Below are 731,079 nucleotides of genomic sequence, written 5' to 3'. Positions count from 1 at the left end.
CACAGCAAGAGCCAAACAAACCAAACTCAACCGAATCTCAATAAGGTAAAACAAAAACCTCCATTTCTCACTTTTTACAATTGAGAAATGGAGGTTTTTTATAACTGTATAATGTCAGTTAATAGTTTTGAATTAAATATGGTATTCAATTTCATCAACAAAGTCCCATTCGTACGGTGTTTCTTGGTATACATAATAGTTGAGCCAATTCGAAAATAGTAAATGCGTATGTGCTCGCCAAGTATTAATCGGCTCATTAGAAGGATCATTATGCGGGAAATAGTTAACAGGAATTGCAATATCAATTCCTTTTTCTACATCACGGTAATATTCATCAGCTAATGTTGTCGCGTCGTATTCTAAGTGACCCGTAATCATTATGTTCTTATTATCCTTTGACTGCACGATAAAGACGCCAGCATCTTCTGAATAGGACAGTAAACGTAAATCTGGGTGCTTACGTACTTCATCAATGGAAACCGATGTATAGCGTGAATGTGGCGCTGTAAATAAGTCACTAAAGCCACGCACTAGATCGACTGTTAAATCGGTAATGACATGTGAATATACGCCAGAACATTTTTCCGGCAGTTCAAATTTACCGATACCGTAATGGTGATATAGTGCAGCTTGTGCACCCCAACATATATGCATGACGGACGTAACATTTTTCACGGACCAATCCATTATTTCTGAAATTTCTTCCCAATAATTCACTTCTTCAAATGCCATTTTTTCAACAGGCGCCCCCGTAATAATCATACCGTCAAAGCGACGATGGCGAATCTCTTTAAACGTCGAATAAAATAGCTGTAAATGTGATTTACTAACATTTTTTGATTCGTGTGTTGCTGTATTTAAAAATGTAATATTCACTTGTAATGGTGTATTACCGAGTAATCGCAATAATTGTAGCTCTGTCTTTTCTTTTTCTGGCATTAAATTAAAAATTAAAATATTTAAAGGACGAATTTGTTGCGTTTTGGCGCGGTCTTCTTCCATTACGAATATTTTTTCCCCACGTAAATGTTCTCCAGCTGGTAAGTTTTTCGGAATATTAATAGGCATGTTGCATTCCCCTTTTCGTTAATTTTTTCTCTCTATCTAAATAAAATTAAAAAAATCCCCCTCATTCCTTTAGAGCAAGAATGAGAAGGATAATTATCACGTTCACTCTTATCTCTCAAAGGAAAAATCCTTTGGTGGAATTAGCACCTTTCTAACATTGTTAGAGGTTGCTGAAGCGTCATCGGGCCAAATCCCTCAGCTTCTCTTGATAAGATTATTTAATTAAAAAGAATTGTATCATGAACGATTAAGAATTTCAATAATACATAGAATATTTAGTATTTAAATGAATGGAAGCATATTTTTTGTTGAACACTATTATTAATTCTATCGAAAGCTTTTTGTAAGTTACGTAAATACGGCTTAAAGTTTTACCATCTATTAGCCTAAGTAGATGACAAACAAATGACAATTTACAGCCGATTACAGCAAAGTGGTGTAAATAGATTTTTGTACAAATAAATCGTAATGGTAATCAAAGAGGTATTATGTTAACATATACCTTTAGTAACAGAGAGGAACGTGAATATTTTGATTAAAATTGAACTCCCAAAACCGGACTTAGTAATTCGTCAACGTGAGCAAGTATTAAAACCTGGGGAAGTAGAAATCCCGCCATTCCATGGTTTTATTGATTTCCATAAAATCACTCGCGAAAAAGGTGGCATTTTCTTATTCTACAACGAAAAAAACGAGCTATTGTTTGTAGGGAAAGCGCGTAAAATTCGTCAACGCATTAAAAAACATTTTGAAGATAATGTATCACCAATGAAAAAGTACCGTGATGAAATTTTCAAAATTGAAGTATATGAAATTGATGATCCAATGGAACGTGAAATTTACGAAACATATGCAATTAACACATTCCGTGCAAAATATAATCTTGAAAAAGTATTTTATTAAAAAAATGCCGTTAGCATGTAACATGCTAGCGGTTTTTCTTTTCTTTTTACCTTCAAAAATGAAAAATACCCTGAGAGCTTTGTCCTCCCAAGGTATTTTGCTATTTAAATAAATACTTTTTCATCTTTAAATTTATTAGCTGTTAGGTAACTTACGATGACAAAAATAATGAATGAAGCCACTATTGGGATTGTCACTGTATGCATGCCAAAGATTGACGGATAAAAACGATCAATCACAATATATAACGTCATGCCCGTAATCATGGAAGCAATTGCGCCGTATTTATTAGCCTTTTTCCAATATAAGCCTAGAACAACTGACCAAATAAAGACCGCTTCTAGGCCGCCAAATGCAAATAAATTGAGCCACACAAGTAAGTCTGGTGGATTTAACGCAAATACAACGACCGCCAAACCAATTACTGTAGTTACGATGAAGCTTGCTCGCTTAATTTCTCCATCGTTGGCAGTTGGCTTCACGTAGTTTAAATAAATATCCTTTACAACTGTTGAACTAACTAACATGAGCAACGCATTAACTGTAGACATCGTTGCTGCCATTGGTGCTGCTAAAACAATACCCGCTAAAAATGGCGGTAAAACTTTTAACGTAAGTAGTGGCATTACCTTATCGCCAATTTCAATGCCTGGCATTACTGGACGCGCTAGTACACCAATTAGGTGCATTCCGAACATAATTGTCCCAATGGCGATGGTACCAATAATAATCGCTAAATGCATACTTTTTGAATCTTTATAGCTCATGGCACGAACTGCAATTTGAGGTAGTCCAACTACACCAACTCCTATTAAAATCCAAAATGTAGAGACATACAACGGAGTAAGTTCTCCTTCTGCACCAAATGGGGTCACTAGTTTTGGATTTTCTGCAACAAGGGATGTCATAATTTGATCGATTCCCCCACCTGCAACGATTGTCCCAATTAGTAAAATAACAGTACCTATTACCATTATCGAACCTTGTACCGTATCCGTTAAAGCTACAGCTCGGAAGCCCCCGATAATAACATAAATTAATACCGACGCTGCAAAAATAAAGAGTGCTGCAGTATAATTTAAACCAGTTAATGATTCAATTAAGCGCGCTCCACCTACCCACTGTGCCATCATCGCAGAAAATAAAAAGACAATAATACTAATTGCAGATAAAATCACGATGACATGACTGTTATAACGTTCACGTAAGAAATCAATTAATGTAATCGCTTGATAACGGCGAGCGATAATTGCAAATTTCTTGCCTAAAATCATCAATACAAAATAACCCGCAGGTAGTTGTGCCATCGCTAACAGTACCCATCCAAGTCCCTTATTATAAGCGACACCTGGTCCCCCAATAAAGCTACTTGCGCTTCCGTACGTGGCAATCATGGTCATAGCTAGAATAAAGCCTCCCATTTCACGACCACCAAGAAAGTATTCCTGTAAAAACGAGTTCGATGAACGGACATGTTTATTCGACCATATACCAATTCCAAAAATGATAATTAAAAATATGAAGAGCGGAAAAATAACTTGCCAATGCATTATTCATCCACCTCCCCATCTTCAAATGGAACATCTTTGAAAAAGAGTTTTAGGACGAGCCAAATTAAGACAATCATAAAAGCTGTTCCAGCGATACAACTATAGAAAAACCAAGCTGGGAAGCCCCAAACATATGTATATTTTGTTGGATCCCCCGAGCCTAGTCCATATGCAAAGCCGTACCAAATAGCAAAGTTGACAATTACAAGTCCAATGCCAATGAGCGCTTCACGATGCGCAATTTTAAAGCGTTGATCTTTCAATATAGAATCCCCCTAACCTACTCTATTTTACTGGTATGTAGGTATTAAGGGAAGCATTGTGAAAAAATAGCTAAAAAAATCGAAAGTTAGCGAACAATGCCTGTTGAATAAGGTTCTTGAAAGGCTCCTGTGGGAATACGCTTTCTGCCTTTTCGGGCGATTTTGGAGTTTTAGTGGCGATTCCACACTCCTTAGTGGCGATTTCGCATCTCCTATCTATCATCAAGAGCTTTTCAAATGCATGTGAAGCGCTTTTTTATCGATTTTGCCAACGATTGTTTTTGGTAATTCATCGATAACAATAATTTTTTTAGGGATTTTGTAGTGACCTAATTCGTTTCGACATAGTGCCTCCACTTCGTCAACTAGCGTAGCTGTCTCATGTTGGCAAACAATAAATGCCGTTACAATTTCGCCCCAATAGTTATCCGGTACCCCAATAACAGCCGCTTCTTTTACGAGCTGATGACGCAATAAACATTGCTCTACCTCTTGTGGATAAACATTTTCACCACCACTAATAATCATTTCTTTCGAACGACCGACAATATAGAAATAACCATCCTCATCCATTGTGGCTAAATCACCGGTCCTTAACCATCCATCACGTATCGTATTGTCAGTTTCCTGCTGATTATTCCAATAAAATCTAAACATATGCTTGCCTCTAACAAATAGCTCTCCTACTTCGTGAGCAGTGCAATTTTTTCCCTCTTTATTCATAATTTTTGCTTCATTAAATTGCATGCTTTTCCCTACTGCTCCTTTTTTTAAATAGGCATCTTCACGAGAGATATAAAAATTATTTGGTCCAGCTTCCGTTAATCCATAGCCTTCTTTAAAATAAAGTCCCTTGTTAAAAAATGCATCATATATTGGGAGTGGACAAGGTGCCCCGCCAGATAAGAACACTTTCATAGATGGAAAACTACTTTTCTGAAAGTAATTTGTTGAAATCATTGCTTGATACATTGTTGGCACAAATAAAGAAATGGTTGTCTTATAATGATTAATTGCTTTAAGAGCAGTTTCCGCTTCAAACTTATCTCCAATTACTACCGTACCGCCTGCCATAAGCAACGGGATGGATAAAGCATTTAGCCCCCCTGTATGGAACATCGGCATATAGTTTAACGTGCAGTCTTCTTCACATAGCCCCCAACTAATAATTGTATTAATTGCATTCCAATTAACAGAATTAAAGGACAGAACTACCCCCTTTGCTTTACCGGTAGTGCCACCTGTATAAATCATTAGCCAAGGTTCATTTAGATCCATTTCTATCGTGCTAGGAACGGTTGCCGATTGCGGAACTTGTTGGATTGGATACATATTTTTTAGTTGTAAAGGACAGTGAATGTCCTGATCATAAAGAAGCAAGGAAGGTGTAGCATCTGCAATAATTCCGTTTAGTTCCTTCGTATTGAGGCGCCAATTTAAAGGGACATAAATAAGCCCTCGTAATCCACAAGCAAATAAAACGGCAAATAGGTGCATATTATTTCTTGCAAAAATCGCTACACGACTACCCGTCTGTAACCTTTGTTTTTCGAAAAAACAGCTCCATTTTGCAATTTCATGTGTTAACTCTTGATATGTCCATTGTTCCTTTGTTTCTAGGTTTACTAAAGCTAAACGATGCGGTGTTAAAGATGCACGATTTAAAATCCAAGCTTGCTCTGCAAACATCTTGAACTCCTCCTTTATCACATCATAATAGCGCCATCCACATGGAGTGTATGGCCATGGACATAGGAAGCCTCTTCAGATGCTAAAAATAAATAAGCATTCGCGATATCCCTCGGTGTTCCTAATCTTTGAAGCGGCACAATCGAACGCATTTTTTCTAGCACTGTTTCAGGCATCTTTTTAACCATATCTGTCTCTGTAAAGCCTGGAGCTACAGCATTTACGTTAATCCCTTTACGCCCAAGCTCTTTTGCCCATGTTTTCGTCATACCTACAATCGCGGCCTTTGTCGCAGCATAATTTGTTTGACCAACATTTCCATAAACCCCACTTACAGAGGAAGTATTAATAATTTTACCGTATCCAGCAGCAACCATATGGGGGCTAACCTCTTGCGTACAGTGGAAGACCCCTGACAAGTTCACATCCAGCACTTGCTGAAATTGATCCTCTGTCATTTTTGTCAGCATCGCATCACGCGTTATCCCTGCGTTATTGACTAAAATATCAATACGCCCAGTTTGCGTCATTACCGTTGTCACAAGCCTTTTTACACTGTCTCTGTCTGCGACATCAACCTGTACAAACGTGGCTTTCTCTCCTAGCTGATTGGCTGCAATAATCCCCGCATTGTCATCAAAATCAGCAATAAAAACAAGGGCACCTTCTTCAATAAACCGTTCTGCAGCTGCAAATCCGATGCCATTTGCAGCCCCTGTAATAATTGCTACTTTATTGTGTAAGCGCATTATGTTCCCCTCCAAATTGTAAAAATGTTTCGATTTCTAATGTAAGTTGTTGTAAATCATCAATAAGAGGAGAATGACCACAGTTTTTCAAGCTAACAAACTGCGCATGCGTAGGTAAATCGAGCATTGTTTCATCATTCATTTGTTCTGTTATGACTAAATCTCGATCTCCTCTTAACACTAAAATAGGGATATTAATTTGTTGTACTTCATCCGTCCCTTTTGCTACTTCATTGTCTACAGCACTTACATTAAATGTATTTAAAGCATGATATACTTCAGCTAGATTTTTTTGCGTCTGCATATCTTCTACATATTCATCATAATGATCTGAATCTGGCTGATGATGAGTATAAATCAATGCATCCCAAATCGATTTTAAGCCTTGCGCATTTTTGCTATCATAGAAACCTTGGACTGTCTTAGTTTTAGACGTATCTACGAGTACTTCTTCATATGTGGAAGCCCTTTTGAAAGAGGATTGATTACCCGTTCCTAAATCACTGTAAAATGGATAGCCTCTAGTCGAAGCCGAAGCTAATAAAATCAGCCGTTGACAATAACCAGGGTAATTTGCGACAAACTGCATACTCACTGCTCCACCGGTAGACCAGCCAATCAAATCAAAGTGTTTTAATGCAAGCGTATCTACAAATAGTTTGACATCATCACTAAAATCTTTAATTGCGGTAATTGGTTGATGATAAGAAGAACCTCCAAAACCACGTAAATCTATGGCATAAATCGTGTATTTTGTATCTAAAGCTTCCACTAGCACATCCCAATGTTTAGAGGAGGTCATATTGCCATGAATTAATAATAAAGTATGGCTACCTCCGTTACGTTTACGATAAGCAATTGTTTCCCCATTTAATAGTTGAACTGTTTGTAACATTGCGCTTCCTCCCTATCCCCAACGAATTGTAATAGCTCCCCAGACATAGCCTATACCAGCACTTACAAGTGTTACGATGTCCCCATCCTGAATACGTTTTTCCTCTAATGCAAGCTGTAATGATAAAATTTGATCGATTTGTCCAATATGACCGTAGTTTTCTAAATAAATGGATTGTTCCTCTTGTAAGCCAAGTTCTGACAATATATAAGCATGTGCTGACTTTTTCATATGAAGCATCGCTAGGTAGCTAATATGTTCTTCTCTTAATCCACTCTTCGCTAAAGATGATCGAATGACCTTCAAAAAATTATTTAATGATTTTTGTTCAAGCCGCTCCTTCATGCCTACTGGATCTAATACATCTAATTGATATCGGTTTTGCGCTAAAAGTTCAGGAGTTAGTGGCTTCTTTGTACCTCCAACAGGGACTACAACATCCTCTGAAAAAGAACCATCCGTCATAATATCTGCCTCTAACAGGTGGTTTCTATCATAATTCTTTTGTAAAACAATAGCACCTCCACCCGCACCCAAATTATACATAAAGCGCGTTCGCGGATTTTCATAATCTATAAAATCAACATTACGATAGCCACCTGCGAGTAAAACGGTGTGAATAGCATCATCTGACTCCATTAAACTTTTTGCTAATTTAAGTGCCATAATCGTCGTACCACATCGTAATTGCACATCAAATGCCCAAGCATTGACTGCTCCAAGTTCGTCTTGCATTTTAATTGATGCCGTCCAAAGCGGATATTCCTTATGTTCCTCACCTATATAAATTACAACATCAATTGTTTTGGGCTCAATCCCTGCCTTTTGTAAGGCTTCTTGTGCAGCCCAAATGCCCATTTGCACAGTATGATCCTGTTCACCAGGAATTGGCTTTTCGTGTATGCCCATCTTCTGGCGAATAATGTGCTCGGGAATAGACGAAAGATGGGCTATTTCGCTTGATGTCATTTTTGTTTGTGGAATATAAATACCTGTACTGACAATGCCTACAGTCATTCAAATCGCTCCTTCTCATGCGACAGTGCCGATGGTGTTTTACGTCTTTCTTTAAGCTTTACTCTCCATTTCCATACCATGAGCCGGATAGAACCGATAATTCCTTTTGGGAAAAAGATGACTGCTAAAATATAGAGAATCCCGAAGAAAATAATCCACCGCTCGAAAATTGGATAATCCCTAGCTAACCCTGAAAGTGTATGCTGTGCATATTCAATAACCGCTGCACCAAGCAATGGCCCGACTAATGTGCCTACTCCTCCTATAATCGTCATTAACAATGCATCAAGTGTTATATCCATCGTCATCACACTTGTATTCACAAAGCGCAGGGACAACGCATAGAGGGAACCCGCTAAGCTTGCTACAGTTCCAGCCACAATTGATGCAATTACTTTGTAGTGTAAAGTGTGAAAACCTAATGATTTCGTTCTTTGCTCATTTTCTCGCACAGCAATTAATATTCGTCCAGTAGGCGACTGAACAAATCGATAAAGGGCAATAAAAATTACAACTAAACACGCTAATACAAAATAATAAAATGTAATTCGATCTTTAAAAATTTCTGGTGCTCTAAACGTAAATCCGTCATTGCCATATGTAATGGAACGCCATTTTTCAGCAACAACTAGAAATAGTCCAGAAAAAGCGAGTGTAAGCATCGCAAAAAAGTGACTTTTTAAACGCAATGTTAGTAATCCAACTAGGAAGCTTACAATACCTGCTAAAAACATTCCTATCACAATAGACAATAAAAAGATGGAAAGCGTCGTATCGACTTGTTTTAGCATAACTGCTGTTGTATAAGCTCCAATTCCAAAGAACATCGCATGCCCAAATGACACGATACCCGTATACCCGAGCAAAATATCGTAGCTCATTGCTAAAATACCAAAGATAAAAATTTGCGTTAATAAAATAATGAGTGTCCTCGAGTCATTAACGAATGGAAGAAGAACGAGAATAGCTAGCAGTAAAACAAAACTTAGATGTTTCCACGTCAGCTTTTTCATCATGTCGATCTCTCCTTTCCGATTGTAAATAAGCCTTGAGGTCGGAAAATTAACACGATAGCCATTAAAATCATATTGACAGCAAGTGATAACACAGGCACATAATAAGCCATAAAGCTACCAGCGAGCCCTACTAAAATGGCAGCGAGCAATGAACCAGAAAAACTTCCCATTCCACCAATGACGACGACGATAAAGCCTAAAATAGCATATTCCATCCCCATCTCGGCATAAATAACACCCGAGTATGGCGCCATTAACATACCACTCAATGCCGCTAACGCCGCACCTACCATAAAGACATATAAAAATACTTGTTTAATATGAATACCAAGCGCCTGCGCCATTTCTTTATCCTGTACACCCGCTCGCACAATTAGCCCGATTTTTGTTCGTTTTAGCATGTATTGGAAAATACCAAAAATCACAAAACCTACTATAATGATAAATAATCGATATTTAATAATAATGACGTCACCTATTTCCCAGCTTCCTGCTAAATAGCTAGGTGTTTTCACTGACACACCATTCGGTCCAAAAACGACTTTAATCATCTCTTGTAAAACAAGCATTAACCCTAAAGTAATTAAAATTTGTTGGATATGATTGCCGTATACCGGTGTAATAATAAACTTCTCCGTCAGTAAGCCTAAAATAGCACCTGCGACGATTGCGCCTACAATGCCAATTAAAAAGCTTTCCGTGTACATATACGTAAATATTCCGGCGTAAGCGCCCCATACAAATAATCCACCGTGAGCAAAATTTAATACATCCATTAGCCCAAAAATTAACGTCAGTCCTGCTGCAAGCAAGAAGATTAACATGCCTGTAGCTAGCCCGTTGATTACTAAATTTACGATTAGCTCCAACGATACACACCTCCTTTATCCGATTCCAAGATATTTACGTTTCAACTCTTCATTTTGGATAAGATCTTTCATGTTTCCTGAATGAACCGTTCGACCATCATCTATTAATGTGTACGTATCACCAATTCGGCTCGCCATGATAAAGTTTTGCTCTACAAGGACGATGGACGTTTGCTTTTTCATTTCAACGATTGCCTCCATTACTTTCTCAACGACAATCGGCGCAAGTCCTTTTGACGGCTCATCAATTAAAATTAATTTACTGTCATTGATAAATGCTCTTGCCATTGACAGCATTTGCTTTTGACCACCTGAAAGATGACCGCCAGCCTTTTTCCAAAATTTCTTTAAATCCGGAAAAAGCTCGAGAACATATTGTTGTCGCTCCATTGCCGCACTGTCTTCCTTGCGCATTGCAACTTTCATATTTTCCTCTACTGTTAAATCCGCAAATATTCCTTGATTTTCAGGTACATAGCCAATACCTAATTTAGCCACTTTGTGAGTGGGGCTTTTTTTGATTGATTTCATTCGAAATTCAACATCCCCTTTAGAAGCGGGTGTTAACCCCATAATTGTTTTTAAAGTGGTCGTTTTTCCTGCGCCATTTCTCCCTAGTAAGACACTGACCTGCCCTTCAACGGCCTCAAAATTTACACCTTGCAAAATATGGTATTGCCCAATATGTGTATGAACATCATTTAATTTCAGTAAGGTGTTCATCGTACAGACCCCCTAAATAGGCATTTTGAACAGTTTCATTTTGCATAATGGCATCTGGTGTTCCATCTGCAAGAAGCTGACCATTAAATAACACCATAATGGAGTCTGACAAATCTAAAATCATATCCATCTTGTGTTCAATAAGCAAAATTGTTTTGTCGCCATTATTTTTTATCGTACGAATAACCTCTAAAATGGCAGGTACTTCTTCTAATGACATGCCAGCAGTAGGTTCATCGAGCAGTAAAATTTCTGTATCTAGCGCTAGCAACATGGCAATTTCTAACTTTCTCTTTTCACCATGGGACAACATCGTCGTCAGCGCCTCTCTTTTATTATCAAGCAAAACAAGTGTCAATAGTTCCTCCGCTTTTTCTGTAATTGCCTTATAACTTTTATGATGGCGAAACAATTGATAGCGTATTTTTTCTTTAGATTGCACTGCTAGACGTACGTTCTCTAAAACAGTTAAATTCGGAAAAACATTTGTAATTTGGAATGACCGTCCTAGCCCCATACGTGTCCTTTCAACCGATGATACTTGTGCAAGTGATTGCCCTTTAAAAAATACATCACCAGTAGTGGGCTTTAACTCCCCACTAATTAAATTAAAGAACGTCGTTTTTCCTGCACCATTTGGTCCAATAATTGATTTCAAATGTTTTTCAGGCATCGTAAAGTTCACTTGATCGACTGCTGTATGGCCACCAAAACGAATTGTTAAGTTTTCTGTTCGTAAAATGGGCTCCATTTCAATCTCCTTTCTAGTGTTTCTATCACTCTTCATCTACTCTCAACAGAAATGAGATGAAGAGAGACAGAACGACGTATACTTCTGTCTCTCATTTGTTTGGAAAAGTCTAGTTCATAACAGGTGGCGCAGTTTCCTCAGGGCTTAGTTCACGAATGAGCACTGGCACTGGGTAATCAACTCCATCTTGTTGCTCTAAACGAATAGAATACATTGATTGTAAAGCTTGATGATCTTCTTCTCGGAAAGTCATCTTGCCTTTTGGTGTTTCAAATGACATACCTTCCATAATGCCGATTAGTTTCTTTGCATCTGTGTCCCCTTGTGATTTTTTCAATGCTTCTACAATTGAAATAGCAGCAGACATTCCACCAGGGGTAAATAAATCTGGTACTTCATTAAAGCGTTTTTGGTGCTCATCTACTAACCATTTATTCACATCATTTTGCGGTAACGTATGATAATAAACCGAGAATCCTTCCATTCCTATAAGTGGATTCATAAATTTTAGGGCGATAATATCTGGCGCACCTGTAGAAATTTTTATGCCTTTTTCTTGAATTTTAAGATCGGCAATTTGATTCCAAGGAGAATTTGCCCCAGCCCATACGACAAATAAATAATCTGGCTTTGCATCAATTACCTTTTGTAAATTAGAGGTAAAGTCTGTTGCAGCTGGGTCTGCATACTCCTCTAGCACAATTTCTGCACCTAGTTTCTCTGCAGCTGTTTTAAATGCCTTCACACCATCCCAACCGAATGAATAATCTGGTGCAAACGTTGCAATTTTCACGCCTTTACCTGCGATTGCAGCAGCTGCTGCGTATGCATCTTGTGAGGAGTTACGACCTGTGCGGAATATATAGTCATTAAATTCAGCACCTGTAATACTATCTGCTACAGCTGGTTCAACGACCATAATTTTCTCGTATTCCTCTGCTAGCGGTAATACAGCGAGCGTGTCACCTGAGCTAGACGAGCCAACTAAAAAATCTACTTTATCATCCTCTAATAGCTTTGTAGCCTTCTGTACTGCTACCTCAGGTTTCGTTTCTGTATCTTCATACACAATTTCGATTTTTTTACCATTTACCTCCATGCTGCCGTTTGTTGCATATTCAATGCCTAAATCAAAACCACGTTGTGTTTGCTTACCATATGATTCGAGGGCACCTGTCAAAGAAGCAAGTACACCGATTTTAATTGTGCCCCCCTCAGCTTTCACTTCAGACCCTTTATCCTCATCATTTGAAGCAGGATCATCTGCTGAATTTTCTTTTGCCTCTTCTCCATTGCAAGCCACCATCATCAGTGATAAAACGGCTAACAGTAACCATAACCAAACCTTTTTCATCCCAAAACCCCTTTCAAAATGAATTGTAAAGAAAGCGCTTTCGTTGCTATGCACTAACTATATAAAAGTCCAGTTACAAATCAGTTACAAATTTCTTTCCCTAAACATAAGTAAATAAAAAAGAGCCCGGTACAAGACCGAACTCAAGTTATATAAAGTTTTTACCCTACAAGAAAGAAGATCGATTTGATTCGTTTACTCGATCTAGCCACTCGCTCACAAGTGCATGAAAAATATTGGCTTGTTCAATTTGTAGGTTATGACCTGCTCGATCTAAAATCGAGAATGTTGCTCTTGGGAATAACTCTATTACGTCAAATGCATCTTTATAGCCTACTACAGCATCTTGTTTTCCTAATAAAAAGAGACTTGGTTGCTGAAAAATAATATCCTCTAGGTGAAATGAAAAGCCGTAGCTTTGTTGAATCTTTTCTAGAAAATGCTCATCTGCTATATGGCAACCGACTAACACTTCATTTGAATACCGTTGCCAGTTATATTCATCCAGGACAACTTGGTGCGAACTAAAATCGTCTACTTCTTGTTTCGTTAATGTTTCTAAAAATGGTTGATCTACAGCGATGATTGAATGTGAGGGCACTGTTCGATCTTGCTTTTCTGGTAAAATCAAAGGACAAATAAAAGCAGCACCTAAAATACGATCCCTATGAGTTTGCATAATACCTCTTGTTAAATATCCACCATATGATTCACCCACTATTACATAAGGTTGATCGGGCACGAATGTATTGATAAACTCTAGCACAGTCGCTAACATTTCATCTGAATTGCTGATGTTTTCATAATCCTTTGTTTTGCCCATGCCTGGAAGGTCAATATAAATACGTCTCCAGCCATCACTTTCGTTAAAAATCGGTTCCATACATCCTTTCATAAGCCGATGGTCTGGAGAAAATCCATGTAACATCATGATTGGTATTCCTTCACCAATCACTTCATAATAAATATTTGCATTCGTTACTTTCCAAAATGGCATATATGCCCCTCCAATATTTCAACGTATAAGTGTGCTAATTCATTATTAAATCAAAAACAGCCATTGTCGATTCCATCGGTGATGTATTGAGTTCTTTTTGTAATTGTTGCACACATTTTTCATACCATTTTAATGCAAGAGATCGGTTTCCTAATTGATAATAACTATACATTAAAAGACGATACCCTTCTTCCCAAAGTACATCTTCTTGAATCATCTTTTCGGCATAAAAAATAGCTTGTTTAAACTGTTGTTGTCGTGTTGCATTTTGAGCTAATCGTTCAAGTACTTCAATATATAAAGTTTGCAGCTTATCACGATCTTGCGTCAGCCAATCGATTTGCTTTTTTTCAGCATATAATACATCTGTGTAACTATTGGCAGCGATTTGCAACCATTCATCTGACAATAGTGGATCAAATTCTTCCATACCTAGTGCATAATAATAATGAAAACGTTCTGCATCGATATGCAAAAATTGAATATGCTGTAGCTGATACATATTATTTTTACGATGAATAAAGAAGCTATCTTGACGAGCATTTCGATTCGGTTCAAGCACTTTTAATAAAGTGTTTAAAACTACTTTAAAGTCCCGATCCAATGTTTCTACTGACCGCTCTGGCCATAGTGCTTGTGCAATTTCCTCTTTGGGCATATACCTTTGGCGATGACAATATAAATAGACAAAAAGCTCCTTCGACTTTTCTCGCTGCCATTCTTTATCTCCTAATTTGCGATGATTTCTAATTAAATTTAAACTACCAAATAAATTTATTTGCATTTCATCAGCAGGATAAACGATATTCCCTTCCATTTGAAAATAATTCCGCATCGCAAGAATCGCTGTATGGTCTTCCTTACAGCTCTCACTATACTGTAATAGCTCATAAAAAATCGTTAAATTCGTTGGGCCGAGAATCGTTTTTCTTTGAAAAAAATAATCGTAGCCATTGTCCATACAATAACTAGCAAAATGCTGAAAACAATGTGTAAATGCTACTGCATTATTCTCTTTAAAGGCAATAACAGATTGGTAGAAAAAAACATGCATTTCCCCATATCGATCACCACAATCAAGGAATAGCTTTTGTGCCTTTGATAAAATTTGTTTTGCCTCTTGCCATTCATTACAAGAAATCATCACTTTTACTTCAGCAAGTAAAATAAGTGCTGTCATCCAAGCATCCTGAACTTGTTCCGTTTCCTGTAAGCCTAGTGCTAAGTACTTCCGAGCAGCGACATTATCCCCTAGTGCATGTTTGGCAATTGCAAGTCCCATATATGGTTCAGCCTTTACTCGTGAAATATTTATTGTATTCATTAGCGCAATAGCTTTCTCATAAGCATCACAAGCCTCTACATAATTAGGGTAGTCTAATAACAGTAAAGCATGAGCTTTTCGATTATAGCCAACTGCCTCGATAAAAATGGACCTTTCACGTTCCCCTCTCCGAATACCATACTGTGCAGAATACCAAGCTTCTTCGCCTTGACCTAATAAGGCGAAAACGAACGATGCTAAGAGCTCACTTTCCCTATGTGTGGCTACCAATTGAGGGGGCATTTCCAATCTTTTAATCAATAGATTTTTTGCCTCCAACAGCTGTCCCGTTCTTAACAATATCCGCACATCAACATTTGCTCTATATAAAACAGCCTCACTTAAATTTACTTCTTCTATAAATTGTTTTGCCTTTTGCGCTTTTCCTAAATTCACTAGATTTTCAGTATACTGTCGTTGTAATTCTACATGTTCTTCCTTGCTTAATGCCGCAACAGGAGCTAATTGTAATGCTTGTTTTAAATAGGGCTCTGCTAAAGCAGGCTGAATTGTATCAAGATAAATGTGCGCTAATCCAGCCTGTGCCTTCGTCATAAAAAGCGCATCATTATTATTTCTAGCAAACTGCTCACTCATTTCGTAAGCTTGTTTCGCTTTTTCATAATAGGCACGGTATCGGTGGCACTCCCCTTCAAAAAAATACAAACGGTAATACTTCATTTTTACATCAGTCGAAAAACGATGAATTTTCTCTAATAGCCATTCAAACTGTCCAGCTTTTACAATACTCTCTGCATGATTTTGCAGTAGTTCACCACTAAAATTTGCATCATTTGATTTAAATGCATGATGTAAAATAGCATGAACATTGTTTTGATTAACGTAATATAAAGCAGCCTTTTTATGCAAATTCACATACTTTGTCGGAAACTGCTTCCACTTCATTTCTAAAAATCGGCTAAACAACGCATGAAAACGATAGGAGCCATTTTCAGCAACTGGTTGAATAAACAGATGTTTCTTCAATAACTGTTTTAGCGTGTCGGCGGTTTCTCTATTATAAAATTGCGTAATTAATTCCACTGAGAAAGTAGGGAAAATAGCTAAATTGAGTAGTGCATCTTGCTCGAATTTACGCATCTTTAAAAATACTTCTTCTGATAGGTAGGAAAACAGATCATTTGAATGAATCGTTAACCAGTAATCTAATGCTTCATTGTTCCATTGCTCAGCTAGCAATGCAATGCTAATTGCCCAACCTTCTGTAATATTTAATACTTTCGATATTTCATCTTCTGAAAGATGTATTGCTACATAATCTTCAAAAAAAACGGCAATTTCTTCATCTGTAAATGCTAAATCCGCTTCTGTAATAAAATGTGCTTTCATGTGAATTTTTAGTTTTCTAATAATATCCCAATTCGGTAATGTTCTAGAGGCAAAAATAAAGTGAATATTTGGAGGTGAAAATTCAATAATTTTCTCCATTACATAGTTAATATGAAATTCATGGTCTACTAAATGGTAGTCGTCAATAACGACGAAAAAGTTCTCTTGTATCTCACATAAACTATTAACAAATAGCTTATACCACCGATTCAATTCTTCGATTTTTGGAAAACGTGATAGCTGATTCCAATTATCAAATTGTTCACCAAATAGCGGTATAATTCGTCTAATACTATAAAATAAATGTCTTAGAAAGGGTAATATGTTATCGTCCTCTTCAGAAACACTATACCAAGAGAATTTACTTGATTCCGCATGTAAAAATTGTGCAAGAATAGTGGTCTTTCCATATCCAGCACCGCTATGAATAAATGTACAAGTATGTCCAAGACCTTTTTTCAGTTTTTTCATTAATGACGCTCTACGAATACAATGATTAGATGGACTAGGTGGAATACATTTCGATTGAATAATAATATCTGCTGTCATTACTTACACTTACCTCCCCATAATTACAGTAATACGGGTTGTGACATAAACTACATGCCATTCTTTTCGAATAGTTAAATTATTGACAGTTTACCATATACTATATGTAGTTTTACATTATTCCAATGAATTGTTTCTGCAATCCTAGTATTTTATGTGAGATAAAAGAGATTAAGTGTTAGATTAACTGCAATCAATTTAACACTTTTATGCTATGTCGTTGACAGTGGAGGCTTTCCACGGGCACATCGTAAGCCGTCACATTCGCTACGTGCACTTTGTTGCGGCTTACGTATTGTGCGTCACCCGCTGGAGTCATCACCTTCGCTACCATCTACTAGTCTTCACTTTATAAATATTAAATTTTTGCAAATTCTTCTCCATAAGAGAAAATTAACGATTACTTATCCCAGACTCTTATTTTATATAAACTAAAAAAACCCGACTATCTTTATAGATAATCAGGTTTTGAGCTTTAATTATAATAAATCCTTACGTAATTGCGCAGCTGATTTTGGAGATAACAGACCGAATGGAATATCGAGTACTGTTTTTGCCCCTTTGTCGCCTGCTTGGCTTAAACGGTGTGCTGCACGAGCATACGCTACAAGAACACTTGATGTGAAGTTTGGATTACTTTCAAGTTTTAATGAGAATTCTAGAATTTGTTTATCGTCAGCGCCACTTTCTCCACTGCGAATAACGAAACCACCATGTGGCATACCTGTATGATTTGCATTAAACTCTTCTTCAGAGATAAAGTTTACAGTTGTGTTATATTCATCGAAATAATTTGGCATTGTAACAATTTCTTGCTCTACTTTTGCCGAATCTGCACCCGCTTCAAGCACTACCCAACATTCACGTGCATGTTTTTCACGTGTTGTAAGCTCTGGATTTTCGCCATTTCGTACGCGTTCCACAGCATCTTTGATTGGTAAAGTATATTGAACAGCATTTTTTACCCCTTCAATACGACGAACTGCATCCGAGTGGCCTTGACTTAAGCCATCACCCCAGAATGTGTACGTTGTACCCACTGGTAATACAGCCTCACCTAAGACACGATTTAATGAAAATAAACCTGGATCCCAACCTACTGAAATAACAGATACTTTACCAGATTTTTGAGCTGCTGCGTCAACTGCTTCGAAAAACTCTGGAATTTTCGCATGAGTATCAAAACTGTCAATTGTATTAAACCATTGCGCAAAATGTGGGCCTTGTTCAGGTAAATCAGTAGCAGAGCCACCACATAAAATCATTACATCAATGTCGTCTTGAAATTTTTCAGCATCATCTACTAAATATACGTTCGCGTTACTTGCAACGCTTACTGTTGAAGGATCACGACGTGTGAAAACTGCTACTAATTCCATATCTGGATTTTGCGAAATAGCGAATTCTACACCGCGCCCTAAATTTCCATAACCGACAATACCTACTCGAATTGCACTCATTAAAATTCCTCCTCACGTTAACGTGACAATGTGAAACCTTTCACGTTAAATCTAATTACAATAATACTTTGAGTTAGAAAAATTCACAATAGTTTGAGTACGTGTTTTTCTCGTGAAATTATACAAGTTTTCTATGATTTCTATACATGAATGGCATGAATACGGTTACAAATTATTAAAAAACATAACGAACCATTAAGTTTTCGTAAAAGGCTTGTAAATCAAGACTTTTTACAACATAGGTCTTGTACAATATAAATAACGATAAAGGGGGCATGTTGAATGAAAGGTAATTGTTATTCACTATGTAAAACAGCGGTTTTTTTAAATCCCAAAGATAATGTCATTTTTGTTTCACCATGGAGGATTCCAGTCGAGGTAAAGTTAAGATATTCTACAAGCAAATACTTCAGTAATCAGCGAGCGAAGAGAAAAACACCTTGTCCTGCCAATATGCCTTTATCCGCCCCAATAATTGAACGTGATAGTAACAAAGCACATAACTTTTACCATAGTGAAAAACAAATAGCTCGCTGGTTCATTAAAAAAAGTGAGTACAATAAAGCACGATGTAACTGTGCTTTTTGCTAAATATTATTTATTGAATTTCTTGTGCTAATTGAAAAAGCCGTTTTTCATTTATAATGTGATAGCCATTCTTCTGTTTTTTTAAAATATTTTCCTCGCAAAACTGAGCAAGTACGTATAACAAATGCCGATATGAAACCCCTAAATACTCACATATTTCCGTATGTTTTTCTTTATAAATACCTTTGTCAGAAGAAAGCTGTATGAAAGCCGCTAATCGATTTTCCAGTGGATATGCCTGATTTTGAGTGTATTTTGATGTCATCTTAGATGCCTTTTCACCTAAAAATACACATAATTTACGTAAAAAAGGTGCATCCGCGAGTAACATTTCTTTACATGCCTGTGTAGCAATTGATAAACAGATCGTTTCTGTGACGGTTTGAATTCCCTTTGTGTATCTCGCCTCATTTAACAATTCAATTTCTCCCATAAAGCATGGTGCTTCAATATATTCAATCAGTGAAACTTTCCCATTTTTATGTGTCATATACAGTTTGGCTTTCCCCTCCATCATATAGTACATCGTATCTGGAAAAGACCCTTCTTTAAAAATCCATTCTCCCTTTTCAAATTTACATATTTCTATATATGGATGAATATCGAACGAAAAAAAATCATCAATTTGAAAATTTTCTATATAGTAAGAACGTTCTTCACCTGTAAGTTTTTGCATTTTTTTATTTACTCCTATTCAAAATATGAGATATCTCACATTATTGTAGCGGGGAACATGCTATTATTCAACATAGTTAAATGGAGGTACCAAATTTTATGAACAATCAACGATGGCTTTCTCAAAATTTCTTTGCTTTTTTTATTACATGGGGTATTTTCTTACCTTATTGGACAGGTTGGCTCGTCGATGCGAAGCACCTTACCGTATCTCAAGCGAGTGTCGTAATGGGCTGTGGTCTTTTGGCTCGTGCAACGTCAAATCTTTTTTTCTTTCCAATCCTTGCAAAATACGTACACAATAAACGACTTATTACAATTTTAGCAATTGGAGCACTGCTAACGGCTTTACTTTACATTCCAAGTACTAGTTTTATCGCACTTCTTTTTGTAACTATTTTATTTAGTATTTTTTATCCTGCTCTATTACCTGCCGTGGAAAGCAGCGCGGCAACGCTAGTACAACATGGCAACGTGCATTACGGTAAAAGCCGCTCTTATGGATCATTTGGCTTCGTTATAGCAGTACTCATTATTAGTATGTTAACAGGTGTTTTCGGCAAACAAATTATTTTTTGGAGTATGATCCTTGGCATCATCGGTATGTTATTAATGCAACAAATGGCAACACCAAAAGAATTACTTATTGTACCAACGAAAGAACAACGAGCAAAATCACTATCGATGAAAACATTATGGAGTATTAAAGGTTTTCCTATAGTGTTATTTATCGTTATTTTATTACAAGGTGCACACGCATCTTATTATAGTTATGGCTATATTTATTTAGAGGATTTACACGTTGATCCATTTTATATGGGCATGATTATTAACATCGCGGTTATTTGTGAAATTTTATATTTCATGAAGGCTGATACACTGTTTAATAAATGGCGCTCATCTTCACTATTGTTGCTAGCGGCTAGTGGATCGTCATTACGTTGGTTACTCATCTTCTTATTTCCAAACGTATGGGTATTTATTGGCTCACAAGTATTACATGCCCTATCCTTTGCACTTGCACACTTTGCCTTTATCGGTTATTTAACGAAAAACCTACCGAAAGAACAAATTCCTAATGCACAAGGCTTATACTCAGCACTTGCAATGGGGTTAAGCACGGCCATTCTTACATTTTTAGGCGGCTATTTATACGAGATTTCCCCTGGTCTTGCCTTTGCCGCAATGCTGATTTGTACAGTGCCGGCAATCGGAATATTGCTAGCTACTCGAAATAAATTACAGTATTAATAAACAAGCAGGTGAAGAAAGACTATGTAATCTTTCTTCACCTGCTTTTCTATATGTTCATTTTGGATAATAAGAAAATCCAGGGTATTTGACTACTGGCCATTTTTCTTTGCGTAAAGCATGGAGAAGTTCAGAATCAACGTGTAAATTGCTCTTTACTAATTCAGATGGTGTAAGCGCCATCCATTGATTTAATGAAACATCCTGGAATCGATCACTTTTAAATATTTCAAGGAACCATAATGTTTCAGTCCCCGTATTCTCAATATAGTGACCGTTTGCGAACGGCACGTATCCTACATCTCCCGCTCGATAATCAAAGGTTCTAGCTGTACCGTTTCCTGCAAACACGGTCATGCGACCTGTTCCTTGAAGGTAATATTGCCATTCATCATTATTCGGATGCCAATGTAGTTCCCTCATTGCACCAGGCTCAATCTCGACGAGTGCTGCGGCAATTGCTTTGGAGATCGGAAAATTCGTGGAATCTACAATTCTCACACTGCCACCAGGTGTTTTAATTGGCGTTTGGGTAAGCAGACTATGCTTAAATGTTTGAGGAATTTTACCGTAGGGGGATTGTACTTGCTGTGTTTCAATAGGTCCGGGGACTTTATCTTGATAAATGTACACTTGTTCTTTTGGTATATGATTAAAAGCATTCATCGGAACTCCAAAATTAGATGACAGCACATCTTTCGGCGTATGCGCAAACCAGTCAGATATAGATAATGTATTCAAATCTGAAAAATGACCATCGTCAAACACTAATAGAAATTCACAGCCATCTTCAAGCCCTTGAATGGAATGAGGTATACCTGGAGGGAAATACCATAAATCGCCTGGCCCGACATCGGCAATAAAATTATGCCCATTTTGATCTACGGCTGTAATGCGAGCATGACCAAGAAGCATGTAGGACCATTCCGCCTGTTGATGCCAATGAAGCTCACGGACGCCACCAGGAGTCAAACTCATATTGACACCTGCCAACGTTGTGGCGATTGGCAAATCTCGCACAGTAATTTCTCGAGACCACCCCCCATTATTTAATGTCATATGTGTATCAGAAAAAGAAAATTTCAAGTTTGGTAAAAGGCCTGCATCTGTTATTGGGGGTACTAGCATATCTGGATTTTCTAAATCCCGCATAATATCTCGCGGCCCTTTATCCACCCCACCCGCACCATCATTGCGAATAGGCTGCGGAACATAATAATAGCCCTCTGGCTTGTTATCCAACTATTCACCTCTTCATCAAGTAGTCGTTATATAAAATGTATGATGCATCATTTGTTTTATTCTTTTTATGTAAGGTTCAGCACTTGTATTGATAAAAAATACAAAACCCCACTTTTGACCAAAGCTAGTCAAAAGTAGGGCTGGTATTGAACCTGTATGTATTTGCATTTAAATAAATTACATATTCATTTTATGTTGAGTAAAACCTCGAACCAATAAAAGAATACCTACGATAAAAAAAATTAAACTGAAAAGCAACAACACATAGCCAGCATCAAAAAATGACTGATAGAAAGCTTCCTTACTTGTATACGGTAAGTTTGAGACTAGGATTGCCGTCACAATATATTGTGTTGATATGAAAATTGCTGCGATAAGTAAAAACAGTGAACCTACAATTTTGTCTTCCATATTATCCTCCCTTTCAATGTTTAGAAAAGTGTATATTATTTTTTAATATAAACGAAATATTCAAAATAGTTGAAATTACTCTATTTTTTCTTAAAATTATTTATATATCAACTATTAAACGGGAGGAATATATATGAAATTTCATCTTTTAACCACTTAATAGTTTTAAATTTTTTCATCGCTTTCCTTATCGCCTCAGCTATTCAATTAACTAAAAGGCACCAAAATGCCAACACCACTATTCCATATGGAAGTATATTAATGAAAGGAGAAGAGGGATAGTATGTTTTCGAAAAAAAAGTCGATTGTAACGATTGTTTCAATGTCTTTAATTTCAAATTTAGTTATTGTGCCATTTAACCCTAGCAAGACTAAAGCAGTGGAAAATGCAAATATAGTTGAAGCTACTGACAATGCAATATTTTCTGAACAACAGCTTGAAGAAGTTCAAATTATAGCAGATCATGTATCTTATGAAAGAAAAGATGGTGTTGGTGTTTTTACACTTTCTAATATTGCTGAGATGGAGATAAAATTACAAAATATTAATTCTATAATTACTGTAAATGAAATTAGTTCCGCAATAGCTGACATAAATACTAAATTAGCTGACGAAAACGGAAATGGCGAAACTACAGAATTACTAGTTAAATCTAGAAATCTTATTCAATATGGAACTGAGACTGCACCACGTATCGTAAAAAGATCATGTAGTAAATGGTTAGGTAGCTTGGGTCTTGCACATGTAACAGCTACTACAGGAGCAGGTCTAAGATTAGGTATTTCAGGACAAGTAGGTTGGACAGTTGGGACTGGTATTGCTGCGGCTTACTATTTGGGGTCACTTGCATGTCCAAACTAAAACCTTTTTTGAAGAAATACCAAATTTCTGTTAATTTTTCAACTATTTTTCTATTTACGTGTCTAACCATATATCATATCACACGAACCATCTACCCTACTGTCATACTTTATATTCTAATGGTGTTAAACATATTTTCTTTTGAATATTTTTTGAGTCGTAAATACAATACGCCAAAAAAAAGAGCTATTCCAGCGACATTATATTTTATATTAACTGGCATTCTATCCTACTTAGGGTTTTTGCAGATAATGGATAAGTAATTGTTGATACTAGCCAATTAATATATCTAAAAAAAGCGTTTTGCTTCGTTTTTTCACGATACAAAACGCTTTTTTATATCCCTCAATATACATAGGAGATTTTTTAGTACAATTTTTTCAAATGCGACTTTGCCACTTGAACTATCATCTCTATCCCGTAGTGCAATTCTTCTCGTGATGCATAAGCATATGAAAGACGAATATGCTGGTTATCTTGAGCATCATAAATATAACCCGGATTGATGAGGATATTTAACTGCAATAGCTTCATAAAAAATGATTTATCTACAATCGGTGCGTGAAATTTTAACCAAATATAGAAACCTCCTTTTGGTTGTTCCCAGCTCGCACAGTCTTTAAATTTTTCATTTAATAATTTTTCAACAAAGCTTGCCCGCTTCTGGAGCTCTTGTCGTAACACTTTAATATGGCGTTCATACTTTCCTGATTGCAGCCAGTGCAACACAATTTCCTGCGAAATGGCACTTGAACCATAGTCTGTTTGCATTTTAATATCTGCTAATCGTTCAATCACTGTTATTGGTCCAATTAACCAGCCGATGCGTAGCCCAGGACTAAGTGTTTTGGAAACACTGCCAATGTATAAAACTTGTCAGCTATCATCCAGTGACTTAATTGATAAGTATTCTTCGTAAAAATTCAATTCTTGATAGACATCATCTTCAATTATGTATTTGCATTTTAATATCCGTTATTGTTGGATCGAACAACTAGCCAAATAAACTTGTCTGCAATTTACTCATCAATTTTATGAATTGTAAACCCTCTCACTATTAATACAACACCCAAGATAAAAAATATTATACTGAACAGAAATAATATATAGCCTGAATTAAAAAATGAATTATAGAATGCTTCCCGACCTACATACGTTAAATTCGAGACGATGACAGCCGTAACAATATACTGAGATGAAATTAAAATAGCCGCAATAACCAAAAACAGTGTCCCTATAATTTTGTCTTCCATAATATCCTCCCTTTCAATTTTTAAAAAAGTGTATATCATTTTTATAAAAAATAATATACACGAAATATTCAAAAAAATGAAGTTGATTTTTTCCCCATTTTTCTTAAAATCATTTATATATCAATCATTTAAAGGGAGGAATATATGTGAAATCTACTATTTTAACCTTTTTATTAGCTTTTACAATATTTTCTATTGTATTTACTGTCGCAGCTTCAGGGAATGATAGTCAATTACAAAATATGCATAAAACTACAAACCCAAATATTTTTTATGATACGGAAACCCTTAAATACTTTGATATAAGAGAAAATGGTTATATCGACGAGATATACAGGGTTGAAGGCGGAAAAGTAGTTGAATCTATTTCTGTTGAAGAGTTTATTCTAATGGAGGAAAATGAAAAAAATGAATTTCAATATGCTCAAGACTCTTTCCCGACAATTTCCCCGTTGGCTGTTACTTGGAGCCATATTTACAATGAATTTAGCAACTACGAAACAAGAATATTCGGGAAGCGTGCTAGCATAATTCAGGAAAATCCAGGACCTGGTTCTGATACATTTACTCTCTCCTATGAATATACAGAAACTTTTTCTACTAGTACAAGCCTTACTCATTTGCAACTTCGATCAATAGAGAATGGAGTTTCATATACTTTTTCAAACTCTAGAAGTATCAATTCTTCACACACAATGACAATAGAACCTGGCTATTCAGGGTATTGGCGATTTGATCCAAAAGTAAGAAAATCAATAGGTAAAATACGAAACTTGCTTCATGGACAATTTATATCAGAAACTTCCGTTACAACAATGTATCCTACCCATGTAAATGGTCAATTAGATGGGTGGTTGGTTGCTGTGAAAACTAAACTGTAAATAAAAAGCCTTTATAAGGCTTTTTTATTTTAAGATGAGAACTATGAATACAAAGCACTATTTTTTGTTATTAAATAAAAACAAAAACTACCCTTAAAAGGTTCTGTTTAAATAATGATTATCCCTCAGCAGTTTTGCTCAAAGATTCTCTAGCTACTCGATACATCATCTCTATCCCGTATTGCAATTCTTCTCGTGATGCATAAGCATATGAAAGTCGGATATGCTGGTTATCTTGCGCATCATAAATATAGCCAGGATTGATAAGAACATTCAACTGCAATAACTTCATAAAAAATGATTTATCTACGATCGGTGCGTGAAATTTTAGCCAAATATAGAAACCTCCTTTTGGTTGTTCCCAGCTCGCACAGTCTTTTATTTTTTCATTTAATAATTTTTCAACAAAGTTTGCCCGCTTCTGGAGCTCTTGCCGTAACACTTTAATATGGCGTTCATACTTTCCTGATTGCAGCCAGTGCAACACAATTTCCTGCGAAATGGCACTTGAACCATAGTCTGTTTGCATTTTAATATCTGCTAATCGTTCAATCACTGTTGTTGGTCCAATTAACCAGCCGATGCGTAGCCCAGGGCTGAGTGTTTTGGAAACACTGCCAATGTATAAAACTTGTCCACTATCATCCATTGATTTAATTGCTGAAGATTCCTCTTGAAAAAGTAATTCATGATAGACATCGTCCTCAATAATAGGAATACGAGATTGTTTGCATGCCTCATAGAGTTCCTGTTTTTCTAGTGATGTCCACACGCCTCCAGTTGGATTATTTAACGTAGGTACCGCATAAAAAACAGCCTGTCTTTTTCTTTTCTTAAGGGCTAATGTTTGGGCGAGCCCTTCATCTCGTTCGATCGCCATCATTTGCATCCCGACAGATTGGAAAGGATGAACTGAATTTAAATATGACGTTTTTTCTTGAAATACAATGGAACCTTGCTCTAGCAGACCGACCGCAATGAGCTGCAATGCTTGTAATGCACCTGAAACGATACAAACATTTTCAGGTTCAGCCTGTATGCCTCTTTTTTGTACATATTGGCAAATGGCTTCGCGCAGACGCTTATTGCCTTGAGGAGATGAATACCCTAAAGCTTTCGGCTGTAGGGATAACTCCTTTAAGGATGCCTCCATTTCACTCGTTGGCAAAAGGCTTGGTGCAAGCTCTCCAGTTCCTAAGCGAATAATATCATCCCTTTGTTCATATTCGTTGATCAATTGAATGGTATGGTAGTTTGGCTTGTGAAGACTTGTTTCAATATAAGTTTGCCAATTCGGTTGTCTTAGTTTAATTAAGGAATGCCAGGAAGAGTTCGCAACATAAATCCCTGAGCCTACTGTCGTTTCCAGTATGTCCGCTGCTTTTAATTCTTCTAGTGCTTGCTGAACAGTACTTCTGTTCACCCCTAGTTGCATCGCAAGCTGCCTTTGCGTAGGTAACTTCGTACCGGCAACCCAATCCCCTCGCTCAATGCGCTCTGTTATCCAAGTCACAATCTGTTGTTGTAAAGTACTATCCCCTTGTCTAGTTGGTTGCCAGTTCATGTTTTCACCTCATAAATTGGGTGGGTACAATACCATCCAATTGGTCGTTTTCTTTTAGTTATAACATAGGTAGAATTAGTATGGAAAGGAGGGATTGTCTTTGGAGGCGTTTTTACATGGGATGCTATTAGCATTCGGACTTATATTACCGTTAGGTGTGCAAAATGTCTTCGTTTTTTCACAAGGCGCTACGCAACAACGTTTCATACTTGCCGTACCAGCTGCTATTACGGCAGCTCTTTGCGATACTTTATTGATTTTGCTTGCTGTTTTTGGGTTATCCGTTATTGTCTTGCAATTTGAATGGCTACGTATCGCTTTAATGTGCGTTGGTATCGTGTTTCTGTTGTACATCGGCTATAGTATTTGGCGCTCGACAGCAACCACTAGCGAAAAGAGCGAAGCAATGCCTGTCAAAAAACAAATTGTATTTGCGCTGTCTGTTTCGTTATTAAATCCACATGCTATTTTAGATACAATCGGCGTGATTGGCACAAGCGCATTAAAATATAATGGAACAGAACAAATACTCTTTACTGCTGCATGTGTGCTCATTTCGTGGTTATGGTTTTTCGGTCTTACACTAGCTGGTGCTTCTTTTAAAAAGCTCGATAGCTCTGGCAAGCTGATGAACATCTTCAATAAATGCTCAGCAATCTTTATTTGGGCAACCGCTATTTATTTACTTAGTGGTTTACTTTAATCTGGTACATAGTTTAGAGATACATTTTATAATAAATAGTTGCTGTAGTTGCATTGATATAACAACGTTTTTGTTTTATATACGTTTTAATGAGCATAACTTTTAATAAAGTTATTCACAATTTCAATGATGATTGCTCCAAGTCTCCTTTTATTCTTCTTTAATTTTCATCAAGACCACCCGTATGGAGTGGTCTTAATGTTTCAAAAATCTTCAATTTATAGTCATCTTTCTATAATTTTTAAATGAGTTTCTATCCTAGTAATAGCTATTCTGTATAGTCAGCTTCTTAATGCATATTTCCCCTTTGTGCTCACGTTATTAATAAAATAGCTATAGCTCTAGCGAGTGCTAACAAAAGAATTTTTTATTTTAATGAATCAAAAAAACCCAATTTCAAAATTAAATTGGGTTTTTCTTTTGTTAAATTTCTATAAAAAATCATTGGGAAAAACATTAGCTTCATTTATCATTTCGATTTTACACTCTCTGTTAAGGCTAAAGCTCGATAAGTCATTATACTCCCTACCGTTAGTATAGTTAATAATAGCAATGACATTTGAATTGATGATAAATATAATACAATCGCCAGACGTGCTAGAATCTCTGCACAATAGATATGGTTTATATTTGCGCGAGACCTATTTCTATTTAATTTTGTTTCCTACCACAAGTGAAGGTAAAAAATCTGAAATTAATTCATTACTATCAATAATATCTATCTTCAAAAGATTTCTATAAGAAACTATATATTGAATTGAAACGTTTATTTTGGCAATCATGAAAACCTCATATGTGGTGTAAGCTTTGTGAAAATCACCTCTATTTTATTTAAAAATATCTGGTTGTATATACTAACGATTTCTAATATATGAAAAATTGGAAAACCAAAAATGAAAATAAATTTCTTTTACTTTATTTCTTCAACAGCATTAATAAAAGCTTAGTATTTATTATTTTTCTACATTTAGAGGATACTATCCACTCTTTTCATGTAAATATCTAGTTTTAAAATATTAGAATTTTTTTAATACTCTGATTCATTATTATAAACTTAATTTATCATAAGGGAGGAGGATATAGAAATGAGCAACTTACAACCTATTTCTTCAGAAGAATTAGTAAAGTTTGAAGAAGTTCGTATCCTGACTGAAGGTCTAAGAATAATAACATTCGCTTAGTCCCCAAGAAGCACCCACTTCAAGCGTTAAGAATTGTTAGGTTTAGCTAGGTGGTGAGTAGTTTACAAAGTAAAGATGACAAGCCAGTAATCATTCGCCTAGGGGGGCTATTATGTTTAAAAATCATAATTTTGTTTTACTGTTTTTCTCTCGTTTTTTTAGTGTATTTGCGGATGCTATGTTATTTATAATTCTATTATCTATGTTGGGCAATTTTGGTATTCGCGCTATCGGACTTTCTATTTTCTTTATATTTTCTACACTCCCAGCAATTATATTTTCTTTGCCAGCAGGGGCAATTATTGAAAGAAAATACCTTCAAAAAGTCATGAGTTTTACTGATATAATACGATTTGTTTTAGTTGGATGTCTAGCAATAATTAACGCGATTCATTTAACACCTACTATAATTTATATATTTATCTTTGCCATTGTCCTGTGTAATGTATTTTACATCCCGGCCAATTCGTCTCTATTGCCCAAAATTGTTAAGACGGAATATTTAGCGAATGCAAATAGCTATATCCAAATCACAATGCTCTTTGCAAAAATAGGTTCTTATAGCGTGGGGGCCTGGTTGATTAAAAGTGGATTGAGTTATTCTAGTTTGCTACTTATCATAGGCTCATTTTACATTATTTCGATGATTATGATTTTAGCAGTAAAGCCATATCACAAAAATTTATCAAACAACGAACCGAAAACTATCATACAAGACGTAAAAGCTGGATTAGCTTATATTAAAGTAAATAAATTATATAGTAAGCTGTTTCAAATATTTGGTGCTGCATGGTTAGTTGGTTCATCAGTGGATCTTTATTTAATATCGTATTTAGTGGAAATATTGGAACGACCACATGAAGATTTATATATAATTACCACATATAGTTTGATTGGAATTGGTTTAGGATCTTTAATATCCCCTTACTTATACAAACGAATTAATCCTAAAATAGGGCTTTATGCTTCAAGTCTATTCTTTGGTATTATTATCGCTTTATTTTCATTGAAATTACCACTATCGGTATTGTTAATAGGATTACTTATCGGTGGATTTGCACAAGGTTTATTTTTAATTTTTTTAAATACGTATTTACAAAGCAATGTAGAAGAGAAATATCTTTCACGAGTATACAGCTTATACCATTTCGTTTACACTGGAGTAAGCTTGCCAGGATATCTACTTTTCGGATACTTTATTGATCGTATCGGCATAATTAATACAGGTTTTATTATTGCAGCCTATTTAATACTAATTGCTTTAGTAACGATTTTCTACTTACCCTCTTTACGAGATAAAAAGGAAATCTTAGAAGAAAGGCATTCTTAAAAAAATCCAGCTATCTGATTTTTATTGATAGCTGGCTATTATATTTTTATTGGTTTTTAAGCTTTTTTATATATGATTGTAAGTATTCTTCATAATTTAGAGCATGATTCAAGGATTCAACCTTATGTAATATATCTATTGATTCTTGAGCAAGTTCAAGACCTTGTTTATATTTTGTATGCATTTTGAATATACCGAAGTAAAAATTTAGAATTGTTTTTTCTAAAATAAAGGTTTCAGGTATATTTTGATTTTTTAATTCATATAAGTATGCTTCGGCTTCTTTCAACTTATTATGCTCAAGACATGTTCTAATTGTATTAAAATAGATATCAAATAAATTACGCTTGTAACTTAACATGTTTTTGAAATACATACTCTTTTTTATGACTTCTGAGGATAGCATAATTACAGTATCTATAGCCAATAAATGTAATGTATTTCCATAAAGAATTATTTCATATTCTCCCCAGACTTCTACTTGCCATAAATAATCAACGAGTATTTCTAAATTTTCTTGTTTAACTTTGTTGTTAGTAAGGTCCGAAATAATTGCTTCGATCATGATGCTGTTTAATTTATATGACAATACATTAGTTAATTCGAATTTAAAAATTTCATCATTTCTTAACTTATTTAAAAACTTTAAATCTCCACGTAAATAAGCTTCCTTCATGTTTATAATTAATTCTTCAAAATGCCCTACTTTAAATTCATTATGGATATAGATAAATTCTTCAAAACTTACATTAATTCGATTAAGTAACAATAATAACTTAGAAACAGTTATGCCCGTTTCATCTCTTTCAAATTTAGATAAATGAGAAACAGACATTATATCTTTTGCTGTATTATTAAGACTATAACCTTTGTGTAACCGTAACTTGCGAAAAGTATTACCTAAGTTATCCATAAAAATCACCTTTATCATATATTAAAATAGAAATTATTGTTCAAATTGCCTCCCATTTTGTGCTTTATAAATTTCATCTTATATTGCTAGAATAAGTTCTGATTTTGCGTCTCAATCTCAATATATCCTTTAATTAAAATTTTCAGAAAAAAGATGATATTATTTTTAAAACCTTTATTTTCTTTTTTTCGTTAACTACATTTAGGGTAAGGTGGTGTTATCTTGAAAAAAGACATAATAAAAGTGGTATTAGTTTTTAGTATTGGTTCGATTTTAGTACTATTGGTTCCTTTTCTATTTTAGTATTTCTGTTTGACAAAGACGAAACAACAAGAAGCATATTATTTTACGCTTCTTGTTGTTTTGAAAAAAGCTCATTTTCTAAATCGTGAATCTATCAGTTATTTTTTAAAACAAGCAATTACTGCGCCAATATTAGCCCCACCTATCGCAAAAACTCCGGCAATACAAGGTACACAAAGTGGTACTACACCACCTGCACAAGCGCCTATGCAAGTTGTTGCTACGATTCTAGCAACAACTAAATCAATTAAAAGTACACTAGAAAGGCAAAGTGCCACTTCTGCTATGCCTCGTGTTTGTATAATATTATTACCTAAAGGAAGATTTTTAGCTTTATCTATGACTTTCTGTACTTCACTGTTGCTTATATATTCTATATCTGTTATTTTTTCATTCCATCAGTAAATACAGAAATTGCAACTGTATTCGTCCGACTCTTTGTTATTAACGTCTCACTATAAGTTAAAATTTCTCCATTTTGAATAATTAGGGTTAAATTGCTTATAGGATTATAGTTACTGGAAGTAATGGGGATTGTTGAAATTGTATAAGTATCATTATCAACAAAAACTTCACCAATTTTAATTTCATCATAATTTAAGTCATTATTTGGAACAGTACTGAGGACGCTTTTATTAGCTATAGCATCAAGTGTTATATCTTTAATTTCCTGAATTTTAATAGGATTTTTTACAATCGTTATCATTTGTGCAGTTTGACTTAAATTAGCAAAGTCATTAGTTTGAGCATTTGTCTCCAAGATTGAACTAGATAATGCAAATACAAAAAGTATTAACACCACCATTACTTTAATAGCTTTATGGCATTTTTTCATTTTAATCTCTCCTTCTCAATTTTTTAGAAGTCTCACCTATATCCCTATTACCTTCAGGATTAAGTCCATTACAGGTTCATCTAAAATTAATAAATCTGGGTTAAAATTAAAGCTAATGCTAGGCCCAATCTTTGTTTCATTCCTAAAGAAAATTCAGAGAAAAGTATTTTATTATTAGTATGTTCTACTAACTTAAGTATTTCGGCAATTTTCTCCGTATTGGTTCTCATTTCTCTAAAAAAAGCAGGCCGTTCAATCAAAGCACCTATACTATGATGCCTTTTTTCTGAATAGCTATATAATAATTGCCCTTTAGTTGCTGTTATTTGTCCCGTCATTATTTTAAACAAAGTTGATTTCCCTGCCCCATTTTTACCAATAACAGCACAAATTTCGCCGGCATTTATTTTAAAGCTGATGTCACCTAGAATAACATTCTCTTTATATTCCTTACTTATATTTTCTACTTTTATTAATTTGAATGACATTCTCCTCACCCTCTTTGAAAATGAATATTATTTTTATAATTAGTATAAAATGACTTTTGCAAGATGAAAAGTATATATTTTTTGAATATTTTGTTAACTAAAATGATATTATTCGTAGGATGAGACATCTTGAAAACGATTAATTATTAATATCCTAAAGTGGCAAGGCTATTTATCGGTGGAATATCTTTATAGTCTTAGGTTTTTCTCAAGGTTTAATCTTCTTTCTAATAGGGGCAATTTTATGCGTTATTATTTCAAATAAAAATAATAAGAAAAGCCGATTAAAAGATTTTAGCGCTTCTTTTAATCGACTTTTCCAAAACTATATATTAGAAATTAAAAGTAATCTCGATTTCCTTATCAAACAATTTCGCCTGAATGACATTTTCTCCTGTTTTCACTTCCCCGAATAAAATGTCATTTAACAATACATTAGCTTTCAATAATGCAGTATAGTGTTGGATGATTTTCTCAGTTTCAGCATCTGCAGAGATTGAAATCGAAATATATTGTTCAACAGGTAATTGCCATTTTTTTCGTGTATCTTGGATCGTACGTATTAACTCTCTTATTTGCCCTTCCTGAAGTAAGTCATTCGTTAGTTGGGTATTCAGTAAGACACGACATCCATTCTCTTCTGCCAATACATAATGCTCCTTGATGACGGATTCTTTTAACACATGTGATTTTAACAAAGTAAGTTGTTGATGATCAATATCTATTGCAATTGCACCTGTTAACTGTAGTGCCTTTTGCTCTGCTTCACTTAATCGCGTAACATAATCTTTTACTTTATGCACTTGTGATCCAAATGCTGCACCAGCTGTTTTGTAGTTTAGTTTGTAGTGAATGGTTTCATAAGCAGTAAAGTCCTGTGTCCACTTACATTCCTTCACATTTAATTCATCTCGAATAATATCATTATACTGAGCATAATCTTCCACTTCTCCAACTACTGACATCACCATTTCCTTTAATGGCTGCTTCACTTTAAGTCCTTCACTATTACGAATACTTCGACCAAGTTCAACTACTGCAAGAACATTTGCCATTTGTTGTTCAAGATGTTGGTCTAGTATTTTTGCATCGTACTTCGGATAGTCTTGTAAATGAACACTTTCACCACATAAACTTCTGTATACATCTTCTGCAAGAAAAGGCGTAAATGGTGCAAGCAGTTTACTTACAGTTGTCAGCACTTCGTACAATGTACTGAAGGCACCACGTTTATCGTCTGATAAACCGTTTGCCCAAAAACGAGTGCGTGACCGACGTATATACCAATTGCTTAGCTCTTCAACAAGTTTGCCAATTTCCCTTGTAGCTTGTGTCATTTGAAAATCATCCATATATTTTGTCACAAGCTGAATCGTATGGTGTAACCGGGATTTTATCCAATTATCTAATTTCGTCCGTTTACCAGTTTTTTTAGCATCGTATTGAAAGCCATCTATATCCGCATACAACTGATAAAATTTAAATGTATTATCGAATGTATCAACGAGTTTGGACTTTGCCTCCATCACAATTTTCTTAGAAAACCGCTTCGAATTCCAAGGTGAACTATCCACTAAAAATGCCCATCGTAAAGCATCCGCACCATACTGTTGGATTAATTCAACTGGCTCTAATGCATTGCCTTTACTTTTCGACATTTTTTGTCCGTGCTCATCTAATACATGTCCTAAGGACAACACATTTTTGTATGGCGCTTTCCCTGTAAATAATGTGGATACTGCTAATAAACTGTAGAAAAAGCCGCGTGTCTGATCGATGCCTTCTATGACAACATCTGCAGGAAACTGATTGGAAAATGCATCAACATTATCAAATGGATAATGATGCTGAGCGAACGGCATTGAGCCACTATCGAACCATACATCAATCACTTCAGGTGTACGTTGCATATCCCCTTGACATGATGGACAACTACAAATTACGTCATCGATATATGGTTTGTGCAGTTCCATGTTTTCGTCCAATGCTTCTTTTGCTAGTTTATTTAGCGCAGCAATACTATTTGGCGCTTCTTCATGACCACATGTCTCACAAACCCATATATTTAACGGTGTACCCCAGTAGCGATTTCTGCTAATGTTCCAGTCTACGATGTTTTCTAAGAAATTGCCAAAACGTCCGTGTTTAATATGGTCAGGATACCATGTTACTTGTTCATTATTTTGTAGGATTTGATCTTTTAATGCCGACATTTTGATAAACCAGCTATCTGTTGCATAGTAAAGTAGCGGTGAATCACAGCGCCAGCAATAAGGATAGCTATGTTCATATTTTTCTTTAGCAAACAGCATCCCTTTTTCCGCAAGCATTTTGATGATATCGACATCGCAGTCTTTGACGAACTTACCTGTAAGCTCCGGCACTTCTTCTGTATAGCAACCTTTGACATCCACCACATTGACAAAAGAAAGCTGGTGTTGTTGCACAGTTTTATAGTCATCTTCGCCATATGCCGGAGCAGTATGCACAATGCCTGTTCCACTTTGATCCGTTACATAGTCTGCTAATACGACAACATGGCCTTTTTCAACTGTTACATATGAAAATGGCGGCTGATAGGCAACACCTGCAAAGTCTTGACCTAAATGCTCACTTAACACTTCAACAGGTGCAGAAAATACTTTATCAACAAGTGTTTTAGCAAGGATATAAATGGTATTGTCATGTTTTACTCTAACGTATGTGATATGTGGATTCATGGCCAACGCTACATTGGCTGGCAATGTCCATGGCGTCGTCGTCCAACCAAGAAAATATTCGTCCTTGTCTTTTCGTTTAAACATCGCTGTTACCGATAAATCTTTTACATCCTTATAACCTTGTGCTACTTCATGAGAGCTTAAAGACGTTTGGCAACTTGGGCAATAAGGGGACACACGATGCCCTTTATATAAAAGCCTTTCCTGATGCACATGACTTAAAATATGCCATACAGATTCTATATACTCATTACTTAACGTTAGATAAGGATCATCCAAGTCAATCCAATAGCCTAATTGTTCGGTAAACGTACGCCATTTCTTTTCGTACGTAAAAACGCTACCTTTACATTCCTTAATAAATTGTTCTACACCATAGTTTTCAATTTCTTGTTTACCGGATATCCCTAATTTTTTCTCCACACCTAATTCTACAGGTAACCCATGTGTATCCCAACCAGCTTTTCGTTCAACGTAGAAACCTTGCATTGTTTTATAACGTGCCACCACATCTTTAATCGTTCTGCCAAAAGCGTGACCGACGTGTGGTAAGCCATTTGCTGTAGGTGGTCCTTCGTAAAATACAAAGGGCTTACTAGCAGAACGATTTTTAACGGATGCTTGAAACGTTCTCTCTTCCTCCCATATTTTACGAACTCTTTTCTCTCTCTCTACAGTTGTCTCTTTGTTTTTTTCGACTTGCATTTAATCTCCTCCTATACAGTAGTGTATAAAAGGCATACAAAAAACCCCGTCCCAAGTAAGGGACGGGGTTAACCGCGAATACCACCCTAATTCTATTGAAAACCGCTCAATAGCACTCAGCAACGTACAATCATACGTGTTCTTTTTAACGGTAGACACCCGAATTAGCTTACTCATTTCAGCTAATCTTCTCAGAGAGGATCTTCATGAAACATTTGCACACCGACTTCCACCATACTGTCGGCTCTCTGTAGAACAAAATGCAACATTACTCTTTCTCATCAACGAATTTGTATGCTTTTATTGTCACTCATCTTAACAAACTGCCATTTACTTGTCAATATTCAGACAATCTACGACGCTTTGATGAAGTACCGCATATTGAGGATTGTCAGTTGTTTTAATATAAAAACTTTTTAATAGTGTTTTCCAGTTAAATCGTACTATTCGATAGTGCTGTACATCAAGCTGTTCCTTTTGAGCAGCCAACGTTGCCATCGTTTCATTTAATAATGCGATAACTTCTTGCTGCTGCAAACCTTGTTCCAGCATTGTAAAAATAGGTACTAATAGCCTTTCATCCTCATCATGAATGAATGCATAATTTGTTTGCAACATCATGTTCCATAAAGGCCTTAAAATATCCATAAAAGAAGCTTTCTTGAATTTCGGGCTTTTCACTAATTCATCTACAGCGTCTGACGCATGTGCCACACTATGAGCCCACCCTTTTACAGGTATATAGCCTCTTACATCTTTTTCAGCCAATAAATAAGTGCTGAACCTATTTGTCAGTTCCTCGATTTTGTGCACTTCTATAAAATCAGCTTCATTATCTTTTGCTAATATTAGTGCGATTAGTAACAAAGTAAACGTTCTAGTAAAAACTGAATCTGAATTATCTTCTCCAATGCCTTCACATAATAAAACAGTTAAACAGTAGTCCAACGTGTCGCTTAATATGGCATGATCTAATAAATTTCTTTCTAAAATCATTGTATAGAAGGAACCGTAGATTAAACCGTCTCGCAGTTCGCTATCTACCGAACCAATATGTGCAAGCATTGACTGAATGAGTATTTGTTGATCTGCTTGTTGCCAGGCATTACTGTCATTTAGGAATGCTTGAAGTTCACGTTTCAAATCAACTTCACTTAATAATTTTTCATGTAATATCATATGTAATCATTTCTCCTTTTGTTTTCAACTTCTTTAGTCTTGATTTAAATGCCATAATTTTTCCAATGAGATGTCCGCTAATTTATAGCCATACTTCTCAACTAGCAAACGATCAATAGCGATTTCTGGTTGCTCGATATAAAATTTTGTTATTACATCACAATGCGCAAGTGCTAAATGCTCTGTTAATTGCTTTGCCAAATCCGCTAATGGCTCAATATGCTCGTCTTGTACTTCACTTTCAGAATAAATGCTAGTGGATATATAATTAGTCCGTTGCTCCTCTTCAAACATGAAAAATTCAGGTATATCCAATTCTTCAATTGTCGCCTGTCTTCTTTCATCAATGATAACCAAACTATAATGAACGCGTTAAATACGTATTGTCCAGGCTTCTAAATCTGTTAACCTTAATGTCCGTTCGAAATAATCAATCAATGATAAAGCCCCTTTTTCATTTTTATACAGTAACTTACAATAATTGTACCTTAATCCAAATGAAAAAACAGCTTATACTTGTAAGCTGTTTTAGGGGTTCCTATTCTGAAATTTCGATTTCATCCAAATTCGCAACAAAATCGTATTGATTTAATTGTGTTTGTAAACTATAGGTGACATTGACGTTTTGACCGATTGTAATTTTCTGTTGTACCTCAAGAAGAGGAAACCATACGCCATTTGTATGCTTGTTAATCATTTCTTCATTTGATAATCGGCCAATCTCCTCTTGTAATGCACCTGTAACAACTAAAAATCGGTCTTCCTCCATAGCAACAACTGTCCCATATTTGTATTGTGTAGACATGTTAGGTTTAGACACGTTGTATTTGTTTTCTAAATAAGCAATTTGTTGGCCATATTTAGCAGTGAAATAATCCATCGCTTCTTTTTTCACTGCAAAGTAAGCATGCAATTGGTAACTATTTTCGTATTTTCGGTAATATTCCTTCATTAGTTCTGCTTGGGCAAACCATTTAAGTGCATTTGCTTTGTAATATTTATCGAAAAATTCATCTAATGTTAGATTGAGCCTTGTTAAACCGTCTTTAAATACTGCACTCTCTTTATATGACTTTACTAATTTTTCTCTTTCCGCTTGCATCTGTTTAGCAATTGCCTTTTCGCTAAATTTGATGTTTTTACTTTCTGCATAGACATAATAAGCATCCAATTCGAATAATGTTTGAAAAGTCATATTAATAGATTCTTGGCTTTCATTTGCATCAATTGCTTCTTGAAGAACCATATCATATATTTTTTCATCTAATATTGGTACAGCATTTGCAGATAACTTGTCCCCGTTGTTGACTTGTGCATATACAAATAAGCCTATACATACTGTCAGAATCAAGGTAAACATACTATACTGCCACCGTCTAGATTGTTTGGGTATTGCGCGTTGTTCTATCTTCCCCACTACATTTGTCATGACACGATTTTTACTAGCTTGTAAGTCTTTTAAAGCTTCTACTTCGTATTTACTCATGTAGCAACACCTCCCATTCAATATGCTGTAGCTTTGGCTTTAATAATTCACGTCCCCTACGTAGCCTTGTTTTCACTGTACTTTCAGGAATACTTAGAAGCTTGCCAATCTCCGCAATGGGCATTTCCTCAAAGTAAAAGTAACTGAGTACCTCCCGTTGCTTTAATGGTAGTGCGAATATGGCAGTTTCAATTAATGTTTGCTCATCTTGCTGTACGAGCATGTCCCTTTTCTCAATCGTTTGCTTAGTGAAAATTTTCTGTTGCACTTGTACTTTTCGATAGCTCCAACTGCGTAAATAATCTTTACTTTTGTTAATGACAAGCCTCGATAAATACGCCTTTAGCTCTCCGCGCTCTTCATATTCATGTTGATTGTCGTAAAACTTAATAAAGACATCTTGTACAATATCCTCTGCTTCCTGTAAATCTTTTACATAATAATAAGCAAGACGAATAAGTCGTTCCGTATGTAGCTCCATTATTTCTTCTAGTTCCTTTACTAGCAACGTCTCTCCTCCCTTCTCTACCTTATAAACGGTGCTCAAGATACAAAGGTTTGTTTTTAAAGGAAATTATTGTTGGTTTCCATCGAAATAAGGAAGAATCATTGGTTTTTCATTGGAAGACAGCACAATATTTGTAGAAGGTGTACCGTATGGCATTGCCTCATCAATAAACTGTTCTAGTGTTTCAACTGAGTATGTTGCAAGTTTGACAATATAGCTAATTTCGCCAGCTACCCGATAACACTCAAGGACATCTGGATGGGCATTACAAAAATTTGAAAGACTTTTACAATCGATTGACTTAAACAAAATAATAGCCTGAATAGATCGATCCATTTTCTTTAAGTTCACTTTCGTTGTATAACCTTCGATACTCCCTTGCTCTTCTAGCTTTTTAACACGTTCTATTACAGCTGGAGATGACAAATGAACGTTTTTCGCTAATTCTTTCATTGAAATTTTTGCATTTAACTGTAATTGGCGCAAAATTTCCGTATCAATTTTATCCATTAGAATCCACCTTTTTTTATAAATTGATTTTCTAAAAATTCCTTTGAATATTAAGAAAATACTCTTATTTACATTATATAGTGTATGTAATTAAATCACTTCATTTATTACAATTAAATCTATAAAGGAGGCATAAACTACATGAAAAAAATATTATTACTTTTAGCAAATGGCTTTGAGGCTGTAGAAGCAAGTGTCTTTACAGATGTGCTAGGCTGGAATAAATGGGAGGGCGATGGTACAACAGAAGTCGTTACTGTTGGATTACATAAACAGCTACAATGTACATGGAATTTTCAGGTCACACCAGAAAAATTGCTACATGAAATTGCACTAGAGGATTTTGATGCGCTTGCGATTCCTGGAGGCTTTGAGGAAGCGGGTTTTTATGAGGATGCTTTTAGTGAAGAATTCCAGCGAGTTATTCGTCACTTTAACGATTTTAAAAAACCAATTGCGACTATATGTGTAGCTTCTCTTGCTCTAGGACATTGTGGCATATTACAAAATAAAAAGGCGACAACCTACAATCATCCAACAAGTAAACGATTAGAGCAGCTCCGTTCTTATGGAGTAAATATTGTCAACGAACGAATTGTACACACAGAACACATTATTACATCATCGAACCCAGGCACTGCTTTCGATGTTGCCTTTGGTTTGCTTGAAATGCTAACAACATCTGAAAATACACTGAGAGTAAAAGATTTAATGGGATTTAACTAACACAAAAGGGTTTCAGAGCGCTCTGAAGCCCTTTTTTAAGAAGCTTACTTTTGTTTATTAGGCTTTACCCCATCGATAGTTTTTCAAGCTTGTTTTTATACAATACGACTATTGCTGCTGTAATAAGAACCATCCCCATAAAAGCAGGAGCTGTATGGCCAAGTAATACATAGATTTGACCTCCAATGATTGGTCCAATTATTCTTGCTAAAGCTTGAATTGATTGGCTAGCTCCTTGAATTCTGCCTTGCTCACTCGAATCGACTGACTTCGAGAGCATTCCATTGAAAGAAGGTCCAAAAATCGAATCGCCAAATCCAAATAGAAACATTCCAGCGATTAAAAGAGGATAAAAGGTAAATAAAGCCGATGCTGCAATGAGACTGTAGCCTAAAATCTCCGATAACATTCCTACAATTGCAATCTGTTGATCACTAAATCTTTTCAATAGCTTTGGCATTATGAAGCCTTGTGAAATGATGTCTTGCAAGCCCATAATTGAAAACATAAGCCCTATTAGCGCAGGCTTCCAACTGAAAGTATCCATTGTAAATTGTGAAAAAATTGCTTGTAACGATCCGTTCGGTATCCAAAGTAAAAATGCTGAGACAAGTAGTCTGTTTAAGTTTTTTATAGAAAGTACATTTGCAAGCTGGATAAATGGATTTAATCTAGAAAAGGTAATCTCTTTTAATCTATTTTTCTTGTTCAAGCTTTCAGGCATAAAAAAGAATCCGTAAACAACATTCAATAAAGTGATAATTGCGCCAAAGTACATCGGTGCAGAATAATCAAACTTGGCAAGTAATCCCCCCAACGTTGGACCAATGATGGTACCAACACCTACAACGGCACTAACCCATCCAAAGTATTTGGTTCTCTGCTCTGGAGGAATGATGTCTGCAAAATAAGCGAAGATTGTACTAATACTTCCTCCTGTAACCCCTTCTATTATACGCCCAACAAATAGTATCCATAGAGCGCCACCTATGCCAAAAACGAAGTAGCCCATTGCGGAACCTAAAAGGCATAATAGAAGCAATGGACGGCGACCATATTTGTCACTTAAAGCGCCAAGTGCAGGGGCTGTGAAAAATACGCAAACTGCATATACAGAGGTCAGCAATGTCACAACTACTGCTTGTTCTCCTTGACTACTCGTATATGGCTGCACTAAAAATGGAACGATAGGTATTATAATACTGAAGCCTATTCCGCAAAGAAACACCGAGATAAGGCCGAATATTAATGCGTGTTTATCTATGGTTTGTTCTGTACTTATTTCATTGTGTGATTTAAAGTTTGACATGTGAATTCTCTCCTTGAACGTTATTATTTTATTTCCTAGGAAACAAAATAATAACACCGTTTTGTTTCTTAGTCAACAAAAAACAAGAAAAAGAAATGCAAGACAAACTGGAATAGAGGGCTTCTCTATTTACGCTATATATAATTCTTATTGTTTAAAGAAAACCTATTTTAATATTATCAATCTCGAAAAAAATCCCCCTAAAATGGCAACCAAAAAAATGCAGACCGATTTAACTTTGGACGGACTGCATTTAGTATTATCTTTCATATTTAATTTTCTACTACCTGTTCTTAATTTAATGATTCCTTTAAATCAAGAACCAGAACCGTTTCATTTCTATTGCTTATTATTTAAAACCAGGAAAATTTAAAAGTGCAGAAATGTTGTTTATAAATAAGAAAATTGCCATTACACCTATTACTATAATCATTAGCATATTTTTAAATGAATCTTTAATGCGTACCTGTGCTAAAACGCCGCAGATTGCTGTACCTGCAATTAGAAGTGCTCCTACTGCAAGCCAACTAGCATCCCAATAACCGATAATTAGAGCGACTGCTGAAATGAGTTCGATGACACCTGTGATTACTCGAAACCATTGTGGTAATCTCAATTTATTAAATTCTTCAATAGGTGTTTTAGCACCCCTCAACTTCCCGAAACTTGCCATAAAAAACATAAGCATCAATAAGGTCTGAAAAATAATCGATACAATATTCATGTTCAAACTCCCCTTTTCCCTCAATTTAATATTATTTTGCTTTGTTAGAAACACTGATCCAATCGGAGAATGATCATCTCATTGCATTAGTTTCTAATAATTTTGGACAACTCGATTATCATTTCACTCCTTTAAATGTTGTAGCCATTTCATAATGTTCACTTATAAGGTAGAAACCTCTTCCATTAGGACCTTACAATCTGTTGCGGTTCGTTAAGTTTTTAAATTCCTTCACTACATTGAGAAAAGTAATTCGTCTTCATACTGTTGGCGATTGTATCCAGTGTACCTTAGCATATCGCTACCTTTAATATAGAGCCGCGTTGAACTAAATCCGGACTTAACACTTTTTTTGTTTCCTAAGAAATAAAATAATAACATAATTTTGTTTCCTGTTCAACAATAAAATAATCATAATAAAAAAGCAACCTTTTTCTTGATAGAATGAGGCTACTTTTTTGTAATCCGAACTTATTCCTGCTTCAAATCTTTATCTTGTTTCTTTATTTCTGCATCCAAATGCGCCCGATACTTTTCTACAAAGCTAAGCATACTATCTAATTGAGCATCAGTTATCTGGTCAAAGACGATCTTATCACGCTCTCGAAACTCTTTGTGGAGCTCCTCATGAATATTAAAAATTACTTTTCCTTGTACAGTAAGTTTAAAATAGATTTCTTTTTTGTTATCCGCCTTTTGATAGCTTTCAATAAGGCCCTTTTTTATAAGTTTCTTCGTTAATTTACTAATGGCACCGCGCGTCATGTAAAAGAACTCCGCAAGTTTAGTTACATTGGAATCTACATTTTTTTCAATGTATTCGATGCAATGTACCTCTGAAGGTGTATGCCCTTTAAGGCTTTCTTCCATCTTATCTTTATTAAGCCAAACCATTTTGTTATATAAGTCCCGAAATCCCATTATAATTTGTTCTTCTTTGTTCATGGTCAGCCGCCCTCCTACTCGTTGGTGCATTAACAATATTATAGTAAATTTTTGTTTCTACTTCAACAATATTAGAGAGCACTTTAACATCGATGTTCCGCCAATGCCGCAAAAAAAAACCGACCTCCTAAGAGATCGGTTTTGATAAAATAATTATTCAGCAGCTTTCGCGCGAAGAACCATTTGTAGGATACCACCGTGACGGTAGTAGTCTACTTCTACTTCTGAGTCGAAACGAGCTAAAGCTTGGAAAGTTTTAACTGTACCGTCTTCAGATTTAGCAGTAACTGTTAAGATATCACGTGGTTTTACGTTGTCAGTAATGTTTACAGAGATTTCTTCTTTACCAGTTAAACCTAGAGAATCAGCAGATTCACCGTTTAAGTATTGTAAAGGAAGAACACCCATCATTACTAAGTTAGAACGGTGGATACGCTCGTAAGATTGTGCGATAACAGTTTTCACGCCAAGTAGGAATGTACCTTTCGCAGCCCAGTCACGAGAAGAACCCATACCGTAGTCATTACCAGCAAGTACGACTAAGCCAGTACCTTGCTCTTGGTATTTCATACATGCGTCATAGATGTACTCTACGTCGCCTGTTGGCCAGTAAGTAGTGAATCCACCTTCTGTACCAGGAGCTACTTGGTTACGGATACGGATGTTTGCAAATGTACCACGCATCATAACTTCGTGGTTACCACGACGAGAACCATATGAGTTGAAGTCACGGATTGCAACACCGTTTTCGATTAAATATTTACCTGCAGGTGTATCTTTACCGATTGCACCAGCTGGAGAAATATGGTCAGTTGTAATTGAGTCACCGAACTTCGCCATAATGCGTAAGCCGTCTAAGCCTTTGATAGCTTCTGGCTCTTTAGCAAGACCTTGGAAGAATGGTGGGTTTTGAATGTAAGTTGATTTGTCATCAAATGTGTATAGAGACTCAGTTGATGTTTCAATTTCATTCCATTTTTCGTTCGCTGTAAATACAGTTTCGTATTCTTTTTGGAATAATTCACGGTTAACTACAGTACCTAATACTGCGTTAACTTCTTCAGTTGCAGGCCAGATATCAGCGAAGTATACTTCGTTACCATCTTTGTCTTTACCGAATGAATCTTTTTGTAGGTCGATATCCACTGTACCAGCAAGTGCATAAGCAACAACAAGTGGTGGTGAAGCTAAGTAGTTAGCTTTTACAAGTGGGTGTACACGGCCTTCGAAGTTACGGTTACCAGAAAGAACAGACGTTACGAATAAGTCGTTGTCTTTGATAGCATCTTCGATTTCAGGAAGTAATGGACCTGAGTTACCGATACATGTTGTACAGCCGTAACCTACTGTGTTGAAACCGATTTGGTCAAGGTACGTTTGTAAACCTGAATCTTCAAGGTAACCAGTTACAACTTTAGAACCTGGTGCTAAAGAAGTTTTTACCCATTTAGGTACAGTTAGACCTTTTTCTACAGCTTTTTTCGCAACTAAACCAGCAGCGATTAATACGTATGGGTTAGATGTATTTGTACAAGAAGTGATTGCAGCGATTGCTACAGCACCTGTTGGGATTTCTACATCACCTTCAGCAAATTTAGCTACAGAAGTTTTTTCGAATTCAGCTTCAGTTAAACCGAAACCTTGAGTACCTTGTGGAGCCACTACTGCTTCTTTATAACGAGAACGCATTTGAGATAGTGGAATTAAGTCTTGTGGACGTTTAGGACCAGAAAGGTTTGGTTCGATTTCATCTAAGTTTACTTCTAATACATCAGTGTAAACTGGCTCTAATGTTGGATCAAAGAACATGTGGTTAGCTTTTAAGTAAGCTTCTACAACCGCGATGTGCTCTTCGTCACGACCAGTTAAACGCATGTAGTTTAATGATTCTTCGTCAATTGCGAAGTAACCACATGTAGCACCATATTCAGGAGCCATGTTAGAAATTGTAGCACGGTCAGCTAGTGGTAATTTAGATACGCCAGGTCCGAAGAACTCAACGAATTTACCAACTACGCCACGTTGACGTAAAACTTGTGTAACTTTTAATGCTAAGTCAGTAGCTGTAGTTCCGTTTGGAAGATCGCCAACTAATTTAACACCGATAACTTCTGGGATTGGGAAGTATGAAGGTTGACCAAGCATACCTGCTTCAGCTTCGATACCACCAACACCCCATCCAAGAACGCCGATACCGTTGATCATTGTTGTATGTGAGTCAGTACCTACTACTGAATCTGGGAATGTTTCGAATGTACCGTCAGCATTTTCGTTTACGTGTACAACTGGAGCTAAGTACTCTAAGTTTACTTGGTGAACGATACCAGTTGCTGGTGGTACAGCACGGAAATTATTGTAAGCAGTTTGAGCCCATTTTAAGAAATTATAACGCTCAGCGTTACGTTCGAATTCAAGGTCCATGTTTGCTTGTAATGCAGATGCATTACCGTATTTGTCAACTTGTACTGAGTGGTCAATTACAAGGTCAACTGGAATAGCAGGGTTGATTTTGCTTGGGTCGCCGCCCATTTCTTTCATTGCTGAACGAAGAGATGCAAGGTCAACTACTACTGGTACACCAGTAAAGTCTTGTAATACAACGCGAGAAGGTTTGAATGGTACTTCTGCTTCTGGATCAGCACCGTTACCCCATTTTGCTAACTCGTTTACGTGTTCTTCTTTGATTACATACGCATCATATTGACGTAAAACAGATTCTAATAATACTTTGATTGAGTAAGGAAGGTTTGAAACTTTTGCAACGCCAGCTTTTTCAATCGCAGCTAAGTCGTAGTAATTGTAAGTTTTACCATTAACTTCGAATGATGCACGGCTGTTGTGTAAATTACCTTGTGCCATTTGCGGATCCCCCTAAATATCTTTTTGAAAAGGCCTAATGTAAAGCATCTTTTCTCCACCACCCATGATAGCGTATTTATATTCATAAGTAAATTACATTAATATTATCTTTTTCAATAAGTATTTCTTATGACATTAAATTTAATTCGTTTAATTTACATGAATGAGCGAATTTGTGACGAAAATGACATATTTCGGCCTAATTTATTGTGAACATTTCTTAAAAAAATATTCATATATAGTTTTGAACAATAGCAAAACTATTTGTTTACTATAAAAATACAAGGAATATATCCTTAATGCACCAAAATCTGAGAGGAAAAGTTGTGTTGCAATTATGTTATGTTGCTAACCGTTCATTTGTAACAAGTGATTTCAACCTAATACTAAGTTTTTGGATTTGATCCGTTGTTGTCGTCATCATTTCAAGCATTTGATGTTCATCCTCTACTGAAAGTAAAATCTCACCTGTTGAAGCTGCATTTTCTTCGGTCATCTCATTTAGTTTTTCAATTTGTTGTTGAATTTTTTCAAACTGCTGGATTGCACTACTTAATTCATTCATACCACTTGTTAAATCTGTATTGGTCTTTGCATAAGATTCTTTTAATATATTGAAAAAATGGCTAACTTCCTGCAACAGACTTTCTCCATACTGTAATGCTTTTTCCCCTTCACTTGAACGTTGTTGTGCTTCCGTAGATTTTTCAAATAATGTTTTTGTTACATTTGTAATGCTAACAGTAATGGCAGCACTTTCTTCAGCTAATTTCCGCACCTCATCTGCAACGACAGCAAAACCTTTTCCTTGCTCACCAGCTCTCGCTGCCTCAATAGCCGCGTTTAAAGCTAGTAGATTAGTTTGCTGCGCTATATGATGGATTCCTTTTAATAACGTATCAACGGTTTGCAAACTATGCTGTAGCGCTTGGACTGTATCAGCAGTTGAACACATCGCATTGTTCATGACGCCCATTTGAGCCATCGCTTCTTGCATTTTCCCCCAACCCGCTAACACTTCCTGTTGTAGATCACTTGATTTAGATACAGTATCCTTTGATATTGTAAATGTTTTATTTACAAAGTGTACTGATTGCTTCATAGTGCCGTGAATCACTTGTAAGCTTGATGCCTCTTGTTGAATACTTGCTGCAATATCCTCGGTTGCTTGTAGTATTTGCTTACTTGATCCTGAAATATTATTCATCGTTTGGTGAAATAATGTTGCATGCTCATCTAGTTGATCGCTACTTTGCTCAATTTGATGGAAGGTCGCCTGTAGCTGTTCGAGAGAAATCCTTACTGCATTTTGCTGTGCAGCTGCATGTGTAATAAGTTCATTTCCCCATTTCGCAAGTAGGAAGAAAACGATGATTACCCCATTTGTAATAGCTATAAGTGTAACGAATACAATAATATCGTTAAATGGCCCCAGTAACGATTCTGATTTAAAGATATATAAAATAACAAAGCAACTGTTTAGTATAACCCCATAAGAGACTATTAGCTCCTTTTTAAAATACAACGCAATAATGGCAATTGTGCAAAGCAAAATATAATGTTTGTTTAATGAAAAGCTATCAAGTAAAAACAATGTAAAGACAATACATGTAGGAATCATGCCGAATATAAAACCTTTCACATATGTACGAATTGGTAAAAAGTAATTACATATAGCTAAAGCAATTACCGCTAGACCAATGAATAAAAATACTATACCTTTCGACAGAATCATAGGACCACAAATAAGAATGGCCAAAATTGATATGATTGCTAAATTTACTTGATGAACTTTACGTGTGTCATAGCGGATATTTTTCTCCATTATATCTTTCTCCTTTTTAAAAATGAATGGACATTCAGTTTGTTTTTCCATTATTATATAGTATAACTACTATTTTTTGTAGATAAAAAAGGTATTTTAGAGAAAAAATAGGTTTTTTCAAACTAGGAGGAGATTTATTTGATGGAGCGAACACAAAAAATAGCACCAAACTTTTTTTGCATTGATACAAATGATTTAAATAGGAAGGAACGTACAAGTGCATATTTACTGATTGATGAAAAAATTGCTTTAGTCGAGACATCAGCTAGTCCTTCAGTTCCCTATATAATGGAAGGTTTAAATGAATTGCAAATTACATTAGAAGATATTGATTATGTCATTGTTACTCATATTCATTTAGATCATGCGGGTGGAGCGGGACTTTTCCTTCAAAGCTGCCCAAACGCAAAGTTGGTCGTACACCCGCGTGGCGTATCACATATGGTTGATCCAACTCGTTTAATTGCAAGTGCAAAAGCTGTATATGGTAATGAATTCGAGCGTCTTTTCGACCCAATAGTGCCCATTGCTCCAGAACGAATTATTGAAGCCGGACATGGAGATATATTGTCATTAGGCAGTCAACAGCTAACGTTTTATCATACGGAGGGTCATGCAAAGCACCACGTGTCGATGCATTATTCTGCTACGAATGGATTGTTTGTAGGTGATACTACGGGCGTCCGATATCCAGAGATGGCGGATGAAGCAATTGATTTAATCATCCCTTCTACCTCCCCTAATCAGTACGACCCTGAAACGATGGAAAAATCTATTCAATTATACGAGGAACTAAATGTACATGAATTGTATTTCGGTCATTACGGTGCATATCAAAACCCGACTGAAGCTTATCGGCAAGTACGTTACTGGACACCATTGTTTTTAGCTGAAGGTGAAAAGGCACTAGCAGCGTCTGATACATTTGCAGAACAAGTTAAATTGTTAGATAGAGGATTGCAAACGTTATTACATCATTTTCTACAAGAAAATGGTATAGCAGAAAGCCATCCTGTCTACCAAACGATTCCTTATGATACAATCGTATCGGCCATGGGTATTCTCGACTATCTACAAAAAAAGAAGAACGTCTAACAAAATAAACATAAGAATCTGCAATGTTTCTCCATACTATTTTGAGAAATATTGCAGATTTATTTACGACAGTCATTGATTATTTAAATGCTGGAGCACAGAATGAAAATCCTGTTCCTCCCCTACCGCTCGAAAATTTCTAAATGGGTTGCCTACTTGTTTGATTCGCTCAATGACAGCTGGTATTGTAAAGTGTTCCGGTCTTAGCCGTTCATTTACTTCGTCCCAATATAACGGTGTAGCTACTAAACCCATTGGATTACCACGTGTGGAAAATGGTGAAATGATAGTCTTTCCTTCCGCATGTTGAATATAGTCTAAATACAATCGGTCATTTCTATTTTTCTTTAACCGCTCAATTGTATATAATTCCGGTTTTTGCTCACATAAAAAACGACAGACAAACGCTGTAAATTGCCGTACTTGCTCATACGAAAAAGCATTATACCGCAATGGAATATAAACTTGTAAGCCTTTGCCCCCAGAAGTTTTAACGAATGACTGCAACTTAAAATAATCAAATATTTCTTTTAAGTGGCGTGCACCACTTATTGCAAGTGGAAATGCATCTACCGAAGGCGGATCTAGATCGAAAACGATTTCAGTCGGTTTATCAGTGTCTATTGGTTGAAAAGGAATGTGCAATTCTAACGCAAGCTGATTTCCTAGCCACAATAAAGTTTCAAGATTATTGCATAAAATTGCCTGATGATCACTAACTTTCTCCGTTGCGACAAATTCAGGTAGATTGTCTGGACTGCTTTTTTGATAAAAACTCTCACCAGGTACCCCGTGAGGAAAACGAATTAATGTCACAGGTCGTTGGTGCAAAAAAGGCAGTATAAAAGGTGATATCAGTTGTAAATAGTGCAAATAGCTATCCTTAGTTATACCGATGTCTGGCCATATCGGCTTGTTTGGATGTGTTACTTGTACACTTTCAGGTATTGGCATTAGCTGTCGTTGCATTTGTTGCCAATTACATTCCTGTGGATTCATCTCTAATCGGAATGCATGAAATCGTGGTTCTCTTAACTTTTTGCCATCAAAGTCTATACATGCTATATCAACACAGATGGATGGTTCTAATTGCCATGTCTCATTCAGTTTGCGACCATTTGCTTGGAAAAACGCTATGAGTGTATTTAATTCATCATTTTTCATACCATGTCTAAAAACAACCACTTCTGTTAATTCGCCCTGTTGCTCAACATAACCATGAAAATAACCATTTCCTTTATCAAATTTTGTGACAATCACCGAAACAATTCTCCAATTTTTTATCTTCATCCATTGCGTAGAGCGTATATCTTCCTGCCATTTACTCGTCTTTTTCTTTGCAATAAGACCTTCGCCATTATTGATCGTTATTAAATGCCATAAAGTTTGACTCGCCTCGAAAACATCAATTGCTTGCAAACGTCGGTTCTCTTCATAATTAATAGTAGTCGGCAGCTGCAAATTAGTAAAAAGGGCCGTTAGTTGCTGTTTACGTGTCTTTAAATACCGATTCGCTTGACTTTCCCCTTTCAAATATAGTAAATCAAATACAACATAATGGCATGGAAAAGATTTTGCGTGTGCAGCTATTACTTCTTTATTTTGCATTCTACCTCTTTGTTGGACGATTGAAAATTCACTTTTATAGTCATTCATTAAAAAGACTAGTTCACCATCAAATGTTAAGGGTAAGTATGCTTTAATTTGATCATAAATAGTTTTACAATATGCAATAATCTCCGGAAACAAATGATTAAGAACATTACCATTTCTACTTATTAAAATGGGTTCTTCTTCAGCCCACTGTAAAATACAACGGAAACCATCGTATTTTGCTTCGTAAAACCACTCTTCTCCTGTTGGTGGTTCCATTGCTTCTGTTAATAACATTGGTTTCATGATGCACACCTACTTTCTTTTTTCGTCCAGTAGTGCCTATTTCTATTTAGCATACATAAAAATCATCAAAATATAACATAGTAAGTAAAACGAGGTGACAACATGCATACAGTTTGGAAGGGCAGTATATCATTCGGACTTGTCAACATTCCTGTAAAATTACATGCAGCTACAGAAAATAAAGACATCAAATTACGACAGCTTCATAAAGAATGTCATACACCAATAAGCTATAAAAAAGTTTGTGAGGGCTGCAACCAAGAAGTTACAGATGAAAATATAGTGAAAGCATATGAATATGCAAAAAATAAATTTGTCGTTCTTGATGAAGAAGAAATTGAAAACTTACGTAAAGAAAATGAAGATAAGGCAGTTGAAATTATAGATTTTGTTAAATTAGGCGAAATTGATCCCATTTATTTTGAACGTACTTATTTTTTATCACCAGATACTACTGGCAGTAAGGCGTATGCTCTATTACGACAAACATTAGAAGAATCAGGTAAAATCGGTGTTGCTAAAATTATCATTCGTTCAAAGGAACAGCTTGCAATCGTTCGTGTCTATCAAAATGCGTTAGTGATGGAAACAATCCATTTTCCTGATGAAGTACGAAATGTACAAGATGTTCCAAATATTCCAAGCGAGCCAACGATTGTTCAAAAGGAATTGGACGCTGCGCTAATGCTTGTCGACCAATTAACAACTGTATTTAACCCTGAAAAATATACGGATGAATATCGAAATGCATTGATGGAACTTATAGAGGAAAAGAAAGCGACAAATTCAGTTTCTGCAAGCGAAAAGCGTCCTCTACCTGATAATGTCACGGATTTAATGTCCGCACTTCAAGCTTCTTTAGATAAAACGAAAAAACCAGCAACAAGAAAAAGAGCAACCAAAACGAAGAAAAATGCGTAATGGAAGCTCTGTCTAAAAAAAAGATAGGCGTCGAGTAATTTTCGCTCGATGCCTTTATTATGCGCTCATTTGAGTTAAAAAAACGACGTTACTTATGTGAAAATTATAAACAAAAAACATACGTTCGCCATTTGTGATACACTAAAATGAAAGGAGGGAGTGTAAAAATGACGAACATAAACATCGAAGAGCGAATGAAACATTATCGTGTGCAAGGGTTAAGTTTATTGGTTATTGAAAATGGCCAGATCAGTAAAATGGAACACCACGGGACTCTTGAAGTAGGAACACATCATCAAGTAAATGAACGTTCTGTTTTCAATGCATGCTCTATTAGTAAATTTTTCACTAGTATGTTAGTGATGAAATTAGTAGAACAAGGTTATTTAAATTTAGATGAAGGTGTTAATGAGAAACTAATATCATGGAAGGTACCCGAAAGTCCATTCACGAAGCACAAAAAAGTGACATTACGTAACTTACTTTGTCATCAATCAGGGATTATTGACCCTGCTGATAGCTTTCCCCCATTACACGCTCTTCAAGCTAAACCTTCAATCGTAGACTTGTTAAATGGTAAAACTCTCTACTATCAAAGTCGAATTGAAGTGTCAAAAGAACCGTGGCATGAATTTCATTATTCAGATGCGGGGTTTTGTATAATTCAGCAATTAATAGAAGACGTTATGAAACAATCATTTGATGCTATTATGGACGAATTTATTTTTAAATCGTTAAACATGGAAAATAGTACTTTCTCTACGTCTATTACAAAATCACAAGAAAAAACATTCGCTTGTGGTCATTATCAAAATGGCGAATTAGTTGCAGGCAACTATCCAATTTACCCTTATCCTGCTGCTTGTGGCTTATGGACTTCCCCCACTGATTTAGCGAAATTACTTCTAGAATTTATGAATGCTATAAAGGGGTCTAGTAAAATTGGTATCTCAGCAAAGCTTGCCAAAGAATTTATTCAACCACAAGGAGGCAAGGCATGGACTGGTCTAGGCTTATTTCTTGATGGCTCAGAACATGAAGTTGAAATTTCCTCACTTGGTTGGGGGGTAGGATTTCAATGCATGCTCGTTGCCTATCCGTTTTTAGAAAAAGGATTTATCGTGATGACAAATACAGATATAGGAGTTCATCAAATGAAAGGAATTATTGGTGAACTATATCAATCGTTCATGACTTCTACATGAAAGAGCATGTTAGCCAAAACTTGCTCTTTCATTTTCTATCATTAGTCAAATTGCAGTTCTTCTATATTAACCGTTAATTTATTGCGTAAAACATATAAAACGCTTATGCCAATTAAGAAAGTAAGGAAATCCCCTATAAAAATGGACCAAATGATTCCATGGAATCCTGCGATACTACTCATAATAAATAAAATTGGTATCATGATGAGACCTTGTGTCAGAGACATGATCATCGCTGCTTTACCTTGACCAGTGGCTTGGAATATCCCAATGATAAGGAACGTAAAACCAGTAACGAATAGAGATAGGAAAATTACTTTAATTACATAACTCCCTAGTTCGATTAACTGTGGATCAGTAGTGAAAATACCGACTAAATGACTTCCTGTTAAAAATACAAGAATCGCAAATATTGCTGCGAGAATCGCTACTGTCATACTCGTAAATTTTATCGTTGATTTCATACGTTTTTTATTTGATGTAAAATTATAGGCAATCAGTGGGACAACACCTTCACAAAGTCCCATAATTAAGAGCTCTGGAAATTGCAAAATACGTTGTGATATACCATAAGAAGCAACTGCTGCATCTCCATAACTAGCAGCAAAATTGTTGAACACCAATGCTGTTAATCCCATTAAAGCACTCATTAGCGCAATCGGAATACCAATTTTCAACACTTCAAAAACGACCGACTTTTCAATTTTAAAATATTTCATTGATAAAGTTAAATACTCACTTTTACGGATTATATGGCAGCTATAATAAATTACCGCTCCGATATTACCAATAAGCGTCGCTAATGCAACACCTGGTACACCCCAGTGACAAGCGAAAATGAAAATGGGATCTAAAATTAAATTAATGCCAACACTTATAAACATACCGACCATTGATACGATTGCAGAACCTTCAGCACGTACAATTTGCTCCAATGAAAAGTTTAAAATAATAAATGGCGAACCAATTAGCATCACTAAAATATATTGCTTCGTGTAGTCAAAAGCCGCTGCACTGGCACCTAACCCTGTTGTAATGCTATTAGTAGCTACAATCCCTACTAGCATGGCGATAATTCCTAAAGCAATAGAGGCGTAAAACGAAAAAGATGATACTTCTTTTATTTGTTCAAGCTTTTTTTCTCCGAGCAGACGTGAAATAAATGTACCGCCCCCTACTCCAATTAAATTCCCAAGTGCCATTAACACTGCAAGGATAGGAATTGTCAGTGTGATGGCTGTCATCATCACTGAGTCGTGTAGTAAACCGATAAAATAGGCATTTAATATTGTATAAATGACACTGACAGACATTCCGAGCATCATTGGTAATGAGAAATGAGCTACAGCTTTTGCAATGGGCGCTTTCTCAAAATAATATGTGTTCTCCATATAAAATCTCCTTTTTAGTAAATCGTTAGATATCTAACTAAATGAGCAGAAGAACTGAATCGATCAGCCTTCTTAATCTAAGTTTTTAATTATGCGGTTTAACAAAAATATAAGCTGTTCTTTTTCCTCTTTTGAGAAGTCTTTTGTCATCTCGTCATCTAGCTCTTTAAAAAACAATTGAAAATCCTTAACGATTGCTATGCCCTTTGGAAGCGGTCGAATAATTTTACGACGTTCGTCCGTTAAATCCGTCTTACGTTCAACTAAACCCTTTTTCTCAAGATTCGTCACAATACTTGAAATCGATGAGCCTCTACGTTGAAAGACGTTCTCCATATGTTTTTGCGTAATACCCTCTTCCATATGCGAAACTAAGTAATCTAGAGCATGCCCCTGTTCAATCGTAATGTCGTACGATTCGAGCTTTTTGTCTCCCCGCTGCTTCATTTGATGACCAATCATACGAATTTGAAATTGATAATTGACTTCTTTCATCGTATCACCTTTTTCAATTAGATTTTCTTTTTAGTTAGATTTCTAACTAATAATAAATTATTAATCTTTAGAAGTCAATCATTTTAGTTAGAACTCTAACGAATTCTCCGAGGATCATTTTCCGAAATTTATCGGCGATTCCACATAGTTTATCAGCGATTTCTAGTGTTCTTCCGGCGATTCACATGAAGTTATCGGCGATTTTGCACGTTTTATCGGTGATTCTTAAGTTCAATCATAACAACTTCACGCAAATATCTTCCTTTGGATATTAAACCATTTTATGATAACATTTACAAAAACACATATAAGAGGAGTACAATTATGGCGACCATTGAAGACTTTATAGCACTTGATATTCGAATCGGTACAGTTATCCAAGCCGAAGAACTACCGAAAGCTCGTGTTCCAGCGATAAAAATGAACATTGATTTTGGAGAAACTTTAGGAATTAAGCAATCCTCCGCACAAATTACAAAACGTTATACCCCCAATGAAATCATTGGTAAACAAGTAGTAGCAATAGTCAACTTCCCTCCTCGTCGAGTAGCAGGCTTTAAATCAGAGGTTCTAGTTATCGGCGGCGTGCCTATAGAAGGAGATGTTATTTTATTAACACCTGATCAAACAGTACCAAATGGCACTAAAATTAGTTAAATAACTTATCTAGCTTTACTCTAACGATTACAAAAGATTTTTTTAATCTATTTCACAGGCAAATGGCTATTTCTTTATAGCTTCATCAGCATATTAATAGTAGTGTAAAGCTTAAATAGCCTTACAAAAACTCTCCTGTTTTGGGGTCACTTTCTATATGGAAGTGACTCTTTTTTCTATTTAGTCTCACGTATTTTCGTCTATTATTATGCAGCAAAAAATCGGTCAAAATTTTGACAGCAAAACCTACTTTCTTCCTAAGAATTCAATTATTACTGAAACTATGTTAGACTTAAAATTTAGTGCACATAGACATCCACATATTTGGTTGTCTTTTTTAGTAAATAAAGCATTAAGGATTTAGAGCAATAGTAATTAGAAAAGGATGAATTAATTGCGTAACATACAAAGTGAGAGTAAATATATATACACATATGTACATCACGTAGACGAGTACGATCTATGTAGAATGGAGATGCGTTCATTTTTTAGTGTTGATTCCCAATCAAATTTTATTATAAGCAATATTGAGGTCGACCCTAGCCGTAGTCCTTTTATACAAGATCGACTTGAAGTGTTGTATGAAGATAACAGCATAGATAACATCAAAGAATTAGTGACCAATCTAATAGTAAATGCAAAAACCTATAAAGTGGTTTGTTTAAATAATTTTGATATAGGCGAAACAAAAAAAATCCCTCAATCAGAGCGTCGATTGATAGAACGTGAAATAGGACTATGCATTGAGGGAGAACCAGACCTTAATTTCCCTGAAGTTGTCTTTGGTCTTTTATTTATAGATGGAAGATGGTACTTTGGCATACATAGCAAAAGTGAATCCATTTGGCGTAAACATTTACACAAGCCACATAGCTATTCAACGGCGCTGAGCACAAGAGTAGCTCGGGCTGTTGCAAACATTGCGGTTCCTCAGCCTCAAAACATTCGTGCTATTGATCCTTGTTGTGGTATAGGGACGGTAATAATCGAAGCTCTTTCCATGGGAATTACTATTGAGGGGCGAGATATGAACCCCCTTGTATGTAAGAGTTCACGAGAAAATATTGCCTATTTTGAATTACAAGGAAAAATTACATTAGGTCCCATTTCAGAAGTAGAAGGTCACTATGATGTTGCCATTATTGATTTACCATATAACTTATTTACGCATTCATCACGCGAAGATCAATTTGATATTATAAAACATGCACGTCGAATTGCCGATAGAGTTGTTATTGTTACAATTGAAACTATTGATGACTTAATAGCAGAGGCTGGTTTGGTAATATCAGACCGGTGCATTGCTAAAAAGCATAGGTTTTTACGTCAAATTTTATTGTGTAATTAACTTAGGTAGATTTTCAAATATACATTAAAATAACCCCATTCGAGCTGATTTTTTTGCGTTCTTTGAATCACTACATCAGCTCGAATGGGGGTTTAATTCCAAGTAATAACTTGTTCTCGCCTATACTTTATAAATAAACGATACAGCCTTTTCCCTCTAATTCCCCTAACCAATTTGGAATCTTTAAATCATGATTCCATCTAAGATCCAGACGTTCTAGCCCTTCTATTTCCAACAACGATTTTGGTAGCTCTGTTAGAAGATTACTTCTTAAATCTACTTCCAATAAATTTTTTAATCGTCCAATCTCTTCCGGCAATGTTGTCAATTGATTATGTCTTAAATTTAATCGTCTTAATTTTATACATTTATGTATCGATTGAGGTATCGCTTTTAATTGGTTTTCTTCCAAATCTAAAACCCGTAATGATGATAACTCTCCTAAATTCCCCGGAAGTGTTGTGATTTGATTATTTTTTAAATGTAATTCTTTTAAATTACGTAAACTACCAATAGTTGTCGTCAACTCTGTCAATTGATTATTCATTACACGAAGTTCTATTAGTTTGTTTAATTGACCAAATTCTTCTGGTAATTTTATTAATTGATTATCACTTAAATTTAAATATTTCACTTTGACTAGTTTAGCGATTTCAGGTGGTATGGATTGTAATTTATTATTATGAAAATATAAATAATCCTCCATATTATGTAGTAGGCCAATTTCTGGTGGGATAACATCAATATCATTATGCCCTGCATCTAGCATTGTAAGTTCTGTTAAATCGCCTATCGCAGCAGGCAAATGATGGATTTTATTAACGGATATATTTAATTTTTTTAAATTTTTCAGTTTGTAAATTTCAGATGGAATCGCCGTTAACACATTATCGAATACGCTTAAATCAGTTATTTCTTCTATAGGTACTTCTAAATTTGGTAAAGTGTCTAAATTCATATGGTGAAAGTTTAATTTCATTTGTCTTTCTCCTCGAAAAATGCATTTTGTTAGATTAGTATAATATAAATTATTTAAAGATTAAAAGTAAATAATCTCCGTGACCACGACTTAGTTCAACATCATCTTTTGATGAAATCCAAAAATAATGGAATATTAATTCTGCCTCATCCCCACCGCCTGTTGGCTTGTAATCCCATTCATCTAGCGTATCGCTTACATTTATTTTGTAAAAAAATCTATTATGTAAAACACCATCATCATTTTCCCATAAATCCTCCGCAAGTAGCTTTTCTACATTGAAATCTTTCAATCCCGTTTCTTCTTTCATTTCCCTTTTAACGGCATCATAGGTGGTTTCATTAGTGTTTACAGTACCTTTAGGAATCTGAATCCCTGCTTCAGTCACCGAATGACGGAAAACTAATACTTGGGTTGTACCTTCTTTAACGCGGGTTACATAGCCATAAGCTTTTTTAATCGGCAAAATAAACCTCCCCTTTTATTTACATCTTATTGCTTCATTTATAGCCCAGCTTTGATGTTCATGAAATAAAATCTCTTTTGCCTGATTTGGTTCCATCCATTTAAAGAAGTGATCTTCCTCTATAGGACTAGCAATTTGTCTACCTGTATTACATAAGTAAAAAAAACCATCATTTAGATAATATTTTAATTCAATTGTAGAATAAAAATATCTTCGTGCGCGTCCTATAAAAGGACCTACTGTAACATCCATTCCCATTTCCTCAAGTGCTTCTCTTTTCAAACATTGCTCATGTGTCTCATTATTTTCTAAGCCCCCACCTGGAAGAAAAAACTTACCATTACTTGTTTGAATAATTGCAATTTTATCTTTCTGAATATTGAATATTACACAATAGACTGCAGGTCTCCATGTGTATTCTATACCTTCTTCTTTTTCACCAAACGTTTTAATATCCATAATTCACCTCACTTGTTTATTTACAACGAGATCTGTCTGGAAAGCAGAAATGAATACGCCACAAATTTTATTTATCACATGAAAAGATTAAAAATAGTGGAATCCTCATTCTTCGTTGATATTCACTTTCACTGCTAAATTTCTCGACTTTTGGCTTTCCTTCTCGAATATCATTAATTTTGAATCCCGCTAGCTTTAAAAATTGAAAATATTCTTCAACTGTCCGATGATACTTAACAACGTTTTTATCAATCCAAGGTTCTACTCTTTTGCCACTATAAAAATAATCATCTACAATCCAATCTGACTTAGTGGCTGAAGCTGCTGCACTTTTTATTGATGAAGTTAATACAGGATGCTGAACACTAAATATAAATTTTCCATTCGAAGCTAAGGATTTATGAATTTCCATAAAGATACTCTTTAAATCTGCTATATAATGTAGAGCTAATCGTGAAACAACTAAATCATAATGTTCTTTTGGAAAATTCCATGCTTCCATTGAAGAAAGATACACATTCCCCTTTTTTTCATTAAGATGTTTAGTAGCTTCTTTTACCATATTTTCAGAGCCTTCAACACCGTCATATAGGATACATCCTTTTTGTAAAAGTTCAACACCAAACTGAGCGTCACCGCATCCTAAATCTAACACCGTTTTCCCTTTTACATCACTCATAAGTTCTAACATTATCGGTTTTTCGATCATATTGTTCGGGCTTTCTACACGATTTCTTCTGGACATGTAATCTTTAAAAAACTTTTCATCGTTGTAAGCAGATACACCATTGTATTCCATGCAATTCACTCCTTAGTAGGTTTTCACTAATTATCATAACTCACAATTGGGAGATATTGTTTAAAACAAAAAATAAAAAGAGCACATATTAGTCCTCACTATTATGTGCTCCACTATTTTATTTCGCTAATGATTTTGCTTCTCTTTATCCTTTCTAATTTTCATCATTATTAAGGTCATAATAAAACCAACAAAAATGACAATCCAATTATCAATAGCAGAAAAAGAAAATATTTTTGAAATGATAAAAAACACAACAAAATATGCGGTAATTATAAATGAACCATGCTCTGTAATAAATGAACCATGCTCTGTAATAAATAAACCGAAATCTTTTCTTTTTTTCATAAGAAAAAACTTCCACATCCTTTACTTACAAACCAACATTTTAAATCATTTTGTCACTAAACTTCTATGTTAATATTCATGTAATTTTGGGTAAAATAATCCCTATTTCCATAATCATTTTTATAAATCTTATATATTACTTCTTTAGAATCAATTATTTTATCTTTATATATTAATTGGAATAGCCATTTTCCCTCAATTAAAAGTGGTGTGATTTTTAACGCTGCATAATAAATTCATCCTTGAATCAATAAAATTTTCCACGTGGTATTAATTATGTTAATACTCCATAAAAAAACTTGTCAATACTTTTTTCTCAATTTTTTAATGGCAAGTATCTAAATTTTATAAATTTTTTGAAGATAGGTATATAGCAGAAAGTTACTCACTATCTTAAAAAAATAGGGGAGTTCCGTTATAAAAAGTTATTCATCTCATCATTCAAATAAAAAACTATCTCCCCCCACTAACATTAATGATTTCACCTAATATATAATTCGAAGCATCTGATGCAAGAAAAGCTATACATTCCGCAATTTCAACTGGTTGTGCTACTCGTTTTATCGGTATAGTAGAAGACATGCGAGAAAGCCGATCATCATTTGGCGCAAACTTTTCATGGAATGGAGTTTCAACCATCCCTGGGGCTATGCCATTGACAATGATTCCGTATTCGATTAGTTCTTTGGCCATGCCAATCGTCATTGTATTTAATGCCCCCTTGGATGAAGCGTAATGAATGCTTTCACCAGCACCTCCAATGCGAGCAGCAGTTGAAGATATATTGATTATCTTGCCTTCTTTTCTTGGAATCATATGTGTTAATACGGCTTGTGAACATAAAAGAACACTATTGATGTTTAGTCTGTATGTTTCTTCCCACAATTCTTCACTTGCATCCATAAACGTACTTTGTCGGATACCACCAGCAGCATTATTAATTAGAATATCAATTTTCCCAAAGGATGCTAGAGCCTGATCCACCATTGCATTTACTTGCTCTTTAATTGTGACATCCGCTTGAATAATTATCGCATCTCCACCATTTTCTTGAATGCACTGTACTGTTTCTAGAGCACCTTTTTTATTCGAAAGATAGTTAACAATAATTTTCGCACCTTTAGACGCGAGCAATTCCGCTGTAGTCCGTCCAATTCCTGAGCTTGCACCTGTTATTAAAACCACTTTTCCAAGTAAGTTTTGCATAGTTTCCCTCCCAAATATTTATTATAAATATAACTTAGCAATTAAATTTTCATTTGTAAGCAATTTTAATTAACATAATTTATATGAAACAAAAAAATTAGTTTACTTTTATCTAAAAATAGAATTTAACTCTAGCAATCCTAAAAGACTGCAAAAATTAATATAAGCTTATTAATCCTATATAATTATCCAAACGTAGAAAACCAATAAATGTAACTAAATAAACAAACAAAACCCCATTGCAATGAAATCTTCGTTTTTCATCTGCAATACGCACGTTAGGAATTCTTACTGACTTTTAACTTCATTCAGCAGGACGGAAAAAAGCACCCAAATTGGGTGCCCTTTGAAAGTAGTTTAGTTTTCATTAAACAATTAAACTGGAATTGGACATGCCTTTCCAGGAACACATGTTGGAGGCTTAGAAGGATACCCTCCGCTGCTACCTCCTCCTTGATCGTTTGTCGCACTTGCGCTCGCACCAAATGATAAAGTTACTACTAGAAGCGTTGCAGCAGCCACTGACCATATAGTTTTTTTCTTTTTCATTATTACATTCACTCCTTCATCTATTTTTTGTACTACAATTACTATATTAGACATTATTTGTAAAAACCCTTCAATTTTTTTAAAAAATTTTTTTTTAATTTAAGAGACGAATCTTTTACACCACTCTCGATATTTAATGTTCAAACTAATTCAATACAATTTATTGCATAAAAAAATACTCAACCTTTAAAAATCGGTTAAGTACTCAATTCATTAAAATATTCTAAATCTGGTTCATCTAAATACGGTAACAAATCATAAATTATATACAATTTCTAACTAATCTCAAGATCCATACGATGAGCCACGATACTAAAGTTAATATTGAATTGGATATACTGGAAGTTTTCATCACTTAATTCAATTTATTGGGGTACAAACTAAATTTGTACCCCTCAACCCTTGCTAAATAAGCATTTATCACTTTATCGAAAAATATTATGTTCATAGAGAAAATCATAAGAAAGATCGACGAATAAATATTCGTGTTCACTGATGGCAATCGAAAACGTTCGTGTAATTTCCCCTGTTTCGATATCTCGATATAGTTCTGAAATTTCACCATTTTGATCATTACGCATTTTAATAATTGTTTGCAGGAAATACGGTCGCCAACTCCAATTTTTATTAATCGCATTTGGCTGTAATTCCCATTTTCCTTCTAAACGCATAACGTTGGGCGTTAATTGGAAACCATCCTCATTACAAATATATAATCGGAATGAATAATGATCTAATAGTTCCGCTAAATGCTCTAATTGTGAAATATTATCGCTAGAAGGTTTTACACGATGAACAATTGCCTCTAGCTCTTCTCTTAATTTCTTTAACTCGAAATATTGTGCCTCAAGCATTTTCTTTTCAGAAGTAATAAATTGCTGACATTCTTCTTTAAAACGTTCCTTTAATATATCTTTCTCCACAAATGTCTTTGCTGCATTTGCTAAATATGAACCTTGATAGAAGCGTCCGCCATTTTTCCAAGCAAATTGCAATTGATAAACTGTGCCAATCCCTTCAAATAATAGGTTTGCGCCTATTTTATAAGCCAAACTTCCAATTGCAGAAATCATGTCGGATTGAGCAGACCACGAATCATAATTCAAATCGCGTATATTTACCTTTAAAATTTGAGGTGATAATAATGCGATATGCTCTAAATGGCTTTCAGCTCCTACTTCCTGTACAGCTATTTTCATACCAAATGTTGTAAAATAACGAAGTGCATGGTGTAGTTTATTAATATCACCTAAAAACCGATGCTCGGAAACCACCAATACGATGCGGTGTAAGTCATCTTCGCCAATATATTGCTGAATAATATTAAAGTGACTTTCACCGAAATCTTGCATTAACAAATTCGGATTACTAGGAATATAAATATCAATGTCAGATGCTATTGTATCTATTTGGGTTAGTGCTGCGTGCAAAATTTTATGTTCCATATCAATACGATATTCTTCTGGAATATCTTCATTATTAACAAAGTCTTTTAAGTTAATTTGCTGTCCTTCTATTTGTAACTGACCGGAAATTTCGTAGGCAATCACCGTATGCGCATCAGCGCTAAATATAGGTTGAAAATACCCATGTATTTGGTCTAAATTAGTTAACACTTCAATTGCGTCCATTGTCGAAACCTCCATACTTGAATAATCATTATTATTCAAAAATAACATTACATCTACAGTACATTTTATGAAAAAGCTCTCTGACTGTATAATAGTGTGTTTATAGGAATTTCGCAACTTCACATGCACAATTTTTGGCCAATAGCCAATCACTTTAAATGGTCACTAATTCTTTTTCTTGCCGTTTCGGTGCTATAAGTTCTGGCAGACGCACCCAGCTCAATCCAAGCGTACCCTCTCCTGCATGAACGCCAACACAAGCACTCAATGGCAGAACACGAAAAGTAATAAGAGGATAAGCTTTTTCTAAAGCTGATTTCCAAATAATCGCGCCTTCTTCATTGTTGCAGTGAATAACTGCTACCTCAGGGATAATACTTGATGCCAAATCGTTGCTTAAAAGGTTTTCCACATATGCTTTTGCTTTTGTTGCTGCGCGTACTTTTTCTTTCATAACAACTTTCCCATTTTCAAAAGAAATAACGACCTTTATATTTAATAGGTGACTCAAAAATGCCTGTGTTCCTGAAACGCGACCACTTTTATGCAATTGTGATAAGCTTGCCGGGATAAAGGATAGCTCACTATGATCAGCAAGTTCATTTATCTTTTCAACGATTTGATTCGGTTCGAAACCTTCTCGCTCTAATTGCTGACCCAGTTCAATCATTTTCATCATTGGAAATGAGCCGATTTTTGAATCGATTGGATATACGTCAAATTCTGCTTGTTGTGCTGCCGTGAAAGCGCTTAAATAAGTGCCCGACAAATGTTGCGAAGTATGAATAGCAATAGCACAGGCATAGCCCTGCTGCTTTAACGATTTATATAACTCTACCACATCACCAATGGCAGGCTGAGATGTCTTTGGATGTGTTTTAGTAGTACGAAGTTTGTCATAAAATTCATCATGTGTCATATCAACAGTTTCTCGTAATACACCTTCATCAAAAACAATATTAAGTGGTAAAACGTGAATTTGATTGTCCTGTATGAATTTTTCATCTAACAATGCTGCTGTATCTGTAACCCATGCTATTTTCTTTTTCATTAAATGCTGTGCTCCTTGTCTATTGTAAAATATTATTATCCTTATAGCTTATGCAACTATACATAGACAGAACCGTGATGAATAGTGACATTTATCATAATCAGAAAATTTATTTACATCGTTCGACATCATTCCGACAATATTCGCAATAAAAAAACAGTATTCTAAAAGTATGTAGTGTTCACACTTTTAGAATACTGCTATCGCTTATTCATTCATAAAGAAATACCAAACTACAGCTAGGACCATCAACGATAAAAGAACTGTAATCGTTACACGTAGTGGTGAAATCGGAGCATCTCCTCCTACACGCCCCGTTTGACCATTTACCATAAATCTGAAAATTTTATCTTTATATCGGAAAGAAGAAAGCCAAATTGGTAACATTAAATATTTATATGTAATGTCATCATGTGTTGTAGAGAAGCGCACATTGGAAACAACATCTGCAAACTTTTCCATACGGATTTTTGAAGTAATTTGTGCGTTTAAGTGGTCGTGAATTTCTCTCTTTGCTTGACTCCAACCATCCTGTAACCCAATGCTATATCGCTCTGACAGAAAACCTGCCACATATTCTGGCTTATAGGATTTATTGTTCAGTAAGTTAAATGGTTCAATTTTACGCATCATTTGACGGTCATAACGAGTCGTTGCACTTATTAAATGATCATCTATAAACTCCTGGTAAAAACCACTTGTAGAATACCAATCTGTTACAGTCTTTTGATTGCCATCTTTGTCAGTTACCGTACGATGTTTGCCATAGCTTGCTGAGTAGCGTGAGCTTGTTTTTGTATCAAATGTCCAATACGGCAGATATACACCTTTAAAAGAATCTGGCCTTGCACTAATTTTTGCTGCTTTCGGCGTAAACCATCTACCTTTAATCCACTTTTGAAAATGTTCCCCTGCTTGTTTATCTGTTACTTCAAAAGCACATACACCATTTGGAGCAAGTGTGTTTTCAGCACTTGCTTCCATTACTTGATTTGAGCCACAATACGGACAGCTATCCGCTACTTGTAATGCATCGTAAATTGTTTCAGCTGCACAAGCTTTACAAATCACTGTTTTTTTCTCTACGCCCCAGTTAAAGTTTCCTCGTTCCTCAGCTTTTGCAAAGTCCATTTCCTGCGCCACTTTTTCTTGTTCCATTTCTGGTGTAGCAATCTCTGTTTCAAAGCCACAGTAAGGACAAGTCAGCTTGCCTGTTGCTGGGTTAAATTCAATTGATGCACTGCATGATGGACATTCAGCATCGAATTCTAGCTTTGCCTCTTTGACGTTTTCCGCTTCTTGCGTCGTCATCATCAGTCATCTCCTTACTTCATATCATTATCATCAAAAATATCGCCACACTCAGGGCAAAACTTTGGAGGATTTGCAGGGTTTTCTGGTTCCCACCCACATTTATCACAAGCATATTGCAATGCTCCTGTCGGTTTTTTTGCCCCACATTCACTACAGAATTTACCTTTATTGATCGTGCCACATGCACATGTCCAGCCCTCTTCTACTGGCTTCGATGCTCCACAATTCGAACAAAATTTACCTGTATTCTCCTGCCCACATGTACATGTCCAAGCATTAGAAGGGCTAGATTGTGTTTGCATAGTTGCTTGCGCATGTTTATTTTGCTCGCTCATTTGGAATAGTTGACTTGCGTTGACACCACCTGCTTGTGTTGCCATGTTCATACCCATGAATCCTGCCATCGCACCCCCATCGTTGTGTGCAGCAGCAATCATGGCTTCAGCCTGTGCACCAGTTAAGTGAGCAGCAGCCATCCCTGGATCGCGCATTACTGCATTACGCTGTAGTTGTTTAATCATCGTTTCATCTTCTTCAGATGCTTTTAATGAACTAATTCCAAAAGACACAACAGCTAAACCGCGTGTTGCTAGCCATTTTTCTGATAATACTTTGTTAAGGGCATCTGCTAGCGCCACTGTATGGGCAGGTATTTCACTATAACGTACGCCACTTGCAGAAATATGAGCAAAGGCAGGTTGTAAAGCTGTCATAAGCTCTGTTTTCAATTGACTATCAATTGCGTCACGAGTATATTCGCTCTCTACATTTCCACAGACATTTGTATAAAATAATAATGGGTCTACAATTTTATATGAATACTCACCATGACAACGAATCGCAATATCAATATCTAAGCCAATATTGCGGTCAATGACACGGAAAGGAATCGGTGCAGGTGTCCCATACTTATTGCCGACAATTTCTTTCTTATTAAAATAATACACACGCTGATCTTTTCCTGGCTCCCCACCAAAGGTGAAACGCTTTCCAATTTGCTTAAACGTCTCCGTAATGTTTGATGAAAGGTCTTCCCCATACATAATAGATGGCTCAGTAGATGTGTCATAGACATATTCACCGGATTCTGAAGAAAACTCCACTACTTTGCCCTGCTCGACAATCATCATACATTGCCCTTCATTGATTGCAATAATAGAGCCATTACTAATAATATTATTATTTCCTTTATTTGAGCCGCGTTTAGAAGAGCGTTTTTCACCTTTAGCAACAAGAACATCCGCTGATAAAGACCCACAGTAGAAATACTCTCGCCACTGATCTTCTAATACACCTGTTAATGCACCAATACCTGCTTTTAATAAACCCATTTTATTTCCCACCTTTAAATATATACTTAACACTATTTTATCATTAAAAATATTGAACTCACTATTGTATTACGCAGGAATGGACATTTTGTTTCAAAATTTTTGCAGGGACGTTATTTCCCTATCGAAAAACCTTCAAAAAATTGCCCACCGTACGACTCAAGTACTTTGTCCACTAATTTTATAATCTGTTCTTTAGCCCCTGTTTTATAAAAAATATCAAAAGCATTAATAAACTGTTGTGTAAATGTCTCATCATATTGCATTAATGCACGTACTACCCATTTCGAATGACCAATCCATTGACGGTTCGTTCTTAACACAAATACACTTACTAATTCAGCAAGTGTATTCGCTATAAATAATTCTTCTGCTTTATTTGAACAACCTATAAGATCATTCAATGCATCCGAGATAAAATATTGTTTTGTTTTAATCGTTTGTTGTGACCATTCTTCTGGGCCCTTCTTTAATAGTTGATTGGCTTCTTCTTTAATGGATTCAATAAAACTGTTATCTTTTAAAATGATTCCTTCTGAAACCATTCTTGGCATGGAAGGTCTTGCTCTTTTATAATCTTCGTCAAAAAACTGCTTATACGATGTCAAATTATGTACAAACACCTCTATCGCCCAACCAAACGCTATAAAAGACTCTCTATAAGAGGTCATACGATGATTGTCAAATACAACGATATCTAGGTCAGACGTTTCTGTTGCTTCGCCACGAACAACACTTCCAGCTAATAATGCTCCATCACAATGAGGAAAATGTTTTGCAATAAACTGCTGTGCTGCCTCGATTGCATTGCCCTTTTTTAGATGATTCACTTTTGCCACCTCCGCTTAGTAATTACTATACTAAAACAATTTGCTTTGATGAACATTCTACATTTTAAATCATATTCCTTTAAAAAGACCTAACTAATAATTACCTCTTCTTAAGAATAATATTGGAATTAATAACAAATTGTTGAAATCATGTATAATAACTATAGAGGACTATTTAGCCTTATAGTTACTTTTGTATAGTAATAATCCAAAAGGAAGGAGCTATTCCATGGAGCAACAAGAAATTTTAACAATTACGGATTTGACAAAGAGTTATGGTAGTAAGGAAATATTAAAAGGAATCGACTTACGTGTTTCAAGAGGAGAAATTATTGGTTATATCGGTCCGAACGGTGCTGGCAAAAGTACGACTGTTAAAATTATTTTAGGGATCGAGGCCGAATACGGTGGAGAAATAAAGCTATTCGGAGAAGATATTAAGCAAAATAACATTGAATATAAACGAAAAATTGGCTATGTGCCAGAAATAGCCGATGTTTATGATAATTTAACTGGTTACGAGTATTTGACCTTTATCGGCCAGCTTTACGGTTTAAATTTTGATTTTGCCGCTACTAAGTCTAAATCATTAATGGAATTGTTTGGGGTTGGAGAAGCATATCATGCAAGAATATCCTCGTATTCAAAAGGCATGAGACAAAAGCTATTAATTATCGCCAGCCTTATACATAATCCAGATTTACTGTTCTTGGATGAACCTATTAATGGCTTGGATGCGAATAGTGTAATGATCTTCAAAGAAATTTTAACGCAATTAGCAGCCAATGGTAAAACAATATTTTATTCCTCTCATATCATGGATGTTGTTGAAAAAATCAGTAGTCGCATCATTTTATTGAACGATGGAATAATCGCTGCTGACGGAACATTTGCCCAATTACAAACAGCTAATACAGCAGGAACTTTAGAAGGGATTTTCAATCAACTTACAGGTTTCCATAATCATAAGGAAATTGGTGAACAATTCGTATCGGTAGTCCAGGAGGTGTAGAAATGAAAGATTTCAAAATCCTGCAACTGCTTGATAAATTGCATTTTATTTTTCGCAAACTAGGCATTGATTATCAGATTATGAGACAAATCCTTCATATTAAACTAACTATGGATGAAAGAAAAGTACCGACCATCTTTAACCAAAACAAAAAAGATCAGAAAAATAGTTACATAAAGTCTTTATGGATTTATGCCCTATACGGCCTTGTGCTAATTCCATTTATCGTCTTTGGCCAAAACTATCATTTTCAGATGAGCATTGCTTTTGGTATGATAATTTTTATCATCATGACAACATTAATCTCTGACTTTTCTTCAGTACTTCTGGATGTACGTGATCGAAGCATCCTCTCAACTAAGCCCATTACTGCTAAAACGGTGAACGCTGCCAAATGTATGCATATACTCATCTACTTAACTTACTTAACAATTGCCTTAACAGCAATTCCGCTTTTAGTCGGCTTATTTACTCAAGGGGTATTATTCTTTCTATTAACTGTACTAGCACTTATCTTCATTAATATTTTCATTGTCGTTTTAACGTCGATTTTATATATTGTGATTTTGAGATTTTTTGATGGAGAAAAACTAAAGGATATTATCAATTATGTGCAAATCGGTTTATCATTGGTTTTGATGATTGGTTACCAAGTACTGATTAGATCCTTTGAATTTGTTGATTTTAATATAGTCGTAACGTCTAATTGGTGGAGTATTTTCATCATCCCGATGTGGTTTGCTGCTCCATATGAGCTAATCCTTAATGGGAATAACTCATTTTTCATTATTTTATGTACTATTTTCTCTGTCATCGTACCACTTTTATCAATATTGCTTTATATTAGGCTTATCCCTACATTTGAACGTAATTTACAAAAGTTATTAGGTACAAGTAAATCAAAAAAAGAAAAGAAAAGTCGCTTAAAAGATTATTTATTAACGTTCATTTGCCGAACATCAGAGGAAAGAGCCTTTTACCGATTTGCCTCCCTTATGATGAAACAAGAGCGAGAGTTTAAATTGAAGGTTTATCCATCTTTAGGCTTTTCATTCGTCATTCCTTTTATTTTTATATTTAATATTATTCGTGCAGAAGATGTTGATTATTCTGTCAGTATGAGCTATTTAAACATTTATTTTAGTATGCTAATCATCCCGTCAGCCGTGATTATGCTTGGCCATTCAGCAAAGTTTAAAGCAGCTTGGATATATAAAGTCTTCCCAATTAAAGAATATACAGACTTACAAAAAGGCAGTCTAAAAGCTTTTCTAATAAAGTTGTATATTCCTTTGTACATTGTCCTTAGCATCGTATTTTGCTTTATTTATGGCCCAAGAATCATTCCAGATTTATTGACTGTTTTAGTAGCAAGCTGTTTGTACACGATTATTTGTTATGTAGGTTCTGGAAGTAAGATTCCCTTTACGAAGCCCTATGACGAAATCGGTGATGGACAGAGCTGGCAGTCCTTAATCTTATTTATTCCTTTAGGTCTTCTAGCAGGTCTGCACTATTACATGGCGACACGCATTTCCTATGGCACAATTATTTATTTGATAGTACTTCTAATCGCGAATTTCATTTCTTGGAAGCTCTTGTTTAAACGATCTAAGCTTTAGTACAAGGGGCTTCCGATAAGCACTATTCGAATTAATAAATAAAAAAATCCACTTGCTATTAGTGGTCACAGTGTAAACTGTTTCTACTAGTGCAAGGTGGATTTTTAAAATTTGTATCCTTTTAATGAGCAGTTCGTGAGTATCATTCTTTACAAATCATGACTCATTACGATTAATTCCCCTTTTATCCCCATTACTCTTTCACCTTTATCGGTATATCCGCATTTCTTGTATAGTCCTTGTGCGGCTTCATTCTTTACATTTACAGCCAATACAATTTCATTTATCTCACTATACTGTTTTTTTACAAATTCAGGCAATAGCAGTAAAGCCTTTTTGGCATATCCTTTCCCTTGATGACGGTAATCAGTTGAAAAGGCTCTTATTAATATCGCATTTTCATTATTAGAATATGGCTTTACCCCCTCTTTTCGATGTAATACAAAGAAAACAACAAGCTTTCCTTCATCGATAGCTAAAATTGAGTGACGATTGGCATCCACTTTAGAAAGTTCAAGACATTCCTGAGGTGTTCCTGTAAATTCAAGTTGTTCTTCAGTTAATTGATACTGTTCAATTAACGGCATAAAGCTGCCTTCAAATATGTATAATTGCATAGTTTCTCGCCTCCTAAGAACATTTGTTCTTATTGTATCAATATTACGTGTGACATTCAACAAAAAAATGTATTATTGTGGTATATCAACCAATTTGTTTTACAACTTTATAAGGAAGAAACTAGTACAAGCAAAAGACAGCACCAGCTATTTGCTCTAGTACTGCCTTCGTAATTGATGCTTTTATTAGTATTTTTAACGCAGAGCGACAACACCCTTTGTTCTATTTTGTTTCAATAGCAATTTCTTTATATTTCGCATCCCAAGCTGGGTCAATTTTACTTAAAGAAACCGGGCGTAACGTTTCTTTGTGCGCTAGAATATGTACGGATTGTGCTGTAGCAGCAATCGTGCCATCTTCATGTAAAATTTCATAACCATATGTTGTACGTAGTCGATCATGTTTTTCTACCCAAGTGCGTACAGTTGCCACCTGGCCGTAGTGCATCGCTGCCTTATAAGAAATCGATAAATCCATTACTGGCGATACATAACCTTCTTTTTCTAATGCTGCGTACTCAAATCCTACATCACTTACTAACTGTGTACGTCCAATCTCCATCCAAATGATGTAGTTTGCGTGGTAGACGACGCCCATTTGGTCTGTCTCCGCATATCGAATCTCAATCTGTTTTTCACTCACAAACATTTTCTTCACCTCGTCCTACATTATAGCGTAAAAATGTTGACTTGGCGGGGTTTAGGCTTGGGAGATTTCGATAGGTTGTAAAATGAAGGTTAAAAAATTTTGAAATTTAATTCAAAAATTGATTTTACCAACAAATATCTAGCGCCCATATAAACACATATTAACTCTTTTAATTGGGGTACTTTCTGGGGTACCCGTGGGGTACCATTATTATTAATATAAAATACACGCAACGAGCAGGTGCAATTATTAAAGTCACTCATATTATTTTCAACTGAGTGACTTTTTTATTTCTAATATTATGAATGCCTCATCGCATCACTAAAGGTGCGACAATTTTATGATTAATAACACTGACAACCCCTACCATTATTGATATAATTTATTGGTACTAATATACAAAAAGGAGACTATACATAATGAAGAAACCCTTTTATAAAAAATGGTGGTTTATTTTAATTCTAGTAGTAATCGTAATTGGTGCTATTGGGAACGCAATTGAAGGTGATGAAAAGGAATCTTCACAAAAAGAGGAAGCACCAAAAGCAGAAATTAAAAAAGAAACTTCTGCTGAAGCTGGCAAAAAAGAAGGGAAAGATAATGAGGTTACTATCGATATGGCAGCCGCAAATGATACAAACGTGCCACTTGAAGAACGTATTGCCAAAATAGCTACTGACTTATTTGGCACAAAGACGACTGATGGTAGTAATCGTAATATCACTGTTGAAAGTATGGGCGACATGTATTATTTAAAAATGATGATTGACGATGCCGTTACAAAGAAAAATACATTAGACTATGCACAACGTAATACAGTAAAATTACTTGAAGTTTTAAAAGATGTTGAAGATATGGGCAATATTAATATTAACTGGCAAGCAAACTTTAAAGATGCTTCAGGCAACAGCAGCATTGGTCCTGCTATGACTGCCTTATTTAAAAAGAGCGATATTGATAAGATTGATTTTGCTAATTTCAAGGCATCTAACTTAAAAGATGCTGCATCAAATTATGGTACACATAACGATTTCAAATAATAGAAGAAAGTCACTCATTATTTTTCAAATGAGTGACTTTTAAATGTTCTATTAATAATTTTTCTACTTGTGTTTTTAGAGCTTGTTTAGCGTACCGTAATTCTACATTTTCTCCAGGAGTTTTCAAAACAACGTCACTAAAATATTCGTCTACATGAATCCACTTCACTACTTCGATTTTTTGTTTAGCTAACATTCTTTTTTTATTGAAATAATCACTTCTTAAATCTTTCATTAGGTCATCCACTATTGTGATATATCCTCTGCCATTTTTAGATTTCCTAGTTTATCGTAATCATTCTGCAACGATTTTATGGCCATATCCATAATGATAAATTCATGTACATTTCTTCGCTCATCAGGCTTAATCATCAGTATCTACCAGTGACGCATTTTGTATCATATCAAAGGTAATTCGCTTGATTGATAAATCAGTATCTATAAGTAACTCCTTATTATAAATATTTGTCCCAGTAATCATTCCAATTTCATCATATAGTTTTTGGCTTTTCCAAAGTGTGAGTTTAATTAGCTTTTTCATTTTGAAAGCTCGCTGAATTGTTTGCTCTATCTCTTCTAGCTCCCATTCAGTCAACTCGCGCTTTTTTTCATAAAATTGCTCTTGTTTCCACTCCTTTAACCGAACTAAATGTTCAGGCAACATCAATGATGTCCATTTCATATTTCCACGATCATTAATCATCACAATCACTCTCCACTTTTATTCAACGTCAGATATTTTTAAAATGTCTAAAAAATGTATCTTATGGATGCCCATATATCTGTCTTTTATGTGGATTAATTTAGTGTTTGCATCCATTTTTTCAACTGTACCCTCTAACAGCTCATCATGTTTGTAAATTGTGTATGTATAAACTTTATTTTCTTGCATCGATTCTGTTAAGGTATATGCGATTTCTTCAAGGTCGAATTCATCACGATCTAAATGTTTAGGTTCTTTCTTTTTTGCTGGCGTTTTTGTTTTAGCAGCCATATTAACTCCCCTTATCAGAACACTTGTTTGTTTTATTATAGAACACAAGTTCTCTTTTTGGCAATAAAAAAAACCAGGTTCCCATAAAAATATGAGTACCTGGTATCTCTGTTTATAGAGTGCGCTTTACAACTGAAATCAATAATCCTAAAGCTTCGCCATCTGTCATCGAACAAACTCTTTCGCTATGGTCCACTTTTAAAATACCTTTCTGATAAGTCTCTTTTAACAATCCTTTTAAATCCTCTTTAGCTGTTGACGTTAATGTGTTAGTCACTTTTGGTTCCTCCTTTTGAATCTGTTCATTTTGTTTTTTGGTGTAACCTAAATGGTCCGCTAATACCTCAGCAATAGCAGCACAAATAGGATTAAAGTTTTTATGATACAAGTCCACATCTGCTTTACTATCAACAAAGCAAATTTCTAGTAATATAGCAGGTTTAGTTGTATTTTTAAGGAAATACAACTCTGTTCGTTGTTTTGCTCCACGATTTTTAAGTCCAGAAGCATTTGCGATAGCAGCGCTTACTTTAGCTGCTAAATCTTTAGCATCGTAATAAAGTACTTCGACACCTCTTGGACTATCCGTTACACCTGCAGCGTTTAAGTGAATGCTCCAGTCTAGGTCACGAGTTTGTTTGTTATGATAATTTACGATTGTTTGTAGGTTTTGATTTTGTGTAGTCGATGTATTGTCGTGAAATACTGAGCCAATGCCAGTATATTGAGTTGTTAAAATATGATGTACTTCGTTGGTTACTTTTCGAGCTTCATCTACTTCATCAATAAAATGTTCGGCACCTCTAATTTTTAAACCATGACCACTTGAACCTACATATTTTTTAGTCATGTGTTTCACCTTCTTTTTTAGCTGCCTTTAGTAAATCAAACGTACCAGAAGCAGTTAGCCCAGCCACAAAGCCAGCCATCAACATGACGTATGCTGGATACTCTGATAACGGCCAACAAACTATGCCAATAAAAATACCAATCACTACTGATGTGATTGGCATGTATTGCGTATTAATTTTAAATGTCTTTTTGAATACTTCTGAAACGGCTAGTACGATAGCCACCATCACCATTGCAATCATAAAAATATTTGTTAAATCCATTATTCATCATCCTTTTCATTGTTTTTATTCTTGAGTGAGTGTTTTTCAATACGGTCCACACGACCTTCCAATACGTTCAGCGATCGGTTCATACCTTCGAGTGCGATTGCTGTTCTTTCTTGTGATTCATTTGAACGTTCCAAATGGTCCATTAATTTGTTTTCTCGTTCTTCTGCTCGATTCATTAGATTATCATTTTTGCTTATTAAATAGCGAAATGCCCCAAACGCTATAATTAAACAAGCTATCGCCCATACCGCTTGGCTTGTAGCAATTTCATTTACTGCAGCTACATCCATTCCATCACCAATCCTTTGCCCTATTCAATTAAAATTAAAAAGCTATGAGAAGCATCGAGATTCAGTAACATGTACCATCGCCCATCTCGATTGTTCTCAAAGCTCATAAAAAAAACACTCTCGATTGAGAGTGCTTTACTTTTATTTAAAACTAAATCTTTCTTCTTCTGATTCAACTACTTCTCTAACTCTAACTAATAAAGTGTCATTGAAAGGATTATAATGACTTTCATACAACTTTCCTATTGCATTTTTACCTCTTTCATCAAAAGGCCACAATACCGTTTTTGCATTTAATAAAGCAGTTATTTGTTCATTGTTCATGTCAAAGTCTTTTGTATTGATTAACTTATCATGTTCGTGAAATTCTAAGAATACTTTCATTACAACAACCTCCCTTTATCTTACTAAATTCGACAAAAGGTATATTTATCCTTTAATAACTTTCTATTACTTTTTATTACTTTTTGACAATAAAAATAACGCTAAGCTTATGCTTGCGTTTTCTGCTCATCCATTATAGTAATTAGTTCTACATACTGTTCTTGTGAAATTTTCGTCATCATTAAAAATAAACTTAAATCTGACTCTAATGATTCGTAAATATAATTACCCGAATTAATAACAATTTTGGCTGCTTTGTAAATCATGCTTATTCCTCCTATAATCCAATTTCTTTTTGTAGTAATAACATTTCAGTATTTAATAACGTTTGTGCCTGCATTTCTTCTAGCGTTGGTTGCGGCTCGACAGGAATAGGCTCCGGAATGATAGGTGCTGTAAATTCGCCTGTTTCGCTGTTAAAATCCCAACCTTCTTGTACGTCAGGTTTGCTTGTAATATCAACTAAAATAATATTTGGTGCAAACTCTGGTTTTTCGTCTGCTTCAAAAATCCAATGTGCTTTATCGTTCAATACTTGTGCGAATCTCATATTATTGCCACCATTCTACTGTTAATATTCCGTCTCCACCCTTACCGCCAGTAATTACATACCCACTCCCGACATAAGCAGAACCAGTTCCACCTAATCCTATTGTGATGGCATAGTTAGTTAACGGAGTGACAACTAAAGGACGTTTGATAATGAAATCTCCTGCACCACCACCTGCAGCTCCACACCCCCCGCCTCCAGAACAATATGCGCCATGTCCACCCCAATAATTATTATTACCTGCAGTAGGACTCCCATATCCTCCAGAGTACCAACCTCCGTTTCCTCCTTCTCCACCTAGACCGTTAATACCTAAAGCGCCGCCAGAACTACCGCCTTTACCACCCGCTGAACCTCCCATAAAAACTAAAGATGCATCCGAACCATCATAACCTCTACCTCCTCCACTTATCGATAATAAGGAACCAAAACTAGTTACCCCTCCAGCAGTACTTTTCGTTTGTGAACCTACAGCGGTTCCACCACCGCCACCACCACCACCACCAGTAATAAATACTTCTGTTACTCCATGAGGAACCGTAAAACTTGCTGATGTGTAGAATGTCTGACTTTTCAATACTTTACTTGCATTTTTGTTTGTTATTTGTGTGCTTACGTTAGCTACATCTTGCTTAACTTGGTCTACACTTGTCTTTGTTGAGTCTGTAGTGGTTTTGATACTATCCACTACCGTTTTAATTGCATCAACAGCCGTTTTTATAAGAGCTTGTACTTCAAAGCTTGGCAACTTATAAGGCATTATTCTACCACCTCCACATAATCCATAGTTGGGCAATTTGAAATTGTATCCCAACCTAGAATTACTTGATATTTTTTATTTCCTTCAATGAATTGATTATGTTTAGCCATATCTTCCAAGTGTTCATTAACTTTTGTTTTAAGGGACTCTACCTCTTTTTGCAAATCAGCTGTGCCACCATTCTCTAGTAGTTCTTTCATTACAAGATAAGAACGATTAAACAACCAATTCATATGTTGTGCTGATGGTTTCATACCAGGTTGCCAACCTGTTGTTTTTAAGCTTTCGGGCGGTTCTACACCTTGGTTTAGCCATACTGGTAATTCATTTACCATGATTTCACGCTCCTTTATATAGGTAATTCATTATCTTGAGATGGAGTATAGACAGCGCCGAAATAACCACCTATAGCCTCGTTACTTGCATCTCCTAACCCTTTATTGTTGTCGATTGAGTTTGTTATGTCTCCAAATTCAAATGTTCCTGTAAGTTCGATTACACCAACCTTAACGCCTGCAGCTACGGTACGTTGAACGATTCTTACAAAGTTCGTAGGGTCTAATCCTGCCTCATTTAATTTCGTAAGTGGCAACTCAATTACTTTAATTGCTGCAGGTTCGGGTTCTTCAGGATCGTTCCATTTTTCTTTTATTTTTATCATTTTAGGCTCTACCGATAATGCAATAGCCAGAACTTGTATGATGGTATCAATTGTTCCGTCGCTTAGATTTCGGGCTATTTTTGATTTCAGTAATATTCGATACACTTCATCATTCGCCACTCCGCGAGGTTGGTTAACGTTCTGACCGATTAAATCAAGCCCTACACCTTCAGCATCATCAATGTTTCTCCATTGCCTAATACGGTTGTTCGTGGCTTGGACTTCTTGTGCCTCTGTAGCAAAGATACTCATTAATTTAGAGATGTTCGAATCAGGTGTTTTATCAAAGTAATCAGCAAATCGTTTAACGATTGATTTTGTACTAAACACTAACTATCACCTCAATTTGATTGAAGTGCGTTTGTGCAACTTGTTGTAAGCCGACTGATACATTTGAATCGTTGTAAACTAAACCATCCGTAGATACCTCAACAGTGACATCCTCAATACCATCAACACTATAGGTTCTAGCGATTAAACGAGATACTATGACATCATCACCCGTATTTAAACCTGCATAAGAGTTGTTACTTAGGTCTGTACCTCCGACATATTTGACGAGAGCTGATTTTATTTGATTAATACCATTTGAGCTAAATGAAGTATTCGTTGTCACATTGACTTTGATGAAAACATTTACTTCATTAGCCCTTGTAAATCCTATCTGTTTTACATCGCCACTTAAATCAAGCACTTCGACATACGTCGTTCCATAAGGTTGTATGCCACCGGCTTTCTTTTCGTGGATAGCTTTAGCTACTTCTTCATCGCTGCCACCTAAAACAAAAGTTTGAATCGCTCTAGGTGGTGTTCCATATTGGTCTATTACATCGCTGTAGTTTTCTATAACTTTAGCTGCACGAATACTTGATAACTTTAATAGATTACTTCGTATTGCGGCTGTTGTGGCTGAACCTATACCTTCAACAGTAATGTCAGCTCTTTCTCTAGCTTCGGAATCCGTTTCTTTTTCACGACCACCATTAGTCTTTCTAGGATTATTAACGCTGTTAATGTTAGCGTCAGGATTAACTATTTGAGTAATTGTGTTTGCTCCTACATTGCCTTTTGCTCCGATTTCATAGGACACTATATCAACTAACCCTTTACCTTCATCATTGAGCGTTAAATTATAAAGTGTTTCGAAATAAATATCGTTATCTGTAGACACTAAAAAACCACTTTCGACGAAGTGGTTAGGTGTACCAATTATTTCAATTTGTCCGTAGGCAAAGTCAGCTAAATTACGGCTAATTCCCGCATAAGGAAGCAACATATCCAACTGATTACCTTCAGCAGTCTTTCGATATGCACTGTGATAAACATCCTCTGTATCTTGCCAAAGAAGTGAAAAGAACCATGCCATAATGCGAATGATAATACCCAATACGGATCGTTCTGTAGTATTAGCATCCGCACCAAACTTTTCTTTTGCCTTAGCTGACATATTATCGACTAATTCGCTGTATGTTTTTCTTTTAAAACCAGTCTTATCTAACGCCACCTAAAACCACCTCCTCGTTTAAAACAGTGCCATCAGTGAGGGTTACACTAAAAACAATTGTTCGAACTCGATTAACATCTTTTATTTCTATGCTATTTATTTCTCTAATTCGTTCCTCTTGTGAAAGTACACGCAAGTTAGTGCCTAATGATATTCCAATACACTGAGCAACCTCTTTTTCACCTTCATCTAACTTAAAATCGCCATTTTCAAAAAGTAAGTCACCCTTAGATAGCGCTAATGTTTTCATTAAAACACCCCCACTATAACAGCATCGTGGATATCGAACATCCGAGACGTACCAGGGAAACTATCATTCCCTTTGATCGCTTCATCAATAGCTCGCTGATTAAATATCACTTGCACTATGTCACCAATTCTTAAATCCGGAATCATTTCAACTGATTCTGTAAAAGTTATTACATTATGCACATGCTCCCCAGTACCTGTATATTGAGGGTGAGGTGCTGTATCTGTTGTTATTGAGATTGGTTCGTTGTTATGCACTTTATATCGTTGAAATAACACTGGCACATTTTCGATAGGAGCCAAAGAACTTTCAGTTTGCCCGTATTCCTTTACTTTGAATAACGGCTGTATCTTAGCTCTTCGATTACTCTCATCATAAGTAAGAACTTTGCAAGGCATGGCAGTATTTAAGTTCATAAATACACCTTGTTGAAGAGTGCTGAAAAACTCGGTCATATTCGTCATAAAACAGCCTCCACTTCAGTATAAAATGAGTTGCCTTTGCAAATATGTTTACCCTTCTTCACACGAACTTTACTCTTCGTTACAATTGATTGAAGTTCAATAATGGATGCAGTATTCATTCGGTGTTGCAATAATGATTTTGCTTTGTAGCCTTTTACAATTACACCTTTTCGCTCATTCTCAAAGTATTCAGGTGAGCCAATAAGTCCTGTATCTGGACTTAAGACAAATCGATGATTATCACCCTCTGTAATGGGTCTAATATAGGTTTGTTGCCTTGAAATATAAGCCGATGCTCCGCAATCATTCGCAACATCTTGAATTTTTTTAAAGATTTCTCCATTAATTGAAAAACCTTTTTCGTATACTTTATTTGTTGGTAATTTGAGCACAGCTACTTTTAAACCTAAAGCTTTCGTTAAATCTTTAAGAATGGCATCAGCTTTAATTTTTCCTTTATACGAACGTTGCAAGGTCTTTTTCACATTGAATGGATAAGTATCTAATACCTTTATTACTGTAGCTCTATCAGCTCCTAATGGTGTTGTGCTAATGCTATTGATACGACCATTAAGAATTAATCCTTTATCTTCAATATAACCAGCATTTATTGATATTGTCTCACCGCGTTTTAGCTTATTTCTTGTTGATTCAGATAAATTGTAGATAGTGATTTCACTTATATTAGGTTCTAAGTCATCATCGAATGGTACTTCAAACTCAATATCTAAGTCAGTATTGTTAAACTTTAAATTACTTGTCACTACCTCTACGTATCGTTTGAATAACTTACTCATTGCTGTTCACCAACTTTAAAAATACTGTTTTGTTCAGATTCTCATACGTTACACGTGTTTCTTTCCCTGATTCATCTAAAGGGATGATAGTTGGCGCTGGATAACGATGATCAAATACCTCGCTAAACAATGGCATAGCGTAAATAAGCTTTTCACCATAAACTAGGACCTCCCCATCTTTTAGTAAATCTAATGTGAAGTAATCATGTAACTCGTTGTATCGTATTTCTATTAAAAACAATTCAGCGCCCAATTCCACTTCAAAACGATAGGGAATGAGCGCTTTTTCAATTTCAATATATTCAAATTCTAACACCCTTACACCACCCTTATCTTAACTCCAACAGGTAATTTTTGAGGATCGTAGCCACTCCATTTTTGAATGTCTTGCCATTTAGTACCGTACTTTTGACCAAGAGAAGAAAAAGTATCTCCTTTTTTAATAACATGATACACTTCTTTCCCTTTCTTGTTTTCGGTTTGTTTACGTCCTGCCTCTGCAACAGGTGCAGTAACGGCCTTAATTTCAGGTGCTACATAAGAGGATTGAGCAATTCGCACTTCAGTTAAGGTGCAACTAAAATTATAACCATTCATCACTTTAGAACTTGCTTTAATAGATAAGCCACTCATGAGCATGTTCTTATAGATTCGACGCCCTTCATACGTAACCAGTTGACCTTTAATCTCGATATTTTTCAGTTTACTGATTAACGATTCAACTCTTTCGTTAGTTGGTCTAATTAACAACCCAGATAATTTAACTACCTCTGGCTTTCGTTCAACATGATCAGATAAATCAATTCCCTTTTCAACCTTATGGGTAGGAATATCAACGTCAAAGTTAGCATCCTCACTTGTGACATGTATTAACAATCCGTTCAATTGAGCCTTACCAACTAATTCTTCTGCCATTGATTATCCCTCCCTCGGTACAGGCATTACACTTAATAAATCCCCGAATAAGTTTTCTAATTCTTCTTTTATACTATAAGCAGCTTCCTGCGGATTATCACTACCTTGTACAATGATTTGTATAGGTGCAGAAACCTTCGTACTACTAGATGTATTATTAACGGTTTCAGTTGTTGAATAGTCCTTTGCTGGCTCGAACTGTGTCGCTTGATCTAGGTTAATTTCTGGATGCGTTCCGTCTCCTTGTAAAATACCTCTATCACGTAATTTATCTGCTTCATCCGCAGGTAAAACAGCTTCATCTTTGTGTAATAATGCAGGCATTTCATCAAACGGTACTCGTCCAAGACCAATCTCAAACCCTGGCAAGAAACTTGAAACCTTCGATACTACTCCGCTAATCTTTTCGCCAACGTCAAAGTTTTTGATCGCTTCTCCGACTGCTCCTAGCTTCTTCATCACCCATCCATTGCATCTGCAATGCCATTAAACGCTTTGGAAATAGCGCTGAGTATAGGTTTTAATATTGCCCATGCATTTTCAATCGAACTTACAGCCAAAGGAAACATAGGTACAATAACTTCTGTTACTAAAAACTTTATTATTGCCGTTAATCCTTCAAAAAGTGCTCCCCCAATTCTTAAAGCTGGAGAAATAATGTCCATTGCTACGCTAATGACCTCTTGAGCTACAGGGAACAATGGAACAATAACGTTTTGAATCAATCCTTTTACAATCCCTGCTGTCATTTCGAAAATATTCATTGCCCCACCTACTATGTGGCCTATATATTCAAATGCAACACCGATATATTCTTGTGCTTGAGGTATAAGAGGGATTACGACATCTTCAACAAAATCAGTAATAGCTCCTTTTACTGTCGAAAATACTGACCCTATAATATCGAAGTAGTGTGCAATACCATCTGCTATCTCTGGAGGAACCCCAAGATTTTGCCATATATCCGATATCTCTCCTGTATCATAAACTAGTGACATTATTGATTCGTAAACGGCTGAAATAACGTCTTTTATAACAGAGAATTTACTAAAACCTGCAGATAAAAACTCCATAATTGGTCCGGGATCAACATTGCTTAAAGCAGTGCCTAATTTATCTAAAATAGATACTACTTGCTCAAGTATTGGAGCTCCTGCTTTTGCTAAAAAGTCTTGCCATGCTTGTTTGAGGTTTCCTATTACGTTCTCGTAACCATCAGACTCACGCGCTGCTTGCCCTGTAGCACCTGCTAATTCTTGCATGTTCTCTGCGTATTCTAATCGAGTAGCTTGCTTTGTAGCTTCATCCAGGCTAGACCATTCTTTCGTTGCAGCTACTACCCCTTCTTTTACTGCAAAGGCTGCTAACTGTGTATCATTAGCGAATAATCCAATCGATTCGCCACCTTCATAGTTACCTTTAATAAAGCTGTTTAATGCACTATTGGCATCCTCAAAGCTCTTATCATAGAATGCCGCAGCGTCTGCCACTACTGTAACAGCTCTTTCAGCCATACCTAGAGATTGCTCAGTATCTAAACCCAGTCCCTTAAACATAGAAGTCATTTGCGTGATTGGCGCCTTAATACGACTTGGTAGCATTCCGAATTTGTCACCCAGTTGATCAACTGTTTCGGTTGCTTTAGTTTCCAACTCCCCGAATACCTGTTCAAACTGAGCGTTCAAAGCTTGAATATTAGCTGCTGCTTCAATTGCAGATACACCAAATTCAATAATCTTATCAACAGCTATATAAGCTCCGATTGCTGAACCTATACCAATGATTGTGCCTTTTAATTTTCCAAATGCTCCATCAGCATCATTAGCGCCTCTTTCAACATCTCTTAAATTATCTCCGTCTAAATTATTCAATTGGCGGTCAACATCATAGATAATCTCACCTAAGTCATCGAAGTTATCTACTACATCTTCCGCATTATCTTCCAGATCATTTAAGCTACTGAAATCCATGTGTGATATAGCTGATATCACTTGGTTAATTCTTCTGTCTAACTCACCTAAAGGGCCATCGTCAATATCCATACCGATTTCAACAAATAAATCACGAATACTCACGTTTTATCCTCCCTTCGCGGCATTTTTGCGTTCGATATACACATCCATTGCTGCATTGAATTCATGTAGTTCATCTGGCGTCATCGTTTCGGCACGCTCAAAACTTAAAAAGCGCTCCATTACAGGGCGCCAGAAAAACCAATTTTCTTCTACTTGTTGTTTATAAGACTCATATGGCTTACACGTCTTGAAAGAGGAACTGAGCTGCCGCCTTCATAACTTCAGATAGTCCTCCATTTTCCTCAAAGTGATCCCAATTTGTACGACCACCATCAGCAGTAAAGACAACGTGCTCCATAAATTCGCTATAAAGTAGTTCAGATGATGTTCCAACCTCCGTTTTAGCACGATCTCGCATACGTAGTGACTCTCGTAATCCAGGATGTTGGAAAGTGTATTTTTGTCCTTTTTGTGTTTCAAACTCCATTTGTTCGCCTTTTTTAGCCATTGCTTTTCGCTCCGTTTCCTTTTGTTTTAATTGATTTGTAATGTGTCGTTTTTTCATTGCAAATTAAAAGAGTGAGCATAATGCCCACTCTCCTTTCGTTTTATTTAACTGTGTAATCAAATACTTTGATTGTGTATACACGGTTAGCTACTGATTTACCATGTTCTATGTCCGGCACTTTTGTAACCATTGCCTTCGTACCACCAACAACCTCTTTAATTTCATTGTTACTGTTCACCCATACAGGAAACATTGTACGTTCGTTTGCAAGTTTGTTAAGAGTTGTGATTGATGGCGATGTTTGATTCAACGTGATTTCGACTGTACCTAATGAATCTCCGTTGATTGAAACAACCGCATCCCCTTGAGCTGATGAACTAGCTTCAAAGTTATCGTTATCCTTCGAGCATTTAACCATAGTTCCGTCTGCGTAACCTGTAATGAATATGCCGTTTACAGTCGTCGTAACCTTTCGCGCATCATATGTGCCGATATGTCCTGTCATTTAAAAGCCTCCTTATACTAAAATCTCGCCATGAATTTTTGCCTCATGAATTGCTCCGGCAAGTTCAAAGCTAAACGACAAGCCGTTATATTTACGTGCTGCGCGATCAGATGCTAATACTTCATTTCGACTTTTAGCGGTAATTGTATATAGATATTGTCCTGCATCATCAGTACCAATAATGCCGTTCTGTCCAGCGATTTCTAACACAGTACGTACAGCCCCTTCAATTTGAGCGATACCACTGTCCGTGTAAGGGATTTTCGGGTTAGTTGATAACAAATACTGAACCTGTTGTTCAATGTTCAATTTCACCCAATCCTTGCCGTGAATTACGTCGATATATTCACCACTAACTAGCGTGCCTTCGCTTGTCTGGTCAATGCCTGCTTTGGTTACATAAGCAAATGCTCCACCTGTATGAACATCATTCAATTGTGTTTGTGTAAGGTCCTGCGGCGTAACAAATTTGAGTGTTTTAAACTTCCACGTAAGTGAACCTACTGGACGCGAACCAACTTGTCCAATTAATGCAGCATGTGGTAATTCAGCAATAGTATTGTGTTGAATTACCCAAGTGCGATCATACTTTCCAGCTTTTAAAATTGCTAAATCTTCTTTGCTATCAACTACATGAGCAGCCATTTTTAATGCTTTTGATTCTACCGCATCACTAATCGCCTTATAGTCAGTAACCGCGCCAGTATCCAACATTACAAAGTACCAATCGTTATAAAAATAGTTTTCTAATACTGTCACGGCAGTTATTGGATCACTGTAAGTTGCAATAGCTACTTTCTCAGGTCTGTAATCCCCTTGTGCAAAGATTTGTTTTGCAATCTTATAACCATCTGACTCTTGACCTAATGCCTCTTTGATACCATCTAAATCAAGATATTCTTTATAAGTACTTTCGCCAGCTTTATTAGCTAAAATCAGTGGCGTACCTAGCCCGATAAGCGCTGATGGTTTCTTAATGTCAATCGTGACTGTAACGTCTTGTAACGGCATTATATCCCCTCCTTAATTTCAATACTTTCTATGGTGCCTGTTGCCTCAATGCTATCAATAACATCGATTTCAAACGATTCTCTGCCACGCACTCGTAAACGAACATCAAAGCCTACACGACGTTCATATTCTACGGTTAAAAAAACATCACGGTTGCTGGCGCCAAGCACCTCTACAACTGTGATGTTTACATCTGATAATTCAATTGAACCTTTACCTAAGAAATAACCACGTGCCTTACTAGAATAATTTTCTGCATCTTCTATTTTTTCTGCATTGCATGTGAAGGATAAAATAATCTCTATATCTTGTTCAATAGTCATTATGTTATCCTCTACAGATTCAGCGACCTGCCCTACGCCTATTGCAGGTGATATATTTTTTATAGAGAAAAAAGGGTATGGAGGCATTTTTCCCATTCCCTCAGCTTGAATTACTTCAATTCCTGTATATATTGAGAGACCACCTTGCATAGGTAACCATACATCATCATACCTAAACATTAGATTGTGTCCTCCCTTGAGCGTTCTCTCTATATCGCATTAGATAAATGCATACATCAGTATACTCTGTTAAATCTTTAAACGACTGAATTGTGTAAGTATCACCCTTGTATTTCACTTTAGTGTCTATTTTAATCGTCTCAACTACATATAATTTCTTTTCTTTTACCGTATATACGCCACTTTCAATGTACTTTAAATCATCATTGTTTAGTGGCAATATAACGCCAGTCATCGGAAATTCTGTTGAATTACCATGAACCCATTTCCCGTTAATGTATTGTCCATCTTCTTCTCTTAAAGCAGTGAAAGGAACTCCATTTTGCTCAATAACTTCTTTAAAAATCATTAATTCAGGCATTATTTTCGCACCACCCTATAAGTGACTCGCATACGCAAGCCTCCAGTATCAATAAGTGGATTGCTGGAACCTTTTTTAATAATGGTAGAAGGGGCATTCGGTGGAGCATCTAAATCAGTGATTTTTTTTTGAACATCCCCTACCATACGAGCACCTAAACGATTGAAAAGAGTTTGTACATCCATTTGTAGCGCAAGCACTTGCTTAAGCTGACTTTTAAAGAAATTAACCCATTCCTCATTTTTTTCGTCAAAAGTAGTTCGTAAAAAAGAACGTTCTGGGATGGTGATAGAACCTCCCCCTCGTCGAATCGTTGCTCCAAACTCATGAACACTCGCTACCATCACATATTCATCACTTCCGAATATTCCAATTTCGACAGAATAATTTTTAAGTTCTTTCAATACATCTTTCAAACGACTTATATTATTCGTATCTGTAAGCCTGACGTTTATTCTCGCCATTTTATAGCACCACCAAGTTAATTGACTTTTTTGGTTTCGACTGTTCCTCTAACTCCTCTAAAATACGTTGATATTCCTGACCATACTTCGAAGCAAGAAGCCCAACATTTTTACTAGGATCACTATATTGGCGCTCAATAACATCAACTTTTTCACGAATAACTGTTTGGTCTTTAGTAATGCTTAAAATAGCTAGGTGAGCAGCTAAATAACGAGTTAATCTTTCTTGATATTGCTGCGGAATATTTAAAGAGGACACTTCAAGCGAAGCATCCTCAATGTACATAGTTAGCCGTTCATCAGCGATTGACGTAAATTCATCACTTAGCATACGAATACGCTCTAATGACGTTAATAACATGTATATTCCTCCTATTTTTCGGGATTTGTTAACTCTTCGATTCGTTTATCAATTGCATCCAATACAGATTTTCGACTTTCTTCTACTTTTAAGCCTTCTAACATATCAACATCAAAAGCATCTTCAATCATTGCTATCGCATCCTTCGCTGATGGCTTTGTTTTCTCGCCTTCATAGACAAATTCACCTTTGTCATTAAGGTATTTCATCAGTGGATGAGTAAGAAAATGTTCGAATTCCTTCTCCACCACTTTATTTGTACCTGGATTAAGTGTTAAACCATTGGCTGTATATGCGTGATTTCCTTTGTTTTGTACTAACATCAGTTATTCCCCCTTAAATTCCATCCGCACGGCAAATAGCCATTGGATAACGAATGATTAAGCCTGTTGTACGTTCCTCAAAAGGCACTTTTGTATTCGGGAATGCATATTCTTGCGGATGACGTGTAATATCTAACGGAATACCTAGCTCCACAACGTCTGGAGAAGAATCAAGGACTACAAAGCACTCTGTACCTGCTAATCCTTTTTTAGCTAGATCATTTATTGTTTCGATACGCTTAAACCAGTTTTGAGATTTAATGTACTCTATCACTGATTGTTGAGTGTATTCATTGAACGTTTTTTCTAACTCCTCGTTTGAGTCAGGCGTTAATAACAATGTATCAGCTTCATGTCCGTTTAATTTATTTACCATGTTTTTAGCTTTACGAATGTCAGCAACGATTTCTTTCCCTGTCTTGTCCTTCCATTTCGTAGATGTACCTGCCTCATTTTGAGGAGTTGCATACACTTGAATACCCACTGCATCTGTTAATCCTTTAATGCCATGGGTTTTATCACCTGAAAAAGTGACTTGATTTTCTTTTTCTGCAATAGCTTTACGTACTGTATCAGCTTTAGTGACATCAATAGGACGGTTTGCCATCTGAGACTCACGTACTTCTTGTACGGAAATATTGAATGCAGCAGCAATTGAATAGATTTTAACTGTTTCTTCTGTTAAATCTGCATCTACTAAAGGCACATCAGTTGCACCTGGAGCTAAGATTTTAGCGGCGCCAGAGCGTGTCATAACGTCATAACTATATGTTTTCGCCCCTGCTGGAATATCAGTTTTTAATGCAAAAATAGAACGCGCTTTTAATTCCGAAGCGTGTGGTTCATAAATACGTTTATCAATTGCGTTTAAGTCTTGTGGACGGATTAAAGTCATATATAAGTACCTCCTTAAGGTAAGTTAATTTCAATTTCTACTAATTGGTTTGCTGTTGCATTACTTTTGAAAACAGCACTTGATACATCGATTACTGAAGCGCCGGATGCAACGAATTTTTGTGTCGTAGGATCTACTTTGACAGCTTGGCCGTTAATCACATCTCCTCCAGCAATTACAAAAATACGACCGCGTTTTATGATTGCTGCAGGTTCACCAACGGAATAGTTCTGGTCGTCTTTTTTCTCAATATAATCGTGAATATTTTGAGCTAATGCAATACCGATTACTGCTCCACCTGTAGCGATTGTTTTAATTGCTGTTCCTGTTGCATTAAGTTGTACTGCTGCACCAAAAGGAACCTTTGCTTCTACTGCGTATGTGTCTGCTGTGTAGTCTTGGTAGCTTGATAATTGACCAGCTTTACCCGCTGGTTGCATATAATCCGGATAATTTGTAATAGGCATGTGAAACTCCCCCTTATTTACGCATGTTTAAGCGTTGGTTTTTGTATTCTTCTAAATCTTTGTTGCCTCCAGTATCACCTGTGTAAGCACTATTGGCACCGGTACTTGAGAAGCCATTTGACTGCACTTGCTCAACTGTTGCATCAAAAAAGGCGTTGATATAATCGTCAGATTTACCATCGCCTTTAAAGTCCTGTTTAGTTGTGGAGATAACCGCCTCTTTAATTTCGCGATCTGTTTTACCTGTGAAGTCGAATGAATCACCTAATAGTGGTTTTGAAGCACCAACTAATGCAATTCGTGCTTCAACTTTCGTATTCATTTCATCTTCTGAAAAGACATTCTTTTTCGCTTCGTCTAGCTCTGCCTGCTTTACTTCGAGCTTTGCCTCTAAAGCATCAATACGACCAACCAATGCATCTGCTGAGTCGCCTTTTTGTTCCTTTTCTTTCTCGTTAGCTTTCTTTTCTAATGATGTAATGTGAGCTTTTACTGCATCATCTACTTCATACTCAGTATCTTTAATTTTGATTTTCGCCATTTTCTTTTGGCCCCCTTCTGGTTCTTCTTCACTATCAATTTGCCATGCATCCGAATCTGCACGAATAGCAACTTCTGGGCCTGCTCGCCCTTGATCTACGATTGCAATATGATTGATTTCGATGTTTCTCTGCACGTATTCATACTGCTGTCCATTGTAAGCACCACTTTCCGCAACTACATCTGATAAAAAACCAATGCTAATTTCACGTTTACCATCGTTAATTTTTTCAATAAGTCCTTTTTCTGTGACTGTTAGTGATACATAGAGCTTTAAGTCCTCTACACGCGCATCCGTATGGCTCATTCCCTTTGCGTACGTTTGGTAATTATCAATAGTTACTGGCTCATTTGGATGTTCCTCTGTAACTGGCTTAGAACGCGCAGAACGAATAGTACGGTCACTAAATATTTCATCAGGCAGTTTAGCCTCCATTTGCACCGTTCCATCTTGCCGTTGATACGGAAAAACACCAGGGCGAGTAATCGGTACATTGACTGTTAGATAGCCTTCTGGTGTTTCCATGTAGTCTTTTATATATGCTGTGTCGTAGCGCTGTAGTTTCGTTGTTCTCACCACCTTTCGAATATTAAAAAGACCGAGAAAAAAACTCGGTCTTTTTAAGCATTAATAATATATTTTACACTCTAAACCTATTCATAAATTCCTAAGTTAACAGTATTGTTAACGTTAATTTTATTAACTTCGAAATGTTGTACTTCGCGATTTGTATTATAAGAGAATGTGAAATCAAGGTTTAATTCAACTCCATCACCACCGACATGAATATAATCATCATGCCTTGAGTCTCTCAGTGGATTATAAAAATAAAATTCTAAATTGGCATTTACCTTTGCAACACCAGTAATAATTATTTCATCTCCTATTACTTCAATACTTGTTTCTTCAACCTCAATAATATCCATATCCCAAAGTTCTGAATACCCTTCTTCGTATGCGTCTTCAACAAAATTACCAATTTCAGTATTGAATACGAAGTGGTTTATTTCATTAAATATATTGTCAAATTGAGGATTTAGAATTTCCAGTACATAATCTTCATCAATATTTTCTGATTCTACCCATTTAACTAAATCAATTGTACGAATTAATGGTACTAAGACACTTTCCTTTTCTAGCATTTCTTTAACTGAAACATAATGTTGGAATTTTTTAGAGTCTTCTAATAAATCAGGATGAATATTACCTTTACCCTGACAGAAATCATTAATGTTTTCTGTTATAAAATAACAATTACTTAAATTTTCTTTTTCGGCCTTCGTTGCATAAGTCAACCATGTAATTGCATCTCTAAACTCTTGCTTTTTGTTTCCAAAAGGCTTTATTCGTTTAATTGATCTATCAACTAAAATGGGAAGCAAACTATTATCAAGGTCAATAATTTCGAGAATTCCTCTAGTAATTAAATCTTGATAAAACTCATCAAATTTAGAATAAAAATCTTCTTTTGTACTCTTTATTGTAGCTACATTTAGCTCAGTTGGATGATACACATCCAATTCTTCAAGTGCGGAATCTAACTTCTGTATTTTTAATTTTACATTTTCTTCGAATTTATTTCTTGTTTCATCATATACAACCTTTGACATAAAAATTGGAAATTTATGATATTCGGCTAATTTTAATAAAATTCGATTAAAGTTACTTTTAAAAAACGGATCCTTGTATGTTAATGTTGTATCAAGAAAAATGTTTGGTATGTCCACTGATTATCCTCCTTTTAAATCCATATAAAAGGATATTCAACATAAACTAACAAAAACCTTCTTATTTAATCAAATTCTGGAATAGCAACACATCTACAGCGATAATCCTCGCCAGGTAAAACCTTTCTACCATTCACTTCTGGTAGGTCTTCATAGGAAAATATCTTTCCACTAAGCCTTCTGTGTGAATCTCGAACGCGTTCATCAGCCGCATCATACCATATGAATTTTTCAATACCTATATTCTGATGACGTTGAGCTGTCATTTGCCCTAAGATTGAACCTGCTTGGTCAACTGCAATAAACTGTGCCTTGTTTCTAGAAATATCGACTTCTTCCATGAGTTGCTCACGCATCTGTTTAATGGATACTCCACTCTTTACACCATCATTAACGATGTTCTCGATGCGGTCGAAATAGTCCTCATGGATTGTTTTGATATAACCAACATTGTCATTGACCTTCGAATGTAGGAAATCCTTTAACCAAGGTTCATTGGCTACTAGAGTAATGCCCTTAACCTTCATCTGCTGCTCAATGTTGTGGCGGTTGAAACGGTTGATGTTATTTACAAATGAAGATGCAGCACGCTCACTTCTTATAGCGATGAATATCACACTTGCCTTGCTCTTCACTGCATCAAACATCTTCTTAATGCCATCAAATATGCCATCCTCTATATAATCAGCGTCTTGCCTATTTGTTAATTGAGGTGCAACGTGCTTGTCAAATAGCTTTATCGTCTCTATGCCAAGCGAATTAATCATCTTTTCGATAGCCCGACTATAATTGACTGTTGCAGCATCTGGAAACCGCGTAATGAGTACTTTCTTAACCATTTGCACCAAGCCTACCTTTATACACGCTATTAGCTAACGCTTTTAAGTCTGCTTCATCACCACTAAATTTAAGGGTGTCTGATAAGCCAAACTGACCAAAACGGGCCTCGCGTAGTTCGTCAGTAGTAAGGATGTCATTGAGTAAATAAATTTGGTCTGTTTCAGCAACTAACTTACGAATTTCCGCATCTGTCTTAGCATCCACATTCCATAAAGGGTTGAATTGAATCTCCCATTCTAATGATTCGGGGTCAATACGCCCACCTAGCTCTTTTTCAGCCATTAATAACATACGAATAAGCTTTTCTAAATGCGGCTTCATTTCGTTCTCTTGGTCGGCTACAATGCGAGAATAATAGTTCATCACATCATACTGCGCACCAGCAATAGTACCCGATTCTTGGCCTTTAATAACTGTTTTCGGCATTCGTGAAGCACCGGCTAATAGATCCCAAACAAAGTCCAACAGATAGTTGATACCACCGATTGTCGTTGTTTCCTTTGTCAGTTCCTCATCATTAGAAATCATGGCAAGCGCTTCGGTTCTGAACATATAATCCATAATCATAGACAATTGCTGCTTATCTTTATCTGATAAGTTATCAATATCCTTCGACTTATAGACTTTAAAAGTAAAATCGTGAAGTATTTGACCAACCGACCATACAGACGTGTCAAAAACCGTCAGAATGTCGTATAACGGCTCTAAGAGTGACCGCCCTTGTGCTTCCCCTTCCATTCGCCTTGTTTGGCTATGGAGCAAACGAGAGATGTGAACATACTCTTCTGATATCTGAGTCTGAGTACCATGACTAGATGCACGATTAATTCGTAATTGCTCCAACTGACCGTATTTAATATCAAATACATCTTCGTTGATAAGAAACTCATTAACCTTCATTGAACTGAATGCATGCAGGTAATCCACTTTATATAGCTTATCTAATGGTAGTTCATCACTTAACTTGAAATCAGAACCTTGTGTTACCCCTAACGAAATAAAACCATCTCCACGGAGACGGTCATAGGTAAACATTTCTTTAAATGCTTTCTTCGCTTTTAAATCTGCTAATTTACTCATGATGTTCCGCGCTAATTGTTCATCCTTCATGCGAAGCGTAAACCAGTTACGTGTCATGTCCTCCGCTGGTATATCAATGATGTTTTGCACAATACGACTGTCACCATATAAGTTAGTGATTTCATCATGAGTTAGCTTGCGACCAATGCCGGCAACCTGTCGAGTTAGCTTATCTTTAGAGTTAGCCTTGCCATTACCTTGCATAAAGTCATTTCGCATTTCTTTTGCTCTGTCTAGTGATTTCATATTCTCACCTACCTTCCTAATAACCTTTGATAACGATTTAATGGATTAGCGTTGTTTGTGTAAAGCTGATTTAATGCTTGTGTTGTCATATCCACTAAGTCATCATGTGCAGCGTTAGGGAAGGAAACAAGTTCTTCTTCCAAGTCCTCAACCCAAGAACACATATTTGGATGTGGTAGATAAACATTTCCAGCCTCAAATAAAGGAGACACCGCATTTGCGCGTGCCTCCTTACCACCTTCGGGGTCAACTGGAACGATTCCACTAATCTCATCTTTTAGCATTTCGATGATAGCTGAACCGTTTGCTTTATCCTCAATATATTTACTTCGTGCATTAGGCCACTTATCGGACATTGCACGAATAGCTTTCATCGTATCAGCAAAGCCCATACGTCTGTGGTCAATATCCAATAAGAAATACTGAGCTTTCTTACGTGCCCAAACGCCACCAGCAACAAAGTCGCTTGTATCAGTGCCTTTAAATGTACAATCCCATGATTGCGCCATCTTATCAAAATGGATAGGTAAAACTGCCACATCATCACTTAAGCCCCATTCTCGCTTTTGTTCCTCTGTACGAACGTAATAACGTATCCATTCACGTTTGAAGATGGAACCGCCTGCTGGTGAAGGTCTTTGTTGGTATAAAGCGTTCCACGTACGACTTCCAACCTCAGCCTTTTTATCATTTGCCCATTGTTCATTAAATCCTAGTTCTCGGCACAATGGTTCACCAGGCGCACGGCCAAGTAAGTCATCTTCGTCCTCTGCAATTGCTGGCAAGCGTAACCGAATCCATTTACGTGGACTACGTACAAGTAAACGACCGATTAAATCATCTTCATGCCAGCGCGTCATAATGACAATAACCGATGCACCATCATGCAAACGTGTAGAAAGTGTCGCTTCCCATTCATCCCATATGTTGTCTCGGATAGTTTGAGAGCTTGCTTCCTTCATATTTTTAATAGGGTCATCGATAATCATTAAATCTGCACCTTGACCTGTAATAGAACCACCAATACCAGTTGCAATCATACCGCCTTGCTTACCTTCAACACCCCAGTCTTTAACTGCTGCGTTAGCTTCTGATAATTGAATGTTAAACAATTCATGAGCATACTCATTGAATTTATTACGATTTAACCTACCGAATTTTTTTGCTAATCCATCAGAATAAGCAGCCGCTATAACACGCTTATCTGGATTTTTCATCAAGTAGTAGCTCGGGAATGATTCCGTCACTGTCATTGACTTACCATGACGCGGCGGCATCTCGATTAACATCGAAAGTTGTTCACCATTCGCAATACGTTGTAGGACTTCACAAACTAATTCTGTATGTCTGTAGTGCTCATAATGACCATGGTGTACAAACTCTACATAATCACGATAAAACTGACGAGCGAGTTCTTTGCTTGCTTCATAGGCTAGTGCATCTAATTGCTCATCACTTATTTCTTGCAGCAAGTGCCCTCAACTCCTCTGTCGTTAACTTACTTAAATCCACACCACTAGCTTGTGCGATATTCAAACCTTTTGTTTCTGAACGAATTTTTGCAATCTCAACTTTCGCTTTTTCATCATGTAATTGCTTACGTTCGTTTTCGTTTAATAAATCAGTATACTTCGCTAACATATTAAGAGCTGTCATCTTATCAGCAAGCTTGACCTTGAACATACCGTCTTTACCTTTTGAAAGTTCAGTAATGAGCGTGCCGTCAATTTCTTCTGAATGATGCATAGCAAACTTGGTGTACGTATAAGGTACAACCTCTGTTTTCTCCGATTTCTTCGAACCGTCTGGATTGTATTCCACTTCTGTTTCGGTCGCTTCTGATTCTACTTGTGTGAAATCGATGAAATCCGTAATGTCTGCAAATGCTATTGCTTTGTACTTTTGAAGCACATCCATTTTATCTAAATCCTCTTGCTCTAAGCGTTCCTTTTTTAACTCTGCTATTTTAGCTTTTATCTTGGGGTTTCTTGTGAACCTAGAGCCCTCTGACATGGCAGTCGCATAACTGCATTTATAAGCTTTTTTATATGCACTTGTAGCATTTAAAGAACGAACGTAATACATACAAAAAAGCCGTTGCTTATCAGTTAATCCGTCATCACCTTCTAATTCAAAGGCTGCAACTTCTTCTGATTCAACGACTTTGTTTTCTTTGAATGCATCCTCTTTTTTGGATGCAACCTTTACTGTTTTGGTTGCATCCTTTTCAGTTGCATCCCTCAACCATTTTTCACGGCTCTTACGGCTCTTTAATGTGCCAAGCTTTATCTCATGCTTTTCAGCAAGATCAGCGAGTGTAATCTTTGTGGTTTCCCACTCTTTCTGTATTTCATCCCAATTAGCCATATTTCATAAACACCACCTCCAGTAAATAAAAAAAGATGCCAAGTATGGCACCTTTCGTAATTATTTAAATAAATATTTTTGAACATCTACTTCGTTTAATAATGTAGTATCAGTTTCCTCACTTTTAACTACATATACTACATCTAATTTCTCGTAAGCTTTAATTTCATCTTTAATTTCTTTAATTTCAGCATCTAGATTTAAAATTTCACTTGAAAATATATCCTCTTCTACTGAAATACCTTGCATATAAAATGTATGTGTTGGTTTTGGTAATACCTCAATAGTTTCAATTACATTCGCATTAAAGATGATATTCAAAATATTTGAGTTAACTGCTACTTCTCCTCTTAAATAACCATTTTTATAATTCGCTACAAAACCTTTACTTGATTGATTATTGCTTTCATATACATCTAATCCATACGGTTTTAAATACTCTTGTATACTTCTCATCAATTTCACAGTCATTTCATAAAGTTGTTCAGATTTTAGCAATTTTAGATGTTCTAATTGGTTAATTAAGTTTATACGTTCTTCTTTTAAATCCTCTAAAGTTTTAATATTCTTTATCGAAATCATCTGATTCACCTCCCACCCAATCATAATCCAGAAGATGAAATTAATGTAATAACTTTTTGCTCTCAAAAGTAAGTACCGTTGCCCTAGCAGTAAAGGGGGAAATTGCTCGATACTCACTTTTCAAGGCAAAAATAAAAACACCCCGAAGGATGTTGGTTATTTATCTATTATTTCCAATTTGTAATTAATTCCCTGCCTTATTCTTTCTTCAATATCCCTTAAACCACTAATTAATTTGAGAACTGCATGTTCTTCTATTTCATCATGATGGTAAATCAACTCCATCATATAATCTACCGTATTTTTATAACTAATTAGTTTAGAATATATTGTAAGGCTTCCACGTTGTGCGTAATCAAATAATTGCTTTTCTGTTGAAAATTTTTTATACACTTTTCTAATTAATGATTCAGTATCAATATGATTTTCATAAACTTCAAACAAAAGATCTACTTTTAAATCTTCAATTTCTCTTAACAAAGGATTTAAAAACATTAATTCATCTCTTAATCTTCTTTTAGTTTCAATTAATTGATTAGCTTCAATTGTTCTTATAACACCTATTAATGTAATTGAACCTCCAATAATTGCGCCAACAAATGCTATAATTGCAGCAACTATTGTGTCCTTCCAATTATAGAAATCAATCATTATCCAACCAGTAATAAGAAGCACTAATAAAGTTGTCCATATTATTATTGCCCATTCAAAAATTCCCTTTTTCATAAAATCACCCATTTATAATAATACGATTAAAAGAAATTCATTGGAACAACTTTCTACGTTTTGCTCTCAAAACCACACCAAACTCTACCCTCTCGACACAAAGCGTTTTGGCTGTTTGATGCAGTTTTCAAAGCAAAAGAAAAACCCCTCGAATCCGCTCAAGGGGTCTTGCATTCGTCTATTTAGTTATTGTGGTAAAACTGTCGAGTTAGCTCACTTTTAGAACCGTGGTAGAGCTTCTTCTCCACGTTATTATTGAAAGTGAATTGTGTTCGTGCATTTCCGTGCACGTTTAGTAAGTTTGACTGATTAAAATGGAAAGTGGACGAAGTTCACATAATAACCACTCCTTATTCCGTTTTTAGCCCTTTATATTAATTAAGATACCTAATCTTTTTGAATATATAGGCCGGCCATGTATGTCGTGCCTCGAACAAGTTCATGAGGCGCAGGTCGGTCGTCGGTCTGTCTTTCCCTAATATTTAGGATTTTATAAATACCAAAGGAGGAAACCTTTACCGCACCGAACCTACCTCCGAGTTTACAATACATATTTTCAATCACAAACTATTGTACATGTTTTACATTTGTTCTTTTTGTTACATCTGTTCCTTTTGTTCCACTATCGCGCCCTATTGTGATATTAGTGCTCTTACAATGTAGTAATAATTGGTCCTTCCTTGGTAAGGATAATCGTATGTTCGTATTGAGCCACAAAACTTTCATCGGTTAGGCAGGTCCATCCATCTTCGGATATGATAACTTCCTCTTCAAATGTAGAAATCATAGGCTCAAAGGCAATTACCATACCATCTTTTAAAATTTCATCATCCCAGTGAGTGAAGTAATTGAAAATGTGTTTTGGTTCTTCATGAATCGAACGTCCTATACCATGTCCAGTAAGATTTTTTATGACTGTTAATCCATGCTGTTTTGCTACATTGTGTGCAGCTTTTCCGAGCGCACTTTTTTTTGAACCTGGCTTTGCCTTCTTAAGTCCGGCATCGAATGCTTCTTTAGCAACGTCACATATTTTATGTAAAGTTGTTTCTCCTTCCCCTACTACAAAGGAAATTCCAGTATCTGCGAAATACCCGTTTTTTGAACCTGAAACATCAATATTTACAATGTCCCCCTCTTGAATTGTCCGTTCCCCTGGAATTCCGTGCGCTACTTCTTCATTTATGCTAATGCATATATATCCTGGAAAATTGTATTCACTTTTTGGGGCAGATTGAGCTCCTGCTTTTTCAAACATCTCTCTCGCAATTTCATCGAGGTCTTTTGTGGTAATTCCAGGTTTCGTACTATTGACTATTTCATCTCGAATCGCACCGCATATTTTACCAATTACTTTTAATCCATTAAAATCCTCTTTAGTCTTTGCAACCATTGTATATCCTCTCTTTTTAAAGTATTTTATGATGAGTATACCATTTATTTTCTAGCAGGAACGTGTTTTTCTTATGGCCCGATTGTTAAACATATTTTATTAAAAAGAAGTAGCTCATTGGCTACTTCATCATCTGACTCAAAATATTATTTCTTACTCTAAAAATTGTTGTGCTAGATAATCTCATATGCTTACCAATAGTACGCATACTATCCCCATCTAGCAATCTATGAAGGACTTCAACCTCTCTATCCCCTTCTACAAACGGAATGCGGTTCTGCACCTCTGCAATCTTTTGCTCATATTCCTTAATGCGAAAATTAAGTGCGTAAACTCGGCGTTGTACTTCTGCAAACACTGGATCACTTGTACCACCACTAGCTTTTGGTAACGTTGACTCAATACCATACATAGCTGTTTTAGCCCCGATGTAACTATGGTTATCAACCTTTGCTACTGGTTGTCTTGCTTCCTCAATCGTTTCAACCATCCATCGATAATTTTCAATCCACTGAAGTAAATTCTCTTTCGTTACTTTAATTTGCCCTTGTTTGCCCATTAGGTTTGCCCTCCTAAGTTGTGTTATACTACTTTTACCAGATTGTCTTAATAGGGCATGTACCAATTCGAGCTGTAGCGTGTGACGACGCTATAGTTTTTTATGTTTCCAAAGGCTATGAACTATACAAATATAGTTATCGAATCATATAAATAGTAGTATTAAGCTAGTTTATTAGTTTGACATCTCCAGATTTGGCTTAGGGTCACTCTGGTCCAGTGACCCTTAAATTTTATAATCTTGAACCATTGTGATTTCTAACATGATTGATTGATTAATTATTTCTTACTTTCTTTTTTAGTTCGATCAAATAATTTAAATAACATAAAGCATAAAGTCGCACAAATAATAGAAAGAACCCCAATAAATACAACGAATCCAATGATATTGATTTTCTATCACCACCTATTATTTCGATTTTGCCCACGTTTTGTATAAAATTAATCAAGTTTGTTAATAATGAATTGTAACTGCTATGAATTCTTCTAACTTTTTGATGATTGAGAAGCCAATTTCAGTCATTGCAGTTATCTACATATTGTTATAGAAAAGCTGTAGCGTGTGACAACGTTGCGGCTTTTTCTTATCTCTATTTACTGACTATGCAAAATGTGGAATAAATTTATGTTTATAAATTAAATACAGCGCCTATTGCCCTTAACTCCATTTTTTACACGAATAAACTACTGCAAATGGAGGTGAAAATATGGATAATTGTAGTAACTGTAATAAACATTCCTGTTTATGTGGACAACAAACAAGACCTTTTACTGCTGTGGAGCTCTGTGGAATGACTGGTATCACTCCGGTAACACCCCCTTCACCCTGTAGCGGTTTATGTGAATATGGATATATTTACAATCTAAGTGCAGGAGTTGTAGCTATAGAGGCTGATATTCTTTTCGATTCAACAGGCTTAGTTACACCTGGAATTACGCATGTACCTGGAACCTCTCAAATTTTTGTTACCACACCAGGAGTCTACGAAGTTACTTTCATCGTTTCAGGTGTGGAACCTAACCAATTCACACTATTTTTAAATGGTGCACCTGTTTCCCAAGCAGTATATGGTTCAGGAGCTGGCACTCAACAAAACACTGGTCAGGCATTAATTTCTATAACATCAGGTGGCATTCTTACACTTAGGAATCACTCTTCAGCAGCAGCTGTAACCCTGCAAACTTTAGCTGGAGGTACGCAAATAAACGTAAATGCTTCTATTATCCTTAAGTTGTTAAGTCCAATTGTTTAAAGATAAAATAATCGGTAAAGATAGTTAGGAGTAAGTTTCCTTTAACGAAGGATTTGCTCCTTTTTTCTTTTGAGATTTATTCATTCGTATCAGGTAATTGATAACCCGTGTTCTCACTTGCTTACTGAACAATATCTTTCGGTTTTTTTTGTTACTCATTTTCCTCAAATTGATCTATAACCCTATTTTTTTATAAATAAATTTTTTAATTTCAACCATACTATCCTTGTTTGAAAAATGGCAATAAAAACAGAAAAGGAAGTGTAGTATGGGAATACTTAGCGGAAATCCAAAAGATGAACCATTGCATTATGGTGAAGTATTTAATGTTTGGACAGGTTTAATGACAGACTACGGAATGATTGCTGGCTATCAAACGTTCTATAATCATGCAGGTGACGAAGATCTAAAAAAAATTATTGAAGATATAATCGAACTTTGTAGGGACGAAGTAAAACAATTAGAAAAAATACTAAAAAAGAATGGTATTGGTTTACCTCCTGCTCCACCCGAAAGACCTGTAGCAAGAATGGAAGATATCCCACCAGGAGCGAAATTTAGTGATCCCGAAATCAGTGCTGCACTATCAGTTGACCTTGCTGCTGGATTAGTTGCATGTAGTCAGGCAATGGGTACATCAACTCGAGAAGATATTGCTTTAATGTATGGTCAATTCCATGCAGCAAAAGCTCTAATCGGCGCTAAACTACTGCGTCTTAATAAAACTAAAGGATGGTTAGTTCCACCACCATTACACGTAGATTATCCAGAAAAATAATATTTATTTACCTGACAAACCGACTCCCCAGTATAAAACTGGGGTTTTATTTTGTCGTTCCCAAACGAACCTCCATAGCAACCCTCTTTTTTTAAACAATATCCTACCGCCTAAACTATTCACTTTTTAATACATAAAATAAAGTGTCCTGTAATTTGCTTGAGAGATATATCACTCTAACTAATCCTTTAGAAATTGGTACTTCCGGTTGATCACTTCCTTAATTGAAGTGATCCTTTTTTATTGCTAATGTATAAAATTCAATACAACTTGGAAAAAATAAATCTGTCACTATCACACACTTTACTTGGGCTATGACGACCTCTCCGTAATAGCTTTTTTTATATCTTTTTTAAAGGCTATGAACTATACAAACATAGCTATCAAAACATATTAATAGTAAGGTAAAGCTATTTAGCCTTACACCTCCGAAACTTTTTACTAAGGGTCACTCCTATCCCAGGTGGCCCTTCTTTATTTTCAAATCTCACAAAAATATATTTTTTTATATGCCTATAGCTGAATGGTTTAACACCCCACGCTTTCTCTACAGCTAACATATTATAGATTGTAGAAAGGAGGTGGTTTTATGGGATACTATGGTGGAAATGTTGGTGGCATTGAAAACGGCGGCTATTCTGGCGGCGGTTATGGTAATGGTTCTCAATTTGCCCTAATCGTTGTTCTATTTATTCTTCTAATTATTGTCGGCGCTACTTTCTTGAAATACTAGATATTAATTTTCCAATCTAAGGGTTGCCTCCCAATCTGGTGACCCTTTTATAGTTTCTTTCCTCAAATTGTTCAGTAACACACTAAACGCAAGCATAAGCTTAGCGTTATTTTTATTTTATTAACAATATCATTAACATTCGTCAGTATTGACATTACTTAGTTAGATATATAATTAACTGCGGGGAAATAATAAATTTTAAAGATCTAACGCTGACGGATCGCCGTGTGCGATGAAAGTCGCCTGCACGGTGAAGGCTCGTTATAAAGCCGAGATAGATATAGAGAAGGTATAAGACGAGAATAGCGCAACAGCACCTATAGTAGATGTTATCCATGTAGATCAAAATATTTTTATATTTGCTATTGGTGAACAACCTTATTTGAATGGTACTGCAATTAGAGACGTTACCACTTTATCTCTTCAAATAACACCATATTCATCCTCTATGAATACTTTATATTACGATTTAGTTAAATACGAACTAAAAGTTTACTTGAACAGTGCAACACCAGGGCAAACATTCACCTTAAAAGATACTATTACTGACCAAGCAGGAAATAAGATTATTCCTACAACTGCAATATTTAAGGAAGTAACTAGTGGTGTTTGGGAATGGGTAAAGCAATAAGCTAATCCTTATTGAATAAAGCCTTGAATTTTGACCTCGCCATCTTGGTGGGGTTTCTTTTTGCTCAATCCCCCACCTCCCTACTGAACATTTTCTTTCAATTAATACATAGCACTAGCTCTTTTTTCTTTTTAAACTCCTCAAACCAATCATCATAATCACCATCTAACCTTTTGCCAATTAATCCATGTTTCCTTGGTTTGATTACACCTAGCAACTCCAAATCAATTGCTATAAGAGCCGCGCTAACCTTATGAATATTCAACTTGCGATAAATCAAATTAATAGAGAAATCAGCTTCCCACATACCAATGAATTTTTCGATCTGTTCATGTGTGAAATCCAGCTGCAACATTTCGTGTTCTGGCTGTGAGAATAAAATGTATCTTCCTTTTACTTTTCGCCCCATTCAATCTCACCTACCCATTAATTGCTTCTCTTTTATATCTTTACGTGCTTTCCTAGCCTTTTTTAGTTCATCATGAGTTATCCAACCACCATCAATCTTTGAATACGTTAGAAGCTTTAATTCATGCGGATAACGATATTCAAATAACTTCTTCCTCAATTCAAATTGCTGTGTAACCATTCCCTTAATATCAACTACCTCTGTATGGCCATCTGCATAATGAACAGTAAAATCCGCATTGTATCCAATCTCGCGATATTTCTTTCCGTTCTTTTCGAACTTTGGCAACAATACGAACCTTGGCTGTAATTCAAAGGCTGTCACAACGCCTTGTACTTGTTGGTGTTTCAAGTAATCGTAATACTTTGCTTCCATAGCTGAATCGAAAGTGATTTCGTCGTGTACAACTTTTTTGTTACCGTATTTTGCTTTACTCATGTTTGCCCTCCATGTTATTAAAGGAAAAGGTGCCGAAGCACCCTCGCTTTAATTAACCGATGATAAATAGTTTTTTAGCTGCAATTTGTTCATCTAATTCAGTTGTCAGGTGCTCTTTGATTGAATGGATAGCGTTTAGTTCCCACGCACCACCATCAGCTTCAAATAAAGCAACTCTTGAGCCTTCTCGTAGTCTTAATATAAATTCACTCTCTGGTTGAGTAACTTCAGCAAATGTTCGGAACGGCTTTAATGCGACACGTCCAGGAATTGTTTCATACCCTACAGAGGCAACTCCTTTTTTCACGGTTACCTGTTGAGCCATACCATTATCTTTAATTTCAGCACTACCATCTTCGACAATATTGCTGATGATATCTAAAACAATTTGTTTGTCATTGTTATCTACAAAATTTGCTTGCATCATAATTTGGAACTCTTCACGATCAACAAATCGCTCGAATGTAATATTCGGAAGTAGTGCTTTTGCTTGAATATAAGTCCGACGGTCGTTTGTGCTATCGAGTGCATCAAATAGTTGTACATCTGTGGGTGATTTAACTTGAATCATTAATTGTTTTTCGCCATCGAATTGAGATTTAATATAGTCGACTAGTCCTGTAAGTGTATTAACTTGAAGTTCGCTAACATTTGCCTGTTCTTTAACACGCGTTAAGTCAACTGTTGAAAAATTTTGTCCTTCTACCTCGATAACTGTTGGGCGAGCTAATCCTACTAAGTACTCCATTGCATTTTTTAACATATTCTTTTCCTCTTTTCTTTTGATTTTTTATTTTTGTATTGATTTATTTGAACTGCACAACTTTAGAAGACTGTGCATTTTCAATCATTTCAACTGACTCGCCTGTGTCGGTTTTAATACCTTCTCCGTCGAAATACGTTTGACCAGGAATACCTGATTTTAATTCAGCACCCACGACATTTCCCTTGCTATCAAAATCGATCATCATTTGTGTTTCCACGCCTTTGCTTGGCGCAAGTGTTGATTTCACATCCACAGTAACTGTTGCTAAACCACGGCTTTCATTTGCTTTCAAAGTCATTGTCATGCTGACTTTACGAGCTTTCTTGTGGTCTGTATTTGGATCAGCAATGTTAGCGAGAACTTTTTGTAACTCTGCATTTAATTTTTCTGTTACTGCTCCCCCAGCGAAGTTGTCTAAATTAATCATTTGATTTTGCATAATAATTCCTCCTAGTTTTCAGATAAAAATAATATGTTATAAGGTAAAACGGGTCCTTTAGATTCTCCGCAATCCCTTTTCAACCTAATTTAGAACGGAAGATCATCTTCCGATACCTCAATCGGCGCCTTTGTATTAGCAAATGGATCTTCATCCACACTTGTATAACTTGACTGGTTATTATTACTGCCATAATTGCCCTGTGGTGGGTTTTGATTCGTTCCACCTGTATTTGTACTAGATTGATAGTTTGGCGTGTTCTGAGCGCTTCCTGTGCTGTGTCTTGGCTCTAAGAATTGGATGCTATCGGCTACTACATCTGTTGTAAAAACACGCTTTCCATCCTGCCCCTCATAGCTGCCCGTTTGGATTCGCCCTTCCAAACCAATTAAGCTAGCTTTCTTCATGAAGTTTGCTAGATTCTCAGCTTGTTTTCTCCAAGCTACACATGAGATAAAGTCTGCCTGTTGTTCACCTTCATTTTTAAATGGTCGATTGACAGCCACTCGGAACTTACATGAGGCAATTCCGTTCGGTGTATACCGTAACTCTGGATCAGCTACTAGCCTTCCGACCAATACAACTCGATTTATCAACTAATATCAAACTCCTTTAATTTGTTATAAATAGTCTTTCTTGCAACACCTAATTTTTTTGCTGCTTCAGTAGGTCCAAATTGTTTTACCAAGCTTAAAAGTTCATCTTTTTCGATATGTTTATAGGAAGGATGATTACTTTTATCCTTTAATCGTTCTTTAGCCCATTTCGACATTTTATTTTTAGTCTCATTACTTCTTTTAGCACCTGTATGATGCATTACAGTGTGTTCAGCGTGTTGCATTAAATCTAAGTTACCTATACGATTGTCGTGTTTTATTTCATTTACATGATGTACAACTTCACCTGGAATTAAATATCTTCCTAACTGCATTTCCACAACAACTCGATGTTCAAAAATATAACCATTCACTTTGTCGCTATGTGGATGTGATTTTATACAAAGTACTACATAACCTTGAGGCGTTCGTTTTCTACCAGTAACATCATGAAAGTTTTCTCCAATGCGTATTGTGTAAAATGTTTGTTTTGCTTTCGGTGCTGGCATATTTTTCACCTCCAACTAATACGACTCGGTTAATCAATTTAAATCACCTTCAATAATTTCATATTCACCTTCAAAAAAGTGTCTGCCGCATTTTGTTGTAGCCATTTCGCATGAATCAATTGATAACAACTTGTAAGTGTTACCTACAAGCGTTTGTGAACGAATGTCGTCAAGGATTTGAATTATCTTAATCTCTCTAATCATGCAATCATTTCCTTTCTCTGCGCTGGATAGTAAACCTTTGGCTCATACTGGTGATAAAAGCCCTTAGGATTATCATGCATTGCCAAAGCTACTTGTAATTCAAGTTCATCGAAGCATATTGTTTTTGACTTAGCCCCATCCCCATCACGCCAAATGATGACTGCATACGGTGTAACTTCAAAGCCTAAGAATATTGGATTCAATTTGCTTCACCACCTAGTGCTTGACGTGCGATTTCCCCACCATCATTGTCAGCGACTGACGGCATGTATTCGTCACATTTGTCGCTCCACTCAATTAAGTAGTTAGAGTTTTTTGCATAAAACTCGAGCGCTTCACGTAACCTTCTATTTTCACTCATAAGATCCGCGTTCTGTTTAGCTATTTGACCGTTATAATCAATTCGTTGAAATAAATCTGCTGTTAATTTTTCATTGGCTTCACGAAGCTTAATATTTTCTTCTTCAGCTCGTTTCAACTCAATGAATCTTTCCATTTCAATTTGCATATAAACTTCTGCCATTCCCTTCACCCTCCAATCAAGGGGCTACGCGCCCCTCTAAAATCCAATATTTTTAATACGCTTGTCCGTTGTTTTAATAAAAATAATCGTTTCTAAATTCTTCATCATGCGGCTAATTAACTTTGGATCATACATATTCATTAGCGCTTTACTCGATAGATTCGTAGTAACAATTGTTGATTTATCCTGTCGGCCATTTACAACAGCTCGTAATATTTTGCTAGTGAAATCCGTTGCTTGTTTACTCGTATCTATATTTCCTGTTTCTGCCCCTAAATCGTCCAGCACCAAGAAATCAACGTCCGTTAGCAAATCGATAAAATACTGTTCTGTAAATGGAGATTCTTTATCATTAAAACTAGCTCTTATCTTTCTTAGCATTTCATCGATGTCGATATATAAACATGAATCATGTAAGCTATTGAGCGCCTTTAAGATACTCATAGACAGATGACTTTTTCCTACCCCTGGCTTGCCGTTAAACCAAAGATTGAAACGGTGCCCTTGTTGGTATCGTTCAACGTATCGTAATGCTTGTTGTTTGTTCGCTTGTTCCTCAGTTGACTCAGCAATATAGCTATCAAATGTTGCGTCTAGTAACGTTTTGTCCTGCACCAAACTTTTATTTGAGAGTGTATTAAACTTAACCTGTGCTTGCTGTTGTTGAAGTTCAGCTTTAAATTCAGCTTCGAATGCAGCGTTTTCTTTTTCACAAAAGCATCTAGGACACGATTCTTCGCCATTCACAATCATCAGTTGAATATCATGCTTTTCACATTTACTAGAAGCCCACATCAACCCCGAGTTCACTTTGTGTAGTACGTTGTCCTTTTGTAGCGTTGTGCTGATTGCTTGCAAGTTGCTGCGCCTCCTTTTTAGCTAATAGTTCGATAGATGTTGTTCCTTCATGTTTCCAGTTACGTAATGTGCCATTAGCGTATTTTTCTTTATTTGTTACTCGGCCATTTATAAGCGCTCGTTCAAATGCTTCGATAATTAGATCAGCATCATGGTAAGTTGCTAGATAGTAGTCAATGTCATCTCGTAACTTATCACTAGGGAACTTTTGCAGACGACTGACAAAGAATTCATATAGCCTTTGAGCTTGCTGCATGTCTGTAGTCAGTACTTGGTTATTATCAGTATTTGGTTTATTCAATACTTGGTTATTATCAATACTTAGTAGTGTTCGATTTTCTACTTCTTGAAAACCTACTTCTTGGTTTTCTATTTCTTGCTTTTCTACTTCTTGAAAATCGGTAAGTAGAGAATTTATAGGTACTTCATGAACAACCGTTTCCCATTCTTTAATTCTTTGCCCTTCACGAATAGGTTTTCGTTCGATGTAGCCACATGTCTTTAACTCATTGAAACCAGCTCTAAATGACGCTTTACCATCAGTTGAGTGTGTCATTAATTCGTCCAAGTAAAACACCCAATCATCCGGCATTGAAAGCATGTATGCCATTATGCCTTTAGCTTTCCAAGATAGCCGGTTGTCGTTTAATGCAGTTCGATTCATCACTACATAGTTGTTGTTCTTAGCCACTCGGATGATGCCCATTTGCCCTCGCCTCTCCTTATGTCGCAATATTCAAATTTTTAAATATGGAATTATTCGCTATAAATTACACCTGTATCACAATCTGCATAGTACGTCTGTGTTCCTCCACCATTTTCCTTGCACCATTGATCCAAGAAGGTTTGTAGCTGTTCCATTGCTTGATTAGATACTTCTGCATCCTCATGTAGTTCTTCTAGTGCGTTTTCCACAATCTCTGCTGCAGAAAGATAAATACTTTCACATCGAGTAACGTAGATTCTCAAATTTTTTGGATCAAAATTTCCATCTTCATCTCTTTGATATTCAATCCAATCTTCGAAGGCATTAGATGAAACATACTCATCAAAATCTTCAACGTATAACATTCCTGTATTTGCAAGAGCGTTTTCTAATGAGATTTTTGGAATCTTGCTCCATCGTTCTTTAGCTTCTCTTACTTGTTGTTCATCCTTTTGTTTTCGAACAGTTTCGCAATTACACACTGTCCATCCTTTCGCAATGAGCTCATTACAGTGTTCACAACGTTTTCTTATACCGTTATAGCAAGACCGACAATAAGATAACGATTGATTGTTAAAAGGAAACGTCATGCCCTTTGAGTGCTTATAGCCTTTTATTCCAAAAATATTATTGTCTATCTTCATACCTAGACCATGACAGTCCTTACAAATCTCCTCGTTTTTACTAAGATGTTTTTCTAATTTTGCTTGGAAATCCACCTCTACTACTTCACTTCTTAGACCTGCTTCAAAAACGTCATTTACCATGAATACTCCTCCTCAAATTTAGTCTCTTTTACGGAATAAAAATCATCTTGCCTGTTGCCCTTCTGCCTATTTAGCCATTAGATAGTACATTCCATCCCTTGGATCCCACGCTACTCCCGATAACTTCAATTGGTTATAGGAACGTCTGAATATATAGTCAATGTTCTCGCCAACCTTCAAAGTCCCATCAACTTCAAGATGCTTGTTTGGTATCCAAACGTTCTGATTTGTACCATTTAACGTAAATCTTTTTGCTTTTGTATGTTTGTAAGCCCTTTGAATAACTTGAAGTGGAATGCCTTTATAATATTGAACTCTTAAATTTAATTTTTGGTCTTGTCTATATAGATTCACTGTTACCCTCCTATAAAAGCCCTTGCTTCCTCTCGCAAACAGCGAAACTACCACTAACCTTCGTCACCCTATAGTTTGGGTATCTACGCATGTAATCGAGCACCAGACGCCTTATTTCATCGTTATCCTTCGCCTGTTGGAATATCCAAGCAGGCAATAACACTTTTGACGGTACGTTATTCATTCAAATGCACCACCTAATCTAGTAGATATTCAATTTCATAGGTTCCTTCTAACTTCTTTGAAGCCCGGCAGTATTCACACTTATCACAACGATGTGGCTTTTTATGTCCTAACTTCGCTTCTATGATGCTTGGTAACATCGTTTGAACATATTCCTTTTCGAAGTCAAAACGCCCTGTATCGAAGTGTAAAACTGCTTTATCTGGCGGTGGTTCTTTCGTTACTGCCACAATGTATGGATCATAGTAATGACCTGTATTTTGATAAATGATTTCACGATACACCCACATTTGCAGCACATAATCGAAGGCTTGTACAAACGAAACCCAAGTGCTATATTTCTCGCTCCAGTAACGCTTTCTAAGCTCCTGTGTACTCTTTATATCACTGAAAAATCCGCGTTCATGATTGATGTTATCGACTTTGATTTTCCACTCAACACCGAATAATTCACCTGTGTAGATGACTTCTTTTTCACCTTGTAAAGCGAACATACAAAACTCGTCATTTTTAATCGTTTCAATCATGTCATCAGCTTTCTCGTAATCCTTATATTTGTTTCCACGACTGTTATAGATGGTGCTGTGATTTCGCTCTAGAAATTCACGAAATGCCTCATTACTTTCAAAGGCAGCATGTAAGTAAGAGCCAACAAGTAATGCTGTAGAGGGGGGACGAGAAAACTCTCCCCTTACCTCTGCAAATGCTTTAGCCTCGCATTCCATAGCACTTTTAAACTGTGACACTGACATGTAATGTTGGTTTGCCTCATTCGAGTGGTAATTCTGGCTGTTCAATTGAAATGTCGCTTGGCGCATCTTGTTTCACCTCTGCTTTTTGCTCGTCTTTATATGCTTCACCTAAGCCGCTAGATTGGTTTTTCGCATCATCTTTTGGGAACCAATCCTCAACTTTTGACATGCTATCTTTTAAGCTGTTGGCAATGTTGAGAAGCTCAACATAGTCATACTCACTGAAAGAATCAGCGTTGTAACCGAACTTTGTTTCAACCATTTCTTGGGTAACACGATAATGGTCTTTAAAACCTTTTAACATGCTTGCAATCCGGTCTTTTAAAGGACCTTTACTATTTCCAGCTAGTGTTTCCGTACACTGTAAAACTGCTTTATCAACTATGTCGCCCGGAATGACGCCAAGGATGCAAGAACGTAATCGACGAGCTCCATCGTTTGCTACTTTCTCGTATATATCACGTGGATCAGTTAATTGTTTTAAACCCTTTTTTGTACCGATTGCATGTTTTACTGTAAATACTTTTTCTTGGCGTACGTTCGTTTCAAGGTCCCAACAAAAGGCTTTAGCTACCGATTCACCATTCCGTTGCTCTAACTCTTGAATACCGTATGATAAGTTGCCCCAGTTCTGAGCAATTGCCTCTGCTAATCTAATAGATGGACCAGTTACCTTTGTGCCACCTTTCGGATAACTGTACATTGCTGTTTGAGCTAACGCTGGACGTTTACAGGTATCCAACACTCTCTGTTCAGCTTGAAATACGTTTCGTGGAAATTGTTTCGCCATGAAAATTTGCCCTTTTACTTCTTCCATCTCGCGTGAAGCACTAGCTTGTGCTAGAGCTCCACCTTGAAATTGAGGTTGTCCCATTTGAGGGGTGTTGAACTGTTCAGTAAGGTTGTTCATTGAAATTCCTCCTGTAGTGCGCTATAATGAGCGCTAATATATTGTTTTGTAAGCCACTATTGCGAGTAGTGGTTTATTTTTTTGTACAAAATGCTGCACCGAAATACGTTTCTAAATACGTGTGAATGTTGTCAAAATGAACTACATCACCATTTGGGAATTTCATATAATTGTCGTTGCTAACGATTAGAGAACCATAAACATCCCGAAAATCTTCTTCGATATATCGAAATGTTGGAACTTGATTTACTGGCTCGATAGTACCTAACACCATTGGATTTTCTATTAATAAATTCACGCTATTGCCTCCTTCTGTTTGCGTAAAAATTCTGCGTAGGATGCTGTTACATAGGATGTATAACGGATGTTATTTTCAACAGCAACTAGTGTAAGAATGATTCCGTTGAATTGACTAATGATGTCATATTCGCTGAAACGTTCTTCAAAATCTTCTGTTTCAATTCGAGCCTCTGGCATCTTGTTTTTAAACTGTGCAATATTCATGTTCTCACCTTCTTTCTGATGGCTTTCCCATCAAGCAACTTGTAAATTCCTTAGAGGAAACGGCTAACCAACCATTTACAAGCTGCTTGACGGAAGCGAGTTTTCGACTCGCAAACGTCTGATTTTGTGTTATAATGTGGGTAGACTATTACCGCACTGCTGTTTAATCACTCCAATGATTAAGCAGCTTTTTTATTGCCATTTAACTTGGCTAATACTTTCTTGTCACAAAAGAAATGTACATATATTAACTTCTGTTTCAGCGTCATATGCTTCCATGCTCTAATTTTGATGCGCATATTTCTTCATCGCCTCTCCCAGCAAACCTCTATTTGTTAAATCATTGATTACCCACTGAAAGTTTTGTTGATCTTGTAGATGCGCTTTCAATCGATCAATTTCGTGTGATGTTCGCTTAATTTTTTGCATACACTCTGCAGACAACTGGTAATCACCACGTTTGTTATGCAATCCAATCGCTACTAATAAATCCTCATTACAAGCCTCTAACATTGCTATTTTCAGCTTTAATTTTTCTACAATATCCAATTGAACACACCTCCTATAAACATCGGAACCATAGGCATTAACTGAGTTACAGCGTTCACTGTATCCATTCCGAACAGCATTGCTGCAGCTGGTATTTCCGAACCTGTTACATTAATCCACCTTAAAAAAGTTGATAAATCTAAAGTCTTTCGACCACTTTCATATTTACTAACACATGATTGTGTAACATTTAACTCTTCGGCTATATCCTCTTGCGTCATTTTCGCTTTCTTACGAAAGATTTTTAGCATCTTTCCATGTTCTATTGCATCAAACATTTCGTTCATCGCCCCTCTAAATATTCTGTATTAGAATAAATTCCATTGTGGAATACAAATTTCTTCCAAGTTAACTTAATATAGTGATAAGAGGTAGATTTGCCCCTACCTCTTACTAGATTGGTAGTTTGACGAGGCCATTTGCCCTGGCCTCTCCTGTTTAATTGCACCTGCTCGTGCTTTTTTATTTTTAATTCCATTCGTTCATAATGATATTTTTAATAGTTTCTTTTGTTGGCTCAGCCAGCCAGATTCTTTTACTTCGTGGTTTTGGCTTTCTTTCAAACCTTTTAATTCTTGGATCACATAACAGATTAGCTTCAAGAAATGTTTTTTTATATCGCGTCTCCCGAATGATGTCATCAATATCCCAGAAAAGAGTTACATCATCTTTGATTACCTCTTGAATCATATAGCAACCACCTTGGTCAAAAACTTATTAATGAAATAGGCTTGGCCTTTACCTGTAATTTTTGAAGTTCTTGAAATGCTGATTTCACCGCTAGAGTGATAAATTGGTGTTTCTTTTATTTCAAATAAATTTAACTCCATGCTCTTTTGAGTGGGTGTGTTATAGTCAGAACCTTTTCGTTTAATTAAATAGCCATTATCTCTAAGCCATTCGAAAAGTCGCTTTTGTCCGATGTCTATACCATTTTGCTTTAAGATTTTTGCATACTCGCCAATAAGAATTGTGGTTTTACTTGCTTGGATTGCTTCTGCGAAAAGAACTTTCGGTTTTTGTTCTTCTACCTTCGCAGCCAACATTAGTCGTTGTTTTTCTTCCTCAATCCATTTCTCCGCACGAGAAACCGGATCAGAAATTTCATAAGATGGTCGATTCTGTTCAAACAGCTTCTGTTCCATCTGATTGAAAGCTTGAATGTATTGCAACTTGAACAGGATTGCTTTCTTACCTGTGAAGCCCATTGCTAATAAAGTGAAGCCATCTCGATTCATGAGATAAGTTCTTCGAGGTCGTCCATAACTATCTGGTGTATCAGCTTCGAAAAACATCTCCTCAAAATTGAGGACATCTTTTTTAAAGCTTTCAATATCACGCAAAACATTGTCATGACGCTTTTCGAATGAATCTGCTACCTGTGTTGATGATGTTACTGTTTGACGATTTTGAATAATTACTAAATGATCCATAAAGAAACCTCCTTTTGGGTTTTATTAAGCTGATTTATTCTTAGAAAATAAGAATTTATCTTTAAAAAAATCTAGCTCGACGTTTAAACCTATACAAATTTTTTCATACTCATCCGCCGATAAAATAGAATCACCATTAATAACGCGATAAAACCTCTTTAATTCAATAGATGATCTATCAGCAATATAATTCATTTTTAAACCATTGCTTTCTATATACCGACGAATTCTTTCATGTACTTTCATAAGAATCACCTCTTTTTCTTAATATCTAAGAACTTGTTAGGTTAACTATATTTCTTAATTTCTAAGAAGTCAATAAAAATTCTAAGTTTTTAAGAAAAATATTCTTTATTTTTGAGATTATGTTTAAATGTTCTTAAACTTAAAGAAAAAAGGTGGTGTTGTAATGAGAACTTTAGGGGATCGATTAAGAATAGCTCGTCAAAAAAGAGGATTAAGACAAACTCAGGTAAAAGATAGAACTAACATTAATAACAAAACACTTAGTGGTTATGAAAATAATGTTAGCGAACCTGATATGAATACACTTGCTATCCTCACTGAATTATACGGAGTTTCTTATAAATGGCTTTTAACAGGCGAAGGAGAAATGATTCCTAAAATAACAGAAAAAAGGACCTCTCCTTTAACAGAAAAAGATGAAAGAGATATTTCGAAACGAATGGCAGAACTACGTGAAGATTTAACATCTGCAACAGGCCTACTTTTTGATGGAGAGCCGATGAGTGATGAAGCGAAAGAATCTTTATTAGAAGCAATGGAGTTTGGTGTACGCCTTGCTAAGAAAAACAACAAAAAGTATGTACCGAAGAAATATCAAAATGATCAAGAATAATTATGATTCGAGGGGTTGCGGATGGGATGGATCAAAAAGAAGGTTGAGTATTTATATGAGAAATACAATACTAGAAATCCATTTACATTAGCCAGATATATGAAGGTAGAAATTTTTTATTGGGAATTACCTTCAGAAATAAAAGGTTTTTATCAATATGAAAAACGTAATCGTTTCATCTTTATTAATAGTAACTTAAGTATTGATGAACAGCTTATTGTTTGCGCTCATGAATTAGGACATGCAATATTACATACCAAACTAAACACCCCTTTTATGAGGACAAATACGTTTTTCTCTGTTGATAAAGTAGAGATAGAAGCGAACACATTTGCAGCACATCTATTAATACCAGACGAAAGTTTGTTTGATTACTTTGAACAGAAAACCATTTACGATATAGCTTCATTACATAACGTGCCGCTAGAGCTAGTTGAACTTAAATGTAAGAGGCTATTTTAATACATAAAAAAAGAACGTACATTCTTATTCTAAGTAAATTCATTTGAAAGGAGTGATGCAAACGATTTTCTTCAATGTACCTGCTCGTGCTAAAACGGAGGAAATCACAATGGTTAGGAAAAAGTTTTATACTACAAAAAAAGATTGTATTTACTGGTACATGGATTCAGAAAATAAAAAGAAGTTTGCTTTTCGCTATAAATACTATGATCGATTTGGAAAGCGAAAAGAAAAATCTCAACAAGGTTTTGATACTGAACTAGCAGCTGAGCGAGCTTTGATTGAAGTAAAAGCAAACGTATTAGATGGAAATGATAGATATGTCGAAAATGCAAATTTAACCGTGGCTCAATGGATGGAAATTTGGTTTGAAATGAAAAAAAGCGTGTGGCGTCCTGGCACGTATATCCATTATCAAGAGTCTTATAATAACCATATTAAACCTCTTATCGGCCATTATAAATTACAAAAACTCACTAAAATGACTCTACAAAGAGAATTGATTGATGTGTTAGTTTCATATAGATTAAAACGTGCAACCATTCAAGGAATATTTAGAGTGTTTAAGTCTGCTTTATCTTATGCTGTCGATGAAGAAATCCTGTACAAAGATCGCTTTAAGAAAATGGATTTTAGTGCTGCTCCTGCCGGTGATAAAGATAACTTTTATACAGAGGAAGAACTAAAACATTTTCTATCATGCGTGAAAGAAAACGATCCTACAACTAGATATACATCTATTCTAACTTTAGCAATGACAGGTATACGTAAAGGTGAAATGATGGGTTTAACTTGGAAAGACCTTGATTTTAAAACCAAGTCTATCACGATTAATAAAGCTCGTACTAGAACTGGACTAGGACCACCGAAGAGTGAAAATGGTTATAGGAAAATCAGTATGAATGACGAATTATACGTCCAATTAAAAACATATAAAGCTTGGTGTATTAAAAAGAAATGGAATAATAGCATGCAACACAATGATGAGGATTTTGTTTTCATTTCCAGACAAGGTTGTAGCCCAATCGGTTTGACTTATGTCGAGGATGCAATCGATATGATTTGTAATAAGTATGGATTACGAAGAATATCACCTCACGGTTTAAGACATACCGTTGCTTCTATTTTACTTGCCCGCGGTGAAACACTTGTTACAGTAGCAAAAATACTGGGGGATGATCCTAATACTATACTGAAAGTCTATGTACATTCTTTTGAAAAGGATGAAATTAAATCTATTGATACTATGAATCAATTTGCAAGTGGATGATATACAAAAAAATAACCTTCATTTATGAATTTGGGGTACTTTTTGGGGTTCAGTTTCATCTGACCCCCTACCCGCCCTTATATATCAACGTTTTAAACTTGTCTCCATCCAAATGATGTAGTTTGCGTGGTAGACAACGCCCATTTGGTCCGTCTCCGCATATCGAATCTCAATCTGTTTTTCACTCACAAACATTTTCTTCACCTCGTCCTACATTATAGCGTAAAAATATTGACTTGGCGGGGTTTAGGCTTGGGAGATTTCGATAGGTTGTAAAATGAAGGTTAAAAAATTTTGAAATTAACTTAAAATATCAATAAATACTCTACGCCATATAAACACATATATGTTACTTGCTTTATTTCTGATATAATGATGTACCACAGTATTCACAATGGTTTTCTTTCGGGTTTAATGCTGCAGCGCAATTTGGACAATTTAAAGCTTTAACCATCTCTACATCGCTCCCTTTCAAAATATCCAACTCAATAGTATCATTTAGTTTTTGTTGACGAGCCTTTGAACCTGGAATTTCACTTTCCCTTTCAAATCTCTCAGCTGCTGTTTCTCCTTGATCAATAGTTTTGTTATACTTCATAGGCTTTTTCCATAAGTAAATTCCTAAGTATATAAGTATACTAATAATTATTATAAAAATAAATATAAATATCGGTAATATGTGGTAATTAGTTTGAATGACAACTAAAACTCCAATCATAGTAAAAAAAAATGCCCAAAACCATAAAAATAGTGATACAAGACGCAAGAAAAATTTCACTATTATCCCTCCTCATACACAAATATACAGAATTTAGAGGGATTTAACTATATCAATTTTGCATAATGGGTAATTTATCGTTTTCTCTTCCCCTTGCCATTACCACTTCGTTTAGCCTCCTTTTCAGCCTTTTCATCAGCAGCAAGTTTAATTTGCACAGCAGCTATAACGAATGCTTTTTCGTATTTGGGTAATGTATCAAATTCTGACGCCACTTATGAAGTTTGTGAAAGCAGTAATACGGCTGTTTGATGTAGTTTTCAAAGCAAAATCAAAACCCCTCGAATCTCAAGGGTCTTGCATTCTTCTATTTAGTTATTGTAATAATTGTCGATGGCTCACTCTTCAGGTCATAGAAGTTTGGAAGAAGGAAGCCTAAGTTCCTATTAATCTAATGTAAAACCTCTAGAACCATCAACTGCTAATGCCATAGCTAAAGCGTAGAACGCTCGACGAGCTCCAGCACAGTTCGGAGATTCTTTATCAGTGGTAGTAAGGTCTGTAGCAGAATCAACAGTTCCACTTGTATTTGAAGTATCGGCTAATATATCTAAGCGAGCCAAATCCCAAAGGCCAGAACGACCGTGCGATGGAAACTTACTTTGACCGTGTAAAGCTTGACCAACATCAAGTTGAAGTTTAATTGCTTTTGATACTTTATTATCCATACTTGCTATTCCTTGTCCTGTAATTCCAGGATAAACATTAAATAATCCAACCATAGCTTGATTGATTCCCTCGCCTTTATTAGGCATTTGCCACGGATTTTTAATCAACTCGGATGAACCTAACATGGCATTTTCAGGAATATACATTCCCCAATATTTCGCTTGGCTAAACGAATGACTAACTAAGTTATTTTTAATAGTTGAATAGTTATCAAAAATCTCCTTGTAGGTATTAATTAATTGGGTAACCATAACTCCAGAATCCGAATCTATATTCGGAACAAGACTGTGCCATAATGAGGCTGTTGGGTTTTCAATTAAGCTTGCATAAACTTGCAAGAATGTTATTGAAAAAGCATTATATGCAGGAGAATCGAATCGAGCACGTAGCATATTATTTGTCAGGTTCACATCAGAAAACCCCTGAACAGGAAGTACTCTTTTTGCAGATAATGAATTGTTATAGGGCTCTTGCAGGAAACAACCTTTTGAAGCATTAGCCACTGAAGTATTGGAACCCCATTGAGTATAACTAAGAACATCTCGGATTGCATTTTTCAGGTTATGTGCAGGATCTAATGAAGCTCCAGTCTCATTAACCTTTACATCATATACATGCGCTGCCATCCAACAAGCAACAGCATTTAGTGAGGAATTAAGAATAAATCGTTCGTTTTTAGTACTAAAATATGCATGATGATTAATATAATCTTTACCGCTTGTACCTGGTTGAATACCAGCGAAAGTAACCTTTCCCGAATCATCAAGAACAGTTGGATTATCTAAGTAATCATTCTGAGGATCAGTTGATAAATCCGCTGTAGTGATCCAATATCCGATTTGCCCCTCATATGGCCCAGCAGCAAAACGATATGATTTTTCTGAATCATCGTATGTCCAAGCAGACGGAGTACGATAATACTTTAAAATATTGTATTCTCTGGAACTTAATACTTCATTAGCAAAATGCTCTCGGTATTGATCTAACAATGTATCTACATTAGAAAATGAAACATCGCTCTGAGATTCATCTAATTTCTTAAGCATCGCTGTCCCAAGATAAATTAAACCTGCTAGTTGATCAATTGGATTCGTCGGAAAATTAAAAGCTTTATCGATAAGTTTTGGAATAACAGTATTAACAATTTCTTTGTAAACTGCATCATGTTCTCCAGCTTGAGCCTTTTGTTGGGCGAACTGAGCACAGAACATCATTAATTGTCCAACACCTTGTTGAATTGGAGAAGAATTGAATGTTTCACTTGAACCATTTAATAAATAGTTTTGGATAAATTTTCTCACTCGTGGATATCGACCTTTATCCCTCTTATAAGGATGTTTTATAGATAACTGCTCAATAGGTAGTAAAAACGCTTCTGCGAAGGCTTGAGCTTCTTGCAAGGGTGTAAATTTAGTCAAATTAAATCACTCCAATTTTTTATTTTTCACCTTTCTCTATTAAGTGATACCTAATCTTTTTAAATAATTAGGCCGGCCATGTATGTCTTGCCTCGAACGACTTTATGAGGCGCTGGTCGGTCGTCGGTCTGTCTTTCCCTAATATTTAGGATTTTATAAATACCAGGGAAGGAAACCTTTACCGCACAGAACCTACCTCCGAGTTTACATTATTGTATTAATCTTAACTAATGTTGAAAGTATGGCAAGTTTGGAAAAAATACTTTATGTCCACTATTGTGATATATTCTTCTGACATTTAGCAGCCATATCAACTCCCCTATTAAGAACGTTTGTTCGTTTTATTATAGAACTTCCACTTTTAAAATACCTTTCTGATAAGTCTCTTTTAACAATTCTTTTAAATCCTCTTTAACAGTTGATGTTAATGTGTTAGTCATTTTAGGTTCCTCCTTTTGTTGAATTGTTGTTTTCGGCTTCATAGCTTCTTCAATTCGTTTTAAGAAGCTATTCCAGCGATTTTCACTTAATATCCGATGCGGACAGTATTTTCCATTCCAATCTTGATGTTTTTTCACTCGTTCAATGCCCCATCCAGATTGTTTTAATAACAAAGCTATATCCTGCACTGCATTTTCCATTTGTATTGAAAGTAACCTCACCATCATTCGGGATTCCTGGTTGTGCAGTTGTATCATAAATATAAGCAAACCCTGGAAGACCTGTACCTACAGGTTGTTGAGGTACCTGTACTCCTTCCCGGTTATTTTTGTGTTTTAACAAAAGCATTAACATTCGTCAGTATTGACCTCGCTAAAATTGATATATAATTGACTGGGGAAATAAGTTAAAAAATCTATTGCTGACGGATCGCCGTGTGCGATGAAAGTCGCCTGCCCGGTGAAGGCTCGTTATAAAATCGAGATAAAAAGGTATAAGACGAGAATAGCTTAACACCACCAGCACCAAGCATCATCTCTGTCTTGACGTCAATTACTATAAACTTGGAACCAAATGCAGATTTTAATGTGTATCAAGTTATCAACGGGAATATTGTATTTTCTTATTATGTTCATTTTCCGACTAACAATGGAATAATAAACCATCAAAATCCTCAATTTGTTTCTGGTTCATCTTGGTGCGTAACACAAGTCGTAAACGGAGTAGAGAGCCCTTATTCAAATACAATAACGTTTCCGTAAATAATTTCTTTATGACCTCACCATTCGGTGGGGTTCTCTTTTTATACAAAAGTTACTGCACATTTTATTTCAACTACTATACAGCACTAGTTCTTTATCCTTCTTAAACTCCTCAAACCAATCATCATAATCACCATCTAACCTTTTGCCGATTAACCCATGTTTCCTTGGTTTGATTACACCTAATAACTCCAAATCTATAGCAATAATAGCTGCACTAACCTTATGAATATTTAACTTCCGATAAATCAAAGTTAATAGAGAAATCAGCTTCCCCCATACCAATAAATTTTGGAATAAAATGTATCTTCCTTTTACTTTTCGATCCACTCAATCGTCACCTCTGTCCTCGGATTATCCGAATAACACCTATTTTTAATGAGTGTTTATTCATACATTTGCCTCGTCATAATTGTAGAAAAAGGGACTATTATTAGAAAAATAATACTGATATTCCCTACCATTAGTGATACAATAAAAAACTATCAATAGAAGAACAAAGTAAACTCTATGGTGAAAATCACGAAAAAGGAGTTGTAATGTTAGATGGTACAGATTACCCTTCAACAATCCAAAAATTCGGATGTTGAGACAATTGCTAATTTACGGGCAATTGTACTGCATGATGATTTAACTAGACTAGGAAGATTTGATGAAGAAAAGGTACGCCAACGCTTTCGTGATGCATTTGACCCAGTTCATACATGGATCATTAAAGTAGGTTCCTCCTTTATTGGTTGCGTAGCTTTTAAACCGATATTAGATGGGTATCTGGTGGAGCATTTTTATATTCATCCTAATTACCAAGGTAAAGGTATTGGTAGTCAGGTATTGGAATATCTTCTAAAACAAGATTATGTAATAGGAAAACGAGTGACATTAAATGTCCTGCAAGGAAGCTCTGCTCAACGTCTATATGAACGGTTAGGTTTTAAAGTGGATAGTGAGGATCTTATTGACATTTACATGTCTATGGTAGCAGAGTTGAATACAAATAAATGTACCACCGTTCTCTCTGAAGTGGATGATTCCAAAATTGAGTAACATTATGCTTTTTACGAGACTCTCAGAACAGGTTAAATAGAGAACGATAACTTAAACATAATCAACCGTCCTTTTGTTGGACGTTTTCTTTAAGTCGAAAATCAACATTATCGTTTTACATAGCTAATTTAATAAAAAAGTCACTCATTATTTTTTAAAATGAGTGATTTTTTTATTGCCCTATCAATATTTCTTCTACTCCTGATTTTAACGCATGTTGCGCACATCTCATCACTTCATCTTCACCAATTGTAGTTATGGTTACATCGTTTATCTAACTTCTTTGTCTTTGAGCCTTTTGTTAGTTTTGGAACAGCTATGTATGACATTTTGATCTCTCCTTTTACAAGAACGTTCGTTTGTATTTATAACAGAACGATTGCTCTTTTTTTGACAAGTGTATATTTTTGAGAAATAAAAGAAGCCCAGGCTCAAAATTAATTGAGTACCTAGGCACTTCTGTTACATGATCAAATTGTTTTAGCCATAGTTATATTCGTAATTTCATAACCCATTTTTTCATATAAGCCACGTGCAATTTTGTTTTGACCAAAAACGTGTAAACCAATTTTATTTACACCTAACCCTTTAGCAATAGTTTCAATTTCTTTCATTGCTTTCTTAGCATAACCCTGCCCTTGATATTGTTCAAAAATCATAAAATCATAAATAAAACCTTCATTAGGTTTTGTAGGGTCTTTTTGTGCAATCCAAATCATTCCAACTAAAATATCATTGTGAAAGATAGAGAATAAATGATTATTCTCTGTCTGCTCATCTTTTGGTAGCAGTTGATTAAATGATTTCTTCGACAAATCAATCGCTTCATCTTCACTCCAATTTCCAGAAGCAATCTTGTCTTTTGCATAGTCTTCAATTGCAAAACTGATATAATGTTTGAACTCTTCTTGGTTCATAGGTTTTAATGTAATCAATTTATTTTCCTCCCATTCTATTTTTCAATCTTAGCATTTTTTGAAAGTTCCCCAAACTAATTGGTATTACTTCATTTATTTACTATTTACCTCTCCACTATTGAATTGTACTATACAACCCAATTAAACAGTCAGTCATCATTTCTAAATTCTTTAGTAGTCTCTCCTCCCGTTTTTAAGCGCTCCAAAAAACGAAAACAACTAAGTAAATATATAGAATCGACCATACGACTTGAATTTGCTACTTGGCTTGCAGCTGTTACTGTTGTTACCGAATCCATTCCATCATCAATCCTTTACCCTATTCAAAATAAAAAGCCATGAGAAGCATTGAGATTTGCGGATGGAAAAATAAAAGAGCACCCAAGTGGATGCTCTTTATCATTATTTCTTTGTAATACTTAACGAAGTAACTTTAGTCGGATCACCAGGAGTTAATATAGCTACACCCAAAAGATTATATAATTGCAAACTTAAAGAATCACCCGCGATTAAGTTTACTGTAGCTTTTTTAGTTAAATAATTCGTAGGTACTACTGGATTTACCACACTATCTGTAATTTGAGTTCCATTTACCTGTATTCTTGAAGATACCAATATTGGTGTAGTGAGATAAACATGATACTCAAGTTCATAAGTTCCTGATTGTTGAACTGTGAAAGTATTACTTCCAACATTTACAGTTACATTGTTTAACTGTTGATCGTTAGGTAATGGGATATCTGTTCCACTCAATACCACAGCAATCATTGCCCCAGTTGTGTTTTTTGCAGAGTTTAAAACTGTGCTATTCTCGTCTTATCCTTCTCTATCTCTAAGTTTTATAACGAGCCTTCACCATACAGGCGACTTTCATCGCATACGGCGATCCGTCAGCGATAGATATTTAAAACTTATTTCCCCTCAGATAATTATATATTAATTTAAATAATGTCAATACTGACGAATGTTAATAGTAATGTTAATAACAATATAAATAACGCTAAGCCTTTGCTTACGTTTACTATGTTACTAAACAATATGGGACGATTATGCCGTTTGCTGTGCGTCCATTGTTGTTAATAATTGCGTATATTCTTCATCTGCTAGCTGATTCTGCATAGCACCATACTCATATCGTTTACGTTCAATTTAAAACTCATCGCAGCTTACCCAAAATGATACGTTTGGAACATCTGAACCCTTTGGCACATTTGTAACATTTCATAAATTTAACTACATCGGACCTCTTAGTTTAAGGCTGTTTTCTCAAAGATTGTTGCTTCTGGTTTGGCTACCTTCTTCAACTAAAGCACCCTAGAGTTTAAGTAGATTTCTTCGCAAACTTGTATTTTTAAACTAAATTAATTATCACTGTCCACACGCTTCTTTATTTTTCTTAAGTCAATTATAAGCCATTTTAAGATTGCAATTATTAGTATTAAAAGTGGAATTGCCTGGGCGATAAAAAAACCTGTCCAAAAATCTTTCATAGTACTGGTCGGTGAGTCTGTTGCCATTCCACCTATAAAAAAAGCAAATGGCGTTGCGATTACAATCAATCCCAAACTAAACATAATGAATGACAATTTTTTACTTTTAATCTTTGGTAATCCAGCCGACCAAAATAAAATTCCTGCAACTAATAAAATCAAAATAAGACAACTACCCCAAAACATCCAATAACTCAAAGCCTCTACCTCCTAACTAAACGATAGCCCATCCCACTTTTCTGTAAAGATGAAGATGCACCTACCGTCTACTATTTCACCACAAAAACCCATATTGTTATTCAACTAGTTTAATAAAGGAATTACATTTATAATAGGTTCCTCATAAGGATGAATAACATTTATTGCGTTTTTCACTTCTTCTATTTTTGAATATAGACATCTAAATTCCAGCTTACATTCAGTTCCAAATGAAATTTCTCCAATTTCCCCATCATAGGGTACCGCTTTGTCAAGTGGCCTCCAATATCCCTTTGTAACAGTATAAGAAACAACATGGTCATAATTACCGACCGTTAAAACCCCTAATTTATTTAGCTCATTCCTTAGTTGTTCAATGTATTCTTCTGGTAGTAAGACTTCAACTTTTACTGATTTTATATCCATTTGACACCTCAAAATTTTCATAGTTTTCTAAATGATACATAATTCTACCTAATAAATCTTCTAAAAATGTCAGTCTTATATTTTTAAGCATAAAAAAAGAAGGGGTCCAAGGTTACTTCATCATCAAATAAATAACTCGTACTCGTTGTACGCTTATATGGCTCATATTAAGCTTTGCCACCAATCCAACGGAAAGACATGCCCTCTAGCAACCAATAAAGTACTTCTTGCTCTATATCTCCAGCTACCTTGCTTGTTAAATTTTGAACCAAAAGTAGTTCTTCTTTAATCTTGTTAATTCGCACTTCTCGCGCTGCTCTGATTTGAACATGCGTATGTACTAGATCGCTTGTGCCACCAACTGCTTTTGGCATTGTTGCCTCAATTCCGTATTGTGCAGAAGATGCGGCTGCTGTAATTGAAACAAGTTTGTCTTTCATTCTCATGTACTTACACATGTTGTCGTGATACTTCTTAATGGCCTTATCTAGTTGGTAGCGATTTAATTCTGTTTTCTCTTTTAACATAGTTTTGCCCCCTATGATATAATCCTTGTTTACTAAGCCATCAAAGGGCACAATTCGAGCTGTAGCGTGTGATGACGCTATAGTTTTTTTGTTTTCAAAGGCTATGAACTATACAAACATAACTATCACATCATAATAATAGTAAGGTAAAGGTAAAATTAGCCTTACGTCTCCTTTTCTTTTTACTAAGGGTCACTCCATCCCAAGTGGCTCTTTTTTTATTTTCTTATCTCATAAAAATATATTTTTTAGTGCTTCTAAATGGTTTAACACCCCACTCATTCTCTACAGGGAACATATTATAAATTGTAGAAAGGAGGTGGTTTTATGGGATACTATGGTGGAAATGTTGGTGGCATTGAAAACGGCGGCTATTCTGGCGGCGGTTATGGTAATGGTTCTCAATTTGCCCTAATCGTTGTTCTATTTATTCTTCTAATTATTGTCGGCGCTACTTTCTTGAAATACTAGATATTAATTTTCCATTCTAAGGGTCGCCTCCCAATCCGGTGACCCTTTTATAGTTTCTTCTTTCCTCATATTGTTCAGTAACTACATCGCTAATTTCCGTGTAAGTTCTCCTCTGCCCCTCTCAAATGTTGCTTCGACTAACTTCTTAGGTATATTAGATCATTCGTTATACTTTTTACTATAATTATTCCATTCAATTTCACCTTGGGACTTTTCTGTTTTAGGTTCAAATTTAGGTTACTTTTTCATTTCGTTGGCTTTTAAGCGGATAATCATAATTGATTTTTGTTACCACACCAGGAGTCTACGAAGTTACTTTCATCGTATCAGGTGTGGAACATAACCATCACATTTATATCAACTATCTAGGAATTATCATTCCAGATGATTTTTTTACAGCCGTCCTTTATGCCTTAAGTGTAAATTTGCGGAAATAAATAACTTTAAACAGTTCCTATACTTTGGAATTGAGCTAGATTACTGAAGATCATTATGTTTGAAAGAAGGAGCTAAAAAACAAAACAGGTGTGGAATTCTAAAAAGAATAAAGCTTGAAGGTGAAATGTGTCTAGTAATACTAACAAACGGGTAAAGAATACATAGTTAAAGCAAACAGGAGGTAATTGTTAATGAAGAATCAAGTTATTGGCGTATACGATAATGAACAAAGAGCGGCTGAAGTTGTCGAAGATTTAAAAGAGAAAGGCTATACAACAGAGGAGATTTCAGTTATTACTAAAGAAACAAAAGAACTATCTAAAAACACACAGGAAGTAAAACCTTCCACTATGGATGGAGCCCTTGCTGGAGCTGCAACTGGAGCTGCCATTGGCATAGCAGGCATGATAGCAGGATTATCCACTGTATTGATTCCCGGTTTTGGCGCTGTGTTGGCTGCAGGTCCTATTATTGCAACAATTGGAGGAGCAGTCGTAGGTGCTAGCTCTGGTGCTGGTGGATTAAAGCATGCTCTTATGGAAATTGGAGTCCCAGATGATGAAGCAGAACGCTATTCGAATGACGCTCAGGATGGTAAATTTTTAGTATTTCTTCACTCCAAAGAGTGAGGGCGGTTGAATGCTCGTTGTTCGCATAAATAACACGTAATTATTTTAGAAAGTTGCTCAATCACTTGAAATGGAAACCACGTGAGATTCCGGTTCTTAAGATGCAGGATTGATTCCTGCCGAGTGCGGACGAATTAGTGAGTTTCTATGTTTGTATGGGTTTTGTACAAACATAGAAACTTTTTTGTTTGGGTGCTTTTCAATTGCTAGTATCGAGTGACTTCTTAATTATCCGTAATTCTTTTACTTGCGATTTTAATTTATACTGCTAGTACACGCTCCGAACAAGTCTGTCTTTCCCCTAATATTTAGATTTTTTTGTTACAATTTTGTGTTTTATATTTTCTATTTTATTATTTTTTTTTAGAATAAAAGAAGAATCAGAATATTAAAGGAGGCGTTTTACAAATGAGAAAATTGTTTTTTATGTTGACTTGTTTGGTTCTTTTATTCTTTTTCACTGGAAATATAGCTTTTAATGCTTCAACTGTAGTTGCAGCTGAACAGAATGCTGATTTTGCCATTACCATTTTAAATGAAAGTACGATGCGTTTAGAATTATTAAATGATGAGACAACAATTGAAAACGATGAAGTTGGAAATATTATTGTTAAAAAAGGTGATTATTCGGAGGTATTGCCAACTCAAGCAATAGATAGTAATGGAAATGAGGTTAATTTAATTTATAAATCAGTTGATATTGGACTGATTATAGAATTACATACCGGTGAACAACCGACTCAAACGACTACTTTAGCTCGTTCTAAATGGAAATGTGCATTAGGAGTTCTTGGTGGTTATTATCTTGGTGCAATAACTGGTTTAGGGGTTGGTATTGGTGCTGGAACTGTATTACCTGGTATTGGAAATGCGGTTGGTGCTGTCGGAGGAGCTATTGTAGGTGCAGCGGGTGGAGCTATGTCAGGTGCAGCATCCTCTTGTTTTGATTAGCTTATAGGAGGAATTGTATGTTTGATATAGATAAAGTTTTTTGTTGGCCGATGATATTTGCTTATTATGTTTGCATGATTTTGTGGATTCTATTACTTTTAGCATTAGAAACAAATTTACTTTGGGTTTTTTTGAATCCGCTAAATTTTGGATTAATTTTTAACATAGTGTTTGGAATTACTTATCAGATTAAAGCTAAAAAAGAATAAAATGAGTAATTTTCATAAAACATTTATATATAATTAGCTCATTCATCTGCTTATAAAATTTATGTTTTTAAGAGGATGAACAGTTTGTCACTAAAATATCTCGAGGGTGCTTCCCTCGGGGTATTTTTTTGTAGTTAAAATCAACTTTCCTGAGTGTTTATGTGAAAATCATCTCTTGTAAGAACAATTATTTTTAGCGTTTTCTTCTAAAGGGCATTCGTCTCGATTTACTTTCTCAATATTGCAGAGGTTATCGCATTAATATATTGTTGTATTCAATAACATGGTTCAATAACTTAAACTATTCAACTAACCATCGGAGGTATTTAATTGATAAATAAAAAAGACCAACTAAACACTATTAAAGAAGATTTTATGAATTGTCAAAAAGTACTATTGGCTATCGGTGATGAAACCCGCCAATCGATTTTGTTAGTTTTAATGGGAACCGATTGTCAAACAGGATTACGAGTTGGTGAAATTACTGAACAAACACACCTTTCTAGACCTGCAGTGTCACATCACCTAAAAATTTTACGAGATGCTGGAATTATTTTAATGCGAAAAGAAGGTACAAAAAACTTTTATTATATTGATATACGGACAAAATTAAGCCTATTAAAAACGCTTATTGTGGATATTGAAACATTGATAAAGCAATACGATTGAAAATAGCTTATTAATACAATTATGGAGGAATGAACACAGTGAAAGCGTTGGTTATTGATAAATATGGTAAAGCTCCGATGCGTTTAACGGAAATACCTACACCTGAAATGAATGATTACGAGGTACTTGCAGAAATTCATGCAGCTAGTATTAATCCTATTGATTTTAAAATACGTGATGGAAAAGTGAAAATGTTACTCAAGTATGAAATGCCGTTAATTCTCGGAAATGATTTTTCTGGCGTTGTAATTAAGGTTGGCAAAAAAGTGACTCGTTTTAAAGTTGGAGATGAAATATATGCACGTCCACGCAAGAATAAAATCGGTACTTTTGCGGAATATATCTCTGTTCATGAAGATGATGTAGCGCTAAAGCCTAAAAATTTGAGCTTTGAGGAAGCTGCATCTATCCCCCTTATTGGCCTAACCTCTTACCAAGCTTTACATGACATCATGCAATTACAAAAAGAGCAAAAAATTTTAATTCATGCCGGTTCCGGTGGTGTCGGTACGTTTGCTATTCAACTAGCAAAAGTTATGGGTGCCATAGTGGCAACAACTGCTAGTGAAGCTGGCGCAAATTTAGTTACATCTCTTGGTGCAGATGAAGTAATCAATTATAAAACAGAAAAATTTGAAGATATACTTAAAAACTATGATGCAGTGTTTGATACCCTTGGAGGACAAACACTTGAAAAATCTTTTAATATTATTAAAGACGGAGGGAAAATTGTTTCCGTTTCGGGTACGCCGAATGCTCGTTTTGCTAAAGAATATGGCTCAGGGCTTTTCAAAACATTGTTATTTTCCGTAGCAAGTCATAAACTTACTTCTCTTGAAAAGAAGCATAGGGCTCAATATTCATTTTTATTTATGAAGCCAAGTGGCGATCAATTACGCATTATCGCAGACTTCATTGAGTCAGGTAAAATTACACCTGTAGTTGATCAAATTTTTTTATTTAAAGATGCACAAAAGGCAATGGAATACGTAGAATCTGGAAGAGCTAAAGGGAAAGTAATTTTAAAGATCAAATAGTTCCAAGAACAACTGCTTCCTTTCCATATGACTTGCACTATATCAAATAGTGAGACCAAGTAGGCATGTAAATCTTTGTCCTCTAACAATGCCTTTAAATCCACCTAGTAAACTAGTGTTAGCGCCCCATTTATGGATAAATAGGAACCTCACTAAAATAGTGAGGTTTCCTTTTGCTTTAATTATGGAGCAGTAACAGTAACTTTTTGAACAGTTTTAGAACCATCTTTCATAATAGAATAAAGCGCATATGAAACCCTTGTTCCTGGACTGTGCCAATCACCGAAACCATCGTTACCTTTATAAGTAATATCCGCATACTTTGGACTGCTCTCGTCAGCTTCATTAGTATTGGAAACTAGAATATACATTGTATAATGTGACCAATTTGGATCACTATTGCCGTTCCAAGATATATTTATTTCCCCAGAGCCTGTCGCCCCAGGTGTTGCCTTTAAGTTAATTGCTGGATTTACTGGCACTACATTTCCGCTATTCTCGTTTTATCTTCTCAGTTTATAACGAGCCTTCACCGTACGAGCGACTTTCATCGCATACGGCGATCCGTCAGCAATAGTTTTCAACTTATTTCCCCGTCAACATCTTAATTTTATTTCTATATGAAATCAATAGAATTTCGACAAGGTAAAGAAATCTTAACTTTCTATTGTTTTCGCTCTTTACAATATAGTTCATCCCAAATGCTAGCTGATTAGTAAAATTAAAAAGCCATCTCCGATTTGGAAATGACTCAAATACTTAATCACACGAGCTTCCTGAAGAATCACTGCTACTCGAAGTGGTGTCCGAACAATTATTATTATCCGTGTTAATTAACGAAAATACAGAACCTGTTGTATTAAAGTCAGTCGCATTATTACCTGAATAGCTAGAACTGCTAGAAGCATTAACATTATTACGATCTGTCTTTTTCAATGTAGTTACAATCCCAATACATATAGCCAAAAATATCATTACAATGAAAAACGCCATTCATTACACCTCCTATCGATAACAATTTAATTTTATCACTTAAACATTATTTTCACTATGGACACTCGCTCTGTCTTTCCCTTGTGAACTAACCTGCTAGTTTCTATTTCAGATTAGACAGATCAATCTCTTATATGTATTTCCCTATTTGGAAATGTTTTTAGGCTAGGAAATAAAAAAATAATTTCCCGGGTAAGCGCAAGAAACGACAAGTTTTACATTACTAGCAGAATTCCTGATTAATGATTTATTCATCTTGCCCTTGTTCCAGCACTGGATGATAGCAGTTGGAATAAAGGAACACCTTCTTGCCAACAATGTTTTCTCCGACGAAATCTTTCAAAAAATGACTAGTATCTATGAAAGGGAAATATTTAAACAAGAACTAACGTTTCTAATTTAGGGTAATAACCTTTAAAAATAATTAATTATTCATAGGGAATAGTTGAAAAACCTTACCTTGCAAGGTAAAGGCTTTTACGTATTATTAACTAATTGTCGTGTTAGGGCACTATCTTATCATGGTATTGCTCCTCCACTTGATTAGTGTATGCATTAATTTAAATATTTCCCGTGCTTTGGTAGAGCTATTTGATCAAAACTTTCTACAAGCTTCTTAAGGTTGTTCTTGAGTTGTTCTTGAGTTCTTCTCCATTCATCGCCAATCCATGACCTGTAATAGCTATGAGAGGTTTTAGTGCTTCTAACTTCTCAACAGATTCTCGCGCAGCTTGCCAATCCGTTGTTAAATATTGAGGTGGACCACTAATCTCTTTTGCTTGTGTTAATACTTTATAAAGAGATTCTTGTTTGACAGTAACAAATGCATCTCCAGCAATGAGTACTCGATCCTTTTCACGAAACAACGATATATGTCCTGGTGAATGACCAGGTGTGTGTATCCACCGAAAACCTGGCATAAAAGGAATACTTCCGTCAGAAGGAATTGTTTCAATATTGTCATCTAAGTTAATAGCTTCATTAGGGAATAAAGGTGACATCTTGGCAATTAGTCCATTACTTACAGAAGGATCAGGTTCTGGATAGTTTTGTTTTCCTGTTAAATAAGGCATTTCTAAAGAATGGGCATAAACAGGGACATTCCAACGCTATTAATTCTATAATTCCTCCGACATGATCGAAATGGCCGTGAGTCAAAATGATTGCTTTTGGACGAGAATTAGGACCATATCGTTCCTCTATTACTGAAATTATCTCATACGCGCTTTTTGGCATACCTGCATCAATCAGTACAAATTCATTAGTATTCTTATTACCATAAAGTACAATATTTACAATTTGAATTGTATACTGATATAAATCAGGCATTATTTCTATACCGACCCCACTTCCCACCGAAGTAGCAGGTATAAACTTATAATCTTCACCATAATTCAAATCATTGTCCATATTAAACCCTCTTCCTTCACTTACATCCATTAGAACTCGCATTTTAATGTAAGAAAAGCCACAACCCGAAGATTGTGGCACTGTTTCATTACTTCTTTTCTTTTTGTTGTTCTTTCTGTTGTTGCTTTTCTTCTTCTTTTTCTTCTTCAAACTCTTCAGGTAAAAATTCATTTGCAAATTCTTCTTGTTCTAATTCGTTCTTTTTCTTTTCTTTAGTCATGAGACTCACCTCCAATAGATACTAATCTATCCTTAATAGCAGGATTTATACTTTTTACTTTACGAATACTTCAAATAACGTATAAATAAACAACATACAGCCAAAATAATATTTCGTAGTGTTTCACTACTTATAGGGCTGCAGTGTGAAAATAAGCGCTGTAGCTTTTTTATATTTTTCATAAAAGCAAATGGTTTAAATTCAAAACATAAGTTTTTCCATTATAGCCCAGACTTTATTAGAAGTTGGATTTTTAATCGTTTGTTCTCGTTCATTTTGAAAACCACGCCTTACCAAACGAAATCCTCTTGCTTCGAGATCTGCAATAGCAACATCTAACTCTTTATTATTTTTCCGCTGTATTGGTGGTAATCTAAATACACCATTTTGTGCTGATAAACGATTGAACATTCAATCATCCCCTTTAAAATATTCAGCTTATCGTGAGCAAAATGGATATGTTTTATTCTGATAGTACACTTAAAAAACATACTCATTATAAATAAACCAATTGGGGAATTGGATGTATTCCTAACAAACGAACCCTCAGGCAGTACAGAGAATGCAAGAAAATACTAGGTTGACATCATGGTGAAATAAGAACCAAAATGCAATACCTCTTTCAAATCTCAAATTTCAGAGGTAAAGAAACACAATACCGTGATTTACTTCGTGGTGTTTTCTTAGCAGAAATGACATAACGGATTGAAATAGGTTATCATAATGCTCAATTAATCCCCAAGTAGGAGTGGCCAAGATTTAGAAGTGACTCCACCACCTGAAGGTTTCCCAGTACCACTTATGCCAGAGATGCCAAATGAACACAATCCTGGTCTTAATGATATGAATTATTAATCATTTTAAGCTGTAACGTGAGTCGACGTTACAGCTTTTTAATGTATAAGTAACCTTAATTTGCACACATTATTATGGAGTGTATCGCACGCACTTATTAGGTTGTGATGTTAGTTGACCGTCACTACCTCCCTCAATTCTTACTTTGGGTCACTTCTTTGCATTGTGACCCTTTTTTGTGCTTAACCTATATCGTTCTGCTTCTCTTTATTTGTTATAGAATAAATGTAATAGTTTATAACGCTTCGCTGTTATAGCCTTTAAACAGATATGAGTTAAAAATATTTGTAGGATACAAAAGCACCTTCTGCACAAGCTATATTCAGGAGGTGATTTACAATGGCAAACCAAAACTTTGGGAATAAGTCTGACGTTAATCAAATTAAACAACAAATTCAGCAAGCTGAAGCAAACAAACAACAAGCTTCTGGAACTGCGAATTCAATGAGTCAAGAATTCGGGATGGAATCTGATGTTAATCAAATTAAACAACAAATCCAACAAGCTGAAGCAAACAAAAAATTTGCATCTGGTCGATTTGCAAATGAAAACAATTCAAATTAAGCTATTTAAACCGACAAATTTTTGTCGGTTTTTTTTATCTTCATTTGATTGTTTACTAAACTTTCCACATAAAAAAACAGAGTTGTTCTACAAAATGTAAAATCAACTCTGGTAATGATATTTTATTTTTATTTTACTAATTGTCTCATAATAATTTCTTCGCCAATACGGCCTGTTAACCTCTCATTTGTATCTTCAAATCCCACTTTTAAATATAGTTTTTGTGCAGGTATATTATCTTTGTCTACAACTAAAACTATTTCATCGCAATTCGGGAATTCTGCTTTAACAAACTCACCGAGTAATGTCATTCCTTGTTTTGCATACCCTTTTCCTTGCTCTGTATGATTTATGGATAGTGCAGTCAATAGCAAAGCATTTAAATTACTCGAATATTTCTTTACTCTTTCATTTGAATTAAGGAGGAAGAAACCAACAGGTGTATTATCACTTAAAATAACAACACGATACTGTCCTTCATTAATTTCTTCAAATTTGCTTGGAAGTGCAGAAAATTGTTTTTGTTCTTCTGTAAGTACAAAAGAATTTAGTTCTTTCATATATTTACTTGAAAAATGCTTTAATTCGACCTGTTTAAATTTTTCCATATGACTATTCCCCACTTATTTTTCATTTCCTATATTTTACTATCTACTTATGTTTTGGTCATTATTTTTCTGAAATATTTAAAAATTGATTATCGAAAGTATTGGCGGGAATGCATTTGTAATTGAATACACATAAAAAACTGGAAAAAGCTGCAGCGTCGTTACACGCTACAGCTCTAAATGGTTTAGTCAATTCATTATAACATAAAGGAAGACAAACTATGGCTTAAGACAAATGTCAGTTAAAGGAAGTAGTCACAGAAGGTTGAGGACTTTTTTATCGCATTTATAGGTTTTAGTATTGTTGACCGTCGTAACTTTCTACTTCACTTCTACAGGTTACACTTGTTTGTTTACAAAATATATCACTATTAGTATTTTCAAAATGTTAGCTCTAAAGGGTTGGATAAAAACCTCTACACTTTTAAAAACTATACATATTATATAATTAGAAAGGAGGGATAGTCATGGGATACCAAGGAAATGTTGGAAATTACAACAATAGTTGTTATTATGGAGGCGGAAATGAAGGCGGAGGTTATGGTTCTACATTTGTTTTAATCGTTGTTCTATTTATTCTATTAATCATTGTGGGAGCTACTATCGTGTATTAATTTTTTTTTAGTTTAATCAAAGTCTATTTTTACCTAGCAGATTTTATTAGCTAAAAGTCTCTTACCCTTCTCTTAATTGAACCTCCAAGTAGTAACATTTATTTTCAATTTATAAATTATAATTTATATCCTCTTGATATTTATCGCAATTCATTTTTACAACTTTTCATTATATTAATTATAGAAATAAATAAATTATAGAATGGAGGGAAGTAATTATGTCTCAAGAATATTATGGTGGTAGTGGTAATGGATCAGGTTCAACATTTGCGCTAATTGTAGTACTATTTATCCTTTTAATTATTGTTGGTGCTACTTTCATCTCATATTAAATAGTTAAAATGCATACTGATTCTGCGCTCGCTTTTAAGCCCATAATTTTTTGGATAGCGTAGACTTATCCTTTACCTATCATTCTTTCTTTTAAAGGTCACTTTATTTTAGGTGGCCTTTTTTTGAGAGCTACTTTCTCTTTCCCTTGCAACATCGCTTTCACTATAGTCTTAACTTATTTTATCTTCATGTTATATAGCTCATCCTGTATTTGACATGTAATCATGTTCATATAATTAATACGGCATTTATATATAGGGTTGGCTTATTTCCCAACTAATATTTAGAGCAACAAGGTCTTATTTTTTTGCGGACAATTACTATTTAACACCTGTCAAGATTCAGTTTTAAAGAAAATACGTGCACACTTGCCTACTTGTATGACTTCAATTGTAAATTCTTATCTAACAAACAGAAAAATTACAGTTTTAAAGAAATTTTTATTGTATACTTTATAGAATGGTTCCAATAAAATGTAAACAATAGGACTGACTCGTGTGAAATGGAGGAATATTATTTTATATGAAGAAAATATTTTTTTGCTCAATTTTAATAGCATCATTTTCATTTTTACTCGTTGGGTGTGGAAGTAAAAATGTTCCTTACGACTATGAATATGATAGATAAAAAAAGACCAAGACAGCTAACTAAGCAATCTTGGTCTTTTAGGTGACAGGCACTCAAACAATTTAGAATTGTTTGAGTGCCTGTCACACTATTATTGCGCTGTACCACGAATCGTTGCGTAGTTTAATTTCCCTGCTATAATAGCTCTCTCGGCAATTATTTTTGCTTCTTCTTGGGTGTTATACCAACCACTAATAAACCGCCATCCATTCTCATTTGAACTATCTTTTACTGGTTCTACGTACGATAAATATTTCTGTTTAATTGCTTCGTTCATCACGGCTATCATTGCTTCTTGACTGCTGTATCTCCCACTTTGAATACGATATTTCTTTGGCTCCTTGTCAAGCTCGACATATTCGATTTTTTTACTTACATCAACTGTCGCCACAGGCTTTAAAAAAAGTGTAATTTCGTCCAAACGACGGTTAACAAGCCCCTGGAGCTTTTTCCCTCCGGCATAGATGTATAATAACATCTCTTTGGTTACTTGTTCCCATTGCCTATTATTCAAGTATTCTAATAGTGAGCTGTTTCTTAGAATGTAGCGTCCTAAATTATATTGGAAACTTGCAAGAGCATCGTACTGATTTTGGTTAAGAGGAACATTAACATAGTATTCTATTGTATTTGCATGCTCTTGAGCTTGCTTTCTCAGTAGTTCCCACGCTTCTTCTTTTGAAATTGTTTGCCCCTTTTCTACTAATTTTCCACTTGGCCATTTTGTTGTTCCATAGCCAATTGTCCAAACATTATCTGAACCAATATAAGCATCCGCCCGAAACCCTTCCCATTTTGCAATGAGCGTTAGTGCATTATTTGAAATTTCCATATTAAATCCTCCTCTCTCTAATTTAAATTTCTGCACCTTCTCTAGCATATTCAATTCCCGATGTAATGAACGTTCACATATATACTGAGCCCACGTGCCTGACACTCAAACAATTCTGAATTGTTTGAGTGTCAGGCACCTCTATCCATAATAAACTTCTCTAACTCGTTGATTCTTGTTTTTAAATGATTTTCTTTCGCCAAAAAATAAAAGTTTCGAGTATATTTTGGAGACAATGGTTGCCAATTAACGCCCTCTGGTACAATTTTTTGAGAAATTACAGTTTGCCCTATTCCCGCCTTTAGCAACGCCGCTATCATTTCATTGTTATTTAGATAAATATGTATCGGTTTTAAATTTTTCTCTTTTACATACATATCGGAGTAAAATTGTGTCCCCGAATCTTCTTCACGGTTTAACCAGTAACTAGCTTCAGGATCACCAGCTAATACAAGTTGATCTACATTTAATAGACTGCGTTTCAAGCTGCCTGTATCCACTATTTTTTCAATAAACCCTAAATCCGCTTCGTTTTGTTTTAAGTGTTTTACTACTTCTTCTGAATTCATCAATTGTAAGGAAAAATCCATATCTGGAAAGTTCTCTAGAATAGATTTCATTATATTTGGAAGAAAGTAAATCCCACATGTATTAGAACAGGCAATACGGCATTTTGTTCGGACAATTTCTTTGTTATTAAGTGTTTCTATTGTATCTTCCCAGTTATCTAAAATACTTTGCGCTCGATTATAGAGAAAATCAGCATCTCTAGTTGGAATAATCTCATGTCGCCCTTTTCTAGTAAATAGGATCACATTTAATTTTTTCTCCAAATTAAGTATTTGAGTGGATATTGTTGGTTGTGATAGATATAACTCTTCCGCTGCCTTTGTAAAGTTTTTCATTTCATATACTTTCACAAATGTTTTTAAACTTTGAAACATAATCAACACTCCAATTCAATTATTGGTTTTTTTAATAATTGGTATATAAATTATCAATTTCACAAATAGTATAATCCGATTTACAATGTTTATACAAGGTAAAATTGAATTAATTAACCGGAGGGAACATAATGAAAAACTTTCTTAAAAACATTCCTATACCTATTTGTGGCTTAATTTTAGCACTTGTTTCTTTAGGGAATCTTATTAAAACTGATGGAATGCCGAGATTTGGTATTTTAGTTGGCCTCATTGGAATGGTATTAATGTGCTTGGTAATATGTAAACTCATCTTTACATTTAAACATACGCTTTCTCTTTTAAAAAATCCGATTGTGGCTTCAGTAGCCCCCACTTTTACAATGGGATTGATGATTATTTGCACTTATTATCTTGAAGTCGATTGGCTAACACCTTATTTGTCTTATATATGGCTAGGTATTGTTATCGTGCATTTTATGTTAATGGCTTATTTCACACACTATTTCTTAATAACAAAATCAGTAAAACTCCATCACGTTTATCCTAGTTGGTTTATTACTTATGTAGGTATAGGCGTTATTACTGTAACGTCATGTAATTTTTATCCTGCATTTGGCCGTTTGATTTTCTGGATTGCATTATCTTTATATTTAGTGTTATTACCAATAATTTTGCACCGTGTCTTTACTATAAAAAATATGGAGGACTCTACACTTCCCCTTATTACAATTATTGCGGCACCAGGATCTCTTTGTTTAACAGGCTATTTAAATGCTTTTGATAATAAAAACGTCCTACTTGTCACATTGCTATTTGTCTTATCCCAAGGGCTATATTTTCTCATTTTGACTCAGCTTCCAAAATTACTAGCTGTTGACTTTTATCCAAGCTATGCTGGATTCACGTTTCCTTTAGTCATTTCAGCAACTGCCATTACTGCAACTAACAATTTTTATAACCACCTAGGATTTACTTCAGCACTGTTCCATTGGATTGCCATTTTGGAATCGATTATCGCGTTTATTATTGTGTTTTATGTTTTATATAAATATGTTATTTATCTTACAAAACAATATATTGATACTAGAGCAAATTCTATTTAACTAGTTCAGTTGGATTCAAACGAAGAAAGCAACCTAATATGGTTGCTTTTAATTTATTCTCATATGTAATTTCCAAATGTAGTATAATTTAAGGAGGGAGTGTGATAATATTTTGTTGGTAAAAATGAAAAAACAAGGTTTTAATTTAACTGCTTCTGACTTAAGCGATAAATGTTTTGAGCCTCTTATTCATCTTTATAAAATGGGCATATCCAATGAAACGGATACTACTCAATTTAAAGAACAATTTTACATGCAATTATCCCAAGGTCAAAGGGCATTATTTGTGTTTTATACGTATTATAATCATGCCAGTAAATCGCTTATAGAATTTTATTGGTGGAGTGCCTATTATTACGCCCAACCTAAAAGTTGGCTAGCACTTAAAGCTAGTGCTAAGTATTTTGAGGATAAATCCTTGCTAGTGCTTTTTGAAAAGATTGAACAAGTATTTCTACAAAATAATTATCCGAACACTTTAGAAAACTTTACTGTTATACGTGAAGACTTAGACAAAAACAAAGAAATTCAAGCTTCTATTATTTCGCTCCATACTATGTTTGACCAAATAATACCATTAACAGTTAGAAAAATAAATGACCGTATTGAAAAAAACATACAGGAATTTGTTGAATTGATAGATTAGATTGCCCCTAACAGCATCCTTTTCCAGGATGCTGTATTTTTAAATAAGCTGTGTCGTACTTCCCGTATTTATAGTATGACGAGTTAACTCCCCTGCATCCATTTTGTAAACCTCATCGCAAAGCAAAGAAATATCTTCAGGATTATGACTCGCTAAAAGAATAGTTATTTCCTGCTTTTTAAAGTTAAGAATCATATCGCGCATTTCCGATACACCTGATTCATCCAGCCCATTCATCGGTTCATCCAATAATAGTAATTTTGGTTTTTCCATAATAGCTTGTGCAATCCCTAACCTTTGCCGCATGCCCAAAGAATATTTACGAACTGGTCCTTTATCATTAAAATCGAGGCCAACCAATGTCATTACATTTTCAATATCCTTATCATTGATTTTGTTCTGTATCGAGGCGAGTATTTTTAAGTTTTGAAAACCTGAATAATGGGTCAGAAATCCTGGCGTATCTAACAGTGCACCAAAGGATTTCGGAAAATTACCTTTCCCGATAATGTCACCAAATACACTTACAGTGCCACTACTCGGAACAAAAAGTTGTTCCTACTGAACCGTGTCCTGAAATCGCCATATCAAAATCCATAAGTTCAACCTTTCTCAAAATTTCAACCCAGTTATCAAGATTTGATTCTTCAAAAAATGTTGGGTGACAATTGACAAATAATAAATCACCCATAAAAATCACTTTTTCATCAGGGATGTAAACCATCGCATCACAAAAAGAGTGACCTCCACCTAATGAGAAAAGTATTGCACTACAATTATCGCCATTCAGAACAAGTGGATTGAACAGTATTCTTTAAAATTATTTTGCGCAGCGTCTCAGAGCGCTATTTTCTAATAAAAACAGCGACAAGCATTGTTAAATCAGTGTTTGTCGTTGTTTGAAATGTTACCAACCTTGCATTTGGGAACGTTATTAAGTTTATTTATGTATACATTATAAAATCTTTGCTGCACTAAAGTATCCGTTAGTTTAAGTATATTCCTTCACAAAAAAAGTCAGTTTTTTTGTCTATTTTTCAAATCATTTATTTTAATAACACCATAATAAACAATCCAAAATAAGAGAATTATAAATACAGAATAATTCTTTTTACTTTCAGGCAATAAAATTAAAGTAACAATATATATAAGAACACTAGGTACAAGTAATACCCAATACAATTTTCGTCTATTCATTTAAAATCACTTCTCCTCCAAGACTATCTATTGACAGTATAGTTCTCGCACAAACAACCCTAATAAAGGAATTTTAAATATATTATACCATTAACGAAAAGCACCCAAAGCGTCTTTTGGTAATATTTTACAAAATGATGTTATTCAACAATATGGCCCTTTAATGAAAACGAGCGCCAATCCTTATTACAGAATCGCGCCCTTTAATGGAATAACTAAATTCGGATCTCTCTCATAAAATCACTTAATAATTTAAAGCACCCCGATAACGAATATTTGGGAGAAAATCGTATTAAAATGAGGGAGTTTAAGTATACTCCTTCACAATCCAATCTTAAATAATGTCAATCAGCTTTTTTATCGCACTGACTTCCACTTCTGGTTCATCATTTTGTATATAATGAGCACTGTTTTCAGCAATCACCAATTCACCATCTGAGGATATTTCAAGAATTTCTCTCTGCATTTCATTCCATAACTCTTGTGATTCCTTTGAATAATGAGCTTTCTTACCAGCTGAAATAACAATTAATGGGACATTTAATTTCAGTCGGGATTCTTTTAACTGCTTTAGGCTTTCCATAAATTCAACATAATTGCCTTCATAAACGAATTGTTTGTTGTATGATTGTTGGAAATCTTGTGACATCGTTGGGAGAAATCTTTCTCTGTAATCTTCAGGAGTAGAGTCAACCAAGATAAGGCCACAAACTTCATTATGATATTCAGTTGCATACATCCGCATATTAACTCCACCAAATGAATGACCGACTAATATGTAAGGAGGTATAATATTAGCTTCTATAAGAAGTTCCTTTAATTCCTTTACCATCTCACGGCTAGTTCTGGGGTTTGAACTTGTTCCACTTTTCCCAAGTCCTGCTCTATCATAAATTAGAACATTAAAGAGCATTGAAATATCCTCAATTACTGAATCCCAAGCCTTGGAAAAATCCCCATATCCAGCGTCCATTATGACTGTTGGTTTTCCGTTATTTTCTCCCACCAATTTAGCATATAGTTTACAATCACTTATTTGCACAAACATTTCTTTAGCCATTTGGTCTTATTCCTCTCATATTGTTTACTATCACTAGTTAAATTTAACAATATTATAACATTTCTTCCTCTATTAAATGGCCCTTTAATGGAATAACTAAATTATGAGCTTATTCCTAAAATCGCCTAAAGCTTGTTGAACTAACGCCCCCGTTAGTTCAATAAGGCAAATTTGAATTTCTGTAAGACTTAATCTTGTAAATCATACTCATAAATTGGATTAATACACTTTAAGATTGAGACAATTGCATTATTATATCCAGACATTTTTTCAATTTTTTGTTTGTCTGTAAATTCTTCGTTTTCAAACTGTACAGCAAGTCTATTTATTATTTTTAGGTACTTACTTACAAATTCATTTTCCTTCATCTCTTTAACGTCTGCTAACATTTCGTTATAAGCCATTAATTCACCTTCATTGTCATCTTTAAAATCTGTTTTATCGAATATAGTATTTGTATTTGTGAAATGTATTTTCCTTTCAATAACATCTACCAATGTAAATTGGTTTAGTTTCTTATTATTCATAGTTACCCCCTATTTGTTATTCAACTAAACTGCCCCGTTAGCTTATGTACATTGTTTCACAAACTCACATCAAGATTAACATAAAATCCTATTTTTAATTTAGAAGTGTTTTTCAATTAAATGGCCCTTTAATAGAAAAAGACGCACTTCTTATTTAAGAAACGCGCCTGATTGTGGAAGATTATAACCATAATTCTTGTTAAACTAAAGCAGCCCGTTAGTTGAAGAACTAATTTTACGCATAACCCCCATATAATTGTTGTATGGTACTATATTATTCCGCATGTTCTTTCATTAATTTATCAAGTGCTTTACCATAAGCATCTTTGTTCTCCTTACTTAACTCATAAAGCGCGTTTTTCCAATTATCTCCATCTACACCTGATAAATGTGGAGTACTTTTTAGTACAGCTTCTTGCATATTCGGCTTATCCTCTTTACTAGCGTCTTTAATAAGCTTTATTGCTTTTCTTGCATCTGTTACCCCTACTTGTATGTCTTTGTGAATGTCTTTGTATTTATCAGGAACTTTTACATACTCCATATTGTCTAAAATCTTATCCATCTTGTTTGCTGTTTTTAAAATATCTTTTTCTTTGTCTTCCATAGCTTTCATCGAGTTTACTATGAATAAATCCTTCATGTATTGAAACTCTACTAATTGTTCACAAATATAATAGGGATACTGTTTCTCTGATATTACTGTTTTCATTGTTGATTTGCTTAACTGCTCAGTCTTAGGAGTAGACTCTTTATTTTCTACCGCACAACCTACTAATAATAGAATAGGTATTGCTAATGATACGAATTTCGTTGCTTTCATTATATATCCTCCTTTTAGAAAGTATTGTAATTCTACATGAGTGTCTTGATTGAATGAAAGTTTTTTAAAAGTATTTACTGTATAAATCTTGACTTAGCTTTCCGCTTAGTTGAGCGTATATCTTAGTAGTCTCACTCTTTTCATGACCCAGTATATTTTGAATGAAATCACCTACACTCTAATTCAAATTGAATAATTTCAAAATGATTTCATCACTTCCTGGAGAAAACATAAATATTGAGAACGAAATACATAATAATCCAATAAGTACTGTGCTTAATCTTTTTTTCCCAAGTAGCCCCTTAATCACTAAAAATAATCCTACAAATAATATCAAGAAATACCAAAACCCCATATTTCCCCTCCCTTTATAACTTAATATTACGACGTTACCATTCACCACAAAGTTCTTCCTCATTTTAAAATAATTACTCTTTTAGTTAAAAAAAGTATCCAATCATCCTTTAGTAAACCTTCAAAAAATTGTTATTCCGCAATCTGGCCCTTTAACAAAAACGAGCGCTAATCCTTGTTACAGAATCGCGCCCGTTTGTGGAACAAGAAAATATCTTACCTATCTACACAGAAATTTGACCAAAATTTTTCACAAAAGATCAGTCTTTATTATTAATCATCAAATTTTATTTCGAAGCCACACTAGAACAATATAGAGCATATTTTAGATTTTGCTTTTTCGAAATTTCGGGTAGTATTGAAAATACGGAGATAAAATTTCTCCATTTTCCCTTTGGATGGTAATGCTGTTCTCTTTATCTAGCCTTTTATTTAATGATGCTAAGACTAATTCAATAAACATACTAACTTCACCTAATTTCTAATAGTTTACCCACCAAGGAGATACTGTTGTTCTATGAAATGTATATGGCAAAGGAATTAAATTTTGCTTTCCCCCGAATTGTAAGATGTTTCACTATTTTTGGTCATTCAATTATTATAACTTTACTATTATTCAGTTTATTTAGTAAAGATTTTTTGTTAAAATCGATCTATTTAATTAATATTTTATTAGCATACAAGATAAAGTTACTATTTTACCGTTGCGTGTTATATAAAAAGACCGACTACTTTTTATTTATAAGTAGCTGGTCTTCTTCTAGATGTTCAATACTGTTTAGCGAGGTTAAAATGAGCTTTACCATAGCCAATATCTAGCTCCCTGTGTGACAATGAACCTGTCAAGCCATGTTTCAAAATTCATCTGCAATCTTTGAATGTCTCCTTCGTGAACAAAGATGAGATAATCATCTTCCCCATTAGCAACTTTTTGCGAATCAATGAACATATAGTCGCCATATCCTCTATAATTACCCATCATAAACCAATTTTTATCATAGGCACTTTGATAATATATATTTGTCTCATATTCATGGATATAATTTAGTATCTCGCTTAACTTAAATATTTCAAAGAAATCATAACCAAGACCTTCAACATTAAATAATTTCGCCCCATCACTTTGTTTTAAAAATAAGGATAATTCTTTTGGTAACACGTGATGGGTATTTAATGTGAATTGCTGTAGTTCATTGTTTGATATTGGACTATTCCACTCACATGTTACATTTAAAATTTCTCCATTTTCCCTTTGGATGGTAATGCTGTTCTCTTTATCTAGCCTTTTATTTAATGATGCTAAGACTAATTCAATAGACATACTAACTTCACCTAATTTCTAATAGTTTACCCACCAAGGAGATACAGTTGCTCTATGAATTGAATATGGCAAAGGAGTTAAATTTTGCTTTCCTCCGAATTGTAAGATGTTTCACTATTTTTGGTCATTCAATTATTATAATTTTACTATTATTCAGTTTATTTAGTAAAGATTTTTTGTTAAAATCGATATATTTAATTAATATTTTATTAGCATACAAGATAAAGTTACTATTTTACCGTTGCGTGTTATATAAAAAGACCAGCTACTTTTTATTTATAAGTAGCTGGTCTTCTTCTATATGTTTCAATACTTTAACGTTTTATCTCAAATTCCTGTGGTCCTGCATATGGTGGGGCGATGTTATATTCATAGAAAAAGATGACAGGGTTCCCTTGTTCATTAATATAGAAGTTTTTAGATGTATACTCGTCTATTCCTCCAGCACCCTTTGAAGCGTAATATTCCTCATAATACCATAATAGATTTTCATCATCCTTGGCACGCTCCTTCACTTGACGTTCAATCTCAGGATCTACCTTTTTCTCGTAGTTTGGTCCTAGTAAATCAACGAGCGTTAGTTCTTTACCTGTTGTCAGATCAATATTATAAAAATATTTCGTAACAAACGTTAGTCCGTTCGTTGTTTCCGTTTCATTAATGATAAATGACAACGTCTGTTCATTTGAACTTTTCACTTCATAATCAAATTTGTATGTACTCGGCGTATATTCAATATCCTCGGAATACGCTCCTTCCCCAAGGTAATTTTTCTTGAATTCAGCTGAGTCTTGCTTTGCCTTCTCAGCAAGACTCTCAATTTTTTCCTTAATCATCGTATTAATCCGATTTTCTATTGATGGATTACGTATATCAGTGAATTGTGGAATTTTAATATGTGCATCAATATAATCCGTCTTTTCTATATATTCATCAATTGTTATCACTTTGGCTACTGCCCCTAGTACAGGAACCTTTGACACTGCCAGTGCAAATGTAGGGCTTAAGTTCACAAAAAACATAAATATAAGACATGCCGTTAAAGGAATCGCAATAGATTTCATTTTCATAATTGTTATTCTCTTCTTCGGTACTATTTCATTTTCAGCCGTCGATAGTACTTTTTTTCGTATCAATTCCTTATTTGCTAAGTTTTCTTCAATAACACGTTTTAATACTTTTCGTTCATGTTCCTTCATTTTGCTTCAACCGTCCTTCCCAAACTTTTTTCGTATTTCGTGAGTGGTGCGGTAAATATGATTTTTTATCGTGGATTGATTTAAATGCATTAATTGAGCAATTTCAGGAATTGTTAGTTCAGCATAATAAAATAAGTAAAATACTTTTTGCACCTTTTGTGGTTTTGATTGCAAAAAGCGCCAAATAGCCGATAGCACTTCTTTATTTTCTACTGTAATCTCTATTTCATTTTCGTATAGCTCACTATTTATATCAGCCTGATTATATTCTTTTTCTTCTTTATTTATATCAAACAACGGTATGATACTTTTTACTTTTTCCTTTAAAGAATAATGGTTGTAGATTTTAGATTTAGCGATTCGTATTACATAGGCCTCTGGATTTTTAATGTAATTGAGTCCCTTGTCCTTTAGTATTTGATAAAGTGCTAAATATGTTTCTTGAATAATATCAGGAATAACACTCGTATGATTGCATTTACTAATGACATATATTAAACATTGATGATAAGTGTTGTCATAAATTTCGTTAAATTTTTCTTCGACTACTTGCGTATCCAAAGACTCACCTCCCTTTAATGATACGAGGGAATGCAATCTACGAATGATTGAACAAACATCTGAATGTTTTAATTGATTAGTTTCGTTTCTTGGCACAATCAATTGCCAAAATAGGGATCGACTTTTTCTTCTTGTAGCGTTAAAAGTTCCGATACTGTTACAAACTCATATCCGTCTTTTTTTAATGTCATTAATAACTCTGGTAAAGCCTCTGCTGTTGCTGTATGAATATCATGCATTAATACGACAGATCTATTTGTGACATTACTTAAAATTTCTTTTTTTATCGTGGTTGGATTACGATTTTTCCAATCTAGTGAATCAACAGACCATAGGATGGTTGTATAATTATTTGACGCTGTATAGTTTAAAATATCTTGATTGTATACCCCATAAGGAGGACGGAATAAAGTTGATGTTATACCTGTTGCCATTTCAATTATATTGTTTGTTTTATCTATTTCTTCTATCATTTCTTTATGCGTCATTTTCTTTAAATTCGGATGACTAAAAGTATGATTTGCTATTTCATGACCCTCAGCAGCTACTTGTGCCGCAATATGTGGATACATTTCAACTCTGTTCCCCAACATAAAGAAAGTTGCTTTCGCGTCATGCTGCTTTAAAGTTTGTAATACCCGTGGTGTTACTTTTGAGCTCGGCCCATCATCAAACGTCAGGGCTATGTATTTTCCATCAGGATCTAATGCAATTGTTTCTACTTCTTCTATTACTTCCACATTAGGCTCAATATCTTCTGTTATTTCTTCAGTTTCTACAAGCCTTGCCTCATTACTAACAATATTTTCAGCTTGTCCATGCTCCTCGATTTTTCCACCTAATAAGTAATAACTAGCTCCTAGCATTATAGTAAAAAACACAATGACCGCCACAATTCTAGCCCATCTAATTCTTTTCCTACCTTTCATTTCAATACACCTTTCTTTTCTAAATTTAATCTTTATAAAATAGAAGAGAATAAGAGAGTTGAAAAAGTTTCAATGAATTTTAAAAAAATATCATTTTTTGTAGCAATTGCGCTATAACATTTTTCTACCCAGCCAATCTGTAAAAAACACATTAAAAATAGTACATTTCTGTGAATGCTAATCCTTAAATGGCTTCTTTCTTACAAAAAAACAGGTCTCTCATGAGTACCTGTCATTTGTTATTGCTTATATGATTAATCAACAGCTTTTCCACTTGTGATTTAAGGGCCTGATTAGCGTAACGGAGCACTACATCATTACCTGCCGTCGCAACTTGCACGTCACTAAAGTATTCATCTACAGGCTGCCATCCTACTACTCGTATGCGATGCTGTGCAAGCTGACGTTTGAGGTTGAAATATTCTTGACGTAATTCCTTAAGCAATGAATCCATTAAAGGTAGAAAGACTATTTTCATTTTAAATTGTTCTGTTTTTTTATAATCAATTTGCAATGACTTCACAGCTAACTCCAACAACAAATATTTGTGTAATAACTGTCTCTCATCAGCTTTAATCATAATAATCAGCTTCCAATTGCGCTGATTGTATATGCTGTAAAGGAATGCGTTTAGTTTTTATAAGCGTTTCCAGTATAAGTTCATTGGTATTGAAATTAATCGATTTTATTAATCCAATCCATTGCGTAGTTTTACTGTCCATCCATACTTCTAACTTAATATTTATTTGCTGATTGTAGGCTTGATTTATTGTTTGTTGTAATTCTTCTAGCTCCCAATCCGTTAGCTCTCTTGGTGGCTCTACATATTCTGTTTGTTTACATGCTCTAAGCAGCTCCAAATGTTCTGGTAACATCATCGATGCCCATTTAATATTCCCTCTATCCTTTATCATTCCAATCACTCCTATGCCAAATGACCACCAACTAAGCGATCTCGTTTAATAGCTGTACCCGCTTTTGTATAAGAAACGGCTCTTAATATTGAGGTAGCCCCAAACCTATTGCGTATTGCATCCATTGTAGGACCAATAATTTGACGTTGTGGTTTACGTTCATCAAATAAATCCAATTGAATGCTATGTTCTTTCTCTAGGTTGGATATTCTGACTGATAATTGTCGTGCTGGCTCTCCAGCAAAATGTTCATCCAGTAATTCAATACAAGTTTTATACATCACAAGCGTTTCACTTGTTGGCACTGCAATTGTTTTAGACCGATGAAACCCTTTGGACATAGCATTATGACTATATGAAAGACCTAAGCTGATTGTACGGCCAACAAACCCTGCATCACGTGTTCGTTTCATTACGTCTTCGCACATTTCTAGGAGCACTACCGAAATCTCTTTTCGTGTGTGATAATCCCTCATTAGCATTTGACCCTTACCAAAACTTAAAGCTCCGTTTGTTATTAACGGCTCTCCTAATTTGGATAGATCTATTCCCCATGCATGGTAATAGAGTTGATTGCCCATTACTCCAAAGCGCTTTTCTAATTCTTCTAAATCTGTATGAGCCAAACCACCAACTGTTTGTATTCCCAGAGCATTTAAATTTGCTTCCATTCGTTTTCCTATACCCCACATCTCGGATAGAGGTCGAACAGGCCATAATTTCTTTGGAATATCCTCATACGTCCATTTCGCAAAACCAGTTTTCTTGGCATCAAGGTCTAAAGCTAATTTAGCTATTAACATGTTTGGTCCCATACCTACTGCACTAGGTACATTAAATTGATCAAGAATAGCTTTTTGTATTTCCTTAGCCGTTTCCTCAGGCGATCCCCAAAGCTTTCCAGTACCAGTTAAATCAACAAAGCTTTCGTCCACACTATACACATGTATAGCATCAACAGGTACGTAATTAGAAAGCAATTTTGTAATCGTCATCGACATTTGAATAAAGAAGCTCATTTTTGGTTCAAATAATCTAATGTCAGGATGTTTAGGTATTTCATAGCGTCGGCTTCCAGTTTTGATTTTAAATTTCTCTTTCATCAATGGTGATGCAGCAAGTACTACGCTGCCTGGTTGGTCAAAGTTGGCAACTACTGCAACTGGCGTTTTTAAAATATCTAGCCCATGTAACATCGCTACGCAGCTGGCATAAAAACATTTCATATCGATACACATAATAGGTCTATTTGGCATTCCCTCATAATTCATACAACTTCACGTCCCTTACTAACAATAGGAATAATGGCTAGAACATTGCTGATTAAAAAAGTACGCCTTGCATGTCTTGTGAAACAAAATGCTTGAAATGAATCCCCAACCATTTTAATGACTTTTACACGCCTTTTTGTCACGGAACCATCTTTCGCTATATACATCATGTTCACTAGTTGACTGCGTTGCATAGCTTTCATCAGTTGCTCTCTCATCTTAGTTTCCTCCTCAGTGCCAGTCATTCAAAAAATTTTGTATCCAATAGTCAACACCATTTTTGTTCGCTTCAGTGTACCTAATTATTATTGGCACAATAATTTTTCCCTTTACCTATCTTATGTAAGAACACTTGTTTGTATACATATTAGAACAAATGTTTGTATCTTGGCAAGGTTCAATTTTTGGAAACAAAAAAAGACCAGTTACTCAAATGAGTCCCTGGCTTATCCCTGTCCAGTAGACGGCTGTAAAATGACTAAGAAGCATCTAAAATCGTGTATTTCTGAGGTTTGTTATGTGCTCCCTACTTAATAATAGGAATGATTGAAAATTATTGAAATAAGTATAGAACATCCTATTAAAGTCTATTCTAAAAACTAAGCAAGAAATGTGAGGAGCATACAATTCAATATGAAATTTAAACTACCTTTCTGGAAAAAGAAAACTCCTGTAGAAGTGCATATACCTAAAGAAAATTCCGAGAGAATTGCCCAATCAACAGATTGTTTTATTCAGTCAATAAAAGATGCTACGAATAATCCATCTGATTTAATTATAAAATCTCTTCCGCCCAATCTTAGCCTTATTTATATTGATAATTTAGTCGATAACCAAACATTAAACAATGGTATTATAGCTAATTTACAAAACAAACCAAATGAAACACCAGAAAACATAAAGGATAACCTATCGATACCTGAAGTCAATGTAACCAGTCTTCTAGAAGAAGCAATAGAAGCAATGGTAAATGGGTCTGTTGTTATCCATGTAGATGCGTTCGCACAACTAATAGTAGCAAATATTGCAAGCCGAGAATCACGGTCATTGTCGGCACCTGAAAATGAATCACAAGTGATTGGAACACAGGTTGGATTTAATGAGAGCCTTGCTACGAATATTTCCTTAGTTCGTCGCTACATAGTTAACCCTGATCTATGTATTGAAAAAATAAAAATTGGACAACGTACAAATACTTCCATCACGCTTATCTATATAAATGGTATTGCCTCCGAGCAAATGGTGAATACGTTACATCAAAGAATTAAAGCTCTTAATATAGATGCGTTACTCGATAGTGCGGTTCTAGCTGAAATGATTGACGATAACTCAATGTCCGTCTTTCCTCAAATGTTGTTGACTGAAAGGCCCGACAGATTTTGCAATTGTCTATTAGATGGCAAACTGGGCATTATCGTAGATGGTAGTTCAATGGCCATCGTTTGCCCTCAATCTTTTACTGAGTTTTTTCAGAGTCAGGAAGATCAAAACTTAAGATGGCAAATTGCTACCTTTGTTCGGCTATTGCGCCTTACTGCATTCTTTATATCTGTTTATTTAACACCGATCTACGTTGCAGCATTAACTTTTCATTATGAGGTCATTCCTCAAGCTTTCTTAGTTCCATTAAGTGAGTCCAGAGCTTTAGTACCTTTTCCACCAATATTTGAAGCACTACTCCTTGAATTTATTATTGAATTACTGAGAGAAGCTGGGGCAAGATTACCAACAAAAATCGGACAAACAATCGGTATTGTTGGTGGTATCGTAATTGGAACGGCAGCCGTACAGGCAGGTATTACAAGTAATATATTACTAATTATTATTGCATTAAGCGCCTTGGCGTCTTTCACTTCACCAAGTTATATGATGGGTAATGCTATTCGGCTTATTCGCTTCCCAATAATTATACTTGCAGGATTTTGGGGTTTTTATGGTATAATGCTGGCCTTTTGCTTTATCTTAATTCACCTTTTACGTCAATCTAGTTTAGGTGCACCGTATATGTCTCCACTTTATCCACCTAGAGTGAGAGAAATGCGAGATAGTGTTATTAGAATGCCTATGCCATTCACGGCAAAAAGACCTGCCCTGACAAGGCCATCTAATCAGGATAAATACGAGCCTGAACCTGTAAAACCGGAAGAAAGTTGAAATGAAGGTGAAATGAATGAAAAATCCGCTACAACTTAGCCCTAAAGACATGATAAATGCTTATTTGCTATTTTTTGTCATCCACAGTGCTCAAGTAGGAGTCGGTATACAGGGATTTCAACGTATTGTGTACAAAGATGCAGGACATGATGCATGGATTTCAGTTCTATTGGCGGGCATTGCCACACATATCGTCACTTTTTGTATGATAAAAACATTGGAAATATACGGTTCTAATGATTTATATGGGATACAGCAAGATATCTTTGGCAAGTGGATAGGCAATTTTTTAAATGTCATATATATTGCTTATTGTTTTGTAGCATCCTTTTCAGTTTTACGGAATTATATTGAAGTGATTCAAGCATGGATGTTCCCTAGTATAGGTACATGGTTTCTATCAGCTACTATACTAATAATCATAATATACGCCTTCACTGGTGGACTTCGAGTAATTGTCGGTGTTTCTTTTTTTAGTATTGTACTCTCTTTATGGATTTTTCCTATGCTATTATTCCCAATGAAGTTTTCAACAGTAGATAGTCTACTCCCTATTTTAGAAACAAACTTTAGTTCACTATTAAAAGGTGCACAATCGATGACTTTTACAATTATTGGATTTGAAATTCTTAATATTATTTACCCTTTCATAAAGGACAAAAAAAACGTCAGCAAGTATGCACATATGAGTTTGTTGGCTACAACTATCCTATATCTAGCTGTTATGTTAGTTTCCATTACTTACTACAGTGAAGGAAAACTTCTAAAAACAATATGGGCAACATTGACATTATTTAGCTTTATAAGCTTTCCTTTTATGGAGCGATTTGAATTTGTGGCAGTTTGTTTTTGGATGTTGATCATTTTACCAAATCTTTGTCTCTATTTATGGGCTGCTTATCGAGGAACTCAACGATTAGTCAATATAAGTGGAACGAAATTCGTGTGGATTTTCTCTATTCTTGTTTTCATTGCCACATTGCTCGTTCAAACGCGCACTCAAATCAATACAATTAATACGTATTTCGGAAAAGTAGCTTTTTATATCATCTTTGTTTATCCGATTTTCTTATTTTTCATCGCCATACTTAAAAAAAAGTTCATAGAAAAGAAGGAGCATAAAAATGAAAAAGCTTAGGCATATTATTATTCTTCTTTTATTATTTATTTTTTTATATGGATGTGCCGAGACCAATATTTTAGATCAAGTGGGCTTAACGACTTTAGTTGGCTACGATGTAGGAACGGAAGAAAAAATAGCTACGACTGCTGTTATTCGTGAAGTGAATCCCGAATTTCAGAGTAAGGTAGAGGTCCTTACAACAGAGGACACAACTAGTAAAGGAAGTCGGATGAAATCTAATCGAAAGCTAGCTAAAAAGATTATGGTCGGTCAAATGAGGGTAATATTGTTTGGCGAAGAAGTAGCGAAAGATGATCTTCATTATTACATTAATACAAATCTGGAAAATGCAAGTGTAAGCAATAGTTTGTATATGGCTGTCGTAGAAGGAGAAACAGCACCATTACTTAAATACGAATATAAAAATATTGATGATATTGGTCAGCACATATATAAGCTTTTAGAACAAAACATTAAACAAGAGTATATGATATCCCCAACACTTCATGAGATTGCGCACGATTATTATACGACCGGTAAAGATATCGCTATGCCTATTTTAAAAAGAGATAAAGAACTTGTTGAATTAAGCGGAATAGCCCTATTTAAAGACGGTAAAATGGTCAGCAAACTCTCGGCGAAAGATAGCTTTTACATCAAGGTTGTCAGAGATACATTTAAGGTAGGGATTTTTGAAACTACCATACAAGAAGATGATGTGCCCCCAACATTATTGAAAAAAGCTGAAGAAATCCCTGTAGCATTTGATGCCATTCAATCTAAAAGAGACATTAAATTAGTCGATGCTTCTAAAACCGAGTTTGATCTAAACATCAAAATGAAGGCAAGAGTATTAGAAATACACAAAGATATAAATCTAGGCAATCCTAAGCAGGTAGCAGAACTTGAAAAGGCGATTAGTAAAAAATTATCAAAGGAAGTATCTAGAGTTATTGCACAAAGTCAGGAAGCCCAGTCAGATGTCTTTGGTTTTGGAGAGAAATATAGAAGCACTGTGCGGAATTCGAATCTGACAAAAGAAAAATGGCATGAGATGTATAAAGACATCAAAGTGAATGTGAAGGTCGACTTTGTTATCGTAAGAAACGGTGTTTTTGAATAAATTGCATTGTTTTCGTTCAGTAGTTAAAGCAAAATTATTTTAATTCACTATTAGCTTGATGGCCAGTCATAACGGACAAAAAATCATGAAAGAACTTTTCATAATTTATATCAAATGCAATACGATGTGTTTTTTGCCCATTCTTTATGTTTTCGTATGGTCGGGTTTCCGCAATACTTTGCCCCCGTTCAGGACCATCTAGTTTATCGACGACTGTAACAGGATAGGACTCATACGTGAACATGTCAGGGTTAATGATAGCCATAAGGGTTAGTGCATCGTGGAGAGGACTCCCTAAAAGTGTGGGGTCCCTTTCTTGATAAAAACGCGTACAGTACTCCATTAATGGTTTGAAGATTTTCGCCTTCCCAAAATGATCGATATAGTCGACCATGCCGGGCGTAACAATGGCTTTTTGTGTTGCATTTAAAGGAATAATTGTCACATTCGTAGCGTATGTGAGTACAATATTTACCGCAAAAGGATCTCCGTGAAAATTCGCCTCAGCAACAGTAGTGATATTTCCTGGAACCCCAAAAGCCCCACCCATAATATAAAATTCCTTTACGTTTTTCATTAACTCTTTGTAGAAAATAAACATCGTGGCAAGTGAAGTGAGCCGACCAATATTTACGATGATCAGCTCATCCTTATATTTTTTAATGATATTTACGATTTCCAAAAAATTTTCCGTTTTTAAATCGTAGTCTTCATTTAGTATGATTGGTCCAAGTCCATGCTCTCCATGAATTTCAGGAAAGTATGTTGGCTGTTCGCCAGTTAAAGGTACTTCTGCCCCTAAAATAACAGGGATTCCCTTAGGAAAATTAAACAACTTCATCAAATATAAAATATTGGCCACTGCAACTTCTCTCGATACATTTCCGTAATCTGCAACTAATCCAACAATTTCTATTTCACGGTGTAGTCTAGCGTAGATTAACGCAGCTGTATCATCAATGCCAATATCCCCGAACAATAGCACTTTTTTCACTAAAGAGCCCCCTTTTATTTACAATAAAGCTACTCTTATAGCAGGATTAAAATGCCTAAGGCGACACTATTTTGAACTTCTTTTTCAAAATAAAGGGTGATTAAAAAGCCTTTTACGACCTTTATTTAAAAGTACATAAAATGACTCAAGCATCATACTATAATCTCCCTCTTTCCCCCTTGAGAATTCAATGTTTTTCACATAAAAAATCAAGCATACATAGTGTATGAATATAAGGAGTAATTCGTTATTAATAATAATTATCCAAATGATTGGAATTTTAAAAAACGTTGCAAAAACAGATTCAATTAAATGCAATAGCACCTAGTCGTATTTGCACATCACTTATCCCTTTCAGTTTTTCTTCTGATAAAACACACTACACGGAACGAATCTATTTGATCAAATGGCCTAGCCTTTTGAAGTTACTCCTACATTTGTATACATAGCATCTAATGATTCTAGAGACGTTACTGGGCAAGTACTAATGTGCAGTATCCTATTTGTTTGCAATCGGATGCTACGTACGTTTTTTCAACAAAAAAAGGCCCGCTATTTGATTAGCGAGCATAAAAGTAACTTGATGTCATGTGCCTGGCACTTTTATTAAGTGCATTATTTACTTCTCACAAACAATAGTTTGTACCATTGATTAACTAAAAACGGTAAGAACGATAAGCTATAAATAAAACCTAATTGTGCGCCAGTTAATGTGGCAACTTCAAATATATCCGTGAAAGATGGCACAAATAATACTACATGTAGAGCAACAAAGCCGATTAAAAATGCTAACCAAGTATATTTATTCGAAAATACACCGATGGCAAAGATCGACTGTTTGGATCTAGAGTTAAAGCCATGTATTAGTCTTGATAAACATAAAGTTGTAAACGCCATTGTACTTGCTGTTAAAGTATCTCCTGTTGACAATCCTATTTCGAAAGCAACAGCCGTAGAAATAGCAATTAATAAACCTTCAAGTACCACTTGGGTCGTAAATATTCTATTTAGTAATGGTGTGTGAATATTTCTTGGCTTGTCCTTCATAGTGTTTTTATTATTTGGTTCCAGCCCGATGGCAATTGCCGGCAAACTATCGGTCAGCAAGTTAATAAATAATAGGTGGACCGGAGCAAATGGAACTGGTAAACCTAAAATAGTCGCATATAAAACGACAAAGATAGCTCCTGCATTCCCTGATAGCAAAAATAAAATGGCATTTTTAATATTTGTATAAATACTTCTTCCATTTGATATTGCTTTGACAATCGTGGAAAAATTATCATCGGTTAAGATCATAGAAGATGCATCTTTTGCCACCTCAGTACCGCTTATTCCCATCGCTACACCGATATCGGCTTGCTTTAAGGCTGGCCCATCATTGACTCCATCCCCCGTCATAGCAACGACGTTCCCTTTTTCTTGCCAGGCTCTCACAATACGAATTTTTTGCTCTGGTGTTACGCGGGCATAAACTGAGAAATCTTGCACTTTTTCTTGCAGTTCCCGATCAGTTAATTTTTCAATTTCAGCTCCTTCAATCGCTTCACTTGGATCCTGTAAAATACCAATTTGTTTTGCAATCGCAGTGGCTGTTATTTTATGGTCACCTGTGATCATTACAGGTTTAATCCCTGCTTTGATACAACTTTCAACTGCTGCCTTTGATTCTTTTCTAGGAGGGTCCATCATTGCGATTAATCCGACAAAGATTAAGTCTCTTTCGTCTACAACGGAGATTGCTCGAGGTTCATATACCTCCTTGTACGTAATAGCCAAAACTCTTAAACCATTCATCGAAAAGTCTCGGTTAACTTCTTCGATTTTTTTCTTATGTTCATGAGTAATAGTTAATAAACCATTAGAAGTATTAATTTTTGTAATTTTTGAAAGGAGAACATCTAATGCTCCCTTCGTAATCATAATATTTTGCTGATTAATACGATTCACCGTGCTCATAAGTTTTCTATCTGAATCAAAAGGAAGCTCTGCTACCCTTGGACAATTTTCTCTGACGATTAATTCATCAAAGTCGTATTGCTTCCCTAATTTCACAAGCGCAATTTCAGTAGGATCACCAATTTCTTTATGATCTCTTTCCAACGCATCATTACATAATAGTGCCTTCCAAATCAGATCTTTTTCGATTGTGTTTTTCATTTGTAGCTGATCGTGTGAAATAACTTTTTGATCAACAAATACATGTTGCACGACCATTTTGTTTTCAGTTAAGGTTCCTGTTTTATCTGAACATATAACAGAGACACTTCCCAAACTTTCAACAGCAAAGAGCTTTCGTATAATAGCATTTTCTTTTGCCATTTTTTGTGTCCCAAAAGCCAACACAATTGTCACAATCGAACTTAACGCCTCTGGTATAGCGGCAACAGCCAATGAAACGGCAAACATAAACGATTCCACCAACTCACGGCCTCGAACAAGATCAATTGTGAAAATAACTACACAGATCATCGTGATTCCTAAGGCTAATTTCTCTCCAAATTGATCTAGGCTAACTTGTAGCGGAGTCTTCTTTTCTTTCGCAGTATCTAGCAAATTTGCTATTTTACCAATTTCCGTTTCCATTCCGATAGATGTGACAATCACAATACCTCGACCATTTGTAACAAAGCTACCAGTGAAAACCATATTTTTCTTATCAGCAATCGTTACATCTTCCTTAATGGGATCAGCAAATTTCGCAACGGCTAAAGATTCACCAGTAAGTGAGCTTTCATTTATATGAAGATTATGGCTTTCTACTAATCTTCCATCAGCATTTATATAATCGCCAGCCTCCAAATACAGAAGATCTCCTACAACTATATCTTTAGACGGAATTTCGATAATCTGATTGTTTCGCATCACTTTCGCAATTGGAGAAGACAAAGCTTTCAAATTACCTAAAGACTTTTCCGCCTTTACATGCTGCACAGTACCGAGAATTGCATTTAAAATTATGACAATCAAAATGACAATTGTGCTTTCTACTTCACCTAATAGAAATGAAATAAAAGCCGCTATCATCAAAATAATTACTAATAAATCCTTAAACTGACCGAAAAAAACGGCAAGCGTACTTATTTTTTTACCTTCCTCTAATACATTAAAACCATACACTTCCTGCCTTTTTTGAACGTCAGAATCACTCAATCCTTTATTGGTCACGCTCAATTTATTCATGACTTCTGCGGACGACTGCTGATGATATTGTGTCATTTCATTTAGTTCTCCTTCCAGTGTAATTTTATTAGACTATCATACTCATGACGAAAAACGATTGCTGCTATTTTACTAACGATAGAGTCTCGCAAAACTCGAATAGACTTTTATAACTTATGTGTTATTCATCGTAGAGTTGACTATTTCAATAGAAGGAAAATGTCTATTGAATAGTCTTTTAGCTACCAAATTTCAATTTCCCTTGTATTTTTCGACTACAAACTCCGAACTTTCTTTCATGAATTCCGAGAAAATCCCATTCTAAAATACGTTTCTCCATATCTACTCCATCTTCAAATATTCGAACTATAACAATCTATTCCTTGTCCTAATCCAGTATGATAATAATTGATATAGAGATTTAATTTTTTATACTATTGTTGATGTAAACTCACAGAATTTACCAACCTTATGGAAATGAAAGCCCCCTCGACTATTAGCATCAAGGGGGCAAATTAACTTATTAAGTACTATATTTAAATGATTTTAATGATATACAGAGTGCTAATACAAAGCATCCTATTAAGATAAATAGTGACTGGCACTCTCTTCTATTGATTTCAAAAGATTTATAATACATAAACACAACTATAATTTTTTATTTTGTGGTATACTACTTCGAGTAGCGCCATCAAAGGGCCACAACCAATTCTGAGCTGTAGCGTATTTCATACGTTGCAGCTTTTTTTATTGTTTTTATTAAAAAGAATATACTCCAGCACCGTTTTACAATATAATGTATAAACTAGAAAATATTAATAAGCACTTATTTAAATAGCTTTCCTAAATTATTAAAATCACTAAGGAGAGAATACGATGAATGTAGAAAAAATCTTTGAAAACTTCCCACTATTAAGTTCCAACAACCTACAATTTAAAAAAATTGAAGAAAGCCACTTAAACATGTTATTTGCCATCTACGATAATGAAAAAGTATTTGAGTTTTGTGGCATCATTCCGAAGCACAATATCCAGACAGTCCAAAAAATGATCGGTCATTTTGAACGTGATTTCACGAAAAGAAGCCGAGTGAAATGGGGTATTTTTTTAAAAGATCAACCAGACACATTAGTCGGCATAATAGAAGCGATGGATTTTAATCAAAAAGTGAACATGGTAACAATTGGTTACTATTTAGCTGAGGACTATTGGAATAAGGGCATCGCTACTGAGTCAGTGCAATCAATCATTAAATTTCTATTTGACGAAGCCGACATCAATAGAATTCAAGCAGAGGTTATGCCAATGAATGATGCTTCAAAAAAAGTGCTTTTAAAAAGTGGTTTTATAAAAGAAGGATTATTAAGACAAGCCTCTTTCTGGTCTGGCAAAGGAATTATTGATTTGGAAATTTACAGCATCCTGCAAGAGGATTACAGTAACTTGTAGATTCAAATTGAACGGATGTTGGAAGAAGAAATAAAGCCCGCACTAAAATGAATATGTAATTGCAATCACGAAACATAGGACAATTAGAGTCATTAGCTATACTTTGCGTATTTTCATAATCAAAAAGCACTCTAAACAGGGATATCCCTGCTTAGAGTACTTCCACCCTGTAGCTTATCCCTTATTTTCATACCAAAAGAGTATTGTAAAAAATTGTTGCACTAAAGCCATAGTTGGTAGTTTGTTATTGTTTAACAATATGATGCCATTGTCTATTTGCCCTAATACTACCCAAAAGTTTTTTGTTTCACTTACATAACTAAGGTATGTCTATATACAGGCATAAAAATATTATTAATCATCTGAGTAGCCACTTCTTCATTAAAATCTCCTGACAACACAGCATTCACAATAAGTATAACAGCGAAATTTTTCATATTTTTTGTAAGTTTGCTCTTATTAATTTCCCCACGTTCATCTGCATTATTAAATATTTCTTCAAGAACAGAAAACAATTTATTTTCAGAATTGATTTTATTTAAGAAATCCATAAGCGATATTTTTGGTAATTTATCCAGTAGGAGCCCTCTAATAACGTCCAATCCAATTTCCTCGAGTTTTTTAATTATAAGAATGAAAAAAGTTAATAAATCATCATTTAATTGACCAGTATTAGGAACTGTAAAATGGAATTTAGGTGTATGTCGCTGGATTGTAGCAACTACAATTTCTGCTTTTCCGTCCCATCTTCGATACAATACATTTTTTGTTGTTTGGGCATTTTCAGCAATACGATCCATTGTTAATTGCTCGTATCCCACTTCTTTTAGTAATTTCCAAGTACTATCTAAAATAGCTTGCTCTAATTCCAATCCTCTCCGACGTGCTTTAGTCATTTCAATCCCTCATCTTTTCTTATTTGTTGACAATTATACCACGTTCGCATAAGATACTACAGTATTCTATTTTAGATACTGTAGTATCTTATTTCTAGGGGGAGTTACATTGAAAAAAGAAAAGTCACTTATTGGAATAGCTTTTGTTTTGGTATTAGGTGCTCTTGCGCCAATGTTAGATACCACTATGACGAATATTGCAGTCGATGTTATGATGAAAGATTTAAATGCGACTGTGGATTCGATTCAATGGGTAAGCACTTCCTACGTATTAGCTTTAGGGATTGCAGTTCCTATTGCAGGATGGGCTATTGATTACTTTGAAGGAAAAAAATTATATTTATTTGGGCTATTAATTTTTTTAATAGGTTCTATTATTGCTTCAGTTTCTTCGTCAGTTGATTTACTAATAGCTGGGCGAGTTGTTCAAGGTTTAGGAAGTGGTATTATTGTTCCATTGTTATCGACATTAGTTGTTCGATTAGCAGGAGGAGAAAATCTAGGCAAATTAATGTCTGTTATTGGGATTCCAGCAGTGTTGGCACCAATTTTAGGACCAACATTCGGAGGATTTATCATTCATTCTTTAAATTGGCATTGGATTTTCTATATTAATGTTCCAATCGTTATTTTATCAGCATTATTAATTATATTTATGCTTCCAACTTTCAAACCTAGTGGGAGTGGGAAGAAACTTGATGTTATAAGTATTCTTTTATTAAGTGGAAGTTTTACAAGTTTTATTTTAGGTATTTCAGAAATACACGCGTTCAGCACTGGGTTTTCAACTAAAGCTTTTGTGGCGTTACTAATAGGTGTTGGCTTGTTAATAACGTATATTGTGTATGCGGCTTTAAAACCAGAAAGAGCACTTGTAAGTTTAAAGCTTTTCAAGATTAAAAGTTTCTCTGCGTCTACAGTTTTATTAATAATGTCAGGGTTAACAGTAAATGGCGTTATGTTTTTACTACCACTGTTTTTACAAAATATTTTAGGATTAAGTGTTACTTGGTCAGGGATATTCTTAATTAGTCAAGGTATCGGACTACTCGTTTCAAGAAGTTTAGTAGGGAAATTAACAGATCAGTTTGGTGCACGAATTGTTGTACAAATTTCAGCAGCTATCGGTATTGCAAGCACATTGCCATTTGTGTTTTTTTCTGAACATACAAGTAGTACTTTAATTATTTGCATGTTATTTGTAAGAGGTATTGCACAAGGTGGGCTAACAATTTCCGTAATGTCTGATTCCTACCGTAATGTACCGAAAGAACTGATTTCTGAAGCAACAACAGCAACGAGAATGCTTCAAAATATTGGAGGTGCTATTGGAACAGCAATTTTAGCGACCGTGATTCAACATTCGATTAATAACCAGCCTGCCACAACAGAAGTGTTATTGACAGGTTATCATCACGCCTTTGTATTTACGGTTATCAGTTTAGTTATTGCATTCATTCCAGCTTTCTTTTTGACTAGTACAAGAAAAAAGAAAGAACATAGTATTTAAGCAAAACAAGAAAAGAGCTCACAAAATTAAAATACATGAGCTCTTTTCTATTGTTAGATATTAAAGTGAATCATAATTAAATAAGAAAAGAAACAACAACTACTCTCCCTCTTAAACGATAAAGTTTAAAACTTTTATCCATACTATGAATGCTTAATTTCTTTCCCCACTAAGCAATACAAAGGGTCTAACCCTTGTTAATGCAATAAAAGTACTCAAACAGCTGTATCTTTATTTAGAGTACTTTTATTGATTATGTTAATGGATATTTAAAATCTTTCCATAAATCAAATCTACAATCTTAAGATTTCATTTCTCGCCATTTCCAATATGCTTCATATAGCATATCGTGTAGAAATTCCTCATACTCTCGCTCCTCATCTAGACCTCTCCGTTCTAGTTTTAGCCCTAACCACACCGTATCATCATATCTAAATTTAGGATCACCAACACCATCTATAATACAGAAAAAGTGAAAAAAGGTTGAAAGCATCCGATCGCGAACAATCTTTTCAATGCCACATATACTATGAAAATCAAATTCATTTGCTTTTAACGCTTTGATTTCCTCAGTAGTTAATTTAAGCTCATCTTCTACGCTTATTATCGCGTTTTCTGGATGACTTAGGCTATCACCCAATTTAGAGTATTCTTCAATTAATTCATGAACCTCCATTAGTAAACTCATTTGACTATCCATCTATATCACCACTTTTAAGTTAATTTAGAAAAAACCAACAACTATCATCGCTTAGCCATTTCCTTAATGGTAACTTATTTACTTACGCCATACAGTTTAAAAAGTTCGCCGGATTCATATTGTTCAAGAACTATGTTTGCATGAAAACTGGTCATATTCTGTCCCATTCCTGCAATCTTTTCAAGCATTTTTAAAGCATCCGCTCTGCGATAGTCCACTATAATTGCATAAATACTGCAAACATATAAAACAAAAGTATTTTCATGTAGAAACAACTCATCTAACACTGCTGTAGCAAGTTCGGATGATTGCTTTAGTTGATCCAAAATAACTAGCAATGCCCTATTGGATTTATTTCCTCTTTTATAATCTCCAGTCATCTGCGTTTCTTCTGCTATCAAGCAATGATTAATAAACTCATCTACTAATATTTTCGTATATAATCACCTACTATATATTAGTTTAGCAAGCCTAACTTTGTATTAAATAAGCTTACCGACATTTACGAAAGCTGTTCTTTTCTATTGTATAAATGCAGATATACTAATTAGTTTTCATTCTATTTTTTTAATTTTCTTTTAATATCTGATGCATGTAAATCAATCTTATCTTTATCTTTCAAAGCGTTTCTAAACGCTAAAAATCCCAATATTAGCATTGCTATACTTAGAGGAGCAAATAAGAGGAAAAACACCTCTTTACTTACTTTATTAGTAAAGAATAAAATTAGTACAAGGATTGCGATTGCAGTAATATAGCTTACATATTTATTAAATTTGCAAGACATACGATGCACCCTTTCTAGCTTTAAATTATTTGATATTTCAGTTAATTTAATCTAGTATAAAAATAATAACACACTTAGGAGGTGCATGATATGAAATTAACACAAAAAATAACTAGTTTATTTGCCGCTTTTCTTTTATTGAGTGCAACTTTAAGTAGTGCTACATATGCAGATTCACTAGTTCCTTCAGCGGCTATTAAGACAGAAGAAATTACTGGTACTAATGATTTAATTAAAACAAACGAAAATGGTGTTGCAGAAAATGATTTTAATATTATTAATCTACCGAGTGAGTTTGATGATGGAATTCTTCTGAAAAGTAAGGGGACTGGAGAAGATTTAAAAATTGGTGTACCGAATAATATGAAGTTAAGTAAACCTACAATTACAGAATCAGGCAGCTATGAGTATAAGAATGACGGACCAGTAGACTTGATTTTGCAACCGACGGAGTTTGGAGTTAGAAGTATTATAAATATTAAAGATTCAAGTGCTCCAATGGAATATAAATTTGAGTTGGATATACCAGAAGGACATAAGCTGATTTCATCTGCTGATTATTTTGGTGACGTCCCTGGAAATGAGTTAGATACAAAAGAAGTCTTTATTGTAGATGAAAATAACATTATTCAAAGTGTTTTTGGGAAAGCGTGGGCAGTTGATGCTAATGGTGTAGATGTACCCACCTATTATGAAGTGGTTGATAACACTTTAATTCAAACCGTGAATTTTAATGAAAATACTGCATTTCCTGTATTGGCCGATCCAGATTGGGTAGCAATAGGAGCATGTAGTGCAGCTTTAGTTTGGTTTGTTGGTTCAAATTTATTTGTAGCAGCTAAAATTATCAAAGTTAGAAATTATATTAAAGCTCTCGGTGGTTTTAAAGAAAGTGCAAAATTAATTGCGGGTGCTACATCTTGGGAAGAAAAATTACGTGTGGGGGGATCAGCTTTACGTAGTTTAGCAGCAGAAATTACAGGTGTTACAGGTTTATATGCGTGTACTAGATTCTTTAATAAATGATGAAAATATTTTAAAATGACTTGAAGAAGAGTAGACAAAATCGTCTGCTCTTTTTTTGTCGTGCTTTGGATGCTAGTAGGAGGCAGGCGAGGATTACAATAAATAAATTGTTATGGGCGTACTGATTAGGTTTTTCAATGAGAACCTGATTTTTTTAAAAAAATCGGCATTACTTCGTTCTGTTATGCAAAACGCAAAAAAGAACACACATTCCCCCTCTTTAATTTCTTTATCGTGAATATTTAGTTTTATACTATGGGTATGGTGCGAGAAGATAATTTAAAACTAGAAAATATAGTGTCGGATAATCTGTTGATATTTTCTAACAATTACATACGCAACCAACAAAAAAGATTGTAGATGCCCCCGAAAATTAGGAGCAGCTACAATCAAACAGCCTCTATCAACCTACTTTTACTTAATACTTTTAGCAGCTTGCTGAATAAGTGCAGCTACCATCGTATCCATTTGTGCAAAACGATCATCCTTCGTTTGCCCGTTTACAAAGCGGTAATAAATCTGTTGGCAAATCACCGCTAATTTAAAATAAGCAAATGTGATATAATAATGGATTGCTGAAACATCACGACCACTTTTCTCTGCATAACGTTCGATGAATTCTTCTCTTGTATAAAAGCCAGGTAAAATCGTAATCGGTGGCTCGCCTAGTGCATACAGCAGCATTTTTGGATCATCTGCATGCATCCAGTAGCTCATGGCAACACCGAGATCTGCTAAAGGATCCCCTACTGTTGTCATTTCCCAATCAAAAAGCCCAATCATTTGTGAATAATCCTGTGAAAACATCGCATTATTGAATTTATAATCATAATGAATAATTGTCGCTTCAGCATTTGTCGGTATATGTTCCTTTAGCCAAGCTGTTAGCGATGCTACCTCTGAAAGCTCAGCTGTTTTCGCTTTATCGTATCGATCAATCCAGCTATGCACCTGGCGTTCCATAAACCCATCAGGCTTCACCATGTCTATTAATGGCGTTTCTTTATATGGTATGGCATGGAGCGCTACTAATGATTCCACCATCTTTTCAGACAACTGACGGGCTAGTTCTACTGTCGTATCGTTACCAGGTGGAAAATGCGTATCCAATACAACTCCCTTTTTTCGTTCCATTAAGAAAAAATCACTACCGATAATGCTATCATCATCAACATAAACATATGGTTTTGGCACAACTGCTAAAAACGGATGGAGCGCAGATAAAATGGTAAATTCACGCTTCATATCGTGCGCCTTTTTTGCAACTGGTCCAAGAGGTGGCCTGCGAAGTACGACTTCAAAATCCGCTATTTTTAAACAGTAAGTTAAATTAGAATGGCCAGCACTAAATTGAGAAATTTCTAGTTTCCCCTCTGGTAAGTTTGAGAAATGTTGCTTTAAAAAAGCATGTAATTGCTCTGCATCAATCCGTTCACTTGCCCTTACTTGCATCGTATCCATAGGAACCCCCCTTAAATAATTGCACTCATTCCACCATCTACGACAATGACCTCACCTGTAACATAATCCGAAGCTGCTGCTGCTAAAAATAGTGCAACTCCCTTCAAATCATTTTCAGAACCTAAACGCTTTAAAGGTGTAGCGCCCATTAAATAATCTTGTCCTCGTTCAATTAAGACATTCGACATTTTCGTCGGGAAAAATCCAGGAGCAATAGCATTGACGTTGACACCCGCTGGTCCCCATTTCACAGCTAAATCTTTCGTGAATGTAATTACTGCACCTTTACTAGCGTTATAACCAATCGTATCCATAAAATTAGGTAGTGTCCCACCAAGCCCTGCAATAGAAGCAATATTAATAATTTTCCCAGCGTTTTGTTCGAGCATCACTTTTCCAACTGCCTGAGTCATTAAAAATGTCCCATTGACATTCACATCAAAAACCTTTTGCCAAGCCTCGTACGGCATGTCGACAGCAGGTGCACCCCATGAGGCTCCACTGTTATTTACTAAAATATCAATTTTTCCAAATGTCTCTAATGTTTTGGACACGACATTCGCTATTTCTTCGGGTTTTGTCACATCACAGGCAAGCGCAAGTGTCTGGACACCCAATTTCGCAAGCTGTGCAGCCACTTCCTCACAAGCCTCCACTTTTCGTGAACATAGCACAACATTTGCACCAGCCTCTGCAAAGCCTTGGGCAATTTGCGCACCAAGTCCGCGACCGCCACCCGTAACAATAGCGGTTTTCCTTTTTAAGCAAAATAAGTCCAATACACTCATTTCACCAGCTCCTTTTGCTTTGTGGCATGTTTTTTCAGTTCCAATTTCGCTACAGTATTGCGATGAACCTCATCTGGTCCATCTGCTAATCGCAAAGTACGTGAATTGGCCCATTGTGCAGCTAATGTTGTATCGGGTCCCACTCCAGCAGCGCCAAACGCTTGAATTGCACGATCGATCACACGTAAAGCCATATTTGGTGCAACAACTTTAATCATCGCAATTTCAGCCTTCGCTTCTTTATTGCCTACCGTGTCCATCATATAGGCAGCCTTTAACGTAAGCAGTCTTGCCTGCTCAATATCAATACGTGACTCGGCTATCCGTTCACGCATTACGCCTTGATCGGCTAATGGTCGATGGAAAGCATGACGCTCCTGTAGACGAATACACATTTCCTCTAAAGCTCGTTCGGCTGCTCCAATTAGGCGCATGCAATGATGTATTCGTCCCGGACCTAAACGCCCCTGTGCAATCGCAAAGCCTTTGCCCTCACCCCATAAAATATTTTCCACAGGTACTCGCACATTTGTAAACGTAACCTCACCATGTCCTTCAGGGGCATGATCATAGCCAAAGGCAGTTAACATGCGCTCTATTTTGACCCCTGGTGTATTCATCGGTACTAAAATCATTGACTGTTGCTCATGTATAGGTGCATTAGAATCCTTATGTTTACCCATAAAAATAGCGACTTTACAACGAGGATCTCCAGCCCCTGTTGTCCACCACTTATGGCCATTTAAAACGTAATAATCACCATCACATTCAATACTTGCCTCAATATTCGTTGCATCACTTGAAGCTACTGCTGGCTCTGTCATCGCAAAACAAGACCGAATTTCCCCACGTAATAACGGTTCTAGCCACTCTTTTTTCTGCTGTTCAGAGCCGTAGCGTACAAGTACCTCCATATTCCCCGTATCAGGGGCATTGCAGTTAAAGACTTCGGGCGCTATTAATGAACGCCCCATAATTTCACACAAAGGAGCATACTCTGAATTCGATAAACCTGCGCCGTACTTACTATCAGGTAAAAACAGATTCCATAGCCCCGCTTCCCGTGCTTTGCTCTTCAATTCTTCCATAATTGGAGGGATCGCTCCCCAACGATCCTCCATTGCATCCACCTGTGCCGCATATACTGCCTCATTTGGATAAACATATTGCTCCATAAAATTTGTCAGTTTTTCTTGCAGTTCTACTACTTTTTCACTATAAGAAAAATTCATATGAACGCCCCCTTTGATTGACAATGCGAATGAAAAATGAATGATTGTTCATTCTTATTCTTACAATAAATGTTACCGCTATATGCCACGTAAATCAATCATCAATTCCACAAAAAATAGAATAAAAGAGATAATGCATTCACAAAACAGCTAATTAAGTACCGTTTATTCCTTCTTTCCATGAAACACATACAAGATATTCACTATTTCAAAAAAATATAATTATTATCTTTTACTATCAAAGTATTGCATAACGCCATCAATAAATTGGCGGATTGCAAAAGGTAGATGTCGATTTTTCAAATACACTAAATAAACATTTCGCTGTAAATTTGGGCAATCAATTTCTTTTTGAACAATTGTCTTTGCAGTTGGTCCCTGTAAATAATTTTTAGGCAATATCGTAATACCTAAATTTTCACGAACGAGTGATACAGCGGTTTCAAAACGTTCGATTTCAAATTGTACATTAATCTCTTGACCTGCATTTTCAAATGCTTTCAAAATGTCTTGCCGTGTCTGAAAACCATCCGTACTAATGATGAAAGGTTCATTGGCTAAATCCGAAATAGACAAAATATCTTTTGCTGCTAACGGATGATTTAAAGGTAACACTGCGACAAGTCGTTCCTCATACAAACATTTCACCTCGAGCTCTTCATCATCAATCAACTGATTAGTAATAATGACATGTGTTTTATAACCTTTTAGTGATTTTTTTACACGTTTGCTACCTAAAATATCTACTAAATGAAACTTCATCTGTGGATAGACCCTTTTATATTCAACAATTGCTTTTGGTAACCAATGCTTGATTGATTCCATCACGCCTATAGTCAAATCACTCGTACCATGTACAATGACCTCGTCCATTTCAATTTTTAATACTTCCATATTTTTTAATATAACTTTTGCTCTTTCATATAGAAGCTCACCCGCTTCAGTTAAGTGCAAATTTCTTGTATTTCTTTCAAGTAAAGAAGAACCCACTTCTTGCTCTAATTTTTTAATCGCATTACTTAAAGAAGGCTGAGAAATATGCAGTTTTTCAGCTGCTTTCGAGTAATTCATATGCTCAATAACTGCGATAAAATATTGTAATTGTTTTAAATCCAAAACAACATACCTCCACATTTATAGTTTAAAGCTATAGATTAATAATAATTATATATTAGTAAATATAATTATGTGAATATATAATAAATTAACACTACATGAATAATGTTAATGGAGTTGATAAAGAGATGTATATAATGACAGATCAAAAACAATGGAAAGGTCGAATAGACTCAACTACAAATACGAGCAGTTTCCGTTTACATCAAAAAGTAAAACGATTAGCTATTAATGATGTAAGCGCTTCAGAACAGAAAAATGCTGCGATTGTAGGTTTTATATGTGATGAAGGTGTACGCCGTAATCAAGGGCGTGTTGGTGCTGCTAATGGACCAAATGCAATGCGCGAAGCTCTAGCAAGCTTACCATGGACATTTGATGATCAACAGGAAATTATCGATGTTGGAAACATTATTTGCCTAAATCATGCGTTAGAAGATGCTCAACGTGAACTAGGCGAGGTTGTCCAAGGGTTACGAGCAAAAAACATGAAGTGTATTATTCTTGGTGGCGGTCATGAAACTTTATATGGCCATTATTTAGGCGTTCGTGCAGCACTACCAAAAGATGCTAGCATCGGAATTATCAATATCGATGCACATTTTGATTTACGCCCATATGATGAACAGCCTTCATCTGGTACAATGTTCCGTCAAATTTTAGAACAAGATCCACATGCGGATTATTTTGTACTAGGCATTCAGCGTTACGGAAATACAAGAGAGCTTTTTGACAAGGCACATGAGCTACAGGTGAAATATGTATTAGAAGAACAAATGACAGCAGAAAATCACACGAACATGATGAATGATTTACAGCAATTTATGGATAATCATGATTATATCTTGCTTACTTTATGTATGGATGTCGTTAACACTGCTTTTGCACCTGGTGTAAGTGCGCCATCACCTTTTGGACTAGATACAAAAACTGTTCGCTCTTTAATTCAGAAAGTAGCATCACATCCAAACACACATTCTTTTGATATATGTGAAGTGAATCCGTTACTTGATGAAAATGGTCAAACAGTCAAATTGGGTGCTTACTTTGTCTACGATGCACTCAATCACTTAATTAGGGGGAACGGTTCATGATCGAAATTAATCAAATTACTACCATATTTCTCGCAGTCGCTCTATTTGCATTCGGGAGCTTTCTTATTAATAAAATTAACTTTTTAAAGCGTTTCTGTATTCCAGCACCAGTTGTTGGTGGCTTACTGTTCGCAGCATTAGCTACCATTTTAAAAACAACTGGCGTTTTAGAAATATCTCTTGATACTTCATTACAAAGCTTATTTATGATTACGTTTTTCACAACAATTGGGTTAGGAGCTAGCTTTAAACTTGTAAAGCTTGGCGGTAAACTACTTGTGATTTATTGGTTAGCTTGTGGCTTCCTTGCATTAATGCAAAACGTAATTGGTGTCTCACTTGCTTCACTTATGGGCATTCATCCACTAATCGGTATGATGGCTGGCGCTGTTTCGATGGAAGGTGGTCATGGTGCTGCTGCTGCATTTGGACAAACTTTAGAAGATTTAGGTATTTCATCAGCGATGACAATCGGTGCTGCTGCTGCAACATGCGGCTTAGTAGCAGGTGGACTAATCGGTGGACCGATTGTAAAATATTTAGTCGGAAAGTACAATTTAACACCTGATAAACAAGAAACTGAAGCAGTTGAATATGAGAATAAAAATGAACAAATAACATCTGATTCATTCTTTACACAGGTAGTAATCATAACATTTTGTATGGCTGTAGGAACGTATGTTGGAACTTTATTCTCAGAAGCTACAGGCTTTGTTTTACCAGGCTATGTTGGTGCAATGTTTGTCGCTGTATTAGTTCGTAACATTTTAGATAAAGTGAAACCTAACGCAATTAACATGAAAAGTATTTCTTTAATCGGTGACGTAACACTAGGTGTCTTCCTTTCAATGGCGTTAATGAGCATTAAACTATGGGAAATCGCTGATTTAGCATTACCTCTATTTGTAATTGTTTTTGTACAAGTACTATTTATCGTTCTATTTTGTATATTTGTATTATTTAAATTACTCGGCAAAAATTACGATGCTGCCGTAATGGTTGCAGGCTTTGCAGGACATGGCTTAGGCGCAACACCGAATGCAATGGCGAATATGTCTGCTGTTGTTCAACGCTTTGGTCCTTCTACAAAGGCTTTCCTTGTTGTACCAATCGTAGGCGCATTTTTAATCGATGTGTTTGGTATTCCTATTATTATTACAACGATTAATTTATTTAAATAACATGATAAAAGCCGTGCACCGTCTACATAAGACAGTTGCACGGCTTCTTTTATTATAGTAAGGAACGTACTAGATTTAATTAATGTAATATATCACTAACCGTTACGCATTCATACCCTTGTTTCTGTAAATAAACAATGACATTTTCTAGCCCATTAGCTGTCGTTTGATGAATATCATGCATTAAAATAATGCTACCATCTTTTACAGATGCTTTAACATACGTTAGTATTTTATCGGCATTTCGATGCTTCCAATCGAGTGTATCTATCGACCATAAAATAGAAGGCATAGCTATAACAGATCGTACTTCGTCATTTGTAGCGCCATATGGTGGTCGAAAAACTGTAGGATATTGACCGATAGCCTCATAAATAGCATTGCTTGTTCGATCAACTTCTTGTTTCACACTTGCATTCGTCAAACTGGTTAGCTTCGGATGATTCCAAGTATGATTACCAATTTCATGACCTTCTTTATATACTTGCTCTACAATTTTGCCATTGCTAGCGGCATTTTTTCCAACCATAAAAAATGTGGCCTTCACATTATACTTTTTTAAAATGGCTAGTATTTGAGGTGTTACCTTGGCATCAGGACCATCATCGAAAGTTAAAGCTACTCGTTTTTTTGCCCCTTTTGCTACAGGAACACCTTTATTATAAACTTTATTATCAACTATCGTTAAATCTGTTAGCTCAGAAGCCTTTATGTAACCTTTTTGCTCGCCTGCTTCCACATATGCCCAACCTGCCACTATTGTATACTGCTGGACAATCGTTTTATTCGCTAGTGTACCTAGCACTTCACCGCTTGGACTCGCTGTTAAATGAATAACAGCCCCATTAGGAGCGTTTACCTGTTTTTTTGTCCCTGTTGGCTTTTTAAGTGCATTTGTTGCGACATAGCCAAATCCATGTCCGTATTGAACATACGACCAACCACCAGGCGCTGTACCATACACAACCAACATACTATTTTCATATAGCTGTCCGGCTTTTTGTGCATTTGGACTTGGATAAGTAAATAAGTTTGTGCCGCCTTTTTTAGCGACTACAGCCTTTTCAGGAGTTACCTCAGCTAATGTTGTTACTTCTACATACCCTTCTAGCTGTGGCATTTGGATATGTACCCATTCTTCATTCAAAGGTGTGGCTAACACAAAATTACCTTTTGTTACATGGCCGCCCACCTTACTTTCTGTTGAAGCTTCTACATAGACCGTTGCATCCTTTGTAACAAGTTGGATAGCAGCCGTACTCACTGTATTTGCAGAAGCATGCCCTACAACAGCAATACTGCATAAAAATACCCAAATGAAAGCAAATGGTAATAATTTCTTCATCATTCTACACCGCCTTTTACAATCACTGATGTCGTCTCCCGTGTAAAATATGCTAAAAAACATAGGATTTGATTCTTATTATGGATGAAGATTTCATACCAGAAAATAGTAATAATCAACTAGATTTACTAATTGAAAATTTAGCTAGGAATGTTTTTTGATAATTTGAATCAACAGCATACTGCTGAATTGTTTCTTCATGCTTTTGCAAAAATGCTTTTACCTTTCCTTCATCAAACAATTCATTGCCTTTGGGTAATGTAGAAAATAAATTTTCCATTTCATCAATTAAGACATCACTCGAAATTTCATACAAGTCTCCGTCCACCTCAAAGCCGAAGCCCTTGGCATTTGGCACTAAAACGGCGCCCATCATTGTGTTATAAACAATTGCTTTATCTTTGGATATTGATGAAGAAAACCACTTACTTAATGCTTCATCATCATTTTTATAAATAACGCGGAGCACCTCCCCTCGCAAATCAAAGTGGTCGATTGTATCCCCATGTAAAAAGACTGTATTCGCAATTTTGCCAACATTCATCGCATCCCCCACATATGTGCCAATTAAAGGCTCCCAAGTGGCCTGCTCCTCTTTCACTTCAGGTGCTTGAGCAGTGCATCCTGTAATTAAAACTAAGCAAAAAAGAAAAGAAGCTATTATTTTTTTCATTGTTTTCCTCCTATAGTGCTTGATAAGCTGCCATTGCATCTTCTACATGGAATGGAGGGGTCCAAACATGCCCTTCCGCATTCGTCGTAACAAAAATAAATAATTCACCGTTCTTTTCCATTAAGGACGCTAAGCAAAGTCCTGCCTCAGGTGTATAGCCAGTTTTTCCACCAAGAATAGCACCTTCCACACCATCCATTTTCGTAAATAATGTGCTCGATATCGTTAATTCATTTGGCACTAATGTCGTATAACTTTTAGTAGTCAAAATTTGATAAAATGTAGGATTTTCAAGCGCATATTGAAAGAGCTTACTAATATCACGAACACTAGATACATGTGCAGCATGATGGAGCCCACTGACATTTTCGTAATGGGTATCATGTAACCCTAGCTCCTGCGCTTTATCGTTCATCATTGCCACAAATGCCTCCTCACTACCTGCAACGGCAATTGCAAGCGTAGCAGTTGCATCTGCACCAGATGCCAGTAATGTACCGTATAATAAATCCTCTATCGTCACAAAATCTCCTGCTTGAAAGCCTGCCATCGAAGCATTTTGCGCAGTATATTTAGCAATTGTTTGTGGTGTAACCATTGTTTGTGTTTGAAGATCTTTACTCGCCTCAATTGCTACGATTGCCGTCATAATTTTAGTTAATGATGCTGGAAAAATAATAGCATCTGCATTTTTTTCATATAACACATCGCCGTTATCGTTTAATAATAAAGCATTTTTACTATGTAACGAAGGTAGCTCAATGTCCACTACTTGTTCGTTTGTTTTATTAGTATAGAAAAATACTGCAACAGCACATATACAACAAAATAATACAAATTTTTTCATAAAAAAACGCCTCCCACACATTATAATAGGAGGCAATTATGAATATTCCTGTAGGAAATTTATGAAGAAATTCTTAAGGATTGCTGTAGTCTCACATTATGTAATAAAACAAATGCTACTTATCAATAAAAATCATCAAATTCTAAAGAGATGTTTTGAATCTTTTTTTGTGTTAATTTAAAAAATACATCTTGTGAAACATCTAACTTTAGTGCATTTTCCTTTGCTAGATCAGCATAGACCCCACGTAAAATTCGCCCCGTAAGACCATGTGACACAACAATTACTTTTGGTTCATCCTTTATGCTCTCAAGCCAATCTGTTAATCTGCTCACAACTGTGTCGTAGCTTTCTCCATTTGGCGCATTGAAAAACCAGTTATAATGATCTGTATTTGCAAAAAGATTCGGCCAAGTATGCTCAATTTCTTCCGTTGTTAAGCCAGCCCAATCTCCCACAGCCACCTCCGCTAGTCGATTGTCCTGCTCCACATTGTTAAAATCGTAGCCAATTGTATGACAAATAATTTCTGCGCTCTGTAAGGCTCTTCCTAAAGAGCTTGAAAATACTTTCCACTCTTGCGGATCACCAATTAAACTTTTCAACATGTCCGCATTTTGCTGAACTTGTTCGATGCCAACAGCCGTTAATGGCGAATCAAGTTCCCCTTGGTATCGTCCTTGTGTATTTAAAACCGTCTCTCCATGACGCAGTAAATAAATAATTTGGTTCAACCATATTCCTCCTCTACAATGCTAAAAGATAATCAGATTGTACAGGTAAAATTAAATGAGTACAAATAAATACATTGCGGCTAATAGCAAACAGAGCGGGCTATAAAACCACGTGTCATTTCTTGCAAACTGAGAATGTTTTATTTTTTTGAAAAACCCGACATATTTAAAATCCCCTATTGCTCGAATAAAAAATATAGCCGCACACACAATACAACCAAGTGTGAAAAAGGTGAATTGTTGAACATTTTGCAAATAAATTCCTTGAATAAACAACAATACTGCTGCGAACAGAAGTAGGAGTGCCACTAACAATGTTCCTATTTTTCTAGGGACAAAAACGGGTTCTTGCCCTCACTTTTTTATAGGTAACACCACTTTAGAGCCCCAGCTCCCCCCACAAGCCCAATAAACATGTAACATACTAATGAGAAACAGGACAGTGACAGCCAATAATAGTAAACTTATAACCATTTATTCTCCTCCCATAACGTTTCAAAACATACTATATCGTATGTTTTAATTGTGAATTTGTCCCTCACATTTATGAGAGACATTCATCTTATATCTTTGCTAAAAGCTCCAGCATTGTTCCTATCGTGAAATTAGGATTCTCTTCAAACCTCGTCATCCAGCCTATATAAGTTAAATATGCAAGTCTAGCTCGCTCTAAAGCTTCAAAAGCGTTGTTTCCCTTCTTTTCATATAACAATGCAATACATCGAATTCTTTGTTCCTCAATATCAACTAGTCGACTTGCGACAACTTGGTCATATTTAGCCCAAGCATAAATGCCCATTTCAATTTTTTTATCGCTACTAAAACTAATTGTTAAGAGCTGTTCTAATGATGAATCCTCTTGCTCCATACTTTGAATGATTCGTTTTGTTGCATGCATTTCCCAATAATCTAACATCGCATCTAACAGTTCTTGATGATCCCGAAAATGATGATAAAAACTCCCTTTACTTATTTTCAGCAATCGCGCAAGCGTTTCAATACGAACTTTATGAATACCTGCATTCGCTAATTGGTGTAGGCCTGCCTTGACCCAGTCTTCTCTCGTTAATTGCATTATGAAAACCCCCGTCAACATACACTACCGTATGTTTAATTCAGATTACGGTTAATTCTAAATTTTGTCAATCAAAAAGAGCATATAAAAAAGCCCCATAACAGTTTGTTAGGGGCAATGAGGTACTACGTCTAATCTTGTGTTTTACTACCTTTATGCACATCGATATTGTTATTAATCGTAATCTTAATGTGTAAAAATGTTGGTAAAACACACGCAAGAACTAACAGCAATGGCACTATTTTCTTCATCAAACTCTCCCTACTATATAAAAATCATCTATTTACTATATTAATAGTTCCTTGTATTTATGATTCTTAAAATAGTTGCAAAGCGTTGTGATTTTCATCCAAATAGCTTCTAAAACGTACTATCATAAAGATTTTCAGAAATCGCTTGTACAATATCTGCATCAGTAAATTCCATCAGTTCATCTCTCGTAATATTTTGCTGCTGGATTAAACGATTCGATTGAATTGTCACCAGCTTTTCAAATACATTGCGAATATAACGGCCGTTTGAGAAATTTGGGATCGTTTCAACAGGAATCTGGTTTAATTGTGTTTTCATATGCTGCGCAAACGCGTCGCCATAACGATAATCGTTATTTTTACATAGCATCGCAAATATTTCGTATAGCTCGTCTGTGCTAAAGTTATCAAATTGTACAAAATGATTGAAGCGCGATTTGAAACCTGGATTTGCTTGTAAAAATTCCTCCATTAGCTCTGTATAGCCTGCCACAATGATTACTAGATCATCACGTAAATCTTCCATTGCTTTTAACAAGCTATCAATCGCCTCTTTACCAAATGCATCCTGCTTATCATTAATTAATGCATAAGCCTCGTCGATAAATAACACGCCACCTGTTGCTTTTTTCACAACTTCCTGTACCTTTAAGGCTGTTTGACCAACATAGCCTGCTACTAGACCCGCACGATCTGTCTCAACGAAATGCCCGCTGGACAAAACGCCAAGATGTTTGTATATTTGTCCAATAATGCGAGCAACCGTTGTTTTTCCAGTTCCAGGGTTTCCAGAGAATACGAGATGATACGTAATTGGGAAGCTCGTTAAGCCATGGTCAACGCGTAAGCTTTGAATTTTAATAAAGTTGATTAGATTATGTAATTCCTTTTTGGCATTTGGGAGCCCTACAAGCCCATCTAATTGCGCCTGTAGTTTATTTATTTCCCTCTCTATTTCAGGTGTGATACGCAGACGCTCGCCATGGATAAATTCTCCACTATAAATTATTTTGCCTTCTTCATTATAATAGTCACCACGACCATGCTTTTCCCCATTTACAAGGTCGCCAATATAGGATGCTTGCCCATTTGCATAATAAAGTGTGCCTTTCCCAGTCATAACATCCTCTTTAAATTGACCTTCCGCTTCAAGCTCACCTTGCCTTGAAAAGACTTTACCTTTCCCATGCTTCATATCTTCAAAAAAATAGCCTTCATAGTGTAGAGCTGTTACACCCGATTGAAGCTCTATTGAAGTAGGCGTTTCTGGAACATAATATAGCTTCCCTGCCCCCTGCATATGGTTCCACATAAAATCACCTTCGTACTGTAAAAAACCACTCGGGTAATATTGTATACCCTTGCCTTTTTTCATACCATGTACAAAATCTCCTTCAAATTGCGGGCGATTTAAGTGCGGATACTGCTCCCGTAAATCTTTAAATGGTGCAATGACATCCTCTTCATAATATAAAACGCCATAGCCATCCATTAAGTCATTGCGAAAATGTCCATCGTAATAAATCTTTCCATCTTTATATAAAATACCATGTCCTTGTTTTTTATTTTGAATAAATTCGCCCTGATAGATTATTTGACCTTTTAAATACATAATGCCGTTGCCTTGCTTCATATGATTGACGAATTCTCCCTCGAATAGCAACTCACCCTCCTGATCAAAAATCGTTCCCTTGCCATCATAAATATCATGGCCAAAATCGTTTTTCTTAACGCCACCACTGTACATTATCTTCCCATCTGGGTAAAAAAGCTCTTTTTCTTGATGATTATAGTTCATTTTATTGCCTTCCTTTATCAATTCAGTATATGCTCAATTATAGCGTGGAACAGAATACATATGTGTGAATTTTTAGAATTTAAGGAGAGTACCATGAAAAAAATTTATAAACTAATTTTAATTGTCCTATTCCCCCTAATTATTTTGTTTGTGACGACATCATTACTAACTCGAGATTCTACTTTCAATAAAGAAGTTATCGATCGACTTGATATCGAACAGATAAATGAAATTGAAATTATTCGTGCATCTGACGAAAAAACAATTACCATAAAAGATGCAGCGAAAATCAGTGAAATTATGCAGTTATTTGAGAACAAAGAAATTCGAAAAGTATTTTTTTCGAAGTCAGATTTTAAAGAGGCATACTGGTTAACATTACAGATTAATGATAATCGCGAAGTCGGCATACGCCTTGATGATGCAACACATCTATTTGTGTATTTATACGAGGAAAATTACATGAAAGACTATAAACTGTTAGACAAATTGGACACTAAGTATATTGAAGAATTATTTTAATATACGGTTAAAATTAGAATGAATCCTCAGTAAATCATGTGGGAACAGTACATGTTGTAAGACGCAAAAACCGCGCATTGAATATTGCGTCTTACACTGTGCCCTAAAGTAGTTTTATTGGCAAATAGCGTTATTAAACTAAATGTTTAACCATTGTGAAATAGCTACTTCCTGGAGGATAATCTTTTATTTCCCCAACAACTACATACCCTCTTGCTTCATAAAACGAGCGAGCTTGAAAATCATAGGTAGTTAATAATGCCTTTTTTGCCCCCATTTTGATTGCAGTTGCTTCAGCTTGTAACAGCAATTTTTCACCCAATCCCTGTCTTCGATATTCCTTACTAAACCAAAACTTATTAATTTCTAGCCAATCCCAATAAACCTCAGCTGTTAATCCGCCAATCCATTGACCATCATTTGAAACAATAACATTCAATGGCTGCACTGCCCCCTCTTTTCTTATTTCTTTATGGTAGGCAGAATGTTCATTATTAAACTCTCTTAAACTTGTATTTAGAAATGTGACAAATGCTTCATGATTTTCTAGTAAAACTTCTACATTGTAATTCATCGTTTTTCCCCCTTCATACACTGCATAGCGGTCTCCCCTTGGATTATCGTTCGATATTTCTACTAATAAATTATCACTAGTTGCATACTTCATTCAACACCTATCGCTCTTTACGTTTTTTCACAGTCATTATCGTTGCCATAACGATTGCTACCTTTACCAATAAAATTAGTACGTAAATACTAAAAGAAATGATCGATGGTAACAGCACTATCCACCACGACCATGTAATGACTTCCGTTAGCTTTAGCACAATAAAGACAATGGTTAAAACTTCTGCTACCCCCACAATCTCACCACCGTTAATCATTTATTTAGTACAAAGTATAGCCGATTCTTCTTATTTTTAGGAAGGCACTCTAAGGAACATAGAGGTATAAAATTCGTTTAAATAAAACAGGAGGGAATGTATGGAAATAACCTTGAATATATGGTCACTGATTTTTTTAATATGTAACATTATTTTATTTTTTATTGTAAGTTCATCCGCAACATTTTTAAGCTTTTTCATCGCTCATTTACATTTTCATCCTTTGAACGCTATATTGCTCCTAACAATAGGATGTTTCTTTTTAGCCCTTCTTGGGATGAAAGATATTAAAAATTGGACTACTTTAATTATTAGCTATATTACGATTATGATAACTTTAATTTTCATTGCAATAATCTCTTTTATATTAATCATTGGGCACTTGTTCAGTTAGTTGATACTAGCTACTTGTGCAACTGCAGATAGAATCATGTGAATCGCTCGTCATTAGGAACATGTTAAAAATTGTTAATAATCCAATTATTAACATTCGTCAGTATTTCATTGCCTCGTATTGTTTTACAGTTATAGAGAGGTACTTACATAAAGTTGAGTATCAAAATAGAAATGAAGGAGGTTTCCTTTTAGGTTAAGGTAGCAATTCGAGTTTACTAAAAAGCACGACTATACTAGGAGGGAAATAAATGCAAACTCAGCTAATTCGAGAAAAATTTTTATTTTCAGATTTACCTGCAATGAATTCAAGTTATGACAAAGTGAGAGAAGCATTCAAAGAAAAATTCAAAGTAAATCCAGATGGTATTGCAGTAAATAGCGAAACTTATTTTAAAGGAGTTACGCCTGCAATCACTGAGCAATATGGCCACCCTTGCTACAAAACACTTGGTGACTTTACTTATACTAAAGGAGACGGGGCACCCCCTAAATCTGTCATTGTCGGTAGTAATATTGCTGTAAATCATGGGGATGAAGCAGCCACTATGACTTTAGAAGTTCAAGGCAGTTGGCAAAGTCAACAAACATGGTCTACCGAAAGTACAACAGGCTTAACTTTTTCTTCGAAATTTACAATAGAGGGATTTTTTGAATCAGGCATGGAATTCTCTGTTAGTACTACTATAGGGGAATCAAAAACTGAAACAGAATCAAAAACGGCAACTGCCAAGATAGAGGTAACGGTACCACCAAGAAGTAAGAAGAAGGTTGTAATAGTTGGGACATTAAAAAAAGAGACCATGCATTTCCGTGCACCGATTTTTGTCAATGGCATGTTTGGTGCAAACTTCCCTAAGAGAGTACAAGATCATTATTTTTGGTTCCTTAATGCGACAAGTGTACTCAAAAATACTTCTGGAGAAATATCTGGAACAATTAAAAACTCCGCCGTCTTTGATGTTCATACGGAGATTGGTAAAACAGAGCCTTTAACAGCTGAAGAATTAAGTGAATTTATGGCATTAACTAAATAGCTTTACTTTATCGGTGGGTTAACTCATACCCACCGATTTTACTATGGCTTAGAATAAAGAGAAATCACTGATAGGACCCTTCAACAAAAATGCAGCCCTTCATTAGGACAAAACCTCGTTAAAAATTTGTCCACCATCTTTTATATTAATTATTTTTAAACGATTCGTATTTTTAATAAAAATAGATTTATAAAGCTTTGTGCCATTTTCATCAATAATTAATAAAATACGTTTATCACGGGTATCGGTTACCTTTTCAAAGTGAATGCCGTCTTTATTGTCAATTTGTTCATTAATTTTGCTATATTCAGGTAATGAAGTCCATTCACTAAGGTCAATATTTTTCTTATCTTCACCTTGTACATTTTGTTCTGGCTGTACTGGTTGTTCAACCTGGTCTTTTCCTTGTTGATTTTCCTGTTTCTCCTGCTGTTGAGAGATATCTTGATTTGTAGTCTCATTTTTTTCAGTTGCTTCATTATTGCTGCAAGCTGCTAACATTGTTACGACAGCACAAAATATTATCATTTTCTGAAACACGTTGCATTACATCTCCTTGTAGTCTCATAGTTTACGATAATCGCCTAATTATGCTATTATTTTTTTGTATTTTTAAGCATAAGGAGGAAATATTATGTCAAATAACACAATGAAGTGGACCATTATTACTGCTGTTTTAACAGTTTTCGTGTACATTGATGGCTTCTATTTGTGGGACATCTTTTATGTCACTATTCCTTTGGCGGTTTTATCATCTATCATTGCGATGGTAGTTACGTATAAAGAACTACGACCTGTTTATATGCTTTTAAACGTTTTATTCACATTTATTGCGATTGTCGCTTTTTTTGTTTTAAACAAATGACTTTACTATAGCTATCAATAGTTTGATAGCTATCATTGATTTATGTTACACATAGCTCTTCTATCTGCTGTTTACCCAAAATCCATCTAGTTTACTTGCCCGTTTCAGCTTGAAATATAATTATAGCTTTCATATAGTTTAAGTGTAAATCAAAAGCTCTAATTACGAACGTCTTTCTATCGTAGTTTTTTCTTTATTAACCACTAACTAATAATCGTTTTAGGTCACCTGTTGGTCACTTTTTAGTCACAATAGCAAAAGACCCCCCATCACTGAACCACCCCCCGATTGTTAGACACAATCTAACAATTGGGGGGCAGTTCATCACGGAGTGGTCTTTTTCCAATAATACAAAATAGGTAAATTACGTTAGAAAAAATCAATTTAATCCCAATATTTATCCATTAATGACGTTGACCAATTTGGCTGTTTCACATCGCCTTTTGGTAAGAACTCTTTCATTACAGGTTTAATATCAATAATAGGTGTTCCGTCTATCGCATCTAATCCTTTAACAATTAATGTTCTTTGTTTTATATCTATTAGTTCTACAATAGTTACCCCCAATTTATTGGGTCTATTTTTTCCTCTTTGTGCAAAAATGCCAACCTCGGGATAATTTTTATTGTTTCTAGGATGTCTTGCATCGTACTGAATTTTTTCATCAGCAACCTTATCAAAATAAAAAATGATTTCCAAGTGAGAAAACTCGTCAACACCCTTTAAAGACGATTCATTAAAATGTTCTGTAAGTTCAATTGTTGATATTATTGAACCCCAATTATCATCCTCAATTTCTTTTCTATTATTATTTACAATCGCTACTGGCTGTATAGAGTATTGCATAGTTAACTCTCCTCCCATTAGACTTTATTTTGATAATTTCCACAAAAAAATCATGTCGATGATTAATGATTGGTCACTTGCTTAGTTTTCCAACTTATTTGTTGGAACATAGCTCTTTAAAATTACATCTCAAACAGCGCCATTTATCTTGTGTTTGCTCAAAATCTTCAAGGTCTACTGGCTCGTTTAAAAGGATATCGGCTTGAAACTTTTTCATTTCTAAAACACTGTGTCGAAATGTATGTAAAATATTGTCCATATCGAACGATGTAAACATATATTGTTTGCGTTCCCCTGTCACTAAATATTCATTATAAACTTCGATTTTTTCTAATGAAACACCGTATTTTTGTTGGATATAATAAGCATAAAGTGCTAATTGCTGACGATCATCGTCTGATTGACCACCTGTTTTCCAGTCAATAATAATCCATTTATCTTCTATATCATCGTAATAATGAAAGTCCATCACGACAAAAACTTGTGTATCCTCAATTTTCATCGAGCGAAACTGTTCGGGCTCACCAATTCTTAATGATCCTGTATGAGCAGTAATTTGTAAAAACGTCTCACTTAGAAGAAAGTTCGTAAACACCGCTTCCATTCGATTTTTATAATCTGTAATTAACTCAGCATTTAGCTTTCCCTCATAATAGATTTCCTGCATCATGTAAAACTTGTTAGGTTTATGTCTCCATAAATCCACATGTCGAGTCGAATCAATAAAGGCAGCATTTAGTTGGCCACGCGCACGATTCACAAGCTCTGACACAGATGGTACTATCTTCGTTTGCAAATAATCGATAATTGTTTGCTCGATTAATCGATGGACAATTTGCCCAAATAATATAGGCATCGCTTGCAGCTTTTTTAAGCGATACACATGCTGGTGAAATGGTTCCACCTGATGGCTCAGCCATCCATTATGAGAAAAATAGTATTCATAGCCATATTTTCTGGCGCAGCTTGTTAATGTTTTATGCCGTGAAAGTGACCACGAAAATGTTGGAAAAGGTGAAATTTCAAACATGCGAACCCTCCTTATAACTGTTGGAAGAAATCATAAACAAGTTGTAGAATAAGCACTATTGTCACAACACGTAACAGTATCTTTACTTGATTTGCCTTTACCTTTCTTGCAAGGACAATGCCAATTTGCGCACCAATAATGGATCCAAGCATTAAAACGATTGTGAGCGGCCATTCTATTTTTCCAGTGGCAATATACGTAATCGCTGCCCCTGAGCACATCGCAAAAACACCAACACGAGACAAGCCTACAGCTTTTATATAGGAAAGTTTTTCATGCGCATACGTATACAGCGCCAATGTACTACTACCAGGACCAAATAAGCCATCATAAAATCCTACGCCCAGCAAAATGGGACCATTTTTCCTAGTCATTTTAAATCTTTCTACATCACCAAAATCTGCCCCACCGATAAAGGACATGATGAGTGCGAAGCCAAGTAAAATAATAGCAATAAGCGTTAACGTCTGGCCGCTCATAAAGGAAGCAAAGAGCCCACCCAAAGTTCCACCAATCAAAGATACAAGCAGAACTGAACGCATTTCCGCCCAAGACAATTCCTTTCTTCTAAAAATCGTATAAAAGCTAGAAAAAGCACTTACCATATTGGAAACTTTATTCGCTCCAATTGCTGAGTGAACCGGTACACCCATCAACATCATTGTTGGTAATGTGATTAATCCACCACCGCCAACTAATGTGCCGATGACATTACCTGCAATACCGATTACTAAAAATAAAACGTATTCCATCTAATCCTTCTTTCTAACCACTTGATATCAATCTTATGTTACAGTATAACAGAATCCTATTTTGAAAGAAGACAATATCGAGGTGATCTTATGCATGCACAACAAAAAACACCTACTCCAAAGCTGTGTAAACAACTAACAATAATTGTGGCAACCATTTTTACAGCTGGCATTACCGCAACTTTGATTCAATATCGAAAGCTCCCCTCCTCCATTCCAGTTTTACAAAGCTTTACGACGGACCATGCACAGTTCGGGCCTAAAATCGCTATCTTTTATTTACCATTTGTAGCGTTAATGCTCTTTTTACTTTTGCATTACTTGGAAATAAAAGCGGCTTATCCATTAGTACGTAAACATAAGCCTACCTTATCTCATATTGAGCGACAAAATGGGATAATCACCTTCTGTCTTATGAAAAACAGTATTTTGCTGTATTTTACATATTCACTTTTCAATGATTTATCAGTGGCAATGGGACACAATCGTATTTTACAACAATGGCATGCTTATGGATTTCTTGCCTTGTTATTCATCATCTTCATAGCGGGTATCATCCGCGGACTATACCTCCAACCTAAAGCAAAAAGCTAGCTGCACAATCACCTTTGTGCAACTAGCTTTTTCTTATGATAACACAGTGCCAAATTGCTGATTGTAGATGAAGAGCTTATTCAAGCATTCGAAGATGAAAATTTAATCATAGATATTAATAAAGTAGATGTTTCTATCCAATCGAACTTTGGAACTAGTGCTGTTGCGTGTGAATGGCATTTAATGAGAACAACTGCTGAATACAGAGCGGCACAAAAACAGCTGTCTTTCCAAAGGATTAAAAGCACATTTTGGTTTAGTTTCCTCAATTAGCACCTTAGCGAATTTAATATATGATAAAAAGTTCAAATTAGCTGCTTCACATATATTAAAGCTCGGTATTAAATCCAATATTGCTGGAGCAATTGCAACATTAGGGTATATTTAATATCAGTGTGCAAAAGAAATGAATAAGAAATTCCCTGGAAAAAGTAGTAACTGTGAATAATCAAAAAGTATACTTGGCTAGTTAGAGAAGGTGTTTAAAGTTAAAAATATAATAAAAAATAGATTAGTAGTAGCATCTTTATTTTTCTCTATAAGTATTTTCATCATGATAATTGTGAACACTGATGATATCAGTATATCAAACCTAATAAGCTCAATTATTTTTGCGGTATTTGTAGGTGTCATATTTTTCATTCTAAACTACCCATTTAAAAATAAGTAAGATGCACATTTTCAACTCATAAAATTCAAATCACATGCTCTTTATTAAGCGTTGAAAAGGTAGAATTAACATTTATTGTAAAGGAAGAGGCAGAACTAGATATTATCAAAGTATTTTCTGTATAGAACCACAATGTGCCTATCTAATCGTTGAAATAGTCTGGATTCTTTAAAATAAACCCAATTTTAACATCCCATATCAAAAGTCGATTGAATTCCAACATTTCGGACCAATCGACTTTATCGTTTATATCACATCGTTCACTTTCTTTTTATTGTGAGAAAAACTACTTTCAAAGTATAAATTCATTAATATAAGCCCTAAAGCAAAGGCAATAAGTCCTCCACTAATAAATGAAAGTAACAGTTTATAAAATAAGCCAAAATCAGCTGTATATTGATAATAATCTAATATTAAAAAAATAGCGATTGTGCCAATAATTGAAGTAACACTAGAAATACAATAAGCCCAGATGAATTGTTTTCTGCTGTACAAAATACTTCCCACTTCCTTTCGATGTGCTTGTATATATTAGAATGAGAAAAATCAAATGAAAATATGCATATTTTAAACATTTATTTGTAAATTATCACAGAGCTTTTCTTTATTAATTTATACCCCAGAAATAGTTTTCTTAGCCATGTATGTTATGAAGCCAAAATTCCGTTTATTGTACCGAGTTTCACAAATTGCGGAAAATAGATTATACTGGAACTAACTATTAACAATCATATTCAAAAAGGGGAATCTCCTATGACAGAAAATAATCAGACTGAAGCACCAAAAAAGAAAATGACTCTGCAAGAAGCAGTAAAGCAACAGCTTGAAAACAAAAAGAACAAAAACGCTTCTAGTAAAGGGAAAACGAATGGCGATACATCAACAAAGAAAATGAAAAGCCAACAAACGAAAAAAACAAGTAATACACGTAGAAAAATGGGCGTTTAAGAACGGTTTGAAAAAATTCGTTTAACGCTAAAAAGCATTCAAGGAACCGTTATGTTTCCTGAATGCTTTTTATTTGATAATCACTATTTTATTTTTCATTTGACCTCTTGACGAATCGCTTGAACATCTTCTAATTTTAAGTTTGTTAACTCCATAATCTCTTCATTGCTATTTCCTTTTAAAATCATTTTTTTCGCAATGGCTTCTATCCCTTTTTTGAGTCCTTTTTCTATACCTTCTTGTTCCGCATGGTATTTTGCATCTTCAATTTTAGCCTCTTCATCTAGTAGATACTTAACTCGTGATTGGTAAGCGATAATATTATCTGGATCTTGACTAATTTCTTCCCATGCTTGAAGTGCTTTACGTATGTTTTCATCTGTCATCGCTATTTCTTCCAATGCTCTATAAATATCCTCACGAACTATCTTTTTACCGTCATCTACCATACCAAACATCAGTAACCACCTCTCTATAATATCAATTTAGCATTATATCCACTTACTCCTGTTGCGCTTAGCATTATTACTGATAATCCTAATACTAATACTAATAAAGTTTTGTCATTCTTTTCATGAAGACTCCTCCTTATTAGCAAAAATTATTTATGGAGCTTCTATTAATATATAGTTATCATCTTATTGAAGAATGGCTATAAAATTCATTTTTTATTCTGTCTAAATATAAATTAGGATCTTCCCCATCCTCTCTCGGGTAACGCTCCAGTAAAACTGGCATTAATTTATCCCATAGCGTGTCCATAACATAAAAATCTCGATCAAAGTTATAATCTAAATCATAAAGAGATATACCCAATGCCTTAGCATAGCGCTCTTTTTCGGGCAACACGACATCCGCAACATTTGTAGCAATATATTGATTTACTTCCTCTTGGGTAATACTTACACCATAAATCTCTTCAGCAATTCGAATTGCGTCTATATATCTTTCTGTTTCCTCTATAGCGACTTTCTCCAAGTAAGCATTATCATGTTTCAAATTACTCATCTCATTATGGACTTTCAAGCGAAACTCAGCTTTTTTGTTATCCATCGTATTTTCTACTGACTGTGAATTTAAATTTACACTTTTTCCTAAAGATTTAGCTTGATTTTTAGTCACATCAGGCATTTCATTTAAAACCTTTGCAACAGCTGTTTCTAAATCAACACTAACATTATTTGTAACATTTTTTTCATTACCAAATACTATTTGCCTACTAAACGCTACTATAAAAAACAATGCGCAAACTGAAAAAATAATAATTCTATTTTTTTTTTGCACATCAAGCTCTCCTTTCTGAAATTTTATATAGGTTTCGTAAATGTTCTATCTCCACAAGCCAAACTAGCAGTGTCTTTTTCACATGTTATTACAAATGTTGTTGTTAAGTGAGCATTCTCACCTGTTTTGGCTACAATATTTTTAGTTGAACCTCCAGAACTTATTCTATAAGGATCACCTGGTAGAACATAACTGTATTTATTTCCCTGACTCCATTCCAAGGAAGAGACAGAACCAATCACATTTCCAGAAGCATTTCCTGTTCTATAGATAAAAGATGCATTAAAACCAAGAGAAATATTGGGATCCATAAATTTATTGGTATAGTAACTAGCGGTATATCCACTATAAGTAATTTCTGCTCTAGCAAGATAATTCTTATCAACATCAATGTTATAAGTATAAATTGTATTTGTTAATCCAGTCATTAAACTAAAGTGACGAATAGTACCGCTCCAAGTATCACTAACCCTTATTGCATTTGCAGTTACTGCTTCTCCTCCAAATAAAAACATAGCAACTAAAACAAATGATATTATTATATGTTTCATAAATACACCCCTTCCTTCTTTCATCAAACTCCAACTCTTCTAAACAATACAGTTATACTCTGCTATAGCACACTTATACTCGAGTTAATTAAATTTTATCTTGCAATAAACCGACATTTCAACCGACAAAATTTCAGTCGGTTACCGTCAAGATTGCTGTCGGTTATAGAAAATTTTTCTACTGAGTGGGCTGGAAAATTATTAAATAATTAGAAAATTAAGAAACTAATAACAAGACTTTTCGTCTGATTCTTTAAGGGGGGATTAAAAATTAATACGATAAGAAAATATCCGATTGTGTTAGTCTTTTTAAGTTTATTATCCTTAGCAGCTTGTACATCAAATGAAACAAATAATGAGGTATCGCTACCCGAAGGTATTCCTAATTTTGTTGAAGTAAGTGATTTTGAAAAGATCGAATGGGATAAAAAAGCGGTGACTTTCAATAACAATATTATTGGAAATGAAAATAAGTCAGGTGTGATTGGTGCTGACGCGCCAAGCTTAAATGTTCAAAAATGGATGTGGCATCTTTGGGGAATTGAAAATCCTACAAAAACAAAGTTAACGGTAGTAGGTTATCACAAAGAAACAGGGACAATTCATCAAATATTAACGACTGGCTGGACTATTGGACTTGGAGGAGCAAATAATGGAGCAGATGCCCACGCCCCATCAGGCGTTAAAATACCAGAAAAAGGACAATGGGCGATACTGCTTTATGCAAACGAAAAGTTATTTGATATTTTAATTTATGACATCAATGAATAAGGGAATTTTTCAATAGCAATTGTAAAACCCGCTACAGAAATGAAATCTGAGTGGGTTTATTTACTTATGTAAAGCGTGATAATGGAACTTTTACCTTCTCAAAATCTATAATATGATCGACCATCTCTTCCATGTAATCATAATATTCATGGTTTGTGAAAATAATATTTTTATTATCTTTTTTTAATTTACGCATTATATCAATAATGATATTTTTCATTTCTTTGTCTAAAAAAGCAAATGGTTCGTCTAGTACATACCACTCTCTTTTTAATGAGAAAATAGCGAGTATATAAATTGCCCTTCGTTCACCTCCTGATAACATGCCTAATTTTGTATTTTCTAATTTTTCTATTTTAAAAGGAAAAGCATTTTGTTCTAGAAAAAAATAAAAATTATTTTTATCTTCTCCACATAAATCATAGATAAAATTTATAAATTCTTTTACTTTTAATCGATTATAAAATGAAAAATTTTGCCTCATATAAATAACATTGTTATTACCTGTTATTGCGTTAACCGGATATTTTCTAATTTTGCATAGATAATCTAAAAAGAATGTTTTGCCTGTACCATTTTGTCCAGTAATATAAGTAATGCCATTCATTATTTTTAAAGTGACTTTTGAATTGATTTCTTTTATCAATAGTTCATTTACACAAATCATTTAATCACCTATTTTCAATAGAAATTGGTTTGAATAAAATTATACTTGGTAAACTAAGAAGAGCGAGTAGGATGAGTATACAAAGCGATCCTAAAGGGATTATACCTTGTAATAAATTAAGTTGAACTTGTGCAATTTTGTATAAAGGATTATAGTGATTGAGGTTATTTGAAAAACCAATCGTTATAAACATTGAAAAAACAATTATATTACAAATTGAAGTAATAGATGTACTATACAAGCTTTTAATGTAGGTAAAGTTATAAGAAATAAAAGCCAATGGAATACAAATAATTAAGCTTAATGAACCATAAAAACATAAAATGATAAAATTAAAGCTTAATAATATGGAAGCAAGCAGATTGAAAAGTATCATACAGATTAAACCATAAACAATTTGAGTTAAGAGGCATCCTAAAAAGAACTGGAAATTTATCCATTTAATTGAGTAAATAAATATTAATATACCAGAATCCTTTTCACTTAAAGCATATAATCCAACACCATATACAAATGATGTAAAAAAAATATATACCCACCAGTATACTAAAACACTTGAATTTTGAATGTTATTTATATTGAATAATAAGGTAATAGTTGGTAGAATTAATCCCCATATTAAAGAAATCTTATCTTTCAGTAATAATGTTAAATTTAATTTCAGGATCGCATTTGCTTGCTGCATAAAATCACCTTCTCCGTCAAAAATCTTGGTAACTAATAATTTCAAGGAAATGGTATCCAATCTATATTATAATCTAGCCTTTTCCCTATAATTTTAGAAACATTATCTATATTTTCTTTAGTGTATAAAGAGGGATTTAAATGTGGAAACCAATTTGTATCGAAAACTTTTACTATTTTTAAATGTGGAATTTTTCTATGGCTTGGGAACATGCTAATCATAGGGTTCATCTTTAGATTAATGTTGCACCAATCCAATAATACTAAAAATTCAGATTTTAATTGCGCAACAGTTTGCCGAATAATAGTTGACTCTGTCTCTAATAAATAATGATATAATTTCCTAAACTGTGGTATGGTTATCGAATCAAATTTTTTATGATATAAGTCTTTTTGTTCTATATCATCATTTTTGTCAAAATCAATTTCACATTCTTTAGTATGTTTTGTTGCAAAGTATTGTAAAGCTTCAATTTGACTTTTCTTTATTGCTTCCTCTAAAATAAACGAAGTTCCAAGACCTGTACATTTATTTACTTTTCCTATACCTAATGTTAAAATCACAAAAACTTTTGGTGACAAAGAAATATTATAGTAATAAACATTATCAACATAATTCAATAAATAAGTGTTAAAACTATGAAATTTACTTATATTGATCGAATCTTCCGGAGTTTTTGTAAGATAATTAACAATCAAACTTTGTCTCTCAAAAAATTCCAAAAATGCATTTTTTATTACAGCATACGAACTTGTATGTGCTGCCATACCACAAGAATCAACAAATTTATCTTTTGCAATTAATTTATTTTTAGCAACACTTTTCTTTTCTCCATTTAGTAAACTGTTTGAAAACTTATAATCTATTTTGGAATCATTATTATTAATTAATATTTCTCTTTCAAAAAATTCTCCTAATACTTTTTGAATATTTTTTCTTCTATTCTTAAAACCTACTTCGTATGCCTTAACTTCCATTTTATCCTCTCTAATCATAAAATTATTAAAATGGTGATTTAAAAAGACCCCCCTATCAGAAAAATACCTTGTTGAATTCAATAAAAACCCCATATTTATATCAACTCCGATCAAATTTGTTTTAAAATATTAGACTAGTAATGCAATCGAACGATATAACTATAATATAGTTATATATTATCTAATTTCCTAAATAATTATTTCATTATTCCCTAACAATATACATATTCTTGAATTTAAATTAACATCTTTTGTAAACCTTTGACTGTACATGTATATATTAAATTCTTTACATTTTATAGAAAATAAATTTTCTAAATATATTCCAAAAAGTGTTTGTACCTTAGAGACATACTTTGTCCCTTCTAATACAGTTGCTTGTCCAAATAAAGCAATAGCAGACTCTAAATCTAAAAACCAATGTATAGAAATGGGAGGATTGTATTTTATTCTTTTAGAGGTAAATTTCATAGTTAACAATAAATTTTTTTGTTTTAAATCAAACATATATGCTCCAGGATTCAAATCATTAATAGTTGTATTTATTACCAATACAGGAATGAAAATTACATATTCAATTTCATTGACTATTTTCTCTAAAACTATGGCTATATTATTGATAAAATATGGTAGACTATCTAAAATTATTTTTTTATGAAATATTTCCGGCTTTTTCATTCTATCCAACTCAAATAAATTAATAATTTCTGTAGTATTCGAATTATAAGTTTTAAGTGTTGAATATTGAAATATTTTAGAAATTTGGTACTCGATATTTTTATCAATATATATATTTTTATATTTGTTCCAATAATTACTCATAACAATCACACATCTCCCAATAATAAGAAAAATCAGTATTTACATAATAATCTTTTAAAGATATTCTATAAACTTTATCTATTTTTAATTCAATTTTTTCATTTGTTATATCCCTTAAAATAATGTTCATCAAAGGAAGATAATCTCTTTCAGAAATCAAGCCATCATATTCAAACTCTATATTTTCTTTGTAAATCAGGTCAATCATCATTTGGAAATTGGGATTATTATACCCATTTATATTTCCTCTTAATTGGGCTTCTAGACTATCAAAAAAACATAATGGACATGGATTATTCCACTTTTTCGAATAATAATTAGAAATATAAATTGAATTATTATATGGGAAAATTACTTTGTATACTAAATTTTCATATTCTTTTAATTTTTCAACTACTCCTTTCAAGTTTTTTAGATTAAATGGATTAAATAATATAAACAATATCCCTATTTCATTAAGTTTCTTTTCATCTTCTAAAGTATTTAAAACAATCATTTCATCAAATACCATCCTAAAGAGATATTCAACTTCATTTTTTTTATCATTTGAATATATAGCTATATTTGAAAAGTCTAAATCTTTTTTCACCTTCGTTTTAAAAATATCATTATCACATAAAAAGCTAATTACTCTATCTGAAAACTCCTTATTTTCTTCAAAAAAATTATAAATTTCAAATTTAGATATACAAGATAATTCATTCTCTTCTAAAAAAGACAAAAAGCTAATTAATGCATTACTCTTAATAAGCATTGAATTACTTTTAGTTTGTACAATATGTTGCTTTTCTTTTTCTTTATTTATTGAATACAGTAAATAAGGATTAATTTCATACATTCTTATCTCTCCTTTGTAAGAAAATAAAAATATCTAATGTAATACATTAGATATTTTTATTTTAATGCAATATCGCACTATCAACTTGATGAGCTGCTATTCATACAACAACAACAACAGCAGCAACAGCAGCAGCAGCAGCAACAACAGCAACCGCCCCCTCCACCGGTCTTATCAGGTTTTTTTAAATAGTTTGAAGACAAAGAAATACCTAGTTCTTGATTTAAATCAAAATCGAATTTTCGTTTTAAGTTTTTTTCTATATATTCCATAAATATAACCTCCTTATTTTGTAATAGATAAACGTTTTTTCAGTCTAAATTAATCTTGTGGCATAAAATTAAAAACTCACTATAAAAATTAATTTTCTACATAATCAGAAATAAACTTCAGATTTTCTTTAACAGATCTTAAATTATTAGAATTATCAGTTAATTATATAGAGATTAATTTATCTTAATTATTTAATCTGCATTTGTTTATTAATTTGAGGTTTTAGTTTTCTTATTCAAACATGTGTTGCTATAAAATGCAGTCACGTAACACAAAAAATATCAACTCTGCCACAAGATATCCCTGTATGATACTTGAGCATTAAATATTCTAATTAATCAATTCTGAAAACCTTAGAACTTTTAATCTAAAATTTGCTATATATATAGCATCTTGCACTCGAGTTAATTTAATCATACCCCCTCACCAACCGACATTTCAACCGACAAAATTTCTGTCGGTTACCGTCAAAATCATCGTCGGTTATAGTCAATTAACTCACTGATATTTACTTTTGAAATAAAAGTACTAGCCGATTCACTTTTTCGGGAGCAAACGTTATTATAAAACTAGAACGAACAATAATCAGAAAAATAAGAAAATAATAATATAATTTTTCATCTGATTCTTTAAGGGGGAGGTAAAATTAATAGGATTAGAAAGTTAATACTGTGAAAAGTAATAACAAAAATAACAGCCCACTTAAATTAAGAAGTGGGCTTGTAAAAATTTTATTATTAATTACCTAGCTAAATTCATTCTGTTTTTGAAAAGAATTATTAAAATAACTGTTGTACTAATAATTATACCAGCGTAAGGAAAAATCAAAGGTAGTTGAATAATATTAAGCAAAGTTAAGCCCACTAAAAGCCCACAAATCATTAATAACAATGAGAAAATATTTTTAATCATTTTAAATTAAACCCCCTTTCTGGATAATGTTTATCATAAATGCTCTAACTTTAAAAGCACAGTAAGCGACTACTCCTTCAGTAGCTAATCCTGCTCCTAACAAGCAAGGTATACAATCGAGTTTTTTATTTCCTTAAATATTATTTGCTATAGCACATCTCTAATCGAGTTATTTAAATCATAAATCCTCAACTACAGACATTTCAACTGACAATATTTTTGACGGTACCGTCAAAAATTCTGTCGGTTACATAATTATTTCTATTGAGATTTAGACCATAGATTTTTAAAGAGTCGGTTTTAATGGATTATTTTCTTTTTCGATTGATTCGGGCGTTATGATTCTACTTTATCGTATAAAACCATATAAAAAAGTGCCGATTATTTATCGACACTTCTCTCATTCACCTTTATATTCATCAATCAATTGTTTTTCTTTCGCAACCTTAACTGCCTCTATTCTTGAAGAAACGCCTAACAGGCTAAAGAGCTGAGATAAATGGCGTTCTACCGTTCGTACAGAAACATTGAGTGTTGCTGCAATTTTCTTATTTGGATAGCCTTTTATTAGCATCTGAATTAACTGTTTTTCTTTATGGCTTAGCTTTAAGTTAGAAAATCTATCATGCATTTTTTCATTAATATAATCTAAAAAACCCGCTGGAACTACAATCTTTCCTTGAACACTTAAACGAATTGTTGAGATGAGTAACTCAATGGAAGCGTTTTTTGAAACAATACCATTCACTTTTTTTTCAAATAGTAGCGAATAATAGAAGCTAATCTTATCACTTGTATATACAATGACAATCGCATGGGGCTGATTTTCTTTTATTTTAGTCACTAGCTCTAAGTCGTTCGTTATCGCCATATTTGCGTCAATTAAATATACACTGAATTCTTCCTTTTGCATTCTACACAAAATATTATGAGGATCCTTCTCTGTTTCCAGTTTAAAATCTTCTATTTCCCTTAACAGCATCTTTAATCCTTTTAAAACAATTGGATGATCATCCACAACTAAAATTGAAATCAATCGCATCCCTTCCTTCGAATTAGATTCATTTTAAGTTGCGACATCTTATATTATCTATTAAATTACAGAGAGTTACCCCCATCTAAAGTTGATAAAAGGGATAAACTCATAAATAATAGCAAGATACTAAAAATAATCAGGCATTCTCCTCTTAATATGAAACAAACATAGCGATAATATGATAATTGACCACATTGCAGAAGATATAATAATCTACGATTGATGATAATTAAACAATACATTTTTATAAAGAAAGTCTAGTTTTACTCACGGTAATTCCTCCTCTCATGCATAGAATTCTGCAAAATAGTATAAGAACTACTTATCAACTAGAAAAGACAATTTGACTCTTTTATTTTAACAATCATATTTTTCTTAGACATCTGGTTCGCCATTCTTTTCACGAAATTTTCAGATAATAAAATGATATACAATAAAACTCTTCAAAAAACAGCCCATTAAAGGTTGTTTATACCTTTCAATCGACTGTTTATGGTCAAACTATACTTTGTTCAAAAACCAAGAAACCTATGTACCTTACCTACAGAACTTCCAATTGAAATCGCGATTTTTTTCCGCTAGTTACATATTCTATATTTAAAAGATTCTATTGTAATTTCTTCCGCATCCTTCTTGTGAATAGTAAGCCAGCTCCAATAAAGAAAATAAGCATCATAACTTTTATAATCGGAAAGATAAATAGCTTACTAACAACAAAAATAACGAAGATATAATAAACGACCATTGCTAATAAAAACAATCTAAGTTTATTCAAACTGTTACCTACTTTCTTTTAATGCTGCTTCAATTGCAGCAAGCGTCTTGGGACCCATGCCATGCAAATTTTTTAATTTCGCTAAATCGACCTCTTTTAGTTGTTGCAATTGTGTATATCCAGCAGCATTCAATGCACGAATAGCAGGCTTAGCAACGCCTTTTGGCCATTCTGTCATATAAAACCGACCTTTCTTTTTGGAGGATTCTCGATTAATAATACCTAATAGAAGTATAACTAGCAATGCACTATCCTAATCAAAGCTAATGGCTCTTCCCATCCTTTGCTTTATTATCAAGGGGTGATAATGAATGCAATTTCTCAATTAATTGCCTAATATTGTTTTATTTCTTCTTCTACCATTTCTAATAATGCGAGTTGCTAAAGGGTCATTAACATATTTACACCTTTCCTTATCCATTTTTCATCAGATTGATCAAAGTGGTTAAGACAGATGCCCTTTCTCACATAGCAAATAGCAAGAAGGATGAAATCATGTTCTTTTCTGCATAAACTATGGCGTTTAAAATTTCTCTAATACGCAAAAAAATCCTTAAAAAAAATTTCCCTTAAAGCGATACAACGTAAGGCTAAGAAAAAGTTTTAATGCCGTTTCATATGCACTTGTAGAAAACTAGCAAACACATCACACTTAACATTCAAAGAGTCGGTGACTTTTTTCATCGAGTCACCAATTTCCATATATAACCTTATTACTCCCTCTTAATTGCCTCAAATCTAAATAGTATGTTTTAAGATAATGCGAAAACAACCCCTACTATAAAGTAAATTTCCCACCATGATAACAATAGTACGTGTCAGCTTGAAGGCTTTTAATATTACGCAAAGACAGTTCTGCGTTCTCTATATTTAAACAAAAATGTGGATTGGCAATGACCAATTCTTGATTTTCGTGTGCAGCTGCATCGCCTGTAATAACGCTGTTTAACTTTGGAAAATATAAAGAAATATGCCCTGAAGTATGTCCTGGTGTAGCTATTACTCTACACTCATTGTTTAAAATCACGTCCCCATCATGTACCTTTTTATCGATTGCAACATGCTTTAAATCCTTTAATTGTTGAATAAACCATTTACCAAATTCTATTTGTTCTGGTGACATATTTTCAAGCAATTTTTCAGCTTGAAGCAATCTCTCAGACTTCATTTCACCACTAATATATTTCGATTCTATTTCACTTGCTATAACATTAACCCAAGGATGTTTTGCTTTAAAATCATATAAGGAACCTATGTGGTCATCATCGTAGTGCGTAATAATAATATGCTTTAAATTCTTCATCTCAAAGCCATTTTTTAATATTTCATCTTCAATCAAAGGGTAAAAATTTGAATACCCTGTATCGACCAACGTTAGTTCATCATTCACAACAATTAAGCTCGGATAAATAGTGTTCTTTTGTCCATTAAATTCAAATTTAATTGGTAGTTCTACTATCTTCATTTTTCTTCCTCCATACGCGTGCATTTGAAATAATCACTAATATCCATTAACTGTACATTATAATATGGCTTTTTTTCAATAAGTACATTTCAAAAAACAGTTATTGTCATTTATAAGCAGGACATTTCCCTTATAAAAACCTCATATGTCATTTCCTTTCAACGTGGATTCCTGTACTATAATACATAACTATCTGACATATAAAAAAGAACATTATTATCTCTTTTTGCATGTCAAGGAGGTCTTACATATGCACGATTTTATTTTTCCATTTAGCAATGAAGAGCCTAAATATAAACAGATTTATCAGCAATTAAAGGCTTTAATTGAGCAAGGAAACTTACAGTCGAATGATTCTCTACCTTCTATTCGAAGGTTGGCGGAGACGTTACAGGTCAGTCGGAATACTACTTTGACTGCCTATGAGCAGCTTGTAGCAGAAGGATACATACGAGGTGAAGGACGCAAAGGCTATTTCGTCAATGTATTGGAACAAGTCTTTTTAAAGGAAGAGGAAACATCATTGCTTCCGTCAAACGTAAAGCAGGTGCCTCCTGCTATAGAGATTGATTTTCGGGCAGGAGCTGTCGATCAAGCACATTTTCCGTTAAAGGCATGGCGACAATTTGCTAATCGTGCACTCCAGTTAGAGGAAAGTTTTGTGTATGGGGAACCGTTTGGGGAACCTTTATTAAAAGAGCAGCTTGTCCAATACTTATTACAAGCACGCGGGGTTAAATGCGAAGCAGATAATATTATTGTTGGTAGTGGTACACAGCAAATGTTACTGTACTTAGGCTTTATTTTGAAGCACGATTTCGCAAGTGTGATTGTCGAGGACCCTGGTTATCTTGGTGCACGACAATCGTTTAAACTAAACGGCTTTGAACTAGAAGCACTCCCTGTTTTAGAGCAAGGTGCACAGCTACAATTATTATCAGAAATGCAATCAAGACTCTTATATGTTACACCTTCACACCATTTTCCTTACGGCGTCACAATGTCTATACAGCAACGCCAAATAATTATTCAGTGGGCAAAAACAGTGGATGGATACATTATCGAAGACGATTATGACAGTGAATTTCGCTATGCGCAGCAGCCATTTCCTGCGCTTGCATCCATTGATCATTCACGGGTTATTTATATTGGGACCTTTTCAAAATCTTTTTTACCAGGTATTCGACTAAGCTATATGGTATTACCAAAGTCACTTCTACATCGTTACAAGGAACAGTTTAGTGAATTTGAACATAATGCATCCTCCCTTCATCAATTAACGATGGCAGCATTTATGAAAAATGGTGAGTGGACACGTCATATTAAAAGAATGCGCCTTATTTATAAACAGAAAATGAACTATCTTGTTGAGCAGCTTCAACAACAATTTGGTGCCAATATTACAATACTAGGGGAACATTCAGGCCTTTATGTATTGGTCAAGTTGCATGTCCAACAAACGGAAGAACAACTTATCCAATCTGCAGAAAAATACGGCGTAAAAGTGTATCCGACAAGCCCGTATTTTCTTGAACATCTCACAGCTGAACCAATACTGCAATTAGGCTTTAGTAAATTGGAAATGGAAGACATCAAAGATGGGGTTCAACAGCTAGCAAAAGCGTGGCAATTGTCTTCAATCAACAAATAAAAAACGCAGGAAAGTCATATCCCTGCGTTTTTTTATGTATTATTTTTGTGCATATTTTTGTAAATGTTTTGGTATTTCACGAAGATCCATTAACAACGGCATCATCATAAGTAATACGGTTAAATACATAGCAATCCCGATTGCTACAGCTGAGCCTTTCACTTCATCATCTATCACATAAGGCATTGTGATATAAGGTACAAATACCAATAGTAAAATAGAAATGCGTGTCATTGATGTAAACATTTGTTTTTTTGCACAATATGGACAACTAATGAATCGTGAAAATGTCACAATCGAACGCATCGACTGCTTCCAAGTCCATTTCTCCTTACATTTAATACATTTTGGCATATAAATCCCCTCCATTCACTAATTATGCCATATCACGTAACAGAGAAGCACTAAATTTAAAGTAAAAAGAATTTGCACAGTCATTCACTGTACAAATTCATTTAAAAATAATCAATGAACGTCGGAATACCTACTGGTAACACAGCTTCTAATAGCGCCATTTCAATCGCTTCACCCTGTAATCGTTCGATTTTCTCCAAATAGCTAGGGCGTTTATAGCCCAGTAGCATCGTCGCTAACGTCTGGACAGTGAGTTGAATCGCATTCTCGGATAGTTGTTCGCTGACCTTTTCAACGGATACTTTTCCGTTTTGTACCGTTACAACAAACGTACCGTTATTCCAAGCAACAATACGATCGCTTACTGCTAAGCGCAGTTGAAAGTCATTCCCTACAAACGGATAGCGCAATAAAAATTCCTTTACGTCTACAATACGTGCCATAAAATAAGGTGATACTTTTTGAATAATTTCACTGTCCTCAAGTAAAAAGGCCACCGCTTCATTGCCGGTCGTTTTGCCATATACATTGTAAACCATTGAGCTATGTGCAGAGACAAAATTCCATAACCCTTTTCGAGCTTCTTCTTGTATATAAACGATTTCATCGATATAAAAATTTTCTTCCATAATACGATAGAACATATAACCTTGTGGCTCATCTTCCTCATCGTAATAGACTGCTGCCTGTAGTTTGACATCACTATCTATAAATTTTTCTTCCCAAAAATCTTCTTGAAATTTCTCATTCCAAGCAATGCTATTGCGCACCATTACACCATGTGTCTTTATTGCATAACGTGCATAAATTGCAACAACATCTTTATCTTTAGGATCGACACGACGAATTTTGCCATTTAATCCACCATAATGAGGAAGTTGTGTATCTTTCACTTGAAATTCCACAATATCACTCATAATTTCCCAGCCTTTTTTGCGATAATATGGAATTGAATAAGGGAATAAATAAGAAATATACCGACCTTCCTCACGCATTTGTTCTAAGCACTTTATAATGAGACTTTCCATTAAGCCGTGCCTAGAATATTCAGGATACGTACCAACTGCCGTTATTCCCCCCATTTCATAAAACTTGCCATGTACATTGATTTGAAAAGGCAAATTTAAAATTTGTGACACAAGTTGTGAGCCGTCAAACCAACCAAACGCATGCCCTTCGTCAAATTGTTTACTTTTGGCATTAACGAAACGACGATCTTTATGAATAGACATAGACATCTGAAATACGTAGTTTAGCAAATCGATTGACTGTGCCATCTCATCTAGTCGTATTTCCCGCATTACTAAACCTTTCCGTTGATTCATGCTTTTCTCTCCTCATCAAATAGCTCTGCAAAAATAGTATCCGGAGCATTTAAAAACCGCTTCGTTATAATATAATGTATAGTGTCCTCGTATCGGATAGATTCAATTCCTCCATCTTCAAAACTGTAGATGGTAGCATTCGGATAACCGAGTAAAATAGGTGAATGTGTAGCGATAATAAACTGGGCTTCATGCTCTAAATCCTTCATTATTTTTAGGAGACTGAGCTGTCTCGTAGGTGATAAAGCAGCTTCAGGCTCATCAAGTAAATAAATCGCCTTTCCTTTAAAACGATTCATAAATAGCGATAAAAATGACTCCCCATGTGACTGTTGATGTAGGGATTTTCCTCCAAATGCAGCATACTTATTAGGGTGATTCTCTAACAAATCAATATGGCTTGCAAATTGATAAAACGTTTCTGATCGTAGAAAAAAGCCGTTAGAAACTTTAGGCCACCACGATAATCGTATGTAGTCTCCAAGTGCAGATTCAGCTTTATGTACTTCATAAATGTTTTGACGTCCACCACCTGCTGTATTAAAATCACAGCGATCCGCAATTGCTTCCAGAAGCGTTGATTTCCCAGAGCCATTTTCCCCAACAAAAAATGTCACATTCGTTGGAAACTCTAGCTCGTGTAAATCCTGCAAACTGGGTATATTAAATGGATAAAGTCGTTTATCGTCTATGTTGTTCTGTAAAACCTTACATGATTTTAAATACATTGTGTTCCCTCCTTAGTACTAGTATAACTCGCATACGCTACTATGAAACGGTTCTTCTTTCAAAATACAAACTAAAAATACCTACTATGAATAATAGTATGATACCGATTAAGGAAATAGATAACCACGTAAGCTTAGCATCGAATAATTGAAGGGAATAAGTGAATATTGAAACAAATCACAAACTCATCATTACCATTAAAGAAGAACAATACCGAATGCCTATTTGCAATAAATACAGCGAAAGTATGACACCAGTTGCTGTTACAGCAAGTATCCACCCAATATTTCCTGAGAAATACTCAAAAAATACATCATAAGTAGCGATAAAAGATAATAAAATTATGCCATAATAACGATCTGCCAAAATGATAGAAGTTGTCCAGCCTTCCTCACTTAATTTCCTTGAATACACGGTGCAAAAAACAGCACTTACCCCACGACTAATACTGGAATTTCCGCTAAGTACAGCTATTAAGTACAATACACGCGATCATAGCTGCTATGGCAATTGGCCACTGCATCCTTGGAATTGATTCCTACAAGGTCTTAATAATTATTGCTTCACTATAATAGTGTTTAATTGTGGTCAATATGATTGATTTTATTCAATTGTAAATATCCACTTAGCGACAACTTACCAGTACTGTTAAAATAAAAAAATCTCCAAGCTTTCGCTTAGAGACTTTTTATTACCAGAAACTATATGGGATTTTGCCCGCAATCCTAAGCAAATAATCTCATTTCGAAGATGTTAATGCTAAACAATTTAATTTAAAATTTTTATTTTGCATTTTTATCTGGCTGATGAATACCAAATACATTGCCTTCAGTATCTGTATAATATCCTTGCCATGCCATCCCTGGAAGAGCATATTTTGGTACTGCTACCTTCCCACCATTATTAATAATTTCGGCTTCTGTTGCATCGTAATTTTCCACACCCATTGTACAAGCAAATCCATTCATAGCTTGGTTTGGTTCTGGAGGAGGACCTTGTCGCTGCATTAAAGCACCATTGATGCCCAGTTCATCCTCACTACCCGTCACTGCACCAAAATACGGCATTCCTGCGTAGTCACTCCAATCTTCAAATGACCATCCAAATATGTTGCCATAGAAAGCCTTTGCCCGCTCCATATCACTTACATGAACTTCAAAATGAACTAATCTCCCCATCGTATCCTCCTAAATGTAATAGAATATATTTACTATAAAGCATTTATTTGTAGATTAAAAATAATTTAATTTTTATTTTCTATTAATTCAGTGTAATTGATATCTTCATTAGACGGGCTTATTAATAGAAGTAGAAATTATCGAGATAAATCTTGGGATACCGATCGCCCAGGATAAAACTTCATTTGTTCCTCACCTTTATGTTCCTTTGCAGTTATGGTAATAGGTTTCAGTTTAAGTACAACAGTTTTACTACCTAAAGAAGATAGATATTTATCGACATGTGCTTTCGATAAAGGTACTTTATAATAATTCGGGACATATTTATCAAGCATTTCTTGCATAGCTATTGTTGCTTCATTTAAATCCGTTACAATTTCGATTTTTCCATTTGCGATAACGCTCATATAAGCTGTATCTGTATTCGCTGGAATCGGATCAGCGATTGTTCCGTAAATTTCACTTATTGTAAGGCAAGCATTAGCATTAGTATTTAAAATGTTAATTTTTCTTCCTTCATTTGCACCATGAATATAAAAGTTTCCATTCGCAAATACAAAATTTAAAGGAATTACATATGGCATGTTGTTATCCACTAACCCAAGAAAAACTGTTTGAGCTCCTCGTAAAAATTTATTGATTTGCCCCTCATCTGTACATGTTCTATTCACCATACGAATTTTAGTTTCCATCCTAATCACTTCTCCCTTATTTAACGAGTTTAAAACTTCTAACTTCTAAAGAGAGTCTATAGCAGGATTGACGTCTAAAAAAGGGACAGTTTGATGAAAAGCAATGGGTACAACGTAAATCTTCATCCTTCTTATTGAACTTCACTATTTTGAACTGTTGTCTTTGTTTACTTTTCGTTCCTGTTACTTAGAATGATTTGCCTCTTCACTGTTCCCGATAAAATAATTTAAGCTGTGCGACAATCATAATGCTAATTACGACAAGTAAAAACCAAGAGCTGATTTTTCCAAAATGCACAATTGTCCAAGCTACCTCTTGGTTAGGATATGACCATGCACCAAAGTATGTTGCAATATTCTCTGCAATCCAAATGAAAAATCCAATTAAAAGGAATGATACGACAATAGGCATTTTATAGTGATTGTGCCGTACTGTGAATTGGACAACGGTCCGATAAAACACAATAAAAAGTGCAGCCATTAATAGCCATCTCACGTCATATATAAAATGGTGTGTGAAGAAATTTAAGTAAATCATAGCTCCTAATGGGATAGCAACATAACTTCTTGGCCAATTTCTAATTTTCAAATCAAACCTACGCCAAGCTTGGCAAATGTAACTAGCCACACTGGCATACATAAAGCCGCTATATAAGGGCACACCACCAATTTTAGACCACGCCTCTTCTGGATAAGACCAAGAATGAAAATTCACTTTATATAATTCTAGTAAAAGACCAATAATATGAAACAAACAGATTACTTTTATTTCATCTTTAGATTCTAGACCAAATTTATACATCAAGTACTGTGTCACAAGACAAATTATTAGAATAAAATCATATCTTGCAAGTGGTAAATGAATCATTTTTGACAGTGCAAGCGTAACAAATATGACAACAGGAAAAATACAAGATAAGGATTGATGGTACGTAAAGTACCCTAAGTCTTTTAAAAAATTTTTTAACATTTATTCACCTCATGTAACAAAGTACGAGAAAATTTACTCGCGTAAGAGTAATCTCTTCTTGTATGAAGAATAAATGATTTTTTATCTTATTACAATGTTTTTTTATCGAAAAACGATAAATTTATTTACTTTTTAGTGGAACAATTTTTTATGTAATACGTCTTTTGTAAACCTAAATAAAACAACAAGAGTAGCCACATCACTGCAGCTACTCTTGTCATTTAAAGAAACATTTTTTGATCTAATTTTAACTGTACTTCTTGTTGGTTTACTTTTATCGCCTTCGTTTTCTTCACTTTTACATAATAAACGATATAACAGCCGATAAAGAATGCTCCTCCACAATCTAAAGCTAATCGTTGTGAAGGATCAAATGCTAAACTTGCCATAACAATACAATTAGCTACTAAACCTAAAATAGGCACTATTGGATACAGCGGTGCTTTGAATTTTAAATCTTCCACTTTACCACCTTGACGAACATACGAACGTCTAAAGGCAATTTGTGATGCAGTAATTGCTATCCAGCCTATTTGAGCACCTAAACCTGCTAGAGATAATAACCAAACAAACACTGTTTTTGCCGCAAATACACTTGATAATAGAGATAAACCAGCGACAGCAAGTGTAATTAATAATGCGTTCATTGGAATTCCTCTTTTATTAACTTTCCCTAAAACTGGGCTAGCCATCTTTTCAACAGATAAAGAGAACAACATACGTGTTGCTGCATATAGACCAGAGTTTGCAACCGATAATAGAGCTGTCAAAATTACAAAATTCATAATATCAGCCGCATAAGGGATGCCAATACTGTCCAGTACAACTACAAATGGACTTTCAACAACTCCTGCTTTATCCATTGGAATTATAGCGGCAAGTATTACTACAGATAATACAAAGAAGAAAAGTGTACGCCAAACTGTTTGTTTAATAGATTTAGGAATTGTCTTTTCAGGATTTTCACTCTCCCCAGCAGCAATACCAATTAATTCAGTCCCTTGGAATGAAAAATTTACAGTAATCATTGTAATAAGTAGTGCTGTTACACCATTTGGAAATAGCCCATGCTCATAAAAATGAGTAAGGAATGGAGCGCTGGATCCGTCTTTCATATCAATAAGGCCAAACATAGCCGCTCCCCCAACAATAAGGAACATAATGATAGCCAATATTTTTATGCTTGAGAAAACAAATTCTGCTTCACCAAATGCTTTGGCTGATAAACCATTTAATAAAAAGAGCAAGGCACCAAATATTAAACACCACATCCATACTGGTGATTCAGGAAACCATCTTTGCATAAGTTGTCCAGCCCCTAAAAATTCAAGGGCAACCGTTACTGCCCAACCCAGCCAATACAGCCAGCCAACGGCAAAGCCAGTAGCAGGACCAATAAACTTCGTCGTATATGTTTGAAATGAACCAGATACTGGCATAGCAACAGACAATTCACCCAAACAAAGCATCGTTAGATACATCACTAACCCGCCTACTAAATAAGAAAGAATAGCACCAGTTGGCCCGGCTTGATTTATAGTGAAACCTGATCCAAGAAAAAAGCCAGTCCCAATACATCCCCCTAGTGAAATCATAAATAAGTGTCTAGCTTTCATAGTTCTTTTTAATTCATATTGTTCTGTTGCCATAAAATAACCCCTTACACTATTATCATGTAAGCACTTTCTTTTTGAAGTGCAAAAAGATAATGATGAAAAATATTAATAGATGTGATTTTTAAAATTAAATCTATTTTGTGAACAGTCAATTTTCTGACAAATAAAAGTGCTTAATTAGTCTAGAGCATTTGTTCCTTCTATTGTAAACTACAATTAGGGAGAGCATTTTTCTTAAATTTGGTTGTCGCGACCTCATTTTACTAAAAAGTTCTTCCTTATCAGCTAATTGATTTTTCCCAATCCATTGTTTAAAGTAATGTGTCGCCAAATAAAGAGCTAATTAAAGCTACAGCAGCAATAGCAGTTTTATTATATTGATCTAATACTGGGTTTGTCTCTACAAACTCTGCAGAAGTAATAATATTTGCTTCCGATAGCATTTCCATAGCTAGATGACTTTCACGATAACTAATACCGCCTGCAACTGGCGTGCCTACACCTGGTGCATCGTTTGGATCAAGTCCATCTAAATCTAAAGATAAATGAACACCATCTGTACGTTCCTTTAAATATTCAATCGTTTCTGACATTACTGTATTCATACCTAAGCGATCGATTTCATGCATTGTATAAACTTTAATGCCAATTTCCTTAATTAGCTTTTTCTCTCCTGGATCTAAATCACGAGCTCCAATAATTACTACATTTTCAGGCTTTACTTTTGGAGCATAACCACCAATATTCGTAAGTGCAGGATGTCCAAGCCCTAGGCTTACTGCTAAAGACATTCCATGGATATTTCCTGAAGGAGATGTTTCACCTGTGTTTAAATCGCCATGGGCATCATACCAAATAACGCCTAAATTCTCATAATGTTTCGAAACACCTGCTAATGTTCCAATGGCAATACTATGATCTCCTCCTAAAACTAAAGGAAAGCGATTAGAGGAAATGACATGATCTACTTTTTGACCAAGCTTGTCATTAGCATCTGCTACAGTTTTTAAATTTTTTAAGTTTGTTGTTGTTTCTATTGTTTCATCATTTTTAACAAATTCGATATTCAAATCCCCTAAGTCATCAATCGAATAGCCAAGGCCTTCAAGTCGATCTGTTAGTCCAGCATATCGGATAGCACTCGGCCCCATGTCAACCCCTCTTCTAGTTTGACCCAAATCCATAGGCACCCCAATAATTGTAACTTCTTTGCGCATAATATTTTCTCCTCTCCAATAATTACTTTCACAGTATAAAGAAAATGAAAAATTGACTCAACTCGACATTATTTTTAATTTTTATACAGTTTAGATTATTAGAAACATAGATTTTCTCTTGCATAAATGAATGCATAAACACAATTACAATGAATAAAGATACTTATTTTGTAAATTTTATTTATATTTTTGTCAGAAATTTCAAAAACGAAAGATTAAAACTATTCATTTTTATTGTTTTTTTAGAAAATTATTGCGTTAATTTCAGGTTTTATATCAATATAATGTAAAAATATTAAAACTATATCCATATTTGTATAAACGTAATAGGTTTCGATATTGATATATTTTAATAATATAATAAAAAAATAAAACCAGAATCTCATTTTACAGTGAGTTCTAGTTTAAAATTTTTGTATGAATAATTTTTCATCTGATTGGATTTCAGCATAAAAGACTTCTTCAATATTATTGATTCCTGCTTTTTTTAATTCGCTTTTTAGCCATTCTCTATTTTTTCCAACTTCTAATAAATTTCTTTTTAATAATTTTCCGTCTGATATGATTTCTATAGGTAAAAACGGTGGGTTTTTAGGTGAAATGTCCATATCTATTTTTTGCGTGCCTTGAAATTGAGGTTTCTTTAGAATACTAAGCATGCCATTCGGTTCTAGTATCGCAAAATCGATTTCATCAATTGAAAAAACTTGATATTGCCTTATCATCATCGTTAAGTCATCTATATTGACGCCCGTCCTTTTCAATGCTTTTCTATCGATTTTGCCGTGTTTTATTACGATTGTAGGTTGACCATCAAGAATCATCCGTATTTTTCCAGATTTCAGACTTATATAGCCAATAATTGTTGTTAGCAAGCACCATATAACCAAGCTCAGTAAATCTTTTGTGTAATCTTTTGTACTAAGAACAATCATGTTAGCGGCAATTGAGCCAATTGTTATGCCTGTTACATAGTTAAAAAACGTAAGTTGACTTAATTGTTTTTTACCTAAAAAACGTGTTAGTGCAAGAAGTACAAAAAAAGTTATGACTGTTTCTATTGCTATTTGTAAGTAGCTTACATCTTTCATGCCTCCACTCCTATCTATACAATAGAATGTGTTATGCATAAAATAAAATACACTAAAACTAGGCACTAATTAGCGATTCTCATCAAGGTTTTCCAATGACTCCAAAGATCGATATAACGTCGATTTGCTAATGCCTGTTTCATTTTTAATATCATGTAATGTGAATCCTCCGGAATGGTACATCGAAATAGCTTTTTGAATGTTTACATCTGGTTTTCTCGGTCTGCCAATTGTCTTTCCCTGCTCTCTTGCATTGGAAATGCCGATAATAGCTGACTGCTTCGCAACATCTGTTTGGAACTGGATATAGTGTTTCATCATTTGTTGTAATGTACATGTTAAAGATTGATTAGTAGAAATATCCTCATTTAAAAAATGAATGCTCACATCGTCTTTTTCACATACATTGAAGATGTCTTGCAGTTGTCGTGTCGTGTCTGCAAGTGCAAACATCCGTTCAACAATAATCGTATCTCCTGGTTGCAATGCCATTAGCAATTCTTCTAATTTATGTCGCTTTTTAGGTGAAGCATGCAGTTCTCGATAAATAGTTTGGCATTTTTCAGATACTACTTTTAACTGTTTTTCACACGTTTCATCATCATATAAAGGTCTTACATAACCGAAAATCATCAATATACCTCCTTATGTTGTCTCAAAAAGGTTCCATTTTGGGAATATGAATGTTATGATACTCAAAGAATTTTCATATTAAAGGAGTACATCATGCAAAGTTTAAAACAACAATGGTTTGGAAACATCCGAGGCGATCTATTAGCAGGTATTGTCGTAGCACTTGCTCTTATCCCTGAAGCCATTGCCTTTTCCATCATCGCAGGCGTTGACCCAATGGTAGGGTTATATGCATCTTTTTGTATCGCTGTCACAATAGCTTTTGTCGGTGGCAGACCTGGTATGATTTCAGCAGCTACAGGCGCAATGGCACTCGTAATAGCACCATTAGTAAAAGATTACGGACTAAATTATTTACTAGCTGCTACAATTTTAACAGGCATTATTCAAATAATTTTTGGCTTGATAAAAATCGCAAAGTTAATGAAATTCATCCCAAATGCTGTAATGATTGGCTTCGTTAACTCATTAGCTATTTTAATTTTTTTAGCACAAGTCCCTCAAATTATCGGCATGTCTACGATGACATATATATTTGTCGCATTGACACTTTTACTTTTGTATACTTTACCACGATATATTCAAGTAATACCAGCACCACTTATAGCAATCGTTGGACTAACTTCTATAGCGATTTATAGTGGTGTTAATTTACGAACAATTGGTGATTTAGGTGTTATTACGCAAACACTACCGACATTTGCCATTCCGAATGTACCTTTTACATTTGAAACACTCAAAATTATTTTCCCCTATTCGCTAGCATTAGCAATCGTTGGACTAATCGAATCTTTATTAACTGCCCAAATTGTGGATGATATGACCGGAACGGAAAGTGAAAAAAATAAAGAAGCAAGAGGGCAAGGCATTGCTAATTTCATTAATGGATTTTTTGGAGGAATGGCCGGTTGTGCGATGATCGGTCAATCTGTCATCAATGTTAAGTCTGGTGGACGTGGGCGCTTCTCAACACTTGTAGCCGGTTTATTTTTAATTTTTTTAATTATTGTCTTAGGTGATTTAGTAGTAAAGATCCCAATGCCAGTACTTGTAGGCATCATGATTATGGTTTGTATCGGTACATTTGATTGGAATTCATTCAAATATTTGGTGAAGGCCCCTCCTAGTGATGCAATTGTTATGCTAGTAACGGTTATCATCGTAGTATATACACATGATTTATCGAAGGGAGTTATTGCTGGGGTTATTTTAAGTGCAATCTTCTTTGTAGTAAAAATTTCAACTTTGAAAGTAATAAAAAATGGAGATATATACAATATAGAAGGTCCACTATTCTTTGCTGCCACACATAATTTTGTCCATTACTTTAAAAAAATTGATAGCATGAATACGAAAGTTACTATAGATTTTAAAAATAGTCGTCTATGGGATGAGTCTGCTGTAGGAGCCTTGCATAAAGTAGAACATTTGCTACAAGCAAAAGGGATTACAGTTGAACTAACGGGACTCGATAGTTCCAGTCAAAAACTAATAAATCGATTACAAAGTATAACTTCTTCTCATTAAAGACCAAGGAATTCCGGCATACTTACGCGGGATTCCTTCTTTCATTCGTTCGCGGGATTATATCTCACTTTCGCGGAATCCTACCTCGCCTTCGCGGAATTTTACCTTCCTTCCGCGGAATCCTACCACGCTTTCGCGGAATTCTACCTTCCTTCCGCGGAATCCTACCTCGCTTTCGCGGGATTATACCTCCCTTTCGCGGAATTCTACCTCTCTTCCGCGGGATTACTCCTCTCTTTCGCGGAATCCTACCATGCTTTCGCGGGATTATATCTCACTTTCGCGGAATTCTACCTCTCTTCCGCGGAATTTCCCCCCTCTTTCGCGGGATTCTACCTCCCTTCCGCGGAATTACTACTTTTTATTTTATGTGTTAAAACGTATGCAGAAAAAAACACTGTAGAAAACTGCAACTTCAATCGCTTGAATTAGTATAGCCTCCTAGGTTTAGGGGGCATATTTTCATTTTGTGCGCGCATGCATTCCTATCGTTTTTCCCCTCTCTATCAATAGTTCTATATTCTTTCAATGTTTCATAAATTGACTAAAATACAGAATAAGGAGAACTGTGAATATGCATGTTGTTCATTTTTATGAAAATAAGTCCTCGATTTTAAATCAGTTATTAATTCGTATCCCCACTGTGGACGAAAATATTCAACTAAAAGGGCGTAAGGCTAAAGTAATCGATGTTATTCAAATCGATGAACGCCAGTATCATGTAAATGTGTTGTTTGAAAAAATTCCGAAAAAACAGCCTTTAACAAAAGATTTAGGGAAGAAAAAAAGATAGTTTCTTCCCTATTTCCGTGGGGAAACAAGTTTACCAACAGTCAAAAAGGGTAAATTATATTATCTATACCAATTAAAGTGCGACTTATTCTCATTCAATATAATTTATTGGGCAGAAAGATTGACTTTTTAATTGATAACAATTATCATTATCATATAGATTATTTCTTTTCTCTATTTTTGTTTATTTCAGAATCCCCCCTTATTTTTTGAAATAAACATGCATTAAACGGATATTCTTACATCAGACTAAGAATATCCGTTTTTTAATTACATAAATCGAAGGAGCTGTTCTAAATGGATTATCGTATCGAAAAAGACACTATGGGTGAAATTAAAGTACCTGCCAATAAAATATGGGGTGCTCAAACTCAACGCAGTAAGGAAAATTTCCAAATCGGCACTGAGCAAATGCCTGTTGAACTTATTCAAGCAATGGCTATTCTAAAGAAAAGTGCAGCACTTGCGAATAATAAATTAGGAAAACTTTCAGATATTAAAGCCAATGCTATTGTGCAAGCTGCAGATGAAGTTTTAAATGGTCAATGGGATGATCAGTTTCCACTTGTTGTATGGCAAACAGGTAGTGGTACACAATCCAATATGAATGTAAACGAGGTTATTGCGCATCGTGCAAATCAAATTTTACAGGATGCAGGCGAATCTGACCGAATTCATCCAAACGATGATGTTAATAAATCACAAAGCTCCAACGATACATTCCCGACGGCGTTGCATATTGCAGCAGTACTAAAAGTAGAAGATTATTTACTGCCTCGCCTTCGCTTATTAAAAGCAACGTTCGATGAAAAGGCTGAGAAATTTAAAGATATTATTAAAATCGGACGTACCCATTTACAAGATGCTACGCCACTGACTTTAGGTCAAGAAATAAGTGGCTGGTCCGCAATGTTGGGCAAATCTGAGCAAATGATTAAACATAATGTAGAATACATGAAAGAGCTTGCAATTGGTGGAACGGCTGTAGGTACTGGTATTAACGCACATCCCGAATTTGGTGACCGTGTAGCAGCTGAAATTAGTGAGCTAACTGGCAAACAATTCACATCTGCCGCTAACAAGTTTCATGCACTTACAAGTCATGATGAAGCTGTCGTGGCACATGGTGCATTAAAAGCACTCGCTGCGGACTTAATGAAAATTGCCAATGACGTTCGTTGGTTAGCAAGTGGGCCCCGTTCTGGTATTGGTGAAATTACCATTCCAGAAAATGAACCAGGCTCATCCATTATGCCCGGTAAAGTGAATCCAACTCAAAGTGAAGCGATGACAATGGTCGTGACGCAAGTCATTGGAAATGATGCAACGATTGCCTTTGCCGCTTCCCAAGGGAATTTTGAACTTAACGTCTTTAAACCAGTCATCATTTATAATTTCTTACAATCAACTCGCCTACTGGCTGATACGATGAAATCATTTAATGATAACTGTGCTATTGGTATCGAACCAAATATTGAAGTGCTTGATCATAACCTGCAAAACTCCTTAATGCTAGTAACTGCATTAAATCCTTATATTGGCTATGAAAATGCCGCTAAAATTGCGAAGAAAGCACATAAAGAAGGCACTACATTAAAAGAAGCTGCCATTGCTTCTGGCTTGTTAACAGAAGAACAATTTAATGAATATGTGGATCCAGCTACGATGATTTATCCAAACGCATAATGATATAAGTGTAGGAAAAGAACTGCACATAAAAAAAAGCCTTGATATTACATCAAGGCTTTTCCTTTAGCTTTCAGGAACGAAAACTGTACTGTAAAGGTCAGATTCAACATCAAACGTTACCGCATTTAAAACCTTCACTTTTAAGAACAGTATTACTGTCAATTGACGTGCCATTCTTAGATAGTAATCGTTATTGTAATTACATATGGTTTGAAATGCTGTACAGTATCTTTTGTGACAATAAATAATGTATCCCTATTTACAACTGGAAGTTCGATTAGTTGAATATCAGTTGGATCAATTTTTCGCTTTAATGCGACTTGCTATGTAATTTTAAAAAGAATAAGGGCTGTATAAACACTATGCTTATCATAAAAAGTATATGTAGAAAACTTAATGTCTATAAAATCTCCTTCTGGTAAATCATATAAAAATTTATTAATCATGTTTTCAAGCGTATCTTTATCTCTCGCCTCAAGTATGTTCGTTCTTAATCGTGCCATTTTTATCACCCCACTTCAATCATCATATAATAAATGGAGTCATTTTCCAATATTTTAAATTTAGTATGAATGGTAGGAAAGTAAAGAGCCTTACTATTTTATTGTAATCAGGCTCTTTGCTCATCTAAACTATTGTTGTAACTCTATTTTTCGTTTTTGTTTAAGCGAATTCCAAATTTTTATGGATGCTGCGAATACTAAAATTAGTGATACTATGACAAACACTAGACCTACTGTGTATTTATGAAGGTTACCTCCCATAAAACTATATAGTATCCTTAATGGGGTACTCGCTATAATGATTGTAAAAATGTAGGTTGAAAATTTTATCCCTACGGATGCGGATAAGAAACAGATTACATCCGCTGGTGCTATTGGACAAATAACGCCTATTGCTAGAAATTTGTAATTGTAAGTTTCTAACAAATCATTAAATTCAGGGTACCGATTTTCTAAATATTTATTGATTTTATTTCCAGCGAAACTTCTTGAAACTATATAAACTAATGTTTCACTCAATACAAAGCCCACTGTAGATAACATTAATGCATCAAATGGCTGGAAACAGACCCCACCCAAAATCATTAAAGTTGTACCTGGGATAAAAAATATAAGCCTGATTAGCCATAAACCAATAAACAATAAGTATGCATTATTTTTATTGCCAGAAATAAAATCCTTTAGTGTATTCATATCGAGTGACAGTAAATCAAAATGCTTTAATGTATAAGCGAATAAGATCCAAATAACGATTATGGTTAATTTCTTTCTCATTTCTTCCTCACCTCAACACTTCGATAGACACATAATAAGAAATAAAAATTTAAAAAAGCCTTGAAATCATTAAGGATTCTTAAAATGACCAATATAAATACTTATGTCAATGTATGATAAATAGCGTTACACAGTGATTATTGAAAATGTTAAAAATTAAAAAAGAGTTGTATCAGTATGCACATCGCGAGCTTCTTTTCGTTAATGCGACATCAAAAATCTTTAATAATTTTTTAATTCTAATAAAAAAAACAGATTTAGAAATCTCTTATCTTCTAAAACCGTTTCTTTAGTGAAAATTGTTTATTTACTTTATCCAATTAATCGGCTTCCAATCTTCTTCTATCCATTTTGAATTTGGTACTTCGTATGGTGCTGTCGCTAATAACTTGTCCTGTTGCCATATCGCTGCTTTAGAGCGAATCATTTCATCAAGTAATAGCTGGACAAATTCCTTAGGCTCTAAACGGAAAGAGTGCACGGCAAAATCATGAAACCAGCCACAGCCAAGTAAATACGATGGAATTTCCTTGCTCGTTATTCCATTTTTCAGCATCAGTGTAAACGAAAAAATTCGCTTACATGCGTGCCAAGCCATTTTTTCAGGAGATATCATCCACTTTTCAAGTCGGTCTCTTGCTTTGTCTATCATTAGTAATGGTTCTTCAATCGCTCGTCCATGGCCAGGAAAGGCTATTTTTATTGGCAATTTAGCAAGTCGCTCTAAACTTTCGTAAGAACGTCTTATACTATTAGTACCTTCACGAAAAATATTCAACCACCCTACATCATTGTATTGAAACAAATCACCACATATTAGTATCTGTTGCTGTTGTTCATATAAAGCTATATGCCCTAATGTATGTCCTGGTGTATGTAAAACCTTAAGAGCACTATTCCCCGTCAAAATTTCCTGTTCATCTATAAGTAGCTGTTGTACGACATATTGTTCTACAGGTTGATCTAAATAATGGGAACCACATGCCTCTACATCACATTGATTCACTAGTTCCCCCTCCCAAAGATGTGCAGCAATCGGTAGGTCATACCGCTGTTGAAAATAATGATTTCCCCCAACATGATCACTATGATAGTGTGTGTTGATGATACTATTTAATTGCTTTGGTAATATCCCAGCATCGGATAAAAGTTTCTCCGTTTGGAGTACATCACTGCCAAAGCCCGTATCAACTAAAAAGGTTTGATCATCTTGAATAACAATACTATTGGCACTTGGAAACGGACGTTCAAAAAACATAATATTTGCAGTTTTCATATGTTAGCCCCACTTCTATATTTTTATAGAATAATGCCAGAAAAGCTCCCCTTTAATACCTCTTTGTTGAGTTGATTTGTGCAGGAAAATGTTGTACTAATCGCCTTGCGATTTTTTTCATCCAGTTCAAATTGTTCAATTATGACATCACACCGAATGGTATCACCACTAAAAACAGGGCGTAAAAATTCGAAATTCATTGTACGGGCTAATACGTTAAAGTCACCACCCACTTTTGTTGGGAGCGTAGCTGTCAAAAGCCCCTGCACAACAAAACGACCTTGTTCATCTGGTGTAATATGATGAACCCCTTCATCTTTGGATACCTTTGTAAATAATTCAACGTCTTCCATTGTAAACGTACGTTCAAATGTAATCTTTTCACCTACTTGTACTGTCATCATTTATCCCCCTTTATATAAATCAAATTGTAGACTGAATGTTGAAATAATTCAATTTTTGAAACTGTTATTTTTAGCGTAACAATTAAGAAAAAATCATAGAATAGTAACATTTTGCAATAAAAGCAGCCACCTAGTGCCATTTGAGAGGTAAACTAGGTGGCTGAATGAAATTTTTTAATACAATTTGAGAGGCAGTCAATTGTTATTCTTGTTTTCTAAAAAAAATGAACTTCTTTCTTTTGTAATCCAATCATTTAAATTATCATCACTTCTTTTTACTAATCGATTTACAAGTACATCATGCCAAATATAATCTTCTAAAAAGTTAATATGAAACGCATCATCAGTAAAAAAAGCTAAATCTTTGCGAAAAGGTGATGGGCCATATATCATTTCGTTTCCATCAACAGCGATAATAAACCAATGGGCAGTTGTTTGTGCTTTAATATAGTTTGTTGTTCGATGTTGGTCTACAGTAGCTATTGGGTTGTCTACGTTTATTGTTATGCCATGAATGGGTACTTTTTTCCCGATTTCCTCTAAGTCCTCGCGTAATATATTATAGACGTCATCCCACATTGAAATGAGTACTTTTTCTTTCGCTCGTTTTAACATCGCAGTACAAAAGCTCAGAATTGTTTCCTTATCTCGAATAATTAATATTTGATTTTCTTCTTCTTTCTTTTTTTGTTCTAAAACTTTTAATTGATCCGTAATGGACGTAAAATTGGATTGCCATTGTTGTTCTGTTTTTTGTATAAAAATAGAAATTGGTATCGCTGAATAAGTTGTTTGATCGGGTGTCTCTTCCTTCATAACTAGTCCTTTTTCAACCAATTGATTGAGCGTATCGTATACACGTGCTCGTGGAACTTTAGAATCTTTACTAACTTGATATGCCGTTACATTATTATTTTGTACAAGCGCTATGTATGCTTTCGCTTCATATTCTGTATATCCTAATTGCTTCAATTGGGAAATTAACTCCATCATCCATTACCTCCATTTGTTTCATTATAGTAAATCTATTCATCTAATTGCGAATGAAAATAGTCTTTACTTATAAAATTATTTTAGTTACTATTACAGTAGTAACTAAAATGAAAAGAGTGACATTATGATATTTGATTTAGATCCACAAGTTTTAACTATCCTTATATTACTTGGCTTCCTAGCCGCTTTTATTGATTCTGTTGTTGGAGGTGGGGGTTTAATAGCACTACCAGCTCTTTTATTTGTAGGTTTAAATCCAACAACTGCTGTTGCCACTAACAAACTTGCAGGAACGATGGGGTCATTAACTTCTGTTATTTCTTTTTATCGTTCTGGAAAACTCGATTTCCGATCTGTTATAAAGTATTTCCCACTAGCATTTATTGGGTCACTTATCGGAGCTTGGTCCGTTACATTAATTAGTCCAGATATATTAAAACCTTTAATGCTCATAATGCTTGCTGCAGTGGGTGTTTACACGATTTTTAAAAAGGATTGGGGAGGCAGCACTACAATAAAAAAACTGTCACCCATTCGGATTTTCGGATTAATCCTTTTACTATTAGCGATTGGCTTTTATGATGGTTTTTTAGGCCCGGGTACAGGTTCCTTTTTTATTTTTACTTTTTTAATGCTTGGCTTAGATTTCATAAAGGCAGCTGGAAATGCAAAGTTTTTAAATTTGGGAAGTAATATGGCGGCACTTCTTATGTTTGTCTATTTAGACGAAGTTCATTATCTATATGGATTTATTATGGGGATTGCTCAAATTTTTGGCGCTATTGTGGGGACACAGTTCGCAATAAAAAAGGGCAGTACCTTTGTGCGGAAATTGTTCATAATTGTCACAATGACGCTTCTTATAAAAAACACATATGACTATTTTTTCAGTTAAAGTGCCAGCCACCCAAACAATTCTGAATTTTCTTATAGTAAAAACCCCCTCCAAAAACCATTGGAGGGGGTTCTGATATGTTATTGCATTAATTCTTCGAAAAATTCAACAGGTACATATGTTTTTGTTGGTTCTAATAAAGCAGGTGCTACCTCAAAGTGACGAAGAGCTTTATTGTAGCCATATGCTTTTTCACCACGTGTAATTGTATAAGATAATGCGCCTTTTGAAATAATTGCGCCAGTTCCTGTTGATTCTACTTTAAAGCCAAGTTCTTCAGCAATTAATCGTAAAGGCACCATAGTTGTACCATTGATATCATAGAAATCATTTTTAATAATTTCTTGAACTGCTGAATTAGAAGAAGTTTCCTCTCCTACTTCACCTTGTTCTTCAGTTGTAGCGTCTAACACGATTACTTTTGTTGGCGGTGTTTGTGCTGGGATACTTCTTGTTGTAATTGTATAGAACACAAGTAAATGTTGCTCTGCTAAATCTTTAGCTGATACTTCTTTACCTGATTGGCTTTGGACTACTGTTTCTTCCCCAACGTTTAATTTTAGACTGTTATCCGTATTTATTAAATCTTTATTGAAAAAGTCAACAGTCACACTGCCCATTTCTTTCGATTCTACAATGATAACTTCAGGGTTATATTGTGGTGGATAGATCATCAGCATTGGCTTATTTGCATACGTATAAGCCGTTACTTTATCTCCTTTTTGAAGCTTTACTTCTTTCCCCGTATTATCAAAAATAAGTGTGTCCTTATTTACAACAAATACGTTCGTATTTTCTCCATCTTTCGTTGTATAATAAGTCGCATCGTTACGTTCTTCTACATTTTCAATAGTACCAGCTACTTTTATAAAAATCGGCTGCACTTGTGGGCTTTGTTCATCTTGTTGTGTAGCATTTGTCACAACTGCTTCTCCTCCGTTTGCTGATGCTGATGGAGCGATTGCCACACTCCCTAGTAATAATGCTGTCATTGCAAATGGTACGACCTTAGTCATTTTCATAAAAAATACATCTCCTTCATTTCAAGAATTCAATGAAGTAGTCGATTTCAAAAGAAAAAGGTTACATTATTGCCAAATTATTTTTATATTCGTCTAAATATAGGAAATTAATGATTTAACGAGCTAGAAAACAAAGGACAATCTATTCAATATCCTTTGTAAAAAATATTGTTGCTCATTTTGCTTTGATCTTATTTCTAATGCTACATCTGGATGATCCGTAATCACACCCGAGACATTTTTCTCAATAAACTCTTGTAATGAACGATCTTTGTTTAATGTCCAAACAAATAGATCCATATGCTGTGCCTTTAATACTGTAATTAAGTCCTCATTTACCCACGATTCTTCTAATGCAATAAAATCCACATTTAAATCATCTATCGGTCCAATATTAAGCGCATAAACTATTCCTACCCGCAAATTAGGTGTTAAATTTTTCAACTGTGTCATCAATTGTGAATCTGAGGACTGTACATAGTACGAATCAAGCACTTTATAGGCTCGTAACTTTTCTACTAACCGAGGCAATAGGTCTTCCCTTTCTTTACCGTGTACTTTTAGTTCAATAAGCAATGTTACATCAAGGGCTTTTGCGATTTCTATAAAATCATCTAAAGATGAAATTTTATCGGTTAAACCATTTTCATAAATAGTGATTGTTTTTAGATCACTTAATGTCATATTTGCGATAACTCCATTTTTACCAGCTAAGCGCCTTAATGTACGATCATGAAAAACGACAAATTCCCCATCTACCGTTTGCTGAATATCTAGTTCAATTATATCTGCACCTGCATTGGCCGCACTAACAAGTCCGCTAATGGTGTTTTCTACGTTTCCTGCTGTGTATCCTCGATGTGCAATAATTTTTGTATCTGGTGCGTAAACACTTTTTTCTAACGAATAAATATTCATGATGCTTAATATTGAAAAAATAACACAAAGCAGTAGTGGCAAAGCGTTATTGCGTTTACCTTTATAAGAATATCTTGGCATTGCCACATTACGGGTATTATAAGTAATGGCAACCATTACTTGTGAAAACATTGCTTGCAACAAACTAAATAACACAACAAAGACCATTTCTAAAAACGCTAGTGTTAGCCCTGCCGTTACAAGCGCTGTACTCGGCATATTTCGCTCCAAGAAATATAGAGGTAATGTACTGACAACTGTAATAGCTAATAAAAGAAATAGATGAACTGTTAAAATCATTGCCAGTAAGACGAGTAACTCAACCAAACCTCGTCTTGAAAAACGCCAGCTTTGTAGAAATGACTGACGAATAGATATTTTCGGCTGTATTGTAAAAATTGGTAATGTCAAAATACTTCGTATACCTACTATAACTAAAATACTGGCTACCACTGCATAAAGTACCCTTCCAATACGTGTACTCATTATTTCATTTGTAATAAAGTGAGGTAATGTAATCCCTTGCGTTAATGTAAGAGGGAGCATAAATGAAGCTAAAGGCAACAATAGGGTAATATAAATGATTAAATAAATAACTTGCAGGCTAAAAAAGTAGACAAGCTTACGATTTAATTGCTGCCACATTGTAAGAAAACGATAATGGATGCCCCTTTGCTGATTAAAAGCCATGATAAATAAAAAACCCATCTCATAATAAATAAAAAGCAAGACAACTAGTACTAAAAGAAGCATCATAGCTAGGACAAAGGGGTGCATAACAAAGCTTTGTATATTTTGTTCAGTAATGTGGGTGTAGCCCGTTACATTTAGCATTAGCTTCAAAACGACTGTAGACACCGGTATTACTAATAAAAACTGAAATACACGAATCATAATGAAAACTCGGATATAGTCGATACGATACGTATAAATATTATAGATGGCTTGTCGCATAATTTGACGTGCTTTTTGCATTACCTCACCCCTGTCGCGTACTAACCGTTACTAGCCGTTTCACGCTATTTCTTCTTATAACGTATGATAATTTTTGCATTTCAAGTTATCTTTCAAATAGAAAATGTTATAAATTGCGCCTCGATATTGTAGCGTCCAGATTTTTTGAGCTGCTCGAAACGCTCATGTAAGTATTCATCCCAACTTATAGAAGTTGCGGAATTCCGTTCAGACAAGTTAAACGCAAGAAATTGTCACGAATGATGAGATAAATGTTTGAGGGGTACAGCTATATTTTTTTGAAACCTTTTGTTAGCCGATTCAGTAAATAAAGAATCACAACTAATTAGGAGGAGGAATTCAGATGCAATTCTACATTGGTGATATTATTAGTACGATTTTTATTCTTGTCGTTTTAGGCGCTATGTTTTTCTTTCTAATAAAGATGATTAAGATTGGAAAGTCTACCCATCTACCACTTCCTCCAGAAACGCTTCAACAACAAATAAATGAACTTAAGACACGCGTTAAACAATTGGAGAGACAAGTGCAGCATCTATCAGAAAGACGATAGATTAATCGCTTTTAGTCATTTGAAACATTTGGTTACTAAAAAAATCGTTGTGAGGCTAAGCCTCACAACGATTTTTTGTATTTTCATATACGATACGACCATCCACAACTGTATAGGCAACATGAATATGTGGAACTTTTTCGATATCTACCTCAAATATATCATCTTCGAATACGGTGAAATCAGCACTATATCCTTCTTTTATCTTGCCTCTCGTATGCTCCTGAGCAATTATTTCAGCAGAGCCTACTGTATAGAGACGCACTGCATCGAAGCGCGAAATTTTCTCCTGAGGACCAAAACCATCGTGGCTTTCACCAAAATTTCGTCTTGTCACTGCAGCATAAATGCCGTATAAAGGATTCGGCACTTCAATTGGCGCGTCACTACCACCTGCTACGATCAGTCCGCGGTCTAGAAGTGATTTTAAAGGATGTAGACCTTGTGCGCGTTTCTCGCCTAACTTTACAAGCTCTGCTAAATACTCTCCTTGCACAAACTGTGGTTGCATATCTACAGCTATCGGTAAAGCTGCCAACTTTTCTAAAATAACATCATCAACTAAACTGCAATGAATTAATCGGTCTAATTGCCCCTCACGAGGTGGAAATGCTGCGAAAACATCTAAGATTATGTCAATTGCTAAATCCCCGATTGCATGAACAGCAACTGTTTGTCCATAATGACGTGCAAGTTGAACATACTGCTCTAATTGTGAAGTAGAATGAACAAGTATACCATAATTGTTTGGATCGTCACAATATGGTTCCCGTAAAGCTGCGGTACGCCCCCCGAAAGCCCCATCGACAAATATTTTCATTGCACCAAATTGTACATATGGTGTTGATTGCTCGTTTAACATAGCAACTTCCTCAAAAACTGTATGGTGTTGTAATAAATGCACTTTAAATGACTTTTGAGCATCAACTATTTTTCGATAAGCATTTATTGGTTGACTAGGAGGTCCGAAGTAGCTTAAATCTTCCGAATGACCTCCTACTAAGCCGTAAGATTGAAGCGATGCTACGGACTTTTGAAGAGCTTCTTCAATATATTCAGGCGTATAATATGGCATATGGTTAACAATTAAATATAATGCTGTATCTTTTAAAACACCTGTTAATTGACCATTTTTCTTATCAATAATGCCACCTTCTGGTGATGGTGTATCATTTGTAATTCCAGCAAATGCTAGTGCCTTAGAATTAGCCAAAATTAAATGATGGCAACTACGTTTAATAATCAGATGGGCTTCACCAAGCGCATCGAGTTCCGACAGAGTTGGGAAAATTGGCTCTGTATAGCCTGTTTCATTCATGCCAATTGCAACAACCCATTGCTCCGCGGATGTGCCTTGCATACGGTCACGAATAATATGTAACAATTCTTCCTTACTAGTTACGTTCGAAACATCAATATGCATTAATTTTTCGCCATAGCCAATAATATGTAAATGACTATCAACAAATCCTGGGTACATCACATTTCCTTGTAAATCTCGGACCGTTGTAGCTTGTGGCAATAAACTATCAGCGGAGCCAACCGCCACAATTTGTCCATCTTTTTCAAGAACTGCTTCAACAGTTTCGCCCGCTCGTTCCATCGTATAAATTGTTCCACCTGTCCAAAGTGTTGCCATCCATTTACTCCCCCTATGCTACTGCTTCGATTAAATGCGCACTTTCTAAGCGTCGACGTACAACGACACCAAGCCATGCAGCAAGTACTGCTTTTAATACTCCAACAACAATAAATGGAGCAGCTCCCCCCATAAACGCTGAAGTCCATGTTAAATCACCAACAATTTTTAACCAAACTGTACCAAACGCCAATGTCACTACCATACCGATAATGTTAGCGATAATTGCTTGTACAAAGGTAATGCCAAATTTATTTAAGTATAAACCCATTAACACAGCCGCCGCAAGGAAGCCTACAATATATCCCCCTGTTGGTCCTATGACGATACCATATCCTCCTGACATACCACTAAATACTGGAATACCTGCTGTGCCAAGTAAAATATATACAAGTACAGATAATGTACCAAGTCTTGTACCTAAAATTGTGACAACTAAGCCTACTGCTAATGTTTGGCCTGTAATTGGAATAAGTGGTAGCGGAATCGTTACCTGCGCAAGAACTGCAATAATAGCCGCTCCAAACGCCGCTAACACATAATTGTAAGTACTACTTTTCTTCAAACGAAAATCCCCCTTTTGTTAACCTACTTTTAAAATAAGTTAACAAAAAGATAATGCAAATAAAAACAGTTGTCAATCGATTTTGACAAATTACTATAAAAAGAGACTTTTAATTTTACCAGAGGGGCTCATTACTAGGATCTTCCTCTTGTAATTTTACTATATCAGGTAGTAATAAATAATGAAAAATTACGCTACTTGCGATAAAAAATATGAAACCGATCAAGAAATGATCAAATGCTAGGTTTAAAAACACGATAAATGGTATTGGCAGATTAAGTAAGCCGGATAATTGTACCGACTTTTTTGTGCGATATTGCTTTTTACTACAATGTGGACATTCCATTTGCCCATTTTTCCAATACAATTTTCGAACTTGCTTAGCAGACCAAATTTCTCCACATTCAACACATACCGGTAAGCCATATCCTTTTTTATGCAAAATACGTTTAATAATTAATGCTACACTTACAAAAATGCTAATGAGGAGCAACCCCTTTATCCAATCAAGCTCTAATAACGACCAAAGGCTCCATCTCTCTGTTTCTTGCTGTAATGCTGCGCCTTGCGAATGTCTTGCCCGTTGTTCGGTTTTTTGTGACATAAGAACACTAAAGCCAATAGCAAGTAGTGTAAATGTCGCCAGAACGATTCGATACTGTTGTTGGCTACTACTTCTATGTTTACTTTTAGCTCTTGCTTTTTGTGCAATCCGTTTCTTTTTTTCCTCCGCTAGCTTTACATGCTGTAGCTCATGTAACACGGTCTCTTTAAATTGATTCATAGCGTAGCACCTCCCAGTCATAGTCAGCGATTACTGTTGCTAGCTGCTTTCTTGCTCGCTGTAATCTCGTGCGCACAGTTGCCTCAGGACAATTTATAAGCTTGGCAATGTCTACTGTTGTCATTTCCTCAAAATAATAGAGAATCAAAACCTCTCTATATTGTACGGACAAAGTAAATAAAGCTTCTACTAGCTCCTGTTTTGACGATTTAGCGAGAATTTCTTTTTCCGGCGTAACGGTCGTTGAACGTCCTGATATTTTCTCAAACAGTGACAGCCGTTTACTTTTCCAACTACGTAAATAATCGTGACTGCGATTGACCGTCATTTTGACCAAATATGTACGTAATGATGATTCTTGTCGAAACTGCTGCTGCTTTTGATAAAAGGCAATAAACACATCTTGGACAATATCCTCTGCTGTTGCTTCATTCTTTACATATAAGTAGGCAACCTTCAGTAGATAATCCCCGTGCTCTGCAATAATTTCTTCAATTTCCATTGCTGCCTCACCTTCTTTCTAAACTATTGACGTAACCCAATTTATTTCCGATTCATTTTATATGAAATTTTTTCAATAGAGAAAACTTTTTTCAAATAAGCTAGTCCAATAACTACAAAAATCCGCTCCCTTTACACGAACAATGCTATACCTCACGTTTGCATGTGAGGTACAGCATTGTTCAATGTTTTACATAAAAGGTCACGGATACGTACTTAATCATTTAAAGGACATTTAATAAATTACCTTTTTATACTTTATTTACTATTTCCCACATTACTATATTGGTTATAGAGCGTAATTTGGTTACGTCCATTTCGTTTTGATGTATAAAGTGCACTATCAGCATAATGAATTAATTGCTCTACACTTGTAATATGAGCATCCTCATTCGTGCTAGCACCAATACTAAATTCCAATTGGACAATATCATCATTTACTGTCAATACAAGTGAGGTTAATGTTTTGTATAAATTTTGCGCTATTATAGAGATGGATTCTTCCTCTCTTAAATGAATGAGAACAATAAATTCATCACCACCAAAGCGAGCGACAATTGATTTGTACGGCTGAAAAAATTGTTGCAATGTGGTGGCTGTCATTGTTAAAGCATCATCTCCAAATAAATGACCATTTGAATCATTAATCGATTTAAAATGATCTAAATCAATCATGAGTAAAGCTAATTTCTGATCATTTGTTGCACTTTCCACCATTGCTTTTGCATGTTCATCAAAATAGCGACGATTATATATATTTGTAAGTGGGTCGATGTAGGAAGTTCTTTCAAGATGCTTCTTTTGATCGTTATATTCCATTTCGAATAATACTTGCGTATAATTCTCTCTTTGCATCTCTAATAATATATTAATATATTCCTTTTGCACGGCACTTAAAATAATTTTATTCCCCTGTTCTTCAATAAGCTTAACTAATGAATTATAGATGGTCTGTAACAAAGATAAATCATTATTTTGCAATGCATAGTGCTTCGATTTTTGGTACATATCAATCGCTTCGCCGATATATCCTTGTTTTTCAAATAGTAATGCTTGGGCATTGAACACCTCTAATTGCGCCTTATTATAGGGAGGGTCCTTAACCATCATTAGTAACTCCTTTATTAGAACATCAGCTTCATCATATTCCTTCAGCCAAATATGCGCAGTAGCTAAATTTGTCTTAGAGTGTATAATACTTTTATAAGGTTCATCATGTTTCGTTTCAAATTCATTGGCGTAAAATAAACTCTTTAATGCCAGTCTCTTTGCCTTTGCATATTTACCGAGTTCAATTTCTAAACCACTTAAATTATTATAGATCTTCCCCAAGCTTTCTATATGTTGTATACGCTCTGCAATTTCTAGACCTTTCATTAATAGCTCTTCCGCTTTTTTTAAATGCCCGAATGTTCCCCAGTAAATGGAGGCAAGAGAATAATATTGAATGATGTCAATATCATTACCATATAAAAAAGTCAGTTCTCGGTATTTATCTAGTAAATTAATGGATATTTGGAGATCCCCTACTTGAAAATAGCTAATACAGCTGTAACGTAATAAATGCATTGCTTTATCGTACAATGCAAGCGCATTGGCACTTTCAATAGCGGCACTACTTAACTCGATATATTCTAAATAGCGATTCGCACTATATAATTCATCTAGCGTAATCCATAGTTCTTCAAATTCTTGTAAATCCATACCGCACCCTCCCTTTTCAACCCCTACTCCCTTAATACTACATTTGCTTATAAAATATTACAATTCTTTATCCTTATTTATTTTCCAATTAATGAGCAATTTAACCTAAAGCATAGTAATATTTACAGTGAGCGCTATAACTTGATGCTAAAACCATCATCCGATGTAGCTTTAAAGCATCACAAAGGCATGGTTTACTCTTAATGTGAAATAGGGGGCAGCAACTAGGTGTCAGGCACTCAAACAATTTTGAATTTTTATCGTACTGCAAGTAGGGTTATCCAAAAAATTAATGTAAGCCGCAACCATACGCGCATGGCGATGGTTGCGGCTTACGGTTTACTGAGCGGAAAGCGTAGAGGATTTTTACAATTTACATACCGTTTGCTAGTGCCAGGCACTCAAACAATAGACTGAAGGCGCATTAAAAGAGAAATACCCATTATTCTTCAATGTTTAATAACGCTTTTAATTGATCTGCTCTTTCTTGGCTAAGTTGTATTTCACCGTATTCTGGCGCTTGTAGCCAAAGTGAATGGCCATAGCCATCCCAAATGTCCACTCGCACTTCGTCTAAAACAAAAGAATATTTTGGCGGTCTCTCAATGTTTTCTTCTTTTACTCTCCAAGTTATTTGTTGAAGAAATTGTTTAACTTCATCCGTATTTTCAAGGTTAAGTTTTTTTGTAACAGTAGGCTCCATAATTTCTATAGCATCTACTAAGCCATAACGTTTTACTGATCCATCCTCATCAGTCGAGCCTCCGCCTACTGACTGAACACTTACATAATCTCCTTTTTGCAAGGAAATATTACCGATGAGTGGATACCATGTAGCGTTTTGATATTTTATAACAATTTGTTCCTGCGTCAGATTGACAATCTCCTCTGGAACAGCCCCTTCAACAAGTAGAAAGGCATTATCTTGAATTGCAACTACTGTCCCAATATGATGAGTACCTTGACGAATATTTGAATAATGTTTTAACCCTACTTCCTCCTGAAAGGCCTTTGCCTGTTCTGAAAAATGCGCATTAAAGTAGTTAAGCGCCTCTCTCGAAGCTATGTCCTTCACTATAAAACTCGGAAATGTAGGATACTTTTCCATGTAAAATGCTTTTAGCTTTTCCTCTGCTACCATCATTGGTAACATCGGCTCAATATATTTTGTAAAGTAACCTTTTAATCCTTGTTTTTCAAAAAGCTTGGCATATTCAGGTGATTCCTGAAGCATTTGCAACTCATCGAAGCGCTTTTTTGCTTCTGCCTGGCGCTCCTCTTTTGTACTTTCGATACCGAGAGACTGCGCAAAATAATAGGAGGCAACACGTTTTTCATAGCGCTCATACGCCTCTTCTATATTAGATTCTCTATCTGGATTAAACGAAATAATTTTTAAAATATCTTCATAATAGGCGAACTGGGTCTGATTAAATAATGGTGCAGACTGCTTTTTATCACTATCTAAAAGCTGTATGACGAATGCTACTAAACATAGCGTAACAATGGTAGCTATTGCTCTAAAGCGAATGGATTTTTTAGGTTTGACTTCATGGTGCTGTAAAACACGTTGTTTGACACGTTCTTTACTCGGTAACATATCCCCTGCCATTTTTATTAGCTCTTTTTTAACGTCATTCATGTAGTAACACCTCCCATTCCTCCCCTAAATGTGGTTTTAATGCTTCACGTGCTCTTTTTAGTCTTGTTTTGACGGTATTTTCAGGTATTGCAAGCAATTGTGCAATTTCTGCAATCTTCATTTCTTCAAAATAATAAAGTAGAATCGGTTCTCTATATGATAGCGGAAGGTTTAGAATTGCCGCTCCAATTTGTGACCTTTCCTCCGCTTCAATTAGCGCATCTCGCTGTCTTTTTGCTTGTGTTAGAAATAGTTTATCTTGTAAAATACATTTTTTATAATGCCAGCTTTTTAAATAATCTTTACTTTTATTAATCGTCAGCTTCGATAAATACGCACGTAGCTGTCCACGTTCCTCATATACATTCTCCGAAAATTTGATAAACACTTCTTGCACAATATCTTCTGCTACATGCTGATTTTTAACATAAAAATAAGCGAGGCGAAGCAAATGCTCTGCATGATCATCGATAATTTTTTCAAGAATGCCGTCCACCTCCTCCTCTTACACTATAAACGATTACCAATAGACGACCGTTTCACTGTATGTACATTTTTTATATAAATATACAAAAAAGAGAAAATCCACTTTATTTCAAATAGTGGATTTTCTAATATTTAAATAAATCGTTTAACGAGCGTTTCGTATATCCCAACAATGAGCAAGCCGCCAAAGATAGGAATCAGTGAACTGAAGCTAAAATAAAAGCCTTCAGCATCGTACTGTCCTAAAAATCGGAACGCAAGCCATGGTATGTTATATGTTTCACCGACACCATATAAAAAGCCAGTAGTAAATAAAAACAGGGCGAAGCATTTAATAAATTTTTCCTTATGCATACCGTTCACCTCACTGAACAATAGTCATTTCCTCCGCATATGCTAGTATTTCTTCCTTTGTTAATTCGGGATTTTCTGTAATGATGCTGTATTCGTAGCCATTCTCAGACCAACTAATAACAAAGAGTTCCCCTAAATCCATATATGTCCCTTTTTCTCCTCGTACTTGTATATCTTCTTCATTCGCCAAATTACTTCCGAATGTAGTAAAATTACTCACTACTTTAAAAACTGAGACTGAAAATGCAGGTTGCTCATCTTTTTCATATTCAAAAGAAAATTCTGGACGTTCTTCTACTTTCATATCTAGTATCGTTGATAGAGTCAACCCATTTTCTTCAGGTAGTATTAAAAAATCACCTAGCTGTTTTTTTACCTCATCTATTGTGGTAGGCGCTGTCTGATCTAACGTATCAATTTGTTCGATTGTTGCACCCTTTGGTATATCAAAGGCAAACAACGCATCATCTATTTTCTTATTAACTTCCAGCTTCGTATATTCTTGTTGCGTCACATTGCCTGCGTTCGTCGTGATTGTTTTTAATGTCAACCACGTTTTTTTATCTATCCACACTTCAATGTCGCCTAGTAACGTATTCTTTTTTTTGGCTTTTGCCGTAATATGATAAGCATCTCTTCCAGCAATTTTTTCTTCACCCGCTATTGAAATATCATGGGAGTCTTTCACAATGTTTAGTAATACTTGGGCACTGTCTTTTGGCGATTTCCCCATTAATTCTTCTAATTCTCCATTTTCAAATGTCATAATCGAAGCCTTATTTTCTTTTTTACTGAAAGTAGTAATCTGCTTACCATCATTGACTGCAATTACATGATCATCATCAACTGACATTTCAATTCGACGCTTACCATCCTTCATCCATTCTTTTACTGTCGCGCCCCCAGTTTCATCTATATCCATAGTATATTCACCATAATAGCTTTCTAGCTCTTTTGTTTCCTGTAATGCTTGATCTATTATCTCTTGTGGCGAATAGGATGCCTCTGAATTGCAGCCAACTAAACTAATGGTCATTAGTGCGACCAATCCTCCTACACGAAATGATTGTTTCCAGTTCATTGTTCATCTGCTCCTTTGTATAGTGGTAGCCAGCAGAGTACTGCTGTACCAACACCTTGTTGTGATACCATATTTACAGTTCCACCGTGTTTTTCAATAATTTGTTTTGCTATGCTAAGACCAAGTCCAGTTCCTCGTTGTCCTGTCTTTGTTCTAGCGTTATCTGATTGATACAGTGGTTCAAATAATTGATTAATTTCTTGTTCACATACGCCAGCCCCACTGTTTTGCACAACTAAATACATTCCCTTCTTTTGGGTAAGCGCTGCATTGACAAAATCAAAGCCCCAGTCGAGTTTACGATTACTGATAGCCGCTAAACCAATAGTAGTGCCCGATGTTCCAAAGTGTGTCGCATTGCTCATTAAGTTATCAATTACCCGTTGCATTTGTGAAGGATGAACAGCATATGCTCCCTCTACTTCACATAATGTACGCAGCGAAAATCCTTTGCTTTGACAAAGTGGTTCATATTCAGAAAGCGCCATATCAAAAAATTCCTGCCCCTCCACTTGAACAAGTGATACATCATAACTTGTAGATTGAAGCAATGTATACATAAGTAAATCTTCTAGCATTTCCTTCATATCCACTGCCTTAGTTAAAATAACAGCACGATATTCCTCCTTCATCTGAGAAGAAAGTAAAGGATTTTGTAAGCTTTCTGCATATGCTTGAATTGATGTTAATGGTGTTTTTAAATCATGTGAGATACTGGCAATCATCAGCTCCTTTTGTTGCTGTTCTTCTTTTAAATGAGCACGAGCTGTTTCAATTTCACTTTGCATACTTAGGAAAGTGTTTGCAAGTTCCCCAATTTCATCTTTTCTTGTTGCAATAGCCGATTCTACATGTTTTCCTTTACCAAAGGCATGCATTTGTTGCATTAACTTTTGTAATGGCCGATTCAATTTACGGTTAAGCAACAGAATCACGGTCATATAAATTGCGAGAAATAGTGTAATGATGCTTGCAATAACAAACCATGAACGATTCTCTACACCTTGAACCCAGTCCTTCCTCACTAATTGGATTTCATAAATTCCAACTAATTCACCTTTTTGATAAATGGGTTCTTTGTATGTAAATGCATTATATTTTTGCTGTAATTCAAATAAGTTTTTCATTATGACTTCTCTTGAAACAAACCCAGAGTTCAAAGGATTAGAAGAATAATAAACAAAACCAGATTTAGCGTACAGCGTAATAGCAAGTTGATCACTCGTCAGTACTTTCACCTGTTGCAAATCAGCATTTTTTGTATATAACGATGGATCGTTAAGAACTGATTTTACACGATTTAGTTCAGTCCATTTTTCCATATACTCTGCAAAGCTTTTATCATGGTAATAGGCATTAATCCACATGTATAAACCATATGCCCCGCCAATCGGTACAATCATGACGATGAAAAACATGATGAGCAGCCAAGATTTAATTTTCATAACGGTTCTCCAATAAAGCGGTAGCCCTTGCCCCAAACTGTTTGAATATAATGTGGGGTTTTAACAGAATCCTGTAGTTTTTCTCGTAGTGCTTTAATATGTACTGTTACTGTATGTGTTTCATCAACGCTTGCTTGCTGCCAAATATGCTGATATAGCTCTTCCTTTGAAAATGTTTGACCATGGTTTTTCGCCAGTAGTTTTAACAGTGCAAACTCCTTTTGTGTTAAGGTTAGTTCTTTATTTTGAAGTGTCGTTATTTCTTTTTGCCAGTCGATTGTTAAACCAAAAGCAAATGTAGCTACATGTTCCGTAATTTCTATTTTCTTATAGCGTTGCCATCGACGTAGATGTGAGGCAACACGCGCCTTTAATTCTGCCAAGCTAAAAGGCTTCGCTAAGTAATCATCAGCACCTTGTAAACCTTCAACCTTATCAGCTTCGTCTTTACGAGCGCTCATCATTAATATTGGTACATCACTTTCCCAACGAATATTTTGGCAAACGGTAAGTCCATCCATTTCAGGTAGCATCCAATCGACTAATACTAAATCAAATGGTTGTGCTTGAAAATCTGCTAGCCCTTCTAACCCTGTTGTAGCCCAAGTGACTACATATCCTTCTTGTACTAGCGTATCTTTGACTATACGTCCTATTGCGGGATCATCCTCAATTAGTAATAGCTTTTCACTCATCTGTTTTCCTCCTGTACTTACCTTACTATGGATTCTTGCATTTACTCTGAACTTTATACTTTCTTTATAATTACGATAGATGGACTTTCTTGTATTCACAAGGACAAATCAAAAAGAAAACAAAAAAAGAATGCACATAAGTTGTGCATTCCTGAGTAGACAAACTCAAAAAATTAAACTACTGCCGTTGATTTCCGCTACGGGAAGAACTTTCCGTGGGTGCACACATAAGCCGTAACCCTCGTTAACCCGTAGTTTGTTGCGTTTTACAATTTGTGCTGTTCTAAGCAGGATTCGCCGCTCTCTGCTCCAATCCGAACAAGTAGTAGAGTAGCTCCATTATAATTCAAAAAAAATGACAAAAGGCATCGAGTTCAACTTCTTGAGCCTTTTGTCAACAATGTGGAAGGCACGTAAATCGTGCATTCCTTCAATCTATTTTAAAAAAATAAGCTTAAGATAAAGTAAATTGTAGCAGCCATAACTGCTGAGATAGGCATTGTGATGACCCAAGTCGTCACAATTTTACGTGCCATACCCCATTTAACCCCTTTCACACGATGTGCAGTACCTACACCCATAATGGAAGATGAAATAACGTGCGTTGTCGATACAGGTAAATGGATTAACGTCGCACCGAAAATAATCGAAGCAGATGCTAAGTCCGCTGCTACACCATTCACTGGGCGGATTTTCATAATCTTACCACCCACCGTTTTAATAATTTTGTAACCACCTACCGATGTCCCAAGACCCATCGCACACGCAGCTGCAAAACGTACCCAGAACGGAATATCATCCCCTTGGTGCAAACCACCTGCGATTAACGCAAGTGTAATGATCCCCATCGCCTTTTGCGCGTCGTTCGTACCATGCGTAAATGACTGTAATGCCGCTGTACCGATTTGAACTGTACGAAATCCTTTATTCGTACGATATAAATTCATATCTTTAAAGATTACTTTAAATAGTGACATCATTAAAAAACCAGCAGCAAACGCAAGTAATGGTGAGAAAATAAGCGCTTGAAGGATTTTAATGAAACCCTCGTAATTTAGGATATCAAAGCCTGCTGCTGCAATTGCTGCTCCGGCTACCGAACCTATTAATGTATGAGAGGAACTAGATGGTATTCCGAAATACCAAGTTAATAAATTCCATGTAATCGCTGAAAGTAATGCCGCTAAAATAACAACTGAGCCTGTAATATCACCGTCATAAGTATTTAAGGTGAAAGGGTCAACAATATCTTTCGTTAGCGCCTTCGCAACGCCAACGAATGTAATTGCTCCGACAAAGTTCATTACCGCAGCCATGTAAACGGCCGTGCGAGGCTTTAATGCACGTGTTGATACAGATGTTGCAATCGCATTGGCTGTATCATGGAAGCCGTTAATAAAGTCGAATACAAGTGCGAACATAACGACTAATATTGTTATCAGTAATATTGTATCCATTATTTAGTACACTCCATCTTACGCATTTCGCATGATTATTGTTTCAATTGTATTAGCTACTGTTTGGCAGCAATCTGCAATATCTTCAAATTGTTCATAAATATCTTTGAATACGATGATGCGCATTGGATCTTTTTCTTGAATAAATAATTGCTTCATAGAAGAACGGAAAATTTCATCACATTCACGCTCATAATCTTTAATTTGAATTGCATGTTTACGCATTTCAACAAGCTTTTTACTATTTAACAGTTCCATTGCTTGTACCATTTCATCTGTACTTTTTGCAATGTAAGTAAGGAATTGGCGCATCGGCTCTGTCACTTCTGTTAAGTTATACATATTAAAATGAGCAATACAGCCTTCCATCCCATCAATTACGTCATCTAATTTATTTGCTAGTGCTAAAATATCTTCGCGTTCAATCGGTGTCATAAATGATTTATTAAGCATTACAATTAGCTCGTGAATTAATTTGTCACCGCTTGTTTCATATTGTTTCATTGTATCGGCAATTTCTTTCAATGCATCAATATTATCTTGAATACGCGCATTATGTGCGTAGTAAATGCCTTCTTTCACATTTTGAGAGATTTTTAATAATGCTTGGAAAAATGGATCTTGCTTGCTTGAGTTGAACATTATGTTCCTCCTGTTGATTAAATATTGTCGATTTCTGCAACTATCATAACAAAACCTTTACATAATTCTACATAACTTTAAAGATAAATAAATTGAATTTACAATAATGTAATATAAAAATCGCCACATTTCATTTTAATGGTCTTTAACAAGTTACAAACGTTGGAAATCTTCTAATAAAAACACGGTTTTTGCTGTGAAATGTAACAATTTTTCTTTAGTTTTTATAAAAATACTTGAAAAAAATTTTTTCTTTCTATTTTTTAATGTAAAGGAATTGTAAAGAATTTTTTCATTAAAACAACAAACATTATTGTTATTTTTAGCCATTCACAGTACGCTTATAAGAAAGCGATGAATTATAAAAGGATGTGTATCACTTTATATGGATATTGATTTACTTTCACTCGGAACATTATTAGTTTTTGGTTTTATCGCATCCTTTTTGAATGCTATTGTTGGTGGTGGCGGATTAATTTCTTTACCAGCGTTAATGGCAGTTGGTTTACCTCCAAGCACAGCAATTGCGACAAACAAACTTGCGAATACCATTAGTAATGGAACAAGCATGCTCACATTTTTGAGAGCAGGTAAAGTAGACTTTAAAAAGATTGGAAAAACCTTACCCTTTATTTTTATTGGCTCACTAATTGGTGCTTACACTGTGCACCTCGTGTCTCCCTCAATTTTAAAGCCACTTATGCTTGTTATGCTCGTACTTGTAGCTACTTATACAATTTTAAAAAAAGATTGGGGACAACAACCTACACAACGTATTTTAAGTATTGGAAAGAAACTTGGGTTTCTTTGTGCTTTTGCGACAATCGGCTTTTATGACGGATTTTTTGGTCCAGGAACTGGCTCTTTTTTCATATTCATATTATTAATGATGGGTAATGACTTCTTACAAGCTGCAGGCAATGCAAAAGCATTTAATTTCACATCGAATTTAGCAGCCCTTGGCATGTTTTTAGTTTTAGGACAGGTTAATTTTTTATATGGTCTACCGATGGGCTTCGTAATGATTTTCGGTGCCATTTTAGGTTCCAAATTTGCGTTAACACGCGGTACGAAAATAATGCGTATTATTTTTATTATAATGACTTGTATCTTAATTGTGAAAAATGCGTGGGATTACTTTGGCTCACATTAAATAGAAGGTAGCGATATTAATCGCTGCCTTTTTAATTGATAGAATTTTCAATCAATTGACAATAATCGTTACCGTGCTATAATACTTTTGGGCTTCACCGCATTGAAGCGCAAAAGTAATTTTTAGGAGGATTTATATGTTTCGAATTGAAGCAAAAAGTAACCCTCGATTTATTGAGGCTTGCTTCATTACACTTTTAATTATTGCCACGATGGCAATTAGTATTGGCTATTTAAAGGCAACGCCCCATATTCCTATTGTCCTAGTCATTTCGATTTTAATTGCCTATGGACTGCTTAAAAAAGTACCGTTTCGTGAGCTTGAATCTGGGATGATCGCTGGTGCTAGTGCAGGTTTAGGCGCTGTCTTTATTTTCTTCTTTATCGGTATTTTAATTTCCAGTTGGATCATGGGTGGCACCATCCCAACGCTCATTTACTACGGCTTTTTAACTGTTTCGCCTAGCTTTTTCTTTGCAATTGTATTTCTAATTTGTAGCATCGTCGGCGTATCTGTTGGTAGTTCATTAACAACAGTCGCAACAGTTGGTGTTGCCTTTATGGGAATCGCTGGTGCAATGGATATTTCATTAGCAATAACTGCTGGTGCAATCGTTTCGGGCGCCTTTTTTGGCGATAAAATGTCACCACTCTCCGATACGACTAATCTAGCATCTGGTACGGTAGGTGTTGATCTATTTGAGCATATTAAAAATATGGGTTGGACGACAATTCCCGCCTTTATTATCTCGTTTATACTGTATGCCTTGTTATCTCCATCTAGCGCCAATACTTCTTTTGAAACAGTCGAACTATTTAAAGTAGGATTACTAGAAACAGGTCTTATTCATTGGTATACATTGCTACCAATCGTTGTGCTTGTCATCATGACATTATATAAAGCTCCTGCACTTATTACACTTGCAGTTGTTTCTATCGTTGGTGTTGGACTTGCTTACATTCAAGAACCACTTGCACTTTCCCATGTATTCGAAATGCTTTTTAATGGCTACGTATCCAATACTGGAAATGAGGATGTAGATGCCCTGCTGACGCGTGGTGGTATGAATAGTATGCTATTTACGATTGCGCTCGTTTTACTAGCATTAACAATGGGTGGACTTCTATTTACGCTCGGTATTATTCAAAGTATTTTAGCAAAAGTTGAAAGCTTATTTACAAGTGCAGGTTCCGTTATTACTGGTGCTGCCCTTACTGGGATTGGTGTCAACACATTAATCGGTGAGCAATATCTATCTATTTTGCTTACAGGAGAAGCTTTTAAAGCTCAGTTCGCAAAGGTCGGACTTGCACCAAAAAATTTATCACGTGTAATGGAGGATGCTGGTACTGTTGTCAATCCGCTTGTGCCTTGGAGCGTGTGCGGAATTTTTATCGCTAGTGTACTAGATGTATCAACGACAACTTACCTTCCGTTCGCCTTCTTCTGTTTACTCGGTCCAATTTTAACAGTACTATTTGGCTGGAGTGGCAAAACGTTAACAAAGCTTGAAAAACTAGATTAACATAAAAAATCTGCTAGCAGTCTACGTAATTACATCGTAGATTACTTGCAGATTTTTTCTATTTCTATCATTCCAAATTGGAATCAAAACAGTGATTTTTTTGCATTTCCGAACAATAAATAGCTTTGTTATGCTAAAGCAAAGGAGTTGGAATAACAATGACAATAAAATGGAATGCAAATCTATACGATCAAAAACATGATTTTGTTTCAAAATACGGGGAAAGCTTAGTGAACTTACTTGCACCCCAAAAACATGAACATATTTTAGATGTTGGCTGTGGAACTGGCGATTTAGCAAATGAAATTGCTCAATTTGATGTGGTCGTTTTAGGTATTGATGCCTCCAATGAAATGATTCAAAGTGCACAACACAAATTCCCGGCACTTTCGTTCAAAACAAAAGATGCTGCTTTGATGGACTACACTCATCAGTTTGACGCAGTATTTTCAAATGCTGCTCTGCATTGGATGAAACAACAGGACAAAGTCATCGAAAACATTTACCGTGCACTGAAACCACACGGACGTTTTGTTGCAGAAATGGGCGGTAAAGGGAATATTGCTTCAATTGTAGGGGCACTTAGAAAAAGTATGGAGGAACTTCAGCTTCCTTTTGAAGAGCAATATTTTCCATGGTATTTTCCTACGGCTGACGAATATCAAACTATGCTAGAAAATGCGGGCTTTTCAGTTCAAATGATTACTTTATATGAACGTCCAACCCCACTTCAAGGCGACGATGGCTTACGCAATTGGTTAGTCATGTTTAGCAATAACGTTCTTCAGCATTTAAGTGTCGATGAAAAGGAGCTAGTTTACGCTAAATGTGACGAATTGTTAAAGCCAAACTATTATGAGGACAAGCAATGGATTGCCGATTATTGGCGATTACGTTTTGTTGCGACGAAGGGCTAAAAATAACGAAAAGATTTTGTAATCAATAAAAAATTAGAAGAGAGCACTAGTTGATGGTAGCGAAGGCGGTGACTCCTGCGGAAACGCACGCATAGTAAGACGCAATAAACCGCGCTTTAGCGGGGGTTGCGGCTTACGGTGTGCCCCCGCCGTAGCGAACATCAATGTCATAGCAAAAAGTGTTAGATTGATTGTAGTCAATCTAACACTTTCTCTCATTGTCTCCGCTTCTTATTACGAACGAGGCCATAACATGACCATGACCCCTACTATACAAATGCCAGCTCCAACTAAATCTAGCATATCTGGCTTTTGCTTATCTATTCCCCAGCCCCACAATACGGAAAGCACAATAAAGACACCTCCATATGCTGCATAGACTCTACCGAAAGTTGGGAATGATTGAAAGGTTGCAACAACGCCATATAAAGCTAATGCAACTCCCCCAAAAATACCCCAATAAAAAGGTTTACCTTCCCTTAGCCAAAGCCAAATTAAATAACCCCCTCCAATTTCGCCAATACCTGCTACGATAAATAATATAATAGCGTAAATCATAGTTACCTACTTTCTTCTTATACTTATTTAAATTACTGCTATGTTGCTTATGCTTGTCCCTACATTCAACTTACCTTCCTCATATATTGAAGCCCCAATATATAATCGTATCCGTTACACCAATGATAATTAAAATTATACCTGCTACGATTTGTATTACTCTTCCCATTTTCATACTTGTTTTCATAATAAGGCGTTTTGTATCAAACAAATGGATAAGTGTCAGCATTAAGATTAATGGTACTGAGGTCGCAATGCCAAAAATCGCTGGCAAAATAAAGCCATATGAAGTTGTAACGACTGTCGGCATAAGCCAAACGAAAAATAGCACAAACATCGTAGGACAAAAAGCAATGGCAAAACATGCACCCATTATAAATGAACCAAACTTTCCTTCTTTTAATACAAGCGGGATACGTGTTGACAGTTGATGCAGCCATTTGAATTTTAAGATGCCAATTAGGACAAAACCAGTCAACAACATAATTGGTCCGATTACCTTTCTAAAAATCGGAAAATAGCTAGTCATTGACGTTTCAAATGATTGACCAAATAGCCATGCAAATAATCCGATTATACTAAACACAACGACCTTACCGATGATAAAAAATATTACTTCCCCGAAATTATTTTTCATTTGAATCGTACGATTACCATAGAAAGTAATCGCACTCATATTGCCAGTTAATTGACAAGGTGCTAGGGCGCCAACTAACCCTAAAAGTAACGCTATAATTAGTGGGGAATGTTCATAGGAGTTTAAAAATAAAGTAATTGGACCGCTAACGAAGCGACTAATTTCTGACATCAAACTATACATGCTTGTATCACCTTCAATCCTAGTAATGGTCCGCTAAACTAATTGTTTTTATAAATGGCATAACAAACAGCCAAAAATGCTTCAATATCTGCAGTTACATATTTACATAAAAAATAAGTATTTGAAACAATATGTGAAAACTCTTTTACTGAATAACTATGAAGCAATTGTTCTTGATAGGGAGCTTCAATTACACTTTTTGGTAAAAAAGCAATCCCTAAACCTTGCTTGACAAAATTTTTGATGACTTCTGTTTGATTAATTTGCATACTTTTATAGCTCGGCAATTGTTGTAGTACTTGCTGGACCTCTTGCCAATATGGCGCATATTCGTGGATTAAAATCGTTTCTTGCTGTAAAAGTGTCATAGGATCGGTAAATTTTTTGCCTATCGGTACGATCAATTGGAGTGGCTCTTCGGCAAGCATTTCCATATGGATAGCTCGTGTGGACGTCAGTTTCGAGATACCTATATCGACAGCTCCTGCATATACCGCTTCTCCGATTTCATTGGACTTTAACAATTCAATTGAGAGCTGAATTGCAGGTTTTTGCTGTTGAAAATAACCAATTACAGCTGGTAATGTAGAATTCGCAATTTGTGGTGCTACGCCAATCGTTAATTTTGAAGTAAAACCACTTTTCAAAGATTGTGTACTATGTAATGCTTCATCAACGGTTGCCACTATCTCTTTGGCTTGCTGTAAAAAGTGTGCCCCGATGTAATTTAATTTTACATGTTTTGCTTGCCGTTCAAACAGCGGTGTTTGCAATTCCTTTTCTAAATGCTGAATATGTTTCGATACTGTCGATTGTGTAATAAAACATCTTTCTGCCGTCTCACGAAAATTTTCGGTTTCCGCTGCCACGATAAACGTCCGTAACCATTCTGTTTCCATAGACAATGCCTCTTTTAGTTTTTCATTCATTATAACGAAATTATTGTGTAACTTGAAACCTTTCAAACTATATAAGTCAGTATTGTTACGGCTAAAAAGGACAAAGGAGCACCTTAACATGTAAGGCACTCTCTAATCTGAAATCGATTTTCTACAATTATTGTAAAAAGTACTTCAAAGCATCGATTTGTTGCATAGCTTGCTCATACCCCATGTCGTAATTTTTGCGCATTTGCACCGTATCTTTCTCAAAGCTGTTAAGTGCTTGTGTTGGGCGGAATATAAACGCTTTTCCTTGTGCCTCCAACTTTTCACAATAATCAAGAGAAGCATTATAATGGTCTGCACGTTTTTGCATGCTTTTCACCAAATTAGGATAACGTTTTGCTAGTAGTTTCATAGCCCACTTGCTTTGGCGATCCATTTGTTTACGGTAACCTTTAGGTCTTGTTAACACAAGTACATGCTTTTTAAAACCATTTTCGACACCATGCATTATCGGAATTGGCTCCGCTAAACCACCATCGTAATAGGCCGTATTATTTAGTTTAATTTCCGGAAAAAGAATAGGTATAGCACAAGTTGCCCGCAACATCATACATTGTCGATCCATTTCTCGTGCATCCATATACTCAACTTGCCCTGTTGCTGCATTCGTTACGCCAAAAAGTAATTTCCCGTCATATTGCTTGTACGTATCCCAGTCAAAAATATCTAGCTCATTTGGAATAATATTATAAGCAAAATCTAAGCCAAATAAGCTCTTTTCCTTAAGGAAATTTTTTATGCCCATATACCGCTTATCATGACGGTAATCCATTAATACACGTAACGATCTTTCCTTTTGCTGTGACACATAGGAGCAAGCATTGATTGCACCTGCTGAAATGGCTACTACATAGGGCATCATAATGTCATGCTCTAAAAAAGCATCCAATACACCGGATGTAAACAATGTACGAAACGTTCCACCCTCTAATATTAAACTTGAATCCTCCACATTTACCTGTAGCATACCATCACTCTTTCACTCTATATTCTCTTTTAGTTTACCGCAATCAAAGCTAAGTTTCTTATTTTTTCACCAATTATAATAGTTAAGATTTTTTAATCGAAATAATAGGCGATGTGCCTGCTCTATGGTAATCACTTTTATAAGTGTTGTGTCTTGTCCATGCAAATATTAGTAAATACACAGGTGTTATAATCGAAGGAATTTGATTTTGGGTATTTTGTTAAATACAGTGCCAGGCACTCAAACAATTTTAAAATAAAAAAGAAGAGCCTATTTAAAGGCTCTTCTTTTTCTTTACGCCATTTTACCGACAACTTTTACTTTTAGTCTTGTTGCGTTTTCTGGATGATAAGCAAGTGGCGTTTCTTCCACTTCGACTAATTCAATTGTTTCAGCAAGAGCTCCGGCTAATACCGCTTGCTTCACTGCTTTATTTTGTGCATCTTGCAAAGATTCTTCACGTGGTTCTTTAGCATAAATATAAATCTGTTCATACTGCCCACTAATTTGAGCAATTGATGCACCAATTGCATTGGCAACACTACCATGTTCATTTTTAATAATTTTAGCTACCCCTCGTAACGATTCAGGCACAATAATACTGCCCCCACCGACTAAAACGAGTTGCACATCTTCTGAAGAAGTTTTCATTTTATCAATGGCCTGCTCAAGTAACGACGCCATTTCTTTTTGTACGTCTTTGGCAAATGCTTCATCAAGATGAGCTACTAAACTACGATCTCCTACATCTGCAAGACCTAAACGAACCGCAATATCTGTTGTTGTCAGTGTGTCGCCCCCAAAGACCAGTGCCTCTTGGCTAATTTTATAGCCTACACTATCAGGGCCAACCGTAATCTTGCCATCATTGACACGGACGATACTACCTCCGCCTAGTCCAACAGAAATAATATCTGGCATTCTAAAGTTTGTACGAATGTCCCCTACTTCTACAGCAACAGACGATTCTCTTGGAAATCCATCTTGTAGGACACCAATATCAGAAGTTGTTCCGCCAACATCCAACACCATCGTATTTTTAATTTGTGACAAATAAGATGCACCACGTATACTGTTCGTCGGTCCACAAGCAATTGTTAAAATTGGGAACTGTTTTGCATAATCGATTGACATCAACGTTCCATCATTTTGACATAAATACACTTCCGCATTAAAAATCCCCTCTGTTTGCAATGCATGTACGAAGCCTTGTGTCGTTGTTTCAATTACTTTGCAAAGCGCCGCATTTAAAATTGTTGCATTTTCACGTTCAATTAACCCAACTGACCCAATCAATGAAGAACAAGAAATTGGATACTCTTCACCATATACTTGTTGGATAATATCACGGACTTTCAATTCTTGATCATTTTTGATAGATGAGAAGACCCCAACGATGGCTATTGACTCTACTTGGTGTCGCCAGTCCTCTAATAGCGATCGAATTTCATCTTCGTCAAGCTGTCCTAATACTTGCCCATCATATTCGTAACCACCATGCACTAAAGCATAATTGCCAGATAGGTTTTCAACCATATCTTTCGGCCAAGCAGTGTATGGCAATACGGATGCAGTTGCAGGATAGCCGAGGCGAATCACACCTACTTTAGCGAGTTTTTTACGCTCTACAATAGCGTTCGTACATTGTGTTGTACCTAACATCGCATGACTAATTTGTGTTTTATCGATTGCTAAATCTTGCAGTAAATTTCGTAAAGACGTTTCAATCCCGGTTTTAATATCTAAGCTTGTTGGCGATTTTACACTATGGATAAGCTTATTATTGTTATCTAAAAGGATGGCATCTGTATTTGTTCCACCTACATCAATTCCGATTTTATACATGCTCAGTTACCCCCTTTTTCACAATTTCCTCGATTGGCTCATAATCATAATCATAGCCAAAGTATTTTGGACCTGCTGTTTCAATCCCTTTTGCTGTGCGCCATTTTTCATTAGCAGGCAGACCAATGACACGTACACGTTTACCGTATTTTAAACTTTCTGTTGTTACAGGTAATAATGTTTCATAATCTACTAAACAAATTAAATCTGGAGTCATCGCAACGACTTGCTCATTTTTTTCTGCTAGCAGATTTTCATTTTGGAAATGGACTTTCATCTGTTCATCTTTATTAGCATCAATGCCTTCAAGATTCATCTTCCCTAGGTTAAAGCCGCCCTTCGTTTCTCGAATGACATCAACGATTTTACCTTGGAATAATTCAAAGCCTGAAACGAGGTTTAGCAATTCTTGTAGCTTGTCATTTACTTCCTTATTTTTGGATGCAATGATTTCCCCAATTTTTTCAGAAAGTGTGATAATGTGATGCACACCACTTTTCTTCATTTGTGCACCAGTTGTAGGATACAAGCTCACTAAAGCACTTGCGCCCATTTCTACTGTCGCTGTACGAGCTAAACGCTCTGTCCATTTATTATCAATTGTTTCAAAAATACCAATATTCCCTTTTTCGTCAGTAATCGCCATCGGTGTTGCTGAAATGCCATCTAAATGGAATGTCACCATCTGCAATTCTGGGAAGGCACGACCCATACCATCACAATCAATAAGTGGTAAACCAAGTTGTGCAGCTACGACAATCGGAATCATCGAGTTCACCCCACCGGCTTCCATTGGATACGTACCAGCAATTTTCTCTTTTCCTAAGTACTGAGCAAGCTTTTGGAAAACTTTCACGAATTCATCACCACGTGGGAACTTCTCGACTAAAACAGAAGGTGCTCCCATCATTGCAGCGGGAATAAAAAAGTCCTCATCTGCTATTTCATCTACTGAATACAATTTGACAGGCCCGTTTTTTTCAATAGCAGAAAGCGCCATAAGCTTTCCAATATAAGGATCTCCGCCTCCGCCAGTGCCTAAAAATGCTGCGCCAATCGCAATATTTTCAATTGCTTCTTTATCTAAATATCTCATCTATTTTCCTCCAATATTATCGATTTTTGTCCAGTTAACCGATGCCCTACGTAATAAATAACAAATGAAATGACAATCCCGATTAAAGGCTGATTTGGTATTTGTGGTAATTCAGGGAATAAGGATAAAATTACAGGCGCACTAGCAATAATTGCGCCAGCTAACCATGAAAATACACCTAAACGATTGACCCCTTCTACCTCATGCCAACTATTTTTATCACCTTTATTCATAAACCAGTATGAAGCAATCATAACGCCCGCAACTGGAGGAATCATCGCTGATAATATTGACATAATCGGTGTAAAGTAATTGAGTATCCCTACTACAGCCAATAATGTCCCAACTGTTCCGGCAATACCAATTGCCACTTTTTCTTTTTCCTTAGAAACGTTAAAAACATTTATAAGAGCAATTCCTCCTGAAATGGCATTGACCAAATTTGTTTTCCATGTCGCTAAAATTAACGCCACACCGCCAATAAATGGTGTTGCAATATTTAAAAAGACAGCAGTAATATCACTTGTTTGATAAGCGATTGTTAACACAGCCCCTACGCCAATCATTAAAATGCCAGCAGGGATAATGCCGAATGTAGCTGCTTTAAAAACATCCGCACGTTTTTTGGAAAATTGCGAATAGTCACCAGCTATTACTGCTCCTAAAGCAAACGAACCAATCGTTACAGCTAATCCATCCATAAAGCTCATCGTTTGTTTCGGTTTATAGTCCAAAATGATTTGTAGATGATCTCCCGTCAATGTTTGTACTAAACCAAATACACAAATTACAACTAATAACGGTACTGCAATATAACTTAATACACGTAGTACTTTCATTCCATAAATCGCTGAAATCACCATTACCAACCCACTAAGGAAAGAAGCGAATGGCGTTGGTACATTCACATTAAAATGCGCTAACAAATTCGCTAACGCTACCCCACAAACATTGGCCTGGATACCAAACCAGCCCAAGCAAGCGATGGCTAATATAATAGACAAAATCGTGCGAGATCCTGTTTTACCAAATACATGTCCTGCGATATGGACGGTTGGCTTTCCTAAGTCACTGCTTTGCATCCCTTGCAAAACCATGATAATAACAACAATCGTATAGCCAACTAGTGCTACGGCCAGTGCCATCGGTAAACTCATACTCGAAATAAGCGTGTTCCCTACTAGTAAACTTGGGATACAAATCATCGCACCAGCCCAAATAATACCTAAACTATACCAGGACTGTTCATTGCCTTCGTTTCTCATAATACTCCCTCCTTATACTTCCTTGTTTCTTGAATGAATCTAATTATAAGAGAGAAGGGAATGGTACGTCTTTTTCATAAATAAAAAAAATAATCTGAAATTTTGTCAATTCGAACAAAATTCCAGATTATTTTAATTATTAATTAAACGATAGAGCATACATGCCATATAGACATCGTAAAATTCAGAGTAGATAGTGACATCGCTGCCAATCAATTCACTTATTTTTTTTATGCGATACTTTACAGTATTTTTATGAATGAATAAAATCTTACTACAGTCATCAAAATTACCATTTGCATCTAGGAGAAACGTCATTAAAGTTTTTAACGACTCCTCATCATTCAAAATAGGTTCAATTGCTGACAAGTATTCTTCAATCATCTCTTCCCCTTGTTTACTTAAATCAATCGCCCGCTTTATGGATCTTATTTCAGCTGCGGTATACAATTTGCGCAATGGAAATATGGCATGGACCTTTTCGCCGACTTGATTCACTAACTGATACATTTGTCTTACTGCTTTCGTATTTTTCATTTTCGGTGAATACACAATTTTAGCAATTTGTGCGTCGTAACTTGTCGTCTGAATAAACTCACTAGCAATTTCAAATTCGTTATATTTATATAAACAATTTCCTAAGAGAACTATGATGCAATGATCAATACATTGAATCACTCTTGTTTTGTAATATTTCGAAAGTTGCTCATCCAATTCATCTCGAATACTTTTTTCTTTTGTTAAATCATCGATCGTAACTAACCACATCATCTGCACAGCAGAGACATCAATATGAAGTACATTTGCCAATCTGCGCATTTTATCACTTTCATCATTAATAATCGCTTTAACCAACGCATACTCACTTACATCATCATGTTTATCTCCCCATAGGTTAATTGCCACTTGTACCACTTCACTAATTTTTTCAATCGTCTTTGCAGGCAATTTCGTATTCTCTTTAATAAGGAATAAATACAGCAGTTCGCCATTTTTTTGGTGGACGCTTTTATATTCAATAACGCAAGTAATATCATTATTTAAAAGCTCAAGCTCCCCCTTGTCCTGATTGACTAAACTTTTGGAAAATTCTTCGATGACTTTGGACACATCTAAGGAAGAATTTCTAGGCCACATCACTTGGTTGACAATATCAAAATTTGTATTCGTCAGCACAATATTCGCTTTCAGACGATCCGATAACATTTTCAGCGTAATTTCTACACTGCGTAAATGCTCTGGTAGCAACGAAACCTTCTCCAATGTTTCCTTCACGAAATGATCATTGACCGCTTGGTTACTAATGATTGTCTCCATCACTTCATAAATGACTTCATTATACCTTAGTGAATAATCATTTTTAGGCATACAAATTATAATAAAATCTTGAGCATCTGCTAATTGCAGTACTTCCTTTGGGATTTCTGGCAAAACGATACCGACATAATATAATATTAAACCCAATTCTCCTAGGTCATGTAAATATTGAATGGTACTACATTGTTTTTCCACACTATCTCGAATGGAAAAAAAAGAGCTGATCACTAGTTCTTCTGCATACCACTCTTCTTGCACTGTTTGGACAATCTTCGAACAAAAATCTCCATCTGAAACTTCTAAAACAGATAGAGAGGAAACAGTTCGATTAAGATTATTTCGACCTGTTAATACATCTGCTCCTCTAAATGATGGTAATTGCAGCAAATCGTTTACTGTTACCCCCATATTCCTTCACCACTACTTTGTTAAAAATTTGCATTCTATTAAATATTAATGGTATCACTAAAGTCGATACCTTATGAAAAAGAGTATCATATTCGACACAATGTTTCAAAAATAGACATTTTTCAAGAAATTTACTTGCTGTCAGCCTGCTCTACTTTTGTATGCGTTTATTAATCACCTAAAGAATACCTATTAAAAGTTATTTAATGGTAAAATTATAAATAAATTTAGAATATAAGTGAGGAAAAGACAATGTCAGAAGTATTAAAAATCGGAAATTCTATTGGAAATGATTTACGTAAGAGCATGCAAGCCGATTGTCGTAACTGTTTTGGCTTATGCTGTACCGCACTAAATATAGTTGCATCAAGCGATTTCGCTATTCATAAACCAGCTGGCACACCATGTATGAATTTGCAATCTAACTTCAGCTGTCAAATTCATAGTGAGCTTAGAAACAAAGGCTTTAAAGGATGCACCGTATACGATTGTTTAGGTGCAGGGCAATGGGTTTCACAATCGACGTTTTATGGACAAGATTGGCGCAATAATACTGAAATTGCTAATAAAATGTTTCGGATATTCCCGATTATGGAACAGTTATATGAAATGATTGCCTATGTAGCAGAGGCAATGTCTTATGCGCTGCCACAGCGCTTATACGATAAATTACATGCACAGTTAGAGAACTTGCAACACCTCACTAAACTAGACGTAGAAGCACTGTTAGCTATTGATATCCCTCATATTCGACTACCTGTTAATGACTTATTGTTAAAGACAAGTGAACTAATTCGCAATGAGCTTGTAGTAAACACATTCGGTAAACACAGTGGTCGAAAAACGAATTATCGAGGTGCCGATTGGATGGGGAAAAATTTAAAAAGCAAAGATTTAAGAGCAACTGATCTGCGAGGCGCATTATTAATTGCGACAAACCTGCAAAATGCGGATTTAAGAGGGGTTGATTTTATTGGTGCTGATTTACGTGATGCCAATATATGCGGGGCAAATCTTTCTACTGCGATGTTTTTAACGCAAATGCAAATTAATTCAGCAGTTGGTAATCGCGAAACGAAACTCCCCTTTTATTTAACCATGCCGACACATTGGCATAATATACTACAAAAATAAGGGACAGATTAGAAGAATCTTTCTCTTCAATCTGTCCCTTTTATTACTTCGCTTGTTTCTTTTTATAAAGAATAGTCGCTATAACGAGCACAAGTAAAATAGCTTGTCCAATAATTGTTTCAACAGTTGGATAGAAACCAATAAAACTAATAACCGGTAGTCCATCAACGATTGTCGTTGGCACGCTATCTCTAAGTTGCAATGTATGCAAGCTGACACCGATAATTTTAAATGCCAACACATAAATTAACACCGTTGCCACGGCAAAAAGCTTATGAATGGCAATTTTGCCACTCGCTTTAAATAATACAATGGCTATTACCGCTAGAATGATAAGTGCTAGGATAATACCAAGTATAAATTGAGATGTCGCCATTTTTGGGGCAATCCCAGCATAGAAAACAAGTGTTTCTGCCCCTTCTCGGAACACCGATAAGAAGCTAACAGATGCCATCGCAAATACCGATCCACTTGAAATGGCGTTGCCCATTTGTTTTGAAATGTAACGGTTCCAGCTTGCGACACTTGATTTACTATGTAGCCAAATACCGACACCTATCATCATCGCAGCAGCAACAAGACCTACATAACCTTCCATCATTTCTCGGTTCGTATCCACCGTTGCTGAGTTGAAAATCGTAGACATTAATACGGCAGCTACCGCTGATACTAATATTCCAGCTAATGCTCCTACATAAATCCATTTACGCAGCGATTTTTGCCCAGATTTATTTAAAAATGACACTAATGCTAAAATAATTAATAAAGCCTCTAAGCCCTCACGTAGTAAAATTAGTGCTGAATCCCAAATAGTATAATCTGAATTTCCTTGAATTAATTCAATTTCAGTTCGGAATTGATCAAGCTTACTTTTAATGCCTTTGACATCTACCTGTGACTTTAATAAGTCACTTACTAGTATCGGCATATCACTTTCAATCTTTGTATAAAGACTACCATTACGAGTTGATATATCGATTTCTACGCTCGGCCATATTTTGATGAACTCTCGGATTTTATCGGATGCCGCTTTGTAGTTACCTTCGTCAATTAGATCATTGGCATCATCAATATAAGCAATTAATGTTGATAAAGAGTAATCGCCTTCTACAACTTGCGCAGTATCATGACCTGCTACGAAATCCTCAATTGTTTGCTTTAAATCAGCGTATTGTGATTGCATTAACGCGACTTCAGGCTCTTCTGAAGCAAGTGTTATTCGTATAAAAGCCATTTGCGTTTCAATTTGGCCGTACATCCCTATGCTTTGCTCACGTACGGGACGTTCAATTTTTTTCCACTTCGCATTAAAGTCTTTATAAGCATCGTTAATTGAAGCTACATCACCGCTTGCCAAAGCTTCTTCAAATGCTTTCATAATAGGTTTAAACTTTTGTCCAAATTCTGCTCGCTGTGCCGCTTCATCCACAGGGTTTTCAAGCTTCTCTAACGCGCGCAAAGCATTTGAAAGTGCAGACAATGCCGTTAAACGTTCTTCTTTAGAAGAAGCCTTTACTGCTTGGTCGAGTATTTTATCGACTTCTTTTTTCGCCTCAGTTTGGTCCGATGATACAGAAGACCAATCTGTTGCGAATTGTTCAAGTGCATCTTTTGCTTCTGCTTCCTTGTCTTGCTTTGTATTCATTAGCGCATCACTAATCGAAATGTATAAGTGACTGTAAGATTGCGCTGCTTGCACAGGTACTGCAAGTGTCAGTAATAAGCATATGATAATGCTACAGCGCGTTAAAAAGTGCTTCACCTAAGTAACTCCCCTTTTGTACTCCAGGGAAGCAAGCAAACACCGCACTGCCTCGATGGGTAATATATTCATTCATTTTATCCATTCGCCCTAAACTGTTTTGAATCGTTGTAAATTGCGCTGGATCTTTTTGAAAAGAGATAAATATTAGTCCTGCATCGTGCGCACCCGTATTTGACATTACACCTGATGCGTATGAATAAGATCGACGTAATATGCGGGCACCTGATTTACGTGCTAAATGCACATGCGATGTATCAGGCATAATATATTCGCCCTTGCTATCTTTTGCTTCGATATCGAAATCATCAAATTCTTTCGTTTTACCTAATGGGGCACCACTATCGCGATAGCGCCCAAACGTTGCTTCTTGATCCTTCAAAGAAGTACGATCCCATGTTTCAAGATGCATTTGAACTTTTCGAGCAACTAAATAGGAGCCACCCTTTAACCAGCCTTTATCTACCCACACGACTTTATTCAAGTCTTGTTCATCCGTAATTGAAGGATTGACTGTGCCATCCTTGAATGCGAATAAATTGCGAGGCGTGCCTCCCTCTGCTGGAAATGAGTTAAAGCCCGCTTGTGACCATTTAATTTCCACTTTTCCGGAAGCAGCACGTACTAAATTGCGGACAGCATGGAACGCCACTTGTGGATCGTCAGCACACGCTTGAATACAAAGATCCCCGCCTGTAAATTCCTTTTGTAGCTGATCTTTTGGAAAATGTGGCAAATCAGCTAATTCAGCAGGCTTTAAATGGGCCATGCCGAGCTTATCAAATAAAGAAGGACCTACACCGACAGTAATCGATAAATTAGAAGCATTTAAACCTTCTGCTTCTCCTGTATCACCTGTCGGCACTCGTGTATTTGTTGTTAAATCTACTATTAACTCACCATTCATTAAACGGACAACAAGAGGTGTCCATTTTTTGAACAACTCTTGTAGCTCTTCTTTGGATGACACGAGGACGGTTAAAGAAGCAAAATAAATATGTTTTTGAACGGGTGTAGTAATGCCCGACTGATGTTTTCCATAAAAATTAACTTTGTTTTTTGCTGTTGAGCTATCTGCGACAGGCTCGAAAACATCATAGCCCATCGCTTTCATCACACCACCAAAGCCAGAAGCACCAATAGCAATACCGGCCACGCCCATGCTTGTTAGCTTTAACATTTCACGGCGCGATATTTTTTTATCGATCCATTTTTCATCTTTTGACGATGTCATTATTTATCACTCCAAAATAATTCCCATTTGACTTAATGGTTCACCTAATTGATTCACCGCAGCTGCAAGTGCTTTTGTATTTTCTTCTGTTAATTCTTCGTAAGAAATATAGCCCCCATCAGTTGTTGCATGTTGAGCTAATAAATCATCCACTGCTTTGAATTTTTCATCTAATGTTGCCACTAACTCTTTGTCTTTTGCTTCTAATTTTGGACGAAGAATTTCAAAGATTTTTTCTGCACCTTCAATATTCGCTTTAAAATCATATAGGTCTGTATGTGAATAAATTTCTTCTTCTCCAGTAATTTTTGAAGTAGATACCTCGTTCAATAAATCAACAGCACCTGTAATCATTACATCTGGTGTCACTTCTACTGTTTGAACGAGTGCATGTAATTCTTTTGCGTCAGCAAGCAGCTGGTCTGCCACCGCTTCATAGCCTTCTGTTTTATTTTCTACCCAAAGTGCATACTCAAGCTTATGGTAGCCTGTCCATTCTTCTTTGCCTTTACCTTCTTCTTCGATATCCGCTAAACGGCCATCAATACGTGGGTCAAGATCACCGAAGCTCTCTGCAATTGGTTCAGATCGCTCAAAATACATACGTGCTGGTGCATATGCTGCTTTCGCGCCTTCAATATCACCTGCTTTGAACAGGTTCACAAACTTTTCTGTACTTAACAAAAATTGATCCATTTGTTCTAATGCAAATTGTTGATAGGCTGATAGTTCAGTAGATAAATCTACCGCTATCGTTTGATCCGCTTGCTCTGTTGCTGGTTTCTCATCTTTTTTTACTTCCTCAGTATTTCCGCAGCCCGCCATAAGGATGCCACCTGCTACTAATACTGACAATAATGATTTATTTTTCATGCTTAATACCTACTTCCCGAATTAGTCTCTAACGTGAATGATAATCATTATCATATTTGATTGCAAGAAGTATTTTTAAATTAAGAAAAAAACGTCATTTCGCAGTTGAATTTTATTTCCAACTAGCAAAAAGACGTTTTTTCTACAATATAATGATTCTAAACTACTAAATATTGACTTGTTTTATCTTTTCATTTTTACCATATAAGAAATAATAGAGCACGATTGAAATAAAAATAACGGCTACCATCGCTAAGAATATGGCACTATATCCCATTGTCGGAACAAAAAATCCTAAGAAATAAGGTCCTATCCCTAATCCTAAATCATATAAAATGAAATACGTTGAAGTTGCTAACCCTAAACGTTCATTTGGTGTAACCTTAATAGCTATCGCTTGTGCTACAGAGTTGAAATTACCATAACCAATTCCAATAAAAGCAGCAGCTATTAAAAATACACCAGTGCTTGTCGCTGAGCTAAATGCATACATACCAATTGCAAATAACACAAGACAAGGATAAATAATAATATTTGCTCCTCGTGAGTCGAGTAATTTTCCGGTAAACGGACGAGTAGCTAAAATTACAATTGCATAAACGATAAAGAAATAACTACCTGCTGTTACCAAATTAAGCTCTTTAGCGTAGAACGTCATAAACGACATCACACCTGAATAAGCAAAGCCAATAACAAGCGCTACAAAGGCAATCGGTAATGCACGCATTTCAATAAAGTTAGATAGCTTGAAGCCCGCTTTCTCTGCATCGGCGTTCGCATTTTTAGGTGCCCCTGGAACTTTCACAATAAAATACATCATAAAGCAAATAATTGCTAATACTGAATCTACCGCAAAAATCATTCGATAATCTTCAAATAACTGCGTTAATAATATGCCGATAAATGGACCAATTGCCGTTGCTAAAATAGCACTTAAGCTGTAATAGCCAATCCCTTCACCACGTCGTTCTGGTGGTAAAATTTGTGCAATAATCGTACCTGTTGCTGTACTTGCTATACCTAGCGCTATCCCTTGCACTAAACGATTTAGCATAAGGAATGGTAAATTTAAGGCGATAAAATAAGACATCGTAGATAACATAAATAATAATAATCCACAAAATAATGTTTTTTTACTACCCCAATCACCGATAATGCGTCCTGTGCCAAGACGTCCAAATAACGTCCCGATAATAAAAATACTCGACACTAGCCCTGCTGTACTTGTCGATGCGTCAAATTTCTCCACCGCATAGCCAGCTATCGTCACCATCAATAAATAAAAAATTAACGTAATCGTAAAATTGATGAGTGAAACGATTAAAAAGTCTTTTGTCCATAGTTTCTGTCTAGTTGCTTCCACTTGTTTCCTCTCCTACTGATGAATGTTTTTGCTTATGTTGGCTAAAACCCGAGAAGCAATTTCAATATCCTGTTGTGATACACCAGCTAATGCTTTTTCTAAAAAAGGTTTTATATGCTCCTGGATTTCGTCCACATTTTTTTCACCATATGGCGTTAATTGTACAACTTTTGCTCGCTTATCTTTTCCAGCCACCGTCTCCACATAACCAAGATCTACTAGCTTTTGTACAAGCCTCGTTACGCTAGGCTTTTCAATCGACATAAAGTTCGCAATTTCAACTAGTGAATGCGGACCTTTATCAATTAAGAAGCGTAAAACTGCCCACTGAGAGCTATATAATTGATATTGTTCCAACTGCTTGTTGAGTTGATTCGTAAACGGGCGGTACATTAAACGAAACTCATTAAAAAATTGCTGTTCAATCGTCAAAAAAATCCCTCCTTAATTAGTTAGCCTAGCTAACTATATATTAAATTACACCGTTTGTCTAGGTTGAAATTTGCTACATTTCTATTTTTGACCAATCTTTCCGAACAAAAAAAACTGAACGGCGCGAGCCATTCAGTCGTTTTTTCTTAATAAATATAAAAAATACGGTGCACCGATACATGCTACAACGATGCCTGCAGGCACAGTGGCAGTTGAAATGGCCACGCGCCCTATTGTATCAGCTAGCATTAATAAGCAAGCACCAATACATAATGTTATTGGTAAAAAGAATTGATAGCGTGGTCCAACAAGCTGCTTTGCAATATGTGGTGCCATTAAGCCGATAAATGCAATGCCTCCTGTGACAGATACAGCAGCAGCAGCAAGGGCAACAGCGACCATTAATAATTGTAGTCGCTCTTTAGCAATATTCACGCCTAACCCAATTGCTGATTGCTCAGTCATTGCTAGCACATTTAAAACATTTGCTTTATAAAAAATAAACGGAATACATACGACTAGCCATGGTATTAATGCCCATAGGAATGGCCAATCAGTTCCCCATACACTTCCTGCAAGCCATTGTGCGATAAACTGTACATCTGAGCGCTCAGCCGAGGAAATTAACAGCATCATCACACCCGATAATGCAGATGCCACACCTACCCCGATTAAAATTAGCTTTACAGGTTGAACACCTTGATTGCGCTTATATGAAAAAAAGTAAATACTTAGTGCCGTTATTATAGCACTGAAAAATCCTACTACTGGCAATATGTACGCAAAGTTTGGTAAATCACCATGGACAAATAAATAAAAAATAGTGATTCCCACCCCTGCACCAGCATTGATACCAATAATACCAGGGTCCGCTAAATCATTACGTGTTACCCCCTGTAATACAGCTCCTGCCAATGCTAAAGCCATACCTGCTGCTGCGAGGATAAAGAGCCTTGGCAGACGGACAGAAAACATTACAAAGGATTCTTTAAAAGTACCATCACCTAGTAGGATAGGAAGGATCCGATCAATGGACACCGAGGCAGCGCCCAGTGAAATGCCCATTACAAAAATAATAAATGTTAGCACTAGCCAAATAACCAGCCAAGTTCGTTGTTTTTTTTGTGCAATTTTAAGCAAATTGACGACCTCCCTTACGTACAAGTAATAAGAAGAATGGAAGGCCGATAATTGAAATAATGGCTACGACAGGCGTTTCGTAAGGAGCATTCACTATACGAGCTAACAAATCTGCAGCTACCATTAATAAGCCACCTATTAGCGCACTCATCGGCAACACGAAACGATAATCCGTACCTACTAAAGCACGTACAATATGCGGCACCATTAAACCAACAAATGCTAAATTTCCTACAAGGGCTACAGCGGAGCCCGCAAGTATTACAACTACGAACATCATAATCCCTTTAATCACTGTTGTTTTCTGACCTAAACCTACAGCTACCTCTTCATTTAAACTTAAAATCGTTAGCTGGCGACTGAATATAAACGCAATAACTAATCCGATTACAATAACAGGTACGATGATTAAAGCGTGCCACGTTGTGCCGATTAACCCCCCACTTGTCCACATTGATACATCTTTTGCAATTTTAAATAATATACCCGTACCATCAGCAACCGCTTGTAAAAGAGCCGATACCGCTGCACCAGCTAAAACTAGCTTCAATGGAGAAAAGCCACCTTTTGTTGATGCACCGATACTATAAACAATAATCATCCCAATTCCCGCACCAATGAAGCATGCAAAAATTAGTATATAATACGAGGAATTCGGGAGTAATGCCATCGTTAAGGCTAAAGCAGCATTTGCACCTGCTGTAAGTCCAAGAAGCCCTGGATCTGCTAAAGCATTTCTTGTGACGCCTTGCATAATTGCGCCAGCAACTGCAAGTGCACTACCAACAAAAATAGCTGCAATTATACGTGGAAATCGGATTTCACGTAAAATCGCATAATGCTTGCCGCCCTCTTGTCCGACAATTGCTTGATAAACATCTTGAATACTCGTATTCGCAGCACCAATACATAGCGAGATTGTTACTATTACTGCTAACACGAGCAGTGATAATAACACTTGAAGCCAAAACGGGAAATGCCGAAACTTTGTCATTTGCCTTCGCTACTCTCTACTGAAATTATTGTAAAAACTTTTCTTTAAAGAATTTTAGTTGATATTCTAATGTGATAGGATCGTTAAAGTAAAATGCGTTACCATTTACTTCAAATAAATGACCATTCTTCACAGCATCTAAATCTTTATACCAACCAGCATTTTCAATAGTAGTCTCTTCGCCATTAAACGTACTAAAAATCACATAGTCCCCAGCATATTCATTTAAAACTTCAGTAGAAATAGCGAAATAACCTGGTTTTAGTGCATCCTCTTTCACTTTTTCAGCCATATTTAAGCCCATTTCTTGATATAAAATTTCTGTTCCACGGCCCCAATTATCGCCATAGACATACATTTGTTTATTAAACATTTCTGCTACCGTAACTGTTGCATTTTCACCGATTTTTGCTTTAATTTCTGACCCTGCTTTAGCAGCGCGTTCTTTAAAATCTGCTACCCATTTCGTTGCTTCATCTTCTTTATTTACGACTTTACCGATTTCAATAAATTGCTGTAAATAATCGACTTTACCATACGTAAATAAGACAGTTGGTGCAATTTCAGCTAGTTTATCTGCATTTTCAATACCATTTAAACCAATGATTAAATCTGGATCTAGTTCAATAATTTTTTCAATATCTGTATTTTCAACGACTACTGCATCTTTAATAGCATCTTTAAAGTTTGGATTATCTGCAGCCCATGAATCTATCCCTACAACATTTACGCCAAGTTGCAATAAATCCCCAACAAATGATGATAATACGACTACACGTTTAGGATTCGCTGGTACTTCAATAGGACCTGTTTCAGATTGATACGTAATTGTTTCCGCTGATGATGACTCGTTTGCGCCTTCATCTTCTTTCTTTGAATTGTCTTCTTTGTTGCCGCACGCTGCAAGTACAAGCACGACAATCATAAACATTGGTAAAAGCCACTTTTTCATTTATATATCCCCTTTAAGTTGTTTGTAATAAGTTGTATGTAATGCACATCGGTTTGTCTGTTCGTGGATCTTTTCCAATGACTGCATCAATATGAAACACTTTTTGTAATACTTCAGGTACAATGACTTCCTCTGCTGTACCAAATTTCACAAGCTCTCCTTGTGAAAGCGCTACAATATAATCAGAAAAACGGGCTGCTTGATTTAAATCATGGAGCACCATAACAATTGTGCGACCTTCATCTTCGTTTAGCTTGCTTAATAATTCTAAAACCTCTAATTGATGTGCCATATCTAAATAAGTTGTTGGCTCATCTAAAAAAATGATATCGGTTTCCTGTGCTAATGCCATCGCAATCCATACGCGCTGACGTTGTCCACCAGACAACGCATCTACTGCATGCTGACGAAAAGCATCTGTTTTTGTTACCTTGAGGGACCAATCAATGACATCTTTATCTTTTTGAGATAGATTGCCGAAGCCCTTTTGATATGGAAATCGACCGTAGGACACGAGCTCCTCTACCGTTAAACCGTGCGCACTTTCAGGACTTTGTGGCAAAATAGCTAGCTCTTTTGCCAAATCTTTCGTATGCATTTTTGAAATATTTTGACCGTCTAAAATGACATGCCCACTCTCATGCTTAAGAATTCTTGTAATTGCCTTTAACAGCGTAGATTTACCACAACCATTGGAACCAATAATTGTAGTTATTTTTCCATCTGGAATTTGTAATGATAAGTCATGCACTATGGTTTTGTTCTCATATCCAACACGGATCGATTCAATTTGTAAACGCAAAACATGCCCTCTCTTTCTTTTTACTAATACACATGATATGATAACATCGAAAGCGACATTGATAATCATTATCACTAAAGCTAGTCTAGTTTTCCACTAAGGATTTGTCAAATACTTTTTAATATTTTTCAAGGATGTGACGATATAAATGCAAGATTTATATGATGTGACGATTATAGGCGGTGGGCCTGCGGGCTTATATAGTGCTTTTTATAGCGGGTTAAGAGGCCTAAAAACAAAATTGATAGAGAGCCAGGAACAGTTAGGTGGTAAGGTGTTACTTTATCCGGAAAAGTTAATTTGGGATATTGGTGGGCACCCTCCTATTTTAGGCGGACAGTTTGTTAAACAATTAATTGCGCAAGCTAAAACATTCGATCCAACGATACTAACGAGCACAAAGGTTGACTTTATCGAGCGTCTAGATGAAATGTTTGTTTTACATACAGCACAAGGAGAAAAACATTATTCAAAAACGATTCTTTTAGCTGTTGGTGGGGGCATTATTAATCCTCAAAAACTGACGCTAGAAGGTGCTGAAAAATACGAAATGTCTAATTTGCACTATACTGTCCAATCATATAAGCGTTTTGTCGATAAGGACATTATTATTTCTGGTGGCGGTAATGCTGCAATTGACTGGGCAGTGGAGCTTAGCCCTATCGCTAAAAACATAACTGTTGTCTATCGTAAGGACACGCTCTCTGCCCATGAAGCGACGATTCAAGAAGCGCTAGATGCTGGCGTTCAAATTGAATGTAACACAACAATTACAAAGTTAACGGCAAATACAGCTAAAACAGCCATTGAATTTGTCACATGCGAAAATTCTCAAACAAGGCAAAGCTACACACGCCAAGTGGATGAAGTCATTGTAAGTCATGGCTATAACCGTGAAGCATCTCTTGCATTTGACGAGGCAATCTCAATCCCTAAAAAAGACGACTATTATTTTGAAGGAAAAGCAACTGGTGAAACAGCCCAACCAGGTATTTTCGCAGCAGGTGATATTTTATCATTCGAAGGGAAAATACATCTTCTACTAGGAACTTTCCAAGATGCTGCTAATGCTGTCAACTCAATCAAAACGTATTTAGAACCGACTGCTCACCGTAATGCGGTCGTATCTTCTCATAATGAAATCTTTAAAGAAAAAAATCGCTCTATAATTGAAAATAGCTTGTCTAGATAAACAATAATGGTTTCGTAAAGTATTGAAATCAAAAAGAAGCAAAAAAAGAAAAAGTGTTAGATTGACTGCGATCAATCTAACACTTTTTTTGCTGCGAACATTAATGGACTATTTCCGAATGTTTCCGGCGATTCACGGGCTTTTACCGGCGATTCCCCCTATCTTACTGGCGATTCGCGGGCTTCTACCGGTGGTTTCCAAGTTATATCCCAGCATTTTATTTGAGCTAAAGTTAATCCATATTAATCATTTAAACCTTTATCATCAAGAATTTGCTGTGTATATTTTTCAATCCTAGACACGCGAGTTTTGGCTTGCTTCGCCTGAGAAAAATAATAAATGTAAGCTCTTTGTCGTCCAGGCGTTAATGCTTCAAATGCTAGTTTTAAAGCAGGGAGCTCATTGAATTTAGCTTGTAGTTCTTCTGGCATATCGAAATCGGTATTCTTTTTAAACTCCACTTCCAAACCTGCTTTTTCAACTTCTATGGCTTGTTTAATATAGGCTTTTATGTCGCTTTCCAGTTCAATAATTTGTTGGACATTCGTAAAGCGAATTTGGCGTGCCGCTTGTACATTTTCTGTTTGTTGAATAAGAATTCCTTTCGTATCCTTTAACAACGCACCTTTATGGAACAACAGTGCACAATATTCTTTAAATCCATGTATTAATACGATGTTCTTGTTCTCTAAAGTATAACAAGGGTGCATCCACTTAAATTCTTCTGCCAGCCCACTATCTAAAACGATATTTCTCAATGCTTCATATTCTGCTTTCCACGTTTTAGCTTTACTTAAAAACTCATCAACTTTAGGATTTGTTTTCATTTTTGTCATCAACGACACCCCTCTTTAATTTTTGACCTATTACAATCAATCATTTTTTTCAATTACCAATTGATTAATAATAAGACATTCGTAGAGAAACTGTCCAGTTGATGCGCAAAATCATCCTTGCTATATCCAATATTCCAAAGCAACATGTAAAGCTGTCTATTGTTTTATGAAAAAAAGAGAATATACGCTGCTAAACTAAACGTTATATCCTCTTTATTTGTGTAATACATTGCAATCTGCCCTTTACTGAATCCCTCATCTACAAATAACTATCTAAATAGACTTAATAATGACCCCATTTGCCTAAGCATATTAACCCCACTCGTAATAGTGTCTGCGTGGCCCTTCATTGCGCTGAAATTTTCTGCTAAGTTTCCAAACCGAGAATTTCGAGGTTGTTGATTATTGAACGAGCTAGGTTGTGGACGCATACTTTGAATCATAGGATTATAACTTTGTCTATATCTTCGTGGTACTGGCCTCCTTCTAGGATTCGGCGAATAATATGGCATCAATTCACCTCCTATACAAAAACGTTTATATATTATACGTCTGGATTTTTTTTTCGTTTAGACTTTTGAAGATGTTTATAAAAATTAATAGTATAAATGAGTGCTACGTAAACATATTGAAATAACTAAATGCTACGTTGTATTTTGCTTTTTATCATATAGTCCGTCCTATGTCCTTCTAGGAACCATACTATTTTTATTTTCATATTATACAAATAAGAACAATAAAGAAGGTGTTAGAAATTCATAAATCCAAATATCTAGACTTTTTGTCCAAATTTGGTGTAGGGGGGGCACATCCTGGTGGTATAGCACTAACAAAGGAACTATTAAGGGCTGAACATATTAAAAGCACTTCTCAAATATTAGATGTTGGCTGTGGTACAGGCCAAACAGCTGCCTTTTTAGCTTCTCAATATAAAGCTGCTGTTACTGGTATTGATCGTAATTCAATCATGGTAGCTAAAGCCCAAAATCGTATGAAGAAACGTCACCTACCAGTCACAATCATAGAAGCGTCAATTGAAGATATTCCTTTACGCAATGAGCAATTTGATTTAATTATTTCTGAATCTGTTCTTTCCTTTGTCAACAAGTCTAAAGCTCTCGATGAAATTTATCGTTTATTGAAAAACGGTGGTCGATTCATTGCAATAGAATTCACGATTAATCAATTGTTAGACGAAAAGAGTACGAAGGAAATTGAACAATTTTATGGCTTCGATACATTATTAATGAAAAAAGATTGGGTTGCTCTATTGAACAATGCTGGATTTCAAACAATTCGAATACGCAAAAATCAATCGCTTTCTTCAACACCTGAATTTCAGCATTCACAAAATATCGAACCTGAACTTTATGAGGTCATGGAACAACACATTGACATGAATTTAAAATATGATGGAATTTTAGATTATAGAATTTATAGTTGTACGAAATAAAGAATAGCGTATGATTTTCATAGTTAGTTGCCAGCTGTGAAAATCATACGCTTCTTTTTAATTATTGTGTAAGCAGCTATTTTGCAGTATTGCTTTTTTCATAATGTTTTGTGAGGATAACACGAAGGTGGTTTAAACGATTATTTAATCATTGCTATAAAATGTTTTAAAATTCTAGCAGTTAACCCCCAAATGGTATATTGCTCATAATCATAAAACCATTCTTCCATTGATCGTGTTCTCCAGTTATACTGTGCTCCGTTAACAATTTTATCAAAAGGAAAGTCTAAAGAAGGCACTGGTTCAATAGATACTAAATGCATATATGGTTCATGATGTAATAACCAATTGATTGGTACTGTAAACACTTCTTCAACTTCATCTTTGTTATAAGCATGAATAATTTGATTGAAATCAACAATTGCCACGAATGGATAGGTAACAAATGAGGAAGATGCGATATACGGACTTAATTGCCCTATAACTTGAACCGTTTTCGGATCGATTCCTAATTCCTCGTACGTTTCTCGTAAAGCGGCTGCCAATGGTGATGCATCGGTGGCATCAATTCTTCCACCTGGAAAACTAATATCGCCAGGCTGTTTTCTCATTGTAAATGAACGCACTTCAAAAAGAATATGCCATTCGCCATTCACTTGAACTAATGGTATTAAAACGGCTGAACGAAAAGCTGTCTCCTCTCCTATAAATAAATGCTGATTTTGCTGTAATTGATGCTTCAATTTATCTAGAAACATGAGATTATCTCACCTCAATTGTTTATATTCTATTTTATCGTATCATTATTAAGTAGTTGGATAAAGACTATTAGACTAAATCATCCGATTCAAACTAGCAAATAAAATGTTGGCAAAATAAAATGCAGAGGAGGTGTGCTGTCATCCTCCATCTGCATTGCTTATGGTTGTAATAAAATTTTCCCGACACTTTTACGACTTTCCAACAAATCATGTGCCTTTGCACCATCTTTCAGGGCAAAAATAGTCGGCTCGTGCATTTTTATCTTCCCATCTGTAATCCATTCAAATAGTTGTTGTGAACGGATTTTTCTTTCCTCAAAAGATGTTAAGACATTCCAAAGGTCTCCTCCGGTTAATGTTTTCGAAGTATCCATTAACATACGTGGATCCACCGCCACAGGATCTCCTCCTGACATACCAAAAAACACGACAGTTCCACCAACTTTTGTTGCTTCTAAACTATCTTGCAGTGTAGAACCTACTGATTCGTATACGACATGAACTCCTTGACCGCCAGTATGCTCCTTCACTTTTTGCACCCACTGCTCTTCATATAAAAAGACATGGTCCGCACCGATGGCCATTGCTACTTCTGCTTTTTCTTTAGAAGATGTGAGACCAATTACGTTAGCCCCTTTTAACTTAGCCATCTGGATTAAGTTTTGACCTACACCACCTGCTGCAGCGTGAATTAGAACCGTATCACCTGGTTGAATAGCATAGCTATCTGTCACTAAATATTGCGCAGTTAAACCTTGTAATAATATCGCAGCCGCCATTTCAAAAGAAATTTCATCTGGTAATAAAATTACCTTATCTAGTGGAACTGCCACGAACTCTGCATTCGCAAATGGAACATCCGCAAATGCGATACGGTCACCTTCTTGGATATTGTAAATATTTGAACCGACCTTTTCTACGATACCTGCACCCTCATAGCCTAAAATAAAAGGAGGCTGACCTGCTAAATGGTAATTACCTTTTCGTCGGTAAATATCAGCAAAATTTAATCCAACCGCCTTCGTTCGTACTAATATTTCGTTAGCTGTAATGACAGGATCTGCTATCTCTTTATATTGTAATACCTCTGGACCGCCAAATGTTTCAAATACTAATGCTTTCATTATCTAACCCCTTGCTAAATGTATGTAGAACTATCTTACGTTAAAGAAAAAGGTTAATACAACTCTTTAAGCTTAAAATAAACCATAAAAAAAGCCAGTAGCGAAACGATTCACTACTGGCTTCTCAACTTTTACTTCGCTGTTAAAGTTACATTATCGGCCGTTGCCCAATTGTTGATTGGTAATACTTTATAAGTACCACCTGACTTTAATGTTGCGTCTTTTACATCAAAAATACCGACAGCCCCTTTACGAGATGAATACCGATATTGAGCTTGTAATTTTGAACCATCTTCAGCCTGTAATTCTACACTGCGACCTGCAAATAATTCCATTCCTGGGTCTTTGTCGAGCGTAACTTCGAATGAAGTTGCATCGATTGGTTCGAGCGACTTAATCGTTAAAGGTGCTATTTCAGTTGCCGAAAACGTTGGATTTTTAAGTACTGCCCAGTCAGCTGTTACCGTATATTCCGTTCCCGACTTTAATGCTTTTCCTTCCGGTAAGCGGAATTTTGGTGCCTGTCTTCCATCTGCCGCTTGTGTAAACAGTACATAATTTGCCTGTATTTTCTCTCCATTCCCTGCTGTCAGTGTAACGACACGATCACGCAATGAAGAAATGACCTGATACTGCTTGCCTTTTTCGTCCTTATTGTCATCATTCACTTGGAACGAAAGGTCACCTCTAGCCTCTTTATATGCCTCAATAATATTTGAATAATCTGTTACACCTTCATCTTTAAATGATTCAATTTCAAACGTATCATTTGTAACTTGTTTCGCTTGGCTAACATTTATTAAATCATCGCTGGCATCAAAGGCAGTCGTTTCTCCACCTTTGTATCTTAGTGTGTAGTTAGTTCCCGCCTTTTGAATAGTGACTGGCACTATATACGTACTTTTAGCCCCTATTTTTAATCGAGGGACATTGACGATACTTAATTCATGATTGAATGAAAAGTCTTTTTTTATTACGTCTAAATTTTCTACTTTTACATCTTCTTCGGATAATGGTTCAGAAAAAGTTACTTGTAATGTCATTATGTTTAATGGCTTTATTTCTGTAATTTGAACTGCTTCTTTCGTATCTTTTTTCGTTTCTTGTTGTGTTTGCTCTTCCTTTTGTTCCGTTTGTTTATTTAGGAAATTACACCCTGATAGCGTTAATGTTACTGTTAAAAGAATGGGCGCGATAATACTGAATCTTTTAGTCATTTTTTTGACTCCCCTTCAAGTGATTTTTCTCGCTCTTTGTTCATTTGCGAAATTTGCAAACTTTATCCTTCCTCAATTACCATTCTTGCCCACGCAACACTATTGTTATACGTGCAAACCCCTTTTCAAATATTTTCATGTCACTGTGCAACCATTTTAAAGATAAAATGCTTAACAAATAAAAAATAGTATGCTAGGACTAATCCAAGCATACTATCTACAATTTGAGTTTTAATTCATATCATTTACTACTAGTTTATTTTTACGCTTTATTTTCATCACGAGTTCAAGCAATGCGACAATGATTAAAGAAATGCCAAATAACGGCATAATGACACCTAAAATAATAATAATAACGATAAAAGGAATCGATATTTTTTGAGATAATTGAGGTGGTGCTGACAATAAACCTTTTTTCTTGCGCAACAACCACGTATAGAATCCACAGAAAATAACGCCTAAAAATGCTACACAAACAAGTAAGTTTAATAACTTATTAGGCCAGCCAAATAAGTGACCTTCATGTAATGGAATTCCCCATGTAAACCATTTCGCTAAAATACCATAGTCGTCATAGCTAACTTTTGAAATAAATTTCCCACTATATTGGTCAAAGTAGATCGTCGTTTCATCATAGGGACTAACATCTAGTCCTGTTACACCTGTATTACTTGATTTTGCTACCGTAAATACTCCGTCATCACTAGTCGGATAAACAATGGCGTACGGCTTTGAAATATCATTTGCTTCAATTTGTTGTTGCAAGTTTTCCACTTTTACTTGATTTGGATTCTTGCTTATACTTGTTACACCCATTCCATGATGCGCATGTTTGGATGAAGAAGGGGCCTCTTCCTTACGTGTCGCCCAAGGAATTTCGCTTACATCTGAGGTAGGCGGTTGTTGTTGTAATAATGGCGTACCAAATGACGGATTTGCTTGTGATGCATTATAAATCATGTTCCCCATAAAAGCAGACCATGGCAATCCTGTGAATATAATAACAATCATCGGAATCGTAATAATCGTACCGATAAGGGCATGCCATCTTCTATTTTTTTGTCGTTTATTCGCTTGCTTCGTTTTCTTTAATACTTTTCCTTTAAAAGTCATATATAGACCGGAGAGTAGTAAAAAGATTGCCCAGCAAGCAGCCAATTCTACTAAATAATTGACAACAGTTCCACCTAAAAATAAGGAGCTGTGCAAACTTCTTATTGCATTTGCAAAAGTGTATATTGGATCTTGGTGACCAACGATTTGATTATTTTTATCTAAAAATAAATATCGTTGAACACCTTCTGCATTAGTCATCGTTAATCGTGTATTGTAAGGTTCTTCTAATTCGATAATTTTAGTCGTCGTATAGCCAGCAAATGCCGCTTCCGCTTGTTGAACACCTTCATCAATTGTTAATGCTTCTGTTTTTCCACTTTCTCCAAAGAAGTAGTCTTCATATAAATGATTTTCTACATTCGTATAGAACAAATACCCTATACCACTTAATGTCAGTGTGATGAGAAGTGGTGTAATAAATAATGCAGCATAAAAATGCATTCGCCAAAAACTTGAATAAGTTGCATTTTTCATCTCTTGTTCCCCAATCTATTATAATAAAAGCAAATTTATTATATAAGATAAAAGTGAAATAAGAATGAAGTCCTAGAGAAATATTAAAAATTCTATACATGACTATCTTTAAATATAAAAAAGGCTACTTAGCATCCCTAAAATCAGGTTGCGTTAAGTAGCCATCCGTTATTTTTATCCGATTAATTCTTTTCTTACATTACAATAAGCTGTATAAATGTCTGAATGGTGCGCTTCATCTTGCCCAAAAAAATATTCGACAAGCTCTGCTAACGTTTTTCTAGCCCCATCAAACTGTTTTTGCATAATTTCATATTTAAAAAGATTTTCATAGTACTCGATAACTTGTGGATTCATGTGGAACACTCCTTCATTTTTAGCATAAAAAAACATCTTTCCTTCTTTAGAAAGATGCCTACTATGACAAATACACGACATAATACGTCGATTGCCATGACGGAAAAAGCTTGCTATTACGCATAGAAGCTACCCACTTGACGATCGTCGTACTATGAGCATGCAGAAGAAATTCTCTAGTCACACTCAACACCCCCTATCCTCGTAGGTTTTTTGGTTGTACTAGATAAAGGCAGGTCTCCTGGCTTATGTTCATCACACGTTTCACCTTCCCATTACAATACGTAACAGTGGTTTTTCTGAAATGTGCTCCCATTTACAGTTGCGGGACAGCGTCGGAATTTCACCGATCTTCCCTTTTAAACAAATCGGTATTCCGATTTGTACCTCTATCTTATTATTCCGTTTATATTATTATACCATAAAGCTTTGTGTACATTGACACTATCCGAATAGATTACTAATATTTAATGTAACGACGCTTATTTTCCAATAAATACATTTTAATGAAATATATTCACATTTCCTTTTTTTACAAAAAAGAGAGTGATAGCATCCTATCTTTAAACACTAACGGCTTCATTGAGTTGTATCCAGACTTCTTGCGAATGCAGCGAATTTCAGTTTCACCGTTTTTTGCACCGTGTATTGATGGTGGGAAGACGCGAGCTTTCCATTCACTGAATCCATTTGTAACAAAGCCTATTTTTTTTGCAACAAAACGAAAAATTATCGTAAGTACTAAAAAGTGTTGTTACGATAAAAACAGGAAGGAGAACATATGAAATTCAACTATATTTGGAAAAACAAACAATCAATTTCTGAAATTGACATTATTAGTAATCCATCGAATAAAGAATTGCTTTTAACATTTGAACAGCATTTTTCACAACCTATTACATTAAGCGCAACAGATTTCAAAACAAATCGCCAGATTATGATTGAACTCAATGATATCGAAGCAATGGAAGCATCCGGTCATTTTACTAAAATCTTTTTAGTAGATGGTACAGAGCTATTGCTAAACAAAATTTTAAAAGAATTAGCTTACTTGGAATCATTTAGACTAGTTAGAATTAACAATTCGATGATATTAAATTTGAATCAAATACACTCGTTTGCTTCTGGAAGTCATGCAAGATTAGAAGTTATTACAAAACAACAACATAAATATATTGTCAGTAGACATTATGCAAAATCCATTAAGGAGAAATTGATATGATAAAAGATTTAAAAAACAGCTTTTTGTCCACTTCATTTTTAGGGTTGATTTTGATTGTCTTATTAATGACAATTTTTAATCTTCACGAAGAAACGGTCAACTTTCATTATATGTGGAATTTAATTTGTATTAGCGTGTTAATGGGTATTGTTTTTGGTATTGCTTATCCTTACTTGTGGAACTATTCTACATTAAAAGTAACCTCAAAAATTACGATTAGTACTCTTTTGAATTTTTTCAGTGGTGTAGGAAGTGTATATCTATTTTCGGTGGAAGTATTTGGATTTATCAAACATTATTTGTTGCTAATTTTAGCAATAACGTTAATTGGCCATATTATCGGATTTTATTTTTTCTCAAAATATGAAAACAAAAAAATAGCGGATAGTTTAAATAGCTCGCTAGAAAACTAAGGAGACGTAAAATGAACCTCGACACTAGCTTACAAGTACTATTAAATGATATTGCTCAGAAACAAAAGAAGGGTCTTCCTTTTATCATGGCCTCCATATTTATTTGGGGTGTTATTACAACAATCACATTGCTACCTTTAGATTTAATGATCAAAAACATTGGCATTTTATCTTGCGGTGCCTTGCTATTTCCTGTTTCAATTGTTTGTGCCAAAATATTAAAAGTTGATTTATTTTATAAAGAAAACCCTTTGATTAATGGACTATTAATTGCAACAAACAATCAAATTTTATATTTAATTATTTGTATTCTTCTATTAATAAAAGCACCGATGTGGGTGTTACCTGCTTATGCAATTATTTACGGTGCTCATTTGTTACCATATTCATTTTTTTATCAATCGAAAAATTATCGATATAGTTCAATTTTTATTTGTCTAGCTATTTTAATAAGTATACTTTTCTTCCATTTGAATATGATTTTTGTCCCGCTTATTGTAGAAATCGGTGTGCTCTTCTTATTTTTCAAGCTGCATAAGGAAATCAAAAGCTAGTCTGAAAAAATCAGACTAGCTTTTTATTCGAAATATACCTGCAATAAATAATTATGCCAAAAACTTATTTGCTTTGTTTAGGTTCACAAATTGTAATTAATCCAATTATAGAAAACATCTTTTCTTCGTGGTTTTTTAAAAGTTGTGCTATATTCAAAGTGTCAGGAGTGAGTCGATGAAAAAATTTTTAACAATTACCGCAATAATTTTTGTTTTAATCGGAGCAGCTGGCTATGCTGTATGGCATTTTGGGACAAATATCGCTTCCGAAAAAATAATTGAAAAAGTGGAATCTAATTTAGATGATGCAAATTTAGAAGAAGTTAAATCTTATATCGAGAACGATTCGAAGGTTCAAGAAATTGTAAGCGAGGCAGCAACTACAAATCCTGATACACTTCCGTTCCAAACTAAGGAAGAAGCGACACGTGTGTTAATTAAAAAAGTGGGCGTTAATCGTTTACTTGAAATTCAGGAACAAGCGCAAAACGGTTCAATTAATAAGGATGAAGTATTATCCGAAATTGAAGGAAAACTGTCTGAAGATGAAATTTCTGCTTTAAAATACGTTTTATATAAGGAATTAAATAAATAAAACTAGCCATTTAAAGTATTACATGAAAATAACAGAGAGGCTAAGATTCATATAACGATTTTTAATCACGCGACAGCCTCTCAGCGTGTCGACTGTATGTGGCAACACATTGGTGCTAATCGGTATAATTAATAGACTCGATTCCCATTTAATGGAATAGAGTCTTTTTTTCTTATCATTCTTCTACTGTTGAAGCATCTAGTTGCCTCCTACAGTTAAAACGCAAAACATCAACTGTAGGAGGCATATCATTTATTACGTTTTCATTATCTATTATGAGTTCCCGTGCCGTCTTAAAGGAGAAATCAGTGAATCATCACTGATTTCGATGGAGTTTTTCTATTTGTCACATACTTAAGATTACAAGTCTATCGGCTTGCCACCTGTCACCCCATAAATCTGACCGGTAATATAACTTCCTTCATCAGAGGCCAGAAGAACATACACCGGCGCAAGCTCTACTGGCTGTCCCGCACGACCGAGTGGCGTATTTTGGCCAAACGCAGGAATTTCTCCTTCCAATTTTCCATTATCCAACTGCAATGGCGTCCAAATTGGACCTGGCGCGACACCATTGACACGCACACCCTTAGAAGCAAAGTACGAGGACAGGGATACCATAAAGTTGCTTATCGCACCTTTTGTAGCGGCATAATCCATTAAAGATGAGGATGGATCGAAAGATTGAACCGATGTAGTGGTAATAATCGCACTTCCTGGTTCCAGATGTTCTTCTGCAGCTTTTACGGACTCAAACATGCTGATAATGTTTACTTTGAAAGTGTCTTGCACTTGTTTGATTGTTAAGTCACTTAAGGATGGCTGTGCGATTTGTTGCGCAGCATTCAATACTAGCAGGTCCAATCCGCCAAAAGCTTCCACTGTTTTTGTAACAATCTCTGTCGCTGTACCATCTTCCCGCAAGTCATACGGTAGAAGCAATGCTTTTCCTCCAGCTTTTTCTATTAACTCTTTAACTTCGTTGGCATCCCTCTCTTCACCAGGGAAGAATTGGATCGCCACATTTGCTCCTTCGCGTGCATAGGCAATGGCGACGGCACGGCCAATCCCAGAATCGCCTCCGGTAATCAAGGCATTGCGCCCTTCCAGGCGATTGTATCCTTTATATGATTCTTCACCACAGTCAGGTTTGGGTTTCATTTCATTCTGTAGTGCTGGAGTATCCTGTTCTTGATCCGGGAATTTTTCCGTATGAAATTTCTTACGTGGGTCGGTTAGATGTGAGTTTCCCATCAAAAATCATCTCCTATTTTGTTTAATTAGTAAATCGCAAGGATAAAAAAGTTCCACAAGGCTTTTTCGAGCTTGCACTAACTTTATCCTGTTACATATTTTGAATACCCCGTGGTATTTACTTTAAACAGCTTCAGATTTATTACCTACTTGAAACCCAACTATTAAATATGAAATACGGTGATTCACATCATTCCCAAACTCTACAAATACCTCTATTACATAAATATCCAATAATGGCTTTAAAACGTATTCAAGTATATTGCCCTTTAATGAAAAAGAGCGCTGATTCTTGTAATCGCGCTCGAATGTTGAATATTAAGTTTGTGATTTCTACCTACTGCCTGCTAACCTGTCTCTATTTAAATATAAAACAACTGTTCCATGACTAAAAGGAAACACTTAGTTACTAATTATATTAATAATTTTCTGTTGTGCATCTTTGGCTTCAGGGGTTGGCATAACAACAAACACATGAATCATTTGAGGATAAACAAAAGTATTGATTTCAATTCCTTGTTCTGTTAGTTTTTCATCAAATATCATGCCATCTGGATATAAAGCCTCGTGTGTTCCAATAAAATGAGTGATCTTCCCAAGTCCTTTAAAGTCACCGTAAATTGGGCTAATTAATGGGTCAGTTACACTTTTATCAGCTGCCCATATCTTTGTAATTACTTCCATTCCTTCACGAGCTAACAGAGGATCCTTTTCATCATATTCAGGTATAAGAGGATTGCCCAAACTCATATCAACACATGCAGATAATAAAATAATATCTTTCGGTTGAGGTAGATTTTCCATCTTTAAAAGATGGGCCAGACCAAGTGAGATATTTCCGCCAGCCGAATCGCCCATGATAGTCAATTGATTAATACTTTCAACAGTTTCAAGAATTTCTTTATATAGGTTGAGGATTTTCGGATAGGTATCCTTATAGTTAAAATGAGGTACTTTAGGATAAATAGGAGCAATAATTTTTGCATCTAAAGATTGTGCCATATTATCCATGAACAACCAGTGTAAATTTAAAGGTTGACTCGTCCAAGCACCTCCGTGTATATAAAGAATAACTTTTTGTTTCGAGGACTTTTGGTCATTTAATGTAAAGACTTGCATGCCCTCGAATGTTCGCTCCTGCACATCACTTAAAAATGTAACATCATCCCCAATAATATAGGGCTTAGTATTTTCAGTTCCCCTTTGTTTAAGGAAATTTTCGGTGTTTTCAATACTAGAAAAACTTTTTTTATTACCTTGCAAAGTTATCCATTTTTCAAATTGAATACTTTCTTCAGAACGTTCTCCATTATAAATTTCTACACTCATTTTTATTTCTCTCCTTTAAACTTTTTATTGTTTTCATCCTGTTTCATAACACGAAATGATTTGAGATCACCATGTTTTCTTTATCTGAAGTCTTTGTTGGATCGAAGGTCTTGTGTAGATGGTATTCAATTCAATGGCCCATTAGTTGAAGTTTCATTACCCATCTTGTCAATGCAATTGTATCACACCTTTTTTACTAATTATTGGACTTTATTACAAATTATCAGACTTTATTACATATGATTAATTTTAATTTATTATCTACAGAAATACTTATACAAAATAACGTTCCCCGATGAAAGTTTGGAGCACATGAAAAAGCCACGAATGTTGTACCATCAACGTTTCGTGGCTTTACTTGGGAACATTATTTATAGAAGTTTTTATGCACATTCTCCAAAATTCAGTCATAGCAATGCTTTCGTTGTATTTGGAACGATGTTGCACTATCGAGGGTTATACATATTTCTGAATGTTGTAAATCCGCATTTTTTGACGATATCCCTACTATAGGTTTTAGTTTATAGAATAAAACTTTAATCCTTTTTCGAAAAGACTTCAAGCGCCGTTTACCTATAATAGATTAAGTATCCCTATGTTTTCATTTCTATTATTTTTCTGTTTGATCTTGCTTCTTTTTTAAATACTCTGCACGTATTTTTTCAATTTGCTGCTTTTTATCAAATTTGGCAGGCTTGTTTTTTTCATGATACTTTGCCACAGCTACCTTACCTTTAGTATCCAATTGATATTTCCCCACTTTGTTCACCTACTTTTCTTATCATTAAAGAAGAATCTATTCACCAAATATAATATACCTTATTTTACTGAAGTAAACCTTATTAGTGTACTACAAACCTTGCATATATCCGTAAAAACATTCAAAACTTCGTAAAGTGATTTATTGCCGAATGGTCATTTATAATCCTTATCTTTACAACATTGATTTTGCTGATTCATTTTAAAATTTTCAGTTAACATACTAAGATTACTTTTAATTAATTTTCTAAACAAGACCGTCCTGTCCTATATACAGACAAAACCCCCTGAGCATTTTCGTCTCTCAGGGGATTTAGTAACTCAACGTTTTCTATTCCTATATTTTTTTATTTACAATCAATAGGTGGATTGCTGTACTTGTTGACGTAATGTTTTGGCAGCAGCAACCATATGAGCGAGCGCTGCAACTGTTTCAGGTTCTTTTCTCGTTTTCAAACCACAATCTGGATTGATCCAAAATTGATTTGTCGATAATACTTGTAGGCTATCCTGCATGATACTTAACATTTCTTGTTCGCTCGGCACACGAGGACTATGAATATCATAAACACCTAATCCAATCCCTTTTTTATATGGGTTTATTTGCAGTGATGCAATTAGCTCTCCATGACTGCGTGACGTCTCTATAGATATAACGTCGGCATCCAATGCACTAATTGGTTCAATAAAATCATTGAACTCACAGTAACACATATGTGTATGAATTTGTGTTTCATCCTTTACACTAGCCGTAGCGAGCTTAAAAGCATTCACTGTCCAATCTAAATATGCGCCCCAATGTTCTTTGCGTAAAGGCAAGCCTTCACGCAATGCAGGTTCATCGACTTGAATAATAGAAATGCCAGCCGCTTCTAATGCTTCAACCTCTTTCCTTAGTGCAAGTGCAATTTGATAGGTCACATCTTTTCGAGCGATATCGTCACGTACAAATGACCAGTTCAAAATCGTAACAGGACCTGTTAACATCCCTTTCACATATCGATTTGTTAAACTTTGTGCATAGACAGTTTCTTTCACTGTCATCGGCGCTTCCCATGCAACATCACCGTAAATAATCGGTGGTTTTACACAACGAGAGCCGTACGAAACGACCCAAGCTTTTTCTGTAAAAGCGAAGCCTGTTAGCTTTTCACCAAAGTATTCCACCATATCCGTACGCTCGAATTCACCATGCACGAGTACATCAATATCTAAATCTTCTTGAATGGCAATCCATCGTTTCGTTTCTTGTGCGACAAAGTCAGCATATGCTTCATCTGAAAGCTGTTTTTTACGCCATGCATTACGTGTGCGCTTCACTTCATCAGATTGAGGGAAGCTACCAATCGTAGTCGTTGGAAATAGTGGTAGCTGCAGTGAACGTTGTTGTATAATCTGACGCGCATTAAAATCATTTTGACGTTCAAAATCCTCTGTCGACACCGTTTGTACTTCTTGTTGAACAGCCTGATTATTTCGTACGGGGTGTTTTTTTAATGCTTCAATTGCCTTCATGCTCTCAGAGATAGTATGATTGGACGTATGATTTTTTTCTTTTAAATACTTAGCCACCTCTGATATTTCTGCTAATTTTTCATCAGCAAATGCAAGCGCATTTTTTAAGACAGGCTCTAATTTTGTTTCAAGTGCGGTCGAAATCGGCACATGCTGTAAGCTACATGACGATTGAACCCACAGCTCTTGTGCACTAGTCAGCTGTTTAATTGCCCTAACTGTTGTACTTACCTCTGCTAAATTTGCCCTCCAAATATCTCGTCCATTAACAATTCCTATCGCCAATACTTTATCATGTGGAAAGCCAAATTGACGTAGCGCCTCCATATTTTTCGTATAGCCATGAACAAAATCTAAGCCAAATCCTTGTACAGGGAGTTCAATTAGTGTGTTATAAGCTGATAACGATTCAAAATAGGTTTGTAACATAATATTAGCCTCTGGTACAGCGGCTGCTAATTGTGTATATATTTCTTGCACAAGTTTTACCTCTGCCTCATCTAATGATGTGACTAATGCAGGCTCCTCTAATTGAATCCAGTCAGCACCCGCTGTTACTAGCTCTTGAATAATCTGCGCATACAGTGGTAGTAGTGCTAAAATAAACGCAACTTGTGTTACTTTATCGTAACCTTTTGTTAGCTTGCAAAATGTATATGGCCCGATTAGCGTTGGCTTTGCAGTAATGCCATATACTTCTTTAACCTCAAGGAAATCTGCAAGTATTTTATTGTCTGTTAGTTGCAGAGCTTGACCTTCATATTCAGGGACAATGTAATGATAATTTGTATTAAACCATTTTGTCATTTCACTCGCAACAGCTTCTTTATTTCCACGTGCTACCGCGAAATACGTTTGTAAGTCAATCTTTCCACCTTGCCAGCCGAAGCGCTTTGGCACTAAGCCAAACATCATCGCTGTATCAAGCATTCTGTCATATAGTGTGAAATCCCCAACTGTGACAATATCTATACCGCTACGAAGCTGCTTGTCGATACGTGCAAGACGAATTTCTTTAATTTTTTGTAAGAAATCTTCTTCTGTAAGATCATTTCTCCAAAATGCCTCTAATGCCTTTTTCCATTCACGGTCTTCCCCTATGTATGGGTAGCCTATTACAGTCGTTGTATACGTCATATTCCTTCTCTCCTCTGGTTTAAAATAAAAAAACCATCTTCCTTTTTAGGAAAATGGTAGTTATTGTCTATCTAAATTAGCTATGACGAGGCGATACGATAATATATTAATTATCGTATATATTCGTTAGTCGCACAGTGCCGATTCGGTCACATCTCACCACCTATTTCCACGTAGGTTATTTGGTGTGTACTAGACATTGGCAGGTCTCCTGGCTTCTCATCAACACGCCTCACAGCCTTCCCAGTTCCCCAGTGGCATATGTGATTTGCTCCGATTTACAGTTGCGGGACAGCGTCGGATTTACACCGACTTCCCTTTTAAGCCAAACTTTCATTTGGCACCAACTCTTACACAATATTCAATTATGTTTCCTACTATAACATATATTTTTCTGAAAAGTATAACTTTTGTGAAGATATAGTAGTTTTTCTGTACAAAGTTACACTTTGAGTAATTTTTAAAGACTAATTGACAACATAATAATAAAACAATCTACTAATCAGAAAAGGTATTTTAAGTAATTTGTAGAAATATATAGTTATATGAAGAATGAGTGAGGAGGATTACTATGATTATCGGATTACATCACGTACAATTAACGATTCCAAAAGGTACCGAGGAGCAAGGGAAAGTTTTTTATTGCCATGTGTTAGGGCTCAAAGAAATAGAGAAACCACAATCTCTTAAAGGGCGTGGTGGATTTTGGCTACAAGTTGGTCATCACGAAGTACATGTTGGCACAGAAGACGGCTTTGATCGACTAACAACGAAAGCGCATATTGCCTATCAAGTAGAGGATGTAGCATATTGGAAAAAAGTATTAACAGAGCATCATATCGAAATCCTTGATTCTGTTCCAATTCCTAATTTTGAGCGCTTTGAATTTAGAGACCCTTTTGGTAATCGAGTAGAAATTATTCAGCCGATTTAAATTTTTAAAAAGCAGCCTTCAATGGCAGCTTTTTTATTTACAGTTTAAAGTGTTGAACCTCTTTGTTTAAATTCTCTGCCATCGAAAAAAATTCCTATACCTACGTGCTTTTATAAGTACTCTTCGACTCATAAAGTTATTTTTATATCATTCCTTACCCTTATTTTATTTCTCTATTAGCACATTGCCTAGCATTGTTTCTAGGAGTAACAATGCATAGTTACTAGCGTTTTTTGTATGCACTATTTATCAAACTGAAACATTTGTAATGAAACTGTAAATTCAAGCGATAAAGCCTTATATATCAAGGTTTTTACATAAAGTGCGGCTTCCTGTGGAAACATTTACCTCACAGAACCCCTACTTTTTCATGCTACGATTATTGCAACAGCAAGCAAACAGATATGAATTTACTGCTCGCTTACAGGAGGTAAAAACAGCATGAAAAAACAATTTTTAAAAACTACACTAGCATTATCGATTGGATTTAGCTCATTCGGAATCGTTCAAGCATCCATTGAACCAATCAAAGTTGAGGCTGCAACGACAAATGCACAACATAATGACAAAGCTGTCGCAGCAAAGGCTGAGCAACTTATTCAAACAGGAAAAAGTTTAATTGGTAAGGCTACATATAGTAATTCAGTTTACAAGTCTACATATCCTTACAAGTTTTCTTGTGCTTCATTTATTATGTATATTTTTGAACAGAATGGAGTAGATATTGGGACTTATAATGAAAATTATATGATCCAGCAAGGGACATTTGTTCCTAAAAGCCAATTGCAAAAAGGCGACTTAGTATTCTTTAAAAGTAAAAAAACGGGCACAGACCCCGATCATGTAGGTATGTACATTGGAAATAACAAAATTATTCATATGGCTGATTCCAAGCAAAATATCGTCATTTCGGATATGAGTAGTAAGCCTTATTACACTGACAACTACGTATCTGCACGAAGAGTATTACCAACATTACTATCGGCTAACCCTGCGACGAAAGGCGATACAGTTGTTGAAAATGCATTTACTTATAAAAATAAAGTAACAATAAGCTCATTAAATAAAGAACAAAGCTTACAATTTACAGCCCCTGGTTTCGTTGAATATGTTTATCGTAAGAGCGGTGTAAAACTTGGCGCAACAACTCTAAAAGAACAAATGGCTAAAGGAACTACGGTATCACGTGCCAATTTAAAAAAGGGCGACTTAGTGTTCTTTAATAGTGTAAAAGGGTCAAAAAACCCTTCCCTTGTAGGTATCTATGCTGGAGATCAGCGTATCATCGTTCCAACTTCAAATGGTGTTACTACTAGAGTACTCTTTGTTGATTACTATAAAGAGCATTATTTAACAGCAAAACGCGTATTTTAAGATAATCAGCTGCTATTTGACAGCACGACGTATTATCTTCACTCTATAAAAATAATAAAACATAGCATACAAGCAGTGTAATTACCACGCTTTGTATGCTATGTTTTTGATATAATAAGCGGAACCTTACAACATAAGGATTCTTTCGCATAAAGTAACTACTGATGAGTAGTCGCTAGTACGGCCTTACAAAAGGCTATTTTTCCTTTAATTGATTAGCAAATTCAATCATGGATCGACTAGACATAGGGCCCTTTATTAATACAATAGTATCTTTATCAAGTTTTGGTTTAAGTATTTCTAGTACACCTGTGACATCTTTAAATATATGAACTTCAGCAGTTGTTCCATCTTTTTTTGCTTGAGCTGCTATATCTTCAGCTCTTTTTCCAATCGTAATAAGCATTTGAACATCTCTCTGTGCCACCATAGAACCAATCTCACGATGATACTTTTCTTCGAAAAGACCCAATCGCTTTATATCACCTAATATAAGGATTATTTTTTTATCTTTTCCTATCGTATCTAAAACCTTTAAAGCAGCTTCAACCGATGTTGGGTTATTCGTCCATGTATCATCTATAATGGTACTTTCACCGAGACCAGTTGAAAATTCTAGGTGCCTTGCCATCGGTTTAAATGTTTTTAAACGCGAGATTGCAGTTTGGATAGACACTCCCATCTCCTTTATAGCTGCGATAGCCGCTAGCGCATTATACACTTGATGTTCTCCGTAACCAGGTACAAAGATAGTATACTTTTCATTAGATACTTGCAGGATAAATTTCATGCCGTTGTTCGTAAATTCAATGTTAGAAGCTTTGTAATCTGCATGTTGCTGAACGCCAATAGTGATAATTTTCCCTTTAAACTTATGCAAAGGTACTTTTTTTGTATTTTCATCATCACCATTGATGATTAACGTGCCATCCTCCGACAACCCTTCTAAAATTTCAGATTTCGCTTTTATATAGCCTTCAAGATTTTTACACCCATCTAAATGATGCACACCAATATTGGTAATAATTCCAATTGTCGGTTTGTAGATCATACATTGATGTTTAATGTTACCTGTATTCCCCAGACCTAGCTCAAATACAGCTGCTTTCGTTGTTTTATCGATGCCTGTTAAATACGGTAAAGATTGGCGAGGCTCATTTTTGCTACTAACTGATGCCTGAACATTCCAATCTTTACTTGCAATATGTTTAATCATTTCTTTTGTTGTTGTTTTTCCACATGTTCCGGTTAATGCGACAACTGGTATATCAAAAAGGCCTCTATAGTATTCAATAAACTTCCAGTATGCCTGCAAAGTACTTTTTACTTGAATAACGGTTGTATTCTCGAGTGCGTTTTTAAGTTCACTTAAAGGTTTATCTGAAATGACGAGGGATGGCCCCTTATGGTCGATTTCCTTCCAATTAATTGACTCACTTTTATTAATGAACATTAGTGTATTTTTCTGTGTCAAATCATGGCGGTTATAATATATAGCATGTTTGACAAACCAGTGCTCAGAACCGCTTACTAAAACCCCTTGTAGTAACTTTCTAATCACAGTCACACTTATATTTTGCACGTTAACTCCGTCCCCCCTCTCATTATAGTATGAAAATTGATAGCTAGAAGTTTGGGTAAAGGAGCGTATCCTTCACTATTTCTAGCAACGACTATTATTTGTTGATTTACATTATCTTTTATTCAGAGCGCTCCTTTCTAGTAGATTACTATACAATATTATTAAATGATCTCATGTGACACAGTATTTATCCTGTTGCCATTGCATCCATCATTACCTTGTATCTCTAAATGATTTTTTTATTTTTAAATCTGCTGCCAAATCGGAAATTTGTTTACTATACATATCTCCCTTTATCAGGACAATTGTATTTTCATCTACTATTTCATGTAATAACTTATAGACGAGTGTACTATTTTTAAAAGTATAAACAGGGTCACTAAATCCTAGTTTCACTGCATGATCAGCCATAATTCGGGCGTGCTCTCCTATTGTAATAAGCACATCTACACCAATACGATTGATTAACTCTCCTGCTTGCTCATGGATGACATAACCCCACGATCCTAAATCGGTAATCGTTCCAATAACGGCTATCTTTTTCCTGCCATCTCCTATTGAATTTAAGACTTTTAAAGCTGCTTCTAATGAAGTCGTTGTTAAACTCCAAGTATCGTCTATTAACAGTGAATTATTAATGCCTTCAAAAAGTTGTAGCTGCTTTTTCATTTTCTTGAATGACGCTAATTGTTTAATTGCTAACGAAATCGGTACATTTAATTCATTAATAGCAGCAATTGCGGCTAATGCATTATATACTTGATGCTCTCCAAATCCAGGGACGAAAACGTCATATTTTTTCATATTGTGATGCATTGTAAACTGCATGCCATTTTCAACATACCGAATGTGGCTTGCTTTAAAATCACATGATGCATGCTGCCCGATTTTAATAATATCTCCCTTGAATTTCGACAAATCGATTTTTTTTATATTAGCATCTTCCGCATTGAGAATTAATGACCCTGCTGGATTCACAATTTCAGCCATTTCACCTTTTGCCTGTATATAACCATCTAACGTTTTACAATAGTTTAAATGGTGGGCTCCAATATTGGTAATAATGCCGATAGTCGGCTTGAAATACTTCCCTGCATTCCTTACATCCCCAGGTGAACCAACCGCTGTTTCAAAAACTGCAACTTCTGTTTCATCATCGATGCTAAGTAAATATTGCAAAGAAGCTGTTCTAGAATTACTGCTTAAAGTAGTTGCAGCAACTTCTTTTTCGGCAGAAAGAATATGCTTAATCATCTCCTTCGTTGTTGTTTTTCCAGAGGTACCGGTAATTGCAATAACAGGGATTTCAAATTGACTACGATAATAATGTACAAACTTCCAGTAGGCCTCATCTGCATTCTCTACTTGAATGATGATTACTTTTTGAGGAATTTCATGCTGACTATACAAACGATCTGTTACAAGTACTAGTGGGGATAGTGACTCTAGACTTTTCCAGTTGATAATGCGTTTGTTTGTAAAAAGTGCAGTATACGGTTTTTTAACTTGTTTTAGTCGATATGCGCCATACTGGATCAGCACCTCATCCGACCCTTGCAATAATTTACCTGCAGTAATCGCTGTTAAATTCTTCACCGATAGAGGCTTCATATCAATTCACACTCCTTTCATTTCTATTATATGAATGGACACAAAAGTTGCTTGGATGTAAACATGATACATAACTAGAAGAAAACTATTTCACAGCATATATATAAAATGTATATTAATAATCCAAGTGCCAACTGAAGGAGTGATTATACTGAAGGCAATTATATTTATAGGTACAAACAAATCTGGATCTAGTCGTGAAGCGATAAAAGCAGCAGAAAAGTTGGGTTACTTTACGGTACTCTTCACAAACAATACAAAACAATTAGAACAGAGAAAAGCCTACCCAGACATTCATAAAATGGTTCTTATCGACACCTCTAATATAGAAGATATGATAGAAGAAATTCACAATTTGTTTGATGCCGGATTAGAGATAAAATCAATTGTTAGTTTTGTAGACCCCTTTGTTCATATTGCCTCTATTTTATGTGATGAATTTTGTCAAAACTATACGTCATCATCTGCTATTGAAATGATGGAGGATAAAGAAAAAACTAGGAATATTTTAAAGGATCAACCTTATTCCCCTAAGTTTGTTCTAAAAAAACCACATGAATCATTTACAAATAATATGGTATTTCCACTTATCGTTAAATCACCTAAATCAACAGGTTCTAAAGACGTACTGTTCGCGACAAATAAAGACCAACTCGATACACACCTTACATTTCTCCAAAACAAAAATCCCGGGGAAACCATCATGATTGAAGAATATATTGATGGCCCTCAATATTTAGTTGAAGCTCTTGTTTATAAGAGCCAAGTTCATACGATTGGCATTATTGAACAAGAAATCACACAAGGAAAGCGATTTATTATTACTGGCTATGGTGTACTCGCAGAAGTGCCTCCGCATATTCAAAAAGGAATTGAAGAGGTGCTCCATTCGATCGTTGATGTATTTGATATTGAAAATGGAACATTGCATTTAGAACTTCGCTTAACTGAGAACGGTTGGAAGCTCATTGAAATAAACCCTAGAATTTCAGGGGGCGCTATGAATAACATGCTACATGCTGCATTCGGATTTAGTTATGTGGAAGAAACACTTAAGTTATTTTTAGGTGAACAACCTAATGTAAACCCACGCCATAATAAGTACATTTTCACAAAATATGTGATTGTAGAAAGTAAAGGTGTGTTAGAAAGAGTAATTGGAAGAACAAGGGCATCAAAATCAACAGGTGTTGTAGATGTCTATGTAAAACCTAGAAAAGGAACAATTTTAACCCCGCCATTATCGATGGGGCATCGCTATGCCTACGTTATTGCTGAGGGCAAATCGTTAGCTCAAGCTAAAAATAATGCCATAACAGCCGCTAAGGAAATCAAATTTCTAATAAAAGCCTTATAAATTTTTCAATACACTTGTAAGGATTACAAATGAAGCAGTTTTGCGGATGTAGCTTCGTCCTGCTACATCCGCTCTAAAATTACACATCCAAGTACGACATTCAATTAGTACATATCATTTTAAATACAGCACAAACATAAACAACCCGAGTAGTTGACCTATCAATTTGGCAACTGCTCGGGTTATGTTATTTATGCTTTAAATGTTTTATCTAAAAATTTAACCGTTTCAAACATATTAGTTTTACTTGCACCCTTCACTAAAATCGTGTCATCAGGCTTAATCAGTTCCTCCAGCAAGGCATGCAATTGATCTTTGTTCGTGTAATGATATATGTTCTCTTGTTTCATTCCTTTAGCCTTTGCTGCTGCACCAATTTCTTCGGTCCTGAACCCATAAGTAATTAAAAGATCAATACTTTGGTCAGCAATATATTCACCTAATTTACGATATTCTTCTTCTCTTAAATCTCCTAGTTCTCGCATCTGACCAATAATTGCAATCCGCCTTTTCTTACCGACATTTGTCAGTACTTCAAGAGCAGCCCTTACACCTTGAGGATGGGAATGCACAGTGTCATCAATAACCGTTATATTTTCACGACAGTTATAAACCGTCAATCTTCTTGGAGGTTTTTTGAAATGTAAACCGGCTTTTATTTCCTGTGGCGTAAACCCTAAATAATCCGCAACCGCGATTGCATTTAGCGCATTATATACATGATGTTCTCCTAATATTGGAATAAATAATTGGATTTCCTGCCCTTGGAGTTTCATTTTAAAGGACATGCCATTTTCTTTATATTGAATATCGTAAGCTCGATAGTCTGCTTCTGTCTTCACTCCAGTTGTCAGTATTTTCCCTTTAAATTGATCCGTCAATAAATATTTCGAGTTTTCATCATCTTTATTTAAAATAAGTAACCCTTGTTGGTCCATACCTTGAATCAATTCTGATTTCGCTTTCGCCACTAGTCTCACATCACCATCAAAGTTACCAACATGGGCAAGACCGATATTCGTAACGATACTAATATTCGGTTGAATAATGCTACAGTGATTCGTAATAATCCCTGGATAGGCCATTCCGTATTCAAGAACGACGGCTTGGTGGGATTCATTAATTTCTTCAGCATGTTTTTTAGTATGCTCAGTCGTATTCCAATAATCTTTAGATTCGAATACATTCCATTTTTTAGATAATATAGATCCTAAAAATGCCTTCGATGTTGTCTTTCCTGCACTTCCAGTAATTGCAATAATCGGTTTGTCGGTTTTTGCTTCTACATAATTTGGCTTTGGCTCTACCGGCTGAGGCTGAGGCTCTACAACCTTAGGCTTTTGCTCTACTGGTTTTGGTTTAGCATCTACAAGTTTTGGTTTAGCATCTACAAGTTTTGGTTTTTGTTTGACCTTCGCTTTTTTTACATGTTGGTGGTTTTCTGCTAAGTATTTTGCATAGCGAATTGAATGAATCACGACATCTAATTCTAAATAAAATGCTGGTGGACAGCCTGGACGCCAGTTTACTTCATAAACCCAAATTCTTTGCTGTGAATCTAGCCCAACATCGATTCCAATTTCATCAATGACTTCTCCAAACTTCGTCATCTGAATGTCATCTAAATGGCGTGCCAAAGATAATGAAAAATGCTCTAACATTCGTCGTATATTAAAAGCTTCTTCCTGAAATTCCTGCTCCAAAAATGGATCTAAATAATTTGTATATCCCCCGTTATTTATATTAGGAATAATTGAGCCATGTGGCGCTATTCGTGGATAAACCGTCGTCACAACCCATTTTCCCTCACCATTTTTTTGCACATGAAGACGAAAGTCATATACTTGACCCGATTTCATTTTCGATTGAATATAAGGCTGCATAATAAATGTTCCCGTAGCAAGTAGTTCATTTACTAATGCGTTTAACTGGGGTTTTGAATACATACGGTTATCGCTATTTTGCCTTACCTCGAATGTATCCCCTATTTTTATAATGAAGTAAATTCCTTTACCTTTCCGACCATCAATCGGTTTAAATACTATTTTTTTATGATGGGCAATATAGCTATGAAATACATCGATGTTTTTTACTATTTCTGTAGGAATAATATATTTATCAAATTCTTTGGCTTCTTTTAACCGCTCCATAACATTCCATTTATTCCCTATAGAATGTGTAGTAAACGGTATTTCCTTTTTCAATCTCTCTATAATATCTTTTGACACCGATAATTTTTCTGGACTTCCAGCATTATAAATGACATCTGGAAAGGGCATCACTCTTTCATGCCATTGCCCATCTTCTAATACCTTCCCATCGATAGTACGGTTGTCAAAGTTTACCTTTCTAGGTGTAAAGTAAAAAAATTCTACCCCTTCTGCTTTTGCAACTGCTGCATATGCATATGACTTGAGAACAGTTTTAGGATCTAGACGATGATGCAACATCCCTATAATTGTCATGCGTTAATCTTCCTTTCTATAGATTCTTTCTATTAAATTCAGATTACGCAGCTTGCATATGGACAGATGCTCTAGTTTTTCAATTATTTTAGTAGTTTTACAATAGAACGTTTCTTACCACTTAGGCTCAATGATGAATTTCTTTTTTAATAAATCAGGATTTAATAGCTGTATAGCTGAAATACTGCCTAACTCAATAGACTTTTCTGTAGTTGTTCTTTCTAGTCGTACAACATCAGCAATTGAGTTCGTTTCATTGCCTTCATAATCATAAGCTCGTAACAGTGAAATAGTTCCTCGACAACGCTCCTTATCAATTTCTTCTATACGGAAATACTCTGTTTCAAATTGTTTGACAGTATCTATTAATCGTAAATGTGCTCCATTGTGCGTTATTAAAAAAAAGGGAATGGTATCACTACCAACTATTTTTACAAGAAGCTGACCATAATATTTCGAATGAAAATCTGTGATTATATCCTGAAGTGCTTTTATATCGTATAGCGCTTCACTTACAAAGTGGTTTCTTCCTTTTTCAACACCCAATTTCCCCAGCCCCTTCCTATTCCATTTTCGCAATGTATCATTACTCGAACGGTAGCAGAAAATTTATTTGTCCTTTCTCGTTATAATATGTACGTTATCGAAATATGACGACATAATTTATAAGGTGACACTAAAAAATAACGGCGTTTTACATAAAAAAAAAATAATGCTAGGAGTTTACCTAGCATCCTTCACAATATTGATATGAAATTTCCGCGAAGTATTGCATTAATTCCGCGGTTCAGTGCGGTTTTTCCGCGATTCAATGTATTAATTCCGCGCTTCGCAATGCGTTTCCCGCGATTCTATGCTTTATTTCCGCGCTTCGCAACGGTTTCCCGCAATTCTATGCTTTAATTCCGCACTTCGCTACGATTTTCCCGCGATACAATATATTATTTCCGCGGTTCCAAGCGTTTCTTCTGCAAAACTAATGTGCATGATGTTGATTCCCTTGATTGAGCAGAATTACACCACCGATGATTAATGAAATGCCAATTGCTGTATAGAGATTAAAAATCTCTCCCCAAATGACAATGCCTAGAACGACTGTTAGGGCTGTCCCAACCCCTGACCAAATCGCATAGGCTAAACTTAATGGTAAAGTTTTTAAACATAAAGACAAGCAATAAAAAGAAATGCCATAACCAAAGGCAACTGCGATTGATGGACCAAGTACTGTAAATCCTTCAGATAGCTTGAGCATCGTTGTCGCAAACACTTCACAGACAATAGATATCGTTAAATATATATAACCTTTCATTCTTAAATCCCCCTAATGGCTTCCGCCGGCGAGGTTTAAAATTACCACACCGATTATAATTAATAAAATGCCCGCAAGCTTTTTGACATAAAAATATTCTTTATAAAAAACAACGCCAACAACAGCCGTTAACGCTGTGCCTAATCCTGCCCATACTGCGTAGGCAGTGCCAATCGGTAAAGATTGCAATGTTAATGATAAAAAATAAAAGGCTGCGCCATACCCTATGACAACTCCTAGTGAAGGTAATAACCGTTTAAATCCTGCAGTTAGTTTCAACATTGAACTGGCAAAAACCTCCGCAACTATTGCAATGAATAAAAAACCTAATGCACTCATGTTTGATCGTCCTTTCTCGTCATTTGCAATAATTGATCAAAAACAGTTTCAGTTACTTGCTTAGATACTGGTGCGATATTTAATAACTTGGAATAATACAAACCATCAATCGTTAAGCGAATCATATGAACGATTGATGGTTCAAGGCCATCATGTAACAGACTTTCGAGTAATTGCTCATAGGCAATGGAAATCGAGTGATTATCATTCTGAATAATTTGTATGGCTATATTAATCCAAGCTCCGTCTTCATAATCTTTTTGTGAAGCTAAGATGAACCCCCTTGTTCTTTTACCAGTGCCGTGCTCCAGCTGAGTTATAGCTTCAAAAGAGTCGACAAATTCAGTCATAATGGTTTGTGCAATAGCCAAATAAAGCTCATCCTTTGATTTGAAATGATACAGAAGACCACCCTTACTGATATTCGCCTTTTGGGCAATTTTGTCCAACGTTAAAGTATGTAAATCATGTTCCTTTAAATATTGAATCGCCGTGTGGATAATATGGGCACGTTTTAAATCTGCCTTCGATGACATCGTATCCCTCCTTAAAAACTCGTAATAAAAACCGTCTGGACGGTCTTTTTTTATTGTATAACGGCACATGAAGTATCGTCAACAAAGGAAGTCCCAAATAATATGCATTATTTGGGACTTTCTCTACACGTTCAGATTTACAGCAATCCTGCATTTTCTAAAAATGTCCGTGCTACATCTTCTATATTTTTTCCCTCAACGTTTACTTGATAATTCATTTCACGCATCTCGTCATCCGTTATTTGATTGGCAAGCTTGCCTAATACCTTTTCAAGCTCAGGATACTTTTCGAGTGTTTCTTTTCTTAACAATGGCGCACCTTGATATGGTGGGAATAGCTGTTGATCATCTATTAAAACAGTCAAATCATATTGTCGTAACTCACTGTCAGTTGAATATGCATCTAATAAATCGATATTGTCTGATTGAATAGCTTGATATCGAAGCTTTGGTTCCATCGTTGTAATAGAAGCAATATTAATACCATAGCGCTTTTGAATGCCTAAATAGCCATCTTCACGATCATTAAATTCTAACGTAAAGCCTGCTTTAATTGTGTCTTGAATAGCTTTAATATCTGATATCGTTTGTAATTGATAGGTATCAGCCATTTGTTTTGAAACGGCCAATGCATACGTGTTGTTGTATTGCATTGGATTGAGCATGACCATATCGAATTTTTCCAGCATGCCTTCTTTTGCTTGTTTATAAACATCCTCTTGGTCATTACTTACCGCTTGCTCTTTTAAAAACTCTGCTATTGCTGTACCTGTAAATTCAGGATAAATATCGATGCTTCCTGATTTAAGTGCATTAAAGACAAAGGAAGTTTTACCAAGTCCAGGTTTTAATTGCACATGTAAATCTGTGTCATTTTCAATTAATAATTTGTACATATTAATCAATATTTCTGGCTCAGATCCAAGTTTCCCCGCAATCACAATATCCTCTTTGTCATTGAAGTTTAAGAATGGCAACACAATTAACACGATTGCCGCCACACAAATCGCACTTAATGCCGTAACTGTTCTTTTAAATGACAGTGATTCTAGCTTTTTCAATAGATAATCAAATACTAATGCTAAAATAGCGGCTGGTACAGCACCTAAGATAATAAGTGATGTATTATTGCGGTCAATACCAAGCAAAATAATATCGCCTAACCCACCAGCACCAATTAATGCTGCTAGTGTGGCTGTTCCGACTATTAAGACCATTGCTGTCCGTATGCCCGCCATTATTACAGGCATCGCAAGTGGCAGTTCTACCTTCACTAGTCTTCTAGTTGTATTCATCCCCATCGCCATTGCCGCTTCCTTCAAAGACGGGTCTACTTCATTTATGCCTGTAAATGTATTGCGTAAAATGGGAAGAAGCGCATAGACAACAAGGGCAATAATAGCAGGTGTTTTCCCAATACCAAGCAACGGAATTAACAAACCTAATAGAGCTAATGAAGGAATTGTTTGTAAAGCTGCACTAATACCGATAACGCTTTCTGCTATTTTCTTTTTATTCGTTAAATAAATTCCAAGAGGTATAGCAATAATTACTGCAAAAAATAGGGCAATGAAAGAAATTTGAACATGCTCTATTAATGAAGCAATTAGCTGACCTTTACGTTCATTCAAAACTTCAAAAAAATTAATCATTTGCATCACCTCGTTTTGAGGCTAAAAAATATAGCATGGATTGCCTTGTAATGATTCCAATTATTTCAGTATCATTTTTCACTACAACACATTCTTGTTGAGCCAATTGCTGAAGAATGTGCTGTAAGGAATCGTCTACGGCAACACTAGAATGAACATAATTTTGATGCGCCTTTTCAGCAAATGGTTCCATTACTTGTTGAATGGTAAATACACTGAATGGATCGTCCTTTATCCCAATAAATTTTTGTACAAAATCATTTACTGGATTTTGTATAATGTCTTGTGGTGTACCAATTTGGACAATTTCCCCATCCTTCATCACACATATACGATCCCCTAGCTTTAACGCTTCTTGCATATCATGGGAAACAAATACGATTGTTTTTTGTATCGCTCGTTGAAGCTCTAGAAGATCATCTTGCAATTTTGTACGACTTATTGGATCTAGTGCACTAAATGGCTCATCCATTAATATAATTTCAGGATCTGCGGCCAATGCACGAATAACACCAACCCGTTGCTGTTCACCACCTGAAAGCTCCTTCGGCTTGCGCTCACTATATTTGTCTGGTTCAAGCCCTACCATTTCTAATAATTCACGAACTCGTTGAGAAATTTCTGTCGTACTCCATTTTTTCATTTCAGGGACAACCGCAATATTCTCTTGTATGGTCATATGCGGAAAAAGAGCAATTTGTTGGAGCACATAACCAATATTCCATCGTAGTTCATGTATGTTATAATCGCTAATTCTTTTACCGTTAATTCGTATTGTTCCTTCAGTCAAATGAATTAATCGATTGATCATTTTTAGTAGTGTCGTTTTTCCACAACCACTAGGGCCTATAATGACAAAAAATTCTCCTTTCTTTATTTCAAGATTGATGGAATTCACTGCAACTTGGTTGTTTTCATATGTTTTCGTAACATTCTCAAATGCGATCATACTCTAAGCTCCTTGTTAATGAAAAGTTCTCACTTTTTTTGATAAATTGGCTAGCACCGCTCGTCTCTCCAGTATATCTTTCCACATTCTCCAGAAGATAAACTGCAAAAAGCTGCCGAACTAATACTGTCCATCATAACCACTTAATTCCCACTACTTTATTTTACATAATTTTATATTAATACCACAAAAAAGTATTTCAACTTTTTGTTTTATAACGATATGTCAATAACCTACTTTCATACACTTCTTAGAGACAAACGCTAATATAACGAAACTTTTTCTTGTTAAAGTTCGTTCTATTAATTATGAATTCTAATGAAAAAACGATGCTTTTTATTATCTAATTGTTTTACAATAATAAGAGAGTAATCTATTTTTCGAAAAGAAAGGAGGAAGGTGTTGCAAATATTCAACATCTATAAACTACATGAGATTATTAAAAAAACTATTAATCGGAATGGTTGTCATAGCATCCGTAATCAGTATTTCCACTTATATGATGATCCAGCTATTCAAGTCTACCAATAATCCCGTACAAGAATATGTAGATGAAGGTCCGAGTGTTGAAGAATTTATTGGCTCCATTGCAGAAACTGCAAGGCAGCTTGGAGCAGAAAACGACCTCTATGCATCTGTGATGATTGCACAAGCCATTTTAGAGAGCAAGCAAGGGGAAAGTGGTCTTGGTTCATCTCCTAATAACAATCTATTTGGCATGAAAGGTAAATATCAAAACGATTCCGTGACACTTGAAACATTTGAGGATGATGGCTCTGGTAATCTAACAACTGTGATGGCTGAATTCCGCAAATATCCTTCCTATGAAGAATCCATGAAGGATTATGTCCATTTACTTCGCAACGGTGTATCGTGGAACAAAAATTTTTATACTGGTGTCTTTAAAAGTAATACAAAGTCCTATACAGATGCGACAAAATTTTTAACAGGCTCCTACGCAACGGATTCAACATACAATGAAAAGCTAAATAACCTAATTGCCAAGTACGACCTACAACAATATGACAGCCCCGTAAAAATTAAAAAAACCATTACAGTCGCAGATGGTGACTCTCTGATGCATATTGCACAGGCTCATAATGTTAAGGTCACATCTATTAAGCAATGGAACCAGCTTCGCACAGATACTATTGAAGCTGGGCAACAATTAAATATTTATCAATATTGAGAAAAAAAGCTACCTAAAAATAGCAAACTACGAGGTATTCAACATCCTGACCGTTGAATACCTCTTTTTTCTCTCAAGATTCATCGTTCTTTATAAAATAAGCTCCCAACTGCTGTAATGGTCGTTGCTAAATCTTTACGATATAACGCATGCTGTTCATCTAGACTATTAATATTAACCTCATTGCCACCGAGCGATGAATGTACATAAAGTGTCTGACCAATATACATTGCCACATGACCTGGGAAAAATAATAAATCTCCTTTTTGCATGCGTTCAAATGTTATTTCTTTAATTGGAAAACCTTCTGCGATTTTAGCATCACGGAAAATCGTTATGCCATTTAGCATATAAGCTATTGAACACAAGCCAGAGCAATCAATGCCAAGCGGTGACTTTCCTCCCCAGCGATACGGGGTTGCTAAATAGCTAAGTGCCGTTTGCACGACATTTTCTCGGAAGACATACTCCGTAAGGCTATTTTCTGCAACTTTTTGGAGCAGCCATTGTTGACGTAAATATCCTATTTCTCCTGTCGCCAATTGAATTGCTGCCCATTCCTTATTTAATGGCTCATCTGAAACGACATGCACAACTGACCCTTTTACGAATGTCATTATTATCGAGCTTTGAATTTTCGGTTCTTGTAAAACATCCGCAAAACGCTGGTTAATAACATGTTGGGCTTTTTGAAGCCACGTACTTGTTTCCTGATCATCTATGAGCAAATCCCTTTTCTCACAATAGCCTTCGTAGCGATAGGCAGTTTGAATACGGACCCAATCGTTCGCTAGCTCCTCTATAACTTGAACAGGCATACCATAGAGGACTTCATCAATCAGCTCCGAAGCACTATCTGGTTTAGCATGTAAATTTGCAATCATAGCAATGACAATTGCATTCATGTCGCCTCTCCTTTCAATCGGATTAGATTGTCATAAACGGCCTTTGATAGATGACCTATTATTTGCCGAGCGATATCATTTTCAGTAACTTCTGTAATAAATACCCCAATACAATAATTATGAACGTCACTGTAAACAATTCCTACATCGTGGTCAACGCTATCAAGACCACCTGTTTTATGGGCTATTTCCACATCATCGGCTATATACCGTCTTAAAGATTCATGAAATCGCTGGCGGCACAAAATATCAATTACAAGCTGACTAAATACAGGATTTAGTAGATTTTTTGCATAAATATCGCTAAAAAGATGTGCCATATCACGTGCAGAGGTAATATTGTCAACACCTTTTGCAAGTCGCTCGAAGTCCATCATTTTTCGTTGCACTTGTGTATGTGATAAACCAATTTTACGAAAGAACTTATTAAGTGCATCCATCCCGATAAAATCAATTAATACATTTGTCGCTGTATTGTCACTTGTCGTAATCATCCATACTAACAGTTCATAAATTGTACTTGTCGTTAATTTTTGTTCGCTAATTACACTATAATCGACCCAGTCCTCGCGACTTATCGTCATAACTTGTTCTAATGGCACATTGTGGTTTTCTAAATAATCCAATATGGCGATAAGTATTGGCACTTTAATTAAACTTGCACTAGAGAATGGCTCATCTATGCGTTCTTTAATAATGAACTGATTCGTCTTCAATTCTTTTACAAACATATGCACTTTATACGGAGCGTCATCTATAATATGTTGAATCGTCTGTTGCATAGTTCACCTATCCTATAACTTTAATTTTTTGCGTGTCTGCGTGTACTGTAATTATGCGACCTAAAGGAAGTGACATCGTCGGTAAACAGTGACCACAGGTAAGGTCCATTAAAATTGGTTTCTTTAACGGTTTTAAAATCTCCTCAAAAATAGTGTTTAATGATAAGCTACGTTCTGGCTGCTTCGGATTTTCAGGTCCACAATTCGTCCAAGCACCTAGTAACAACCCTTGTGCTTCATCGAGCTTACCAGCTAATTTTAATTGCGTAAGCATGCGATCTACACGTTGCTCGCTCTCATCTATATCTTCCAAAAATAAAATCTTACCCTTTGTATCAATTTCATACGGCGTGCCTAATGATGCCGTTATCAATGTTAAATTGCCACCAACAAGTTGCCCTGTCGCTTTACCCGTAACGAGTGTTGTCATTGGTTGTTGGGGAGGATTTAGCAGCAAGCAGTTGTTATCTGTTGCCATCACCTGCTTCATAAATGAATCCCACGTAAATTGATCCATGTTTTGAGCAATAAATTCCGTCGATGGCATTGGCGTATGATAAGTAACAAAACCACATTTTTGATTAAAGGCGATATGTAATGCAGTCACATCGCTATAACCTGCAAACACCTTTGGATTTTCTTTAATCATCTCGAAATCAAGTCTAGGTAAAATCTTCGTTGCCCCGTATCCTCCTCGTATACAGAAAATCCCATCGACATGAGGATTACGGAACATTTCATTTACATCATGCGCACGAAGTTCATCTGAACCAGCTAAATAACCATGTCTTGCTCGACATGTTTCCCCCACTATTACGTTAAAACCGAGTTTCTCAATACTGTCGATTGCAGGGTATAGCTTTTCTGGTGGCGTAGCACCTGAAGCACTGATAAGTCCGATTGTATCCCCTTTTGTTAAAGCTTTAGGTCGAATCATTCGCTTACCTCCACTTTTTTTGATGTACGGTAATTTTCGATTTCCTCTTCGTTTGCTAAAACAAAATGCCCTTGCTCAATTTCCACAAATGAAGGTGGCGCCAAATCATATCGATGCTGTAATGGATTATAAACTTCTACTACTTTCGCCCGCTCCTTATATGGATTTGGCTCAGGTACTGCTGATAGCAACGCCCGCGTATATGGATGAATTGGGTTAGTAAATAGCTTTTCTGTCTCTGCTAACTCAACAATATTCCCTTTATAAATGACGGCAGTACGATCCGTAATAAATCGTACGATTGATAGATCGTGGGCAATGAATAAGTATGTTAAGTTATTTTTTTCTTGAATGTTCGATAGCAAATTAAGCACTTGCGCTCGAATGGACACGTCTAGTGCGGAAATTGGCTCATCCGCAATAATAAATTCAGGCTCCATCACTAATGCACGCGCAATCCCAATGCGTTGACGCTGACCGCCAGAAAATTCATGAGGAAAACGACTAGCGAATTCAGGCAATAGGCCAACATTTAATAGCGCATTTTGTACTTTTTGCTGACGGTCAGCCTCATCTTTAAAATTTTTCGTATTCATGAGACCTTCTGAAATAATATAGTCTACCTTTGCCCGTTCATTGAGCGATGCCATCGGGTCTTGAAAAATCATTTGAATTTTTTGCGTAATGTCACGGTCCCAATCTTTTGTGATTTTGCCGTTTATTTTCTTGCCATGATACAATATTTGACCACCGGTTACTTCATTGATACGCATAATGGCACGGCCAATGGTCGTTTTCCCTGAGCCCGATTCACCTACTAAGCCGAATGTTTCGCCTTTATAAATATTAAAACTAACATTGTCAATTGCCACGAACTTATTTTTCCCTTTACCAAACACAATGTTCAAGTTTTTCACTTCGACTAATACTTCTTTATTGCTCATTGGCATACAGTCTCCCTTCTTCAAAAAATGCTTGTAGCGCTGTGGGAGGCTCTACTTTTGGTGCACGAGGATCTAATAGCCATGTACGGGCATAATGTGTCTCACTTACTTGAAAAAATGGTGGACGTATTTCGTAATCGATCTTTAAGGCAAATTGATTGCGCGGGGCAAAAGCATCTCCTTTAATTTCTTTAAAAAGGTTTGGAGGGGTCCCCTTAATGGCGTAGAGCTGTTCCCCTTTCGACCCAAGCTGAGGTAAAGAAGAAATAAGCGCCCATGTATATGGATGCTTACCATTAAAAAATACTTCATGTGTGCCACCAACTTCGATAACATCCCCTGCGTACATTACGGCGACACGATCTGCGACTTTTGCTACAACGCCTAAGTCATGTGTAATAAAAACAGTTGTCAGTCCGTATTTTTGCTGAAGATTTTTTAGAAGCTGTAAAATTTGTGCTTGAATGGTTACATCCAATGCTGTTGTTGGCTCATCACATATTAAAATTTTCGGCTTGCATGCGAGTGCAATGGCAATAACAATACGTTGACGCATTCCTCCTGAAAATTCGTGAGGGTATTGCTTATAGCGCTTCTCTACATCATAAATACCGACATCCGTTAATAATTGAAGAGTTTCTGCATATGCGCTTTTGCCTTTTAGCCCTTGGTGTAACACAACACACTCCTCTATTTGCTTACCGATTGTTTTTAATGGATTTAAAGATGTCATAGGATCCTGTGTAACAATCGCTATTTCTTTACCTCGGATATTCAACCACTGTTGTTCCGTTTTAAACTGTGCTAAATCCATATCGTTGTATAAAATTTGCCCTTGCTCGATAGTACCGTTTTTATCGAGTAAGCCCATGATTGATTTCATGAGCACTGATTTACCTGAACCAGATTCGCCAACAATGGCAAGGCTTTCACCTTTATATAGTTCAAGGGAAATATCTCGAATTGCCGTGAGAACTTGGCCACGAAGTGTAAATTTGATGACTAAGTTTTGAATCGTTAAAATACGGGATTTTGTTTGCTCCACTACCATTTCAATCCCCCCTATACATGATTTTTAGGATCTGCTGCATCTGCAAATGAATTACCAATAATATAAAATGCTATTGTAATAATACTTAGTACAATGCTTGGGAAAATTAACTGATACCTCAAATCTGGTGACATCATAAGAACACGACCTTCGTTAATTAAATTCCCTAATGAAGGTTCGCTAATCGGTAATCCTAAGCCGATATACGTTAAAAATACTTCTGCTCCAATTGCAAATGGAATCGCCAAACTCATCCGAAGCATAATGACAGATATTAAATACGGTAGTAGATTTTTAATAATAATTCGATAGTCTGGTGTCCCCAAACATTTTGATGCTAAATTATATTCTCGATCTCGTAAAATAACAATCTGATTACGGATGAAACGTGCCATTTCCACCCACCCTGTAATGCACATTGCAATAATAATGGTCGAAATGCTAGGCCGTAATATATATGACATTAAAATAAGGACAATTGTTGTTGGAATATTATCTACTACGTTATAAAGCTGAGTAATCGGCATTTCTAATTTACGAGAGAAGCCCCATAGTGTGCCGATTGTAATTCCTACAACCGCTTCAACTAATGCAACAACACAGCCAATCATTAACGATGTTCTTGTCCCAGCCCAAATACGAGACCATAAATCTTGCCCAATCGAATTAGTGCCAAACCAAAATTCAGCGTTCGGTGCAATATTACGTGCCTGTAATCCCGTTTGTTCATCGAGGTATATTTCAGTTGGTGATTTTTGTGCGGGTAAATATGGCTGAAAAATCGTGAAAGCTACAATGATACAAACAATTACTAATAAAAAGACAGCCATACGGTTTTTCAAAAAAGATTGCCAAGTAGAACGCCAATAGGAATAATTGGAGTAGGCTGTTTCTTCCGCCTGATGATCACTAGCTTCAAAAAACTCAAATAGTTCAGCACGAGATTTGTCTGATATATTATCTATCTCTTCTGTATAAATGCTCATTAGCGCACACTCTCCCCTTTCCCTAATTTAATGCGTGGATCAACGAGTGCCATGGCAATATCTCCTAAAATCAAACCGATAATACCAAGTGATGAAAAAACAAGCACTAAGCCTTGTACAATCGTATTATCCTGCCGTTGAATAGCATCAACTAGTAATCCTCCCATTCCTGGAATAGAGTACAATGATTCAATATAAATAGAGCCAGTGATAGTAAAGAGGATTGTTGCTGGCAAATATTGCGCCATCGGGATAAATGCATTGCGCAGTACATGACTAAACATCAATGTGCGCTCTTTCACTCCTTTTGCACGTGCTAGCTTAATATAATCTTTGTTTAGTTCATCTACCATGTAACGGCGCATCCACATCGCGTAGGAAGCGGTCGGTGCTAACGCCATTGACGTAAGCGGTAATAGCCACGTAATGGGCCTATATTCATCAAAAAGCATCGGCAAATGAAAAATGTCCGTAATATACATTTGAATTACTAAGTAATACACTGCAGCTGGTACAGCTACGACAAACACAATGTAGCCAGTCCCTAGTCGATCCAACCAGCGTCCCTTCATTTGAGCCATCAAAATGCCGAGTGGCATACCGATAAGAAGCGATAAAGCTACAGCTCCTAATCCAAATAACAAAGAATACGTTATTTTATCTGAAATAATTGTGACTACAGGCACATCCGTACGATATGTAACAGATTTGCCTAAATCACCTTGAAATAAATCCGCATAAAAATTCCCCAATTGAACAGGCAGTGGATCACGTAACCCTAAACTTTTTAAATAAGTTTCTTTTTGAGCCGGTGACATTTTCTCTGCCGCTGCCCCTAAATATCCTTCTTCGGGCATTAATCGTAATAACGAGAACACAATCGTGATAATAATAAACAGCGTAATAACAGATTGTAACAAACGCTTTCCTACATACCACAACATACAAAGCCCTCCCCTCCAGTTAAATACTTTTACAAAGCACGAAGGAGATGCCGAATCAGCATTTTCGGTCATCTCCTCTGTATTGAAAAATCACCACTTTTGCTATCTGATTGAATCTTGGTAATGATTAATCCACGCTGTTATTTTGTTGCATTCGTTAATGCATTCGCACGTTCCTGCTCCCACTGTGCCAAAGCTGCCTTAAACTCATCATTACTCATTGGTTTTTCTAACACCTTTTGCCCTTTAAACTTCTCTGCTGTCACACCAAATGGTGAGTATTGGGCTTCAAATGGATTTAATTTTGAAGCAACATAACCGCTCCCACCAACGGCGTATGGAATTACAAACGCCTCTTCAATTAGGAAGGCTTCCGCTTTGGCAAATAGGTTATAGCGTTCTTCTGTCTCAATTGTTGCCTTCGCTTTATCCAATAAATTCAAGTAGATTGTTTGACCGTTTGCTTCTGTATACCCTTCCGCTAATTCCGGCTTATTGTAAGTGCCATCCACGCTAAATGGCTCTGTATACGTTGACGGATCCGCATAATCTGGACCCCAGTTTGCTTCTATTAATGCAAATTTACCAGGACGTCGAACTTCTGATAAGAAGCCTGTCGATGGACCCGCTTCTACGATAATATCAACGTAGTCCACACCTAATAATTTTTCGATTTGTTGTTCAATAACTTGTGTACGATTTGCCCAATCTGGCATCCCAGAGTTATATGGCATCAATACCTTTACTGGGAATGTCGCTTTCCCTTCTAGCGCTGCCATTGCTTTTTCCTTAAACTCTAATGCTAAATCTTTGTTAAAGGAATCATTGCTTGTTATCGCAGCTAATGGTTCTAATTGTGTATAGTCAACTCCTTCAACATCTACAAAATTTTTCGGTGTAATGGTATTACTTAGTAAATCTTGAGGATTAAACGGTTCGACTGTAAGCATCGCTGATACACGATCAAATGCATGGAATAATGATTTTCTGAAATCTTTATTATTGACAGCGACCTTCCAGTTATCAGGTTCATATTCCGCATCGAATTGCGGATTAAAGTTTAAAGCATAGAAATACGAATAAAAATTATTTTGCGTTTGACGTACTTGCGATTTTTTCTTGTCATCATTGAACCATTCGTCAATAATGGATGTTGGAATATCTGCTGAATCGATTTCGCCACGTAAAAATAGCTCTGGAGCAACTGTTGCCGCTTCTTTATTATACTTATAGCGAATTCGATCAATCAGGACATTATCCTTATCCCAATACGTGTCATTTTTCACAAGAACACGCTCATTTTGAGGTTCAAATTTATCTAATATATATGCACCGTTATAAAGGAAGTTCTCACGTGTAGTACCAAACTTATCACTTTTTTCAGCTAAAAATTTTCCATTTACAGGGAAGAAGCATACATAGTTCAACATCGAAAGGAAATAAGGTGTAGGCGCCTCTAAAGTATATTCAACCGTCGATTTATCGATAGCCTTGATTCCCACCTTCGAAAAATCAGTAAGCTCGCCGTTATAGAACGCTTCACCATTTTTTACAACGGTCGCACTCCATACGGTAGAAGATTCATTTTTTGCATCTAACACATAATTGAGGCCATCCACAAAGTCTTGGGCCACAACATCGGCATACTCCTTACCTTCATGCGTAACCCATTTCACATCATCACGTAGCTTAAATGTCCAAACAGTTGCATCTTCGTTTGATGACCATTCTTTCGCTATGCCTGGTTGAACGACACCGTACTTATCGTATTCAATTAGCCCGTCAACTAAATTTGCAGCGACAGCAAATTCATTTGTTTCTGATGTTTTTAAATAGTTTAATGTTTTAATCTCTCCTGAATAAACGACCCGGTACTCAGATTTTTTTTCGTCCGAAGAATCATTACTACAGGCAGCACAAAGTAAGGCGACCAGACATACTAAAAGAAACCATTTCCTTTTCATCATAAGCATCCCCCTTAGCTTTTTTTATCATGAAAATCCTATTCCAATTGCATCCGTCATCGTTATTCGATCATTGTTAAAAATGGGACCTCCTGCAATAGGATCATTCATACATAAACTCGGTCCGTCTAAATCTACCATTGTGATATTTTTCTGTGAGGCAGCGAAATGCGCTGCCGCACTGACACTTATTTTGGTTTCAAGCATGCAACCAATCATACAAGGAATGCCATTGGCTTCTGCTATGTTGCATATCTTTTGCGCCTGAAAAATGCCACCTGTTTTCATTAGCTTAATATTGATTAAATCGGCAGCACGTCGTTCGATGATCGTGAAGGCATCTTTTGCTGAAAATACACTTTCATCAGCCAAAATATTAGTGATTGTATTGGCTGTCACATATTGCATGCCGACAAGGTCATCATAGTGAACAGGTTGTTCGACTAATTCGATATTGGCGTCTGCATCTTCAAGTGCACTTATAATTCGCACTGCTTGCTTCGGCGTCCATCCTTGATTTGCATCAACTCGTAATGTTATCGCATCGCCTACAGCATCCCGTATTGCCAGCACCCGCTTAGCATCTGTTGCTGGATCCTTTCCAACCTTAATCTTTAGTATTTGAAAGCCACGCTCTACTGCAGCAAGGCTATCTTTTATCATTTCTTCAGTATTATTCACACTGATTGTAATATCCGTTATTAATTCCTTTCGATAGCCCCCTAGTAATTTATACAACGGGGTTTTGTAGTGCTGTGCATGTAAATCATAAAGTGCCATATCAACTGCTGCCTTAGCACTCGTATTTTGATAAAGACTTTTATCTAAACGCTCCATAATGGATGCCATTTCTTCTATATCCATGCCTAAAATTGCTGGTTTAATATAGTGTTCGATCGCATGTGTGATCGAACCAAGTGTTTCACCTGTAATGACTGCAGTTGGTGCTGCTTCACCTATGCCAATGTGACCATCCTCTGTATGGACATAAACAGCAATATTTTGAATGCTATGAACAGTTCGCAATGCCGTTTTAAATGGCACAATGAGCGGAGCTTCGAGCTTCGACCTTCCTTACAACTATATTTTTAATTTTCATTTATTCACCTACAGTCTATTCTTATGTTAAAAACTGTAATATTCGAAGCACTTCAAAATAATCATCTGTTACATATTCGACTGTGTTATGCGGCTTAAACGTTGCGTTCGGATAAAATGAGTTTCGGTAGGCACGTGTATGGTCACGGTAAATAATTTCCACTACAAATCGGTCGGGCAATGTCACTTGTAAGTCATTCCGTGATATTTTCATTGATGCTTCTACAAGTCGCTTTGTTTCGGCGATTGCCAATTGAGGACTGACACTTATTGTTGCATTGCCTACCCCCTCTTTAGTGGCAAATGTTACGATATTGCTATTGAATGATTGAATCTCTTCCGTAAGCCCAACATCCCCACTGACAAAAGATACTGGAACGCCATGTAGGGAGGCAGCGTACGTATTAATGAGAAATTCACTTGCATATTCGCCGTTTATTTTAATATCTGCAAATACACAAAGCGTATGTGCTAATGGATTGCGCTCGCTTCCTCCTTTACTGTGATACCCAATGAAAATCGCACGATCAAAGCTACGATCAAGTCCTGCTACCATACACATCGGGTCATATGTCCAACCACGAATGACTTTACAATTGATGGGCAAGTTTGCAATATCAAGATTTCGAGCTGAGTCATGGGCATCCTTCAATAAAATTTCCGTTGCACCACCAACTAGCGCACCTTCAATTGCTGCCTCAACTTCCTTCGTCATCTGTTTCTGAAAAAAATGATAATCTGGTCCATTCAGTTCTGTCTCACTCCACGAGGTTGTTCCTGTAATGCCTTCAATATCTGCACTTATATAAACTTTCATAAATATCGATACTCCTTTATTAAATAATTTTCAATCTTTGCTTCAATAGCACCGTAATGGGCTTCTTTAGCATTTACCCTTCTCGCCCAAGCAATATTGTGAAAGTCATAATGCCACCATTCCTCAGCATAATTCGTAAATCCTACCGCCGTCATACAGTTATACAAAAGACGACGATGAACACATGCTTCCTTATTTTCATCAGAATGTAGTTCAAAATAGCGGGTTGCTGATTTTTCACTAATTTCATCAAATGCTGTACCAAGATCTAACGCATTGCCTTTATCATCGCCTAGAGTTAAATCAATCGCTCCACCTGTTACATGCGGAACAAAATGCTCTTGACCTTCGCATGGAAAAGCCACATACTTTAACGTCTCTTTAAAAACAGCTTCTTTTGTAAAATTTGGATGTTGATGTTGGATTTCTTCAGAAAAATGCGAAAATAAAAATTGTTGCACCTGGAATGGACGGTATCCGTCATATAAAATAAAGCTATAATTTTCAGGCAATAGCAATAAAGCTTGCTGTAATCGCTCAAAAGCTTCTTTACGCAAATAAATGGATTGTAAACTGTTAGCAATTTGTTGTAGGTAATAAACAGGTTGAGTAAAAATTCTAGATTGTTGTTTGTCAATTTTAATCAAAGGCTCGAAGCTTTTTTGAATGATAGGAGTTGGTTGTTGATTCTTCGGAGTATAATTCACTTCAATCGGCTGATAAATCTTTTCTTGCATCATACCCACCTCTTTGTAGGAAACAAGTAAAATTATTAGATAATTCAGTATTTTCATTGAATATTAACATACCACATAATTGTTGACTAGATAAAAAAAGGATAATGTCAAAATATTAGCTATTCTCTACTGATTACACAAATTATGCTATAAATAGGGAAAAAATTAATACAAGGGGAGAAATTTTAGCTATTTTATAAGTATTTAGCGAATTTTTATATTGAAGGTTGTATAATCCAGCCGAAATAAATCAAATAATGGCATCGTGGTCATTTTGCCTAAAATTGTAGTTTTAAAAGGAGTTTACTATGGAAATAAAAGTGATGGCAGAGGTGTATCGTTTAGGAATTATAATAGGATATTTTACAATAAAAGACGTTATTGATTGGGCAGACGCTATTATCGAAAAACTTGAACATCCACCAGTTGAATTAATTGATATTTCTTTATCATCAAAAGCAAAACCGAACGATATCTGTTCATTATTACATTCCTTTTATGGAAGCCCTTATAAAGATTCTCCTTTACAAATTCTGCTTGGCATGCTCAGTTGTGAATATACATACTCAAAGAATCTAGGTGAAGTGGCGTCAATGCTATTTAGACTAAATGACTATATTCAGTTAGAGGAACGTGCTGAATGGATATTAAAAGAAATACTGCATTTATCCGATGCCTATTTTTTAGCCGAGCAAAAAATATACGGTGATTTACAAGCAGTAGAAAACGACATAAAGAAATTTTTACAGTTATTTTTAGTATAAAATAAAGAGCTATTGAAACACTTTAGTGCTCAATAGCTTTTCGTTTAATTTTTAAATTTATAAGCTTCTACTACATGACCGTTTCGACCAGTAGTTGTTTGCGCCTGTGAAAGTGAATTTAAAATGGCTTCCTCTGTTGCTTCTGCTGCGGCTGTAAATAACTGATTCATAATTGGGTGATCTTCGCGTAGCTGCTGTCGTGTCTCCAAAAATTGATCTGTACTATGTGAAATAAGTCTTGCCGTCGTAAAGCCAATCACTATATCGCCACTTCCATGAGAATAATGACTACCTGTTCGTCCGAGTCCGATTCCACAGCGTTTAATAACACGAGTTAGTTGGCGGCTACTAAGGGGTGCATCCGTTGCCAACACAATGATAATCGAGCCATCCGTTGGTGATAATACAGTGTTACTTTGAGCATTTGGCACGTTGTAGTGTTCAGTTAAAAACTCTGAGCTATGGCCAAAATTACTTAGAACCATACAACCGACTGTATAGTTGATTTCTTCTCCATTTTCTAATGTCACAATGCGCGATGATGATCCTATCCCGCCTTTATAGCCGAAACAAATCATCCCTTTTCCTGCCCCAACAGCGCCTTCTTCTGCTACATCTTCAGATGCGTTATAAATCGCTTCTAATGCGTGGACTGGTGTGATTGGACATGCCCGAATAGAATTTAAATAACTATCATTACATTCCCCAACAACAAGATTAATCGTCCCTGTGCTATCGCCAATTTCCTTATTCGTCTCTAACATATATTGCAAAGTTCCTTGTGTTACAGCAGGCACACCAAAAGTATTTGTCAGCATAATTGGCGATTCAATCACACCAAGTTCATTTACTTGAACGAGTCCTGTTGTCTTGCCAAAACCATTTAACACATAACTTGCACCAGTAACTTTTTGTTGAAATAAATTTCCACCATGCGGTAAAATGGCCGTTACCCCTGTACAAGCGTATGCTCCTTCTTCATTTAACTTTTCATCAAGAGTGACATGCCCTACTTGCACACCTTGTACATCGGTAATACAATTTTTTTTACCTATTGGTAACGTGCCAATAGCAATTCCCATTTCCCGCACTTTTTTTGTCATTTTATCGCTCCTTATCAATGGCCTTTCTCTATTTTAGTGCCTTATCTACAGCGGCTAACGCATGAATAATGGTCGTGTCGAAAACAGGGACTGAAACATCTTCTTGCTGAATTAACAATCCGATCTCAGTACAACCTAGAATAATTCCTTGTGCGCCAGATTTCACAAGGCTTTCAATAATCTGTAAATAGGCTTCTTTTGAAGTCCGTTCAATTTTACCTAAACATAACTCTTCATAAATAATTCGATTGGTGACTGTTCGTTCTTCATCGTTTGGCACCATTACGTTAATGCCAAACTGTTCGATTCTAGTTTTATAAAAATATTGTTCCATCGTATATTTTGTACCTAACAATGCAATAGTTTGTAAACCAGCTTGTTGAATTTGAACGGCAGTTGCATCGGCAATATGTAAAATCGGAATTGTAATATTCGTCTCAATAACATCCATTACCTTATGCATTGTGTTTGTACAAATGACAATAAAATCGGCACCTGCTTTTTCTAATGATAATGCCGCTTCCCCTAATATTTCCCCCGCATTTTGCCATTGTCCATTCGCTTGATAATGCTCAATTTCTTGAAAATCAACACTATATAAAATACATTTTGCTGAATGTAAGCCACCCAATTGCTGCTGTACCTTCTCATTAAGAAGACGGTAATACATAGCTGAAGACTCCCAACTCATACCACCAATTAATCCAATCGTCTTCAAATCATCAACTCCTTTTCTATAAAAATCCTCTTTGCGTCATTAACCTCTCCCGTGATTTTATCGTAAATTTTTATTAAAATAGGAGGGAAAAGACTACTTCGTTTGTCAATAACAGCGTTTTCCTTAGTTCTTTATACTAAAAACAATCACTCCTTCTTTACTATTTATAGGTATAAAACAAAAACCAAGATGAATACTAATTTGAAAAGAATGAGCCGCAACCACTGTAGCCAACACCAGCTTTTTTCCTTTACTACTATTTTACCACCATCTAAATATTTACAAAATAACAATTCAGTTCAAAAGCAAAATATCATTTTATTATTATGAATTTTCAATAATTTGATGTTTAATTAAAAAAAAGTGTAAAATAAAAACTTATTGAAAAAAGGAGGAAGATAAATGGAATGGATTTCAAATATTGTAGATGACACGAATAATATTTTATGGACGTACCTCTTAATTATATTATTATTAGCAGCTGGATTATATTTTTCAATTGGCTCTAAGTTTGTACAAATACGTCTTTTTCCTGAAATGTTTCGTTTAATAGCTGAGAAAAGAGATGGTGAATCTGGTGTTTCTCCGTTTCAAGCTTTTACGATTAGCGCAGCGTCGCGTGTAGGTACTGGTAATATAACTGGTGTTGCACTTGCCATCGGTGTTGGTGGCCCTGGCGCGGTATTTTGGATGTGGATTATTGCCATTCTCGGTATGGCAACAGCTTTTATTGAAAGTACACTGGCTCAAGTTTATAAAGTAAAAGACGGTGATACTTTTCGTGGTGGTCCTGCCTATTATATAGAAAAGGCATTAGGACAACGTAAGCTAGGAATCGTTTTTAGTATTCTCTTAACATTGAGCTTTGGTTTTATTTTTAACGCTGTACAGTCAAATACGATTGCTACTTCTGTAGGTGAAGCATTTAATATTAAACCAGTTGTTATTGGCATTCTATTAGTTGTGCTAACGGCGATGATTATTTTCGGTGGTGTACATAGAATTGTTAAATTTACACAAGTAATTGTACCTGTAATGGCCGTATTTTATTTACTCGTTGCTCTTTACGTCGTTGCAACAAATTTAGGAGAAATTCCAACAGTGTTCAAGCTCATATTCTCTCAAGCTTTTGGGCTTCAAGAAGCGGCTGGCGGGGCGATTGGAATTGCCATTATGCAAGGTGTTCGTAGAGGATTATTTTCCAATGAAGCCGGTATGGGTAGTGTGCCAAACGCAGCTGCAACAGCCAATACTTCACACCCTGCTAAACAAGGTCTCGTGCAAAGTTTAGGCGTATTTTTTGATACAATTATGATTTGTTCAGCAACTGCTTTTATTATTATTTTGGCAGGTTTATACAAGACAGGTGAAAGTGATGGGATCATCCTTACGCAAAACTCATTAGCTGTACATGTTGGCGATTGGGCACCTTATTTTATTGCTATTAGTATTATTTTCTTCGCATTTAGCTCCGTTATTGGTAATTATTATTACGGCGAATCAAATATTGAGTTTATCAATGCGCACAAAGGCTGGATGACTGTATATCGCATTTTAGTACTTGCCATGGTAATGTTCGGCTCAGTAGCTCAAGTACAACTTGTTTGGAACTTAGCCGATCTATTTATGGGGCTAATGGCGCTAATCAATATTACGGTTATTATGATTCTCGGTAAAATAGCATTCCGAGTTTTAGACGATTTCACGCAGCAACGTAAAAAAGGAAAAAACCCTGTCTTTTACGCAAAATCTATCCCAGAATTGAAAAATACAGAATGCTGGGAAGATGACCGTTCATAAAATAAATGCCATCCATCAAGCTTAATCTTGATGGATGGCATTTTTGTGCCGTTTGATGTGCCCGTTTGATGTGCCAGGCACCCGAACAATTTAGAATATTCCATCAATAGTGTCAGGCACTCAAACAATTTTGAATTTTGCCAGTTGTGCTACCCCTTTTTTATCATTGCTTCTGTGAACGCCTGCGATTGCCCTCTTGGAATACTCAATGTATTCCACTCGTCCCCTTTTATTTGCTTCCCTACGTAGACAATTTGCCCGACATGTGAAGCATAATGCGCCATCTGTCTTTCAATAGCATCTATCACTGTATGCTGCTGTCCTCTTATTGTGATGTTCGCCAACAAATCTGTTGTTGTTAAACTATGTAAAGCATTAAAAAATACTTGCCAGCCCTTTTCCCAAATAGCTATTAACTCTTCTTTAGTATCAATGCTATCAATAAATTCATCATCACGATTCCTTGCCGTTTTCTCGCCATCCGTTAATAAAAAGTCAGTCCATCTTGAAATCATGTTTCCGCTAACATGTTTGACAATGACAGCAATACTATTAGACTCCTCGTTGAAAGCCCAGTGCAATTGCTCAATGTCTAATTGTGCAATTGTTTTATCGCCATCCGCTTTGACAGATTTGAATCTCTCTAGTACAACGTTTAAATATGTTTCGCCTATGCTCATACAAAACTACCTCCCCTTATTTGAAGCTGGAATATTCATATTATAACAAGTGCCAGTCACCCGAACAATTTTGAATTTTGCCAATCTTTTCAGTGTCAGGCACCTCAACTCAGGCACCTCAACTCAAAAAAAACTGTAGCAAGCGTACTCGTTGCTACAGTGTCCCTTTAATGACGCGTCTGTAAATTCAAACGCTTTTCCATTCTATTGAAAATAAACGTAAATGCTAATACTAGTATTAAATAAAATGCACCAGTAACCATGTATGTTTCTAATGGACGATAGTTTGCGCCCGCAATGGCTAATGTAGTACTCCATAAATCTGACATACCGATATAAGCAACAAGCGCAGATTCCTTCAATAATATAATAAATTGATTACCTAGTGGTGGAATCGCTCTTCGCATAGCTTGAGGTAAAATTACTCGGCGCATCCCCAACGTCTGGGACATCCCTAACGAACGAGCCGCCTCCATTTGACCACGATCGATTGACTGAATTGCACCTCGGAAAATTTCAGAAATATACGCTCCGTTATGGACAGCTAAAGCTAATACACCCGCCCAAAAAGAAGGTAGCGTTAGGAACGAAGAAATACCAAAATATAAAATAAAAATTTGAACAATCATCGGTGTACCACGAATAATGGCTAAATACACTGCCGCAAAATATTTCAGCACTTTTATTTTTGACATATTAAAAAAGGCAATAATTAACCCGACAATACTACCTAAAACTAATGAACATACTGTTACTGAAAGTGTTACCCATAGTGCATCAAAAAGCATTTTATAATTCGATTGAAAGATTTCTAACATCTATTCACCCACTCTGTTGTCATCATTGTTGTAAGATAACGGAGAAATGTTTTCTCCGTTACTCATTTACTAACTCTTTCGTCCATTAAGTTAAAGCCAAACCATTTTTCACTGATTTTTGCATATGTTCCATCCGCAATTAGTTGTGCTAATGCTATATTTAACTTTTCTTTTAATTCCACATTTTTCTTATTAACTGCAATTGCTTGTTCATTTACTGCTAATAAATCCCCAACAGCTTTAACTGGTATTTTCGCTTCATCGATAGCAAGCTGTGCAAAAATATTATCTGCCACAACAGCATCTAACCGACCTGTCTTAATATCCATCAATGCTGCAACATCACCTTGCGGATAAGTTATAACATTTTCCTTAGCCGTTAATTTTAACGCATCTGTTTCATAATTTGTGGCAGGTACAGCACCAATTACTTTGCCCTCTGCATCTGCTCCGGATTTAATCGTCGTATTATTTTCAGCTACAAATAGTTGTGAGCCTGAACGATAGTAAGTATCTGTGAAGCTAACAACCTTTAAGCGCTCCTCAGTGACTGTCATACTCCCTAAAATCGCATCAAATTTATCGTCTAAAAGACCTTGTATAATAGATTCAAATGGGAAAGTCATAGGGACAGGTTTCATGCCCATTTTTTCAGCTAACGCTTCTCCAAGTTCTACATCAAACCCTACTAACTCACCATTTTCCTTATAGTTAAATGGCTTATAAATTCCACTCATTGCATAAACAAATTCCTCTTGTTCAGTACCTGAAGATGCTGCTTTTTTCGGATCATCATTTGAACTACAGCCTACTAAAAGACCTACCCCTAAAGTTAAAGTTGCTAATAATGCTTTAAGCTTGAACTGTTTCATGTTTACTACCCCCTATGTGTAAAATTCTATTTAAAAATTGCTTCGTTCGTTCATTTTTTGGATTATCAAAGAAAGTATCTGGATGACCTTCTTCTAAAATTTGTCCACCTTCCAAAAAGACGATATGATTCCCTACTTCACGCGCAAAGCCCATTTCATGTGTCACAATAACCATCGTCATACCATCATTAGCAAGTTGCTTCATAACTTGTAGTACCTCCCCAACTAACTCTGGATCTAATGCAGAGGTTGGTTCATCAAATAACATCACTTTTGGCTCCATCGCTAATGCACGTGCAATGGCTACCCGTTGCTTTTGACCGCCCGATAAACTATCAGGGTACATTCCCGCCTTATCACGTAACCCTACTTTTTCAAGTAAATCATATGCATAAGCAGTTGCTTTTTCTTTTGACTGCTTTTTTACAAAGATTGGTGCTTCAATTATGTTTTCAAGTACTGTCCGATGAGGGAAAAGATTAAAATGCTGGAACACCATACCTACCTCAGCTCGAATTTTATTTAAATCAGTTTTTGTAGCCTGTATGGCCTGTCCTTCAATACTTATTTGTCCTTCGTCATATAACTCTAAAAAGTTTAAACAACGTAACAATGTGCTTTTTCCTGAACCACTCGCTCCAATTAATACAACAACATCCCCTTGCTGTACTTGTAAATCTACCCCCTTTAAAACTTGTAAGGGGCCAAAGGATTTTTTTAAATTGTTGACTTGAATCATTGCTGTCACCCTTCCTGCAAACACTTCGGTCTCATTCGACATTTCACTGTTTTAATTGGTGTTACTCGACTTTTTTGTCTACTATTATATATTTTGATATTTTTCTACTAAGTTAAAGACTCCCCCTCGTTCATAATCCCCTTGCACATTTGTTAAATATATCAATTATCTGAAAACACTAAATTGCTAAATAATTAATATACTTTTAATTAAACCGTAATAATATTGTTGAAAAAAGGGCTATTATTAGACAAAATAGTATCTTTTTTTAATATGTTAGTCCCTTACACTTACTTAAAGTATCAATTTTCAACATTTAGGATTCATAAACTTTATAAATAGAGTATGATAAAAAGTAATTATTTTAATATTTCTAATTATTTAAAAGGTGATGATTTGCGATGTATAAACTATTAATTGCTGACGATGAGTTTGAAATTCGTAATGGCTTAAGCAGTTATTTTCCATGGGAAGAAATTGGTTTTGAAATAGTTGGTGCAGTTGAAAATGGTATAGAGGCTTTAGCTTTCATTAATAACCATCATGTCGACGTGTTACTCACGGATATAAGAATGTCAGAGCTAACAGGAATCGAAATTGCTAAACAGCTCGATGAACAAAAATCACCAATCCATGTCGTATTTTTAAGTGGTTACAAAGATTTTGATTATGCACAGCAAGCTATCCAATATGGTGTCAAAAACTATATAACCAAACCAACAAAATACAGTGAGCTTGTCACAGTTTTCACAAAGATTAAAGCACAGCTCGACGAAAAATATGTAACCTTTAAAACGGACTTTAATCAAGATAAGGTCATTGAAACGATATTAAAATATGTTAACGAGCATTACCAACATGCTTCCCTTGAAGGTGCATCACAGCTAGTTCATTTAAATCCAGTCTACATCAGTAAATATTTCAAGGAAAAAACAGGCCGCAACTTCTCTGATTTTGTCGTAGAAGTAAAAATGGAAAAGGCAGCGATTTTTTTAAAAAACCCTGACTATAAAATTTACGAAATAAGTGAATTAACGGGTTATAGCAATGCTAAAAATTTCACTCGGACATTCCGTAAATATTATGGTAAAACACCTCGTGAATATCGAAACGAGGAGTGTGGTCTTCACATTGACTAACCATTACATACGCACCTATTTTTTAAAAAACTTAATTAGCTTATTAATACCAATGCTTATTCCACTCATTGTATTAGGGGCATTATCCATTTTTTTAATTCAACAATATGTATTACAGGATATTATTGATCGCAATACAGATCTTTTAACGCAAACAAAGGAAAATATCGAGCTTATTTTTTATGAGCTCGATTCGTTAAATAGCTATATTATTTCTAGTACAAATCAATTTGACAACCTGCAGCAGCTTATGGATAAGCCAACACTTACTCATCAAGACTATAAGGACCTTGTCACATTAAAAAATTTTATTGATGCACCAAAAGAAGCTAGAGAATATATCCACTCGATATACATCTATGTAAAAAACGATTCTGGAAAGTATTTATCGACGACAACAACTGGTTTGGTCGAATTAAGAAACACACTCGATTTTAATTGGTATCATAGCTTTGTGACCCATCTCGGCTATGAGGAAACGTGGGCTGAATCAAGGACCATTAAACGTATAACGAATAACCAAATGGATACACCTTTAAATATTATTACGATGTATCGGACCATTCCTAAAAATAACGGCGTGCTTGTGTTAAATATTAAAGCAGACTATTTACAGCAACAGCTCGCGTCATTGTCAACGACAGTTGGACGCAATTTAGTCATCGTGGACAATAAAAATAATATTATTTTTAACGAGCAAAATTATGAGCTAGGTAACCGAATTATACAAAGGCTAACATCTAATCCTAATTCATTTTTTGATATGACGATTGATGGCAAGCCATACGTTATTTCTAAAATGGAGTCATCAAAATATGACTGGACATTTTTATCGATCAATCCTAAAACGAGTCTTTATCAAGTACCAAAGAAGCTGTTGAAGCTTGTATTATTTCTTTCAGCGATTTGCATCATCGGCAGTGTCATCTATGCCTACTGGGTAACAAGAAAAGCAACTGTGCATATGCGAAAAATATTAGCTATTTTCCAATCTGCTGAACAGGGCGGTGCATTACCTGACATTTCAATCCCAGTTAATGATGTGTATAGTCTAATTACACATAAAGTTTTATTGAATTTTACGGAACAAAATACTTTGAAAAGAAAGCTAGCTGAGAAAAAATACAAGGAGCAAACGTTAGAACTAGCCGCCCTACAATCCCAATTGAACCCACATTTTTTATTTAACACACTGGAAACATTGAACTGGCGCGCGATATCGTTAACAGGGAAACCAAATGAATTAAACGACATGATTGATAATTTAGCGACGATTCTCCGCTACTCACTAGATGATGAATCAAGTATGGTTCCAATAATGGAGGAAATTAAATACACGAAGCATTATATTGATATTTTGAAAGCGCGTCATCAAAATCAATTTCACGTTCTATGGGAATATGATGATGATATTATGCCATTTAAAGTGAAAAAGTTGACGATTCAGCCATTAATTGAAAATGCCATCGAGCATGGGAAACCAAAAAAGCAGCTTTGTCAGATTAAAATTAAAATGACCGTTCAAGCCGATTTGATGACCTTAGTCGTTATCGATAATGGAAAAGGCATGGACAGAAGTCAGCTACAAATCGTACGTGAGCGTCTTCAGCAAAATGAGCAATACAGCCATATTGGGTTAAGTAATACACACAAGCGACTCCTCGTCGCCTTTGGTGAGCATGGAGGGCTTACGATTTTAAGCAAAAAAGGTTGGGGAACAGTCGTTAAGATGAAGATTCCGTTGAAAATATAAACGATTGCGCAAAAAAGCTAGTGCTATATCCATTTAGCACTAGCTTTCATTTTATAAGTTTTCCTCTATATATGTTTCTAAATCGCCCACGATCGTATCGATTGGTACATCTGATGCGTCCTTCGCATAGCCGTCATATTGTTTTACAAGGATACCATCTTTATCGACTAAGAAAAATTGGATACCGTGGATAACTTGATCTGAATTCGGGTCATCTTTTACTAGTAATTTTGTGGATTTCACTGCAAATTGTTCAATATATGACTGAGAATACCCCGTAAGGAGATTCCATTTCGATTCATCAGGTACGGTATATCTTGCTAAATAGTCAGCTAGCACTTCAGGTGTATCAACTTCAGGATCTACTGAAAAAGCAACAAGATTATAATCCTCTATTCCTTTTTTCATAAGCTTTTCTTGTATTTGCGTCATGTTAAACGTCATGGGTGGACAAACTGAATTACAATTCGTGAAAATATACATACCTAACCAAGGTTTGCCTTTTAAACTTTCAAGTGAAACATTTTCTCCACGTTGATTGACATGGTCAAAATCTTGTATTTCATAACTATAATCAGCTTTAAACTTCACATTTCCACATGCACTAAGTGCTGTAACTAAAGCTAATAGTAACACGAATCCTATTACCTTATTTTTCATCTTCACACACTCCCTACCAACATTACCCTCATCTTATCGAATGGTGTAAGCGTTGACAACTACCTGTAGTGACAGCTTTCTTACATCTTTGTGAAATCACCTATCCTTAATCGAAACAAGTACATCATGTATCGCATCAAGCTTTACTTCGACGCGGTGCAAAACAAAATAACAGTAGAAATGCTGCCGCCACCCAATTCAATCCAGACATCAAAAAAATAAGACATGTTGTGTTGAAATTTAACAAAATAGTCTATCGAATTATAGTAAAACCTCAATGAATATACTGAAAAGCTTGATAGATTGACGCAATTTGCTATGATTTATTTAAAGGATTGCACACCGTTTATGCTTAATATATATAGTTGTATTTAAATAAGGCGGTGAGTTTAGTGTGTGATAAGGAGGAAAAAAAAGATATGACAACTACTGAAACTATAAAAAAAGTCTCAAACAAGTCCATTCCCTCTACTAGAAATCATCAAATATCAAATGCAATTCAAGAAGTTGATTTAATTGAACAAAGCTTACTACCTAAAAAGTCAGCACGTTCTTTTTTAAAAGATTTACGTGAAGAGAAATAGTAATGAAGTATAGAGTTAACACAACTCCTACATTTGAAAAGGAGTTTAAGCGATTACTAAAGCGGTATCCAAAGATAGTTGATGATTTTGAAGCATTAATTGATGAAATCGAAGTAGGTGCTGAATTAGGCGAACCTATCCAGGGTATAGGTGTAAAATTCGAAAATAGTAAAAAAAGGTTTAAAATTTTCAAAAAAAGAATGGCAAATACAAGTGCGAAGCAAGGTAAGTCTGGTGGATTTCGAGTTATTATTTATTTGATTACAAGTAATAATCTAGTATATTTATTGGATATATACTCGAAAAATGAACAAGAAAATATTTCTACAAAAGATATTATAAACTTAATTAAAAAGAATGAACCACAACTTAAATAATGTTAAGTTTAAAAAAAGAAAACTGCGACGTTTCTAGATTAACGTGACGCTCACAATAAGTGTCCACTATAGCGACATCAAGTTTTACAGAAAAAGTGTTAGATATTAAATAATCTAACACTTTTTCTCATTGTGTTTCACACTCTATATTGTCAATTTAATTGAGGAATGTCGTGGTAGCATGCAAAAAAATGTTAGCCTATCACTTTAGCATAATGCTTCTGTGTGAAATCACCTATCCTTAATCGAAACAAGCACATCATGTATCGCATCTAGCTTTACTTCTACTCGATGTAATAAATAAAACGACATGAGGATCGGAAAGCCAATATTGGATACCATATTCAGCCACTGTTCCATATCGCACCCTCCTTTCGACATTTTGCTGACTTCTTAAAAAGGGTCTTTGCAGCTTAGTGCAAAGACCATTTCAATCATTTCATACCTAGTTCAAATTCTGAAACTTGGCGATCAATTATTCGTGCACCTTTCATGCCAACAAAAGCACCAGCTTGTCCACCAAATACACTGTTCGTAATAATCGTTTGCATTACTTGTTGTATTTCAGCAGGTGTAACATTTGGCTTCGGTGCATCAATCGCAATCGTCGCCGTCTTCCCCATCTCTGTTTCAAACTGTAACTCTAACACTTTTGCCATTTTAATCACCCCTTGTTTTTACTGAATTTACGATAATTCTGTTGTTTCTTGCTTCATAATACTGTCGAGTGGCTGAGATGAAAGACTTGCAATCGCTTTAGCAACCGCTACTAACGCCGCTGTTGTATGCGTACCATTTAAATTACGGTATGTTTTGATTGCGAACTTCGGCTCATTTTTTTCATTGTGTCCTGCTAAATACTTTAAGCGAAGCGTAGCACCTAAAAAATTCGTTTTTTGCATCGGTAACACCCCCTTTCTGCACACTATATACGTCTATTTCTTGTGCAAAGGGACATTAATTTGAAATTTTATTTTGAAACAAGCCGCAGTTTATCACCACAAAATAAACTACCGTGAAAAATACACTACTAAAAAAGCCGTCCGACTATCCGAACGACTTTACAATATTTTATTTGTTTATTTAAAGTAAGATGGTTCCTAACTCAAGTAGTCATTCAAAGCAAATCGAATAATCCATCGGGAACTAAAGTTAATTTATTATTTGTAAAATCACTAATTGCCTTCCATAGCAATTTGAACGTTGCACCATTATCTTCTTTTCCAAGAAAAGAAGGGTTTGCATAAAAGGACTTGTCTACAAATTCAGCATCATATACAAATACTACTTCGTGTCCAAGATCACCGTTATATGTAAATATGTTTTCAATTGTTCCTATATAGTTTAAATTATGTATATTTGCCTCTATTTCTTCAAGTACTTCTCTCTGTATTGCTTGCGCACTTGTCTCTCCGAATTCAATTTTCCCACCAATTGGCCGATAGTAAAATTCCTCTTTAACTTCATCAAAACCTTCGGCGACAAGTATTAAATCGTCATTTCTAAATAGACAGATTGCTTTTGCTATAATTTGCTCAGCCCTCATTCTATACCTCCAAACGCCAACCGTCAGTGAATACTTCTTTTTAATACCAATTAGGTACTGCTCATCACGGATTGGTCTTATTTATTTTCTCAGATATGATATGGCAAATCATAATTGTAACTGTAAATATAAATGTATGCATCAATAAATTCAAGAAAAGGATATTTACGGTTAAATAGTTGAACAACTAGCATTAAAATAAAAGCTAAACTATAAAAACTATAAAAAAATGTTCTTTTCAAATAAATTTTCCACTTCCTTTATCCTTCATTTTTAACGATAGAGATTTTCTGACTCCCCCTCTTTAAACGTTATTCCGTACTAGTTAAATTTTTCGTTTCTGTAATGTTTAAATTATATTTTTTGAACCGTCTTGCAATATACGCCTGGGTGACGCCTAGTTTAGCAGCTGTTTTTCTTGTACTTTGAAGTTGATTATACGTTTTTTCAATAATCTCTTTTTCAATATGATTAAGGTATTCGGTTAAGGATTGACCTTCAGGCAAGGTATCCAGCATATTAGCTGTCTCTTCATGACGAAAGTCACTCGGAAGGTCCTGTTCATTAATCACTTTATTGGGAGCTGTAATGACCAATCGTTCTAATAGATTTTCTAATTCTCTAATATTTCCTGGCCAATCGTAGTTATATAAAATATTAGTTAGTTTACCAGATAAGCTACGGTCTTTTTGATATTTATTATTATATTTTTTTAAGAAAAAATCTAAAAGAGGTACGATATCTTCCCTGCGTTCCCTCAAAGGAGGGATAGTTAGTGGCAAGATATTTAAGCGGTAATATAAATCAGCCCGAAATTGTCCAGCTTTCGTCATTTCTAGTAAATTAGCATTTGAGCCAGCAATGACTCGAACGTCTGCTTGATGGACTTGTGTATCTCCAATCGGTGTATACGTTTTATTTTGAAGGAACAAAAGTAATTTAGACTGTATTTGCAATGGGAGTTCACTAATTTCGTCAAGAAATAATATGCCATTTTCCGCAGCAGCGATGAGCCCTATTTTTCCGTTATTATTGGCTCCTGTAAATGCACCTTTCTTATAGCCGAAAAGCTCCGATTCAATTAAAGATTCAGGAATAGCACCACAATTTAAGTGGACAAAAGGTTTGTCACTGCGGTTACTTAATTGGTGCATTTTTTGGGCAAAAGCGCTCTTCCCTACGCCTGTTTCCCCCGTAATTAAAACGGTTGTATCCACATCTGCCACTTTTTCAAGCCACTCAATAGCAGCGTGAAAAGCTTTACTTTTTCCAACAAATGTTTCTAGCTCTTGCTCTTTATTTTGATGCCTAATCATTTCCCGAATTTGGTTTTTATAACGTTGTAAAAGATCTTCTGCCTTTTCTAATTCCATATTCATATTAAATGCTTCACTTAGCGTGCGAGCATGGGTAACAATAAATTCAATTTCACCATTTTCGTCAGTAATATAATCCCCAGATACTAGTAATTTCTGGTTGTTCTTTATAACTTGGACTGTATTAACAAACTGCTTATTTTTCAATACAAGACGGGCAATTGAAGGTGAAAATAACCCCCTTTTTTCCATGTCAAATACACTTTGATTGATTAAGTCCACTTCATCAACATCAAACAGTCCCCGCTTTGCAGCATCATTTACCCAAATGACGGTTCCATTTTTATCAAGTACCCAAATACCATCCTTAATAGTGTTCATAATATCTAAAAAAAATTGATTCTTTTCATCTTGAAAAAGAGCTAATTTATCCATTCGAATCACCAAATTCTATATTATTTCATTCAATTCTATCAAAGTTTAATAAATAATCTATAAAAATGAGCCGTTCTATTATTTGTTAATCAATAAAATAATGTCCATTTACAGGTCAATAGTAAAGAAAAACAGTATTTTCGATTCGAAAACGACTCATTTTTAAACCCTGATGTAACAAACGATAGCATTTGATATCGGAGAGTTATACAAAACTGAATCGAAAACGAATCAATGAGTCAAATTTGAACCATTATTTCAATGAGGTATTTATTAAAAACCTTGATTTATCAATGTTTTCAAATTGGCATGCTTTTTGCATATTACTAAACTGTCCCCAAATAAATAGATAGGAGAAGGAGAACAACGTGAAATATTTACTTAATAAAACGATCAAAGACATTAAAATTTCTGCAATACGTGAAATTGGAAACAAGGTGGCAAATGACCCGTCAATTATTAATCTTACAATTGGACAACCAGATTTTGTAACACCACATTCTATTTTAGAAGCAGGAAAACAAGCTATTGATGCACATAAAACTGGTTATACACATAACGCAGGTGTACTTGAACTTAGACAGGCTGCTGCTAACTTTGTGAAAAGACGCTACCAACTCCATTATAATCCAGAAGATGAGATTTTAATTACTGTGGGTGCAAGCGAAGCGTTAGATATTGCATTCCGTACGATTTTAGAGCCTGGTGATGAGGTCATTTTACCAGCACCTATTTACCCTGGTTATGAACCACTTATTCGTTTGTGCTACGCAACACCTGTATTTGTTGATACACGTAAAAATAATTGTAAAATCTCTGCAAAATTAATCGAAGAAAACGTAACAGAAAAAACAAAATGTGTCGTTTTACCATATCCATCAAACCCTACAGGTACTATGTTAGAGGCTCATGAATTAGAAGAAATAGCAAATCTATTAAGAGGTAAAGATATTTTTATCATTTCAGATGAAATATACAGTGAACTAACATATGGTTTGAAACATACGTCAATCGCTTCATTCCCAGCAATGAAAGAGCAATGTATCGTCATCAATGGTTTATCAAAGTCCCATGCTATGACAGGTTGGCGAATTGGCTATACATTAGCCCCTGCTTATATAACAGAAGAAATGTTTAAAGTTCATGCATTTAACTGTGTATGTGCAAACTCTATTAGTCAATACGCTGCCATTAACGCATTAAATCATGATTTACCAGAAGTCGAAGAAATGCGCCAACAATATGAAATACGACGTAACTTTATTTTTCAACGGATAACGGACATTGGCTTAGAAGCAATTGAACCAGATGGTGCGTTTTATTTATTTGTTTCTATTGAAAAAACAGGCTTAAGTTCAAATGAATTTGTCCATCAGCTTGTGGAAAAAGAGAAAGTGGCAGTCATACCAGGCTACGGATTTTCTGAATATGGCGAAGGGTATATCCGTATTTCGTATGCATGTTCAATGCATGATTTAGAAGAAGGTATGAAGCGGATACAACAGTTTGTACATCCCCTATTAGAAAAAGCACTTGAGGAGGTTGATTAATTTGAAACCATTATATTATCTAGCGTTTATTCCAGTTCTAGGTTTTCTTGTTGGTGTACCTTTAACGAATCGGGTTGACCCTTATATATTAGGGCTCCCTTTTTCAATGTTTTGGATTGTTCTTTGTGTCGTCCTAACTTCACTAACTACTTTGATTATGTATAAGTTCGACCAGCATGATGAGGAGGGTGTAGAATGAATATTTCTATTACAATTATGATTTCCTTTGTCATTGTCTGTATGTATTGGGCAATTAAAGCTGGTAGAGGTAAAAATGAGAATATGGAAGAATGGGCATTAGGTGGACGAGGCATGGGTGCTATCGTTACTTTCTTCTTATTAGCAGGAGAATTTTTTACCGCATTTTCCCTTACTGGATTAGTGGGACTAGCTTATAATAGTGGCATTGCAACGCTTTATATTATGACTTATATTTCAATTGGTTGCGTACTAGGCTATTTCCTATTACCAAAAATCAGACGTTACAGTAAAGAGCATAATTTAATATCGCAAGGTGGCTTTTTTGAAAAGAAATATACGAGTCCATTTTTAGGAAAGCTCATTACGATTGTTGGTGTAGTTGCAATTATCCCTATGATTGTCATGGCATTAAAAGGGTTAGGACTGATTGTTTCTGTTGCATCCTACGGGGTTATATCGTCTACAACAGCAATATGGGTTGGAAGCATTATTGTTGTCATCTATACATTAATTTCAGGGCTCCACGGTTCTTCTCGCGTCGCTTTGATTAAGGACATTTTAACATTTGGCGTACTTTTATTTTTAGGTTTGTACTTACCATTTCATTATCATGATGGTGTTGGATCCATGATAAAAAATATTTCTGAAGTGAAACCTCAAGTATTGTTCTTTCCAGATGCGGGTTTAAGTCTCGTATGGTTTATCTCTACCATCATATTAATGGCGCTAGGAGTATATATTTGGCCACATACATTTTTATCAGCATATGCAGCAAAAAGTGACAAGGCACTTCGAAAAAATACGATTTTGATGCCGCTGTATTCATTAATGCAGTTATTTTCATGCTTTATCGGATTAGCAGCGATATTAACAATCCCAAATCTATCAGGCGCAGAAAGTGATTTGGCATTAATTCAATTAGTATTTCAAACATTTGATCCATGGTTTGTAGGATTAATTGGAGCCGCTGGATTACTGGCTTCATTAGTACCATGTTCAGTTATGCTTATTACAATTGGTTCAATGATAACTTCTAATATTTATGTTCAATTGAAACCAAATACTTCGGCTCGTAAGCAAATGAATATTGCACGATCTTTCGCAATTATTGCTGCGATTATTAGTTTATACTTATCATTAAATTCAAGTGGTGCGCTCGTATTGCTACAATTAATTAGCTATAACTTTATCATACAGCTTTTCCCTGCTCTAATTTTTAGTTTACTGAAGAAAAACTTCGTGACAAAACAAGGTGCAATCGCTGGTATAATCGTTGGTATTTCAATAGCTTTATTTTCAGCAGGGACAGGCACAACGATGGCAACTTTATTCCCTAATTTACCTTCATTTATTTTAGATATTAACAATGGTTTATATATGTTAATCATCAATGCAATCGTAACAATAGTTGTCAGTCTTCTCCCTCAAAAATCAACTTTAGAAAGTAACAGTTTAGAACGTGGGATTATCTAATATAAAGTGCCAGGCACTCAAACAATTTCAGATACTATGAAAAATATTCACGCAATTATTTAAATAGCACCTAAATAATTTGTTTCAAGTTCAATCTCAGTAATTTCCTTATTGTTATAAACTTTATACGCCTTAGCGTTTGGTCTTGAGCTCACAATATGACTGATTTCTTGGTCAATGAAATGAATAGCAACACCGTCATCAGCTGCAATACCAGGTTTGATGCTATTAGTAGCAATTAGCTTTTGATACGAAGGTCTTCTATCGGCTTCTCCGTCGTAGTGAGGACAATTACTACCTTTTAGGAGCCCTAAACACTTTAATGGTTCAAGTCCATCTCCATAAGAATCTGTAACCCCTTCCTCAAACCAACAAATGGAACCAGCACTAATACCAGCCAGTACTATTCCTTGCTCCCAAGCTTTCCTCAAAATGGTGTCCAATCCCCACTCTTTCCATAAAACTAATAAATTCTTTGTATTACCACCACCAACATAAATAATGTCTTTCTCCAGTAAGAAACTTTCTAAATCTCTTGTAGGTGGGTTAAATAGTGATAAATGTGATGGTTGACAGTCCTGTTTTTCAAAGAAATGATAAAATCGAGAAATATAATTTTCTGAATCTCCACTTGCTGTTGCAATAAAACAGATTTTCGGATTTGATTTCTTAGATTGATGAAGAATATATTTATCCAACAAAGGATTTTCAGGCTCCATCGAAAATCCACCACCACCTAGTGCAATGATTTGCTTCATTATTCTACATCCTTTCAACTTAAAATTTTTATTTAAGGTCTGAAATACTCTTTATATGAATAAAATGCGTCGTAATCTCGAATCTAAACTGCTTGTAATACCTCAAATGTTTATGTCAATTATATCCCCAAAAGCACACAGATGTAAAAGTCTACCTTTTTTAAATGGTATAGATCCTTTTTCTCTATTGGATTAAAAATTGAGATAAGGAAAATAAGATATTCTTAGTATTTGGCAAACGTCTTCAACAATGATAGAAACTTTACCAGATGTAATATTTCTACAATTGTATGATTATGTTAAGCTTGGTAAATGGGTTAATAAAGTGCTAACTTATTTAATTAAGTTAATCAAATAGCTAGAAAGATGGTGTTACATATAATTGGCTAGTGCGAATAATTCAATCGGGCGTTATGTAAATTCCCCCGAAAAACTGAAAAAAATGTATAAAAGAGTTTTAATTGTAGTGAGCTTATCACAAATTTTTGGTGGAGCAGGTCTTGCAGCCGGTATTACTGTAGGGGCACTGTTAGCGCAACAAATGCTTGGGACGGACGCAGTTGCTGGATTACCTTCTGCCCTATTCACATTAGGTTCTGCGATATCAGCTTTTATAGTTGGGAAACTTTCTCAACGCTACGGACGTCGCATTGGTCTAACTACAGGTTTTATTACGGGTGGGCTTGGGGCGATTGGCGTTGTCATTGCAGCTTTACTCAATAGTGTTTTCTTATTGTTCGCTTCGCTACTTGTATACGGGGCAGGAACAGCAACAAATTTACAGGCTCGATATGCAGGGACAGATTTAGCAGATAAAAAACAACGAGCAAAGGCTATTAGTACTACGATGGTTATGACGACTTTCGGTGCTGTAGCAGGACCAAATTTAGTTGAGGTGATGGGGAAATTTGCCCTTTCTATTGGTATTCCTTCATTAGCTGGCCCATTTATATTATCTGCAGTAGCATTTATTATGGCAGGATTGGTCCTTTTCATCATGCTTCGTCCTGATCCCTTACTGCTAGCAAAGTCAATAGAAGCTTATAAACAACAAGACGCTGAAGGCGTTATCACGCATTCTAGTCCTTTAATGAATAAAAATGGTATTATTGTAGGCGCAGTTGTCATGGTCCTCACGCAAATCGTTATGGTTGCTATTATGACAATGACGCCAATTCATATGCAACATCATGGACATAGTTTAAGTGCTGTAGGTATCGTGATTGGTTTTCATGTTGGATCGATGTATCTCCCTTCCCTTGTAACTGGAATTCTTGTAGACAAGATTGGTAGAACAGCTATGAGTATTGCTGCAGGTGTTACGTTACTGTTTGCAGGTTTAGTCGCTGCATATGCACCAAATGATTCAATGTTTATGCTCATATTGGCCCTTTCTTTATTAGGATTAGGATGGAATTTTGGCTTAATTAGTGGAACTGCTCAAATTGTTGATGCTACAGAACCATCAACACGTGCTAAAATTCAAGGAACAATTGACGTTTTTATTGCGTTAGCTGGTGCTACAGGAGGAGCTCTTTCGGGGGTAATTGTAGCCAATTCAAGTTACGCAGTATTATCTTTAACTGGTGGCCTTTTATCATTATTACTAATTCCTGTTATAATATGGTATCGTAAAGTGAAATAATAATTCATCTGCTTTAAGGAGAACAAGTTCTTGAGTAAAATGAGGCATGGTTTTTTTGATCTTACTGCAGTCATAATGAGTATTATAAAATGAAAATATCGCTAACTGGCTGAGGTATCTCATCCGATAAAGTAAGCTGTATTTATTAAAATTAATTTAGCCTGTTTTAAAGACAGGATTATTGAAAAAATGAGACAAACCATTATTGAACCAACGAATATAATGTGTTACACTCAGTGGACGCCTATATAGGAGTGAGAATATGATTCAAATTTCAAGTTCACGAAAACTATATTTTTTTAAACAAAAACCTTTGACTTAAAAATAGTCAAAGGTTTTTGTTGCTTTTAGGAAAGAATTTTATTGGAGGTATACTTTTATGAATCAAAGCACAAATTCCGATGCTTCAATTGTTGCTGGATGGATTAGTTTAATAAGTAACATCGTATTAACAATTTTAAAAATTGTAGTTGGTACTCTCTTCCATAGTCCAGTGCTTCTAGCAGATGGTTATCATAATGCCGGGGATGTTATTGCAAGCGGTGCCGCTTTAACATCGATGCGTATTTCTAAACGCCCTGCCGACGAAGATCATCCTTACGGACATGGGAAGGCTGAAGTAATCAGTTCCGCTATTGTAGGGATCATTTTAATAATAGCAGCTTTGTATATTGCTTATGAATCGATCAAAGCATTCTTTCATGAACCAGAAAAAGCAAGCCTAATTGCGTTTATTACTGCAATCATTTCACTCGTTTGGAAACTCATTTTATACGTATATACGATTAAAATTGGCAAAAGAACAAATAGTAAAGGCTTAATTGCCACTGCATATGATCATCTTGCTGATGTGTATGCTTCAATAGCTGCTGTATTGGGAATTGGGCTTGCGCTCGTTGGGGAATTTACTAATATTCATATCCTTACATATGGGGATCCAATTGCTGGTATCATAGTGACAATATTAGTTTTCAAACTTGCCTATGGGATGTTATTAGAAGCTATAGACACACTTATGGAGAAAAGTGTAAGTCGTGATACACTGGATAATTTCGAAACATTAATTCTAACAATTCCAGAAGTAAAACGTATAGATCGTCTACGAGCTAGAGAGCACGGCCATTATGTATTGGTGGATCTGCGTGTAAGTGTACCTGGAGGTTTAACAGTTCAAGAAGGTCATGATATTATCCGTAAAATAAAGAAAACGATAATGGAAAAGCATCCTAATGTAGAAGAAGTTCTTATTCACTTAAATCCTTGGTACGAGGATGATAAATAGGTCGAAATAGCAAAAACCTCCTAACTCATTTATTAGTTAGGAGGCTTTTTATTGGACTGAAAAATCTTTACATTGATTACACTTTAAACTGTTTTAAATGATGGTCAAGGTGCTTGTATATTCCTTTTCCCCATTGCTCTGGAGTGAGTTTTCCAAAAAAGGGATGAGGATGCGTTGTACACTTCTCTGGTCCGTTCTGTTGGAAGGTCGTAATTTTTTGTTTAAGCTTTTCTTTTTCTGTAGCAAATTCTCTAGCATCTGCAATCAAAATGGTTGGAATTGTAGACATATTGTGAGGTAATGTCTTTTCATTGTAAATCATTGGTTTTGCAAATCCCCCTACGATTACTCCTAACCAACTCCTTGTCGGAAATGCATTTCCCATTGCAATGTCTTGGAAAGCTGAGCAATGTGCAAGCATTTGAGCAACATCCATTTTTCCCCATTCGGGTTGTGAATTAGGACTTAATTTATCTATCCGCTGTAAAATTTCTGCTGTATGCGTAGGATTAAAAATATTTTTCATTATTGCAGATCCCCTACCTTTTTCAATTTGTCCTATAGTTGAATAATTTTCATCCCATACTTGTTAGCAAAACCATAATTCCATTCGTAATTCCGTGAATCCATATTGGTGCCCAAATCGAATTAGTGCGTTCATATGCTAAAGCAAAAATGACACCACTAAAGAAATTTACTGGCATTACATTATATGTCGGTATATGAACAATTGTAAAGATGAGCGAGCTAATTAACATGGCACCAGTAAATCCTAGGCGTGTACGAAACCAACGATATAAAAAACCGCGATAAAAAATTTCTTCGTATATTGGTGAGATAACAGCCGCAGAGATAAAAGCAATGAAAACCGTGAAAAAAGTTACGCTTTGCTGCATTGCATCTGTTTTGCTGTTCTCTACGGAAATTCCTATAAAACTAGTAAGCACGACAATTAAGACAGCACCAACTAACAACATAATAGAATATATAAGAATGAGTTTCCAATCCTTCAGAGCGATTGATTTTAACCCTACTTCACGCCAAGAAAGTTTTTTAGGACGTAGGGCTATAAAATAAACACCGAAAAGAAGTGTAATCGCAATTGTTAACCCCGTTAACGTTCCAGCATATAGTTCATTATTAAATAAGTGAAAATAAATCGGTTTAACAATAAATTTAATACAACCGATGACAAACACAAATTCAAGTAATATTAAAAAGATGAATTCTTTCCATCCCCAACAGTCTTGTTCTTTCCAGTTCATTTGCTTTATTTCCATCCATTATCCCTCTTCCTCTTTATGGTATAATCCAAGTGTATTAGATGACGTTACGTCACCTGCAACCTTTTTTTCAGGAGGAATGAAATGAAACAATGGACTACTGGCGAGGTATCGAAACAGCGGAATGTATCTATTCGTACACTTCGTTATTATGATCAGGTGAATCTCCTTACACCTAGTTTTAAAGATGAGAATGGCCGACGGTACTATTCAGAAAAGGATTTATTTAGATTAGAGAAAATCATCATTCTAAAATCACTTTCACTTCCACTCGACACTATACGTGATTTATTAGATAAACTCTCCTATAAGCAAATTTTAATTTCGCATCATAATTACTTACAAGAACAACTGTCCCAACTACAAACAAGCATTTCTAATACGACTTCATTAATTAATATGATTGATTTGGAAGAGTCTTTATCGTGGGAGAATGTTATTGAACTTGTTGAGAATTCACAAAACATCCCCAAAAAGTGGATCGATTATTTCCAAGATGACGAACAATCATTTTTACAAGAAATAATCCCAAACCTCAGTAACAATGATAAAACAACACAGCAATATATTGCATTACTACGACGAATTGAATGGTGTATAGAGAACAATATTAAAGCCGAAACAGACGAAGGTTTTCAAATTGGTTCCAAATTAATAGCGCTATCAAATGACACTTTTCAAGGAGATACAGAATTGATAGAGAAGTTTTGGGAGGTTAGAAAACTACCCGTTGAGGAAACTGGGCTATATCCGATTTCCGAAGACGTATTAGACTTTGTGGAACGCTGTATTACATATGCAACAACTTGAAATAAGATAAAAATACGAATAAAGCTATAGGAGGAAGTTTCGCCCCTATAGCTTTTGCAAATAAATTTAAATAATATACTTACAGGAATTTCAAATGTCGAGAATTCCCCTCTTACATTATGATGCTAATCCATCAATAAAAGCTTCAATCTCTTCCTGTGTTTTACGGTCCTTGCTAACAAATCGCCCAACTTCATTGCCTTTATCGAAAGCTACAAAGCTTGGAATACCAAATACATCTAATTCAACACATAAATCGATGAAATCATCACGGTCAATCTTTACAAAACTATATTGACTATAGTTTTCTTCAATTGTAGGCATTATAGGATCAATGAATCGACAATCTCCACACCAATCTGCTGAAAAAACAAATATTGTGCGTTCTCCTTTTTTAAGTTCTTCAAATTGTTCAATCGATTGTAAATTTTCCACTTAAAAATCTCCTTTATAACTGCTATTTTTTTTAATAATAACATATTTATATTACCAGGTATTTTTAAAACAATTAATGCAGGCAATTAATAAACACCTTTTCTAAATATACGTCTATATTTGCTTTTTGCATCTCTTTTCCATTAATAATGCCATTTGTTTCGAATGTGGGGCTTCTTCATTTTTTAATTGATCAATGATGTTTTTATAATCATCTTCATTACGGTTCTGACTTAATTTATAGGCAGCTTGAACTTCGCCAATCTTTATTTTAAAACCGACAATACCTTTCATTTCCTTTTCTAAAAGCTCAGGAGAAAGATTATCCCACAAAATAGGTTTCTCTCTATCCTTCTCATATTTTTCTAACAGCATTGTTAAATCGTCGATTAATTCTTCTTTTTCTATAATATTAGCCTTGCCATAGATGTGAACAGCCTGATAATTCCACGTTGGAACATTTTCATGTGAATACCAAGAAGAAGAAATATACGCATTCGGGCCCTGAAACATAACGAGCACATCGTCACTAGATTCAAATGTTCTCCACTGAGGGTTTCCATATGCCATATGCCCAGTAAGATAATAATTGTCGCCCTTTTTATTGAACATTAAAGGCAAGTGAGTCGCAATTGGTTTTCCTTGTTTTGTTGTTACGAGTGTAGCAAAAGAGTTCATTTGAATAAATTCTTCAATTTCATTAACATCCGTGACTTTATAGTATTTAGGAATATACATATATGTCCTCCTTAATCATTTAAATGAGTGGTTTAGTCATGATAATATCAATTTGTTCTTCATCACCCATATAAAATGAGTGTGCTCCTGTTTGAGCAAAGCCTATATTTTTATAAAAGCTTATTGCATTTTCGTTCTTTTCCCAAACACCTAGCCAGATGTTGCTTTTGCGTTGTTCTTTAGCAATTTCTATCGCTTTATCGATTAGGTATTTTCCGAGCCCTTTTCTTTGAAACTTGTTTCTTATATAAATTCTCTCAATTTCTAAGTACTCATCCCCCATTTTTTCTGATTGGGCATCATGTACATTGACTTTTAAATAACCCGCAACTTCTTCATCGCACCAAATGAAATAAAATTGTGAAAAACGATTGGCTAGTTCCTTCTATAATTGTTTAGAGGTAAATGCGCTATCCAAATACGCTTTCATATTTTCAGGCGAATTTTGATTGCTAAATGTATCATTGAACGTTTCAATAATTATTTCTCGGAGTATATGTAAATCTTCCAAGTTGCACTTCGTTTTTTTTACAGTCATTTTAATACAGCCCCTTTATTTAAATTCAATAATCTCGCTTATTTCCCTTTTTCACAAATTCCCAGTCTACTTCTATATTTTTTCGAACTCTTTGGAGAAGATGAAAAATCGTTTCTGCTTCACGTTCGGAAAACCCTGCTAACGCGACACTGTTGGAATAATCATTTTCCCTTTTGATAATTGGAAAAATCATTTTTCCTTTTTCTGTTGGAAATAGTTTTTTTATTTTTTTGTTATGGTCATCCTCTTTCTTTTCAATAAAGCCATTCATCTCTAGTTTTTTGATAGCCCGAGCTGCTGTTGTTCGATCTACTTTAATCATCTCTGCTAGCTTTTCTTGTATGATGCCTGGATTTTCACAAATTCGTACAAGATATAAATACTGCCCTTTTGTCAGGTCATATTCTTTAAATTCTATATTACTTATTGAATCTAACGCTCTTGAAATCATGCCAATTTCACGAAGAATTTCCTCCATAAATTAACTCCTCCGTTTTTTTATTGCAAATGCAACAAAAAGAATATATATTGAATCTAACCTAACTTTGTTGCAAATGCAACAAAAAACCAATGGTAGAGAGGTCGCAAAAAAGTGAAATATTGCTTATATGTATTAGGAATTTTATTATTAACCCTTGGTATTTCTTTCACTATTCAATCAAATCTTGGAACTTCTCCTTTTGATGCACTTTTGGTAGGACTATCTATTAATGTAGGACTAACAGTGGGGAGCTGGGAAGTAATTTTAGCTTTAATATTGATCGGTTGTAATGCAATATTAGCAAAACAAAGGCCAGAGTTTTTAGGATTAATAACTGCATTTATTACAGGGATTGGGATTGATATGTGGTTATTTTTATTACACAATTTGTTAACACCAGAAATGTGGTTTAGCAAAACCATTTGCTTTGGAATAGGTTTGATTATTATTGGCTTAGGAACTGCCACCTATTTACAAACAAATTTTGCACCAATACCAGTGGATCGATTAACATTAGTCGTACAACAATTAACAGGGAAAAGTATATTATTTGCGAGAACATCCATTTATCTGTTGTTTTTACTCTTAGCAATGCTTTTTAATGGACCGATTGGTGTTGGCACTTTATTAACGGTTAGCTTAGGAGGGCTCATACTTAATTTCTTTATGCCAATTACTAAAAGATTAATAGACGGCATTTTAACTCCAGCTACTACGTTGAGAAAAGGATAGTATTCAAATTTCTGCTTTAACATACTTTCCATCTTGAATGGAATTTTGACAAGCATCGTATGTTCATTCTATTGGAATAGTAACTAGGCTTTAAATAATCTATCTGTTAAAATGAGCTATAAAAATATCCCATTTAGTTGAGGTGAAGGAATGGAAAAGATTCAGTTTTCCAAAACCGATTATAACGTAACATATCGTTCCGAAAAAATTGTATTTTTACCGAGGGAATATCATCTATTTAAATATTTATATCAAAATCCTTCCCGCATTTTTTCAAGGGAGGAACTGTTGAACGCTGTTTGGCCAATGGAAAATCCAGTCGATAGAACTGTAGATGATCATATTTATAGGGTTAGGAAGAAAATTCAACCCCTTTCATCCGTCGTTGAAATTGAAACAATTAGAGGTCAAGGATACCTTTTGTCAATGAAAGAGGTACAGAAAAGTCCATTATTAAAAGACGACGAAGTATCTACTCAAGTTAAAAGTCTTTTTCGCAAGTATCATCGCTACGGGCAGGGAGATGCCCTAAAACTATTAGCAGAAAATCAGAATGTGTTTGGCTTCCAAATCGATTTGCCTAACCTTCTATATCTCCATTTCATGAAAGGAGATTTCAGTTGGTTTCTTGATGCGCAAGAAATCACCTTTTGGGAAAAATGCTTTTATCTATTGCATATCTATTCATTAATTGAACCAGATAAGAAGAAATGCTTAGATTACTTTACTTGCGCTCTATCTGCAGAGGACATACCTGAATATCATCGTTTAGAAATAAAGTTGTTAAACCGTCTATCATTATTGATATTTACTAAACAACTAGATAAAGCCGCTACCCTTCTTCATCGATCTAAAAATGAGATTTATGAGAAAAACTTGGAAGGTTTCATCCCCTTAATCTTGCTTTCCGAACTATGGCTTACCTTACTTCAAAAGGACCTTCTAAAGATAGAGGAAAGAATGGAAGAAACAGAAAATAAGCTTGCAAGTTTTCCTTATCTAAGAGAAAATGCGAATTTATCAATTATTAAAGGTTGCTATTGGCTTCTTAAAAACAATGAATCAAAAGCTAAAGATTATTTTGATGAAGGGTTTCAGCTACTTTTGGAAGCTAAATTCATACCTGGGGTGTTAATGAACATCAATATGATTTTATTTTGCGTAGATGATTTTGGCGTGAGTGGTACACTACAAACTGATTATAAAGAATTAAAACAACAGTACATATCCAAGTACAAATTAAATGAAATACATAGTAAAATCGAACATCAGTTACAATACAACTTAAAATAATAATGAAAAATTTCATTTCCTCTGATATTCCTCTGATAATTGCTCGTTATGCTCGTTAGTAGAGACACGAGCGTGGAGGGATTATTTATGACTAAAGAAATATCAATATGGCGCAATGGCAATTTCATTAAATTTTTTTCTGCCAATACTTTAGCCAATTTAGGAAACTGGTTTGATTTTGTTGGGGTCCTTATTTTATTTAGGTATACATGGAAGGCTGACCCGATGCTGATTGCACTTATTCCTATTATGTATGCCATACCTAGTATACTTTTAGGACAATTTGCGGGCGTATTTGCAGATCGAAGAAATAAACGAAAAATCCTTATCTATTCTGACTGGTTTCGTGCAGCGTTAACTTTGTTGCTTGTCTTTACGCCTACACCTTGGTTAGCTTTGCCCATCCTATTTTTACGAAACACTGCCGGGGTATTAAGCCTTCCTGCACAGCAAGGATTAATGAGAAGTATTGTGGACGAAAAAAATATCATGCAAGCCATCACTATTAATGGCAGTCTGTTTCAGTTAGTAAAGGTCATTGGCCCACTTATAGGGGGTTCAGTAGCAGGAATATTTTCTCCAAATGTATCCATTGCAATTAATGCGATAGCTTTCATTATTTCTGGCATACTGCTTACACAAATTAAGGTACAAGAAATCGAATCAAATAAAAAAATAGAAGATTCACAATCTGGATTTCTACAATCTTGGCAAGAAGGTTGGTATATTGTATTAAAAAGCAAAGTCCTTTTAGCGAGCATAATTTTCGGGATATTCAGCACCTTAACAATACAAATGATTGACGCACAAATTGTTACTTTGTTTAGTGAGGTGTTCCCCAACAAGCCAGCATTTACTGGCTGGGCAATTTCTGCTATCGGAATTGGTTCCCTTCTTGTTGTCATCCTTCTAACCAAATTTAAAAAAATCTCTAAATTTGGTTGGTTTTTCGGTGTCGGAAGTCTTCTAATTGGTGTAATGACTGGAGGGTTTGGATTCCTATTGCAATACAATTTCATAGCACTTGCTATTATTCTTTCGATTGTTGGTGGAATCGGCAACGGGTTAACGTTTACAGCCATAAATTATCTCATTCAAACAGAACCACCTAAGGAAGCGATAGGAAGAGTCACCGGTATAATCGATTCCTTAATGAGTATCCTTTTTATTGCAGGCCCTCTTCTTGGCGGACTACTCATTACACAATTAGGGATATTAACCACATTTAAAACAATTGGACTTGGACTAACCATTATTGGCATGACAGGTATATTGCTGCAACGTCTCATCTGGAAGCAGCCCAAACTGACAAACGTACAAATGAATGTTAATGAGGGAAATGAATCTTGTTGAAGCGGGTTAGGAGAATATTGCTTTATAAAAACCCTTAACTAAAAACCAAAATCCCTACTTTCATTTGAAAGAGGGATTTTTTTGTATAATGAGGCGTTATAATAATGCAGAATAATCCTACTTGTACTATGTGAAGTATCATTATTCAAAGGCAACACGTATGTATTGTTCGCTTTGAATGATCTCAAGGTGATGCAATTCGATTTCTTCAATATTGATACTATGATTTTTTAGCTTTCGGTCGTTTTCTCCTGCCCAAAACCTAATAATTTCAGCGTTTTGCTCAGGTTTTATATGTTGTTTCAAATAGATTAACAAGTCCGTTAAAAATTGAGACCCCCAATTTCCTTCAATACCGTATACAAAGGCTTTTTCACTATAACATTCCAAATCATACGGAGGATTCCCCCATTCAAAAATATTCAAATGACCAAAAGCCGATTCATCTGGCGCATGTAAAATAAGTGCATCATCATCCATCAAATGCCAAGGCTGTGCTGCTGTACTTTCTGTAATTGGATATAATTTTTTTAATTCTCTAACTGTAATTTCTGCAATCCCTGTACAATCAACTGTTTGTAAAGCGCTATTCGCTACAAGTACAGAATATAAAGTCATATCTTTACCTCCTTAGTTTAGAATCTTGAAAACGGCATCCGCTTTCATCAACTTTATTTCCTAAATGAAAATTCCATATAATAAAGAATAAAAACTTGATAATTCTAAGAAAAAATCTATCGAATAATTCCCTGTCCAAAGAAAGATTCACTTTATTAAAACACACTTTCTTTTATTATTTTCCGATTATCGCCAAATTAATTTAGCAAAATCCGCAACAATATTATTAAATACCTCAAACTTATTGTAAAAACAGGCACAATAAGGATGAATTTTTTTGTTCAAGCTTTTATAATAGAGTGAGTGAAGACAAAGAGGTGAACGATTTGTTAGATGGTTGGTTTTTATGGTTTATTTTATTTTGGGTAGTCGTCCTTATCTCGCTAATGGCAATAGGCGGATTTTTCATGTTCCGCAAATTTTTAAAGGCATTACCAAAACAGGATGGGAAATCGGATTTAGATTGGCAGGAATTTTATTTAGATAAAACGATTCATCTATGGGGACAACCTGAGAAGGAGCTTCTTTATGAGCTTGTGAGCCCAGTACCTGAGTTATTTAGACAAGTCGCAAAAGAAAAAATTGCGGGTAAAATTGGGGAGCTTGCATTAGAAGAGAAAGCTAAAGCTATTGACAATGACTTAATCATTCGTGGCTATATTCAAGCTACACCTAAACGTGATCATAAGTTTTTACGTAAAAAATTAGATCAACTGCAAATTGATGTTTCCCCGTATGAACATCTGTTTGAATAAAAGAGAAAAAGTGTTAGATTGACTTCAATCAATCTAACACTTTTTTGCTATGGCGTAGATGTCCGCTATGGCGGTTTCTTTCTGAAGGTTTACCGGTGATTCGCGAGTTTTACTGGTGATTCTTGCACCTTTACCGGCGATTTCTACAGTTTTTCTGGCGATTCTTTCACCTTTATCGGCGATTTACTAGGTTTCCCCCTAGTCTATTGATGAATAGATTATTTAAATAAATGATCTAACGCTTGATAATCTTGTTGGTAGCGTCCACCATCTGCTACTTCTGCATGATATAGCGCCTTTAATGCGTAATTTTTTTGCAAATCCATGTCAGCCATCAGCTCTTTTAGTCGATCATGTAATTCACGGTTTTCTTTTACTAGCTGCTGCATCTGTGGTTTAAAATATTTCATGTAATAAACTCCTCATTTTTTAACATGCTTCCTAGTATACCACGATTACTGTTGGCTTGTAGCAAAAGCACAACTTATTTCTTCGAAGTCGCTTTGACATAAAAAAACTACAACAGCACAAGTGCAAGTGTAGTTTTTCTCATTACATATTTTTGAGCGGAATTGTTTTTTTGATTTTTTTAAATTGAATAAGCATAGCAATTCGCCATGGGACTAGCATAGCAAATGCTAATATCCAAAACATGCCTGCTAACTCGCCGACATCTATTGAGTTACTTAATATCATTTTCGCCACAACACGGAATATTAACAGTCCAACTAAAATAAATACAAACGCTTTTGAACGTTTTAAATAAATATCCTGACCTTTTACTTCAAATTTAGAAGTAGCAATTAAAATTGTTGAGAACACTACGCCTACAGCAGCTGCTTCTAAAATTTGCATAGGTGGCACTCGAAATTGTGCAAATAAAAACATTAACGCACCTGAAGACATTGCAATCGGTGGAATAATAATTTTCTTCTCATTTGTAGGTTTTTTGGAAGCTCGCATACGTATTACCATAACGAAGCTACCCATTATAATGGCCATTATAGTCGAACCTATAACATAATAGTGAGAAGGGATATTGCTTAACATAAAAAAATCCTCCTCTGATGTTAAATTAGCAATTTTGACCAACTAATTGGTCTGCTATAGCCCTTAATCTTTCCGGTTCGAAAGGCTTCGTTATAAAATCTTTCGCACCACTTTCAAGCGCTTCTACAATTAATTTTTGTTGACCTAAAGCAGTAATCATAACAATCTTTGCATTAGGAAATTCTGGGACGATTCTTTTTACAGCCGCAATACCTGTCATTACGGGCATCGTTACATCCATTGTTACAAGATCTGGTTGTAACTCTCGATACAGCTCTACAGCTTCCTTACCATTCACTGCATTGCCGACTACCTCGTAACCCCATTCATTAAACATATTACTGATTGTAACACGCATAAATAGCGTATCATCCACTACTAAAACTGTAGGCACGTATTCATCTCCCTCCACGTTAAAGTACAGTATGCCATTAAGTTTAGCAGATTAGAAGCCAATAAATCCACCAAAAATAGGCTGTAATAATCGTGTGATGTACGTTAAACCGTCGAAGAATAACAATATCCCTACAGCAATCATAATATAGCCGCCGACTTTTACGATTTTTTGACTATGGTTGCGAATCCAATTCATACGTGAAATAAAGAATGATAGCACAAAGAATGGTATCGCAAATCCTAAATAATAAGCAAACATATAGCTAAACCCTGAAGAAGGATTTGCTCCAGCTAGTGTAATAATAGACATTAAGATAGGTCCTGTACACGGTGTCCAACCCGCTGCAAATGCAATACCGATTAAAATCGAACCTAAATAGCCGGATGGCCGATTTTTAAATTGGAATTTCCGATCTTTCATTAAAAAATCAATTTGAAGTAATCCTACAATCATTAAGCCAAAGATAACAATTAAAATTGCGCCGATTTGACGTAACAATGTTTGATAATTAAGGAAAAACTCTCTTGCTAAAGATGCGCCAAGGCCAATCATTATAAAAATAATTGAAAAACCTAGTAAAAAGAATAGCGTATGCAAAATAGCACGCTTTTGCATCATGCCCCGTTCAGATTTTAGCTCATCTAATGTCATTCCCGTTATGTATGATAAAAATGCAGGATACAGTGGGAGCGTACACGGTGAAATGAAGCTTAAAAAGCCTGCGCCAAACGCTAAAAATACGTTAATATCAGTTTCCATATTTTTTCATTCTCTCCTTACAGTTACTGCCTCCATCGTACCAAAAAACAATGGAAATTGCGCCCTTTTAGCTTGTGAACGTTTCATGACGAAAAGCGACAAAAAACGCGAAATTTTGATATGTTTACAAATGTACTTCTGAATTATGCTCTCGGAGCGTTTTTCTGTCAATGAAATTCACTATAATATTAGAAGTTAAAACAGTATTTTTATGTCGAGTGAACGCTTTGTAGCAGTGCCCTACCCTCCGCTCCGCACGACAATTCGATAAAAAAAGACATTGAGAAATTCATTCTCAATGCCTTTCATTAAAACTATTCAATCCCCTTAAGGAATCATCCAAGCTAGGACATTACTTTGTAAGAATGCTAGTAAACAAATAAATAACAGCAGCATAACACTATACTTTAACGCAAAACGAATCAATTCCGATTCTCTACCGACAAGTCCAACCGCGGCAGCTGCTACTGCGATAGATTGTGGCGAAATCATTTTCCCTGTCACGCCCCCGGAGGCATTCGCAGCAAGCGCTAGCACTGGTTCCATACCAACAGATTCAGCTGTAACTTGCTGTAACTTGGCAAATAATACATTGGAAGATGTATCAGATCCCGTAATAAATACACCTAGCCAGCCTAGTACAGGAGCGAAAAATGGGAACAGTACGCCTGTTTTAGCTAACACCAATGCAAGTGTTGTCATCATCCCAGCAGTATTTGTGACATAAGCATATGCTACAACACTACAAATCGTAATTAGTGGAAACTTAATTTCATTTAACGTTTCAAAAAAAGTTTTACCCCATTCGTGCCAAGAAACGTGAAAAATAAATTTAGAAACGATTGCAGCTAATAATATTGCTGTCCCCGCTGCGCCTAACAATTCTAGTTTATAAAATGCTGCTATTGGTTCCTCTGTAGTGCCATTTAATACTTGATTATGTAAAAGCGGTACTTCTGCTGTAAATGTCACCGCTTGTCCTACTACATTGATGCCTTTTAAAATGATATTTGTCCCTTCATAATTTCCCGTTAAAGCACTTTTGACTATCGGTATTCCCCAACAAGAAATAAAAGCTGTCAAAATGATAAATGGTGACCAAGACTTTAATATTGTTCCTCCTCTATACGACTCTTTTATTGTCGTTGAATCAGCGGTCGCTTCGCGTTCTGAAGCAAAGCGATAAATCGTTTTAGGTTGCCAAAATTTCATGAAAATAGCTAGTGCAAAGAGCGATACTAATGCAGATAAAACATCGGGTAATTCAGGGCCTAAAAAATTCGAGCTCAAAAACTGTGTCACTGCAAATGATATACCTGACACTAAAATGGCTGGCATTACTTCCCAAGCTTTTTTAAAGCCAGTCATTATTAACACTAAAAAGAATGGAATAAATACTGCTAAAAAGGGTAATTGACGTCCTACCATTTTTGAAATTTCAAATGCTGCGATTCCCGTTGGCCCTTCCATTGCAGTAATTGGAACACCAATGGCTCCGAATGCAACTGGTGCAGTATTGGCAATTAAACAAAGGCCTGCAGCATACAACGGGTTAAAGCCAAGCCCTACTAATAACGCAGCAGAAATAGCAACCGGTGCCCCAAAACCGGCAGCTCCTTCTAAGAAGGCTCCAAATGAAAACGCTACGAGTAATGCTTGAATACGTCGGTCTTCCGTAATGGATAAGACAGATTGACGAATTATATTAAAATTCCCTGTTTTTACGGTGATATTGTATAAGAAAACAGATGTTATGATAATCCACCCAATTGGTAATAGTCCATAAACAGCCCCCTGTGTAGCGGACATTATCGCAGTCCCTACTGGCACTTTAAAAGCAATAGTAGCCAAAATTAAAGAAACAAGCAAAGTCGTTACGCCTGCCAAATAGCCTTTCATTTTTTTAATCGCTAATGCCCAGAAAAAATAAAGAATAGGAATAACTGCCACAATTGCAGACCATGTCAAACTACCCCCAACAGCTGTAAAATTTTGTGTAAATGTCAAATTACATACCCCCAAATAAAAATTTCTCCCAAACTAATGACTGTAAGCAACAACAAACCACAATTTGATTCGTTTCCTGAGTTGTAAACCAATTGGCTACATGCTCATACTTACGCATTGTCATTGTAGAAACTACAAATGAAGTTATCCCTTTAGCAACACCTACAAATTATTACAAACATATTCTTTTAATTTTCATAAGCCCTCCAAACAATAATAGATTAGGTCATCTGATGACTATATGATAAAATTATATTAACTATATTTTAAAAATTCAATAATTTTTCATAATTCTTTTTAACTTATTGAAATAGACACTTCCCCAAAGCTTTCATGAATGGACAATCTATACTATTCACTTTAAACAGTAAGTAAAATTCTATTCATCATGTATAATAAAGTTATAATGTAGAGCAATCGATCGAGATGAATGAGGTGTAGCTCCTTGGAATTAAAGAAAATTAAACAAAAAAAAATATATGAGGAAGTATCAGAAATGCTCTATGAAAAAATTCGGGCTGGTGAACTGAAGCCCGGAGATCGTCTTGATTCAGTAGAGCAACTTGCTGAACAATTACAAGTTAGTAGATCTGCCATTAGGGAAGCCTTATCCGCCCTAAAAGCAATGGGCTTAATTGAAATCAAACAAGGTTCCGGGACTTTTGTTAAGAGCACTCCTTCCCAAAAGCTTGATTTCCCATTTTCAACACTAACTTTAACAAATAAAAAAGATATCTCTCATTTATTAAAAGTACGCAAAATTATTGAAGTGGGTGCTGCTGCGAGCGCTGCCATCCATCGAACTGAAGAAGATTTACAAACAATGCTTCGTATTTTAGATGACATGAAACTTGCACAAGGCGATGGTGAGCTAGGCGAAAAAGCAGACTTTCAATTTCACGCAGCAATTTCAGCTGCCTCTCAAAATCCCCTGCTGGCAACAATTTTAGACCAAGTATCTGGTTTAATGATTGATACGATGAAAGAAACACGCCGTATTTGGCTGTATTCGAAAAAGACAACTAGTGAAAAATTATATGATGAGCATATGCAAATTTTCCTCGCTATTAAGCAACAAAACGAAGAGCTAGCGAAGCATGCGATGTCCTCTCATTTAAGCAACGTCGAGGAAGTTTTAATGCAATACTTCGAAACGAGTCATTAAGTAAATGTAGCTGCCTATGTAATATGGGTAGCTACTATTTTTTTGAAAATTTGCAATTAACACTTTCAACAATCCAGAAGGTTGTAGTATTATTAAAACAATCTATTTACATACCAAGTCATCTGATGACCAGTTGATTAATCGTTTGAATAGGAAATTATCACATAAGGAGTGATGAGCATGAAAGTAACATTGTTTGCGACTTGTTTAGTCGATATGTTTCAAGGTGATGTAGGAAAAGCTGTCGTTGAAGTATTAGAGAGACTCGGCTGTGACATCGACTTTCCAGAAAATCAAATTTGCTGTGGACAGCCTGCCTACAATAGCGGCTACGTCCAAGATTCCAAAAATGCTATGAAAAAAATGATTACAGCTTTTGAACATGCAGAGTATGTCGTCTCCCCTTCTGGCTCTTGTGCCTATATGTTTAAAGAATATCCTGAAGTATTTAAAGGAGATCCTATATGGGAACATAAAGCGCAGGCATTAGCAGAAAAAACATACGAATTCACTGAATTTATTGTGAATGTTTTACAAGTTGAAGATGTAGGTGCCCATTTAGAAGGTAAGGCAACTTTTCACACTTCTTGCCATATGACCAGACTGCTTGGTGTAAAAGAAGCTCCTATTAAATTATTAGGGCATGTTAAAGGCTTACAATACGTGGAGCTCCCAGGAAAAGAACGCTGTTGCGGTTTTGGTGGCACATTTTCGGTAAAGATGGGGAATATTTCTGGAGAAATGGTCAGTGAAAAAGTACAAAACGTGGAAGAAACTGAAGCAGATATTTTAATTGGTGCGGACGCTGGCTGTTTAATCAATATCGGCGGTAGAATTGAGCGGCAAGGGAAACCAATAAAAGTCATGCATATTGCGGAAGTGCTCAACTGCAAATAAATTGCATTTAGAGGAGGATAATCGAATGGCAATGAAAACAAGCGATGATAGGTTTAACCAGCGAGTAACGAAAGAGCTAGAAAATACTTTTATGCGCGGCGCAGTATCAAGTGCTCAAGAACGCTTTCAAACACGTCGTTTACAACAAGCAAATGAGCTTGGACACTGGGAAGAATGGCGTTCCCATGGTGAGGAAATTCGACAACATGTACTTGCCAATTTAGATTATTACTTATATCAGCTTAGTGAAAATGTTGCAAAACGTGGTGGACATGTGTATTTCGCTAAAACTGCTGAAGAAGCAACTACCTATATCCAACAGATTGCCATAGAGAAGCAAGCAAAGAAAATTGTTAAATCTAAATCAATGGTAACGGAAGAAATTAATTTAAACCCTGCTCTCGAACAACTAGGCTGTGAAGTGATTGAAACAGACCTTGGTGAATATATTTTGCAAGTTGGTGACCATGAACCACCCTCTCATATCGTCGTGCCAGCATTGCATAAAAATAAAGAACAAATTCGTGATATTTTTAAAGAAAAACAAGGCTATGACAAAACAGAAAAACCAGAAGAACTGGCACTTTATGTTCGAGAAAAACTACGAAACGAGTACTTAACAGCAGATATTGGTATTACAGGCTGTAACTTTGCTATCGCAGAAAGTGGCTCAATTACGCTCGTTACAAATGAAGGTAATGCTGACTTAGTAACTGCTTTACCTAAAACACAAATTACAGTGATGGGAATGGAACGTATTGTTCCTACATTTGAGGAAATGGAAGTGCTTGTCAGTTTATTAACAAGAAGTGCAGTTGGGCAAAAGCTAACAAGTTATATTACAACGTTAACAGGTATAAAAGATGAGAACGATACAGATGGGCCAGAAGAATTCCATTTAGTTATCGTCGACAATGGCCGTTCGAATATTTTAGGTGGTGAATTCCAGCCTATATTGCAATGCATTCGCTGTGCAGCATGTATCAACGCGTGCCCTGTATATCGTCATGTTGGTGGCCATACGTATGGTTCGATTTACTCTGGACCAGTCGGTGTTGTACTATCACCACTTTTGGGAGGGTATGATGATTTCAAAGAGTTACCATATGCTTCTACTTTATGCGGTGCTTGCACAGATGCTTGCCCTGTCAAAATCCCATTGCATCAACTGATACACCGGCACCGTCAAGTCATCGTTGAAAATGAAGGAAAGGCTCCAGTGTCTGAAAAGCTTCTCATGAAAGCGTTCGGCTTAGGTGCTTCTTCCCCTACTTTATATAAGATGGCAACGAAAATGGCATCGCCAGCTATGTCACCATTTACAAAGGACAATAAAATTTCAAACGGTCCAGGGCCATTAAAAGCATGGACCGAAGCGAGGGATTTCCCTGCACCGAATAAGAAAAACTTCCGAAGCTGGTTTAACAACCGTACTAAAGGAGGGTCTGAATAATGGCAGGAAGCATTCTAAATAGAGATGCATTTTTATCTAATATTGCCAATCAACTCGGACGAGCACCAAAAACAGAATTAACTAAGCCGATTTGGCAATATCAGCCACAGGACCGTGTTTTAAAAGATGCTACAAAGGATGATTTAGTAGCCGTCTTAGAGGAACAATGTAAAAATATTAATACAAATATGCTCATAACCAATACAGCTAATCTAGCAGCTGATTTACAAGCAGTCGTAGATATCTACGGTGGTCGGTCTGTCATCACATGGCAAGACGAACACTTTGATCACTATGGATTATCACATATGATGCATACACAATGGCCACAAACAAATATTCAACTTTATGTATGGAATGAGACACAGCCAGAGGAAAATATCCGACAAGCTGAAAAAGCAAACATCGGTATAACCATTAGTGAGATGACATTAGCCGAATCAGGTACCGCCGTGCTATTCAGCGACAAGCATAAAGGGAGATCGGTTAGCTTTTTACCCGAAAAGTCGATTATTTTAATTCCTAAAAGTACAATTGTTCCACGAATTACCCAAGCAGCTCGATGGATTAGCAAAAAAGTTCAAAATGGTGAACATATTGCTTCATGTATTAATTTTATTACGGGTCCAAGTAATTCCGCAGATATCGAAATGATTCCTGTCGTTGGTGTCCACGGCCCTATTAAAGCAACATATATCGTCATCGAGGATCAATAAACGTAGCACAGGCATGCACGGGAAACTATGCATGCCTGTTACTATGGTGAAATTTGTATTATTGTAGATAGAACAAGCATTATTGCTAGTAACACTTCTACTATTCATTGTAAACCGCTCACTACCGCTCAGAAAACCCCTGTAATCGCCAGAAAAACCTTTGTTATAGCCATTAATCCCCCGTTACCATTAATAGAATATATCCTTTTGGGTAATTAATTTGCTACTCTTTCTGCCATCGTCGTTTCTTCGTAAAATTCTGGGTGAGCTTCTTTTAAGACAGCTGTGCGTAGTAATACAAGTGTCATTACAACTATAATCGCACTTGTGACAAGTAAAATACCGGTTGCTGGTAACATATCGTACAAAATACCATAAACGAGCATACCAATTGGCATCATGGACATAGCCATAGTTTCCATGAGACCAAATACACGTCCTCGGTATTCCTCAGATATAAGCTTTTGCATAAATACGCCTAGAGGCATATTTACGCCCATTTCAAAAATGGCAAAAATGAAGTAGAGCATAATATAAAAGACAACAATCATGGAATATGAAAAATCCGTAACTAACGGGATAACCGCAAATGCTAAGCTACTTGATAACAACAATAAACAAAATTTAGAAAAACGAAGTGGCACTTTAATCTCGCCACGTGTTGCAAAATAGATGGAAGCTACTAGCATGCCGAGCGCACCTGCCGCTTCAACAAAACCAAAATGAGTAGGTTTGACCTTGAGTAACTCGATAACCACATACGTTCCACCGACTACGATTGCTGAGAAAAATAAATTAATCCACAATGATAACCACATCACAACTTTAATAACTTTGTGTTGCTTAATATAGCTAAAGCCGCTAACAAGCCCTTTCCATATCTTTTCAGTTTTAACATCGTCCCCTCTTGTACTGTACAAATTAAAATTCATCGTTGCCTCTAAGCAAAAAGCAATCGCATAGGCAATCATATGCACAATTAAAAAAACTTCCATCGAGAAAAATCCGTACATCATCCCACCGATTACTGGACCTCCAACGGCTGCAACGGACATTGACATTTGATTAAATGACATTGCGCGCTGTAAACGTTCTGGATTTACAAGTGTAGCAATAGCTGAAGTAAAGGTTACACCTGAAAATGCAGAACAGAGTGTATAAAAAACTGTTGTCACATAAATCGCATTGACCGACATACCAAACATCTCTGTATACAGCAGTAAACCTGCCATCGTCAAAATCGTTCCAGCTTGCGCTAATAAAATCGTTCGTTTTTTAGAATAATTATCTGCAACATAACCGGCTAATGGTGCAACGAGAGCCCGAGGCAATATGGAACAAATCATGTTTGTTGCAAAGCTTGTGGCAGAACCTGTCATCGCTAAAATATACAAACTAATACCAAAGGACAACACATGTGACCCTAACATTGCAATCATTTTACTTGCCGTAAAGGTCCACAAATGATAGGTCGCCTTTTTATATTTTGCTGCTTCATCCATCGAAAAAATCCCTCCATATTTTATTTAAATTTAAAAGTTTAATTTTATTAAACAAAATATACCACATTATTTACTTTTCTTGCAACAAAAAGTTTAATATAATTAAACAAACTAAAAATTCTAGGTCGTACCTAGCACTCTCGGCTGTTTTGGGTAAATGTATAGACTTTGCGAAGAATAGTTATTATTGTTAATAGTGAAGAAAGGAGGCGAGGCAGTGGACTCTTTAGGCATGAGGATTCGCAAATTACGAAAAGAACGAAAATTAACATTAGAGGCACTTGCTGCTGATCGTCTAACAAAAGGTATGCTAAGTCAAATAGAAAATGATAAAGCGAAGCCATCTATGGAAAGCTTAGATTATATTGCGGAACGTCTTGGTGTGAAAGCAAGCGAATTACTTGAACAAGTGACATCATCTGATATTCGTCATCTTTTGGAGCAAGTAGAAATTATGTTTGCTGAGGTAAAGTTTGACGATGCGGACAACCATCAGCAAATCGTTGATATCATTCACCCATACATAGACGATTTACCACTTAGCTATGAAGCTGGGCGTTTATTATATATTTATGCGAATGCGCAGTACGTTGCAGGCTTAACGACATGGGAACCACCGCTTCAACAAGCGCGCCAAATATTTAAAGAAATCAATTTGTGGAGTCACTGGTTCAAAACCTATATGCTCCAGCTTGGCATTTTATCAGAAAATCGCTTATATGAAGAAGCTTATCGATGTATTTTACAAGTGAAAGAGGAAGTTGCCCGCGAAAACTATCAGCTAGATTCACGTGATACAGGGAAATTGTCTTATTATATTAGTATTTTTCAGCTAGCGATTGGTGAGCATGAGGCAGGTAAAAAATTAATTAACGAAACCATTGAACATGCCCATCAAAACCAACTGTTTTATCATATAGATGATTTGTACCGTATTGGTTCCTATTGTGCCATGATTGATGGTGATTTCGAGCAGGCTGACCAAATGATGATGAAGTTGGAGCAGTATCGTATTTTTGTTGAACAAGAAGATGTCGATGCCTTTATCTACGTTTTAAAATCCCATTATTATAACAATTATACACATGAGTATGAAAAAGCATTAGTTGAAATTGAACATTTTAATGCCCTTACAGATTCAACAAAACTAAATAAAAACTTTTATTATGCTGAAAAGGGAAAATCATTGTATTTACTTGGTCGTTATACAGAATCACTAGCAACATTTACCCATTTTACAGAAATACCTATTTCAGTTTCACACCCTTATGATTTGCTAAGTATGAATGAATGTTTTTCCTATAAAGCGCTATGCTACGCACAGTTTGGCAAGCTAACAACTGCTTACGAAATTGCCAAAAAAGCATACCTTGATTCGAAAGATTTAATCGACCTACCTTATAAGCAAAAAATTGAGGAAACGTATTTTACGATTAAAGCACAAATCGATTCTTAAAGGAACCGTAGAAGCTGTTGATTTCTTCTACAGGCGGACGCTTTCCACCGACACAATGTAAACCGCAACCCTCCCTAACGCGCGGCGCGGTTTATTGCGTTTTACATTGTGTGCGTTCCGGCTGGAGTCACCGCCCTCCGTACCAATCAACTGAGCAAGTTTTTTCATTATAAGGATAAAATATGACAAAGCATCAAGTTAACTACTTGATGCTTGTCTACATGCTGAAAGGACTTGTAGAATACTCTACAAGTCCTTTTCGCTACGCAGATTTATGATGTGCTTTTCTTATTTCTATAATTTTCGAACCTGAGAACAATATTAAGGCTACCCAAATAATGCTGAATGCCAGTAGTTCAACTTGACTGAATGGTTCTTTATACAGTACTACGCCCAAAATTAAAACAATTGTTGGCGCTACATATTGTATAAAGCCTAATAGGTAAAGCGGAATATTTTGAGCACCTTTAGCAAATAAAACTAAAGGCACAGCTGTCACAATACCGCTTACAATCATTAATACATCTGTTTGTGTATTAACATGTAAGAAAGATGCTTGGCTTGTTGAAAATAAATAGACGTAATAGCCTAACGCAAATGGGAGAATAAACATAGTTTCAATGGCTAGACCCCTTGTTGCATCAAGTGTAATTTTCTTTTTCAGTACCCCATAAATAGCGAACGTTAGGGCAATTAAAATCGCCACCCAAGGTACTGTACCATAATTTACAGTTAGTATGATAACCGCAATAAACGCAATGGCTGTAGCAACCCATTGTGCCCGACTCAATGTCTCTTTAAAGAAGACAACACCAAAAATGACCGACAATAGTGGATTAATATAATAGCCAAGGCTTGTCTCAATCAAATGTTCATGGGTTACAGCCCAAATATATAAGTACCAATTCATTGAAATGACAAAAGATGCACATGCTAACTGCCAAAAAATCTTCTGGTGTGTCCATAAATATTTTAAATCAGCTAATAAATCTTTGCGCATACCGAAAATAATGACTGCTAGTACTGTAAAGACGAAGGACCATATTACACGCCCTAATAAAATTTCCATACTTGGCACATGCTCAAGTAGTTTCCAGTAAAGTGGGAATGCTCCCCAAATGGCATAGGCAAAAAACGCTGCCAATACCCCTTTTTTCTCATTTGACATTGTCTTTAATTCTCCTACTCTTCTTAAATCAATTACGACACTCTCGTAATTTCACAAGTTTGACGTTTATTTATAATGTGAAAGAATAGACTAATTATAGGACTTTGACCGGCAACTGTAAATGCACAATTTTACTATGAACATATTGTTTATTGCTAAAACACCTGACATTACGCTTTATTTTCATTTTCAAGCTCAGAAATATATTTTCGTACCATACTATAACTAATATCAGGATTAATTTGTCGCTTAATGCGAATATGAATTTCTTTTATGCCTACCCCCTGCTCCCGCATATCTCGAATCATCGATTTTAAAGGACCTGAGAGAGATTCCCTAGACAGGGCCGTGTATTTACTAAGCTCAATCAGCAAGTTGGTATTTTGTCGGCGGAGCTCCTTCAGCTCGTCGACGGCACAATTATACTCCGTTAGCTTTTTTTGTAACACCGCATTTTGCTGTGTCAATTTTTGCATGTCTTCAGTAAGCTTAGTATTTTGTTTTTTTAAATTTTTTCGCTCTTGTTCCAATACAATTTGCTTTTCATCTAAATCAATATGCATGGCATTATACAATTGTTCAATATGCATTAATTCTTTATAGCGACTTTGCGTTAACATCATAAGTGTTTCTGTCGTTTTGACAGCAAGTGTGCCATCTTGCATTTTTTCACATGTTAATGCCGATAGATCCATTTTGTTCGTCATTTTTTTCTCACTCCATTACTAAATTGTTCGTGTAATGGGATTGCTTTGTTTAACATCCTTCAGCTTCCTTTTATATGATAATCATTCTCATTTATCTTATCATAATGAGAAAAGTCATTTTTGTCAAAATAAAAAACTCCCTGTGTACAACACAAGGAGCCCTTAGTACTATATTACCTCTAAACCTTCGTTTGATTAATGCATCACTTTCTGTCATTAATTAATAATTTCTGAATCTGCTTTTTCATATTTCCAAAACTCAATCCGCCGTGGTAACAAACTACCGATCCAATGTCTAACTCTAAGTATTTCTTTAAAGATTGTTGAGCTTCCCTTATATCCAATGTCGTTGGAACATGAACTCCCCTCAATACTCCGTTCTCACTATACATCGAATCTCCAGCAACAAGCGTTTTACTTTGTTTGAAGTATAGGCTGACATGACCCTGTGTATGCCCTGGCGTATGGATAACACGAATGCCTCCGCAATACGGCAATTCTTGACCATCTTTTAAAGTGTCGTTCACTATTCCTTTAGGTGGGTTTTCTATGTGCCCGTCTTTCAAAAGAGGCAAATCCCCCTCGATATAAGGCTTATCTAGTACGTGCGCATAAACTTTAATATTACTTCCACAAACCTGCAATATTTCTGGGAGACTGCCTATATGATCGATATCCTGATGCGTTAAAATGACAACCTTTAGTTTATCAAACGATACCCCTACCTTCTCCATTGCTACGTGCAAATCTTCAAATTGTCCCGGAAATCCAGTATCTATTAACACAGCCATTTCCTGATCCCATAAAAGAGTTGGATAAATGATGATTCCATTAAATTCGAGCTCCAAAATTTCTACACCCTTTGAAACTTCCATAAACTTAGTTCTCCTTTATCATTCTATTTTAAAAATTAGGTTGAAATAATTCTTAAACAACCAAGTTATTTTTTTATATCCTTAAGAACAGTCCCCTTGGCGTCTTGGGGATTTTCATACTTGCATTGCATTTAATAGGATTATGAGACTACAGGTATAGCTGTTTGGTTAAAGTTGGCATCTCTCACAATAACAGATGTTTAGGAAAATAAAGATTGGAAAGATTAGCATAAAAAAGAGATGTAGCTTAAAAACATCTCTTTTTAAAATATTATTACGACTACTTTCTTATCTATTTGCTTTCTAGAACATTTTTGTCTGCAATATTACCTGGTGTTACATTTAGTAAATTTCCACATAACCAACAACTCCTCTTTAAAATTACCATAATTATACTTTCATGTTATTACACTCTATATCCGTTTCATTTAATTTGTAGCTTATAATTACCTTTTTTCGATGAATATTAGACTCAGAATAGCCATTAATTTATTGCCTAGTATTTATGAAAAGAATGAAAATCCCCAAATTATCAATTATCTTTTTGATTGAGTAGCAACCTATTTTTCAAATTAATCTTCAAATGTATTATAGATATCTTCATTGATTACGTTTAATTAACTTATCACTAATAAAGAAAACGGTAACATAAACAAATGCTATTAATGTGTAAATAAAAAATAATTCTATATCCCAGTCAGTTAACAGCAAAAGCACACAAACACAAATTAATCCACAGCCAAAATGTTTCATATAAGCAAGTAAGATATGTTTAGTTCGTAATTCAATCACCAAGGAAGCTAAAATTCCAATAGTAAATAGTATGGGAACTGAAATAATACTCACGCCAAGCCCGATTGCGAAATAAGAGTTCGTAAAATCGTTAAAGAAAAAAGGTACGATAAAGTAACATATGACTGTTGTTACAAAAGCTGCTAACAATTTTCTGTTAAACATATTTTCACTCCTTCACTCACATCTCGTAATAAGCGATAATGTTTTATGTTTTCATTCAGATGTCGCCTACTGAAAATACTCTAGAACTCGAAGTGTTTCTTCTTTTCTAAAAGATTAACTGATACACTACGCTCAATCAAATATTTTAAGTTGCTATATAATACTCTTATTCTATAAATTCCAATCACCATTTTGTAGGAGTTTTACTTTTCCTTTTGTAATAATCACTTCAGCCACTTCCTGATAATGGGGAATACGGCTCAGCTCACCTCAATGCGTTCTCTTTAGACCGAGCTGACACTTACACCCAGTTCATCCGCCTCTTTGGCACTTAGGACCTCACGGCGATGGACTTACGTGTAATACCATTCCCACCAGTCATTCCCTAGAGAGCAATCGCCCTACCCTTTTAAATGACCTATATCATACTTGACAACTTGGTTTAATCAACGTATTATCATTTTCATACATTTAGATAGAGGTGATCTTGTGAGTTTTCAAAATCAAGTAGAACAATTACATACACTTTTCGATGAAATTGTAGCTAATCGTCGTTATATGCATATGCACCCTGAATTATCATTTGAAGAAGAAAAAACATCCATTTTTATTGCAAATACATTAAAAGAATATGGTATCCCATTCCGCGAACGCGTTGGCAAAAATGGAATCGTCGCTAACATTGATGGCGCTTTACCAGGAAAAACACTCGCGTTCCGTGCCGATTTCGATGCCCTGCCAATCAATGATGAAAAAGACGTACCCTATAAATCGACAGTACCTGGCGTTATGCACGCTTGTGGTCATGATGGACATACTGCTGCACTACTTGCATTTGCAAAAATTGTACAGCAAAATAAAGATCAATTAAGAGGCTCTATCCGTTTAATTTTCCAACCTGCTGAAGAAAAACCACCAGGTGGAGCAAAATTTATGATTGAGGATGGCGCGCTTGATGGTGTTGATTTTGTATTTGGAGCTCATTTAGCTTCCGATTTACCTTTAGGAAAAATTTCAACTGCAGCTGGTCCAATAATGGCCTCTGTTGACGCATTTACGATTAAATTATTCGGTAAAGGTGGACATGGAGCTTACCCACATACGACAAAAGATTCAATCATTGCAGCGACTCAGCTTATTCAAAATTTCCAGCAAATCGTTAGCCGCAGAGTAAATCCAACTGAGGCAGCGGTTGTAACAGTTGGTAGCTTACACGCAGGAAATGCCTTTAATGTTATTGCAGACACTGCTACATTAGAAGGTACTGTTCGTACATTAAATCAAAATGTACGGAATCAAATTGAAAAAGAAATTTTCGCTATTTTAGATGGCTTAAAAGTTTCAAATTATGTAGACTATGAAATCGATTATTTAAAAGGCTATCCTGTTTTAATTAATACAGAAAAGGAATCTGTTATTGTTGAACAATTAATTAAAGAACAATTCACAGAAGAAGCTTTCGAAATTAAAACTGCAGTCTTGGGTGCCGAAGATTTTGCCTATTACTTACAACATGTACCAGGAAACTTTATTCACGTTGGCTCTGCCAATGAACATGCAAATACACAATTCCCTCACCACCATCCGAAATTCGATTTTGATGAGCGTGCATTGCTAAATATCGCAACAATATTCTTAAAAATTATTGATTATTACGGTAAAGTCGAATAAATAAAACGGATTTGGAAAACGTGTAATTTTCCAAATCCGTTTTTTTCTTTTCTAGGAAAATGTAAGCTCCAAATTACATTCGTTTAATTTCAATTGCTAGAGTATGATCCAAAATCAAAAAAGCCAAATCCGAAAATAATGTTTTTTTCGGATCTGCCCCTTTTGCTACTTTGAATTGTGTGGGTCAAGTGCGTCTCGCAATGCATCCCCAATATAGTTAATTGATAAAACGGTACATAATATTAAAATACCTGGTGGAATCCAAAGCCACGGTTGATCCGTTAAAATCGAAATCGATTGGGCATTTGAAAGCATATTCCCCCAACTTGCATCTGGCGGCTGTACGCCTAAGCCTAAAAAGCTTAATGCTGCTTCATCTAATATTGCCCCTGCAACACCAGAAGTAGCGAAAATCAAAATAGGTGCAATGGTATTCGGTAAAATATGCTTAAACAAAATACGTGGCGTCTTATATCCTAGAGCAATACTTGCTTTCACATAGTCCGATTGCTTAATCGCTAAAACATTGCCGCGCACAAGTCGTGCTATACCTGGCCAGCCTAGCACCCCTAAAATAAGAATGATATTCGTTAACCCTGGTCCTACAATACTAGCAACAACTAAAATAAACAAAATATATGGAAATGACATAAACATATCTGTAATACGCATAATAATCCCATCTATAATGCCACCAAAATAACCAGAAATTAACCCTAATACAGTACCAATAATCGCCGAAATTGCCACCGCACCAATACCTACAGCTAACGAAACACGTGCCGCATAAATGACGCGACTAAACACGTCTCGTCCTACTTGATCTGTACCTAGTAAGTGCTGCCATGAAGGTGGTGCACTAAATTCGCTTGTAATTTCAGCTGGATCAAACGGTGCAATAAACGGTGCAAAAATGGCCGCAATCGTTACTATCGCTAAAAACCATAGTCCAATTACAGCTAATTTATGCTTTTTGAATCTTTTCCAAAATAGGCTCTTCGTATTTGCTACAGCAAATTCTTCATTCCAAGTGACCGTGTGTTCTGTATCATACTGTTTTTTATTAAAATACCGTTTAAATAAACTCATCGTTTGCCACCCCCAACATAGCTTTTGCGAATACGTGGGTCGACAAATGCGTATACAATATCCGTTAAAATATTTGAAGCAATAACAATGAATGCAGCTACTAAGTTTAATCCCATAATGGTAGAGTAATCACGGCTCATAATGGAAGAAAGCGTAAGCTGACCAATACCTGGCCAGGAGAAAATTTGCTCAATTACAACTGCTCCACCAAATAAAATCGAAATCTCTAATCCGATAATTGTTACAATTGGAATTAATGCATTTCGCATCGCATGTTTATTCACAACGAAAAATTCTTTTACTCCTTTTGCACGAGCTGTACGTAAAAAATCTTGTCCCATAATTTCAAGCATGCCCGAACGCACATAACGGATGTTTCTCCCAGCAACGCTTGCGACAAGCACTGTCACTGGTAAAATCATATGCCATAAAAGTGATCCGAAGCTTCCTTCAGCACCTAATTCTTTCATACCGCCTGAAGGTAACCAATTTAATTGAATTGAGAAAATATATACTAATAATAAAGCCAAGAAGAAGTTTGGAATGGAAACTCCTAAAAATGAACCCGTTACAAATGTATAATCAAGTTTCGAATATTGCTTCGTTGCACTATAAATGCCAATTGGAATCGCAATAATTAACCCTAATATTAACGCTGTTCCCATTAAAATAATTGTAGGACCCATTCGGCTCGCAATTAACTCGGTTACAGGCTCATACGTAATCATTGAATAGCCTAAATCGCCATGCAACACTAAGTTTTTTAACCAATTCCAATATTGAATGTAGGCTGGATCATTTAGTCCTAATTCTATCATTTTAGCCTGTCTTGCGGCCTCTGGTAACTTAGGGCTCACGAGCATATCGACAGGATTACCTGGTGCCATTCGCATAATAATGAAGTTAATAACCGATACACCAAATAAAACGGGGACGGCGATTAATAATCGTCTTAAAATATATCCTAGCATGCATCTGTCCCCTTTTCACGACGAATAATACTTCGTTTTGTCGGATCTGGCTTCGGATAAGCATTTAATAATTTTTTTGTATAATCATGTTGAGGGTTTAAGAAAATTTGTTCTGTTTTACCCATCTCCACAATTTTGCCCGCATACATTACTGCAATACGATCACTAATATATTTCATTGCACCTAAACCGTGCGCAATGAATAAGTATGTTAACCCTAATTCATTTTGAAGCTGTTTAAACAAGTTTAAAATTTGCGCTTGAATCGATACATCTAATGCCGATACAGGCTCATCACAAATTAATAATCTTGGTCGTAATGATAACGCACGAGCAATGCCGACACGTTGGCGTTGACCACCCGAAAACTCGTGTGGGTAACGGTCTTTTGCTGTCTTTGGTAGCCCCACTAACGCAAGTAATCGGTCTACTTCCTGCGCTATCTCATTCGTCGGGACTATTTTATGTACGCGTAGCGGTTCTGCAAGTAATGATCCGATTGTTTGTCTTGGATTTAAAGAAGAATATGGATCTTGGAAAACAATTTGGATTTGTTGACTTAAGCTAACGCGGTCTGTTCGATAATCCATTTGTTGACCATTAAATAGAATACGGCCCCCTGTTTTCGGTTCTAGACCGATAATCGTGCGCCCTAACGTTGATTTCCCACAGCCAGATTCTCCTACAAGCCCAACTGTTTCCCCTTCGTAAATTTCGAATGAAACGCCATCTACTGCTTTCACATAATCGGTTTTTAAATTCATAAAGCCTGTTTTAAACGGATAGTACGTTTTAACATCTTCTAATACAAGTAACGGAGAGTTGTTTTGCTCTGTTTTCTTTTTCATTTCTGCTCTCCTCCTTGTGCGACCTTTTGCCATTCAAAACATCTCGTTTTATGCCCTTTTTCAACTTCAATTAATGGTGGTTGCTGTTTTTTACAATGCTCTGTTGCAAAAGCGCAACGGTTTGCAAAACGACAGCCAACAATATTTTGATAACGTCCTGGTATCGTACCTGGTATTGCCTTTAATTGTTTTCCGTCAAAATCCATTGATGGAATTGAATCCATTAGGCCCATTGTATATGGATGTAATGGTCGTTCAAACAACGTAAAAACATCTGCTTCTTCGACAACTTGCCCTGCATACATAACGATGACACGATCTGCCATTTCTGCAACGACACCTAAATCATGTGTAATAAGTAAAACAGATGTCTGCAGCTCATAACACAATTCATTCATTAAGCGCATGATTTGTGCTTGTACCGTTACATCAAGCGCCGTTGTCGGTTCGTCCGCAATTAATAGCTTTGGTTTACATACTAAAGCTATTGCAATCATGACACGTTGTCGCATTCCACCTGATAAAGAGAAGGGGAATTGCTTCATCACACGTTTAGCATTAGGTATACCAACTTTATCTAACATATTTTGAGCAATTGCTTTTGCTTCCTTTTTATCGACATCTGTATGGAGTAAAATGGCCTCTACTAGCTGATGACCAATTGTAAAAACAGGATTTAACGCGGTCATTGGCTCTTGAAAAATCATTGAAATTTCTTTCCCTCGTAACGATTGAAATTCCTTATTAGAAAGAGCTGTTAAGTTTTTATCTTCTAATGTAATCTCACCTTGCTCAATTGAACCGCGTTTCCCTAATAGACGCATAATAGAGAGTGCTGTTACGCTTTTCCCGCTTCCCGACTCACCAACAATCCCCAATGTTTCACCTTTTTTTACATCAAAGCTAACATCGTCGACACTGACTACTTTTCCATATTCAGTTTCGAATGCCGTTTTCAGCTGTTTTACGCTTAGCAAACTCTCCATTAAAACACGTCCTATCTCTCTCTTTATTTAACAGTCCACTCGTGTACGTTAATGAACATACCGAAGTCGCTTGGTGTAGCGCCTTGAACTCGTTTATTAACTGCGCCTAATGCTGTTGTAGCATAAATTGATGGCATTGGTACTTCTTGTTGTGTTATTTCTTGTAATTCACCGTATAACGCTTTAATTTTCACTTCATCTACTTCAGTCGCTAATGCAGCTAAAATTTCATTGACACGTGCATTGTTATAAGCGTTTGGATTACCTTCTCCTAAGAAGTAAGCAATATCCGGAAGTGGGTTAATTGGTGTAATGGATACTGTTAAAATCGCTAAATCATACTTCTGACTTACGATTTCATCGATAATTGTACCGAAATCCATCATTTGGATTTCAGCTGTAATACCTGCCTCTCGTAGGTTTTCTACGATGATGTTTGCAGCTTGCTCTAACGTTGCATCACCTGATAATACAGCTAATTTCAACTTTTTGCTTGAATCCCATCTAGACTCAGCTAATAATTGTTTTGCTTTTTCTAGGTCATACTTAACTGGTTTCATACCTTCATTTAAGTACGGGCTATTGCTTGGGAAGAAGCCATCCGTTACTTCACCAGCACCTTTTAATAAATTATCAATAATTAATTGACGGTTCATAGCATATGAAATCGCTTGACGTTGCTTCACATCTGGCACAACGGTTTCATTAATATACATATATTGTGTAGCTAATGGCTCACCATAAGCCGTGTTTAATGTATCTAAACCTTGCACATTTGCATAATCTGAAACGGGAATAACACCTGCTGAAGGGATATTCATATCAATTTCACCGCTCTTTAATTGAGCAGCAATTTGATTCCCTTGTAATACTTTAAAGTTTAATTGATCTAATGTAGAAGCACCTTTGAAGTAATCTTTATTTGGTACCATTTCTACAAAATGTGCACGATCCATTTTTGAAATGATAAATGGACCAGAAGTTACTGTTGGGTTTTGCATGAAATCACTTGCATTTAGCTCTTCAACTGCAATTGTTTCAAGTTGTGCCTTCGGTAATGTTAGTAAATAACGACCTACTGTATCTTGGAAGATGGATAATGTCGTTGATTTTTTAGTTTTAATTTGAATTGTATCTTCGTCTACTTTTGTAACGCCTGAAATAGAAGTGGAACCTTGTGGTAAGTAACCACTATCATCTAAGCCTTCAACAATTGCAAACATATAAGCATAGTTTGACGCCACAACAGGGTTTGCCATTAATTCCAATGTAAAGATTACGTCATCGGTTGTAATATCTGTGCCATCTGTCCATTTAGCTTCTTTGTTTAAATTAATTGTAAATGTTTGATTATTTTCTGTTGTAATAGAATCAGCTAGCATTGGCTGATAGTTTAATTTTGAATCTAAATCAACTAATGGTAAAAATAATAAATTTGAAACATAAGTAGAAACTAATCCACTAGGTTGTAATGGATTAATGTTGCTAGCTGGATACGTAACACCGATATTAATAACATTTTTATCGCTGCTCTTCCCTTCAGAAGAAGATTTATCGTTACCACAAGCTGCTAAAACAACTAGTACTACCATTGTTAATAACGCTAACATAACCTTTTTTGAGTTTTTGAACATTGCTATTTCTCCTATTTCTCTAATTTAGATGCTTTATTATGAATCCAATGAAATGATTTGCTTTTCGCCTGCCTTCACTTTACTTTGAATGCGATTGCTCATAGGTGGCATCGGACAGTTAAAGTAAGGTGAAAATGCGCATGGCGGTAAAAAGGCTTTATTAAAATCAAGAAGCACTGTATCATCGTCTAATAGTTCGATGATTAACATACGACCCATACCGTATGTTTCGTTACCACTTGTTGCATCTTGGAAAATAATAATTGAGTGTAGTCCAGATTGAAAAGGTCGTAATCTATATAGCGCTCCGCCAATTTCCACTTCAATAACACCTATTGATTCATGACTACGCGCTGCACGATTGTCATCTCCCGTGTGAGAAAACTCAATCATCGCATCATCTTTTATAAGCTTTCCATTATAAATTGCTTGTTCGTTCAATTCGTACGAATCAATTTGCCTAAACATTTGAAGTGCAGAGCTGTTTTCATCCCAAATGGCTAGTAAATGCATAGAGCCTGGCTGACTTGTAGCCATTGCAGAAATGCCGTTAGTAGTTTGAACGATAGTTTCATCCGCAATAATATTCACCATACCTTCCATTAGCACACCGTTTATAAATAATTGGTCTTCAGCTAATGCCGTTAAGGTAAGACCTGGTACAGATGGGTTTGTCGGCTTCCAACTTCCAGCAATTTGTTTAACTGTTGTTTCACTCGTTAACTCATGCATTGCGATTAAACTTAAATCGCTTTGTGCTCCCGTTACTTCTAAATGACGTTGTTTATGCCAGGCTTGTAATGTGGTATGCATCTTGAATCAGTCCTTTAATAAAAATTCTCGTACTACGATTAAGAAGTCTTCATGCTCTTCGATGAATGGCATATGCCCACTCTCTTCAAATACAGTTAATTGCGAATTTTTAATTAATGAATGCATTACTTCTGACTGTGTTAACGGTGTAATCCAATCGTGACGGCCCGCTACAATTAATGTAGGCACTTCAAGGTTGGCAATTTGTGAGCGTACATCGTATTGTGGCATTAAATGTTTGAACGTATAGTTTGTAATTTCTAAGGAACCGATTGGACGACTTCCTGTATCGCCACCTAGTTCTTCCTGATAGTTGTACCAGTATAAATCCCAGCAAATATCCCACCATTGAATTAAATGATCGTCGTCACGGATGTTACCTTCAAATAACTCTGGAATAGTTTGAATTTGTTTTTCCGTTCCAATTCGTTGTGCAAACTCTTTAGCTTCCTTATAGAATTCATAGCTTGGTGCAGTATTAATTAATAAGAGCTTACTCACTGATTGCGGGTAGCGCGTAGCAAATACTTGGGCAATCATCCCACCGAAAGAATGGCCTAGCACAGCAACTTTTTCTAAGCCTAAATAATTGCGTAACGCTTCGATATCATCTGCTAACTGATCAAATGTTGCTGTCGTTACATCTACACGCTCTGATTGACCATTGCATCTTTGATCTAAATAAACAATCTGATAGAATTCTGATAGTGGCGTTAACCATGGCTTGAAATCAGAGTGATCACTACCTGGTCCACCATGTACGGCAATAAGTACTGGCTTTTTCACCATTTTTGGTCCTACCGGAATATACCCTGAACCTTCTACGTCAAAATAAATTTTCGTTCCATTTATCGCAGCAAACATTATTTTCCCCACTTTATCAAATAAATTTTATTTATATAATTATTAAAACTACTTTGTTATTATCTTAATTCCTATTTGTTTAGTCAAGTTTTTTGTTAAGAGAAATACTATTACAAATAATAGAGTAAAAGTGAATAAAATTATAGTTATTTTTTCATAAATTACTACTGATTATGCTTAAATAACATGTTTTCACTTAGGTGGAATTAGTTTTACACTCGTTGGTAACAATTCGAAGGGTAAAACATGAGATTAAAAGATATTATCTAAAGATAAAATAATTTAACTGCAAAATATGAAGATTTTCAAAAAAATATAAAAAAGCTCAAATAACTAGTAAGTTATTTGAGCTTAATTTATCTATCATTCTACATCCTGTCTTAACACTTGAATTTCTTCAAACGTTAAACTTGTTAACTCCATAATCTCTTCATTGCTATTTCCTTTTACTATCATCTTTCTTGCAATGGCTTTTATACCTTCTTGAATGCCTTCTTGCATTCCTTTTTCAATCCCTGCTTGTTCTGCATGGTATTTTGCATCTTCTAATGTTGCCACTTCGTCAATCATAAATTTGACTCGTGATTCGTACGCTATAATGGATTCTGGATCTTGACTTAGTTCTTCCCACGCTTCAAACGCTTCACGTAAGTTTCTGTCTTTCATCGCTAATTCCTCCAATACTTTATAAATATCTTCATATACTTTCTGCTTGCGACCATCTACCATAACAAGCAATAGCAACCATTTTACGATTATATCTTCAATAGGATTTAGTTCTTCCATTAGCCAAGCCTTTAAAAATTTATTCATTTCTATAAAATGAATTTCTAAAACATCATCTGATTTTTGTACACGCTGTAAAGTCTTATCTTCATATAAATGATACGTACTATGATAATGAGCAATATCTTTGAACAATGTAAAATCACAAATATTTATAGTAATGGTTGGATTCAGTGTATAATAACCTTTTCCTTTTTGTAACTGCAAATTATACAGCCTTGACCAATAAAATAAAGTTCGTTTGAACATGTCATTTTTATTCGCTAATTGTATTTCTATATTAATTATATCTTCTTTTTCTGTTTTTACGACAATATCTAAGCGGGATTGTTTATCCTCTTTATACTCCCCACCTACTTCATGGTTGATAAACGTTATTTCTTTTATTTTGTTGCTACCTGTCCAGTTTAATATAGCATTCAGAAAAACAATTGTTAGTTGTTTATTTCGTTCACTACCAAAAAGATGCTTAAAAGCAAAATCAATCTTTAAATCCATTAGGTTTTTTAGTGGTATTCGACTAAGAACTTGATACTTCATTACTCATCAACCCCTGTCCTAAATATTATATCCTGCTTCTAATACTATTTTTATTAGTCTATTTAGTTTTGTTTAACTGTGACATTCGTCAATTTTTTTATTGATCATCGTTCTTCTCATTCACAAACGAGTATAAGATTGCTCACATCACTGATTGCTTTGTTTAAAATCTTCACCTTGTTATGTGATAATCATTCTCATTTATTATATCGTAATGAGAAAATCCATTCTTGTCAAAATAAAAAACACCCTGTTTATATGCAAGGAGCACTAGCTTAAATACACCACTAAATTTTAATAGTAAATAGCAGCATAGACTATATTGGAAATATACTGTTATCGCGATTCTATTATCAAAAATATCTACAAAAAAATCATCTTATCTCTTATAATGCTAAGAGATATGATGATTTTTAAACAAACTTTCCTGTAAAATAAAATCTTTTTACTTCTATTAATACGCACTATAAGTTTTTAGATGTTAGAAACCCCCAAGCAGTGTGAATTCATATTGCACTACTACACTGTTGGATTTTCTAGTAAAATAGCAATGCCTTGTCCGCCGCCAATGCATAAGCTTGCTACGCCGTATCTAACACCTCGTTTTTGCATTTCTAATGCAAGCGAGTAAGTAATACGTGCACCACTTGCACCGACTGGATGCCCAAGTGCTACTGCTCCGCCATTGACATTCACTTTTTCTTGATCAATACCTAACTCCTTTAAAACTGCTAATGACTGTGCAGCGAATGCTTCATTTAGTTCAAACAATCCGATATCTTCTAATGTTAAATTTACTTTTTTCAATAATTTACGAATCGCTGGAGCTGGGCCAATTCCCATAATTGTTGGATCAACACCTGCCGTTGCGGAAGTGACGATTTTTGCTAATGGCTTTAACTGATGCTCCTGTAAGTAAGCTTCCGATACAAGAACGATTGCTGCGGCACCGTCATTAATACCACTTGCGTTCCCTGCTGATACTGAGCCGTCTTTTTTAAATGCCGGTTTTAGTTTTGCTAGGGCTTCCATCGAAATCTCCTCGCGTATATGTTCATCCTCAGTTATCTCAATCATACCTTTACGTGTCTTTACTAATACTGGTGCAATTTCCTCTGCAAAACGACCTGAACGACGAGCTTCCGCTGCACGTTTATGTGAGTTGTAGGAGAACTCATCTTGTTCTTCACGTGATATTTCATATTTCTCCGCTAAGTTTTCAGCCGTCATCCCCATACCACATCCTGCGACCTCATCATATAAAGTCGCCCACAACATATCTTCTACGATTGGTGCTTTATTGGGCGATCCAAAGCGTGTACCTCGTAATACTTGAGGTGCTTGGCTCATATTTTCTGTACCTCCAGCAATTGCCGCTTGAATATTTCCAAGTTCAATTTCTTGTGCTGCTGAAACAATTGCTTGTAAGCCCGACCCACATAAACGATTAACTGTAAGTGCAGTACTATCCTCCGATAAACCACTTTTTAATCCGATGTGTCGCGCTAAATATGCCGAAGAACTTGTTGTTTGAATGATATTACCAAACACAATTTCTTCAATCTGATTTGCCATAAGTCCTGAACGTTTTAATGCTTCTTTTACAACGACAACACCGAGATCGATATCAGTTGTATTAGCAAAGGCACCTCCAAAAGAACCAAATGCTGTTCTACTACCATTTACAATATATGCTGACATGGTTAATCCCCCTTTTTTTACATCCCACCCGAAACATTAAGTGCTTCGCCAGTTATAGCCGTTGCATGTTTTGAAGAAATGAAGTATACACTATCTGCAATTTCTTCAGCTGTAATAAAACGTTGCATTGCTTGCTTCGGATATACAATTTCGGTTAATGCCTCTGCTTCAGTCATACCTCTACTTTCTTCAAGATCTTTTAATTGTTTCACAAGTAAAGGTGTTTTCACTGGTCCAGGTAGAATAGCATTTACCGTAATCCCATGCGCGGCACCTTCAAGTGATGCTACACGTGTTAAACCAATTACACCGTGCTTTGCTGCAACATATGCCACTTTTTCGGGTGTTGCTAGTTCACCATGAACCGAAGAAATATTAACTATCCGACCATGTTTTTGCTTTTTCATATACGGGAATACATATTTCGTCATTAAGAACGGTCCTTTTAGCATGACACTTTGAAGTAAATCCCACTGATCTTCTGGAAAATCTTCAATTCTAGCACGGTATTGTAAGCCCGCATTATTCACTAGCACATGGAGTTCGTGATTTTCACAAATACGATTTATTACTTGCTGAACTGAATTTGTATTTGAAACATCTAACTCAACTGCTTCAACCTTCCCTGGATATAAGTCAGCCACTGCCTGTGCAGCTTCTAACTTTACATCGGCAGCGAATACGTAATCTCCTTCAGTGACAAACTTCTCCACCATTGCTGATCCTAGACCTCCACCTGCACCAGTCACTAAAATATTACGCATGTTCAATCCCCCTTTGAATAGTAGTAAATGTTTTTAGTTGTTGAATTAATGACCGATCACGCTCGATTACGTATTCATCTAAACCTTTTCCAGGATATTCAAAGAAACCTTTAGAAGCTTTGACACCTAGGTAGCCTTGTTCAGTTTTATCCTTAATCACACTATACGAGCGAACCTTTGATTCAATTGCTGGCTGTAATTGATCCAATACTATGCCCCAAACATCCAATCCACCAAAATCGATAATTTTCAATAAACCACTGGAGGCAAATCGGAAACCTGGACCTGCGAATATTGCCTTTTCTAAATCCTGTTCTGACACAACACCGTCTTCTAACAATGCTAATGCTTCACGTGCTAACGCTACTTGAATACGATTTGCTACTAAGCCTGGTACTTCAACACGAACTTTAATTGTCACTTTGCCCACTTTTTTCATTAATGCGTCAACTTCATCGTATGTCTCTTGCTTAGTATCAGGACCTTTAAGCAGCTCCACAAGCGGTACAATATGCGCAGGGTTAAAAAAATGTGTTAACATCACTTTATCTTTTCGCTTCTCTACATAACGAACGATTTCTGAAAGTTTTAAGCTTGAAGTATTTGATGTTAAAATTGTATGATCAGCACAAACCTCATCAAGCTGCTTAAAAATTTTCTGCTTAAGCTCAAGATTTTCCGTGGCAGATTCTATGACTAAATCACAATCAGCAAGCTCTTCTATTTTTGTAGTAAATGTTAAACGATCAACAATCGTTTTATCCGAATCTTCGAACACTGTCCCCTCTTCCCTGAAAATTGTCAGATACGTATTCAGTTTTTCACTAGCTAATCGTAGAGATTCTTCGTTAATATCTTGTAAAACAACAGGTATTCCATTTGTGATAAATTGAAAAGCAATACCAAATCCCATTGTTCCAGATCCTATAACCCCAATTTTTTGAATCATCTTCCTTCCCCCTTAAGTATTAATATAATAAAATTGCTGCTATTAGCATTGGAATACTTGCAATTAATGGTGCAATAACCGAAACGACAAAGATATGTTTATAAGCATCCTTATGGGTTAACTTTGAAGCTACTAAAATTGTAATAACAGCCCCATTATGTGGTAGCGAGTCTAGACCGCCCGAAGCAATTGCGGCTACTCTATGCATTGCATCAGGATTTAACCCCATTTTCAAGTAAGTCGATGATAGCGCTTCCATTGCAATTCCTAGCCCACCACTTGAAGATCCAGTAATTCCAGCAAGTGCTGTAGTTGCTAGGAAAAGTGAAATAAGCGGACTACCTGGAATTTGCGCCATTGCTTCATTAAAAATACTGAAACCAGTAGTAATCGCTATAACCGAACCATATCCAACATCCGCACTCGTATTAATAATTGGCAGTACCGCTGATACAGCGCCTTCGTTAAGTGTATTTTTCTTGACTTCAATGTATTTCCAGAACAATACCGTTGTTAATAATACAACACCCATTAGCGTGTAAATGATTTCAACCATGAAGATATTCAGAGCGATTAACAAGGCAATTGGCGGAATTAAACTCAAAAATGCATTTGGTAATGAACGGCCCTCGTAAATATCTTTAATACCATCTTTGCCATTATTATCTGGGTTTGTCATACCTGCATAAGTTTCCTTGCGTTGTTCTGAACGTTTTAACGCAAATTTCATATACCATAGGTTTATCGCAATAACGAAAACGGCTGCGATAATCCCTAATAATGGAGCTGCTGTAACCGTTGTACCAAGGTAGTTTGTTGGGATAATGTTCTGTACAGAAGGGGTCCCTGGTAACATCGTCATTGTAAAGGTCCCAATCCCTGTAAAAAACGCTGCCATAAATAGATGCCACGGAATATCTAACTCTTTGAATAATGGCTTTGCTATTGGTAATACTGCGAAAATAACTACGAATAAACTTATACCACCATACGTTAAGAACGCACAGATAACCATAATTGCTACTAACACTTTATATTTACTATCTTTTCCGATAATTCGAAGTAAAAGATTGGCGATTTGACGAGCCGCTCCACTATCATCCATTAGCTTACCGAACATTGCTGCAAATAAAAAAATTAGAAAATAATTTCGAACGTAATTGATAAACCCAGTCATGTACGTTTCTTGGAACGTTTCTAAAATTGGAAACCCATTCGTCACCATAACGAATAAACTTACAACTGGAGCAATAATGATAATACTAAATCCTCTTAGTGCTAATACGATTAATAGTATTAATGAAATTGTAATCGTAATTAAACTCCACATAGGCTTCCTCCTTCAATTAGATACTAATTTTTCGTTTTAATGGTAATCCAATGCGTGATTCTAATTCTTCAAATGTTAAATCCCCATAAATATCCTTAATGAAAATCTCACCATTTTGGAATAAAAAGTTCGCATACTCCGTAACAAGTTGATTAACACGCCGCTCACCGCTAGAATCCAACGTTAAAGTTTCTACAAGTTTAGAAGAACCATTTTTGGTGAAAAGGGTACTTGCTACAATTACCTTCTTCGCACCTGCGACTAAATCCATTGCGCCACCGACACCTAAAATAGGTTGATTCGGTACAGACCAGTTCGCAATTTCGCCATAACGGTCAATCTCCAATGCGCCTAGAACAGCTACATCCACATGTTTCCCTCGTATCATCGCAAATGAGAAAGCGCTATCAAAAAAAGCTGCTTCTGGCGTAATTGTGACAGGAGCTTTCCCGGCATCTATTAAATCTATATCTTGCTCATTTTCATGAGGTGGTGGCCCCATGCCAATTAAGCCATTTTCAGTTTGGAAATATATCTTTTTATCATCAATATATTTTGAGACTAGCGTTGGAATTCCCACGCCTAGGTTGACTACATCGCCATCTTTTAGCTCATTTGCAATATGCATTGCAATTATTTCACGACTACTTAGCTTCAACATAGGTCCCCCCTTGTTTGATGTACTTACTTTCAATAACGTAATCTACAAAAATATGGGGTGTTATAATTTCCTCAGGATTTAGCTCCCCTATTTCAACGATTTCATCGACTTCCACAATGACTGTTTCTGCAGCCGTTGCCATTATCGGATTAAAGTTTCTTGCAGTTGTGTGATAAACCAAATTGCCCGCTTTATCGGCTTTCGCGGCTTTAATGAGGGCAATATCCCCTTTGATTGCCTTCTCAAATAAATAACGAACACCATCAATCTCTCGAACTTCCTTTCCTTCTGCTAGTCTTGTTCCAACACCAGTTGGCGTATAAAAACCACCGATGCCAGCACCCCCACTACGAATTGCCTCTGCTAAAGTACCTTGGGGCATTAAATCAATTTTTAAATTTCCCATTGACCAAGCCATTATAGCTTCTTTATTAATCGTGAAAAATGAACCAATTGCTTTTTCGATTTTTCCTGCCTCGAACACTTTATAAAGACCTTTCCCTTCATCCCCAAGATTATTGCTGACAACTTCATAATTTCCTGCCTCAAACTTCGCAACAGCATCTAATAATGTTAACGGTGTACCAGAAATGCCAAACCCTCCTACTAATAGACGCATAGAATCCTTAAACAAAAATTCTAGCTCTTCAGCTTTTCTCAGCTTTTCCATTTTTATTATCACTCCTTATTAGACTAGACTATAGTCTGATGATATAATGAGAATAAATAATAGTCAAACATTTTAGAAAATTATTTCTTTAAGGAGCGAAACATAATGGATTTAGAGAATAAAACAACAAAAGGCATTCAAACACAACTTCATATCATGACCGTAGCACTCGAATTATTTAAAACGCTTGGCTACGATAATGTTTCTGTGGATCGAATTGTCAAGGAAAGTAAAACATCAAAGGGGTCCTTTTATCAACATTTCCCATCTAAATCAAGCATTTTCATGATGCGTTTTATGGAAATGGACAAAAGCTATGTACATATCTATGAGGAATTGAAGCAACAATATACTTTAGCAATAGAACGACTGGAAGCCTTCTGTCTAGCTGTATTCCGTTGTATTGAGGAAGAGATGGGAAAGGATTTAATGCGGGTTATTTACTCCGCAGCCATCATAAGTAATGAGCATACTTTTTTCACAAATGAAAATCGTAAACTGTATGTCATTCTTCACCAAATAATTGAAGAAGGAAAAGAAGATCATTCAATTCGACACTTTGATTCTACGGAAAAATTTTTTCAGATGATTGTACAAAGTTTGATGGGAGCCATTTATTATTGGGGTTTGCAATTAGATAATGCAAAATTAGAGGATTTAGGAAAACCCTTAATAAAACAACTCATAACAAGTCTTCGAAACTAGCTAAAAAATTAAAAAAACAGAGCCTATGAAGAAAAATAAATCTTATATTAGAAATCCATTAGCTTTTAAATAGTTATGCCGATATTGACATGCATTTGCTAATATTTTCAGTAAAGCCGTTGGATCATAATAAAAAACTCCTCAAAATTAAGCTGCTTTGGGGAGTTAGTTTATGTTTATTATTTTTGCAATTGAATTATTTTGCTATCGGTTGAGTAATTTCAAATCCTTTTTTTTCCTTATTTCTTTTGTACATGTAAGTAAATAGTTTAATATATTGTCCAACAAGTATAGCGTTTAAAACTGTGCCTTCTCGAATAAACATAATTTTACCTGCTAAAATAAGACCGAAGATTAGTGCTAAAGCAAGTAAAGTCAAATCAAAGCACGTTTTAACATTCCCCCATTTAAATCCAGTCCTTAGTTGAACAGCATTAACGAAATTATCAATAGGCATTAGAACAACTTTAGATTGAAGCATAAGGAATACACCAAAAGCTAAAAATGCATCTCCAATAACAAGTGTTAAAAATTTCGTCCAATACTCAGGAAGATTGAGGTAAGTAAATGTAAGAGATAGATTGAAATCTAAAAAAACTGCAAATATCGCCGAAGCAACAAGCCCCATAATATGGTATAACTTAAAACCCTTTCTGTAGACTAAAAATGCCAACACTAACATGATACACTCTAAAATGAAATTTGCCTTTCCCTGTGTTAACCAATCAAAATGCACAACAAAAACTCTTTGAAAGGCACTTTGAGGTGAAATGCCAATCCCCGCTGTTATTGCTAAACTAACACCAATTGACAATATATATATTCCAATGATATATACAATCCATCTTTTTATTAAACTGTTTTTATCGGATTTTAAAACGCTTTCATTTTGCATAAAAATCCTCCCTTTACCCCTTGTGAAATTTTATAGTATTGCCAATCATGTAAATCTTGAGTGGAACATTTAGCACTAGTGCCTCTTGGTAGAAAATAATTTTCTCACCGAACATGTATCATTAAAATGTTTCTCTAAACAGCCTAAATAAGGTGTAAGTAATATGCACAGGATTTATTGAGTCTTATTTCATGATGCGGAAACGATGCAGAGAAATAAACAAACTTAAAAGTTTATTCACTACCGGCTCCCCTTCGTTGCGGTTACCCATTTCTTCCAAAGCTGCATCAATGGCGTCAGCACTATTGGTTAATTCATCCACAGTCATATTAGCCATGGCGCCATAAATTTCAAGAGGCATCACACTTTTAATCGCTTTATCGTCTGATACAATACATGCTCCAGAATATTTATCAACTTCTTTTGCACAGAAGCACATCTCTTCACTTTCCTGTCCAACTACAACGAAATATGGTGATGGCGCTGACCAGAAAGTTGCTACTGCACCATGTTCGATATAAACACCTTTAAATAATCCATTTACAACATGGCGTTTTCCATCTGCATATCGTTGGATAACAGACAGGCGGCTTAATTTCTCTCCTTGATATTCCGGAATAATCTTGCCATTTACTATTGGTACCCAAATTTCTTGGTAAAACTTTTCATGACCTCGCCCATATACATCAAATAAATAGACTTTTGCTTTTGTCCCATCTTCGGAAACTTCAAAAGGTACAATGTCTAACTCAGCCGGTGTTAAGTCCTCTAACCCCTGTACACCCTCCGTACACATGGAAGAGTAGTCTATCTCGATTTTCTTTAATAATTTTTTGTCTTGTGCAATCAATTCACCATCTTTAAATACATAAAGTGGATTTATTTTCGATAAGCTGTCTGTCAATACAATGTCTGCAAAACGCCCAGGTGTTAAAGATCCAATTTTATCTTCCATGTGGTAGGATTTGGCTGTATTTAATGTTGCCATTTTAATAGCTTTTATCGGGCTGATCCCCATCTCCGTACAGAGTGAGATAATCCAATCCATATGCCCCATCTTAAGTAACCTTTCAATTGAGATATTATCCGTACATAACATAAAATTATCGGTTGGAAATTTACGGTCTACAATGGAACGAAGCAATGTTTTTATTACTTCACTGCTCCCTACACCAAACTTAATTTGGGTTGGAAAACCGTAACGAATACTTTTCTCAATATCGTCCCCATTCCAAACATCATGATTATTGGATGTACCAATGGCAGGTAAATAATTTAAGATCATATCTGGAAGAGCAGTCAAGCCCCAATGCCCGTTCATAAATCCCCCTTTTTCTCTTACCCAGGAAGCCTTCAGGAAGTCATCCTCATCCCCCTTACTATAAGTAAAATGTTCAAATTCGCCTAGCCCGATTACTGGCTCCATATTTAAGACTTCCTCCGTTACCGATGCTGCTACTTTCTTTCCAGGGGCAAATGCATATAATCTGTAGGGCAATTTTTCATAATCACGGAATAGACCTTGAGCCGCTCTTACCCCATCCTCACCAGCTGCACTTAGAAGATCTAAGGTTTCAGCAAATATTGTCGTTGTTCCATTAGGGACCATTGCTTCGCCCAAGGCTACTGGATGAGCCAGCTGAGATTCAAAATGCAAATGTGCATCTATTAATCCTGGAATAGCGTATAGCCCTTGTCCTTCAAATACTTCTTTTACTTTAGCGATTGATTCATCTGGATTTAGAGCTACAATACGCTTATCATAGATTAGTAAAGACCCTTGATAGACCGTTTCCCCATGCACATCCAAAATATTCACATTTTTAATAAGCAGATCTGCTTCCATTCTACCGTTTAAAATCTCGTAAATATCCCGGACTTTCTCAAGATGATTCGTCTCTTTTTGTTTCATAGTTCGTTCTCCCTTTCGTCATATATTGATGTTTTATAAGAAGAGCAGTGCTCTTAACCTATCGAAAATAACTTATTAGTTAAACGATTAACTAATTGCTTTAATAGAGTGGTTAAACGATTAACTAAATAGATGTATTTCTTTTGTTAATCGTTTAACCACGTTGGTACATTAACTTTAGATTAAATTGGTTAAACGTTTAACTAATTTAGAAAATCTTTTTAATAAATGAAAAATAGTTAAACGTTTAACCAATAGTTCCTTATATTTGCTTCTATTTAAATTTATCTTACAAAAATCATGAAGATTTCCGTTCAACAATAAACGGTTCTAATATAGTTACTGGCTCAAACTTTTCTTTTTGAATTTCGCTCAGAATAATCTCAGCACTTCTTATGCCTAATTCCTGGTTCTGCAAATCTACACAAGTTAGCTCAGGTGTAGAAATTTGTGACAATAGAGAATTCCCCAAACTCAAAACAGCAAGATCCTCACATATCCGAACATCACGATGAACTAATGCCTTAGTTAAATAAACTGCACTCAATTCATTCAGGACAAATGCACCATCAATATTGTTTTCAAGAAGAATTGGCACACAATCTTTTGATAAATTCATATTATCGTCGATTTCTATAATTAAAGGCTTTTGCTCATACTTGCTTGCTTGACTAATTCCTTCCAAGAATAATTCAAGTACATCGTTAGGCAACTTTTTATGAACTAAAGCTAATTTATTTTTACCTTTTGAAAATAGATATTCTGCCCCTATCCTACCTGCTTTGGTTAAATCCGGATACACTAATGGAAAACCGGAGTACGGAATACATCTATTTGCATAGACAACAGGAATACCACATTCTAAAAAACTAGGAATATTATCTTTAAATGATAGGTCAGAAAATAACCCAATAATGATAATTCCAGCTACCATATTTTCACGCATAAGTTGTAGTATTTCATTTTCACTTAAATTTAAATTGTCTACTTCATAAATAAATAAATTATAATGATGTTTTCCTAAAGTTTGACTGATTCCAGAAGTGATCTCAGAATAATAAAGACTATTAATCTTTGGTAAGATCACCGCAACATTCGTAGTTTCCTTACGCTTTAATGCTTTTGCAACTACATTTGGTACATATCCCAGTTCTTTAATGGCGAGTTGGATTCTTTCCTCTGTTTCTTTTTTCACAACAATATTTTGGTTTAAATATCTAGAAACGGTACAAGCGCTTACATTAGCGTGTTCTGCAATATCTTTCAGAGTTGTCATATCAAATCTCCTTGCCTTTAGTTAAACGTTTTAGTAAATCGTTTAACCTTTTATAAAAACAAAATATCATGTTAATAACTTAATTGCAAGAAAATTCTGTACATTATTCCAAAATAGTTGTAACTTTGAATGCATTTTTTGCACTTAAAGTTACTCGTCGGACTCACTATATGAAAATATAATGTTGTACTTATTAACTTTTAAAGTAGTAGTATTCCCCAAAATATAGCAAGATTTTTTAAGTGCAATGGAATCATCTCAAGTTCAACAAATATTTAATAAAAAAAGACTGTCAACAAACTCCATATGTTTTCGAGTTTGATGACAGTCTATGCAATCATTACATTTTTTTTAATTTTTCATATTCAAGCTGTAATTTTTCGATACGTTTGCGGCCTTCCTCGCGGTTTCTCGCAGTTTCTGCTTGAATTTGCTTTGTTTCTTGAATACCTGCCATAATTGTTTGCCATGTTGTTTCAATAGTTTCGATTTTAATGCTTGGGCTACCAGCAGCACGTGCAATATTGACACTGTTTTTGCTAATGTTTTCTGCATTGCGCACAAGCATTTCATTTGTGCGGCGATCCAGTTCACTCATTGAATCTGAGATAAGCTTTTGGCGCTTTAATGTTACTGCGTGGATTAAACCTTGTTTAAAAATTGGAATAGTCGTTACAAATGCAGAGTTTATTTTACCGATTAGATGATTATTACCTTGCTGCATTAAGCGAATTTGTGGTGCAGATTGGAACGATACTTGCTGTGCCATTTCTAAATCATAACGTCGTTGCTCAAGTAATTCTACAGCACGTTGCATCGTTTCAAATTCCATTGCAGCTAGTTGGTCACCTGTTTGCGCTTTTTGCTCTAACATTGGTAATGCAGCACGAACTTCATCTGCCTTTACTTCAATCGCCGCAACAAATTTACTTAATGTTTGGAAATAATCTAAGTTTTGGTCATATAAGTTTTCCAAGTCGATAGTATTACGTTTCATTTCAACTTCATACTTTTGAATTTCACGATAAATTACATCAACTTCTTTATTCATGCTGTCATATTTAGATAAAAATCTTTCTAATTGTTCTTTTCCTTTGCTAAACAGCTTTGTAAGAAAGCCCGCTTTTTTCTGTTCTGCAAAATCTTGCGGATCGAATTTATCCATCACTTTATTTAAATTATTTAACAATACACTGGATTCTTCCAGCTTACTAGCTCTCATTGTTGCCAGCATTTTATCTGAAAATGTAGAAATGCCATTCGCCGTTTCTTTTCCTAGCTCTAACATAGCGATTTGGTCTTTTACATCAATTTTTTGAGCAAGTGCATGAACCTCTGGATCCTTCTTTAAAGCAAGCTGATTTTGAGCAATTTGTGATAGTTCTTGCTCAGAAATCAATGTCGGTGTTTGCAATGGTTCAGCTTGCATTAATGGGTTAGGTTGTAGTAGTGGTTTTTCAGTTGCGAATGGATCTTTTGATTTAAATAGGTCATTGTTCATTTCAGACATAAGTAATACCCCCTGCGATTAATCTCTTCTATTACATACGATTAGTAGATGAAAAAGTTTCATCTGTTTTACCAATACACGTTCGATTTAGTTAAAGTTTCGGTCTAATGGGCAGTTTAAATGCGTAGTATTTAGCTCTTTCACAGAGCAGTCCATCATTCCTTCTCCTCAAATTATAGCCTGTTTGAACTAAAAATTCGACTGAATCTTCACTTCGTCTTACATCTTTTCTAAAAATTAGTATATTGATGTCGAAAACAGCCATATCCCAATGGCTGTCAGACTGCAAGCAATAGCTTAGAGAACTCATCTACTTTAACCATGTTGCATTTATAAAAGTTGCCCCGTTTCCTTTGTGTGCAGGTTAGTAGTACCAATTATTTCAGTTAATTATACACGTTGATTAGCGTGGCAAGCGTGACACTTCAGCAGGAACAGATAAGCTTAAAATTAGTTGGAGCCGTGTCTGCTCTAAGGGAGTGATTAGAACGGGAATTACCGTTTTCTTTATTTAAAAAGCAGCTACTTTTAAATAGCTGCTTTCCATCATTATGTTGTTACTTTTAATACCGTTTTGAACTTTTGAATCACGCCGCCTGTACTATATGTTAAGACGCTACGTTTGTAGAATGATAAGCTAAATAAATATGCAACAATAATTGTCACTACTAAAATGCCAAGTGATAGTAAAGGCTCAATCATACCTATATCTGTCGCTCCAATACGCATTGGCATTACCATACCCGATGTGAAAGGAATATAAGAGAAAACTTTAATAATAATTGTATCGGGATTACCAATTCCCGAAAGCATTACATAAAAGCCAATTAAGGTAATCATCATTGCAGGCATTAGCACTTGACCTGCTTCCTCTACTTTAGACACCAATGAGCCGAATAATGCGCCAACAATCAAGTATAAAACAATTGTTAACAGTAAAAACAGGATTGCATAAAGCACATATCCAAGCGATAATTCCTTAACAATACTTGCTGCCATTTCCCAAATAACGCCGTCTTTCGCGAACTTTGCATAGAAAAGGAAGACAACTGCAATAATCGCCATTTGTGTCATTGCAAGTAGCAGGACACCTGCAATTTTTGCTTTAAAATGCGTGGCAGGTTTCACACTTACTAATAGCATTTCCATAGCGCGTGAGCCTTTTTCAGAAGCAATTTCAGTTGTAATCATCGATAAGAATGTGGAAATAAAGAAGTAAATTAAAATGCCGACAGCATAGGATACCCATAGCCCTGATTGTTTCTCTTCCTCACTTTTTCCACCAGTAGTTTCTTCATTTAAATTTTTATTTGAAATAATCGTTTTGGCAGCCATTATTTGAGCTGCCTGCTCTGACGATAGGGATAGTTTTTGTACAGCGTAATGCTGTCCAGCATATTGCAATAAAGAAGATATCGTCGATTGATCATTTAATTTCAAAGGTTTAAACGTTGAAATTTCTGCATGCAACTGACCGTTCTGATCACTCACTTCAACAATAGCAGCAAGTTCCCCATCTTTTACTTTTTGCTCTAACTTCTCTAGATTTGTCTCATCTTGAATAAACGCCATATCACTATTAGACACAAAGATTCCACTTAAATCTGCTGTCGTATCATTAACAATTGCGATTTGCTGTGCTTCATCGTTCCCTGTGAAGAGCTCTTTAATATCTGACCAAAAAATAGCAACAGACATTGCAAGCACGTATAGAAGCGTCATTAAAATAAATGATTTTGATTTCAATTTTGATCTATATAATTGCTTCATTAACAAACTAAACTTCGACAACGCTGCCACCTACCTTATCTTTAAAAATTTCATCCAGTGTTAAATAGTCTAAGCTAAATTTTTCGATGTACTTACCAGCAGATAAACGTTGGAAAATACTTTCTGCATAATGCTCATCCTCGAGCATTAACACTGTTTGCTCTTTTTCCACACGTATGTCTTTAACACCTTCGAGCTGAAGTAACTCCGTAGTAGAATAATCAGTTCGTACAGACAGCTTCGTTTTGCCATACTGTTTCTTTAAATCTAATAAACTGCCGGAAAAAAGTGATACTCCCCGCTTCAGAAGACATAAGTGATCACAAAGTTCTTCGACATTATCCATTTGGTGACTCGAAAATAAAATCGTTGTTCCTTGTTCTTTTAGCAGTAAAATGGCATCTTTCAGTAAATCTTTATTCACTGGGTCAAGACCACTAAAAGGCTCATCTAAAATTAAAAATTGTGGTTTATGAATAAAGCTTGCAATTAACTGTACCTTTTGTTGATTTCCTTTAGACAACGTCTCCGCTTTATCTTTGCGTTTTTCTTCTAAATCAAAACGGCTAATCCAGAAATCAATATCCCTCTTAAGCTCTGCTTTTTTCATGCCTCGTAGCTCTCCGAAAAAGTAGAGCTGCTCCTCAACCTTCATTGTTGGGAAAATTCCACGTTCCTCTGGTAAATAACCAAGGACGTCACGGTTTATTGAATTCACAGGCTTTCCATTCCATGATATTGTGCCTGCTGTAGTTTCCTGCAAGTCTAAAATCATACGGAATGTCGTTGTCTTTCCTGCACCATTTTGACCAATTAATCCAAAAATTTCCCCTTTTTCAATCGTGAAATTTAAATTATCAACCGCTGTGAAATCTTTGTATTTTTTTGTGACCTGCTGTAATTGTAATGTCATATTTATCCTCCTTACCCCTCAAATATATGTAAATCATGTTCTAGATGCTTTTTGCGCCTTTGAATTTTTCTAATTGGTACATACATTAAAACCCCTAAAAATACATTTAAAAAACCAAGATTAATAGATATAAACGTTGTTGGAGATGCTGTAAGCCCCGTGAATATATTGAAAAATCCTATTAAAACACTTAGAATGGCAACTGGAATAAACAGCCTACTAATTGATTTTAAATATTTTATTTTAGAAGGTGCATCTGAGTATAATTCAAATGCTCCATCAGCTGCTTCTTTACGATAATATGCCCAAACACCGAATTTAGAAACACATTCAATATTTAACGACTCTAAAAATTCACAATAATCTTTCTTTTCACCTACTACCAATTCATTACGATAAATATATTTTCCAGGCTCGCCTTGTTCAAATACAAAGAAGCTGATTATATTCTTTCGTAAATGCCATCCTTGTTCGGCCATTTTATTGACCCATTTCTCTTCTTTTTCATAGTCCAGAAAAAAGCGAAATTTAATTTTTTTCATATCAACACCTCTTATAAAAAATGCGTTTTAAGCTTTCCCATTTGTTATACGGATACCATTGTCAAAAAGTTCCCTTAATCGTAAAATTTCATATTCTATTACATTTTTCCCACTTTCCGTAATTATATATTCCTTCTTACGACCATCACCATCTAATGCTTCTATCCATTGTCGTTCCAACAATGTTTTAATAGCGCCATATATCGTACCTGCGCCAAGACGAACACGACCTTTACTCATTTCCTCGACTAATTGCATAATGCCATAGCCATGACGAGCTTCGAATAATGCTAATAAAATATAATAAACACCTTCTGTTAAAGGCGGATATTCCTGTGTTTGTGTCATAAAAAATACCTCCCTCTATATCGCCAAACAATATATCGACTGACGATATAAATAAAATATATCAGCGCCCGATATAGTTGTCAATGCCAAAACTGGCGAATGATTCTTTTTGAGCTATTGCTAATACAAATCACTCATGTTAATATGTAAGTAATCACTTGCATTGGAGGATGTATTTTATTGACAACGAAAGAAACAGCAGAACGAATTATTGAAGCAGCCATACAGCTAATAAGTGAAAAGGGCTACACCGCAGCGACAACGAAGGCAATTGCCGACTTAGCACAGGTCAATGAAGTAACGATTTTTCGCCACTTTGGCAATAAACAAGGGATTTTGAAGACCATTGTGGACAGATTTTCTTACAACCCTATTTTGCAAAAAATGATGCATGAAGAGGTTACATGGGATTTAGAAACAGATTTAAACCATTTTTCAATGAAATATTTTGAATATATGATGTCCATAAAGGACCTTGTGATGATTGGCTTTAAGGAATCAATGCAATTTCCAGAAATCAGTAATGAAATAGCTAATGTTCCCCTCATCTTCAAAAATGAGTTAATTCAATATTTTGAGGAGATGCACTATAAAGGGAAAATCCGTGAGGTCAACTATGAAGCCGCTGCACTTTCTCTTATTGCCCTTAATTTCGGTCACTTTATTTCACGCGCTCGATTAGGTACGACCGTTTCTACCCTTCCAACTGAAGAACTGATTAACACAAGTGTTGCAATTTTTTCTAGGGGATTAATTTCCTAGAAAAAATTTTTCTCAGAGGTGCAAGTAAGTACTTACTTATAGGAGGTTTATAATGAAAGGATTACAAGCTTTATTTAAAATTCGCGAAACTTATATTGGTATTGCCGCTACGATTGCATTTCAATTAATATTTTTTTCTATCTGGATGACCGCATACGACGGCATAAGTGATAGAGCAGATAACTTAACGATTGGCTTGATTAGTGAAGATTCAGCTGTTGGTCAAGAAGTCATTAGCGGATTGAAAGAATCATTGCCTTTTGCTACGAAAGAGTTCACCTCGATTAAAAAGGCAGAAAAAGATTTGGATCAGCGACATATAAATATGATTATTCACATACCTGCTGATTTTTCTGCCCAGTTACAGGCTGGAGAAGAAGCTAAAATTGTTTATTCCATAAATCAAGCGAACGCAAGCCTTGCCAAAACAATGATGGAGAGCGTAGCAAAGCAAGCTACAGAAGAAGTCAATCATAGCCTGTACCCTGTACAGCAAGGAGAGATGATAAAGGCATTTTCACAACAGTTTGCACAGCTTCCTTTAGAACAAAATACAGCCCTTCAAGTTCAAGATACTGTTGCTTCAACCATTATGGGTGTAAAAGACCGAACAGTTGAATCTACTATTATTAAAACGAATGACGTCAAAGGCTTTTCGGCAAATTTCGTACCGTTAATGGTTATTATTTCATCATTTGTCGGTGCAATGGTGATGATTATGCAACATCAGCAGGCAGCTGAAATCGTACAGCATACTGTTTCGAAATGGTCTTTATTTTTTGCTAGACAGCTTGTAAATATTGCCGTTGCTTTTATTCTTCCATTACTAACAATAGGATTGATGCATTTATTTACAATTTCAAGTAACGAAAGCTTTTTCACTATATATCTATTCCAAGCTTTCATGTTTTGGGCTTTTCTATGTTTAGCACAGGTCTTTGTCATTGTATTTGGTAATCTCGGCATGGTCTTTAATATTTGCGCACTTTCCTTACAACTTGTCACATCTGGCGTACTCGTTCCGAATGCAATGCTTTCAGACTTTTACCATCGTGTCGCTTCTCTTCTGCCAGCAACTTACGGGGCTGATGGCTATTATACAATAATATTTGGAGGTAGCTCTGAAAGTCTAATTCATAATAGTAGTTCGTTAGCTATTATCATTGCTGTCACACTCGTTGTTGCTACTGTTGCGGTTGCCCTAAAAAGACCTAAAATGGAACAAAAATTAAGCGCAACTACACCACAATAAAAAAAGGCTAAGCTATAAGAAAAAAAGGCTAAGCTATAAGAAAAAAAGAGTTAGATTGACTGCTATCAATCTAACTCTTTTTACTATGTTTTACCGGAGATTGGCATGAGTTTATCGGCGATTTCTCCGTGATTACCGGCGATTCCCCTGGATTTACCGGCGTTTTACCGTGGATTACCGGCGATTGTCGTAACTTTCTTCAAAACGTAAAATTGCCGCAAACTGCTGATTTAGTTCACTAGCACTTTCGGCAAAATCATGCCGATACCACTCAATAATCATGCCGATAATTGCATTTGCTTGATAGGCACTATAAAAGTCAGTTGTTATTTTGCCTATTTTATTTTGTGCTAAGTCTCTTTTTAAAAGTGATTGAATTTCATTAAATAACATATAATAATAGGTTAGCGGTACATTTTTTGAAAAGACGATTCGATAAAATCGTTTAAACCGTTCTATATGATGAAAAATTCGAATTGTATTTGGATCCAGCTCATTTTTAATAATGGTCGATGCAGCACGGTATGGTTCCTCATAGGAATTATATAAATCCTCCACAATTTCTTGAAAGTATTCCTCAAACAGCTTCTCTTTTTGTTCATAATGTAAATAAAATGTGCCCCTATTCACTTTTGCTACACGGCATATTTCCGCAATCGAGATATTTTCTAACGGTTTGTCGCTTAACAAAGTAAGCAATGCATTATGTAACGCTTGCTTTGTTTTTACTACCCGCAAATCGTTAACGGTCAAAATTTTCACCCCCATATTAAACAAATAATTTAAATGTGTTGATTACTGAACAGTTCTACGAATTCTGCATATTGAAATCGCTTACATGAGTATTATAATATTTTAATGAACACATGTTCAATACATAATCAGAAGTAGTAGATGCGAGTGTCTATTTATTTCTGGTTAAGCTTTAGGACAAAGTAACTTTGTCCTCAGGAAAATTCGATCTAATAGGAGGTCTTTTGACATGAGATTAGAAGGTAAAGTAGCAATCGTTACAGGTGCAGCTTCAGGTATGGGAAAAGCAATTGCAGAAGGTTATGCAAAAGAAGGTGCTCAAGTTGTTGTATCAGATTTAAATTTAGACGGTGCACAGACTGTTGCTGATGGTATTCAAGCAAATGGCGGCACAGCTATTGCTATACAAACAAATGTTGCTTCGACTGAGGACATGCAACGCTTATTCGATGAAACAAAAAATGCATATGGTAAATTAGATATTTTAGTTAACAATGCGGGCATTATGGATGGAATGGAGCCTGTCGGTGAGATTTCTGACGAGCGTTGGGATAAAGTATTTGCCGTAAACACAACTGCTGTTATGCGTTCAATGCGCATGGCAACAAAGATTTTCCTTGAGCAAGGACATGGTGTTTTCGTTAATAATATTTCTGCTGGCGGATTATACGGTGCTCGTGCTGGTGCTGCCTATACTGCATCTAAACATGCCGTAGTTGGTTTAACAAAAAATACAGCATTTATGTATGCAAACCAAAACATTCGTTGTAATGGTATTGCACCAGGTGCTGTTATGACAAATATCGCTGCATCAATGACTAATATGAGCGAAGTTGGTGCGGCTCGTCAGTCACTAGGATTAGCAATCAATCCACGTGCTGGACAACCCGAAGAAATTGCACAACTTGCTATTTTCTTAGGCTCAGATGAAGCAAGCTTTGTGAATGGACAAATCATTGCCGTTGATGGTGGATGGACTGCTTACTAAGCCTATTTAAAATGCACGCAAAGGAATATACCTTTGCGTGCATTTTTCTCGCTCTATACTTTTTCAGTTGCAATACGTATGCCAATTCCTACTAACATAACACCCGCAATTTTATTAAATATTGCCTGCACCGTCTGTTTCATAAACCATTTTCGGATGACATTCATAACGAGTATCACAATGCCCAACCAAACAATTGATAACGCGATTAATATGCCTGCTAACACGATTAATTGAGAGTTTATATTAAAATTTGGCTGAATAAATTGAGGCATTAACGTTACATATAATAGCAATGTTTTTGGGTTTAATAGATCAGTCGTAATGCCTTGGGTCATACAGCTAAGCGATACATTTTTTTCTGGATCTTCCTGTAAAGGTCGCTCTTCTTGTAATATCATATTTTGTGCCCTTGCACGCCAAGATTGAATGCCTAAATATATTAAATACGCGGCACCTGCATATTTTATCGCTAAAAATACGACCATTGATTTTGAGATAATCGTAGCTAGCCCAAGTACAGCAAGGGTTGTCCAAACTACAAGAGCAAGAATAATCCCCAACATTGTAAAAAAACCTGCTTTCTTTCCATGGATGATTGTATTTTTTAACACTAGAAGCGAATCCACTCCCGGCACCATCACAATCATCAATGCCACTGCTGTAAACATCCAAATCTCATGCATATGCTCACTCCTTAAAACAATACTAAGTATCATTATAAATTAAATTGAATAAATTTTCTGCATATAATATTTTTACAAATAAAAGCACACACATCCATCATTTATTATGTGTGTGCTTTCTTATATGTTAGTTAATTGTTGATACTTTTCTTGATGGCATTGCTAATCCAATAATGACACCAATTACAGCCGGTAAAATCCAGCCTAAACCGATATTATACAAAGGTAAAACATTTGAATACAACTCCGCTACTGAATCCAACAGGCTTAATTTTGCACCTGGAATACTATTAACGAGTGCATTGTAGCCATCGATTAGGCTAACGAAAAATGTTAAGAACATCGCAGATGCATAAACTGTTTGCTTATTGTTAAATAGCGAAGAGCTTAAAGCAAGTAAAATAAGGACAATCGCAAGTGGATATAAGAACATCAACACTGGAATCGCAAATTGAATAATATTATTTAAACCAAAGTTGGCAATTGAAAATGACACAACACACAAAATGAAAACAAACCATTTATAGCTTATTTTTGGGAAAACTTCATGGAAAAATTCACTACAAGAAGTAATTAAGCCAATACTTGTTTTTAAACAAGCTAGCACAATAATTACAGCCAATAAAATCGCACCAAATGAGCCAAAATAATGGTCAGCTACTGCTGCGAAAATCAATCCACCATTTTCAAATGTTCCGACAGCCTCTATACTCGATGCGCCCATATACGTAATAAGCCCGTAAATTAGTGTCATTAATGCCATCGCAAAGATACCTGATGTCCATGTTGCTTTGGCAATTTCTTTTCTATCTGTAATACCTGCACTTTTAATAGCATTGATAACGACGATACCAAATGCTAGTGACGCTAGTGCATCCATCGTATTGTAGCCTTCTTTAAAGCCTGTCATAAAGGAAGACTGGATATAATCACCGATTGGCTGTTGGAAATGACCCATCGGCTTCACAATACTAATAATAATTAAAATAAATAATACAACTAAAAAAGCTGGTGTTAACACCTTACCTATATAGTCCATAATCTTCGCCGGATTTAACGAGAAATAATAAACTATTGCAAAAAATATAAAGCTAAACAGAGCTAGTAAAATTGTTGTATATTCCGCATTGATATACGGTTCAAAACCAACGACAAATGGTACTGTAGCAGTTCGAGGAATTGCAAAAAAGGGACCGATTGTTAAGTATAGCGCTAGTGAAAAAATAACGCCAAATAAAGGATGAATACGGCTCGCTAAATCACGCAGACCATTACTGCCCGATAAACCAATCGCTAAAATGCCCAAAAATGGCAAACCGATCGCGGTAACTAAAAAACCGATCAGTGCAAACCAAAAGTTTGTTCCTGCAAGTTGTCCAAGTTGAATTGGAAAAATAAGATTCCCCGCTCCAAAATACAGTCCAAATAACATCGTTCCTATGACTGCATAAGTAGAAAAAGGTATTTTCTTTTGCATAATTGATGTACTCCTTAGATGTGTTTAACTATAGCAAATTACCTTGGCGTAGTTACGTCCAGATTTTTTAGCGCTTGCTCGAAAAGCACTTGTAAAAATCTGTGATAGCCGCCGGGGCTTTAACCTGATTCAGACAAGTTTAAGCTTACACTTAATTCAGTGGCTATTTAGTTCGTCTCACTTATAGAAGTAGAGGGGTTGCTAAAACAAGTTAAATCGAATGAATTTTCACTACAATTTCACTATGGTAACAGGCATTTATTATAAAAACAATAGTTTTTGCGTAGTTGATTGCTAATTGTACAGTTACTAGCTAATAAGGAAAAGTAAAAAATGAAAAGAGCTGTCAGAAGACAGCTCCTAGTTTGCAACAGACCATTCAATATGGTTTAAAAAATTGTACACGTCTTCATAAACTTTCTCACGTTCTTTATCTAATGTGATAATATGACCTGAATTTTCATACCAAATAATTTCTTTATCATCTGTTTTAACTGTATCTAAAATAAACGGAGCGCTTTGTTGATATAGCTCATCGTCTAATAATCCTTGCAGTACTAAAGTTGGTGCTTTAATAGCTGGTAAATCTTCACGCGTTTCTTCAGTTAAGCGTGTAACGCCATCTAAAGAATCTTTTGGTGTAATTCGCAATTCATGTAATTCAGAGATAATTTGGTCTTTTGATTTGTTTTCAAAGTGTTTATATAGTCTTGCGTAGTTATATAAACGTGTAAATAATCCTTTTGAGCTATCGCGTGTTATCGGCGCACACATGGCAACAACTCCTTTAACAGGAAATTGCTCTGCTACTTTTAACGAAAAGACACCGCCAAGTGAAATTCCTACTACTGCGATTTCTTCATGGCCTTTATTTTTTAGGAAGTTGTAGCCTTCTACTACATCATTCCACCAGTCTTCAGGCTTTGTTTCAAGTAGGGCTTCTGGTTCTACCCCATGACCACTATAGATAGGTGCATGAACAGTATAACCACGTGTTGATAAAAATTCCCCTAGCTTTTTCACATCTTTTGTGCTACCTGTAAATCCATGCAGTAATAGTACGGCTTTTTTGCCTCCCTCAATTGTTAGAGGTTGCGGCTTTGATAACTTCATTTTATAATATCCCCTTCACGGAAATTTGTATTTGTGTATTTTATGTGTCTATCTTAACACCCTTTATTCATAATGTACAATTTATAGTTTTTATCGTTTCGATACCTTTCATGCATGAATGATGTGAGGTCGAAGCCTTGTATAATCACCATTTAGGGATGGTTAAAAATAATAAAAATTACTTTATTAAAATTCCTTTGTTATACTATATAAAATTTTTCCACGTTGCCTATACTTCCTATACTTTTACCGTTATAATGCAGGTAACTAATAGTAATACTATTATTGGAGGTGAAAAAAATGGAATGGCAACAATTGGAGTATTTTGCAACAGTAGCAAAGCTTGAACATATGACACGTGCTGCGGATGTATTAGCGATTTCACAGCCTGCACTGAGTCGCTCAATCTCTAAGCTTGAGGAGGAATTAGGAGTTCCTTTATTTGACCGCCAAGGACGTTCCATCATGCTAAATCGTTATGGAGAACAGTTTTTATATCGAGTGCAGCGTATGCGTAAAGAATATGAAAAGGCAGTTTTAGAATTACAAGAGCTTAATAATCCTGAGCTTGGAGATGTGTCACTGGGCTTTTTACATACACTTGGAACAAGTATTGTACCTGATTTGATCCGCGCCTTTCGTCAGCAACACCCGCAAATCCGCTTTCATTTCACACAAAACTATTCACACTCACAATTAAAGCAATTACTTGCAGGTGAGCTTGATCTTTGCCTACTTGCAGCTATTAATACAGAACCACCTGTATGCTGGAAGGAACTGTGGCGAGATGAGCTTTACATTATGGTGCCAATTGATCACCACCTTGCCAATCGTAAAAGCATTACAATGAAGGAACTTGAGCATGAAAACTTTGTGCTTATGAAAAAAGGCTATGCATTGCGCCGTACTGCAGATCGATTATTAAACGCAGCGGGCATTAAACCTAAAATTACTTATGAGGGAGATGAGGTCTCGACCGTTGCGGGATTTGTAGGCGCCGGCCTTGGCGTATCACTACTACCTGATGATGAAGATCTTAATCCAAAAAAAGTCGTAAAAATTCATGTTGAAGATATGGTCTGTGAACGTATTATCGGAATGGCTTGGATTGAAAATCGTTACCTTTCCCCTTCCGCACGACAATTTCAGAAATTTGTCTTTGATTATTATGAGAAAATGGGACCTTCAAGGAATAACGACTAAAAGCGGAAGGTTGCTTTATAGCATTCTTCCGCTTTTAATTTTATGATTTTAAAATTATTGTAGGAAACTAACTATTTCCCTATATATTTTATTTGATAAGAAAACAAATCCGTCGTGTCACCGCTAATTTCAAATAACCCTTGCCTAGCCATGGTGAAAATTCGATATTCTAAAAAGGCTTCGCTCATGTAGTCCTCGATTTTATTGAAAGTTCGCCCAATGACGTTCACTGGTGAAAGCCATAGCTCCTCGTTGTTAGCTTGTAAATCTTTTGCACATTCAATAATAGTTGCATCGTAACTGTCCTCCTCTGCATGAACAATACCATTTTGCCAAACTCGCAATGTACTTGGATTTTGCTTTAGCTCTTCCCATTCTTTAGCAAGTCGCCGACACTCCTCGAGTGTAAACCGTTTAGCATCCGATCGAAGTTTCATAAGCAAGTCCGATGATAGTTCTCCAGTATGGCGAATAGACATATCTGGATGAATTCGGTTTAAAGCTGCGGTTGTATCTATTCCAAATACCATGCTGCATTTAGTTACAAACTCGCTCATTACATAACGCAAACCAATTTCTTCATGTGAATTTTGGCTATACCAAATCCAAACATCCAAATCACAAGGGATGCCAGCGATTGATTTCGTCCACTTCTTATGGATGTCCTCGTATAATTCTTTTTCTTCTATATCCTTAAAAACATTAGATTCTAACCAATTTTTTCGATTTTCCAAGCTTGCAAGTGGTCCGATTGAGAAAACATCATTGACACAAATCACCGACTCTTCTCGCTGTAAATGGTGTTGTCGTATCGCGTGTTTAATAGAACCGTGTGTAGACAAGCTAAAGGTAATATGTAAAATTGCCATATAGCCTCCTCCTTTTATTGTTTACTTAGTGCGATTTGTATACCGATAAAGGTAAATAGAATGCCTTGTACCATATTCGAGCGTTTAGCAATTGCTGGCTTCCCTATACCTTTTTTAACTTTCCCTGCAAAAATACTAAATAACGAGAATAAAATCAGTGCCTGCACTAAAAATACCATACCCAAAATAAGCATTTGTAACGCCACATAGCCGTGTATTGGATTTACAAACTGTGGCAATAGTGCTAAGAAAAATAAAGAAACCTTTGGATTTATCACATTCATCAAGATTCCTTTGCGATACAGCAAACCAAAAACTTGAATATTTTGTTGCTTCAATGTAAATGGATCATCTTTTGCTCGCAATGATTGCCATGCTAAATATAATAAATAGGCGGCACCTGCAAATTTGACAATGGAAAAGATAACCGTTGATTGATAAATAATAGCTGAAATTCCTAAAACTGCAGCTCCGATATGAACAAGCAAACCTGTACATCCTAATGAAGTCGCAATGCCTGCCTTTTTATCTTGTGTAATGCTTTGCGCAAGGACAAATAAATTGTCCGGCCCTGGCATTACTGTTAATATGATTGCTGCACCTAAAAACGTTAGTAACGTTGAAAATTCCAATTATTCTCCTTCTTTCCACTAACTTTAGAAAAAACCATAATTAGAATGGTTGTATTTTCATTATACTACACGACACTCGCTACTTTAGTTGTGAGTTTATGACTATATATAGAATTTTTACAAAAAATTTATTGTTTCAATTAATGCTCGTTCACATAACATTTTTCCTCGCCCATGCATTATAATGAAAATTAATACTATATTTTTGGTCCATATTGTATGAAGAAAGAGGTGATTCGTCGATGGCAGTAAGCGATATTGTTCAAGAATTGGAGGACGAGCAAGGGAATGTCTTTTATAAAATGAAAACACATGATATCGACGTTCAAGCAACGCAATCCTCTGGCTTGGCACCAGTTATTACTTATCGGATTGGCGAGAAAGATATAACGGACGATATCCGAAATTTACGTTTCAGCCCCAGAACCCCGTCAAGTTATATACAAGATTATGATGAATTTCAATCAATGCTCTACGCAAAAGAGCAACGCGCCATCAACCAACTCTATGAAAAAATGAGCATTAAGCCAAAAAATATGACAACAGGAAAACAAATATTGTGGAGTTTTTTTGTGATGATTTTGGCGATGTTACCTTTATTTGTCGCCATTTGGTGGTTTAAATAATTTGTTTATCTATTTGTCACTTTAAGTATGTTTTAGGACATCCCCTTTTTAGTAGAATGTTCGCAACTTCAGCATTTTGTCCTCATTTTTACAGAATTTTTCTAATCAGCTTGACAGACACACAGAAGTAGTGCATTCTTTATTCAATTACTAGTACGAACGAGAGCCTGTGGTCATAATATATGGTACGGACCTCTCTACAATAATCAATACAAACAAAGCGAACGAAGACTAGTACGTAGAAACTAATTGCTTAGAGAGCGATGCCCACCGGCTGCAAGGCATTGTACAAAAAAGACTACTGAACCTACTTCGTGAAACGTCCTAGCCAAACTAGGCGCAGTCTCAAGCGTTATGAGGAAAGTGGAATATCTCAAGATATTCAATGTAGGTGGTACCACGGAAAGCAAACCTTTTCGTCCTAATTTTTAGGATGAAAAGGTTTTTTTATTGTTATTTAACAAACATTTTCATGTAGTAAGACAAGTGGCGACCATGATTGATGAACTGGAGGAAATGTGATGGAAAGAAAAAGAATCGTTGTAAAAATTGGCAGTAGCTCCTTAACGAATGCAAAAGGTGAAATTGACAAAGTACGCTTAATGGATCATGTGCAAGCTATTGCAGAATTAAAAAAATGTGGCCATGAAGTTTTACTTGTATCTTCAGGTGCTGTAGCAGCAGGCTTTAAACAATTAGGCTACCCTTCTCGTCCAGTGACAGTTAAAGGGAAACAAGCGGCTGCTGCAGTCGGCCAAAGTTTGCTTATCCAAACATATCATACCCTTTTTAGTATTTATGATATTATGCCTGCTCAGATCTTACTTACACGTACTGATTTTTCGAAAAAAGAACGCTATAAAAATGCCTATGCAACATTTGAGGAATTGTTAGAGCGGGCTATGCTCCCAATTATTAATGAAAACGATACTGTATCTGTCAGTGAGTTAACATTTGGCGATAATGATATGCTATCCGCACTTGTAAGTGGACTTGTTCATGCAGACCAGCTCATTATCCTTACAGACATCAACGGCTTATACGATGCAAATCCTAATAAAAATCCCCAAGCGAAGCGCATTGATCGGTTAACAGAAGTAACAGATGAAATGCTTGGCTTCGCTGATGGTGCAGGCTCAAAAGTCGGAACAGGTGGTATGGAGTCTAAACTATTGGCAGCGCGGGCAGCTTTAAATGCTGGTGTTAAAGTGTTTATCGGCACGGGCTACGGTGCGCATAAGCTCGTCGATATTATGGATGGACATGGAGATGGGACATATGTAGAGCATGAGGCACTTGCTATATTAACAAATAATAAACAGTGGATTGCACTTACGGAAATTTCTGGTAAAATCTTTGTAGATAACGGTGCGGAAATTGCCTTATTAGAAAATGGTAAAAGCTTACTACCAGCTGGTGTCTACCGTGTTGAAGGAGACTTTGAACAAGGTGACGTTGTAGAGGTTTATAGTGAAAATAGACTTATTGGACGTGGCGAAGTTTTATACTCATCACTTGAGCTAGCACAAGCGATGGGAAAACGGACCGATGAATTAACAAACTATCCAATAGAAGTCATTCATCGAGACAAATGGTTAAAAATACAAACGAATTAGGGAGGCATAAAGATGACGAGTGAAGTATATCAAAAAGGACAACGCGCAAAGGCAGCAAGCTATGTATTAAATATTAAAACAACTTGCGAGAAAAATGATGCGTTAACTAAAATTGCTGAGCAATTAATTATTGATCAGGATCTGCTAATTGCAGAAAACTTAAAGGACTTAGCAAGTGGCAAAGAAAAAGGTATGCCCGCTTCAACACTTGATCGCATTATGTTAAACAAGGACCGAATTACAGCAATGGCAGATGCCATTCATTTACTTGTAACGTTAAACGACCCAGTTGGCACAATACTTGAGCACATTGACAAAGAAAACGGCTTGCATATTGAAAAGCGTATGGTACCGATCGGTGTGATTGGCATGATTTATGAAGCACGACCAAATGTGACCGTTGATGCAGCAACATTATCGTTGAAAACAGGCAATGCCGTTATTTTACGAGGAAGCTCTTCAGCTAAATTTTCAAATATAGCGCTTGTTGCGAGTATTCACCGAGCACTTAAAAAAACGGCTATCCCTGTTGATGCAGTTCAACTAATCGAAGATACAAGTCGTGAAACAGCAAAGGAATTATTCCATTTAAAAGAATACCTAGATGTATTAATTCCTCGTGGTGGTAAGGCACTTATCGATTTAGTCGTTCGTGAAGCTTCAGTGCCAGTGCTTGAAACTGGAGCAGGCAATTGTCATATTTATGTTGACCAAACTGCTGATTACATAAAAGCAGAAAGAATTTGTCGAAATGCTAAAACACAACGTCCTTCTGTTTGTAACGCTGCTGAAAGCTTACTTATTCATCCGGATTGGTTTAATGAATATGGAACAAAGCTGCTAAACGCTTTGCACGAAGCAGACGTAACAATTATCGGTGATGCAACAGTTTGCCAAGCGGTAGATTTCGCACAGCTCGCTACAGAGGAAGATTTTGCTACGGAATATTTAGATTTAAAAATAAGCGTCAAAGTTGTCGAAAACGTATTTGAGGCCATCGAGCACATTAATCAATACGGTACAAACCACTCAGAAGCCATTATTACGGAAGATCCACTTGTAGCAGATACATTTTTAAATAATGTAGATGCGGCAGCCGTTTACCATAATGCCTCTACTCGCTTTACAGATGGCTTTGAATTCGGCTATGGCGCCGAAATTGGTATTAGTACACAAAAATTACACGCACGTGGACCAATGGGCTTACCTGCATTAACATCAACAAAGTATTTTATCCATGGGAATGGGCAAATCCGCGAGTAACGATTATTTCCAATGTAAAGAGCCGACAGTATACTACACACTGTCGGTTTCTTTACTAACATGATAACACTAAAAAAACAGTAGCTATTGTATATCTACTAGAAAGAAGGTTTGAAATGAATATTTCTGCAGTAATAAAACTTACTGTATCGATGGCCATTTTCGGCTCCATCGGCTTTTTCACCATCCATACTGGCGTACCAGCTATTGAGCTAGTCTTTATCCGTTGTATTTGTGCTACCCTCTTTCTTTGTTTCTTATGGCTAATGACAGGTGGCCATAAAACCGAAGTATGGGACAAAAAAGAAATAGCGCGTACACTTCTATGCGGTGTCTTTATCGTCTTAAACTGGGTATTTTTATTTAAAGCATTTGAAGAGATGTCAATCTCGATTGCCATTTCAATTTATAATTTGGCACCTATATTTGTGCTTATTTTAGGGGCCTTGTTGTTAAAGGAAAAAATGACTGTACAAGCGCTTGTCGCAACATTGACTTGTTTTATCGGTAGTATTTTTATTATTGGTTTACATAATTTTATTTCGTTGTCTGAATTTATGCAGTCAGGCTTCGTTTGGGCACTACTCTCTGCTTTGTTTTATGCATTTACAATGTTAACGAGCAGAACGATTAAAAATTTAAGTTCCTATGCATTAACATTTATACAAACGACTGTTGGTATCGTCATACTATTACCTTTTGTGGACTTTTCACTATTTGAAGGATTAACTACAACGAATTGGCTTTATATTTTAGGTACAGGCTTTATTCATACTGGATTCGTTTATTATTTATTTTTCGATAGTATTCGCAATCTATCTACTATACTAGTTTCTGTTTTAGTATTCGTAGATCCAGTCGTTGCTATTTTATTAGATATGCTATTGCTCGATTTCATGCCTAGCATTATGCAAACTGTTGGCATTGTTTTAATTTTCGGAGGGATTTTTTATACAATTTACATCCCTAATCAAAAAGCTAAGTTAAAGGAATGAAATTTCTATCGTAAGAGGAGGAATTGTATGCGTAAACTATATGCAATTGGTGAGCTGTTAATTGACTTTACCCCTACTGAACAAAGTGACTCGCTTTGTTCAGTAGCACAATTCACAAAAAATGCTGGAGGTGCTCCTGCCAATGTGGCCGCTGTCTGTGCAAAATTAGGACAGCATGCTGCTTTACTTTCACAGGTAGGGCAAGATGCATTTGGTGACTTTTTAATTAATACAGTAAAACAAGCTGGCGTGGACACCCAATATATTGCGCAAACAACTGAAGGTGAAACAAGCCTCGCCTTTGTTTCTTTGTCAGCCAATGGAGACCGTGACTTTTTATTTTACCGCAGAAATGCCGCTGATTTACTATATCGACCAGAACAATTACCAGCTAATTTACTTACAGCGAAAGACATTCTCCACTTTTGCTCGGTGAACTTAGTAGACAGTTCAATGAAGCAAACACATGAGGCTATCATTAGGCAAGCACATCATAAAGGCAGTCTCGTATCCTTTGATCCAAACGTGCGACTTCCTCTTTGGCATGACGCCGAATTATGTCGACAAACGATTTTAAATTTTATTCCGCACGCGCATATCGTGAAGCTTTCTGACGAGGAACTATCGTTTTTAACGCATCTAGACGATGAACAACATGCCGTTCAATCATTATTCCAAGGGAATGTCCAAGTTATTTTTGTGACCCATGGTGCACAAGGCGCTAGTCTTTATACGAGGCAACAACATGTGAAAGCTGCTGCTGAAGTTGTGCAAGCAATTGATACAACAGGTGCAGGTGATGCCTTTATCGGAGCCATCTTAAGTGTTTTATTGCAGAAAAACATTACAGCAGAGACTGCCGAAGCATTTTGCGAAACGTTTGCTACTCCCCTCCTTACCTATGCTAATCATTATGCCGGTGCATCCACAACAAAACATGGTGCTATCACATCTTATCCAACACTTCAGGAAATGCCATTATCGTTTTAAAACAACAAACTCCATTTTGAAAAAATTCAAAATGGAGTTTGTTTTATAGATTTTCTTCAAAATCAATACATATTCTATCTTTCATTAATGAGCCTACTAACTGGCTAACACGAACATGGTCAGGATGAATTTGATATTGTTGCAGATGTTCATCGCTTTCAAATAGGCTATTCAATACTATTTGTCGATTACTAGATGCTAATGGATTTGTGATAACATGTAATGAGATAATTCCGTTAATTTTATCTGTCAGGCTTTCTAACTCTGTTTTGACGATTTGTGCATTCTGTGTTTGTTGTTCTTCGTTAAACTCATCTTTATGATTCCACATCACAATATGTCTAATCATGTACATATCCCCTCCTACACATCTTTTTTAATAATCATATAGAGCCGTCTATTAAATTTCAATACTAGTAATTTTGACAATTTTTATTTTTTTGAACAATCTCGTTAAATTTTTTCGTCTAATCATTAAAAGACAAGTAAGGTGGTAGTTTTATGGAGCAGCTAGTGGACGAATACGGTGAATACCTATTCCATCTAAGCTATTTATATGTGAAAGACAGGCAACTCGCTGAGGAAATTACGCAAGATGTATTTTTTACATTTGCCACAAAGGGTGACGCTTTTCGTATTTAAATAATCAAAAAATAAAGGAACATTATTATACAAAGGAAATTCAGATGCTTTTAAGTGCTTATAATTATAATGGTATTGAGGAAGCAGAATTTGAACAACTAAGTGAAACGCAAGGAACTATACTTCTACGATCTAAGGATTTTACATTCAAAATTAATTTTGTTAAAAACGAACAAGGTGTATGGCATCCTACAACTAAGTAATTTTTAATAAATAGTAAGGTCTTCTCAAAAATCATTTGAGAAGACCTCTTTTTTGTAGCAGTAATCCGCGGTATTAATTGACTTTTAAAATTAAGCTTTAATAAATTGCTTTTTCATTAAAATATGTGGGATTCCTGCATCCATATATTCTTCACCTGTACGTGTATAACCGAGCTTCTCATAAAAACCTTCTGCATATACTTGCGCACTTAATTTTGATTTCGTTAAGCCCTTTTCTTGTGTTAATGCCTCTAGCGTTTGAATAATTACTTTTCCTAGCCCAAATTTACGAAATTCCTCTAAAATACAAATTCGCTCAAGCTTCCCATAGCCATCTACAACGCGTAAACGACCTGTACCAACAGGCTGCGCATTGTAATATACAAGAATGTGATCACATGCTGCATTGAGCGCATCAAATTCATCGTATTCTTCTGATGCTGGAATTTGTTGTTCTTCTATAAAGACAGCTTTCCGAATAGCAAAAGCTGTTTGTAAGTCATTTTCTGTTGTAATAATTGTTGTGTTCATATAGAGTGCCTCCTCGTATTTAGCATGCGTAATCTATATAGTATAGAATGTTTTTTATCGCCATGACAATAGCCTTTTTTTATGATTTTGAACGAGGATCCAGATAATCACGTAAGGCATTGCTCAGCATATACAATCCTAGTACTAACATCGTAATGGCTCCTCCTGGTGCAAATGTATACCAAGATGCTTTCACTAAATAAGCCTGAGAATCTTTTAACATACGTCCCCAGCTAGGATTTGGTGGCTGTACGCCAAGCCCTAAATAACTAAGTGCTGCTTCAGCGAGCATTGCTGTAGCAAAGGTAACCGTTGCTGCCACAATAATTTGTGATGATATATTAGGCAAAATGTGGCGGAACATAATTTTATAAGGCTTTACACCAATTAATTTAGCAGCCAATACGTATTCGGCATCACGATGTTGGACAAAACCACTGCGTGCGATTCTAGCGATGGCTGGTATTGCGATAACCCCAAGTGCTATCGCCGTATTGACTACACCAGGTCCGAAAACAGCTACTAGCATTAAAGCTAAAATAATCCCTGGAAATGCCATTAAAGCATCCATCAAACGCATAAAAATTTCATCTACCCAGCCACCGATGTACCCGGCTATTCCACCAATTAAAATACCAAATGTTGAGCCAATAAATACCGTTAATAAGCCGACCGCAAATGCTGTTTGTGTGCCTTTCATCATCCGACTAAAAATATCACGCCCGAATTCGTCTGTCCCAAAAAGATACTTACTACTCGGATTGTGCAATTTTTCTGGTATATTCATCGTATTGACATCATGCGGTGTATAAAAGAAGCTAATGACCATTACAAGTAAAAATCCGACTATGACGAGTAGACCAATGATTAAATTTATATTTTTCATGTAGCGCTGTACAGTTTTCATTGCATCCACCTCTCATCGTAATCGGATTCTTGGATCTAAAACGGAATATAAAATATCGACGATAAAATTAATTACAACTACTGCAACAGTAATATACATAACGATTCCTTGAACTAAAGGGAAATCGCGATTACTTATCGCAGTAATGAGTAACTGACCAACACCTGGCAATGAAAATACTTGCTCGACGATAATTGTCCCTGCCACCACTTCTGCCATAATTAATCCAAAGACCGTTAATATCGGTATCATCGCATTTTTTAAAACATGCTTATACATGACATTTTGCTCCGACATTCCTTTACTGCGTATTGTTCGAACATAATCCAGCTGCATTTGTTCTAAAATTGCAGTTCGCACGTAACGGAAGTTGACAGCAATTTGGGGTATAGCAATTGTTAACGCTGGGAGTACAAGCGTACTTAACGCACCAGATACACTTTGTGTCCACGGAATATAGCCGCTAATTTTAAAGAAGCTAAATTTCATTCCGACATATAAAATAAGCATCATACCAAGCCAAAATGAAGGTACAGCCATTCCGATTTGTGTCAATGTCGATAATGACACATCACTCAGCTTATTTTGTCTTCTCGCTGCAAACATGCCAAGCGGCAAGGAAACGAGTAATACAATGGTTAGTGTGAGCAATGCTAATGACATCGTTACAGGAAGTCTATCAAACAATAAATCTTTTACAGGCATTGAGAAACGAATTGAATTGCCTAATTCCCCTGTCAATAACCCCTTCATCCAATCAGCGTATTGTTCATAAAGGGGGCGGTCCAAACCAAGCTCAGACCGCAAATTTTCAATTTGTGTAGGATCCGCCTCCGTTCCTAACATTGTTCGAACAGGATCCCCAGGTAAAATTTGAAAAACACCAAATGTAATGATCGACACTAGAAGAATCGTTGTTATTAACAGGATGAATCGACGTATGATATACATCATTTGCAATCATCTCTTTCTAGTTTGAGAATTTTACCTCCGACATATCGTGGAACCAGAATGGATAGCTCTTCAGACCTGTCACTTGTTTATCAGATCCCCACACGATTTGGTAATCCGCCACATAAACGGACACTGCCTGCTCTGCTAAAATTTCTTGTGCACGCTGGTAGTAGTCGATTTGCTTTGCAGTATCTGTTTCTTTTAACACGTCTGCCATGATTTTGTCGTACTCATCATTCTTAAATAAGAAGAAGTTTTCACTATCATTTGTAGAGATATAGTCATTTAGTATTTCATAGGCAGATGCTCGGCCTGTTAAATCAATCGTTGTCATATTATAGTCGCGGCCGAAGTACACACGATCAAGCCAAATACCCCATTCCACTACTTCAATTTCTACATCCACACCAATTTCCTTTAAGTTAGCCGCAACAATTTGCGCTATATTCGAATAAATATCGTTATGTGAGGACACTGTAATTTTTGTTTTAAAGCCGTCTGGGTAACCCGCTTCTGCTAATAATGCTTTCGCCTTTTCCACATCAAGCTTGTACATGTTCTCTAAACCTTTCTTTTGATAATCCCCCATTGCCGGACTCATGTTCGAGCCAAGTGGTACAGCATAGCCTGCAAATACCGAGTCGATAATATCCGATTTACTAATCGCATAGTTCATCGCCTGACGCACTTTCACATTATCAAATGGCGCTTTCGTTTCATTAAACGTCACGATTAAGGAAGAGTTATTGTTTTGATGCGATAAATGATGACTACTCTCGACTTCATTGACGCGTTGCCAAGGAACACTAGTTAAGTCAACCTCATTTGCCATTAAGCTCATAATGGCTGCTTGATCATCTGATTGGAAAGTGAAGGTTACTTTATCTAAGTAAGGCAGGCCTTCCTTCCAATAGCTATCATTCTTTTTCAGTACTAAATTTGAACCAGGAGCATATTTTACATAGGCGAACGGACCAGTCCCAATTGGATTTTCATTGTGTTTGCCATCATTACTTTTCGGTATAATGGCTGATTGGCGAGCAGTAAGTGAATATAAGAAATTAGAATTTGGTTCTTTTAACTTGATAACAAAGGTCGTAGCATCTGGTGCTTCGGTAGACGCCACATTATCAAAGTTATTCGACATTTTTTCTCCACCACTTTTGCCCATTAAGCGATCAAAAGAATATTGAATATCTTCTATTGTTAAATCCTCACCGTTATGAAATTTCACGCCTGAACGGATTTTAAATGTATAAGTTAAACCATCCTCCGAAATATCATAGCTTTCCGCCAGCCCTTGTTTTAATGACCCATCTGTTTCAGGAGCCATTAGCCCTTCAAAAATATTAAGAATCATTTGGTAGGAAATGGACGCTGTCGCTTTATGAGGATCTAAAAAATCCGGGTCATCATTAATACGGACAACAATTTCTTGTGGCGTTTCTGTTGTTACTGGCGCATTTGTACTGACTTGATTTGTATTTTTCTTATCCTCATCATTTGAACATGCACTAATAATCAACCCTACTAGCAATAACAGCATTAGTAAAAACCAATTTCTAATCTGCTTCAAATCGTTTCTCCCCCTTTGCCCTTTGACCGTGTTTTGAAATACTAGTATAGCTTTCAACATCCTCTAATTTAGCAGCACATTTAACCCCAGCAATAATTGCTTCCTCTACGACCTTAGTTGCTAAGTGTCCAAGATAGTCTACTGGATACGTTTGATGTCCAGTGCCCAAAACAAAAATCGTATCGCCATCTAGCATTGTATGGACAGGATAAATCGTACGTGCTAACGCATTTTGTGCAAGCTGTGCAATTTTTTTCGCTTCTGACTTTGTAAACATAGCATTCATAGCAACAACGCCAATTGTCGTATTTGTGCCAGATAGTGCCTGTGATTGTCCATGCTCTTCTAAATACGTACAGCTATCCATCCATTGACCCGTTTCTCGGTTACGTGCTCCCGCAATGGTTGCTCTTGTATTGGGATCCTTTATATCACCTACTGCATTTACCGCTACAAGTGCTCCTACTACAAGCCCCTCTTTGCCTTCCAGCGAGCTGCTGCCCAATCCTCCTTTCATACAATATTGCGGACCTGCAAGCTTACCTACTGTAGCGCCATATCCAGCACCTATATTGCCGTTTGCAAAAGGTCCAATTGTCGCATTTTCCGCTGCCTCATAGCCCATCTGAGCTGTCGGTCTTGTATGTGCATCACCGATAAATAAGTCAAACAATACAGCACTAGGTACAATTGGTATTTTTGCAATACCAGCATCTACTCCAACATCTTGCTCCTCTAAGTAATGCATGACACCTGTTGCGGCGTCTAAGCCAAATGCACTCCCACCAGCTAAGCAAATGCCATGCACTTGCTGAATTTCATTGATTGGATCAAGAGCATCCGTTTCACGAGTACCTGGTGCTGAGCCTCGTACATCGACGCCACAAACTGCTCCATTTTCTACTAGAATGACAGTGCATCCCGTTATCCCCTCTTTATTTTCTACATGACCAACTTTCACGCCAGGTACGTCGGTAATATTGCCGAACATCTATCCACCCCCCTTTAGAAATGGTTATATAATGACTTTCTCAGCTAAATAAATTGAATATTCAGATTTTTATTCATGTAAAAAACACGCTACTTGCTGCTGTGCATTTAATTGTTGCAGTATAGGTCGCTCCAGACGACACTTCTCCATAACAAATGGACAGCGCGTATGGAATACACAGCCAATCGGTGGATTCATAGGGCTTGGTAGCTCCCCTTGTAATGGCACTAATTGCTTTGGTTCATCAAAATTGACAGTAGGTATCGCAGATAGTAATGCCTGTGTATATGGATGGAGGGGATTTGCATACAACTCTTTTTTCGAGCCTAGCTCTACTACTCTCCCTAAATACAGCACCGCAACACGATCACTTATATGTTTTACAACACTTAAATCATGTGAAATAAATAAATACGTTAAATGAAATTCATCCTGTAAATCCATCATTAAATTTAATACTTGTGATTGTATCGAAACATCTAATGCAGAAACAGGCTCATCTGCAATAATAAACTCTGGATTGATGGCAAGTGCACGAGCAATACCGATTCGTTGTCGTTGCCCACCCGAGAATTCATGTGGAAATTTATGCATAGCATCATCAGGTAAACCAACCTTTTGTAAAAGCTCGCTAACTCTTTTTTTACGTTGTTCTTTTGACAACGTTAATTGTAATGCCATCGGTTCCTCAATAATGGAACCAATACGCATCCTTGGATTTAACGATGCGAACGGATCTTGAAATATCATTTGCATTTGGTTGCGATATTTTTGTAAATGGCGTCCCTTCAAATGTTGAATAGGTTGGCCTTTATATAAAATTTCCCCATCTGTCGGTTCAACGAGCTTTAAAATTGTACGGCCAAACGTGGACTTACCTGAACCTGACTCTCCTACAATCCCAAGGGTCTCACCACGGAAGATTTCAATTGAAATATCATCAACAGCCTTGACGACTTTTTTCTCTTCCTTCATAGACTTGCGTTTCACAGGAAAGTAGGCTTTTAAATGATGAATTTCAAGTAAAACTTCTCTCTCCGTCATGTGTAAGTGCTCCTTCCTCCGTGAATAAATGACACCGTACGCTATGGTCAGGCTGGATAAGCCTAGTCTGTGGCGTTATTTGACGACAATGCTCCATAACAAATGGACAACGCGGTGCGAAACGACAGCCATCCGGCAGTGCATAGGCTGGTGGCACAGTGCCAGGGATAGAAGGTAATCTTGTCATGTCTGTTTCAAGACTAGGCATCGTTTTTAATAAAGCAACTGTGTAAGGATGTTTGGGCTGGAGAAAGAGCTCTCGGACAGGCGCCTCTTCCACAATTTGTCCAGCATACATGACCATCACACGGTCTGCCGTTTCAGCAACAACACTCATATCGTGTGTAATAAACAAAATGGCTGAGTGCTGTTCTTTTTTCATTTTCAACATTAGCTTTAAGATTTGCGCTTGCACGGTTACATCTAAAGCTGTTGTAGGCTCATCTGCGATTAATAGTTGTGGATTATTGGACATGGCAATTGCAATCATTACACGCTGACGCATCCCGCCTGATAACTGATGTGGATATTCTGTTATAATTTTTTCCGTATTTGCAATGCCCACTTCTTTTAATAGGTGTAGTGACATTTCTTTTGCTTGTTTTTTGGAGACTTTTTGATGCCTTCGAATCGCTTCCATCATTTGATTGCCGATTGTAAAAACAGGATCAAGTGACGTCATCGGCTCTTGAAAAATCATACTCACTTCATTGCCACGTATCATACTCATCTCTTTATTTTTATAATGTAATAGATTTTTTCCATTTAAAATGATATCACCTTTAGTAATTTCTCCAGGTGGCATCGGAAGCAAACGCATAATTGACAGCGATGTTATACTCTTGCCACTGCCCGATTCTCCAACAAGTGCAACGGTTTCACCTTTATGAATAACAAAGCTTACATCATCAACTACTTTTGCCTTTTTACCATTTTTCAAATGAAATTGTACATTTAAGTGATTAACCTCCAACAATACTTGCTTGTCTTTTGCTTGTTCCACATCCTACCCTCCTACTCACGGTCGAGATTGGGTGTCGTATAACGTATTGCAATATTTTTCATTTGCGTATAATTTCTTAATGCAACAAAGCCCTTTTCACGACCGATACCGCTCTTTTTATAACCTCCAAACGGCATTTGAATTCCACCCGCTGCGCCATAATTATTGACGAACACTTGTCCAGCCTTCACCCGACTTGCCACATAATGTGCTGTGTCTAAATCTTTTGACCAAACACCTGCTACTAATCCATAATCGGTTCCGTTCGCTAATGCAATTGCTTCATCTATTGTTGTAAACGTCAATATAGTTAACACTGGTCCGAAAATCTCCTCCTGCGCGAGTGCAGCATTGGCATCTACGCCATCAAGAATCGTCGGTTGAATATAATAGCCTTTTTCATAGCCTTTAATCGTAATTGTTTCGCCGCCAGAGATGACATAGCCATTTTCTTTCGCCTGCTGCAGAAGTGTGGAAATCTTCAAGTATTGCCGTTTGTTTAAAAGTGGCCCCATATCAACATCCGCTTCTCCTGGGCCGACCTTCAATGCTTGAAATTTCGTAACTAGCTGTGCGACGAACGCCTCTTTCACATCTTTTTCAATAAGTAACCGAGCACCCGCCGAACATGTTTGCCCAGCATTTTGGATAATAGCACGGACTACCCCTTCTAATGCCTGTTCCATCGGCGCATCTGCAAAGACAATATTCGGCGATTTGCCACCAAGTTCTAAAGTGACAGGAACAATGTTTTGAGCCGCTGCCTTCATCACTTCAATACCCGTAGGGACAGAGCCTGTAAAAGTTATATGGTCAATATCAGAATGTGTTGTTAAAAATGGTCCTACATCTCGACCTAAGCCGGTTATATGCTGAAAAATTCCTTTCGGCAATTTTCCAGCAAACCATTTCGTCAAAGCATGCGTCGTCAAAGGAGTATCCTCAGCACTTTTAACAATTACTGCGTTCCCTGTTGCAATAGCTGCGGCAACGCTTCTTGCTGTAATTTGTAAAGGATAGTTCCATGGCACAATATGGACAGTAACCCCAACTGGTTCTAAAACTACCGCATTTAAAATACCGTCTTCGATAGGAATTGTGTCTCCCATAATTTTGTCTGCCGCTCCGCCGTAAAATTCAAAGTAGCGAGCAGCCGCTTCAACATCTGCCCTTGCCTGTGTCAAAGGCTTACCAACATCACGACACTCTAGCAAACTCCATTCTTCAGCATGCATACGTATATATTGTGCTAATTGGAAAAGTAGCTGACCTCGCTCAAAAGCTTTCACTTGGCGCCACTCTTCACTTTCATATGCATGACGAGCCGCACGTACTGCATCGTCTACTTGTTCCTTACTAGCATTCTTTAGTTGCGCGAGTACTTCACCAGTAGATGGATTTACGACATCTATTAACCCCTTACCATCCCCTTGTACCCACTTACCATTTATTAGCATCGGAATAACTTGCATCGTACCCCTCCTATAAGCCACGGCCACCGTCAACATGTAACGTTGTGCCTGTCACCATTGTTGCTGCGTCTGATAGTAAATAATTTACTGCACCTGCTATATCAGTTGGATCGACTAAACGACCAAGTGGCACTGATTGTATAAAGACATTGTGCTTTGTTTGCTCTGCATCAGCACCATCTGCTGTAAACTGTGCTAGCATCTGCGTATTTGCTGGTCCTGGATGAATAGTATTAACACGAATTTGATGAGATGCAAGCTCAATCGCCAGCCCGCGTGTAAAGCTTTCGGCCGCTCCTTTTGAAGCAATATAAGCCTGCAAACCAGGACGGGGACGCACTGCGGAAATAGATGCAATCGTCACAATCGAACCTTTTTTTCGCTCCTTCATATAAGGAACAACTGCCTTTGTCGTAATAAATAAACTTTTCACATTTACATCCATAAGTCGATTCCAGTCATCCATCGTTACTTGCTCAATCGGTGTTGCAGCTTGTGCAATTCCTAGTGCATTGACGAGTCCATCAATTTGTCCATATTTCGCGAAAACTTCTTTCGTAATCGCCTGAATACTTTCTTCTTGTAGAACATTTACCTCGTACGTTTGTAAAGATTCATGCGCTAGGTTAGTCAGTGAAGCAACTGATAAATCAATACCGATTACAATATTCCCTTGTTCAAGCAACCCTTGAATAATTGCTTTCCCCATGCCTCCACCAGCACCTGTCACAATAATAACTTGCTGTGCCACCGCCATGTTACACACCCCCTGCTGTTTGTCTTATGTTTACAAGCGCCTGACAAATGGCATCGCCCATTTGTGAGGTTGTCGCTTGTCCTCCAATATCCGCTGTTTTTACGGCACCCTCTTTAAGTACAGCTTCAATCGCTGAAACAACTCGGTTTTCTGCGTCTGCTCTACCAACATGCCCAAGCAATAATCCAAGAGACCAAATTTGTGCAATCGGATTGGCAATCCCTTTCCCTGCAATATTGGGTGCAGAACCATGCACTGGCTCGAACATCGATGGAAACTCCTTTTCAGGATTTAAATTTGCCGAAGGAGACAATCCAAGACCTCCGACAATTGCTGACCCTAAATCCGATAAAATATCACCAAATAAATTGGATGCCACAACAACTTCAAAATCTTGAGGACGCTCTACAAAATAAGCGACTAATGCATCAATATAAATAGATTCTAGCGTTAATGTTGGCGAGGCTTTTTCCACAATATGTTTCGTATGCTCATCCCAAAATTTCATGGAATGAATAATGGCATTTGATTTTGTAGCACTTGTAATTTTCGACTTACCATATTTACATGCATAGTCACAGGCTGCTTGTACGATTTTTTCAACGCCGAGCCGTGTCATAATCGTATTTTGAATGGCCATTTCCTGTGGTTGATTATGATAAATATGGCCACCGCTATTGGAATATTCACCTTCTGTATTTTCACGAAAAATAACCATATCTATTTCCCTGCCATTTACGAGTGGTGACGCAATACCTTGTAGCGTTTTGACCGGCCTGAAATTTACATATTGCTGGAATTGTTTGCGAATGGGCATAATGAATTCCCATACTGTAACATCATCTGGTACACGAGCATCACCGATTGCACCGAATAAAATTGCATCATAGTTCCTTAATATTGTAAGTGCATCTTTTGGCATCATAGTGCCATGTTGCATGTAGTAATCCGAGCTCCATGGAAAAATGGTCGTTTCAATTTGTAGAGTTGGATCATCTTGCTTTAGTTGTTCGAGCACTTTTAACGCTTCCACCATTACTTCCTTGCCTATACCATCTCCAGGAATAACAGCAATTTTGACCATTACGCATCACCTGCTAAAAACTTTAATGCCGCTAAACGGTAAATGGCCGTCGTTTCTGCCAGTTCTTCAATATCGACATATTCATTAATTTGATGCGGAATTTCACGATCACCCGCCCCAACCGTGACGATGGGTACACCATGTACATGAAGGAAAGTACCATCCGTTGCACCTGGCACACCGTTATAAATCGGCTCTTTTTGCGTCACTTCTGCCACTGCTTCATAAATAGCCTGTACAACTGGCTGTTCTTTCGCAGTAGCGGTAGCAGGGCGATTATCAAGCACCGTAAGCGCCACTTTAAAGTCTGGATCATCTGCTTGTAGTCGTTGAATAATCGCATCAATTTTCCCTAGTAATTCATCATGATCTTGCGCTGGTACAGTGCGAATATCGAGCGTCGTCATACAATGATCAGGAATAACATTAATTTGCGCATCCCCTTTTACAGGAGCCCGTAAAATCGTAGGTGTAATCGATGGCCAGTTGAGCATTGGGTCACGTCCTAAACGTGCCTGTTCTTCTTTTTCTAATTTTTCAAGCTCAACGATCAAACGTGCCATACGCCAATTCGGATTAATGCCACTCCAAGAAATCGCGCCATGTGCCATTTTGCCGAAAATATCGACCTGTAATCGAATGGCCCCACGTTGTGCAATACATACATTGTTTTCTTGCGGCTCACAAATAATGGCCCCATCTACGCCATCCGCCCAGCCATTGCGAATAAAATGCTTAATGCCAAGCATAAGACCCTCTTCATCACATGGAATGCATAAAATAATCTTGCCCGTAAATTCCTCGCCATCTAGTAGCAATGATTGACAAGCGGTAATCATACACGCAAGATTTCCTTTTGTATCGTTTGTTCCACGACCATACATACGCCCATCAATAATTTCCGCACCGAACGGATCATATGTCCATGCCTCACGATTGCCTTCGGTTACGACATCTGTATGCCCTTCAAATAGTAGGGTTTTCCCTGGCTTTCCCGAATCAATAATACCAATGACATTCGGTCTTCCAGGTACAACCTCCTCAACAAACGTTTCAATACCGATATCTCGTAAATATTGTGCGACGTAATTGGCTACTTCCTCTTCATTACCACGAGGATCATTTTCGCGATAGACACTTTCGATACGAACGAGCTTTTGTGTTAGCGCAATGACCGTTTCACGATCTCGTTTATACGTTTCCGTTCTCTTTATAGTTAGTTCTTGCATTCAGTAAGCCCCCTTTATATTAGAAAATATTTACAAATCATATTTTCATATTGTATATTTACTAATATATTTGCCAAAATGATAATCATTCATAGAATCGCAGGAACTTTTTTTGCTATGATTTCCCCAAGAGAAAACACTCGCTCAAAACGCTATAAAAGCTACGTTTTGAGCGAGTGCACGTATGTTAATCCCCAGCTAGTAATTGGTACTCATACTTAGTAAAATCCATAAGATGCTTAATTTTCTTTTGAAAATATGGAGCAATATCTTCGGTAATTAAGAAAGCACCTGTGACTGGATGAATAGAAGAGAGTTGAAAAATAGTTTGTAACTCCTCTAAAGACATATCTTTCAATATTTCACTATCTTCTATTATTGTTTCTCCAGGAAAGCTCCATGCCACTTCTCGAATAACATTTTTTTCAGAAAGATAATACGGCGATATCATTTGTTCTACAAAAAGTCTCTGCTCGCTCGCAAATTGTATCGCTTCCTGTTGTATGCTATTAGCACCAATAAATAGATAATAGTCATCACCGAACTGGACAAAGAAATCCTCGGTAATCAGTTGACAATAAATATAATCTCTCAGCGCCATTTTACAGACAATAGGAATTTCATCAATCGTTACTAGCATATCTTCTGCCAATGGAAATGTATCAAACGATGGGTCATATAAAGGCGAAGTTTTATCAACGTTACTCAAACCATACGTCTCAAGATGAATCAGTCGTACGTTCTCAATTTGATAAACCTCAAGAAATTTCATCACCGTATCGACATATGCTTTCTCGACCTGTAAATAGTCGTCTAACGTTAATATTTCTCCAAGAAAAGATTTTCCAATTTCTGAAGCACTTGTCCACTCATCCCTCAAATAATGTCCTTCTGCATTTCGATAAGCAGGATTGTATTTTGTAATCCGCCATTGATAGTCGATATCTCTATGCACAGATAGATGCACCTCCATTTTTAATTTTTTAATTAGATATTATCAAAATCTAATCTCCAATTCTTTTAAAAACAGCATCAAAAGTAGCTAATTTAATAGTGTTTTAAATGTTCTACCTTGTCGGTGACTGCTCGCCTACACTCTATTTACTTCTATTATCTAAAATATCTTGAATCGTAAAGTCTGCTAGCACAGATTGAAACGTTTTTTCCGCTTTCGCAATAATCATGGAAATAAAACGTTCCGAACCAGTAGATGGCACTGACCAATAAGGTGTTTCATTGTTATTTCCTAGCACACTATATATATCTTGCATTGTAATTTGCGCTGGTGCTTTATTTAGACAATAGCCACCATAGCGTCCACTATGCGCCTGTACATAATCTTGTTCTGCGAGCTTCGCAAGAATTTTTCTAACGAAGGTCGCATCCTCCCCTAGCGTCTCCGCAATATAATTACTTTTTAGTAGCTCATTCGATTCCGCCATTAGGACGATTGCTCGCAATGCTACATGAAACCATTTCGGGCCAAGATCACCCGATTGGATAAGGAGCTGCATTGTCATTCCCCCAATTTTCAAAATACTCTATCTTTTAGTTTGACTTCTCTTAATCATTGTACTATATTTTAATTGTGATATTTTAATCACAATTAAAATGATAGCGTTTTCAAAAATAAGGAGGGCATGCAATTGGAAAATCAAGTACATCCTGAGTTAACAACGTTCTTATCAGCTATGCAGGAACTAAATTTAACAAGAGAGAATATTGCTGAATCACGTAGTGTCATGAATGAAGCGCTTGGCAGCGAAGAAGTAAAAATGGAAAACGTTACAACGACAGAACGCTTTATTACTAGTCCTAACGGGGCACCAGATGTACGTATTCGAATTTACGAACCAACTGAAAAATACGGAACTTTGCCTGCTATTTTGTATATCCATGGTGGCGGTTTTATCATTGGGTCTATTGAAATGTTTGATGCAAGTTGTCAGATGCTTGTTTCACAATTAGATTGTGTGGTCGTTTCCGTTGGCTATCGCTTAGCGCCCGAGCACCCTTACCCTGCTGGTGTAGAAGATTGCTATACAGCACTCGAATGGGTAGCGGCAAATGCAAGTGAATTAGGCATTGATGTAACACGTCTTGCTGTCCATGGTGCAAGCGCGGGAGGCGGATTAACTGCTGCTGTTTCACTCTTGGCTCGGGATCGAAAAGGACCTAAAATTGCTTTTCAAATGCCACTATATCCAATGATTGATAATCGTTGTATTTTACCTTCAAATGACGAAATTACAGATGCTCGAGTATGGAACGGTCCACAAAATCACCTTGCATGGGAAATGTATTTAGGCCCAAATTATGCTGTGGATGCGCCTATTTATGCGGCTCCTCTCCATGCAGAGGATTATAGCAATCTTCCTCCTACGTATACATTTATAGGAGATTTAGATCCATTCCGAGATGAAACAATTGAATATATTGCGAGACTGACAAAGGCGGGTGTACCGACAGAATTCCATCTATATCCAGGTTGCTTCCATGGCTTTGAACACATGGTCCCTCAAGCAGAAATCAGTCAACGTGCAATTGAAAATTATATGCATGCCTTTAAAAAAGCTTTTGAAAAAGCGGCTTCACCTACTACTTAACTAATATTGCTCATCATATTTACCACACCCTATAAGTAATTCTGAAGAATTTACCGGCGATTTCTGATGTTCTATTGGCGATTTCAATAGTTTTACCGGCGATTTCCAAGGTTCAATTGGCGATTCCAGCTGTTTTATCGGCGATTCCCAAGGTTTTATCGGCGATTTCAGAAATCAACTTCTCTTTACAAAGCACAACAAGAGCATCTACGTTTAGATGCTCTTGCATTTTTTGCTTCTATTGCTGACGTGATTCTGTCATTTGCTTCCATACAGAGCCTTTTGCTTCCTCACCTTGTTCAATACGAGCGATGGCCATTTTTACTTGAAGCTTCACTTCAAACTCTTTATCTTCTTCAGCTGCCTTTAACGCTTGTAATGATTGCTCTGTCCCTACTTCATACAAATACATCGCTGCGCGCCAACGAACAAGCTTATTTTTATCTTGCAATGCTTGTTGCATCGCCTCTTCAAATTCCACCAAGCCAAGGTCACTCATACAGTCTCCCGCAGTACGGCGCACGGCTGCACTTTTATCGTGTAATGCTTTTTCCAAATACGGTACAACTGCAACATCTTCTATCATGCCTAAGTAAACTGTTGCCAAGCGACGAATAGACATTTGTTCATCTTGCAGCGCTAAATCTAAAACTGGCAGGTCATCTAGCTCTGGATCCGCCATTTGGTCAAGTAATTGGAACCGTTTTTCCCATTCTGGCTGTTGGAACTGCTCCACCGTTATTTTTAGTTTAGCAGGCTTTTGGTAAACCTTTTCTGTATCATTAATCGTTGCCACAATGTCAGCTAAACGTTGTGCAGAATAAGTTACATCAATTTCTTGTTTGACCGCTTCAGCAATTTCCTCAAGCTCGCCATAACGAACACCGTAATCAATCCATTTACGCTGGAAGATATAGTTTTCATCAACATTTGTTTCAATAATTTTATTGAAGGCATCGACAAAGCGTTCACCACAGCTTACACGGTATTCGCGTTGATTATCGAATACCTTTACTTGCAATGGCACCTGTTTGTAAAACTGTACATGGACATAAACTTCACCGTAAAATTCATTAGCAATTTGTATATCACTAGCTTCCGTTACATCCTCGCCTAAAACTTGTCGAATGCTCGATAAAATACTTTCCCATGCGTATTTTGCATTACGCTCAACTGCAAAGAAATCTGCTACATGATAAACACCTTTAACCCCCTCAATGGCTAAAATAGCTGCCGCTTCACCAGTAGCTTCGTCTTTATTGTCCTTAGTAAAGTTAAAGCTTTTGCCAAACGGTAACTCCGTATCGACGATAATCTTCATAGAATTGGGACTTGGTGTCGGCTCAATTGTAATAATTTTCATGTTATACGCTCCTTATCCGTTTACGATTTCATCTAAGTATGACCATCTTTCGATCAGATGCTCATAATGGGCATTCAACTCATCTAATTTAGCTGTTAACTCTTGTAGTTTAGTAAAATCAGCGCCTGCGTTTGCAATACCTTCTTCAGTTTCCATAATTGAAGTCTCTGTTTTTTCTATATCATCTGCAATGGTTTCCCATTCTTTTTGTTCTTTAAATGATAGTTTTTTCTTATCTGATTTTGGCTTCTCGACCTTCTGCTTGTCAGCTTTCGGTGCTTCCACCTTCACAGACGTTTCCTGCTCCCGCTTCTGTAAATAATCACTATAAATATCAAGTGACTCATCTACATGGCCTTGTCCGTCTAAAACCCATAGTTTTTTGGCAATACGATCAAGGAAGAAGCGATCGTGGGAAATAGTAATAACGACACCTGGGAAATGTTCGATAAAGTCCTCTAATACCCCAAGTGTTTCAATATCTAAGTCATTGGTTGGCTCATCCAGCAATAGCACATTCGGTTGCTCCATTAATAGTCTTAATAAGTGCAGACGCTTGCGTTCCCCACCTGATAACTTGCCAATCGGCGTACCGTGTGCATGTAGCGGAAATAAAAAACGCTCCAACATTTGCGCAGCAGAATAGCGTACACCTTCTGCATCTGTAATATCATTTGATGCTTCACGAATATATTCAATCATGCGCTCATTTTCATTCATCTTCGGTAACGTTTGTTTAAAATGTGCAAGTTTCACAGTAGAACCGACATGAATTTCTCCTTTGTCTGGCGACAGTTCACCAGCAAGCATGTTGAGTAAAGTTGACTTTCCAACGCCATTGGCACCAATTATCCCGATTCGATCGCCCTGTTGCAGTAAAAACGTAAAATGCTCTACTATTTTTTGCGAACCGAAAGCCTTTGATATATTTTCAGCCTCTAATACTTTTCGTCCAAGTCGCGTTGTTGCTAAGCCCAGTTCAAGTGAAATATCATCTGACTTGCGCTCTAAGTTATCTTCTAGCTGTTCGAAGCGCTGAATACGTGCCTTTTGCTTTGTTGAGCGTGCCTTCGCACCACGGCGAATCCATTTTAACTCTGAACGATAACGATTGCGATCTTTTTGGGCTGATGCAGCAGCCATTTCCTCGCGAATTGCACGAGCCTCTAAAAAGTCTCCATAATTCCCTGTATGTCGATATAGCGTTTGGTCTGCTATTTCATAAATATGCGTTGACAATTCATCTAAGAAATAACGATCATGGGTAATGAAAATAACAGCTCCCTTTAAGCGTAACACCATTTCCTGTAGCCATTCTGTTGACTGAACATCTAAATGGTTGGTCGGCTCATCTAATAAATAAAGGTCTGCTGGTTCAATTAATACTTTCGCTAAAGCGACACGTTTTTGTTGGCCACCAGAAAGGGTTAACACTTCCTTATCGAACATTTCAATGCCTAGCTTTGTCAGTGCAGTTTTAGCAAGTGCATTGACGTCCCAAGCTTGCTCCTCGTCCATGCGCTGCTGTAAGCTAAACAATGTTTTTTGTAAGCTTTCTGAGGTTGGATTTAACGCGAGCGCTGCAACAATTTCTTCATATTGATGGTTAAGTTGTAAAACGGGAGAATCACCGGCAAACACTGCTTGTAGTACCGTTTCGCCACTATTAAATGTAGGTTCTTGCGGTAAATAAGCAACACGATATTTATTTGGGCGATCAATCTCTATTGCATCCGCTTCGATTTGACCGGCTAAAATTGATAGCAATGTTGATTTCCCTGTTCCGTTTATGCCAATTAGACCCGCACGTTCCCCTTCGTATATTGTAAATTCAATATTTTGAAAGAGAGTTTTATCGCCCACTGTCTTTGTTAAATTTTGTACGATTAAATGACTCATTATGCTTTTCCATCTCTTTCATTTTGTAATTGCTCTAAAAAGCATACCATAAATTGATGGCGTTCATTAGCCATTTGCTTGCCTTTATCAGTCGTCATTAAATCTTTTAATAATAATAGCTTTTCGTAAAAATGGGTAACGGACGACGTATTTTTACTACGATAATCTTCCTCAGACATTGTTGTTCTTGCTTCCTCTGTGTCATCATATAATTTCCGACCTTTGGCACCACCATAAGCAAATGTCCGCGCAATGCCAATCGCTCCAATTGCATCTAAACGATCAGCATCACGTACAATTTTCGCTTCAATAGAAGTTGCCTCTAACTCATTTCCTCCATTAAATGACACTTGTGCGATACAATCACGAATATGTTGTTTTTTAGCTTCACTTATTTTCAATTCATTAATCAACTGTTCTTCTTGCTCTTTACTATCTGTATACTTTTTATCACTTACATCGTGCAAAAGCACCGCCATTTTCACAACGTCTGCATCTGCTTTAGGCTCTGTATGTAAAATCGCTAACGCATTTTGATAAACGCGCTTAATATGTTGAAAGTCATGACTCGCATCAAATTGCTCATATATGCTACGTACCTTATTCTTTAACTCATTCATATTATTAATCAGTCCTTTCTCTTTGCCTATTATACTGTATTGCTATGGGAAGTTGGTAACGATGTCGCCTTTTATATAGGAAAAACAAATAAAAAACACATATCAATTGACTAATTATTCAGAATATTGTAGTATAAATATACAGAACAAACTTTATTGTTCTGTAAGCTCACAATTTGCGTAATGTACAAAAGCTATGTGTTTTTACAGTTTTAAATAACTTCAGCGGGTATACAATTAAATATTGTTTTACAAAGAAATGCGTATAGTGTAACCGATCATCTTCAATAAAAGTGAACACTTTCCCTAAAATTTCAAGTTTGTTAACCCGCATAGTGGAAGTACAATACAAAAATGTGAACAACGAGTTAGCTTTGTTTTCGCGTCCGCGAAGGCTTTGACCAAATGTAGCAAGGCTTTATGGATTTATCATTAAACGATGTTACCTTCTACAATGCTTTTACCGTATATGTTTGAACGTAACTTTTCCATTTAATGATTAATGTATAACCAACTATGCGATCATTTTGCGAAAAGCCGCTTCATTAGAGTCGCGTTAACAATATTCGATAATTCATTTAGACAATGAAAGTTCATTTAAGCCATAAGTAAGAAATACGTTATGAAGGAAGTAGGAAAGAAATTGATCGTATGTAATACCCTCCCGCTGAAGGAACAATAAAAGCTGCCCATCTCGATGAGATGTTGGCAGCTTTTATGAATTAGGTTGCTTTCTTGCTATTTTAGCATTTTTTCTTTTTTACAAACCCTTACTAATAACCGTATCAATTTCCTGTAATAGCTTGGCATTTTTCATCGTTGAGCTTAAATTTAAATGGCTTTGATCAACTTGAATAATAGCTATATGCATGCCTTCTTTAATGCTAGCACTTGGAACAGGTACCATCCCTTCAATATCAAATGTCATTATTAAATCTGGAAATCTCGATTGAATGGTCCCTGCCTTTGATAATGTCATATATTCATTCCAGAAAGTTAATTCAACATCCTCCACAGTTAAGCTACCGACATCAAAGCCATTCTCCTTTATCAAAGAAAAATCCTTTACTGCTCCAGATACGATATGCTCGCCATTTAACAGTTGAATAATATTATCTAATTTTTCATCCATTGTTCGTCCATTTAGGAAGCTATATCCGAGCTCAATAGCGGCAGATATTGCATTTGGTGCTCCATGTTCCTTCAAATAGCCTATTGTTACTGGATTACGTGTCACCGCTACCATTCCTCCAGCTAGAATAGAAGCATGACGAACTGTTTTTGCTGTGTTTTGTAAATTACCTTCAGCTAAGCCTTGAATAGCGTAATCATCTTTTCCACCTGCATAAAATTGAACAGATTGATAATCTTGTTGCTCATGTAGGTTTAAGGAACCCATTATGGCAGTCGGGTGAGCCCGTCCATTACAAGGGGCATCAACAACTGGTACGTTCAATAATACCGATTGTAACCAACCATTGATTGTCGTTATGGCACCATTTTCATTCGTAATAATTCCATGTAATCGATGATCCATATACGCATTCATCTGTTGATAGCTCCAGCATAGCTGTTCATTGGATACATATTGTTCTTCCGCTGAAGGTGCTCCAACCATCGCTACACAGGCTACTAAATCTTCATGGTTTAATGCCGTTAAATCGATAAGTTGAGGGTTTCCAGCAGCGAAAATTTCCTCCACTAACTTTAAGCCTTCCCCTAGGAGGCCGCCACCGCCGCCTCCTAGGATTGCCCCTCCATAAACAGCAGCTAAACCATCCTCATACGTTAACACCTTTACCATCTGCACTTACCCCTTTCTATTTTCCTATTTTCAGAATGGAAGAAAAGAAGCTATATAAAGCGTCTCCAGCAATAACACCTGCTGCAAAAACAGTCATTTCAGATTCTCTCTTACCTTTTGTCATATAAGTGAAAATAACACGAAGTAAAATACCTCCTAACACTGCCCAACCAGCTATAGGATTGATTAGTAATAAACCAGTCGCAAACAGAATACCCATTTGTCTCTTTGAACCGCCAATTAGTTGAATCAATGCTCCAGGAATCGCCCAGATCAATAGCTGTTTTGCTACGTCACCAGTCACTCCTGATTGGATAGTGGCTGCGTATACATGGTTGACAGGTGCTACTAAACCTTGTTCAAAATACGATTGATATGAAAGTAAAACTACAACAGCAGCTATTGAAAATGCTAGCATACCAGCAATCATTTGCTGTTTACGTCCTTCTTTTTCTAATAAAGGATCACTGCCATTTCCACGTAAAATAAAACCTGTTTTCAAGTCATAACCCATATCTGCAAATGCTACCCCTGTTGCCGCACTAAAGCCAGCTAACAAAGCAAGTGCAGGTGCCGGGAAACCAATTAATATTCCGACAATTAGTGTGATAAACGCTACTGCAAATGCAGGGAACCAGCCTGCATGCATTGCAGCAATCCCAACGATAAGTTCGTGAACAAATGCTGCAATTGTTGCAAAAATGATAAAGCCAATGAGCATTCCAAAAGACATATGTGAAATCATACCACCTATTAAAGCAATTAATAATGCAATCGCTAAATAAGCAATAAAACCTACACCAAAACCTTGTCGAATTTCTTTTTGGTCTTTCGAATAGATTAATTCTTCTGACTTTTTAGTCGCTCTTTTACTTAGCAAATTAAAAGCAACCTGGAAAAGGGCTACAATGCCCGCTCCAATCATAACGCCATGTGGAATATAATATTCATTCAAATCGACATTAAATAATTGAACAGAATAAGCTCTCAGTAAAAGACCAATTCCAAACATAGTAAGCGCCCAAATATTTCCGATAAATGCTACCCCAAAAGCTGACATTGGAATTTTAAGAACGGACCCCACTATACCGATTAACACTCCGCCAATTAAAACCTTTGCATTTTTACCACCTTTATCACCAGCTTTAATAGCCTCTGCTGTTGCAATCCCTGGTGGCCAGGTACCTGTTGCTGGGAAAATCTTTGTATCAAAAAATTTATATAATAATAAAGCATCCACAAACATCGCTAATATAACACCAATAAACAATGGCAAAACTAAATTTTCATAACCTAAAACATATGGAATTCCAATTGGCAACATTAAACTACTCGCGGCACTAAAAGTAGCCGATGATATTGCAGTCTGTATAATATTTTGTCTATGCACGGATTTGAATGCAATTAGCTTTCCAATTGGAATTCTTCCTAAAATCATCGCAAATATCGCACCAATGATGGATGTATTAGCAGAAATTCCTAAAGTCGTAATTAGCTGTATCCCAATAATTGCCCCTACAACAGATGTTAAGACAATCATTAGTAAAGTTACGGGCTCCAAAGCCCGCGGATGTAGTACTTTATTATTCATAGTGTCAGGTCCCCTATTGTTGTTATAGTTTAGATATGTGAGATTGAATTTGATGTGCAATTTTCACTAACTGTTCAAGCATGTATTTCTCCCTTTGATCGTCAATGTCATATACTAATCCAGAAATCGTTAGAGATGCCATGATTTCTTTCTTATAATTGAATAATGGTACACTTATACCAAAAGCATGTTCATTGTACTCCCCGACAGTAACACACCACTTATTTTGTCGAATGGCTTGTAACTCCTCTTGTAAACTATCAAGTAGCTTTTTATGCTCCTCTTCAGACTGCTTTTCATGAAAATACGCTAACAATTCAAGCTGCCTTTCTTTGTCTAAATAGGCAAACATAACTTTACAGGAAGCACCAATATAAAGCGGTGTTTTTGTACCTAAGGACACCGCATATTTTATATTCTTACTACTTTCAGCAATTTTTGTTGTGACTCCATACTCATTATCCATATAAGTTAGAAAGACTGATTCATTGATTTCACTTGCAAGACTTTGCATCAATTCATAAATTGTAAAGTGAGGGTCATTTGTATGGGAGAGCATGTCATGAAATATAAACATTTTATAACCTAATTTATATTTTTTTGTAGCTTCATCCTGTAATAAATACCCTGCTTCAGTAAATGTATTGATTGTTCTTTGCACAACACTTGTATGCAATTTTGTCATGCGTGCAATTTCACGTACACCTAATGCGCTTTCTGTAGTTGCAAAGCATTCTAGTATATCCAATGAGTTTTTTAATGTCTTGACAGTCATTTATATATTTCTCCTTTTATGCGTTTTGGTAACCGTAACGTTTTTCAGCTACCTCTAAAGAAATATATCCATTTAATAGATCTTTTTCAATTGCTTTCGTACTTCTCTCTTGTGGATTGCCATAGCCTCCCCCAGTTGCTGTGACAAGTTCAATACGATCGCCTTTCTGTAATTCATAATTGGCGAGTACTCCTACTGGTCCCAGCTTTGTACCATCTTTTTTATGAATAATTAGATAGTTATGCGAGCCTTCCTCACCATCATTTAAGCCAAATGGTGCAAATTTATGTCTACCTAAGTTAACAGAAACCTTTTGGCTATCATGATTAACGGTATAAACTCGGCGTACACCTAAGCCACCTCTATATTGCCCTGCACCCGCACCATCGCAATTTAAGCTATATTCATCAATTTGAATACCGTATTTTGTCTCTGCAATTTCAACAGGAAGATTATACGTTTCTCCATCTCCCATACAATATTGCCCACTTTGTCCATCGTCATCATTTGACGCTCCCCAGCCACCTACTGAAGGCTCTACAATTAGGAATGATTCATTATTTTCAGGATTTTTGCCTGTTAAAATAAATGTACAAACAGACTGTAAATGCCCTGCTGATAATCTTTCAGGTAAATGAGGTGCAAGTGCCTTCCAAATTAAGTCTGCTGCCCCAATACGTGCCTCAAAGTTCATCGAAACAGGATGTGGACGCTTGGCTGATACAATTGAATTATCATCTGTAAGAATTGTTAAGCGTGTAAAGACACCTTCATTAATCACGTCAATATCTCCAAGTAATGCTAAGAACATGACACGAACACTAGCCATTAAGCCAAATTGTGAACAGTTTACTGGCACATTCACAGCAGGGTGCGAGCCTCTAAAGTCACAAATAAATTCTTCATCGCTAATTGTTACTTTCACTTTAATTGGATAAGGTCCACCTTTTAATGGATCGCCTTCAATAAAGTCTTCCGCATAAAATTCACCTTTTGGTAGATGTTGAAGCTCAAGCTCTACAATTTTTTCACCCTTGTCCAATAATTTTTGAATGGACAACTTCACCGATTCAGCACCAAATTTCCGACAAAGCTCTGAAATCCGTTTTTCACCTGTTTTCAAGGCTGCTACTTGTGCAAACATATCTCCAATAGAGAGCTCTGGTAGACGAACATTTGTAGATATGATTTCATAAATGCCTTCGTTAAGCTCCCCCTTTTGATAAAGCTTTACACCTGGTAACTGAAGACCTTCCTGATAGATTTCATTCGAATTACTTGTAAATGAACCAGGGTCCATCCCACCTACTTCGGTCCAATGTGCTTTATTTGCAGAATAAGCAATGATTTCTCCATTGTAGAAAATTGGTAAAACTAATCCTACATCTGATAAATGCGAGCCTCCCCCAACATAAGGGTCATTTATTATGATGACATCACCTTCGTTTAATTTTCTCCCATTATCAAATTTTTCTATGACACGTTGAACCATTGGACTCAACATCCCAATAAAACTTGTCACACCATTACCTTGGCTAATTAAATTCCCTTTGGCATCAGTTAAACCGCAGGCATAATCTAAAACCTCATAGATAACGGGGCTCATAGATGAGCGTGCTAATGCAACAAACATCTCATCTCCAATGGCCAGCAAGGAATCTTGAATAATTTCTATAGCAAAAATATCTTTTTTCATGTGTTATTCCCCCTCCATCTCTACAATTAGATTGCCATATTTATCTATTTCAATAGATTGCTTGTCATTTATCACAACTGTAGATGTAGGACTTTCCACAATAGCAGGACCAGCAATAACATAGCCAGGTACTAACTTTTGTTGATCGTATACGTTAACCTCACCCCAGCCTGTTTCTTTGACGTATAACTTTCGTTTTGCTTTTATACATGTAGAAGCATCAATATGTGAGAAATCTAACTCCTTAAACTGGACCGCTTCATCTTTTCCATAAATCGTAAGATGTAAATTTACCAACTCTATTGAAGTCTCTGGTAAGTCAAAAGCAAACTCCTGTTTATGTTTGATATGGAAAGCTTCTGCTAATTGAGCTAGCTCTTTTTCATGAATCGAAATATTTGATGCATTTAATTTAACTGCATGCTCTTGACCTTTATAACGCAAATCATAATTAATCTCGAAATAATAATGTTCCTTCGATAAAGGTGCTTCCGCATAAGCATTTTCAATAGCCTCATCAATATTTTTTTGAATAGCTGTTAAATGATGATCATCAAAATTCATTAAGCTGGTTTGAATATAATCTTGTCGATATTCTGTCATCATCATCCCTAATGCTGAAAAGACCGATGAGCCATATGGAATAATAACTTTCTTCATGCCCAGTTCTTTAGCTAAATTAATCGCATGTAGTGGACCACCGCCACCAAAGGCAACCATTGTAAAATCCTCAGGGTCATAGCCTTTACGAATAGAAATGAGCTTTAGAGCATTTAGCATATTAGAATTGGCAATATCTAAAATTCCTTGTGCTGCTTCTTCTGCTGTCACATTAAACGGTTTCGCGATTGCATCAGTAAGTGCTTCCTCCACTTTGTCAATAGACACTGGATTATCGAAGTTTTCTAATGATAATCTACCTAAATAGACATTTGCATCTGTAATTGTTGGCTGCGTATTTCCTAAGCCATAAGCAACAGGTCCTGGATTTGCCCCAGCAGAATCTGGACCAACTTTTAAGGAGCCGAATTGATCGACACGAGCGATGGAACCACCACCATTTCCGATTTCAACAATATCTACAACAGGTGTTTTAATCGGATAGCCTGCAAATTTTTCATTTCTTTCAATATAGTAATCTGTTGTAACATTTACTTTTCCTTCAGTAATGAGTGAACATTTTGCTGTCGTTCCGCCAACATCAAATGCAATTATATTCGATTCATTTAAAAGCTCTCCTAGTTTTGCAGCACCAAACATACCCGCTACAGGTCCAGATTCAACTAGATTAATTGGCAATTCCATCGCTTTATCAAAGCTTGTCGTTCCTCCGTTTGATTGCATTATTTTCAAATGATCTGTTATACCAATCGAGCTTAATTTTTCTTTTAGGTTTTTTAAATAAGCATGTGCAATTGGTTTTACATATGAATTTAAAACAGTAGTATTTGTTCTTTCATATTCACGGTATTCTTTAATCGTTTCGCTTGAAAGTGTGATGTACACCTCTGGCCAAAGCTTTTCAATTTCTTCTTTTAGCTGTAATTCATGAATTGGGTTTTTATAGCCATGGATTAATGAAATAGCAATAGCCTCCACACCTAATTCCTTAAATTTCCTAACAATTGCTCCAACTTCATCGGTATTAAGCGCTTTCATAATATTTCCTTTAAAATCGATGCGCTCATCAATTTCTTGTCGTAAGTAACGCTCTACAAAAGGTTCTGGTTTTTTATATTTAAAATTATATAGGTCTGGACGATTACCACGAGCAATCTCTAATACATCACGGAAGCCTTTCGTTGTAATCAGCCCGACTACGCCCCCTTTTCTTTCCGTCAATGTATTAATAATGACCGTTGAACCATGAATAAATGATTCAATCAATGAATCTTCCGTAACGTGTCGCCCTAATACATTTAAAATACCGTCCTCAAAATGACCTGGAGTCGTATGTCCTTTGTCAAAATGAAGATTTCCCATCTCATCTGTGTAAACTAGGTCAGTAAATGTACCGCCGATATCTGTTGCAATTTTCAAGTCTTCATCCCTCCATGTTCCTATAATCGGAACACTGTTCCGATTAACAATTAAGTAAGATTATATTTAAAAGAAAAAGAAAATTCAATGTATTTTATAAATAAAAATTCATTTGACAATTAAATTTATAGCAAAAACCCGCTTGTTCTTACCATTTTTAGGTTTCTACTTATAAAAACAACCAAATATTACATTCCATAAATTCACTTTTATTAGTTATAAAAACAAAAAAACCCTGGTTATACACCAGAGCCTTAAACTACATAATTATAAAATACATATCCTAAACAGAGAACATAGAAGTAGTACGGCGATAGATAATTCATAAACGATATCTACTTTATCTTTTTTTAAAATATAAAAGCTGCCCTTTCTGACTAAAAAGGAGCAGCCTTTAATATTGTATATTATTTAGAATAAACCTACCGCATGTCCTTCACTATCGACATCCATACGTAAGGCAGCTGGCTGTTTTGGTAAACCAGGCATTGTCATAATATCACCTGTTAGACAAACTAAGAAGCCTGCACCAAGCTTTGGAATGACTTCACGAATCGTTACTGTGAATCCTTCTGGACGACCAAGTAACGTTGGTTGATCAGATAACGAATATTGCGTTTTTGCCATACAAATCGGCAGAACGTCCCAGCCGAATTTTTCGATTTGCACGATTTGCTTTTTCGCTTGGTCTGTAAATTGGACATCTTTCCCGCCATAGACCTTTTGTACAATTGTACGAACTTTTTCTTCAATCGATTCTGTTACATCGTATAAAGGAGAGAAGTTATTTTCTTCATTTAGGACTGATAATACTTGCTCTGCTAGGGCTAAACCACCTTTGCCTCCCTCTTCCCAGACATTTGTACGGGCAATGCGCACATCATTTTCTTGACACCAGTTTAGCACTGCTTCAAGTTCCGCTTCTGTATCCGTAATAAAACGGTTTAATGCGATAATTGGTTCAACACCGAATGTACGAATCGTTTCCACGTGTTTTGCTAAGTTTTCAATGCCTTGTAACAACGCAGGCACGTTTTCTCCAACAAGTGCTGTTTTTGCTACACCGCCATGCATTTTCAATGCACGAATTGTTGCCACAATCACTACGGCACTTGGTTTAAAGCCTGCTTTACGCGCTTTAATGTTCATAAACTTTTCAGCACCTAAATCTGAACCGAAGCCCGCCTCAGTTACAACGATATCCGCTAGCTTACGTGCTGTTTGTGTTGCCATAATCGAGTTACAGCCGTGTGCAATGTTTGCAAATGGACCGCCATGAATAATAGCAGGTGTCCCTTCCAATGTTTGCACTAAGTTTGGTTTGAATGCATCTTTTAATAGTAATGTGAGTGCGCCTTCTACTTGTAAATCACGCACAAATACCGGCTCACGATTATACGTATAACCGATGACGATGCTTGCTAAGCGCTCACGTAAATCGTCTATGCTTGTTGCTAAACAGAATACGGCCATTATTTCAGAGGCAACTGTAATATCAAAGCCATCCTCACGTGGCATTCCTTGCACAGGACCACCAAGACCGATAACCACTTTTCTTAGAGCACGGTCATTTAAGTCCATTACTCGTTTCCAAATGATACGGCGAGGATCAATGTTTAATGCATTACCTTGGTGGATATGATTATCTATAAAGGCTGATAACGCATTGTTAGCTGTTGTGATGGCATGCAAGTCGCCAGTGAAATGCAAGTTTATATCTTCCATTGGTACAACTTGAGCATATCCTCCACCTGTCGCGCCTCCTTTTACACCCATTACCGGGCCAAGGGATGGCTCACGCAATGCGACTACTACATTTTTCTTTAGTTGATGGAGTGCATCTGCCAACCCAACCGTTACTGTTGATTTTCCTTCACCAGCTGGAGTTGGACTTATCGCTGTCACTAACACGACCTTCGCATCCTCGCCCTGTGCTGTAATTTTTATAGGATCTATTTTTGCCTTGTAGCGGCCATATTGTTCTAGTGCATCTTCTGGAATACCTGCCGCTTTTGCTATATCTATAATAGGCTTCATAACCGCTTGACTAGCGATTTCTAAATCTGATAAAGGATGATTTCTCGTTGTCATTTGGCACCCTACTTTCTATATTATATAACTCCATTATAGACTTTATTGAGAAAGAAAACACAGTTAGTTACGCAATATTTCGACAATCAATTGACAACTGTAATCAATTCATGTATGTTCTAAGAGAAAATGCAATTTTTTCATTTTTTATCAATTATGCCACGTGTTAATTGATAGTATTTTACATTCGAGCGCATTGGAGGCGAATGCTTATGCAACAAGGAATCGTAAAGTGGTTCAATAACGAAAAAGGTTATGGCTTTATTGAATGTGATGATGGAGAAGATGTATTTGTACATTTTACGGGCATACAAGAGGAAGGCTTCCGTACACTTGAAGAAGGACAGAAGGTTTCATTTGATGTAGTGGAAGGCAATCGTGGTCCTCAAGCGTCAAATGTTGTGAAATTATAAGCGACAAGGAGCTGTTCATTTGATGAACAGCTCCTTCTTTGTTTTTTTGTAACTATGGGTTAAGCCAATAAAATGCTCCTGGAGAAATTAAAGTTTCCTTCGTCCGATCTGTATCTCTCAACGTAACACCGAATGGCCCTTCACATTTTCGACCAAGCATCATTTTTGTTGCGGCAGCTTCTTCGTAAAAATCTAAACGAATATTAGGCAAATGTAATGAAACAAATTCCGAGTGAACTTCAGGCTCTGATAATTGTAATACTTCTTGCCATATCTTTGCCGTTGCCCTCGCATCTTGGACATAAAACTGTACTGACTCCATCGAAATATTTTGTGTTGTTTTTAGTGCGCCACTTGCCTCTAATTGTGCGTAACGCTCCTCATCCCCATCAGCCCATTCTATAAAAAATGGAAAATCGATTACTTGCTCTTGTTTCCCGAAATGTAATAGTTTCCATTCAACAACTGATCCATCTGGTCGTGTTCGACTACAAGCATCTGGTCCATAAACTTCTAAGCCAAGCGCACGTAAACGCTGTGCCTCTTCTTCTATTTTTGTAGTGCGTAAAGCAATTCTAGAAAAACCATAGCGCTCATTGTCCTGTTTAAAAGTATAATGTAAGGAATACGGTAATTTCGCCGCTTCCTCAAATAGCGCATAATCATAAACCGCTATTTGTTCAATATAGCTTAACCCAAAATAGCTTAATGTGTTATACGTTCCCCACATTGTGTGCTGACCACCATTTACCGTATGGATATGACGTTTATTTAAAAAGACTTTCATATTTTCCGGTGATTGAACTTGATGAACGATATGATCAAAATACAAAGTCATTCTTCTTCCCCCTTTTTGTCCTTTCATTATATACTTTACCTGTTAGTTTTCTAGGTTTAAATTAAAATTAGGAATATTCAAATAATTAAAGATGTTTAATTGAATATTTGGAAGAGTAGAGATTAATCACAACTATAGATCGTTATGTATATTGTCATAAACTATTTGATTCACGATCACTTTTTAAATTATTAAAAATGCTTAGCATGAATGTTAAACCTGCAACTATTTCAATGAAATAGGAACTTATGACTTTACTAAACCATACACCGCCTATAGGTAAAGCTAATGGCAAAATTGTAGCGATTGGCAGAAATATTGAAATGAGAAAACACGGAGTGAACACGCAAATAAGTAAAGGCAAATTTATATTAATGGTCCATTTTTTTATAAAAAGAAGTGATAAATAGACACCCCACATAAAGAGAGTAATAAAATTAGTCCAAAAAACAGGAGCTATACTAAATGTTGAATCTGACATAACTTTAATTTCATTTTTAATCTCATAACTGATAATTGTTAATAAAAATAAACCTATAACCCAAAATAATTTCCATAAATAAGGTGACCATTTTTTCATAAAAACCTCCTCCTTAGCCTCTTAGAAGTTTAATTTATTATTATTAATACGTCCCAAAATTCAAATAGTTCCAAAATAGTCCATATATTATAATTATCTGCTTTTTAAAATGAACATCATCACATTTCGAATTGCTAATTTTTATCCTTTTGACTTTAGTAAGTCTTTTACACTACGAACAATTTACGTCCTCGCATCTTTACCCCCTCCTCGTTTCCTTAGGGGCAGCACGTAACTACAGAAAAGTTTCATACATAGGAAAAAGGGTAATTTATTAATAAATGAATTAAACAAAATCAGCTAGAGTTTATAAGGAGCGATTTCTGTAGTCAATTTTCTGACTTTTAGATGCTCCTTTTCATAGTCAAAAATATTGATATAACAGACATGCTTCATTTTGTTTTTTGTTATTGTGCCTTTTTTGGACAAACCAATTTTTTTAAGAAGAGCTAGCGGTCAGAAAGGATAAGAAAATGAAAAAATTTTTGTATGTAGGCCTAATTATCCTTAATTTTTGCCTATTTACCATGATGAAGGAAGTAGAGGCAAAGGAAAATCACGAAATGGATCGAAAGGTCATCCTTATCTCGTTTGACGGAATGAAAAATGACTATACTAAAAAATATGTGCAAGAGAATAAACTACCTCATATCAAGCAGCTGCTAGAAAATGGCGTAACTGCGGAAAAGCCTATTACGATTACCCCTTCTCTTACTGCGCCTTCCCATGCAGCAATTGCAACAGGGGCTACACCGAAACAAACTGGCATCGTAAGTAATCATTTTCATGAACCAAACACAGCTTTAGATAATGAAGAAAGCGGTTTTCAGGCAGAAATCGAAGTACCTCCTTTATGGGTAGAAGCTCGAAAACAAGGGAAAACAACGGCCACCATCGCTTTTCCTGGTGCTAATCCCAAAGTGGATAAACAAGGCGATTATTCAATATATTTTGGAGAAACTTGGTCTCCAAGTAAGTTGGAATCGTTAACCTTTAAGAAAACTACTGAATGGGTTCAATCCCCTAAAAGCTTCAGTTCTTTAAAGGAAGCGAAATTCTCCATTAAAATGAAAAATGAAAAAGATCGTCTCCTCCACATTTTGGCGATTGACTCAACGGATGATCAAACTGAAAACTATGACACGTTTATATTATCTGAAGATAAAAAAGTAGATTCGGAGGACGCTATTGTAAAAGGAAACATATGGGAGTCACTTCCAATCCAAATAAAAGATCATCAATCTGCGGGTTTTTGGTTCAAAATGAGAGTAGAAAACGAAGATCTTAGCAGTCCTGTAAAGTTATACCGTACAGCTGTAACTTCTAGTCGAATTAGTGGTCCTAAAGGATTTGCCGAAGATATTGAGAAGGAATTTGGATTTTATCCAGCACAAGATGATGATAGTGCCCTTGAGAAAGGATGGATTACGAGAAAGGAATATGAAGAGATTAGTAAACGACATATCATGTGGGTCACAAAAGTTTCGCTTTATGTAAAACAGCAATATAATCCTGATTTGCTCATGTTTTATACACCGCATATTGATCATGAACAACATAAGTATTTATTAATAGACCCTCGTCAGCCAGACTATTCAGATGAAAAGTCAAAAAAATATATGAGCTATATCGAGTGGGCGTACCAATTAGCAGACGAAGTAGTTGGTGAAACATTAAATTCCCTAAAAGACAATGATTATTTATTTGTCGTCTCAGATCACGGAATGGAACCTGCCCATTCTACTCTTTCGCCTAACAAAGTACTGCAAGATGCAGGGTTATTAGTGGTCGATCCACACGATAAAAATAAAATTAATTATGCACAATCAAAAGCATACGCCATTCCAAGTGGATCAGCAGCAAATGTATACATTAACCTGCAAAACCGTGAAAAAGGCGGAATTGTCCCTCAAGAAGAATATAATCATGTCCGTGACCAAATCATCCAAGCTTTTAAAGAGGTCGAAGTCACATATAACAAAGGAGCAATGATTCGATATGAAATGAAAAAAATGAAGTCTGCCATACAAACGGACAATTATTCGTTCGCTACTGTTCAACAGCATGTCAAAAATATTTGGAGCCATCTGTTAGAACCAAGAGTCCATCCTTATGAAAGTGTATTGAAAAATGAAAATATAACGCTTTTGGAACATCAAAATGCAGGCGATGTCGTATTAATTGGTGCACCTGGTTATGTTATTGGTAGCGACATTGAAGAAAATATAACGCCTCCGATTGAATTAGGGACACATGGAGGAGATGCAAACAGAAGCATGCTTAGACCTATTTTTATCGCGACTGGAGCAGAATTTTCAAAAGGGAAAGAAATTAAAACCACATCTAATTTAGATATAGCACCGACGATTTACGATTTACTAGGGTTAGAAATACCTTCATTTGTAGAAGGTGAAATCATTGAAGATATATATAGATAATAAAATGAAGGAACTCGGGGAGTGAATCATACAATTCGTTTAATTTCCGCTACGTGCGGACGCTTTCCGCGAGCACAACGTAAGCCGCAACCCTCACTAATGTGCGGTTTATTGCGGCTTACATATCGTGCTTTCCCACCACATAGACAAGTTATTCTTGCTAAAATAGCATCATGTCCTTAATTTGTAAGTAATGTTCCTGCATAAATTGCGTTCGTTCTTACGCCTGGTTTAATTTCTCCATTAATAGAGTAAATATTTTTATCCATTAACACTAAGCCCTCTCCACAAGGTGCATCAAATGGAACTTTTCCTACAGAGCGCCAAGTATCCTTTTGCGCATTATAGATTAGTACATCTTTATTCCAATTAAACTCATAAGGATCAGCAGTAAAGTATTTTGTTCTAAATGCCAATAATTCTTCATCTTTTAATGATCCTAAATTTTTAACAGCATTATCATATACTGCTTTATTAAAGCCGCCGATCACCAACATTTCATTTTTATTTAATTTGACCGAATTTGCGCCAAGTAAAGAAATTTCTTTCCCATTTACTTTTACAGAAGAAACTTTTGACCATTGGTTTTTCTCGATATTGTATTTGTAGCCATCTGTATAAGCAATCGATCCTCCACCACTAAATACATAGAGATTTCCATCTAATATTTGAGCTACGCTTTGATTTCTAACACTTTCTCCTGGTATTGAAGCTAGCTCTCTAGTTTTGGATGTTTTTAGATCGTACTCGTATAACTTATTGCTTTCTTTTGCATTTTGCTTACCTAGCCCAATATACAATTTCCCATCTTTCTCAGCAGCTATTCCATCACTAATAGTAAATGGAAGATCTCCTACTTTTTCTACTTTCAATTTTTTATTTTTATCAATCGTTAGTAAAGTAATATCGTCTGCATATTCTTTGTCAGGACTGCCACCAATATAATAGATTCCTTTTTCTGTCGTTACGGAAGATCCATAGCCAATTTCATGGTTAAGATTCGTATGTTCCACCAATGTTAATTGATCTTTCTCTTTTTTATAAACATATATATCTGAGTAATGTTGCTTTGCGCCTCCATTTAGTACTGTATCATAAGGGAAATTCGCGCCGCCTCCTACAATTAAATAATCTTTATATGAGCCAGATAACACGCCAGCTGTCCCAATATTCTTTTCAAATCCTTTTTGTGCCTCAAGTTCTCCTGCATGTTCCCATGTTATTCTTTCCACTGAATCTCCGCCTTTAGAAGCTTCTACTTTACTTCCAATACCTACGCCCAAAACCAACATTGATGTCATAGCTGCTACCAAAAATTTTTTCATAATTTCTCCTCCTCCTAATATGGAAATTACATCAAATTTCTTTTTATAGATAATGACAAAATATCTCCAATCACCTCCTTTGGGGATTGCATTTATTTCTAGATCACCTTATTGAAATTCTTAATATTCCGAATATTTAATTGTTAAAAAAATCTTTACTTTGTTTTTTAAAGGAAAACTAAAAGAGAAATGAGGTAGAATTGACAACCTTAGTGGTATATAGTCTGCGCTGGAAGTCGCAAAAGCAAGTTTATCAATAATTCGTTTAAGAACGCGCCAATTTTCAAAACTATTAAATGACTAGTTTCAAGAAAGTTTTCGCGTTCTTTGTTAATCGTTCCCTTTGTCTATTCCCCTATATATAGTCTGCTAGGGTATATTAACAAAGAGATTTACAATACAATTATTTATCTCTAGCTTTTAAAGCTCATAGCTAAAAACGATTAGATGATAAATAATGCTAGTCCTCCATCAGGCTTTCTTTTTGATAAGATAAAATCCCTCGGCAAAATGTCATCTGCACATCATAATCATTGTTTAACACAACTAAATCTGCATCCATGCCAGCTTTAATAATTCCTTTTCGATCACTTAAATTTAACTGTTTTGCAGGATTCGTTGATGTCATTTTAATAACATCCTCGAGCGTACAGTCATCACAATATTTCAGCATTTTTTTTAGCGCATCACTTAGTTTTAAAACACTGCCTGCTAATGTGCCATTCTCTAATACAGCCATTCCATCTTTCACAATGACCTTTTGACCGCCTAAATCGTAGTTGCCATTTTTTAAGCATTTTGCCCGCATGGAATCTGTAATTAAAATTAGTTTTTCGCTTTTTTTGTTTTGATAAGCTAACTGAATCATTGCTGGACATACATGAATGCCATCAACAATTAACTCTGCATATAATTCTTCAAGAAGCAAAGCAGCGCCCACAACACCAGGCTCTCGATGATGCAATCCTTTCATCTGATTAAACAAATGAGTAACTTGCGTAGCGCCAGCCCCTATTGCCTTTTTTACATCTGCAAATGTCGCATCAGAATGACCAATTGAAATGACAATTTCATTTTCTTTAAGATAGCGAATGAATTCCAATCCGCCCTTTTGCTCAGGAGCCAACGTAACCAGTTTAATTGTTCCTTCAGCAAGTTCTTGCCACTTTTCAAAAAGTGGGATTTCCGGCTGGATGATAAAATCAACTGGTTGTGCTCCTGCCATGCTAGGATTAACAAAGGGCCCTTCAAGATGAACGCCAAGCACCTCAGACTGTCCTGGTTTTTGATAACTTTTTATAAAGCTCGCTGCATTTTTCAATGCTTTTGAAATATTCTCATCAGATTGGGTCATAGTAGTTGCTAGAAAGCTTGTAGTACCTTCCTGTGGTAATGCTCGGACAATTGTTGCAAAAGATGCGATTTCTGCATCCATTACATCAGCCCCAGACGTCCCGTGCGTGTGAATATCAATCATGCCAGGTATTACTGATTGTCCTTGTAAGTCGATAACATAGAATTGATCATCTGCTTTATAGTTGGTCATCCAGCCTGTTTCTTGAATTTTCATTCCATCAATTTTAATAAATCCATCGGAAATAATCTGATTTTCTGCATAAATTTTTGCATTGATTAAAACAATTGATTGATCCATTCTATCTTACCTCTCAATTCATTTAGCTTAGCCATTCCACATATTACGAGCTTTCAGCAACCTCAAGTCTCCCTCTAAAACATCTTTTCAATAACTGCTTGAGCAGTTAGTTCTTTGTTATGAACAGATTCTTTGTTCGTTTTTTTGAAGTATTCAAGATAAAGTAAATCTAAAAGATAAAGCTGTGATATTTTTGCAGATAAACTGCCCCCTTGAAGTGGGCCTTCATTTGCACCACAAAGCAGTGTAATATCTGCGAAACTTGTCAAAGGAGATTTTGCAAATCTCGTTATCGAAATAATTTTTGCGCCTCTTTCTTTTGCTACTTTTGCTACTTCAATCGTATCTTTCGTTGAACCTGAATAGGATATTAGAACAGCTACATCTTGCTCACTCATTAAAGCAGCAGACATAATTTGAAGATGAGAATCCACTGAGCACTCAGTTTTATTGGTAATTCTCATAAATTTATTTTTTGCTTCCATTGCTGTCATTAAGGAAGAACCTACGCCGAAAAAGTGTATTCTTTGAGCATTTATCATGCACTCGACAGCGTGCGCAATATCGCTTTCCGATAGTAGATTATAGGTTTCAGTCAGCGCATGAACATTGGACGATAAAACCTTTGACGATAATTCTGCAATCGTATCCTGCATCGTAATCGCACTGGAAAGTTGCGGGGTTTCATTATCTAGCGTAATGCTATGTGCAAGCATAATTTTAAACTCTTGATACCCTTTAAGATCCATCGTTTTACAGAATCGAAACACGCTTGACTCGCCTACGTTACATTCGTCAGCTAAATCAGTAATTGACATGTAAATGACATCTTTTATATTTTCGAGAATATAATCTGCTACCTTTTTTTCCGTGTTAGTAAATGAGTTGTATCTCGAATGAATAAGTGAAAATATATCTTGATTTCCCATAATAGTACTCCTTCTATTAATCGCCTCTTAAATGAAGTGATACTGCGCCAAGAATGCCAGCTTTATTTCCAAGTGAGGCTTTCATGATTTTTACATCCGAGAAACTCTCCATCGTTAACAATTTAACTTTATCCGCTATATTGTTGACGAGATTTTCTTGCTCCATTACACCACCACCTATAATAATCGCTTGTGGATTAAAAATGTGAATGAAGGAAGCTAACCCAAATGCTACTTCTAAAATCCAATCCTGAAGAACTTTTTCTAAACTTTTATCTCCTTGAAGCATTCTTTCGAAAATGACTCTACCATTTATAAAGTCAGCGTTTACTTCCTGTGCTCTTTTTATTAAAGAGGTTGTAGATGCATACGATTCATAGCATCCATTCTTACCACAGTTACAATTTTCACCGAATGGATGGGTAATAACATGCCCAAATTCTGCTGCCAATCCATTATGACCTTTATATATTTTAGAGTCTATTATTATGGCACCCCCAATACCCGTACCATATGTTATACAAAGAAAATCTTTATAGTTCTTTGCAGCACCAAAATACTTTTCTCCTAATGCAGCTGCGTTGACATCATTTTCAACTTTAACAGGAACTTTAAATTGTTTTTCAAGGATAGCCTTTAGTTGAGTACCAGTATAATTTGGAATATTATCATTAGCATAAATTATAGATCCATCTGTACTATTTACCTGTCCTGCTGAGCTAATACCTATTGCATGAAAGCCCTGATACTCATTTATTATCTTAATTAGTTTTTCAACTAAATACTTTCCACCTTTTTTACTTTCTGTATCATATTCTTTAAATACTTCTATTTGCCCATTTTCATCAGACATGCCAACTTTTATCGATGTACCGCCAATATCAGCTGCTAATATCTTCACTTCAATCATCCCTTTAGCCTGACTATCTAATTTACTTTATACTGATTGAATCGCACTAACAAATCTTTTAGTAATTTCCATCGGTCTTGTAATAGCAGTACCAACAACTGCTGTATGAACGCCAAGATCAAAAACGCGCTTTAGTTCGTCGGGAGTCCAAATGCCGCCTTCAGCAATGACAGGAATAGGGAAACTTTGGATTAGTCTTTTAATCAACTCTAAATCGGGTAATTTTTTATCATTTGTATATTCTGTATAACCGCTCAATGTTGTACCTAAGCAATCAAACCCTAATTCATACGCCTCTTTAGCCTCTTCATAAGTAGAGCAATCCGCCATAAAAATCTGATCTTTATACTTCTGTCTAATTTCAGGGAATATTTCACTTATTGTAGTGCCGTCAGGTCTAAGTCTTTTTGTGGCATCAAGAGCGATAATATCTACCCCCTCCTTGTAAAGCAATTCGACCTCTTTAGCAGTCGGTGTAATACACACATCCGATTCGTCAGATGACTTTTTAATAATGCCAATAATGGGTAGGTCAACCATACTCTTTATTTCTCTAATATCTTCAATACTATTTGCTCTAATTCCCTTAGCCCCTCCAAGCATCGCTGCATAAGCCATTTTCCCCATAATAAAAGAGCTGTGTAGAGGTTCTTCTGGAAGTGCCTGACATGAAACAATCAGTTGTCTTTTAATATTTTCAAAAACTTTCTGTTTTTTATTCATTTGCATACATCTCCATGGATAATCATATTACTTATCTGCCCCAATCGTAATTCCTTTTGTAAAATACTTCTGGAAGAAAATAAATATTAGTAGCATAGGAATTGCTGCTACAGTAGCACCCGCCATCTTATAAGCAAAGTTTGGATTTAAGTCTTGCATTAAGGTTGCAATACCTACCATTAGTGTTTTTGAGTTAACATCTTGGCCTACAACGAGTTGCCATAAGTAATCATTCCAAACCTGAACAAAATTAAGAATAAATAACGCACCAATACCCGGTTTAACTAGTGGCAGCATGATTTTATAAAATATACGAAATTCGCTGGCACCATCGATTTTTGCGGCTTCTCTTAAAGAATCAGGAATTGTATCAAAAAATCCTTTTAGTAAAAAAACGCCAAATGCTGTTGCTACATTAGGCCAAATCATACCACTTAACGTATTTACCATATTTAAGTCTTGAATAATTCTAAACAGTGGAACAATCATAACTTCTTTTGGAATCATTAAACTTGAAATAAAAATAATGAAAATAACATTTTTCCCTTTAAATTTCAGCTGTGAAAATGCATAAGCTGCAAGGGAACTAACAACAATTAATGCAAATGTAGACATCAGCGCTACAAATAAACTATTATACGTCCACGTTAGAGCAGGCTGATTATTAAACACATCCACATAGTTACTAAAGTTTAAGCTTTTAGGAAACCAATCTGGTGGCATCTTCACAACATCAGCACTGTTCTTTAAAGAACTCGTCACAAGCCAATATAATGGGAAAAGACTTAAAACAGCGAAAAATATAACAATGCAGTTTGTTATAATTTCTATTTTTTCTCTTTTCCTCTTGTTCTTATTTCTTAACATACTCATTCACCTCTAATCCTTCTTAAACATAGCTCTTAGCTGTGGAGTAGATAACACTAATGTTATGAGGAACATAATTACACCTACTGCAGAAGCAATACCAAGCTGATTATACTTAAATGCATTATTATATAAGTAATACATAAGTGTCGTAGAGGCGTTGTTTGGACCCCCACCTGTTAATAGCTGTATTACGACAAATATTTTGAGTACAGCAATAATGTTCATAATAATAATGTAAATCGTTGTTGGTTTTACCATTGGGATAATAATCTTAAATATTATTTTCATTCGGCTTGCACCATCGACTTCTGCTGCTTCAAAAAGTTCCTTTTGCACTCCAATCATTGAGGCAATGTAAAGAATGATTGCCTGCCCTACATTTGTCGCAAAGGTTACGAAAATAATTACAGGCAGTACCCAATGTGTATCCCCTAAAAAATTGACTGAGGTTTCCATTTTTCTCGCTAAAAATGGTATAAGTCCATTTGCTGGATTTAGCAAAAAACTCCAAATCATACTCATAACAACCATCGAAACCATGACCGGAATATAATATGCTCCTTGTATGAAGGACACATATTTTGCATTTTTATCAAAAACAGTAGAGGCAACAAACAGAGCGAAAATTACTGTTAATGCCACAATGAAAACAACAAAAATAATGGTGTTGATTGTAGATTGCACGAAAACAGGATCACTAAATAATTTTCGATAGTTTTCAAACCCAACAAATATTTCATTCTGATAGTTAATCTTAAATAAACTTAAACGAATCCCTTCAATGATAGGGTAAACTAAAAATACTAAAAAAAGTAATATTTGAGGTCCAATAAACAAGTATCCTGTCATATTTTCTTTAAAAGATTTTTTATTGATTTTCATCGGTATCATTTACCTTTCTACAATTTAAGCCCCAAAATAAAGGGGCTTAAATTGTTGTAAAGTTATATACGCGCAGAGCTATTTATTATAAATTACAGAGTCTACTTTCGATTCCTCTATAACTTTATTACCATTCGTTTGGTAATTTTTCACAGCCTCATCTGCCGTTTTACCACCAGTATATAAAGCTTGTAATTCTGGATATAAAACTTGTCTTAATTGGCTGTATCCAGGTACATTTCCAGTGAAATTAAACATGTACGGATCATTAGCAGAATACGCCTCAAAGTAAGGTTTTTCTGATTTAAACTCATCAGCAACAGTTGTTCTAACTGGTACGCCATTTTTAGATGCCTTCACAAGTTCAGGATCTGTAGAAATAAATTTCACGAAATCCTTACTAATTTTAATTCTTGTTTCGTCTTTTGTATCAAAAACGGCTGCACCTGTTACATAAGTAAATGTTAATGGGTCCCCGCTCTCAGAAGGAATATTAGCCAGTCTTATATCAAACTTAGGCGCTTTTCCACTTTCCATATCAGCCATTGCATTATTGAATAAAATTGCGTTTGTAAAACTAATTGCAAGCTGTTGATTTTGGAACATCGCGTTCACATCGTTTGAAGAAACGGATTCTGCACCTGGGTTTGTTAAGCCCTCATCATAAATTTTCTTTAACCAATTTGCAGCTTTCACACCACTTGCGTCATCAATGATTAAATTTCCATTGTTATCAAAGAACTTATTGCCAAACATTCTTAAATAAGCAAGATTCCAAGTATCACCTTGATTATTTAGCGCGTATAATCCCATTGGATACGCATTTGAATATTTATCTTTCGGTAAATCTGTTTTTAACTTGTTTAGAATTTTTTCATAGTCAGCTAGAGTCCAAGTTTTGATTTCATGCTCTCCACCAATATACTCATCTAGTCCAGCAGCTTTAAACATATCTGCGTTGTAAGTTAAAGTACCTGGGTTATGTGAGAATGGGAAGAAGTACACATCATCACCAAATGTCACGCTATCCCAATAACCTTGTGCAATATCTTTTTTCGATTCATCATCAACGATATCATTTAACGGTTCTAAAGCACCTCTATGAGCATAGTCGCCCATTGCAAACACACTTTCAAAAAATACATCTGGAGGTGTTCCACCATTAAGACTTACGTTTAATAGCTCATCACGTTGATCACCTGCAATAACTTCTACATTAACCTTTACTTTGTGGTCCTTATACTCAGCAGCAAATCGCTCCCCTGCATGTTTGAAAAAGCTATCATAATCTGCTCCATCTTCAGAAGAATCCAAAACACCTTTCCACTGTGGAGTTAACCAAACTTTTAGTTCTACCTCATCAGAAGAACTAGATTTAGAACTATCTGTAGAATTACTTGTACAACCTGCTAGCACTGAGAGTACAAACAAAATTGCTATTGCGGTTGTTAGATAACGCCTTTTAAACATAAACTACTCCCCCTTAATAATTTAATTTACAAATTAAAATTACCTTTATGAAAGACAAGCCATGTAATAGGCTTGTGTCCTCCCTCCTAATGCGCAACAATACCCGCATTCCTTTGAGAAATTCAAAACTTTGAATCTCTTATTAGCTACTCTTTGTACTTTAATATTGTTTGATCGATTAACGCCTTAATGCCTGCTACTTTATTTAAATCCTCACCAGATACTGGCTCTAATGGGCCTCTGACACTGCCAATTGTAACCCCATTTAATTTTAAAACTTCTTTAATCGTCGAATACATGGAACCATTTAATGAACATAAAGCAACGATAATATCATTAATATCATGCTGAATTTTTCTCGCATTTGCGAAATCCCCATTTGATACAAATTCCTCTGCCTTGATAAAAAGTTCCGGCATCGCGCCATATGTTCCACCAATCCCACTATCTGCACCAATTACTCTGCCTGAAACATATTGTTCATCAGGTCCATTAAATACAATAAAATCTTCACCTGCAGTAGACTTAAATCTTTCAATATCCATAACTGGCATCGAAGAATTTTTTACGCCTATCACTTTCTTATTTTCTAATAATTTCTTAAATAGATTAATTGAAAGATCAAACCCTGTTGTTTGCGGGATATTGTAAATAATAAATGGCATATTCGTTGCATCCATAATTTCAGTCCAGTATTTATAAACTGAACTTTCTGAAAACTTAAAGTAAATAGGTGGAATAGCAGAGACAGCATCATAGCCTAACTCCTCAGCATATTTTGCTAAAATCACACTATCCCTTGTCGATGGTGCCCCAACATGAGCAATTAACGTGAGCTTCCCTTTTACATGTTCTGCCACATATTTTAGTGTTGCTTTTCTTTCTTCAAGGTTGTGATAAATACATTCCCCTGAACTGCCACCAACATAAAGCCCTTTAACGCCTTTGTTGAATAAATAGTCGCAAAGTTCTTTTGTGCGGTTCTCAGATATTTCTCCTTGATCATCATAACAAGCATAAAAAGCAGGAATGATACCTTTATATTTTTCTAAATTCAACTTTGAACACCACCTAATTAATTTTAATAAAACCTTATGTGACATAACATCACGAAAAAATTACTGTACTTCGTAAGCAATGCATGACCTTAATCTAAACCACCAACTGTTAACGCTTACAATTAATATTATAACAATTCAAAATAAAATGTAAATAATTTTCTTTATTTTTTTATTTTTTGGAGAAAAATTTCACCTTTTGTATGCATAAAAAAAGAATTACCTTATAATTGCTACTTTAAATAACATAATACAGCTGTTATGTAGCGCTTCTCGTCAAAACAATTAAATAATGATTGGCGATATTATTTTACAGTAAGGCTGAAAATTGTTTACAATCAGTCTAAAAAGGAGAAACAAATGCTTGAAAAACTAGAAAATCTTTTTCAAACAGCTTTTACGACTACATATAATGCGCAAGATAATAATCGATATTGGTTCCAAACAGAAGATGGCAGGAAATTTGGGATTAGCAAAACGGCCCTTTCCAATTCAGAACACAATCTATTAAAAACTTTATTCCTTCCCGTTGAGCATCTTACTATCGAACAAAATAATTCGAATATTCAGCAGAAGTGGTATGATTTTTTATTTAATGATGCAAAAGAGGTACCGTTTTTACAAGATGTAAAAACATTACGCTTTTTTTATTTCTATCTGAAACAACCAATTGATGATTTTAACAACTTTAAAGAAGCGATTACTGGTGGATTTCAGCAACCAATCATTTTAATGATCAATGACACACAAGGTATGATAATAGATGAAAAGCCACAAGTAGTTTTCGATCAAGAGTCTTTTAATCAGCTAAGTGACACATTCACTAGTGATTTTTTTGTTGAAATTTATAGTTATATCGGTCAACTACATCAAGCAAATTATTTATTGAAAGAAAAATTTGACCATGAATTCCAATGCTTTAACACAATTCATCGTTATGCAAATCGTAAAAAGACGATTACATTTTACGAAGCTTTTCCATTATTGATGATTCATTCACCATCGTTCGTAAAAAAAGATATACTGTCCGATCTTTTTGTAGAAAGTATTGAAGGGCAAGAAATGCTTCATACTATTCAAGTTTTTTTGCAATGTAATTTAAATGCTTCTTTAACTGCAAAAAAGCTCTATATCCATCGCAATAGCCTGCAATATCGATTGGACAAATTTATTGAAAACACTGGTATAGATATTCGGTCCTTTGCAAACGCTACTTTTGTTTCTCTTGCAATGATACTGTTGAAATCAGAAAATTATCAATAGTTGTACAATGTGCCCAAACATGTTTTGTGTAATGTATACGTATACATTTTACATATTTTTCTCTTATACTCTAAAAAAACACTTACATAAGGGAGATGGCGAAATTGGCTGAATTAAAATTACAACATATTTTTAAGATCTATGACAAAAATGTCACAGCAGTAAAGGATTTCAATCTTGATATTGAAGATAAGGAATTTATTGTATTCGTAGGTCCTTCAGGTTGTGGTAAATCTACTACATTACGTATGGTTGCTGGTCTAGAGGAAATCTCACAAGGAGATTTAATCATTGATGGAAAGCGAATGAATGATGTGGCGCCTAAAGATCGCGATATCGCCATGGTATTCCAAAACTATGCCTTATACCCACATATGAGCGTATTTGAAAATATGGCATTTGGCTTAAAGTTGCGCAAATTACCGAAAGATGAAATTAATCGCCGCGTGAACGAGGCAGCGCGTATCTTAGGGCTGGAAGAATACTTAAATCGTAAACCGAAAGCACTTTCAGGTGGTCAACGTCAACGTGTTGCATTAGGACGTGCCATCGTGCGTGATGCAAAAGTCTTTTTAATGGATGAGCCTTTATCAAACTTGGATGCGAAACTTCGCGTACAAATGCGAGCTGAAATTACAAAGCTTCATCAACGTTTACAAACGACAACAATATACGTTACACATGACCAAACAGAAGCCATGACAATGGCTACTCGCCTCGTTGTTATGAAAGATGGCATTATTCAACAAGTAGGTGCACCAAAAGAAGTGTATGAGCAACCGAATAATGTATTTGTCGGCGGCTTTATCGGCTCCCCTGCTATGAACTTCTTTACGGGTACACTTACAGATGGCAAATTCCACATTGGGAATACGTCCATTACTGTGCCACAAGAAAGAATGAAAGACTTACTTGCGCAAGGCTATAACAATAAAGAAGTTATTATGGGTATTCGTCCTGAAGATTTCCACGATGAACAAGCATTTATCGAATCAACTCCAGGTTCAAGAGTCGATGTAACAATTGAAGTAGCTGAATTAATGGGCGCAGAGATTATGCTCTATTCACAAATTGAAGGTCATCAATTTATTGCACGTGTAGATTCCAATGCCACTGCTAAACCAGGCCAAGTATTGCCACTGGCATTGGATATGAATAAAGTACACTTCTTCGATAAAGAAACTGAAGAACGTATTATTCCAGGTAATAGTGGACAAAACAAAGGCAACGAAGGCACTGAAAAGCCTGTTGTTGTTGGCTAAGATGGTAGCGAAGTTGGTGACTCCTGTTCATAACAGCACACAATGAAAGGCGGAGGCACTCTGCACAATAGCGAGGGTTATGGCTTACTGTGCTGAGCGGAAAACACCGCCGCAGCGGACATCAACGGTATAGAAAAAGTGTTAGATTGATTCAATCAATCTAACACTTTTTGATTAGTTGCACTCAATATAAATTGATTCATATCTGGGTTTTTAATTTTTGAATTTTTTCAATTTCGTAGCTATATTTAGTCAAATCAAGTTCTTTTACAAGAACAGTAAAAAAGACTTCAGCACGATTTAAAAAGATACCTAATAGCATTTTTTGTTCAAATTCTAACACATGGTCGTCGTTATCAAATAAAAATTGTACTTTTTTATTTTTTAATTGCTTTAATTGTATTTTAACTGGTTGATCAGGAAAATAACTTTTCCCAATGCCGTCCTCTAAGTAATCTTCAATCACATTGACAATATATCCCCATAGCTCAGGGAGATAGTCCCAATATCGAACACCTAAAATTTCTTTATTATAGCATTTAATCGATAACCCACCATCAAGCCTAAGAAGACCGTCTTCTTCTATATATTTATTTTGAGTGTTATTGATAAAAGAAACAAATTCATCCCAATTATCGTTTATGCTTATCGTATATTTATCAGGATTGTTGACTGCATCTTCCAAATCGTCGATAATTCTTTTTACAACAAATTCATTAATTGTTACTACTTCCATCATATATTCACCTCACATTAGTTTTTTGGATATAGTTGTCTAATATGCCCATCTTTAATCCCTAGTACGTATTTAACACCATCTACTTGTCCCTCTACTCTGAACATACCATTTGTTCCTTTTTTGGCTAATATCGTATTATTTTGTTTAGCTATATTTAAAGCAATACTTTTTACATCATCTACACTTAAATTTGGATTATAAAACGATTGATTTCCCCTTATTGACCCATCCCAATATTTCGGGTGATGTCGAGTTAACATATGTTCCATATCTGGTTTAGTTAATCTAAAAGTATGACTTCCTGCTCTAAACGTTGCAGTTTCAAAATTAGTCAAAGCATTTGAAACTTTAGATTTAGGTGCTTTTTTAAACACCTTAGAACCCCATCTAATTACATATTTCCCTCCACTTAATACAAGCCTTGCCACGAGTGGCAAAAATCGAGGTTTATTTCCATTAGATAAAATTTCTTCATTTACTTCTATAGGGATATTGTGCCATTCTACTTCTTCTTCTATCAATGAAACTTCTACATTATCCCAATCTATTTCTTCTAGACTATCGAATATTTCTGGTGCTTCAAATATAGATATTGAATTTTCTTCTTCTTCAATATCTACCCAATTTAAATTATCAACTTCAGTTGCTTGTGCAAAACCTGGAGTAACAACTGAAAACAAGAGAATAAACGATAAAAATACAAAAAAGAATTTTTTCATTTTAAATTCCTCCTTTGTTGATATGAATATTTAATAAAAATATTATACAAATAGCTATTATGTAATTACCTTTTTTTATAATTAGGCAATATCATAGAATTGGTATACCATTTATTTCTTAACGATCTTGATGGAATACTAGCAACCTTCAACCCAAGGCTTTAGGCATATTCAAAACTAAAATATTTATAAATATAAATAAATACAATAAGATAGGGGTTAATAAGAAATCCTTAAATACATATGCTATTAAATTCCCTTCTATAAAGGAACTATTATCGGCAAATACTTTTATTGCTTCAAGAATATTAGTAGATGCTGATAGAAGTGGTTTGAAACAATGATTGCTTGGCTATAAGTGATTTGAAAATACTTAACTCATTCAATAGCCGAAGAATCAATAAATCAAGCATTTTTTATGAAGTATATACAATTAAAATTTTCAGAAAATTATAATTGTAAATTCTTGCGGAAATTTTATCATATGTCATTAATATAGTCAATAAATAAAATATGTATCTCTTTAAAAAACTATATCAAATACCCATATTTAAGATTTCTTTCTCTTTTTAGAAATTTTTATATTATAACAACTGAATAATATACGCTTTACAGTTGCTGGATTATTTTGTAGGCTATCCATAATAGCACCAGAAAAAATGCTACAAGAACAAACAACCCGTATTCTCCATAAAATAATAAGAGGTGATTGTATGACGGACAAAGTAACTGCTTTTAAACAGGCTTTAGGTAATTATCCAACAGGTGTCACAGTTGTCACAGCTTACAATGATGTGAATGAACCGATTGGCTTAACGGTCAATTCCTTTGCATCTGTTTCCATAGATCCGCTCCTTATCCTATGGTCATTGGACAAAAAATCGCAGCTGCATCCACTTTTTAGTAATACGGACAAATTTGCGGTAAATATTTTAGCGAACGATCAAACACAATTATGTACGGTATTTTCAAGCAAAATCCCTGACCGATTTGCGCAAGTAAAATGGTCTAATTCTTTACATGGTTTGCCAATATTACATGATACTTTAGCTACGCTGCAATGCGAAACATATAAAAAAATCGATGCAGGAGACCATACGATTTTCATTGGTCATATTTTAGAAATTGATAATGCGCAGAAGGAGCCATTGCTTTATCATCGTAGGCATATTGGTCAAATCCCAACGAGTTTTTACGAATAATAAAAAAGTAGGTATTTCAAATTTTATTTTGAGATGCCTACTTTTTTTGTTTGTACGTTAATAATATTTTGCATTACGAACAATCTGCACATGCGTACAATATTGGAACATGAATCAAGTACATGAATGTTGCACATTAACTCAGGACACTATGTGGCGACAATAAGCTTAAAATTTGGTCCCGAGTTAATTTCTATGCTTCTTTTAAAGCTTTACTTTTTTTGAGGAAATCTTTGTTTTTCCAGTCGATTAATTTGGACAATAACTCCATCTTGAATTGTAATTTGCACTTCACCAAATTCTAAATTTTGAATAGCCTTCGCAATAACTTCTAATTTCTTATCATCAATCTTAGACAGTTGAGACATACGATACACCCCTTCTTTTTTTCATACTTTTGTGTATAAAAGAGATCCACGCATCAAGACGATTTGATGCCTCCCCTTATCTCTCAGATAACTTTGCTGGAGTTGGCACCGATTAACTCAGTTGCCGAGACTTCATTATGCCTCATTCCTCCAGACCTCTCGCGATAAGAGTTTACGTTTCTTGGAAATAATTCTATAATTCAGAAAACCTATTGTCAATACAAATATTATAAAACCTAGCTGAATACTATGCAATAGAGAGAAAAGTACATTTTTATTGCTCTAAATTTTCTTAAAATCCAATCTTAAGATCTTGAAAACATTAGTATGAATGTTCAAAACATAAAAAAGCTGTGCAGAATTATATATTCTACACAGCTGCTCTTTATTCGTTTTGTAAGTATTCCATTAACACTTTTGCCGTTTCTTGTTTACCAATGACTTTGATAGGTTGTCCTTGTGCAGGTACAATCCAATGTGGCTCTTGTCCGCCATATAAAGATTGTGAACTATTGGCAACCATCAACTGTGCATTGGCTGTTTCCATACGAAGACGTGCACGGGACAGTAAAAACTCCTCATCGTCCGTTGCCTCTAGCTTAAATCCTACTAAAGTGACATTTGGCTGCCAACCCTTTATTTGCCCTAACACTTTTGGTGCTTTTTTAAAGTGAATAACAGGGGGCTCGTCAGACGGCATCTTCCCTGCACCTTCCATTAAATTCCCCGATTGATCGTATACTTTATCAATGACCCAATCAGAGCCTGCAGCTGCCATAATAACGATGTCTACTTGTTCATTTTGTACGGCATGACGAACCTTGTCACTTAAATCTTCAATACCTTCAAAGCGTACTGTACGCATTTTATCTTGATTAATCGGTAATTGTGCAAAATAGCCATGCATATAGATGACGTCTGCACCTGCGGCTAGAGCTGCTTCAGCCAAATAACAGCCCATTGACCCCTTCGATAAATTCGTATGCCCTCGCACACGATCCCATTTTTCAAGTGTTCCCCCACTTGTAATGAGTACGGTTTTTCCTTGTAATGTCCCCACTCACACTCACCTTTTCTTTTCAAACTATCATTTTTGAAAAATAACAAATTAATAAGCAATCTACATGTTCTATTTTAACGTAAAAAGCTTAAATAACCTATTTCTTATTTTGTTCTTTTAGCCACACACTTAAAATTTCCGCAAACTTTTTCGTTACCGGTGAGGCTTGATGTTTCATGGCTAGACCTATCGTACGATAACCACCTTGCTTTAGTGGGATAGCCCTTAATGAGGACGGTAATCGGTTAATCACTAATCGAGGTAAAATAGTAATGCCTAAATGGTGTGAAATCATCGAAATAATCCCAACCTCCTCCGATAGCTCAAATCGAATATTCGGTTTAACATGGTACTGCTCTAAAATTACTTTTACATCATTAGTTCCTCGATACGATGTCATTATAAAAGGCATGTCTTCTAGTTCAGTAATATCAATTTCTGAACGATTATAGAGAGAGCTTTGATCAGAAACTATACATAAAAGAGGGTCTTGGACCAATTCGATAAATTGAAATTGCTCCGATTTTTGACCATTAAGAAAACCAGCATCAACTTCCCCACTTTGTAGCCACTGTTCAATTTCATAATAGTCCCCTTCACGTAACTCTACTTGTATACCTGGAAACTGATTGTCCATAATACGGATAATTTCTGGCATCCAGTTGGAAGAAATACTAGAAATAACACCTATTCGCAATTTCCCTCTGGTTACACCAAGAATATGGGCCGCTTCTTGTTGTAATAATTCGTCCGCATCAAGAACATTTCGCATAGCCCGAAGCATTGTTTGTCCCTCGCTCGTTAATGTCACACCTGTTCGACTTCGATGAATAAGGGCAAATCCACATTCTTTCTCTAAGCTGGAAACAGCATGACTAACTGCCGATTGGGTTAATCCAAGAGCGTCAGCCGCTTTCGTAAAGCTTGAAACTTCTGCAACTTTATTTAAAATCTCATATTTGACTAAACTCATTCACATTCCCTCATATATACATGAATTTTTTTAATACTAATCATTATAAACATTCGTTTTACTAATCACAATACAAGATATATAGTAAATTTTAGTATGAAACTGTTTTAGTACACAGAGATAGAAGGTGCATAATGAGTAATCAAGGGAAAGCAAATTTATTAATGGTCATAGTTACAATGTTTTGGGGATTGTCTTATACGTTTATGGTAATGGGACTTGAAACATTAGCTGTATTTAATGTGGTAGCGTTACGCTGTATCATCGCATTTTTGGCAGCAGGCATTATTTTTTATAAACGTATGATAAAGGTCAATTTCAAAACATTGAAATACGCAGCTATTCAAGGTTTTCTGTTATTCATTGTCTTTGCACTTAGCTTATTTGGATTAGAGACAACTTCTGTTTCAAATGCAGGATTTATTTTAAGCCTTACAGTAGTCTTAGTGCCCATTTTCAGTAGCTTTATCGAGAAAAAGTTGCCATCAAAAGCAGTAAGTTTTGCAATTATTTGCACGATGATTGGTATTACAGTATTAACTATTCAACATTCTTTTACATTTCAAATGGGCGATATATTAGTTGCAATCGCGGCATTATGTTATTCGATTTATTTACTGTTAAACGGTCATTTTACACGTAGCGTAGAATCGATTTCTTATGGTATTTACCAGCTCGGTTTTGCTGGAATTTATGCGCTTGTTTTAACACTACTTTTTGAAGCACCAACACTTCCGAATTCAACTACTTCATGGATTGCGATTTTAGGGCTTGGTATTATCTGTAGTGCATTTTGCTTCGTTGGCCAAACTGTTGCACAACAGTACACTTCTGCTACACATACAGGACTAATTTTCTCATTAGAACCTATTTTCGCAGCGATGTTTGCGATGATGTTCATCGGCGAAGGACTAACGGTAAAATTACTTATCGGTGGAAGCTTTATTTTAATTGGTAATCTTGTCGCTCAATTAGAGCAACTTCATGTTCTTCGATTTATGCGAAAACATGAACAAGAAAAAGTGATGCATTAATTATACGAAGACCCTGAAATGTAATTTCTCAGGGTCTTTTTTATTTAACGCTTCAACGGACACTGTAATAAAAAAACAGCAAAAAGTGAAATGGAGTGCATACCATTTCACTTTTCACTTGTTTGCAAGCTAGTTAAATCCTTTATAAATATCTTCTCATTTGTTCAGCTTCATTCATTTGCTCTTCAGCTTTTAGTCGCTCTTCGCGTTGTGCTGGTGTCTCATCAACGATAGATTGAGGTGGCGTTACATGTGTATCGAATGGGTCAAGTTGAGCGCGTTTTGAATCTGCAATCAGTGTAGATGTTGAAGGATTTACATTATCATGCTCCGCATATAATACGATGGCTCCTTCTTCAACAAGCTGAGCGTAATAAGCTGTTTGCCCCTCTGTCAGATCAAATCGTTTTAAACCTTCCGTAACAGCTGTTTCACCTGTAAACCATGATTTAATTTGGTCAAACCAGTTACCTGCCTCATGTGTTTTCACATCAACATTTGATTTTACATCATCAATTTCGTGTGCTTCTCTAGAAATAATATGAATTTCATCTGTGTTATAACCTTCCATGCGCATACATTTTAAAATATGAAACATCTCTTCTCTCGTATGTGCAACTTCAATTTTTGGGTTTTGTTCATTCATCATGTTCAATTCCTCCTAATTTTGTAAGGCTTACTATGTATGTACCCTGCTCCTTTCACAAAAAACCCTTTTTATGCATCCTTTATATAACTGTAATATTTGTCATATCATATTGTTTTCTGTTGCGTTTTTGTCTTATTTTATTAATCGGTATAAAAAAGCACTTGGAGCGATTAACTTTACTCCAAGTGCCAATATTCATTATGCATATTTTTTATCAAGAAAGGCTTTCAACATCCAAGTATGTTTTTCAAGGGATAAATACATACCATTTAATAAATCTTCAGTACGGTCATCCCCTTCCTCTGCTGCTAGCTGCATAGCATGATGAATAGCTTGCATTTGTTTTTCAAAGTCTGAAACAATCGTTGCTACCATTTCATCAGCAGTTTCTTTACCTGTCGCTTCTTCAACATGTGATAGCTCGAGATATTCTTTTAACGTAGCAATCGGCTCTCCACCTTTTGACAGTATACGCTCTGCCGTATCATCAAAGTTTATTGTAATTTCATTATATAATTCTTCAAATTTTGCATGGAGTGTAAAAAAGGCATTACCGGTTACATACCAATGATAGTTATGTAGTTTCGTATACAGTACTGACCAAGTTGCGACTAGTTTATTCAATTCCTTGTTTAAATCTTGTGGCATAATTACCCCTCCAAATTATTGTATTTTTATAGGTTTTAATATGCAATAAAATAACGAACCCTGTCAAGTAGACACATCAAATAAAATAAAAATAATAAATGAAGTAAATTTTCTTTTTTTAGAATATATGACAGTAAATATATTCCACTAACCGCACTTTATTGTACAATGGAATAAAACCGATCCAACTTAGGAGACTTTATGATTTATGAAGATTACATTAAACGAATTAGCCTATCATGATATGGAAAATTTATATGCATTTGAGCTTGAAAACCGAGCATATTTTGAAAAAATAGTGCCTAGTCGTGGCGAGGATTATTATGATTTTACTATTTTTAAAAAGAAAAACATAATGCTACTTGACGAACAAGCGCAAAAGCAATCCTATTTCTATTTAATTAAAAATGAACTCGGACATATCATTAGACGTATCAATTTAACCGATATCGATAAAAATCAACAGCTAGGTCATATCGGTTATAGAGTTGGCGAAAACCATATCGGTAAAGGCATTGCAAATATTGCATTAAAGTTGTTAATAGCAAATGTGAACACTCAAGGCATACGGCAAATTGCAGCGAAAACGACAACAAACAATATAGCCTCACAAAGAGTATTAGAGAAAAATGGCTTTACCTACACTGGCACTAGTAGTGAGGAGTTTACAATGCATGGACAAAATGTGAAGTTTGTTTATTATCGATGGGGCGATGTATAGGTAATTTTTAACGAGTAGGGTTATCCGAAAATATAACGCCTCATTTATTTTAATTTTAAAGATAGCCTCGACGCCCAAGATTATCGAAACATTTCTTTGATCTTTATTAGAAATAGAATCTGATTTACTTAAAATGTCAAGGTCAAAACGAATAAAATTATACACATTCCATACCTCATCACCAAGCTTTCATGAATATTTTAAAAAAGAATAAACCCCAAAAAGCTAGATTACCAGCATTTCGAGGCTTTAAATGGAGTAAGTTTTTATTTTGCATAACTACTAAAGGAAATACTTCAATTTTTATCATTTAATAGTTTCGCAATGGGACTTTCTTAAATTGAGATAACCTGTGTTATGCGATGGCCATAGCTTCCTCTACTAAAATCTCATTTAGTTGTAGTATATGTCAATTCTTTAACTATACTCGTCACAGTATTTAATGCCAACGTTGAACATTTTGGTCGACTATTAATAATTTTAGAACCAATAATCTCTTCTAAATATCCTTTATTATACTCGCTAATTTCTATTAACCCTTTTCCATTGATTTTTTCCAATAAGATTGAAGTACAAGCACGTGATAATGTACATCCTAATGCTTCGAACGAAAAAACTAATTTTTGATTCACATATTTATAATAAATTAAAACTACATCGTTACAACCTGGATTACTAGATTCAAATATAGCTGCATTTTCTAACTTACCATAATTTCGTGGTTTCCTAGCATGATCTAAAATTAAGTTTTGAATAAATCTATCATTTAAAATCAAATACTCCACCTACTTTTTGAGCAACTAATTGTAATCTTTTATAATCATTATTAAAACGAACATTGCTTAAAGTAAAATCTCCAAACAATTTTTGTACCACAAAATTACTATTTTCTAGTATTGCAATCATTTCAGAAATCGAATACATTCTTATGCTATGAGTTTGCTCTCTTTGTCCCTGTTTATCAATAACTTTCATGGAAGTATTTCTTCTACTATTGATATAATCGAATTGATGCGATATGACATAAGTTGTATCCTCTATTGTTACCCAATCTCTATATCTAAAATTTTTCAACATATTATCTCTATTGGGTATATCGATAATAAGAATACCATTTTCATTTAATAGCGAGTAAATTTTAGTGATTAATTTTTGATTTTCTAAATCTGAAAAATAGCCAAAAGAAGTTTGCATTAAGAGACAACAATCATATTTATTATTTGTCGTAAAATCTCTTGCATCACTAACTATATAATCAACATGACTTTCACTTGAACTTTCTGCAATTTTTATCGAATTTGGATCTATATCCAAACCGGTAACAATATAACCTTCTTCACTTAATCTATTTGCGTGTCTTCCAATTCCACAAAATAAATCTAATACAGTAGATGCGTTTGATTCTTCCAATATGGATTTAATGAAAGACAGCTCATTTTCTGTAATTTCTATTGATGAACAAGAATAATACACGAGATTCCAATAATCTTCATTAAAATAATCTTCATACCAATTTTCTTTTATCATGTCTACATTTAATTTAGGAAATGAACATACGATCGGTTGATTTGTCATTTTACTCAACCTTTCCTTTCAAGATAATTTATAGAAATCGCAATTGCTAGTATAGCACTTAAACTTAATAATAATTTAGGACTAAAATATATAATTAATATGGATGTCAGACTCGTAACTGTAATATTGCTAAGTCTCGCTATTGCATCTCCAGCTGTAATTGCCCTACCTATATACCTTGAATCAGTTAATGATTGACCAATTAAAGAAATACCTGTTCTGCATACAATCAATCCAATACCTATTAAAAAGCTCCCTAAAATTATTGAGTTTATATTTTCAAAAGTCCATAAAATGAAACCGGTTGCAAAAATCACACCAGAATAAATAAATAACTTTTCTAAACTATTCGAGATTATTTTTTTATTCTTCTTGATTACAAAGCCTCCAACTAATGCACCAGCTCCTTGAATCGTATTCACTAAACCTAGCAAAATGGGAAAAGTTAATGTGACATTGAAAATTGTTTGATTTACCATACTAGCTAAATATAAATAATTAACTATTACATAAATAGCTAAAGCGCTAGTTAAAAAGATTCTACTTATATTCAATTTTAATAGTGATTTATTTCTAAATAAATAAACCCACCCCGAACTTATTTTCTTCCAAAATGTTTCTAAACTAGAATCGCTAACTGGAGTATCTTTGGATATCTTCATTATAAAAAGAGCCGAAATTATAAAAGCTGTTATGTTTATTAAAAAGGATGTTCTTGGTGAAAAAAACACAATTAATATTCCTGCTATCGTTGGACCAATTAAACTGATTGAAGATAAATAGCTTTGAATAGTTGAAACTATTTCTAATCTATCGTCCTTTTCAAATTGAGATTGAATATACCCTTCTCTTGAAGGATGAAAAACAGAGTTGCAACAAGCAATAAGAAATACAATTATATATACAAACCAAAAAGTTTCATCTGAAATAAAAAACAGTGGGATAATTAATAAGGCACGAAGAATATCACAAATTAACATTAAATGTTTCCTAGGAAACTTATCTATAAACCAACTAGCCATTAATCCCATCACAAAAGTTGCTAAGGCACTAATTGAAATCAACCAGGCAGCTTGTATAGGCGAACCAGTAATTTGAAGAGTCAAAGATGCTAATGCAATTGTTAAAAATACTTCTCCGATTGATGCCGTAACTTGTGAATATATTATGTTTCTATTTCCGCATATTTTCCCTTCTATAAAACTTCACCACCATGTTTTTTACGATTTAATTAAATTAAGTTTTTCTAAAATTTTGCATAAATCACATAATCCAACATCTTTATACTCTCGATCAATAATCGTATACTCCGGTTGATATGAAGTAGAATAGGTTCCTGTGCAATTTTCACACTGCTTATATTCATTTGGTACCAAATGTTTTAATGTTGTTTTTTGAGAATTCAACAATTGAAGTCCTGCACCTGGTAGAATAGTTTCGATTGTGTCTGCGATTAAATAATATATATCTCTTGATAATGAGCCACGTTCAAATTCTGAAGGACTTTCTTGACGATTATGACTTGGCATTATTGCTTCCAAATACAACGTTAACTCCTTTTTTGAGATAGGCCATAGAGGATAAATAACATCAAAGTCTCCGAATCTCCGATTAAATGGGCCATTGAACGGAAACCCGACAAAAATACACTTAATTATTGTAGACATTAAATCTTCCTTCATTAATCCAAAGGAAAGTTTTCTAAACCCCTGTTCTCTAGCCCCTTTCTCAACGGCCGATCTCATAATAATATGTGTACCTGCAATTGAATAGGATTTATTGAAATCATATTTTAGAAGTTCGAGTACATCGTTAGGGTCCTTCTTTAATCTAAATTGCTCTCTTACTTGATTATTTGTAATAATATTGTGTTGAAAATTGAACTTTTCCGCAATTTCTTGAGCAAATCTCGACTCTTTTGGTTTCGAAAATGTAGTTACATGGAATGAACTCATTGTATACTCTGGTAGATAATTTCTATTTCGACTAAAAAAATAACCTAAGGATAAACTATCTCTACCCCCAGACATTGCTAGTGCAATTCTGTCATTATCTTCAATAATGTGATTCATTACTATTCCATCAACGAAAACTTTATCAAGATATGAAACAAACTCGCCTTTATTAAATGATGTTTGTGTGGACGTATAATCACCATCGTAATCATTGTGAAGGAATAGTCTTTTTGTGTAGTAAGCATGTTCAGTTACTTTAATTTTTCCTGAAACTAATTTTGTATCCCACAATCTTAGTAAAGATAATAAATCCGGAAGATGATAAGCTCTTACCATTTCCACAACATATTCACTATTTTCTTCTATTTTTTCTAGCCAATCGTCAATTATATTTCCATCCTTTTTTACAATTACAGCATCAATTGGAATGTGATTTTTATTTAAAAATGAAGAAATAGGTTCATTTATCACGCCATTAATTTTGAATTTTCTGTCTAATCTATCTTTAATTTCGATTGGTATTCGTCTAATAAAAGATGTTGTTCCAAAATTATTCACAACTTAAAACCTCCTCAATTGTAAAAGTAGCCTAAGTTTGAAAAAACTTAAACTACTTTTATAACATAGTGAGTTTTGGCAATACTATAAATGCATTACATGGTTTTCAGAAGAATTACAATTTGTTTCTTCATGCACCATTCTTAGTTCAAACATTTCCATTATTTCAACCAAAGCTAAAGCTTTCGTATTTGGTGAAACATATAGAACAGGAGAAATTACAGATTCTGAATTAGAGAACTCATTTATTTTTAAAACAGCTGTTGTACCCATACATATCACCCCCTTTCATAAACAATACGCGAATGTTCAATCATTAGGCGAAAATTAAATTCAAAATCATGCTCTACATATTAAAATTTAGGAAATAAATAAAGTTATATGAATTTGTAAAATTCAGAAATTTAAGTTCAAAAAAATCAATTCGAATTACAACTAATTCCTTACCTTCTTTACTTAAAATGTATTGGATTGATTGAATGAGTCGCGATTAAAAAATGTAAAAATTATGTATTTGCTTATATTTATTGATAGTACCTAAAATAATTTATTGGCATTATAACAGTTTCCATATTACAAGTCAATAAAAAATCAGAAAATTCCTTATTTTCATCAAAAATTTTGTATGGAGTGTAAAAAAGGCATTACCGGTTACATACCAATGATAGTTATGTAGTTTCGTATACAGTACTGACCAAGTTGCTACTAGTTTATTCAATTCCTTGTTTAAATCTTGTGGCATCATTACCCTTCCAAATTATAGTATTTTTAGGTTTTTAGTATGCAACAACTTAATAAAACCTGTCAAGTTTGGACAGATTAAATAGAATAAAAAATAAAAAAATTTTCTAGTTAAACTCCTAATACTCAATACACTATTAGTTTGGTGAATTTAATAAACAGAACGCCAAATAGTATTATTTTAAAATAGCGTCCTATTTTAGTGATGAAGAATTTGAAATGATTGGACATAATTTAAAATTGGTTTATTATAAATGGAGTGATTCGGAAGCAACTTTTATCGATTAACTTTCTGAAAATGATTTAGTTTAGTTTAGTTTTAATATTCAATAAATAAAAGATATTTTTAAACTAGTAAACCACCTATCAATTTTATTTGATCGGTGGCTACTGTTTTTAAGTTATCGAATTGACAAATCACTCAATATCAAATTTGTATAACTGCTTACTATATGGAATATGTTTAATAAACTTGCCTAATTCAATATTAAAATAGCTTTCAATATCTTCTTTAAGTTTTTTCTCTAAAACTAAAAATTCATTAACAATATAATCTAAGTCAAAAACATTATAAACATTAGATTTTGCCCAAATGGATTTTAACCTAGCTTTATTAGAAAAAGGTATCAAAGAAATAATCGCTCCATCTTTATAATCATCATACTCTACTGAATAATAATGGAAATCCAACCTTTCAATTTCTTTGATACGTTCTTTCCACACATACAGAGACTTATAAAATTCTAAAAAAGCTAGTTCTTCTTCAAAATATAACGCTTCATTAATTTTAATTTTAAAGATAGCCTCTACTCCCAAGATTAACGAAACATTTCTCTTATCTTTATTAGAAATGGCATCTGATTCACTTAAAAATTCATATTCAAATTTTATTTTACTGGAAATGCCGTCCATATATTACCATCATATCCTATCACTATTCTTATTTTTGTTTCACCTTTTGTACCTATTTTTTTATTAAGATTTACGTCAAACTTAAATGATAATTTATCATTATAATTTATTTCAAAATCTGAAACCGAGGCTTTCTGTAATGCTTCTTTTATCCAACCTTTGGCAGTTGTCTGACTGTTAGTATTAAATTTTGCCCAATTGCTAGTACTACTACTCAAATGTTTATTTTTAACAATGAAATTGGGCAATTTTTTTATTGCATTACTTAGAGCATATTTTCCAAAAGCACTTATAAGTGCTTCTCCATACTTTTTAATGGCCCCTCTTGCACCTTGTTGAATAACAATAGCTAAAACTGGAATTGCTGATGCATTTGCATCAATTGTATTCATTAAGAATACCTCTTCAGTATCTTTATCTACAAGAAGTGCTTTGAAATTTTCTCCTTCGATTTCCACAAAGATTAAATCATACTCTCTGTCTTTTCCATTTTCTTTTAAATTAACAAACATCTCACCAGAATCAATGTTTATATGCATATATGAATAAAAATCAAAATATTCTGAAATCAAATGCGAACTTATTCCAATTTCATTCATTGAAAACTCTTCTACTTGCATTTCAAAATTTTTATTGCTAATGCCCAAGTCGTCTTCGACATTGATACGATAAACAGACTTACTATCTTCTGAAGATATTTCATTAACACTATAGTCTATATCCAAATCAATTTTTCTCGCATTTGCTTCAATAGAAACATCACTAAAATTGCTCGCAAGACCCATCGCTGAATATGTTATATTAAATACTAAAGCTACAACTAATAATTGGATTAAACATTTTTTCATTTCCTTTCCTCCAAAATATTTTTATTAAGCGTCAATAGCCCTTTTCCATATCCTTTGTCATTTCCTACATTCACAATATAATTGCCTATAACATCTAACAAATCTTTTTTCTCTTCAATATTTTCTTGTTTTAATATCGAAGCAATTATTCCAGTTGCATAGGCAGTCGCAAAAGAAGTTCCTGAAAACAACTCATAATCCCCATCTTTATTTGTTGATAAAATATCAACACCAGGAGCTGAATAATCCACTTTATCAATAGCAGAATATGAATCAATCTTTAAGTTTTCATCTAATGATGCTATAGAAAGTACCCCATCATATTTAGCCGGATAGTCAACTGAAATCCCCATAGTATTCCCTGCTGCAGCAATAATTATAATCCCACTTTTTATAGCCTCTTTTCACCTTTAATTTCCCACTGTGTCTACTCATCATCTAATATATTTTCCTTAGACCTTTTCATGGCAGCCTTCATTTGATTTTCACTACTTATTAATTGAAAGCTTACTTGCTTCATTAATCGCAAAATCCGTTTATGATTAAATTGTTTATTAAATTTCTGGTTCATATGCTGCTGCATTTTGCGATAGCCATAGTTCACTTGTCCCTTTTCATGTAGCTCACTTATTTCTTTTAAAATCTCGTCATTTTCCTGTTGTCTTATCGTTGGTACACGCGTTGTCCATTTGTAGTACGATGAGCGTGATATTCCCGCGAATTCGCAGAGGAGAGAAATAGAGAACTTATTATGAAGATGTAATGCTTGTATTGCCATATATTTATCTATGACATTATCCGCCTCCCCTCGAGCTCCTCTAGCTTTTTTAACAATGCATTTTCTGTACGTAGTCGCTCATTTTCATGTTCAAGTTGTTTAATTTCTACCTTGAATTTCTCTTCTGTTGTTCGCTCATGTTCTTCTTTATTTCGCCCACGTTTATCTTTCAGCGATTGTTCGTCACCCGCCTCATATTTTTTTACCCACTGGTAAACTTGTTGGTACGATACTTGATACGTATTTGCTGTTAGTTGATAATTGTTGTCGTTCTTTAAACAAAATAAAACAATTTGAATTCGTTCATCTAAGGTCGTTTTTCTTCCCTTTGGCATAAGTGCTTTCCTTCCAGTTTATCCGTCATTTTTTCTATTATCATTGTTAATGGAATGAACGAGAACAACATATTCATTAATGCTTAAAATATAAAAAATACCCCCTTCATCACTTTGAAGGGGGTATTTTCACTCTGTTTTGTCTCTATTCAAATGTTCCATTTCTTCCATGCTTTCTTCAGCCTTTAAGCGATTTTCCCGCTGCTGAGGTGTCTCGACGTTATCTATCGTATCAATAAATGGTTCGGGTGCTGTCATTCGAGGCTCAAGAGGATCATGACGATATGGGTTTCCCTCTTGGTCGACCGCTATTTCTAACGGACCGTCCGTATCTGCCTTCTCAGCAAATATAACAATGGAGCCATGTTCAACAAGCTGTGCATAATAGGCTGTTTGCCCATCAGTTAAATGAAAACGCTTGATGCCTTCCTTTATCGCCGATTCACCTGTAAACCATGATTTAAATTGATCTACCCAATTACCTGCCTCATGTGTTTTCACATCGGTTTCCCATTTAATGTCTTCAAATGGAGTAGAGTCTTTGGCAATAATGTGAATATCATTTGTTTGATAGCCTTGACTATGCATATTTGTTAATATTGCTAGCATTTCCTCTTTCGAGTGTGCCACTTCAATATGTGGATTTTGTTCAATCATGCTGTTTATGTCCTCCTAATTTTTATGGCCCACTCAAGACACGTTCGTATCAGAGGAATTGCCTTTACCTATTTCTTTTTAATCGCTTAGTGTACTCGCTTCATGACTACTCGTTAAGATATGCCTTTAACATCCAAGCATGTTTCTCAAGTGACTGATACATCGCATTTAGTAAGTCTTCTGTACGATCGTCTCCCTCTTCAGCCGCCAACTCCATTGCGGAATTTAAAGCCTTCATGAGCGTTTGGAAATCTGAAATCGTTGTTGCGACCATCTCTTCTGTCGTTTCTTTACCAGTTGCTTCTTCGATATAAGAAAGCTCAAGATGTTCTTTTAAAGTGGCAACTGGTTTTCCTTCTTTTGAAAGAATACGCTCTGCAATTTCATCTAAATTTAATGTTGTTTCATTATATAACTCTTCAAATTTTGCATGGAGTGTGAAAAAGGAACTGCCCGTTACATACCAATGGTAGTTATGCAATTTTGTATACAGTACAGACCATGTTGCTACTAGCTTGTTCAATTGTTTGTTTAAATTTTGTGTCATAATATCTCCTCCAATAATTCATATACTAGCCTTTAGTATGCGTTATATTGTGTATTGGCTATACCTCATATTTTCCCTACTGACACATTTTCAAACATCTAATTGCATAGTTAACAATTATTATTTATAGTTGAAGTCTTCTTTGAACGTTCAATCGCAAAAAAGAGCTATTAATATTGCAAACTTCTTTCTATAATTATTTCACTTTTCGAAATAGTTTCGTTATAATGGTATCACTTACGTTAAAAGGGGTGTTCTTACATGGAAGTATTACCATTACGAAAAGATGTTGCAGTTGAGGAAACTTGGAATTTACTAGATTTACTTGAAAATGATGCTGATTTTGAACCTGCTTTAGCTCAGTTTGTTAAGGAGGCAGTAAAATTCGAAAGCACATACAAAGGTACAATTACTGATGCTCAAAAAGTAATTGATGTACTTACAGCTTATGAAGCATTACAAGTAGGCATTGTCCCAATCGGAACGTATGCAAGCTTAAATATCCAGGCTGATCGTACGGACGAAGTTGCACAAATGCGTGCAGCAAAATTTGGTACCGCAGTTGGTAAAATTAGCAGTTCCATCGCATTTGTACACAGTGAATTGCTTGCGTTGGATAAAGCCATTTTAGAGGAAGCTGCAGCATCAAGCCCGCTTTATAAGCGCTATATTACAGAGCTATTAAAGCAAAAGCCTCATCAATTACATCCAGAAGTAGAAAAAACGCTCGCTGCATTAAGCTCTACGTTTGAAGCGCCATATGAAATCTATAACACGACAAAGCTCGTAGATATGCATTTTGGCGAGTTTGAGGCAAATGGTAAGAAGCATCCGCTAAGCTACGTATTATTCGAAAATGATTGGGAGCTTGAAACCGATACAACTATTCGCCATGCAGCTTTTAATGCATTTTCTAACAAACTTCGTGAGTATCAGCATACAACGGCAAAAGTGTATAACACACATATTCAGCAAGAGAAAACAATCGCTGATTTACGGGGCTTCGACTCTGTCATTGACTATTTATTGTTTGACCAAGATGTAGATCGTTCACTTTATAATCGTCAAATTGACCTTATTACGAAAGAGCTTGCCCCACATATGCGTCGTTATGCAAAACTTGTGCAAAAAGCGCATGGATTAGAAGAAATGACGTTTGCTGATTTAAAAATAGCACTTGATCCTAGCTATGATCCAAAGTTAACAATGGCAGAAGCAAAAGATTATGTTGAAAAATCATTGGCTGTTATGGGTAAAGATTATGAGCAAATGATTGAAAGAGCGTTCAACGAGCGCTGGATTGATTACGCACCAAATAAGGGTAAATCTACTGGTGCATTTTGTTCAAGTCCGTACGGCAGTCATCCATACATTTTAATGTCATGGAATGAACGCATGAATGAAGTATTTACGCTTATCCATGAGCTGGGTCACGCAGGCCATTTTGTTAATGCACATGGACATCAATCTTATTTAAATAGTCGCCCATCTCTCTACTTTATTGAGGCTCCGTCTACAATGAATGAGATGCTTCTAGCAAACTATTTACTGACACATAATGACGATAAACGTTTCAAACGTTGGGTCATTTCAAACATCGTATCGAAAACGTATTATCATAACTTCGTTACACATTTATTAGAAGCAGCATATCAGCGTAAAGTATATGAATTAGTAGACGCAGGTGAATCTGTTAATGCAACTGTATTAAACCAATTAAAACGTACGGTTTTAGAAGAATTCTGGGGAGATACTGTTAACATTGCAGAAGGTGCAGAGCTTACTTGGATGCGTCAGCCTCATTACTATATGGGCTTATACCCGTACACATATAGTGCTGGCTTAACAATCTCTACACAAGTATCGCAACGTATTTTAAAAGAAGGTAGTACTGCAGTAGACGAATGGCTAACTGTCCTTCAAGCGGGTGGCACAAAATCACCTGTAAAGCTTGCCCAAATGGCAGGCGTTGATGTGACGACAGATCAACCGCTTCGTGAGACGATTGCTTACATTGGTCATTTAATCGATGAACTAGAAAGCCTAACAGAAGAGATTGAAGCTTAATAGAAGCTATTCTTTTTCTTAACTTTTTAACGTTACCATCTACGCACTCTTCTAGGGCGTAGATGGTTTTCATTTTTTTAGTTCTAAGCGAGAAAACATATACATATACTAGAATCAGGGCTCGCCCCATTAACTTTTTTGATATTTCAAAATAGATAATCATTTTTCTTCGTACAAAAGTACCGTTATTATTAAGAGTACGCAATTTATTTAGCAAAAATCGACTAACAATTTTCAAAGGAAGTGTTTCTAATTATGGTAAAACGTAATGATCCATGCCCATGCGGTAGCGGCAAAAAATACAAAAAATGTTGTGAAGGTAAACAGCAAGTTACAGTAGAAGCTGTAGCAATCGAAGAACTAGAGCGTGTACTACAAACATTTTATCTAGAATATCCAGAACGCAAAGATGTTCGTGCATATATCGAGCATGTTGGCACATGGCAGCCTAAATTAGAGAGCGTACTTCAACGTGAGCTTATTGAAGCAATCGCTTTAGACGATTTCTTCTTCCATCAAGAGCCATCTATTTGGAAAGGTTACTTAAAGAAAACGAAGAAAAAAACGGTTAGACCTTCTACTTTAAAAGTGCTAGAAGGCTGGTCACAACCAACATTATTCATCGGTACAGTGACTGTTGTAGAAGAAAAATATTTCAAAGCTAGTCATGTCCTATCTAATGAAGATATTTATATTCGTCGCGAAAATGATAAGCCAATTCCTGAGGGAATGCATGTCTTTGCGTTCATCTTACCAGATGGCACGAAGCAAGAAGCGCATTATTTAGCGGTGTCTACTCTTATATTCTTCCCACAAGACCATGAAAAGGTATTTGTGAAGTTAAAAGAAAACTTCGAGGCTTCTAACAAAAAAGCTCAGACATTCTTAAAAGAAGATCATCTTTCATTCTGGGAGCTACTTGTGTCTAATGGCTACAAGGGTGAAGAATTTACAAGCTTCGAAAACGGTGTTATTGCGCAAGTGAAGGAATTCCTTGAGCAAAATGAGCGTGAAACAGCACCGATGCTAGAATTATTAGAGGATTACTTAATCGAAGGACAACCATCTGCACGTAAAGAAGCAGCAATCGCAGCGGGTGCCATTCGCTACGGTCAAGAAAAAGAACTGTTTGAATCGCTATCTTTAACAGTTAAAGAAATTGCAGCGACTTTCGATATTTCGCCTTCCTCTTTAACAAAATACTATCAAGATTTAAGTCAATACGCTTCAACTAAATAAAACAAGAAAAAGTGTTAGATTGATTGCAGTCAATCTAACACTTTTTGCTATGGCGGTATTTTCACAGGTTTAGTGGCGATTCCTTAGATTTTCGTGGCGATTCTCACGAGTTTACTGGCGATTCACGTACTTTTATCGGCGATTTCTCTTTGTTTACTGGCGATTCACGTACTTTTATCGGCGATTTCTCTTTGTTTACTGGCGATTCACGTGCTTCTATCGGCGATTTCTTTTTGTTTATTGGCGATTCACGTGCTTCTATCGGCGATTTCTTTTTGTTTACTGGCGATTCACGTGCTTCTATCGGCGATTTCTTTTTGTTTACCAGCGATTTACACTAAAAATAGAAAAAAGCTACGTTTGTGATCTGCATCGCAGAACACAAGGTAGCTTTTTCTATGGTAACCAACCAATTTTATTATTTCCGATCATATAGTTATTTATGCAAGCAAGAAAGGAAATATGATTAATTACATGCATAAATATTTCTTTTTAAGTATTTTTGTGAGAGATTCCACATCTCTGGCTCTTATTTGCTATAAACTTTCATTAGCTCTTCACCAAGAAATTGTAGACGCTCCCCTACTGTACATTCCTCAATACAAAAACGATGGGCTTCTGGTTTCCCACGTTCTTTGCGTAGTTGCTTAATGACTAAGCAATCAGCACAGTACATATCATGTAGTTCATCAATATCTTTCATAACCGTCACTTTTTCCATTAAGAACGTTCGCCCCTTTCACGTCCAAATTTCATGTCTTTCTATTATGAAGTGAACGTTGTGTTCAAGCAACTATTTTGTTCATCCTTATTTAGTAAAAAATGTTTGATTTAAATTGAAGGTTGTCAAACAACACCATTGCTGTACAATAAAATTGAAGTCTAATCGCAAAGTAGGGATTTTCATGTTAGAGGTCTATATAGATGCTGCAAGTGCAGGTAATCCTGGTCCTAGCGGCATTGGGATTTTTATTAAAGGAGAAGGCCATCACGTACAAGTTAGTGAGTATATCGGTCATACAAATAATCATATTGCCGAATTCACCGCATTAGTGCGCGGTCTAGAGGAAGCACAAAAGCTTGGTACGAGCATTGTCTCCGTTCGCTCCGATTCAAAGGTTGTCGTTGCGTCTATAGAAAAAGAATATGTTAAAAATGAAGAATTTAAACCCTTTCTTGAGCAAGCATTAAAACTTGCAAGCAACTTTGATTTATTCTTCATCAAATGGATCCCAGATGCGCAAAATAAAGCAGCAGATGCATTGGCACGTAAGGCAATTCAAAAAGAAAAAAATTAAAACAATAAGTGGGGACTGCTCAAGCAATCCCCTGTTAGCTCTTTCATTCATGAATGAACTCATTGTATGTTTCTTAAAGTCCGCGATAAGAACTTTTAAATCTACTGATTTATAATTATTTAATTAAACGAATAAATCGCTTTTTCCCAATTTGTAATACTTCGCCATTTATTAATACACGATTTAAATCATCAATATTAATTTTTTCTTTATTGATTTGAACACCGTTTTGTTTAATTAAGCGCATAAATTCACTTTTACTTTTTACAAATTCTCTATCTATGAGTTGAGGAATGATATCTACAATTGTTTCTGCATCAATCTCTATTAATAATTCTGGGATATTTTCTGGAATATCCTTGTTGGTAAAGGCTGTTGTGAAGTACTCAAGTGCTTGTTTTGTCTCTTCTTTGCCCCAGTATAATGTCGTAATAATATTTGCGAGCTGTAGTTTAATATCACGTGGGTTTAAGCCATTTGCTAAATCACTCTTTACTTGTTCGACAACGTCTGGATGCTCATCCGTGGCTAATTCATAGTATTTCACGATTAAATCATCTTGCACTTCCATCACTTTTTTAAACATGACTTTAGCCGACTCATCAATACCGATATAATTGCCTAAGCTTTTACTCATTTTTTCGACTCCATCTAGTCCTTCAAGTAACGGCATAAAAAGCGCGACTTGTTTTTCTTGTCCGAAATGCTTTTGTAAAGTACGGCCCATTAAAATATTGAAGGTTTGGTCAGTTCCGCCAAGCTCGATATCCGCATTTAGATGAACCGAGTCATATGCCTGCATGAGCGGATAGAAAAATTCATGGATGCCAATCGGTGTGTGATTGTTGTAGCGTTTTTGGAAATCGTCACGCTCTAAAATACGGGCAACGGATGTCGTTGCTGCTAATTTAATGACCTCTTCAAATGTCATTTTAGACAGCCATTCACTATTAAATTTAACAATCGTTTTTTCTGCATCTAAAATCTTGAAAATTTGATCACAGTACGTTTGTGCATTCAATCGTACTTGCTCATCGCTCAACGCTTTCCGTCCTTTCGCTTTCCCTGTTGGGTCTCCGATTCGACCTGTGAAATCACCGATTAAAATAATAATTTGGTGACCAAGATTTTGTAATTGCTTCATTTTACGCAGGACAACCGCATGTCCTAAATGAATATCAGGTGCTGATGGATCTAATCCGAGCTTAATGTTCAGTGGCTTCTGTTGATTAAATGATTTTTCAAGCTTCGCTAAAAGCTCATCTTTATTTACAACCTCATGTACACCTTTTAAAATAATTTTTAGCTGTTCTTCTGGTTTTTGAAACATTTTAACATCTCCATGTAATATTATTGCTAATATTGAAAGTTCTATAAGAATAGGCAAAATAAAAACGCCCTTTCCCAATCGGAAAAGGACGTTGAACACGTGTTACCACCTTTAAAATGTAAACAACTCGCATTGCTTACCTCAATAAGTACAAACTCACTATACTTTAGCACATGATTACGGATGCTAAACCGTTGTAGCCTACTCAGACAATGCTTTTCGGTACACAGCTCCAAGATGTATTCACAATCGTCCAACATGTACCTCTCAGCAACCGGTACCTTTCTGTATGTCTACGTGATTGTTACTAGTTCTTATCATAGCCTTTATTCTTATACTCCGAAATGTGCGACACAAATCTTAGTTATGCAGATATTAATTGTCATTATACTCAATTAATTTAATTTGTCAATATGACTATTTTATAAAATTATTAAGGTCATCATTAATTTTTCATAACATTCATGTACTTGTTTTGAGAAAAAACTTTGGGCATGTGTATTAAGTTAAGTAGGAAATTTCTATAAAATGTTATGTGCCAAGTAATTCATCATACGTTTCTAATAGCCCACAATAAGAACTCTCTTCGGAAAACTGAAGTTTTTCATTTTTACAAAACTCCATGAATGCGAAAAATTCTCTCTTCACTTCATTCCGAAATGGCTCGATAGGCACGAAAAAGCGCTGGTTTCGATCAAGTTGAATTTCATAAAATTGATCAATTTCTTGAATTGTAGTATAGTAATAGGGATAATTATCCAAAAAATTTATCTCCTCTTTGCTCCCATCATATCTACTTTCTAAAATATTACTTAAACTACTCCATGTATCTAATAAACTTTCCGTTATTTGCTCTTCTCCAAAAATCACCATATTATTATAAATCAAGCTTATAAAGCCGCATAAGTAGTCACCCTCGTTTTCTTCTAATATCTTCTGTGCCATTTCCACGGCTAATGGATTTGTAATAGGAAAACTTTCGATTTTATATTCGGGAGCAGTTAAATCTTCTTCGCCTATAAATGTTGCAATCTTAAGGTTATTCATGGAAAGCACCATACTTTCTTTGAAAATGAGTCTCATGTTAAATCCCTTAAATTTTGGGAACTGCTTTGAGATAAGCAGTCCCTTCTCCACTAATTTCATTTACCTTTATCATAAAGTAATTCGTTATATGTTTTTAAATGACTTTTATATAAACTTTCCTCCGAGAATATAAAGTTGCCATTTTTACAAAAGTCCATAAATTCAATAAAACCTTTTTCTACCACATTTTTAAATGGCTCTATAGGCAATTGGAAGCTATGGGAACTATCAAGGTGAATTTGATAATGTTGATCAATTATTTCAATTTCAGCATCATAAGTTGCATTGTCCAAAAAGATGATATTATGAATACTACCATCATATCTGTGGTCCAAAATATAAACTAAATCACTCCACGTATCCAATAAATTTTCCGTTAATTGCTCTTCTCCAAAAATAACTACATCATTATATATTAAGCTTACAAACCCACATAAGTAATTCCCTTCATTTTCTTCCAAAATCCTTTGAGCCTTTTCAAAAGCTAAAGGATTCGTAATAGAAACTGCCTCAGTTATTACTTCTGGAAAAGAGCTATAATATTGTCGACCAATAAATGTTTCAATCTTAAGATTTTTCATACGACACCTCATATTTATGGTATTCTAAGAAAAATACAATGTGGGACTGCTTTATAAATTCAAGCAGTCTCCTATCTATATTTTGCCATCTAGGTTTTTTCTTCTTCATTTTGAATTAATTCATCATACGTTTCTAAAATTCCCCGATATAAACTTTCTTCCGCAAACTGTAGTTTTTCATTTTTACAAAACTCCGCAAATTTTAGAAATCCTTTCTTCACTTCATTTCGAAATGGTTCTATAGGGACGAGAAAACACTGGTGATTTAGTTTAATTTCATAAAACTTGTCAATTTCTTTAACTAATGCATTTCCTCTATAATTATCTAAAAAAGTAATATCACTACTTCTTCCGTCATATCTGTAATCTAAAATATAGTTTAAATCACACCACGTATCTAATAAATCCTCCGTTAATTGCTCTTCTCCAAAAATAACCACATTATTATAAATTAAGCTAACAAAGCCACATAAGTAATCGCCCTCGTTTTCTTCTAAAATCTTCTGGGCCTTTTCCACAGCTAATGGATTAGTAATAGGAAAACTTTCGATTTTATATTCGGGAGCAGTTAAATCTTCTTCGCCTATAAATGTTTCGATCTTTAGTTTATTCATACGACACCTCACTTTTATGAGTAATCCAAGAAAAATAAGTTGTGGGGGCTGCTCGCTAAAAACAAGCAGTCACCCTAATAAATTTTAGATTTTAGCCGTCCAGTTTTTATCTTATTCATTTTGTATTAATTCATCATACGTTTCTAGAAGGCCCAGATAAGAACTTTCTTCGGAAAACTGTAGTTTTTTATTCTTGCAAAACTCCACAAATTTAAAAAATTCTTTCTTCACTTCATTTTTGAAATGCTCAATAGGCACTAGAAAGCGCTGGGTATTATCCAAACGAATTTCATAATACTGGTCAATTACTTGGATTGCAGTATCAAGGTACTGACAATTATCTAGAAAATCAATCCCATGAATTCTTCCATCGTAGTGATTATTAAGAATATAAATTAAATCACTCCACGTTTCTAATAAACTTTCCGTTAATTGCTCTTCGCCAAAAATAACCACATCATTATAAATCAAGCTGACAAAGCCACATAAGTAATCACCTTCGTTTTCTTCTAATATTTTCTGTGCCTTTTCAACTGCTAATGGATTGGAAATAGGAATAGCTTCAGTTACTACTTCTGGAAAATTGCTATAATATCTTCTTCCTATAAATGTATTAATTTCTATATTGTTCACATAAACCATCCACCTATTTTTTATTTTCCTACTGGAAAAGCTGAATTTACATGTCCATGCCTATTTAGCTTCACTTTATATTCAATTCCATTTACTTCGGCTCGCACCTCTATCCCTTCCATTCTATTTAGCTGTCTAGATATAGCAACTTTATTCTTATTTATTACTGTTGTGACAATGTTTTTAATATCATTAACCGATAAATCTGGATCAAAAAACGATTTCCCTTCATTTCCAGTCCAATAATTTGGATGATGATTTTCTAGAATATGTCTCATTTTAGCTTTCGTAAAATAAACCTTTTTACCACCGCCTACATCCAACGTGATATCTGTAAAGTTGGCTACAGCTTTTTTCGCCGCATCTTTTGATTTACTAAAAAATGTACGTTTGCAATTTTCAGGAATTGTTTAAACCCGAATTTTTGTACTGTATATCTAACGATTGCCCCACCAATTAAGTAAACCAGTGGTTGTATTACGTATGCCTGTAACCTCACAGGATTAGTTTCATATGTTTCATGCGTTTCTAAATCCGTAAATATCGTACTGTAATGGCCATCTTCCAGTTGTTGCATCGTCACACGATAATGGTTTTGCTCTACAGTGCCGTTTTCTTCGATAACACTATCGATGAATATTTCTTCGCTTTCACTATTAAACTTGATGTCTAAATCTGCATTCAAAGCCTCGGACGTAAAAGTTGTTTGGACAAGTAATTCGTTATCGTATATTTCAATATTCCGAATATTTATCGTACTATCGTCTGAATAAACAAGATTTTTATTTAATTCATCGTATAATTCTTGTTGGTATTCTTCTGTATTAACGTCATGTAGATCATCTATAGAAATCATCACAATAGGCTCATCAGACACTACATCATAATCCTGTGCAGCAATCAAATTGGGCCCAATATTTGCAAATAGCAAGAGGGCAATAATAATAGATATGAAGTGTTTTTTCCATTTCATCGTTTCATTACCGCTTTATTATTGTAACTTTGCCATGTTGATAGTTAATGGATTTATAAAAGAGTTACTTTCAATTGTATAATCTAGAAAAGCATTGATATCTTCTTCCCCTATAAATGTTTCGATTTTTAGTTTATTCATACGACACTTCACATTTATGGTATTCCAAGTAAAATATAATGTGGGGACTGCTTGAATTTATCAAGCAGTCTCCTGTTATAATTTTGCCGTCTAAATTTTTCTATCTTCAAGTTGAAGTAATTCATCATATGTCTCTAAAAGTCCACGATAAGAACTCTCCTCAGAAAACTGTAATTTTTCATTTTTACAGAATTCCACAAATGTAAAAAATTCCTTTTTCACTTCATTTTTGAAAAGTTCGATAGGAACTAGAAAGCGTTGGTGACAATCTAGTTGTATTTCATAAAACTCACCAACTTCTTGAATTACCGTATCATTATAGAAAGCATTATCTAAAAAAACAATTCCATGATTTCTTCCATCATAGTATTTATTAAAAATATAAATTAAATCACTCCACGTTTCTAATAAACTTTCCGTTATTTGCTCTTCACCAAAAATAACCACTTCATTATAAATCAAACTCACAAAGCCACATAAGTAATCACCTTCGTTTTCTTCTAAAATCTTCTGTGCCTTTTCTACCGCTAAAGGATTGGTAATGGGAAAACTTTCAATCTTATAAACAGGAGCATTTATTTCTTCTTCCCCTATAAATGTTTCGATTTTTAGTTTATTCATAAGACACCTCACACTTATGAGCAATCCCCAAAAACAAAGTTGTGGGGACTGCTCGCTAAAAACAAGCGGTCTCCCTAATAAATTTTAGATTTTAGCCGTCAAGTTTTGATCTTATTCATTTTGTATTAATTCACCATACGTTTCTAGAAGGCCCAGATAAGAACTTTCTTCGGAAAACTGTAGTTTTTTATTCTTGCAAAACTCCACAAATTCAAAAAACTCCTTCTTCAGTTCATTCAGGAATTCCTCTTTTGGCAAGAGGAACTCCTGAGAAGAATCAAGTTTAATTCGATAATACCGTCCCGTACTTTCAATTACAGTATCAAAATATTTACCATTATCTAAAAAAACTATTCGATGACCGCTTCCATCATATCTGCTTTCTAAAACATAACTTAAAGTACTCCAAGTATCTAATAAACATTCAGTTAATTGCTTTTCACAAAAAATAATCTCATCATTAAAAATTAAGGAAACAAATCCACTTAAATAATCGCCCTCGTTCTCTTCTAAAATTTTTTGTGCCATTTCAACAGCTAATGGGTCCTTAATAGTAATACTTTCAACCGTGAATACTGGAAAAGTACTATGATTTTGTTTCCCAATAAACGTTTCGATTCTTATCTTGTCCATATAAACAGCTCTCCTCTATTTATCTTCCAATAGGATATGCAGAACTTACGTACCCTTGCTTTTTAATAAAAACACTATATTCAATTCCATTTACTTTAGCTAGAGCCTCTATATCTTTTCCATCTTTTAAGCTTTTAGAAATAGCAATTTTATTCTTATTTATTACTGTTGTTACAATGTTTTTTATATCATTAACCGATAAATCTGGATCAAAAAATGTCTTTTTCTCATTTCCAGTCCAATAATTTGGATGATGGTTTTCTAAAATGTGTCTCATTTTAGCTTTCGTAAAATAAACCTTTTTACCACCGCCTACATCCAACGTGATATCTGTAAAGTTTGCTACAGCTTTTTTCGCTGCATCTTTTGACTTGCTGTAAAATGAGCGTTTGCCAATTTGCAGGATTTTCTTAGTCCCGATTTTTGTTACTGTATAATGAATAATCGCACTACCGATTCTGTATACAATGGCATGTATTATCGAAACCTCTAACCTTGCAGGATTGGCTTCATACGTTTCATGCGTTTCTAAATCCGTAAATATCGTACTGTAATGGCCATCTTCCAGTTGTTGCATCGTCACACGATAATGGTTTTGCTCTACAGTGCCGTTTTCTTCGATAACACTATCGATGAATATTTCTTCGCTTTCACTATTAAACTTGATGTCTAAATCTGCATTCAAAGCCTCGGACGTAAAAGTTGTTTGGACAAGTAATTCGTTATCGTATATTTCAATATTCCGAATATTTATCGTACTATCGTCTGAATAAACAAGATTTTTATTTAATTCATCGTATAGTTCTTGTTGGTATTCTTCTGGATTAACGTCATGTATATCATCTATAGAAATCATCACAATAGGCTCATCAGACACTACATCATAATCCTGTGCAGCAATCAAATTGGGCCCAATATTTGCAAATAGCAAGAGGGCAATAATAATAGATATGAAGTGTTTTTTCCATTTCATCGTTTCATTTCTCCTTTATTATTGTATAAATATTGTACCTTTGCCATATTCAGCTTCATTCCAAAAATCTTTTGTCACAGTATATTGTTGTATAAATGAGTTAAAATCTTTTGTCTCAACTTCTTTATATGTCTCTTTCAATTGAATGAATAGATGTGTTGCATAAGCAGCTGCAAAAGAGGTTCCTGTAAAGACAGATGCTTGACCATGATGATTAATACTTTGTACATCTTCCCCCTTAAAAACATAATCAATTTTTCCAATAGCCGAAAAAGAGGATCGTTTATTTTTTTCATTCATTGAACCGATGGACAGTACACCATCCAATTTTGCTGGGTAGTCGGTTGCTAAGCCATATGTATTGCCAGCGGCGGCGACAATAGTAATCCCTTGCTCTATTGCTTTTTCAATAATAGATTCAAGTTCAGCATTTGGCGTTTGAAAGCCAAAACTAATATTCATAAAATCTACCTTTTTATCTATACACCAGTTAATAGCTTCTATTAAATCCTCAATTGAACCATTGCCCTTTTCATCTAACAATTTAATATCATATATTTTTAACTTTCTACCAATTGGAGCATCACCTTCCCCTATAATAATTCCCGCGACTGGCGTACCATGATTAAAATCATCAGCAATCTTTTCCCCAGGATGAATTAGATTGACTTCTTCAAATGCAACGCCTTGAAAGAAATCCAACTCTTTATTAATACCACTATCCAGTACAGCTACTTTTATATATTGGTTATCACTTTTTATTACCAATGGTCCGAAGGCAACATTACAAAGGAAGAAAATAATCAGTGACAAAAAGACTCCCAATTTTTTATTGATAGCGTGCACCTCCTTGCTATGTAGTTGTTAAAATTAATTCCAACATGGATGGGCTCTCTTATTGTAAAGAGAGTTATTCTGTAGGTTGTTTCGAAGTTAAGGGACGGTCATGTTGGAAAATTAAAATAGATTTATGTATATAAATCCTTTTAGTTCTCTACAAGACAATTGAAGTTTTTCAAGAGAAGATTTTTTTAAGATTATTCTAAATTCTCACTATAAAAAGTGTCAATAAATTTTATGTAGATTTTCTTGCAAATTTTACGTAATGGCGATTGCTATTAGTATAGTGGCGTTTCTTAAGGTTTTCGTGGCGTTACCTTAAATTTTATTGGCGATTTTAAAAGGGTCATCCTAGTGTTAATATGTGCCCGCGGAAATCAACGCCAATATTGATATCTATAAAAAAAGACATCGTGAAGTAACTCGATGCCTTCTATTTTTGTATTCTTATGAAGCTTAACGTTTATCAGAGTTGATTGGAGCGAAAGGTGGCGACTCCTGCGGGAACACACAAAACGTAAGCCGCAACGATCCGCGCGTAGCGAGGGTTGCGGCTTACGGTGTGCCCGCGGAAAGCGTCCACCTGTAGCAGAAATCAACGGCAGTATTTATTTCTATAAAAGACATCGTGAAGTAACTCGATGCCTTCTATTTTTGTATTCTTTTGAAGCTTAACGTTTATCAGAGTTGATTGGAGCGAAAGGTGGCGACTCCTGCGGGAACGCACAAAACGTAAGTCGCAACAATCCGCGCGTAGCGAGGGTTGCGGCTTACGGTGTGCCCGCGGAAAGCGTCCACCTGTAGCGGAAATCAACGGCAGTATTTATTTCTATAAAAGACATCGTGAAGTAACTCAATGCCTTCTATTTTTGTATTCTTTTGAAGCTTAACGTTTATCAGAGTTGATTGGAGCGAAGGGTGGCGACTCCTGCGGGAACGCACAAAACGTAAGACGCAACGATCCGCGCGTAGCGAGGGTTGTGGCTTACGATGTGCCCGCGGAAAGCGTCCACCTGTAGCGGAAATCAACGCCAGTATTGATATCCATAAGAAAAGCCATCTCAAATGAGACAGCTTCTAAATTATTTTAAATTCCTTTGTAAAAATGCTTTCGTCCGTTCATGCTGTGGATTAGTAAAGAATTCTTCTGGATGATTTGCTTCGATAATGTCGCCGCCATCCATAAATACAACTTTGTTTGCGACTTCACGTGCAAAGCCCATTTCGTGCGTCACAACAATCATTGTCATATGTTCTTCTGCTAAATCCTTCATTACTTTTAATACTTCACCTGTTAGTTCTGGATCAAGTGCAGAAGTCGGCTCATCAAATAATAAAATTTGTGGATTCATCATGAGCGCTCGCGCAATGGCTACACGCTGTTTTTGCCCACCAGATAAATTCGCTGGGTAGACATGTGCTTTGTCAGCAAGACCAATTTTTTGCAGTAAATCTTGGCAGCGACGTGCAATGGCATCTGATGATTCCGTTTTTAGTAAGCCTGGTGCTATTTCAAGGTTTTGCTGTACTGTTAAATGTGGGAATAGGTTAAAATGCTGAAATACCATGCCCATTTTCGCTGTCATTTTTTTAATATCTTGTTGCTTGGCATATACACCGTCTTGTACTAAATAATCACCATCGACACAAATGCTTCCCCCATTAATTTCTTCTAAATGAATTAAACTTCGTAGCATTGTGCTTTTACCAGATCCAGAAGGACCAATAACAGCCACAACATCGTTCTTTTCTATATTAAAGGTGATCGTCTTTAACACCTCTAACTCGCCAAAGGATTTCTTCAAATTCGATACTTCAAGCAGTGCCATTTATGTCACCTCTATTCAAATTTAAAACGTTTTTCTAGCCACTTAAAGAATACCGTTAAGACAAGCGTCATCACTAAATAAATCGCGCCCGCAATAAAGAATGGCACAATCGTAAAGTCACGGTTTACAGCTGTTTGTGCAAAATGCAGCAATTCTGGTACAGCTACAGCGTAAAGAAGTGCCGTATCTTTAATTAATGTGACCGATTCATTCGATAAAGCAGGTAATGCTACACGAAACATTTGTGGCAAAATAATGCGTGTCGTTGTTTGCCATTTTGACAAGCCTAAAACTTGTGCCGCTTCGTATTGGCCTTTATCTATTGCTAATAAGCCACCTCGGAATATTTCTGCAAAGTACGCAGCGTAATTTAAAATAAAGCCAAGACAGGCAGCAACAAAGCGATCAAGTACCATATATTCACCAATCACTGGCACCATCGGTAAACCGAAACAAATTAATAATAACTGTAGTAACAGCGGTGTACCGCGCATGACATAAATATACGTATGAGCAAACCAAGACAATGGTTTAATACGACTTTTCACAGCTAATGTAAGCAAGAACCCAAATGGAATCGATACAAGAATGGCTATAATGAACAGCAGCACCGTCATTTTTGCGCCATCTAGCATCGGCAAAATCATTGTTTGCCAGTAATCCGCCATAACTATTTTCCCTCCAAAAAGATAAGAGTTTCACGAGGAAACTCTTGCCGACTGATAACATTCAATTATCTAGTACGAATAGCTGGATTACGACCAGTAAGCACAGGTGGCAATCCAGCTCGTCAGTACATGAGACATTTACTCTATTTCAATACCTTATCTTCACCAAACCACTTTGTAGAAATTTCTGCAGCTGTGCCATCTTCATTCATTTTATCTAAAGCGGCTTGTAGCTTTTCTAATAATGCTTCGTTTCCTGGTTTGACACCAATTCCATATTGCTCAGGTGCTAATGATTCATCTAATAGTTTGAATGTTTCAGGCTCTTGCGTCATGTAGTATTCCGCTACAACTGCATCAATAATGACAGCATCTAAACGGCCTGTTTTTAAATCTGTTAAAGCTAACACATTATCCGCAAACTCTGTGACGTTTTTCACTTCTTTGTGAATTGGGTTTGCATTTAGTGCCTCTGCAGCCGAAGATTGCGCTTGAAGACCGACCTCTTTTCCTGCTAAATCGCTAAGTGCTTTAATAGAAGATTTTTTTAATGTCATTACTGCTTGCGCATTTTCTAAATAAGGCTTTGTAAATAACACCTTTTCTTTACGCTCGTCAGTAATTGTATAACCATTCCATATTAAATCGATGCGACCACTAATTAACTCAGCCTCTTTCGTTTTCCAATCGATTGGTTGGAATTCAGCTTCCACTCCCATATGTTCAGCAGCAGCACGTGCTAAGTCAATATCAAAGCCAACGATTTCGTTTTTATCATCACGGAATCCTAATGGTGCAAACTTATCATCAATTCCGATTATAACTTTTTCTGTTGATTTATCTGAATCCTTCGAGCCATCAGCTGAACTCGATTTTTCACCAGAAGTACCACAAGCTGCTAAAGCTAGTACCGCTGTAAGCATGCAAAGTATTGTGAAAATGCGCTTCATTATTTAATATCCCCTAACATTTTATATTAATTAATAGAAATAATAGTTTTGCTTTCTCTTGCTAAACTACTAACGTGTTAAAGAATATCAAAATGGCGCATTGTTGTCAATATCTTAATTGAATTATTAGAATACTTTACTAGAATTATTCAAGCCCTATTTGAGCGTTAACGGCAAGCGCTCATTAAAAACAGCCCAACCAGAAAGCTCCGGCTGAACTGTATTCAAAGTAGATTCTTATTTATGCTGTTGTTTTAACCATTCAATTGCCACATTTGCATGTAAGGCAGCACCATATTTAAAAATGTCCTCATTTTGACGCATACGAGGGTTGTGCACAGGTGCCTCGCCTTCTTTTCCTGTTCCTAGCACCACAAATGCAGAAGGTACTTCTTGCGAGATGTAAGAAAAGTCTTCTGAACCACCGAGATATCCGTTATCCACCACATTTTCGGCTCCTACTACATTTTCTAAAAATGGCGTAATAGCATCAATAAATTCTGGATTGTTATATGTTGTTGGCGTATGGAATTCGATTGTATGATATTTTCCACGCCATGCTTTTACAGTATGGTCTATCATCTCTGGGATGCGTTTACATAAATGGTCTCGTGTTTGTTGATCATAGCTTCTCATATTTCCTTGTAAAACAGCTTTGTCTGGAATAATATTTGTCGCCGTACCACCAGCCATAGCACCTACTGAAAATGTAACACTATGATTTGGATCAGCTTCACGTGTCATTAATAGGTTTAAACTTGTATACAGTTGATTCATAATCATATTCGAATCAATTGTTTTATGGGGCTGTGAGCTATGTCCACCATTTCCTTGAATATTGACGATATACGTATCCATTGCTTGTGTTAACGTACCTTTATGGACAGATAATGTGCCTGCTTGTTGATCTGGCATAATGTGAATACCAAATGCGGCATCTACTTTTGGATTTTGCAGCAAACCATCATCAATCATTAGTTTTGAGCCATAACCCCACTCTTCCCCAGGTTGGAACAATAATTTAACCGTCCCCTGTAACTCCGCTTCATAGTCCTTCAAAATTTGTGCTGCGCCTAAAAGCATTGCAACATGTGAGTCATGACCACAAGCATGCATTACACCTGGATTTTTGGATGTAAATTCACATTCTACTTCTTCTTGAATTGGTAATGCATCCATATCTGCGCGAAGAAGAATACATGGAGCCCCCTGTCCAATTGTAGCAACTACACCCGTACATTGATCTTGTGAACCAAATCCTGCTATTGCATATTTTTCTTTAATTTCAGGTGGCACTACTCCACATTGCTTATGGGCTATACCCATTTCGTCTAAGCGTTGTTGGATATACTTTTGTGTGTTCGGTAGTTCAAATCCAATTTCTGGATATTGATGCAAATAGCGACGATCTTTTATAATTTGTTCTTCATATTTCTTAGAATGTTCTAAAATATTCATCATGTAGAAATCCCCTTTATCGTTTAATCGTTGTGTAGAACTTCAAAGTTTTGAATGAACTAATCTATTAGAATGGACCTAACCCCATATAATGAGCGATTAATATTAAGACAAATGCCGCAAAATGTAGTATAAGGAATAGTTTCATTGAGAATTTAACCCAAGCAGAATAGCTAACATTCGACATGCCAAGCGCTGCCATTAGCCCACCAGAAGTCGGCCATAAATAATTCGTAAAGCCGTCACCGAATTGATACACTACAACCATTACTTGTTGATTAATCCCTAATATTTTCCCTAAAGGTCCCATAATGGGCATTAAAATAATTGCCTTACCGCTTCCCGAAACAACGAAGAAGTTAAAGAAAATAACAACGATAAATAGTACTAATAAAGTAATAATCGTTCCCGTATTGTTTAATATATTCGATAATGAATGTACCGCTGTATCAATTATTTGTGCTTGCGTCATTAAAATCATGACCGAACGAGCAAACCCGATTGCAAGCCCTGTAGGTAAAAGTCTAGCTGCGCCAACACCAAACGTTTCAGCGGCCTCACTAGGTTTAAGTTTTAAAATGATGACTAATAAGACAGCGTAAATAGCATAGACAGCAGAAAGTTCAGGCATCCCCCATCCTAGTTTAATAGCACCGAATGCACTACCAACTAAAACGACAACTAAACCTAATAATGCCAACTTTCTTGACAATGTAAATTCTTCTTCTTCGTACTCAGCTGTTTTTGTATGCTCAATTTCTTCTAAATATTCAGCAGCAACAATACTTTTACTTGGATCTGCTTTTGTTTTATTCGCATAACGCAGAATGTAAATCATCGAAATAATAATAAAGACGATTAAAGCAACGATACGGAATACTAGTCCAGAATAGATAGGTAAGCCAACAATCGTTTGACTTACACCTGTCGTATAGAAATTAACAACTCCAGCTGTAAAACCAATAGCTAAACCAACTGTCGGGATAGCGAAAGCTGTGATGCGGTCATATCCCAATCCCATGACGACTGCCATCGCAAGCGGAATGAATGGAATACCCCCTTCTCCGAATCCAATTGTTCCTAATACGGAGAACAGTACGAGCAATGAGATGATAATTAGTTTTTCTTTTCCTGCTGCGACGCTTAATAATTTATGGATACCTGCTGCAATCGCACCAGACTTTTCAAGAATAAATAGCGCTCCACTTGCAAATAGCAACATCACAATGATATCTGCTGATTGCACAACCCCGTTATGTAAAGCTGTGAAAAAATCCATGAATCCTATAGGCTTTGCTTGCTCCACATATGAAAAATTGTCAGTGTTTAGTTCGGTAATACCCGTATCTGGATTTACTATCCGTTCATACTCCCCACTCGGAACAATCCACGATAGTAACACAACTAGTAGCATTACTAGCATAAACATTATGTAAACATGTGGAAAATTAATGCCTTTTTGTTTTTCCTTTGCTGACATAAAAAATCCTCCAAATCTCTCTTACTCGTTTATTTAATTAATGCTTTAAATAGATTCACGCCTGATTCAATCAATTCGTCACGGAAATCATATTCATGTGTATGAACATGCGGGTAATCTTCCCCATTGCCAATGAAGCAGTAAGCTCCCTTTGTTAGCTTTGTAAAATGGCCAAAATCTTCAGATCCACGAAAAGCTTCATCTAGTTCAAGTAATGTCATTCCTTCAGATTTCGCAACGGCACGTATTTTGTCTGCACTTTCTTTATGATTGAACGTTTCAGGGAATTCATCATTATAATCAAAACTTACTTGCAAACCGTATTGTTGTGCTTGATCTTTTGCAAAATTTTCAAGATTTTCTTGTAGTCTATTCAGCTCATCTTCATAAAGGGCACGTATTGTTAAACGAAGATCTCCTGTCGATGCTGCAATTCCAAAAGCGTGTTCACCTACATCGATTTGTACAACTGTACATAGAACAAGTCCATTATTTAATTTAGGGGAGATAAATTTAGGAATTGCATTCACAATATTTGCAATGGCAAACGCTGGATTGATGCCCTTTTCTGGCTGACTAGCATGTGTAGGTGAACCTTTCATATGAATGGTCATTCCTTTTGATGCACATAAAGCTGTACCATCAATAATTCCTACAGTTTTGTAAGGAAGACCACTCATATTATGGTAGGCGAAAATTTCATCGATATTGTGTTCCTTAATGAAATCAACACATTGAATGGCCCCATCCCCTGTTTCTTCCGCTGGTTGGAAGAGGAAATAGATATTTTTGTCTGCACCTAGTTGATCGACTTCAAGTGCAAATGCCGCTAATGTCGCTGCATGTCCATCATGACCGCATTTATGTGCTTTTCCTGGGAATTGAGAAGCCCATGGAAGATCAATCACTTCATCCATTGGCAATGCATCATAATCAGCACGAAAAGCAATATTTTGCTTAGCTGATTCTGCATGATAAATGGCATAAAACCAATTTCCTTTATCAACAATCACTAACTTTGTATACGTTTTCAAAAACTCAATTAAGTGCTGTTTTGTCCATACTTCTTCATTAGAAAGTTCGGGATGTTGATGTAATTCGTGACGCAATTGTTTAGCTAAATCAAAATTTTTACTGTTCACTGTTTATATCCTCCTAAAAAGCTGATTTTTTAATTTTCACCCTAATCTCTTGTTCTAAAATTTCAAGGGTAAACTGAATCATTCATTTCTGTATATTGTATATTGTATATTATATTTAAATTTTTTCAACAAAAAAATAATTCTGTTTATTTAAAAACAGAATTACTTTTCGTGTTTAAGCGAGCAAATTAGCACCTAAAGTGGTATAAGCTCTGCTTTATCAATATTCCAATGTACTTCTTTCATGTATCTCTCTAATTCAACTATCTCGCCTTTTTTAAATAGTTCCACCATTTTTCGATGTTCATTGTTTGTTTGAGATAGTCGTTTTTTTGTAATTTCTGGCTCATCAGCATGATGAAAGTTTTTCAAAAACTTCTTTTCTAATTGTAATAGCAGGTTTACAAGACTTTTGTTTGGGCAAACCGATAAATACACGCCATGAAAAGCTTCCTGCATTTTATGATACATAGAGAAATTGCCAGTATTAATGGCCAAATCAATACTTTGAATATAAAACTCCATTTCATTCATATGTTTCTCAGTTAAAAAAGGTGCCGCTAAAGCAGCAGCCAATCCATCCAATGCCCCAATAATAAAATATGTTTCTTTGGCTTCTTCCGTCGTAAGGTTTTTAATTACAAATCCTTTTCTTGGCACATTTTCTAATAGCCCTTCGGAAGAAAGTTGTATTAACGCCTCTCTAACCGGTGTCCTACTGACATTTAGGCTTTCGCTAATAGCACTTTCATTTACCTTTTTTCCAGCAATCAGATTTCCATTATTAATTTGATCTACGATATAATTATAAACATGGTCTTTTAGCGATAAATAATTATTCATAAAGTAACCTCAATTTTAAATTTTTTAACAATCCTTTTTATCTACTATACACTTTTTTCTAGTATCTTAGCCATAAACATTGCCAAATTACAATTCAGTAGAAGTAATAATATAAAACATTAATCTAACATCTCTGACAGTTAAGTTCATTGTACATACTAACCTAAATAAAAAAGCGTTTATCCCTTTTTGGAATAACGCCCTCTGTTCGTTTAACTACGTTTTATATGGTTGGAATTCAATTGATTTTGCTTGGTACATTTTATCCTTGAATATATAGGTGATATGATTTATGCCCCCCGATATCTTCCTAACATAATTTCATCATAATATTTATCTAATTGCGGTAAACCCAACTCTTCAGCAACCTTAAGCTCAGCTTCTCTATCATAATCTACTCTAATAAATTGAATGGCATTATTTGAATGTGTTCCATCTAGAATTGCATATGACGCTGAAGTTAAGTCAAGTGAATTTCCGACGCTCCCAACGTTACACAAAATACCATTTGTATATGTATGTAAAAAAGTTGTATGAATATCGCCGTAGAATACTATATCAGGAAGTTTATTGAAATGGATTGAATTTGTTATTTCATTATTCTCAAACATCGATAAACGTTTTTCAATTGGATGACTATCCAAAATACGTTCAAATTCACTTCTTGGAGAGGCATGGAAAAACCTTATTAGTTGTCCGTTTAATTCCAAATCGATATGAAATGGTAACGAATTTAAATACTCAAAATCTTTTTCTGTTAATCGATCTTTGTACCACTGGATAAACTCATTATCCGTAGGTGATTGAATAAAGACATCCCAATTGCCTCGAACTACTCGCTCGCAATTTTTTTGAATGAGTTCTATACATTCAGATCCTTGAGGTCCTTTACCGATTATATCTCCTAAACAAAAAATTCTTTCAATCTTTCTTAATCGAATATCTTTTAAAACAGCTTCCAAAGCCGTTTTATTCCCATGGATATCAGAAATGATTGCAATCTTAGTCACAAAGGCTCCCCCTCACAAATCCTATATATTCTCTATTTGTTATTCGACAAAATCACTTTTTATCCCTTTAATAGCGAAATGCTAAAAAAGACGTACATTTTTCTGATGCGCTTGTTAATCGCTCACTGTTTGTACGTCCATCAACCCTATTATAAAATCATATAAAAAGTGCAATAATGCAAATATTCATCAATCGTTTTAAAATAGAAACTAAAGCGTCCCCTTAAATTTCTCTGGCCTTTTTACATAGCTTTCAATGATATACCCACAATCAGTACAAAGAATATATTCAACCTCTGAGCCAAAACTCATCTTATTCGTTGGGTGCATCACGGCATATCCATGATGTTTGCCCTTCCCTAATTCTGCTCCACCGCATTTTGGGCATTCCGTTATTGCATTAGATTGATTCATTGGAAAACCTCCTCATTAGATATATGTATGTATCACTTTCAAAGGATTGCATAATATATTTACGGCCGAGCAGGCATTTGGTTTCATGTTCGACTTAATAGACTTCAACCTGTTTATCAAAAATTGTGTCTTAAATTGAAACCCTTTTATCCTATGGTTTTCCGATTACCGGAAATAAAGCTAATATAGCTTCTAACTCTTTTAATAATCTTTGCAAATACGATTGGTCAGATTTGAATTCAAAAGTTAGCACAGCTCCATAGCCCGCAGGATAACAAGTCCGAACTGACCACAATAACTGTCCCTTGTGGTTTATTTCACATTCAATATGAACATAATTATCTAAATTTTTTAATATAGCTTTCCCTCTTAAATTACTACTTATCATGTTTAATTCGTCAAGAAAATCCTTTAATTCATCCGTTCTTAAATCTGCATTAAATTGAACTAAGTAGCCAGGTAATTCAATTTTTATTGTTGAAACAATCCAATTTACATCCCAATAATCTGTGCTATTAGGATCGTTTCTTGTTAGCACTTCAATTTCTACCCGTTCATTTTCTTCGCCCAATAAATGAAATTTCATTTAATTATCTCTTCTCTTTCTTATCTCTATTTATATCTCAAAACGATTGGTAGCCGCCTTGTACTCTTTTAAGCATTCACAGGTATAATCTTAAAGTGAACTCATACCTGTGAATAGCTAATCAAAATTAGTAATTAATTTCATTTAATAGTTCAAAATGCAATGTATAATCTGTATTTTCTCCGTTTTCTTTTATAATTTTACCTTTATATAATGATTCACCTGTATATAAATCATAGATAAAGAACAAATGTTCATTAGAAACACTTTCCGCTAAATAGACTTTACCATTTGCAATCTGGAGAAAAGGCTCCCTTTCATCATTAGCCGGGCTTACAAGATTAAAGAGTAAAGGCTTTTCCCATTGTTTCTTTTCTATATTATATCGATTCAACTGTAAACCATCAGCCGAAAAATCAGGAATAAATATATCAGCTTCGCGAAGCATTAACCTGTACAAATTTGGTGTCAATTCTTCAGGAATCATCAACTCTTCTTGTACATTATTTTTATTATTATAAAGAGAAATTTGTCTCGAAATAGTAATTCGCCCACCATCATCGTATTGATCTTTATATTTATCTATCATATAGACAAAATAGTCATTTTGAAGTTTATTATTATCTCGAAATATACTTAGACTAGATTTGAATTCCTTTTCTGAATTAACCTTTGCAAGTATGGAGTCAGATAATAATTTCTTTTTGTTTACATCAACTGCATATAAATGCAACTCCTCACCGCCATTAATCGGTGCGGCCGTTGCTAAAATTTTCATTTCTCCATTTTCTTTATAGATATTATTCACATATATAAAATTATAGCTTGCTTGAGCTGTCGTACTGACTTCAAATGATATATTGTCATTTTTCTTTTTATCGAGTAAATCAATATTAAGTGTTAAAAGATCTCCTTGAATTACTTTCTGACCATTATTTGGCGGTGCTGCGTAAATTATATGCGTTTGGTCTTCTGAAAAATTACTTGGAAATAATACTTTACCTCGCATAAAATTCCGATGTTCTTCAATATACTTTTGAAACATCATAGTCGCAAAGGGGTCTTTTAATTTTGCCATAATTGAATGGCTTATTTGATGCGTAGAACCATCTTCTGTGATGTATAACCGACGATAACTATCACCACTTTGATAACTAGCTTGTAACATTAGATTTTCGATTTCTTCTTTATCTCCGCTAGTCGTCTCAATTTTAAAGGAAACCTCGTTTTTAGAAGCAATTGCTAATTGAATATAGTATGAACCAACTATCATGACGATTATGAAACAAAGTAATATCATTTTCCAATATTTTTTCATTTTTTCCTCCTGTTAGACCCGGATTTTATACTTTAGTAAATGGTTCGCTATCCAAAAGGCACTGCCTAATACGATAATGCTTGTAACAAGTTCCATTAACAAGATTTCAAGTGGGTAAAAATAACCTGTAACAATGCGCGCTATTATTATTGGCGAAAAAAGAACGCCAAACGAAAGCACTCCATAAACAATTGCCGCGAAAATGCCCTTTAAACCATAACTTCGTTCAAATAATATTGCTGTGAATATTATTACAACTAAGATTAACCCCATTCCATACATGAGGATAAATTCGATAACGCTGCTAGGATACAACCATCTCCATATTTCTACACTATAGAAATCAAAAAGCGGATAGGACGTTCGAAAATCAGCTGGTACAATACTATTAAAAATAAACATTTCAATTGGTATTAATATTATTTGTAATGAAATTAAGCCAAGTACAAAAAGCATGATTGCAGACAATTTAGAGAAATAAACCGTAATTCTTTCGGTCGGTAACATGAATAATCTGTAAATGAATGTATTTTTCCCAAACCAATCCCGATACCAAATAAAAAAAACATAAATCATTAACATTGCGATACAAAAGAAAATAGGCATAACAAATAATTCAGAATAAACAATACGTTGAAAAGAAAATGTCCCATACTCATCAATATATTGGCTCATAGATAGTTGATTTTCGTAAATTACTTGATTTATATCATTCATTTTTCCTTTTGAGACAATAATCGTCCCAATGAGCTGACTGACAATTGTCAACACAATTATGATTAGATACAGTTTGAAAAATCGGTTTATTTCAAAATTAACAAGCTTTAAATAGCTTTTCATCTACAATATACCTCCCTCATAACATCTACGACTGATTTCCCTTCACTCTCACGTATTTCCTCTACGCTAAATTGCCTTAAGACTTCTCCATCTTCAATCAACACTGCTTTATCAATTAAATGTTCTATATCACTAATTTCATGAGTTGTAAGAATGACTCCACGCTCTTCGATCAAATGGCTTGTAAACACTTCTGCAATCTGCTCACGTGAGAACATATCAATACCAGAAAATGGTTCATCCATCAGTATGTAATCTACATCCATTGCTAAACCTAATATCATATTAACTTTAGCCCTACTCCCTTTCGATAAATTGCCAATTCGATTAGTAGGATTAAGTTTAAAAAACCTCAATAGTTCTTGTGCTCGTTGTAAATTCCAACTTTTATAAAAATCCGCCATGAACTCGAAAGCTTCACAAATTTTCATATTCGGCAACATCGTAATTGTATCTGGAATAAATGTAATTTTTTCGAAGCTTTCTTTTTGAATTTTTTCTCCATCAATCAAAATTTCACCGCCATCGATTGGAGTAAGTGCCATAATAGCTTTCATGATTGTTGTCTTCCCTACTCCATTTATACCAATGAGGCAAGTTATTTCACCTTTTTTAGCAGTAAAAGAAAGTCCTTTTAAAACCTGCTTTTTGCCGTATTTTTTTCGAATATTTTTCACTTCAATCATGTCAATTCCCCCGCTTCTCCACTTTCGGCATCATACTTTTTCTTTACAAGTTCCAACACTTCAGCTAACGGTACATTGATGGATTTAATGGACCCTAAAAATAAGTCAACTGCTTCAATCATTAACTCTTCACGAACACTTTTAAGGACTACTTCATCTTTTGTAATGCAACTCGGCATATTTCCTTCCGTAAATATCAATCCTTGTTCCTCCATTTCCTTATAAGCTCGTTGGGCTGTATTCGGATTTATTTTCAGTTGATTGGCCAGTTCCCTTCTTGATGGAATTTCCTGACCCGGTTCAAAATATCCTTTGGCGATTTGCTCTTTAAAATGCCGAATAACCTGAACATAAACCGGATCCCGATTATTAAACTTTACATTCATTTCACTCAACTCCTTGAAAATAATATTTTTCTGTATTAAGCGCTTAATACACATTAAGCATAACAATTGGCTATTAATCTTAATTAAAAGAGCCATCCGAATGAAGCCGCTAGTCCGTTCTTTGTATTAACAGGTTAATACACTCTTCAAGGTGTATTATATGCATAATACACTTTAGAGGTCAACCAAATCATGGTAAAAAAATTAATTATTAACAAACCTTTTAGCTTCGGGTAGCAGTATCTTAAACTCTTACACACTTTGATTAGAACAAGTTTTGGTTCTTAAAGCGCTATTCAAAAAACCACTACTTTTAAAGTAGTGGTCTTTTGAATGTTTATTAAAGCTACCAGCTTTACTTACTTCCCCATATTTATAACTGCGTTAGCTTCTCTATCTAATATTGTTATTTTAAAATATCAAAACGGTAGACAAGCGCTACAATCATTACGGTTTAAATTATGTATACAATATTAACTTCGCACTAAAATTACATAAAAAGTTCAATAAACTCCAATATTCTATCGCTCATTTTATTTATATCAAAATAATATAACAATAGTTTCTCACGAATTTCAATTAAAAGAAGTATTATAGATACATGTTTGTGTCCATTTTGTTAAAGATGTATTTTATATATTGCTTTAAAGAAACTTTAGGAATATAGTAAATCACGAAAGGACGTGTTCAGCATGTTAGATCAACACACAATTAACGTTATTAAATCAACAGTACCAGTATTAGAGGTGCACGGCATAGCCATTACAAAAACATTCTATAGCAACTTATTTAAGGATAATCCATCATTATTAAATATTTTTAATCACACAAACCAAACTCAAGGTCGCCAACAAGGCGCTTTAGCAAATACAGTTTATGCAGCGGCTCAGCATATCGACAACTTAGAACCAATCGTTCCTGTAGTCGTACAAATTGCACATAAACACGTTAGTCTTGGGGTTTTACCTGAGCATTATCCGATTGTAGGTCAATACCTGCTTGCAGCAATTAAAGAAGTGTTAGGTGATGCGGCGACTGACGAAATCATCGAAGCATGGGGTAAAGCTTATGGTGTAATTGCAGATATTTTTATTTCAGTAGAAGAAGATTTATATAAAGCTGCTGAGCAAAATAATGGATGGCGTGCATTTAAACAGTTCAAAATTGCTCGCACTGTAAAAGAAAGCGATGATGTTACATCATTCTACTTACAGCCAACAGACGGCTCAAAAGTACCAGCTTATAAACCAGGACAATATGTTTCTATTCGAGTAACTGCTTCAGGAGAAGAATATTTATTAAATCGTCAATATACTTTATCTCAACCAAGTAATGAACAAGAATTCCGTATTTCTGTGAAACGTGAAAGTCAGCACAATCCTAAAGGAAAAGTATCAAACTTTTTACACGATGCTACACTGGGTACAACAATTGACGTTAGTGCGCCAGCAGGTGTCTTCACATATGAACCAACAAATGCACCAGTACTATTCATTAGTGGTGGGATTGGCGTAACACCTTTAAATGCGATGTTACAAACAATTCAAAATAAAGAAAACGTTACATTCATTCAATGTGCACGTAATGAAAATGTTCTTGCTTTCCATGAAGACATTCAAAATAAAATGAACTCATTAAACGGCCCAACTGGTTTAAGCAAGCTGTTCAGTGTATTCAAAAAAGACAGTAATGCACATCATAAAGTGTTATACTCTGAAAAAAATGAGTACATTAACGCTAACGTATTACGCCCTCTTTTAACAAAAGATACACAAGTGTATATTTGCGGACCAACTCCATTTATGGAAGCTGCTATTAATGCTTTACATGAATGCAATATCGTTGACGGTCAAATTCATTACGAATTCTTCGGTCCTGCGCTCCAATTAAATACAAAATAAAAAAAAGAACTAGCTTTGCGATGCGCATGGCTAGTTTTTTGATGCTTAAGTCTTACTCTCATTGAAAATCACTTCAATATTATATTAAATGTATCCTTAATGTTATTTTGTTGACATAGAACTGTAATATAAGCGTGTTAATATCATTATTGTACCAAGTAATACGTTTTAATGTTTTTAGGAGGATACATATTATGAAAAAGAATAAACGAAATAAGTGGGGGATGAAATTAGCAGTATTAGCGTTAGGCTCTTCTGTACTTTTTTCAACAATTGACACAGCATCAGCTGCAACATATACAGTTAAATCTGGGGATTCCCTTTGGAAGATTGCCACTCAAAACGGCATTTCTTATCAAACTTTGATGAGTTGGAATAACCTAACTTCATCAAATATTCGAGTTGGACAAACATTAACTCTAAATAGCACAGCTAATAAGGCTCCTAGCACCCCTGCTAAAACACCGGCAAACCTTATCCAAATTGCGAAACAGCAATTAGGTGTAAAATATACATTTGGAGGTAGTAAACCGAGCACAGGTTTTGATTGCTCAGGCTATATCACTTATGTATATAATAATGCCGGTATTTCAACGAGCCGTAAATCAGCAGCAGGCTTTTATTATGCAGCAAAAAAGGTAAGTTCGCCACAAGTAGGTGATTTAGTATTTTTCGCTAATACTTATAAAGCAGGTATTTCTCACGCAGGTATTTATATCGGAAATAACCAAATGATTAATGCAAGTGACGGCGGCGTTAGCATCGCTAACATTAACAGCACCTACTGGAAGAAATACTTTGTAGGTTATGGTCGTTTATAATTTATATGAAAACAGTTAGGCATGTCCTAACTGTTTTTCTTATAAACTCAACGGTAAAGCCAAAATAAAATCGCCCTTTACAATAGTAATGGGCGATTTTTATTTTTTACCGGCAATTTTCAGCGGTTATTGCTATTGAATATGTGCCACCTTTTTTGATTTTAATTTTGCTAAACGCAGTAAATAAATCATAAAGACAACGCCGAGTACACCTGCACCTGTTAAATAGACGGATGCATACCCTACTTGCACTGCGACCATCCCTAAAATATATGATCCAAGGGCAATACCAAGGTCAAACATTGTAAAGTATGTTGCTGTTGCGTAGCCACTACGAGTATGTGCTGTTGATTGGACAGCTAGTGCTTGTAAGCTTGTTGTTACCGCTCCGTAGCCAAATCCAACAAAAACTGCCGAAAATAAGAATAACGCTGGTCCTGAAACATTCGCAAGAAGGATTAATCCAATTGCAAATGAAATAATACCAGGAATAATTACAAATTGCGGCCCTTTCGTATCATAAAGCTTCCCAGTATAAGGTCGTGTAATTAGCATTGCCGCTGCAAACACTGCATAAAAGAAACTTGCCACAGACATTAGATCCTTTTGCTGTGCGTACACTGACAAAAATGATAATACACTAGCATAGGCAAACGCAACCAAGCTGGCAATAGCCGCTACTGGTAACGCTTTTCGTTCAAATAAATCATTGAATTTAAAAGTTAGTTTCCCTTGATGATCGGGTTTCGGTAAATCATCTGTATTAATCGTTACAGCTAGAATACCACCCGCTAAAACACAAATACTCATGACAATAAATAATACATTAAAACTGCTATATTGAATAAGAAGTAAACCGATAAATGGACCAATAACAACTGCTAAATTCGTGGACATTGTAAAATAACCTAACCCTGTGCCTTTGCGACTGATCGGTACAATATCTGCTGCTAAAGAACCTGCTGCTGTCGTAATAATACTAAAGAAAATCCCTTGCACAAAACGTAAAGCTAATAAAAGACCAAATGGATGAATAAATAAATATAATATCGTACATAAGAAATAACCTACAATCGCAATGACTAAAAGCTTTTTCTTGCCGAACACATCCAATAATTTACCTGAAAACGGACGTACAATGATAGCTGATAATAAGAAACCTGATAATAGTAATCCCGCTTCCTTATCTGTTTGGTGTAGCTCGCCGATCGCATACAGTGGCAAAGTCGTTACCAAACCATAAAAAACAAAAAATACCGATATATTTGTTATAAATAAACTAATGAACCGCTTCGTCCATATTTGTGTGTTGCCCTCTTGCTGCACATCAATCAACCTTTCATTTTTTGCAATAGATTTATAAATTGTGACTGCTCTTCAACAGTAAGTGAACCTACCATTTCCTCCTCAAACGCTAAGATCGTTTCAGTAATCTTCGGTAGTTGTTCCTCCGCCATCGCTGATAATGTCACAATTTTTTCGCGCTTATCTTCTCCATCTACTCGTTCCACCCAGCCTAAAGTTTCTAGCCTGGAAATAGCTCTCGTTATACTTGGCGCTTCGACATTCAAATATTTCCAAATTTGTGTCAATGTCATTGGACCATGTGTATGTAAGCAATATAAAATTGTCCATTGCGAGCTATACAGCTGGTGCTGTTTTAATACTTCATTCAAGCAATTTGTTAAATAGCGACTTTTTTGAAATAAAGCATGGAAAACGGGATTCATATTATCACTCTCCTTAATTATTTACCTAGCTAAATAAATACTATACGCCTCATTTTTTAGGTTGTAAAGTATGTTGTTTTTGCTGCAATCTGCGATTTATTGGATTTTATCAGCATTTCTTTCGGGTTTTGTGGCGTTTTTCATGCATTTCTTGGCGATTCCGAGAAGTTTATTGGCGATTCAATGCTTTTATCCGTGTTAGCAGGGAATTTACAATAAATGTCGAATACAGCTACTAGACTTATAAAAAGGGAGATGGGAACATGGGGAAAAACATACTAATCATCGCAGGCGATGCTGTAGAGGCATTGGAGATTTATTATCCATATTACCGTTGTTTAGAAGCTGGCTACGAAGTGTCCATTGCTGCACCGTCAGTAAAAAAACTACAAACCGTTTGTCATGATTTTGTTGAGGGTGTGGACACTTATATAGAGCGTCTAGCTTATGGCTTAGAAGCAACGGCAGCCTTTGCGGATATCGACCCAACACAATTTGATGGCTTAATCATCCCTGGTGGTCGCGCGCCTGAATACATTCGATTAAATGAGCATGTCCCAGCGATTGTGAGCCATTTCTTTGAGGCGAATAAACCTATTGCTGCGGTATGCCACGCGGCACAAATTTTTGCAACCATTCCAGATGTACTTAAAGGACGTGAACTTACTGCCTATATTGCCTGCAAACCAGAAGTCCAAGTAGCGGGTGGTACGTATATCGAGGCAAATTTACACACAGATGGCAACCTTGTTAGTGGTCACGCTTGGCCTGATTTACCTGGATTAATGCGTGAATTTATTCAAAAAGTAGAAGGATAAAGATGAAGAGGATGCCGAATCGGGCATCCTCTATTTAGCTGTTTCCTGAAGCTCAACATCCAACACTTTTTGTGTTTCAGTCGTATACTTAATTCTTACATAAACACCGAATTCTTTGTCTCCCTCTTTTAACCAAAGCTTAAATTTTTCTATGGTTGCCTCTTCATTCACTTCACTACCCTCATGTAAGTAGTCGATAATTTTTGAATTGGGGTATGATGATTGTGTCTTTTCAATAGCAAGTTTCCCCCATTTAGCATAGGCAGGCGTTACCTCGGCATGTGCATCCAGCATTGGTAGTGGCACGGCTTGAGGTATCATAAAAATTCCAAGTGCTACAAGTAATTTGCGCATGTTTTGAGCTCCTTTCTTTTTATAGAATGTGCAACAAATAAAAAATCATTATGTTTCTCAGCTTTATTGAAGAAAATGGCACTGTTCTTATTATGTAATCTCGGTATAGCTTTGCTTTAACTACAAAAAATAAATGCTCCAGATGTTATCTTTGGAGCATCCAATATTTTAGGGTCTTTTTGTACTTGGTTGTTGAGGGTTATTATGAATTACTTTATTAAATTCTGCTGAATATTCTTCCCGATCATTTCTTTTATGTGTATCTTCCTTCTTTTTCTTTTTAAAGCTTGTTTTACTTTTCTTTGCCATTGCTAACTCCCTCCAATTTAGCTCTTTTTATTAGATTGTTGATTTTTATCATGATTGGTTTTATTGTTTTTATTTTTCGCTTTGGCATCAAATTCCGCACTGAATTCTTCATTTAGATTATCATTTGGGTTATTGTTATTACTATTACTGTCATCAAGGTCTTTACTTTTGTAAGTTCCAAAAGGATTGTGTGTCCTTGCATTCATTGTTTTTTTGCTGTTTTTGTTATTTCTATTGCCCATAACTTATTCACCTCCTACTTGTAATTTGCTCAGGAGTGAAGGAATTATGCTTTGGGGAAAACTTCAATGGGAGAAGATACAATGGCAAGATTTGCAATCAAAAACATGGGGGATTTTAAACAAAAAAGCTTCTCCATTCCGTTTAAAATACAAAAAATGTACATCACCAATAATCATTAGTAATGTACATTTTTATTTGTCATTTAGACAATTGTATATTCAGTTATATTAAGTAAAGCACCGACTGCACCTGAAAAACCGTGGTCATTGATAAATATAGGTGTATGTTTTTTCGTCCGTGTATAATTGGCAATAACATGTGTAAGGTGGTCATTATGACTAAGAGTTGAGCCGATATAAACGATATGCTGCGCATTTTTTTCCTCGGCATATTGAATACTTAGCGTCGTAATAACCTCACCAACAAGTCCTTGCACAGTCGCAATAATATCCTCTGGAGGATGTTTCACTTCCTCCGTAATACCGACTTTACCAAAATTACTTGCAGTCAAATGCCCGTCAATTGGCGTATCCATTCCTTGATAAATATCTTTTACAAGTAAATCGACACCTTCACGATTACCTCTTGTAGCCAGCTCACGGATTTCATTGTAATCTGTAATTCCTGTTGTAAGCGCTGACAATCCAATTAATGTGCCGCCGCCTACGCCTGTACCACCAACGCGAATATGTGTATTATCTTCCATATAATGAATGGATGTTCCCGTTCCAATATTGGTAATCATACTACGCTCAAAGTAATATCCTTCTTTATTTAGTAAAAAACGAACACCCTTCAATGTAGCTTCAAATTCTACTATATAATGAATCGATTTCATTGTTTTTATGACATCAAGTAATTGTTCTGTACGTCCCCCCGTAACACCAATATCCTCAATATCTGGATTATTTTTAATCCACTCCATTACAGTCTGCAAATCATTTGACGGAAAAGTTGTTAAAATAAGTTCGTTTTGCTCGTCTAAGTAGGCAACCTTCGTCAATGTGCCGCCTGCATCAATACCTATAGCCTTTGGCATACCATTCTCCTTTAACTTTATTCAGCAGAAAAATTTTTCCTACCTAAATAGATGGTTAGATGAATACTAGTTTACTCTTTTATTCAGTGAGTGTCTAAACGCTAACTGATTAAAGTTCATGCCTCCGGCGATTGTCAACGATTTCGAAAGGAGTTTATTTTGTATGCACAATTCAAAATCCTGACACACTGGTTCTGCGCGAAAGCGAAACGTCAGCGATAATTAAGCCGAGGCGCAAGTGAATATTCGCCCTCCCTAAACTTTACCGCTGTTGAAATGATTGTGCAATAACTTGGCAAACTTTCATGAAAAAAAACATGAAAAATAGCAAAATTAATAGATAAATGCAATAAATATTTACATTTTATGCAAAAAAAAGAGTCGCTGTTAAAACAGTCGACTCTTTTTATTATAACATTCTAAAAAAGCTAATTATTGTGCAGAGTATCCGCCATCAATTACAAGCTCGCCACCTGTGATGTAAGAAGCTTCATCAGATGCTAAGAATAAAATAGCGTTTGCAACTTCTTCTGGTTGTCCAAGACGACCCATTGGAGTAGCACGAACTAACATGTCCATTGCTTCTTTGAATTGACCGATGTTAGCAGTCATTGGTGTTTCAATTACACCAGGGAATACTGTGTTTACACGAATGTTAGATCTACCTAATTCAGCAGCTGCTGCACGTGCGATTGCGCGTAAAGAACCTTTTGAAGCTGTATAAGAGTTTAAGCCAGAACCGATAATAGCAGTGTATGATGATGTATTAACGATTGAGCCTTTTCCAGCTTCTTTCATGTATTTAGAAACATGTTTAATTCCTAAGAAAGGACCGAATGAGTTAATTTTGTGCATGATAGCCCAATCTTGGTCTGTAATATCTTGTGGAGATTTTTGTGAAGAAATACCAGCATTGTTGATTAAAATATCGATACGACCATATTTTTCAACAACCGCTTTTGTAAATTCAGCCCAGTTTTCATCAGAAGAAACGTCTAATTTCATGCCTTCTACGTTTTCTAATTCAGAAATTTTTGCTAAATTTTCTTCGTTAATATCAGCAGCAATTACGATTGCGCCCTCTTTAGTGAATAGCTCTGCCATTGAAGCGCCCATTCCTGATGCGCCACCTGTAATAATTGCGATTTTGTTGTCTAAACGTCCCATTAAAAAAACTTCCTCTCTCTTCTATTTCGCCTAAGCGTATTTAGCGTTGTTATGTAACTTTAATTACAAACAGTCGCCTAGCACTTTAAAACTAATGCAGTTTTCTGTCAAACTGTATATGTTTAAATAGTTTACTATTAAACTTTATCATAATTTTGAAGCGTTTTCAAAGAATATGACCGATATTTGAACAATCTGTTTTCACTTTCCTCAATTTTGCGATACGATATACATTGAGGCTTGACTATTTGAACGGAGGAAAAACACGTGAAAGATAAAAAAACACTTTATAAAGAAGCGATGCAAGTTTTAAAAGAAACGAGTCGCACATTTTATATACCTATTACTTTTTTAAAAAATGATTTAAAAATGTCAGTTGCTGCTGCATATTTAGCGATGCGTGCCATTGACGAAATCGAAGACCATGAAGAACTTTCGAATGATGTGAAATTCGATTTACTTTCCGCAACAAGTGAATTATTAAAAGAAGAGTTCGATGAAGTAGCCTATAATACTTTACTAGCTCCATACGCTGAACAATTACCCGAAGTTTCCCTTCGTTTAGCGGATTGGCTAACATTTTGCCCAGACGGCTCTCTAGAAATTGTCCAAGCATCTACAAGTGAAATGGCATATGGCATGGCAAAATGGGCAAAAGCAAATTGGCAAGTGCATACACGTGAAGATTTGGATGACTATACATACTATGTTGCAGGACTCGTTGGGACAATGCTGTCAGAGTTATGGGCATGGGGTGCAGACGTTCAAACAGATCGCGAATTAGCAATTGGCTACGGTCGAGGACTACAAGCAGTCAATATTTTACGTAATCAGCATGAGGATTTAGACGAGCGTGGTGTAAGCTTTGTGCCGGACGGTTGGACACGAGAAGATTTGTTTGCCTATGCCGAGGAAAACCTAGCGAAAGCAGATCTTTATATGAAGGCAATCAATAAGCGTACGATTTTATTGTTCTGTCGTCTTCCACTTGCTTTAGCCCATAAAACATTAAAAGCAATGCAAGAAGGTCGTGAAAAAATGACGCGCGCTGAAGTAGAGCAAACTGTAGAAGAGATTCAAAAATAGGTGCCTGGCACCCACACAATTCACTACAATTCATAAAAATTCAAAAGCCCTTGTGTTGAGAATGGTCTCACACAAGGGCTTTATTGTTCATATGACGCTGACGAATCGACTAATTAGCTCATAGCCGAAATATAGAGAAAGTACCGATAATAATGTAAAGACAACTTTTTCTACTTTTCCGCCAGTTTTCGTTGTTAAAGGAAAGCGCACTGACATGTTTATCGGGAAAAATAGCTTCACCCCTTGTTTCGTCCCCATATCGAGGACAATATGACTCACCATGCCTACTAAAAGTCCCGCAATAATCGATTCATATGGGATTATTGCGTGTAACAGTGTCGCTACAAGAAACAAAAACAGTAAACTATGTGTAAAGGAACGATGTCCAAATAGCTTGTTAACAATTTTTGAAATGATGGGAAATGTCCGCCCAATTTTGCTTCCGCCATGGCAAATATCCGGAATTAATGCTCCGATAATACCAGCTCCAACTAATACGAATGGATTATCATTTGAAATTTGAGCAAAGGCAAGGCTAGCTGTGATGCCTCCAATGATGTGTGTATTCCCTTGCATAATTACTCCCTCTCTATGTACTGTAATTTTACTTTCCTAATGTAACATATTCTCCTCCAAAAGAGAACATACATTCCAAACATACGTTTTATTTTTTTACTTTACGTTGACTACTTTCGAAATTCTCCAAAGCGAGCCTAAAATTTTTGTAATGAAATTGTATATCTAGTAGGTCTAACGTGAAAAATGACTACGGGAGGTAGCTATGAAAACGTATAAAGGAATGCTATTTATTTTCATCACGATGCTTGGGAGTGCGTTACTATGGTATTGTGCGACGCCGATTGAAACTTTACATGAGTTAAATAGGCTCAGCCATATTATTGGGGGCATGGCAATTACAGGATTCTTTCTTGTTTTTTTACTTGCCACAAGAAATAAAATTCTCGAACGGTGGTTTCATGGCTTAGAACATGTCTATAAATATCATAAGTATTTGGCGATTCTATCATTAGGGCTAGTGATTTTACACAGTCAATTGCAAGATTTAGTGCCACATGGGGATAAAGGGATAGAAACTCCGCTCAATGAATTAGCAAAGAAATTTGGTGAGCTTGCGCAATATGGCTTTATCGGGCTAATCGCCATTGCACTATTAGCAAAATTTCTGAAATATGAGCATTGGCGCTATATTCACCGTTTATTGCTTTTACCGTATGCGATTGGCCTTTACCATGTCTACTTTTCAAGCAAGTATGATTTATTTCAAGTGACACCCCTCGGTATTTTTACTGCAATAACTGCCATTATAGGGACAATGTCCGCTTTATATATGCTTACAATGTATCAAGATATGCGATTTAAACATACAGGTAACGTTACAGGCATCCGAAAGATGGGTGCTAGCGCAGTTGAATTAGAATTAACATTAGATCGAAAATTCCCCTATCATCATGGTCAGTATATCTTTTTAAAAATATTCCAAGATGGTTTAGAAAAAGCACCACACCCCTTCTCCATTTCAGGCGGAGATGGTCATAAAATTTTTGTATCGATTAAGGCACTTGGCGACTTTACTAAAAAGGTAAATACACAAATACAATTGCAAACACAAGTATCCATTGAAGGCCCCTACGGTCATCTAAACTTTGACAAAGGTTATCAACAACAAATTTGGATAGCTGGTGGTGTAGGCATTACGCCTTTTATATCGTATTTACAATCGCAACCTACTGATCGCGAAATTGAATTATTTTACACGTTCCGTGGAGAAAACGATGCTATCTATAAAATTTTTTTACAAAAATACGCAGAAAACAATAAGCATTTTAAAGTGAATTTTATCGATACGACCACCATGGACAGACTTACTTTCGATCATTATTCAGTGCCAGTGCATACGAGCATCTTTTTGTGTGGCCCTGAGAAAATGGTGAAGTACTTTATTAAGCATTTCAAATCCAACAGTAGCGATATCGACATCAACTATGAAACCTTTAAATTTAAATAACGTATCCAAAAAAAGAGGCTACATCCAATAGTAGGAATGTGAGCCTCTTTCTCGCTTATTATCATTTAATAATTTTACGACTAAACAAATGCCTATTTTTCACTATAATGACACTTACGACTGCAAGTAATAGCCCCGAAATCAAAAAGACTAGTCTTACGCCTATAACATCTGCAATAATTCCCATCATAAGAGAGGAAATGCCAAATGCCCCCGTAGAAATCGCACTTAAAGAAGTATATACAGAGGACAGTTCTCCTTTTGGGACACTCGTTTGAATAACCGTATGTTGTGGGATGCTCTTTATTTGGCCAAAAAACCCAACGCAAAAAGTTAATAATAATGCGATAATTGGAATACTATTAACACTAAAAAAAATGGTTGCTATAAACATAAACAAAGAACCAATAAACATCACTTTCGCTAATTGCCGCTCAATAAAAGATGTATATTTAACACAATAAACGCTTCCTGCTATTAAACCTACAAAAAATGTGCCATTCAAAAAGCCCCACCATTGCTCGTCAACTAGTAAAGCATCCGTGACAAATACCAATATAATTGCAGCAATCCAAACCGTACCTGCAATCGATTCTAGAAAATCTATCCAAACAATCTTTCTTAATAGTGGCGTATGCCAAAGTAATTTCCAGCCTTTGATAACTTGTTCTATTTTCCCTTGTTGTGCAAGTGATTGATGGTCAACATTTTCTAACAAGCATAAGACAATACTGGCCACTGTAAACAAACAGCCCACTACCCAAACTACTTGCTGGGAACTTAGAAAAAGTAAAAATAGGCTACCTACGAACCACATAACGGTTTGAATAAATTGAGTGACTGCTTCGTCAATGCCATTTGCCTTCAATAATTGTTCGTCTTTCACATAATGTGGAACCAATGTCTGTCTTATTGGATTCGCGCAACCATCAAGAAATGCAACCATACTTATAACAATAAACAACAAGTAAAAGTTAGTTGCTGTTGTTACATATAACAGTAGCCCTAATAAAAATAATAAACATGTCTTTCCTATTTGCGAACCTGCCATTAACCATTTTAAATTCACTTTTTCAAACAAAAGCGGAGTCAATATGCTTGATACAAACATTGATGAAGCAATTGTAAATGGCACAAATGATGCTGCAATAGCCGATTCCGTTACAACGTAAATTAAATGAATAATGCTCACTATATATAAAACATCACCTATATTTGCCAGTGACTGACCGATCAGTAATAATGAAAAATTTCTACCCAATTTCATAATAAACCCCCATTTTCAAGAAATTAAATTTATCGAAATGGGTGATTTTTAAATTGGACTGTTCATGTAAACTTTCCTCCCCCATTTTTCACGAAATGAAATTCATTCAAATGGGTGATTTTTAAATTGGACTACACATGCAAACTGCCCTCCTTCTGTCTAGTAGATAAATCTTGGGGGAATTAGATTTATCAAAAATTTTTTGTATGTAATTTTTCCGTAGAAAAGCTTATGCCTTAGTATATTCAAAAATCAGTCCTAATTTTTATATTTTTGTTGAATGGTTTGAAGATGTTGTGCTTTTACTACCTCTGATACTTGCATTAGTGGCAGTAATTTCGTATAGATGGCTTCAATATCACTTTGCGAGAAAAATGAAGTACCTGATTGATTACGGATTTCTATAAAACGTCGTACATTTTCTCGCTTTAACACATGTACATTTTTAGACGTTACCTCCACTTTTTTCAACTGACAACGCTCACTGAAAACAATGACAGAATGTAAAGCTTCATCTGGTAGTCCTAGAAAATTTTGAATTGCTCTTATATGGGTGGCATTTTGACGAATTGGGTTATAAAATTTAAATTTTTTATTATTAGGCATTGTTTGTGTCCATTGACTTTGATTTTCATTGCCAAAAATCCATCCACTATAGTTTTTAGACTCTATTACATATAGACCAGACCGATCTATATAAACTAAATCCACTTCCGTCCAGTCATTTGAATTCTTTTTTTGAATATACACATTAAATAATTGCTTATGACTTTTGAAAGCATACTTTTCAATTATACGTGATGTTAAATATTCTCCATACCTTCCTTTATCAAATATTACCTTAAACATGTTGTAATTGGTTAACCCATAGTAAATACTTGCTCGATAGTTTTTTTGCTTAAAATAAATAATTGATATTGCCATTATAATGACTAATAACATGAAAATTAATAACACAAATTCTTTCCTCCTTATAATAAGTTTTTAGGTTCAAGTTATAATCTTTATTTCTTACCGTCCTCCAACTAATTCGGTAAGTCAAAGCACAAATCATTCACCACACAATTATACCAATATTTTCTAAATTAAACGTATTTTATTTACATAGCATGAAAAACCGGATGAATTCATAAAGTGATTTAATGTTCTCTGAAATATTTAGTCTATATATCTCGGAATATTGCTAAAAATTTCTTGGGAATTGTTATGGATTTAAATCTTAAGTTAATTATTAAATTTGTTGAAAGGGAGGTTTTTTGATGAGTTATTATGATCCGTATTATAGTGATTATGATGCAGTCTTCGGTGGCTTTATGGTTGTGTTCCTTTTAATATTTTTTGCAATGTTAATTATAGGGTATATTGTTAATGCACTAATTTATTTTATGACATCTAAAACAAATGGCTTTAGCGATATAGCTTATATTGCTTGGATTCCTATTATAAACATTTACAGCCTTTTCCTACTAACGGCTAACGGTGATGATGATGTGACAATTCGTGCTGCAGCGAAAAAAACGACCTTAATTTATGCAGGATTGTTTATCGTTTCGTTTATTCCTGCTGTTGGTGTAATCGCGTCACTCGTTATGTTTTGCTATTGGATTTATTACTCCTATCGTCTCTTATATCGTTGGACTGGAGATACCGGCAAAGCTGTTCTCTATATGATCTTATCAATTATTACTGGCGGCTTATTCTTTGCCATTTACGGCTTAATGCGAATGAAACGCCCATTCATAGTATAAATTTCAGCGTTTATAGTCCTCTTTCGTTCAAAAGAATGAAAGAGGATTTTTTTGCTTAACTAAGTTTTTCTATTCCTATTTTATACAATTTATTTTGGCAAACGCTTCTTCCTCATCTTTCCAATATTTTTTAAAAAAGAAGTCAGAAATTACGTTGGATATGCTATATTATAGTTAGAAAATTTAGACTTTCTAACTTTTAAAGCAAAGGGGATTTTTAATTATGTATGAAAATATTTTAAGACATCCAGGGCCGACACCTATTCCAAAAAAGGTTCAGCTTGCGATGAACCGAGATATCTTCAGCCATCGAAGCAATGAATTTGTGGAGCTATATCGTGAAACAACTGAGCTCATTAAACCTATTTTCGGCACTAAGCAGGACATTTTATTGCTTCCATCTGGTGGTACAGCAGCATTAGAAGCAGCAGCTGTCAATACAGTTTGTGCAGGTGAAGACGTTGTCGTCATTACGGTAGGCGCTTTTGGGGATTACTTCGTTTCGATTTGTGAAAAATATGGCTTTAACGTACATAAGCTTGCGAAACAATGGGGACAAGCATGCACAGCTGAAGAGTTACGTACCTTTTTACAACCTTTGCAAAATATTAAAGCCGTTTTTGTTACGTATAATGAAACTTCAACAGGTATTTTAAATCCAATTGCAGAATTAGCACAGGTTGTTCGTGAAGAAAGTGATGCGTTAGTAATTGTTGATGGCGTAAGCTGTATTGGTGGTGCTCCTGCTGAAATGGATGCATGGGGCATTGATATTCTCGTAACAGGCTCACAAAAAGCGATGATGCTTCCACCTGGCCTTTCTCTCGTTAGTGTAAGCGACCGAGCATGGAAGGTCATTGAAGAAAATAAAGCACCATCTTATTACTTGAATTTATTAAGCTATCGCGATTGGGCAGAGAAAGGTATGACACCGAATACCCCTGCCATTACACTAATTTATGGTCTACACGAAGTGTGTAAACTTATTGAACAAGAAGGTGGATTTTCTCAAACTGTTGCCCGTCATGAACTGATGAAAAACATGGTACGCAGTGCGATGAAAGCACTTAATATTGAGCTTTTGACAGCCGATGAATACGCTTCACCTACTATTACAGCAATAATGGCTCCTAAAGGGATTGCATTAGGTGAATTTTTGACACATCTTAAACAAAGATACCATCTAGATTTTGCGGGTGGATTAGGTCATTTACAAGGAGAAATTTTCAGATTTGGCCATATGGGGTACTGCTTCCCTAGTGATGTTTTACAAGCGGTTTCTTTAATGGAGGCGGCACTGCAAGACTTTTCTTACGACTTTGAGCCAGGTGCAGGTGTTAACGCAGCGCATAAAGTGTTTTTAAATGCTCAACTGAAATAACACATGCTTTAACAAAAATAGACTGCCTGACGATAAAATCGATCAGCAGTCTATTTTTACTGTATGAAACTATCTAACGAGTTTTTTAAAATATTCCTCGCGCATCTCCTGTGGCACCATACTGCCCCCTGTTGCCCAGACAAGATGTGTAGCTTGCTCCATTTTATCTAATAAATGATGCTTCTCTAAATAATCTCGCCCATTAGTCATCAACTGAATTGGTCCGAACATCCCCGCATGTGCAGATGGTTCTAAAAATAGATCTTCTGATTCCATGGCTAAACCGAGTGAAGTAAACAATTCTTCATCTTTCACTGTATAACAGCCACTAATATATGTTTCCATCACTTTCCCGACGAATTTTGAAGCACGTCCGACAGCTAGACCATCCGCTTCTGTTTTATTATCCAAGCCGATATCTTCTACACTGATTTCATCATGTAAGCCAGTCATGAGCCCAATGGTCATACAAGGTGAAGCGGTTGGTTCAGCAAAGAAAATATGAACATGTTCCCCAAACAATTCTCGTAAACCATATGCAACCCCACCAGGTCCACCACCAACACCACATGGTAAATAAACGAACAATGGATGTGCATCATCCACTTGAATATTCGCCTCTTTTAATTGGACTTTTAAGCGCTTCGCTGCCACTGCATAACCCGCAAATAAATCTTTTGAATTCTCATCATCAATAAAATGGCACATTGGATTTTGCGAAGCTTCCTGTCTTCCCTGTTCTACAGCTACACTATAATCTGCCTTATATTCAATGACCGTTGCCCCTTTTGCTCTTAATAATGCCTTCTTCCATTCCTTTGCGTCACTCGACATATGTACAACGACATTGAACCCTAGTTTTTTGCCCATTATGCCGATACTAAGACCTAAATTTCCTGTTGAGCCTACCGCAATCGTGTATTGCTGGAAGAACGTTCGTAGTTCTTCTGTGGCAAACACTGCATAATCATCGTCTACTTTCAACTTGCCATTCGCAATTGCCAATCGCTCGGCATGCTTTAATACTTCATAGATACCACCTCGCGCCTTGATTGAACCCGAAATAGGTAGCGCATGATCACATTTCAAAAATATTTGACCGGGAACCGATATTTGGAACTCTTTTTCAAGTGCTAGCTTCATTTCATCAATCTGTTGAATAGAAGACTCAATCAGTCCTTTGCTTTCTACTAGCTCAGGAAATGCGATAATTAAATAGGAAGAAAAGCGTTTTAGCGTTTCTTCCGCATCGTCAACCTCTTCTATTGAAAAGAGAGTTGTACTCGCTTTTTTCATCCTTTTTGTGTTTTCCCAAAAAACAGTATCCCTATTTTTAATCTTTTCTAGTTTCGGATATAGGTGAAAAAATTCGTTTTTTAGTTTATTTTCCATCTGCAGACCCCTCCATTTTTTGTGCTAAAATTGCTCGTTCACAAATTTGTCGAAATTTCATTTCAAACAACATATTGTTTTCTTTCGTTCTTTTTTTAGGTCCCTTGGTTCGTCCGCCTGCACGTCTAATCTTCTGACCAACATGGCGCATATCGAGCAAACGTTCGATATTTTCACTAGACATTTCCCTACCATTTTGATCGATTGGATACCCTCCTCTTGCCAAAACCATGGCTGCTAAACCGTAATCCTGCGTAATCACAATATCATGTTTTGAAAGCGCATTCACTAGCGTGAAATCAACCGAATCTGGACCCTTCGGCACAATAATTGTTATTACATTATCACGTTCGATACGGTGTGATGTATCGCAAAACAAGATAGTTTCAATCTCAAACTCAGATGATATAGATAGCGCTAAATCCACGACTGGACAGGCATCAGCGTCAATTAATACCTTCACAATAAAGCATCATTCCTTTCTCATAATTAGATGAATCAAGCACCTCTATATTATTTTGATATAACAATTTCAAGACCCCGATTGCTCATTTTTTCACAAACTTATTCGACTTGGAAAAAGTATTTTATTGAATAGTGTGAAAAATAGATATACGATACACCTATCAATTAAATTGGAGGTTTTCAATATGACAACAACAACTGTAAGCAACGATCAATTAGCAAAAGAATACGTTGACGGCGTGTTCGAGCAACTGAAAAACCAAAACAGTCATCAAGCGGAGTTTTTACAAGCAGCTGAAGAAATTTTCATTTCATTAGTGCCTGTATTTGCACAACATCCTGAATATATTAAGGCAAATATTCTTTCTCGTATCGTTGAGCCAGATCGCATCATTTCATTCCGTGTAGCATGGCAAGATGATAACAACCAAGTACAAGTAAACCGTGGTTATCGTGTACAGTACAGCAACGTCATGGGACCTTATAAAGGCGGGCTTCGCTTCCACCCTTCAGTAAACGAATCTATTATTAAGTTTTTAGGCTTTGAGCAGATCTTTAAAAACGCATTAACTGGTCAACCAATCGGTGGTGGTAAAGGTGGATCTAACTTTAATCCAAAAGGCAAATCCGATTCAGAAATCATGCGTTTCTGCCAAGCATTCATGACTGAATTATACCGTCATATTGGTCCAGATGTCGATGTTCCTGCTGGTGATATCGGTGTAGGTGCTCGTGAAGTAGGTTATTTATGGGGGCAATACAAGCGCCTTACAAAAGCAAACGAATCTGGAGTATTAACAGGTAAAACGCCTGGTTACGGTGGTTCATTAGCTCGTAAAGAAGCAACTGGTTACGGTACAGTATACTTTGTTGAAGAAATGTTAAAAGACGTAAATGATTCATTTGACGGTAAAACTGTTGTTATTTCTGGTTCTGGGAATGTATCAACTTATGCAATTGAAAAAGCTCAGGCATACGGTGCAAAAGTTGTTGCTTGCTCTGATTCTTCAGGCTATATCTATGATGCAGATGGATTAGATCTTGATGTCATTAAAGAAATTAAAGAAGTAAAAAGTGACCGTATATCAACTTACGTCGACTACCGTCCAAATGCTACATTTACAGAAGGTTGTACAGGAATTTGGTCTATTCCATGTGATATTGCGCTACCATGTGCAACACAAAACGAAATTAACGGCGACGCTGCTCGTACATTAATTTCAAATGGTGTAAAAGCAATCGGTGAAGGTGCCAATATGCCATCTGATCTTGAAGCAATTAACGAATTTTTAAACGCTGGAGTATTATTTGGGCCTGCTAAAGCAGCTAATGCTGGTGGCGTGGCGGTATCAGCACTAGAAATGGCACAAGATTCTAGCCGTATATTCTGGTCATTTGAAGAAGTAGATGCGAAGTTACACCAAATTATGAAAAATATTTATGCAGATAGTAAAGCTGCTGCTGATAAATATGGCTATCCAGGAAACCTAGTAGTTGGGGCTAACATCGCCGGCTTTGTAAAAGTTGCTGATGGAATGCTTTCTGAAGGTATCTATTAAATAACCTTTGATACAATTTATTCGGTTATTCTACCATCTAGTAACTAGAATCCTTTATTAAAATTTTAAATTTTCTTAATTTCTCTTAAGATGATAACGAATATTCGTTATCATCTTATTTTTTTGTATAAAACATGTAAAAAAATAAGCATAAATAAGATTATAACGAACATTTTTTATATTAAACATTCTAAACATTCGTGTTATAATTATAAGGTACTATGAAATATTGGAGGGTTTTTTGTGGAATTATTGTATACAGGTAAAACGAAAAATGTGTTCAAGTTAGAAGATGGTCATTACTTATTAAAATTTAAAGATGATGTAACTGGAGAAAACGGCGTATTTGACCCTGGTGCAAATACTGTAGGTTTAACAATTGATGGTGCTGGCCTAGCTGGTCTTCGCTTAACTTCTTATTTCTACTCAAAACTAAATGAACAAGGTGTCCCTACTCACTACGTAGATGCAAACTTCGACGATGCTACAATGACTGTAAAGCCCGCAACAGTTTTCGGCAAAGGATTAGAAGTCATTTGTCGCTTCAAAGCTGTTGGCTCTTTCCTACGACGCTATGGCGCTTATGTACAAGAAGGACAACCTTTGGATTCTTTCGTTGAGGTAACAATCAAAGATGACGATCGTCTAGATCCTCCAATTTCTGAAGATGCTTTAGCAATGTTAAACCTGTTATCACATGAAGAATATGCAATTTTAAAACAACGCACAATTGAAATTTCTAAATTCGTCGGTGCAGAGCTAGCAAAAAAAGGCTTAACGCTTTACGATATTAAATTAGAATTCGGCCGTGATGCACAAACAAATGAAATATTATTAATTGATGAAATTTCTGGCGGTAATATGCGTGCATACAAAGGCGAACAATACATCGAGCCATTAGAACTCGAAAAAATTATGTTAGCAGACTAATAACTAATCCCCTTCTAAGTAATCCATTTACTTAGAAGGTTTTTTCTTCTTTTGCAAAACACCTCACTGTTATAAATTACCGATAATTCCCTGTAGCTATAAGTATGTCTTTCATTTATGCTCAAATACGTTGGGCAAAAAAATTTAGTCCCATTTAAGACAATTTTTGAAACCTTTCACCACTTCACTCGTATATTGAGTAGAAGCAATATTATCATCACAGGAGGTAGTTTAATGGAAAACTATAATGAAACAACGCAACAAGAAAGGCCAAAAGTTAATCCGTTTCTGTCTACTTGGATGCATCCAAAGCAAGCAGCACGCTACATGATTGATGCTAAAACGATTGGTTATGCAATTCTTGTCATGTCCATCGGTTATATCGGTTCTTTGCTTTCTGGCCTTATAGATAGTAATTTCTTGCTTGACGTATCCCCTTGGATTATCGTGCTATTTTGTGTAATTTTAGCGCCAATCGCGGCTATTATCGGCACAGCCTTTTCTACCCTTATTTTCTGGTTGTTTGGTAAATTATTCAAAGGTACTGCAACGTATTCAGACTTATTTAAAGCACTAAGCTTAACTGCTGTACCATTTATTTTAGCCATTCCTTTCTATTTAATTTGGCTAATTACATCTCCTGAATCGTTAATGGATACTAACTTATTAGGGTCTGTTCCTTGGATTTTTTGGATAACGATGTTAGTGACAGCTGTTGTTAGCATTTGGTCCTTCGTCACGACAGTGGCTGTTGTAGCGGAAGCACATCAAATCTCGAATTGGAAAGCATTTTTTACAATAGTTATTCCTTCTATCATCGGAGGAGTCATTGTCTTTGTATTGGTTGCTGTTCTCTTTATTGGCCTTATCGGTATTAGCATGATGTAATAAAAATCTCCCACTCTCAAATGAGAGGGGAGATTTTTTAGTTTAAAACCGACTTTCTACAGATTAAACGGAAAGTACCGTCTGTTGCTGGAATAACTCAGATACACCAGATGCAACAGCTGCCCCACTGACAGCACGTGAAACAATTTCAACAACACGCACATCTAAAGATTTAGGCACAATATATTCTTCTGTTAATTCTTCATCGCTAACAAGAGAAGCAATAGCTTCAACTGCCGCTAATTTCATATCCTCATTAATATCTGTAGCACGTACATCTAATGCTCCGCGGAAAATTCCCGGGAAAGCTAAAACATTATTAATTTGATTTGGGTAATCTGATCGCCCAGTACCCATAATACGAACGCCCCAAGCTTTAGCATTTTCATACGTAATTTCTGGATTCGGGTTTGCTAATGCAAAGACAACCGGATTTTCATTCATAGATGTAATATGTGCTTCTGTTAATAAATTCGCAACAGACACGCCGATAAAGACATCTGCACCTACAAGTGCGTCTTCCAACGTACCATGAATTTTTTCTGGATTAGTTAAATGTGCAACTGCCTCTTTAATCGGGTTCATACCTTCCGCGCGACCTTCATAAATAATCCCTTTTGTATCGCACATATAAATATTTTTATACCCCATTTGCACAAGAATACGTAAAATGGCGATGCCTGCTGCACCCGCACCATTAATGACTACTTTCATCGTCGCAACATCTTTTTTAACGATTCGATTCGCATTAATCATGCCCGCTCCTACAACTATTGCTGTGCCATGTTGATCATCATGAAATACTGGAATATCGCATTCTTGACGTAGACGATCTTCAATTTCAAAGCAACGCGGTGCCGAAATATCTTCTAGATTAACAGCACCAAATGTTGGCGCAAGCGCCTTCACAATGCTGACGATTTCATCTGTGCTTTTTGTATCTAAACAAATTGGGAAAGCATCAACATTGGCAAAACGCTTTAATAAGATTGCCTTTCCTTCCATAACAGGTAGTGCTGCCTTCGGTCCAATATCCCCTAAACCTAACACTGCAGTACCATCCGAAACAATCGCAACCATATTCCCCTTCATTGTATAGTCATAGACAAGAGATGGATTTTTTTCAATTTCGATACATGGTGCCGCTACACCTGGTGAATATGCAAGACTAAGGTCATAAGAGTCTTGTACAGGAACCTTTGAAATCACCTCTAATTTTCCACTATAATGTGCATGCATATCTAACGCTTTTTTCATAATATCCATTCTATCCGCCCCTTTTTATGTTTTTATTGTATGTCAGAATCATAATACTTTGTGAAATAACAGTCAACGAAAATAACTCTAAAAGCAAAATTTTCTTTGATAAATCAGCATTATTCGTCGATAAATACATTTTTTTGTTTTGTTATCAATTTCACAATCAATTATATCGAAATAATAAACAACCTGTTTCGCCATTACCAAAATGCACTTATATCGGCGCTAAGCCTGTTCAACTTTTCACATAGTATTTTTCTACAGTAAATGAGAAGAATTTCACAAACTTATGTAAGCGTATCCATTGTTACAACTATCTTCGCCACATTTTCTTCACATTTTTTCACAAACATTTTTATTATTAAATCGAAAATTTCTTACATGCTATCATTTTTTTACAGAGGAATGTAGAACTTTACCTACCTCACCCTAAAATTCATAAAAAAAGAGTCCTTAGTATAAGGACTCTCAGCGTGTCGACAAAAAGTATCAAGTATTACAACTTGATGCCTTATATTCAGTTGATTGGAGCGGAGGACGGCACAAAATGTAATACGCAGCAGACATACGTTAGCGAAGGTTGTGGCTTACAGTGTGCCGGCGGAAAGCGTATCATCACAGCGGAAATCAACGGCATTTAAACGAAAAAAGATTGAAGTGCCCTTAACGTAAGGACTCTTGCATAAATTGATTCGTAAAAGCCGTAATAATATGTTTGGACGACCATTGTTCTCCCGATACTTTTGTAATCGGGTAATCTCTACGAAAGATTGCTTTCGTTATATCATCTACAGAGAAGCCACGTTCATAGAGCTTCCGAACTTCTCCCTCCAGTTCTTCTAAATAGGCAATTTTTTCGATAATTTTTGCCCGACCATCTGCGAGATAACCTGCATGGCAGCAATATACCTTTTCAAAATCATAGTGTAGTAGTTTTTTTAACGATGCCAAAGTATGTACAACGTTTTCCTCATCAAGTACAACTTTTGTTTTCGTTTGAATATATAAATCACCTGTAAACATGGCACCTGTTGCACGATTATAAAAAGACAAATGATCTGTTGTATGTCCTGGTGTAGCAATAATATCCCATGTAGCCGTTTTTGTTTCAAGCGTGTCACGAAACGGCTGTGCAATAAACGCTGGTCGCTGTCCCCATAGCGCTTGACGATACAACTGATAGTTTCCATCTTGTGCACAATCCGCAACCGACTCATGATGAACATAAATAGGGACACCCATATGTTGCTGTATCCATGCAGCATTACCTGAATGATCCTCATGCGAATGAGTCAAGGCAACTTGTTCAATCGGTAGCTCTCGAAAAAAAGATTGAAATTCCTCTGTAAGTGAGTTCGAACCTGTATCAATTAGTAAGCCATCCACATAAAAGCTATATACACTCATGCCAATACCTTGAACAGCTACCTTACCATGTGCACAGTGCACGTCATCATTTTGTTCAATAGCAATGCTTTTCTCTAGTTTAAACATATTTTCTCCCCCTTCCCCTTTGTAAAAAAAATTGTAGCACAAAATGAATGGCGAGTCATTTTTTGGCGCATGTTACCATTTATTAAACGGACTAGCAATTCTATTTTGAAGAAAGAAAAAACGCCCACTTTATGTGAGCGTTTTATTACAATAAATTATTCATTTGTTCCTGTTTCTACATCATATTCAGTAATCCAGTCACTAAAGCTACCTGTATAGAGCTGAATATTTTCGTAGCCTTCATCGGCAAGTACTGCATAGAGTGGTGATGCTGTGACACCACTACCACAATACACAACAATATGTTCATCTTGTGCAACTTTTGCACGCAGCGCATCATTGGCTTGCAGTGTATTTTCTACCTTTAATTGCTCCCAATCAAAGTTTTTAGCAGTTGGAATATGGCCAGCTACTTTATCAAGTGGTTCAACCTCACCACGGTAGCGAGCAGCGGCACGTGCATCTAATAGCGTTGCTGTCTGCTCTCCATCCACAATGGCTTTCACTGCTTCACGCGGTGCATAAAGATAATCTTGCCAATTAAAGTCGATTGTCGTTGGGGCATATTTGACAATATCCTTTGTGAAAGTCACTTTGTTTTCAAGCGCTGCCACTCCCCCGTTGACAATAACGACATTCGGGAAGCCTGCATACGTTAGCATCCACCAAGCGCGCGGTGCAAACGGTGATGCCCCCTGATCATAAACGACGATTTGATCTTCATAGCGGAGGCCTAATTCTTGAAATACAGACGTTAGCTTTTCCTTACTTGGCATCGGATGACGGCCATTTTCACTTGTCATATCCGATAAATCCTGCTCTAAATCTAAATACACAGCACCAGGTGCATGACCTGCTTCAAATGCTTGTTTTCCTGATTCTTTGTTCTGTAAATCATAGCGAGCATCCACAAAACGGACATTATCAACTTGAATTTCCTCAACTGTTTTGAATACTTTTCCCACGTGAATCACCTCATGCGTATTGTAGTTGTGCGTAAATTGATTTCCACGATGCTAGTCGACTCTCTTCTTGTAATGCAAGTCGTTCAGTAGCAATTTGCTCTAATGCCTGATGGTATATATGCAGACGTAATCTCTCCGCTTCCTCAAGGATAAAGGTAATTGCCCAAGTCATTAGAGATACTTTTTGTCCATCTAAATAGTTTTGTGCATCTGGTTTTGTTAATGCTTCTAACGCTTCACTTAACTTCATTTTTTCATTTTTCTCAAAGAATGCCTTTTGATTGCGGAAATGCGATTTCACACTTACATATTTTGAAATATCGGCAAATGGACCTTCAAATGCTAATAAATCTGGCTCTGATGATTCAAATGCTAAAAATGAGAAACTACGGTTCATTTCTTTTAACTCACGTACTTCATCTTTAAAGCGCAGTTGCATTTTCTTACTAATAAATTGTGATAAGCGGAAGTTTGTAACGCGCATTTCCTGTGTAAAGTCAAAACGTAAACTTTGTAACACTTCTTTCAACGCATGCTCTAATGCTTGCTGTGCAGGCATAGCGGCAAAAGTTGACGGGTTATAGCCTTCCTTAAAGAATTCAGGGTAGCGATAATAAACACGCTGCAAGACGTAATACAGTAACTCATCTAATTCCTGCTTTGTCTCACTTTCCATCATGCTAGTATTTAACGCATTAAACTTAGATTTAACGTGCTGTTCAAGCGTTGTTAGCTCCGCCAAACGTTCATCTTTACGTTTTAAGTTTTCCTCTGTTTGAGCAATTAAATCCCCTAAACGTTGCTCTGTTTTATCAACTTCTTCTGCAAGTGCTTGCACCGCTAATGCACTTAGTTCGTCATTTAAGAATGTATGGAAAGCATCTTCAAACGGAGGCATACCGGATGCAAATGACCCGCCCTCTACTTTTTCTTTTAAAGCCATTAAGCTTGATACCCCATATAGTCGAGGGAAGCGAATGCCAAATCGTTGTAATTCCGAACGAACATAGCCTTTGACATCTTCTTGCTCTTCTTCTGTCGTCGCCAAATCAATTGCATTGACGATAAAGAACATTTTATCAAGTTCAAACGCATCTTTGACACGTCCTAATTGGATTAAGAACTCACGGTCAGCTTTCGCAAATGCATGATTATAGTACGTAATAAATAAAATGGCATCTGCATTACGAATATATTCAAAAGCAACCCCAGTGTGACGTGCGTTGATTGAATCTGCTCCTGGCGTATCAACAAGTGTTACACCCATACGTGTTATCGGACTATCATAGTAGAAGTCAATATTATCTACGAAGCATGATTTATTTTCTTGTGCGACAAATTTTTCAAATTCTTCTCGCTCTACACGTAAAACTTGACCTAGTTCTGATTTAAATGTTGGGTAGCCTTCTTTGTATGCACGGATAAACGATTTATGCACATTTAATCGCTCATCTGTAAGCTGTACCGCAAGTCCCTCATCTGCGCGGTTAAACGCTTCTTCTAACGATGTAACGGTTAAACCAATTGCCTCATATGAACCTTGGATATCCTCAAGCATTTGTGCAGTAGTTTTTAGCTGGACATCTGCTGTTTCATGAGGATGCTCTGGTGTCACTGGTCGAATTTTATTAATAGCCGCCGTTGTTGGGTTAGGTGATACAGGTAACACATTTGCACCCATTAGTGCATTAGAGAATGAAGATTTCCCAGCACTAAACGCACCGAATAATGCAATCGTAAAATCTTTTTTCTGTAATCGCTCTACTTTGTTTTCTAAATAACTTGCTACTTCAGCAAAACCTTGTACTTCTTTTACTGCATTTGCTGTATGCAATGCACGCTTAATAACACCATCAATTGGCAAGCTCGCAGCACTTACCGCCTGCTGTGCTTCCTCTTGCTGCAAAACCTCTTCCTTTGGCTTTAACATGGATTCGTCAAATATTCGAATATCAGCTAAGTCCTGCTCAAACGCTTTATCCCAAACTTCGAGCTGATAATTCGCTTCTTTTCGAATTTCATTGCTTGCTTGATGCATTACTCCTGCACTATATTGCTGATAGCCTTCGATTTCTAGCACTGCTTGAATAGCATCTACTTTCGCTTGCATCCCAGCCATTTTCAACTTAGATGGAGCAGCGGTTTCAGTTGCAACAGCTTGTAACGTTGTTGCTTGTGCATCTTTCCACACATCTGTTTCTTGAATAAAATAACGCTTTGTTGCCTCGGCAACACGGTTGGCAAAATTGAGAACTGCATCTCCAGTTAATATTGCCCCGACTTGCACTTGTTGTTCAATCAATGAAAATGGTAAATCAAACACATAGGCATCCACTGCTTGTGCGCGCTCTTCACTTAAAGCACCGACATCTTTTAATGCTTTTTTCATTAGTGCTTTTAAGTGACCCGTAATTTGTGCATGGACAACTGTTTGATAGGCACTATACGCATCATCTTTACGACGATTGCGTTCCTCCTCGGTTTTTTTCTTTGCTGAAAATAAACCGCCTACTTTAAACCCTTCCTGCTTACTTTCTAAGTAAAGACGTAATTTATCACGTACATCTGCTGGCATTATTGCCGCATTTGCAAGTAATTCTTTACGTTCTTCTTCGAAAGTTTCATTCCACGCTTCCACAGAGAATAATTCTACTTGACGACTTAATTTATTATATTGCTCTAAAATATCTTGATGGTGTGCCCAATCATCAGCACTCAATATGTCCTCATCGATAACTAAACGATCTTGCTTTTCTTCCATTAAATAATTGTCATGCTCGCTTTGCAATAAACGCAGCGTATTTGTCGCTGTATGAACAAGCTGATCTTGCCAATCGTTCATGCTATCCATAACAATCTTTTTAACAGCTTCAAAATCATTATTTGGATGCTCTGGCTCTCTTAAAGAAGTGAAAAATACACCCTTTGGCACTACGCCCCATGCAGAGAACGAATTGTGGACAGTTGCTTTAAATTCTTCGAAGCTTAATTCATTTTCCTTATGTTTATCAATCATATTAACGATTAAATAGACATTTGGATTGTATTTCATTAGTTGTTTAGTAAATTGAAAGTTCAACTCAGATTGAACATGATTATAGTCCATTGTATAGAATACAATATCTGCAATATGGAGTGCTGATTCTGTAGACATGCGATGTGCATCATCTGTTGAATCTACACCAGGTGTATCCATCACCGTTACGCCCATTGGTAATGTAGACGCACTATGACCAATTTCAATTTGCGATACAAGATCCCCATTTTTACTAAGTTCTTTTACGGTTTTAAAATCATACCCTGCTTCAAACTTAACTGGCTTTTCATTGTGCATATAGACAATGGCAAAATCCTCTTCGGATTTATGGACTTTTACGATATTCGCACTCGTCGGAATCGGACTGGAAGCAAGTAAATTCTCACCAGATAAAGCGTTAATCATACTTGATTTACCAGCAGAGAAATGGCCAGCAAAGCCAATGACATACTCTTTTTGTTGTAATTTACGTGCAAATAGGGATGTCTTATCCATACGCTCTGTATCACCGTTATGCTGATATATTATGTATTGTAACGAAGCTTGCTTTAAAAGCCCTTCCAGTTGTTGTTCAAATTCTTTCATAAAACGTAAACCCCTTTACCCTTTTAATTATTCACAATTAGTATTCTACCTTATTAGATATGCAAAGTATAACACTAATTTACTTTGAAAAGCATATATATCAAGGTTTCAGACGTAATATTCGTCAACAAAGTCATGTTTATCCAAAATGACATTGCAAGATTCTTCTAAAAAAATCTACTACATTTACCCTCACAATGGATGCATAACTAAGTTTCTTGTGATTTTTTTCATATTTTAGAAGGATAGCGAACTATGAAAAGGTGAATAACAATACCAACTTAATTATTAACTCCCTTTAATATTTAAATAAGAAAAGTTTTCAAGAAGATAGGAGCAAGGGGCACAAATAAATTAAAGGAGTGATTATATATATGGTAAAGGAAAAAGATTGTCGTCAGATTATTCATTTATGTGACTGTGAAGATAGATTTATATGGCCACGTATAACAGCTCTTAATGTCCCTGTTATTGCACCTCCTCCCATCATCGTTTCCGATGAAAGAATTATACCTAAAGTGAATAGATATTTTTATATAGCGACAGCAGATATTCATTTGACGAACGGGGTCACACTTGCCGCTAATCTATTTTCAGATGATAACGGAGCAACAGTAACAGAATTTTCCATAGAACATCCAAATGGCTATGTAAATCTCTTTATTAATGCCGTCATGCAAGAAGGTGGGATTTATTCCGTAACTTCGACTTCCCTAAGCTTAAATGCTGATAACGCAACCATTTATAGAGGGACGCCAATTATTATCGAATCTATTGGTTTTTTCACTGAAGTGAACTAAAACTTTTGAAAGGAGGTGAACACATGGCGCTTTCCATTATTAATATCAATGTCAATGTTTCTAGCACATCCACAAGGTTTTTCAATATTTTAGCTACCCCGCTTGCAATTACAGATGGCACAACGCTTGCTGCAACAACTTTTTTAACTGACAGCGGTACTGCAGCAACTGCTTTCCCAGTCATAATTAATGGGTACTATAATTTATATATCAATGGTGTGCTACAGGAAGGTGATGCCTATTCAGTTTCCTCAACTGAACTAACTTTTAACATAGTTACAGCTTCTATCGCCGCTGGAACTCCAATAATTATTGAAGCTGTTGAATTATCAACTATTATTTAATCAATCGTAAAATTTCAGTCTGCTTATTTTGCTATTAAATACAGCAATTAAGTATGCGATATAACTATTAGCTATGTTATCTGTATGGATGCTCTAAATTAATTTAATGCCTATTTTAGAGCATCCATACTACCTATTCACTTAACCGAATTGTTTTCTTAATTCATAAATTTTTTTTGCATAGGCTAATGCATGTGGGCCATCTCCATGTATACATAATGTTTGCGCAGAAATCTTGATTTTCTTTTGTTGCACCGACATTACTTCATTCGAAGTCAAAATACTTTTGACATGAACGAACATTTCTTCCTCAGATTGAATTAACGCATTTGCGTCTTCTCGACTTACTAACGTACCGTCTTCATTGTAATTACGATCTGAAAAAACTTCCTCGTATACTGGTAAACCCTTCTTCTTTGCAATTTTCACCATTTCGCTACCAGCTAAACAATATAAAACATAAGTTGGATTTAGATCATATACTGCATTGACAATAGCTGTTCCTTTTTCTATATTATTAGCACTTTGATTATAGAGCGCTCCATGTGGCTTCACATGATGAAGTGTTCCTTTTTCCACTGAAACAAATGCTTGCAAAGCTCCTACTTGATAAACGATCATATTATATATTTCATCTGCACTAAAATCCATATTCCGTCGGCCAAATCCTTGAAGATCAGGATATCCCGGATGAGCTCCAATAAGAACGTTTTTACGGATGGCATTTCGTACAGTTTTATGCATCATTGTATGATTCCCTGCATGATAGCCACAGGCAATATTGATTGATGTCACATAGTCTAAAATTTCTTCATCTTTGCCTAGTGTAAAAGCATCCACACTTTCACCCATATCGCAATTAATATCAATTGGCATATCTATTCCTCCATTAATGCAAATCTTATTGTGTTAAACATGCGCATTTGAGCAACTTTATGTAAATCATCTTCGTGTATTGTTGCAATGATTGGATAGCCGCCAACCGTTTGGGCATCTGCCATTAAAACAATAGGCTCACCACTTTGTGGAACTTGAATTGTCCCATATTGGGTTGCTTCTGAAAGAATGTCTTTTATGTCTTTTAAAAGTAGGACGTTACCTTTGAAATAATAGCCCATACGATTTCCACCAGCAAACTGATATGAGTTATTCAAAAATTGTTGTTTACTCTCTTCTGTAAATAAATCAAAATGAGGACCTTTAAAAATTCTTACTGTAATAGCTGTATTAACTATAGGACGAAAAGGTGCATATAACCCTCTTGTAAATCGTAACGTCTCTCTGTTCTGTCCATATAAGATACTTCCTACATTAATCGCATTACCGACGATGGGTAAGCATGACTTACTGCCAAGTATTGGATCTGTTTGAAATCCACCTTTAGGCGTTAGATATACAATAGAGCCATGGGTAACGCTTTTTATGGATAAAATATCTCCCTTTACTAATTGAAAGGTTTTCCACATTTCGATGGGGCTACCATTTACTAAACAATCACAAGTTGCGCCAGTCAATACATACGTTCCTTCATTTAAAGCTTGAAATTCAAAACCACCTATAAACATCTCAAATGATGTTTGATCCTTCCCATTGTTTAAAATAGAATGGGCAATTCGAAATGATATTTTGTCCATAGGCCCAGATAAAGGAATACCATACGCACGGTAGCCGTATCTCCCTTGATCTTGCAGGCTCCCATAAACACCTTGTTTTTTAACCATAAGAAGTGGCTTCAATTGCTACACTCCTTTACTTTTTATTTCTAAAAACTCAGGTTTGGTAATTTCATAAAATTGTACTTGATCCCCAAGAGAAAAGATAAAAATGTCTTTCCCATTAATATCAAATAAATTGAATGGCGTCTTACCAATAATATTCCACCCACCTGGTGAATCGAGAGGATAAATCCCTGTTTGTAACCCTCCAATTCCTACAGAACTTGCAGACACGAAATTCCGTGGCTTTTTTAATCGAGGTACAAATAATTTGCTATCTAACTCACCTAAGTATGGAAACCCAGGTAAAAAGCCGATTAAATATACACTATATGTTTTAGACATGTGCATTTTTTTTATGTCCTCAAATGATAAACCTGTATAATCCATCACACGGTGCATATCCAAAGCGAATTCCTCATCGTAACAAACTGGAATTTGTAGCTGACGATTTGTTCCTTCATCGACTTGAGAGGTAATTTGCATAAAAAGCCATTGTTCTTGTAAAAAAACTAAATCAATTTTGTCTTTAACATATGCTGTAACAGTATGATAGCTAGCTACACTTTCAATAAGATTTGAATGTAGTACTTTTTTAAGAAAGCTATTAAACTTTTGCACAATAAGAAAATTTTCTTGTGATATTACTTCATTAAAGGCAAAACGGATCGTGTGTCGACTAATCCACATTGTATGAGGAAACTCAATTATTTGTTGTTGCATGAATTGTTTCCTCGATACAAAGCTTAATGCAAGTTATTAAATCTTGAATGTTCCAACCCGGTATTTTCCCATGCTGTATAGCTAATTCGAAAGATGCAGGAATATGAATAAATCCAGCACGAATTCCTTCATGTTGCGTTGCATAAACTAGCCCTTCATACATGATGTTATTGCATAAATAGGTCCCCGCGGTATTTGAAATTTCTGCAGGATATCCTTCTTTACATAATCGATCAACCATACTTCGAATAGGTAAATTTGTAATATAGGCATCCTCACCACCATCATATATGCTTTCATCTACAGGTGTATAGCCGTTGTTATCTGGCTCTCCATCTTTAACGTTAATCGCAATTCGCTCTGGTGTTATTTTAAAACGCCCTCCAGCTAATCCTAATGAAATAATAATTTCAGGCTTTATTTCCGCAATATATTGTTTCAACTGCTGTGCGGATTGCTGAAAATCTACAGATAGTGTACGTCCCACAATTTCATAGCCGTCCATCAAACTTCCGTTTAAATATTCAACAATTTGCATAGTGGGATTAATTTTATAATCTAAAAATGGTACAAATCCAGTTAATAATATTTTTGTCATTTTCATCACCTAAATTTCTATTGGACGTAGCTTTAGTGCCCATCCATTTTTATTTTGTTTTTTTACTTTAGTAGATACTACTGATTGCATGGCTTCTTGTTGTAGAGAAATTTTCTTTTTAATTCTAACAAACAACAGCAACAAATACTCTCCATGCTATGAAATAATTTTATTTTTCTAAATTTTCTTCTTATCTATTAAACTATCGATTGCTCATTTTATTCATATCTAAATTGAAGCCGCAAATTGTAAAATTCCATAAAAAAAGAGTATGACACAAGTCATACTCTCAGATTTTAGACAAAAGAATTCTATAGATTAAAGTAAGTAATTCTTTACTTTTTAATTACTATCCAAATACATAGTAGAAGGTTGAAATACAATATTAATATTTTTCAACTCATTTATCACTTTTTCTGTTAATTTAAGCCCTACTTCATTATGTTGTTTTTCTAAATTTTCACCTCCAACAATTAAGCTATCAGAATCACATTTTACCCAAACACCATAATCATTTATCCATGATCTTAGCTGTATCTTTAAAGAAGGAGAAATTTCCATTTTATCCATATCCAAGTTAAAGCCACAAACCTTACACCATAACGGATCAGAACCAAAATCTGCTTCCACTTTTATTTGCACAAGTTCTTTACAATTACATAATGAATCCATAAATAACTCCACTCCTGAAATTTTTACGTTAATTAAAGAGTATGACGCAGGTCATACTCTTTAGGTATATATTCATTTATAGTAAAAAATGTTGAAAACAAGAGCACTAACGAAAGCGCTATTATTTTAAATGGGCAGTCGCCTGTTTCATGACGTATTTCCCCACTCCAATATAAATAGCAACTGTTGCTCCGATAAATACGAATGTCATTGCTAACCGCTCCTTTTCTTATAAATAGTATGCTAAAGCAACGAATGCCGTAGCGTGAATTAACTGATTTTGAAAATCATTCTCATTAATATAATATAAATTTCGCCCTATTTCGTCAAGACATACTTTCATCTTACCCTTTTAACATGGTAAGATGTAGAAAAGTCGGAAAAAGGATGCGGTAATGATGAGTAATTCGAAGTACTTTCAAACTATTTTAAACGGGACAATCCATGCATTAAAAACGATTCTCCCTATGGATATTCAAGTGAAATCACCAAGTATTATTTCGGAGCCCTTTCAACAACAGCAAATGGGTGTACTAATAGGCCTTATTGGAGATGTAAAGGGACGTGTAATCATAGATTCCTCCCCTGACATATTTAGTGGTATCGGCAGCTCTATGTTCGGCATGCCACTTGAAGGCGAAATGCTAGAGTCTTTTACTGGCGAATTCGGAAACATGATTGCAGGTAATCTATGTACAGCAGTAGGACAAGAAAGCCTAGATATAGATATTACACCGCCAACAGTAATGGTAGGAAACACAAAATTATACGGTTTTGAAAAAGCATTTGTACTACCCGTTACTATTCCAGACGTTGGTGCATTAACAGTATTACTAACGATTGAGGAAGAAGTAATAAGAGCATAATCTGGATTTTTTCAAACTATACATTCTATGCAATTATAGCTAGTATTTATGAATACGAAATCGTTATCTGCATTAAAAGGAGTTGGCTCATATTTGAGTCAGCTCCTTTCGTATTTCAACTATATTTCACATTTCTTTCACACAATCCACTCTGTTGTGTGATTTTTTTCACATCAAAAAGATTTGATTTACCATATCATGACTTTAAGAAAGCCACTATGAAAGCGTAGGAGGGAGTAAAAAATGGCCAACAAAAAAAAGTCAGAAGATAATCTAAAAGGCTCACTTTATGGAGTGTTTGGAATCGGCATTATCATTATTTTAATTTGGATTTACTGCTTCAATTTATTCATTGAGCGTTTTTAATTTAATTAGTAAAAAGAACTATTTCGTCAACAAGATGTAAGTAATACGACAGAGGAAGGACGACAGAGATATGCATATACATAAATACGAGAAGTACTGGCTTGTATTTGGAGTAGCTACTTTAGTTGCATTTCTTATTATTCTTGGTATTGGTGCATTTCACCAAGGCTCTCATCCAAACAGTAATAAGAAAACCATCGATTATGAAAAAGTGAAAGAAATTGCACCGTTTACGAATCCAGGTGTACACAAAGTAGAAGGTAAGGATTGGGATTACGAAGTTGTCATTTTAGCATCTGCTTTCTTTTACAATCCACCCGAAATTGAAGTACCACTTGGTTCAAAGGTAAAATTTATCGCGACAAGTGAAGACGTTATACATGGATTTGAAATCGCAGGTACAAATATTAACATGATGCTTGAACCTGGTTATATATCTGAATATGTAGCTGAAATCAATCAAGCTGGGGAATTTTTAATAGTATGTAATGAATACTGCGGTACAGGACATACGCTTATGCATTCTATGCTAAAGGTGGTGGATCCAAATGAGTCTAAATAATAATTTGACAAAGGTGGATCGTCGTGATGCGAAACTAGCACTTGCCCATATTTATGTGGCATTTATCGCATTATTATTAGGTGGTCTAGCTGGTTTATTACAAGTTTTTGTACGTTCAGGACAATTCACATTACCAGCAGGTATTGGTTATTATCAAGTATTAACTGTTCACGGCGTATTACTCGGTCTTATTTTAACAACGTTCTTTATATTCGGTTTCCAAATTGCTGGGGTTAGCCGAACATCTGGTACTCTTTCAGATAAACAACGATTACTCGGTTGGATCGGTTTTTGGTTAATGACTATCGGTACAGCAGCAGCAGCAGTCATGGTGCTATTAAATAAAGCAACTGTTCTCTATACTTTTTATGCACCACTGCAAGCACATTGGATTTTCTATCTCGGCTTAACGCTCGTAGTAGTCGGCTCTTGGATTGGTGCAGCCGGACAAATTTTACGTTACGTTCAGTGGCGTAAAGAACATAAAGGCCAAACTTCTCCACTATTATCTTTTATGGTAGTAGTCAATAATTTACTATGGTTCGTGGCCTCTTTAGGTGTAGCAGTTTCTGTTTTATTCCAACTGTTACCTTGGTCTCTTGGTCTCATTGAACGTGTTGATGTGTTACTTTCTCGAACATTATTCTGGTATTTCGGTCACGCACTCGTTTATTTCTGGTTATTGCCTGCCTATATGGTATGGTATGTTGTTATTCCAAAAGTCATTGGCGGGAAAGTTTTCTCTGACTCATTAGCTCGCTTATCATTTATGCTGTTTTTAATCTTCTCTGTACCCGTTGGTTTACATCACCAATTAACAGAGCCAGGTATTGATACAACATGGAAATTCATTCAAGTTGTTTTAACAATGGCAGTTGTTGTCCCTTCCTTAATGACAGCATTCTCCCTATTCGCAACGTTTGAATTACGTGGTCGCGAACTTGGTGGTAAAGGTATTTTTGGTTGGTTTAAAAAATTACCGTGGAAAGATGCACGCTTCGTAGTTCCTTTCATCGGTATGCTATCATTCATCCCTGGTGGTGCAGGCGGTATTGTTAATGCATCTTATCAAATGAACCAACTCATCCATAATACAATTTGGGTTACTGGACACTTCCATTTGACATTTGCTAGTGCAGTAGTGTTAACATACTTCGGTGCAGCGTTCTGGTTAATACCTCATTTAACTGGTCGTACACTAACGAAGTCGTTAAATTCACTTGGTATTGTTTCGGGTGTTTTATGGGGCGTCGGCATGACCATTATGTCCGGTGCAATGCATATTGCAGGATTAATCGGTGCTCCTCGTCGCTCTGACTACTCAGAGTATGGCGGTGCTCAACAAGCATATGATTGGATTCCATATCAAATTGCTCAAGCTGTTGGCGGTACTATTTTATTCATTGCGATTTTAGTCATTACGTACATCGTAATAAAACTAGTTTGGTTTGCGCCAAAAGGTGAAGAGGAATTCCCTATTGGTCCAATCCATGAAAGCAGTGGTCCAACACCACCAATCCTTGAAAACTTTAAAGTATGGCTTGTAATTTTAGTAGCATTAATCATTTTTGCTTATACAATTCCAATCTTTGATATTATCTCTAACTCACCAGCTGGCTCAAAAGGCTTTAAGCTTTGGTAAAGCAACAAGCGATTTCTCATTGTAGAGAAATCGCTTGTTTTTTGGAACGTTTTTTTAGATTTATTTTGTCTACTTTATAAATATTTGTTTCACTAAAGCCACGTTAGTTGAATAAGAAGTTTCGTTTCTAAATAAATCGATATTTACGTGAAAATTGAGTGATCACCAAAATACTCGTTAACCCAACAATGAAATACCATATTGTATTAAAAGGAACTATATACATTAATAAACCAAATAAAATAGCTGTTAAAAAGCTTACTGTAATAGATTGTGCATTCGTAATTTTATCTTGAATTAAATAATATAAAGTGAATGGTAGTGCTAAAGTAAATAACGGAATATAAATTGTTACAATAGATGTTTCAATGAGGGATATTGAAAGCACAGCTATTATGAAGCCTATTGACGTAGTAAGCATTCTCCCCACAAATACTTTACCTGTAAAATAGCCGTATAGCAGAATAAACATAAGCGTTAAACTGGAACAAATCCCCGTTATTAAAACAAATGGATGACCTATGAAGAAAGCTGCTATTGAGAGAAAAACTAAAGAAACGAATGGCAACAGCAATATTGAAGGCTTTTGCACTTTTTCTATATTCATTACATTTGTAAAACCTACAAGAAGTAATAAAGTAAATGGAACCGCCAAATATCCTAATTCAAAGTGTTTACCTAGACTAATATGACTAACCTCGAGGTTTCCGACCATTATGATTACAAGTGATGCACTGATTTGACCAAGCAACCCCAACGTGCTTGATAATTTAAAAGCATGTGTAAGCTTATTCATAATTACAATTAAAACAACACCAATAAATAAAGCGAAATATAACAAATTTCCCCCTCCTACAATATTTTTTTCAGATTTAAATCCCCTAATTCCAAATTATACATTATTTTCAAAAAATAGAGCTAATACTAAGGTGATTTGAATTTCATTAAAAATATCAAAAGGATCTATCCACCTACATATATAAAAGAATTCTACCATTACTAAAATTGGAAAAAAGCTCTTATTTAAATTAAGAACGAATTTTATGGGATAAAGTTACATATTAAAGTCCACAAACCGTCTTTTGGTAACTTACCTTAAAAATGTTATGCAATAAAATGGCCTGATTGAGGAATAAGAATGAAACAAATGTGTACGGCTTTGGTATAAATAGTGAAACAGAAAATAACCATTTTAGTACATTTATTTCGTGAATATGCCCATTAGCGTTGTAAGCAGGTTTGTTACACAAAGGTGGTATCAGTTTACAATGTTAAGTAAAAAGATGTTACCAAACGACGAGTTTGGAATGTTATACTTAATAAAAAAGTGAATTAATGTTATAAAATATAAAGTTTTGGAGGTATTTAAATGAGCTCTTGTTCATTTATAGCAACAAATTTTGAAATGCCTGAAATAGAATCCAAAGCAAAGTATATTACGGTCAAAGAAGCTATTGAATTAGAAATAAAACCGCATGAATTGGTACCTTGGGAGAAGATGGATCCGAATACCCAAGTATTATTTGTTGAAAATAAAGAGGATTTAAATGAGTTAGTCATTAATAAAGACTGTTACTATAATGTAAGTGAATATACTGGATATCCATTTATATATGAAGTAAATTTTAGCTATTCAGAATTAAGAGTAAAGCAATTAATGGATTACTTAAAAGACAATATTAGAGAAGGACAGATAATTGAACTATGGCGAGTATGGATCGGTCATGATGATAATGAACTAAATATACCGTATAGTAGGTTTAATCATAACGAATTATCTCTCAATCATCTGTTACAAATGTACAATTGGAACAATGAAAACTATAAAAAACAATATTGTATAGTATTAGAAAAATAAAATTGTTGTTGTGGAAGCAACGTTTCCCGATTGTAGCTTTTCTACTTGTTGGGCATGTTCTTTAAATTGCATAAAATCTTAGAAAGAGCTACGCAATCCTTTATTTTAAGGGCAAGCAAAGCTCTTTTAAAATTTCTTAATACTTTAATTTGCCTTTTAAGCAGGTTAACAGGTCAAGCATCTAAGCGTCATTTGCTTTGCCAGTTTCCTTAAAGAGTGTTATTTCTTAGAAATCAAATGACTTCACGCCGCGCTTTCAAAAAACAAAAGTATATAATAAACTGCTCATTGACACTTGGCTACATGACATTATGCTCACCCTCTTGAACTCATCCTCCACAATCTGGTCCTTTAATAAAAATGAGCACTGATTCTTTTCACAACGCCCAATGGTTGAAAATCAGATTAACTTGTATTTAGGAAGTTATTAAGTTTATTTATGTATTCGTTATAAATCCTTGCTGCACTAATATGACGTGTTACTGTCTCTTTTCAACAAATAACAAAATTAGTGTTGCCAATGGACCTAATACAAGTGAAAGTAAGAACCAATTTAACCCCGTTCTATTTTTCCCTTGTGCAAGTGCAGCATTTATCAATGCCAATGTACCCCAACCTACGAAATATTGGTTATCCATCCTCTGTCCCCCCTTTTACATTTAACTATACTACAATGTTAGATGAAAAAAGCACCCAAAGAATCGTCTAGTTACATTTACAAAAGCATGTTATTCAATAATCTAACCCTCTAATGAAAACGAGCGCTGATCCATATTATAGAATCGCGCCGATTGTTGAAAAATCCTGTTATTATGATTTTTGTTACAGTTCATAAACAAAGGGAAATTTGCCATCTACAAATTATTTCTTTTCATTTTCCCTTCCACTTTACTTTGGTTTTCAGCAACCCTAAATTTTACTATTTGACTAATTAATCCATAAGGGATGGGTTTTTCAATTGGGAATTGAACTGCACCTTTAGAGGTTTTATATCCCGATAATTCATGCTGAAAATTATTAATCCCGCTTGAAGTTGGGTAGAAGCCTATATGATTTTTGTATGCAGCAAAATGTACCAGATTTCCGTTTAATACAAAAGTAGGCATTCGGTAACTTATTTTTTCCTCGGCATTTGGTGCTGATTCCTTTATAACCTTTCTTATTGTTTTTAATATTTCTTGAACCTCTTGAGGATATTGTAAAATATATTCATCAATTGATTCAGGAATGTTTTGTTCCATAATATGCCTCCTTGTAAATTTAAGTATTTAAAGAATTTTAAAACACTTTAATATTAAAGTAAATATTCTTTATCTATTTCTCACTCTCCCCAATTTTTTCAAAGTTATTATTGATGAATTAATTTAAATATGTTTGGTCCATTTTGTTTAAATGAAAATTCTCACATTTTCTTTTGCCCTTAACAATATTCTTTAAAATATGTTTCTCAATTTAATGGCCCTTTATTGAAAACTTTAAATTCCATTTTTCCCCTCAATCGTGTCCTTCTTTCAACAAAATTTCTATCCTAAAAATACAATTTCACCATTTTCTTTTTTGCTCGAATTGTAATTTTACCAACGCATTGTATTGGATTTTTATAGCCCTTTTCACCATCGTGAAATAGCGTAGAGAATAGATTTTCTATTTCAGCTAATGTTGTATCTTTAGAAAGTTTATGGAAACGTATTAATTATACCTTTATAAGCATCTACTGTTCCATGAACTTCAACTTCTCCAATGCAGTTTATTTTAAGTACAAACATCCACAATCTTTAAGATGTTATCATGCAATATTGACTAATAGATACCAATACTATTTTCACTATTAAAAATCTGATATTTTAGATAAAAACACGTCTATTGTAACTGTTAATCAAAATTCAGAATTGTTAGAATATTAGTAATTACCAATAATACACTTAAAACCTAATTTCTTTCAGGAGGGATACAAATGAAGCAAAAGTTACATTTAATTCCGTTTCAAGTGAATGAAGTGGTCGAAGTGGTCGAAGTGGTGCCAGAAGGTATTGAACTTATTGCAGCACCAAAAGTTTGGGAAAATTCTAAAGGGAAGGGGATTACTGTTGCAATATTGGACACAGGCTGCGACGTCACCCATCCTGATTTGAGTGGCCGTATTATCGGTGGGTGGAATTTCACTCATGATGATGATGGACAACCTGATCGATACATCGATTATAATGGCCATGGAACCCATGTAGCTGGCACAATTGCTGCAATCAATAACTACACAGGAGTAGTTGGTGTTGCACCTGAGGCAAGTTTATTGATTTTAAAAGTGCTTGATAAAAATGGATCAGGGCAATACGACTGGATCATAAATGGTATTAACTATGCAGTTGAACAAAGGGTGGATATCATCTCCATGAGCCTCGGAGGATCTGTCGATGTACCTGAGTTACACCAAGCTATTCAAAACGCAATCACTAATCAAATACTAGTCGTTTGTGCTGCTGGTAATGAGGGAGATGGACAGAGTTCTTCAAATGAATTGGCCTATCCTGCCTGCTACAATGAAGTCATCAGCGTCGGTTCCATTAACCTGCAACGCAGATCTTCTTATTTTTCAAATTCGAATAATGAAGTCGACTTAGTAGCCCCTGGTGAAGAAATCCTTTCAACGTATTTAAACGGAACTTATGCAAAACTAAGCGGAACTTCGATGGCAACACCGCATATATCTGGTGCACTTGCACTCATAAAAGAGAATGCCAACAGAAACTTTGAGCGAAATCTGACAGAGGCTGAGCTGTATGCACAATTAATAAAAAGAACGATTCCTTTAGGAAACTCGCCAAAACTCGAAGGCAACGGAATGCTGTACTTAACAACAGAGGAATACTTATCGGATGTATTCAACCAAAAATTATCTGGACAGGCGTTGAAAATATAATGGAAAAACTAGATTCGCTATACTGTGAATGGGAAACGGCCAAGTCAGACTTTTTAAACTATCAGGAAAATCGACCCTATTATGACGAAAAGAAAGATAAGGAAGTCAGAAATCAATACTATCATAGCATTTCATTCACGAATACTACTCTTTTAGACAGCCTTCACACATTGCTTAAAAAACACATACAAATCAGTTAAACTACAGCCCGCACCGTTATGTGTACCCCTGGGTTGATTTACAGGAAAACGGTTCATTAAAAAGTCTTTATTCTGGACAAAGGATGGATCCCCTTTCTGTCATAGAGGAGGACGTTCGGCTCCGCGAAATGCAGGCAAAAGGGTTAATAAGCATCTTATCGGATAATCTATTTAACTGTGAACATGTAGTGCCTCAATCATGGTTCGATAAAAAAGAACCAATGAGAGGAGACTTGCATCATTTATTCGCCTGCAATCCTACCTGCAATAGCAGTCGCAGCAACTACCCTTATTACGATTTCCATGATTATGTCCCTGAAGGATTAATTTTAGGAATCAAAGATGGCTGCGGCAAAGCTGAAGAAAGTAAATTCGAACCAGAATACGGCAAAGGAATCGTTGCTAGAGCAACACTCTATTGCCTAATTCGCTATCCAAACATAATAAAAAAAGAACTAGAGAATATCTTCTTATTGTTAAAATGGCATCAATCTTTTCCAGTATCTATCTATGAAAAGCATCGCAACCTAGCTATCCATGAACTTCAAGGCAATCGGAATCCATTTATTGATTTTCCAGGGATTGCAGAATGTATCGTAACAAATTAAAAAACACTAATTCCCTTATAATCGTACAAAAGAATTAGTGTTCGCTTTTTTAATATTAAACGCCAATAAAGGTATAATTTCTACATGTAGTAGATCGAGATATTAAGGGTGATTGGTCATCTTTTATTTCAAAAATTCGTTTCAAACGAAAATAAAGGAGATGGTTCCAATGACAGTTTATGAGTCTATAACGCTCATGTTTAGTTTCGCTACACTTATTGTAACGATTCTTGCGTTGTCATTTACTTTTTCAAAAAAAAAGTAAATCACCCTTTATATCTTACAGGATAGGGTGAATTACTAGCATGCCAATCGCCTTTAATGTAATCATCTAAATCCGAACAATCTCATTACCTTTAACAGAAACTATCGCTGGTCTCTATTGATATTTTTTACATATTTTATAAATCTTCAAGGATATTACTTTAAATCTTGACTTGTAATTAATAGCGTTAATTATATTCGCTTAAATAATTCCATTTTTTTCATTATCTCTAACTCACCAGCAGTCTCAAAAAATGCTATAAGCTTTGGTAAAGCAACAGGCGATTTCTCATTGTAGAGAAATCGCTTGTTTTTTATAGCTGATAGAGCTTTGTATATTTTTCTTGTAAGTAGTTTGCAAGATACTTGGCATTTAAGCCTTCTCCAGTCGCCTCTTGAAGTAGCTCAAACGGCTTTTTCAGCGCACCGTATTGATGTACCTTCTCTGTTAGCCACTCACGAATTGGCAGAAGCTCCCCTTTTGCGAGTAAGTCATCAAAGTTTGGAATATCTTTATCCATCGCATGTTTCCATTGCGCTGCATATATCATCCCTAATGCGTAGGATGGGAAGTAACCAAACATGCCCCCTGCCCAGTGCACGTCTTGTAAAACGCCCTTCGCATCGTTGTCAGGTCGGATGCCTAAGTATTCTTCATACTTAGCATTCCACACTTCTGGAAGGTCTTTTGCTTGTAAGTCCCCATTGAACAAATCACGTTCAATTTCGTAACGAATCATAATATGCAGTGGGTATGTTAACTCGTCTGCTTCAATGCGAATTAGCGATGGTTCTACCATATTAATGGCACGTAGAAAATCAGCTAATGGGATATCTCCAAACTGTTCTGGCGAATGCTTTTGCAAGCGTTCATAGTTATGCTCCCAAAACTTTTCATTTCGTCCGACAAGATTTTCATAGAATAGTGATTGCGATTCATGGATGCCCGTCGATGTTCCCATTGCTAACGGTGTACCTGCAAGTTTGGCATCAATATTTTGCTCATACATGGCATGCCCACATTCATGAATTGTGCCAAAGATGGCCGAACGGAAATCATGCTCATCATATTTCGTTGTAATACGCGCATCCCCATGATTAATGCCAATCATAAATGGATGGACACTTTCATCTAAGCGACCCGCTTCAAAATCATAGCCAAGATGTGCAAGCATTTCTAATGATAATGCTCGCTGTGCTTCTCTCGGAAATTGTTTAAATAACATACTTGTTTCTGGTTTATTCGGAGAAGCTGCGATTTTTTGTACAAGTGACACTATCGTTTCACGTAATTCACCAAATACTTGATCTAGCACATCGGTAGTCATATCTGGTTCATATAAATCGAGTAACGTATTGTATGTAGAGCCGTTTTTAATGCCCCAATATTGAATAAATTTCTTTTGCCATTGAATGATTTCCTCTAAATAAGGTAAAAATTGCGCAAAATTATTCGTTGCTTTTGCTTCTTCCCAAACCGTTTCTGCTTTCGCTTGTAAAATAACATATTCTTTATACTCTTCAGCTGGAATCTTTTTATTTTGATCGTAATTTTTGCGCACTTCCTCCACTAAACGTCGTGTAACATGATCAAGGTCTGTTTTTTGTGCCTCTAAAGCAGTTAGTAGTTCCCCTAATTGTTCACTCGTTTGCATATCAAATAAGGAGGCCGATAATGTGCCCACTACTTCTGAACGCTGCGCTAATCCCTTCTTAGGAGCACCAGTGCGCATATCCCAATACATCACACCTAGCGCTTCCTGATAGTGCTGCATTTTTTTCACATAGTCTGTAAATTGCTGTACAGTCATATCCAATCATCCCCCTTTTTTCACCTTATTAGTTTAGCATATTTTCGAATATTTTGTATATTTTGGACTTTTGAATTTTGAAGAAAAGCTCTCCTGAAAATTTAATGAAATCTTTGTATAATAAAAATCACCTAGAGACTACAAAGAAAGAAGGGTTTTAAATGAAATATTTCTGGTATTTTATTTTTGGAGGTTTGTTGGGATTACTACTTTCATACATTGCCACTGAAATATCACGGACAGTGGCTTTTTTAACCCTGGGCATTGTAGCGGTCATAGCCTTCTGTGCCAGTCACCCAAACAATTCTGACAATTGAAATCTATATAGACTGCCAGTTTGGTAATTAATGACTCGCCAAGTAATAATCCACGGAGACTCCCGCTAGATTGCATCTCCCCATACCTTACCAGCGATTTCGGTAGGTTAATCGGCGTTTTTCATAGGTTTACCGGCGATTTCTATGATTCTATTGGCGGTTTGCGTAGTTCTATCGGCGATTACGCAAATATCGGTAATAGTCTATATATTTATTTCAAATAAAAGTAGCTCCCTTCTATATGAAGGGAGCGTCTATTTTAAATTGGGGATTTCATGTTCATGTTCGGTTTCCAATCAAACATATTTTAAAACAATTTATATATCGTTGGGGAAACGCTATATAAATTAAAAGTTACTAGTTAAATGTTTTGGCAAATTTGTAATACTTGCTTAACGGCTTCTGCGGATTGATTGAGTGCCGTTTTTTCTTCATGTGTCAGGTGTAATTCAATGACCGATTCAATGCCATTGCCGCCTAAAATCGTCGGTACACCTAAAAATAAATCATTGTAGCCGTACTCCCCTTCTAACAGGGCGATCGAAGGAATAATTTTTCGCTGATCCTTCATTATAATTTCGACCATTTGAGCACAGGCTGCTGCTGGTGCATAATAAGCACTGCCATTTCCTAATAAACCAACAATTTCGCCGCCACCTTTACGTGTACGTTCGACGATTTGCTGTAGTTTATCTTGCGGGATAAGCTTTTCTAATGGGATGCCCCCTGCATAGGAATAGCGGATTAATGGCACCATTTCATCACCATGTCCACCTAATACAAACCCTGATACATCTTCGGGAGCAATTTGTAACTCTTGCGCTATAAATGCATTAAATCGCGCGGTATCTAACACGCCAGATTGACCGATGATACGATTTTTTGGAAAGCCTGTTTCCTTATAGCAAACATAAGTCATCGCATCAACAGGATTGCTTAAAACGACTACAATGCTATTAGGGGCATACTGTTTTATTTGTTTCGAAACATGCTGAATGATTTTAGCATTTGTTGTAACTAAATCATCTCGACTCATTCCTGGTTTCCGAGGTATACCTGCCGTAATAATAACGATAGATGCACCTGCAATATCCTCATAATTACTCGTTCCATGTATAGATACATTAAACTTTTCAATCGGTCCTGTTTGTAATAAATCCAGTGCCTTTCCTTTTGTTGGATTTTCGGCTTCTGGAATATCTAGCAACACTACATCACCTAATTCCTTTTGTGCCAAGAATAAGCTTAATGTTGCACCAGTGTGACCAGCTCCAATAACAGCAATTTTATTTTTGCGAAATGCCATTATGCTTCACCTCAATTGTCCGTAGGTTCTGTCGTTTTTTTAGCACGCACGGGGGTTGGTGCTATTTTTTTCTTTGGCGTTTCTGGTCCTTTAATCATGTTGAATACTTCTTCGTCAGGTCTAGGAATGACATGAGCGCTTAACAATTCTCCAACGCGCTTAGCTGCCTCTTTGCCAGCATCGACTGCTGCTTGTACCGATCCAACATCACCTTTTACGACGATGGTCACGATACCACCATCCACAAATTCTTGTTTGACAATCGTGACATCAGATGCCTTAATCATCGCATCTGCTGCTTCGTAAGAGCCTACTAATCCCTTTGTTTCTATCATGCCAATTGCACTACTCATTGTCCTCACCTCGCATAACATCTGTTGAATCTATAATTCCTATTACAACTGCATCAATAGGAAGTGGATTATCTTTCATAATATAACGGGATGATCCCCCACTCGTAATGAGCACATCATCGCCAATGCCTGCCCCTATGCGATCAGCCGCAACCATTTCCGTGCGAATTGGTTGCTGATTAGAGTCAATTGGTTGAATAATTAATAGCTTTAAGCCATTCAACCCTTCTTCCTTGCGTGTTGCCCAAACGCTTCCAATCACTCTTCCCATCTGCATGAACTCACCCTCTTTATGTTGCCTGGATAATACTTATTATTCAGAGCGAATCGTTAATTTTTTATTCAACTCTCTTATTTTGTCATAAGCTAGCGCTGTTACGATGGTTCTTTTCGGCACAACAATTTCTTGAGCTTCTATTTCAAGCACTTCCACCTGTGAAAGGAGCTTTTTTTCAAAATGATAAATCGGTTGTTTTTCCGGCGTTTGCTTTACGACTACAGGGCGTTCTTTCGCAATCATCGGTTCAATCGCTTGACCATTGACGATTTCAGCAAAAGCGCCTTGTTGAATCAAGCCTGCATTTGCTTCATCTGTATCAATATGCATTTCCAAGCGATAGCGTTCAGACACGCGAATAATCACATTGGATAAAATAATAGGCCGTATTCCCTGAACGTTGATTTGCACTGACTGCCCATCCACTACTTGGAATCTCACGCTATCTGCAGGTGACATATGAATATGAGCTTGTGCAATAATGAGGCCTTCTGTTAGTACTACACTACCTTTTGGTCCAATTAGCGTAACAGGGCTTGAGCCTTTAATATCTCCAGATACTCTTAATGGTGGCTTGACGCCAAGTTTCATCGCATCTGTCCAGCTTACTTCCACTTGTGTTAAAGCGCGTGCTGGACCTAATATGCGAACCCTTTCAATAGAGCCTTTAGGTCCCGCAATAACTACCGTTTCTTCAGCTGCAAATTGGCCTGGCTGTGACAGCTCAAATTTTGGCGTTAATTGATAATTTTTGCCAAAAAGTTGCTCCACTTCTGCCTGTGCAAGATGAACATGTCGAGCTGATACACCGATAGGAATTTTACCGTCATCTGGTGGGGAAGGCTGATTTTTTAATACTTGCTGTAAAACTTCTTCAACGATTTTTTGCACTAATTGTTCCTGCATCAAACCTCCTCCTTATTAAAATGATTTAACAATTCTTCCCTTTGCTTGCTGTTCAATAAAGCCTGCATTCGCTTCATCTGTATCGATATGCATTTCTAAGCTAAAATCATTCGATACACGCACGACTACGCCGCGGAATGTTACAGGTCTTTCACTGTCAACTTCTACAGAGACTAATTCATTATTGTTGACTTCAAATACTCGCGCATCTTCTTCTGTCATATGAATATGTGCTTGTGCAATAATGACTCCCTGCTCTATCATAATTTCTTGTCGTTGATTAATTAGTTTGATGCTAGCTGAATTTGCGATATCTCCCGATTGCCTTACAGGAGGGGTTAAACCTAATTTCATTGCATCTGTTCGACTAATTTCCACTTGCGTTGCTGCTCTAACAGGTCCTAATACACGCACATTGTGAATAACACCTTTTGGTCCTTCAATAGAAACACGCTCTTTTGCTGCAAACTGTCCTGGCTGAGAAAGATCAAAATCCTTCGTCAACGTTGCGTTTGGACCAAATAGTGCTTGTAAATCCTCTTCACTTACATGTATATGACGAGCTGAAATGGCAACTGGAAAAGCTTTTGATTTTATGTTCAAGTTAGCCACCTCTAAATCTAGTAACAATTATTTTTTTCTGATGACAGACATTCATCTCCATCTACAGTAAGAGATGAATGCCTCCCTTTCAAAGCTGTAATTAAGCTTCTGCTTTTGGCAAGATTAATTCTAATTCGTTATGCGGGCGTGGAATTACATGCACAGATAGAAGTTCTCCAACACGTTGAGCTGCTGCTGCACCTGCATCCGTTGCTGCTTTTACTGCGCCTACATCGCCTCGAACTAAGACAGTGACAATTCCGCCACCAACATGTACTTTCCCAACTAAATTAACACTTGCAGCCTTCACCATTGCATCCGCCGCTTCAATTGCTCCTACAAGACCTTTTGTTTCTACCATTCCTAATGCTGTACTCATTTGTCATTCCTCCAAATTATTTAGTTTGTAATGTGATTTGCTTTAATACTTGATCGACAATTTGTTGCACCACTTCTGTATCTAGTGATGGTGCTTGCGCCTTGATATTCTCTACTACCGGCTCTATATCGAATTCCGGTTTTGGCACCTCAACATCTTTAATGCCATATGCCATACGCTTAATATTTAATAAATGTCTAGCTGTAATGTTATCGGACGTAATATTGCCGCCAAATGTACCACAGCCTAATGTAAAGGATGGGGCTAATCCAGTCGAACCGCCAACTGCACCAATCGAAGATAATGTGTTAACGACAATACGCGACACTGGTAAATCCAGCGAAAACTGCTCTGCTAACGCTGCATTTTCCGTATGAATTGAGCATGAATGACCTCGTCCCCCTATGTTCAGTAGATCGATCATCACTTGTTTAGCCTCTGTGCTGTCCTCTACTGTGTAGAACGCAAATATCGGTGAAAGCTTTTCCAGTGAAAATGGAATATTTTTACCGATCATCGTCTCCAACCCAACAAGTACTTTTGTCTCTTCTGGCACGACAATACCGACTAAATTGGCCAAGCTCACTGCTGATTTCCCAACAATTTGTGGGTTTACTTTTCCTGGCACAGGAGAAATCAGCTTCTCCATCTTCAACTTCTCTTCTGCACTTAAAATATACGCATGCTGTTTCTTTAACTCTGCTAAAACTTGCTCTGCAATAGCTTTATCCACGATAATGGCCTGCTCTGTTGCACAAATTGTGCCATTATCAAACGATTTGCTTTGTACAAGCTGACGACTAGCTTTTTGAATATTGGCTGATTTTTCGATATAAGCTGGCACATTTCCTGGCCCTACTCCATACGCAGGTTTTCCAGAGCTGTATGCCGCTTTTACCAATGCACCGCCACCCGTTGCTAAAATTAAATGAATATTAGGATGCTTCATTAATTGTTGCGTCGCTTCCATTGAAGACATTGTTAAACATTGCAACAACCCTTCTGGTGCTCCAGCCTTTTCCGCCGCTACTCTACAAATATCTAAAGCTTCCTTTGTACATTTAACAGCATAAGGATGCGGGCTCAGAACAAGACCATTTCTCGTTTTTAATGAAATTAGTGTTTTAAAGATGGCTGTTGAAGTAGGATTCGTTGTTGGCACAATACCTGCAATAACACCAAACGGGCTAGCAATCTCTGTAACTTTCTTTATACGATCAGAGCCTATTACACCAACAGTCTTTAAATCTTTTATATCTTCATAAACATCTCTAGAAGCAACTTCATTTTTCATTTTTTTATGATTTGGGATACCCATCCCTGTTTCTTGTACAGCCATTTTGCCTAATCGTTCTGCCTCTTTAAATGCGGCATCCGCCACAGCCTTTACAATAGTATCCACTTGTTGCTGTGAAAATTGCATATAGGCTGCTTGTGCTGTATTTGCCTGTCTAACGGCATCTCTCATTTCCTGAATGGCTAATAAATCTTTATCTAAAGAAGCCATAAAGCCGCCTCCTTTCTAAATAACGGGATTTCTCGCAACATTTTCTATTGCTTCTCTAAAAGCGTCTGCAGCAGCTTGACATGAAGACTGACTGCCACTTACTATGCCACCACCAAAGTTAGTTTCTGAAGGTGGTCCAAAAAATAGTTTTAGCTCTACGTCCGCTGCTTTTAAAGCGGCATCTAAACCAACGACCGCCTCAATTGGTGGTGCGATTAAGTAAGCGAGTGCAGTGCCAACCTTCACATCTGCTAGCTCGGCCAAATAGGTTCCACAGCTTGCAACAGTATGCGCAAAAAGAGCATGGCTTTCATTGCCATTAATTGCTTCAAAATAAGTATCGAATTGAATCTTTTGTTCAATTGCTTCCAACCCACTGCGAATTTCGTCTGGTGAGCTTCCCGCAATAATGCCAATCATTTCACCAGATAATGGGCCTGACGCGTGTGCCGCACCTGCATAAAAGCTTTTTGCATAAACGACAGCCACATCAGCTTTTTTCGTCGCTTCGTCTAATGCCACATATCCGACATCATCAATTGTTAGTGTGACCAGCCCAATGCTATGCTGATTTGGCTTTAGCTCAAGCTGTGCTGCTAATTCTCTATTCACTCTAGGAATCATCTGCATTGCCAAAATTTCAGCCATTATTTTTTGAGGATTCATTACTTCCCTCCTAACCTTCTTTAGCGACAAGATTTACGCCACTAGCCTTGTATTGCAATATTTTTTTAACGACTGTACCTAAATAAGCACCTGCCTCAAGTGGCGGAATACCACCTTTATGAATGTTTGATATAACCATTCGATCCGCTTCGACTGTGCCCATTCTCGGCTGATAACATAAATACGCACTCATCGACTCAGCTGACACAAGCCCAGGACGTTCACCAATTAAGTAAACAATGACCTCTGCTTGCAATAGTTCGCCAATCTCATCCATTAAGGCAACACGCCCTTTATCTATATAAAAAGTAGTGCCTATTTCAATATTTAAATTGCTAAGACTTTGCTGTAATGCTAAATAAACATCCTGTACATTTTCTTCAATCGCACTCGCACTTAAGCCGTTAGAAATAATAATTTGGACTGTTGGACGTGCTTTGCATGATGATTGAATAAGTGCTTTCGATTCATCCGATAAGCGACGACCTAAATCCGGTCTAGTAATGTATTCTTCTTTATCAGTTACTCGTGTTGTTACTTGAAAGACATTCAATTTTTGCAATAGCTCTTCTGTCACTTCTCCATATACGGCATCTACTGCTGCTGCATGATCGAGGCGGAACTTCAACCAAGTTTTTGTTTTTGGCCTTGTTCCTGCTCTACCTACACCGATTCTTGCAGGTGTATGTTTTTTTGCCGCTTGTACACTTTCAGATATAGTTTCCGCTTCAAACTGAAATGCCTTAGCAGGTTCCGCTGTAGAAGGATGGTCTTCAATCGTTGCACTGTGCGAATATTCTTGTGTAGATGATGCATGATTGTAAAGCTTAATTAATGGTTGATCTGATGTCGCAATTGGATTTGGTAGCGCTTCAGAATGATTAACTGCTGTTTCATAGAACTTAATAAGTGGTTCTCTCTGTTCTACAGTTGGTGTAGTTATTTCTTCAGATAAATTGTTTGATGTATCGTTACTCATTTTCTCCATAACAAGCTGCGTAATCATGGATACTAGCTGTTCATTCAATGGTCTCACCTACCTTTCAAATATCGATAAATCGCCAGCTCTAGCTGAAAGTCGCCCATTTTCGTAAATGCCCATTTTTTCTAACCATGCTAAATATTCGGGCGCCGGTTTTTTACCAAATGTTTGAAGCAACGTTGCAACATCATGGAAACTCATTGACTGGTAGTTCAACATAATATCGTCTCCCATAGGTGCTGCAATAATAAAGTTCACGCCTGCTGCGGTTAGTAACACACTTAAATCTTCTACATCATTTTGGTCTGCCTTTATATGATTCGTGTAACAAATATCTACTCCCATTGGAATGCCGTGCATTTTACCCATAAAGTGGTCTTCTAGCCCTGCTCGAATAACTTGTTTGTTGTTATACAAATACTCAGGACCGATGAAACCAACAACTGTATTGACAATATAAGGATTAAAATGTCTTGCGAATCCATAATTGCGTGATTCCAATGTTACTTGGTCAATGCCCATATGTGCTTCTGCCGAAAGCTCCGAGCCTTGCCCTGTTTCAAAGTAAAATAAATTTGGGCCAGTTCCCGTTCCTTGTTTTTTCACAAGCTCCTCTGCTTCTCGAATTAAGTCTGCAGAAATACCAAACGAGCGGTTGGCAATTTCAGTACCAGCAATACTTTGGAAAATCATATCGGCTGGCGCCCCTTGCTTAATGGCCTTCATTTGTGTTGTAATATGAGCCAATACACAGTTCTGTGTAGGAATCGACCAATCATTAATAAATTCTTTTGTAGCATGTAAAACTTTTTTAACGCTTTCGACAGAATCGTCTACAGGGTTAATGCCAATAACGGCATCGCCTATTCCATAAGACAATCCTTCTTTTAAGGAAGCGATAATCCCGTCAATATTATCTGTTGGGTGGTTGGGCTGTAGTCTTGAGGAAAGCGTACCCTTTTGCCCAATCGTAATATTGCACGTTGAGAGTATTTCTACCTTATTGGCCGCATGAACAAGATCCAAGTTAGACATTAGCTTTGTAACAGCTGCAATAATTTCTGAATTCATGCCCTTACTTAAGCGCTTTAACTCTCGATCTCCTGTATCATTCGATAAAATATATTCTCTAAGTTGTTCAATGCTCCAATTTTTTATTTCTCCGTAAATTTGTTCATTAATATCCCCTTCAATAATGCGTGTGACCTCATCATTTTCTGGAGGAACTAAAGGATTCTCTCGTATATCCTTGACTAGTAATTCACTTAGCACAGCTTTTGCTGCAATTCGTTGCTGTACGGTTTCAGCAGCAATACCTGCTAGCCGATCTCCCGATTTTTCTTCATTGGCCTTAGCCATTACGTCTTTTAATGAATGAAAATTATATTTTTCTCCACCAAATATCACCGATAGATTCACATTCATCCTCCTTACTTTGAGTGGAAAGCTAGTGTTTTGACAACAACAGGGACAACACCAGAAGGTAGCACTTGCCCAATGTCAATATAATCACCTGTTTCTACTTTAATTTGATCGATACATAGTATAGGAACCATTGGATTAATAGCTTGCAACGTTTGCCCTATAACCTTTGCATAATCTGATTGAATGACTATGATAATTGGTATGTCCTTGGAGCTTCTTGTTCCTAAATGCTGTAAAATGGCCTCGCATAATGTATGGACATCCTGAAAACTTAAGTACGGTAACTCACTAAAATAAAGTGCAAATGGAGCGTGTTTATCCTCTATCGAAAAGAGTGCATCTGCTCTATCCACTGCTGTCTTTACCATATGATCAAACGCTTTTGATGCGATACTCATATGGCAATTAAATACAGGGACATTTTTTAACGGTAAAACATCTGCATCCACTTGAATGGTGGCACCACTAATTTCAGTTGTTTGTGTACCTGCACCAGTCACTGTTGCTCGTGCAGTTTCTTGTGGCTGTAGCCATAAAAATGTTTGCAGTTGCTCATGCTGTAATAGCATATTTGCTAGTTTATCGCCGATATCATCGTACTGACGATGCGTACAATCATGGTTATATATACAGGAAGCTACCCCTCCTGAAAAGACGATTGCATCGACTGGCTTATGCCAATTTGGCAAATGTCCTAATAACAATGGATGCTTGGCATCAATTTCTTGCCCACTTAATGTCTTAGCTAAGCAGCGCACCATTTCTTGAATAAGCTGCTCAATGCGAGCATCGTCTGCCGAATCCCCTAGCTGTAATGGTTTTGACCACTTCTCCATGAGCTTCTTAATAGGTGGAGAAATGGAAAGAATTTTGCCATTATAAAATTCAATTAATCTACCACCAACATGCAATGTACATGTGCCAATGACTTCACCGTACTGCATAACTGCGATATTAGCCGTACCGCCACCAATATCTATATTGGCAATGACTTTGCCTGTGTTTTTTGACAGTTGAACAGTACCTGCACCTTTGGCGGCAATAATCCCCTCTAAATCAGGCCCTGCAGTCGCAACTAGAAAATGACCTGCTGAGTCAGCAATTGCATGGACAACCTCACTGGCATTTTCCTTCGTAGCAGATTCACCCGTAATAATAATGGCACCTGTTGATATATCTGCTGGTGAAATTTGAGCAAGTTGATATTGCTGAAATATAAATTGTTCTATCTGTTCCATATCGATAATGTCATCATTGAGAAACGGTGTTTTAATAATAGGACTTTGATGTAACACCGTTTTTTCAATTATTTCTATCCGCGGCACATGTGTCACACCAGCAACGTTTTTCAACAGAAAACTACTAACAACCATCTTTGTTGTACTTGTCCCAATATCAATGCCTGCACTATAAATTTTTTCTGTTTTCAACTTATGCCTCCCTCTACGCCACTAAGAACAATAAATAAGATAGGGACTATCACGATCCTTAACAAATTGGCGAATTTCCTCGTCTGAATTGAGCTGAATTAGCGGTGCAATATACTCAATACCAAGCATTTGCCACGAAGATGTTTGAACGATTGGACCATGTGTCATAACGTTTTTTAATAAAGTTGTTGCTCTTTCCACATCCGCAAGAGGTGCATCTATTTTGGTAATGACGCCAATTTGTATTTTAGGAATGCCCAAGCTAAATTGTGGTGGAAAAACACTCCTTGAGGATGTGGCATCCTGTAAATAGATTACATGCGTCACTTCAAGCGATGTTGCCATAATATTTCTGTAATACATCGGATTTTCTATATATTCTCCAGGTGTATCAACAATCCAGTCATCAAAAACGAGTGCTTGCGTTTTATTGGCTTTTCTATCTTTGCCTAATAACGCATTCATTAGCGTTGACTTACCAGCTTGCACACCGCCTATTATCATTACTCGATTTTTCATATGGCACATCCTATGACTTCGTTATTTTAGATGGCGTATAACCTAGCATTTCTGAAAGAAAACGATTAATTTCTAACATCGCCATTTCAACTTCAGAGACACTGCCCACAATAACGAGACTGCCCGTAAAACGATCTAAAAACCCTAGTTTTACATTCGCTGCCTTTGTAGCTATATCCCCAGCAATAATGACTGTTTCACTCGGTGTACAAGTCATAATGCCAAGTGCACCTGCTTCTTGAATACCAAGTTTTTGAAACATTTCAGGATCTGGATTTGCTATTAAATGACTCAACGTTAGTTGCTTACCCGGCACAAATTCCTGAATAAATCGTTTCTTTTCTTCACTCATACGACATCCCTTCTTTCTATCAAGACTTTTGATCTGTTAAATATTCTCCCTCTTTAATGATGCCTGCCTTGCGATCTTCTTGTTCCAATTTTAATGCTGTAGGTACTGATAGCTTATAGGCAAAGAAAATGGCAATGATTCCTGCTAAAAGCTTCCCTGCCATTACAGGTAAAATAATTGTTGGCTGGAAATTAGCAGTAAATGATAAATGATCACCTAACAGGAAGGCTGAACAAACTCCAAAGGCAATGTTGATTACTTTATCTTTTGGCGGCATCTGACGAATGAGTGTAAACATAGCTAAAATATTTGCACTCGTTGCTAAAATCCCTGCACTTCCTACCGATGAAAGACCTAATTTTTTACCTGCTGTTTCTAGCGGTTTAGAAGCATATTTTCGGATTAAGTAGACCATTGGGAATGCACCCGCTAACATAATACCGATATAACCAGCCGTTTCTAATGCACGGAATTGGTCAACACTATCTGCCATGATTGGATCAAAGCCCCATGCCCCAAAAATCTTTGTAAAAAGACCCGTAAAAATTTCAACAATCGAGAACACAAGTACAAGCTTAATCGCCGCATCCATTACACGTCCAAAAATCATAAAACCTTTGATCATGCCATTTGGAATGAGCTTTAGCCCTAACGCAATTAAGATTACAAAAATAAATAAAGGCAATAAATTAAGTAATATTTGTAAAACAGAAATGGCAAAAACATAAGTTGGTGCAGATGTAGTACTAATGACTTCACGAACTTCCGTGTTAAACATCACAATCATGATTGATGAAATAAATGCACCAATCGGAATTGTTAAAACACCCGCCATAATTCCTAATGCCATATACTTATGATCACGCTTGTCTAACATCGCAAGACCCATCGGAATTGAGAATACAATTGTTGCACCTGACATAAAACCAACAACAAGTGCCATTACCCATCCTTCATAGGATTCCTTTAAGGCATTTGCTAATTGATATCCCCCCATGTCCGACGCTAAAATTGTTGTTGCGGCTATTGCTGGATCAGCTCCAATCCATTCAAAAACCGGACTAATAAAGTGACTAATAAACCATGTTAAGTAAGGTATAGCTGCCATGATTCCTGCCGCGGGTACAAAAATATGCCCTACAGTATGGATACCATTCATAAATTCTTTACCAATCCCATACTCTGCATCTCGAATTGCTCCGATCGCACCTAAAACGGCACAAATCATAATAATATAAACGATTATCGTTCCTATCATTGCCATCTTACTCATCCCCCCCTTTGATTTTGATAAATATATAGAAAAAAAGACGCATTAAAGAAAAATTCTCTTTAAGCGTCTTTGCTTCATCTATTAACTTGTAATGTATGAATAATTCGTTTTGCTATTGTCACCATTTCCTGCTGACTTTGCATACTCTCATTGCGAATTTTTTTATAAGCCTCGTCCTCGCTAAGTTTTTCTGATTGCATCAGTAACCCTTTCGCTCGTTCGATTAGTTTCCGCTTTTCTAATTCACTTTGCTTATGCAATATTTCACCGTTCAGACGGTTAAATTTATCGATTTGATGAAATGCCACTTCTAGCGCTGGCAAGACATTTTTCTCAGAAAACGGTTTCATAACATAACCTAAAATATTGTCCTGTTTCATGTACAATAACAATTCTTTTTCACTGTAAGCTGATATAAACAGTACGGGTATACCTAACTGCTGTTCAATAATTTTACTTGCTTTTAAACCATCTAGTTTCGGCATTTTGATGTCCATTAAAATCAACTGTGGCTTATGTGTAAAAGCTAGCTCAATCGCTGATTCTCCATTATTTGCTTGAGCAACGACTTCATAGCCATTATCTTCTAGCATAAATTTCAAATCGATAGCGATAAGTGATTCATCTTCGACAATCATTACTTTCCTAGTCATTTAGGATAAATACCTCCTCACTTACAGGAAACTGAATTTGAGTATGTGTACCTTGTTCACTAGGGATAATTGTAAATGTGCCAGCTAAATCATATTCAACAAGCCTTGTAATAATCTCCATTCCAAATGATGCCTTCACCTCGTGCATGCCAACGCCGTTGTCGGAAATATGAAGTGAAATATAAGAAGCATCCTGAAGAAATTGAATATCGATTATTCCTTCCTCGCGCTCGATAAAAGCATACTTTAATGCATTTTGTAGTAGCTCACAAATAATTAATGCGAGTGAAACAGCTTTTTTCGAATGACAATATAGCTGAATATCATCATCGTGGAAGATTAATTGAATGGATTGTGTATTGGTAGTACCAATCATTTTATGCCCTATCTTTTTAGACAAAGCGATAACGTCCACTTTTTCTTCCGCATTATCCTCATTTTCTAAAATAAGTTCATAGACAGAGGAAATACTATATATTCGATTTAATGCCTCTTGAAAAGCACTTGCATTTGAAGCTGCTAGGTCATTTCGCATTTGCAATCGCAATAGGCTTGTAACCGTTTGTAAATTATTTTTCACACGATGGTGAATTTCTCGTATAGCAAATGTCTTCATCATCAGTTCATTTTCTTTCAGCTTTAACTCTGTCAGATCATGAATAATAAGAAGTGTCACTTTATCATGTTGACTGCGAATTGGAATTTTTTTCACTATAAACGATTTACGATCAATCGTAATTTCTAAGAAAAAGACATCGTCGCCTTTATCATAGACCTCTTGTAAAAAAGGTAAAATTTTATCCAACGCAATATTGTTAAAATGCTCTAGCCCTGAAAGCTCCGTAATAAAACGGTAGCCTGCTGGATTGCTATAAATCACTTTGTTTTCATGATTTGTGAGAATAATTGACTCTACTAATAAATCAGACACAACAGGAATTGGTTGCGAATTTGGCTCGACAATATGCTCAATTAAAGCAAAAGGCATATTTTGAAAATCATCCTTTGGTGCAGTTTGCATTTTGACCTTTTTTTCTTGAATCAACATGGCAATAACCTGTCCCTCGTCATTAAAGACAGGAACAACATTTTGTTCAACGGTTATACCTTCCTGTGTGATTGCTCGAGAAATGGATGATTTTTCTTTATATTTAAAAGCTGCAAATACTGCTGGTTCAAAGCTTTCAAATACGATTTTTCCAATCACTGATTTTTCGTATAAACCAATTTCTTTTGTAGGGAATGCCTCTGCCACAACAATTGCATGTGGTAAATTTTCCACCATGCAATCTATAAACATATAGCAATCTGTCAATTCAGCATAATAGGAAAGTGTAGTTTCAAGCTCTACTAACTTCTCGATATCTGTTTCGGATAAGTTTGTATATTTACTACACAGCGTTTGAATGCTCGACAGGTCCACCCCCTATCATAGAATACTCACCAGTAATCGTAACTATTCCTTAAATTTCTTGTCATCATTATAAACCTTCTGCAAAATTATTTTCAAGAAGAAAAATTTTGTGCTTCAATCAATTACATCACATTACAAAGAACTATATAGTTTAAAAGAGAAATATTCAACACTTTTTTTCGACATTATATAAATATCATGACGTTATTATTATTTCAATATATTAAAAAAGCGAGTTTGCATCGATGGCAAACTCGCTTTTTTCTATTTTATTTCTGGTGTTACTGCTAAAATATTTTCAAATGTTTCACGCTGTTTGGCTTCTTCCTCATTTAACAAAATATGAATATCGCCATGATCGTTAGATGTACGAATTAATCGTCCCATTCCTTGTTGTAGACGTAATTGCATAAAAGGTAATTCTACTTCTTCATACGGATTTTCAGCAAATGTCCGTTTTGCGTCAAACAATGGATCATGTGGAGGGAAAGGCAAGTCATAAATTATGACACGTGTCAGTGCTTCTTCAGGTAAATCTAAACCTTCCCATAAATGATAGGAACATAACGTTTTAACAGTACCTTCTTGGAAATCACGAACAATTGCAGATAGTTCACGATCTCCCTCAAATGCAACATGCATACGTTCCATAAGAGGCAATTCCGCTTTAAAGTTTAACATCGCTTGTTTTGATTTAAATAATATTAATGTTTTTTCACCATCTCCCAACAGTTGTTGGACACGAGCTGTTTTATTATTTTGAGATAGTTCATGCAAGTAAATTCTCATCACCGCTTCGTAATCAAAAGGTGACGGAACTGAGAATGATTGGTAATTATGAATACCAAGACTATAAGCAATATATGAGAAATCCTTATTGACAGATAGTGTTGCAGAAGAAAATACAATAGGAAGCTTTTTCGAAAATAATTTTTCTTCTAAAACTTCTGTAATAAGACGTGGCATAATGACAAGCGTTTCCTCACCATCTGTTTCCTCTAGCCAGTCAACTGCATCACCTTGCGCTGTAAAAATGCGAAGTGAAGCTTGATATTGCTCCAAATACTCTTCTGCCATATTTAACTCATACTCTGGAATCATATACATTTCTGATTCAAAAACAAATTCCTCAAGCAGTATTTCGACATCTTGAATAAGTTGTTTACCATATTTTAAAAGTGTTGCAGATTTGTTTATACGCTTACGTTCTTCCTCAGAAGCTACAATATCATCACGCAGCTGATCAAAAAATAGTTCGTGATCGTCTTGTAATTTTTCCATTGCATACAAAGTTCGTTCACGTACACCGTCTACCATTAAACGTTCTAATAGTGGAACAATCGTCGTTGCTTGAACTTTGTACGTCATTGCTTTCTGCGCAGCGTACTCTAATAAATGTCCTTCATCTAGCACCATCATCGATACTTCTGGAAGTAACGCTAACTGTCCTTCACGTTCACGCGACTCTTTCGTTGCTAAATGCTCCATTAAAAAGTCTTGCGAGCAAATAATTAAATCCGTTGATTTACGGTAATGTGCACGGTGAAGGGTTTGACCGCAACGATTACGCAGATCACATACAGAACATTGCATAATCGCGTTATAATTCACTTTGTGCCAATCTTCATCACTAACCGTTGGATAATCACTGCGGTCACCGTATGGTTGCACAGCAATCATCGAGCCTTGGGCATATACGCCGTCAGGAATTGAAAATGCTATATCATCAATCCACTCATCTGTTTCGACTTTTTCAGCTTCCTCGAAACGCTTTAAGCATAAATATTGATCACGTGATTTCGCTAAACGTACATCAATTTCTAAACCGAGTGTTTTTTGTAATTTATAAATATCGCCGCCCTCTTTAACGAGCTGATCGATTAATGTTTCATCTGCACAGGCTATTAAAGCTGGTTTACCTGTATAGCGTGCATAGGATACAGCAGGTAATAAATAGGCAATCGTTTTCCCTGTTCCTACTCCCGCTTCAGCAAATAATACATTTTTCTCTTTTAAAGCCTGTTCAATTTGATAAGCCATAAAAATTTGCTCATCTCGGCATTCAAATCCCTTTTCTGGTAATTCATCATAAAGGACGTCTCCCATCCAGTCACCTAATGACTCGAAAAACGAGCGATCCTTCGTTAATGCAAATGGTAAAGATTTACGCAATTGACGTTCCCCCTCATACAATCTGTTCCTATTATACGCGACGAAACGGAAGATAAGAAAAAATCTCACCTTCCGTTACTCTAGTTAGTCTCTTTTAGACTTTTGTCCCCAGTATTGATAATAATTCGTTTCAATAAAACCATTGAATAACTTACGTCTTTTCGTCGATTGACGACCGTACAATTCTTCAAAGTTTTTCATGGAGGACAGCATGTACACTGACCAAGTTGGGTAGTTTTTCATGACTTGACCTAAATCACGAATGACCTGCTCCACAACTTCTACATCACCAATACGTTCACCGTATGGTGGATTCCCAATCATAACGCCATCTGTAAGCAGTGTTGTAAAATCACGAGCTTGCATTTGTTTGAACGTAATAATGTCCCCAAAACCTGCTTCAAGGGCATTTTCTTGCGCAATACTCACCATGCGATGATCAATATCTGAACCAATAATCTCAAGTGGTTGATCATAATTGGCTATGCTATCTGCTTCATCTCGAACCGCTTCCCAAATTTTCGCTTTCATCCAAGGCCAACTCTCCGAAATAAATTCTCGGTTATAGCCTGGTGCGATATTTTGTCCGAACATTGCTGCTTCTAGAGCAATCGTACCTGACCCACAAAATGGATCTACAAATGGTCGATTCGGATTCCATTTTGAAATCTGAACGAGTGCAGCGGCTAAAGTTTCTTTTAACGGTGCTTCCCCTTGAGCTTGTCGGTAGCCACGCTTATGTAAGCCAGCGCCAGAAGTATCAATGGTAAGTGTAGCCACATCTTTTAAAATTGAAACTTCAATTTTATAAGTTGCACCAGATTCATCTAAAAATCCAAGACGTTTGTAATGCTGCTTCATGCGTTCTACAATTGCTTTTTTCGTAATTGCTTGGCAATCTGGCACACTAAATAATTTAGACTTTACTGATTTTCCTGACACAGGAAATGATGCGTCTACTGGTAAATATTTTTCCCATGGTAACGCCTTTACACTTTCAAACAGTTGCTCAAAAGACTTTGCAGGAAATTGTCCTACAACAATTTTTACACGATCTGCTACACGTAGCCATAAGTTCGTGCGGGCAATGGCCGTTTCATCACCTTCAAAATAAACCTTGCCATTTTCGACTGTCGTTTCGTAACCGAGAGCCTGTACTTCTTGTGCTACAATCGCTTCTAAGCCCATTGCAGCCGTTGCTACTAATTTATAGTTTGCCATACATTATTTCCTTCCTTGATGTTCAATTTCCCAAAACTCGATATACTCCAGCAATTCGGGAAGTGGTAATGGTTTGCTGTAATAATAGCCTTGGATAATATCACAGTTCATTTTCCGTAGTATATCCACTTGTTGCGCTTGTTCTACACCTTCTGCTACAACTTTCATTTTTAGACGATGTGACATTTGAATAATGGCATCTACAACTGCCTGTTTTTCATCGAGCGAACTAATATGTTGAATGAAGCTACGATCAATTTTTAAACAATCGAGAGGGAATCGAACTAAATAGCTCAGCGATGAATAGCCTGTACCAAAATCATCAATCGAAATTTTAAAGCCTAGTTGCTTTAGTCGAACGAGCTTGCTAACCGTTTCCGAAGCACTATTCATGACAGTGCGCTCTGTAACTTCTATTTCAAAATTGTTTGCTGACGTGTTATATCGTTCCAATATTGTCTGAATCGACTCTAAAAAGTTTTGCTGCTTAAAATGAATGCTTGAAATATTAATTGCAATCGGAATTTTACGACCAAATTGTTGTAATTTAATTGCTGCTTCACAAGCCATTTCAATAATAACTTCGCTTAAAGGAATGATAAGACCTGTCTCCTCAGCATATGGAATAAATTCTGCTGGAGATACAAATCCAAGTCTTTCATTATTCCAGCGAACGAGTGCCTCAAGTCCTTGAATATGTTCATTTTCCACCGTAATTTTCGGTTGGAAATGCAGCTCAAATTCGCGATTTTCAATTGCTCTACGTAACTCTGAATCTAGCAATAGAACACGCTGACTGTCAGTTTGCAATTCATCAAAATAAAATGAATAGCTATTAAGACCATTCTTTTTAGAATAGGTCATCGCTTTATCTGAACAAGTAATAAGTTGCTCAGACGTCACCCCATCAGCAGGATACATACTAATCCCAATACTTGTGGAGATAAAGACATCTTGTCCATTTATATTCATCGGTTGTTCTATAATTCCAATAATTTGCTCAGCAAATTTCGCAGCTTCTCGAACATTTTTTACATTCGTTAATGTAACGATAAATTCATCTCCGCCGTACCTAGCAATGATATCTTTGTTTTTTAGCAATGTTTGAATACGTTTTGCTGCTTCTACAAGAATCGTATCACCTACTGCATGACCTAACGTATCATTTATTTGTTTAAATCTGTCCAAATCAAGGAAATAGACAGCATGCTGTACTGAATGAGAAATAGTAGAAGACGATTCTAGTAGGCTATCCATTCTCTCAATATAAGCAAATCGATTTGATACATCTGTTAAGGAATCTGTTAACAAACGTTTTTCTAGTTCATTTTCTACTATTTTTCTTTCAGAGAGATCTGTGAAAATACCACAATAATTTGTGATTTCTCCCATATCGTTTGTGATGCTAACAATTGTTAACCATTCAGGATACACGTCTCCTGTTTTACGACGATTCCAAATTTCACCTTGCCATATTCCTTCTTGTCGAATCTTTTCCCACATTGTCAAATAGAAGGATAACTCATGTACACCTGACTGCAACACCGCGGGCGTTTTCCCCATCACTTCATCGCGTTTATAGCCTGTAACGAATTCAAATGCTGGATTAACCATCTCTATTTTCTTATGTTTATCCGTAATCATAATGCCTTCAGATACATTTTCAAAAATTTTCTTCAGTAAGGAAGTGGGGTATTTAGAAATCGAATTAATCTTCTCCAGATTATTAATTACTCCGCCCATGTTTCCGCTCCATCCTATCTATCGATACTACCCTTATTTTTAGAAAAGCGCGTTCCTACTTTTTGCGTAGGTATGTATGTCGCGTCCATACGATAACGGTGATGTTATGACTTCGAAGCGTATCGACAAAGGCGCGGCCAACATGGTGTTAGCCTAACCTTAGGCGTATATCGCGCATGACTAGACATCATAAGTAATAGATACAACTTTAATTAGTTCAAAAGAAAAGCTCTCCACCGAATTGGAGAGCGCTTGTTATTTCATAGTTAAGCATCAAAAAATTCAATAAGCCATGTTTTGTTCCCGAGTACTCAAACAGCTTGCGCCTCGTACGACCGGGCAGTAATCATCTATCTACAGAGCAAACTCTGTCCCTCTATCCGTTCAATTCCTTCAAGAGAGTGCCCCTACCATAATTTGGGTTTCTCACTCGTGGGGTTTACCTCGTTCCACCTTGTATGTTTCCAAACAAGCTTCGTCACTGTGGCACTTTCAGGAAGTGTCAACCATATCAAATAGACTTAGGTCTTCCTTCCGCCGTCAGCTTTAAGCTGCCTTACCTTATTTTTTCAGTAAGCACGAACACTACGGCCATCGCAGAACCGTGTGAGCATGGACTTTCCTCTACGACGTCTAGCGTCGCAGCGATTACTCGAATTTCATGATGATACGAAGATTATACTAGAGTTTTATGATAAATACAATGTATATGATAAAAATTATTCGTAAAGCTTGCTACCAAATACATGTTTTTCTAAATTTGAAAGTCGTTTAAGAATATCAAAGTTGGTTGTACCTGCTGCTGAAACAGCTGGTTGCGGTTGTCTCTTTGGCGTATTTTCTATTTCTTCTTTTAGCTGTTTATTCTCTTCTTTCAGTTGAGCAACAACTTTTTCAAACGTTTCGTAATCTTGAATTATTTCATCAAGAAAAGAATCGACCTCTTCTACATTGTAGCCTTTAAAGTTTTTCTTAAATTCCTTTTCAAGAATCATTTTTGAAGTTAATTTAATGTCCATTCACATCGCCCTTCCTCGCACTACATACACGAATTCATTATAGCATATTTCCTAACATTATATCGTCTGAAACCATCAATTGTAAGGCTAAACTTGTCGTTTCTTGCGCTTACCCGGGAAATTATTGCTTATTTCCTAATCTGTGCAACCTCTTTTCCCAAGAAATTGCCCATTTTTGTTTTTGTTCCATTCGCCATTCCTCAGTCGAAGTAATTAATTGTATGCCTTCTAATGTATAATTAATGGCCTGCTTGTAATCTTTCATTTGATGCTCATAGAGCATAGCTAATTGTTCTAATGCATGCAACTTTTTTCGTGGCTCTATAAAGTGGAGTGAAGCAACAAAAGCATCGATTGCATCGCTAAATTGCTTATTTTTTTTAAATTGAATTGCCAAATAAAATTGAGCATTGCCCGCTTCTCGAGCATCAAATTGTGTCGTTACCTTTTCTAAAACGTTAACACTTTGGGGGCTTTTCTTTAAATCAGCATACCATTTCCCGATATTCGTGTAAGTATTGGCTGATTCATCGCTCGCCTCTTCAAATAATAAGTTAGTAGAATGAACATACAAGGTTATGAGCGATAGCAAATCCCATTCGTTATGAATAAGGACCTTCATAAGTGCATCAGGCACACCACTTTTTACAGCATCAAGATAAATGATTGGTGCTAAATAGCCAGGGATATCGCCTATACGGGAAAAGCCAAGCTTCTCCTCTTCTACTGATTTTAATTTCATACGCTCCATATCATTTTTCCATAATCGCTTCGAGCTATGCAGTAAATCTATTTGGCGCTGTGTTCGTAATTTAGGTAATACTTTTTGGTTAAGGGTCCAACGTGTTTCAAGTTGTGGCCAATCAAAACTTTTACCATTATACGTAATAATCGTCGCTGTTTTTTGCCAAAGCCTAGATTCAAATAACAGGGCAGCTTCATGCCCCGGATCTGCTAAAACATATTGCGTTAAGACAAAATCATGATCCGTCAGTTCTAAAAAGCCCAGAAGAAAAATTTGTGTCCCAACACCTTTTAACCCAGTCGTTTCTGTATCAAAAAACAGTACTTGCTCACCCATATTTAATGCATAAGGATGTTCAAAATCAGCACTTTGCCATTTTGTTAACGCGTCAAAAAATGACTGCAATTGATAGTGACCGTGCTGATAATTGAATGGATAATGCACTTGTCGTTTAAAAACGATGCCAAAGTCATTTTCGATGCGCGTAAGACCTGCCTTTTCCCACTGCTCCGTATAGTTAGGAGCACTCGGTTTTTGAAAGGCTAGTTTTTCAGTAACTACCTGTTTTTCTACTTTTTTTCCTAGCATTTTTTTCATTTGTAGTATTTTATTTTCGTAAGACATTAACTTCACTCATTTTCTGCCTGTAAGATTTTTAATACTTGTGCAAGCTATCTTTTACTTTCATTTTGCAAATAATTAGTCTCATAGATTAAACCTCGAGTCACTTGATATACATGTCTTATTGTGTATCGTGTGAGATCATGATTTAAGCCAATGTTATCATACGTGCCAAAATGAATTTTAATGATTTATCTATGCAACGTTTATTTCTCTATAAATATGTCGCTTGCGAATAAGTTTGTAAGATTAACATTATTAATTATTTCTATAAGAATAGCGCCTCCATGTAAAGGATTTCAAAAATTACGAAGCGCTTATTATAAGATATTTAACAATTAGATTGTTTAATTATAATCATTTAGAAGATGAAAGTAATTACTCGTCTATCTCCCTCAACATATAGATTGTCTAAGTTTATAATTTAAAAGTCTGTATAATTAGTAAAGCACATCTTCTCCCTTATGTAAAAAGAGAGAAGATGTGCTTTTTTTTGTTATCAATTCATTGCACGGTACATCAATGCAATAAATTGTGTACATGACACAGGATCATCGAGTTTAAAATAGCCATCATCCCCCAATGCAATTCCTTGTTGTTCTAAGAAGGTTATATAGTTATAGCTCCATCGGCATTCACCTTCGTAGAGTGTTACATTACTTAATAAAAAGTCGTTTTTATTACTACTTTCAAGCCTTCTTTTGTAAACTAATGATTTTCGTTAAGCAATTGAAGAAGTTTGACAACTTTACTTTTTGAATTAATGATTGATTCTTGTGGACCAATGCAGGATGGGCAACCAGACTTACAAGGACAGGCTGTAATATGCTGCTGTGCCTTCATTACTAAGTCCTCCCATAAATCATAAACTTTGTCACTTAAACCAATACCACCTGGATACTTATCATAGACAAAAAACGTAGGTTGTTCGTTGTGCGTCGCCTTCACTTGTGGCACTACCGCTACATCACTACTATCACATTGAATAAATAATGGGATAAAGGCATTCATCGCATAGGCTGCACCCGTCATAGCATCCGTCAACTCTTCTTCAGTCCATTTTTCCGGCGCTAAAAACGATAGCCATGAAGAACTTGTATGCATTTCATCTGGCGGGAGATGAATTGGGCCAGAGCCTATGTTATCATGCGTACCAAAGCGAATTTTTTTAAAGATGGTAGCTTGTGCTACTAATCCTACGTCACCAAAACTAATTGTCCCACCTTGGTAGTTTCGGCTTCGATCTTCTTCAAGTACTTTCATTTCCACAGCTAAATTAGCATCCGTGTAATAATCTACATCTACTTCACGCACAAAAGCTTTTTTTTCTTCCCAATCAAGTTTTTCTACTTGGAATTGAATACCCTGGTGCAAATAGATAGCTTCCTCATGTAATAGTGTCATTGCACTATGACGATCCATTTCTCCAATTACCTTTGTACGAGCAGGTACAGTCATATCGATGATAACAACATTTTCCTGAGATGCTGAACGCAGGCTAATATCGTGTGCCGGAAAACGATCATTCATCCAATGCCACTTTTCACTCGTTTTGAAAACAACACCTTCCTCTGCTAAATACTCAAGTAATTCTTGTATTTCAAATTCTCCATACGAATCATTTGTTGTAAAAGGTAACTCAAAAGCTGCACATTTTAAATGATCCATTAAAATCAACATATTTTCAGGATAAATGCGTGCTTCCTCAGGTTCGCTCCCCAGTAAAAATAGTGGATGATCTACAACGTACTGATCTAGTGCAGTCGATTGTGCTACATATATAATGAGTGCTTCGTCTTGACGACGCCCAGCACGTCCCGCTTGCTGCCATGCACTCGCAATATTTCCCGGGTAACCCGTCATAATGCATGCCTGTAGTTGACCAATATCTACGCCAAGCTCCAGCGCATTCGTACTCACTACAGTTTGAATTGTTCCATTCCGAAGCCCACGTTCAATAACACGTCGCTCTGAGGGTAAATACCCCCCTCGATAGCCACGCACAGATTCGTCTTGTAATTTATTGCGAGTTAGTTCCTTTAAATAGGTAACTATCATCTCAACACGCACTCGGCTTTTTGCAAAAATGATCGTTTGAATTCCTGCTGTATAAAGCCTTTTTGCCAAATCACTTACCTCTAAAACTGCACTTCGACGTACACCAAAAGTTTTATGGATAATTGGTGGATTATAAAAAAGGAATGTTTTTTTGCCAACCGGCGCTCCTGAATCTGCAATTAACGTTTGCGTTTCGTTCGTTAAATTTTCCGCTAGTTCTTTTGGATTTTTAATGGTTGCAGACGTACAAATAAAAACAGGTTTACTGCCATAAAATTCACAAATGCGTTTTAGTCTTCGAATAACATGCGCTACATGTGAACCAAATACACCCTTATATGTATGCAATTCATCAATAACGATATACTGCAAATTTTCAAAGAGCGACACCCATTTTGTATGATGCGGCAAAATACCTGAGTGCAGCATATCTGGATTCGTCATCACGATATGACCTGCTTTTCGAACCTTTTGGCGTATACCAGGAGCTGTATCACCATCATACGTATAGCTTAAAATGTCCTCCCCACTCTGTTCAATCAGTTCATTTAAATCATTTTTCTGATCCTGCGCTAACGCTTTTGTCGGAAAAAGATAAATTGCACGTGCATTTCGATCTTCTAAAATCTTTTGTAGTACAGGTAAATGATAGCAATATGATTTACCTGAGGCGGTCGGTGTAACTGCAGTAAATGATTTGTGGCTAGTCGCCAAATCAAACGCTTCTCGCTGATGTGTATATAATTGTTCGATGCCACGTGCATGTAATGCTTTGATAAGTGAAGGATGTAGATTTTGTGGAAAAGGAGCAAGTTTGGCATCGCGTCCGTCTAATGTTTGCCAATGAATTATCCGCTCTTTAAGTTCCTCATCATATCGCCACTCATTTAATAACGCACTAATCGTCCGTTTTTTCGATAGCATCGGATTGCCCCTCCTTCACTAAGCGATAAAAATTATTTAGCGTGTAGGAAGTAGAATGAGTTGCATCTAAAAAACGTTTTTTACTTGTTTCTTTATAAAATGATTGCACAACAAATTGCTCCATCGATTCAACCGCTGAAGCAATTTGTCCTGAATGCATATATTTCGGTTTGTTTTTTTGAATCCAAGCATTTGCTTCTTGTTGCCACTCTTTCAATAGTTGATGAATCGTATCAGCATGTGGCTTGACCTCTGCAAAAAAGTCTGGCGTACGATCCTCCTCACGCATTTGCCAAAAGCGTGCAACACATTTTTCACATTCATCTATTAATATGGAAGTTTGCTGTATTAGTAACAATTTCGCACCTCATCTCGTATCAAATGTACCTTTAGCATAATTGTCGCAAGCACTTTTCGTTTACAACAATTAACATGTATTAGAATTAAAGAAAAGTGCTGACTTTCAGGAATGTGTGCCGACCTCTCTTATATCCGACTACCCTGAAAGTTACTTTGCATAATTGCTAACACCCGCTAAAGGCTTTAAATGATTGCATCAAATGAATCATTTTTATTTGTATGAGATTAGTGTACCAAAGTCTATCGTTTTTCACTACTAATAGGCGAACAAGCATTCTTTACTTGCCAGTTCTTTTCTGCTAAGCTTACTTTCTGGCTAACAGATTTGAGCTGCATAAAAAATTGCAGGCTGTGCGCATTGTTTTCCAATGACACTCTCGTTAAAAGTAATTGATTGACTAGATCCAACTGTGCAACTAATTGTCCTAATTTGTTCAATACAACGCCCCCTTTTATCTTTACTTAAGTATTCCTCGCATGTATAAAATAACCTTCATGCGTGACAAAATAAGCGTAAGTTAGCTGAAAGAAGAAGAATTTCGATAAATTTTTAATAGCGACTTCCAATGAGCACTATTAATGAAATTGCTAAAAAAGAATGATTCCCAACGGTTCTAGGAAAAAAGGGGTGTATCCATTTAACAATTTCAATGGCGAATGCAGTTGTTTTATTGGCGAAATTTCTACTTTAAACAGCGAATCATGCAAATCTATCAGCAAGAGTAAACAATCTTTAGCGCCACGTTCTGCCTGTGGTGAAGTTATACTGAATCATGGTAAACTATTGTGTATAATAGCAGTATTATAGAAGGTGAGCTAAGTGACAATTCGTTATCCAAATGGGAAAGTCTACACCCCTGCTCCAGCTATTCAAAAAGCTGAGAAAAAGGGGAAAACAAAGGATTTTTCCTATAGTAATCGAGGGAAGACGTTAGAAGATGAAATAAATGAAGCAAACGACTTTTATTTAGAAAGGCAACTTGCTATTATTCATAAGAAACCTGTTCCCGTACAAATCGTCAAAGTAGAGTATCCGTCGCGAAGTGCTGCTGTAATTCGTGAAGCTTATTTCCGAACGCCCTCTACAACTGACTACAATGGCGTTTGGAATGGGCATTATATTGATTTTGATGCTAAGGAAACCGCATCCAAGACGAGCTTTCCATTAAAAAATATACATGGACATCAAATGAAACATATGCAGCAAGTGAAGGAACACAATGGTGTGGCATTTATTATCGTTCGTTTTTCAGCATTTGAACGCTATTTTTTAGTGCCATACGAAGTTTTACAAAAGGCCTGGCATGCAATGGACAATGGTGAGCGAAAATCGATTCCCTTTTCAACCATCGAAAAGGAAGCTTTTGAAATTCCAACAAGCTATTATCCACGTATCGATTATTTACCCGTTCTTCAGCAGTTCATTGAAGCAACAAGTCATGGCTCTGAAAGTGAGGAGATTAAAAAATGAGTGAACGTCGTCAAACACGCGGAGAGCATCAAAAGGCTCTCGCTCAAAAAAATAAAAAGAAAGCACCGAAAGCAGCAAAATCTTCGACCAAAACGTGGTTGAAGCGCATTGTCCTAACGATACTTATTATAGGAGTTGTTGGCTTAGTCGGCGGAGCAGGTGTATTTGCTTATTATGCAAGCACTGCACCAGAGCTTAATGAAGATTTACTAAAGGACCCTGTTTCATCTGAATTTTATGATAAAAACGGTGACGTTTTCGCCACAATCGGTGCTGAAAACCGAAAATACGTAACATACGATGAAATCCCTGAAGATATGATTAACGCCATTCTAGCAACAGAAGACGTTCGCTTTTTTAAACATCATGGTATGGATTTTTATCGACTAGGTGGTGCAATACTTGCCAACTTCCGTGATGGTTTCGGGGCACAAGGTGCTTCAACTTTAACGCAGCAAGTTGTCAAAAACTCATTTTTACAAAATGAGAAAAAATTAAAACGTAAAGCACAAGAAGCATGGCTTGCCTTCCAACTTGAACGTAAATATTCAAAAGAAGAAATATTTGAAATGTACTTTAATAAAATGTTGATGTCAGGCCGTATCTATGGCTTTGGCACAGCCGCTCAATATTTCTATGGCAAAGAGTTAAAAGATTTAACATTGGATGAAGAAGCACTACTAGCAGGCTTAGTACAGCGTCCGAACGCTTACAATCCATTAAAAAATCCTGAACTGGCAGAAAAACGACGAAATACAGTTTTAGGCTTAATGTACCAGCATGGAAAAATTACAAAAGCTGAAATGGAAGAAGCGAAGAAAGTAGATGTGCTAGCAGGTCTTGCAGACGACGCTACACGCCAAACATTTGCTGGCTCTAAATACGATGCCTTCCTAGATATCGTTATTAATGAGCTTGAAAAAAATGGTGATGGCACTGCTATGGCAGAGGGCATTAAAGTTTACACAACACTTGATCCAAACGCGCAGCAAATTGTAGAAAACATCATGAACGATGACAGTAATTTCCCTACAGAAAACATTGAATCTGGTGTTGCTGTCGTTGATACAAAAACAGGTCAAATTCAAGCAGTCGGTGGTGGACGAAACTATGGGAACCGTGGCTTTAACTATGCGGATGACTTAGTAATGAATCATCCAGGCTCTACAATGAAGCCATTACTTGATTACGGTCCTGCTATTGAATATTTAAAATGGTCAACTGGTCAAACACTTGTGGATGATCCAATGAAATATACAGGTACAAATCAAACGATTACAAACTGGGATGGTAAATATTTTGGTACTATGACAGCACGTAAAGCTCTATACGCTTCTCGAAACGTGCCAGCCGTTAGAACATTTAAAGAAGTTGGCGCAGACAAAGCAAAAGAGTTTATTGGCCGTTTAGGCATTGAAACAGAGAATGCTTACGAGGCGGATGCCATTGGTGGTGGTGCCATTACAATGTCCCCTATTCAAATGGCAGCATCTTATGCAGCTTTTGGGAATAACGGTGTTTACACTGACCCTTACGCCATTACAAAAATTGTTTATCGCGATGGTAAATCATCGAAAGACTATACACCAAAGCCTAATGTTGCTATGGAAGAATATACAGCATACATGGTAACAGACATGTTGCGTGATGTTGTCAGCAATAAACCAGATGCATCTGGTACTGCAGCAAATGTTTCAGGATTAGATATTGCTGGTAAAACAGGTACAACAAACTATTCAAACGACGAGTTTAACAAATATAATTTACCAAGTACAAGTGTGCCAGATTCTTGGTTTGCTGGTTACACTACCAACTATTCAATTGCTATTTGGAGCGGTTACGAAAAACGTTCTGACCCAATTACAACTTGGGATGAACGCCGATTACCACAACATTTATTTAAAGATATTATGAAAGATCTTTCTGCGAACATTGAAACAGAACGTTTCAAAAAACCAAGCTCGGTTGTAGAAGCTACAATCGAAGTAGGCTCTAGCCCACTGAAATTAGCAAGTGACTATACACCAAGTGAATTACGTCAAACAGAGCTATTTGTTCGTGGTACAGAACCTACAGAAGTTTCAAATGAATACAAAGCTCCTGAACTTTCTACACCTTACAATGTAAGTGCAAGTTTAGATTTGGCTGGGCAATCTATCAACATTAGCTGGGAACATGATGCGATTCTTGACCCAGAAACGGATGAACCAATGCCGACTACCTTTGAAGTATCTGCTACAAAAGAAGGTGGAGAAACGGTTGTACTTGGAACAACTGAAAGTAAAGGTTTAACAGTTAGCAACACATTAGAAGATGGTAATTACACGATTTCTGTCGTAGCGATTGTGGATGATACGCGAAGTGAACCAGGAACGACATCCTTCCAGATAACGAGTATGCCTGATGAAGATGTAGGTACTGAGGATCCAGATGAACCGGACATTGAGCAACCAACACAGCCGGATCAAGGCAATAATGGCAATCATAACGGTAACAATGGGAACAACGGTAATCACAATGGCAATAATAACGGAAATGGAAACAATGGCAATAACGGGAATGGCGGTAACAACGGCAACAATAACGGAAGCCAACCTCCTGTTACGCCAACTGATCCTGTAGTGCCAAACGAGGACGACAATGATGACGGTGAGTAACGATTTAAAAGGTTCTCACTAAAATGAAACAGGTGTAGAAAACGAAATGTTTTCTACACCTGTTTTTTCATAACAAAAAGGTTGTCCTCTACATAACTTAAAGGACAACCCATTTTCTATTAATAGCATATGATTTTTTGATTTGCATCTTCTACGTGCTTTTTTCTTCCTTAGTTTTTGGTTGCCTGTAGACGCAAGCGTGCTGTTCGTTTTTTTGTTTCTTTAAATAATTCATCTAATTGACGATAACACGCATATTGTCCTGGTTTCGTTTTAATAAAGGCCATACGCTCAACCCCATTAATCGGCATTACCTCTTCACCTGCTTCGATAACTAAACGTTCAAACAACATGATAGCCTCTTCCATGAGTCCCTTTGCTTCCCCGTTACGAGCATCATGGGCAGCATGTATTTGAGCTTCCAGCATAGTCCATTCTGTAAACCATTCATCTATTTTTTCTTTTGATATTGCCTCAATGTTCACGCGTTCTTCACCAGCCCTTTTTTTAAACGCTTTTGCCCTTCTCGGCAATCATCCAGTAACGGACATGTTTGGCAGCCCGGATTTTGTGCCTTACAATGATAGCGTCCAAAGAAAATTAACTGATGATGGGTTTTCGACCATTTGTCCATTGGTGTTTTCTTCATTATGGTTTCTTCCACTTCAAGCACGGAATCCTTCCAACGACATAAACCTAATCGTTTAGATACGCGTTCTACATGTGTATCAACAGCAAGTGCTGGAATATCAAAAGCTACTGATAATACAACATTCGCCGTCTTACGACCAACGCCTGGCAATGTCACGAGCTCTTCCCGACTTGCGGGAATTTGCCCATTATATTCAGTTAAAAGTCGCGCACATAGAAGTTGAATATTTTTAGCCTTATTGCGATAAAGACCTATTGAACGAATATCCTGTTGAAGTTCTTCTAAGCTCACTGCCAAATAATCTTCTGGCTTTTTATATTTTTGAAACAACGTCTTTGTTACTTTATTGACAAGTACATCCGTACATTGTGCAGATAATAACGTGGCTATTGTCAGCTCGAACGGGTTGTCATGCACAAGTTCGCAATGCGCATTGGGAAACATGCGGTCCATTTCAGCTAGACAATGCTCCCACTGTTTTTTTGTTAACATTCCCTAAAAGCCCCCTATTCTCTTTCTTCTAACCAGTTATAAAATGGTACTCTGTTTGTCGACTGTGTTTCTTGCTGTAACGTACGTGCTGGCGGTCTATTCAAGCTTTGTTTCTCACGGAACTGTTCGCCTTGTTTATGTGCAGCTTGTGGTGTCGTAATATTTTTCTTTTTCCACTCCAATAATATCCGATCAATATAGCGAATGCTCAATTTACCAGCAAACACAGCTTCCTTTAACGCCTCTTTAATAAGCGCAGGACTGTGCTTATCCTCATCTAGCCAAAAACCGATTTTTTCTAGCTCTAAAGGAGATAAAAGACGCCCCATTTCCTCTTCAAATAAACGGAATACTTCACCCTCTTCTTGACGAAGTGTAGCTGCTGAATTTTTTTGTTCTTTCATTTCGATCATCTGCAATATACGTTCCCAAAGAGGGTACACCGAATATTTTTCGTATAGCGTGCCATTTGAATCGACATCACGTGTAATCTCAAGAAAGCCCTTTTGCATTAGACGCTGTAAGCGAGAAGTAATATCATTACTAGGCATCGTAAGACGATTCATCAAATCTGTTGGTGTAGGAAAATCATTTCCTTCCACATGAAAGGCAAGTAAGTGCATGACAATCAGCGCCTCATCATCCTCAATATTTAACTCCTTATAAAACTGAAAAAAGAGCTGAGGAATTTGTATAGTTCTCTGCTCGGTCCATGTACGGAGTCGATTATTTTTTGTATTCATGTAGACATGACTCCTTTTTCTAGTAAGTAGAAAAGCCGCGTAGAAATTTCACTACGCGACTTTTAAATTGTTTTCGTTTGTTGCTAACCGATTAAGGGTATAGACGGTTTAATAGACGTGGGAATGGAATAGTTTCGCGAATATGCTCTGTTCCAGAAATCCAAGCCACTGTACGTTCTAGCCCTAAACCGAAGCCAGAATGTGGTACTGATCCTTGCTTACGAAGCTCTAAGTACCATGCGTAAGCATCTAATGATAGATTATGTTCCTCAAGACGAGTTTTTAATAAATCATAGTCATGGATACGCTCTGAACCACCGATAATTTCCCCATAGCCTTCTGGCGCAATTAAGTCGGCACATAATACTACATCATCACGATCTGGATGTGGTTGCATGTAGAATGGTTTGATACCTGTTGGGTAGCACGTAATGAATACAGGTTTGTCAAATGAATTCGCAATTGCTGTTTCATGTGGCGCACCGAAATCATCACCCCATTCAATGTCATCAAAACCTTGTTCATGTAATAGTTTAATGGCATCATCGTATGAAATACGAGGGAATGGCGCTTTAATATTTTGAAGCGTCGATGTATCACGACCAAGTCGCTCTAATTCTAGAGTACAGTTTGCCAGAACAGACTGCACAATATGCTCCACATATTGTTCTTGTACTTCTAAGTTTTCTTCGAATTCTACAAACGCCATTTCTGGCTCAATCATCCAAAACTCGATTAAGTGACGGCGTGTTTTAGATTTTTCAGCACGGAACGTTGGACCGAATGAAAAAACTTTTCCTAACGCCATCGCAGCCGCTTCCATATAAAGCTGACCAGATTGAGAAAGATAGGCATCTTCTTCAAAATATTTTGTGTGGAATAGCTCAGAAGTACCTTCAGGTGCTGATCCAGTTAAAATTGGTGGGTCCATTTTTGTAAAACCATTGTTGTTGAAAAATTCGTAAGTTGCACGAATAATTTCGTTACGAATTTTCATTACCGCGTGTTGTTTACGAGAACGTAACCATAAGTGGCGGTTATCCATTAAAAATTCAGGGCCATGCTCTTTTGGTGTAATTGGGAAATCTGTTGCTGCATGTAACACTTCAATTCCTGTTACTGCTAGCTCACAGCCGAAACTTGAACGTTCGTCTGCTTTCACCTCTCCAATAACGTACATCGAAGTTTCTTGCGTCATACCCTTTGCAATTGCAAAAATTTCTTCGCCTACTTCTTCTTTCACAACAACGCCCTGTACAAAGCCAGAACCATCACGTAGTTGTAAGAAAGCAATTTTACCACTTGAACGTTTGTTAGCTAACCAAGCACCTAGCTTGACTGTTTCTCCGATATGCTGTGGCATATCTTGAATCATAATTTTTTTCATAGAAATCCTCCAAAGTTGGTTAGAAGGATTAGTCTTGCCATTTTGATTTTACAAATGCATCAATACGACGGACTGCCTCTTCCAATAATTCTAAAGATGTAGCATAAGATAATCGCATAGTAGTTGGTGCACCAAAGCCAGAGCCTGGAATCACTGCTACGTTTGCTTCTGTTAAAATATCCGCAGCAAATGCATCGACTGAATCATAACCAGTATGTGCCATTGCTTCTGCTACATCTGGTAATAAATAAAATGCGCCTTGCGGTTTTAATACATTGAAGCCAGGAATTGCACTAACTTGTGGATAAATTTTCTCAAGACGAGATTCGAATGCTTGGCGCATTTCTTCTACTGTGTCCTGAGGTCCATTATACGCTTCCACTGTTGCATATTGTGCAGTTGTTGTTGCGTTTGAAGTAGAGTGTGAAGCAAGGTCAGTCATTGGTTTAATAATGTCTGCATCACCTGCTGCATATCCGATACGCCAGCCTGTCATAGAGTGAGATTTTGCTACACCATTTACTACGATTGTACGTGCTTTCATTGCGTCTGAAAGTTGCGCAATTGAAAAATGCTCAATACCATTGTATACAAGCTTCTCATAAATTTCATCTGACACGATTAAAATATCTTTTTCTTCTGCAACAGCAGCAAGTTCTGCTAGCTCGTCGCGAGAATAAATCATACCAGATGGATTGCTTGGCGAGTTAATGATAACTGCTTTTGTTTTATCGGTAACAGCTGCACGTAATTGATCTGCAGTAATTTTATAGCCTTGTTCACGTGTCCCTTCAACATATACTGGCACACCGCCTGCTAATTTCACTTGTTCTGGATACGATACCCAATAAGGGATAGGGATGATTACTTCATCGCCTTCATTCAAAATTACTTGGAATAAAGTGTAAAGAATATGCTTTGCCCCAACGCCTACGATAACCTCGTTCGGTTTATATGTAAGATTGTTGTCGCGTTGAAGTTTATCAATAATAGCTTTCTTAAGCACTGGCAGACCGCCAGCAGGGGTATATTTAGTTAAACCTTTTTCCATAGATTCAATAGCCGCATCTAGAATATTGCGCGGTGTGTTAAAGTCGGGTTCACCAGCACCTAGTCCTATTACGTCAATACCTTGCTCTTTTAATTCTTTTGCTTTTGCAGTAATTGCTAATGTTGAAGATGGTGTTAAAGTTTTCACTCGGTCTGCTAATAATTTTTTCATTCGGGATCTACTCCTCTTATAAATTCTTAATGCGCTTCCACCAGTCGCCGTCCTTAAATAAAATATAGACATAGTTGAGTTTATCGTGATTATTTAGGTAAGAAATTTCCCAAACAGCCCCTACCTCCTCATAGCCTAACTTCATATGAAGCACCTTTTGGACATTTCCTTCATTTTTAAAAACCGATAATGCTTGCTTTTCCGTAATACCATCTTTCAAAAATACTTCCTGAATGGAATCCTCTTCTAGATTCGTTGGAACAAAGACAGCCTTTTTGTCACCGTATTCGTCTACCCCGAACACAGTAACATACGAATGTTTGCCATTATATGTGTATGACTCCGTGACAATTGCTAGGGCTTTGGCATCAAGCGCCAACTGTTCAGCCTGTTCTTCAATTGAACTAAATGGAGCCTCGGCTTTCCAGAGTACTAAAATACTAATGACAAGTGACAAGGAAACCATAAAGACAGAAATGAAAATCAACCAGTTTTTCATATATTCACCTTATGTTTCACACCTAGCTTTTTTTTCGCTAAGAATGCCTGATATTTTTGTGTGTCTATAACTGCGCACACTTTCATTTTGCTTACCATTTTTGTCAACCTGCTTTCTTTCCTCATACCACAACATTATACACCAAAATTCTCTTGTCGTGTTTGCTAATTTCATTTATTGTACGTTGATAAACCAGCGTTTTCAAATGATTCGAGGAGTGATTTTCATTTTTTACTCTTCCACTTAAAAAGACTGTACTTTATCGTCAAAAGTTCCTATTTTTTTCACACTAAAGAAAGGTGTGCATTTGTAAAAAAATAACTTTTTTACTATACCCAAAAGGATAAAAGTCATATATAAATATATTCCCACTGCCTTTTGTCGACAGTGGGAACGAGGCTATATCATTTGATAGACTTATTTATATTGAGCTGATGACATAGTTTGCACGACCATTATTTTTCGCTTTGTATAAGTTGCGGTCTGCCTGCTTAAAAAGCTGAATGTATTCATAATTTTCTTGGTCATTCATACAGGCGCCTAAACTAATCTTTAACGGATAACTATCAAAGTCTTGTTCTACTTTTAAAGTTAAAATATAGGCATGTAGCTCCTTAATAAAGTCATTGATAAACAATTGATTATCATGACGAAGACAAACGATAAATTCATCTCCACCATAACGTATAATGACCGCATCTTCATTACGTAAAAAATCCCTTAATCCAGTAGCAAGGAGCTGTAGCACCATGTCACCCAACAAGTGACCATACTTATCATTGTATGCTTTAAAATAGTCGATATCGAGGACAATGACGCAAACATATTGCTGAGAAATTTGTGCCTCCTTTAACCAATCATTTAGCTCACTATCAAGAAAATGACGATTAAGGACACCAGTTAAAGGATCATAGAGTGCCCTTTTTTCCAGTTTCTCTTTTTGTCTATTAAAATCTAAGTTCATGACTTGCTGAAGCAAATTGTCAGCACTCATTTTTTCTGTAAGCTCTATATAAGCTCGTTGCACATCAAAAATCTCATTTCGGTAATCCAATTGATAGAGAACGTTTAACAGCATACGCATGACCCTTTTTGTAATTGGATTATCACCATATGATTGCGCTAAATCTATCGCTTGCTTATAATATTTCACCGCTTCTTCTAGCTTTTGTTGATGTTCATATAAAAAGCCATAGCCAAACAAGGCGGCTACCTTTTCTCGTTTATGATTTTGAATAATATCCGAATTCAATGTATGATCCAATAATGCTTGACCAGTGACAAAATCGCCCTCTAGAATATACACATCAGCCATATTATTATTAATGCGGATTTCTTGTAGCTTCGCCAATTCAGGCTGTGTTTTCTCAAGCTCCTTATTATAATTCCTTGCAATTAATGCAGCATTAAGCGCTTCCTGATAACAGCCATTTTCAACTTCAAGATAACACAGATTGCTATAGCAACGTACAAGCATTTTAATATCTTTTAGCTGTGTAGCAAATTCAATCGATTTTTTGGTCATTTCCACTGTTTTTTCTCTGACACCAACTAAATCGTATATTAAAGACATAACAAGATAATAATTCATAAAATCCTTTGTCGTGCCGTACTTTTGGCAGCACGCCTCATAGTCATGGATGTGGCTCACCATGCTTAATGTATCGCCTAGAGCATGATGAATTAATATTTTTTGGAAGAATAAATCTAGTCCATGCTTATGATTATCATTTTCTAATGCTACTAAAAGTCCCTGTTCAGCAAGATTTAGAGCTTCTGTTAAACGCCCTTTCGTCCGCATTTCCATGATTGTTTTATTTAATTCTTCTAATGTTAACTCCAAATAATCACCACTTCTCTATGCTCGGAATTTTCCTTATCCTTAATACTTTAATGTAGCAGTTAGCCTATACATTAATTATAAGCGAAGTCCATGTCCTCGTCCGTCATTTCAAGCATATCCCATAAATTACTAAATATATCGAATGATAATATTTTAGACTGGAGTGCACGCCATGTTCTATAGTCACAAAAAACGAAGCAATTGTATTTGATTGAAATGACATTTCACCTGTCTTCGCGATTACCTTTAACCTTTACTCCATCAACTTACTTCCGTTTACGTGTAATTAATACAGGGCTAGAATAACAGCTTATTTGCAGGAATTTTTTACATTCAATATTTTTTTATATATATTAGCACAAATAATTCCATTATTGTCCTCGTTTCTCATTGTTTTTACCCATATATTGTAGTTGATTGAGTATTTTTTTGTAAAAACGTGAGGGACGTGATGTTGTGAATAAAAATATTAATCCATCAGATCCAGCAACAATTCCTAAATTTGTAGATGAACTACCGAAGCCTGTTACTGCAAAGCCAAAATACAGTAGCGGCCAGCCGAAGAAAGAATATTATGAGTTGCAGATGATGGAAGCGGAACATTGTTTTCATAAAAACTTTCCGAAATCCACTATTTGGGGATATAACGGACTTTACCCAGGACCAACCATTGAGGCCTCAAAAGACAAAACGATTTATGTCAAATACAAAAATCAATTACCTTTAAAGCATTTTTTACCTGTAGATTTTACTCTCCATGCAGCCAACGATTCACAAGAGGTTAGAACGGTAACACATCTTCACGGAGCCAACGTTGACTGGGAAAGTGATGGTCATCCGGAAGCTTGGTATACAAGAGACTTTGTGTATACTGGTCCGAAATTCAATAAAGAAATACATGAATACACGAATCATCAGCCAGGTACAACGTTGTGGTATCATGACCACGCAATGGCATTAACGCGCTTAAATGTTTACGCAGGTCTTGCAGGTTTCTACTTGCTTCGAGATACAATTGAGGAGCGCTCAAACTTACCGTGCGGTGATTATGAATATCCACTATTAATTGCGGATAGATCCTTTAATGAAGATGGCTCTCTCTTCTATCCTGATGAACCACCTTTCCCCGTGCCAGTTCATCCATCGATTACACCGGGCTTTGTGGGAAATACAATTGTTGTGAATGGTAAAGTATGGCCTTATTTAAATGTTGAGCCTCGGAAATATCGTTTCCGTTTTCTAAATGGCTCGAATAGAAGAGGCTATGTCATCAGCCTTTCTAATGAGCAGCCTATGATCCAGCTTGGAACAGATGGTGGTTTTTTAACAACCCCTAACGAAATTTACTCTGTGGAATTATTGCCTGCTGAAAGAACGGATGTCATTATTGACTTTTCAAAGTGTGAAGGCCAGGAAATAACATTAATTAATGGGGATACAGATTTTGTTGACGAGCATACGAGCGTAATTATGCAATTTAAAGTGAATTGCCCACTGCGCTGTGAAGATACGAGCGAAATTCCTGAAAGGCTTGCCGTTTCAATGGATTTACATCCGCACCATGCACATATTGAACGCAACTTACCTTTAAGTGCGTCGACAGATGATTTTGGAAGACCAATGCTATTATTAAATGACCGTATGTACCATGATCCCGCAACTGAAAAGCCAGCTCTTGATAGTATAGAAGTCTGGAATTTTATTAATGCCACTCCATTTATACACCCTATCCATCTACATTTAATCCAATTTAAAATACTTGAACGACGGCCATTCGATGTGGAGCTCTATCAAAATGAAGGAAGGCTTGAATTTACTGGTCCAGCTGAAGAACCACGTGATTTTGAGAGAGGCTGGAAAGATACTGTAAAAGCTGATGCAGGGAAGGTTACAAAGATTATTATGCATTGGAAAGACCATATCGGAAATTACATGTGGCATTGCCATTTTCTTGAGCACGAGGATCATGATATGATGCGACCAATTCTAGTAATGAAAGATGTTCATCCCGTATCGGAGCCACATGTCGAAATAGAGCATACTCCAGCAAACCATAGTGCCACAGCCACAGTAACAACAATTCCAAATAATAATGAGAACACTGCCCCACTTTTGAATAGTACTCATAGCATTGCTACGACAACCGATCCAACACAGCATGCACCTACAGTGGCTAACAAGCATGATTTGTCAGTTACTAAAGAGACATTGCCACACGATGCCATTCATACACAAAATGTCTCACAGTTTGTACCTATACCAATTTATCCTTCAAAAAGCAGCCAAACACAACCTAATATGGCAAGTAGATGGCGGAGAAGACGCTCGTAGTAATCTGCATCTTGCCTGTATAATGCCAAATAAAAAACCGAGGTATTTGACGTTCACACTGTCGAATACCTCGGTTTGTAAAATTTGATAGGTTTAGCTAGTTCACTCCTCATCTCTCACTTCGCTCCAATTGAATGACAGGCAATAATAAATCTAATTGTGTAAAGTCTTCCCCTCGGTACCACTCGAGAATTGAACGGGTTGGCACCCAACTATGTTCAAGGGCATATTGTAGTAATTTTTGATATCCCTCTTTTATTTCCGTCAGATGCTCTTTGAATGGTAGCGCTAGACAGATACAAGCAGGCATATGCTCAATAAAATTATCATCCGTTAATCCATCTATATTTGTATGTTCTGTTACACCAAAACCGATTTGTACTTTTATCACATCTTGTCCTGATAAATAATTTACATAATAGCTGTTAATTTGAATATTGTTTTGCTTTAATTCATTGGCTCTTTTCGCAAAATGCTCTCCAAACTTCCCCATTGTGGATTGCTCAATGAACCAAATTATTTTTTCTTTGTTTTTATCGATTAGATAGATATCCTCTCGAATGGAATCACTTTCTAAAAACCTTAAGCTAACATCGATGAGCTCCCGTTTTTTCCTTAAAGTACGAATCCAATTATCCATCATTGTTTGACGAGCTACTTCGTCATTTTCTAGTAAATAATGTTGTATGTCCTTAATAGGTACGTCTGCTATACGCAAAGTGGTAATCAATTTCACTATTGCAATTTGATGTGTTGCATATACGCGATATCCATTTCCTCTCCGTTCTACTGGCAACAATAAATTTTTCGATTCATAAAAACGCAATGTACTTTTTGAAATTCCTGTTCTATTTGAAAATTCCTGAATGGTCATATAGTTATGCAAGAGCGACACACCTTTCAATATCAATGATAAACCTTCAAGTTACTTGAAGGTCAAGAATTTTTCAGAATTGTTTGAGTGCCTGTCACTCTAATTTAGCACGCTATTTTCATTTCATATTCAGTTCATAAATGCATGCTATAGTAAAGTCACACAAACAATGATTCTATTGTTTAGCGTAATCAAGGAGGATAATTATTAATGAATAACACAACAACTAAAGAAGTACCAATAAAAAATTGGCGGCGCTTTGTGGGGCTTGTGAAACAGGCGCAGCCACCGATGCTTTTGTTAATAATCGCTTTATGTATGAGTATAGCGACCACTGGCGTAGGATTTATCGTGCCACTGTTCACTAAAAAATTAGTAGATGGCTTTTCGTTACAATCCCTTAATTATTGGCAAATTATTTTACTAGGAATAGCTTTTATCGTGCAAGCCATCGCCAGCGGACTTTCCATTTATTTTTTAAATCGCGTTGGTCATCAGGTTGTGGCAAAATTGAGAGATCAATTATGGCGCAAATTGCTCCATTTACCAATCCCTTATTATGATGATAACGATACTGGTGAGACGTTAAGTCGTGTAACAAATGACACCGCTGTAGTAAAAGAGCTAATAACTGAACATCTTGCAAATTGTTTAACAGGTGTTATTTCGATTGTCGGTTCTGTCATCATTCTATTATTTTTAGATTGGAAAATGACATTAGTTATGCTCATTGCTGTTCCTCTCGCGATGATTATTTTAATGCTATTAGGAAAGCGTATGTTTGTCATTTCAAAAGGTATGCAAGACGAAACCGCTAAATTTACCGCTATTCTCAATCAAGTGTTGCCTGAGACACGTTTAGTAAAAGCTTCAAATGCTGAGAATATCGAATATGAACGTGGCAAAAAAGGCATTACTAATCTATTTAATTTCGGTCTGAAAGAAGCAAAAATCCATGCACTTATTTCACCTTTAATTTCATTCGTACTAATGAGCGTGCTTGTAGCAATCATTGGCTATGGCGGTGTTCGTGTTTCATCTGGTGAACTTACAGCTGGAGATATGGTTGCCTTTATTTTATATTTAATTCAAATCATTATGCCGATGACGCAATTAACGATGTTCTTTACCCAGCTCCAAAAAGCGATGGGCGCTACAGAACGTATCAGTGCATTACTTGAGCATGAAGAAGAAAACATTTATGAAGGACGACAATTAGATACTGTACATGAACCAATCCATGTCCAAAATGTAGATTTTGCTTATGGAGAGGAACCAATTTTATCAAACATCAACTTTACAATTGAGCCAGGTAAAGTCACAGCCATTGTCGGGCCGAGTGGCGGAGGAAAAACGACGACTTTTGCGCTGTTAGAACGCTACTATCAACCAACAAATGGCTTGATTACACTTGGCGATACACCGATTGATACATTTTCACTTCATTCGTGGAGAAATCAAATTGGCTATGTCGCACAAGAAAGTGCGCTTCTATCAGGAACGATTCGTGAAAATATTTGTTACGGCATTGCCCGAGCTGTTTCAGACGAGGAACTTGAACGAGTTGCAAAAATGGCCTACGCCGATCAATTTATCAATGAACTGCCAGATAAATTTAACACCGAGGTCGGCGAACGAGGAATAAAGCTTTCAGGTGGACAACGACAACGAATTTCGATTGCGAGAGCCTTGTTACGTAATCCTCAAATTTTAATGCTAGATGAAGCGACTTCTAGCCTTGATAGTAATTCAGAAATTTACGTACAAAAAGCACTGGATAATTTAATGCAAGGACGAACAACACTCGTAATCGCCCACCGTCTTTCTACTGTCGTAGATGCCGACCAAATATTATTTATAGAGAAAGGCCATATTACAGGCTGTGGGACACATGATACATTATTTGAAACACACGATATGTATAGAGAGTTTGCTAAACAACAATTGCGCATTAAAGATTAAAGACGAAAGGATTTGTTATCATGACAAAACTATTAGTTGTGGATGATGATGACCATATTAGAGAATTAGTAAAAGTATTTTTACAAAATGAAGGTTTTGACGTAATTGAAGCATTGGACGGTGTAGATGCACTGTCCAAATTGGATACAGAAAAAATCGACATGGTGATTATGGACATTATGATGCCTAAAATGGACGGTTGGCAATTATGTAAGGAAATCCGGACATTCAACAGTGATTTACCGATTTTGATGCTAACCGCTAAAGGTGAAACAGCACAGAAGGTAAAAGGATTTAACCTAGGGACAGATGATTATTTAGTCAAACCATTTGAGCCTGTCGAATTAATTGTTCGCGTTAAATCCATTTTAAAACGGTATCGTATTGCGCTCTCTCAAACGATTGAAATTGGAAATGTTAAAATGAATCGCCATACATATGAACTATTGTATGACGGTGAAAGCACTACGTTACGTCTAAAAGAATTCGACCTATTATTTACATTAGCAAGTTATGCGGGAAAGACATTTTCCCGTGAGCAGCTAATTGAAGAAATTTGGGGATTTGACTATGAAGGCGATGAACGTACCGTAGATGTTCATATTAAAAGGTTGCGTGAACGATTCCCTGAAGAAAAAAGTGGCTTCTCTATCCGTACGATTCGTGGACTTGGCTATCGCTTGGAATTAGCACTATGAAATATTGGAAATTTTTCTTTAAGCTCCTAATGATTTTTATCATGTTTCTGTTAGCGAATATATTATTTGCCTTTATTTCCTTCCACGTAACTTCTTGGCTATTTCAGCGAGTAGACATACATTTCCAAGGTTTTTGGCGACAATTAACTACAGTTCTTGGTGTATTTGTACTATTTGCTTGTACTGCCGCCTGCATTTTTTTAATTGGTTTAAAAAGACAGCACAATTATTGGGATACGATTGTTGATGCCATTGGACGAATGGCTAAAGGAGATTTCAATGTACAGTTAGATAAAATGTCTGATGATGAAAATGATCATTTTGGCCAACTAATTAGTGGGATTAATCATATGGCTGTTGAATTAGGCGAATTAGAACGTATGCGTCAAGAATTTATATCAAATGTTTCGCATGAAATTCAATCGCCTCTCACCTCTATTAATGGTTTTGCAAAGGCATTAAAAAATATGGATTTAACTGAAGAGAAACGTCAGCACTATTTAGCCATTATCGAAATGGAAAGTCATCGTCTATCAAAAATCAGTGATAATTTGTTAAAGCTAACGTCATTAGAATCACAGCACCATCCATTTGAACCGAAGTACTATCGACTAGATAAACAGTTGCGTAATGTTGTTTTAGCTCTTGAGCCTAATTGGTTAGAAAAGCAGATTGATATTGATATTCAATTACAAAACATAACGATTAAGGCTGATGAGGACTTAATGAACCAAGTGTGGATGAATGTACTCAGTAACAGCATCAAATTTACTCATAATAATGGTCAAATCCGTATTTTGATGACCGCCCAAAATGACACAGTGATGGTGAGCATTCGTGATAACGGCATCGGCTTAACAGATGAGCAACAAAAGCATATTTTTGAACGTTTTTATAAAGCAGATCAATCAAGAATCGCTGCAAACGGAGGTAGCGGGCTAGGATTATCCATTGTAAAAAAAATTATTGATATGCACAAAGGTACTATTACTGTCCAAAGCAAACTTGCTGAACATACAAAATTTTTGATAACACTCCCTTTAGATAGTGTTGATACAAATAATTAAGAGCATAGGATGTGAAAGTTGTTCACCCCTATGCTCTTTCGCTTCTTCTAATACGCTACTTGTCTAAAATACTGATAAACTTTTGCTAACTTTTTTTGTTGTCCTCCCTTTTTACTTTCCATATTCCCAAATTCAAAAAACTTCACTTTCTTAATTCCAACAAAATTAAACAATGCTTTTCGCATCAATACTTTGTGAGCATTATTCAACCATAAAAGCGGATATTTAGTAGGGCCTTTCATAGTCGAAACACAAACGACTGACTTCCCTTTTAAGAGACCATCAGGAAACAATCCCTTTTTATCTCTATAGGCAAAATTAGATGCAAATAATTGATCAATATAGCCTAAAAGCATTGCTGGCGGTCTTCCCCACCAAATTGGATAAACAAAAACAATCTTATCTGCCCAAGTTATTTGTTCTCTATATTTCTCTAGTTTTGGATCAAGATACATATCACGACGTCGTCTATGTTCATTAAAATGTAAAATCGGATCAAATTTTTCTTCATATAAATCAACCACTTGTAATTCATTTATGTACGGATTTTCATTGCATCCTTTAACAACTTCCTGCAAAAAAGAATAATTCAAACTTTGATGATTTGGATACGTATAAATAATTAATGTTTTCATAACTGCCTCCATTACTTATCATTTGATAAGTAAATAATACGCAATACTTATTTAGTTGTCAAATGATAATTGTTTTAAGATAAGTTATTTGTTATCTTGTCAGTAAGAGGTGAGATATTTGGACAAGAATGCATTATTCAATCAATTTGTTACATTTACAGCAACCGTTCATCAAGTAACAAATGAGTTAACACAAAACGTTAAAACGGACGCCATAACTCCTGTTCAATATAAAATTCTTGAACATATAAAAGTAAGCCAGCCTGTTACGACTACTGAAATTAGTGATTGTCAGCAAATGTCGTTACCGAATACAAGTCGAGAGCTTAAGAAACTACAAGAGAAAAATTTAATTGAAAAAATTAGTGATACAGAGGATCGTAGAAAACATTATGTGCGCCTCACCGAAGATGGGGAACAAATGATGGATGAGGCATTTCGATGTATTGAAGTCCGTTTTCAACACCTTATTCAAGATGTTTCAGAAGAAGATTTAGAAGAAATTAAGCACGCATTAGATATTTTGCAGCAGAAGGTTTTTAAACAACAAGGTAAGCTTTAAGACGCATGATTTACTTCCGTTAATTGTTAGGACAGACTATAAGTGTGACCTCAAATGCAATTTGATTTGAGGTCACCTTTTTTCGAGGTTTTTAATTAGTTTAGCTATGTAGATTAATAAACCAATAATTGTTAGTGGAATTGAAATTGCGACTAATGTAGCAAAAAATGCAAATATATCTCCAACAAGTAATTTTGGCATTATTAAAATTCTCTCCTTTTTTAAATTTTGTATATCAAAGAATACCGAAACTTCATAGTACAGACCTCCCGTATATTTTTATGTTATATATTACTTTTATCTTATCAAATCATTAAAATTAACAAAAGTTAAAAATATATAATAATTAAATAATTCAGAAATTGTTCGTATTATTTAAATATAGAATATCTGTTTATTTACAATGTAACTCAACAATTGGTTTACATACTTTAAATTTTAAAAAAGATATCACCAATTTTCACCTGCCCATGCACTAAAGTTCATTGTTTCACAACGTCTTATCGTTGTTCTGCTTGTACAGGAAAGAGTTTGCTTGGATTTATCACATTTATGTAAATGGCAAAATACCGTGCTAAGGAGACTAGTTAGAAATAATCCCTAATAATTCGTCACCGATTAGCCCCTCCTATAATAGTCTAATGATGTATAAAGGAGGTGACTAATGTGGGAGTAGTATTTGAAAAAAATTGGCTTGATCAACATTTACCATCCCTTCCTTTATGGCAACAGAACGCCTTTAAAGACTTTTCTTTAATGATTGCAGATGAAGCAAATACGTTCCCCTGTATTCCTGCTAGAACAGGTTTTTTATCAAATCAACTACGCTTCAGCTTTATCGGAGATCCCCGAGAGCTACAATCAGCGAAAGCGTTAGCAACTTGCTTAAAAGAATATGGATACTGCGCACGATCTGCTGGAAAATATACTTCACATGCTATTTTTTTCGAAACGCCAAAGGATATGCTTGAAAATTATGAGGTAGAGGATTATAGAGCCCTATTTTGGACATTGCTAAACAACGTTACTGCATTTGATGAAAAAGAATGGCCTAGAGAAATTCCCTCCGACCCTTCTGTTCATACATGGGAATTTTGTTTTGATGGGGAGCCTTACTTTGTATTTTGTGCAACACCTGCCCACCAACTTCGAAAAAGTCGCCATTTTTCAACATTGCTTATGGCCTTTCAGCCACGCTGGGTGTTTGAAGACATTAATGATACAACTGTGCTTGGCCAAAAATTAAAAAGGCTAATAAGAAAACGCATCGATTTGTATGACGCAATTCCAGGTCATCCAGACTTAAAATGGTATGGGCAAAAGGACAATTATGAATGGAAACAATATTTTTTAAGCGACGATGAGGGGCATAGTCCCACAACATGTCCATTTTTAAAGGGGAAATCTTCAATTAACCTTTCCAAAAGAGAGAAATAATTAAGCGGAGCTATTGTTGCTCCGCTTTTTCATAACAATAAATGTCGCAACAGCAATGATGACTATGAAAAGCAGGCTTATGTAAAAACCGAGTCTGCTTGTTTTGTCACCTAATGTACCCGAAACGGTTACCGCTATTAAAAGCATCCCAACAACATTTTTTACATGTTGCCACTTCGTTAATGTCATGAGCTTTGCATATGTCACTAATATAAAAAGCCAGTTATAAATTAACATTAACCCAGCTGCCGTTATTAAATATTCAAAAATCTTTTCTGGAATAAGAAAGCCTATCACAATGGTGACGGTTAAACCAACTGTTAGAAAAAGAAATGCAGGTAACGGCACTTTCATTTTCCCTTTTTTCGCTAATATTGATGGCGCATCATGATCTTCTGCTAAAGCCGTTAAAATCGTTACCACTGCGTACAAGGAAGCAACCATCGTGGAAAATCCGGCAATAATTAAAATGCCTGTTATTATATCTGCTACATATGGTATGTGAAAATCTGTAAGGGCGGTAATGAACGGGCTTTCATTTATTGTAAATGTTTCCCACCCTACTAATAGAAGCGCACATACGAGAGCACTTACGTAAATCGATGTCAGTATGATAATCATCACTTTTCCAGCTTTCGGTGCTTGCTTAGGATCTTTTAAGTCAATTACTAGAAGCCCCATCACTTCTATGCCACCAAAAGCAAAAAAAGCATATAGTAGTCCAAGCCAAATGCCCTTTACACCTTCAGCAAAAAAACCTTGAAAGTTAGTAACAAAAGCATTTATTTGCTTTGGCTCACTATTTATCCCCTTTATTAAAAGGACGACAGCAACTATGATGAACATCACGACAGCAGCTGCCTTCATCGCCCCAAATATATTTTGAAACTTTTCAAAGCCTTTCATTCCAGTTAGTATAATGAGCAAACCGAGTATACCGAAACCAGATGCGGTCATCCATAGCGGTAAGGCAGGAAACCAAAACTGGATAAAAATCCCCAATGCCATTAATTGACTACCCATTATCAATATTTCCGAAATCAAATATACCCATCCATTACTAAAGCCAGCCCAATTGCCAAATGCTTGTTTAGCATAAGTACGAAAAGATCCTTTATCTGGATTGGCAACAGACATTTTCACAAGTGCATCATAGACAAGATACGTTCCAATGGCTGCTAATAAAAATGGAATTAAAACAGCAGGCCCGCTTTTGGCAATTGCCATGCTTGTACCTAGAAAAAAACCTGTCCCTAATGTACAACCTACACCTAATAGAGACAACTGCCACCAAGACATTTGACCTTTGCTTGTTTTTGACTCCATTTCGATCACCCCTCTTACAATTTCCGCACCAATGGTAACGTCATACAGCGAATACCTCCACCGCCTTTTTCAAGTTCGGTCACTTCAATTTCTACTATATTTTTCTTTTGTAATTTTGGATGGTTTTTAAATTGCTGTTTTGTTGCTTTTTTACTGACTAACAATGTCTCAGGATTTAAATTTAAAAAATTGATATCAGGGATCGTATTATATTTTTCTAGCCAATAGACATCGAAACCATGTCGATTAAAAAATTGTTCCGTCATATTAAAGCGAGTTGTACTTGCAGTCAAAACATATATAGGAAAATACCGCATAAAGCTTTTCGCTATTACAACATCTTCGTTCGCAACATTACAATTCATATCTAAATGGAGTGTGTCTGAGCTCCGAGGCAAGTCGATAATGCCAATTTCAGAAAATCCTGCTTCAAATATTTTTTGCTTCGCACGTTCCACACCCTGTCTAGTTGTCCGTACGCCAATATTGATCAGCACTGCATCCTTATTCAACACCATCACATCCCCAAACTCCAATACATCGCCAGTTTCCATAGATGCCTTAAAGTTTTGAGGAAACCACTTTTCAAGCAATGCATGGGCATGTCCATATTCAGGACGTCTAATTGAACTACCTGCTTCACCTGGCAGCATTTGTTTGCCAAATACACATGCAAGATCACGCACAAAATAACGATTTAGAAGTTGTTCGCTTAGCTGCTGTGCTTCTGCTAATAGTTCCGTTGAGTAATCAATTACTTGCACGCCTGCATGCTGTAAAGTGCCCTTCAGCTCCATAAAATTGTCCATTGCTCGTGCATGTAAAACAGGTGCGCTCCATTGCACATTTTCTGCTGTTTTTAAATCCGGCACATCTAAACTGGAAGGTGCACAAAGCATTACAGCCGTAAGCTCTCCATGTTCTGACCAACAACTTGGTTGAAATGAATACATGGTGTTTTCTCCCCCTTTTCTTTGCTATCACTGTTAGCGTTACCATCAACATTAAGATTATACGAAGCAACATTAACTTAAAAAACACACCAAAAACAATGGTGTGTCGAGATTAGGCAAACTCATAGTATTAAACTACTGCTACAGTATGTCTTTACGTAAAATATTCTAATTTAGCATTGGGGAAAAATTTCTTCATGTAACCGTAAAGATGTTCTTTAATATCTTCCTCTTCCTCTTTTTGATAAATATATTTGCCAATCCCATATTTGCCCCACTTGTACCTTCTAGCTGTTTCATCCAATTCTAATTTCGTCATTGGATAATTTTTTTCAATGACTCTTTTCGCTGGCTTTGTAAAGCGGTGCTGAATAAATTCAAAGGTAATATCATCCCGTACATCTTGTGGTAATTCAGCATCAAGACGCTCAAACATATGATAATACCCTTCCTCCCAACCTTCATGAAGATAAATCGGTGCGACAATAAAGCCAAGTGGATATCCCGCCCTCGCCACTTTACCAGCCGCTTCAATGCGCAAGTCTAAAGGTGATGTACCGGGCTCAAAGTTTTTTATGACATAATCCGCATTAACACTAAAACGAAACCTCGTCCTACCATTATGTTTGGCATCTAATAAATGATCGACATAATGGAATTTTGTTACGAATCGCAACAACCCATGTTCACTTTGTCCAAAATGCTCAATAGCTTTCTTTAACGTATGTGTTAAATGATCAATTCCTACAATATCTGAAGTACAAGATGCTTCAAATCGGGTTATTTCAGGAGCTCTTTCTGCCATATAGTGATCTGCAGCCTCAAGAATTTCATCGACATTCACATACGTACGAATATACGGCTTGCTGCCCATCGTTGTTTGCAAATAACAATAATGACAATGCCCCATACATCCAGTTGCAAACGGAATGGCATATTCTGCTGACGGTTTAGATGTATCAAATTTCAACGTTTTTCGAATACCAACGACAAGCGTTGACTTTGCTATACGATACTTTTGCAAATCGTTATCACCTGGGAGATTCCGCACCTGATTATGAGATGTCGTATAACGAATTTCCACACCCAGCTTCTCAAATTTCTCTTTCAATTCCTGTCCTAGTGGATAATCGAGCGCATTAGGCTCAAAATAGACTAGCTGAGGTGTAAATGGTTTTCTCATCCTCTACCTCCTAATGAAAATACTGATTATACGCTTGCTCAGCATCCATTTCACTTCTAAAAATAACAAAGTCATTTGTTAACGGATAGTACGTTTCATATAGAAAGAGCGCTAATTCATTTGGATTTTCTGGATTATTTACGACTGCCGCCTCCTGTATATTCGCTACATCTTGAATATGCGGATTGCGATAAAAAATATATACAATATCCCCTGCATTATAAGTTTGCATGTACGTTACCCTCCTAAAGCATTTCAATTAGTTTGGCTTAAGAAGGAGGAAATTATGTTAGAGTTTTGTTAGATTGTATTCTAATCTCACCACCAAACGGAGAGAATTTTTATCAATTTGTTAACAATCCTTCTATAATAGCTACTAAATGAAGTGCAATAAATTCCATAATTAGTAATTGAAGTATTCACTCTTTGTACGGCATCCATATTGTTAAGAGAATACTAGTGGATAATATGACAAAGAGTAATGATCTAAATTGCTATCCTTTCTCTTTCCACTGCAGCAATCCTGCAAGTTCTGATAATAGTGCATATGCCCCGATTAATCCATACGTAATAATAATCATTGGATCACTCCATTCTTTTTGTCCTTTCACTTTAAAAGATGGAGTTTACTCCATGTCAACAATTATTATTTGAATTTCCATAAAAACTGACCACTATTTTTTTTGCAAAATTGATACTTTTAAATAGGCCAAGCCTTTGCTAAGGTTATCCTAGCATGCAACATTGATTTACAAAGTAAGGTTTTGCGCAACTATGCTTTGATATCTATAAAGCAAAATAAGGAAGGTTTTCAACTATGCAAAAAACAATAAGCTATTCACATTCAAGAACTTTTGATCTTATTCTATCGGCAATGTTAATTGCACTTGTCTTCGTGGCAACGCTCACATTAAATATTAAACTACCGATTAAAGCTAATGGTGGATTAGTACATCTTGGAACAGGCATGCTTTTTACAGCATCTATTCTTTTTGGTTCTAAAAAAGGAGCCATTGCAGGTGCAATTGGCATGGGTTTATTCGACGTCGTTTCCGGTTGGATGTTGTGGGCACCTATTACATTTGTTGCTCGTGGCTTACAAGGCTATATCGTAGGAAAAATTGCTTGGTCGAACGGACGTAAAGGAAACAGCATTCCCTTCAATCTTTTCGCAATGATTATTTCTGTTCCATTTATGATAGCTGTTTATTACGTTGGTGAAGCTATTTTATATGCTAACTGGATTGCACCATTGGCATCTATTCCTGGAGATTTAGTTCAAAATATTCTCGGGATGATTGTAGCCATACCAGTTTGTGTTTTATTGAAAAAAACACCTATATTTAAATAATTCTTTATCGTAATCTATCGGCGGATTGCATCGTTTTACCGGCGATTCGTGAGCTCCTATCGGCGGTTACAACATTTCTATCGGCGATTTGCAGGCTTCTATCGGCGATTACTATCGCATCACGAAAAAAACACAGTCGCTTTCGCGACTGTGTTTTTTTATTTTGATAAATCTATTTTTTTATTTAATAAGTGAATCGTCACTCCACCGACAGTCATTGATAATAACTCTCCGACGCCAACCGTAAACCAAGTCGCCCAAAACGGCAAATCATATAGAATGGTTAACTGACCTGCAACGGTAAACATCGATAGTGCAAAAATCAATGCTGTGATGACCATTTTCCGACTATCACTCTTAATATTTTTCGTTACTGATCGACAAAGAATTAATACTAGAAATGTTGCTATACCACCGATAGGTACATCGAGAATCCAAGTCGGTGACATAAAATTCGCTAATACTACGCCTAGTGTTACTGCTACAACATACCGTTTATTATACAGTGCCAAATAGTTGAACATCTCTGATAGACGTAATTGGACAGCTCCAAAACTAATAACTGACAATACTACAGTTACAGCCACATACAAGGCTGCGACCAGTGCTACCTTTGTAAGTTCCCTTACAGAAGTTCGCGATGAATCTTTAACAATAGATGTATTCAATTTACATTCTCCTTTGTAAAATAGCAATCTGCTATTTTAGTACTAACTACGACCAAAGGAAGAGAGCATGATGCCCTAACTGAAGTGCCGTAGTGTAAGCTGTTTTTTGCTTACTTGCGTATTATAGCAGAAGAATGATACATAGAACAACACTATTTCGCTATCCATCCACCATCAATCGGGATAACAGCTCCGTGCATATAATCAGCTGAATGACTTGCCAAAAAAAGCGTTAAATTCGCAACTTCACTTGGTTGTGCCCAACGACCTGCAGGTGTTTCGTCGGCAACCCATTTTGCCATTGCACCATCGCCTTCAAAATCAGCTTTGGTCATCGGAGTTTGAATAGCACCTGGCGCAATGGCATTGGCACGTATCCCCTCACGGCAATAGTCTAAATCTAATTGTTTCGTATAGCCTACAATTGCATGTTTAGATGCGGTATATGCCGCACCACCGCCACCTGCTATTAGCCCTGCAATAGACGCCATATTAACAATGATACCAGCTTTGCGTTTTAACATATGGGGTAATATCGTATTCGTGACAAAAAAAGTGCCCTTTACATTCGTATTCATAATTTTGTCCCAAAGTGCCTCATCAGTATCAAGCGTTTTTGCAAAACCATCTAATACGCCAGCAGTATTTAGTAAAATATCCACTTTTTTAAACATCACCAGTACTTTTTCAAATGATTGCTCTACATCACTTTTCCGATCTACACTACCTACCATAAAACCAAAGCGTTCTGGGTATTGCTTTTGTAAATTCAATAACCCCTGCTCATCTATATCGAAACCGAAAACATTGGCCCCATTTTCTAAAAATGCAACGGCCTGAGCTTGCCCAATACCTGAGGCAGCACCCGTTATAAAAACTGTCTTGCCAATATACTCTTCAAACTTCATAACATCTCTCCTCTATAAAAAGCAATCTACTAATAGTAAAAAATCCAGTTGCTATGATTACCCTTTGTTCTATTAGAAGGTTACTTTGACATCAAAAAAATAGCATACTAAGTAACACCTAGCATACTATTTTCATCTTAAATCACGGTCATTTAGTTTACGATTTTCCAATCTTCCGCTAATAAATCACAGACAGTTGGTGTGAACATCGTATAGCCCTCACCGCGTACATTGATTAAAAAATAGGGATTTAAATTTACTCCGTCATGCTCGCTTTGTCCAACAAGCTTCACATATAATTCAGCACCGCCCCATCCTTCACGGATTACTTTCTCGCCTGCTTTTAAACGCGGTAATACTTCTTCAAATGTCATTTATATTCATCCCTTTTCACAATCTTTTCATACTTTCCTTCCCAAAAAGTATACTGGATAATTATTTTGTTTACAACTATAGCTAGTTCATTTATACTTTTCATTCTAACTACTTTTTTTGCCTTTAATGTGAGTCTCTTGCTATATAAAACGAAAACCAAGGGTGTGCTAACCCCATTTTAGGTCACTATGCTAGACCTTTCCAACGAAAAAAGAACCTTCAATCCAACATGGATCAAAGGTTCATATTTTTTAATGATTAGTTTTTGTTTAGACGAAGTGCCTGCGCTGTTGAAGCATGGACTTCCTCAAGAAGCTCAGGGTTTTGTAGTAATGAGATACCGTAAGAAGGGATCATTTCTTTTAATTTCGGCTCCCACTCGTTTGCTTGTTGTGGGAAGCATTTTTTGATAACTTCTAGCATAACGTGAACGGCAGTAGAAGCACCTGGTGATGCACCTAATAATGCAGCGATTGAACCGTCAGCAGCACTTACTACTTCAGTACCAAATTGCAGTGTTCCTTTACCGCCTGCTTCAGTATCTTTAATAACTTGTACACGTTGACCAGCAACTACAATATCCCAATCCTCACTCTTAGCAGTTGGGATAAACTCACGTAACTCTTCCATACGTTGATCTTTTGATAATAGAAGTTGTTGGATCAGGTATTTTGTTAATGACATTTCTTTAACTCCTGCCGCTAATAAAGTAGTAATATTATGCGGTTTTACAGAAGCAAATAAATCCATGTTTGAACCTGTTTTCAAGAACTTTGGTGAGAAACCAGCGAATGGTCCAAATAATAATGATTTTTTGTTATCGATAAAGCGAGTGTCTAAATGTGGAACAGACATTGGTGGCGCACCAACCGCAGCTTTACCGTATACTTTAGCATGGTGTTGTTCAACAATTTCTTGATTTTTACATACCATAAATAATCCACTAATAGGGAATCCACCAATGTGTTTTCCTTCAGGAATGCCTGTTTTTTGTAGTAACTCTAAGCTTCCTCCGCCAGCACCAAGGAAGACGAATTTTGCTGTATGGTACTCCATTTTACAACCATCTTTGTCATGCACTTTTAATTCCCATAAACCGTCTTTCGTACGTTTAATACTTTCGACACTATGGTTGTAGTTGATATCTACATCTTTTTGTTTTAGGTGGTCAAATAAAATACGTGTTAGAGCACCGAAGTTTACGTCTGTACCAGTGTCAATTTTTGTTGCAGCAATGGCCTCATTTGCTGGACGGTCTTGCATAATAAGAGGAATCCATTCCATTAGTTTTTCTGGGTCATCAGAAAATTCCATACCTTTGAAAAGAGGATTATTTGACATTGTTTCATAACGTTTTTTCAAATACTCAACATTTTTTTCGCCTCTTACCATACTCATATGTGGTAATGGCATAATAAAGTCTTGCGGATTTTGGATAAGCTTGTTTTTTACAAGATAAGACCAAAACTGCATCGAAACCTGGAACTGTTCATTAACATTAATTGCTTTGCTAATATCGATAGTACCGTCTGGTTTTTCAGAAGTGTAGTTAAGCTCGCACAGTGCTGCGTGCCCTGTTCCTGCATTATTCCATTCATTAGAGCTTTCCTCACCGGCGTTTGAAAGTTTTTCAAACACAGTAATATTCCAGTCCGGTGCTAATTCTTTGAGCATCGTCCCCAAAGTCGCACTCATAATTCCGGCACCAATTAAGATGACGTCTGATTTAGTTACTCTGTTACTCATTTTTACCATCCTTATATTTTAAGATTTGCAGAAATGATGTCGGTGTAAACTAGTTACACACCTTTTCTGTATCAACTATAAACTTACAATAGTCTATCACAACTAATTAAAGAATAAAATATCTACTACAATATTATAGTAATAAACTAATCAAAAAGTAGTAAAAAATGCGAAGTCAGTCCATAAAGTCATTTGTCTATACTAAAACCAAGACCTTGCCCCCATTGCCAGGGTATTGCAGTGGTTTTCCATTACATATACCAACTCTGCTAAAAGCATTGCGTTTAAAATAAAATCAACTGAATAAATTTTAGTATGCTACTACTAAAATAATTTATCCATCGCTTATTTAAAATAATGGACACTTCATAAACTTCGCTTATTTAAAAAGCCCTAGAACTTTTAGTCTAATAGCCCGCAATCGACTCTATTTTACATGATTCACTAACATTCACAAGGTACCTTTAAACTAATTTTCACTTTTTCGACAGAATGTTTCATACGCTAAAGTATGTATAGTACGCAAAGGCACATAATTTTAACCAAAACAATTACGTTTAATTAATTCATAGCAAAATAGCAAAATGCTATGACTTCTATAGTTTTGCTAACTAGCCTATGTTTTACAAATCAAAAGGTTTTCAGTCACCTTCCTCCTTAGCTACTGTATACGCTTTCATCAAATCTATCAAGAGTTAAAGCTTCGATTTAATATTTTCCCTCCTTTTTTATAAGCGATTTTTTGTACATTAAAACTATTTGATTTATCTTCATGTTGTTATATAACACCATCTGTACCAAATAAATTTTACCATACAACAATTGAAATTATTAGAATATTTTATTTTTCAGAAAATAGGAGCAGTTTCTATTGCACATGTATATTCCCCAATAAATTCTACTTAAATCAATTTATCATCTTTTTTGTTACCAGATGTGCTTAAAATTACAAAAAAGGTAGCTCACCAAGATATTAGGTGACCTACCCTTTTAATTTCAGAAATAATGTTTTTAAGCGAATTTTTCAAGCCTATATAATTTAGTTAACGCAATATAATACAGAAACAAAATCCATAGCAAAAATGCAACAGCTTGTTTTACTAATTTTATTTCATTGAAATAGTAGCTAATTCCATCATTTTTTTCTCAATTGCTTTTTGCTCTGTCGCTTTCATTACTTTTTCAGGCAAATTGTTAGAAATTCGAATAGTATAACGACCATCTAAAATAACCTTCTTTAAACACTTATTGTGTAGTATTCTACGGTTGTAACATCCTACTTATTTCGCGAATGATAGCTCGGTCCGCCATCATTCCCATGGGAAATCTTCACATTGTCTACTCAGTAATAATTATTTGTGTAACGATAGACTTCATCATGTGTGTTATAGACATCAAAGAATTTGTGTATATACTTAGCGTAAAATTGAGCTATTAGATAGCACAATTGATTACACTTCTTCCTATTTAGTCTGATAGGATTTCAACATTTTCCGCAACTTGCTTTTGATCAGTAGAATGTGGCTGCTCAATTAAATCAAAGGACACTTTTTGACCTTGTTTAAGAAATCTATAGCCATCCGGAAATTTTTCATTATTCGGTAAAACTGAGCTAAAATGAACAAAAACGTGATTTTTATCCTCACCATTCAGCATAATACGGCCATAGCCCTTTTCTTCTTTATACCATTTAACAATTCCCTCTCGTTTCATATTATTAACCACCTATTCATAGATTCTTATTTTACAATAAATAATAAGCATGTAAAAACATCTTTTCAAAAATCGGAACACTCATAAGAGGGTTAGAAATAAAAGCTTATTAGGTTGAATACATTGAACTTTCACTACCTATTTATAAAGAGGATTCCCTAAAGTCGCTAAATCAGTTAATGGTAGTTGTTTTATAATTTCATAACCGTTACCTTCACCTTTAGGCTTTACAATGACCGTTCCCATATTAGGAATTTTACCTAACCCTATTCCATTTGGAAAACTATGCGCTATAATTACTTGATTTGTCCCAAAGGGAGGTGTCTTTTCTAATTGAGATTGAACATTTTTCAAAATATGCTGTTGTTCTATAGCTGATATGTCCCCTCCTAGTTTATTAATTTCAAACCAAAAAGGGTCGATTTGAATATACATTGTTGGGAATGCTAGCTGCGCTGTCTCAATTGTTCTACACAAAGGGCTTGCAATAATAGGTGAATTAATCGGGATTTGCCAATAACGAAGCATTTGTCCATAGTAAGCGGCCTCTCTTCGACCGTAGTCAGACAAATTACGTTGTGTATAGCAATATTGAAAATTAAAATATGGCTGATCCTTTCCAACTGTTGCCTCCCCATGTCTAACATATAAAATGAAGCCACCAGCTCGCAGTAAATCAAGAATTGACTGTTCCAAATCTTTCTTTGCCCCCTAACCTACCTTAAAGATTTACTGTTAATATATGACTTACTTTGTACATAAAATGATGCGCAACACACGTGAATTTACTCCAAAACCAAAAGCTCCCTACATAATATAGGGAGCTGTCTGCTTATTTTTATAGAAACCTTATCACGATTTTAAATCCTGTAAACACAAATCGAGTCGCTAAATCTAACAAATTGGATTTAGCCTATAATGTTATGGCAATACATACATGCACTTATCGCACTGCATTATTTCACTTTAGAGGAATGATTACAGTCGCTGTCGTTTCTAATTCGGCTGTCGTTTGAATAGAGATATTTCCATTATATTTTTTGACAACCTCTTTTACGATAAATAATCCTTGCCCTCTTATTTTACCGAATTCAGGTTTTTTTGTTGTAAACCCTTGTTTAAATATTTGTTCCGGCTCAGATATTGTCGGTCCTGTATTAATAATTTCAAAGACGTACTTCGTTTCATCCGCATGACAACAAATTGTCATTTTACGTTCGCTCTCCGGCAATTCAGTTGTGGCATCAATAGCGTTATCAATTAAATTTGATAATAACTTAATTAAATCTGTTGTTTTAATATTAATAAAAGCATCCTGTGAAACAGATATATCCATCTCAATATTATGGTTTTGGGCTGCAAGTTTTTTCGTTTGCAACAAGATTGAAAGCCCAGGGTGATTTATATTTAATTTTAGTGATTTAATTGCCTGCACATCTTTAGATAATGAAGATAAATATTGTTTTGCTTGTTCTTGCTCCCCTAGTTGCAGTAGCCCATGCAACACTTGTATATGATTGGTGAAATCATGTCTTAATGAAGATACAGAAGTAATTAACGCTTTAATTTCAGCTTGATATGTATCTTCAGTTACCCCCACTTCTTTCGTCACTTCTTTTTGATACCATCTCTGTAAAAAGAAGAAAGAAGCAATAACGATTAAAATAAATAGTCCATTATAAATAAACATGAGTAAATTATTTTCTAGAACTTTTCCTTTAATGCCATTAACTTTGTCAGCACCAATATCAATACCAAGGTAGCCCATAATTTGTCCATTTTCATTCTTAATAGGTGCTCCTACAGAAAGATAATCGCCATGGTCTGGATCCTCAATTACATTCGTAACATATGTTAACCCTCGATAAGCTAGTTTGATTTGCTTCTCAGGCACAGTACAAATTTGTCCTATTTCAAACCCTTCTGTGTAGCTATTAGGTACACCAGCAATCAACGCTTTTGATACTTGAGGATTATCAATTTCTAATGTATACACAAATAAGGCACCCAGTTTTTCTCTTGCATCATTTAAATAGCTTCTTAATTCCCAATAATCTTCACTTTCCACAGGATTATTTAAAAATTGCTGATACTGTTTGACATCAAGTGATGATGCAATGGATATAGCCGCTTCCAGACTTTGGTTAGCGATTGACTCTTCCACCGTTTTTTTCATCTTCACATAAGAAGTGACAACATTTAAACTTGTGAACAATGACAATAATACTGTCGCTAATACTAATATTAGTTTAATTTTACGTTTTTTCATACAAACTGGTACTTCCTCATCTATTGTATTAAATATTTAATTATGTGTATTTACTACTGTAACATTTAATATTTATGATAACTGCAATAATATTATACTATAGTAATTTTCATTTTTTCATGTTTGTTTTAAAAAAATCCCTTTGAAATATAACTTATATCCAAGTTTATTTTTTATAAAAATTTCAAATTGTTATACTATATAAAATAATTTCATTTTCTTTCGAAAAGCGAAATAGCAACAAAAGGAAAGGAGAACAGCCCAACAAAAGTTATGCCATTCCCCCTAGTATCTATTAAATTATAAACTATGCATGACGAATTAGATAGCCTGAAGTATTTTTCCTTTTATGGTTGTCGGAAGAATAAGGTCACCCCTTAAAAATTGGTGCAGGGAAAACGTAAGTGGCTCACTATTCTCCCCTATTCCCACAATGACTTCTAATTGATTTGGTGAGTATAGCACTGTGTGCAATGTACCAAAGTATTCTTTATATTGCTTAAAAAATAGTGGTGAATCTCCATCATTAAAATATTGAAAAGCAGACATAGCAGTCGTACATGCGTTTGCAACAAAATGATTTATATAGCGCTTGCGTTGTATTGAATTATCAATAGATGCTTTATTTTTATCTTTCAATTCTTGTGATTCAAAATGATTAGTACACATAAATGAGTGTTGTTCAAAAACAATTTGCTCCGTTGGTGTAGCCTCTACCACGACCACTTTTCCACTTCGATCAATCATCGAGTAGTTGTAGCAATAACGATGTGGGATTTTTTTTAATTGTAAAATGGCTTCTTCAATATTTTTACAATTATCCAGTAATATTCGAACAATTGTTGACGCAAGAAAGCCATCTCCTTCCCATTCATTATTAACGAAATGAAGTCCTACAACTAATCCTTTTTCATTCATTCCATCTAGCCTACCAATGATTTGCTGGCTAAATCCAACACTTGCATACCCTTCTGACGGATTAGAAAAAACAAATCTTGCATCATATAAAGTAGGGCTAAAATCGTAATTTCTCACATAATGCCCATTATGCACAAACGACGTACATCCCATATCTGGAAATGTCATATTATAACCACTATACATTTTTATAACGGATTCATATGACTGTTCTAAACCAGAAGCTAACCCTTTTATCTCTTGTAAAAGATTCGGCGAAATATTCTGTAATGCCTCTTGAGCCTTTTGAGCATTACAAGTAGCTGATAAGGCAAGAAACAGTTCATCTTGTATTAAATGAGCTGATGATTGTATTTCCTTACTTTGTTGAAAACCCACGTCATAAGCATCTCCCATTATCGAAACTACGCTTACTACTAAATCTTCGTATTTTTCCATTTCCATACCTCCTATACTCCAATCGGATGATAATATTATCGTATTCCTTCAAGTAACTGGAAGGTCAAGAGGCACTATAAAAAATGCTAAAAAAAGAAGTCATCTTCCATATAGGAAGACGACTTTCAAAGTGACCAAATCATTAATTATAAGGTAAAGATAAATTATTTAAATATTGCCCTTAATTCTCTATTTGCAATTATTTAAACAACCTATACCTATCATCTAAAGTTTTTCTTTTTCTTTAGATCTGAATGTTTTACAACATGTATCTGATGATTGACTTGCCGCCTCTTTGGACATATGCATTTCAAAATCAGAAGCAAACTCTGCATCATGTTTCTTATCGATACGTTTATCCATATCGATTGCTATCTTTTCAGCACCACAAAAATTACCTTTGGCATGGAAAACACAATTTGATACAGCACAGCTTACTTGAACATTCGGCATAACTATCCACCCCTTGTGATTGGTCTAGAAAAATATAGATAAGTCTAATCCATACTCTTCATTAAGTATTTTGTCCAATCCAAGCGTTTTTACAAGCAAAGCATGAAAATAACTTTATTATTTATTTAAAATGGCTATCATTAATTTTTACTGGAAGACCGAGTTTTATCTTGAGGCTGTAAAAATTTTGGGCGTTTATTATATCCACTTGGAGCTGCACGTATTAAAGATTTTTTGATATCAGACCAATTCAAATCTGCACCAAGACTTACGTACGGTACACCTAGCACGCGTATATTCGCAACATAAATAAGAATAAAGAATAGGGACAAAAAGAAACCAAATAAGCCAAAAAAAGAAGCCATTAAGACGACAAATAGACGGAAAATACTCATGGCCGTTACAAACGATTGATTTACAAGTGTATATGCCGCAATACTTGAAATAGCAATTACTACTATCATTGAAGGACTCGTTATGCCTGCCTTAATCGCCGCATCTCCGACAATTAAACCTCCCACAACACTCATGGTTCCGCTCAAAAGAGATGGTAAGCGGAGACTTGCCTCTCGAAATAATTCAAACATAAATAACATGAGCAATATTTCCAGTAAGGTAGGAAAAGGCAAGCCCGTTCTTGATTGTACAACTGTTGCTAAAAGTAGAATTGGCATTTGTTCTTGATGATAGGTCGATAAGGCAAGCCAAAAACCTGGTGCAAGCATACTTATTAATATGCCTACGATTCGTAGCAGTCGTTCTATAGAACCTACAATAGCTGGATAATCATTGTCTTCACCTGATTTAAAGAGTAAAAAGATATTAGGTGGTGTAATGATGACATAGGACACTCCATCAACTAAAATAAGAATGCGTCCTCTACTTAACGTTTGTACTGCAAAATCTGGGCGACCTGTATAATCATGTAGGGGAAGAATTTTAGATGTTTTGCCCACCCCATCCATCAATATATCGCCATTAATCACGACATCTGTATCAACTTTACGTAATTGCGTTTTCACTTCATCCACCATCGTTTTATTGGCAATATCTTCCATATAAAGAACGGCTACAGTTGTTTTAGAACGCCTACCAATTTCCATTGTTTCTACACTCAATGAATTAGTTGGTAGTCGCTTGCGAATTAGAGCAATATTAATAAAGACATCTTCTATAAAATCATCTCTCGGTCCTTTAATTACCAGTTCATTTTTTGTTTCTTCAGGATTTCGATTCGGCTTATTTGAAATTTTACTTGAGAATAAAATTTTCTCCTTTTCAAAGTACAGCAAAGCATATCCTGTATATACACGTGTAGTAGCCACTTCTAAATTCGTTATTTTTTGAAGATTTGGAATGTGTAATTCATTTATTATTTGCTCTGCTAATAATGGTGTTGAAACATTTTCGCACAAAGATTGGACTCGATTTATAATCACCTTATTCAATAATAACTGATCGAACATTGATTCACATGTAATAAAATGAACATTATGCTGTTGAAAGGTATAAGATTGAAATATTACGTCAGCAGAGCGTTGAAATAGTTCTTTCAACGTTTTCAATTCGATATTTTGATTCATTGATTGAATATTCCTCATCTCCTACTGAACTCGATTCAAATAAATTATTGTACTAAAATACACATACAATATTTTTCCCAATGTCCAGCAAATTATGCAGTTATCCTTTTCACCTATACATTATGTCATTGAAATTTAGCCAATCATTTTCTGTAAATTCGCCATTTCAATAGCTGATATTGCTGCGTCATAACCTTTATTACCAGATTTTGTCCCAGCGCGTTCAATTGCCTGCTCAATATTTTCAGTTGTGACAACACCAAAAATAACTGGTATGTTAGTTGTAAGAGAAACGTTAGCTATGCCTTTTGCTGATTCGTTACAAACATAATCATAATGTGTTGTAGAGCCACGAATAACTGTGCCAAGACCAATAATGGCATCATATTTTTTTGTTTCCGCTAGCTGTTTTGCAATAAATGGAATTTCAAATGCACCTGGTACCCACGCAACATCAATTAAATCCTCGTCTACACCATGACGTTTTAGCCCATCCATTGCACCGCTTAATAATTTACTAGTAATAAATTCATTAAATCGACCAACTACTACCGCTATTTTTAAATCATTGCCAATTAATTGTGCTTCAAATGTTTTTCCCATAAATTGATTCTCCTCTTTTACACTGTAAGTGAATTTTTTCCTTGTATTTGTTGACGACGATAGGCTGCTAATGCATCAATCGAAATCATTTTTAATTTGTGTTTTTCCGCATATTTGACTAAGTCATCAAAGCGAAGCATTTCACCATCATCCCCCATGATTTCACAAATAACACCAGCTTGTATGCTTCGGCAAAGCCTTGCTAAATCGATAGTTGCCTCCGTATGCCCTCTACGTTCTAAAACACCATTTTCCTTTGCTATAAGGGGAAATACATGCCCAGGTCTACGAAAATCAGTTGCTTGCGCTTGTGACTCTAGCATTTTTCGAATTGTCAACGCACGTTCAAAGGCGCTAATGCCTGTTTTTGTATCTTTGTAATCAATACTTACGGTAAATGCCGTTTGGTAATGATCTGTATTATTTACGACCATTGGATGCAACGCTAATTGTTGTGCAAGCTGCTGTGAAATCGGCGTACAAATAAGCCCTCTTCCATATGTGGCCATAAAGTTTATCGTTTCTGGTGACATGAACTCTGCAAGGGCAAGTAAATCCCCTTCATTTTCACGATCTTCATCATCCACGACAACAATCATTTTGCCTTGTTTTAAATCTGCAATTGCTTCTTCAATTGAATGTAGCAAATTGCCACCTCCTAATAAACTTTAATTTACTGTACGTTCTTTACTTTCAAAGACAGGTTAAAACCCATGCTTCGCTAAGTAATCTTTTGTAATGGTCGGTGATTGCTGACCACGCTGTAGCTGGTGCATAATGTATTTACCAACTAAATCGGTCTCAATATTGACTGGTGATCCAACATTTTTTGTCCCTAATACGGTTTCCTTGTATGTGTGGGGAATAAGCGATACGGTGACGCTGTTTTTTGCCACATGGAAGAGCGTTAAACTCGTTCCATCAATTGTGATTGAACCTTTAGGAATACAATAGCAAGTTAACTCCTCTGAAAGTTCTATATCGATGTATACTGCATTGGCCATTGGACGTTTGCGTAATATTTTTCCCACTCCATCAACATGCCCTGAAACAAAATGACCACCAAAACGTCCATTCGCAGGCATTGCACGCTCTAAATTTACTGCATTACCAACCGTGAGTTGCTGCAAATTTGTCGCTTTCACTGTTTCAGGCATTACATCCATTGTCAGTTCCTGCTCATTATAATGTGTTACTGTCAAACACACGCCATTGACAGCTATACTATCTCCTAGCTGCACGTCCGATACTATCTTTGGCGAAATAACAGTTATTTTCATACTTTGTCTATCGTTTTGCAAGGTTTTTACTGTACCAACATCCTCAATAATACCTGTAAACATTTTTCCACCTACTTTCTACTTTTTAAATTTTGACCTGTAATTGCTTAAACGAGACAAACAAAAAACCCCATATAAAAATGGGGTTTGGGAGTTCTAATTCATAAGACGTCACTAAATAAACCTAATGGAAATAAATTTTCCAAAGGCTACCATCTCATCGTTCTTCTCCCATCCAGACTATAACTGTCGGTTTTGGATTTGCACCAAATCAGCTTGCGCTCACGGACTTTGAATTGCTTCATCACCGCCGATTGGGAATTTCACCCTACCCCGAAGAACAGATACCTATTAAATTTTTAACTAAATAAAAAAACTCCCCAACGAAGGCGATGGGAAGTAGTTTTGAATATAAGCGTAGCCAAATAGACCTTTTAAAGTCATATGAATTTAAAAAGCTTACACATATACCCTTCTCCCATCCAGACTGTAACTGTCGGTTTTGGATTTGCACCAAATCAGCTTGCGCTCACGGACTTTGAATTACTTCATCACCGCCGATTGGGAATTTCACCCTACCCTGAAGGATATGTTTATTTAGTTACTTCATACGATAACATTATTTTAATACATTATCCACTTAAAATTTTTTAATGGCTATTTTGTGCAGTTTAATTGCCTTGGCACAATCCACATGTGCAAATTAAAGCAACCAGCTAATAATTGAGCGTATGAATAAGGAGCAAGGGACTTTGGGGATAATTTAAAATAGTAACGTTTGCATGGACTTTTGAAGGGTTCATAAATAAATAAATAAATACGCTCTTTTAGTAGAAAGATGTACAGTAACCTTCATCTTAACTAAAAGAGCGTATTCTTTTTAATTTCCTATTTTTTGGTATTTTCCTAAAGTATCGTTTGTTAAATGTAATTAGAACGCTTCGGCGAGTACTTCTTTCAGAAACATCCCCGTATAGGAATCCGATACTTTTGCCACTTGCTCTGGCGTTCCTTCAGCTACAAGCTTACCACCTGCGGCTCCTCCTTCAGGTCCAATATCGATAACCCAGTCAGATTCACGGATTAATTCCAGACTATGTTCGACGACGATAACGGTATTTCCGGCACAGACAAGTCTATTTAATAAAGCATGTAACAATTTAATATCAGATGGATGAAGACCTGTCGTAGGTTCGTCCAATAAATAAAGCGTGTGGTTTTTGGATGCTTTACTTAATTCGTTTGCCAGCCTAATACGCTGTCCTTCACCGCCAGATAAAGTTTTGACCGATTGACCCCATTGAAGATAGCCCAACCCAACCTCACATAGCATTTCAATCATGCGAGAAATCTTTGTTTCCGATTTCAAAATTGGTAAGCTCTCCTCCACAGACATATTTAGCAAATCTGAAATGGAGTATCCTTCATATTTAACTTGCAACACTTCGTCAGTAAATCTTTTCCCTTTGCAGTTTGTACATGTCACTTCTATATCTGCTAGGAAATCCATATCTACTGATAATACCCCTAAACCTTGGCATGTTTCACATCGTCCACCCGCAGAGTTAAATGAGAAATGCTTTGAAGTTAATTCTCTTTCTTTTGCTTCTGGCAATCCTGCAAACAATTTGCGGAGGTGAGTAAAGACATCCGTATAAGTAGCGACATTAGAACGCTGTACTCTTCCCATTGGCGATTGGTCAAAGATAACGATATTTTCGATATGCTCTAACCCACTAATTTCCTTACATCCTATTTGGGCAAGGTTTTTCGATTTTCCTTGTGCAAGAATGTCAAAAACAAGCGTAGATTTCCCCGAACCTGAAACGCCTGTTACTGACACAAGACACCCCAATGGAATAGAAGCAGTAGGGATGTCGACATTTCGAAGTTTTGCTTGTTGAATCTTGATATGCTGTCCATTTCCCTCCCTACGAACTCGAACAGGAGAAGGGGAGCATTCTTCTACCAAATAAGCTCCAGTCACTGATTGCTCATTTGACATTAAATCATCCAGACTGCCTTCACCTACAACAGTACCACCATGTATTCCCGCACCAGGACCGATATCAATAATATGATCTGCCGCTCGCATCATCTCAACATCATGCTCGATAACTAGTACAGTATTACCTAAATCACGTAATTCCTGAAGCACTCGAATGAGACCTGCTGTATCCTTTGCATGAAGACCGGTTGTCGGTTCATCCAAAATATACAGAACGCCAGTTAAAGCTGAACCTAATATGGTAGCAAGTCGTAGACGTTGTGTTTCCCCACCAGACAATGATACCGTCTGACGGTTCAATGAAAGGTAACCAAGTCCAACATCGATAAGCCGCTGAAGTGTTGTTAACATATCCTCGATAATAGGCACCAATAAATGATGACTTGCTTCAGGTAACGCCGTCTGCAAGCTATTCGTCCATTTGAATACATCTTCAAGCGACCACTCAGATACGTCCGAAATTGTTGCATCCGCTACCTTAACTTGACGAACTTCTTTCTTTAAGCGTGCACCAAGGCAATCTGGGCAAAGTTGTTCATGAAAGAAACTTCCTTCTTTTTCTTTAGCCCCTGATTCTCCCTCTTTCTCCTTATATCGTCTCCATAAGCTCGGTATGACTCCTTCAAACTTTGTTCCTGAGACCGGTTTACTATTTGGATAGTGACGTTTAAATTCCTCGCTCTCGACGCCATAATATAATAAATCTCGCTGAACATCATCGTAATCTTTTAATGGTAGATCAAGATCAAATTCAAATCCATAATGCTTTCCTGCTGCCACTAAAATACGCATTTGAATGTCACGATGGACCCCCTTTAGTGAAGCTACGCCACCGTCGCGTAAGCTGAGCTCAGGATTAAACACCATCGCCTCATTAATACTCGCCACATGACCAAGGCCACTACAAGTTTCACAAGCACCTTCTGGCTTGTTAAAAGAAAAATGTAGCATGCCTAATTTCGCTTGCTGTTCATGGCAATTAGGACAACTAATTATTTGATTGTCTATTTCTTCATCTTCTTCTACGAACGCTTCTGTTGGTTCAAAAGAAGCAGGAATACTCATATTACATGAAGTACAAACTTGTTCCCCAAGTCTGGCAAAGATAAATCGGATATACTTATAAATTTCTGTTACTGTTCCTACCGTTGAACGTGGATTTCGATTTGTCACATGCTGCCCGACGCTAATTGACGGTGACAGCCCACGAATAAACTCAACCTTTGGCTTGCTAATCGCATTAGCCATCATTCCCATAGAATCTAAATACTGTCTCTGGCATTCCCGCTGAAGTGTATCCATAGCTAACGTTGATTTCCCTGAGCCAGAAGGTCCAGTCAGTACTACTAGCTTATATTTAGGTATGGAAAGCGACACTTTCTTCAAATTATTTTCCCAAGCACCTTTAATAAAAATGGTCTCTTTCATCATTATCCTCCTGAACATAGTACGACTTACTAGTATCATCATTAGCTTAAATTCTTACGATATTTTATTTAATTTTCCTTGTTGTCTTTTTCAGCTGTAACAATCACTCGAGAGTTACCCATCATGAAAACGAAAATGGCTGCAATAACAATAGGAATGAGTGCAAGAAGAAACACATGTGTCACAGAGTTAGACATAGCATTCACAATAATATCAAGAATGTTTGCAGGGATATTTTCGCGTACACTAGGTTCAAAAATTTCTCTCATATCGCCAACATCAAACATTGCAGAATTTGATCCTTGCCCCATATTTTTGAAACCTTCTGTTAGCTTACTAGTAAATACATTGTTTTGAATTGTGCCAAAGATTGTAATGCCCATCGTCATACCTAGCGTACGAAGAAACGAATTTGTTGAATTTGCAGTACCGCGATAACGAGCATCTAAATTATGCTGTGAAGCTGTCGGTAATAATGAGAAAGAGAAGCCCATGCCAAAGCCTACGAGAATCATATACAGCGTAAGAAGTATTCGAGCCGTATCTGGCGTAAGTGTGCTTAGTAAAAACATACCTGCAAAATAAGATATTACTGAAATAACCATTAAGTTTCGATAGCTTATTTTCGTTAAGAAAATACCGCCAAAAGCACTTCCTGCAACAGACCCCAACATCATTGGCATCAAAATTAGTCCTGCATTCGTAGCGGAAGCACCATATACAGCTTGCACATAAATTGGTATATATACTGTTAAAATAATAAAAGTACCACCATATAAGAACGCTAACATTTGCGAAGAGGCAAATAATCGACGTTTAAATAAGAAGAAAGGAAGTATTGGTTCTTCTGCTTTCAGCTCTACAAAAAAGAACACGATAAAGAACACAGCGAAACTGATAAATAATGAAATTATCGGCGCAGAACTCCAATCGAACTGTTTACCACCTAGCTCCAATGCGAACATAAGACTAATAACAGCGAATACAAGTGTAGCCGCTCCCCACCAATCGATTTTCTGTTTAGTAAGAACAGGGGATTCTTTATAATTTTTTATAATAAGCATTAATGAAACGATACCGATTGGCAAGTTAATATAAAAAACCCATTCCCAACCAAAATGATCTGTAATATAAGCGCCTAAAAGTGGACCTACAACACTTGCGATACCGAATACAGCGCCAAGTAGCCCTACCATTTTCCCTCGTTTTTCTGGTGGAAAGATGTCAAATACAATTGTAAATGCGATTGGCATTAGCGCACCTGCACCAATCCCTTGAATCGCGCGGAAAATGCTAAGTTGCTCAATTGTATGAGCGAAACCGCAAAGAGCCGAACCAAGTAAAAAAACACCTAAACCAAAAATAAAAAATCTTTTTCTTCCATACATATCGGATAACTTACCGAAAATAGGCATACCAGCCATTGTTGTTACCATATAAGCAGAAGTAACCCAAACAAATTTGTCCATGCCTCCAAGTTGCGATACGATTGTTCCCATTGCAGTCGCAACAATTGTATTGTCAATTGCTGACATAAAAATGGCAAGAAGTAAACCTGCCACTACTAATTTTGTATTACTATTACTTTTCGATGCTTCCATTTAGAAACCCCTTTACAAATTATTAATACCTTCGCTAGAATGAACACGTAAACAATTACACACTCATCAAATATCTTGACCATCTAATATCTCGACCATCAAGATATTAATAGTCTAAAAGGAGGCTTATCTTTTGTCAAGCAATCAAGAAAATCAAATGACTGATCCACGTGAACATTTCACTTCACTTATGCGCGGGCTAGGAACTCGTACAATATTACACCAGCAAAATGTGGCCGCATCTCTTGGGCTATACAATAATGATTTTATTTCTTTGGATATTTTGCGTGAAACTGGTCCAATTACTGCCGGAGAGCTTTCAAAAAAAACGGGCCTTGCTACAGGTAGCATTACGGCATTAGTTGATCGCCTTGAAAAAATCGGTTATGTGCGTAGAGAAAATGACCCTAATGATCGTCGCAGGGTCATTATAGTCCCTGAATATGAATCGAAAGAAGAAATTCGTCATACGTATGAGTCACTTCACCAAGCCATGCTTCAACTAGCTTCATCCTACAAGCAAGAAGAGCTTGCTCTCATTTCACAGTTTTTACAAAACGCAAGTACAGTACTAGAAGAGCAAATACAACTTCTCAGTTCTTCTACACAAAGCAAATCTTCAACAAAAACGATTCGTTAAAACTAAAACAGGACGATATGCCGATTGTGAAATAATTGTGGTTATCGTCCTGTTTTCTTTACTAAACCCTCCTTCGGCAACCTCACTCCTTTTAAAAGGAACAGTGGAAGAACAATTCCATGTTATTAGTATTCGCATTATGATGAATGTATAATGTACGCCATCCCTATAACACGGTCACATTTTTTGTATAGCTTGTCACTTCCCTCCCAGTTTCATGACAGACATTCAATGTAATTTTATCTGAATGTTTTTACATATTCAGTGGAATGACTAAAAATGATACGTGCAAGTCAATATAACTAAATATTCAACGGATGCCACCGTCAAACCATCATAGACGGCATGTTCCTTTATCTTAAAAGGGAAACCTTAAATGGTTAAGAGCGTTACTTCCTACGTGACTACTTTTGACCAGCCTTGACATAGAAAAATAGGAATGTTAATGTGAGTCATTGTTCAACGCAGCTTCAGTACAACGGACACTTCACTTGCTACGAACATAGTCAAATTCCCCTCATTGGAGGTTTTTTATTGTTTACTACTATTTCTCATAAAAAACGGATTTTATTCTATATCCTATTAGCGTTGTGCTTTGTGGCTTCCGTTTTATTTGTTTCTCACAATGAATCCTTTTATGAGCGGCCAATTGCGGAAGTGATAAAAACAGAGTTGGAAGATTCAACACCTATATCAGATATGTATAGTAATGATGATCAATTATTTACGCAGCAAATAACTGCATTAGTGAAAAATGGAGAAGCCAAAGGTCAACTTATTCATTTAACAAATGAGTATTCTTCCTCTGGCGCTTTTGATCACGAATACAAGGTCGGAAACAAACTTTTTGTTTCTATAAAGGCAGACAAAGCTCAAAAAGGGCAATTAACAGGTTCGATTTTAGACGTAAAGCGCGATCAATACGTATTAATCGTTGCGTGGATTTTTATTTTCGCCTTATTAATTGTTGGCAAAAGACAGGGGCTATTTTCAATAATCAGTTTGATTGTTAATGCACTTATATTATCATTTGCATTGGATTTATATGTAAAGCACGCTAACGTCAGCTTGTTATTCGTTAGCGGTGTATGTGTTCTGCTATTTACCGGTGTTTCATTGATACTCATAAATGGATTAAATGAAAAAACCTATGCGGCAATGCTGGCAACACTTTTAGGAACGTTCATTTCATTACTTATTAGCTTTTTCGTATTGTGGATTACATCTGAAAATGGCCTTCGATACGAGGAAATGCAATTTCTAACGCGTCCTTATCGCATGGTTTTTATGGCTGGTTTATTTATCGGGGCATTAGGGGCTGTAATGGATGTTTCAATTACTATGGCTTCTTCCATGTTTGCTTTGTATGAACAAGATCCATCCATTTCTGACAAAGCTTTAAAAGTTTCAGGGCTTGATATTGGGAAAGATGTGATGGGCACAATTACGAGTATTTTGTTTTTTGTGTATATATGCGGTTCCATCCCTATGCTTATTTTATATTTAAAAAATTCGTCTACGCTAGGGCTAACACTTTCCATGAATCTTTCATTAGAATTAGCTCGTGCTCTAGCCGGTGGTATTGGCGTTGTCTTAACAATCCCTATCAGTCTTTATACTTCTATTTTTTTCATTAAACGAAAGAGGGTAAATTGATATGAATGTATTAGTGTGGCTAGCAGCTATTTTATTTATATTAATGATCGTTATTGGTGGAAAAAAAGGGGTACGCTCTTTTCTTTCTCTATTTTTAAATTTTGGGGTGCTCTTTGTAACGATTTTTTTAATGACTAATCCTAAAAACAGCCCCATCGTTTTAACATTTATTGCCTGCACAATCATTAGTTGGATTAGCCTATTTTATATTAATGAAAAGAATAGCAAAACAATCACCGCATTTATTTCGACGATGATTACCATTGTTATACTTCTCTTTTTTATTGTGGTTGTCACAGAGAAGTCTATGATTCAAGGGTTTGGAGAAGAATCTACAGAGGAAATTAGTATCTTTTCACTTTATATTGGTGTTAACTTTGTTCAAATTGGCGCTTCTGTAATTATTATGAGTACAATTGGAGCCATTTTAGACGTCGCCATTTCCATCGCTTCGTCCATGCATGAAATTTTTCACCACAACCCTCTTATTAGCAGAAAAAAATTGTTCACATCAGGCTTAAGCATTGGGAAAGATATTTTAGGAACGGATACAAATACGCTATTTTTCGCTTTTTTCGGTGGTTATTTAGGACTTTTAATATGGTTTAAAGATTTAAACTACTCGATTGGCGAAATCATCAACTCTAAAGTGTTCAGCACTGAGCTCATCACAATTTTTTGTGCGGGAATCGGCATAGCTGCCATTATCCCCATCGCATCTTCTGTTAATGCCTATTATTTAGTCAAAACTCGAGAAAAAGTACGTGCACAAGAAAGTGCCAGTCACTCAAAGTGACTGGCACTTTTTTTTCTAAAATTTTCATGTCGTTGTTTTATGATACTAAGAGCAAACTAACTAATGCTTTTGGATTATTGGACTCGTAGTTTCCTCCTCCTTGTATATTAATCTTTATGATATTTCTTTTCTGAAATCCAATAGTGCGAAATCGTTACGGTTAAAGAAATCCATATGAAAGTAATTAACATATTGCCGTATAAATGCGAATCGACTGAACCCGTTATTAATACCATCATTGCATGTTGACTCATTCCTGCAGGATTTAATAAATCAATTATTGGATGTACGCCACTAATTATTTTAAAAATAAACAAGCAAACGATACTAATTAAAGCGATAACGCCCTGTCCATTAAAAATAGTGCTCACCATCGAAGTAAAAGAAATCATAAAAAGAACCCATAATTGATAAAAAACAATGGCTAGTATCATATCAAGAAATGAAATATTATTAAACAAAAAATTTACATAAACGTAAGATACAACATATCCAAATGTCACACTAATAGCTACAACTGAGAAATTAGAAAAAAGCTTTCCACCGATGTATGAACCTACTTTTACAGGTCTTGTTAGAATAAAATCAAGCATTCCATTTGCTTTATCTGACTGAATGATGCCCATCATAGAAATGACAACAATCATAATGCCCAACTGATCGAATTGCGAACCAAGAGTTGCGGCCATTACCTGCGCTCCATCCTGCTGAATCATTAAAGGGTCAATCGTAATGCCTTGATTTCCTCCAAGCGAGGCTAAAATTGATGGTAAATAGTATGTAACAACCGGTTGCGTTGCGCCTAAAAACATAAAAGCAAGAGGTAACCAAATAACTTTAAAGTCACGAAACATTTGTACATATTCTTTTTTAGTTAAAATATAAAAAGGCGTCATACACTCACCACCATTTTTAAAAAGATTTCTTCTAACGTCTCACTGCTTCCAACTTCAAATCGAACAATATCAATCTTGTTTTCCAGCGCATCACGGAGTAACATATCTTTATTTTTCTGAACATTTTCAAGGGTAACTTTCATTCTTTTTCCGATTACTTCTACATTTTTCACATATGGAAGCTTTTCAACTAATTGCACCCAAAGCATGTTTTCAGATGCTATTTCAAGATGAACAACCGATTCATTATTGTGCGTTAATAATTTATCTAATGTCGTATCTTCGATTTTCTTTCCTTGTTTCATGATAACAAATCGTTCACAGATTTCTTCTGCATCACCTAAAATGTGAGTTGATAATAAAATAGTCGTTTCATGTTTAATTTCTTGAATTAAATTTAAAACCTCTCTCCTACCTATTGGATCTAATGCCGAAACAGGCTCATCCATGACAATAAAAGATGGCTTATGTAAAAGCGTTTGGGCAATGCCTAATCTCTGCTTCATTCCCCCAGAAAATGTTTGGACTTTCTCATTTTGTTCGTTAAATAATCCAACTTTTTTTAATATTGCTGGTACTTCCTCAATAAGTTTTTCTTTTGCTATACCTGATAACTGTCCCATAAAGAAGAGTGTTTCTTTGGCTGTCATCCAATGGAAAAAGTCAGGGTATTGTGGAAGATAACCTATTTCTTTTTTCATATTTGAAATTTTTTTCCCATTTAGAAGTACTTCGCCTTTATCTGCATATAAGATGTCTGCAATGATTTTAATTAACGTAGACTTTCCAGCGCCGTTTGGCCCTATGAGTCCCACACACTGACCAGTTTCAACTTCCATAGTAAAGTTATTGACTGCTGTCTTTGTTTTAAAGTTTTTTGTGACATCTTTAATTTCTAACTTCATAAGCTTTTTCTCCTTTTCGTCCAATAGTGAAATATAAAATGGGTCCAATGGTATTAAAAAATAAGATAACTATTGCCCATAAAAGAACATTTGCCCTTGTCTTACGGTGCCGATACAAATCAAACAGTGCAATTAGAATAAGAATGAGTCCAACCACCATAAACGGTAATGCAATCTGTAGTACTGCCAACCAATCGATATCCTTCAATTCATTTAACCCATAGTGAAGTTTCATTAAAAATTCTCCTTTTCATTTATATTATCATTACTGATAATGATAACAATAACACACATTTTTTGGAATTGCATCTTTTTATTGCTTTCATTTTATGTTACCATTCATTATTATCTATAATGATAATATTATCAAAACGAATAATTTATTTACCCTAACACATGTTTAACTACATTTTTCTTCAAAAAAAAACGAAATCCAAGCAAGGGACATTATTTTTATAGGGGGTTACGATGTTACAAATGAAGATAGATACAAGTAGCCAATTGCAAATTTATAAACAAGTCGTAAATCAAATTATTGAACTTATTGCAAAAGGCCAAATTCAACACAATGATAGTCTTCCTTCTGTTCGAAATATGGCGAAAGATATAGGAATAAACATACATACAGTTTCAAAAAGCTATCATGAACTTGAGAAAAAAGGGATTATAAAGATGGAGAATCGAGTAAAAGCAAAAGTTATCGCTAGCTCAAATCAGGTAATAGAAGAATCTAAACTACACAATTTTGAACTTTCTATAAAAAACGTTATGATGGAAGCTTATGTAATGGGATTTAATAAGAAAAAAATTAGTCAAACTATCACAAAAATTTTAGATGAATTGGATTAAATAATTGTATTGCATTTCTTCTCTTACAAGTTTTTTAATATTTGCAAATATGTATGCACAAGGTCCTCTACACGAAAAACTCATTATCTGTTTCTTTTTTTCTGCATTCATGTCATTATGAACGAATGATTATATGTATTTAAAACATACATCTAAATAATAATGATAAATCCAACTACAACTTAAAGGAGAAAAAATACAATGAAACATATAATATTTGATTTTGATGGAACACTTGCAGATTCCACAGCAGTGCTCGCCTCTGTATGGAACATAATCGCGAAAAAATATGAATTTAAGGAAGTACAGTTAGAGGATATTGATTCACTAAAAAAAATATCAATTACTGAACGAAGTAAATTATTTAACTTCCCCCTACACAAGCTACCTATTATACTTCCTCAATTTTACCGATTATATCAACAGTCATTAAAAGAAGTTCATCTATTTCATGGTATGAAAGATGTTTTAAAGGAAATTGAAAGCAAAGGTTATACAATCGCGATTATCTCCTCTAATTCAAAAGACAATATTTTGGAATTTTTAAACATGAATGGCATTGACCAAGTCTCCGAAGTACTGTGCTCTAGCCGTATTTTTGGAAAGGATAAAGTAATTAAAAAATATTTAAAAGAATCGAACATCAAAAGATCAGACGTGTTATATGTTGGTGATGAGCAACGTGATATCATCGCATGCAAAAAAGTTGGTATTCCAATTATTTGGGTTGATTGGGGATATGACGCAATAGAGGTTATTCAATCCGAAGAGCCTGATTACAAAGTATTTTCTCCAGCAGAAATATTAAATATCATTTGAAGCAAGTAACAAATTTCAGATATCCTTGCACTCGCAAAAAAGACACCTCTTCAAAAGTGTCTACATACTTTTTTCATTTAATTTTGTTATTTCCGCTACGGGCTAGCGTTTTCCGCTCAGCATATGGTACGTTGCAATTTGTTTGCGTAAAGGAGTCGCCGTCCTCTACTCCAATAACTAAATAACAGGCAGCAAGATTAAATTTCTTGATGCCTGCTGTCGTCAAAGCTACCCACGTGATTAGCTTTCTATTGAGTTGTAAGCTTTTTTAAAACCGCTTGGTATTTTTCTGATGTTCGCACTTCTACTGTTAAAAAATCTTTTCCATAGGTCGCCTTTATCAAAAATGGTACATCACTCGTGTTTTGAAACCTAAAATCTAATCCACCGTACGACACCGTTGCATCTCTACCCTTTGGGACGTAGCCAACATCTAATGAATGATGATGTCGCTCGACGAATTTTATAGGTAATTGATCGACTGCATTAAACAACGTTGAGGAAGTTTGGCATATCCCCCCACCGATGCCCATGACAAGTTTTTTATTAATAATTTCAGGTGCAGGCTGATAACCGTTTTCTTCATCTCTAGGTCCAACGACAGTATTAAAAGAAAAAGTATCCCCGCTCCCAACAATAACATTATTGATGGCCTTTGCTGAAAGTTCAATATTTTTGTTTCTTCCTGCATCTGATGAATTAAAGTATGTTGAATAAGAAGCCACAACAACATCCTCTAAATACGGTATGTCTTCAAGATAATAGCCACTTTCTGTAATATACAATGGCATTTCTACCTTGCCCCCCGTTGCAGATGCAGCTAGCACCCTTTCAACCAATTCACTTTCTTTTAAAATCATCAATGGACTGCCTTTAATAATCCCACCATTATCATCCAATTTGTCGAGTACCATTCGCTTATCTAAACCAACTACTGTATCTGTTCCTCTTGCTAACTGCTGTGCAAATTGTTCAATTTTCTTTTTATACGATTCAGGGTCTGTTTCATAGCCTAGTTCCTGTGGTGATATGATGTGGATGATTTCCAAAGATTGCGGATCAACAATTTCAACCACGACAGGTCCAGCTTCCTGCTCCTTGTCCTCCGTGTACGTCACTGGCTGCTTTACATCGTCAGTTTCAATTTGTTCGTTCTCTAATTTTTCTTGACAACCAGCCAAAACAATAGTACATCCTAAACAAAGTACAGCCATCCATCTCTTCAAGTTCAAACACCTACCTCTAACTTACTTACAGCAACATCTTATTCGACTAGTAAGGATAGTGTGTTTCTTTTCATGCATTTTTATTGGTAGTTGCTTAAATAATTGTATATAAACTATGGAGAACTAGGTAACTAACCAATCTATAGTGGTGTAATTTTTATTCATTTTACATAATCTAACCGATTAGAAAACTCTCCATAAAAATTGAGTAGATGCTCGCTTTTGTAGAGTGATGAATTGTTCAAAATTAAATGTTCGTCATTTACTGTGTCGTAAAGTCGCATGTTTCTACTATTATATATAGAAAAAGTCAACGAACAAAGTTATGGTTAGGACTATTAACATTCGTAATAATGCTGAAACTTGTAGTAAAATTAATTACATCATTATCCTAAATTTTGAAAAGGAGGTAGAAAGGATGCCTACTACACTATTATCTTCTAAATTAACGATTCCTCTCAACGCACCTAATTTAATTGAGCGAAAACAATTATTTGATCTTTTACGACTTCATACTTATAAAAAAGTAACGATTTTACGTGCTCCAGCAGGCTATGGGAAAACAACTGTACTAAGCAGCTGGTTTGAAAATAGTAAGGAAGCTGTGGCTTGGGTTTCACTTGATGCTGCTGAAAATGATCCGATTCGTTATTGGACTTATGCTGTGCATGCCGTTGCCAAAGCTTATCAATGCAATATAGATCAAATACTTGCTCCACTATTACATGCTCAAGACTTAGCAACACTTGAATTTTTTATTAATTCATTTTTGGAAGAACTCAATGCTTTAGCAAAACCAATACATATTGTATTAGATGATTATCATGTAATTGATAATCCCGCAATTCATCAACTTATGACTCAGTTCATAGAGTACTTACCTTCTGAGGCACACATATATATTACGACTCGGACAGCACTTGCACTCCCTACTGCTAAGTGGCGTGTTAAACAATGGCTACAAGAATTCAATGTGGATCATTTACGCTTTACGTTGCAAGAAACTAAGCAATTTTTTTCCTGCAAACATGCAGTTCCACTAAATCAACAACATTTACAAAATGTTTTAGACAAAACAGAAGGATGGGTAGCTGGATTATTGTTAACGCGCTTGGCGAATGAACAACAGGTGGACGCGTTCGATCATATCGCGCAGCCGTTTATTTCTGAGTTTCTATGGCAAGAAATTATTCAAAACCTTCCGTCAACAACACAAAAGTTTCTCATACAGACATCTTTACTGCACGAGCTAGAACCTGCTATATGTGACCAGCTCACAAAGCAATCGAATAGCCTTGAATTGTTAGAAAATTTAGAAGTAAAAGGTCTATTTATCATTCGTCTGCAATCAAAAAAGCCTGTTTTCCGCTACCATCATTTATTTGCTGAAGCTTTACAATTAGAACTAAACAAACAATATTCAGTTCAGCAAGTACAATTGATTGTCCAAGAAGTTGCTCATTCTATTTACAAGCAGGGAAATTATAATTCTGCCATTGAGCTAGCACTTAAATATGAACAATATGAACAAGCAGCTTCATGGATAACAGAACATCTTGTACAGCTCTACGCTTCGGGACAAACAACAACATACATGCGCTGGTTACATCAACTTCGGAGTGCTCACTATATCGTTCCATATGAAATGCTTGTTATCGGCTTCCTAACCTCTATTACAACAATGGATACAAAAATAGCTACTTCCCTTATGGAGGAGCTTGAAATGCGACAACATGTAGAACATTGGATGGAGCAAGAAGAGCATGCTGCGATGGCATATATATATGAAAGTGCTAAAGCATATGCTATTGTCGCTTCTGGTGGAAATTTACAGTTAGTTGAAGAAATTATGCGCAATCTGCTTGCTAAAGGACCTGCTCCTTCACGTTGGGATAACGTTCCGATTCCTTATAATATTTTCGAATACAAACTGTCTCGCACTAGTATCGGCTCAAAAGGGAAACTTCAAATAATGGAAGATGGCGAAGCTGTTGGGAAACTTTTTCGAGAAACATCGTTACAAACTGCAAATGTTACAGCATTTAGCTATGGGGTCGCTGCTGAATCTTTATACGAACGAAGTTTAATAGAATATGCTCAAAAGGAGCTTGAAATAGCCATTGGTTTAGGCCATCATCATCAAGATGCTGGTTTATTTATTCCTATGTATTTATTAAAAGCAAAAATTTACACACATCAACAACAAGCAAATACAGCCCGTGCGATGCTAGCACAAGTATTAGAAGATGTTTCGGAAAAACATTGGCGAACTTCCATTCAAATTATGCAAGCTTATTGTTTTATAGTTGATGGAGATAGTCGAAATGCAGAGATGCTATTACAGGCAACAAAAACGAAGCAACCATTTTGGCAGCTAGTTTATGCTCGTTTACTGTTATTAAAGGGCGAGCTAAACGATGCATTATCTTTTATCATTCAAGTTAAAACGAAGGCTCAGCAAGATGAGCAAATCGCAACGATTATAGAAGCGACAGTGCTAGAGGTTATTTGCCAGCATCGTTTAGGAAATACTTCTATCGCATTAGATATTTTACATGAAATGTTACAATTAGCAGCAAAATATTATTATATTCGGACGTTATTAGATGAGAAGGAGCTACTCCCCCTTCTAGAGCAATATTTTCAATTAGAGTCGTATGCATTAAAATGGAATCCTTACCCAGATTATTATTTCAATTATCTTCAAAGTTGCACAACAAGTGTCGTTCGTAACGAAATATTGACACCACGTGAAATGGAATTGCTCGATCTTTTAGCCAATGGTGTCACCAATCGAGAAATTGCGAAGATGCTGAATTTATCAGATGGAACTGTTCGCGTTTATTTATCTACTATTTATCAAAAACTAGGTGTCAAATCCCGCACACAGGCAATCCTCCACACAAAAAAGTAAATATGAAAATGAGCATCTGACAGCTATTGATTGTTGTTAGTTGCTCTTTTTAGTTTTGTTTAAGGATCTTTGGAGAAATAATGAAAATTTCTGTTTAATTTCCTTAAAGGATGTACTTTTTTATAAAAAAGCTTCTCGCATTAATCAACTTTCTAAAAAGCGCGGACTCCATTTAACATTAGATGGAATTCATTTTAATAGTATGGGTGCTAAAATTGTAGCAGATGAATATGCAACGAAGATTGAGCAACTAGTTAATGTACAAAAAAAAGAACTGTTCCTATTACGTTGGAACAGTTCTTTTTTATTATTTTTGAATAAACATTTGAGACCAGTAGTTACCATCTTTCACAAAGCCTACACCAATATGTGTATAGCTTTTGTTTAGAATATTTGCTCGATGTCCTTCACTATTCATCCAAGCATTTACGACTTCAGTAGCTGATTTTTGACCTTTGGCAATGTTTTCTCCAGCTGATTTATACGTAATACCGAAGTTTTTCATCATTGTAAATGGTGTGCCATATGTTGGGCTTGTATGATCGAAGTAGTTTTTATCATGCATGTCTTGAGATTTATATTTTGCTACTCTTGAAAGCTCCCAATCTTCTTTTAATGCTGGAAGTCCTGCTTTTGCTCGTTCTGCATTGACAAGTTTAACTACTTCTTGTTCTACAGATGCTTGCTCATTTGTTGGAATATTAATTTTTTGTCCTACGTTAATTTGATCAGGATTTGCTAGTTGAGGATTTGCATCAATTAGCTCCTGTACGCCTGTTTGAGTGTTTATGGCAATTTTCCAAAGAGAATCACCTGCTACTACTGTATATGAATCAGCTGCCATTGCGCTGATTGGTACTAATAATGATACTGATAATACGGATGCCATCGCGGCTTTTTTTACTTTTTTAAACATGTAATTCATTCCTTCCTGTTTTGCTCTATATTCATGGTAAATAGTTTTGCAACATTATTCATCACTAAATATTTGGAAGGATTTTTACAGTTGTATTACATCTGAAATAATTGACGAATAGATTGCCAGATTAACGGTCTTTTCTCTCAACTTTTTAGTAATAAATTTGAAATATAATTGTAACAGGAATATATTACTACAAGATTTTTAGTAGAATTAATGCCTTTTCATTCATTTAATACCCAATAAATAGAAAATAAATTGTTTGAATGCCTAATTGTTTGAGTGCCTGACACTCGCATAGGTATACACCTAGTATCATATCCGCTTCTTAAAGCGTAAAAATCCACTTCGCTTTCCACGGGCACGTTGTAAGCCGCAACCCTCGCGTATGCGCGGTTTGTTGCGGCTTACATTTCGTGTGTTCCCACAGGAGTCTTCGTGGATTTTTACTTGGCTATTCAAAATTGTTTGAGTGCCTGACACTTTGCAAAGACACCATCCATATCGTTACCTTCTAATTGTTTGGGTGCCTGACACTCGCATAGGCATGCACCTAGTATCATATCCGCTTCTTAAAACGTAAAAATCCACTTCGCTTACCGCGGGCACATTATTGTAAGCCGCAACCCTCGCGTATGCGCGGTTTGTTGCGGCTTACATTTCGTGCGTTCCCCCAGGAGTCTTCGTGGATTTTTACTTGGCTATTCAAAATTGTTTGAGTGCCTGACACTTTGCAAAGACACCATCCATATCGTTACCTTCTAATTGTTTGAGTGACTGGCACTTTTTCTTGGCACTTTTTCTTATTTATTTATTTTGGAAATGGAAGTATCTTCAACGAAGGTTGTTGTATTAAACAACAGCAGAACATCTTCAATACCATTTTCATTCATATACTGCGTTATATTACCGTTATAGTAGCGCAGGTCGATGACATGTATTTCAGGGATATGATTTGTCAAAAATGGAATGACGTTATGAGCATAAGAGTCTTTGATGACTAAAAGCTTCTGTTGTTCTATCTGCTGTGGGTCAAGCTTTGTCGTAAGCTTCATAAGCGCATGTACTCCTCCTAAGAAATAAGAATATTGATCCTTTTTCTTAAGAAAGTTTGTATCGTACATTGTAGTGAAGGTTTGATTAGAATCTGCGATATACATCTCTGTCTTTACTTGCTTACGTGGAATATAAGCTTGAATTTGATCAGGCGTTACATTCGTGAATTGACTTCGAGTATGATAGCTTCCAAGAAATGAATTGCTAACGTTTTTAATTAAAAAATCGCTCTGTGAAAGAGGCTCCCACCCCATTTGCTTTGCATACGCAACATACGCTAAATAGGCTCCATATGTCGTCCAATGATGGTCCGTACGGTAGTAAATGGTTTCAGTTGCATGTGGCTCTAAAAAATCAAAACCATTGATAAACGTTAAGTCATTGTGCAATTGCCCTTCTATTAATTGATTGACTTTCTTTTGAGGATACGTTGGAGCTAACCACGGTAAGCGCTCTGGATAAAGCCCAATTGATGTCGGTGCAAGCAAAAATGTCATGTTCACTTTTGGATGCTTATAGGCGAATTGCTTTACTGCATTTATATCTTGTTGCACTTTCGTATTATCTGGTTCTGTAAACTTGTCGAATAAATAGCCGTCTTTCCCTTGGTAGATGTCATTATTCTCTTGTTGCAAGCGGCCTTTTTCTGTGGCTGATTTCAACCACAACCATTTGTCCCGAAATGGGAAATGGTCTGTGACGAAACGCTCCACTTCCTCGGCATATTTTTTCGACAATACATCATCCCAGGTTAAACGTGGTGCTCCTTGTAAATATCTATTTTCCAGTTCAGAGAAGCGCTGATGAGGCAAAATGAAAAATAGAAGAGCAAAGAACAGCATCGTACCGACAAAACCAAAAACTAATAATCGCTCTGCATTTTGCTTCAAATTTGGCTACCTCCTTAAAAACGAAAATATAAAAATGGATTAAACGTAGCGTCGACTAAATAAGCTACAGAAAGAAAATACAATAAGCCGTACCAAGCAATTTGGACTAATGATAACTCACTCGTTTTCTTCCATAATTTCATCGGTATTGAGGCAATGATTAATACGAATAGTAGCACTACATTCGTATAAAAATAGTACCCAGTGTCATTATTCCAAAGTGATTGCCCATTGAATCCGAACATCGCAGCCAAATAGGCTCCTATTAAAGATGGTTGATCGAAAGCAAACAATACCCATCCAATTAAAATTAGGAAAATAGCGTATAAATGTCTTGTCCAACGTGGTAGGCGAGAAAGTAATGATAGCCCCCACCATTTTTCAACAATAAGGATGACGCCGAAATACAGCCCCCACCAGATAAAATTCCAACTCGCTCCATGCCAAAAGCCTGTAAGTAGCCAAACGATTAAAATGTTGCGCATTTGTATAGCTAATCCTCTGCGATTGCCACCAAGTGGAATGTATACATAATCTCGGAACCAGCTGCTCAGTGAAATATGCCACCTTCTCCAAAAGTCAGTAATGCTTTGGGCAATATATGGCTTGTTAAAATTTTCATTAAATCGAAAACCAAACATTAAGCCAAGTCCAATCGCCATATCAGAATACCCGCTAAAATCAAAATAGATTTGGAAGGCAAAAGCAATAATTCCTAACCAAGCTGTCAGCATTGGCATCGTTTCTACATTCGAGCTAGAAATCGTGTCCCAAAGTAAGCCTATATTATTTGCAAGTAGCACCTTTTTCGCTAAGCCAATAACAAAGCGCTGCACACCTTCTGCAAACATACTTATACTTTCTGCACGATGCTGGAGTTGTTGGGCAATCGTATTATATGTCACGATTGGGCCAGCGACTAATTGTGGGAACAGTGCGACAAACGTACCGAAATCAATCCAGTTCCGCTGTGCTTTAGCTGTTCCCCTGTAGACGTCAATAATATAAGACATGGATTGGAACGTATAAAAGGATATGCCGATTGGCAAAGGAAGTTCAGTTAACGGAATATCCGTGCCAAATAACGCATTCACATTGTGAATAAGAAAATCTGCATATTTAAAATAAGATAACAGCATTAAATTGACAATAATAGAGCATACAACAATGCCCTTTCTTTTGACTGACGACATATTTGGCTTATCTAATAACAAACCGAAACTATAATCTGTCAGCGTAGACACTAGCATAATAACGATATAAACTGGTTCGCCCCATGCATAAAAAATTAAACTCATTAAAAATAAAATTAAATTTCGAATTTTCCGAGGCGAGCAATAATAAAGCGTTAGCACTATTGGCAAAAATACGAATAGAAAGAGCAGGCTACTAAATACCATGTGCTATTTTGTTTCGAAGAAGCTATCGTAAACTTTTATCAGCTCGTCGGCACTATCAGAAATCACTAGTAGTACATAATTTCCTTTTGTAATTAGTTTGTAGTTTTTAGCATTTTCGTATTGATCTGGTAAATATTGTTCAAATAGTTTTTGGACATTTTCTGCACGTTGTTTTACTGCCGCTTCGATGTCTGGGATATCCTTAGCGTCCTTTACTTTGAATATAGCAATTTCATTTGATTTAACATTCATCATTGGGATTCGTACTGAATAATCCTCAAGCTTTGCCGCATCAATATTGTATAGATCCTTTAATTCTTCTGCAGATAATTCCATTAAAACAGGTTGCTCTACTTTTTCTAACATTTGGTCTGCCATTTCCTTTGCAGACTGTTTTACTTCAATTGTTGACCCTTTATCTCCAGAGCAAGCCGAAATTACTATGGCAAGCATAGCCGTTAATAGTATCATTATTGTTTTTTTCATGTTAAAAACTCCTTTTTTATTGTGATTCAATGGGAGTAGACGTGGATCATCTACTTACGTTACATAAAAAATTGTTTTCTTTTATAATTTTTTGCGTTTTGCAAAATAATTATACTTTTTTTAACAGGAAATACTTATCTCTACCCAGTTATCTATGTAAAAATATCCATAAAAAAATGGTATATCGAGATGTTTCCGATGTACCATTTTCATGTTTAAATTCATTTTTTCGATAGTCGATAAACTAAAGCAATATACAGTAAATCGTACATTAAGGTTGCCATAGAGGTGATCGTAATGAATGGGGTTCTAAAATATATAAAGAAACCGACGGCAGCAAATAACGTCCCAATCATTTTACAAACAGCAATGGACATCGATTGCCCGGCTAAACTTCCCCTCCCTAGCAATAAACCGATAAATAGTCCAGACATCATTAAATTTTGCACAAATGCCGTGTATTTTCCTTCCATATCATGTAGTTCTTGCGAGAGTGAAATAATTATTAAAAAGCTTACGATAAGTGTAAATAGGAATGAAGTATAAAAAAGTTTTGATGAAATCTTTTTTTTATATTCATTGCGCCCGTATATTAAATATTGCCACATAATGACAAGATCGAGTACAAACCATATAAACGAAATAACACCTTGTAAATCATTTTGCGGATAAATAAATGTAAAGATAAATTCCCATGAAATATTGGCACATATTGCAACCATTGGCATACCATATTTCTCATCTTGAAAGCTACGTTTAATTATAAGTATGTATGTCAAAATCCAAAATAGTCCCATGCCTAATTGGCAAATAAATAGAAAATAATATTGACTCATAAACACGCTCCTTTTAAATTTACTTGATAGAATGCAACCTCTTCTTTGTTACTGTATGACTAGTAATGAATCTATTATGTCAGTTGTAAGAGGTACAATTTTATACAAGTAAAAATACAGCGCACAGTCAATTAGCCTGTAAGTTAAGATGCACGTTGCATAAGCTATACATTGGCAATTCAATTCGATATAGTTAAACGGGGTGATGATATGAAAACTAAAATTTATTACAACAATGAGCAGTTCATAGCAGGAACTACCTTAAAAGATAGTACGGAACTCGAACAAAACAATATGGCACTACACGTTTGCACAAGCCCAGATGATGTAGTAATCAATCGAAAAAATTTAGCGGCAACCTTACACTGTGATGTAAATGATTTTATTTGTACGCAACAAACACACAGTGCTAATTTTCATCGAGCGACGTTAGCCGATAAAGGGTTAGGGGCACTGCGACAAGATACAGCCATTGCGAACACTGATGCGCTCTATACTTTTGAAAAGGATTTAATGCTTTGTAGTTTTACGGCTGATTGTGTACCTGTCATTTTTTATAATAATCGTCATGGTGTTATCGGTGTTATTCATTCAGGCTGGCAAGGGACAGTCAAAGAAGTGACAGTCAAACTCTTCCAGCATTTAATAGAGACAGAGCAATGTAGCCCTCAAGATTTCCACGTGCAAATTGGCATGGCTCTTAGCCAACAGAAATTTGAAGTAGATGCCGATGTCTACGAACAATTTAATCGTCTAGGCTATGCGGATGATTTTATGTATTACAATGCTCAAACAAATAAGTATCACATCGATAACCAACAAACTGTGAAAAAGCAATGTGAGCTTGCAGGCATTCCGTCACATCAAATTACAATTGATAATACGTGCACATTTCTTAGTGACGAAGGTTTCTCCTACCGTCAAGATAAAAAGTGTGGCAGACATTTGAGCTTTATTATGCAAAAATCATAAGGACCTCATACCACTAACATGCAAAAGGCAATTTATCACAATTTTAATCATGATAAATTGCCTTTCCTTCTATATGGTATTTTCACATATCCTCATTTTTTAAACTGCACAGAAAATGGCTATCCTATATAACATGTCCCTTGGTTTTCAAGTTCATTATTGTATAGGAGGAATAATAATTCATATTTCATATATTATTTTACTTAGCTTGGTCATTTCGTTTTTAAATATATTTGATGGTATTGCGACACACTTTGGGTTACTTCACAATAAAATTGAAGAGTTAAACCCGATTATGAACTTCTTATGGGTTTCAAGCCCTGCGTTGTTTTTAACAGTGAAAATGATGCTGTCATTATCCATTTCCTATCTATCCTATTTAGTTTATAGACTGAGCGGCACTCGTTTTCAAAAACTATACACAATCTGTTTATCGGGGATTCTCATCCTTTACTTAGCTATTTTTAGCATTCATTTGTATTGGCTAATAGTGCTTTAAACTTAATTTCCTTGCTTTTTGAAAAGAAGATTATTTTAATGTTCCTGTACTAATGATTGATGTTTTCACATGAACATCGATTGCTACTTTACTAACGATTTCCCTCTTCTTTTCAATGGTCCATTTTCCGTAATAGTACATTCGGAAATATTCACTAATACCACTTGGATCTACTTGCCATTCATTAAGTTTATTTAAAAACTTTTTAATATCTTGCTCTAGCTCTTTATTTACATCTTTTTCTAATTCCGCTAAACTTTCCGTTGTAAATAAATCATTTTCTCTTTCGCCTTTGTACTCACTTAATGTTCCTTTTATCTCGATTGATATAGTGAGCTTGGGTGAAGTCATACTTTTATTGCTCTTTATGTGCACATCATTTTCAACTAAGTCAATTAATAGTTTTTCTTTGCCATGTCCCTGTTCCATAGTAATATCCAATGGGGCAAGGTTTTTTCTTCCTTGTATTGCTTGGATAATAAGTGCCTCTTTTGGATTTATTAATTCAAACATTTGGTTACCTTTAAAGACGGCAATTCCTTTTATTTCAATTTTATCGCTGTTTTTATCAACAAACGGAATAATAGGATCATACACAGGATTAGTAATTGTATACATAAAATCGTGAATGTTTGTATTAGGATTAAATGCTGTATTAATGCTTGGTTGCAATAAATCATTTAAATAAAAATTAATATTCGGTTTATCAGGATAATTATATTTCAGCATTTCTTCTCCCTTTTCCTTCACAATCGCAATAAGTACTTTATTACCGACTTCGGCATTTCGGTATAAATGTTGAATTACTTTTCGCACATTACCCTGACGTGCAAACTCCTCATTAAACAACACTACACGTAATTGATTAAAAACAATTTTTTTGTCTGAAAGCTTTTCTATTTCGACAATACCATTTGAGACGAGGTCCGTGACGACCGTAAAAGTCTGTGTACTCCGTTGTGCTTCAGGTGAATATTGGGGAATTGCGACGGTTAGTTTCATACTGTCCTTATCTATATAATCAAAGGCGATAATACCAACCATACCGACATCTTCAAGTGGTACTTTTTTTTCTCGTTCTGAACAAGCAACCAAAAATAAAAGCTGTAAAAAAAGCATAAGACAAAGAAGTTTTTTGCTCATAATTGCACCTGCTTCTTTTTTCGAAGTGCATAAACCATAATTAATAAAATGGGCCATAAAATTAACATATAGGCAACATAGTTTGCACCATAAAATAATTTTTCTTGAAAATCTCTTGAAAAAGGCATTTTAACAACAAAGAAAATAATTATTGCTAAAATATATAAATAAGCATTACTTTTTTTAGATAGTAAAGAATCTACACCTTTTTTCGCACACCATAAATAAGCAGCCACCGTAGATAATATTAAAAATACCCATAATGTAATGCCGAAAATATCAATCCTTTCAATAAAAGAAAACTCTCCAGCTTTAAATAAATTTAATACTGAGAATTCAACATTTTCCAACTGCCATTCAGAATAGTACATCACACTAATCGCTGTTGTGATAAAACAAATTAGGATACTTATCCAAATGCCTATTAACGTATGCCGGTATGCTTTTTTTTGATCGACAATGTAAGGAAAATAAAACATGATTAACTCGTAGCCTAAAATCGATAAATAACCTCTTTTTATCGCTTCATAAAAGTCGTGCACACTAAAAAAATTATATAAAGGTAGAAAATGACTAAAATCGCCCTTTTCAAATGCCCAATGTGTAAAATATACCATTCCAATCGTTAGAAAAAAGGTCAATATACAAAATCTCGCAATAGATTTAATGCCTCCACTAACAATGTAAACAAGCAATAATAAAAAACACAAAACAGGTCCAGTAATTGTTTGCTCTTGAAGCGCAGTACTTTGAATGAGATGCATATAATTACTAATAATCCCAGCAATAAAAATAATAAATTGAATAACGAAAAAAAGGTTGATAAATTTCCCTAACCATTTACCTAGTAGAATTTCATTTATACGGAAAAGGTTTTCGTTTGGATATTTTGAATTAATCCAAATCATTGGGTAAAGTGTAACACTCGCAATAACGCCAAAAAGCAGTGGCATAAATGCCTGGCTATATCCTAAAGAACTAAGTTGCTGAGGTAGTGAGAGAATGCCAGTACCGATCATTACGCTTTGTGCCAAAAAAACTACATGATATGGATTTAATAGCTTCCTCTTGCTCTTATCTGTACTCAACTTAAACCACCTCAAATTCTGTAACAGCTTTTATTTTTTTTGCGCTCTAGAAATACCTTTCTTTTCGTTTAAATATTTTATTGGAAAGCGAATAATACCATCGAATAAATCTCTCGCTTTACGAGGAACAACTGGAGTCATATATGGTGTACCTAAAGAATTTAATCGTAATAAATGAGCAAATAGCCATGCAAACGCGAGCATTAACCCGTATAATCCAAAAAGCCCTGCTGATAAAATAAAAATATAACGAATAAATCTACTTGTATTACTCAATAAAAAGATTGGAGGGAGGAATGACAGTAAGGCAGATGTTGCAACTAATACAATTAAAATATTACTAAGCAATCCAGCTTCAACCGCCGCAGTACCAATAACGATACCTCCTACGATACCAATCGTTTGCCCGACTTTAGCAGGCATTCGTGATCCAGCTTCGCGGAGCACTTCAATAATTAGCTCTATAAACAAAACTTCTATTAGTGGTGGAAATGGTACTTTACTTCTAGATTCCTGCAAGTTTAACAATAGCTCGTATGGTAAAATCTCAGGATGGAATGTCAAAGCAGATATATACATCGGTGTAATCATAATGGTCATAAAAAAACCGAAAAATCGAAGCATCCGTAGCAACGATGCCGTTGTCCAACGGTTATAATAATCTTCGACAGAAACAAACAGTTCGAAAAAGGATGTCGGACAAACAATAGCTGCTTGGCTATTATCCATAAAAATAACGATTCTTCCATCAACAAGATACTGACTGACACTGTCAGGTCGTACGCTCATATAATGCTGTGGGAAAGGAGATAACGGATTATCTTCAATCAGCTGCTTGAGCTCTGATATATCTGTAAAAAAAGGATATTGTAAATTATCAATTCGCTCTCGTAGCCTGTCTAAATTTTCTTTATTTACGATATTGTCCATGTACAAAATTGAAATTTTAATATTTGTTTCGGTTCCTACAGTGCGCGTTTCATTTTTTAACATCGGATTTTGGATTCGTCTTTTTACTAATGAAATATTGGTCTCTAATGATTCTGTAAAAGCATCTTGAGGACCTATAACTGTTGACTCCGTTTCCGTATTCGTTATCGAACGTGTAGGGGCACTATACGTATCAATTACCTGTAATAAAGCAGGTTTGTGGAAAAATAATAAAGTTTGACCAGCATTTAATTTTTGTATAATTACATCTATATCTTCTAAGTCAACTGATTCTGATACTTGAAATATTTGATTAACATGATTCACAAGCGGAATGAAAACCATCGATTGTAATGTCATTTTCTCGATAAGAGAGGAGAAATAAAAAATCGTGACAATCCCTGCATCTGTAACCATCTCTTTAATAACAACATCATCAATTTCTTGTATCTTTTCCTTTATTTTTTCAATTGCTTGCTGTTTTTTTTCTTCCATGTCATTTCTCCCCTCTTATAAGACTTATAAAATTGGCACACCCTATTTAACGCTTATATGTACCTCGCATAAACCATCACCATATTATTCATGTAGTTTGTCCTTTTTCTGAATAAATATGTATTAATTGTTTCTTTAGTAATGACAAAAAAGGATATATCTCGAGTAAGAGATATATCCTTTTCTATTATTTTGTATGCTTATTTTCAGATCGACTTTTCCCAATACCGAACACATAATAGCTAAGTGTAATAAGAATAAGGAAAATAATCCCTACAATTAATGAAACTCGTGTATCCTCATTAAACCACATACCGATGAGTACCATTATTAAAAACGCAATTGTAGCATAATTTGTTAAAGGAGCAAAAGGCGTTTTAAATGGGTGATTTTCCAATTGTGACCTTTTAATTTTTCTAAAACGAATCTGACTAATCAAAATGACAAACCACGGAATCATCCCTGGCAGTACACTAGCACTATAAACATAGACAAATAGGTTTTTTGGAGCAATGTAACTTAAAATAACGCCAACCACTAAACCAACTAGCACACCAGCTGTACCTAGAATTGGTACACCATTATTTGAAAGTTTTGCAAAAAACTTAGGTGCCTGACCATTCATAGCAAGAGTGTAAAGCATGCGCCCAGCGCTATAAATTCCGCTATTACAGCCACTCATAGCTGCTGTAATCACAACAAAGTTAATGATACCTGCCGCTGCAGTAATACCCACTTTTGCGAAAGTAGCAACAAACGGACTGCCGATAGTCCCTAACTCATCCCACGGATAAACCGTTACAATAATGAAAATTGCACCGATATAGAAAATTAAAATGCGCCAAATAATACTTTGTATCGCATTCGTAATTGTTGTTTGAGGATTTTTTGCTTCTCCCGCTGTAATCCCAATAAGTTCTACTCCTTGGTAAGCAGCAACAACTAAAGATAATGCAAAGAAGAAACCTGTCCATCCTCCAGTAAAGAAGCCTCCGTGGGCCCAAAGATTTGATAGACCAATTGCAATGCCTCCATTGCCAATACCAAAGAAGATTAGGCCAAAGCCCGCCACAATCATTAACACAATCGTGACAATTTTTATCATCGCAAACCAAAACTCAAATTCCCCAAATGATTTAACAGAAACAAAGTTGGCAACACCTAGTATTACCATGGCAATCAATCCAGGAATCCACGCAGGCAAATCAGGGAACCAATACTGCATGTACGTTCCGACTGCGATAATTTCGGACATCCCAACGATAACCCACTGAAACCAGTTACTCCATGCCGTTAAATAACCTGCTAATGGATGAATATATTTATAACCGAATGTTGCAAATGATCCCGTACTTGGCTCAACATAAAGCATCTCACCCATTGCACGCATGATAAAAAATATAAAAATGCCTGATATAGCATATGCAAGGAGCACGGATGGCCCAGTCCATTGAATAGCACTGGCAGAACCCATAAATAGGCCTACACCTATGGTACCACCAAGAGCAATCATTTGAATATGTCGTGCCTCCAAGCCTCTATTTAATTCTTTTTTTGCCACTTGTATACGCCCCTTTCCACTAATATTGCTTCGATAATTTACTTTATAAATAATAATAAATTCTTCCGATAAATACAAATGTATTTTTAGGAAAAACATATTTTTTGCTAATAGTAGAATTAAAACAGCAAGCGTATTATCTCGTAACTTTGTTGTAATGTGCTTTAATACAAAACAATTGAAGGCGCTTAAAGTCCACTTATAGCAAGGAATAAGCGAAAATACTCCATGTGAGATTTATCATTCATTGTTAAAATAAAGAAACGTACTACATTACAAATATAAAATTTAAAATAAATAATAAAAATTGTTTTATGTATACAAATAATTATTTCGGAATATTCTTAATTATTATTTCACATAAATAATTCCATTATTTTTTATTTAATTTTAATATTTCTTAAAATTCCACCAACTTAACGGAAAATTAGCAAAAACAATTGACCTGAAAGTCAAAAAAGTATAATATTTTTACATATTTCTATGAAAAAGAGGCTTACATGTGAGAAATTTATTATTTAGAAGAAAAAATATAGCTGATTTATTAAAAAAAGATGGAACAATTCAGCTCAAACAATCGTTAGGCGCTTTTGACCTTATATTGCTTGGCGTTGGCGCTATTGTTGGAACAGGGATTTTCATCTTGCCTGGCACAGTTGCTGCCACTCACGCAGGACCTGGAATTGTTTTTTCATTTATCATAGCTGCTATCGTTTGTGCATTAGCTGGCATGTGCTATTCTGAGTTTTCATCGAGTGTACCTGTCACTGGGAGTGCCTACACATATGGATATATTGTATTTGGGGAAATTGTTGCTTGGTTAGTTGGCTGGGCGCTGCTTTTAGAGTATGGCTTAGCCGTTGCAGCCGTTGCAACAGGGTGGTCATCTTATTTAAGTGCTTTACTTGCAGGCTTCCAAATTTCGATGCCAACTGCAATCTCGGGTTCATTCAATCCCTCCGCTGGTACGTATATTAACTTACCGGCAATTGTCATAATTTTCGCTACTGCATTTTTCTTAACACTTGGCATAAAAGAATCAACAAGATTAAATTCCATTATGGTGTTCTTGAAAGTTGCAGTGATTTTACTATTTATTGGCGTGGGTATATTTTACGTCGAGCCAACAAACTGGCAGCCATTTCTACCATTTGGCGTAAGCGGCGTATTGGGTGGCGCAGCACTTGTATTCTTCGCTTACCTAGGATTTGATGCTGTTTCATCAGCAGCTGAAGAAGTAAAAAATCCTCAGCGGAATATGCCCATTGGAATAATTGGTTCACTATTAATATGTACTGTTCTTTATGTCGTTGTTTCACTAGTGCTAACAGGCATGGTGCCGTACACGCAGCTAAACGTCAGTGATCCTGTAAGCTATGTCATGCAGCTCGTTCATCAAGATTGGATAGCTGGTATCATTTCTTTAGGTGCAGTTGTAGGAATGATGACAGTTATTCTTGTTATGTCCTATGGAGGGACACGCTTACTATATGCACTAGGTCGTGATGGTTTACTGCCAAAAAGCATGGCAGAGCTAAGTCCAAAATTCAAAACACCCGTGAAAAATACTTGGGTATTCGCAGTGCTCGTTGCTTTCTGTGCTGGTTTCGTTCCTTTATCAAAACTTACTGAGCTTGTTAATATGGGAACACTCGTAGCTTTCACAATCGTCTCAATTGGTGTCATTTATTTAAGAAAAAATAAAAACATTCCTTCAGGTGGTTTTAAAGTACCATTCTTCCCTATGTTACCTATTTTGTCATTCTTCATGTGTTTATTTTTAATTTCACAGCTATCCGTACATACTTGGATTGCTTGCGGACTGTGGTTTATATTAGGCTTAATTATATACTTTGTATACGGGCTGAAGCATAGCACGATGAATTAGAGTGACAGGCACTCAAACAATTCTGAATTTTGTCTATTCATTTAGACTTCTGTGGGAACGCACGAAACGTAAGACGCAACAAGATCGCAAAAGCGTGAGTTGCCGGATAAGAATGCCCATGAAAGTGACAGGCACTCAAACAATTTTTTGTCCGATTACAACAAATAAAATCCGCTGAAAGTTCAGCGGATTTTTTCAATTTATAAGTCTTATCGAATTATTGCAACAATGTTTGTTCCTGTAGCTTTGCCGCAAAATATTTGCGCGCATCTGCGGTAAGAATTTGCAAATGCACTACCTCATCCTGCCGAGCAAACTCCACAAACATACCACTTAAGTTTTCATACACATATTTGATTTTAAAGCCATTATCTAAAAAGTCGTCAACCTTTTTTATTTCTTCCGTACTTTGTAAGAAATCTGACATACCCACACCCCTCTTTTACTTTCTACTCAGCACCTTTTATTTCAAGTATTGGATCAGCTTGATCTGCTGTCTCAACGTCATCTGAACTCGCTGCCGGCTGAGACACTAATTCTTGACCAAAAAGTTCATCCAAGTTGTGACCAGCAGTTATTCCTAAATACTTTTCATCACTTGGATCCTCTATTTCAGCTTGTGGATACTTTTTGAACCACCAATACTTCGCTAACACATAGTAAACGAGCGCTCCTACACCGAATCCAACTAACGATGAATACGCAGAAAAAACATTTGCCACTGCACCACCGATAATCCAAGCGATTAAACCTGCTAAATTAAAGCCATTCAAATATTTGAATTGGCCATTTAACTCATACAAATCTTTTACGTTCACACGTCGTTTACGAATCAAATAATAATCTGCGAATAAAATACCGACTATTGCTGTTAATATACCGCCTATAATTAATAGCGCGTTCACTAAAACATCAAACAAGCTCCACGGCTGTGCAAGGATTCCGATAACCCCTGCAATGACAACGCCTACCCAGAACGGAACTTTTGGCCCGCCAATATTTGAGAATATAGTAGCTGCCGGTATTACATTAGCAGATGTATTCGTTGACCATTGTGCTAAAACGATCATTAATAAAAGTATCCCTAAAATAAAGCCGCTCGCGCTCTGCTGTAATGCGTTAATTGGATCAGCAGATGCGACAGCCATATAACAAACTGCTCCGATTGTAACGATAAACGTATTCGTAATTGGCATAACAATTAACGAGCCGACTAGCTGCGTCTTGTTACGTTTAAACCAATTGCGCTCATTTTTTGGTGCTTTAAAGAAACGAGAAAGGGACGGCATATCGGCTGCTAATGTAGCCCAGAAGCCCATATTCGCCATAATAACAATCATAAATGCTGTAAAAGCTGCTACACCTGTAGTTGGCGTTTCAACCCAAGACCAAACGTCTTTTCCTTGAGTTGTGGCAGCATCAGCTAATGTTATATACATCCAACAGGAAATCAATATTATAATCGGCGCCGCTAAATCTGCAAACCGCTCAATTGATTTAATACCTAATGAAGTATTAAATAGCTGAAGGGCAGCAAAGACAAGAAAGCATAAAAACCAATTATTAAAATCAAATAGTAAATTTAAAATACCGTTAATAGCCATTGCTCCGAAATATGTGTTTATACCAAACCAACAGGCTGCTGTCACGCCTCGAACTAACGACGGTATATGTGTTCCAAACGTACCGAAAGGAGCACGCATATATACAGGAAAAGACAAGCCATGCTCTATCCCGATATCACCAATTAACGTCATAAAGACACCGATTAAACAAGAACCGATTAACGTAGCCAAAATTACCATAGGTAAAGGTAAACTAATAATAGCAGCACCGCCAATGGCAAAAGCCGCTAATACTATAGCCATTCCTATCCAAATAACTGCAAAACCGAATGTTCCAATATTTCTTTGTTGATGTGTCACTGGAAGTAAATCAGGGGATTTCAAATAATTCCCGTCATGTTCCATACATTTCGCTCCTTTTTATTAGATTATGCATCGGCATCCGTTAATCCCAATGATGCGTACAGTCGATATCGCTCATCATTTGTGACATGAGCCGCTAGCATGATTTTTCATTCAAGTAGTGAATCATTACCTGGCAAAGGATGACTGCCCTACTAAATGAAATTTTCCGTGACATCTACTTGAGGTTTCCTCCCTTTACAGGAAAGGGAGGTGGAATAACAGTTACTACTTAACAGTCGAACGTTTTATTTAGATAGACTACTCATAATTAATTGACGTTCATTCCAAGTCATTGGTGCAATAGCAGATTTTCTTTCAACCATTGTAATTGCGCCATCAACTGGACACACAATGGAGCATAAATTACAACCGACGCAATCCTCCTCACGAACCTTTAACATCGGCACTCCATTTTCTGTATATAAATCGATACATTGATGAGACGTATCTTCGCATGCAATATGGCACTTATTACAGTTAATACATACATCATTATTAATTTCAGCGACTATTTTATAATTTAAATCTAAATTGCCCCAGTCTGAATAGCGAGAAACAGAGCGGCCGACTAGGTCCATCACAGATGCAATTCCTTTATCATCTAAATAATTATTTAGTCCATCAATCATATCTTCGACAATACTAAATCCGTGGTGCATCGCTGCTGTACATACTTGCACACCTGTTGCACCCATTAAAATAAACTCGGCGGCATCTTGCCAATTAGAAATACCACCTATACCCGATATCGGAACATTAATGTGAGGATTACGGGCGCACTCTGCTACCATATTTAATGCAATTGGCTTAACAGCTGGACCACAATAGCCGCCATGTGCTCCTTTACCAGCAACATGAGGCACAGTGTTCCATGTATCTAAATCGACACCTGCCAAGCTATTAATTGTATTAATCATACTAATAGCATCTGCCCCACCTCTTGTCGCCGCTTCAGCCGTTACAGTTATATCCGTTATGTTAGGTGTTAACTTCACAATGACTGGTGTACGTGCTGCTTCTTTCACCCAATACGTTTGCTTTTCCACCAATTCAGGTACTTGACCAGAGGCGGAGCCCATTCCTCGTTCTGCCATCCCATGTGGACAACCAAAATTAAGCTCAAGTCCATCTACCCCCACATCTTCTACTCGTTTTACAATTTCATGCCACTTTTCCTGCTTCGGTTCTACCATAAGGGAAGCAATAATGGCATGGTCAGGGAACCTTTTTTTCGTTTCATAGATTTCTTTTAAGTTTACTTCTAACGGTCGATCTGTAATTAATTCAATATTATTGAAGCCTGCCACTCGTTGTCCGTTATAACTGACCGCTGCAAATCGTGAAGAAACATTTAAAATCGGTTCACCTAATGTTTTCCATACAGCACCACCCCACCCCGCTTCAAATGCACGTTGCACTTGATAGCCTGAGTTCGTTGGCGGTGCTGATGCAAGCCAAAATGGATTTGGTGATTTGATCCCCGCTAAATCAATTCGTAAATCTGCCATGTCACTTCCCCCCTTATGCAATCTCGCTTGGTTTTCTTAAACGCTCATGAATCTTATAAGCTGCATCTTTACCTTGCTGAACTGCTGTTACAACCATTGCCTCACCTTGTCCGTTTCCAAACACAACATCACCACATGCAAACACTTTTTTATTGGATGTTTGCATCGTCGTTTCATCAATATCGACAACCCCATGTGTATGCTGCAATCCAAAAGATTCAATTAATGATACGAAACGTGTTTGACCAATCGCTTTAATGACTGCATCGACGCTTATTATAAAGTTGGACCCAGCTATTTCTTCTGGTCTTTGGCGGCCATCTGCTCCTGGTGCACCTAGCTTCATTTTCGTGCATTCAATGCCAACAACTTCACCAGCTTCATTGCCGATAATTTTTTTCGGCGCAGTTAACCAGTTAAACTCCACACCATCTTGCTTGGCAAATTCAAATTCAAATTTGTAGGCAGTCATTTCTTTTTGAGTTCTTCTATAAAGAATTTTCACATTGTCTGCACCTAATCGCACAGCACAAGTAGCCCCATCAATTGCTGTATTACCAGCACCAATTACAGCTACGCGTTTCCCTACCATCTCAGTTGGAAGCGCTCCCACTTTTGTTTGCTTTACAAACTCAATTGCATCGTGGACGCCGTCAAGTTCTTCTCCCTCGATCCCAAGATTCGGCACTGCTCCCATACCAACTGCTAAAATAACACTGTCAAATTGTTCTAAAATTTCATCTGCGGAAATATCAATTCCAACCCTAGTATTTGTTTGAATATTTACACCAAGCTTCACAATTTGTTCAACTTCCCAATCAGCTACCTCATTTGGTAATCGGAATGACACGATGCCATAGCTTCCTAGCCCACCTGCTTTCGATTCAGCTTCATAGATTGTGACACTATAACCAAAACGACTAAGCTCACGTGCCGCCGAAAGACCCGCTGGACCAGCTCCAATAATAGCGACCTTTAGTCCATTACTTTCGCCTTTCTTAAATAGCTGTGCATTTGTCTCCATTGCCCAATCAGTAGCATAACGCTGTAGTTCGCCAATTTTAATTGGCTTCGTTGAGGAATTTAATACACATGCCCCCTCACAGAGCTCCTCTGTTGGACAAACTCTTGCACAACTTGCACCAATTGGGTTTGCTTCTAATATAGTAGTAGCAGAGCCCTTCATATTACCTGATGCAATTTTTTTTATGAAATTTGGTATTTGAATACTCGTTGGACAAGCTTTAATACAAGGTGCGTCATAACAATAGAGACAACGATTTGCTTCTTCAATTGCTTCATTTTTTGTCATTCTGCTAGTTAACTCAACAAAATTACGTTTAAGTTGCTTCGTCTTTTCATGTTCTTGAATCGGAACCATTTCCACATCCCCCTCATGTGTTCTTGATGTGACTCGCCATTGTTTAATAGCCGATTGTCTTGTTCTCCAGTCAAAACAATCGGCCATGCATTGCCTTTTATTCAATTATGTCTTATTTGATTTAGCCGGTGAGTGAACTTCACTAAATCGAAGAGCTATTTGCTATACTTTCTCCACTTATAAAATGGAAAATCTGCTGAAGCAAGTTATATTTTTATCGTTTCTGCAGCAGATGTTTTCAACTCTCGTTTTATAAAACGCCCACTACCTAATACACCGACAAATTCTTTTTCTTTAATAACGTATTCACCACGTACAAGGACAGAAATTGGTTCACCAGTAACTTCCCAGCCTTCATACGCGTTATAATCGACATTCATATGATGTGTTTTAGCGGAAATTTCGCGTTTTACATCCGGATCGAAAATAACAATATCAGCATCTGAGCCAATTGCAATTGTCCCTTTTTGAGGGAATAGACCGAAGATTTTTGCGGCACTCGTCGAAATCATATCGACAAATTCATTTATTGATATTTTGCCCTTTGCGACACCTTCTGAATATAAGATGCTAAAGCGGTCTTCAATAAACGGTCCACCATTCGGAATTTTTGAAAAATCATTTAATCCTAATTGTTTTTTACCGTTAAAGCTAAATGAGCATTGATCAGATCCAATTGTTTGTAATTGCTTCGCTTTTAGCGCATTCCATAGATGCTCCTGATGATATTTCGGACGAAGTGGTGGTGACCAAACGTATTTCGCCCCTTCAAAGCCTGGTTGTGCTAATGCAGACTGATCTAAAGTTAAATAAGGTGGACATGTTTCTCCATACACGTCGTAGCCTTTTTCACGCGCAGATATAATTTCGTCTACCGCCTCTTTACAAGTAACATGAACAACATACAATGTTGCGCCTGCTAAATGAGCTAGTTCAATCGCACGTTTTGTCGCTTCACCTTCTAACTCTGCTGGACGAGTAAGAGCGTGGTAAATAGGCTCTTTATGTCCCGCTTTTCTCGCCTCTTCAACAAGCTCGTCGATTACAGAGCCATTTTCACAATGCACCATAACGGTAGCGCCAACATCTTTTGCAATTTTAAAAGCTTTAAAAAGCGTGCGATCTGTCGCTTGGAATTCCTTTGCATAAGCCATAAAGACCTTTACAGATGTTATCCCTTCTTGCTCTAATAATACCGGTAACTCCGCTTCTGTCTCTGGCGTTAAATCACCAATCATTAAGTGGAATCCATAATCAATTGCTGATTTCCCTTTTGCCTTTTCATGCCACTTGTCAACAGCTGTAGAAAGCTTCTTTTCACCAGCCGTTAAGCAAAAGTCTAAAATGGTTGTTGTGCCACCAAACGCCGCCGCAATCGTACCAGATTTCCAGTCATCATCTGTCACTGTATTGTTAAAGGGCATATCTAAATGTGTATGCGGATCAATCCCTCCTGGCATAACATATTTGCCTGTAGCATCAATGATTTCTGCGCCTTCTACGGATAAATTTTTGCCAATTTGTACAATCTTTCCATTTTCTATAAGAATATCTGCCTCGTACACATCTGAAGCAGTTGCTACTCGTCCACCTTGAATGATTTTTTTCATGCTATCCCTCACCTTTCGTGTCAATTCAAGTAAATTATGTTGAATCTATTCTAGTAGCCTGATAGTTTGCAAAATCACCATAAAAATTTAACTTGCACTTAGCACAGCTGAGTCCGTCATGGTCAAATGTACTTATCTATTAATATTCTAGTAAAATTAATTTAACGTATACGATGCCCCTATACTAAATTTCGTTTGCATTGTTAGTACCGTTTCAAGTAGTACATCTGCTCCTTTTGCGCAATCTTCAAACGATGTTTCCTCCTCCTCGCAATGACTCTTACCATGAATACTCGGTACAAAAATCATTGCTGAAGGAATCATACTAGCTATATATTGCGCATCATGTCCTGCACCACTAAACATTCGATGAGCACTATAACCAAAGCGCTGGCATGACATTTCGATTTCATCACAAATTTGTGTATCAAACATTACCGTATCTCTACCCCACAGTTTAACTGGCTGTATGCGGCAACCCATATCCTCTGTCGGTAAGGCATTCAAAATCTCTACAACTCTTTGCATTACATCAGGCTTTTGATGACGCGAATCAATTGTAAATGTCACTTTATTTGGAATAACGGTATGAATATTAGGGAAAACATTCATTCGTCCAAACGTAAACACTAATTGTTCGTCAATTTCCCCAAGCTGTTCATGTAAAGACAACATTGTTTTTGCTGCAACAATCATCGGATCTTTGCGCATTGACATCGGGGTCGTGCCAGCATGATTAGATTCACCTGTGATAGTAATTTCATAACATACCATTCCAAGTACACCTTGGACAACGCCAATTTCTAATTGCTTCGCTTCTAGTACTGGCCCTTGTTCAATATGGAGTTCGATATAAGCGAGTGCTTCTTTTAAACGATGCTGCGGGTCACCCTCATAACCACTAGCTTTTAATGCCTCTTGAAAGGACATGCCATTTTTATCAACCGACTGTAGCATTTTGTCCTTCTCAAATTTTGAAGCAATTACGCCTGAGCTCATCATCGCTGGATCAAAGCGAGCACCTTCTTCATTTGTAAAATTAACAATCATTAATGGTACATCTAGCTCTACATCGTTGTCCTTCAATGTTCTAATCGCTTCTAAAGCTGTTAAAACACCTAAAACACCATCAAACTTGCCACCCTTTTCAACAGAATCTAAATGTGATCCCATGACAATTGGAGGAACTTCTTTTTTTCCTGGTAGAAGGGCATAGATATTGGCCATATCATCCACCTTGATTTCCATACCTAATTCCTCGCAACACTTGCAAAAATAATCCCTAGCTAAAACATCCTCATTCGAAAGAGACAAACGTGTTACGCCACCGTTTATAGTAGCCCCAAACTGACTAAATTGTTCAATTGAATCTTGCAATCGTCTACTATTACATTTATACATATGCAAGTCCTCTCTTTCACAGTAGTTAATAAACATTCTAAATTAGATAAAATTTACGAGATATGGATATAAAACTAAAAAAATATGTGCATCTGCACATGATATATGGTAAGTTATGTTCATATTAAGGGGGGAAACTATGGGAACGATTCGCAAAATTGTGGAGGGAGTTCAATTCCCTATGCTGACATTAGTAGCTGGACAAAGTGGAGCACATCGCAGAGTTACCGGTATAAACGTAGTAGAAAGCATTGATTTAATTATGTTTTGCCGACCAAATGAACTAGTCGTCACTACAGGTATTAACTTATCACAGCAAGAAGATTCCTTAGAACAACTCGTTAAGTTAGCTTACGCAAAAAAAGTAGCAGGCTTTATTATTAACATAGGCCCTTATATTTCTGCTATTCCACAGTCGATCATTACTTTTGCTAACGAGCATAATTTCCCTGTTTTTCAAATGCCTTGGCATTGTCGAATAGCTGATTTATTAAAAACTACTTTTCAATTTATTGCGAACCATCATCAAGAGCATTCCATCGAAGAAAAGGTCCTTTATAATTTACTTTTTCACTATAAAAAACATATGGACACGACAAAAGAACAACTAGCGCAACTCGGATTCCCACAAGGTAGAGAGCTTGCCATCATCACTTGCTCAACGATAGGCTCCCAGTCTAGCATTGACAGATATGAGGTCATGGTCCAATTTGCATTTCAACATCGCTATAAACGGTTTTTAAAACTAAAGTATAAAAATCACCTCATTTTTTTAATTGATAGGGCACAAATCAATACACCGAACATCCCCTTCTCGAAAATTGTTGAAGAAATCTATGATAAAATTAAACAAAAAAATGGCACCCTCGATATGATTATCGGTAAAGGAAACTATCAAAAAGAGCACGAAAATATACGTAAAAGCTATGAAGAATCATTAACTGTTATTCAATTAGCTCAGCTTCATAACAACCGATTCCTATACAAATATAAAGATATTGGCGCCTATCAAATTATTATGGCCGTTCAAAACCAACCATTAATGCAATCCTTTAGCCAAGATATATTAGGTCAATTACATCGCTACGATGAGCTACACAACACGGATTATGTAGCATTTTTACGCATTTTTCTTGAGGAAAATGGCAGTACGAGTAAAATTAGCGAACGACAATTTATACATCGTAATACCGTCCTTTACAAAATTAAAAAAATAGAAGTGCTTTTAGATATGGATTTAACAAATCCATTTACAAAAACAAATCTCTACTTAGCTTTTTTAATAGAGGATGTGTTAACACATCATTAATTGTAGTTTGTAGTATGGTACTCCTTTCAATATTTATATCTGAATTTTCAATCAATATATTGTCCTTCTAAAACAATTAAGCTATTCATATAAAGTAATAATGGAGTAAACGCCATCTGTTGCAAATAAGCGCAGCTTTAATAACTGGAAATAAGTTTTAGTAGTATTGCTATAAATTGAATAGTTCATCATTGCTAGAATTGAAGGAGGAATGTTTAGAATGGTAACGAATACAGGCGTAAAAGAATTAGGGCATTTTATTAATGGGGAAATTGTCGTTGGCAAAAGTGGGAACTTTTCTAATGTATATAACCCTAGTACAGGAGCAGTAATTGCACGTGTCCCTCTTGCAACAAAAGAAGAAGTGCAAGCGGCAATCGTTAGTGCTAAAAATGCATTTCCAGCTTGGCGCGGACTTTCCGTTGGGAAACGTGCTGAAATTGTGCTGAAGTTTCGGCAATTACTAACAGCACGCATGGATGAATTAATCGACTTGATTTGTACAGAAAGCGGGAAAACGATTGAAGATGCCAAAGGTGAAATTACAAGAGGCTTAGAGTCTGTTGACTTGGCAATCAATGCCCCTCATTTAGTAAAAGGCGAATATTCAGTTAATGTAGGTGGGAATATTAATGCATATTCTGCAAAAGCACCACTTGGCGTTGTTGCAGCGATTTCCCCTTTTAATTTCCCCGTGATGGTTCCACTTGCTATTACAAGTATGGCAGTTGCTGTAGGGAATGCCGTTATTTTAAAACCGTCTGAGCGTGTTCCTTGCTCTGCACTCTTTTTATCAGAGCTTTGGAAGGAAGCAGGTTTACCAGATGGGATTTGGACAGTCATTAATGGTGACAAGGATACAGTCAATGAGCTTTTAACGAATCCTTCCATTGAGGCTATTTCATTTGTCGGATCAACACCCGTTGCTGAATATATTTATGCAACAGGCTCTAAACATGGGAAACGTGTCACAGCATTAGGTGGAGGCAAAAACAATATGGTTGTTATGCCTGATGCAGATTTAGAACAAGTTGCAAATGCCTTTTTAGGTGCAGCTTATGGTGCTGCATCACAACGATGTATGGCCATTTCTACAATCATTCCAGTTGGCGAAACTACAGCTGAAAAGCTTGTAAAAATATTAGCTGATAAAATTGCAGCTTTAAAAGTAGGACCTTATACTGACCAAGAAGTTGATTTTGGTCCTGTTATTACTCAATAATCGAAAGATGCCATCATCGGCTTTATTGAACGCAGTCTTAAAGAAGGTGCTACTATCGTGTGCGATGGTCGTCAACCAGAAATTTCGAAAAAATCTAATGGTTTTTATTTAGGCCCAACATTATTGGATCACGTAAAACCAGGTATGGAGATTTATGAGCAGGAAGTATTCGGACCTGCTCGTAATGTCGTACGTGTGCAAACATTGGAGGAAGCTATTGATTTAATTAATAATCACGAGTTAGGAAACGGCGTAACTATCTTTACAAATAATGGAGCAGCCGCTCGTAAATTCACTTCTGAAATTGAAGTGGGTATGGTTGGCGTAAACGTGCCTATCCCAATACCTGTCGGCTACCATAATTTTGGGGGCTGGAAACGTTCAAAATTTGGTGAAGGTCATATGTTTGGACCAGACCAAGTCCGCTTCTTTACGAAAGCTAAAACAATTTCCGAAAAGTGGTTTGAAGATACTACAGAATCTGCATCATCCTTTGCTTTTCCTAGTAATAACGACTAGAAATACAAGCCGTCTCACTGTGCATATGAGACGGCTATTTGTTACTAAAAAACTGATGTACCAACTTGGCCATCAGTTTTTTAGTGCTTACTTTTTCTTGTTATTTATATCTTTTTTGTTCGTTTTTGGAACATCTGTGAAATCTGCTTCTTCCCCTGCCTCCATACCATAACTCGGATTGCTATTAATACGAGTATGTGGATCGAAGTCCGCATCCTCATCCAAACGCTTCATGAGAATTGGAATTGATACAAGTCCAGCTAGTCCGACAAGCGCATATACCCATCTAGACAATACCGCTGTTTGTCCACCAAATAAATAGGCGACTAAATCAAATCTAAAAAATCCTATTAGTCCCCAGTTAATTGCACCAATAATTACGAGAACTAAGGCAATCCTATATAATACACCCATTCGTAGTACCTCCTTTCTTCTATAGTGTGGCGAAGCAAATCACATGTTTGGCAAAGGTAAACCTTCACCATTGTAAAATGCAACACTTTGCTATGACTAATGGCAAACTGACCATTGGCCAATGTGTCATGTAAGTTATTTACAACACTCATAATGACGGTCTTATTTTTCGCAATAACTGTTTTTTTATACAAAGGTACGCTTTGCTAGTCCATAACTGCAAAAGAGCATACAAAAAGCAATAATAAATTTATTAGCGCTTAATATTTAGTACTCGTTATTTACCTTTATGAAATGACTTTTCATGCTGAAGTAACCATTCTTTCCGCCATAAACCGCCAGCATAACCAGTTAAAGTTCCATTTGAGCCAATAATACGATGACATGGAATAACAATGCTTAGTTTATTTTTGCCATTTGCATTGCCAACAGCTCTTATCGCTTTTTCATTGCCAATTGACATGGCAATCGTTTTATAAGTCCCTATTTCAGCGTATCCTATATTAGTCAATGCTTGCCATACTCGGTTTTGAAAGTTGGTGCCTTCAACGCTATATGGAAAAGTAAAAGTAAAACGTTGTCCTTGAAAATATTCATCCAATTGCTTTAGGCAATCAAGTAAAATTTTCGGTGTTGAATCATTTTGGATATTTATTATTTGTTGTCGCTCGGAAAACATAATTGAACAAACAGCTTCATCACTTCCTATAATTTCTATAATACCGATAGGAGAATTGTAATCCAATTTATACTTTGTCATATAATGACCTCCATAAATAAAAGGTTGCATATGCTTGCCACCCTTGCCATTGTGCTTCAAACTCTTTTAATTCATCTATTGTCGGTTTTCGATCTAATGCTAGTTGCATTTTCAAGGCATTATGAAGCCCTACATCTGCAATCGGAAACGAGGTTGGATCATGAAAACATTTCATTAGGACATAATCCGCAGTCCATGCTCCAACTCCTCTTATTGCCATAAGAAATTTCTTCATGCTCGTACGATTTTGTTCCTTCAACAATTTTTCTTTATTTAATTCACCACTTGCCATCGCTTGTGCAATTGTAATTATATATTCGGCTTTTCGAACAGTAAATTGTAATGCTTGTACATCTTCTACTTCTAAAGACGCGATTTTTTCACATGTTGGAAATACCCAATAGGTTTCCCCTTTATACGTCACACTTTCACCAAAATGTTCAACAAATCGTTTTTTTAGTGTATAGGCGAATGTTAAATTTATTTGTTGTCCGATAATCGCCCATACAAGTGCTTCAAATAAATCAGGAATACCTATTATCCGTAATCCATAATATTTTTTTACAGGTTGCTGCAAAATAGCATCTTGTTGTGCCATGTTATAAAAAGGCGCCAAGTTTCGATCTAAGTCGAACCATTCCCTTATATAAGCTATCACTTGTTCAACAGCAGCTTTGGAAGGCGTTTTGAGTGGAAAGTGAACCTGAATCTTTTGTGCGCTATAGCCAATTTTACATAGGATGAATTCATTATTAATTTTTAGTAATTTGTATAAAATTTTATCTTTTATCGTATGCAGTATTTCTTGATCGGATCTAGCTAAAAATAATAAGCATTCATCATAATTAAATAGCATTGGCGTACTTAGCTCGATGTGGCATTTTTCATCTGACTGTTTCATATTCATAGCTCCTTATATTGAAGGCTTCGATATTCAGTAGGAGAGCAATTTTTTTGGCGACGAAAAACTTTGTAAAAATTAGAAGAACTGCGAAAACCAGTTTCAAAGCAAATTTCTAAAATGGTTAAATTCGTACTCTTTAGTAAATGTGCTGCTTTATCAATTCTTATTTTTTCTAAATAAGTTCGTGGGGTTTCAGCCGTTGCTTGTTTAAATAATCGTTCAAGATGGAATGGGCTTATCCCAACATGATTGGCAATATGCTGCAATGTAAGCGATTGCTTGTATTCTTTCATTAAAAATGATGTAACCGCTTTGATAAGTTGCGCATGTGGAGAGTGCTCAACTTCAGGTTGACACCGTTTGCAAGCACGAAAGCCTGCTTGCTCAACCTTTGTTATATCATCGTAAAATGCTACATTTATTTTTTTCGGTTTTCTTGATCTGCACGAGGGACGACAATATATTTTTGTCGTTTTCACTGCCGTAAAAAATAATCCATCATAAGTTCGATCACAAGCCATTATTTTCTCCCACATTTCATCAAATGAAAGATTTATGGTACTGTCCATTAAATGCCTCCTTGCTTCAGCTATTTTTCATATAAAAATGATGTATCTCTCGTCTCGACTAACTGTGTCGCATTTTTTGTCAAATAAGCAATGATTGTATCTGATAATGCATTGCCAAAGCTAAAACGTTTAACGCCTAATTCTTGTAGCGTTTGACAATTCGTTAAACCTGGTAACGACATTAAATTAATGGGAGCATCTATAGCTGAAGTAATTTCTTTTATTTCTTCATGATCTATCAGCCCTGGTATAAAAATTCCACTAGCACCACTGTCCACATATGCCTTTGCTCTTGTCATTGTTTCCAAAAATGGCTGCTCTAATTGAAAATATGTATCTGTCCTTGCATTAATAAAAAAGTCTTTATAGCCATGCTGATCTAACATTGTTCTCATTTTTTCTAATAGGGAGCAATGTTCATTCATATTTCTTAGTCCTTTTTGTTGTTTTAGTGAATCCTCAATATTGATACCTGCTACACCAATATCGGCTGTTCTTAATACATTATCCAAAATTGTTTTCGTATCGCTGCCATACCCTGCCTCAATATCTGCTGAAACTGGGATATTTACATTATCCGTAATCGCTTTAATTATAGCTAAATGTCTATTAAAATCTATACATTCTCCATCTGCATAACCGAGCGAATTCGCAATTCCCCAGCTTGTAGTACCAATTGCTTTAAATCCTGCTTTTTCTAGTGTTAATGCAGATAGTAAATCCCAGGCATTCCCTAATAATAATAAATCTTGTGTGGCATGTAACGCATTGAATGTTTTTATTGTCGTCATATTTAATCCCCCTATACGTGATAGATATCATCTTAACAGGGGTTCAACAGTCATTTCGTCCTCATTCTTGCTGTTATGGTCTATTGCAGGCACTTTAATGACAATGAAAAAGCCACCTCTTTGCACCAATTATTAAAAATCCCTTCTAGCATAATGCTAAAAGGGACTTTTATTATTTTTGCCAATTACTTAATTCTTTTAAAAGCTCTGGTAATTGTAGTTTTCTCACATCTATCGGTGGTAATGCATCAATAAATTCTTTTCCATACGATTTTGAGCTAATACGACGATCTAACACAATAAATGCGCCCTTATCTTGCGAAGAACGGATTAATCGGCCAAAACCTTGCTTAAAACGCATAATCGCTTCAGGTAAAGACAGCTCTGTAAATGAGTTGCGCCCTTGCATTGTAAGGTGTTTGGCACGTGCCTTGAACACTGGCTCCTCTGGAGAAGAGAATGGCAGGCGTACAACGATTACGGAAGATAGTGCGTCACCTGGGACGTCTACTCCTTCCCAAAAGCTATTTGTTCCAAATAACACTGCCTGGCTAAATTTCTGAAACGATTTGAGAATACGCATCCGACTACCACCTGTAACACCTTGTGCAAAGAGCATATAGTCATCGAGTAGTTCACTATCTTGTATTAGTTCAACTGTTTTTCGCAGCATATCTTGTGCAGTAAATAAGACAAAGCAGCGGCCTTCTGTCATGCGAACTGTACGTGTAATGGCGTGCGCAACTGCCTCAATATATTCCGCCTGTGTAACTTTTTGAATGTCCGGCATATCTGTGACGATAAACGCCTTTGCACCTGCATAATACGAAGGAGGTGCCTGTAACTGTACGACATGCACACTGTCTGAAATACCAAGCTGACGTGTAATAAAACGTTCATTGCCTGGTACAGTTAATGTTCCTGAAGTCCAGACGATACTTGCTTGATTACGGAGTGGTGCAAGTACCTTTTCAATTATTGGTGTGACATTTACTGGCTTTTTATAAACATGTAGACTCCCTGGTACACTGCGCAAATCAAACTCAAACCACACTGAATTATCATCCTGTGGTAAAAGGAAAATTTCCTCCCATTCAGCAATTCTTAGCTTCATTTCACGAATCCAATAATGCCACTCGGATAATATAAATACTTCATTTTTGTCTAATTGCTCAATATTATTTTCAAAAGCTTTGCCAGCTTCTACTGCAAGGTCTAGCCATTGCTGTAATAGTTTGCTTACTTGTAAAAGTGGCTCTTTTGCAAGTAATACATCCTCTAAAAACAGTGTACACTTGCTACTTGTTTGTTTGCCTTTAATTTGCTGTTGTACTTTTTGTACTACACGCTGGATTGTTTCGTCAAATACACGCTGTAGACGTATAAATTGTTTATCTAGTTGCTGTAAGCTTTGCATCGGAATGCGCTGCTTCTTCTTGGCAGCCTGACTAAATTGCTGAAAGAGAGCTGTTTCTTCCATTGTACCAATTTGGCCAAAAACATATTTCCATTGTGTATACGAAAAGACCGTTTCATCCTGTTGCATAGCTGCTTGAATAACTTGATGGGCTTCGTCAATAATCCAACCATCGATTTGTGTAAAAATTGGCGTTTGACGAACTAAATCACTAATTACCATCGAGTGATTCGTCACGATGCAATCCGCTGTTGCACTATTTTTTAATGCTTGCTCGTAGAAATCAAAGCCTTTTGTCGATTTTTCATCAGGTATTTTGCGGATTTTTTCTAAAAATAGCTGTCCTCCACCAGAAACATTAAGTTCACTTAACACACCTGTTTGGGTTTTTGTCAGCCATACTAGCAATTGTAAAATTGTAAAGGTATCGTCATATGATTCATCTGCATATGCTATACACTGCTCAAAGCGTGCGAGGTCAATATAATGTTGCATGCCTTTAAGTACAGCAACATTTACTTTTGTGCCAAGAATTTTTTCGATTTTTGGTAGTTCCTCTTCGACAAGCTGCTCCTGTAAATGTGCTGTATACGTACTAATCGCTATCTTTTTATTGTGCGCTCGTGCATATAAAATACAAGGTAAAAGATAGCCAACCGTTTTACCGATGCCTGTAGAAGCCTCGATAATACATTCTTCTTTCGTGTTTAATGCTTGCCAAATCGTATCCATCATTGCAAATTGAGCAGGTCGTTGCTCGAAGTTAGGCATAGCCTTTGTCATCATTGCTTCTTTGTCTTTTGCCGTTTGAGGATAAGGTGCTAGTTCCGGCTTAAAAACCTGTTTTTGACGACCATCACAAATCGCAAAATTGCGATAGTAGGTAATATGTTCATCAGTCGAACTTTGATGGCGTTTTATTTGTAGTGCCTCAAAGAAAAGCTGGGATAAATTAGATTTTAAACGGAACGAGCGTTTATGCATTTGTTCAAGCGTTAGCTGCGGAAGGTTTAGAAGCTCATTCCAACTACGTTTAAAAAGCTCAGCTGTTGCAAGTGCGTCATCGTCCGCTCTATGTGCATTTTCAAGTTCAATATTTAAATCCGCTGCTAAATCACCTAGCTTAAAACTAAGTGACATAGGGAATAAAATTTTTGCTAGCTCTACCGTATCCATTTTCTTACCATGCCATTTCGGTAAACCAGCTCGTTTGAATTCTGCTTGTAAAAAGGATAAGTCAAAATCGGTATTATGCGCGACAAAAACACAATCGGCAATCAATTCATATATGTAGTCCGCATGTGCCTCAAACGGCAAGGCATCTTTGACATCCTCGTCCGTAATATGCGTTAAATCTTGAATAAAGGACGGAATAGATTTACCTGGATGAATAAATTTTGAATAAGTTCGTTCTATTTCCCAATCCTTCATAATTACAATGGCAATTTGAATCATACGGTCACCATTTGCTGGAGAATGACCTGTCGTCTCCAAATCAACAATTGCATACTTTTGACTTTCCATCATACATCTCAACTCACAGTTCACATTAGATAGATGAATTTTATCATAAATTCATCGCGCTGGTCATCCTTCCACCATCTTGGATGAAAGAAAACGCTTTTTCGCTAATGTTTTTCCATAAAACTCCTCTAAATTGTTTGAAAATTGTTTAAGTGCCTGACACTTTAACATAGACAACTAGCAAAACATAGGCTTCTAAAAGCGTAAAAATCCACTTCGCTTTCCGGCGGGCACAATGTAAGCCGCAACCGTCGCTATCGCGCCGCCTGTTGCGTCTTACATTGTGTGCTATTCCCGCAGGAGTCTTCGTGGATTTTTACTTAGTTATAATAAATTTCCTTACTTGCAGTGCTGCTTGATTTCAAAATTTTTTCAGAATTGTGTGAGTGACTGGCACTTTTAAATAGACAACTAGCAAAACATAGGCTTCTAAAAGCGTAAAAATCCACTTCGCTTTCCGCGGGCACATTGTAAGCAGCAACCGTCGCTATCGCGTCGCCTGTTGCGTCTTACATTGTGTGCTGTTCCCGCAGAAGTCTTCGTGGATTTTTACTTAGTTATAATAAATTTTCCTACTTGCAGTGCTGCTTGATTTCAGAATTGTTTCAGAATTGTGTGAGTGACTGGCACTACAATATAGTTGCTTCAGGCTCGTAGGCAATCATTTCTTTTATTGTATTACCTTCTCCCATAATCGCTACAGTTGGTTTATGTTCTTTTGCCTCTGCATTATCCACATAAACATAAGAGATAATAATGACGATGTCTCCGCGTTGTACAAGGCGCGCTGCTGCACCATTTACACAAATAACACCTGAGCCACGCTCACCTGCAATAATATAAGTTTCAAAGCGAGCACCATTATTATTATTTACGATATGCACTTTTTCGTTTGGTAGCATACCAACTGCATCTAAAATATCCTCATCGATTGTGATGGATCCTACATAATTTAAATCCGCTTCCGTTACAGTAGCACGGTGGATTTTGCTATTCATCATCATTCGTAACATGTTATTTTCCTTCTTTCACATTAAAGATACAATTATCGATTAATCGCGTTTGACCGATATAGACAGCAGCTGCTAAAAGGACTTGTTCCGTTTGAGCTGTTACTGGTAGTAGGTCTGGGTAAGCCAATAATTCAATATAATCAATTTTTCCATGTGTGCGTGCAGTGATGTGCGCCTTTGCTTTTGCCAGTGCCCCAGTTGCATCACCATTTGCTAGAAAGCTATCTCTAGCAAGCTGTAAAGCCTCATATATAGCCGGTGCTTCACTACGATCTTTAGCATTCAAATAGACATTGCGCGAAGATTTTGCTAAGCCATCCTCCTCACGTACGATAGGCACGACACGCATTTCTAACGGGAAATGATAATCACGTACCATCGTAGCGATAATAGCCGCTTGCTGTGCATCCTTTTGACCGAAATACGCACGGGTTGGCTGAGTTAAGTGAAATAAAATTGATACGACCTGTAATACGCCATCAAAATGCCCTGGTCGGCTTGCGCCACATAAAATTGTTGCCTGCTCGCCTGCATAGATGCGAATACCACCATTATGCGGATATATTTCTTCAACACTTGGTGCAAAAACAATATCTACACCTACAGATCGTGCTAAAGCCGTGTCTCGTTCTAAATCACGAGGATAACTTTCAAAGTCCTCGTTTGGACCAAATTGCGTCGGATTAACGAAAATACTCATAACAACAAGGTCATTTTCTACACGTGCTTTTGACGCTAATGTTAAATGGCCTTCATGCAAATAACCCATCGTTGGCACTAAACCAATTGTTTTTTGCGCTTTCTTAGCTGTTTGAATTTCTGCAGTTAGTGCTTCGATTGTCGTGATGACTTTCATTTATTTAACGCCTCCGTATAACTGATCCAAGGCTTCATCCTTCATCGTGAAGGAGTGGTTTAATGTAGGGAATGTCCCAGTCTTCACTGCATTTACAAAATTAGCAATACCACTACTTGCTTCACTTCCCATATCGGCATAACGTTCCACAAATTTTGGTACATGATGTGATCCATAGCTAAGCATGTCATGGAAAACTAACACTTGTCCATCTGCTTCAAGTCCAGCGCCAATGCCAATCGTAGGAATAATTAGTGCAGCGGAAACTAGCTCTGTTAGCTGGTGTGGAATACATTCTAATACAATTGCACAAGCGCCCGCAGCTTCACACTTTTTGGCATCCTCAATAAGTTGTTTTGCCTGTTCGGCTGTCTTCCCTTGTACCTTATAGCCCCCAAGCACTCCTGCTAATTGCGGTTGCAAGCCTAAGTGCGCAACGACCGGGATCCCTGCTGATGTTAATTTACTAATAACCGGCAGTACATCCCCCGCCCCCTCTAGCTTAAGAGCATCTGCACCAGTCTCCTGCATCATAGATACCGCAGTTTTTAAAGTGTCGTTAATATCACCTTGATAAGACCCAAATGGCATATCCACGATAACAAACGTATTTTTTGCCCCGCGACGGACAGCTTTTGCATGGTGAACCATATCCGCTACGGTAACTGGCATCGTTGAAGGATAACCAAGCACTACCATTCCAAGCGAATCCCCTACGAGAATCATTTCAACGCCTGCTTCTTCTGCAAATGTTGCGGAAGGGTAATCGTACGCTGTTAACATGACGATTTTCTCTCCTGCTGCTTTCATTTTTAAAAAATCTGATGTCGTCTTCATTGTGTAGTCCTCCTTTTTTTAAGGAAAAAAACAAAAAGACCTTTCTATTCCTTAAAATGGACAGAAAGGTCATGTGTTCGTTCAGAACCGTTTTACCTCATTGTTGTTAACATACCAGCAGGATTTTGTTTGCTATGCAACTAAAAATCCGTGACATGACGATGAGGTTTTAACTTCATTTAAACAAATAGAAACCAGCCATTTCAACTTTTATAGTTAGGCTATTTCTACTGAATCAAGTTAAATTTTGAACGCATCGTTTTCTTCCGTCCCTGTCTATAAAGATCAAGGCAGATATTTGTTGTAATTTGTAAATTGCTTTTGAAGGTGCCGTTCACAAAGGATACTGCCCTTCAGCACTACTATAACAGATTCCAATTAATCTTCAAATATTTTTTTCTAGCAATGGACGTCCCCTAGTATTTCGTCCGAACATTTTTTTCACAAAAATTGACAAACACATATTATACGTCATATACTATCAGCATACTATACAGCATATAATATAAAACCTTGTATAGGTAATTGAATGTGAGGTGGAAAGATGACATTTCAGCTAGGCTCCGCATTACTCGATGCTTGTGTACTTGCGATTGTTGATAAGGAAGATGCATACGGCTACTCATTAACACAGCAGGTACAATCTGTGATGGATATATCCGAATCAACGCTGTATCCGGTTTTACGCCGTTTACAAAAAGCAAACTACCTAACAACATATGACCAGCCCTACCAAGGGAGAAATAGACGGTATTATCAAATAACCGAGCAAGGGCGTATACGATTGCTAGAGCTTTTACAGGAGTGGCAAATGTATAAGCAAAAAGTTGACTGTGTACTTTTAGGAGGGAAATTAGATGGATAGAGTAAGCTATTTAAAAAAGCTACGAGGCAAATTAAGTCGGCTTCCTGCGCATGAGCTAAATGCTGCGCTTGTCTATTATGAAGAGTATTTTGATGAAGCAGGCGCAGAAAATGAGCAGCAAGTCATTTCACAACTAGGTTCTCCCTCTGTTGTTGCTTCACAAATAATGGCTGACTTTGCTTTAAAGGATTTAGATGCAACACCCGCTTCTACAAAGAAAAATATGACCGCTATTTGGCTCATTATTCTTGCAATATTGTCGGCACCATTATCTTTACCAATACTAGCAGTTGCGGTAGCACTTATGATATCGGTTGGAGCAGTCATTTTTAGCGTTGTTGTGGCGATTGTTGCAACAGTTCTAAGCATCTTTTTAGGCGGTGTTGTGGCACTCATTGCAGGCTTCTTTGTTTTAACAGAGCACTGGCCAACAGCATTGCTCTTTATGGGAATAGGACTAATTGTAACAGGATTGGGTGTTTTACTTTTCCCTGCCGTAGCACGCTTGATTAAGAAAATTGGTCTTGTTTGTGTGGAAGTATTGGCAAGTTTATTCCGTAAAATTACAAAAAAGCGTAAAGGGGGATTTTAGATGATTTCGCGATACAAGCTCATTGCGCTTAGTATGATTACTTTAGGTATTTTACTTGCCGTAATTGGTTTTTCCTCTGGAGGAAGATGGTTTATCATAAAAGAAGATAATGGCTTCACTGTCCCAGCTAAAAATGGGCTCGAAAATAATTTTTATGCACTTGAAGCATTTACAGATTTACACATAAACAATGACTACGGGGATGTTGAAATACTTCAGTCAGATAGCTATACATTAGAAACAAACGTTATGAAAAATACGGACGTAACTTATAGTATGAAAGATGGCACTTTGACAGTTGAAACGAAAAGTAAAAGAAAAAGCGGTATGACGATTGGCATCGGGACATTCAAATCACCTTCCATAAAAATTACTGTTCCAAAAGATACAAAATTAAATTCCATAGTTATTGACAGTAATTTTGGCGATACAACGCTTAAAGGATTCGATTACAAGCAATTAAGCCTTAATGAAGATTATGGAGATATTCTACTGAAGAATATTGCAGGAGAAAAAACGGAGATTACTCAGTCTTTCGGTGATTTAACACTCAAGCAATTTAAAAGTAGCGGTCTTGTTGTTGAAAGTGAACATGGGGATATTACTATTAATGGGACACTGAACGGTCAATCCAACATCACCTCTAGCTTTGGAGATACTTTGCTACACTTAGACAATAAAAAAAGTGATGTAGGTTTCGAATTGAATACAAGCTTCGGAGATATTTCAGTAAATGATAGTTCGCAAAATAGTAAGGTTTCTCAGCTCCTTGCAGGAGAAAATCAGCTAAGCGTTTCACTTTTACATGGAGATATAGCATTATCTCTAAAATGATAACAAGATGCTGGGATAAAATAGAAAAAGAGTTAGATTGATTGCAATCAATCTAACTCTTTTTTGCTATGCCGTTGATGGCATGGCCGGTACAACGGTCGCTTTTCGCTAGAGTTAACTTTTACCCCTGTTTCTAAAAGCAATGTCGAGTAATTTAATTTTTTATAAAATTTTAATATCCCCCGAATAAATTGTTCGAATTGTACCATCATTTAATGTTAGCTGTAGCACACCTTCATCTGTAATGCCGCTAGCAATGCCTTCAAAACGTTCTCGTAAAGTCGTCACTTCGATACGTTGTCCTATTGTGCATGACATTTGCTCCCATAGCTCTTTAATACTGGAGAAGCCCTCTTTTACGAATAGCTCAGTAAACTGCTCTAAATATTGTAAAATCGTTGCGACAAGTGCAGCACGATTAATTTCTTCTCCTGCAGCTATGCGTAGCGATGTGGCAATATTTGCGATGTCAGGAGAAAAATCTTTTTCTTGCTGGTTAGCATTGATACCAATCCCGACAAGTAATGCTTGTACAAGGTCTGCCTCTGCCTGCATTTCTGTTAAAATCCCCGTACATTTTTTTCCGTTTATCAGTAAATCATTTGGCCATTTTATTGCAGGCTCTACATGTTTATATAATGTTTTAATGGCCATTGTAACTGCAACGGCAACGACAAGTGTAAATGAAGAAGCTTGCTGTGGTGATACATCGGGTCGTAAAATAATGGTCATCCAAATACCTGTACCTTTTGCTGATTCCCATGGTCTAGACATGCGACCGCGCCCTGCCGTTTGTTCTTCACCAATAACAATCGTTCCATCTGGGGCACCTTCTTGTGCTAGCTTATGCGCAATTATTTGTGTAGAATCCACGACATCAAAATAGTGAATTTGTCGTCCTAACCGCTCTGTTTTTAAAAATAATTCTAATTGTGTTGGACTTAAGCTATTCGGCACACCAGTTAACACATAGCCTTTTTTCTTAACCGTTTCAAAAGTGTAGCCTTCCTCCTGTAACGTCTGCATATGCTTCCAAATAGCAGTACGTGACACCCCTAGTGAATCTGCCAAGTCTTGTCCTGAAACTGCCTCACCGCTAGCTGCTAATAATCTTTTTAAAATTTCATCCTTCATGGACATACTCATACTCAAACCAATCCTTTAGTATTTTTCTTCATTGCACCTAATCACAACAATGGCATTTCAAATATATCATCTATAACGAACTTGTCTCGTTAGCAAGAGATGCAATAAGATTTACCATTCATGCTTTAAAATACTGTATAAAAGGGAATCTCGCCAGCCATCTCTTAATAACAAATCTTGTCGTATTTTACCTTCTTGAGTCATGCCGATTTTTTCTAACACTTTTGCAGAGCCTAAATTTCTCGGGTCACAAGTTGCAAAAATACGGTGTAAATTTAATGTACTAAATCCAAATTCAATTAGTAGCTTCGATACTTCTGTAGCATACCCCTTTGCCCAATAGTCTGGGTGAATAATATAGCCAATCTCACCTTGTCTATTCGTAAAATCTGGAATATTAATTTCCCCAGCACCGATTAACCGTTCCTTTTCCATAACAGCAAAAACAAAGCGACTTCTTGGCATGTTTGTAGCTTCCAACATTACTTGCGTGACAAACTCATATGACTCTTTTTCGGAATTAGGACCCCATGGTTGATATTGGCAAACAATTGGTTGCGATGCATATTCATGTACAGCTTTCCAATCGTGTTGCTCTAACTCTCTCAGTATAACTCTCTCTCCTATTAGATGGTCAATCATCATCCACCCCACCTTGATTGAAATTTTGTTTATGTATAAATCGTTTCTAGTTTTCACTCAAAATGCTAATAAAAAGATAAAGCAAGTGACCTTGTAATGACGTAATTTAAATGGTCACTTTTTGTCACTTGCACTATTTTCATTATATAATCAACTATTTATCCTTTAAGGTCATACTCGCGCTCAAACCAATCCTTAATGTGGTTTTGCTCATTAGTAAGTTCCCCATTCACAACGGCCGTTAAAATTAATTGTAAAGCTTCTTTTAACCATGGTCCCCGTTTTTGTCCTGACCATTGCAATAAATCCATTCCATTCACTACAAGTTCTTGGCGATGTCTTATAGGTAAGCTTGCCTGAACCTCCCGTATGCTTTGCTGCGAGTGGTTCATTAGCTCTTTCAACTGTGCAAAGTATTGTGCCGCTTCGAGCTCCTCTAGCGAATACGTAAAATAGTCCATACTTGTCCAGCCCTTTTGTAACGCATGGAACGCACCTAAAACAGCCTTAACAAATGCCATTTCCTTATTCGATAAACGATAGGCACGCAACACTTCCTGCCATTGGTCACCTTGTATAAGAGCAAAATACGCCCAACCGCAAGTTGCATTTTGTACAGAAAAGCCTTGCCATTGTTCGACTTGGAAGTCACCTTGCAAATAGGACACTAAGCCACTTTCTTCAAGCTTTTTAATGCCATTATAAACATCTTTCCCTACCCACAGCTTATCAAGTTCAGCCTTAATGCGCTCTTTGGCAACCCAGGCAATATCTGAAGCCTTTTCCTGTATTGCCTGAAGTGTCTCAGCTTCGATCGTAAAGCCAAGCTGTGCTGAAAAACGCACAGCCCTTAGCATTCGTAAGGCATCCTCAGCAAAACGCACTTTTGCTTCTCCTACTGCTCGAATAACGCCAGCCTCAATATCACGCTGCCCATTATAATAATCTACAAACGTGCCATCTCGACGCATAGCTATTGCATTCATCGTAAAATCACGGCGCTGTAAATCCTCTTTCAGGGACCTTACAAAATGGACTTCCTCTGGTCTTCGATGATCAGTATACTCTCCATCTGTGCGATACGTTGTAACTTCAACTGGTGCTGTTGGCTCAAGAACTAGCACGGTGCCATGTTGAATACCAATATCAACGGTACGATTAAAAACAGTTTTAACTTCTTGTGGCAATGCATTTGTCGCTACGTCTACATCATGTGCTTGACGATTTAATAGGGCGTCTCGCACAGCTCCGCCTACGACAACTGCCTCAAAGCCTGCTTCCTCTAATTGTTCAATAACTGAGAAAGCAGCTTGCCATTCTTTATTGTTTTGCATGGTTTTTTTCAGCAACCTTTTCATACAGTTGTTCATACTGCTCGACAATTTTAGATGAGTGGAATTTTTCACTAACTGCTCGCATCGCTGCTTCGCGGAAACGAAGTAGCTTATCTTCATCGTTCAATAACTGTACAGCATAGTCAGCTACAGCATCCGTATCGCCTAATTCCACTAAATAGCCATCTACACCATGATCAATGACTTCTGGTATTCCACCAACGGTCGTACCAATACATGGCACACCACAAGCCATTGCTTCAAGCAATACAAGTCCAAAAGATTCCTGTTGTGACAGTAATAGCTTCAGATCACTAATAGCGTACAATTCATCTAAATTTTCTTGTTTACCTAAAAATAAGACGTCCTTGACATACGGGCTTTCTTTTACTTGATCCATCACGCGATGCTTTTCGGGTCCATCCCCTACTAACAATAGCTTCGCTTTTATATTTCCTCGGATTTTCATAAACGCATCAATAATATGAGGGAGGTTCTTAATTTTACGGAAGTTAGAAACATGAATGATGACTTTTTCATCTTCTTGAATGCCAAACTGCTCTTTTAAGTTACCAGCATCTTGCGGACGATAGACACGCTCATCCACGAAGTTATAAATCGTTTCAATTGGCTTTACAGTATCAATAAGTTCGTAGGTTTGTTCTTTTAGTGACTCTGAAACTGCAGTTACAATATCAGACTTATCAATACCATATTTGATAGCTTGTGACAGCGTAGAATCCTGTCCAAGTACGGAAATATCCGTGCCATGGAGTGTTGTCACAATACCAATATTTTGCCCACTCATTTCTCGGGCTAGCACCGCACATACGGCATGTGGGATTGCATAATGTACATGTAGTACGTCTAACCCTTCATCTTTAATCACGTCCGCCATTTTACTCGCTAATGCAATATCATACGGCGAATACTGAAATACTGAATAATTGTTCACTTCTACTTCATGGAAAAAGACGGTCGGATAAATTTTATTCAATCGAAATGGTACGCTTGAGGTGATGAAATGAATTTCGTGCCCTCTCTCTGCAAGCATTTTTCCTAATTCTGTTGCAATAACACCAGAGCCTCCAACTGTTGGATAACAGGTAATGCCGATTTTTAGCTTTCTCATTCGATAATCATCCTTTCTAAATTCACGTCTTTTAGTCTCGTCTTTCTTGAATCAGTCTCCAATCCACAAAGCCCTCTTGTAGGCCTTTTAGTAGTATTTCTGCAGTTCCCATATTTGTTGCCAGTGGCACTTGGTAAACATCACAAAGACGGATAAGTGCAGAAACATCCGGCTCATGTGGTTGTGCTGTTAAGGGGTCACGGAAGAAAATGACCATATCCATATCATTATTGGCAATCATTGCGCCAATTTGTTGATCCCCGCCAAGGGGACCCGAGCGAAAACGTGTAACCTCTAAGCTTGTAGCTTCCATAACACGTTGCCCTGTTGTACCTGTTGCATAAAGTGTATGTTCATTTAAAATATCACGGTAAGCGATAGCAAACTGTACTAGATTATCTTTTTTGCGATCATGTGCAATTAATGCGATTTTCATAAATTTTCCATCCGTTCTTTAGATGATGTTTTCTAAACCATAAACTAGCTGATCCATTTTCATAACTTCTTCTACACAAAATGCAACACCGGACATAAAGGAGTTACGATTTAATGAGTCATGACGGATTGTTAATAGTTGGCCGTCTCCTCCAAACAATACTTGCTGATGTGCCACTAAACCAGGTAAGCGAACAGAATGAATTCGCATACCATCAAAATCAGCCCCTCTTGCTCCTTCAATCGTTTCTTTTTCCTGTGGATGACCTTGCGTTTTTTGTGCTCGCACCTCTTGGATCAGTTGTGCTGTTTTGACACCAGTACCAGAAGGCGCATCCAACTTTTGGTCATGGTGCATTTCAATGATTTCTACATCTGGTAAGTATTTTGCTGCTTCTTTAGCAAATTTCATCATCAGGATTGCCCCAATTGCAAAGTTTGGTGCGATAATGCAGCCTAACTCCTTCTCATTAGCAAGTGCTGATAATTCTTCAAGCTGAGCATCTGTAAAACCAGTTGTGCCAATAACTGGTCGTACATTTAAATTTAAAGCCTCTTTTGTATGATTGTATACTGCATGTGGATTCGTTAAATCTACTAAAACGTCAGGGGCAGTCGCTTCTACTAGCTCGTTCATATCTGTAAATATTGGTGCTGTATAGCTTGCTGGGAACATTTCTAAATCAGCTAATGTCTGGCCAACCTCTTTATAATCTAGTACAGCTACTAACTCCATTTTGGCATGTTTCATAACTGTATGTACAGCTTCAGCTCCCATTTTTCCTCTAGGCCCTGCAATTGCTACACGAATCGACATTATTCCTCTTCCTTTCTTGTCCAGCGATCCTTATCTCTCGTTTCAAATTTATGTATGACGCGTAAAAGTGCCTCATCTAATTTTATACCTTGTGCATTAGCAAAGCATACTAAAACAAAGAAAAAGTCACCTAATTCTTCTTCAATACTATTCGTTTCTTCAGTGCTTTTTTTCTTTTTCTGTCCGTAAACGTCTTGCACTTCGCGTGACAATTCTCCAAGCTCCTCCGTTAAACGTGCGAGTAGTTCAAAAGGAGGGAAATAACCTTCCTTAAATTGCCCTATATAATCATCCACACGTTTTTGCAAGGCTTGCATCGTTATCTGTTCTGTCATCCAATATCACACTCCTATTTACCATCGTATAAAATTTACACCATTGTTGTCAAAAACAATAAAATGACAGATAATAAAATCACTACTTCATAGTTAGGAATTACAGGAGGTCTTATGTTTAAACAGATCAGAATTCGTAATATTATCGCAATAATGCTCGGAGCAGCCATTTTTAGCTTTGGTTTTGTACACTTTAACATGCAAAATCAGCTAGGTGAAGGTGGTTTTAGTGGGATTACCCTTGTTCTTTATTTTACACTAGGTTGGGATCCTGCATTACTTAATTTAATATTGAATATTCCAATGTTTATTTTAGGTTGGCGTCTACTTGGTAAAAAATCTTTTATTTACACATTAATAGGTACAATTTCAGTATCCATCTTCCTGAAAATCTTTCAGAAATATCAGTTCACAATTCACTTAGAGGATGATTTATTCCTCGTAGCATTGTTTGCGGGTGTTTTCGTTGGACTAGGGCTCGGTATTGTTTTCCGCTATGGTGGCACTACGGGCGGTGTGGATATATTAGCACGTCTAGGCCATAAATATCTAGGCTGGAGCATGGGGAAAACAATGTTCATGTTCGATGCTATTGTTATACTATTATCATGGCTAACATTTTTAGATGCGCGTTCTATGATGTATACGCTTGTCGCAGTGTTCGTAGGCGCACGCGTCATCGATTTTGTTCAAGACGGAGCCTATGCAGGGCGCGGAGCACTCATTATTTCGGAGAAGTCTAGCACAATTGCAGATTTGATTTCGTTACGTATGGAAAGAGGCGTGACGATTTTAGAAGGACATGGTCACTTTACTAAGCAGGCAAAAGAAGTGATATACTGCGTTGTTGGACGCAATGAAGTTGTACGTTTAAAATCAATTATCCATGAGGTCGATCCTCATGCCTTCGTCTCTATTTCTGAAGTTCGAGATGTTGCTGGAGAAGGCTTCACGCTCGACGATCAAAAACAACCATTACATTAAGAATAGGCAAAAGAGCAAAAGTGTTAGATTGATGGTAATTCAATCTAACACTTTTTGCTGCTAAACACGATATTGTACGCTACGGCGGTTGCTTTCAACAGGTTCATGGATTTCTATCGGCGGTCTCCCTTGTCCTACCGGCGATTCATGGACTTCTATCGGCGATTTCCCCTGTCCTACCGGCGATTCATAGACTTCTATCGGCGATTTCCCCTGCCCTACCGGCGATTTATCCCCACCTAGTTGTGGAGGTTTTCTGCTCATTATCATACAAATAAAAAAGCTTGTTATAGTGGTCATCCCACTATAACAAGTTTTTCTTAGTCGTCATTACGCATATTTGTAAAGATTAAAATTAATCGTAATAATTCTAAAACAGCTACTGCTGTAGCAGCTACATAAGTTAACGCAGCGGCACTTAACACTTTACGTGCTGGACGTTCCTCTTCATTCGTAATAATACCAAGTGAATTCATTTGCACAAGAGCACGCTTTGATGCGTCGAACTCAACTGGTAATGTTACTAATTGGAACACTACGCCTGCTGCTAATAAGACGATACCTAACAATAACATATTAGATAAACCTGAAAAAATCCCGATCATAACGAAAACCCAAGAGAAGCCAGATGAAAAATTCGCAACTGGAACTAGCTTACTACGTAAAGTAAGCATTGAATATGCCTCTTTATGCTGTATCGCATGGCCTACTTCGTGGGCAGCAACTGCTGCACCTGCTACACTTGCCTCATAAAAGTTACTTTCTGATAATGCGACTGTTTTTGTCGCAGGGTTGTAGTGATCAGATAACACACCTTGTGTTGGCACAACTCGCACATCGTACAAGCCGTTCGCATCTAAGATCGCCCTTGCTACCTCAGCACCAGTTTGTCCCTTCATGGTACGTTCCTTTGCAAACTTATTATACGTACCTTTTACCTTCATTTGAGCGTACAATGGCAGTAGCATAATAATCGCAAAATAAACAATATACATGCCTGTTGACAATTTTCTAACCCCTTTCTACCTCGATACTATAATTCTATAGAGATTTCCCTAATTGGGCAAATATTTGCGCCACCTAATTGAGAAAATAGCGATAAAAATACAAGCAATTGATAACCAAAAAGTAAAATATCCAATGGCACTTGTATATTCAGCTAAATCACGATACATTGGCATTTGCCCAAATACATAGTCTATGACATCATTATGCAATGTCCATACAGCTGCAACCACAACATGCCAATATGAAAATACATATTTACCGATGTAAAGGACGCCTTGGAATGCCATCGCAAAATGTGAGCCGATAAGCATCCAGCCTTGCCAGCCGATGTAGCCTGTTTCAACGAGAGTCCAGAGATTCATTACATCTGCCCAAATACCATATTTAACTAATGTGACAAGTGCTAACACTTCCATTAATGGCCATCTTTTTCCTAATATCCATGCCAACAGCACAAAACAAAAAAACAAACTAGCAGTCGGACTATCTGGTACAAAAATATAAAAAATCGGCTTCGTAATCGCTAATTGCCAGCCATACCAATAATAGCCGTAAATCGTTCCTAATAAGTTAATAAGTAGTAATACTATTAAAAATGTTTTATGCGTAAGGAGGTACCAAATATTTGCACGTGTCATTTGCATGATTAAAACTCCTTTACTATCCGTCCATACTAAGATGTCTTTTTCTTTAATTTTTATGTATTTTTTGGCGGCTAAGCCTGTATGGCACTTTTAAGTTACAACATGTGGCTCATTGCAAAATAAAGTTTTATCCATAGACTTTCCTAATTAATTATATCAAACCTATGTGCTAAATGTTTAATAAAAGCTAGAAAAAAAGAGTCAGTTTCCCGACTCTTTTTAACATTATTCAGCTTTTAAGCTTTCGATAAATTCAGCTAGCTTTTGTAGATCTTCATCAGATCCTGTCCATAAACCTGCTGGCATTTTACCACTTGGTGAACCATTGTGGGCAATGTCTTTAATTTCATCAGCTGTTAAGCCTGTATTCATAAGTGTTGGCGCACCAGCACCACCTTCTAAGCCTTCACCATGACATGTAATACATGCAGAGCCAGCATAGATTTGGTAACCTTCTGAGCCTTTATCGAACTCTACAGTTTCCACGATAGCACCTTGAATTTTTTGAGCTTCCCAGTCATGATTTACAACTGACTCCCAAGTTAAATAGAACATAGCAGCCAATGTTAATAACATAAACGCAGTTGGTAACGGGCGTTTAGACGGACGGCGTTCTGGACTCTTATCTAAAAATGGCATTAATAATAGCGCTCCAAATGCTAGACCTGGAATGACAATTGCTCCGATAACATTATATGGACCAGAAGCAAATGAGTATTTTAAGAGTTGGTACATGAATAAGAAGTACCAGTCCGGTAATGGCGTGTATGCTCTTGTTGGATCAGCTGGCCCTTCAAGTGGAGATGGGTGAGCGACTGTTAACAATAAATAAGCGATTAAGAAAACAGCACCTACCATCCATTCTTTTAGTAAGAAGTTCGGCCAGAAAGCTTCAGTTTTACCTGGATATTCGGAATAATCCTTTGGAACGTTCGGCATTCTGTGATTCGCTTTAATACGAGAATCGCCGACAAATTTCATTCCTTTTCCGCGATGCATAGTGTCCCCTCCTTTAAAAAATCATCGAACCGTCAAGAATTATTACAACGGCCCTGAAATTCCTTGACGTCGAATCATGATAAAGTGTGCTGCAAGTAACCCAAACAATACTGCAGGCAAGAAGAATACATGAATCGCAAAGAATCGTGTTAACGTTTGAGCACCAAGAATAGTACTGTCACCCGCTAATAATACTTTAATCATCGAACCAATAAATGGTACAGATGCCGCAATTTCGATACCTACTTTAGTAGCGAACAATGCTTTCATATCCCATGGTAATAAGTATCCTGTAAAGCCAAGACCCATCATTACACCAAAAATACCTACACCAACCATCCAGTTTAACTCACGAGGTTTCTTATAAGAACCCGTGAAGAATACACGAAGCGTATGTAAGAACATCATTACAATTACTAATGAAGCTCCCCAGTGGTGCATACCGCGTACGATTTCACCGAATGCTACTTCGTTTTGTAAATAATAAACTGATTTCCAAGCATTCACGACGTCTGGTACATAGTACATTGTTAAGAACATACCAGATAGAATTTGAATTACTGTGATGAAAAATGTTAATCCACCGAAGCAGTAAACGAATGCTGAAAAATGGTGTGCAGGGTTCACGTGCTCTGGCACTTCGTGGTCGGCAATATCACGCCAAATCGGTGTAATATCTAATCGTTCATCGACCCAATCATAAATTTTGTTTAGCACTGAATTCGTACCCCCTTACAAATTAAACTAGAGTATTTGCTCTTGCTGGACCAATCATTAAATAACCATCTTTTTCTTGTACTTCAAATTCATCCAACGGACCTAGAGGCGGTGTACCTGCAATGTTTTTCCCGTTTTTCTCGTAACGCCCTGCATGACAAGGACAGAAGAATTGATTTGGGTGTGCTGAATCGCCATTCCAGTCCACCATACATCCTAAATGCTTACAAACAGGTGATAGAGCAATTATTTGGTCGCCTTCTTTGTAAACCCAAGCTACGTTTGTAACATTAGATTTGTACCAAGCGTCAACTTGTTCAAATGTGAAGTCAACTTTAACTGGCTCTGCATTGATGTCAGCGACTTTATGTTCGGTTTTGATAAAATCCCCACCCTCATGCTTTTGTAAAACTGGGTCAATTGCAAAACGAACCATTGGCATCAACATACCTGCCGCCATAAATCCGCCAACACCAGTAAGTGTGTAGCTTAGAAATTGACGACGTGAAACTCGATTGTTACTCATCCTTTTCCCCCCTCTAACTTTAAAGGTCAGTCCAACGGACATACTTTTACAAATAGTAATACTAGGACATATCTATGATATATCAAGTCCATAGCTTGGTCAATATAGCATTCTGTGGAAACCTGGAGAATGTGAACATTTATTGAAACAAATTGCTAAATTTGTGACCATTTGGTCGAAAATGCAGGTATTACTTGACGTAACTGATCTTCGAGAATGGTATTTTTCACGCTCATATCCATGGATTCTAGTGGAATAGCCGGTAACCAAATAATATTTACAACATCTCCAATATTTGTCCAAAAATGGTCACAAGTAATGAAGAACACATGCTTAAAGCCAGCAGTATGTAATTGTGTTTCTAATTGCACTGGCATTTCTTCGCTTTTTAAAGCAGTACTATACGAAAATGGTGGCATGACTAGTAAGCGGCCTTTAAACTGTTGTTCGATAAAAGCTGTAAGCGATAACAAAAAATCTGATTCTGCACCACTTTGCTTCAATTTTTCAGCACTAAAATCGATTCCTACGAGTGGAATAATTGCCGTATCGATAAAATCCTTCTGCGCTAAAAACGATGTCACATCGTTAGCATTAAAATACATCCAATACCCCCCCTACTGTTACAAATATAAAAATGCCCTTTTCCACTCTTTTATAGGATAACCAATAAAAAGTGAAAACAATCATTCACTAGTCATGTTACCATATAGAGGTGGATAAAGGGCATTCAATTTTTACCTATTGACTTAAGACTATTGTAAATTAGCAGTTTCTTTTAAAACTTGTAACAAATTAGACAATTCATAAAATCGTTCTTCATCGCCTTTATCTAATGCTTCATCAATTTGTGCAAGTAATTTTTCTTCTTGGAATACGAGTAAACTATTGGAAAGTAACTCTTCTGCCAGTAAACGGTCTTTTTCACTAACAATTAATGTTTCTGGCATATAAGGGTTTTCTTCAAGAACTGCTAAGTATTGTGCACTTGGCGGTATATTTGGAAAGTTCAGTTGTATATACATATCTTCTTGTTCATGTAAACGTAAGTCATGGAACGATTTTTCAGCATCTGCTGTCATCACATTGCCTTTATAAAAACGAAATGGTACACCTGTTGAGTCTACTGTAGACATCACCATAGCTCTAGGACAATAGTGCGCTTCTTCTACAAACCGTATTCGTTTTAACAACTCATCATTACTTAATAAGTAATTTAAAATCCATACACACTCACGACGTTTTAATTGGTAATTTTTCAAAAACCAGCGAACAAATGCTTTTTTATCGACAACTGATACAGAAGCAGTCATACCCACTCCCTCCTTTACTCTAATTCTAAGCCTTCTAACATCTCTTGCCATTGTGGTTCACCTGGTTGAAGCTTGATTAAATGACCGAGAACTTCTTTAACTTCTGAACGCTTGCCTTCTTCTAATAAGAAATAAACATATTTTTCCAAAAATGCTGCGTCTTCCTTAAAATCAGTATATGCCAAACGGTAAAATTCGTATGCACGGTCGTACAATTCTAAATTTGCATATGCGTCTGCAGCGTAAGGATATAAAGTTATCCATTCAAAATCATTTTTTTGTAATGTCTCAAATAATTCAACGACATCTTCATAGCGTTCTTGTTGCGTAAATACGGAAATAAGCGTTAGCACGGCTTCCATATACTCAGGATCTAACGCAACTGCTTCTCGTAAATAATTTTCTGCATCTTCTGGCAAAGCGTTTTTTAATGCCATTTTACCAGCAAATAAGAATAATGATTTATCGTACTCATCGCGCTTCAAGCCTTCTTTAATAGCTGCATAAGCTTTTTTATTGTCCTCTGTCATGGCATAGCTTTCCGCTAGCAATAAATAAGCTGAGAAATAGTCAGGGTCTAATTCTTTTAAGTCTTCTAATTGCTTAATCGCCAATTCATATTTTTGCGATTGGAACGCAGCATATGCAGCACCAAATAAAGTATCTGGCTTCACTTCGTCATCTAGAGCTGCTAAATAATAGTCTAAAGCTGTTTCATAGGCAGCGCCCGCACGATATACTTCAGCTAGTCGTTCAACGAGACTGATGCCTGCAAATTCCTCTTGTTGCTCATGTAATTCTTCGTAAAGGCGCGCAGCCTCTAGAAAACGTCCTGTCTCAAATAATAACTCTGCTTTAGCAAAATGTAGTAGTGGCTCATCAGGTAAGATCGCTAACGCCTCGTTAATGCGCTTTTCTGCCACTTCAAATAAACCTTGCATTTGATAATAATCGGCTAGCACTAGTAATGCTTGCGGATATTCTGGGGCTGTATCTTCGACTGCTAACAACATGTCTAATGCCTCGTCCTCATCACCAAGCTCCATTAAGACGTTGGCACGGTCAATTTTTAGTTGTGCCTCCTCTGGGAATAAAAATTGCAGATGCTCCAGTACACGGTCCGCTTCTTTCATGTAACCATATTGCATAAAAACTTCCGCTAGTGCGTATATTTCCTCAGGTAATTCCTTCATTAAAAAAGATTCTAGAAGCTGATCTATTAAAGCTAAATCCCCTTGCTCAAGTGCTTGCATCATTTCCGTCATTGCATTATTCACAGTCATTCACCTATTCTTTCATGTATATCTTTATGCTACAAAATATTTTCTTTTGAAACAAGAAAAAACTCCCCAAACGGATTGGGGAGTCAAGTGTTGACTATTTCTTCACAGACTCAACATGCTCGAAAAACGACGGATAGGAAACAGCGATGCATTCTGCATCGTCTAATGTCACTGCCCCATCCGTTATTAACGCTGCCACAGCGCCCATCATACCGATACGGTGATCCCCGTATGTTTTCAGGCTTGCCCCATATAATGGCGTTGGTCCTTCGATAATCATACCATCCTCAGTTGCTTCAATATGAGCACCTAGTTTTTTCAGCTCATCCACCACGGCAGTAATGCGATCCGTTTCTTTGACCTTGAGCTCCTCAGCATCCTTGATAATTGTTTTACCGTGAGCCTGTGTTGCTAAAAGTGCAAGAATTGGAATTTCGTCGATTAATCTCGGAATCATATTCCCTTGAATAATAGTTCCGTTTAACGTAGACGTTTCAACAGTAATTGCTGCAGTTGGCTCAGATTGACCGTCTTCATTAGCTACTATTGTTATAGAAGCTCCCATGTTCTGAAGAACTTCTATAATACCGTCACGCGTTGGATTCACCCCAACATTTTCTAAGACAATTTTACTATCATGACAAATTGCACCTGCTACTAAGAAAAATGCTGCAGATGAAATATCGCCTGGCACTGACACATGTGTACCTGAAAGTGTTTGTCCGCCTTCAAAAGTAATTACCCCATCTGCTACAGTTATTTGCGCCCCAAATTGACGTAGCATACGCTCAGTATGGTCACGGGACACCTCTGTTTCACGTACAATTGTTGTACCTTGCGCACGTAAAGCTGCTAGTAAAATAGCTGATTTCACTTGTGCACTGGCAACAGGCATTTGATAGTCAATAGCTTGTAGCTTTGTACCTTGTATGGCAAGTGGTGTATATTGTCCATCCGCACGACCTGTAATGTGAGCACCCATTTGACGTAATGGATCAATCACACGTCGCATCGGACGTTTACCGATAGATGCATCTCCTGTCATCACGCTATGTACTTTGGAGCCAGCTAAAATCCCGAGCATTAAGCGTGTTGTTGTACCAGAGTTCCCTGTGTAAAGCACCTCGCTAGGTTCCTGCCAAGCTTCCATACCAGCGCTTTCGATTGTTACATTTGTACCGTCCACATCAATCTTCACACCAAGCTTGCGGAAACAATCAATAGTGCTTAAACAATCTTCACCAAGTAAAAAGCCGTCAACCGTTGTTTTCCCTGTTGCAATCGCCCCAAACATGACAGAACGATGTGAAACAGATTTATCACCAGGGATTGTTAATAGCCCTTGTAAAGATGGTTTATTATATTGTAATACTTTTTCACTCATAATTATCTCTCGCCTCCATATGAAGATAGAAAGCGCCGATATATCGACGCTTTCTTCATTGTATTTAGCCATTCATCGCCTCTTATGAGACGTTAATGCACTAATCTATGAAATATACGTTTCAAAGTTTGCTCGCTTTTGAATACATGCTGCGGCACGTTCACGATCACTTTCACTTTGCAGGCTAATCACAAGAATACCGAAAACATCTTCACGTGATTCTACAATTCGTAAATTTGTAATGCTAATTGCTTCATCTGCTAGTAGGCCTGTTACCTCAGAAATTACCCCTGGATAGTCAGGAACATCTACGTACAAGTCAAACGAAGTAAACATTGCTCCAGCACTAATTGGCAATTCATCACGTAGCTCTTTAGCAATAGCGAAATAACTTTCAATGTCTGCTGAGCTACCATTTAATAGCAGTTCCTTGACCCGATCCATTTCAGTTTGCCAGCCTTCAAGCTGTGCTACTAATTCATCACGATTTTGAAGTGTAATATCACGCCACAAAATCGGATTAGAGGATGCAATACGTGTCACATCTCTGAACCCCCCTGCTGCAAGTGAGCGTGTCATTGGGTATTCACCATTTTCCCCGCCTAATTGATGCACAAGGGATGCAGCAATAACATGCGGAAAGTGACTCACTACAGCCGTCATATGATCGTGCTCACGTGCGGATACACTAACAACTTTGGCATGTGTGAATTTTAAAAGGCTTTCTAGCTGAGCCATATTAATAATTTCTTCGCCTGCGAGTGGTGTCAGCATATAATACGCATTTTCGAAAAGATGCGCTTTGGCAGCTAATACACCACTTTTATGAGAGCCTGCCATCGGGTGTCCACCGATAAACGTAATACCAAGCTCACGTAGCTCCCCGGCTTTTTGCATAATCATTTTTTTCGTACTACCTGTATCTGTTACAATAACTTTATTTTTTAACGACCATGTTTTTAATTGTTCCATCCACTCGAGCGTAGCGTTGACAGGCGTTCCAAAAATAATGATATCTACCTCTGCTGCAACATCTTTTGGATCTGTCACAATATCATGAACAATGTTTAATGTTTTGGCATGTTCACGGGTTTTTTCATCCATATCATAGCCAATAATTTTAGTTTCAGGTGCCTTTTGTAAGGCAAGAGCAATCGAGCCCCCAATTAAGCCTAAACCAATAACGAGCACTTTGCGTGTCATGCAATAACCCCTTGTTCTTTTAACACTTCTTCAAGATGCTCTAATAATGCTGCATTTTGTGCTTCCGTACCAATTGTTACACGGATAAAACCTGGCGCACCTAGAGCATTACCGCTACGAATAATAAAACCACGCTTCATAAGCTCTTGGAAAACAACATCACTATCAGCATTCGTGTTAAAGAAAATAAAGTTTGTATCAGATGGGTAGTATTTCAAATTATGCTTTTCACAAAAATCAACGTATTGTTTTTTACCTATTTCATTTGCTGCACAGCAAGTTTTTAAAAAGTCTTGATCACTTAATGCAATCGCCGCTACAGCTTGACTTAAAATTGTATTATTGAACGGTGCACGTACTGGATCCAGTTTTGAAATGACTTCTGGTTGACCAATTGCATAGCCTACTCGGAATGCGGCAAGACCGTATGCTTTAGAAAATGTGCGCATTAATATCACATTTGGATACTCATCAATTAAAGGTAGCGTTTCTTTATGACCTGGATGCGTCACATATTCGATATACGCTTCATCTAAAACTACAAGCACATCGCTTGGTACTTTCGCTAAAAATGCACGTAAATCTGTATCTGCAATGACTACACCTGTTGGATTATTCGGACTACATACCCACACAATAGAAGTATGTTCATCAATAGCTGCTGCCATTGCGTCTAAGTCGTGTGCACCTTCAATACAAGGAATTTTACGAACTTCCGCACCTTCAATTTCAGCATTATGAATGTATTGTGAGAATGATGGATCTGCCATGACTGTATTCACACCTGGATACAACAGAGCACGAGTAAGAATTGCAATTATATCATCTGAACCATTTCCAAAAAGAAGCTGTGTTTCTTTGACACCAACATGTTTTGCCACAGCTGAACGTAAATTTTGTGCATAGCCGTCTGGATAGATTGCATAGTTTACTGCACTATTTTGTAAATATGCTGTTACCTTAGGTGAGCAACCAAATGGGTTTTCATTTGATGCTAACTTTACGACTTCTTGTAAGCCAAATTCACGTTGTACTTCTTCAATTGGTTTACCTGGCTTATATGCTTGCATACCGTCCAATTGTTGTTTCCATTTCATCTCAAACATCTCCTCTTATTATTTAGCTTGGGCTAAATCTGGTCTTAATTTCACAGCATCATTTAAATAAATATGCTGAACATCTTTTTGTGCCATTTCCACATTCGCATGGATTAAAACACGAATACATAATGGCAGGGCATCTGGCACATCCATTTCATGCATACACATAACAGGGACATACTGCCAGCCGTCCATTAACCTTACAGCACGTGCTGGAAACGCCGATGTAATATCTGGTGTCGTTGAAATAACGATTGATGCAATATCTTCTATCTCCACATGATTTGCTGCCACAACCTCACGCACTAATCTCGCTGTCTCATCCCATACAAGCTCTGGCTTGTCCAATTCAATTGTAATTGCACCTCTAAGTCCACGAATCATACAAGCACCTCCGCTAATAGCTGTCGGAATTCAGCATCTACCTCTTTGCATTCTGCTAACTCAATTGGTCGCACAAAAGGCTTCCCAATTTCTTCGAGTAACACAAATTGTAGGACACCGTATTCCGCTTTTTTATCTTTTAATAAATAGTCTGTTAATTGTTCAAATGTATAATCATTCACCGCACCAAAAGGATAGTCATTATTCAGCGCAAAACGTAAAAATGCTGTTGTGAATTCACGATCCAACTTACCATATCGTTCACTTAATAATAGACAATACACAAGACCAATCATCACCGCTTCACCATGTGCAACTTTCCCATAACCCGCAGCTGCTTCTATTGCATGGCCATATGTATGACCCAAATTTAAATATTTGCGCACTGACTGCTCTGTTTCATCCTCAGACACAATTTTCGCCTTTACTTCAATGCCAGCTTTTAAATGTTTGGCTAATTCAGATGTACTAAAATGGATAACTGAATCTGCAGCCATTAGCTCTTGAAGCCAAATGGCATTTGATATCATCGCATGCTTAATGACCTCTGCTGTACCTGAACGCACTTCACGCTCAGGTAAGCTTTCTGTAAAGACTGTATCGTAAATTACCCCTTCTGGTTGATAGAACGCACCAATCATATTTTTGCCTAGTGGATGGTTAATAGCTGTTTTACCGCCTACTGCTGAGTCATGCGCTAAAATCGTCGTTGGTATTTGGATAAAGGGCACTCCACGCATATATGTAGCTGCAACAAAGCCTGTTAAATCTCCAACTGCGCCTCCACCAAATGCAAAAATAAATGATTTACGTGAACATTTTTGTTCAAGCAAGAAAGTTTGTGCTGCATTGTATTGTTCAAATGTTTTACAAGCCTCACCACCTGGTAGCACAAATACCTCAAACGCATATGGGAAATTCCCCTTGAAATATTCCCCTTGGGCTGCCCACACATTGGCATCTGTAAAAACAATAAGCTTATCTGCTTTTTGCAGTTTATCATCAAATGTTTTTACTGCTTCGGCTAAAAAATTATGCCCAAGCACTACCTCATATTGATGTGATTTTGTTGCTACTGGTACACGCATATATTAAAACTCCTTTGCGTAACGGCGTTGTTCTTCAATTTGTGCTTTTAATTGTGGTAGTTGGTCTCCATGAAATTGGTCCATAATTGCGTTGGCAATTTCCCAGGCAATAACATGTTCAGCTACGACTGAAGCTGCTGGTACTGCACAGCTGTCTGAACGTTCTACGCTTGCTTTAAACGGTTCTTTTGTCTCTATATCAATACTTTGCAAAGGTTTATATAATGTTGGAATTGGCTTCATAACACCTCGAACAACAATCGGCATGCCTGTAGACATTCCGCCTTCTAAGCCGCCAAGGCGATTCGTAGCACGAGTATAGCCATGCTCTTGGGACCAAATGATTTCGTCATGTACTTCTGAACCTTTACGGCGAGCCATTTCAAAACCAATACCAAATTCAACACCTTTAAAAGCATTAATAGACAACATTGCTGCTGCTAATTTTGCATCTAGTTTACGGTCGTAATGAACATAAGATCCAATACCAGCTGGCATACCTTCAACGATTACTTCAACAACACCGCCAATAGAATCGCCTGCTTTTTTCGCTTCATCGATTGCCTCAACCATTTTTGCTGAAGCAACAGGATCTACACAGTAGCAAGGATCTGCTTCGACGATTGTGCGAATTTCATCTACAGTCTTTCCTTCAATTACAGACGTGTCTGCTTTAATGCCTACGATTTCCGTTACATGTGACACAATTGAAATACCGAGCTCATTTAATAATGCTTTCGCAACAGCCCCTACTGCAACACGGACAGTCGTTTCACGTGCAGAAGAACGTTCTAAAACATTTCGTAAATCTCGATGGCCATATTTCATGCCTCCTACTAAATCAGCATGTCCTGGACGTGGACGTGAAATTTGACGTTTAATATCATCAGGATTAACATCATCTGCTAATGGTTCCGCGCCCATAATTTTCGTCCAATGCTTCCAGTCATCATTTGTGACAACTAACGCGACAGGAGAGCCAAGTGTTTGTCCGTGGCGAACACCACCTACTATTTCTACTGTATCCGTTTCGATTTGCATACGACGACCACGGCCATGACCTCCTTGGCGACGTTTTAAATCATGGTTAATTTTTTCTGCTGTTATTGGTAAAAGTGACGGTAAACCCTCAATTATTGTAGTTAATTGCGGTCCGTGTGATTCTCCTGCTGTTAAGTAACGCATAAACGCTTTCTCCCTTCAACTCGCTAAAGTATGTATTTTTCACTATAACATATATTCTCTAAAAAAACAGTCCTTTTGCAAATGTCATAGCACGTATTCATAAATCAATAAAGATAGACAGCATAGCATTATATGCGAATATTCTGAACGATTTATTTAAAAAAAGAGGTTTTTTTAACTACTTAAGTGCCACACAATAAGTCCAAGATTTTTTAACGTGAAACCGATTTACTTTAATAAAAAATACGCTTTTTGCTTATGCAAGCGAAAAGCGTACGGTCATCTATGTCTAGTGTCTTGGCAATTTATGTACGTGACAGTCATCTTATTTACTGTACGAAAGCTTTTCATCATTTAATTAATTATTTTTTTCGATAGAAGAATGTATCCTCTACTTCAAATTCGTAACGAGATGGATTAAAAATTTGCTCCGTTGATCCTACAAATAATATGCCATCTTGTCGTAATGCTTTACTGAAGTTCGCATATATTTGATCCTTTGCTTCTTCCGTAAAGTATATCATAACATTTCTACACACGATTAGATCATAATGAGAATCGTAATGATCGTTAAGCAGATTATGCTTTTTAAATGTGACACAGCGCTTAATTTCATCTTTAACTCGGTAGAAGTTTCCTTCTTGCTCAAAATACTTTGCTTGAATATCTTTTGGCACCTCTGCTAAAGAACGCTCCGGATAAACACCTAGCTTTGCCTTTTGAATTACATTTTCATCTAAATCAGTGGCGATTATTTGAATTTGCGATAATGGTACTAATTGCGATAATACCATTGCTAATGAATATGGCTCTTCTCCAGTTGAACATGCAGCACTCCAAATTTTCAAACGCTTGTTGGATTGTAGTAACTTCGGGAAAATTTTCTTTTGTAATACTTCCCAGCGCTTTCCATTTCGATAAAACTCAGACACATTAATCGTCATTCGATCTAAAAACTCATTCATCAAATCACGATCTTGCTCGAGTGCTTTTAGAAAATCAACAAAATTACGATATCCCTTTTTCTCGTAGAGTGAGGTCAATCGTCTTTTCATTTGCGCTTCTTTATATAACGCTAAATCAATTCCAGTTTTGCGCTTAATACCTTCAACAAATTGTTCATAATCAGACATACAGTCATCTTCCCCTCTAGCGTCGTATTTCCATTATAGCGGAAAAATGCCTTTACTGAAATAGTCTTTCCTTGTATTCAATGTTACTTTGTCGTATTTTTCTTTTCTTCTAGTAGTAGCACTTTCGAATGTTCTAATTCTAGTCGTAATTTTTCTGTTTCTTTTGTATATGATTCCAATCTTAGCTTTTCTAATTCAACTTCTTGTTCAATTGTTTTTAATTTTAATTTTTGCCCTTTTGTACGTGCATCGGTAAATATTCCAGCTAAAGCGACCATAATGCCGCCAATAATAGCAACAATAGCAATTTCCATTTTTTCTCTTCCCCCTATCTATATAGATTATACGATAAAACTAAAAAATAGTTTCCTTTTTTGAAAGTTCTTCAATCAATTCTCTTTTTAATGGGAGAATGCTCGCTTTTCAGTACAGAAATCGCAACCATCCGTTCCAAAAACGAAAAGAAGGCATCGAGTTTTCACTTCCTGATGCCTTCTATCGCCACTCTAAAATGAAGACGGTCAATTTACGCTTTCATTGTTAGTTAAATTTCTACACGATAGTCTTTTAAATTTTCCCTTAGCTTTGCTTTCATAAATTTTCCGACAGATGTTTTCGGTACTTCATCTAAAAAAACTACATCATCAGGAATCCATGTTTTATGGAACTGTGACCGCAAACTGTCCAACAGCTCCTCCTTTGTAATCGAGTCTTTATGCTCAGGTTTCGGAACAACACATGCCAATGGTCGTTCCAGCCACTTTTCATGTGGTATTGCCACCACTGCCGCTTCAAATACTTTCGGATGTGACATCAAAGCATTTTCAAGCTCCACTGACGAAATCCATTCGCCACCACTCTTAATTAAATCTTTTGTACGATCTGTAATTTTAATATATCCATCAGGCGTCATCACCGCAATATCTCCTGTGTATAACCAACCATCTTTAAAGGCTTCTGTTGTGCGCTCATCCTTATAATACTCATTAGCAATCCAAGGGCCTCTTAATGTAATTTCGCCCATTGTCTTGCCATCCCAAGGTACCTCACCATGTTCATTTACAATGCGCATATCAAGAAGAGGTACCGTTATCCCTTGCGTTGTTCGAACGTGCATTTTTTCGTCTGTCGTATAGTTTTGCATGTGTGATAAGTATGTTGATAAGCTAACAAGCGGTGATGTCTCTGTCATACCGTAGCCTGTATAATACGGAATGTTTTGCTCCTCCTCAAAGCCGCGCACAAGACCAATTGGAGATGCAGAACCTCCACAAATAATCGAACGTAAGGAAGATAAATCTCGTGGCTGTTGGCGTTGTTCTTGTAAAACGCCTAACCAAATAGTTGGAACCCCCGCTGTCAACGTTACTTTGTACTGCTCAAACAAATCGAGTAATAGCTGTGGCGTAAACATCGGTCCTGGTAATACTTGCGTCGCTCCAAATAACACACTAGCAAACGGTAAGCCCCAGGCATTGGCATGAAACATTGGTACGACTGGTAACACTACATCGCGCTCGCATATTGCTATACTATCAGAAAGTCCCGCTGTAATACTATGAAGGACTATACTGCGATGTGTATAGACAACCCCCTTTGGCATGCCTGTTGTTGCACTCGTATAACACATACCAGCTGGTGCATTTTCATCAATATCATCAGGGAAGACAAAATCATCATTTGCCACTGCAAGAAGTTCTTCATAGGAAAGAGCATTCGGTAATGGCGAATTTTCTAACTCAACATCATCCCCCATGATAATAAAATGCTTCACCTTTTTAAGCTGTGACACAATGGGTGCAATGACAGGCACTAAATTTTCATCAATGAGTAAAATATCATCTTCTGCATGATTAATTACATACACGATATGTTCAGGCGCTAGTCGAATATTTATCATATGCAGCACTGCCCCTGCACACGGTACAGCAAAATATGCCTCTAAATGGCGATGATGATTCCAAGCAAAAGTACCAACTTTTACACCACGATCCATACCAAGTGTCGTAAGAGCATCCGCTAATTTACGGGTACGCTTGGCAAACTCTTTATAGGTAAACTCATGAATTGTTGTAGCGCTAGTACGCGAATATATTTTCTTCGCATGAAAATATCGCTCAGCTCGATTTAAAAAACTTGTTAATAGTAAAGGTGTATCCATCATATGCATAATATCGCTCCCTTTCGTTTTCACATTTAATTTGCTTTAACACCAAAGCTGACTGCTGCTACAAAAAAGATATTTACATTTAAGAATGAATCCATTTACTTCACAAGCACTAAAAACTTTTCAAACCATTATTTTGGCTGCATTCGTATCGCACCATCAAGGCGAATAACCTCACCATTGAGCATGACATTATGAATAATACTTTCCACAAGCATCGCATACTCAGATGGTTTTCCAAGACGTTTGGGGAATGGCGTCATACTAGCTAGTGCCGTGCGAGCTGGCTCTGCTAATGACGCAAACATCGGCGTTTCGATTAACCCTGGCGCAATGGTCATTACGCGTATTCCCAAATCTGCAAGCTCACGTGCAATCGGCAATGTCATCGCAGCAACTCCGCCCTTTGAGGCGCTATAAGCTGCTTGTCCAATTTGACCATCGAAAGCGGCAACCGATGCTGTATTAATAATAACGCCTCGTTGTCCATCTTCGTCGGGCTCGTTTTGCTGCATTTTTTCGGCTGCAAGTCGAATGACATTAAATGTGCCTATTAAATTAACTGAAATTACTTTAGAAAATAGCTCAAGTGCATGTACTCCACGTTTTGAAATCACTTTACTTGCATCAGCAATCCCCGCACAGTTAACCGCCACATTAATTCGACCAAATGTAGCGATAGCATGCTCCAGCCCAGCAGCTACATCTGCTTCTTGTGTCACATCAACGCGGGCGTAGCGAACACTTTCGCCTAATTCCTGCGTGATGTTATGCCCTCTTTCATCATTAACATCGAAGATGACCGCTTTGCCGCCTTCGTTAACAATTTTTCGTACAGTCGCTTCTCCTAAGCCTGATGCACCACCTGTTACAATCGCGACAACGTCATGACATTTCATAGAACCCAACCCCTTTACATTTTTTCAATAATTGTGGCATTGGCCATCCCCATACCTTCGCAAATAGCGAGTAGGCCATAGCGTAAGTTTTCACGTTGCATCCGATATAACATCGTCGTTAACAACTTTGTACCAGTAGCACCTAGTGGGTGTCCTAAAGCAATTGCTCCGCCATCTGGATTTAGCTTTGCTTGGTCTGCACCAATTTCATGTAACCAAGCAAGAGGAACAGGGGCAAATGCTTCATTCACCTCATACGTATCAATGTCTTCAATTGACAGTCCTGCGCGTTTTAAGGCTTGTCTCGTAGCCTCGATTGGGCCCGTAAGCATAAGCGTTGGATCTGACCCTATTACAACGCGTGTCACTATTTTTGCAAGCGGTTGAATACCTAGCTCCTGTGCTTTTGCTAACGACATTAGCACGACAGCGGATGCACCGTCACTCATTTGACTTGCATTGCCAGCTGTAATAACTCCGTGCTCTTGAAAAACTGTTTTCAAGTCATGTAATCGTTCGATGGTCGTATCTGCGCGAGGTCCTTCATCGACTTCAAATGTAGTAACGGTTCCATCCTCTTGTGTTATATGGACAGGCATAATTTCCTGTTGAAAATGGCCTGTCTCTATCGCTGCTAATGCTCGTCTATGGCTTTCATAAGCAAAGTTATTCAATATGTCCTTTGAAAACTGCCATTTTGCAGCCATTTTTTCAGCTGATAGTCCTTGATGAATAATATGATAATTTTCTTGTAAGCGTTTTCCTTTATGGGCAGTTTGCATATTTGAAAACATTGGCACCCTTGTCATACTTTCAACACCACCAGCAATCACCACATCCATATCCCCTGCTAAAATAGCTTGTGCTCCAAAATGAACAGCTTGCTGGCTAGAACCGCATTGTCGATCAATCGTTACACCTGGAACCTTCTCTGGGAAACCTGCCATTAATAAAGCTGTACGTGCAATATTTGCACCTTGTTCACCTGTTTGTGTAACGCAACCAAAAATAACATCCTCTACTTGTCCTTTGTCGATACCTGCTCGCTTAATAACTTCCTGTAGTACATCTGCTGCTAAGTCATCTGCACGTACATCTTTTAAAGCGCCTTTGCTTCGTCCTACCGCTGTACGAACAGCTGCTACAATCACTACTTCTCTCATATAAATCCCCCTTTTCTAACACGATTCTGTCATACCCCTTAATTCATTTACGTTTAAGTTTATTTGCTTAGTAGAAAATATATACCGCTTTATGAAACTATTTACTAGTTACGAATTATCTGAATATTATATCATTTATTTTACATGACGAAGTCGTTATTAACAATTCTTTATGTATTTAAATAGAGTAGATTAAACTAAAGGCGAAGTCCTTCTTCAGTAACCAAGATTCGTCATTTTACACCCCCACGAATGGCAAAGTGATGGCACTTACTGCTTACTGTTTCAAGATTATTTTAAGCAATAAAAAAAGAGCGACTCCAAGTTAATGGATATCGCTCTATATTTTATAAAATTAAACTAAATCTTCACCGAAGAATAAGCCAATTTCGCGCTCTGCAGATGCAAGAGAGTCAGAACCGTGGATGATGTTGTGAGAAACAGTTGTTGCGTAGTCACCACGGATTGTACCTGGGTTAGATTCTTCTGGTTTAGTAGCACCCATCATTGTACGAGCAAGTTTAATTACGTTTTCGCCTTCCCATACCATAGCGAATACTGGACCAGAAGTGATGAAGTCTACTAATTCACCGAAGAATGGACGTTCAGCATGCTCAGCATAGTGTTTTTCTGCTAATTCTTGAGGGATTACCATTAATTTAGCGCCTTTTAATAAGAAACCGCGACGTTCAAAACGATCAACGATATCTCCTACTACTTGTCGTTCTACGCCATCAGGTTTAACCATTAAAAAAGTTTGTTCGATTGCCATGTTTAAAACACTCCTTAAATTCGTCTAACAGGTTTTACACCTACCGATAAATATTAACAAAAAATGAGCTTTAGCACAACAAAAAGCTAGAATTTACGCTTGCCCATAAACAAAGCGATGTCACGAAGCTTTTTCTTAATTGGATGTTTTGGTAAAGCATCTATTTCTTGTAAAGCTTTTTTTAAATACTTGTCGCTCATTTTATTAGCTTGTGTAATCGCATCAGATTTACGCACATATTGCAACATTTTTTGGCGCTCAGGCTCTGTTAATGTTCCCGCAAACACTTTTGCTAAATAAGGCTGCATCTGTTCATCATCTTTTAATAACAAAATCGGTAAAGTAATATTCCCTTGTAATAAGTCACTACCTGCTGGCTTCCCTAATTCTTTATCTGTCGCCATAATATCTAATACATCATCGATTATTTGAAAGCTCATGCCCACAAAGTAACCAAAGCGTTTCAAATGGCTTACAGTTTTGGCATCTACACCTGCTGCGACTGCACCAATCTCACAGCTAGAAGAAATAAGTAATGCCGTTTTACGTTTAATACGTCTGAAATAATCCTTTAAGCCCTGATCCAATCTAAACTTGTCTTCGATTTGAATAACTTCACCGTTACAAATTTCCACCATTGTTCGTGCCAAAATTTGATGAACAAGTGGGTCCTCGATTTTTGTGATGTATTCAAGTGCACGCGCAAAAATAAAATCGCCCGTGTACATTGCTACTCTGTTATTCCATTGGGATTTGACAGTTGGACGTCCTCGTCGCATATCGGAATCATCAATCACATCATCATGCACTAGCGACGCCATGTGAATGAGCTCTAAAGGCACAGCCACATTTTTCATCTTTTCGATATCATAATCGCCAAATTTTGCGCCAAGCAACACAAAAATTGGTCGGATTCGTTTGCCACCAGCTTGTAATAAATGGAGAGAAGCATCGTTAATTAAATGCGAAGACGAATTCACCGCTTTTTCTAATTCTTGTTCGATGATATCAATATCTGACTTCAAATCGGAATAGAGTAGTTTTAACTTCATCTTTTCCACGCTTGAAAACCTTCCCCCATTAACGTATCTTTTTAAAGCCCATATGCATTGCCGCAGCACCGCCACTGTATGCTTTGTACGTTACTTTTTCTAAACCTGCCTGTTCAAACATTGCCGCTAGCTTTTTCATACCTGGGAAATTATTTGCCGATTCCTGTAACCAGGAATATTCTTTATAGCTTTTCGCAAAAATTTTACCAAATATCGGCATGATAAATTTAAAATAAAAACGGAATAGTTGTCGATAACCAGGAATTTCTGATTGCGACGTTTCTAAACATACAACCATGCCACCAGGTTTTACGACGCGATGCATTTCTTTTAACACTTGCAAATAATCAGGAACATTACGTAGACCAAAACCAATCGTCACATAGTCAAATGTATCGTCTGGGAAAGGCAATTCCATTGCATTCCCTTGTATAAGCTCAATTTGCGGATAAGGCGTTATTTTTTGTTCGCCCACTTTCAGCATGTTTTTACTGAAATCCAATCCCTTTACTTCGCCACTTTTTCCAACTGCCTCAGCTAACGCAATTGTCCAGTCAGCTGTTCCACAACAAACATCCAGCGCTTTCGATCCAGGCTTGACAGCCATACGCTTCATCGTATCGTTACGCCATCCAACATGCATTTGGAAGCTAATAACGCCATTCAATTTATCATAGTTTTCCGAAATACTTTCAAATACTTCGTGAACGTGCTCTTCTTTCGATTTAGCCATTTTAGTAAAACCTCTCTTATCCGTTTGTAGAAGCAATAGATGCCTCTACACGTGCTTGTAGAGCTTGTTTCACATCACTTTGTAAAAATGATGCTTGGTCTATCACCTGCAACAGCTCTGTTTTTAAGCGGGCAATTTTATCTTGTAAGACGCCATTGAAGGTCGTGCCTGCCTGTAATGCACTTTGTTCAAGCGCTTTACACATTAAAGATTTTTGTCCACGCTGATACATAGCCCATTCTTTTTCTAATCGTAACAATAATAAACTCTTTTCCATTAATGGAATATAATGATGCAATGCATAAAGCTCAAAAAACTTTGCAATTAAACCTGATTCAATATTGCTTATTGAAGAACACCATTGTTCAAATGTACGCTGTTCTGCCTCATATACTTTGATTTGATGTTCGCAGCGTGTCACGATTCCTTGTGACAAATTCCGAATCAATGCGACATTTCCTGACATTGCTAAAATTTCATAATATCGTCCACTATAAAAATCCCCAGCTAAAACGGTTAGCTGCTGTTCTTTTGAAGTGGCATCTAGTTCTTTAATATGATCATGTGCCGCTAGAGCTGCATATACAATTCCAACAGTTATTGCAGCTTCCCTTTGCTCTTGTTGCCACTCTTCGCCATTCAAAAAGGGAACTAACAAGTAAAACAGTTGATTTTCATCGAGCACAGGGACTCCTGTGTATTTTTGCAAAGTTCTATGACGAACATCCATGAAAATCTCTGTTTTTAACTGTGCAATTGAATTTTGAATGTATGTTGCATTCATAGACCTTACTCCATTTCACTTTCAAATACGTTAATCATCTATATGACTTAACGTTTGCTCACTGAGTCATTATAGCATAAGCATCGTTTCGGAATAAAAAGTTTTTACTTTCACCAACATGAACGGGCAGTAGAAATCCACCATAGAAATGCTCAGAAAAAATTGGTAGGAAATCTACTTGCCCGTAAAAACCAGTTTCAAGAACACATACTTATTGTTCTCGTATGTGTCATGCATCCGTGCACAATATAACTAACAATCATCGGCACTGTATATGGACCTTACCGATAAAAGCTACAATACAATACCTACGTTACTTTTTTCCTTCACTTTGGATAACACCATGTGCTGTATGGATTTGCGCTTTGCCACGAATTTTCATGGCAGATGTGTGCTCAGTAAATTGAGCAATCATGACTTCCCCTGCATCTAATTTTTCAGAATGATGGAATTTCGTATCCGTACCACGTGTTAAGCCTATTACATGTACGCCATCTTCTTCTGCCTGTATTACTATATAATCTTGCGCCATTGTCTGTACACTCCTTAAATCCGACAAATTCTTAGTCCATCATAACATAATTAGACAAGCAGTTTAAGACATTTGAATAAATGACAAGACTTCTCTACGTTTTACCTCATCTTGTTCATAAATGCCTCGTGCCACAGATGTAACAGTTTTAGATCCTGGTTTTTTCAGACCACGCATTGTCATGCACATATGCTCTGCCTCGATTACAACATAAACACCTTTTGGAGACAGCATTTCCATAATCGTATCCGCTACTGATGAAGTAATACGTTCTTGTAATTGTGGACGACGTGCAATTGTTTCAACCGCGCGACCTAATTTACTTAGTCCCGCTACAATGCCATCGTTTGGTATGTAAGCCACATGTGCTTTGCCATAAAACGGCACTAAATGATGCTCACACATTGAATAAAATGGGATATCCTTTACAAGCACTAATTCTTCATGATCCTCATGGAAAACAGTTTTAAAATAATCTTTTGCATCTTCATGTAAGCCACTAAACATTTCAGCATACATTTTAGCAACACGTTTCGGCGTATCAAGCAATCCTTCACGATTAACATCCTCGCCTACAGCTTCTAAAATCATTTTTACTGCTTCTTCTATTTTCAATAAATCAACATTCGACATTCGTAAAAACCCTCCTGCGTATCAAAGCATTACACATTTCCCTATGCATCGTAGCATATCCAAAAGTTAAGCGCAAAACGACTTACCTGATTTAAAAGAAATTCAACATATCTTCTTAAAGTTTTCGTTCTTCTTGCTATGTATACAGTAAAAAACAAAGTCATCTTGTGACTAAAATTTTGTATTTTATAGAATTACTGCCATTCATTATATTTTATAAATAAGTTAAAAAGAGCAGCCTTCATGCTCGTTTACATGAAGACTGCTCTATGTAACTACTAGACGTGTATTATTTTACAGCATCTTTAAGCGCTTTACCTGGTTTGAAAGCAGGTACCTTGCTAGCAGCGATTTCGATTTCTTTACCAGTTTGTGGGTTACGACCTTTACGAGCCGCACGTTCACGTACTTCAAAGTTACCAAAACCAATTAATTGTACTTTGTCACCCTTTGCAAGAGCATCTTGAATTGTATCAAATACAGCTTCAACTGCTTTAGAAGCGTCTTTTTTAGAAAGACCTGCAGCTTCAGCAACAGAGTTTACTAATTCTGTTTTATTCACACCATTCACCTCCTCTCAAAGGGTCATGAACCAATTCTGTAAAAAGAGTAACACATAGGAAACCGCGACGCAACTGTATTCATTCATGATTATAACCAAAATATGCGTTTTTCACCCAAAAAATAAAAATAACAGGACTTTTCGCATAAAAACGAATAGCCCTGCACTATTTTTTTGCTCTCTAATTTCCATTTTATCTCTATAAAATAAAAGTAACCAATCCTCTGTCGCCTTCATTAACCATACGTTCAATTGTTTGACGCATACGTTTTTTAGCTGTAGTAGGCACTGCACTCATTTTGTAGCGAATTCCTTCTTTTAACACTTCATGCAATGGTGTACCAAAAAGTTGTGTTTGCCAAAGTGCATCACGATCATGTAAATAAGCATGATTTAAATCTTTCAAAAGTTGCTGACTGTGGAATTCAGAGCCAATAAGTGGAGCAAATTCTGATTCCATATCAACTCGAATAATATGATAGGATGGCGCTGTTGCCTTCATGCGAACTCCATAGAAATTATTTTGCTTAATAAGTTCTGGAGCAGTTGGTTCGAACTCTTGCATCATTGGTAAAGTCACACCATATCCACTATTATCCGCTTCAGTTATTGCATCTTTAAAGCGTTTTTGTGCTTCTTTTGCTTCAGCAGCCTCTTTAATAAATAGCAACCAATCACGCTTTGATTCAATTGGTTCATCTAACCATTCATTACAAACTGCCTTATACAATTCTCCTTGTAATGACACTCGAATGACGGCTGTACCGATTCCCGAATCTACATGAATCACTTCACTTTGATCAATAAAATCAATCTCTTTAAAGGCATCAGAAGCTTGTTGCACATCTCGAATCTTCATGACAGATGACAGTACTTCTTCCATCGAATCAATTAATGCCACGTTTAGAGGATGTGTAGCATCTAGTACATCAAGCCAATCTGGTTTCTCGACCTCAATCGTCCGAATTGGAAACTCAAATAACGCCTCTTGCAAAATATATTGAATATCAGTAGCACGCATTTGATCGATTGAAATCGCAATTACTGGAACGTTGTAACGTTCAAACAGCTCATTTCGAAGCTGTACTGTTTCTTCTCGTGCTGGCATTTGACAATTTAACACGATAACAAAAGGTTTTCCAATTTCCTTTAATTGTGCAACAATTTCTTCTTCCGCTTTTTCTGCGGCACGACGGCTAATACCATTTACAGTTCCATCAGTTGTTACAACAATACCGATATTAGCATGATCTCGAATCACTTTATCCGTACCAATTTTCGCCGCTTCTTGGAAAGGAATTGGCTCTGTATGCCAAGGTGTATGCACAAATTTCGGACCATTCTCATCCTCATAGCCCTTTGTACCATCAATGACATAACCAACGCAATCAGCTAAACGAATTTGGAATGTCATTTCATCTTCGCCGACAGCAATACGTGTCGCTTGAGCAGGCACAAACTTCGGCTCAGCAGTCATGATTACTGGGCCTGGCGAGCTTTGTGGCAGCTCGTCCTGTGCTCGCATTCTTTCTGTATCATCCACAATATTCGGTAACACTACAGCTTCCATTACTTTTTTTACAAATGTTGATTTACCTACACGAACTGGACCTACAACACCAATATAAACATCGCCATTTGTGCGCTCTGCAATTTCTTTAAATACTGCTTCACTCAAGGTTTCTGCCTCCTTTATCTACGCTTTTTCACTATATGCATCCACGAAGATAAATATGAAAAGCTCCTCAGTAGCAATATGAATAGAATTTATATTTCCGTTGAAAAAATTGATTCCGCGGAGCAAGGTAGTTTTTCCGCGGAATGAGGTAGTAATTCCGCGAACCAGTGTGATATTTCCGCGATGTCATGCAATTATTCTGAATTGTTTGAGTGCCTGGCACTAATTTCGAACACTAATTTCGACAGCTATTTTGGCATAAAAAAGCCTCAATCATTAGATGTTCTCTAACGATTGAGGTAATTAAAACTTTATTTCGATTCGGTAGCTTTACTTTCGCTCTCTTGAGCTGCTTCCGCTTCTTCCTTCGCCTTTTTTGCATCTGCTTTATAGGCGTCCATCATATAGGTTGGCTCGCCTTTTTCATCTACAGTGTATGGCACTGAATAGGCTGGAACAACTGGATATTTATCGACAAGTAATTGACGAATATCCTCGCCTGGCTTTACATCTGGCTTGTCCTCTTTTAATAGCTGACCTAAATCGATTGAATAATCCACATGCATTTCGCCATCGCCTGTCATAAATATCGGTAATTCTGCACCCGAATACGGACTTTTGACTGTTACTTCTGATTTGTAGCCTAATTTTTCAAAGTTAATTTGGTAGACATTATCAGCAATTGCACCCTTTGTCGGAATATACTGTGTGCCCAATTTGCGAATATTAATCTCTCGCATACGCTCCGCAGAGTTTAAATCTACTAATTTTACTTCAGCGCTGTTTTCTGGATCCCAAATAATATATTGATAAATACCGCCTTTTTCATATGCATTCCCTGGAATTTGCGTAATATATTTTGGCATAAGTTTTTCAAAATCGATTAAATATTTTATATAGATATCCGTATCCAATTCACTGTTTTTAATCGGTACTAGGCCACCTGTAGCTTCACGATATTCATTGACAGCACGTTGGACAGATGCTAATTGATCGACATCTGGCACTTGGTTTGCGGCCTTTTCCTCCTCAGGATATGCGCAACCACCTAGCAAAACGGCTATTGCCACTGTCAAAAGAAAAGCATTTAGTTTTTTCATTCACGTTTTTCCCCCTTTTTAAGCTGGCCATGTGGCAATTATAAGTACCATTAAAAATGTTCCAAGTCCAAACAGTATGTATGCTAATAAATTTACGATTGTACGTAATAAACCATTTGAAATTTTATTGCGACCTAGATAAATTAAACCAACTGAAATAATCATAAAGCCGATACAATAAAAAGATACCCACATGATATCCAGTGCTGGCATATGTGCTAACGGACCCATTTAAGTCTACCACCTTTCTTCAATGACACGAGACAATCAACGTTTATTATACTATGGGCATCCTTAAAAAAGAAGGCGCTTTCCCAAAAGTAAAAAAGGAGTGCTATAAGGTGCTTAACATGTTATTTTTTTGATATACGAAAAAATAATCCTTTCAAGCTCATATAAATTAAGGTGACCGCTACAACATATAACTCTCCGTGGAAATCATATCATATTTTTACTATAGGTGGAGAAATGTATCGTTATAAAAATAACTTTTAAGGCAAAAAAAGTATTATTACCACCTATTACTTTACAATTTGTTCAAAAAAGAGACACCTCAGATCCTTCTGAGATGCCTCTTTTGTGTCCATTTCATGACAAGTTATATATTGCTTACTAGTTCAAACCATTATGATTTAGTTCATCAATTCATCGATCTCACGCTTTTTCACTCGCATCATTAATGCATCGACGGCCACTTTCGGCTCTACATCGTTAAACAATACGCCATAAAGTTCCGTCGAAATTGGCATGGCAACATCATATTTTTCGGCCAGTTGATAGGCTGCTTTTGTTGTCCGTACGCCTTCTACTACCATCCCCATTTGATCGAGTACTTCTGGCAGCTTCATGCCTTTACCTAACATATTTCCTGCTCGCCAATTTCGAGAATGCACGCTTGTACACGTTACGATTAAATCTCCCATGCCTGTCAGCCCTGCAAATGTAAATGGATTTCCGCCCATTTTAACACCTAGACGAGTAATTTCAGCAAGTCCACGTGTAATAAGTGCAGCCTTCGCATTATCACCATAATTTAAGCCATCTGTTATGCCTGCAGCTAACGCTATAACGTTTTTTAATGCACCACCCATTTCCACGCCTATAACATCCTCATTCGTATATACGCGGAAAAACTGGTTCATAAACAAGTCCTGTACCTTCTCAGCCGCCTCTATATTTGCACAGGCTGCTGTAATCGTTGTTGGGGAATGTAATACTACTTCCTCAGCATGACTTGGCCCTGAGAGCACTACAATGTCTTCTACACATTCAGAAGGCAAGCTTTCGGCCAAAATTTCAGATATACGTTTTAATGAATCTGGCTCAATTCCCTTTGAAACATGGACAAATAATACTTTTCTGTCTAATGTAGCGATCATCTTTTCACAAGTTTCTCGGATAGCCTTAGTTGGTACAGCTACAACGATTGTATTAGAATGTGCTACTGCCTCTGCAATATCATTTGTAGCATGTAAATTCTCTGGTAGTACCGTTTCTGGTAAATACTTTTTATTCGTATGCTGTGTATTAATTTCTTCTGCCTGATCGGCTCTATGTGTCCACACAAGGGTATCATGTCCATTTTCCGCAAGTACCATTGCAAGTGCTGATCCCCATGAGCCTGCTCCTAGTACACAAACTCGTTCCATTCAAATTCCCCCTTCTATTTCCTTTAGGTAAATCTTCACGGGCAAAATGCATGTTATCAAACAAATTTTAACCAAATTGTGATTTAGCCTAGTCCTTTGAAAAAAGACGCCACCCAACAACAATTGTCGGGTTGGCGTACTGAATAAGTTATATTTTAGATTATGCACGCGCACGTGTAATTAAACGAATTGGCGTCCCTTCAAAATCAAATGTTTCACGAATTCTATTTTCTAAAAATCGCTCATAAGAGAAGTGCATTAATTCCGTTTCATTTACAAATACCACAAATGTTGGTGGTTGAATCGCCACTTGTGTTGCATAGTAGATACGTAAGCGACGACCTTTATCAGTTGGCGCTGGATTACGTGCAACCGAATCTTCAATCACTTCATTTAGAATAGATGATTGGATACGCATCGCGTGATTTTCACTTACACGCTGTACAATCGGTAAAATTTGATGCACTCGTTGTTTTGTATTTGCTGACACGAAAATAATCGGTGCATAGTCTAAGAATAAAAAGTGTTCACGGATTTGCTGTGTAAATACATTCATTGTTTTATCGTCTTTTTCAATGGTATCCCATTTGTTAACGACAATGATAATAGCTTTTCCAGCCTCATGTGCATAGCCTGCAATTTTTTTATCCTGTTCTTGAATGCCTTCTTCAGCATTAAGAACAACTAAAACAACGTCAGAACGCTCAATAGCACGTAGCGCACGTAAAACAGAATATTTCTCTGTCGTTTCGTACACTTTTCCTTTTTTACGCATACCGGCAGTATCAATAATTACATATTCATGCCCATCGTATTCGTAAGGCGTATCAATAGCATCTCGCGTTGTACCCGCAATGTTACTTACAATGACACGATCTTGACCTAGGAACGCATTCACTAATGATGATTTCCCGACATTTGGACGACCAATTAAAGAGAATTTAATAACGTCATCTCCGTATTGATTTTCATCTTCTTGTGGGAAGTGCTTTGCACACTCGTCTAATAAATCTCCTAAGCCCAATCCGTGGGAGCCTGAAATTGGCCAAGGTTCACCAAATCCAAGTGCATAGAAATCATAAATCATTTCACGCATATCTGGATTATCAATTTTATTAACTGCTAAAACGACTGGCTTTTTTGTTTTGTATAAAATTTTTGCAACTTGCTCATCTGCTGCTGTTACGCCTTCACGACCATTCGTCATAAAAATAATAACATCTGCTTCTTCAATAGCGATTTCAGCTTGTTGACGAATTTGTTCTAAAAACGGCTCGTCTCCAATTTCGATACCACCTGTATCAATAATATTAAAATCATGTGTTAACCACTCTGCCGAACTATAAATACGGTCACGTGTTACTCCCGGAATATCTTCTACAATCGAGACACGTTCTCCAACGATACGATTAAAAATCGTCGACTTACCTACGTTCGGACGACCTACGATGGCTACTACTGGTTTCGTCATCTGTACTTCATCCTTCCAACTTCTTGTCTTTCGCTATTATACACGAAAAATGCCATTATATCATAACATATCCATCAAGGAGAGTACTTTTTAGCTTTCTCTTTTACATAACCGCTATTTTTCGTTCCAAGCATTTCCTTTTTAGCAAGGTTCGCTCCAACTAGTTATCCTGTTGTGGCTTACGTTAGGCTGAGCTAAAAGCGCCGCCTGCAGCAAAAATCAATTGTAACTAAATGCAAAAATTTTAGACAAAATAAAGCGAGGATACAAATGTATCCTCGCTGTTTGTTATTATTTAAAGTTTTTCAGTTGGTCGCCAATTACATCACCGAGAGAGAAGCCTGTGTTTTCTTCTGGTAATTCATAGTCGATTACTTCTTCCGCCTCTGGATTTTCCAATAAATCTTTAATACTTAATGCAAGGCGCCCTTCGTCAACGTTGACATCTAGCACCTTCACTTGTACCTCTTGCGCTTCTTTCAACGCTTCATGAGGTGTATTAATATGCTTATGCGCAATTTGTGAAATATGCACTAAACCTTCCACTCCAGGGAACACTTCTACAAAAGCACCAAATGACGTCAGGCGTTTTACTTTACCTACAAGCACAGTGCCTTTCGCAGCACGCTCTTCAATATTCGACCAAGGTCCAGGAACTGTTTCCTTAATCGATAACGAAATACGCTCATTCTCTGGGTCTACTGAAAGAACCTTAACTTTTACTTCTTGTCCTTCTGTTAATACCTCACTGACATCACTCACATGCTCATGTGATACTTGTGAAATATGGACAAGTCCATCGATACCACCAAGATCAATAAATGCACCAAATGATGCTATACGCTGTACTTTACCATCTAATACATCGCCAGCTTTGATTTGGTTAATAACATTTTTCTTCTGAGAGGCTTTCTCAGATTCTACTACTGCTCGATGTGATAGAATCAAGCGATTTTTTTCTTTATCAAGCTCGACAATTTTAAAGCTTAATACTTTCCCTTTATAATCTTCAAAATCATCGACAAAATAATCTTCTACTAGGGATGCTGGAACGAACCCACGTACTCCTAAATCTACAACAAGACCACCTTTAACAATATCCTTTACTTCCGCTTCGAAAACTTCTCCAGCAGCAAATTGTTGTTCTAGTGTATCCCATGCTTTTAAGGCATCTACTTTACGTTTTGATAATACATAGTTTTCTTCTTCAACCTTTGTAATCATCAATTCTAACTCATCCCCAACGGAGATAGCGTCAGACGCTTTTTCAATGTGTAAGCTCGATAATTCACTTATTGGTACAATACCGTCAAACGGTGCACCCGGAATTGAAACAGTTACCGCTTTTTCATCAACCTGCTCTGCAATACCTTTGACGATATCACCTTCGTTAAACGTTTGTTCTGCATAGTTCATTTCTTCAGACATATGTAACCCTCCTTCGCATCTTCCCTTACTATTTTATTCGATATTGAAGACAAAAACAAAAATAAATCCTTTAAATTCAAAAAATGTCTGAAATTTTAGGATTTATACCATTTTTTCTTGTACTAATTTTAAAATGGCTTGCGCTGCGGCATCAATTGATAGCTCCGTTGTGTCTAAATAAATAGCATCCGCTGCTTGTATCAATGGTGAAGCTTCACGCTCACTATCCATTTTATCGCGTAAAGCAATATCTTCTTGGAGCTTTTCTATTGAAGATGCTATCCCTCGTTTTTCATTGTCAATATAACGGCGTCTTGCACGTTCTTCTACAGTAGCAGACATAAAGATTTTAAGTTCTGCATTTTTTAACACATGTGTAGCAATATCACGTCCATCCATGACAACACCACCATTTGCGGCAAGTTTTTGCTGCTGTGCTACTAACAATTCACGCACTTTTGCATGTGCTGCTACTTGCGAAACAGAAGAGGTTACTTCATTGGAGCGAATTGCATCAGATACGTTTTCGCCATCTAAAAAAACAAGTTGACCTTGAGGAGAAGGCTTTAATTCAATTGAGCTAGCTGCTAACATTTCTGCTAATTTTGCTTCATCATCTAAATGTATGTTTTGTTGCATTGCTTTATACGTAACTGCTCGATACATTGCTCCCGTATCGATATACGTGAATCCTAGTGATTCTGCAACGATTTTTGCGATTGTACTTTTGCCAGCACCTGCAGGACCATCAATCGCAATTTGAATGTTTTTGTTCATTATGCTTCCCTACTTTCTTCACACCATATTGTAACATACTAATAAAAAAAAGCCCTCTACAAGCAAGAGGGCTACTGTGAATTTAATCATCGAATGGATTTATTTCTTTACGGCGATTTAACAGCTGTCGTTCAAAGCAAAAACGTACGATATGTTGTTGATCAATATCATCCGTATCGGTTAATTGAATGGTAGCAATTGTCTTGTCATCTTTTTCAAATATTCGAACAACTGTTGCATCTGTAACGACGTAATTTACATCGCCATTAGCAAATGGCAAGACAATCGTTAACTTAATGTCATCGTCATCTTTAAAGGCTACATCACCTTTTAAGATAAGTGCGAGTCCACCTGCACTTATATCCGTTGTTACTAGCTGGTATTTATAATCTTTAAATTGAACTGCCACATCGACAGGTGTCTCAACTCGAACGTATTCTCGGCGTTGAATTTTGATAAACTCATCCTGTTGTGGGCAATGCAACATAATCATCGGTATATTGCCAGCTTTGCGCCCAATTACTTCTGTATTGAAGGCGTAGGATTGTTTATCTTCTGTTCGAAAGGTTGCCCTAAATTCAGAACCATCTATTAAAAAAGCTGTTTTTTTAGTTATTACATTTGTTGGATAGTCAATATAAATTATATTGTCTCTTTGTTCAACCACTTTACAGCGGAATTTTTCAATACGTTCTGTATAAGTAGGTTCAAGTTGTAGTAGTGTACCAATTTTTATTTCCATGAGCATCTCCCCGAACAATATATATACCCCTATTATTGCATGGGATGTAAATTTTGGCTATATGAACTGGGAGCTTTTTCTATACTTAAGTTAAATATTCTACTTTTAACACATTGTGATTTTCCGCATCCACTACAATTCGGAATGTTTCTTGCGCTTGTTCGTCTCGAACTGCAATCACTTCATAGCAAAGTCGTTGCTCGAATTGTCCGTTATCCGTATAAATATTTCTTACTTCCTCTACACGTACATTGTCATCAAAGAAAGTTTTCCAATCAATTGGAATGGCTTTTTGTGGTTTTATCGCTTCTTCTTGTATATATTCCATTGCATTTGCCCCAAGTAACTCACCATTATCTTTTGCAATTTTTAACTGAACGCCGTCAGCATAAATTAATGCATTGTCACCAGGATTAACGCGTGCAAAAGTAACATGCCAAGCTAAATGGTTTTCACGTGACTCAACAAATGCAACATCTTTCATCTCAAGTCTCTTTAAATGTTCTTCCGCTTTTTTTATAATTTCCTCTTGTGACAGCTTGGCTTCATCAACAGGACGTTCAACTAAATAAGATAGTAAATGTCCTCCCTTTTCAGTTAAGTCAACATAGCCTAAGCGAATACCTTGGTGGAACTGTATGTGGTAAAACGGATATGGTGCTGTATCACTGCTTTTTGTGACAGTAAACGTAGCATCTTTAATAATTGGGAATAAATATTTTACTTTTTCTAAAGCTTCTTTTTCCGTAATGACTGAATCTTGTAATGCTTTTAAGTCTAATTTTTTCTGCCAGTCTGATTCACTCAATGTAAGCGGGAAATCACTTTCGCCATAATCTTTTAATGTCTTCTTAATATTATCAAATCCTGTATTAGGATTTTTATTGTCTACTTGACGCATCCAAACATCCATATTTCCATCTTGCTTATAATAATCAACAGTTGCTGTTGTCCATTCGTCAGATAAAGCTTGTAAATTCGTAGAAATTTGCGGCATCTTTTCGCGCCAAGCTTCATAATCTCCGGACTTCGCAGTTTTTTTCGCTTCATCACCAAGTCTTCCTAAATAACCTAGCCACTGATTAGAAAGCTCTTGCCCAATTGGAATATTTGAAATAGATGAACGCACTTCAGAGCTTAGTCGCCAAATAGAATCGAGCTCACTGTGTATTGCCTGTTCATCCTTAAATAACAGAGACTGCGAAACGGCTCTTTGTAAATACGATAATTTCTCTGAGGCATCCGTTAGTTTTTCTGTATACTGCGCATGCACTGTACGTTGTAAACTTTCTTTATCTCCATGTAAATCAATACTGTATGCTCCTAAACCTATAACTGCTATCGTTAAAATAACGAGCATTGTTCTCATCTATTTTCCTCCTTTCTTATGAACAGAAAATATGCTCACCTATTTGTTTTATTTGTGGACGAGACCAAATCCACTTACTTGTTGCTGTTTTAGGGTTAAAGTAATACAATGCATTCTCTGACGGATCCCAACCATTCATTGCATCGATAACTGCTTCTTTTGCACGCTGATTCGGCTCTAGCCAAATTTGTCCATCCGCTACTGCTGTAAACGCCAAAGGTTGGAAAATAATACCTGAAATCGTATTAGGAAAATCAGGGCTTTCTAATCTATTTAAAATAACAGCTGCTACGGCTACTTGGCCTTCATATGGTTCTCCCCTAGCTTCTCCGTAAACTGCATTGGCGATTAGCTGTAAATCACGTTCCGTATACTTTGGTGGAATTTGTGTATCGGTCCCATTACTATTACTACTACCAGTGCTTTCATTATTTGCTGTACCGCCACCACCAGAATTCCCACCAGTATTACCTGTATTACCAGTACTTTTCACCTGCTGATCAAGTGGAACACCACCATAATAGGTAAACTGATTGCCAGCTTTTAATTGCGCTTTCACCCATTTTTCATCATAATCTGAATATCCAGCTAACGCTTTTTTCGTCTTTGTGCCTGCTATTCCATCTACTGGTATTCCATATTTCTCTTGGAAATTTCGTAATGCCCAGTAAGTGTTGTAGCCAAATTTCCCGTCAATTTTACTTTTATAAAATCCTAAGTATTGTAGTCTAGCCTGTAGCTCAATGACGTCATCTCCATAAGCACCACGGGTAATTTGTTGATCGCTAAACGCTGTTGCGTTGTTTTGTGGTATTGAGACTATACTAATCGCAAGTAGGAAAGCAAAAAGTATACTTATTAAACGCACAATCATCACTCCTTTTTTTATAGCTTGAAACAAACAGCACTTTTTATACATTTATAAAATAGAAAAAACGTAGAAATCAGTTTTAGATTTCTACGCTTTTATATTTTTTTATGCATATGCAAATGTTGGATAAGATGATAATGCGCAAGCTTTACTTTACGTAAACCAAACCACCATAAAAATAGCATAAACGGTATCATTAAATATACCCAATGTCCTTTAAATGATAATATTGTATTGTATAAAATGTGTAATACTACGGGTGCGCAAATTGCCATCGCAATCATTTCTTTCGTCTTTGCATGCTTTGAAAACTTTGCACGACCATAATAATAGCCCATTACTACTCCAAATAGAGCGTGACTCGATACGGGTAATAACGCTCGCATGAATGCTGTATTCAAACCAAAAGAAAATAAATACAATACATTTTCAATCGTAGCAAATCCAAGAGATATACTTGCGCCGTACAATATGCCATCATAAGGATCATCAAATTCTACATGATTGTAGATAGCTATTAACAGAACAAACCATTTAAAAAACTCTTCAATGACACTTGAAAATAGGACATCTTGTAAATAAAGATATTGAAAAACCCCTTCTTCTGTTAATACATACTGTAAAAACAAGATAGGGAATGTTAAAAAAGCACCATACAAAAACGTTTGAAGTAAAGTTTTTCGTGGCTCCGTTGCCATTTGATTGCGCAAATAGAAGTAACTAAAAAGCGCTAGACCTGGAGCAATGGCAGCTGATAGAAGAATGATCATGTTGCCGGCTCCTTTCAACAGTAGACTGATATCATTATACCATGTAATGACAAATTTTTTTAAAAAGGAGATTTATTTTTTATGAGAAAAACAATTTTATTAATTCATACTGGCGGAACGATTTCCATGGCAATGAGTGAAGAGGGTGCGGTCATGCCAAACAAGGAAAATCCACTAATAAAAGAAAGCAAAAAACTAGATACACTTGCTTCTATTAAGGAAGTGGAGGCATTTAATCTTCCTTCACCACATATTACACCAAAAGAAATGCTTAGTTTACGTAATTTAATTATGGAAAAAACTTCAACTGAACAATTTGATGGTGTCGTTATTACACACGGTACGGATACATTAGAAGAAACAGCTTATTTCTTAGAGCTAACAACCAATTTATCCATTCCCATTGTCTTGACAGGTGCGATGCGTTCCTCCAATGAGTTAGGTGCAGATGGCATTTACAATTTAGTTGAAGCAGTTCGCGTAGCTGTAGATGACGAAGCACGTGACAAAGGAGTGCTCGTAGTAATGAACGATGAAGTCCATCTAGCAGTCAATACTACAAAAACGAGCACTAGTTCTGTCAATACGTTTCAATCGCCACAATATGGTCCAATCGGACTTATTACAAAATCGCGCATTTTGTTTCATCATGCCCCGATTCGCCGTCAATATGTAGACATACAGGGCTTAGGGAAACGAGTAGCCATGCTGAAAGTGTATGCAGGGATGGATGTAGATTTACTCGACGTTGTCCTTGCCTGTCAATATGACGGTGTTGTACTTGAAGGACTTGGACAAGGAAATGTTCCACCAACCGTTGTAAAGGGCATTGAAAGTTTATTGGAACGCGGTATCCCTGTTGTGCTTGTATCCCGTTGCTTCAATGGCATTGCTGAAGGCGTATATGGTTACGTTGGTGGTGGTAAAATGCTAGAAGATTTAGGCACAATTTTTGCGACAGGCATTAACGGGCAAAAAGCACGATTAAAATTGCTAATCGGTTTAAATAAAGAAGGAAATCCATTGGACTTAAAGGAATTTTTCCAGTAAGTCCTATGCATTTCTCGTGAACCGCCACTAAAACTAGGTGAATCGCCACTAAATCATGTCATAGCGCCAATAAAGCAAGCTAAGTCGCCATTAACACGAGAGAAACCGCTCATATAACACGGCAGCTCTCCGATAAAGCACTTATACATCTACTGTTTGCTCATAATAAGTTAACAGATTACGTAAGCGACCTAGTGCTAACTCAAAATCAGGTTGGATTACTGACAACTGTATAAAATTTCGGTTGCGTAAATATTCACTATCTCCATGGACATATAATCCATTTAATTTTAAATCGGTCGATAAATTAGTGAGTTCCTTTGGGCATTGTATTGTCAAAATCATTGGATACGCTGTAGTTGCTAAGCGATAGTCCATAAATGGTAGCTGCAGCAGCGCTTCATAGTGCTGTTGTAGCTGACTATAGCGAGCTGGATATGCTTGTAAAGCATTTACTACATTGCCAATAAGCACGGCTGGTAACGTAGAGGGAATCATACCTTGCTGATAATTAGCTAAGTCCAAGTAAGCAGGTATAGTAGAGGAAGGCTCCACAAGTTGTTGTGAAAATACAAATGATAAGCCACTAAGTGCCCCAATCGCTTTACCACTCACCGCTGTAGCTAAGTAGCATTCAGCTAATGAAAATGGCATTGCCCCAAATGAGCTAATACAATCTACGCAAAGCTTTAAATTATAGCGCTTAACCAATTGTAAAATGCCTTCTAATTCATTACATGTACCTGTTGAAGTTTCCCCGTGCACCATTAGTAGCCATTGATAGGAACCCGTTTGTAATAAGGCTTCCAATGACTGTAAATCAAATGCGCTTCCCCACGCTTGCGTAACGACGTCAAAATCTAATGACCAGCGCTCAGCCTGCTTGTGAAGACGTTCTCCAAATTCCCCATTCGTTAAAATAAGTCCATGCCCCACTTTTTGTGCTTTGAGTTGTCCGAGCATCACTTCATTCGCTAATGTCCCTGTTCCTACTAATGTAGCGATATGGGTGGCATTTGATAATTCGAGAAGCTTGCTGCGCATACGTTCATATAGTGATTGAAAAGCTTGAGATCGATGTGACATCTCAGAATACAAAATAGCTCCTTGCTGTTTAACAGGCCCTGGGTAAAATATATAACTTTCTTGTGCAAGTTTTTGTTGTAAGGAGTGTTCAAATTGTTGCCTCGTTAATACCATTGGTAAAAACATAGCTTCAGCTGTACCTACTGCTGGTGCGAATTGGTTAAAGCCCATTTGCTTATACAATTTTTCCTCACGCGTAGTACCCGAAATGACAGCTGCTGAGTAGCCTTTTTCATAAGCAAAAGCATTCAACGCCTGTGTTAATCTTAATAATACACGTCCTGTACGATATTGCTTTTTCACTGCAAGTAAGCGAATTTCACAAAGCTTTGTACAAATTTCCTTTGGTAAATACTGCTCCACTTCACCAATTTTTTCATCAATTGAAAACGGTCGTTGATCTCGAAAGGCTAACATGCCAATAAGCTCAGTTCCTTTATAAACAACTAAATACGTATTTTCTTGATGAAAACGGTCTACTTTTCTTTTCATCGTATTTGGTTCATGCTGTGGAATTTCTTCAACAAAGGTTTCATAATTCAACTGCGCGATCGCATCGAATTCCTTTTCTGTCTGTGCGACTTTACACCAGTACATAAAATCACTTCCCTCTTCTTAAAGACTCCTTAATATTGGATGTATGCTTAATCAACATACAAATAATTGCAACTAGCATCGGTATGTATAGCGGTAATTGACCTGTTAGTACAATTGCTCCAATGTAAAACACGAAGCCACCTAGCATGCCAAGTGTAAGGCTTCTTGTGACACTAAACACAATTGCTGTGCCGACAATCATCAAGGAAAATATAGTCGGTGATAAGGCAAGCCCAACTCCGATAAATGTTGCCACGCCCTTGCCCCCATTAAATTTCAGCCAAATGGGATACATATGACCGAGTATAACGAGACAGCCTCCTACAATAATTGTCCACTGTTCCAGATGCCAAATACTTCCTAGTAACACAACGAGAACACCTTTTAATGAATCCCCCAAAAATGTCCACATAAATGCAGCCTTACCTATTACACTCCCTGCATTTCGTGCACCTAGGTTTTTACTGCGTTCCTCCTGTAAATTGACACCATATACTTTTCCAACGAAAAAAGCAGTCAAAAAGTTTCCAATAAAATAGCTAATTATCCAATATAACCAAGTCATTTTCCCCCACCTTTTATAGCCTCTATTCTAAAAGAAGCTGTATAAGCAGTCACGCCTATACAGCTTCTTATATTATCTTCTTTCTGCAATTGTTTGTGCGATATAATCACCATGGAAGCGTCCATTTTCAATAAAAATTTCATTGGCATTATTGCCTGCTGCGATGACCCCAGCAATAAATAGCCCTGCTACATTTGTTTCCATTGTGTCAGGTTGACAAAATGGTCGACCTGTTTCCTCATCAATCGTAACACCCATCGCTCGAATAAATGAATGATCTGGGTGATAGCCAGTCATAGCAAAAACAAAGTCATTTTTTAATACTTCTTCACGACCGTCAATATTTACTACAACCTCATGCTCACGAATTTCTACTACATTTGTATTAAAGTGCATTGTGACTTCCCCACCACGTACAACCCCGTCAAATTCAGGTAAAACCCATGGCTTCACGCTTGGAGAATATTCACTGCCACGATACACAACTGTGACACGGGCTCCAGCCTTGTTCAATTCTAATGCTGCATCTACAGCTGAATTTTTCCCACCGATTACAAGGACATCCGTATCAAAAAATTCATGTCCTTCTTTAAAGTAATGGTAAACCTTTGGTAATTCCTCGCCAGGAATATCCATATAATTAGGATGGTCGTAGTAACCTGTTGCTACTACAACATATGGAGTTTCATATACATCCTTATCCGTCGTTACCGTAAAAATCTCTCCATTTTTCACAACACTTCCGACTTTTTCAAAACGGTTAACTTGAATATTTTTCAAGCGCACTACCTCACGATAATAAACAAGTGCTTGATTTCGCTTTGGCTTGCGCCCCTCAATAATGAACGGTACGTCACCAATGGCTAAACGTTCACTCGTACTAAAGAAAGTTTGATGTGTTGGATAATTGTAAATGGCATTTACAATATTTCCTTTTTCAATAACAATCGGTCGTAAACCAATTTTTTGTAAAGATATTGCTGCCGCTAAACCACAAGGGCCTCCTCCAACAATTATTGCATCAACTTGTTGCATTGTTTGACACTCCTATCAAATAGGCATCAGCGTATTAAACACAGATGCTTCGCTTTCATGCAGATTACATGCTCTCTATTGGGCATCTACATTTAAAAAAATAACTCTCGTCTCCATTATACGCCTTCTACGCATTATTGGTTGTTTATTTACCCGAAATTTCAATGTCAATTATATGGCATTCAGGTTTCGCTCCTAAACGGAATGGCAATAGTGTAGTGCCATAGCCGTTACTCACAAGTGTCATCACACCGTCACGTTCCCGATAAGAGCCTAGCGGATGAACACCATACGGTCCAACTCTGATTTGACCACCGTGCAAATGTCCACCGATCATTAAGTCCGCTCGAAATTTCGCACGCACTCTGGCAAAGACACCAGGATTATGTGAAATAAAAACGACTAAATCATCCTCGCCAACTTTTTCAAAGGCAGCATCAAAACTATATTTCATCGTAGAAGTATCTTCAATAGCACTTAGCCATAAGCGATTCTTTTTAGGTAATAAGACAGCATCATTGGCAATAATTTCGACACTGTGTTGTTGTAAAATAGCCCGAAATTGCTCCTCGCCTACTTCTCTATCATTATTCCCCCAGATAAAATAAGTAGGTCCTAACGGTGTCAATAAATCGAGATTGTCATGGATACGTTGAATAGGTGTGCGCCCATCTGCAAAATCTCCACCGATTATTACCGCATCAAATGTACCTTTTAATCGTTCTATCATTGGACGATTAATTTTTCGTAAATGCGTATCTGAAATAAAAAATAGTCGAATCTTTTCTTGTTCACCTTTGAGTGATAATTGATGATGCAACACATTATTTTCGTGCGCGACCTTCCACATATAGAGTAGGAAGGCGATAACTATTAAAAGAAATAGTCCAATATATATCATTCCCTCACTTCTCCTTATGACAGCAAAAAGGCGATTCATTATGCTGTAGAATCGCCTTTCTGCTAATCAGACGTTTGCCTCAACCATTCATTGGTGTTGACGTTTGTCCTTTATTTTATACTAGAAAAACAACATTGCCAAAGAATGACACCATTTTTCTTATGGTAGTTTAATGACTTGCCCAACAAATACAGTGTCATTAGGCATACCGTTCGCCGCTCGGATTTTCGCTAATGTAGCTTCACTACCATCACCGTAGTAATTTAATGCAATACGATATAGGTTTTCATTTGCTTTAACTGTATGTGTTTTCGCTTTTGCAGCATTTTGCTTTTCTTGTTCTGCTTTACGTGCTTGCTCAGCTTTTTTAGCTTCTTCTGCTTTTTTTGCTGCCTCAGCCTGTTGTTGTGCCAATTTAGCTTCCTCGGCTTTTTTCGCCTCTTCAGCTTTTTTCGCTTCTTCAGCAGCCTTTTGTTGTTCAGCTAACTTTTCAGCGTCTTTTTGTGCCTGTTCTTTGGCTTGATCGTTTGCTTTAGCATCTTTGTCTTTATCAGATGATGTGGATGCTTCCGCTTTACTACCAGTCTTATCAATTTCTACAACAGAATCTAGCGTATCCTTTTCGGCTTCTTCAATCGTTTTACCAGGATCATAGAATTGCACGAAATAAATTAATATAGTTAATGGAATTAAAATAAATGTAACAAAAAGTATCGTCATTAACGGTGATTTACGTTTTGTATTTTTCGGCTTTTTGTTATTGCTTCCATTTTTATTCATTCTTGAAACTCTAGATAGATTTTGCTGTTCTTGTTGTTCTTCTTCAAATGACTGACGATGTTCTTCGATTTTATCACGATAGTCTTCTTTACTCATTCGACTTTCCTCCAACCTTGCTACGCATTCTTCTATCATTCTATTATGACGAATTTTGCGAAAAAAGTAAATGACCGTCAATTATAGTCTAATCGTTTAATAAAAGCTGTTTTAATCGACTTTCCCATGCAATCATTTCTACTTTTTTCTCTTCCTTAACGCGTACTATATTGATTTCATCATAATGGATTCCACAATTTTCACAACAGTTTTCAGGTTTTTTCTGCAATTTTTGCCCAAAATACCCGACAAGCTGCTCGCGAATACAGCCTTTTGTCTGAGTAATTTTTAACATTTCATCAACCGCCTGATATTTTTCAAGTGCAAAATAATTAAGTCGCGCTTTCACTTCCTGAACAGATTCCTGATGATACCAGTAATCTAGCACACGAAAGGCCGTTTCACTCAACTCACCATTTTTCAACATTTGCGATGGCTCGATATGCTGTATTACAAGCTCTTGATAACGGTCGACATGACTTGCTGACGGCAAATCGCCTGTTACAACAAATTTCGCAAGTTCTTCGTCACCATCACTATAAAGTAAAATTGCAAGAGCTGGTTTACCATCACGACCTGCGCGTCCTATTTCTTGCATATAATTAGCGACATTAGCGGGCATTGTTTCATGGATCACCTGTCGAATATTTGCCTTATTGATGCCCATACCAAAAGCATTTGTCGCCACAATCCAATCTAGCTCTCCATCAATAAATTGCTGCTGAATAAATTGACGATCCTCTGCACTATAACCCGCATGATAAGCTGCCGCCCGAATACCTGCTTGCATGAATGTTTCACAATATTGCTCTGCACGCTTACGTGATGACATATACAAAATACCTGGTCCAGCTGTTTTTTTGACATGTTCTAAAATCCATCGTGCCTTATCAGCCCTATCCTCAAATCCAACACGCCCAAGATGAATATTAGGACGATCGACGTTATACATAAATTCAAACGGGGCGTTCAGCGAAAGTGTCGTATGAATATCCTTTACTACTTTTTGCGTCGCAGTCGCTGACAAAGCTAACACTGGCGGGCGATTGTTTCGCGAAAACCAGTCACCAATTCGCAAATAATCTGGACGAAAATCAAATCCCCACTGCGATATACAATGCGCTTCATCAACTACAATGAGACTTAATGACATTTTCGCGAGTTTTTCCTGCACCTGTTGTTGCAAAAGCATTTCTGGTGACGTAAAAATAAAGCGATATTGTTCTAAAAAATGGAGTGCATATCGTTTTTCATCTGCTGCTAAAAAAGAATTTAATGCTACTACTCTTTTTTCACCAAAGCGTTTAAGTTGCTCTACCTGGTCCTGCATTAAAGACAATAAAGGTGACACGATTAACACTGGCTTTTGCAATATATATGCTGGCAATTGATAGCACAGTGATTTACCCATGCCAGTTGGCAATAACGCAATTACATCTTTTCCATCAAGAATTGCTTCAATTACTTCCTTTTGACCTGGTCGGAATGTTGTATAACCAAAGTGCTTAGCTAATGTTTGCTCTAGTTCCATTTATACTTCCCCTTTCGCGAGGACAAGTCTCAGCTGGAAATAACTCAAATCTTTTACTACTTCATGCAATGCCTTTAATTTTTTTGTTTGGTATTGCTTGGAAGCGTGCCAAACTTTTTCCGCTTCTTCATATGAGACGAATGGGCCGATTGAAAAGTTCGGTTCATTCATCGCTAACTCCACTAAATGATCTTCAATCGTACTTTGTTTTAATTTTCTTATTTGCACAATTTGTTCAATTGAATATCCTTGTTCATATAAAACGGCAGTTTGCTGTGCAGAATCAGTCAGCAATGCTTTAACCCGAAGTTCCTCAGCCATTTGGCCAAGTAACGGGTAATTATTTGTTGCATGCACTTCATTCATTAATGTATGTAGTAATTCGATAAATGCTAATTGACTATCAAGCACAGTTTCCTTTCGTTCACTAGAAAGCTGCTGCCATGTCCAACCAGGTAAACTATGGCCACTTAATCGATAAAGGACGAGTTGTTTATTATTATCTGATACAGGTAAGGTAGCTAATACACGAAGGCACTCTTCAAGTAGTTGTTTTTGCAATTTTCCTGATTGATACTGATAGTCCTGCAAAAAATTACGTACCCATGACTGAACTTGGGCATCCTTACTAATAGGAGAAAATGAACGAATCCCCTCTTTTTGATAAGACAGACTTTGGACGACTAAAGAAAGACGAGCAAAAAATACATGCTCATTTCCTCGATAATGCCAGCCGTCAAATAAAAAAGCAGATGTTTGCTCTGCTCGCTGTAAACCGAGCTTTTTCATGGAATAATGACCAGATTCCTGCATACTTAACCAACTATATTGCAAAAAGGTTGCTACAGCCTCGTCAAATGTCGCGCGTGGTAGCTTTGGGAGTAATCCAAAAAAGTTATGTAGCTGAAACAGTCCAACATCTTGAATTGTCTGACCTGAACGCTTTCCTCTAAGGATATGATAAGCAGCAGAAACTGTTCGTTCATTATTAAGTTTTTGAAAGATTTGCAATAAAATTTGATAAAACATTGAAGCAAATTCCTCCAATTTAATAGTATTAGGTTGAAATGTAAGTTAAACATCTTTAAAATGAGTATGAAGCTTTGTAGGACCATCGTAAAAGGAGAGAAAGAAATGGCTAAATACACAATTGTTGATAAAGATACATGCATCGCTTGTGGCGCATGCGGAGCCGCAGCACCCGATATTTATGATTATGATGATGAAGGAATTGCCTTCGTTATTTTAGATGATAACATGGGAACTGCTGAAGTTCCAGAAGATCTACTAGAAGACATGCAAGACGCTTTTGAAGGTTGCCCAACAGATTCTATCAAAGTGGCTGAAGAACCTTTTGATGGCGACTCTTTAAAATTCGAATAGGTAAACATCATTACTAAATAAAGGCATCCTTCATTGGATGCCTTTTTGTTTGAGTTGTATTTGTATTTTGACATTAAGATAAAGAGTGAGTACATGTCATTTCAAATGAAGTTGTAAGCTCTTTTCATCTTGTTATTGCAACGATAAATTATGTATGATAAGATTTTAGTAGTTGGTACTAATAACAGATATTATTTCGTAAAGGGGTTCTTATAAATGATGGACAATTTATTACAATTAAAAGATAAAAACATTGTCGTAATGGGTGTTGCAAACGACCGCAGTATTGCTTGGGGTATTGCAAAACGTTTATTTGACGTAGGTGCAAATGTTATTTTCACGTATCGCCAAGAACGTTCATTAAAAAAATTACAAAAGCAACTTGAAAACTACGGCCAAGCAGATGCATTTGTCGTACAATGTGATGTTAATAGTGATGAAAGCACAAAAGCAGCATTCGATACAATCGGTGCAAAAGTTGGCGTTATCCACGGTATTGTTCACTCTGTAGCATTTGCCAATGCAGAAGACTTACACAATCGCTTTTTAGAAACAACACGCGATGGCTATGCTTTCGCTCAAGATACAAGTGCGTATTCACTTATTTCAACTGCTAAAGCAGCACACCCGTACATGACAGAAGGTGGCTCTATTGTAACGATGAGTTATTTAGGCGCTGAACGCGTACTTGATGGCTATAACGTAATGGGTGTTGCCAAAGCTGCATTAGAAGCGTCAATGCGCTACTTAGCTGCTGATATTGGGCAAGACAATATCCGTGTAAATGCAATTTCTGCTGGTGCTATTCGTACACTTGCGGCAAAAGGTGTTCCTTCATTCAATACGATTTTACACAAAATCGAAGAAACAGCGCCGTTAAAACGCAATGTTCAACAAGATGAAGTAGCTGATATGACAATTGTAATGCTATCTCATCTATCACGTGGGGTAACTGGCGAAACAATCTACATCGACGCTGGCTACAATATTATGGGTTAATAAAAGACAAAAAGTGTTAGATTGACTACAATCAATCTAACACTTTTTTGTTGCGTCGTTGATGTTCGCTACGGCGAGTGCTTTCCGCGGGCACATCGCAAGCCGCAACCGACGCTTACGCGCCGCCTGTTGCGTCTTACGTTTTGTGCGTTCCCGCAGGAGTCACTCGCCTCCGCAATCATCAACTAGTATTCTCTTTCTATTTTTATTTACTGCATAAGAGAACAGCTATGGTTTCATTTATTTTACATAGCAGAAAAATACAATTAATCTAACACTTTCTTGATACACTGTTGATGTCCACTACAGGGATGCTTTCCGCGGGCATACCGCAAGCTTCAACCCTGCTATGGCACTGTTTGTTACGTCTTACATATTGTGCATGAGTCGCCTCATCCGCTACCATCAACGAATGCTTTACTTCTATTCATTTTCCTTGATGGGAGACTCACCTTCTTTAGAAATTATATTCCGTTTTTTCGCATTTCCGCCATAATCTTTTCCATTTTGTCTTCAATATTTATGTCCGTAAATCGGCTAAATTGTATTTCATCGACTATTTTTCCATCACGCATAAACAGTATACGATCAGTCCTTGCGGCAATCTTTGGATCATGTGTTACAAGCAGCACCGCTGTCCCTTCTGCATTAATTTCTGTAATAATGTCCATGATTTCCTGTGCTGATTTTGAATTAAGTGCACCAGTCGGCTCATCACCAAAAATAATTTTAGGATTGCTTATTAGTGCGCGGCAAATGCCTGCACGTTGTAGCTGTCCTCCCGAAACTTGTGTAATATCACGTTTTTCAAGATCGCTTATACCTACCTTTTTCATAAGCGCTCTTGCCTTTTTTGTAATCTTATCAACACTTTTTCTGTTATCTCGCATTGAAGGAAGTATGATATTATCCATAATATTTAAGTTTTTAAGTAAAGTTGGCTGCTGAAAAACAAACCCCATTCTTGTTCTCCGTAAATCGGCAAGCTCCTGTTCACTAAGCATTGACAAATCCATTCCATCAAAAGACACCTTTCCAGTGTCAATGCTATCCATTCCACTTACTGCATACATAAGTGTAGATTTCCCTGAGCCTGATGGACCCATAATCGCAACGAATTCCCCCTCGTTTATTTCAACGGACACACCATTGAGAACATTGTGCTTTTTTTCTCCTGCACCGAAAGATTTTACAATATTGTCACCGATAATCATTTTCTTCATAAACTACTCCTTTATATTTTCGGATATTTTTATTTTCCCAGCCCCAGAAGTACTAATAATTGTTGCAATTAGTACCGAGCATGCCATCAGTAGCGGACAAAGTAAGTACGCCGCTAACGGATTGACCGAAAATGTAAACGACGAAGCACCAAAAGAAGAGATAACCGCGCCTGCTAGTAATCCTCCGAGCGTGTTAGCAAGAAGTGTACCAACAACAATTCCAATCATTAGTACGAATAAGGAACGGGCAGCATACTGTGACATAATATCTGAATTTGTAAAACCTAACGCTTTCATTACAGCAATAGAGTATCTATCCTTTGCGATAAGCATTTTCATAAACAATAACGTAACTAATACAGTAATAAAGAGCGCCACGGCAATTGCGACACGAGAAGCCTTTCCAACTGCCTCAATTGTTGATCCGAAAGTTTGTAAGACGTAATCATTAATGTCTGAAACTTTTGCATAGGTAAATAGATTCGTATACTCAGTCATTCTATTATCCAGCACAGCTTTATCGGAAAATTCCACGCTAATAACACTCCACATCATGTCTGTAGAATTGTCATTAAAAATAGCCTTTGCGGTTTTTCCACCGTTTGTAATATCGGAATAAATGCCGCTTATCGTGAACTTTTGCTCCTTTCCTGCAATGATAAGGGTTATATTATCGCCTATTTTTTTACTAAGCTCATCGGCGTTTAACTTTGAAAGTGCAATTTCATTTTGTGAAGCGGGTGCCCTCCCAGTCGAATATTCTATTGGGAAGATTGAATGGTCACCAAGTTCGATTTTTATATTTCGCTCTGTTCCATCTTCCATTTTTACTTTAAATGTTTTTGTCGAAAGAACAGTATGCTTTGAAATGGTACTGTCATTGTTTATAGTATATAAAATTTGTTCCGTTTTTTTAGAAATATGATCAGTCTGCTGGATGTCAATACGCATATCGTAGTTGCCAATACCCATATACTTGATGAAGTTATTTGAGGAAATCGTGTTGTAAAGGTTTAGTGGAACAATCATGATAAATGCCGATATTACAAGCACTGTTAGCATTGTGGCGTAAAGTCTTTTTCTTGACAGTACATCTTTAATGCCAAGAAATATATTTGTGTTAAAGAGACGGTTGCTGTTCAAGCAAAACTTCCTTGTAGCACTGTTTTTTTCTTGGGAAGTGCCATGGCGTATTGCTTCAGCAGCGGAAATTTTACGAAAGCGTTTCAACACTCCATTTACATAAGCAATAATTGCAAAAAATACAATAACTATACCAATTATTCCGAAAAGCGATGCAAGAGAAGAATTGTCGCTTTCCCCCATATAAAGCCTAATATTTTCAAGAAGCATGTTTTTGAACAAGAATGAACATACATAGCCGATAACACTACCTGCCAACGCAATGGCTGCATATTTTGCAAGATATATCTTCTTTATGTCTGAGACTGGTAATCCGATTGCCTTCATAACACCAATTTCGCGGTAGTCTACTTCAATTTTCGCAAGGAGGGTGAAACGAATGCACATAAATGCAATGGCAACGACTAGTACACTTATAAGTAGTATGATTGCTATCATCATCCCATCTGAAAGTGCATTAATCGTTTTAAACAGTGGATATGTTATCGTCGGTCCATTCGCTTCAAGTCCTGCGGTTGCATAGGCATTTTCAAATTCGCCGAGCGACGATAAATCCTTTAATCTGAATTCAATTAAATATTCCATACGGCCAAAGCCTTTTATGTCTGCGTAATCATTTTTACTAATAAGAAATCTCTTCGAAGAGGAGAGCATGGAATTCATCTGTGAATCTCTTAGAAATCCTGCAACAGTGAATGATTTCCCACTTATCGCTGCAATGTCCCCGACCTTTACGTTGTTTTCCTTCATATAACGTAATGGAACATAAAGCTCACCATCAGATACGTTAATAATATTACCATCAAGATCCAACAGGTAATCGAATTTCTCACTTTGAATGCTAAAACCATTATCCTGAACATTATTTGCAAACGAACTATTGCCTAAAATAATTTGCGAGCCGTCAATATTAAGAAACTCAAGCACTTGAAAATCTTGGACGTTACTATTCTGTTCAGCAAAGCCTTTAAGTCGTACTGTATTAATATCACCTACATGCATTTGCATAAAATGAGGGGTTTTCGCCTGCTTCATAAGTGTATCTAACGCCCCCGAAAGATTTACAACAAGTATTGCTGATAGCGCAACAAGCATAGCCGCGGCCGCAACAAATATCATTGTTGTTAGCGAAATTAGTTTGCTATTGGAAATATCATTGCGAATTATTCTGTAATACATACGTCACCTCTGTTCGAGATTTTTAACAGATTGAAAAACATACCCCCACCAACTAGCCTTACTGACCTAAGAAAAAAAGGAATTTCCTAAAAAATAGCCGAATTAATCAGTATTGTTCTCATCAGCTTCCTTCTTTTCCATTGTCAAACATCCTCATCATGTGCATAAGACTTCCACTTTCAACTCCTAAAAGTCGTTCGACGTTAAAAATTAATGCTTGTACTCGACCCGCGAACTCAGCATTCGTCAAATTGACCATTGCATCATCAAAAACGGTATTGGTATATGCCACTATCATTTCCATACATTCATACGGATATGGCGTATGAAATAGTCCTTGCTCAATGCCTTCACGAATAATCCCCGTTAATACTGGTGGAACCTCGTTAACTATAACTTTTTGTATTTTCTGATGCATAAGAGCATTTTGTGGCTTATGCATATGCTCTATTACTTCTTTGCCGTTACCGTCACTAATATTCAATGCCATGACAACGCCGATAATACGCTCATAGACGGATATATTCTTATCTGCAGCAATTTTCTTGGCAGATTCTAAAATTTGCACCGTATAGCGTTCAATCAACGCATCCATAATATCCTCTTTCGACTTAAAGTGATAATACAGCGTACCCCGTGCAATACCTACTTTTTCTAAAATTTCGTTTGTACTTGTGCCATCAAAACCTTTTTGACCGAAAAGCTTATCAGCTACATCCAGTATTTCGTTTCGACGCTCTTCAGCTTCTTTTCGCATTTCTTCCCCCTTACTGACCGACTGTCTGTCTATACCATTTTATGGTACAACTTTCCATTTTGTCAATAATATATGCTAACTATTGTTTTCGAGTGGATAAAAAATCACCCCCTCTCTACGAACAGTTAGAGCTGAGGTGATTGTTCAATTTTCCGTCATGTGAAAAATAAAAGGAGTTCTATCAACTTAATACTTCACTTTACTAAGCCGGTAATTAACCGTTGTTTCGCAATGACGCTTTTTAATACAAATGTTAGCATACAAGCAATGACTAAAAATACTGTTATCATTGCAATTACGCCTACCCAGCCGAAGTGCATCCAAAACACACCCCCTGCGGTTCCACCCACACTCGAGCCAAAATAATAGAAAAATAAATACAGTGATGATGCTTGTGCCTTATCATGAGTTGCACGTTTGCTTACCCAGCCACTCGCTATTGAATGGGCTGCAAAAAATCCAAATGTGAAAACTGTAATACCTAATATTTTTAACAAAAGAAGACTTTGTAATGTAATAATTGCACCTGCAAGCATAATAGCAATTGCTAACAATAACATTTTTTGACGCCCAAACCGATCGGCCAAACTGCCAAACCATGCCGAGCTAAATGTCCCTACTAAATAAATAACGAATATCCACCCGACAATTGTGGCACTTAAATTATATGGTGGTGCCATTAATTTAAAACCAATATAGTTGTAAAGCGTCACAAAGCTTCCCATTAACACAAAGCTAATACCAAATAAACAAAGCATAGATGGATCCTTTAAATGCTGAATAAGTGATTTTGTTAGCGCCTTTATTTGTAACGGCCGTGCCGTAAAATTTTTGGAATTCGGTAGCATCCATATAAATAACACACTAATCATCAAACTAATTACGCCAAGCACAATCATGCCAACTTGCCAGTTATACAAGTCTGTCAATGTACCGATAATGACACGACCACTTAGCCCCCCTACAGAATTGCCGCTTATGTAGAGCCCCATCGCAACGCCTAAACTAGTCGGAGCAATTTCCTCGCCTAAATAAGCCATAGCAATAGCTGGTAGCCCAGCAAACACAACTCCTTGAATAACACGCAATACTAATATAGTTTCAAAGTTTGGTGAAAAAGCTAGTGCTAACGTTAAAGCCGATGCTGCAAATATAGATATTGTCATTAACGACTTTCTTCCCCAAGCTTCAGATAACGAGCCGACAATTATCATACTAATCGATAGTGCCAATGTAGTTACCGATAATGACAAACTTGCAACTGCTGGTGAGACATGAAACTCTTCGGCAAACGTCGGTAGTAACGGTTGCGATACATATAAGTTCGCGAAGGTAATAAACCCTGCTAAAAATAAAGCCCAATTTGCTCTGTTAAATGCTTTTGTTCCCTTCTCTATATAGTCCATCTCTATCTCCTTCCAGTGACGCGTCCTATCTATCTATTATTCTAATACAACATTCTGTAAAAAACACTGGAAGGTTGTCAAAATTTAGACAAACTATATGCGCTTTTCTTTTTGTTTCCACTATTTTTATTTGACAATTTAATAGAAAGTATAATTCTGTGTCATTAATTTTTCGAATAATATACATGCCCAAGAAAAATATCTTTTTTCTGTTAAATGAATGTTTTTACTATTTTGAATTAGCAATTAGTGTGCTACAGTGAAGGAATAATCTAGAAATCAATGTTTTTATAAAGACTCGGAGGTATCCCATGAAAATGATTGAAGCTTTAGCTCTATCAGCGCACTATATCCATCTTGCATTAAAAGAGGAAGCGATTGTAGCTGTCATTGAGAAGGAAAGTGAAACAGTTGTAAAATATTTAGCAGGCAAACGTGTAGACACAGGTTATGTGGATGGCCAAAAAGTAAATGCGAATGATCAAAATGTGTTCATCGCCTTTGGTGGAAAAAATGCAGATGTCATCATTCCCGAGGACGTATACGGTATTGCCATCAATGCTTTTGCATTTCCGATTCGAGAAAATGGTAAAGTTATTGGGGCACTAGCCTTTGGATTACCAATTGATAATGAGCTCAAACTCGAACAGTATATGAATACAATGGATAATATCGTGAATAATCTTCAAGATAAAGTACATACCATCGCCTCCCATTCAGAGGAGTTAGCAGCAACTAGTGAGGAAATTAACAAACAGGCGCAACACGCGCTTGAGGATTCCGAAAAAACAAATGATGTTACAGATTTAATAAAAAGTATTTCTCGTCAAACGAATTTACTTGGCTTAAATGCGTCGATTGAAGCGGCTCGCGCAGGTCAGCATGGAGCAGGTTTTAATATCGTTGCACAGGAAGTCAGAAAACTTTCATTTGAAACTTCTAGTGCAACGGAAAATATTGAAGCTTCTCTTCGCAATATTAATAGAAATCTTGATAATCTAAAACAAAATATGGGACAAATCAATGATGCAACAAATGAACAGGCCCAACTTGTGCAAGATTTTAGTGAAATTATTGAAGAACTAACAACGCTAAGTCAAGAAATGAAGGGCTTTATGCATAATGCTTTGAAATAAAATATAGAATTGAGGCGGCAATAGTATGGAAATTATTATCAATCACGAATTATCGTTACGAACAATCACTTTAGATGATGCAGAGGCTGTTTTCGCGCTAACAGATAATTCGAGAGAATATTTACGTGAATGGTTACCGTGGTTGGATTTCACAAAAGAGCTTTCGGATACAAAAAGCTATATCGAAGGCTGTATTGCTGGCTATGAAGCAAAAAGTAGCATGTCGCTAGCTATTATTTTCCGCGATAAAATTGTAGGAATCGCGGGCTTTAATACTATTAATTATAGTAATAAAATTGCAGCAATCGGCTATTGGCTCGGTAAAGACGCTCAAGGCCATGGCATAATGACCAAAACAGTACAAGCATTATTACAATATGCGTTTGACGGACTACAACTAAATAAAGTTGAAATCCGTGCTGCTGTGGGCAACACAAAGAGCAGGGCTATCCCTGAACGACTTAATTTCACAACAGAAGGAACAATTCGTGCTGCAGAGTGGCTATACGACCACTACGTCGACCACGTCGTTTACGGCATGCTTGCGAGCGAGTGGAAATAAATGGCAATACCTACAATGTAATAAGATAGATTACTGATAGAGTGTTGGCAAAGATGTTAGTAAATTTCCGATAGTTGATGGCAGCGGAAGCGTTGACTCCTATGGGAACGCACGCCACGTAAGACACAACAAACCGCGCGTTAGCAAGGGTTGTGCCTTACTGTGTGCCCGTGGAAACAAAGCGCCGTAGCGAACATTAACGACAAAACAAAAAAGTGTTAGATTGACCGCAGTCAATCTAACACTTTTTCTAATGTTTATTGTTCAACTGTTTCTTTTTGTTTTTCTGTAGCAACAGGTTCTGGCTGTTTCACTAGCTCTGTCGCAATACGCTCAAGCTCTGGTCTCAATGTGTGCTTACCAGCGTAGCTTTCGATTAATTCCTTCACATCAATGCCTGACGTTTCTTTTAATGTTTCCTGTAGTGTTGACATTAAGTTCGTTGCATAAGAAGTCACCTTATTGGCACCACTTCCGCCTTCTCCGCCACCAGTATCAACAACTGTAATTTTATCGATATTGCCTAGTGGACTTGCAAGCTCTTTCGCATACTCTGGCATCATGCGTACAACCATATCAAGGACAGCTGCTTGACCGTAGTACTCGAAGGCTTCTGCAATTTTACGTTTCGCTTCAGCTTCTGCAAGACCTCGTAGGCGAATAATATCTGCTTCTGTTTCACCTTGCGCACGTTCGGCATCCGCTTTCGCGATACCATCTAAACGAATCTTCTCCGCTTCTGCCTTTGCTAACGACTCAATACGATATTTCTCAGCATCTGCTTGCGCAAGCTCACGCATTTTTTCAGCTTCTGCATTTTGCTCAACTGCATAACGATCAGCATCTGCTTTTTTCTTCACTTCTGAATCGTATTGCTTTTCACGACGTAAAATCTCTTTTTCTTCTAATTCAATTTGCTTTTGACGTTCAATAATGCGAATTTGCATTTCTTGTTCAGTTACTTCCTGTTTGGCACGTGCAGTTTCTAATTCATAAGCTTGGTCTGCACGAGCTTTCGCAATATCTTGCTCACGACGGAATTCCGCCACTTTTAATTGATTTTCTTTTTCAGCTTCCGCAATTTCTGTTGCACGTTCTATTTCAGCCTTTTGTGCTTCTTTTGATGCTTCTGCACGCTTAATACGTGTTTCTTTTTCTGCAACTGCAGTCGCAATATCTGCATCTCGTTTAACTTGTGCAATTCTTGGCTTACCAAGTGAATCAAGATAGCCATTTTTATCGCGCACATCTTTAATTGTAAAGGAAACAATAACAAGACCCATCTTCGCTAAATCTTGAGAAGCAACACGTTGTACCTCTTGCGAGAATTTATCTCGGTTTTTATAAATTTCCTCAACCGTCATCGACCCTAAAATTGAACGTAAGTGTCCTTCCAATACTTCACGTGCTTCACCTTCACGTTCTGCCTTTTGCTTTCCTAAAAACTGCTCAGCAGCTGTAGCGATTTCTGAAATAGAACCACCAATTTTAATAATTGCTGTACCATCAGCCATTACTGGAACACCCTGTTCCGTATAAACTTCAGGTGTTGTAACTTCTAATTTACTTGATAGTAAGCTTAATGGTTGAGCTTGCTGGAAAATCGGGAAGACGAATGTACCGCCCCCACGAATAATTTTAATTCGATTTCCTGACTCATCTTTATGTACATTTTTTGAGCCAAGATAGCTACCTGTTACAATCAGTGCTTCATCAGGACCCGCTGTACGATACTTTGTTACATATAGTGCTACAAGAGCGATTAAAATAAATGCTACAATTCCTAAAACAATCAAAATATCCATCGACATAATAGTATCTCTCCTTTAAATAAATTTTTTTTCATAGGCTCTCACAAAAAGAGTGCCTGCCCTCACTTCAACTACAAGGACTGTCGTATCATAATCAATTACCTCATTGTCAAAGCCTGTTGCACGCTTTGCAATCATACCGCTTGTAGTCTCAATGACAACTTCACCAAAGCCATCAGACGGTATCGGTACAATTACCTTACCTAACTGACCTTCAAGTGATTCTTCTGTATAGGCTAATGAGACATCAGCAGATTTTAGTGGAACGAGAATAAATAAATAAAATAGGGCACTTAAAATAACTCCAATTACAGCAGCTACACCTATATTCCAAACGCTAGGGAAAAAGGCTAACTTTTCTAAAATAAATCCAGCTGCTGACATTAACGTAATGAAAGAAAGAATGACACTTGGATTAAAAATCGGTAGACCCTCTCCTATGCCCTCGACAGCATCACCGAAAAACATAAACAAAACCGTTGCCAGTCCCGCGAAAATTAATACCACTAAATAAATTTGCTCCAATGTATAGCCAAATAGCGTCAAATAGATCACCCCTTTTCAACGTATTACCTACTATACGGATGCACAGAGAAAAAAGTTTCAAAATTTTTAAGATTATATTAATTTTTAAATTACGCAATTAGTTGTACAAAATTGGTCATTCATTTGCGTCTATTTATTGTTCACTTCAAACCATGTTACAATAGAAAAGAATAAAGGCATCGAAGGAGATATTGCATGAAGCTATCCACCGTTTTAAATGTTTGTATTTTCTTATTTTTCACTTTACTATTTGTCAATGATTTTTTCCCTGCCACGACGCTAGCAGAGCTATTGTCGAAGAAAATTATCCTTGTCATATTAATCGTTCTTGTATGTATACAAATGGTGACTTCAAAAGGTACATATAAAAAGATATCCAAAAAGGCGTATGCTGGATTAACGCTCTATACAATTGGCCTTTGGATTGTGCTCACATTATTAGGCGGCGAATCAGAAATCGGTTTATCTTATAATAGCCCTATTTTCTATCTTATTGTGATAGTACTTGGCTTTGATTTACTACGTGTTTATCGTCAATGGAAACGTGAAGAAGCAGAAAAAAATAACGTAAAATAAAAGCATGTCAGCCGATTGGATTTAAAAACCAATTGGCGACATGCTTTTATCTTTCAATTAGGATTCTAATACATTTAATATCGCATCTAGCTCCTGAACAGCGTGATCTAAGCGTTCCTTCGCCTCGATATTTTGTTGCTTCAACTGACTATACTCTAATAAATTTTTTTCATGCTTTAATTTAATAGAAGATAAGCGTTCAATACGTGCCTCGACCTTGTCAATTGCTTGCTCACAAACAGCAGTCCATAATTTTTCCGATTGCTGCATTTCTGTCGTGGACGGATTATGTTGACGCAAAATGCGTGCGTATACCATTTCGATTTGTTCAATTATCTCAGAGTAAAAATGACGCTCTACACGCGTAGTTTGGAACGTTGAATTCTCTACATCTTTAGCATATGGCGTAATTTGACGTAGTATCTTCCCCGCATTTTCTCCAAAACTATGCGATAAATTCAATACATTCATTAATTGCAATAGTAGGCGAATTTCTTCAAGATTAATAAGCTGCGAATCGATATTTTCTTTTACCTTTAATGATTCCACATATCGTCGACCGAAATGCTCAATTTCACCATTATGTTGTTCCACTAAATGTAAACTCGCATTTTCTTTTAAACTTTTAATATAACGAATCGCATGACTTCGTAGCTCCTCCATCGAAAGCATGTTGTCATTCCCTTGTTGTGGCTTACCTCGTTGAACATATGCAAATGCATCCACTTTACGTGGCCATGTTGCTTCTTGGTTTTTTTCTGAGACATTGTAGCGTATATAAATTCCGTGCATTTCATATCCTCCAAGTCCATTAAACAAGTATCTCTAAAGACAATAAATCGAATACCACTTTTTTTCAAGTAATATACTTTTAAGATTCTAAAGTTTTTTTAACAAACGTTTATTTTGCTGACCTTATTTCTTGAATACTTTTTCCTTCAGTAAATGCATGGATAGATGTTATTTTACCTAATGAATGGAAATTCGCTTTTGTATAAACATTAGCGACTTGCTCACTAATAGGCAAAATCCATAAATAATTTAGCCTGTTTATAACAGATTCTTTTTGAATATGTTGTAACAAATAACCAATCAAACCTTTTCCACGATAGTTTTCTAAAGTTGCTACACTTTCTATTCTTCCATGTTTACCAGAAACAAATATATTTGCCGTGCAGCAAGCTACCCCGTCCATCCTTAATAAATAATAGGTAAAATGCTGTGAACGATAAGTTTTATCGAACGCCTCTTTTATTATAGCAGGTTCACCAAATGTGGATATGCTCATTTCAACTGCTAGTGCTTCCTGTACATTAACATTTGTTACACGTTCAATTTGAATTGCTGGATTAACCGGTAATTGAACAGTTACTCCATTCCAGCATTGTACCTCATCTGTAAAAGATTCATATTGAAAGCCATGTGCTTGTAATGCCTCGATACACTGATGATTTTCCTCTAAATTGTATAAATACATTCTCGGTATAAGTCCTTTTGACGTATAAAAACGTTTTAAGTCTGTTAAAAACTTCTCCTCTTGCTCAATCTTTTTCCAAATATGCGCATGATTAGCGTCAAAGTAAGTTGGCATTTCCTTATTGTAAAAGAATACACCTTGTGCACAACGTTCCATCTCACTAAAACTATTGATATAGTCAATGTCTAGTTGTATGATGTGCTCTAGCTTAAGCATCGTCCGAACCCCCTTCCAGCCATTTTTCATATAGTGCTTCTAGTTGTTGCTCTAGTTTTTGACGTTGTTCCTTAACAAGTGTTGGTTCAGATAATTTAAACTCTAGCTTTTCAATTTGTTCATCAATTGGGAGCTCTTTATTACTTTGTACAATTGTCTTTGTAATTTTTTCTACTGCCAGTACTTGGTCTATCGGTAGGTGCTTTGTCCTCGCCCATTCATAGTCGCCTTCATATACATGAATTGTTTGATGGTCAATCCATGCAATCTTTGTAAAGATCTTTTGTAAAAAGTAACGGTCATGCGATACACCGATGATTGTACCTTCAAAAGATTCAAGCGTGTCCTCTAATACTTCTCTTGCCTCAATATCTAAATGATTAGTCGGCTCATCTAAAATGAGTAAATTAATCTCTTCATGCATCAGCTGTGCTAGACGCAGACGCATCTTTTCACCACCACTTAAGTCCTTCACTTTCTTGAATACGTCATATCCATAAAATAAAAATTGTGCAAGCATATGACGCGCCTCTGCCTCTGATACGGATACACTCTCTCGAAAAGCATCAATTAAACGAATGGTCGGATTTTCATGTTCAAATTGTTGAGACAAATAGCCAATCGTTACACTATTCCCTACTTTACATGTCCCTTGATTCGGTACAATTTCTCCTAACATCATTTTTAATAATGTAGATTTCCCACTACCGTTATTGCCCACAATCGCCAACCGTTCTCCGAAATAGATCGATAAATGACTATCCTGCAATAATGGCTTTTCAAAAGCATGACTTACCGCTTTCATTTGTACGACTTCCTTGCCACTTCGTTCCGCCATCGTTAATGCTAAATTCATTTTCTTTTTCGTGATAGGCTTTTTGACACGCGCTATCCGGTTTAATGCCTTTTCCATACTTTTAGCACGACGATACAATGCAGCATTCGGTGGATTCGCTTCATTTGCCCACTGTCTTAAACGCTTAATTACTTCTTGCATTTTTTTTATTTTCTTTTGTTGTTCTTCATATTCAGCAAACTGCTGTTCAACTTTCGCTTCTTTTTGCGCGATAAAATCGTCATAATTCCCCTTGTACGTAAACGCCTCTCCATCCTCAATTTCGATGATTTTTTGTGCCATTTGATTCATAAATTGACGATCGTGCGATACGACAATGACAATGCCAGAAAAATTACGAGTATAGTTTTCGAGCCATTCAATTGCTTGCATATCTAAATGATTTGTTGGTTCATCTAATAGTAAAATAGACGGGTTACTTAGCAAAATTTGACCAAGCATGACCTTTGTTTTTTCACCGCCACTTATACTGGCAAATGGCAATGGGAGTAATGACGTAATACCAAGTCCATTTGCAATGGTCGCTAGTTGAGCATCAATTTCATAGCCCCCTTGCAACATAAATTGTTCCTGGACATGACCATATTGTTGTAATACTTTGTCTGAAACGTTCACTTGCATTTCCTGTTCCAGCGTAGTCATTTTTGCTTTTAGCGCATAGATTTCAGCAAATGCTTGCTCCAGCACTTCTTTTACTGTAAGCAAAGGGTAGCTAGGAATTTGATGTAGATAGCCAATTGTTGTTCCTTTAGTTTTAATAATACGACCACTATCAGGTACATCTATACCTGCTAGTAATTGTAGTAAAGTCGTTTTACCACTGCCATTTACACCTACAATAGCTACATGTTCCCCTTTATTGACTTCCAGTTGAAGCCCTTCAAATAATATATTTCCACCTATTACCTTTTGAATTTGTTCAGCCTTAATTTGCATTGTTTTTCCTCCATAAAACGTGCGAAAAAACATCTTTAGACAACAAAAAAGACTGCTCGATTAACAAGCAGTCTTTTCCTTTTTTATTTGTGAAAAAGAATGGCTAATCCGCTACGTGTAGTATTTGATTTTGCTTAAAAATAGACAGACCTATCCCGTTGTTAGCAAAATCGAAAGTTAGAACACGTGCAAAATACATAGCGGTATCCACTTTTACACTTGTTCTCGTAGCGTTTTGATTCATCCTTTTTCACCTCCGTTCTTATAATTAGTGTTATCATACCATATTACATAGAAATTGGGAATGTATATTTTATATGGATTACTCGAAGTAGTAAGGCGATACTTCGAAAGGATTTCTTGCAATTCATTCAAATAGGAAAATAGAATGCAAAAAATGTCTTTCACATCAACCCTTTTAGTACAATATTCTCAAAAAACACAGCCTAAAATTCACTAATTATATTTAATTTAGAAATATACAAAAAGCTTAAGTAATTATATACTAGTAAAAATAGAAATGTTTTCCTTAAACGAATGCAAAAACAGCAAGTATTTTAGCAATAACTTGCTGTCTATTTATGTGGATTAAAATGTGGAGGGATCTATGAAAAACTTAAGTATGCAAACGAAAATGAGCTTGCTAATTGTGACGATTATTTTATTTGTTTTAATTGCTGTTGGACTTGTAAATATTAGTGAAATGAAAACGACCCTTGAATCAGAAAATAATACACGCCTTAGCCAAATCTATGATCTAAGTGTCTATAATTTGGAGCAAACATTGCCAGGTGAATGGCATTTGGAAAATGGTGAACTTTACAAAGGAGACGCAAAAATAGCGAACGAAACTGCATTAATTGATAAATTAGGAGAGTTATCCGAAGCAGCTATTACAATTTTTGCTAATGATACACGCGTTAATACAAATGTTATGGTAGATGGACAGCGTGCAATTGGCACAACTGCCGATCCGAAAGTAACAGAAGCCGTTATTACTCAAGGAAACATATATAGTGGAACAGCTGATGTAGTTGGTAAACCTTACTTCACTCAATATGGACCGATAAAAAATGCTAATGGAGAAACAATTGGTATGATTTTTGCTGGTGTTCCCTCCTCTGAAATTAGTGCGGTAGCACAAAAAATGATGTTCAAAATGGGGGTAGTAGCCTTCATAGCTGCAATTATTGCTGTAATTGCAGGTACATTACTTGTGCGTAATATTGTAAAACCTTTAAAACGTTTAAATACCCAGCTCGAAACAATTTCTGCTGGAGAAGGCGATTTAACACAACAACTCGTTGTCAACACAAAAGATGAAATTGGAGATCTTGCCAAATCGTTCAATGCCATGCTCGATACACTTCGTAAAATGATGCATCAAGTAGATGAAACAGCCAATCAAGTATCTGCTTCATCCGCTGAGCTATCTGCAACGGCAGGCTCCACAACGAGAACAACTGAACAATTAACAGCGAATATGCAAGAATTAGCAAGTGGTGCAAGTACGCAAAAACAAAGTGCTAATGAAAACGCCGAAGCCATGTATGATATTGCTGGCGGTATTCAACATGTAACGGAAACAAATATGGAAGTATCATCACATGCTACAGAAGCTTTTGATACGGCGAAACATGGTGAGAAAACAGCACAGGCCATGCAAGCGCAGATGCAGGCTATGACAGAGGCAGTTTTAGAAAGTGCCAAGTCAATCGTTGCACTTGATGCCCATGCTAATACAATTGGAAATATTGTCGAGGTCATTCATGCAATAGCTGACCAAACAAACTTACTTGCTTTAAATGCATCTATTGAAGCAGCACGTGCAGGAGAACATGGTAAGGGCTTTGCAGTCGTTGCAGAGGAAGTTCGTAAATTAGCTGAACAATCTAAAACATCTGCTGCTCAAATTACTGAGACCATTCATACGATGCAGCAGCTAGCACAAGAAGCGAGTGCGCATATGGAACAAAGTGAAAAAGAAGCCGCTTCAAGTGTAGAAATTGTTCGTACAACAAATCTTGCATTTGAAAACATTACAACAAAAGTGGCTGTTGTCACAAATAAAATTCAAGAAGTTTCAGGGATTGCTGAAGAGTTATATGCTCGTATTGAACAGGCCAATGCATCTACTCAAATTATGGCTGAAATAGCCGTCGATGCACGAGAGCAGTCAAAAGTCGTTTCACAGATTGCTGAAACAAACCTCTATTCGATGGAGGATATTAACGATGCAGCAACTACCCTTACAAAAAACGCAGAAACGCTGCAAAATTTAATTCATCAGTTTAAATATTAATAACTCAAGATTGCTCATCGATAAACCTTATGAGCAATCTTTTTTACGTGTTCGCTTTTTTCACAAATACTTTCACTAACGGTACAAGGAATATGGACACAATCAACACACGGAATAGCTGAAATGCAGTCACAATGGTCACATTTGCATGAACAGATGCAGCGATAATCCCCATTTGATCTAGCCCACCCGGTACGATACTCAAAAAACCTGTGCGAAAATCAAGCCCGTACAAGTTTTTCATAACAAATGATAAAGCATATGCAGAACCTATAAAAAGACCCGCTGAAATAAATGCGTAAAAAACATGCTTCTTTGATAAATGTAAATCCTCTTTTTTCAGTAGCAGGCCGATATAAATACCAATAACGAGCTGTGCAATATGAAGAAATGATAATGGCATTTTGGGCACTTCAAGCCCAGCTATATTCAAGCCCATTAATAAAAATACTGGACCTAACATATAGCCTGTTGGAATTCTCACCTTTTGGGCAAGCCACCCTGCCATTCCACAAATAAGGAGTAAAATGAATAATCGCAATGAAAGACTTCCATCAACAGTGACGATATTTTCGCCTATGCCTGTCACCATTAATGGTACAAAGCCAACAATTAATAGTACTCGCAACACCTGATAAAACGTAATCACAGCCATATTCATATTCCCTTGCTCCTCAGCAAAGGCAACAATTTGTGTCATTCCTCCAGGGACGCAACATGTTAGCGCAGTCGGAAAATCTAACTCAGTACGTTTTGCTACTATAAAACTAATAACAAAAAATAACAGGATAAAAATCAAGTTCAGTACAATGATACTGCCTAAAAACTGTTGAATATCTTGTACCGCTTCTTTAGTAAAAGCAAAGCCAATGGAATATCCCGCTACGATTAAACCAATATTTCGAAAATATTTATGCCATTGTAATTGTACTTTTGTAAATAACTGTACACAAAGTACAGCGGCTATTGCCCCAAGCAACCACGGCATCGGAATATGTAAAAATTGAAATAACAGCGCTCCTAACAACCCAATACATAGTGTTAAGAACATCTGCTTATAAAATGTATACATTGCTAGCAACCCCTCAAGAATGATAGTTCTATTATGACCGCAACCTAGCCAATTTGCTACTCCTCCAAACTTCTTAAAGAAAGTGCCTGCCACTAAAACAATTTTGAATTTTCAGATATTAAAAGCCCTCCATCTACACGCAGTGGAAGTTAATAGCAGTTATTGAATAAAACCTACCTGTTAATCATTAATTTTTACCACTTATTAAACAATTTATCTTATCTAAAAATTTCTATGCTACATTAATATTAACCTGATTCAGTAAATAAATGCCTTTCCTTTTATAGGAGATGAGGTAATACGTATTACCAGAGGAGGCCTCCAATGAAAATTCATTTAATGATTAATAGCGCGCTAGAAGAAACCGAGATCCACATACATGCAAAGGAGTATAACGAGCACATCGAAAAATTGATGAAGCAATTGCAAGCAGCCCAAACGACCATGCTCGATGGTTATTTGCAGCAAGAAATTCATTTAATAAAAATTACAGATATTTATTCAATTTATGCTGAAGGCGCTAAAGTCTTTTTGCAGACAGAGGAGCAAGAATTTGAATCAAAACGCAAATTATATGAGCTCGAAGCGCAATTAGCGAAAGATTTTGCACGAGTTAGTAAATCCACCCTCGTTAACATTAATAAAATTGCTTCTATTCAGATGGGCAAAATTGGCGCAACAGAATTATTGCTAGATAATGATGTGTCCATTCATGTCAGCCGGAAGTATTTAAAAGAATTAAAACGCCAATTAGGTATTGGGAGGGATTCATAATATGAGAGTATTACGCATGATGATTATTGGTCTACTCATCTCACTTAGCTCATCCTACACTTTAGTGACCTTAAGTCTCATTTCTAATCATGGATTGGCATCAGGACCGGAATTACTCGAACAAATAATCATTGCAGCCATACTCGGAGCAGCAATAGGTCCTCTGTCCATCATTTTTGACATAGAACGTTTACTATTTTCCACTCAGCTTATTCTGCATTTTATTGCCGTGACGTTGTTCGTAATGGTAGCAGGCTATTTTGGCCGTTGGTTCGAACATTCAGGAGTTTTGTATGTGCTCATTGCGGAAATCATTATTTATTTCATTGTATGGTGCATTTTATATGTACTGCAAAAGAACGATATTGAGGAAATCAATAATGAAATCAAAAAAAGAAAGGAATAGACAAATATGACGTTTGCGATTCAAGTCGAGCATTTACAAAAGCAATATGGCGAACAATTAGCAGTAAAAGGAATTTCCTTTAAAGTAGAACAAGGCTCTCTCTTCGCCTTTTTAGGTGCTAATGGTGCTGGGAAATCGACGACCATTGAAATATTATGCACATTATTACAAAAATCAAGTGGTACTGTAACGATTAACGGTTATACGCTAGATGAGAGGTCGCATAATGCAGAAATTCGAAAATCAATCGGCGTTGTATTCCAGCAAAGCCTACTCGATGAACGATTAACGGTTCGTGAAAATATTGTACACCGCGGTAAAACATATGGTTTATCGAGAACACAGCTTGCTGAAAACTATCAATTTGTCTCTACCTATTTACATTTAGATGATATTGAACAGCAAAAATATGGCACATTGTCTGGTGGTCAAAAAAGACGCGCAGATATAGCACGTGCACTCATTCATCGACCACAAATATTATTTTTAGATGAACCAACAACTGGACTCGATCCACAAACACGCCAATTCGTTTGGCAAACGATTAAACAACTCCAGGAAGAAACAAATATGACGGTATTTTTAACAACGCACTATATGGAAGAAGCTGCAGTTGCAGATCAGGTCATTGTGTTAAAACAAGGTCGCATTGTCGCTGAAGGAACACCTGATTCCTTAAAAACAAAATATGCTTACGACCAAATGGCACTTGTATTTCATGATCGTTCTTCAGGGTTAGAATGGCTGCAAGACACCACATTACATTTCACCGAAAAGCAAGGCGTTTTCTCAGTTCGAGTGGACTCTACTATGCATGCACTTACACTTTTAAAAAGTGCAGAACCCTTTTTAGCCTCGTTTGAAGTTATTAAAGGAACAATGGACGATGTCTTTATTCATATTATGGCACAAGGAGATGCTACGTAATGGAAGCAATGTTTAGCTTAATTCAACGTAATAACAAGGTTTTCAGGAGAGATAAAACCCAAGTCTTTTTCTCCCTCCTTTCCGTTATAATTGTCATCGTTCTATACGCGGTATTTCTTCAAAAAATGCAAGTCGATGCAATCGAGCAAATGACAGAGGCTACACCAGAATTGATTGCAATGGTCAATGAATGGTTAGTGGCAGGCTTATTATCAATGATTGCTGTTACAACAACACTAGCAGCATTTGCTATTGTCGTTCGTGATATTGAATCAAAGGCGACAGCAGATTTCCTAACTGCCCCTATTTCCCGTGCAACAATTCAGATGAGCTATGTCATGAATGCCTTTATTATCGGCTGTATCTTTTCCCTCATTGCCCTAGTAGGCTGTGAAATTTTCTTAGTGGCCACTGGCGGTCATTTACTTAGCTTTGGTGCCCTAATTAAAGTAATTGGTATACTATTATTATCCGTATTACTCGCGAGCGTATTTAATGTTTTTCTCGTACTATTTGTTAGCACACAAAATGCTTTTTCAACACTGAGTACAATCGTTGGCACAGTACTAGGCTTTTTATGTGGTGTCTACGTCCCTGTTGGCGTTCTACCAAACTTTGCCCAACAGCTTATTATGTATTTTCCAATCAGTCATACTACATTACTTTTGCGCAATGCTTTTATGGAAAGTTCAATAACGAATGTTTTTGACGGTGTTCCTGTTGCACAGGTGGAAAGCTATAAGCTAAACTATGGTATTGTTTATGAGCTAAATGGGCATTCTTTTAGCACCTCAATAAGCTATATTGTTATTCTTGTAACTATCATTGTGCTTGCTATTTTATCAGTCTTTATTTTTAAAAAGAAAAATCACTAATAGTCAATATGGGCACATCGCTTTCAAACGCGATGTGTCTTTTTATTGCTTTTTCACAAACGTTTTGTTATTTTAAATATAAATAAATAAACAAAATAAATAATCGTTTGTTTTTAGGGGGTTTCACAATGGATGTAAATCAATTATTTTGGCAGGCTTCGATTGAGGACATTACGCATGGCTATACAAATGAAGCCACACACTACACTTGCCTTCTTTGTGGAGAGAAAATTGAAAAAGGTATTATTTATCCACATGAAGATGTACTATATGAGGCTGAAAAATTTATGCAACACCATATTACTGCTACACACCAATCAGTTTTTCATTACTTAAATGGTTTAAATAAAAAAATGACAGGTTTAACAGAACATCAAAGTCATATTTTGCGCCTTTTTTATGAAGGCAAAACCGATCAGGAAATTAAAGAAGAGCTAGAAATTGGGAGCGCAACAACTATTCGACATCATCGTTTTGCTTTAAAGGAAAAAGAACGTCAAGCTAAAACATTCCTTGCCATGATGGAACTATTAAAACAACAAGATCAGAAGGAAGATTCTTTTGTGCCAATTCACAAAACGGCTACGATGGTCGACGATCGTTATAATATCACCCTTACTGAAGAACAACAGTTGCTTGAGAAATATTTTCCTAATGGTATCGGTCAAGAGCTCGTCCGCTTCCCAAAACGAGAAAAGCATAAAATCGTTGTGCTACGTGCTATTACAAAGCTTTTTGATGAGTCAAAAGAGTATACAGAAAAAGAGCTCAATGCAATAATTCAGCCAATATATGAGGACTATGTACAAATTCGTCGCTATTTAATTCAATACGGTTTTATGGATCGTCAAGATGATGGCAGTGCTTATTGGGTAAAAAAATAAGAAAGTAGGGTTAACAATGGATCACAAAAAAGAATTAAAAGAAATGTATAAAGAAATGAAAATTGAAGCAGGCGTTTTTACAATGACGAACAAACATAATGGTAAAGTGTTTGTTGGAAGCTTCAATAACTTAAAACGATTAAACGGATTTCAGTTTATGTTAAAAACAAATACTTATACGAATAAAACTTTACAAGCTGACTACAATACATTCGGCAAAGATGCTTTTCAGCTCGAGATAGTGGAGTATTTGAAGGAAAAAGAAGAAGGCTATTTTGATGCAAAAAAGGAACTTGAAAAGCTTGAAGAACAGTGGCTTGAAAAGCTTCAGCCTTATGGTGAGCTGGGCTATAATTCTTAATTTAGTTGTTTGAGTGACTGGCACTTCGGAATTCAGAATTGTTTCCGTGACTGGCACTTCTGGCACGACGTAAGTCGCAACCCTCGCTATCGCGTGGTCTGTTGCGACTTACATTGCGTGCGTTCCCGCAACCAACTATAAAAATTCAGAATTGTTTGAGTGACTGGCACTTAATTGGGCTTTTTTTGTTAACTTTGCGAACACGAGGTCATAGGAGTGCTGGATTAAATTTTCAAGTAAGTCTTCTGGAATATTTGCATCCATATAAATCGAATTCCAATGAGTTTTGTTCATATAGTACCCTGGAATGATTCCTTCGTAGGTTTCTCTTAATTCTTCTGCTCGACTAGGTTCACATTTTAAAGTAATAATAGGCTTTCTTGTAGCATCTCCACCCATCATCGCAAACATTTTCCCCCCAATATGATAGCGGTCTGCCTGCCATTCTTCTTTGTAATCATGAGTCGTTCCGCGTAGCTTTAAACAAAATGCATGAATCGTATCTTTTTGCATCGTTACCCCATCCTTCTATCCTAGAAAATAAAAACACACGTTCGATTATCATTATAATCTATAACGCGTGTTTTTAAAATACATTTTTTTCTAAAGTAACTATATTTAAGGTAATCATCAATGCATGTTTTTATTATTTAGAACCACGATCAAACACCCCGATTACTTCGGTCGTTTGCAGGATATTTACAAATGCTTTCGCATCTACTTCTTTTATTAAACTTTTCACTTCCGCCAGCTGGTAGCGTGTTATAACGGTAATTAGCACTTTTCGTCCTTCACCTGAATATCCGCCTTTAGCATCCATCATCGTAATGCCCCGATGCAGTCTAGTTAACAGTTGTTGTTTCACATCCTCACCATTGCTCGTAATAATCATAAGCGTTAGCTTAATATTACTCGTATGGATTGTATCGACAACCTTCCCTGTGGCGTAAATTGAAACGAGCGTCAGCAATGCCGCATCCCAACTAAAAACAAAACCTGAAATCGCCACTACTATCCCATTCATTACTGAAATAAGTGCACCAAGAGGAAAATCTCTTTTGCGACTTAAAAGCATAGCAATAATATCAAAGCCACCTGAGGAACCAGATGCACGGAAAATTAGACCGACACTCAGGCCAACAATTACCCCACCAAATAATGATGCCAATATCGGTTCCTCTGTTGCCTTATAAATCGGAATGATTAACAATGATAGGGACATTACCCCAACTGACAATATTGTATACGCAATAAAGCGTTTCCCTAGCTTCATCACACCTAAAATTAACAACGGTAAATTTAATAAAAGATTCAATACACCTGTATTTAGAGGTGTAACAATACCAAGCATAATGGCAATCCCGCTTAATCCGCCACTCAAAATCTCATGCGGTATTAATAAAAAATTATAAGCAAAGGCCATTAATATTGAAGCAAGCGTAATAATAATAATGTTGCGCATGAAATCCCCTACCATTCTACAACGAACAATTTTGATAATCTTCTCTTTAGAATACCCAACTTATTCGCCCAAAAAACCTAGACCTTCGTGTATTGTTGTGACTTTCAAGCAAGTCTATTTGCTTTTTTTCTGCTCTTCCTTTAGCGGCTTTTCATTTTTAGGTTCTTCCGTTTCCGCCACTTTCATAATTCGATCAAGCATTGTCGGATGTGTATAGCGGAACCATTTAACAAGAAGTGGTGGGTTGACTTCACTTAACCCAGATATCGTAAGCTTTTGGAATGCCGTTACCGCTGCCGTGCGATCGCCCATCAATGATATGGCATAATTATCCGCTCTCGTTTCCTGATATCGTGATACATAGTTAGATAACGGACTCGAAGCAAATAATAAAAAAGATGTAATGAGTAAAAATAGTGGCAAAGAATTGATGTCACTCATTTTCGTAATTTTCAATGCATGTCCGTACCGAGCAATCGCCCACCTCATACTTTTCGCTGTTATCCATAGCCCTATTAAGGTCAATATTAAATAACCCGCAATGCCAAAATAAATATGCTTCTCAACATAATGTCCCATCTCGTGTGCCATGATAAATAAAATTTCATTATCTGTTAAGCGATTTAATGTCGTATCCCATAGTACAATTCTTGAATTACTACCGATACCCGTAACATATGCATTTAGGGCATTTGTCTTTTGTGCCATATTGACTTCATAGACATGCTCTGCCGGAATATTAGCTTGATCAGCTATTGCTAAAATTTTCGTTTCTAGTTCTTTGTTTTTTAACGGATAAAAATCATTGTACAATGGATCAATGACAACAGGCTGAAGAAACATGACAAAAATCGTAAAGGGAATCGTTAATAGCCATGCATATAGCCACCATCTCTTCACGCTCTTTTTAATCAACCAATATATAACTGATACGACAATAAAGGTCATTCCAAAGTTGATCCAAAAATCAATAATCCCATCTCGCATCCATGAGGTAAAGGCCTGTGTACTTATTCCATAGCTTTTACTTAAATGATAGCGATAGTATTCAATTGGGAAAAGCACTACATAAAGCAAAAATGATAACAAAAATAAATAGGCAGCATTTTGTAGCAGTTTCCATTTTGTTTGGGAAGTCGCAACTTTTTCAAAATAACGAGATACACCCATTAACAAAATGACCATATAAACGAGCCATTCAAACGGTGTTACTACAAAGAATAGGAAATTTCGTATTTTTGAATATTCACCACTTAAGTTTAATTCTTTTTCAGACATAAACATGACTGGGTCCGCAGCGGTTCCTTGAAACGCCCGCGGTATTGTGCCACCGCCACTATGAAATATATACCAGTACATGCAAAGAACATAAGCACCAAATAATAGTAGCGCAACAATTCCCATTTTTTTCGCTATGTTATTTCCCCCTTACTCCACACAAAGTTCGTCCTATAGTAAGTGTAAGCTAATTTGAAAAAGTTAGAACAAACTTTATGTGTTTTTATTTCATCTCAAAAGAGATTGTCCATTTTTCACCAATAGAACAAACAGTTGTATGTCTACTATCTTTTACCGTAACACCATATTTATTACCTACTATACTGTACAAATATTTTACTGACTAAAGGCTAGAAAATGATAAATAAAAAAATTTCGTATGCTTCTAACGGTTGCTTTGTCGCTATCCGTAGAAGTATCACGAAATTTTTTTATGAAATCTTATTGAATCTTAATTGGAATATTACTTTTCCATAACAAACGCCGTTTTCCCACGCTGATCCGCACTTAGAAAACCTGCTGCTTCTAGATGTTCACGCCATACTTTTTCAATCGTTGCAGCTTTTGCAGCATTGCTTTCTTTTGTCGATAGCTCTATCATAATTTCACCTTGATAATGCCAAACTTCAATATCTGCCTCATATCCTGCATAGCTTCCTTTATATGTTGTTGCCTTGGCAGGTCCATACACGACCGCCTGTGATAACGTGTTATTAAACCAAGTAGCAGAGTCCCAATTTATAATTTTCTTTGGCACATTGTCTAAAATTAATTTTTTTGCAGCACTTGTATCTACAGCATCGTAGTTAACTTTAGCAGTTTCCTTCAAGGACTCTTTTCGACTAATTGTAAACGTACGATTACCGCCCTTAATATCCATTTCAAATTTATAGTTGGACTCGTCACCTGTAAAGCCGTGACTTTCAGTTATCGCAAGTGCTTCTTCAAGTGGTGTATTGAGAAATCTCTTTTTATACGTAATGTCAATTTTATTGCTATCTTTATAAACACGCAAACGATTGTTATAGTCCGCACTTAGAAAATCTTTACTTTGTGTATCGAAGTAATAAATTTTCACTTCATCTTTTTTAGTAGCTGTGAAAAATTTCAAAATGTCCGACTCATTGAACAGCTCTGATTTTAGATTATATTTAATCTCATGCCCTGGCTCAATGGCCGCTTTTGCCTGTATAGTATTCAACATGCCAATAGTACATAATACCAATCCCATTACGCCTAGTTTCATTGCAAGCTTTTTCAAATAATTTCTCATATATTTTCATCCTCATTTCCGATTATTTTTAAAAGTGTCGTTTCTATATTTGTTAACTGACTGTGAAAATAGATGGTTTTATGAGCATTTATGTGCTTTGACAGCACGATAGTATCCTGATAATCAGGATGTGTTTTGTAGAAAAAATGTTTTATTTGATTTGGTGCTAATTGTTGCATGTAATTGCCTTTATTAAAGTACCCTGTAAAGATTACAATTGCTGATGGTAAATTAGTTAGTAGCTTCGTAATTGTTTCTTCATCTCGCTCAGGAACAAAATAAATAGCGTTATCTTCTATTATCTTCTTTTGTAAACATTCACTTCTGAATGACGGCAATAGCTTAGTAGATACAACATTTTCGGGCGCATCGTAATACTCTTCAAAAAAAGGAAAAAAATCATTATCGATAGACACCTTTCTTGTAGTATGCTCAAAAAGGTAAAACGCAATATCAGCAGTTTTGCCAGAATAGGAAGAAGGAAAAATAATTGGTCTACTATCGTTGGCATCGATAAAATCCGCTAATTGATGCAATATTTCTTTGTTGTTAATGTGCTTTTCAAAATGGCCGCTATCTATGAACGCAACGTTATAATCATTCTTTCCCATCATCGGAAGATTCGCCTTTAATAGATAGGAATCCATCACATAATCTCCTGAAAAAAATATCACCTCCTCTAAAAATCGAATGCTGTACCAAACGCTCCCTATTAAATGTCCGCTATAGCCCCATTGAAAAGAAAGATTATCGTTAATATTTATCCAACTGCCAATCGACTTTGGTTCAAACGTTTGAATATTTTTAAAAGATTGCTTTAATTGTTTCGCTGTTATTTCACTCATAATGAGTTGACCATCGTAGCCCAACTGTACAAGTAAAGGAAGCGCACCTACATGATCAATATGGGAATGAGAAATAAACACTGCATCTAGTTTTGCCACATGAGCTGGTGATAAATTTGGCTTTGTTTTTTCACTATTGTTCATAACACCACAATCTAGTAAAATAGCACGCCCATCTTTTTCGAGATAAAAGCAGTTACGACCATACTCCCCAACTCCTCCTAAAATTTCTATATTAAGCACCTACGTGTCCTCCCCGTTTTTGAAGCCAATCTAATAGGAACATAAAAACAACGGTCATAGCGACTGTAATAACCGCAACAGCCATTCCTAGCCCAACATTGCCTTGTTCAAATTGGCTGTAGATAAACGTTGCTCCTGTCTCAACTGACGGTGGCAAAATAAGGAGACCTGCGACTAGCTCACGCATTGAAATAATAAATGTCATCATCATGCCAGCAAGTATTCCCTGCATTAACAGTGGGATGAAAATATATCGATACATGTCCCAACTATTTCGTCCAAAAATAGCAGCTGATTGGAAAATAGATTGATCTAACTGTGAAAATGTAGATTTTGTATATTGCACAGAGTATGGTAGGAAAAGCACACAATACGTCACAACTACCATTGTCCTTGTATTGTAAATCGTCGCTGGAAGCCAAGGTGCATTCCAAAACATAATTAAACCGACGACAAAAACAATTCCAGGAATGATATTTGGCATTAAGCTAAAGAAATCTAACATTTGTTGCTTTTTCGTTTCACCCTTTTTAATGTATAGTGCAATAAAAAAACCAATGATCGCTGTAATAACGGCAGTTAAAATTGAAAAAACAACGCTATTTAAAAATGCTGCTAACCCAGCGCTTCCGCTAGTAAACACAGCCTGATAAGACGCAAAACTGAAATTGCCGGCACTTAAACCATCTCCACGAACCTTTTGTAACGAAGTCACGATAATCGAAAAGTATGGAATGCCGATTGCAAACAATAACACAAAACCTACATAAAACCATGCACCAAGCTTAATAAACCATTTATCTTTTATGTCACGAACAGCGGGTGTTTTTCCTGAAAGCACGCTATATGTAAATTTTCGTCCGATAAGATTTTGAACATACCAAACAACGAGACACACTGAAAGTAAAAATAATGAGAGCGATGTTGCCATACGAATATCTACTGGCCACCTTGAAAGATAAGAGTGAATTTCTGTCGTAAAAACTTGAAATCCGATGCGACTTCCAAACGTTGCAGGCGTCCCAAATTCCGCCAGCGTTTTAATGAAAATTAGCAATACTCCTAGAACATAGCTTGAAACGAGTAAAGGCAATATAACCCGCAGCCAATTTCTTAAAGAGCTGCGGCCAAAAATAAGTGCGGCATCTAAAAATGAACCATTAATTCGAAGCAACGTATTTTTCAGCATTAAATATAAAAAAGGAAACAGGTGCAGACTCATAACCATGACCATACCAAATAAAGAAAAAAAGGCATTTGATAACCAAGCGGTCCCCGGTACTAGCTGCCGTAAAAAACCATTATTTTGCATAAACAATATCCATCCCATAGAACCGATATAAGGAGGTGTCATAAAAGGAATCGTTAGAATAATATCTAGCCAATCATATTTATGTAAGCTTGTTTTTGTACGAATTAATGCCATAGGCAATGCTAGTATCGTCGTCCCTAAAATAACGAATATACCTAGCAATAAAGAATTGCCTAATGTCCGCCATAAACGATCATTGTCAAACATTCTACTAATTTGTGAAACGTCAAAATGACCATCATGGACAAATGTATAATAAACAATGGCTATTAATGGCGCGATAGCAAACGTTGCGACAATCGTCAATAAGAGGCCAAAAGTGCGTTTACCTTCCATGATCATCGTTGCATCATTCCTTTCTTAGAAAACATAGTATAGATAGTCCAAATAGAACATAATTGTTATTTTGAAAAAAATCCGCAATAGCCAGTGCTGTTTCTTAAAGACTGATTACTGACTAAAAGCGAATTTTTTCTCAACAAGTTAATCGCATCATCTAAAAGGAAAGATGCTTTTTGATTCCTTCACTAGCCTCTTAACGGAAAATATCATTAAACTTCGTTAATATATCAAGCTGCTTTGACTCTGAACCTTTCCAGTTCACATGTAACTGTGGAATTTCATCTAATGCAGCACGATCTTTTACAGCTATTTCGTTATTACCTGGCAGTAAATAAGCATCTGTAACTAGCTTTTGTCCTTCATCTGAAAGTAGGAAATTGACGTATGCTTTTGCACCTTCAACATTTTTAGCATCTTTCATAATACCTACTGCTCGGGGACTTACAACAGTTCCACTCTTCGGATAAACAATTTCTACTGGCTCCCCACTCGCTTTTGCTTTATAAGCCATATAGTCTACGCCTGAGATTGTTGCATTTTTATCACCTGTAATGACTGCATCTAATGCTTCCTTATTTGCACCATTCACTTGTAATCCATTGTTTTTCCATAATTGGATTGTATCCCAAGCAGTTTTTTCAGCTTCAGTATAGCCGTAAATAAAATCGACAGCAGAACCTGACAAACTTGGATCAGGAATATTCATTTTTCCTTGCCACTCTGGTTTAGCTAAATCTGTCCATTCAGTTGGAATATCTTTTGTATTTTTCGTATTGTAGGCAATACCTAATGCTGAGGCGCTATAGCCATAGTAATAGCCCTCTGCATCTGACCAATCACTATTCATTTTCGTAGCATTTTCTGCCTCTTTATAGCTATGTAGCTGATTTGATTCCTTTAGTCCGTCCATTGATGCCACAGAAGCTAATACAACGATATCTGCCACAGGATTATTTTTCTCCGCTTCTAAACGAGATAAAATTTTGCCTGTTGTCCCTTGAAACATTTCTACTTTTATGCCCGTTTTTTCTTCAAAAGCTTGTTGTATATTAGCAGCCAACCCATCTGGACCAGCTGAATAGACCGTTAATGTTTGCACTTCTTTCGGCTTTGCTCTTGCTGCCTCATTATTGACACTGTCAGCTGATTTATTATTGCCGCACCCCGCTAATGTTAATGCTACAAGAACCCCAGCAGTTGCTAGTAATTTGAAACGTTTTTTCACGTTAAACCCTCCAATTGATATATTTGTTTTGTATCTACAAAAACTTCAAGTTGCTTGCCTTGTTCCAGTGGCACGGTTTCATAAAAGCTCCATTGCTTTCCTTCTACTTGTGCCTGTACTAAATATCGATCTCCAACAAAAGTACTTTTCACAATCATCGCTTGTTTCGCAATAGTTCCAGGATATTGTTTTCTCGATACACCCTCTGGACGTACAATACAATTACCTTTATCAAACCAATTAACCTTGCCTATAAAATCCGCTACATAAGGTGTTGCTGGTGCGTGATAAATCTCCTCTGGTGAACCAACCTGTGCAATTCTACCTGACTCCATCACAATAATTTGATCTGACATAGTCATTGCTTCCGTTTGATCATGTGTTACAAAAATCGCTTGGCAATCTAGTTCATGGATAATATGCATAATTTCATCCTGCATTTTTTCTCTAAGCACTGCGTCTAGTGCTGATAACGGTTCATCAAATAAAATTAACTTTGGATTCGTTGCCAGTGCCCGCGCAAGTGCTACCCGTTGCTGTTGTCCACCCGACAATTGTCCAGGCTTGCGATTTTCATATCCCTCCATGTTCACCAAACGCATAACATCCGCTACCCGTTCTGGTATTTCCGCCTTTGTTACAATTCCTTTTAAACCAAATGCGATATTTTGGAAAATGGTCATATGCGGCCATAACGCGAAATCTTGAAAGACCATGGCGATATTGCGTTTATTTGGTTTGACATTTTTACGAAGCTTAGAAGAATAAATGATTTTGTCATCGAATGCAATTTCACCATTTGTTGGTTTCTCAAGACCAGCCAATATTTTTAATAATGTCGTTTTACCACAGCCCGATTGTCCCAATATTGTAATGAACTTACTGTTTAATTCCACATTAATGGGCCATAGCGCTTGCGCATGTCCATATTTTTTCTCTACATTTGTAATTGAGATTTTCATTGTATCCTCCTCATCTATCTCTACTATAGTTTCCAGATATTTAGAAAATATTAACCTACTATTAATATGTCGTTAAAAAAAATCTAATAAACTAAAGTTAATGCAATAGTTTATCGAATTTACTTTAGGAGGCTAAAATGAATCATCTTAAATTACAGGCATTTTGCTTACTCGTCGATTTTAAAAAATTAGCTCCCGTCGCTAAAGAGCTAGGTATTACCCCACCCACTGTCTCCTTTCATATTCGCTCGATTGAAGAAGAATACGGTGTACGCTTGTTTCGGACAAATGCAGGTGGCTATCGTTTAACTGAAGCAGGAGAAGGGCTTTTTCACTATGCACGCCAAATAGTACAATTACAAAACGATATGGATCGCTTCATTGAAAATCTATTAGCAGGTAACGTTGGTTCCATTCGTTTAGGTGCAAGTGCACTACCTGCCCATATTTTTATGCCTGAAATTATTAACCAAATCTCTACGGCTTATCCAGACATTCGAATTTCCTTAGAAGTAAAAACAGCACCTGAAATCGAAAAAATGGTAGCCTTGCAGGAGCTTGACTTTGGTTTAATAATGGAAACAAAGCAACAAAACCCAACACTTTCCTATGAAAAGATTGGTGAAGATTCGCTCGTTTTGGCTTTAAGCCCTAGTCACGAACTTGCAGCAAAAAAAGACATCTCACAATCAGATGTCCTTAAAAACAAAGTATTATTACACACTTCATCTAGTTCAACCAACCATTTTATTGAAAAATGGCTAAACCCATTTCAACCATCTTTTAATACAATTGAACTCGATTCTGTAAGTACGATTAAAAAAATGCTGATATTTGGTAAAACAATTGCATTTCTGTCTGTTTCCCTTATTGAAGAAGAATTACAATCAGGCTTATTAGTGAAGAAAGACTTACATGATATAGCACTCAAACGGAAAATTCAGCTTATATACCCTCAGTCCAGACTAGACAATAAGATTGATGGATTTGTCAAAAAAGCCATTTACGATTTAGCACGAAAAATCCAGTCATAATACCCTTCATTTTAATTAATCAACTTGACTCACAGATACAAAACATCTGTGAGCTCTCCCTCCCCTGTATGCACAAAATAGCTTCAGAAGCGGCTTATTCCACACTCTCTCCCTTTTCAACAAATTCGTTAAAAATATTCGGCAATCTGACATAATTTCATAGTATGCATTAATAACATGGATAGAAGACTTGTTGATTGCTAATGAAAGGAGGGATAACAACTTGCTTACCGAGTTACTCAATATAGATACAATTCAAATTGTTAACAAAGTAGCTAACTGGCAAGAGGCTATATACGTTGCTGCATCACCACTAATACAGCAAAACAAAATAGAAAAGCGCTATATTCAAGCCATGATACAATCCATCGAACAACACGGCCCATATGTCGTGCTTACACCTAAAGTTGCAATACCACATGCTCGTCCATCTGATGGAGTAAATGAATTATCGATGAGCTTATTAAATCTACAAAACCCTGTACTATTTGGAGCAGATAAACCTGTATCACTAATTATCGTTTTAGCGGCTACTGATCATACAACGCATTTACAAGCTCTAGTTGATTTAACACAAGTGTTACAAGAACCTAGCCAAATCGACAATATTATTGGATGCCAGCGTCCAGAATGCATTATGGAGAAAATAAAAAAATATGCTACAGAGGAGCAATGATGATGAAAATTTTGGTCGTTTGCGGAAACGGCTTAGGCAGTAGCTTCATTATGGAACTGAATGTAAAAAAAGCACTACTTGAACTCGGAAAAGAAGCAGAGGTAACGCATACAGATTTAACATCTGCAACGGCAGAGAAGGCAGATATTTATATCGGTGCAGGAGATATTGTAGATCAATTAGATAATGGTGTGAGAAAAATCGTTCGTATCGTCAATATGATGAGTATTCCAGAAATAACATTCAAGCTTGGGCCGCTGCTTTAGGAAAAATTCATTTTACGTTACTAGTCAGTGAGATTATATATTTTCAAGTTTAGTTTTTAAAATTGGATAGGATGAGGTGTTGGTATGTTAGATGTTATGATGAATGACATTTTAGGTACACCAGCAATACTAGTCGGCCTATTTGCGCTTGTCGGCTTACTAATCCAAAAAAAGTCCGCTTCAACTGTTCTTTCAGGTACTTTAAAAACCATTATGGGCTTTGTCATTTTAGGTGCAGGTGCAGCCGTTTTAATTGGCTCTTTAACTCACTTTAGTAAAATGTTCGATCATGCCTTTCAGGTTCAAGGGGTTATCCCCAACAATGAAGCCATTGTAGCCGCGGCACAAACGACTTTTGGAACATCCACTGCCATGATTATGGTGTTCGGTATGATCATGAACTTATTGCTAGCGCGATTTACGCCTTTAAAATATATTTTTTTAACTGGGCATCATACATTATTTATGGCGTGTTTAATCGCGGCTTCGCTCTCGGTTGGTGGTATGAGTGGCATACCGCTTATTATTACCGGATCAATATTATTAGGTATTTGTATGGTTATTTTTCCTGCCATTTTACAGCCTACAGTGCGCCAAATTACAGGTAGTGATGATTTCGCAGTTGGACATTTTGGAAGTATAGGTTACTATGTATCTGCTAAAATTGGGCAGCTATTTGGCAACAAAGCTAAAACAACTGAAGCGATTCAAGTACCCAAGTCACTAGGATTTTTAAGAGATACATCAGTAGCCATTTCCTTAACAATGAGCATATTTTTTATTGTAGTGGCATTATTTGCAGGTCGCTCTTATATTGAAGCACAATTATCAGGTGGATCAAATTTCATTGTTTTTGCAATTATTCAAGCGATTACCTTTGCTGCTGGAGTTTATATTATCCTTGCAGGCGTGCGCATGCTAATTGCTGAAATTATCCCGGCATTTAAAGGCATTGCCGACAAGCTCGTGCCAAATGCTAAGCCTGCATTAGATTGCCCGACGATTTTCCCATTCGCACCAAATGCAGTTATCATCGGCTTCCTCTTTAGTTTTTTAGCTGGTTTATTGTCCATGTTCGCACTCCCACTTATTGGGCTAAAAGTCATTATACCAGGTCTCGTGCCTCACTTTTTCACTGGTGCAACCGCAGGCGTTTTTGGAAATGCAACAGGTGGTCGAATCGGCTCGATGGCAGGTGCCTTTGCCAACGGTTTAATCATCAGCTTCATCCCTGCTATTCTACTTATTTTCATGGGTGACATCGGCTATGAAGGAACAACATTTGGTGATTCTGACTTTGGCATTGTAGGTATTGTCATTATCAATATTTTAAAATTATTTGGTGCAGTGTAATAGTACCTCTCTATACTAAAAGTCTCGTTCTAAATATAAGAACGAGGCTTTTTTAACTGTTTAATTGTCAGAATTATTTGCGTGCCTGGCACTTCAAAACAGAAAACATTCGAATCATCACTATGAAAAACACGATTACTGATAATTCAAGCGGGCTGTCCCACCCTGCCCATATACAGAGTGCACATACTATTGTTAGTACAGCATGAATTTCTTCTCTTAATGCAAGTGGGGTTCTCCCAGCTAACAAATCTCGAATCATGCCACCACCAACACCCGTAAACATAGACGCAATAATAATGATGCCGATGTCGTGCTGTAAGCTTTTTGCTAACAATCCGCCCTGTATAGCAAAAGAAGCTAGGCCAATTGAATCAAAGAAATAGCCCCAGCGGTTCCAGTGATGAATCCAATTCTTTTTGACAAATAAAATAGTCGTTAGCGTAGCTAAAACAACTAATAAAGAATGACGATCCCATATATCTGACACAGGTATATCCAGTACAACATTACGGATAATGGAACCACCATAAGACGTAGTAAGACCGAGCACAAATATACCAATAAAAGAATATTTGGCCTGTATCGCAACAAATGCACCACTTATGGCGTATGCAATCATGCCAATGATGTGTAAAACTGTCCAGGTCACATAATCCACCCCCCTTTTTTATATACAAAAAAGCCCGCCCATAAAATAGTTGCGCATTAACAACGCAAGCTATTTTATGGCGGGCTAATATCATAGCAGTAATACCTACTAATTTATCCATCTCACCATATATCGTGAAAATTTTATAGAGGCTGTGCAATATCCAAATGACACAACGACCATTAAATTTACTAGTTAAAATTGTAATTGATTTTTATCATAAACTCAATATGAAATTTTATGATAGCGTTTCATACATAACTTGTCCCATTTGAGAGACGTCATAATCTCCTAATGCAGCCACTTCAGATTGGATATCAGGTGCATTTAAAATCTCCTTCACCGCATCAATTAGTTGTCGGTTTTCAGGCGTTTTTAATAACACAATATCATAACGCTCTTTAACAACTGGAATAAAATCGACATCAATGAGCTTGGCGATTTTTTCAATTCCTATCCCAACATCAGCGTGTCCATTGGCGACAGCAGAAGCAACATCAAGATGGCTCATTTCTTCACGGGAATAGCCTTCAATAGTGGTCGGTAAAATATTATGAACACGCAATTGCTCATCTAACAAAGTGCGAGCACCTGAGCCTTTCTCACGGTTGATGAAGTTAAATGACTTTGTTTGAAAATCTTCAAATGTGCGGATTTGCAATGGATTCCCTTTTTGAACATAGAAACCTGCTTTACGTGATACTACATTCATGAGGACAAACGGATGGCTCACAAAGATTTTCTTTACATAAGGCGTATTATAATCTCCTGTATCCCCATCAAACATATGTAAACTCGCAATATCACAGTCTCCATTATACAACGCCATCACACCATTAAAACTACCTTCATGTGACCGCAATACTTTCGTAGACTGCCTTTTCTCAATATATTTGGCTAAAATATCTAATACTAAATCTTGTCCACTTATAATTATTTTTGAATAATTTTTAATCGGAGTTGCTACGGATGTCAATGACGCACTACCTGTTTTTCGTTTTTGTATATAGGCTTGTAAGTCAGCACGATCTACCCGCATTTGCCTTCCTACACGGAAGACTGGCAATTCTTCCTTTTTCACTAAATCATAAATCGTCAATTTCGAAACTTTTAATAATTGTGCAACCTCTTCAATCGTATAGGATTGTTCTTGTGACATAAAATTTCTCCTCCTATATACCTCTATTTACATGGTAACGTATTTATAGCTTTATGAACATCTTGAAATTTTCTACCAAATCTATCTTTCTTTTTTACTTATAACTGTTTATAATTTGTTATGTCTTGTTATAACGAGTTATAAAAGGAGTATTATCATAGTGAAAAAATTTTATAGTTTATTTGCGACACTAGCATTACTAGTTGGGCTTCTTGCAGCCTGTGGTAACCAAGAAAAAGAGGTGACAGCAAACGAACCCGTTGAATTAACGATTTCTGCGGCAGCTAGTTTACAGGATGCCTTAGAAGAACTTAAAACAACTTATGAAAAACAACACGATACGATCAAAATCCTCTATAACTTTGGTGGTTCTGGTGCATTACAGCAACAAATTTTACAGGGTGCTCCTGCAGATCTTTTCTTTTCAGCCGCGGAAGATAAATTCGATGCGCTTGTAGAAAAAGAAATGATTGATCAAAAGCAAGGAACGGATCTTTTAGCCAATGAATTAGTATTAATCGTTCCTAAAAATAATGAAAAACAAATCAAATCCTTTGAAGATTTACAACAAGCAGGAAAAATCGCGCTTGGTACACCCGAAACAGTTCCTGCTGGGCAGTATGGTGTTGACACATTAAAAAATATGCAACTTTGGGATTCACTTGAATCGAAAGTGGTGTATACAAAAGATGTGCGTCAAGTACTTACTTACACAGAAACAGAAAACGTAGATGCTGGAATGGTTTATAAGACAGATGCCCTTGTCTCCGATAAAGTTGATATCGTTGCGACTGCTGATAAAGCTATGCATGCACCGATTATTTATCCTGTAGGTGTCTTAAAAGCGAGTAAGCATGCTCAAGAAGCGGAAGATTTTTATCAATTTTTACAAAGTGACGAAGCAATGAATATTTTTAAAAAGTATGGGTTTAAAGGAGCTCACTAAAAATGAGTACCGATTTTTGGTCTCCACTTAAACTTTCAATTGAAATTGCCTTTGTTGCGGGGATTCTCGCTATTATAGCAGGAATTTTACTGGGGAAATGGATGGCAACCCATCATTTTAAAGGGAAGCTATTGCTAGAAACCGTGTTGCTCTTACCTTTAGTATTACCTCCTACTGTAGTAGGTTTCCTGCTCATCATTATTTTTGGGAAAAATAGTTTTTTTGGAAATCTAATTGTATGGCTTTTCGATCAGCCAGTCATGTTCACATGGTGGGCGGCCGTTATCGCTTCTACGATTGTTGCCTTTCCTTTAATGTATCAATCAGCTAAAACGGGCTTTGCCTCTGTTGATCGTGATATTGAAAATGCAGCACGTGTAGATGGGGCTAACGAATGGCAAGTCTTTCTTTATGTGTCCACACCCCTTGCTTTAAAAGCACTTGTATCTGGCGGGATTTTAAGCTTCACACGAGCTTTAGGCGAGTTTGGAGCGACATTAATGTTTGCGGGGAATATTCCAGGGAAAACACAAACAACACCGCTAGCTATTTATATGGCGATTGATTCGGGAAACATGACCCTTGCCTGGACATGGGTTTTGTGTATGATCGCTATTTCCTTCCTTTTACTTCTTAGTATCCATTTGCTAAAAGTATAAGAGAAAAAGTGTTAGATTGACCGCAATCAATCTAACACTTTTTTTGCTGTGCCGTTGTTGTTCGTTACGGCGGATGCTTTCCTCACTTAGCACACCGTAAGACGTGTGCTATGCGTAACTGCATGGGTTCTTTCATGTTACATAGCGAAATTTACTAACACGATTAAAATTTTTACGTTTTATCCCGCTCTTTTGTCTTCATCCCCCACTAATGGGTGGGATAAAGGCGATAGTGTCCCCCGATTTGACGATTGTAGTATCCGTTGCAAATTCCTCATTTACTGCCGTCATTATTTGTTGTAATGATAGCTGTGGATAGTGCTCTTCCATCCACTCTTTCAAATGAGCAACCGTCACATCTGACAGCTCTACAGTTAACTTTGATTCACCAACCATTTCCTGTAGGTGTGCAAATAATAAGATGTTAATCACATTTTTCCTCCTCCTCCTGAATAACTGGTTCCCCTTGCGGATAAGGGATATTTTCTAATTGATCACCAATCCATTCTGTCCCGTCTTCCCAATGTTCTTTTTTCCATATAGGAACAATTTGCTTAATACGGTCAATCGCATATTCATTTGCCAAATATGCGATTTTACGATGTGGTGATGACACCGCAATTACGACCGCAATATCAGAAATAGCTAAATGCCCTACACGATGGGAAATGGCTATTTTTACTTCTGGCCATTGCTCTTGTATTTCCTTCGCAATCTGTTCAAACATTTTTATCGCCATCGCAGGATAGGCTTGATATTCCAAATGCAATGTTTTTTTACCATTTGTCATTTCACGCACTGTGCCAATGAATAGTGTAATAGCTCCAGCATTTCGACTAAGTACTTTTTGTCTTACTTGCTCTACATCAATCGGTTTATCAATAATTTCAAACAACGGTGCCGTCATCATTTCCCCCTCATTTCTTTCAACAAAAATTCCATATATTGTGTTTCATCATGTATCGAATACGCTGGGATCGTTAGGGACGAATCGAGTGGATAGCTTGGCCAATAGATTACACAAATAATATTGGTTACTTGCTGTAGTAGCACATGATCCTGTGCTGTTCGTAGAAGCACAGCCTTTGGATAATGTTCGTATTTATACCCTTCAATCAAAATGATATCCATTGGAAAGGAAGCATACATCGCTAGTATCTCAGCCAGTTGCCAGCTGTTTTGGTGAATACTCATCCGTAAAGTACCCTCACCCTCCACTGCTGTAATCATCGCACCCGCCTGCTCATGCCGGCTACTATCTTTCGAATTTTCAACCATTGGCACACCACCATGTCCGTGATGCTTAATCGTTCCTACTCGTAGCCCTTCCTTTGTAGCTTGTTTAATCAATTGCTCCATCAGCGTCGTTTTTCCACTATCTTGATAACCAACTATCTGTAAGATTTTTCGATGTTGTCCCAAGGCCATTCACTTCCTTGCAAATCTTCTAACAATAAAACTGCTACTGACATGTCCTTTTCATAGCCTCGTGAACCACCAGGTAAGACGATGAAAGCATTGGCTGACGCCAACGAAGAAACTGCACTCGATTTGTCAAAGCCAGATGGTACTGCAACTAGCTTACCTTCTTCATAATAGGCTTGTGCGCGTACAAAACGTGTAAAGGGATTTGGCTTTGTAAAATCCGCCCCTAAAATCGCTTGCGCTCTACGTAAATGGGGTTGAGCATTACTATATGCAGTGCGAATAATCGGGCGTACAAAAAGTTCAAAGCCAACGTAGCAAGCTGAAGGATTACCAGAAAGCCCAAACAATAATTTGTCGTCGCGAACAGCCACCGTTGTCACACTACCTGGACGCATCGCCACTTTATTAAACAATACGTTTGCATGAATCGCTTCGTAAATGGCTGGTAAATAATCATAATCACCTACAGAAACGCCTCCCGTTGTAATTAGAATATCTACTTCCTGTAAGGCATTTTCAACGTTTTTAATACATAACTCAAGGTCATCGCTAAACTTGCCGTAATATTTTACTTGTGCTCCAGCCCGCTCAATTTGCGCCATCATCATATAGGCATTACTATTTCGAATTTTACCGGGCTGTAAAGATTCGCCTGGCTCTAGTAATTCGCTACCAGTTGCAATGACACCAATGACCGTTTTACGATAAACAGGTACTTGCTCATAGCCAAAAGTAGCGAGTAATGCCATTACACCTGGGTTAATATATTGACCTTTTTCAATGAGAATAGTGCCTTGCTGTACATCTTCCCCTTTATAGGAAATGTTTGTCCCTGCTTCAAAAGATCGTTTAATCGACATATACTTTTGGTGATTTTCTTCAAAAGTATGGGTTAATTCTAGCATGACCACTGCATCACATCCTTGTGGTATAGGGGCCCCTGTCATAATGCGGACAGCTTGTCGTTCGCCTACTACTTCGTCATAGACATAGCCTGCGCCAATTTCCCCAACAACCTGAAATTGAACTGGATGCTGGGAAGAAGCTTCTTTGCTATCGACGGAACGAATGGCATAGCCATCATATGGTGAACGGTCAAAAGCTGGTACATCATGATCGGCCCTAATAGCTTCTGCAATAAAGCGACCATGGGCTTGCGTTAATGACACAAGCTCTTTTTTTGCTTGAAAAGCATGGTCCATTACACGATGAACAGCTTCTGCTACTGGAATTGGTTGTCTTTTTTCTAGCATTTTACACACTCCTTTAACCTAATAAACGATAGTAAATGGTTTTAGCTTTTTGTATATCTTGTACACCATGAATTACAACTCGCCCATCTTGGAAAATGACGATTCGGTAATCGTCAGTTTGGCAAGAAAGCAAATAAGGATTCATCTGAATTTCACCATAGGCGCGAAGTTGGTTTGCCAGCTGCTCGAATTGATAGTGAATCGGCTTTGGCGGTCGAATTTGGATTGCATCCCGTCCACAAAGTATTTGTAATTTAGTTTGATTTTCATAGGATAAATAAGGATATATTGGGTGATTACCACAAGATGGACAATCGGACTGCCTTATTTTATCTACATTGATTTCATAGTGTTGATTTTGCCAAACATCAAACGTTAAGTAGCTTTTTCTTAATGCTTTCTCATCACCAACAAGCAATTTTAAAACTTCTGCCACTTGATAGGCAGCAACAATTTGGACCGTTGGGCTAATAATTCCTACCGTATCGCAAGTCATCCCAGTATGGGGCATTACTTTTAATAAGCAATGCAAACAAGGTGTTTTGCCAGGTACAATCGTATAAGTCGCACCATAACTTCCAACACAAGAGCCGTAAACCCAAGGAATATCATATTTTTGAGCAAGGTCATTCATAAAAAAACGAACATCAAAATTATCAGTCGCATCGACCAACACATCTACATCTTTTAACAATGGTAGCAGCGATTGTGTAC

Annotated in this window: 757 protein-coding genes, 1 other RNA gene, 10 pseudogenes, 6 riboswitches and 2 other annotated features (1 of these 776 running past the window's edge); of the genes and pseudogenes, 181 read left to right on the top strand and 587 right to left on the bottom strand. The window is 36.2% G+C overall.

Annotated features, from left to right (window positions below; all coding sequences use genetic code 11):
- Positions 1-132: 132 nt before the first annotated feature.
- Positions 133-1,068 (bottom strand): homoserine O-acetyltransferase MetA, encoded by a 936-nt coding sequence (metA, locus tag ACIQXW_RS06890; protein WP_401016642.1) that lies wholly within the window; start codon positions 1,066-1,068, stop codon positions 133-135.
- A gap of 105 nt (positions 1,069-1,173) precedes the next feature.
- A riboswitch (SAM riboswitch) is annotated at positions 1,174-1,283 on the bottom strand.
- Between the two features lie 316 nt (positions 1,284-1,599).
- Between metA and ACIQXW_RS06885 the strand changes: the two genes are divergently transcribed.
- On the top strand, positions 1,600-1,971 hold the full coding sequence (locus tag ACIQXW_RS06885) for a nucleotide excision repair endonuclease (RefSeq protein WP_401016640.1): 372 nt from the start codon (positions 1,600-1,602) through the stop codon (positions 1,969-1,971).
- A 104-nt stretch (positions 1,972-2,075) separates the two neighbouring features.
- Here the strand turns inward: ACIQXW_RS06885 and panF are convergent, their stop codons facing one another.
- The 14 genes from panF to ACIQXW_RS06815 form a co-directional block, all read right to left on the bottom strand.
- Entirely contained in the window at positions 2,076-3,521 is a 1,446-nt protein-coding gene (gene panF / locus ACIQXW_RS06880; RefSeq protein WP_401016638.1) for a sodium/pantothenate symporter, read from the bottom strand.
- Entirely contained in the window at positions 3,521-3,784 is a 264-nt protein-coding gene (locus ACIQXW_RS06875) for a YhdT family protein (protein ID WP_401011469.1), read from the bottom strand. Before ACIQXW_RS06875 ends, panF begins: the two co-directional genes overlap by 1 nt.
- A 222-nt stretch (positions 3,785-4,006) precedes the next feature.
- On the bottom strand, positions 4,007-5,473 hold the full coding sequence (locus ACIQXW_RS06870; protein ID WP_402760681.1) for a class I adenylate-forming enzyme family protein: 1,467 nt from the start codon (positions 5,471-5,473) through the stop codon (positions 4,007-4,009).
- 17 nt (positions 5,474-5,490) lie between these two features.
- The gene (fabG, locus tag ACIQXW_RS06865; RefSeq protein WP_402760679.1) at positions 5,491-6,222 is read right to left on the bottom strand and encodes a 3-oxoacyl-ACP reductase FabG; all 732 of its coding nucleotides are present in this window, start codon (positions 6,220-6,222) and stop codon (positions 5,491-5,493) included.
- Entirely contained in the window at positions 6,206-7,117 is a 912-nt protein-coding gene (gene phaZ / locus ACIQXW_RS06860) for an intracellular short-chain-length polyhydroxyalkanoate depolymerase (protein ID WP_402760677.1), read from the bottom strand. The genes fabG and phaZ overlap by 17 nt, the downstream gene beginning before the upstream one ends.
- Before the next feature lie 12 nt (positions 7,118-7,129).
- Positions 7,130-8,134, bottom strand: a complete 1,005-nt coding sequence (locus tag ACIQXW_RS06855; RefSeq protein WP_401016630.1) for a 3-oxoacyl-ACP synthase — start codon at positions 8,132-8,134, stop codon at positions 7,130-7,132.
- Entirely contained in the window at positions 8,131-9,147 is a 1,017-nt protein-coding gene (locus tag ACIQXW_RS06850) for a branched-chain amino acid ABC transporter permease (protein WP_402762468.1), read from the bottom strand. The genes ACIQXW_RS06855 and ACIQXW_RS06850 overlap by 4 nt, the downstream gene beginning before the upstream one ends.
- The gene (locus tag ACIQXW_RS06845; RefSeq protein ID WP_401016626.1) at positions 9,147-10,019 is read right to left on the bottom strand and encodes a branched-chain amino acid ABC transporter permease; all 873 of its coding nucleotides are present in this window, start codon (positions 10,017-10,019) and stop codon (positions 9,147-9,149) included. The genes ACIQXW_RS06850 and ACIQXW_RS06845 overlap by 1 nt, the downstream gene beginning before the upstream one ends.
- A 15-nt stretch (positions 10,020-10,034) precedes the next feature.
- Complete coding sequence (locus tag ACIQXW_RS06840; protein WP_401016625.1) at positions 10,035-10,742, bottom strand: ABC transporter ATP-binding protein; 708 nt, start codon at positions 10,740-10,742, stop codon at positions 10,035-10,037.
- Positions 10,717-11,493, bottom strand: coding sequence for an ABC transporter ATP-binding protein (locus tag ACIQXW_RS06835; protein ID WP_401016623.1), 777 nt, complete (start codon positions 11,491-11,493; stop codon positions 10,717-10,719). The genes ACIQXW_RS06840 and ACIQXW_RS06835 overlap by 26 nt, the downstream gene beginning before the upstream one ends.
- Before the next feature lie 109 nt (positions 11,494-11,602).
- Positions 11,603-12,847: a substrate-binding domain-containing protein gene (locus ACIQXW_RS06830; RefSeq protein ID WP_402760675.1), complete on the bottom strand. Its 1,245-nt coding sequence runs from the start codon at positions 12,845-12,847 to the stop codon at positions 11,603-11,605.
- Positions 12,848-13,013: 166 nt separating this feature from the next.
- Positions 13,014-13,844: an alpha/beta fold hydrolase gene (locus ACIQXW_RS06825; RefSeq protein ID WP_402760673.1), complete on the bottom strand. Its 831-nt coding sequence runs from the start codon at positions 13,842-13,844 to the stop codon at positions 13,014-13,016.
- A 34-nt stretch (positions 13,845-13,878) separates the two neighbouring features.
- Positions 13,879-17,067, bottom strand: coding sequence for an AfsR/SARP family transcriptional regulator (locus tag ACIQXW_RS06820; protein ID WP_402760671.1), 3,189 nt, complete (start codon positions 17,065-17,067; stop codon positions 13,879-13,881).
- 479 nt (positions 17,068-17,546) lie between these two features.
- Positions 17,547-18,527 carry a diaminopimelate dehydrogenase gene (locus ACIQXW_RS06815; protein ID WP_402760669.1) on the bottom strand — a complete coding sequence of 327 codons (981 nt, stop codon included), beginning with the start codon at positions 18,525-18,527 and terminating at the stop codon, positions 17,547-17,549.
- A gap of 282 nt (positions 18,528-18,809) precedes the next feature.
- Between ACIQXW_RS06815 and ACIQXW_RS06810 the strand changes: the two genes are divergently transcribed.
- Positions 18,810-19,118 carry a hypothetical protein gene (locus tag ACIQXW_RS06810; protein ID WP_402760667.1) on the top strand — a complete coding sequence of 103 codons (309 nt, stop codon included), beginning with the start codon at positions 18,810-18,812 and terminating at the stop codon, positions 19,116-19,118.
- A gap of 7 nt (positions 19,119-19,125) precedes the next feature.
- Here ACIQXW_RS06810 and yeiL read toward each other — a convergent pair whose 3' ends face one another.
- Positions 19,126-19,791 (bottom strand): transcriptional regulator YeiL, encoded by a 666-nt coding sequence (gene yeiL, locus ACIQXW_RS06805; protein ID WP_401016613.1) that lies wholly within the window; start codon positions 19,789-19,791, stop codon positions 19,126-19,128.
- Positions 19,792-19,889: 98 nt separating this feature from the next.
- Here yeiL and ACIQXW_RS06800 point away from each other — a divergent pair, with 98 nt between their 5' ends.
- Positions 19,890-21,041, top strand: coding sequence for an MFS transporter (locus ACIQXW_RS06800; protein WP_401016611.1), 1,152 nt, complete (start codon positions 19,890-19,892; stop codon positions 21,039-21,041).
- Between the two features lie 57 nt (positions 21,042-21,098).
- On the opposite strand, the gene ACIQXW_RS06795 is transcribed toward ACIQXW_RS06800, so the two are convergent.
- Together ACIQXW_RS06795 and ACIQXW_RS06790 are read right to left on the bottom strand one after the other, a co-directional pair.
- Positions 21,099-22,283, bottom strand: a complete 1,185-nt coding sequence (locus ACIQXW_RS06795) for an oxalate decarboxylase family bicupin (protein WP_402760663.1) — start codon at positions 22,281-22,283, stop codon at positions 21,099-21,101.
- A gap of 177 nt (positions 22,284-22,460) precedes the next feature.
- Positions 22,461-22,694: a hypothetical protein gene (locus tag ACIQXW_RS06790; protein WP_402760662.1), complete on the bottom strand. Its 234-nt coding sequence runs from the start codon at positions 22,692-22,694 to the stop codon at positions 22,461-22,463.
- 283 nt (positions 22,695-22,977) lie between these two features.
- Here ACIQXW_RS06790 and ACIQXW_RS06785 point away from each other — a divergent pair, with 283 nt between their 5' ends.
- Entirely contained in the window at positions 22,978-23,556 is a 579-nt protein-coding gene (locus tag ACIQXW_RS06785; protein WP_402760660.1) for a hypothetical protein, read from the top strand.
- Positions 23,557-23,922: 366 nt separating this feature from the next.
- Here ACIQXW_RS06785 and ACIQXW_RS06780 read toward each other — a convergent pair.
- Positions 23,923-24,510, bottom strand: a pseudogene (locus ACIQXW_RS06780) (aminotransferase-like domain-containing protein); the annotation flags it as partial.
- A gap of 65 nt (positions 24,511-24,575) precedes the next feature.
- Positions 24,576-24,809, bottom strand: a complete 234-nt coding sequence (locus ACIQXW_RS06775; RefSeq protein WP_402760658.1) for a hypothetical protein — start codon at positions 24,807-24,809, stop codon at positions 24,576-24,578.
- A gap of 146 nt (positions 24,810-24,955) precedes the next feature.
- Here ACIQXW_RS06775 and ACIQXW_RS06770 point away from each other — a divergent pair, with 146 nt between their 5' ends.
- The gene (locus ACIQXW_RS06770) at positions 24,956-25,690 is read left to right on the top strand and encodes a hypothetical protein (protein WP_402760656.1); all 735 of its coding nucleotides are present in this window, start codon (positions 24,956-24,958) and stop codon (positions 25,688-25,690) included.
- 118 nt (positions 25,691-25,808) lie between these two features.
- Here ACIQXW_RS06770 and ACIQXW_RS06765 read toward each other — a convergent pair whose 3' ends face one another.
- On the bottom strand, positions 25,809-27,254 hold the full coding sequence (locus tag ACIQXW_RS06765; protein ID WP_402760654.1) for an aminotransferase-like domain-containing protein: 1,446 nt from the start codon (positions 27,252-27,254) through the stop codon (positions 25,809-25,811).
- Between the two features lie 100 nt (positions 27,255-27,354).
- Between ACIQXW_RS06765 and ACIQXW_RS06760 the strand changes: the two genes are divergently transcribed.
- Entirely contained in the window at positions 27,355-27,957 is a 603-nt protein-coding gene (locus tag ACIQXW_RS06760; RefSeq protein WP_402760652.1) for a LysE/ArgO family amino acid transporter, read from the top strand.
- A gap of 1,293 nt (positions 27,958-29,250) precedes the next feature.
- Positions 29,251-30,468 (top strand): MFS transporter, encoded by a 1,218-nt coding sequence (locus tag ACIQXW_RS06755; RefSeq protein ID WP_402760651.1) that lies wholly within the window; start codon positions 29,251-29,253, stop codon positions 30,466-30,468.
- 46 nt (positions 30,469-30,514) lie between these two features.
- Here ACIQXW_RS06755 and ACIQXW_RS06750 read toward each other — a convergent pair whose 3' ends face one another.
- Positions 30,515-31,381 (bottom strand): helix-turn-helix domain-containing protein, encoded by an 867-nt coding sequence (locus tag ACIQXW_RS06750; RefSeq protein ID WP_402760649.1) that lies wholly within the window; start codon positions 31,379-31,381, stop codon positions 30,515-30,517.
- Positions 31,382-31,693: 312 nt separating this feature from the next.
- Between ACIQXW_RS06750 and ACIQXW_RS06745 the strand changes: the two genes are divergently transcribed.
- Positions 31,694-32,089, top strand: coding sequence for a hypothetical protein (locus ACIQXW_RS06745; RefSeq protein ID WP_402760647.1), 396 nt, complete (start codon positions 31,694-31,696; stop codon positions 32,087-32,089).
- Here ACIQXW_RS06745 and ACIQXW_RS06740 read toward each other — a convergent pair.
- The 8 genes from ACIQXW_RS06740 to ACIQXW_RS06705 form a co-directional block, all read right to left on the bottom strand.
- Positions 32,067-32,519: a hypothetical protein gene (locus tag ACIQXW_RS06740; RefSeq protein WP_402760645.1), complete on the bottom strand. Its 453-nt coding sequence runs from the start codon at positions 32,517-32,519 to the stop codon at positions 32,067-32,069. The genes ACIQXW_RS06745 and ACIQXW_RS06740 overlap by 23 nt on opposite strands.
- 86 nt (positions 32,520-32,605) lie before the next feature.
- The gene (locus ACIQXW_RS06735) at positions 32,606-33,007 is read right to left on the bottom strand and encodes an ATP-binding cassette domain-containing protein (RefSeq protein WP_402760643.1); all 402 of its coding nucleotides are present in this window, start codon (positions 33,005-33,007) and stop codon (positions 32,606-32,608) included.
- Positions 33,008-33,339: 332 nt separating this feature from the next.
- The gene (gene ileS / locus ACIQXW_RS06730) at positions 33,340-36,432 is read right to left on the bottom strand and encodes an isoleucine--tRNA ligase (RefSeq protein ID WP_402760641.1); all 3,093 of its coding nucleotides are present in this window, start codon (positions 36,430-36,432) and stop codon (positions 33,340-33,342) included.
- Positions 36,433-36,487: 55 nt separating this feature from the next.
- Positions 36,488-36,726, bottom strand: a binding site (T-box leader).
- A 36-nt stretch (positions 36,727-36,762) separates the two neighbouring features.
- Complete coding sequence (locus ACIQXW_RS06725; protein WP_401016581.1) at positions 36,763-37,611, bottom strand: DUF2785 domain-containing protein; 849 nt, start codon at positions 37,609-37,611, stop codon at positions 36,763-36,765.
- A 33-nt stretch (positions 37,612-37,644) separates the two neighbouring features.
- A complete protein-coding gene (locus tag ACIQXW_RS06720; RefSeq protein ID WP_402760640.1) occupies positions 37,645-37,968 on the bottom strand; it encodes a hypothetical protein in 324 nt (107 codons plus the stop codon).
- A gap of 181 nt (positions 37,969-38,149) precedes the next feature.
- Entirely contained in the window at positions 38,150-39,097 is a 948-nt protein-coding gene (locus tag ACIQXW_RS06715; protein WP_402760638.1) for a DUF3221 domain-containing protein, read from the bottom strand.
- Positions 39,090-39,605, bottom strand: a complete 516-nt coding sequence (locus tag ACIQXW_RS06710; protein WP_402760636.1) for a sigma-70 family RNA polymerase sigma factor — start codon at positions 39,603-39,605, stop codon at positions 39,090-39,092. The genes ACIQXW_RS06715 and ACIQXW_RS06710 overlap by 8 nt, the downstream gene beginning before the upstream one ends.
- Positions 39,606-39,671: 66 nt before the next feature.
- Positions 39,672-40,115, bottom strand: coding sequence for an Lrp/AsnC family transcriptional regulator (locus ACIQXW_RS06705; RefSeq protein WP_402760634.1), 444 nt, complete (start codon positions 40,113-40,115; stop codon positions 39,672-39,674).
- A gap of 141 nt (positions 40,116-40,256) precedes the next feature.
- On the opposite strand from ACIQXW_RS06705, the gene ACIQXW_RS06700 reads away from it, so the two are divergent.
- The gene (locus ACIQXW_RS06700; protein ID WP_401016571.1) at positions 40,257-40,841 is read left to right on the top strand and encodes a DJ-1/PfpI family protein; all 585 of its coding nucleotides are present in this window, start codon (positions 40,257-40,259) and stop codon (positions 40,839-40,841) included.
- Positions 40,842-40,905: 64 nt separating this feature from the next.
- Here ACIQXW_RS06700 and ACIQXW_RS06695 read toward each other — a convergent pair whose 3' ends face one another.
- The 5 genes from ACIQXW_RS06695 to ACIQXW_RS06675 form a co-directional block, all read right to left on the bottom strand.
- Complete coding sequence (locus ACIQXW_RS06695; RefSeq protein WP_402760632.1) at positions 40,906-42,150, bottom strand: MFS transporter; 1,245 nt, start codon at positions 42,148-42,150, stop codon at positions 40,906-40,908.
- Positions 42,151-42,499: 349 nt separating this feature from the next.
- The gene (locus ACIQXW_RS06690; protein WP_402760630.1) at positions 42,500-42,874 is read right to left on the bottom strand and encodes a DoxX family protein; all 375 of its coding nucleotides are present in this window, start codon (positions 42,872-42,874) and stop codon (positions 42,500-42,502) included.
- A gap of 471 nt (positions 42,875-43,345) precedes the next feature.
- Positions 43,346-43,819 carry a MarR family winged helix-turn-helix transcriptional regulator gene (locus tag ACIQXW_RS06685; RefSeq protein ID WP_402760628.1) on the bottom strand — a complete coding sequence of 158 codons (474 nt, stop codon included), beginning with the start codon at positions 43,817-43,819 and terminating at the stop codon, positions 43,346-43,348.
- A 153-nt stretch (positions 43,820-43,972) separates the two neighbouring features.
- Positions 43,973-46,678 (bottom strand): aconitate hydratase AcnA, encoded by a 2,706-nt coding sequence (acnA, locus tag ACIQXW_RS06680; RefSeq protein ID WP_401016564.1) that lies wholly within the window; start codon positions 46,676-46,678, stop codon positions 43,973-43,975.
- 340 nt (positions 46,679-47,018) lie between these two features.
- The gene (locus tag ACIQXW_RS06675; RefSeq protein ID WP_402760626.1) at positions 47,019-48,503 is read right to left on the bottom strand and encodes a methyl-accepting chemotaxis protein; all 1,485 of its coding nucleotides are present in this window, start codon (positions 48,501-48,503) and stop codon (positions 47,019-47,021) included.
- Between the two features lie 141 nt (positions 48,504-48,644).
- On the opposite strand from ACIQXW_RS06675, the gene ACIQXW_RS06670 reads away from it, so the two are divergent.
- Positions 48,645-49,598 (top strand): MBL fold metallo-hydrolase, encoded by a 954-nt coding sequence (locus ACIQXW_RS06670; protein ID WP_402760624.1) that lies wholly within the window; start codon positions 48,645-48,647, stop codon positions 49,596-49,598.
- Between the two features lie 72 nt (positions 49,599-49,670).
- Here ACIQXW_RS06670 and ACIQXW_RS06665 read toward each other — a convergent pair whose 3' ends face one another.
- Positions 49,671-51,497: a DNA ligase D gene (locus tag ACIQXW_RS06665; protein WP_402760622.1), complete on the bottom strand. Its 1,827-nt coding sequence runs from the start codon at positions 51,495-51,497 to the stop codon at positions 49,671-49,673.
- Between the two features lie 102 nt (positions 51,498-51,599).
- Here ACIQXW_RS06665 and ku point away from each other — a divergent pair, with 102 nt between their 5' ends.
- Together ku and ACIQXW_RS06655 are read left to right on the top strand one after the other, a co-directional pair.
- Positions 51,600-52,418, top strand: coding sequence for a non-homologous end joining protein Ku (gene ku, locus ACIQXW_RS06660; RefSeq protein ID WP_402760620.1), 819 nt, complete (start codon positions 51,600-51,602; stop codon positions 52,416-52,418).
- A gap of 167 nt (positions 52,419-52,585) precedes the next feature.
- Positions 52,586-53,623, top strand: a complete 1,038-nt coding sequence (locus ACIQXW_RS06655; RefSeq protein WP_402760618.1) for a serine hydrolase domain-containing protein — start codon at positions 52,586-52,588, stop codon at positions 53,621-53,623.
- A gap of 41 nt (positions 53,624-53,664) precedes the next feature.
- Here the strand turns inward: ACIQXW_RS06655 and ACIQXW_RS06650 are convergent, their stop codons facing one another.
- Both ACIQXW_RS06650 and ACIQXW_RS06645 read right to left on the bottom strand, forming a co-directional pair.
- On the bottom strand, positions 53,665-55,014 hold the full coding sequence (locus tag ACIQXW_RS06650) for an MATE family efflux transporter (protein WP_402760616.1): 1,350 nt from the start codon (positions 55,012-55,014) through the stop codon (positions 53,665-53,667).
- A gap of 72 nt (positions 55,015-55,086) precedes the next feature.
- On the bottom strand, positions 55,087-55,509 hold the full coding sequence (locus ACIQXW_RS06645) for a MarR family winged helix-turn-helix transcriptional regulator (RefSeq protein ID WP_402760614.1): 423 nt from the start codon (positions 55,507-55,509) through the stop codon (positions 55,087-55,089).
- A gap of 324 nt (positions 55,510-55,833) precedes the next feature.
- Between ACIQXW_RS06645 and csaA the strand changes: the two genes are divergently transcribed.
- Both csaA and ACIQXW_RS06635 read left to right on the top strand, forming a co-directional pair.
- Entirely contained in the window at positions 55,834-56,166 is a 333-nt protein-coding gene (csaA, locus tag ACIQXW_RS06640) for a chaperone CsaA (RefSeq protein ID WP_401016549.1), read from the top strand.
- Positions 56,167-56,560: 394 nt separating this feature from the next.
- A complete protein-coding gene (locus ACIQXW_RS06635) occupies positions 56,561-57,514 on the top strand; it encodes a TRM11 family SAM-dependent methyltransferase (protein ID WP_402760612.1) in 954 nt (317 codons plus the stop codon).
- A 127-nt stretch (positions 57,515-57,641) separates the two neighbouring features.
- Here ACIQXW_RS06635 and ACIQXW_RS06630 read toward each other — a convergent pair whose 3' ends face one another.
- The 12 genes from ACIQXW_RS06630 to ACIQXW_RS06575 all read right to left on the bottom strand — a co-directional run bounded on the left by ACIQXW_RS06630 (position 57,642) and on the right by ACIQXW_RS06575 (position 68,477).
- Positions 57,642-58,493 (bottom strand): leucine-rich repeat domain-containing protein, encoded by an 852-nt coding sequence (locus ACIQXW_RS06630; protein ID WP_402760610.1) that lies wholly within the window; start codon positions 58,491-58,493, stop codon positions 57,642-57,644.
- 49 nt (positions 58,494-58,542) lie between these two features.
- Positions 58,543-58,959: an NUDIX hydrolase gene (locus tag ACIQXW_RS06625; protein ID WP_401016544.1), complete on the bottom strand. Its 417-nt coding sequence runs from the start codon at positions 58,957-58,959 to the stop codon at positions 58,543-58,545.
- 15 nt (positions 58,960-58,974) lie between these two features.
- On the bottom strand, positions 58,975-59,418 hold the full coding sequence (locus ACIQXW_RS06620; protein WP_402760608.1) for an NUDIX hydrolase: 444 nt from the start codon (positions 59,416-59,418) through the stop codon (positions 58,975-58,977).
- Between the two features lie 67 nt (positions 59,419-59,485).
- A complete protein-coding gene (locus ACIQXW_RS06615) occupies positions 59,486-60,217 on the bottom strand; it encodes a class I SAM-dependent DNA methyltransferase (RefSeq protein ID WP_402760607.1) in 732 nt (243 codons plus the stop codon).
- A gap of 126 nt (positions 60,218-60,343) precedes the next feature.
- Entirely contained in the window at positions 60,344-60,565 is a 222-nt protein-coding gene (locus tag ACIQXW_RS06610) for a hypothetical protein (RefSeq protein WP_402760605.1), read from the bottom strand.
- A 453-nt stretch (positions 60,566-61,018) separates the two neighbouring features.
- Positions 61,019-61,771, bottom strand: a complete 753-nt coding sequence (locus ACIQXW_RS06605; protein WP_402760604.1) for an SDR family NAD(P)-dependent oxidoreductase — start codon at positions 61,769-61,771, stop codon at positions 61,019-61,021.
- 375 nt (positions 61,772-62,146) lie between these two features.
- Positions 62,147-62,320 carry a hypothetical protein gene (locus tag ACIQXW_RS06600; protein ID WP_401016537.1) on the bottom strand — a complete coding sequence of 58 codons (174 nt, stop codon included), beginning with the start codon at positions 62,318-62,320 and terminating at the stop codon, positions 62,147-62,149.
- Between the two features lie 425 nt (positions 62,321-62,745).
- Complete coding sequence (locus ACIQXW_RS06595) at positions 62,746-63,951, bottom strand: EAL-associated domain-containing protein (RefSeq protein ID WP_401016536.1); 1,206 nt, start codon at positions 63,949-63,951, stop codon at positions 62,746-62,748.
- A gap of 154 nt (positions 63,952-64,105) precedes the next feature.
- The gene (locus tag ACIQXW_RS06590; RefSeq protein ID WP_401016535.1) at positions 64,106-65,002 is read right to left on the bottom strand and encodes a DegV family protein; all 897 of its coding nucleotides are present in this window, start codon (positions 65,000-65,002) and stop codon (positions 64,106-64,108) included.
- A gap of 207 nt (positions 65,003-65,209) precedes the next feature.
- Positions 65,210-66,313, bottom strand: a complete 1,104-nt coding sequence (locus tag ACIQXW_RS06585) for a TFIIB-type zinc ribbon-containing protein (protein ID WP_402762465.1) — start codon at positions 66,311-66,313, stop codon at positions 65,210-65,212.
- Between the two features lie 14 nt (positions 66,314-66,327).
- On the bottom strand, positions 66,328-67,647 hold the full coding sequence (locus tag ACIQXW_RS06580; RefSeq protein WP_402760602.1) for an SPFH domain-containing protein: 1,320 nt from the start codon (positions 67,645-67,647) through the stop codon (positions 66,328-66,330).
- A gap of 113 nt (positions 67,648-67,760) precedes the next feature.
- Positions 67,761-68,477 carry a nucleotidyltransferase domain-containing protein gene (locus tag ACIQXW_RS06575; protein ID WP_402760600.1) on the bottom strand — a complete coding sequence of 239 codons (717 nt, stop codon included), beginning with the start codon at positions 68,475-68,477 and terminating at the stop codon, positions 67,761-67,763.
- 229 nt (positions 68,478-68,706) lie between these two features.
- Between ACIQXW_RS06575 and ACIQXW_RS06570 the strand changes: the two genes are divergently transcribed.
- Both ACIQXW_RS06570 and ACIQXW_RS06565 read left to right on the top strand, forming a co-directional pair.
- Positions 68,707-69,489, top strand: a complete 783-nt coding sequence (locus ACIQXW_RS06570) for an ABC transporter ATP-binding protein (RefSeq protein WP_401016529.1) — start codon at positions 68,707-68,709, stop codon at positions 69,487-69,489.
- Between the two features lie 2 nt (positions 69,490-69,491).
- The gene (locus ACIQXW_RS06565) at positions 69,492-71,111 is read left to right on the top strand and encodes a hypothetical protein (RefSeq protein ID WP_402760597.1); all 1,620 of its coding nucleotides are present in this window, start codon (positions 69,492-69,494) and stop codon (positions 71,109-71,111) included.
- A 149-nt stretch (positions 71,112-71,260) separates the two neighbouring features.
- On the opposite strand, the gene ACIQXW_RS06560 is transcribed toward ACIQXW_RS06565, so the two are convergent.
- Positions 71,261-71,728, bottom strand: coding sequence for a GNAT family N-acetyltransferase (locus tag ACIQXW_RS06560; protein ID WP_402760596.1), 468 nt, complete (start codon positions 71,726-71,728; stop codon positions 71,261-71,263).
- 223 nt (positions 71,729-71,951) lie between these two features.
- A complete protein-coding gene (locus tag ACIQXW_RS06555) occupies positions 71,952-72,377 on the bottom strand; it encodes an acyl-CoA thioesterase (protein WP_401011566.1) in 426 nt (141 codons plus the stop codon).
- A gap of 419 nt (positions 72,378-72,796) precedes the next feature.
- Here ACIQXW_RS06555 and ACIQXW_RS06550 point away from each other — a divergent pair, with 419 nt between their 5' ends.
- Positions 72,797-73,417, top strand: coding sequence for a hypothetical protein (locus ACIQXW_RS06550; RefSeq protein WP_402760594.1), 621 nt, complete (start codon positions 72,797-72,799; stop codon positions 73,415-73,417).
- Positions 73,418-73,427: 10 nt separating this feature from the next.
- On the opposite strand, the gene ACIQXW_RS06545 is transcribed toward ACIQXW_RS06550, so the two are convergent.
- The 40 genes from ACIQXW_RS06545 to ACIQXW_RS06350 all read right to left on the bottom strand — a co-directional run bounded on the left by ACIQXW_RS06545 (position 73,428) and on the right by ACIQXW_RS06350 (position 99,584).
- A complete protein-coding gene (locus ACIQXW_RS06545; protein WP_402760592.1) occupies positions 73,428-73,652 on the bottom strand; it encodes a hypothetical protein in 225 nt (74 codons plus the stop codon).
- A 129-nt stretch (positions 73,653-73,781) separates the two neighbouring features.
- Positions 73,782-74,120 carry a YolD-like family protein gene (locus ACIQXW_RS06540; protein WP_402760590.1) on the bottom strand — a complete coding sequence of 113 codons (339 nt, stop codon included), beginning with the start codon at positions 74,118-74,120 and terminating at the stop codon, positions 73,782-73,784.
- 18 nt (positions 74,121-74,138) lie between these two features.
- Positions 74,139-74,411, bottom strand: coding sequence for a YolD-like family protein (locus ACIQXW_RS06535; protein ID WP_402760588.1), 273 nt, complete (start codon positions 74,409-74,411; stop codon positions 74,139-74,141).
- A 112-nt stretch (positions 74,412-74,523) separates the two neighbouring features.
- Positions 74,524-75,261, bottom strand: coding sequence for an N-acetylmuramoyl-L-alanine amidase (locus ACIQXW_RS06530; protein WP_402760586.1), 738 nt, complete (start codon positions 75,259-75,261; stop codon positions 74,524-74,526).
- Complete coding sequence (locus ACIQXW_RS06525) at positions 75,254-75,526, bottom strand: holin (protein WP_402760584.1); 273 nt, start codon at positions 75,524-75,526, stop codon at positions 75,254-75,256. The genes ACIQXW_RS06530 and ACIQXW_RS06525 overlap by 8 nt, the downstream gene beginning before the upstream one ends.
- The gene (locus tag ACIQXW_RS06520; RefSeq protein ID WP_402760583.1) at positions 75,526-75,825 is read right to left on the bottom strand and encodes a hypothetical protein; all 300 of its coding nucleotides are present in this window, start codon (positions 75,823-75,825) and stop codon (positions 75,526-75,528) included. Before ACIQXW_RS06520 ends, ACIQXW_RS06525 begins: the two co-directional genes overlap by 1 nt.
- A 141-nt stretch (positions 75,826-75,966) precedes the next feature.
- The gene (locus ACIQXW_RS06515) at positions 75,967-76,209 is read right to left on the bottom strand and encodes a hypothetical protein (protein ID WP_402760581.1); all 243 of its coding nucleotides are present in this window, start codon (positions 76,207-76,209) and stop codon (positions 75,967-75,969) included.
- Positions 76,210-76,316: 107 nt separating this feature from the next.
- Positions 76,317-76,475, bottom strand: a complete 159-nt coding sequence (locus tag ACIQXW_RS06510; RefSeq protein WP_402760580.1) for a hypothetical protein — start codon at positions 76,473-76,475, stop codon at positions 76,317-76,319.
- An 11-nt stretch (positions 76,476-76,486) separates the two neighbouring features.
- Positions 76,487-76,759 carry a hypothetical protein gene (locus ACIQXW_RS06505; protein ID WP_402760578.1) on the bottom strand — a complete coding sequence of 91 codons (273 nt, stop codon included), beginning with the start codon at positions 76,757-76,759 and terminating at the stop codon, positions 76,487-76,489.
- Position 76,760: 1 nt separating this feature from the next.
- A complete protein-coding gene (locus ACIQXW_RS06500; protein ID WP_402760576.1) occupies positions 76,761-77,519 on the bottom strand; it encodes a hypothetical protein in 759 nt (252 codons plus the stop codon).
- Complete coding sequence (locus ACIQXW_RS06495) at positions 77,519-77,854, bottom strand: hypothetical protein (RefSeq protein WP_402760574.1); 336 nt, start codon at positions 77,852-77,854, stop codon at positions 77,519-77,521. The genes ACIQXW_RS06500 and ACIQXW_RS06495 overlap by 1 nt, the downstream gene beginning before the upstream one ends.
- Positions 77,855-77,868: 14 nt before the next feature.
- Entirely contained in the window at positions 77,869-78,510 is a 642-nt protein-coding gene (locus ACIQXW_RS06490; protein ID WP_402760572.1) for a hypothetical protein, read from the bottom strand.
- On the bottom strand, positions 78,503-79,684 hold the full coding sequence (locus ACIQXW_RS06485) for a baseplate J/gp47 family protein (protein WP_402760570.1): 1,182 nt from the start codon (positions 79,682-79,684) through the stop codon (positions 78,503-78,505). The genes ACIQXW_RS06490 and ACIQXW_RS06485 overlap by 8 nt, the downstream gene beginning before the upstream one ends.
- The gene (locus tag ACIQXW_RS06480; protein WP_402760569.1) at positions 79,671-79,934 is read right to left on the bottom strand and encodes a hypothetical protein; all 264 of its coding nucleotides are present in this window, start codon (positions 79,932-79,934) and stop codon (positions 79,671-79,673) included. The genes ACIQXW_RS06485 and ACIQXW_RS06480 overlap by 14 nt, the downstream gene beginning before the upstream one ends.
- Positions 79,934-80,398: a hypothetical protein gene (locus ACIQXW_RS06475; protein ID WP_402760567.1), complete on the bottom strand. Its 465-nt coding sequence runs from the start codon at positions 80,396-80,398 to the stop codon at positions 79,934-79,936. The genes ACIQXW_RS06480 and ACIQXW_RS06475 overlap by 1 nt, the downstream gene beginning before the upstream one ends.
- Positions 80,395-81,195 (bottom strand): phage protein, encoded by an 801-nt coding sequence (locus tag ACIQXW_RS06470; RefSeq protein WP_402760565.1) that lies wholly within the window; start codon positions 81,193-81,195, stop codon positions 80,395-80,397. The genes ACIQXW_RS06475 and ACIQXW_RS06470 overlap by 4 nt, the downstream gene beginning before the upstream one ends.
- A complete protein-coding gene (locus tag ACIQXW_RS06465) occupies positions 81,188-81,511 on the bottom strand; it encodes a phage baseplate plug family protein (protein ID WP_402760563.1) in 324 nt (107 codons plus the stop codon). The genes ACIQXW_RS06470 and ACIQXW_RS06465 overlap by 8 nt, the downstream gene beginning before the upstream one ends.
- Positions 81,512-81,513: 2 nt before the next feature.
- Positions 81,514-82,110: a LysM peptidoglycan-binding domain-containing protein gene (locus tag ACIQXW_RS06460; protein ID WP_402760561.1), complete on the bottom strand. Its 597-nt coding sequence runs from the start codon at positions 82,108-82,110 to the stop codon at positions 81,514-81,516.
- Positions 82,111-82,113: 3 nt separating this feature from the next.
- Entirely contained in the window at positions 82,114-82,569 is a 456-nt protein-coding gene (locus ACIQXW_RS06455; RefSeq protein ID WP_402760560.1) for a hypothetical protein, read from the bottom strand.
- Complete coding sequence (locus ACIQXW_RS06450; protein WP_402760558.1) at positions 82,569-84,185, bottom strand: phage tail protein; 1,617 nt, start codon at positions 84,183-84,185, stop codon at positions 82,569-82,571. Before ACIQXW_RS06450 ends, ACIQXW_RS06455 begins: the two co-directional genes overlap by 1 nt.
- A gap of 178 nt (positions 84,186-84,363) precedes the next feature.
- Positions 84,364-84,633: a hypothetical protein gene (locus ACIQXW_RS06445; RefSeq protein WP_402760556.1), complete on the bottom strand. Its 270-nt coding sequence runs from the start codon at positions 84,631-84,633 to the stop codon at positions 84,364-84,366.
- A 100-nt stretch (positions 84,634-84,733) separates the two neighbouring features.
- Entirely contained in the window at positions 84,734-85,138 is a 405-nt protein-coding gene (locus tag ACIQXW_RS06440; protein WP_402760554.1) for a phage structural protein, read from the bottom strand.
- 12 nt (positions 85,139-85,150) lie between these two features.
- Positions 85,151-86,149, bottom strand: coding sequence for a DUF3383 family protein (locus tag ACIQXW_RS06435; protein WP_402760552.1), 999 nt, complete (start codon positions 86,147-86,149; stop codon positions 85,151-85,153).
- On the bottom strand, positions 86,149-86,652 hold the full coding sequence (locus ACIQXW_RS06430; protein ID WP_402760550.1) for a phage neck terminator protein: 504 nt from the start codon (positions 86,650-86,652) through the stop codon (positions 86,149-86,151). Before ACIQXW_RS06430 ends, ACIQXW_RS06435 begins: the two co-directional genes overlap by 1 nt.
- A complete protein-coding gene (locus tag ACIQXW_RS06425; protein ID WP_402760548.1) occupies positions 86,645-87,013 on the bottom strand; it encodes a hypothetical protein in 369 nt (122 codons plus the stop codon). Before ACIQXW_RS06425 ends, ACIQXW_RS06430 begins: the two co-directional genes overlap by 8 nt.
- Entirely contained in the window at positions 87,013-87,477 is a 465-nt protein-coding gene (locus tag ACIQXW_RS06420; protein ID WP_402760546.1) for a hypothetical protein, read from the bottom strand. Before ACIQXW_RS06420 ends, ACIQXW_RS06425 begins: the two co-directional genes overlap by 1 nt.
- Position 87,478: 1 nt before the next feature.
- Positions 87,479-87,838, bottom strand: coding sequence for a DUF4054 domain-containing protein (locus tag ACIQXW_RS06415; RefSeq protein WP_402760544.1), 360 nt, complete (start codon positions 87,836-87,838; stop codon positions 87,479-87,481).
- A gap of 11 nt (positions 87,839-87,849) precedes the next feature.
- On the bottom strand, positions 87,850-88,161 hold the full coding sequence (locus ACIQXW_RS06410; RefSeq protein ID WP_402760543.1) for a hypothetical protein: 312 nt from the start codon (positions 88,159-88,161) through the stop codon (positions 87,850-87,852).
- A gap of 13 nt (positions 88,162-88,174) precedes the next feature.
- Complete coding sequence (locus ACIQXW_RS06405; RefSeq protein WP_402760541.1) at positions 88,175-89,056, bottom strand: DUF2184 domain-containing protein; 882 nt, start codon at positions 89,054-89,056, stop codon at positions 88,175-88,177.
- Positions 89,057-89,070: 14 nt separating this feature from the next.
- A complete protein-coding gene (locus ACIQXW_RS06400; RefSeq protein WP_402760539.1) occupies positions 89,071-89,523 on the bottom strand; it encodes a structural cement protein Gp24 in 453 nt (150 codons plus the stop codon).
- 13 nt (positions 89,524-89,536) lie between these two features.
- Positions 89,537-90,640: a DUF2213 domain-containing protein gene (locus ACIQXW_RS06395; protein ID WP_402760538.1), complete on the bottom strand. Its 1,104-nt coding sequence runs from the start codon at positions 90,638-90,640 to the stop codon at positions 89,537-89,539.
- A 77-nt stretch (positions 90,641-90,717) separates the two neighbouring features.
- Positions 90,718-91,791 (bottom strand): PIN domain-containing protein, encoded by a 1,074-nt coding sequence (locus ACIQXW_RS06390; protein ID WP_402760537.1) that lies wholly within the window; start codon positions 91,789-91,791, stop codon positions 90,718-90,720.
- A gap of 65 nt (positions 91,792-91,856) precedes the next feature.
- Positions 91,857-92,630, bottom strand: coding sequence for a minor capsid protein (locus ACIQXW_RS06385; RefSeq protein ID WP_402760536.1), 774 nt, complete (start codon positions 92,628-92,630; stop codon positions 91,857-91,859).
- Positions 92,623-93,957, bottom strand: coding sequence for an anti-CBASS protein Acb1 family protein (locus ACIQXW_RS06380; RefSeq protein ID WP_402760534.1), 1,335 nt, complete (start codon positions 93,955-93,957; stop codon positions 92,623-92,625). Before ACIQXW_RS06380 ends, ACIQXW_RS06385 begins: the two co-directional genes overlap by 8 nt.
- Positions 93,958-93,965: 8 nt before the next feature.
- Positions 93,966-95,429 (bottom strand): phage terminase large subunit, encoded by a 1,464-nt coding sequence (gene terL, locus ACIQXW_RS06375; RefSeq protein WP_402760532.1) that lies wholly within the window; start codon positions 95,427-95,429, stop codon positions 93,966-93,968.
- Positions 95,410-96,324, bottom strand: a complete 915-nt coding sequence (locus ACIQXW_RS06370; protein WP_402760531.1) for a terminase small subunit — start codon at positions 96,322-96,324, stop codon at positions 95,410-95,412. Before ACIQXW_RS06370 ends, terL begins: the two co-directional genes overlap by 20 nt.
- Positions 96,325-96,384: 60 nt before the next feature.
- Positions 96,385-96,906, bottom strand: coding sequence for a hypothetical protein (locus ACIQXW_RS06365; RefSeq protein ID WP_402760529.1), 522 nt, complete (start codon positions 96,904-96,906; stop codon positions 96,385-96,387).
- Positions 96,907-97,062: 156 nt separating this feature from the next.
- A complete protein-coding gene (locus ACIQXW_RS06360; protein WP_402760528.1) occupies positions 97,063-97,632 on the bottom strand; it encodes a hypothetical protein in 570 nt (189 codons plus the stop codon).
- Between the two features lie 652 nt (positions 97,633-98,284).
- Entirely contained in the window at positions 98,285-99,025 is a 741-nt protein-coding gene (gene map, locus ACIQXW_RS06355) for a type I methionyl aminopeptidase (protein ID WP_402760526.1), read from the bottom strand.
- Between the two features lie 121 nt (positions 99,026-99,146).
- Entirely contained in the window at positions 99,147-99,584 is a 438-nt protein-coding gene (locus ACIQXW_RS06350) for a hypothetical protein (RefSeq protein ID WP_402760524.1), read from the bottom strand.
- 706 nt (positions 99,585-100,290) lie between these two features.
- Between ACIQXW_RS06350 and ACIQXW_RS06345 the strand changes: the two genes are divergently transcribed.
- The 4 genes from ACIQXW_RS06345 (at position 100,291) to ACIQXW_RS06330 (ending at position 102,978) form a co-directional block, all read left to right on the top strand.
- Positions 100,291-100,836 (top strand): collagen-like protein, encoded by a 546-nt coding sequence (locus ACIQXW_RS06345; RefSeq protein ID WP_402760522.1) that lies wholly within the window; start codon positions 100,291-100,293, stop codon positions 100,834-100,836.
- Between the two features lie 268 nt (positions 100,837-101,104).
- Complete coding sequence (locus tag ACIQXW_RS06340; protein WP_402760521.1) at positions 101,105-101,614, top strand: DUF3231 family protein; 510 nt, start codon at positions 101,105-101,107, stop codon at positions 101,612-101,614.
- A gap of 589 nt (positions 101,615-102,203) precedes the next feature.
- Entirely contained in the window at positions 102,204-102,347 is a 144-nt protein-coding gene (locus ACIQXW_RS06335; protein ID WP_401012140.1) for a YjcZ family sporulation protein, read from the top strand.
- A 382-nt stretch (positions 102,348-102,729) separates the two neighbouring features.
- A complete protein-coding gene (locus tag ACIQXW_RS06330) occupies positions 102,730-102,978 on the top strand; it encodes a hypothetical protein (RefSeq protein ID WP_402760519.1) in 249 nt (82 codons plus the stop codon).
- Positions 102,979-103,075: 97 nt separating this feature from the next.
- Here the strand turns inward: ACIQXW_RS06330 and ACIQXW_RS06325 are convergent, their stop codons facing one another.
- From ACIQXW_RS06325 to ACIQXW_RS06220, 22 genes are all read right to left on the bottom strand, one after another.
- Complete coding sequence (locus tag ACIQXW_RS06325; protein WP_402760517.1) at positions 103,076-103,387, bottom strand: hypothetical protein; 312 nt, start codon at positions 103,385-103,387, stop codon at positions 103,076-103,078.
- A 6-nt stretch (positions 103,388-103,393) separates the two neighbouring features.
- Positions 103,394-103,825: a DUF1064 domain-containing protein gene (locus ACIQXW_RS06320; RefSeq protein WP_402760515.1), complete on the bottom strand. Its 432-nt coding sequence runs from the start codon at positions 103,823-103,825 to the stop codon at positions 103,394-103,396.
- A 52-nt stretch (positions 103,826-103,877) separates the two neighbouring features.
- The gene (locus ACIQXW_RS06315; RefSeq protein WP_402760513.1) at positions 103,878-104,588 is read right to left on the bottom strand and encodes a hypothetical protein; all 711 of its coding nucleotides are present in this window, start codon (positions 104,586-104,588) and stop codon (positions 103,878-103,880) included.
- 43 nt (positions 104,589-104,631) lie between these two features.
- Positions 104,632-105,030, bottom strand: a complete 399-nt coding sequence (locus tag ACIQXW_RS06310; RefSeq protein ID WP_402760511.1) for a replication terminator protein — start codon at positions 105,028-105,030, stop codon at positions 104,632-104,634.
- A gap of 89 nt (positions 105,031-105,119) precedes the next feature.
- Positions 105,120-105,626, bottom strand: coding sequence for a single-stranded DNA-binding protein (gene ssb, locus ACIQXW_RS06305; protein ID WP_402760509.1), 507 nt, complete (start codon positions 105,624-105,626; stop codon positions 105,120-105,122).
- Entirely contained in the window at positions 105,623-106,135 is a 513-nt protein-coding gene (locus ACIQXW_RS06300; protein WP_337981358.1) for an HNH endonuclease, read from the bottom strand. The genes ssb and ACIQXW_RS06300 overlap by 4 nt, the downstream gene beginning before the upstream one ends.
- 200 nt (positions 106,136-106,335) lie before the next feature.
- Positions 106,336-106,542 (bottom strand): hypothetical protein, encoded by a 207-nt coding sequence (locus tag ACIQXW_RS06295; RefSeq protein ID WP_402760507.1) that lies wholly within the window; start codon positions 106,540-106,542, stop codon positions 106,336-106,338.
- Complete coding sequence (locus ACIQXW_RS06290) at positions 106,539-106,862, bottom strand: hypothetical protein (protein ID WP_402760505.1); 324 nt, start codon at positions 106,860-106,862, stop codon at positions 106,539-106,541. The genes ACIQXW_RS06295 and ACIQXW_RS06290 overlap by 4 nt, the downstream gene beginning before the upstream one ends.
- Positions 106,863-106,898: 36 nt before the next feature.
- Positions 106,899-107,720: a DnaA ATPase domain-containing protein gene (locus ACIQXW_RS06285; protein ID WP_402760503.1), complete on the bottom strand. Its 822-nt coding sequence runs from the start codon at positions 107,718-107,720 to the stop codon at positions 106,899-106,901.
- Positions 107,644-108,426: a DnaD domain protein gene (locus tag ACIQXW_RS06280; RefSeq protein WP_402760501.1), complete on the bottom strand. Its 783-nt coding sequence runs from the start codon at positions 108,424-108,426 to the stop codon at positions 107,644-107,646. Before ACIQXW_RS06280 ends, ACIQXW_RS06285 begins: the two co-directional genes overlap by 77 nt.
- 50 nt (positions 108,427-108,476) lie before the next feature.
- Positions 108,477-109,193 carry a hypothetical protein gene (locus ACIQXW_RS06275; RefSeq protein ID WP_402760499.1) on the bottom strand — a complete coding sequence of 239 codons (717 nt, stop codon included), beginning with the start codon at positions 109,191-109,193 and terminating at the stop codon, positions 108,477-108,479.
- A gap of 66 nt (positions 109,194-109,259) precedes the next feature.
- On the bottom strand, positions 109,260-109,547 hold the full coding sequence (locus ACIQXW_RS06270; RefSeq protein ID WP_402760497.1) for a hypothetical protein: 288 nt from the start codon (positions 109,545-109,547) through the stop codon (positions 109,260-109,262).
- Positions 109,548-109,557: 10 nt separating this feature from the next.
- Positions 109,558-109,731, bottom strand: coding sequence for a hypothetical protein (locus ACIQXW_RS06265; RefSeq protein WP_402760495.1), 174 nt, complete (start codon positions 109,729-109,731; stop codon positions 109,558-109,560).
- Positions 109,732-109,744: 13 nt separating this feature from the next.
- Positions 109,745-110,482: a PD-(D/E)XK nuclease-like domain-containing protein gene (locus ACIQXW_RS06260; RefSeq protein ID WP_402760493.1), complete on the bottom strand. Its 738-nt coding sequence runs from the start codon at positions 110,480-110,482 to the stop codon at positions 109,745-109,747.
- Between the two features lie 16 nt (positions 110,483-110,498).
- Positions 110,499-111,392 (bottom strand): hypothetical protein, encoded by an 894-nt coding sequence (locus tag ACIQXW_RS06255; protein WP_402760491.1) that lies wholly within the window; start codon positions 111,390-111,392, stop codon positions 110,499-110,501.
- 73 nt (positions 111,393-111,465) lie between these two features.
- The gene (locus tag ACIQXW_RS06250; RefSeq protein ID WP_402760489.1) at positions 111,466-111,690 is read right to left on the bottom strand and encodes a YqaI family protein; all 225 of its coding nucleotides are present in this window, start codon (positions 111,688-111,690) and stop codon (positions 111,466-111,468) included.
- Positions 111,687-111,896: a hypothetical protein gene (locus ACIQXW_RS06245; protein ID WP_402760487.1), complete on the bottom strand. Its 210-nt coding sequence runs from the start codon at positions 111,894-111,896 to the stop codon at positions 111,687-111,689. The genes ACIQXW_RS06250 and ACIQXW_RS06245 overlap by 4 nt, the downstream gene beginning before the upstream one ends.
- 282 nt (positions 111,897-112,178) lie before the next feature.
- Positions 112,179-112,445, bottom strand: a complete 267-nt coding sequence (locus ACIQXW_RS06240; protein ID WP_402760485.1) for a hypothetical protein — start codon at positions 112,443-112,445, stop codon at positions 112,179-112,181.
- Positions 112,433-112,732 carry a helix-turn-helix domain-containing protein gene (locus tag ACIQXW_RS06235; RefSeq protein ID WP_337981371.1) on the bottom strand — a complete coding sequence of 100 codons (300 nt, stop codon included), beginning with the start codon at positions 112,730-112,732 and terminating at the stop codon, positions 112,433-112,435. Before ACIQXW_RS06235 ends, ACIQXW_RS06240 begins: the two co-directional genes overlap by 13 nt.
- 181 nt (positions 112,733-112,913) lie before the next feature.
- Entirely contained in the window at positions 112,914-113,135 is a 222-nt protein-coding gene (locus ACIQXW_RS06230; protein WP_402760482.1) for a hypothetical protein, read from the bottom strand.
- Positions 113,132-113,878, bottom strand: coding sequence for a phage antirepressor KilAC domain-containing protein (locus ACIQXW_RS06225; RefSeq protein ID WP_402760481.1), 747 nt, complete (start codon positions 113,876-113,878; stop codon positions 113,132-113,134). The genes ACIQXW_RS06230 and ACIQXW_RS06225 overlap by 4 nt, the downstream gene beginning before the upstream one ends.
- A gap of 24 nt (positions 113,879-113,902) precedes the next feature.
- Positions 113,903-114,124, bottom strand: a complete 222-nt coding sequence (locus ACIQXW_RS06220) for a helix-turn-helix domain-containing protein (protein WP_402760479.1) — start codon at positions 114,122-114,124, stop codon at positions 113,903-113,905.
- Between the two features lie 163 nt (positions 114,125-114,287).
- Between ACIQXW_RS06220 and ACIQXW_RS06215 the strand changes: the two genes are divergently transcribed.
- Genes ACIQXW_RS06215 through ACIQXW_RS06205 form a run of 3 tightly spaced genes read left to right on the top strand, consistent with a single transcriptional unit; the run spans position 114,288 to position 116,469 of the window.
- Positions 114,288-114,737 (top strand): helix-turn-helix domain-containing protein, encoded by a 450-nt coding sequence (locus tag ACIQXW_RS06215; protein WP_402760477.1) that lies wholly within the window; start codon positions 114,288-114,290, stop codon positions 114,735-114,737.
- Positions 114,738-114,758: 21 nt separating this feature from the next.
- Entirely contained in the window at positions 114,759-115,199 is a 441-nt protein-coding gene (locus ACIQXW_RS06210) for an ImmA/IrrE family metallo-endopeptidase (protein WP_402760475.1), read from the top strand.
- Positions 115,200-115,254: 55 nt separating this feature from the next.
- Positions 115,255-116,469 carry a tyrosine-type recombinase/integrase gene (locus ACIQXW_RS06205; protein WP_402760473.1) on the top strand — a complete coding sequence of 405 codons (1,215 nt, stop codon included), beginning with the start codon at positions 115,255-115,257 and terminating at the stop codon, positions 116,467-116,469.
- 84 nt (positions 116,470-116,553) lie between these two features.
- Here ACIQXW_RS06205 and ACIQXW_RS06200 read toward each other — a convergent pair whose 3' ends face one another.
- The 6 genes from ACIQXW_RS06200 to ACIQXW_RS06175 all read right to left on the bottom strand — a co-directional run bounded on the left by ACIQXW_RS06200 (position 116,554) and on the right by ACIQXW_RS06175 (position 120,866).
- The gene (locus ACIQXW_RS06200; protein WP_402762518.1) at positions 116,554-116,664 is read right to left on the bottom strand and encodes an acyl-CoA thioesterase; all 111 of its coding nucleotides are present in this window, start codon (positions 116,662-116,664) and stop codon (positions 116,554-116,556) included.
- Between the two features lie 163 nt (positions 116,665-116,827).
- The gene (locus ACIQXW_RS06195) at positions 116,828-117,247 is read right to left on the bottom strand and encodes a hypothetical protein (RefSeq protein WP_402760471.1); all 420 of its coding nucleotides are present in this window, start codon (positions 117,245-117,247) and stop codon (positions 116,828-116,830) included.
- Positions 117,248-117,321: 74 nt separating this feature from the next.
- Entirely contained in the window at positions 117,322-117,462 is a 141-nt protein-coding gene (locus ACIQXW_RS06190; RefSeq protein WP_402760470.1) for a hypothetical protein, read from the bottom strand.
- Between the two features lie 171 nt (positions 117,463-117,633).
- Positions 117,634-119,334 (bottom strand): hypothetical protein, encoded by a 1,701-nt coding sequence (locus ACIQXW_RS06185; RefSeq protein WP_402760468.1) that lies wholly within the window; start codon positions 119,332-119,334, stop codon positions 117,634-117,636.
- 344 nt (positions 119,335-119,678) lie between these two features.
- The gene (locus tag ACIQXW_RS06180; protein WP_402760467.1) at positions 119,679-120,002 is read right to left on the bottom strand and encodes a hypothetical protein; all 324 of its coding nucleotides are present in this window, start codon (positions 120,000-120,002) and stop codon (positions 119,679-119,681) included.
- A gap of 603 nt (positions 120,003-120,605) precedes the next feature.
- On the bottom strand, positions 120,606-120,866 hold the full coding sequence (locus ACIQXW_RS06175; RefSeq protein WP_402760465.1) for a hypothetical protein: 261 nt from the start codon (positions 120,864-120,866) through the stop codon (positions 120,606-120,608).
- A 216-nt stretch (positions 120,867-121,082) separates the two neighbouring features.
- Here ACIQXW_RS06175 and ACIQXW_RS06170 point away from each other — a divergent pair, with 216 nt between their 5' ends.
- Positions 121,083-121,580: a GNAT family N-acetyltransferase gene (locus ACIQXW_RS06170; protein WP_402760463.1), complete on the top strand. Its 498-nt coding sequence runs from the start codon at positions 121,083-121,085 to the stop codon at positions 121,578-121,580.
- A gap of 470 nt (positions 121,581-122,050) precedes the next feature.
- Here the strand turns inward: ACIQXW_RS06170 and ACIQXW_RS06165 are convergent, their stop codons facing one another.
- From ACIQXW_RS06165 to ACIQXW_RS06140, 6 genes and pseudogenes are all read right to left on the bottom strand, one after another.
- Complete coding sequence (locus tag ACIQXW_RS06165) at positions 122,051-122,515, bottom strand: GNAT family N-acetyltransferase (RefSeq protein WP_401016510.1); 465 nt, start codon at positions 122,513-122,515, stop codon at positions 122,051-122,053.
- 131 nt (positions 122,516-122,646) lie between these two features.
- Entirely contained in the window at positions 122,647-122,796 is a 150-nt protein-coding gene (locus ACIQXW_RS06160; protein WP_402760461.1) for a hypothetical protein, read from the bottom strand.
- A 103-nt stretch (positions 122,797-122,899) separates the two neighbouring features.
- Positions 122,900-123,277 (bottom strand): annotated as a pseudogene (locus tag ACIQXW_RS06155) (BclA C-terminal domain-containing protein); the annotation flags it as partial.
- A 581-nt stretch (positions 123,278-123,858) separates the two neighbouring features.
- Positions 123,859-124,185: a hypothetical protein gene (locus ACIQXW_RS06150; RefSeq protein ID WP_402760460.1), complete on the bottom strand. Its 327-nt coding sequence runs from the start codon at positions 124,183-124,185 to the stop codon at positions 123,859-123,861.
- Between the two features lie 105 nt (positions 124,186-124,290).
- Positions 124,291-124,611, bottom strand: a complete 321-nt coding sequence (locus ACIQXW_RS06145) for a YqfO family protein (RefSeq protein ID WP_402760458.1) — start codon at positions 124,609-124,611, stop codon at positions 124,291-124,293.
- A gap of 167 nt (positions 124,612-124,778) precedes the next feature.
- The gene (locus ACIQXW_RS06140; protein ID WP_402760456.1) at positions 124,779-125,138 is read right to left on the bottom strand and encodes a hypothetical protein; all 360 of its coding nucleotides are present in this window, start codon (positions 125,136-125,138) and stop codon (positions 124,779-124,781) included.
- Between the two features lie 327 nt (positions 125,139-125,465).
- On the opposite strand from ACIQXW_RS06140, the gene ACIQXW_RS06135 reads away from it, so the two are divergent.
- From ACIQXW_RS06135 to ACIQXW_RS06110, 6 genes are all read left to right on the top strand, one after another.
- Positions 125,466-125,609 (top strand): YjcZ family sporulation protein, encoded by a 144-nt coding sequence (locus tag ACIQXW_RS06135; RefSeq protein ID WP_401012140.1) that lies wholly within the window; start codon positions 125,466-125,468, stop codon positions 125,607-125,609.
- 629 nt (positions 125,610-126,238) lie between these two features.
- Entirely contained in the window at positions 126,239-126,676 is a 438-nt protein-coding gene (locus ACIQXW_RS06130) for a general stress protein (RefSeq protein WP_402760454.1), read from the top strand.
- Between the two features lie 408 nt (positions 126,677-127,084).
- Positions 127,085-127,627, top strand: a complete 543-nt coding sequence (locus ACIQXW_RS06125; RefSeq protein WP_402760452.1) for a hypothetical protein — start codon at positions 127,085-127,087, stop codon at positions 127,625-127,627.
- Between the two features lie 17 nt (positions 127,628-127,644).
- Complete coding sequence (locus ACIQXW_RS06120) at positions 127,645-127,836, top strand: hypothetical protein (protein ID WP_172771363.1); 192 nt, start codon at positions 127,645-127,647, stop codon at positions 127,834-127,836.
- A 375-nt stretch (positions 127,837-128,211) separates the two neighbouring features.
- Positions 128,212-128,505 carry an ArsR/SmtB family transcription factor gene (locus tag ACIQXW_RS06115; RefSeq protein ID WP_402762463.1) on the top strand — a complete coding sequence of 98 codons (294 nt, stop codon included), beginning with the start codon at positions 128,212-128,214 and terminating at the stop codon, positions 128,503-128,505.
- 38 nt (positions 128,506-128,543) lie between these two features.
- Positions 128,544-129,542, top strand: a complete 999-nt coding sequence (locus tag ACIQXW_RS06110) for an NADP-dependent oxidoreductase (protein ID WP_402762460.1) — start codon at positions 128,544-128,546, stop codon at positions 129,540-129,542.
- A 182-nt stretch (positions 129,543-129,724) separates the two neighbouring features.
- On the opposite strand, the gene ACIQXW_RS06105 is transcribed toward ACIQXW_RS06110, so the two are convergent.
- The 5 genes and pseudogenes from ACIQXW_RS06105 to ACIQXW_RS06085 all read right to left on the bottom strand — a co-directional run bounded on the left by ACIQXW_RS06105 (position 129,725) and on the right by ACIQXW_RS06085 (position 132,576).
- Positions 129,725-130,024: a hypothetical protein gene (locus tag ACIQXW_RS06105; protein WP_401016497.1), complete on the bottom strand. Its 300-nt coding sequence runs from the start codon at positions 130,022-130,024 to the stop codon at positions 129,725-129,727.
- A 277-nt stretch (positions 130,025-130,301) separates the two neighbouring features.
- Entirely contained in the window at positions 130,302-130,535 is a 234-nt protein-coding gene (locus ACIQXW_RS06100) for a hypothetical protein (protein WP_402760449.1), read from the bottom strand.
- A 555-nt stretch (positions 130,536-131,090) separates the two neighbouring features.
- Positions 131,091-131,945: pseudogene (locus tag ACIQXW_RS06095) on the bottom strand (MBL fold metallo-hydrolase).
- An 88-nt stretch (positions 131,946-132,033) separates the two neighbouring features.
- Positions 132,034-132,165, bottom strand: a complete 132-nt coding sequence (locus ACIQXW_RS06090; RefSeq protein WP_401016492.1) for a hypothetical protein — start codon at positions 132,163-132,165, stop codon at positions 132,034-132,036.
- Positions 132,166-132,366: 201 nt separating this feature from the next.
- Positions 132,367-132,576 (bottom strand): VOC family protein, encoded by a 210-nt coding sequence (locus ACIQXW_RS06085; RefSeq protein ID WP_401016489.1) that lies wholly within the window; start codon positions 132,574-132,576, stop codon positions 132,367-132,369.
- Positions 132,577-132,749: 173 nt separating this feature from the next.
- Between ACIQXW_RS06085 and ACIQXW_RS06080 the strand changes: the two are divergent.
- The 3 genes and pseudogenes from ACIQXW_RS06080 to ACIQXW_RS06070 form a co-directional block, all read left to right on the top strand.
- A pseudogene (locus tag ACIQXW_RS06080) lies at positions 132,750-132,863 on the top strand (manganese catalase family protein); the annotation flags it as partial.
- A gap of 37 nt (positions 132,864-132,900) precedes the next feature.
- Positions 132,901-133,020 (top strand): annotated as a pseudogene (locus ACIQXW_RS06075) (manganese catalase family protein); the annotation flags it as partial.
- A gap of 339 nt (positions 133,021-133,359) precedes the next feature.
- The gene (locus ACIQXW_RS06070; protein ID WP_401016486.1) at positions 133,360-133,584 is read left to right on the top strand and encodes a gamma-type small acid-soluble spore protein; all 225 of its coding nucleotides are present in this window, start codon (positions 133,360-133,362) and stop codon (positions 133,582-133,584) included.
- 128 nt (positions 133,585-133,712) lie between these two features.
- On the opposite strand, the gene ACIQXW_RS06065 is transcribed toward ACIQXW_RS06070, so the two are convergent.
- Positions 133,713-134,192, bottom strand: coding sequence for a GNAT family N-acetyltransferase (locus tag ACIQXW_RS06065; RefSeq protein WP_402760447.1), 480 nt, complete (start codon positions 134,190-134,192; stop codon positions 133,713-133,715).
- A gap of 467 nt (positions 134,193-134,659) precedes the next feature.
- Between ACIQXW_RS06065 and ACIQXW_RS06060 the strand changes: the two genes are divergently transcribed.
- The gene (locus ACIQXW_RS06060) at positions 134,660-134,806 is read left to right on the top strand and encodes a YjcZ family sporulation protein (RefSeq protein WP_401016479.1); all 147 of its coding nucleotides are present in this window, start codon (positions 134,660-134,662) and stop codon (positions 134,804-134,806) included.
- 218 nt (positions 134,807-135,024) lie between these two features.
- Positions 135,025-135,138 (top strand): YjcZ family sporulation protein, encoded by a 114-nt coding sequence (locus ACIQXW_RS06055; protein ID WP_401016476.1) that lies wholly within the window; start codon positions 135,025-135,027, stop codon positions 135,136-135,138.
- A 719-nt stretch (positions 135,139-135,857) separates the two neighbouring features.
- Here ACIQXW_RS06055 and ACIQXW_RS06050 read toward each other — a convergent pair.
- A complete protein-coding gene (locus ACIQXW_RS06050) occupies positions 135,858-136,598 on the bottom strand; it encodes a lysozyme (RefSeq protein ID WP_402760445.1) in 741 nt (246 codons plus the stop codon).
- Positions 136,599-136,729: 131 nt separating this feature from the next.
- Entirely contained in the window at positions 136,730-137,542 is an 813-nt protein-coding gene (locus ACIQXW_RS06045) for a LysR family transcriptional regulator (protein WP_402760443.1), read from the bottom strand.
- A 131-nt stretch (positions 137,543-137,673) separates the two neighbouring features.
- On the opposite strand from ACIQXW_RS06045, the gene ACIQXW_RS06040 reads away from it, so the two are divergent.
- Positions 137,674-138,627 (top strand): TDT family transporter, encoded by a 954-nt coding sequence (locus tag ACIQXW_RS06040; RefSeq protein WP_402760441.1) that lies wholly within the window; start codon positions 137,674-137,676, stop codon positions 138,625-138,627.
- A 112-nt stretch (positions 138,628-138,739) separates the two neighbouring features.
- A complete protein-coding gene (locus tag ACIQXW_RS06035; RefSeq protein ID WP_402760439.1) occupies positions 138,740-139,273 on the top strand; it encodes a hypothetical protein in 534 nt (177 codons plus the stop codon).
- A 39-nt stretch (positions 139,274-139,312) separates the two neighbouring features.
- Here the strand turns inward: ACIQXW_RS06035 and ACIQXW_RS06030 are convergent, their stop codons facing one another.
- The 13 genes from ACIQXW_RS06030 to ACIQXW_RS05970 all read right to left on the bottom strand — a co-directional run bounded on the left by ACIQXW_RS06030 (position 139,313) and on the right by ACIQXW_RS05970 (position 149,647).
- A complete protein-coding gene (locus ACIQXW_RS06030) occupies positions 139,313-139,780 on the bottom strand; it encodes an ATP-binding cassette domain-containing protein (protein ID WP_402762457.1) in 468 nt (155 codons plus the stop codon).
- A 28-nt stretch (positions 139,781-139,808) separates the two neighbouring features.
- Positions 139,809-140,063, bottom strand: coding sequence for an MBL fold metallo-hydrolase (locus ACIQXW_RS06025; protein WP_402762454.1), 255 nt, complete (start codon positions 140,061-140,063; stop codon positions 139,809-139,811).
- 741 nt (positions 140,064-140,804) lie between these two features.
- Positions 140,805-141,530 carry an alpha/beta fold hydrolase gene (locus ACIQXW_RS06020; RefSeq protein WP_402760437.1) on the bottom strand — a complete coding sequence of 242 codons (726 nt, stop codon included), beginning with the start codon at positions 141,528-141,530 and terminating at the stop codon, positions 140,805-140,807.
- A gap of 188 nt (positions 141,531-141,718) precedes the next feature.
- Positions 141,719-142,057: a hypothetical protein gene (locus ACIQXW_RS06015; RefSeq protein ID WP_402760435.1), complete on the bottom strand. Its 339-nt coding sequence runs from the start codon at positions 142,055-142,057 to the stop codon at positions 141,719-141,721.
- A gap of 274 nt (positions 142,058-142,331) precedes the next feature.
- Positions 142,332-142,880 carry a metal ABC transporter substrate-binding protein gene (locus ACIQXW_RS06010; RefSeq protein ID WP_402760433.1) on the bottom strand — a complete coding sequence of 183 codons (549 nt, stop codon included), beginning with the start codon at positions 142,878-142,880 and terminating at the stop codon, positions 142,332-142,334.
- A 1,153-nt stretch (positions 142,881-144,033) separates the two neighbouring features.
- Positions 144,034-144,555 carry an SMI1/KNR4 family protein gene (locus tag ACIQXW_RS06005; protein ID WP_401016447.1) on the bottom strand — a complete coding sequence of 174 codons (522 nt, stop codon included), beginning with the start codon at positions 144,553-144,555 and terminating at the stop codon, positions 144,034-144,036.
- Positions 144,556-144,869: 314 nt separating this feature from the next.
- Positions 144,870-145,754 (bottom strand): DUF3298 and DUF4163 domain-containing protein, encoded by an 885-nt coding sequence (locus tag ACIQXW_RS06000; RefSeq protein WP_402760431.1) that lies wholly within the window; start codon positions 145,752-145,754, stop codon positions 144,870-144,872.
- A 6-nt stretch (positions 145,755-145,760) separates the two neighbouring features.
- On the bottom strand, positions 145,761-146,315 hold the full coding sequence (locus ACIQXW_RS05995) for an RNA polymerase sigma factor (RefSeq protein ID WP_402760429.1): 555 nt from the start codon (positions 146,313-146,315) through the stop codon (positions 145,761-145,763).
- 98 nt (positions 146,316-146,413) lie between these two features.
- Entirely contained in the window at positions 146,414-147,244 is an 831-nt protein-coding gene (locus ACIQXW_RS05990; protein WP_401016439.1) for a polysaccharide deacetylase family protein, read from the bottom strand.
- 232 nt (positions 147,245-147,476) lie between these two features.
- Positions 147,477-147,824 carry a YhjD family protein gene (locus tag ACIQXW_RS05985; protein WP_401016436.1) on the bottom strand — a complete coding sequence of 116 codons (348 nt, stop codon included), beginning with the start codon at positions 147,822-147,824 and terminating at the stop codon, positions 147,477-147,479.
- Entirely contained in the window at positions 147,817-148,158 is a 342-nt protein-coding gene (locus ACIQXW_RS05980; RefSeq protein WP_401016433.1) for a YolD-like family protein, read from the bottom strand. The genes ACIQXW_RS05985 and ACIQXW_RS05980 overlap by 8 nt, the downstream gene beginning before the upstream one ends.
- Before the next feature lie 11 nt (positions 148,159-148,169).
- The gene (locus ACIQXW_RS05975; protein WP_402760426.1) at positions 148,170-149,429 is read right to left on the bottom strand and encodes a Y-family DNA polymerase; all 1,260 of its coding nucleotides are present in this window, start codon (positions 149,427-149,429) and stop codon (positions 148,170-148,172) included.
- Positions 149,426-149,647, bottom strand: a complete 222-nt coding sequence (locus ACIQXW_RS05970; protein ID WP_401016427.1) for a transcriptional regulator — start codon at positions 149,645-149,647, stop codon at positions 149,426-149,428. The genes ACIQXW_RS05975 and ACIQXW_RS05970 overlap by 4 nt, the downstream gene beginning before the upstream one ends.
- Positions 149,648-150,062: 415 nt before the next feature.
- On the opposite strand from ACIQXW_RS05970, the gene ACIQXW_RS05965 reads away from it, so the two are divergent.
- Genes ACIQXW_RS05965 through ACIQXW_RS05955 form a run of 3 tightly spaced genes read left to right on the top strand, consistent with a single transcriptional unit; the run spans position 150,063 to position 153,829 of the window.
- Positions 150,063-151,583 carry a spore germination protein gene (locus ACIQXW_RS05965; protein ID WP_402760424.1) on the top strand — a complete coding sequence of 507 codons (1,521 nt, stop codon included), beginning with the start codon at positions 150,063-150,065 and terminating at the stop codon, positions 151,581-151,583.
- Positions 151,584-151,599: 16 nt separating this feature from the next.
- Positions 151,600-152,721: a GerAB/ArcD/ProY family transporter gene (locus tag ACIQXW_RS05960; protein WP_402760422.1), complete on the top strand. Its 1,122-nt coding sequence runs from the start codon at positions 151,600-151,602 to the stop codon at positions 152,719-152,721.
- Positions 152,708-153,829 (top strand): Ger(x)C family spore germination protein, encoded by a 1,122-nt coding sequence (locus tag ACIQXW_RS05955; protein ID WP_401016419.1) that lies wholly within the window; start codon positions 152,708-152,710, stop codon positions 153,827-153,829. Before ACIQXW_RS05960 ends, ACIQXW_RS05955 begins: the two co-directional genes overlap by 14 nt.
- A 34-nt stretch (positions 153,830-153,863) precedes the next feature.
- On the opposite strand, the gene ACIQXW_RS05950 is transcribed toward ACIQXW_RS05955, so the two are convergent.
- Positions 153,864-154,814 (bottom strand): nucleoside hydrolase, encoded by a 951-nt coding sequence (locus ACIQXW_RS05950; RefSeq protein WP_402762451.1) that lies wholly within the window; start codon positions 154,812-154,814, stop codon positions 153,864-153,866.
- A gap of 624 nt (positions 154,815-155,438) precedes the next feature.
- Positions 155,439-158,042 carry a cation-translocating P-type ATPase gene (locus tag ACIQXW_RS05945; RefSeq protein WP_401016414.1) on the bottom strand — a complete coding sequence of 868 codons (2,604 nt, stop codon included), beginning with the start codon at positions 158,040-158,042 and terminating at the stop codon, positions 155,439-155,441.
- Between the two features lie 819 nt (positions 158,043-158,861).
- Between ACIQXW_RS05945 and ACIQXW_RS05940 the strand changes: the two genes are divergently transcribed.
- Positions 158,862-159,434, top strand: a complete 573-nt coding sequence (locus tag ACIQXW_RS05940; protein WP_402760420.1) for a GNAT family N-acetyltransferase — start codon at positions 158,862-158,864, stop codon at positions 159,432-159,434.
- Between the two features lie 311 nt (positions 159,435-159,745).
- On the opposite strand, the gene ACIQXW_RS05935 is transcribed toward ACIQXW_RS05940, so the two are convergent.
- Positions 159,746-160,330 (bottom strand): TetR/AcrR family transcriptional regulator, encoded by a 585-nt coding sequence (locus tag ACIQXW_RS05935; RefSeq protein WP_401016408.1) that lies wholly within the window; start codon positions 160,328-160,330, stop codon positions 159,746-159,748.
- Positions 160,331-160,439: 109 nt separating this feature from the next.
- On the opposite strand from ACIQXW_RS05935, the gene ACIQXW_RS05930 reads away from it, so the two are divergent.
- Entirely contained in the window at positions 160,440-161,840 is a 1,401-nt protein-coding gene (locus ACIQXW_RS05930; protein ID WP_401016405.1) for an MDR family MFS transporter, read from the top strand.
- 301 nt (positions 161,841-162,141) lie between these two features.
- Here the strand turns inward: ACIQXW_RS05930 and ACIQXW_RS05925 are convergent, their stop codons facing one another.
- The 3 genes from ACIQXW_RS05925 to ACIQXW_RS05915 form a co-directional block, all read right to left on the bottom strand.
- A complete protein-coding gene (locus ACIQXW_RS05925; protein WP_401016402.1) occupies positions 162,142-162,540 on the bottom strand; it encodes a hypothetical protein in 399 nt (132 codons plus the stop codon).
- Positions 162,541-162,614: 74 nt separating this feature from the next.
- Positions 162,615-162,920 (bottom strand): hypothetical protein, encoded by a 306-nt coding sequence (locus tag ACIQXW_RS05920; RefSeq protein WP_401016399.1) that lies wholly within the window; start codon positions 162,918-162,920, stop codon positions 162,615-162,617.
- A gap of 179 nt (positions 162,921-163,099) precedes the next feature.
- Entirely contained in the window at positions 163,100-163,327 is a 228-nt protein-coding gene (locus ACIQXW_RS05915; protein WP_401016396.1) for a hypothetical protein, read from the bottom strand.
- Between the two features lie 90 nt (positions 163,328-163,417).
- Between ACIQXW_RS05915 and ACIQXW_RS05910 the strand changes: the two genes are divergently transcribed.
- Positions 163,418-164,353, top strand: a complete 936-nt coding sequence (locus tag ACIQXW_RS05910) for a hypothetical protein (RefSeq protein WP_401016393.1) — start codon at positions 163,418-163,420, stop codon at positions 164,351-164,353.
- A gap of 414 nt (positions 164,354-164,767) precedes the next feature.
- Here the strand turns inward: ACIQXW_RS05910 and ACIQXW_RS05905 are convergent, their stop codons facing one another.
- The 4 genes from ACIQXW_RS05905 to ACIQXW_RS05890 form a co-directional block, all read right to left on the bottom strand.
- Positions 164,768-165,814, bottom strand: a complete 1,047-nt coding sequence (locus ACIQXW_RS05905; protein ID WP_401016390.1) for a phosphotransferase family protein — start codon at positions 165,812-165,814, stop codon at positions 164,768-164,770.
- 11 nt (positions 165,815-165,825) lie between these two features.
- On the bottom strand, positions 165,826-166,602 hold the full coding sequence (locus ACIQXW_RS05900) for an SDR family oxidoreductase (RefSeq protein ID WP_402760416.1): 777 nt from the start codon (positions 166,600-166,602) through the stop codon (positions 165,826-165,828).
- Positions 166,599-167,834: an acyl-CoA dehydrogenase family protein gene (locus ACIQXW_RS05895; RefSeq protein WP_402760414.1), complete on the bottom strand. Its 1,236-nt coding sequence runs from the start codon at positions 167,832-167,834 to the stop codon at positions 166,599-166,601. The genes ACIQXW_RS05900 and ACIQXW_RS05895 overlap by 4 nt, the downstream gene beginning before the upstream one ends.
- A gap of 225 nt (positions 167,835-168,059) precedes the next feature.
- Positions 168,060-168,950, bottom strand: coding sequence for a LysR family transcriptional regulator (locus ACIQXW_RS05890; RefSeq protein WP_402760412.1), 891 nt, complete (start codon positions 168,948-168,950; stop codon positions 168,060-168,062).
- Between the two features lie 128 nt (positions 168,951-169,078).
- Here ACIQXW_RS05890 and hutG point away from each other — a divergent pair, with 128 nt between their 5' ends.
- Both hutG and gltS read left to right on the top strand, forming a co-directional pair.
- Positions 169,079-170,044 (top strand): formimidoylglutamase, encoded by a 966-nt coding sequence (gene hutG / locus ACIQXW_RS05885; RefSeq protein WP_402760410.1) that lies wholly within the window; start codon positions 169,079-169,081, stop codon positions 170,042-170,044.
- Positions 170,041-171,225 (top strand): sodium/glutamate symporter, encoded by a 1,185-nt coding sequence (gene gltS / locus ACIQXW_RS05880; RefSeq protein ID WP_401011675.1) that lies wholly within the window; start codon positions 170,041-170,043, stop codon positions 171,223-171,225. The genes hutG and gltS overlap by 4 nt, the downstream gene beginning before the upstream one ends.
- Positions 171,226-171,304: 79 nt before the next feature.
- On the opposite strand, the gene ACIQXW_RS05875 is transcribed toward gltS, so the two are convergent.
- The 7 genes and pseudogenes from ACIQXW_RS05875 to ACIQXW_RS05845 all read right to left on the bottom strand — a co-directional run bounded on the left by ACIQXW_RS05875 (position 171,305) and on the right by ACIQXW_RS05845 (position 177,948).
- Positions 171,305-172,573: a polysaccharide deacetylase family protein gene (locus tag ACIQXW_RS05875; RefSeq protein ID WP_402760408.1), complete on the bottom strand. Its 1,269-nt coding sequence runs from the start codon at positions 172,571-172,573 to the stop codon at positions 171,305-171,307.
- A gap of 112 nt (positions 172,574-172,685) precedes the next feature.
- Complete coding sequence (locus ACIQXW_RS05870) at positions 172,686-173,243, bottom strand: hypothetical protein (protein ID WP_402760406.1); 558 nt, start codon at positions 173,241-173,243, stop codon at positions 172,686-172,688.
- A 10-nt stretch (positions 173,244-173,253) separates the two neighbouring features.
- Complete coding sequence (locus tag ACIQXW_RS05865; RefSeq protein ID WP_401016368.1) at positions 173,254-174,090, bottom strand: D-alanyl-D-alanine carboxypeptidase family protein; 837 nt, start codon at positions 174,088-174,090, stop codon at positions 173,254-173,256.
- A gap of 122 nt (positions 174,091-174,212) precedes the next feature.
- Positions 174,213-174,824, bottom strand: coding sequence for a histidine phosphatase family protein (locus ACIQXW_RS05860; protein WP_402760404.1), 612 nt, complete (start codon positions 174,822-174,824; stop codon positions 174,213-174,215).
- 51 nt (positions 174,825-174,875) lie between these two features.
- Positions 174,876-175,298: pseudogene (locus ACIQXW_RS05855) on the bottom strand (DUF3995 domain-containing protein).
- 88 nt (positions 175,299-175,386) lie between these two features.
- Positions 175,387-175,899, bottom strand: coding sequence for a TetR/AcrR family transcriptional regulator (locus ACIQXW_RS05850; RefSeq protein ID WP_402760402.1), 513 nt, complete (start codon positions 175,897-175,899; stop codon positions 175,387-175,389).
- A 360-nt stretch (positions 175,900-176,259) separates the two neighbouring features.
- Entirely contained in the window at positions 176,260-177,948 is a 1,689-nt protein-coding gene (locus tag ACIQXW_RS05845) for an AAA family ATPase (protein ID WP_402760400.1), read from the bottom strand.
- Between the two features lie 93 nt (positions 177,949-178,041).
- Here ACIQXW_RS05845 and ACIQXW_RS05840 point away from each other — a divergent pair, with 93 nt between their 5' ends.
- Positions 178,042-178,470, top strand: coding sequence for a hypothetical protein (locus tag ACIQXW_RS05840; protein WP_401016353.1), 429 nt, complete (start codon positions 178,042-178,044; stop codon positions 178,468-178,470).
- A 133-nt stretch (positions 178,471-178,603) separates the two neighbouring features.
- On the opposite strand, the gene ACIQXW_RS05835 is transcribed toward ACIQXW_RS05840, so the two are convergent.
- Positions 178,604-179,044: a GNAT family N-acetyltransferase gene (locus ACIQXW_RS05835; RefSeq protein ID WP_402760398.1), complete on the bottom strand. Its 441-nt coding sequence runs from the start codon at positions 179,042-179,044 to the stop codon at positions 178,604-178,606.
- A 100-nt stretch (positions 179,045-179,144) separates the two neighbouring features.
- Positions 179,145-179,333, bottom strand: a complete 189-nt coding sequence (locus ACIQXW_RS05830) for a transmembrane Fragile-X-F protein (RefSeq protein WP_402760396.1) — start codon at positions 179,331-179,333, stop codon at positions 179,145-179,147.
- 665 nt (positions 179,334-179,998) lie between these two features.
- On the opposite strand from ACIQXW_RS05830, the gene ACIQXW_RS05825 reads away from it, so the two are divergent.
- Positions 179,999-180,784 (top strand): hydralysin-2, encoded by a 786-nt coding sequence (locus ACIQXW_RS05825; RefSeq protein ID WP_401016345.1) that lies wholly within the window; start codon positions 179,999-180,001, stop codon positions 180,782-180,784.
- Between the two features lie 102 nt (positions 180,785-180,886).
- On the opposite strand, the gene ACIQXW_RS05820 is transcribed toward ACIQXW_RS05825, so the two are convergent.
- The gene (locus ACIQXW_RS05820; protein ID WP_402760394.1) at positions 180,887-181,324 is read right to left on the bottom strand and encodes a hypothetical protein; all 438 of its coding nucleotides are present in this window, start codon (positions 181,322-181,324) and stop codon (positions 180,887-180,889) included.
- A 94-nt stretch (positions 181,325-181,418) separates the two neighbouring features.
- Here ACIQXW_RS05820 and ACIQXW_RS05815 point away from each other — a divergent pair, with 94 nt between their 5' ends.
- Positions 181,419-181,649, top strand: a complete 231-nt coding sequence (locus ACIQXW_RS05815; protein ID WP_172771310.1) for a hypothetical protein — start codon at positions 181,419-181,421, stop codon at positions 181,647-181,649.
- Positions 181,650-182,033: 384 nt separating this feature from the next.
- On the opposite strand, the gene tsaA is transcribed toward ACIQXW_RS05815, so the two are convergent.
- The 3 genes from tsaA to ACIQXW_RS05800 form a co-directional block, all read right to left on the bottom strand.
- Positions 182,034-182,495 (bottom strand): tRNA (N6-threonylcarbamoyladenosine(37)-N6)-methyltransferase TrmO, encoded by a 462-nt coding sequence (gene tsaA, locus ACIQXW_RS05810; RefSeq protein ID WP_401018204.1) that lies wholly within the window; start codon positions 182,493-182,495, stop codon positions 182,034-182,036.
- 94 nt (positions 182,496-182,589) lie between these two features.
- Positions 182,590-183,525, bottom strand: coding sequence for a PD-(D/E)XK nuclease family protein (locus ACIQXW_RS05805; protein WP_402760391.1), 936 nt, complete (start codon positions 183,523-183,525; stop codon positions 182,590-182,592).
- 11 nt (positions 183,526-183,536) lie between these two features.
- Complete coding sequence (locus ACIQXW_RS05800; RefSeq protein ID WP_401011706.1) at positions 183,537-184,277, bottom strand: sulfite exporter TauE/SafE family protein; 741 nt, start codon at positions 184,275-184,277, stop codon at positions 183,537-183,539.
- A 90-nt stretch (positions 184,278-184,367) separates the two neighbouring features.
- On the opposite strand from ACIQXW_RS05800, the gene ACIQXW_RS05795 reads away from it, so the two are divergent.
- Positions 184,368-184,871, top strand: a complete 504-nt coding sequence (locus ACIQXW_RS05795) for a DUF1648 domain-containing protein (RefSeq protein WP_401018210.1) — start codon at positions 184,368-184,370, stop codon at positions 184,869-184,871.
- A gap of 916 nt (positions 184,872-185,787) precedes the next feature.
- Here ACIQXW_RS05795 and ACIQXW_RS05790 read toward each other — a convergent pair.
- Positions 185,788-186,036, bottom strand: coding sequence for a hypothetical protein (locus tag ACIQXW_RS05790; RefSeq protein WP_401018213.1), 249 nt, complete (start codon positions 186,034-186,036; stop codon positions 185,788-185,790).
- A gap of 258 nt (positions 186,037-186,294) precedes the next feature.
- Between ACIQXW_RS05790 and ACIQXW_RS05785 the strand changes: the two genes are divergently transcribed.
- The gene (locus tag ACIQXW_RS05785; RefSeq protein WP_401011714.1) at positions 186,295-186,489 is read left to right on the top strand and encodes a hypothetical protein; all 195 of its coding nucleotides are present in this window, start codon (positions 186,295-186,297) and stop codon (positions 186,487-186,489) included.
- A gap of 95 nt (positions 186,490-186,584) precedes the next feature.
- Here ACIQXW_RS05785 and ACIQXW_RS05780 read toward each other — a convergent pair whose 3' ends face one another.
- The 3 genes from ACIQXW_RS05780 to ACIQXW_RS05770 form a co-directional block, all read right to left on the bottom strand.
- Positions 186,585-186,947 carry a hypothetical protein gene (locus tag ACIQXW_RS05780; RefSeq protein ID WP_402760388.1) on the bottom strand — a complete coding sequence of 121 codons (363 nt, stop codon included), beginning with the start codon at positions 186,945-186,947 and terminating at the stop codon, positions 186,585-186,587.
- A 175-nt stretch (positions 186,948-187,122) separates the two neighbouring features.
- Positions 187,123-187,773 carry a hypothetical protein gene (locus tag ACIQXW_RS05775; protein ID WP_402760386.1) on the bottom strand — a complete coding sequence of 217 codons (651 nt, stop codon included), beginning with the start codon at positions 187,771-187,773 and terminating at the stop codon, positions 187,123-187,125.
- A gap of 23 nt (positions 187,774-187,796) precedes the next feature.
- Complete coding sequence (locus ACIQXW_RS05770) at positions 187,797-188,351, bottom strand: hypothetical protein (RefSeq protein ID WP_401018223.1); 555 nt, start codon at positions 188,349-188,351, stop codon at positions 187,797-187,799.
- A 270-nt stretch (positions 188,352-188,621) separates the two neighbouring features.
- Between ACIQXW_RS05770 and ACIQXW_RS05765 the strand changes: the two genes are divergently transcribed.
- Positions 188,622-189,095, top strand: coding sequence for a hypothetical protein (locus tag ACIQXW_RS05765; RefSeq protein WP_402760384.1), 474 nt, complete (start codon positions 188,622-188,624; stop codon positions 189,093-189,095).
- Between the two features lie 64 nt (positions 189,096-189,159).
- Here ACIQXW_RS05765 and ACIQXW_RS05760 read toward each other — a convergent pair whose 3' ends face one another.
- The 11 genes from ACIQXW_RS05760 to ACIQXW_RS05710 all read right to left on the bottom strand — a co-directional run bounded on the left by ACIQXW_RS05760 (position 189,160) and on the right by ACIQXW_RS05710 (position 197,545).
- On the bottom strand, positions 189,160-189,762 hold the full coding sequence (locus tag ACIQXW_RS05760) for an ATP-binding cassette domain-containing protein (protein WP_402760383.1): 603 nt from the start codon (positions 189,760-189,762) through the stop codon (positions 189,160-189,162).
- Between the two features lie 4 nt (positions 189,763-189,766).
- Positions 189,767-190,492: a hypothetical protein gene (locus ACIQXW_RS05755; RefSeq protein ID WP_401018231.1), complete on the bottom strand. Its 726-nt coding sequence runs from the start codon at positions 190,490-190,492 to the stop codon at positions 189,767-189,769.
- Positions 190,489-191,517 (bottom strand): YcaO-like family protein, encoded by a 1,029-nt coding sequence (locus ACIQXW_RS05750; protein ID WP_402760381.1) that lies wholly within the window; start codon positions 191,515-191,517, stop codon positions 190,489-190,491. The genes ACIQXW_RS05755 and ACIQXW_RS05750 overlap by 4 nt, the downstream gene beginning before the upstream one ends.
- A gap of 96 nt (positions 191,518-191,613) precedes the next feature.
- Entirely contained in the window at positions 191,614-192,246 is a 633-nt protein-coding gene (locus ACIQXW_RS05745; RefSeq protein ID WP_402760379.1) for a hypothetical protein, read from the bottom strand.
- A complete protein-coding gene (locus ACIQXW_RS05740) occupies positions 192,239-193,084 on the bottom strand; it encodes an McbB family protein (protein WP_402760377.1) in 846 nt (281 codons plus the stop codon). Before ACIQXW_RS05740 ends, ACIQXW_RS05745 begins: the two co-directional genes overlap by 8 nt.
- A gap of 80 nt (positions 193,085-193,164) precedes the next feature.
- Positions 193,165-193,356: a hypothetical protein gene (locus ACIQXW_RS05735; protein ID WP_402760375.1), complete on the bottom strand. Its 192-nt coding sequence runs from the start codon at positions 193,354-193,356 to the stop codon at positions 193,165-193,167.
- 742 nt (positions 193,357-194,098) lie between these two features.
- Positions 194,099-194,269: a hypothetical protein gene (locus ACIQXW_RS05730; RefSeq protein ID WP_401018245.1), complete on the bottom strand. Its 171-nt coding sequence runs from the start codon at positions 194,267-194,269 to the stop codon at positions 194,099-194,101.
- A gap of 400 nt (positions 194,270-194,669) precedes the next feature.
- On the bottom strand, positions 194,670-195,305 hold the full coding sequence (locus ACIQXW_RS05725; RefSeq protein WP_401018247.1) for a response regulator transcription factor: 636 nt from the start codon (positions 195,303-195,305) through the stop codon (positions 194,670-194,672).
- A 607-nt stretch (positions 195,306-195,912) separates the two neighbouring features.
- Complete coding sequence (locus tag ACIQXW_RS05720) at positions 195,913-196,080, bottom strand: hypothetical protein (protein ID WP_401007405.1); 168 nt, start codon at positions 196,078-196,080, stop codon at positions 195,913-195,915.
- A gap of 4 nt (positions 196,081-196,084) precedes the next feature.
- The gene (locus tag ACIQXW_RS05715; protein WP_402760372.1) at positions 196,085-196,258 is read right to left on the bottom strand and encodes a helix-hairpin-helix domain-containing protein; all 174 of its coding nucleotides are present in this window, start codon (positions 196,256-196,258) and stop codon (positions 196,085-196,087) included.
- A 600-nt stretch (positions 196,259-196,858) separates the two neighbouring features.
- Positions 196,859-197,545: an MBL fold metallo-hydrolase gene (locus ACIQXW_RS05710; RefSeq protein WP_401018251.1), complete on the bottom strand. Its 687-nt coding sequence runs from the start codon at positions 197,543-197,545 to the stop codon at positions 196,859-196,861.
- Between the two features lie 250 nt (positions 197,546-197,795).
- On the opposite strand from ACIQXW_RS05710, the gene pdxR reads away from it, so the two are divergent.
- Positions 197,796-199,196, top strand: a complete 1,401-nt coding sequence (pdxR, locus tag ACIQXW_RS05705; protein ID WP_402760370.1) for a MocR-like pyridoxine biosynthesis transcription factor PdxR — start codon at positions 197,796-197,798, stop codon at positions 199,194-199,196.
- Between the two features lie 39 nt (positions 199,197-199,235).
- On the opposite strand, the gene ACIQXW_RS05700 is transcribed toward pdxR, so the two are convergent.
- The 11 genes from ACIQXW_RS05700 to ACIQXW_RS05650 all read right to left on the bottom strand — a co-directional run bounded on the left by ACIQXW_RS05700 (position 199,236) and on the right by ACIQXW_RS05650 (position 209,001).
- Positions 199,236-199,550: a TIGR04104 family putative zinc finger protein gene (locus tag ACIQXW_RS05700; protein ID WP_402760368.1), complete on the bottom strand. Its 315-nt coding sequence runs from the start codon at positions 199,548-199,550 to the stop codon at positions 199,236-199,238.
- A gap of 101 nt (positions 199,551-199,651) precedes the next feature.
- Positions 199,652-200,875: a GNAT family N-acetyltransferase gene (locus ACIQXW_RS05695; RefSeq protein ID WP_402760366.1), complete on the bottom strand. Its 1,224-nt coding sequence runs from the start codon at positions 200,873-200,875 to the stop codon at positions 199,652-199,654.
- Complete coding sequence (locus tag ACIQXW_RS05690) at positions 200,872-201,603, bottom strand: AAA family ATPase (protein WP_401018259.1); 732 nt, start codon at positions 201,601-201,603, stop codon at positions 200,872-200,874. Before ACIQXW_RS05690 ends, ACIQXW_RS05695 begins: the two co-directional genes overlap by 4 nt.
- A gap of 178 nt (positions 201,604-201,781) precedes the next feature.
- The gene (locus ACIQXW_RS05685) at positions 201,782-202,018 is read right to left on the bottom strand and encodes a hypothetical protein (RefSeq protein ID WP_402760364.1); all 237 of its coding nucleotides are present in this window, start codon (positions 202,016-202,018) and stop codon (positions 201,782-201,784) included.
- Positions 202,019-202,386: 368 nt separating this feature from the next.
- Entirely contained in the window at positions 202,387-202,782 is a 396-nt protein-coding gene (locus ACIQXW_RS05680) for a VOC family protein (RefSeq protein WP_402760362.1), read from the bottom strand.
- A 137-nt stretch (positions 202,783-202,919) separates the two neighbouring features.
- A complete protein-coding gene (locus tag ACIQXW_RS05675) occupies positions 202,920-203,474 on the bottom strand; it encodes a pyridoxamine 5'-phosphate oxidase family protein (protein WP_402760360.1) in 555 nt (184 codons plus the stop codon).
- Positions 203,475-203,679: 205 nt separating this feature from the next.
- Complete coding sequence (locus ACIQXW_RS05670) at positions 203,680-204,444, bottom strand: DUF817 domain-containing protein (RefSeq protein WP_401018266.1); 765 nt, start codon at positions 204,442-204,444, stop codon at positions 203,680-203,682.
- A 221-nt stretch (positions 204,445-204,665) separates the two neighbouring features.
- Positions 204,666-206,093 (bottom strand): amino acid permease, encoded by a 1,428-nt coding sequence (locus ACIQXW_RS05665; RefSeq protein WP_402760358.1) that lies wholly within the window; start codon positions 206,091-206,093, stop codon positions 204,666-204,668.
- A gap of 278 nt (positions 206,094-206,371) precedes the next feature.
- Complete coding sequence (gene rocF, locus ACIQXW_RS05660) at positions 206,372-207,277, bottom strand: arginase (protein WP_401018269.1); 906 nt, start codon at positions 207,275-207,277, stop codon at positions 206,372-206,374.
- Between the two features lie 404 nt (positions 207,278-207,681).
- On the bottom strand, positions 207,682-208,368 hold the full coding sequence (locus ACIQXW_RS05655; RefSeq protein WP_402760356.1) for a DUF421 domain-containing protein: 687 nt from the start codon (positions 208,366-208,368) through the stop codon (positions 207,682-207,684).
- 69 nt (positions 208,369-208,437) lie between these two features.
- Positions 208,438-209,001 (bottom strand): recombinase family protein, encoded by a 564-nt coding sequence (locus ACIQXW_RS05650; protein ID WP_401018273.1) that lies wholly within the window; start codon positions 208,999-209,001, stop codon positions 208,438-208,440.
- 90 nt (positions 209,002-209,091) lie between these two features.
- On the opposite strand from ACIQXW_RS05650, the gene ACIQXW_RS05645 reads away from it, so the two are divergent.
- From ACIQXW_RS05645 to fumC, 3 genes are all read left to right on the top strand, one after another.
- Positions 209,092-210,528 (top strand): SulP family inorganic anion transporter, encoded by a 1,437-nt coding sequence (locus tag ACIQXW_RS05645; RefSeq protein ID WP_402762448.1) that lies wholly within the window; start codon positions 209,092-209,094, stop codon positions 210,526-210,528.
- Between the two features lie 574 nt (positions 210,529-211,102).
- Complete coding sequence (locus ACIQXW_RS05640; RefSeq protein WP_401018275.1) at positions 211,103-211,321, top strand: hypothetical protein; 219 nt, start codon at positions 211,103-211,105, stop codon at positions 211,319-211,321.
- A 296-nt stretch (positions 211,322-211,617) separates the two neighbouring features.
- Complete coding sequence (gene fumC / locus ACIQXW_RS05635) at positions 211,618-213,006, top strand: class II fumarate hydratase (protein WP_401018277.1); 1,389 nt, start codon at positions 211,618-211,620, stop codon at positions 213,004-213,006.
- A gap of 326 nt (positions 213,007-213,332) precedes the next feature.
- Here fumC and ACIQXW_RS05630 read toward each other — a convergent pair whose 3' ends face one another.
- The 5 genes from ACIQXW_RS05630 to ACIQXW_RS05610 form a co-directional block, all read right to left on the bottom strand.
- Complete coding sequence (locus ACIQXW_RS05630) at positions 213,333-213,512, bottom strand: sporulation protein Cse60 (RefSeq protein ID WP_401018279.1); 180 nt, start codon at positions 213,510-213,512, stop codon at positions 213,333-213,335.
- Positions 213,513-213,641: 129 nt separating this feature from the next.
- Entirely contained in the window at positions 213,642-214,286 is a 645-nt protein-coding gene (locus ACIQXW_RS05625; protein WP_402760354.1) for a TVP38/TMEM64 family protein, read from the bottom strand.
- Between the two features lie 307 nt (positions 214,287-214,593).
- Positions 214,594-215,562, bottom strand: coding sequence for an MBL fold metallo-hydrolase (locus tag ACIQXW_RS05620; RefSeq protein WP_402760352.1), 969 nt, complete (start codon positions 215,560-215,562; stop codon positions 214,594-214,596).
- Between the two features lie 23 nt (positions 215,563-215,585).
- Complete coding sequence (locus ACIQXW_RS05615; protein ID WP_402760350.1) at positions 215,586-215,963, bottom strand: hotdog family protein; 378 nt, start codon at positions 215,961-215,963, stop codon at positions 215,586-215,588.
- A 198-nt stretch (positions 215,964-216,161) separates the two neighbouring features.
- Positions 216,162-216,959, bottom strand: a complete 798-nt coding sequence (locus ACIQXW_RS05610; protein WP_401018287.1) for a TrmB family transcriptional regulator — start codon at positions 216,957-216,959, stop codon at positions 216,162-216,164.
- Positions 216,960-217,083: 124 nt separating this feature from the next.
- On the opposite strand from ACIQXW_RS05610, the gene ACIQXW_RS05605 reads away from it, so the two are divergent.
- Entirely contained in the window at positions 217,084-217,854 is a 771-nt protein-coding gene (locus tag ACIQXW_RS05605; RefSeq protein WP_401018289.1) for a TSUP family transporter, read from the top strand.
- An 80-nt stretch (positions 217,855-217,934) separates the two neighbouring features.
- Here the strand turns inward: ACIQXW_RS05605 and ACIQXW_RS05600 are convergent, their stop codons facing one another.
- Together ACIQXW_RS05600 and ACIQXW_RS05595 are read right to left on the bottom strand one after the other, a co-directional pair.
- A complete protein-coding gene (locus ACIQXW_RS05600) occupies positions 217,935-218,876 on the bottom strand; it encodes a stalk domain-containing protein (protein WP_402760348.1) in 942 nt (313 codons plus the stop codon).
- Positions 218,877-218,999: 123 nt separating this feature from the next.
- Positions 219,000-220,769 (bottom strand): glycerophosphoryl diester phosphodiesterase membrane domain-containing protein, encoded by a 1,770-nt coding sequence (locus ACIQXW_RS05595; RefSeq protein WP_402760347.1) that lies wholly within the window; start codon positions 220,767-220,769, stop codon positions 219,000-219,002.
- A gap of 343 nt (positions 220,770-221,112) precedes the next feature.
- On the opposite strand from ACIQXW_RS05595, the gene ACIQXW_RS05590 reads away from it, so the two are divergent.
- On the top strand, positions 221,113-221,322 hold the full coding sequence (locus ACIQXW_RS05590; RefSeq protein WP_402760346.1) for a restriction endonuclease subunit S domain-containing protein: 210 nt from the start codon (positions 221,113-221,115) through the stop codon (positions 221,320-221,322).
- A gap of 55 nt (positions 221,323-221,377) precedes the next feature.
- On the opposite strand, the gene ACIQXW_RS05585 is transcribed toward ACIQXW_RS05590, so the two are convergent.
- The 5 genes from ACIQXW_RS05585 to ACIQXW_RS05565 form a co-directional block, all read right to left on the bottom strand.
- Positions 221,378-222,961, bottom strand: a complete 1,584-nt coding sequence (locus ACIQXW_RS05585) for an amidohydrolase (protein ID WP_402760344.1) — start codon at positions 222,959-222,961, stop codon at positions 221,378-221,380.
- 13 nt (positions 222,962-222,974) lie between these two features.
- Positions 222,975-223,526 carry a biotin transporter BioY gene (locus ACIQXW_RS05580; RefSeq protein WP_401018295.1) on the bottom strand — a complete coding sequence of 184 codons (552 nt, stop codon included), beginning with the start codon at positions 223,524-223,526 and terminating at the stop codon, positions 222,975-222,977.
- 115 nt (positions 223,527-223,641) lie between these two features.
- On the bottom strand, positions 223,642-224,310 hold the full coding sequence (locus tag ACIQXW_RS05575) for a TIGR04104 family putative zinc finger protein (RefSeq protein ID WP_402760343.1): 669 nt from the start codon (positions 224,308-224,310) through the stop codon (positions 223,642-223,644).
- A complete protein-coding gene (locus ACIQXW_RS05570; RefSeq protein WP_401018298.1) occupies positions 224,297-224,812 on the bottom strand; it encodes a sigma-70 family RNA polymerase sigma factor in 516 nt (171 codons plus the stop codon). The genes ACIQXW_RS05575 and ACIQXW_RS05570 overlap by 14 nt, the downstream gene beginning before the upstream one ends.
- A gap of 257 nt (positions 224,813-225,069) precedes the next feature.
- Positions 225,070-226,515 (bottom strand): tetratricopeptide repeat-containing diguanylate cyclase, encoded by a 1,446-nt coding sequence (locus ACIQXW_RS05565; protein ID WP_402760341.1) that lies wholly within the window; start codon positions 226,513-226,515, stop codon positions 225,070-225,072.
- A gap of 228 nt (positions 226,516-226,743) precedes the next feature.
- Here ACIQXW_RS05565 and ACIQXW_RS05560 point away from each other — a divergent pair, with 228 nt between their 5' ends.
- On the top strand, positions 226,744-226,932 hold the full coding sequence (locus tag ACIQXW_RS05560) for a hypothetical protein (protein WP_402760339.1): 189 nt from the start codon (positions 226,744-226,746) through the stop codon (positions 226,930-226,932).
- A 25-nt stretch (positions 226,933-226,957) separates the two neighbouring features.
- On the opposite strand, the gene ACIQXW_RS05555 is transcribed toward ACIQXW_RS05560, so the two are convergent.
- The 8 genes from ACIQXW_RS05555 to ACIQXW_RS05520 form a co-directional block, all read right to left on the bottom strand.
- Complete coding sequence (locus ACIQXW_RS05555; protein WP_402760337.1) at positions 226,958-228,157, bottom strand: hypothetical protein; 1,200 nt, start codon at positions 228,155-228,157, stop codon at positions 226,958-226,960.
- Entirely contained in the window at positions 228,150-228,653 is a 504-nt protein-coding gene (locus ACIQXW_RS05550; RefSeq protein WP_402760335.1) for a sigma-70 family RNA polymerase sigma factor, read from the bottom strand. Before ACIQXW_RS05550 ends, ACIQXW_RS05555 begins: the two co-directional genes overlap by 8 nt.
- Positions 228,654-228,775: 122 nt before the next feature.
- Positions 228,776-228,997 (bottom strand): hypothetical protein, encoded by a 222-nt coding sequence (locus ACIQXW_RS05545; protein WP_401018303.1) that lies wholly within the window; start codon positions 228,995-228,997, stop codon positions 228,776-228,778.
- 10 nt (positions 228,998-229,007) lie between these two features.
- Entirely contained in the window at positions 229,008-230,078 is a 1,071-nt protein-coding gene (locus ACIQXW_RS05540) for a LolA family protein (protein WP_402760333.1), read from the bottom strand.
- Positions 230,075-231,523: a sensor histidine kinase gene (locus ACIQXW_RS05535; protein WP_402760331.1), complete on the bottom strand. Its 1,449-nt coding sequence runs from the start codon at positions 231,521-231,523 to the stop codon at positions 230,075-230,077. The genes ACIQXW_RS05540 and ACIQXW_RS05535 overlap by 4 nt, the downstream gene beginning before the upstream one ends.
- The gene (locus ACIQXW_RS05530) at positions 231,520-232,218 is read right to left on the bottom strand and encodes a response regulator transcription factor (protein WP_401018307.1); all 699 of its coding nucleotides are present in this window, start codon (positions 232,216-232,218) and stop codon (positions 231,520-231,522) included. Before ACIQXW_RS05530 ends, ACIQXW_RS05535 begins: the two co-directional genes overlap by 4 nt.
- 440 nt (positions 232,219-232,658) lie before the next feature.
- Positions 232,659-233,675 carry an inorganic phosphate transporter gene (locus tag ACIQXW_RS05525; RefSeq protein WP_401018309.1) on the bottom strand — a complete coding sequence of 339 codons (1,017 nt, stop codon included), beginning with the start codon at positions 233,673-233,675 and terminating at the stop codon, positions 232,659-232,661.
- A gap of 18 nt (positions 233,676-233,693) precedes the next feature.
- A complete protein-coding gene (locus ACIQXW_RS05520; protein WP_401018311.1) occupies positions 233,694-234,317 on the bottom strand; it encodes a DUF47 domain-containing protein in 624 nt (207 codons plus the stop codon).
- Between the two features lie 385 nt (positions 234,318-234,702).
- On the opposite strand from ACIQXW_RS05520, the gene ACIQXW_RS05515 reads away from it, so the two are divergent.
- The 3 genes from ACIQXW_RS05515 to ACIQXW_RS05505 all read left to right on the top strand — a co-directional run bounded on the left by ACIQXW_RS05515 (position 234,703) and on the right by ACIQXW_RS05505 (position 237,912).
- On the top strand, positions 234,703-235,470 hold the full coding sequence (locus ACIQXW_RS05515; protein WP_402760329.1) for a sulfite exporter TauE/SafE family protein: 768 nt from the start codon (positions 234,703-234,705) through the stop codon (positions 235,468-235,470).
- A 136-nt stretch (positions 235,471-235,606) separates the two neighbouring features.
- The gene (nhaC, locus tag ACIQXW_RS05510) at positions 235,607-236,995 is read left to right on the top strand and encodes a Na+/H+ antiporter NhaC (RefSeq protein ID WP_402760327.1); all 1,389 of its coding nucleotides are present in this window, start codon (positions 235,607-235,609) and stop codon (positions 236,993-236,995) included.
- 158 nt (positions 236,996-237,153) lie between these two features.
- On the top strand, positions 237,154-237,912 hold the full coding sequence (locus tag ACIQXW_RS05505) for a class I SAM-dependent methyltransferase (RefSeq protein ID WP_402760325.1): 759 nt from the start codon (positions 237,154-237,156) through the stop codon (positions 237,910-237,912).
- 234 nt (positions 237,913-238,146) lie between these two features.
- Here ACIQXW_RS05505 and ACIQXW_RS05500 read toward each other — a convergent pair whose 3' ends face one another.
- The 8 genes from ACIQXW_RS05500 to ACIQXW_RS05465 form a co-directional block, all read right to left on the bottom strand.
- The gene (locus ACIQXW_RS05500; protein ID WP_401018317.1) at positions 238,147-238,470 is read right to left on the bottom strand and encodes a YnfA family protein; all 324 of its coding nucleotides are present in this window, start codon (positions 238,468-238,470) and stop codon (positions 238,147-238,149) included.
- 79 nt (positions 238,471-238,549) lie between these two features.
- Entirely contained in the window at positions 238,550-239,290 is a 741-nt protein-coding gene (locus ACIQXW_RS05495; protein WP_402760323.1) for an urease accessory protein UreH domain-containing protein, read from the bottom strand.
- Positions 239,291-239,328: 38 nt separating this feature from the next.
- Positions 239,329-240,189, bottom strand: coding sequence for a LysR family transcriptional regulator (locus ACIQXW_RS05490; RefSeq protein WP_402760321.1), 861 nt, complete (start codon positions 240,187-240,189; stop codon positions 239,329-239,331).
- Positions 240,190-240,346: 157 nt separating this feature from the next.
- On the bottom strand, positions 240,347-241,204 hold the full coding sequence (locus ACIQXW_RS05485) for a patatin-like phospholipase family protein (RefSeq protein WP_402760319.1): 858 nt from the start codon (positions 241,202-241,204) through the stop codon (positions 240,347-240,349).
- 294 nt (positions 241,205-241,498) lie between these two features.
- On the bottom strand, positions 241,499-243,049 hold the full coding sequence (locus ACIQXW_RS05480; protein ID WP_402760317.1) for a hydantoinase/oxoprolinase N-terminal domain-containing protein: 1,551 nt from the start codon (positions 243,047-243,049) through the stop codon (positions 241,499-241,501).
- Positions 243,042-244,145 carry an S-methyl thiohydantoin desulfurase family protein gene (locus tag ACIQXW_RS05475; protein WP_402760315.1) on the bottom strand — a complete coding sequence of 368 codons (1,104 nt, stop codon included), beginning with the start codon at positions 244,143-244,145 and terminating at the stop codon, positions 243,042-243,044. The genes ACIQXW_RS05480 and ACIQXW_RS05475 overlap by 8 nt, the downstream gene beginning before the upstream one ends.
- The gene (locus tag ACIQXW_RS05470) at positions 244,142-245,410 is read right to left on the bottom strand and encodes a cytosine permease (RefSeq protein ID WP_401018326.1); all 1,269 of its coding nucleotides are present in this window, start codon (positions 245,408-245,410) and stop codon (positions 244,142-244,144) included. Before ACIQXW_RS05470 ends, ACIQXW_RS05475 begins: the two co-directional genes overlap by 4 nt.
- 132 nt (positions 245,411-245,542) lie before the next feature.
- Positions 245,543-247,135, bottom strand: a complete 1,593-nt coding sequence (locus ACIQXW_RS05465) for a PucR family transcriptional regulator (RefSeq protein ID WP_401018328.1) — start codon at positions 247,133-247,135, stop codon at positions 245,543-245,545.
- Between the two features lie 252 nt (positions 247,136-247,387).
- On the opposite strand from ACIQXW_RS05465, the gene ACIQXW_RS05460 reads away from it, so the two are divergent.
- Positions 247,388-248,269: a pentapeptide repeat-containing protein gene (locus tag ACIQXW_RS05460; protein WP_402760312.1), complete on the top strand. Its 882-nt coding sequence runs from the start codon at positions 247,388-247,390 to the stop codon at positions 248,267-248,269.
- A 43-nt stretch (positions 248,270-248,312) separates the two neighbouring features.
- On the opposite strand, the gene ACIQXW_RS05455 is transcribed toward ACIQXW_RS05460, so the two are convergent.
- The 9 genes from ACIQXW_RS05455 to ACIQXW_RS05415 all read right to left on the bottom strand — a co-directional run bounded on the left by ACIQXW_RS05455 (position 248,313) and on the right by ACIQXW_RS05415 (position 257,821).
- A complete protein-coding gene (locus ACIQXW_RS05455; protein WP_401018331.1) occupies positions 248,313-250,031 on the bottom strand; it encodes an FTR1 family iron permease in 1,719 nt (572 codons plus the stop codon).
- On the bottom strand, positions 250,006-251,265 hold the full coding sequence (gene efeB, locus ACIQXW_RS05450; RefSeq protein WP_402760310.1) for an iron uptake transporter deferrochelatase/peroxidase subunit: 1,260 nt from the start codon (positions 251,263-251,265) through the stop codon (positions 250,006-250,008). The genes ACIQXW_RS05455 and efeB overlap by 26 nt, the downstream gene beginning before the upstream one ends.
- A 6-nt stretch (positions 251,266-251,271) precedes the next feature.
- Positions 251,272-252,138, bottom strand: coding sequence for an iron uptake system protein EfeO (gene efeO, locus ACIQXW_RS05445; RefSeq protein ID WP_401018335.1), 867 nt, complete (start codon positions 252,136-252,138; stop codon positions 251,272-251,274).
- Positions 252,139-252,304: 166 nt separating this feature from the next.
- Complete coding sequence (locus tag ACIQXW_RS05440) at positions 252,305-253,501, bottom strand: MFS transporter (RefSeq protein ID WP_402760308.1); 1,197 nt, start codon at positions 253,499-253,501, stop codon at positions 252,305-252,307.
- Between the two features lie 12 nt (positions 253,502-253,513).
- On the bottom strand, positions 253,514-253,933 hold the full coding sequence (locus tag ACIQXW_RS05435; RefSeq protein WP_401007562.1) for a MarR family winged helix-turn-helix transcriptional regulator: 420 nt from the start codon (positions 253,931-253,933) through the stop codon (positions 253,514-253,516).
- Between the two features lie 132 nt (positions 253,934-254,065).
- On the bottom strand, positions 254,066-255,073 hold the full coding sequence (locus tag ACIQXW_RS05430; RefSeq protein ID WP_401018338.1) for a FecCD family ABC transporter permease: 1,008 nt from the start codon (positions 255,071-255,073) through the stop codon (positions 254,066-254,068).
- Entirely contained in the window at positions 255,066-256,067 is a 1,002-nt protein-coding gene (locus ACIQXW_RS05425) for a FecCD family ABC transporter permease (protein ID WP_401018339.1), read from the bottom strand. The genes ACIQXW_RS05430 and ACIQXW_RS05425 overlap by 8 nt, the downstream gene beginning before the upstream one ends.
- A gap of 25 nt (positions 256,068-256,092) precedes the next feature.
- Complete coding sequence (locus ACIQXW_RS05420) at positions 256,093-257,019, bottom strand: iron-hydroxamate ABC transporter substrate-binding protein (protein ID WP_401018340.1); 927 nt, start codon at positions 257,017-257,019, stop codon at positions 256,093-256,095.
- 13 nt (positions 257,020-257,032) lie between these two features.
- Complete coding sequence (locus ACIQXW_RS05415; RefSeq protein ID WP_401018342.1) at positions 257,033-257,821, bottom strand: ABC transporter ATP-binding protein; 789 nt, start codon at positions 257,819-257,821, stop codon at positions 257,033-257,035.
- Positions 257,822-257,969: 148 nt separating this feature from the next.
- Between ACIQXW_RS05415 and ACIQXW_RS05410 the strand changes: the two genes are divergently transcribed.
- Positions 257,970-259,013 (top strand): NAD(P)/FAD-dependent oxidoreductase, encoded by a 1,044-nt coding sequence (locus ACIQXW_RS05410; RefSeq protein WP_402760305.1) that lies wholly within the window; start codon positions 257,970-257,972, stop codon positions 259,011-259,013.
- Positions 259,014-259,255: 242 nt separating this feature from the next.
- On the opposite strand, the gene ACIQXW_RS05405 is transcribed toward ACIQXW_RS05410, so the two are convergent.
- Entirely contained in the window at positions 259,256-259,849 is a 594-nt protein-coding gene (locus ACIQXW_RS05405; RefSeq protein ID WP_402760303.1) for a YdeI/OmpD-associated family protein, read from the bottom strand.
- A 745-nt stretch (positions 259,850-260,594) separates the two neighbouring features.
- Here ACIQXW_RS05405 and ACIQXW_RS05400 point away from each other — a divergent pair.
- A complete protein-coding gene (locus tag ACIQXW_RS05400; protein ID WP_402760302.1) occupies positions 260,595-261,302 on the top strand; it encodes a class I SAM-dependent methyltransferase in 708 nt (235 codons plus the stop codon).
- Positions 261,303-261,442: 140 nt separating this feature from the next.
- On the opposite strand, the gene ACIQXW_RS05395 is transcribed toward ACIQXW_RS05400, so the two are convergent.
- From ACIQXW_RS05395 to ACIQXW_RS05370, 6 genes are all read right to left on the bottom strand, one after another.
- A complete protein-coding gene (locus ACIQXW_RS05395) occupies positions 261,443-262,060 on the bottom strand; it encodes an NUDIX hydrolase (RefSeq protein ID WP_401018349.1) in 618 nt (205 codons plus the stop codon).
- Positions 262,061-262,221: 161 nt separating this feature from the next.
- Entirely contained in the window at positions 262,222-263,187 is a 966-nt protein-coding gene (locus ACIQXW_RS05390; RefSeq protein WP_402760300.1) for a quinone oxidoreductase family protein, read from the bottom strand.
- A 131-nt stretch (positions 263,188-263,318) separates the two neighbouring features.
- On the bottom strand, positions 263,319-264,404 hold the full coding sequence (locus ACIQXW_RS05385; protein ID WP_401018352.1) for a hypothetical protein: 1,086 nt from the start codon (positions 264,402-264,404) through the stop codon (positions 263,319-263,321).
- A gap of 231 nt (positions 264,405-264,635) precedes the next feature.
- Positions 264,636-265,994: a PepSY-associated TM helix domain-containing protein gene (locus ACIQXW_RS05380; protein WP_402760298.1), complete on the bottom strand. Its 1,359-nt coding sequence runs from the start codon at positions 265,992-265,994 to the stop codon at positions 264,636-264,638.
- Positions 265,995-266,168: 174 nt separating this feature from the next.
- Entirely contained in the window at positions 266,169-266,351 is a 183-nt protein-coding gene (locus ACIQXW_RS05375) for a hypothetical protein (protein ID WP_401018355.1), read from the bottom strand.
- A 61-nt stretch (positions 266,352-266,412) separates the two neighbouring features.
- A complete protein-coding gene (locus ACIQXW_RS05370) occupies positions 266,413-266,535 on the bottom strand; it encodes a hypothetical protein (protein WP_402760296.1) in 123 nt (40 codons plus the stop codon).
- A 30-nt stretch (positions 266,536-266,565) separates the two neighbouring features.
- Positions 266,566-266,757: riboswitch (cobalamin riboswitch) on the bottom strand.
- Between the two features lie 375 nt (positions 266,758-267,132).
- On the opposite strand from ACIQXW_RS05370, the gene ACIQXW_RS05365 reads away from it, so the two are divergent.
- From ACIQXW_RS05365 to ACIQXW_RS05350, 4 genes are all read left to right on the top strand, one after another.
- A complete protein-coding gene (locus ACIQXW_RS05365) occupies positions 267,133-267,573 on the top strand; it encodes a LytTR family DNA-binding domain-containing protein (RefSeq protein WP_402760294.1) in 441 nt (146 codons plus the stop codon).
- Positions 267,570-267,986, top strand: a complete 417-nt coding sequence (locus tag ACIQXW_RS05360; RefSeq protein ID WP_401018358.1) for a hypothetical protein — start codon at positions 267,570-267,572, stop codon at positions 267,984-267,986. The genes ACIQXW_RS05365 and ACIQXW_RS05360 overlap by 4 nt, the downstream gene beginning before the upstream one ends.
- An 11-nt stretch (positions 267,987-267,997) precedes the next feature.
- Positions 267,998-268,540 carry a DUF7010 family protein gene (locus ACIQXW_RS05355; protein ID WP_402760292.1) on the top strand — a complete coding sequence of 181 codons (543 nt, stop codon included), beginning with the start codon at positions 267,998-268,000 and terminating at the stop codon, positions 268,538-268,540.
- A gap of 175 nt (positions 268,541-268,715) precedes the next feature.
- Positions 268,716-269,135 (top strand): hypothetical protein, encoded by a 420-nt coding sequence (locus tag ACIQXW_RS05350; RefSeq protein ID WP_401018362.1) that lies wholly within the window; start codon positions 268,716-268,718, stop codon positions 269,133-269,135.
- Positions 269,136-269,495: 360 nt separating this feature from the next.
- Here ACIQXW_RS05350 and ACIQXW_RS05345 read toward each other — a convergent pair whose 3' ends face one another.
- The 4 genes from ACIQXW_RS05345 to metE form a co-directional block, all read right to left on the bottom strand.
- Entirely contained in the window at positions 269,496-270,389 is an 894-nt protein-coding gene (locus ACIQXW_RS05345; protein ID WP_402760290.1) for an SDR family oxidoreductase, read from the bottom strand.
- Positions 270,390-270,791: 402 nt separating this feature from the next.
- On the bottom strand, positions 270,792-271,718 hold the full coding sequence (locus ACIQXW_RS05340) for an alpha/beta hydrolase fold domain-containing protein (RefSeq protein ID WP_402760288.1): 927 nt from the start codon (positions 271,716-271,718) through the stop codon (positions 270,792-270,794).
- 610 nt (positions 271,719-272,328) lie between these two features.
- Positions 272,329-272,478 (bottom strand): hypothetical protein, encoded by a 150-nt coding sequence (locus ACIQXW_RS05335; protein WP_401018366.1) that lies wholly within the window; start codon positions 272,476-272,478, stop codon positions 272,329-272,331.
- A gap of 356 nt (positions 272,479-272,834) precedes the next feature.
- Positions 272,835-275,129: a 5-methyltetrahydropteroyltriglutamate--homocysteine S-methyltransferase gene (gene metE / locus ACIQXW_RS05330; protein ID WP_402760286.1), complete on the bottom strand. Its 2,295-nt coding sequence runs from the start codon at positions 275,127-275,129 to the stop codon at positions 272,835-272,837.
- 184 nt (positions 275,130-275,313) lie between these two features.
- A riboswitch (cobalamin riboswitch) is annotated at positions 275,314-275,492 on the bottom strand.
- A gap of 208 nt (positions 275,493-275,700) precedes the next feature.
- Between metE and ACIQXW_RS05325 the strand changes: the two genes are divergently transcribed.
- Complete coding sequence (locus ACIQXW_RS05325; RefSeq protein WP_402760284.1) at positions 275,701-276,063, top strand: VOC family protein; 363 nt, start codon at positions 275,701-275,703, stop codon at positions 276,061-276,063.
- Between the two features lie 441 nt (positions 276,064-276,504).
- Positions 276,505-277,437 carry a C40 family peptidase gene (locus ACIQXW_RS05320; protein ID WP_402760282.1) on the top strand — a complete coding sequence of 311 codons (933 nt, stop codon included), beginning with the start codon at positions 276,505-276,507 and terminating at the stop codon, positions 277,435-277,437.
- A gap of 196 nt (positions 277,438-277,633) precedes the next feature.
- Here ACIQXW_RS05320 and ACIQXW_RS05315 read toward each other — a convergent pair whose 3' ends face one another.
- Both ACIQXW_RS05315 and ACIQXW_RS05310 read right to left on the bottom strand, forming a co-directional pair.
- The gene (locus ACIQXW_RS05315) at positions 277,634-279,019 is read right to left on the bottom strand and encodes a UDP-N-acetylmuramoyl-tripeptide--D-alanyl-D-alanine ligase (RefSeq protein ID WP_401018372.1); all 1,386 of its coding nucleotides are present in this window, start codon (positions 279,017-279,019) and stop codon (positions 277,634-277,636) included.
- Positions 279,020-279,232: 213 nt separating this feature from the next.
- Complete coding sequence (locus ACIQXW_RS05310) at positions 279,233-280,630, bottom strand: Mur ligase family protein (protein ID WP_402760279.1); 1,398 nt, start codon at positions 280,628-280,630, stop codon at positions 279,233-279,235.
- Positions 280,631-280,781: 151 nt separating this feature from the next.
- On the opposite strand from ACIQXW_RS05310, the gene ACIQXW_RS05305 reads away from it, so the two are divergent.
- Positions 280,782-281,987 carry an ATP-grasp domain-containing protein gene (locus ACIQXW_RS05305; protein WP_340826484.1) on the top strand — a complete coding sequence of 402 codons (1,206 nt, stop codon included), beginning with the start codon at positions 280,782-280,784 and terminating at the stop codon, positions 281,985-281,987.
- 191 nt (positions 281,988-282,178) lie between these two features.
- Here ACIQXW_RS05305 and ACIQXW_RS05300 read toward each other — a convergent pair whose 3' ends face one another.
- The 7 genes from ACIQXW_RS05300 to ACIQXW_RS05270 form a co-directional block, all read right to left on the bottom strand.
- A complete protein-coding gene (locus ACIQXW_RS05300) occupies positions 282,179-284,452 on the bottom strand; it encodes a YheC/YheD family protein (RefSeq protein ID WP_402760277.1) in 2,274 nt (757 codons plus the stop codon).
- A 114-nt stretch (positions 284,453-284,566) separates the two neighbouring features.
- A complete protein-coding gene (locus tag ACIQXW_RS05295; protein ID WP_340824698.1) occupies positions 284,567-284,998 on the bottom strand; it encodes a hypothetical protein in 432 nt (143 codons plus the stop codon).
- 430 nt (positions 284,999-285,428) lie between these two features.
- Positions 285,429-285,761, bottom strand: coding sequence for a DMT family transporter (locus ACIQXW_RS05290; RefSeq protein ID WP_340824700.1), 333 nt, complete (start codon positions 285,759-285,761; stop codon positions 285,429-285,431).
- A 12-nt stretch (positions 285,762-285,773) separates the two neighbouring features.
- On the bottom strand, positions 285,774-286,100 hold the full coding sequence (locus ACIQXW_RS05285) for a DMT family transporter (protein WP_402760275.1): 327 nt from the start codon (positions 286,098-286,100) through the stop codon (positions 285,774-285,776).
- Positions 286,097-286,636 (bottom strand): TetR/AcrR family transcriptional regulator, encoded by a 540-nt coding sequence (locus ACIQXW_RS05280; RefSeq protein ID WP_402760273.1) that lies wholly within the window; start codon positions 286,634-286,636, stop codon positions 286,097-286,099. Before ACIQXW_RS05280 ends, ACIQXW_RS05285 begins: the two co-directional genes overlap by 4 nt.
- A 137-nt stretch (positions 286,637-286,773) precedes the next feature.
- A complete protein-coding gene (gene opuFB / locus ACIQXW_RS05275; RefSeq protein ID WP_402760271.1) occupies positions 286,774-288,288 on the bottom strand; it encodes an osmoprotectant update ABC transporter permease/substrate-binding subunit OpuFB in 1,515 nt (504 codons plus the stop codon).
- Positions 288,281-289,237, bottom strand: coding sequence for an ABC transporter ATP-binding protein (locus ACIQXW_RS05270; RefSeq protein ID WP_402760269.1), 957 nt, complete (start codon positions 289,235-289,237; stop codon positions 288,281-288,283). The genes opuFB and ACIQXW_RS05270 overlap by 8 nt, the downstream gene beginning before the upstream one ends.
- 430 nt (positions 289,238-289,667) lie before the next feature.
- On the opposite strand from ACIQXW_RS05270, the gene ACIQXW_RS05265 reads away from it, so the two are divergent.
- Entirely contained in the window at positions 289,668-290,426 is a 759-nt protein-coding gene (locus ACIQXW_RS05265; RefSeq protein WP_402760267.1) for a glucosaminidase domain-containing protein, read from the top strand.
- 80 nt (positions 290,427-290,506) lie between these two features.
- Here ACIQXW_RS05265 and ACIQXW_RS05260 read toward each other — a convergent pair whose 3' ends face one another.
- The 11 genes from ACIQXW_RS05260 to ACIQXW_RS05210 all read right to left on the bottom strand — a co-directional run bounded on the left by ACIQXW_RS05260 (position 290,507) and on the right by ACIQXW_RS05210 (position 301,594).
- On the bottom strand, positions 290,507-291,331 hold the full coding sequence (locus ACIQXW_RS05260; RefSeq protein WP_402760265.1) for an NlpC/P60 family protein: 825 nt from the start codon (positions 291,329-291,331) through the stop codon (positions 290,507-290,509).
- A complete protein-coding gene (locus ACIQXW_RS05255) occupies positions 291,328-292,113 on the bottom strand; it encodes a serine hydrolase (protein ID WP_402760263.1) in 786 nt (261 codons plus the stop codon). The genes ACIQXW_RS05260 and ACIQXW_RS05255 overlap by 4 nt, the downstream gene beginning before the upstream one ends.
- A gap of 7 nt (positions 292,114-292,120) precedes the next feature.
- The gene (locus ACIQXW_RS05250; RefSeq protein WP_340824710.1) at positions 292,121-293,050 is read right to left on the bottom strand and encodes a S66 peptidase family protein; all 930 of its coding nucleotides are present in this window, start codon (positions 293,048-293,050) and stop codon (positions 292,121-292,123) included.
- Positions 293,047-293,994: an ATP-binding cassette domain-containing protein gene (locus ACIQXW_RS05245; protein ID WP_340824711.1), complete on the bottom strand. Its 948-nt coding sequence runs from the start codon at positions 293,992-293,994 to the stop codon at positions 293,047-293,049. The genes ACIQXW_RS05250 and ACIQXW_RS05245 overlap by 4 nt, the downstream gene beginning before the upstream one ends.
- Positions 293,984-295,045, bottom strand: coding sequence for an ABC transporter ATP-binding protein (locus ACIQXW_RS05240; RefSeq protein WP_340824712.1), 1,062 nt, complete (start codon positions 295,043-295,045; stop codon positions 293,984-293,986). The genes ACIQXW_RS05245 and ACIQXW_RS05240 overlap by 11 nt, the downstream gene beginning before the upstream one ends.
- Before the next feature lie 11 nt (positions 295,046-295,056).
- Complete coding sequence (locus tag ACIQXW_RS05235) at positions 295,057-296,031, bottom strand: ABC transporter permease (protein WP_401018389.1); 975 nt, start codon at positions 296,029-296,031, stop codon at positions 295,057-295,059.
- Positions 296,031-296,975: an ABC transporter permease gene (locus ACIQXW_RS05230; protein WP_402760260.1), complete on the bottom strand. Its 945-nt coding sequence runs from the start codon at positions 296,973-296,975 to the stop codon at positions 296,031-296,033. Before ACIQXW_RS05230 ends, ACIQXW_RS05235 begins: the two co-directional genes overlap by 1 nt.
- A 140-nt stretch (positions 296,976-297,115) precedes the next feature.
- A complete protein-coding gene (locus tag ACIQXW_RS05225) occupies positions 297,116-298,942 on the bottom strand; it encodes a peptide ABC transporter substrate-binding protein (RefSeq protein WP_402760258.1) in 1,827 nt (608 codons plus the stop codon).
- Positions 298,943-298,966: 24 nt separating this feature from the next.
- Positions 298,967-299,983, bottom strand: a complete 1,017-nt coding sequence (locus ACIQXW_RS05220) for a dipeptide epimerase (RefSeq protein ID WP_402760257.1) — start codon at positions 299,981-299,983, stop codon at positions 298,967-298,969.
- 76 nt (positions 299,984-300,059) lie between these two features.
- The gene (locus tag ACIQXW_RS05215) at positions 300,060-300,854 is read right to left on the bottom strand and encodes a M55 family metallopeptidase (protein ID WP_402760255.1); all 795 of its coding nucleotides are present in this window, start codon (positions 300,852-300,854) and stop codon (positions 300,060-300,062) included.
- A complete protein-coding gene (locus tag ACIQXW_RS05210; RefSeq protein ID WP_340824720.1) occupies positions 300,851-301,594 on the bottom strand; it encodes a M15 family metallopeptidase in 744 nt (247 codons plus the stop codon). Before ACIQXW_RS05210 ends, ACIQXW_RS05215 begins: the two co-directional genes overlap by 4 nt.
- 305 nt (positions 301,595-301,899) lie before the next feature.
- On the opposite strand from ACIQXW_RS05210, the gene ACIQXW_RS05205 reads away from it, so the two are divergent.
- Positions 301,900-302,355 carry a hypothetical protein gene (locus ACIQXW_RS05205; RefSeq protein ID WP_402760253.1) on the top strand — a complete coding sequence of 152 codons (456 nt, stop codon included), beginning with the start codon at positions 301,900-301,902 and terminating at the stop codon, positions 302,353-302,355.
- A 44-nt stretch (positions 302,356-302,399) separates the two neighbouring features.
- Here the strand turns inward: ACIQXW_RS05205 and ACIQXW_RS05200 are convergent, their stop codons facing one another.
- Both ACIQXW_RS05200 and ACIQXW_RS05195 read right to left on the bottom strand, forming a co-directional pair.
- A complete protein-coding gene (locus ACIQXW_RS05200) occupies positions 302,400-303,458 on the bottom strand; it encodes a DmpA family aminopeptidase (RefSeq protein ID WP_401018396.1) in 1,059 nt (352 codons plus the stop codon).
- 28 nt (positions 303,459-303,486) lie between these two features.
- Positions 303,487-304,176 (bottom strand): aspartate/glutamate racemase family protein, encoded by a 690-nt coding sequence (locus ACIQXW_RS05195; protein ID WP_402760251.1) that lies wholly within the window; start codon positions 304,174-304,176, stop codon positions 303,487-303,489.
- 402 nt (positions 304,177-304,578) lie between these two features.
- Between ACIQXW_RS05195 and ACIQXW_RS05190 the strand changes: the two genes are divergently transcribed.
- Positions 304,579-305,976 carry an alanine/glycine:cation symporter family protein gene (locus tag ACIQXW_RS05190; protein WP_340824725.1) on the top strand — a complete coding sequence of 466 codons (1,398 nt, stop codon included), beginning with the start codon at positions 304,579-304,581 and terminating at the stop codon, positions 305,974-305,976.
- Positions 305,977-306,125: 149 nt separating this feature from the next.
- On the opposite strand, the gene ACIQXW_RS05185 is transcribed toward ACIQXW_RS05190, so the two are convergent.
- The 4 genes from ACIQXW_RS05185 to ACIQXW_RS05170 form a co-directional block, all read right to left on the bottom strand.
- Entirely contained in the window at positions 306,126-306,656 is a 531-nt protein-coding gene (locus tag ACIQXW_RS05185; RefSeq protein WP_401018401.1) for a DUF1572 family protein, read from the bottom strand.
- A gap of 167 nt (positions 306,657-306,823) precedes the next feature.
- Positions 306,824-307,474 carry an amino acid ABC transporter permease gene (locus tag ACIQXW_RS05180; protein ID WP_172771184.1) on the bottom strand — a complete coding sequence of 217 codons (651 nt, stop codon included), beginning with the start codon at positions 307,472-307,474 and terminating at the stop codon, positions 306,824-306,826.
- Positions 307,475-307,536: 62 nt separating this feature from the next.
- Positions 307,537-308,346, bottom strand: coding sequence for a transporter substrate-binding domain-containing protein (locus tag ACIQXW_RS05175; RefSeq protein ID WP_402760249.1), 810 nt, complete (start codon positions 308,344-308,346; stop codon positions 307,537-307,539).
- The gene (locus ACIQXW_RS05170) at positions 308,327-309,085 is read right to left on the bottom strand and encodes an amino acid ABC transporter ATP-binding protein (RefSeq protein ID WP_340824731.1); all 759 of its coding nucleotides are present in this window, start codon (positions 309,083-309,085) and stop codon (positions 308,327-308,329) included. The genes ACIQXW_RS05175 and ACIQXW_RS05170 overlap by 20 nt, the downstream gene beginning before the upstream one ends.
- A gap of 401 nt (positions 309,086-309,486) precedes the next feature.
- Between ACIQXW_RS05170 and ACIQXW_RS05165 the strand changes: the two genes are divergently transcribed.
- On the top strand, positions 309,487-310,224 hold the full coding sequence (locus ACIQXW_RS05165) for a response regulator transcription factor (protein ID WP_340824733.1): 738 nt from the start codon (positions 309,487-309,489) through the stop codon (positions 310,222-310,224).
- Complete coding sequence (locus ACIQXW_RS05160) at positions 310,217-311,977, top strand: sensor histidine kinase (protein ID WP_401018406.1); 1,761 nt, start codon at positions 310,217-310,219, stop codon at positions 311,975-311,977. The genes ACIQXW_RS05165 and ACIQXW_RS05160 overlap by 8 nt, the downstream gene beginning before the upstream one ends.
- A 51-nt stretch (positions 311,978-312,028) precedes the next feature.
- Here the strand turns inward: ACIQXW_RS05160 and ACIQXW_RS05155 are convergent, their stop codons facing one another.
- Positions 312,029-312,637 (bottom strand): SCO family protein, encoded by a 609-nt coding sequence (locus ACIQXW_RS05155; RefSeq protein ID WP_401018407.1) that lies wholly within the window; start codon positions 312,635-312,637, stop codon positions 312,029-312,031.
- Positions 312,638-313,056: 419 nt separating this feature from the next.
- On the opposite strand from ACIQXW_RS05155, the gene ACIQXW_RS05150 reads away from it, so the two are divergent.
- Positions 313,057-313,221, top strand: coding sequence for a hypothetical protein (locus ACIQXW_RS05150; RefSeq protein WP_340824738.1), 165 nt, complete (start codon positions 313,057-313,059; stop codon positions 313,219-313,221).
- Between the two features lie 2 nt (positions 313,222-313,223).
- On the top strand, positions 313,224-313,598 hold the full coding sequence (locus ACIQXW_RS05145; protein WP_401018410.1) for a type II toxin-antitoxin system RelE/ParE family toxin: 375 nt from the start codon (positions 313,224-313,226) through the stop codon (positions 313,596-313,598).
- 231 nt (positions 313,599-313,829) lie between these two features.
- Here ACIQXW_RS05145 and ACIQXW_RS05140 read toward each other — a convergent pair whose 3' ends face one another.
- The 5 genes from ACIQXW_RS05140 to ACIQXW_RS05120 form a co-directional block, all read right to left on the bottom strand.
- A complete protein-coding gene (locus tag ACIQXW_RS05140; protein WP_340824740.1) occupies positions 313,830-313,958 on the bottom strand; it encodes a YvrJ family protein in 129 nt (42 codons plus the stop codon).
- Positions 313,959-314,032: 74 nt separating this feature from the next.
- Complete coding sequence (locus ACIQXW_RS05135) at positions 314,033-314,257, bottom strand: DUF2922 domain-containing protein (RefSeq protein WP_402760245.1); 225 nt, start codon at positions 314,255-314,257, stop codon at positions 314,033-314,035.
- Between the two features lie 27 nt (positions 314,258-314,284).
- Positions 314,285-314,500: a DUF1659 domain-containing protein gene (locus ACIQXW_RS05130; protein ID WP_340824742.1), complete on the bottom strand. Its 216-nt coding sequence runs from the start codon at positions 314,498-314,500 to the stop codon at positions 314,285-314,287.
- Between the two features lie 215 nt (positions 314,501-314,715).
- Complete coding sequence (locus ACIQXW_RS05125) at positions 314,716-315,144, bottom strand: NUDIX hydrolase (protein ID WP_402760243.1); 429 nt, start codon at positions 315,142-315,144, stop codon at positions 314,716-314,718.
- A gap of 311 nt (positions 315,145-315,455) precedes the next feature.
- Positions 315,456-316,895 carry a sigma-54 interaction domain-containing protein gene (locus ACIQXW_RS05120; RefSeq protein ID WP_340824744.1) on the bottom strand — a complete coding sequence of 480 codons (1,440 nt, stop codon included), beginning with the start codon at positions 316,893-316,895 and terminating at the stop codon, positions 315,456-315,458.
- Positions 316,896-317,263: 368 nt separating this feature from the next.
- Here ACIQXW_RS05120 and ACIQXW_RS05115 point away from each other — a divergent pair, with 368 nt between their 5' ends.
- From ACIQXW_RS05115 to ACIQXW_RS05105, 3 genes are read left to right on the top strand one after another with little or no spacing between them, the layout of a single operon-like run.
- Positions 317,264-318,445, top strand: a complete 1,182-nt coding sequence (locus ACIQXW_RS05115; RefSeq protein WP_402760241.1) for an aminotransferase A — start codon at positions 317,264-317,266, stop codon at positions 318,443-318,445.
- 1 nt (position 318,446) lies between these two features.
- Positions 318,447-318,644 (top strand): DUF3311 domain-containing protein, encoded by a 198-nt coding sequence (locus tag ACIQXW_RS05110; protein ID WP_340824746.1) that lies wholly within the window; start codon positions 318,447-318,449, stop codon positions 318,642-318,644.
- Positions 318,641-320,119: a sodium:solute symporter family protein gene (locus tag ACIQXW_RS05105; protein WP_340824748.1), complete on the top strand. Its 1,479-nt coding sequence runs from the start codon at positions 318,641-318,643 to the stop codon at positions 320,117-320,119. Before ACIQXW_RS05110 ends, ACIQXW_RS05105 begins: the two co-directional genes overlap by 4 nt.
- Positions 320,120-320,178: 59 nt before the next feature.
- Here the strand turns inward: ACIQXW_RS05105 and ACIQXW_RS05100 are convergent, their stop codons facing one another.
- Entirely contained in the window at positions 320,179-320,877 is a 699-nt protein-coding gene (locus ACIQXW_RS05100) for a Type 1 glutamine amidotransferase-like domain-containing protein (RefSeq protein ID WP_402760239.1), read from the bottom strand.
- A 442-nt stretch (positions 320,878-321,319) separates the two neighbouring features.
- Here ACIQXW_RS05100 and ACIQXW_RS05095 point away from each other — a divergent pair, with 442 nt between their 5' ends.
- A complete protein-coding gene (locus ACIQXW_RS05095) occupies positions 321,320-322,522 on the top strand; it encodes an MFS transporter (RefSeq protein ID WP_402762445.1) in 1,203 nt (400 codons plus the stop codon).
- Between the two features lie 379 nt (positions 322,523-322,901).
- Positions 322,902-323,804: a cation diffusion facilitator family transporter gene (locus ACIQXW_RS05090; protein WP_340824751.1), complete on the top strand. Its 903-nt coding sequence runs from the start codon at positions 322,902-322,904 to the stop codon at positions 323,802-323,804.
- Between the two features lie 76 nt (positions 323,805-323,880).
- On the opposite strand, the gene ACIQXW_RS05085 is transcribed toward ACIQXW_RS05090, so the two are convergent.
- Entirely contained in the window at positions 323,881-324,330 is a 450-nt protein-coding gene (locus ACIQXW_RS05085; protein WP_402760237.1) for a DUF1569 domain-containing protein, read from the bottom strand.
- A 49-nt stretch (positions 324,331-324,379) separates the two neighbouring features.
- On the bottom strand, positions 324,380-325,084 hold the full coding sequence (locus ACIQXW_RS05080) for a CPBP family intramembrane glutamic endopeptidase (RefSeq protein ID WP_402760235.1): 705 nt from the start codon (positions 325,082-325,084) through the stop codon (positions 324,380-324,382).
- 87 nt (positions 325,085-325,171) lie between these two features.
- On the opposite strand from ACIQXW_RS05080, the gene ACIQXW_RS05075 reads away from it, so the two are divergent.
- On the top strand, positions 325,172-325,897 hold the full coding sequence (locus ACIQXW_RS05075; protein ID WP_402760233.1) for a MerR family transcriptional regulator: 726 nt from the start codon (positions 325,172-325,174) through the stop codon (positions 325,895-325,897).
- Between the two features lie 117 nt (positions 325,898-326,014).
- On the opposite strand, the gene ACIQXW_RS05070 is transcribed toward ACIQXW_RS05075, so the two are convergent.
- From ACIQXW_RS05070 to ACIQXW_RS05055, 4 genes and pseudogenes are all read right to left on the bottom strand, one after another.
- On the bottom strand, positions 326,015-326,332 hold the full coding sequence (locus ACIQXW_RS05070; RefSeq protein WP_340824756.1) for a thioredoxin family protein: 318 nt from the start codon (positions 326,330-326,332) through the stop codon (positions 326,015-326,017).
- Positions 326,333-326,446: 114 nt separating this feature from the next.
- Positions 326,447-327,070, bottom strand: a complete 624-nt coding sequence (locus ACIQXW_RS05065; RefSeq protein ID WP_401018422.1) for an FMN-binding negative transcriptional regulator — start codon at positions 327,068-327,070, stop codon at positions 326,447-326,449.
- Between the two features lie 19 nt (positions 327,071-327,089).
- Positions 327,090-327,608 (bottom strand): annotated as a pseudogene (paiA, locus tag ACIQXW_RS05060) (spermidine/spermine N(1)-acetyltransferase).
- A gap of 25 nt (positions 327,609-327,633) precedes the next feature.
- On the bottom strand, positions 327,634-328,086 hold the full coding sequence (locus tag ACIQXW_RS05055) for a MarR family winged helix-turn-helix transcriptional regulator (protein WP_401018425.1): 453 nt from the start codon (positions 328,084-328,086) through the stop codon (positions 327,634-327,636).
- Positions 328,087-328,200: 114 nt separating this feature from the next.
- Here ACIQXW_RS05055 and ACIQXW_RS05050 point away from each other — a divergent pair, with 114 nt between their 5' ends.
- The 3 genes from ACIQXW_RS05050 (at position 328,201) to ACIQXW_RS05040 (ending at position 331,467) form a co-directional block, all read left to right on the top strand.
- Positions 328,201-328,821, top strand: coding sequence for a YczE/YyaS/YitT family protein (locus ACIQXW_RS05050; RefSeq protein ID WP_401018426.1), 621 nt, complete (start codon positions 328,201-328,203; stop codon positions 328,819-328,821).
- 150 nt (positions 328,822-328,971) lie between these two features.
- A complete protein-coding gene (locus ACIQXW_RS05045; protein WP_402760230.1) occupies positions 328,972-330,114 on the top strand; it encodes a winged helix-turn-helix domain-containing protein in 1,143 nt (380 codons plus the stop codon).
- An 87-nt stretch (positions 330,115-330,201) separates the two neighbouring features.
- The gene (locus tag ACIQXW_RS05040; RefSeq protein ID WP_402760228.1) at positions 330,202-331,467 is read left to right on the top strand and encodes an MFS transporter; all 1,266 of its coding nucleotides are present in this window, start codon (positions 330,202-330,204) and stop codon (positions 331,465-331,467) included.
- A 141-nt stretch (positions 331,468-331,608) separates the two neighbouring features.
- Here ACIQXW_RS05040 and ACIQXW_RS05035 read toward each other — a convergent pair whose 3' ends face one another.
- Positions 331,609-332,085, bottom strand: coding sequence for a hypothetical protein (locus ACIQXW_RS05035; protein ID WP_402760226.1), 477 nt, complete (start codon positions 332,083-332,085; stop codon positions 331,609-331,611).
- Between the two features lie 326 nt (positions 332,086-332,411).
- Between ACIQXW_RS05035 and ACIQXW_RS05030 the strand changes: the two genes are divergently transcribed.
- Positions 332,412-332,840: a DUF2621 domain-containing protein gene (locus ACIQXW_RS05030; protein WP_172771918.1), complete on the top strand. Its 429-nt coding sequence runs from the start codon at positions 332,412-332,414 to the stop codon at positions 332,838-332,840.
- Between the two features lie 218 nt (positions 332,841-333,058).
- Here the strand turns inward: ACIQXW_RS05030 and ACIQXW_RS05025 are convergent, their stop codons facing one another.
- The 5 genes from ACIQXW_RS05025 to ACIQXW_RS05005 all read right to left on the bottom strand — a co-directional run bounded on the left by ACIQXW_RS05025 (position 333,059) and on the right by ACIQXW_RS05005 (position 337,053).
- The gene (locus ACIQXW_RS05025; RefSeq protein ID WP_340824768.1) at positions 333,059-333,250 is read right to left on the bottom strand and encodes a hypothetical protein; all 192 of its coding nucleotides are present in this window, start codon (positions 333,248-333,250) and stop codon (positions 333,059-333,061) included.
- 142 nt (positions 333,251-333,392) lie between these two features.
- Positions 333,393-333,890 (bottom strand): CcdC family protein, encoded by a 498-nt coding sequence (locus ACIQXW_RS05020; protein WP_402760223.1) that lies wholly within the window; start codon positions 333,888-333,890, stop codon positions 333,393-333,395.
- A 25-nt stretch (positions 333,891-333,915) separates the two neighbouring features.
- Positions 333,916-334,302, bottom strand: a complete 387-nt coding sequence (locus ACIQXW_RS05015) for a response regulator (protein ID WP_401007733.1) — start codon at positions 334,300-334,302, stop codon at positions 333,916-333,918.
- Positions 334,303-334,335: 33 nt separating this feature from the next.
- Entirely contained in the window at positions 334,336-335,046 is a 711-nt protein-coding gene (locus ACIQXW_RS05010; RefSeq protein ID WP_340824771.1) for a cytochrome c biogenesis CcdA family protein, read from the bottom strand.
- Between the two features lie 327 nt (positions 335,047-335,373).
- Positions 335,374-337,053 (bottom strand): L-lactate permease, encoded by a 1,680-nt coding sequence (locus ACIQXW_RS05005; RefSeq protein ID WP_402760221.1) that lies wholly within the window; start codon positions 337,051-337,053, stop codon positions 335,374-335,376.
- Between the two features lie 445 nt (positions 337,054-337,498).
- Between ACIQXW_RS05005 and ACIQXW_RS05000 the strand changes: the two genes are divergently transcribed.
- The 4 genes from ACIQXW_RS05000 to ACIQXW_RS04985 all read left to right on the top strand — a co-directional run bounded on the left by ACIQXW_RS05000 (position 337,499) and on the right by ACIQXW_RS04985 (position 341,284).
- A complete protein-coding gene (locus tag ACIQXW_RS05000) occupies positions 337,499-338,218 on the top strand; it encodes a FadR/GntR family transcriptional regulator (protein ID WP_401018437.1) in 720 nt (239 codons plus the stop codon).
- 180 nt (positions 338,219-338,398) lie between these two features.
- Positions 338,399-339,115: a (Fe-S)-binding protein gene (locus ACIQXW_RS04995; RefSeq protein ID WP_402760219.1), complete on the top strand. Its 717-nt coding sequence runs from the start codon at positions 338,399-338,401 to the stop codon at positions 339,113-339,115.
- Between the two features lie 25 nt (positions 339,116-339,140).
- On the top strand, positions 339,141-340,568 hold the full coding sequence (locus ACIQXW_RS04990) for a LutB/LldF family L-lactate oxidation iron-sulfur protein (protein WP_402760217.1): 1,428 nt from the start codon (positions 339,141-339,143) through the stop codon (positions 340,566-340,568).
- Complete coding sequence (locus tag ACIQXW_RS04985) at positions 340,568-341,284, top strand: LutC/YkgG family protein (RefSeq protein ID WP_402760215.1); 717 nt, start codon at positions 340,568-340,570, stop codon at positions 341,282-341,284. The genes ACIQXW_RS04990 and ACIQXW_RS04985 overlap by 1 nt, the downstream gene beginning before the upstream one ends.
- A gap of 215 nt (positions 341,285-341,499) precedes the next feature.
- On the opposite strand, the gene ACIQXW_RS04980 is transcribed toward ACIQXW_RS04985, so the two are convergent.
- Positions 341,500-342,786 (bottom strand): MFS transporter, encoded by a 1,287-nt coding sequence (locus tag ACIQXW_RS04980; RefSeq protein ID WP_340824777.1) that lies wholly within the window; start codon positions 342,784-342,786, stop codon positions 341,500-341,502.
- Between the two features lie 217 nt (positions 342,787-343,003).
- On the opposite strand from ACIQXW_RS04980, the gene ACIQXW_RS04975 reads away from it, so the two are divergent.
- Entirely contained in the window at positions 343,004-344,242 is a 1,239-nt protein-coding gene (locus ACIQXW_RS04975; protein WP_402760213.1) for a helix-turn-helix domain-containing protein, read from the top strand.
- Between the two features lie 262 nt (positions 344,243-344,504).
- Here the strand turns inward: ACIQXW_RS04975 and rarD are convergent, their stop codons facing one another.
- From rarD to ACIQXW_RS04955, 4 genes are all read right to left on the bottom strand, one after another.
- Positions 344,505-345,410: an EamA family transporter RarD gene (rarD, locus tag ACIQXW_RS04970; RefSeq protein ID WP_340824779.1), complete on the bottom strand. Its 906-nt coding sequence runs from the start codon at positions 345,408-345,410 to the stop codon at positions 344,505-344,507.
- Positions 345,411-345,580: 170 nt separating this feature from the next.
- Positions 345,581-346,117: a hypothetical protein gene (locus ACIQXW_RS04965; protein WP_340824780.1), complete on the bottom strand. Its 537-nt coding sequence runs from the start codon at positions 346,115-346,117 to the stop codon at positions 345,581-345,583.
- Positions 346,118-346,320: 203 nt separating this feature from the next.
- Positions 346,321-346,992 carry an MBL fold metallo-hydrolase gene (locus tag ACIQXW_RS04960; RefSeq protein ID WP_402760210.1) on the bottom strand — a complete coding sequence of 224 codons (672 nt, stop codon included), beginning with the start codon at positions 346,990-346,992 and terminating at the stop codon, positions 346,321-346,323.
- 600 nt (positions 346,993-347,592) lie between these two features.
- The gene (locus ACIQXW_RS04955; RefSeq protein ID WP_402760208.1) at positions 347,593-347,949 is read right to left on the bottom strand and encodes a hypothetical protein; all 357 of its coding nucleotides are present in this window, start codon (positions 347,947-347,949) and stop codon (positions 347,593-347,595) included.
- A 489-nt stretch (positions 347,950-348,438) separates the two neighbouring features.
- On the opposite strand from ACIQXW_RS04955, the gene ACIQXW_RS04950 reads away from it, so the two are divergent.
- Positions 348,439-349,620 (top strand): M20 metallopeptidase family protein, encoded by a 1,182-nt coding sequence (locus tag ACIQXW_RS04950; RefSeq protein WP_340824800.1) that lies wholly within the window; start codon positions 348,439-348,441, stop codon positions 349,618-349,620.
- Positions 349,621-349,785: 165 nt separating this feature from the next.
- Here the strand turns inward: ACIQXW_RS04950 and opp4C are convergent, their stop codons facing one another.
- The 14 genes from opp4C to ACIQXW_RS04880 form a co-directional block, all read right to left on the bottom strand.
- A complete protein-coding gene (opp4C, locus tag ACIQXW_RS04945) occupies positions 349,786-350,709 on the bottom strand; it encodes an oligopeptide ABC transporter permease (RefSeq protein ID WP_402760206.1) in 924 nt (307 codons plus the stop codon).
- Positions 350,706-351,680 carry an ABC transporter permease gene (locus ACIQXW_RS04940; protein ID WP_337981527.1) on the bottom strand — a complete coding sequence of 325 codons (975 nt, stop codon included), beginning with the start codon at positions 351,678-351,680 and terminating at the stop codon, positions 350,706-350,708. The genes opp4C and ACIQXW_RS04940 overlap by 4 nt, the downstream gene beginning before the upstream one ends.
- Positions 351,674-352,528 (bottom strand): ABC transporter ATP-binding protein, encoded by an 855-nt coding sequence (locus tag ACIQXW_RS04935; RefSeq protein ID WP_402760204.1) that lies wholly within the window; start codon positions 352,526-352,528, stop codon positions 351,674-351,676. Before ACIQXW_RS04935 ends, ACIQXW_RS04940 begins: the two co-directional genes overlap by 7 nt.
- Positions 352,525-353,514, bottom strand: a complete 990-nt coding sequence (locus tag ACIQXW_RS04930) for an ABC transporter ATP-binding protein (RefSeq protein ID WP_172771129.1) — start codon at positions 353,512-353,514, stop codon at positions 352,525-352,527. Before ACIQXW_RS04930 ends, ACIQXW_RS04935 begins: the two co-directional genes overlap by 4 nt.
- 23 nt (positions 353,515-353,537) lie before the next feature.
- On the bottom strand, positions 353,538-355,148 hold the full coding sequence (locus ACIQXW_RS04925) for an ABC transporter substrate-binding protein (protein WP_402760203.1): 1,611 nt from the start codon (positions 355,146-355,148) through the stop codon (positions 353,538-353,540).
- Positions 355,149-355,184: 36 nt separating this feature from the next.
- On the bottom strand, positions 355,185-355,961 hold the full coding sequence (locus tag ACIQXW_RS04920) for a DUF1684 domain-containing protein (RefSeq protein WP_402760201.1): 777 nt from the start codon (positions 355,959-355,961) through the stop codon (positions 355,185-355,187).
- Positions 355,962-355,967: 6 nt separating this feature from the next.
- Complete coding sequence (locus tag ACIQXW_RS04915) at positions 355,968-356,825, bottom strand: alpha/beta fold hydrolase (RefSeq protein ID WP_337981531.1); 858 nt, start codon at positions 356,823-356,825, stop codon at positions 355,968-355,970.
- Between the two features lie 363 nt (positions 356,826-357,188).
- Positions 357,189-358,151 (bottom strand): Rpn family recombination-promoting nuclease/putative transposase, encoded by a 963-nt coding sequence (locus ACIQXW_RS04910; RefSeq protein WP_402760198.1) that lies wholly within the window; start codon positions 358,149-358,151, stop codon positions 357,189-357,191.
- Positions 358,152-358,670: 519 nt separating this feature from the next.
- Positions 358,671-359,852, bottom strand: a complete 1,182-nt coding sequence (locus ACIQXW_RS04905) for a thiolase family protein (protein WP_401018461.1) — start codon at positions 359,850-359,852, stop codon at positions 358,671-358,673.
- Between the two features lie 17 nt (positions 359,853-359,869).
- Positions 359,870-360,616, bottom strand: coding sequence for a 3-hydroxybutyrate dehydrogenase (locus ACIQXW_RS04900; RefSeq protein WP_340824811.1), 747 nt, complete (start codon positions 360,614-360,616; stop codon positions 359,870-359,872).
- On the bottom strand, positions 360,609-361,565 hold the full coding sequence (locus ACIQXW_RS04895) for a 3-hydroxyacyl-CoA dehydrogenase family protein (protein WP_401018462.1): 957 nt from the start codon (positions 361,563-361,565) through the stop codon (positions 360,609-360,611). Before ACIQXW_RS04895 ends, ACIQXW_RS04900 begins: the two co-directional genes overlap by 8 nt.
- A 19-nt stretch (positions 361,566-361,584) precedes the next feature.
- On the bottom strand, positions 361,585-362,895 hold the full coding sequence (locus tag ACIQXW_RS04890; RefSeq protein WP_402760196.1) for a GntP family permease: 1,311 nt from the start codon (positions 362,893-362,895) through the stop codon (positions 361,585-361,587).
- Between the two features lie 16 nt (positions 362,896-362,911).
- Positions 362,912-363,556 carry a CoA-transferase gene (locus ACIQXW_RS04885; protein WP_402760194.1) on the bottom strand — a complete coding sequence of 215 codons (645 nt, stop codon included), beginning with the start codon at positions 363,554-363,556 and terminating at the stop codon, positions 362,912-362,914.
- Positions 363,540-364,226 carry a CoA transferase subunit A gene (locus ACIQXW_RS04880; RefSeq protein ID WP_402760192.1) on the bottom strand — a complete coding sequence of 229 codons (687 nt, stop codon included), beginning with the start codon at positions 364,224-364,226 and terminating at the stop codon, positions 363,540-363,542. Before ACIQXW_RS04880 ends, ACIQXW_RS04885 begins: the two co-directional genes overlap by 17 nt.
- A gap of 105 nt (positions 364,227-364,331) precedes the next feature.
- On the opposite strand from ACIQXW_RS04880, the gene ACIQXW_RS04875 reads away from it, so the two are divergent.
- Positions 364,332-364,931 (top strand): TetR/AcrR family transcriptional regulator, encoded by a 600-nt coding sequence (locus ACIQXW_RS04875; RefSeq protein WP_401018467.1) that lies wholly within the window; start codon positions 364,332-364,334, stop codon positions 364,929-364,931.
- Between the two features lie 196 nt (positions 364,932-365,127).
- On the opposite strand, the gene ACIQXW_RS04870 is transcribed toward ACIQXW_RS04875, so the two are convergent.
- The 8 genes from ACIQXW_RS04870 to ACIQXW_RS04835 form a co-directional block, all read right to left on the bottom strand.
- Positions 365,128-365,826 carry a YczE/YyaS/YitT family protein gene (locus ACIQXW_RS04870; RefSeq protein WP_340824820.1) on the bottom strand — a complete coding sequence of 233 codons (699 nt, stop codon included), beginning with the start codon at positions 365,824-365,826 and terminating at the stop codon, positions 365,128-365,130.
- A 184-nt stretch (positions 365,827-366,010) separates the two neighbouring features.
- Positions 366,011-367,738, bottom strand: coding sequence for an amidohydrolase family protein (locus ACIQXW_RS04865; protein WP_402760190.1), 1,728 nt, complete (start codon positions 367,736-367,738; stop codon positions 366,011-366,013).
- Between the two features lie 298 nt (positions 367,739-368,036).
- Entirely contained in the window at positions 368,037-369,014 is a 978-nt protein-coding gene (locus ACIQXW_RS04860; RefSeq protein WP_340824822.1) for a LacI family DNA-binding transcriptional regulator, read from the bottom strand.
- A 340-nt stretch (positions 369,015-369,354) separates the two neighbouring features.
- Entirely contained in the window at positions 369,355-370,524 is a 1,170-nt protein-coding gene (locus tag ACIQXW_RS04855; protein WP_401018471.1) for a toxic anion resistance protein, read from the bottom strand.
- 549 nt (positions 370,525-371,073) lie between these two features.
- On the bottom strand, positions 371,074-372,324 hold the full coding sequence (locus ACIQXW_RS04850) for an ABC transporter permease (RefSeq protein ID WP_402760188.1): 1,251 nt from the start codon (positions 372,322-372,324) through the stop codon (positions 371,074-371,076).
- Positions 372,302-373,207, bottom strand: coding sequence for an ABC transporter ATP-binding protein (locus ACIQXW_RS04845; protein WP_401018473.1), 906 nt, complete (start codon positions 373,205-373,207; stop codon positions 372,302-372,304). Before ACIQXW_RS04845 ends, ACIQXW_RS04850 begins: the two co-directional genes overlap by 23 nt.
- 11 nt (positions 373,208-373,218) lie before the next feature.
- Positions 373,219-373,749: a DUF2812 domain-containing protein gene (locus ACIQXW_RS04840; RefSeq protein ID WP_402760186.1), complete on the bottom strand. Its 531-nt coding sequence runs from the start codon at positions 373,747-373,749 to the stop codon at positions 373,219-373,221.
- Positions 373,750-373,776: 27 nt separating this feature from the next.
- The gene (locus ACIQXW_RS04835) at positions 373,777-374,097 is read right to left on the bottom strand and encodes a PadR family transcriptional regulator (protein ID WP_340824830.1); all 321 of its coding nucleotides are present in this window, start codon (positions 374,095-374,097) and stop codon (positions 373,777-373,779) included.
- A gap of 180 nt (positions 374,098-374,277) precedes the next feature.
- On the opposite strand from ACIQXW_RS04835, the gene ACIQXW_RS04830 reads away from it, so the two are divergent.
- Both ACIQXW_RS04830 and ACIQXW_RS04825 read left to right on the top strand, forming a co-directional pair.
- Positions 374,278-374,859: a TetR/AcrR family transcriptional regulator gene (locus ACIQXW_RS04830; protein WP_402760184.1), complete on the top strand. Its 582-nt coding sequence runs from the start codon at positions 374,278-374,280 to the stop codon at positions 374,857-374,859.
- A 52-nt stretch (positions 374,860-374,911) separates the two neighbouring features.
- Entirely contained in the window at positions 374,912-376,111 is a 1,200-nt protein-coding gene (locus tag ACIQXW_RS04825; RefSeq protein ID WP_402760183.1) for a YhgE/Pip domain-containing protein, read from the top strand.
- A gap of 174 nt (positions 376,112-376,285) precedes the next feature.
- Here ACIQXW_RS04825 and ACIQXW_RS04820 read toward each other — a convergent pair whose 3' ends face one another.
- Entirely contained in the window at positions 376,286-376,864 is a 579-nt protein-coding gene (locus ACIQXW_RS04820) for a TetR/AcrR family transcriptional regulator (RefSeq protein ID WP_401018478.1), read from the bottom strand.
- A gap of 229 nt (positions 376,865-377,093) precedes the next feature.
- On the opposite strand from ACIQXW_RS04820, the gene ACIQXW_RS04815 reads away from it, so the two are divergent.
- On the top strand, positions 377,094-377,852 hold the full coding sequence (locus ACIQXW_RS04815) for an SDR family oxidoreductase (protein ID WP_401018479.1): 759 nt from the start codon (positions 377,094-377,096) through the stop codon (positions 377,850-377,852).
- Positions 377,853-377,905: 53 nt separating this feature from the next.
- On the opposite strand, the gene ACIQXW_RS04810 is transcribed toward ACIQXW_RS04815, so the two are convergent.
- From ACIQXW_RS04810 to ACIQXW_RS04800, 3 genes are all read right to left on the bottom strand, one after another.
- Entirely contained in the window at positions 377,906-378,538 is a 633-nt protein-coding gene (locus tag ACIQXW_RS04810; protein WP_402760182.1) for a LysE family translocator, read from the bottom strand.
- 127 nt (positions 378,539-378,665) lie between these two features.
- Positions 378,666-380,015: a branched-chain amino acid transport system II carrier protein gene (gene brnQ / locus ACIQXW_RS04805; RefSeq protein ID WP_340824839.1), complete on the bottom strand. Its 1,350-nt coding sequence runs from the start codon at positions 380,013-380,015 to the stop codon at positions 378,666-378,668.
- A gap of 360 nt (positions 380,016-380,375) precedes the next feature.
- Complete coding sequence (locus tag ACIQXW_RS04800) at positions 380,376-381,128, bottom strand: alpha/beta hydrolase (RefSeq protein WP_172771105.1); 753 nt, start codon at positions 381,126-381,128, stop codon at positions 380,376-380,378.
- Between the two features lie 300 nt (positions 381,129-381,428).
- Between ACIQXW_RS04800 and ACIQXW_RS04795 the strand changes: the two genes are divergently transcribed.
- Positions 381,429-382,331: a LysR family transcriptional regulator gene (locus ACIQXW_RS04795; protein WP_340824840.1), complete on the top strand. Its 903-nt coding sequence runs from the start codon at positions 381,429-381,431 to the stop codon at positions 382,329-382,331.
- A 71-nt stretch (positions 382,332-382,402) separates the two neighbouring features.
- Here the strand turns inward: ACIQXW_RS04795 and ACIQXW_RS04790 are convergent, their stop codons facing one another.
- Together ACIQXW_RS04790 and ACIQXW_RS04785 are read right to left on the bottom strand one after the other, a co-directional pair.
- Positions 382,403-383,200 carry a DUF1835 domain-containing protein gene (locus tag ACIQXW_RS04790; protein ID WP_402760179.1) on the bottom strand — a complete coding sequence of 266 codons (798 nt, stop codon included), beginning with the start codon at positions 383,198-383,200 and terminating at the stop codon, positions 382,403-382,405.
- 14 nt (positions 383,201-383,214) lie between these two features.
- A complete protein-coding gene (locus ACIQXW_RS04785) occupies positions 383,215-383,832 on the bottom strand; it encodes a LysE family translocator (RefSeq protein WP_402760177.1) in 618 nt (205 codons plus the stop codon).
- 242 nt (positions 383,833-384,074) lie between these two features.
- On the opposite strand from ACIQXW_RS04785, the gene ACIQXW_RS04780 reads away from it, so the two are divergent.
- The 5 genes from ACIQXW_RS04780 to ACIQXW_RS04760 all read left to right on the top strand — a co-directional run bounded on the left by ACIQXW_RS04780 (position 384,075) and on the right by ACIQXW_RS04760 (position 389,322).
- Positions 384,075-384,458 carry a sodium:proton antiporter gene (locus ACIQXW_RS04780; protein ID WP_340824845.1) on the top strand — a complete coding sequence of 128 codons (384 nt, stop codon included), beginning with the start codon at positions 384,075-384,077 and terminating at the stop codon, positions 384,456-384,458.
- A 521-nt stretch (positions 384,459-384,979) separates the two neighbouring features.
- Positions 384,980-386,074: a glutamate 5-kinase gene (gene proB, locus ACIQXW_RS04775; protein ID WP_402760175.1), complete on the top strand. Its 1,095-nt coding sequence runs from the start codon at positions 384,980-384,982 to the stop codon at positions 386,072-386,074.
- A gap of 12 nt (positions 386,075-386,086) precedes the next feature.
- The gene (locus ACIQXW_RS04770; protein WP_402760173.1) at positions 386,087-387,337 is read left to right on the top strand and encodes a glutamate-5-semialdehyde dehydrogenase; all 1,251 of its coding nucleotides are present in this window, start codon (positions 386,087-386,089) and stop codon (positions 387,335-387,337) included.
- Between the two features lie 116 nt (positions 387,338-387,453).
- Positions 387,454-388,332, top strand: a complete 879-nt coding sequence (locus tag ACIQXW_RS04765; RefSeq protein ID WP_402760171.1) for a DMT family transporter — start codon at positions 387,454-387,456, stop codon at positions 388,330-388,332.
- Between the two features lie 27 nt (positions 388,333-388,359).
- Positions 388,360-389,322, top strand: a complete 963-nt coding sequence (locus ACIQXW_RS04760) for a carbohydrate kinase family protein (protein ID WP_402760169.1) — start codon at positions 388,360-388,362, stop codon at positions 389,320-389,322.
- Positions 389,323-389,365: 43 nt separating this feature from the next.
- Here the strand turns inward: ACIQXW_RS04760 and ACIQXW_RS04755 are convergent, their stop codons facing one another.
- Entirely contained in the window at positions 389,366-389,677 is a 312-nt protein-coding gene (locus ACIQXW_RS04755) for a Dabb family protein (RefSeq protein WP_401018494.1), read from the bottom strand.
- A gap of 146 nt (positions 389,678-389,823) precedes the next feature.
- Between ACIQXW_RS04755 and ACIQXW_RS04750 the strand changes: the two genes are divergently transcribed.
- The gene (locus ACIQXW_RS04750) at positions 389,824-389,964 is read left to right on the top strand and encodes an RNA polymerase sigma factor (RefSeq protein WP_340824854.1); all 141 of its coding nucleotides are present in this window, start codon (positions 389,824-389,826) and stop codon (positions 389,962-389,964) included.
- Positions 389,965-390,257: 293 nt separating this feature from the next.
- On the opposite strand, the gene ACIQXW_RS04745 is transcribed toward ACIQXW_RS04750, so the two are convergent.
- From ACIQXW_RS04745 to ACIQXW_RS04685, 13 genes are all read right to left on the bottom strand, one after another.
- Positions 390,258-390,698 carry a GNAT family N-acetyltransferase gene (locus ACIQXW_RS04745; RefSeq protein ID WP_402760167.1) on the bottom strand — a complete coding sequence of 147 codons (441 nt, stop codon included), beginning with the start codon at positions 390,696-390,698 and terminating at the stop codon, positions 390,258-390,260.
- Between the two features lie 79 nt (positions 390,699-390,777).
- Positions 390,778-391,605 (bottom strand): ABC transporter permease, encoded by an 828-nt coding sequence (locus ACIQXW_RS04740; protein WP_340824857.1) that lies wholly within the window; start codon positions 391,603-391,605, stop codon positions 390,778-390,780.
- 12 nt (positions 391,606-391,617) lie between these two features.
- Positions 391,618-392,559 (bottom strand): ABC transporter permease, encoded by a 942-nt coding sequence (locus ACIQXW_RS04735; protein WP_340824858.1) that lies wholly within the window; start codon positions 392,557-392,559, stop codon positions 391,618-391,620.
- A gap of 16 nt (positions 392,560-392,575) precedes the next feature.
- On the bottom strand, positions 392,576-394,105 hold the full coding sequence (locus ACIQXW_RS04730) for an ABC transporter substrate-binding protein (protein WP_402762442.1): 1,530 nt from the start codon (positions 394,103-394,105) through the stop codon (positions 392,576-392,578).
- A gap of 16 nt (positions 394,106-394,121) precedes the next feature.
- Positions 394,122-395,126 (bottom strand): P1 family peptidase, encoded by a 1,005-nt coding sequence (locus ACIQXW_RS04725; protein ID WP_401018496.1) that lies wholly within the window; start codon positions 395,124-395,126, stop codon positions 394,122-394,124.
- Positions 395,127-395,195: 69 nt separating this feature from the next.
- The gene (locus ACIQXW_RS04720) at positions 395,196-396,170 is read right to left on the bottom strand and encodes an ABC transporter ATP-binding protein (protein WP_402760164.1); all 975 of its coding nucleotides are present in this window, start codon (positions 396,168-396,170) and stop codon (positions 395,196-395,198) included.
- Positions 396,145-397,173, bottom strand: coding sequence for an ABC transporter ATP-binding protein (locus tag ACIQXW_RS04715; protein ID WP_402760162.1), 1,029 nt, complete (start codon positions 397,171-397,173; stop codon positions 396,145-396,147). The genes ACIQXW_RS04720 and ACIQXW_RS04715 overlap by 26 nt, the downstream gene beginning before the upstream one ends.
- 11 nt (positions 397,174-397,184) lie before the next feature.
- Complete coding sequence (locus ACIQXW_RS04710; RefSeq protein ID WP_402760160.1) at positions 397,185-398,645, bottom strand: aldehyde dehydrogenase family protein; 1,461 nt, start codon at positions 398,643-398,645, stop codon at positions 397,185-397,187.
- A 10-nt stretch (positions 398,646-398,655) separates the two neighbouring features.
- A complete protein-coding gene (locus ACIQXW_RS04705) occupies positions 398,656-399,402 on the bottom strand; it encodes an SDR family NAD(P)-dependent oxidoreductase (protein ID WP_402760158.1) in 747 nt (248 codons plus the stop codon).
- A gap of 1 nt (position 399,403) precedes the next feature.
- Positions 399,404-400,486: a tartrate dehydrogenase gene (locus ACIQXW_RS04700; RefSeq protein WP_402760157.1), complete on the bottom strand. Its 1,083-nt coding sequence runs from the start codon at positions 400,484-400,486 to the stop codon at positions 399,404-399,406.
- Entirely contained in the window at positions 400,486-401,715 is a 1,230-nt protein-coding gene (locus tag ACIQXW_RS04695; protein WP_402760156.1) for a M20 family metallopeptidase, read from the bottom strand. The genes ACIQXW_RS04700 and ACIQXW_RS04695 overlap by 1 nt, the downstream gene beginning before the upstream one ends.
- 187 nt (positions 401,716-401,902) lie before the next feature.
- A complete protein-coding gene (locus ACIQXW_RS04690; protein ID WP_402760154.1) occupies positions 401,903-402,670 on the bottom strand; it encodes a DUF7683 domain-containing protein in 768 nt (255 codons plus the stop codon).
- Positions 402,671-402,812: 142 nt separating this feature from the next.
- Positions 402,813-403,235, bottom strand: coding sequence for an Rrf2 family transcriptional regulator (locus tag ACIQXW_RS04685; protein WP_402760152.1), 423 nt, complete (start codon positions 403,233-403,235; stop codon positions 402,813-402,815).
- A gap of 126 nt (positions 403,236-403,361) precedes the next feature.
- Between ACIQXW_RS04685 and ACIQXW_RS04680 the strand changes: the two genes are divergently transcribed.
- Positions 403,362-404,321 carry an alpha/beta hydrolase gene (locus ACIQXW_RS04680; RefSeq protein WP_402760150.1) on the top strand — a complete coding sequence of 320 codons (960 nt, stop codon included), beginning with the start codon at positions 403,362-403,364 and terminating at the stop codon, positions 404,319-404,321.
- A 238-nt stretch (positions 404,322-404,559) separates the two neighbouring features.
- On the opposite strand, the gene ACIQXW_RS04675 is transcribed toward ACIQXW_RS04680, so the two are convergent.
- From ACIQXW_RS04675 to ACIQXW_RS04635, 9 genes are all read right to left on the bottom strand, one after another.
- Complete coding sequence (locus ACIQXW_RS04675; RefSeq protein WP_402760148.1) at positions 404,560-405,684, bottom strand: conserved virulence factor C family protein; 1,125 nt, start codon at positions 405,682-405,684, stop codon at positions 404,560-404,562.
- Between the two features lie 12 nt (positions 405,685-405,696).
- On the bottom strand, positions 405,697-407,583 hold the full coding sequence (locus ACIQXW_RS04670; protein WP_402760146.1) for an ABC-F family ATP-binding cassette domain-containing protein: 1,887 nt from the start codon (positions 407,581-407,583) through the stop codon (positions 405,697-405,699).
- Positions 407,583-408,203, bottom strand: a complete 621-nt coding sequence (locus ACIQXW_RS04665) for an HD domain-containing protein (RefSeq protein WP_402760144.1) — start codon at positions 408,201-408,203, stop codon at positions 407,583-407,585. Before ACIQXW_RS04665 ends, ACIQXW_RS04670 begins: the two co-directional genes overlap by 1 nt.
- Positions 408,204-408,963: 760 nt before the next feature.
- Positions 408,964-410,007 carry an S-methyl thiohydantoin desulfurase domain-containing protein gene (locus ACIQXW_RS04660; protein WP_402760143.1) on the bottom strand — a complete coding sequence of 348 codons (1,044 nt, stop codon included), beginning with the start codon at positions 410,005-410,007 and terminating at the stop codon, positions 408,964-408,966.
- A 16-nt stretch (positions 410,008-410,023) separates the two neighbouring features.
- The gene (locus ACIQXW_RS04655) at positions 410,024-411,598 is read right to left on the bottom strand and encodes an OPT/YSL family transporter (protein ID WP_402760141.1); all 1,575 of its coding nucleotides are present in this window, start codon (positions 411,596-411,598) and stop codon (positions 410,024-410,026) included.
- A 22-nt stretch (positions 411,599-411,620) separates the two neighbouring features.
- Positions 411,621-412,373: an IclR family transcriptional regulator gene (locus tag ACIQXW_RS04650; RefSeq protein ID WP_401018516.1), complete on the bottom strand. Its 753-nt coding sequence runs from the start codon at positions 412,371-412,373 to the stop codon at positions 411,621-411,623.
- A gap of 16 nt (positions 412,374-412,389) precedes the next feature.
- Positions 412,390-414,069, bottom strand: a complete 1,680-nt coding sequence (locus ACIQXW_RS04645; RefSeq protein ID WP_402760139.1) for a hydantoinase B/oxoprolinase family protein — start codon at positions 414,067-414,069, stop codon at positions 412,390-412,392.
- 3 nt (positions 414,070-414,072) lie between these two features.
- Entirely contained in the window at positions 414,073-416,109 is a 2,037-nt protein-coding gene (locus ACIQXW_RS04640) for a hydantoinase/oxoprolinase family protein (RefSeq protein ID WP_402760138.1), read from the bottom strand.
- A gap of 411 nt (positions 416,110-416,520) precedes the next feature.
- On the bottom strand, positions 416,521-418,200 hold the full coding sequence (locus ACIQXW_RS04635) for a formate--tetrahydrofolate ligase (RefSeq protein ID WP_402760136.1): 1,680 nt from the start codon (positions 418,198-418,200) through the stop codon (positions 416,521-416,523).
- 212 nt (positions 418,201-418,412) lie between these two features.
- Here ACIQXW_RS04635 and ACIQXW_RS04630 point away from each other — a divergent pair, with 212 nt between their 5' ends.
- Positions 418,413-418,613 (top strand): cold-shock protein, encoded by a 201-nt coding sequence (locus ACIQXW_RS04630; RefSeq protein WP_004269397.1) that lies wholly within the window; start codon positions 418,413-418,415, stop codon positions 418,611-418,613.
- 52 nt (positions 418,614-418,665) lie between these two features.
- On the opposite strand, the gene ACIQXW_RS04625 is transcribed toward ACIQXW_RS04630, so the two are convergent.
- The gene (locus ACIQXW_RS04625; RefSeq protein WP_340824890.1) at positions 418,666-419,451 is read right to left on the bottom strand and encodes a VOC family protein; all 786 of its coding nucleotides are present in this window, start codon (positions 419,449-419,451) and stop codon (positions 418,666-418,668) included.
- Positions 419,452-419,605: 154 nt separating this feature from the next.
- Positions 419,606-420,031 (bottom strand): hypothetical protein, encoded by a 426-nt coding sequence (locus ACIQXW_RS04620; protein WP_340824891.1) that lies wholly within the window; start codon positions 420,029-420,031, stop codon positions 419,606-419,608.
- Positions 420,032-420,504: 473 nt separating this feature from the next.
- On the opposite strand from ACIQXW_RS04620, the gene ACIQXW_RS04615 reads away from it, so the two are divergent.
- The gene (locus ACIQXW_RS04615) at positions 420,505-422,469 is read left to right on the top strand and encodes an alkaline phosphatase family protein (protein WP_402760134.1); all 1,965 of its coding nucleotides are present in this window, start codon (positions 420,505-420,507) and stop codon (positions 422,467-422,469) included.
- A gap of 179 nt (positions 422,470-422,648) precedes the next feature.
- Here ACIQXW_RS04615 and ACIQXW_RS04610 read toward each other — a convergent pair whose 3' ends face one another.
- The 9 genes from ACIQXW_RS04610 to ACIQXW_RS04570 form a co-directional block, all read right to left on the bottom strand.
- A complete protein-coding gene (locus ACIQXW_RS04610; RefSeq protein ID WP_401018526.1) occupies positions 422,649-423,794 on the bottom strand; it encodes a cyclically-permuted mutarotase family protein in 1,146 nt (381 codons plus the stop codon).
- A gap of 460 nt (positions 423,795-424,254) precedes the next feature.
- Positions 424,255-425,448, bottom strand: coding sequence for an N-acetylglucosamine-6-phosphate deacetylase (gene nagA / locus ACIQXW_RS04605; protein WP_402760132.1), 1,194 nt, complete (start codon positions 425,446-425,448; stop codon positions 424,255-424,257).
- Positions 425,449-425,522: 74 nt separating this feature from the next.
- Positions 425,523-426,377, bottom strand: a complete 855-nt coding sequence (locus ACIQXW_RS04600) for a MurR/RpiR family transcriptional regulator (protein ID WP_402760130.1) — start codon at positions 426,375-426,377, stop codon at positions 425,523-425,525.
- 16 nt (positions 426,378-426,393) lie between these two features.
- Positions 426,394-427,278, bottom strand: a complete 885-nt coding sequence (locus ACIQXW_RS04595; RefSeq protein WP_402760128.1) for an ROK family protein — start codon at positions 427,276-427,278, stop codon at positions 426,394-426,396.
- 36 nt (positions 427,279-427,314) lie between these two features.
- Complete coding sequence (locus ACIQXW_RS04590) at positions 427,315-428,010, bottom strand: N-acetylmannosamine-6-phosphate 2-epimerase (RefSeq protein WP_340824900.1); 696 nt, start codon at positions 428,008-428,010, stop codon at positions 427,315-427,317.
- A 27-nt stretch (positions 428,011-428,037) separates the two neighbouring features.
- Entirely contained in the window at positions 428,038-428,877 is an 840-nt protein-coding gene (locus tag ACIQXW_RS04585) for a carbohydrate ABC transporter permease (protein ID WP_340824901.1), read from the bottom strand.
- Positions 428,878-428,889: 12 nt separating this feature from the next.
- Positions 428,890-429,762: a carbohydrate ABC transporter permease gene (locus ACIQXW_RS04580; protein WP_340824902.1), complete on the bottom strand. Its 873-nt coding sequence runs from the start codon at positions 429,760-429,762 to the stop codon at positions 428,890-428,892.
- Between the two features lie 78 nt (positions 429,763-429,840).
- Positions 429,841-431,232, bottom strand: coding sequence for an ABC transporter substrate-binding protein (locus ACIQXW_RS04575; RefSeq protein ID WP_402760125.1), 1,392 nt, complete (start codon positions 431,230-431,232; stop codon positions 429,841-429,843).
- 146 nt (positions 431,233-431,378) lie between these two features.
- Positions 431,379-432,290 (bottom strand): dihydrodipicolinate synthase family protein, encoded by a 912-nt coding sequence (locus ACIQXW_RS04570; RefSeq protein ID WP_402760123.1) that lies wholly within the window; start codon positions 432,288-432,290, stop codon positions 431,379-431,381.
- Positions 432,291-432,650: 360 nt separating this feature from the next.
- Between ACIQXW_RS04570 and ACIQXW_RS04565 the strand changes: the two genes are divergently transcribed.
- Positions 432,651-433,553, top strand: a complete 903-nt coding sequence (locus ACIQXW_RS04565) for a PucR family transcriptional regulator (protein WP_402760122.1) — start codon at positions 432,651-432,653, stop codon at positions 433,551-433,553.
- 104 nt (positions 433,554-433,657) lie between these two features.
- Positions 433,658-434,815 (top strand): ABC transporter ATP-binding protein, encoded by a 1,158-nt coding sequence (locus tag ACIQXW_RS04560; protein WP_402760120.1) that lies wholly within the window; start codon positions 433,658-433,660, stop codon positions 434,813-434,815.
- A 199-nt stretch (positions 434,816-435,014) separates the two neighbouring features.
- Here the strand turns inward: ACIQXW_RS04560 and ACIQXW_RS04555 are convergent, their stop codons facing one another.
- Both ACIQXW_RS04555 and ACIQXW_RS04550 read right to left on the bottom strand, forming a co-directional pair.
- Positions 435,015-435,554: a hypothetical protein gene (locus tag ACIQXW_RS04555; protein ID WP_340824908.1), complete on the bottom strand. Its 540-nt coding sequence runs from the start codon at positions 435,552-435,554 to the stop codon at positions 435,015-435,017.
- Between the two features lie 14 nt (positions 435,555-435,568).
- Positions 435,569-436,273: a hypothetical protein gene (locus ACIQXW_RS04550; protein ID WP_402760118.1), complete on the bottom strand. Its 705-nt coding sequence runs from the start codon at positions 436,271-436,273 to the stop codon at positions 435,569-435,571.
- 713 nt (positions 436,274-436,986) lie between these two features.
- Here ACIQXW_RS04550 and ACIQXW_RS04545 point away from each other — a divergent pair.
- Positions 436,987-437,475 carry a flavin reductase family protein gene (locus tag ACIQXW_RS04545; RefSeq protein WP_401018534.1) on the top strand — a complete coding sequence of 163 codons (489 nt, stop codon included), beginning with the start codon at positions 436,987-436,989 and terminating at the stop codon, positions 437,473-437,475.
- Positions 437,476-437,687: 212 nt separating this feature from the next.
- Here ACIQXW_RS04545 and ACIQXW_RS04540 read toward each other — a convergent pair whose 3' ends face one another.
- The 3 genes from ACIQXW_RS04540 to ACIQXW_RS04530 form a co-directional block, all read right to left on the bottom strand.
- A complete protein-coding gene (locus ACIQXW_RS04540) occupies positions 437,688-437,843 on the bottom strand; it encodes a YezD family protein (RefSeq protein WP_080653350.1) in 156 nt (51 codons plus the stop codon).
- A gap of 73 nt (positions 437,844-437,916) precedes the next feature.
- Positions 437,917-438,014: riboswitch (SAM riboswitch) on the bottom strand.
- 214 nt (positions 438,015-438,228) lie between these two features.
- Positions 438,229-438,903 carry a phosphopantothenoylcysteine decarboxylase domain-containing protein gene (locus tag ACIQXW_RS04535; RefSeq protein WP_402760115.1) on the bottom strand — a complete coding sequence of 225 codons (675 nt, stop codon included), beginning with the start codon at positions 438,901-438,903 and terminating at the stop codon, positions 438,229-438,231.
- Positions 438,904-439,000: 97 nt separating this feature from the next.
- Entirely contained in the window at positions 439,001-439,876 is an 876-nt protein-coding gene (locus ACIQXW_RS04530) for a LysR family transcriptional regulator (protein WP_340824911.1), read from the bottom strand.
- Between the two features lie 134 nt (positions 439,877-440,010).
- On the opposite strand from ACIQXW_RS04530, the gene ACIQXW_RS04525 reads away from it, so the two are divergent.
- Positions 440,011-440,910, top strand: coding sequence for a DMT family transporter (locus tag ACIQXW_RS04525; RefSeq protein WP_402760113.1), 900 nt, complete (start codon positions 440,011-440,013; stop codon positions 440,908-440,910).
- A gap of 142 nt (positions 440,911-441,052) precedes the next feature.
- Here the strand turns inward: ACIQXW_RS04525 and ACIQXW_RS04520 are convergent, their stop codons facing one another.
- Complete coding sequence (locus ACIQXW_RS04520; protein ID WP_340824913.1) at positions 441,053-441,559, bottom strand: general stress protein; 507 nt, start codon at positions 441,557-441,559, stop codon at positions 441,053-441,055.
- A 198-nt stretch (positions 441,560-441,757) separates the two neighbouring features.
- Entirely contained in the window at positions 441,758-442,207 is a 450-nt protein-coding gene (locus tag ACIQXW_RS04515; RefSeq protein WP_340824915.1) for a Dps family protein, read from the bottom strand.
- A gap of 208 nt (positions 442,208-442,415) precedes the next feature.
- Between ACIQXW_RS04515 and ACIQXW_RS04510 the strand changes: the two genes are divergently transcribed.
- Positions 442,416-442,928, top strand: a complete 513-nt coding sequence (locus ACIQXW_RS04510; protein ID WP_402760111.1) for a GNAT family N-acetyltransferase — start codon at positions 442,416-442,418, stop codon at positions 442,926-442,928.
- 389 nt (positions 442,929-443,317) lie between these two features.
- Here ACIQXW_RS04510 and ACIQXW_RS04505 read toward each other — a convergent pair whose 3' ends face one another.
- From ACIQXW_RS04505 to ACIQXW_RS04445, 13 genes and pseudogenes are all read right to left on the bottom strand, one after another.
- Complete coding sequence (locus ACIQXW_RS04505; protein ID WP_402760109.1) at positions 443,318-443,704, bottom strand: iron-sulfur cluster assembly scaffold protein; 387 nt, start codon at positions 443,702-443,704, stop codon at positions 443,318-443,320.
- The gene (locus ACIQXW_RS04500) at positions 443,691-444,503 is read right to left on the bottom strand and encodes a class I SAM-dependent methyltransferase (RefSeq protein WP_402760108.1); all 813 of its coding nucleotides are present in this window, start codon (positions 444,501-444,503) and stop codon (positions 443,691-443,693) included. The genes ACIQXW_RS04505 and ACIQXW_RS04500 overlap by 14 nt, the downstream gene beginning before the upstream one ends.
- A gap of 5 nt (positions 444,504-444,508) precedes the next feature.
- The gene (locus tag ACIQXW_RS04495) at positions 444,509-445,669 is read right to left on the bottom strand and encodes an MFS transporter (protein ID WP_402762439.1); all 1,161 of its coding nucleotides are present in this window, start codon (positions 445,667-445,669) and stop codon (positions 444,509-444,511) included.
- A gap of 54 nt (positions 445,670-445,723) precedes the next feature.
- The gene (locus ACIQXW_RS04490; protein WP_402760107.1) at positions 445,724-447,016 is read right to left on the bottom strand and encodes a tRNA lysidine(34) synthetase; all 1,293 of its coding nucleotides are present in this window, start codon (positions 447,014-447,016) and stop codon (positions 445,724-445,726) included.
- A gap of 84 nt (positions 447,017-447,100) precedes the next feature.
- Positions 447,101-447,289, bottom strand: coding sequence for a hypothetical protein (locus ACIQXW_RS04485; RefSeq protein ID WP_402760105.1), 189 nt, complete (start codon positions 447,287-447,289; stop codon positions 447,101-447,103).
- A gap of 343 nt (positions 447,290-447,632) precedes the next feature.
- Positions 447,633-447,758: pseudogene (locus ACIQXW_RS04480) on the bottom strand (ferritin-like domain-containing protein); the annotation flags it as partial.
- Between the two features lie 416 nt (positions 447,759-448,174).
- On the bottom strand, positions 448,175-448,669 hold the full coding sequence (locus ACIQXW_RS04475; RefSeq protein ID WP_172771045.1) for a DUF7878 domain-containing protein: 495 nt from the start codon (positions 448,667-448,669) through the stop codon (positions 448,175-448,177).
- Positions 448,645-449,517 carry an SAR2788 family putative toxin gene (locus ACIQXW_RS04470; protein WP_402760102.1) on the bottom strand — a complete coding sequence of 291 codons (873 nt, stop codon included), beginning with the start codon at positions 449,515-449,517 and terminating at the stop codon, positions 448,645-448,647. The genes ACIQXW_RS04475 and ACIQXW_RS04470 overlap by 25 nt, the downstream gene beginning before the upstream one ends.
- Positions 449,514-449,912 (bottom strand): S8 family peptidase, encoded by a 399-nt coding sequence (locus ACIQXW_RS04465; protein ID WP_402762437.1) that lies wholly within the window; start codon positions 449,910-449,912, stop codon positions 449,514-449,516. Before ACIQXW_RS04465 ends, ACIQXW_RS04470 begins: the two co-directional genes overlap by 4 nt.
- 32 nt (positions 449,913-449,944) lie before the next feature.
- Complete coding sequence (locus ACIQXW_RS04460; protein ID WP_340824919.1) at positions 449,945-450,295, bottom strand: IS3 family transposase; 351 nt, start codon at positions 450,293-450,295, stop codon at positions 449,945-449,947.
- An 8-nt stretch (positions 450,296-450,303) separates the two neighbouring features.
- Positions 450,304-450,630, bottom strand: coding sequence for a helix-turn-helix domain-containing protein (locus ACIQXW_RS04455; protein WP_340824921.1), 327 nt, complete (start codon positions 450,628-450,630; stop codon positions 450,304-450,306).
- Between the two features lie 129 nt (positions 450,631-450,759).
- Positions 450,760-451,287 (bottom strand): general stress protein, encoded by a 528-nt coding sequence (locus ACIQXW_RS04450; RefSeq protein WP_340824922.1) that lies wholly within the window; start codon positions 451,285-451,287, stop codon positions 450,760-450,762.
- A 106-nt stretch (positions 451,288-451,393) separates the two neighbouring features.
- Entirely contained in the window at positions 451,394-451,834 is a 441-nt protein-coding gene (locus tag ACIQXW_RS04445; RefSeq protein WP_340824923.1) for a Dps family protein, read from the bottom strand.
- A 261-nt stretch (positions 451,835-452,095) separates the two neighbouring features.
- Between ACIQXW_RS04445 and pepF the strand changes: the two genes are divergently transcribed.
- The 3 genes from pepF (at position 452,096) to ACIQXW_RS04430 (ending at position 455,481) form a co-directional block, all read left to right on the top strand.
- Positions 452,096-453,901 (top strand): oligoendopeptidase F, encoded by a 1,806-nt coding sequence (gene pepF / locus ACIQXW_RS04440; protein WP_402760099.1) that lies wholly within the window; start codon positions 452,096-452,098, stop codon positions 453,899-453,901.
- A 255-nt stretch (positions 453,902-454,156) separates the two neighbouring features.
- Positions 454,157-455,140 carry an SEC-C domain-containing protein gene (locus ACIQXW_RS04435; protein ID WP_402760097.1) on the top strand — a complete coding sequence of 328 codons (984 nt, stop codon included), beginning with the start codon at positions 454,157-454,159 and terminating at the stop codon, positions 455,138-455,140.
- A gap of 149 nt (positions 455,141-455,289) precedes the next feature.
- Entirely contained in the window at positions 455,290-455,481 is a 192-nt protein-coding gene (locus ACIQXW_RS04430) for a hypothetical protein (RefSeq protein ID WP_402760096.1), read from the top strand.
- A gap of 188 nt (positions 455,482-455,669) precedes the next feature.
- Here ACIQXW_RS04430 and ACIQXW_RS04425 read toward each other — a convergent pair whose 3' ends face one another.
- On the bottom strand, positions 455,670-455,861 hold the full coding sequence (locus tag ACIQXW_RS04425) for a zinc-finger domain-containing protein (RefSeq protein WP_340824928.1): 192 nt from the start codon (positions 455,859-455,861) through the stop codon (positions 455,670-455,672).
- Between the two features lie 184 nt (positions 455,862-456,045).
- On the opposite strand from ACIQXW_RS04425, the gene ACIQXW_RS04420 reads away from it, so the two are divergent.
- Positions 456,046-456,438, top strand: a complete 393-nt coding sequence (locus ACIQXW_RS04420; RefSeq protein ID WP_402760095.1) for a ribonuclease HI family protein — start codon at positions 456,046-456,048, stop codon at positions 456,436-456,438.
- Positions 456,439-456,553: 115 nt separating this feature from the next.
- Here the strand turns inward: ACIQXW_RS04420 and tyrS are convergent, their stop codons facing one another.
- The 25 genes from tyrS to ACIQXW_RS04295 all read right to left on the bottom strand — a co-directional run bounded on the left by tyrS (position 456,554) and on the right by ACIQXW_RS04295 (position 478,473).
- On the bottom strand, positions 456,554-457,768 hold the full coding sequence (gene tyrS / locus ACIQXW_RS04415; RefSeq protein WP_402760093.1) for a tyrosine--tRNA ligase: 1,215 nt from the start codon (positions 457,766-457,768) through the stop codon (positions 456,554-456,556).
- Between the two features lie 81 nt (positions 457,769-457,849).
- Positions 457,850-458,098 (bottom strand) — a binding site (T-box leader).
- Between the two features lie 201 nt (positions 458,099-458,299).
- Positions 458,300-458,914, bottom strand: a complete 615-nt coding sequence (locus tag ACIQXW_RS04410; RefSeq protein WP_402760091.1) for a hypothetical protein — start codon at positions 458,912-458,914, stop codon at positions 458,300-458,302.
- Positions 458,911-459,435: a hypothetical protein gene (locus ACIQXW_RS04405; protein WP_402760089.1), complete on the bottom strand. Its 525-nt coding sequence runs from the start codon at positions 459,433-459,435 to the stop codon at positions 458,911-458,913. The genes ACIQXW_RS04410 and ACIQXW_RS04405 overlap by 4 nt, the downstream gene beginning before the upstream one ends.
- Positions 459,436-459,524: 89 nt before the next feature.
- Positions 459,525-460,049: a hypothetical protein gene (locus tag ACIQXW_RS04400; RefSeq protein WP_402760088.1), complete on the bottom strand. Its 525-nt coding sequence runs from the start codon at positions 460,047-460,049 to the stop codon at positions 459,525-459,527.
- Between the two features lie 111 nt (positions 460,050-460,160).
- Positions 460,161-460,682, bottom strand: coding sequence for a hypothetical protein (locus ACIQXW_RS04395; protein ID WP_402760086.1), 522 nt, complete (start codon positions 460,680-460,682; stop codon positions 460,161-460,163).
- 20 nt (positions 460,683-460,702) lie between these two features.
- Positions 460,703-461,005: a hypothetical protein gene (locus ACIQXW_RS04390; protein ID WP_402760084.1), complete on the bottom strand. Its 303-nt coding sequence runs from the start codon at positions 461,003-461,005 to the stop codon at positions 460,703-460,705.
- Positions 461,006-461,025: 20 nt separating this feature from the next.
- Positions 461,026-461,655: an SAR2788 family putative toxin gene (locus tag ACIQXW_RS04385; RefSeq protein WP_402760082.1), complete on the bottom strand. Its 630-nt coding sequence runs from the start codon at positions 461,653-461,655 to the stop codon at positions 461,026-461,028.
- Between the two features lie 231 nt (positions 461,656-461,886).
- Entirely contained in the window at positions 461,887-462,417 is a 531-nt protein-coding gene (locus ACIQXW_RS04380) for a hypothetical protein (RefSeq protein ID WP_402760080.1), read from the bottom strand.
- Positions 462,418-462,528: 111 nt separating this feature from the next.
- On the bottom strand, positions 462,529-463,050 hold the full coding sequence (locus tag ACIQXW_RS04375) for a hypothetical protein (protein ID WP_402760078.1): 522 nt from the start codon (positions 463,048-463,050) through the stop codon (positions 462,529-462,531).
- A gap of 19 nt (positions 463,051-463,069) precedes the next feature.
- Positions 463,070-464,023, bottom strand: coding sequence for an SAR2788 family putative toxin (locus ACIQXW_RS04370; protein WP_402760076.1), 954 nt, complete (start codon positions 464,021-464,023; stop codon positions 463,070-463,072).
- Between the two features lie 18 nt (positions 464,024-464,041).
- Positions 464,042-464,836: a S8 family peptidase gene (locus ACIQXW_RS04365; RefSeq protein WP_402760074.1), complete on the bottom strand. Its 795-nt coding sequence runs from the start codon at positions 464,834-464,836 to the stop codon at positions 464,042-464,044.
- 1,109 nt (positions 464,837-465,945) lie between these two features.
- On the bottom strand, positions 465,946-466,692 hold the full coding sequence (locus tag ACIQXW_RS04360; RefSeq protein ID WP_402760073.1) for an amino acid ABC transporter ATP-binding protein: 747 nt from the start codon (positions 466,690-466,692) through the stop codon (positions 465,946-465,948).
- Between the two features lie 11 nt (positions 466,693-466,703).
- On the bottom strand, positions 466,704-467,360 hold the full coding sequence (locus ACIQXW_RS04355) for an amino acid ABC transporter permease (RefSeq protein WP_340824951.1): 657 nt from the start codon (positions 467,358-467,360) through the stop codon (positions 466,704-466,706).
- Positions 467,361-467,503: 143 nt separating this feature from the next.
- Positions 467,504-468,310, bottom strand: a complete 807-nt coding sequence (locus tag ACIQXW_RS04350; RefSeq protein ID WP_340824952.1) for an amino acid ABC transporter substrate-binding protein — start codon at positions 468,308-468,310, stop codon at positions 467,504-467,506.
- A gap of 237 nt (positions 468,311-468,547) precedes the next feature.
- Positions 468,548-469,771 (bottom strand): M20 metallopeptidase family protein, encoded by a 1,224-nt coding sequence (locus ACIQXW_RS04345; protein WP_402760072.1) that lies wholly within the window; start codon positions 469,769-469,771, stop codon positions 468,548-468,550.
- Between the two features lie 64 nt (positions 469,772-469,835).
- A complete protein-coding gene (locus tag ACIQXW_RS04340; RefSeq protein ID WP_402760071.1) occupies positions 469,836-471,248 on the bottom strand; it encodes a YfcC family protein in 1,413 nt (470 codons plus the stop codon).
- Positions 471,249-471,277: 29 nt separating this feature from the next.
- Complete coding sequence (locus ACIQXW_RS04335) at positions 471,278-472,390, bottom strand: M20 metallopeptidase family protein (protein WP_340824958.1); 1,113 nt, start codon at positions 472,388-472,390, stop codon at positions 471,278-471,280.
- 195 nt (positions 472,391-472,585) lie between these two features.
- Positions 472,586-473,233 carry a GntR family transcriptional regulator gene (locus tag ACIQXW_RS04330; protein ID WP_340824960.1) on the bottom strand — a complete coding sequence of 216 codons (648 nt, stop codon included), beginning with the start codon at positions 473,231-473,233 and terminating at the stop codon, positions 472,586-472,588.
- A gap of 290 nt (positions 473,234-473,523) precedes the next feature.
- Positions 473,524-474,243 carry a metallophosphoesterase family protein gene (locus ACIQXW_RS04325; RefSeq protein WP_340824962.1) on the bottom strand — a complete coding sequence of 240 codons (720 nt, stop codon included), beginning with the start codon at positions 474,241-474,243 and terminating at the stop codon, positions 473,524-473,526.
- A 210-nt stretch (positions 474,244-474,453) separates the two neighbouring features.
- Positions 474,454-474,657 (bottom strand): transcription initiation factor TFIIIB, encoded by a 204-nt coding sequence (locus ACIQXW_RS04320; protein WP_402760070.1) that lies wholly within the window; start codon positions 474,655-474,657, stop codon positions 474,454-474,456.
- A 151-nt stretch (positions 474,658-474,808) separates the two neighbouring features.
- Positions 474,809-475,243: a WapI family immunity protein gene (locus ACIQXW_RS04315; protein ID WP_402760069.1), complete on the bottom strand. Its 435-nt coding sequence runs from the start codon at positions 475,241-475,243 to the stop codon at positions 474,809-474,811.
- A gap of 127 nt (positions 475,244-475,370) precedes the next feature.
- Positions 475,371-476,561, bottom strand: coding sequence for a hypothetical protein (locus tag ACIQXW_RS04310; protein WP_402760068.1), 1,191 nt, complete (start codon positions 476,559-476,561; stop codon positions 475,371-475,373).
- Positions 476,562-476,573: 12 nt separating this feature from the next.
- Positions 476,574-477,401 carry a hypothetical protein gene (locus ACIQXW_RS04305; RefSeq protein ID WP_402760066.1) on the bottom strand — a complete coding sequence of 276 codons (828 nt, stop codon included), beginning with the start codon at positions 477,399-477,401 and terminating at the stop codon, positions 476,574-476,576.
- Positions 477,398-478,087 (bottom strand): ABC transporter ATP-binding protein, encoded by a 690-nt coding sequence (locus ACIQXW_RS04300; protein ID WP_402760064.1) that lies wholly within the window; start codon positions 478,085-478,087, stop codon positions 477,398-477,400. The genes ACIQXW_RS04305 and ACIQXW_RS04300 overlap by 4 nt, the downstream gene beginning before the upstream one ends.
- Positions 478,084-478,473: a GntR family transcriptional regulator gene (locus ACIQXW_RS04295; RefSeq protein WP_402760062.1), complete on the bottom strand. Its 390-nt coding sequence runs from the start codon at positions 478,471-478,473 to the stop codon at positions 478,084-478,086. The genes ACIQXW_RS04300 and ACIQXW_RS04295 overlap by 4 nt, the downstream gene beginning before the upstream one ends.
- Before the next feature lie 692 nt (positions 478,474-479,165).
- On the opposite strand from ACIQXW_RS04295, the gene hmpA reads away from it, so the two are divergent.
- Positions 479,166-480,374 carry an NO-inducible flavohemoprotein gene (gene hmpA / locus ACIQXW_RS04290; protein ID WP_402760060.1) on the top strand — a complete coding sequence of 403 codons (1,209 nt, stop codon included), beginning with the start codon at positions 479,166-479,168 and terminating at the stop codon, positions 480,372-480,374.
- Positions 480,375-480,568: 194 nt separating this feature from the next.
- On the top strand, positions 480,569-481,195 hold the full coding sequence (locus tag ACIQXW_RS04285) for a C40 family peptidase (protein ID WP_340824967.1): 627 nt from the start codon (positions 480,569-480,571) through the stop codon (positions 481,193-481,195).
- Positions 481,196-481,327: 132 nt separating this feature from the next.
- Here ACIQXW_RS04285 and ACIQXW_RS04280 read toward each other — a convergent pair whose 3' ends face one another.
- Both ACIQXW_RS04280 and ACIQXW_RS04275 read right to left on the bottom strand, forming a co-directional pair.
- Complete coding sequence (locus tag ACIQXW_RS04280; RefSeq protein ID WP_340826490.1) at positions 481,328-482,527, bottom strand: MFS transporter; 1,200 nt, start codon at positions 482,525-482,527, stop codon at positions 481,328-481,330.
- Positions 482,527-482,925: a MarR family winged helix-turn-helix transcriptional regulator gene (locus ACIQXW_RS04275; protein WP_402760058.1), complete on the bottom strand. Its 399-nt coding sequence runs from the start codon at positions 482,923-482,925 to the stop codon at positions 482,527-482,529. The genes ACIQXW_RS04280 and ACIQXW_RS04275 overlap by 1 nt, the downstream gene beginning before the upstream one ends.
- A gap of 263 nt (positions 482,926-483,188) precedes the next feature.
- Here ACIQXW_RS04275 and ACIQXW_RS04270 point away from each other — a divergent pair, with 263 nt between their 5' ends.
- Positions 483,189-483,743, top strand: a complete 555-nt coding sequence (locus ACIQXW_RS04270) for a DJ-1/PfpI family protein (RefSeq protein ID WP_402760056.1) — start codon at positions 483,189-483,191, stop codon at positions 483,741-483,743.
- 30 nt (positions 483,744-483,773) lie between these two features.
- Here the strand turns inward: ACIQXW_RS04270 and ACIQXW_RS04265 are convergent, their stop codons facing one another.
- The 5 genes from ACIQXW_RS04265 to ACIQXW_RS04245 form a co-directional block, all read right to left on the bottom strand.
- Positions 483,774-484,097 carry a DUF3889 domain-containing protein gene (locus ACIQXW_RS04265; RefSeq protein WP_402760054.1) on the bottom strand — a complete coding sequence of 108 codons (324 nt, stop codon included), beginning with the start codon at positions 484,095-484,097 and terminating at the stop codon, positions 483,774-483,776.
- A gap of 168 nt (positions 484,098-484,265) precedes the next feature.
- On the bottom strand, positions 484,266-484,406 hold the full coding sequence (locus ACIQXW_RS04260; RefSeq protein ID WP_340824972.1) for a hypothetical protein: 141 nt from the start codon (positions 484,404-484,406) through the stop codon (positions 484,266-484,268).
- Between the two features lie 17 nt (positions 484,407-484,423).
- Positions 484,424-484,648, bottom strand: a complete 225-nt coding sequence (locus ACIQXW_RS04255; RefSeq protein WP_172771013.1) for a hypothetical protein — start codon at positions 484,646-484,648, stop codon at positions 484,424-484,426.
- A 203-nt stretch (positions 484,649-484,851) separates the two neighbouring features.
- Positions 484,852-485,688: a type II pantothenate kinase gene (gene coaW, locus ACIQXW_RS04250; protein WP_401018576.1), complete on the bottom strand. Its 837-nt coding sequence runs from the start codon at positions 485,686-485,688 to the stop codon at positions 484,852-484,854.
- Positions 485,689-486,120: 432 nt separating this feature from the next.
- A complete protein-coding gene (locus ACIQXW_RS04245; RefSeq protein WP_172771011.1) occupies positions 486,121-486,855 on the bottom strand; it encodes an SDR family NAD(P)-dependent oxidoreductase in 735 nt (244 codons plus the stop codon).
- 300 nt (positions 486,856-487,155) lie between these two features.
- Here ACIQXW_RS04245 and ACIQXW_RS04240 point away from each other — a divergent pair, with 300 nt between their 5' ends.
- On the top strand, positions 487,156-487,941 hold the full coding sequence (locus ACIQXW_RS04240; RefSeq protein WP_402762434.1) for a squalene/phytoene synthase family protein: 786 nt from the start codon (positions 487,156-487,158) through the stop codon (positions 487,939-487,941).
- An 87-nt stretch (positions 487,942-488,028) separates the two neighbouring features.
- On the opposite strand, the gene ACIQXW_RS04235 is transcribed toward ACIQXW_RS04240, so the two are convergent.
- A complete protein-coding gene (locus ACIQXW_RS04235; RefSeq protein ID WP_401018577.1) occupies positions 488,029-488,517 on the bottom strand; it encodes a metal-dependent hydrolase in 489 nt (162 codons plus the stop codon).
- 205 nt (positions 488,518-488,722) lie between these two features.
- Here ACIQXW_RS04235 and ACIQXW_RS04230 point away from each other — a divergent pair, with 205 nt between their 5' ends.
- A complete protein-coding gene (locus ACIQXW_RS04230) occupies positions 488,723-489,967 on the top strand; it encodes a ferredoxin reductase family protein (RefSeq protein WP_402760051.1) in 1,245 nt (414 codons plus the stop codon).
- 61 nt (positions 489,968-490,028) lie between these two features.
- Here the strand turns inward: ACIQXW_RS04230 and ACIQXW_RS04225 are convergent, their stop codons facing one another.
- Together ACIQXW_RS04225 and ACIQXW_RS04220 are read right to left on the bottom strand one after the other, a co-directional pair.
- The gene (locus ACIQXW_RS04225; protein WP_402760049.1) at positions 490,029-491,234 is read right to left on the bottom strand and encodes an MFS transporter; all 1,206 of its coding nucleotides are present in this window, start codon (positions 491,232-491,234) and stop codon (positions 490,029-490,031) included.
- 258 nt (positions 491,235-491,492) lie between these two features.
- Positions 491,493-492,191, bottom strand: coding sequence for a nuclease-related domain-containing protein (locus ACIQXW_RS04220; RefSeq protein WP_402760047.1), 699 nt, complete (start codon positions 492,189-492,191; stop codon positions 491,493-491,495).
- Positions 492,192-492,493: 302 nt separating this feature from the next.
- Here ACIQXW_RS04220 and ACIQXW_RS04215 point away from each other — a divergent pair, with 302 nt between their 5' ends.
- Both ACIQXW_RS04215 and ACIQXW_RS04210 read left to right on the top strand, forming a co-directional pair.
- Positions 492,494-492,982 carry a hypothetical protein gene (locus tag ACIQXW_RS04215; protein ID WP_340824981.1) on the top strand — a complete coding sequence of 163 codons (489 nt, stop codon included), beginning with the start codon at positions 492,494-492,496 and terminating at the stop codon, positions 492,980-492,982.
- Between the two features lie 223 nt (positions 492,983-493,205).
- On the top strand, positions 493,206-494,363 hold the full coding sequence (locus ACIQXW_RS04210; protein WP_402760046.1) for a pyridoxal-phosphate-dependent aminotransferase family protein: 1,158 nt from the start codon (positions 493,206-493,208) through the stop codon (positions 494,361-494,363).
- 69 nt (positions 494,364-494,432) lie between these two features.
- Here ACIQXW_RS04210 and ACIQXW_RS04205 read toward each other — a convergent pair whose 3' ends face one another.
- Both ACIQXW_RS04205 and ACIQXW_RS04200 read right to left on the bottom strand, forming a co-directional pair.
- Positions 494,433-495,755, bottom strand: a complete 1,323-nt coding sequence (locus ACIQXW_RS04205; RefSeq protein ID WP_402760044.1) for a D-serine ammonia-lyase — start codon at positions 495,753-495,755, stop codon at positions 494,433-494,435.
- A complete protein-coding gene (locus ACIQXW_RS04200) occupies positions 495,745-496,218 on the bottom strand; it encodes a YaiI/YqxD family protein (RefSeq protein ID WP_340824987.1) in 474 nt (157 codons plus the stop codon). The genes ACIQXW_RS04205 and ACIQXW_RS04200 overlap by 11 nt, the downstream gene beginning before the upstream one ends.
- Positions 496,219-496,405: 187 nt before the next feature.
- Here ACIQXW_RS04200 and gdhA point away from each other — a divergent pair, with 187 nt between their 5' ends.
- From gdhA to ACIQXW_RS04185, 3 genes are all read left to right on the top strand, one after another.
- Positions 496,406-497,779, top strand: a complete 1,374-nt coding sequence (gene gdhA / locus ACIQXW_RS04195) for an NADP-specific glutamate dehydrogenase (protein ID WP_340824989.1) — start codon at positions 496,406-496,408, stop codon at positions 497,777-497,779.
- Between the two features lie 243 nt (positions 497,780-498,022).
- Positions 498,023-498,709: a phosphoribosylaminoimidazolesuccinocarboxamide synthase gene (locus ACIQXW_RS04190; RefSeq protein ID WP_340824991.1), complete on the top strand. Its 687-nt coding sequence runs from the start codon at positions 498,023-498,025 to the stop codon at positions 498,707-498,709.
- Positions 498,710-498,943: 234 nt separating this feature from the next.
- The gene (locus tag ACIQXW_RS04185; protein WP_401018591.1) at positions 498,944-499,597 is read left to right on the top strand and encodes a Yip1 family protein; all 654 of its coding nucleotides are present in this window, start codon (positions 498,944-498,946) and stop codon (positions 499,595-499,597) included.
- A 63-nt stretch (positions 499,598-499,660) separates the two neighbouring features.
- On the opposite strand, the gene ACIQXW_RS04180 is transcribed toward ACIQXW_RS04185, so the two are convergent.
- The 4 genes from ACIQXW_RS04180 to ACIQXW_RS04165 form a co-directional block, all read right to left on the bottom strand.
- Positions 499,661-500,863: an NAD(P)-dependent malic enzyme gene (locus tag ACIQXW_RS04180; protein ID WP_401018593.1), complete on the bottom strand. Its 1,203-nt coding sequence runs from the start codon at positions 500,861-500,863 to the stop codon at positions 499,661-499,663.
- A 657-nt stretch (positions 500,864-501,520) separates the two neighbouring features.
- Positions 501,521-502,351, bottom strand: a complete 831-nt coding sequence (locus ACIQXW_RS04175) for an MBL fold metallo-hydrolase (RefSeq protein ID WP_401018594.1) — start codon at positions 502,349-502,351, stop codon at positions 501,521-501,523.
- Positions 502,352-502,506: 155 nt separating this feature from the next.
- Positions 502,507-503,316, bottom strand: a complete 810-nt coding sequence (locus ACIQXW_RS04170; RefSeq protein WP_401018595.1) for a sulfurtransferase — start codon at positions 503,314-503,316, stop codon at positions 502,507-502,509.
- Positions 503,317-503,326: 10 nt separating this feature from the next.
- The gene (locus tag ACIQXW_RS04165; RefSeq protein WP_401018596.1) at positions 503,327-506,938 is read right to left on the bottom strand and encodes a dynamin family protein; all 3,612 of its coding nucleotides are present in this window, start codon (positions 506,936-506,938) and stop codon (positions 503,327-503,329) included.
- Positions 506,939-507,312: 374 nt separating this feature from the next.
- On the opposite strand from ACIQXW_RS04165, the gene ACIQXW_RS04160 reads away from it, so the two are divergent.
- On the top strand, positions 507,313-507,738 hold the full coding sequence (locus tag ACIQXW_RS04160) for a DUF4183 domain-containing protein (protein WP_401018597.1): 426 nt from the start codon (positions 507,313-507,315) through the stop codon (positions 507,736-507,738).
- Positions 507,739-507,761: 23 nt separating this feature from the next.
- Positions 507,762-508,082 (top strand): DUF4183 domain-containing protein, encoded by a 321-nt coding sequence (locus ACIQXW_RS04155; protein ID WP_340825001.1) that lies wholly within the window; start codon positions 507,762-507,764, stop codon positions 508,080-508,082.
- 141 nt (positions 508,083-508,223) lie between these two features.
- Here the strand turns inward: ACIQXW_RS04155 and ACIQXW_RS04150 are convergent, their stop codons facing one another.
- The 5 genes from ACIQXW_RS04150 to ACIQXW_RS04130 all read right to left on the bottom strand — a co-directional run bounded on the left by ACIQXW_RS04150 (position 508,224) and on the right by ACIQXW_RS04130 (position 511,790).
- Positions 508,224-508,958, bottom strand: a complete 735-nt coding sequence (locus ACIQXW_RS04150) for a 5-oxoprolinase subunit PxpA (RefSeq protein WP_402760040.1) — start codon at positions 508,956-508,958, stop codon at positions 508,224-508,226.
- Between the two features lie 2 nt (positions 508,959-508,960).
- Positions 508,961-509,818 (bottom strand): 5-oxoprolinase subunit C family protein, encoded by an 858-nt coding sequence (locus ACIQXW_RS04145; protein WP_402760038.1) that lies wholly within the window; start codon positions 509,816-509,818, stop codon positions 508,961-508,963.
- A 3-nt stretch (positions 509,819-509,821) separates the two neighbouring features.
- Positions 509,822-510,520 carry a 5-oxoprolinase subunit PxpB gene (pxpB, locus tag ACIQXW_RS04140; protein WP_401018603.1) on the bottom strand — a complete coding sequence of 233 codons (699 nt, stop codon included), beginning with the start codon at positions 510,518-510,520 and terminating at the stop codon, positions 509,822-509,824.
- Entirely contained in the window at positions 510,501-511,118 is a 618-nt protein-coding gene (locus ACIQXW_RS04135; protein WP_402760036.1) for a pyroglutamyl-peptidase I, read from the bottom strand. The genes pxpB and ACIQXW_RS04135 overlap by 20 nt, the downstream gene beginning before the upstream one ends.
- A 342-nt stretch (positions 511,119-511,460) precedes the next feature.
- The gene (locus tag ACIQXW_RS04130; protein ID WP_402760034.1) at positions 511,461-511,790 is read right to left on the bottom strand and encodes a hypothetical protein; all 330 of its coding nucleotides are present in this window, start codon (positions 511,788-511,790) and stop codon (positions 511,461-511,463) included.
- A 398-nt stretch (positions 511,791-512,188) separates the two neighbouring features.
- Between ACIQXW_RS04130 and ACIQXW_RS04125 the strand changes: the two genes are divergently transcribed.
- From ACIQXW_RS04125 to ACIQXW_RS04110, 4 genes are all read left to right on the top strand, one after another.
- Positions 512,189-512,656, top strand: a complete 468-nt coding sequence (locus tag ACIQXW_RS04125) for a chemotaxis protein CheX (protein ID WP_340825013.1) — start codon at positions 512,189-512,191, stop codon at positions 512,654-512,656.
- A gap of 243 nt (positions 512,657-512,899) precedes the next feature.
- Entirely contained in the window at positions 512,900-513,022 is a 123-nt protein-coding gene (locus tag ACIQXW_RS04120) for a hypothetical protein (protein ID WP_340825014.1), read from the top strand.
- Between the two features lie 70 nt (positions 513,023-513,092).
- Complete coding sequence (locus ACIQXW_RS04115; protein ID WP_172770986.1) at positions 513,093-513,584, top strand: cupredoxin domain-containing protein; 492 nt, start codon at positions 513,093-513,095, stop codon at positions 513,582-513,584.
- The gene (locus tag ACIQXW_RS04110) at positions 513,571-515,226 is read left to right on the top strand and encodes a b(o/a)3-type cytochrome-c oxidase subunit 1 (protein ID WP_340825015.1); all 1,656 of its coding nucleotides are present in this window, start codon (positions 513,571-513,573) and stop codon (positions 515,224-515,226) included. Before ACIQXW_RS04115 ends, ACIQXW_RS04110 begins: the two co-directional genes overlap by 14 nt.
- A 127-nt stretch (positions 515,227-515,353) precedes the next feature.
- On the opposite strand, the gene ACIQXW_RS04105 is transcribed toward ACIQXW_RS04110, so the two are convergent.
- The gene (locus ACIQXW_RS04105) at positions 515,354-516,067 is read right to left on the bottom strand and encodes an MraY family glycosyltransferase (protein ID WP_402760032.1); all 714 of its coding nucleotides are present in this window, start codon (positions 516,065-516,067) and stop codon (positions 515,354-515,356) included.
- A gap of 528 nt (positions 516,068-516,595) precedes the next feature.
- On the opposite strand from ACIQXW_RS04105, the gene ACIQXW_RS04100 reads away from it, so the two are divergent.
- A complete protein-coding gene (locus tag ACIQXW_RS04100) occupies positions 516,596-517,084 on the top strand; it encodes a magnesium transporter (RefSeq protein ID WP_402760030.1) in 489 nt (162 codons plus the stop codon).
- Positions 517,085-517,563: 479 nt separating this feature from the next.
- Here ACIQXW_RS04100 and ACIQXW_RS04095 read toward each other — a convergent pair whose 3' ends face one another.
- Together ACIQXW_RS04095 and ACIQXW_RS04090 are read right to left on the bottom strand one after the other, a co-directional pair.
- Entirely contained in the window at positions 517,564-517,722 is a 159-nt protein-coding gene (locus tag ACIQXW_RS04095) for a hypothetical protein (protein WP_167395904.1), read from the bottom strand.
- A 216-nt stretch (positions 517,723-517,938) separates the two neighbouring features.
- On the bottom strand, positions 517,939-518,325 hold the full coding sequence (locus tag ACIQXW_RS04090) for an iron chaperone (protein WP_402760028.1): 387 nt from the start codon (positions 518,323-518,325) through the stop codon (positions 517,939-517,941).
- A gap of 713 nt (positions 518,326-519,038) precedes the next feature.
- Between ACIQXW_RS04090 and ACIQXW_RS04085 the strand changes: the two genes are divergently transcribed.
- The 3 genes and pseudogenes from ACIQXW_RS04085 to ACIQXW_RS04075 all read left to right on the top strand — a co-directional run bounded on the left by ACIQXW_RS04085 (position 519,039) and on the right by ACIQXW_RS04075 (position 521,074).
- Positions 519,039-520,001: a S8 family peptidase gene (locus ACIQXW_RS04085; protein ID WP_401018614.1), complete on the top strand. Its 963-nt coding sequence runs from the start codon at positions 519,039-519,041 to the stop codon at positions 519,999-520,001.
- A pseudogene (locus ACIQXW_RS04080) lies at positions 520,001-520,809 on the top strand (endonuclease I family protein). Before ACIQXW_RS04085 ends, ACIQXW_RS04080 begins: the two are co-directional and overlap by 1 nt.
- Before the next feature lie 160 nt (positions 520,810-520,969).
- Positions 520,970-521,074: a putative holin-like toxin gene (locus ACIQXW_RS04075; protein ID WP_370635715.1), complete on the top strand. Its 105-nt coding sequence runs from the start codon at positions 520,970-520,972 to the stop codon at positions 521,072-521,074.
- Between the two features lie 313 nt (positions 521,075-521,387).
- On the opposite strand, the gene ACIQXW_RS04070 is transcribed toward ACIQXW_RS04075, so the two are convergent.
- From ACIQXW_RS04070 to ACIQXW_RS03945, 26 genes are all read right to left on the bottom strand, one after another.
- Positions 521,388-522,884: a carboxypeptidase M32 gene (locus tag ACIQXW_RS04070; protein ID WP_402760024.1), complete on the bottom strand. Its 1,497-nt coding sequence runs from the start codon at positions 522,882-522,884 to the stop codon at positions 521,388-521,390.
- Between the two features lie 678 nt (positions 522,885-523,562).
- Positions 523,563-524,507, bottom strand: a complete 945-nt coding sequence (mdh, locus tag ACIQXW_RS04065) for a malate dehydrogenase (protein ID WP_340825035.1) — start codon at positions 524,505-524,507, stop codon at positions 523,563-523,565.
- Positions 524,508-524,518: 11 nt separating this feature from the next.
- A complete protein-coding gene (locus ACIQXW_RS04060) occupies positions 524,519-524,860 on the bottom strand; it encodes a BMC domain-containing protein (RefSeq protein WP_401018620.1) in 342 nt (113 codons plus the stop codon).
- Positions 524,853-525,137 carry a EutN/CcmL family microcompartment protein gene (locus ACIQXW_RS04055; RefSeq protein ID WP_401008073.1) on the bottom strand — a complete coding sequence of 95 codons (285 nt, stop codon included), beginning with the start codon at positions 525,135-525,137 and terminating at the stop codon, positions 524,853-524,855. The genes ACIQXW_RS04060 and ACIQXW_RS04055 overlap by 8 nt, the downstream gene beginning before the upstream one ends.
- A 36-nt stretch (positions 525,138-525,173) precedes the next feature.
- Positions 525,174-526,043 (bottom strand): phosphate propanoyltransferase, encoded by an 870-nt coding sequence (locus tag ACIQXW_RS04050; protein WP_402760021.1) that lies wholly within the window; start codon positions 526,041-526,043, stop codon positions 525,174-525,176.
- A gap of 15 nt (positions 526,044-526,058) precedes the next feature.
- Entirely contained in the window at positions 526,059-526,646 is a 588-nt protein-coding gene (locus ACIQXW_RS04045; protein WP_402760019.1) for a phosphate propanoyltransferase, read from the bottom strand.
- A 100-nt stretch (positions 526,647-526,746) separates the two neighbouring features.
- Positions 526,747-527,025, bottom strand: a complete 279-nt coding sequence (locus tag ACIQXW_RS04040) for a BMC domain-containing protein (RefSeq protein WP_024363388.1) — start codon at positions 527,023-527,025, stop codon at positions 526,747-526,749.
- Between the two features lie 16 nt (positions 527,026-527,041).
- The gene (locus ACIQXW_RS04035) at positions 527,042-528,532 is read right to left on the bottom strand and encodes an aldehyde dehydrogenase family protein (RefSeq protein ID WP_402760017.1); all 1,491 of its coding nucleotides are present in this window, start codon (positions 528,530-528,532) and stop codon (positions 527,042-527,044) included.
- Positions 528,533-528,547: 15 nt separating this feature from the next.
- Complete coding sequence (gene eutL / locus ACIQXW_RS04030) at positions 528,548-529,198, bottom strand: ethanolamine utilization microcompartment protein EutL (RefSeq protein ID WP_401018624.1); 651 nt, start codon at positions 529,196-529,198, stop codon at positions 528,548-528,550.
- A 10-nt stretch (positions 529,199-529,208) separates the two neighbouring features.
- The gene (eutC, locus tag ACIQXW_RS04025) at positions 529,209-530,225 is read right to left on the bottom strand and encodes an ethanolamine ammonia-lyase subunit EutC (protein WP_402760015.1); all 1,017 of its coding nucleotides are present in this window, start codon (positions 530,223-530,225) and stop codon (positions 529,209-529,211) included.
- A 9-nt stretch (positions 530,226-530,234) separates the two neighbouring features.
- Positions 530,235-531,605, bottom strand: a complete 1,371-nt coding sequence (locus ACIQXW_RS04020; protein WP_340825051.1) for an ethanolamine ammonia-lyase subunit EutB — start codon at positions 531,603-531,605, stop codon at positions 530,235-530,237.
- A gap of 5 nt (positions 531,606-531,610) precedes the next feature.
- A complete protein-coding gene (locus tag ACIQXW_RS04015; RefSeq protein WP_402760013.1) occupies positions 531,611-533,035 on the bottom strand; it encodes an ethanolamine ammonia-lyase reactivating factor EutA in 1,425 nt (474 codons plus the stop codon).
- A 21-nt stretch (positions 533,036-533,056) separates the two neighbouring features.
- The gene (locus tag ACIQXW_RS04010) at positions 533,057-533,554 is read right to left on the bottom strand and encodes a EutP/PduV family microcompartment system protein (RefSeq protein WP_340825055.1); all 498 of its coding nucleotides are present in this window, start codon (positions 533,552-533,554) and stop codon (positions 533,057-533,059) included.
- Positions 533,555-533,564: 10 nt separating this feature from the next.
- Positions 533,565-533,906 carry an ethanolamine utilization microcompartment protein EutS gene (gene eutS, locus ACIQXW_RS04005; RefSeq protein WP_340825057.1) on the bottom strand — a complete coding sequence of 114 codons (342 nt, stop codon included), beginning with the start codon at positions 533,904-533,906 and terminating at the stop codon, positions 533,565-533,567.
- Between the two features lie 19 nt (positions 533,907-533,925).
- On the bottom strand, positions 533,926-535,170 hold the full coding sequence (gene eutH, locus ACIQXW_RS04000) for an ethanolamine utilization protein EutH (RefSeq protein ID WP_340825058.1): 1,245 nt from the start codon (positions 535,168-535,170) through the stop codon (positions 533,926-533,928).
- Between the two features lie 83 nt (positions 535,171-535,253).
- Positions 535,254-535,832: an ANTAR domain-containing response regulator gene (locus ACIQXW_RS03995; protein ID WP_340825060.1), complete on the bottom strand. Its 579-nt coding sequence runs from the start codon at positions 535,830-535,832 to the stop codon at positions 535,254-535,256.
- A complete protein-coding gene (locus ACIQXW_RS03990; RefSeq protein WP_402760010.1) occupies positions 535,825-537,255 on the bottom strand; it encodes a histidine kinase N-terminal domain-containing protein in 1,431 nt (476 codons plus the stop codon). Before ACIQXW_RS03990 ends, ACIQXW_RS03995 begins: the two co-directional genes overlap by 8 nt.
- Positions 537,256-537,510: 255 nt before the next feature.
- Complete coding sequence (locus ACIQXW_RS03985; RefSeq protein WP_340825062.1) at positions 537,511-539,418, bottom strand: ATP-dependent DNA helicase; 1,908 nt, start codon at positions 539,416-539,418, stop codon at positions 537,511-537,513.
- A gap of 84 nt (positions 539,419-539,502) precedes the next feature.
- Positions 539,503-540,639 (bottom strand): THUMP domain-containing class I SAM-dependent RNA methyltransferase, encoded by a 1,137-nt coding sequence (locus ACIQXW_RS03980; RefSeq protein ID WP_340825063.1) that lies wholly within the window; start codon positions 540,637-540,639, stop codon positions 539,503-539,505.
- Positions 540,640-540,642: 3 nt separating this feature from the next.
- Positions 540,643-542,382 (bottom strand): sensor domain-containing protein, encoded by a 1,740-nt coding sequence (locus ACIQXW_RS03975; protein WP_401018631.1) that lies wholly within the window; start codon positions 542,380-542,382, stop codon positions 540,643-540,645.
- Positions 542,383-542,663: 281 nt separating this feature from the next.
- Positions 542,664-543,042, bottom strand: an RNA gene (rnpB, locus tag ACIQXW_RS03970) — RNase P RNA component class B.
- Between the two features lie 59 nt (positions 543,043-543,101).
- On the bottom strand, positions 543,102-543,401 hold the full coding sequence (gene gpsB / locus ACIQXW_RS03965; protein ID WP_340825066.1) for a cell division regulator GpsB: 300 nt from the start codon (positions 543,399-543,401) through the stop codon (positions 543,102-543,104).
- Positions 543,402-543,522: 121 nt separating this feature from the next.
- Positions 543,523-544,770 (bottom strand): ribonuclease H-like domain-containing protein, encoded by a 1,248-nt coding sequence (locus ACIQXW_RS03960; RefSeq protein WP_402760008.1) that lies wholly within the window; start codon positions 544,768-544,770, stop codon positions 543,523-543,525.
- A 705-nt stretch (positions 544,771-545,475) separates the two neighbouring features.
- Positions 545,476-547,749 (bottom strand): DEAD/DEAH box helicase, encoded by a 2,274-nt coding sequence (locus ACIQXW_RS03955; RefSeq protein WP_402760006.1) that lies wholly within the window; start codon positions 547,747-547,749, stop codon positions 545,476-545,478.
- Positions 547,724-548,107 carry a YppE family protein gene (locus ACIQXW_RS03950; protein ID WP_401018635.1) on the bottom strand — a complete coding sequence of 128 codons (384 nt, stop codon included), beginning with the start codon at positions 548,105-548,107 and terminating at the stop codon, positions 547,724-547,726. The genes ACIQXW_RS03955 and ACIQXW_RS03950 overlap by 26 nt, the downstream gene beginning before the upstream one ends.
- A gap of 242 nt (positions 548,108-548,349) precedes the next feature.
- The gene (locus ACIQXW_RS03945) at positions 548,350-548,547 is read right to left on the bottom strand and encodes an endonuclease (RefSeq protein WP_340825073.1); all 198 of its coding nucleotides are present in this window, start codon (positions 548,545-548,547) and stop codon (positions 548,350-548,352) included.
- A gap of 382 nt (positions 548,548-548,929) precedes the next feature.
- Between ACIQXW_RS03945 and recU the strand changes: the two genes are divergently transcribed.
- Together recU and ACIQXW_RS03935 are read left to right on the top strand one after the other, a co-directional pair.
- A complete protein-coding gene (gene recU, locus ACIQXW_RS03940; RefSeq protein WP_340825074.1) occupies positions 548,930-549,580 on the top strand; it encodes a Holliday junction resolvase RecU in 651 nt (216 codons plus the stop codon).
- Positions 549,577-552,237, top strand: a complete 2,661-nt coding sequence (locus ACIQXW_RS03935) for a PBP1A family penicillin-binding protein (RefSeq protein WP_401018637.1) — start codon at positions 549,577-549,579, stop codon at positions 552,235-552,237. The genes recU and ACIQXW_RS03935 overlap by 4 nt, the downstream gene beginning before the upstream one ends.
- A gap of 170 nt (positions 552,238-552,407) precedes the next feature.
- On the opposite strand, the gene ACIQXW_RS03930 is transcribed toward ACIQXW_RS03935, so the two are convergent.
- The 7 genes from ACIQXW_RS03930 to ACIQXW_RS03900 all read right to left on the bottom strand — a co-directional run bounded on the left by ACIQXW_RS03930 (position 552,408) and on the right by ACIQXW_RS03900 (position 559,075).
- Positions 552,408-552,722 (bottom strand): YpoC family protein, encoded by a 315-nt coding sequence (locus ACIQXW_RS03930; RefSeq protein ID WP_340825077.1) that lies wholly within the window; start codon positions 552,720-552,722, stop codon positions 552,408-552,410.
- Entirely contained in the window at positions 552,719-553,381 is a 663-nt protein-coding gene (nth, locus tag ACIQXW_RS03925) for an endonuclease III (protein WP_340825079.1), read from the bottom strand. Before nth ends, ACIQXW_RS03930 begins: the two co-directional genes overlap by 4 nt.
- A 14-nt stretch (positions 553,382-553,395) precedes the next feature.
- Positions 553,396-554,124, bottom strand: a complete 729-nt coding sequence (locus tag ACIQXW_RS03920) for a DnaD domain-containing protein (RefSeq protein ID WP_340825080.1) — start codon at positions 554,122-554,124, stop codon at positions 553,396-553,398.
- A gap of 91 nt (positions 554,125-554,215) precedes the next feature.
- Entirely contained in the window at positions 554,216-555,511 is a 1,296-nt protein-coding gene (gene asnS / locus ACIQXW_RS03915; RefSeq protein WP_340825082.1) for an asparagine--tRNA ligase, read from the bottom strand.
- Positions 555,512-555,539: 28 nt separating this feature from the next.
- Positions 555,540-556,733, bottom strand: a complete 1,194-nt coding sequence (locus ACIQXW_RS03910; protein ID WP_340825083.1) for a pyridoxal phosphate-dependent aminotransferase — start codon at positions 556,731-556,733, stop codon at positions 555,540-555,542.
- Between the two features lie 16 nt (positions 556,734-556,749).
- On the bottom strand, positions 556,750-557,232 hold the full coding sequence (locus ACIQXW_RS03905; protein ID WP_340825084.1) for a cell wall elongation regulator TseB-like domain-containing protein: 483 nt from the start codon (positions 557,230-557,232) through the stop codon (positions 556,750-556,752).
- A 421-nt stretch (positions 557,233-557,653) separates the two neighbouring features.
- The gene (locus ACIQXW_RS03900) at positions 557,654-559,075 is read right to left on the bottom strand and encodes a tetratricopeptide repeat-containing diguanylate cyclase (RefSeq protein WP_402760002.1); all 1,422 of its coding nucleotides are present in this window, start codon (positions 559,073-559,075) and stop codon (positions 557,654-557,656) included.
- 456 nt (positions 559,076-559,531) lie between these two features.
- Here ACIQXW_RS03900 and ACIQXW_RS03895 point away from each other — a divergent pair, with 456 nt between their 5' ends.
- Entirely contained in the window at positions 559,532-561,406 is a 1,875-nt protein-coding gene (locus tag ACIQXW_RS03895) for a multicopper oxidase family protein (RefSeq protein WP_402760001.1), read from the top strand.
- 109 nt (positions 561,407-561,515) lie between these two features.
- Here ACIQXW_RS03895 and ACIQXW_RS03890 read toward each other — a convergent pair whose 3' ends face one another.
- Positions 561,516-562,292, bottom strand: a complete 777-nt coding sequence (locus tag ACIQXW_RS03890; protein ID WP_402759999.1) for a MerR family transcriptional regulator — start codon at positions 562,290-562,292, stop codon at positions 561,516-561,518.
- 198 nt (positions 562,293-562,490) lie between these two features.
- On the opposite strand from ACIQXW_RS03890, the gene ACIQXW_RS03885 reads away from it, so the two are divergent.
- The 3 genes from ACIQXW_RS03885 to ACIQXW_RS03875 are packed head-to-tail and all read left to right on the top strand — an operon-like array spanning position 562,491 to position 566,007.
- The gene (locus tag ACIQXW_RS03885; protein WP_340825090.1) at positions 562,491-564,242 is read left to right on the top strand and encodes an ABC transporter ATP-binding protein; all 1,752 of its coding nucleotides are present in this window, start codon (positions 562,491-562,493) and stop codon (positions 564,240-564,242) included.
- A 17-nt stretch (positions 564,243-564,259) separates the two neighbouring features.
- A complete protein-coding gene (locus tag ACIQXW_RS03880) occupies positions 564,260-564,940 on the top strand; it encodes a response regulator transcription factor (RefSeq protein WP_340826492.1) in 681 nt (226 codons plus the stop codon).
- Positions 564,937-566,007 (top strand): HAMP domain-containing sensor histidine kinase, encoded by a 1,071-nt coding sequence (locus ACIQXW_RS03875; RefSeq protein ID WP_402759997.1) that lies wholly within the window; start codon positions 564,937-564,939, stop codon positions 566,005-566,007. Before ACIQXW_RS03880 ends, ACIQXW_RS03875 begins: the two co-directional genes overlap by 4 nt.
- A gap of 47 nt (positions 566,008-566,054) precedes the next feature.
- On the opposite strand, the gene ACIQXW_RS03870 is transcribed toward ACIQXW_RS03875, so the two are convergent.
- Entirely contained in the window at positions 566,055-566,642 is a 588-nt protein-coding gene (locus ACIQXW_RS03870) for an NAD(P)H-dependent oxidoreductase (RefSeq protein ID WP_402759995.1), read from the bottom strand.
- Between the two features lie 118 nt (positions 566,643-566,760).
- Between ACIQXW_RS03870 and ACIQXW_RS03865 the strand changes: the two genes are divergently transcribed.
- Positions 566,761-567,204, top strand: a complete 444-nt coding sequence (locus tag ACIQXW_RS03865; RefSeq protein ID WP_402759993.1) for a MarR family winged helix-turn-helix transcriptional regulator — start codon at positions 566,761-566,763, stop codon at positions 567,202-567,204.
- A 72-nt stretch (positions 567,205-567,276) separates the two neighbouring features.
- Here the strand turns inward: ACIQXW_RS03865 and ACIQXW_RS03860 are convergent, their stop codons facing one another.
- Positions 567,277-567,405 (bottom strand): hypothetical protein, encoded by a 129-nt coding sequence (locus ACIQXW_RS03860; RefSeq protein ID WP_340825097.1) that lies wholly within the window; start codon positions 567,403-567,405, stop codon positions 567,277-567,279.
- Between the two features lie 465 nt (positions 567,406-567,870).
- Here ACIQXW_RS03860 and ACIQXW_RS03855 point away from each other — a divergent pair, with 465 nt between their 5' ends.
- Positions 567,871-568,641: a YqcI/YcgG family protein gene (locus tag ACIQXW_RS03855; protein ID WP_402759990.1), complete on the top strand. Its 771-nt coding sequence runs from the start codon at positions 567,871-567,873 to the stop codon at positions 568,639-568,641.
- On the opposite strand, the gene ACIQXW_RS03850 is transcribed toward ACIQXW_RS03855, so the two are convergent.
- From ACIQXW_RS03850 to ACIQXW_RS03835, 4 genes are all read right to left on the bottom strand, one after another.
- On the bottom strand, positions 568,642-569,967 hold the full coding sequence (locus ACIQXW_RS03850; RefSeq protein WP_402759987.1) for an amino acid permease: 1,326 nt from the start codon (positions 569,965-569,967) through the stop codon (positions 568,642-568,644).
- Between the two features lie 14 nt (positions 569,968-569,981).
- Positions 569,982-570,920: an arginine deiminase family protein gene (locus ACIQXW_RS03845; RefSeq protein ID WP_340825101.1), complete on the bottom strand. Its 939-nt coding sequence runs from the start codon at positions 570,918-570,920 to the stop codon at positions 569,982-569,984.
- Positions 570,921-571,074: 154 nt separating this feature from the next.
- The gene (gene splB, locus ACIQXW_RS03840; protein ID WP_340825103.1) at positions 571,075-572,103 is read right to left on the bottom strand and encodes a spore photoproduct lyase; all 1,029 of its coding nucleotides are present in this window, start codon (positions 572,101-572,103) and stop codon (positions 571,075-571,077) included.
- A gap of 10 nt (positions 572,104-572,113) precedes the next feature.
- Positions 572,114-572,335 carry a transcriptional regulator SplA domain-containing protein gene (locus ACIQXW_RS03835; protein WP_340825104.1) on the bottom strand — a complete coding sequence of 74 codons (222 nt, stop codon included), beginning with the start codon at positions 572,333-572,335 and terminating at the stop codon, positions 572,114-572,116.
- Positions 572,336-572,920: 585 nt separating this feature from the next.
- On the opposite strand from ACIQXW_RS03835, the gene ACIQXW_RS03830 reads away from it, so the two are divergent.
- A complete protein-coding gene (locus tag ACIQXW_RS03830) occupies positions 572,921-573,454 on the top strand; it encodes an ECF transporter S component (RefSeq protein WP_340825105.1) in 534 nt (177 codons plus the stop codon).
- Between the two features lie 158 nt (positions 573,455-573,612).
- Here ACIQXW_RS03830 and ACIQXW_RS03825 read toward each other — a convergent pair whose 3' ends face one another.
- The 15 genes from ACIQXW_RS03825 to ACIQXW_RS03755 all read right to left on the bottom strand — a co-directional run bounded on the left by ACIQXW_RS03825 (position 573,613) and on the right by ACIQXW_RS03755 (position 591,445).
- The gene (locus ACIQXW_RS03825; protein ID WP_340825106.1) at positions 573,613-574,122 is read right to left on the bottom strand and encodes a QueT transporter family protein; all 510 of its coding nucleotides are present in this window, start codon (positions 574,120-574,122) and stop codon (positions 573,613-573,615) included.
- Positions 574,123-574,274: 152 nt separating this feature from the next.
- A complete protein-coding gene (locus tag ACIQXW_RS03820; RefSeq protein ID WP_402759984.1) occupies positions 574,275-575,030 on the bottom strand; it encodes a 3-oxoacyl-ACP reductase in 756 nt (251 codons plus the stop codon).
- Positions 575,031-575,182: 152 nt separating this feature from the next.
- On the bottom strand, positions 575,183-575,404 hold the full coding sequence (locus ACIQXW_RS03815) for a DUF2829 domain-containing protein (protein WP_340825109.1): 222 nt from the start codon (positions 575,402-575,404) through the stop codon (positions 575,183-575,185).
- A 259-nt stretch (positions 575,405-575,663) separates the two neighbouring features.
- Positions 575,664-577,151, bottom strand: coding sequence for a malate:quinone oxidoreductase (locus ACIQXW_RS03810; protein WP_401018658.1), 1,488 nt, complete (start codon positions 577,149-577,151; stop codon positions 575,664-575,666).
- Between the two features lie 1,467 nt (positions 577,152-578,618).
- On the bottom strand, positions 578,619-578,864 hold the full coding sequence (locus tag ACIQXW_RS03805; protein WP_340825112.1) for a cold-shock protein: 246 nt from the start codon (positions 578,862-578,864) through the stop codon (positions 578,619-578,621).
- A gap of 138 nt (positions 578,865-579,002) precedes the next feature.
- Entirely contained in the window at positions 579,003-579,560 is a 558-nt protein-coding gene (locus tag ACIQXW_RS03800; RefSeq protein WP_340825114.1) for a histidine phosphatase family protein, read from the bottom strand.
- Between the two features lie 265 nt (positions 579,561-579,825).
- A complete protein-coding gene (locus ACIQXW_RS03795) occupies positions 579,826-581,133 on the bottom strand; it encodes a sensor histidine kinase (protein WP_402759980.1) in 1,308 nt (435 codons plus the stop codon).
- A 321-nt stretch (positions 581,134-581,454) separates the two neighbouring features.
- The gene (locus tag ACIQXW_RS03790) at positions 581,455-582,489 is read right to left on the bottom strand and encodes a C45 family autoproteolytic acyltransferase/hydrolase (RefSeq protein WP_402759978.1); all 1,035 of its coding nucleotides are present in this window, start codon (positions 582,487-582,489) and stop codon (positions 581,455-581,457) included.
- A 225-nt stretch (positions 582,490-582,714) separates the two neighbouring features.
- Positions 582,715-582,942: a DUF1540 domain-containing protein gene (locus ACIQXW_RS03785; protein ID WP_340825119.1), complete on the bottom strand. Its 228-nt coding sequence runs from the start codon at positions 582,940-582,942 to the stop codon at positions 582,715-582,717.
- Positions 582,943-583,082: 140 nt separating this feature from the next.
- Positions 583,083-584,525: a spore germination protein gene (locus tag ACIQXW_RS03780; protein WP_401018664.1), complete on the bottom strand. Its 1,443-nt coding sequence runs from the start codon at positions 584,523-584,525 to the stop codon at positions 583,083-583,085.
- A 135-nt stretch (positions 584,526-584,660) separates the two neighbouring features.
- Positions 584,661-585,128 carry a 6,7-dimethyl-8-ribityllumazine synthase gene (gene ribH, locus ACIQXW_RS03775; RefSeq protein WP_340825121.1) on the bottom strand — a complete coding sequence of 156 codons (468 nt, stop codon included), beginning with the start codon at positions 585,126-585,128 and terminating at the stop codon, positions 584,661-584,663.
- 17 nt (positions 585,129-585,145) lie between these two features.
- A complete protein-coding gene (gene ribB, locus ACIQXW_RS03770) occupies positions 585,146-585,775 on the bottom strand; it encodes a 3,4-dihydroxy-2-butanone-4-phosphate synthase (RefSeq protein WP_483869802.1) in 630 nt (209 codons plus the stop codon).
- A gap of 57 nt (positions 585,776-585,832) precedes the next feature.
- Positions 585,833-586,471, bottom strand: a complete 639-nt coding sequence (gene ribE, locus ACIQXW_RS03765; RefSeq protein WP_402759976.1) for a riboflavin synthase — start codon at positions 586,469-586,471, stop codon at positions 585,833-585,835.
- A 156-nt stretch (positions 586,472-586,627) separates the two neighbouring features.
- Positions 586,628-586,753, bottom strand: a riboswitch (FMN riboswitch).
- Between the two features lie 121 nt (positions 586,754-586,874).
- A riboswitch (FMN riboswitch) is annotated at positions 586,875-587,000 on the bottom strand.
- Between the two features lie 339 nt (positions 587,001-587,339).
- The gene (gene uvrA, locus ACIQXW_RS03760; RefSeq protein ID WP_402759973.1) at positions 587,340-589,844 is read right to left on the bottom strand and encodes an excinuclease ABC subunit UvrA; all 2,505 of its coding nucleotides are present in this window, start codon (positions 589,842-589,844) and stop codon (positions 587,340-587,342) included.
- A 68-nt stretch (positions 589,845-589,912) separates the two neighbouring features.
- The gene (locus ACIQXW_RS03755) at positions 589,913-591,445 is read right to left on the bottom strand and encodes an MDR family MFS transporter (protein ID WP_402759972.1); all 1,533 of its coding nucleotides are present in this window, start codon (positions 591,443-591,445) and stop codon (positions 589,913-589,915) included.
- 157 nt (positions 591,446-591,602) lie between these two features.
- Between ACIQXW_RS03755 and ACIQXW_RS03750 the strand changes: the two genes are divergently transcribed.
- The 3 genes from ACIQXW_RS03750 to ACIQXW_RS03740 all read left to right on the top strand — a co-directional run bounded on the left by ACIQXW_RS03750 (position 591,603) and on the right by ACIQXW_RS03740 (position 594,537).
- Entirely contained in the window at positions 591,603-592,085 is a 483-nt protein-coding gene (locus ACIQXW_RS03750; RefSeq protein ID WP_340826494.1) for a MarR family winged helix-turn-helix transcriptional regulator, read from the top strand.
- Between the two features lie 534 nt (positions 592,086-592,619).
- Positions 592,620-593,741: a YibE/F family protein gene (locus ACIQXW_RS03745; protein WP_402759970.1), complete on the top strand. Its 1,122-nt coding sequence runs from the start codon at positions 592,620-592,622 to the stop codon at positions 593,739-593,741.
- Position 593,742: 1 nt separating this feature from the next.
- The gene (locus ACIQXW_RS03740) at positions 593,743-594,537 is read left to right on the top strand and encodes a YibE/F family protein (protein WP_402759969.1); all 795 of its coding nucleotides are present in this window, start codon (positions 593,743-593,745) and stop codon (positions 594,535-594,537) included.
- 107 nt (positions 594,538-594,644) lie between these two features.
- Here ACIQXW_RS03740 and ACIQXW_RS03735 read toward each other — a convergent pair whose 3' ends face one another.
- Genes ACIQXW_RS03735 through ACIQXW_RS03725 form a run of 3 tightly spaced genes read right to left on the bottom strand, consistent with a single transcriptional unit; the run spans position 594,645 to position 596,573 of the window.
- Positions 594,645-595,433: an ABC transporter permease gene (locus ACIQXW_RS03735; RefSeq protein WP_402759967.1), complete on the bottom strand. Its 789-nt coding sequence runs from the start codon at positions 595,431-595,433 to the stop codon at positions 594,645-594,647.
- Entirely contained in the window at positions 595,430-596,338 is a 909-nt protein-coding gene (locus tag ACIQXW_RS03730) for an ABC transporter ATP-binding protein (RefSeq protein WP_401018673.1), read from the bottom strand. The genes ACIQXW_RS03735 and ACIQXW_RS03730 overlap by 4 nt, the downstream gene beginning before the upstream one ends.
- A complete protein-coding gene (locus ACIQXW_RS03725; RefSeq protein WP_402759965.1) occupies positions 596,322-596,573 on the bottom strand; it encodes a PLD nuclease N-terminal domain-containing protein in 252 nt (83 codons plus the stop codon). The genes ACIQXW_RS03730 and ACIQXW_RS03725 overlap by 17 nt, the downstream gene beginning before the upstream one ends.
- A 233-nt stretch (positions 596,574-596,806) precedes the next feature.
- Between ACIQXW_RS03725 and ACIQXW_RS03720 the strand changes: the two genes are divergently transcribed.
- Both ACIQXW_RS03720 and ACIQXW_RS03715 read left to right on the top strand, forming a co-directional pair.
- A complete protein-coding gene (locus tag ACIQXW_RS03720) occupies positions 596,807-597,187 on the top strand; it encodes a GntR family transcriptional regulator (protein WP_402759963.1) in 381 nt (126 codons plus the stop codon).
- 201 nt (positions 597,188-597,388) lie between these two features.
- Positions 597,389-598,006, top strand: coding sequence for an HAD-IA family hydrolase (locus ACIQXW_RS03715; protein WP_402759961.1), 618 nt, complete (start codon positions 597,389-597,391; stop codon positions 598,004-598,006).
- 248 nt (positions 598,007-598,254) lie between these two features.
- Here the strand turns inward: ACIQXW_RS03715 and ACIQXW_RS03710 are convergent, their stop codons facing one another.
- Positions 598,255-599,220 (bottom strand): VanW family protein, encoded by a 966-nt coding sequence (locus ACIQXW_RS03710; protein WP_402762430.1) that lies wholly within the window; start codon positions 599,218-599,220, stop codon positions 598,255-598,257.
- 430 nt (positions 599,221-599,650) lie between these two features.
- Here ACIQXW_RS03710 and ACIQXW_RS03705 point away from each other — a divergent pair, with 430 nt between their 5' ends.
- Positions 599,651-602,146, top strand: coding sequence for a winged helix-turn-helix domain-containing protein (locus tag ACIQXW_RS03705; RefSeq protein WP_402759959.1), 2,496 nt, complete (start codon positions 599,651-599,653; stop codon positions 602,144-602,146).
- Positions 602,147-602,453: 307 nt separating this feature from the next.
- On the opposite strand, the gene ACIQXW_RS03700 is transcribed toward ACIQXW_RS03705, so the two are convergent.
- The 5 genes from ACIQXW_RS03700 to ACIQXW_RS03680 form a co-directional block, all read right to left on the bottom strand.
- Positions 602,454-603,062 carry a CAP domain-containing protein gene (locus ACIQXW_RS03700; protein WP_402759957.1) on the bottom strand — a complete coding sequence of 203 codons (609 nt, stop codon included), beginning with the start codon at positions 603,060-603,062 and terminating at the stop codon, positions 602,454-602,456.
- An 806-nt stretch (positions 603,063-603,868) separates the two neighbouring features.
- Positions 603,869-605,011, bottom strand: coding sequence for a DHHW family protein (locus ACIQXW_RS03695; protein WP_402759954.1), 1,143 nt, complete (start codon positions 605,009-605,011; stop codon positions 603,869-603,871).
- 14 nt (positions 605,012-605,025) lie between these two features.
- Positions 605,026-606,411: an MBOAT family O-acyltransferase gene (locus tag ACIQXW_RS03690; protein ID WP_402759952.1), complete on the bottom strand. Its 1,386-nt coding sequence runs from the start codon at positions 606,409-606,411 to the stop codon at positions 605,026-605,028.
- Between the two features lie 3 nt (positions 606,412-606,414).
- The gene (locus tag ACIQXW_RS03685) at positions 606,415-606,897 is read right to left on the bottom strand and encodes a DUF4358 domain-containing protein (protein WP_340825144.1); all 483 of its coding nucleotides are present in this window, start codon (positions 606,895-606,897) and stop codon (positions 606,415-606,417) included.
- Between the two features lie 221 nt (positions 606,898-607,118).
- Complete coding sequence (locus tag ACIQXW_RS03680) at positions 607,119-607,733, bottom strand: transmembrane-type terpene cyclase (protein WP_402759950.1); 615 nt, start codon at positions 607,731-607,733, stop codon at positions 607,119-607,121.
- Positions 607,734-607,943: 210 nt separating this feature from the next.
- Here ACIQXW_RS03680 and pgeF point away from each other — a divergent pair, with 210 nt between their 5' ends.
- Both pgeF and ACIQXW_RS03670 read left to right on the top strand, forming a co-directional pair.
- Entirely contained in the window at positions 607,944-608,705 is a 762-nt protein-coding gene (pgeF, locus tag ACIQXW_RS03675) for a peptidoglycan editing factor PgeF (RefSeq protein WP_340825146.1), read from the top strand.
- Between the two features lie 115 nt (positions 608,706-608,820).
- The gene (locus ACIQXW_RS03670) at positions 608,821-609,204 is read left to right on the top strand and encodes a DUF5658 family protein (RefSeq protein WP_402759948.1); all 384 of its coding nucleotides are present in this window, start codon (positions 608,821-608,823) and stop codon (positions 609,202-609,204) included.
- Between the two features lie 30 nt (positions 609,205-609,234).
- On the opposite strand, the gene ACIQXW_RS03665 is transcribed toward ACIQXW_RS03670, so the two are convergent.
- The 4 genes from ACIQXW_RS03665 to ACIQXW_RS03650 all read right to left on the bottom strand — a co-directional run bounded on the left by ACIQXW_RS03665 (position 609,235) and on the right by ACIQXW_RS03650 (position 614,421).
- Positions 609,235-610,347, bottom strand: coding sequence for a Ger(x)C family spore germination protein (locus ACIQXW_RS03665; RefSeq protein ID WP_401018688.1), 1,113 nt, complete (start codon positions 610,345-610,347; stop codon positions 609,235-609,237).
- Entirely contained in the window at positions 610,344-611,435 is a 1,092-nt protein-coding gene (locus tag ACIQXW_RS03660) for a GerAB/ArcD/ProY family transporter (protein ID WP_340825150.1), read from the bottom strand. The genes ACIQXW_RS03665 and ACIQXW_RS03660 overlap by 4 nt, the downstream gene beginning before the upstream one ends.
- Before the next feature lie 30 nt (positions 611,436-611,465).
- Positions 611,466-612,860, bottom strand: coding sequence for a spore germination protein (locus tag ACIQXW_RS03655; RefSeq protein ID WP_401018690.1), 1,395 nt, complete (start codon positions 612,858-612,860; stop codon positions 611,466-611,468).
- A gap of 187 nt (positions 612,861-613,047) precedes the next feature.
- Positions 613,048-614,421 (bottom strand): amino acid permease, encoded by a 1,374-nt coding sequence (locus tag ACIQXW_RS03650; RefSeq protein WP_402759946.1) that lies wholly within the window; start codon positions 614,419-614,421, stop codon positions 613,048-613,050.
- Between the two features lie 502 nt (positions 614,422-614,923).
- Here ACIQXW_RS03650 and bcaP point away from each other — a divergent pair.
- Complete coding sequence (bcaP, locus tag ACIQXW_RS03645) at positions 614,924-616,309, top strand: branched-chain amino acid transporter BcaP (protein ID WP_402759944.1); 1,386 nt, start codon at positions 614,924-614,926, stop codon at positions 616,307-616,309.
- Positions 616,310-616,526: 217 nt separating this feature from the next.
- Here the strand turns inward: bcaP and ACIQXW_RS03640 are convergent, their stop codons facing one another.
- From ACIQXW_RS03640 to ACIQXW_RS03615, 6 genes are all read right to left on the bottom strand, one after another.
- Entirely contained in the window at positions 616,527-616,736 is a 210-nt protein-coding gene (locus tag ACIQXW_RS03640) for a hypothetical protein (protein ID WP_340825154.1), read from the bottom strand.
- Between the two features lie 22 nt (positions 616,737-616,758).
- Positions 616,759-618,279: an NCS1 family transporter gene (locus ACIQXW_RS03635; protein WP_401018694.1), complete on the bottom strand. Its 1,521-nt coding sequence runs from the start codon at positions 618,277-618,279 to the stop codon at positions 616,759-616,761.
- Between the two features lie 245 nt (positions 618,280-618,524).
- Positions 618,525-619,787: an NAD-dependent dihydropyrimidine dehydrogenase subunit PreA gene (preA, locus tag ACIQXW_RS03630; protein WP_340825157.1), complete on the bottom strand. Its 1,263-nt coding sequence runs from the start codon at positions 619,785-619,787 to the stop codon at positions 618,525-618,527.
- A gap of 13 nt (positions 619,788-619,800) precedes the next feature.
- Positions 619,801-621,168, bottom strand: coding sequence for an NAD(P)-dependent oxidoreductase (locus tag ACIQXW_RS03625; RefSeq protein WP_402759941.1), 1,368 nt, complete (start codon positions 621,166-621,168; stop codon positions 619,801-619,803).
- A gap of 206 nt (positions 621,169-621,374) precedes the next feature.
- A complete protein-coding gene (hydA, locus tag ACIQXW_RS03620) occupies positions 621,375-622,778 on the bottom strand; it encodes a dihydropyrimidinase (RefSeq protein ID WP_340825160.1) in 1,404 nt (467 codons plus the stop codon).
- A 156-nt stretch (positions 622,779-622,934) separates the two neighbouring features.
- On the bottom strand, positions 622,935-624,179 hold the full coding sequence (locus ACIQXW_RS03615) for a Zn-dependent hydrolase (RefSeq protein WP_402759939.1): 1,245 nt from the start codon (positions 624,177-624,179) through the stop codon (positions 622,935-622,937).
- A 139-nt stretch (positions 624,180-624,318) separates the two neighbouring features.
- Here ACIQXW_RS03615 and ACIQXW_RS03610 point away from each other — a divergent pair, with 139 nt between their 5' ends.
- On the top strand, positions 624,319-625,488 hold the full coding sequence (locus tag ACIQXW_RS03610) for a PucR family transcriptional regulator (protein ID WP_402759937.1): 1,170 nt from the start codon (positions 624,319-624,321) through the stop codon (positions 625,486-625,488).
- Between the two features lie 220 nt (positions 625,489-625,708).
- Positions 625,709-627,229: pseudogene (locus tag ACIQXW_RS03605) on the top strand (CoA-acylating methylmalonate-semialdehyde dehydrogenase).
- An 87-nt stretch (positions 627,230-627,316) separates the two neighbouring features.
- Here ACIQXW_RS03605 and ACIQXW_RS03600 read toward each other — a convergent pair.
- The 9 genes from ACIQXW_RS03600 to panB all read right to left on the bottom strand — a co-directional run bounded on the left by ACIQXW_RS03600 (position 627,317) and on the right by panB (position 636,314).
- Complete coding sequence (locus ACIQXW_RS03600; protein ID WP_340825165.1) at positions 627,317-627,643, bottom strand: DUF378 domain-containing protein; 327 nt, start codon at positions 627,641-627,643, stop codon at positions 627,317-627,319.
- A 277-nt stretch (positions 627,644-627,920) separates the two neighbouring features.
- Positions 627,921-628,403, bottom strand: coding sequence for a methylated-DNA--[protein]-cysteine S-methyltransferase (locus ACIQXW_RS03595; RefSeq protein WP_402759935.1), 483 nt, complete (start codon positions 628,401-628,403; stop codon positions 627,921-627,923).
- Positions 628,390-629,304 carry a DNA-3-methyladenine glycosylase family protein gene (locus tag ACIQXW_RS03590; RefSeq protein WP_402759933.1) on the bottom strand — a complete coding sequence of 305 codons (915 nt, stop codon included), beginning with the start codon at positions 629,302-629,304 and terminating at the stop codon, positions 628,390-628,392. Before ACIQXW_RS03590 ends, ACIQXW_RS03595 begins: the two co-directional genes overlap by 14 nt.
- 2 nt (positions 629,305-629,306) lie before the next feature.
- Positions 629,307-629,876 carry a bifunctional transcriptional activator/DNA repair enzyme AdaA gene (locus ACIQXW_RS03585; RefSeq protein ID WP_401018705.1) on the bottom strand — a complete coding sequence of 190 codons (570 nt, stop codon included), beginning with the start codon at positions 629,874-629,876 and terminating at the stop codon, positions 629,307-629,309.
- Positions 629,877-629,896: 20 nt separating this feature from the next.
- Complete coding sequence (locus ACIQXW_RS03580) at positions 629,897-630,667, bottom strand: isocitrate lyase/PEP mutase family protein (protein WP_402759930.1); 771 nt, start codon at positions 630,665-630,667, stop codon at positions 629,897-629,899.
- Positions 630,668-630,839: 172 nt separating this feature from the next.
- Positions 630,840-633,611 carry an ATP-dependent DNA helicase DinG gene (dinG, locus tag ACIQXW_RS03575; RefSeq protein ID WP_402759928.1) on the bottom strand — a complete coding sequence of 924 codons (2,772 nt, stop codon included), beginning with the start codon at positions 633,609-633,611 and terminating at the stop codon, positions 630,840-630,842.
- A 626-nt stretch (positions 633,612-634,237) separates the two neighbouring features.
- Complete coding sequence (gene panD, locus ACIQXW_RS03570; protein WP_340825172.1) at positions 634,238-634,621, bottom strand: aspartate 1-decarboxylase; 384 nt, start codon at positions 634,619-634,621, stop codon at positions 634,238-634,240.
- Position 634,622: 1 nt separating this feature from the next.
- Positions 634,623-635,477 (bottom strand): pantoate--beta-alanine ligase, encoded by an 855-nt coding sequence (gene panC / locus ACIQXW_RS03565; protein ID WP_402759926.1) that lies wholly within the window; start codon positions 635,475-635,477, stop codon positions 634,623-634,625.
- Complete coding sequence (gene panB / locus ACIQXW_RS03560) at positions 635,478-636,314, bottom strand: 3-methyl-2-oxobutanoate hydroxymethyltransferase (RefSeq protein WP_340825175.1); 837 nt, start codon at positions 636,312-636,314, stop codon at positions 635,478-635,480.
- 544 nt (positions 636,315-636,858) lie between these two features.
- On the opposite strand from panB, the gene ACIQXW_RS03555 reads away from it, so the two are divergent.
- From ACIQXW_RS03555 to ACIQXW_RS03545, 3 genes are read left to right on the top strand one after another with little or no spacing between them, the layout of a single operon-like run.
- Positions 636,859-637,179: a PadR family transcriptional regulator gene (locus tag ACIQXW_RS03555; protein ID WP_173478483.1), complete on the top strand. Its 321-nt coding sequence runs from the start codon at positions 636,859-636,861 to the stop codon at positions 637,177-637,179.
- Positions 637,172-637,771, top strand: coding sequence for a DUF1700 domain-containing protein (locus tag ACIQXW_RS03550; RefSeq protein ID WP_340825178.1), 600 nt, complete (start codon positions 637,172-637,174; stop codon positions 637,769-637,771). Before ACIQXW_RS03555 ends, ACIQXW_RS03550 begins: the two co-directional genes overlap by 8 nt.
- Entirely contained in the window at positions 637,772-638,605 is an 834-nt protein-coding gene (locus ACIQXW_RS03545; protein ID WP_401018710.1) for a DUF4097 family beta strand repeat-containing protein, read from the top strand. It begins immediately after the preceding gene.
- Positions 638,606-638,767: 162 nt separating this feature from the next.
- On the opposite strand, the gene ACIQXW_RS03540 is transcribed toward ACIQXW_RS03545, so the two are convergent.
- From ACIQXW_RS03540 to ACIQXW_RS03510, 7 genes are all read right to left on the bottom strand, one after another.
- Positions 638,768-639,751 carry a biotin--[acetyl-CoA-carboxylase] ligase gene (locus ACIQXW_RS03540; protein ID WP_401018712.1) on the bottom strand — a complete coding sequence of 328 codons (984 nt, stop codon included), beginning with the start codon at positions 639,749-639,751 and terminating at the stop codon, positions 638,768-638,770.
- Between the two features lie 111 nt (positions 639,752-639,862).
- Positions 639,863-640,393, bottom strand: coding sequence for a GNAT family N-acetyltransferase (locus ACIQXW_RS03535; protein ID WP_402762427.1), 531 nt, complete (start codon positions 640,391-640,393; stop codon positions 639,863-639,865).
- A 158-nt stretch (positions 640,394-640,551) separates the two neighbouring features.
- A complete protein-coding gene (locus ACIQXW_RS03530; protein ID WP_402759922.1) occupies positions 640,552-641,727 on the bottom strand; it encodes a CCA tRNA nucleotidyltransferase in 1,176 nt (391 codons plus the stop codon).
- Positions 641,714-642,859: an N-acetyl-alpha-D-glucosaminyl L-malate synthase BshA gene (bshA, locus tag ACIQXW_RS03525; RefSeq protein ID WP_340825185.1), complete on the bottom strand. Its 1,146-nt coding sequence runs from the start codon at positions 642,857-642,859 to the stop codon at positions 641,714-641,716. Before bshA ends, ACIQXW_RS03530 begins: the two co-directional genes overlap by 14 nt.
- 31 nt (positions 642,860-642,890) lie before the next feature.
- Positions 642,891-643,295, bottom strand: a complete 405-nt coding sequence (gene mgsA, locus ACIQXW_RS03520) for a methylglyoxal synthase (protein WP_340825186.1) — start codon at positions 643,293-643,295, stop codon at positions 642,891-642,893.
- Between the two features lie 18 nt (positions 643,296-643,313).
- Positions 643,314-644,111 (bottom strand): 4-hydroxy-tetrahydrodipicolinate reductase, encoded by a 798-nt coding sequence (dapB, locus tag ACIQXW_RS03515; RefSeq protein ID WP_340825187.1) that lies wholly within the window; start codon positions 644,109-644,111, stop codon positions 643,314-643,316.
- Positions 644,111-644,446, bottom strand: a complete 336-nt coding sequence (locus tag ACIQXW_RS03510) for a nucleotide pyrophosphohydrolase (protein ID WP_024364257.1) — start codon at positions 644,444-644,446, stop codon at positions 644,111-644,113. The genes dapB and ACIQXW_RS03510 overlap by 1 nt, the downstream gene beginning before the upstream one ends.
- 114 nt (positions 644,447-644,560) lie before the next feature.
- On the opposite strand from ACIQXW_RS03510, the gene ACIQXW_RS03505 reads away from it, so the two are divergent.
- The gene (locus tag ACIQXW_RS03505) at positions 644,561-645,430 is read left to right on the top strand and encodes a YitT family protein (RefSeq protein WP_402759918.1); all 870 of its coding nucleotides are present in this window, start codon (positions 644,561-644,563) and stop codon (positions 645,428-645,430) included.
- Positions 645,431-645,490: 60 nt separating this feature from the next.
- Here ACIQXW_RS03505 and ACIQXW_RS03500 read toward each other — a convergent pair whose 3' ends face one another.
- The 38 genes from ACIQXW_RS03500 to prsW form a co-directional block, all read right to left on the bottom strand.
- Positions 645,491-645,694, bottom strand: coding sequence for a hypothetical protein (locus ACIQXW_RS03500; protein ID WP_402759916.1), 204 nt, complete (start codon positions 645,692-645,694; stop codon positions 645,491-645,493).
- Between the two features lie 56 nt (positions 645,695-645,750).
- Positions 645,751-646,425: a zinc metallopeptidase gene (locus tag ACIQXW_RS03495; RefSeq protein ID WP_483869805.1), complete on the bottom strand. Its 675-nt coding sequence runs from the start codon at positions 646,423-646,425 to the stop codon at positions 645,751-645,753.
- 60 nt (positions 646,426-646,485) lie between these two features.
- On the bottom strand, positions 646,486-647,082 hold the full coding sequence (gene lhaT / locus ACIQXW_RS03490; protein WP_340825189.1) for a lipoprotein heptaprenylglyceryl N-acetyltransferase LhaT: 597 nt from the start codon (positions 647,080-647,082) through the stop codon (positions 646,486-646,488).
- A gap of 225 nt (positions 647,083-647,307) precedes the next feature.
- Positions 647,308-648,081: a menaquinol-cytochrome c reductase cytochrome b/c subunit gene (locus tag ACIQXW_RS03485; RefSeq protein WP_340825191.1), complete on the bottom strand. Its 774-nt coding sequence runs from the start codon at positions 648,079-648,081 to the stop codon at positions 647,308-647,310.
- A gap of 42 nt (positions 648,082-648,123) precedes the next feature.
- The gene (gene qcrB / locus ACIQXW_RS03480) at positions 648,124-648,798 is read right to left on the bottom strand and encodes a menaquinol-cytochrome c reductase cytochrome b subunit (protein WP_024364262.1); all 675 of its coding nucleotides are present in this window, start codon (positions 648,796-648,798) and stop codon (positions 648,124-648,126) included.
- 22 nt (positions 648,799-648,820) lie between these two features.
- Positions 648,821-649,324, bottom strand: a complete 504-nt coding sequence (locus ACIQXW_RS03475) for a Rieske (2Fe-2S) protein (RefSeq protein ID WP_340825192.1) — start codon at positions 649,322-649,324, stop codon at positions 648,821-648,823.
- 155 nt (positions 649,325-649,479) lie between these two features.
- Entirely contained in the window at positions 649,480-649,929 is a 450-nt protein-coding gene (locus ACIQXW_RS03470) for a DUF2487 family protein (protein ID WP_340825193.1), read from the bottom strand.
- Between the two features lie 150 nt (positions 649,930-650,079).
- Positions 650,080-650,637, bottom strand: a complete 558-nt coding sequence (locus ACIQXW_RS03465) for a ReoY family proteolytic degradation factor (RefSeq protein ID WP_024364265.1) — start codon at positions 650,635-650,637, stop codon at positions 650,080-650,082.
- Positions 650,638-650,651: 14 nt separating this feature from the next.
- Positions 650,652-651,920 carry a tetratricopeptide repeat protein gene (locus ACIQXW_RS03460; protein ID WP_402759910.1) on the bottom strand — a complete coding sequence of 423 codons (1,269 nt, stop codon included), beginning with the start codon at positions 651,918-651,920 and terminating at the stop codon, positions 650,652-650,654.
- Positions 651,921-652,014: 94 nt separating this feature from the next.
- Positions 652,015-653,304: a 3-phosphoshikimate 1-carboxyvinyltransferase gene (gene aroA / locus ACIQXW_RS03455; protein WP_402759908.1), complete on the bottom strand. Its 1,290-nt coding sequence runs from the start codon at positions 653,302-653,304 to the stop codon at positions 652,015-652,017.
- Positions 653,305-653,409: 105 nt separating this feature from the next.
- Entirely contained in the window at positions 653,410-654,507 is a 1,098-nt protein-coding gene (locus tag ACIQXW_RS03450; RefSeq protein ID WP_402759905.1) for a prephenate dehydrogenase, read from the bottom strand.
- Positions 654,504-655,604, bottom strand: coding sequence for a histidinol-phosphate transaminase (gene hisC / locus ACIQXW_RS03445; RefSeq protein WP_402759903.1), 1,101 nt, complete (start codon positions 655,602-655,604; stop codon positions 654,504-654,506). The genes ACIQXW_RS03450 and hisC overlap by 4 nt, the downstream gene beginning before the upstream one ends.
- A gap of 18 nt (positions 655,605-655,622) precedes the next feature.
- The gene (gene aroH / locus ACIQXW_RS03440; RefSeq protein ID WP_340825201.1) at positions 655,623-655,991 is read right to left on the bottom strand and encodes a chorismate mutase; all 369 of its coding nucleotides are present in this window, start codon (positions 655,989-655,991) and stop codon (positions 655,623-655,625) included.
- A complete protein-coding gene (aroB, locus tag ACIQXW_RS03435; protein WP_402759899.1) occupies positions 655,988-657,079 on the bottom strand; it encodes a 3-dehydroquinate synthase in 1,092 nt (363 codons plus the stop codon). Before aroB ends, aroH begins: the two co-directional genes overlap by 4 nt.
- Before the next feature lie 3 nt (positions 657,080-657,082).
- Positions 657,083-658,264, bottom strand: coding sequence for a chorismate synthase (gene aroC / locus ACIQXW_RS03430; RefSeq protein WP_340825203.1), 1,182 nt, complete (start codon positions 658,262-658,264; stop codon positions 657,083-657,085).
- Between the two features lie 362 nt (positions 658,265-658,626).
- Positions 658,627-659,397 (bottom strand): CheR family methyltransferase, encoded by a 771-nt coding sequence (locus ACIQXW_RS03425; protein WP_340825204.1) that lies wholly within the window; start codon positions 659,395-659,397, stop codon positions 658,627-658,629.
- Positions 659,398-659,480: 83 nt separating this feature from the next.
- A complete protein-coding gene (locus ACIQXW_RS03420) occupies positions 659,481-659,711 on the bottom strand; it encodes a hypothetical protein (protein WP_340825205.1) in 231 nt (76 codons plus the stop codon).
- A 230-nt stretch (positions 659,712-659,941) separates the two neighbouring features.
- Positions 659,942-661,567, bottom strand: coding sequence for a long-chain fatty acid--CoA ligase (locus ACIQXW_RS03415; protein WP_402759897.1), 1,626 nt, complete (start codon positions 661,565-661,567; stop codon positions 659,942-659,944).
- Positions 661,568-661,695: 128 nt separating this feature from the next.
- Positions 661,696-662,463, bottom strand: a complete 768-nt coding sequence (locus tag ACIQXW_RS03410; protein ID WP_402759895.1) for a 3-hydroxyacyl-CoA dehydrogenase — start codon at positions 662,461-662,463, stop codon at positions 661,696-661,698.
- Between the two features lie 14 nt (positions 662,464-662,477).
- Positions 662,478-663,626, bottom strand: a complete 1,149-nt coding sequence (locus ACIQXW_RS03405; RefSeq protein WP_401018725.1) for a thiolase family protein — start codon at positions 663,624-663,626, stop codon at positions 662,478-662,480.
- 355 nt (positions 663,627-663,981) lie between these two features.
- The gene (ndk, locus tag ACIQXW_RS03400) at positions 663,982-664,398 is read right to left on the bottom strand and encodes a nucleoside-diphosphate kinase (RefSeq protein WP_340825209.1); all 417 of its coding nucleotides are present in this window, start codon (positions 664,396-664,398) and stop codon (positions 663,982-663,984) included.
- Positions 664,399-664,484: 86 nt separating this feature from the next.
- Positions 664,485-665,459, bottom strand: a complete 975-nt coding sequence (gene hepT / locus ACIQXW_RS03395; RefSeq protein ID WP_340825211.1) for a heptaprenyl diphosphate synthase component II — start codon at positions 665,457-665,459, stop codon at positions 664,485-664,487.
- Between the two features lie 19 nt (positions 665,460-665,478).
- Positions 665,479-666,183, bottom strand: a complete 705-nt coding sequence (locus ACIQXW_RS03390) for a demethylmenaquinone methyltransferase (RefSeq protein WP_401018726.1) — start codon at positions 666,181-666,183, stop codon at positions 665,479-665,481.
- 16 nt (positions 666,184-666,199) lie between these two features.
- Entirely contained in the window at positions 666,200-666,967 is a 768-nt protein-coding gene (locus tag ACIQXW_RS03385) for a heptaprenyl diphosphate synthase component 1 (protein ID WP_402759892.1), read from the bottom strand.
- A gap of 313 nt (positions 666,968-667,280) precedes the next feature.
- Positions 667,281-667,499 (bottom strand): trp RNA-binding attenuation protein MtrB, encoded by a 219-nt coding sequence (gene mtrB / locus ACIQXW_RS03380; protein WP_010858802.1) that lies wholly within the window; start codon positions 667,497-667,499, stop codon positions 667,281-667,283.
- Between the two features lie 63 nt (positions 667,500-667,562).
- The gene (gene folE / locus ACIQXW_RS03375; protein ID WP_173478452.1) at positions 667,563-668,132 is read right to left on the bottom strand and encodes a GTP cyclohydrolase I FolE; all 570 of its coding nucleotides are present in this window, start codon (positions 668,130-668,132) and stop codon (positions 667,563-667,565) included.
- Between the two features lie 289 nt (positions 668,133-668,421).
- Positions 668,422-668,694: an HU family DNA-binding protein gene (locus tag ACIQXW_RS03370; RefSeq protein ID WP_004232618.1), complete on the bottom strand. Its 273-nt coding sequence runs from the start codon at positions 668,692-668,694 to the stop codon at positions 668,422-668,424.
- Between the two features lie 199 nt (positions 668,695-668,893).
- The gene (gene spoIVA, locus ACIQXW_RS03365) at positions 668,894-670,372 is read right to left on the bottom strand and encodes a stage IV sporulation protein A (protein ID WP_340825215.1); all 1,479 of its coding nucleotides are present in this window, start codon (positions 670,370-670,372) and stop codon (positions 668,894-668,896) included.
- Positions 670,373-670,683: 311 nt separating this feature from the next.
- The gene (locus tag ACIQXW_RS03360) at positions 670,684-671,472 is read right to left on the bottom strand and encodes a hypothetical protein (protein WP_340825216.1); all 789 of its coding nucleotides are present in this window, start codon (positions 671,470-671,472) and stop codon (positions 670,684-670,686) included.
- An 18-nt stretch (positions 671,473-671,490) separates the two neighbouring features.
- Positions 671,491-671,703: a DUF2768 domain-containing protein gene (locus ACIQXW_RS03355; protein ID WP_340825217.1), complete on the bottom strand. Its 213-nt coding sequence runs from the start codon at positions 671,701-671,703 to the stop codon at positions 671,491-671,493.
- Positions 671,704-672,104: 401 nt separating this feature from the next.
- The gene (locus tag ACIQXW_RS03350; protein ID WP_402759889.1) at positions 672,105-673,121 is read right to left on the bottom strand and encodes an NAD(P)H-dependent glycerol-3-phosphate dehydrogenase; all 1,017 of its coding nucleotides are present in this window, start codon (positions 673,119-673,121) and stop codon (positions 672,105-672,107) included.
- 160 nt (positions 673,122-673,281) lie between these two features.
- The gene (gene der, locus ACIQXW_RS03345) at positions 673,282-674,592 is read right to left on the bottom strand and encodes a ribosome biogenesis GTPase Der (protein WP_340825219.1); all 1,311 of its coding nucleotides are present in this window, start codon (positions 674,590-674,592) and stop codon (positions 673,282-673,284) included.
- 291 nt (positions 674,593-674,883) lie between these two features.
- The gene (rpsA, locus tag ACIQXW_RS03340) at positions 674,884-676,020 is read right to left on the bottom strand and encodes a 30S ribosomal protein S1 (protein WP_340825221.1); all 1,137 of its coding nucleotides are present in this window, start codon (positions 676,018-676,020) and stop codon (positions 674,884-674,886) included.
- A 102-nt stretch (positions 676,021-676,122) separates the two neighbouring features.
- Complete coding sequence (gene cmk, locus ACIQXW_RS03335; RefSeq protein WP_402759886.1) at positions 676,123-676,797, bottom strand: (d)CMP kinase; 675 nt, start codon at positions 676,795-676,797, stop codon at positions 676,123-676,125.
- Between the two features lie 82 nt (positions 676,798-676,879).
- Positions 676,880-677,539, bottom strand: a complete 660-nt coding sequence (locus tag ACIQXW_RS03330) for a flagellar brake protein (protein ID WP_340825225.1) — start codon at positions 677,537-677,539, stop codon at positions 676,880-676,882.
- An 85-nt stretch (positions 677,540-677,624) separates the two neighbouring features.
- A complete protein-coding gene (locus ACIQXW_RS03325) occupies positions 677,625-678,908 on the bottom strand; it encodes a PepSY1/2 domain-containing protein (protein ID WP_340825226.1) in 1,284 nt (427 codons plus the stop codon).
- A 16-nt stretch (positions 678,909-678,924) separates the two neighbouring features.
- Positions 678,925-679,776 (bottom strand): spore cortex-lytic enzyme, encoded by an 852-nt coding sequence (gene sleB / locus ACIQXW_RS03320; protein ID WP_402759885.1) that lies wholly within the window; start codon positions 679,774-679,776, stop codon positions 678,925-678,927.
- A gap of 98 nt (positions 679,777-679,874) precedes the next feature.
- Positions 679,875-680,549, bottom strand: a complete 675-nt coding sequence (prsW, locus tag ACIQXW_RS03315) for a glutamic-type intramembrane protease PrsW (RefSeq protein WP_173478441.1) — start codon at positions 680,547-680,549, stop codon at positions 679,875-679,877.
- An 81-nt stretch (positions 680,550-680,630) separates the two neighbouring features.
- Between prsW and ACIQXW_RS03310 the strand changes: the two genes are divergently transcribed.
- A complete protein-coding gene (locus ACIQXW_RS03310; RefSeq protein ID WP_340825230.1) occupies positions 680,631-681,599 on the top strand; it encodes an asparaginase in 969 nt (322 codons plus the stop codon).
- A 141-nt stretch (positions 681,600-681,740) separates the two neighbouring features.
- Here ACIQXW_RS03310 and ACIQXW_RS03305 read toward each other — a convergent pair whose 3' ends face one another.
- From ACIQXW_RS03305 to ACIQXW_RS03275, 7 genes are all read right to left on the bottom strand, one after another.
- Positions 681,741-683,282 carry an aminotransferase class V-fold PLP-dependent enzyme gene (locus ACIQXW_RS03305; RefSeq protein ID WP_402759884.1) on the bottom strand — a complete coding sequence of 514 codons (1,542 nt, stop codon included), beginning with the start codon at positions 683,280-683,282 and terminating at the stop codon, positions 681,741-681,743.
- A gap of 4 nt (positions 683,283-683,286) precedes the next feature.
- Positions 683,287-683,847, bottom strand: a complete 561-nt coding sequence (locus ACIQXW_RS03300) for a glycerol-3-phosphate acyltransferase (RefSeq protein WP_402759882.1) — start codon at positions 683,845-683,847, stop codon at positions 683,287-683,289.
- Positions 683,848-683,919: 72 nt separating this feature from the next.
- Entirely contained in the window at positions 683,920-684,882 is a 963-nt protein-coding gene (locus ACIQXW_RS03295; RefSeq protein ID WP_402759880.1) for a YpdA family putative bacillithiol disulfide reductase, read from the bottom strand.
- Between the two features lie 145 nt (positions 684,883-685,027).
- Positions 685,028-685,783 carry a metallophosphoesterase gene (locus tag ACIQXW_RS03290; RefSeq protein ID WP_401018739.1) on the bottom strand — a complete coding sequence of 252 codons (756 nt, stop codon included), beginning with the start codon at positions 685,781-685,783 and terminating at the stop codon, positions 685,028-685,030.
- 159 nt (positions 685,784-685,942) lie between these two features.
- Positions 685,943-686,659, bottom strand: coding sequence for a LysM peptidoglycan-binding domain-containing protein (locus ACIQXW_RS03285; protein WP_340825236.1), 717 nt, complete (start codon positions 686,657-686,659; stop codon positions 685,943-685,945).
- 88 nt (positions 686,660-686,747) lie between these two features.
- Positions 686,748-688,190 carry a RecQ family ATP-dependent DNA helicase gene (locus ACIQXW_RS03280; protein WP_402759878.1) on the bottom strand — a complete coding sequence of 481 codons (1,443 nt, stop codon included), beginning with the start codon at positions 688,188-688,190 and terminating at the stop codon, positions 686,748-686,750.
- A complete protein-coding gene (locus tag ACIQXW_RS03275; protein WP_402759876.1) occupies positions 688,191-689,219 on the bottom strand; it encodes a YpbB family protein in 1,029 nt (342 codons plus the stop codon).
- 105 nt (positions 689,220-689,324) lie between these two features.
- Between ACIQXW_RS03275 and ACIQXW_RS03270 the strand changes: the two genes are divergently transcribed.
- Entirely contained in the window at positions 689,325-689,573 is a 249-nt protein-coding gene (locus ACIQXW_RS03270; protein WP_173478432.1) for a ferredoxin, read from the top strand.
- A 216-nt stretch (positions 689,574-689,789) separates the two neighbouring features.
- The gene (locus ACIQXW_RS03265; protein ID WP_401008326.1) at positions 689,790-690,572 is read left to right on the top strand and encodes an enoyl-ACP reductase FabI; all 783 of its coding nucleotides are present in this window, start codon (positions 689,790-689,792) and stop codon (positions 690,570-690,572) included.
- Between the two features lie 464 nt (positions 690,573-691,036).
- Here the strand turns inward: ACIQXW_RS03265 and ACIQXW_RS03260 are convergent, their stop codons facing one another.
- The 4 genes from ACIQXW_RS03260 to ACIQXW_RS03245 all read right to left on the bottom strand — a co-directional run bounded on the left by ACIQXW_RS03260 (position 691,037) and on the right by ACIQXW_RS03245 (position 696,280).
- Entirely contained in the window at positions 691,037-691,795 is a 759-nt protein-coding gene (locus ACIQXW_RS03260; protein WP_402759874.1) for an ABC transporter ATP-binding protein, read from the bottom strand.
- Positions 691,796-691,798: 3 nt separating this feature from the next.
- Positions 691,799-694,117, bottom strand: a complete 2,319-nt coding sequence (locus ACIQXW_RS03255) for an ABC transporter permease (RefSeq protein WP_402759872.1) — start codon at positions 694,115-694,117, stop codon at positions 691,799-691,801.
- Positions 694,118-694,238: 121 nt separating this feature from the next.
- The gene (locus tag ACIQXW_RS03250; protein ID WP_401018748.1) at positions 694,239-694,874 is read right to left on the bottom strand and encodes a TetR/AcrR family transcriptional regulator; all 636 of its coding nucleotides are present in this window, start codon (positions 694,872-694,874) and stop codon (positions 694,239-694,241) included.
- Between the two features lie 194 nt (positions 694,875-695,068).
- On the bottom strand, positions 695,069-696,280 hold the full coding sequence (locus ACIQXW_RS03245; RefSeq protein WP_402759870.1) for an MFS transporter: 1,212 nt from the start codon (positions 696,278-696,280) through the stop codon (positions 695,069-695,071).
- A gap of 311 nt (positions 696,281-696,591) precedes the next feature.
- Between ACIQXW_RS03245 and ACIQXW_RS03240 the strand changes: the two genes are divergently transcribed.
- Entirely contained in the window at positions 696,592-697,416 is an 825-nt protein-coding gene (locus tag ACIQXW_RS03240) for a methyl-accepting chemotaxis protein (RefSeq protein ID WP_402759868.1), read from the top strand.
- Between the two features lie 25 nt (positions 697,417-697,441).
- Entirely contained in the window at positions 697,442-697,978 is a 537-nt protein-coding gene (locus tag ACIQXW_RS03235) for a GNAT family N-acetyltransferase (RefSeq protein ID WP_340825249.1), read from the top strand.
- Between the two features lie 257 nt (positions 697,979-698,235).
- On the opposite strand, the gene ACIQXW_RS03230 is transcribed toward ACIQXW_RS03235, so the two are convergent.
- Both ACIQXW_RS03230 and ACIQXW_RS03225 read right to left on the bottom strand, forming a co-directional pair.
- Positions 698,236-699,789, bottom strand: coding sequence for a flotillin lipid rafts scaffold protein FloT (locus ACIQXW_RS03230; protein ID WP_340825250.1), 1,554 nt, complete (start codon positions 699,787-699,789; stop codon positions 698,236-698,238).
- A 15-nt stretch (positions 699,790-699,804) separates the two neighbouring features.
- Positions 699,805-700,335: an NfeD family protein gene (locus ACIQXW_RS03225; protein WP_340825251.1), complete on the bottom strand. Its 531-nt coding sequence runs from the start codon at positions 700,333-700,335 to the stop codon at positions 699,805-699,807.
- A gap of 195 nt (positions 700,336-700,530) precedes the next feature.
- On the opposite strand from ACIQXW_RS03225, the gene ACIQXW_RS03220 reads away from it, so the two are divergent.
- Entirely contained in the window at positions 700,531-700,911 is a 381-nt protein-coding gene (locus tag ACIQXW_RS03220) for a hypothetical protein (RefSeq protein WP_340825292.1), read from the top strand.
- Positions 700,912-700,968: 57 nt separating this feature from the next.
- Here ACIQXW_RS03220 and ACIQXW_RS03215 read toward each other — a convergent pair whose 3' ends face one another.
- From ACIQXW_RS03215 to ACIQXW_RS03200, 4 genes are all read right to left on the bottom strand, one after another.
- The gene (locus tag ACIQXW_RS03215; protein ID WP_340825293.1) at positions 700,969-701,703 is read right to left on the bottom strand and encodes a hypothetical protein; all 735 of its coding nucleotides are present in this window, start codon (positions 701,701-701,703) and stop codon (positions 700,969-700,971) included.
- A 109-nt stretch (positions 701,704-701,812) separates the two neighbouring features.
- Entirely contained in the window at positions 701,813-702,604 is a 792-nt protein-coding gene (locus tag ACIQXW_RS03210) for a GNAT family N-acetyltransferase (protein WP_402759865.1), read from the bottom strand.
- Entirely contained in the window at positions 702,597-704,396 is a 1,800-nt protein-coding gene (gene abc-f / locus ACIQXW_RS03205) for a ribosomal protection-like ABC-F family protein (RefSeq protein WP_402759863.1), read from the bottom strand. The genes ACIQXW_RS03210 and abc-f overlap by 8 nt, the downstream gene beginning before the upstream one ends.
- A gap of 103 nt (positions 704,397-704,499) precedes the next feature.
- Positions 704,500-704,640 (bottom strand): RAxF-45 family protein, encoded by a 141-nt coding sequence (locus ACIQXW_RS03200; protein ID WP_340825298.1) that lies wholly within the window; start codon positions 704,638-704,640, stop codon positions 704,500-704,502.
- 363 nt (positions 704,641-705,003) lie between these two features.
- On the opposite strand from ACIQXW_RS03200, the gene ACIQXW_RS03195 reads away from it, so the two are divergent.
- A complete protein-coding gene (locus ACIQXW_RS03195) occupies positions 705,004-706,698 on the top strand; it encodes a methyl-accepting chemotaxis protein (protein WP_402759861.1) in 1,695 nt (564 codons plus the stop codon).
- Between the two features lie 43 nt (positions 706,699-706,741).
- Here ACIQXW_RS03195 and ACIQXW_RS03190 read toward each other — a convergent pair whose 3' ends face one another.
- Complete coding sequence (locus ACIQXW_RS03190) at positions 706,742-707,770, bottom strand: AbrB family transcriptional regulator (RefSeq protein ID WP_402759859.1); 1,029 nt, start codon at positions 707,768-707,770, stop codon at positions 706,742-706,744.
- Positions 707,771-708,094: 324 nt separating this feature from the next.
- On the opposite strand from ACIQXW_RS03190, the gene ACIQXW_RS03185 reads away from it, so the two are divergent.
- The 6 genes from ACIQXW_RS03185 to ACIQXW_RS03160 all read left to right on the top strand — a co-directional run bounded on the left by ACIQXW_RS03185 (position 708,095) and on the right by ACIQXW_RS03160 (position 711,997).
- The gene (locus tag ACIQXW_RS03185) at positions 708,095-708,544 is read left to right on the top strand and encodes a LytTR family DNA-binding domain-containing protein (RefSeq protein WP_340825302.1); all 450 of its coding nucleotides are present in this window, start codon (positions 708,095-708,097) and stop codon (positions 708,542-708,544) included.
- A 1-nt stretch (position 708,545) separates the two neighbouring features.
- Positions 708,546-708,950: a DUF3021 domain-containing protein gene (locus ACIQXW_RS03180; RefSeq protein ID WP_340825304.1), complete on the top strand. Its 405-nt coding sequence runs from the start codon at positions 708,546-708,548 to the stop codon at positions 708,948-708,950.
- 6 nt (positions 708,951-708,956) lie between these two features.
- Positions 708,957-709,877, top strand: a complete 921-nt coding sequence (locus ACIQXW_RS03175; RefSeq protein WP_401018791.1) for an ABC transporter ATP-binding protein — start codon at positions 708,957-708,959, stop codon at positions 709,875-709,877.
- Positions 709,877-710,752: an ABC transporter permease gene (locus tag ACIQXW_RS03170; protein ID WP_402759856.1), complete on the top strand. Its 876-nt coding sequence runs from the start codon at positions 709,877-709,879 to the stop codon at positions 710,750-710,752. Before ACIQXW_RS03175 ends, ACIQXW_RS03170 begins: the two co-directional genes overlap by 1 nt.
- Positions 710,753-710,880: 128 nt before the next feature.
- Positions 710,881-711,636 (top strand): DUF2087 domain-containing protein, encoded by a 756-nt coding sequence (locus ACIQXW_RS03165; RefSeq protein WP_401018794.1) that lies wholly within the window; start codon positions 710,881-710,883, stop codon positions 711,634-711,636.
- 16 nt (positions 711,637-711,652) lie between these two features.
- The gene (locus ACIQXW_RS03160; protein ID WP_402759855.1) at positions 711,653-711,997 is read left to right on the top strand and encodes a GIY-YIG nuclease family protein; all 345 of its coding nucleotides are present in this window, start codon (positions 711,653-711,655) and stop codon (positions 711,995-711,997) included.
- Between the two features lie 135 nt (positions 711,998-712,132).
- Here the strand turns inward: ACIQXW_RS03160 and ACIQXW_RS03155 are convergent, their stop codons facing one another.
- From ACIQXW_RS03155 to ACIQXW_RS03120, 8 genes are all read right to left on the bottom strand, one after another.
- Positions 712,133-712,510, bottom strand: a complete 378-nt coding sequence (locus ACIQXW_RS03155; RefSeq protein WP_401018795.1) for an MmcQ/YjbR family DNA-binding protein — start codon at positions 712,508-712,510, stop codon at positions 712,133-712,135.
- Between the two features lie 133 nt (positions 712,511-712,643).
- A complete protein-coding gene (locus tag ACIQXW_RS03150) occupies positions 712,644-713,459 on the bottom strand; it encodes a YitT family protein (RefSeq protein WP_401018796.1) in 816 nt (271 codons plus the stop codon).
- 114 nt (positions 713,460-713,573) lie between these two features.
- The gene (locus ACIQXW_RS03145) at positions 713,574-714,875 is read right to left on the bottom strand and encodes a M48 family metallopeptidase (RefSeq protein ID WP_401019085.1); all 1,302 of its coding nucleotides are present in this window, start codon (positions 714,873-714,875) and stop codon (positions 713,574-713,576) included.
- Between the two features lie 325 nt (positions 714,876-715,200).
- A complete protein-coding gene (locus ACIQXW_RS03140) occupies positions 715,201-716,010 on the bottom strand; it encodes a hypothetical protein (protein ID WP_402759853.1) in 810 nt (269 codons plus the stop codon).
- Entirely contained in the window at positions 716,007-717,098 is a 1,092-nt protein-coding gene (locus ACIQXW_RS03135; RefSeq protein ID WP_402759851.1) for an MBL fold metallo-hydrolase, read from the bottom strand. Before ACIQXW_RS03135 ends, ACIQXW_RS03140 begins: the two co-directional genes overlap by 4 nt.
- On the bottom strand, positions 717,091-718,752 hold the full coding sequence (locus ACIQXW_RS03130) for an ABC transporter permease (RefSeq protein WP_402759849.1): 1,662 nt from the start codon (positions 718,750-718,752) through the stop codon (positions 717,091-717,093). The genes ACIQXW_RS03135 and ACIQXW_RS03130 overlap by 8 nt, the downstream gene beginning before the upstream one ends.
- Before the next feature lie 193 nt (positions 718,753-718,945).
- Complete coding sequence (locus tag ACIQXW_RS03125) at positions 718,946-719,977, bottom strand: ABC transporter substrate-binding protein (RefSeq protein ID WP_402759847.1); 1,032 nt, start codon at positions 719,975-719,977, stop codon at positions 718,946-718,948.
- Positions 719,974-720,939 carry an ABC transporter ATP-binding protein gene (locus ACIQXW_RS03120; protein WP_340825319.1) on the bottom strand — a complete coding sequence of 322 codons (966 nt, stop codon included), beginning with the start codon at positions 720,937-720,939 and terminating at the stop codon, positions 719,974-719,976. The genes ACIQXW_RS03125 and ACIQXW_RS03120 overlap by 4 nt, the downstream gene beginning before the upstream one ends.
- Positions 720,940-721,076: 137 nt before the next feature.
- On the opposite strand from ACIQXW_RS03120, the gene ACIQXW_RS03115 reads away from it, so the two are divergent.
- From ACIQXW_RS03115 to ACIQXW_RS03100, 4 genes are all read left to right on the top strand, one after another.
- Positions 721,077-721,973, top strand: coding sequence for a LysR family transcriptional regulator (locus ACIQXW_RS03115; protein ID WP_402759845.1), 897 nt, complete (start codon positions 721,077-721,079; stop codon positions 721,971-721,973).
- A gap of 223 nt (positions 721,974-722,196) precedes the next feature.
- Positions 722,197-722,649 carry a PTS sugar transporter subunit IIA gene (locus ACIQXW_RS03110; RefSeq protein WP_340825321.1) on the top strand — a complete coding sequence of 151 codons (453 nt, stop codon included), beginning with the start codon at positions 722,197-722,199 and terminating at the stop codon, positions 722,647-722,649.
- 2 nt (positions 722,650-722,651) lie between these two features.
- Positions 722,652-722,915: a PTS sugar transporter subunit IIB gene (locus tag ACIQXW_RS03105; RefSeq protein ID WP_340825322.1), complete on the top strand. Its 264-nt coding sequence runs from the start codon at positions 722,652-722,654 to the stop codon at positions 722,913-722,915.
- An 84-nt stretch (positions 722,916-722,999) separates the two neighbouring features.
- Positions 723,000-724,268, top strand: coding sequence for a PTS ascorbate transporter subunit IIC (locus ACIQXW_RS03100; protein ID WP_402759843.1), 1,269 nt, complete (start codon positions 723,000-723,002; stop codon positions 724,266-724,268).
- 73 nt (positions 724,269-724,341) lie between these two features.
- On the opposite strand, the gene ACIQXW_RS03095 is transcribed toward ACIQXW_RS03100, so the two are convergent.
- Positions 724,342-724,920, bottom strand: a complete 579-nt coding sequence (locus ACIQXW_RS03095) for a trimeric intracellular cation channel family protein (RefSeq protein WP_340825324.1) — start codon at positions 724,918-724,920, stop codon at positions 724,342-724,344.
- Positions 724,921-725,158: 238 nt separating this feature from the next.
- Complete coding sequence (locus ACIQXW_RS03090; RefSeq protein WP_402759841.1) at positions 725,159-726,079, bottom strand: substrate-binding domain-containing protein; 921 nt, start codon at positions 726,077-726,079, stop codon at positions 725,159-725,161.
- A 160-nt stretch (positions 726,080-726,239) separates the two neighbouring features.
- Here ACIQXW_RS03090 and modA point away from each other — a divergent pair, with 160 nt between their 5' ends.
- Complete coding sequence (gene modA / locus ACIQXW_RS03085) at positions 726,240-727,025, top strand: molybdate ABC transporter substrate-binding protein (RefSeq protein WP_402759839.1); 786 nt, start codon at positions 726,240-726,242, stop codon at positions 727,023-727,025.
- 2 nt (positions 727,026-727,027) lie between these two features.
- On the top strand, positions 727,028-727,684 hold the full coding sequence (gene modB, locus ACIQXW_RS03080; protein ID WP_401018809.1) for a molybdate ABC transporter permease subunit: 657 nt from the start codon (positions 727,028-727,030) through the stop codon (positions 727,682-727,684).
- 198 nt (positions 727,685-727,882) lie between these two features.
- On the opposite strand, the gene moaD is transcribed toward modB, so the two are convergent.
- The 5 genes in view from moaD to ACIQXW_RS03055 are tightly spaced (at most 13 nt apart) and all read right to left on the bottom strand, a layout consistent with a single transcriptional unit that may run on beyond the window.
- Positions 727,883-728,116 (bottom strand): molybdopterin converting factor subunit 1, encoded by a 234-nt coding sequence (gene moaD, locus ACIQXW_RS03075; RefSeq protein ID WP_401018811.1) that lies wholly within the window; start codon positions 728,114-728,116, stop codon positions 727,883-727,885.
- A complete protein-coding gene (locus tag ACIQXW_RS03070) occupies positions 728,109-728,591 on the bottom strand; it encodes a molybdenum cofactor biosynthesis protein MoaE (protein ID WP_340826501.1) in 483 nt (160 codons plus the stop codon). Before ACIQXW_RS03070 ends, moaD begins: the two co-directional genes overlap by 8 nt.
- Positions 728,591-729,112: a molybdopterin-guanine dinucleotide biosynthesis protein B gene (gene mobB, locus ACIQXW_RS03065; RefSeq protein ID WP_402759836.1), complete on the bottom strand. Its 522-nt coding sequence runs from the start codon at positions 729,110-729,112 to the stop codon at positions 728,591-728,593. The genes ACIQXW_RS03070 and mobB overlap by 1 nt, the downstream gene beginning before the upstream one ends.
- On the bottom strand, positions 729,076-730,365 hold the full coding sequence (locus tag ACIQXW_RS03060; RefSeq protein ID WP_402759834.1) for a molybdopterin molybdotransferase MoeA: 1,290 nt from the start codon (positions 730,363-730,365) through the stop codon (positions 729,076-729,078). Before ACIQXW_RS03060 ends, mobB begins: the two co-directional genes overlap by 37 nt.
- Before the next feature lie 13 nt (positions 730,366-730,378).
- Positions 730,379-731,079 carry the 3' portion of a thiazole biosynthesis adenylyltransferase ThiF gene (locus tag ACIQXW_RS03055; RefSeq protein ID WP_402759832.1) on the bottom strand. Its footprint extends 316 nt past the window's final position, so only the last 701 of its 1,017 coding nucleotides appear in the window; its start codon lies beyond the right edge, outside the window — the gene reads right to left on this strand; the stop codon is at positions 730,379-730,381.

The organism is Lysinibacillus sp. NPDC097162 (assembly GCF_044762185.1).
Lineage (GTDB): Bacteria > Bacillota > Bacilli > Bacillales_A > Planococcaceae > Lysinibacillus.
Note: the sequence above shows the minus strand (reverse complement) of the source record. Positions and strands in the feature narration are given on the sequence as shown.

Coding starts and splice junctions, on each gene's coding strand:
- metA (WP_401016642.1), bottom strand. CDS start 1,068: ATGCCTATTAATATTCCGAAAAACTTACCAGCTGGAGAACATTTACGT.
- panF (WP_401016638.1), bottom strand. CDS start 3,521: ATGCATTGGCAAGTTATTTTTCCGCTCTTCATATTTTTAATTATCATT.
- ACIQXW_RS06870 (WP_402760681.1), bottom strand. CDS start 5,473: ATGTTTGCAGAGCAAGCTTGGATTTTAAATCGTGCATCTTTAACACCG.
- fabG (WP_402760679.1), bottom strand. CDS start 6,222: ATGCGCTTACACAATAAAGTAGCAATTATTACAGGGGCTGCAAATGGC.
- phaZ (WP_402760677.1), bottom strand. CDS start 7,117: ATGTTACAAACAGTTCAACTATTAAATGGGGAAACAATTGCTTATCGT.
- ACIQXW_RS06855 (WP_401016630.1), bottom strand. CDS start 8,134: ATGACTGTAGGCATTGTCAGTACAGGTATTTATATTCCACAAACAAAA.
- ACIQXW_RS06850 (WP_402762468.1), bottom strand. CDS start 9,147: ATGAAAAAGCTGACGTGGAAACATCTAAGTTTTGTTTTACTGCTAGCT.
- ACIQXW_RS06840 (WP_401016625.1), bottom strand. CDS start 10,742: ATGAACACCTTACTGAAATTAAATGATGTTCATACACATATTGGGCAA.
- ACIQXW_RS06835 (WP_401016623.1), bottom strand. CDS start 11,493: ATGGAGCCCATTTTACGAACAGAAAACTTAACAATTCGTTTTGGTGGC.
- ACIQXW_RS06830 (WP_402760675.1), bottom strand. CDS start 12,847: ATGAAAAAGGTTTGGTTATGGTTACTGTTAGCCGTTTTATCACTGATG.
- ACIQXW_RS06825 (WP_402760673.1), bottom strand. CDS start 13,844: ATGCCATTTTGGAAAGTAACGAATGCAAATATTTATTATGAAGTGATT.
- ACIQXW_RS06820 (WP_402760671.1), bottom strand. CDS start 17,067: ATGACAGCAGATATTATTATTCAATCGAAATGTATTCCACCTAGTCCA.
- ACIQXW_RS06815 (WP_402760669.1), bottom strand. CDS start 18,527: ATGAGTGCAATTCGAGTAGGTATTGTCGGTTATGGAAATTTAGGGCGC.
- ACIQXW_RS06810 (WP_402760667.1), top strand. CDS start 18,810: ATGAAAGGTAATTGTTATTCACTATGTAAAACAGCGGTTTTTTTAAAT.
- yeiL (WP_401016613.1), bottom strand. CDS start 19,791: ATGCAAAAACTTACAGGTGAAGAACGTTCTTACTATATAGAAAATTTT.
- ACIQXW_RS06800 (WP_401016611.1), top strand. CDS start 19,890: ATGAACAATCAACGATGGCTTTCTCAAAATTTCTTTGCTTTTTTTATT.
- ACIQXW_RS06790 (WP_402760662.1), bottom strand. CDS start 22,694: ATGGAAGACAAAATTGTAGGTTCACTGTTTTTACTTATCGCAGCAATT.
- ACIQXW_RS06785 (WP_402760660.1), top strand. CDS start 22,978: ATGTTTTCGAAAAAAAAGTCGATTGTAACGATTGTTTCAATGTCTTTA.
- ACIQXW_RS06775 (WP_402760658.1), bottom strand. CDS start 24,809: ATGGAAGACAAAATTATAGGGACACTGTTTTTGGTTATTGCGGCTATT.
- ACIQXW_RS06765 (WP_402760654.1), bottom strand. CDS start 27,254: ATGAACTGGCAACCAACTAGACAAGGGGATAGTACTTTACAACAACAG.
- ACIQXW_RS06755 (WP_402760651.1), top strand. CDS start 29,251: ATGTTTAAAAATCATAATTTTGTTTTACTGTTTTTCTCTCGTTTTTTT.
- ACIQXW_RS06750 (WP_402760649.1), bottom strand. CDS start 31,381: ATGGATAACTTAGGTAATACTTTTCGCAAGTTACGGTTACACAAAGGT.
- ACIQXW_RS06740 (WP_402760645.1), bottom strand. CDS start 32,519: ATGAAAAAATGCCATAAAGCTATTAAAGTAATGGTGGTGTTAATACTT.
- ACIQXW_RS06735 (WP_402760643.1), bottom strand. CDS start 33,007: ATGTCATTCAAATTAATAAAAGTAGAAAATATAAGTAAGGAATATAAA.
- ileS (WP_402760641.1), bottom strand. CDS start 36,432: ATGCAAGTCGAAAAAAACAAAGAGACAACTGTAGAGAGAGAGAAAAGA.
- ACIQXW_RS06725 (WP_401016581.1), bottom strand. CDS start 37,611: ATGATATTACATGAAAAATTATTAAGTGAAGTTGATTTGAAACGTGAA.
- ACIQXW_RS06715 (WP_402760638.1), bottom strand. CDS start 39,097: ATGAGTAAATACGAAGTAGAAGCTTTAAAAGACTTACAAGCTAGTAAA.
- ACIQXW_RS06705 (WP_402760634.1), bottom strand. CDS start 40,115: ATGGATAAAATTGATACGGAAATTTTGCGCCAATTACAGTTAAATGCA.
- ACIQXW_RS06700 (WP_401016571.1), top strand. CDS start 40,257: ATGAAAAAAATATTATTACTTTTAGCAAATGGCTTTGAGGCTGTAGAA.
- ACIQXW_RS06695 (WP_402760632.1), bottom strand. CDS start 42,150: ATGTCAAACTTTAAATCACACAATGAAATAAGTACAGAACAAACCATA.
- ACIQXW_RS06690 (WP_402760630.1), bottom strand. CDS start 42,874: ATGAATATTGTATCGATTATTTTTCAGACCTTATTGATGCTTATGTTT.
- ACIQXW_RS06685 (WP_402760628.1), bottom strand. CDS start 43,819: ATGAACAAAGAAGAACAAATTATAATGGGATTTCGGGACTTATATAAC.
- acnA (WP_401016564.1), bottom strand. CDS start 46,678: ATGGCACAAGGTAATTTACACAACAGCCGTGCATCATTCGAAGTTAAT.
- ACIQXW_RS06675 (WP_402760626.1), bottom strand. CDS start 48,503: ATGGAGAAAAATATCCGCTATGACACACGTAAAGTTCATCAAGTAAAT.
- ACIQXW_RS06670 (WP_402760624.1), top strand. CDS start 48,645: ATGGAGCGAACACAAAAAATAGCACCAAACTTTTTTTGCATTGATACA.
- ACIQXW_RS06665 (WP_402760622.1), bottom strand. CDS start 51,497: ATGAAACCAATGTTATTAACAGAAGCAATGGAACCACCAACAGGAGAA.
- ku (WP_402760620.1), top strand. CDS start 51,600: ATGCATACAGTTTGGAAGGGCAGTATATCATTCGGACTTGTCAACATT.
- ACIQXW_RS06655 (WP_402760618.1), top strand. CDS start 52,586: ATGACGAACATAAACATCGAAGAGCGAATGAAACATTATCGTGTGCAA.
- ACIQXW_RS06650 (WP_402760616.1), bottom strand. CDS start 55,014: ATGGAGAACACATATTATTTTGAGAAAGCGCCCATTGCAAAAGCTGTA.
- ACIQXW_RS06645 (WP_402760614.1), bottom strand. CDS start 55,509: ATGAAAGAAGTCAATTATCAATTTCAAATTCGTATGATTGGTCATCAA.
- csaA (WP_401016549.1), top strand. CDS start 55,834: ATGGCGACCATTGAAGACTTTATAGCACTTGATATTCGAATCGGTACA.
- ACIQXW_RS06630 (WP_402760610.1), bottom strand. CDS start 58,493: ATGAAATTAAACTTTCACCATATGAATTTAGACACTTTACCAAATTTA.
- ACIQXW_RS06620 (WP_402760608.1), bottom strand. CDS start 59,418: ATGGATATTAAAACGTTTGGTGAAAAAGAAGAAGGTATAGAATACACA.
- ACIQXW_RS06615 (WP_402760607.1), bottom strand. CDS start 60,217: ATGGAATACAATGGTGTATCTGCTTACAACGATGAAAAGTTTTTTAAA.
- ACIQXW_RS06610 (WP_402760605.1), bottom strand. CDS start 60,565: ATGAAAAAAAGAAAAGATTTCGGTTTATTTATTACAGAGCATGGTTCA.
- ACIQXW_RS06605 (WP_402760604.1), bottom strand. CDS start 61,771: ATGCAAAACTTACTTGGAAAAGTGGTTTTAATAACAGGTGCAAGCTCA.
- ACIQXW_RS06600 (WP_401016537.1), bottom strand. CDS start 62,320: ATGAAAAAGAAAAAAACTATATGGTCAGTGGCTGCTGCAACGCTTCTA.
- ACIQXW_RS06595 (WP_401016536.1), bottom strand. CDS start 63,951: ATGGACGCAATTGAAGTGTTAACTAATTTAGACCAAATACATGGGTAT.
- ACIQXW_RS06590 (WP_401016535.1), bottom strand. CDS start 65,002: ATGAAAAAGAAAATAGCATGGGTTACAGATACAGCAGCATTGTTAGAT.
- ACIQXW_RS06585 (WP_402762465.1), bottom strand. CDS start 66,313: ATGACGACGCAAGAAGCGGAAAACGTCAAAGAGGCAAAGCTAGAATTC.
- ACIQXW_RS06580 (WP_402760602.1), bottom strand. CDS start 67,647: ATGGGTTTATTAAAAGCAGGTATTGGTGCATTAACAGGTGTATTAGAA.
- ACIQXW_RS06570 (WP_401016529.1), top strand. CDS start 68,707: ATGGAGCAACAAGAAATTTTAACAATTACGGATTTGACAAAGAGTTAT.
- ACIQXW_RS06565 (WP_402760597.1), top strand. CDS start 69,492: ATGAAAGATTTCAAAATCCTGCAACTGCTTGATAAATTGCATTTTATT.
- ACIQXW_RS06560 (WP_402760596.1), bottom strand. CDS start 71,728: ATGCAATTATACATATTTGAAGGCAGCTTTATGCCGTTAATTGAACAG.
- ACIQXW_RS06555 (WP_401011566.1), bottom strand. CDS start 72,377: ATGTTTGTGAGTGAAAAACAGATTGAGATTCGATATGCGGAGACAGAC.
- ACIQXW_RS06550 (WP_402760594.1), top strand. CDS start 72,797: ATGAAGAAACCCTTTTATAAAAAATGGTGGTTTATTTTAATTCTAGTA.
- ACIQXW_RS06545 (WP_402760592.1), bottom strand. CDS start 73,652: ATGAAAGATTTAAGAAGTGATTATTTCAATAAAAAAAGAATGTTAGCT.
- ACIQXW_RS06540 (WP_402760590.1), bottom strand. CDS start 74,120: ATGATTAATGATCGTGGAAATATGAAATGGACATCATTGATGTTGCCT.
- ACIQXW_RS06535 (WP_402760588.1), bottom strand. CDS start 74,411: ATGGCTGCTAAAACAAAAACGCCAGCAAAAAAGAAAGAACCTAAACAT.
- ACIQXW_RS06530 (WP_402760586.1), bottom strand. CDS start 75,261: ATGACTAAAAAATATGTAGGTTCAAGTGGTCATGGTTTAAAAATTAGA.
- ACIQXW_RS06525 (WP_402760584.1), bottom strand. CDS start 75,526: ATGGATTTAACAAATATTTTTATGATTGCAATGGTGATGGTGGCTATC.
- ACIQXW_RS06520 (WP_402760583.1), bottom strand. CDS start 75,825: ATGGATGTAGCTGCAGTAAATGAAATTGCTACAAGCCAAGCGGTATGG.
- ACIQXW_RS06515 (WP_402760581.1), bottom strand. CDS start 76,209: ATGAAAGTATTCTTAGAATTTCACGAACATGATAAGTTAATCAATACA.
- ACIQXW_RS06510 (WP_402760580.1), bottom strand. CDS start 76,475: ATGATTTACAAAGCAGCCAAAATTGTTATTAATTCGGGTAATTATATT.
- ACIQXW_RS06505 (WP_402760578.1), bottom strand. CDS start 76,759: ATGAGATTCGCACAAGTATTGAACGATAAAGCACATTGGATTTTTGAA.
- ACIQXW_RS06500 (WP_402760576.1), bottom strand. CDS start 77,519: ATGCCTTATAAGTTGCCAAGCTTTGAAGTACAAGCTCTTATAAAAACG.
- ACIQXW_RS06495 (WP_402760574.1), bottom strand. CDS start 77,854: ATGGTAAATGAATTACCAGTATGGCTAAACCAAGGTGTAGAACCGCCC.
- ACIQXW_RS06480 (WP_402760569.1), bottom strand. CDS start 79,934: ATGAAAACATTAGCGCTATCTAAGGGTGACTTACTTTTTGAAAATGGC.
- ACIQXW_RS06475 (WP_402760567.1), bottom strand. CDS start 80,398: ATGACGAATATGACCGAGTTTTTCAGCACTCTTCAACAAGGTGTATTT.
- ACIQXW_RS06470 (WP_402760565.1), bottom strand. CDS start 81,195: ATGAGTAAGTTATTCAAACGATACGTAGAGGTAGTGACAAGTAATTTA.
- ACIQXW_RS06460 (WP_402760561.1), bottom strand. CDS start 82,110: ATGGCAGAAGAATTAGTTGGTAAGGCTCAATTGAACGGATTGTTAATA.
- ACIQXW_RS06455 (WP_402760560.1), bottom strand. CDS start 82,569: ATGAAGAAGCTAGGAGCAGTCGGAGAAGCGATCAAAAACTTTGACGTT.
- ACIQXW_RS06445 (WP_402760556.1), bottom strand. CDS start 84,633: ATGGCTAAAAAAGGCGAACAAATGGAGTTTGAAACACAAAAAGGACAA.
- ACIQXW_RS06440 (WP_402760554.1), bottom strand. CDS start 85,138: ATGACAGGACATATCGGCACATATGATGCGCGAAAGGTTACGACGACT.
- ACIQXW_RS06435 (WP_402760552.1), bottom strand. CDS start 86,149: ATGCCGTTACAAGACGTTACAGTCACGATTGACATTAAGAAACCATCA.
- ACIQXW_RS06430 (WP_402760550.1), bottom strand. CDS start 86,652: ATGTTTAGGTATGATGATGTATGGTTACCTATGCAAGGTGGTCTCTCA.
- ACIQXW_RS06425 (WP_402760548.1), bottom strand. CDS start 87,013: ATGCCTGAATTAATGATTTTTAAAGAAGTTATTGAGCAAAATGGAGTT.
- ACIQXW_RS06420 (WP_402760546.1), bottom strand. CDS start 87,477: ATGGCGAGAATAAACGTCAGGCTTACAGATACGAATAATATAAGTCGT.
- ACIQXW_RS06415 (WP_402760544.1), bottom strand. CDS start 87,838: ATGTTATTAACGTCATTAGAGCGTATTCGTATGCTAAGTGATGAATTT.
- ACIQXW_RS06410 (WP_402760543.1), bottom strand. CDS start 88,161: ATGTTAGTACAAAACAAAGGAAATCACGCATATACAGCCAATGGTTTA.
- ACIQXW_RS06405 (WP_402760541.1), bottom strand. CDS start 89,056: ATGACTTTAATCCGTCCACAAGACTTAAACGCAATTGATAAACGTATT.
- ACIQXW_RS06400 (WP_402760539.1), bottom strand. CDS start 89,523: ATGCCTATTACAAATTATCCGGATTATATGCAACCAGCGGGTAAAGCT.
- ACIQXW_RS06385 (WP_402760536.1), bottom strand. CDS start 92,630: ATGGTTAAGAAAGTACTCATTACGCGGTTTCCAGATGCTGCAACAGTC.
- ACIQXW_RS06380 (WP_402760534.1), bottom strand. CDS start 93,957: ATGAAATCACTAGACAGAGCAAAAGAAATGCGAAATGACTTTATGCAA.
- ACIQXW_RS06370 (WP_402760531.1), bottom strand. CDS start 96,324: ATGGCTAATTGGGATGAAATACAGAAAGAGTGGGAAACCACAAAGATT.
- ACIQXW_RS06365 (WP_402760529.1), bottom strand. CDS start 96,906: ATGATTTCGATAAAGAATATTAAAACTTTAGAGGATTTAAAAGAAGAA.
- ACIQXW_RS06360 (WP_402760528.1), bottom strand. CDS start 97,632: ATGAAAAAGGGAATTTTTGAATGGGCAATAATAATATGGACAACTTTA.
- map (WP_402760526.1), bottom strand. CDS start 99,025: ATGGTTGCAAAGACTAAAGAGGATTTTAATGGATTAAAAGTAATTGGT.
- ACIQXW_RS06350 (WP_402760524.1), bottom strand. CDS start 99,584: ATGGGCAAACAAGGGCAAATTAAAGTAACGAAAGAGAATTTACTTCAG.
- ACIQXW_RS06345 (WP_402760522.1), top strand. CDS start 100,291: ATGGATAATTGTAGTAACTGTAATAAACATTCCTGTTTATGTGGACAA.
- ACIQXW_RS06340 (WP_402760521.1), top strand. CDS start 101,105: ATGGGAATACTTAGCGGAAATCCAAAAGATGAACCATTGCATTATGGT.
- ACIQXW_RS06335 (WP_401012140.1), top strand. CDS start 102,204: ATGGGATACTATGGTGGAAATGTTGGTGGCATTGAAAACGGCGGCTAT.
- ACIQXW_RS06325 (WP_402760517.1), bottom strand. CDS start 103,387: ATGGGGCGAAAAGTAAAAGGAAGATACATTTTATTCTCACAGCCAGAA.
- ACIQXW_RS06320 (WP_402760515.1), bottom strand. CDS start 103,825: ATGAGTAAAGCAAAATACGGTAACAAAAAAGTTGTACACGACGAAATC.
- ACIQXW_RS06315 (WP_402760513.1), bottom strand. CDS start 104,588: ATGTTAAAAAATGCAATGGAGTACTTAGTAGGATTAGCTCGCCCAACA.
- ACIQXW_RS06310 (WP_402760511.1), bottom strand. CDS start 105,030: ATGCAAAATCAAATGATTAATTTAGACAACTTCGCTGGGGGAGCAGTA.
- ACIQXW_RS06300 (WP_337981358.1), bottom strand. CDS start 106,135: ATGCCAGCACCGAAAGCAAAACAAACATTTTACACAATACGCATTGGA.
- ACIQXW_RS06290 (WP_402760505.1), bottom strand. CDS start 106,862: ATGGCAGAAGTTTATATGCAAATTGAAATGGAAAGATTCATTGAGTTG.
- ACIQXW_RS06280 (WP_402760501.1), bottom strand. CDS start 108,426: ATGGGCATCATCCGAGTGGCTAAGAACAACAACTATGTAGTGATGAAT.
- ACIQXW_RS06275 (WP_402760499.1), bottom strand. CDS start 109,193: ATGGTAAATGACGTTTTTGAAGCAGGTCTAAGAAGTGAAGTAGTAGAG.
- ACIQXW_RS06265 (WP_402760495.1), bottom strand. CDS start 109,731: ATGAATAACGTACCGTCAAAAGTGTTATTGCCTGCTTGGATATTCCAA.
- ACIQXW_RS06260 (WP_402760493.1), bottom strand. CDS start 110,482: ATGTCAGTGTCACAGTTTAAAAGTGCTATGGAATGCGAGGCTAAAGCA.
- ACIQXW_RS06255 (WP_402760491.1), bottom strand. CDS start 111,392: ATGAACAACCTTACTGAACAGTTCAACACCCCTCAAATGGGACAACCT.
- ACIQXW_RS06245 (WP_402760487.1), bottom strand. CDS start 111,896: ATGAATATTGCACAGTTTAAAAACAAGATGCCAGAGGCTCGAATTGAA.
- ACIQXW_RS06235 (WP_337981371.1), bottom strand. CDS start 112,732: ATGAACGAAATGTTTGATGCAATAGAACATGGAAAGATGCTAAAAATC.
- ACIQXW_RS06230 (WP_402760482.1), bottom strand. CDS start 113,135: ATGATTCAAGAGGTAATCAAAGATGATGTAACTCTTTTCTGGGATATT.
- ACIQXW_RS06225 (WP_402760481.1), bottom strand. CDS start 113,878: ATGGATCATTTAGTAATTATTCAAAATCGTCAAACAGTAACATCATCA.
- ACIQXW_RS06220 (WP_402760479.1), bottom strand. CDS start 114,124: ATGAAAGTACATGAAAGAATTCGTCGGTATATAGAAAGCAATGGTTTA.
- ACIQXW_RS06215 (WP_402760477.1), top strand. CDS start 114,288: ATGAGAACTTTAGGGGATCGATTAAGAATAGCTCGTCAAAAAAGAGGA.
- ACIQXW_RS06210 (WP_402760475.1), top strand. CDS start 114,759: ATGGGATGGATCAAAAAGAAGGTTGAGTATTTATATGAGAAATACAAT.
- ACIQXW_RS06205 (WP_402760473.1), top strand. CDS start 115,255: ATGCAAACGATTTTCTTCAATGTACCTGCTCGTGCTAAAACGGAGGAA.
- ACIQXW_RS06200 (WP_402762518.1), bottom strand. CDS start 116,664: ATGTTTGTGAGTGAAAAACAGATTGAGATTCGATATGCGGAGACGGAC.
- ACIQXW_RS06180 (WP_402760467.1), bottom strand. CDS start 120,002: ATGATGGTGAGGTTACTTTCAATACAAATGGAAAATGCAGTGCAGGAT.
- ACIQXW_RS06170 (WP_402760463.1), top strand. CDS start 121,083: ATGGTACAGATTACCCTTCAACAATCCAAAAATTCGGATGTTGAGACA.
- ACIQXW_RS06160 (WP_402760461.1), bottom strand. CDS start 122,796: ATGGATTCGGTAACAACAGTAACAGCTGCAAGCCAAGTAGCAAATTCA.
- ACIQXW_RS06145 (WP_402760458.1), bottom strand. CDS start 124,611: ATGGATATAAAATCAGTAAAAGTTGAAGTCTTACTACCAGAAGAATAC.
- ACIQXW_RS06140 (WP_402760456.1), bottom strand. CDS start 125,138: ATGTTAAAAGAGAAAACAGAATTAAATCGCTACCAACTAGATAAGGCC.
- ACIQXW_RS06135 (WP_401012140.1), top strand. CDS start 125,466: ATGGGATACTATGGTGGAAATGTTGGTGGCATTGAAAACGGCGGCTAT.
- ACIQXW_RS06130 (WP_402760454.1), top strand. CDS start 126,239: ATGAAGAATCAAGTTATTGGCGTATACGATAATGAACAAAGAGCGGCT.
- ACIQXW_RS06125 (WP_402760452.1), top strand. CDS start 127,085: ATGAGAAAATTGTTTTTTATGTTGACTTGTTTGGTTCTTTTATTCTTT.
- ACIQXW_RS06120 (WP_172771363.1), top strand. CDS start 127,645: ATGTTTGATATAGATAAAGTTTTTTGTTGGCCGATGATATTTGCTTAT.
- ACIQXW_RS06115 (WP_402762463.1), top strand. CDS start 128,212: ATGAATTGTCAAAAAGTACTATTGGCTATCGGTGATGAAACCCGCCAA.
- ACIQXW_RS06100 (WP_402760449.1), bottom strand. CDS start 130,535: ATGGCGTTTTTCATTGTAATGATATTTTTGGCTATATGTATTGGGATT.
- ACIQXW_RS06090 (WP_401016492.1), bottom strand. CDS start 132,165: ATGACTAAAGAAAAGAAAAAGAACGAATTAGAACAAGAAGAATTTGCA.
- ACIQXW_RS06085 (WP_401016489.1), bottom strand. CDS start 132,576: ATGTTCAATCGTTTATCAGCACAAAATGGTGTATTTAGATTACCACCA.
- ACIQXW_RS06070 (WP_401016486.1), top strand. CDS start 133,360: ATGGCAAACCAAAACTTTGGGAATAAGTCTGACGTTAATCAAATTAAA.
- ACIQXW_RS06065 (WP_402760447.1), bottom strand. CDS start 134,192: ATGGAAAAATTTAAACAGGTCGAATTAAAGCATTTTTCAAGTAAATAT.
- ACIQXW_RS06060 (WP_401016479.1), top strand. CDS start 134,660: ATGGGATACCAAGGAAATGTTGGAAATTACAACAATAGTTGTTATTAT.
- ACIQXW_RS06055 (WP_401016476.1), top strand. CDS start 135,025: ATGTCTCAAGAATATTATGGTGGTAGTGGTAATGGATCAGGTTCAACA.
- ACIQXW_RS06050 (WP_402760445.1), bottom strand. CDS start 136,598: ATGGAAATTTCAAATAATGCACTAACGCTCATTGCAAAATGGGAAGGG.
- ACIQXW_RS06045 (WP_402760443.1), bottom strand. CDS start 137,542: ATGTTTCAAAGTTTAAAAACATTTGTGAAAGTATATGAAATGAAAAAC.
- ACIQXW_RS06040 (WP_402760441.1), top strand. CDS start 137,674: ATGAAAAACTTTCTTAAAAACATTCCTATACCTATTTGTGGCTTAATT.
- ACIQXW_RS06020 (WP_402760437.1), bottom strand. CDS start 141,530: ATGGCTAAAGAAATGTTTGTGCAAATAAGTGATTGTAAACTATATGCT.
- ACIQXW_RS06015 (WP_402760435.1), bottom strand. CDS start 142,057: ATGAATAATAAGAAACTAAACCAATTTACATTGGTAGATGTTATTGAA.
- ACIQXW_RS06010 (WP_402760433.1), bottom strand. CDS start 142,880: ATGAAAGCAACGAAATTCGTATCATTAGCAATACCTATTCTATTATTA.
- ACIQXW_RS06005 (WP_401016447.1), bottom strand. CDS start 144,555: ATGTCTATTGAATTAGTCTTAGCATCATTAAATAAAAGGCTAGATAAA.
- ACIQXW_RS06000 (WP_402760431.1), bottom strand. CDS start 145,754: ATGAAGGAACATGAACGAAAAGTATTAAAACGTGTTATTGAAGAAAAC.
- ACIQXW_RS05990 (WP_401016439.1), bottom strand. CDS start 147,244: ATGAAAGGTAGGAAAAGAATTAGATGGGCTAGAATTGTGGCGGTCATT.
- ACIQXW_RS05985 (WP_401016436.1), bottom strand. CDS start 147,824: ATGATTAAAGCTGATGAGAGACAGTTATTACACAAATATTTGTTGTTG.
- ACIQXW_RS05980 (WP_401016433.1), bottom strand. CDS start 148,158: ATGATAAAGGATAGAGGGAATATTAAATGGGCATCGATGATGTTACCA.
- ACIQXW_RS05975 (WP_402760426.1), bottom strand. CDS start 149,429: ATGAATTATGAGGGAATGCCAAATAGACCTATTATGTGTATCGATATG.
- ACIQXW_RS05970 (WP_401016427.1), bottom strand. CDS start 149,647: ATGAGAGAGCAACTGATGAAAGCTATGCAACGCAGTCAACTAGTGAAC.
- ACIQXW_RS05965 (WP_402760424.1), top strand. CDS start 150,063: ATGAAATTTAAACTACCTTTCTGGAAAAAGAAAACTCCTGTAGAAGTG.
- ACIQXW_RS05960 (WP_402760422.1), top strand. CDS start 151,600: ATGAAAAATCCGCTACAACTTAGCCCTAAAGACATGATAAATGCTTAT.
- ACIQXW_RS05955 (WP_401016419.1), top strand. CDS start 152,708: ATGAAAAAGCTTAGGCATATTATTATTCTTCTTTTATTATTTATTTTT.
- ACIQXW_RS05945 (WP_401016414.1), bottom strand. CDS start 158,042: ATGACACAATATCATCAGCAGTCGTCCGCAGAAGTCATGAATAAATTG.
- ACIQXW_RS05940 (WP_402760420.1), top strand. CDS start 158,862: ATGAATGTAGAAAAAATCTTTGAAAACTTCCCACTATTAAGTTCCAAC.
- ACIQXW_RS05935 (WP_401016408.1), bottom strand. CDS start 160,330: ATGACTAAAGCACGTCGGAGAGGATTGGAATTAGAGCAAGCTATTTTA.
- ACIQXW_RS05925 (WP_401016402.1), bottom strand. CDS start 162,540: ATGGATAGTCAAATGAGTTTACTAATGGAGGTTCATGAATTAATTGAA.
- ACIQXW_RS05920 (WP_401016399.1), bottom strand. CDS start 162,920: ATGACTGGAGATTATAAAAGAGGAAATAAATCCAATAGGGCATTGCTA.
- ACIQXW_RS05915 (WP_401016396.1), bottom strand. CDS start 163,327: ATGTCTTGCAAATTTAATAAATATGTAAGCTATATTACTGCAATCGCA.
- ACIQXW_RS05910 (WP_401016393.1), top strand. CDS start 163,418: ATGAAATTAACACAAAAAATAACTAGTTTATTTGCCGCTTTTCTTTTA.
- ACIQXW_RS05905 (WP_401016390.1), bottom strand. CDS start 165,814: ATGGATACGATGCAAGTAAGGGCAAGTGAACGGATTGATGCAGAGCAA.
- ACIQXW_RS05900 (WP_402760416.1), bottom strand. CDS start 166,602: ATGAGTGTATTGGACTTATTTTGCTTAAAAAGGAAAACCGCTATTGTT.
- ACIQXW_RS05895 (WP_402760414.1), bottom strand. CDS start 167,834: ATGAATTTTTCTTATAGTGAAAAAGTAGTAGAACTGCAAGAAAAACTG.
- hutG (WP_402760410.1), top strand. CDS start 169,079: ATGTATATAATGACAGATCAAAAACAATGGAAAGGTCGAATAGACTCA.
- gltS (WP_401011675.1), top strand. CDS start 170,041: ATGATCGAAATTAATCAAATTACTACCATATTTCTCGCAGTCGCTCTA.
- ACIQXW_RS05875 (WP_402760408.1), bottom strand. CDS start 172,573: ATGATGAAGAAATTATTACCATTTGCTTTCATTTGGGTATTTTTATGC.
- ACIQXW_RS05870 (WP_402760406.1), bottom strand. CDS start 173,243: ATGAAAAAAATAATAGCTTCTTTTCTTTTTTGCTTAGTTTTAATTACA.
- ACIQXW_RS05865 (WP_401016368.1), bottom strand. CDS start 174,090: ATGAAAAAATTTGTATTATTTTGTTGTATATGTGCTGTTGCAGTATTT.
- ACIQXW_RS05850 (WP_402760402.1), bottom strand. CDS start 175,899: ATGCAATTAACGAGAGAAGACTGGGTCAAGGCAGGCCTACACCAATTA.
- ACIQXW_RS05845 (WP_402760400.1), bottom strand. CDS start 177,948: ATGAACTATAATCATCAAGAAAAAGAGCTTTTTTACCCAGATGGGAAG.
- ACIQXW_RS05840 (WP_401016353.1), top strand. CDS start 178,042: ATGAAAAAAATTTATAAACTAATTTTAATTGTCCTATTCCCCCTAATT.
- ACIQXW_RS05835 (WP_402760398.1), bottom strand. CDS start 179,044: ATGAATTACAATGTAGAAGTTTTACTAGAAAATCATGAAGCATTTGTC.
- ACIQXW_RS05825 (WP_401016345.1), top strand. CDS start 179,999: ATGCAAACTCAGCTAATTCGAGAAAAATTTTTATTTTCAGATTTACCT.
- ACIQXW_RS05815 (WP_172771310.1), top strand. CDS start 181,419: ATGTCAAATAACACAATGAAGTGGACCATTATTACTGCTGTTTTAACA.
- tsaA (WP_401018204.1), bottom strand. CDS start 182,495: ATGCAATACTCTATACAGCCAGTAGCGATTGTAAATAATAATAGAAAA.
- ACIQXW_RS05805 (WP_402760391.1), bottom strand. CDS start 183,525: ATGTTTGAAATTTCACCTTTTCCAACATTTTCGTGGTCACTTTCACGG.
- ACIQXW_RS05800 (WP_401011706.1), bottom strand. CDS start 184,277: ATGGAATACGTTTTATTTTTAGTAATCGGTATTGCAGGTAATGTCATC.
- ACIQXW_RS05795 (WP_401018210.1), top strand. CDS start 184,368: ATGCATGCACAACAAAAAACACCTACTCCAAAGCTGTGTAAACAACTA.
- ACIQXW_RS05785 (WP_401011714.1), top strand. CDS start 186,295: ATGACAGAAAATAATCAGACTGAAGCACCAAAAAAGAAAATGACTCTG.
- ACIQXW_RS05780 (WP_402760388.1), bottom strand. CDS start 186,947: ATGTTTGGTATGGTAGATGACGGTAAAAAGATAGTTCGTGAGGATATT.
- ACIQXW_RS05760 (WP_402760383.1), bottom strand. CDS start 189,762: ATGATTTGTGTAAATGAACTATTGATAAAAGAAATCAATTCAAAAGTC.
- ACIQXW_RS05750 (WP_402760381.1), bottom strand. CDS start 191,517: ATGGGGTTTTTATTGAATTCAACAAGGTATTTTTCTGATAGGGGGGTC.
- ACIQXW_RS05745 (WP_402760379.1), bottom strand. CDS start 192,246: ATGAGTAATTATTGGAACAAATATAAAAATATATATATTGATAAAAAT.
- ACIQXW_RS05740 (WP_402760377.1), bottom strand. CDS start 193,084: ATGTATGAAATTAATCCTTATTTACTGTATTCAATAAATAAAGAAAAA.
- ACIQXW_RS05735 (WP_402760375.1), bottom strand. CDS start 193,356: ATGGAATATATAGAAAAAAACTTAAAACGAAAATTCGATTTTGATTTA.
- ACIQXW_RS05730 (WP_401018245.1), bottom strand. CDS start 194,269: ATGATTAAAAATATTTTCTCATTGTTATTAATGATTTGTGGGCTTTTA.
- ACIQXW_RS05715 (WP_402760372.1), bottom strand. CDS start 196,258: ATGACAGAATGGCCAAAAGGCGTTGCTAAGCCTGCTATTCGTGCATTG.
- ACIQXW_RS05710 (WP_401018251.1), bottom strand. CDS start 197,545: ATGAAGATAGTAGAACTACCAATTAAATTTGAATTTAATGGACAAAAG.
- pdxR (WP_402760370.1), top strand. CDS start 197,796: ATGCACGATTTTATTTTTCCATTTAGCAATGAAGAGCCTAAATATAAA.
- ACIQXW_RS05700 (WP_402760368.1), bottom strand. CDS start 199,550: ATGCCAAAATGTATTAAATGTAAGGAGAAATGGACTTGGAAGCAGTCG.
- ACIQXW_RS05695 (WP_402760366.1), bottom strand. CDS start 200,875: ATGAATCAACGGAAAGGTTTAGTAATGCGGGAAATACGACTAGATGAG.
- ACIQXW_RS05690 (WP_401018259.1), bottom strand. CDS start 201,603: ATGTATTTAAAATCATGTAAGGTTTTACAGAACAACATAGACGATAAA.
- ACIQXW_RS05680 (WP_402760362.1), bottom strand. CDS start 202,782: ATGGGGAGATTAGTTCATTTTGAAGTTCATGTAAGTGATATGGAGCGG.
- ACIQXW_RS05675 (WP_402760360.1), bottom strand. CDS start 203,474: ATGGAAACTAAAATTCGTATGGTGAATAGAACATGTACAGATGAGGGG.
- ACIQXW_RS05670 (WP_401018266.1), bottom strand. CDS start 204,444: ATGTTAAAAAATTTTTTAAAAGACTTAGGGTACTTTACGTACCATCAA.
- ACIQXW_RS05665 (WP_402760358.1), bottom strand. CDS start 206,093: ATGGCAACAGAACAATATGAATTAAAAAGAACTATGAAAGCTAGACAC.
- rocF (WP_401018269.1), bottom strand. CDS start 207,277: ATGCGCAAAGAAGTTACAATTATTGGGGTGCCTATGGATTTGGGTCAA.
- ACIQXW_RS05655 (WP_402760356.1), bottom strand. CDS start 208,368: ATGAAAGATGTAAGCTACTTACAAATAGCAATAGAAACAGTCATAACT.
- ACIQXW_RS05650 (WP_401018273.1), bottom strand. CDS start 209,001: ATGATTTTCGGTTATGTAAGACCTTTATATGATGATGAAACGTGTGAA.
- ACIQXW_RS05640 (WP_401018275.1), top strand. CDS start 211,103: ATGCATGTTGTTCATTTTTATGAAAATAAGTCCTCGATTTTAAATCAG.
- fumC (WP_401018277.1), top strand. CDS start 211,618: ATGGATTATCGTATCGAAAAAGACACTATGGGTGAAATTAAAGTACCT.
- ACIQXW_RS05630 (WP_401018279.1), bottom strand. CDS start 213,512: ATGGCACGATTAAGAACGAACATACTTGAGGCGAGAGATAAAGATACG.
- ACIQXW_RS05625 (WP_402760354.1), bottom strand. CDS start 214,286: ATGAGAAAGAAATTAACCATAATCGTTATTTGGATCTTATTCGCTTAT.
- ACIQXW_RS05620 (WP_402760352.1), bottom strand. CDS start 215,562: ATGAAAACTGCAAATATTATGTTTTTTGAACGTCCGTTTCCAAGTGCC.
- ACIQXW_RS05615 (WP_402760350.1), bottom strand. CDS start 215,963: ATGACAGTACAAGTAGGTGAAAAGATTACATTTGAACGTACGTTTACA.
- ACIQXW_RS05610 (WP_401018287.1), bottom strand. CDS start 216,959: ATGATGGAGTTAATTTCCCAATTGAAGCAATTAGGATATACAGAATAT.
- ACIQXW_RS05605 (WP_401018289.1), top strand. CDS start 217,084: ATGATATTTGATTTAGATCCACAAGTTTTAACTATCCTTATATTACTT.
- ACIQXW_RS05600 (WP_402760348.1), bottom strand. CDS start 218,876: ATGAAAATGACTAAGGTCGTACCATTTGCAATGACAGCATTATTACTA.
- ACIQXW_RS05595 (WP_402760347.1), bottom strand. CDS start 220,769: ATGCAAAAAGCACGTCAAATTATGCGACAAGCCATCTATAATATTTAT.
- ACIQXW_RS05590 (WP_402760346.1), top strand. CDS start 221,113: ATGCAATTCTACATTGGTGATATTATTAGTACGATTTTTATTCTTGTC.
- ACIQXW_RS05585 (WP_402760344.1), bottom strand. CDS start 222,961: ATGGCAACACTTTGGACAGGTGGAACAATTTATACGATGGAACGAGCG.
- ACIQXW_RS05575 (WP_402760343.1), bottom strand. CDS start 224,310: ATGAATCAATTTAAAGAGACCGTGTTACATGAGCTACAGCATGTAAAG.
- ACIQXW_RS05570 (WP_401018298.1), bottom strand. CDS start 224,812: ATGGAAATTGAAGAAATTATTGCAGAGCACGGGGATTATCTACTGAAG.
- ACIQXW_RS05565 (WP_402760341.1), bottom strand. CDS start 226,515: ATGGATTTACAAGAATTTGAAGAACTATGGATTACGCTAGATGAATTA.
- ACIQXW_RS05555 (WP_402760337.1), bottom strand. CDS start 228,157: ATGAATGACGTTAAAAAAGAGCTAATAAAAATGGCAGGGGATATGTTA.
- ACIQXW_RS05545 (WP_401018303.1), bottom strand. CDS start 228,997: ATGCATAAGGAAAAATTTATTAAATGCTTCGCCCTGTTTTTATTTACT.
- ACIQXW_RS05540 (WP_402760333.1), bottom strand. CDS start 230,078: ATGAACTGGAAACAATCATTTCGTGTAGGAGGATTGGTCGCACTAATG.
- ACIQXW_RS05535 (WP_402760331.1), bottom strand. CDS start 231,523: ATGAAAATTAAATCTTGGCTGCTCATCATGTTTTTCATCGTCATGATT.
- ACIQXW_RS05530 (WP_401018307.1), bottom strand. CDS start 232,218: ATGAGTGAAAAGCTATTACTAATTGAGGATGATCCCGCAATAGGACGT.
- ACIQXW_RS05525 (WP_401018309.1), bottom strand. CDS start 233,675: ATGGATACAATATTACTGATAACAATATTAGTCGTTATGTTCGCACTT.
- ACIQXW_RS05520 (WP_401018311.1), bottom strand. CDS start 234,317: ATGTTCAACTCAAGCAAGCAAGATCCATTTTTCCAAGCATTATTAAAA.
- ACIQXW_RS05515 (WP_402760329.1), top strand. CDS start 234,703: ATGGATATTGATTTACTTTCACTCGGAACATTATTAGTTTTTGGTTTT.
- nhaC (WP_402760327.1), top strand. CDS start 235,607: ATGTTTCGAATTGAAGCAAAAAGTAACCCTCGATTTATTGAGGCTTGC.
- ACIQXW_RS05505 (WP_402760325.1), top strand. CDS start 237,154: ATGACAATAAAATGGAATGCAAATCTATACGATCAAAAACATGATTTT.
- ACIQXW_RS05500 (WP_401018317.1), bottom strand. CDS start 238,470: ATGATTTACGCTATTATATTATTTATCGTAGCAGGTATTGGCGAAATT.
- ACIQXW_RS05495 (WP_402760323.1), bottom strand. CDS start 239,290: ATGTATAGTTTGATGTCAGAAATTAGTCGCTTCGTTAGCGGTCCAATT.
- ACIQXW_RS05490 (WP_402760321.1), bottom strand. CDS start 240,189: ATGGAAACAGAATGGTTACGGACGTTTATCGTGGCAGCGGAAACCGAA.
- ACIQXW_RS05485 (WP_402760319.1), bottom strand. CDS start 241,204: ATGCTACAGGTAAATGTGGAGGATTCAAGTTTAATATTAGAGGGTGGA.
- ACIQXW_RS05480 (WP_402760317.1), bottom strand. CDS start 243,049: ATGTATAAAATCGGAATTGATGTAGGTGGAACAAATACAGATGCCATC.
- ACIQXW_RS05475 (WP_402760315.1), bottom strand. CDS start 244,145: ATGAGATATTTAGATAAAGAAGCAATTGAAAATATTGCGATTGGCGCA.
- ACIQXW_RS05470 (WP_401018326.1), bottom strand. CDS start 245,410: ATGAGAAACGAAGGCAATGAACAGTCCTGGTATAGTTTAGGTATTATT.
- ACIQXW_RS05465 (WP_401018328.1), bottom strand. CDS start 247,135: ATGGGGGTAACAGTAAACGATTTGCTGCAATTACCATCATTTAGAGGA.
- ACIQXW_RS05460 (WP_402760312.1), top strand. CDS start 247,388: ATGTCAGAAGTATTAAAAATCGGAAATTCTATTGGAAATGATTTACGT.
- efeB (WP_402760310.1), bottom strand. CDS start 251,265: ATGACATCGTCAAAAGATGAAAAATGGATCGATAAAAAAATATCGCGC.
- efeO (WP_401018335.1), bottom strand. CDS start 252,138: ATGAAAAATAAATCATTATTGTCAGTATTAGTAGCAGGTGGCATCCTT.
- ACIQXW_RS05425 (WP_401018339.1), bottom strand. CDS start 256,067: ATGACAAAGTTTCGGCATTTCCCGTTTTGGCTTCAAGTGTTATTATCA.
- ACIQXW_RS05420 (WP_401018340.1), bottom strand. CDS start 257,019: ATGAAAAAGTGGCTTTTACCAATGTTTATGATTGTCGTGCTTGTACTT.
- ACIQXW_RS05410 (WP_402760305.1), top strand. CDS start 257,970: ATGCAAGATTTATATGATGTGACGATTATAGGCGGTGGGCCTGCGGGC.
- ACIQXW_RS05405 (WP_402760303.1), bottom strand. CDS start 259,849: ATGACAAAAATGAAAACAAATCCTAAAGTTGATGAGTTTTTAAGTAAA.
- ACIQXW_RS05395 (WP_401018349.1), bottom strand. CDS start 262,060: ATGTTTCTAGATAAATTGAAGCATCAATTACAGCAAAATCAGCATTTA.
- ACIQXW_RS05390 (WP_402760300.1), bottom strand. CDS start 263,187: ATGAAAGCATTAGTATTTGAAACATTTGGCGGTCCAGAGGTATTACAA.
- ACIQXW_RS05385 (WP_401018352.1), bottom strand. CDS start 264,404: ATGACTAAAAGATTCAGTATTATCGCGCCCATTCTTTTAACAGTAACA.
- ACIQXW_RS05380 (WP_402760298.1), bottom strand. CDS start 265,994: ATGAAAAATGCAACTTATTCAAGTTTTTGGCGAATGCATTTTTATGCT.
- ACIQXW_RS05375 (WP_401018355.1), bottom strand. CDS start 266,351: ATGAATCCACAAGTTATCGAGTACTATGAAAATCTTTTTAAATATGAA.
- ACIQXW_RS05365 (WP_402760294.1), top strand. CDS start 267,133: ATGAAATTCAACTATATTTGGAAAAACAAACAATCAATTTCTGAAATT.
- ACIQXW_RS05360 (WP_401018358.1), top strand. CDS start 267,570: ATGATAAAAGATTTAAAAAACAGCTTTTTGTCCACTTCATTTTTAGGG.
- ACIQXW_RS05355 (WP_402760292.1), top strand. CDS start 267,998: ATGAACCTCGACACTAGCTTACAAGTACTATTAAATGATATTGCTCAG.
- ACIQXW_RS05350 (WP_401018362.1), top strand. CDS start 268,716: ATGAAAAAATTTTTAACAATTACCGCAATAATTTTTGTTTTAATCGGA.
- ACIQXW_RS05345 (WP_402760290.1), bottom strand. CDS start 270,389: ATGGGAAACTCACATCTAACCGACCCACGTAAGAAATTTCATACGGAA.
- ACIQXW_RS05340 (WP_402760288.1), bottom strand. CDS start 271,718: ATGAGTGTAGAAATTTATAATGGAGAACGTTCTGAAGAAAGTATTCAA.
- metE (WP_402760286.1), bottom strand. CDS start 275,129: ATGACGTATACAACGACTGTAATAGGCTACCCATACATAGGGGAAGAC.
- ACIQXW_RS05325 (WP_402760284.1), top strand. CDS start 275,701: ATGATTATCGGATTACATCACGTACAATTAACGATTCCAAAAGGTACC.
- ACIQXW_RS05320 (WP_402760282.1), top strand. CDS start 276,505: ATGAAAAAACAATTTTTAAAAACTACACTAGCATTATCGATTGGATTT.
- ACIQXW_RS05310 (WP_402760279.1), bottom strand. CDS start 280,630: ATGAAGCCTCTATCGGTGAAGAATTTAACAGCGATTACTGCAGGTAAA.
- ACIQXW_RS05300 (WP_402760277.1), bottom strand. CDS start 284,452: ATGACAATTATAGGGATGTTGCATCATCGTCTAGATCCTAAAACTGTT.
- ACIQXW_RS05290 (WP_340824700.1), bottom strand. CDS start 285,761: ATGAAAGGTTATATATATTTAACGATATCTATTGTCTGTGAAGTGTTT.
- ACIQXW_RS05285 (WP_402760275.1), bottom strand. CDS start 286,100: ATGAGTGCATTAGGTTTTTTATTCATTGCAATAGTTGCGGAGGTTTTT.
- ACIQXW_RS05280 (WP_402760273.1), bottom strand. CDS start 286,636: ATGTCATCGAAGGCAGATTTAAAACGTGCCCATATTATCCACACGGCG.
- opuFB (WP_402760271.1), bottom strand. CDS start 288,288: ATGATTAATTTTTTTGAAGTTTTGAATGAACGTAAAGGTCAGCTAATT.
- ACIQXW_RS05270 (WP_402760269.1), bottom strand. CDS start 289,237: ATGATCGCATTTGAGAATGTTACGAAAACATATGAAAACAACCAAGTT.
- ACIQXW_RS05265 (WP_402760267.1), top strand. CDS start 289,668: ATGAGATTATTAAAAAAACTATTAATCGGAATGGTTGTCATAGCATCC.
- ACIQXW_RS05260 (WP_402760265.1), bottom strand. CDS start 291,331: ATGAATGCAATTGTCATTGCTATGATTGCAAATTTACATGCTAAACCA.
- ACIQXW_RS05255 (WP_402760263.1), bottom strand. CDS start 292,113: ATGCAACAGACGATTCAACATATTATAGATGACGCTCCGTATAAAGTG.
- ACIQXW_RS05250 (WP_340824710.1), bottom strand. CDS start 293,050: ATGATTCGACCTAAAGCTTTAACAAAAGGGGATACAATCGGACTTATC.
- ACIQXW_RS05245 (WP_340824711.1), bottom strand. CDS start 293,994: ATGAGCAATAAAGAAGTATTAGTCGAAGTGAAAAACTTGAACATTGTG.
- ACIQXW_RS05240 (WP_340824712.1), bottom strand. CDS start 295,045: ATGGTAGTGGAGCAAACAAAATCCCGTATTTTAACGATTCAAAACTTA.
- ACIQXW_RS05235 (WP_401018389.1), bottom strand. CDS start 296,031: ATGAGCATTTATACAGAAGAGATAGATAATATATCAGACAAATCTCGT.
- ACIQXW_RS05230 (WP_402760260.1), bottom strand. CDS start 296,975: ATGTTGTGGTATGTAGGAAAGCGTTTGTTACAATCTGTTATTACGCTG.
- ACIQXW_RS05225 (WP_402760258.1), bottom strand. CDS start 298,942: ATGATGAAAAGGAAATGGTTTCTTTTAGTATGTCTGGTCGCCTTACTT.
- ACIQXW_RS05215 (WP_402760255.1), bottom strand. CDS start 300,854: ATGAAAGTTTATATAAGTGCAGATATTGAAGGCATTACAGGAACAACC.
- ACIQXW_RS05210 (WP_340824720.1), bottom strand. CDS start 301,594: ATGATGCAAGAAAAGATTTATCAGCCGATTGAAGTGAATTATACTCCG.
- ACIQXW_RS05205 (WP_402760253.1), top strand. CDS start 301,900: ATGGAAATAAAAGTGATGGCAGAGGTGTATCGTTTAGGAATTATAATA.
- ACIQXW_RS05200 (WP_401018396.1), bottom strand. CDS start 303,458: ATGACAAAAAAAGTGCGGGAAATGGGAATTGCTATTGGCACGTTACCA.
- ACIQXW_RS05190 (WP_340824725.1), top strand. CDS start 304,579: ATGGAATGGATTTCAAATATTGTAGATGACACGAATAATATTTTATGG.
- ACIQXW_RS05185 (WP_401018401.1), bottom strand. CDS start 306,656: ATGAGCATAGGCGAAACATATTTAAACGTTGTACTAGAGAGATTCAAA.
- ACIQXW_RS05180 (WP_172771184.1), bottom strand. CDS start 307,474: ATGTTAGAAATCTTTCAATCGAATTATAAAATGCTTTTTGATGCACTA.
- ACIQXW_RS05175 (WP_402760249.1), bottom strand. CDS start 308,346: ATGAAACAGTTCAAGCTTAAAGCATTATTAGCAACTTTAACTTTAGGG.
- ACIQXW_RS05170 (WP_340824731.1), bottom strand. CDS start 309,085: ATGATTCAAGTCAACAATTTAAAAAAATCCTTTGGCCCCTTACAAGTT.
- ACIQXW_RS05165 (WP_340824733.1), top strand. CDS start 309,487: ATGTATAAACTATTAATTGCTGACGATGAGTTTGAAATTCGTAATGGC.
- ACIQXW_RS05155 (WP_401018407.1), bottom strand. CDS start 312,637: ATGAAAAATAAGGTAATAGGATTCGTGTTACTATTAGCTTTAGTTACA.
- ACIQXW_RS05150 (WP_340824738.1), top strand. CDS start 313,057: ATGACAACTACTGAAACTATAAAAAAAGTCTCAAACAAGTCCATTCCC.
- ACIQXW_RS05145 (WP_401018410.1), top strand. CDS start 313,224: ATGAAGTATAGAGTTAACACAACTCCTACATTTGAAAAGGAGTTTAAG.
- ACIQXW_RS05140 (WP_340824740.1), bottom strand. CDS start 313,958: ATGGAACAGTGGCTGAATATGGTATCCAATATTGGCTTTCCGATCCTC.
- ACIQXW_RS05135 (WP_402760245.1), bottom strand. CDS start 314,257: ATGGCAAAAGTGTTAGAGTTACAGTTTGAAACAGAGATGGGGAAGACG.
- ACIQXW_RS05130 (WP_340824742.1), bottom strand. CDS start 314,500: ATGCAAAAAACGAATTTTTTAGGTGCTACGCTTCGCTTAAAGTATTTA.
- ACIQXW_RS05125 (WP_402760243.1), bottom strand. CDS start 315,144: ATGAGGGCTGAGCAAATTATAGCAAAAGCAATCTGTCTATTTAGAAAT.
- ACIQXW_RS05120 (WP_340824744.1), bottom strand. CDS start 316,895: ATGGATAAATTAGCTCTTTTTCAAGATGAAAAGAATCAATTTTTTTTA.
- ACIQXW_RS05105 (WP_340824748.1), top strand. CDS start 318,641: ATGAATATTTCTATTACAATTATGATTTCCTTTGTCATTGTCTGTATG.
- ACIQXW_RS05100 (WP_402760239.1), bottom strand. CDS start 320,877: ATGAAGCAAATCATTGCACTAGGTGGTGGTGGATTTTCGATGGAGCCT.
- ACIQXW_RS05095 (WP_402762445.1), top strand. CDS start 321,320: ATGTATAAAAGAGTTTTAATTGTAGTGAGCTTATCACAAATTTTTGGT.
- ACIQXW_RS05090 (WP_340824751.1), top strand. CDS start 322,902: ATGAATCAAAGCACAAATTCCGATGCTTCAATTGTTGCTGGATGGATT.
- ACIQXW_RS05085 (WP_402760237.1), bottom strand. CDS start 324,330: ATGAAAAATATTTTTAATCCTACGCATACAGCAGAAATTTTACAGCGG.
- ACIQXW_RS05080 (WP_402760235.1), bottom strand. CDS start 325,084: ATGGAAATAAAGCAAATGAACTGGAAAGAACAAGACTGTTGGGGATGG.
- ACIQXW_RS05075 (WP_402760233.1), top strand. CDS start 325,172: ATGAAACAATGGACTACTGGCGAGGTATCGAAACAGCGGAATGTATCT.
- ACIQXW_RS05065 (WP_401018422.1), bottom strand. CDS start 327,070: ATGTATATTCCTAAATACTATAAAGTCACGGATGTTAATGAAATTGAA.
- ACIQXW_RS05055 (WP_401018425.1), bottom strand. CDS start 328,086: ATGGAGGAAATTCTTCGTGAAATTGGCATGATTTCAAGAGCGTTAGAT.
- ACIQXW_RS05045 (WP_402760230.1), top strand. CDS start 328,972: ATGGAAAAGATTCAGTTTTCCAAAACCGATTATAACGTAACATATCGT.
- ACIQXW_RS05040 (WP_402760228.1), top strand. CDS start 330,202: ATGACTAAAGAAATATCAATATGGCGCAATGGCAATTTCATTAAATTT.
- ACIQXW_RS05035 (WP_402760226.1), bottom strand. CDS start 332,085: ATGACTTTATATTCTGTACTTGTAGCGAATAGCGCTTTACAAACAGTT.
- ACIQXW_RS05025 (WP_340824768.1), bottom strand. CDS start 333,250: ATGAAATATTTTAAACCACAGATGCAGCAGCTAGTAAAAGAAAACCGT.
- ACIQXW_RS05020 (WP_402760223.1), bottom strand. CDS start 333,890: ATGTTAAGCAATATCCCTTCTCACTATTATGTTATAGGTTCGACTATA.
- ACIQXW_RS05010 (WP_340824771.1), bottom strand. CDS start 335,046: ATGGAAACTGATATTAACGTATTTTTAGCGTTTGGCGCAGGCTTTTTA.
- ACIQXW_RS04995 (WP_402760219.1), top strand. CDS start 338,399: ATGAAAGTAACATTGTTTGCGACTTGTTTAGTCGATATGTTTCAAGGT.
- ACIQXW_RS04990 (WP_402760217.1), top strand. CDS start 339,141: ATGGCAATGAAAACAAGCGATGATAGGTTTAACCAGCGAGTAACGAAA.
- ACIQXW_RS04985 (WP_402760215.1), top strand. CDS start 340,568: ATGGCAGGAAGCATTCTAAATAGAGATGCATTTTTATCTAATATTGCC.
- ACIQXW_RS04980 (WP_340824777.1), bottom strand. CDS start 342,786: ATGGATGAAGCAGCAAAATATAAAAAGGCGACCTATCATTTGTGGACC.
- rarD (WP_340824779.1), bottom strand. CDS start 345,410: ATGTCAAATGAGAAAAAAGGGGTATTGGCAGCGTTTTTTGCCTATGCC.
- ACIQXW_RS04965 (WP_340824780.1), bottom strand. CDS start 346,117: ATGACGAACAAAATGGATCTATCGGCATTAACATGTGAAAAAATGCAA.
- ACIQXW_RS04960 (WP_402760210.1), bottom strand. CDS start 346,992: ATGGAAGTTTCAAAGGGTGTAGAAATTTTGGAGCTCGAATTTAATGGA.
- ACIQXW_RS04955 (WP_402760208.1), bottom strand. CDS start 347,949: ATGTTTAACAGAAAATTGTTAGCAGCTTTTGTAACAACAGTCATATGT.
- opp4C (WP_402760206.1), bottom strand. CDS start 350,709: ATGAGTTTATTTAAACGGTATTTTAATAAAAAACAGTATGATACAGAA.
- ACIQXW_RS04940 (WP_337981527.1), bottom strand. CDS start 351,680: ATGCTAGGATATATTTTAAGACGATTATTAATCGCCGTCCCCGTTTTA.
- ACIQXW_RS04935 (WP_402760204.1), bottom strand. CDS start 352,528: ATGAAAAAGAAAACAGAGCAAAACAACTCTCCGTTACTTGTATTAGAA.
- ACIQXW_RS04930 (WP_172771129.1), bottom strand. CDS start 353,514: ATGGAGAGTTTGCTAAGCGTAAAACAGCTGAAAACGGCATTCGAAACT.
- ACIQXW_RS04925 (WP_402760203.1), bottom strand. CDS start 355,148: ATGTTCAAAAACTCAAAAAAGGTTATGTTAGCGTTATTAACAATGGTA.
- ACIQXW_RS04920 (WP_402760201.1), bottom strand. CDS start 355,961: ATGCATACCACATTACAAGCCTGGCATAAACAACGTCATTTAGAAGTA.
- ACIQXW_RS04915 (WP_337981531.1), bottom strand. CDS start 356,825: ATGTTTGCTGCGATAAATGGAACGAAAATTTATTTTGACGTAGAAGGT.
- ACIQXW_RS04910 (WP_402760198.1), bottom strand. CDS start 358,151: ATGAAGTATCAAGTTCTTAGTCGAATACCACTAAAAAACCTAATGGAT.
- ACIQXW_RS04905 (WP_401018461.1), bottom strand. CDS start 359,852: ATGTCAGCATATATTGTAAATGGTAGTAGAACAGCATTTGGTTCTTTT.
- ACIQXW_RS04900 (WP_340824811.1), bottom strand. CDS start 360,616: ATGCGTAATATTTTAGTGACTGGTGCAGGTGGAGGTCTAGGATCAGCA.
- ACIQXW_RS04895 (WP_401018462.1), bottom strand. CDS start 361,565: ATGATTCAAAAAATTGGGGTTATAGGATCTGGAACAATGGGATTTGGT.
- ACIQXW_RS04890 (WP_402760196.1), bottom strand. CDS start 362,895: ATGTGGAGTTTAATTACGATTACAATTTCATTAATACTATTAATCGTA.
- ACIQXW_RS04885 (WP_402760194.1), bottom strand. CDS start 363,556: ATGTTGAAGCTAAGTAGTCGTGAAATAATTGCAATGCATATTGCAAAT.
- ACIQXW_RS04880 (WP_402760192.1), bottom strand. CDS start 364,226: ATGGAAAAGCTGAGAAAAGCTGAAGAGCTAGAATTTTTGTTTAAGGAT.
- ACIQXW_RS04875 (WP_401018467.1), top strand. CDS start 364,332: ATGGATTTAGAGAATAAAACAACAAAAGGCATTCAAACACAACTTCAT.
- ACIQXW_RS04870 (WP_340824820.1), bottom strand. CDS start 365,826: ATGCAAAATGAAAGCGTTTTAAAATCCGATAAAAACAGTTTAATAAAA.
- ACIQXW_RS04865 (WP_402760190.1), bottom strand. CDS start 367,738: ATGAAACAAAAAGAGACGAATCATCTTGAGAAAGTCCGGGATATTTAC.
- ACIQXW_RS04860 (WP_340824822.1), bottom strand. CDS start 369,014: ATGACAACTCTGAAAGATATTGCAGAACACGCTAATGTAAGCGCTTGT.
- ACIQXW_RS04855 (WP_401018471.1), bottom strand. CDS start 370,524: ATGTCTGAAATGAACAATGACCTATTTAAATCAAAAGATCCATTCGCA.
- ACIQXW_RS04845 (WP_401018473.1), bottom strand. CDS start 373,207: ATGACATTACAATTACAGCAGGTCACAAAAAAATACAAAGATTTCACA.
- ACIQXW_RS04840 (WP_402760186.1), bottom strand. CDS start 373,749: ATGAAAAAAATTAAATTTCGCTTTTTTCTGGACTATGAAAAAGAAGAG.
- ACIQXW_RS04835 (WP_340824830.1), bottom strand. CDS start 374,097: ATGACACAAACACAGGAATATCCGCCTTTAACAGAAGGTGTTTATTAT.
- ACIQXW_RS04825 (WP_402760183.1), top strand. CDS start 374,912: ATGAAAGGATTACAAGCTTTATTTAAAATTCGCGAAACTTATATTGGT.
- ACIQXW_RS04815 (WP_401018479.1), top strand. CDS start 377,094: ATGAGATTAGAAGGTAAAGTAGCAATCGTTACAGGTGCAGCTTCAGGT.
- ACIQXW_RS04810 (WP_402760182.1), bottom strand. CDS start 378,538: ATGCATGAGATTTGGATGTTTACAGCAGTGGCATTGATGATTGTGATG.
- brnQ (WP_340824839.1), bottom strand. CDS start 380,015: ATGCAAAAGAAAATACCTTTTTCTACTTATGCAGTCATAGGAACGATG.
- ACIQXW_RS04800 (WP_172771105.1), bottom strand. CDS start 381,128: ATGAAGTTATCAAAGCCGCAACCTCTAACAATTGAGGGAGGCAAAAAA.
- ACIQXW_RS04795 (WP_340824840.1), top strand. CDS start 381,429: ATGGAATGGCAACAATTGGAGTATTTTGCAACAGTAGCAAAGCTTGAA.
- ACIQXW_RS04790 (WP_402760179.1), bottom strand. CDS start 383,200: ATGGCAATTTTACATATTACCTTTAGCTTGTCTACACACGGTTCTATT.
- ACIQXW_RS04780 (WP_340824845.1), top strand. CDS start 384,075: ATGGCAGTAAGCGATATTGTTCAAGAATTGGAGGACGAGCAAGGGAAT.
- proB (WP_402760175.1), top strand. CDS start 384,980: ATGGAAAGAAAAAGAATCGTTGTAAAAATTGGCAGTAGCTCCTTAACG.
- ACIQXW_RS04770 (WP_402760173.1), top strand. CDS start 386,087: ATGACGAGTGAAGTATATCAAAAAGGACAACGCGCAAAGGCAGCAAGC.
- ACIQXW_RS04765 (WP_402760171.1), top strand. CDS start 387,454: ATGAATATTTCTGCAGTAATAAAACTTACTGTATCGATGGCCATTTTC.
- ACIQXW_RS04760 (WP_402760169.1), top strand. CDS start 388,360: ATGCGTAAACTATATGCAATTGGTGAGCTGTTAATTGACTTTACCCCT.
- ACIQXW_RS04755 (WP_401018494.1), bottom strand. CDS start 389,677: ATGTACATGATTAGACATATTGTGATGTGGAATCATAAAGATGAGTTT.
- ACIQXW_RS04750 (WP_340824854.1), top strand. CDS start 389,824: ATGGAGCAGCTAGTGGACGAATACGGTGAATACCTATTCCATCTAAGC.
- ACIQXW_RS04745 (WP_402760167.1), bottom strand. CDS start 390,698: ATGAACACAACAATTATTACAACAGAAAATGACTTACAAACAGCTTTT.
- ACIQXW_RS04740 (WP_340824857.1), bottom strand. CDS start 391,605: ATGAAAACTGTACAGCGCTACATGAAAAATATAAATTTAATCATTGGT.
- ACIQXW_RS04735 (WP_340824858.1), bottom strand. CDS start 392,559: ATGATGTATATCATACGTCGATTCATCCTGTTAATAACAACGATTCTT.
- ACIQXW_RS04730 (WP_402762442.1), bottom strand. CDS start 394,105: ATGCTGTTATTGCTAGTAGGGTTGATTATTAGTGCATGTTCAAATGAT.
- ACIQXW_RS04725 (WP_401018496.1), bottom strand. CDS start 395,126: ATGTTCGGCAATATTACCGACGTACCTGGCGTGAAAGTTGGTCATGTA.
- ACIQXW_RS04720 (WP_402760164.1), bottom strand. CDS start 396,170: ATGACGGAGAGAGAAGTTTTACTTGAAATTCATCATTTAAAAGCCTAC.
- ACIQXW_RS04710 (WP_402760160.1), bottom strand. CDS start 398,645: ATGCAAGTTATTCCGATGCTAATAAATGGTAAGTGGGTACAAGGGGAT.
- ACIQXW_RS04705 (WP_402760158.1), bottom strand. CDS start 399,402: ATGGCGGTGGCACAGCAAGTTATTATTGTGACAGGTGCTGGTGGAGGC.
- ACIQXW_RS04700 (WP_402760157.1), bottom strand. CDS start 400,486: ATGGTCAAAATTGCTGTTATTCCTGGAGATGGTATAGGCAAGGAAGTA.
- ACIQXW_RS04695 (WP_402760156.1), bottom strand. CDS start 401,715: ATGCAAGAACTAACTATAAAGAGAACGGAAACGTATAAACGAGATCGT.
- ACIQXW_RS04685 (WP_402760152.1), bottom strand. CDS start 403,235: ATGACAATGCAGCTCCTTATCCAATCGGGTGATCTTGGCCCGAAATGG.
- ACIQXW_RS04675 (WP_402760148.1), bottom strand. CDS start 405,684: ATGAAAATTATTACAATTGAGCCGACACCAAGTCCCAATTCTATGAAG.
- ACIQXW_RS04670 (WP_402760146.1), bottom strand. CDS start 407,583: ATGAGTCATTTAATCGTACAAAATTTAACAAAGACAGTGGGCGATAAA.
- ACIQXW_RS04665 (WP_402760144.1), bottom strand. CDS start 408,203: ATGAATGAGTTAAAGAATAAGGTACGTAGCATATATGAGCAATTTGAT.
- ACIQXW_RS04660 (WP_402760143.1), bottom strand. CDS start 410,007: ATGGTAAAGGTGTTAACGTATGAGGATGGTTTAGCTGCTGTTTATGGA.
- ACIQXW_RS04655 (WP_402760141.1), bottom strand. CDS start 411,598: ATGAATAATAAAGTACTACATCCGCGGGCTTTGGAGCCCGTAACTTTA.
- ACIQXW_RS04650 (WP_401018516.1), bottom strand. CDS start 412,373: ATGACTGTCAAGACATTAAAAAACTCATTGGATATACTAGAATGCTTT.
- ACIQXW_RS04645 (WP_402760139.1), bottom strand. CDS start 414,069: ATGAAAAAAGATATTTTTGCTATAGAAATTATTCAAGATTCCTTGCTG.
- ACIQXW_RS04635 (WP_402760136.1), bottom strand. CDS start 418,200: ATGACAACGAGAAATCATCCTTTATCAGATTTAGAAATCGCTAGTCAA.
- ACIQXW_RS04630 (WP_004269397.1), top strand. CDS start 418,413: ATGCAACAAGGAATCGTAAAGTGGTTCAATAACGAAAAAGGTTATGGC.
- ACIQXW_RS04625 (WP_340824890.1), bottom strand. CDS start 419,451: ATGACTTTGTATTTTGATCATATCGTTCATCAAGTTCAATCACCGGAA.
- ACIQXW_RS04620 (WP_340824891.1), bottom strand. CDS start 420,031: ATGAAAAAATGGTCACCTTATTTATGGAAATTATTTTGGGTTATAGGT.
- ACIQXW_RS04615 (WP_402760134.1), top strand. CDS start 420,505: ATGAAAAAATTTTTGTATGTAGGCCTAATTATCCTTAATTTTTGCCTA.
- ACIQXW_RS04610 (WP_401018526.1), bottom strand. CDS start 423,794: ATGAAAAAATTTTTGGTAGCAGCTATGACATCAATGTTGGTTTTGGGC.
- nagA (WP_402760132.1), bottom strand. CDS start 425,448: ATGGATCAATCAATTGTTTTAATCAATGCAAAAATTTATGCAGAAAAT.
- ACIQXW_RS04600 (WP_402760130.1), bottom strand. CDS start 426,377: ATGGGAAATCAAGATATATTTTCACTTATTCATTCGAGATACAACTCA.
- ACIQXW_RS04590 (WP_340824900.1), bottom strand. CDS start 428,010: ATGAATAAAAAACAGAAAGTTTTTGAAAATATTAAAAGACAACTGATT.
- ACIQXW_RS04585 (WP_340824901.1), bottom strand. CDS start 428,877: ATGTTAAGAAATAAGAACAAGAGGAAAAGAGAAAAAATAGAAATTATA.
- ACIQXW_RS04580 (WP_340824902.1), bottom strand. CDS start 429,762: ATGAAAATCAATAAAAAATCTTTTAAAGAAAATATGACAGGATACTTG.
- ACIQXW_RS04575 (WP_402760125.1), bottom strand. CDS start 431,232: ATGTTTAAAAGGCGTTATCTAACAACCGCAATAGCAATTTTGTTTGTA.
- ACIQXW_RS04565 (WP_402760122.1), top strand. CDS start 432,651: ATGCTTGAAAAACTAGAAAATCTTTTTCAAACAGCTTTTACGACTACA.
- ACIQXW_RS04555 (WP_340824908.1), bottom strand. CDS start 435,554: ATGATGGAAGTAGTAACAATTAATGAATTTGTTGTAAAAAGAATTATC.
- ACIQXW_RS04550 (WP_402760118.1), bottom strand. CDS start 436,273: ATGAAAAAATTCTTTTTTGTATTTTTATCGTTTATTCTCTTGTTTTCA.
- ACIQXW_RS04545 (WP_401018534.1), top strand. CDS start 436,987: ATGACGGACAAAGTAACTGCTTTTAAACAGGCTTTAGGTAATTATCCA.
- ACIQXW_RS04540 (WP_080653350.1), bottom strand. CDS start 437,843: ATGTCTCAACTGTCTAAGATTGATGATAAGAAATTAGAAGTTATTGCG.
- ACIQXW_RS04530 (WP_340824911.1), bottom strand. CDS start 439,876: ATGAGTTTAGTCAAATATGAGATTTTAAATAAAGTTGCAGAAGTTTCA.
- ACIQXW_RS04525 (WP_402760113.1), top strand. CDS start 440,011: ATGAGTAATCAAGGGAAAGCAAATTTATTAATGGTCATAGTTACAATG.
- ACIQXW_RS04520 (WP_340824913.1), bottom strand. CDS start 441,559: ATGATGAATGAACAAAACCCAAAAATTGAAGTTGCACATACGAGAGAA.
- ACIQXW_RS04515 (WP_340824915.1), bottom strand. CDS start 442,207: ATGCCACAAGATTTAAACAAGGAATTGAATAAACTAGTCGCAACTTGG.
- ACIQXW_RS04510 (WP_402760111.1), top strand. CDS start 442,416: ATGAAGATTACATTAAACGAATTAGCCTATCATGATATGGAAAATTTA.
- ACIQXW_RS04500 (WP_402760108.1), bottom strand. CDS start 444,503: ATGACAAATCAACCGATCGTATGTTCATTTCCTAAATTAAATGTAGAC.
- ACIQXW_RS04485 (WP_402760105.1), bottom strand. CDS start 447,289: ATGGGTACAACAGCTGTTTTAAAAATAAATGAGTTCTCTAATTCAGAA.
- ACIQXW_RS04475 (WP_172771045.1), bottom strand. CDS start 448,669: ATGGACGGCATTTCCAGTAAAATAAAATTTGAATATGAATTTTTAAGT.
- ACIQXW_RS04470 (WP_402760102.1), bottom strand. CDS start 449,517: ATGAAAAAATGTTTAATCCAATTATTAGTTGTAGCTTTAGTATTTAAT.
- ACIQXW_RS04460 (WP_340824919.1), bottom strand. CDS start 450,295: ATGGCAATACAAGCATTACATCTTCATAATAAGTTCTCTATTTCTCTC.
- ACIQXW_RS04455 (WP_340824921.1), bottom strand. CDS start 450,630: ATGCCAAAGGGAAGAAAAACGACCTTAGATGAACGAATTCAAATTGTT.
- ACIQXW_RS04450 (WP_340824922.1), bottom strand. CDS start 451,287: ATGATTGAACAAAATCCACATATTGAAGTGGCACACTCGAAAGAGGAA.
- ACIQXW_RS04445 (WP_340824923.1), bottom strand. CDS start 451,834: ATGACACAAAATTTAAACAAACAATTGAACAAGCTAGTAGCAACATGG.
- pepF (WP_402760099.1), top strand. CDS start 452,096: ATGGAAGTATTACCATTACGAAAAGATGTTGCAGTTGAGGAAACTTGG.
- ACIQXW_RS04435 (WP_402760097.1), top strand. CDS start 454,157: ATGGTAAAACGTAATGATCCATGCCCATGCGGTAGCGGCAAAAAATAC.
- ACIQXW_RS04425 (WP_340824928.1), bottom strand. CDS start 455,861: ATGGAAAAAGTGACGGTTATGAAAGATATTGATGAACTACATGATATG.
- ACIQXW_RS04420 (WP_402760095.1), top strand. CDS start 456,046: ATGTTAGAGGTCTATATAGATGCTGCAAGTGCAGGTAATCCTGGTCCT.
- tyrS (WP_402760093.1), bottom strand. CDS start 457,768: ATGTTTCAAAAACCAGAAGAACAGCTAAAAATTATTTTAAAAGGTGTA.
- ACIQXW_RS04410 (WP_402760091.1), bottom strand. CDS start 458,914: ATGAAATTAGTGGAGAAGGGACTGCTTATCTCAAAGCAGTTCCCAAAA.
- ACIQXW_RS04405 (WP_402760089.1), bottom strand. CDS start 459,435: ATGAAAAATCTTAAGATTGAAACATTTATTGGTCGACAATATTATAGC.
- ACIQXW_RS04400 (WP_402760088.1), bottom strand. CDS start 460,049: ATGAATAAACTAAAGATCGAAACATTTATAGGCGAAGAAGATTTAACT.
- ACIQXW_RS04385 (WP_402760082.1), bottom strand. CDS start 461,655: ATGAAATGGAAAAAACACTTCATATCTATTATTATTGCCCTCTTGCTA.
- ACIQXW_RS04380 (WP_402760080.1), bottom strand. CDS start 462,417: ATGAATAAACTAAAAATCGAAACATTTATAGGGGAAGAAGAAATAAAT.
- ACIQXW_RS04375 (WP_402760078.1), bottom strand. CDS start 463,050: ATGGACAAGATAAGAATCGAAACGTTTATTGGGAAACAAAATCATAGT.
- ACIQXW_RS04370 (WP_402760076.1), bottom strand. CDS start 464,023: ATGAAATGGAAAAAACACTTCATATCTATTATTATTGCCCTCTTGCTA.
- ACIQXW_RS04360 (WP_402760073.1), bottom strand. CDS start 466,692: ATGGCACTGCTTGAAGTATCGAATTTGAAGAAATCCTTTGGCGAGTTA.
- ACIQXW_RS04355 (WP_340824951.1), bottom strand. CDS start 467,360: ATGGCGGATTACTGGCAAACAATGATTTTGCCGATGCTAGATGGCGCA.
- ACIQXW_RS04350 (WP_340824952.1), bottom strand. CDS start 468,310: ATGAAGCGCATTTTCACAATACTTTGCATGCTTACAGCGGTACTAGCT.
- ACIQXW_RS04345 (WP_402760072.1), bottom strand. CDS start 469,771: ATGATGAATATTTTAGAACATTCTAAGAAATATGAAGAACAAATTATA.
- ACIQXW_RS04340 (WP_402760071.1), bottom strand. CDS start 471,248: ATGTCAGCAAAGGAAAAACAAAAAGGCATTAATTTTCCACATGTTTAC.
- ACIQXW_RS04330 (WP_340824960.1), bottom strand. CDS start 473,233: ATGAATAATTATTTATCGCTAAAAGACCATGTTTATAATTATATCGTA.
- ACIQXW_RS04320 (WP_402760070.1), bottom strand. CDS start 474,657: ATGAATCAATCTAATGCAATAACGGAATGCCCAAAATGCGGTGGAGCA.
- ACIQXW_RS04315 (WP_402760069.1), bottom strand. CDS start 475,243: ATGAAATTTCATTTATTGGGCGAAGAAAATGAACGGGTAGAAATTGAA.
- ACIQXW_RS04310 (WP_402760068.1), bottom strand. CDS start 476,561: ATGAAAAAATATTGGAAAATGATATTACTTTGTTTCATAATCGTCATG.
- ACIQXW_RS04305 (WP_402760066.1), bottom strand. CDS start 477,401: ATGAAAAGCTATTTAAAGCTTGTTAATTTTGAAATAAACCGATTTTTC.
- ACIQXW_RS04300 (WP_402760064.1), bottom strand. CDS start 478,087: ATGATTGAAGTGAAAAATATTCGAAAAAAATACGGCAAAAAGCAGGTT.
- ACIQXW_RS04295 (WP_402760062.1), bottom strand. CDS start 478,473: ATGAATGTAAAGTTTAATAATCGGGATCCGGTTTATGTTCAGGTTATT.
- hmpA (WP_402760060.1), top strand. CDS start 479,166: ATGTTAGATCAACACACAATTAACGTTATTAAATCAACAGTACCAGTA.
- ACIQXW_RS04285 (WP_340824967.1), top strand. CDS start 480,569: ATGAAAAAGAATAAACGAAATAAGTGGGGGATGAAATTAGCAGTATTA.
- ACIQXW_RS04275 (WP_402760058.1), bottom strand. CDS start 482,925: ATGAATCCCGTTTTCCATGCTTTATTTCAAAAAAGTCGCTATTTAACA.
- ACIQXW_RS04270 (WP_402760056.1), top strand. CDS start 483,189: ATGGGGAAAAACATACTAATCATCGCAGGCGATGCTGTAGAGGCATTG.
- ACIQXW_RS04265 (WP_402760054.1), bottom strand. CDS start 484,097: ATGCGCAAATTACTTGTAGCACTTGGAATTTTTATGATACCTCAAGCC.
- ACIQXW_RS04260 (WP_340824972.1), bottom strand. CDS start 484,406: ATGGCAAAGAAAAGTAAAACAAGCTTTAAAAAGAAAAAGAAGGAAGAT.
- ACIQXW_RS04255 (WP_172771013.1), bottom strand. CDS start 484,648: ATGGGCAATAGAAATAACAAAAACAGCAAAAAAACAATGAATGCAAGG.
- coaW (WP_401018576.1), bottom strand. CDS start 485,688: ATGCCAAAGGCTATAGGTATTGATGCAGGCGGCACATTGACGAAGGTT.
- ACIQXW_RS04245 (WP_172771011.1), bottom strand. CDS start 486,855: ATGGGACGTTTAGACAACAAAATCGCAATTATTACAGGTGGCGCATCA.
- ACIQXW_RS04240 (WP_402762434.1), top strand. CDS start 487,156: ATGCAAGTTTTAAAAGAAACGAGTCGCACATTTTATATACCTATTACT.
- ACIQXW_RS04235 (WP_401018577.1), bottom strand. CDS start 488,517: ATGCAAGGGAATACACACATCATTGGAGGCATCACAGCTAGCCTTGCC.
- ACIQXW_RS04230 (WP_402760051.1), top strand. CDS start 488,723: ATGAAAACGTATAAAGGAATGCTATTTATTTTCATCACGATGCTTGGG.
- ACIQXW_RS04225 (WP_402760049.1), bottom strand. CDS start 491,234: ATGAAATTGGGTAGAAATTTTTCATTATTACTGATCGGTCAGTCACTG.
- ACIQXW_RS04215 (WP_340824981.1), top strand. CDS start 492,494: ATGAGTTATTATGATCCGTATTATAGTGATTATGATGCAGTCTTCGGT.
- ACIQXW_RS04210 (WP_402760046.1), top strand. CDS start 493,206: ATGTATGAAAATATTTTAAGACATCCAGGGCCGACACCTATTCCAAAA.
- ACIQXW_RS04205 (WP_402760044.1), bottom strand. CDS start 495,755: ATGGAAAATAAACTAAAAAACGAATTTTTTCACCTATATCCGAAACTA.
- gdhA (WP_340824989.1), top strand. CDS start 496,406: ATGACAACAACAACTGTAAGCAACGATCAATTAGCAAAAGAATACGTT.
- ACIQXW_RS04185 (WP_401018591.1), top strand. CDS start 498,944: ATGGAAAACTATAATGAAACAACGCAACAAGAAAGGCCAAAAGTTAAT.
- ACIQXW_RS04180 (WP_401018593.1), bottom strand. CDS start 500,863: ATGGATATTATGAAAAAAGCGTTAGATATGCATGCACATTATAGTGGA.
- ACIQXW_RS04175 (WP_401018594.1), bottom strand. CDS start 502,351: ATGTTTAAACTAGAGAAAAGCATTGCTATTGAACAAAATGATGACGTG.
- ACIQXW_RS04165 (WP_401018596.1), bottom strand. CDS start 506,938: ATGAAAGAATTTGAACAACAACTGGAAGGGCTTTTAAAGCAAGCTTCG.
- ACIQXW_RS04160 (WP_401018597.1), top strand. CDS start 507,313: ATGGTAAAGGAAAAAGATTGTCGTCAGATTATTCATTTATGTGACTGT.
- ACIQXW_RS04155 (WP_340825001.1), top strand. CDS start 507,762: ATGGCGCTTTCCATTATTAATATCAATGTCAATGTTTCTAGCACATCC.
- ACIQXW_RS04150 (WP_402760040.1), bottom strand. CDS start 508,958: ATGCCAATTGATATTAATTGCGATATGGGTGAAAGTGTGGATGCTTTT.
- pxpB (WP_401018603.1), bottom strand. CDS start 510,520: ATGCAACAACAAATAATTGAGTTTCCTCATACAATGTGGATTAGTCGA.
- ACIQXW_RS04135 (WP_402760036.1), bottom strand. CDS start 511,118: ATGACAAAAATATTATTAACTGGATTTGTACCATTTTTAGATTATAAA.
- ACIQXW_RS04130 (WP_402760034.1), bottom strand. CDS start 511,790: ATGGATTCATTATGTAATTGTAAAGAACTTGTGCAAATAAAAGTGGAA.
- ACIQXW_RS04125 (WP_340825013.1), top strand. CDS start 512,189: ATGAGTAATTCGAAGTACTTTCAAACTATTTTAAACGGGACAATCCAT.
- ACIQXW_RS04120 (WP_340825014.1), top strand. CDS start 512,900: ATGGCCAACAAAAAAAAGTCAGAAGATAATCTAAAAGGCTCACTTTAT.
- ACIQXW_RS04115 (WP_172770986.1), top strand. CDS start 513,093: ATGCATATACATAAATACGAGAAGTACTGGCTTGTATTTGGAGTAGCT.
- ACIQXW_RS04110 (WP_340825015.1), top strand. CDS start 513,571: ATGAGTCTAAATAATAATTTGACAAAGGTGGATCGTCGTGATGCGAAA.
- ACIQXW_RS04100 (WP_402760030.1), top strand. CDS start 516,596: ATGAGCTCTTGTTCATTTATAGCAACAAATTTTGAAATGCCTGAAATA.
- ACIQXW_RS04095 (WP_167395904.1), bottom strand. CDS start 517,722: ATGGATAACCAATATTTCGTAGGTTGGGGTACATTGGCATTGATAAAT.
- ACIQXW_RS04090 (WP_402760028.1), bottom strand. CDS start 518,325: ATGGAACAAAACATTCCTGAATCAATTGATGAATATATTTTACAATAT.
- ACIQXW_RS04085 (WP_401018614.1), top strand. CDS start 519,039: ATGAAGCAAAAGTTACATTTAATTCCGTTTCAAGTGAATGAAGTGGTC.
- ACIQXW_RS04075 (WP_370635715.1), top strand. CDS start 520,970: ATGGTTCCAATGACAGTTTATGAGTCTATAACGCTCATGTTTAGTTTC.
- ACIQXW_RS04070 (WP_402760024.1), bottom strand. CDS start 522,884: ATGACTGTACAGCAATTTACAGACTATGTGAAAAAAATGCAGCACTAT.
- mdh (WP_340825035.1), bottom strand. CDS start 524,507: ATGGCATTTCGCAAAAATAAAATTGCTGTTATTGGAGCTGGTCACACT.
- ACIQXW_RS04060 (WP_401018620.1), bottom strand. CDS start 524,860: ATGAGTAGTGCAATTGGCATGATAGAAACAAAGGGATTAGTAGGCTCT.
- ACIQXW_RS04055 (WP_401008073.1), bottom strand. CDS start 525,137: ATGCAGATGGGAAGAGTGATTGGAAGCGTTTGGGCAACACGCAAGGAA.
- ACIQXW_RS04050 (WP_402760021.1), bottom strand. CDS start 526,043: ATGCAGGAACAATTAGTGCAAAAAATCGTTGAAGAAGTTTTACAGCAA.
- ACIQXW_RS04040 (WP_024363388.1), bottom strand. CDS start 527,025: ATGAGTACAGCATTAGGAATGGTAGAAACAAAAGGTCTTGTAGGAGCA.
- ACIQXW_RS04035 (WP_402760017.1), bottom strand. CDS start 528,532: ATGGCTTCTTTAGATAAAGATTTATTAGCCATTCAGGAAATGAGAGAT.
- eutL (WP_401018624.1), bottom strand. CDS start 529,198: ATGAATCCTCAAAAAATAATGGCTGAAATTTTGGCAATGCAGATGATT.
- ACIQXW_RS04020 (WP_340825051.1), bottom strand. CDS start 531,605: ATGAATGTGAATCTATCGGTGATATTTGGTGGAGAAAAATATAATTTT.
- ACIQXW_RS04010 (WP_340825055.1), bottom strand. CDS start 533,554: ATGAAAAATCGAGTAATGATAATAGGCGGTGTGCAAGCTGGTAAGTCA.
- eutS (WP_340825057.1), bottom strand. CDS start 533,906: ATGAGTGAAGAAAAGAAACGATTTATTCAGGAATTTGTGCCGGGTAAG.
- eutH (WP_340825058.1), bottom strand. CDS start 535,170: ATGGCAATGATAGGAACGATAATCGTTTATATTATTATGATTTGTGCC.
- ACIQXW_RS03995 (WP_340825060.1), bottom strand. CDS start 535,832: ATGACTAGGAAAGTAATGATTGTCGAAGATGAATCACTTATCGCTATC.
- ACIQXW_RS03980 (WP_340825063.1), bottom strand. CDS start 540,639: ATGGCAAACTATAAATTAGTAGCAACGGCTGCAATGGGCTTAGAAGCG.
- ACIQXW_RS03975 (WP_401018631.1), bottom strand. CDS start 542,382: ATGGGCGGAGTAATTAATAATCTGGAGAAGATTAATTCGATTTCTAAA.
- gpsB (WP_340825066.1), bottom strand. CDS start 543,401: ATGGACATTAAATTAACTTCAAAAATGATTCTTGAAAAGGAATTTAAG.
- ACIQXW_RS03960 (WP_402760008.1), bottom strand. CDS start 544,770: ATGTCTTACGAAAATAAAATACTACAAATGAAAAAAATGCTAGGAAAA.
- ACIQXW_RS03955 (WP_402760006.1), bottom strand. CDS start 547,749: ATGCTATCGAAAAAACGGACGATTAGTGCGTTATTAAATGAGTGGCGA.
- ACIQXW_RS03935 (WP_401018637.1), top strand. CDS start 549,577: ATGAGTGAACGTCGTCAAACACGCGGAGAGCATCAAAAGGCTCTCGCT.
- nth (WP_340825079.1), bottom strand. CDS start 553,381: ATGTTAACAAAAAAACAGTGGGAGCATTGTCTAGCTGAAATGGACCGC.
- ACIQXW_RS03920 (WP_340825080.1), bottom strand. CDS start 554,124: ATGAATACAAAAAATAATCGACTCCGTACATGGACCGAGCAGAGAACT.
- asnS (WP_340825082.1), bottom strand. CDS start 555,511: ATGAAAAAAATTATGATTCAAGATATGCCACAGCATATCGGAGAAACA.
- ACIQXW_RS03910 (WP_340825083.1), bottom strand. CDS start 556,733: ATGAAAAAATTATTAGCAGACCGAGTGAAAACTTTAACACCATCTTCA.
- ACIQXW_RS03905 (WP_340825084.1), bottom strand. CDS start 557,232: ATGAAAAACTGGTTGATTTTCATTTCTGTCTTTATGGTTTCCTTGTCA.
- ACIQXW_RS03885 (WP_340825090.1), top strand. CDS start 562,491: ATGAATAACACAACAACTAAAGAAGTACCAATAAAAAATTGGCGGCGC.
- ACIQXW_RS03875 (WP_402759997.1), top strand. CDS start 564,937: ATGAAATATTGGAAATTTTTCTTTAAGCTCCTAATGATTTTTATCATG.
- ACIQXW_RS03870 (WP_402759995.1), bottom strand. CDS start 566,642: ATGAAAACATTAATTATTTATACGTATCCAAATCATCAAAGTTTGAAT.
- ACIQXW_RS03860 (WP_340825097.1), bottom strand. CDS start 567,405: ATGCCAAAATTACTTGTTGGAGATATATTTGCATTTTTTGCTACATTA.
- ACIQXW_RS03850 (WP_402759987.1), bottom strand. CDS start 569,967: ATGGAGTCAAAAACAAGCAAAGGTCAAATGTCTTGGTGGCAGTTGTCT.
- ACIQXW_RS03845 (WP_340825101.1), bottom strand. CDS start 570,920: ATGTATTCATTTCAACCAAGTTGTTGGTCAGAACATGGAGAGCTTACG.
- splB (WP_340825103.1), bottom strand. CDS start 572,103: ATGAGAAAACCATTTACACCTCAGCTAGTCTATTTTGAGCCTAATGCG.
- ACIQXW_RS03835 (WP_340825104.1), bottom strand. CDS start 572,335: ATGCAAACTTATAATGCAGGGGATATTGTATATATTTTTTATCGCAAT.
- ACIQXW_RS03830 (WP_340825105.1), top strand. CDS start 572,921: ATGCAAAAAACAATAAGCTATTCACATTCAAGAACTTTTGATCTTATT.
- ACIQXW_RS03820 (WP_402759984.1), bottom strand. CDS start 575,030: ATGAAGTTTGAAGAGTATATTGGCAAGACAGTTTTTATAACGGGTGCT.
- ACIQXW_RS03815 (WP_340825109.1), bottom strand. CDS start 575,404: ATGACATTTGAAGAAGTATTACCGCGTTTAAAAGCAGGCGAGAAAGTA.
- ACIQXW_RS03810 (WP_401018658.1), bottom strand. CDS start 577,151: ATGAGTAACAGAGTAACTAAATCAGACGTCATCTTAATTGGTGCCGGA.
- ACIQXW_RS03805 (WP_340825112.1), bottom strand. CDS start 578,864: ATGAAACGAGAGGGAATTGTTAAATGGTATAAAGAAGAAAAGGGCTAT.
- ACIQXW_RS03795 (WP_402759980.1), bottom strand. CDS start 581,133: ATGAAAAAACGTAAAATTAAACTAATATTAGTATTAGCGACAGTATTA.
- ACIQXW_RS03790 (WP_402759978.1), bottom strand. CDS start 582,489: ATGGAAAAATACGAAGATTTAGTAGTAAGCGTAGTTTCGATAATGGGA.
- ACIQXW_RS03785 (WP_340825119.1), bottom strand. CDS start 582,942: ATGCCGAATGTTCAAGTAAGCTGTGCTGTATCAAATTGTGTTTTCCAT.
- ACIQXW_RS03780 (WP_401018664.1), bottom strand. CDS start 584,525: ATGAATCAAAATATCGAATTGAAAACGTTGAAAGAACTATTTCAACGC.
- ribH (WP_340825121.1), bottom strand. CDS start 585,128: ATGGGAAAAACATTTGAAGCACAATTAATTGGCAATGATTTAAAAATA.
- ribE (WP_402759976.1), bottom strand. CDS start 586,471: ATGTTTACAGGTATTATTGAGGATGTTGGTACAGTAAAAACCTTGCAA.
- uvrA (WP_402759973.1), bottom strand. CDS start 589,844: ATGAAAGAGACCATTTTTATTAAAGGTGCTTGGGAAAATAATTTGAAG.
- ACIQXW_RS03755 (WP_402759972.1), bottom strand. CDS start 591,445: ATGGAAGCATCGAAAAGTAATAGTAATACAAAATTAGTAGTGGCAGGT.
- ACIQXW_RS03750 (WP_340826494.1), top strand. CDS start 591,603: ATGACTGATCCACGTGAACATTTCACTTCACTTATGCGCGGGCTAGGA.
- ACIQXW_RS03740 (WP_402759969.1), top strand. CDS start 593,743: ATGAATGTATTAGTGTGGCTAGCAGCTATTTTATTTATATTAATGATC.
- ACIQXW_RS03735 (WP_402759967.1), bottom strand. CDS start 595,433: ATGACGCCTTTTTATATTTTAACTAAAAAAGAATATGTACAAATGTTT.
- ACIQXW_RS03730 (WP_401018673.1), bottom strand. CDS start 596,338: ATGAAGTTAGAAATTAAAGATGTCACAAAAAACTTTAAAACAAAGACA.
- ACIQXW_RS03725 (WP_402759965.1), bottom strand. CDS start 596,573: ATGAAACTTCACTATGGGTTAAATGAATTGAAGGATATCGATTGGTTG.
- ACIQXW_RS03720 (WP_402759963.1), top strand. CDS start 596,807: ATGTTACAAATGAAGATAGATACAAGTAGCCAATTGCAAATTTATAAA.
- ACIQXW_RS03715 (WP_402759961.1), top strand. CDS start 597,389: ATGAAACATATAATATTTGATTTTGATGGAACACTTGCAGATTCCACA.
- ACIQXW_RS03710 (WP_402762430.1), bottom strand. CDS start 599,220: ATGGCTGTACTTTGTTTAGGATGTACTATTGTTTTGGCTGGTTGTCAA.
- ACIQXW_RS03705 (WP_402759959.1), top strand. CDS start 599,651: ATGCCTACTACACTATTATCTTCTAAATTAACGATTCCTCTCAACGCA.
- ACIQXW_RS03700 (WP_402759957.1), bottom strand. CDS start 603,062: ATGTTTAAAAAAGTAAAAAAAGCCGCGATGGCATCCGTATTATCAGTA.
- ACIQXW_RS03690 (WP_402759952.1), bottom strand. CDS start 606,411: ATGGTATTTAGTAGCCTGCTCTTTCTATTCGTATTTTTGCCAATAGTG.
- ACIQXW_RS03685 (WP_340825144.1), bottom strand. CDS start 606,897: ATGAAAAAAACAATAATGATACTATTAACGGCTATGCTTGCCATAGTA.
- ACIQXW_RS03680 (WP_402759950.1), bottom strand. CDS start 607,733: ATGAGTCAATATTATTTTCTATTTATTTGCCAATTAGGCATGGGACTA.
- pgeF (WP_340825146.1), top strand. CDS start 607,944: ATGAAAACTAAAATTTATTACAACAATGAGCAGTTCATAGCAGGAACT.
- ACIQXW_RS03670 (WP_402759948.1), top strand. CDS start 608,821: ATGGCTATCCTATATAACATGTCCCTTGGTTTTCAAGTTCATTATTGT.
- ACIQXW_RS03665 (WP_401018688.1), bottom strand. CDS start 610,347: ATGAGCAAAAAACTTCTTTGTCTTATGCTTTTTTTACAGCTTTTATTT.
- ACIQXW_RS03655 (WP_401018690.1), bottom strand. CDS start 612,860: ATGGAAGAAAAAAAACAGCAAGCAATTGAAAAAATAAAGGAAAAGATA.
- ACIQXW_RS03640 (WP_340825154.1), bottom strand. CDS start 616,736: ATGTCAGATTTCTTACAAAGTACGGAAGAAATAAAAAAGGTTGACGAC.
- ACIQXW_RS03635 (WP_401018694.1), bottom strand. CDS start 618,279: ATGGAACATGACGGGAATTATTTGAAATCCCCTGATTTACTTCCAGTG.
- preA (WP_340825157.1), bottom strand. CDS start 619,787: ATGGCAGATTTACGAATTGATTTAGCGGGGATCAAATCACCAAATCCA.
- ACIQXW_RS03625 (WP_402759941.1), bottom strand. CDS start 621,168: ATGGTTCCGATTCAAGAACATGAAAAGACGAAGCAACTTAAACGTAAT.
- hydA (WP_340825160.1), bottom strand. CDS start 622,778: ATGAAAAAAATCATTCAAGGTGGACGAGTAGCAACTGCTTCAGATGTG.
- ACIQXW_RS03615 (WP_402759939.1), bottom strand. CDS start 624,179: ATGTATAAATGTAATAGTAGACGATTGCAAGATTCAATTGAACAATTT.
- ACIQXW_RS03610 (WP_402759937.1), top strand. CDS start 624,319: ATGGGAACGATTCGCAAAATTGTGGAGGGAGTTCAATTCCCTATGCTG.
- ACIQXW_RS03600 (WP_340825165.1), bottom strand. CDS start 627,643: ATGGGTGTATTATATAGGATTGCCTTAGTTCTCGTAATTATTGGTGCA.
- ACIQXW_RS03595 (WP_402759935.1), bottom strand. CDS start 628,403: ATGACAAAGTATAAATTGGATTACAATTCTCCTATCGGTATTATAGAA.
- ACIQXW_RS03590 (WP_402759933.1), bottom strand. CDS start 629,304: ATGAAACAGTCAGATGAAAAATGCCACATCGAGCTAAGTACGCCAATG.
- ACIQXW_RS03585 (WP_401018705.1), bottom strand. CDS start 629,876: ATGGACAGTACCATAAATCTTTCATTTGATGAAATGTGGGAGAAAATA.
- ACIQXW_RS03580 (WP_402759930.1), bottom strand. CDS start 630,667: ATGACGACAATAAAAACATTCAATGCGTTACATGCCACACAAGATTTA.
- dinG (WP_402759928.1), bottom strand. CDS start 633,611: ATGATGGAAAGTCAAAAGTATGCAATTGTTGATTTGGAGACGACAGGT.
- panD (WP_340825172.1), bottom strand. CDS start 634,621: ATGTTACGAATGATGATGAATAGCAAAATCCACCGTGCTACTGTAACG.
- panC (WP_402759926.1), bottom strand. CDS start 635,477: ATGAAAGTCATCACGACAATCGAAGCACTAACTGCAGAAATTCAAACA.
- panB (WP_340825175.1), bottom strand. CDS start 636,314: ATGAAGACGACATCAGATTTTTTAAAAATGAAAGCAGCAGGAGAGAAA.
- ACIQXW_RS03555 (WP_173478483.1), top strand. CDS start 636,859: ATGACATTTCAGCTAGGCTCCGCATTACTCGATGCTTGTGTACTTGCG.
- ACIQXW_RS03550 (WP_340825178.1), top strand. CDS start 637,172: ATGGATAGAGTAAGCTATTTAAAAAAGCTACGAGGCAAATTAAGTCGG.
- ACIQXW_RS03545 (WP_401018710.1), top strand. CDS start 637,772: ATGATTTCGCGATACAAGCTCATTGCGCTTAGTATGATTACTTTAGGT.
- ACIQXW_RS03540 (WP_401018712.1), bottom strand. CDS start 639,751: ATGAGTATGTCCATGAAGGATGAAATTTTAAAAAGATTATTAGCAGCT.
- ACIQXW_RS03535 (WP_402762427.1), bottom strand. CDS start 640,393: ATGATTGACCATCTAATAGGAGAGAGAGTTATACTGAGAGAGTTAGAG.
- ACIQXW_RS03530 (WP_402759922.1), bottom strand. CDS start 641,727: ATGCAAAACAATAAAGAATGGCAAGCTGCTTTCTCAGTTATTGAACAA.
- bshA (WP_340825185.1), bottom strand. CDS start 642,859: ATGAGAAAGCTAAAAATCGGCATTACCTGTTATCCAACAGTTGGAGGC.
- mgsA (WP_340825186.1), bottom strand. CDS start 643,295: ATGAAAATCGCATTAATTGCACATGATCGCAAAAAAGATAATCTAGTA.
- dapB (WP_340825187.1), bottom strand. CDS start 644,111: ATGTCGATTCGTGTAGCAATTGCAGGGCCTAGAGGAAAAATGGGAGCT.
- ACIQXW_RS03510 (WP_024364257.1), bottom strand. CDS start 644,446: ATGACAGAACAGATAACGATGCAAGCCTTGCAAAAACGTGTGGATGAT.
- ACIQXW_RS03505 (WP_402759918.1), top strand. CDS start 644,561: ATGTTTAAACAGATCAGAATTCGTAATATTATCGCAATAATGCTCGGA.
- ACIQXW_RS03500 (WP_402759916.1), bottom strand. CDS start 645,694: ATGAGCAGAAAACCTCCACAACTAGGTGGGGATAAATCGCCGGTAGGG.
- ACIQXW_RS03495 (WP_483869805.1), bottom strand. CDS start 646,425: ATGTATATTGTTTATTTTGCGATTATTATGCTACTGCCATTGTACGCT.
- lhaT (WP_340825189.1), bottom strand. CDS start 647,082: ATGCAAATGACACGTGCAAATATTTGGTACCTCCTTACGCATAAAACA.
- ACIQXW_RS03485 (WP_340825191.1), bottom strand. CDS start 648,081: ATGCATCGCGGAAAAGGAATGAAATTTGTCGGCGATTCTCGTATTAAA.
- ACIQXW_RS03475 (WP_340825192.1), bottom strand. CDS start 649,324: ATGAGTAACAATCGAGTTTCACGTCGTCAATTTCTAAGCTACACACTT.
- ACIQXW_RS03470 (WP_340825193.1), bottom strand. CDS start 649,929: ATGTATTTTAATGCTAACGATGTGACATCGTTTTTAGCGCAGAAGGAT.
- ACIQXW_RS03465 (WP_024364265.1), bottom strand. CDS start 650,637: ATGACTGCTTCTGTATCAGTTGTCGATAAAAAAGCATTTGTTCGCTGG.
- ACIQXW_RS03460 (WP_402759910.1), bottom strand. CDS start 651,920: ATGACTGTGAATAATGCAATGACGGAAATGATGCAAGCACTTGAGCAA.
- aroA (WP_402759908.1), bottom strand. CDS start 653,304: ATGAGTGAAAAAGTATTACAATATAATAAACCATCTTTACAAGGGCTA.
- ACIQXW_RS03450 (WP_402759905.1), bottom strand. CDS start 654,507: ATGACACGCAAAGTGCTCGTTATTGGTTTAGGCTTAATTGGGGGCTCG.
- hisC (WP_402759903.1), bottom strand. CDS start 655,604: ATGAAATGGAAACAACAATTGGACGGTATGCAAGCATATAAGCCAGGT.
- aroH (WP_340825201.1), bottom strand. CDS start 655,991: ATGATTCGTGGACTTAGAGGTGCAATTACAATTGAATTGGACAAGCCA.
- aroB (WP_402759899.1), bottom strand. CDS start 657,079: ATGCGTGTACCAGTAGCAACAAAATCACATCAATATGAGGTAGTGCTT.
- aroC (WP_340825203.1), bottom strand. CDS start 658,264: ATGCGTTACTTAACAGCAGGAGAATCACACGGACCGCAATTAACTACA.
- ACIQXW_RS03425 (WP_340825204.1), bottom strand. CDS start 659,397: ATGTCTGATTATGAACAATTTGTTGAAGGTATTAAGCGCAAAACTGGA.
- ACIQXW_RS03420 (WP_340825205.1), bottom strand. CDS start 659,711: ATGGAAATTGCTATTGTTGCTATTATTGGCGGCATTATGGTCGCTTTA.
- ACIQXW_RS03415 (WP_402759897.1), bottom strand. CDS start 661,567: ATGCATATGATGGATACACCTTTACTATTAACAAGTTTTTTAAATCGA.
- ACIQXW_RS03410 (WP_402759895.1), bottom strand. CDS start 662,463: ATGAAATGTCATGACGTTGTCGCGATTGTAACAGGTGGTGCATCAGGC.
- ACIQXW_RS03405 (WP_401018725.1), bottom strand. CDS start 663,626: ATGAGAGAAGTAGTGATTGTAGCAGCTGTTCGTACAGCGGTAGGACGA.
- ndk (WP_340825209.1), bottom strand. CDS start 664,398: ATGGCAATCGAACAAACTTTTTTAATGGTTAAACCTGATGGCGTAGAA.
- ACIQXW_RS03390 (WP_401018726.1), bottom strand. CDS start 666,183: ATGGCTAAATCGAAAGAAGAGCACGTTCACGAAGTATTTGAAAGTATT.
- ACIQXW_RS03385 (WP_402759892.1), bottom strand. CDS start 666,967: ATGAATGCAACATACATTCAAAATTCAATTGCACAGTTAAAAACAGAG.
- mtrB (WP_010858802.1), bottom strand. CDS start 667,499: ATGGCGCAAGATTATATAGTAATACAGGCAGAAGAAGATGGCGTACAT.
- folE (WP_173478452.1), bottom strand. CDS start 668,132: ATGTCGAATGTTGATTTATTGAAAATAGAAGAAGCAGTAAAAATGATT.
- ACIQXW_RS03360 (WP_340825216.1), bottom strand. CDS start 671,472: ATGAAAAAACTAAATGCTTTTCTTTTGACAGTGGCAATAGCCGTTTTG.
- ACIQXW_RS03355 (WP_340825217.1), bottom strand. CDS start 671,703: ATGGGTCCGTTAGCACATATGCCAGCACTGGATATCATGTGGGTATCT.
- ACIQXW_RS03350 (WP_402759889.1), bottom strand. CDS start 673,121: ATGGAACGAGTTTGTGTACTAGGAGCAGGCTCATGGGGATCAGCACTT.
- der (WP_340825219.1), bottom strand. CDS start 674,592: ATGACGAAACCAGTAGTAGCCATCGTAGGTCGTCCGAACGTAGGTAAG.
- rpsA (WP_340825221.1), bottom strand. CDS start 676,020: ATGTCTGAAGAAATGAACTATGCAGAACAAACGTTTAACGAAGGTGAT.
- cmk (WP_402759886.1), bottom strand. CDS start 676,797: ATGAACAAAAACATTCAAATTGCGATTGATGGTCCTGCAGGTGCTGGC.
- ACIQXW_RS03330 (WP_340825225.1), bottom strand. CDS start 677,539: ATGGAAATAAAAATTGGTACACTACTACAACTTGAACCTACTTATACA.
- ACIQXW_RS03325 (WP_340825226.1), bottom strand. CDS start 678,908: ATGAGAACAATGCTCGTTATTTTAACGATAGCAGTTATAGGTTTAGGA.
- prsW (WP_173478441.1), bottom strand. CDS start 680,549: ATGATCATTCTTCTATCAGCTGCCATTGCTCCAGGTCTAGCGCTTTTT.
- ACIQXW_RS03310 (WP_340825230.1), top strand. CDS start 680,631: ATGAGAAAAACAATTTTATTAATTCATACTGGCGGAACGATTTCCATG.
- ACIQXW_RS03305 (WP_402759884.1), bottom strand. CDS start 683,282: ATGTACTGGTGTAAAGTCGCACAGACAGAAAAGGAATTCGATGCGATC.
- ACIQXW_RS03300 (WP_402759882.1), bottom strand. CDS start 683,847: ATGACTTGGTTATATTGGATAATTAGCTATTTTATTGGAAACTTTTTG.
- ACIQXW_RS03295 (WP_402759880.1), bottom strand. CDS start 684,882: ATGCAACAAGTTGATGCAATAATTGTTGGAGGAGGCCCTTGTGGTTTA.
- ACIQXW_RS03290 (WP_401018739.1), bottom strand. CDS start 685,783: ATGATATATATTGGACTATTTCTTTTAATAGTTATCGCCTTCCTACTC.
- ACIQXW_RS03285 (WP_340825236.1), bottom strand. CDS start 686,659: ATGAGTAAAGAAGACTATCGTGATAAAATCGAAGAACATCGTCAGTCA.
- ACIQXW_RS03280 (WP_402759878.1), bottom strand. CDS start 688,190: ATGGAACTAGAGCAAACATTAGCTAAGCACTTTGGTTATACAACATTC.
- ACIQXW_RS03275 (WP_402759876.1), bottom strand. CDS start 689,219: ATGTTTTATCAAATTTTATTGCAAATCTTTCAAAAACTTAATAATGAA.
- ACIQXW_RS03270 (WP_173478432.1), top strand. CDS start 689,325: ATGGCTAAATACACAATTGTTGATAAAGATACATGCATCGCTTGTGGC.
- ACIQXW_RS03265 (WP_401008326.1), top strand. CDS start 689,790: ATGATGGACAATTTATTACAATTAAAAGATAAAAACATTGTCGTAATG.
- ACIQXW_RS03260 (WP_402759874.1), bottom strand. CDS start 691,795: ATGAAGAAAATGATTATCGGTGACAATATTGTAAAATCTTTCGGTGCA.
- ACIQXW_RS03255 (WP_402759872.1), bottom strand. CDS start 694,117: ATGTATTACAGAATAATTCGCAATGATATTTCCAATAGCAAACTAATT.
- ACIQXW_RS03250 (WP_401018748.1), bottom strand. CDS start 694,874: ATGCGAAAAGAAGCTGAAGAGCGTCGAAACGAAATACTGGATGTAGCT.
- ACIQXW_RS03245 (WP_402759870.1), bottom strand. CDS start 696,280: ATGGACTATATAGAGAAGGGAACAAAAGCATTTAACAGAGCAAATTGG.
- ACIQXW_RS03240 (WP_402759868.1), top strand. CDS start 696,592: ATGAAAATGATTGAAGCTTTAGCTCTATCAGCGCACTATATCCATCTT.
- ACIQXW_RS03235 (WP_340825249.1), top strand. CDS start 697,442: ATGGAAATTATTATCAATCACGAATTATCGTTACGAACAATCACTTTA.
- ACIQXW_RS03230 (WP_340825250.1), bottom strand. CDS start 699,789: ATGTCGATGGATATTTTGATTGTTTTAGGAATTGTAGCATTTATTTTA.
- ACIQXW_RS03220 (WP_340825292.1), top strand. CDS start 700,531: ATGAAGCTATCCACCGTTTTAAATGTTTGTATTTTCTTATTTTTCACT.
- ACIQXW_RS03215 (WP_340825293.1), bottom strand. CDS start 701,703: ATGCACGGAATTTATATACGCTACAATGTCTCAGAAAAAAACCAAGAA.
- ACIQXW_RS03210 (WP_402759865.1), bottom strand. CDS start 702,604: ATGCTTAAGCTAGAGCACATCATACAACTAGACATTGACTATATCAAT.
- abc-f (WP_402759863.1), bottom strand. CDS start 704,396: ATGCAAATTAAGGCTGAACAAATTCAAAAGGTAATAGGTGGAAATATA.
- ACIQXW_RS03200 (WP_340825298.1), bottom strand. CDS start 704,640: ATGAATCAAAACGCTACGAGAACAAGTGTAAAAGTGGATACCGCTATG.
- ACIQXW_RS03195 (WP_402759861.1), top strand. CDS start 705,004: ATGAAAAACTTAAGTATGCAAACGAAAATGAGCTTGCTAATTGTGACG.
- ACIQXW_RS03190 (WP_402759859.1), bottom strand. CDS start 707,770: ATGTATACATTTTATAAGCAGATGTTCTTAACACTATGTATTGGGTTG.
- ACIQXW_RS03185 (WP_340825302.1), top strand. CDS start 708,095: ATGAAAATTCATTTAATGATTAATAGCGCGCTAGAAGAAACCGAGATC.
- ACIQXW_RS03180 (WP_340825304.1), top strand. CDS start 708,546: ATGAGAGTATTACGCATGATGATTATTGGTCTACTCATCTCACTTAGC.
- ACIQXW_RS03175 (WP_401018791.1), top strand. CDS start 708,957: ATGACGTTTGCGATTCAAGTCGAGCATTTACAAAAGCAATATGGCGAA.
- ACIQXW_RS03170 (WP_402759856.1), top strand. CDS start 709,877: ATGGAAGCAATGTTTAGCTTAATTCAACGTAATAACAAGGTTTTCAGG.
- ACIQXW_RS03165 (WP_401018794.1), top strand. CDS start 710,881: ATGGATGTAAATCAATTATTTTGGCAGGCTTCGATTGAGGACATTACG.
- ACIQXW_RS03160 (WP_402759855.1), top strand. CDS start 711,653: ATGGATCACAAAAAAGAATTAAAAGAAATGTATAAAGAAATGAAAATT.
- ACIQXW_RS03155 (WP_401018795.1), bottom strand. CDS start 712,510: ATGCAAAAAGATACGATTCATGCATTTTGTTTAAAGCTACGCGGAACG.
- ACIQXW_RS03150 (WP_401018796.1), bottom strand. CDS start 713,459: ATGCGCAACATTATTATTATTACGCTTGCTTCAATATTAATGGCCTTT.
- ACIQXW_RS03140 (WP_402759853.1), bottom strand. CDS start 716,010: ATGAGAAATTATTTGAAAAAGCTTGCAATGAAACTAGGCGTAATGGGA.
- ACIQXW_RS03130 (WP_402759849.1), bottom strand. CDS start 718,752: ATGATCATGGAAGGTAAACGCACTTTTGGCCTCTTATTGACGATTGTC.
- ACIQXW_RS03120 (WP_340825319.1), bottom strand. CDS start 720,939: ATGAAAATCTCAATTACAAATGTAGAGAAAAAATATGGACATGCGCAA.
- ACIQXW_RS03115 (WP_402759845.1), top strand. CDS start 721,077: ATGAATCATCTTAAATTACAGGCATTTTGCTTACTCGTCGATTTTAAA.
- ACIQXW_RS03105 (WP_340825322.1), top strand. CDS start 722,652: ATGAAAATTTTGGTCGTTTGCGGAAACGGCTTAGGCAGTAGCTTCATT.
- ACIQXW_RS03100 (WP_402759843.1), top strand. CDS start 723,000: ATGTTAGATGTTATGATGAATGACATTTTAGGTACACCAGCAATACTA.
- ACIQXW_RS03090 (WP_402759841.1), bottom strand. CDS start 726,079: ATGTCACAAGAACAATCCTATACGATTGAAGAGGTTGCACAATTATTA.
- modB (WP_401018809.1), top strand. CDS start 727,028: ATGAGTACCGATTTTTGGTCTCCACTTAAACTTTCAATTGAAATTGCC.
- ACIQXW_RS03070 (WP_340826501.1), bottom strand. CDS start 728,591: ATGACGGCACCGTTGTTTGAAATTATTGATAAACCGATTGATGTAGAG.
- mobB (WP_402759836.1), bottom strand. CDS start 729,112: ATGGCCTTGGGACAACATCGAAAAATCTTACAGATAGTTGGTTATCAA.
- ACIQXW_RS03060 (WP_402759834.1), bottom strand. CDS start 730,365: ATGCTAGAAAAAAGACAACCAATTCCAGTAGCAGAAGCTGTTCATCGT.